At 44.0% G+C, this 922,746-nt stretch carries 947 protein-coding genes, 25 tRNA genes, 4 rRNA genes, 1 other RNA gene, 21 pseudogenes, 1 CRISPR repeat array, 5 riboswitches and 10 other annotated features (2 of these 1014 only partly in view); of the genes and pseudogenes, 184 read left to right on the top strand and 814 right to left on the bottom strand.

Annotated elements, in window-relative coordinates; genetic code table 11:
• Positions 1-947: the 5' portion of a FecCD family ABC transporter permease gene (locus tag MWM02_RS07590; protein WP_064551614.1), read on the bottom strand. It extends 106 nt beyond the left edge of the window; 947 of the gene's 1,053 nt are visible here — the first part of the coding sequence; its start codon is at positions 945-947; the stop codon falls past the left edge of the window.
• Positions 944-1,945: a FecCD family ABC transporter permease gene (locus MWM02_RS07585; protein WP_064551612.1), complete on the bottom strand. Its 1,002-nt coding sequence runs from the start codon at positions 1,943-1,945 to the stop codon at positions 944-946. The genes MWM02_RS07590 and MWM02_RS07585 overlap by 4 nt, the downstream gene beginning before the upstream one ends.
• A gap of 184 nt (positions 1,946-2,129) precedes the next feature.
• On the opposite strand from MWM02_RS07585, the gene MWM02_RS07580 reads away from it, so the two are divergent.
• Positions 2,130-3,098 carry an ABC transporter substrate-binding protein gene (locus MWM02_RS07580; RefSeq protein ID WP_244403358.1) on the top strand — a complete coding sequence of 323 codons (969 nt, stop codon included), beginning with the start codon at positions 2,130-2,132 and terminating at the stop codon, positions 3,096-3,098.
• Between the two features lie 150 nt (positions 3,099-3,248).
• The gene (locus MWM02_RS07575; RefSeq protein ID WP_064551607.1) at positions 3,249-3,743 is read left to right on the top strand and encodes a PCYCGC domain-containing protein; all 495 of its coding nucleotides are present in this window, start codon (positions 3,249-3,251) and stop codon (positions 3,741-3,743) included.
• A 35-nt stretch (positions 3,744-3,778) separates the two neighbouring features.
• Here the strand turns inward: MWM02_RS07575 and MWM02_RS07570 are convergent, their stop codons facing one another.
• The 5 genes from MWM02_RS07570 to MWM02_RS07550 all read right to left on the bottom strand — a co-directional run bounded on the left by MWM02_RS07570 (position 3,779) and on the right by MWM02_RS07550 (position 8,008).
• On the bottom strand, positions 3,779-4,516 hold the full coding sequence (locus tag MWM02_RS07570) for an exonuclease domain-containing protein (protein ID WP_064551605.1): 738 nt from the start codon (positions 4,514-4,516) through the stop codon (positions 3,779-3,781).
• A 1-nt stretch (position 4,517) separates the two neighbouring features.
• The gene (locus tag MWM02_RS07565) at positions 4,518-5,561 is read right to left on the bottom strand and encodes a DUF294 nucleotidyltransferase-like domain-containing protein (protein ID WP_244403357.1); all 1,044 of its coding nucleotides are present in this window, start codon (positions 5,559-5,561) and stop codon (positions 4,518-4,520) included.
• Between the two features lie 38 nt (positions 5,562-5,599).
• Positions 5,600-6,898 (bottom strand): ammonium transporter, encoded by a 1,299-nt coding sequence (locus MWM02_RS07560; RefSeq protein ID WP_064551601.1) that lies wholly within the window; start codon positions 6,896-6,898, stop codon positions 5,600-5,602.
• Positions 6,899-7,164: 266 nt separating this feature from the next.
• Positions 7,165-7,572 (bottom strand): vWA domain-containing protein, encoded by a 408-nt coding sequence (locus tag MWM02_RS07555; RefSeq protein WP_064551599.1) that lies wholly within the window; start codon positions 7,570-7,572, stop codon positions 7,165-7,167.
• A gap of 238 nt (positions 7,573-7,810) precedes the next feature.
• Positions 7,811-8,008: a YozQ family protein gene (locus tag MWM02_RS07550; protein WP_064551597.1), complete on the bottom strand. Its 198-nt coding sequence runs from the start codon at positions 8,006-8,008 to the stop codon at positions 7,811-7,813.
• A 151-nt stretch (positions 8,009-8,159) separates the two neighbouring features.
• Between MWM02_RS07550 and MWM02_RS19370 the strand changes: the two genes are divergently transcribed.
• Complete coding sequence (locus tag MWM02_RS19370) at positions 8,160-8,288, top strand: hypothetical protein (RefSeq protein ID WP_256462209.1); 129 nt, start codon at positions 8,160-8,162, stop codon at positions 8,286-8,288.
• A 27-nt stretch (positions 8,289-8,315) separates the two neighbouring features.
• Positions 8,316-8,774, top strand: coding sequence for a YndM family protein (locus MWM02_RS07545; protein ID WP_244403356.1), 459 nt, complete (start codon positions 8,316-8,318; stop codon positions 8,772-8,774).
• Between the two features lie 30 nt (positions 8,775-8,804).
• On the opposite strand, the gene MWM02_RS07540 is transcribed toward MWM02_RS07545, so the two are convergent.
• Positions 8,805-9,998 (bottom strand): toxic anion resistance protein, encoded by a 1,194-nt coding sequence (locus MWM02_RS07540; RefSeq protein ID WP_064551594.1) that lies wholly within the window; start codon positions 9,996-9,998, stop codon positions 8,805-8,807.
• Entirely contained in the window at positions 9,982-10,644 is a 663-nt protein-coding gene (locus MWM02_RS07535; protein WP_064551592.1) for a 5-bromo-4-chloroindolyl phosphate hydrolysis family protein, read from the bottom strand. The genes MWM02_RS07540 and MWM02_RS07535 overlap by 17 nt, the downstream gene beginning before the upstream one ends.
• 200 nt (positions 10,645-10,844) lie before the next feature.
• Between MWM02_RS07535 and MWM02_RS19365 the strand changes: the two genes are divergently transcribed.
• Complete coding sequence (locus MWM02_RS19365; protein ID WP_256462208.1) at positions 10,845-10,979, top strand: hypothetical protein; 135 nt, start codon at positions 10,845-10,847, stop codon at positions 10,977-10,979.
• Between the two features lie 97 nt (positions 10,980-11,076).
• Here the strand turns inward: MWM02_RS19365 and MWM02_RS07530 are convergent, their stop codons facing one another.
• The 15 genes and pseudogenes from MWM02_RS07530 to MWM02_RS07460 all read right to left on the bottom strand — a co-directional run bounded on the left by MWM02_RS07530 (position 11,077) and on the right by MWM02_RS07460 (position 26,900).
• Positions 11,077-11,838, bottom strand: coding sequence for a zinc ribbon domain-containing protein (locus MWM02_RS07530; protein ID WP_244403355.1), 762 nt, complete (start codon positions 11,836-11,838; stop codon positions 11,077-11,079).
• A gap of 85 nt (positions 11,839-11,923) precedes the next feature.
• A complete protein-coding gene (locus tag MWM02_RS07525) occupies positions 11,924-12,505 on the bottom strand; it encodes a histidine phosphatase family protein (RefSeq protein WP_244403354.1) in 582 nt (193 codons plus the stop codon).
• A 27-nt stretch (positions 12,506-12,532) separates the two neighbouring features.
• Positions 12,533-13,798, bottom strand: coding sequence for an MDR family MFS transporter (locus MWM02_RS07520; RefSeq protein WP_244403353.1), 1,266 nt, complete (start codon positions 13,796-13,798; stop codon positions 12,533-12,535).
• Positions 13,799-14,164: 366 nt separating this feature from the next.
• Positions 14,165-14,878: a CAP domain-containing protein gene (locus MWM02_RS07515; RefSeq protein ID WP_244403352.1), complete on the bottom strand. Its 714-nt coding sequence runs from the start codon at positions 14,876-14,878 to the stop codon at positions 14,165-14,167.
• Between the two features lie 981 nt (positions 14,879-15,859).
• Positions 15,860-16,036: a hypothetical protein gene (locus MWM02_RS07510; protein WP_244403351.1), complete on the bottom strand. Its 177-nt coding sequence runs from the start codon at positions 16,034-16,036 to the stop codon at positions 15,860-15,862.
• Between the two features lie 405 nt (positions 16,037-16,441).
• Positions 16,442-17,890, bottom strand: coding sequence for a dihydrolipoyl dehydrogenase (gene lpdA / locus MWM02_RS07505; RefSeq protein ID WP_244403350.1), 1,449 nt, complete (start codon positions 17,888-17,890; stop codon positions 16,442-16,444).
• Positions 17,891-19,144: a dihydrolipoamide acetyltransferase family protein gene (locus tag MWM02_RS07500; protein WP_244403349.1), complete on the bottom strand. Its 1,254-nt coding sequence runs from the start codon at positions 19,142-19,144 to the stop codon at positions 17,891-17,893.
• A 17-nt stretch (positions 19,145-19,161) separates the two neighbouring features.
• Entirely contained in the window at positions 19,162-20,157 is a 996-nt protein-coding gene (locus MWM02_RS07495; RefSeq protein ID WP_064551578.1) for an alpha-ketoacid dehydrogenase subunit beta, read from the bottom strand.
• Positions 20,154-21,220, bottom strand: a pseudogene (pdhA, locus tag MWM02_RS07490) (pyruvate dehydrogenase (acetyl-transferring) E1 component subunit alpha). The gene MWM02_RS07495 and the pseudogene pdhA overlap by 4 nt, the downstream one beginning before the upstream one ends.
• An 18-nt stretch (positions 21,221-21,238) precedes the next feature.
• Positions 21,239-22,375: a Leu/Phe/Val dehydrogenase gene (locus MWM02_RS07485; protein ID WP_064551574.1), complete on the bottom strand. Its 1,137-nt coding sequence runs from the start codon at positions 22,373-22,375 to the stop codon at positions 21,239-21,241.
• A 13-nt stretch (positions 22,376-22,388) separates the two neighbouring features.
• The gene (locus MWM02_RS07480; protein WP_244403348.1) at positions 22,389-22,787 is read right to left on the bottom strand and encodes a thioesterase family protein; all 399 of its coding nucleotides are present in this window, start codon (positions 22,785-22,787) and stop codon (positions 22,389-22,391) included.
• Positions 22,788-22,911: 124 nt separating this feature from the next.
• A complete protein-coding gene (locus MWM02_RS07475) occupies positions 22,912-23,706 on the bottom strand; it encodes an ABC transporter ATP-binding protein (RefSeq protein ID WP_064551569.1) in 795 nt (264 codons plus the stop codon).
• Complete coding sequence (locus MWM02_RS07470; protein WP_244403601.1) at positions 23,681-24,673, bottom strand: ABC transporter permease; 993 nt, start codon at positions 24,671-24,673, stop codon at positions 23,681-23,683. The genes MWM02_RS07475 and MWM02_RS07470 overlap by 26 nt, the downstream gene beginning before the upstream one ends.
• Positions 24,674-24,693: 20 nt before the next feature.
• Positions 24,694-25,707: an ABC transporter substrate-binding protein gene (locus tag MWM02_RS07465; protein WP_064551565.1), complete on the bottom strand. Its 1,014-nt coding sequence runs from the start codon at positions 25,705-25,707 to the stop codon at positions 24,694-24,696.
• A gap of 239 nt (positions 25,708-25,946) precedes the next feature.
• A complete protein-coding gene (locus tag MWM02_RS07460) occupies positions 25,947-26,900 on the bottom strand; it encodes an NAD(P)H-dependent flavin oxidoreductase (RefSeq protein WP_244403347.1) in 954 nt (317 codons plus the stop codon).
• A 69-nt stretch (positions 26,901-26,969) separates the two neighbouring features.
• Between MWM02_RS07460 and MWM02_RS07455 the strand changes: the two genes are divergently transcribed.
• Entirely contained in the window at positions 26,970-27,494 is a 525-nt protein-coding gene (locus MWM02_RS07455) for a gamma carbonic anhydrase family protein (protein WP_090949932.1), read from the top strand.
• A 57-nt stretch (positions 27,495-27,551) separates the two neighbouring features.
• On the opposite strand, the gene paaX is transcribed toward MWM02_RS07455, so the two are convergent.
• The 17 genes from paaX to ilvD form a co-directional block, all read right to left on the bottom strand.
• Entirely contained in the window at positions 27,552-28,427 is an 876-nt protein-coding gene (gene paaX, locus MWM02_RS07450) for a phenylacetic acid degradation operon negative regulatory protein PaaX (RefSeq protein ID WP_064551952.1), read from the bottom strand.
• A gap of 132 nt (positions 28,428-28,559) precedes the next feature.
• Positions 28,560-29,348, bottom strand: coding sequence for an enoyl-CoA hydratase-related protein (locus MWM02_RS07445; RefSeq protein WP_244403346.1), 789 nt, complete (start codon positions 29,346-29,348; stop codon positions 28,560-28,562).
• A 14-nt stretch (positions 29,349-29,362) separates the two neighbouring features.
• Positions 29,363-30,568 carry a thiolase family protein gene (locus MWM02_RS07440; RefSeq protein WP_244403345.1) on the bottom strand — a complete coding sequence of 402 codons (1,206 nt, stop codon included), beginning with the start codon at positions 30,566-30,568 and terminating at the stop codon, positions 29,363-29,365.
• 19 nt (positions 30,569-30,587) lie between these two features.
• Positions 30,588-31,445, bottom strand: a complete 858-nt coding sequence (locus MWM02_RS07435; RefSeq protein ID WP_064551556.1) for a 3-hydroxyacyl-CoA dehydrogenase — start codon at positions 31,443-31,445, stop codon at positions 30,588-30,590.
• A gap of 75 nt (positions 31,446-31,520) precedes the next feature.
• The gene (locus MWM02_RS07430) at positions 31,521-33,038 is read right to left on the bottom strand and encodes an aldehyde dehydrogenase family protein (protein ID WP_244403344.1); all 1,518 of its coding nucleotides are present in this window, start codon (positions 33,036-33,038) and stop codon (positions 31,521-31,523) included.
• A gap of 25 nt (positions 33,039-33,063) precedes the next feature.
• The gene (locus MWM02_RS07425) at positions 33,064-33,837 is read right to left on the bottom strand and encodes an enoyl-CoA hydratase-related protein (protein ID WP_064551552.1); all 774 of its coding nucleotides are present in this window, start codon (positions 33,835-33,837) and stop codon (positions 33,064-33,066) included.
• Between the two features lie 15 nt (positions 33,838-33,852).
• The gene (locus tag MWM02_RS07420; RefSeq protein WP_244403343.1) at positions 33,853-34,629 is read right to left on the bottom strand and encodes an enoyl-CoA hydratase/isomerase family protein; all 777 of its coding nucleotides are present in this window, start codon (positions 34,627-34,629) and stop codon (positions 33,853-33,855) included.
• Complete coding sequence (locus MWM02_RS07415; protein WP_064551550.1) at positions 34,622-34,933, bottom strand: EthD family reductase; 312 nt, start codon at positions 34,931-34,933, stop codon at positions 34,622-34,624. The genes MWM02_RS07420 and MWM02_RS07415 overlap by 8 nt, the downstream gene beginning before the upstream one ends.
• A 27-nt stretch (positions 34,934-34,960) precedes the next feature.
• Entirely contained in the window at positions 34,961-35,455 is a 495-nt protein-coding gene (gene paaD / locus MWM02_RS07410; RefSeq protein WP_244403342.1) for a 1,2-phenylacetyl-CoA epoxidase subunit PaaD, read from the bottom strand.
• 31 nt (positions 35,456-35,486) lie between these two features.
• On the bottom strand, positions 35,487-36,329 hold the full coding sequence (gene paaC / locus MWM02_RS07405; RefSeq protein WP_064551547.1) for a 1,2-phenylacetyl-CoA epoxidase subunit PaaC: 843 nt from the start codon (positions 36,327-36,329) through the stop codon (positions 35,487-35,489).
• On the bottom strand, positions 36,305-36,658 hold the full coding sequence (gene paaB, locus MWM02_RS07400) for a 1,2-phenylacetyl-CoA epoxidase subunit PaaB (RefSeq protein WP_244403341.1): 354 nt from the start codon (positions 36,656-36,658) through the stop codon (positions 36,305-36,307). The genes paaC and paaB overlap by 25 nt, the downstream gene beginning before the upstream one ends.
• A 17-nt stretch (positions 36,659-36,675) precedes the next feature.
• Positions 36,676-37,644: a 1,2-phenylacetyl-CoA epoxidase subunit PaaA gene (paaA, locus tag MWM02_RS07395; protein ID WP_064551543.1), complete on the bottom strand. Its 969-nt coding sequence runs from the start codon at positions 37,642-37,644 to the stop codon at positions 36,676-36,678.
• 93 nt (positions 37,645-37,737) lie between these two features.
• The gene (gene paaK / locus MWM02_RS07390) at positions 37,738-39,063 is read right to left on the bottom strand and encodes a phenylacetate--CoA ligase PaaK (protein WP_064551541.1); all 1,326 of its coding nucleotides are present in this window, start codon (positions 39,061-39,063) and stop codon (positions 37,738-37,740) included.
• Positions 39,064-39,717: 654 nt separating this feature from the next.
• A complete protein-coding gene (locus MWM02_RS07385; RefSeq protein WP_232509555.1) occupies positions 39,718-39,855 on the bottom strand; it encodes a hypothetical protein in 138 nt (45 codons plus the stop codon).
• Between the two features lie 99 nt (positions 39,856-39,954).
• Positions 39,955-40,107 carry a hypothetical protein gene (locus tag MWM02_RS07380; RefSeq protein ID WP_244403340.1) on the bottom strand — a complete coding sequence of 51 codons (153 nt, stop codon included), beginning with the start codon at positions 40,105-40,107 and terminating at the stop codon, positions 39,955-39,957.
• Positions 40,108-40,291: 184 nt separating this feature from the next.
• Positions 40,292-40,471, bottom strand: a complete 180-nt coding sequence (locus MWM02_RS07375) for a hypothetical protein (protein ID WP_232509573.1) — start codon at positions 40,469-40,471, stop codon at positions 40,292-40,294.
• A 236-nt stretch (positions 40,472-40,707) separates the two neighbouring features.
• Positions 40,708-42,384 (bottom strand): dihydroxy-acid dehydratase, encoded by a 1,677-nt coding sequence (gene ilvD, locus MWM02_RS07370; protein WP_244403339.1) that lies wholly within the window; start codon positions 42,382-42,384, stop codon positions 40,708-40,710.
• Between the two features lie 535 nt (positions 42,385-42,919).
• Here ilvD and proB point away from each other — a divergent pair.
• On the top strand, positions 42,920-44,044 hold the full coding sequence (gene proB, locus MWM02_RS07365) for a glutamate 5-kinase (RefSeq protein ID WP_244403338.1): 1,125 nt from the start codon (positions 42,920-42,922) through the stop codon (positions 44,042-44,044).
• Positions 44,041-45,282 (top strand): glutamate-5-semialdehyde dehydrogenase, encoded by a 1,242-nt coding sequence (locus MWM02_RS07360; protein ID WP_244403337.1) that lies wholly within the window; start codon positions 44,041-44,043, stop codon positions 45,280-45,282. The genes proB and MWM02_RS07360 overlap by 4 nt, the downstream gene beginning before the upstream one ends.
• A gap of 151 nt (positions 45,283-45,433) precedes the next feature.
• On the opposite strand, the gene MWM02_RS07355 is transcribed toward MWM02_RS07360, so the two are convergent.
• Genes MWM02_RS07355 through MWM02_RS07345 form a run of 3 tightly spaced genes read right to left on the bottom strand, consistent with a single transcriptional unit; the run spans position 45,434 to position 48,845 of the window.
• Positions 45,434-45,856, bottom strand: a complete 423-nt coding sequence (locus MWM02_RS07355) for a GtrA family protein (protein WP_244403336.1) — start codon at positions 45,854-45,856, stop codon at positions 45,434-45,436.
• Entirely contained in the window at positions 45,828-46,790 is a 963-nt protein-coding gene (locus tag MWM02_RS07350) for a glycosyltransferase family 2 protein (protein ID WP_244403335.1), read from the bottom strand. Before MWM02_RS07350 ends, MWM02_RS07355 begins: the two co-directional genes overlap by 29 nt.
• A 12-nt stretch (positions 46,791-46,802) precedes the next feature.
• Entirely contained in the window at positions 46,803-48,845 is a 2,043-nt protein-coding gene (locus MWM02_RS07345; protein WP_244403334.1) for a glycosyltransferase family 39 protein, read from the bottom strand.
• Positions 48,846-49,037: 192 nt separating this feature from the next.
• Between MWM02_RS07345 and MWM02_RS07340 the strand changes: the two genes are divergently transcribed.
• Complete coding sequence (locus MWM02_RS07340; RefSeq protein WP_244403333.1) at positions 49,038-49,418, top strand: hypothetical protein; 381 nt, start codon at positions 49,038-49,040, stop codon at positions 49,416-49,418.
• A 152-nt stretch (positions 49,419-49,570) separates the two neighbouring features.
• Here MWM02_RS07340 and MWM02_RS07335 read toward each other — a convergent pair whose 3' ends face one another.
• The 3 genes from MWM02_RS07335 to MWM02_RS07325 all read right to left on the bottom strand — a co-directional run bounded on the left by MWM02_RS07335 (position 49,571) and on the right by MWM02_RS07325 (position 52,476).
• Positions 49,571-50,134 (bottom strand): shikimate kinase, encoded by a 564-nt coding sequence (locus tag MWM02_RS07335; RefSeq protein ID WP_090949970.1) that lies wholly within the window; start codon positions 50,132-50,134, stop codon positions 49,571-49,573.
• 26 nt (positions 50,135-50,160) lie between these two features.
• Positions 50,161-51,189, bottom strand: coding sequence for a LacI family DNA-binding transcriptional regulator (locus tag MWM02_RS07330; protein WP_244403332.1), 1,029 nt, complete (start codon positions 51,187-51,189; stop codon positions 50,161-50,163).
• Between the two features lie 510 nt (positions 51,190-51,699).
• On the bottom strand, positions 51,700-52,476 hold the full coding sequence (locus tag MWM02_RS07325; RefSeq protein WP_244403331.1) for an IclR family transcriptional regulator: 777 nt from the start codon (positions 52,474-52,476) through the stop codon (positions 51,700-51,702).
• Positions 52,477-53,044: 568 nt separating this feature from the next.
• On the opposite strand from MWM02_RS07325, the gene MWM02_RS07320 reads away from it, so the two are divergent.
• Positions 53,045-54,370: an MFS transporter gene (locus tag MWM02_RS07320; protein ID WP_244403330.1), complete on the top strand. Its 1,326-nt coding sequence runs from the start codon at positions 53,045-53,047 to the stop codon at positions 54,368-54,370.
• A gap of 272 nt (positions 54,371-54,642) precedes the next feature.
• On the opposite strand, the gene MWM02_RS07315 is transcribed toward MWM02_RS07320, so the two are convergent.
• From MWM02_RS07315 to MWM02_RS07240, 17 genes and pseudogenes are all read right to left on the bottom strand, one after another.
• On the bottom strand, positions 54,643-55,632 hold the full coding sequence (locus MWM02_RS07315; protein WP_244403329.1) for a zinc-dependent alcohol dehydrogenase: 990 nt from the start codon (positions 55,630-55,632) through the stop codon (positions 54,643-54,645).
• Between the two features lie 106 nt (positions 55,633-55,738).
• Positions 55,739-55,992, bottom strand: a pseudogene (locus tag MWM02_RS07310) (aldehyde dehydrogenase family protein); the annotation flags it as partial.
• Positions 55,993-56,331: 339 nt separating this feature from the next.
• Entirely contained in the window at positions 56,332-56,469 is a 138-nt protein-coding gene (locus MWM02_RS19595) for a UPF0236 family transposase-like protein (protein ID WP_481861750.1), read from the bottom strand.
• A 308-nt stretch (positions 56,470-56,777) separates the two neighbouring features.
• On the bottom strand, positions 56,778-58,061 hold the full coding sequence (locus MWM02_RS07305; RefSeq protein ID WP_125010850.1) for a TRAP transporter large permease: 1,284 nt from the start codon (positions 58,059-58,061) through the stop codon (positions 56,778-56,780).
• Between the two features lies 1 nt (position 58,062).
• The gene (locus tag MWM02_RS07300) at positions 58,063-58,647 is read right to left on the bottom strand and encodes a TRAP transporter small permease (protein WP_244403328.1); all 585 of its coding nucleotides are present in this window, start codon (positions 58,645-58,647) and stop codon (positions 58,063-58,065) included.
• 81 nt (positions 58,648-58,728) lie between these two features.
• Positions 58,729-59,745 (bottom strand): TRAP transporter substrate-binding protein, encoded by a 1,017-nt coding sequence (locus MWM02_RS07295; RefSeq protein ID WP_244403327.1) that lies wholly within the window; start codon positions 59,743-59,745, stop codon positions 58,729-58,731.
• Between the two features lie 45 nt (positions 59,746-59,790).
• Positions 59,791-60,990, bottom strand: coding sequence for a CaiB/BaiF CoA transferase family protein (locus tag MWM02_RS07290; protein WP_244403326.1), 1,200 nt, complete (start codon positions 60,988-60,990; stop codon positions 59,791-59,793).
• A gap of 177 nt (positions 60,991-61,167) precedes the next feature.
• Positions 61,168-61,551 carry a cupin domain-containing protein gene (locus MWM02_RS07285; protein ID WP_125009629.1) on the bottom strand — a complete coding sequence of 128 codons (384 nt, stop codon included), beginning with the start codon at positions 61,549-61,551 and terminating at the stop codon, positions 61,168-61,170.
• Between the two features lie 44 nt (positions 61,552-61,595).
• Entirely contained in the window at positions 61,596-63,359 is a 1,764-nt protein-coding gene (locus tag MWM02_RS07280) for a thiamine pyrophosphate-binding protein (protein ID WP_244403325.1), read from the bottom strand.
• Positions 63,360-63,362: 3 nt separating this feature from the next.
• Positions 63,363-64,352 carry a zinc-dependent alcohol dehydrogenase gene (locus MWM02_RS07275; protein WP_244403324.1) on the bottom strand — a complete coding sequence of 330 codons (990 nt, stop codon included), beginning with the start codon at positions 64,350-64,352 and terminating at the stop codon, positions 63,363-63,365.
• Positions 64,353-64,391: 39 nt separating this feature from the next.
• Positions 64,392-65,819, bottom strand: a complete 1,428-nt coding sequence (locus MWM02_RS07270) for an aldehyde dehydrogenase family protein (RefSeq protein ID WP_244403323.1) — start codon at positions 65,817-65,819, stop codon at positions 64,392-64,394.
• An 8-nt stretch (positions 65,820-65,827) separates the two neighbouring features.
• A complete protein-coding gene (locus tag MWM02_RS07265) occupies positions 65,828-66,667 on the bottom strand; it encodes a citryl-CoA lyase (protein ID WP_244403322.1) in 840 nt (279 codons plus the stop codon).
• A gap of 343 nt (positions 66,668-67,010) precedes the next feature.
• Positions 67,011-68,363: a hypothetical protein gene (locus tag MWM02_RS07260; RefSeq protein WP_244403321.1), complete on the bottom strand. Its 1,353-nt coding sequence runs from the start codon at positions 68,361-68,363 to the stop codon at positions 67,011-67,013.
• 708 nt (positions 68,364-69,071) lie between these two features.
• Positions 69,072-69,926, bottom strand: a complete 855-nt coding sequence (locus tag MWM02_RS07255) for a Cof-type HAD-IIB family hydrolase (RefSeq protein WP_244403320.1) — start codon at positions 69,924-69,926, stop codon at positions 69,072-69,074.
• A 20-nt stretch (positions 69,927-69,946) separates the two neighbouring features.
• A complete protein-coding gene (locus MWM02_RS07250; protein ID WP_244403319.1) occupies positions 69,947-70,201 on the bottom strand; it encodes a nucleotidyltransferase domain-containing protein in 255 nt (84 codons plus the stop codon).
• A gap of 178 nt (positions 70,202-70,379) precedes the next feature.
• Complete coding sequence (locus MWM02_RS07245) at positions 70,380-70,592, bottom strand: DUF4275 family protein (protein ID WP_256462207.1); 213 nt, start codon at positions 70,590-70,592, stop codon at positions 70,380-70,382.
• 12 nt (positions 70,593-70,604) lie between these two features.
• Positions 70,605-70,793, bottom strand: a complete 189-nt coding sequence (locus tag MWM02_RS07240) for a DUF4275 family protein (RefSeq protein ID WP_232509549.1) — start codon at positions 70,791-70,793, stop codon at positions 70,605-70,607.
• A gap of 83 nt (positions 70,794-70,876) precedes the next feature.
• Here MWM02_RS07240 and MWM02_RS07235 point away from each other — a divergent pair, with 83 nt between their 5' ends.
• Complete coding sequence (locus MWM02_RS07235; protein WP_244403317.1) at positions 70,877-71,311, top strand: hypothetical protein; 435 nt, start codon at positions 70,877-70,879, stop codon at positions 71,309-71,311.
• A 77-nt stretch (positions 71,312-71,388) separates the two neighbouring features.
• Complete coding sequence (locus MWM02_RS07230; protein WP_244403316.1) at positions 71,389-71,766, top strand: zinc-binding metallopeptidase family protein; 378 nt, start codon at positions 71,389-71,391, stop codon at positions 71,764-71,766.
• A gap of 339 nt (positions 71,767-72,105) precedes the next feature.
• Here MWM02_RS07230 and MWM02_RS07225 read toward each other — a convergent pair whose 3' ends face one another.
• From MWM02_RS07225 to bioF, 3 genes are all read right to left on the bottom strand, one after another.
• Positions 72,106-72,504 (bottom strand): cytosolic protein, encoded by a 399-nt coding sequence (locus MWM02_RS07225; RefSeq protein WP_244403315.1) that lies wholly within the window; start codon positions 72,502-72,504, stop codon positions 72,106-72,108.
• A 20-nt stretch (positions 72,505-72,524) separates the two neighbouring features.
• On the bottom strand, positions 72,525-73,448 hold the full coding sequence (gene glsA / locus MWM02_RS07220; RefSeq protein WP_244403314.1) for a glutaminase A: 924 nt from the start codon (positions 73,446-73,448) through the stop codon (positions 72,525-72,527).
• Between the two features lie 230 nt (positions 73,449-73,678).
• Positions 73,679-74,851 carry an 8-amino-7-oxononanoate synthase gene (gene bioF, locus MWM02_RS07215; RefSeq protein WP_244403313.1) on the bottom strand — a complete coding sequence of 391 codons (1,173 nt, stop codon included), beginning with the start codon at positions 74,849-74,851 and terminating at the stop codon, positions 73,679-73,681.
• A 279-nt stretch (positions 74,852-75,130) separates the two neighbouring features.
• Here bioF and MWM02_RS07210 point away from each other — a divergent pair, with 279 nt between their 5' ends.
• From MWM02_RS07210 to MWM02_RS07190, 5 genes are all read left to right on the top strand, one after another.
• Positions 75,131-75,298 carry a hypothetical protein gene (locus MWM02_RS07210; protein WP_244403312.1) on the top strand — a complete coding sequence of 56 codons (168 nt, stop codon included), beginning with the start codon at positions 75,131-75,133 and terminating at the stop codon, positions 75,296-75,298.
• A 3-nt stretch (positions 75,299-75,301) separates the two neighbouring features.
• Complete coding sequence (locus MWM02_RS07205) at positions 75,302-75,859, top strand: hypothetical protein (RefSeq protein ID WP_244403311.1); 558 nt, start codon at positions 75,302-75,304, stop codon at positions 75,857-75,859.
• Between the two features lie 288 nt (positions 75,860-76,147).
• Positions 76,148-77,236: a CotH kinase family protein gene (locus MWM02_RS07200; protein ID WP_244403310.1), complete on the top strand. Its 1,089-nt coding sequence runs from the start codon at positions 76,148-76,150 to the stop codon at positions 77,234-77,236.
• Between the two features lie 118 nt (positions 77,237-77,354).
• On the top strand, positions 77,355-78,575 hold the full coding sequence (locus MWM02_RS07195) for a splicing factor U2AF large subunit (RefSeq protein WP_244403309.1): 1,221 nt from the start codon (positions 77,355-77,357) through the stop codon (positions 78,573-78,575).
• 271 nt (positions 78,576-78,846) lie between these two features.
• Entirely contained in the window at positions 78,847-79,524 is a 678-nt protein-coding gene (locus MWM02_RS07190) for a hypothetical protein (RefSeq protein WP_064551384.1), read from the top strand.
• A gap of 83 nt (positions 79,525-79,607) precedes the next feature.
• Here MWM02_RS07190 and MWM02_RS07185 read toward each other — a convergent pair whose 3' ends face one another.
• From MWM02_RS07185 to MWM02_RS07170, 4 genes are all read right to left on the bottom strand, one after another.
• On the bottom strand, positions 79,608-80,957 hold the full coding sequence (locus MWM02_RS07185) for an arsenic transporter (RefSeq protein WP_081260244.1): 1,350 nt from the start codon (positions 80,955-80,957) through the stop codon (positions 79,608-79,610).
• Between the two features lie 509 nt (positions 80,958-81,466).
• Positions 81,467-81,835 carry a VOC family protein gene (locus MWM02_RS07180; RefSeq protein WP_064551382.1) on the bottom strand — a complete coding sequence of 123 codons (369 nt, stop codon included), beginning with the start codon at positions 81,833-81,835 and terminating at the stop codon, positions 81,467-81,469.
• Positions 81,832-82,623, bottom strand: a complete 792-nt coding sequence (locus tag MWM02_RS07175; protein WP_064551380.1) for a YhfC family intramembrane metalloprotease — start codon at positions 82,621-82,623, stop codon at positions 81,832-81,834. The genes MWM02_RS07180 and MWM02_RS07175 overlap by 4 nt, the downstream gene beginning before the upstream one ends.
• A gap of 258 nt (positions 82,624-82,881) precedes the next feature.
• Positions 82,882-83,394, bottom strand: a complete 513-nt coding sequence (locus MWM02_RS07170; protein ID WP_064551378.1) for a DoxX family protein — start codon at positions 83,392-83,394, stop codon at positions 82,882-82,884.
• A 253-nt stretch (positions 83,395-83,647) separates the two neighbouring features.
• Here MWM02_RS07170 and MWM02_RS07165 point away from each other — a divergent pair, with 253 nt between their 5' ends.
• Positions 83,648-84,013: a winged helix-turn-helix transcriptional regulator gene (locus tag MWM02_RS07165; protein WP_064551376.1), complete on the top strand. Its 366-nt coding sequence runs from the start codon at positions 83,648-83,650 to the stop codon at positions 84,011-84,013.
• Between the two features lie 405 nt (positions 84,014-84,418).
• Positions 84,419-85,660, top strand: a complete 1,242-nt coding sequence (locus MWM02_RS07160) for an aminopeptidase (protein WP_064551374.1) — start codon at positions 84,419-84,421, stop codon at positions 85,658-85,660.
• Positions 85,661-85,878: 218 nt separating this feature from the next.
• Here the strand turns inward: MWM02_RS07160 and MWM02_RS07155 are convergent, their stop codons facing one another.
• On the bottom strand, positions 85,879-88,629 hold the full coding sequence (locus tag MWM02_RS07155) for a dynamin family protein (RefSeq protein ID WP_244403308.1): 2,751 nt from the start codon (positions 88,627-88,629) through the stop codon (positions 85,879-85,881).
• 590 nt (positions 88,630-89,219) lie between these two features.
• Between MWM02_RS07155 and MWM02_RS07150 the strand changes: the two genes are divergently transcribed.
• Complete coding sequence (locus MWM02_RS07150; protein WP_064551371.1) at positions 89,220-90,707, top strand: flavin monoamine oxidase family protein; 1,488 nt, start codon at positions 89,220-89,222, stop codon at positions 90,705-90,707.
• Between the two features lie 450 nt (positions 90,708-91,157).
• Here MWM02_RS07150 and MWM02_RS07145 read toward each other — a convergent pair.
• From MWM02_RS07145 to MWM02_RS07100, 10 genes are all read right to left on the bottom strand, one after another.
• Positions 91,158-91,231 (bottom strand) — tRNA-Arg (locus MWM02_RS07145).
• 229 nt (positions 91,232-91,460) lie between these two features.
• Positions 91,461-91,534 (bottom strand) — tRNA-Ile (locus tag MWM02_RS07140).
• 6 nt (positions 91,535-91,540) lie between these two features.
• A tRNA-Gly gene (locus MWM02_RS07135) sits at positions 91,541-91,611 on the bottom strand.
• A gap of 15 nt (positions 91,612-91,626) precedes the next feature.
• Positions 91,627-91,697: transfer RNA gene (locus tag MWM02_RS07130), tRNA-Cys, on the bottom strand.
• 6 nt (positions 91,698-91,703) lie between these two features.
• Positions 91,704-91,775, bottom strand: a tRNA-Gly gene (locus tag MWM02_RS07125).
• Positions 91,776-91,778: 3 nt separating this feature from the next.
• Positions 91,779-91,853, bottom strand: a tRNA-Gln gene (locus tag MWM02_RS07120).
• Between the two features lie 21 nt (positions 91,854-91,874).
• Positions 91,875-91,947: transfer RNA gene (locus MWM02_RS07115), tRNA-Trp, on the bottom strand.
• A 279-nt stretch (positions 91,948-92,226) separates the two neighbouring features.
• Positions 92,227-92,303 (bottom strand) — tRNA-Arg (locus MWM02_RS07110).
• 158 nt (positions 92,304-92,461) lie between these two features.
• Positions 92,462-95,396, bottom strand: a 23S ribosomal RNA gene (locus MWM02_RS07105).
• A 197-nt stretch (positions 95,397-95,593) separates the two neighbouring features.
• A 16S ribosomal RNA gene (locus MWM02_RS07100) occupies positions 95,594-97,150 on the bottom strand.
• Together the 16S and 23S rRNA genes with 8 tRNA genes alongside form the textbook arrangement of a ribosomal RNA operon.
• Positions 97,151-97,648: 498 nt before the next feature.
• Between MWM02_RS07100 and MWM02_RS07095 the strand changes: the two genes are divergently transcribed.
• From MWM02_RS07095 to MWM02_RS07085, 3 genes are all read left to right on the top strand, one after another.
• On the top strand, positions 97,649-97,930 hold the full coding sequence (locus MWM02_RS07095) for a hypothetical protein (RefSeq protein ID WP_064550294.1): 282 nt from the start codon (positions 97,649-97,651) through the stop codon (positions 97,928-97,930).
• 120 nt (positions 97,931-98,050) lie between these two features.
• Positions 98,051-98,563: a DUF1648 domain-containing protein gene (locus MWM02_RS07090; protein WP_244403307.1), complete on the top strand. Its 513-nt coding sequence runs from the start codon at positions 98,051-98,053 to the stop codon at positions 98,561-98,563.
• A 147-nt stretch (positions 98,564-98,710) separates the two neighbouring features.
• Entirely contained in the window at positions 98,711-99,154 is a 444-nt protein-coding gene (locus tag MWM02_RS07085) for an Hsp20/alpha crystallin family protein (protein WP_244403306.1), read from the top strand.
• Positions 99,155-99,178: 24 nt separating this feature from the next.
• Here the strand turns inward: MWM02_RS07085 and MWM02_RS07080 are convergent, their stop codons facing one another.
• From MWM02_RS07080 to MWM02_RS07065, 4 genes are read right to left on the bottom strand one after another with little or no spacing between them, the layout of a single operon-like run.
• Positions 99,179-100,195 carry a LacI family DNA-binding transcriptional regulator gene (locus MWM02_RS07080; protein ID WP_244403600.1) on the bottom strand — a complete coding sequence of 339 codons (1,017 nt, stop codon included), beginning with the start codon at positions 100,193-100,195 and terminating at the stop codon, positions 99,179-99,181.
• A gap of 57 nt (positions 100,196-100,252) precedes the next feature.
• Positions 100,253-101,776 carry a UDP-glucose--hexose-1-phosphate uridylyltransferase gene (galT, locus tag MWM02_RS07075; protein ID WP_244403305.1) on the bottom strand — a complete coding sequence of 508 codons (1,524 nt, stop codon included), beginning with the start codon at positions 101,774-101,776 and terminating at the stop codon, positions 100,253-100,255.
• Complete coding sequence (galE, locus tag MWM02_RS07070) at positions 101,773-102,759, bottom strand: UDP-glucose 4-epimerase GalE (RefSeq protein WP_244403304.1); 987 nt, start codon at positions 102,757-102,759, stop codon at positions 101,773-101,775. The genes galT and galE overlap by 4 nt, the downstream gene beginning before the upstream one ends.
• Positions 102,756-103,940, bottom strand: a complete 1,185-nt coding sequence (locus MWM02_RS07065) for a galactokinase (RefSeq protein WP_244403303.1) — start codon at positions 103,938-103,940, stop codon at positions 102,756-102,758. Before MWM02_RS07065 ends, galE begins: the two co-directional genes overlap by 4 nt.
• 145 nt (positions 103,941-104,085) lie before the next feature.
• Between MWM02_RS07065 and MWM02_RS07060 the strand changes: the two genes are divergently transcribed.
• A complete protein-coding gene (locus MWM02_RS07060; RefSeq protein WP_244403302.1) occupies positions 104,086-104,868 on the top strand; it encodes an EcsC family protein in 783 nt (260 codons plus the stop codon).
• A gap of 30 nt (positions 104,869-104,898) precedes the next feature.
• Here MWM02_RS07060 and MWM02_RS07055 read toward each other — a convergent pair whose 3' ends face one another.
• The 7 genes from MWM02_RS07055 to MWM02_RS19360 all read right to left on the bottom strand — a co-directional run bounded on the left by MWM02_RS07055 (position 104,899) and on the right by MWM02_RS19360 (position 112,165).
• The gene (locus MWM02_RS07055) at positions 104,899-107,088 is read right to left on the bottom strand and encodes an alpha-galactosidase (RefSeq protein ID WP_244403301.1); all 2,190 of its coding nucleotides are present in this window, start codon (positions 107,086-107,088) and stop codon (positions 104,899-104,901) included.
• A gap of 144 nt (positions 107,089-107,232) precedes the next feature.
• Positions 107,233-108,885 carry a glycerol-3-phosphate dehydrogenase/oxidase gene (locus MWM02_RS07050; RefSeq protein WP_244403300.1) on the bottom strand — a complete coding sequence of 551 codons (1,653 nt, stop codon included), beginning with the start codon at positions 108,883-108,885 and terminating at the stop codon, positions 107,233-107,235.
• Between the two features lie 224 nt (positions 108,886-109,109).
• Complete coding sequence (locus tag MWM02_RS07045) at positions 109,110-109,670, bottom strand: glycerol-3-phosphate responsive antiterminator (RefSeq protein ID WP_064550280.1); 561 nt, start codon at positions 109,668-109,670, stop codon at positions 109,110-109,112.
• An 18-nt stretch (positions 109,671-109,688) separates the two neighbouring features.
• The gene (locus MWM02_RS07040; protein WP_198401537.1) at positions 109,689-109,847 is read right to left on the bottom strand and encodes a hypothetical protein; all 159 of its coding nucleotides are present in this window, start codon (positions 109,845-109,847) and stop codon (positions 109,689-109,691) included.
• Positions 109,848-109,862: 15 nt separating this feature from the next.
• Entirely contained in the window at positions 109,863-111,260 is a 1,398-nt protein-coding gene (locus tag MWM02_RS07035) for a HAMP domain-containing sensor histidine kinase (RefSeq protein ID WP_064550278.1), read from the bottom strand.
• Complete coding sequence (locus MWM02_RS07030) at positions 111,257-111,931, bottom strand: response regulator transcription factor (RefSeq protein WP_064550276.1); 675 nt, start codon at positions 111,929-111,931, stop codon at positions 111,257-111,259. Before MWM02_RS07030 ends, MWM02_RS07035 begins: the two co-directional genes overlap by 4 nt.
• A 111-nt stretch (positions 111,932-112,042) precedes the next feature.
• Positions 112,043-112,165 (bottom strand): hypothetical protein, encoded by a 123-nt coding sequence (locus tag MWM02_RS19360; RefSeq protein ID WP_256462206.1) that lies wholly within the window; start codon positions 112,163-112,165, stop codon positions 112,043-112,045.
• Between the two features lie 204 nt (positions 112,166-112,369).
• Between MWM02_RS19360 and MWM02_RS07025 the strand changes: the two genes are divergently transcribed.
• Positions 112,370-112,837: an Hsp20/alpha crystallin family protein gene (locus MWM02_RS07025; protein WP_064550274.1), complete on the top strand. Its 468-nt coding sequence runs from the start codon at positions 112,370-112,372 to the stop codon at positions 112,835-112,837.
• Positions 112,838-112,880: 43 nt separating this feature from the next.
• Here MWM02_RS07025 and MWM02_RS07020 read toward each other — a convergent pair whose 3' ends face one another.
• Positions 112,881-113,024, bottom strand: coding sequence for a hypothetical protein (locus MWM02_RS07020; RefSeq protein ID WP_198401536.1), 144 nt, complete (start codon positions 113,022-113,024; stop codon positions 112,881-112,883).
• 118 nt (positions 113,025-113,142) lie between these two features.
• Between MWM02_RS07020 and MWM02_RS07015 the strand changes: the two genes are divergently transcribed.
• Both MWM02_RS07015 and MWM02_RS07010 read left to right on the top strand, forming a co-directional pair.
• Entirely contained in the window at positions 113,143-113,331 is a 189-nt protein-coding gene (locus tag MWM02_RS07015) for a hypothetical protein (protein ID WP_244403299.1), read from the top strand.
• A complete protein-coding gene (locus MWM02_RS07010; protein ID WP_064550271.1) occupies positions 113,331-113,585 on the top strand; it encodes a sigma-G-dependent sporulation-specific acid-soluble spore protein CsgA in 255 nt (84 codons plus the stop codon). The genes MWM02_RS07015 and MWM02_RS07010 overlap by 1 nt, the downstream gene beginning before the upstream one ends.
• A 37-nt stretch (positions 113,586-113,622) precedes the next feature.
• On the opposite strand, the gene MWM02_RS07005 is transcribed toward MWM02_RS07010, so the two are convergent.
• Complete coding sequence (locus MWM02_RS07005) at positions 113,623-113,964, bottom strand: YppG family protein (RefSeq protein ID WP_064550338.1); 342 nt, start codon at positions 113,962-113,964, stop codon at positions 113,623-113,625.
• 165 nt (positions 113,965-114,129) lie between these two features.
• Between MWM02_RS07005 and MWM02_RS07000 the strand changes: the two genes are divergently transcribed.
• Positions 114,130-114,327 (top strand): YppF family protein, encoded by a 198-nt coding sequence (locus tag MWM02_RS07000; protein WP_064550270.1) that lies wholly within the window; start codon positions 114,130-114,132, stop codon positions 114,325-114,327.
• A gap of 198 nt (positions 114,328-114,525) precedes the next feature.
• Here MWM02_RS07000 and MWM02_RS06995 read toward each other — a convergent pair whose 3' ends face one another.
• Entirely contained in the window at positions 114,526-114,894 is a 369-nt protein-coding gene (locus MWM02_RS06995; RefSeq protein ID WP_064550269.1) for a YppE family protein, read from the bottom strand.
• A 65-nt stretch (positions 114,895-114,959) separates the two neighbouring features.
• The gene (locus MWM02_RS06990; protein WP_064550267.1) at positions 114,960-115,208 is read right to left on the bottom strand and encodes a hypothetical protein; all 249 of its coding nucleotides are present in this window, start codon (positions 115,206-115,208) and stop codon (positions 114,960-114,962) included.
• 262 nt (positions 115,209-115,470) lie between these two features.
• Between MWM02_RS06990 and recU the strand changes: the two genes are divergently transcribed.
• Complete coding sequence (gene recU / locus MWM02_RS06985; RefSeq protein WP_064550265.1) at positions 115,471-116,076, top strand: Holliday junction resolvase RecU; 606 nt, start codon at positions 115,471-115,473, stop codon at positions 116,074-116,076.
• Positions 116,077-116,112: 36 nt separating this feature from the next.
• Positions 116,113-118,896, top strand: coding sequence for a PBP1A family penicillin-binding protein (locus tag MWM02_RS06980; RefSeq protein ID WP_244403298.1), 2,784 nt, complete (start codon positions 116,113-116,115; stop codon positions 118,894-118,896).
• Positions 118,897-118,916: 20 nt separating this feature from the next.
• Here the strand turns inward: MWM02_RS06980 and MWM02_RS06975 are convergent, their stop codons facing one another.
• From MWM02_RS06975 to MWM02_RS06890, 18 genes are all read right to left on the bottom strand, one after another.
• Positions 118,917-119,420 carry a YpoC family protein gene (locus MWM02_RS06975; protein ID WP_244403297.1) on the bottom strand — a complete coding sequence of 168 codons (504 nt, stop codon included), beginning with the start codon at positions 119,418-119,420 and terminating at the stop codon, positions 118,917-118,919.
• 129 nt (positions 119,421-119,549) lie between these two features.
• On the bottom strand, positions 119,550-120,200 hold the full coding sequence (gene nth, locus MWM02_RS06970; RefSeq protein ID WP_064550261.1) for an endonuclease III: 651 nt from the start codon (positions 120,198-120,200) through the stop codon (positions 119,550-119,552).
• A 51-nt stretch (positions 120,201-120,251) separates the two neighbouring features.
• Positions 120,252-120,959 carry a DnaD domain-containing protein gene (locus MWM02_RS06965; RefSeq protein ID WP_064550259.1) on the bottom strand — a complete coding sequence of 236 codons (708 nt, stop codon included), beginning with the start codon at positions 120,957-120,959 and terminating at the stop codon, positions 120,252-120,254.
• A gap of 67 nt (positions 120,960-121,026) precedes the next feature.
• On the bottom strand, positions 121,027-122,319 hold the full coding sequence (gene asnS / locus MWM02_RS06960) for an asparagine--tRNA ligase (RefSeq protein WP_064550258.1): 1,293 nt from the start codon (positions 122,317-122,319) through the stop codon (positions 121,027-121,029).
• A 118-nt stretch (positions 122,320-122,437) separates the two neighbouring features.
• Positions 122,438-123,628: a pyridoxal phosphate-dependent aminotransferase gene (locus MWM02_RS06955; RefSeq protein WP_064550256.1), complete on the bottom strand. Its 1,191-nt coding sequence runs from the start codon at positions 123,626-123,628 to the stop codon at positions 122,438-122,440.
• Between the two features lie 21 nt (positions 123,629-123,649).
• Positions 123,650-124,126 (bottom strand): cell wall elongation regulator TseB-like domain-containing protein, encoded by a 477-nt coding sequence (locus MWM02_RS06950; RefSeq protein WP_064550337.1) that lies wholly within the window; start codon positions 124,124-124,126, stop codon positions 123,650-123,652.
• A 13-nt stretch (positions 124,127-124,139) separates the two neighbouring features.
• Positions 124,140-124,310 (bottom strand): YpmA family protein, encoded by a 171-nt coding sequence (locus MWM02_RS06945; RefSeq protein WP_064550254.1) that lies wholly within the window; start codon positions 124,308-124,310, stop codon positions 124,140-124,142.
• Between the two features lie 279 nt (positions 124,311-124,589).
• A complete protein-coding gene (gene dinG, locus MWM02_RS06940) occupies positions 124,590-127,355 on the bottom strand; it encodes an ATP-dependent DNA helicase DinG (protein WP_244403296.1) in 2,766 nt (921 codons plus the stop codon).
• Between the two features lie 76 nt (positions 127,356-127,431).
• On the bottom strand, positions 127,432-127,815 hold the full coding sequence (gene panD, locus MWM02_RS06935; RefSeq protein ID WP_064550252.1) for an aspartate 1-decarboxylase: 384 nt from the start codon (positions 127,813-127,815) through the stop codon (positions 127,432-127,434).
• A 21-nt stretch (positions 127,816-127,836) separates the two neighbouring features.
• Positions 127,837-128,685 (bottom strand): pantoate--beta-alanine ligase, encoded by an 849-nt coding sequence (panC, locus tag MWM02_RS06930; RefSeq protein WP_064550251.1) that lies wholly within the window; start codon positions 128,683-128,685, stop codon positions 127,837-127,839.
• Complete coding sequence (panB, locus tag MWM02_RS06925; protein WP_064550250.1) at positions 128,682-129,521, bottom strand: 3-methyl-2-oxobutanoate hydroxymethyltransferase; 840 nt, start codon at positions 129,519-129,521, stop codon at positions 128,682-128,684. Before panB ends, panC begins: the two co-directional genes overlap by 4 nt.
• A gap of 267 nt (positions 129,522-129,788) precedes the next feature.
• Positions 129,789-130,778, bottom strand: coding sequence for a biotin--[acetyl-CoA-carboxylase] ligase (locus MWM02_RS06920; protein WP_064550248.1), 990 nt, complete (start codon positions 130,776-130,778; stop codon positions 129,789-129,791).
• Entirely contained in the window at positions 130,736-131,950 is a 1,215-nt protein-coding gene (locus tag MWM02_RS06915; RefSeq protein WP_244403295.1) for a CCA tRNA nucleotidyltransferase, read from the bottom strand. Before MWM02_RS06915 ends, MWM02_RS06920 begins: the two co-directional genes overlap by 43 nt.
• Positions 131,951-131,954: 4 nt before the next feature.
• Complete coding sequence (gene bshA, locus MWM02_RS06910) at positions 131,955-133,082, bottom strand: N-acetyl-alpha-D-glucosaminyl L-malate synthase BshA (RefSeq protein ID WP_064550244.1); 1,128 nt, start codon at positions 133,080-133,082, stop codon at positions 131,955-131,957.
• A gap of 2 nt (positions 133,083-133,084) precedes the next feature.
• A complete protein-coding gene (gene bshB1 / locus MWM02_RS06905; protein WP_244403294.1) occupies positions 133,085-133,795 on the bottom strand; it encodes a bacillithiol biosynthesis deacetylase BshB1 in 711 nt (236 codons plus the stop codon).
• Entirely contained in the window at positions 133,785-134,207 is a 423-nt protein-coding gene (gene mgsA, locus MWM02_RS06900) for a methylglyoxal synthase (protein ID WP_064550241.1), read from the bottom strand. The genes bshB1 and mgsA overlap by 11 nt, the downstream gene beginning before the upstream one ends.
• Positions 134,208-134,249: 42 nt before the next feature.
• Positions 134,250-135,050, bottom strand: a complete 801-nt coding sequence (dapB, locus tag MWM02_RS06895; RefSeq protein WP_064550240.1) for a 4-hydroxy-tetrahydrodipicolinate reductase — start codon at positions 135,048-135,050, stop codon at positions 134,250-134,252.
• Positions 135,050-135,388: a nucleotide pyrophosphohydrolase gene (locus MWM02_RS06890; RefSeq protein WP_064550239.1), complete on the bottom strand. Its 339-nt coding sequence runs from the start codon at positions 135,386-135,388 to the stop codon at positions 135,050-135,052. The genes dapB and MWM02_RS06890 overlap by 1 nt, the downstream gene beginning before the upstream one ends.
• 141 nt (positions 135,389-135,529) lie before the next feature.
• Here MWM02_RS06890 and MWM02_RS06885 point away from each other — a divergent pair, with 141 nt between their 5' ends.
• Positions 135,530-136,399 carry a YitT family protein gene (locus tag MWM02_RS06885; RefSeq protein ID WP_064550237.1) on the top strand — a complete coding sequence of 290 codons (870 nt, stop codon included), beginning with the start codon at positions 135,530-135,532 and terminating at the stop codon, positions 136,397-136,399.
• 33 nt (positions 136,400-136,432) lie between these two features.
• On the opposite strand, the gene ypjB is transcribed toward MWM02_RS06885, so the two are convergent.
• The 37 genes and pseudogenes from ypjB to MWM02_RS06700 form a co-directional block, all read right to left on the bottom strand.
• Entirely contained in the window at positions 136,433-137,221 is a 789-nt protein-coding gene (ypjB, locus tag MWM02_RS06880; RefSeq protein ID WP_244403293.1) for a sporulation protein YpjB, read from the bottom strand.
• Between the two features lie 58 nt (positions 137,222-137,279).
• Positions 137,280-137,873, bottom strand: a complete 594-nt coding sequence (gene lhaT / locus MWM02_RS06875; protein WP_244403291.1) for a lipoprotein heptaprenylglyceryl N-acetyltransferase LhaT — start codon at positions 137,871-137,873, stop codon at positions 137,280-137,282.
• 80 nt (positions 137,874-137,953) lie between these two features.
• Positions 137,954-138,721, bottom strand: a complete 768-nt coding sequence (locus tag MWM02_RS06870) for a menaquinol-cytochrome c reductase cytochrome b/c subunit (RefSeq protein WP_064550232.1) — start codon at positions 138,719-138,721, stop codon at positions 137,954-137,956.
• A gap of 48 nt (positions 138,722-138,769) precedes the next feature.
• Entirely contained in the window at positions 138,770-139,444 is a 675-nt protein-coding gene (gene qcrB / locus MWM02_RS06865) for a menaquinol-cytochrome c reductase cytochrome b subunit (protein WP_064550231.1), read from the bottom strand.
• Between the two features lie 6 nt (positions 139,445-139,450).
• Positions 139,451-139,957: a Rieske (2Fe-2S) protein gene (locus MWM02_RS06860; RefSeq protein ID WP_064550230.1), complete on the bottom strand. Its 507-nt coding sequence runs from the start codon at positions 139,955-139,957 to the stop codon at positions 139,451-139,453.
• A gap of 151 nt (positions 139,958-140,108) precedes the next feature.
• Entirely contained in the window at positions 140,109-140,564 is a 456-nt protein-coding gene (locus MWM02_RS06855; RefSeq protein ID WP_064550229.1) for a YpiF family protein, read from the bottom strand.
• 87 nt (positions 140,565-140,651) lie between these two features.
• Complete coding sequence (locus MWM02_RS06850) at positions 140,652-141,185, bottom strand: ReoY family proteolytic degradation factor (RefSeq protein ID WP_064550228.1); 534 nt, start codon at positions 141,183-141,185, stop codon at positions 140,652-140,654.
• 54 nt (positions 141,186-141,239) lie between these two features.
• A complete protein-coding gene (locus MWM02_RS06845; protein ID WP_064550336.1) occupies positions 141,240-142,496 on the bottom strand; it encodes a tetratricopeptide repeat protein in 1,257 nt (418 codons plus the stop codon).
• Positions 142,497-142,512: 16 nt separating this feature from the next.
• Positions 142,513-143,415: a hypothetical protein gene (locus MWM02_RS06840; protein WP_064550226.1), complete on the bottom strand. Its 903-nt coding sequence runs from the start codon at positions 143,413-143,415 to the stop codon at positions 142,513-142,515.
• Between the two features lie 94 nt (positions 143,416-143,509).
• The gene (aroA, locus tag MWM02_RS06835) at positions 143,510-144,823 is read right to left on the bottom strand and encodes a 3-phosphoshikimate 1-carboxyvinyltransferase (RefSeq protein WP_244403290.1); all 1,314 of its coding nucleotides are present in this window, start codon (positions 144,821-144,823) and stop codon (positions 143,510-143,512) included.
• On the bottom strand, positions 144,813-145,916 hold the full coding sequence (locus MWM02_RS06830) for a prephenate dehydrogenase (RefSeq protein WP_244403288.1): 1,104 nt from the start codon (positions 145,914-145,916) through the stop codon (positions 144,813-144,815). Before MWM02_RS06830 ends, aroA begins: the two co-directional genes overlap by 11 nt.
• Positions 145,917-145,981: 65 nt before the next feature.
• Entirely contained in the window at positions 145,982-147,079 is a 1,098-nt protein-coding gene (gene hisC, locus MWM02_RS06825; protein ID WP_064550220.1) for a histidinol-phosphate transaminase, read from the bottom strand.
• Between the two features lie 23 nt (positions 147,080-147,102).
• Positions 147,103-147,879 (bottom strand): tryptophan synthase subunit alpha, encoded by a 777-nt coding sequence (gene trpA / locus MWM02_RS06820; RefSeq protein WP_064550335.1) that lies wholly within the window; start codon positions 147,877-147,879, stop codon positions 147,103-147,105.
• A gap of 14 nt (positions 147,880-147,893) precedes the next feature.
• Complete coding sequence (gene trpB / locus MWM02_RS06815; RefSeq protein WP_244403286.1) at positions 147,894-149,105, bottom strand: tryptophan synthase subunit beta; 1,212 nt, start codon at positions 149,103-149,105, stop codon at positions 147,894-147,896.
• Positions 149,098-149,739, bottom strand: a complete 642-nt coding sequence (locus MWM02_RS06810) for a phosphoribosylanthranilate isomerase (protein WP_244403284.1) — start codon at positions 149,737-149,739, stop codon at positions 149,098-149,100. Before MWM02_RS06810 ends, trpB begins: the two co-directional genes overlap by 8 nt.
• Complete coding sequence (gene trpC / locus MWM02_RS06805; protein WP_244403282.1) at positions 149,723-150,502, bottom strand: indole-3-glycerol phosphate synthase TrpC; 780 nt, start codon at positions 150,500-150,502, stop codon at positions 149,723-149,725. The genes MWM02_RS06810 and trpC overlap by 17 nt, the downstream gene beginning before the upstream one ends.
• Complete coding sequence (trpD, locus tag MWM02_RS06800) at positions 150,495-151,514, bottom strand: anthranilate phosphoribosyltransferase (protein WP_064550213.1); 1,020 nt, start codon at positions 151,512-151,514, stop codon at positions 150,495-150,497. Before trpD ends, trpC begins: the two co-directional genes overlap by 8 nt.
• Positions 151,507-153,033, bottom strand: coding sequence for an anthranilate synthase component I (gene trpE, locus MWM02_RS06795; protein WP_244403280.1), 1,527 nt, complete (start codon positions 153,031-153,033; stop codon positions 151,507-151,509). The genes trpD and trpE overlap by 8 nt, the downstream gene beginning before the upstream one ends.
• A gap of 206 nt (positions 153,034-153,239) precedes the next feature.
• Positions 153,240-153,617, bottom strand: a complete 378-nt coding sequence (aroH, locus tag MWM02_RS06790) for a chorismate mutase (protein ID WP_064550334.1) — start codon at positions 153,615-153,617, stop codon at positions 153,240-153,242.
• Positions 153,583-154,725: a 3-dehydroquinate synthase gene (gene aroB / locus MWM02_RS06785; protein ID WP_064550209.1), complete on the bottom strand. Its 1,143-nt coding sequence runs from the start codon at positions 154,723-154,725 to the stop codon at positions 153,583-153,585. Before aroB ends, aroH begins: the two co-directional genes overlap by 35 nt.
• 2 nt (positions 154,726-154,727) lie before the next feature.
• Positions 154,728-155,894, bottom strand: coding sequence for a chorismate synthase (aroC, locus tag MWM02_RS06780; protein WP_064550207.1), 1,167 nt, complete (start codon positions 155,892-155,894; stop codon positions 154,728-154,730).
• Positions 155,895-156,014: 120 nt separating this feature from the next.
• Positions 156,015-156,788: a CheR family methyltransferase gene (locus MWM02_RS06775; protein WP_064550205.1), complete on the bottom strand. Its 774-nt coding sequence runs from the start codon at positions 156,786-156,788 to the stop codon at positions 156,015-156,017.
• 118 nt (positions 156,789-156,906) lie between these two features.
• Positions 156,907-157,353: a nucleoside-diphosphate kinase gene (gene ndk / locus MWM02_RS06770; protein WP_003249570.1), complete on the bottom strand. Its 447-nt coding sequence runs from the start codon at positions 157,351-157,353 to the stop codon at positions 156,907-156,909.
• Positions 157,354-157,452: 99 nt separating this feature from the next.
• Entirely contained in the window at positions 157,453-158,415 is a 963-nt protein-coding gene (hepT, locus tag MWM02_RS06765; RefSeq protein WP_064550203.1) for a heptaprenyl diphosphate synthase component II, read from the bottom strand.
• A gap of 14 nt (positions 158,416-158,429) precedes the next feature.
• Positions 158,430-159,134, bottom strand: a complete 705-nt coding sequence (gene menG, locus MWM02_RS06760; protein WP_064550201.1) for a demethylmenaquinone methyltransferase — start codon at positions 159,132-159,134, stop codon at positions 158,430-158,432.
• A 4-nt stretch (positions 159,135-159,138) separates the two neighbouring features.
• Positions 159,139-159,954 carry a heptaprenyl diphosphate synthase component 1 gene (locus MWM02_RS06755; protein ID WP_064550198.1) on the bottom strand — a complete coding sequence of 272 codons (816 nt, stop codon included), beginning with the start codon at positions 159,952-159,954 and terminating at the stop codon, positions 159,139-159,141.
• Positions 159,955-160,043: 89 nt separating this feature from the next.
• Positions 160,044-160,268 (bottom strand): trp RNA-binding attenuation protein MtrB, encoded by a 225-nt coding sequence (gene mtrB / locus MWM02_RS06750; RefSeq protein ID WP_064550196.1) that lies wholly within the window; start codon positions 160,266-160,268, stop codon positions 160,044-160,046.
• 35 nt (positions 160,269-160,303) lie between these two features.
• Entirely contained in the window at positions 160,304-160,870 is a 567-nt protein-coding gene (gene folE, locus MWM02_RS06745) for a GTP cyclohydrolase I FolE (RefSeq protein ID WP_064550194.1), read from the bottom strand.
• 137 nt (positions 160,871-161,007) lie between these two features.
• The gene (locus MWM02_RS06740; protein WP_064550192.1) at positions 161,008-161,280 is read right to left on the bottom strand and encodes an HU family DNA-binding protein; all 273 of its coding nucleotides are present in this window, start codon (positions 161,278-161,280) and stop codon (positions 161,008-161,010) included.
• Between the two features lie 308 nt (positions 161,281-161,588).
• On the bottom strand, positions 161,589-163,067 hold the full coding sequence (spoIVA, locus tag MWM02_RS06735; protein ID WP_064550190.1) for a stage IV sporulation protein A: 1,479 nt from the start codon (positions 163,065-163,067) through the stop codon (positions 161,589-161,591).
• A gap of 160 nt (positions 163,068-163,227) precedes the next feature.
• Positions 163,228-163,950 carry a hypothetical protein gene (locus MWM02_RS06730; protein WP_244403278.1) on the bottom strand — a complete coding sequence of 241 codons (723 nt, stop codon included), beginning with the start codon at positions 163,948-163,950 and terminating at the stop codon, positions 163,228-163,230.
• A gap of 26 nt (positions 163,951-163,976) precedes the next feature.
• Complete coding sequence (locus MWM02_RS06725) at positions 163,977-164,180, bottom strand: DUF2768 domain-containing protein (protein WP_064550187.1); 204 nt, start codon at positions 164,178-164,180, stop codon at positions 163,977-163,979.
• Between the two features lie 226 nt (positions 164,181-164,406).
• Complete coding sequence (locus tag MWM02_RS06720) at positions 164,407-165,444, bottom strand: NAD(P)H-dependent glycerol-3-phosphate dehydrogenase (protein ID WP_064550185.1); 1,038 nt, start codon at positions 165,442-165,444, stop codon at positions 164,407-164,409.
• 264 nt (positions 165,445-165,708) lie between these two features.
• Positions 165,709-167,019, bottom strand: coding sequence for a ribosome biogenesis GTPase Der (der, locus tag MWM02_RS06715; RefSeq protein WP_064550183.1), 1,311 nt, complete (start codon positions 167,017-167,019; stop codon positions 165,709-165,711).
• A 102-nt stretch (positions 167,020-167,121) separates the two neighbouring features.
• Complete coding sequence (locus MWM02_RS06710) at positions 167,122-167,307, bottom strand: capping complex subunit for YIEGIA (RefSeq protein ID WP_064550181.1); 186 nt, start codon at positions 167,305-167,307, stop codon at positions 167,122-167,124.
• Positions 167,308-167,310: 3 nt separating this feature from the next.
• Positions 167,311-168,197, bottom strand: a pseudogene (locus tag MWM02_RS06705) (YIEGIA family protein).
• Positions 168,194-168,790: a YphA family membrane protein gene (locus MWM02_RS06700; protein ID WP_244403276.1), complete on the bottom strand. Its 597-nt coding sequence runs from the start codon at positions 168,788-168,790 to the stop codon at positions 168,194-168,196. Before MWM02_RS06700 ends, MWM02_RS06705 begins: the two are co-directional and overlap by 4 nt.
• A 121-nt stretch (positions 168,791-168,911) precedes the next feature.
• Here MWM02_RS06700 and MWM02_RS06695 point away from each other — a divergent pair, with 121 nt between their 5' ends.
• Complete coding sequence (locus tag MWM02_RS06695) at positions 168,912-169,046, top strand: YpzI family protein (RefSeq protein ID WP_244403274.1); 135 nt, start codon at positions 168,912-168,914, stop codon at positions 169,044-169,046.
• Between the two features lie 328 nt (positions 169,047-169,374).
• On the opposite strand, the gene MWM02_RS06690 is transcribed toward MWM02_RS06695, so the two are convergent.
• The 13 genes from MWM02_RS06690 to prsW all read right to left on the bottom strand — a co-directional run bounded on the left by MWM02_RS06690 (position 169,375) and on the right by prsW (position 181,531).
• Complete coding sequence (locus MWM02_RS06690) at positions 169,375-169,602, bottom strand: hypothetical protein (RefSeq protein WP_064550172.1); 228 nt, start codon at positions 169,600-169,602, stop codon at positions 169,375-169,377.
• Positions 169,602-170,798 (bottom strand): Ger(x)C family spore germination protein, encoded by a 1,197-nt coding sequence (locus tag MWM02_RS06685; RefSeq protein WP_244403272.1) that lies wholly within the window; start codon positions 170,796-170,798, stop codon positions 169,602-169,604. The genes MWM02_RS06690 and MWM02_RS06685 overlap by 1 nt, the downstream gene beginning before the upstream one ends.
• Before the next feature lie 41 nt (positions 170,799-170,839).
• Positions 170,840-171,949 (bottom strand): GerAB/ArcD/ProY family transporter, encoded by a 1,110-nt coding sequence (locus MWM02_RS06680; protein WP_244403270.1) that lies wholly within the window; start codon positions 171,947-171,949, stop codon positions 170,840-170,842.
• A gap of 2 nt (positions 171,950-171,951) precedes the next feature.
• On the bottom strand, positions 171,952-173,547 hold the full coding sequence (locus MWM02_RS06675) for a spore germination protein (RefSeq protein WP_244403268.1): 1,596 nt from the start codon (positions 173,545-173,547) through the stop codon (positions 171,952-171,954).
• Between the two features lie 297 nt (positions 173,548-173,844).
• Positions 173,845-174,894, bottom strand: a complete 1,050-nt coding sequence (gene fni / locus MWM02_RS06670) for a type 2 isopentenyl-diphosphate Delta-isomerase (protein ID WP_244403266.1) — start codon at positions 174,892-174,894, stop codon at positions 173,845-173,847.
• Positions 174,895-174,906: 12 nt separating this feature from the next.
• A complete protein-coding gene (rpsA, locus tag MWM02_RS06665) occupies positions 174,907-176,070 on the bottom strand; it encodes a 30S ribosomal protein S1 (protein ID WP_064550164.1) in 1,164 nt (387 codons plus the stop codon).
• Positions 176,071-176,232: 162 nt separating this feature from the next.
• On the bottom strand, positions 176,233-176,817 hold the full coding sequence (locus tag MWM02_RS06660; protein WP_064550162.1) for a lysophospholipid acyltransferase family protein: 585 nt from the start codon (positions 176,815-176,817) through the stop codon (positions 176,233-176,235).
• On the bottom strand, positions 176,817-177,491 hold the full coding sequence (gene cmk / locus MWM02_RS06655) for a (d)CMP kinase (protein ID WP_064550160.1): 675 nt from the start codon (positions 177,489-177,491) through the stop codon (positions 176,817-176,819). The genes MWM02_RS06660 and cmk overlap by 1 nt, the downstream gene beginning before the upstream one ends.
• A gap of 91 nt (positions 177,492-177,582) precedes the next feature.
• Positions 177,583-177,762, bottom strand: coding sequence for a YpfB family protein (locus tag MWM02_RS06650; RefSeq protein ID WP_064550332.1), 180 nt, complete (start codon positions 177,760-177,762; stop codon positions 177,583-177,585).
• 37 nt (positions 177,763-177,799) lie between these two features.
• The gene (locus MWM02_RS06645; RefSeq protein ID WP_064550158.1) at positions 177,800-178,492 is read right to left on the bottom strand and encodes a flagellar brake protein; all 693 of its coding nucleotides are present in this window, start codon (positions 178,490-178,492) and stop codon (positions 177,800-177,802) included.
• Positions 178,493-178,586: 94 nt separating this feature from the next.
• Positions 178,587-179,930 carry a germination protein YpeB gene (gene ypeB, locus MWM02_RS06640; RefSeq protein ID WP_244403264.1) on the bottom strand — a complete coding sequence of 448 codons (1,344 nt, stop codon included), beginning with the start codon at positions 179,928-179,930 and terminating at the stop codon, positions 178,587-178,589.
• 18 nt (positions 179,931-179,948) lie between these two features.
• Positions 179,949-180,764, bottom strand: a complete 816-nt coding sequence (sleB, locus tag MWM02_RS06635) for a spore cortex-lytic enzyme (protein WP_244403262.1) — start codon at positions 180,762-180,764, stop codon at positions 179,949-179,951.
• 89 nt (positions 180,765-180,853) lie between these two features.
• Positions 180,854-181,531, bottom strand: a complete 678-nt coding sequence (gene prsW, locus MWM02_RS06630; RefSeq protein WP_244403260.1) for a glutamic-type intramembrane protease PrsW — start codon at positions 181,529-181,531, stop codon at positions 180,854-180,856.
• 150 nt (positions 181,532-181,681) lie between these two features.
• Between prsW and MWM02_RS19470 the strand changes: the two genes are divergently transcribed.
• Entirely contained in the window at positions 181,682-182,014 is a 333-nt protein-coding gene (locus MWM02_RS19470) for an asparaginase domain-containing protein (RefSeq protein WP_346015938.1), read from the top strand.
• A 40-nt stretch (positions 182,015-182,054) separates the two neighbouring features.
• On the opposite strand, the gene MWM02_RS06620 is transcribed toward MWM02_RS19470, so the two are convergent.
• The 6 genes from MWM02_RS06620 to MWM02_RS06595 form a co-directional block, all read right to left on the bottom strand.
• The gene (locus tag MWM02_RS06620) at positions 182,055-183,020 is read right to left on the bottom strand and encodes an asparaginase (protein WP_064550147.1); all 966 of its coding nucleotides are present in this window, start codon (positions 183,018-183,020) and stop codon (positions 182,055-182,057) included.
• 135 nt (positions 183,021-183,155) lie between these two features.
• A complete protein-coding gene (locus MWM02_RS06615) occupies positions 183,156-184,136 on the bottom strand; it encodes a YpdA family putative bacillithiol disulfide reductase (RefSeq protein ID WP_064550145.1) in 981 nt (326 codons plus the stop codon).
• A gap of 89 nt (positions 184,137-184,225) precedes the next feature.
• Positions 184,226-185,512, bottom strand: coding sequence for a Glu/Leu/Phe/Val family dehydrogenase (locus tag MWM02_RS06610; RefSeq protein ID WP_064550143.1), 1,287 nt, complete (start codon positions 185,510-185,512; stop codon positions 184,226-184,228).
• Positions 185,513-185,765: 253 nt separating this feature from the next.
• Positions 185,766-186,356 (bottom strand): genetic competence negative regulator, encoded by a 591-nt coding sequence (locus tag MWM02_RS06605; protein ID WP_064550141.1) that lies wholly within the window; start codon positions 186,354-186,356, stop codon positions 185,766-185,768.
• Positions 186,357-186,462: 106 nt separating this feature from the next.
• Positions 186,463-187,248 carry a metallophosphoesterase gene (locus tag MWM02_RS06600; RefSeq protein ID WP_244403258.1) on the bottom strand — a complete coding sequence of 262 codons (786 nt, stop codon included), beginning with the start codon at positions 187,246-187,248 and terminating at the stop codon, positions 186,463-186,465.
• A gap of 8 nt (positions 187,249-187,256) precedes the next feature.
• Positions 187,257-187,655 (bottom strand): hypothetical protein, encoded by a 399-nt coding sequence (locus MWM02_RS06595; protein ID WP_244403256.1) that lies wholly within the window; start codon positions 187,653-187,655, stop codon positions 187,257-187,259.
• A gap of 107 nt (positions 187,656-187,762) precedes the next feature.
• Here MWM02_RS06595 and MWM02_RS06590 point away from each other — a divergent pair, with 107 nt between their 5' ends.
• The 3 genes from MWM02_RS06590 to MWM02_RS06580 are packed head-to-tail and all read left to right on the top strand — an operon-like array spanning position 187,763 to position 188,856.
• The gene (locus MWM02_RS06590) at positions 187,763-187,993 is read left to right on the top strand and encodes a spore coat associated protein CotJA (RefSeq protein WP_244403254.1); all 231 of its coding nucleotides are present in this window, start codon (positions 187,763-187,765) and stop codon (positions 187,991-187,993) included.
• A complete protein-coding gene (locus tag MWM02_RS06585) occupies positions 187,990-188,250 on the top strand; it encodes a spore coat protein CotJB (RefSeq protein WP_244403252.1) in 261 nt (86 codons plus the stop codon). The genes MWM02_RS06590 and MWM02_RS06585 overlap by 4 nt, the downstream gene beginning before the upstream one ends.
• 36 nt (positions 188,251-188,286) lie before the next feature.
• Positions 188,287-188,856 carry a manganese catalase family protein gene (locus tag MWM02_RS06580; RefSeq protein WP_064550131.1) on the top strand — a complete coding sequence of 190 codons (570 nt, stop codon included), beginning with the start codon at positions 188,287-188,289 and terminating at the stop codon, positions 188,854-188,856.
• Positions 188,857-188,885: 29 nt separating this feature from the next.
• Here MWM02_RS06580 and MWM02_RS06575 read toward each other — a convergent pair whose 3' ends face one another.
• The 5 genes from MWM02_RS06575 to MWM02_RS06555 all read right to left on the bottom strand — a co-directional run bounded on the left by MWM02_RS06575 (position 188,886) and on the right by MWM02_RS06555 (position 193,152).
• Entirely contained in the window at positions 188,886-189,338 is a 453-nt protein-coding gene (locus MWM02_RS06575; RefSeq protein WP_064550129.1) for a YpbF family protein, read from the bottom strand.
• Between the two features lie 89 nt (positions 189,339-189,427).
• Positions 189,428-189,988 (bottom strand): LysM peptidoglycan-binding domain-containing protein, encoded by a 561-nt coding sequence (locus MWM02_RS06570; RefSeq protein ID WP_064550127.1) that lies wholly within the window; start codon positions 189,986-189,988, stop codon positions 189,428-189,430.
• Positions 189,985-190,590 (bottom strand): CPBP family intramembrane glutamic endopeptidase, encoded by a 606-nt coding sequence (locus MWM02_RS06565; RefSeq protein ID WP_064550125.1) that lies wholly within the window; start codon positions 190,588-190,590, stop codon positions 189,985-189,987. The genes MWM02_RS06570 and MWM02_RS06565 overlap by 4 nt, the downstream gene beginning before the upstream one ends.
• A 16-nt stretch (positions 190,591-190,606) precedes the next feature.
• Entirely contained in the window at positions 190,607-192,106 is a 1,500-nt protein-coding gene (locus tag MWM02_RS06560) for a RecQ family ATP-dependent DNA helicase (RefSeq protein ID WP_244403250.1), read from the bottom strand.
• The gene (locus MWM02_RS06555) at positions 192,100-193,152 is read right to left on the bottom strand and encodes a YpbB family protein (RefSeq protein WP_244403248.1); all 1,053 of its coding nucleotides are present in this window, start codon (positions 193,150-193,152) and stop codon (positions 192,100-192,102) included. Before MWM02_RS06555 ends, MWM02_RS06560 begins: the two co-directional genes overlap by 7 nt.
• 268 nt (positions 193,153-193,420) lie before the next feature.
• Here MWM02_RS06555 and MWM02_RS06550 point away from each other — a divergent pair, with 268 nt between their 5' ends.
• The 3 genes from MWM02_RS06550 (at position 193,421) to serA (ending at position 196,387) form a co-directional block, all read left to right on the top strand.
• Complete coding sequence (locus MWM02_RS06550) at positions 193,421-193,669, top strand: ferredoxin (protein WP_003249499.1); 249 nt, start codon at positions 193,421-193,423, stop codon at positions 193,667-193,669.
• A gap of 456 nt (positions 193,670-194,125) precedes the next feature.
• Positions 194,126-194,629, top strand: a complete 504-nt coding sequence (locus tag MWM02_RS06545) for an inorganic diphosphatase (protein WP_064550122.1) — start codon at positions 194,126-194,128, stop codon at positions 194,627-194,629.
• 183 nt (positions 194,630-194,812) lie between these two features.
• Entirely contained in the window at positions 194,813-196,387 is a 1,575-nt protein-coding gene (serA, locus tag MWM02_RS06540; protein WP_064550121.1) for a phosphoglycerate dehydrogenase, read from the top strand.
• A 109-nt stretch (positions 196,388-196,496) separates the two neighbouring features.
• Here serA and MWM02_RS06535 read toward each other — a convergent pair whose 3' ends face one another.
• From MWM02_RS06535 to MWM02_RS06375, 32 genes and pseudogenes are all read right to left on the bottom strand, one after another.
• Positions 196,497-196,889, bottom strand: coding sequence for a nuclear transport factor 2 family protein (locus MWM02_RS06535; RefSeq protein WP_256462216.1), 393 nt, complete (start codon positions 196,887-196,889; stop codon positions 196,497-196,499).
• Positions 196,890-197,060: 171 nt separating this feature from the next.
• Positions 197,061-197,873 carry a histidinol-phosphatase gene (locus tag MWM02_RS06530; protein WP_244403244.1) on the bottom strand — a complete coding sequence of 271 codons (813 nt, stop codon included), beginning with the start codon at positions 197,871-197,873 and terminating at the stop codon, positions 197,061-197,063.
• 252 nt (positions 197,874-198,125) lie between these two features.
• Complete coding sequence (locus MWM02_RS06525; RefSeq protein WP_244403242.1) at positions 198,126-199,277, bottom strand: UDP-glucose 6-dehydrogenase; 1,152 nt, start codon at positions 199,275-199,277, stop codon at positions 198,126-198,128.
• Complete coding sequence (gene sigX / locus MWM02_RS06520) at positions 199,255-199,803, bottom strand: RNA polymerase sigma factor SigX (protein WP_064550115.1); 549 nt, start codon at positions 199,801-199,803, stop codon at positions 199,255-199,257. Before sigX ends, MWM02_RS06525 begins: the two co-directional genes overlap by 23 nt.
• Before the next feature lie 132 nt (positions 199,804-199,935).
• Positions 199,936-200,652: an AIR synthase related protein gene (locus MWM02_RS06515; protein WP_244403240.1), complete on the bottom strand. Its 717-nt coding sequence runs from the start codon at positions 200,650-200,652 to the stop codon at positions 199,936-199,938.
• A 22-nt stretch (positions 200,653-200,674) separates the two neighbouring features.
• Positions 200,675-201,250, bottom strand: coding sequence for a cob(I)yrinic acid a,c-diamide adenosyltransferase (locus MWM02_RS06510; protein WP_064550111.1), 576 nt, complete (start codon positions 201,248-201,250; stop codon positions 200,675-200,677).
• 14 nt (positions 201,251-201,264) lie between these two features.
• Entirely contained in the window at positions 201,265-201,681 is a 417-nt protein-coding gene (locus tag MWM02_RS06505) for a bifunctional adenosylcobinamide kinase/adenosylcobinamide-phosphate guanylyltransferase (RefSeq protein WP_244403238.1), read from the bottom strand.
• Positions 201,615-202,268: a histidine phosphatase family protein gene (locus MWM02_RS06500; protein ID WP_064550331.1), complete on the bottom strand. Its 654-nt coding sequence runs from the start codon at positions 202,266-202,268 to the stop codon at positions 201,615-201,617. Before MWM02_RS06500 ends, MWM02_RS06505 begins: the two co-directional genes overlap by 67 nt.
• Positions 202,241-203,014: an adenosylcobinamide-GDP ribazoletransferase gene (gene cobS / locus MWM02_RS06495; RefSeq protein ID WP_244403236.1), complete on the bottom strand. Its 774-nt coding sequence runs from the start codon at positions 203,012-203,014 to the stop codon at positions 202,241-202,243. Before cobS ends, MWM02_RS06500 begins: the two co-directional genes overlap by 28 nt.
• Positions 203,011-203,571: a bifunctional adenosylcobinamide kinase/adenosylcobinamide-phosphate guanylyltransferase gene (locus tag MWM02_RS06490; protein WP_244403234.1), complete on the bottom strand. Its 561-nt coding sequence runs from the start codon at positions 203,569-203,571 to the stop codon at positions 203,011-203,013. Before MWM02_RS06490 ends, cobS begins: the two co-directional genes overlap by 4 nt.
• A complete protein-coding gene (cobD, locus tag MWM02_RS06485) occupies positions 203,568-204,638 on the bottom strand; it encodes a threonine-phosphate decarboxylase CobD (protein ID WP_244403232.1) in 1,071 nt (356 codons plus the stop codon). The genes MWM02_RS06490 and cobD overlap by 4 nt, the downstream gene beginning before the upstream one ends.
• The gene (gene cbiB / locus MWM02_RS06480) at positions 204,595-205,566 is read right to left on the bottom strand and encodes an adenosylcobinamide-phosphate synthase CbiB (protein WP_064550103.1); all 972 of its coding nucleotides are present in this window, start codon (positions 205,564-205,566) and stop codon (positions 204,595-204,597) included. The genes cobD and cbiB overlap by 44 nt, the downstream gene beginning before the upstream one ends.
• A complete protein-coding gene (locus MWM02_RS06475) occupies positions 205,563-207,047 on the bottom strand; it encodes an adenosylcobinamide amidohydrolase (RefSeq protein ID WP_244403230.1) in 1,485 nt (494 codons plus the stop codon). The genes cbiB and MWM02_RS06475 overlap by 4 nt, the downstream gene beginning before the upstream one ends.
• A complete protein-coding gene (locus tag MWM02_RS06470) occupies positions 207,047-208,099 on the bottom strand; it encodes a FecCD family ABC transporter permease (protein ID WP_244403228.1) in 1,053 nt (350 codons plus the stop codon). Before MWM02_RS06470 ends, MWM02_RS06475 begins: the two co-directional genes overlap by 1 nt.
• The gene (locus MWM02_RS06465; RefSeq protein ID WP_244403226.1) at positions 208,065-209,021 is read right to left on the bottom strand and encodes an ABC transporter substrate-binding protein; all 957 of its coding nucleotides are present in this window, start codon (positions 209,019-209,021) and stop codon (positions 208,065-208,067) included. Before MWM02_RS06465 ends, MWM02_RS06470 begins: the two co-directional genes overlap by 35 nt.
• Positions 209,022-209,157: 136 nt before the next feature.
• A riboswitch (cobalamin riboswitch) is annotated at positions 209,158-209,373 on the bottom strand.
• Between the two features lie 117 nt (positions 209,374-209,490).
• A pseudogene (locus MWM02_RS06460) lies at positions 209,491-210,096 on the bottom strand (PH domain-containing protein).
• A gap of 297 nt (positions 210,097-210,393) precedes the next feature.
• The gene (locus MWM02_RS06450; RefSeq protein WP_064550094.1) at positions 210,394-211,311 is read right to left on the bottom strand and encodes a DUF7916 family protein; all 918 of its coding nucleotides are present in this window, start codon (positions 211,309-211,311) and stop codon (positions 210,394-210,396) included.
• Positions 211,312-211,407: 96 nt separating this feature from the next.
• On the bottom strand, positions 211,408-212,778 hold the full coding sequence (gene nagE / locus MWM02_RS06445) for an N-acetylglucosamine-specific PTS transporter subunit IIBC (protein ID WP_064550092.1): 1,371 nt from the start codon (positions 212,776-212,778) through the stop codon (positions 211,408-211,410).
• A 20-nt stretch (positions 212,779-212,798) separates the two neighbouring features.
• Positions 212,799-213,527, bottom strand: a complete 729-nt coding sequence (locus tag MWM02_RS06440; RefSeq protein ID WP_064550090.1) for a GntR family transcriptional regulator — start codon at positions 213,525-213,527, stop codon at positions 212,799-212,801.
• Positions 213,524-214,279 (bottom strand): glucosamine-6-phosphate deaminase, encoded by a 756-nt coding sequence (gene nagB, locus MWM02_RS06435; RefSeq protein WP_244403222.1) that lies wholly within the window; start codon positions 214,277-214,279, stop codon positions 213,524-213,526. Before nagB ends, MWM02_RS06440 begins: the two co-directional genes overlap by 4 nt.
• A gap of 19 nt (positions 214,280-214,298) precedes the next feature.
• Positions 214,299-215,471: an N-acetylglucosamine-6-phosphate deacetylase gene (nagA, locus tag MWM02_RS06430; RefSeq protein ID WP_244403220.1), complete on the bottom strand. Its 1,173-nt coding sequence runs from the start codon at positions 215,469-215,471 to the stop codon at positions 214,299-214,301.
• A 112-nt stretch (positions 215,472-215,583) separates the two neighbouring features.
• The gene (locus tag MWM02_RS06425; protein WP_244403218.1) at positions 215,584-215,793 is read right to left on the bottom strand and encodes a phosphoheptose isomerase family protein; all 210 of its coding nucleotides are present in this window, start codon (positions 215,791-215,793) and stop codon (positions 215,584-215,586) included.
• A 114-nt stretch (positions 215,794-215,907) separates the two neighbouring features.
• Positions 215,908-217,695: an ATP-binding protein gene (locus MWM02_RS06420; RefSeq protein WP_244403216.1), complete on the bottom strand. Its 1,788-nt coding sequence runs from the start codon at positions 217,693-217,695 to the stop codon at positions 215,908-215,910.
• Positions 217,695-218,411: a response regulator transcription factor gene (locus MWM02_RS06415; RefSeq protein WP_064550080.1), complete on the bottom strand. Its 717-nt coding sequence runs from the start codon at positions 218,409-218,411 to the stop codon at positions 217,695-217,697. Before MWM02_RS06415 ends, MWM02_RS06420 begins: the two co-directional genes overlap by 1 nt.
• 119 nt (positions 218,412-218,530) lie before the next feature.
• A complete protein-coding gene (ccsB, locus tag MWM02_RS06410) occupies positions 218,531-219,721 on the bottom strand; it encodes a c-type cytochrome biogenesis protein CcsB (RefSeq protein ID WP_064550078.1) in 1,191 nt (396 codons plus the stop codon).
• On the bottom strand, positions 219,705-221,366 hold the full coding sequence (locus tag MWM02_RS06405) for a cytochrome c biogenesis ResB family protein (RefSeq protein WP_244403214.1): 1,662 nt from the start codon (positions 221,364-221,366) through the stop codon (positions 219,705-219,707). Before MWM02_RS06405 ends, ccsB begins: the two co-directional genes overlap by 17 nt.
• 13 nt (positions 221,367-221,379) lie before the next feature.
• Positions 221,380-221,904 carry a thiol-disulfide oxidoreductase ResA gene (gene resA, locus MWM02_RS06400; protein ID WP_244403212.1) on the bottom strand — a complete coding sequence of 175 codons (525 nt, stop codon included), beginning with the start codon at positions 221,902-221,904 and terminating at the stop codon, positions 221,380-221,382.
• Positions 221,905-222,007: 103 nt separating this feature from the next.
• Positions 222,008-222,739 (bottom strand): pseudouridine synthase, encoded by a 732-nt coding sequence (locus MWM02_RS06395; protein ID WP_064550072.1) that lies wholly within the window; start codon positions 222,737-222,739, stop codon positions 222,008-222,010.
• 159 nt (positions 222,740-222,898) lie between these two features.
• Positions 222,899-223,432 (bottom strand): spore maturation protein, encoded by a 534-nt coding sequence (locus MWM02_RS06390; RefSeq protein WP_064550070.1) that lies wholly within the window; start codon positions 223,430-223,432, stop codon positions 222,899-222,901.
• Positions 223,432-224,028: a nucleoside recognition domain-containing protein gene (locus MWM02_RS06385; protein ID WP_244403210.1), complete on the bottom strand. Its 597-nt coding sequence runs from the start codon at positions 224,026-224,028 to the stop codon at positions 223,432-223,434. The genes MWM02_RS06390 and MWM02_RS06385 overlap by 1 nt, the downstream gene beginning before the upstream one ends.
• Positions 224,021-225,169, bottom strand: a complete 1,149-nt coding sequence (locus MWM02_RS06380; RefSeq protein ID WP_244403209.1) for a D-alanyl-D-alanine carboxypeptidase family protein — start codon at positions 225,167-225,169, stop codon at positions 224,021-224,023. Before MWM02_RS06380 ends, MWM02_RS06385 begins: the two co-directional genes overlap by 8 nt.
• Before the next feature lie 196 nt (positions 225,170-225,365).
• The gene (locus MWM02_RS06375) at positions 225,366-226,277 is read right to left on the bottom strand and encodes a superoxide dismutase (protein WP_244403208.1); all 912 of its coding nucleotides are present in this window, start codon (positions 226,275-226,277) and stop codon (positions 225,366-225,368) included.
• A gap of 122 nt (positions 226,278-226,399) precedes the next feature.
• On the opposite strand from MWM02_RS06375, the gene MWM02_RS06370 reads away from it, so the two are divergent.
• A complete protein-coding gene (locus MWM02_RS06370; protein ID WP_064550062.1) occupies positions 226,400-227,206 on the top strand; it encodes a DUF2935 domain-containing protein in 807 nt (268 codons plus the stop codon).
• A gap of 43 nt (positions 227,207-227,249) precedes the next feature.
• Here the strand turns inward: MWM02_RS06370 and MWM02_RS06365 are convergent, their stop codons facing one another.
• From MWM02_RS06365 to MWM02_RS06350, 4 genes are all read right to left on the bottom strand, one after another.
• Complete coding sequence (locus MWM02_RS06365) at positions 227,250-227,741, bottom strand: YpuI family protein (protein ID WP_244403207.1); 492 nt, start codon at positions 227,739-227,741, stop codon at positions 227,250-227,252.
• A gap of 22 nt (positions 227,742-227,763) precedes the next feature.
• Positions 227,764-228,183, bottom strand: coding sequence for a hypothetical protein (locus MWM02_RS06360; protein ID WP_064550060.1), 420 nt, complete (start codon positions 228,181-228,183; stop codon positions 227,764-227,766).
• A gap of 61 nt (positions 228,184-228,244) precedes the next feature.
• Complete coding sequence (scpB, locus tag MWM02_RS06355; RefSeq protein WP_064550058.1) at positions 228,245-228,835, bottom strand: SMC-Scp complex subunit ScpB; 591 nt, start codon at positions 228,833-228,835, stop codon at positions 228,245-228,247.
• On the bottom strand, positions 228,822-229,592 hold the full coding sequence (locus tag MWM02_RS06350) for a segregation/condensation protein A (RefSeq protein ID WP_064550056.1): 771 nt from the start codon (positions 229,590-229,592) through the stop codon (positions 228,822-228,824). The genes scpB and MWM02_RS06350 overlap by 14 nt, the downstream gene beginning before the upstream one ends.
• Before the next feature lie 125 nt (positions 229,593-229,717).
• Between MWM02_RS06350 and MWM02_RS06345 the strand changes: the two genes are divergently transcribed.
• Complete coding sequence (locus tag MWM02_RS06345; RefSeq protein ID WP_244403205.1) at positions 229,718-230,233, top strand: DUF309 domain-containing protein; 516 nt, start codon at positions 229,718-229,720, stop codon at positions 230,231-230,233.
• 12 nt (positions 230,234-230,245) lie between these two features.
• On the opposite strand, the gene MWM02_RS06340 is transcribed toward MWM02_RS06345, so the two are convergent.
• From MWM02_RS06340 to MWM02_RS06310, 7 genes are all read right to left on the bottom strand, one after another.
• Positions 230,246-230,593, bottom strand: coding sequence for a GNAT family N-acetyltransferase (locus MWM02_RS06340; protein WP_064550053.1), 348 nt, complete (start codon positions 230,591-230,593; stop codon positions 230,246-230,248).
• Positions 230,594-230,716: 123 nt separating this feature from the next.
• Positions 230,717-231,181: a 6,7-dimethyl-8-ribityllumazine synthase gene (gene ribH, locus MWM02_RS06335; RefSeq protein WP_064550051.1), complete on the bottom strand. Its 465-nt coding sequence runs from the start codon at positions 231,179-231,181 to the stop codon at positions 230,717-230,719.
• Between the two features lie 73 nt (positions 231,182-231,254).
• Positions 231,255-232,448 (bottom strand): bifunctional 3,4-dihydroxy-2-butanone-4-phosphate synthase/GTP cyclohydrolase II, encoded by a 1,194-nt coding sequence (locus tag MWM02_RS06330; RefSeq protein ID WP_064550049.1) that lies wholly within the window; start codon positions 232,446-232,448, stop codon positions 231,255-231,257.
• A gap of 21 nt (positions 232,449-232,469) precedes the next feature.
• Positions 232,470-233,117 carry a riboflavin synthase gene (gene ribE, locus MWM02_RS06325; RefSeq protein ID WP_244403203.1) on the bottom strand — a complete coding sequence of 216 codons (648 nt, stop codon included), beginning with the start codon at positions 233,115-233,117 and terminating at the stop codon, positions 232,470-232,472.
• 16 nt (positions 233,118-233,133) lie between these two features.
• Entirely contained in the window at positions 233,134-234,243 is a 1,110-nt protein-coding gene (gene ribD / locus MWM02_RS06320; RefSeq protein WP_198401531.1) for a bifunctional diaminohydroxyphosphoribosylaminopyrimidine deaminase/5-amino-6-(5-phosphoribosylamino)uracil reductase RibD, read from the bottom strand.
• Between the two features lie 155 nt (positions 234,244-234,398).
• Positions 234,399-234,554 carry a hypothetical protein gene (locus MWM02_RS06315; protein WP_157778134.1) on the bottom strand — a complete coding sequence of 52 codons (156 nt, stop codon included), beginning with the start codon at positions 234,552-234,554 and terminating at the stop codon, positions 234,399-234,401.
• Positions 234,539-234,673: riboswitch (FMN riboswitch) on the bottom strand. It overlaps the preceding gene by 16 nt.
• 298 nt (positions 234,674-234,971) lie before the next feature.
• Positions 234,972-235,412, bottom strand: a complete 441-nt coding sequence (locus MWM02_RS06310) for a peptidylprolyl isomerase (RefSeq protein ID WP_064550041.1) — start codon at positions 235,410-235,412, stop codon at positions 234,972-234,974.
• Between the two features lie 138 nt (positions 235,413-235,550).
• Between MWM02_RS06310 and MWM02_RS06305 the strand changes: the two genes are divergently transcribed.
• A complete protein-coding gene (locus tag MWM02_RS06305; RefSeq protein ID WP_481861768.1) occupies positions 235,551-236,432 on the top strand; it encodes a DUF1002 domain-containing protein in 882 nt (293 codons plus the stop codon).
• Between the two features lie 35 nt (positions 236,433-236,467).
• On the opposite strand, the gene lysA is transcribed toward MWM02_RS06305, so the two are convergent.
• From lysA to MWM02_RS06200, 21 genes and pseudogenes are all read right to left on the bottom strand, one after another.
• On the bottom strand, positions 236,468-237,784 hold the full coding sequence (gene lysA, locus MWM02_RS06300; RefSeq protein ID WP_244403199.1) for a diaminopimelate decarboxylase: 1,317 nt from the start codon (positions 237,782-237,784) through the stop codon (positions 236,468-236,470).
• Positions 237,785-237,952: 168 nt separating this feature from the next.
• The gene (locus MWM02_RS06295) at positions 237,953-239,425 is read right to left on the bottom strand and encodes a spore germination protein (protein ID WP_244403197.1); all 1,473 of its coding nucleotides are present in this window, start codon (positions 239,423-239,425) and stop codon (positions 237,953-237,955) included.
• Positions 239,406-239,541: pseudogene (locus MWM02_RS06290) on the bottom strand (stage V sporulation protein AE); the annotation flags it as partial. The gene MWM02_RS06295 and the pseudogene MWM02_RS06290, both read right to left, overlap by 20 nt.
• Before the next feature lie 81 nt (positions 239,542-239,622).
• On the bottom strand, positions 239,623-239,973 hold the full coding sequence (locus MWM02_RS06285) for a SpoVA/SpoVAEb family sporulation membrane protein (RefSeq protein ID WP_244403195.1): 351 nt from the start codon (positions 239,971-239,973) through the stop codon (positions 239,623-239,625).
• Complete coding sequence (gene spoVAD, locus MWM02_RS06280) at positions 239,973-240,989, bottom strand: stage V sporulation protein AD (RefSeq protein ID WP_064550031.1); 1,017 nt, start codon at positions 240,987-240,989, stop codon at positions 239,973-239,975. The genes MWM02_RS06285 and spoVAD overlap by 1 nt, the downstream gene beginning before the upstream one ends.
• Positions 240,990-241,010: 21 nt before the next feature.
• Positions 241,011-241,448, bottom strand: a complete 438-nt coding sequence (locus MWM02_RS06275) for a SpoVA/SpoVAEb family sporulation membrane protein (RefSeq protein WP_064550029.1) — start codon at positions 241,446-241,448, stop codon at positions 241,011-241,013.
• A gap of 15 nt (positions 241,449-241,463) precedes the next feature.
• Positions 241,464-241,895, bottom strand: a complete 432-nt coding sequence (locus tag MWM02_RS06270; protein ID WP_064550027.1) for a stage V sporulation protein AB — start codon at positions 241,893-241,895, stop codon at positions 241,464-241,466.
• On the bottom strand, positions 241,882-242,505 hold the full coding sequence (locus MWM02_RS06265) for a stage V sporulation protein AA (RefSeq protein WP_244403193.1): 624 nt from the start codon (positions 242,503-242,505) through the stop codon (positions 241,882-241,884). Before MWM02_RS06265 ends, MWM02_RS06270 begins: the two co-directional genes overlap by 14 nt.
• Positions 242,506-242,647: 142 nt before the next feature.
• Positions 242,648-243,400, bottom strand: a complete 753-nt coding sequence (gene sigF / locus MWM02_RS06260; protein ID WP_064550023.1) for an RNA polymerase sporulation sigma factor SigF — start codon at positions 243,398-243,400, stop codon at positions 242,648-242,650.
• A gap of 13 nt (positions 243,401-243,413) precedes the next feature.
• The gene (spoIIAB, locus tag MWM02_RS06255) at positions 243,414-243,854 is read right to left on the bottom strand and encodes an anti-sigma F factor (RefSeq protein ID WP_064550017.1); all 441 of its coding nucleotides are present in this window, start codon (positions 243,852-243,854) and stop codon (positions 243,414-243,416) included.
• Positions 243,854-244,195, bottom strand: coding sequence for an anti-sigma F factor antagonist (spoIIAA, locus tag MWM02_RS06250; RefSeq protein ID WP_420038586.1), 342 nt, complete (start codon positions 244,193-244,195; stop codon positions 243,854-243,856). Before spoIIAA ends, spoIIAB begins: the two co-directional genes overlap by 1 nt.
• A gap of 138 nt (positions 244,196-244,333) precedes the next feature.
• The gene (locus tag MWM02_RS06245) at positions 244,334-245,515 is read right to left on the bottom strand and encodes a D-alanyl-D-alanine carboxypeptidase family protein (protein WP_064550013.1); all 1,182 of its coding nucleotides are present in this window, start codon (positions 245,513-245,515) and stop codon (positions 244,334-244,336) included.
• 190 nt (positions 245,516-245,705) lie between these two features.
• Positions 245,706-247,007: a pyrimidine-nucleoside phosphorylase gene (locus MWM02_RS06240; protein ID WP_064550011.1), complete on the bottom strand. Its 1,302-nt coding sequence runs from the start codon at positions 247,005-247,007 to the stop codon at positions 245,706-245,708.
• A gap of 15 nt (positions 247,008-247,022) precedes the next feature.
• A complete protein-coding gene (locus MWM02_RS06235) occupies positions 247,023-247,847 on the bottom strand; it encodes a purine-nucleoside phosphorylase (RefSeq protein WP_244403191.1) in 825 nt (274 codons plus the stop codon).
• Between the two features lie 12 nt (positions 247,848-247,859).
• Entirely contained in the window at positions 247,860-249,041 is a 1,182-nt protein-coding gene (gene deoB, locus MWM02_RS06230) for a phosphopentomutase (RefSeq protein ID WP_481861749.1), read from the bottom strand.
• 167 nt (positions 249,042-249,208) lie between these two features.
• Entirely contained in the window at positions 249,209-250,105 is an 897-nt protein-coding gene (gene xerD, locus MWM02_RS06225) for a site-specific tyrosine recombinase XerD (RefSeq protein ID WP_064550328.1), read from the bottom strand.
• Between the two features lie 7 nt (positions 250,106-250,112).
• Positions 250,113-250,325, bottom strand: a complete 213-nt coding sequence (locus tag MWM02_RS06220) for a YqzK family protein (protein WP_064550005.1) — start codon at positions 250,323-250,325, stop codon at positions 250,113-250,115.
• A gap of 103 nt (positions 250,326-250,428) precedes the next feature.
• On the bottom strand, positions 250,429-250,896 hold the full coding sequence (gene fur / locus MWM02_RS06215; RefSeq protein WP_064550003.1) for a ferric iron uptake transcriptional regulator: 468 nt from the start codon (positions 250,894-250,896) through the stop codon (positions 250,429-250,431).
• A gap of 109 nt (positions 250,897-251,005) precedes the next feature.
• A complete protein-coding gene (gene spoIIM / locus MWM02_RS06210; protein WP_064550327.1) occupies positions 251,006-251,653 on the bottom strand; it encodes a stage II sporulation protein M in 648 nt (215 codons plus the stop codon).
• A 100-nt stretch (positions 251,654-251,753) separates the two neighbouring features.
• On the bottom strand, positions 251,754-252,917 hold the full coding sequence (locus MWM02_RS06205) for an endonuclease Q family protein (protein ID WP_244403187.1): 1,164 nt from the start codon (positions 252,915-252,917) through the stop codon (positions 251,754-251,756).
• Positions 252,910-253,470, bottom strand: coding sequence for an NUDIX domain-containing protein (locus MWM02_RS06200; protein WP_244403186.1), 561 nt, complete (start codon positions 253,468-253,470; stop codon positions 252,910-252,912). The genes MWM02_RS06205 and MWM02_RS06200 overlap by 8 nt, the downstream gene beginning before the upstream one ends.
• A gap of 116 nt (positions 253,471-253,586) precedes the next feature.
• Between MWM02_RS06200 and MWM02_RS06195 the strand changes: the two genes are divergently transcribed.
• Entirely contained in the window at positions 253,587-254,507 is a 921-nt protein-coding gene (locus tag MWM02_RS06195) for an aldo/keto reductase (RefSeq protein WP_244403185.1), read from the top strand.
• Positions 254,508-254,526: 19 nt separating this feature from the next.
• Here MWM02_RS06195 and MWM02_RS06190 read toward each other — a convergent pair whose 3' ends face one another.
• The 4 genes from MWM02_RS06190 to MWM02_RS06175 all read right to left on the bottom strand — a co-directional run bounded on the left by MWM02_RS06190 (position 254,527) and on the right by MWM02_RS06175 (position 257,127).
• Complete coding sequence (locus MWM02_RS06190) at positions 254,527-255,714, bottom strand: CynX/NimT family MFS transporter (RefSeq protein WP_244403599.1); 1,188 nt, start codon at positions 255,712-255,714, stop codon at positions 254,527-254,529.
• A gap of 307 nt (positions 255,715-256,021) precedes the next feature.
• Positions 256,022-256,264, bottom strand: a complete 243-nt coding sequence (locus tag MWM02_RS06185; protein WP_064549993.1) for a YqkE family protein — start codon at positions 256,262-256,264, stop codon at positions 256,022-256,024.
• A gap of 295 nt (positions 256,265-256,559) precedes the next feature.
• Entirely contained in the window at positions 256,560-256,799 is a 240-nt protein-coding gene (locus tag MWM02_RS06180) for a YqkC family protein (RefSeq protein ID WP_064549991.1), read from the bottom strand.
• A complete protein-coding gene (locus MWM02_RS06175; protein ID WP_064549989.1) occupies positions 256,789-257,127 on the bottom strand; it encodes an iron-sulfur cluster biosynthesis family protein in 339 nt (112 codons plus the stop codon). The genes MWM02_RS06180 and MWM02_RS06175 overlap by 11 nt, the downstream gene beginning before the upstream one ends.
• Positions 257,128-257,216: 89 nt before the next feature.
• On the opposite strand from MWM02_RS06175, the gene MWM02_RS06170 reads away from it, so the two are divergent.
• Together MWM02_RS06170 and MWM02_RS06165 are read left to right on the top strand one after the other, a co-directional pair.
• Positions 257,217-257,426, top strand: a complete 210-nt coding sequence (locus MWM02_RS06170) for a CDGSH iron-sulfur domain-containing protein (RefSeq protein ID WP_064549988.1) — start codon at positions 257,217-257,219, stop codon at positions 257,424-257,426.
• 17 nt (positions 257,427-257,443) lie between these two features.
• A complete protein-coding gene (locus MWM02_RS06165) occupies positions 257,444-257,638 on the top strand; it encodes a YqzH family protein (protein WP_064549987.1) in 195 nt (64 codons plus the stop codon).
• A gap of 24 nt (positions 257,639-257,662) precedes the next feature.
• Here MWM02_RS06165 and MWM02_RS06160 read toward each other — a convergent pair whose 3' ends face one another.
• Both MWM02_RS06160 and MWM02_RS06155 read right to left on the bottom strand, forming a co-directional pair.
• Positions 257,663-258,451, bottom strand: a complete 789-nt coding sequence (locus MWM02_RS06160; protein WP_244403183.1) for an SDR family NAD(P)-dependent oxidoreductase — start codon at positions 258,449-258,451, stop codon at positions 257,663-257,665.
• Entirely contained in the window at positions 258,442-259,413 is a 972-nt protein-coding gene (locus tag MWM02_RS06155) for an MBL fold metallo-hydrolase (protein WP_064549985.1), read from the bottom strand. The genes MWM02_RS06160 and MWM02_RS06155 overlap by 10 nt, the downstream gene beginning before the upstream one ends.
• A 181-nt stretch (positions 259,414-259,594) precedes the next feature.
• Positions 259,595-259,811, top strand: a binding site (T-box leader).
• A gap of 49 nt (positions 259,812-259,860) precedes the next feature.
• Here MWM02_RS06155 and proI point away from each other — a divergent pair.
• Together proI and namA are read left to right on the top strand one after the other, a co-directional pair.
• Positions 259,861-260,718, top strand: a complete 858-nt coding sequence (proI, locus tag MWM02_RS06150) for a pyrroline-5-carboxylate reductase ProI (RefSeq protein ID WP_244403181.1) — start codon at positions 259,861-259,863, stop codon at positions 260,716-260,718.
• Positions 260,719-260,811: 93 nt separating this feature from the next.
• Positions 260,812-261,834, top strand: coding sequence for an NADPH dehydrogenase NamA (namA, locus tag MWM02_RS06145; RefSeq protein WP_244403179.1), 1,023 nt, complete (start codon positions 260,812-260,814; stop codon positions 261,832-261,834).
• Positions 261,835-261,856: 22 nt separating this feature from the next.
• On the opposite strand, the gene rnz is transcribed toward namA, so the two are convergent.
• Positions 261,857-262,783, bottom strand: coding sequence for a ribonuclease Z (gene rnz, locus MWM02_RS06140; protein ID WP_244403177.1), 927 nt, complete (start codon positions 262,781-262,783; stop codon positions 261,857-261,859).
• 185 nt (positions 262,784-262,968) lie between these two features.
• Here rnz and zwf point away from each other — a divergent pair, with 185 nt between their 5' ends.
• Both zwf and MWM02_RS06130 read left to right on the top strand, forming a co-directional pair.
• Positions 262,969-264,447 (top strand): glucose-6-phosphate dehydrogenase, encoded by a 1,479-nt coding sequence (zwf, locus tag MWM02_RS06135; protein ID WP_420038585.1) that lies wholly within the window; start codon positions 262,969-262,971, stop codon positions 264,445-264,447.
• A 17-nt stretch (positions 264,448-264,464) separates the two neighbouring features.
• Entirely contained in the window at positions 264,465-265,085 is a 621-nt protein-coding gene (locus tag MWM02_RS06130) for a cyclase family protein (protein ID WP_064549980.1), read from the top strand.
• Positions 265,086-265,124: 39 nt separating this feature from the next.
• On the opposite strand, the gene gndA is transcribed toward MWM02_RS06130, so the two are convergent.
• The 6 genes from gndA to mce all read right to left on the bottom strand — a co-directional run bounded on the left by gndA (position 265,125) and on the right by mce (position 271,515).
• Positions 265,125-266,537, bottom strand: coding sequence for an NADP-dependent phosphogluconate dehydrogenase (gndA, locus tag MWM02_RS06125; protein ID WP_064549979.1), 1,413 nt, complete (start codon positions 266,535-266,537; stop codon positions 265,125-265,127).
• A gap of 377 nt (positions 266,538-266,914) precedes the next feature.
• Positions 266,915-267,091 carry a hypothetical protein gene (locus MWM02_RS06120; RefSeq protein ID WP_244403175.1) on the bottom strand — a complete coding sequence of 59 codons (177 nt, stop codon included), beginning with the start codon at positions 267,089-267,091 and terminating at the stop codon, positions 266,915-266,917.
• A 543-nt stretch (positions 267,092-267,634) separates the two neighbouring features.
• Complete coding sequence (locus MWM02_RS06115) at positions 267,635-268,093, bottom strand: chemotaxis protein CheW (RefSeq protein ID WP_244403174.1); 459 nt, start codon at positions 268,091-268,093, stop codon at positions 267,635-267,637.
• 64 nt (positions 268,094-268,157) lie between these two features.
• Positions 268,158-269,276: a tripeptidase T gene (locus MWM02_RS06110; protein WP_244403172.1), complete on the bottom strand. Its 1,119-nt coding sequence runs from the start codon at positions 269,274-269,276 to the stop codon at positions 268,158-268,160.
• A gap of 268 nt (positions 269,277-269,544) precedes the next feature.
• Complete coding sequence (locus MWM02_RS06105; protein WP_064549976.1) at positions 269,545-271,095, bottom strand: acyl-CoA carboxylase subunit beta; 1,551 nt, start codon at positions 271,093-271,095, stop codon at positions 269,545-269,547.
• Positions 271,096-271,098: 3 nt separating this feature from the next.
• The gene (gene mce / locus MWM02_RS06100) at positions 271,099-271,515 is read right to left on the bottom strand and encodes a methylmalonyl-CoA epimerase (RefSeq protein ID WP_244403171.1); all 417 of its coding nucleotides are present in this window, start codon (positions 271,513-271,515) and stop codon (positions 271,099-271,101) included.
• Positions 271,516-271,682: 167 nt separating this feature from the next.
• Between mce and prli42 the strand changes: the two genes are divergently transcribed.
• On the top strand, positions 271,683-271,778 hold the full coding sequence (gene prli42 / locus MWM02_RS06095; protein ID WP_157778133.1) for a stressosome-associated protein Prli42: 96 nt from the start codon (positions 271,683-271,685) through the stop codon (positions 271,776-271,778).
• A gap of 126 nt (positions 271,779-271,904) precedes the next feature.
• Here the strand turns inward: prli42 and MWM02_RS06090 are convergent, their stop codons facing one another.
• From MWM02_RS06090 to MWM02_RS06010, 17 genes are all read right to left on the bottom strand, one after another.
• A complete protein-coding gene (locus tag MWM02_RS06090; protein ID WP_064549974.1) occupies positions 271,905-272,408 on the bottom strand; it encodes a L,D-transpeptidase in 504 nt (167 codons plus the stop codon).
• Between the two features lie 52 nt (positions 272,409-272,460).
• Positions 272,461-273,438 (bottom strand): aromatic acid exporter family protein, encoded by a 978-nt coding sequence (locus tag MWM02_RS06085; protein ID WP_064549973.1) that lies wholly within the window; start codon positions 273,436-273,438, stop codon positions 272,461-272,463.
• A gap of 66 nt (positions 273,439-273,504) precedes the next feature.
• Complete coding sequence (locus MWM02_RS06080) at positions 273,505-274,227, bottom strand: amino acid ABC transporter ATP-binding protein (protein ID WP_064549972.1); 723 nt, start codon at positions 274,225-274,227, stop codon at positions 273,505-273,507.
• Positions 274,220-274,879 carry an amino acid ABC transporter permease gene (locus MWM02_RS06075; RefSeq protein ID WP_064550326.1) on the bottom strand — a complete coding sequence of 220 codons (660 nt, stop codon included), beginning with the start codon at positions 274,877-274,879 and terminating at the stop codon, positions 274,220-274,222. The genes MWM02_RS06080 and MWM02_RS06075 overlap by 8 nt, the downstream gene beginning before the upstream one ends.
• Positions 274,880-274,954: 75 nt before the next feature.
• Positions 274,955-275,737, bottom strand: coding sequence for a transporter substrate-binding domain-containing protein (locus tag MWM02_RS06070; protein WP_244403169.1), 783 nt, complete (start codon positions 275,735-275,737; stop codon positions 274,955-274,957).
• Between the two features lie 231 nt (positions 275,738-275,968).
• A complete protein-coding gene (locus MWM02_RS06065) occupies positions 275,969-276,400 on the bottom strand; it encodes a BrxA/BrxB family bacilliredoxin (protein ID WP_013400436.1) in 432 nt (143 codons plus the stop codon).
• A 37-nt stretch (positions 276,401-276,437) separates the two neighbouring features.
• Positions 276,438-277,541 carry a methylmalonyl Co-A mutase-associated GTPase MeaB gene (meaB, locus tag MWM02_RS06060; protein WP_244403167.1) on the bottom strand — a complete coding sequence of 368 codons (1,104 nt, stop codon included), beginning with the start codon at positions 277,539-277,541 and terminating at the stop codon, positions 276,438-276,440.
• Entirely contained in the window at positions 277,538-279,733 is a 2,196-nt protein-coding gene (scpA, locus tag MWM02_RS06055) for a methylmalonyl-CoA mutase (RefSeq protein ID WP_244403164.1), read from the bottom strand. The genes meaB and scpA overlap by 4 nt, the downstream gene beginning before the upstream one ends.
• Positions 279,726-281,771 (bottom strand): methylmalonyl-CoA mutase family protein, encoded by a 2,046-nt coding sequence (locus MWM02_RS06050; protein WP_244403162.1) that lies wholly within the window; start codon positions 281,769-281,771, stop codon positions 279,726-279,728. Before MWM02_RS06050 ends, scpA begins: the two co-directional genes overlap by 8 nt.
• 256 nt (positions 281,772-282,027) lie before the next feature.
• The gene (locus MWM02_RS06045) at positions 282,028-283,314 is read right to left on the bottom strand and encodes a dihydrolipoamide acetyltransferase family protein (RefSeq protein WP_244403160.1); all 1,287 of its coding nucleotides are present in this window, start codon (positions 283,312-283,314) and stop codon (positions 282,028-282,030) included.
• Between the two features lie 90 nt (positions 283,315-283,404).
• A complete protein-coding gene (locus MWM02_RS06040; RefSeq protein ID WP_244403158.1) occupies positions 283,405-284,388 on the bottom strand; it encodes an alpha-ketoacid dehydrogenase subunit beta in 984 nt (327 codons plus the stop codon).
• 13 nt (positions 284,389-284,401) lie between these two features.
• Entirely contained in the window at positions 284,402-285,397 is a 996-nt protein-coding gene (locus tag MWM02_RS06035) for a thiamine pyrophosphate-dependent dehydrogenase E1 component subunit alpha (protein ID WP_064549965.1), read from the bottom strand.
• Positions 285,398-285,420: 23 nt separating this feature from the next.
• A complete protein-coding gene (gene lpdA, locus MWM02_RS06030; RefSeq protein WP_244403157.1) occupies positions 285,421-286,842 on the bottom strand; it encodes a dihydrolipoyl dehydrogenase in 1,422 nt (473 codons plus the stop codon).
• Positions 286,843-286,859: 17 nt separating this feature from the next.
• Positions 286,860-287,969, bottom strand: a complete 1,110-nt coding sequence (gene buk, locus MWM02_RS06025; RefSeq protein WP_064549963.1) for a butyrate kinase — start codon at positions 287,967-287,969, stop codon at positions 286,860-286,862.
• Positions 287,970-288,031: 62 nt separating this feature from the next.
• Positions 288,032-289,135 (bottom strand): branched-chain amino acid dehydrogenase, encoded by a 1,104-nt coding sequence (bcd, locus tag MWM02_RS06020; RefSeq protein ID WP_064549962.1) that lies wholly within the window; start codon positions 289,133-289,135, stop codon positions 288,032-288,034.
• A gap of 27 nt (positions 289,136-289,162) precedes the next feature.
• The gene (yqiS, locus tag MWM02_RS06015) at positions 289,163-290,062 is read right to left on the bottom strand and encodes a phosphate butyryltransferase (protein ID WP_064549961.1); all 900 of its coding nucleotides are present in this window, start codon (positions 290,060-290,062) and stop codon (positions 289,163-289,165) included.
• 130 nt (positions 290,063-290,192) lie between these two features.
• Entirely contained in the window at positions 290,193-292,259 is a 2,067-nt protein-coding gene (locus MWM02_RS06010; protein WP_244403156.1) for a sigma 54-interacting transcriptional regulator, read from the bottom strand.
• 139 nt (positions 292,260-292,398) lie between these two features.
• Here MWM02_RS06010 and MWM02_RS06005 point away from each other — a divergent pair, with 139 nt between their 5' ends.
• On the top strand, positions 292,399-292,647 hold the full coding sequence (locus tag MWM02_RS06005) for a DUF2627 domain-containing protein (RefSeq protein ID WP_244403598.1): 249 nt from the start codon (positions 292,399-292,401) through the stop codon (positions 292,645-292,647).
• An 8-nt stretch (positions 292,648-292,655) separates the two neighbouring features.
• Here MWM02_RS06005 and MWM02_RS06000 read toward each other — a convergent pair whose 3' ends face one another.
• The gene (locus MWM02_RS06000; RefSeq protein ID WP_064549960.1) at positions 292,656-293,390 is read right to left on the bottom strand and encodes a glycerophosphodiester phosphodiesterase; all 735 of its coding nucleotides are present in this window, start codon (positions 293,388-293,390) and stop codon (positions 292,656-292,658) included.
• A gap of 114 nt (positions 293,391-293,504) precedes the next feature.
• Between MWM02_RS06000 and MWM02_RS05995 the strand changes: the two genes are divergently transcribed.
• Positions 293,505-293,651 (top strand): YycC family protein, encoded by a 147-nt coding sequence (locus MWM02_RS05995; protein WP_064549959.1) that lies wholly within the window; start codon positions 293,505-293,507, stop codon positions 293,649-293,651.
• Positions 293,652-293,757: 106 nt separating this feature from the next.
• A pseudogene (locus tag MWM02_RS05990) lies at positions 293,758-294,387 on the top strand (IS3 family transposase); the annotation flags it as partial.
• 890 nt (positions 294,388-295,277) lie between these two features.
• Here MWM02_RS05990 and MWM02_RS05985 read toward each other — a convergent pair.
• The 23 genes from MWM02_RS05985 to spoIIIAA all read right to left on the bottom strand — a co-directional run bounded on the left by MWM02_RS05985 (position 295,278) and on the right by spoIIIAA (position 315,099).
• Positions 295,278-295,568 (bottom strand): site-specific integrase, encoded by a 291-nt coding sequence (locus tag MWM02_RS05985; RefSeq protein ID WP_244403597.1) that lies wholly within the window; start codon positions 295,566-295,568, stop codon positions 295,278-295,280.
• A 190-nt stretch (positions 295,569-295,758) separates the two neighbouring features.
• Entirely contained in the window at positions 295,759-296,538 is a 780-nt protein-coding gene (spo0A, locus tag MWM02_RS05980; protein ID WP_064549944.1) for a sporulation transcription factor Spo0A, read from the bottom strand.
• A gap of 314 nt (positions 296,539-296,852) precedes the next feature.
• A complete protein-coding gene (gene spoIVB / locus MWM02_RS05975; RefSeq protein WP_064549943.1) occupies positions 296,853-298,145 on the bottom strand; it encodes a SpoIVB peptidase in 1,293 nt (430 codons plus the stop codon).
• A gap of 126 nt (positions 298,146-298,271) precedes the next feature.
• Entirely contained in the window at positions 298,272-299,993 is a 1,722-nt protein-coding gene (gene recN, locus MWM02_RS05970) for a DNA repair protein RecN (protein WP_244403155.1), read from the bottom strand.
• Between the two features lie 19 nt (positions 299,994-300,012).
• On the bottom strand, positions 300,013-300,462 hold the full coding sequence (gene ahrC, locus MWM02_RS05965; RefSeq protein ID WP_064549941.1) for a transcriptional regulator AhrC/ArgR: 450 nt from the start codon (positions 300,460-300,462) through the stop codon (positions 300,013-300,015).
• A 54-nt stretch (positions 300,463-300,516) separates the two neighbouring features.
• Positions 300,517-301,347, bottom strand: coding sequence for a TlyA family RNA methyltransferase (locus MWM02_RS05960; RefSeq protein WP_064549940.1), 831 nt, complete (start codon positions 301,345-301,347; stop codon positions 300,517-300,519).
• A 3-nt stretch (positions 301,348-301,350) separates the two neighbouring features.
• Positions 301,351-303,243 (bottom strand): 1-deoxy-D-xylulose-5-phosphate synthase, encoded by a 1,893-nt coding sequence (gene dxs, locus MWM02_RS05955; RefSeq protein ID WP_244403154.1) that lies wholly within the window; start codon positions 303,241-303,243, stop codon positions 301,351-301,353.
• A 219-nt stretch (positions 303,244-303,462) separates the two neighbouring features.
• Complete coding sequence (locus MWM02_RS05950; protein WP_064549938.1) at positions 303,463-304,356, bottom strand: polyprenyl synthetase family protein; 894 nt, start codon at positions 304,354-304,356, stop codon at positions 303,463-303,465.
• A 3-nt stretch (positions 304,357-304,359) separates the two neighbouring features.
• Positions 304,360-304,593, bottom strand: coding sequence for an exodeoxyribonuclease VII small subunit (locus tag MWM02_RS05945; RefSeq protein ID WP_064549937.1), 234 nt, complete (start codon positions 304,591-304,593; stop codon positions 304,360-304,362).
• Positions 304,586-305,947, bottom strand: a complete 1,362-nt coding sequence (gene xseA / locus MWM02_RS05940; protein WP_198401527.1) for an exodeoxyribonuclease VII large subunit — start codon at positions 305,945-305,947, stop codon at positions 304,586-304,588. Before xseA ends, MWM02_RS05945 begins: the two co-directional genes overlap by 8 nt.
• Before the next feature lie 9 nt (positions 305,948-305,956).
• A complete protein-coding gene (gene folD / locus MWM02_RS05935) occupies positions 305,957-306,823 on the bottom strand; it encodes a bifunctional methylenetetrahydrofolate dehydrogenase/methenyltetrahydrofolate cyclohydrolase FolD (protein ID WP_064549936.1) in 867 nt (288 codons plus the stop codon).
• Between the two features lie 18 nt (positions 306,824-306,841).
• Positions 306,842-307,240, bottom strand: coding sequence for a transcription antitermination factor NusB (nusB, locus tag MWM02_RS05930; protein ID WP_064549935.1), 399 nt, complete (start codon positions 307,238-307,240; stop codon positions 306,842-306,844).
• A 254-nt stretch (positions 307,241-307,494) separates the two neighbouring features.
• Positions 307,495-307,893, bottom strand: a complete 399-nt coding sequence (locus MWM02_RS05925) for an Asp23/Gls24 family envelope stress response protein (protein WP_064549934.1) — start codon at positions 307,891-307,893, stop codon at positions 307,495-307,497.
• A gap of 18 nt (positions 307,894-307,911) precedes the next feature.
• On the bottom strand, positions 307,912-309,264 hold the full coding sequence (gene accC / locus MWM02_RS05920) for an acetyl-CoA carboxylase biotin carboxylase subunit (RefSeq protein WP_064549933.1): 1,353 nt from the start codon (positions 309,262-309,264) through the stop codon (positions 307,912-307,914).
• A gap of 15 nt (positions 309,265-309,279) precedes the next feature.
• Entirely contained in the window at positions 309,280-309,789 is a 510-nt protein-coding gene (gene accB, locus MWM02_RS05915; RefSeq protein ID WP_064549932.1) for an acetyl-CoA carboxylase biotin carboxyl carrier protein, read from the bottom strand.
• 166 nt (positions 309,790-309,955) lie between these two features.
• Positions 309,956-310,528 carry a SpoIIIAH-like family protein gene (locus tag MWM02_RS05910; RefSeq protein ID WP_064549931.1) on the bottom strand — a complete coding sequence of 191 codons (573 nt, stop codon included), beginning with the start codon at positions 310,526-310,528 and terminating at the stop codon, positions 309,956-309,958.
• A 25-nt stretch (positions 310,529-310,553) separates the two neighbouring features.
• Complete coding sequence (spoIIIAG, locus tag MWM02_RS05905; protein WP_244403153.1) at positions 310,554-311,186, bottom strand: stage III sporulation protein AG; 633 nt, start codon at positions 311,184-311,186, stop codon at positions 310,554-310,556.
• The gene (gene spoIIIAF / locus MWM02_RS05900; RefSeq protein WP_064549929.1) at positions 311,170-311,796 is read right to left on the bottom strand and encodes a stage III sporulation protein AF; all 627 of its coding nucleotides are present in this window, start codon (positions 311,794-311,796) and stop codon (positions 311,170-311,172) included. Before spoIIIAF ends, spoIIIAG begins: the two co-directional genes overlap by 17 nt.
• A gap of 12 nt (positions 311,797-311,808) precedes the next feature.
• Complete coding sequence (gene spoIIIAE, locus MWM02_RS05895) at positions 311,809-312,975, bottom strand: stage III sporulation protein AE (protein WP_256462205.1); 1,167 nt, start codon at positions 312,973-312,975, stop codon at positions 311,809-311,811.
• 20 nt (positions 312,976-312,995) lie between these two features.
• Positions 312,996-313,379, bottom strand: a complete 384-nt coding sequence (spoIIIAD, locus tag MWM02_RS05890) for a stage III sporulation protein AD (protein ID WP_244403152.1) — start codon at positions 313,377-313,379, stop codon at positions 312,996-312,998.
• Between the two features lie 21 nt (positions 313,380-313,400).
• Entirely contained in the window at positions 313,401-313,607 is a 207-nt protein-coding gene (spoIIIAC, locus tag MWM02_RS05885) for a stage III sporulation protein AC (protein WP_064549926.1), read from the bottom strand.
• Between the two features lie 56 nt (positions 313,608-313,663).
• The gene (gene spoIIIAB, locus MWM02_RS05880; RefSeq protein WP_064549925.1) at positions 313,664-314,176 is read right to left on the bottom strand and encodes a stage III sporulation protein SpoIIIAB; all 513 of its coding nucleotides are present in this window, start codon (positions 314,174-314,176) and stop codon (positions 313,664-313,666) included.
• Positions 314,173-315,099, bottom strand: a complete 927-nt coding sequence (gene spoIIIAA / locus MWM02_RS05875; protein ID WP_064549924.1) for a stage III sporulation protein AA — start codon at positions 315,097-315,099, stop codon at positions 314,173-314,175. Before spoIIIAA ends, spoIIIAB begins: the two co-directional genes overlap by 4 nt.
• Before the next feature lie 432 nt (positions 315,100-315,531).
• Here spoIIIAA and MWM02_RS05870 point away from each other — a divergent pair, with 432 nt between their 5' ends.
• Positions 315,532-315,735 carry a hypothetical protein gene (locus MWM02_RS05870; protein ID WP_244403151.1) on the top strand — a complete coding sequence of 68 codons (204 nt, stop codon included), beginning with the start codon at positions 315,532-315,534 and terminating at the stop codon, positions 315,733-315,735.
• A gap of 81 nt (positions 315,736-315,816) precedes the next feature.
• Here MWM02_RS05870 and efp read toward each other — a convergent pair whose 3' ends face one another.
• The 4 genes from efp to MWM02_RS05850 form a co-directional block, all read right to left on the bottom strand.
• Complete coding sequence (gene efp / locus MWM02_RS05865; protein WP_003249231.1) at positions 315,817-316,374, bottom strand: elongation factor P; 558 nt, start codon at positions 316,372-316,374, stop codon at positions 315,817-315,819.
• Positions 316,375-316,400: 26 nt separating this feature from the next.
• Positions 316,401-317,462 carry a M24 family metallopeptidase gene (locus MWM02_RS05860; RefSeq protein ID WP_064549922.1) on the bottom strand — a complete coding sequence of 354 codons (1,062 nt, stop codon included), beginning with the start codon at positions 317,460-317,462 and terminating at the stop codon, positions 316,401-316,403.
• On the bottom strand, positions 317,462-317,908 hold the full coding sequence (aroQ, locus tag MWM02_RS05855) for a type II 3-dehydroquinate dehydratase (RefSeq protein ID WP_064549921.1): 447 nt from the start codon (positions 317,906-317,908) through the stop codon (positions 317,462-317,464). Before aroQ ends, MWM02_RS05860 begins: the two co-directional genes overlap by 1 nt.
• Positions 317,909-317,982: 74 nt before the next feature.
• Positions 317,983-318,495 (bottom strand): YqhR family membrane protein, encoded by a 513-nt coding sequence (locus tag MWM02_RS05850; protein WP_244403150.1) that lies wholly within the window; start codon positions 318,493-318,495, stop codon positions 317,983-317,985.
• 188 nt (positions 318,496-318,683) lie between these two features.
• Here MWM02_RS05850 and MWM02_RS05845 point away from each other — a divergent pair, with 188 nt between their 5' ends.
• The gene (locus MWM02_RS05845) at positions 318,684-319,625 is read left to right on the top strand and encodes a DUF1385 domain-containing protein (protein ID WP_244403149.1); all 942 of its coding nucleotides are present in this window, start codon (positions 318,684-318,686) and stop codon (positions 319,623-319,625) included.
• Positions 319,626-319,647: 22 nt separating this feature from the next.
• Positions 319,648-320,013, top strand: a complete 366-nt coding sequence (locus tag MWM02_RS05840) for an SA1362 family protein (RefSeq protein WP_064549918.1) — start codon at positions 319,648-319,650, stop codon at positions 320,011-320,013.
• A gap of 178 nt (positions 320,014-320,191) precedes the next feature.
• On the opposite strand, the gene MWM02_RS05835 is transcribed toward MWM02_RS05840, so the two are convergent.
• The 5 genes from MWM02_RS05835 to MWM02_RS05815 all read right to left on the bottom strand — a co-directional run bounded on the left by MWM02_RS05835 (position 320,192) and on the right by MWM02_RS05815 (position 324,953).
• Positions 320,192-321,076: a patatin-like phospholipase family protein gene (locus tag MWM02_RS05835; protein ID WP_064549917.1), complete on the bottom strand. Its 885-nt coding sequence runs from the start codon at positions 321,074-321,076 to the stop codon at positions 320,192-320,194.
• Between the two features lie 431 nt (positions 321,077-321,507).
• Complete coding sequence (gene mntR, locus MWM02_RS05830; protein WP_064549916.1) at positions 321,508-321,936, bottom strand: transcriptional regulator MntR; 429 nt, start codon at positions 321,934-321,936, stop codon at positions 321,508-321,510.
• Between the two features lie 85 nt (positions 321,937-322,021).
• Positions 322,022-323,047 (bottom strand): spore photoproduct lyase, encoded by a 1,026-nt coding sequence (gene splB / locus MWM02_RS05825; protein WP_064549915.1) that lies wholly within the window; start codon positions 323,045-323,047, stop codon positions 322,022-322,024.
• A gap of 505 nt (positions 323,048-323,552) precedes the next feature.
• A complete protein-coding gene (locus tag MWM02_RS05820) occupies positions 323,553-324,584 on the bottom strand; it encodes a DUF2332 domain-containing protein (protein ID WP_064549914.1) in 1,032 nt (343 codons plus the stop codon).
• 51 nt (positions 324,585-324,635) lie between these two features.
• On the bottom strand, positions 324,636-324,953 hold the full coding sequence (locus tag MWM02_RS05815; RefSeq protein ID WP_064549913.1) for an ASCH domain-containing protein: 318 nt from the start codon (positions 324,951-324,953) through the stop codon (positions 324,636-324,638).
• Positions 324,954-325,060: 107 nt separating this feature from the next.
• On the opposite strand from MWM02_RS05815, the gene MWM02_RS05810 reads away from it, so the two are divergent.
• Positions 325,061-325,540, top strand: coding sequence for a hypothetical protein (locus tag MWM02_RS05810; protein ID WP_244403148.1), 480 nt, complete (start codon positions 325,061-325,063; stop codon positions 325,538-325,540).
• 80 nt (positions 325,541-325,620) lie between these two features.
• Here MWM02_RS05810 and MWM02_RS05805 read toward each other — a convergent pair whose 3' ends face one another.
• The 3 genes from MWM02_RS05805 to MWM02_RS05795 all read right to left on the bottom strand — a co-directional run bounded on the left by MWM02_RS05805 (position 325,621) and on the right by MWM02_RS05795 (position 330,785).
• Positions 325,621-327,030, bottom strand: coding sequence for a glycoside hydrolase family 18 protein (locus MWM02_RS05805; RefSeq protein ID WP_244403146.1), 1,410 nt, complete (start codon positions 327,028-327,030; stop codon positions 325,621-325,623).
• 130 nt (positions 327,031-327,160) lie between these two features.
• Complete coding sequence (locus tag MWM02_RS05800; protein WP_064549910.1) at positions 327,161-329,734, bottom strand: vitamin B12-dependent ribonucleotide reductase; 2,574 nt, start codon at positions 329,732-329,734, stop codon at positions 327,161-327,163.
• Between the two features lie 214 nt (positions 329,735-329,948).
• Positions 329,949-330,785, bottom strand: a complete 837-nt coding sequence (locus tag MWM02_RS05795) for a lipoate--protein ligase family protein (protein ID WP_064549909.1) — start codon at positions 330,783-330,785, stop codon at positions 329,949-329,951.
• A 193-nt stretch (positions 330,786-330,978) separates the two neighbouring features.
• Between MWM02_RS05795 and MWM02_RS05790 the strand changes: the two genes are divergently transcribed.
• On the top strand, positions 330,979-331,353 hold the full coding sequence (locus MWM02_RS05790; RefSeq protein WP_064549908.1) for a rhodanese-like domain-containing protein: 375 nt from the start codon (positions 330,979-330,981) through the stop codon (positions 331,351-331,353).
• A 172-nt stretch (positions 331,354-331,525) separates the two neighbouring features.
• Here MWM02_RS05790 and MWM02_RS05785 read toward each other — a convergent pair whose 3' ends face one another.
• From MWM02_RS05785 to gcvT, 5 genes are all read right to left on the bottom strand, one after another.
• A complete protein-coding gene (locus MWM02_RS05785; protein ID WP_064549907.1) occupies positions 331,526-332,719 on the bottom strand; it encodes an ROK family transcriptional regulator in 1,194 nt (397 codons plus the stop codon).
• 432 nt (positions 332,720-333,151) lie between these two features.
• Positions 333,152-333,877, bottom strand: coding sequence for an MOSC domain-containing protein (locus MWM02_RS05780; RefSeq protein WP_064549906.1), 726 nt, complete (start codon positions 333,875-333,877; stop codon positions 333,152-333,154).
• A gap of 102 nt (positions 333,878-333,979) precedes the next feature.
• Positions 333,980-335,437: an aminomethyl-transferring glycine dehydrogenase subunit GcvPB gene (gcvPB, locus tag MWM02_RS05775; protein ID WP_064549905.1), complete on the bottom strand. Its 1,458-nt coding sequence runs from the start codon at positions 335,435-335,437 to the stop codon at positions 333,980-333,982.
• Positions 335,430-336,776, bottom strand: coding sequence for an aminomethyl-transferring glycine dehydrogenase subunit GcvPA (gene gcvPA, locus MWM02_RS05770; RefSeq protein ID WP_244403144.1), 1,347 nt, complete (start codon positions 336,774-336,776; stop codon positions 335,430-335,432). The genes gcvPB and gcvPA overlap by 8 nt, the downstream gene beginning before the upstream one ends.
• A 22-nt stretch (positions 336,777-336,798) precedes the next feature.
• Positions 336,799-337,893, bottom strand: coding sequence for a glycine cleavage system aminomethyltransferase GcvT (gene gcvT / locus MWM02_RS05765; RefSeq protein WP_244403142.1), 1,095 nt, complete (start codon positions 337,891-337,893; stop codon positions 336,799-336,801).
• Positions 337,894-338,047: 154 nt separating this feature from the next.
• A riboswitch (glycine riboswitch) is annotated at positions 338,048-338,136 on the bottom strand.
• A gap of 226 nt (positions 338,137-338,362) precedes the next feature.
• On the opposite strand from gcvT, the gene MWM02_RS05760 reads away from it, so the two are divergent.
• Both MWM02_RS05760 and MWM02_RS05755 read left to right on the top strand, forming a co-directional pair.
• Positions 338,363-340,030, top strand: coding sequence for a DEAD/DEAH box helicase (locus MWM02_RS05760; protein ID WP_064549902.1), 1,668 nt, complete (start codon positions 338,363-338,365; stop codon positions 340,028-340,030).
• Complete coding sequence (locus MWM02_RS05755; RefSeq protein ID WP_064549901.1) at positions 340,017-340,808, top strand: YqhG family protein; 792 nt, start codon at positions 340,017-340,019, stop codon at positions 340,806-340,808. The genes MWM02_RS05760 and MWM02_RS05755 overlap by 14 nt, the downstream gene beginning before the upstream one ends.
• 68 nt (positions 340,809-340,876) lie before the next feature.
• On the opposite strand, the gene MWM02_RS05750 is transcribed toward MWM02_RS05755, so the two are convergent.
• The 8 genes from MWM02_RS05750 to comGA all read right to left on the bottom strand — a co-directional run bounded on the left by MWM02_RS05750 (position 340,877) and on the right by comGA (position 345,275).
• Positions 340,877-341,056 carry a YqzE family protein gene (locus tag MWM02_RS05750; protein ID WP_064549900.1) on the bottom strand — a complete coding sequence of 60 codons (180 nt, stop codon included), beginning with the start codon at positions 341,054-341,056 and terminating at the stop codon, positions 340,877-340,879.
• Between the two features lie 258 nt (positions 341,057-341,314).
• Positions 341,315-341,704, bottom strand: a complete 390-nt coding sequence (gene comGG / locus MWM02_RS05745) for a competence type IV pilus minor pilin ComGG (protein ID WP_064549899.1) — start codon at positions 341,702-341,704, stop codon at positions 341,315-341,317.
• Between the two features lie 17 nt (positions 341,705-341,721).
• A complete protein-coding gene (gene comGF / locus MWM02_RS05740) occupies positions 341,722-342,147 on the bottom strand; it encodes a competence type IV pilus minor pilin ComGF (protein ID WP_244403140.1) in 426 nt (141 codons plus the stop codon).
• The gene (gene comGE / locus MWM02_RS05735) at positions 342,144-342,467 is read right to left on the bottom strand and encodes a competence type IV pilus minor pilin ComGE (protein WP_064549897.1); all 324 of its coding nucleotides are present in this window, start codon (positions 342,465-342,467) and stop codon (positions 342,144-342,146) included. Before comGE ends, comGF begins: the two co-directional genes overlap by 4 nt.
• Positions 342,451-342,894 carry a competence type IV pilus minor pilin ComGD gene (comGD, locus tag MWM02_RS05730; RefSeq protein ID WP_244403139.1) on the bottom strand — a complete coding sequence of 148 codons (444 nt, stop codon included), beginning with the start codon at positions 342,892-342,894 and terminating at the stop codon, positions 342,451-342,453. The genes comGE and comGD overlap by 17 nt, the downstream gene beginning before the upstream one ends.
• On the bottom strand, positions 342,878-343,174 hold the full coding sequence (gene comGC, locus MWM02_RS05725; RefSeq protein ID WP_064549895.1) for a competence type IV pilus major pilin ComGC: 297 nt from the start codon (positions 343,172-343,174) through the stop codon (positions 342,878-342,880). The genes comGD and comGC overlap by 17 nt, the downstream gene beginning before the upstream one ends.
• A gap of 12 nt (positions 343,175-343,186) precedes the next feature.
• Positions 343,187-344,218 (bottom strand): competence type IV pilus assembly protein ComGB, encoded by a 1,032-nt coding sequence (comGB, locus tag MWM02_RS05720; RefSeq protein WP_064549894.1) that lies wholly within the window; start codon positions 344,216-344,218, stop codon positions 343,187-343,189.
• Positions 344,211-345,275 (bottom strand): competence type IV pilus ATPase ComGA, encoded by a 1,065-nt coding sequence (comGA, locus tag MWM02_RS05715; protein ID WP_244403137.1) that lies wholly within the window; start codon positions 345,273-345,275, stop codon positions 344,211-344,213. Before comGA ends, comGB begins: the two co-directional genes overlap by 8 nt.
• A 198-nt stretch (positions 345,276-345,473) precedes the next feature.
• On the opposite strand from comGA, the gene MWM02_RS05710 reads away from it, so the two are divergent.
• Both MWM02_RS05710 and MWM02_RS05705 read left to right on the top strand, forming a co-directional pair.
• Positions 345,474-346,172, top strand: coding sequence for a helix-turn-helix transcriptional regulator (locus tag MWM02_RS05710; RefSeq protein WP_064549839.1), 699 nt, complete (start codon positions 345,474-345,476; stop codon positions 346,170-346,172).
• Positions 346,173-346,373: 201 nt separating this feature from the next.
• Complete coding sequence (locus tag MWM02_RS05705; protein WP_008879854.1) at positions 346,374-346,616, top strand: DUF2626 family protein; 243 nt, start codon at positions 346,374-346,376, stop codon at positions 346,614-346,616.
• Between the two features lie 48 nt (positions 346,617-346,664).
• Here MWM02_RS05705 and MWM02_RS05700 read toward each other — a convergent pair whose 3' ends face one another.
• On the bottom strand, positions 346,665-347,798 hold the full coding sequence (locus tag MWM02_RS05700) for a class I SAM-dependent methyltransferase (protein WP_244403136.1): 1,134 nt from the start codon (positions 347,796-347,798) through the stop codon (positions 346,665-346,667).
• Between the two features lie 373 nt (positions 347,799-348,171).
• On the bottom strand, positions 348,172-348,804 hold the full coding sequence (locus MWM02_RS05695; protein WP_064549837.1) for an MBL fold metallo-hydrolase: 633 nt from the start codon (positions 348,802-348,804) through the stop codon (positions 348,172-348,174).
• A gap of 354 nt (positions 348,805-349,158) precedes the next feature.
• On the opposite strand from MWM02_RS05695, the gene MWM02_RS05690 reads away from it, so the two are divergent.
• On the top strand, positions 349,159-349,335 hold the full coding sequence (locus MWM02_RS05690; protein ID WP_064549836.1) for a DUF2759 domain-containing protein: 177 nt from the start codon (positions 349,159-349,161) through the stop codon (positions 349,333-349,335).
• A 32-nt stretch (positions 349,336-349,367) separates the two neighbouring features.
• Here MWM02_RS05690 and MWM02_RS05685 read toward each other — a convergent pair whose 3' ends face one another.
• From MWM02_RS05685 to MWM02_RS05665, 5 genes are all read right to left on the bottom strand, one after another.
• Positions 349,368-349,679: an MTH1187 family thiamine-binding protein gene (locus MWM02_RS05685; RefSeq protein WP_064549835.1), complete on the bottom strand. Its 312-nt coding sequence runs from the start codon at positions 349,677-349,679 to the stop codon at positions 349,368-349,370.
• Between the two features lie 59 nt (positions 349,680-349,738).
• Positions 349,739-350,902: a M14 family metallopeptidase gene (locus tag MWM02_RS05680; RefSeq protein WP_244403135.1), complete on the bottom strand. Its 1,164-nt coding sequence runs from the start codon at positions 350,900-350,902 to the stop codon at positions 349,739-349,741.
• Between the two features lie 131 nt (positions 350,903-351,033).
• Complete coding sequence (locus tag MWM02_RS05675) at positions 351,034-351,990, bottom strand: ROK family glucokinase (protein WP_064549833.1); 957 nt, start codon at positions 351,988-351,990, stop codon at positions 351,034-351,036.
• Positions 351,991-351,998: 8 nt separating this feature from the next.
• Complete coding sequence (locus tag MWM02_RS05670; RefSeq protein ID WP_064549832.1) at positions 351,999-352,211, bottom strand: YqgQ family protein; 213 nt, start codon at positions 352,209-352,211, stop codon at positions 351,999-352,001.
• A 116-nt stretch (positions 352,212-352,327) separates the two neighbouring features.
• Positions 352,328-353,791: a spore germination protein gene (locus MWM02_RS05665; RefSeq protein WP_244403134.1), complete on the bottom strand. Its 1,464-nt coding sequence runs from the start codon at positions 353,789-353,791 to the stop codon at positions 352,328-352,330.
• A 125-nt stretch (positions 353,792-353,916) separates the two neighbouring features.
• Between MWM02_RS05665 and MWM02_RS05660 the strand changes: the two genes are divergently transcribed.
• A complete protein-coding gene (locus tag MWM02_RS05660; protein ID WP_064549830.1) occupies positions 353,917-354,777 on the top strand; it encodes a hypothetical protein in 861 nt (286 codons plus the stop codon).
• Here the strand turns inward: MWM02_RS05660 and MWM02_RS05655 are convergent.
• From MWM02_RS05655 to rpmG, 5 genes are all read right to left on the bottom strand, one after another.
• Positions 354,774-355,943, bottom strand: coding sequence for a rhomboid family intramembrane serine protease (locus MWM02_RS05655; protein ID WP_064549829.1), 1,170 nt, complete (start codon positions 355,941-355,943; stop codon positions 354,774-354,776). The genes MWM02_RS05660 and MWM02_RS05655 overlap by 4 nt on opposite strands.
• Before the next feature lie 196 nt (positions 355,944-356,139).
• Positions 356,140-356,316: a hypothetical protein gene (locus tag MWM02_RS05650; protein WP_244403133.1), complete on the bottom strand. Its 177-nt coding sequence runs from the start codon at positions 356,314-356,316 to the stop codon at positions 356,140-356,142.
• Between the two features lie 119 nt (positions 356,317-356,435).
• Positions 356,436-357,227, bottom strand: coding sequence for a DUF92 domain-containing protein (locus MWM02_RS05645; protein ID WP_064549828.1), 792 nt, complete (start codon positions 357,225-357,227; stop codon positions 356,436-356,438).
• Positions 357,220-357,789 carry a 5-formyltetrahydrofolate cyclo-ligase gene (locus MWM02_RS05640; RefSeq protein ID WP_064550318.1) on the bottom strand — a complete coding sequence of 190 codons (570 nt, stop codon included), beginning with the start codon at positions 357,787-357,789 and terminating at the stop codon, positions 357,220-357,222. Before MWM02_RS05640 ends, MWM02_RS05645 begins: the two co-directional genes overlap by 8 nt.
• 141 nt (positions 357,790-357,930) lie before the next feature.
• Complete coding sequence (gene rpmG, locus MWM02_RS05635; RefSeq protein ID WP_003249157.1) at positions 357,931-358,080, bottom strand: 50S ribosomal protein L33; 150 nt, start codon at positions 358,078-358,080, stop codon at positions 357,931-357,933.
• Between the two features lie 151 nt (positions 358,081-358,231).
• On the opposite strand from rpmG, the gene MWM02_RS05630 reads away from it, so the two are divergent.
• Positions 358,232-358,588, top strand: a complete 357-nt coding sequence (locus MWM02_RS05630; protein ID WP_064549827.1) for a hypothetical protein — start codon at positions 358,232-358,234, stop codon at positions 358,586-358,588.
• On the top strand, positions 358,585-359,034 hold the full coding sequence (locus MWM02_RS05625) for an endolytic transglycosylase MltG (protein WP_064549826.1): 450 nt from the start codon (positions 358,585-358,587) through the stop codon (positions 359,032-359,034). The genes MWM02_RS05630 and MWM02_RS05625 overlap by 4 nt, the downstream gene beginning before the upstream one ends.
• A gap of 45 nt (positions 359,035-359,079) precedes the next feature.
• On the opposite strand, the gene pstB is transcribed toward MWM02_RS05625, so the two are convergent.
• From pstB to sodA, 4 genes are all read right to left on the bottom strand, one after another.
• Entirely contained in the window at positions 359,080-359,895 is an 816-nt protein-coding gene (pstB, locus tag MWM02_RS05620) for a phosphate ABC transporter ATP-binding protein PstB (RefSeq protein ID WP_064549825.1), read from the bottom strand.
• Positions 359,896-360,109: 214 nt separating this feature from the next.
• Entirely contained in the window at positions 360,110-362,245 is a 2,136-nt protein-coding gene (locus MWM02_RS05615; protein ID WP_064549824.1) for a peptidoglycan D,D-transpeptidase FtsI family protein, read from the bottom strand.
• A 94-nt stretch (positions 362,246-362,339) separates the two neighbouring features.
• Positions 362,340-363,626: an MFS transporter gene (locus tag MWM02_RS05610; protein WP_064549823.1), complete on the bottom strand. Its 1,287-nt coding sequence runs from the start codon at positions 363,624-363,626 to the stop codon at positions 362,340-362,342.
• A 136-nt stretch (positions 363,627-363,762) separates the two neighbouring features.
• Entirely contained in the window at positions 363,763-364,377 is a 615-nt protein-coding gene (sodA, locus tag MWM02_RS05605; protein WP_064549822.1) for a superoxide dismutase SodA, read from the bottom strand.
• Between the two features lie 228 nt (positions 364,378-364,605).
• On the opposite strand from sodA, the gene MWM02_RS05600 reads away from it, so the two are divergent.
• Positions 364,606-366,336: a methyl-accepting chemotaxis protein gene (locus tag MWM02_RS05600; RefSeq protein WP_244403132.1), complete on the top strand. Its 1,731-nt coding sequence runs from the start codon at positions 364,606-364,608 to the stop codon at positions 366,334-366,336.
• Positions 366,337-366,454: 118 nt separating this feature from the next.
• Positions 366,455-367,231 (top strand): DUF1189 domain-containing protein, encoded by a 777-nt coding sequence (locus tag MWM02_RS05595; RefSeq protein ID WP_064549820.1) that lies wholly within the window; start codon positions 366,455-366,457, stop codon positions 367,229-367,231.
• Positions 367,232-367,260: 29 nt separating this feature from the next.
• On the opposite strand, the gene pstA is transcribed toward MWM02_RS05595, so the two are convergent.
• Genes pstA through MWM02_RS05580 form a run of 3 tightly spaced genes read right to left on the bottom strand, consistent with a single transcriptional unit; the run spans position 367,261 to position 370,020 of the window.
• Positions 367,261-368,178, bottom strand: coding sequence for a phosphate ABC transporter permease PstA (gene pstA / locus MWM02_RS05590; RefSeq protein ID WP_064549819.1), 918 nt, complete (start codon positions 368,176-368,178; stop codon positions 367,261-367,263).
• 1 nt (position 368,179) lies between these two features.
• Entirely contained in the window at positions 368,180-369,070 is an 891-nt protein-coding gene (pstC, locus tag MWM02_RS05585; RefSeq protein WP_244403130.1) for a phosphate ABC transporter permease subunit PstC, read from the bottom strand.
• A gap of 59 nt (positions 369,071-369,129) precedes the next feature.
• Entirely contained in the window at positions 369,130-370,020 is an 891-nt protein-coding gene (locus MWM02_RS05580; protein WP_244403129.1) for a phosphate ABC transporter substrate-binding protein PstS family protein, read from the bottom strand.
• Between the two features lie 175 nt (positions 370,021-370,195).
• Here MWM02_RS05580 and MWM02_RS05575 point away from each other — a divergent pair, with 175 nt between their 5' ends.
• Positions 370,196-370,525, top strand: a complete 330-nt coding sequence (locus MWM02_RS05575; protein ID WP_064549816.1) for a LysM peptidoglycan-binding domain-containing protein — start codon at positions 370,196-370,198, stop codon at positions 370,523-370,525.
• A gap of 89 nt (positions 370,526-370,614) precedes the next feature.
• Positions 370,615-371,712 carry a flavodoxin-dependent (E)-4-hydroxy-3-methylbut-2-enyl-diphosphate synthase gene (gene ispG / locus MWM02_RS05570; RefSeq protein ID WP_064549815.1) on the top strand — a complete coding sequence of 366 codons (1,098 nt, stop codon included), beginning with the start codon at positions 370,615-370,617 and terminating at the stop codon, positions 371,710-371,712.
• 25 nt (positions 371,713-371,737) lie between these two features.
• Here the strand turns inward: ispG and MWM02_RS05565 are convergent, their stop codons facing one another.
• A complete protein-coding gene (locus MWM02_RS05565; protein ID WP_064549814.1) occupies positions 371,738-372,085 on the bottom strand; it encodes a hypothetical protein in 348 nt (115 codons plus the stop codon).
• Positions 372,086-372,328: 243 nt separating this feature from the next.
• On the opposite strand from MWM02_RS05565, the gene MWM02_RS05560 reads away from it, so the two are divergent.
• On the top strand, positions 372,329-372,889 hold the full coding sequence (locus MWM02_RS05560; RefSeq protein WP_064549813.1) for a hypothetical protein: 561 nt from the start codon (positions 372,329-372,331) through the stop codon (positions 372,887-372,889).
• A gap of 24 nt (positions 372,890-372,913) precedes the next feature.
• On the opposite strand, the gene zur is transcribed toward MWM02_RS05560, so the two are convergent.
• The 4 genes and pseudogenes from zur to MWM02_RS05540 form a co-directional block, all read right to left on the bottom strand.
• The gene (zur, locus tag MWM02_RS05555) at positions 372,914-373,339 is read right to left on the bottom strand and encodes a zinc uptake transcriptional repressor Zur (RefSeq protein ID WP_064549812.1); all 426 of its coding nucleotides are present in this window, start codon (positions 373,337-373,339) and stop codon (positions 372,914-372,916) included.
• A 4-nt stretch (positions 373,340-373,343) separates the two neighbouring features.
• The gene (locus MWM02_RS05550; protein ID WP_064549811.1) at positions 373,344-374,168 is read right to left on the bottom strand and encodes a metal ABC transporter permease; all 825 of its coding nucleotides are present in this window, start codon (positions 374,166-374,168) and stop codon (positions 373,344-373,346) included.
• Between the two features lie 15 nt (positions 374,169-374,183).
• Positions 374,184-374,942: a metal ABC transporter ATP-binding protein gene (locus tag MWM02_RS05545; protein ID WP_064549810.1), complete on the bottom strand. Its 759-nt coding sequence runs from the start codon at positions 374,940-374,942 to the stop codon at positions 374,184-374,186.
• A gap of 80 nt (positions 374,943-375,022) precedes the next feature.
• Positions 375,023-375,692: pseudogene (locus tag MWM02_RS05540) on the bottom strand (YitT family protein).
• 140 nt (positions 375,693-375,832) lie between these two features.
• Between MWM02_RS05540 and MWM02_RS05535 the strand changes: the two are divergent.
• On the top strand, positions 375,833-376,093 hold the full coding sequence (locus MWM02_RS05535) for a DUF2624 domain-containing protein (RefSeq protein WP_064549809.1): 261 nt from the start codon (positions 375,833-375,835) through the stop codon (positions 376,091-376,093).
• 25 nt (positions 376,094-376,118) lie between these two features.
• On the opposite strand, the gene MWM02_RS05530 is transcribed toward MWM02_RS05535, so the two are convergent.
• The 3 genes from MWM02_RS05530 to MWM02_RS05520 all read right to left on the bottom strand — a co-directional run bounded on the left by MWM02_RS05530 (position 376,119) and on the right by MWM02_RS05520 (position 378,760).
• Complete coding sequence (locus tag MWM02_RS05530) at positions 376,119-377,015, bottom strand: deoxyribonuclease IV (protein ID WP_064549808.1); 897 nt, start codon at positions 377,013-377,015, stop codon at positions 376,119-376,121.
• 38 nt (positions 377,016-377,053) lie between these two features.
• Positions 377,054-378,349 (bottom strand): DEAD/DEAH box helicase, encoded by a 1,296-nt coding sequence (locus MWM02_RS05525; RefSeq protein ID WP_064549807.1) that lies wholly within the window; start codon positions 378,347-378,349, stop codon positions 377,054-377,056.
• A gap of 165 nt (positions 378,350-378,514) precedes the next feature.
• Positions 378,515-378,760 carry a hypothetical protein gene (locus tag MWM02_RS05520; RefSeq protein WP_232509497.1) on the bottom strand — a complete coding sequence of 82 codons (246 nt, stop codon included), beginning with the start codon at positions 378,758-378,760 and terminating at the stop codon, positions 378,515-378,517.
• On the opposite strand from MWM02_RS05520, the gene MWM02_RS05515 reads away from it, so the two are divergent.
• A complete protein-coding gene (locus tag MWM02_RS05515; protein WP_232509492.1) occupies positions 378,690-379,058 on the top strand; it encodes a YqfQ family protein in 369 nt (122 codons plus the stop codon). The two genes, MWM02_RS05520 and MWM02_RS05515, sit on opposite strands and share 71 nt — an antisense overlap.
• A 99-nt stretch (positions 379,059-379,157) precedes the next feature.
• Entirely contained in the window at positions 379,158-380,105 is a 948-nt protein-coding gene (locus tag MWM02_RS05510) for a 4-hydroxy-3-methylbut-2-enyl diphosphate reductase (RefSeq protein WP_064549805.1), read from the top strand.
• A 48-nt stretch (positions 380,106-380,153) separates the two neighbouring features.
• Here the strand turns inward: MWM02_RS05510 and MWM02_RS05505 are convergent, their stop codons facing one another.
• The 21 genes from MWM02_RS05505 to rpsU form a co-directional block, all read right to left on the bottom strand.
• On the bottom strand, positions 380,154-381,275 hold the full coding sequence (locus tag MWM02_RS05505; RefSeq protein WP_064549804.1) for a Nif3-like dinuclear metal center hexameric protein: 1,122 nt from the start codon (positions 381,273-381,275) through the stop codon (positions 380,154-380,156).
• Entirely contained in the window at positions 381,272-381,976 is a 705-nt protein-coding gene (locus MWM02_RS05500) for a tRNA (adenine(22)-N(1))-methyltransferase (RefSeq protein ID WP_064549803.1), read from the bottom strand. The genes MWM02_RS05505 and MWM02_RS05500 overlap by 4 nt, the downstream gene beginning before the upstream one ends.
• Positions 381,977-382,061: 85 nt before the next feature.
• Positions 382,062-382,424 (bottom strand): cytochrome c550, encoded by a 363-nt coding sequence (cccA, locus tag MWM02_RS05495; protein WP_064549802.1) that lies wholly within the window; start codon positions 382,422-382,424, stop codon positions 382,062-382,064.
• Between the two features lie 135 nt (positions 382,425-382,559).
• A complete protein-coding gene (locus MWM02_RS05490) occupies positions 382,560-383,099 on the bottom strand; it encodes a hypothetical protein (protein ID WP_064549801.1) in 540 nt (179 codons plus the stop codon).
• Between the two features lie 87 nt (positions 383,100-383,186).
• On the bottom strand, positions 383,187-384,308 hold the full coding sequence (gene rpoD, locus MWM02_RS05485; protein ID WP_064549800.1) for an RNA polymerase sigma factor RpoD: 1,122 nt from the start codon (positions 384,306-384,308) through the stop codon (positions 383,187-383,189).
• 34 nt (positions 384,309-384,342) lie between these two features.
• On the bottom strand, positions 384,343-386,139 hold the full coding sequence (gene dnaG / locus MWM02_RS05480) for a DNA primase (protein WP_064549799.1): 1,797 nt from the start codon (positions 386,137-386,139) through the stop codon (positions 384,343-384,345).
• Between the two features lie 37 nt (positions 386,140-386,176).
• The gene (locus MWM02_RS05475) at positions 386,177-386,626 is read right to left on the bottom strand and encodes a YaiI/YqxD family protein (protein WP_064549798.1); all 450 of its coding nucleotides are present in this window, start codon (positions 386,624-386,626) and stop codon (positions 386,177-386,179) included.
• 313 nt (positions 386,627-386,939) lie between these two features.
• Positions 386,940-387,740 carry a pyruvate, water dikinase regulatory protein gene (locus MWM02_RS05470; protein WP_244403127.1) on the bottom strand — a complete coding sequence of 267 codons (801 nt, stop codon included), beginning with the start codon at positions 387,738-387,740 and terminating at the stop codon, positions 386,940-386,942.
• Positions 387,741-387,759: 19 nt separating this feature from the next.
• Positions 387,760-388,389: a transcriptional regulator CcpN gene (gene ccpN / locus MWM02_RS05465; RefSeq protein ID WP_256462215.1), complete on the bottom strand. Its 630-nt coding sequence runs from the start codon at positions 388,387-388,389 to the stop codon at positions 387,760-387,762.
• A 124-nt stretch (positions 388,390-388,513) separates the two neighbouring features.
• Positions 388,514-389,308, bottom strand: coding sequence for a DNA repair protein RecO (recO, locus tag MWM02_RS05460; protein WP_064549795.1), 795 nt, complete (start codon positions 389,306-389,308; stop codon positions 388,514-388,516).
• Positions 389,309-389,337: 29 nt separating this feature from the next.
• Positions 389,338-389,481 (bottom strand): YqzL family protein, encoded by a 144-nt coding sequence (locus MWM02_RS05455; protein WP_064549794.1) that lies wholly within the window; start codon positions 389,479-389,481, stop codon positions 389,338-389,340.
• Between the two features lie 97 nt (positions 389,482-389,578).
• Positions 389,579-390,487, bottom strand: coding sequence for a GTPase Era (gene era, locus MWM02_RS05450; protein ID WP_064549793.1), 909 nt, complete (start codon positions 390,485-390,487; stop codon positions 389,579-389,581).
• On the bottom strand, positions 390,480-390,878 hold the full coding sequence (locus MWM02_RS05445) for a cytidine deaminase (protein ID WP_064549792.1): 399 nt from the start codon (positions 390,876-390,878) through the stop codon (positions 390,480-390,482). Before MWM02_RS05445 ends, era begins: the two co-directional genes overlap by 8 nt.
• Before the next feature lie 127 nt (positions 390,879-391,005).
• Positions 391,006-391,359 (bottom strand): diacylglycerol kinase family protein, encoded by a 354-nt coding sequence (locus tag MWM02_RS05440; RefSeq protein ID WP_244403126.1) that lies wholly within the window; start codon positions 391,357-391,359, stop codon positions 391,006-391,008.
• Positions 391,360-391,362: 3 nt separating this feature from the next.
• Entirely contained in the window at positions 391,363-391,833 is a 471-nt protein-coding gene (gene ybeY / locus MWM02_RS05435; protein ID WP_064549790.1) for an rRNA maturation RNase YbeY, read from the bottom strand.
• Complete coding sequence (locus MWM02_RS05430) at positions 391,830-393,935, bottom strand: HD family phosphohydrolase (protein ID WP_244403125.1); 2,106 nt, start codon at positions 393,933-393,935, stop codon at positions 391,830-391,832. Before MWM02_RS05430 ends, ybeY begins: the two co-directional genes overlap by 4 nt.
• 53 nt (positions 393,936-393,988) lie before the next feature.
• Positions 393,989-394,951, bottom strand: coding sequence for a PhoH family protein (locus MWM02_RS05425; protein WP_064549788.1), 963 nt, complete (start codon positions 394,949-394,951; stop codon positions 393,989-393,991).
• Between the two features lie 2 nt (positions 394,952-394,953).
• Positions 394,954-396,141, bottom strand: coding sequence for a sporulation protein YqfD (yqfD, locus tag MWM02_RS05420; RefSeq protein ID WP_244403124.1), 1,188 nt, complete (start codon positions 396,139-396,141; stop codon positions 394,954-394,956).
• Between the two features lie 56 nt (positions 396,142-396,197).
• Positions 396,198-396,482: a sporulation protein YqfC gene (gene yqfC / locus MWM02_RS05415; RefSeq protein ID WP_064549786.1), complete on the bottom strand. Its 285-nt coding sequence runs from the start codon at positions 396,480-396,482 to the stop codon at positions 396,198-396,200.
• Between the two features lie 114 nt (positions 396,483-396,596).
• Positions 396,597-397,046 carry a GatB/YqeY domain-containing protein gene (locus MWM02_RS05410; RefSeq protein WP_244403122.1) on the bottom strand — a complete coding sequence of 150 codons (450 nt, stop codon included), beginning with the start codon at positions 397,044-397,046 and terminating at the stop codon, positions 396,597-396,599.
• Positions 397,047-397,060: 14 nt separating this feature from the next.
• Positions 397,061-397,234: a 30S ribosomal protein S21 gene (gene rpsU / locus MWM02_RS05405; RefSeq protein WP_003249064.1), complete on the bottom strand. Its 174-nt coding sequence runs from the start codon at positions 397,232-397,234 to the stop codon at positions 397,061-397,063.
• Between the two features lie 152 nt (positions 397,235-397,386).
• Between rpsU and MWM02_RS05400 the strand changes: the two genes are divergently transcribed.
• Positions 397,387-398,319 carry a Na/Pi symporter gene (locus MWM02_RS05400; protein WP_244403121.1) on the top strand — a complete coding sequence of 311 codons (933 nt, stop codon included), beginning with the start codon at positions 397,387-397,389 and terminating at the stop codon, positions 398,317-398,319.
• On the opposite strand, the gene deoC is transcribed toward MWM02_RS05400, so the two are convergent.
• The 13 genes from deoC to gpr all read right to left on the bottom strand — a co-directional run bounded on the left by deoC (position 398,316) and on the right by gpr (position 413,265).
• A complete protein-coding gene (gene deoC / locus MWM02_RS05395) occupies positions 398,316-398,987 on the bottom strand; it encodes a deoxyribose-phosphate aldolase (protein ID WP_064549783.1) in 672 nt (223 codons plus the stop codon). The two genes, MWM02_RS05400 and deoC, sit on opposite strands and share 4 nt — an antisense overlap.
• 129 nt (positions 398,988-399,116) lie before the next feature.
• Positions 399,117-400,472 carry a tRNA (N(6)-L-threonylcarbamoyladenosine(37)-C(2))-methylthiotransferase MtaB gene (gene mtaB, locus MWM02_RS05390; protein ID WP_064549782.1) on the bottom strand — a complete coding sequence of 452 codons (1,356 nt, stop codon included), beginning with the start codon at positions 400,470-400,472 and terminating at the stop codon, positions 399,117-399,119.
• A gap of 11 nt (positions 400,473-400,483) precedes the next feature.
• Positions 400,484-401,233 carry a 16S rRNA (uracil(1498)-N(3))-methyltransferase gene (locus tag MWM02_RS05385; protein WP_064549781.1) on the bottom strand — a complete coding sequence of 250 codons (750 nt, stop codon included), beginning with the start codon at positions 401,231-401,233 and terminating at the stop codon, positions 400,484-400,486.
• Between the two features lie 15 nt (positions 401,234-401,248).
• Entirely contained in the window at positions 401,249-402,187 is a 939-nt protein-coding gene (gene prmA / locus MWM02_RS05380) for a 50S ribosomal protein L11 methyltransferase (protein ID WP_244403119.1), read from the bottom strand.
• A gap of 5 nt (positions 402,188-402,192) precedes the next feature.
• Positions 402,193-403,335, bottom strand: coding sequence for a molecular chaperone DnaJ (gene dnaJ, locus MWM02_RS05375; RefSeq protein ID WP_244403117.1), 1,143 nt, complete (start codon positions 403,333-403,335; stop codon positions 402,193-402,195).
• Between the two features lie 145 nt (positions 403,336-403,480).
• Positions 403,481-405,313 (bottom strand): molecular chaperone DnaK, encoded by a 1,833-nt coding sequence (dnaK, locus tag MWM02_RS05370; RefSeq protein ID WP_244403116.1) that lies wholly within the window; start codon positions 405,311-405,313, stop codon positions 403,481-403,483.
• Between the two features lie 25 nt (positions 405,314-405,338).
• Positions 405,339-406,022 (bottom strand): nucleotide exchange factor GrpE, encoded by a 684-nt coding sequence (gene grpE, locus MWM02_RS05365; RefSeq protein ID WP_244403115.1) that lies wholly within the window; start codon positions 406,020-406,022, stop codon positions 405,339-405,341.
• A gap of 98 nt (positions 406,023-406,120) precedes the next feature.
• Positions 406,121-407,155 (bottom strand): heat-inducible transcriptional repressor HrcA, encoded by a 1,035-nt coding sequence (gene hrcA / locus MWM02_RS05360; RefSeq protein WP_099458873.1) that lies wholly within the window; start codon positions 407,153-407,155, stop codon positions 406,121-406,123.
• Between the two features lie 83 nt (positions 407,156-407,238).
• Positions 407,239-408,381 carry a radical SAM family heme chaperone HemW gene (hemW, locus tag MWM02_RS05355; protein ID WP_064549776.1) on the bottom strand — a complete coding sequence of 381 codons (1,143 nt, stop codon included), beginning with the start codon at positions 408,379-408,381 and terminating at the stop codon, positions 407,239-407,241.
• A gap of 62 nt (positions 408,382-408,443) precedes the next feature.
• Positions 408,444-410,276, bottom strand: a complete 1,833-nt coding sequence (gene lepA / locus MWM02_RS05350; RefSeq protein WP_099458872.1) for a translation elongation factor 4 — start codon at positions 410,274-410,276, stop codon at positions 408,444-408,446.
• A 243-nt stretch (positions 410,277-410,519) separates the two neighbouring features.
• The gene (locus MWM02_RS05345) at positions 410,520-410,861 is read right to left on the bottom strand and encodes a YqxA family protein (protein WP_064549775.1); all 342 of its coding nucleotides are present in this window, start codon (positions 410,859-410,861) and stop codon (positions 410,520-410,522) included.
• 15 nt (positions 410,862-410,876) lie between these two features.
• A complete protein-coding gene (gene spoIIP, locus MWM02_RS05340) occupies positions 410,877-412,076 on the bottom strand; it encodes a stage II sporulation protein P (protein ID WP_064549774.1) in 1,200 nt (399 codons plus the stop codon).
• 70 nt (positions 412,077-412,146) lie between these two features.
• A complete protein-coding gene (gene gpr / locus MWM02_RS05335) occupies positions 412,147-413,265 on the bottom strand; it encodes a GPR endopeptidase (RefSeq protein ID WP_244403114.1) in 1,119 nt (372 codons plus the stop codon).
• Between the two features lie 220 nt (positions 413,266-413,485).
• On the opposite strand from gpr, the gene rpsT reads away from it, so the two are divergent.
• Positions 413,486-413,755, top strand: coding sequence for a 30S ribosomal protein S20 (rpsT, locus tag MWM02_RS05330; RefSeq protein WP_064549772.1), 270 nt, complete (start codon positions 413,486-413,488; stop codon positions 413,753-413,755).
• A gap of 48 nt (positions 413,756-413,803) precedes the next feature.
• On the opposite strand, the gene holA is transcribed toward rpsT, so the two are convergent.
• Entirely contained in the window at positions 413,804-414,826 is a 1,023-nt protein-coding gene (gene holA, locus MWM02_RS05325; protein ID WP_244403112.1) for a DNA polymerase III subunit delta, read from the bottom strand.
• A gap of 286 nt (positions 414,827-415,112) precedes the next feature.
• Here holA and MWM02_RS05320 point away from each other — a divergent pair, with 286 nt between their 5' ends.
• Entirely contained in the window at positions 415,113-415,247 is a 135-nt protein-coding gene (locus tag MWM02_RS05320) for a YqzM family protein (protein ID WP_017435613.1), read from the top strand.
• 45 nt (positions 415,248-415,292) lie between these two features.
• Here MWM02_RS05320 and MWM02_RS05315 read toward each other — a convergent pair whose 3' ends face one another.
• The 3 genes from MWM02_RS05315 to MWM02_RS05305 form a co-directional block, all read right to left on the bottom strand.
• Positions 415,293-417,578, bottom strand: a complete 2,286-nt coding sequence (locus tag MWM02_RS05315; protein WP_244403111.1) for a DNA internalization-related competence protein ComEC/Rec2 — start codon at positions 417,576-417,578, stop codon at positions 415,293-415,295.
• A 30-nt stretch (positions 417,579-417,608) separates the two neighbouring features.
• The gene (locus tag MWM02_RS05310; protein WP_064549769.1) at positions 417,609-418,064 is read right to left on the bottom strand and encodes a ComE operon protein 2; all 456 of its coding nucleotides are present in this window, start codon (positions 418,062-418,064) and stop codon (positions 417,609-417,611) included.
• 84 nt (positions 418,065-418,148) lie between these two features.
• On the bottom strand, positions 418,149-418,763 hold the full coding sequence (locus tag MWM02_RS05305; RefSeq protein WP_064549768.1) for a helix-hairpin-helix domain-containing protein: 615 nt from the start codon (positions 418,761-418,763) through the stop codon (positions 418,149-418,151).
• A gap of 97 nt (positions 418,764-418,860) precedes the next feature.
• Between MWM02_RS05305 and comER the strand changes: the two genes are divergently transcribed.
• Positions 418,861-419,682, top strand: coding sequence for a late competence protein ComER (gene comER / locus MWM02_RS05300; RefSeq protein ID WP_064549767.1), 822 nt, complete (start codon positions 418,861-418,863; stop codon positions 419,680-419,682).
• Between the two features lie 203 nt (positions 419,683-419,885).
• On the opposite strand, the gene MWM02_RS05295 is transcribed toward comER, so the two are convergent.
• Genes MWM02_RS05295 through MWM02_RS05260 form a run of 8 tightly spaced genes read right to left on the bottom strand, consistent with a single transcriptional unit; the run spans position 419,886 to position 424,950 of the window.
• Positions 419,886-420,629, bottom strand: coding sequence for a class I SAM-dependent DNA methyltransferase (locus MWM02_RS05295; RefSeq protein ID WP_244403110.1), 744 nt, complete (start codon positions 420,627-420,629; stop codon positions 419,886-419,888).
• Positions 420,626-420,982 (bottom strand): ribosome silencing factor, encoded by a 357-nt coding sequence (gene rsfS / locus MWM02_RS05290; RefSeq protein WP_064549765.1) that lies wholly within the window; start codon positions 420,980-420,982, stop codon positions 420,626-420,628. Before rsfS ends, MWM02_RS05295 begins: the two co-directional genes overlap by 4 nt.
• Positions 420,979-421,557: a bis(5'-nucleosyl)-tetraphosphatase (symmetrical) YqeK gene (gene yqeK, locus MWM02_RS05285; RefSeq protein WP_064549764.1), complete on the bottom strand. Its 579-nt coding sequence runs from the start codon at positions 421,555-421,557 to the stop codon at positions 420,979-420,981. Before yqeK ends, rsfS begins: the two co-directional genes overlap by 4 nt.
• A complete protein-coding gene (locus tag MWM02_RS05280) occupies positions 421,526-422,116 on the bottom strand; it encodes a nicotinate-nucleotide adenylyltransferase (protein ID WP_064549763.1) in 591 nt (196 codons plus the stop codon). The genes yqeK and MWM02_RS05280 overlap by 32 nt, the downstream gene beginning before the upstream one ends.
• A gap of 38 nt (positions 422,117-422,154) precedes the next feature.
• Positions 422,155-422,448 (bottom strand): ribosome assembly RNA-binding protein YhbY, encoded by a 294-nt coding sequence (yhbY, locus tag MWM02_RS05275; RefSeq protein ID WP_064549762.1) that lies wholly within the window; start codon positions 422,446-422,448, stop codon positions 422,155-422,157.
• A gap of 3 nt (positions 422,449-422,451) precedes the next feature.
• Complete coding sequence (aroE, locus tag MWM02_RS05270; RefSeq protein WP_064549761.1) at positions 422,452-423,285, bottom strand: shikimate dehydrogenase; 834 nt, start codon at positions 423,283-423,285, stop codon at positions 422,452-422,454.
• 43 nt (positions 423,286-423,328) lie between these two features.
• A complete protein-coding gene (gene yqeH / locus MWM02_RS05265; protein ID WP_420038582.1) occupies positions 423,329-424,438 on the bottom strand; it encodes a ribosome biogenesis GTPase YqeH in 1,110 nt (369 codons plus the stop codon).
• A complete protein-coding gene (locus MWM02_RS05260; RefSeq protein WP_244403595.1) occupies positions 424,435-424,950 on the bottom strand; it encodes a YqeG family HAD IIIA-type phosphatase in 516 nt (171 codons plus the stop codon). Before MWM02_RS05260 ends, yqeH begins: the two co-directional genes overlap by 4 nt.
• Positions 424,951-425,290: 340 nt before the next feature.
• Here MWM02_RS05260 and MWM02_RS05255 point away from each other — a divergent pair, with 340 nt between their 5' ends.
• Positions 425,291-425,431: a sporulation histidine kinase inhibitor Sda gene (locus MWM02_RS05255; protein ID WP_013876598.1), complete on the top strand. Its 141-nt coding sequence runs from the start codon at positions 425,291-425,293 to the stop codon at positions 425,429-425,431.
• A 19-nt stretch (positions 425,432-425,450) separates the two neighbouring features.
• Here MWM02_RS05255 and MWM02_RS05250 read toward each other — a convergent pair whose 3' ends face one another.
• Entirely contained in the window at positions 425,451-426,230 is a 780-nt protein-coding gene (locus MWM02_RS05250) for a phosphatidylserine decarboxylase (RefSeq protein WP_244403109.1), read from the bottom strand.
• A gap of 128 nt (positions 426,231-426,358) precedes the next feature.
• Between MWM02_RS05250 and pssA the strand changes: the two genes are divergently transcribed.
• The 3 genes from pssA (at position 426,359) to motB (ending at position 428,632) form a co-directional block, all read left to right on the top strand.
• Positions 426,359-426,898 (top strand): CDP-diacylglycerol--serine O-phosphatidyltransferase, encoded by a 540-nt coding sequence (gene pssA, locus MWM02_RS05245; RefSeq protein ID WP_244403108.1) that lies wholly within the window; start codon positions 426,359-426,361, stop codon positions 426,896-426,898.
• Between the two features lie 176 nt (positions 426,899-427,074).
• Positions 427,075-427,866, top strand: coding sequence for a flagellar motor stator protein MotA (motA, locus tag MWM02_RS05240; protein ID WP_064549757.1), 792 nt, complete (start codon positions 427,075-427,077; stop codon positions 427,864-427,866).
• Complete coding sequence (gene motB / locus MWM02_RS05235; protein WP_064549756.1) at positions 427,859-428,632, top strand: flagellar motor protein MotB; 774 nt, start codon at positions 427,859-427,861, stop codon at positions 428,630-428,632. Before motA ends, motB begins: the two co-directional genes overlap by 8 nt.
• A 394-nt stretch (positions 428,633-429,026) precedes the next feature.
• Here the strand turns inward: motB and uptA are convergent, their stop codons facing one another.
• Together uptA and gltP are read right to left on the bottom strand one after the other, a co-directional pair.
• A complete protein-coding gene (gene uptA / locus MWM02_RS05230) occupies positions 429,027-429,620 on the bottom strand; it encodes an undecaprenyl phosphate transporter UptA (protein WP_064549754.1) in 594 nt (197 codons plus the stop codon).
• 139 nt (positions 429,621-429,759) lie between these two features.
• On the bottom strand, positions 429,760-431,025 hold the full coding sequence (gene gltP / locus MWM02_RS05225) for a glutamate/aspartate:proton symporter GltP (protein WP_064549753.1): 1,266 nt from the start codon (positions 431,023-431,025) through the stop codon (positions 429,760-429,762).
• Between the two features lie 198 nt (positions 431,026-431,223).
• On the opposite strand from gltP, the pseudogene sigK reads away from it, so the two are divergent.
• Positions 431,224-431,658, top strand: a pseudogene (gene sigK / locus MWM02_RS05220) (RNA polymerase sporulation sigma factor SigK); the annotation flags it as partial.
• Between the two features lie 193 nt (positions 431,659-431,851).
• Here sigK and MWM02_RS05215 read toward each other — a convergent pair.
• The 26 genes from MWM02_RS05215 to MWM02_RS05090 all read right to left on the bottom strand — a co-directional run bounded on the left by MWM02_RS05215 (position 431,852) and on the right by MWM02_RS05090 (position 444,227).
• The gene (locus tag MWM02_RS05215; RefSeq protein ID WP_244403107.1) at positions 431,852-432,094 is read right to left on the bottom strand and encodes a hypothetical protein; all 243 of its coding nucleotides are present in this window, start codon (positions 432,092-432,094) and stop codon (positions 431,852-431,854) included.
• A complete protein-coding gene (locus MWM02_RS05210) occupies positions 432,094-432,453 on the bottom strand; it encodes a hypothetical protein (protein ID WP_244403106.1) in 360 nt (119 codons plus the stop codon). The genes MWM02_RS05215 and MWM02_RS05210 overlap by 1 nt, the downstream gene beginning before the upstream one ends.
• Positions 432,454-432,464: 11 nt before the next feature.
• On the bottom strand, positions 432,465-432,806 hold the full coding sequence (locus MWM02_RS05205; RefSeq protein ID WP_244403105.1) for a hypothetical protein: 342 nt from the start codon (positions 432,804-432,806) through the stop codon (positions 432,465-432,467).
• Positions 432,775-433,431: an ATPase gene (locus MWM02_RS05200; protein ID WP_244403104.1), complete on the bottom strand. Its 657-nt coding sequence runs from the start codon at positions 433,429-433,431 to the stop codon at positions 432,775-432,777. The genes MWM02_RS05205 and MWM02_RS05200 overlap by 32 nt, the downstream gene beginning before the upstream one ends.
• A complete protein-coding gene (locus tag MWM02_RS05195; RefSeq protein ID WP_244403103.1) occupies positions 433,431-433,784 on the bottom strand; it encodes a hypothetical protein in 354 nt (117 codons plus the stop codon). Before MWM02_RS05195 ends, MWM02_RS05200 begins: the two co-directional genes overlap by 1 nt.
• A gap of 4 nt (positions 433,785-433,788) precedes the next feature.
• A complete protein-coding gene (locus tag MWM02_RS05190) occupies positions 433,789-433,950 on the bottom strand; it encodes a hypothetical protein (protein ID WP_244403102.1) in 162 nt (53 codons plus the stop codon).
• Positions 433,950-434,351 carry a hypothetical protein gene (locus MWM02_RS05185; protein WP_244403594.1) on the bottom strand — a complete coding sequence of 134 codons (402 nt, stop codon included), beginning with the start codon at positions 434,349-434,351 and terminating at the stop codon, positions 433,950-433,952. Before MWM02_RS05185 ends, MWM02_RS05190 begins: the two co-directional genes overlap by 1 nt.
• Positions 434,351-434,497: a hypothetical protein gene (locus MWM02_RS05180; RefSeq protein ID WP_244403657.1), complete on the bottom strand. Its 147-nt coding sequence runs from the start codon at positions 434,495-434,497 to the stop codon at positions 434,351-434,353. Before MWM02_RS05180 ends, MWM02_RS05185 begins: the two co-directional genes overlap by 1 nt.
• A complete protein-coding gene (locus tag MWM02_RS05175; protein ID WP_013876585.1) occupies positions 434,488-434,769 on the bottom strand; it encodes a hypothetical protein in 282 nt (93 codons plus the stop codon). Before MWM02_RS05175 ends, MWM02_RS05180 begins: the two co-directional genes overlap by 10 nt.
• A gap of 4 nt (positions 434,770-434,773) precedes the next feature.
• Positions 434,774-435,253 carry a hypothetical protein gene (locus tag MWM02_RS05170; protein ID WP_244403101.1) on the bottom strand — a complete coding sequence of 160 codons (480 nt, stop codon included), beginning with the start codon at positions 435,251-435,253 and terminating at the stop codon, positions 434,774-434,776.
• Complete coding sequence (locus tag MWM02_RS05165) at positions 435,250-435,390, bottom strand: hypothetical protein (RefSeq protein WP_244403100.1); 141 nt, start codon at positions 435,388-435,390, stop codon at positions 435,250-435,252. The genes MWM02_RS05170 and MWM02_RS05165 overlap by 4 nt, the downstream gene beginning before the upstream one ends.
• Positions 435,387-436,877 carry a fibronectin type III domain-containing protein gene (locus tag MWM02_RS05160; RefSeq protein ID WP_244403099.1) on the bottom strand — a complete coding sequence of 497 codons (1,491 nt, stop codon included), beginning with the start codon at positions 436,875-436,877 and terminating at the stop codon, positions 435,387-435,389. Before MWM02_RS05160 ends, MWM02_RS05165 begins: the two co-directional genes overlap by 4 nt.
• 14 nt (positions 436,878-436,891) lie before the next feature.
• The gene (locus MWM02_RS05155) at positions 436,892-437,950 is read right to left on the bottom strand and encodes a hypothetical protein (protein WP_244403098.1); all 1,059 of its coding nucleotides are present in this window, start codon (positions 437,948-437,950) and stop codon (positions 436,892-436,894) included.
• Positions 437,951-438,009: 59 nt separating this feature from the next.
• Complete coding sequence (locus MWM02_RS05150) at positions 438,010-438,201, bottom strand: hypothetical protein (protein WP_013876580.1); 192 nt, start codon at positions 438,199-438,201, stop codon at positions 438,010-438,012.
• Positions 438,202-438,258: 57 nt separating this feature from the next.
• Positions 438,259-438,474: a hypothetical protein gene (locus MWM02_RS05145; RefSeq protein ID WP_244403097.1), complete on the bottom strand. Its 216-nt coding sequence runs from the start codon at positions 438,472-438,474 to the stop codon at positions 438,259-438,261.
• 6 nt (positions 438,475-438,480) lie between these two features.
• Positions 438,481-438,639, bottom strand: coding sequence for a PTS ascorbate transporter subunit IIC (locus MWM02_RS05140; RefSeq protein WP_244403096.1), 159 nt, complete (start codon positions 438,637-438,639; stop codon positions 438,481-438,483).
• Between the two features lie 12 nt (positions 438,640-438,651).
• Entirely contained in the window at positions 438,652-438,792 is a 141-nt protein-coding gene (locus tag MWM02_RS05135) for a hypothetical protein (RefSeq protein ID WP_244403095.1), read from the bottom strand.
• 135 nt (positions 438,793-438,927) lie between these two features.
• Positions 438,928-439,206 carry a hypothetical protein gene (locus tag MWM02_RS05130; RefSeq protein WP_244403094.1) on the bottom strand — a complete coding sequence of 93 codons (279 nt, stop codon included), beginning with the start codon at positions 439,204-439,206 and terminating at the stop codon, positions 438,928-438,930.
• A 205-nt stretch (positions 439,207-439,411) separates the two neighbouring features.
• On the bottom strand, positions 439,412-439,711 hold the full coding sequence (locus MWM02_RS05125) for a hypothetical protein (protein WP_244403093.1): 300 nt from the start codon (positions 439,709-439,711) through the stop codon (positions 439,412-439,414).
• Positions 439,677-439,862: a hypothetical protein gene (locus tag MWM02_RS05120; RefSeq protein ID WP_244403092.1), complete on the bottom strand. Its 186-nt coding sequence runs from the start codon at positions 439,860-439,862 to the stop codon at positions 439,677-439,679. Before MWM02_RS05120 ends, MWM02_RS05125 begins: the two co-directional genes overlap by 35 nt.
• A gap of 332 nt (positions 439,863-440,194) precedes the next feature.
• Positions 440,195-440,386 (bottom strand): Fur-regulated basic protein FbpA, encoded by a 192-nt coding sequence (locus MWM02_RS05115; RefSeq protein ID WP_244403091.1) that lies wholly within the window; start codon positions 440,384-440,386, stop codon positions 440,195-440,197.
• Positions 440,370-440,804, bottom strand: coding sequence for a TubC N-terminal docking domain-related protein (locus tag MWM02_RS05110; protein ID WP_244403090.1), 435 nt, complete (start codon positions 440,802-440,804; stop codon positions 440,370-440,372). Before MWM02_RS05110 ends, MWM02_RS05115 begins: the two co-directional genes overlap by 17 nt.
• Before the next feature lie 118 nt (positions 440,805-440,922).
• Positions 440,923-443,220: a phage/plasmid primase, P4 family gene (locus MWM02_RS05105; protein ID WP_244403089.1), complete on the bottom strand. Its 2,298-nt coding sequence runs from the start codon at positions 443,218-443,220 to the stop codon at positions 440,923-440,925.
• A 215-nt stretch (positions 443,221-443,435) separates the two neighbouring features.
• On the bottom strand, positions 443,436-443,699 hold the full coding sequence (locus MWM02_RS05100) for a hypothetical protein (protein WP_244403088.1): 264 nt from the start codon (positions 443,697-443,699) through the stop codon (positions 443,436-443,438).
• 14 nt (positions 443,700-443,713) lie between these two features.
• Complete coding sequence (locus MWM02_RS05095) at positions 443,714-443,905, bottom strand: hypothetical protein (RefSeq protein WP_244403087.1); 192 nt, start codon at positions 443,903-443,905, stop codon at positions 443,714-443,716.
• A gap of 97 nt (positions 443,906-444,002) precedes the next feature.
• Positions 444,003-444,227 carry a helix-turn-helix transcriptional regulator gene (locus MWM02_RS05090; RefSeq protein ID WP_244403086.1) on the bottom strand — a complete coding sequence of 75 codons (225 nt, stop codon included), beginning with the start codon at positions 444,225-444,227 and terminating at the stop codon, positions 444,003-444,005.
• Positions 444,228-444,380: 153 nt separating this feature from the next.
• On the opposite strand from MWM02_RS05090, the gene MWM02_RS05085 reads away from it, so the two are divergent.
• Both MWM02_RS05085 and MWM02_RS05080 read left to right on the top strand, forming a co-directional pair.
• Positions 444,381-444,728 carry a helix-turn-helix domain-containing protein gene (locus MWM02_RS05085; protein WP_244403085.1) on the top strand — a complete coding sequence of 116 codons (348 nt, stop codon included), beginning with the start codon at positions 444,381-444,383 and terminating at the stop codon, positions 444,726-444,728.
• Positions 444,721-445,548: a restriction endonuclease gene (locus MWM02_RS05080; protein WP_244403084.1), complete on the top strand. Its 828-nt coding sequence runs from the start codon at positions 444,721-444,723 to the stop codon at positions 445,546-445,548. The genes MWM02_RS05085 and MWM02_RS05080 overlap by 8 nt, the downstream gene beginning before the upstream one ends.
• On the opposite strand, the gene MWM02_RS05075 is transcribed toward MWM02_RS05080, so the two are convergent.
• The 3 genes from MWM02_RS05075 to MWM02_RS05065 all read right to left on the bottom strand — a co-directional run bounded on the left by MWM02_RS05075 (position 445,538) and on the right by MWM02_RS05065 (position 448,186).
• A complete protein-coding gene (locus MWM02_RS05075) occupies positions 445,538-446,116 on the bottom strand; it encodes a hypothetical protein (RefSeq protein ID WP_244403083.1) in 579 nt (192 codons plus the stop codon). The two genes, MWM02_RS05080 and MWM02_RS05075, sit on opposite strands and share 11 nt — an antisense overlap.
• Positions 446,117-446,184: 68 nt before the next feature.
• On the bottom strand, positions 446,185-446,964 hold the full coding sequence (locus MWM02_RS05070; protein ID WP_244403082.1) for a hypothetical protein: 780 nt from the start codon (positions 446,962-446,964) through the stop codon (positions 446,185-446,187).
• A 406-nt stretch (positions 446,965-447,370) separates the two neighbouring features.
• Positions 447,371-448,186 carry a hypothetical protein gene (locus tag MWM02_RS05065; RefSeq protein WP_244403081.1) on the bottom strand — a complete coding sequence of 272 codons (816 nt, stop codon included), beginning with the start codon at positions 448,184-448,186 and terminating at the stop codon, positions 447,371-447,373.
• A gap of 401 nt (positions 448,187-448,587) precedes the next feature.
• On the opposite strand from MWM02_RS05065, the gene MWM02_RS05060 reads away from it, so the two are divergent.
• The 6 genes and pseudogenes from MWM02_RS05060 to MWM02_RS05035 form a co-directional block, all read left to right on the top strand.
• A complete protein-coding gene (locus MWM02_RS05060; RefSeq protein WP_244403080.1) occupies positions 448,588-448,863 on the top strand; it encodes an ImmA/IrrE family metallo-endopeptidase in 276 nt (91 codons plus the stop codon).
• Between the two features lie 336 nt (positions 448,864-449,199).
• Positions 449,200-449,685 carry a Panacea domain-containing protein gene (locus tag MWM02_RS05055; RefSeq protein WP_244403079.1) on the top strand — a complete coding sequence of 162 codons (486 nt, stop codon included), beginning with the start codon at positions 449,200-449,202 and terminating at the stop codon, positions 449,683-449,685.
• Positions 449,686-449,723: 38 nt separating this feature from the next.
• Entirely contained in the window at positions 449,724-451,892 is a 2,169-nt protein-coding gene (locus tag MWM02_RS05050) for a hypothetical protein (RefSeq protein ID WP_244403078.1), read from the top strand.
• A gap of 162 nt (positions 451,893-452,054) precedes the next feature.
• Positions 452,055-452,549, top strand: coding sequence for an ImmA/IrrE family metallo-endopeptidase (locus tag MWM02_RS05045; protein WP_244403077.1), 495 nt, complete (start codon positions 452,055-452,057; stop codon positions 452,547-452,549).
• Positions 452,550-452,562: 13 nt separating this feature from the next.
• Positions 452,563-454,116, top strand: a complete 1,554-nt coding sequence (locus tag MWM02_RS05040; protein WP_244403076.1) for a recombinase family protein — start codon at positions 452,563-452,565, stop codon at positions 454,114-454,116.
• A gap of 435 nt (positions 454,117-454,551) precedes the next feature.
• Positions 454,552-454,848: pseudogene (locus tag MWM02_RS05035) on the top strand (sigma-70 family RNA polymerase sigma factor); the annotation flags it as partial.
• 199 nt (positions 454,849-455,047) lie between these two features.
• Here the strand turns inward: MWM02_RS05035 and MWM02_RS05030 are convergent.
• The 3 genes from MWM02_RS05030 to MWM02_RS05020 all read right to left on the bottom strand — a co-directional run bounded on the left by MWM02_RS05030 (position 455,048) and on the right by MWM02_RS05020 (position 461,456).
• Complete coding sequence (locus MWM02_RS05030; RefSeq protein ID WP_244403075.1) at positions 455,048-456,796, bottom strand: methyl-accepting chemotaxis protein; 1,749 nt, start codon at positions 456,794-456,796, stop codon at positions 455,048-455,050.
• A 228-nt stretch (positions 456,797-457,024) separates the two neighbouring features.
• Positions 457,025-459,160 carry an alpha-amylase family glycosyl hydrolase gene (locus MWM02_RS05025; RefSeq protein WP_481861747.1) on the bottom strand — a complete coding sequence of 712 codons (2,136 nt, stop codon included), beginning with the start codon at positions 459,158-459,160 and terminating at the stop codon, positions 457,025-457,027.
• A gap of 1,024 nt (positions 459,161-460,184) precedes the next feature.
• Positions 460,185-461,456, bottom strand: coding sequence for a methyl-accepting chemotaxis protein (locus MWM02_RS05020; protein ID WP_244403074.1), 1,272 nt, complete (start codon positions 461,454-461,456; stop codon positions 460,185-460,187).
• 785 nt (positions 461,457-462,241) lie between these two features.
• Between MWM02_RS05020 and MWM02_RS05015 the strand changes: the two are divergent.
• Positions 462,242-462,532, top strand: a pseudogene (locus MWM02_RS05015) (sigma-70 family RNA polymerase sigma factor); the annotation flags it as partial.
• Positions 462,533-462,889: 357 nt separating this feature from the next.
• Here MWM02_RS05015 and MWM02_RS05010 read toward each other — a convergent pair.
• The 5 genes from MWM02_RS05010 to MWM02_RS04990 all read right to left on the bottom strand — a co-directional run bounded on the left by MWM02_RS05010 (position 462,890) and on the right by MWM02_RS04990 (position 466,656).
• Entirely contained in the window at positions 462,890-463,120 is a 231-nt protein-coding gene (locus MWM02_RS05010) for a YrhC family protein (protein ID WP_244403073.1), read from the bottom strand.
• Between the two features lie 62 nt (positions 463,121-463,182).
• Entirely contained in the window at positions 463,183-464,319 is a 1,137-nt protein-coding gene (locus MWM02_RS05005; RefSeq protein ID WP_064549751.1) for a bifunctional cystathionine gamma-lyase/homocysteine desulfhydrase, read from the bottom strand.
• Positions 464,320-465,243 (bottom strand): PLP-dependent cysteine synthase family protein, encoded by a 924-nt coding sequence (locus tag MWM02_RS05000; RefSeq protein WP_244403072.1) that lies wholly within the window; start codon positions 465,241-465,243, stop codon positions 464,320-464,322.
• A gap of 52 nt (positions 465,244-465,295) precedes the next feature.
• Positions 465,296-465,994, bottom strand: a complete 699-nt coding sequence (mtnN, locus tag MWM02_RS04995) for a 5'-methylthioadenosine/S-adenosylhomocysteine nucleosidase (protein WP_244403071.1) — start codon at positions 465,992-465,994, stop codon at positions 465,296-465,298.
• A 20-nt stretch (positions 465,995-466,014) separates the two neighbouring features.
• Positions 466,015-466,656: a class I SAM-dependent methyltransferase gene (locus tag MWM02_RS04990; protein WP_244403070.1), complete on the bottom strand. Its 642-nt coding sequence runs from the start codon at positions 466,654-466,656 to the stop codon at positions 466,015-466,017.
• A 164-nt stretch (positions 466,657-466,820) separates the two neighbouring features.
• On the opposite strand from MWM02_RS04990, the gene MWM02_RS04985 reads away from it, so the two are divergent.
• A complete protein-coding gene (locus MWM02_RS04985; protein WP_013400339.1) occupies positions 466,821-467,027 on the top strand; it encodes a YrzA family protein in 207 nt (68 codons plus the stop codon).
• A 28-nt stretch (positions 467,028-467,055) separates the two neighbouring features.
• On the opposite strand, the gene MWM02_RS04980 is transcribed toward MWM02_RS04985, so the two are convergent.
• The 24 genes from MWM02_RS04980 to MWM02_RS04865 form a co-directional block, all read right to left on the bottom strand.
• A complete protein-coding gene (locus MWM02_RS04980) occupies positions 467,056-467,664 on the bottom strand; it encodes a YrrS family protein (protein WP_064550314.1) in 609 nt (202 codons plus the stop codon).
• Positions 467,665-467,749: 85 nt separating this feature from the next.
• The gene (locus MWM02_RS04975) at positions 467,750-469,528 is read right to left on the bottom strand and encodes a peptidoglycan D,D-transpeptidase FtsI family protein (RefSeq protein WP_244403069.1); all 1,779 of its coding nucleotides are present in this window, start codon (positions 469,526-469,528) and stop codon (positions 467,750-467,752) included.
• 46 nt (positions 469,529-469,574) lie between these two features.
• On the bottom strand, positions 469,575-470,051 hold the full coding sequence (gene greA / locus MWM02_RS04970; protein WP_003248973.1) for a transcription elongation factor GreA: 477 nt from the start codon (positions 470,049-470,051) through the stop codon (positions 469,575-469,577).
• Positions 470,052-470,174: 123 nt separating this feature from the next.
• Positions 470,175-470,810 (bottom strand): uridine kinase, encoded by a 636-nt coding sequence (udk, locus tag MWM02_RS04965; protein ID WP_064549746.1) that lies wholly within the window; start codon positions 470,808-470,810, stop codon positions 470,175-470,177.
• 1 nt (position 470,811) lies between these two features.
• A complete protein-coding gene (locus MWM02_RS04960) occupies positions 470,812-472,080 on the bottom strand; it encodes a peptidase U32 family protein (protein WP_064549745.1) in 1,269 nt (422 codons plus the stop codon).
• A gap of 27 nt (positions 472,081-472,107) precedes the next feature.
• On the bottom strand, positions 472,108-473,037 hold the full coding sequence (locus MWM02_RS04955) for a peptidase U32 family protein (protein ID WP_244403068.1): 930 nt from the start codon (positions 473,035-473,037) through the stop codon (positions 472,108-472,110).
• Positions 473,034-473,687: an O-methyltransferase gene (locus MWM02_RS04950; RefSeq protein WP_064549743.1), complete on the bottom strand. Its 654-nt coding sequence runs from the start codon at positions 473,685-473,687 to the stop codon at positions 473,034-473,036. Before MWM02_RS04950 ends, MWM02_RS04955 begins: the two co-directional genes overlap by 4 nt.
• Positions 473,688-473,825: 138 nt before the next feature.
• Positions 473,826-474,920, bottom strand: coding sequence for an endolytic transglycosylase MltG (gene mltG, locus MWM02_RS04945; protein WP_244403067.1), 1,095 nt, complete (start codon positions 474,918-474,920; stop codon positions 473,826-473,828).
• A gap of 116 nt (positions 474,921-475,036) precedes the next feature.
• Positions 475,037-475,330 carry a DUF1292 domain-containing protein gene (locus tag MWM02_RS04940; protein WP_064549741.1) on the bottom strand — a complete coding sequence of 98 codons (294 nt, stop codon included), beginning with the start codon at positions 475,328-475,330 and terminating at the stop codon, positions 475,037-475,039.
• Between the two features lie 17 nt (positions 475,331-475,347).
• Entirely contained in the window at positions 475,348-475,764 is a 417-nt protein-coding gene (ruvX, locus tag MWM02_RS04935) for a Holliday junction resolvase RuvX (protein ID WP_064549740.1), read from the bottom strand.
• A 3-nt stretch (positions 475,765-475,767) separates the two neighbouring features.
• The gene (locus MWM02_RS04930) at positions 475,768-476,034 is read right to left on the bottom strand and encodes an IreB family regulatory phosphoprotein (RefSeq protein WP_244403066.1); all 267 of its coding nucleotides are present in this window, start codon (positions 476,032-476,034) and stop codon (positions 475,768-475,770) included.
• A 70-nt stretch (positions 476,035-476,104) separates the two neighbouring features.
• Complete coding sequence (gene alaS / locus MWM02_RS04925; protein ID WP_244403065.1) at positions 476,105-478,738, bottom strand: alanine--tRNA ligase; 2,634 nt, start codon at positions 478,736-478,738, stop codon at positions 476,105-476,107.
• Positions 478,739-479,067: 329 nt separating this feature from the next.
• Entirely contained in the window at positions 479,068-480,129 is a 1,062-nt protein-coding gene (locus MWM02_RS04920) for an AI-2E family transporter (protein WP_064549737.1), read from the bottom strand.
• 99 nt (positions 480,130-480,228) lie between these two features.
• Entirely contained in the window at positions 480,229-480,363 is a 135-nt protein-coding gene (locus MWM02_RS04915) for a YrzQ family protein (protein ID WP_081260169.1), read from the bottom strand.
• Positions 480,364-480,375: 12 nt separating this feature from the next.
• On the bottom strand, positions 480,376-480,567 hold the full coding sequence (locus MWM02_RS04910) for a hypothetical protein (RefSeq protein WP_064549736.1): 192 nt from the start codon (positions 480,565-480,567) through the stop codon (positions 480,376-480,378).
• Positions 480,568-480,582: 15 nt separating this feature from the next.
• Positions 480,583-481,056 carry a PRC-barrel domain-containing protein gene (locus MWM02_RS04905; RefSeq protein WP_064549735.1) on the bottom strand — a complete coding sequence of 158 codons (474 nt, stop codon included), beginning with the start codon at positions 481,054-481,056 and terminating at the stop codon, positions 480,583-480,585.
• 35 nt (positions 481,057-481,091) lie between these two features.
• On the bottom strand, positions 481,092-483,446 hold the full coding sequence (recD2, locus tag MWM02_RS04900) for an SF1B family DNA helicase RecD2 (protein WP_064549734.1): 2,355 nt from the start codon (positions 483,444-483,446) through the stop codon (positions 481,092-481,094).
• A 17-nt stretch (positions 483,447-483,463) separates the two neighbouring features.
• Positions 483,464-484,126 (bottom strand): tetratricopeptide repeat protein, encoded by a 663-nt coding sequence (locus tag MWM02_RS04895; protein ID WP_064549733.1) that lies wholly within the window; start codon positions 484,124-484,126, stop codon positions 483,464-483,466.
• A gap of 148 nt (positions 484,127-484,274) precedes the next feature.
• A complete protein-coding gene (gene mnmA / locus MWM02_RS04890; RefSeq protein ID WP_064549732.1) occupies positions 484,275-485,390 on the bottom strand; it encodes a tRNA 2-thiouridine(34) synthase MnmA in 1,116 nt (371 codons plus the stop codon).
• A gap of 16 nt (positions 485,391-485,406) precedes the next feature.
• On the bottom strand, positions 485,407-486,552 hold the full coding sequence (locus tag MWM02_RS04885; protein WP_064549731.1) for a cysteine desulfurase family protein: 1,146 nt from the start codon (positions 486,550-486,552) through the stop codon (positions 485,407-485,409).
• A 20-nt stretch (positions 486,553-486,572) separates the two neighbouring features.
• The gene (cymR, locus tag MWM02_RS04880) at positions 486,573-486,989 is read right to left on the bottom strand and encodes a cysteine metabolism transcriptional regulator CymR (RefSeq protein ID WP_064549730.1); all 417 of its coding nucleotides are present in this window, start codon (positions 486,987-486,989) and stop codon (positions 486,573-486,575) included.
• A 10-nt stretch (positions 486,990-486,999) separates the two neighbouring features.
• Positions 487,000-487,662 (bottom strand): YczE/YyaS/YitT family protein, encoded by a 663-nt coding sequence (locus MWM02_RS04875; protein WP_064549729.1) that lies wholly within the window; start codon positions 487,660-487,662, stop codon positions 487,000-487,002.
• A gap of 60 nt (positions 487,663-487,722) precedes the next feature.
• Positions 487,723-489,018, bottom strand: coding sequence for a replication-associated recombination protein A (locus MWM02_RS04870; RefSeq protein WP_244403064.1), 1,296 nt, complete (start codon positions 489,016-489,018; stop codon positions 487,723-487,725).
• 625 nt (positions 489,019-489,643) lie between these two features.
• Positions 489,644-490,513 (bottom strand): TetR/AcrR family transcriptional regulator, encoded by an 870-nt coding sequence (locus MWM02_RS04865; protein ID WP_244403063.1) that lies wholly within the window; start codon positions 490,511-490,513, stop codon positions 489,644-489,646.
• 302 nt (positions 490,514-490,815) lie between these two features.
• On the opposite strand from MWM02_RS04865, the gene MWM02_RS04860 reads away from it, so the two are divergent.
• Both MWM02_RS04860 and MWM02_RS04855 read left to right on the top strand, forming a co-directional pair.
• The gene (locus MWM02_RS04860; RefSeq protein WP_244403062.1) at positions 490,816-494,037 is read left to right on the top strand and encodes an efflux RND transporter permease subunit; all 3,222 of its coding nucleotides are present in this window, start codon (positions 490,816-490,818) and stop codon (positions 494,035-494,037) included.
• Between the two features lie 622 nt (positions 494,038-494,659).
• Positions 494,660-495,310, top strand: coding sequence for an RsfA family transcriptional regulator (locus MWM02_RS04855; protein WP_064549725.1), 651 nt, complete (start codon positions 494,660-494,662; stop codon positions 495,308-495,310).
• A 35-nt stretch (positions 495,311-495,345) separates the two neighbouring features.
• Here the strand turns inward: MWM02_RS04855 and MWM02_RS04850 are convergent, their stop codons facing one another.
• The 11 genes from MWM02_RS04850 to MWM02_RS04800 all read right to left on the bottom strand — a co-directional run bounded on the left by MWM02_RS04850 (position 495,346) and on the right by MWM02_RS04800 (position 508,818).
• Positions 495,346-496,110, bottom strand: a complete 765-nt coding sequence (locus MWM02_RS04850) for a tRNA threonylcarbamoyladenosine dehydratase (RefSeq protein ID WP_064549724.1) — start codon at positions 496,108-496,110, stop codon at positions 495,346-495,348.
• A gap of 170 nt (positions 496,111-496,280) precedes the next feature.
• Positions 496,281-496,466, bottom strand: a non-coding RNA gene (ssrS, locus tag MWM02_RS04845) — 6S RNA.
• Positions 496,467-496,523: 57 nt separating this feature from the next.
• Positions 496,524-498,299 carry an aspartate--tRNA ligase gene (gene aspS / locus MWM02_RS04840; RefSeq protein WP_244403061.1) on the bottom strand — a complete coding sequence of 592 codons (1,776 nt, stop codon included), beginning with the start codon at positions 498,297-498,299 and terminating at the stop codon, positions 496,524-496,526.
• Positions 498,300-498,313: 14 nt separating this feature from the next.
• Positions 498,314-499,585, bottom strand: a complete 1,272-nt coding sequence (gene hisS, locus MWM02_RS04835; protein ID WP_244403060.1) for a histidine--tRNA ligase — start codon at positions 499,583-499,585, stop codon at positions 498,314-498,316.
• A 49-nt stretch (positions 499,586-499,634) separates the two neighbouring features.
• Positions 499,635-499,867, bottom strand: a binding site (T-box leader).
• A gap of 54 nt (positions 499,868-499,921) precedes the next feature.
• Positions 499,922-500,107 carry a hypothetical protein gene (locus tag MWM02_RS04830; protein ID WP_064549721.1) on the bottom strand — a complete coding sequence of 62 codons (186 nt, stop codon included), beginning with the start codon at positions 500,105-500,107 and terminating at the stop codon, positions 499,922-499,924.
• A gap of 110 nt (positions 500,108-500,217) precedes the next feature.
• The gene (gene dtd / locus MWM02_RS04825) at positions 500,218-500,676 is read right to left on the bottom strand and encodes a D-aminoacyl-tRNA deacylase (protein WP_064549720.1); all 459 of its coding nucleotides are present in this window, start codon (positions 500,674-500,676) and stop codon (positions 500,218-500,220) included.
• Positions 500,677-500,690: 14 nt separating this feature from the next.
• Positions 500,691-502,889, bottom strand: coding sequence for a RelA/SpoT family protein (locus MWM02_RS04820; protein WP_064549719.1), 2,199 nt, complete (start codon positions 502,887-502,889; stop codon positions 500,691-500,693).
• Between the two features lie 196 nt (positions 502,890-503,085).
• Complete coding sequence (locus MWM02_RS04815; RefSeq protein ID WP_003248934.1) at positions 503,086-503,598, bottom strand: adenine phosphoribosyltransferase; 513 nt, start codon at positions 503,596-503,598, stop codon at positions 503,086-503,088.
• Positions 503,598-505,955 (bottom strand): single-stranded-DNA-specific exonuclease RecJ, encoded by a 2,358-nt coding sequence (recJ, locus tag MWM02_RS04810; RefSeq protein WP_064549718.1) that lies wholly within the window; start codon positions 505,953-505,955, stop codon positions 503,598-503,600. Before recJ ends, MWM02_RS04815 begins: the two co-directional genes overlap by 1 nt.
• 130 nt (positions 505,956-506,085) lie before the next feature.
• Positions 506,086-508,338, bottom strand: coding sequence for a protein translocase subunit SecDF (secDF, locus tag MWM02_RS04805; protein WP_064549717.1), 2,253 nt, complete (start codon positions 508,336-508,338; stop codon positions 506,086-506,088).
• 183 nt (positions 508,339-508,521) lie between these two features.
• Positions 508,522-508,818: a post-transcriptional regulator gene (locus MWM02_RS04800; protein ID WP_244403059.1), complete on the bottom strand. Its 297-nt coding sequence runs from the start codon at positions 508,816-508,818 to the stop codon at positions 508,522-508,524.
• A gap of 117 nt (positions 508,819-508,935) precedes the next feature.
• Between MWM02_RS04800 and spoVB the strand changes: the two genes are divergently transcribed.
• Positions 508,936-510,498, top strand: coding sequence for a stage V sporulation protein B (gene spoVB / locus MWM02_RS04795; RefSeq protein ID WP_244403058.1), 1,563 nt, complete (start codon positions 508,936-508,938; stop codon positions 510,496-510,498).
• Between the two features lie 68 nt (positions 510,499-510,566).
• Positions 510,567-510,941 carry a TIGR04086 family membrane protein gene (locus MWM02_RS04790; RefSeq protein WP_064549714.1) on the top strand — a complete coding sequence of 125 codons (375 nt, stop codon included), beginning with the start codon at positions 510,567-510,569 and terminating at the stop codon, positions 510,939-510,941.
• A 42-nt stretch (positions 510,942-510,983) separates the two neighbouring features.
• On the opposite strand, the gene yajC is transcribed toward MWM02_RS04790, so the two are convergent.
• The 19 genes and pseudogenes from yajC to nadB form a co-directional block, all read right to left on the bottom strand.
• Positions 510,984-511,253: a preprotein translocase subunit YajC gene (gene yajC / locus MWM02_RS04785; RefSeq protein ID WP_064549713.1), complete on the bottom strand. Its 270-nt coding sequence runs from the start codon at positions 511,251-511,253 to the stop codon at positions 510,984-510,986.
• 30 nt (positions 511,254-511,283) lie between these two features.
• On the bottom strand, positions 511,284-512,426 hold the full coding sequence (gene tgt / locus MWM02_RS04780; protein ID WP_064549712.1) for a tRNA guanosine(34) transglycosylase Tgt: 1,143 nt from the start codon (positions 512,424-512,426) through the stop codon (positions 511,284-511,286).
• A 17-nt stretch (positions 512,427-512,443) separates the two neighbouring features.
• The gene (gene queA / locus MWM02_RS04775) at positions 512,444-513,472 is read right to left on the bottom strand and encodes a tRNA preQ1(34) S-adenosylmethionine ribosyltransferase-isomerase QueA (RefSeq protein ID WP_064549711.1); all 1,029 of its coding nucleotides are present in this window, start codon (positions 513,470-513,472) and stop codon (positions 512,444-512,446) included.
• A 23-nt stretch (positions 513,473-513,495) separates the two neighbouring features.
• Positions 513,496-513,702 (bottom strand): DUF2905 domain-containing protein, encoded by a 207-nt coding sequence (locus MWM02_RS04770; RefSeq protein ID WP_064549710.1) that lies wholly within the window; start codon positions 513,700-513,702, stop codon positions 513,496-513,498.
• Complete coding sequence (gene ruvB / locus MWM02_RS04765) at positions 513,695-514,699, bottom strand: Holliday junction branch migration DNA helicase RuvB (protein ID WP_064549709.1); 1,005 nt, start codon at positions 514,697-514,699, stop codon at positions 513,695-513,697. The genes MWM02_RS04770 and ruvB overlap by 8 nt, the downstream gene beginning before the upstream one ends.
• 13 nt (positions 514,700-514,712) lie before the next feature.
• A complete protein-coding gene (ruvA, locus tag MWM02_RS04760) occupies positions 514,713-515,318 on the bottom strand; it encodes a Holliday junction branch migration protein RuvA (protein ID WP_064549708.1) in 606 nt (201 codons plus the stop codon).
• A gap of 563 nt (positions 515,319-515,881) precedes the next feature.
• The gene (locus MWM02_RS04755; protein WP_244403057.1) at positions 515,882-516,253 is read right to left on the bottom strand and encodes an iron chaperone; all 372 of its coding nucleotides are present in this window, start codon (positions 516,251-516,253) and stop codon (positions 515,882-515,884) included.
• A gap of 763 nt (positions 516,254-517,016) precedes the next feature.
• Positions 517,017-517,397: a DUF6262 family protein gene (locus MWM02_RS04750; RefSeq protein ID WP_244403056.1), complete on the bottom strand. Its 381-nt coding sequence runs from the start codon at positions 517,395-517,397 to the stop codon at positions 517,017-517,019.
• A 1-nt stretch (position 517,398) separates the two neighbouring features.
• Positions 517,399-518,433 (bottom strand): annotated as a pseudogene (locus MWM02_RS04745) (tyrosine-type recombinase/integrase); the annotation flags it as partial.
• A 172-nt stretch (positions 518,434-518,605) separates the two neighbouring features.
• A complete protein-coding gene (locus MWM02_RS04740; RefSeq protein ID WP_244403055.1) occupies positions 518,606-518,878 on the bottom strand; it encodes a site-specific integrase in 273 nt (90 codons plus the stop codon).
• Between the two features lie 258 nt (positions 518,879-519,136).
• Complete coding sequence (locus MWM02_RS04735) at positions 519,137-519,619, bottom strand: intercompartmental signaling factor BofC (protein ID WP_244403054.1); 483 nt, start codon at positions 519,617-519,619, stop codon at positions 519,137-519,139.
• Positions 519,620-519,809: 190 nt separating this feature from the next.
• Positions 519,810-520,550, bottom strand: a complete 741-nt coding sequence (locus tag MWM02_RS04730; protein ID WP_064549704.1) for a YebC/PmpR family DNA-binding transcriptional regulator — start codon at positions 520,548-520,550, stop codon at positions 519,810-519,812.
• A gap of 111 nt (positions 520,551-520,661) precedes the next feature.
• Positions 520,662-521,387, bottom strand: coding sequence for a YhcN/YlaJ family sporulation lipoprotein (locus tag MWM02_RS04725; protein ID WP_244403053.1), 726 nt, complete (start codon positions 521,385-521,387; stop codon positions 520,662-520,664).
• 107 nt (positions 521,388-521,494) lie between these two features.
• Positions 521,495-522,235 (bottom strand): NAD(+) synthase, encoded by a 741-nt coding sequence (nadE, locus tag MWM02_RS04720; protein ID WP_064549702.1) that lies wholly within the window; start codon positions 522,233-522,235, stop codon positions 521,495-521,497.
• Positions 522,236-522,271: 36 nt separating this feature from the next.
• The gene (locus tag MWM02_RS04715; protein ID WP_064549701.1) at positions 522,272-523,213 is read right to left on the bottom strand and encodes a phosphotransferase; all 942 of its coding nucleotides are present in this window, start codon (positions 523,211-523,213) and stop codon (positions 522,272-522,274) included.
• The gene (safA, locus tag MWM02_RS04710) at positions 523,203-524,600 is read right to left on the bottom strand and encodes a SafA/ExsA family spore coat assembly protein (protein ID WP_244403052.1); all 1,398 of its coding nucleotides are present in this window, start codon (positions 524,598-524,600) and stop codon (positions 523,203-523,205) included. Before safA ends, MWM02_RS04715 begins: the two co-directional genes overlap by 11 nt.
• 159 nt (positions 524,601-524,759) lie before the next feature.
• Positions 524,760-525,863, bottom strand: a complete 1,104-nt coding sequence (nadA, locus tag MWM02_RS04705; RefSeq protein ID WP_064549699.1) for a quinolinate synthase NadA — start codon at positions 525,861-525,863, stop codon at positions 524,760-524,762.
• A gap of 18 nt (positions 525,864-525,881) precedes the next feature.
• Entirely contained in the window at positions 525,882-526,715 is an 834-nt protein-coding gene (nadC, locus tag MWM02_RS04700; protein ID WP_064549698.1) for a carboxylating nicotinate-nucleotide diphosphorylase, read from the bottom strand.
• Between the two features lie 36 nt (positions 526,716-526,751).
• The gene (gene nadB, locus MWM02_RS04695; RefSeq protein WP_064549697.1) at positions 526,752-528,305 is read right to left on the bottom strand and encodes an L-aspartate oxidase; all 1,554 of its coding nucleotides are present in this window, start codon (positions 528,303-528,305) and stop codon (positions 526,752-526,754) included.
• Between the two features lie 104 nt (positions 528,306-528,409).
• On the opposite strand from nadB, the gene MWM02_RS04690 reads away from it, so the two are divergent.
• Together MWM02_RS04690 and MWM02_RS04685 are read left to right on the top strand one after the other, a co-directional pair.
• Positions 528,410-529,555, top strand: a complete 1,146-nt coding sequence (locus tag MWM02_RS04690; protein ID WP_244403051.1) for an IscS subfamily cysteine desulfurase — start codon at positions 528,410-528,412, stop codon at positions 529,553-529,555.
• On the top strand, positions 529,552-530,091 hold the full coding sequence (locus MWM02_RS04685) for a transcription repressor NadR (protein ID WP_064549695.1): 540 nt from the start codon (positions 529,552-529,554) through the stop codon (positions 530,089-530,091). The genes MWM02_RS04690 and MWM02_RS04685 overlap by 4 nt, the downstream gene beginning before the upstream one ends.
• 88 nt (positions 530,092-530,179) lie before the next feature.
• Here MWM02_RS04685 and pheA read toward each other — a convergent pair whose 3' ends face one another.
• From pheA to MWM02_RS04535, 30 genes are all read right to left on the bottom strand, one after another.
• Entirely contained in the window at positions 530,180-531,028 is an 849-nt protein-coding gene (gene pheA, locus MWM02_RS04680; RefSeq protein WP_064549694.1) for a prephenate dehydratase, read from the bottom strand.
• 21 nt (positions 531,029-531,049) lie between these two features.
• Positions 531,050-531,493, bottom strand: a complete 444-nt coding sequence (locus MWM02_RS04675) for an ACT domain-containing protein (protein WP_064549693.1) — start codon at positions 531,491-531,493, stop codon at positions 531,050-531,052.
• Positions 531,494-531,518: 25 nt separating this feature from the next.
• Positions 531,519-532,805: a GTPase ObgE gene (obgE, locus tag MWM02_RS04670; RefSeq protein ID WP_064549692.1), complete on the bottom strand. Its 1,287-nt coding sequence runs from the start codon at positions 532,803-532,805 to the stop codon at positions 531,519-531,521.
• A gap of 196 nt (positions 532,806-533,001) precedes the next feature.
• On the bottom strand, positions 533,002-533,541 hold the full coding sequence (locus MWM02_RS04665; protein ID WP_064549691.1) for a sporulation initiation phosphotransferase B: 540 nt from the start codon (positions 533,539-533,541) through the stop codon (positions 533,002-533,004).
• Positions 533,542-533,695: 154 nt separating this feature from the next.
• On the bottom strand, positions 533,696-533,986 hold the full coding sequence (rpmA, locus tag MWM02_RS04660; RefSeq protein WP_003248896.1) for a 50S ribosomal protein L27: 291 nt from the start codon (positions 533,984-533,986) through the stop codon (positions 533,696-533,698).
• 15 nt (positions 533,987-534,001) lie between these two features.
• Complete coding sequence (locus MWM02_RS04655; RefSeq protein WP_064549690.1) at positions 534,002-534,334, bottom strand: ribosomal-processing cysteine protease Prp; 333 nt, start codon at positions 534,332-534,334, stop codon at positions 534,002-534,004.
• Between the two features lie 11 nt (positions 534,335-534,345).
• The gene (rplU, locus tag MWM02_RS04650; protein ID WP_003248892.1) at positions 534,346-534,654 is read right to left on the bottom strand and encodes a 50S ribosomal protein L21; all 309 of its coding nucleotides are present in this window, start codon (positions 534,652-534,654) and stop codon (positions 534,346-534,348) included.
• Positions 534,617-534,772: a hypothetical protein gene (locus MWM02_RS04645; protein ID WP_157778124.1), complete on the bottom strand. Its 156-nt coding sequence runs from the start codon at positions 534,770-534,772 to the stop codon at positions 534,617-534,619. The genes rplU and MWM02_RS04645 overlap by 38 nt, the downstream gene beginning before the upstream one ends.
• Positions 534,670-534,751, bottom strand: a sequence feature (ribosomal protein L21 leader region). Its footprint overlaps the gene before it by 82 nt.
• A gap of 90 nt (positions 534,773-534,862) precedes the next feature.
• Positions 534,863-535,726, bottom strand: a complete 864-nt coding sequence (locus MWM02_RS04640) for a M50 family metallopeptidase (protein WP_244403050.1) — start codon at positions 535,724-535,726, stop codon at positions 534,863-534,865.
• The gene (locus tag MWM02_RS04635; RefSeq protein ID WP_244403049.1) at positions 535,719-536,486 is read right to left on the bottom strand and encodes a M23 family metallopeptidase; all 768 of its coding nucleotides are present in this window, start codon (positions 536,484-536,486) and stop codon (positions 535,719-535,721) included. Before MWM02_RS04635 ends, MWM02_RS04640 begins: the two co-directional genes overlap by 8 nt.
• Positions 536,487-536,587: 101 nt before the next feature.
• Positions 536,588-537,391 carry a septum site-determining protein MinD gene (gene minD / locus MWM02_RS04630; RefSeq protein WP_064549687.1) on the bottom strand — a complete coding sequence of 268 codons (804 nt, stop codon included), beginning with the start codon at positions 537,389-537,391 and terminating at the stop codon, positions 536,588-536,590.
• Positions 537,392-537,393: 2 nt separating this feature from the next.
• Entirely contained in the window at positions 537,394-538,077 is a 684-nt protein-coding gene (gene minC / locus MWM02_RS04625; RefSeq protein ID WP_244403048.1) for a septum site-determining protein MinC, read from the bottom strand.
• Positions 538,078-538,124: 47 nt separating this feature from the next.
• Entirely contained in the window at positions 538,125-538,643 is a 519-nt protein-coding gene (mreD, locus tag MWM02_RS04620; RefSeq protein ID WP_064549685.1) for a rod shape-determining protein MreD, read from the bottom strand.
• On the bottom strand, positions 538,640-539,503 hold the full coding sequence (mreC, locus tag MWM02_RS04615; protein ID WP_064549684.1) for a rod shape-determining protein MreC: 864 nt from the start codon (positions 539,501-539,503) through the stop codon (positions 538,640-538,642). The genes mreD and mreC overlap by 4 nt, the downstream gene beginning before the upstream one ends.
• 21 nt (positions 539,504-539,524) lie before the next feature.
• Positions 539,525-540,547, bottom strand: a complete 1,023-nt coding sequence (locus MWM02_RS04610; protein WP_064549683.1) for a rod shape-determining protein — start codon at positions 540,545-540,547, stop codon at positions 539,525-539,527.
• A 161-nt stretch (positions 540,548-540,708) separates the two neighbouring features.
• Positions 540,709-541,389: a RadC family protein gene (gene radC, locus MWM02_RS04605; protein ID WP_064549682.1), complete on the bottom strand. Its 681-nt coding sequence runs from the start codon at positions 541,387-541,389 to the stop codon at positions 540,709-540,711.
• A 42-nt stretch (positions 541,390-541,431) separates the two neighbouring features.
• On the bottom strand, positions 541,432-541,992 hold the full coding sequence (locus MWM02_RS04600; RefSeq protein WP_244403047.1) for a Maf family protein: 561 nt from the start codon (positions 541,990-541,992) through the stop codon (positions 541,432-541,434).
• Between the two features lie 114 nt (positions 541,993-542,106).
• Positions 542,107-543,051 carry a type 2 periplasmic-binding domain-containing protein gene (locus tag MWM02_RS04595; protein WP_244403046.1) on the bottom strand — a complete coding sequence of 315 codons (945 nt, stop codon included), beginning with the start codon at positions 543,049-543,051 and terminating at the stop codon, positions 542,107-542,109.
• 231 nt (positions 543,052-543,282) lie between these two features.
• The gene (locus tag MWM02_RS04590; protein WP_346015934.1) at positions 543,283-543,618 is read right to left on the bottom strand and encodes a type IV pilin protein; all 336 of its coding nucleotides are present in this window, start codon (positions 543,616-543,618) and stop codon (positions 543,283-543,285) included.
• A 19-nt stretch (positions 543,619-543,637) separates the two neighbouring features.
• Complete coding sequence (gene pilO / locus MWM02_RS04585; RefSeq protein ID WP_064549679.1) at positions 543,638-544,345, bottom strand: type 4a pilus biogenesis protein PilO; 708 nt, start codon at positions 544,343-544,345, stop codon at positions 543,638-543,640.
• Positions 544,342-544,944 (bottom strand): PilN domain-containing protein, encoded by a 603-nt coding sequence (locus MWM02_RS04580; protein ID WP_244403045.1) that lies wholly within the window; start codon positions 544,942-544,944, stop codon positions 544,342-544,344. The genes pilO and MWM02_RS04580 overlap by 4 nt, the downstream gene beginning before the upstream one ends.
• On the bottom strand, positions 544,925-545,887 hold the full coding sequence (gene pilM / locus MWM02_RS04575; protein WP_244403044.1) for a type IV pilus biogenesis protein PilM: 963 nt from the start codon (positions 545,885-545,887) through the stop codon (positions 544,925-544,927). The genes MWM02_RS04580 and pilM overlap by 20 nt, the downstream gene beginning before the upstream one ends.
• Before the next feature lie 14 nt (positions 545,888-545,901).
• Positions 545,902-546,651, bottom strand: a complete 750-nt coding sequence (locus MWM02_RS04570; protein WP_244403043.1) for a prepilin peptidase — start codon at positions 546,649-546,651, stop codon at positions 545,902-545,904.
• Positions 546,652-546,665: 14 nt separating this feature from the next.
• Positions 546,666-547,190, bottom strand: a complete 525-nt coding sequence (locus MWM02_RS04565) for a prepilin-type N-terminal cleavage/methylation domain-containing protein (protein ID WP_244403042.1) — start codon at positions 547,188-547,190, stop codon at positions 546,666-546,668.
• Between the two features lie 93 nt (positions 547,191-547,283).
• Positions 547,284-548,495 (bottom strand): type II secretion system F family protein, encoded by a 1,212-nt coding sequence (locus MWM02_RS04560; RefSeq protein WP_244403041.1) that lies wholly within the window; start codon positions 548,493-548,495, stop codon positions 547,284-547,286.
• Positions 548,482-549,540 carry a type IV pilus twitching motility protein PilT gene (locus MWM02_RS04555; protein WP_064549675.1) on the bottom strand — a complete coding sequence of 353 codons (1,059 nt, stop codon included), beginning with the start codon at positions 549,538-549,540 and terminating at the stop codon, positions 548,482-548,484. Before MWM02_RS04555 ends, MWM02_RS04560 begins: the two co-directional genes overlap by 14 nt.
• A gap of 12 nt (positions 549,541-549,552) precedes the next feature.
• On the bottom strand, positions 549,553-551,223 hold the full coding sequence (locus MWM02_RS04550) for a GspE/PulE family protein (RefSeq protein WP_244403040.1): 1,671 nt from the start codon (positions 551,221-551,223) through the stop codon (positions 549,553-549,555).
• A 3-nt stretch (positions 551,224-551,226) separates the two neighbouring features.
• A complete protein-coding gene (locus MWM02_RS04545; RefSeq protein WP_244403039.1) occupies positions 551,227-552,588 on the bottom strand; it encodes a VanW family protein in 1,362 nt (453 codons plus the stop codon).
• 20 nt (positions 552,589-552,608) lie between these two features.
• Positions 552,609-553,409 carry a PRC-barrel domain-containing protein gene (locus MWM02_RS04540; RefSeq protein ID WP_244403038.1) on the bottom strand — a complete coding sequence of 267 codons (801 nt, stop codon included), beginning with the start codon at positions 553,407-553,409 and terminating at the stop codon, positions 552,609-552,611.
• A gap of 20 nt (positions 553,410-553,429) precedes the next feature.
• Positions 553,430-554,854, bottom strand: a complete 1,425-nt coding sequence (locus tag MWM02_RS04535; protein WP_244403037.1) for a hypothetical protein — start codon at positions 554,852-554,854, stop codon at positions 553,430-553,432.
• 115 nt (positions 554,855-554,969) lie between these two features.
• On the opposite strand from MWM02_RS04535, the gene MWM02_RS04530 reads away from it, so the two are divergent.
• From MWM02_RS04530 to MWM02_RS04520, 3 genes are read left to right on the top strand one after another with little or no spacing between them, the layout of a single operon-like run.
• Positions 554,970-555,584: a type IV pilus modification PilV family protein gene (locus MWM02_RS04530; RefSeq protein WP_064549670.1), complete on the top strand. Its 615-nt coding sequence runs from the start codon at positions 554,970-554,972 to the stop codon at positions 555,582-555,584.
• Entirely contained in the window at positions 555,568-556,143 is a 576-nt protein-coding gene (locus tag MWM02_RS04525) for a prepilin-type N-terminal cleavage/methylation domain-containing protein (RefSeq protein WP_244403036.1), read from the top strand. The genes MWM02_RS04530 and MWM02_RS04525 overlap by 17 nt, the downstream gene beginning before the upstream one ends.
• A gap of 13 nt (positions 556,144-556,156) precedes the next feature.
• Positions 556,157-557,788 carry a hypothetical protein gene (locus MWM02_RS04520; protein WP_244403035.1) on the top strand — a complete coding sequence of 544 codons (1,632 nt, stop codon included), beginning with the start codon at positions 556,157-556,159 and terminating at the stop codon, positions 557,786-557,788.
• A 40-nt stretch (positions 557,789-557,828) separates the two neighbouring features.
• Here the strand turns inward: MWM02_RS04520 and MWM02_RS04515 are convergent, their stop codons facing one another.
• The 3 genes from MWM02_RS04515 to MWM02_RS04505 all read right to left on the bottom strand — a co-directional run bounded on the left by MWM02_RS04515 (position 557,829) and on the right by MWM02_RS04505 (position 565,108).
• Complete coding sequence (locus MWM02_RS04515) at positions 557,829-561,002, bottom strand: VWA domain-containing protein (protein ID WP_481861746.1); 3,174 nt, start codon at positions 561,000-561,002, stop codon at positions 557,829-557,831.
• A gap of 69 nt (positions 561,003-561,071) precedes the next feature.
• Positions 561,072-562,367 carry a bifunctional folylpolyglutamate synthase/dihydrofolate synthase gene (locus tag MWM02_RS04510; RefSeq protein ID WP_064549667.1) on the bottom strand — a complete coding sequence of 432 codons (1,296 nt, stop codon included), beginning with the start codon at positions 562,365-562,367 and terminating at the stop codon, positions 561,072-561,074.
• Between the two features lie 98 nt (positions 562,368-562,465).
• Positions 562,466-565,108, bottom strand: coding sequence for a valine--tRNA ligase (locus MWM02_RS04505; RefSeq protein ID WP_244403034.1), 2,643 nt, complete (start codon positions 565,106-565,108; stop codon positions 562,466-562,468).
• A 44-nt stretch (positions 565,109-565,152) separates the two neighbouring features.
• Positions 565,153-565,391, bottom strand: a binding site (T-box leader).
• Between the two features lie 157 nt (positions 565,392-565,548).
• Here MWM02_RS04505 and MWM02_RS04500 point away from each other — a divergent pair.
• On the top strand, positions 565,549-565,737 hold the full coding sequence (locus MWM02_RS04500) for a hypothetical protein (protein ID WP_064549665.1): 189 nt from the start codon (positions 565,549-565,551) through the stop codon (positions 565,735-565,737).
• Here MWM02_RS04500 and ysxE read toward each other — a convergent pair.
• The 8 genes from ysxE to hemA all read right to left on the bottom strand — a co-directional run bounded on the left by ysxE (position 565,703) and on the right by hemA (position 574,307).
• On the bottom strand, positions 565,703-566,713 hold the full coding sequence (gene ysxE, locus MWM02_RS04495) for a spore coat protein YsxE (RefSeq protein WP_064550310.1): 1,011 nt from the start codon (positions 566,711-566,713) through the stop codon (positions 565,703-565,705). The two genes, MWM02_RS04500 and ysxE, sit on opposite strands and share 35 nt — an antisense overlap.
• 72 nt (positions 566,714-566,785) lie before the next feature.
• Positions 566,786-567,976: a stage VI sporulation protein D gene (gene spoVID, locus MWM02_RS04490; protein WP_064549664.1), complete on the bottom strand. Its 1,191-nt coding sequence runs from the start codon at positions 567,974-567,976 to the stop codon at positions 566,786-566,788.
• A gap of 125 nt (positions 567,977-568,101) precedes the next feature.
• Positions 568,102-569,397 (bottom strand): glutamate-1-semialdehyde 2,1-aminomutase, encoded by a 1,296-nt coding sequence (hemL, locus tag MWM02_RS04485; protein WP_064549663.1) that lies wholly within the window; start codon positions 569,395-569,397, stop codon positions 568,102-568,104.
• A gap of 15 nt (positions 569,398-569,412) precedes the next feature.
• Positions 569,413-570,390 carry a porphobilinogen synthase gene (hemB, locus tag MWM02_RS04480; RefSeq protein WP_244403033.1) on the bottom strand — a complete coding sequence of 326 codons (978 nt, stop codon included), beginning with the start codon at positions 570,388-570,390 and terminating at the stop codon, positions 569,413-569,415.
• Entirely contained in the window at positions 570,371-571,171 is an 801-nt protein-coding gene (locus MWM02_RS04475) for a uroporphyrinogen-III synthase (protein WP_064549661.1), read from the bottom strand. Before MWM02_RS04475 ends, hemB begins: the two co-directional genes overlap by 20 nt.
• Positions 571,171-572,103: a hydroxymethylbilane synthase gene (gene hemC, locus MWM02_RS04470; RefSeq protein WP_244403032.1), complete on the bottom strand. Its 933-nt coding sequence runs from the start codon at positions 572,101-572,103 to the stop codon at positions 571,171-571,173. Before hemC ends, MWM02_RS04475 begins: the two co-directional genes overlap by 1 nt.
• A 19-nt stretch (positions 572,104-572,122) precedes the next feature.
• Positions 572,123-572,956, bottom strand: a complete 834-nt coding sequence (ccsA, locus tag MWM02_RS04465; protein WP_064549659.1) for a cytochrome c biogenesis protein — start codon at positions 572,954-572,956, stop codon at positions 572,123-572,125.
• Between the two features lie 16 nt (positions 572,957-572,972).
• Positions 572,973-574,307, bottom strand: a complete 1,335-nt coding sequence (hemA, locus tag MWM02_RS04460) for a glutamyl-tRNA reductase (RefSeq protein ID WP_244403031.1) — start codon at positions 574,305-574,307, stop codon at positions 572,973-572,975.
• Positions 574,308-574,476: 169 nt separating this feature from the next.
• On the opposite strand from hemA, the gene MWM02_RS04455 reads away from it, so the two are divergent.
• Complete coding sequence (locus MWM02_RS04455; protein ID WP_064549657.1) at positions 574,477-574,962, top strand: LiaI-LiaF-like domain-containing protein; 486 nt, start codon at positions 574,477-574,479, stop codon at positions 574,960-574,962.
• 47 nt (positions 574,963-575,009) lie between these two features.
• On the opposite strand, the gene yihA is transcribed toward MWM02_RS04455, so the two are convergent.
• From yihA to MWM02_RS04330, 25 genes are all read right to left on the bottom strand, one after another.
• The gene (yihA, locus tag MWM02_RS04450; protein ID WP_064549656.1) at positions 575,010-575,591 is read right to left on the bottom strand and encodes a ribosome biogenesis GTP-binding protein YihA/YsxC; all 582 of its coding nucleotides are present in this window, start codon (positions 575,589-575,591) and stop codon (positions 575,010-575,012) included.
• Positions 575,588-577,924 (bottom strand): endopeptidase La, encoded by a 2,337-nt coding sequence (gene lon / locus MWM02_RS04445; RefSeq protein ID WP_244403030.1) that lies wholly within the window; start codon positions 577,922-577,924, stop codon positions 575,588-575,590. Before lon ends, yihA begins: the two co-directional genes overlap by 4 nt.
• Positions 577,925-578,112: 188 nt before the next feature.
• A complete protein-coding gene (lonB, locus tag MWM02_RS04440) occupies positions 578,113-579,783 on the bottom strand; it encodes an ATP-dependent protease LonB (protein ID WP_064549654.1) in 1,671 nt (556 codons plus the stop codon).
• 112 nt (positions 579,784-579,895) lie between these two features.
• A complete protein-coding gene (gene clpX / locus MWM02_RS04435; RefSeq protein ID WP_244403029.1) occupies positions 579,896-581,158 on the bottom strand; it encodes an ATP-dependent protease ATP-binding subunit ClpX in 1,263 nt (420 codons plus the stop codon).
• A 218-nt stretch (positions 581,159-581,376) separates the two neighbouring features.
• On the bottom strand, positions 581,377-582,663 hold the full coding sequence (gene tig, locus MWM02_RS04430) for a trigger factor (RefSeq protein ID WP_244403028.1): 1,287 nt from the start codon (positions 582,661-582,663) through the stop codon (positions 581,377-581,379).
• A gap of 163 nt (positions 582,664-582,826) precedes the next feature.
• Positions 582,827-583,807, bottom strand: coding sequence for a tetratricopeptide repeat protein (locus MWM02_RS04425; RefSeq protein WP_232509482.1), 981 nt, complete (start codon positions 583,805-583,807; stop codon positions 582,827-582,829).
• Between the two features lie 118 nt (positions 583,808-583,925).
• A complete protein-coding gene (gene leuD, locus MWM02_RS04420) occupies positions 583,926-584,519 on the bottom strand; it encodes a 3-isopropylmalate dehydratase small subunit (protein WP_064549650.1) in 594 nt (197 codons plus the stop codon).
• A gap of 12 nt (positions 584,520-584,531) precedes the next feature.
• Positions 584,532-585,947, bottom strand: a complete 1,416-nt coding sequence (gene leuC, locus MWM02_RS04415) for a 3-isopropylmalate dehydratase large subunit (protein WP_064549649.1) — start codon at positions 585,945-585,947, stop codon at positions 584,532-584,534.
• A 21-nt stretch (positions 585,948-585,968) separates the two neighbouring features.
• Positions 585,969-587,084, bottom strand: coding sequence for a 3-isopropylmalate dehydrogenase (gene leuB / locus MWM02_RS04410; protein WP_064549648.1), 1,116 nt, complete (start codon positions 587,082-587,084; stop codon positions 585,969-585,971).
• A gap of 16 nt (positions 587,085-587,100) precedes the next feature.
• A complete protein-coding gene (locus tag MWM02_RS04405; RefSeq protein WP_244403027.1) occupies positions 587,101-588,648 on the bottom strand; it encodes a 2-isopropylmalate synthase in 1,548 nt (515 codons plus the stop codon).
• Positions 588,635-589,660 (bottom strand): ketol-acid reductoisomerase, encoded by a 1,026-nt coding sequence (gene ilvC, locus MWM02_RS04400; protein WP_244403026.1) that lies wholly within the window; start codon positions 589,658-589,660, stop codon positions 588,635-588,637. The genes MWM02_RS04405 and ilvC overlap by 14 nt, the downstream gene beginning before the upstream one ends.
• A 25-nt stretch (positions 589,661-589,685) precedes the next feature.
• Positions 589,686-590,204 (bottom strand): acetolactate synthase small subunit, encoded by a 519-nt coding sequence (ilvN, locus tag MWM02_RS04395; protein WP_064549645.1) that lies wholly within the window; start codon positions 590,202-590,204, stop codon positions 589,686-589,688.
• On the bottom strand, positions 590,183-591,916 hold the full coding sequence (gene ilvB / locus MWM02_RS04390) for an acetolactate synthase large subunit (protein WP_244403025.1): 1,734 nt from the start codon (positions 591,914-591,916) through the stop codon (positions 590,183-590,185). The genes ilvN and ilvB overlap by 22 nt, the downstream gene beginning before the upstream one ends.
• 74 nt (positions 591,917-591,990) lie before the next feature.
• Positions 591,991-592,261: a binding site (T-box leader), on the bottom strand.
• 16 nt (positions 592,262-592,277) lie between these two features.
• The gene (gene ilvE / locus MWM02_RS04385; RefSeq protein WP_064549643.1) at positions 592,278-593,177 is read right to left on the bottom strand and encodes a branched-chain-amino-acid transaminase; all 900 of its coding nucleotides are present in this window, start codon (positions 593,175-593,177) and stop codon (positions 592,278-592,280) included.
• A gap of 262 nt (positions 593,178-593,439) precedes the next feature.
• Positions 593,440-593,513, bottom strand: a tRNA-Arg gene (locus MWM02_RS04380).
• A gap of 238 nt (positions 593,514-593,751) precedes the next feature.
• Complete coding sequence (locus MWM02_RS04375) at positions 593,752-594,261, bottom strand: metallophosphoesterase family protein (protein WP_244403024.1); 510 nt, start codon at positions 594,259-594,261, stop codon at positions 593,752-593,754.
• 6 nt (positions 594,262-594,267) lie between these two features.
• Positions 594,268-594,873: an XTP/dITP diphosphatase gene (locus tag MWM02_RS04370; RefSeq protein WP_064549641.1), complete on the bottom strand. Its 606-nt coding sequence runs from the start codon at positions 594,871-594,873 to the stop codon at positions 594,268-594,270.
• A complete protein-coding gene (gene rph / locus MWM02_RS04365; RefSeq protein ID WP_064549640.1) occupies positions 594,870-595,640 on the bottom strand; it encodes a ribonuclease PH in 771 nt (256 codons plus the stop codon). Before rph ends, MWM02_RS04370 begins: the two co-directional genes overlap by 4 nt.
• Before the next feature lie 154 nt (positions 595,641-595,794).
• Complete coding sequence (locus MWM02_RS04360) at positions 595,795-596,871, bottom strand: GerMN domain-containing protein (RefSeq protein WP_064549639.1); 1,077 nt, start codon at positions 596,869-596,871, stop codon at positions 595,795-595,797.
• A 99-nt stretch (positions 596,872-596,970) separates the two neighbouring features.
• The gene (racE, locus tag MWM02_RS04355) at positions 596,971-597,765 is read right to left on the bottom strand and encodes a glutamate racemase (protein WP_064549638.1); all 795 of its coding nucleotides are present in this window, start codon (positions 597,763-597,765) and stop codon (positions 596,971-596,973) included.
• Positions 597,766-597,774: 9 nt separating this feature from the next.
• On the bottom strand, positions 597,775-598,218 hold the full coding sequence (locus MWM02_RS04350; protein ID WP_064549637.1) for a MarR family winged helix-turn-helix transcriptional regulator: 444 nt from the start codon (positions 598,216-598,218) through the stop codon (positions 597,775-597,777).
• 230 nt (positions 598,219-598,448) lie between these two features.
• The gene (locus MWM02_RS04345; protein WP_003248783.1) at positions 598,449-598,673 is read right to left on the bottom strand and encodes a helix-turn-helix domain-containing protein; all 225 of its coding nucleotides are present in this window, start codon (positions 598,671-598,673) and stop codon (positions 598,449-598,451) included.
• Between the two features lie 275 nt (positions 598,674-598,948).
• Positions 598,949-599,710, bottom strand: coding sequence for a succinate dehydrogenase iron-sulfur subunit (gene sdhB / locus MWM02_RS04340; RefSeq protein WP_064549636.1), 762 nt, complete (start codon positions 599,708-599,710; stop codon positions 598,949-598,951).
• A 3-nt stretch (positions 599,711-599,713) separates the two neighbouring features.
• Entirely contained in the window at positions 599,714-601,471 is a 1,758-nt protein-coding gene (gene sdhA, locus MWM02_RS04335) for a succinate dehydrogenase flavoprotein subunit (protein WP_064549635.1), read from the bottom strand.
• A gap of 30 nt (positions 601,472-601,501) precedes the next feature.
• Complete coding sequence (locus MWM02_RS04330; RefSeq protein ID WP_064549634.1) at positions 601,502-602,110, bottom strand: succinate dehydrogenase cytochrome b558 subunit; 609 nt, start codon at positions 602,108-602,110, stop codon at positions 601,502-601,504.
• 275 nt (positions 602,111-602,385) lie between these two features.
• Between MWM02_RS04330 and MWM02_RS04325 the strand changes: the two genes are divergently transcribed.
• Positions 602,386-602,841, top strand: a complete 456-nt coding sequence (locus MWM02_RS04325; RefSeq protein ID WP_244403023.1) for a YslB family protein — start codon at positions 602,386-602,388, stop codon at positions 602,839-602,841.
• A gap of 25 nt (positions 602,842-602,866) precedes the next feature.
• On the opposite strand, the gene MWM02_RS04320 is transcribed toward MWM02_RS04325, so the two are convergent.
• The 27 genes from MWM02_RS04320 to zapA form a co-directional block, all read right to left on the bottom strand.
• Positions 602,867-604,093, bottom strand: coding sequence for an aspartate kinase (locus MWM02_RS04320; protein WP_244403022.1), 1,227 nt, complete (start codon positions 604,091-604,093; stop codon positions 602,867-602,869).
• A 113-nt stretch (positions 604,094-604,206) separates the two neighbouring features.
• Positions 604,207-604,387, bottom strand: a riboswitch (Lysine riboswitch).
• A gap of 69 nt (positions 604,388-604,456) precedes the next feature.
• On the bottom strand, positions 604,457-606,229 hold the full coding sequence (gene uvrC / locus MWM02_RS04315) for an excinuclease ABC subunit UvrC (protein ID WP_244403021.1): 1,773 nt from the start codon (positions 606,227-606,229) through the stop codon (positions 604,457-604,459).
• 18 nt (positions 606,230-606,247) lie between these two features.
• The gene (locus MWM02_RS04310; protein WP_081260186.1) at positions 606,248-607,684 is read right to left on the bottom strand and encodes a nucleoporin-interacting protein; all 1,437 of its coding nucleotides are present in this window, start codon (positions 607,682-607,684) and stop codon (positions 606,248-606,250) included.
• A 76-nt stretch (positions 607,685-607,760) separates the two neighbouring features.
• A complete protein-coding gene (locus tag MWM02_RS04305; protein WP_064549629.1) occupies positions 607,761-608,690 on the bottom strand; it encodes an FTR1 family iron permease in 930 nt (309 codons plus the stop codon).
• Between the two features lie 28 nt (positions 608,691-608,718).
• Positions 608,719-609,477: a hypothetical protein gene (locus MWM02_RS04300; protein ID WP_244403020.1), complete on the bottom strand. Its 759-nt coding sequence runs from the start codon at positions 609,475-609,477 to the stop codon at positions 608,719-608,721.
• Positions 609,478-609,578: 101 nt separating this feature from the next.
• The gene (locus tag MWM02_RS04295; RefSeq protein WP_244403019.1) at positions 609,579-610,340 is read right to left on the bottom strand and encodes a glycosyltransferase family 2 protein; all 762 of its coding nucleotides are present in this window, start codon (positions 610,338-610,340) and stop codon (positions 609,579-609,581) included.
• Positions 610,300-611,799 (bottom strand): alkaline phosphatase family protein, encoded by a 1,500-nt coding sequence (locus MWM02_RS04290; RefSeq protein ID WP_244403018.1) that lies wholly within the window; start codon positions 611,797-611,799, stop codon positions 610,300-610,302. Before MWM02_RS04290 ends, MWM02_RS04295 begins: the two co-directional genes overlap by 41 nt.
• A complete protein-coding gene (locus MWM02_RS04285) occupies positions 611,796-612,740 on the bottom strand; it encodes a lysylphosphatidylglycerol synthase transmembrane domain-containing protein (protein WP_244403017.1) in 945 nt (314 codons plus the stop codon). The genes MWM02_RS04290 and MWM02_RS04285 overlap by 4 nt, the downstream gene beginning before the upstream one ends.
• Complete coding sequence (locus MWM02_RS04280; protein WP_064549624.1) at positions 612,730-613,671, bottom strand: NAD-dependent epimerase/dehydratase family protein; 942 nt, start codon at positions 613,669-613,671, stop codon at positions 612,730-612,732. The genes MWM02_RS04285 and MWM02_RS04280 overlap by 11 nt, the downstream gene beginning before the upstream one ends.
• Before the next feature lie 139 nt (positions 613,672-613,810).
• The gene (locus MWM02_RS04275; RefSeq protein WP_244403016.1) at positions 613,811-614,998 is read right to left on the bottom strand and encodes a hypothetical protein; all 1,188 of its coding nucleotides are present in this window, start codon (positions 614,996-614,998) and stop codon (positions 613,811-613,813) included.
• A 140-nt stretch (positions 614,999-615,138) separates the two neighbouring features.
• On the bottom strand, positions 615,139-616,266 hold the full coding sequence (gene ssuD, locus MWM02_RS04270) for an FMNH2-dependent alkanesulfonate monooxygenase (RefSeq protein ID WP_064549622.1): 1,128 nt from the start codon (positions 616,264-616,266) through the stop codon (positions 615,139-615,141).
• A gap of 18 nt (positions 616,267-616,284) precedes the next feature.
• Positions 616,285-616,824, bottom strand: a complete 540-nt coding sequence (ssuE, locus tag MWM02_RS04265; protein ID WP_064549621.1) for an NADPH-dependent FMN reductase — start codon at positions 616,822-616,824, stop codon at positions 616,285-616,287.
• A 21-nt stretch (positions 616,825-616,845) separates the two neighbouring features.
• Positions 616,846-617,685, bottom strand: coding sequence for an ABC transporter permease (locus tag MWM02_RS04260; protein ID WP_244403015.1), 840 nt, complete (start codon positions 617,683-617,685; stop codon positions 616,846-616,848).
• Positions 617,678-618,691 carry an aliphatic sulfonate ABC transporter substrate-binding protein gene (locus MWM02_RS04255; protein WP_244403014.1) on the bottom strand — a complete coding sequence of 338 codons (1,014 nt, stop codon included), beginning with the start codon at positions 618,689-618,691 and terminating at the stop codon, positions 617,678-617,680. The genes MWM02_RS04260 and MWM02_RS04255 overlap by 8 nt, the downstream gene beginning before the upstream one ends.
• Positions 618,692-618,708: 17 nt before the next feature.
• Complete coding sequence (locus tag MWM02_RS04250) at positions 618,709-619,476, bottom strand: ABC transporter ATP-binding protein (protein ID WP_064549618.1); 768 nt, start codon at positions 619,474-619,476, stop codon at positions 618,709-618,711.
• A 327-nt stretch (positions 619,477-619,803) separates the two neighbouring features.
• Positions 619,804-620,118 (bottom strand): thioredoxin, encoded by a 315-nt coding sequence (trxA, locus tag MWM02_RS04245; RefSeq protein ID WP_064549617.1) that lies wholly within the window; start codon positions 620,116-620,118, stop codon positions 619,804-619,806.
• Positions 620,119-620,290: 172 nt separating this feature from the next.
• Positions 620,291-621,268 (bottom strand): electron transfer flavoprotein subunit alpha/FixB family protein, encoded by a 978-nt coding sequence (locus MWM02_RS04240; RefSeq protein ID WP_244403013.1) that lies wholly within the window; start codon positions 621,266-621,268, stop codon positions 620,291-620,293.
• 28 nt (positions 621,269-621,296) lie between these two features.
• Positions 621,297-622,070: an electron transfer flavoprotein subunit beta/FixA family protein gene (locus MWM02_RS04235; protein WP_244403012.1), complete on the bottom strand. Its 774-nt coding sequence runs from the start codon at positions 622,068-622,070 to the stop codon at positions 621,297-621,299.
• A gap of 63 nt (positions 622,071-622,133) precedes the next feature.
• On the bottom strand, positions 622,134-622,907 hold the full coding sequence (locus tag MWM02_RS04230) for an enoyl-CoA hydratase (RefSeq protein WP_244403011.1): 774 nt from the start codon (positions 622,905-622,907) through the stop codon (positions 622,134-622,136).
• Between the two features lie 39 nt (positions 622,908-622,946).
• On the bottom strand, positions 622,947-623,531 hold the full coding sequence (locus MWM02_RS04225) for a fatty acid metabolism transcriptional regulator FadR (RefSeq protein WP_003248739.1): 585 nt from the start codon (positions 623,529-623,531) through the stop codon (positions 622,947-622,949).
• A 97-nt stretch (positions 623,532-623,628) separates the two neighbouring features.
• Entirely contained in the window at positions 623,629-625,317 is a 1,689-nt protein-coding gene (locus tag MWM02_RS04220; RefSeq protein ID WP_064549613.1) for a long-chain-fatty-acid--CoA ligase, read from the bottom strand.
• Positions 625,318-625,415: 98 nt separating this feature from the next.
• Entirely contained in the window at positions 625,416-625,580 is a 165-nt protein-coding gene (locus MWM02_RS04215; protein WP_198401519.1) for a hypothetical protein, read from the bottom strand.
• A 13-nt stretch (positions 625,581-625,593) separates the two neighbouring features.
• Entirely contained in the window at positions 625,594-626,001 is a 408-nt protein-coding gene (locus MWM02_RS04210; protein WP_003248736.1) for a DUF350 domain-containing protein, read from the bottom strand.
• Between the two features lie 15 nt (positions 626,002-626,016).
• Positions 626,017-628,371 carry an endonuclease MutS2 gene (locus MWM02_RS04205; protein ID WP_244403010.1) on the bottom strand — a complete coding sequence of 785 codons (2,355 nt, stop codon included), beginning with the start codon at positions 628,369-628,371 and terminating at the stop codon, positions 626,017-626,019.
• Between the two features lie 68 nt (positions 628,372-628,439).
• On the bottom strand, positions 628,440-630,158 hold the full coding sequence (gene polX, locus MWM02_RS04200; RefSeq protein WP_064549611.1) for a DNA polymerase/3'-5' exonuclease PolX: 1,719 nt from the start codon (positions 630,156-630,158) through the stop codon (positions 628,440-628,442).
• A 102-nt stretch (positions 630,159-630,260) separates the two neighbouring features.
• Positions 630,261-630,800, bottom strand: a complete 540-nt coding sequence (locus tag MWM02_RS04195) for a CvpA family protein (protein WP_064549610.1) — start codon at positions 630,798-630,800, stop codon at positions 630,261-630,263.
• A gap of 4 nt (positions 630,801-630,804) precedes the next feature.
• The gene (gene zapA / locus MWM02_RS04190; protein WP_064549609.1) at positions 630,805-631,068 is read right to left on the bottom strand and encodes a cell division protein ZapA; all 264 of its coding nucleotides are present in this window, start codon (positions 631,066-631,068) and stop codon (positions 630,805-630,807) included.
• 120 nt (positions 631,069-631,188) lie between these two features.
• Between zapA and rnhC the strand changes: the two genes are divergently transcribed.
• Entirely contained in the window at positions 631,189-632,097 is a 909-nt protein-coding gene (gene rnhC, locus MWM02_RS04185) for a ribonuclease HIII (RefSeq protein WP_244403009.1), read from the top strand.
• A gap of 127 nt (positions 632,098-632,224) precedes the next feature.
• Here rnhC and MWM02_RS04180 read toward each other — a convergent pair whose 3' ends face one another.
• The 14 genes from MWM02_RS04180 to MWM02_RS04115 all read right to left on the bottom strand — a co-directional run bounded on the left by MWM02_RS04180 (position 632,225) and on the right by MWM02_RS04115 (position 647,019).
• Positions 632,225-632,887 (bottom strand): type 1 glutamine amidotransferase domain-containing protein, encoded by a 663-nt coding sequence (locus MWM02_RS04180; RefSeq protein WP_064549607.1) that lies wholly within the window; start codon positions 632,885-632,887, stop codon positions 632,225-632,227.
• A 98-nt stretch (positions 632,888-632,985) separates the two neighbouring features.
• Complete coding sequence (locus MWM02_RS04175; RefSeq protein ID WP_244403008.1) at positions 632,986-636,108, bottom strand: MMPL family transporter; 3,123 nt, start codon at positions 636,106-636,108, stop codon at positions 632,986-632,988.
• Entirely contained in the window at positions 636,105-636,557 is a 453-nt protein-coding gene (locus tag MWM02_RS04170) for a MarR family winged helix-turn-helix transcriptional regulator (protein ID WP_064549605.1), read from the bottom strand. The genes MWM02_RS04175 and MWM02_RS04170 overlap by 4 nt, the downstream gene beginning before the upstream one ends.
• A gap of 308 nt (positions 636,558-636,865) precedes the next feature.
• On the bottom strand, positions 636,866-637,435 hold the full coding sequence (locus MWM02_RS04165) for a DUF6036 family nucleotidyltransferase (protein ID WP_064549604.1): 570 nt from the start codon (positions 637,433-637,435) through the stop codon (positions 636,866-636,868).
• On the bottom strand, positions 637,422-637,655 hold the full coding sequence (locus tag MWM02_RS04160) for a hypothetical protein (protein ID WP_244403007.1): 234 nt from the start codon (positions 637,653-637,655) through the stop codon (positions 637,422-637,424). Before MWM02_RS04160 ends, MWM02_RS04165 begins: the two co-directional genes overlap by 14 nt.
• A 178-nt stretch (positions 637,656-637,833) precedes the next feature.
• Positions 637,834-638,781 carry an ABC transporter permease gene (locus tag MWM02_RS04155; protein WP_081260166.1) on the bottom strand — a complete coding sequence of 316 codons (948 nt, stop codon included), beginning with the start codon at positions 638,779-638,781 and terminating at the stop codon, positions 637,834-637,836.
• Positions 638,774-639,688, bottom strand: coding sequence for an ABC transporter ATP-binding protein (locus tag MWM02_RS04150; RefSeq protein WP_064549602.1), 915 nt, complete (start codon positions 639,686-639,688; stop codon positions 638,774-638,776). Before MWM02_RS04150 ends, MWM02_RS04155 begins: the two co-directional genes overlap by 8 nt.
• Positions 639,685-640,389: an ABC transporter ATP-binding protein gene (locus MWM02_RS04145; protein ID WP_244403006.1), complete on the bottom strand. Its 705-nt coding sequence runs from the start codon at positions 640,387-640,389 to the stop codon at positions 639,685-639,687. The genes MWM02_RS04150 and MWM02_RS04145 overlap by 4 nt, the downstream gene beginning before the upstream one ends.
• On the bottom strand, positions 640,386-640,754 hold the full coding sequence (locus tag MWM02_RS04140) for a GntR family transcriptional regulator (protein WP_064549600.1): 369 nt from the start codon (positions 640,752-640,754) through the stop codon (positions 640,386-640,388). Before MWM02_RS04140 ends, MWM02_RS04145 begins: the two co-directional genes overlap by 4 nt.
• A 4-nt stretch (positions 640,755-640,758) precedes the next feature.
• Positions 640,759-641,541: a hypothetical protein gene (locus MWM02_RS04135; RefSeq protein WP_244403005.1), complete on the bottom strand. Its 783-nt coding sequence runs from the start codon at positions 641,539-641,541 to the stop codon at positions 640,759-640,761.
• A 160-nt stretch (positions 641,542-641,701) separates the two neighbouring features.
• Positions 641,702-644,116, bottom strand: a complete 2,415-nt coding sequence (gene pheT, locus MWM02_RS04130) for a phenylalanine--tRNA ligase subunit beta (protein ID WP_244403004.1) — start codon at positions 644,114-644,116, stop codon at positions 641,702-641,704.
• Between the two features lie 16 nt (positions 644,117-644,132).
• The gene (pheS, locus tag MWM02_RS04125) at positions 644,133-645,167 is read right to left on the bottom strand and encodes a phenylalanine--tRNA ligase subunit alpha (protein WP_244403003.1); all 1,035 of its coding nucleotides are present in this window, start codon (positions 645,165-645,167) and stop codon (positions 644,133-644,135) included.
• A 159-nt stretch (positions 645,168-645,326) separates the two neighbouring features.
• Positions 645,327-645,632: an NUDIX domain-containing protein gene (locus MWM02_RS04120; RefSeq protein WP_244403002.1), complete on the bottom strand. Its 306-nt coding sequence runs from the start codon at positions 645,630-645,632 to the stop codon at positions 645,327-645,329.
• A 52-nt stretch (positions 645,633-645,684) separates the two neighbouring features.
• Positions 645,685-645,921, bottom strand: a binding site (T-box leader).
• Between the two features lie 336 nt (positions 645,922-646,257).
• Positions 646,258-647,019, bottom strand: a complete 762-nt coding sequence (locus tag MWM02_RS04115) for a TrmH family RNA methyltransferase (protein WP_244403001.1) — start codon at positions 647,017-647,019, stop codon at positions 646,258-646,260.
• Positions 647,020-647,116: 97 nt separating this feature from the next.
• Between MWM02_RS04115 and sspI the strand changes: the two genes are divergently transcribed.
• Entirely contained in the window at positions 647,117-647,332 is a 216-nt protein-coding gene (sspI, locus tag MWM02_RS04110) for a small acid-soluble spore protein SspI (RefSeq protein WP_064549594.1), read from the top strand.
• Between the two features lie 13 nt (positions 647,333-647,345).
• Here the strand turns inward: sspI and MWM02_RS04105 are convergent, their stop codons facing one another.
• The 7 genes from MWM02_RS04105 to infC form a co-directional block, all read right to left on the bottom strand.
• Positions 647,346-648,116 (bottom strand): class I SAM-dependent methyltransferase, encoded by a 771-nt coding sequence (locus MWM02_RS04105; protein ID WP_244403591.1) that lies wholly within the window; start codon positions 648,114-648,116, stop codon positions 647,346-647,348.
• A 135-nt stretch (positions 648,117-648,251) separates the two neighbouring features.
• Positions 648,252-649,337: a M42 family metallopeptidase gene (locus MWM02_RS04100; RefSeq protein WP_064549593.1), complete on the bottom strand. Its 1,086-nt coding sequence runs from the start codon at positions 649,335-649,337 to the stop codon at positions 648,252-648,254.
• Between the two features lie 69 nt (positions 649,338-649,406).
• Entirely contained in the window at positions 649,407-649,898 is a 492-nt protein-coding gene (locus tag MWM02_RS04095; protein WP_064549592.1) for a dUTP diphosphatase, read from the bottom strand.
• Positions 649,899-649,947: 49 nt separating this feature from the next.
• On the bottom strand, positions 649,948-650,115 hold the full coding sequence (locus MWM02_RS04090) for a DUF1294 domain-containing protein (RefSeq protein ID WP_157778122.1): 168 nt from the start codon (positions 650,113-650,115) through the stop codon (positions 649,948-649,950).
• 71 nt (positions 650,116-650,186) lie between these two features.
• Complete coding sequence (rplT, locus tag MWM02_RS04085; protein ID WP_064549591.1) at positions 650,187-650,543, bottom strand: 50S ribosomal protein L20; 357 nt, start codon at positions 650,541-650,543, stop codon at positions 650,187-650,189.
• Between the two features lie 26 nt (positions 650,544-650,569).
• Complete coding sequence (gene rpmI / locus MWM02_RS04080) at positions 650,570-650,770, bottom strand: 50S ribosomal protein L35 (RefSeq protein WP_003248690.1); 201 nt, start codon at positions 650,768-650,770, stop codon at positions 650,570-650,572.
• A 21-nt stretch (positions 650,771-650,791) separates the two neighbouring features.
• The gene (infC, locus tag MWM02_RS04075) at positions 650,792-651,337 is read right to left on the bottom strand and encodes a translation initiation factor IF-3 (RefSeq protein ID WP_013876470.1); all 546 of its coding nucleotides are present in this window, start codon (positions 651,335-651,337) and stop codon (positions 650,792-650,794) included.
• 84 nt (positions 651,338-651,421) lie between these two features.
• Positions 651,422-651,554 (bottom strand) — a sequence feature (ribosomal protein L20 leader region).
• A gap of 329 nt (positions 651,555-651,883) precedes the next feature.
• Here infC and MWM02_RS04070 point away from each other — a divergent pair.
• Positions 651,884-652,738, top strand: a complete 855-nt coding sequence (locus MWM02_RS04070) for a MurR/RpiR family transcriptional regulator (RefSeq protein WP_244403000.1) — start codon at positions 651,884-651,886, stop codon at positions 652,736-652,738.
• Positions 652,739-653,120: 382 nt separating this feature from the next.
• Here MWM02_RS04070 and MWM02_RS04065 read toward each other — a convergent pair whose 3' ends face one another.
• The gene (locus tag MWM02_RS04065; protein WP_064549589.1) at positions 653,121-654,386 is read right to left on the bottom strand and encodes a dicarboxylate/amino acid:cation symporter; all 1,266 of its coding nucleotides are present in this window, start codon (positions 654,384-654,386) and stop codon (positions 653,121-653,123) included.
• 242 nt (positions 654,387-654,628) lie between these two features.
• Between MWM02_RS04065 and MWM02_RS04060 the strand changes: the two genes are divergently transcribed.
• Positions 654,629-656,008 (top strand): aspartate aminotransferase family protein, encoded by a 1,380-nt coding sequence (locus tag MWM02_RS04060; protein WP_244402999.1) that lies wholly within the window; start codon positions 654,629-654,631, stop codon positions 656,006-656,008.
• Positions 656,009-656,218: 210 nt separating this feature from the next.
• Here MWM02_RS04060 and thrS read toward each other — a convergent pair whose 3' ends face one another.
• The 18 genes and pseudogenes from thrS to MWM02_RS03970 all read right to left on the bottom strand — a co-directional run bounded on the left by thrS (position 656,219) and on the right by MWM02_RS03970 (position 676,250).
• On the bottom strand, positions 656,219-658,153 hold the full coding sequence (gene thrS / locus MWM02_RS04055) for a threonine--tRNA ligase (protein WP_244402998.1): 1,935 nt from the start codon (positions 658,151-658,153) through the stop codon (positions 656,219-656,221).
• A gap of 51 nt (positions 658,154-658,204) precedes the next feature.
• Positions 658,205-658,447 (bottom strand) — a binding site (T-box leader).
• A 49-nt stretch (positions 658,448-658,496) separates the two neighbouring features.
• Positions 658,497-659,369, bottom strand: a complete 873-nt coding sequence (gene ytxC, locus MWM02_RS04050) for a putative sporulation protein YtxC (protein ID WP_244402997.1) — start codon at positions 659,367-659,369, stop codon at positions 658,497-658,499.
• A gap of 104 nt (positions 659,370-659,473) precedes the next feature.
• Positions 659,474-660,409, bottom strand: a complete 936-nt coding sequence (gene dnaI, locus MWM02_RS04045; RefSeq protein ID WP_064549585.1) for a primosomal protein DnaI — start codon at positions 660,407-660,409, stop codon at positions 659,474-659,476.
• Positions 660,410-660,421: 12 nt separating this feature from the next.
• Positions 660,422-661,816, bottom strand: coding sequence for a replication initiation and membrane attachment family protein (locus MWM02_RS04040; RefSeq protein WP_244402996.1), 1,395 nt, complete (start codon positions 661,814-661,816; stop codon positions 660,422-660,424).
• A 73-nt stretch (positions 661,817-661,889) separates the two neighbouring features.
• Positions 661,890-662,351, bottom strand: a complete 462-nt coding sequence (gene nrdR / locus MWM02_RS04035; protein ID WP_064550307.1) for a transcriptional regulator NrdR — start codon at positions 662,349-662,351, stop codon at positions 661,890-661,892.
• Between the two features lie 68 nt (positions 662,352-662,419).
• The gene (locus MWM02_RS04030; RefSeq protein WP_064549583.1) at positions 662,420-662,818 is read right to left on the bottom strand and encodes a hypothetical protein; all 399 of its coding nucleotides are present in this window, start codon (positions 662,816-662,818) and stop codon (positions 662,420-662,422) included.
• A 144-nt stretch (positions 662,819-662,962) separates the two neighbouring features.
• Entirely contained in the window at positions 662,963-663,337 is a 375-nt protein-coding gene (gene speD, locus MWM02_RS04025; RefSeq protein WP_003248680.1) for an adenosylmethionine decarboxylase, read from the bottom strand.
• Between the two features lie 300 nt (positions 663,338-663,637).
• The gene (locus tag MWM02_RS04020; protein WP_244402995.1) at positions 663,638-664,666 is read right to left on the bottom strand and encodes a glyceraldehyde-3-phosphate dehydrogenase; all 1,029 of its coding nucleotides are present in this window, start codon (positions 664,664-664,666) and stop codon (positions 663,638-663,640) included.
• Positions 664,667-664,787: 121 nt separating this feature from the next.
• A complete protein-coding gene (gene coaE, locus MWM02_RS04015; protein ID WP_244402994.1) occupies positions 664,788-665,387 on the bottom strand; it encodes a dephospho-CoA kinase in 600 nt (199 codons plus the stop codon).
• A 21-nt stretch (positions 665,388-665,408) separates the two neighbouring features.
• Positions 665,409-666,233 carry a DNA-formamidopyrimidine glycosylase gene (gene mutM, locus MWM02_RS04010; protein WP_064549580.1) on the bottom strand — a complete coding sequence of 275 codons (825 nt, stop codon included), beginning with the start codon at positions 666,231-666,233 and terminating at the stop codon, positions 665,409-665,411.
• Positions 666,234-666,249: 16 nt separating this feature from the next.
• Positions 666,250-668,883 carry a DNA polymerase I gene (polA, locus tag MWM02_RS04005; RefSeq protein WP_244402993.1) on the bottom strand — a complete coding sequence of 878 codons (2,634 nt, stop codon included), beginning with the start codon at positions 668,881-668,883 and terminating at the stop codon, positions 666,250-666,252.
• A gap of 99 nt (positions 668,884-668,982) precedes the next feature.
• Complete coding sequence (gene pnpS / locus MWM02_RS04000; RefSeq protein ID WP_064549578.1) at positions 668,983-670,740, bottom strand: two-component system histidine kinase PnpS; 1,758 nt, start codon at positions 670,738-670,740, stop codon at positions 668,983-668,985.
• Positions 670,733-671,440 (bottom strand): response regulator transcription factor, encoded by a 708-nt coding sequence (locus MWM02_RS03995; protein ID WP_064549577.1) that lies wholly within the window; start codon positions 671,438-671,440, stop codon positions 670,733-670,735. The genes pnpS and MWM02_RS03995 overlap by 8 nt, the downstream gene beginning before the upstream one ends.
• A 93-nt stretch (positions 671,441-671,533) precedes the next feature.
• Positions 671,534-671,963 (bottom strand): annotated as a pseudogene (locus MWM02_RS03990) (MaoC/PaaZ C-terminal domain-containing protein).
• A gap of 112 nt (positions 671,964-672,075) precedes the next feature.
• Positions 672,076-673,008, bottom strand: coding sequence for a malate dehydrogenase (gene mdh / locus MWM02_RS03985; protein WP_064549576.1), 933 nt, complete (start codon positions 673,006-673,008; stop codon positions 672,076-672,078).
• A gap of 25 nt (positions 673,009-673,033) precedes the next feature.
• A complete protein-coding gene (icd, locus tag MWM02_RS03980) occupies positions 673,034-674,308 on the bottom strand; it encodes an NADP-dependent isocitrate dehydrogenase (RefSeq protein WP_198401518.1) in 1,275 nt (424 codons plus the stop codon).
• Between the two features lie 68 nt (positions 674,309-674,376).
• Positions 674,377-675,495 carry a citrate synthase gene (gene citZ / locus MWM02_RS03975; RefSeq protein WP_244402992.1) on the bottom strand — a complete coding sequence of 373 codons (1,119 nt, stop codon included), beginning with the start codon at positions 675,493-675,495 and terminating at the stop codon, positions 674,377-674,379.
• 299 nt (positions 675,496-675,794) lie between these two features.
• On the bottom strand, positions 675,795-676,250 hold the full coding sequence (locus MWM02_RS03970; RefSeq protein WP_064549574.1) for a DUF441 domain-containing protein: 456 nt from the start codon (positions 676,248-676,250) through the stop codon (positions 675,795-675,797).
• 114 nt (positions 676,251-676,364) lie between these two features.
• On the opposite strand from MWM02_RS03970, the gene ytvI reads away from it, so the two are divergent.
• The gene (gene ytvI, locus MWM02_RS03965; RefSeq protein ID WP_064549573.1) at positions 676,365-677,483 is read left to right on the top strand and encodes a sporulation integral membrane protein YtvI; all 1,119 of its coding nucleotides are present in this window, start codon (positions 676,365-676,367) and stop codon (positions 677,481-677,483) included.
• 40 nt (positions 677,484-677,523) lie between these two features.
• On the opposite strand, the gene MWM02_RS03960 is transcribed toward ytvI, so the two are convergent.
• The 7 genes from MWM02_RS03960 to dnaE form a co-directional block, all read right to left on the bottom strand.
• Positions 677,524-677,910 carry an FxsA family protein gene (locus MWM02_RS03960; protein WP_244402991.1) on the bottom strand — a complete coding sequence of 129 codons (387 nt, stop codon included), beginning with the start codon at positions 677,908-677,910 and terminating at the stop codon, positions 677,524-677,526.
• A 62-nt stretch (positions 677,911-677,972) separates the two neighbouring features.
• A complete protein-coding gene (pyk, locus tag MWM02_RS03955; RefSeq protein ID WP_244402990.1) occupies positions 677,973-679,736 on the bottom strand; it encodes a pyruvate kinase in 1,764 nt (587 codons plus the stop codon).
• Positions 679,737-679,765: 29 nt separating this feature from the next.
• The gene (pfkA, locus tag MWM02_RS03950; protein WP_064549570.1) at positions 679,766-680,725 is read right to left on the bottom strand and encodes a 6-phosphofructokinase; all 960 of its coding nucleotides are present in this window, start codon (positions 680,723-680,725) and stop codon (positions 679,766-679,768) included.
• A gap of 188 nt (positions 680,726-680,913) precedes the next feature.
• Positions 680,914-681,891: an acetyl-CoA carboxylase carboxyl transferase subunit alpha gene (gene accA, locus MWM02_RS03945; RefSeq protein ID WP_064549569.1), complete on the bottom strand. Its 978-nt coding sequence runs from the start codon at positions 681,889-681,891 to the stop codon at positions 680,914-680,916.
• Complete coding sequence (gene accD / locus MWM02_RS03940) at positions 681,876-682,748, bottom strand: acetyl-CoA carboxylase, carboxyltransferase subunit beta (RefSeq protein ID WP_064549568.1); 873 nt, start codon at positions 682,746-682,748, stop codon at positions 681,876-681,878. Before accD ends, accA begins: the two co-directional genes overlap by 16 nt.
• A gap of 78 nt (positions 682,749-682,826) precedes the next feature.
• Positions 682,827-683,426: a FadR/GntR family transcriptional regulator gene (locus tag MWM02_RS03935; protein ID WP_244402989.1), complete on the bottom strand. Its 600-nt coding sequence runs from the start codon at positions 683,424-683,426 to the stop codon at positions 682,827-682,829.
• A 154-nt stretch (positions 683,427-683,580) separates the two neighbouring features.
• A complete protein-coding gene (dnaE, locus tag MWM02_RS03930; protein ID WP_244402988.1) occupies positions 683,581-686,892 on the bottom strand; it encodes a DNA polymerase III subunit alpha in 3,312 nt (1,103 codons plus the stop codon).
• Positions 686,893-686,998: 106 nt separating this feature from the next.
• Here dnaE and ytrH point away from each other — a divergent pair, with 106 nt between their 5' ends.
• Positions 686,999-687,340, top strand: a complete 342-nt coding sequence (gene ytrH / locus MWM02_RS03925; RefSeq protein ID WP_003248647.1) for a sporulation membrane protein YtrH — start codon at positions 686,999-687,001, stop codon at positions 687,338-687,340.
• Positions 687,337-687,849 (top strand): sporulation membrane protein YtrI, encoded by a 513-nt coding sequence (gene ytrI, locus MWM02_RS03920; protein WP_064549565.1) that lies wholly within the window; start codon positions 687,337-687,339, stop codon positions 687,847-687,849. Before ytrH ends, ytrI begins: the two co-directional genes overlap by 4 nt.
• Positions 687,850-687,894: 45 nt before the next feature.
• Here the strand turns inward: ytrI and MWM02_RS03915 are convergent, their stop codons facing one another.
• Positions 687,895-688,842, bottom strand: coding sequence for a DHH family phosphoesterase (locus tag MWM02_RS03915; RefSeq protein WP_064549564.1), 948 nt, complete (start codon positions 688,840-688,842; stop codon positions 687,895-687,897).
• 125 nt (positions 688,843-688,967) lie between these two features.
• On the opposite strand from MWM02_RS03915, the gene MWM02_RS03910 reads away from it, so the two are divergent.
• On the top strand, positions 688,968-689,279 hold the full coding sequence (locus MWM02_RS03910; RefSeq protein ID WP_064549563.1) for a YtpI family protein: 312 nt from the start codon (positions 688,968-688,970) through the stop codon (positions 689,277-689,279).
• A 26-nt stretch (positions 689,280-689,305) separates the two neighbouring features.
• Here the strand turns inward: MWM02_RS03910 and MWM02_RS03905 are convergent, their stop codons facing one another.
• Both MWM02_RS03905 and MWM02_RS03900 read right to left on the bottom strand, forming a co-directional pair.
• On the bottom strand, positions 689,306-690,619 hold the full coding sequence (locus MWM02_RS03905; RefSeq protein ID WP_244402987.1) for a CBS domain-containing protein: 1,314 nt from the start codon (positions 690,617-690,619) through the stop codon (positions 689,306-689,308).
• A 119-nt stretch (positions 690,620-690,738) separates the two neighbouring features.
• Positions 690,739-691,419 (bottom strand): metal-dependent hydrolase, encoded by a 681-nt coding sequence (locus tag MWM02_RS03900; RefSeq protein ID WP_244402986.1) that lies wholly within the window; start codon positions 691,417-691,419, stop codon positions 690,739-690,741.
• A 132-nt stretch (positions 691,420-691,551) separates the two neighbouring features.
• Here MWM02_RS03900 and MWM02_RS03895 point away from each other — a divergent pair, with 132 nt between their 5' ends.
• The gene (locus tag MWM02_RS03895; RefSeq protein WP_244402985.1) at positions 691,552-692,649 is read left to right on the top strand and encodes a M24 family metallopeptidase; all 1,098 of its coding nucleotides are present in this window, start codon (positions 691,552-691,554) and stop codon (positions 692,647-692,649) included.
• Between the two features lie 238 nt (positions 692,650-692,887).
• Here MWM02_RS03895 and MWM02_RS03890 read toward each other — a convergent pair whose 3' ends face one another.
• A complete protein-coding gene (locus tag MWM02_RS03890; protein ID WP_064549559.1) occupies positions 692,888-693,646 on the bottom strand; it encodes an SDR family oxidoreductase in 759 nt (252 codons plus the stop codon).
• Positions 693,647-693,773: 127 nt separating this feature from the next.
• Positions 693,774-693,914, bottom strand: a complete 141-nt coding sequence (locus MWM02_RS03885; protein WP_244402984.1) for a hypothetical protein — start codon at positions 693,912-693,914, stop codon at positions 693,774-693,776.
• A 113-nt stretch (positions 693,915-694,027) separates the two neighbouring features.
• Between MWM02_RS03885 and MWM02_RS03880 the strand changes: the two genes are divergently transcribed.
• Positions 694,028-694,474: a universal stress protein gene (locus MWM02_RS03880; protein ID WP_064549558.1), complete on the top strand. Its 447-nt coding sequence runs from the start codon at positions 694,028-694,030 to the stop codon at positions 694,472-694,474.
• 33 nt (positions 694,475-694,507) lie between these two features.
• Here MWM02_RS03880 and argH read toward each other — a convergent pair whose 3' ends face one another.
• The gene (argH, locus tag MWM02_RS03875) at positions 694,508-695,887 is read right to left on the bottom strand and encodes an argininosuccinate lyase (protein ID WP_064549557.1); all 1,380 of its coding nucleotides are present in this window, start codon (positions 695,885-695,887) and stop codon (positions 694,508-694,510) included.
• Positions 695,884-697,092, bottom strand: coding sequence for an argininosuccinate synthase (locus tag MWM02_RS03870; RefSeq protein ID WP_064549556.1), 1,209 nt, complete (start codon positions 697,090-697,092; stop codon positions 695,884-695,886). The genes argH and MWM02_RS03870 overlap by 4 nt, the downstream gene beginning before the upstream one ends.
• Before the next feature lie 189 nt (positions 697,093-697,281).
• On the opposite strand from MWM02_RS03870, the gene MWM02_RS03865 reads away from it, so the two are divergent.
• The gene (locus MWM02_RS03865) at positions 697,282-697,599 is read left to right on the top strand and encodes a hypothetical protein (protein ID WP_064549555.1); all 318 of its coding nucleotides are present in this window, start codon (positions 697,282-697,284) and stop codon (positions 697,597-697,599) included.
• Positions 697,600-697,674: 75 nt separating this feature from the next.
• Here the strand turns inward: MWM02_RS03865 and MWM02_RS03860 are convergent, their stop codons facing one another.
• The 8 genes from MWM02_RS03860 to sppA form a co-directional block, all read right to left on the bottom strand.
• Positions 697,675-698,190, bottom strand: coding sequence for a MogA/MoaB family molybdenum cofactor biosynthesis protein (locus MWM02_RS03860; RefSeq protein ID WP_064549554.1), 516 nt, complete (start codon positions 698,188-698,190; stop codon positions 697,675-697,677).
• A 258-nt stretch (positions 698,191-698,448) separates the two neighbouring features.
• Positions 698,449-699,639, bottom strand: a complete 1,191-nt coding sequence (locus tag MWM02_RS03855; RefSeq protein WP_064549553.1) for an acetate kinase — start codon at positions 699,637-699,639, stop codon at positions 698,449-698,451.
• A 226-nt stretch (positions 699,640-699,865) separates the two neighbouring features.
• A complete protein-coding gene (locus MWM02_RS03850; protein ID WP_064549552.1) occupies positions 699,866-700,855 on the bottom strand; it encodes a class I SAM-dependent methyltransferase in 990 nt (329 codons plus the stop codon).
• Positions 700,856-700,975: 120 nt separating this feature from the next.
• Positions 700,976-701,476 carry a thiol peroxidase gene (gene tpx, locus MWM02_RS03845; RefSeq protein WP_064549551.1) on the bottom strand — a complete coding sequence of 167 codons (501 nt, stop codon included), beginning with the start codon at positions 701,474-701,476 and terminating at the stop codon, positions 700,976-700,978.
• Positions 701,477-701,552: 76 nt separating this feature from the next.
• The gene (ytfJ, locus tag MWM02_RS03840) at positions 701,553-702,011 is read right to left on the bottom strand and encodes a GerW family sporulation protein (RefSeq protein ID WP_064549550.1); all 459 of its coding nucleotides are present in this window, start codon (positions 702,009-702,011) and stop codon (positions 701,553-701,555) included.
• A gap of 12 nt (positions 702,012-702,023) precedes the next feature.
• Complete coding sequence (locus MWM02_RS03835; protein WP_232509481.1) at positions 702,024-702,716, bottom strand: DUF2953 domain-containing protein; 693 nt, start codon at positions 702,714-702,716, stop codon at positions 702,024-702,026.
• 62 nt (positions 702,717-702,778) lie between these two features.
• The gene (locus MWM02_RS03830; protein WP_244402983.1) at positions 702,779-703,258 is read right to left on the bottom strand and encodes an RDD family protein; all 480 of its coding nucleotides are present in this window, start codon (positions 703,256-703,258) and stop codon (positions 702,779-702,781) included.
• Positions 703,259-703,271: 13 nt separating this feature from the next.
• Complete coding sequence (gene sppA / locus MWM02_RS03825) at positions 703,272-704,282, bottom strand: signal peptide peptidase SppA (RefSeq protein WP_064549548.1); 1,011 nt, start codon at positions 704,280-704,282, stop codon at positions 703,272-703,274.
• A 127-nt stretch (positions 704,283-704,409) separates the two neighbouring features.
• Here sppA and MWM02_RS03820 point away from each other — a divergent pair, with 127 nt between their 5' ends.
• Positions 704,410-705,213: an NAD kinase gene (locus MWM02_RS03820; RefSeq protein ID WP_244402982.1), complete on the top strand. Its 804-nt coding sequence runs from the start codon at positions 704,410-704,412 to the stop codon at positions 705,211-705,213.
• Positions 705,214-705,326: 113 nt separating this feature from the next.
• Here the strand turns inward: MWM02_RS03820 and mbcS are convergent, their stop codons facing one another.
• The 5 genes from mbcS to ezrA form a co-directional block, all read right to left on the bottom strand.
• Positions 705,327-706,919 (bottom strand): acyl-CoA synthetase MbcS, encoded by a 1,593-nt coding sequence (gene mbcS, locus MWM02_RS03815; RefSeq protein ID WP_244402981.1) that lies wholly within the window; start codon positions 706,917-706,919, stop codon positions 705,327-705,329.
• A 137-nt stretch (positions 706,920-707,056) separates the two neighbouring features.
• The gene (locus MWM02_RS03810; protein ID WP_064549545.1) at positions 707,057-707,266 is read right to left on the bottom strand and encodes an alpha/beta-type small acid-soluble spore protein; all 210 of its coding nucleotides are present in this window, start codon (positions 707,264-707,266) and stop codon (positions 707,057-707,059) included.
• 80 nt (positions 707,267-707,346) lie between these two features.
• Positions 707,347-708,552, bottom strand: coding sequence for a tRNA uracil 4-sulfurtransferase ThiI (gene thiI / locus MWM02_RS03805; RefSeq protein ID WP_244402980.1), 1,206 nt, complete (start codon positions 708,550-708,552; stop codon positions 707,347-707,349).
• Positions 708,553-708,557: 5 nt separating this feature from the next.
• Positions 708,558-709,700 carry a cysteine desulfurase family protein gene (locus MWM02_RS03800; RefSeq protein WP_064549543.1) on the bottom strand — a complete coding sequence of 381 codons (1,143 nt, stop codon included), beginning with the start codon at positions 709,698-709,700 and terminating at the stop codon, positions 708,558-708,560.
• Positions 709,701-709,863: 163 nt separating this feature from the next.
• Positions 709,864-711,567, bottom strand: a complete 1,704-nt coding sequence (gene ezrA, locus MWM02_RS03795) for a septation ring formation regulator EzrA (protein ID WP_244402979.1) — start codon at positions 711,565-711,567, stop codon at positions 709,864-709,866.
• Positions 711,568-711,762: 195 nt separating this feature from the next.
• Between ezrA and hisJ the strand changes: the two genes are divergently transcribed.
• Positions 711,763-712,566, top strand: coding sequence for a histidinol-phosphatase HisJ (hisJ, locus tag MWM02_RS03790; protein ID WP_244402978.1), 804 nt, complete (start codon positions 711,763-711,765; stop codon positions 712,564-712,566).
• A 60-nt stretch (positions 712,567-712,626) separates the two neighbouring features.
• A complete protein-coding gene (locus tag MWM02_RS03785) occupies positions 712,627-713,106 on the top strand; it encodes a GAF domain-containing protein (protein ID WP_064549540.1) in 480 nt (159 codons plus the stop codon).
• Positions 713,107-713,151: 45 nt separating this feature from the next.
• On the opposite strand, the gene MWM02_RS03780 is transcribed toward MWM02_RS03785, so the two are convergent.
• Positions 713,152-715,029 carry a sensor domain-containing diguanylate cyclase gene (locus tag MWM02_RS03780; protein ID WP_064549539.1) on the bottom strand — a complete coding sequence of 626 codons (1,878 nt, stop codon included), beginning with the start codon at positions 715,027-715,029 and terminating at the stop codon, positions 713,152-713,154.
• 339 nt (positions 715,030-715,368) lie between these two features.
• Between MWM02_RS03780 and rpsD the strand changes: the two genes are divergently transcribed.
• Positions 715,369-715,971 carry a 30S ribosomal protein S4 gene (gene rpsD, locus MWM02_RS03775; protein WP_003248604.1) on the top strand — a complete coding sequence of 201 codons (603 nt, stop codon included), beginning with the start codon at positions 715,369-715,371 and terminating at the stop codon, positions 715,969-715,971.
• A 144-nt stretch (positions 715,972-716,115) separates the two neighbouring features.
• Here the strand turns inward: rpsD and tyrS are convergent, their stop codons facing one another.
• Positions 716,116-717,375, bottom strand: a complete 1,260-nt coding sequence (gene tyrS, locus MWM02_RS03770) for a tyrosine--tRNA ligase (RefSeq protein WP_064549538.1) — start codon at positions 717,373-717,375, stop codon at positions 716,116-716,118.
• Between the two features lie 49 nt (positions 717,376-717,424).
• Positions 717,425-717,645, bottom strand: a binding site (T-box leader).
• A 159-nt stretch (positions 717,646-717,804) separates the two neighbouring features.
• Between tyrS and MWM02_RS03765 the strand changes: the two genes are divergently transcribed.
• Positions 717,805-720,048 carry a transglycosylase domain-containing protein gene (locus MWM02_RS03765; protein ID WP_244402977.1) on the top strand — a complete coding sequence of 748 codons (2,244 nt, stop codon included), beginning with the start codon at positions 717,805-717,807 and terminating at the stop codon, positions 720,046-720,048.
• A gap of 90 nt (positions 720,049-720,138) precedes the next feature.
• Here MWM02_RS03765 and acsA read toward each other — a convergent pair whose 3' ends face one another.
• A complete protein-coding gene (acsA, locus tag MWM02_RS03760) occupies positions 720,139-721,854 on the bottom strand; it encodes an acetate--CoA ligase (protein ID WP_244402976.1) in 1,716 nt (571 codons plus the stop codon).
• 165 nt (positions 721,855-722,019) lie between these two features.
• Between acsA and MWM02_RS03755 the strand changes: the two genes are divergently transcribed.
• The 3 genes from MWM02_RS03755 to MWM02_RS03745 are packed head-to-tail and all read left to right on the top strand — an operon-like array spanning position 722,020 to position 724,545.
• The gene (locus MWM02_RS03755; RefSeq protein WP_064549535.1) at positions 722,020-722,652 is read left to right on the top strand and encodes a GNAT family N-acetyltransferase; all 633 of its coding nucleotides are present in this window, start codon (positions 722,020-722,022) and stop codon (positions 722,650-722,652) included.
• Between the two features lie 34 nt (positions 722,653-722,686).
• Complete coding sequence (locus MWM02_RS03750; RefSeq protein ID WP_244402975.1) at positions 722,687-723,331, top strand: acetoin utilization AcuB family protein; 645 nt, start codon at positions 722,687-722,689, stop codon at positions 723,329-723,331.
• Positions 723,328-724,545: an acetoin utilization protein AcuC gene (locus MWM02_RS03745; protein WP_064549533.1), complete on the top strand. Its 1,218-nt coding sequence runs from the start codon at positions 723,328-723,330 to the stop codon at positions 724,543-724,545. The genes MWM02_RS03750 and MWM02_RS03745 overlap by 4 nt, the downstream gene beginning before the upstream one ends.
• A gap of 71 nt (positions 724,546-724,616) precedes the next feature.
• Here MWM02_RS03745 and ccpA read toward each other — a convergent pair whose 3' ends face one another.
• The 12 genes from ccpA to MWM02_RS03685 form a co-directional block, all read right to left on the bottom strand.
• Positions 724,617-725,612, bottom strand: a complete 996-nt coding sequence (gene ccpA / locus MWM02_RS03740; RefSeq protein ID WP_064549532.1) for a catabolite control protein A — start codon at positions 725,610-725,612, stop codon at positions 724,617-724,619.
• Positions 725,613-725,964: 352 nt separating this feature from the next.
• Positions 725,965-727,047 (bottom strand): bifunctional 3-deoxy-7-phosphoheptulonate synthase/chorismate mutase, encoded by a 1,083-nt coding sequence (locus MWM02_RS03735; RefSeq protein WP_244402974.1) that lies wholly within the window; start codon positions 727,045-727,047, stop codon positions 725,965-725,967.
• 534 nt (positions 727,048-727,581) lie between these two features.
• Complete coding sequence (gene ytxJ / locus MWM02_RS03730; protein WP_064549530.1) at positions 727,582-727,917, bottom strand: bacillithiol system redox-active protein YtxJ; 336 nt, start codon at positions 727,915-727,917, stop codon at positions 727,582-727,584.
• A gap of 5 nt (positions 727,918-727,922) precedes the next feature.
• Entirely contained in the window at positions 727,923-728,306 is a 384-nt protein-coding gene (locus tag MWM02_RS03725) for a YtxH domain-containing protein (protein ID WP_244402973.1), read from the bottom strand.
• A gap of 15 nt (positions 728,307-728,321) precedes the next feature.
• Positions 728,322-728,741 carry a DUF948 domain-containing protein gene (locus tag MWM02_RS03720; protein ID WP_064549528.1) on the bottom strand — a complete coding sequence of 140 codons (420 nt, stop codon included), beginning with the start codon at positions 728,739-728,741 and terminating at the stop codon, positions 728,322-728,324.
• A gap of 243 nt (positions 728,742-728,984) precedes the next feature.
• The gene (gene murC / locus MWM02_RS03715) at positions 728,985-730,289 is read right to left on the bottom strand and encodes a UDP-N-acetylmuramate--L-alanine ligase (RefSeq protein ID WP_244402972.1); all 1,305 of its coding nucleotides are present in this window, start codon (positions 730,287-730,289) and stop codon (positions 728,985-728,987) included.
• A 346-nt stretch (positions 730,290-730,635) separates the two neighbouring features.
• Positions 730,636-732,816 (bottom strand): DNA translocase FtsK, encoded by a 2,181-nt coding sequence (locus tag MWM02_RS03710; protein WP_244402971.1) that lies wholly within the window; start codon positions 732,814-732,816, stop codon positions 730,636-730,638.
• Positions 732,817-732,890: 74 nt separating this feature from the next.
• Entirely contained in the window at positions 732,891-733,496 is a 606-nt protein-coding gene (gene ytpR, locus MWM02_RS03705; RefSeq protein WP_244402970.1) for a YtpR family tRNA-binding protein, read from the bottom strand.
• 20 nt (positions 733,497-733,516) lie between these two features.
• Positions 733,517-734,314, bottom strand: a complete 798-nt coding sequence (locus tag MWM02_RS03700; protein ID WP_064549524.1) for a DUF1444 domain-containing protein — start codon at positions 734,312-734,314, stop codon at positions 733,517-733,519.
• Between the two features lie 16 nt (positions 734,315-734,330).
• Positions 734,331-734,645, bottom strand: coding sequence for a thioredoxin family protein (locus MWM02_RS03695; protein ID WP_244402969.1), 315 nt, complete (start codon positions 734,643-734,645; stop codon positions 734,331-734,333).
• A gap of 41 nt (positions 734,646-734,686) precedes the next feature.
• Positions 734,687-735,205 carry a DUF84 family protein gene (locus MWM02_RS03690; protein ID WP_244402968.1) on the bottom strand — a complete coding sequence of 173 codons (519 nt, stop codon included), beginning with the start codon at positions 735,203-735,205 and terminating at the stop codon, positions 734,687-734,689.
• A gap of 61 nt (positions 735,206-735,266) precedes the next feature.
• Entirely contained in the window at positions 735,267-736,343 is a 1,077-nt protein-coding gene (locus MWM02_RS03685; protein ID WP_244402967.1) for a M42 family metallopeptidase, read from the bottom strand.
• Between the two features lie 129 nt (positions 736,344-736,472).
• Between MWM02_RS03685 and MWM02_RS03680 the strand changes: the two genes are divergently transcribed.
• Positions 736,473-736,769, top strand: a complete 297-nt coding sequence (locus MWM02_RS03680) for a PepSY domain-containing protein (protein ID WP_244402966.1) — start codon at positions 736,473-736,475, stop codon at positions 736,767-736,769.
• Between the two features lie 131 nt (positions 736,770-736,900).
• On the opposite strand, the gene MWM02_RS03675 is transcribed toward MWM02_RS03680, so the two are convergent.
• Both MWM02_RS03675 and trmB read right to left on the bottom strand, forming a co-directional pair.
• On the bottom strand, positions 736,901-737,746 hold the full coding sequence (locus MWM02_RS03675; RefSeq protein ID WP_244402965.1) for a YtnP family quorum-quenching lactonase: 846 nt from the start codon (positions 737,744-737,746) through the stop codon (positions 736,901-736,903).
• A 97-nt stretch (positions 737,747-737,843) separates the two neighbouring features.
• On the bottom strand, positions 737,844-738,500 hold the full coding sequence (gene trmB, locus MWM02_RS03670) for a tRNA (guanosine(46)-N7)-methyltransferase TrmB (RefSeq protein ID WP_064550302.1): 657 nt from the start codon (positions 738,498-738,500) through the stop codon (positions 737,844-737,846).
• 209 nt (positions 738,501-738,709) lie between these two features.
• Between trmB and MWM02_RS03665 the strand changes: the two genes are divergently transcribed.
• Positions 738,710-738,979, top strand: a complete 270-nt coding sequence (locus tag MWM02_RS03665) for a YtzH-like family protein (RefSeq protein WP_244402964.1) — start codon at positions 738,710-738,712, stop codon at positions 738,977-738,979.
• Here the strand turns inward: MWM02_RS03665 and MWM02_RS03660 are convergent.
• From MWM02_RS03660 to pepV, 6 genes are all read right to left on the bottom strand, one after another.
• Complete coding sequence (locus tag MWM02_RS03660; protein WP_064549517.1) at positions 738,950-739,735, bottom strand: phosphotransferase family protein; 786 nt, start codon at positions 739,733-739,735, stop codon at positions 738,950-738,952. The two genes, MWM02_RS03665 and MWM02_RS03660, sit on opposite strands and share 30 nt — an antisense overlap.
• Before the next feature lie 241 nt (positions 739,736-739,976).
• The gene (gene pulA / locus MWM02_RS03655) at positions 739,977-742,109 is read right to left on the bottom strand and encodes a type I pullulanase (protein WP_481861767.1); all 2,133 of its coding nucleotides are present in this window, start codon (positions 742,107-742,109) and stop codon (positions 739,977-739,979) included.
• Between the two features lie 256 nt (positions 742,110-742,365).
• Positions 742,366-743,325 carry a nuclease-related domain-containing protein gene (locus MWM02_RS03650; protein WP_244402962.1) on the bottom strand — a complete coding sequence of 320 codons (960 nt, stop codon included), beginning with the start codon at positions 743,323-743,325 and terminating at the stop codon, positions 742,366-742,368.
• A gap of 20 nt (positions 743,326-743,345) precedes the next feature.
• Positions 743,346-743,912, bottom strand: a complete 567-nt coding sequence (thpR, locus tag MWM02_RS03645) for an RNA 2',3'-cyclic phosphodiesterase (RefSeq protein ID WP_244402961.1) — start codon at positions 743,910-743,912, stop codon at positions 743,346-743,348.
• Positions 743,909-745,108 carry an MFS transporter gene (locus MWM02_RS03640; protein WP_244403590.1) on the bottom strand — a complete coding sequence of 400 codons (1,200 nt, stop codon included), beginning with the start codon at positions 745,106-745,108 and terminating at the stop codon, positions 743,909-743,911. Before MWM02_RS03640 ends, thpR begins: the two co-directional genes overlap by 4 nt.
• An 89-nt stretch (positions 745,109-745,197) precedes the next feature.
• Positions 745,198-746,610 (bottom strand): dipeptidase PepV, encoded by a 1,413-nt coding sequence (gene pepV / locus MWM02_RS03635; protein WP_064549514.1) that lies wholly within the window; start codon positions 746,608-746,610, stop codon positions 745,198-745,200.
• Between the two features lie 254 nt (positions 746,611-746,864).
• On the opposite strand from pepV, the gene MWM02_RS03630 reads away from it, so the two are divergent.
• A complete protein-coding gene (locus MWM02_RS03630; protein WP_071880423.1) occupies positions 746,865-747,086 on the top strand; it encodes a DeoR family transcriptional regulator in 222 nt (73 codons plus the stop codon).
• 132 nt (positions 747,087-747,218) lie between these two features.
• On the opposite strand, the gene MWM02_RS03625 is transcribed toward MWM02_RS03630, so the two are convergent.
• Positions 747,219-747,941, bottom strand: a complete 723-nt coding sequence (locus MWM02_RS03625; RefSeq protein ID WP_244402960.1) for a pseudouridine synthase — start codon at positions 747,939-747,941, stop codon at positions 747,219-747,221.
• 108 nt (positions 747,942-748,049) lie between these two features.
• Here MWM02_RS03625 and MWM02_RS03620 point away from each other — a divergent pair, with 108 nt between their 5' ends.
• A complete protein-coding gene (locus MWM02_RS03620; RefSeq protein ID WP_064549512.1) occupies positions 748,050-748,265 on the top strand; it encodes a hypothetical protein in 216 nt (71 codons plus the stop codon).
• A 20-nt stretch (positions 748,266-748,285) separates the two neighbouring features.
• Here MWM02_RS03620 and MWM02_RS03615 read toward each other — a convergent pair whose 3' ends face one another.
• Positions 748,286-749,911 (bottom strand): putative polysaccharide biosynthesis protein, encoded by a 1,626-nt coding sequence (locus MWM02_RS03615; protein ID WP_244402959.1) that lies wholly within the window; start codon positions 749,909-749,911, stop codon positions 748,286-748,288.
• A 123-nt stretch (positions 749,912-750,034) separates the two neighbouring features.
• On the opposite strand from MWM02_RS03615, the gene MWM02_RS03610 reads away from it, so the two are divergent.
• Entirely contained in the window at positions 750,035-751,309 is a 1,275-nt protein-coding gene (locus tag MWM02_RS03610; protein WP_244402958.1) for a BaiN/RdsA family NAD(P)/FAD-dependent oxidoreductase, read from the top strand.
• A 9-nt stretch (positions 751,310-751,318) separates the two neighbouring features.
• Here the strand turns inward: MWM02_RS03610 and MWM02_RS03605 are convergent, their stop codons facing one another.
• The 10 genes from MWM02_RS03605 to MWM02_RS03565 all read right to left on the bottom strand — a co-directional run bounded on the left by MWM02_RS03605 (position 751,319) and on the right by MWM02_RS03565 (position 759,973).
• Positions 751,319-751,498, bottom strand: a complete 180-nt coding sequence (locus MWM02_RS03605; RefSeq protein WP_064549509.1) for a sporulation protein Cse60 — start codon at positions 751,496-751,498, stop codon at positions 751,319-751,321.
• A 131-nt stretch (positions 751,499-751,629) separates the two neighbouring features.
• A complete protein-coding gene (locus MWM02_RS03600; RefSeq protein WP_064549508.1) occupies positions 751,630-753,285 on the bottom strand; it encodes a M4 family metallopeptidase in 1,656 nt (551 codons plus the stop codon).
• Between the two features lie 172 nt (positions 753,286-753,457).
• The gene (locus tag MWM02_RS19355; RefSeq protein ID WP_256462204.1) at positions 753,458-753,592 is read right to left on the bottom strand and encodes a hypothetical protein; all 135 of its coding nucleotides are present in this window, start codon (positions 753,590-753,592) and stop codon (positions 753,458-753,460) included.
• A gap of 11 nt (positions 753,593-753,603) precedes the next feature.
• Positions 753,604-754,884, bottom strand: a complete 1,281-nt coding sequence (locus tag MWM02_RS03595; RefSeq protein ID WP_064549507.1) for a helix-turn-helix domain-containing protein — start codon at positions 754,882-754,884, stop codon at positions 753,604-753,606.
• A 357-nt stretch (positions 754,885-755,241) separates the two neighbouring features.
• Complete coding sequence (locus MWM02_RS03590; RefSeq protein ID WP_244402957.1) at positions 755,242-755,556, bottom strand: rhodanese-like domain-containing protein; 315 nt, start codon at positions 755,554-755,556, stop codon at positions 755,242-755,244.
• Between the two features lie 55 nt (positions 755,557-755,611).
• A complete protein-coding gene (leuS, locus tag MWM02_RS03585) occupies positions 755,612-758,029 on the bottom strand; it encodes a leucine--tRNA ligase (RefSeq protein ID WP_064549505.1) in 2,418 nt (805 codons plus the stop codon).
• Positions 758,030-758,088: 59 nt separating this feature from the next.
• Positions 758,089-758,317: a binding site (T-box leader), on the bottom strand.
• Between the two features lie 105 nt (positions 758,318-758,422).
• The gene (locus MWM02_RS03580) at positions 758,423-759,007 is read right to left on the bottom strand and encodes a DUF2087 domain-containing protein (RefSeq protein WP_064549504.1); all 585 of its coding nucleotides are present in this window, start codon (positions 759,005-759,007) and stop codon (positions 758,423-758,425) included.
• A gap of 104 nt (positions 759,008-759,111) precedes the next feature.
• A complete protein-coding gene (locus MWM02_RS03575) occupies positions 759,112-759,432 on the bottom strand; it encodes an MFS transporter (protein WP_244402956.1) in 321 nt (106 codons plus the stop codon).
• A gap of 98 nt (positions 759,433-759,530) precedes the next feature.
• Complete coding sequence (locus MWM02_RS03570; protein ID WP_064549502.1) at positions 759,531-759,695, bottom strand: hypothetical protein; 165 nt, start codon at positions 759,693-759,695, stop codon at positions 759,531-759,533.
• Between the two features lie 14 nt (positions 759,696-759,709).
• Positions 759,710-759,973, bottom strand: coding sequence for a YtzC family protein (locus MWM02_RS03565; RefSeq protein ID WP_064549501.1), 264 nt, complete (start codon positions 759,971-759,973; stop codon positions 759,710-759,712).
• Positions 759,974-760,126: 153 nt separating this feature from the next.
• On the opposite strand from MWM02_RS03565, the gene mnmL reads away from it, so the two are divergent.
• Positions 760,127-761,089 carry a tRNA modification radical SAM protein MnmL/YtqA gene (gene mnmL / locus MWM02_RS03560; protein WP_244402955.1) on the top strand — a complete coding sequence of 321 codons (963 nt, stop codon included), beginning with the start codon at positions 760,127-760,129 and terminating at the stop codon, positions 761,087-761,089.
• Complete coding sequence (gene mnmM / locus MWM02_RS03555; protein WP_064549499.1) at positions 761,086-761,661, top strand: tRNA 5-(aminomethyl)-2-thiouridylate-methyltransferase MnmM; 576 nt, start codon at positions 761,086-761,088, stop codon at positions 761,659-761,661. The genes mnmL and mnmM overlap by 4 nt, the downstream gene beginning before the upstream one ends.
• A 28-nt stretch (positions 761,662-761,689) precedes the next feature.
• Here the strand turns inward: mnmM and MWM02_RS03550 are convergent, their stop codons facing one another.
• Together MWM02_RS03550 and MWM02_RS03545 are read right to left on the bottom strand one after the other, a co-directional pair.
• Positions 761,690-762,769 carry a tetraprenyl-beta-curcumene synthase family protein gene (locus MWM02_RS03550; RefSeq protein WP_064549498.1) on the bottom strand — a complete coding sequence of 360 codons (1,080 nt, stop codon included), beginning with the start codon at positions 762,767-762,769 and terminating at the stop codon, positions 761,690-761,692.
• Positions 762,770-762,798: 29 nt separating this feature from the next.
• Complete coding sequence (locus MWM02_RS03545; protein ID WP_244403589.1) at positions 762,799-763,590, bottom strand: alpha/beta hydrolase; 792 nt, start codon at positions 763,588-763,590, stop codon at positions 762,799-762,801.
• 87 nt (positions 763,591-763,677) lie between these two features.
• Here MWM02_RS03545 and MWM02_RS03540 point away from each other — a divergent pair, with 87 nt between their 5' ends.
• Positions 763,678-764,193 (top strand): gamma carbonic anhydrase, encoded by a 516-nt coding sequence (locus MWM02_RS03540; RefSeq protein ID WP_064549496.1) that lies wholly within the window; start codon positions 763,678-763,680, stop codon positions 764,191-764,193.
• A 255-nt stretch (positions 764,194-764,448) separates the two neighbouring features.
• Here the strand turns inward: MWM02_RS03540 and metK are convergent, their stop codons facing one another.
• Positions 764,449-765,663, bottom strand: a complete 1,215-nt coding sequence (gene metK / locus MWM02_RS03535) for a methionine adenosyltransferase (RefSeq protein WP_244402954.1) — start codon at positions 765,661-765,663, stop codon at positions 764,449-764,451.
• A gap of 158 nt (positions 765,664-765,821) precedes the next feature.
• Positions 765,822-765,936, bottom strand: a riboswitch (SAM riboswitch).
• Between the two features lie 206 nt (positions 765,937-766,142).
• Here metK and pckA point away from each other — a divergent pair.
• Positions 766,143-767,729 (top strand): phosphoenolpyruvate carboxykinase (ATP), encoded by a 1,587-nt coding sequence (gene pckA, locus MWM02_RS03530; RefSeq protein ID WP_244402953.1) that lies wholly within the window; start codon positions 766,143-766,145, stop codon positions 767,727-767,729.
• A gap of 30 nt (positions 767,730-767,759) precedes the next feature.
• On the opposite strand, the gene MWM02_RS03525 is transcribed toward pckA, so the two are convergent.
• Both MWM02_RS03525 and MWM02_RS03520 read right to left on the bottom strand, forming a co-directional pair.
• Entirely contained in the window at positions 767,760-768,002 is a 243-nt protein-coding gene (locus tag MWM02_RS03525; RefSeq protein WP_064549493.1) for a DUF2584 domain-containing protein, read from the bottom strand.
• A gap of 28 nt (positions 768,003-768,030) precedes the next feature.
• On the bottom strand, positions 768,031-768,819 hold the full coding sequence (locus MWM02_RS03520; protein ID WP_244402952.1) for an alpha/beta hydrolase family protein: 789 nt from the start codon (positions 768,817-768,819) through the stop codon (positions 768,031-768,033).
• Positions 768,820-768,918: 99 nt separating this feature from the next.
• Here MWM02_RS03520 and MWM02_RS03515 point away from each other — a divergent pair, with 99 nt between their 5' ends.
• The 3 genes from MWM02_RS03515 to MWM02_RS03505 are packed head-to-tail and all read left to right on the top strand — an operon-like array spanning position 768,919 to position 771,502.
• Positions 768,919-769,917, top strand: a complete 999-nt coding sequence (locus MWM02_RS03515; protein ID WP_244402951.1) for an ABC transporter substrate-binding protein — start codon at positions 768,919-768,921, stop codon at positions 769,915-769,917.
• Between the two features lie 18 nt (positions 769,918-769,935).
• The gene (locus tag MWM02_RS03510) at positions 769,936-770,709 is read left to right on the top strand and encodes an ABC transporter ATP-binding protein (protein ID WP_064549490.1); all 774 of its coding nucleotides are present in this window, start codon (positions 769,936-769,938) and stop codon (positions 770,707-770,709) included.
• Positions 770,693-771,502, top strand: coding sequence for an ABC transporter permease (locus MWM02_RS03505; RefSeq protein ID WP_064549489.1), 810 nt, complete (start codon positions 770,693-770,695; stop codon positions 771,500-771,502). The genes MWM02_RS03510 and MWM02_RS03505 overlap by 17 nt, the downstream gene beginning before the upstream one ends.
• On the opposite strand, the gene ytkD is transcribed toward MWM02_RS03505, so the two are convergent.
• The 5 genes from ytkD to MWM02_RS03480 form a co-directional block, all read right to left on the bottom strand.
• Positions 771,499-771,981 (bottom strand): RNA deprotection pyrophosphohydrolase, encoded by a 483-nt coding sequence (gene ytkD, locus MWM02_RS03500; protein WP_244402950.1) that lies wholly within the window; start codon positions 771,979-771,981, stop codon positions 771,499-771,501. The genes MWM02_RS03505 and ytkD overlap by 4 nt on opposite strands.
• 91 nt (positions 771,982-772,072) lie before the next feature.
• Positions 772,073-772,405, bottom strand: a complete 333-nt coding sequence (locus MWM02_RS03495) for a hydrolase (protein WP_244402949.1) — start codon at positions 772,403-772,405, stop codon at positions 772,073-772,075.
• Positions 772,406-772,478: 73 nt separating this feature from the next.
• Complete coding sequence (locus MWM02_RS03490) at positions 772,479-772,874, bottom strand: phage holin family protein (RefSeq protein ID WP_244402948.1); 396 nt, start codon at positions 772,872-772,874, stop codon at positions 772,479-772,481.
• Between the two features lie 130 nt (positions 772,875-773,004).
• Positions 773,005-773,445: a Dps family protein gene (locus MWM02_RS03485; protein WP_244402947.1), complete on the bottom strand. Its 441-nt coding sequence runs from the start codon at positions 773,443-773,445 to the stop codon at positions 773,005-773,007.
• A 275-nt stretch (positions 773,446-773,720) separates the two neighbouring features.
• The gene (locus MWM02_RS03480) at positions 773,721-774,194 is read right to left on the bottom strand and encodes an S-ribosylhomocysteine lyase (protein WP_064549484.1); all 474 of its coding nucleotides are present in this window, start codon (positions 774,192-774,194) and stop codon (positions 773,721-773,723) included.
• 170 nt (positions 774,195-774,364) lie between these two features.
• Between MWM02_RS03480 and yidD the strand changes: the two genes are divergently transcribed.
• The 3 genes from yidD to MWM02_RS03465 all read left to right on the top strand — a co-directional run bounded on the left by yidD (position 774,365) and on the right by MWM02_RS03465 (position 777,365).
• Positions 774,365-774,601, top strand: a complete 237-nt coding sequence (gene yidD, locus MWM02_RS03475) for a membrane protein insertion efficiency factor YidD (RefSeq protein WP_064549483.1) — start codon at positions 774,365-774,367, stop codon at positions 774,599-774,601.
• Positions 774,602-775,139: 538 nt separating this feature from the next.
• A complete protein-coding gene (locus MWM02_RS03470) occupies positions 775,140-776,324 on the top strand; it encodes a GTP-binding protein (protein ID WP_244402946.1) in 1,185 nt (394 codons plus the stop codon).
• A gap of 90 nt (positions 776,325-776,414) precedes the next feature.
• Positions 776,415-777,365 carry a metal ABC transporter substrate-binding protein gene (locus MWM02_RS03465; RefSeq protein WP_244402945.1) on the top strand — a complete coding sequence of 317 codons (951 nt, stop codon included), beginning with the start codon at positions 776,415-776,417 and terminating at the stop codon, positions 777,363-777,365.
• 140 nt (positions 777,366-777,505) lie between these two features.
• Here the strand turns inward: MWM02_RS03465 and MWM02_RS03460 are convergent, their stop codons facing one another.
• The 4 genes from MWM02_RS03460 to MWM02_RS03445 all read right to left on the bottom strand — a co-directional run bounded on the left by MWM02_RS03460 (position 777,506) and on the right by MWM02_RS03445 (position 782,559).
• Positions 777,506-779,470 carry a beta-propeller fold lactonase family protein gene (locus MWM02_RS03460; RefSeq protein ID WP_244402944.1) on the bottom strand — a complete coding sequence of 655 codons (1,965 nt, stop codon included), beginning with the start codon at positions 779,468-779,470 and terminating at the stop codon, positions 777,506-777,508.
• An 85-nt stretch (positions 779,471-779,555) separates the two neighbouring features.
• Complete coding sequence (locus MWM02_RS03455; RefSeq protein WP_244402943.1) at positions 779,556-781,628, bottom strand: YyaL domain-containing protein; 2,073 nt, start codon at positions 781,626-781,628, stop codon at positions 779,556-779,558.
• An 82-nt stretch (positions 781,629-781,710) separates the two neighbouring features.
• Positions 781,711-782,256, bottom strand: coding sequence for a hypothetical protein (locus tag MWM02_RS03450; RefSeq protein ID WP_244402942.1), 546 nt, complete (start codon positions 782,254-782,256; stop codon positions 781,711-781,713).
• Between the two features lie 12 nt (positions 782,257-782,268).
• Positions 782,269-782,559, bottom strand: coding sequence for a DUF2325 domain-containing protein (locus MWM02_RS03445; protein WP_244402941.1), 291 nt, complete (start codon positions 782,557-782,559; stop codon positions 782,269-782,271).
• 172 nt (positions 782,560-782,731) lie between these two features.
• Between MWM02_RS03445 and MWM02_RS03440 the strand changes: the two genes are divergently transcribed.
• Positions 782,732-782,893, top strand: coding sequence for a DUF1540 domain-containing protein (locus MWM02_RS03440; RefSeq protein WP_064549476.1), 162 nt, complete (start codon positions 782,732-782,734; stop codon positions 782,891-782,893).
• A gap of 91 nt (positions 782,894-782,984) precedes the next feature.
• A complete protein-coding gene (locus MWM02_RS03435) occupies positions 782,985-783,182 on the top strand; it encodes a hypothetical protein (protein WP_064549475.1) in 198 nt (65 codons plus the stop codon).
• A 38-nt stretch (positions 783,183-783,220) separates the two neighbouring features.
• Here MWM02_RS03435 and MWM02_RS03430 read toward each other — a convergent pair whose 3' ends face one another.
• The 5 genes from MWM02_RS03430 to MWM02_RS03410 form a co-directional block, all read right to left on the bottom strand.
• The gene (locus tag MWM02_RS03430) at positions 783,221-784,684 is read right to left on the bottom strand and encodes an o-succinylbenzoate--CoA ligase (protein ID WP_064549474.1); all 1,464 of its coding nucleotides are present in this window, start codon (positions 784,682-784,684) and stop codon (positions 783,221-783,223) included.
• A 240-nt stretch (positions 784,685-784,924) separates the two neighbouring features.
• Positions 784,925-785,743 (bottom strand): 1,4-dihydroxy-2-naphthoyl-CoA synthase, encoded by an 819-nt coding sequence (gene menB, locus MWM02_RS03425; protein ID WP_064549473.1) that lies wholly within the window; start codon positions 785,741-785,743, stop codon positions 784,925-784,927.
• Complete coding sequence (gene menH / locus MWM02_RS03420) at positions 785,743-786,555, bottom strand: 2-succinyl-6-hydroxy-2,4-cyclohexadiene-1-carboxylate synthase (protein WP_244402940.1); 813 nt, start codon at positions 786,553-786,555, stop codon at positions 785,743-785,745. The genes menB and menH overlap by 1 nt, the downstream gene beginning before the upstream one ends.
• Entirely contained in the window at positions 786,552-788,306 is a 1,755-nt protein-coding gene (gene menD / locus MWM02_RS03415; RefSeq protein WP_244402939.1) for a 2-succinyl-5-enolpyruvyl-6-hydroxy-3-cyclohexene-1-carboxylic-acid synthase, read from the bottom strand. Before menD ends, menH begins: the two co-directional genes overlap by 4 nt.
• On the bottom strand, positions 788,299-789,681 hold the full coding sequence (locus MWM02_RS03410; protein ID WP_244402938.1) for an isochorismate synthase: 1,383 nt from the start codon (positions 789,679-789,681) through the stop codon (positions 788,299-788,301). Before MWM02_RS03410 ends, menD begins: the two co-directional genes overlap by 8 nt.
• 171 nt (positions 789,682-789,852) lie before the next feature.
• On the opposite strand from MWM02_RS03410, the gene MWM02_RS03405 reads away from it, so the two are divergent.
• The 3 genes from MWM02_RS03405 to MWM02_RS03395 all read left to right on the top strand — a co-directional run bounded on the left by MWM02_RS03405 (position 789,853) and on the right by MWM02_RS03395 (position 792,516).
• Positions 789,853-790,788 carry a 1,4-dihydroxy-2-naphthoate polyprenyltransferase gene (locus tag MWM02_RS03405; protein WP_064549469.1) on the top strand — a complete coding sequence of 312 codons (936 nt, stop codon included), beginning with the start codon at positions 789,853-789,855 and terminating at the stop codon, positions 790,786-790,788.
• A gap of 86 nt (positions 790,789-790,874) precedes the next feature.
• On the top strand, positions 790,875-791,639 hold the full coding sequence (locus MWM02_RS03400; protein ID WP_064549468.1) for a yteA family sporulation protein: 765 nt from the start codon (positions 790,875-790,877) through the stop codon (positions 791,637-791,639).
• 82 nt (positions 791,640-791,721) lie between these two features.
• Positions 791,722-792,516: a TIGR00266 family protein gene (locus MWM02_RS03395; RefSeq protein ID WP_064549467.1), complete on the top strand. Its 795-nt coding sequence runs from the start codon at positions 791,722-791,724 to the stop codon at positions 792,514-792,516.
• Positions 792,517-792,542: 26 nt separating this feature from the next.
• Here MWM02_RS03395 and MWM02_RS03390 read toward each other — a convergent pair whose 3' ends face one another.
• The 5 genes from MWM02_RS03390 to glgB are packed head-to-tail and all read right to left on the bottom strand — an operon-like array spanning position 792,543 to position 800,440.
• On the bottom strand, positions 792,543-794,945 hold the full coding sequence (locus MWM02_RS03390; protein WP_064549466.1) for a glycogen/starch/alpha-glucan phosphorylase: 2,403 nt from the start codon (positions 794,943-794,945) through the stop codon (positions 792,543-792,545).
• Positions 794,932-796,386, bottom strand: a complete 1,455-nt coding sequence (gene glgA / locus MWM02_RS03385; protein ID WP_064549465.1) for a glycogen synthase GlgA — start codon at positions 796,384-796,386, stop codon at positions 794,932-794,934. Before glgA ends, MWM02_RS03390 begins: the two co-directional genes overlap by 14 nt.
• Entirely contained in the window at positions 796,383-797,414 is a 1,032-nt protein-coding gene (gene glgD, locus MWM02_RS03380; protein WP_081260162.1) for a glucose-1-phosphate adenylyltransferase subunit GlgD, read from the bottom strand. Before glgD ends, glgA begins: the two co-directional genes overlap by 4 nt.
• Positions 797,415-797,421: 7 nt before the next feature.
• Positions 797,422-798,558: a glucose-1-phosphate adenylyltransferase gene (locus MWM02_RS03375; RefSeq protein WP_275973749.1), complete on the bottom strand. Its 1,137-nt coding sequence runs from the start codon at positions 798,556-798,558 to the stop codon at positions 797,422-797,424.
• Positions 798,509-800,440: a 1,4-alpha-glucan branching enzyme gene (gene glgB, locus MWM02_RS03370; protein ID WP_244402936.1), complete on the bottom strand. Its 1,932-nt coding sequence runs from the start codon at positions 800,438-800,440 to the stop codon at positions 798,509-798,511. Before glgB ends, MWM02_RS03375 begins: the two co-directional genes overlap by 50 nt.
• 194 nt (positions 800,441-800,634) lie before the next feature.
• On the opposite strand from glgB, the gene MWM02_RS03365 reads away from it, so the two are divergent.
• Complete coding sequence (locus tag MWM02_RS03365; RefSeq protein WP_244402935.1) at positions 800,635-801,585, top strand: cation diffusion facilitator family transporter; 951 nt, start codon at positions 800,635-800,637, stop codon at positions 801,583-801,585.
• A gap of 340 nt (positions 801,586-801,925) precedes the next feature.
• Here the strand turns inward: MWM02_RS03365 and MWM02_RS03360 are convergent, their stop codons facing one another.
• Positions 801,926-803,614, bottom strand: coding sequence for a methyl-accepting chemotaxis protein (locus MWM02_RS03360; RefSeq protein ID WP_244402934.1), 1,689 nt, complete (start codon positions 803,612-803,614; stop codon positions 801,926-801,928).
• A gap of 684 nt (positions 803,615-804,298) precedes the next feature.
• Positions 804,299-805,996, bottom strand: coding sequence for a methyl-accepting chemotaxis protein (locus MWM02_RS03355; RefSeq protein ID WP_244402933.1), 1,698 nt, complete (start codon positions 805,994-805,996; stop codon positions 804,299-804,301).
• Between the two features lie 893 nt (positions 805,997-806,889).
• Here MWM02_RS03355 and MWM02_RS03350 point away from each other — a divergent pair.
• Positions 806,890-807,513, top strand: coding sequence for a LysE family translocator (locus MWM02_RS03350; protein WP_244402932.1), 624 nt, complete (start codon positions 806,890-806,892; stop codon positions 807,511-807,513).
• A gap of 307 nt (positions 807,514-807,820) precedes the next feature.
• On the opposite strand, the gene MWM02_RS03345 is transcribed toward MWM02_RS03350, so the two are convergent.
• The 14 genes from MWM02_RS03345 to MWM02_RS03280 all read right to left on the bottom strand — a co-directional run bounded on the left by MWM02_RS03345 (position 807,821) and on the right by MWM02_RS03280 (position 819,684).
• Positions 807,821-808,258 (bottom strand): FMN-binding negative transcriptional regulator, encoded by a 438-nt coding sequence (locus MWM02_RS03345; protein ID WP_346015931.1) that lies wholly within the window; start codon positions 808,256-808,258, stop codon positions 807,821-807,823.
• A gap of 297 nt (positions 808,259-808,555) precedes the next feature.
• Positions 808,556-808,966 (bottom strand): DUF3021 domain-containing protein, encoded by a 411-nt coding sequence (locus MWM02_RS03340; RefSeq protein WP_064551363.1) that lies wholly within the window; start codon positions 808,964-808,966, stop codon positions 808,556-808,558.
• On the bottom strand, positions 808,963-809,421 hold the full coding sequence (locus tag MWM02_RS03335; RefSeq protein ID WP_064551361.1) for a LytTR family DNA-binding domain-containing protein: 459 nt from the start codon (positions 809,419-809,421) through the stop codon (positions 808,963-808,965). The genes MWM02_RS03340 and MWM02_RS03335 overlap by 4 nt, the downstream gene beginning before the upstream one ends.
• A 748-nt stretch (positions 809,422-810,169) precedes the next feature.
• Positions 810,170-810,535: a PTS glucitol/sorbitol transporter subunit IIA gene (locus MWM02_RS03330; protein ID WP_064551359.1), complete on the bottom strand. Its 366-nt coding sequence runs from the start codon at positions 810,533-810,535 to the stop codon at positions 810,170-810,172.
• Positions 810,536-810,614: 79 nt separating this feature from the next.
• Entirely contained in the window at positions 810,615-811,661 is a 1,047-nt protein-coding gene (gene srlE / locus MWM02_RS03325) for a PTS glucitol/sorbitol transporter subunit IIB (protein ID WP_064551357.1), read from the bottom strand.
• A gap of 17 nt (positions 811,662-811,678) precedes the next feature.
• On the bottom strand, positions 811,679-812,227 hold the full coding sequence (srlA, locus tag MWM02_RS03320) for a PTS glucitol/sorbitol transporter subunit IIC (RefSeq protein ID WP_064551355.1): 549 nt from the start codon (positions 812,225-812,227) through the stop codon (positions 811,679-811,681).
• A 16-nt stretch (positions 812,228-812,243) separates the two neighbouring features.
• Positions 812,244-812,687, bottom strand: coding sequence for a transcriptional regulator GutM (locus MWM02_RS03315; RefSeq protein WP_244402931.1), 444 nt, complete (start codon positions 812,685-812,687; stop codon positions 812,244-812,246).
• A 4-nt stretch (positions 812,688-812,691) separates the two neighbouring features.
• The gene (locus tag MWM02_RS03310) at positions 812,692-814,617 is read right to left on the bottom strand and encodes a BglG family transcription antiterminator (protein WP_244402930.1); all 1,926 of its coding nucleotides are present in this window, start codon (positions 814,615-814,617) and stop codon (positions 812,692-812,694) included.
• Between the two features lie 52 nt (positions 814,618-814,669).
• Positions 814,670-815,470, bottom strand: a complete 801-nt coding sequence (locus MWM02_RS03305) for an SDR family oxidoreductase (protein WP_244402929.1) — start codon at positions 815,468-815,470, stop codon at positions 814,670-814,672.
• Between the two features lie 514 nt (positions 815,471-815,984).
• The gene (locus tag MWM02_RS03300; protein ID WP_064551346.1) at positions 815,985-816,281 is read right to left on the bottom strand and encodes a hypothetical protein; all 297 of its coding nucleotides are present in this window, start codon (positions 816,279-816,281) and stop codon (positions 815,985-815,987) included.
• A 367-nt stretch (positions 816,282-816,648) separates the two neighbouring features.
• Positions 816,649-817,008: a hypothetical protein gene (locus tag MWM02_RS03295; protein WP_064551344.1), complete on the bottom strand. Its 360-nt coding sequence runs from the start codon at positions 817,006-817,008 to the stop codon at positions 816,649-816,651.
• A 28-nt stretch (positions 817,009-817,036) separates the two neighbouring features.
• On the bottom strand, positions 817,037-817,543 hold the full coding sequence (locus MWM02_RS03290; protein WP_064551341.1) for a VanZ family protein: 507 nt from the start codon (positions 817,541-817,543) through the stop codon (positions 817,037-817,039).
• 257 nt (positions 817,544-817,800) lie between these two features.
• On the bottom strand, positions 817,801-819,030 hold the full coding sequence (locus MWM02_RS03285; protein ID WP_244402928.1) for an MFS transporter: 1,230 nt from the start codon (positions 819,028-819,030) through the stop codon (positions 817,801-817,803).
• A 156-nt stretch (positions 819,031-819,186) separates the two neighbouring features.
• A complete protein-coding gene (locus tag MWM02_RS03280) occupies positions 819,187-819,684 on the bottom strand; it encodes a GNAT family N-acetyltransferase (protein ID WP_244402927.1) in 498 nt (165 codons plus the stop codon).
• 211 nt (positions 819,685-819,895) lie between these two features.
• Here MWM02_RS03280 and fosB point away from each other — a divergent pair, with 211 nt between their 5' ends.
• The gene (gene fosB / locus MWM02_RS03275; RefSeq protein WP_244402926.1) at positions 819,896-820,318 is read left to right on the top strand and encodes a metallothiol transferase FosB; all 423 of its coding nucleotides are present in this window, start codon (positions 819,896-819,898) and stop codon (positions 820,316-820,318) included.
• Positions 820,319-820,654: 336 nt separating this feature from the next.
• Here the strand turns inward: fosB and MWM02_RS03270 are convergent, their stop codons facing one another.
• Entirely contained in the window at positions 820,655-821,986 is a 1,332-nt protein-coding gene (locus MWM02_RS03270) for an APC family permease (protein ID WP_064551337.1), read from the bottom strand.
• Between the two features lie 159 nt (positions 821,987-822,145).
• Here MWM02_RS03270 and MWM02_RS03265 point away from each other — a divergent pair.
• Positions 822,146-822,284, top strand: a pseudogene (locus MWM02_RS03265) (serine dehydratase); the annotation flags it as partial.
• A gap of 1,217 nt (positions 822,285-823,501) precedes the next feature.
• On the opposite strand, the gene MWM02_RS03260 reads toward MWM02_RS03265, so the two are convergent.
• The 9 genes and pseudogenes from MWM02_RS03260 to MWM02_RS03225 form a co-directional block, all read right to left on the bottom strand.
• Positions 823,502-824,350, bottom strand: coding sequence for a sugar phosphate isomerase/epimerase family protein (locus tag MWM02_RS03260; RefSeq protein WP_244402925.1), 849 nt, complete (start codon positions 824,348-824,350; stop codon positions 823,502-823,504).
• 33 nt (positions 824,351-824,383) lie between these two features.
• On the bottom strand, positions 824,384-825,028 hold the full coding sequence (locus MWM02_RS03255) for an SDR family oxidoreductase (protein ID WP_244402924.1): 645 nt from the start codon (positions 825,026-825,028) through the stop codon (positions 824,384-824,386).
• Positions 825,029-825,069: 41 nt separating this feature from the next.
• Complete coding sequence (locus MWM02_RS03250) at positions 825,070-826,014, bottom strand: LLM class oxidoreductase (RefSeq protein WP_064551331.1); 945 nt, start codon at positions 826,012-826,014, stop codon at positions 825,070-825,072.
• A 241-nt stretch (positions 826,015-826,255) separates the two neighbouring features.
• On the bottom strand, positions 826,256-827,368 hold the full coding sequence (gene mnmA / locus MWM02_RS03245) for a tRNA 2-thiouridine(34) synthase MnmA (RefSeq protein ID WP_256462203.1): 1,113 nt from the start codon (positions 827,366-827,368) through the stop codon (positions 826,256-826,258).
• A 111-nt stretch (positions 827,369-827,479) separates the two neighbouring features.
• Positions 827,480-827,890 carry an RrF2 family transcriptional regulator gene (locus MWM02_RS03240; protein WP_064551329.1) on the bottom strand — a complete coding sequence of 137 codons (411 nt, stop codon included), beginning with the start codon at positions 827,888-827,890 and terminating at the stop codon, positions 827,480-827,482.
• A 156-nt stretch (positions 827,891-828,046) separates the two neighbouring features.
• A pseudogene (locus MWM02_RS19465) lies at positions 828,047-828,276 on the bottom strand (ISNCY family transposase); the annotation flags it as partial.
• A gap of 235 nt (positions 828,277-828,511) precedes the next feature.
• Positions 828,512-829,147, bottom strand: coding sequence for an O-methyltransferase (locus MWM02_RS03235; protein ID WP_244402923.1), 636 nt, complete (start codon positions 829,145-829,147; stop codon positions 828,512-828,514).
• A gap of 579 nt (positions 829,148-829,726) precedes the next feature.
• Positions 829,727-830,286: pseudogene (locus MWM02_RS03230) on the bottom strand (GNAT family N-acetyltransferase).
• A gap of 836 nt (positions 830,287-831,122) precedes the next feature.
• The gene (locus tag MWM02_RS03225; RefSeq protein ID WP_064551324.1) at positions 831,123-831,914 is read right to left on the bottom strand and encodes a DUF5677 domain-containing protein; all 792 of its coding nucleotides are present in this window, start codon (positions 831,912-831,914) and stop codon (positions 831,123-831,125) included.
• Between the two features lie 304 nt (positions 831,915-832,218).
• Between MWM02_RS03225 and MWM02_RS03220 the strand changes: the two genes are divergently transcribed.
• Positions 832,219-833,387 (top strand): IS3 family transposase gene (locus MWM02_RS03220; protein ID WP_244402922.1). Its coding sequence is split into 2 segments (ribosomal slippage): positions 832,219-832,486 and positions 832,486-833,387, totalling 1,170 coding nucleotides; the frame shifts between segments, so codons are not numbered across the junction.
• 50 nt (positions 833,388-833,437) lie between these two features.
• On the opposite strand, the pseudogene MWM02_RS03215 reads toward MWM02_RS03220, so the two are convergent.
• From MWM02_RS03215 to MWM02_RS03195, 5 genes and pseudogenes are all read right to left on the bottom strand, one after another.
• Positions 833,438-833,859: pseudogene (locus MWM02_RS03215) on the bottom strand (LysE family translocator); the annotation flags it as partial.
• A gap of 175 nt (positions 833,860-834,034) precedes the next feature.
• Positions 834,035-834,662: pseudogene (locus MWM02_RS03210) on the bottom strand (FMN-binding negative transcriptional regulator).
• 298 nt (positions 834,663-834,960) lie between these two features.
• Complete coding sequence (locus MWM02_RS03205) at positions 834,961-835,242, bottom strand: DUF6572 domain-containing protein (RefSeq protein WP_064551447.1); 282 nt, start codon at positions 835,240-835,242, stop codon at positions 834,961-834,963.
• Positions 835,243-835,377: 135 nt separating this feature from the next.
• Positions 835,378-835,638 (bottom strand): hypothetical protein, encoded by a 261-nt coding sequence (locus tag MWM02_RS03200; protein ID WP_064551449.1) that lies wholly within the window; start codon positions 835,636-835,638, stop codon positions 835,378-835,380.
• Positions 835,639-835,720: 82 nt separating this feature from the next.
• The gene (locus MWM02_RS03195) at positions 835,721-836,062 is read right to left on the bottom strand and encodes a GNAT family N-acetyltransferase (RefSeq protein ID WP_232509543.1); all 342 of its coding nucleotides are present in this window, start codon (positions 836,060-836,062) and stop codon (positions 835,721-835,723) included.
• Positions 836,063-836,341: 279 nt separating this feature from the next.
• Here MWM02_RS03195 and MWM02_RS03190 point away from each other — a divergent pair, with 279 nt between their 5' ends.
• Positions 836,342-836,812 (top strand): DUF5680 domain-containing protein, encoded by a 471-nt coding sequence (locus tag MWM02_RS03190; protein ID WP_064551451.1) that lies wholly within the window; start codon positions 836,342-836,344, stop codon positions 836,810-836,812.
• 194 nt (positions 836,813-837,006) lie between these two features.
• Positions 837,007-837,477, top strand: coding sequence for a GNAT family N-acetyltransferase (locus MWM02_RS03185; RefSeq protein ID WP_064551453.1), 471 nt, complete (start codon positions 837,007-837,009; stop codon positions 837,475-837,477).
• Between the two features lie 172 nt (positions 837,478-837,649).
• On the opposite strand, the gene MWM02_RS03180 is transcribed toward MWM02_RS03185, so the two are convergent.
• Positions 837,650-838,084: a GNAT family N-acetyltransferase gene (locus MWM02_RS03180; protein ID WP_244402921.1), complete on the bottom strand. Its 435-nt coding sequence runs from the start codon at positions 838,082-838,084 to the stop codon at positions 837,650-837,652.
• A gap of 22 nt (positions 838,085-838,106) precedes the next feature.
• On the opposite strand from MWM02_RS03180, the pseudogene MWM02_RS03175 reads away from it, so the two are divergent.
• Positions 838,107-838,743, top strand: a pseudogene (locus tag MWM02_RS03175) (IS1595 family transposase); the annotation flags it as partial.
• Positions 838,744-838,813: 70 nt separating this feature from the next.
• A complete protein-coding gene (locus tag MWM02_RS03170; RefSeq protein ID WP_244402920.1) occupies positions 838,814-839,257 on the top strand; it encodes a PH domain-containing protein in 444 nt (147 codons plus the stop codon).
• 79 nt (positions 839,258-839,336) lie between these two features.
• On the opposite strand, the gene MWM02_RS03165 is transcribed toward MWM02_RS03170, so the two are convergent.
• From MWM02_RS03165 to MWM02_RS03155, 3 genes and pseudogenes are all read right to left on the bottom strand, one after another.
• Positions 839,337-839,723, bottom strand: a complete 387-nt coding sequence (locus tag MWM02_RS03165) for a VOC family protein (protein ID WP_244402919.1) — start codon at positions 839,721-839,723, stop codon at positions 839,337-839,339.
• Positions 839,724-840,008: 285 nt separating this feature from the next.
• Positions 840,009-840,782 (bottom strand): alpha/beta hydrolase family protein, encoded by a 774-nt coding sequence (locus MWM02_RS03160; RefSeq protein ID WP_244402918.1) that lies wholly within the window; start codon positions 840,780-840,782, stop codon positions 840,009-840,011.
• Positions 840,783-841,121: 339 nt separating this feature from the next.
• Positions 841,122-842,011, bottom strand: a pseudogene (locus MWM02_RS03155) (transposase).
• A gap of 226 nt (positions 842,012-842,237) precedes the next feature.
• Between MWM02_RS03155 and MWM02_RS03150 the strand changes: the two are divergent.
• The 3 genes from MWM02_RS03150 to MWM02_RS03140 all read left to right on the top strand — a co-directional run bounded on the left by MWM02_RS03150 (position 842,238) and on the right by MWM02_RS03140 (position 843,284).
• Positions 842,238-842,444 (top strand): KTSC domain-containing protein, encoded by a 207-nt coding sequence (locus MWM02_RS03150; RefSeq protein WP_081260249.1) that lies wholly within the window; start codon positions 842,238-842,240, stop codon positions 842,442-842,444.
• Between the two features lie 573 nt (positions 842,445-843,017).
• Entirely contained in the window at positions 843,018-843,143 is a 126-nt protein-coding gene (locus tag MWM02_RS03145; protein ID WP_244402917.1) for a YjcZ family sporulation protein, read from the top strand.
• Between the two features lie 57 nt (positions 843,144-843,200).
• Entirely contained in the window at positions 843,201-843,284 is an 84-nt protein-coding gene (locus MWM02_RS03140; RefSeq protein ID WP_081260253.1) for a YjcZ family sporulation protein, read from the top strand.
• A gap of 539 nt (positions 843,285-843,823) precedes the next feature.
• Here the strand turns inward: MWM02_RS03140 and MWM02_RS03135 are convergent.
• A complete protein-coding gene (locus MWM02_RS03135) occupies positions 843,824-844,225 on the bottom strand; it encodes a DUF1259 domain-containing protein (protein ID WP_064551463.1) in 402 nt (133 codons plus the stop codon).
• Between the two features lie 225 nt (positions 844,226-844,450).
• On the opposite strand from MWM02_RS03135, the gene MWM02_RS03130 reads away from it, so the two are divergent.
• The 5 genes from MWM02_RS03130 (at position 844,451) to MWM02_RS03115 (ending at position 847,286) form a co-directional block, all read left to right on the top strand.
• Positions 844,451-844,768, top strand: coding sequence for a helix-turn-helix domain-containing protein (locus tag MWM02_RS03130; protein ID WP_244402916.1), 318 nt, complete (start codon positions 844,451-844,453; stop codon positions 844,766-844,768).
• A gap of 156 nt (positions 844,769-844,924) precedes the next feature.
• The gene (locus MWM02_RS03125; RefSeq protein ID WP_244402915.1) at positions 844,925-845,359 is read left to right on the top strand and encodes an IS3 family transposase; all 435 of its coding nucleotides are present in this window, start codon (positions 844,925-844,927) and stop codon (positions 845,357-845,359) included.
• 54 nt (positions 845,360-845,413) lie between these two features.
• Positions 845,414-845,638: a transposase gene (locus MWM02_RS19590; protein WP_481861766.1), complete on the top strand. Its 225-nt coding sequence runs from the start codon at positions 845,414-845,416 to the stop codon at positions 845,636-845,638.
• Between the two features lie 933 nt (positions 845,639-846,571).
• The gene (locus MWM02_RS03120) at positions 846,572-847,057 is read left to right on the top strand and encodes a DUF2975 domain-containing protein (RefSeq protein ID WP_004434880.1); all 486 of its coding nucleotides are present in this window, start codon (positions 846,572-846,574) and stop codon (positions 847,055-847,057) included.
• Between the two features lie 10 nt (positions 847,058-847,067).
• On the top strand, positions 847,068-847,286 hold the full coding sequence (locus tag MWM02_RS03115) for a helix-turn-helix domain-containing protein (RefSeq protein WP_064551977.1): 219 nt from the start codon (positions 847,068-847,070) through the stop codon (positions 847,284-847,286).
• Between the two features lie 499 nt (positions 847,287-847,785).
• Here MWM02_RS03115 and MWM02_RS03110 read toward each other — a convergent pair whose 3' ends face one another.
• From MWM02_RS03110 to MWM02_RS03015, 19 genes and pseudogenes are all read right to left on the bottom strand, one after another.
• Positions 847,786-848,436, bottom strand: coding sequence for an SMI1/KNR4 family protein (locus MWM02_RS03110; RefSeq protein WP_064551976.1), 651 nt, complete (start codon positions 848,434-848,436; stop codon positions 847,786-847,788).
• Positions 848,437-848,929: 493 nt separating this feature from the next.
• A pseudogene (locus MWM02_RS03105) lies at positions 848,930-849,938 on the bottom strand (tyrosine-type recombinase/integrase).
• 133 nt (positions 849,939-850,071) lie between these two features.
• Positions 850,072-850,156 (bottom strand) — tRNA-Leu (locus MWM02_RS03095).
• A 162-nt stretch (positions 850,157-850,318) separates the two neighbouring features.
• A tRNA-Cys gene (locus MWM02_RS03090) sits at positions 850,319-850,392 on the bottom strand.
• A 7-nt stretch (positions 850,393-850,399) separates the two neighbouring features.
• Positions 850,400-850,471 (bottom strand) — tRNA-Gly (locus MWM02_RS03085).
• Between the two features lie 4 nt (positions 850,472-850,475).
• A tRNA-Gln gene (locus tag MWM02_RS03080) sits at positions 850,476-850,550 on the bottom strand.
• Positions 850,551-850,573: 23 nt separating this feature from the next.
• Positions 850,574-850,646 (bottom strand) — tRNA-His (locus MWM02_RS03075).
• 22 nt (positions 850,647-850,668) lie between these two features.
• A tRNA-Trp gene (locus MWM02_RS03070) sits at positions 850,669-850,742 on the bottom strand.
• Positions 850,743-850,752: 10 nt separating this feature from the next.
• Positions 850,753-850,834 (bottom strand) — tRNA-Tyr (locus MWM02_RS03065).
• Between the two features lie 7 nt (positions 850,835-850,841).
• A tRNA-Thr gene (locus MWM02_RS03060) sits at positions 850,842-850,917 on the bottom strand.
• Positions 850,918-850,950: 33 nt separating this feature from the next.
• A tRNA-Phe gene (locus MWM02_RS03055) sits at positions 850,951-851,026 on the bottom strand.
• Between the two features lie 23 nt (positions 851,027-851,049).
• A tRNA-Asp gene (locus MWM02_RS03050) sits at positions 851,050-851,125 on the bottom strand.
• A gap of 5 nt (positions 851,126-851,130) precedes the next feature.
• Positions 851,131-851,207, bottom strand: a tRNA-Met gene (locus tag MWM02_RS03045).
• Positions 851,208-851,403: 196 nt separating this feature from the next.
• Positions 851,404-851,479, bottom strand: a tRNA-Val gene (locus MWM02_RS03040).
• A gap of 12 nt (positions 851,480-851,491) precedes the next feature.
• Positions 851,492-851,563, bottom strand: a tRNA-Glu gene (locus MWM02_RS03035).
• A gap of 15 nt (positions 851,564-851,578) precedes the next feature.
• A tRNA-Ser gene (locus MWM02_RS03030) sits at positions 851,579-851,669 on the bottom strand.
• 4 nt (positions 851,670-851,673) lie between these two features.
• Positions 851,674-851,748, bottom strand: a tRNA-Asn gene (locus tag MWM02_RS03025).
• A gap of 184 nt (positions 851,749-851,932) precedes the next feature.
• Positions 851,933-854,867: ribosomal RNA gene (locus MWM02_RS03020) — 23S ribosomal RNA — on the bottom strand.
• Between the two features lie 197 nt (positions 854,868-855,064).
• A 16S ribosomal RNA gene (locus tag MWM02_RS03015) occupies positions 855,065-856,621 on the bottom strand.
• A 623-nt stretch (positions 856,622-857,244) separates the two neighbouring features.
• Between MWM02_RS03015 and MWM02_RS03010 the strand changes: the two genes are divergently transcribed.
• A complete protein-coding gene (locus tag MWM02_RS03010; protein ID WP_064551993.1) occupies positions 857,245-858,066 on the top strand; it encodes a protein-glutamine gamma-glutamyltransferase in 822 nt (273 codons plus the stop codon).
• On the opposite strand, the gene MWM02_RS03005 is transcribed toward MWM02_RS03010, so the two are convergent.
• The gene (locus tag MWM02_RS03005; RefSeq protein WP_064551994.1) at positions 858,043-858,951 is read right to left on the bottom strand and encodes a DMT family transporter; all 909 of its coding nucleotides are present in this window, start codon (positions 858,949-858,951) and stop codon (positions 858,043-858,045) included. The two genes, MWM02_RS03010 and MWM02_RS03005, sit on opposite strands and share 24 nt — an antisense overlap.
• A 65-nt stretch (positions 858,952-859,016) precedes the next feature.
• Between MWM02_RS03005 and MWM02_RS03000 the strand changes: the two genes are divergently transcribed.
• A complete protein-coding gene (locus MWM02_RS03000; RefSeq protein ID WP_064551995.1) occupies positions 859,017-859,694 on the top strand; it encodes an MgtC/SapB family protein in 678 nt (225 codons plus the stop codon).
• Between the two features lie 96 nt (positions 859,695-859,790).
• Positions 859,791-859,863 (top strand) — tRNA-Ala (locus MWM02_RS02995).
• A gap of 325 nt (positions 859,864-860,188) precedes the next feature.
• Here the strand turns inward: MWM02_RS02995 and MWM02_RS02985 are convergent.
• Complete coding sequence (locus tag MWM02_RS02985; protein ID WP_244402913.1) at positions 860,189-860,572, bottom strand: PH domain-containing protein; 384 nt, start codon at positions 860,570-860,572, stop codon at positions 860,189-860,191.
• A gap of 736 nt (positions 860,573-861,308) precedes the next feature.
• On the opposite strand from MWM02_RS02985, the gene MWM02_RS02980 reads away from it, so the two are divergent.
• Positions 861,309-861,767, top strand: coding sequence for a VOC family protein (locus MWM02_RS02980; RefSeq protein WP_064551997.1), 459 nt, complete (start codon positions 861,309-861,311; stop codon positions 861,765-861,767).
• Between the two features lie 197 nt (positions 861,768-861,964).
• On the opposite strand, the gene MWM02_RS02975 is transcribed toward MWM02_RS02980, so the two are convergent.
• Positions 861,965-862,729: an N-acetylmuramoyl-L-alanine amidase gene (locus tag MWM02_RS02975; RefSeq protein WP_244402912.1), complete on the bottom strand. Its 765-nt coding sequence runs from the start codon at positions 862,727-862,729 to the stop codon at positions 861,965-861,967.
• A gap of 948 nt (positions 862,730-863,677) precedes the next feature.
• On the opposite strand from MWM02_RS02975, the gene MWM02_RS02970 reads away from it, so the two are divergent.
• Positions 863,678-864,121 carry an SgcJ/EcaC family oxidoreductase gene (locus MWM02_RS02970; protein ID WP_064551999.1) on the top strand — a complete coding sequence of 148 codons (444 nt, stop codon included), beginning with the start codon at positions 863,678-863,680 and terminating at the stop codon, positions 864,119-864,121.
• A 266-nt stretch (positions 864,122-864,387) separates the two neighbouring features.
• Positions 864,388-865,377 carry a thermonuclease family protein gene (locus tag MWM02_RS02965; protein WP_244402911.1) on the top strand — a complete coding sequence of 330 codons (990 nt, stop codon included), beginning with the start codon at positions 864,388-864,390 and terminating at the stop codon, positions 865,375-865,377.
• A 132-nt stretch (positions 865,378-865,509) separates the two neighbouring features.
• Here the strand turns inward: MWM02_RS02965 and MWM02_RS02960 are convergent, their stop codons facing one another.
• Together MWM02_RS02960 and MWM02_RS02955 are read right to left on the bottom strand one after the other, a co-directional pair.
• Positions 865,510-865,770, bottom strand: a complete 261-nt coding sequence (locus tag MWM02_RS02960; RefSeq protein ID WP_244402910.1) for a hypothetical protein — start codon at positions 865,768-865,770, stop codon at positions 865,510-865,512.
• Positions 865,771-865,830: 60 nt separating this feature from the next.
• The gene (locus tag MWM02_RS02955; RefSeq protein WP_064552002.1) at positions 865,831-866,319 is read right to left on the bottom strand and encodes a GNAT family N-acetyltransferase; all 489 of its coding nucleotides are present in this window, start codon (positions 866,317-866,319) and stop codon (positions 865,831-865,833) included.
• 98 nt (positions 866,320-866,417) lie between these two features.
• Between MWM02_RS02955 and MWM02_RS02950 the strand changes: the two genes are divergently transcribed.
• Positions 866,418-867,596, top strand: a complete 1,179-nt coding sequence (locus tag MWM02_RS02950) for an MFS transporter (protein ID WP_244402909.1) — start codon at positions 866,418-866,420, stop codon at positions 867,594-867,596.
• A gap of 5 nt (positions 867,597-867,601) precedes the next feature.
• On the opposite strand, the gene MWM02_RS02945 is transcribed toward MWM02_RS02950, so the two are convergent.
• From MWM02_RS02945 to MWM02_RS02930, 4 genes are all read right to left on the bottom strand, one after another.
• Positions 867,602-867,784, bottom strand: coding sequence for a hypothetical protein (locus tag MWM02_RS02945; protein WP_064552004.1), 183 nt, complete (start codon positions 867,782-867,784; stop codon positions 867,602-867,604).
• Positions 867,772-868,224, bottom strand: a complete 453-nt coding sequence (locus tag MWM02_RS02940; protein ID WP_232509582.1) for a purine/pyrimidine permease — start codon at positions 868,222-868,224, stop codon at positions 867,772-867,774. Before MWM02_RS02940 ends, MWM02_RS02945 begins: the two co-directional genes overlap by 13 nt.
• Before the next feature lie 70 nt (positions 868,225-868,294).
• Positions 868,295-868,435 carry a hypothetical protein gene (locus MWM02_RS02935; RefSeq protein WP_244402908.1) on the bottom strand — a complete coding sequence of 47 codons (141 nt, stop codon included), beginning with the start codon at positions 868,433-868,435 and terminating at the stop codon, positions 868,295-868,297.
• A gap of 153 nt (positions 868,436-868,588) precedes the next feature.
• A complete protein-coding gene (locus MWM02_RS02930; RefSeq protein ID WP_064552006.1) occupies positions 868,589-868,774 on the bottom strand; it encodes an H-type small acid-soluble spore protein in 186 nt (61 codons plus the stop codon).
• A 127-nt stretch (positions 868,775-868,901) separates the two neighbouring features.
• On the opposite strand from MWM02_RS02930, the gene MWM02_RS02925 reads away from it, so the two are divergent.
• Positions 868,902-869,897, top strand: a complete 996-nt coding sequence (locus MWM02_RS02925) for a potassium channel family protein (protein WP_244402907.1) — start codon at positions 868,902-868,904, stop codon at positions 869,895-869,897.
• Here the strand turns inward: MWM02_RS02925 and MWM02_RS02920 are convergent.
• The 3 genes from MWM02_RS02920 to MWM02_RS02910 all read right to left on the bottom strand — a co-directional run bounded on the left by MWM02_RS02920 (position 869,894) and on the right by MWM02_RS02910 (position 873,860).
• Positions 869,894-870,298 (bottom strand): YugN-like family protein, encoded by a 405-nt coding sequence (locus MWM02_RS02920; RefSeq protein ID WP_064552008.1) that lies wholly within the window; start codon positions 870,296-870,298, stop codon positions 869,894-869,896. The two genes, MWM02_RS02925 and MWM02_RS02920, sit on opposite strands and share 4 nt — an antisense overlap.
• A 283-nt stretch (positions 870,299-870,581) precedes the next feature.
• A CRISPR array of direct repeats spans positions 870,582-870,876; the repeat unit is 30 nt; unit sequence GTTTGTATCTTACCTATAAGGAATTGAAAC.
• A gap of 309 nt (positions 870,877-871,185) precedes the next feature.
• A complete protein-coding gene (locus MWM02_RS02915) occupies positions 871,186-872,535 on the bottom strand; it encodes a glucose-6-phosphate isomerase (protein WP_244402906.1) in 1,350 nt (449 codons plus the stop codon).
• A 161-nt stretch (positions 872,536-872,696) separates the two neighbouring features.
• Positions 872,697-873,860: an iron-containing alcohol dehydrogenase gene (locus MWM02_RS02910; protein ID WP_244402905.1), complete on the bottom strand. Its 1,164-nt coding sequence runs from the start codon at positions 873,858-873,860 to the stop codon at positions 872,697-872,699.
• A 151-nt stretch (positions 873,861-874,011) separates the two neighbouring features.
• On the opposite strand from MWM02_RS02910, the gene MWM02_RS02905 reads away from it, so the two are divergent.
• Positions 874,012-874,245: a DUF378 domain-containing protein gene (locus MWM02_RS02905; protein ID WP_244402904.1), complete on the top strand. Its 234-nt coding sequence runs from the start codon at positions 874,012-874,014 to the stop codon at positions 874,243-874,245.
• 39 nt (positions 874,246-874,284) lie between these two features.
• Here MWM02_RS02905 and yugI read toward each other — a convergent pair whose 3' ends face one another.
• From yugI to MWM02_RS02885, 4 genes are all read right to left on the bottom strand, one after another.
• Positions 874,285-874,650, bottom strand: a complete 366-nt coding sequence (gene yugI / locus MWM02_RS02900; RefSeq protein WP_244402903.1) for a S1 domain-containing post-transcriptional regulator GSP13 — start codon at positions 874,648-874,650, stop codon at positions 874,285-874,287.
• A gap of 115 nt (positions 874,651-874,765) precedes the next feature.
• Entirely contained in the window at positions 874,766-875,938 is a 1,173-nt protein-coding gene (locus tag MWM02_RS02895) for an aminotransferase (RefSeq protein ID WP_064552013.1), read from the bottom strand.
• Positions 875,935-876,435: an Lrp/AsnC family transcriptional regulator gene (locus tag MWM02_RS02890; RefSeq protein WP_064552014.1), complete on the bottom strand. Its 501-nt coding sequence runs from the start codon at positions 876,433-876,435 to the stop codon at positions 875,935-875,937. The genes MWM02_RS02895 and MWM02_RS02890 overlap by 4 nt, the downstream gene beginning before the upstream one ends.
• Positions 876,436-876,548: 113 nt before the next feature.
• Entirely contained in the window at positions 876,549-876,812 is a 264-nt protein-coding gene (locus MWM02_RS02885) for a DUF1871 family protein (protein WP_420038605.1), read from the bottom strand.
• Positions 876,813-876,903: 91 nt separating this feature from the next.
• On the opposite strand from MWM02_RS02885, the gene MWM02_RS02880 reads away from it, so the two are divergent.
• Positions 876,904-878,064, top strand: coding sequence for a MalY/PatB family protein (locus MWM02_RS02880; protein WP_244402902.1), 1,161 nt, complete (start codon positions 876,904-876,906; stop codon positions 878,062-878,064).
• A gap of 145 nt (positions 878,065-878,209) precedes the next feature.
• Here MWM02_RS02880 and MWM02_RS02875 read toward each other — a convergent pair whose 3' ends face one another.
• From MWM02_RS02875 to kapD, 3 genes are all read right to left on the bottom strand, one after another.
• A complete protein-coding gene (locus MWM02_RS02875; RefSeq protein ID WP_064552016.1) occupies positions 878,210-878,731 on the bottom strand; it encodes a superoxide dismutase family protein in 522 nt (173 codons plus the stop codon).
• A 69-nt stretch (positions 878,732-878,800) separates the two neighbouring features.
• Positions 878,801-879,007, bottom strand: coding sequence for a hypothetical protein (locus MWM02_RS02870; RefSeq protein ID WP_064552017.1), 207 nt, complete (start codon positions 879,005-879,007; stop codon positions 878,801-878,803).
• An 87-nt stretch (positions 879,008-879,094) separates the two neighbouring features.
• Positions 879,095-879,718 carry a 3'-5' exonuclease KapD gene (kapD, locus tag MWM02_RS02865; protein WP_081260355.1) on the bottom strand — a complete coding sequence of 208 codons (624 nt, stop codon included), beginning with the start codon at positions 879,716-879,718 and terminating at the stop codon, positions 879,095-879,097.
• Positions 879,719-880,133: 415 nt separating this feature from the next.
• Between kapD and MWM02_RS02860 the strand changes: the two genes are divergently transcribed.
• The 4 genes from MWM02_RS02860 to MWM02_RS02845 all read left to right on the top strand — a co-directional run bounded on the left by MWM02_RS02860 (position 880,134) and on the right by MWM02_RS02845 (position 883,627).
• Positions 880,134-880,565 carry a hypothetical protein gene (locus tag MWM02_RS02860; protein ID WP_064552018.1) on the top strand — a complete coding sequence of 144 codons (432 nt, stop codon included), beginning with the start codon at positions 880,134-880,136 and terminating at the stop codon, positions 880,563-880,565.
• A gap of 23 nt (positions 880,566-880,588) precedes the next feature.
• Positions 880,589-881,917 carry an ArsB/NhaD family transporter gene (locus tag MWM02_RS02855; protein ID WP_244402901.1) on the top strand — a complete coding sequence of 443 codons (1,329 nt, stop codon included), beginning with the start codon at positions 880,589-880,591 and terminating at the stop codon, positions 881,915-881,917.
• A gap of 328 nt (positions 881,918-882,245) precedes the next feature.
• Positions 882,246-882,569, top strand: coding sequence for a YuzC family spore coat inner layer protein (locus MWM02_RS02850; RefSeq protein WP_346015943.1), 324 nt, complete (start codon positions 882,246-882,248; stop codon positions 882,567-882,569).
• A 449-nt stretch (positions 882,570-883,018) separates the two neighbouring features.
• Positions 883,019-883,627, top strand: a complete 609-nt coding sequence (locus MWM02_RS02845; protein ID WP_244402899.1) for a biotin transporter BioY — start codon at positions 883,019-883,021, stop codon at positions 883,625-883,627.
• An 88-nt stretch (positions 883,628-883,715) separates the two neighbouring features.
• On the opposite strand, the gene MWM02_RS02840 is transcribed toward MWM02_RS02845, so the two are convergent.
• The 3 genes from MWM02_RS02840 to MWM02_RS02830 form a co-directional block, all read right to left on the bottom strand.
• On the bottom strand, positions 883,716-884,714 hold the full coding sequence (locus MWM02_RS02840; protein WP_064552021.1) for an inorganic phosphate transporter: 999 nt from the start codon (positions 884,712-884,714) through the stop codon (positions 883,716-883,718).
• A 17-nt stretch (positions 884,715-884,731) separates the two neighbouring features.
• On the bottom strand, positions 884,732-885,352 hold the full coding sequence (locus tag MWM02_RS02835; RefSeq protein ID WP_064552022.1) for a DUF47 domain-containing protein: 621 nt from the start codon (positions 885,350-885,352) through the stop codon (positions 884,732-884,734).
• Positions 885,353-885,550: 198 nt separating this feature from the next.
• The gene (locus tag MWM02_RS02830; RefSeq protein WP_064552023.1) at positions 885,551-887,044 is read right to left on the bottom strand and encodes a leucyl aminopeptidase; all 1,494 of its coding nucleotides are present in this window, start codon (positions 887,042-887,044) and stop codon (positions 885,551-885,553) included.
• A gap of 200 nt (positions 887,045-887,244) precedes the next feature.
• On the opposite strand from MWM02_RS02830, the gene MWM02_RS02825 reads away from it, so the two are divergent.
• Entirely contained in the window at positions 887,245-888,081 is an 837-nt protein-coding gene (locus MWM02_RS02825; RefSeq protein ID WP_244403587.1) for a cobalamin-binding protein, read from the top strand.
• 6 nt (positions 888,082-888,087) lie between these two features.
• Here MWM02_RS02825 and MWM02_RS02820 read toward each other — a convergent pair whose 3' ends face one another.
• The 5 genes and pseudogenes from MWM02_RS02820 to MWM02_RS02800 all read right to left on the bottom strand — a co-directional run bounded on the left by MWM02_RS02820 (position 888,088) and on the right by MWM02_RS02800 (position 891,462).
• Positions 888,088-888,792: a 3D domain-containing protein gene (locus MWM02_RS02820; RefSeq protein WP_064552025.1), complete on the bottom strand. Its 705-nt coding sequence runs from the start codon at positions 888,790-888,792 to the stop codon at positions 888,088-888,090.
• A gap of 106 nt (positions 888,793-888,898) precedes the next feature.
• Positions 888,899-889,222, bottom strand: coding sequence for a YuiB family protein (locus tag MWM02_RS02815; protein ID WP_244402898.1), 324 nt, complete (start codon positions 889,220-889,222; stop codon positions 888,899-888,901).
• A 73-nt stretch (positions 889,223-889,295) separates the two neighbouring features.
• Positions 889,296-889,376, bottom strand: a pseudogene (locus MWM02_RS02810) (YuiA family protein); the annotation flags it as partial.
• 100 nt (positions 889,377-889,476) lie between these two features.
• Entirely contained in the window at positions 889,477-889,974 is a 498-nt protein-coding gene (locus MWM02_RS02805; RefSeq protein WP_244402897.1) for an NUDIX domain-containing protein, read from the bottom strand.
• Positions 889,975-890,238: 264 nt separating this feature from the next.
• Positions 890,239-891,462, bottom strand: coding sequence for an NAD(P)/FAD-dependent oxidoreductase (locus tag MWM02_RS02800; RefSeq protein ID WP_064552341.1), 1,224 nt, complete (start codon positions 891,460-891,462; stop codon positions 890,239-890,241).
• Between the two features lie 290 nt (positions 891,463-891,752).
• Here MWM02_RS02800 and MWM02_RS02795 point away from each other — a divergent pair, with 290 nt between their 5' ends.
• Positions 891,753-892,745 carry an NAD(P)/FAD-dependent oxidoreductase gene (locus MWM02_RS02795; protein ID WP_064552028.1) on the top strand — a complete coding sequence of 331 codons (993 nt, stop codon included), beginning with the start codon at positions 891,753-891,755 and terminating at the stop codon, positions 892,743-892,745.
• 90 nt (positions 892,746-892,835) lie between these two features.
• Here MWM02_RS02795 and MWM02_RS02790 read toward each other — a convergent pair whose 3' ends face one another.
• The 3 genes from MWM02_RS02790 to MWM02_RS02780 form a co-directional block, all read right to left on the bottom strand.
• Positions 892,836-893,198: a HesB/IscA family protein gene (locus tag MWM02_RS02790; RefSeq protein WP_064552029.1), complete on the bottom strand. Its 363-nt coding sequence runs from the start codon at positions 893,196-893,198 to the stop codon at positions 892,836-892,838.
• Positions 893,199-893,259: 61 nt separating this feature from the next.
• The gene (gene dapF / locus MWM02_RS02785; protein WP_064552030.1) at positions 893,260-894,114 is read right to left on the bottom strand and encodes a diaminopimelate epimerase; all 855 of its coding nucleotides are present in this window, start codon (positions 894,112-894,114) and stop codon (positions 893,260-893,262) included.
• A 211-nt stretch (positions 894,115-894,325) separates the two neighbouring features.
• Positions 894,326-894,565: a YuzB family protein gene (locus MWM02_RS02780; protein ID WP_064552031.1), complete on the bottom strand. Its 240-nt coding sequence runs from the start codon at positions 894,563-894,565 to the stop codon at positions 894,326-894,328.
• Between the two features lie 324 nt (positions 894,566-894,889).
• On the opposite strand from MWM02_RS02780, the gene MWM02_RS02775 reads away from it, so the two are divergent.
• Positions 894,890-895,960, top strand: a complete 1,071-nt coding sequence (locus MWM02_RS02775) for an NAD(P)/FAD-dependent oxidoreductase (RefSeq protein WP_064552032.1) — start codon at positions 894,890-894,892, stop codon at positions 895,958-895,960.
• A 627-nt stretch (positions 895,961-896,587) separates the two neighbouring features.
• On the opposite strand, the gene MWM02_RS02770 is transcribed toward MWM02_RS02775, so the two are convergent.
• Entirely contained in the window at positions 896,588-896,914 is a 327-nt protein-coding gene (locus tag MWM02_RS02770; protein WP_244402896.1) for a YuzD family protein, read from the bottom strand.
• A 97-nt stretch (positions 896,915-897,011) separates the two neighbouring features.
• Here MWM02_RS02770 and MWM02_RS02765 point away from each other — a divergent pair, with 97 nt between their 5' ends.
• The gene (locus MWM02_RS02765; RefSeq protein WP_003248312.1) at positions 897,012-897,248 is read left to right on the top strand and encodes a NifU family protein; all 237 of its coding nucleotides are present in this window, start codon (positions 897,012-897,014) and stop codon (positions 897,246-897,248) included.
• Positions 897,249-897,299: 51 nt separating this feature from the next.
• Here the strand turns inward: MWM02_RS02765 and thrB are convergent, their stop codons facing one another.
• The 5 genes from thrB to yutH all read right to left on the bottom strand — a co-directional run bounded on the left by thrB (position 897,300) and on the right by yutH (position 902,834).
• On the bottom strand, positions 897,300-898,214 hold the full coding sequence (thrB, locus tag MWM02_RS02760; RefSeq protein WP_244402895.1) for a homoserine kinase: 915 nt from the start codon (positions 898,212-898,214) through the stop codon (positions 897,300-897,302).
• Complete coding sequence (gene thrC, locus MWM02_RS02755; protein WP_064552036.1) at positions 898,211-899,272, bottom strand: threonine synthase; 1,062 nt, start codon at positions 899,270-899,272, stop codon at positions 898,211-898,213. Before thrC ends, thrB begins: the two co-directional genes overlap by 4 nt.
• Positions 899,269-900,570, bottom strand: coding sequence for a homoserine dehydrogenase (locus MWM02_RS02750; protein ID WP_064552037.1), 1,302 nt, complete (start codon positions 900,568-900,570; stop codon positions 899,269-899,271). The genes thrC and MWM02_RS02750 overlap by 4 nt, the downstream gene beginning before the upstream one ends.
• A 187-nt stretch (positions 900,571-900,757) precedes the next feature.
• On the bottom strand, positions 900,758-901,738 hold the full coding sequence (locus MWM02_RS02745; RefSeq protein ID WP_244402894.1) for a 2-hydroxyacid dehydrogenase: 981 nt from the start codon (positions 901,736-901,738) through the stop codon (positions 900,758-900,760).
• 91 nt (positions 901,739-901,829) lie between these two features.
• Positions 901,830-902,834, bottom strand: coding sequence for a spore coat putative kinase YutH (yutH, locus tag MWM02_RS02740; RefSeq protein ID WP_244402893.1), 1,005 nt, complete (start codon positions 902,832-902,834; stop codon positions 901,830-901,832).
• Positions 902,835-903,102: 268 nt separating this feature from the next.
• On the opposite strand from yutH, the gene MWM02_RS02735 reads away from it, so the two are divergent.
• On the top strand, positions 903,103-903,600 hold the full coding sequence (locus tag MWM02_RS02735; RefSeq protein ID WP_244402892.1) for a phosphatidylglycerophosphatase A family protein: 498 nt from the start codon (positions 903,103-903,105) through the stop codon (positions 903,598-903,600).
• Positions 903,601-903,883: 283 nt separating this feature from the next.
• Here MWM02_RS02735 and MWM02_RS02730 read toward each other — a convergent pair whose 3' ends face one another.
• Both MWM02_RS02730 and hepT (MWM02_RS02725) read right to left on the bottom strand, forming a co-directional pair.
• Entirely contained in the window at positions 903,884-904,654 is a 771-nt protein-coding gene (locus MWM02_RS02730) for a TIGR01457 family HAD-type hydrolase (RefSeq protein WP_064552041.1), read from the bottom strand.
• A 211-nt stretch (positions 904,655-904,865) separates the two neighbouring features.
• A complete protein-coding gene (gene hepT, locus MWM02_RS02725) occupies positions 904,866-905,303 on the bottom strand; it encodes a type VII toxin-antitoxin system HepT family RNase toxin (RefSeq protein ID WP_244402891.1) in 438 nt (145 codons plus the stop codon).
• Positions 905,304-905,403: 100 nt separating this feature from the next.
• On the opposite strand from hepT (MWM02_RS02725), the gene MWM02_RS02720 reads away from it, so the two are divergent.
• Positions 905,404-905,673 carry a DUF3055 domain-containing protein gene (locus tag MWM02_RS02720; RefSeq protein WP_064552043.1) on the top strand — a complete coding sequence of 90 codons (270 nt, stop codon included), beginning with the start codon at positions 905,404-905,406 and terminating at the stop codon, positions 905,671-905,673.
• Between the two features lie 56 nt (positions 905,674-905,729).
• Positions 905,730-905,996, top strand: a complete 267-nt coding sequence (locus MWM02_RS02715; RefSeq protein WP_064552044.1) for a hypothetical protein — start codon at positions 905,730-905,732, stop codon at positions 905,994-905,996.
• Between the two features lie 116 nt (positions 905,997-906,112).
• Here MWM02_RS02715 and MWM02_RS02710 read toward each other — a convergent pair whose 3' ends face one another.
• Positions 906,113-906,388, bottom strand: a complete 276-nt coding sequence (locus MWM02_RS02710; RefSeq protein WP_003248293.1) for a YutD family protein — start codon at positions 906,386-906,388, stop codon at positions 906,113-906,115.
• 113 nt (positions 906,389-906,501) lie between these two features.
• On the opposite strand from MWM02_RS02710, the gene MWM02_RS02705 reads away from it, so the two are divergent.
• Positions 906,502-907,188, top strand: coding sequence for a YhcN/YlaJ family sporulation lipoprotein (locus tag MWM02_RS02705; RefSeq protein ID WP_064552045.1), 687 nt, complete (start codon positions 906,502-906,504; stop codon positions 907,186-907,188).
• 58 nt (positions 907,189-907,246) lie between these two features.
• Here MWM02_RS02705 and lipA read toward each other — a convergent pair whose 3' ends face one another.
• Positions 907,247-908,143, bottom strand: coding sequence for a lipoyl synthase (gene lipA / locus MWM02_RS02700; RefSeq protein WP_064552046.1), 897 nt, complete (start codon positions 908,141-908,143; stop codon positions 907,247-907,249).
• A gap of 167 nt (positions 908,144-908,310) precedes the next feature.
• Between lipA and MWM02_RS02695 the strand changes: the two genes are divergently transcribed.
• On the top strand, positions 908,311-909,318 hold the full coding sequence (locus tag MWM02_RS02695; protein ID WP_064552047.1) for a M23 family metallopeptidase: 1,008 nt from the start codon (positions 908,311-908,313) through the stop codon (positions 909,316-909,318).
• 69 nt (positions 909,319-909,387) lie between these two features.
• Here MWM02_RS02695 and MWM02_RS02690 read toward each other — a convergent pair whose 3' ends face one another.
• From MWM02_RS02690 to sufD, 14 genes are all read right to left on the bottom strand, one after another.
• Positions 909,388-910,095, bottom strand: coding sequence for an ABC transporter ATP-binding protein (locus MWM02_RS02690; protein WP_244402890.1), 708 nt, complete (start codon positions 910,093-910,095; stop codon positions 909,388-909,390).
• A gap of 1 nt (position 910,096) precedes the next feature.
• Complete coding sequence (locus MWM02_RS02685) at positions 910,097-910,876, bottom strand: ABC transporter ATP-binding protein (protein WP_064552049.1); 780 nt, start codon at positions 910,874-910,876, stop codon at positions 910,097-910,099.
• Positions 910,851-911,825, bottom strand: a complete 975-nt coding sequence (locus MWM02_RS02680) for a branched-chain amino acid ABC transporter permease (protein WP_064552050.1) — start codon at positions 911,823-911,825, stop codon at positions 910,851-910,853. The genes MWM02_RS02685 and MWM02_RS02680 overlap by 26 nt, the downstream gene beginning before the upstream one ends.
• Before the next feature lie 15 nt (positions 911,826-911,840).
• Positions 911,841-912,719 (bottom strand): branched-chain amino acid ABC transporter permease, encoded by an 879-nt coding sequence (locus tag MWM02_RS02675; protein ID WP_064552051.1) that lies wholly within the window; start codon positions 912,717-912,719, stop codon positions 911,841-911,843.
• Between the two features lie 81 nt (positions 912,720-912,800).
• Positions 912,801-913,988 (bottom strand): ABC transporter substrate-binding protein, encoded by a 1,188-nt coding sequence (locus tag MWM02_RS02670; protein ID WP_064552052.1) that lies wholly within the window; start codon positions 913,986-913,988, stop codon positions 912,801-912,803.
• Between the two features lie 321 nt (positions 913,989-914,309).
• On the bottom strand, positions 914,310-915,053 hold the full coding sequence (gene yunB / locus MWM02_RS02665) for a sporulation protein YunB (RefSeq protein WP_244402889.1): 744 nt from the start codon (positions 915,051-915,053) through the stop codon (positions 914,310-914,312).
• A 70-nt stretch (positions 915,054-915,123) separates the two neighbouring features.
• The gene (locus MWM02_RS02660) at positions 915,124-915,426 is read right to left on the bottom strand and encodes a YunC family protein (RefSeq protein ID WP_064552342.1); all 303 of its coding nucleotides are present in this window, start codon (positions 915,424-915,426) and stop codon (positions 915,124-915,126) included.
• A gap of 56 nt (positions 915,427-915,482) precedes the next feature.
• On the bottom strand, positions 915,483-916,874 hold the full coding sequence (locus MWM02_RS02655) for a bifunctional metallophosphatase/5'-nucleotidase (protein ID WP_064552054.1): 1,392 nt from the start codon (positions 916,872-916,874) through the stop codon (positions 915,483-915,485).
• Between the two features lie 13 nt (positions 916,875-916,887).
• Complete coding sequence (locus tag MWM02_RS02650; protein WP_244402888.1) at positions 916,888-917,706, bottom strand: sulfite exporter TauE/SafE family protein; 819 nt, start codon at positions 917,704-917,706, stop codon at positions 916,888-916,890.
• Positions 917,707-917,721: 15 nt separating this feature from the next.
• Positions 917,722-918,570, bottom strand: coding sequence for a DUF72 domain-containing protein (locus tag MWM02_RS02645; protein WP_064552056.1), 849 nt, complete (start codon positions 918,568-918,570; stop codon positions 917,722-917,724).
• A gap of 202 nt (positions 918,571-918,772) precedes the next feature.
• A complete protein-coding gene (sufB, locus tag MWM02_RS02640; protein WP_064552057.1) occupies positions 918,773-920,170 on the bottom strand; it encodes a Fe-S cluster assembly protein SufB in 1,398 nt (465 codons plus the stop codon).
• 30 nt (positions 920,171-920,200) lie between these two features.
• Entirely contained in the window at positions 920,201-920,638 is a 438-nt protein-coding gene (gene sufU / locus MWM02_RS02635; protein ID WP_064552058.1) for a Fe-S cluster assembly sulfur transfer protein SufU, read from the bottom strand.
• Positions 920,628-921,848, bottom strand: a complete 1,221-nt coding sequence (locus tag MWM02_RS02630; protein WP_064552059.1) for a cysteine desulfurase — start codon at positions 921,846-921,848, stop codon at positions 920,628-920,630. Before MWM02_RS02630 ends, sufU begins: the two co-directional genes overlap by 11 nt.
• Positions 921,845-922,746, bottom strand: partial view of a Fe-S cluster assembly protein SufD gene (gene sufD, locus MWM02_RS02625; RefSeq protein WP_244402887.1) — the 3' portion only. Its footprint extends 412 nt past the window's final position; the window shows 902 of its 1,314 coding nt (coding positions 413-1,314); its start codon lies beyond the right edge, outside the window — the gene reads right to left on this strand; it ends in the stop codon at positions 921,845-921,847. Before sufD ends, MWM02_RS02630 begins: the two co-directional genes overlap by 4 nt.

Genomic DNA, 922,746 nt, shown 5'->3' with positions numbered 1-922,746 from the left:
GCGAGGTCAGCCGCCATCACGAAAATAGCTCCTAATAACGCGGATGCAGGAAGAAGGGCGCCAAACGAGGAGCCGACAAGCCTTCTTGCCATATGCGGCGCCATCAACCCGACAAAGCCAATGCCTCCAGCGAAAGCGACCGCCCCTCCGGTTAAGGCAGTGCTTAATAATAGAAGGAAAAAACGTTGCTTATGCAAGGAAACCCCCGCACCGATTGCCAATTCATCGCCTAATTCTTGAATATTCATCTTCCGTGCTGATAAAAAACTGATTGTCAATAAGACCAAAACCCATGGCGCAAGCAATGTGACATGTTTCCACGAAGCGCCATAGACGCTTCCGGTAATCCAGACATTCGCCTGACTCGCCCGATAAATCGGCCCGATAATCATCAATAACGTCGTGCACGCCTGCATGAGCGCCGATATTCCAACTCCAATTAATACAAGCCTTAGCTGCGCCATTCCATTTTTCCATGAAAGGACATAGACAAGAAGCGCCGTTATTGTTGCACCAAGAAAAGCAGCTAGCGGCAGCCAATGAATACTAATAGTCAAGGAATGGTTTTCATCGCTAAACAACGTCAAAAATGTGACGACCGCCGCCGCGGCCCCGCCCGTAATGCCGAGCACATCTGGCGAGGCGAGCGGATTGCGAATCATCCCTTGCAAGATCGCCCCTGCCACCGCAAGCGACATTCCTGCTAATAATGCAACAAGAATGCGCGGCAAGCGGAACGTATAAATCACGACTTCGTTCATATCCGAGCCATTGCCAAACAACGCTTTTGCTACTTCCAACGGGGAAATATACATTTCGCCGCTTCCTGCGCTGACAAGAAATACAACCACGCTAACGGCCAATAGTATCAAACTAACGGTTATCGCTTTTTTATCGACTAAAAACGAGATCGATTTCCCGATTCGCAACGATGTATACTTCTTCATTTTGCCAAAATCCCCCTACGGGCAATATAAACAAAAAACGGGACACCGAGAAACGCTGTCACAATTCCGACCGGAACTTCGCGCGGCATTAAAATATAGCGGGCACCAATATCAGCCGCAACTAATAAAATTGCTCCGATCAAGGCACAATACGGCAATACCCAGCGATGGTCCACACCAACTAGCGCACGGACAATATGAGGAACGATGATGCCGATAAACCCAATCGGTCCAGCAACGGAGACCGAACTGCCGGCAAGCAATACGACAAGAAGCGCTACTCCTATTTTCACCGCATTCGTGCGCTGTCCCAAACCTTTCGCCACATCATCTCCCATCATTAAAATGTTCACTTTTTGTGCAAGCAGCAGCGAACCAATCCAGCCAACGATAAAGTATGGAAGAACCGCTGTTAACATTTCCAGCTTCCGCCCGGCTACCGAACCGGCTAGCCAAAATAACACTTCGTCAAGCGCCTTTTCATTCGCAGCTAACATTCCTTGTGTTAATGAAGCAAACAAGGCGGCGACCGCTGCGCCAGCAAGCGTTAATTTCAAGGGTGTTGCCCCGTCTTTTCCAACCGCGCTAATGACAAACACGATTACCGCTGCCAGCGCAGCACCGCTAAAAGCTAGCCACGTAAGCATTTGCAGCGAATGTACTTGGAAAAAGGTCACAAATAAAACGACAAAAAAGCCAGCACCCGCATTAATGCCGAAAATGCCTGGAGAGGCAAGCGGGTTTTTCGTCAGCGCCTGCATAAGCGCCCCCGCCATCGCTAAACTCGATCCTACCGCCGCGGCAATCAGTGCTCGCGGCAGGCGGACCGTTTCAATAATGATATGGGCATTCGAACCGTTATTGTTCGTGAACGCCTCTATCGCATTTTTCCAACTTGTATCAGTATAGCCGTAAATGATGCTCATCCAAATGCTTATAAGTAACAACAAGCATAGTAAGAACAAGCCAATCGATCTCTTCCGGTTTGTAGCTAACATCGTAAATCTCCCTTAATTCAATATCTATCTCTATCGAGAAGTCTATTTGATAATGACTCTCAATGTCAATATTTTTTCATTAATTTCTCACGATTTTTTCATTTTTTATTGACAATGATTTTCGTATTCATTTATCATTTTTTTGTAAATGAAAATCATTATCAAAAAATAAGGGGGATACATAATGTTCAAATCTAAACTCTCTTTTCTCATCGTTGCCGTTCTCACTCTTGTTGTCATTCTCGCCGGTTGCGGCAAAAACGAGGAAGCAGAGCCAAAAACCAATGGAAATGAAAAACAAAAAGAAACAAGCTATACCGTTGAACACGCAATGGACACTACAGAAATAAAAGGGACTCCAAAACGTGTCGTCATTTTAACGAATGAAGGAACGGAAGCGCTGCTTGCGTTAGGAATAAAACCGGTTGGCGCGGTCAAATCATGGACAGGCGACCCTTGGTACGATCATATTAAAGATAAAATGGAAGGCGTCAAGGAGCTTGGAACGGAAGCAGAGCCAAACCTAGAAGCGATCGCTGCATTAAAACCGGATTTAATTATCGGCAATAAACTGCGCCATGAAAAAATTTACGAACAGCTAAAAGCAATCGCCCCGACCGTTTTTTCCGAAACGCTTCGCGGCAATTGGAAAGACAATTTTATGCTCTATGCCAAAGCGGTGAATAAAGAAGAAAAAGGAAAAGAAATCATCGACGAATATGACAAGCGCATTGAAGAGTTAAAAACAAAGCTAGGCGACAAATTGAAAATGAAAGTATCCATCGTTCGCTTTATGGCAGGAGATGTCCGCATTTATCATAAAGACTCCTTCTCCGGTGTTATTTTAGACCAGCTAGGATTTGCCCGTCCGGAATCACAAAATGTCAACGACTTTGCGGAAACGGGCGTAACGAAAGAACGCATCCCAGCGATGGACGGCGATATCCTCTTCTACTTCACCTATGAAACAGGAGACGGAGAAGCAAGTAAACTAGAAAAAGAATGGATTAACAATCCGCTCTTTAAAAGCTTAAACGTTGCAAAACAAGGAAAAGTGTACAAAGTGAGCGACACGATTTGGAACACGGCAGGCGGTGTGCTCGCTGCCCATTTAATGCTCGATGACATCGAAAAATATTTCTTACAACAATAATAAACGGAATAAAGCTGCCCTGCTTTGGCAGGGCAGTTTTTTTATGCAAGCAGCTTCCGTCGACAGTGCTGTCGGTGGAAAAGCGTTGCCGCTTCCATTGCACTATGTTAAATTGAAAGTACAAGCTTATAAGAAAGGATGAAGAATGACATGAAGCGAACCGCCATTATGGCAGCGTGTCTGCTTTCATTTGGCGTCATCATGGGCGCTTGTTCCGATGGCGAAGCGAACAAAGCGAAGCATGACCATTCCACGACATATACAACCAATTCCGGAGATATCCGCGAAACGACGAAATCGATCGACCACCTTCCTAAATTTTTAAACAATTTTGAAGAAGATATGGCCGTTTTGTACCAACAAGCCGCCAAGCATAAAGACTTGCTCGAGCATATTCCTTGCTACTGCGGCTGCGGCGAATCGGCCGGTCATCAAAATAACTACGATTGTTTCGTTCACGAGACGAAAAAAGACGGCTCTATCGTTTGGGACGACCATGCGACAAAATGCGGCGTCTGCCTTGAAATCGCGGCGGAATCCATCGCTTTGTATGAACAAGGAAAATCGGCAAAAGAAATTCGCCAAATAATTGATGAAAAATATAAAGAAGGTTATGCAAAGCCGACCCCAACAAAACCTCTGTAATGAAAAGGCGATCACCTATTTTGGGTGACCGCCTTTTATCGTTTGCTTAGCGCACTATACAAATCATACAGCGTTTCGATGTTTTTGCTTTTTAATTCTTGCAATAGCCGCGCCCATAGCTCTACCATCGCCCATACGTCACCATCTGCTGTATGCCGTCGTTCGCAAGAAATCCCATAATGCCGCAACGCATCATCCAATGTAGGAAACAATCGGTGCTGCACCATTTCTGCAATGGGCTGCATATCGAAAAAACGCGCTGTCCATTTTGTCCGGTAATATGTCCAAAGGAAATGATTCAAAAACGATAAATCATGGCCGATATGGTATCCGATCATTACTCCTCCGCTGATGAAAGATAAAAACGAACGCATCGCCTCCTGCAGCCGCGGAGCATACTGCACATCTTTTGCTTTAATTCCCGTCAACGCGGAAATGTGCGGCGGAATCGCTTTTTCCGGGCAAACAAGCGTGTAATACGTCTCTTCTACTGCTCCGCGCACCGTTTTTGCCGCGGCCATCGCCAAAATTTCATCGCCGTGCTGCGGCGAAAACCCGGTTGTTTCCATGTCAATGATCATAAACGTGACTTCATCAAGTGGCATGCTCATATCGATTTGCTTTTTTTGCTGCTCTTTTCGCAACGCGCGGAGCCACATTTCCTGCTGGAATGAATGTTCCCCGTCAGCAAACGCTGACGGGACATTCCCGTGCGGTATTCCGAGTGACAAAAAGCGAAGCGCCCGCTGCCAAAAACGATGCTGTCCTTCCATTTTACTTACCACCTGCCTGTCGCGCGACAAACCGCTGCAGCCTTTTTGCTGTTTTCATCGCTTTTTTCAGCCATTTCTGCTCATTTGCTTCAAGCGTGCGCCATAACACATAGTCGCGATCGGTTCCAGCTTCTGTCGCATACTTTAGCCGAACGTAGTAGTAAATCGACAGCGCTTCCTTTGCTTCCTTCGCCAGCGGCAAAGGCAACAGCTCATGATTCGTGATCTCGCGCCATCGTTCCAGCGTCGTCGCCGCAGAAATATTGGCAAAACAAGATAACCATTTTAATGAGTTGATGATTTGCACGTAACCGCCATGTTTCATATGAATTGCTCCGCTATACGCCCCCCACCGCTCGATTTGAACGTTATTGAACCAGCCTAGCGGTACGGTAGGAAACATCACATGTTCCCCCATTCGGCGAAGCAGCTGCGGCTCACGGTGGATCCAGTCAAACAGCGCCTGTCTTCTGTCAATAACAAGCTGACTGTTTCCATAGATAGGCCGCATATCGATCGCGATGAATAAAAAACGAATATCATTGGGGAGACTGTCGCGAATATACGCTTTGATTTGATTCTCCCAGTCATGAAGCGACTGCCCCCACCGCTTGTTCGTCGCCATCACGTAGCCTGGGCAATACGGATAGCCAATTTCATATAAAAAATTCGTTCCAACTGCCGCCACATGACGGACAAATTCGTAACATTCTTTTTCTTCATGCTCGCCGCATTCAAACAAAATGCCATTATCTTGGTCTGTCCATATGGTCGGCTCCCGCCTCCCCAAGCTTCCCATCACATACCAACACCATTTTCTCGGACGAAGGCCTACCGCTGCGCGCAGCGTTTCTTCTTCCGCGAACTGAAACGCCCGCTTCATGAGAACATCGTGCGCATCGCTGACGATATGGGAAAGCGATTCAAGCCGCTCCCATCGCAAAACAAGGCGCAACCGCCTGGCAAGTTCGGAATGACAAACGCGAAGCTCTCCGATTGTCTTTGTCTGTTCCATTTGCTTAATTAACTCATATAATGATTCCATCATTTTTCTTCCTTCGAAAACGCGCGGCGAAATAAACGTTATTGAGTAAGTGGCTTGGACTGATAAGCTGGATCAAGCTGCTCCGGATAACCGTACGAACCGTGCTCACTAATGTCCAATCCGGAAATTTCTTGTTCTGCTGTCACACGCAATCCGATCGTTTTCTTTAATCCAAACAACACGATAAACGATACCGCTGCCACATATACCATTGCTCCCAGCACTCCGACCGTCTGCACGATTAATTGATGGAATCCGCCGCCATACAACAGCCCTGCCTTGCCGATACCTGTTATTTCGACTAAACGAGGCGCAGCGAAAAACCCGGTCGAAATTGTACCGATGATGCCAGCGATGCCATGCACCGAAAACGCATAAATCGGATCATCAATGCCTTTTCGTTCAAAATAAATCGATGTCCAAAATGTCAATGAGCCGGCTACTGCTCCGATCACTACCGCTGCCCAAGCTTCCACGAACGCGCACGCCGCAGTAATCGCCACTAATGCTGCAAGCACACCGTTGACCATCGCTGGAATGTCCGCTTTTCCTATCATGATTTTCGCTGTTAAAATAGCCGCAATTGCTCCTGCCGCGGCTGCCAAATTAGTCGTCAGCGCGACATGGCCGAAAAATCCGTCGCCTACCGCCATCGTGCTTCCTGCATTAAATCCGAACCAGCCGATCCATAAAATCAAGCCGCCGATCACGGTATATACTTGGTTATGTCCCGGAATGACGTTCGGCGTTTTATCTTTATTAAATTTTCCGATCCGGGGTCCAAGCAAAATCGTGGCAATCAACGCGGCAATCGCTCCTTGCAAATGAACGACGGTAGAACCGGCAAAATCTTGCATTCCGATTTCACCAAGCCAGCCGCCACCCCATACCCAGTGGCCAATCACTGGATAAATCACAATCATAAAAATCGTCCCAAATAGAAAATAGACGGATAATTTCGCTCGTTCTGCAAAGCCTCCCCACGCGATTGCCAGCGATACCCCGGCAAAGCCCAACTGAAACAAAAACTTCAACGAGAGCGGAACGTTAGCCCATGAAAGCGAAGCAAACGTCTTTTCATCTCCTTGCAAAAACCATCCTTCCGTTCCAATAAACCGGTTTCCCGCACCGAACGTAATCGCAAAACCAAACGCCCAAAACGCGAGCGAGGCAATCGCAAAACTCAATATTTGTTTTCCTGCCACATGACCGGAATTTTTCATTCTTGTCGATCCCGCTTCCAACAAAGCGAATCCTGCCTGCATGCTGATCACTAGTATCGCACTCACCATCACCCAAAGCGCATCAAGTCCTGCCGACAACATTTTTTCGTCCATCTTTCCTCTCTCCCTTTCTGTTATATTTTATAACTTTATATGTAAAAATATATTACATTTAAAACGTGTTTGCAACATTAATTTTATTTTGTTAACGATTTCTGCATATATTTTGTTATATTTCATAACATGTATTAAGTCTTAAAAATGACGGAAAAACAGTTGTGCTTTCCCATGATCCAGCAATAATACGGGGGCCCGTTTAATATAAAATAAAAAAAACAGAACGCCTTGCACCTCTCTCTGGTTTAAGGCGTTCTGTCCGTCTAGGCAACGCGAATCGGCTTTCCAAACGGCACACGCGGCATATAATCATCCGGAACAAGCCAAAACACTTCATAATCGACTTCCAATTCTTCATAAAAATAGCCTGTGACATCGGTAATGTAAAAAAGCGTATCGATTTTTTGGTCTTTCGCCCATTCCAACACTTCCGTATACGATGATTTTCCGTGTTTAAAATATTTAATAGCCGCCATTCCAATGGGAGACACGTCGCGAATTTTAAAATCAGCTTGCACTAACAGCGTATCCGGTCTTACTTTTTCAAACAGCTTAACAATGTTTTGGATTAAAATCGGACGTGACGGACGATTGGACGTATCAATCGCCAAGGCGATGGAATGGTCTTTTCGTTCCTTCAGCAATGCAAGCAGCGCCCTCTGCCATTTCACGATGATCAGCCTCCTAATTATGATGTGACATGATCATTATTAGTATGGTCAGGAAGGAAGCCGAATACGAACTGCTTTTCTTTCCTCTTTCTCCTACAATTTCGTCAAAATCATCCGAATAACGCGGTCGCCATTCCAATAAGCTGGTACGATTTTCCCTAGTTGCAATGTACATCCTTTATTATAAATCGGAAAAACGAAATAACGTCAAGGCTTTTTTCTGCCTTGACGTCTTGGCTTACTCGTTGTTTTGCCCAGAAAGGGGAATGTCTTTTCCGCTTACGTCATCCATGATCCCATCGACCGTCCCTTCCACATACGCGTCCCTCACTTGTTCGTGTGTTGTCGCCAACGCAGAAGACAAAAAAGTGGCACGGTCATGATCAGATGGTTCATATTGCCTTCCCGCAATGTTTAAGTTTTCTTGTTTTTCCATCTTTATGCCTCCTTGTTCTTTCCCTCTTATCATTAATATGAAACAAGCATGGAAAATAAAAAGAGGAAATTTATGGGCATTATATGTATACATCTGTACAAAAGCGGCAAACTAATGGTGAAACATTACTGTAAGAGGAGATGAAAACAATATGACGCAAAACAAACAAAACAATAGCATCGAACAACAACAGAAAGAACGCCAGCAGGAAAAAGAAATGGAGAAACAACCGGGATACGGGGATAAAAAATTAGAAGGGCCGAACATTTCCGCCGAATAATCGCTTACTGAAGGATGGCGTTCAACAATGAGGCATGTCATCGCCCTTTCTATAAAATTTGTGCTGCTTGCCACTGTCTTTTTTGCGATGATTCCGTTATTTTTGCGCGTCTCTTCCGCAGAACTGCTATGGTTCAGCTTATGGATGACGTTTGTTGCTTATGCGCTCGGAGATTTGTACATTCTTCCGCGCTTTGGCAATATATCAGCAACGATTGCCGATTTCGGCCTCGCATTTGTCGGTGTTTGGTTTGGAATCGGCATTTTTTACAATACCGGCAGCACCGCCGTTTTCAACGCCGCATTTTTTTCCGCACTGCTTGTCGCACTAGGCGAAATATTGTTTCATGCCTATATGGAACGAAGCGTTCTTCGCCAGCAAAATGAGGCAAAAGAACGTGTTATGCGGCAAGAGCTGCAAACAGAAACGGCGGAAGAAATCGATGTCCGAAGCTCCGTCTATGAAGAAGACAAACGAAAAAGCTGACCTCTTATCGTGCGAGGTCAGCTTTTTCGTTCATCCATCGTTTCGTCTCAATGACAACAACGTTTGTTTCAGCTGTTCTTCCATCGTAACGAGTTCCCGTTCTACTTGTTGCCGTTTGAGACGGCCTTCTTGCTGGATTTTCAGCGTTTCTTCTAATGTAGTGACTAAATTTTCCTGCGTTTTTTTCAACGTTTCAATATCAATAAGCCCGCGTTCATTTTCTTTCGCGACTTCGATGCTGTTTGTTTTCAGCATTTCCGAATTGCGAAGCAACAAATTGTTTGTCGTTTCCGCTACTTGCTTTTGCGCCTCGACCGCTTTTTGCTGGCGGAATAAGGTCAGAGCGATCACCACTTGGTTTTTCCATAGCGGAATCGCCGTTAAAATCGATGATTGAATGCGCTCGACAAGCGTCTGGTTCATATGCTGGATCATGCGGATTTGCGGCGCCGTTTGGATCGTTACTTGCCGGCTTAATTTTAAATCGTGAATCCGCTTTTCAAGCCGGTCGGCAAACTGCAGCAAATCGTTGACTTCTTGCATTTCCATTTGGTTTCCTGACTGTTCTGCTTGGGCGCGCTTTTCCGGGATCACCTTCGTCCGCAATTCTTCCAGTTTATACTCAGCCGCAGCGATATAAATGTTCAGCGCATCAAAGTATTCCTTATTTTTTTCGTACAACGTTTCTAACATCATAATGTCGCGAAACAGCGATTGGCGGTGCTTCTCTAGCTGATCGGCGATTTTATCAATTTCTACGCCGATTTTTTGATACTTCGCGACCATGCCATGCAACGATTTGGACACAGAGCTAAACAGCCGCGCCAACAATCCTTTTTTCGCCGGAAGCAAATCATCGGGATTCACTTCTTTAATTTTTGCCATTAAGTCGCTGATCACTTCTCCTACGGGGCCCGCGTCCTTTGTTTGCACATGATGTAAAATCGCATGGGAAAACTTCGACAGCTCTGCCTGCGCAGCAACTCCGTATTGAATGATCGCTTGCTGATTGCGCGGGTCGATTTGTTTGGCGAGCTGAAGCGCTTTGTCGCGGTGTTCCGGTTTTAACGTGTCAATCAGCTTCGCTGGCTGCCGCTGTTCATTCGCGCCTGTTTCGATCTGTTCGTTCGGCAATGAAAACGGATTTGCAAGCAATGAATCAAGCGAGCTTGTCCATTGTTGATCGCGAAAATCGTTTGCCGTCATGTTATCGGACGGTTTCATAATCGTTCCCCTTTCTCCATTCCATCGTTTCCGGCAGCTTTTGCTGCTCCAGCGACTGTTCGAGCAATTTCGCTTCTACCTTTAAATCAAACACATCGTTCGAAAGTATCTCCAATAGACGCTGCTCCGCAGAAGCGGCCAGTTCATCAAGAAGCCGTTCCGTTTTCCACAGCGTCTCTTTCATCTCTTGATTGCGCACAGGCTGATTGGTTAAATACACGTATTTTTCGATCATCGCTACCGCCGTCGGCAATTCGTTTAAGAAAAACGATTGGGCAAGGCGAAACTGATGCGGATGTTGCTCCACTGCGCGAATCATTTTGTCGACAACCGCACATATGCGCGAAATTTTTTGCCACATGACAAGCGAGCGAACGCGGAAACGAGCGGCGCGCATTCGTTTCCACTTTTTCCGCGCCTCATCAAGCTGCGAGCGAATATACGCTTTTTCTTCTTTTAAAAGATTTCCTGCGAGCCGACCATCTCTTTTTTTCATGATCATCGATGTGACGACCATCGCGCCCATCCCGGAAAAGAAGGAAGGAAAAAAGCGAAAATCAGCAAGAAAAAACGTCGCTATCGCCACTATTACCCCCACATTCCAAGAAACAAACCAGCGCCATAACGCTCTAAGCAACCGTTTCATCGTCCATCCCTTTCTCCTGATCTATTTACTTTCATTATAGCATGTCCCCTTTCTTTCATACGTGCCAATTGCTGATTTTGTTTCACTTATTAAATAATAGTTATTCTTGGCGCTGTTATAGATCCCCTCCTTTCGCGCATAGGACAACATAACAGGCGAATACGATATAACAAAAAAGCTACGCAAAGGAGATGGAATGCATGAAACATATCGATTGGCAAATGGCATATTTTGTCGGAGTGACGCTACTGCAAGAATATTGGTGCTATATCGGGCTGCCGCGCGTATACTATTGGATTGCCAGCGATGGTGAAGATAAGAATAAAGCGGCATAAAACGAAAAGGAGATCATGAGTCGCCTATCCCTTTCCTGCGCAGCGTGGGCCGCTTTCCCCTATGAAATAAAAAAGATCCTTCCTTTTGCGAAGGATCTCATTCTTTCGTCAAATCGACTTCATACACTCTCGCACCGCCAAACAAAGTAACTTGTTTTGTTCGTTTCTTGCGTTTTTCTCCATCTTTCACGCTCGTGATCGTATACGTCCCTGGCAAATACGGACCGACCTTTTTCACAAACGGATCTTTCGTCGGTTCCCCCTGCACTTTCTTGCCATTGACCATCATTTGATCATCCGCCTCATCAAGGCGGACTTTAAGAAAGTATAAAGTCGGCTCAAAGACGTACCGATTTTCATATACTTTTATCGTAAAAATAGGCGGTTTCGACGTCAGCCCTTTTATATATACATGCTTCATTTTCCGCTGTTTGTCAAAATCTCGCTCAAGTGTTTCATACGCCTGCGGATGCTTCTCTAAATACGTAAATAACGGCCGAAGCGTCGTTTCATTGACGGGAAACGCTTCACCGGGTATGCGAATATACGTTTGCAAAGCGGCAACATCTTTCCTTTTTAACGCCTGTTCCAACCGCATAATCGCGACTTCTCTCCCCGCGGTGTTTTTGAGAACGCTATACCCATTTAGAATCAGCTCTCCGATGATCCATGCCGCAATGACGGCAAACCCGATTCGCCGAATGATGCGATAATATTTTTTCCGCCGCTTTTGCGCAACAATACGCGCTTGTTTTCTCTGTTCATAGCGCGCCAACATCGCTGTGCCGCTTCCCGCATTTCTTATTTCTGTACTGTTTGCCCCCTCTACATTTTCGTTCGCAGATACATGCTGTTTCACCTAACTTCCCCTCTCCTGTCTCTAGTCTAGTTCATCTTTATGCCAGAATCAGGGAATTTATGTGGAGGGAACAACGAATGCGCCGTTAGTGTTTTCTATTATAAAACGTGTATAAAACCGCATGCCAATGTTTTGCACTCGGCGATGCAGTTCGTTTCCAGCCTTTTTTCTTTAACGCAGAACCGACGAGACGATGAAACCATCCATGCCCAACTGCTACAATATGCCCGTATCGATTCGCATATTCACATAGCATATCTGCCGCATACTCCGCTCGCTTTTTCGCTTCTCGATATGATTCCACATCCAATGAATACCCACATAACCAGCATACGCGAGAAAGGACCAGCCAAACAGCAGTCGGCAAGCGCAGCCAACGAACACTTGCAAACGGGATCGGTATTTCGACTTCCCGCATCCATCCCACAATTTTCACATTACAAGAAGGACGCAAGCGCTCGACAGACTGTACCGCGCGTGGAAGCGGGCTGGAAATGACCAATGATGCTTTCTTGATCGTTTCAAGGGTGGCCGCGGGAATTTTATCTTCTTCCAAAATACCGTGCGCATCATATGCTCTCACCCATTCGGCAAACTCACAACTAGTCATCCATCCCCTCATTTGCCATTTCGATCTCCCATGACGAATGAGAGTAATGTAGTACATGCTCTCCCCCCCTTTGTCATCGGCCGCTTATAATGGGGCAGCGGCCCGCTTTGCAAACTGTCGAAACATCACCGCATATAAAGCGGCGCTGATGAACGAAAGCACGCTTAACAAGAAAAACGTCCATTCATACCCAAGCCATGTCGTTGCTGTAATGGAAAGCGGGGCGATCGCCCGCCCGATCGTCCAGCGCAAGCTCGCGGCCGCAAAATATTGCCCGCGCATCTCTTCCGGGGCCAGCTTCGCAATAAACGTTTGCTGCAGGCCCGCTGTCATCAGCTCCCCAAACGTAAACAACAACATTGTAAAAATAAGTCCCCAAATCGATGTCATTTGCCCAAACAAGAAAATTGCAATTCCATAAACAATGGACGAGCCAACGAACGCCGTCTGTTCATGATAACGTTCCATCCATCTCGTTGCCCACATGGTACAAAGCGCAACAAGCAAGCCGTTTTCGGAAATAAGCAGGCCAAACGCTTTCTCTCCACTAAGCGTCAGCGACCAATCGCCGAATGAAAATAGCGTTTGCCTCTCCACTGTATCTTTCGTATACACAGGAATCAGCAAATCCAGCTGCATAAACGTCTGTGCGGCAAGAATGCCCGCGATAATAAACAAGAGAAATATCCGGTCACGCACAATCACACTGTACTGGCGAATTTGCTGCCATAAAAACTCCTGCCATTTCCCGCGCGTCAACCCTCCGTTTTCACGCATGGGTGCAGTCTCGCGAAGCCTCCTTGCCAATAGCGTAGCGAGAAACAAGCATGAAAACGCCCCGACAAGCAATAGTCCAAAGCGATACCGTTCATAAAAAATCCCGCCAATGATTGGCCCGACGACCACGGCAATATTAACGGACGTATAAAACACGGCAAAAACGCTGCTGCGGTGTTCTTCCGGCACTACATCGGCAACCATTGCCTGGCTTGCGGGCCAATAAAACGCCCCGCAAATTCCCGCGATCGTAAAACAAAGAAATCCAACATGAGGTGAAGAAAACCACGGGGAGCTGGCAAGGGCAAAAAAGAAAAACGCCGCCCCTTGCCCATAAGCTGACAGCACCATCATCCGTTTGCGTCCAAACACATCCGCGCAATACCCGCCCATTAAACTAGCAAATACGGAAAAAATTTGCGAAACAATCAATAATACCCCCGCTTTATCCTTCCCGAACGCTTCCGTAAAATAGATCGCCATAAACGGAAAAAACATCCAAAAAGTGATATTGATTAATGACTCGCCAAATAAACGAACCTTTAAATTCTGGTCCCAGTCGCGTATCTTCATATGTATGTCACTCTCTTCCTCCGCATCCCGATATGCATATGTACCGCTTTCCAATTATACCATTATTTCTATGTTTATGCCTTTTAAGAAAATATTTTTTAACGCAATCCTGCAATGAAAAATTAAGTCTCGGAAATTATGTAAAAAGAAACTAGCAAAAAGCGGTTTTATTTTCTGGCAGCTCGGAGTTTACTGGACGGAGAGAGAATTTTTACACAATAACAAAGACGTTACCTAATTAAGAAAATGCCGCCATCTCCCCTCTAATCAGGCTATTTCGCTTATCGGCGTGAAGTAGGGGCGAGAAGCGTATAAAAAACCACACCACTAATGCTACTTAGTGGTGTGGTACAGAAACACTGACGCTTATTTTCTTATAAATTGTTGCGTCCAGATATACCCGTTTTCTTCAAAACCTACCCCAATATGAGTATAGTTTTTGTTCAAAATATTTGCTCGATGTCCTTCGCTGTTCATCCAAGCTGCCACTACTTCTTGCGGCGTCCGTTGGCCTTTTGCAATATTTTCTCCAGCGGCTGTATAAGAAATGCCAAATTTTTTCATCATTTCAAATGGCGATCCATACGTCGGGCTGTTATGGGAGAAATAATGGTTTACCGCCATGTCTCTTGATTTTTCACGGGCGACTTTGCTCAATGCTGCATCGACCTTCAAAGGCGGCAAGCCATATTTCGCCCGCTCTTTGTTTGTTAAGTCTACTACTTGTTGTTCATAAGCATTTAATCCTGCCTCATTTTCATTTGCTTTTTTGCTTTCGTTTGGCATAGGCGCCTGTGTCGCTGGCTTGTTTGCAGGAGCTTGCACATTTTCCGCTGGTTTTTGCGCAGTTGTCGTGTCCGGTTTTGCTACTTTGAAATTTCCTGTTTTATCTAAAATAAATGGAATTTTTAATTGGATCCATTTCTCGATATCTTGCACGCTAGATGGATAGACAGTATGATATTTAGCTTCGTAATTTTTTACAGCTGGACATGGAGCAGCCTCAGCCGCTTTCGCTGTAAAAGACGCACCGAAAATCGCTAAAGACGCAGCAAGTGAAAATACGATTTTTTTGTTCATGTTTCTCCTCCTCCAATCACATCTCTTGCCTGCACGTACATCATAACACGGATTTTTTGTAATATTTGTGGATAAATATGGATATTGGATTTGTTTGCCATTTTTTCTGCAAGAAAAGATTTTTTTCATAAAAAAATCCAAGTCGATCCCCCGTGAAAACTAGAATTGCAAAAAAAGCCCTTTCATGGCTATTTCATCATGTCTTGGCGCCTCTATCATCCTTTCCCATCTATTGCTTGCGAAACAAGGGTTGACAAAATGTAAGAAGAGGATAAAAATTAACATTTTTTACGATAATGTTACAATATCTCATCTTGTTTGCGAGTTTTTTACAAGAATGTTTTATCGCGTTCTTGCAATCTTTGCGACATTGCATTTACATTTTGTTACTTTTGTAAATATTGCAGTGATCGAGAATTAGTCTACTAAGGGGGGACGAGAATTGTTCATAAGCTGGTAGGCGCGGAACATTTTCTTGATCAAAGAGGTAGGTGTAAACGAATTTCAACAATTGATCGTGGGACAAAAGAAGCCTTAGATTCTGCCACGTTCAGATAAAACGTATGACTATGACTTGCGAATGCAATGCGCTCGCGCTTTATATTTAGATCTTTTATGGCATTGCAAATTTATATCCCACTACGTTCAGATAAAACTCCTATTTTCAAACAACGACAAAACATGGATGTATCAATGTTTTTCTTCAAACATTGATAACATCAGTATATTAGGTTTTGCAGCAAAGCGGCAGTTATGTTTTTGCTTTAAGTAAAAAGATTCATTGATTTTCGTTGATATTATCAAGCATTTTCAAATATTTAACCAAAGCAGAGGGTTACTGTAACATGCGAACTGCTCAACGCTGTTATATAAATAGCTCATCAAAACCCCAAATACATACAAGTTGTCCACTTGATGAACGGGAAGGGATCTCTTTGTCTCGTTTTTATCCAAAAAAATAAATCATATTATCTTTTCGCTTTAAGCGCTCATTGAAAAAATATAGTGATCAAACGGCTTTGTCCATTGCCCACCTTGATACAGACAATGATAATATGCTTCATCGGATGTCCGTAACGCTTCTTTGATAATGGACACCATTGCCATTCGATAATGAATCGGAATTTTGGCAATATGAAAGGAACAAGAAATTCTCATAAGGCACCTCCTTTTTTCTATCTTGATTTTAATTTTAGCCCATAAATTCAAAAAAAATTTGTCGAATTTTGTCAATCTTTATGATAGTTTTTCGAACTTTGTCCTAAAATTGTATGTAATATTAAGGAGTGCACAAGATCATTGTTCGCGAGTTAACGGATGCGGAAAACTTGTTTGCGGGGCAGTTAAAAGAAATAGATGAAGTCGTTTGCGAAAAATACAGCATAGTAGACTCCTAGTGGAGCGCGAATATGTCTCAACAATTTGACTGCAGAACGGAAAAAGGCGTTGTGGCTGTCTTTGATCCCGGCAATGAATATTCCCTTATTTGCCTTGGCGCATAAAGCCGCCTTCTTTCGTTCGCCGAATGGAAGCAAGGCGCCGCTTTCCAAAACAGAAGCAGTCTCAGCGTGAGACTGCTTTTTTCTTGCTCCCTTTCCGTTTTGCTGGCAGGAGATGAACTGCTTCCGCCTGCAATGCCTCTACTGCTTCTAACAAACCTTCATTGCTGCTCGGGTGCGGGTAAAAGGGAAATTTCATATCTTCCTCGCGTGCGGCCATTTCTAATCCAATAATTCCGCTCGAAATAAGCTCAACCGCTCCAACACCGATCATATGAACGCCTAGTATCACATCATTTTTCGCATCACTGATGATTTTTACCAATCCATCTTTTTGACCAATAATACTGGCATATCCGTTTCCAGCCACCGGAAAACTTCCGACACGAATGTCCTCATACTGCGCTTTTGCTTCGTCTTCCGTCAATCCGACGCTCGCTATCGGCGGAATGGAATGCGCAATCGTGGGAAGAAAGGTAAGATCGATTTCGGACCGTTTTCCAGCGATTGTTTCGGCGGCGACTTTTCCTTGTTTAATCGCTTTCACTGCAAGCATCGGCCCGCCTGTTACATCTCCCACAGCGAAAATATGGGGAAGCGATGTTTGCGTTTGATAGTTGATCTCAATAAATCCTTGCTCCGTACGCTGGATGCCAAGACGGTCGATGCCTAACCCATCAACGTTCGCTTTCGCTTCGCATGCTACAAATATATGCGACCCCTCCACCGTCACCGTTTCTCCTGTCGCAGTTTTTAATGTGGCGGCAACAGCATCTGGCGATGACGTGACGCTTTCTACTTTGCAATGCTGATAAAGTTTGATTTTCCTTTTTTTCCATATTCTCTGCAATTCCTTAGCGACCGCTTCGTCTAGCCCAAAAGTGCCGTCATTCGTAATGACGGACACTTGTGAGCCAAACATTTGAAAGCTCATTGCCACTTCAATCGCAATATAGTCGTCTCCATATACGAGCAAATGGCTCGGCAACGTTTCCAATCCATATATGGAATAAGCGTTTAAAATGCGTTCATGGTCAATGTTGATGGATGGCGGTGAAACGTACGATGCCCCGGTGGCAATGATGGCGTGCCGAAAGCGGTACACGTCAAACACTTCTCCCGATTCAACGCCGATTCGGTCTTCCGCTAAAAAGGACGCTTTGCCGCAGATGACCTCGATACGGTTTGCTTTACAAAGCGCTTCAACGCCTTGGCGAAGCTGAGTAACTACTTTTGTCTTATAGTTTTGTAGTTTGCCTAATTGAAACGAAGCATGACCCAATTCAATCCCGATTTCCTTTATGTGAGGAAGCTCTGCCATTTTCTGTGCAGCATGAGCGAACACTTTTGACGGAATACAGCCTTTGTTCAGGCAAACACCGCCGAGCTCCGCTTTTTCGATGAGTGTGACAGACAGCCCAAGCTGGGCGGCGCGAATCGCGGCATTATATCCGCCTGGTCCTCCGCCGATGATAACGACATCCCGTTCATGGGCAAGTTCTCCGACTACCATTTATATCAACTCCATTAACATTAGCTTTGGATTTTCGATCAGTCTTACGAAATAGTTTGTAAACGCCACAGCCGTCGCGCCATCGGCGACGCGATGGTCAAATGACATCGAGATGTTCATCATTGAACGCACCGCGATTTCATCGTTTTCCATGACAACAGGACGTTTTTTTGTTTTATGGAACGCCATAAGCGCCACTTCCGGATAATTAATAATTGGTGTTGCGCCAATGCTGCCGCCGAGCGGACCTACGTTGCTGACGGTGAACGTGCTTCCCGTCATTTCTTGGAGCGTCAGTTTGTTTTCTTGCGCTTTTTTCGTGAGACGTTTCGCTTCTTCATGAATCTCCCGCAGTGACTTGCTTTCGACATGTTTGATGACTGGCACGATTAATCCTTCTTCTGTGTCGACTGCAATGCCGATATGATGCTCTTGCTTAAGATGGATCTCTCCGCGTTCTTCATCAAGCCTAGCATTAAATATTGGAAACTGCTTTAACGCGAGCGACAGCGCTTTAATAAAAAACGCCGTTGCGGAAATATGGAAATTTTGCTGCTTCAGCTCTTCACGGAACCGGATGAGCTCGGTGACATCGGCTTCTTCAAAATGCGTGCAATGAGGAATCGTATATAATGATTGCGCCATTTTTTTCGCGATTTGCTTGCGGCGGCCGCGGAACGGGATGACAGAAAACGATGGTGCATTGTCATCCGCTTTTTCGAATGATTGAGCTTCCGTACCGCCGCCTGCAACCGACGAATGATTCGTTTGCTTCGCATTGTTAGTTTCGATAAAGCGGTACACGTCTTCGTCGGTAATTCGGCCGCCTCGTCCTGTGCCAACAACTTGTTCTAAATCCACCCCATGTTCGCGGGCAATTTTCCGTGTATATGGAGAGGCAAGCACGCGCCGTTCTATCATCCGCTTGGCGCAAACAGTCTCTTCTTTTTTAACAGCAAACAGGTGAGCGGATTCCGCTGTCACATTTGGCTGATTGGACATCGTTTTCACAAGGGGCGGTGATTTTGCTTCTAACCTAAGAATCGTCGTGCCAACTGAAATCGTCTCTCCCTCGGGAACGAGAATATCTTGGATGATGCCTGCGGCTGGCGCAGGTATTTCCGCTACCATTTTATCTGTCTGCACTTCGACTAGCGGCTGGTCTGCTTTTACATAGTCCCCTTTTTTAACGAAATAACTTAATACGACAGCTTCGGTCATTCCTTCACCGATATCATGAAGCTTCACTTCCATCGTTTCTCCCCCTTCTGCTAGAAGTTCACTGCTTTTTCGATCGCGTGCAAAACTCGCTGCGGCGTCGGTAAATAATCATCTTCATAGGCGAAAAACGGCACGGGAACGTCAAATCCGGTCACCCGTTCTACTGGCGCTTTTTGATATAAAAATGACGTATCATTAATAACAGCGAGAATATCATTCGCCAATCCACCAGTGGCGTGTGCTTCCTGCACAATGACCGTTCGCCCCGTCTTTTGAACCGAATCAGCGATGATATCTTTGTCAAGCGGATAGAGTGTGCGCAAGTCGATAACATCAGCTTGAATTCCTTTCTTTTCGGCAGATTCGGCTGCTTTCACCGCTACTGGCACCATCGCCCCCCACGCGATGACGGTCACATCGCCTCCTTCGCGCAATTTTTTTCCTTTGCCGATTTCAACAGTATATTTTCCTTCTGGCACATCCTCGCGAAATGCGCGATAGCTGCGCATTGGCTCTAAAAACAGCACCGGGTCAGGATCTTCAATGGCGGCAATAAGTAACCCTTTTGCATCATATGGCGTGGATGGGCAGACGACTTTGATGCCCGGCATATGGGTAAACAGTGCTTCGGTGCTGTCGGAATGAATCTCCGGAGCGCGCACCCCCGCACCATATGGGGCGCGGATGACCATCGGCACAGTAAAATGCCCCATCGTCCGTGCGCGCATCCGTGCGGCATGCGTCATAATCTGCTCGTATGCTGGATAAATAAAGCCTAAAAACTGAATTTCCACGACAGGACGAAGTCCGTTGATCGCCATCCCGATCGCCGCACCAGTAAATCCTGCTTCGCTTAACGGTGTATCGATAACCCTATCCTCGCCGAATTCCTCCTGTAATCCTTCCGTGGCGCGGAATACACCTCCGTTTTTTCCGATGTCTTCTCCAAGCAAAATGACATCTTCTCTCTCCTTCAACATCGTGCGAAGCGCATCATTAACTGCTTGCACAAGCGTTAGCGTCTTGGTGTTTACCGCTGTCCTCATCCTTCGATCCCCCGCTTCCATTGAAAATACGCGTTTTTCTGTTCGGCAATCGTCCACGTTGGTTGAGCAAAAACATAATCAAACATGTCAGCTGGGTTCGCTTTTGGATATCGTTCCATTTCGGCTACCGCTTGCTCGATTTCCACACTCGCTTCCTCCTGTACTTGATTCGTCCATTTTTCATCCCACCAGCCTTCCTGCTGCATGAATCGTTCCATCCGCTTGATTGGATCGGCCGTTTCGCGTCTTCGCTTGCTTTCTTCTTGATCGCGGTATTTCGATGGGTCATCGGAAGTAGTATGGGCGCCATAACGCCATGTGACCGCTTCGATTAACGTCGGTCCTCTCCCGTTTCTTGCCCGCTCTAGCGCTTGCTTCGTTTCAAAATACACGGCAAAAATGTCGTTTCCATCGATGCGAATGCCCGGAATGTCATACGCCAGCGCTTTTTGCGCGATTGTCTTTGATTTCATTTGGCGAGTAATCGGCACAGAAATCGCATATTGATTGTTTTGGTTGAAAAAGACTACGGGCACATTGAAAACGCTTGCAAAATTGAGCCCCTCGTGAAAATCCCCTTCAGATGTTGCTCCGTCCCCAAAATAGACGATAACCGCATTTTTTGTTCCTTTCCTCTTTTCGACATAAGCTGCTCCTGCGGCATGCGGAAGCTGGGTGGCAATCGGAACACTCGGCGGAACGATTTTTTTTCCTTCAGGCGGAACACACCCTTCCGTCCTTTCCAATATAGAAGCGTTTGCGTTAAGGAGCAGCCAAACGTTATCATTGCTCCGTGATCACGGTATGTCGGAAACATCCAGTCGCCGTCGCGCAATGCAAGAGCGCTTCCAACTTGACACGCTTCCTGCCCCTCGTACGGAACATACGTACCAATGCGACCTTGCCGCTGCAGGCTGACGCATTTTCTATCAAAGGTTCTAGTGCGGATAAGATGACGGTACATCTCCATCACCAGTTCTTTTGTAATTTGTTCGCGATATTCAGATCGTATGATGCACCCTTGTTCATTCATAATTTGCATAATCGGAAACTGAATTTCCATCGAATCCCTCCTTGACTGTTATCTGCGGATATCCCACTTTGGCGGTTTACGGTGCGTAAAAAAATCATTGCGGCGGCTACGTTGCTGCAACCGTTCTTCACAAAAGCGATTCGCTGCTTCAATCGTTGTGATATGATCCGCTTCCGCTCGGGAATAAATATGAAGGAGCGTTGAATAAATAGTTTTCGTTTTTTGTAGTACACGCTCTTTATCCGGTCCGTACAGTTCATCAGCTACTTGAATGAGTCCTCCAGCGTTAACGATGTAATCCGGCGCGTATAAAATTCCTTTCTCTCTCAACATCTGTGCATGGCGCACATCTAGCAATTGATTGTTGGCAGAACCGACAATCGCTTTTACTTTCAACACATGTATCGTATCATCATTCACAACATTGCCGAACGCACATGGAACAAATATATCCGCGTCTGTTCCGTAAATCTCTGTCCCTCGCACGATCTTTACACCCGCCCCAAGTTTTTTTCCATACGATGCAATTGCCTCGGCCGCTGTTTCGTTAATATCGCACACATATAAATCCGCTCCTTCTTCCAATAAGCGCTTTGCTATTTTTCCCCCTACTTTTCCTAATCCTTGAATAGCGTATGTTTTTCCGTGAAGCTCGCCGCTTCCCCAAATCACTTCATTGGTAGCTTGAATGCCGTAAATGACACCTAACGCTGTCGGCACCGAAGAATCGCCGCTGCCACCATACTCCTCAGGAACACCTACGATGCAGTTTGTTTCTTTCATCGCGTGAACGAAATCATCCGGCGTCGTTCCCATGTCAGTGCCCGTGTAAAACCGGCCATTCAACGATTCGACAAACTGGCCAAACGCACGGAACAGTTCCGGTGTCTTGTCTTTGCGCGGGTCTCCGATAATAACCGCTTTGCCGCCGCCAAAATCTACATCTGCCGCAAGACATTTATACGTCATCCCTTTCGAAAGATGGAGTACGTCAAATAGTGCGTCTTCGACTGTCACATATGGGTACATCCGACATCCGCCAAGCGCTGGGCCTAGAGTTGTGTTATGAATGGCAATAATTGCTTTTAACCCCGTTTTTTCATCATTACAGAATACGACTTGTTCATGCTCACGAATCTGCGTAAATATATCAACCGCTTTCCACTGACTTGTAACAGTATTCATATTCTTTCACCACCTATGAATGCAACTGTTTCTGTAACATTTGAGCGATTTTTCGCTTCAGTACAATCACTTGTTTCACTTCACCGATTCCGATTACGTGCATCTCGTTTTTCGCTTCCACTTTCGTTACGACAACATTGTCACGAAGTTCGGTTACTGTCGCTGTCACCGTCACGGTCGATCCTTCCGCTGTCGGGGCAATATGTTTCACGAATACGGCCGCTCCCATTCCTTCTTCGTGCTCTTCTAAATAAGGTAAAATAATTTTACGGGAAGCCCATTCCATGTGATACACCATAGATACGGTAGAATAAGCGCGATGGACGACATTCCCTTCAAATTGTGCAAACATATCAGGAGTAACGACCGCTTTCACCACAGCGGTATCCCCCACTTTCATTCCCGGTTTCATCTTGTTTCACCTCTCTGTTTATTACTTATAAATATATATACGTTTTTAAAACGTTATATTATTTTATGTTTTAATTCGAAAAAAGGGATAAGCTTGAAAATGCTTATCCGATTTTACTTATTGTTCAACTTAATACCGCGCGGTCGCTAGCTAGTTGTGTGCCGCGAATACGCTGGAATTCCGCCAATAATTTTTCGACTGTTAACCTTTTCTTTTCGTTCTCATTCACTTCCAAAATGATTTGTCCTTTATCCATCATGATAAGGCGATTTCCTAAATCGATGGCTTGTTGCATGTTATGGGTGACCATCAATGTTGTTAATCCGTATTGCTTAATAATGTCTTTCGTTAAATTGGTAATCAATTCTGCTCTTGCCGGATCTAAAGCAGCTGTATGTTCATCCAGCAACAAAATGGACGGTTCCGTAAACGTCGCCATCAACAAAGACAATGCTTGCCGCTCTCCGCCTGAAAGCAAGCCGACTTTCGCCTGCAAGCGGTTTTCTAAGCCAAGATGAAGCGTCGCGAGCACCTCACGAAAGTAATCGCGCCGTTTCTTTGTTACTCCGCGATGGAGCGTTCGTTTTTGATTTCGCGCGTACGCCATTGCGAGATTTTCCTCAATGGTCATATTTGGCGCCGTTCCCGCCATCGGGTCTTGAAACACTCTTCCGATGTAGCGAGAGCGAACGTATTCTGGCATCATTGTCACATCCTGGCCGTCAATATAAATCGTTCCTTCATCGGGAAATAGCACACCCGAAATCAAATTCATTAGAGTCGACTTCCCTGCGCCGTTGCTGCCGATAATCGTGACAAAGTCCCCTTTTTGAAGCGTCAAGTTGATGTCTTGAAGAGCAATTTTTTCATCAGACGTCCCTTCGTTAAACACTTTATAAATCTGATTTAATTGCAACATCGCTTTCACCCTTTCCGTTTGCGGAAACCGCGATGACCTGCGCACGCTCCCGCCTTTTCTGCTCTTTGCGCTTTTTCTCTTTTTGTTGGCGAACAATTTGCGGCATGACAAGCGCTAAAATGACAATACATGCCGTGATAAGCTTCACGTCTCCTGTTTCTAAAAACTGCGCACGCAAAGCAAGGCTGACAACAATGCGGTAAATAACCGATCCGCCGATGACCGCGAGTGTCGTTCTCGCAATCGTTTTTGTCCCAAATACCGCCTCCCCAATGATAACGGAAGCGAGACCGACAATAATCATGCCGATTCCCATGCCGACATCGGCAAATGAACCGTACTGCGCAATAAGCGCTCCTGAGAACGCAACCATTGCATTTGAAATCCCCAGACCTAAAACGATGAGCAAATTCGTATTTGCCGACAAGCTGCGAATCATACGCGGGTTATCGCCCGTAGCCCGAATCGCAAGCCCGATTTCCGTCTGTAAAAACCAGTCCGTAAAAAATTTAAACAGGAGAGTAAGAATCGCCATTGATACGAAGATTCCCCACGTTTTTACCGCTGCTGAATCAAGGCCGAGCTTCGTCCCCCATTCTTGAATCATCGTAAATATTGTTTTTTGATTTAAAAGCGGTACATTAGATCGTCCCATAATGCGAAGATTGATGGAGTACAGCGCTATCATCATTAAAATCCCTGATAAAAGAGCGTTAATTTTTCCAACTGTGTGAAGAAGTCCAGTCATGCACCCAGCAGCGAACCCGACAAAAAGCGCTAGACATGTAGCAACAAACGGATTTACTCCGCTGACAATAAGTATCGCTGCAACGGCAGCCCCAGCAACGAAGCTACCGTCCACCGTTAAATCAGGAAAATCTAAAATACGAAACGACAAATATACTCCTAACGCCATAATGGCATAAATAATTCCTGATTCGATCGCACCTACCATCGCCGTCAACAAAGGCATTCATCCTTTCGAATTTATTCGATGTATTCCGCCATTTGATCCCATTCAGGCTTCAGCTTTATTCCTTGCTTTTCTGCTGCTTGTTTATTGATAACAAGCTTTAATTTGCTCGGGTATTCTGGTTTAATTTCTGATGGCTTTTTCTCTCCTTTCAAAATTGCAACTGCCATTTCTCCAGCTTGATAACCGATGTCATAGTAATCAAACCCATACGCCGCAAAACAGCCACGTTTTAATGAATCTAGTTCTCCCGCAAAAACGGGGATTTTCCTCTCATTGGCAACACTCACAACTGACTCGATTGCTGATACAACCGTATTATCGGTTACAATGTAAAGCACATCTGCTTTGCCAACTAACGACTCTGCTGCCTGTTTCACTTCCGCTGTTGTAGAAACGGACGTTTCAACAAACTTCAAATTCGTGTTCTTCGCGGCATCTTTCACTTTTTCAATTTGTGCCACCGAGTTTTGTTCTCCTGCGTTATAAATGAGTCCAACCGTTTTGGCGTCAGTTTGTTCATCAATAAATTGAATGGTTTTTCGAATTGCATCAGGATGGCTATCCGTTGTTCCAGTAATGTTTTCACCAGCTTGATCCATCGACGGAACTAAACCAGCACCGACTGGATCAGTAACAGACGTAAATACGATTGGAATTTCTTTTGTTGCGTTTAGCGCGCTTTGTGCGCTCGGAGTAGAGTTAGCAAAAATAAGATCAACTCCATCAGACACAAAATTGTTAGCAATCGTTTGACTATTGTTCATGTCTCCTTGCGCGTTTTGCACATCATACTTAACGTTTTCCCCTTCTTTAAATCCGCCATCTTCCAGTGCTTTCTTAAACCCGTTAAAAGCAGCATCCAACGACGGGTGCTGGATAATTTGCGTGACGCCAATCGTGACCGTTTTCCCCTCCTTCTCATCTCCTTTAGCACCGTTTGTCGCTCTCTCCCCCTTTGCGCAACCTGAAAGCGCTAACATACCAACAAACATAAGCACTGATAGTCGCTTGATTGCTCCTTCCATCCTTACTTCCTCCTTATTTTTTATCCAAATTGGCATAGCGCCAATTTGCTCCTTGTTATGCACTTTTTGCAAACGCTTACAAAAAACATTATAAAAATATTTAATAACGTTAAAATAACGTTATACTAAATAAATATTATCAATCAAAAAGATAGAAAGTCAATAATTTTCTAAAAATAATAATTATAAAAAATAGAACATCTTGGCGGGAAGATGTTCTTTATTCATCAAATAAACAATTATGAATGGAAAAGTGTATGTAGTTTATGCAGCTGCCGTTTCGCTTCTTCCATCATTTTCCGAAACAGCTCCGCTACCGTCGGCATGTCTTCGATGAGTCCGGCAATTTGCCCCGCATTGACAAATCCTTCATGAAAATCCCCTTGAAGCGCTCCGCGGCGATGACGATCTTCAGAGGTATATTCATTGAACATTTCAAGCGGCGCTCCTTCCTTTTCATATTGCAGCAATTTCTCTGCATACGGAGTGCGCATAATTCTCCGCACTCTTCCAACTGATCGACCGACAATCACTGTTTCGTTTTCACTAGCATTGGTGATTAACTGTTTGTACGTCTCATGAAACGGCGCATCTTTTGTGGCAATGAGGCGCGTACCTAATTGAACTCCTTGCGCCCCAAGTGCAAACGCGGCAAGCAATCCCCGCCCGTCTCCAATTCCGCCGGCAGCTACGACGGGAACACGGACAGCGCTGGTGATTTGCGGAATCAGCGTCATCGTCGTCAACTCTAACGTCGAATTAATTCCCGCAGCTTCATACCCTTCAGCAACAATAATATTCGCTCCTGCTGCTTCCGCTTTTTTCGCTTGTTTCACTGAAGCGGTCACGACAATTATTTTCACTCCTTGTTCCGCAAGACGTGGAATAAGCGGTGCCGGATTCCCCGCTGATAACGAAACGACAGGAACGCGATGTTTTAAGACTAACGATATCATTTCGTCTACATACGGGGTTACCTGAATAGGAATATTAACGGCAAATGGCTGACTTGTTCTTCGTTTTGTTTCAATGATGATTTCCTCCACTTCATCGGGCGGCATTGTACCAACACCAATTGTTCCAAGTCCTCCCGCTTCGGATACGGCACTGGCCAGCTGCGCGTTACTAATATTGCCCATTCCCCCTTGAATGATCGGATAACGAATATGCAACAAGCGGCAGACATCATTCATAAAATTCCCACCTCGTTAAAATTGTGTTATACTTATCATAACCTTACCATACTTTGAGGGGGGATGGGAATGATTTATTGTTACAATGGTAAAATGCCGAAAGTGGACGATACAGTATTTATCGCTCCTGGTGCTCATATTATCGGCGATGTTACGATTGGAAAAGAATCAACAATCTGGTTTAACGCCGTGTTGCGAGGCGATGAAGCACCAATTGTCATCGGAGAACGCTGCAGCATTCAGGACAACTCGACATGCCATTTATATGAAGGATCACCGCTTGTTGTAGAAGACGAGGTGACGGTCGGTCATAATGTCATTCTTCACGGCTGTACAATTCGAAAACGCTCTATTATCGGCATGGGTTCCACGATTTTAGACGGTGCCGAAATCGGCGAAGAATGCATTATCGGGGCAAACACGTTAATTCCTTCTGGCAAAAAAATTCCGCCACGCTCTCTTGTCATGGGCTCTCCAGGAAAAGTTGTTCGTGAAATTACTGAAAAAGATTTAGCACTTATTCAATTGTCGATCGATACGTACGTTCAAAAAGGGAAAGAATATCGTCAACTGCTAGCAGACCGAAACAAATAAACAATAAAAGCACTGCTTTCCATCAGCAGTGCTTTTATGCTTTTCAGCAAAAAAGCGTTATTCCACAATAAAAGGATGATTATAGACATCATATTCCTCGTCTTTTTTCTCCAATTCATTTCCATCCATAAACACGGATTCAAAAAAACGGTTAGCCGGAACAGCTAATTCCTTGTAATATTCACTAAATAACGCGGCAGCATGGCTTCCCATCCATCGTTTCGGAAGCAATTCTTCCGGTAGTCCCGGATCGATAAACAGAAACTTGCGATATTCGTGCACGAGCTTCGTTCTCTCGACAAAACACTCTGCATCCGACATTTCGCCGCGCTGAATTTTATGTTTATCAATAATGTATTTTTGGCTATAAACAGAAATAAACTCCTCATACTTTTGGTTAATTTCATCCAAGTTCCAACATTTCTCTACTAATCGCTTGTTCGTGTGCGGTCCGTCATATTGCGCGATAAAGAAATCGACGTACGGTTCAATCTCATATTTATCGATTAAATCATACACCTGCTTTTCTAAATTATTCGGAGAAATCCAGCAACTGTTGGAAATCGTGCCAAAACCGCTCCAAACGAGCTCTTTGCGCAATTCGTCTCGCACATTCCGTATTTCTTCTGGAATCGTATACACCAAAATACGCCACTTGCCGTCCCATTTTTCAGGGCGAATTTTATAAATGCGTTTTGCTGCTTCTTCCATACGTTTGATGCCGCGTTCAGTCAACGAATAATAGCTTTTATTTCCCTTTTTTTCAGCCTTTACCCATCCTTGCTTACTCATTCGCGAAATCGCAGCGCGAACCGCTTGGTCATTATGTCCAAACTCTTTTAATAAGCGGATTAGACTGCCAATCCAAATTTTGTTTCCGTAATGACGGATATAATCACCGTAAATGGTAAAAATCATCGACCGCGTATTCATACTCATTATGGACACCCTTTATCTCGTTTTCAAGACATAATCGTAGCAAATTATTATAACGTTGGCAAGACGAGCCACCAAAAAAACGTTAAGTTATCATTTTGGATAAAAAGAGGGAGGCTCATGCGTGAGTCACTCCCCTGTAAATTGCGGTTTGCGCTTTTCACTAAACGCAACTAACGCTTCTAAACGATCTTTTGTCGGAATCGTTAATTCGTATGCTTTTGCTTCAATGGCAAGACCCGTCTGCAAATCAACGTTCATTCCTTGTTGAATCGCATATTTCGCTTGCTGCAAAGCAATTGGGCCATTTTGCAACATTTCGTGTGCCAACGCTTCACAGCTGGGCATTAAATTTGCTTTTTCGACTAATTTTGTTAACAGGCCGTATTCATACGCTTGTTCGGCGGTAATTTTACGGGCCGTTAAAATTAACTCCTTCGCTCTCGCTTCGCCAATTAACCTAGGAAGCCGCTGCGTTCCGCCAGCTCCTGGGATGATCGCCCAGCTCACTTCGGTTAAGCCCATGACTGCTCCTTTCACCGCGATTCTGAAATCACAGGCAAGCATTAGTTCAAATCCGCCGCCAAACGCATAGCCATTCACGGCGGCAATCGTCGGCTGCGGCAAGTTGGCCACAGCATCGAAAACATCGCGAATTTTTTTCACGTTGCGACGCACTTCCATTTCGTTTAACGTCTTTCGTTCTTTTAAATCCGCGCCTGCGCTGAACGCTTTGTCTCCCGCGCCAGTGAAAATCACAACGCGAATGTCGCGGTCAAGGTGAATGCGCTCGACTACTCCTCCAAGCTGGCACAGCGTGGCGTAATCGAAACAGTTCATTACTTCTGGACGGTTCAATGTCACGTAACCAATATGATTTTTCTTTTCCAGCAATACGTTTGCCATTATCATTTCCATTGTTCTTCCCCTCGTCATTCATCGGTATTTTCAACGATCGTCGCAATTCCTTGGCCAACGCCGACACACATCGTTGCAAGGCCATATTTTACGCCCCGTTTTTTCATTTCATAAATGAGCGTCGTTAAAATACGTGCGCCACTTGCCCCAAGCGGATGGCCAAGAGCGATCGCTCCACCGTTGACATTTACTTTTTCCTTGTCAATGCCAAGCTGTCTAATGCATTCGATCGCTTGGGACGCAAACGCTTCATTCAACTCTACTAAACCAATATCATCAATCGTCAAGCCAGCGCGAGCAAGCGCCTTTCTTGTCGCATAAATCGGACCAATCCCCATCACCGCTGGCTCTACTCCTGCCACAGCCGATGTTACATACTTCACAAGTGGCTTCATACCAAGTTCTTTCGCTTTTTCCGCGCTCATCAATAAAAGTGCTGACGCTCCGTCATTCACTCCTGAAGCATTTCCGGCTGTGACGGTGCCGTTTTCAAATAGCGGACGCAATTTTGCGAATTTTTCCAACGTCGTGTCTGGACGAGGATGTTCATCTTTGTCCACGACGACTTGATTGCCTTTGCGATCGTAGTATATTACCGGAACTAATTCGTCAGCAAATCGATTTGATCCGATCGCCTCTTTCGCTTTCATTTGGCTCTCATAGGCAAATTCATCTTGTTCTTCTCGGGAAATGCCGAACCGTTTTGCGACATTTTCCGCTGTTTGTGGCATGCTGTCGGTCCCATACATTTCCTCCATCTTCGGATTGATAAATCGCCAGCCAATCGTCGTATCAAACATTTCAATATTGCCGCGTGGAAAGTCGACACTTGGTTTTGCCATGACAAATGGCGCGCGCGTCATACTTTCCGTTCCGCCGGCAATGACAATTTCCGCTTCTCCTGTCATGATGGTGCGCGCCGCGTAGTTCACCGCATCAAGCCCTGAGCCACACAAGCGGTTAACCGTCGTCCCCGCTACTTCGACCGGCAATCCGGCCAATAAAGCAGACATACGAGCGACATTCCGGTTATCCTCACCCGCTTGATTGGCGTTGCCGAGAACAACTTCTTCAATGCGATGGGCAGGGAGATGTGGATTACGTTCCATAAGTGCACGAATCACAATGGCACCAAGATCATCAGGACGGACGTCTTTTAGCGCTCCTTTATATTTTCCTATCGGCGTCCGCACGGCATCGACAATAACTACTTCTTTCATGAGATTATCACCCCTTTTATTATTCTTTATCGGTATAATCATACACACCTTTTCCTGTTTTTCTGCCGAGCCGCCCCGCTTTGACGTATTGCTCAAGCAATGGTGCTGGGCGATATTTTTCCCCTAATTTTTCATACAAATATTTCAAGTTATTGAGTCTTGTATCCAATCCGACTAAATCCGCTAGTTCAAACGGCCCCATCGGATAATTGAGACCGAGTTTAATTGCTTTATCAATCTCTTCTGGTGTACCAACTCCTTCTTGAAGCATATAAAATGCTTCGTTTCCAACTAAGGCGCTAATCCGACTTGTCACAAACCCTGGAAATTCATTAACAACAACAGTTTCTTTCCCCATCTGTTGCGCAACCTTTTGAATAACATCGGCTGTTTCATCGCTCGTCTCTAAACCACGGACTATTTCAACAAGCTTCATTTTATGAACTGGGTTGAAAAAGTGCATTGCAATCACTTTTTCTGGCCGCTGCGTAAAAGATGCGATTTCCGTTGGGCTCATCGTTGACGTATTCGTTGCGAAATAACAAGATGCCGGCGCATGATGATCAATCGTCTCAAACACTTGTTTTTTAATTTCCAATTTTTCTGGCACGGCTTCAATGACCAAATCCGCCTCTTTGACTGCTTCAATTAAATTCGTCGAGTAACGCAATCGCGCTTCGGCTTCCTGCTTCTCTGAATTTGTAATTTTACCGCGAGCTATCCCTCGTTCAAAAATAGATAAAATTTCGTTTTTCGCGCTTTCTAACTGTTCTTTTTTCACATCGATGAGCGTCGTTGCAAATCCGCCGACAGCGCTGACATAGGCGATTCCTCTCCCCATTACGCCTGAACCAACTACCACAACATGACGAATCACAAAAATCCCTCCTTGCTATGTGAACAAATAAGCACTCCATCCGCAAGACAGAGTGCTTCACCAACCACTTTCACTTTACACACCGAAAGGATTGAGCGGACGGCTTCCGTAATAAGAAAGAATGCTTTTCGTTTCCGTATATAAATCAAGTGTTTCGATGCAAAGCTCGCGTCCGAATCCGGACTGTTTATATCCACCAAACGGCGTTCCTGGGAACGCGGAGAACGGGCTATTAATCATGACAATACCAGCTTGAATTTGTTTGGCCACGCGAATCGCACGTGCATGATCTTTTGTCCAGATAGCCGATCCCAAACCATATTTGCTGTCATTAGCCAATTTAATGACTTCTTTTTCATCGTTAAATTTCATCACAACAACGACCGGGCCGAAAATTTCTTCCTTGACAACTTTCATTTGATGATTGACATCCGCAATAATGGTCGGTTCATACCAAAAACCGTTTTCAAACCCTTCCACTTTCGCTTCTTTCCCGCCAGTGACAATTGTAGCTCCCTCTTCGATGGCAGATTTCACATAGCCGTCAACAACTTCTAGTTGTTCGCGGCTGATGATGGCACCGACATGGGTATCTTGCTCAAACGGGTTGCCAAGCTTTAATTTTTTTGTTTTTTCTACAAATTTTTCCATAAATTGGTCGTAAACGCTCTCATGTACGTATAAACGGGAGCGCGCTTCACAAGATTGTCCGGTATTATAGAAAATTCCGAATAATGATCCGTTAACAGCTGCATCAATGTCTGCATCCTCGAAAATGATGTTCGGCGATTTGCCGCCAAGTTCTAATGTCACTCGTTTTAACGTTTTCGACGCTTTTTCCATAATATTTTTTCCTACCGGAGTCGAACCGGTAAATGCAACTTTATCAACAAGCGGATGCTCAACTAAATAATTCCCCACTTCAGAGCCAGACCCGGTAACCACATTGACGACGCCTTCCGGAACACCAGCTTCATGACAAATTTCTGCAAGTACAATACATGTTAACGGCGTTAGTGAAGCCGGTTTGACAACAACGGAGCAACCTGCTGCAATTGCTGGGGCAATTTTCCACGCTGCCATCATTAACGGATAATTCCATGGGATAATTTGCGCACATACCCCGACAGGCTCTTTTTCTGTAAAATTATGAAACGCACCTGGCATATTGTTGACTGTACCGCGATGGCCGACAATGGCGCTGGCATAAAATTCGAAATCTTCAATCGCCTGCATCACTTGCCCTTGTGCGGCGGTAAGTGCTTTTCCTGTATCTAAAATCTCTAATTCTACTAACTCGTTAAAACGGGAACGCATAATCGAAGCAACTTTGTTTAAAATACGCGCCCGTTTGTTGACAGGAAAATGGCGCCATTTGCCGTAATCAAATGCCTGACGTGCCGCTTGAATTGCGCGTTCCGCATCTTCTTTCGTTCCTTTCGCTACTTCCGCAACCGGCTCTCCTGTTGCAGGGTTGTATGTCGTAAACGTTTCTCCGGAAACGCTTTCGACACGTTCTCCGTTAATAATCAAATGATACATTTCACGTTTTGTTTCGAGTTTCTCCATTTTTTGTTCTTTCACTGTTGACATTTGCTTTCCACTCCTTTTCCTTAACTTATTTTCCTTGAAATGATGGCGGGCGTTTTTCAAAGAAAGCGCGAATGCCTTCTCGGTGATCTCCCGTCAGTCCGGCAATACGCTGGCCGTATGCCTCTTTTTCCAAATAGTCTTCAAAGGTACAATGCCAGCTTTCACGCAAATAGCGTTTTATCAAACCAACCGCTTTCGTCGGCATATTGGCAAGCCTACCAGCAAAACGCTGTACTTCCTCTTCCAAAGATTGTTCAGGAACAACAGCGGTGGCAAGTCCGAGCTCGGCTGCTTTTTGCGCGGAAATTTTTTCGCCGAGAACCGCCAATTCAAGTGCTTTCGCATGCCCGACTAAACGCGGCAAATAATACAAATTTCCCGCATCCGGAATGAGACCAACGTGAACAAACGCTTCGACAAAGCTCGCTTTCTCTGAAACAAGCCGAAAATCACACGCAAGCGCTAAGCTCATTCCCGCGCCGGCCGCAACACCATTCACCGCAGCGACCACTGGTTTTTCAAAATGATAGACCGCTTTCATCATCGGCGCATAGCGCGTCCTTAGCACCTCCCCGTGATCCATTTCCTCCGTCACACCGCCGAGATCTTCACCAGAACAAAACGCCCGTCCTGCCCCAGTAATCACAAGGCAGCGAACGTTTTCATCATTAGCAGCTTGCTTCAGTGCTTTCGTAATTTCCTTGTTCATTTGTTCTGTAAACGCATTCAGTTTGTCAGGACGGTTTAGAGTAAGCCATGCTATACGGTCGCGCACTTCATAATGAATCGTTTCGTACAATCGACAGCACCACCTTTATCTTCCTTGAAAACGCGGCTTTCGTTTTGCGATAAATGCCGCCATTCCTTCTTTTTGATCCTCAGACGAAAAAAGCAGATAAAAATTTTTTCTCTCAAACTGCATACCTTCATATAGCGAATAGTCTACCGCCTTATTAACAGCTTCTTTAATTAAGCGAACGGATAAAGGAGGCTGTTTCGCCAGCTTTTTCGCAAACCGCATTGTTTCTTCATGCAATAACTCCGGCGCGATAACACGGTTGACAATTCCTAATTCATACGCTTCCCTTGCCGACATACGCTCGCCTGTCCAAAGCCACTCGAGCGCTTTTGTTTTACCGATTAATTTGGTAAGGCGCTGCGTTCCACCCGCACCTGGCATCACACCGATATTCACTTCTGGAAATCCAAATTCCGCCGTATCGGACGCAAATAACAGGTCACAGCTAAGCGCGAGTTCAAATCCGCCGCCTAATGCAAAACCGTGTACAGCGGCAATCGTAGGCTTTTTAATAAGCGCAAGGCGATCCCATTCGGCAAATTGATTAAGCAATTCCAGCGTAATGGAATCATCGTTTGCCATTTCGTCGATATCCGCTCCTGCTGCAAATGCACGACCGCTTCCTGTCAAGACGATGACGCGCACGTGTTCATCGCGGTCGTAAATTTCCATCGCTGTGACGATTTCCGTTACCATTTTCCTGTTCAATGCGTTCAATACGTCTGGGCGGTGCAGTTCAATCACAGCAATATTCTCATCAACACGTGTATGAATGTGCGCAAACTCAGTCATTTTTCACTTCCTCGCCTACCATCAAAGTTACGATATCGCCTGCAAACGACATTAAATCTTTTCCTGACGCTTTTGCTTCACTCGTTTTCATTGCTTCTTTGAACGCTTCATAACTGTCATAGTACATTTCGCATAATAAGTAATATTCACTCTCTCCCCCCATCGGCGTACCGGTAATTTTCGTTACTTCCATTTTGCGAAGTCCTGGAATTTTCGCGGTAATTGGGGCATGCGTACCAAAATAATGTTCATCAAATTTTTCTTTATCTTTTGGTTGTTTATAAAGGGCAATCATTTTAATCATTGTTCTCTTCTCCTTTTTATAAATTTTTTACATCCATGTTGAAATCGGTTTCATCACTTCAAACGGATTTTTGCATTGTTTACAGTAGAAAATGCTTCTGCAAGCGGTAGGTCCAAACAAGTTTTCTATTACTGTAAAGGAAGAGTGACAATAAGGACACTCGACGTGCCACTCGCCGTTTGGACCGACTTGCCGAGGTGGTGGCGCAATACCAAATTCTTTTAGCTTTTCCCGCCCTTTCTCTGTGATTCGGTCAGATGTCCATGGTGGATGGCGAATAAATTCTACAGTAACGCGCTCGATTCCTTCTAACTGCAAAAGAGTCTGTTCGACACGTTGTCGAATAATATCGAGCGCCGGGCAGCCGATAAATGTCGGAAGTAGTTTGACTATGACTTCGCTATGCTGAACCTGAACATCTTCGACCATTCCTAAATCGATGACACTGACGGAATCAATTTCAGGATCTTTGACGGAACCTAATGTTTCTATAATTTTTTCTACCGCAAGATTGGAGGCCATCGTTACCCCTTCTTTCTGAGAAACCTATAGACTACCAAGCTGCTAGAGGGTCGATGCGATATACTTCCGACAATGTCATAATCGCTTCGTCTAAATCTGCCGTATGTTCCCCGTTTCGTCCGTTGCCTCGTTTCATACCGAACTCGCTTGGCAAATCAAGGTTTACTTCTTCAAAAACCGGTTTCATCGCTTGAACCCAACGCTGTTTTAATATCTCTTCGCTTTCAATAAGTCCAAATTCTACCATTCTATGTCCTTTCACTCCAAGCGTCAGCACGCCGCCAAAATCTTCAAATACTTTCGCAACCGCCTTTTTCATACGTTCGCGAGCCTCTCCATGAGCATTCGTAAGCTGAATGAACCATGTTCTCCAATGCATGAGGTGGTAATAAAGTTCCATATTGATTTTGACAGCAACTTGAGCGAGCGGTTCGTACGAACTATGTTTCAACGAATCAATGCGCACTTTTTTCGCCTGTGTGTAAAAATAGTGGCGAACAACGGCAAACGCCCAATCATATCGAGGCTCGCGCAAATAATGACCAGGGCCGTTTACTTCCTCGAGCAAAACCGCGTTCCGGCGTTCGGATGATGGTCGCTGATGCGCCAAATCATCTGCCTTTCCGATGCCAATGTCTTCTAGCAATTGATAATACATTGCCGCATGCCCCATCGTATCTTGATTAATGGAAGAAAATGCGATATCCTCTTCAATGTGCGGCGCAAGCCCAAGCCATTCCGAACCGCGATAAGAGAGAATAAAATCGTCATCCGCTAGCTGAAACAATAGCTCAACGAGCGCATCTTCATATTCGGGATGCTGCTGTAGTTCCTCAGGTTTCGTGATTTTCATCGTTGGATCTCGCCCTTCCATGAAAGAATCTCTTTTTCATCAAGCATTTGCTGTTCGTATTGACGCCATTTCTTTTTCAAGTATCCATACCCTTTTGTAGTGCGATAATCTTTGTTATCGATCCTCTTTAACGATTTTTTTTCTTCTTCCGTCATCATGCGGATATCCGATCGTTTCACGATCCATATGTCGGAAACAGTTTCGCGCCGCATAAAGTTCTCTTGCGCCATCACTAAAGCGATTTCATGGTTTGGGGCAAGCAGGCTAAATTGATGCTGAAGCGGTGCTGTGTCATTTTTCCTGCTAAATACCTCAAACACTTGATAAAAGCTTTTTCCGCTGTCACTCATTGCCATTCCCCCACTTCTCACACTGCTGCTGATTGACCGCTTAACGCTTCACGGACCCAAGCGTTATTGTGGTACGATAACTCGCGAAGACGAAGCCGCTCTTTCGATTTTGGCCCGTTGTTGCGAATAATTTCCTTAAATCTGTTCCAATCTGGCTGCTTGTAAACCCATCTCCCTTTCGCTTCATCAAAATGCATCGTTTCATCTGGGAGTTTTAATCCTATCGACAAAATGCGCGGCACATATTTCGTAAAGAAATCTTGACGCAATTGTTCATTCGTTTTTGTCCGTATGCGGTATTTAATCGTAATATCTTGTTTCGATGTGCCAGTTGTTGCTGCACCATCAGGGCCGAAGAACATTAACAACGCTTCCCACCAGCGATTCAACGCGTCTTGCAACATCTCTTTTTGCTCCTTCGTTCCCTCTGCAAGCGCCAAAATAATCGATTCGCCGTGCTGGGCGTGGAACACTTCTTCCGCACAAATCCGTTTTAGCGCCCGCGCATACGGCCCGTAAGAAGCATCTAGCATGTTTGTCTGCGTAATAATCGCAGCTCCGTCAACGAGCCAGCCGATCAATCCCGCATCCGCCCAAGTCGGCGCAGGCATATGGAACACGTTATGAAACTTTAAATCTCCTTTGAACAAATCTTGCATAATTTCTTCGCGTGTTTTTCCAAGCGGTGCCATTAAATCTTCGGCAACGCGGAGAAGGAGCTGACCATGCCCCATTTCATCCTGTACTTTCGCCATAATCCCAAGCTTTCTTCTTAGCGAAGGAGCTTTTGGAACCCATTCCTTTTCCGGAAGCGCTCCCATAATTTCGCTGATGCCATGCATCGCAATAAGTTTAATCAACGTCATTCGGTAGTCTTCCGGCATCCAGTCATCTGCCTCGATTTTTTCTCCTGCCTCAATTCTTTTCATAAACCGTTCATACTTTTCTTCTTCAGACAGTCGCCTAAACGATGTTATTACAGGCATTTTCCTCCACCTCCTAGTCAAATATATAACGTTTATTTAACGTAATTATAAAATAACGTTATAAATATCGCAATAATAAAATTGTTAATTTTCTTATAATATCGCCTTTTCCTTGCGGTAATCTACGATACGAGTCGCTTTCCCTTCTGAACGTGGAATGGATTTTGGTGGATGGACGTTGACATCGATAGACACAAGGCAGTGAGTTTTCAATAAATGCTGTATTCGCTTCACTAAATCGCGGACACGTTCATCGTGAAGATCGCTTCTGATTTCTTGATAGAAGCGCTCGCTTACCTCGACTTGCAATTTAACGACATCAAGCATTCCTTTTCGTAAAATATGAACTTGATAATGTGGCGCAAGCTCTGGGACCATCAATAAATAATGTTCTATTTCTGATGGGAAAACGTTAACACCGCGTATAATGAGCATATCATCAACACGGCCTTTAATTCTTGACATTCTTGTTGTTGTTCGCCCACAGACACACGGTTCTTTCGTAATTGAAGCGATATCACCTGTGCGATAGCGAATGACCGGAAACGCCTCTTTTGTCAAACTAGTGAAGACAAGCTCTCCTTCCTCACCTTCTCCCACTGGCTCGAGCGTATCTGGATTAATGACTTCTATAAAGAAATGGTCCTCGGCTACATGCAATCCATTCTGCGCTTCATGACACTCCATGGCAACCCCAGGTCCAATGACTTCGCTCAATCCATAAATATCACACGCTTTGATTCCAAATTCCCGTTCTAGCGTTCTCCGCATTTTCTCCGACCACGGTTCCGCTCCGAAAATCCCATATTTTAGCGACGTTTGTCGCGGATCCTTGCCAAGCTCTTTCATTCGTTCAGCGATGTTCAATACGTAGGAAGGTGTGCCACAAATAATATCTGGTTTAAAATCTTCAATAATCATAATTTGTCGATCCGTATTCCCACCTGATACCGGAACAGTCACCGCGCCTAACCGCTCGCTTCCATAATGGAGACCTAATCCTCCAGTAAATAGTCCGTATCCATATGCATTATGCACGATATTTCCTGGAGCTCCACCCGCAATTGTAATAGCGCGCGCTACAATGTCTGCCCAATGGTTGATATCGTTTTTTGTATACGCTACCACCGTTGGTTTTCCGCTCGTTCCGCTGGAAGCGTGAACGCGGACACAATCTTGGATTCTGACGGCAAGCAGCCCAAACGGATAATGGTCCCGCAAATCTTTTTTCGTTGTAAACGGCAGCTTCTTCACATCATTCAAAGTACGAATATACTCCGGCTTTACGCCATGTTTATCCAGCTTTTGACGATAAAATGGCACATGCTCGTATACCCGTTTGACCGTTTGTTGTAGTCTCTCAAGCTGCAACGCTTCCATCTCTTCTCTGGAAGCCGTTTCAATGCGATGCAAAATCATATTCCCATCCTCCTTTTTAAGCGCTTTCATAAATATTTTAAAAAAATAAATATATATTACGTTTATATAACGTAATATATATTTATCATCATACTTAAGTTTAAAATATATCCAATATTAAAAATTGTCAACTATTATTTTATTGCTTTTAAGCAAAAAAGAGAGCATGTGCTGGGATGATCACCTGTTAAACAGTAAAAAAAGACATTTGGATAGAATGCTCTTAGGATTCTGCCTAGGAAGAGATTTTATACTACTGACAAAGAAGGACAAACTTTTAGCGAGGAAAGTTATTCATTTGAAATGGAATACTCCCAAACAACAAGACGTATAAGGCTATTCAAGAGTATATCCATTTTACAATTACAGCCGCTTTCAAGAAAAAACGAAACGGCCTTTCCCCGATTGAATATCGAGAAAAGACCGGAACTTCGTATTCCTAACGTTTGATCCTGCGCGCTCCCCAAATAAAATGACATTCCGTAGTACACAGGCTATCGGGGGCGTCTGCTTATTGTCCATTAGAAACGACGACCTCTGTCCGCTTTCCCAAGCATTTCCCACAGTCATTGGACACCTTTTCTGTTCTAGACAAAACCTTGACTGTTTTTAAACACTTCCTGGAACTGGACTCCATTTTCTCTTCCTTGGGGTTTAAGGAACAAGTTTGTCTTTCTTACGATATACCATTCCTTTGGCTAAAGCAATAATTAACTCTTCTTTGTCGTTTAACACCTCGATTCGATATACCCCTAGACGGTTTGGTTTCGTTTCTTCACGTGCGATTGCCACTAACCTATCGCCTATTCCGCTAGCTTGTATATAATACATGGTCATCGCGATACCAACCGCGCTTGATTATGGGAGTTGCTAGCACAAGCAAAAGCCACATCAGCCAAAGAAAAAATAGCTCCTCCGTTTGTACTGCCATGAAAGTTCAGCAAATGTTCCTTTGCTTCCATTGATACTTTTGCGTACCCTTCCCCGCCCGTCTGCTGTAATGATGCCTAAATAATTAGCAAAGGGGCTCTCTTCATTTTCCAAATAAAACCCCCCATTCTTCCCCACCCCTAATTGCTTTTTTATCCATAGTTCTTTAATCTTTTGATAAAATTAATTTTTATGGATGATGAAACTTAAGGGATAACTACTCCGACATCCAACTTTTTCTTTCTTCTGACAAGCACTAAAACGATGTCATTACAAAATATTTTATCTTTGTTTTAAGTTAAACGTTTACACAACGCAAATTAGTATTATTATATTCATTTGCTTTTTTCATCTTCTTCCTTAAAGCGAATAATGGATACGACAGGACCAACGTCATATTGTTGTCAATGTCCGCAAATACGGTTGGAGCATAATAGAATCCACTTCCACACTCTTCATTTCGCTTCCCTCCTGTTATCAGTTTGTCACCTTCTTGCTTGCCAATTTAAACATACCTTTCATGATATTTAACTGCCCTTCTGATCGTTTGTGTCGCTCTGACGCAGATTGACTCTGCTTTGCTGTCAAATTCCTCTACTATATTTCTATCATAATACACTTCCTACTTTTTTGTAATCGCTTTCTTTATTTTCTGAATACAAAAACCTGTTCCATCGGCTGTAAAGCCGTTGAACAGGTTTTTGTCAATATCACTTAAATTTTCATAATCCCCCCAGTGCTCGCGGAAGTAACGAGCTTCGAGTAGCGTGCGAGATAGCCGGTTTTTACTTTCGGTTCAAATCCTTTCCAGTTCGCTTTGCGTTTTTCCAATTCTTCGTCAGAAAGCTTCGCGTTAATCGTTCTGTTCTTAATATCGATCTCAATGATGTCTCCGTCTTCAATAAAGGCAATCGGGCCGCCTTCCGCCGCTTCCGGAGAAACGTGTCCAACCGATATGCCGCGCGATGCCCCTGAGAACCGTCCATCCGTCACGAGCGCGACTTTCGTGCCAAGCCCCATGCCGACGATTTGCGAAGTTGGCGCAAGCATTTCCGGCATTCCCGGTCCGCCTTTTGGCCCTTCATAGCGGATGACGACAACATGGCCTGGCTTGATCTTGCCGTTTGCGATTCCTTCAAGCGCCTCTTCTTGCGAATCAAACACGATCGCTGGCCCTTCATGGCGCGTAATGCCGTCTTGCACGCCGCCCGTTTTAATAATCGCGCCGTCCGGAGCGAGGTTCCCAAACAATACGGCAAGACCGCCTGTTTCGGAATACGGGTTATCGATTGGGCGGATGACGTTATAGTCTTTGACTTCACAGCCGGCGATGTTTTCTCCAAGCGTTTTTCCAGTCACGGTCAATGTATCGAGATGCAGCGTTCCTTCTTTTTTGGCTAACTCATGTAACACCGCCGACACGCCGCCCGCTTCATGCAAGTCTTCGATATGCACATCGGAAGCAGGCGCCAGTTTGGCAAGGTGCGGCACCTTTGCAGCGATTTCATTAATTCGTTCGAGCGAATAATCGATGCCCGCTTCGTTTGCAATCGCCAGCGTATGTAATACGGTGTTCGTCGAGCCGCCAAGCGCCATGTCAAGCGCAAACGCGTTGTCGATCGCTTTTTCCGTGACAATATCGCGCGGCTTAATATCATGCTCGATCAAATACATTAATTGTTTTGCCGATTGGCGAACTAATTCTTTCCGGGCCGGATCTACCGCTAAAATCGTTCCGTTGCCCGGCAATGCAAGCCCTAGCGCTTCCGCCAAACAGTTCATCGAATTCGCCGTAAACATTCCCGAACAGGAGCCGCATGTCGGACAGCCATACCGTTCTAATTCGATTAAGCCTTTTTCATCGATTTTTCCGGCTTGATAAGCGCCGACCCCTTCAAATACGGAAGAAAGCGAAATTTTTCTTCCATCGCTCGTCACGCCGGCTTTCATCGGCCCACCGCTGACAAAAATCGTCGGAATGTTTAGGCGCATCGCTGCCATCATCATGCCCGGCGTAATTTTGTCGCAGTTTGGAATACACACCATTCCGTCAAACCAATGCGCGGAAATCACCGTTTCGATCGAATCCGCGATAATTTCGCGGCTTGGCAGCGAATAGCGCATGCCGATATGCCCCATCGCAATTCCATCGTCAACGCCGATCGTATTCATTTCAAACGGGACTCCGCCTGCTTCGCGAATTGCTTCTTTGACAATTTTTCCGAACTCCTGCAAATGAACGTGTCCCGGAATAATATCAATATATGAGTTCACTACGGCGATAAACGGCTTGTCAAAATCTTCTTCCTTTACTCCTGCCGCGCGCAGCAAACTGCGGTGCGGCGCCCGGTCAAATCCTTTTTTGATCATATCGCTGCGAAGCTTTCTCAATCTCAATCCCTCCATAAGTAGTTTTGTAATCTCGATGTTTTTAGTATTGTACCATTTTTTTAAATAAAATGACAATTGTATTTATTTCGATAGCAACCATCATCCTCTCTCAAAAAAGTCAAGTCCGTATAAATTGTGCAAAATCCCTCACTGTCTTATGAACTTCGTCACCGAAAAGCCAAATCTCTTTGTGCACGATTTTTATGACTTCATTTTTGAAGAAAACTACTTGACAATTTTCGAATTTGTATGGATAATTTCTAACAAATCGTTGATACGGAAAACGGCACGGGACTAGTAAATCGATGGAACGTGCAAGAGAGTGGAACCCGCAGGCTGGAAGGTTCCTCACGGGAAGTCGATTGAACCTGCCCTATCAAGGCCGCTTATGCAAACATAAGCCGTCCGCCCTCGTTACGGGCAAGAGGTGGGCGCATGTTGCGCCAAAAAAGGTGGTACCGCGGAACGCTTTTTCCGTCCTTTTGCAAGGAAGGGAAAAAGCGTTTTTTGTTGTTAAGCAGAAAGGAGGAAGCGCATGAAAAAGCAGCGAATCGTCGTAAAAATCGGCAGCAGCTCATTAACGGACGCGAAAGGCGCTCTTTGCCACGAAAAACTGTTCGACCACGTCGAAGCGATCGCCTATATGAAACAATTAGGCCATGAAGTCATCTTAATTACATCGGGCGCGGTTGCCGCTGGATTTGGGCCGCTCGGCTATCCATCGCGACCTACCACCACCGCGGGAAAGCAAGCAGCAGCGGCGGTCGGGCAAGGGCTGCTAATGCAAGGATACATTTCCGCGTTCGAACGGTTCGGCATTACGATAGGGCAAATTTTATTAACAAGAGAAGACTTTTACAGCCGCGAACGGTTTCATAATTTATTTTCCACGATCACTACATTGCTCGAATGCGGGGTTTTGCCGATCATCAACGAAAATGACTCCGTGTCCGTCGAAGAATTGACGTTTGGCGACAACGATATGCTTTCTGCGCTCGTGAGCGGTTTTTTGCACGCGGATGCGCTCATTATCTTAACTGATATTAACGGGCTGTACGACGATAATCCGAAAATAAATCCAAACGCAAAAAAATATGCGTTTTTGCCGGAAATTACAAAGGAAATGATTGAAGCGGCGGGAAGCAGCGGCTCCGCAGTCGGAACGGGCGGCATGAAATCAAAACTTCTCGCCGCGCAAAAAGCGCTATCTTTCGGTGTGAGCGTCTTTGTCGGAACGGGTAAAGGAAAAGAAAAACTATATGATATTTTGGAAGGAAAAGGAGACGGGACGTATATTGGCGCGCCATTTCACGGGCATATGCAAATGCGTAAACAATGGATTGCGTACCATGCGCCCATAGCTGGGAAAATTGAAATTGACGATGGCGCGGAAGACGCCTTGTTGCAGCGTGGAAAAAGTTTGCTCCCCGCCGGCGTCACCGCAGTGTATGGGAACTTTTCCCCCATGGATGTCGTCGAAGTCATCAACCGAAAAGGAGCCGTTATCGGCCGCGGGCAAGTATATTACTCCTCTGACGATTTAGAAAAAGTCAAAGGACTTCCTAGCAATGAAGCGAAAAAATATTCGATTAACCATCGTCCGGAAGTGATCCACCGCAATAATTGGGTATCATTGCGAAAGGAGAGTGTTATAAAATGAACGAACTGCTTACAAAAGCCAAGCAGCTGCAACAAGCAGCAAAAGCGCTAGCCCTCCTGTCCACCGAAGAAAAAAACGAAGCATTAACGCGCATCGCCGAAGCACTGATAAAACATAAAGACTGGATTTTGCAAGAAAATGAAAAAGACGTTGCGCTTGGAAAAGAACAAGGTCTTTCTCCGGCATTAATCGACCGATTGCAACTCACCGACGAACGAATCGAGCAAATGGTCGACGGCGTCCGGCAAGTCGCTGGACTTCCTGACCCAATCGGTGAAATCGTCGAAGAATGGACGCGGCCGAACGGGCTGCGCATTCAAACGGTGCGCGTGCCGCTCGGCGTCATCGGCATGGTGTACGAAGCGCGCCCGAACGTCACCGTTGATGCCACAAGCCTTTGCTTAAAAACGGGAAACGCCGTCTTATTGCGGGGCAGTTCGTCCGCGCTTCATTCGAACAAAGCGCTCGTCCACATTATGCAAGAAGCGTTGCGCGATTCCGCCGTCCCTGCCGATGCCGTTCAGCTTCTTGAAGACACGAGCCGCGAAACGGCCCAGCAAATGTTTCGTTTAAACGGCTACTTAGACGTATTAATTCCGCGCGGCGGTGCCGGGCTGATCCGCTCCGTCATTGAAAATGCCACCGTTCCCGTTTTAGAAACAGGAGTCGGCAATTGCCATATTTTCATCGATGAATCGGCGCAAAAACAAATGGCAACCGATATCGTCTTAAATGCGAAATTACAGCGCCCATCCGTCTGCAACGCTGTGGAAACCGTTCTCATTCATCAAGACTGGCCGCATATCGGCGGACTCCTTGAGACGTTGCACGCTCGCGGCGTCGAACTGCGTGGTGATTCTCGGCTTGCCTCTACATATTCCTTTATCGAGCAAGCCTCCGAAGCAGACTGGAACACCGAATATTTGGCGCCGATTTTAGCCGTTAAACTCGTGCAAGATGTCAAAGAAGCAGTCGACCATATTAACCGTTACGGCACGAAGCATTCCGAAGCGATTATTTCCGAGCAAAGTGACAACGTCCGCTTCTTTTTCCAAGCGATTGACGCCGCCGTCCTTTACCATAACGCCTCGACCCGCTTCACCGACGGCGAACAGTTTGGCTACGGGGCGGAAATCGGCATTAGCACACAGAAGCTTCACGCCCGCGGCCCGATGGGGTTGCGAGCGATTACAACGACGAAATCGCTCGTCTACGGCACGGGGCAAATTCGCTCTTAACAAGGAAAAGAAAAGAGCCGAATCCACAGCGATGGATTCGGCTTTTACTCTATAATAGCGGCGAGCGCCATATGTCCAATATCGGCATACCTACCAAACGACGAACCAATCTAACATGGATGTACAGTCCAAAGTTTGTCGTACACCCATGTTAAGAATGGGACGGCTTCGAGGCAAACACCCAAAAGCGGCTGCCGGCAAAATTGACGGCAATCCCTCCTAACGTCGCGATCAGTTTTCCGACAAACAGCGGCCAATGCCAAACATCCCGGCAGAGAAAGAGCAGAAGAAGCGTCATTGCCAGCGACAGCACATTGACGATGAGAAAACGAAGAAACTCTCCGATGTTTGCTTTTCGTTTGACCTGAAACGTCCACATCCGGTTCCACACATAGCTGTTGACCACGCCGGCTGTATAAGAACATACTTGCGCCAATAGCGCGGAAACACCCAACGAGGTAAGAAGGAAAAAGACAATAAAGTCCACAAGCGTATTTCCGGCCCCGACGAGGCAAAAGCGCCATAACGTTCGCATGTTTTCTCGCTCATTCCATATAAAACGGTACTTTTTCATACTTGGTTCCGACTCCCCATGTATCTTTGACAATATACAGCGGGCGCTGTTTTACTTCATCATAGATGCGGCCAATATATTCCCCGATCACGCCAAGCATTATAAACATAACGCCGTTGCACAATAAGGTTGCCATTAAAAGCGACGCCCATCCCGCCACCGTCGAATGCGTAAACAGCTTTAAATATAAAGTGATGATGATGCCGAGCATGCTTGAGGCGGAAAGGAAAAAGCCTAACAAACTAGCAAGCTTCAATGGTTTGTACGAAAACGATGTGATTCCATCAAGCGAAAAACGGATCATTTTCTTGAGCGGATACTTCGTTTCCCCGGCAAACCGCTCCTCCCGCTCATATTCCACGGCTGTCTGCTTGAATCCGACCCAGCTTATGAGCCCGCGGACAAAGCGGCTCCGCTCTCTCATATAGACTAACTGATCGCGCACTTTCCGGTCAATGAGGCGAAAATCACCGGTATCGACAGGAATGTCGATTTCGGTCGCCGCCCGCAGCACCCGGTAAAACAGGTAGGCGGTAACCTTTTTAAACATCGTTTCCCCTTTTCGTTTCACTCGTTTGGCATACACGACGTCATAGCCTTCTTTCCACTTTTCGATCATTTCCAAAATTAACTCCGGAGGATCTTGCAGATCGGCGTCAATAATAACGATCGCTTTTCCCGATGCGTAATCCATTCCAGCGGTAATCGCGATTTGGTGGCCAAAGTTGCGAGAAAAATCCACATATTTGACCGTTTCATCTTTCACGGCAAGCTCTTTTAGGATGTCGATGGTTTCATCTTCGCTTCCGTCATTGACAAACAACAGTTCATACGGCCCATCGGTTTGTTCCATCACGCGCTTTAGCCGGCGGTATGTTTCGCGAATGACAAGCGCCTCATTATATACCGGAATCACCACAGAATATTTTACCACACCCCATACCTCCTATCCTTTATATTCGTAAAGCTTCACACCGCGTCCCATCGGTGACGGCATTTCATCCTGTTCGCTCCAGCGCTTCGTTGTAGCCGCATTCATTTGCCATTCCGCTTGCGGCACTTCTTGGCAATGCGTCTCGATCCACTGAATCAGTTCCTTGTTGCCTTCGCCGCCTCCGCCAAACCCAGAGATAAGAAAATATTTCACTTCGCCGTTTCTCGCCATTTTCGCTAATTGCTCCGCTGTCAACACCGGGTCTGTCCCTAAAAATCCGCCCATCGCCATGACCGCTTTATCTGTTTTTAACATCAGCTCGGCCGCCGTATTGGCGCGCATCGTTGCCGCTAAATATTTCTCGCCATTATAATGCTTTTCCAAATACGCAAGCAAATCAGAAGTAACTTCCCTTTCTTCCCCGCTTCCGAAAGCGCGCCGCCCGTATGCGTCCGGGCGTTTTAAATCCGGTCCGGCGTACGGAATCGCGCTATTGCCTCCATACAAAAGCGGGGTGAGCGACCAATAAAACGGCATGACAAGAAGGCCCAACAAGCTGGCTATTTTTAAATAGCGCACCGCTTTCCTTTGATGGCGAAATGCAATGAGAAAACAAAACATGGCCAATCCATAGAGCGCAAGCGCCTGCGGCCAAATGCTTGATAATGAAGAGCGGTGTTGAAATGCAACGTACGACTCAAACAAAAACGTCATCAGCAGCGCGCCAGGAAAGAGCCATTGCCAGAAACCGTTCTGTTCTTTGTAAAACTGCCACAGCAACTCGCTTCCGACTGCGACCAGCACCGCGATCGCCGGCGCCATCATGCTTAAATAATAGCGGTGATAAAACCCGGCGACGCTAAAAAACACAGCCATCGGAACGATCCAGGCGAACCAAAACAGCATAAATTGGTGAAACGGCGTGATCGCCCGCTGCCGGCGGATCGACGCGAACAACCCAATGGCGGCAAACAGCACAAACGGCAAAAGCCAGCTGATTTGTCCAGCTAATTGCTGTTGAAACAGGCGGAACACACCAGGTTCTCCCGTTTCTCCTCTTCCGATGCCTCCCATTCCGCCCGGAGGCTGCCCGCCGCCCGGGCGGAATGCCCCCATCGGCCGTTCCCCGTTTAAGTTTGGCGGACTATGTAATGAATCATTTTGCGGATTAGAAAGCGATGAATGAGAAGATGGATCTGTGGAATGATTCATTTGTCCATTCCCATCTTGGAATTCGTTGTCGCTGCGCATGTCCCGTTTTCCGCCCGGCCCCGCTGCTCCGGTTAAACGGTCGATCCCGTTGTAGCCAAGAGCCAGCTCGAGCACCGAATTCGTCTGGCTGCTGCCGATATACGGGCGTTTATCTTTCGGAATCGCGTCGACGATGACCGCATAGGAAAGCGAAACAGCCAAGACGACGACAGTAGCAGCCATTAAATGCCCGATTCGCTTTTTCCAAGACGCTTTTCCTGCCAACCAATAGAACAAATAAAACGCCGGCAACACCATATACGCCTGCAGCATTTTCATGTTAAACCCCACGCCCACGAGCGCAAAGCTTGCGAGCAGCCATGAAAGCCGCTGCTTCCGTACGGCTTTCATCAGCGCCCATGCCGCCGCCAACAAAGTGAAAATTAAAATCGCATCAATATTGTTTGTTCGCGCTACCGCCACAAAAATAGGGGTACAAGCAAAAATCAAACTCGACCATCTGGCGGCCACCTTGCCGGCAAATGGCTTGACAATAAAATAAATCAGCAGCGTCGAACCGACGCCAGCGAGCGCTTCCGGAAGCAAGACGCTCCAATCGCTCACACCAAATACAGCCACGCTTAACACTTGAAACCATAATGCGACAGGCGGCTTGTCAACGGTAATAAACCCTTCTGGATCAAGCGATGCAAAGAAAAATGCCTTCCAGCTCTCCGTCATGCTTTTCGCCGCCGCGGTATAATATACGTTTGACCCCGCATTGCCGATATTATAGAAATGGAGAAAAATAGAGATAAGAACAATAACAATCAGCCAGCCATCCACCCGCCTGTTCCATTTCATTTTCTCACTCACTCCCTTTTTCGATTCGTCATCGCGTTTTGGCATGTTTCCAACATACAACAGGACGGTGAAAATTGAGTGAAAAATTTCATCTGCTGCATACGTGATTCGAGTTGCAACTAACATCACATAAAAATAGATTTTCCTTTTCTACTTTCTTTTTTTATAATGGGAATTGAAGGAGGTGAGAGAATGGAACAAGAAACTATGTTAAAAGAAATTTTGAAGGCATTGGAATTACATTCTGACCATATTCATGTAGAAATGCAAAAAATAAGTAGCCAGCTTAGAGCGGAAATGAAAGAGATGGGAAATCAACTGAGAACAGAAATGAAAGAGATGGGAAACCAACTGAGAACAGAAATGAAAGAGATGGGAAACCAACTGAGAACAGAAATGCAAGAGATGGTCGGAAAACTAGAAGAAAAAATGGATGAGCGATTTAATCGTTTGGAAACAAAAGTGGACAACCTGCGCATCGAACTGTCAGAAACACAGGAAACGGTCGATTTCCTCTCAAGCAAAACGCTCCAGCATGAACGGAAAATCCGCGAGTTGTACCGGCAGCAATAATCTTCTTACTTCCTCTCCCGTTGTCTGCCATATAAAAAAGCAAGCCTGCCATCGCAGACTCGCTATCTCATTTTGCATCATAAATAAGCGATCAGCCGGTTGTCTGAACAATAGCTCCCCACATTCAGATCGTGGTTGAAACAAAGCTTGCTTTACTCATTCGGTTCGTACACTTCCCATGTCCACTTGATCGACTCGACAATTTCATTTGCGGCTGTTTCCGGATCAAGATTGTTGGTTAACACACGAGAATTATGGATGGAATAGACATTTCTCCGCTGGAAAAATAATTGTTCGACTTCTTCTAATGTTTTATTCTTTAGCACAGGACGATTATCAACAATTAATGGAAGGCGCTCTTTCCAACACTCCCACGATAAATCTAGGAAAAAGACGATGCAGTGGGACAAACAAACATTTCTAACTTCTTCTTGCAAGTACGCGCCTCCCCCAAGGGAAATAATCTTTAATCGAGTGTTAGTGCAAAGATCCACAATCAATTCTCTCTCTATTTTGCGAAAATAATTTTCGCCCATTTGTTCGAAAATGTCTGGAATCGACATATGATGCCGCTTTTCTATCTCTTGGTCTACATCAATAAAATCACGATACAACTTTTTCGCTACAAGCTGACCGATCGTTGTCTTCCCTACTCCCATAAAACCGATTAGCACGATATTTCTTTCGCGCAGAGGAATGTTCGAATATGCCCCCATATTAGTGTCCTTCCTTTTAAAGCAATCTAAAAATTCAATGAACTTGATTCTCGTACGACAAGTTCCGGTTTTAAAATAAGGCGTTTCGGTTCACTTGTGTCACCGGTTATGCGCCGATGCAAAATATCCGCCGCATGAATACCAATCTGTTCCGGAAACGCCGAGACCGTCGTTAAAGGCGGGTGAAACAGGGCGGACTCTTGAATATTATCAAAACCGACAACCGCTATATCGCGCCCCGGAATCATTCCCGCTTCCTTTAAACCGAGCAATGCACCAAACGCAACCACATCGTTATAGCAAAACACTGCCGTTGGCGGATCGGGATGTTGCAAAACCCGTTTGATTGCCTCCATTCCTCCTTGCCTTGTCGCAAACGTCTGTATGAACAGTGACTCATCTATTTCGATGCCTGCTTGTTCCAAGGCTTCGCAATATCCTTTTTTTCGATCTCTCCATACGGATGAATTCGAAAAACCGCCTAGAAAAGCGACGCGACGATGTCCTTGCTGAATTAAATGTTCCGTGGCTAACCTACCGCCTTCTACATTATCAACTCCAATATAATCAAATTGTTCCCCAGATGGCAATTCCCTCGCTATTAATACAACTGGAATTTCCCACTGTTTTAGTCGCTCGACCATGTCCACCGAACAGCCAGGCACTGGACTTATGATGACACCACCCACCCGATGTTCAAGCATTGTTGACAAAAGTGCATCTTGTTTCTCTGGAGAATCAAACGTCGTTCCCAAAATGACAGTATATCCTTCTTTATCTAGCGCCTCATGGACACCGACTAACAATTCAGAAAAAAATGGGTTGCCGATTTCCGTAATAATCAATCCCACCGTAGAAGAACGCTGCGACCGTAAATTTGCAGCCACCCGATCATACACATACCCTAATTCTTTCATTGCCTTTAATACTTTTTCCCGTGTTTCTTTGGAAATAGCTGTACTCCCACGAACAACAAGGGAAGCTGTCGCCCGCGACACACCGGCATGCTTGGCTACTTGTTGCAAAGTAACGCGAGAGCGCTTTTTTTTTGTCATCCATCAACACCTGCTTGCCAATTAGATGCGTCATTATCTTTCTTGCTTCACAATCTACTCCTTATGTATAAATTAGTCAAATAAGAGTATAAACTTTATTGACAAACGTTGTCAATTAGTAGTGAATGAAAACGAACTAAGTTCATTTCATTCATAAAACAAGCCCCTTCTATTTGGTCACTCCAATTTCTAAAGACGCATTTGATCGAGTGCCAACTTGCCAGGTGGGCTAATATACAATGTGCTATAAAACAACTATATTACGTTCTTTTCTCAAGTTTTTGTATTTCTTCCTGTGACAATCCCATCATTTCTTGATTGTGCTCTCCTAAATCTGGGCCAATATAACGAATAGTCCATGGTGTTTTTCCAAATTTCGGAACAATCTAGGAACTTTTATTTCCCTAAGTCTCGGGTGTTTTACCTTGATGTTATTCTCACGATCCTGATAAGGGGGGATATTCAAAAATACCTTTAATATTCGAATCGGACTGGCAGGATATTCTCTCCCTATTCTCGATATCCTAACTTTTCTGAAATCACTTTAGCTCCTTCTTTGACCAATAGCTTATATTTTTCTACTACTTCAGGAGTGAATCGATTAGTAGGGCCTGAAACAGATAAACATGCCCTAACTTCTCCATTGATATTGAAAATAGGCGCTGCAACCGCTGCAGAACCAACTTCTCGTTCATCTATACTTAAAGCACAACGTTGTAACTTAATCTTTTCAATTTCTTCTTTTAAACAATTTAATCGTTCTTTAGATGGAACTTGCTCAAAAATTTTCTGTTGAAAAGAAAGGGATTGATAAGCCAAAATCACCTTTCCTTCAGCACCTGTCCACAATGGCAATTGTTCTCCAATTTTAACGATATGTCGAATGGACTGAAGTCCTTCGCATTGTTCGACACAAACTCGTGAATTTTCCTCCAAAACATACAAATTTACCGTTTCGCGAGTCTTATCCCGTATTTCTTCCATGATTGGTCTGGCAATTTCTCTGATTTTAATCGACTTTCCAGCAACATATCCAAGGTAGTATATTCCTTCGCCAAGACGGTACTTTAAGGTAAGCGGATCTTTGACCACTAGATTATTTTGTTCCAAAGTAGATAACAATCTGGTAGTAGTAGATTTCGCAAGCGAAATTTTATTAGCGATTTCTGTTAAGGACAGTTCCTGTTCTTCTAAAGTAAAGCAGTACAAGATATCGATCGCCCTTTGTACGGTACGTAACCCTGTTTCTGTTTTTTTACTATCTTGCTCATTAGAATCTTTTATCATAAAAAACCTCCCTTTATAAAGGTTGATATATCAACGATTGTAGCCGTTTCATGGGTGTCAAAAAATGTTTTTCGACAAAGTTCCTCCTTTTTGTTCCATTAACCGAAAATAAATTCCTTTATATGGAACTATTCAAGTACATTTTACATTCGTTCTTTTTTGTTTATCAAGAGCTTTCAGATATTTCCCTTGGCCTAAACTTAATAAAGTTGGAGTGCCGAAACATTATCGTATTCTTCATTATTCCGTTAGAAAGACGCAAACAGGAACTTCCCGTTTTACCAATTGAAATAATGCTGTTATCGTTGTGGAAGATCTCGCAATGCCATGCAAATCCAACAAATATGCATAAGCACGGAATTGATTTAGAAAAGTTGAAAAATTCTTGTTTATATCTAGACAGATGGCAAAAAAATTGCTATAATTCAGTCAAAAGTTGTTCCGTATAACGGAATATAGTTACATATAACGGAATATACTGATGATCTTTCTTAGACATTTACGTATAGGAGGTGCCATAAAAGTATAGATTCATAAATACATACGCTTACAAATAACCATAAATATTATGGATGGTGAATACGCAGTGAAAAAACGACGCTGGGCCATAGCTTGTTTAATTGCGGTTGGGGTCATTGTCAATTATTTTGATCGCATCAATATGTCTGTTGCGTTAAAGCCATTGTCAGAAGAATTCCATTTAACTCCTGGACAACTTGGGATTCTTTTATCCGCCTTCGCATGGTCTTATGCCATTCTTCAAATTCCTGCGGGCACTTTGCTAGATAAAATTGGTGTCAAATGGGTGGCGCGAATTGGTACCATTATTTGGTCAGCCGCTTGTTTTCTCACCGCGATCGCCAGCGGTCAGGGACTTGTCATTTTATCGCGAATTTTACTAGGAATCGGGGAAGCCCCATATTTTCCAGCTGCTACAAAAGCGATTGGTTACTGGTTTCCCCGTAACGAACGAGGAACAGCCATTGCACTTTTTGATGCCCAATCCAAACTGTCCAACGCAATCGGTACCCCTATTATCGCTTGGGTTGTATCCGAATGGGGATGGAGGACAGGTTTTTATGCCACTGCGATTCTCAGTCTGATTTATGCCGTTGCGTTTTGGATTTCATATCGGGATCCGCATGAAGACAAGCGACTTTCGAAAGAAGAGTACACATATATTGTAGAGGGCGGCTCTCAAAAAATCGGTGAACCACCAGGAAATGTATGGGAAAATCTTCGATACTTATTGACAAAGCGGAAAGTTTGGGGGGCGCTCATTGGTTTTGCCGCGTACGGTTACTCATGGTTTCTTTTTCTCACGTGGCTTCCTGGTTATCTTGTCACGGAAATGCATATGTCCATATTAAAATCTGGATGGTATTCGTCAATTCCTTGGATTGTAGGAACTATTTCAGAACTTGTGATAGGAGGATGGCTAATTGACCGTTTAGTAAACAAAGGCTATAATCCGACACGTGTACGTAAAACATTCCTTGTAATCGGCATGCTTCTTGGTATGTCTGTCATCGGAGCAGCATTTACAAGTAATCCAAACATTGCGATACTCTGTATTTCCATTGCTCTTGGCGGTCTTGTCATTACTTCATCGATCGCTTACAGTATTCCAACCTTCATTGCTCCACAGGGAACGGTAGGAACACTGGTAGGAATTTTAACGTTTGGAAATAACTCTATGGCCATTCTTGCTCCTATTATCACTGGATTTATTGTGCAGGCAACTGGATCATTTATGTACGCTTTTCTAGTAGCAGCGGTAATTTTGATTATTGGTATTTTCAGCTACGTATTTTTGCTTACTGATCTTGAGCCAATCGAACCTATGTTGGAGAATTCTACGAGATATGACAAGAAAAACATAAGTACTCAATAAAAAATACAAATGACATTAATGAAGGTCGGCTTTTTCGTTGAAAGATATGTAAAGCCGGCCATATTTTATGATTGCCTCAATCCTATTACATTCTTGTTTCATAACGTTGTTCGGTTAATGCCTAATTTTTCCTTAACACTTTCACATTTCTCTCTAAAGCTGCTAATACAGCGATGTTCGTATGACCACAAATCCTAAAATTATCTTTTACACCTCAATTTTCTAAATTTTAAACATTTTACTAATTTATAGGAAACAAGTTCTTTCATCCGTCATACCTTCTTAAAACTTAGAATGACCTTGCCGACATTTCCCGAAGCCGCTAGTTCGTAAGCTTGTTGATAATCAGCGACTGGCAAAATTTTTGAAACAATAGGATCAATAGAAAAGGAAGGATCGCGCAAATATTCGATAGCTTGTAAATAATCATCTGGGAACTGATAAATAATCGTTCCATGAATTGTCAATTCGCTGCGCACAATATGAATTACCGGAAAAGTAGCTTCTGTCGCTAATCCTATTAAAACGACATCACCGCCAGGATTCGTTATTCGAATCGCTTGTTCCACCGCGCTTTTTGTTCCCGCTGCTTCAAATACGACGTCAAACGTTTCATGTTGTAGTTCATAAGGGTAAAGTGTGCGAATATTCCCGACCTTTTTTATAAGTTCAAATTTGTTTGGGTTAATATCAATCGCAGTAACTTTTGCGCCTAAATGATGTGCCAACGCCGCTGCTAGCATTCCCTCATTGCCACAGCCAACAACTGCGACTGTCGTATCCTTCGCAATATTTACCTTTTTGAAAGCGTGAACAACAACGGCAAACGGCTCAATTAACACTGCTTTTTCATCCGGTAGATCATCAGGAACCGATAAAACATATTTAGAGGAAATGATAAACTCTTGAGAAAAAACACCGTCCACATTAACGCCCAACGATTTTTTGTTCCGGCATATATTCGTATAGCCTTTTACGCATAAGTCACACGTTCCGCAATACGTGTTAGGAAGGACAACGACGCGCGTTCCTATGTCATACGCCGCGTTTTCTCCCTTTTCGACTACAACGCCTAACAATTCATGACCAGGTCGTACAGGATAGGTTGCGTGCGGAAGCTTCCCTTTGTAAACACTTAAATCAGAGCCGCAAATTCCGCCGTAAATAAGCTGAATTTTCACTTCATCATCCTTAGGAGCGCGTAGAGAATCTACATGACGCAATTCGAGTTCGTTTGGTTTCGTTACATATAGTTCAATCATTAAGTCCACCACCATGTTTTGACAAGACATATGAATCTGAAAGACAATCATCTTTAATTCCTGTTATCTCTCGATCGCATAGCGAAAACCTTCACGGCTAATTCCGCCCAGCAAGCTTATATATGTTTCGGCTTTCGACAACTCCGCTGGTAAACGAATTACGTTGACGCGGTCATCTTTTCGAATTTGCTGGCCAACTTCTGCCCTGCCAAGCACCATGTTCACGCCGCGTTCAGGAAATCCCGCTTCCAGCAATAATTTCAGCAATTCAACTGCGATCAACGGAGTCTGCGGAGCAGGTTTCCAAACGACGCTATTGCCCGCGGCAAACGCTGAACCAATTTCTAGATGCGCATTAAAGAGCAACCCTGTTTAAAACAATACATCGCCTTTTCTACCGCTCCTCCATGCACATCGCCAAGCAATAATAAATGATAGAAATCACGGATATGATTATTTTTCGTTCCAACATCTTGTTAGATCGATCTAGTAAATTTAGAAAGTTCAACCATTCACGAACATTATATGTTTTTTTGTAAACATTGTCAATATAATATATTTCCTCGAGTCAATTAAGACTTTGTGGGAATTTTTGAATTTGTTCATTTGATGAGTGAATAAGAGGCAAATAAACCATTTTCTGAATGACCAAAGTAAGCGTCGCGGTGATCGAAATAATAATTCCGTCAAATCTCCACTTTACCCAAACATCGTTTGAAGGATTGTGCTTCGTTTGTTTTTCAAAAGATACCGCTGTTTATCCAGCTGTTGGCCAACTTGTTGGTCGATGTCCTCCAGTAGGTGAGCCAGTAACTCCGCAAACGTTCCTGCAAGCACGAAAAAACTCCCACTCCAATCTCTCTTAAAGATAGTGAGTTTGTGTTATCGTGACTCATAGGACTCTCCCCTCCTATTTGGATTTTTAAGTCACAAACATCGTCATAAACAGGGAGAGAGCCCTTTTTATTCATTTGCTTATAGTTCCTACCGCGCTTTCGCTTGGTGGTCCCAGTGAAGAGTGCCAGACCCTTAAGGTTCCCTACCCCTCATCGGGGAATCTAGGGATTTCTCCAACAAACATTTTACTCACACTTAATTATTCGTTTAGGTGTCTAGTTGAAAACAATGTGCTACTTCTAGACATGTTACATGCCTGTAAACCATTGAAGAGGAACTATAACAATCGATGGGAACAAAATGAGCAATATGAGAACAAGTACTTCCGCTAGCAAGAAAGGCCATACTCCTTTCATAATATCTTCCATTCCTATTTTCCCCACCCCACAGGCTACATTCAACACACTACCAACTGGAGGAGTAAGCAATCCGATGCAATTATTGAGTATAAAAAGTACACCAAAGTACACCGGATCAATTCCAGCTTTTTCAATAACAGGCATTAAAACAGGAGTAAGAATTAGAACAGTAGGCGTCAAATCCATAGCTGTGCCAACTATCAAAACTATTGCATTAATCACGAGTAAAAGCAGGAGTTTATTCTCTATGAACGGTTCAATCATTTCCGTTACGATTGCAGGAATATTCGCGACCGTTATCAACCATGCCGATACCATTGCTGCTGCAACAAGAAACATTACCACACTTGTTGTTTTTGCTGAAGCTACTAGCACTTTAAACAAATCTTGTATTTTCAATTCACGATAAATGAACATACCGACAAATAGCGCATAAAACACGGCCACGACAGCTGCCTCTGTAGGAGTAAAGATTCCCCCACGAAGCCCTCCAACGATAATAGCAGGCAATAGAAGCGCCCAGATGGCTTGACGAGTAGCCGATAATATTTCTTTCACAGATTTACGTGGAAAAACTTCTACCTGATCTTTTCTTACCATAAACCACCAACATATCACCAAACATAAGCCGATGAGAAGTCCTGGGACAATTCCTGCCATAAATAATTTAGTAATCGATACACCACTGGCTACCCCAAAGAGAATCATCGGTATACTAGGTGGAATGATCGGTGCAATAATACCGCCAGCCGCAATAAGACCAGTAGACCGTTTTCTGTCATAACCTGCCTTCACCATCATCGGAATAAGAATCGCACCGAGAGCCGCTGTATCCGCTACTGCTGAACCAGATAAACCTGCAAAAAGAATGCTGGCAATAATAGCTACGTACCCCAATCCTCCACGGATATGACCAATGAGAGACATGGCAAAGTTAATAATTCTATTGGAAATTCCACCTGCATTCATCAATTCTCCCGCAAGAATGAAGAAAGGGATCGCCAGCATGGAAAAACTATCAGCCCCATTAATGAGATTTTGTGCGATAATCTGAGTATCAAAAATGTTAAGATAAAACATCAGGGCAACACCGCTTAATAAAAGTGCAAAAGCAATGGGCATTCCTAGTGCCATAGCACCAATCAACGAACCAACAAAAACAGCAAATGCCACCTTATCTTTCACCTCCAGCAACATCTTGCCTGTGAACATGATGCGATTCCATGATTTTCTCATGAACCTCTTCCATAATTTCATCTTCCGATTCTTTCATTCGAGTAAGTTCTTCTACGGCATCAATTTGAAACAAGACGCGATAAATATTAAACAATATAATGAGCCCCATCCCTATACTCATAACAACACCAATTCCATAAACACAAGCCAGTGGCAAACCCGTTGCAGGTGCTGTACTGTGCATATTAGTCATAGTTACTTTCCAGCTACCATCAAGAACTAACCATAATACATAAAGAACGATTGCATTGCTTAAAATAAAGGTGACTCGTTTAACACCCGACGGCAGTTTCTTAAGCAGCACGTCTACTCCTAAATGATCATTATCCTTCAAAGCACCAATAGCTCCTAAAAATACCATCCAAATAAATAGGAAACGCGACATTTCTTCCGACCACGTAATTCCAGAATGAAAAACATAACGTAATACCACATTACCAAATACAAGAATTGACATGAAGGCTAAACATAACGCCATTAATACATTCAACAGCTTATCAATCATAAGAATGATTTTTTGCATTTGCACTCCCTCCCTTACCGATAATGATTGGAAAATAACTCTTAAGAGGGAGACTCCCTCTTAAGAGTTATCAAGCACCAGTTACTTTCCTGCTTCTAATAAACGATTAACAAGGTCTTCTCCAAACTGTGGAGTATATTTTTTGTAAATTGGTTGCACTTTTTCAATAAATTTTTGTTTTTCTTCTGGCGTTAATTCAGTGATTACCATTCCTTGTTGTTTTAAATAGTCAAACGCTTCTTTATCTTCTTTTTGGTTTAGTTTTCGCTGATAATCTTTTACTTCCTCTGCAGCTTTTCTGATAATTTCTCGTTCTTTATCAGAAAGCGTATCCCAAAACTTTTTGCTAATCAAAAATACACTTGCATTGTATACATGACCTGTTTTTGTTAAATATTTCTGTACTTCATAAAACTTTCCTGTCGCGACGTTTCCAACTGGATTTTCCTGTCCATCTACAACATGTTGCTCTAATGCTGTAAATAATTCTGTATATGCCATCGGTACAGGATTGGCACCCAGTTCTTTCCATAAGTCAATATGAAGTTTAGTTTCTAGTGTTCTAATTTTTAATCCTTTGATATCATCCACACTTTTTACTTCTCGTACATTATTTGTCAAGTGGCGGAAGCCATTCTCCCAATAATTCAGGCCAATAACTCCAACTTTTGGTAAATCCTCAAGCAATTCTTTTCCAATTTCCCCGTCCAAAACTTTGTAAGCGGTTTCTGCATCCTTAAACAAAAATGGCAAATCCAGTACCGCAAAGCGTGGAGCAAACGATGAAATTGGTCCTGTCGACATAGTGCTTCCTTGAATAGTGCCCATCTTTAACCCTTCAAAAACCTGCAAATCTCCTCCAAGCTGTCCATCTGGATACACTTCTACTTTAATTGAGCCACCCGTTTCTTTCTCTACAATTTCTGCAAATTTATACAATCCCTTTGTAAGAGAACGATCCTTGGATGTAGCAACTGCCAATTTTATTATTTTCGAGTTTGTTGTTTTCCCCTCACTTTTTTCTTCTGAACTAGAATCATTCGAGCAACCAACCATTGGCAACATACAAATAAGTAATAACATAAGAAGCTTTTTCATTTTATCACCCTCCATTCTGTATTTTGTTAAAAATAGTAAATTTCACTATATGACGTTTTTCTCTTGAAGATCCTGTATTTCCTCTGGTGACAACCCTAACATCTCTTGGAGAATTTCCTGATTATGCTCTCCTAAATCAGGAGCAATATATCTAACAGTTCCTGGTGTCTTTTCAAACTTTGGAATAATTCCCGGAACTTTGATTTTTCCAAGACGAGGATGCTTCACTTCAATGATATTCTCACGTGCTTTGTAATGTGGATGCTCAAAAATATCTTTAATATTTAAGATTGGACTGACAGGGACACCATGTTTATCTAGCAGTTGTAAAAGTTCTTCTCGTGGCATTGTCCGAATCCAGTCAGCGACAATTTGGTTTATTTCGTCATTATGCTGCAATCTCCGTTCATTTGTACAAAACTTTTCGTTTGTTAAAAGATCCTCCCTGTTCATTGCTTTTGCAAGCCGCTCAAATGTAGAATCTGTGCTTGTAACTAATACTACCCAGTGACCATCTTTTGTCATAAATGTTCCAGCTGGACTAGAATGGCCTGTCAACCCCGGGGAACGTTCCCTGATCTTGCCCAGCTTATCATATTCAGCAATCAAAAACTCCAACATTCTAAATACTGATTCATATAATGCAATATCAACCATTTGCCCCTCGCCATTTGGATTTACATCCCGATAATAGAGGGCGGTCACTGCCGCAAACGCAACATAAATACCGGTAATATAATCGGTTAGCGAGAAAGGAGGGCTGACAGGCGGTCGATCTGGAAATCCTTGAAGATACGTAAATCCGCTGAAAGCAGTAGCAGGTGTCCCAAATCCAGCTTTTTCGCGGAATGGACCTGTCTGCCCATAACCTGATACACGAATCATTACTAGATTCGGATTGATTTTCTTTAATTCATCGTATCCTCCTCCCCATTTTTCTAACGTACCTGGTCGGAAATTTTCAATAACAACATCAACTTTGCTTACTAGCTTCTTAAAAATTTCCATTCCTTCTTCTTTGCGCAAATCGAGAGTAAGCGATTTTTTGTTTCGTGCTAATCCGGGCCAGCGTAACGGTTCGTTATTAAGAAAAGGACCTACATGACGCAATGTATCTCCTTTCCCCGGCATCTCGATTTTAATGACATCAGCGCCAAAATCCCCAAGTAATACAGCACCAAACGGCGCAGCGATCATTGTCGATACGTCCAATACTTTAACCCCTTCGAGCGGTAGTCTGCCCATATTCCTCCCTCTTTCTTTATGAATGAAAGTGGTGACATGCCTTCGTTTTTAAACGCATTCACAATATTGATTGTTAAATAATTTTTTGATCAATATCACGGTAACGTATATAATGGATTTAATTGATATCCTCCTTCTTGAGCGTGATGAACGGAGAAAGTGATTCTCCGTTCATCTTTAGTCCTTAGGCAAATTACCTTGTGGACTATAGCACCATAATAACCATAGCGGTTCATTTCCCGTGTTTATATGCTGATGATATTCCCCATCCGGGATAAACATATAATCCCCTTCTTTAAATGACCGTCGGTTTCCGTTTGCATCAACAACTTCCCCTGATCCTTTAATAACAACATCCAATTCTTCTGATCCCGGATGATTATGAAGAGAGCTTGCTTCCCCAGGTGCAAAAATGGTAAGCCCAGCCATAATATGTTTTGCTCCTACCGTTTCAGGAGTAATTAGCTGAAATACTTTGCGAATTTGGTTTAGTTCAGGCTTATCTAGACCTAACCATAGCTCTTTTCCATCTTTGAACGGATCAAGAACTTTAATCTTCACACCAAACCCTCCAATATTCTAAATATTATATTAAGAATTAATTTTCAGATATCAACCGATACATGATGCACTTTCTTGCCAGGAGAGTAAATATCCATAATGTTCCAATGACCGGACGTTGGTGTTGGGACATTCACCATTTCGACATCAATGACAAACGGTTTATTGGCCTCAATCGCGTGTTTTAAAGCTGGCTTAAATTCCTCCGCTGATTGAATTTTAATCCCTTCAATGCCATATGCTTTGGCAATGCCTGCATAATCCGGTGAATATGGCTTTCCATCCTTCTGAAATACGGTTCCGTGCGTTGTGCCAAAATGCGCTTTTTCCAGACCTGCAATTGTTCCAAATGCATAGTTGTTCATGATCACCCATACAACAGCAATATTTTCTTCGGCAGCGGTAGCAAGAACGGCTGGATTTTGACCAAAACCTCCATCACCAACTAACGAAACGACCACTTTATCCGGACGAGCAATTTTTACACCTAACGCGGCAGGGGCACCAAACCCCATCGTCGCATATCCGCCAGGTGTTAGAATCGTCCCCGCTTCATATACTGGAAACTGCTGCCCGACTCCATTTTTATTCCAGCCAACGTCTGTCGTGATATAGGCATCTCTCGGTACAACCTCGCGCACTTCTTGCAGGATGCGTTCTGGCCGCATCGGATAACTATCGTTGCGAATATGTTCTTCGTTGCTTTTTCTAAATTCTTGTTTATACTGAGCAATCTGTTGTTTCAGTTCATAATTTTGTCTACCTTGTGGAACCATTTCTTTGGCAACGCGATTTAAAACAGTGAGAGCTTGCTTCAGGTCAGCCACTACCCCGATTTCCGTCGGATAATTTCTGCCGATTTCGTTTGGATCAATATCAATATGAATTAACTTTGTCGCCGGAATATTAAATGTATACTCAGACTCCCAAGAACTACAATCTGCTTCCGAGAATCTTGTCCCCAACGCTAAAATCACATCGGCATTGCGGCAAGTATCGTTAACGAATTTCGTGCCCCAAAAGCCCGACATTCCAAGCGTTAACGGATGATCATCAGAAATGGCTCCTTTCCCCATTAGCGTGTAAGCTACCGGAATGCTCAGATGTTCAACAAACTCTTTCAATTCTTTCGAAGCATCAGCCAGCATGATACCGCCGCCGACGTAAAGCAGTGGACGTTCTGCATTCAACAATTTTTCTACAATTTGTTTTGCTGTTTCTTCATCGATCGAAGGTTTATGCAGCGCTTTTGTATGGCGATATTGTTTTTCAAATAGCGAAATATCAATTTCTTTTGAAAAAACATCCATTGGCACTGATACTAAAACCGGTCCCGGTCTGCCGCTTTCCGCCAATTGAAACGCTTTTTCGAGAATTTCTGGAAATAATTCCGCCTTATCTACTCTCCAAGCACGTTTCACAAACGGGCGATAAATCTCATATTGAGACGCATCTGCATGTAGATTGATTTCTTGGTGCGGATGCTTCCCATAATAGTGACTTGGTACATCTCCGGCAATCACAACCATTGGTATGGAATCAAGCGCCGCATTGGCAACTCCAGTCGCTGCATTTGTTAATCCCGGACCAACATGGCACAACACTACTGATGTTGTCTTTTTCGCCCTCGCATATCCATCCGCCATATGAGCGGCAATTTGTTCATGTCTTACGTTTACAAACTTAATCTTGCTTTTCTCTAAAGCAGCTAATACAGCGATGTTCGTATGGCCACAAAGACCAAAAATATGTTCTACACCTCGATTTTCTAAATATTTGACTAATTGATGGGAAACAAGTTCTTTCATCCGTTATACCTCCTTGAAACTTAAAATGACCTTGCCGACATTTCCAGAAGCCGCTAGTTTGTAAGCTTGTTGATAATCAGCGACTGGCAAAATTTTTGAAACAACGGGATCAATAGAAAAGGAAGGATCTCGCAAATATTCGATAGCTTGTAAATAATCATCTGGGAACTGATAAATAATCGTTCCATGGATCGTCAATTCACTGCGTACAATATGAACTACTGGGAAAATGGCTTCTGTCGCTAATCCTATTAAAACGACATCACCGCCAGGATTCGTTATTCGAATCGCTTGTTCCACCGCGCTTTTTGTTCCCGCCGCTTCAAATACGATATCAAACTTTTCGTGCTGCAGTTCTAAAGGGGATCTGGTTCTGATATCCCCGATTTTTTTTACTAAATCAAATTTTTTTGTGTTAATATCAATCGCTGTAACCTTTGCTCCCAAATGGTGCGCTAATGCTATCGCCAACATTCCTTCATTGCCACAACCGATAACTGCGACTGTTGTATCTTTCGTAATTTTTACTTTCTTAAATGCGTGTACAACGACCGCGAACGGTTCAATTAATACCGCTCTTTCATTTGGCAAGCCATCAGGGACAGGCAACACATACTTCGAAGAAATGAGAAACTGTTGTGAAAAACCTCCGTCGACATTAACACCTAACGATTTTTTGTTTCGGCATATATTCGTATAGCCTTTTACGCATAAGTCACACGTTCCGCAATACGTGTTAGGAAGGACAACGACGCGCGTTCCTATGTCATACGCCACGTTTTCTCCTTTTTCGACTATAACTCCTAGCAGTTCGTGCCCGGGCCGTACAGGATATGTTGCATGCGGAAGCTTTCCCTTGAAAACGCTTAAATCAGAACCGCAAATTCCTCCATAAATAAGCTGAATTTTCACCTCATCATCCCTAGGAGCGCGTAGAGGAGCTACATGGCGCAATTCAAGTTCATTTGGCTTCGTCACATATAGTTCAATCATATGTCCACCACCATGTTTGTTTTGCTGATAACGGCATATCTATTCCGGAATCTGAAAGACGATCATCTTTAATTCTGTCATCTCCTCGATCGCATAGCGAGGACCTTCGCGGCCAATTCCGCTGTTTTTTACTCCGCCATATGGCCAATGATCAAGCCGAAAATTCGATGTTCCGTTAATGACAACTCCGCCCACTTCTAACGCATGTGCGACTTGATAAGCGATATCCATGCGATTCGTAAACAGCCCGGCTTGCAGGCCAAAAGATGAATCGTTCGTCTCTGCAATGGCTTCTTCAATCGTACGATAAGGAAGGATGCTGACAACAGGACCGAATACTTCTTCGCAAACAACTTTGCTGCGTTTCGGAGGATTGAGAAGAATGGTAGGCTCTACAGTCGCGCCATACTGCTTTCCTCCGCATACAAGCGTTGCCCCTGAATCAACAGCTTCCTGAATCCAGTTCATAACGCGCTCCGCTGCTTTTTCGTCCACTAAACAACCAACATCTGTGTCCGGCAATAACGGATCACCGACTTTCAGCTTCTCTACTTCTTCTTTTAACAATTTAGTAAACGGTTCGACAACAGACTCGTGAACATAAATGCGTTGAACCGAAATACAACTTTGCCCGGAGTTGCTATATCCTGTTTTTGCGCAAAGCGATGCAGCACGCTTTAAGTCAGCATCTTCATGAACAATGGTCGCTGCATTTCCTCCCAACTCAAGAAGCACTTTTTTCATTCCAGCAAGCTTGCATATACTTCTACTTGCGACGACTCCACCGGTAAATGAAATTACGTTGACGCGGTCATCCTTGACAATCTGCTGACCAACTTCTGCTCCGCCGAGCACCATGTTCATGCCGCGCTCAGGAAATCCCGCTTCCAGCAATAAGTTCAGCAATTCTGCTGCAATCAGCGGAGTCTGCGGAGCAGGTTTCAAAATGATACTATTGCCCGCGGCAAACGCTGGACCAATTTTATGGCAGATGAGATTTAACGGCGCATTAAACGGGGTAATCGCAGCAACCACACCAACCGGAACGCGAAACGTCATCGCAAGCGCTTTCGTTCCCCTCTGCGAAGCATTTCCCGGTATCGTTTCGCCGATCAAGCGTTTTGCTTCTTCAGCCGATTGTTCTAATGTTTCAACTGCACGCGACACTTCATCCAATGTATTCTTCAATGGCTTTCCAAGTTCAAGGGATATGGCCTTTGCAAATGTTTCCTTTTTATGTTCTAACAACATCGCCGCTTTTTTTAAAATTTTGGAGCGCTCGTACGCTGGAATGCGAGCAATCTCTTTTTTTGCCTCATAGGCGGACGCTAAAGCGCTTTCCACATCTTCCGCCGTGGCAAGCAACTGCTCTCCAATTACTTCTCCAGAATATGGACTTTTCACAGGAACCGTTTGTCGATTGGAATCGATCCATTTCCCGTTAATATATGGTTGCGCTTTTTTCACTGTATCACCTACTTTTTAAAATGACGTTTTGCTGGTCCTGAATAGCGAACTAAATCATCGCGATTCGGGCATGGTCCTTTAATCAATGCACCATTTTGTAACTCTTCGAAGGCATGAGCAACAATTCCCATTCCTCGTGAAAGTGCAAAAATTCCTTTCGCTGCCTCCGCAGGAATCGATAACTCACATTGAATCGCAGCGGCAACACCATCAATATTCATGGTAATTTTTTTCTTTTTCGATTGTTCTAGATGCAGACGATATTCCTCAGCAATTTTTAAATATTTTCCTTCTATTTCTCCTTCATCGATTAAGGATTGGGCTAACTCATAAAGCCGACGAACCCGAGGATCATCATCATGCAATTGATGACCAAACCCCGGCAGTTTTTCTCCTCTGTTTTTAAAACGTTCAAACTGTTCGGCAACAATGGAAGAAAGACCTTTTTCTGGATGTGCATCAAGGAGCGAGCCAGTCGAGTAAAACAAATGCATCGCCTTTTCCACCGCACCCCCGTGCACATCGCCAAGCACGTTAATTCCTGTTGCGACGCACGAATTAAAAGATATCCCGCAAGTAGCTGCCATTCGCGCCGCCGCAATCGAAGGAGCGCGCGGACCATGATCGGCTCCGGCGACAAGAACGCTTTCCCATAGCTTCGCTTTTTTTTCGCTCAGAACCTCTCCACATAACAACAGATACAACATTTGAGTATATGATACATTCCCGATCAGTTCTTCAATTGGATACCCTCTAATAATGATTTCGTTTTTTTTAATATCACTGATGGCTGTCTCCCACCATGCTGCCCCATCAGAATACATATCCAATGCGCTTCTTTGTTTCATCGCTTTTCTCTCCTTGGGGGTAAACATCTGTGTAATTTGTTACATTATTTTTATTAGATCGATCTAATATACAATGTCATCAAAACATTGATGTGATTATTTTTCATTTCTATATTTTGTTAGATCGATCTAATAAATCCAGATTTATTAGATCGATCTAACTATTTTCTTCTTACGATCCGCTGCTTATCTTTTCTCCTCCTTTCATATCTATACCAATCATCACTTAAGCTAAAATATTATAAATGTGTTAGATCGATCTAATATGCAATTATCAAAATAATTAAATTTATCACAAGATTCAATCGTTCTACGCACATTATATTTTCTTTTGTAAACGTTGTCAATACAAAATTTTCTCTATCATAAATGCGATGAAAATACTGATCGCCATGTAACTGATTGCAAACCAAATGTTCCATATTCCAATACGGTATGGATTGGCTTTTAATTCTTCCGCTAAAATCGACACCGATAAATTATATGGGCTATACATCACCGTCGCTAAGCTGCAGCATATTAACACGATCGACAAGGGAATTGCTGGGATCATCGGCAACATCGGCCGCAATAATGAAGCAAGTAGCGTCAATGCCACTAAAGGATGAAAACCGAAAAAAGACGTCACAAGAAAATAGGCTCCTATCATGATATACAGCCATATTGTTTGTTCGGTTTCAATTTGAAACACTGCCTCCAACGCATCCCGCAATCGGGAGTGGGATAACATTTCCACACAGAGACCAGCGCTCAAAAACATAAAAAAGTAATTGGCAAGCCCTTTCGTCCGCTCTTTCCAATGCTGCACTGCAATAACGATATACCGTTTTGTTTTTCTCATGAGCATTGCCCATAATATCGAAACAGGAACGAGCGAAATCACGACGGAGAATAAAAAGCCTTTATGAAGTACATGCTGCAACAATGAAACGATGAAAATAAAAATCACTAACATTGCTAACAATTGAATCACTTTTTGATACACTTGTTTGGGATATTCAACATGTGGACCACTCGATGTTACAGGGAGATAACGGTATTTATAAGACGAAAAAATCCAATCGACACCAGCCATTACTATCGCCATGAAAAGTAAAATCGGCAAAATCATATAATAGCGTACATGTGTGATGTCAATCGTTGTGCTGATCATCACTTCCATTGGGCTCCATGTCAAACATAACGCATATGCCCGCAATAAATTTTGCGTATAAAACTTATCAGCTATCTGTTTCTGAAATTCCCGTAATGCAACGCGAAGCGATTTGACCAATAGCGGTACTGTCGCGATATTGAGAAACAGCCCCAATAAGTGGCAAACACTGAAGCTGCGCCGATATAACGCACTCGCATTCGTTGCTCCACGCTGCAACCATAAACTAAGATTTTGATCATAACGCCCGACGCGAATGAGAGAATTCATAAACGGGAGCACAAAAAAGAGAGAAAGCAGCCCGAGCACTTGTTCAAAATGCAAAATAAACGTATGCCAAGGATAATCATTATAAAAAAATAATATGGTTCCAATCCCGAAAAACACAGCTCCTGAAATAGAATACACTCCTCTTGCATAGAAAGCCGAAACAATGAGCGCAGCCATTGCCATTATCCCTATACTATAACGAATCACACTTCCAGACACAAACTGCGACACGACATACAACATAACAACAGACGTATAAATGAAAACTCGCAACGAAATCCCCCACTTTCTATTCTTTTTCATATTTTCATAAATAGATAGTACAACAAAATGAGGAAAACTGAAAATCCTTCCAGCTGATCTATAATGAAAAATATAGTCGACCTCGTTTGTAAAGAAACTGTTGGACCGTGCACACAATATATAACGTTTTCCCATGGAAGATAATCAAGTTGTTCCTCCATTATCCCTTTGTTGCAGTAAGCTTCCAGCATCAGTTCATACACTCGCAATGGTGTGGCCGTTTGCAAGCCAACAAAACCTTCTCCCCCACTCCCCTCTAGCGAAAGCGGGGGGCTTCTCGTTCGATTACGATAAAATCGACCCCAATAAAAAATCCTCAAATGCAAAAAGAGAGCATTTGAGGATCTTACTTACAGAGAAAAGATTTGATTATCCTTTTGGACCGACCAAAAAATGGATCGGTTCGAACTTTATTCATCACCTATAAAATTCTATGAACTATGCGAAGTTTCCTGTGCCAGCACCCTCTTAAACTACCCACCACTTAACTTCGTTTGAAGTGAAGGTTTTGAAGCAAATTGTCATTATGCAAACTAGACGGTTTGAACAAAAAAGTCAAACGTCCAAACTGTTGATATATTAACATCTTACTTTAGTGTATGAAAGCAAAAGCCTTATGTATACCTCCCCCAGACCAAGCATCGACAGTGGAGTGGAGGAAGGGCGTGATTTCCACCGTTACTGGTTCTGCTTGACGATCAGCTCTTCCAATGCGACTGCTACGCCGTCTTCCTCATGAGAGGCGGTGACCATGTCACTGACTTCTTTTAATTCGGGAGCGGCGTTCCCCATCGCCACGCGGTAGCCGGCAACGGCGAACATTGATAAATCATTATGGCTGTCGCCGAAAACAACCGTATCTTTCATGTCGATGCCGTAATGGGCGGCCAGTTTTATGAGCGCCTGTCCTTTCGTCGCCCGTTCATGGTTGATCTCAATGTTGTTCGGATGCGACGACGTCACGGTGATGCCGGAAATACCGGCAAATTGTTCCGCCGCTTCCCGTAAGCGCGCTTGATTAAGAGAGAAAACGAGCACTTTATAAAACGCAATGCCTCGTTTTTCCCAGACGAGGCGGATATCATCGACATACGTCACGCGCGCTTGCTGGAATTGCTTTTCGACGATGCGCTTTAACTCAGGAACGATATCGCTTGCCTTTTCCGCCATCTCTTCGAGGTGGGCGCGGTTATGAAGGCCGACGTAGACGGCATCGCTCGTATAAATTTCGCAATATAAATCGGGCTGCGCGCGCACCCATTCAAGCGCCGAAATTAACGTTTCCTTGTCAAGCGGCACATCGCCAAGCACCCTTCCATCTTCTAATGTCATCACCGCGCCGTTTAAACTCATAATCGGACAAACGATATCTGCTTCTTGAAGCGGCGCGCGCGCGTCTTTATATGCCCTTCCTGTTACGATCGCCACGATATGGCCATGCTTTCGCGCTTTTGCAATGGCCGCTTTATTTCTTTCGCTCACCCGTCCATTTGAATTGAGAAGCGTCCCGTCCATATCTAATGCGATTAACACTGTTGCATCCCTCTTTCTTATTATGCGCGTTTGTAAATCACTACTCTATCACGGTCAATTTGCTGTTTTATTTCTCCATTTAATGAATCGGCAAACAGCACATCATAAGAATAAATTCCAACAATGTCATCAATATCTTGAACAATTTTTCCTTTTTGTTCTCCTTCATAATCAATACACAAATCAATATCCGAATTATAGCGCGCCGTACGTTTGGGCTTTGAACCAAATAAAATCACTTTCCGAATGGCACGTTCGCGTTGAAAGTAGTCCAATAATCCTCGATATACATCTTCATGAATTCCAATGCATCGCGATCAATCACTTATTTTTTTATATTTTCAAGCAGCTTTTCGATTCCCTCAACATATATGCTACTATCTTGGGGTTCATCATCCCCATCATAGACATAAACAGTCGCATTTTTCATTCTACCATTTACTCATATAATTGTTAAATACATAAGCAAAAGAAACGATGAACACAACGGAGCTTCTTTCCACACAAATTCACTTTTTGCGATAAATACTCTTCATGAGTCTGTACATACGTCCACGTAAATTTCGGGTCGACGACACACACATCATGCTCGCGCCGCAAATCTTCCATCCGCAAATTTTCGGCGTTGATAAGCATATATGCTTCTTCCCTCTCTTGATAAAACAAATAACAAACGAATCAGTTCTCCTCATGAAACGCCCGCATCGCTGTTTTTCCTTCAAAACAAGGCAGTTTTTCGTAACTAATTTCCTCCGTTATAAATTCGTCGTTTTCCAGCGTAATGAATACGATAAAACTCGCGGTGAAAATCTTCAATGCGATGAAGAAAAATCGCTTGGCGATAGCGATCGACCGTTTTTTCATCATATGGTCTTGTTTCCATCTTTTCCATTTGCTTTACTTTAACGCGCTCAACGCAAGAAAGGCGCCAGCCAGCTAGTATTGATTTTTTGAACGACTTGTCCGCGACACAAGCTTCGATTATTCGCGCCTGCACACCGAAAAGTGTACATGCAAAGCTAGAAAAAAGAAAGGTGACATTTTCCTATAAGAAAGGACAAAGCGCCGATCTTCTCACCATCGCCGAACAGCTATATAACGCATGGAGAAATCCAGAAACGCTCAAAGTGTACACAGCTTATGCCTTTTCTTTACATCCAAGGCAAAAGCGGGAGGAAACGCGTCACTCGCCAATGGCTGCACCGCTATTGCGATCACGTGCTGCTTGGCTCAAAACGGATGAATATGGCAACTTGCTCGCGGCGATCCATTGCGGAGAAGGAGCAGTTATCGCATTTTCCGCCCATATGGATACCGTAAAATTCCTTTCATCCTTACCGAACGATGACCGAAAAAGGAACAAAAAAGTTCCAGCGGCATCTTAGGCGCCGACGACCGGGCGGGAATCGCTGTCATTTTGGAAATAATTGATTTCATTCATTATTCCCGCTTCTAAGGAACATTGAAAATCGCTTTGACCGTCGAGGAAGAAATCGGCTGCCTCGGCTCGTGCCATATCGACCCGGCGTTTTTGCAAGACGTCAACGCCGCGATTGTCGCGGACCGCCGCGGAACGGGCGACATCGTCACTTCTTACGCTGGCATCGTGCCGTTTTCCCCTGATGAATACGGCCGCATTTTCGAAACAGCCGGAGCGCTCGCCAATATTCCCGACTGGAAAATCACCGTGGGCGGTCTCAGCGACGCCAAAACCTTCGCCGAATTCGGGATTCCATCTGTCAACTTATCCGGCGGCTACGAACATGAATATACCGAACTCGAAACGCTCGATTGCAAAGCAATGCTGGAAACTGTACTTCTGCTTGAAAACGGTGTTTGAAAACTCGTCACAACATGTAAGGGTTAAGTGAAAATATAGAAAGTAGAGTGGAACAAAACAACCCACTCTACTTTTAATGTATTTTGGAATTTATCCATGTTTTTGCCGCTCTTTGCGGATCGTCTCCAAATTAATACCATGGAAAGAAAGCAGAATTTGATCCTGATATGAAACCGGCGGACAAAACTCTGCACGAACTCGAACCTCTGGGAAATTTTCTTCTTTACAAAATTCTTTTTTTAAATCCGTTTCTTCAGATGCTATAGTGACAGACAGAAACGGAAAATATTAGATAAAGCAATATCCATCCCGGATCACGCATGATCCGGGACCGTTTCGTCACACTTCGACTGCGTTTCCTTCTTCCACAATATGATAAAGAAGATGCGCTAAATGGTGAATCGGGCCGTATTCCTCTTCCTCCCCTATACTTTCTTCTTCGCCGAATTCCAAGTCATTTAAGTAGAGAGCGGCGAATTCGTAAAAATCTTTCAACTCAAACGAATAGCACGCGCTTGGGTCTTCGTTGTCTTCTTCATATTGCAAGACAAGATACGATGGTTTTCCGTTTGCGTCTTCGGCATCAAAAAAGACGAAAAAGCCGATGTTTGTATCTAAATCGAATAAATGCCTTGTCCCGCCTTCTGTCACTTTTTCGAAATCTTGTCCGTTTAATTTTTGGATCGTCATCGTGTCCATTTCGTCTTCGCGGTGAAATTGCACGGTAAATGATTTCATTCTATGTTTCCTCCTCAGTTTTAAAAAATGCTTAAAGAATAGGTTTGGGACAGCAACTCTAACAACTTCATGCCGGTGATGCTGTTGCCTTTATCATCCAACGCAGGACCGAATATGCCGATGCCAAACCGGCCCGGGACAGAGGCGAGGATGCCGCCGGAGACACCGCTTTTCGCCGGAATGCCAATTTTGATCGCAAATTCGCCCGACGCGTTGTACATGCCGCATGTGACCATGAACGTTTTGCAAATGCGGGCGACATCAGGTGGCATAATCTGTTCGCCAGCGAGCGGATCGCGTCCATCCATCGCGAACACAAGGCCGATTCTCGCCAAATCGACACACGTCATTTCGATCGCGCATTGTTTCGTGTAAAGGTCCATCAGCTCTTCGACATCTTCATTGATAATACCATGCTGCTTCAAAAAATAACATAAGGAACGATTTAAAAACGCTGTTTCAAATTCCGATTTTGCGACTTCCTTGGAATACGAAATTTCCGGGTTCCCCGCCAGTTTTCGGACAAACTGCAAAAGGCGCCAAAACCGCTCCTCGACCGAAGCGCCGTTAATCATGTGCGTGACCGCTAACGCTCCGGCATTAATCATTGGATTAAGCGGTTTGGCTGGTTGTACTTCTTCCAGTTTCGCAATCGAGTGAAACGGATCTCCCGTCGGCTCCATGCCAACCTTTTGGAACACTTTTTTTTCCCCATGGTCAGTTAGAACAAGCGCGAGCGCGATAATTTTCGAAATGCTTTGCAGCGTCACTTTGTCGGTTGTGTCTCCCGCATCGATGACGCTGCCGTCTGGTGTGTAAATGGCAATCGACAAATCGTTTGGATTCGCCTTGCCAAGAGCGGGAATGTAATCGGCGACTTTGCCGTAGCGCGCATATTGTTTTGCTTGTTTTACAAATTGTTCTAATTCTAATTTCGTGTACATCCGTCACCACCTTATTGTTAGTATGGCCAACTAGATGATGAATATGTAAAAAACCGCTGAATTTTGTACATTCAGCGGTTTTTCGCTTAGAATGGGAATACATCTCTATTTCCATTAATTACATCATTGATAGAAAGCATCTTCACACTCGCCGTTGTTTTATTCACGTAAAATAAGAAAAGCCAATGGAACTATAATCTAACTATATCGGGCAAAACCAGCATATCACGTTAAGCTATCAATCCCATTTCCCTCCCCGCTCTCGCGATCCGCTCCAGCGCCCACTCGATCTCTTCCTTCGTCAAAGCGGCAGTAAGCGAAAAGCGAATGCGTGAGGTGCCCTCGGGAACGGTTGGCGGCCGGATCGCTACCGCGGCGATTCCGTATTCTTGAAGCAGCTCGCTCATTTGCACCGTTTGCTCGTTCGAGCCGATGATGATCGGAACGATGTGTGTCACGCTTTTTCCGATGTTAAATCCTAACTTTTGCAGCTCATCGCGGAAATAATGGCTATGAGCTTGCAACGTTTGTCTTTTTGCTTGTTCTTTTTGGACAATCTCAATCGCTTTTTCTATTGTGCCAAGGACGGCCGGCGGTAACGCGGTAGTAAAGATAAAGCTGCGCATCGTGTTTATCAAGTAGTCTATCAGCCACTGTTCGCCGACCACATAAGCGCCGAAGCTGCCTAACGCTTTGCTGAAGGTGCCCATTTGAACGTCCACTTCATCTTGCAAGCGACAGTGATGGACTAGCCCTTCGCCTCTTTCCCCATAAAGGCCGCTGCTATGCGCTTCATCCACCATTAAGATGGCGTTATAACGTTTCTTTAACGTCACTAATCCTTCTAACGGCGCCATATCTCCATCCATGCTAAAAATCGAATCGGTGACGATCAACTTTCGTTTATGCGGGGAGGCTTGCCTTAACAATGATTCTAAATGATCGAGGTCGTTATGATAATAGCGATGCCGTTCGGCCCCGCTTAGCCTGATGCCATCAATAATGCTCGCGTGGTTGAGCCAGTCGCTAAATACAATATCGCCGCGACCGATAAGCGACGCAATGATTCCAAGATTAGCCGTATACCCGCTATTGAAAATGAGCGCTGCTTCTTTCTTTTTCCAATTTTTTAACGCCGCTTCGGCTTTCGCGTAAAGTTCGTAATTGCCGACGATGAGGCGGGAAGCGGTGGCGCCGGCTCCGTATGTACGCATTGCCTGGCAACCTGCTTCGATTAATCGTTCGTCGCCCGCTAATCCTAAATAATCGTTTGACGCTAAATTCAACAGCTTCCGTCCATTCATCACGATCCATGAACTGTTACAAAACGATACATCTTTTAAGCTGCGCTTTTGCATCTTTTGTTCTAATTGACAAAGCACGGATTGAATATGTCTTTTCATCCTCATCCCCCCAATTGTTAACTTATAAAAAAATTTTTGTTTACATTATAACAATAGAATGCCAATACGCACAATTTCTTCTTGATTAATTGGGAATGTATGATATTTTTTGTTTATTTAGAACAATGTTTCATTAAAATAGAAAAACGACATAAGGCGAGAGTTTTCACCATCGCCTCATGTCGTATGGATTTTAAAAGAGGAGAGTTAGGCCATCCATAACATTGTCATATTGCCGTTGTCCCAATATCTTTTTTTTTGATGGGAACGGCTTTTGCGGTGCGAACGGTGCGTACGGCACGAACGTTTTGTCCGACCCGTGCGGCTCTTGCGGTGCGAACGGTGCGTACGGCACGAACGTTTTGTCCGGCCGGTACGGCTCTTACGGTGCGAACGGTGCGTACGGCACGAACGGTGTGTCCGACCCGTGCGGCTCTTGCGGTGTGAACGGTGCGTACGGCACGAACGTTTTGTCCGGCCGGTACGGCTCTTGCGGTGCGAACGGTGCGTACGGCACGAACGTTTTGTCCGACCGGTACGGCTCTTACGGTGCGAACGGTGCGTACGGCACGAACGTTTTGTCCGGCCGGTACGGCTCTTGCGGTGCGAACGGTGCGTACGGCACGAACGTTTTGTCCGACCGGTACGGCTCTTGCGGTGCGAACGGTGCGTACGGCACGAACGTTTTGTCCGACCCGTGCGGCTCTTGCGGTGCGAACGGTGCGTACGGCACGAACGTTTTGTCCGGCCGGTACGGCTCTTACGGTGCGAACGGTGCGTACGGCACGAACGGTGTGTCCGACCCGTGCGGCTCTTGCGGTGCGAACGATGTGTCCGACCTGTGCGGCTCTTGCGGTGCGAACGGTGCGTACGGCACGAACGGTGTGTCCGACCCGTGCGGCTCTTACGGTGCGAACGATGTGTCCGACCTGTGCGGCTCTTGCGGTGCGAACGGCGCGAACGATGCTTCCGGCTCCGGCTTTTGCGTCCTGTCGGTTCTTGATATAAAAAGTCTTTTAGCCCCTCCCTTTCCATTTCAATTACAGCGTTTTGAATGTCATCATGAGTAAATGCTTTCATTTTTGAACCTCCCAATATATGTTCATTATTGGAAAGATAGAAAATGGGGAGTTAGTGTTCTTCTATCTTTGCCTGATAATAATGTACGTTGTATGACTTTATTTTGATTTAGACACTTGTCTGTGTTTTGTAAAAATACATAAATGCCTAGAGTAACAAGAGCTTTACCATCCACATAGGATTTATTGAACATGACCAGAAAGGAAGAGATGATAGATGTCAACGAGTCATTTGCCTTTGTTCGCGATTTATATTCACCCAAATGATTTACGGGAGCTGCGCCGCGACATTTGGAACGATGAACCTGTTCCTGCCACGCTTAATCTTCAACACAAAAGATTTCACATCGATATAAGCTATCGCGGTTCACACATCCGAAAATTTAAGAAAAAATCTTATTTTATCTCATTTTATAAACCTTATTTCTTTCGCAGAGCTCATGAACTTCACTTGAACGCGGAATATAAAGATCCTTCTCTCATAAGAAATAAACTTTCCCTCGACTTTTTCACAGATCTTGGTGTGCTTTCTCCTTCCTCTCAGCACGTTCTTTTATCGATCAATGGAAAGCATGAGGGAATTTACCTTCAATTAGAATCAGTCGATGAGTTTTTCTTGAAAAAACGGAATTTACCGTTAGGCCCTATTTTTTATGCAATCGATGATGACGCTAATTTTTCGCTAATTGGATCATTTGACCAAAAACCAAAAACCGCTTTAGATGCGGGATATGAAAGAAAACTGGGAACCCAAGAGGATCATCGATATCTTGAGGAATTCATCTACAAATTAAATACAACGCTGAAGCATGAGTACGAATCTGTCATGTCACAGATTTTGGACGTAAACAAATACTTGCGTTGGCTCGCGGGAGTAGTTTGCACGCAAAATTTCGACGGATTTGTTCATAATTACGCGCTATATCGCAATCCAGATTCAGGTTTATTTGAGATCATTCCATGGGATTTTGACGCCACTTGGGGAAGAGATATTAACGGAAAAGAAATGAGCTACGATTACGTACGAATCGAGGGATTTAATACGTTAACCGCTCGGTTGCTAGATATCGATCACTTTCGCAACATGTATTACCACATCATGAAACAGACGCTGGATCATCAATTCACGGTCGAATTTATGAAGCCAAAAGTAGAAAAGCTTTATGCCGAATTGCGGCCGCATGTCTTCAACGATCCGTACATCAAAGACCGCATACAGCAGTTTGATGAAGAACCTGAATGGATATGCGCGTTTATCGAAAAACGAAACGCCTACTTAAAGCAAAATTTGTCTTCTCTATTATAAGTAGGCTGAAGTTGAATTTTTGAAGGTTAGGCCATTGATGGATAACTTTTATTCATAGGATACGTATATATGCATTATAAATAACCCTAATAGATCAATAACAAGGAGGAACAAATGGATGATAAGAAAACAAATGGATAGTAACTCAGTAGAATCAAATGCCTATCTAGAAACATTAAAAGGCAAAAGAGTAACAGTATATAGAGGTGGACCAGAGTCTCGCGTAGGCAGGCTTTTAGATGTGCAATCCGATTATGTTGCGCTAATGCCAGAGAACTCCGATAACAGCGCAACAAACAACTCAACAAACAATCATTCAGCAACCAACAACTCGATTGTTTATTATAACTTAAGACATGTGCAAAGCATCAGCGAAAATTCAAAAGCCAATTCGGTGGAATCTAACTTAAGGCAGGTCCAAAGCATTAGCGAAAATTTAAACGCTAACACAATGGAATCGCCAACCGTTTTTGATGACTATCCAGAATTATTGTTAGCTAATGATTTCACAGAATTATTAAAAAAAATGGTTGGCAGCGTGATCAATGTGAACCAAGGCGGCCCGGAGTTTAAAACGGGAATAGTGCTTAATGTCGCTGATGATTATATGATTCTTTTAACAGAAGACGATGGCATTGTATTTTATAATACCATCCACGTTAAAAGCGTAAGTGAGCAAAACAACTCCGAGAGTGACGCCGAGAACGATTTCTTTATCGATTACAATTATTTCGACAACATCGACGCAAAAAATTTCTATGATTTATTCGATTATTTTGCTTATAAATGGATCTCGATTAACCGCGGCGGCCCCGAAGCGTTAGAAGGGGTTCTTGTGCAAGAAGAAGGGGAACATTATACGTTAGTGAACAATAATGAAGTCATTCGGGTTTACCCTTATCACATTAAAAGCATTAGCATTGGTTCAAAAGGCTCTCTCAAACAACAACAAAATAATAATGAAACTGCTGAGAACGAGGGCGACGAAGATGAAGACATGACATATGAAGATGATAGAGCCTCTGATAGAGACTATCGTTCACGTCACAGAACTTCCGGCAGAAGCCACCGCTCGCGCCATAGAACCTCCGGCAGAGACCATCGCTCGCGCCATAGAACTTCCGGTAGAAGCCACCGCTCGCGCCATAGAACCTCCGGCAGAGACCATCGCTCGCGCCATAGAACTTCCGGCAGAAGCCATCGTTCGCGCCATAGAACCTCCGGCAGAGACCATCGCTCGCGCCATAGAACTTCCGGCAGAAGCCATCGTTCGCATCGAAGAAGCTATTCACAGGAAAGAACCGTGAAAACAATTGATTACGTTTGGGATCCAAGGTAGTAAAGAACTCCATGTTTCCCTGCTTTTAAAACTGACAATTTTCATGATAAAAAATCACCATTGTGCACCATCAGCCCCTTTTGAAATAGCTTCTTAAGTATTAGCAAGAAATCTGAAAATAGCTAATGTCCCCCTTTCTTCATATCTAATCTAAATATTACCGTCATTATGTCAATTGCCAGCCATTCCCCGGTGTTGAAATGCAGTAGATGCACAAACGCAACATAATTGTGCATCTACTTGTTTCTATTCTGCTAGAAGGAGGGAGAAAATGAATAACTTGCATTCTTTAAATTCTTTGATCGGAAAGCAAGTAGAATTAGAGGTTTCCGGAAAAGTGTTGTTGGAAGGAATACTTGTTGACGTGGGATTGGATATTCTTGTGATTTATAACGGAAAAGAATATTTATATATTCCTCATTTGCACATTCACAACATCAAGTTATGCGCCAACCCGCGTACGGAATTATCGAATGTAACCACTGAATTGCCTTTATATGATGAAGATGACATGATTTCCTATCGGAAAACATTAATCAACGCGAAAGGTCGGTTTGTCGAAATTTATGTGACAGGAAATAAATCGATTCATGGCTATATTACGGCCATTTTAAACGACTACTTCGCTTTCTACTCACCAGTGTATAAGACGATGTTTATTTCTCTAAACCATTTGAAATGGCTGACCCCCTATCAAACAAACATTACTCCATACACGTTAGGCAATGAAGTGTTGCCGGTGAAACCGACGGACATTCCTCTACAAAGAACGTTAGAAGAACAGTTGAAAAGATTAGAGGGAAGGTTAACCGTCTTTGATTTAGGTGATCATCCAATGAAAGTCGGATTGCTTAAGCAGGTACAAAACAACATCATTGAACTTGTAACAGCCAGTGGAGAATCCGTATTTTGGAAACTAATGCACGTAAAAACGATTCATCTTCCTTAACCTTTCCAAATAAACTTCCCTCACTGTAACGCTAAAAGCTCATGAACAGGAGGGAAGTGATTTTTAAACATCATGGACATTCCCTAAATAAAAAACAACATCATCCAACAGTAGAGAACAAATAAGGTAACAAAGACAGTCGGCGGAATCACCACAAATGTTATTTTCATATAATCCGTCCATGAAATCTTCTCATGATGTCTCTTAAGGAGGTGCATCCATAACAACGTCGCTAATGTTCCGATCGGCAACAACAAAGAACCGATATCGCTTCCAATGATGCTAGCCAGATAAGCCGCTTTTAACATAATCGGCTCGACATTGAGATTTGTAAGCGCCATCGTTCCAATCATTAAGGCAGGATGGTTATTGAACACATTGGATAATATCGATACGGCTGATCCCATGACAAAAATCGATGGAAATAGATCTTCGCCAATATAAGGAGATAGCTGGCGAATGAGATAATCGGAGAAACCGATATTGTTTAGCCCATAGATAACCACATACATACCAGTAGCAAAAACGAGAATATGCCAAGGAGCTTTCAGCAGCACATCGTATGGTTTCGTTTTGGCGTAATACCATCTCCATCCGAGCAAAATGACCGAGCCTGCAATCGCTACTGTTACTTCCGGGATTCCTAAATAAGAAGCGATAAATATGCTCATTCTTACGAGGAACACAAAAACGAGAATCCATTTGATTTGCCGAGCGTTGATTTTGTTTGGCTTCCAATCAGAAGTAGTTTTTAAATGATGGGAAAAGCGGTTATAATGTACGGAAATGGCGGCTGGAGGCAACATTTTCGGAATATCTTTGTAGAAAACGGCAAGCAGCATCCCGAACAAAAAAAGCAACCCGATCATGGAAGGGATAAACATCATCGCTGTATGCATATACAAATCCATATTGATGATTTTTAAAGCGATTAAATTGACGATATTGCTTACACCGATCGGGGCGCTGGACGCTGTTGCAATTAACGCGCCGCTGATTAAATATGGCAGCTTCTGATGTCTTTTCAGCTGAAAACAATTTACGATTAATAACAAAATCGGAGTGGTGATAATAATGCTTCCGTCATTGTTAAAAAAGATGGTCATGAAAAAACAAAGCAAGTTGGTATAACAAAAAAGGCGTATTCCAGACCCTTTCGCTTTTTCGGAAATGTAAGTAGCTACCCAGTGAAACACGCCAACGCTTTCCAGTACTAACGCCATAATAAGGGTAGAAATAATCGTCAACGCTGCACCGCTCACTTTTGAACTAATATCAAGCAAATTTTCCATGCTCACCGTTCCGCAAAATATGACGATCATAGCTCCAATGGTAGCTGGAATCGCTTCGTTCAATCCTTTCGGTCGCCAATATATCAACAGTAATGTAAAGAAAAAAGCAAACGCGGTGAGCCATGTCATTATATGATCCATTGCTGAAAAACCCCTTTTGTTTAATAATCATAATGCAACCAAGCGCTTGGCCAAAACCCGATTAAAGCGAGAAACGGCAGAGCTTGGCTCATTCGAAGCGCGATATCACACGGATATGCACATATCCTGCTAATCGTTCGCCTTTTTTCTACTACTTTTTATCTCCTCCCCTCACGTGTCTCTATCATTCATTTGTACTTCATATATACGTGCCGACGCGAAAAACCGCACCGCTCCATTCACACAAATTCCGAAAAATCCACCGCTATTCATATATGTTAGATAACTATTATAATGAAAAAATTGATAGATCTAACTATTATAATGAAAAAATTGATAGATCGCTTTTAGATAAAAAAAGAAACGACGAGGTGTAAAAGCCTCATCGTTTCAATTCATGGAGACGAGTCATTTTTATTTGGACAGCATTGCTTTGGTTTGTGTGATAGACTTTAGCAAAACAAATGTTTATTGTCTTTTTTTTCCATTTCTGTGGAACTGCCTTTTGTCTATCTTTTTGACAAAAACTCAATTCGATTGCGAAACGGGTCGCGGAACGAAAAGCGGATGACGCCTGGAATCGGTTTTTCGTCTTGCGTCATGACGCCATGTTCCTCCAAATAACGCCGCACTTCAGCAATGTTTTCCACTTCGAACGCTGGATGGCTTTTGCTGTTGTAGCCATCACGGTCTTCAACACCGATATGCAGTTCGACATCTCCGACTTTGTACCAAAGTCCGCCGTTCGCTTTTAGAGAGTCCGGCTTTTCTATTTCCGTAAAGCCGAGCAGATCCGTATAAAACACGCGCGCCTCATCTTCTGCGCCGACAGGAATACAAATTTGCACATGATCTATTCGTTTGACGCGAATCTTCATCCTTCTCCCCCATCTTCCAATGTATCTTTCACGCGGCGCGTAAATAAAAACGCCGCAACAGCGAATAAAAAGGCTATCGCTTCGACCAGCCAAATATTTGTCATCACTCGCGCTTGATATAGCGCAGGCGCGGCATCCATCAACGCATGCAACAAAATCGCATAGATGATATAGCGAAATTTCTGTTCGCGCACGCCAAGCAATACAAGCAGGGACATCGCGATATGGAACGCAATCGCAAACACCCGTTCAAGACCCGCCAGCACATACATGGAAAACGGTGTATGTAGCACCATATCTTTTAACAATACCGCTTGTTCTTTTGGGAGAGTCGGCGCGATCATTTTATCGAACGTACCGGATTGAATCATGCTTGCAAGAACGATAGCATTAATAGCGCCAAATGCGCCGATCAACACCGCTTCGATGCCACCGTGCCCTAGCCCAAACGACAAGCCGTCTTTATAATCACGATGATTTTTTAACATCCATTTAAACCCAATGTAACGGCCGACTTCTTCAAAAATCCCCGCCGCCAGCACCGCATATAATACGAACAACGCCGCATTGTCCGTCCACTTTAAAGACGCACCGTCCGAATCAATCATTATCATATGTAGCGTTTTTTCAAACACTTGAGAAAACAGTATAAAAATAAGCATGCCGATACCAAACGGCTTCCACGAAAGCCATTTCCTTTTACGAAAGTAAATGAGCAAGCCGAGCGGCGCAATAAATGAAATGGCCAGCTGGGTCACCATGCCCGTGATTGCCATTGTGTTTGTCATTTTTACGCATCCTTCCGTCCGTAATAAACGAGCTACAATTCCATACAGCAACCGTACAAGCAAATGTCACATCGCAAATCCCTGCATTACTAATGGATTCTCCGCAATCCTCTCCCTTCAAACCACAAAATCGCCTTTTTCCGCCAATGAGTATCGCTTTATCATCCTTATCATACCATAAAAGGAAAAAAAGAGCGAGATTTTCTCGCTCTTAAACTAGCAAATGAAACAATAATAAGTTTATTGATCAAACAAAATCTATTGATGAAACGCAGATGGGAGATGTGGGCGAGACGTTTTGTTTACAAACTTGCGAATGTAAGGAATCGCCCAACGATCGAGGCCATATCTTCCTGCATTCGCACCAGCAACAAGGATGAACATAGTTAATAAAATCATTTGCGGATTGGTACTAGTTGTTCCAGAGAACATGAATGCGAAGTTCATGACCGCTCCCATCAGCGCGGCAAACGTTGTAAAAAGACCAAGAATAAGTGCTATGCCTACTAATAATTCACCCCAAGGAACTAACACATTGAACAATCCGACATTTGGCAATGCAACATGTTCAATAAATGCAGCCCACCAGCTTTGTACGGCTGGATGTTCTCCAGATGCGTTTGCAAGTGCACCTTTTAAAAATCCTGTTGCATCAAATCCATCCACTATTTTATGCCATCCTGCTGTGACCCAAGTATATCCGAGATATAAGCGAAACAATGCGAGTATTGCAGAAGAACTTGCATGTTCGCGCAGCCATTTGACAAACATGATTTATCCCCTTCCCGTTTTGTATTCCTTACACTTATATCGTACTATTTTTTATTGGAAAGGAAATTATTTTGTTCACCATTTCACAATATTTTAATAAAGTTGTGACAATATTGGAAACGAGAAGAGAGGGACGAGTTGATGGAAAACAGTTATTATAACGTTTTCAGCTTCAGTCTTTTCGTTTTTTTCAATATATCGTAAAATAGAATTACGAAATAGTGGTTGTATCCTGTTTTACAAGGTGGGAAATATGAGTAAAAAAATCCAAACATCCTGTCCCCCATCAAATTTATGTCCTAAATTTGAAGCGGCAATGAAATTATTAAGCAAACGGTGGGTCGGTTTTATTATTAGCCAGCTATTAGAAGGAAAAACGCGCTTCTCCGAGATTGAAGCTTCGATTCCAATCAGCGGACGCTTGCTTTCGGAACGATTAAAAGAACTAGAGGAAGAAGGAATTGTACGCCGCAACGTGTATCCTGAAGTGCCAGTGCGTATTGAATACACGCTGACCGAAAAGGGACGCGCTTTGCAAACGGTCATCGAATCGATTGAACAATGGGCACAAACATGGATCGATGTAAAAAATAGCGATCCGCAAAAAAGCCAGATGTAATTCTGGCTTCTTTTTACCCCAACATCAAGTTGCAAACAGACCTCCCTGCATTTTACGCTAGTTATTGCGATCTTATTAGTTAACATAATAATTTTATTGTCTAATTAAAATTCCATCGTCACCGCTTTTTTCAATTCTAAAATCACGCCGCAAATCCAAACATGCTCTTCTCTTTTGCCGTTATACGGAATATCGAATGCTTGGGCGCTGCATTCCATAGACGCCGCTCCTCCCCATCCAACTGCAAGCATTCCAATACCGGGCCATCATCGCTGATACGCGTTTATATATCAAGCAGCTGCCCATCATATGCCGGTTTTCTTAATAAATGTTTGAATGGGCTAATCTTTTCATATTATAATATAAAGAACGTACATAAAACAAAAAGCCGAAGGAGTGAAAATGATGAACAACCAGGAACAAAACCTGGAAAAATACGCGGCGCTTGCTGTTCAAGTCGGAGTCAACGTGCAAAAAGGGCAAACGCTTTTTGTCAACGCTCCGCTGGAAGCCGCTCCGCTTGTACGAAAAATCGCTAGAAAAGCGTACGAAGTCGGCGCGAAGCACGTATATGTCGAATGGCATGACGAAAATCTTACATACATTAAATTTAAGCATGCCCCAGACGAAGCATTTTTGGAATATCCGATGTGGCGGGCCAAAGGAATGGAACAGCTTGTGGAAGAAGGAGCAGCATTTTTATCTATTTATTCGCCAAATCCAGATTTACTGAAAGATATTGATCCGAAACGAGTCGCAACGGCCAATAAAACTGCATCTAAAGCATTAAGCAATTATCGTAGCGCTTTAATGGCTGATAAAAACTGTTGGTCACTAATCTCCGTCCCAACGCCAGCATGGGCGAAAAAAATATTTCCAGACGTAAGCGAAGAAGAGGCAATCTCCAAACTTTGGAATGCGATTTTCCGCGTCACCCGCGTCGACACGGGCGATCCGATTCAAGCATGGCAGCAGCATAACGACAAGCTCGCGAAAATCGTTGATTATTTAAACAATAAACAATATAAACAGCTCATCTATGAAGCACCGGGAACGAACTTAACCATCGAGCTCGTAGAAAACCATGTATGGCACGGCGGAGCATCTATCAGCCAAAGCGGAATTCGCTTTAACCCGAACATTCCGACGGAAGAAGTATTTACGATGCCGCACAAAGATGGAGTAAATGGAATAGTACGCAATACTAAACCGCTTAATTATAACGGCAACCTGATAGATGGGTTTGCTCTTACGTTTAAAGATGGAAAAGTTGTTGACTTCACTGCAGAAAAAGGATATGAAATATTAAAGCATTTATTAGACACGGACGAAGGTGCGCGCCGATTAGGGGAAGTCGCGCTCGTTCCACATCAATCACCGATCTCGACGTCGAACTTAATTTTCTATAACACATTATTCGATGAAAACGCCGCATGCCACTTGGCGCTCGGAAAAGCATATCCGACTAACATTCAAAATGGAACTACAATGTCCAAAGAAGAATTAGACAAACACGGTGTAAACGATAGCCTCATTCATGAGGATTTCATGATTGGTTCTGCTGAACTCAACATCGACGGTGTGACAAAAGACGGCAAACGCGAACCAATTTTCCGCAACGGAAACTGGGCGTTGGAATGGAAGTAAGACTGACTTTCACTTTTATCCACTGCTAGTAATCACGTATTGGTCACAAAACTAAAGTCTACCGCTCATTTAAACAGTTTGTCTAACGTATTATTCCTGTCTTTCGGCATTCTTAGGAGAACTTGGCTACATTTGGCTTCATGCTATGGGCAATCATTTTGAATGGTTGAAAAAACGAAAAAATCGGTCTTATGGACCGATTTTTTCGTTTAATCTCGTTATACTTGAAAAACTCGTTTTGCGGAAATGGCAATCCACTCGTATTGGCGGAGTTTTACTTCAAACAATGTCAGCGGATCGCGGTACGTTTCCGGATTCGATCTCATTTTCTCTAGCTCTTCTTCTTTTTCATTGATTTCTTTTTTCGTTTCTTCCACCGTTTGATTCAATACGGCAAACGGGGTTCGGAAGAAAAGCGAAATATCTCGTTCCAGTGATTTCTCAAACAATTCGAATTGTAGAAGCAGCTTGTTCACAATGGATTCAGTAACGTCTAGATAATCCTGATTTTCAACAAACTGCTTGTATTTGTTATATAGCAACGCATTGTTTTGCTGGAAAGTTCCAAACAGCTTACCGGCACTTTTCAATAAAATTTGATATGGTGTGCGGCGGAGAAAAATATTCACCTTATCCATTTGCACGCCGCTCGTCATCCGGTCTGCATCTCTGCGCCAGTCATCAAGTACTTTAAAGTCGCAATTCAGCTTAAGCCGCTCTTCTCCATACATCGCATTAAACCCATCGCTTATTTCATTCAGGAATGATTGACAGTGGTTAAGTTCATCATTTGCTGTTAAAATCCATTCCTGAAGAGAATGATAAAGCTTCGGCAAGACTTTATCATTTACATAAGCATATACTCTCCGGTTCATCTCATCATTTAGTTCAAGGTGAATTTTGCGGAAATCGCTGTCTTCTTGAATCATATCGGAAGTTTGCCGTAAAATTTTCGGAATATTTTCCGATAGATCCGCCCTGATTTCTTCTAAAATTTTATGGAACGTTCTCGTGATAATTCGCGCTTTTTCTTCTTTCAAATCCGTTAATTGATGGATGGCACCACTCAGTTTTGTGACCATCTCTTCATTCCATTTAATCGAATCAGCCAGGCTGTTTTCCATTTCCGCCCGTTTATCCAATAAATGGCTGATTAATTGACGGATACAGATTAATATTTTTTCCATTCGATCATCTTCAGCAACCGGCCGGCTCAAGCTTTTCAAGAACTCGGTCAGATCATTTTGTTGTTTTCTGCTTCTTAAACGTGATGAATAGGCAAACACCCGAGCCTCAGGAACATATGCCCGAACTCTCGAACGAGTGTCTTCAACAATGCTGGCAGCTTCATGTTCATCATAAATTTCATCGATTTTATTGAGCAGAAAATGGATTGGAAGATTAGGAGCATATTCGCGAATCTGCATTAAAATCTCTTGTTCTTTTTCGGTAAAAGGATCGTTCGCATCAAGAACAAATAATAAACTGTCGGCCAAATGCAGATATTTCAACGCTTCACCTTCAATGCCATTGCGGTCGCTAAATCCCGGCGTATCCATAAGCACTAGCCTGTTTTCCTGCAAAATTGGCGCTGGCAGGGAGAACTCCATAATCGCATTGTCAACACCCTTATTCAGCCGTCTATCTACTGCCTCTTGGAATTCATCAAAACTTGAAAATGTGGTTAATTCTTCATCGGATACCTTTCTAATCTCCGTCTCATCATCCCCCTTAAAGACAATAACAGAAGATGTCGGAGCAGTTTGGATATTTTCTCCAAGGATCGAATTGATAAAAGCAGATTTTCCGTTTCCGGAAGTTCCAGCTACCAATAAATGATGTGTTTGAAAATCAACTAGTTCTCGGATGATCCATCGGAAACGGTAACCTGGGTCAACATGCTGCGCTTCCGCCCATTTTACGATGGAATCGAATAATGTAAGGCTGTATTCCAAACCATCTGTCTCATCGCGGGAACGGAAAATAAGATTTTCAGCATCATTGACAACTTCTGGACTAATGCTGGATGGAAATTTCTCGCTCCATGCCAATACTGCTGCAGAAGCAAATAAAGCATGAGAATCATCGGCTATTTTGAGCCAGTTCGTTAAGAGGATCGAAATAATCTCCTCCAGTTCTTTTATTAAATATTTTCCATCGATCAATTCAAAATAAGTTTCCTGATAAAGCGCCGGAAGATCTGTCCAAGGCTGCTCCCGTTTTGCATCCATATTTAAAAAAAGTTGGTTAAATTCCCGCAGCCATGCAAAATAGGAAGGCTCGTTTTTGTAACCATTCCATAATGCCTGAACCATCTGTTCAAATCTTATCTGATCCACTCGATATAACACGACTAAGCATTTTGAAAAATAATGCGGTTCTAGGATTTTTGTTAATCCCTGTTCTACATAGGTTTTTAAAATATCAAACCAGTGATGAGACTCTGTCCGGATCGCTTCATTTACTGCCAGTTCAATGGCGCTCTTCCAATCCTTGTGTTTTTCGAAAAAGGCACGAGCAATGTCAGTCACATTCGGATAATCTGGATTAAAGGATACTGCTTTTTTAATGACTTGATCGGCTTCTCCAAGCCTGTCTTGATCTATATAAAGCGAAAATAATTGCAGTGCAACTTCTGATTGTAAGACACTGCTTTCCGTATCAATGGATTTATAAATCTCTTCAGCTGTTGATAATTGCCCGAGTTCATAATAACAATCCGCTATATTTTTTTTCGCCCACGGTTCTAAATGATTATGGACGTTTTCCCACTTGAAAATCGCTGCTTCATAATCTTTGTTATGAAAATATACTTCCCCTTGAGCAAAACGGATGGTGGAAATGTCAGCTGTCTCATCTTTATACCCAGAAAGAAAAGCTTCTCCGAGCACGCGGACAGGATTTTTTTCATCCGCTTCCATCAATGTTTCATAAAATGTTTTTTTGATCAGTTGATTCTCTAACGTCATGTTTATCACCCAACCCATATATTAATCAGTATATTTTACATACTGTATTATATAGTTATTAAAACTTTCCTGTTTCCATCTTCAATATTCTAGCAGACTTGCTTTTGCAATAAAGTTTCAAATTGTTTTCATTTATAATACAGATTTTTATCATCGTGTAAAATTTCAGCTAAATTATGTTATTAATTGGATGGAAATGTAAAAAAGCTGCATAATCCTTCGGGGAATAGCACAGCTTCGATTCATGCCCGATGCGTTAGCCGCGAATTCTATTGACGGTGTCATCAAAGACGGCAAACGCAAACCAATTTTTCGAAAGTTACAAAAGATCAGATTGTATGTAAAATACCGTCTTGCTGTTAACAAAATTTGATAATGCTTTCATTGAACGAATTTTTCGTTTCCATGCCATCACACACCTTTTTTAGAGTATCAGCATATCAAATAGATTTTTTGCGCAAGAACCTAAGGAGCGGCATGTATGTATGCTGCTCCTTTTTTGCATAACTGTACTCTCTAGCTGAATAAGATGACAATAAGATATCTTCTTGTCGGCTCATGGTCTGATGAGCATGTAGAGGAGGAAAAACATGTCAGATTACGTATTTCCTAAGTTATCATCTGATCAAATGATTTCGATCATCAGAAATGGACTTCCCAAAACCAAAATTCCCAAGAAGATCATCATTGTTGGCGCGGGTATGTCAGGACTAGTCGCAGCCTCTTTGCTTAAGCAAGCTGGACATGATATTACCATCCTTGAAGCTTCTGACAGAGTAGGAGGACGGGTCTATACGCTGCGAGCCGATTTTATGGATGGGCAGTATCTTGAAGCTGGTGCGATGCGTATCCCTGATACTCATTTATTGACTTTGGAATATATAAGAAAATTCCACCTTCCTGTTAATCGGTTTATCAATGAGACTCCTAACGACATTATTTATGTTAGAGGAATCAAAACTCGTTTAAAGATATATGAAAGGAATCCTGACATTTTGGGCTTTCCAGTAGCCCCGCATGAAAGGGGTAAAACTGCTACAGAGTTGCTTCAATGGGCAATAAAACCCGTGACCGATTTTATTAACCAAAACCCACGAAGAAATTGGCCTTTGGTCATAAAAGAATTGGATAAATACTCGATGGATGCTTATTTGAGATATAACCCGTTTGGAACCACGTTATCTACAGGTGCCATCGACATGATCAAAGTCATTCTTTCACTGGAAGGATTACTGGAACTTTCTTTCCTAGAAATGTTACGCGAACTAATGATCTTGTTTACCCCTAATATTCGCTTCTATGAAATTACGGGCGGCAACGATCAACTTCCTAAAGCATTTGTCCCTCAATTGAAAGATAATATCATGTTTGGACAAAAGGTAAGGAAAATTGTCCAGCACAACAACCAAGTAACCGTTCATTCTGTCCATACAAAAATCTTGGAGCCATTTCAAATCACCGGTGATCTTGCGATTGTAACCATTCCTTTTTCAGTCTTACAATTTGTCGAGGTTGAACCACGTGACTCTTTTTCGTATAACAAATGGAAAGCGATTCGGGAACTTCACTATGTGGGCTCTACGAAGACCGGCATTCAATTTAAAAGCCGATTTTGGGAAAAGGAAGGCATGTATGGCGGGAAAAACGTTTCTGATCTCCCTATTACATATACTCAGTATCCGAGCCATGACCTTGGTACATCAGGATCAGGTGTTATTTTGGCTAGTTATACATGGGAGGATGATGCTATACCTTGGGACAGCTTGGACAGTGAATTTCGCTTGGAATATGCATTAAAAAACTTGGCCACTATCCATGGTAAACAGGTATATCGTGAGTTTGAAACAGGAGTGAGCCACAGCTGGGTTCGATATCCATATTCTGCTGGAGCTTTCACAATGTTTAAACCAGAACAAGCAACAGAACTATCTCCTTATATTTCCACTCCCGAAGGAAGGGTTCATTTTGCTGGCGAACATGCCTCAACTACCCACGGTTGGATCCAAGGCGCAATCGAATCCGGAATACGTGTTGCATATGAAGTCAATGACTTGCCAAAAACTTTCTTTCAGACCTAATCACCAATCATGTAGAAAGATCACCCTTCAATCTTCTTTCTTTTTCGTTCCTTTGATAAAGTAACATCTATCACAATCATCAATCCGGTGTCCGGTACTGTAATGTTTCACAACTCGCGTCATTCCTTCAGAACTGATAAACACTTCAGGAATAAAGCCGTAAATAATAAAAGTTTTCTTTTTTCTCGTCATGAAAGAAACAAATGTCCTTTTTAGTCAAACAGCCACTTGCATATACGTAATCAACGGTGACAAAAAACACACAATGGGCCATTGGTTTGCATGCATATCAGCATCCATATCTGTCATATGGATTTCACGTCCTTCATGATCTTGAAATCTTGAAAGATCACGACCGGATGTCGTTTTTGCGAATGGCATTGCGGGTTCAAGTTCCATAGCAATTATTACAACACAAAAGCCAGCCTAAATTGGCTGGCTTTTATATAGCGTCCCAGGAGAGATTCGAACTCCCGACCGACGGCTTAGAAGGCCGCTGCTCTATCCAGCTGAGCTACTGGGACATGACATCTCACACTATATCCAAATCCACATTTTCGCCGATTCGCTGTCCCTTCCTCTGCTAGTGGATTCAAAGAAACAAGATGCGTCGGGACAACTCGGAGAGGATTCATAGATGTAATGCTTGTTGTTGCCTCTTCCCCTACCACCTGATTCAAAGAAGCGGATGTGTAGAGGCAAATCAAAAAGAATCCATAGATGCAGAGCTCATCGCCACTAATAGGCAAAAAGTGGGCCTAAGTGGACTTGAACCACCGACCTCACGCTTATCAGGCGTGCGCTCTAACCGGCTGAGCTATAGGCCCATAAAAAGCGGGTGATGGGAATCGAACCCACGACGTCAGCTTGGGAAGCTGAAGTTTTACCACTAAACTACACCCGCATAGATGAAACTAGAAGGCGGCACCCGGATTCGAACCGGGGATGAAGGTTTTGCAGACCTCTGCCTTACCACTTGGCTATGCCGCCACAACAAGCGGAAGACGGGACTCGAACCCGCGACCCCCACCTTGGCAAGGTGGTGTTCTACCACTGAACTACTTCCGCAATTGGCTGGGCTAGCTGGATTCGAACCAGCGCATCACGGAGTCAAAGTCCGTTGCCTTACCACTTGGCTATAGCCCAACGATATATTTGTGCAAGTAACAGGGACAGTAGGAATTGAACCTACGCCGGAAATGTTGGAGACTTCTGTTCTATCATTAAAATATGCCTTCCTATATCCATATACCGGAGAGGATGGGCTTCAGAGCGCCTAACCGAAAAGAAACAGGTTTTTCATCTGTGTTCAGTCACTTCACAACTTCTCTTAAAAAATAAATTTCACAGACACAAATGTTCTGAACCTTCACCATTTAAGTGTAAATGTATATGTACATGCATAAATGAAAAGCCACATATGTACAAAATCCAGCACATGGCTTAAGAATGCAAAATTAAAGCTATGCTCTCATGATCCACACCATGTCCATGTACAAATGCTGCCTACTTCTTAAAATGGCGCGCTCGAGAGGACTCGAACCCCTAACCTTCTGATCCGTAGTCAGATGCTCTATCCAGTTGAGCTACGAGCGCATATTGTTTTTTAAAACACCGGAAGATAAAAATTGCATCCGTACCTTAGCACACTAAACTTATTCGTTCGTGGATCCATTCATTCCTTCAAAACTAGATAACCGTCCGTTCGGAAGAAACCGTTTCGCTGGGCGGCTTCCTTTGCTTTTCCGTTCCGCTTGGTTAAGTCCTCGATCGATTAGTATCCGTCAGCTCCACGTGTCGCCACGCTTCCACCTCGGACCTATCGACCTCGTCATCTTCGAGGGATCTTACTCGCTTTTCGCGATGGGAAATCTCATCTTGAGGGGGGCTTCACGCTTAGATGCTTTCAGCGCTTATCCCTTCCGCACATAGCTACCCAGCGGTGCCCCTGGCGGGACAACTGGTACACCAGCGGTGCGTCCATCCCGGTCCTCTCGTACTAAGGACAGCTCCTCTCAAATTTCCTGCGCCCGCGACGGATAGGGACCGAACTGTCTCACGACGTTCTGAACCCAGCTCGCGTACCGCTTTAATGGGCGAACAGCCCAACCCTTGGGACCGACTACAGCCCCAGGATGCGATGAGCCGACATCGAGGTGCCAAACCTCCCCGTCGATGTGGACTCTTGGGGGAGATCAGCCTGTTATCCCCGGGGTAGCTTTTATCCGTTGAGCGATGGCCCTTCCATACGGAACCACCGGATCACTAAGCCCGACTTTCGTCCCTGCTCGACCTGTCCGTCTCGCAGTCAAGCTCCCTTCTGCCTTTGCACTCTCCGAATGATTTCCAACCATTCTGAGGGAACCTTTGGGCGCCTCCGTTACCTTTTGGGAGGCGACCGCCCCAGTCAAACTGCCCACCTGACACTGTCTCCCACCCCGATAAGGGGTGCGGGTTAGAATTTCAATACCGCCAGGGTGGTATCCCACCGTCGCCTCCACCGAAGCTGGCGCTCCGGCTTCCCAGGCTCCCACCTATCCTGTACAAGCGATACCAAAATTCCATATCAGGCTGCAGTAAAGCTCCACGGGGTCTTTCCGTCCTGTCGCGGGTAACCTGCATCTTCACAGGTAGTATGATTTCACCGGGTCTCTCGTTGAGACAGTGCCCAAGTCGTTACACCTTTCGTGCGGGTCGGAACTTACCCGACAAGGAATTTCGCTACCTTAGGACCGTTATAGTTACGGCCGCCGTTTACTGGGGCTTCGGTTCGCACCTTCAGCCTTGCGGCTTAAGCGCTCCCCTTAACCTTCCAGCACCGGGCAGGTGTCAGCCCCTATACTTCGCCTTTCGGCTTCGCAGAGACCTGTGTTTTTGATAAACAGTCGCTTGGGCCTTTTCACTGCGGCTCCCTCGGGCTTGAGACCCAAGAGAGCACCCCTTCTCCCGAAGTTACGGGGTCATTTTGCCGAGTTCCTTAACGAGAGTTCTCCCGCGCACCTTGGGATTCTCTCCTCGCCTACCTGTGTCGGTTTGCGGTACGGGCACCTCCCACCTCGCTAGAGGCTTTTCTTGGCAGTGTAGGATCGGGGACTTCGGGACCAAAGGTCCCTTCGCCATCACGGCTCCGCCTTGTTGCCAGACGGATTTGCCTATCTGGCGGCCTAACCGCTTGGACAGGCTATTCCAGCAGCCTGCTCGCCCTACCTTCCTGCGTCCCCCCATCGCTCAAACGGTGAGGAGGTGGTACAGGAATCTCGACCTGTTGCCCATCACCTACGCCTTTCGGCCTCGGCTTAGGTCCCGACTAACCCTGAGCGGACGAACCTTCCTCAGGAACCCTTAGGCTTTCGGTGCAGAGGATTCTCACCTCTGTTTTCGCTACTCACACCGGCATTCTCACTTCTAAGCGCTCCACGAGTCCTTCCGGTCTCGCTTCGGCGCACTTAGAACGCTCCCCTACCGATGACCATCGGTCATCCCACAGCTTCGGTGGTACGTTTAGCCCCGGTACATTTTCGGCGCAGAGTCACTCGACCAGTGAGCTATTACGCACTCTTTAAATGATGGCTGCTTCTAAGCCAACATCCTGGTTGTCTGGGCAACTCCACATCCTTTTCCACTTAACGTACACTTAGGGACCTTAGCTGGTGGTCTGGGCTGTTTCCCTCTCGACTACGGATCTTATCACTCGTAGTCTGACTCCCAAGGATAAGTCGTTGGCATTCGGAGTTTGACTGAGTTCGGTAACCCGATGAGGGCCCCTAGCTCAATCAGTGCTCTACCTCCAAGACTCTTCCCTTGAGGCTAGCCCTAAAGCTATTTCGGGGAGAACCAGCTATCTCCAGGTTCGATTGGCATTTCACCCCTACCCACACCTCATCCCCGCACTTTTCAACGTGCGTGGGTTCGGGCCTCCAGTAGGTGTTACCCTACCTTCACCCTGGGCATGGGTAGATCACCTGGTTTCGGGTCTACGACGACGTACTATGCGCCCTATTCAGACTCGCTTTCGCTGCGGCTCCGTCTTTTCGACTTAACCTCGCACGTCATCGTAACTCGCCGGTTCATTCTACAAAAGGCACGCCATCACCCATCAACGGGCTCTGACTACTTGTAGGCACACGGTTTCAGGTTCTCTTTCACTCCCCTTCCGGGGTGCTTTTCACCTTTCCCTCACGGTACTGGTTCACTATCGGTCACTAGGGAGTATTTAGCCTTGGGAGATGGTCCTCCCTGCTTCCGACGGGATTCCCCGTGTCCCGTCGTACTCAGGAGCCACTCGGGAGGGAACGAAGTTTCGACTACAGGGCTGTCACCTTCTCTGGCGGGCCTTTCCAGACCGCTTCGTCTACCCCGTTCCTTTGTCACTCCCATCTGAGTGGTCCTACAACCCCAAGAGGCAAGCCTCTTGGTTTGGGCTGTTCCCGTTTCGCTCGCCGCTACTCAGGGAATCGCGGTTGCTTTCTTCTCCTCCGGGTACTGAGATGTTTCAGTTCCCCGGGTGTGCCCTCCATACCCTATGGATTCAGGTATGGATACTGCCCCATTACGGGCAGTGGGTTCCCCCATTCGGACATCTCCGGATCAACGCTTGCTTACAGCTCCCCGAAGCGTTTCGGCGTTTGCCCCGTCCTTCATCGGCTCCTAGTGCCAAGGCATCCACCGTGCGCCCTTTCTAACTTAACCATGCGAAACCCGGCTTTATCTTCGCCGCCTTCGCTTCCCGGCTTCTTCCTTTCGGTTATCTAGTTTTCAAGGAACCAATTGATTTGTCCTGCATCCGTTCATAGACGCAGGCGCAAAGCATTTGAAGGAACAACCAATGTTCCTTCAAAACTGAACAAAACTCCGCGTCCACTTTATTTTCACGATGATGTCCTTAGAAAGGAGGTGATCCAGCCGCACCTTCCGGTACGGCTACCTTGTTACGACTTCACCCCAATCACTTGCCCCACCTTCGGCGGCTGGCTCCCTTGCGGGTTACCTCACCGACTTCGGGTGTTGCAAGCTCTCGTGGTGTGACGGGCGGTGTGTACAAGGCCCGGGAACGTATTCACCGCGGCATGCTGATCCGCGATTACTAGCGATTCCGGCTTCATGCAGGCGAGTTGCAGCCTGCAATCCGAACTGAGAGCGGCTTTTTGGGATTCGCTCCCCCTCGCGGGTTCGCAGCCCTTTGTACCGCCCATTGTAGCACGTGTGTAGCCCAGGTCATAAGGGGCATGATGATTTGACGTCATCCCCACCTTCCTCCGGTTTGTCACCGGCAGTCCCCCTAGAGTGCCCAACTGAATGCTGGCAACTAGGGGCGAGGGTTGCGCTCGTTGCGGGACTTAACCCAACATCTCACGACACGAGCTGACGACAACCATGCACCACCTGTCACCCTGTCCTCCCGAAGGGAGGAACGCCCTGTCTCCAGGGTTGTCAGGGGATGTCAAGACCTGGTAAGGTTCTTCGCGTTGCTTCGAATTAAACCACATGCTCCACCGCTTGTGCGGGCCCCCGTCAATTCCTTTGAGTTTCAGCCTTGCGGCCGTACTCCCCAGGCGGAGTGCTTAACGCGTTAGCTACAGCACTAAAGGGATAACCCCTCTAACACTTAGCACTCATCGTTTACGGCGTGGACTACCAGGGTATCTAATCCTGTTTGCTCCCCACGCTTTCGCGCCTCAGCGTCAGTTACAGACCAGAGAGCCGCCTTCGCCACTGGTGTTCCTCCACATCTCTACGCATTTCACCGCTACACGTGGAATTCCGCTCTCCTCTTCTGCACTCAAGTCCCCCAGTTTCCAATGACCCTCCACGGTTAAGCCGTGGGCTTTCACATCAGACTTAAGGGACCGCCTGCGCGCGCTTTACGCCCAATAATTCCGGACAACGCTCGCCCCCTACGTATTACCGCGGCTGCTGGCACGTAGTTAGCCGGGGCTTTCTCGTTAGGTACCGTCACCGTGCCGCCCTGTTCGAACGGCACTTCTTCTTCCCTAACAACAGAGCTTTACGATCCGAAGACCTTCTTCGCTCACGCGGCGTCGCTCCGTCAGACTTTCGTCCATTGCGGAAGATTCCCTACTGCTGCCTCCCGTAGGAGTCTGGGCCGTGTCTCAGTCCCAGTGTGGCCGGTCACCCTCTCAGGCCGGCTACGCATCGTCGCCTTGGTGAGCCGTTACCTCACCAACTAGCTAATGCGCCGCGGGCCCATCCGCAAGTGGCAGCCGAAGCCGCCTTTCAACCGAAGACCATGCGGTCTTCGGTGTTATCCGGTATTAGCTCCGGTTTCCCGGAGTTATCCCGGTCTTACGGGCAGGTTACCCACGTGTTACTCACCCGTCCGCCGCTAACCAAGCGGAAGCAAGCTTCCGCCCGGTCCGCTCGACTTGCATGTATTAGGCACGCCGCCAGCGTTCGTCCTGAGCCAGGATCAAACTCTCCATAGAAAGTGGATTGGCTTATCTTCAATTTCGGCTCCGACACCAAAAGATGCCAGTCGCCTTCGCTTTTCTTATTGTCTAGCTCCGGCTCCTAGCCCCTCGGGACGCTTCGGTCTCGCTGTGGCGGCAACCGCCTCCTCGCGAGCCCTCCAGCGCCTGCCGGGGCTAATCAGTCGCCTTCGCTTTTCTATGTGGACGCTTCGTTTTGTTCAGTTTTCAAGGAACATTAAACCATCCATTTATCTGACAACATATTATAACTAAACATCAAACATTGTCAATACTTTTAATAGTTTTGTTCCTTCGAGCAATTATTGATTTTATTCAAATTATCATACGTTGTCAATATTATTTTTTATTTGAGCAATCTATTTGAAAAGACGATTTATATGTTACAAACTTATTTCTATTTTGTCAATATATTTTTCCAACTGTTTCTGCTTTTTTATATAATAATAACAGGCTTCTTTGCAAACAACATAAAAAAAAGAAGGGAGTATTGCAATGGAACATTCATTTTCTACATTATTAGAAGCATACCGCCACTTATGGACGAATCGCTCTTTAACCACAAAGAAGCTGAATGAACAAGAAAGCCAAGCACTTCTTTATGAAACGATTGAAAAAGAACTGCGTGATGAAATGACGCATCCTCGTGCACGCCAATTACCCGAAATAAAGTTTTATTACGCCATTAACAGAATCATGAATTCCGACCTATCTGAACAAGAAAAATTATCATTAATTCACATTCACATAAACGTGATGGAACAAATAAAAGAATAACTTGTAACACCAACATAATGTTAATATCCACTTATTATAAAAAATGTTTATTTCATTCAAATAAGTGGAAAGATCGTTTATAATAGTTGATAACCCGTGCTTTATATGAAAATACAGGAGGTGAGAATAATCGAAGTTCAAAAACGGCCAGTATTAAAAATAAAGAAAACACCATTAGAAACTGCTCTTAATATCGCCACATTACTACTTTTCATTGGAAGTATCCTGTACTTGTTGATGGAATGGTCTTCCTTGCCGAACCGAGTACCAATGCACTATAACTTTTTCGGAGAAATAGATAAATGGGGAAGCAAAGGAATAATTGTTTTACATCCGATTATAGGAGCTGTTTTATGGATTAGTCTTACCGTTCTTGAAAAGTTCCCTCACGTTTATAATTATATCATCAATCTAACAGAAAAAAATATAGAACAGCAATACAAAAATGGCCGGATCATGATTAACGTTATAAAAAATGAAATACTCATTTATATATCCTACAGTATTTGGAAAGATATAAAAGCCGCATATGGACACGATATCACTTTCGGGACTTGGGATCTGCCTTTATTTCTTATCGTCCTTTTCAGCTCGATAAGCTTTTTTATAGTAAGATCAATTCGTTTAAGGTAATAAGGGCACCGTTTCACTAGTCCGATACATTAAAGTGCTTCCACAGGAGTCCCCATTTTTTACACAACAGTCTTTGTATAAAACGGCGCCATCCAATACAAACTACATGATGGTAAATAAATCACGTCAAAGGAGGCGCTATTTTATATGTCTTTAATTCCTTACGATCCATTTCGCCATTTCGAAACAATGCGTAGAGATCTTAACCGATTTTTCTCAACGGATTTTCCATCTTTCTTTTCCCATTTGGAAGATCATATCGGAATGCCGCGCATGGATATGCACGAAACAGAAACCGAATATGTTGTTTCCTGCGATCTTCCGGGTCTGGAGAAAAAAGAAGACGTGCATATCGACGTACACAACAATGTTTTAACTATTAGCGGAACTATTCAACGCCACCAAAGCGTGAAAGAAGAACAAATGCACCGCCGAGAACGCTTTTTCGGCCGTTTTCAACGTTCTATTACGCTGCCATCAGATGCAGCTACAGACAACATTAAAGCAACATATAAAAACGGTGTGCTCGATATTCATATCCCAAAAACAACATCCGGTCCGAAAAAGCGCGTCGATATCGAATTTCATTAACCCAGTAAAGGGGAGCTGCTGCATTCAGCTCCCTTTTAAACATACTTGACTGCTTTCGCGAACAACAAGTTTGGTTGGCACAACCACTTTTTTGCAAATAGTTCGTTTCGTCGTCAACCTCTCTACTAACAGTTCTACTGCCGTCTCTCCCATAAACTCTGTATACACTTTTACCGTTGTTAATGGCGGGTGGACAAATTTTGCGGTCGGAAGATCATTAAATCCGACGATCGATACATGATTAGGAACCGGAATTTGCGCTTCATGAAGTGCGCGCAGCGCCCCAATCGCCATCGAATCGCTGGCGATGAAAAACGCGGTCGGAAGATCTTTCGCAGAAATTGCTTGTTTCATTAATCGATAACCGTCTTCGGCGGTAAAGCTGCCTGTCCATACATATCGTGAATCATATATTCCTTTCAAATACAAATATTCGTAAAACGTTGCTTCGCGCTCATCATGAAGAGGTGTTTGTCCGTCCACATATTCGCGCCCGCCAATATAGCCGATTTTTTGATGACCGAGCTGAAGAAGATGGTCTAACACCATAATCGTTGATTTCCTTAAATCAATGACAACGGAGTCAAACTTTTGCTCATCCGGCGAACAATCAACAAATACAATATGCTCGGTTCTTGCTACAAACGCACTTACATCTTTCGGTCCAAATTTTCCTACCGCAATGATACCATCCAAATGTTCCATCCGTTCTTCTGGATAAGAACCGTTTTGTTTAAACAGCTTTACCAACTCGATCTGTCGTTCAAAACATTCTTTTTCTACCCCTAAACGAATCGCCATATAATACGGATCATCAAGTTCTTGCCGTTCCGAATACCAATGAATAAGACCGAAGCGAAACCGTTCTTTCGCTTGTTGGCTGCGTTCCCGCAGCGTTTTATAGTTTAGCTGCTGGGCCACTTCGAAAATGCGTTTTCTCGTTTCATCCGACACTGACAAAGTGGTGTCATAATTAAGCACGCGCGACACCGTTGCCACCGATACTCCGACTTTTTCCGCGATTTCTTTTAATGTCGCCATTGTTTCCAATAGATCCCTTCCTTATAATATTTTTATCCTTTGAACGTTCCCTCCAAATCATGACAACTTCTTCCGCACTTTCTGCAAGAAGGTGTGAAATGCCTGTTTCCCTTTCTCATTGCGTTTAAACACGCCCGCATGCTCTAGGACGGTAATAAAGCGCTGTCCTACTTCGTGACGCAAAATGCCCAATACATTTTCTTCCGTAATATTCGAGTAAGTGGCACGAATTTGCTCGTACCAATCCCGGTGTTTTAAAAGCGTTTCGTCCCACTCATCTTTTTGCGTATTCTGGACAAGATATGTTGCCAGTGTATCTAATTCGCTTGCTAGTCTTCCTGGAAGCACGGCAAGACCCATCACTTCAATTAAGCCGATATTTTCTTTTTTAATATGATGCAATTCTTCATGAGGGTGAAAAATGCCGTATGGATGTTCCTCAGATGTTCGATTGTTACGCAACACGATATCCATTTCAAACAAATCGCCACGGCGTCTCGCGATTGGCGTGACGGTGTTATGCGGAACATCTCCGCTGTTGGAATAGATGTCGACGCTCGGGTCGCTATACGTCCGCCATGTTTCGTAAATGCAATCCGCTGCTTCGAGTACTTCTTCTTTTTTGCCGCGCAGGCGGATTACTGACATCGGCCAGCGCACGATTCCTGCTGTCAATGATGGAAAAGACGGAAACAAAATGTACTCTTCGATTTCCGCTTTTTCCATCGCAAACGTATAGTTTCCGCCTTGAAAATGATCATGAGCCAAAATCGAACCGCCGACAATTGGCAAATCGGCATTCGAGCCGATGAAATAATGCGGAAACTTTTCAATGAAATCAAGCAAGCGCGCGAACGTTTTCCGTTCCATTTTCATCGGCACATGCTCCTCGTGGAACACGATGCAATGCTCATTGTAATACATATACGGAGAATATTGAAAATACCACGTCTCATCTAATAACGTTATCGGAATGACGCGGTGGTTGGAGCGTGCTGGATGGTGCCACGTCCCTTCATATCCTTCATTTTCTTTGCATAACAAGCAACGCGGATACGAAGATGGTGGAGCATCTTTTAATTTCGCGATTTCTTTCGGATCTTTCTCTGGTTTCGATAAATTGATGGTAATATCAATCTCTCCGTATGCTGTTTTCACTTTCCATTGTCTATTTTTCGCAATCCGCGCTGTTTGAATGTAGTTGGAGGCTTTGCTTAAGGAATAAAACCAGTCGGTTGCCAGTTTCGGTTCTTTATGATATTTGGCATAAAATTCACGGATCACTTCGGATGGGCGCGGCATTAAACAGTTTATTAGCTTGGCGCCCCATATATCCCGCTCCGTCGTTGTATTCGTTTCCAAAAGACCGCGTTCATACGCCCAATTTAAAATCGTCTCTAAGATCGGAGAAAGGGAGGCAAAGGGCGTGTCCTTTACCTCCGCTGGCTTCCACTCCTCTAACCGCAGCGCCGCTAGCAGGCGATTGCGCGCATAAACAATATCTTCGCGTGGAAGCAGGCCGCTTTTTACCCCGTATTGGATCAGCTGTTCTATCGCCGTCAAAATGTCCGCCACTGTCATGCACCTCGATATCCGTATGGGTTCGCCTGATGCCATTCCCATGCCGAAGCGACAATATCGATAATGGATGTGTATTTTGGTTCCCATCCTAGCTCGCGCTTTGCTTTTTCTGCGGATGCGACAAGCTTCGCTGGATCGCCCGGGCGCCGCGCCATGACACGCGCTGGGATCGGATGGCCGGTAACTTTCCGCGCCGCTTCGATCACTTCTTTAACGGTAAAGCCGTTGCCGTTTCCTAAATTGTATACGTTGCTTTCCGCACCGCTCCGTAGTTTTTCCACCGCCAGAATGTGCGCGTCAACTAGATCGAGCACGTGAATATAGTCGCGAATGCACGTGCCGTCATGGGTATTGTAATCATCACCAAAAATATGAATTGCTTCACGTTGACCAAGCGGCACTTTTAAAATTAATGGAATAAGATGTGTTTCCGGGTCATGATCTTCGCCAATCAACGTGCCGTAAGCGCCGGCGACGTTAAAATAACGCAGCGAAATATAGCGGATTCCGTAGGCACGGTTGACCCATTTCATCATTTTTTCCATTGCCAATTTCGTTTCTCCATATGTGTTGGTCGGCATCGTCGGATCCGTTTCTACAATTGGAATTCGCTTTGGTTCTCCATACACTGCCGCCGTCGAAGAAAACACGATTTGCTTGACACCGAACTCGTTCATGATTTCCAGCAATACTTGCGTGCCGTACACGTTGTTATCGTAATATTTGAGCGGCTCTTGCATGCTTTCGCCGACAAGGGAGTTGGCGGCGAAATGAATCACCGTATCGATCTCATGCTTGCGAAATACGTCGCGCAAAAACGCGCGGTCGCGAATATCCCCTTGGTAAAAGACCGCTTCCCGATGAACTGCTTCACGATGCCCTGTTTGCAAATTATCAACAACAATAACTTTTTCTCCCTTTTCGATCAAGCGATATACAGCATGACTGCCGATGTAGCCTGCGCCGCCGCAGACAAGAATCATACGCTCATCTCCTTTGTTTCTGTGATTTCTCTCGCTCCGTCGCCGATTTTCACGACATAAAAACTAGCTTCATAGCCGATTTTTTCGACGTACTCTTTACCGACTCGTTCGATAAAGTCAGGAATGTACGCATCTTTCACGATGTTCACCGTGCAGCCGCCAAAACCAGCGCCGGTCATGCGGGCGCCGATCGTCCCTTCGTGCTTCCACGCCGCTTCGACAAGCGTATCTAGTTCGGTCCCTGTCACTTCATAGTCATCGCGCAGCGAAATGTGTGATTGTTTCATTAACTCGCCAAAGCGCGCCAAATCTCCCTTTTCCAACGCGGCCGCTGCCTCTATCGTCCGCTCGTTTTCCGTCACGGCATGGCGGGCGCGCTGTTGTTCAAGCGGAGAAAGAAGATGCTTATACTCTTCCAACTGCTCGCTTGTCAAATCACCCAGTGAAGCAATGTTTATATGTTTCTGCAATTTCACCAAAACTGCCTCGCATGTCGCCCGCCGTTCGTTATATGCCGAATCGGCCAGGCCGCGCTTTTTGTTTGTGTTGGCGATGACAATCGAACAATTGCTCATCGAAACGGGTAAATAGCGGTACTCCAATGTTTGGCAGTTTAGCAGCATTGCATGGTTTCGCTTTCCCATTCCGACGGCAAACTGATCCATAATGCCGCAATTGACGCCAACATATTCATTTTCTACTTTTTGACTCATTTTCACAAGTTCAAGCATATCGATATGCTGCGCAAATAGCTCATTAAGCATGACCGCCGTCACCAGCTCGATAGAAGCGGACGATGATAATCCAGCTCCGTTCGGGATCGTCCCGTAATACAAAATATCGAGTCCCGTCTCGATCGGACAAAACAACTGAAACGCAGCAATAATTCCTTTCGGATAGTTCGCCCATCCATGTTGTTCTTGGTAAGACAAATCATCATAAGATACCGTAATGATCCCGGTTTCTGGAAAGTTTTTTGAGTAAAAGCGAATAAACGGATTAGCTGTTTTGCGTACGAGCGCATACGTGCCGATTTCCAAAGCACATGGCAGCACATGCCCGCCGTTATAGTCGGTATGCTCGCCGATTAAGTTGACGCGGCCTGGTGCGAAGAAGATGCGGATGTCCTCCTTCGTGCCGGCAAATAACTGTATAAATTCTTCTTTCCAGTTTGTCATCATCATTACTCCTTCCAATAAAAGCAAATCGCTTAGTAAATATTTTAGTAAAAAATTTAGTAAAAATCAATAATAATGAAACATTTCTTCTTGTCACACGTATAATCGATTGCCCGTTTATTCATTTTATATATAAGGAGGTTGCGGAATGGAAACGAAACAAGCGCTCGAACAAGAACTGCAAGCCATTACCCGCTGGGAACAAGAGCAAAAAGACTTATGGTTTTGGGAAAAGCTTGGACGGCTGCCGTTTAAAGTGCTCGATAAGCTTACGCCAAACTTCGTACATAAAAAAGTCGGGCAGCTGCTTGATGAGCTTGGCAGCTATATCCAAAGCGGCGGGCAATATTTAGTGAAAGAAGAAAAGATATTGGAGAGGCTTGGCGTCCCGTCGTTAGAACAAGTGGCACAGTTGCCGCTTGCGCACATGGACCGCGTTTGTGATGAATTAATCGACGCGCGCGTGACGTTTGCTCAAATTCAAGGGGCAACGACAGGCGTCGGCGGCGCGTTGACGCTGGCGATCGATATTCCCGCCCTTCTCGGCCTCGCTTTAAAAACGCTGCAGGAAATCGCCATCGTCTACGGTTACAATCCGAAGGAGAAAAAAGAGAGAATTTTTATTGTGAAATGTTTGCAATTCGTCTCCTCCGATATTGTTGGCAAAAAGGCGATTCTCGATCAGCTCACATCGTTTTCCGACCATCACCAGCAAGTCTTTTCCCAGCTTCAAGGCTGGCGCGAAGTGATGATGACGTTTCGCGATCAATACGGTTGGAAAAAACTGTTTCAATTCGTTCCGATCGTTGGTATTGTTTTTGGTGCAATGTTTAACAAAGCGTTTATCGAGGACATTGCCGAAACAGGAAAAATGCTCTATCGGAAGCGGCGCATTTTGGAAAAACTCACCCAACTAGAAGCCGGTGCCTAGCCACATGCTAGACACCGGTCTTTTTGTCCATTAACGAGCTGCTTTTAACCGCCAAATGATGCTAACGAAGTCGCCGCGCCGCTGCGGCACATTTAACCCTATATGCATCAGTTCATCGCCGCCATATATTTCCCCGCTGCCGACGAGTTTGTAATCTTTCTTAGGATCCAGCCCTTTTAACCGTATGAACGACAGCGGCGCATTCGCTTCCGCCAGCACGCGGAAGTAGGCGACCAATGCTTCCGATTGGTCCTCGGATACGAACATCCATGCCGCCTCATTGCCTTCAAACGGGCTGAGCATCCGGTAAAACGTCCCAAATTGGACAAGACGGCGGATTTCTTTGTAAAATGCCACTTGTTCTTTTACTTTTTGTTTTTCTTCCTCGCTTAGTTTCGTTAAATCGAGCTCATAGCCAAAATTTCCCGACATCGCCACATGACCGCGCATTTCCAACGATGTAATGCGATGAACTTGGTGGTTCGGCACCGCCGACACGTGCGCGCCTATCGCGCTGATTGGATAAACAAGGCTGGTGCCGTATTGGATTTTTAAGCGGGAAACCGCGTCCGTATTGTCGCTCGTCCACGTTTGCGGCATGTAATACAGCATTCCTGGGTCAAACCGGCCTCCGCCGCCCGAACAGCTCTCAAACAAAACATGCGGAAAACGGGACGTTATTTCTTCCATGACGCGGTACAACCCTAACATATAGCGGTGAGCCGTTTCGCGCTGTCGCTCTGGCGGCAGGGCGGCAGAGCCGATTTCCGTCATATGACGGTTCATATCCCATTTGACATACGAAATCGGCGCGCTCGCCAACACGTCGGAAATGACTTGAATGATATAGTCGCACACTTCTTTGCGGGAATAGTCTAATACAAGCTGATTTCGTCCTTCCGATCTCGGACGGTTCGGCACATGGAGGCACCAGTCCGGATGTTTCCGATACAGCTCGCTGTCAACCGAAACCATTTCTGGTTCCACCCATAGGCCAAACTTCATTCCCATTTGGTTAATGTTTTTTGCCAGCCCTCCTAGTCCATTTGGCAGCTTCTGTTTATTGACGAACCAATCTCCTAATGAACTGCGATCATCATCGCGTTTGCCAAACCAACCGTCATCGAGCACAAATAGTTCAATTCCTAATTCCGCCGCTGTTTTCGCAAGGCGCAAAATTTTTTCTTCATTAAAATGAAAATATGTCGCTTCCCAGTTATTGATGAGAATTGGGCGCTCCCGGTCGCGGAACGCCCCGCGCGCTAAGCGGGTGCGGTACAGCTGATGATAAGTTTGCGACATTCCATTTAATCCTTGATCGGAATACACCATCACCACTTCCGGCGTCTGGAACGACTCGCCCGGTTCTAACAGCCACGTAAAATCAAACGGGTTGATTCCCATGGATACGCGCGTCGTCTGGAATTGGTCGACTTCGACTTGGGCGAGAAAATTGCCGCTGTATACAAGGCTAAAGCCGTATACTTCCCCTACATCCTCATTAGTATTTTTTCTCAGCAGGGCGATAAATGGATTTTGCTGGTGGCTGCTGGCTCCGCGGCGGCTTTCAACCGACTGCATGCCGGTGACAAGCGGCCGCCTTTCCACCGCTCTCTCCCGCGCCCACGCTCCCGGAAGATGCAGCCATTCATAGTCAGCATGCGGGAAATCTACATTCATGCTTAACGCCCGCAACAGCCTGACCCGTTCCGCGCCGCGGTTGTCAAAGCGGGCAGAACGCGTCATCACATTCCATCGCTCATACACCGTATAAAGCAACGTGACGTGTAATCCGATCACGCGGTCTTCCAATACGATTTCTAACGTTTCCGCCTCGTTTTCGTTTTCCACATAAGTAGCCGGCAGCCCTTCTAACTTCGGCTTTCCTTTATAAATGCGATGCGTTGTGTAGCGCAAATCCGAGATCGTCGCTCCGTTTTCCAATTGCACTTGATATGCCGGTGCGCGAAAATCCGTGTTGCCGTACGCCGGGTATTCTTGCGGCAGTGTATCTAAAGAAAACGCGCGGGCGGATGGATTGGGATTAGGGGAGAACGGGCGGGCGAGAAACCGGAGTTTTCGAGAGCCATTCGCTTTTCGAATTCTTTTTCCCCAGTAAAAGTGGGTCAAATATCCGCGGCCAACAAGTTGCATCATGTAACTCATATCGTTTGCTTGCAGATGGAACATTTTTATGATTGGATCATAGGTAATCCCCATTCTCATCCCCCTATCGATACTGGTCAGCAGCAAGCACTTATTATATTTTTACCTATTTTAAGTAAAAATTAAGTATAAAACAACCTGTTTTCTCAAAAAAACGGCGCCCAAATGAGTGGGCGCCATGATGACGCATGATTGCATTTACGCCAGCACCGCCTCCCTTAGCGCTTTTTCCAGTTCCTTTGTATAAGCCGCCCTTTGTTCTTCTGTCCATTGCAAATAATCGGCCATAAAGGCGACAACGCGGTCTTTCTGACGGCGGACGGAAGCGATGTCAAACAAGAGCGCGCCGGTGCGGCGGATAAAGTAGTCGATCGGCTTTGCCGCCATTTCGTAATCCATAGCATATACAAGGCGGACAAACTGCTCGCGGGAAAGGGCGCAGGAAGCATCGTATTGTTTGCTTAGTTCGAATAATTGATCGACGTTGGTGCCGTATATTTTCGCTAAACGTTCCCCCTCTTCTTTCGTCAATCCGTATCGCACCGCTTCTTCGGCTTTTTTCGCGATAAAGGCCGGCAATTGCTGAGAGCCGCCGACATCCCCGCCGGAGATCGGCAATTGTTTCGTTTGGCATGGACGGAACGTTCTTCCTTCTTCTTTCGCCAATAGCTTTGCCACTAAGTCGACGACCGTTTCCGCCATTTTCCGGTAACCAGTTAGTTTGCCGCCGGCGATCGTAATTAATCCGGTCGGCGATTGCCAAATTTCGTCTTTGCGAGAAATTTCCGACGGATCTTTTCCTTCTTCGTAGATGAGCGGTCGGACACCTGCCCAGCTCGATTCCACATCAGCGGCAGTGATGCGGACGGACGGGAACATATAATGAATAGCGCGCAATAAATAGTCACGGTCTTCTTCCGTCATCGTCGGGTTGGCAATATCTTCATTGTAAAACGTATCAGTTGTGCCGACGTACGTTTTCCCGTCGCGCGGAATCGCAAATACCATGCGGCCGTCCGGTGTATCAAAATAAATCGCTTGCTTTAACGGAAACCGTTTTTGGTCGATGACGATATGAACCCCTTTTGTCAGCTGCAGTCGTTTTCCCGTTTTTGAATGGTCTTTTTCGCGCAACGTGTCGACCCACGGTCCGGCGGCGTTGATCACTTTTTTCGCGCGGATTTCATACGTGCGGCCGCTAAGCTGATCGCGGCAGCGGGCGCCAATGATTTTGCCGCTTTCATTGTACAGAAATTGTTCTACTTTCGTATAGTTGACGGCATCAGCCCCTAATTCCACCGCTTTTTTGATCACTTCGATCGTCAAACGGGCATCGTCGGTGCGGTATTCGACGTAATAGCCGCCGCCGCGCAATCCTTCCCGTTTCAATAGCGGCTCTTTTTGCATCGTCTCTTTGGCGCTTAGCATCTTGCGCCGCTCGCTTCGCTTCACGCCGGCTAAATGGTCGTACACCCACAGGCCGAGCGATGTGCTCCATTTGCCGAACGTTCCACCTTTATGAATCGGCAAAAGCATCCACTCCGGCGTCGTCACGTGCGGCCCGTTTTCATAGACGATCGCCCGCTCTCTGCCGACTTCGGCAACCATTTTCACTTCCAGTTGCTTCAGATAACGAAGCCCGCCGTGAACGAGCTTTGTCGAGCGGCTCGACGTCCCCGCCGCAAAATCTTGCATTTCCACCAGCGCCGTTTTCATACCGCGCGAGACGGCATCTAACGCAATGCCGCAACCGGTAATGCCACCTCCTACCACTAATATATCGTAATGTTCTTTGCTCATTTCTTCCAAACGCTGGCGGCGTTGTTTACTTGAAAACAATGCCGATGTCATGAAAAATTCCCCCTTTATTAAAAACAAAAAGAGACCCCTGCAAACACGATAAGCTTCCGCCTATCATGCATGCATGGTCTCTCCTTGTCTCCTGACTGATTATTAACTTATTTTTATTATAGCGAAAAACAGCTTGGTTGGCTAGTAAAATGCGGAAAGTTTCTTAGGCAAGAAACTTTCCCCGCCGGCGTGGCTTTTCTCTTGTCCTTCCCGTATAGAAAACATTAACGGCTCTCATAATGTTTCCACAGCTCTTTATTGGAAGTAGTCACCGCAACCGCTCCCGCTGTAAGGGCGCGCTCGACGTCATCCACGGTGCGGATCAATCCGCCGGCATAAATCGGCTTTCCCGTCCGTTCCTTCACTTCACGAATCATATGGGGCATTGCTCCTGGAATCACTTCAATGCAGTCGGGCTGCGTTTTTTCAATCAGCTGATAACTTTTTTCAAGCGCGTGGGAATCAAGCAAAAAAACGCGCTGAATCGCAAGCACCTTTTTTTGCTTTGCCTTTATGATGACATTTCCCCTTGTGGAAATCAGCCCATGCGGACGAAATTCCTGACATAAATATTCCGCTCCATGCTCATCGTGGCTTAACCCTTGAATTAAATCCGCATGAACGATCAGTTTTTTTCCGTGCTGGCGTGCGTAATGAAACACGCTTTTCAGTTGCGAAATATGTATTTCCAATAACACTCCATACGTATAGCAGCTATTTAAAAATTTCTCAAAATCCTTCATCGTCTTCATCGCAGGGATGATTTTCTGACAATGAATATCCATTGCTTCTCCCCTTTTTCATCATCTATTTCGTTCCGCCTCGATTTCTTCCAAGCAAGACAATGACATCATTGTCCGCGGCTTGCAAGTCGCAATTTTTACTCCGCGTTTGCGAAACTTTTCCACAACGTGCTGAATATTTTTCTTGCGCATTATTGTTCCTTCGTGAAGATGTTCCATTCATCTCACCTTTCTTTATTTTGCTTTCGGGACCGACAACTCGACAGTCGTTCCTTTGCCGACTTCGCTGTCAATCGTAATCTGCCCGTCGTATTTATCGATAATTTCTTTCGCGATCGCTAATCCAAGGCCGACGCCACCTTTTTCGCGGCTTCGCGCTTTGTCCACGCGATAAAACCGCAAAAACACTTTTTCCAATTCGTCTCGTGGTATTCCAATGCCGCAGTCCCTTACCGCAATCGTAACAAACCGCTTTTCTTCTTTTATAGAGATCGTCACTTGTTTCGCTTGTTGCGAATATTTTACCGCATTATCTAACAAAATCAACAGCAATTGTTCTAAATGATATTTTGCCATTCGAATCCGCACCGCTCGATTCAACGAATTGTGAACGACAAATTGAAAATCAGGATAAAGAACATGGAAATTTTTCACTACTTGTTCGATTGTTTGTGTCGGGTCAATCGGCGCGATATCATTCGGAATCGTGATCGCTTCCGCACGCGATAAATCCAATAGCTCAAGCACTAATTTTCTTAAACGCCCCACCTCTTGCGTTGCCGCTTTCAACGACTCTTCTAAAATGTCGGGATTATGTTTTCCCCACCGTTCCAATAGAGAAAGATGGCCTTCTAAAATAGCGATCGGCGTCCGCAGTTCATGGGAAGCATCTTCTACAAATTGTTTTTGCTGTTCAAACGAATGTTCGATCTCATCCATCATTTCATTGAACATCATCATTAGCTCTGACATTTCGTCATTGGAAGCCGGAACGTCGATCCGCTTTTGCATTCCTTTATTTTTGATATCCATCATTGTTTCCGTCAACGTTTTTAGACGCCCAACAAAACTTTGGGCAACAAGCCTGCCGGCAAAAGCACTCGTAATCATCGCCGCGATCCCGATTACGGTCATGATAATAAACAACGTATTGATCACTTGTTGAAATTTCACAAGGCGGCGCGCGATTTCGATCGTTCCATTTACCGTCGAAGTATGTAAAGGTTCCCGCAAAATAATGAAACGTTCATCGTTTACAAAATGATAATCCATCTGCATCTCTTTTGGAGCGCCGCTTGGCGACAAAGAGACGGAAGCGCCGTTGGAAACAGAAACAACAACGTTTCCTTTGCCGTCAAGCACCCGAATCATTTGATACTTTTCGTTTAATTTTTCCAGCAACTGTTCGCTTTGACGAATATCTTTCCATGATAAATTACGTTTTTCAGCATAATAAGTTTCAATTTCTTCAACCGTTTTTTTCATCGCTTTCTCTTCTTCGTTCAGCAGCCATTGCTTCACAACATGATATTGCAAAAACGTAAAAACAAAGTAAGTAATAAAAATGGCGATGGCAGAAAGAAACGTAAGTTTCCATTTTAATGAGACGTTTTCCATCCGAAAAAGTTTCATGACCGCATCACATATCCAGCGCCCCGCACCGTTTGGATATAACGCTCTTTATCTGTTTCATCAAGTTTATGGCGCAAATAGCGGACATATACATCAACGACGTTCGTTTCCACCTCGGTGTCAAATCCCCATACTTTATTTAATAACGTGTCACGAGTTAGAACAATATTCGTATTTTGTAAAAACGTCACTAACAAATCGTATTCCCGTTTGGTTAATTCGATGAATTGATCTCCTTTTTTTACAGTGCGAGCGTTCAAGTCCACCGTTAAATCTTTAAACGTCAGTAAACGTTCTTCCGTGGAAGCGTGAACGCGTCGAAACAGCGCGCGGATGCGAGCAAGCAGCTCCTCGATGGCAAATGGCTTCACTATATAGTCATCCGCGCCGTTATCCAACCCCATGACACGGTCAAAAACGCTGTCTCTTGCCGTAATCATAATGATCGGAGTTTGTTTTACCGCACGGATGCGGCGACATACTTCCATCCCGTTAAGACTTGGAAGCATGACATCCAATAAAATAAGCCCCCACTCTTCCGACAGCGCCAATTCAAGACCTTCCCTGCCATCATGGCTTACACGCACTTCATATCCTTCATGGGTTAAATCAAGCTCAATAAATCGCGCTAAATTCGCTTCATCTTCAATGATTAAAACGCGATGATTCATCTGTCTCCCTCGCTTTATTCCCGTTTCGTTTTACTTTTATCATACCAAAAAGAAAAGCCAACCGCCTCATGCGATTAGCAATGATACATTCCTTGTTTTATTTTGCGGCGCTTACGAATGACGGTCGACTAAAAAATCGATAAACGCTTGAACGATTTCGAACGCTTGATAAGAAAGGAGTGATACAGCTGTGCCAGAAAAAAACAACGTAACTAACCAATGAAAAATATGCATTGCGCCTCCTCCTTTTGTTTGCTAGCGGTTTCTTGCGATCGTGCCGCGAGCAAAATAGGCGCGATCTTTTTTCTTTGTAACGCCATCATATGCGATAAACGTTAAAAACACATTAAAATTCCTTAAAAAATAAGAGTGACTTTTTTTATTGCTGTACATACATTGGAACTAAAGAATAATGCGCAAAAGGAGGGCTATGGAGAAATGAGCGATCAGTTTCAGCCGCCGATGAAAAAAGAGGGGAATCATAACCCGTTCCAACATTTATGGGAGATGGTCGACCATTTTTTTGACGAACGGCCGTTAAAAAACATGATGGAAACGCTAGATGAATACTTCCAACAAACGTTTTCCCATGCCTATATCCCAGTTGATATTCGCGAAACGAAAGACGAATTTGCGATGATCGTTCATCTTCCTGATGTAAAGCGGAATCAAATCCAATTGCAATTTGCCGATGACCATCTGCAACTAGTCATTCAAAATAATGAAACGATCGAAGCAACGGATGAACAAAATCATTTATATCAACAACGCCGAATACGCCAGCATATTGTCCGAACGATCCCATTGCCTTACCACGTTAGTGAAAAAGAAGTGAAAGCGTCATGGCAAAACGGCAAACTTGTCATTCGTCTGCCGCAAAAACGAAAATATATCGATATTGAATAAGAAAAAAGGGCATGTCCAAAACAATGGACAGCCCTTTCGTATGTTACGAATTTTTATGCGATTTACTCCCATATTTATTATTGATTTCCGGAGTCGGGTCTTTTTGAATATCCCATTCTTTTCCCATTTCTTCACGGCTGTTCGGATATTTGTTTTTTCGTTCACGGTTATCATTGCGATTTGTCACGACCGTTCACCTCCCATTTAATTTTAGCTTATGCCGTTTCTCGTTCGATTAATCGTTTCATGCACAATACATACTTTTGTCAAAGGTGACTCACTCTACTTATAGGAGGTGGCAGATAATGAAAAAGACATTGCCTGGTTTTGATTCATTAACAGACCGAATCATTAATGAGCCGGCAGATGAACCAATGTTAGTTATAAAAACAAAATTGGATCCAAAGCAAGCTACCGTGGGAAACCCGTACGCGCAAGGAAAAAAGACCATAAGCAAAACATTCGAAGCGTTTTTTCAAGGAGAGGAACCCTAATGGAGAAGACACTAGCTTATTTACGGGAAATTTTATCAAACTATACGGAATACCATGATGACACACCGCGCCGCATTTACCAAAAACTGCTCAGCAAACCGTATAAAAACGAAGGAGAATTTGTTCGCGACCTGTCACAGAAAGAAGCGACTTTTTTAGACCGCATTTTACCGCGTGAAATTCGCTATGCGATGGATGAGCGCGATTTGGAGCGGGCGTATCAATTAAATGAAGTGTATGAACTGCTCATTTAAAAAATAACCTCCTCCACAAACAGCGTGGAGGAGGAGCCTATTTTTTGAATGTGTTCATCAATCCTTTGAGCATTCCGTTTACTTGATTAACAGTATTAATCATTTGCCCCATTGTGTTCATCATTTTATTAATGTCATACGTACCGTCCTGTGTTTTAAACTGTGCCATTAGCGACTGAATGCCAGGAGCCGGCTGCGTTGTCAACAAAGGTCCGGGCTTCGGATATGGCGTCGGATACGGAGATATTGCGGTAGGTTTTTGCTGCCCGGCGGACCAATGGCTAGGAAACGGCGGAGCATATTGGTATGGATGCCAGACGTGATGATATGGTACATAAGCAGAAAATGGCGTGGAAAAAGGACGTGGATATCGATACATCATGCATCTACTCCTCCAATTTTAAGCTGCCATTAGTATATGTGCAAAAGCGCAGGATGGTGATAAAGAATATGTCATGAATTGTCGGAAGTTTTAATTTTCCGAATTCACGTAATTCCCATATTTCATGGTACTATATATAAAAAGGGGAAGGGGGAATGAAGGATGAACATGGCGGAATTAAAAAACAAGTTCATCGCTGTAAAAAACTATGAACCGACTGATGTGAATGAACTCCTTGATTTTACGCGGCAAATGTATTTACGCGGCGAGATCACGATCGCACAGTACCGTGATCTCGCCCGTGAACTGGAGCTTGCCGGCGCTTATAAACCAGATCATAAAAATGAATATGTCAGTTAAGGAATAGATAAATAGAAAGCGCTTTCTTTCACATTTGGCCGAAGCAACCATGGAAAAGACACGACTTGGCCATGGGAAACGACAGCGCAGAAACCGTGTTCCGCCAAAACAGGCGAATGCTTCGTCGCAAATGATTTTGCTTAAGGTGTGAAAAAAGAACGAAAAGCTGTCTTCGACAACGAAGACAGCTTTCTTTCATTATTGCTTCATGCTCTCTTCTAAGCGTTCTTTCACAAGCAACAACGTGTATTCAATCGATCGGCAAAATTGCTTAATGCGCCGCAGCGGGACAGATGGATAAAACGCTTCGACCGCCACTTTTTCGATATTGTCCCCGGCAGTTTCAATTTGTATCTCGTAAATATGCTTCGGTTGCGCTTTTTTTATCCAGAGAAGCGCCATCTGTTTCCATTCGTCTACAACCCGTTTTACTTGATTGACAAACGGCTTTACCTCTTCAAAAAAATCCGGCTCCTTTTGCCGCTTTTGTGCTTGCTGCGAAATATATACCAATTGCTTATTATAGTCCAACAATTTTTCTGTTAACGCTTTTAGCTGCTTCTCCATGGCGATTTCCCTCCAAACGTCCTTCTTTACTATACCACACCATTTACGTTGAAGGGAAAAACTTGCTACACAAAGAAAAGCTTTGAAGCAAATGAAAGCGACGGTTCCGATTCTTCCGCAACATCCCGTAATTGCTGTTCGACATTATCAAATTGCCGCTCTACCCTTTCCAACTGCCTTTTGTTTTGTACATAATGCTCCTCAATGGCATCCTCAATGACTTTTTCCATTTTTTCATGTACTTGCTCGATTAGTTGGAAAATTTCGTATAGTTGTTTTTCCACTTCCTTTTTTTTCATCCATCGCTGACTCACTGTTATCTCCCCCATCTTTCGCAATGATGATAATCAATTCGCGGTAAAACCTTGACTCCCTTCCGATATGACAAAACTAGAACCATTTCGGCAAAGAAAGTGCCAGCAGTCATTGCTTCGAACGATTTCGACATCTGCAAAATACGGTCAAGAAAAAAAATCGTCTGCGTAATCATGTATGTGAAAGACCATTCGATTCTTATTGCACCCGTTTCTCGATTTCCTGTGGTATAATAAAAAGCATTCAAAGGAGATGAACAGGATGGCATTCAAATATCCCGGCGGCAAAACGTACGAAGCAAGGCCGATGAGCGAACCGGTGCGTCCATTTCAGCCAAATTACGGCAACCGCGGCATGACGCTAGAAGAGGATTTGAACGCAACGAACGAATATTACCGCGAACACGGAATTGCCGTCATTCATAAAAAGCCGACGCCGGTACAAATCGTCCGCGTCGACTATCCAAAACGAAGTGCTGCTGTCATTAAAGAAGCCTATTTTAAACAAGCGTCGACAACGGACTACAATGGAGTATATCGCGGCAAATATATTGACTTTGAAGCGAAAGAAACGAAAAATAAAACATCGTTTCCATTGAAAAATTTTCATGAACACCAAATTCATCATATGAAGCAAGTATTGCAGCACGGGGGAATTTGTTTTGTTATTTTGCGTTTTACCACACTGAACGAAGTTTATCTTCTTGACGCGCATCATTTAATTACGTTTTGGGAACGGCAACAATCGGGAGGGAGAAAATCCATTCCAAAACAGGAAATCGAACGGCACGGTCACTATATTGCACTTGGCTACCAACCGAGAATTGATTATATTAGTGTAGTAGAAAAAGTTTATTTCTCTCATTAACGGATTGCAAATTCATAAGAAAGGCAGGATTTGTTTATGTCTGGTGAATATCGTTCTCGTGTAGAACGAAAACAAGCAACTAAGCGGACAAAGCAAAAGAAAGCGAAAAAGCGAAAAAGCGCATCGCTTTTTAAAAAATTAGCTACTGCTGTTTTGCTGTTTATGATCATAGGAATGGTAGGCGGAATTGCGACGTTTGCTTATTTTATTAAAGATACACCGCCGCTTGATGAAGCAAAAATTAAAGATCCTTTATCGTCCACTGTTTATGACATGAACGGTCATAAAATCGCCGAGCTCGGCGGTCATAAACGAACGTACATTTCCTATAAAGATATTCCAAAAGTGTTGGAAGACGCTGTCTTGGCAACGGAAGACGCCCGCTTTTATGAGCATCACGGCGTGGATTTTGTCCGACTTGCCGGCGCCGTCGTCGCCAACGTAAAAGAAGGGTTCGGTTCCGAAGGCGGAAGCACGATTACGCAACAAGTGGTAAAACTCACTTTCCTTTCTTCGGAAAAAACGTTAAAACGAAAAGCACAAGAAGCATGGCTTGCGCTTCGTTTGGAACAAAAGTATTCGAAACATGAAATTTTGGAAATGTATTTCAACAAAATTTATTATTCAGACGGCATTTACGGTGTTGCGAAAGCGGCAGAATATTACTTTGGAAAAACAAATTTAAAAGACTTAACGCTTCCTGAAGCAGCGCTGCTCGCAGGAATGCCGCAAAGCCCAAACAACTATAACCCGTATGACCATCCGGAGGCCGCGAAAAAACGGCGGGATGTTGTGTTGTCGCTTATGGCAAAACATGGATTTATCACAAAAGAGGAAGCGGAAAAAGCAAAACAAGTGCCAATCAAATCGATGCTTGTTGAACGGAAAAAACACAATAACTCCATTCCGTACGATTCGTTTATCGACGAAGTCATTAAAGAAGTGACAGATCAAGCGAATGTAAACGTCTTTGAAGACGGATTAAAAATTTATACGACGCTAGACCAAGATGCGCAAAAATATGTGGAGGATTTATTAAATTCCGATACGTTGTTTACCAATAAAAAAGATTTGCAGTCGGCAATCGCGCTTATTGACACCAAAACAGGTGAAATTCGTGCGCTTGGCGGCGGACGCCACCGCGAAAACGTGACGTTTGGGTTCAACTATGCAATTCAGCCAGTCGGTCAGCCTGGCTCGTCCATTAAGCCGATTTTGGATTACGGTCCGGCGATTGAATATTTAAAATGGTCGACTGCTCACCAAATTGTCGATGAACCATATTCTTACTCTAACGGCAAACCGATTCGAAATGCTGATAGAAGATATTTAGGTCCGATTACGATGCGCTACGCGTTGGCAAAATCCCGCAACATTCCAGCGCTCAAAGCATTTCAAGCCGTTGGAAAAGAGCGGGCAAAAGAATTCGCAAACAGGCTCGGCATGGGGCTTGACGAAGTGCACGAGGCGTATGCGATCGGCGGTTTGGAAAATCGCGTTTCCCCATTACAAATGGCTGGAGCTTACAGCGCTTTTGGCAATAACGGGGTATATATTAAGCCACACGCCGTCACGAAAATCGTCTTTCCGGACGGCACAGAGATGAACTTAAAACCGAAACCGAAAAAAGTGATGAAAGATTATACAGCGTACATGATCACTGATATGTTAAAATCGGTTGTTCAATACGGAACGGGTACGCTTGCGAATGTTCCGGGACTCCATATCGCCGGCAAAACGGGAACGACAAACTATCCTAGCGAAATCGCGAGAAAATACGGTCTATCTGAACGGGCCGTACCGGATAGCTGGTTTGTCGGCTATACGCCAAACTATACAGCAGCGGTTTGGACCGGATTTAGCAAACGCAGCAGCACCGCTGATTTAACAGACCGCGAGCAAAAAATTTCACGACTTTTGTTTAAGCGTGTCATTTCTCATATCGATGATGGCGGCAGCGATTTTAAAATGCCAAAAAGCGTTGTAAAACTGCCGATTAAAAAAGGTTCTAATCCTCCAAAACTAGCAAGCAAATATACGCCAGAAAGCGAAGTCACATACGAATGTTTCGTCAGAGGAACAGAACCAACAGAAGTGGCAAAAGACGACGGCCCGGAAACGTTGCCGTCGGTAACGAACTTGCAAGCAGCATATAACCAAGCAACGAATTCCATCGTTGTTTCATGGAACTATAGCAACGCAAACGGCGATACCGTCTTTGAAATTCGGATAAAAAATGATAAAGGCGAGCAAGACGTTGTAATGACGAGAGAACAATCCATCATCGTTAATAATCCATCGCCAGGCGCTGTTTACACATTTGCCGTTTACGCGAAAGAAGGAGAAAGCCAAAGCAAGCCAGCGTTGACGAGCGTTCGAGTGCCAGGAGAAGGCGAAAATATACAAGGAAATGAAAATCAAGGCCAAACACCTCCATCTGATCAACCAAATCAAGGCACAAACAACGAACAACAACCAAATGAAAACGGCAATGGAACAAACGGCAACAACAATGAAAACAATGGGAATAACGGCAATGATGATAATCATGGCAACAATGGCAATAACGGAGAAAACAATGGCAACAATGATAACAATGGGAATAGCGGTGGTGACAACTCCGGTGGAACAACTTCTCCAACGCCACCATCTACCAACCCGACGACTCCTCCATCGCAAAATAACAATAATGGAGGAACCAACGGGAATACCCAACATAACAACATAGGAAACAACAACAATAATACGCAACGCAATAACTCCATTGGCACAAACGCAGGGCAGCGCTCCGATCTCATCCAAAAACAAAATGAAAATTAAACAACAAAAGGATGTCTCGCTTACCGAGACATCCTTTTGTTTATTGCCATTTGTTTGTATGCTAATTTTGCCATTTCCTCAAACAATTCACACAACTGAATAAACGAATGATACACATCGCAACGATCGAAAATAAACTGAAGCCGTTCCGAACAATTTACCGGTTTCAGCGGCAATGCACCAATTTCTTCTTGCCAATGACGCACATTCGTCACTCTCTTTCCGTTCAGCCAAAATAAACACGAAAGCAAATAAGAAAGCGCGCGAATCATTGGCGCACGGGCGGAACGGCGGTCGCGTCTAGCAAAGCAGCTTTCCAACCGTTCTTTTTCCTCGCTCCACAACTGCAGCACCGCGGGAATCGACCGCTCGATATCATACCAAGGAAACGGCTCACGTTCAATCATATCATAATAAAAATAAACGCGTTTCATCATATGCGGAAAAGGCTGCTCATCCTTTATTTCGATAACTTCCCCTTCGCGAAAGAACAATGGATGGGCAAACTTATTTGCTACGCGCATCACTGGCACCCCTTCTGCTTATCAAGCGCAAATGATCGTGTAAAATTCCGCCATCAGTCTAGTCAACTTGGACCATCGGAAAACACCATCGCTTTTTTTCGCTTTCTTTTTTTACACGATTCCCGGAACTTAACCCCTTTTGCTCATCCGCTTTTTTCCTTCCCGGCATAAATCAAGAAGCGGACAAACGTGACATTGCGGAGATTGCGCTTTGCAATGGTAACGGCCGAAAAAAATCATGCGGTGATGTGTAATCGACCATTCTTCTTTTGGAATTTTTTTCATCAATGTTTTCTCGACTTCCAATACAGAATCATTCCACCGACAAAAACCGAGGCGTTTACTGACGCGCTCAACATGCGTATCGACGGCGATTGCCGGTATGCCAAAGGCGACAGAAACGACGACGTTCGCCGTTTTCCGCCCGACTCCAGGCAGTTTCATTAGCTCGTCGCGATCTTGTGGAACTTGTCCATCATACTTTTCTATTAGCATCGCGCATAATTTTTGAATATTTTTTGCTTTATTGCGATAAAGGCCGATCGAACGAATATCTTGCTGCAACTCCTCCAGCGGGACGGCCACATAGTCTTCCGGCGTTTTATATTTTTCAAATAACCGTTTCGTTACTTTGTTCACCAACGCATCTGTACATTGGGCGGATAGAACGACAGCGATTAATAATTCAAACGGATTGCGATGCACTAATTCGCAATGCGCATTCGGAAACATTTCCCCCATTTTATCTAAACAATAGCGAATCTGTTGTTTTGTAAGCATTCACCTTCTCCTTTCTTTTTGCAAAGAAAAACGAGAGACAACGCCTCTCGCTTATGACTCCAGCCAGTTAAAAAATGGAATCGTTTGTTTATACTCACTTTGCGCAGGCTGTGTAGACTTGGAAGACTGCTGATATTTGCGAAATCTTCTCCCGTAATTTTGCGCCTGCTCGATCGTACGAATTCCGTTCTTTTTCCATTCAAATAAAATGCGATCAATGTAGCGGAAATTCAACTTGCCTGACAACACCGCTTCACGAAGCGCCGCTTTGATGAGAAGCGGACTATGTCCGTCTTGGTCAATCCACATCGATAATGTTTCACATTCAAACGGAGACAGCGGTCGGCCAAACTCTTGTTCAAACACCGTATACAAGCTTTGTTCTTCTTCTTGCTGCTCGCGTTTTTCCTCTTTTAGCAACTCGGCGTATAAATAATGGACAAGCTTTTCCCAGAGCGGCTGCAGCGAATATTTTTCGCTACGAATTTCTTGCTCATCAACGTTCTCTTCAATCGAAATAAACCCTTTTTGCACCAATTTCCGAAGCATTTCCATGCACTCGGAAGGAGTGATCGTCATTTTTGCAGCCAACTCAGCCGGAGTAGGGAATAAAATTCCCTCTTCAATAAAAGAGTGTATATGCAATAGCAGCACGAATTCTGCTTCCGACAAACCGAGATGTTTATAATGATACAATAATAGCTTCGGAATGGCAATGCTTCCTTGGGACAGCCATTCGGCCAATTTCTTTTTATCCATACGGATACACCTCAAACTATAGTATAACATAACCGGACAAAAAATCCCCCTTTTTTGGGGGGATTTTTTACGGATAAAGACGGTTAAGCAAACGCGGGAACGGAATCGTTTCGCGAACGTGGTCGACGCCGCAAATCCAAGCAACGGTGCGCTCCAGCCCAAGCCCGAACCCAGAGTGCGGCACAGAGCCGTATTGCCGCAATTCTAAGTACCATTTATACGCATCAAGCGGCAAATGATGCTCTTCTAACCGCTTCTTCAGCAGTTCATAATCATGAATCCGCTCCGAACCGCCAATAATTTCGCCATAGCCTTCCGGCGCGATCAAGTCGGCGCACAGCACAACATCTGGACGGTTCGGGTCCGGCTGCATATAAAACGGCTTCAGCGTTGCCGGATAATGCGTAATAAAGACAGGTTTGTCAAAACTTTCGGCAATCGCTGTTTCGTGTGGAGCGCCAAAATCGTCGCCCCATTGGATGTCGTTAAGCCCTTTATCATGCAGAAGCTGAATCGCCTCATCATATGTAATGCGCGGAAATGGAGGCTTCACAAGCTCGAGCTTTGTCGTGTCGCGCCCTAACGTTTTTAACTCTAACTGGCAATTTTTCAATACCGATTGGACAATATGTGAAACGTATTGTTCCTGAAGCTTTAAATTATCTTCGAATTCATAAAACGCCATTTCCGGCTCAATCATCCAAAATTCAATTAAATGGCGGCGCGTTTTTGATTTTTCGGCACGGAACGTTGGACCAAAGGAAAATACTTTACCGAGCGCCATCGCCGCTGCTTCCATATATAATTGCCCGCTTTGCGATAAATATGCATCCTCATCAAAATATTTTGTATGAAATAATTCCGTCGTTCCTTCAGGCGCGCTACCGGTCAAAATCGGCGGATCGACTTTCACAAAACCGTGATCGTTGAAAAATTCATACGTCGCGCGAATCACTTCATTGCGAATTTTCATAATCGCATGCTGACGGCGCGACCGCAACCAAAGGTGGCGATGATCCATTAAAAATTCGACTCCGTGTTCTTTCGGCGTAATCGGATAGTCAACCGCTTCATGAATAATTTCTAAATTTGTTACGGAAAGTTCATATCCGAACGGAGAACGTTCATCGATGCGCACCGTTCCCGTCACGTATAGCGACGTTTCTTGTGAGATCGATTTAGCGATTTGAAAAACATCTTCTGTCACTTTCGATTTTTCGACAACACCTTGAATAAAACCCGTTCCGTCACGCAATTGCAAAAAGGCGATCTTTCCGCTTGAACGCTTGTTTGCAAGCCAAGCGCCGATCGTTACTTCTTGTCCTACGTAATTTTTTACTTCTGCAATCGTCGTTTTCACGTACGTTTTCCCTCCAACATCTGTTCGAACACAATGTAGTATATCCTACAATATTATACATTTCGCCAAAAAGAGTGGCAACCAAAAAGCGGCTTTGCCAAAGCAAAGCCGCTTTTGTTTACGCATGCTGCAGTTTGTTTTCCATAAATTGTTTGATGCGTTCCACCGCTTTTTCCAACACATCAAGCGACGTGGCGTATGACAAGCGGACATTGTCCGGCGCGCCGAATCCGGATCCCGGCACAAGCGCAACGTTCGCCTCTTCCAACAGCGCTTTAACCAATTCGTCCACCGTATCATAACCGGCCATTTTCGCCGCTTCACGCGCGTTTGGGAACAAATAAAACGCTCCTTGCGGCTTCACGCAAGTAAATCCTGGAATTTGCACGAGTTTTTCATAAATAATATCCAACCGTTCTTCAAATGCTTTGCGCATTTCTTCCACCGGCTCTTGCGGACCGCTGTATGCAGCAATCGCTGCGTATTGCGCGATCGATGTCGGATTGGAGGTGCTGTGGCTGGCAAGATCGGTCATCGCCTTAATAATTTCTTTGTTTCCGGCCGCATAGCCAATCCGCCATCCCGTCATCGAATGCGATTTGGACAAGCCATTAATGACGATCGTTTGCGCTTTTAGCTCTGGCGACAATTGCGCGATCGATACGTGTTTGGCGTTTCCGTACACCAATTTTTCATAAATTTCATCGGAAACGATCAAAATGTCATGCTCCAAGCAAACTTCACCAAGCGCTTTTAACTCCTCTTCCGTATAAATCATTCCCGTCGGATTGCTTGGCGAATTGATAATCACCGCCTTTGTCCGCTCCGTAATCGCTGCTTTTAGCTGCTCCGGCGTGATTTTAAACTCGTTTTCCTCCAAACCTTTGACATAAACAGGAACGCCGCCGGCAAGCTTCACTTGCTCCGGATAGCTGACCCAATACGGAGTCGGGATGATCACTTCATCCCCTTCGTCTAAAATAACTTGAAATAACGTATATAACGCGTGTTTGGCCCCGACACAAACGATGATTTCCGACGGCTCGTAATGAAGTTGCTGGTCTTTTTCAAATTTCTTAACAATCTCGGCTTTTAGAGCCGGCAGGCCGCCCGACGGCGTGTATTTCGTATGCCCTTCATTCATCGCTTTGACAGCTGCGTCAATAATATGCTGCGGCGTGTTAAAATCCGGTTCGCCTGCTCCCAATCCAATCACGTCATAACCTGCTGCTTTTAACTCTTTTGCTTTTGCCGTGATCGCTAGCGTGGTGGATGGTGTGAGTGAAGCAACTCGTTTCGCAAGTTTCATCGTTTCTTCCCCCTAATTATGTCATTGTTGAAAACTGTACCTCTTTAGAAATGTTCCGTCAGTAAAGCTTAAGTAATAAAACGAATAGCGATCATGTTGATCAATGTATGTTAACTCCCAAAGAGGTACGCCCTTTTCCATGCCAAGCTTGGCGGAAATAAGTTTTTTCGGATGGCGCTCCGCTTTTAATTTCGCGATCGCTTCTGTTTCTGTAATGCCGCTTTCCGCTCGTTTGACAACAATTTTTCCCTTCTTTTCTGGAACCCAGACGATATATTTTTTTCCCTGTTTATTCTCGCCGATAAAAACGGTATAAGTGCGGTCTCCATAGTATGTATAAGTGCGCTCAATACGCGTGAAAGCAATTTTTTCTTTTGCTCGCTCTAACGCCTTTTCCACCAGCGACTGTTTTGGCTGCAAAGCATCCCGGTAAACGGAGATCGCCTGCCAAACTCCAAGACATAAAAAAACGAGCACTAAAACGATCCACTTTTTCATTTCCATCACATCTTTACGTACGATAAATAGTAAAAATCGCCTGCTTTTTATCCTTTTCATCTAAAGCGAGCCCGAACATAAGATTGTCTCGCTTCAACGTCCGGTTCAGGCAATCGACGATTTTGTATAAGTCATCGGAATGTTGGATTTTTACAGTAGCAAGCACCTCGATTTTACTTTCCATTTACGTCGCTTCCTCCTGTGTGACACAAATTTTGTTACTTATACGAACAAGATACAACGGCAACAATACAAATACAACAGCAATATGACATGTTGTGTTTTCTTATTATTATAACAGGTTCGCCTGTTTATTTCATAAAAAATTTCCCGCCTACACCATTTTTCACAGGCGCCTTGCTTCTACACACGCATAAGCAAGGCGCTTTTTTGCTGCAATTCGCCAAGCGGATTGACGGCTAATCCAATCTAGCTATAGCTTACGCCGTTTTCCATCCATTTATCATAGCCATTTTTCCAGTTTTTGTAAAAGTTGATCAAGCGATTGTTCATAGACGTTGAGCGGCGGCAATGAATTTAAGAAATATTTTCCGTATGAAGCAGACGTAAGACGGCGATCAAGTACAAACACCGCCCCTTTATCCTTTTTCGTGCGAATCAGCCTTCCGAACCCTTGCTTAAAGCGGAGTACCGCTTCCGGAAGAGACAGCTCGTAAAAAGGATTCCCTCCTTTGGCGCGAATATGCTCGCTCTTTGCCGCGATGACCGGGTCATCTGGTGGCGCAAACGGTAAGCGGACGATCACTACCACCGACAGCTCGTCACCAGGCAAATCGACTCCTTCCCAAAAATTGCTTGTTCCAAACAAAATCGCTTGTTCAAACTGTTGAAACGCTCTTGTCAGTTTTGCTGCACTGCCGCTTTGTACTCCCTGGGCGATCAATACATGTTCTCCGCTTCGTTCATCCATATTCATCGCGGCGGCAGTCAATCGCAGCAGCTCGTAAGAAGTAAAAAGTACGAGCATTTTCCCTTTGATTCGTTCAGCAATTTGTGCTATCCCTTCAGCCACAGCGGAAGCATATTCTTCTAATGATACAGAAGAAATGGATGGAAAATCGCTCGGAATCATTAGGATCGCTTGTTCTTTATACGAAAACGGGGACGGAATCGTTTGGCAAATTGGATAAAAGTCACTTAATCCGAGACGGGATATCATATATGCGAAACTGCCATTCATCGTTAATGTCGCCGATGTAAGCACAACGCTTTTTTTTCGCATAAACAGCCGTTCGGCAAAAAATTCATCGAGCTGAATCGGCTGCGAATAAATCGCAGTAGCGTTTGCCGCTCCCTTTTCCTCCGCTTCGATCCACCGCACCATCATTGGATCATCGCTTTCCATTAAATCGAACAATGCATCGACAATGTGGCTCAAGGAGGAAACGTCGGAAAAATACGAACATGACTTATTGGATATGGATGTTTCCATTTCGTTTTGTATGAAAATCGCCTGCAACCGCTTTGTTTCGTCAACAAGCTGGGCAATATGATCACGTACCCGCCATAGCAGTTCTTTCATTGCGCTCCATTGGCGGCCGCTTTCTTTTTTTGGCGCAATGCGATAGCGGCAGCGCCCCGATTCCGGCGGCTTTCGGTCTAATGCATAACGGCGCATCATGCGAAACAGCTCGTCACACTCAAACTGAAGCTCTTCCACAAGCCGCTCACAACGCAAAAAACGATCCTCCGCATTTAGATGATGCCGTTCAAATAATTTCATCAACTTCGCAAGCGAACCATTTTCACTTATTTTACCAATTCTTGTTAATAGCAAACGAATAGACACATAATCGACTTGTTGCCCGAAATAACGGGACGCCACATCTTCCAGATGGTGCGCCTCATCAATGACTATATGTTCATAATCAGGCAAAAGCGGTGTAGAAGCAGTAACGTCATGCAATAAAAAAGCGTGATTGGTGATCACAATATCGGCTTCTTCAGCACGCTGTTTCGCTCGTAAAAAGAAATTATATTTGCCGCCGTTATCTTCCTCATCCATAAACAGAAATGGCAAAAATAAACGTGCTCCAGATGAGACGTTTAATTCGTCTATATCTCCTGTTTCCGTTTTCGTCAACCAAACAAGAAGCTGGCATTTCAACAATACAACATCATAGTTTTGATGATGCTCCCGCAAAAAAGCGACAAACTTATCCAATGAAAGATAATTGCGCTTCCCTTTCAGCACTGCTACGCGAAGCGGAAACGGAACAATCGTTTTTACGAAAGGGATGTCGCGCTCAAGCAGCTGCTGTTGCAGCTGGAGCGTATGCGTGCTAATCACGACGCGCTTTTGCCGCTCATACGCAAAAAAGGCGCTTGGAATTAAATACGCCAGCGATTTGCCAATGCCTGTCCCCGCTTCGACTAAAGCGTGCTGCGACGTGTCGAGCGCCTCATAAACGAGCTTCATCATTTCCCATTGCCCATCTCGTCTTTCATAATGATCAAGCGGAAGCGTATGCGGACCGGCAAAAAATTCGGCAAACGAAGCTTGCTTGTTGCCGCCTTTGTCTTTTTTCTGCATGGGAGCAGGTTTTTTTAGCGCAACGCCATGGTAAAATATATATGACTTCTCATCGGCTAAAGATGTCATCTTTTCTATCATCATATTGTCCAGCAACGAATATAAATCGCTTTTCAAATAGGGCGACAAGCGCTTTAAATGTTGCAGCGTCGCAAGCGGCAGCTGGCGCAAGCGGTCCAGTAACGCGATGAATAATTTAGCGGTGACTTCCGCATCGCTGTCAGCGTGATGTGGCTGGTTATGGGTAATACATAGAAGTTTTGCCAAATCTGTTAATTTATAACTTTCAGCATCTGGAAAAACGATGCGGGCAAGTTCGACCGTATCGATCGTCGGCCCTGAAAATGGGGGAAATCCTGCCATCTGTAATTCTTCCTGTAAAAACTGCAAATCAAACGAGACGTTATGGGCGACGAAATAAGATTGCTGCAGCATGTCGGCGACTTTCGCCGCTTCCTCAGCAAAAATAGGCGCATCAGCGACCATTTGTTCATTAATGTTCGTTAACTGCTGAACAAATGGAGGAATATCCCTCTCTGGATTGAAAAAACTCGAGAAACGATCGACAATCTGCCCGTTTTCTACGACTACCATGCCAAGCTGAATAATGCGGTCGCCTTTTTTCGGAACATTCCCCGTTGTTTCTAAATCCATGATTACAAACCGGTCTTTCATATCGTCACCTCAAAATAAAAAAGCGTAACGAAAGGGGCCTTTTCGCTCGCGAAATAGCCCCCTATTCTTTCTTTTATTATAAAACCGTATGTGCTGGTTCTTCGACAATGAGCTGCTGAATGCGATTGTTCTCGTCCATAATCGCGATTTTCGGGCGATGTTGGGCGATTTTTTCCTCAGGAACGATCGCATAGGAAATTACAATAATGACATCCCCCTTTTGCACAAGCCGGGCAGCGGCGCCATTCAAACAAAATACCCCGCTGCCGCGCTCACCAGGAATAATATATGTTTCAAAACGCGCTCCATTATTATTGTTGACAATTTGCACTTTTTCATTAGCAACCATGCCGACCGCATCCAAAATGTCAGCATCGATCGTAATGCTGCCAACATAGTTCAAATTTGCCTCCGTTACACGAGCGCGGTGAATTTTCGCGTTCATTAATGTGCGAAACATAAAGAAATCCCCCCAATAGCGTCACTTTATATCCATTACGATATTATCGATGAGACGGGCATTAGCAAAACGAACGGCAACAGCGACAATCACTTTTCCGCATAGCTTTTCAAGCGATTTTAACTCCGGGTAAGAGTATATTTCCACATAATCGATCTCCGCGCTTGTGTGCGCTTGAATATAGTTTTTTACTAATGCGCGAACCGTCTCCGGATGGCGCTCTCCGTTCTCGATTGCCTGTTTTGCCTGTTGCAGCGCTTGGTAGAGCGCCGGTGCCTCTTTTCGTTCTTCCGGCGATAAGTAAACGTTGCGGGAACTTTTGGCAAGGCCGTCTTCTTCGCGAACGGTCGGTACAGCGACTAATTCGATTGGGAAATGAAAATCGCGAATAAGTCCGTCAACCACCGCGACTTGCTGCGCGTCTTTCATCCCGAAATAAGCACGCGTCGGCATGACAATGTGAAACAATTTCGTCAAGACGGTAGCAACGCCGTCGAAATGGCCAGGTCTTGATTTTCCGCAAAGCACGTCGACGCGCTCTTTCACGACCACTTGCACGCTTAATGGGCGCGGATACATTTCCTCTACACTTGGGCAAAAGAAAACGTCGACACCGTTTTCTTTCGCAATGCGCTCATCGCGCTCGATATCGCGCGGGTATCGCTCAAAATCTTCATTTGGACCGAACTGAAGCGGATTGACAAAAACGCTTAATGCGACGATATCGTTTTCCTCACGCGCTTTTCTAATGAGAGCAACGTGCCCTTCGTGCAAATATCCCATCGTCGGCACAAAACCGATCGTTTTTCCCTCAAGGCGATATTGTTGCATCATCGTTTGCATGTCTTGTACTTTCGTTGTCACTATCATAATTGTTTTCCTCCGTATAGGGCAACCCATTCTTCTTCCTTCATCGTAAACATATGAGCTGCTTCCGGAAACCGCCGCAGCTTCACATCAGCAACGTAATTGGCAAGCGCGTGGGTAATCGTTTCTTGAATATTGGCGTATTTTTTCACGAATTTCGGAACACGGTCCACTCCATATCCAAGCACATCATGATATACGAGTACTTGACCATCCACTTCGTTGCCAGCGCCGATGCCGATGGTCGGGATCGTCAACTGTTTTGTAATTTCCGCGGCAATTTGTTTCGGCACACATTCCAAAACGAGAGCGATCGCGCCAGCTTTTTCGCACAACTTAGCGTCTTCCATCAGCTTCCGGGCGCTTTCCGCGTCTTTGCCCTGCACTTTATAGCCGCCAAGCACCCCAACAGACTGCGGAGTAAGCCCAAGATGTGCCACGACAGGAACTCCCGCTTTTGTAAGCGCGCGAATAACGTTGACAACGTCATCGGCGCCTTCCACTTTCACCGCGTTTGCCCCTGATTGTTGCATGATGCGTTGCGCATTGCGGAGCGCTTCTTCCATGGACAAATGATAAGACATAAACGGCATGTCGGTTACGATAAACGTGTTTGGCGCTCCGCGGCGTACCGCTTTCGTATGATGAATCATCTCTTCAACGGTAACGGGTATCGTTGAATCATACCCTAAAACGACCATCCCAAGCGAATCGCCGACTAAAATCATATCCACTCCCGCTGCTTCCGCCAGTTTCGCCGACGGGAAATCGTAAGCAGTCAGCATGACAATCGGCTCATTTTCTTGCTTCATTCGCAAAAAGTCGGTTTTCGTTTTCATTACTTATCCCTCCTCTTTTGTCGCAGAGGAGATGAATCACCGAACAAAAAAACCTTCTTTCTCTACCTTGAGAAAGAAGGACACTTATAGCCACAATCGGTCGAGTTCATCCCTCTGTCCAAGTCCTTCTAAGGATCAAGGCAGATCGCGTTTTTTTATTGAATTGTCACTTACTTGTTTCGGTGCAGTTCTTTCGTAGAAGATACTGCCCTTCTCCTTGTACGTTTGTATTTTAACAAAATTGTCACAATTTTTCTAGACGGATGCCTATAATTGAATATCAGCGGAGTGAATATAATGGATCTGTTTGTCTTCGTCTTCCAACATAAGCACGCCTTCATCAGTAATGCCAAGCGCAATTCCTTTCATCGTCCCGGTTAACGTTCGGGCGACAATTTCTTTTCCGATGCTGACGGCATATCCTTCCCATAATAGTTTAATCGGGCGGAATCCATATTGCAAATATTGTTCATATAATTTTTCGAGCCGCAATAAAATTTCTTGGATAAGCTTTGCCCGTTGAATGCGCTCTCCTTTTTCGATCGAAAGCGACGTGGCAATGGCACGGATTTCTTCCGGAAATTGCTCGATCGTTTGGTTGACGTTAATGCCAATGCCGATAATGACCGAATGAATCCGGTCAGGCTCTGCTTGCAATTCCGTTAAAATGCCGACACATTTTTTTCCGTCAATTAAAATATCGTTCGGCCATTTAATATCTGGAACGATATTCGTCACTTCCTGGATCGCCTGCGCAATCGCAACGGCGGTCAGCAACGTAAGCTGCGGGGCTTTCTGTGGCGGAATCGGCGGACGTAAAATGAGACTCATCCATATTCCCGTTCCTTTCGGAGAAAACCATTTGCGGTCCATCCGCCCGCGTCCAGCCGTTTGCTGTTCAGCGATCACCAGCGTTCCTTCTTTCGCACCTTCATATGCGAGTTTTAAAGCAATCTGCTGCGTCGATGCTACCTCTTCTTCAAAATGAATATGGCGGCCAAATGTTTTTGTCTTTAAACCAAGCTGAATTTCATTCGCTGTCACTTTATCGGGAGTTTTTACGATGCGGTAGCCGAGACGGCGCACCGCTTCTAATTCAAACCCTTCCTTCCGCAGCTCTTCGATATGTTTCCAAACAGCCGTCCGCGAACAACCGAGCATTTCGCTAATTTTTTGTCCAGAAATAAAATCTCCATTTGCTTCGGAAAACAGCTCTAACAATTTTCTTCGCGTATCAGATTGCGATGAATGAGCCATTCGTGAATCCGCTCCTTATGGTTTTCTACTTCCCCATAAATCACCGCTCGCTCGATGAGCGCCAACATCTCTTTTACCCAAGGTCCTCCCGGTTTGCCAAACCATTTCATGATGTCATGTCCGCGCACCGCTAATTCGCTTTTTGTTTTAATTGGAAGAGACATAAACAATTCGCGCAACTTTTTGCGACGCTCGTCCACGTTTTCACCGTTTGCCACCGAACGAACCGTTTCTGCGGCAATCGCATGCTCCAGCCCAAACGCAAATAATCGCTCTTTCGTCCAGTCGCTATCGGAATGCGTCGTTTGCACAATCCGTAAAACCGTCTCCACTTCTTTAATAATACGATTGGGCAATTTCCACGCCCGTAAAAAGCTAACAGGCGAATCGACGCGAAGAATGTAGCATAAAAATCCCCACCGCTGCCCGCGCGAATCAAGCAGCCCCCAATCATAACGGGCAGCCGTTTGCAGTTCCCTTTCTTTCTCACGAAGCATCGGCAAATAGAAAAACAACCGCGTTTCTACCAACAAGGACAATGCCCGGCTTGCAAACGGGCCTTCCAACAGCTTTTCAAATTCCATCGTCATCCGCTCCACCGAAATGTGGGCAAGAAGCGCGGCGTTTTCTATAATTGCCTGCTTTGTTTCTTCATCAAGGGAAAATCCAAGCTGACTGACAAACCGGATCGCACGCATCATTCTTAACGCATCTTCGGAAAATCGCTCTTTTGGATCGCCGACCGTGCGAATCACGCGATTGGTGATCGCGTCTTGTCCGTCAAATGGATCGATCAGCTTTCCGGCTTCATCCATCGCGATCGCGTTCATCGTGAAATCGCGGCGTTTTAAATCTTCGTAAAGAGAACGGACGAACGTCACCGATTCCGGACGGCGGTGGTCTTCATAGTTGCCATCGGTGCGGAACGTCGTCACTTCATACGGAATTCCGTCATGAATGACGACAACGGTACCATGCTGTGAGCCGATATCAATCGTTTTCGGGAACAATTGCATTACTTCGTGCGGCAGTGCGCTTGTCGCGATATCGACATCGCCAATGTTCCGCTTTAATAAAAGATCGCGCACCGCCCCGCCGACAAAATACGCTTCATATCCGTGCTTCTTTAGCTGCTGGATAATGCCAAGCGCTTTTTGAAACGGTTCTTTCATGGCCTCACCCCTTTGCGAGCGAAAAATAAATATCTTCATATTGCTTGACGATGTGCTCGGAATGAAATTTTTCATATACGGTTTGCACTGCCTGCGTTGCCATCCATGTATGAAGGCGTTTATCCGTTAAAATGCGAAGCGCCTTATCAGCAGCTTCTTCCACATTTCCGAGCTCGCATAAAAATCCTGTTTTACCGTCCGCAATCACTTCCGGAATGCCACCGATCGCTGTGCCGATGCAAGGAACGCCGCAGGCCATCGCTTCTAAGAGCACGAGTCCAAAGCTTTCTTTTTCGGATAATAGCAATTTTATATCGCTAATCGAATATAATTCATCGAGTTTATCTTGTTTTCCTAAAAAACGGACGTCATCGCCAAGCCCAAGCTCTTTCACAAGGCGGCAGACGACCGTCATTTCCGGGCCGTCGCCGACAAGCAGCAGCTTTGCCGGCAACCTCTTGCGAATGAGAGAAAATACGCGTACGACATCAGGAACACGTTTGACGTTTCGAAAGTTGGATACGTGAATGACAACTTTTTCGTTTTCATTAATGCCGTATTCCCTCTTTAAATAATCGACGTTTTTTTTGCGGTATACACGCTCATCCACAAAGTTATAGACGGTTTGGATCGGCTTTTGCACGTCAAGAAGCTCATGCGTCTGGCGAACGAGCGCATTCGAAACAGCAGTGACGGCATCCGATTGTTCAATGCCAAATTTAATCATATCGCTTAACGACGGGTCATAGCCGAGCACAGTAATGTCCGTTCCGTGCAATGTCGTAACAATCTTTAACTTTCCGCCTACCATTTGCCGCGCTAACACAGCGCAAACAGCGTGCGGAACGGCGTAGTGGGCGTGCAGTACGTCAAGCCGCTCCCGCTTCGCCACTTCGGCAATTTTGCTCGCCAGCGCTAAATCGTACGGCGGATATTGAAACACGGAATATGGATTGACGCTTACTTCATGATAATAAATGTTGCCATACACTTTATTGAGGCGAAACGGCATGCTTGAAGAAATAAAATGAATTTCATGCCCTTTTTCCGCCAGCAATTTTCCTAATTCGGTAGCGACGACGCCAGAGCCTCCTACCGTCGGATAACAAACGATTCCTATTTTCAGCCTCATTGTCACACTCCCAGCAAATCATTGGAAATTTTGAGCGGTTTTTTCGCAAAAAATCCTTCGGCAAACGTAACGCCAACTTCTTTTCCGAATAACCGCTCGCGGCTTTCCACCATGTCGATATAGCCGTCTGTAAGCGGTGTGTCGACAGATCCCGCCGTTTTTGTAAACTGGCTTTCATAAGCGCGTAAACTAGCTATTTTTTTGTCAATCGTATCGCTAATGTCGATGACAAACTGCGGACGTTCCCACGCGTTAATCATGTAATAATAAACAGATGGCACGCGGTGCGCTGGCAAGTCCGGTTCCGTTTTGTAGCGGCGGATGCCGGCGGAAAACACCGCCTCTTCAACAAGACGAGCGCAATGTCCATGATCTGGATGCCGGTCCACCCAATAAGGGGCAAACACAACGCGCGGGCGGTATCGGCGAATGACAGAAGCGATGCTTCGAACCGCTTCCTCAGTCGGATGCAAACCGCGGTCCGGAAGCCCGAGGTTTATTCTTGTGGCAACTCCTAATATATTCGCGGCATCCGTTGCTTCTTTTTGCCGCAATTCCACCGTTCCGTTCGATGATAGCTCGGCCAGCGTTAAATCGCAAATGCCAATGCGATACCCTTTTTTCGCATATTTTGCAATCGTTCCCCCCATCCCGATCTCCACATCATCCGGGTGGGCACCGAACGCCAACATATGTAGCTGCTCATATTCCATTTGCCTCACCTTTTCTTCCGCGAACAATATTCCTCCACGCAAAATCGCCGCGCTCTAGCCCTTTAATTAAAATTTCTGCCGTCCCCATATTGGTCGCAAGCGGCACGGAATAGACATCGCATAAACGAATGAGCGCGCTGACATCCGGCTCATGCGGCTGCGCCGTCAACGGATCGCGGAAAAATATCACCATATCCATTTCGTTGCGGGCAATCATTGCACCAATTTCTTGATCGCCGCCATACGGTCCCGATTGAAAGCGATGCACCGGTAGCCCTGTCGCTTCTTGAATGCGCAATCCGGTCGTGCCCGTCGCATACAGTTCATGTCGTTCTAAAATCGGCTGATAGGCAGTCACAAATTCAATCATCTCCGCCTTCTTTTTGTCATGCGCGATCAACGCGATTTTCACAATAGCACCCCCGCTTATTTCTTCACACTTCTTGCCGCTGCTTTACTCGATAATATGTTCCAAGCCGTATACGAGCGTATGTAACTTCACGACCGTTTCCACTGACAATTTTACTCCAGACATGAAAGAGGCTCGGTTGAATGAATCATGGCGAATTGTTAACGCTTGTCCGTTCCCACCAAAAATCACTTCTTGATGGGCGATAAGCCCCGGAAGGCGAACGCTATGAATTGGTATGCCGTCATATGTCGCGCCGCGGGCTCCGGCGAGCGTCTCCTTTTCATCCGGATGTCCTTGTTTTTTCGATGGGCGCACCATCGAAATAAGCTGGGCTGTCTTCACAGCCGTTCCAGATGGAGCATCCAGTTTTTGATCGTGATGCAATTCGATAATTTCGACATCTGGAAAATATTTTGCCGCCATTTGCGCAAATTTCATCATTAAAATGGCGCCGAGCGCAAAGTTTGGCGCAATGATCGCCCCAATTTCTTTTTCTTCTGCTAACTTGGTTAGGCGTTGAATATCTTCATTCGTAAAGCCGGTCGTGCCGACAACAGGACGGACTCCGTATTGAAGCGCGATTTCCGTATGCCTTTTTCCAGCTTCCGGCGTTGTTAAATCAATGAGTACGTCCGGCTTCACTTCTTGAAAGCAGCGGGCTGCATCGGTATAAATCGGAGCGTGGACACCAGAAAATCCTTCCACATCCGCTAAATCTCCTCCGTCGTTTTTCCGGTCAATGACGCCGACAAGTTGAAAATGTTCGGTTTTTTGTACAAGCGAAACCGCTTCACGTCCCATTCGGCCGCGCGGACCAGCAATGACGATGCGAATCGTTTCCATTATGCTTCCTCCTTTTCTTTTCGCGTCCAACGGTCTTTATCGCGCGTGCGAAACTTTTCCATCACCATATCATGCGCTTGTTGCAAGTCGATATGGAGGGAATTGGCAAAGCAAATAAGGACAAATAACAAATCACCAAGCTCTTCTTCGATCGTTTTTTCTTTTTCCGTCTGTTTTTTCGGTTTTTCGCCATAATAATGGTTGATTTCCCGCGCCAGCTCGCCAAGCTCTTCCGTCAGTCTTGCCAGCATGGCAAGCGGGCTGAAATACCCTTCTTTAAATTGGCTAATATATTCATCGACTTCTTGTTGCAGTTGCTTTATCGTCTTTTCTTGCATAAATGTCACCTCTCATGTTTTCATGTTAGCGAAAAGCAACGTTTTTGACAAATATTTTTGCGTACTGCGCCTGCGCGTTGCTTGTGTGTACAACTTCGTCTATAATTAAGGGCGCCGACATTATAAAAACGGAGGTAGCCTATGGTCTTTGGATTAAAAATAAAAAATATCATTTTCATTTTGTTCGGTGCCGCCATTTTCGCATTTGGAATTGTCCATTTTAACATGCAAAACAACTTGGCAGAAGGCGGCTTTACCGGAATTACGCTGCTGCTTTACTTTTTGTTTGGCATTGACCCGTCCTATACAAACTTGGCATTGAACATTCCTCTCTTTTTTATCGGCTGGAAATTGCTTGGCCGCCACACGTTTTTATACACAATGATTGGAACCGTTGCCGTTTCTCTCTTTCTTTGGATTTTTCAACGTTACACCATTCATATGCCGCTGAAACACGATATGACGTTGGCCGCATTGTTCGCCGGCGTCTTTATCGGCGTCGGCCTCGGCATTATTTTCCGCTATGGCGGAACAACGGGCGGCGTCGATATTATCGCTAGACTCGTCTATAAATATAAAGGAATCAGCATGGGAAAAACGATGTTTACATTTGACGCGGTTGTCATTACACTTTCTTTGCTTTACCTCTCTTATCGCGAGGCGATGTATACGCTTGTTGCGGTGTTTATCGCCGCTCGCGTCATCGATTTTATGCAGGAAGGCGGCTATGCAGCAAAAGGGGCGATGATTATTTCCGAAAAAAGCGAAGAAATTGCCAACAAAATTTTAACGGAAATGGATCGCGGCGTAACGGTTTTAAAGGGGCGAGGCTCTTATACGAAACGCGATCGCGATGTATTGTATTGCGTTGTCGCGAAAAACGAACTGCCGCGTTTGAAAAGCGTCATTATTTCCGTCGATCCCCACGCATTTGTCGCGGTTACGGACGTTCATGACGTACTTGGAGAAGGCTTTACGCTTGATGAACGGAAACAGCCGCTTGAACGTTGAAACAATAAAAAGGGCGCCATTGGCCCCTTTTTCTTATTCGTTTTGATGTGTGCGATCTTTTTCTTTTTCCCCGCGGTATTTCCGCCATCCGACATAAGATAGCGTCAGCACGATGATTCCCCCAATGGAAATCATCACCCATATTAGCGAAGAGTCGGCTTCATCCTTTTTTGCTCCTTCAAACAATGATTGCAAGTCCGCACGCATATTTTTTAAATGTTTATGCTGTTCTTCTTCGTTTAATTGTTGAAACGCCGGTGTTTGCAGCATTTCCATCTCTTCATCGATTTTTTTCGCCACCTCTGGCGGCACATCAATTTTGACGCTCGGCTCCACCAGCTCATAACGATTCAAAAATTCACGAAGAGAAGCGGCAAATGCGTCTTCTTTTCCTTGACCTGCCGTTCTCTCGAGCTGATCAAACGCTCCCATTATCGTTGTTTCCATCTCCGTCCAAAGCGGCTGGTGCCGCGAATGAATCGCATCAACAACGAGGCGAAACTGCGTTACTTTATCAATCCTTTCCTCTTCGGGCAATGAAGATGCTGTTATCGTTTTCAGCGCATTTTCATGAGTGACGGTAATCGCTCGAAGTTCATCCGCTGATTGCAGCCGATCCCGCGCGTTTATTTGAAAAAATTGGTTCCAGAAATAGGTCAATACTTCTTTTGCTTCTTCAAACCGTCCGTTTTTCGCCAATTGTAACGCTTGATCTGAAATTTGATCTAATTTTTTCCAATCAACATTATTTTCAGCGGCGTAAGCAAGCAGTGGAAATGCACAAATGAGCGCGATACAAGCAAGCAGCCATATTCGCTTCATTCTTGTCCCTCCTCCATTCACTACTACAATGTATGAAGGAGTGGACAAGAGTAGACCATCAATTTAATGAAAGAACAAGCCGGTTTTTTCGCAAACATAACAAATAACTAATCGCAATCGAAGCGATGCTAAGCCAAAATGTAAAATAGCCGATCGGCGAAATATATTCATTTAAAACGCTGTAGCGCGGCATCATTCCAAAAACATAGTCGATGATGTCATTATGCAACGTCCAAACCGCGGCGAACAATAAATGCGGCCAGCGAAACCGATAAAACGGGGCGTATAATATCCCTTCGATCGCCATTGCCCCGTGCGAAATGATCAACATCCATCCTGCGATTTCAAGCGCTCCTGTCACTTTCCATACTAACAAATTCATTACAACTGCCCAAACGCCATACTTTACTAATGTCACGATCGCTAATGCTTCCAATAGCGGAAAATGACGGCGAAGCAAAAACGCGATCAGAACGAGCGCAAAAAATAGACTTGCAGTCGGGCTGTCCGGGACAAACGGTAAAAAAATCGCCGGAGTTTCCGCCAGCTGATAACGGTACCATATATATCCGTAAATCGTTCCGATCACATTGACGATAAGCAAAAACCATAAAATAGAACGGTGGGCCAGCAGCGGATAAAACCATTTCATGAAATACACACCCTTCTTCCTGCGATTGCTGTAATGAAAAAAGCTGACTAATTATAGTCAGCTTTTCCTTCGGTAAGCGTTTATTTCTCTTTTAATCCTGCAATAAATTCAGAGAGCTTTTTCAACTCTTCATCCGTGCCTTTGAAAACGCCCGGAGGCATGCTGCCTTTACCTTGTTTCGCGATTTTCGCGATTTCTTCCGGCTTCAAGCCAGTGCCAATAAGCGATGGCGCAGCGGCACCGCCGGATAAGTTTTCACCGTGACATGACGTGCATGTATTCGCTTGGGCGATTTTATATCCTTCCGCATTTTTATCAATTTCCACTTCCGCACGGATTTTTCCTTGTTCTGCCGCTTTTTTCCAGTCATGCGTGACAACGGCTTCCCAAGTTAAATACACCATTGCCGCAAGCGTTAAAAGCATCATTCCGGTAGCAACAGGGCGCTTCCATGGACGTCGTTCCGGACCGCGATCCAAAAACGGCGCCAACAATAACGCGCCAAATGCCAACCCCGGTATCACAATTGCTCCGATCACCGTATAAGGACCTGATGCATACGAATATTTGAGCAGCTGATATAAGAACAAGAAGTACCAGTCCGGGAGCGGAATATACGCCGTATCCGTCGGATCAGCAATGCGTTCCAATGGAGACGGATGGGCGACTGTTAAACATAAAAAGCCGACTAAAAAGACGGAGCCGACAAGCCATTCTTTTAATAAGAAGTTTGGCCAAAACGCTTCCGTTTTCCCGGGATATTCCGAATAATCTTTGGGAATATTCGGCTTTCTCACAGCGGGAACGCGGGAATCGCCGACAAATTTCATTCCTTTTCCGCGATGCATTACGTATCCCCTCCTTTATCTTAAATCACTAAATAGCACTCGTGCGAATCATAGCGGACCAGAAATACCTTGTCTACGAATCATTAAGAAGTGTGCCGCCATCAAACCAAGCAAAATGCCAGGCAAGAAGAAGACGTGAATGGCAAAGAATCTCGTTAATGTTTGCGCACCGACAATTTCTGGGTCTCCGGCGAGCAACGTTTTAATGGCTGGGCCGATAATCGGTGTTGCCTCCGCAATTTGCAAACCTACTTTCGTCGCAAATAGCGCTTTCATATCCCAAGGCAACAAGTAGCCGGTAAAGCCAAGCCCCATCATGACCATGAAAATAAGCACGCCGACGATCCAGTTTAACTCCCGCGGCTTTTTGTATGCTCCTTGGAAAAAGACGCGCAGCGTATGTAAAAACATCATGACGATAACAAGGCTCGCTCCCCAGTGATGCATACCGCGGACGATCTGTCCGAACGCCACTTCGTTTTGCAAATAGTAAACCGACTCCCACGCGTTTTTAATATCTGGAACGTAATACATCGTCAAAAACATCCCAGATAAAATTTGAATGACGGTAACAAAAAACGTTAATCCACCAAAACAATAAACGAACGCAGAAAAGTGATGAGCTGGGTTTACATGTTCTGGAACTTCATGGTCAGCGATATCCCGCCACAAAGGCGTAATATCCAAACGTTCGTCAATCCAGTCATAAAGCTTATTTAACACGACGTATTACGCCTCCCCTCGTGGTTTCGCTTTTCCTAAGTATAATTTTCCATCTTTCACTTTGTACTCGTAACGGTCTAACGGAGCTTGTGGCGGCGTTCCCGGTACATTCGTGCCGTCTTTCGTGTAGCGCCCGTAATGGCAAGGGCAGAAAAATTGGTTCGGATGCTCTTTATCCGTGTTCCAGTCCACCGTACAGCCAAGATGTTTACAAATTGGAGAAAGCGCTACAATTTCTCCTTTTTCGTTTTTATACACCCACGCGGATCTCGGCTCTTCCGACTCGTACCAAGCGTCTTTCACTTTGACTTTGAAGTCAAAACGCTTTGGCTCCGTCGTAATGTCCTTGACATCCGCTACCGCGACCATGTCCGTTCCCTTTTCTTCTTTTAAAATCGGATCAAACGCGAAACGGAGCATCGGCATTAAAGTTCCGGCAGCCATGAAACCGCCTACGCCAGTCAGCGCGTAGTTTAAAAATTGGCGTCTTGTTACGCGATGTTTGTCGCTCATCGTCTTCCCCCCTCTATATAAAATGAAGTCCATCCGGACGGTATCGTATAACACAATATAAAACTAGGACATTCTAATGATAGCTCAATCGGCGGACAAGGTCAATATCATCGTCGCTTTAACCTTCCAACTTCCTAATCATGTCGCCGCTTTATGACCATTGTGATATGAAAAAGTTCAGCAATCGAGATGTTTGTTCACGGACGATTTCATGCTTATACGATTCATCCATATTTTGTAACGGAACCGCCGGCACTATCCACAGCCTGCCAGAAAGCTGCGTTTCATACTCTTTCCATGCATGGTCACATGTCACATAAAAAACATGCTTCATCCCGTCTTCCATTAGTTGCCTTGTCCAATGTCCAAGCCGCTGAACGATTCCTTCACGTTGTTCGTTCGCAAAATATGCAAATGGCGGAAATAAAAACACCCTTCCCTTTAGCTGCCGTTCCGCCTCGTTGGCAATTAGCTGCACAAGCTCCCCTCCTGATGCGGCCGCCCTGGCGCCATCCGCAATCGTAATCGGAATAAGCGAAATTAAGGCGGTGTCGATATAATCTTTTTCTTTCGCGTATATCTCCACATCCGCTGCTATCCATTTCATGCACATTCCCCTTCTTTAAAAGCATTATTTTCTTTATCAACAATACCATATTTTCGCAAAAAGAAAAACCTTGCATTCTGCAAGGCTTCACAACTGTTTCAGCTGATCGGTAAGGCGGCGGAATGCTTCCGCATCTTGACGGTCTAGCGCGTCATCAATCAGCTTCATTAACCGTTCCCGTTGAAATTCGTAAAGCGATTTTTCTAGAAACTGCTCAGCCAGCCGCCGATCGTTTTCGTCTACTTGCACTTGTTTTGGAGCATACGGATTTTCTTCCAGTACGGCGACATATTGCGGCGAGTGGAAAGAAGCACGGAAATTCAGCTGAATATAAATATCTTCCTCTCGGTTTAACCGGATATCATGGAACGATTTTTCGGCATCTGTCGTCATGACGTTGCCTTTATAAAAGCGGAACGGTACGTCGTCGACGCAATGGGTGGACATGATGATGCCGCGCGGGCAATATTGGGCGTTTTCTACAAAATGGACCTTTTGCATCAATTGATCATGGCTCATTAAATAGTTTAAAATCCAAACACATTCCCGGCGCTTTAACTGGTAATGATTTAAAAACCAACGAATAAACTCTTTTTTCTCATTTACAGATACGTGCGTCATTATGCGCTCCCCCTCTATCGTTTTCCAAGAAAGAGGTAACGTTCACCGCAATCTTTATTCCTCCAATTGTAGCAACATGTCTGCTGCTTCTATATGTCCCGGATCGAGGCGTACGATTTGTTGGAATATTTCTTTCGCTCGCTCCCTATCTCCTTCTTCGATCAGAAAATAACCATATTCTTCGAGAAAATCAATATTATTCTTAAAGAAAGTATATGCCTCTTGATAATGTTTTAATGCATCGGAATACATCTCCAGCTTATGTTTCGCGCGCGCTAAATCCCATTCAAACTGAGGATCATACTCTCCTTGTGCCATCACTTCTTCCAAGCAGGAAACGACTTCTTCATACCGCTCTTGATGCAATAGGAGCGAGCTTAACGTCGTCAACGCCTCGATATATCCTTGGTCAATTTCGATCGCTTTTTTCAGCCACGACTCCGCTTCATCCGGTTTTCCAAGTTTTAAAGCGGCTTTCCCGGCATATAGCAATAATTCTTTATTCCACTCATCAACGTGAATTCCTTCTTTCGCAATTTCATAGCTTTTTTCCAGCTGCCCTTCATGCTCATACGCTTTTGCCAAATAGAGATAAAGCGGCACAAATTCAGGATCAAGCGCTTTTAGCTCGCTTAATTTTTCAATTGCCGTCTGATAGTACTCCGCTTGAAACGCCGTCACTCCATAGCCAAATAATGTTCGGCTATCGATTTTTTCCTGCAGCGCCTCATCGTAATATGGCAGCGCCTGCTCAAATTCGCCGCATAAGCTAAGCGCTTCGGCGAGCCGTTCTGGAATGTGTGTACCGGCAATCGTCTTTTCTTTTTTCAATACTTTCTCATAAAATGATATGCTTTTGGAATATTGTCCCATCGAAAAATATAGCTCCGCCAATGCAAATTGAATAATCGGCTCATCCGGCATTTTTTCGTACGCTTGCTGAAGCTTTCGCTCGCTCACTTCCTCCAGCCCTTGCATTTGATACAAATCAGCGGCAATGAGACATGCACGAGCAAAAAGAGGATCTTCTTCATCGATTTGTTCTAAAATTTCAAGCGCGTTTTCTTCTTCCTCCAGCTCTGTGTATACTTCAGCTAAAAACAAACGGATTTCCCCTTCATCAGGATAACGAAGCGCTAGCTCTTCCAGCAGCTCTTTCGCTTCTTCCAGCATTCCCCATGAATATAAATGATCGGCAAGTTCGTATTTTTCTTCATCGCTGCCATTTTTTTTGATGTCAGGCACAAGCGCTAACGCTTTTTGCACCTCTCCGCTTTCTACAAGGCGAACAATTTCTTCGATTCGTTTCATACGCATAAACCCTTTCCTACTGAAAATGTGCGGCAAACATTCCCGGTGCGCGAACAATCCGCTCTGTACCAAATCCGGGATAAAAGTATAATTGATTTTCTGCTTTAAGCAATCTTCCTTTATGAACGGTAACCACCGGAACATGATTATCATAATCGACAATAGGCGTTTCGGCAACTAAACGGCTCAAAGACTCTTTTTTATATAAATTATAATCTACTTCTCCACCGATGCGGAGATCTCCTTTTTGCGGATAAATTCCAATTTTCTTTAGCACATCCAGTGAAAGCGGCTTCCGTTCCTGCAATGGAAACGGAACAAATGGAATATGATGCATAGCAAGCAGCTTCCGCCATGCTGCCTTTTGTTTTTTCATCCGTCTTTCCTGCGGCCAATGCGGAACAAATGTAAGCGGATGTGTTTTTAACACCTCTGCGATCCAATGCCATGGGACAGAATGGAGCGCATCATTTTCTTTGATTTCGACAAAAATGACGGGAATTTTCCATCGCCTGCAAGCGATTATTAATGACGGAGTGAGCGTATGAAGCGGAACTTTCACACTGATGAAATAATCGATGGGGCTATTTAATAAATGCTGGCGCAAGGCTTGCAGCGCGGGAACAAGCTGTTTTTCCGAAGAAACATCACCAACAGCGAGCAATGTTGTGCAGCCTTGCGCAATCAGATGCTGCTTGACGTATTGCTTGAATTGGAAAAACGACCGCGGCTGCTGAAACGAAAAATCCACCATCACATGTCCAGGCACCACGACCATTTCCCCAATTTCCATTCGCATCCATGTATATTGCTTTGCTTGTTCGCTTATATAATCAATGCGATTACGATCAATCACAAGCGAACAACGCTGAAGCTGTCCGTGGCGAATCACGTACGCTCCTTCAATCACATATGGCATGTCTTCATTCCTCCTTTACGACAAAGCTATGAAGGAATGAAAAGACATATGAATAAAAAAGCAAGAAACGCGCATTGGTTTCTTGCTTTTTTATTTACATTAAGGAATGAAGATGATCAAAAAACGATGGATAAGAAACAGCGACCGCTTCCGGGTGCTTTAAATGGACAGTCCCTTGCGTAATGCAAGCAGCAATCGCTAGCATCATGCCAATTCGGTGATCACCATGGCTGTCAACGACCGCTTCCTTTGCCGTTAACGCTGCTTTTCCATGAATGATCATGCCATCGCCTGTCGCTTCAATATTTGCGCCAAGTTTCCGCAATTCGGTCACGACCGTATCAATTCGGTTCGTTTCCTTCACTTTCAATTCGCTTGCATCCTTAATAACGGTCGTGCCTTCCGCCTGCGTTGCAAGCAAGGCAATGATCGGAATTTCGTCAATTAGCCGCGGAATAAGCGCGCCGCCAATTTCCACCGCTGTTAAATTCGAGGTGCGGACGGTAATATCGCCAAACGGTTCCGTCTCTTCATTGCGGACGTTCTCGATCGTTATGTCCGCGCCCATTTGCTGCAATACATCGATAATCCCTGTTCTTGTCGGATTGAGGCCGACGTTTTTTAATGTAATTTCACTGTTTGGTACAATCGCTCCAGCCACTAAGAAAAAGGCTGCCGATGAAATATCTCCCGGAACGTATATCTTTGTGCCTGTTAGCTGCTGTGGCCCGGTCACGGAAACCGTGCGGCCGTCCACGGTGACGTTCCCGCCAAACAACCGAATCATCCGCTCAGTATGATCGCGGGAACGGTGCGGTTCCGTTACGGTCGTAGTGCCATCTGTCGCCAATCCCGCCAGCAAAATTGCCGATTTCACTTGCGCGCTTGCGACAGGAGATTCATAATGAATCGGCCGAAGTTCGCCGCCGCGAATCGATAGCGGAGTATAGTTTCCATGCTCGCGGCCGTCAATATGTGCGCCCATCATTTTCAGCGGCTTTGTCACCCTACCCATCGGCCGCTTGGCGATCGATTCATCGCCAATCAGGCAAGAATGAAACGGGCAGCCCGCTAAAATTCCCAGCAACAACCGTGCCGTTGTCCCGGAATTACCGACATGCAAAATATCAGTTGGCTCCTTAAGCTCTTTTAGTCCTTTTCCTTCCACAACAACATCGCTTCCGTTTTGCTCGATCAATACTCCCATTTTGCGAAAACAGTCAATCGTACTTAAACAATCTTCTCCTGGCAAAAAATTGGCAATCGTTGTCGTTCCATTGGCGATCGCCCCAAGCATTACAGCGCGATGGGAAATCGATTTGTCGCCTGGAACATCGATCGTTCCTTGCAATGACGAAACATTCGTTCGCAACTTCTGCACGTCGTTTCCCCTCCGTCTATCCTTCATATGTATTATAATTCGTATGTTTTTGAATGCACGCTTTCGCTTTTGCCCGGTCTTCCTCGCTTTGAAAGCTGAGGCGAAGCACACCATAAATTTCTTCTCTCGTTTCGATAATCCGGATGTTTGTAATGCTAATTTGTTCTTTCGCAAGATAGCCGGTAATTTCGGAAATCACCCCAGGGTAATCAGGAACATCGACATATAAGTCGTAAAAAGATGGAATAGCCCCTTTCGTTCGCGCTGGAAGTCCGTCGCGAAACTGTTTTGCTTGCAAAAAATAGCGATAAATCGCTTCGCTGTTTTCCGCTTCCACAATCGAACGGAGCTTCTGCATCTCCGAAATCCAGCTATCAAATAGCGCCAACAGCTCCTCCTTATTATGTATAAAAATATCGCGCCACATTTCCGGGTTGCTTGAGGCGATGCGCGTAATATCGCGAAATCCCCCTGCGGCAAGGCGGCTGACAAGCGGATTTTCTTTTTCGTACCGCTCTGCTTGGTGGACAAGGCTTGCCGCGATAATATGCGGGAAATGGCTAATCACTCCGGTGATGCGATCATGCTCTTTTGGCGACAGCACGACAAACTGCGCTTTCGTTCCTTTTAGCCACTCCTTTAATCGTTCAACCTCCTCCGCCGCCACGCCATTCGTCGGCGTCAATACGTAAAAGGCGTTTTCAAACAAATGCGCCCGCGCCGCAGCAACACCGCTTTTATGCGAACCTGCCATCGGATGGCCGCCGATAAACGTTATTCCTTGCTTTCCTAACTGCTCCGCATGCTTGACAATCCGCTGCTTTGTGCTTCCAACATCCGTTACAATCACGTTTCCCTTTAAAACATCGGCGCGCATTTCCGCCAAAATTTTCTCCGTCTGCATGACAGGGGTGGCTAAAATGACCAAATCCGCCTGCCTCATCCCTTGTTCAAGGGAAGAAGCCATTTCATCAATCACTTTCAATGTGCGCGCAAGTTTCATCTCATTTTCGTTTACATCATATCCAATAATGACGGCATTCGGATGCGCTCTTTTAATCGCCAGCGCCATCGAGCCGCCGATTAAGCCAAGCCCAACGATAAAAACGTTTCCTTCCAACTGCTTCACCTTCTCTAGAAAATGCACCCGCTGCTTTTGCAAGCAACGGGGCGAATGATAGATTGCTATACAAGTTGCTTTGCTTTCAACATCTGCGTCAATGCAGCAATAACCCGTTCGTTTTGCTCGCGCGTACCGACCGTAATGCGTACCGCCGTTGGAAAACCGAGCGCGTTCCCAGAGCGAACGATAATTCCGCGTTCTAGCAAATATTGAAAAACTTCATTCCCTTCAATGCCAAAATCGATCAACACGAAATTAGTTTGCGACGGATAATAGCGCAACCCGTTTTCCTCGCAAAAGCGATAAAACGTTTGTAATCCTTGCTTATTTTTTTCTACACAGTCGCGAATAAAAGCTTGATCGTCCAACGCAGCAACGGCGGCCGCTTGCGCAATGCTTGATGTATTAAACGGTTCGCGCGCCGGCTCGATATCGCGAACGATCGTTTCGCTGGCAATGCCGTATCCAACCCGGAGCGCTGCTAAACCGTACGCTTTCGAAAACGTGCGTAAAATCATCAAATTTTTATATTGGCGGAGAAGCGGAATGGTTTGCGGATAATCATCCGCCGTCGCATATTCGTAATACGCTTCATCCAAAACGACAAGGACATGGCTAGGAACACGCTCAAGGAAGGAAGTAAGCTCCCGTTTATTCACATACGTCCCCGTCGGGTTGTTCGGATTGCATATCCAAACGACGCGCGTTTGCTCATCGATCGCATTCAGCATCGCTTCCAAATCATGGCGCCCATCCACAAGCGGAATTTCACGAACTTCCGCCCCTTCAATCACCGCGTTATGGCGATATTGCGGAAACGTCGGCGCCGCCATCACCGTGTTCGTATTCGGCGACAAAAACGCGCGGCAAATAATTTGCACGACTTCATCGGAACCGTTGCCGAAAATAAGCTGTGTTTCCTTTACTCCAAGATGCGCAGCAACTTTTTCGCGCAGCAGGCGTGCATATCCGTCCGGATAAATGGCGAGACGGTCCAATTGTTTCATGATGGCTTCCTTCGCTGCAGGCGAACATCCGTATGGATTTTCGTTGGACGCTAGTTTGATAATATCCGTAAGCCCATACTGCCGTTTCACTTCTTCAACGGATTTTCCCGGTTGGTAAGGGGGAAGCCCCCGCAACTGTGTTTTAATTTCCATGATGACACTCCCTATCATTTCTGTTATTGCACCGTTTCATCAAGCGGCGCTGTCAGCGAGCGAGCGTAACGGCGAAACTCAGCGAGCGCCTCCTCTTTTTTTCCCGGTGTTTGCAAGCGGTCGCTAAGCTGTTCAATTTTTTGGACAAGCGCGCTGCCGATGACGACACCGTCACAATAGCTTTTTAGCATGCTCACTTGTTCGCTTTTCGAAATGCCAAATCCAACGACGACAGGAACATGGCTATGCCGTTTTACTTCTGCCAAAAATTCGTTTAATGTTTCCGGTAACGTATCACGCACGCCGGTCACACCGAGGGATGAAACGCAATATAAAAATCCTTGCGCATTGGAAGCGATCATTTCAATTCGCTTTTTCGATGTCGGCGCCACGAGCGAAATCAGCGGGATTCCCGCCGCCTCGCCAAGCTTGCGAACCGGCTCGCTTTCTTCAAAAGGCAAATCCGGAATTAAAACGCCGTTCGCTCCATTTTTTTGCGCTAAAGCAAAAAAGGATTCTTCTCCTAATTGTAACACAGGATTGTAATACGTAAAGATAATAATCGGAATTTTTACGCCTTTTTTTCTCATTTCAGGGATTAATTCGATCGCTTTTTGCAGTGTCATCTGCTGGCGCAGCGCTCTTGCCGCTGCCCGTTGAATAACCGGGCCATCCGCCAACGGATCGGAGTACGGAACGCCTAGTTCCAAAATATCGGCTCCCGCCTCTTGAAGCGCCAAGGCCAGTTCAATCGTTATATCCGGTCGGGGATCCCCGGCGACAATAAACGGGATAAACATTGGCTTAGTTACGGTTAGCAATTGCAACGTCGTTTCCCCCCTTTTAAGTGATTCATCATTGTCTGCACATCCTTATCGCCGCGGCCAGATAAACAAACGAGCACCGTTTGATCACTTCGCATCGTTTTCGCAAGCTGAACTGCCTTCGCCAAAGCATGCGCCGACTCAATCGCCGGAATAATCCCTTCTTCCCTAGACAGCAGTTGGAACGCCTTGATCGCTTCGTCATCCGTAACGCTTTCGTAACGAACGCGGCCGATGCTGGCCAAATAAGCGTGCTCCGGTCCAACCCCAGGATAATCAAGGCCTGCAGAAACGGAATACGGCTCCATAATTTGCCCGTGCTCATCTTGCAATAAATACGTCATCGCCCCATGAATGACGCCTTTTGTTCCTTTTGTGATCGTTGCGGCATGATACGGCGTGTCGATGCCTTTTCCGGCCGCTTCCACGCCAACGAGCACCACGTTATCTTCCAAAAACGGATAAAACATGCCAATCGCATTGCTTCCGCCGCCCACACACGCAACGATCGCATCCGGAAGCTTTCCTTCCCGCTCGAGGAATTGGCGTTTCGCCTCATCACCGATAATGCGCTGAAATTCGCGCACCATTTTCGGATACGGATGCGGGCCGACAACAGAACCGATCATATAAAAATGGTCGTCGCAATGTTGCACCCAATAGCGAATCGCTTCGTTCGTTGCGTCTTTTAACGTACGGTTGCCGCTGTAAACGGGAACAACTTCGGCACCTAACAATTTCATCCGGAATACGTTCAATTCCTGCCGTTTTATATCTTCTTCCCCCATAAATACGATGCATTCCATTCCAAAATGGGCCGCCACCGTCGCCGCGGCAACGCCGTGCTGACCTGCCCCCGTTTCGGCAATGATTTTTTTCTTTCCCATTCGCTTGGCGAGCAATGCCTGTCCAATCGCATTATTGATTTTATGGGCGCCGGTGTGGTTTAAATCTTCTCGTTTCAAGTAAATTTTTGCGCCGTTTAGTTTTTTCGTTAAATTAGGCGCAAACGTAAGCGGCGTCGGACGACCGGAATACTCTTGCAAAATTCGTATATATTCCGCTTTAAACTCTTCATCGGCGAGCGCTTTGGCAAGCTCTTCCTCTATTTCTTCGAGCGGAATCATTAGCGTTTCGGGAACGAATTTTCCGCCAAAATCGCCAAATCTACCATTTTCGTTTGGAACGTTATACTTATACATAGTTCGCCACCTTCTTCTCGATTTCTTTCATTTTTTTAACGCTTTTTTCCCCGTTTTCTTCAATGCCGCTGCTAATGTCGATGCCGTAAGGGCGGTACGAAAGCAGCTTTTCCACGTTTTCCGGCATGATTCCGCCGGCGATAAAACAAGGCGCCGCTTGACGCGCTGCTTCTTCCAAATAAAACGGGACATTCTTCCAGTCGAATGAAATTCCCGTTCCGCCCCACGCTCCGCTTACTCGGCTATCCACCACATATCCGTCGGCGATGCCAGCGTATTGCTTCATCTTCGCAAGCGCGTTCCCATCATGATGAATCGCTTTCCACACGGCAAGGCCCGTCGCTTCTTTTATTTTTGCGATATACTCGACCGTTTCATCGCCGTGGCATTGGATCACCGCGAGCGGAAGCTGCGACGCCGCGCCGATGATTTTATCAATCGGCGCGTTGACAAACACGCCGACAAGCTGTTTATCACCAAGGGAAATACATTTCAGCCATTGCTTTGCCGCTTCCACTTCCACTTTTCGCTTGCTTTCTGCAAAAATCAACCCAACGTAATCCGCTTTGCTTTGGACGCTTTTTTGCAAATCGGAAGCGGTGCGGTTGCCACAATATTTAAGACGGACGGCCAATCGTATCGACCTCCTGGAATAGTTCGTAAACCGCGGCTTCGACATCGTCTTTTCGCATCAGCGATTCCCCAACAAGCACCGCGTTTGCGCCGTACGTTTTCACCGTTCTCAAATCGGAAGAAGTAGCGATACCGCTTTCGCTGACTACCACGCTCCCAGCCGGCACGAAAGGGATGACCTTGCCTGTCGTTTCCAACGCGGTGACAAACGTATGCAAATCGCGGTTGTTAATGCCGATAATTTCCGGCGTAAAAATCTCTAAAATGCTTTCCAACGTTTTGCGCTGGTGCACTTCGACTAAACACTCCAAACCTTTGTCGTACGCCTCCTGATATAGCTCATACAACGTTTTTGCCGGCAGCGCTTCGCCGATTAATAAAATCGCATCCGCTCCGATTCGCACGCTCTCCTCAATTTGCATCCGATCGATAATAAAATCTTTGCGCAAAATCGGAAGCTGCACCGCTTGTTTCACATCGCTCAAATAACTGCGATGCCCTTGGAAATACCGTTCATCCGTCAATACGCTGATCGCATCCGCTCCCGCTTTTTCGTACGCTTTCGCGATCGCCACAGGATGAAAATCCGGACGAATCACCCCTTTAGATGGGGAAGCCTTTTTCACTTCAGCGATAAGACCGATGGAGCGGTTTGGCTTTTTCAGCGCCCCCGATAGCGAACGGCGCTTTACGTTCCGCAACGGCTCCGGCAATGTCAGTGCTTCCACTTCTTTTCGTTTCGTCGCGATAATTTGTTCAAGCATATTTCTCTACCTCTTTCATCCGCAACCGTTCGAATTGTTCATAAGCTTTCTTTGTCATCACCGCTTCTTTTGCCATTTCGACCCCTTCGCGAATCGTCGCCGCTTTTCCTGCCACATATAGCGCTACGCCGGCGTTAAAGATGACGATGTTAGTCGCGCTTTCATTCGCTTTTCCTTCCATGACCGCCTTTAGCAGTTCGGCGCTTTGTTGCACCGTGCGGACTTGAATATGTTCTAATTTCCCGCGCTTGAGCCCATATTGTTCCGGCGCGAGAACAAAACGGCGAATTTCCCCATTTTTCAACTCGACAACGTCCGTTTCTGCCGAAATGCTGCATTCATCCAGCCCATCTTTTCCAGTGACAAATAAAACGTGTTCCGAACCGAGCCGGTGAAGAGTTTCCGCGAGCTTTTCCGCGTAGCTTGTAGAATAAACGCCGATTACTTGCCGCTTGCACCGCGCCGGGTTCGCCAGCGGGCCAATTAAATTGAAAACGGTGCGAAAACCAATTTCTTTGCGCGGCAATGCGGCATATTTCATCGCTGAATGGTAAAGCGGCGCGAATAAAAAAGCCAATCCTTTTGTTTTTAACGCTTGTTTCGCTTCTTCCGGCGTCGCTTGAATATCGATGTGAAGCGCCTCTAACACGTCCGCGCTTCCGCTTTTCGAGGAAACCGCGCGATTGCCGTGTTTAGCTACTTTGACGCCAAGCGATGATACGACGATCGCCGCCGCAGTAGAAATGTTGAACGTCGCTGCTTCGTCTCCGCCCGTTCCGCACGTGTCGATCACTTCTTCTTCATAATCGAGCGTCATCATCTGATTGCGCATCGCTTTCACCAATCCTGTTAGTTCGTCAACCGTTTCCCCGCGCAACCGCAAAATCGACAAGAAGCTGGCAATTTGACTGGCCGTTGCTTCTCCCGACATAATCGCCGTCATCGCCTCATACGCCTCTTCTTCCGTCAATGTATATCCTTCGACACATTTGGCAAGAAGTTGTTTAAACATATATATTCTCCCCCTTCACAAACAGTTGCTCGGCACGTTCAATCGCTTTAATTAAGGCGCTCGCTTTATTGCGCGTTTCCTTCCATTCCAATTCAGGAACGGAATCGGCGACAATCCCCGCGCCCGCTTGCACATAAGCATAACCGTCTTTGACAATCGCCGTCCGAATCGCGATGCATGAATCAATATTGCCATCAAAACCGATATAGGCGATTGTGCCGGCGTATAAATTTCTCGCCGTCGGCTCCAGCTCTTGCAAAATTTGCATCGCTCTCACTTTTGGCGCCCCGCTTACCGTTCCTGCCGGGAACGCCGCCAGCAGCGCATCAATCGGATGAACCCCTGTTTTTAACACGCCGGTTACTTTCGAAATTAGATGCATAACATGAGAAAATTTCCCGATTTCCATTAACACCGGCGTTTCGACAGTGCCATATTCCGCGACTTTTCCGATGTCGTTGCGGGCTAAATCTACCAACATGTAATGTTCCGCTCTCTCTTTCGGATCATCGTAAAGCTCCTTTTGCAGACGATCATCTTCTTCCGCCGACCGCCCCCTTCTTCTCGTCCCGGCGATCGGATGAATTTCCACATGGCGGTCATAAACTTGAATGAGTTTTTCCGGAGAACTTCCGACAATTTCTACATTATCGACGCGAAAATAAAACATATATGGTGACGGATTAATATGGCGCAACATGCGATATATTTGAAAACCGTTCACTTGGACCGGGACGGCAAACCGCTGCGATAATACTGCCTGAAAAATATCGCCGCTAACGATATAGTCTTTGATTTTTTCGACATCCCTCATAAATGACGCTTTGTCATAATTGGATATAACGCCCTGAAAGGAAACATTCGTTTCCTCGTCGTCGCCGCGAAGCAATAACAACGGCTCTGCCCGTCCGCTCGCCGCCTTTTTCATTAACGCTTCCATCCGCTTGACCCCTTCTTCGTATTTTTTCTTTTTCGTTTCCTCTTGGTCCTTATCGGACAAGCGGACATAATGAATAAACACCATTTCCCGCTTATGATGGTCAAACGCGATCAGTGATTCGCAAATCGTAAAATAGCCTGTTTTCATCGGAATATCGCGATTGGGATGCATTGGGACTTTTTCGATTGCGGAAATAAAATCGTATCCTAAAAAACCGACCGCGCCGCCAACAAATGGAATTTCATCGGTAAGCCGCTTGACGCGAAGCTGTTTTTCGATAAACAAAAACGCATCCTTGAGCGAAGAAGCTTTCATGATTTCTTTGCCATGCTCATCCATCACCGAAAATGAACGGCCTGTTTCGCTTTCAATCGTCAAAAAAGGTGATAAGCCAATAAAGGAATAGCGCGCCCACGGCGATGAATCATCTTTGCTTTCGAGCAAAAATACTGCTTCGTCTTGCAAATTTTCAAAGATCTTCAGCGGCTCGAACACATCCGCAAAAAAGCGGCGCACAATCGGAATCGTCTGGAAATGAGTCGCGTCTTTTAAAAAAGTGGTGATCGTGCAGTTTTTCAATGATTCTCCCCTCCGTTCGTTCGGATGGAGAATGAGGGTTTATGAGGCGAAAAATGAGGAAATGAAAAAACCCAAAGACAAATGTCTTTGGGTAGACTTCTCCTCGCTTGCGCAAAAGCTCACCTCAGCTAAACTCACTCATTCTCATCTACCCTCATCTCGCTCTGCTCTTCCACTGTTCACTTATCGCTTTGTTTTTTATCATATTATATTTCTGTTTTTTTTGTCAACAAATCCGGGCGCAATGCAACAGCATCCCGCAAATAAATATGAGAAATTTCTTCTTGCTTTTTCGCTGTATGGACGGTCATCATCACGCGTATGCAACGCGGCAGTGAATGAGGAACAGGAATTTCCCGCATGCACATAACCGGAACGTACGTCCATCCTTCTAAGCGGCGCAGCGCTTGCGCCGGAAACGCCGCCGTAATATCCTCGGTAACGGAAATAAGAACGAACGATACATCGCTTGCCGCTACACCATTGGCACGGATCATTTCCTTCAGCAATGTTTCCGTTGCATTGACAATTTCCTCCGCTTCATTGCGCTCAACGGTAATGGCACCACGAATCCCGCGGATCATTCTCTCCGTCATTTTTCCCCTCCTCCCGCTGCGAAAATTCGCCAAGCAGCGCGAGCAGCGTTTCATCGTCAAGCGACGTTACTTCCACCGCGCCAATGTCTTTCAAAAGCACCATACGGACGGTTCCCGCTCTTGCTTTTTTGTCTCCTTTCATTTTTGAAAGGAGGCGATTTACTTGCAGTTGTTGCGGAATAGAAACAGGAAATCCGTATGTACGGAACCAAGAAGAAAAACGATAGTCGTCAAACGACACTCCATATACTCGTTCGCTGACAAAAATTGCAAACAGCATCCCAATTGCTACGGCATCGCCATGCGTTATCGCTCCATAGCCAAGCTCGTTTTCAATCGCGTGCCCAAGCGTATGCCCAAAATTTAAATGCGCGCGAACTCCTGCCTCTTTTTCGTCTTCCCGCACAATGCTCGCTTTCACTTCGATTCCTTTCTTAATGCAATATTGCAATCGTTCTCCTTTTAAGTCGGCAAGCTCGCGAACTTCTTGCCGAAGCCATTCATAAAAGCCGCGGTCGCGAATGAGCGCGTGCTTGATGACTTCGGCAAAACCGGAGCGCAGTTCTTTTTCCGGCAGAGAACGCAAAAAAGCGATGTCATAAACAACCGCCTCCGGTTGATAAAACGCTCCAATCATGTTTTTGCCGAGCGGATGATTAATCGCTACTTTGCCGCCGACGGCGCTGTCATGCGCGAGAAGCGTCGTCGGTATTTGAATATATCGAATGCCGCGCATATACGTGGCGGCTACAAATCCAGCTAAATCGCCAACGACGCCGCCGCCGAAGGCAAGAATAAGCGACTTGCGGTCAAGCCCGCGTTGAAGCGCAGTCGTTTGGCACGCGTAATATTGTTCAAACGATTTCGCTTCTTCCCCGCCCGGTATGACATGCGTATACACATCATAGTCATCGTCGAGCAACGCGCGAAGCCTCGACAAATACAAACGCTCTAACGTTTGATCGGTAATAATAAGCACTTTCGTCCCTTTGGAAAAGGACAGTTGGCGGAGAATATCCGGTAAAGATTCAATGACTCCTTCGCCGAGAAACAACGGATATTGTTTTGTTTTCGTCTCGATCCAAATTCGTTCCATTGTTAAAACCCCTTTGCGTAACGGCGCATTTTTTCGACATTTTCTTTAATGAGATCCATTCGGTCTTGGCCGAACTGATCGACGATTGCCGAAGCAACTTCCCAGGCAACGACCGCTTCCGCAACAACGCTTGCCGCCGGTACTGCGCAGCTGTCAGAACGCTCGATGCTTGCCGTAAACGGCTCTTTCGTTTCAATATCCACGCTTTGCAGCGGTTTGTACAACGTCGGAATCGGCTTCATCACCCCGCGCACGACAATCGGCATCCCAGTTGTCATTCCGCCTTCAAATCCACCGGCGCGGTTTGTCCGCCGCATAAATCCTGTTTCTTCGCTCCAAATAATTTCATCATGCACTTCGCTTCCCGGACGCCGCGCCGCTTCAAAGCCGATGCCAAATTCGACGCCCTTAAACGCATTAATGCTAACAATCGCCGCGGCAATTTTCGCATCAAGTTTCCGATCGTAATGAACATGGCTGCCAACCCCGGCAGGGACGCCTTCCACAATCACCTCGACAATGCCGCCGATCGAGTCACCGTTTTTCTTCGCTTCGTCAATCGCTTCCATCATTTTGACCGCTGCTTTTTCGTCAAAACAGCGCACCGGCGACTCTTCCGTCACTTGCTGCAATTCCTCAAGCGAATGATAATCAAGGCGCTCCGCGCGGACCCCGCCAATTTCTATCACATGTCCGGCAACGCGAATGCCAAGCTCTTCTAAAATTCGTTTTGCCACCGCTCCGGCCGCGACTCGTACCGTCGTTTCCCGCGCTGATGAACGTTCTAATACGTTGCGCATGTCACGGTGCCCGTATTTTAACGCGCCGTTTAAATCGGCATGGCCTGGGCGAGGCCGCGTCACTTTCCGTTTTACTTCTTCGGTCTGATCGATTGGCTCAATCGACATAATGTTCTTCCAATGTTTCCAATCGCGGTTTTCGACGACAAGCGTAATCGGGGAACCTAACGTTTTTCCATGGCGGACGCCGCTGAAAATCTTCACTTCATCTTTTTCAATTTGCATCCGCCGGCCGCGGCCGTATCCTTTTTGCCTTCTTGCCAGCTCTTTATTAATATGTTCGGCAAGCAGCGTCAGCCCTGCCGGCACCCCCTCCAAAATCGTCGTTAACTGCGGTCCGTGTGATTCACCTGCTGTTAAATATCTCATCTCTTTTTCTCTCCCTTCAACTCTTTAACGCGTTTAAGTAACAATATATCATAAATTTGAAAAATGAAAATAGTTTCCTACAAAAAAAGAATTCATCTTGCCGATGAACTCTTCGATAGGCTAATTGATTTTGCGGTAAAAAAACGTGTCTTCCATTTCAAAACCGTACAAGCCCGGGTTAAAAATTTGTTCCGTGCTGCCGACAAATAGGATTCCGCCTGGCCGCAGCGCTTGGTTAAATTTATAGTAAAGCCGTGCTTTCGCCTCTTCTGTAAAATAAATAAGCACGTTGCGACAGACAATCAAATCGAATTGGCGTTCAAACGGATCGGCGAGCAAGTTGTGCTTTTTAAACGTCACCGCTCTTTTTATCTTTTCGTCGATTTTATAATGCATCCCTTCTTTCGTAAAAAACTTCTTTTTCATTTCTTCCGGCATTTCTTGCAGCGACCGTTCCGTATACATCCCTATTTTCGCACGGGCGATCGCGTTTTCATCGATATCAGTCGCTAAAATCGAAACATGGGCGAGCGGCACCAATTTCGATACAATCATCGCCAACGTATAAGGCTCTTCCCCGGTAGAGCATGCGGCGCTCCATATTTTTAAACGGCGGTTCTGCTCGAGAAGTTTCGGCAAAATTTTTTTTTCAAGCACTTCCCACCGTTTTGCATTTCGATAAAATTCCGACACGTTAATCGTCATTCGGTCAAGAAATTCATGAAATAGTGCTTCATCTTTTTCCATTGCTTGAAAAAATTGCTGAAAGTTTTTTAGCCCTCTTTTTTCATAGAGCGACGTTAAGCGCCTTTTCATTTGCGCCTCTTTATATTGCGAAAGATCAATGCCTGTTTTTCGCTTGATATTCTCAATAAACTGTTGGTAATCGTTCATTCCCGTTTTTCCTCTCTTTTTCTCATTTCCAACCGAATACCTATGTTTTAGTATAGCGCAAAACAGATGGAAAAGAGAATAAAAAACCGGCCATTTCGCTGACCGGTCGTCGTCTTTTTTAATATATCCATTGGTTCATTAATTTCGAATAATCGACAAGCTCCTCTTCTTTGAAAAATAAACGAATTTCCCGTTCAGCGCTTTCCGGGGAGTCCGAACCGTGAATGACGTTTTTCCCGACAGTCAAGCCATAATCGCCGCGAATCGTACCAGGCGCCGCTTCCTGCGGGTTTGTTTTTCCCATCATTTGTCTGGCCGTCGCAATCACGTTTTCGCCTTCCCACACCATGGCAAACACCGGACCTGACGTAATAAAGTCCACAAGCTCCCCGAAAAACGGGCGTTCCTTATGTTCCGCGTAATGCTGTTCAGCCAATTCACGGGATACTTGCATTAGTTTTGCACCAACAAGCTGAAAACCTTTTTTCTCAAAACGAGCAACAATCTCGCCGATCAAGTTGCGCTGAACCCCGTCAGGCTTGACCATGATAAACGTTCTTTCCATCATCTATTCTCCACCCCTATAAGTATGTACTAGGAAACTGAATTCCCACCAAAATAGTATCACTGTTTTCGCTTATTAGCAATATTGCCCTTGAAAGCGTTAAGAATCCCTTTTTCCGATATATTTTGCGATGTCATACAATGTAGAACGCGCTTTATTTTTCGGCAACGTTTCTAATACACGAAACGCTTTTTGCAAATACCGATCGCTAAGCGCGTACGATTTTTCAATCGCATCAGTTTGTTTGATCAACGCAATAATTTCCTTCATTTCGTCCGGCGTCGTCTTCGGATGGACAGCGGTAATCCTCTCTCTTGCCCTTTCATCCTCCATTGCGAATAACACAGGGAGCGTGACATTTCCTTGCAATAGATCGCTCCCCGCCGGTTTGCCAAGCTGCGCTTCTGTACCGGTAAAATCGAGAATATCATCCGTAATTTGAAACGACATGCCAACATAATACCCGAACAAATAGAGGCGATCCGCCACCTCCTTTGCCGCGTTTGCGGCAATTGCTCCGAGCTGGCAGCTTGCCGCGATCAACAGCGCGGTTTTTCGTTTGATGCGCCGCAAGTAACAACGAAGACTTTGATCAAAACGATATTTATCTTTAATTTGTTCAATTTCACCGCGGCATACCTCGACAATTGTATTCGCCAAAATGCGGTGGGCAAGCGGATTTTCAAGGCGCGTCATCAATTCAAGAGAGCGGGCAAACATATAGTCGCCGGCATACATGGCAAACCGATTGCTCCATTTTGCCTTAATCGTTTTTCTTCCTCTCCGCAGCTCTGCATCATCGATCACGTCATCATGAACGAGAGAAGCCATATGGATTAACTCTAACGCCACCGCCACATGTTTAACCCGTTCAATATCATACGTGCCGAATTTCGCGGCAAGCAATACAAAAACGGGACGGATCCGCTTTCCGCCCGCTTGTAACAAATGTAACGCAGCTTCGCTCAACTGCGCATAATCGGATCGGACCGTTTCTTCTAATTCTTTTTCCACAGCACGTAAATCCGCATTCAAAAACGAATACATCGCTTTTAATTTCATGATGTTCACCTTTATTATCGTTTATAGCCTAAGTGCATCGCAGCAACTCCAAATGTGTACGGCTTCACTTCAATATCGACAAAGCCGGCAGCGCGGAACATCTCTGCAAGTTCATCCCTTCCAGGAAAATCACGCGCCGATTCTTGAAGCCACGAATATTCTTCATAACTTTTCGCAAACAATTTTCCAAACAAAGGCATAATAAAGCGAAAGTAAAAATAGTACAACTGGCGAAATCCAATTAATGTCGGCTGCGATGTTTCAAGACAAACGACTTTGCCGCCTGGTTTTACGACGCGGTGCATTTCTTTTAGCACTGCCATATAGTCAGGCACATTGCGCAAACCGAAGCCAATCGTCACATAATCAAACGTATTGTCGGGAAACGGCAAGTTCATTGCATTGCCATGAATCAGTTTTACATTTGTCAACTGGCGTTCTTTTATTTTTTGTTCTCCAACTCGCAGCATATTTTTGCTGAAATCAAGTCCGTATACTTCGCCGCTTGGACCGACGGCCTCCGCAAGCGCAATCGTCCAATCGGCCGTGCCACAGCAAACGTCAAGCGCCTTTCTTCCTTGCTGTACATTCATTCGCTTCATCGTATCTTTGCGCCATTTCAAGTGGCGCCGGAAACTAATGACCGAATTCATGCGGTCGTAATGTTTGTAAATTTTCTCAAACACATGATGGACCCGTTCTTCTTTTGATTGATACATGCTTCTACCCTTCTTCCACCGTCTTTTTTGCGACGGCTGAAAAACCGCCAGTTAACTCGGAAATGCGGACTTGCAACATCTCATTGACTTCCAATTTCATTTTTAGCAATTTTTCTTTGCAATGGTCAATATACCGATTGCAAATGTGGAGCAAATAATGTTTCTGCTCCTTCGTCACCGCTTTTGTTTTTGGAAATACGATATTTGCCATCTGCTCAAACAAAGCAGAAGAACCGGAATGGATGAACGCTTCTTTTTCCATGTTTAACCGTTTCAACAGCAAATAATCATGCGAAAAGCTTGCCCATAACGGGGCAGAAAAATATTCCCCCATTTTGCAAATCAATGCTGACTCAATCGTTCCAACGCTGTCAAACAACGTTTCAATTCGCTCCACATCTTTTTGATACAATCGAATTTTGTGCTCATTAATCTCTTTAATCGCTTCCGCAAACAGACGGATCATCGAAATTTCATTCCGCTTTGCTAAGTAATCGTAATATAAGCCACTATATAAATCCCCTGCAAGCACAACTAATTGCCGCGTTTTTAAATCATCATCTTCGCGGCTGGAAGCAGAATTCGTCACTTCGTCATGGGTATCAAGGGCGATTTGCACAAGCATCATCGGGATAATATAATTGTCCGCTTTCTCTGGGGAAATTTTCACATCTTCTAACATGGATAACGACAGCAAAATGCGATCTTCATCGATCGGCCTTGTTGATATATGCTGAAACAAATAGGAATGGTGAAGAAATCGTTCGATTTGTTCTTTTAGCGTCGTAATTTTTTTCATGATGTTTTTCAATATAATCACCCTTGTCCCCAAAAATTCGCACAAAATATAACGGAGTAATTATAACATAATTTTTTTTGAAGCGCTCTAGTTTCATAGAAAATCGTTCATTACTTTTTTCCTTCCGATTCGATTTCGCCATGTCTCGTCTGAATATGCGCTTTTCCTCTTACCTTAATCGCCGATGTATGTTCGGTGAATTGAGCGATTAACACTTCCCCTTTATCCAGCTTTTCCGAATGATGAAAACGTGTATCCGCTCCTCTCGTTAACCCAATGACGTTCACACCATCTTCCAGCGCTTTAATGACGACATAATCGCTGTTGATATGCATAACCTCTCTCCTCCTCATTTCGTTATTCGCATATTTTATCCTTTTATGAGGGAAAGCACTTCCGCGCGGGCAGTTTGGTCGGTTTCAAACGACCCTCTCACCGCTGTTGTCACCGTTTTGGCTCCCGGCTTTTTCACGCCGCGCATCGTCATGCACATATGTTCTGCTTCGACCACTACCATTACCCCATATGGATCTAACGTTTCCATAATCGAATCGGCAACGGTCGCCGTAATGCGCTCCTGCAATTGCGGACGGCGGGCCACCGCCTCCACCGCTCGTGCCAGCTTACTTAATCCTGTAACTTTTCCGCCACGAGGAATATAGGCAACATGCGCGACGCCGAAAAACGGGACCAAATGATGCTCGCACATAGAGTAAAACGGAATATCTTTGACAAGCACTAACTCCTCATGGTCTTCATTGAACACAGTTTGAAAATACTGCTTCGGATCTTCATGTAACCCGGAAAATACTTCCGCGTACATCTTTGCGACTCGTTTTGGTGTGTCGACTAATCCTTCACGGTTCGGATCTTCGCCAATTGCCTCTAAAATTAAGCGAACGGCATATTCAATTTGTTCATAATTCACGTGTGACATACAAGCAACATCCTCCTGCATCATAAAAGCTGAATGTAATCCGATTCTAGCATATGTAACGAAAAAAAAGCAAAAAAGAAGGGCAGCGTATCGCTTACCCTTCCTTTGCAAGCTCTTAATTGCTTTTATATGTAAACTTATTTCACAGCATCTTTAAGAGCTTTTCCTGGTTTGAATGCAGGAACTTTGCTCGCAGGGATTTCCATTTCTTCCCCTGTTTGCGGGTTGCGCCCTTTGCGCGCCGCGCGCTCGCGCACTTCAAAGTTCCCAAAGCCAATTAATTGGACTTTATCGCCTTTTTTCAGCGCTTCTGTAATAGATTCAAATACAGCGTCCACCGCTTTTGTTGCGTCTTTTTTGGAAAGGCCGCTAATTTCAGCCACTGCGTTAACTAATTCTGTCTTATTCATGCGATTCACCTCCTCCCAAGAGGGTTGTCAAAATTGCTTGTAATACCATTTCTTCACATTTTCTTATATTTCTATACGTATAAAATGCGGTGACATGCCTAATATTAAACAATTTATCACTATAATTCAACACATTTTCAACAAAACAATAAAATTTAGGCACATTTCACCAAAGAAAGTAACTTTTTCTGATAAAAGATTATCATATGTCCTATGCGTTATCAAGATAAAATCCTTGTTTTCTAAGGGTTTCTATTAATTTTCTCGCATAGTAAAAATAAAAAAGACTCCAATCTTGGAGCCTTCTCTTATAAAATAATGGCGATTAATCCGCCGGATCCTTCGTTAATAATGCGTTCAAGCGTTTCTTTTAGCTTGTAACGTGCGTTTTCCGGCATAAGGGCAAGCTTTGCTTGAATGCCCTCGCGGACAATCGAGCTAAGCGAACGGCCAAAAATATCGGAATTCCAGATTGAGAGAGGATCATCTTCAAAATCTTGCATTAAATAACGGACAAGCTCTTCGCTTTGTTTTTCCGTGCCGATAATTGGCGCAAATTCCGATTCAACGTCCACTTTAATCATATGAATGGATGGAGCTACCGCTTTTAACCGCACGCCGAAGCGCGATCCTTGACGAATGATTTCCGGCTCATCGAGGCTCATGTCGGAAAGCGCCGGCGCCGCGATGCCATAACCGGTTTGTTTCACCATTTTTAACGCATCGGCGATTTGGTCATATTCTGCTTTTGCGTGAGCAAAATCTTGCATAAGCTGCAGCAAATGATCTTTTCCGCGAATTTCCACGCCAACAACTTCTTTTAAAATTTGGTCATACAAATCGTCCGGCGCGTACAAGTCAATTTCGGCAATTCCCCGCCCCATTTCAATGCCGGCAAGACTCGCCTTTTCAATGAAATCATATTCGCTAAATTGCTGGACAACGCGATCCACATCGCGCAGCCGCTTAATATCTTTAACTGTATCGCGGACAGCATCTTGATAGCTTTCGCGAAGCCAATGATCTTCGCGGAGCACCATGACCCAGCTTGGTAAATTTACATTCACTTCTAATACCGGAAATTCATATAATGCTTCACGAAGCACGTTATACACATCGGCTTCTCTCATGCTTTCGACGCTGATGGCTAACACTGGAATATCATATTTTTCGGCGAGCTCGCGGCGGAGCGCTTCCGTATCCGGATGATGCGGACGAACGGTGTTGACGATCATAATAAACGGCTTGCCGACTTCTTTTAGCTCGTGAATGACGCGCTCCTCGGCTTCGACATAATCTTGACGCGGAATTTCGCCGATCGTGCCGTCCGTCGTAATGACCACGCCGATCGTCGAATGTTCTTGGATCACTTTTCTTGTTCCGATCTCCGCCGCTTCGTGAAACGGAATCGGTTCCTCGTACCACGGCGTATGAATCATGCGCGGGCCGTTCTCATCTTCATACCCTTTTGCACCGGGGACGGCATAACCTACACAATCAACAAGGCGAATATTTACTTCTAGCCCTTCGTCGACTTTTACGGTAACCGCTTGATTTGGCACGAATTTCGGCTCGGTGGTCATAATCGTTTTTCCGGCGGCGCTTTGCGGCAATTCGTCTTGCGTGCGCGCTTTATCTGCTTCATTTTTAATATTCGGGATGACGACAAGCTCCATAAACCTTTTTATGAAAGTCGATTTTCCTGTTCGGACCGCACCGACTACTCCTAAATAAATATCGCCACCAGTTCGTTCGGCGATATCCTTGAAAATATCGACTTTTTCCAAATGACTCCCCTCCAGTCTTTTGGGCCGTTATAGTTAACAACCGAATTCGCTAGTATCGTAGGACACTATATGAATATGATGTTGTCCTATTTGTTTATGACTAAAAATGTATAAAAAATCCCTTCTCTAGAATGTATTTTCCTAGAGAAGGGTTCATGACTCATTTTGTTAAAAAAACCGGTTCATTTGTTTTGGCGTCAATCGTATACGGAAGGGAGTAGGCGGGCACAAATAGCGAATGTTTCACCAATATGTCGCGAATGTCATCGCCAGGGCGGTAATGGTGTTTCTCTTTTTTTAACGCGTTATATAAGTCGATGCGGTAATCGATATAAATTTTCCCGTTCCCATCGATGACAAGCGGCAAATTGTTGCCGGAAAACGGGCTGACGACATGCGGCGGTTCTTTATATCCGAGCTTTTTATAATCTAAAGTAAACACTCCCGGCGCGATCATTTCCTTAAACGGCGGATAGCGGTGGTCATCCCGATACATTTGCAAGCGCAGCTTTAAATCACGAATCCGTTCGGCCAGACGCAAGTCGAGCAATTTCACAGTTGGGTTTTTTTCTGCGTCGACGATGACATATTGGAAAACTCCGCCGCTTTCATAAGCGTTTCCTGGTGGTTCCTGCATATAGCGCGGCACTAACTTATTAAAATCAATAGGATATTTTTGATAAATAGGAGTTTTCATGTCGCGCGTTTTAATCGGCAAAAGCCCTCCCGTTGCTTTGCGGTATTGATTCACCGCCGATTGCACCGCAGCGACTTGGTCTTCATACGGGATTTGATTTTGCTTCAGCCGTTCCTTTGGGTATAAACAGCCGGAAAGAGATAATACAATCACGCATGATATCATACAACGAACGATCCATCTCATCGAAATCCATCCTTTAACCTCGTCTACTATTCTGGCGTAGGCCCGCTAAACACGACAAAAATAATGATAATCCCTGCTAAAATCATAAGAACATAGGCGATCAATGCAAAAATAAAGCGAATAATCTTGTTTTTTGCTTTATAGCGGCTGATATAAATCGAAAATACCGAGATAAACATGAATACCATGGACGCAATGGCAATCCACATTTTCGCCAACGCCGGTGACATCGCTTTTCCTCCTTTTTTTCGACACTATTATAACAAATAAATATATTTTGTTTCATGTAGACGCGGACTTTATGCATGAACAAAAAAACTGAAGTAAAGCGGGGCTTTTCTTTACTTCAGTTTAACAACAATACCCTTGATCCGGAAGCTCAAGTCTATAATTGTTCGTAGTATTGTATGCGAAGCGCAGACGCCTTGTATCCTCGAACGCCTATTTTCCTCGTTTTTACCGCTGCGGTTCTGTAAGAATATTCACTAAATCGTCCATCTCTTGCGTTTTTACGCGCGACATTAACGAATCAGCCGCATCCTTTGGATCTTTTCCGTCAAATAACACTTCATAAAGCACTTTCGTAATCGGCATTTTTACTCCAAGCTTTTTGGAAAGCTGATAAGCGGCCTTCGTTGTTCTTACCCCTTCTACAACCATTCCCATGCTGTCAAGCACTTCCTCGAGCTTTTTCCCTTTTCCCAACATGTGGCCAGCACGCCAATTTCGCGAATGAACGCTTGTGCATGTGACAATTAAATCGCCAACCCCCGTCAATCCCGCGAACGTTAGCGGATTGGCGCCAAGCGCACAGCCTAACCGGGCAATTTCAGCGAGCCCTCTTGTCATTAGCGCCGCTTTCGCATTATCCCCATATCCTAATCCATCGGTAATGCCCGCAGCTAAAGCAATGATGTTTTTCAACGCCCCGCCGAGCTCCACCCCAATTAAATCCGGATTGGTATAAACGCGAAAGTATTGGTGGTTCATAAACAAATCTTGAATGTGCTCCGCCGCTTCCATGTTTTTTGACGAAACGGTCACGGTCGTCGGATGGCGCAAGCTCACTTCTTCTGCATGGCTCGGACCAGACAGGACGACGACATCGCGCAAAAGCTCTCCCATTTCTTCCTCAATGACTTCAGAAACACGCTTATGCGTGTCTGGCTCAATTCCCTTGCTTACCGCTACAATGGTGATCGGTTCGCGAATGCAAGCGCAGACTTTCCGCAGCACTTCGCGAATCGCTTTTGTCGGTACAGCCAGCACCACCGTCCGGACGCCGTCAAGCGCTTGGCAAAGGTCGGCATAGCCGACAATCTTTTCAGGCAAGCGAACATTAGGCAAATATTTTTCATTCGTTCGTTTTGTATTGATTTCCTCGATTTGCTCCGCACGGTGCCCCCAAAGCCGTACTTGATGCCTGTTATCAGCGAGGACTAGCGCAAGCGCTGTCCCCCAGCTTCCTGCACCTAACACTGTAATTTGTTCCACCGTTTCTCACTTCCTTATTTATGAATTGCCTGTCGCTCCTCGTTCTTTTTTGTCTAGCTTCGGGCGCCATCAGCTCGCGTCGCTTCGGCCCACCTGCAGCGGCAACAGGATTGAGTTAACTTTTCTGAGCAACTCACGCAAGACCAAACTTTGTTTTGCCTGAGCCTCCCCGCAGGCCTTTCAGCACGTAGGCCAGGATGGCGCCGTTATCCTCAGAACGTAAACGGACTTTAGGCAAATTGGAGACGTCCTACTACGCTTTTATCATTTTCTCGGTCTAGCGATGATTTTTATCGGTGTTCCTTCAAAGCCGAACGCGTCGCGGATGCGATTTTCCAAAAAGCGCTCGTAAGAAAAGTGCATTAGCTCCGGGTCGTTGACAAATGCGACAAAAGTCGGCGGTTTTACCGCTACTTGCGTCATATAATAAATTTTTAAGCGCCGGCCATTATGCGTTGGCGTCGGATTCATTGCTACCGCATCCATCATCACTTCATTCAGCACGTTTGTTTGCACGCGCATTGCATGATTTTCGCTTACCATGCGAACAAGCGGCAACAGCTTATGTAACCGTTGCTTTGTTTTTGCCGAAACAAAGATCATCGGCGCATAATCAAGAAACGGAAAATGATTGCGGATTTTCCGCTCAAATTCGATCAATGTTTTGTCATCTTTTTCAATCGCATCCCATTTGTTTACGACAATAATCACACCCCGCCCCGCTTCATGGGCATATCCGGCAATTTTTTTGTCTTGTTCGATAATTCCTTCTTCCGCGTTTAACACAACAAGGACGACATCAGAGCGCTCAATCGCTTTCAGCGCGCGCAACACGCTATATTTTTCAGTACTTTCGTAAATTTTCCCTCTTTTTCTCATTCCCGCTGTGTCAATAATAACATATTCCTGTCCTTCCCGCACAAACGTCGTATCGACGGCATCGCGCGTCGTTCCGGCAATATCGCTGACAATGACGCGTTCTTCCCCTAAAATGGCGTTAACAAGAGAGGATTTGCCAACGTTTGGACGACCGATTAAACAGAACTTAATCACATCTTCTTCATATTCTTCCTGACCGCGTTTTGGAAAATGGCGGACGACCGCATCCAACAAATCGCCGAGTCCTGTTCCGTGCGCGCCGGAAATCGGATACGGATCACCAAATCCGAGCGCATAAAAATCGTAAATGAGATCGCGCATTTCCGGATTGTCAATTTTATTCACTGCAAGCACGACAGGCTTGTTTGAACGGTGCAAAATCTTTGCCACTTCCTCATCGGCCGCTGTCACTCCATCGCGGCCGTTCGTCATAAAAATGATCACGTCCGCCTCATCAATAGCAATTTCCGCCTGTTGACGAATTTGCACTAAAAGCGGCTCATCGCCGATATCGATCCCGCCGGTATCAATTAAGTAAAACTTATGGTTCAACCATTCAGCGCTGCTGTAAATTCTGTCGCGAGTTACTCCCGGAACATCCTCAACAATGGAAATACGTTCGCCGACAATTCGGTTAAAAATCGTTGACTTTCCAACGTTCGGACGACCGACAATTGCCACGACTGGATTAGCCATGCTATCACCCTTTCTTTACGTATCGCGACTGTGAAAAAGCACCCTTTCAAGGAAGGGTACAGCTGTTTTATTTTATCAAAAACGTCATTCGTCAACAATAAGCTAATGCTTGACAATGATGAACAATTGTTCTGTCAGCTCATGGGCGATGCCATCTAGAATCGCCTCTAAATTAGCGGCGATCCGCTCCATTTCTTCTTTTGTTTCACATGTAAAAATCGGCGCCCCTCCCGCCACTTTTTGTTCATTCGTTGTAACGACGGCTAAAATCACTTTCTCATGCGTCATGGGCTATTCTCCCCTTTTCATGAACTTCCGCTTTTTTGGCATACGAATGGCATTCTCCAATATCGGCACGTTCTCAATAATTTTTTTGCCTTTTCTATGTCATTGATTTGCGGCAAAATAAAAATGCCGACACGCCCATCATCTAAATCGCGCTTTGCCATCGGCACAAGCGCCGGCGTTCCTGAGTCGCGATATACTCCAAGCGCAGTAGATACGTCGTACAAAATCGCCTGACGCTGTCCTAAGTTGGCAATTGTTAAGCGCGCATTAAAATTTTTAGGCTTTAAAATAAACCCCATTCCATATTGCAAAATCTCTTCGCGGCGCGCTTGCAGCCCGATATTCATTATGTAAATGTTATCAACGTATAACCCCGCTCCTTCAAAATGCGGCTTCACATATTCCACATCGACAATATCCTTTAAGCGATTGCCGTCCATAAACCGGCGCGCGACAAACAGGCAAATGATGCTAACAATGATGGCAATCCAAGCATTCCACACTAAATAGGCAAGCGTGGAAAAAAAAGAAGTGAAAATGACTAAATAGTTTCTTCCTTCAAAAACAATAGCAATTCCTTCAATATACGTCTTTCCGCGCGGCACAAGCTCATATTGGTCAAGTTCGTTCAGTGTATTTCGTTCCATATTGCGCACATCGCGAAACTGTGACGCGGCAAGCGCCAAAAAAGTGATAGCTGTAAATTCTTTTTCCATAATGGCTGGAACGGCGACCGTACCGAGGCCAGCGGCAATAACGCTAAGGGCGATGTGAATCGTTCTTCCATGCAAATATGTCGGATATTGACGATAATCTGTCCGCAATAAATATAACCGTGTCATCACTCCGACAACAACGCCATATAAAATCGGAAACGTATACTCATTCATGACTGTTTTGTCCCCTTTATTTGTTTTTTGCCGCTAACATGCACTGCGATCTGCTCGAATAGCGCCCAAATAAGCAAACAAGCCGCACTAACAGATACCGTGTCCAAAAAAGAAAAAGAACCGATGACATACGAAAACGATACTTTTTTCGAAATAATGGAGTACAGCGTTTCACCTTGACAAGCTCCGATGATCAGGCATAATAAACGCGATTGGATATTCTCATAAAATAAAAGACATATTACGACTAACACCATGGCAAGCATCCATGTACGATCCATCCATATCCAGACCGGGTCAAAAAGAGAGAGCAGTTGGAAAGATGTATAGGCAAAAGCGATGGTCAATGCGGCGATCACCATATATAGAAGCTTCCAACAAGTTTGTTTTGCTACGAAATAACAAGATAAGAAAAAAAGAAACAAAAAAGAAAGCGTTACGTGAAAACTACCTATATGCAGCGAAACAGATGAGAGAATGATCGCTATTAGTGCGGCCGCAGCCAGCATTGTCCGTTGGCGCGTTTTTTGCATAAAAAAGGTCGATATTACCCATAACATCCAAAAAAAGAAGTAAAAATAAATTCCTTCCATACCTTCTTTTCTACCTCCCTACTATGTTCATTATTTCATCTTTTATGAAGATTGATTCGTGCATAAGTAAAACAAAAAATAGTCATAGTAAGAATGACAAATGGAGAAAGGAGCTGGACTAATGGGCAGAGACCGTCAAGAAAAAAAGTTAAAACAATCACACCGCGTTGAATCTGACCGTGATCAATCACTCGAACACAAAGGCGCGGCAAGACTCGAAGACCAAAACGCAGCAAGAGAACGAAACATGCACTAAGAAAAGCGGAAGCGGCGCGTTTATCTGCAATACGAGCTGGAGAGGCTCGGAAGAATAGCATCAAAAAAGCTGACTCAATGGTGACAAATCGAGTCAGCTTTTAAAATATTAAACGCACCACATGAACTTTTTCTCCAATTGTTGAAATGGATCCATGTATTTAGTGTTCAGCTCTCTTATGAACCCCGATCAGCTTCACCCACCATCTTGTTCTGTATTTCTATGTTTCATCCATCTTCTCCATGGCAAAGAGAACGTTTCAGATAATACTGTTTTTGTACCTCAAGATAAAAATACATAAGGCAGAATCGAATCGGAAACTTCCCTTTTATTTTTCAAGCATTCGTCCGAGAGGTTCATAAATATAGTCAATCATCTGCGTCGGACCCGGAAGATCGGGGTTCCATATTAACACCATCGCAAGAATCGTTCCCAAACTCAGCAGCACAATAAAAACCACTTTTTCTTTTTTCTGTGTCTGATGGATTCGCGGCCACTCGTATAGAAAAATAAACGCAACCAGAACAAGAGTACCTAGCATAAAACCAACTTTCATTATTGTTTCACCTCTTGTTCTGGCAATCCTTGCGGAGCAGAGTTTACTCCCGGTCTGCGGACGTACGCCTTCGTCTTCACGATCACTTCAACGTCAGGGAAGATTTGCTCCCAACGATTTTTTACCCTGTTCCATTCTCTTGGATATTTTCGGTGGAAAATATCTGCAAATCCAAAAATATCGGCTTTCATCTCTTTTTGCACTTTTTTCAATGCGGCTTGAATGCGCTTATTCGCCTCCTTTTCCAATTCTTTTTCGATCATTTTCGTATACTTAGGGTTTAACAAGTCCAGTTTCGTTCCGTTTAATATAATATCGTCTTCCGTGGTCGCTTTCACGATCATCTTCCACTTGCCTTTATCATATTTGGGGATGAATTCCGTATGCGCTCTTAACATTGTGGACGTGATATTTCCCTTTTCTCCTGTAAGCGTAACCGTGATATTTGCCCGTTTGATCTCATTTCTGAGCCAAAGTACGCCCCGAGTCAACTTATCATCAATATCCCCGATCATTTTATCCTTCTTAAAAATGGCGGTACGTTGAATAAACGCAATGGTCTGCCGATCTTTTTTCCCTTTTTCCGGAGGCAAGATCTTCACCATGGGAAGAGCCGCCGCACCGGCATCGCTGCTTAGCATTTGCAGAATGTCTTTGATCGTTACCTGCATTAAAAGTTTTGATTCTGACAATTCCCGCAGCACCTCTGCTGAGCTTTGTTCGATCGGGGGGAGCAGTTCGAACACACTTTTCGCAGTTCCTTTACTGACTAATACATTGGAACGAAGGCGAATTTGCGGATTGCGGCTCAGAAAGTCCAGATGCTGGCGAATCCCTGCTTTTGCCGCTCTCTCCCCGAACACGATCACCTTGGTGTGCCCCCAGAAGACACGGCGGGGAAGCTTTTCTTGCAGGTTCGAGATCGCATCAGCGACGGTGGCACCCGTTCCCGATCTTGCTAAAGTTTGAACCCCTCCACCACCGCCACCGCCGCCGCCCATCATCTGACCTCCACCGACTGCTTGCGGGACGATTAGTTCCGTTGTAAGCATGATTCGCCCATCTTTTTTTTGATCAATTCCTAACCCTACGATTAACGCTAAATCGTTTACTTCCGTTCGGTCCCAACAGCCGCTCAGCAAAACAAGATGAACGGACACGAAAAGAATTTTTGCTGCTTTTTGTAAGATGCCCATCCTCGTTTATCTCCTTTTTACCTCTTGTTTCGTTGCTGTCCTTATCCTTGTTGTGTTAACTTTTGGCTGTTGGTTCTTTTGCGCCATTTTGCGACAAATAGCAGAATAAGAGGAATTCCTAATTGAATCGAAATTCGGTAAAACGGAGAAGAGCTTCCTAGAAAATGGGTCAATTCCATTAAATTCGGCGCCGACCAGACGGCAAATAACAGCAGTAAAAATCCGATAGGAAAAACGATCGGGCGATAATCTGACAAATTCAGCCATTGAGCCGTTCCCAACACTAAAGCATAATAAAAGACAGCAATCTTCACAAAAACCCCTGCTACCCAAAGGGACATTACGATGGCTTCAATATGTTCTAGAAAATCCGCGATGCTAATGTAACGGACAGCGCTAAACGCGGGATAGATAAAACGGGATGTGATCCCTCCTAGGACGAAAAGAACGGCAATATTGATGAAAGATAAAGTCAACATGACGGCGGTGACTGAGATCATGCCCCATCTCTTTTCTTTATGGTGATCGGCTACGTAAGGAAGCAGAAAAGCGATGAGGAGGAATTCAGTAAACCAGCCTTGCGGGATGATCGCCCCTATGAGCGAAGGCATTATTCCCTTTTCCATGATTGGAAACATATTCTCTACTTCCATATCCGGAATCAACAGGATAATATTGGCCAATATCAGGATAATCACAACAGGCACAATCATTTGCGCAAGCCGGGCGACCACTTCCACACCGCCGCGAACGGCAAAGGAGCACACTAGAATCATACTTCCCATTACAAAAACTAATGGAGTATGAATAAGAAAGTTGCCTACAACAAATTCGCCATACTCTCGGATAATAATTCCATTTGCATGCAAATAGAAAAATAAAAAGACCAACCCAACCGCTTTCCCTAGAAACTTGCCGAGAATCTCCTCGCTGTACTCAATGAGGGTTTTTTGGGGATAGAGCTGATGTAACTGAACGGCAATATAAACGGTCAGAAATCCGATGAGTGAAGCCCAGAAAGGAGAAAGCCACATATCCTGCTTCGCGTGTCGGGCGGTGATTGCAGGGACTAAGAGAATGGCTGTTGCGATGATCGTCGGATACATCATTATCCCCATTTGGGCGGCAGATATTTTTCCTTTCTCAATCATTATCATGATCCTCCTTTGCCTCTACTCGTCTTATCATTTCCGTAATCAGGGCCCGGTTTCTGATCCGGACCTTGCCGAAGGATGTTATCCGTTCCTGTTAAACTGGGGCGTGTATCGAGCTTCCACCAAGGCGCGCGCAGCAATACGTCTTTCATTTCTCCTCCTTGCATTGGAGCTAAGGGAGATAAATAGGGAACACCGAAAGAACGAAGCGTCGCCATATGAGTAAGAATCATGAGCAGCCCAAACATAATCCCGAGAAGCCCTAACGTCCCTGCCAATAAGATCATGGGAAAGCGCAGCATCCTTAGTGCGAATCCAACCGGATAGCGGGGAATGGTAAAGGAGGCAATCCCCGTTAATGCGACCACCATGATCAGAGGAGAAGAAGCAAGACCTGCTTGGACCGCAGCTTGCCCAATCACTAGCGCACCAACGATACTAACCGCAGAACCCGCTTGTTTAGGAAGCCTCAATCCCGCTTCACGCAAAGCCTCAAATACAATTTCTATAAGCAACGCTTCAACCAGCGCCGGAAAGGGAATCTGCTCCCGGGAAGTAGCGATGGTTATCAAAAGTGTAGTCGGAAGCATTTCCTGATGAAAAGTCAGGATCGCCACATATAACGAGGGCAGCAAAAGAGAGAGCAAGAGAAATAGATAACGCAGCCAGCGGGTTGCCGTGCTGATTAAAGATCGTTGGTAGTAATCTTCACCTGTTTGCAGCAAGGAATAAAAAGAAACCGGTACAACCAAAGCGAAAGGAGTGCCATCTTGAAGAATCGCTACTCGTCCTTCAAGCAGACTCGCCACCACCACGTCAGGCCGTTCGGTATTCAAGACTTGAGGAAACAGGGAATAAGGATTGTCCTCGATGAACTCTTCAATGTAGCTGGTTTCCAAAATGCCGTCTACCTTGATGCGGCTAAGCCGGGTCTCTACTTCTCGGATTAACGTTTGCTCAGCGATTCCCTCAATATAAGAGATGACTACTTCGGTTTGGGTGTACTCTCCAATTTTCATTGATTTTGTTTTTAGCTGCGGGCTTCTTATTTTTCTGCGCAATAAAGAAAGGTTCGTTCCTAATGATTCGGTGAATCCTTCCCGCGGTCCCCTTATCACGGATTCCCCGACCGGTTCTTCGATGGAGCGTTTTTCCCAATTTGCCAAACCTAAAGCGAATCCTTCGCTTTGCTGATCGAGAAGCAAAACTGGGTTCCCGCCAGAAATATGTTCAATGCATTCTGTCACCGTTTGTACTTTCTTTACCTTGGAAATGGTCAATTTTTGTTCTAGTATATGATTGACAGGAATCAGCTGATCGGTATTATTTTCTTTCATCAAAGGGGTAAGTACGCTTGCATCGATTTCTTCGATGTTGGCTAAACCGTCGATGTAGATAAGAGCAGCTTTTGTTTTCCCGCCAATTTTAAATTGGCGAAAAACAACATCCATACAATGTTGATAGATGTTTTGCAGTTCTTGCAGATTTTGATTTAAGTCGGTAGAAAGAAAGTTCGGTTGTTGCTGATTTTGGTTTTTCCCTTGCTGGTTCTTCGCTATTTGTTTTTCTTTCTTGCTTTCTTTAAAAAAAAACATATGATTCCCTTCTTTCTAACGATCGACGTTCTCCACCTCTATTTTTTCCATTTTTAACATGCGATAGTCCCTTTTCTGACAATAAAGTTTATAAACGTAAAGCGGATGGTTTCTCATTTCTAAGAAAAACCGGATTCAAAAGATGATCAGAATCATAGACGATAATGGGCTTTTCCCGTTATGGATGCCCATCAACCGTTCGATTTTTCCATTTTTATGATTAGAGGAGGGATTTTTCTGAAAAAATAAAAAAAACCTTCATCCCGTGATTTCAGCCATCGGGATGAAGAGGCGAATTTATCGACAACTATATATTTTCGTGTCAAAACCTCTTTCTGTTAACCAATGATGCGTATCGCCGCGAATTACAAGCGGCACGCGCTGCAGTTTATCGATCGTCCTTGCCCCCAACGCTCCCATAATCAACGTTAAATCGCGGTGAAGCTCCTCGATATAGGCGACTAACGCTTCCACTCCTTGTTCGACAAGCGTCCGTAAAAACGGTACTGCCATTCCCACTGCGGATGCCCCCAGCGCGATCGCTTTCACAGCATCCAACGCGGTACGGACACCGCCGCTGCCGACCACGACTAAGGAAGGAGAAGTTTGAACTACCTCTACGATCGAGGCTGCCGTTGGAATCCCCCAATCATTAAAATACGCTATTATGTTGGAACGCCGTTTATTTTCAATACAGGCAAAATTGGTGCCGCCAAAACCGCCAACATCGACGATTTTTACGCCGATTTCCTTTAAACGCAAAGCCGTTTCCCTGCTCATGCCAAACCCTACTTCTTTTACGATCACAGGGACTTGAACGGTTTGAACAATTTGTTCAATACGAAGCAGCGCACCGGTAAAATCGCGATCCCCTTCCGGCATAACAAGCTCTTGCACCGCATTTAAATGAATCTGCAGGCCGTCCGCTTCAATCATATCGACAACACGCTTCGCGTCGTCCACCGTTGCTTCGCTTCCTATGTTCGCAAAAATAATACCGTTTTCGTTTACTTTTCGCACAATCTCAAACGTTTCCCGCTGCTTGTCATCTTTTAGCGCTGCCATTTGCGAACCAACGGCCATCGCTATTTGACAATGTTTTGCCGCCTCCGCTAATCCTTTGTTAATTTCTAACGTTTTTTGTCCACCGCCGCCGGTCATTGCATTGATAAAGAAAGGCGAACTTAACGAAAGTTCGCCTAAAGTAGTATGCAAGTGAATATCGCTAATGCGTATATCAGGTAAACTTTGATGAACAAACGCAATGTCATCAAAGCCGCTTGTACCTTGATCGGCAGTAGAGAGCGCATGCTGAATATGTTCGGTTTTTCGCTTTGCCCTACTCATGATCCATCCTCATTATTTTAATTTTTTCAGCTGCTCACCAATTACTTCGCCAATTTGGAAGCCTCTTACTTCGTTTGACAGATTTGCATATTGACTATAGTCTTCCTCAGAAGCCGCTTCTTCCTCGATTAAATCGCGTATACTTAACGAGATACGATGTTCGTCCTCATTTACATCAAGCACTTTTGCTTTTACTTCTTCCCCTTCTTTTAGCACTTCATGCGGGGTGCCGATGCGCTTATTGGAGATTTGCGAAATATGAACAAGCCCTTCGACACCCGGGAAAATTTCAACAAACGCACCGAACGGCACAAGCCGCTTCACCTTACCAGTGACGATGTCGCCAGGAGCGATTTTTTCGGCAATCCCTTCCCAAGGGCTTGGCATTGCTTCTTTCATAGAAAGGGAGACACGACCGTTTTCCTCGTCAACGGAAAGCACTTTTACTTTCACCGTTTCCCCTTCTTGCACGACATCGGACGGATGTGCGACGCGCGTATGGGAAAGCTGGGAAATATGTACGAGACCATCAAAGCCGCCAACATCCACAAACACGCCAAAATCGGTGATGCGGCGCACAATTCCCTCAAGCACTTGCCCTGGCTCTAAACGGCTAAATACTTCCTTGCGCTGGCGCTCTTGCTCTTCTTCCACGACGGCACGATGCGACAAAATGATGCGATTTTTTTCACGATCAAGCTCTACCACTTTGACCGCAAGCATCTTGCCTTTGTAGTCGGAAAAATCCTCGACATAGTGCGGCTCTACGAGAGAGGCAGGGATAAATCCGCGCACTCCAACATCGGCAACGAGTCCGCCTTTAACGATGTCTTTCACGACGACTTCAAACGTTTCCCCGCTAGCAAATTTTCTCTCTAATTCTTCCCAAGCGCGCTCAGCGTCCACTGCTTTCTTTGATAAGATCAGCAACCCATCTTCTTCATTTTCGCCTTCTTCCACTTTTTTTACTTTCGCTGTCACTTCATCGCCGACAGAAACGGCGTCACTTGTTTTGTCAATATGCAAACTCGATAATTCGCTAATTGGGATAATCCCGCTTTGTTTGCTTCCTTCAATATCGACAAGCACTTGCTTATCTTCTAACTTTACCACTTTTCCGCGAACGATATCACCTACCTTGTATACGTTCACTTGTAAATTCATATCCTCTGTCATTTGCAAACCCTCCTTAAATCGACTGACGGTCCGTGCTCCATAGAAAAACGCGCCTTCTACGTCATCGCTTACCACTCCAGACTATGATCGGTTATGGCGTGCAATAGGACCGTTTTTCTATTTAGTATACCATATTTTTTCAATAGACATGTAACTGAATGCTTATCGATGCTGATCCAATAATGCTTGGATATGCTGCATAATATAAGCCGTCGCTTCTTCCGGCGATGCTTTTCGCTCACGCAGCGGCGCCATATCGAGCGGCGCTCCGTAAACGACCTTAAGCCGCACAAACGGACGATATGAACCAATAATGGCGCACGGAACAACAGCGGCGCTTGTCCGAAGCGCAAAAAAACCGACACCAGGCAGCCCCTTTTTCAATTTGCCGTCTTTGCTTCGCGTCCCCTCTGGAAAGATGCCTAACACGCGCCCTTGTTTTAGCAGGTCTAGTCCGGTTCGCAACGCTTGGCGATCGCTCATTCCCCGTTTTACTGGAAACGCATGCAAAATCGTAATTAAGTTTTTAAAGAGCGGAACACGAAACAATTCTTCTTTCGCCATAAAATGAATCGGCCTTGGAGCGGTAATCCCAAGGATTGGCGGATCGAGGTTACTAATATGGTTTGCGCAAAGAAGTACTCCACCTTCTTTTGGAAACTGCTCCACTCCTATTACCTCAATACGGTAAAGAGGGATTAAAATTCTTTTGACAACTCCCTTGGCAAACGAATAAAAGTCCACCATCACCCAATCCTTTCATTGACAATTTCCATAATGCGTTCTACCACTTCTTCCACCGACAATGACGTCGTATCAATTTCTATCGCATCTTCTGCCTTTTTAAGCGGCGCCACTTCACGCTCCGAATCGATTTGATCGCGGCGCGCGATTTCTTTTTTCAGCGTTTCCAAGTCAGATGGAAATCCTCTGGCAATGTTTTCTGCGTGGCGGCGCTTCGCTCTTTCTTCAACGGATGCTTTCAAAAAGATTTTGACTTCCGCATCCGGAAGAACGTGTGTGCCAATATCTCGCCCATCCATGACGACGCCGCCATTTTTGGCAAGAACGCGTTGACGCGCCACCATTTCTTCCCGCACTAGCGGATGCTTGGCAACCAGCGATACCGCATTTGTCACTTCTTCGCTGCGAATAATGTTTGTAACGTCTTCCCCGTTGACAAACACAAGCTGTCCTTGCTCTGACGACTTTAATTCAATATATGTATTTTTTAATAACGAAACTAACGCTTGTTCATCATCAAGCGCAACCCCTTGACGCAAGGCCCGGTACGTTAGCGCCCGGTACATCGCGCCGGTGTCGATGTAAACATACGAAAGCCGTTTCGCTATCATTTTCGCAACGGTGCTTTTCCCCGCCGCAGCTGGTCCATCAATGGCAATGCTGATGTTTTTTCTCATAGTTCCCCCTACCATCATCGACATGAATTTTTTATCAAAGAAAAAAGCAGGAAATTCCTGCGTGCACGATGTCATTTTACCATATCGACCGCTAGCGGTCGACGATTGTTTCGATTGTTTTTGTTTTTTCTTGTTTACTGATCCCTTCATACTCATAAATTTTTCCAAAATAAGGGCTGAGTGGAGTGTACAAAATCAGCGCTTGGGCTATGATTAAAAAAATAAATTGAATCACGACAAGCTTCAGTAAAATCGATTCCATTCGTTTCATTCGGAACATAAGCCTGCCTTCCGTTTTTATACAGCCATTATTCCACGCTTTTTTGCGGTTTATTCGCGATATTTTCCTCTTTTTTCCTTATTTCCAGCTGCCGTTCAAAGCTATAGCGGATCAACAGCACCCGGTCTTGTGGCGATACATCGAAAAATTGCAAAGACGCTTTATATATATCGCTGTTTTCCGCTTGAAAGATGCGAATGATTTTTGCTTTCAGCTTTAAATAATGATATTCCCCGGATCTCATCGCTAATACCAACCATGTTTCCACCACCATTCCGGGGAACAGCTGTTTTTGTTGCGGCTGCGGCAATACGATCGCAGCCCCGCCAGCGCTAATATCTGTCGTCATCGTCGTAAATGGGGCAAATTCTTGTTGGAGCGGATGAATGGCTACATCGGTATTCGCTTCCACTCTTACATACTGACGGCGCTGAACGCGCACTAACTTATCGGTTCCCGGATAAGAAAGAACAACCATTGGAATCGGCTGGCGCACTTTTCCAATCACTTCTGTTTCAAATAAATAAATGCCATTATCTTCCCCTGCAAAACTTGCCTTAAATTGCATTCCATTTAATAAAAATACCGTTTTGCCCGTTTTCATGTGAATGGGATAGTCAATATGTATGTAGCTGTCACCTATTTCTTCCACTTTGCTTTTATATTGTTCCCCTTCCCCATCTATCGGCTCTAACATTAACGTATCTCCTATCTTTAACATCGGCTCTCCCTCTCATTTTCTTCTCATTTTTATTAAAACAAAAAGGAAAAGCCTACATCAAGCTTTTCCTGAAGCGAATTTCACAGCGCATTCTTTAACTATAATTTTGTTCCACGCTTTGCAGCTTTTCCACGTTTTCCTCCATTCCCGTATTCGCGTTAATAAAAATTTGATATGTGTCTTCCCCAAGCGTCCCTAAAAATTCATAGCAGAGCACTTGCTTGTTCATATCGTTTGTGATCACTGCTTGGCGCTGTTCCATCACTTTTAAATTTGGGTTTACTTTTTTCTTTGCCTGCTCCGCCGTCAATGTTGGTTTCGGAAGCGGACGCTGAATGGAGGAAGATAAATAATCGCGTGCGGAAAAACCGACGATCGTTCCATCATCGAGAGCCACTTTCATTTTAATGGTTTCCGGATAAATGCGGATTCCATTTTCATTCGTCACAAACGTCAATAAAGCGATGTTATCATATTGGGCGCTGTCATATAGCTCCAAGTTTTTAAACTTGTGCTTCCGCAAAAATTTCATTCCTCTATTTGCCGCTTCATGCAAACTGATCGTTTGCTTTTTGATTGGACGGCTATTGATTAACCAAATCGGATAACCTCCTTTTTCTGTAATGTCCATATAAATATCGCTCTTCGCCTTTGGATCGCGGATCGTCAAACTGTAAAATCGCTCATCCGCCCCTTTTCCGCTTGCAGTGACTTTTATGCTTTCCGTTCCTTTTAGTTCAAGAAAAGAACGGGCGATTCTTTTCGCTTCTGTTTTGGAAATCGGCTTCCCTATAGCGCGGACAAAACCTTTTTCTTTCTTCTCCAAGCCAACAAATGCTGGGCCAAATTCCGCTGACTTGGAAAACGAATCAACGTTTTTCTCTACCGCTTTAAATCCGTCAATAATGATGTTATCGCCCGGGCTGTCGTTTGTGGCAAGCGCTAATTCGACATCCATCCAGCGCAAGTTGTTTTTTAAGACCAAATGTTGAACATTGCGAAGTTCTTGTTGGATGTTCGCCGCGTTTTTATAAAGTGCTTGCAACGTGCGATATTCTTCCTTCGTAAGCGGTTCTTTCTCTAAATCGCGGACTGCGGTTCGATAGCTGAACTCTCCTATTTTGGCGAGAAACTCTTGCGTTTTGTTAAACGGTAGTAATGAAAGCGGCAATTGCCCGACATCCGAATGGGCCTCTGAGGCGATTCGCCATACTTCCGCCAACGCCGGAGAAAGCGATGTTCGGGAATTCATCGCAAGCGTGGTGCCGATTTTATCATGCAATAAATCCATTTGGTACGTTAAGTCATGGAAAGCGCGCTGGTAGTTGTTTTCAGCATGAATTAATACCGCGTTTTTCTCTTGATGTTCTCGATACCCCCAATATGCTGTTCCAGCGATACCAAGCAACAGCACTCCGATTAATACATTTCGTATCATTTCTGTTCACCTCCTGCACTATTTACAAAAAATATGTTTTCCGATCTGTTTAATTTGCGGACGACTCCAAATCCATGCGTTTGTTGCTGTTTCCGGGTTGAAATAATAAATGGCACCGCCGGTAGGATCCCAGCCGTTAATTGCATCAAGCACGGCTTTTTTCGCCGTTTCATTCGGCGTCAGCCAAATTTGCCCATCGGCTACCGCAGTAAACGCCCCAGGCTGGAAAATAACGCCCGCTATCGTATCTGGAAACGATGGATGCTCCAAGCGGTTTAAAATGACCGCTGCGACAGCCACTTGGCCGATATAAGGCTCTCCCCGCGCTTCTCCATACACGGCGTTTGCCATCAATTGAATATCATTTTGCGAAAACCCTTTCGGTACATTGGACGCTGTCGTTCCCGCCGCCCTGTTTGCCGCACCTCCCCCTTTATTTCCTTTGACTTGCTGGCTTAACGGCACGCCACCGTAATGGGTAAACGAATTGCCTTTGCGAATTTGTTCCTTCACAAATTGCTCATAATATTTCGATGCCTTGACTAGCTTCGCTTTTGTGCTTTCGCCGACAAGCCCGTCTACTGGAAGCCCGTATTCATATTGAAAGTTGCGCACCGCCCAATATGTCCTCCAGCCAAACACGCCGTCAATTTTTCCGTTGTAAAACCCGATATACTGCAATCGTGCCTGTAATTCGATGACATCGTCTCCAACCGCCCCGCGTTGAATGACTTGATTTGAAAATGCTTTTACTTCTTCGGCTGGCTTTCCGCAGATTACTAAACAAACAGCCAATACGATAAACGATAAATTCCGTTGCATCTTCCTAACCATATGCGAAACCTCCCGCATTGCTTCTATCGTTTTACCCCTATTTTCCTTCCAAATTCCCTTTTTATACAAAAAAAAGCAAAAAGCCAAGCTTATTGCGCTTGGCTTTTTGCTGGAGAGATTCCTTCGTGTTCATGCAATCCTTTCGCCTGCTTTACTTTTCGAAGCGCGAACCACCATAACAACAGCATGAACGGAACCATGTAGTAGCCCCATTTTTCTTGTGTTAGCAAAATAAAATCATATGTCCCGTGCAACAGAAAGGGAAGGAAAAACGAAAGAAATAAGTAGCGCTGCTTCTTCATCGCAAATTTTGCTTTCCCTAAATAAAAGCCCATAATTACCGCGAACAAAGCATGGCTTGAAACAGGCAAAAACGCTCTTGTTATGGCAAATTCCACACCATTTGCCAGTAAATATAAAATATTTTCCAATGTTGCAAAACCGAGCGACACGCTCGCGCTATAGACGATGCCATCATACGGCTCATCAAACTCATGATGATCATAAATAGAAAAATAGAGGATAAACCATTTCACAAACTCTTCTAACAATCCGGACAAAAAAAAGGCGCGAGTTACCGCAGATGTTGCCATTCCTTCCGCATGAAATACATATTGAATAAACATGATGGGAAATACAAGAAGCGCGCCAACAAGAAACGTCCGCAACACAATGGAAAGCGGTTCTGTTTCATATTCATCTTTTAAATAAAAATAACTAAGCAGCGCGATGCCTGGGGCAATGCCAGCAGAGATTAACGTTAACATACGACTCCCCGTTTCCATTCGTTTTCTCTATGGTAACATGAGAATGTGGCATTTGAAAATGATCTTCCAATATCTCATCATAACAAAACTTTTTCGGAGGAGAAAGGATGATGAAAAAATTCCTATTATTCATACAGGCTACACCATTCGATGAAAGAAGACGAAAAACAGGTGCCGTTCCTTCTGACAAAGCGCATCCGTTTTCATGATGCGCCCCCGCCGTTAGCGAGCATTGCCGACGTTTACGTCGAAGAACTGCTCCACTTGCCGTCGCCGCATATGACATCGCGGGAAATGCTGCAATTGCGCAAGCGAATCGAAGAAACAACCGCAAATGAACAATGGAAGGACTCTGTTGTTACGCATGGAACGGATACATTGGAAGAAACAGCATATTTTTTTAAATTTAAACGTGTGAACGGACATACCCATTGTCATTACAGGAGCGATGGAAATCGGCGCCGATGGGGCATAGGACAATGATGGAATAACGGCATGATGACACGCGCCAAGAATATTGGCATCATATAGAAAATTTTTGTTCTAAACTATCTTCATTAGCAGAAAGTAATATGGCTAATTTTATTCTTGCTTTTTTGCTATCTAAATCTTTCCCTAAAATAACCCCATTTTTGACAAGATCATAAGCACTGCCTAAATAATCATAAGTAGTATATACCTCACCTTCTTCTGCACTCGTAGTAATTACAACTTTTATTCCTTTGGATACGGCTTCTTTTACTGCATCCATCATTTTTGGCGATACTTGTCCTCGGCCTACCCCCTCTAAAACAATCCCTTTTACATTAGCATGAATCGCTGCTTTTATAAATTTATCATCGGCGTCTAAATAGCATTTGATAATATCTACTTCAGGTATTTCATTTTTTATTTTGTATACTTCTCTTCTAATTGGTTTTTGATATACGTATACTTTATCATTATCGATAATACCTAAATATCCGTATCCAAAAACAGCAAATCCCTGCAAATTAGAAGCATGTACTTTTTTAACATGTCTAGCTACAAATATGCGTTCATTAAACACGACAACTGTGCCAACGCCTCTTAAATCGTCATGACAAGCCGTATAAACGGCATGGCGAATATTTGTATATGCATCACTTCCTTGTTGCTCTGGGGAACGCTGAGAACCCGTTAAAACAATTGGGCGCTCATCTGAAATGGTTAAGTCTAAAAAATAGGCTGTTTCCTCCATGGTATCGGTTCCATGGGTAATGACTATACCATCGATCGTTTTATCTTGATAAATCTCCTCAATTTTATTTTTCAGGATTAATAAGTGTTCAAATGTCATATGCATACTTGGCAATTGAAATAAAGAGTGTATTTCTATTTTAATATCATCAGGCAAATTGCAAATTTGCGCTAATTCTTCTCCTGTCATTTCACCTGAAACATATTTACCTTCTTCTGTCTTTTTGCTTGCTATTGTCCCACCGGTAGTAATTAGTGCTACTTTTTTCATTCATGTCACCTCTTTGGAAACATCATAGCATAAATGAATGACGATACAAACATCATCGTTGCGGATAAATAAACGATCCACGAACAAGAAATGTTCATGAAATAATAAAAAAGGAGGCGGAAAAACCCCCTTCTGTTATTGTGATTTCTCCTTTTCTCGTTTTGCGATGCAAGCGGCAATTTGCCCGCCATGAAAGCGCCCGTTTTCAATAAAAATTTCATTCGCGTCATTTCCTGCCGCAATGACGCCCGCGATAAAAATGCCGCGCACATTCGTTTCCATCGTCTCCGGATCATAAAGCGGCCGGCCTGTTTCCGGATCGACCCCAACTCCCATCTTTTTTAAAAATTCGTGGTCAGGATGGTATCCAGTCATAGCGAACACAAAATCGTTTTTGATTTTTTTGCGTTCGCCTCCCACTTCGTAAATGACGGCATCCTCCGTAATCTCTTTTACATGGGCGTTAAACTCCATTTTAATAATTCCTTTGCGAACGAGAGAATCAAATTCCGGTAAAATCCAAGGCTTGATGCTTGGCGAATATCCGCTTCCCCGATACAATACCGTGACGCGCGCGCCCGCCTTGACGAGTTCTAGCGCCGCGTCCACGCTGGAATTTTTTCCGCCGATGACGACGCAATCGGTATTGTAATACGGATGCGCTTCTTTAAAATAGTGCGTTACTTTCGGCAAATTTTCCCCCGGTATGTTCATATAATTCGGGTTGTCATAATAGCCGGTGGCCACAATAACGTATTCGGCGCGGTATCGTCCTTTTGTCGTCTGCACGAGAAATGTTCCGTCATCTTGCTTTTCCACTTGTTCCACTTTCTCAAACGTTTGCACACGCACTTGTTTTCTCGTGACGACTTCTCGGTAATAAGCGAGCGCCTGATTTCGCTTTGGTTTCCGATTCTCCGTAATAAACGGAACTCCGCCAATTTCAAGGCGATCGCTTGTGCTAAAAAACGTTTGATGAGTCGGAAAATGATAAATCGAATTAACGATATTTCCTTTCTCTATTACTAACGGACGATAACCGACGTCTTGCAAAGCAATGGCTGCAGCAAGCCCGCAAGGACCGCCGCCAACAATAATGATCTTTTCTTCTTTCATTGCACGGTTCACTCCTTAGCCAATTCAAAAAATCCCCTATCATATGATAGGGGATTTTTTGGCATGTTGTAAATATGTTTGCTTTCTCTTTATACCCAGCCGCGGAAACGGCACGCTTCTGCCATTTTGCGAACGCCGACCATATAAGCAGCCAGCCTCATGTCAACGCGACGTGTTTGCGCCATTTCATACACGTTATTAAACGCTTTGACCATTACTTTTTCCAGACGTTCTTCCACTTCTTCCTCCGTCCAATAATATCCTTGGTTGTTTTGCACCCATTCAAAATATGACACAGTCACACCGCCAGCGCTCGCTAATACGTCCGGAACAAGCAAAATGCCACGCTTCGTTAAAATTTCCGTCGCTTCTAGCGTTGTTGGGCCGTTTGCCGCTTCCACGACAATGCTCGCTTTAATATTTGGCGCATTTTCTTTCGTAATTTGATTTTCAATCGCCGCCGGCACTAAAATATCGCAATCGAGCTCTAGCAATTCTTTATTTGTAATCGTGTTTTTAAACAATTTCGTCACTGTGCCAAAGCTGTCCCGACGCTCTAACAAATAGTCGATATCTAAACCGTTTGGATCGTAAAGCGCCCCGTATACGTCGGAAATGCCGATGACTTTCGCGCCAGCATCGTGCATAAATTTGGCCAAAAAGCTTCCTGCGTTTCCAAATCCTTGGATGACCACACGGGCACCTTTCAAATCGATTCCGCGTTTTTTCGCTGCTTCGCGGATGCAAATGGTAACCCCTTTTGCCGTCGCGGTTTCACGGCCATGCGATCCACCTAGCACCAACGGCTTTCCTGTAATGAATCCAGGTGAATTAAACTCGTCAATGCGGCTATATTCGTCCATCATCCACGCCATAATTTGCGAGTTCGTAAAGACATCTGGCGCGGGAATGTCTTTCGTCGGACCGACAATCTGGCTGATCGCGCGGACATAGCCGCGGCTCAGCCGTTCTAATTCGCGGAATGACATCGTGCGCGGATCACAGACGATTCCGCCTTTTCCCCCGCCATATGGCAAATCGACAATTCCGCATTTCAGGCTCATCCAAATAGATAACGCTTTCACCTCGCGTTCTGTCACGTTTGGATGGAAGCGGACGCCTCCCTTCGTTGGACCAACGGCATCATTATGCTGGGCACGGTAGCCGGTAAAAATTTTTACAGTACCGTCGTCCATACGCACAGGAATTCTTACTGTCAACATGCGAATCGGCTCTTTGAGCAGCTCATATACTTCTTCTGGGTATCCAAGCTTTTCCAATGCTCTATGTATAACGATTTGCGTCGCCGTTAATACATCATATTTTTCTTCTTTTTCTTCCAGATTTTCTTCGTTGGTATGCTTGTCGGCTACCATACGTAAACCTCCTATAAGCTCGCTATGGTTAATGTTGATATCGTCACCTTTCTTCATGTCATAGTATACACCTTCTTTTCATTTATGCAAAGGAAAAAAATAAAATGCCAAGCGATTTATGGATATTTACATTGTTTTTATATGAAAAACAGTTTTTTCCTTATTGTATATTTGTTTTCCTTGTAGTCTAGGGACGAAAAGAGAAAAATAAAAAGTCAGACCCCTTGTCCACATGACGGAGTCTGACGAAACGTTAAGAAGCTGGAAAATAGCGAACAAGTTGTTCAATTGCGCGATGTTCGATTAGTTTTTTTCCATATTCTTGCACACGATGTATCGTTATCGTGGAAGGGCTGGCAAATTCCGCCAACAAAGCGACAAAATTATCGAGCGGAATCGGCGGTTCTTCAGCGACGTGCAAGTAAAAGCGGTTTTGATAGGAGTAGAGAGTTCCGTCCAAGCAACCGATCGCGTAAAGACGATGAGCAAGCTGAATGACATCTTCGAACGTCTGAAATTCATAAAATATGTCATCGCTCTCATCGAGCGTTACTTGCATTTCAATATAATCGTCTGCGAACTCTTCCTCCGTATCGTCATATTCGCCCTCACTTGTTACGATAACAACCATTCCCTGTGCCGGTAAAGAGTATACTTCCACCGCGATCGACCCGTTTACTTCAAAGCCGAGTTCCTCGCTTGCCTCCTCAATCATGTCACGAAACAATTGATGAACTTTAAATGTATCTTTCCATAAATCCTCTTTCGTTAAACCTCGATCCATTAAATCGTCAAACGTAAGGAAAATTTTAATTTTATTATGGGTTAAGCGCTCAAGACGCATCAACACCCCTCCTTACCTACACAGCCATCTCTTACGGTTATTGTATGAAATAATTCGCAAATGGTTCGTTTGTTATTATTAATGAGTTTACATCGTTTGCAGCCATTTAGACAAGCATTTTTTCTCCATCTTCTTCAGCTGAACGAATCGTAATCAAATTCGTTTCCGCAGGGGCCCCGAGCCGGAGCGGAATATTCGTCGTCCCGTACCCGTTACTGACGTAAACCACCGTTCCGTCCACGTTTTTTAACCCGCCTTTTTCATACAGCCCGAACGATAAAAAGCGAATTTGTCCTCCATGCGTATGTCCGCTGACGACAAGGGAAATGCGGTGCTCGGGGCGAAGGCGCTGAACGATTTTCGGATTATGCGAGGCGAGAATACGGAAGGCGTTCTCATCTACTCCTTGAAGCGCTTCTTCCAACCTCGCCTTTCGTTTGCTCATGTCTGCCACCCCGATGAGCGCAAGCTTTTCCCCATTTGCGGATTGTAGCACAGCAGCGCGGTTTTCCAATATATGCACTCCTTCCTCGAGCAAAAGTGAGTGCAAATCATATTCCGCTTCGTAATCATTATTCCCCCAAATAAAATAAACCGGCCCAATCGTTTTTAGACGGCGGATATTTTCCTTGACGCGTGCGGGGGGCACCCCTTTTTCCGTAAGGTCCCCGCCAACTAGCACAATATCTGCCTCCCCTTTTATTTCCTTGACAATTTTTTCCGCCAATGTCCTCCTGTGAAGATCAGAAACAAAAAAAATGGAAAACGCCCGAAAACTGCTTGGAAACTGCGGAAATGCCAATTCAATGCGAACAACGCGGTTTCGATGCGCTTCCCACCACATATAGGCCAATAAGCAAAGAAAAACAAAAACGACGATCCAAACCAACATAATGCCTCCTATAAATTCCGTTTGTAATCGCGGGAACGATGAAAATCCAATGATATCATACCATAAATAAAAGCGAAAATAAAAAACAAAGCGGTTAGCTTCGCTTCCCATTGAAACAGCCAATAAAAACTTCCCGACGCGCCGCAGCAGCTAATTAGCCACTCTCCCCATCGCACTTGCTTTCGCCGCCACCATAAAACAATCCCATCCATTATGGTGCGAATCACCGCCGCATTGGCCAAAAAACCGATCAAAAAGCAAACCATCGCCAAAAATGAGCGAAGAGGGTTGAAAATAAGCTCGGTAATAAAATAGTCAAAATGAAACGGGGTTACCGGCGGCATCCAATGAATCATCAGATATCCACACAAAAATCCGGCAACAATGCAAAGCAGATGAAACAACATTTTGTTTCCTCCCTTTTTTCTTACATGTATTCACTGAAAAAGGGAGGCATGAATAAAACGTAATGGTCATAAATATAGACTGAAATTCTGCAAAAGGGAGGTTTCTTATGTTTACGACACGGAAACAATATGAACCTTATGTAAGTCCGTTTGACCCTTGCCCGCCGATTCGCGTCAAAACATATGTCACCGCGCCGAATCTGTATGTCGGATTTCAGCCGCCAAACTTGCCGCAATTTCCATTGCATGAAGCGCTAAAAAAAGGTACTCTTTGGAAAATTTTTTATGATCCATATTATGGCCCGCATGAAATGAAATTCAAAGGTGATCAACAATGAAACAGGTGTCAAAAGAATATTATGAGCTTTTGGAACAGCTTCAAACGGTTGATTTTGCCCTCGTCGAACTCACGTTATACCTCGACACCCATCCTACCGACTATCAAGCCATCCAACAATTTAACCAGCTCGCGCAAAGACGGAAACAATTAAAGAAACAGTTTGAATCCGCCTACGGACCGCTTCAGCAATTTGGAAACAGCTATTCCAACTATCCATGGAACTGGGATGATGCCCCTTGGCCTTGGCAAGTATAACAAAAAACAACGCGCTGGAAAAGGAGGAAATGAAAGGTGTGGATTTATGAAAAAAAATTGCAATATCCCGTCCGCGTCAGCACATGCAATCCGAAATTAGCGAAATATTTAATTGAACAATATGGCGGGGCAGACGGAGAACTTGCTGCTGCGCTCCGCTATTTAAACCAGCGCTACACCATTCCTGATAAAGTGATCGGCCTGCTCACAGATATCGGAACAGAAGAATTAGCGCATTTGGAAATGATCGCGACAATGGTGTACAAATTAACGAAAGATGCGACTCCAGAGCAATTGAAAGAAGCGGGGCTGGACGCGCATTATGTCGATCATGATCGCGCTTTATTTTATCATAACGCCGCCGGTGTCCCATTTACAGCGACATACATTCAGGCAAAAGGAGACCCGATCACCGATTTGTACGAAGATATTGCAGCAGAGGAAAAAGCACGGGCAACATACCAATGGATTATTAACATGAGCGATGATCCTGATTTAAACGACGGGCTCCGTTTTTTACGTGAACGGGAAATCATTCACGCCCAGCGTTTTCGCGAGGCCGTCGAAATTTTAAAAGAAGAGCGCGACCAGAAGAAATTTTTCTGATGAAAAATAGCTGAATGGGAGAGCACCATTCAGCTATTTTCGTAATACAGGTTAATATCGTACTCCTTTTTCATCAGCTCGAACAATTTATGCCTTTCTTTCCATTGTTGCTCTTCTTTCCATAAATCAGCGCTTTTTTGAATGATTTCGCAGCGAAGTGAGTGGAATTCTTCTTCTGCTTTGTCCGCATTTCGTTTGTAATGCAAAACGGCCCAGTACGACGTAAACAACAATAATAATATATACAAATGCGCTGTTTTTCCGAAAAACACCTGAACAAACGCCGCCCATGTGCCGCTCGGAACAACCAAATTAAATAAAACGTAGATGAAAAACGCAGTAAATCCGCTAAAAGTAACAATTTGCAAAAAAATGACGTTTTTCCTTAAACGTTCCCATTTTTGCTTTTTTTCAATCACTCCAAACAGCATTTGCTTCGTTACTTCATCAATGTGAAAATCTTCGAAAAATCCTTTGCTCACGGCCGAATCCCCTCATTTTTTCAGCAGCCTCTGCTATAAACGTATGTACGAGCCTGCTTGATTAGAACAAAAAAACGAGGATCTGCCCCTTATTTTTCCACGTCCACCATTGGAATTTGCAGCACCTGCCCTTTATGAAGCTGCATGCTTTTTAAATGGTTCCATTTTTTGATAATTTCCATTCCTTTATCACTTTGATAATATTTCATCGCGATGCTGTATAGCGTTTCATTTTCTTGCACCGTATGTGTAATCGTTTTTGGCTGCCCTCCTGAAGCTCCATCTTCTTTTTGCACGTCTGATTGAGGGCGCTCTTTTTTCTGCGTGCTAGGTCTGCTTAATGGTGGCGCAGTTTTTTCCTCGTCAGGAGCAATATCGATTTTCTCATAACTGCCTGTCTCGCTGCGCGTGATAACAGTCACAGTCTTTGAATCATTATGCGCATAATAAATGACTAACATTAAAACAGGGAGAGAAATAAAAAACAGCGCCAACAAACGGATAAGCGGATATTTTAATTTCCATTTCGCCCGCTTTTTCTCTTTCTTTCGTTTATGCACCTCTCTGCGCGATGGAAGCGACAGAACATCCTCATGTTTTTGTTCCACTGCCCCTCGCCATACTCCTTCTGCTTGTTCGTGCTGATTCACACACAATCGCCCCCGTCTTTTTGTTTCATGTTGCGAACATAGTCAAGGCGAATATCGACCGCCAAAATAAAATCGATAAGGAAATGGGCAAAAATCGTCACCCAAAGGCTGTTTGTCAATTGGTAAATATATCCGAGAAAAAAGCTTAACAAGACGACCATCGCAAATAAAAACAGCTTTTCCAAATAGCGCACGTGCAACAAAGCAAACACGATGCTGGCAACAAACAAGCCAAAATGCGTCTGGATGACGCCGCGAAACAGCAGCTCTTCGCTAAATGCGATCAATAAACATAAAAAAAAGATATGCGGAATCGACCGATTTTCAAAAATTTTTTCGTTAATTCCCCCATCATCATACCAATGCTCCGGCAAATAGCGCATTGACAAAAAATCGATGAATAAGACAATAGCGGCGCTCCCTCCGCCATACGTCAGCACCGTTGCGGCATCAAAATGCCAAATTTTTCGGAATGTCGAAATATCAAAAAGAAAAAACCCGGCAATAGCAGACACGACAATTAACAATAACTGGGTAACATATAAATGAATGAGTACTTCGCGGTCGCTCATCATGCGGATTTGTTCACTTTGCCGCCTCATCTAGACACGCCTCGCTTTAAAAGAAAATTCGCTTTAATTCCGCTTGCCAGCCATGAAAACGGAAATCCTTTTTCTCTGTCTCCACGCGCAAGTAACCCTCAAGCGGAAATCCGCACTGGTCGCAGCATAAATCCGGCTTGTTCGTCAATGATTGTTGAAAAGCGCGAACGATGAACTCCCGTCGGCATGAACGGTGAAAAACCCATTTTATCATTTCTCGCAGCTTCTTTCGCTTCCATTGTCTGCGTGTTTCGATCTTCTTCATTAGTTTTTCATACAAATCCGCAACTTCTTGTTCCGTCAGCGGCCGGGGGGAGGAAGCGACTCCTTCTGTTTCCAAAAAATACGTCAAAATCCGTTTCTGTACGTCTGTCAATGAACTTTCGCTCATTTGCTGTTCGAGACTATTCGGCGCCGCGCCATATAATCGCAAACTTTCGCATAATCGCTTCACCTGCGCATCTGTCGGCAATTCCGTTTCCATAAGAGATTGTACCATGTCCTCATCGCCATTGGTATACAGTAAAATCGCAATGCTCCTTTTTCCATCGCGCCCTGCCCTTCCAATTTCTTGCAAATACGCCTCCATTTGACCAGGCATATGAAAATGAATGACAAAACGAATATTTTCCTTATTCACACCCATGCCAAATGCGCTCGTACAGCAAACAATTTCCAATTGGCCGCGCAAAAATTGTTGCTGGACGAGCATCCGCTGTTCGGAATCCATTCCTCCGTGATAATAGGCGACTCGTTCGATTCCTTCCCTTTGTAGCTGCCGCGCCGCTGTTTCCGCCCATTGCCGGCTTGAAAAATAAATTAGCCCCGGACCTTGCAACATTTTGACATAATCAAACAGCTTTTTTACTTTTTCTTGAACAAACTCCGTTTTTTCTACTTTGATCGCGATATTAGGCCTGTCAACAGAGTAAATGTGCCGGCGCAGCGGCTGAAGCTGCAGAATATGCACAATATCATCCGTCACCTCAGGCGGCGCAGTGGCTGTCAACGCCAAACAAGTTGGAGAGCCGAGGCGCTTGCGAATTTCCCCTAACTTTAAAAAATCAGGGCGAAAATCATATCCCCACTGAGAAATGCAATGCGCTTCGTCGACGACAAACAAGGAAATGCGGATGTTCATCAGCGCATGAAGCAGCCGTTCCGACTGCAGCATCTCCGGGGAAACGTAAATAAACCGAAATTCATGCAGCCGCTCGATCGCTTTTCTTTTTACTTCCGTTTCTAAAAAACTATTAAAGGCGATGACTCTCTTTTCTCCCCGTTGCCGAAGCTGCTGCACTTGGTCTTCCATCAGCGAAACGAGCGGCGAAATAATTAACACACTGCCTTTTAGTACATATGCGGGAAGCTGATAGCAAAGCGATTTGCCTCCACCTGTTGGCAGCATCGCTAATACATCATATCCGCGCAAAATGTCTTCAATAATTTCCCGCTGTCCTTTGCGAAAAGAGGAATAACCAAATTTTTCGCGAAGCAACTGCTCTAATGTCACCACATTTCTCCTTCCTTTGCCAACACGAGGCGAATTTCAAAGTAGCTAACATCGTCAGCGACAGCATCGCGAATCGCTTTTAATTTTCGTGTTCGCAACTTTCGTACCGTTTCAATAATTTTTTCCGCCTTTTTCTCATTGATAAACGGGCGAATGGAAAACTGCGGAATATTTGCCGCAATCTCCACCACATGGTCTTCAATGGTGCTTCTTTTTAAGCGGCGCAACTGGGCGATTTCTTCAATCGACTTTCCGCGCAAGAGCCATTCATACGTTTTTCGTGTTGAAAACGTCAACGGTATAGGTAATGACAAATCATGCATTAATTCATGCAAAACGGATGGCCGTTTTGCTTCCGCTGTGGCCATCATATAATGCAGCACGTTTTGAAATTGAAAGTGAACGTATACCGGGTCTTTTTGCAATAAAGAAGCGATTTGCTCATTGGTCCAGCCGATTCGCTCAAAACTCGTCAAGCGCAACACAAACACCGTTGCTTCTTCTTCCGACATGGAAGAAAGAATGTCATATATTTCTTCATAGAGCGTTTGCGCCAATTCCCGCGCCGTTTTTCTTTGCGATAATAAATAACGCTTTACCCAAATTAACGTTTCCTCATGGCGGTGAATCGGTTCGAAACGGGTGCGATGAAGCACGTTGGATAACGTTTGGACAAGCAAAGATAGACGGTACCAAAACCATTTTTCCGATGCATGATATCGCCATCCGTTGATATGAACAGGAAAAAACACGCGACACATCTGTTCATTGAGCAGCGTTTTTCCTGCTTCCGTCAACATATAGGAACGGTTTTGTACAGGGGAAATCAATCCGTTTTCCAGCAATTGCTCGGCTAATGCCTCGATATCGTTTAACGTGACTTCTTTCCATGTCCCAAAAAAACGTTCTAACTGAAACCATTTGCTATCTTGCAACGTTTGCGATGATTTTTTTCCAGAAAACAGATGGTATATCGCAGATAAAGACCGTTCCCCGTTGAAACGGTGTAAGCAAAATAACATCAGAAATAACGCATACCCGCCGTTCATCCATGCTGCTCCTTTATCAAACTTTTAGTTAATATCATTTGTAATTGTAACAAAAACATCTGCTAAGTTTCTCCCATAAAGTTTTCTCTGTTTAGAAAAATGGAAAATGGGAAAATGTAAAAATGGTCATGTGCGAAATAGCGATATCGCATTTTTATATTGAAAAGTTGCAAAAACCGTCTTATTATAAGAAGTGAAGTTCATTTCCGAGTACATTACACGGAGATGACCCATCCGTTTGAAATAGAATTTGAGGAGGTTTTTATTTATGCCAAAATATACGATTGTCGATAAAGAAACATGTATTGCATGCGGTGCATGTGGTGCTGCAGCGCCGGATATTTATGACTACGACGAAGATGGCATTGCATACGTAACACTTGACGACAACCAAGGAATCGTGGAAGTGCCGGAAATTCTTATTGACGACATGATGGATGCATACGAAGGATGCCCGACTGAATCCATCAAAGTCGCAGACGAGCCATTTGACGGTGATCCAAATAAATTTGATTGATAAAAACGCCCTCTTGTATGCAAATGCAAGAGGGATTTATTTATGTTTAAATGAGCCCTTTATGCCCTCAAAACTGCTTTTCTTTTATAAAAGATGAAGTCCAACACTTTGTGTAAAAATAAATGGCACAATGCAGTTTCATTCCCCAGATTCCAAGTTTGCTGGACAGGAAATGGATTTTACACAATCATTGGGACTCGACCTTCATAAGCAGCATTCATCCATCTAAGCGCTCCTATGAAAAAACATGTTCCCGTTTCTTCTCGATTGTTTTGCGCCAAAATCCGTTGCCTCATATTCGCGCGTCATCCGTTGGTAATCCGCTTTCGGAAGCCGGACCATCTTTCGCTAAAAGCGACCAGAACGGAACATCAAGTTGCATTTATATAGTTGCTACACTTTACCATCTATTCTATAATAGAAACGCATATATACATATAAAAGGAGGAAATGATTGTGGCGTTCGAAAATAAAGTTGTCGAAGCATTTATCGAAATTCCGACAGGAAGCCAAAACAAGTACGAATTTGACAAAGAACGGGGCATTTTCAAACTAGACCGCGTCTTATACTCTCCAATGTTTTATCCAGCAGAATACGGATATTTGCAAAACACGCTTGCATTAGATGGCGACCCGCTTGACATTTTGGTCATCACCACCAATCCAACATTCCCTGGCTGCGTAATTGATACACGCGTCATCGGTTATTTAAACATGATTGACAGCGGTGAAGAGGACGCGAAATTAATCGGTGTTCCTGTCGAAGATCCGCGTTTCGATGAAGTCCGCAGCATTGAAGATCTTCCGCAACATAAATTAAAAGAAATTGCTCATTTCTTTGAACGCTATAAAGATTTGCAAGGAAAACGGACGGAAATCGGCGCGTGGGAAGGTCCGGAAGCTGCCGCCAAACTCATTGACGAATGCATTGCCCGCTACAATGAAAATAAAAATAAATAACGGGAAAGACGCCCAAGTAAACGAACGACGGCTTGGGCGTTTTTTCATTCAGGAAAATCCGAACATTTCGTAGTAAAAACGTTTACATTGGTATGACTTCTTATCATTTCATTGACAGATTGTGCTTTATTATGATAAATTATCAGAAATTTAAAATTCTTGATAAGAAAGGAGCTCACCATCGTGTTTCGCATTTTAGTTTCCGACGCAATTAGCGAAGAAGGATTAGCCCCACTACGAAAATCCGAACAAATTGAAATCGTACAAAAAAAGGTAACAGAAGTGGAAGATCGACTTCATGAATTTGATGCCTTACTTGTTCGTAGCGCTACGAAAGTAACCGAAGAACTCCTTTCTAAAATGCCAAATTTAAAAATCATCGGGCGCGCTGGTGTGGGGGTTGACAATATTGATGTGGAAGCGGCAACAAAACGTGGAATCATCGTCATTAACGCGCCAAACGGAAATACGATTTCCGCTGCTGAACACACATTCGCCATGATGGCCGCACTTGTGCGCCATATTCCGCAAGCGCATATTTCTGTGAAATCTCGAGAGTGGAATCGCTCTGCTTTTGTTGGAACCGAATTGCAAGGAAAACATTTAGGAATTATCGGATTTGGCCGCATCGGGTCCGAAGTTGCCAAACGCGCACGCGCGTTCGGTATGTTTATTCACGTATACGACCCATTTTTGACAAAAGAACAAGCGGAAAAACTTGGCGTATCGATTCATACACTCGACGAAGTGCTTGCCTGCTCGGATATTATCACTGTGCATACTCCATTAACGAAAGAAACAAAGGGGCTTCTTGGCGAAAAGAATCTGGCGAAAACGAAAAAAGGAGTATACCTTATCAACTGTGCCCGCGGCGGCATTATTGATGAACAAGCATTAATCCCATTTCTGCAAAACGGCCATGTTGCCGGGGTAGCTCTTGACGTATTCGAACAAGAACCCCCGGGCGACCACCCGCTGTTTGCGTTTGACAATGTGATTTTCACGCCGCATCTCGGCGCTTCAACGGTCGAGGCGCAACTGAACGTCGCCACGCAAGTCGCTGAAGAAGTATTGCAATTTTTAGAAGGAAAGCCAGTGACATCGTCTATTAATCTACCAACATTGTCAAAAGACGTGTACGAAAAAATTCAAGCGTTCTACAATTTAGCGAAAAAAATGGGAACCATCGCATCACAATATATGAATATTCCTGTTCAAGAACTATCCGTCACATATGCGGGAACGGTTGCCGACTTAGAAACGACGTACATCACGCGCAGCCTGCTTGCTGGATTTTTACGGCCTCGCGTCGCTTCGACGGTCAACGAAGTGAACGCGGCGATGATCGCAAAAGAACGTGGCATTACGTACGGGGAAAAATTTTCCGACGAAACGCACGGTTATGCAAACTGCATCTCTCTTACCGTGCATGGGGAAAACAAAACGTTTACGATTAAAGGCACACATATTCCAAACTATGGCGACCGTATCGTTCATTTTGACGGATTTACGATCGATTTTGCGCCTGAAGGACATCTTCTTTACATCCAACACCAAGACCGTCCAGGAATGATCGGAAAAGTCGGAAATATTCTCGGCGAGCACCAAGTGAACATTGCCACAATGCAAGTCGGACGCCAACAAGCTGGTGGAAAAGCAATTATGATGCTCTCATTAGATAAACCGATTGATGATGCTTTACTTCAAAAATTAACGGAAATTGAAGATATTGAAACGGCGAAAAGAGTGGAAGTGTAGCGGATTTCATAAAAAAGAAACGGATTTCTGGTTATCAAGACCTAAATAAATTATAAAAAGGAGAACACATATTATACATGGCTAATATGTGTTCTCCTTTTATCTTTTATTAAACTAAAGAACCCGTTCGTTTAATAGGATTACTTATAGTTCCTTGATGGAAAAACATTTGCCATCTTCCACCTATAAATTTCCAAATTGAACTACGTAAAGTATGTTGCATTCTTGTTTCATCTTTTACACGATATGTCGTTAACACCACATCTTCTGATAAAAGGTGTATATCAAAATCATAAAGAGTCATTTTCCTTACACTAAGTCCACTTTCTCCAACACAATCCTTTTTATACCAAACATTCCCTGAACTTCTGAATTCAAAAAAATCGTCTGCAAGTAATTTTTCCAGTTCTGCTGGTGTCGTGCGAATTTCAGGTTCTAACAACCGTTTCTCTAACTGACATAAATACTTTTTTAATGCAGATTTATTCTCCCGCTGTAGGATATGTTCTCCTCCTTATTTAAAGGTTCCATTATATACATAATAGACCATATTTTCAATATCTACATAATGAATCTATTATGTATGAAAAAAGAGGATATATGTCCTTATGCTGAACATAATATCCTCTAAATAGATTTAAATATTCCCTGCATTGGGCGCGTTTCGTGTGTTTCATCCAAGCGGCACCGCTTTTCTTTCGCCTTTTTGAAATGTCATGATCTCCGTATAACCAACGCTTTTCGCCAGCGCAATCGCTTTGTCATAATCCGCTCCTACATGTTCAGGAACGTGCGCATCGGATGAAAGGACGATCGGAATCCCTTTATCATAGCACATTTGCAATAAACGTTTATCAGGATAAAGTTCGCCAACCGGTTTGCGCAATCCGGCGGTGCTAATTTCCACACACGTTTTTGAATTCGCAAGCGCTGTTGTAGCGCGGTCATATTGTTCTAATAAAAATTCTTCATCCTCCGGAACATATTTAAAAATTTTGACTAGATCGATATGACCGATAATATCAAATAAGTTCGATTCGGCTAAGGTGACAACTTGGTCAAAATATTTGCGATATGTATCGTATAAATCCCGGCGTTCCCATTCTTTCCGATATTCCGCCAAATCAATGCCGAAATCATCAACCCAGTGGATGGAGCCAATCACATAATCAAAATCGTATGACTGAATAAATTCCGCCATCTCTTCATGTTTTCCCGGCGTATAATCCATTTCGATGGACATTTTCACATCAATTCCGGCATCCCACGCTTCATGGAAAAGCCGGACATAATCTGCCATATCATAATAGCGGCGTTCGTCCACCCATGGATTCGACAAAATATTTTTCGTTTGGTAAAAATGATAGGCATGTTCGGATATGCCGAAATGTTGAATTCCTTTGCGCGCCGCTTCATCGGTGAATTTGCGCAAATAGCCGAGCGTCAATGTTCCACGCTCCAAATGATTATGATAGTCTGTTAACATCAATGATCGCCTCCCACTATTTTCTATCATTATATCGCACGAAAATGGGAGAGAACAACAATTTTCACGAATTTTCGCAATGTCACCCGGTCATCCCGATCATAAATAACAGCCGGATGCAAGCAGCCATCCCCGCCACTACCAGCAAACGTCTCATCACATCGCCCATCATCATTCATCCTCCTCGTTATTTTTCCACCATATATGTATTATGTCAAAAAAGAAGCAAATAGAACTTCATTTTTGCCGCGCTTATTTTGCAGGCGAAATAGCCACAATCGGATTCGGACCGACGGGCACAGCAATCTTCTTGCCAAATATATATGGACCGATCCGTTTTACATTCCCGCCCATAAACGTCACTGAACGAAAGCCAAACTCTTTAGCGGTAAGTAAAATCGCTTCAACCATCCAGTATGTCGACGGAAAGGCGTCAAGCTGCGAATCCAAAGCAAATCGAATAACGACATTATCTTGCCGCACGTCCACTCTCTCAATGTGAACCCCTTGCGGAATCGCCGAACGCATCGATGCATCCACATCTTTTTTCATTTGTTTCAACGCCTCGAAAAACGTCCGAAAACGTTGCGACGACGGAACAAGAAATATTGGATGCGCCGGGCCTCGCTGATATAAATAATACGCCCGTTTCTTATTGGAAATTTTCATCGACCTGACATAACCTCTGTGACTAAATTCCATTCCTTCCTTATTTTCGGTAAAAAAACGAATTTTCTTTCCGCCCATCCATCGTACCGTTTCTTCAATGCTTGATAGAAACATCGTTTCGCTCGTTAATCCTTCGAAAAAAACCGGATTTTGTTTGGAAACGCGAACAATCCAGACTTGCTTGCTTTCACGAGAAGGTTCCATCGTTACCCCATTGAGCAAACGCTTCGAGACTCCCCATGTTTGTTCATCAATTTGCGTTTTCGCCGTTTCAAGCTGCCGCTTTACTGATTCATATTTTTTTACCGGAACACTAAGCGGAATGATAACTTGGGACTGCTCGTCAGGCAACCCTACTACCGCGATATCTTGGCCATTCAATGCTTCTTTTTCCACAATGCGTGATGGAATGTCGTCGTGTTCATTTGCTGACAAAAGCGGTCGACTCTCGCTGGAACGATGTTCGGCCTGTAACGTGATAATACGTTGATCCGGTTTTTCTGCTTTTTCTTCTGACTCTCTTTTCATCGGGAGGCTTGGCACACTAAGAGCAACAACGATCATGGCAGCAACGACCGAGGCGAGCGATGGAAGAAACCACGCTTTCAACCATGCTATTTTTCTTGCTTTCACCAACTGTCGATACACTTCTTCTTTCGAACGATGATCTTTTATCATCGGCATTTGTTGCAACGTATGCTGGAGGCACTCGTCATTCCATGGAAATTTTTTCACGTTGTTTTCCTCCTTTCGCTGCTTCTTCCTCCATGTACCTTTTTAACACTTTTAACGCCCGGTGCTGTGTCGTTTTTACTTTGCTTTCCGTCCATCCTAACGTTTCTGCCGTTTCTGTAATCGATAAAGACTGGATAAAGCGCAGTATAATCACAAGCTGCTGATCAACGGTGCAACGTTCTAAACAGCGGTACATAAGTCGAATTTCTTCTTTTTGAATCGCAATTTCCTCGGGGAGCGGCTGTATGTCGCAAAGTTGGTCATCGTTCCAATCAAATTTTTCCGATATTTTCTGTCTCCAACTTTTTTGTTTGCGAAAAAAATCGATGGCCACGTGGCGCGCAATGGATAACAGCCATGTCTTTTCGCTGCTTTTCCCTTTAAAGCGCTTATATGAACGCAATACTTTTATGTATACTTCCTGAACGAGATCTTCCGCCTGTTCCCGATTTCTCACCATATAAAATAAAAAATTAAAAATGTCCTCATGATACTTTTCGTACAACTCCTCAAAGACGGAGTCCATCCTTTCTCCTCCCCATTCTACTTACATCTGTCGATTTGGCAAATCATTTCGTCACAACTATCATAAAGTTTCTTCGCGAAAAAAGGAAGAATATTTACGGAATATTCTTCCTTTTTGCTTCTCCGTATTCATTTATAAGTGCAATTCGAGCGGAAAAAATAAATCTTTTGCGATCTTTTTTATTTCTTCCTCCATATGAGAATGGTAACTGATTAATAGAGAAGTCGCTGGGCCTGATGAGTCGAAAAGCGGCAACGCGCAGGAGCAAGGTGAAGCGGAAAGGCCGTTAGCATGAAGCAATTGTTGCAGTTCGTAATAAATTCCTTTAGAACCAATCGGCACAAGTTCATAAATGCCATTTTGTTTTAACAGTTCCCGAAACAAAGAGAGAGAAAGCATCCGCTCTTTGCGCTTCAATACCTCATCGCCGACAAGCGGCTCCCCAATCACTGCAAATTTTGCATCCGGCGGGGTAATTCCGACCCGTTTCCGCTCCGCTTGTATCGTACCAACAACCGTTATGCCAACAGCGGACTGCAACGTCGGAAAGTTGGATTCACTGCTTCCGACAATCGGAACATCCATACGCAATTCATCACACGTCTGGCGAATGCCGTTGCAAAGCGTTTCCCATGCCTCGTCGTTCACGAAATTTTGCAGCACCACTGCGTGCGGCTTCGCTCCAACGCTCAATACTTCCATAAACGCAACGCGCGCGGCAAAATACGCAACGACATCATACGGAGCGCTTACGGCATCCATCTCTTTCTCCCCAACCGCCGCCGAACCATCCGCCGCTACTACTAATTCAGTATCATCATAAAGCGGCAAAAACAGCACATCACGCATATGTCATCTTCTCCAATTCGATTTATTTTTTCTCTTCCTTGTCGCGAAACACGATCGCGCTCCGTTCATATTCGATGTCTTTTACTCCTAAACGCGCGTTAATGACGCGGGCGGCCGCAAAAAAGTAATCAGACAAACGATTCACGTATTGCAGCACGATTTCGTTCATCGGCTCTGCTTTGCTTAATGAAACGATGCATCGTTCCGCTCTTCTTGTTACTGTGCGGGCAACATGGAGCGCCGCTGCAGCCGGGGAGCCGCCGGGCAAAATAAATTTTTCCAGCGGCGGCGCTTCTTTGACATATTCATCGATGCGCGTTTCCAAAAACGTCACCATCTCCGCCGTTACTTTATACGGAAGCTTTCCATTTACAATCGCCAAATCGCCGCCGCAATCAAATAATTCATGTTGAATTTTCTGCAATTCCGCACAAATATCTGGAAATTTTTCCTTATCTAACAGCGCCAGCGCCTGCCCGACAAACGAGTTCACTTCATCTAGTGTACCATATGCCTCCACGCGCAGATGGTCCTTATCGACACGCCCGCCAATTAAGCTCGTTTTCCCTTTATCGCCTGTTCTCGTATATAGCTTCATATCATTTCTCCCCCTTATTTCATTCGTTCTGCTAATCCGCACCAAACGCGATCGACGCGGTCGCAGAGCTGCGCCAGTTGCTGATAGCACCAGCCGGTTACATCGCGCCATAACCGCTTTTCTTTTTCTACTGGAACAACCCCTTGCGTAATGTCGGTGCCAATCCACACAACCGTTCGGCCGGCACCTTGCTGTTCCCACTCATGCCACTTTTGAAACATATGCTTCCAATACGTTACATCTGGAATGCGGCGAATCGCCGCTTCCAATCCTTCCAATACAACGACTCGTTCGATTATATTCGCATCTGGCTCGCCATATTCGCGCTCATATCCGTTATACCAAACGACATCGTTCCGTTCTCCTATCCGGTAGTAAGCGCGCGCCCATTTTCGTTTTCCTTGAAAAGCACCTCCGACAATGAAATGCATCGTTTTTTCTCCTTCCATCTCACGAGTGTCGATTGCAAGGTAAATCCGCCGCCAAACGGCACTATCCATTCCCAAAACGGCTGCTTTTGCGGAGCGTAGCGCTCCAATACGCAACGAATCGGGCCGCCATGCGTAACGACGGCGACATGATTTGCATTTGCTTGCTCGGCAAGCAGGATCGTTTGTTCAAGCGCTTCTTCCACCCGCTGGCAAAAAGCTTGGTAGCTTTCTCCGTTTGGCGGCGCCATCACTAGCGGCGAGCTCAGCCATTGTTGGTACTCTTTTATTTCTTTCAACTCTAAAAACGTTTTTCCTTCCCAATCGCCAAAATGCATTTCCCGCCATTGCGCCATTTCATATTTGTCACCGCCATAGTTTCTAAATAAAAGCTCGCGCGTCTGCCTACAGCGGAGCAAATCGCTTGACACAAGCAAATCGACAGGCTTAAAAAGCGGCAAGTCTGCTTGGAGAAGCCGCGTTTTTTCCGGTTCGGCAAGCGACACGTCCATGTGTCCGATATATCGCTTTTCTTTATTTTCCGGCGTCATCCCGTGACGGATTAGCGTAATAGCCAAATCATCAACCATAGCCACGTTTCCACCCCCTCAACAAATGCTCCAAGCGTATCGCCGGTAATGCCGCCAAACTGTTTTTCAAAAAACAAACGTGCAACCAAAACGGCAAACATCGTTCCACCAACAAGCAAAACCACCGTTTCGAAAACAGAAACGGCCGCGATGCATACACTCGCAAGCAAGCAACCGCCGATAGCAACCGCCACATATGCGTCACGGCGTTCGATATGTTCCCGAAAGGCTGCCGCCATGCCGGTTTGTTTCGCGGGTTTTCCATAGATAAGCAGCCATGTCATTGCGATTCTTGAAAGCAGCGGAATAGCAACAATGAGAAACACGTCAAGGTGGGAGCGTATTGTTTCAAATATGAATAAAAAGCGAAACGAAAGCAAACATAAAATGGATAATACAGCAAACGCCCCGACGCGCGAATCGCTCATAATTTCTTGGCGGCGCTTTATATCCCGATACGAAAAAAATGCGTCGCTTACGTCCATCCAACCATCGGCATGCAACCCTCCCGCAAGCCAAACAGATAGCCACAGGAGGGAAAGCGCAAGAAACAACGGTGAAAACGAAGAAAAGGAAGAAAAAACGAAATACGCCAACGCTTCAACGCCGCCAATCAGCGCTCCGACAAGCGGAAACGTGCGGACAGACCAGCGTGCTGTCGCATCGTTCCAATCAATTTGCTTCCGAATCGGGATTACCGTCAAAAATTGAACAGACAATAAAAACCCGCTCCAAATTGCTTTCATAAGCATGATTCTCCTTTTTTTACAACGGCGACGCCGTTTTGTACTAAAATGGCAACTTGTGCGTTAGCGACAATTTGTTGATGAAGCCAGCCGAGCATTTTCATAAAATGGTATGTCCCTAAATCATCCGGCACCCCTCCCGAAAACAATTCATTGGAAACGATAATCAGCGCTCTGCTCGCTTTCTCTAATTGCTGCAGCGTCGCCCACATTTGCCTTGCCTTTCGAAAACAAACCGTTTCCTTTTGCCAGCCTTCATCGGCAAACAATTCATTGGCAAGCCAGTTCGTTACACAATCAAGCAAGACGACATCGTTTTTTGTGAAAACAGGAATGAGTTTGGCCAGCCGCACCGGCTGTTCCCATGTCGTCCATTTCACCGCTTGTTTCTGCCGCCGCTTTTGGTGATGAGCAATCCGCTGTTTCATTTCATCATCAGCTGCCTGTGCCGTTGCGATATAGTGTAAAGCACTTTCCGGCGATGCCAGCTTTTGTACATAAGCTTCAGCAATTCGGCTTTTCCCGCTCCGGACGCCGCCGCTAATAAACACAATCATCGCGCCCACCGCCTTAGCACGTGCAGCAATTGATCGTTTTCTTCCTTCGTTTTCACCGCTAAACGCAAATACTTGCCGTCAAGGCCGCGGAAATTTATCGTATGGCGCGGTACAATTCCTTCCCATAATAAGTGATAAAACAGCGCTTCAGTGGAACGGTTCGGCAGCCGCAATAAATAAAAATTGACGACGGACGGCGAAACGTAATACCCATACTCCCGCAAAACCTCCGTTATCCGCGCTCGTTCAGCGGCAATCATCCGTTTTGTTTGCGCAACAAACTCGTCCATTGGCAAAAAATGCAACGCCAGCTGCTGGGCAACCTTGCTTACGCTCCATGGCGGCTGCAGCGCTTTTATTTGCGCGATGATCTCTTCATTGGCAACCATATAGCCGATGCGCGCCCCTGCCAAATGATGAATCTTCGTTAATGACCGCAGAACGATCAGATGGGAAAAATGATCGATCCACTGCAATGCGGTAAATCCATCCTCCCAAAAATGGTAAAACGCTTCATCGATGACGACAAACGTTTTCGCCTTTTCCGCCGCCATAAGCAATTCATACAATTCTTCTTCGGTCATTACCGTTCCCGTTGGATTGTTTGGATGGCATAAAAAGAAAGCATCAACATCCTTTAATAACATCGTTAACTCGCTTAATTCATATTTCCAGCTTCTCTCTTCATTTGAGACAAGCGAAACGATCTTGCAGCCGTGCGCTTTACAAGCACGGCGATATTCAGAAAACGCCGGTTCGGCGATGCCAATCCGCTTTTGAGAAAACAACTGTCCTAGCAAATAAATGCATTCCGAAGCGCCGTTGGCCATTAAGATTCGCTCGCGGGCAATTCCTTCGGCGCGCGCCAGCAAATCAACCAATTGCGAGGTGTCCGGATCCGGATATTCCATCGCCCAGCGGCAAAAATCGGTTTGTGTCGGCCAAAGGGACAACGGCAGTACATATGGATTGGTGTTGACGCTAAAGTCGACGTACGCCGCCGGAGCCGGAATCCCAAGATGCTTATACAATTGCTGAGGATTTGCGCCATGCGCTGGCAAATTCAATCATCATCCCCCCTATAAAAAGCAATATCGCAAACGATAAAACCGTCACGAGCATGATCCGCACCGCTTGGCGAATATGATCTTTTTTCAGCGGAATGAGCGGATCGCCGATCGTCGGACGGTGTGAAACGATTCCTTTATATGTATTCGTTCCGCCAAGCTGCACGCCAAGAAGCGCCGCCATCGCCGCCTCCGGCCACCCGCTGTTTGGGCTTGGATGCTTGCGGGCGTCGCGAAAAAGCACCCGAAAGCAATGGCGCATTCGCCTTCCGCCATGAACCAATACCATCACCATCGCCGTCAGGCGAGCCGGCACGTAGTTAACAACATCGTCCAAACGAGCGGACGCCCAGCCAAACTCGCGATACGTATTATTTTTGTAACCGAGCATCGAATCGCATGTGTTCACGGCCCGGTAAAAAAGCGCCAACGGCGCACCGCCGATGAAAGCGTAAAACAGCGGCGCGGTAATGCCATCGCTCGTATTTTCCGCCACCGTTTCCACACAAGCGCGCACGATTTCCGATTCTCCCAAATTTTCTGTATCCCTGCCGACAATCATGCTTAATTCGCGCCGCGCTTTTTCCATGTCTCCCTGTTCCAAAGGAATGAGCACATTCCAGGCAGCTTCCTGCAAGCTTTTCGCGGCGATCGCCGTAAAAATCAGGACCGCTTCGACGATCACGCCAAACAGCGACGAAAGCGAATAACTGATATATACAGCAAAAAACGACAGGCCGTAGACGATTCCCGTTACCGCCACGGCGGCGACGATTCCTTTTGCGCGCCGATACCGCCCTTGATTCAGTCGTTGATCCAAAAAAGCAATCAACGATCCGATCGCGCGCACAGGATGCGGGAGCCAACGAGGGTCTCCAATCAGCACATCAAGCAACAATGCCAGCGCAATCGCGAAAAGATGGCTCACGACGATCCCCTCCGCTGTTGATAGCGGCGCAACGCTTCTTTTGTCGCTTCATAAACGGTGCGCCCTATCGCTTTCCCAAGCGGCGTGATCGTTCCAGCATATGGAAATGTTTTCCCTGTTTGCGTCGCAGCAATCGCGATGCAATCCGTCGATGTTCCTGTTGCATAAGTGTTTGTCTCCGGATCGATAATTTTTTCATCGTATAGCGCTTTTGTTTTCGCTTCCGTCGCCGTCATTACTGCTTGCACATATGCTGCCTCCGTTAAATTCCCGTCAATGAATACGATAATGTTGATTGTGCCAATTTTTTGATCGAACCGCGCCCGTTTCCACGCCTGTGCGGCATCGACGGCGTTTCCCACTCCAGCGGTCACGACGGTCCATACAGAAAACGCGTCGTGTTTTTCATACATGCAAACGGCATCTTCGACCGAAACAGCGGTCATCATTCCAATCGTTTGTTGGACGGGAAAGCCGCGGCGCCGCAAATAATGTTTCATCTCTGCTTCCGCATCTTTGCAATCATAATCTTTGGAAACTTGGCGATTGACAAAATGTGTCGCCCATTGAAATCCTGATCCGACAAGCGCTGATGATAACACCTTCAGCGGCGAGGAGGCGCTGATGGCGACGCAGTCCTCCAACATTTTCCACATGAATCGTTCACGCAGTTCGCCGCGTTGTAAACGAGGAAACTCCCATTCGCGCAAAAACGCCATGAGCGGTTTGGAGACGGTCGGATGCGCTTGCCTGCTTACCGGCGCTTGGAATACAGAATTTAACAGTTCACGCTCCATCAATTCTTCCGGTGCCCCTAGTGCAACTACCTCGCCGCTTTTTAGCATTAAAAGCCTGTCACAATATAAACTAGCAATGTTGATATCATGAAAAATCGCAACAACGGTGAGCATTTTTTCTTTCGCCCATCGGACAAGCTGGTCCAATAGCTTTATTTGTTGGGTAATGTCCATATGATTCGTCGGTTCGTCCAGCAACAAAAGCCGGGGCTGCTGCGCAAGCGCCCTTGCTAAATAAACGCGCTGACGTTCTCCCCCGCTCAAACGGTCAATTCCTTCTTCTGCCTTTTCCGTTAGCCCCACTTCTTCGATTGCCGTTTTCACCGCTTGTTCATCTTCTGCCGTCCATGTTGGAAATAGGCCGCTTTGATGAGCGTATCGTCCAAGTTCCACCGTTTCTTTGACCGTATATCCGAACGCCGCATCCATTGTTTGCGGAAGCACTGCGGCAAAGCGCGCCCATTCTTTTTGCGAAAAAGAGCGAAGCGGCCGACCGTTCACCGCAATACTGCCGCTTTGTAACGGCAGCTCTTTGCTTAATAGCTTCAATAACGTCGTTTTCCCGCTTCCGTTCGGCCCTAAAACCCCAAATATTTCACCTTTCGCTACGGTAAACGTCACATTATGAAGAACCCGTTTGCGATGATAGCGGTAAGACACGTTGTTCACTTCAAGCACATTCATCACGTCTTTCTTCTCATTCTTCGAAAAAATAGCAATGCAAATAAAGGAGCGCCAATCAATGACGTAATCACGCCGATTGGCAGTTCTCTCGGCGAAATAATCGTGCGTGCCAACAAATCAGTAAGAACGAGAAACGCGCCGCCGTACAATAAGGAAAGCGGCAAAAGGAGACGATGGTTCGGGCCGCAGACAAGGCGAACCATGTGGGGAACGACCAATCCGACAAAACCGATCGTCCCAGAAACCGACACCGCCGCGCCGGTTAGCAGCGAAGCGCCGGTTAAAACCATCACTTTTCGCTTCGCCACATCGACCCCGATGTGCATAGCGGCCGACTCTCCAAAAGCGAAGGCGTTCAGTTCGCGCGCATTGAAAAGCAGCAACATTACCCCGACGAGAAAAAACGGAAGCATCATCATCGTATACTTCCAGCCGCGCATCGCCACGCTTCCCATCAGCCATGCAATAATTTGCCGCAATTCCTCCCCGGTCAGCGCGATCATTAAGGAAATAAGCGCGCTGAAAAACGCCCCAAACATAATGCCAACTAAAATGATCGTTTCTACGGACATTTTTCGTTCCACCGCCCGCGCAAACAAAAGAACAAGCACGAGCGTCGCAAGGCCAAAGACAATGCTGACAACGGGAAGCGTAAATGTGCCAAACAGCGGCAATTGAATGTTGAAAAAAATGACAAAAACCGCGCCGACAGAAGCGCCTGACGACACGCCGAGCGTATACGGGTCGGCAAGCGCGTTTTTTAATAATCCTTGAAACGCCGCTCCCGCGACGGCGAGCGAAGCGCCTACGAAAAACGCCAAAACCACGCGGGGAAGGCGGATCGCCATCACGATTTGCACAAAATCCCTAGGAACATCGTCCGGCAATGTTAATCCAAACCATTGTGATAAAAAGATCTTCATAATAGCAGAAAAGGGAATCGATAGAGAACCTATCGATATCCCTAGCAAGAGCGAAATGATAACGATCGTTATTGCTACTGCATACATCCATATATTACTGGAAAATATCTGGGTAAATTGCTTTTGCAAGTTCCTCTACTCCTTCGATCAAGCGTGGGCCCGGACGGCTTACTAAATCTGTATTTACATCATACACCCGTTTGTTTTTCACCGCCGGGACATCTTTCCAAGCAGGACGGTTCAATACTTGCTTCGCTCCGCCGTATGTGGTAATGATGACATCCGGCTTGTACGCGACCGCCTTTTCTTCTGTGACCATCGGCCACCCTTCTAAATTACCGGCAACGTTTTTCGCAGAAATCGCTTGAAGCATCTCATCCATAAATGTCCCTTTTCCGGCGGTATAAATTTGTGGCGGCGGCGATACTTCCACCCATACTTTGGCTTGATCTTCCTCTTTTATTTGTTTTGCTTTTTCCTTTATCCCTTCTAATTTTGTTTTCATATTTTTCACGATTTCCTGCGCTTTATCGGCAGTTCCAGTCGCTTTGCCAATCAGCTCGATGGAATCATATACGTCCGCAAATGATTTCGCATCGTTGACAACTAATACAGTAATGCCTGCATCTTTCAATTGCTGAAGCCCGTCTTTTGAATTATGCGCGCCTGACGCATGAGCAAGCACTAAATCTGGCTTCAGCGAAATGATTTTTTCCACATTAAACTCCATTCCGCCGATTTTTTCTTTCTTTTTCACATCTTCCGGATAGTTGTCAAAATCGCTGACGCCAACGATTTTATCGCCTAATCCTAACGCATAGGCGATTTCCGTGTTGCTTGGGATTAAAGAAACGATTTTTCGCGGTTCCGACTTAATCGTCACTTCTTCCCCTGATCCATCTTTCACCGTTACCGGAAACGCTGCTTGCTCCGCTTTCGGCTCCTCTTTTTTGGCAGGCTCTTTGCTTGCGTTTTCCCCGCTGCATCCGAATAAGAGGCCGAATGCCAGCGCAAATACAAATAGCAGCACATACCGTTTCCATTTTTTCATCTTTTGTTCCCCCTTCTTTATTTATATAAAATAAAAAAACCCATTCCTACCGCGGAATGAGCGAGAAACGGCAATAAATGTGCACACGAAAGCAGCCACCGTTGCCGTTTCCTCATCTCACCCCCCGAAGATTAGGAAACAGTAAGCGAACAAGGCAGGTCTACTGACTCATGCTTCATCCTACTCTGAGCCTTCCCATACGGCAAACGGCGCTTGCCATTCCACCGTACAGTGGTCATCTCATTTCGTCCGCATTTACAGTTGCGGGGACAGTTCTGGACTTTCACCAGATTCCCTATTAAGCCATGAAGAGCGAACCGCTCTATTTGGCACCTTGCCGCTGCTGTATAAAATTGTCGAGCAGTTGACAGTTATAATGTTAATGGAAGAAAAAAGGTTTTGCAATAAAAAAATAAGACGTCGCTTGCAAACAGGCAAAAAAGCCGCCTTATGCAAGGCGGCGATAAGCTTAATTGTCAATGTAGCGCTCCAACACAAAGCCGAAGTCTTTCACCGTATATTTTGTTTTCGCATCGACGGGCCATTGAAACGCGAGTTCATTTACCGCTTTGAAATCCGCCAAAACATGATTTGTCCCGCTTTTCATGCGCCCAAATACGTTAGCGGTCAACATCAAGCTTTTCTGCGCATATTCCAGCTTCGTTTCCGGTTTCATGGCAAAGCTCGGCAATTTTCAATAAAAATCTTTTAGTTTTTCTAAACGTTTTTTATGAACGTCAATCGAATAAGCGTGTGCGCGGATTTTAAATTTAGTTTCGACATCCAAATTAACCGTGCTTGCTGTCTCAAGCGATGCCTCGGAAATCGGGCGCTTATAATAATCGTTGCAGCGCAATACGCGCTTTTTTCTTGCTGTGCTCGTGCCATCCAAATGAATCATCGCTTTATTGGCAAAACAATACTCATCCGACTTCGGCTTAATCAAGAAATAAGCCTTTTCCCCTTTCTTCATGCATCACGCAATCATCGGCAGCGACTTTATCGTAGTTTTCCGGCTTAATGACCGGCCGATGTCGCTTAACCCGCGCACATCGGCAGCGATTTTTCCAAACATCGCGCAGCTTCTTTCATTTTTCATGATTATTCTGTTCTTGCAAAAAACAACCATCGCAAATAATGGTTCCTTCATGCTTGAGGAAAGCAGTAATTTCTACCATTCCTCTGTACGACGGGTATCTCATGCGCACATAGATAGGCTCATTTTTTTCAATCGGCTTCCCACAAACGGAACAAGTTGGAGATAAGGAAGATAAGGAAAACATGTGATGGTCTCCTTTCATTTTTCCTTTCTGTTAAATATGCGCAACAAAAAGGCGGCAAGTTTCCACTTGAAATAAAAATGCCGTTCATTTTATCGCAACGGCGACCTCGCCATGCGAATATATGTATGGCGCTTGCCGCGGATGGTGATGGAATATGTCATAATGTTTTCTGGAACAGCGATGCCGTGGTAGCCAGCGTCACCGATATGGTACAGGTCAGCGCCGGCCATTTTGCTTGCGAGCGCGATTTGCCGGATTGTATCCTCGTCAGCCCCTTCCTGGCTCGTGCCGATCGTAAGCATCGCCAATGCCCCATGTTCATGGGCAATCCGAACAAGTTGTTCTGTTCTTTCTAATGTCGCTCCCGGCACAGTTCCCGGCGCCGGCATAAGAATGATGTCAGCTCCGGCACGAACAAAACGCGCAACCACTTCTTCAGATACAATACTAGCTCCCGTTTCGTTGGCGACACCTGCTGCGTGCATCTTTCCCGCGATAATAAGGCCTTCTTCCCCAAAAACGGCACGGGCTGTTTCAATCGCGCGGATAATTTCATCATTTGTTACACCTGTTTTCGGATTTCCGGTTAGGCAGATAAAATCAAAACCTAGACGTTTTGCTTCTAGCAATGATTCTTCTGTTGCCATTCTTCCTTTTGGAAGAGAAGCAAGATTCTCTAGCTGCTTCGCATTCAGGTCAACCGGCTCCAAATTGACACCGACTGGCCGCCCCGTTAACTGCTTCAGACGTGCCACCATTTGATCCGGCTCCTTTGTATCCAATCCGTTTACCATCGGCTGGAACACATCAAACATGTTCAATAAAATTAAATCCGCGCCAAACGCCGCGGCCAATTCCGCATTCGTCACCTCCGGATAAAGCGGGGCAACAGAACCGATCACTTCCGCGACAATGGTTCTTCCTTCTGCTGCCTGCATCGATTGCTTCAGCTCTTTTCCGTCCATACGGCGAAAATCCGAGGCGCTACAGTCTAGCAACCGCTTCATTGCATGTTCCTCCTTGATTTACAATGATATTTCTATTGAAATAGGCATTCCAGCTCTCACCTTTCGCTGAAAAGAGCTGGAACGCTTTTCTTTTGGTTATAGCTTTTTCAGTTCACTGGCGACAAACTCGACATCGGTGCCGACAATGACTTGCACATCTGTTTGATTGAGGCGGATAACGCCTTTGGCACCTAACCGTTTCAGTTCCTCCTCATTGACTTTCGACATATCTTTCACTTTTAAGCGCAGGCGTGTAACGCAATTGTCAATTTGCGTAAGATTTTCTTTTCCGCCTAATGCTTCCATATATTTTACAGCAAGACTTTCATATTTGGCGCCCGCCTTGGCTGCATCGCTGCTGGCAAATTCGCCTTCTGCCTCATCTTCTTCTCGTCCCGGCGTTTTCAAATCTAGCTTTGTAATAAGGAAATAGAATACAACGAAATAGACCACCGCATAAATGATTCCTTGAACAATTAACAAATAAGGTCTTTGTGCAATTCCATAGTTTAAGAAGAAGTCAATCGCACCGGCTGAGAAAGTAAAACCGTGATGAACGCCAAGCATTGTCGCAATTGCCAGCGAAAGACCGGTTAACACGGCATGAACGACATAAAGCAGAGGTGACAAAAACATAAATAAAAACTCAATCGGCTCCGTAATTCCCGTTAAAAACGATGTGAACGCGACTCCAAGAAGAGCGCCGGATACCGCTTTGCGCCGCTCTTTTTTCGCTGCGGCAATCATGGCAATTGCTGCAGCTGGAAGACCGAACATCATAATTGGGAAAAATCCCGCCATAAAAATGCCGGCATCTGGATCCCCCGCGAAGAACCGCCATAAATCTCCAGTTTTTCCGTTATACTCGCCAAACACAAACCAGACAAAATTGTTCAATACATGATGCAATCCAATCGGAATAAGCAATCGGTTTAACAATCCAAAAATGCCAGTTCCGATCGCACCAGCGCCGACAATCCATTTGCCGATTGCGTTAATTCCATCTTGAATCGGCGGCCATATATATCCAAAAACTAATGCTAATACAAGCATCACAAAAGAAGTGACAATCGGAACAAATCGCTTCCCTCCGAAAAATCCAAGCCAATCCGGTAATTTTATATTATGGTAGCGGTTATACAGCAGTCCGGCAATCACACCAGAAATGATTCCGCCTAGTACGGACATATTAATATCTTTGTCAATGGCAGTGGCTCCTTTTGTTAATACAAAGTAGCCAATCGCCCCAGCTAATGCCGCAGCGCCATTTCCATCTTTTGCGAACCCAACCGCAACCCCGATCGCAAAAATAAGCGCTAAATTGGAAAAAATGGCATCACCTGTCGCTGCGATAAATGGAATATCCAATAAATCCGGCTGGCCTAAGCGAAGCAACAACCCTGCCGCTGGCAAAACAGCAATTGGAAGCATTAACGCTTTTCCAAGCCGCTGTAAAAATCCTAACATAAGAAAACTCCCCCTCTTCATTATTTCGCGCGTTCCATCTCAATCGTAAATTTGTAGCGGTCGCCACGGTAAACCGATTTGACGACTTCTAACGGCCGGCCGTCGTCCAAATAGCTTCTGCGCTGCAAGAGCAATACAGGAGCTCCTTCTTTTACCTGCAGCAGCTCCGCCTCCATTTTGCGGGCAACAGAGGCCTCTAACACCTGCACGGCGGAATGAATGGATAAACCGACATTTTTTTCAATAAACTCATAAACGGAACCGCTTACAATTTCACGCGTTAAATTAGGAATAATCGAGCATGGAATATAAGACGTTTCTAGCGCCATCGGCAACCCGTTAGCAAGACGAACGCGGCGAATTTCGTAAAGATCCGCACCTTCGCGCACGTCCAACAGCTGAGCTAATGCCACGCTGGCGGGAACAATGTTGAAATCGAGCACCTCCGCCCCAGGTTCCATGCCGCGCGCGCGCATATCTTCTGAAAAACTTGTCAGTCCTTTTAGCGGCTGTTCGATTTTTGTCGCGGCAACAAATGTCCCTTTGCCGCGTTTTCTTACTAAATATCCATCGTTTACTAGATTATTGATCGCTTGCCGGACCGTCATTCGGCTGATATCATACGTCTCTGCCAGTTCCCGCTCGGACGGAATCATTTCTCCCGGCTTGAGCTGCCTTTTTTCAATCATTTCTTTAATCTCTTGCTCTAATTGATAATAGATAGGAAGCGGTGAATGTTTGTTAATCATTTTCCATACACCTTTCGTTTTTCATCTGGCACAAGCGATAATGCCTCTTGGTCGGCAATCACCGTGACGTTTGGATGGGTATGAAGCACTGATGCCGGCATATCTGTAGTCACGGTTCCCTCGAACAATTTTGCCATCACTGCCGCTTTCGCTGTTCCCGACGCTAATAGCAATATATGACGGCTTTTCATGATCGTTGCGATTCCCATGGTAATCGCTTGGCGCGGCACATCCTCTAAAGATGGGAAAAAGCGGGCATTCGCTTGCCGCGTCGACGGAGCTAACTCAACGACGTGCGTCGGAATTGAAAACGGCGTCCCTGGCTCGTTAAAGCCAATATGCCCGTTTCTTCCAATACCTAAAATTTGCAAATCAATTCCTCCTAAACTCTCAATAAGCTGTTCATAGCGCTGGCATTCCGCTTCCACATCATCGCTCGCCCCGTTTGGAATGTATGTTTGCGAAAGCGGGATATCGATATGGAAAAATAAATGTTGATTCATATAGTAGCGATAGCTGTTCGGATGGTCGGACGACAAGCCAATATATTCATCCAAATTGACCGTGTGAACGTTGCGATACGATGTTCCGTTTTGCCGATGATCTTCGACTAATTGCTTATATACGCCTAGCATGGTTGATCCTGTGGCAAGACCAAGAACAGAATCAGGTTTTTCCTTTACCTGGGAAATAATGATGTGAGCCGCTTTTTGACTCATCTCTTCGTAGTTTGCTGCTTCGATTAATTTCATCGTCGTCCGTCCCCCTTTTTTATTTTGCATAGGCAAGTTTGCCGCGGCATATTGTCATCACAACATGATGCTGCTCGTCCAACACGACAAGATCGGCATCTTTGCCGGCGCGGATGCTTCCTTTTCTATCTAAAACGCCTAATTGCTTTGCCGGATTCCAGCTGGCCATGCGTATCACGTCTTCCAGAGCACAGCCGGTAAAAGACATGGCATTTTTCACCGCGTCGCCTAATTTTAAGATGCTTCCGGCTAACGTGCCGTCCCGCAATGTCGCTTTTTCTCCTTGAACAATGACTTCTTGGCCGCCAAGTTCATATCTACCGGCGCCGAGACATTTCGCGCGCATCGCGTCCGTAATTAATATGAGGCCCTCACAGCCTTTCATTTTATATGCAAAGCGAACCATTTCCGGCGCAACATGAATTCCATCGACAATTAGTTCACATACAACTTCATCATGCATGAGAACCGCTCCGGCAACTCCCGGCTCGCGATGATGGACGCCGCGCATGCCGTTAAACAGGTGGGTCGCATGCTTTACCCCTGCGTCAATCGCTGTTTTTACTTGTTCGTAGACCGCATCGGAATGGCCGATGGAAGCGATCACTCCAGCTTTTTTTAAGTATGCCGTGAGCGCTAATCCATTATTTTCTTCCGGCGCCAGCGTGACAAGGCGAATATATCCGTTCGCGATGTTCTGCCACTTTTGAAACAACTCGATATTCGGCTCGATAATATTGTTTGGATGCTGCGCCCCCGCTCGTTTTGGGGAAATAAACGGCCCTTCCAAATGGATGCCAAGCACCTCGGCTTCCCCAGGAAGATTGCTGCAACGTATATATTGCGCAACATTTTCGAGAGCGCGTTCAATACGATCAATAGGTGCGGTCATCGTCGTCGCTAAAAAACTTGTTGTGCCTTCCTTTGGCAGCGCTTCTGCCATCGTGCGCAACGCTTCGTTTGTTGCATCCATCACATCCGCCCCTGCTGCGCCATGAATATGGACATCAATAAATCCCGGTATTACCGTGAAACTTGGGTTAAGCTCCACCACCTCCGCTTCGATGGAAGCCGGGCATGATGACATTGGCCCTACTTCGCTCACTTTATCCCCTTCTGTCAGCACATATCCTTGTTCGATTTTCCCTGTTTCCGCATAAATCGTAGTGTTTTTCAACAGCCATCGTTTCAATATATTACACCCTCTTTCTATATATTATATTAACATCCTATCATCTAGTTGTCTAGACCACTAGATATTTTTTCACCAAGCAAAGAGAGCCGTTTTTTGGCTCAGCTTTTTGTTATGTTCTTTTCCTTCCTGAATATTTCCGCTTAGCCAAATTGGCAGCTTTTCCCCTTTGTTCTGCCATCATTGCAACCGCCTGTGCGAAAATGGCATGCAATATGGTCGCTCCAATAATGACCGACGTTGGCGCAAACGGCACGCAAACGTTCGGATACATCAATGGGGCATCGCCTTTCACCGTATTGGTTATAATAACAAGGTCCATACTTCCGATATTGGAAATCGCAAATATACAACATGCGCTCCAAACATGCCGCCGTTCTTTCTTTTCATTGCGCGTTTAAAAAACAAGCCCCCCGCTGTTCAGGCAAGGGGCATTTTACATTTTTTGCGGGCCGTTTGGCAAATAAAACGTAAATGTCGTTCCTTCATGAAGCTTGCTATGAACGAAAATCGTCCCTTTATGCGCCTCGACGATATTTTTCGCAATCGCAAGGCCTAATCCCGTTCCTGAACGGCCGCGCGTGCGCGCCTTATCCGCTTTGTAGAAGCGCTCAAACACAAACGGCAAATCTTCTTCAGAAATGCCGGATCCGGAATCTTGCACATGGATCGTAACACCGTCTCCGCTTCGTTCGGCAATAATCTTGACGGTTCCGTTTTGATCCGTATGACGAATCGCATTATCAATCAAATTCGTCAATACTTGTTCAATGCGGTCCGGGTCAATCGTAATTTGGATGTCCTCATTTTTAAACTCCGCCGACAAATCAATTTGTTTTTCTTTTGCTAGCCCTTGGAATTTGCGAATAATCCGTCCGATATATGGGGCGAGCTGGACGGTTTCGTAATTTAACGTAATGTGTCCTGCTTCCATGCGCGCCAAATCTAATAAGTCGTTGACAAGGCGGCCCATGCGCAGCGATTCGTCATAAATGACTTTCGCCATCTCTTTCTTTTCTTCATCTGTTGCGGCAATATCATCAATAATCGCTTCGCTGTACCCTTGAAGCATCGCAATCGGCGTGCGCAGTTCATGAGAAACGTTGGCGATAAAATCTTTGCGGAGTTTATCCAAGCGGCGCTCCTCCGTCATATCGCGCAGCACCGCCACCGCTCCGCGTACGTTCGTTTTGCCATAAAGCGGCGTCATTAAAATCACCCATGTCCGCCCTTGCAGGGACAATTCGATCGATTGCTCCTTTTCCTCACGGACAACGCGAATAAATAACTCTTTTGCCTGCGGAGGTAGCGGCGCGATTGTTTCCGCATCGTTTCCTTGTTCAAAATACCATGCTTGCAAAAACCGCTCTGCAGGCGGGTTCGTAATTAATATCTCACCGTCGCGATTAAAGGTGATGACGCCATCGGCCATGCTGCTTAAAATGCTTGCCAGCTGCTCTTTTTCCTGGTTCAGCGCATTAATGTTAAATTGCAGCCGTCTGCCCATCTGGTTGAACGCCATCGCCAATTCACCGATTTCATCATGCGTTAAAATCGGCACTTTGGTGTCAAATTTGCCGCGCGCCACTTCAAAGGCCGCTTGCCGCATTTTTCGCAAAGGCGCGGTAATACGGGTCGATAAGAAAAAGGCGAAAAACGTTGTCAACACGATGGCGATAAACGCGGCAAGAAAAATCAATTTTTTCGTTTGCCTTGTCGTATCTTCAATGGCCCGCAACGATTGGTAAATAAATACTCCGCCCTGTTTTCCATTCGCCGTTTCCAGCGGCACGCCGACAATAATCACATCACTATATTGTTTGCCGATTTGCACGTTTGGCAAATACGCTTTCTTTTTTACGCTTTTTCCTTCCGTGAACACTTTTCGCAAATCTTTATCCTGTTCAATCAGTGATAGCGGCAAATCGCGTAGTTCATCGTTTGTCGGCGAATACCAGTAATGCGAGGAATCAGTGATAATGACCGCTTTGGACGTATGGTCGACAAGCGTCCATGCGATCGAACGTGCCAGCTTTTCATCTTCGTAGTCGCGCATGACTTCCGATACTTTTGTCGCAAGCTGCGTCAATTCTTTTTCCGCTTCTTGTACATAATAATTTTCAAAAAATTTTAACAAAAGAACCGTAAGGACAAATAATACACAGGAAACGAGCAATAATATAGTGAACCATAATTTTCCGACCACGCTGCGAAAAAGCCACATTAGTCGTTCACTACCTCAAATTTATAGCCAACTCCCCAGACGGTTACAATCATTTTTGCCGCCGTCGGTGAGACTTTGTTTAACTTTTCTCGCAATCGCTTAATATGAGTGTCCACTGTGCGCAAATCGCCAAAAAATTCGTAATGCCATACTTCCTTTAACAGCTGTTCGCGATCAAACACTTTATCTGGAGATTTTGCCAAAAATAAAAGCAGCTCGTATTCTTTCGGAGTCAAATTCACTTCCTGGCCGTCAACCGTGACGCGGTGGGCGTCGTTATCAATCGTTAAATGTGGAAAAACGAGCACGTCTTTCGCGGTCGTGTCAGCAAGGACATACATTGTATTTGCCGCACGCCGCAACAGCGCCTTCACGCGCAATACAACTTCGCGCGGGCTAAACGGCTTGACGATATAGTCGTCCGTCCCCGCCTCAAAGCCTTGGACACGGTTTGATTCTTCCCCTTTTGCCGTCAGCATAATAATCGGAGTTGCTTTCTTTTCGCGAATTTCTTTGCATACCTCAATGCCGTCCCTCCCTGGCAGCATGAGGTCAAGCAAAATGACGTCATAATCGTTGCCAAGCGCTTTTTCGAGCGCGTCATTGCCGTTATCGGCCTCATCAATTATATAATTTTCACGCTCCAAATACATTTTCAACAAGCGCCGAATTCGTTCTTCATCATCCACGACCAAAATTTTTACTTGTTTATCCATAAGAACATCCTCCCTTGTTCACTATTGTACAAAAATTAATGTCATTTATCTACTTTATCGTAAAAAAGGATGCCCCAGCCAACGGGGCATCCTCTTGTTCAAAGCCATTCATCTATTCATCATGTTCCGGCGTAGGAATGCAGTCCGGCAATTACTAAGTTCACCGCCACTAAATTAAACATGATGATCGCAAAACCAATAACCGCAAGCCATGCCGATTTTTCGCCGTGCCATCCTTTGGACAAGCGAAGGTGCAAAAACGCCGCGTAAAACAGCCATGTAATAAGCGCCCATACTTCTTTCGGATCCCAACCCCAAAAGCGCGTCCACGCAATTTGCGCCCAAATCATCGCAAAAATGAGCGCTCCAAGCGTAAATACCGGGAAGCCGATCGCGACAGCGCGATAACTGATTTCATCCGTTAAATCCAAGTTTACGTTTTTGACAAGCGGCTGCAAGGCTGCGGCGATCCGCTTCCGCAGCACAAGACGGAGCAGCACATATAAAACCGTGCCCCCGATTATCGACCAGATAACCGTATTTAATTTTTTTGCGTTGATGATTGCCGGCATGTAAACGAACGGTGCAAAACGGTCGGCGCTTTCTTTCACAAGCTTTCCTTCATGCGGGCCGACTAATGCCGGCATGTCGTAAACGACTTCTGATGTTTGTCCATTTTTGTCAACCCATGTAAATTTTGCTTCATAATCCGCAAGGCTGAATGACGTCGATACAAGCACAAAGCCGAGCGTTGTAATTAAGCAGAACATTACGACTTCCAGCCAGAACGTGCGTTTGCTCGGCTTGGACTGATCCACGACACGAACTAAATAAATGAGACCAGCGGCAAAGCTGACGGCCAAAATCGCTTCTCCCGCCGCGGCGGTAGTTACATGGATGTGCAACCAATCACTTTGCAACGCCGGAATCAGCGGGGTGATCTCGCGCGGAAACATGCTGGCGTAAGCGATCACTAATAAAGCGACCGGTAATGTGAACAAACCAAGAACGCTTGTTTTATAAATAAAATAAATCACGATAAAAGCAGCAACAAGCATCATCCCAAAAAATGTTGTAAATTCAAACAAATTGCTGACCGGCGCATGCCCCGCTGCTATCCATCTTGTAATAAAGTAGCCAAGCTGCGAAACAAACCCGATGATCGTTGTCATAATGCCAAGCTGCGACCAACGATCCTTTTCTTTTTTCTCTTTTCCTTTTTTATCGCGAATCGCTCCACCGAAAAAAAATGTTCCGATCAAATAAAGAATAAACGCGATATACAACAACGTGCTACTTAGTTGCGCCATGCACTTGCCCCCCTTGCGCTGCTGTTTTCTCTTCTTCCGCTTGATCGATCGGCATCGCTAATCCCGTTCCTTCAATGACGCGGCGAATTTCATTTTTTAACCCGAACCAATTTTTGTTCGTATGCGCAGCAAGCCACACTTCGCCATTGACGCGCTGCAGCCAGATGCGGCGATGGTTCCAATACATCCCTTGGACGACCCCAATCATGAATATCGCTCCGCCAACGCCTAAAATCCAAAGCGTAAAGTCGCGGCGTACCGTAAGGCCTGACACGTTTCTCGTCTCCAAGCCAGCAAATGCCATTTTATATTTATTGTTGCCAAATGGCTCAATCGTCTGTTGAATGGCGACAAAGCTCACTTCCCCTTTTGGCTTGTCCGGGGCAAACATTTTAAACACAAACGCCGGATTGTTTGGAACTTTTGATTTCGTAGACGGATTTCCATCTTCATCAAAATAAAAATCCGGGAAGTAACTTAATAACTCCACACGATAACCGTTGCCAAGGTCATAGGAAGGTTTTGGGTTATGCAAATCGATGGCGACAGTGCCAAACGATTTTTTCGATGTTTTATCCATTAATTGAAACGCCATTTTATACGGCTCGTTTTGTTTAAAATCGACTTGGTACAGCGCATAATGGTCATATTTTAACGGTTCGTTGACACGAATCTTATACTCTTTTACTTTTTTTAGTTTCGGTTCTTCGCCGGCGACAATCGGCCCGACACGTTTATAAAGCACGACGTTCGTTTGGTAGTTTTTCGCGACCGTGCCGCTGCCGACGCGATCAATCGCCGCATTAAACACTTCATTTTCCTTCCCTTTTTCATATGTTTCATAAATAAATTTTTCGTTCTTTAAAAAATATTTTCCATGAGTTCCAGGGACTTCTTTCGTTTCTCCCTCGCGAATCCACAACACTTCATCGACATACATGCCAGGAACAAAGCGAAGCATTGCCCCAATTAAGAAAATAATTAATCCGATATGGTTGACATACGGACCCCAGCGGGAAAAACGGCCTTTTTCCGCCAAAATATTGCCGTTTTCTTCGCGAATATGGTAGCGGCGCTGCGCCAATTTCTCTTTCATCTGTTTGAATACATCATCGACATCAGCAACTTTCGAAACGCTAAATAACCGCTGCCGCCGCAAAAAATTTGGATGCCTTGTGACGCCTTGCTTTTTCAAAGCGCGATAGAGCGGTATCACGCGGTCTAAACTGCAAATGACAAGCGATACGCCGATCGACGCAATAAGAAGCATATACCACCATGACCCGTACAAATCATTAAATCCAAGCTGATAATACAACTTTCCTAGCCAGCCGTATTGATCCTCGTAATATTCAGCGGGGCTGACATTTGGCGGAAGATACATTTCCTGCGGAAAAATCGTTCCGATCGCTGAGGCGATGAGTGTAATAACAATAAGCGCCACTCCGACCTTCACCGAAGAGAAAAACGCCCAAATTTTATCCACGATCGTTTTATTGTACGTTTGCGAACGGCGCGCGCTTCCTTCATAACGCATGTCCAAGAGCCTTTTCTCTTCGTTTTCCTCAAGCGGTTTTCCGCATGATTCGCAAAAAGCAGTCCCGTGCGGATTCACATGCCCGCATTCGCACTTTACATGTTCCATTTTGCAAAACCCCTTACGGTTTAATACTTTCCATATACTGCTTGACCATTTCCTCTGTCATCGTTCCAGTGATGATTTTTTTCACTTTGCCGTTTTTATCAATCAAAAACGTCGCCGGCAGTTGATCGACATCATAGGCGTTCATTACTTGATCTTCCCGGTCGATCATGACTGGAAACGTCAATCCAAAGCGGTCGACAAATCTTTGCACACTTAACTTTGTCTCACCAACGTTCACCGCCAAGACTTCGACACCTTGGTTTTTATATGTGCTATACTGCCGGTTGATGTATGGCATTTCCTTTTCGCACGGCTTGCACCATGTTCCCCAGAAGTTCAAAAACACCCCTTTGCCGCGATAGTCGGAAAGACGATGTTGCTTTCCGCTTAAATCGGTCAAAACAAAATCCGGCGCTGTTGAGCCAACTTTTACCTCTGCTTTATCGGTAAAAAAATTGGAATAAATCGTATATCCTACCGCTGCTAATAACAGTAATAAAATTATCGTTCTCATGACAAGCCGCTGTTGTTTTTTCATCTTTCAAACCCCTTAAAATCGTAATATCCCATTTTCCATTATAACAGTGTTTTTTATCGTACAAATTGGTCTTATATGAACGTTATGTGACAATGTAACCGTTTTATTTTCCACCGCCCGATAACGCGAGCGCGCGCAGCTGTTTTACTTCGTGTGGCGTAAGTTCGCGGTATTCGCCAGGATTTAACCCTTTCAAATCGAGAAAAGCGTATCTCTCCCGCTTCAATTTCATAACGTTACAGCCAATTGCCTCAAACATGCGGCGCACTTGGCGGTTCCGTCCTTCATGAATGCGAATTTCGATAATGGCGGTTTGTTTTTGTTTATTGTGAGAAAGCAATTTTACTTTTGCCGGCGCAGTCATGCCGTCTTCGAGCATAATTCCTTTCTCCAGCTGTTTTAATTGCCCACGCGTCGGAATTTTTTTCACCTTTGCGATATATACTTTTTCGATTTCGTAACGAGGATGCATTAACAAATTGGCAAAATCCCCATCGTTGGTGAGCAAAAGAATCCCCGACGTATCGTAATCGAGACGGCCAATTGGGAAAATGCGCTTATCGATATCCTTAAAAAAATCGGTAACAACTTTCCTGCCTTTATCATCTTTTACGCTCGAGATCACCCCGCGCGGCTTATAAAAAAGATAATATACCGGTTCCTCTTTTTCTACCGGTATCCCATCAACTTCCACTTTATCTCGCGGACCGACTTTCACGCCAAGTTCGGTAACGATTTTCCCATTCACCTTTACTCTTCCTTGTAATATGAGTTGTTCTGCTTTCCGCCTTGATGCGATTCCTGCACGGGCAATTACTTTTTGCAAACGTTCCATCACTGTTTCACCTCTGTCATCATCTTACTCTTTCGATGCAAAAGATACAAGCATGCTCTCTCACTATTTTTATCATACTCGCCTTTTTTCGACAAATATAAAACCATTCTTTCGGAAAAAGCCAAAACCAAAAAAAGCCGCCTAACGATAATAGGCGAGCTATCTTCCAAAGATAAGCAACACAATAAAAAAGGAAACAATAAAGCTGAGAATATCCGCTAAAATCCCGACTTTAAGCGCATCTCCCATCTTTTTGATGCCAACCGCGCCGAAATAAACCGTTAACACATACAATGTCGTTTCCGTACTGCCTTGTATCGTAGATGCGAGCCTGCCAATGAACGAATCCGGTCCATATGTAGCGATCAAATCGGTTGCCATGCCAAGCGCAGCAGTACCGGAAATCGTGCGAACCACCGCCAGCGGCACTACCTCCGCCGGAAGGCCAATCGCCTCAACAATCGGCTTTATTCCGTTCATCATATAATCTAATGCACCTGACGCGCGAAAAATCGAAATCGAAACAAGCATGCCGACTAAATATGGAATAACGGAAAACGCGATTTGAATGCCTTCTTTCCCACCTTCGACAAACGCTTCATAAGTTGGCACTTTTTTTACGGTTCCGTATAAAAGAATAAACGCAACGGTGATGGGAATAAGCCAAGTAGAAAGGAGCTGAATGAACGCCATTACCGTTTCCCGCCTTTCCGTGTCCTCTTCCAATAATAATAACGATCAATGCAGACTGCGCCAATTGTTGAGATCGTTGAAGCGACAAGCGTCGTACCGATAATTTCCCCCGGCGACGCCGACCCGTATGTCATGCGAATCGAAATGACCGTCGTCGGAATAAGGGTGATGCTTGATGTATTGATCGCCAAAAACGTGATCATCGAACGACTTGCTTCCTCTTGATGGCTGTTAAGCTTTTTTAATTCTTCCATCGCCTTAATCCCCATTGGGGTCGCAGCGTTGCCAAGCCCAAACATATTAGCAATTATGTTGGAAACGATATAGCCGAGCGCGGGATGGTTTGGCGGCACTTCTGGAAACAGGCGGCGGACAAGCGGTTTGCAAAAAGCAGCAAGCCTCTCCAAAAGGCTGGCTTCTTCAGCAATTTTCATCAATCCAAGCCAAAACACCAAAATGCTAATCATGCCGATGCTGATCGTGACCGCTTCTTTCGCGCTTTTAAAAATCGCTTCGTTCACTTCATTCATCGTGCCGTTCATCATCGCAAAAACAATGCCAATAACGGCCATCGCTACCCAAATAAGATTAACCATCGTTTCCCACACCTAAAAAATGAAATGCGCTCCAAATCGAGCGGTCTCTCTTGCTTGTACTCTTTTTATACAAAAGCGGCACTTCATCGACCGCTTCCTTCCCCAAGTAAAGTATCGCTTTCCCAACGATCGCTGGGATGCGGCTTTCGTCTTTCTTCCATTCCTTGTTCGGACGCAGAAGACGAATTTTCACACGCAAATCTTTCATTTCTTCTTCGGTCACGGGATACCGCAAAGCGCGGCTTGCTTGAATGTTTTCGCGGTAAAAGGGGTCACGAATTTTCTTTACCATGCGCTTTCGATCCACTTTGGCAATGATATAATGTTTAAAGCCGTATTCGTACATGGCAATATGATCGTTCCAATCATCCGGTGCGTCCAATGTCACCGCGATTAAATCGAGACCGTCTTTGGAAGCGGTCGTCACAAGCGTCCGATTTGCCCGTTTTGTATAGCCAGTTTTTCCTCCCGTGCAATATTCATATAAATTCGTGAGCAGCTTATTTTTATTCCGCCACACCCGATCCCCTTTTTCTCCAGGGTTAGGAGCACGGTACACTTTCGTTCCGGAAATTTTTCGAAACTCTTTATTTTTCATCGCATATTGCATAAGAAGCGCCATGTCGTAAGCCGTAGAATAATGGTTTTCCGCATCATCCAATCCGTGCGGATTGGCAAACTCGGTGTTGCGCATGCCGATTTCTGCCGCTTTTTGATTCATTAACAACACAAACCCTTCCACGCTGCCGCCGACATGTTCGGCAATCGCCACTGCTGCATCGTTCCCCGAACGAAGCATCAGCCCATAGACGAGATCACGAAGCTTTATTTTTTCCCCTTCCTTTAAATAAATCGACGAACCTTCTGCACGGACAGCGCGAGCGCTTACGGTCACCGTATCATCCATTTTTCCTGATTCGATCGCCAAAATCGCTGTCATAATTTTTGTAATGCTGGCAATGCGCCGCTTCGTATGCGCGTCTTTTTCCAACAATATGCGTCCTGAATGCTGTTCCATTAAAACCGCGCTTTGCGCACTCACTCCATCCATTGCCTTCATTGCCTTCGCCCGATCCGGAATACATGAAAAAAGCATCGTCACCGCTACGATAAACAGTACAATTGGTTTCCATAGCTTCATGTAATCTCCATCCCTTTTGCTCTTTTGTACAAGTGTATGCGCCAAACAAACAGATATGATCGTAAAATGTACAAGTTACCGCTGTCATGTCCACATCATCCGATCTCCAAAGCATGTGTCTTTGACGGAGTGTTGCAAAAACACCAGAAAACAACCGTCAATAGTATAGACGAAGGAACATCTCCTTCGTCTTTCATCAAAACGGTTTCCAGCGCAGCTTTTGCGCTTGAGCAAACCTCTCTTCCACGTCGCGCCAATGGACGACATTCCACCAGTTGTTAATATACGCAGCGCGGTCACTTTTATATTGCAAATAATAAGCATGCTCCCAAACGTCTAACACAAGTAGCGGAATCGTATCCCACTGTGTCATGAATTGATGTTTTTCCGTCTGCAAAATTTCTAAGCGGTGCGACCGCGGCGACCAAACGAGCAACGCCCAGCCGACTCCTTCGGCGCTTTTTGCCGCCTCGGTAAAGTGGCGCTTAAACCGTTCAAAACTTCCGAAATCGCGCTTTATTTGTTCCAGCAGCTCACCGTGCGGTTCTCCGCCGCCTTTTGGATGCATATTGTTCCAAAAAATGGTGTGCAAATAATGTCCCGAACCGTGAAATGCCGCTTCCCGCTCCCAATGCTTCAGCAATTCATAGTTATTTGTTTCGCGCGCTTTTTTCATCATTTTTTCCGCTTTATTCAATCCATCTACATAACTTTGGTGATGTTTTGTATGGTGCAGTTGCATTATTTCTTTGGAAATATACGGCTCGAGCGCGTCATAACTGTATGGAAGTGGCGGAAGAACGTGCCTGCCCGCTGCTATATAGGTTTGGCTCCGCTCTCCTTCCTCACCGATTTCTTCACCTTCGTCAGCCAATGACTCGTTTGCTAGAATCGCTGTCGCTTTTTCATGCGCTTCATCGACCATGCGCTGAAGATCATAAATGTCAGCTTCCGTCCATTCCCCTTCGTGTTTGTCGATGTAGGAAAGCAATGCCGCAATGTCGCGATGGACCATGCCATCATCCCTTTGCAGCAAAATTTGTTCGACTTGCGTTCCCCATTCGCTGACTTCCTTCACATATTGCCGAAATAACTCTTGTTCGCTCATTTTGAAAAACCTCCTCTGTCTTTGTGCCCATATATCGTATGCCAGCTGCCCAAAAATCGTTCTTGTCCGCATTCACCCAAATTCCTTTGCGTTCATACATATAAAATCGGGGTGAGAAGCAAATGAAAAAAACATTGGAACAAGAAGCGCTATGGGAAATGCGCTTTTGGATGCAAATTCTTGGCGACCATTGCCGATTCATTCTCGAATCTTTAGCAGAAAAAGAAAAGGAGGAAATCGATCAGGCGCAACGGCTCATTCACGTATTTGATGAATTATTGGAACACGCACGTCGACCGGCGGCATGGTCATGGGCGCCTCTTGTTCAGCGGGGAAAAGAGGCGGGGGAACAGCTGCGGACATTTAAACTTCATTTGTTAAAGCGGCTTTTGACAGAAAAAATTAGCTTTTCGCTTCCCCCTACTTTCCTCAACCACATGGTAAACGAATTGGAAGAATGGCTGCGCCTTGCCGGCTATTACGTGCGAGGAAAGCGGCCTCCCAACGTTCACCCGCTTCATCATGATTTATTATGGCTGCTTGATGCAGCCGGGCACGCTGGCTCCATCCATGACCGACTCGACAACAGTGAAAAAAACTTAAAAGGACAAAGCCGCACGTTTGCAAAAGAATGGGAAGACTTTTATTTAAAAGCGGTGGAAATGGCGGGATATTTACGGACAAACGTATACGATTTCCCCGCTTTACATCGCTTTCACCGCGACATTCAATTAGAAATGGTGATTTTCCAAAGCTTTCTGCACGAGTTAGAAGAAATGGGACTAAACAAAGAGGTACTTGGCGCATTAACGCCGCTTATGGCCGATCATATGGCTCGGGAAGAATGCTATTACTTGCAAAAATTAGCGGAAACGACGAATGACATCCATCCGCCAGCCTGCGACCCGACAAAACCTCGGACAGAGTGATGGACAGCAAAAAAGCTGCCCCGGACATCGGGACAGCTTTCGTTTATTTGGACTGGATCATTTTTGTGCGATAGTCGGTTTCATAAAATTCCAGCTCTTCACGAATCGTCTGAAACTCGCTTTCAAGGGACAACAGCAAAGCTTGCAACGAAGGCGGGGGAGTCTGCCGAAATTTCAGCGAATTGCGCCCCGTATAAGCGGAGCGGCTATCTTCGTACCACGCGTCGCTTTTCGGGGTAAAATATTCGGCAATGCATAAATGATAAACGCGGTACAGCGCCTTTTCCGCTGCCGTTTTGCGAAACGGCTCCTCGCTCAAGACGATGCGGCACTCCTCAAGCCCTTCTTCACAAAACACAACAAGGCGGCGTAAATTCGCAAGCAGTAACTCGCAATACGCTTTGTCCACTCCTTCCCGTTCTTCCACTAGTTTTGACAACGTTGTTTCGTTTAAATAATCGGAAATTGTCCGAACAGCTTTTTGCAAAAACGCTTCTACTTGTTTTGTCTGATTCCAAACCATTGGATTTCCCATAATTCAAAGACCCCCATACCAGTTAAGATGGCTGGCGAACAAAAAGAAGCGGTGACGTTAAACGGTATTCCCCTTTCGCTTCCAGTTCCGCAAAGACGTCTGGAAGCCTCGTAAACTCCATATGCGCAAAATAACGGCGAAATTCTTTTTCCTCGCTAATATATACTCGCTTACGGTGCCGGAAAGCCGGATTTTGCAATAAACATACGAAAGCGACGATATCGCGGAAATAAACATCGCGCCCCGAAACGGTAAAAATCGGATTTTTTTCATACGGCGTAAACGATGAAATCGATTCCTCAAAATGGCGCAAATATAGGACGTAGAGCGTTTTGTCACCTCCGTCTTCGCGAAACGTTGCTTCCGATCGGTTGAAATAATCTTCAAACGTATTCGGCTTCGATTTTTCCAGCTCATGTCCTTGCAAGCGGCAAATCCGCATACAAATAGCCCCCTTATCTGTGCCAAAAACGCAATATAAAGTTACTCTTATCTTACCATAATCATGTTGATTCGTTAAAATTTTCTTCAAATTTTTCAAAAAATAAATCAGCTTCCTTCTCTATCTCGTCGTCCTCTTGCAATTCCGGAAGCGGCGGCAGCTCCTCTAGCGTTTTTAAACCGAAGTAATCCAAAAACTCCTTCGTCGTGCCATACAAAATTGGCCGCCCCGTTCCATCCGCACGTCCGACTTCCTTTATAAGCGCTTTGGCAATTAACGTCTGTATCGGTTTATCGCTTTTCACCCCGCGAATTTCTTCAATCTCCGCCCTTGTAATCGGCTGGCGATAAGCAATGATCGCCAGCGTTTCGAGCGCCGCTTGCGACAACGAAGTTGAACTAGGCGATTCAACAAGCTTTTTTAAATACGGGGCATGTTCTTTTCTTGTCGCCAGCTGAAAGACTCCTGCCAATTCAACGAGCTGAATGCCACGCTTTTGTTTATCATACTCGTCCTTTAGCATATGAATAATCGTCCGTGCTTGTTCTTCTTCCATTTCCAACACCGCGGCGATTTGCTGAAGCGACAGCCCCTCATCGCCTGCGGCAAACAACAGCCCTTCGACGATCGCTTTATATTCACTCATCTCCATGCTGCTCCATCCTTTCGTTGCGAGAGATGAAAATATCGGCAAAATTTCGCTCTTGCTCAATAATAACCGCATTTTTCTTCATTAGTTCTAAAATTGCTAAAAACGTCACCACAATATATCCGCGGTCATAATATGGAAATAAATCATAAAAATTTTTTCTCGTTTTCGTACGTCTTAGTTCCTCTAGAATTTCCTCCATCCTCTTTTCAATGGAAATATCTTGACGGGTAATTTTCGTATGGAGCGGTTTTTGCAGCTTTTTGCGGCGCAACAATTTCGAAAGCGCTCCAAGCATATCGTACACGTTGACATCAAGCGGCCGCTTCATCATTTCTTTGTCGTCTGTATACATACTTAAATCGCTCGGCGGCTTCGTAAATAAAAGCGCCCGCTCTTCTTCCTTTTTTTTCAATGCTTGCGCCGCTTCTTTATATTTTTTGTATTCTAACAACCGCTGCATTAATTCTTCGCGCGGATCGCTTTCAGGCAGCTCTACGCCTTCATCCAATATTTCTTCCTCATGTTTCGGCAGCAACATTTTGCTTTTGATCGCCAAAAGCGTCGCTGCCATCACTAAGTATTCGCTTGCGATATCGAGCTGCAATTCCTGCATCGCATGAATATACGCCATATATTGCTCGGTAATTTGCGCGACAGGAATATCGTAAATGTCGATTTCGTAACGATTGATTAAATGTAACAAAAGGTCGAGCGGACCTTCAAACGCATCAATTTTCACATTATATTGCACGTTCATCCCACCATTTTCCTTACACTATCGTTAAGTATAGACGATTAGCCAACGTTGTCCAAGCAATTTTTTACGTCTAATATGATACAATTGACACAGTACGGATACAACAATAGAAAGGTCGTGAAACGATGTATCCCGTCGCTTATATCCGCTATTTAATTCATTTCCACACAGACCGCGATTATTTTGAATGCCACGAAATATTGGAAGAACATTGGAAGAAAACCGGCTACAAAAAAGTATGGGTCCTACTCATTCAAATTGCCGTGGCCCTGTACCATCACCGGCGCGGCAACCAACAAGGAGCGCTGCGCATGATGCGAAAGGCGTTGTCACTTTTATCCAAAGAACAAAAAGCCATCCGCGAGTTGGGATTAGATGATCAACGGCTCTCCGAGCAGCTTGAACGCTATATCGAACGAATGGAGCAAAACGGGGCATATGAGAGCATAGAGCTGCCTATTTGCGATGAAACGTTGCGGAAAACGTGTCAAGCGATATGCGACGAACGCGGGCTGATTTGGGGAAAAGCAAGTGACATGAACAATGTCTTTTTGATTCATAAACATAAATTGCGCGACCGTTCTGATGTGATCGCGGCGCGGGAGCGGAAGAAAAAGAACAAAGAGCTGCCGAACCAATAAACGGCAGCTCTTTTACAACTCACATTTATCCAAAAATGCCGCGGTAAATTCATTTGCCTGCAGCTGATGGTTAGGATACATGTCCTTTAGCGCTTTTACCATTTGTTTTCCAACGCCTTGATGGCGGTGCGAAGGATTTACACTAATATGTTGAATTTCAACGACGTCCGCATCGCGCAACAGCACTCCGATAATGCCGATAATGTCATCGCCATCCTTCCATAAAAACAGCTGCCAATCATCGTTTGTTTCGTACTGCTTAATCGTTTGCTGCAGCTTTTTCAAGTCCTTCTCTGTCGGCATAAACGACAGAAGACCCATCGCAATTTTTTCGTAATTTTTTCGATAACGAATCAGCATAAAAAATCCCTCATTACTGACAAAGACTTTTCTAAAATAGAAAAGTGCTTCTGTCATTTTCTCATTACGTATTATAAACATTCTTTATTCTATTGTGAACCATTCCGCACATTTTTACACCAATTAAGCGAACGCGCGCAGAAGATTCGCCATCTCAATCGCGCTTACCGCTGCTTCCCAGCCTTTATTTCCCGCCTTTGTTCCGGCGCGTTCAATCGCCTGCTCGATTGTATCTGTCGTTAATACGCCAAAGATAACCGGCGTTCCCGTTGACAATGCGGCGTGGGAAACTCCTTTTGCTACTTCGTTGCATACGTAATCGTAATGGCTTGTCGCCCCGCGAATGACCGCGCCAAGCGCAATGACGGCGTCATACTGCTTTGATTCGGCGAATTTTTTCGCTAACAACGGAATTTCAAACGCTCCCGGCACCCACGCCACCGTCACATCGTTTTCATTGACTCCGTGCCGCTTGAGGCCGTCGAGAGCGCCTGATAATAACTTGCTCGTAATAAACTCATTAAAACGGGAAACGACGATGGCAATTTTTAATCCTGTGCCAACTAAATTTCCTTCCATTACGTTCATGACAAATCCTCCCATCTTTTCCGCCCATCATACTCATCATAATACAAAAAGGCAAAAATATCGATCCTCTTTTTTAAAAATGCAACATGTGCCCTAGCTTTTCATACTTTGTTCGCAAATATTTTTCATTTTCCTTTTTCACTGGCATCTCCAGTGGAACACGCTCCACTACTTCAAGTCCATGCCCTTTTAATCCGGCGATTTTCCGTGGATTATTCGTTAACAGTCGCATTTTCGTCACGCCAAGGTCCTTTAAAATTTGCGCGCCGATTCCATAGTCGCGCAAATCGGCAGGAAATCCAAGTTTTTCATTTGCTTCCACCGTATCATAGCCTTGCTCTTGCAGTTTATATGCGCGCAATTTGTTGATTAGCCCGATGCCGCGCCCTTCCTGACGCATATATAATAAAACACCGCGCCCTTCTTTGTCGATTTGACGGAGTGCCGCGTGAAGCTGCGGTCCGCAATCACAGCGATAAGAGCCAAACACGTCCCCTGTTAGGCATTCGGAATGAACGCGGACAAGAACCGGTTCGTCCGGGATAATTTCGCCTTTAACTAATGCCACATGTTCTTTTCCATCAACAACATTGGTGTAGCCAATCGCTCTAAACTTGCCAAACTCTGTTGGAAGCGTTACTTCCACTTCTCGTTTCACTAATTTTTCTTTTCGGCTTCGATATTGGATTAAGTCCTTAATCGTGATCATTTTCAAATCAAACTCATCAGCGATTCTCCGCAAATCCGGAACGCGCGCCATCGTGCCATCCTCTTTAATGATTTCGCAAATCACACCGGCTGGTTTTGCTCCGCAAAGCCGCGCTAAATCGACGGCCGCTTCCGTATGGCCGGCGCGCCGCAATACGCCGCCTTTTTTCGCGACAAGCGGAAACACGTGACCGGGCCGCTTAAAATCGCTCGCTTTCGCGTTCGGATCCAACAGCGCTTGAATCGTCATCGACCGTTCATAAGCGCTAATGCCGGTTGTCGTTGCTTTATAATCAATACTAACTGTAAAAGCAGTGCCGTGGGAATCGGTGTTATGATTCACCATCGGCGCTAAGTCAAGCTTATCGGCCAATTCTTCCGTAATCGGAACGCAAACAAGGCCGCGGCCGTATTTAATCATGAAATTAATCACTTCTGGAGTCGCTTTTTCCGCCAGCGCAACAAAATCTCCTTCATTTTCGCGATCTTCATCATCGCATACAATAATTACTTTCCCTTGCATCAATTCATAAATCGCCTCTTCGATCGTATCAAACATTGAACGTTCCCCCTTTTTCGCTTACTTATAACCGTGCCGTTCCAAAAATTCGAGCGTAATCGCCGATTTCGCTTCTTCTTTTTTCCCTTCCATGAATTGGGAGACGTATTTTCCGATGACATCACATTCGATATTGACAATATCCCCCGGCTGTTTATCGCCTAAAATCGTTGCCGCGCGCGTATGCGGAATGAGCGAAATCGTAAACGTGTCATCGGTAAGCCCAAAGATCGTCAGACTCGTTCCATCGACGGCGACAGACCCTTTTAAAATCATATATTTGCGCAATTCTTTCGGGATTTGAACTTCGTAATATACCGCATTCGCCACTGGCCATTTGCGAATAATTTCACCAACACCGTCGACATGTCCAGAGACGAAGTGGCCTCCAAACCGCCCGTTTGCCGACATCGCCCGCTCTAAATTCACTTTCGAGCCTCTCGTCAGCGTGCGCAGCGACGTCGCTCTTACCGTTTCTGGCATGACATCAACGGTAAACGAACGTTTCGTAAACGACGTTACGGTCAAACAAACCCCGTTGACCGCAATGCTGTCCCCAACATGAACATCTTCTAAAATTTTTTTCGCTCCGATCGTCATCACAATCGCTTCGCCCGACTGCCTTATTTGCTCGATCGTGCCGATTTCCTCAATAATGCCTGTAAACATTCGTGTACTCACCCTTTTATTTTGGTATCGCGACGATTTTGATATCCGGGCCGATCGTTTCGATTCGCCGAATTTGCAGCTGCATCACGTCGGCCATGCTGGCAAAACCCATTCCTCCGATCGGCGTCGGTGCTTGTTTTCCGCCGATGAGCTTTGGAGCAAAATACGCAACGATTTCATTGACCGCTTTGGCGCGCACAAAACTATCATGCACGTGTGACCCGCCTTCGACAAAAAGGGAAGTAATCCGTCTCTCGCCAAGCACGCGCAGCAATTCATCTATGTCAATATGCGGCGTGCTCATGGAAATTACTTGCACGTTTTTGTTCTCATATCGCTTCTTTTTTTCGTCGCTGACCTCGCTGCCGACGATCACCCACGTTTCCGCTTGTCCATCATGGAGAATGTTTGCATCAAGCGGTGTGCGCAAATGTGTATCTAAAACGATGCGTATCGGATTCTTTCCGCCTTCCGGAAGCCTTACCGTTAAGCTTGGGTTATCGGCAATAACGGTGTTTACCCCGACGAGAATCGCATCATGCACCGCCCGGTAACGATGCACATCTTCCCTGGCTGCTTCCGATGTGATCCATTTGCTCTCCCCCGTTGCCGTAGCGATTTTGCCATCGAGGCTGCTCGCGTATTTCAGCGTCACAAATGGCGTTTTCGTCGCAATGTAATGGAAAAAGACGCGATTTAACTCATCCGCTTCTTCTTTCAGCACCCCAAGCTTTACATCGATTCCCGCGTTCCTTAGCTTTTCGATGCCTTTGCCTGCTACGAGCGGGTTCGGGTCTGTCGTCGCAATGACAACGCGCCGAACGCCTGTTTCAATTAACAAATCGGCGCAAGGGGGCGTTTTCCCATAATGGCTGCATGGCTCTAGCGTTACATAAACGGTCGACCCTTTCGCTTTTTCTCCCGCCATCCGGATGGCATGTACTTCCGCGTGCGGCTCCCCCGCTTTCAAATGGGCGCCAAATCCGACAATTTCCCCATCTTTTACAACGACAGCGCCAACAATTGGATTAGGAGACGTCTGTCCGATCCCCGCTTTGGCCATTTCGATCGCTAGGCGCATATATTGTTCATCGTTTCGCACGGCGTTCGCCTCCTTTTGTCGCATAAAGAAAGCCCTAGGTTTAAAGTCCTAGGGCAGGATAGATAGAATCACAACAATTGCATTTATGTACCAAAAAAACGGCACTTATGCGTAAAGCGGGGAAAAGCAAAGCGAAGTTTTTGGACATTTGCTTTTTCCGCCAAACGCAAACAAACGCGTTAGCGAATAAACGGATTTATCGGCATGGCAAAAAAGGCGCGAAACTCAGCGCTTCGCCGCTTCACGCTGCTAATCCCCGGCAAACATTGCCGCTCTGTAACGAGACTACCCTCTAAGTACGGAACGGCAATGCGCGCTTGTGATCCTTCTCCCATCCAGACTATACTGTCGGCTCCGGAATTTCACCGGATCGTGCCTATACGGCTCGCGGGCTGAGAAGTGATGCCACTTCATCACCGCCGGTCGGGAATTTCACCCTGCCCCGAAGGATGCAAACAGTATGGAATTTTTTATTATTATATCACACAAAAGCGGTTTGTCCATTTTTCCTCGCTCGCCATCTACCCGCGCTAGCTTTCTCCGCCATTTTCGTCAGGCAAAAATGGTCGATCGAATAACCGCTGTTTCTGTTATTTCGCGATAAACATCCAATAAATGATCCCCCATACAAGGCTTGCCCCTAACAAAAGAAAAAATAATCCCCAATTTTTCCCCTTCATCCTTTCACCTCTTGCCATAGCGGGTGCATTCATCGCTTGATAAAAAGACTTAAGAGCGCTCCTGTTAAGCTTTTATTCCTCGTTAAACACTTTTACTTCTTTCATCACATCGCCGTTTTTCATCGCTTTGACAACGTCCATTCCCGCTGTTACTTGACCGAATACGGTATGTACCCCATCTAAGTGCGGCTGTGGTTCATGAACGATAAAAAATTGGCAGCTTCCTGTATCGCGGCCGCGGTGTGCCATCGAAATCGCCCCGGCCACATGTTTATGCGGGTTGTTATCTGTTTCGCACGGAATCGTATAGCCAGCATCCCCTGTTCCATTGCCGTACGGGCATCCTCCTTGGCTGACAAAACCAGGGATGACGCGATGAAACGTCAAACCATTATAAAAGCCTGAATTTGCCAATTTCTCAAAGTTGGCCACCGTAATCGGCGCTTCATTCGGGAACAGTTCAAACTCGATTTTTCCCCCGTTTTCCATTAAAATATATCCTTTTTTCGCCATGCATCTACAACTCCTTTTTTCATTGATAACGTATCACTATCATATCATTGTTGTTCACATAAAAAAAGTAATATAATGATAAAGGATATGCCGAAAAAGGGTATCACCTTTACAAAGGAGGCTGACATTGTGAAACGCATGTTGACAGGCTTCCTGCTCGCATCGCTGCTGTTTGCCTTTCCAGCTATGGCGGCAGCAGATGCGGCAGAAGGAGATGTAATTGTTACGTTAGGCGAAAATTTAACCGAACAGCAAAAACAGCAAATATTAAATGAAATGAACGCCCCGGACAACGCGCAAATCATTACCGTTTCCAACGCAGAAGAACATAAATATCTTGACGGCCTTATCCCAAAAGCGCAAATCGGGACGAGAGCGATCTCCTCATCGATGATTACGATCGGTGCAAAAGGATCCGGGTTGGATGTCGAAACTCATAATATCACATGGGTCACAGACGAAATGTACACAAACGCCCTGATTACGGCAGGAGTGAAAGATGCGAAAATTTACGTCACCGCTCCGTTTGCCGTGTCCGGTACGGCCGCATTAACCGGATTAATGAAAGCATACGAAGTTTCTTCCGATAAAGTGATTCCTGACGATGTCAAAAAAGTCGCCACAGAGGAAATGGTCCAAACGGCAAAGCTCGGGGAATCGATCGGGCCGGATAAAGCGGTTGCTCTTCTTGCGAAAGTAAAAGAAGAAATCGCAAACAATCCGCCGCAAACGGATGAAGATTTGCGTGCGCTTATCGAGAAAGTCGCAAAAGACCTCGGAATTACGTTGACGGAAGAGGAGATAAACAGCTTAATTTCGCTATTCAATAAAATGAAAAACGCGAATATCGATTGGAATCAAGTCAATGATCAATTAAGCAAAGCGAAGGATAAATTGTCGGCGTTCCTGCAATCGGAAGAAGGAAAAACATTTATTCAAAACATTGTTGACATTTTAAAAGAAATTTGGAACGCCATTAAGTCAGTGTTCACTTCTTCCGAGCCGCAAAACAACCAATAACGAAAAAGTGCCCAAGCCAAACAGCTGGGCACTTTTTATTTCACTTTTGTTTTAAGCGGCAAATCAAGCCGCACTAGATCTTCATATGTTTCCCGCTTCACCACTAGCTGCGCTTCCCCGTTTTCCACGAATACGACAGCCGGGCGCGGAATGCGGTTATAGTTGTTCGCCATCGAATAGCCGTATGCCCCAGTGCAAAAGACGGCTAAATAATCGCCAGGGTTCGCCTTCGGCAGCGGCAAATCCCAAATCAACATATCCCCTGATTCACAACATTTTCCAGCAATCGAAACAATTTCATTTTTTTCGTCCAACACGCGGTTCGCCAGCACTGCCTCATACTTCGCCTCATACAGCGCCGGACGGATGTTGTCGCTCATCCCGCCGTCCACGGCAACGTAACGGCGGACATTCGGCACCTCTTTCTGCGAACCAATTGAGTAAATCGTCGTTCCGGCATCGCCGACGATCGACCGCCCCGGCTCAATCCAAATTTCCGGCATTGGAATATTTTGTTCACTTACTTGTTTTTTTACTTCCTCTATGATTTTGTCGACATATTCCGAAACAGGAATCGGATCGTCTTCTCTCGTATAGCGAATGCCGAATCCGCCGCCAAGATTGACCACCGCTGGAACAAATCCGTACGTTGCCTTCCAATTGGCGATTTTTTGGAAAATTTTTTGCGCCGCTAGTACAAATCCTGTCGTTTCGAAAATTTGCGAACCGATATGGCAATGAATTCCGAGAACGGAAAAGAACGGAGAGGACAGGGCTTTGCGCAGCGCTTCGTCCGCTTGGCCGTTATTCAAATCAAATCCGAATTTAGAATCTTCCTGGCCGGTTAAAATATAATCGTGCGTATGCGCCTCGACACCAGGGGTGACCCTTATTAAAATCGCCGTCGTCTTTCCGTGTTTCTTGCTTAGTTGTTCCAACAATTCCAGCTCATAAAAGTTATCGACAACGACGCAGCCGATTCCACTTTCAAGCGCCATCATCAATTCTTCCCGGCTTTTATTATTGCCGTGAAAATGGATGCGTTCCGGCGGAAATCCCGCTTGCAGCGCCGTATACAGCTCTCCCCCCGACACTACATCCAACGACAAACCTTCTTCCTCCACCAACTGAACCATCGCAATCGAAGAAAACGCTTTGCTTGCATAAGCAACTTGAGCTTTAACTCTATGTTTTTGAAACGCTTCTTTAAACGCACGCGCGCGCGTACGGATCAGCGCCACGTCATAAATATACAACGGCGTTCCGTATTCTTTCGCCAAATCAACCGTATCGACACCGCCAATTTCTAAATGCCCTTTATCATTTACACGGCTTGTCCCATGAAAAAACATGCAAACCCCTCATTCCTGCAAACTGAAATTATTCAACATCGAAAATTTTTATGCATAACCGAAAGCAAAAAAGGCAGTTAACATAAAAGATAACTGCCTTTTTTGCAGAAAAAAGATTACGTATAACATATCATAATTATAAAAAAGTTGCAACTTCTTTTTGTAAATTTATGACGGCTGCCTGCGGCGGTTTTGCGGATGGACGATGCTCGGCCTTACTTTTGCCCCTGCTGCAGAGCGGCGGACGATAATTTGCATAAACGCCGCTGGGTCAAACGGAATAAACGGCCATAAATACGGCGTGTTTAATGATCGAATGCGAATGAGCCAAAGCAAATAAACAGTGGTGCCGATCATCAGCCCCGGCACTTTAAACAGCGCCACCGCAATGACGAGAAGCAATCGCGATATTTTATTGGCAATGCTCAACTCATAGCTCGGTGTTGCAAACGAACCGATCGCTGCAACCGATACGTATAAAATCACTTCAGGCACAAATAATCCGACATCGATTGCGATTTGTCCGATTAATACCGCGGCGATTAAGCCCATCGCTGTAGACAGAGGCGTCGGCGTATGAATCGCTGCCATGCGTAGAAACTCAATGCCAAAGTCGGCCAGCAAAATTTGGATGATAACCGGGATATTCGTCTGTTTGTTCGGGCCGATAAACGCCCACTTATCTGGCAGCAAAGATGGTTCAAGCACAAACAATACCCAAAGCGGCAGTAAAAATAGGGATGTCAAAATGCCTAAAAACCGCACCCAGCGCACGAATGTGCCAACTGCTGGAGATTGCCGGTACTCTTCAGCGTGCTGCACATGATGAAAAAACGTTGTCGGGGTAATAATTACGCTTGGCGACGTATCTACCATAACTAAAACATGCCCTTCGAGCAAGTGAGTGGCAGCAACGTCCGGACGTTCCGTATAGCGGACGAGAGGATATGGATTATATCCTTGCTTCACTAAAAATTCTTCGATCGTTTTATCCCCCATTGTTAACCCATCAATATTAATTTGCTGAAGCTCTTGTTTTACAAGCTCAACAAGTCCCGGATCGGCGACGTCTTTAATGTAAGCAATGCAAATATCTGTTTTTGAACGCTCCCCCACTTGTAAAATTTCAAAGCGAAGCCGCTCATCGCGAATGCGCCGCCTAGTTAGCGCCGTATTGACGATAATATTTTCCACATAGCCATCACGTGCGCCGCGCACCACCTTTTCCGTATCCGGTTCTTCCGGCTGCCGCCCCGGATAACTTCGGACATCGACGATAAATCCTGTCGACTCTCCTTCGATGAAAATAACGATTAGCCCTGATAGCAACCGATCCACCGCCTCATCCAAGTGATGGACAAGGCTGACTTGCTGATGAACGAGACGGTTTTCGATAATTTGCTTTGCTTGCGCCGTCTGCCGTTCATCATCGTTAATGCGGACGATTTGTTTCAACAATTCAATTAAATATTGCGTATCGCATAAACCGTTGCAATAGTAAATATGTACTTCCCTCTTTAATACATGAATTTTCCTGACCCCTAAATCAAAGCTAGTTCCAACTCCAATTTTTTCTTTCAGAAATTTTTCATTGTCAGTGAGCTTTTCCGAAATCGGAATGTTATTTGCTTTCACTGCCATGGCACATACTCCTTTCAAGGATCAAGTCGATCGCCTTCCTTGTAATCGGTGAGCCGCATTTTATATGATCGCGATATTCCATTTTCCCAATTATCCCCGATTCCAACGACAACAGGGAATGTTTAATGGCTAATCGTCCGGTACGCAAACTCATCGGACGTCCGCCACTGATATGACTCGTCTTTTTTCATAATCGATTACCCTTTCGGCTTGCATAGAAGAGCGGTAAAAAAGGAGAGCACAATGGCAAATGACAAAATGGCGCCGGTAAATTGAAACATTCCTGAACCAATGGCCAGCCATCCATTTGCCTCGTTTTGCGCCAGCACACCTTTCGCGAGAAAATAGCCGAAGCCACTAATGGGAAGAACGGCTCCCGCCCCGGCGACCGCAATCAGTTGGTCGTAAATTCCGCCGATTCCTAGAATGACTCCAGCTGCTACGAGCAAGCACATTACATGCATTTGCGAAAACTTGCCAATATCCATGACAAGTTGGGCGATGGCACAAAACGCTCCTCCTACCATAAATGCCATAACATAATCCATCATCGTTCCTCCTTTACCGCTTCAATCACGACACCGTGTGCAATGGCAGGGATTGACTGTTTTTGCTGCATCATCGTTGGGCTTAATAGCGCTCCTGTGGCGACAACGAAAATTTTTTGCAGCGCGCCGCGTTCCATTTCTTTTAATAAATGCCCGTACGTTACTACCGCGCAGCAGGCGCAGCCGCTTCCCCCAGCAAACACGTTTTGATCCGGCCGGTAAATCATTAAGCCGCAGTCATTATAATTGTCCGTCACATCATAACCTGATTCCGCCAGCAACTGTCTGACGATGACGCTTCCCACTCTCGATAAATCCCCCGTCACAATTAAGTCATAATCTGCGGGAGAAACTCTTAAATCAGCAAAATGTCGTTCCATCGTGCTTGCCGCAGCCGGCGCCATCGCCGATCCCATATCGAAAGGATTCGCCGTTCCCGCATCGATCACTTTGCCGATGGTGGCGGCAGTAATGCGCCATCGCCCTCGTTTCCGGCCAATGACTACTGCTCCCGCACCTGTGACAGTAAACGTCGCCGTTTTCGGTTTTTGCACCCCCAATTCGGTCGGATAGCGAAATTGCCGCTCCGCCGTGGCATTATGACTGCTTGTTGCCGCGAGCACCGTTCTTGCAAATCCGCCGTCAATTAACGCCGCGCCGACCGCTATCGTTTGCATCGAAGTAGAGCACGCTCCAAACATACATAAAAACGGGGCGGGGACCGTCCGGGCAACATAGTTGGCAGTGACGTTTTGATTCAGTAAATCTCCAGCGAGGAAAATGTCGATATCGTTGAAGGAAATGTTTCCTTTTTGCAGGCAGACACCAATCGCCTCTTGCATTAAGCGCCGCTCTGCCAACTCCCACGTCTTTTCCCCGCAATATAAGTCATCGTGCACGATATCAAAGCTTTCGCGAAGCGGACCTTCCGCTTCTAACGGCCCGACCGCCGTTCCTGTTTCCTGAATGTAAATATCATGTTCAAACACCCACGTTTGCTTTCCGGCGAGCTTCATCACCAATCCCTCTTTCTCCGCTTAAGACATGATGTAATATAAAATGCCCAGCAGATAAGCAGCGACAACGCCATAAACGATCGCCGCACCGCCTGCTTTAAACATTTGGCTGGCGATCCCTGCTGTCCATCCTTCACTTCGATGTTCGAGCGCGGCGCTTGCTAATGCATTTGCAAAGCCAGCCAGCGTCATCGTTGCGCCCGCACCAGCAAATTGGCTAAAATCGTCATACTTTCCTGCCCCAGTGAAGACAATCGCAAAAAACATCATTGTCATCACCGCCAGCTGCTGCGCAGAAAGCAACGGCACAGAAAAGAAATGGCTGTACGAATTGGCGAATAACTCCGCAACCGCGCAAAGCGCGCCGCCGACGACAAACGCTTTCAAGCTGTTAAAAACATATGGAGGCTTAGGCTGGAACGCTTTCACCGCCTGACGATAATTTGCTTTTAAACTCATCTTTTCTTTTCCCCCTTATCGTAAGTAATCGGCAAAATAGATCCAGTGAAACAGCGAGCCGACTATTTTTCCAAATGCGATCGCCATCAATAAAATGACAATTTTGTCGGCAACGCCGATGCGTTTTGCTAAGATCGGCCATACGTTAAGCACTTCCGTCAGCGCGGCGGCAAGCATTCCGATAAATACCCCATGCAGCAAGCCGAGCGGAATCAGCCAATATTTTGATATATATAAAACAGTGTGGCGCAGGCTCATCCATCCCCCCGCCACCGCGCCGGCTACCGCACTCCATTCATATGCATGGATCCGCTTTGTTGTTTTTGTCAATTGCGTTAAGCGGGGAATGACGCCAAGAACGACTAAAAACGCCACAAACCCTGTTCCGACAGCCAGCCCTCCCGCAAAGCCGACGAATATAACGGCCAAAATCTCAATCGTCGTCAATTTTTCTCATACTTTCTTTGTTTTCATATAAAATGACATATTGATCTAGCGATTGCTGATAATTAAACATTTCGACTTCCAAAGGGCTTGGCTCCTCGTTAATGCGCTTGCGGAACACATGGTTAAAAAATAAAATCATGCCGATCCCTAATCCGAGCGAATAAGGAATTTGCAGCAGCAACGGCTTATCGATTTTTTTCCCGGTAATTATCTCATAAAGATGTTGATGCACTTTTTGCATGCTGACATCTTCATGAAAATTCATAATGGCCATTGCCGATCCGACGAAAAGCAACAGCCATATAAGCAAAAAATAAGCAGTGGAAAAACTCCGCTTTTGATCAATGACTTCAACGATCGTTTGCGCTGGCCCAATCACTTGCACATCTAACGCGTCATTCGTTTCCATCATGGCGCGAACAACTTTCATTACATCAATAATGACGATATTTTTATCGCTTGGTTGAATTGCATATAGCGGAATTGTTTTTAATTGTTCGGCTATGTTGCAATCATTTGCGATGATTTGCGCCACATCGCCAATCGCAACAACTGCTTGCGGTTTTACTTGAACGCGATGCCGTAGTTTAACAAAGACGGTTTTTTCCATCTGCCTCACACCTTAGCTTGTAGTTTTTATGTATATTCACTTGATCTTCGTCTTTCTTTATTTAGTATGTTGGAGAAGAAAGGAATCATGCGATCATACGGCATTTACCAGTAGTTTCATAAAAATAAAAAAGAATGGATGCCTACCCATCCATTCTCTCCTTTATTTGCTGTAAAATTTTTTTTTCAAGCCGGGATACTTGGACTTGAGAGATGCCTAATCTAGATGCCACTTCCGATTGGGTTTGGTCTTTGTAATAACGCAAATAGACGATGAGCCGTTCCCGCTCATCCAGTTCCTCAATCGCTTTTTTTAATGCGATTTTATCAAACCATGACGCTTCATCCGCATCGGCGATTTGATCTAAGAGCGTGATCGGGTCGCCGTCATTTTCGTACACCGTCTCGTGAATAGAAGCCGGAGAACGAACGGCTTCCTGAGCAAGCACCACATCTTCCGGAGAAATCTCTAAATAATCAGCGATTTCCGTCACCGTTGGCGCTCGTCCATATTTTTTCGAAAGCTCGTCTCTCGCTTTCCGGATTTTATTGCCCATTTCCTTTAAGGAACGGCTCACTTTCACTGTTCCGTCATCGCGAATAAATCGCTGAATTTCGCCGATGATCATCGGCACCGCATACGTGGAAAATTTCACATCATATGATAAATCAAACTTATCAACAGATTTAAGCAAGCCGATGCAACCAATCTGAAATAAATCGTCCGGCTCGTAGCCGCGGTTTAAAAAGCGCTGGACGACCGACCAAACGAGGCGCATGTTTTTTTTGATAATCTCATCGCGCGCCTGTTGATCCCCTTCTTGGCTGCGGCGAATAAGCTCTTTCATCTCGTGATCTTTTATCAGCGTTTGATCTCGCTTGACATCGACATCCATAGGCATGTCTCCCTTAGTTACATAACGCTTTGCTCTTCGTTATATACTTCTTTAAATAAACGGTTGTCCCTTTGTTCACTTCCGACTGAACGACGACTTCATCCATAAAATTTTCCATGATGGTGAATCCCATTCCAGATCGCTCCAATTCCGGTTTGGTTGTAAACAATGGTTGGCGTGCCTCTTCAATATTAGCAATGCCGACACCTTCGTCTTTAATCGTCAAATGGACGACTCCGTCTTCGATCACAACGGAAATGTATACGATTCCGTTTGGATCGTTATTATAGCCGTGAATAATCGCGTTCGTGACCGCTTCAGAGACAACGGTTTTAATTTCCGTTAATTCATCCATCGTTGGATCAAGCTGTGCCACGAATGCAGCAACCGCTACACGAGCAAACGATTCATTTTGGCTAAGCGCGGAAAATTGGAGGTGCATTTCGTTTCGCATCACGCCACCCCCAATGTCTTCAGCGCGAATTGTTCATCGTTTTCTAAACGAATAATTTTAAACAGCCCCGACATGTCAAACAGCCGTTTCACCGTTGGCGAAATCGAACATACAATCATTTCCCCGCCGAGGTTTTTAATTTGTTTGTAGCGTCCTAAAATGACGCCAAGCCCGGAACTATCCATAAACGTCAAATGTTCTAAATTAAGCACAATGTGGCGAATCGATTCTCTTTCCAGCGCATCCGTCGCCTTTTCCCGAAGCTCTTCGGCCGTATGATGATCAAGTTCGCCGGAAAGCCGGATGATCAATACATCCTGTTTTACTTCAAAGTCCATCATCAGACTCACTGCGTTTTTCCCCCTTGTTCATTTCGGATTAGGGAGAAGTTTCGCTACAATGCGCCGGAAATCCTTCCTGATGACAAAACTAGTGGCGATTCGCTAAAAGTAGAAAGCGGGCTGCAAAAGCTGACATGTTTATGCGGATTTCGTAAAATTTTGCAACGTTCGTTTAAACAAATCCCACCAGCTTGCTTCTGCCACATTTTCTTTCGCGACGATTGGGCTACGAAGCAATTCTTTTCCATCTTGTTTTAAAATCAGGGTGCCAAGCTCATCTCCTTTTTTAATTGGCGCTTTGACGTTTTCTTTCACTTTAATCACTTTTTTCATTTGGTCAATCGATTGCCCTTTTTTCGTCAATATGGAGATTGGCTCAGAGGTAACAAGCGCAATCGCTTTTTTCTTTCCTTTGCTTACATTGACATGGGCAACCACTTCGTTCCGTTTATAGACTGGATGTGTTTTATATTGACTGAACGCATAATCGAGCATCCTTGTAATTTGCGCGTTTCGTTCCTTTGGCGTCGGCGCTCCGAATACGACGGCGATGACGCGCATCCCGTTCTTTTTCGCCGTCGCTGTTAAGCAGTATTTCGCTTCGCTTGTAAATCCGGTTTTTAAACCGTCCACTCCGGGATAAAATTTAACGAGCCGATTCGTATTCACAAGCCAAAATTTTTTATCGGTGTTTTCCCGCAAATAATCCTCGTATTTGCCCGTATACTTCGTAATATCCTCGTATTTTAGCAGTTCGCGCGCCATCATCGCCATATCATGCGCGCTGCTATAATGCCCTTTGGCAGGTAGCCCTGTCGCGTTTTGAAACGAAGTGTTTTTCAGTCCAAGCTCCTTCGCTTTTTTATTCATCATCTCGACAAAAGCTTCTTCCGATCCGGCGATTCGTTCCGCCATGGCAACTGACGCGTCATTGCCCGAACCGATCGCAATGCCGCGCAACAGTTCATCCACTGTCATTTCTTCGCCAGGCTCCAAAAAGATCTGCGATCCGCCCATTGATGCAGCATATTCGCTCGCCCGTACTTTTTCCTTATAAGAAAGCTCTCCTTTATCAATCGCCTCCATAATGAGAAGCATTGTCATGATTTTTGTCATGCTGGCCGGCGGCAGCTTTTCATTGGCGTTTTTTTCATACAAAACAGCCCCGGTATCACGCTCAATTAAAATGGCAGACCTTGCCCCATCGGCAAGTTCAATCCCGCGCGTTTTCGGCTTTTTTTCTTCCGCATGAACGTTGGCGGAGATTGTCAACAGGAAAACAGATGCAAAAAGGAGTAAACGAATCGATAACTTCTTCATCACCCAAACCTCCATTCTTTATACATGCCATTTTTTCCAAATGAGATATTTTTATACAATAGAAACAATGAATTTCCACAGATTTTGCCTATAAAAAAGAGGGTGTCCCAAAATGATGGGACACCCTCCTGTGCTGCTGTATATCTATGGCACTCCGCTTATGGTCAAACAGCCTGTGCGTCAATCTCTTTTATGAAATTGTTTCGTATATAAGCGGTGGTTTAGCAACAGGAATTGGGGAGATGCGGATGCTTTTGGCGAGCTTTTGTTTGACTCCTTCAATATTTTCCGTATTGCTGTAAATCGTAACAAGCGATTCGCCTTTTCTCACCGCATCGCCGACTTTTTTGTGCAAAACGAGGCCGACAGAAAGATCGATCTTCGCTTCTTTTGTCGCCCGTCCCGCTCCAAGCAGCATCGCAGCCGTTCCGACTTCGTCAGCGACAATTTCCGCGACATACCCATCTTCCGGAGCATTGAGCTCCCATTGGTACTTCGCTTGCGGCAGTTTCGCTGGGTCATCGACAACCGATGCGTCGCCGCCTTGCGCGCCGAGAAACACTTTGAACGTTTCTAGCGCTTTTCCTTCTTGAATCGACGTTTCTAATAACGCGCGCGCTTCCTCTAATGAAGACGCTTTTTCCGCCAAATATACCATGTAGCTTCCAAGCGTCAAACATAGTTCTTGTAAATCTTCTGGTCCTTTTCCCTTGAGCGTATCGATCGCTTCTTTCACTTCGAGCGCGTTTCCGACCGCGTATCCGAGCGGCTGGCTCATGTCGGAAATGACCGCCATCGTTTTCCGGCCGACGCGCTTACCGATTTCGACCATTGCTGTTGCGAGTCGTTTCGCTCCTTCGAAATCTTTCATAAACGCGCCGGCTCCCGTTTTGACATCCAAGACAATCGCGTCGGCGCCAGCGGCAATTTTTTTGCTCATAATCGACGAAGCGATGAGCGGAATGCTATCTACCGTCGCCGTGACGTCACGGAGCGCGTATAGCTTTTTATCAGCCGGCGTTAAATTGCCGGTCTGTCCGATAATCGCGATTTTGTTTTTATTGACAAGCTCAATGAATTGATCGTTATCGATTTCCACATGAAATCCTGGGACCGATTCTAGTTTATCGATCGTCCCGCCGGTATGGCCGAGCCCCCGCCCCGACATTTTCGCGACAGGCACGCCGACGGAAGCAACGAGCGGACCTAACACAAGCGTCGTCGTATCGCCGACGCCGCCCGTTGAATGCTTGTCCACTTTAATTCCTTCGATTTTCGATAAATCGATGACATCTCCTGAGCGGGCCATCGCCATCGTCAACGCCGCCGTTTCTTCTTCCGTCATGCCGCGGAAAAACACCGCCATCGCGAACGCGCTCATTTGATAATCTGGAATTTCCCCATTCGTGTAGCCGCGAACGATAAATTCAATTTCCTCATTCGTAAGAGCGCAGCCATCCCGCTTTTTTGCAATTAAATCGACCATTCTCATGCGCATCACCTTTTTTTAGTTTTTCACCATTTCGGCGACAATCGCTTTGACTAGCCGCAAAAAGTTTGCTTTTGCTTTTTCTGTCGTCTCGATCACTTCATCATGCGTAAGCGGCTGATCGGAAATCCCCGCCGCCATATTGGAAATGCAGGAAATACCTAATACTTCCATTTGGGCATGGCGCGCGACAATTACTTCAGGCACGGTCGACATGCCGACCGCGTCGCCGCCAATCGCGCGAATCATGCGGATTTCCGCCGGTGTTTCGTAAGAAGGCCCGCTGTTGGCCACATAAACTCCTTCTTGAACCGGAATATCAAGCTGTTTCGCCACATGTTTCGCTAACTCGCGCAAACGTCTGCTATAGGCTTCCGTCATATCCGGGAAGCGGACGCCAAGTTCAGGATCATTCGGACCGATTAACGGGTTGCCTCCCATATTATTGATGTGGTCCGCAATAATCATTAAATCTCCCGGCTGAAAACGTTCATTCACACCTCCCGCCGCGTTTGTTACGATCAGCTCTTTGACGCCAATCGCTTTCATGACGCGGACTGGGAATGTCACCTGATCCAAGCGGTACCCTTCATAATAATGAAAACGGCCTTGCATGGCGACAACCGTCGCACCTTCAAGCTGGCCGTAAACAAGCCGACCTGCATGTCCTTCGACCGTGGACACAGGAAACCCTGGAATCTGCTCGTACGGAATTTTCACCGCCTGTTCAATTTCATCGGCGAGAACGCCAAGGCCCGATCCAAGAATTAGACCAATGCGTGGAGGTGTCGGAAATTTTTCTTGCAAATAACGAGCTGCTTTTTCTATCGCCTGTTTATTCATGATTAGATCCCCCTATTTCAAATCAGCTAAAAAGCTTGTTCCGTGCGGCGGCATCTTCACGTGGAAATTATCAGCGATCGTCGCGCCGACATCGGCAAATGTTTCGCGAAGCGGCAGCGCTTTTCCGCCGCTCATGCTTGGACTATAGACAATCAGCGGCACATATTCGCGCGTATGGTCCGTACCGTGATGAACCGGGTCGTTTCCATGGTCAGCCGTGATGATAAGCAGATCATCATTTTTCAAAAGCGGAAGCACATCAGAAAGTCGGGCGTCAAACTCCTCAAGCGCATCCCCGTATCCTTTCGGGTCACGGCGATGCCCATACATCGCATCAAAGTCAACAAGATTGACAAAGCTTAGCCCTGTAAAGTCCATTTTCAATGTGTCTTCCAATTTGTCCATTCCGTCCATGTTGGATTTTGTCCGCAACGATTTTGTAACTCCTTCATTATCGTAAATATCGGAAATTTTTCCGATCGCGATCACTTCATAGCCGGCGTCTTTCAATTCGTTCATTACCGTGCGGCCGAACGGCTTCAGCGCATAGTCATGCCGGTTCGCCGTACGTTGGAAATTGCCCGGCGTGCCGATGAACGGGCGCGCAATGACGCGGCCGACCATATATTTTTCATCGAGCGTCAATTCGCGGGCGATTTTGCAAATATGGTACAGTTCCTCAAGCGGCACAATTTCTTCATGAGCGGCGATTTGCAACACGGAGTCAGCCGAAGTGTAAACAATGATTGCCCCTGTTTCCATATGTTCTTTGCCAAGCTCCTCAATAATCGCCGTACCGCTTGCTGGTTTGTTGCCGATGACTTTTCGGCCCGTTCGTTTTTCCAATTCGCCAATCAGTTCTTTTGGAAATCCGTTTGGAAATACTCGAAACGGTTTGTCAATACGAAGCCCCATAATTTCCCAGTGGCCTGTCATCGTATCTTTTCCGGCGGACGCTTCTTGCATTTTCGTATAATAGGCAAGCGGTTTTTCCGCTTTTGGAATGCCTTTGATTTCGCGAATGTTGCTTAAGCCGAGCTTTGCCATATTCGGCATGTGCAGCCCGCCGCGATGCTCGGCGATATGGCCAAGCGTATCCGCGCCTTGATCATTATATTTTTCGGCATCTGGCGCCGCGCCAATGCCGACGGAGTCCATGACAATCAAAAAAACCCGTTTGTATGTATGGCTCATTATCATAATGCCTCCTGTCTTCATAACGTGATCTTTCTTTTTATCATTCCCGAAACACCCGAACATTGCACTCGTCAGAAGTCTGACAACTATATTATAAAACGTTTTCATTCCAAGAATCAATAAAAAACCCGCTTATCAACAAGCGGGAAGTTTTGCAATCAAAGCTACGCGCGAGGATGAAATTGCTTATATACATCTTTCAAGCGCGTTTTCGTAACATGAGTATAAATTTGCGTCGTTGAAATATCGGCATGGCCTAACAGTTCTTGTACGGCGCGCAAATCGGCACCGTTTTCAAGCAGATGCGTGGCAAACGAATGCCGCAGCGTATGCGGCGTCAGTTCTTTTTCGATGTTTGCTTCTTTTGCGAGTTTTTTTAAAATCTTCCAAAACCCTTGCCTCGTTAAGCGATTCCCATAATGGTTTAAAAACAACGCATCAGTTGCCCGCTTTTTCGGATTTATTAATTTTGGCCGCGCTGTTTCAAGATATGCTTTTAACGCGTTCAGCGCCATGCTGCCGACCGGAACGATCCGCTCCTTATTTCCCTTTCCGTAGCAGCGGACAAAGCCCATCGTCAAATGCACGTCGGAAAGATTTAAATTCACGAGTTCACTGACGCGCATTCCCGTCGCATACAACAATTCTATCATCGCTTTGTCGCGAATGCCGATCGGCGTATTCGTTTTCGGCGCTTCTAAAAGCGCCTCCACTTCTTCCAGAGACAGCACTTTCGGCAACGTTCGCTCCATTTGCGGCGATTCGATATGCACCGACGGATCTTGTTCCGCTACTTTTTCGCGAAGAAGAAATTGATGAAACGAGCGAATCGACGCAATATGGCGCGCAATCGTCTTCGGAGAGTTTCCTTTTTCTTTCAAAAACTTTAAAAATTGCATAATATGAAGGCGCGACACGTCGTTCCATGACTGAATTTGCTCGACATGGCGCAAATAGTGCGCGTATTTCTTTAAATCTCTTTCATAAGAAACAATCGTATTTTTCGCCAAATTTCGTTCTACCGTCAAATAATGAAGAAAATCTTTCAATTCATGTTCCAACATCCCACTACTCCCCATTGCGATAAAAAAATAGTAACCGATCTATCCATTTGAATGACGGGTTTTCCGTTGTCGACACTTCCACCGCTGATCCATGCGGCTCATCATAGCGGTGGTAATTCTCGTATTCTCGATTGAACCATACAAGACTATAATAAAATAAAAGCGTGCACCCCGTAAATAAAAGAAACACTTTTATGATCTGCCATACTGCTTTCATGGCTATTCCTCCTCATTTCATCGTTACTATGAGGATATGCCATGTTTTTCTTCTTTTATACCATAAAAAAACCTTTCCCATTGGAAAAGGTTTTTTCGCCTTTTTATTCTTTTTGATTTTGTTCTTCCTCGTGTTTTTGCTGGCAACGATAACAAATTCCATGAAACGTTAGACGGTGGTCTTTAATTTTAAACTTCCAGTCCCGTTCGACAATTTCTTCTACTTCCTCCAATAAATCTTCTTGAATTTCCGCTACTGACCCACATTCAATACAAACTAAATGGTGGTGAAAGTGAGCCGCCCCTTCCTTGCGCAGATCGTAGCGAGACACACCATCCCCAAAGTTGATTTTATCGACAATTTTTAGTTCTGTTAACAGTTCGAGCGTCCGGTATACAGTAGCTAATCCAATTTCTGGAGATTTTTCTTTAACGAGGAGGTAGACGTCTTCTGCGCTTAAATGATCTTCCTCATGTTCTAACAAGACACGTACTGTCGCTTCCCGCTGCGGTGTCAATTTATAACCGGCAGTATGCAATTGCTTCTTGATTCGGTCGATTCGATCTTCCATCTTTCATTCCCTCCCACGTCATTCAACTACCATTATAACAAAAGAAAGAGGGAAGTATCAAAATAAAATCATTATTATAAAAGAACGAAAATGATTATTATATAATAAATTATTTACTCCCGACCATTTCAATGACCTGTTTCATCAATAACGGGGATACGTACGCCTCAAGAGACGAGGAAACGAGTAAGCTTATGCTAATCAATATCATCACCATCGTATAGCGCATAATCATCGGAAAAATTGGCTCATGTCCCCGCTTCATAAATTGATTGCGCACCATTTGCAGGGAAAATGAAATCGAAACCACTCCCATCACCAGAAACGCTGGAATAATAATTAAATTTTGCGGCATCACGGACACAAAAGATAACAAAAACCCTTGCCATCCCATTTGGTTCACTAAAAATCCGACAGTAAACCCGACAACGATTCCTTTTAAAAATAATAAAATGAAAATAATCGGCAGCCCTATCACCGAAATGCCCAGCACCCACATGAAAGCGATATATTTCAAATTATGGAAGTAACTTTGCTGGAACATATCGTGGACCCCGGCAATATTTCCTTTCGATACTTGTCCAAAAAATTGCGTTAAATAATAGTACAAATCTTGCTTTTGGCCGAAGTTCAAGCTGTTGACAACAATCGCGCCAAAAATCACTCCCATTAAAAATAGCACAATCACAAATAAATATACAGACGCATGCTCGCGCATATGTACGGCAATCACTGATTTTACTGGATGTCTTCTCATCATCTTCTTCCCCCTATCACCCTCTTAGTAGATTGTATGAGACATTTTTCGATGTATGACTTTATTTGCAAGGAAAGAAAGAATAACAAAAAAATCGCTTCTATTCCGAAGCGATTTTTCCGTATTTTCCGCCGCCCCCTGCCTGAATGGAAAGCTCTCCTTTGCGCGCGAGCACGATGAATTTGGCAAGTTTTTCGCCTACGCTCTCTTGTAATTCTTCTTCCGTCGCCTGATGAAGCACGTGCATCTCCGTACCGAAGCGGGCGAGTAATTTTTCATATGTTTTTGCGCCAAGCCCTGGAATAAACTCAAGTGGCACTTGGTAAATATACGGAGGTCGTTCTGGCGGGGTTCCCCCTGTTTTTAGCTCTTGAAGGCGGTCAAACACACCTTTAATTTGCCGGTGGTGGCCGCATGATGGGCATCGTTTTTCCTGGGGATCCATCGGTTTGAAACACCGTTCGCACGTCGTTTGATGGTACTTCCCTAGTTTCGGATTTAAGCCGTAGTTGGCAACAATCATTCTCCCCTCTTGCTTTCGCAACGCTTTTTTCAATTCGGTAAACGTCGGGGCGTTCATGCGGATGACTTGGTATTCGCGCGCCAGTTTTCGTAGTGAATGAGCGTCCGAATTGGAAAGGTACGGATAGCGATGCAGCTCGGCAATCTGGTCAGCCATTTTTGTATCCGCGCTTAATCCTAGTTCTATCGCGTCTATGAAATCGGGATTAAACACTTCCGTTAAGCTTTTTTTCACTCCTTTGCCATACAAACTCTTAAAAGGAGTGAATGCATGTGCTGGAACAAATAAACCGCCTAATTGTTTTACAACCACCTGTAATTCACGTCCGGTTCCGTACATGCGCTGCGAACTAAGGGAAATATTTTTCACACGCTCTTTTAACCATTCCGAAAACGCGCGCATCGCCTCGATCGTCGGCAAAAACGCCAGCACGTGGATAGGTCCTTGGCAATGTTCATCATATACTTCGATTTCGCTTCCTAACAATAATGTCACAGAACCGATCGCGACGCCACCGCCATCGTGCTCTTTCCATCCTTTTTCTTCCACTCCCCGTTCCAATTCATCAAGCACTTCCGGAACATGGCAGTCGATGATACCGACCATATGTAATCCTTTGACATGCGCTGCCTCGTGTAAAATGTTAGCGAGCGTTAATGTTTTTGCGCCTGTGATTTTTACTGGCCGAAAAGAAGCAGTTCGGCCGAGATGAATATGCAAATCGACATAATAGTTACGCATTTTCTTCTCCCATGGCGCGGCGCCATTGCAAATATTGCAGCGCATATGCTGTTTTGGCGTCATAAATCTCACGTTTTTCCAACATTTCGAGCGCCTCCTCCAATGTCACTTCCAATATGTCGACAAATTCGTCTTCATCGAGCGATGCAGCGTTTTCGACTTTCATTAACCCTTCCGCTACGTATAAATGAATTAATTCGTCAGCAAATCCTGGGGATGTGTAAAATGACGCGATGTGGTATAGCGAACGAGCACGGTAGCCTGTTTCTTCCTCCAATTCGCGGTGTGCAGTCGCGAGCGGCTCCTCCCCTTTTTCTAACTTACCTGCCGGAATTTCTACTAATACGCGCTCCAGCGCTTTTCGATATTGCCGTACGAGCACTAGTTTTCCTTCATTTGTAACCGGAATAATCGCCACTGCGCCTGGATGCTTGATGACTTCCCGCTTGCTCGTCTTTCCGTTTGGCAGCTGCACATCTTCTACGTATAATTGAACGACTTTGCCGCTGAATATTTTTTCTTTGCGAATCGTTTTTTCGATCAAATGTTCCATTTTCTTCTCTCCCATCTAATGTTATCGTTCTTCTTTATTGTACTATATCATTTGAGTAAGTTTCACTTTCCGTTGTACAATGTAAAAAACGATTCTCATTAAGGAGGAAAAAACACATGCAAAAACGGCGCATCGGTTTGTCAGATTTATATGTCAGCGAAATCGGGCTCGGCTGCATGTCGCTTGGCACGGACGAACAAAAAGCAATCCGTATTATTCATGAAGCGCTGGAGCGCGGCATTAACTATTTAGACACGGCCGATCTTTACGACCGCGGATTAAATGAAGAGTTTGTCGGAAAGGCGATCAAAGGAAAGCGCGATCAAGTCATACTTGCGACAAAAGTCGGCAACCGCTGGGAAGATGGAAAAGACGGGTGGTTTTGGGATCCGTCCAAAAAATATATTAAATCGGAAGTAAAAGAAAGTTTGCGCCGTCTGCAAACGGATTACATCGACTTATATCAGCTCCACGGCGGCACGATTGATGATCCGATCGACGAAACGATTGAAGCGTTCGAAGAGTTAAAACAAGAAGGGTTGATCCGCTATTACGGCATTTCTTCGATTCGTCCGAACGTCATCCGTGAATATGTAAAACGGTCGAATATTGTCAGCGTCATGATGCAATACAGCTTGCTCGACCGCCGTCCGGAAGAATTGTTTCCGCTGCTAAGCGAACATAACATCAGCGTCATCGCCCGCGGACCTGTTGCGAAAGGATTGCTTACAGAGCGGCCGTTAGAGGCGGCAAGCGCTTCTGTGAAAGAAAACGGTTATCTTGATTATACATACGAAGAATTGAAAACATTGATTCCAAAGTTAAAAGCGAAAACAGCCGAACACCGTTCGTTTACGGCAACGGCGCTGCAGTTTTGCTTATATGATCCGGTCGTCGCCGCTGCCATTCCAGGGGCAAGCAGCATCGAACAGCTCATTGAGAACATAAACGCCGCTTCCGCCCCACGCTTAACCAAGGAAGAATATGAATGGCTCCGTCAGCATACGAAAGCTTCGATGTACAACATGCATCGGTGACGGCCTTTCTTCGCCTCCATTACGATTCCGTCACATAACGGTCTTTCGCCGCACCAATGCCAGCCAATAATAGGAAAGCGGAAACGAGCAACACTAAAAAGAGCGGCAACGTCCATCCCTTTGTTATATCGTAAAGCGATCCAAACAGCGGCGGTCCGAAAGCGGCAAGCAAATATCCGAATGATTGCGCCATCGCCGACAAATCCGCCGCTTGCATGGCGCTTCGCGAACGAAGCGCAAACAGCATCATCGCCAAAGAAAAAGCAAAACCGGCTCCGATTCCTAACATCACCGCCCACAACCAAACGAGCGCTGGACTTCCGAACAAAAAGCCGCCAATTCCCGCCGCTTTTAACACAAACGTCACCCATACAAGCAGCGTTTGCGTTTTCATTTTTTCGGCAATGACCGGAACGATAAACATAAACGGCAGTTGCGCGAATTGGAATAAAAACAACGCCCATCCCGACGTTTCCGGATTCATGCCTTTATTTTGCAACATCGTTGGAAGCCATGTAATAAGCGTGTAAAACAATAAAGACTGCAATCCCATAAACAACGTCACTTGCCAAGCAAGGCGCGATTTCCATAGCGATCTTCGCTCGCTGCCGGTTGGCTGCGACAAATCTTTTTTCCGGCTGCGGAGTTGCAGCGCCCATAACGCCAATGCGACCACCGTTAGCACCGCCCAACAACCAAGCGATCCTCTCCAGCCAAAGCCAGTCGCCGACGCCAGCGGAACGCTTAACCCTGACGCGAGCGCTCCCGTCAAGTTCATAGCGACCGTATACACCCCGGTCATCCAGCCAACGTAATTAGAAAATTTTTCTTTAACGAGCGCTGGCATTAATACATTATCGACCGCAATCGCGGCGCCGATCAATATCGTACCGATAAAAACAAGCGAAACGCCGCCGAGAGGGCGAAAAATATGCCCCGCCAGCAAAAAAAGAAGCGAAACGAATAAAACGATTTCCATTCCAAACGCTCTAGCGAGGCGTGACGCAAACGGCGACAAGACGGCAAACGCAAGCAACGGAACCGTCGTCAATATGCCAGCGGCCGTGTTGGAAAGTCCGAGATCTTCGCAGATGAATGGCACAAGCGGTCCCACCGACGTAATCGGCGCGCGAAGGTTCGCGGCAAGAAAAATAACGCTGATGATTGACATTATCAACGCCGTTTTGCTAGCAGAATGTGCTTCCATGACAATCCCCTTTCTTTCCAATTCACCACTAGTCTTATAGACACCCGCACCATCTAAAGCAATGGAATGAATAGAACGCATTCTTTTGTTCCTCTCCGCTTTAATAGCGCCTGCCTAAAGAACAGAGATGAAGCCCAAGAACTTGTGCAAAACGAAGCGGGCACAAAGCGGTTCTATTTGCGGAGACATATGTTCGCTGGACTGGGAGTCGGATTTTACACAAACATTAGGACTTGGCCTAAAGACATAATTAGAACGCTTAAAAACTTCGCACACAGCTTTACGATCCAAAACATAAGGGAGAGAATTACTTAAAATTCCGCCAATCCAAATCGCTTTCATTCAACAGCTCTGCAAATGTTTTTTGTTCTTCGCGTTTGCGCCGCTCTTCGCGCTTCCGTGCTTCTTCTTCCTCTTTTCGACGCTGTTCTTGCCGCTCCCATTCCCGTTTCTTCTCCTTCAGCTTAGCGAACAACTCCTCATTTAAGCGGTCCTTCAACGTAAACGATTCGTCCGTTCGTTTTGCTTGATTTTTTTGCCGCAGATCCACACAAATCCCCTCCATGCATAAAATATTGTCATTCTGGCATGATAAAAACAAACCGTTCAAATAAAAGGGGGCAAACGCAACAATGGCCAAAAGCAACGCGCAAAAAGGAAAGCAAAGCGCCGATACAGTAAAACAAACAATTGCAAAAGAAGAATTAGAAAAAGCGATTCATCCGACAAAACGGCAAAACTCCCCGCAATAACGAAAAGCGGAAGGAGCTTCCATTTTGTCCAAAGGCCGCCCGCGTTCTGCAGAAAGCGATAATGATAAAACCGTAACCCGAGCGGTTACGGTTTTATAACACTTCTGTAATATTTGGCATGTGCTTACCCATCCACGCTACCGCTTCATCGAGTGTGGCAAATTCTTTTGTTTCAAACGTCATTTCATTCTGCAAAAGCCAGACGTCCTTTGGCTCTTGATAGACGCCGGCAATCGACCAATGCAGCAAACTGTACGGATCGTTTTCATGCAAAAACGACACCCATGTTTTTTGCTTCGCTACGTTCGTGATTTGTTTGAGTTTATCGTTCACATTGCTCACTCACTTTTACAAGCGGCATGCGAGGACTTAAAATTTGCCCGGGGCTTTTCAATTGAAAACAGCCGATCCCTTCCACAACGTCAATCGTCATCGTGTCGTCATAAAAAACAAGGCGAGACTTTTCAACAAAAACAGGAACAAAATTCGTTTCAACCGCAATATCGTCATCATCCGCCTCGTCGACTAACGATAATGCAATGACACCGTTGACAAGGCATCCACACCCATCTGTATCATATTTGAGCTTTAACATTCTCCCCGTTTGCGTTAAAATAGGGGTAAGCTGTTCGATCGCTTTATCCGTAAATGTAATATTCACGCTACATGATGCTCCTTTTCTTCATGTTTCCGCTCTTATTGTACCTACATATGCAAGTTGCTGTCAAAAATAAAAAGGAGGAATGAATGATGGCAAAAGTGCAAATCAAAGTGAACGACAACGGCTCCTATCGCGTCATTGGCGACGTGGAGCTTATTGATGCGGAAGGAAATAAATTTGTGACAAAACAAACGTTTTCGCTTTGCCGATGCGGCCTGTCCAACAATAAGCCATTTTGCGACGGCGCCCATAAAGGAAAATTCCATTCTGTTGTCCGCGCCACTCCATCCCAATCGTAATGATCGGAAGTGACGCTATGGATGAAAAATGGCTAACAAAACTTATTCGCAATTGCTTGCGGCAATATGGATATGATCCGGAATCGCTTCCGCTTAACGATTCAGAATGGAAACAACTGCGTGAAAAAATTTTATTCGCAATAACAAACGACGAAGAGATGGACGTGTATGAAATTGTCAATGATGTCATTTATGAATATATAACGAAATAACACTCCCTGCCAAGGCAAGGAATGTTATTTTTTGAAAAACGCGCGTTTTCCCACTCTCTCGACAACCGCCGGAAACAAGCGATGAAGTTGACTGCCGATATTCATCCAGCGCGGCATATTTACTTCCCTTGCCGGCGTCATCATAATCGAAACAACCCGTTTGGCCACTTTTTCCGGCGAAAGCATCCATCGTTCCACATTTTTTACGTATTCTCCTGACTGGTCGGCGACATGAAAAAAATTAGTACGAATCGGTCCCGGGTTCACAGCCGTAACAAAAATCCCATGTTGTTCCGCTTCCATCCGCAAGCTGTCCGTAAATCCAAGCACCGCGTGTTTCGTGGCGGCGTATACGCTCGATTTCGGCGTCGCTAACTTTCCCGCTTGTGAAGCGATGTTAATAATGTGACCGCTTCGCCTTTCTTTCATATGTAAATATACTATTTTTGTACAAGCGATTAAGCCAAACACATTCACAGCAAACATATCCTTCATTTCCTCAAAATCGATATCTTCCACATTGCGAAACACGCCAAAGCCGGCGTTATTCACCAATACGTCAACCGCCTGAACATCCTGGAATAATTGTTGAAACACCGCTTCCACCGCATCTGTATCGCTCACGTCCAACCGGTAATAACGCGGCGAAATATGATAGGTCCGTTCAATTTGTCTCGCCACCTGTTTCAGCTTTTCTTCATTTCTGGCAAGCAGCACTGGGAGCGCTTTTTGTCGCGCCGCCTCATAAGCGATTTGTTCACCGACGCCGCTGGACGCTCCGGTAATGACGATATGTTTGCCTTCTATCCGCAAATAGATCCCTCCACCGCTTCATATACGTAATAATCATTTACTTTTTTCTTGCAAACCGCACCGTTCTCTTCCAAATAATCGAGCTGTCCAATCGTTTCAGATATCGTTAACATCAACTCTTGCCGATATACAGCAGGAAACAGCTTTTGGCAAACTTGAAATACGGTATGCGGCTTTTGCTTAAGCATATCGAGCACTTGCTCGGCGCGCTCCCGTTGTTTACGAAGACGTTTTTCAATCAACGCAAATACGTCCGTCACATCTTCTCCGTGCCCAGTCATCACGAACGAAACGTCGTAATCACGCATTTTAAGCAATGAAGCGTTATACTGCACCAACGGTTTCGGGCGTTCCGTCTCCCCTGGAAAAGGCGGCTCCATCATCGGATTTGGAGAAATATGTAAAAGCAAATGATCCCCGCCAATCATCGCGCCGTCCGTTTCGCGGTAAAACACAACATGGCTTTGCGCATGTCCCGGTGTTTCAATCACTTTCCAATGCGGCAACCCCGGCAGCGAATCGCCTTCTTTGATCGTCGCAGTAAGCGGACGTCGGCATGCATAGCGGAGCGAACCGCGCAAATTGGAAAGCTCGGCGAGAAACGAACGATCGACGCCGCACTCCAATAAAAACTGTCCAAAAAATTGTTGATGTTGTTGAAAAAATGTTTCATCTTGGCGAACCCAGCGGTCTGCTTTCCAGTGGCCAACGACTGGCAAATCATCCGGCAAATAATCGAGCAAGCCGACATGATCAGGATGGTGATGGGTGATGACCACTTGATCGATGTCAGAAGGAGCGTACCCAATTTGACGAAGCTGCTGTTGAAACGAATGCCACGCCTCTTCTGTTTTTATTCCGGCATCGATCAGAGTCAAGCTGTCTCCTTTAATCAAGTACATGTTTACATTCCCAACCGGAAACGGCGTTGGAACAACGATGCGATAAACATGCTCCTTCATAACCGACAATCTCCTTCTATAATTAATTTGATAATAAAATAAATCGGCAATCGTGATATTTTACAGTTTACACTGATTTTATCAGTTTGTCATTTTTTTCGAATAATTCGCGAAAAAATTGTTTTTTCTATTGACAACACGTTTGTTTTCATTGCATAATTGCAAACAAAATGAACATCGCAAACAGGCGATGAGTGGGGCCAGTAAACCATGAACGGTATCCAGAGAGTGAAACCCGCGGGCTGCAAGGTTTCATTACCCTCTTCGTGGTTGAACCTACCTCATGAGCTGTTAGGCAAACCTAAACGTCTAACCGGCGTTATCGGTGAAGAGCTGGGCTCTTGGCGAAAGAGCCAAAAAAGGTGGTACCGCGGAAACAAAGACCTTCCGTCCTTTTTATAGGAGGCAAGGTCTTTTTATTTTTTATCCAAAAAGGAGGAATTCACCATGAAACAGGAAACGACCATTGCGTTTATCGGCGCCGGCTCGATGGCGGAAGCGCTTATTTGCGGAATGACAAAAACGTTGTACCGGCCTGAACAAATTATTGTAACAAACCGTTGCAATCAAAAACGGCTCGAATATATGAAAAAAACATACGGAGTCCGAACCGAGACAAATAAAGAAAAAGCGGTAAAAGAAGCAGATGTCGTCATTTTAGCGATGAAACCGAAAGATGCGGCAGAAAGCATCGCTTCCATCGCGCCGGCGATTGGCGAACACCAGCTAATCATTTCCGTGCTCGCTGGCGTGACGACGGAAACGATCGTCTCGCTCATTGGAAAAAATGTCGCAGTCGTTCGCGCCATGCCAAACACGTCGGCGGCGATCGGCCAGTCTGCCACCGCCATCTCCCAAGGCCGTTTTGCGACGGAAACACATGTCACCATCGCAAAAACGTTGTTTGAAACAGTCGGCATTGTCGCAGTCGTTCCAGAACATGATTTGCATGCCGTTACGGGGCTTTCCGGAAGCGGGCCGGCATATGTGTACTATTTAGTAGAAGCAATGGAAACAGCGGCGGAAGAAATCGGGCTTGACCGCACCGTCGCCAAAAAATTGATTTTGCAAACGATCATTGGCGCGGCGCAAATGCTGCAAACGACAAATAAACACCCTTCCATTTTGCGCAAAGAGGTGACCAGTCCCGGCGGAACGACGGAGGCAGGCATCCAAGTGCTGGAGCGTTACCGCTACCAAGAAGCGGTCGTTGCTTGCATCAAACGGGCGACGGAGCGATCGGAAGAGTTGGGCAAAGAACTTATTTCTGCGGCTTTTTCGCACGCCGACGCTCCATCGCGCTAACTCTTTTCTTGCCAATGCGTATCGTTTTTCTTTCTCAAGTAAACGTGCTATTATCAAATTGAAAACGACATTACTTGGAGGGAAAAACAGACAATGGAAGCGATGCTTTTTTCACCGTACACGATACGCGGAGTCACTCTCAAAAACCGGATTGTCATGTCTCCGATGTGCATGTATTCTTGCGACACGGAAGATGGGAAAGTGCGAAACTGGCATAAAATTCATTATCCGGCGCGTGCTGTCGGTCAAGTTGGTCTCATTATTTTGGAAGCGACTGCTGTTACCGCCCAAGGAAGAATTTCGTCGCGTGATTTGGGCATTTGGAGCGATGAACATATCGATGGATTGCGCGAACTAGTCTCGCTCGTCAAAGAACATGGGGCGAAAATCGGCATTCAGCTCGCCCACGCTGGGCGCAAATCGGAAGTGGACGGAGAAATTATCGCGCCTTCGGCGATTCCGTTCAGCGATCAAACACGCACTCCAAAAGAAATGACGAAAGCAGATATTGAAGAAACGATTCAAGCGTTCCAAAATGGTGCGCGCCGCGCTAAAGAAGCAGGTTTTGATATCATCGAAATTCACGCTGCCCACGGCTATTTAATTAATGAGTTTCTGTCGCCGTTATCGAACAAGCGGCAAGATGAGTATGGCGGTTCTCCGGAAAACCGCTATCGCTTTTTAGGAGAAGTGATCGAAGCAGTAAAAGAAGTATGGGACGGACCGCTTTTTGTGCGCATTTCCGCTTCTGATCACCATCCGGAAGGCTTGACAGTCCAAGATTACGTTCCATATGCGAAACGCATGAAAGAACAAGGGGTCGACCTTATCGACGTAAGTTCCGGTGCGGTTGTTCCAGCAAATATTAGCGTATATCCGGGCTACCAAGTTCCGTTTGCAGAAACGATTCGCCACGAGGCAGAAATCGCTACTGGAGCGGTCGGCTTGATTACTTCCGGATGGCAGGCAGAAGAAATTTTGCGCAACGGGCGCGCTGATTTAGTGTTTCTCGCCCGCGAACTATTGCGCAATCCATATTGGCCGTACGCCGCCGCAAAAGAGTTGGGAACGACAATTCCTGCTCCAGTGCAATATGAGAGAGGATGGCGTTTCTAAAGCTGCCGGGAAACCGGCAGCTTTATTTTTTTCTTGGGATGATAAACGAGGAAAAATCAAATGCCAATTCCGTATTCGGAAACAATGCCCTTGCTTCGTGCAGCAATTCTTCGCTCAACTCACCTTGATAACGAGAGCTAATATGAGTTAAAATCAACTTTTTCGCTCCGGCGCGCTTCGCCACTTCCGCCGCTTGTGCGGTGGTAGAATGAAAATAATCGTGCGCCAAAGCGCTGTCTTCTACCGCAAACGTCGCTTCATGAACGAGCACATCCGCCTCTGTCGCGAGCTCGACGCTTGCCTCGCAATAGCGTGTATCGCCAAGGATTGCGACAATTCTCCCTTTTTGTGGCGGGCCGACAAAATCACGTCCATCAATGACCGTTCCGTCTTCTAGCTGTACCGTTTTCCCTAATTTGATTTGCTGATAAATGGGACCGGGGCGAACCCCGAGCGCCTGCAATTTATCTACTAAAAGAGTGCCTGGCAAATCTTTTTCCACAACGCGAAAACCGTAAGAAAGAATGCCATGATCCAACTGTTTCGCAATCACGAAAAATCGTTCGTCCTCAAAAATAATCCCTTCCTCGATTTCAACGACTTGTAAATCGTATTTCAGCCGCGTGGAACTAACCGAAAGCGATGTTTCAATAAACGTTTGAATCCCTTTCGGCCCATATACGGTTAACGGTGTGTCCCCTCCCTGGAATGAGCGGCTCCCAAGCAGTCCCGGCAATCCAAAAATATGGTCACCATGAAGATGAGTGATAAAAATTTTTTCAATCCGCCGCGGACGGATGGATGTATGTAAAATTTGATGCTGTGTCGCCTCTCCGCAATCAAATAGCCACGTTGCCCCGCGTTCCTCTAACAGCTGGAGCGCGATAGACGACACGTTTCGTTCTTTTGCTGGCACTCCAGCTCCTGTGCCTAAAAACAATAATTCCAACGCACCCACTCCTTATCAAAAGCGATGACATTTTGTCTGTTGTTAGCGTATCAATGTTTCGCGCCGTATTTCAATACTCTTTTACAATAAAATGTTAAAATGTTTGCGTTCAACGCCATAAATCTCTACAATTAATTATTTGAAGAGACAATTTTGGCTAAAGCGAGGTACATATCGTGAACAACATGAATCCGAAATCATTAATCGTCATTTTTGGTGCTACAGGAGATTTGGCAAAACGCAAGCTGTTTCCTTCTATTTATCAATTGTATGAAAAAGGAAAACTGTCCGAAGAATTTGCTGTTGTCGGCGTTGCACGCCGCCCATTGTCCAATGACGAGTTTCGCAATTATGTCCGCCAATCAGTGGAAAACGCCCTTCGTCAAGAATTAAGCGATTTGTCATTCGTGTCCCATTTTTATTATCATCCATTCGATGTCACGGACACTGCGTCCTATCAGCAATTAAAAACGCTGCTTGCACAATTGGATGAAACATATCATACCGATGGGAACCGCATTTTTTATTTAGCAATGGCACCGGAATTTTTTGGCACGATTACATCCCGTTTAAAGTCAGAAGGGCTTACTGCAACAAACGGCTGGAAGCGCCTCGTCATTGAAAAACCGTTCGGCCATGACTTCCGAAGCGCGCAACAGCTAAATGAGGAAATTCGCCAATCGTTTTCAGAACATGAAATTTACCGGATCGACCATTATCTTGGCAAGGAAATGGTGCAAAACATCGAAGTGATCCGCTTTTCGAACGCGATTTTTGAACCGCTTTGGAACAACCGGTTTATTTCCAACATTCAAATTACATCAAGCGAAACGCTCGGAGTCGAAGACCGCGGACGTTACTACGACCATTCCGGAGCGCTTCGCGATATGGTGCAAAATCATATGCTGCAGATGGTCGCGCTCTTGGCGATGGAACCGCCGATTAAATTAACAACCGATGACATCCGCAGCGAAAAAGTAAAAGTGCTGCGCGCCCTGCGCCCAATCTCTCACGATGAAGTGGATCAATACTTTGTCCGCGGGCAATACGGCAGAGGGGTCATCAACGGAAAAGAAGTCATTGGCTATCGCGAAGAAAATAACGTCGACCCGAACTCGAATACGGAAACGTTTGTCGCCGGAAAGTTGATGATCGATAATTTTCGCTGGGCCGGCGTGCCATTTTACATTCGCACAGGCAAACGCATGACGGAAAAATCAACGAAAATCGTCGTCCAATTTAAAGATGTGCCAATGAACTTATATTATCGAACAAACGAAAAAATCCAGCCGAATTTATTGATTATCCACATTCAGCCGGATGAGGGCATCACCCTTCATTTAAACGGCAAAAAAAGCGGCGAAAATATGAAAACAACGCCGATTGAATTGGACTACTGCAACAATTGCATCGATGGCATCAACACGCCGGAAGCGTATGAAAAATTGCTATATGACTGCATGCGCGGCGACGCAACCAACTTTACGCATTGGGATGAAGTGGCCGCTTCATGGCAATTCGTCGATCCTATTTCCGAAGTATGGGAAAACACAAAAGCGGCTGATTTTCCAAACTATGAAGCCGGATCGATGGGACCGAAAGCTTCTGATGCGTTGCTTGAAAAAGATGGGTTCCGTTGGTGGCCGATTCATTATCATCAATAAAGAAGGGAGATAACTGTATGACGAAATTTTATGATGTTACTGCACCCATTTTTGAAGGAATGCCCGTGTATAAAAATAAACCGGAAAAACAGCCGAAACTAACAAGCATGACAAACAATTACGTCACAGAATCCCGCATCGACATGGACGTGCATACCGGAACCCATATCGATGCGCCGCTTCATATGGTCAAAGGCGGCGAAACGTTTGAAACGATTTCTCTCGACCGCCTCGTCGGGCCGTGCAAATTGTTTGATTTAACGCACGTCAATGACAAAATTGCGAAAGATGATATCGCTTCATTAGATATCCGCGAAAATGATTTTGTATTGTTTAAAACGAAAAACTCGCTGGAAGACGCGTTTAACTTTGAGTTTATTTACGTTGCCGAAGATGCGGCACGCTATCTTGCCGATAAAAAAGTTCGCGGCGTCGGCATCGACGCCTTGGGCATCGAACGGAGCCAGCCGGGACATCCAACACATAAAACATTGTTTTCCGCAGGCGTGATTGTCATCGAAGGGCTGCGGTTAAAAGACGTTCCAGAAGGCTCGTACTTTATGGTCGCCGCGCCATTAAAACTTATCGGCACAGACGCCGCGCCGGCGCGCGTTCTTTTATTCGAAAAGATGCAATAAAAAAATTCCCCTTATTGCATGGCAATAAGGGGAATTTTTTTACTTCTTCAACCACTCTGTATGGAAAACCCCTTCTTTATCTACACGTTCATATGTGTGCGCGCCAAAGTAATCGCGCTGCGCTTGGATCAAGTTAGCTGGCAATGTTTCCATCCGATAGCTGTCATAATACGCCAACGCGCTTGAGAATGCCGGAACCGGAATGCCGCGCATGACGGCGACCGCAATAATTTCCCGCAACGCTTCTTGATAATTTTCGACAATTTCTTTGAAATAAGGGTCCAATAATAAGTTTGGCAGCTGCGGATCGCGGTCGTACGCCTCTTTAATTTTTTGCAAAAACTGCGCGCGAATGATGCAGCCGCCGCGGAAAATCATCGCGATATTGCCGTATTGCAAATTCCAGTTATATTCATCGGACGCTGCTTTCATTTGCGCAAAGCCTTGCGCATACGAGCAAATTTTGCTCATGTAAAGCGCGCGGCGCACCGCTTCAATAAAGTGGGCGCGATCGCCTTCAAACGGCTTCGCCGCAGGGCCGGAAAGAAGCTTGCTCGCTTTGACGCGTTCGTCTTTCATCGCTGAAATAAAGCGGGCAAACACCGATTCCGTAATGATTGGAAGCGGCACTCCTAAGTCAAGCGCATTTTGGCTTGTCCATTTTCCCGTTCCTTTTTGCCCCGCTTTGTCCAAAATAACGTCGACAAGCGGTTTGCCTGTTTCTTCATCAATTTTCGTGAAAATATCTGCTGTAATTTCGATTAAATAGCTGTTTAATTCTCCTTTATTCCATTCAGCAAACACTTCGTGCAATTCTTGAGCGTTCAAGCCAAGCACATGTTTCAATAAGAAATATGCTTCGGCAATGAGCTGCATATCGCCGTATTCAATGCCATTATGCACCATTTTCACATAATGCCCTGCACCGTCCGGGCCGATGTACGTCGTGCACGGCTCTCCGTTTACTTTCGCGGCGATCGCTTCAAAAATCGGGCGCACAAGCTCATGTGCTTCTTTTTGGCCACCCGGCATGATCGACGGTCCCTTCAGCGCGCCTTCTTCGCCGCCGGAGACACCCGTGCCGATAAAGTGGATGCCAAGTTCTGCTAATTCTTTGTTGCGGCGCTGCGTATCTTTGAAGTACGTATTGCCGCCATCGATTAAAATATCACCTTTTTCTAAATACGGCTTTAATTGTTCAATCGTTGCGTCCGTCGGCGCGCCCGCTTTCACCATCAACAAAATTTTCCGCGGTTTTTCGAGCGCATTCACAAACTCTTCGATGCTATATGTACCGACGATATTTTTGCCTTTCGCTTCCTTTAAAAACTCGTCCGTCTTCTCACGGGAACGGTTATACACGGCAACTGAATAACCTTTGCTTTCAATGTTTAACGCAAGGTTTTTTCCCATTACTGCTAACCCAATGACGCCAATTTGTTGTTTTGCCATCGCTAAACGTTCCTTTCTATACTTTATTGTTTGTTCATGAAAGAACATACCACAGTTTATTTTACCATATCAAGTTTTGAATTACATTTACAGCAAATTAGAAAGGAGTTTCTAAGATATACAACGATGTTCCGGTAAATTTCCTTATCGATTTTTAAGATAAGAAAAACTTTTTCACCGGTTTATGCGAGACATCGCAGTTCCTTGAACAAGCCGCCTTGCCGCTTCCCCAATTCGCTCCGCCACTGTTCCATTTTATTCCCCTTTCCGTACAAAACATGGCAAACGCCTGTTGCAACCCATTCGTTGCTCATTATCCCGCCAAAATCGCCAATGGGCTTAATTTGAATAAAAAGGAGTCCTGAAACCAGGACTCTTTAAGAATATCCGCCATATCCGCCGTATTGATGGCCGTATGGATGGTGCGGAAAGTGATGGTGGTAATGATGATAATACGGGTAATAAGGATAATGTGGATAATGATGATAATATGGGTAATGATGATACGGGTAGTATCCGCCAGTCGGATACATTCCAAATTGTCTTTCGTCCATATCAAATTCCTCCTTTAATATTTCGCGTAATCATGGATTAGGAAACAAATGGAGTGGGTTTCCTCATTTTCTAGGGTATGCGCGGAAGGCGAAAATGTATGGGCAAAAACCTAAATGCATAAAAACAAAAAAGGCCGCGTACAGCAGCCTCTCGTCTTATTCCTTTCCTTCTTGTGGCAGCACTTGCTTCCTATAAATCGCGAAAATCATCCAGATGTTCTTCGACATCATAACATTGTTACTCATACACCGTTCTCTTTTAAGAATCTTTGCCAGTTCTTCATTTAACTGCGTATCTCATCGCAAATCGTGCTTTTTCATCATTATCACAATATTCCTAACCATTGTGCTTGAAAAACGGCCGTTGCTTCCTTCACAATCAATGGGGTCAACGTCACCATTCAAAATCGCTGCAAGCTCCCCGACAATCATAAACAGCTCTGCTCTGTCCGTTCTCTTAAAAAAGCAAGATCAATATCGCTTGTTGTAGCGCTTGAGAGCCCATATACAAGAAATTACCACGATTCATTAGACGCTCTCCATTCATTGGTGATTGTGAATATGCTCCTTTATCGTTTTTGCTCCTTCTAAATTCTCAAATAATTGATTCGGGTCAATTAATGTAATCAACCGTTCCGGCAAGCTGGCAATGCCAATAAAATAAGGTGTTTGTCGATACGCAAGCATATTCACTTGTTTGACTGACTCCTCTGGAATATCGAGAATTTCTTTTGCCTCATCGACAATGAACGCCACGGAAATATCTTCGGTCGCCGTGACAATAATCCTCGTTTTATCCGTTTCTTCAAAAGGGCGCCCATACAACAGTTTTCGCGTATCAAGCACAGGCACTAATTCGCCGCGAATGCGGACGACTCCGACCATATAATCCGGCATTTGCGGAACGACAGTCGGGTCCGCCATCTTTTCAATAGAGATAACATGTGTAACAGGTAATGCGTATTGCTCGCGCTCCAACTGAAAAACAACAAACTTGTTCATTCCACCGTCCCCTCTCATCGCCTATTCTATGCAAAGGGAGCATCCAAGCATGGATGCCCCGTTATCATTTTGCCACTTCTTCGACGATCGTTACAACCATTTCTGTCAATTTCACAAGTTCCGCAATCGGCATGCGTTCATTCGTCGTATGAATATCTTCGTAGCCGACTGCCAAATTTACTGTCGGAATGCCAAAGCCGGCAATGACGTTTGCATCGCTGCCGCCGCCGCTGCGAAGCAATTCGCACGGACGCCCAATTTTGGCTGCGGCTCGTTTCGCGACTTCGACAACATGATCGCCGTCACCGAACTTAAAGCCCGGATACATTACCTCTACATCCACTTCGGCGCGCCCGCCCATTTCTGCAGCAACTGTTTCAAACGCTTCTTTCATTTTCGCGACTTGCGCTTCCATTTTTTCCGGCACTAGCGAGCGCGCTTCCGCTAAAATATCGACGCGGTCGCAAACGATGTTTGTTTGCGTTCCGCCCTCAAAGCGGCCGATGTTTGCTGTCGTTTCTTCGTCAATGCGGCCGAGCGGCATTTTTGCGATCGCTTTGGCGGCGATCGTAATCGCGGAAACCCCTTTTTCCGGGGCCACGCCGGCATGCGCCGTTTTTCCGTGAACAACGACTTTCAATTTCGCCTGTGTCGGCGCGGCGACGACAATATTTCCAACTTTGCCGTCGCTGTCCAGCGCGTAGCCGAATTTCGCTTGAATAAGCGACGGATCGAGCGCCTTCGCTCCGACGAGTCCGGATTCTTCCCCGACCGTAATAATAAACTGAATGGTGCCGTGCGGAATGTTTCGTTCTTTTAAGACGCGAATTGCTTCAAACATCGCCGCTAATCCGGCTTTATCGTCCGCTCCTAAAATCGTCGTTCCATCAGTCACGATGTATCCGTCTTGAATCGACGGTTTCACTCCTTTTCCCGGAACGACGGTATCCATATGGGACGTAAAATAAATCGGGTCAACACCTTCTTTTGTCGCCTCTAACGTGCAAATCAAATTTCCCGCGCCGTGCCCGGTTTTCGCCGCGGCATCGTCTTCAATGACATGAAGCCCAAGCGCTTCGAACTTTTGTTTTAACACTTTGGCGATGTCGCCTTCATGTTTTGTCTCTGAATCGATTTGCACAAGCTCTAAAAATTCGTCGACTAAGCGTTGCTGATTAACCATTTTCATTCTTCCTCCTGCTTATGTACTCATTTAAAAGTATACCCGATCTTGCCAATGATTGCGAAAAATTGTTTTTGAAGATAAAAAATGAAACTAAATTATGTTGGGGAGAGGTTGCCTTATGAACAATACATTTACTGTCACGTCAGCTTTAGGTGATGTGCGAAACGCCAGCCATTCCAACGATGATTCGATTTTCCCCACTAAAATGGTCTCTTCGCAAATGAATCAACCCGCCGCCCACAAATAGGCAGCGGAGGTCACTGCTTTATAGCGGAATATTGCCATGCTTTTTCTTCGGACGCTCTTCGTGTTTATGGCGGAGCATATCGAGCGCCTGAATGATCTTGATTCTCGTATCGCGCGGATCGATGACATCATCGACCATACCGTATTTTGCAGCGACGTACGGATTCGCGAATTTTTGCCGGTACTCCTCAATTTTTTGCGCCCGCGTTTCTTCTGGGTTCGGGCTATTTTCGATTTCGCTCGCAAAAATGATGTTCGCCGCCCCTTGCGGCCCCATCACAGCGATTTCCGCATTCGGCCACGCGTAAACGACGTCGGCGCCAATCGACTTGCTGTTGAGCGCTACATACGCGCCTCCGTATGCTTTCCGCAATATAACGGTAATTTTCGGGACAGTCGCTTCGGAATATGCGTACAAAATTTTCGCGCCATGGCGGATGATGCCGCCATGCTCCTGCTTGACGCCCGGAAAAAAGCCGGTGACATCTTCAAACGTAATAAGCGGAATATTAAACGAGTCGCAAAAGCGGATAAACCGGGCCGCTTTATCCGATGAATCGATGTCAAGCCCGCCGGCCATAAATTTTGGTTGGTTGCACACAAGCCCGACGACTTCGCCTTTTATGCGGGCAAAACCGACGACAATATTTTTCGCAAAATCTTTTTGCACTTCCATGAATGAACCTTCATCGACGACTTGCAAAATGACGTTGCGCACGTCATACGGACGGACCGCATCAATTGGAACTGCGTCGGCCAAATCCGGCCGGTAATCATCTTCTTCCGGAACCGGTCCAAACGGCGGTTTTTCTTGATTGTTTTGCGGCAAATAGCTTAATAGCTTCCGCACTTGTTGAAGCACCTCTTCCTCGGTTGCTCCGGAAAAGTGGGCGTTGCCGCTGATCGTATTATGCACACGCGCCCCGCCCAAATCTTCGGCGCTAATTTTTTCTCCCGTCACCGTTTCAATCACTTTCGGCCCAGTAATAAACATTTGGCTCGTCTTTTCAACCATAAATACAAAATCGGTAATCGCCGGTGAATAAACAGCACCGCCCGCACATGGCCCCATAATGACGGAAATTTGCGGAATGACGCCGGAATAAATGGCATTGCGGTAAAAAATATGCCCATATCCGTCTAACGACAATACTCCTTCTTGAATGCGCGCGCCTCCCGAATCATTCAAGCCGATGACTGGCGCTCCAGTTTTTGCGGCTAAATCCATAATATTGGCAATTTTCTTCGCATGCATTTCCCCAAGCGCGCCACCGAATACGGTAAAATCTTGGGAAAAAACAAATACGGTGCGGCCGTTGATTTTCCCGTACCCGGTCACAACACCGTCTCCTGGTCCTTTTTTTCCGTCAAGGCCAAAATCGGTGCAGCGATGTTCGATGAACGGGTTCATCTCGACAAATGTTCCTTCATCGAGAAGCAAATCGATACGCTCGCGGGCCGTCAGTTTCCCTTTGGCGTGCTGTTTTTCAATTTTATCATCGCCGCCTCCCAGTTCGATTTCACGGCGCCGATCATACAGTTCATTAATTTTGTCATACATATCAGCCATCGTCTACACCTCCGCATCCTTTCTCTCGCAAAGTTCATACAAAACACCTCCCGTTGATTTCGGATGCATAAAGGCGACAAGCGCCCCGCCGGCGCCGCGTTTTGGCTCGTCTTGGATCATGCGAATTCCTTTTTCTTTTAGCTCGTTGATCCGTTCTTGTATATCGTCCACCCCAAGCGCGACGTGATGAATCCCTTCGCCGCGTTTTTCAATAAATTTTGCGATCGCGCTTTCCGGCGATGTGGGTTCAAGCAGTTCGATTTTCGTTTCTCCCGCTTTCAAAAAGGCGACCTTTACTTTTTCCGATTCCACTTCCTCGATGCCAAGAAGCTTTAGCTGCAATATATCGACGTAAAATGGCAGCGCTTTCTCGACGGACGTAACGGCAATTCCAACATGGTCCACTTTTTTTACATCCATTGCCTAATCCCCTTTGCTGTAAAATGTTGCGAACATTAAGTATGTTTCGCCATTTCGACAAAAAATCCTGCTTTTCTCTTGCAAACGCGGCCAAGTTTTCTCTTGTCTCCCCGCTTCCCTCACGATACAATGTTAAACAGGAACTTTGTCCATAAGGAGGAACGGCAATGTCCCGCAAAAAAACGCAAAAATTCGTCGTTTATTTGATGTTGCTCTCTATGTTAATCACAACAATTTTAACCGGCATTAGCATGTGGTTTTAATAAAAAAACGGAAGGCGCCGAAAGCCTTTTAATGCCTATCGGGGCCAAAAAATGCCAGAAGCGCCATACGTCTCTATATGTACAAAAAGAAAAGGACAAGCATCTAGTTGGAGCTTGTCCTTTCAACTATAGCGCGCCATACCGTTTGCCAATCGCAGCAAACGATTCGTTGCTGCGGACGATAACCACTTTCGCGCCACTCGGAACTTTTTCATACAATTGCTCGACATCGTGATTGTACATGCGTATACATCCTTGCGACACATATTTTCCAATGGATGATGGGTTATTCGTTCCATGAATCCCGTATACACGCCCGTCCGTGCCTTTCGCGTTAAATCCGATCCACCGCGTCCCAAGCGGATTATTCGGCGCACCGCCCGGGATATTTTTTTTGCGGTAATACGGATTTTTCGCCTTTACTGTTACTGTAAATAGGCCTTCCGGCGTTAATAATGTATTAACGCCAGTGGCAACAGGGTAGACGGCTTCGATTTTTCCGTTGCTGATAAAGGCAAGTTGATTGACCGCTTTATTGATGATGATGAACGGTTTTGTTTCCACCTCTGCAGAAGCGGGAATGGATAAAAAAGAAGAAAGCATTAGCATTGCTGCCAATATCCATCGCATCACTCTCACCCTTTGCTTTTCTTTGTTATAGTGTGAAGCAAAAGGGCGGAGATTATGTGTCATGAGAAAGCCGTTTTTTCTCTTTCGGGTCGCGAAATTGGCTTTTAATGATTAAATATTGTTCAAGTTCCTTCACTAAGTGCAACAAAGCGGCCCGCTCCTCAAATTCTTCGCGCGTTTTTGGCAGAGGCATTGTTTCAAACCGCTTTTTCATATTTTGAAGTTCGCGAAGAAAGCGATACGCCGTATTTCCCGGATGGACGGCATCGCTTAATTTGTCGATAAAATCGGCAACGATGTTGCGCTGCTCCACTGTATACGTGAGCGAGGTGACGAGCGGAAGCACCCGTTCGATAATTTCCAGTTGTTTCTCCCGCATTAGAAAATAATGATAATATCCGTCTTCATTTCGCAGCACATGATTTTCGACATTTCGCACCGCAAGCAGCTTTGCCTGTTGTAAAATGTCTCCTGCCAGCATCAATTCTTTCCCATCCCAATCGGTTTCATTTGTGCGCAAATAACGAACAATCTCTTTAAGAATGATGCGGAATAAATCTTCGACAATGCGCTGATATTCTTTTAGCTGCTTTTCCACGCTTGGCATGTACATATTCATTAAAAGCGCAACGCTGATGCCGATGACAAGCAATAGCAGCTCATTGAAAATAATGGACCATGTAAACTTCCTTGCTGCGTACAAATGGAGAATAATGACTGAGCTTGTCGCAATCCCTTCATTCACTTTTAACCATACCGTCGTCGGAATAAAAAAGAGCAGCATTAACCCGACGGTAAACGGGTAGTACCCTATTCCTTGAAAAAAAATATATGAAAACAGCATCGCGACAACACACGCGACAAAGCGCGCCCACGCGGCTTTCAACGATCTTTTTTTCGTCACTTGCACGCATAAAATCGTAATAATGCCGGCAGAGGCAAAATTATTTAATCCTGCTAGCTGAGCGATGAAAATCGAAAGCGCAGTGCCGATCGCTGTTTTTGCTGTTCGGTATCCTATTTTTACCATTCTTTTTCATTCTCCCGATCCAAATTAAAAAAGATGATCCAAAGACCATCTTTTTATTGTACTTCATTATAACATTTTTTCAAGAAATTCTTGAGCCCGCTTGCTTTTTGGAGATGCGAAAAATTGTTGTGGCGGCGCGTCCTCGATAAGCCGACCGCCGTCTAAAAACAGCACTCGGTCGGCAACTTCGCGGGCAAAGCCCATTTCATGCGTAACAATCGCCATCGTCATTCCCGTATGCGCGAGCGACTTCATCACTTCAAGCACTTCTTTGACCATTTCCGGATCAAGCGCTGACGTCGGTTCATCAAACAACATCACATCCGGCGACATGGCAAGCGCCCTTGCGATCGCCACGCGCTGCTTTTGTCCGCCCGACAGCCGGCTCGGATATTCGTTCGCCTTTTGTTCCAATCCAACCTTTTTCAGCAGTTCGATTCCTTTCGCTTCCGCTTCGGCTTTTGCCATTCCTTTGACTTTGATCGGCGCATATGTGACGTTTTCGAGCACAGTCATATGCGGAAACAAATGAAAATGTTGAAACACCATGCCGACATGCTGGCGCACTTTCATAATGTTCGTTTTTTTGTCGGTAATCTCCTCGTTTCCAATCCAAATTCTTCCCTTTGTTGGTTCTTCCAGCAAGTTTAAACAGCGTAAAAACGTCGATTTTCCAGACCCGGACGGGCCGATAATCGCCACTACTTCCCCTTGCTGAATTGTTGTCGTAATTCCTTTTAACACTTCTAGTTTGCCAAACGATTTATGCAAATCCTCGACCTTAATCACTTTTTCTCAATCTCCCTTCCAACGCTTTGCCAAGCAGCGTAAGAAGCATGACTAAAACGTAATAAATAAGCCCGGCGATCAACAGCGGCTCAATATACCGATACACTTGTCCGCCGACGATATACGCGCGCCGCATGACATCCATCGCTCCAATGACCGTAACGACGGCAGATTCTTTCGTCAATGTAATAAATTCGTTCATCAGCGCCGGCAAAATATTTTTCAACGCTTGCGGCAAAATAATATCCCGCATCATTAGCTTATATGGAATGCCGAGCGCCAGCGCCGCTTCCCGCTGCCCTTTATCGACAGCCAAAATGCCGGCGCGGATAATTTCCGAAACATAAGCGGCAGAGTTTAACCCGAATGCGATGACCGCTGAAGGAAACGGCCCGATATCCACTCCAGTAAGCTGCGGAATGCCAAAATAAATAAGGACAAGCTGCAGCACAAGCGGCGTGCCGCGAAATACGGAGGTATACGCGTCAGCAATCCACGCCAACACTTTGATTCTGCCAATTTTCATTAACGCCAGCACAACGCCAAGCGCAAATCCAAGCAATACCGCGAAAATGACAATTTTTAATGTGACAATAACTCCTTCTAATATGAATGGTATCGATGGAATGATCTGTGAAAAATCTAAATTCACGCGCGCACTCATCCTTCCTTGCAACATAGTGAAAACGTTCAAAAAGGGAAGATTTCCTTTTTGAACGCATGGTGATTATTGGTCAAACCATTTTTTAATCAGCTTATCCACTTCGCCGTTTTTGATTTTTTCTCGCAACACTTTGTTAAACTCATCGCGAAGCTTGCTGCCTTTCGGGAAGGCAATGGCAGAGCCTGCTTCTTGTTCATTTGTCGGAATCGTGTACCCTTCTAGTTTGCCGTTGCTCGTTTGCAAATACCCTTTTGCAACCGTATCTTCAATAATTGCCGCATCAAAGCGCCCTGCTTGAATCTCTTGAATTAATTCTGGAATGTGGTTGCGGCTTTCTATTTTCATATCAACCGTCTTTGCAATTTTTTTCGCTTCCCCTTCCTGAATCGAACCAGTTTGGACGCCGACCGTTTTTCCTTTTAAGTCTTCAACCTTTTTAATGCCGCTTCCTTTTTTGGAAACAATCATGTTCCGTGATACATAATACACATCCGAGAAATCAACGTTTTTCTTGCGATCTTTCGTCGGTGTCATTCCCGCCAACACAAAATCGACTTTTCCCGACTGCAATGCCGGAATCAACCCAGTAAAGTCCATATCGACAATTTCAAATTCGTATCCCAGTTCCTTCGTAATCATCTTCGCCAAATCAACGTCAAATCCGATAATTTCATTGCCTTTAGCGGTGTCGATATACTCAAATGGCGCATAATCGGCGGAAGTTCCCATTTTTAGCACTTTTTTTTGCGCCCCGCTCCCGTTCTTTTCTTCGCCCCCTGCTCCACAGGCGGAAAGCAGGCCAATGAGTAGAATGCTAGAAACAAATAACGATACTAGCTTTTTCATACAATGTCTCTCCTTCTCTATGTATTTAAAAAATTAAATAATTTTTATAATATTATGAAATAATTGTTAAAGATTAGCAAGATGCAATTCGCTTTTGAATATATATTCTATGTTTTGTATATTAACACATATCCCAATCATCACGCAATCCATTTTATTATAAATAAATCATTTTTATTTTTTAAAAATAACAACAAACAAATAAATAACGGAGCTGAAAATATAGCTCCGTTATACTTCATCGCAATATTGGTCAAACGCTGCCTGCAGCTTTTGCACGACTTCGATCGGTTCATGCCCTTCGATTTCGTGGCGATGAATCATCGTGCAAAGCTTGCCGTCTTTTAAAAGCGCGAATGATGGCGAAGAAGGCGGCTGCCCTTCAAAATATTCGCGCGCTCTTGCTGTCGCCTCTTTATCTTGCCCGGCAAATACGGTCACAAGATGGTCCGGGCGTTTGTCATAATGAATCGCATGCGCCGCCGCAGGACGGGCGATGCCGCCGGCGCAGCCGCATACCGAATTGATCATCACAAGCGTTGTGCCTGGACGCTTGAATGCGGCGTCGACTTCTTCGGGAGTGCGCAACTCTTCAAAACCGGCTTCCACGATTTCGCGGCGCGATTGCTCAACAATATCATTGTAAAGCGGAAATTGGAACATCGCATACACCTCCTCTTTTATATCGTATCACATTTTTTTACGTTTCCCTACTCTCATACACTTTAATAAGCTCTCGAACTGCTGAAGTGACCGACTGCGTTCCGGAAATGACGTTATTTTCAATGATCGGCAGCTTTTCTTTCACCACAGGGTGGGAAAAGAAGCTCGCTTCTAAATAATCTTTAATCATCGAGTAAATCCAATCTTTTTGCTGGTGGCGCCGGCGCATGGCAAACACGCCGGACCGTTTTGTCGCTTTCACAAACTTCTCAATCACGTGCCAAATTTCTTCGATTCCTTCTCCCAAAAGCGCCGAACACGTATACGCTTTTGTCCTCCATCCCGGTGTCGCCGGCCGCAAATAATGAAGAAATTGGTTGTATTCTTTTTGCGCGGCCAATGCTTTCTGCTTATTGTCGCCGTCCGCTTTGTTAATCACGATCGCATCGGCCAATTCCATAATTCCGCGTTTCATTCCTTGCAATTCGTCACCTGCTCCGGTCAGCACCAGCATTAAAAAGAAATCGACCATGCCGCGCACGACAAACTCGCTTTGCCCGACGCCGACCGTTTCCACCAAAATAATGTCATATCCCGCCGCTTCACAAAGCATTATCGTCTCGCGCGTTTTCCGATGCACACCGCCGAGCGTTCCCCCTGATGGCGATGGCCGGATGAAGGCGCGCGGATGGCGCGCCAGCGTTTCCATCCGCGTTTTATCCCCGAGAATGCTGCCGCCCGTTAACGAGCTGCTTGGGTCGACGGCTAAGACGGCGACGCGGTGCCCCCGTTCGCATAAAAACGTGCCAAACGCCTCAATAAACGTGCTCTTCCCTGCTCCCGGCACACCGGTGATGCCGATGCGGACCGACTTTCCGACATGCGGAAGCAGCTCGTTTAACACTTGCTGGGCGATGTCCATATGCTTTGCCGCATTGCTTTCAACAAGCGTAATTGCCTGCGCCAAAATCGTGCGGTCATTGTTTAACACACCTTCGACATATTCTTTTACCGACCGCTCTTTCCGCTTCACCCAGCGTTTTGGCGAAGCGGATGCGGCAGCTTTCACATAAGCGGTAGCGAACTCATGTTCCTTCTCTTTTTCCACCCATTCGGGGCGATGCGTTCGTTCGTCGTTCATTGGCTCACTTCCTCGTAACCGAGACGTTTATAAATTTCTTCAAGCACTTTTTCGGCAGCAGCTGGAATCACTGTTCCCGGCCCGAAAATGGCAGATGCGCCGTGTCGATATAGAAACTCATAATCTTGCGGCGGAATGACTCCTCCGACGACAACGATAATATCTTCGCGGCCAAGCTTGCGCAGTTCTTCCACCAACTGCGGCAGCAACGTCTTATGCCCGCCGGCGAGCGAGCTGATCCCGACGACATGGACGTCGTTTTCAACCGCCTGGCGTGCCGTTTCTTCCGGCGTTTGGAACAGCGGGCCGATGTCAACGTCAAAGCCTAAATCGGCAAACGCCGTCGCGATCACTTTCGCCCCGCGGTCATGGCCGTCCTGACCCATTTTTGCGATCATAATCCGAGGGCGGCGCCCTTCCAATTCATAAAATTCATCGGTCATTTTTTTGACGCGCTTAAATTGCTCTTCGTTTTGGAATTCGGAACTGTACACGCCGATAATCGAGCGGATTACCGCTTTATGGCGCTTCGCCACTTTTTCAATCGCGTAAGAAATTTCCCCTAATGTCGCGCGGGCGCGTGCCGCCTGCACGGCCAATTCAAGCAAGTTTCCTTCTCCCGTTTCCGTCGCTCTCGTAATCGCGTCAAGCGCTTCTTGAACCTTTTGCTCATCGCGCGAGGCGCGCAGCTGTTTTAATCTTTCAATCTGGCGCATCCGCACCGCTGTATTGTCGACTTCTAAAATTTCGATCGGTTCTTCTTTTTCCGGACGGTATTTATTGACGCCGATAATCGTTTCCGCGCCGGAATCGATTCTCGCTTGGCGTCTTGCCGCCGCTTCTTCAATGCGCATCTTCGGGATTCCCGTTTCAATCGCTTTCGCCATGCCGCCAAGGCTCTCGATTTCTTCAATATGCTTCCACGCGCGGTTCATTAATTCGTTCGTTAACGTCTCGACGTAGTAGGAGCCAGCCCACGGGTCGATGACATTGCAGATGCCGGTTTCATCTTGCAAATACAGCTGTGTATTGCGGGCGATGCGTGCTGAAAAATCGGTCGGCAGCGCAATCGCTTCATCGAGCGCGTTCGTATGGAGCGACTGCGTATGGCCGAGCGCAGCAGCGTGCGCTTCGATCAGCGTGCGCACGACATTGTTAAACGGGTCCTGCTCGGTCAAGCTCCACCCCGATGTTTGCGAATGTGTCCGCAATGCAAGCGATTTCGGATTTTTCGGGTTGAATGTTTTCATCATTTTCGCCCACATGATGCGTGCCGCGCGCAGTTTCGCGACTTCCATGAAATAGTTCATGCCAATCGCCCAGAAAAACGATAATCTCGGCGCGAATGAGTCAATGTCGATGCCCGCCTTCAATCCTGTGCGAACATATTCCAATCCGTCAGCGAGCGTATACGCCAATTCAATATCGGCCGGCGCCCCCGCTTCTTGCATATGGTAGCCGGAAATGCTGATGCTGTTAAATTTCGGCATATATTTAGACGTATACTCAAAAATATCCGCGATAATGCGCATCGACGTTTCCGGCGGGTAAATATAGGTGTTGCGCACCATATATTCTTTTAAAATATCGTTTTGAATCGTCCCGGAAAGTTTGTCTTGCGTAACACCTTGCTCTTCCGCCGTGACGATGTAAAACGCCATAATCGGCAGCACCGCGCCGTTCATCGTCATCGATACCGACATTTGGTCAAGCGGAATGCCATCAAACAAAATTTTCATATCTAACACCGAGTCGATCGCTACCCCCGCTTTGCCGACGTCGCCGACGACGCGCGGATGATCGGAGTCATAGCCGCGGTGGGTCGCAAGGTCAAAGGCGACGGACAGCCCTTTTTGCCCCATCGCCAAATTGCGGCGGTAAAACGCATTGCTTTCTTCTGCTGTCGAAAATCCCGCATATTGCCGGATCGTCCACGGCCGATTCACATACATCGACGGATACGGCCCGCGCAAATACGGCGGGATTCCTGGCATATAATCGAGAAAGTCAAAACCTTCGATATCTTTTTTCGTATAAAGCGGCTTAATGGCAATGTGCTCATTCGTTTGAAACAACAGGTCATCGATCGACGCGCGCACTTTTTCTTCGATCGCCCGCTTCCATTGCTGTTCATCCGCCATTTTCTCCGTCATGCGCAACGAGACGTTCGTAAAATCGACTTTTCTACTCATCAAGGGCCACCCCCATTTCTTTCATAAACGACACAATCGTTTCATAACAGTTTGAACCGATATGAAGAAAACCATCCACGCCAGCTTGCGCGAAAGATTGTTCTACATCTGGTGCTTGCTTTCCAGCCACGTATAGTTTTACGTTTGAATTCGTTTGCTTTAACGCTTTCGCGATGGCCGGAACCATGTCCGTGTAGCTTTCATCTGAGCCGCAAATAATATAATGCGTGCCGTTTGCTTCAAGGGCTCCTGACACCGCTTCCTCTGCGGTATGGTATCCTTCGCTTTTAGACACAGCCACGCCGCCAGCCTCAAAAAAGCCGGTGATAAAATCAGCGCGCGCTTTATAGTTTGGAATGTTTCCGATATTGATAAGATGAACGGTAGGCCGAGCACCGTATTTTTCTAAATGGGCTTCGGCAGCTTTGCGCAGCTGTTCGAACGGTTCGGCAAGTCTCCATTGTGGAATCGGCTCGACGTTTAGCGATGTTCCATCGCCTTTTAACGCCGCTTCAATTTCCCGAGCGGTTGCTCGGCGAGCCGCCATAAAAACCGCTGTTGCGATCCATCGTTTTTCACGGAATCCTTCTTGCAGTTGGACAACGTTTTCTTCATCGATTCTTAAAAGTGAGAGAGGTTTTTCGCCGCTTTCGTTCGCTTTTTGTATAGGTGTTTCCGCTAAGTTGGCATAAAAGTTCGTTCCGACAATTTTTTCTTTTCGCTTTTTCACATTATCTCTCCGCTGCTTGGCAACGTTTTCTACTTCCGCTTGCACAACCCCGTCTTGAAGCGCTTTCACGATGCCGCCTTTTCCTTCGATTTGCTGAAACAGCCTCCATGATTCTTCCGCTACTTTCGCTGTCAACATTTCCACATAGTATGAGCCGCCAGCCGGATCGATGACATTAGCGATATGTGCTTCTTCCAGCAAAATGAGCTGCGTGTTGCGGGCGATTCTTCTTGAAAATTCATCAGCTGGTCCGATCGCCTCGTCAAACGGGGAAACGTGAAGGCTGTCGGCGCCGCCAACCGTCGCGGCAAATGCTTCTGCCGTCGCGCGAAGCATGTTGACATACGGATCGTAAATTGTTTTCGTAAAATAAGATGTGCGTGCATGCATCGCGATTTTTTGCGCTCGCTCACTGCCTCCGAACGCCTGCACGATGTTTGACCAAACAAGCCTCGCCGCACGAAGCTTTGCGATCTCCATAAAAAAGTTCGAACCGATCGCGAATGAAAATTGGATTCGCGATGCGATATCATCGATCATCAAGCCTCTGTCTAAACATGCATTTATATACTCGACCGCTGTCGAAAACGCGAAGGCTAATTCTTGAATGGCGTTCGCTCCGCCGTTATGATACGGCTCACCGCGGACGATGATCGTTTTTACGTGCGGCATATTATTTTTTGCCCATTGCACCGCATCTGCCATCACATCGTACAATGACGCAAGCGAGAATGAGAGATGCCCTGTTTCCGCTAGCGTACCGATAGGATCCATCCCAATCGTTCCGTGCACTGCGGCAAACGGCATTTGCCGTTTTTGCAAATAAGCGGCAAACAGTGCAAAAAAGGAAAGCGATTGTGCCCCAGCGTCGACGCGAAGCGAATATTGATCCAAAGAAATATCCGAAAACATGATTTCCATATCATCAAGCGATATCACTGGAAACCCTAACCGATCCAAAACGATATGGATTTCTGTTTGTCCTTTTGCCAAGTCATGCTTAACGATCTCGTTCCATTCTTGCGGACTGGTTGCGGAAATTTCTTGGCTTACTTTCCAAGGTTCTTGAATATAGCCGTTTGGTCTGGTGCCGCGAACATAGCCCGGAAACCCCGGATACTGTTCGACATGCGCAAGCGACTCTATGTCACGGCGCGTATAAATGGGTTTAATGATGATATTTTCATACGTAGTCGAATACAATTTTTCGAATGGCTTTCCTTTTAACGACTTCTCGACTGCCTGTTCCCACTCCGTGAAACTTGGAATGGGAAACGTCACATTTTTCATCGTCGAAATATCACTCACTATGTTCTCCCCCTTTTCAGCGCTTTCCCCCATCCACAAGAAACCGCTTTCTTTTGCACTTTTAGAAATATTAATGACATTTTTATTTTTATTGTAGTATATATTGCATAGTTCTAGCAATGAAGAAAACAGAATCCGTTTCTAAATCCAGCAAGGAAAATGGGAAAAACAGTTTTTCCTGAATTAACGATCGATTTGCGGAAGATATTCACAGCAAAACACCCCCGCCGCATGCAAAATGGCGGCGGAGGTGCCATTAATAAATCGGCGTATTGTCTTTTGATACGTTTTCCAAAATTTCTTTCACACGCGCGAGGAAGCGGCCGCAAATAAGGCCGTCCAAAACGCGATGGTCAAGCGATAAACATAAGTTGACCATGTCGCGGATGGCGATCATCCCGTCTTTGACAACCGGGCGTTTGACGATCGATTCGACTTGCAAAATCGCCGCTTGCGGATAATTGATGATGCCCATCGATTGCACCGAGCCGAACGAACCGGTGTTGTTGACGGTGAATGTGCCGCCTTGCATATCTTCCGGACGGAGCCTGCCGGTGCGCGCTTTTGCCGCTAGCTCGGCGATTTCACGAGCGATGCCTTTAATGGATTTTTCGTCGGCATGTTTAATGACAGGCACAAATAGCGCATCGTCCGCTGCGACCGCGATCGAGATATTGATGTCTTTTTTTTGCACGATTTTATCGCCCGCCCACATCGAGTTAAGCTGCGGGAATTCTTTCAACGCTTGTGCGACCGCTTTGACAAAAAAAGCAAAATACGTCAAATTGAAACCTTCGCGTTTTTTAAACTCATCTTTTATCGCATCGCGGTATGCCACTAAATTCGTCACATCAGCTTCGACCATCATCCAAGCGTGCGGCACTTCATGCTTGCTGCGGAGCATGTTTGCGGCGATCGCTCTGCGCACCGGTGTGACCGGAATTTCGACATCTCCTGCATGAACAGGAACGCTTGACGCCTCCGGCTGTTTCAGAACAGCCGCTTGTTCCGCTTTTTTCGCTTCTTGCGCTAGTGTCGGCTGCGGCGCAGGCTGGGAAGCACTCGCTTTCGGGATATTTCCGGATTCGATCAGTTTTAACAAATCTTTGCGCGTAATCCGTCCGCCCAATCCTGTCCCTTGGACTTGAGCGAGATCAATACTATATTCTCGGGCCAGGCGCAACACCGCCGGAGAATAGCGCCCTTTCGCTTTTGTCGGCTTTTTCGGCTCCGACGCTGCAGCTTGCTCCTCTTTTCGCGCTTCTTCCTGTTTTTCCTCTATTTGCGCTTCTTGATCCAACGCTTCCACTTCGATCGTGCAAATGACCGCTCCTACTCGCAGCGTTTCGCCTTCGCTGGCGACAATTTCTTTGATCACACCTGTAAATGATGAAGGAATTTCCGCGTTCACTTTATCCGTCATCACTTCGGCAATTGGGTCGTATTTGTTTACTTTATCGCCGGCAGATACAAGCCATTTGCTAATCGTGCCTTCAGTGACGCTTTCACCTAGCTGAGGCATCGTAATTGGTTCGATTGCCACATTATAACCTCCTATTCTCTCGGGTAAAAGCTATGTTTGAAAAATAGCGTAGCTGGACAAAACGAAAATAACCACCTCGATGTTCATTCCTTAAAATGCCGCTAGCTCGCGCATCGCTTTTTCCACTTTATCCGGGTTGACCATAAAAAATTTTTCCATCGTCGGCGCATATGGCATCGCCGGAACATCCGGACCGGCAAGGCGCATAATTGGCGCGTCTAAATCAAACAAGCAATGTTCGGCAATAATCGCCGCCACTTCGCTTATAACGCTTCCTTCTTTGTTATCTTCCGTAATAAGCAGCACTTTTCCTGTTTTGCTTGCCGCTTCGATAATCGCTTCCTTATCCAGCGGATACACGGTGCGCAAATCAAGAATGTGCGCGGAGATGCCGTCTTGCGCGACGCGTTCTGCCGCCTCGAGAGCGAAATGGACGCACAGTCCGTACGTAATCACGGTAATATCATCACCTTCGCGTTTAACGTCCGCTTTGCCGATCGGCAATACGTAATCGTCTTCCGGCACTTCGCCTTTAATTAAGCGATACGCGCGTTTATGCTCAAAGAAAAGAACCGGGTCTTCGTCGCGAATGGCTGCTTTTAACAATCCTTTGACATCATATGGCGTCGACGGCATGACGATTTTTAAACCTGGCTGGTTCGCAAAAATCGCTTCCACCGATTGCGAATGGTATAATGCGCCGTGAATGCCGCCGCCGTAAGGAGCGCGGATGACGATCGGGCAGTTCCAGTCATTGTTTGAGCGGTAGCGAATGCGCGCCGCCTCCGAAATAATTTGGTTGACCGCAGGCATGATAAAATCAGCGAATTGAATTTCGACAATCGGACGCAATCCGTACATCGCCGCACCGATTCCGACGCCGACGATCGCTGATTCCGACAGCGGGGTGTCGATGACGCGCTCTTCGCCGAACTGTTCATACAATCCTTGCGTCGCTTTAAATACCCCGCCTTTTTTTCCAACGTCTTCTCCTAATATGAAGACGCGCGGGTCGCGTTCCATTTCCTCGCGAATCGCCATCGTCACAGCATCAATATAAGAAATTACTGGCATCGTTTCTTCCTCCTCACTTCTCCGCGTATACGTACTTTAAGGCTTGTTCCGGTTCCGCGTACGGCGCCTTTTCGGCGTAGTCGGTCGCTTCATCCACCTGTTTCATAACGCGATCGCGAATTTCTTTTTCTAGTTCGTCTGTCAACACGCCGACTTCTTTTAAATATTTCGCAAACGAAATAATCGGATCTTTGGCTCGCGCCTCAGCAAGCTCTTCTTCGGAACGGTATGCGCGTTGGTCGTCGTCGGAAGAATGCGAAGTTAAACGGTAGGAAACTGTTTCAATCAATGTCGGCCCTTCGCCGCGGCGGGCACGGTCAGCCGCCTCTTTAACGACTTTGTATACTTCAAGCGGATCGTTTCCGTCCACCGTATAGCCCGGCATGCCGTAACCGATGGCGCGGTCCGATACTTTTTCGCACGCCAATTGTTTAGAAATTGGCACGGAAATCGCGTATTTGTTATTTTCGCACATAAAAATAACAGGAAGCTTATGAACGCCGGCAAAGTTTGCTCCTTCGTGGAAGTCTCCTTGGTTCGATGACCCTTCGCCGAACGTGACAAACGCGATAAAATCTTTCTTTTCCATTTTCGCCGCCAGCGCGATGCCGACCGCATGCGGCACTTGCGTCGTTACTGGAGATGAGCCGGTGACGATGCGGTTTTTCTTTTTCCCGAAGTGACCTGGCATTTGCCGTCCGCCGGAGTTTGGATCTTCCGCTTTCGCAAACGCGGACAGCATTAGCTCCTTCGGCGTCATGCCAAATGTTAAAACAACGCCCATATCGCGGTAGTAAGGCAACACGTAATCTTTCGTGCGGTCGAGGGCAAACGCCGCGCCGACTTGCGCCGCTTCTTGACCTTGGCAAGAGATAACGAACGGAATTTTTCCGGCGCGGTTTAATAACCACATGCGTTCATCGATTTTCCGAGCCAACAACATCGTTTCATACATTTGCAATACCGCTTCATCGCTTAAGCCTAGCGCTTGGTGACGATTTTCCGCCATCGCAACAACCTCCCTTTATTCGCTTAAAAATGAATCGCGTTTCCATCAACAGCAAGCGCCGCTTCCGCCATCGCCTCTGACAACGTCGGATGCGGATGGATCGCATGCGCAACCTCCCACGGCGTCGCATCCAATACGCGGGCAAGTCCTGCCTCGGAAATCATATCGGTAACATGAGGGCCGACCATATGAACGCCGAGCAAGTCATTCGTTTTTTGATCGGCGACGATTTTTACGAACCCTTCCGCTTCGCCAAACACGAGCGCCTTGCCGATCGCTTTAAACGGAAATTTTCCGACTTTTACTTCATACCCTTTCGCTTTCGCTTCTTCTTCCGTCAAGCCGACACTGGCAACTTCCGGACGGCTGTAGACGCATTTTGCAATCATTGTGTAGTCGATCGGAAACGGATTTTGGCCGGCAATATGCTCGACAGCAACAATTCCTTCATGGGATGCTACGTGCGCCAGCTGCAAACCGCCGATCACATCGCCAATCGCATAAATATGCGGCTCTTTCGTTTGGTAAAATTCGTTTGTTTGAATAACCCCATTTTCTATAACAATATCTGTATTTTCCAGGCCGATTCCTTCAATGTTTGCTTGGCGCCCGACGGAAACGAGTATTTTTTCCGCTGTAAACGTTTTTTGCTCGCCTTTATGTTCTGCTCTAATCGTGACCCTGCTCCCTTTTTCCAATGTTTCTGGAAGCACTTTCGCTTCTGTCACAATCGCAATGCCGCGGCGTTTTAGCAGTTTTTCTAATTCCTTTGATACGTCAAGGTCTTCGGCTGGCAAAATGCGGTCCGCATATTCCAATACCGTCACATCGACACCAAAATCATTCAGCATGGATGCCCATTCAATGCCGATGGCACCGCCGCCGACGATGATCATGGAAGAAGGAAGTGTTTCCATTTGCAACGCTTCATCCGAGGTGATGACAAACTCTCCGTCAATTTCCAACCCTGGCAACGTCCGCGGGCGCGAACCTGTGGCGATGATGACGTTTTTCGGTACAAGCATTTCATTTTCTGTCCCGTCGTTCATTTCTACGGAAATCGTTCCCGGCATCGGCGAAAAAATCGACGGGCCTAAAATGCGCCCGAAACCTGCGTATACATCAATCTTTCCTTTTTTCATCAAATGCTGAACACCTTTATGCAGCTGTTCAACAATGGCAAACTTGCGCGCTTGCACCTTCGCAAAATCGAGGCGCACGTCGCCCGCAATGACACCGAACGCCTCGCTATTTTTTGTTTGTGCATATACCTCGGCACTGCGCAACAATGCCTTGCTTGGAATGCAGCCGGCATGAAGGCAAGTTCCGCCTAATTTGCCTTTTTCGACAACCGCCGTTTTCAACCCTAATTGCGAGGCGCGAATCGCAGCGACGTAGCCGCCCGTACCACCGCCCAATATGACGAGGTCATACTCTTTTGCCATAACGTTTCTCCTTTCCATTACAAAACGGTCGCTGTCGCGAATTTTCCGTTCGGATATACTTTCTCTTTTTCCTCTCCGCGCAAAACACGCAGCGCTCCTTCGGCAAGTGCTTGCAGCTCATTTTCGCCGGGGTGAACGATCACATCGGCAATCCAGTCAACTCGATCAATAATTTCCTTCACAAATTGCTTCCCGTATGCAAGCCCGCCTGTCAAAATGATCGCATCGACGTTTCCTGCCAATACGGCGCTTGCCGCGCCAATTTCTTTTGCCACTTGATATGCCATTGCGCTATAGACAAGCTTTGCCTTTTCATCTCCCGCTTCGATCATTTTTTCGACTTTTACCGCATCATTCGTGCCAAGATAACCAACGAGCCCGCCTTTTCCGACGAGCATGTTCATTACTTCATCGCGATAATACTCTCCTGAGAAGCATAATGAAACGAGATCTCCCGCGGGCACTGTGCCGGCTCGCTCCGGGCTAAACGGACCTTCCCCGTCCAACCCGTTATTCACATCCACCACTCTCCCTTTTTTATGGGCACCGACGGTAATTCCGCCTCCCATATGAGCAACGATCAAATTTAATTCTTCATATCGTCTCCCAAGCTGCTTGGCGACACGGCGCGCCACCGCTTTTTGGTTTAACGCGTGGAAAATGCTTTTTCGCTCAATGAGCGCAAATCCGGAAATGCGGGCAATTGGTTCGAGTTCATCGACAACGACAGGATCAACAATAAACGCGGGAATATTTAAATCAGAAGCAATTTCATAGGCTAAAATGCCGCCAAGATTGGAAGCGTGCTGTCCGGAATAGCCTTTTTGCAAATCCTCGAGCATCTGCTTATTGACGCGGTACGTTCCTCCTTCAATCGGGCGCAACAAGCCGCCGCGACCGCAGACAGCACTTAATTTGGAAAGGTTGATCTCTTCTTCGTCCAACGCGTCTAAAATCATCTGTTTGCGAAATGCATATTGATCGGTAACCGATGGATATTGCTGCAACGTTTCTAAGTCATGGCGGATCGTTTTTTCCAAAATGGGGCGCTCATTTTCAAACACACCGATTTTTGTCGAGGTCGATCCAGGATTGATTGTTAAAATGCGAAACTTCCGCGCTTGCAACGATTGTTACCTCCATTCTGGCTGCGGAAGCGGAAAAGAGTTCCGCTTCCAACAGATTTCCATTAACAACCGCGACGGCGGCTTAAAATGTGGTGGCCGTTTTGCAAAAATTGGCTGCGGGACTTGCGCATCGTTTCAATCCGCTCTTCCGCGAGACGGTCCGCCGCTTTGTATGTTGGGATACCGTCACGTTTGGCAATCGTAAATACTTTCTCAATATTATCATAAATTTGTTCAATTTTTTTCATCGCACGCTCGCGATTATAACCGTACAATTCATCCGCGACGTTAATGACGCCGCCCGCGTTAATCACGTAATCTGGCGCGTAAACAATCCCCATTTCATGAATGATGTCGCCATGTCTTGGTTCTTTGAGCTGGTTGTTCGCTGAACCAGCAATGACCTTCGCTTTTAATTGCGGAATCGTTTCATCGTTAATAATGCCGCCGAGCGCGCAAGGCGCAAAAATATCGCAATCGACGCCGTAAATATCGTTCGGGTCCACCGCTTTTGCGCCAAACTCGTCGACCGCCCGCTGCACCGCTTCTTTGTTGATGTCGGTAACGATCAGTTTTGCCCCTTCTTCATGAAGATGACGGCATAAGTGGTACGCGACGCTTCCGACTCCTTGCACGGCAACGACTTTTCCTTCGAGTGAATCGCTGCCAAATGCTTCTTTCACCGCCGCTTTCATACCGCGGTAAACGCCATAGGCGGTCGCCGGAGATGGATTTCCGGATGAACCGAATTCAGGAGAAATTCCCGTGACATAATCGGTTTCTTGATAAATAATATCCATGTCTTCCACCGTCGTGCCGACATCTTCTGCCGTAATATAGCGGCCGTTTAACCCTTGAATAAAGCGGCCAAACGCCCGGAACATCGCTTCATTTTTGTCTTTGCGCGGGTCGCCGATAATGACGGCTTTTCCCCCGCCAAGATTCAGTCCTGCTGCAGCGTTTTTGTAAGTCATGCCGCGCGCTAAACGAAGCGCGTCTTCAATTGCCGCTTCTTCCGATTCATACATCCACATGCGCGTGCCGCCTAACGCCGGTCCGAGTGTCGTATCGTGAATTGCGATAATCGCTTTTAGCCCTGACTCTTTATCCTGGCAAAATAGCAATTGTTCATAATCGTATTGTTCCATATATTTAAAAAGTTTCATGGTGACTTCCTCCTCAACAATAGTCTTTTATTTCGATGCGGAGCAAACAGCAAGGGCCAATGAGTAAAGCTTGCTTTCTGCGGAATCAGCGCGCGACGTAAGGACAATCGGCGCTTTTGCTCCAGCAATGATTGCGCCGACTTTCGCGTTCGCAAAATAAATGAGCGATTTATACAGCATGTTTCCCGCTTCAATGTCAGGAACGAGCAAAATATCTGCTTTCCCTGCGACTTCGCTGTCAATGCGCTTATGCTCGGCTGCCTTGAGCGAAACAGCGTTATCAAGCGCAAGCGGACCGTCAATAACACACCCTTTTATTTGCCCGCGCTTTTGCATCATCGTCAATGCCGCAGCATCCATTGTTGCTGGCATGGATGGGTTCACTACTTCCACCGCCGCAAGCGGTGCCACTTTTGGCGTTTCAATGCCAATCGCATGGGCCACCGCAACCGCATTCGAAATAATTTGCGCTTTTTGCTCTAAATCAGGTGAAATATTCATCGCGGCATCTGTTACAATGATGAACCGATCATAGCCGGGGATTTCAAATACCGCAACATGGGAAAGCACTTTCCCCATGCGCAAACCATATTCTTTGTTTAACACCGCTTTTAAAAACGTGGCGGTCGGGACGTTCCCTTTCATAAGCACGTTCGCCTTATTTAAATGAACGGCTCTGACGGCAAGTTCAGCCGCTTGTACGGCAGAATCGACATGAACGATTTGTATGCTGTCCGAATTTACATAATTTTTTCGCTTTAACAGTTGCAAAATTTGTTCTTGATTCCCATACAGCACAAATTTTCCGAAATGGCGATCAAGCGCCATCGCCACCGCATCGATGACTTCTTCATCCTCCGCTGCCGCGACAGCTACTGTCATATCGGGGAATTTTGTTGTATGATCGATCAACGATTGCAGCTTCATCTAATGCACCAACCTCTTCATGGAATTTATGGAGGTACTTCATTAAAATGCAAAAAACATGCCAACAAAAAAACAATGAAAACGCTTTATTTACCATTCTCATCATGCAATAATTTGCATAGCACGCAAATTATTGCGTGCTTTTTTTGGCAATTCCGTATTTCTCCAACTTGTAATATAAATTGCGAATCGAAATACCGAGCGCACGCGCTGCTGCAGTTTTATTGTCGTTATATTTCCGCAGCGCTTGTTCGATGATTTTCGCTTCGTATTGCTCCATCATCTCGCGAAGAGAGCGGATTTCCAAGCCCTTCTCATGTTTATGAAAAGATGGGGCTTCTCTCGAAATATCAAGCGGTGGAATATGATGAACATCGATCACCACTTCATTAAACTTCATAAAAATCATCGCTCTCCCTAATACATTTTCTAATTCACGAACATTTCCGGGCCAATCGTAAGACAATAAATAATCGAGCGCAGCCGCCGTCACCCCTTCGACATTGCGTCCGTAATCTTGGTTAAGCTTTTGAATTAAATGCTGGCATAGCGCGGGGATATCTTCTTTTCTCGTCCGCAACGGAGGAATATAAATTGGCATACGGTTTAACCGGTAGTATAAGTCTTCCCGAAACGTTCCTTCCGCAATGGCTTTCTCTAAATTGACATTTGTTGCCGCAATGACGCGAACATTAATCGGAATCGGTTTTGTACCGCCGACGCGAACGATTTCTCCTTCTTGCAGCACACGAAGCAACTTTGCCTGCGTATTAGCGGAAAGTTCGCCAATTTCATCGAGGAAAATACTTCCATTATTCGCTTCTTCAAATAACCCTCGCTTTCCTCCCCTTTTCGCTCCGGAAAACGCTCCTTCTTCGTAGCCAAACAATTCGCTCTCTAATAATGTTTCAGAAATGGCCGCGCAATTCACGCGAATAAATTTGTTATATTTTCGATCACTCGCATTATGAATCGCATGGGCGAATAATTCTTTCCCCGTGCCAGATTCGCCGCGAAGCAAAATAGTGGCCGGCGTTTTTGCCGCCAATTTCGCCTGCTCGATCGCTACCGTTATCTCCTCCGACGTCCCAATAATATCGGCAAATGAATATTTTGCTTCCAGCGTGCGGATAATTTGTCTTGCCCGATTCAATTCGTTTGTGAGCCGTTGAATTTCTGAAACATCGTGAATCACGCCAACGCTTCCTTTTAATACGCCGTCAACAATGATTGGCGCCGCATTCACCACCACATCACGGTTTTTCGGACCAACTTTCATGCGCACGCCACGAATGGGCCGGCGCGTCTTTAGCACTTGCATATGCACGCTTTCCCCTTCAGCGATGTCAGCAGTTGCTGGCTTGCCGATGACTTCTTCTTCCGACAGACCAGTAATGCGCGTATAAGCGGGATTGATGAAAATGCCGTTGCCATGCTCATCGACGACCGAAATCGCTTCTTCCGAAGAATGGATAATCGCCTCAAGCATGATGCGCATTTCTTTTAAATCCGTGATTTCTTCCGCTAGCTTTACTAGTTCTGTAACATCTTTAAAGACAGCTAGCGCGCCGATCAGTTTTCCCGTTTCATCCATCATCGGAATCCGTGTTGTAATAATTTTTTTGCCATTTTCTAATTTTAATTCTTGATGAAATTCGGTTTGTTTCGTTTTTAACACTCGCGGCAATCCGCTCTCCGGAATAACTTCCAAAATATGTTTTCCAATGACTTCCTCTTTATCCACTTCAATCATTTCCGCAGCGCTATTATTCATATCCGTAATGTACGCAAATTCGTCGACGACAATCATTCCGTCATGTGCAGAATTAAAAATTAAACCGCGCCGCGCTGTTTCGCTTTTCAATTTCGCAATCAGCGTTTCTTTGTCTTTGACAAGCTCGGCCATCATCTGCGCGACGGTTCCCGGAACGACGATCGTATTTGCAGCGCGTCGTTCACGAATCTCCTCTAACACTTCCTGCTTTCCCGTCGCTTCAATAATAAGGTCCAATTCTTCGCTTATGAAAGCACGCCAGTCCGTTCCGGTTGGAATGCTTCTTTCTTTCGCCACTTTTATTCCGGGAGCCTTTGCATCAATATCTGCCACGGCAATAATTTGAAACATGGCCGTTTGATCCAACAGCTTTAATAGCGCCGTGCCCCCATTTCCAGCGCCGACAATCAACACCTTTTTCATCTTATTCACCGCTCTTTTCATTGCGCAAGTTTTTGCAGACATTTTTATCATAATTGTTTTTTCTTTGCTTGACAAATGGTGCCAAACCGTTATGATGGTTCATGAAGCGACTTTTTTTTGCGAAAGGAATTCGATCATGATGCTGCGGATCATCGCTCTTCTCCTTTTAGTCATTCCAGGCTTGTTAGCCGCATTAGGCATCAAATGGATGCGTGACACATTATTCGGCATTTTGCATTCCCCATTTCCGTCCCCGTCACTGCAATTTTTAGGTGGCTTTCTTTTGTTTGCGGCTGGCTTGGCATTTATCGGGGGATTTATTTTGCATCGTGACCGGAAACGAAACAAAGTTCAGCCGCGGTTTCAGAAAAAGAAAAAAGCGCCCTAATATTACGTTCAGGGCGTTTTTTTGTTTTGGCGCACCTCTTTCGCCTTAAGCGGATAATCCGTAAAAATGGCATCCACTCCATATTGGAACATTTTTTTCATCAACGACTCTTTATTAATCGTAAATGGACGCACCGCAACCCGGTGATTGCGGGCTTGACGAACAAATGGTTCTGACACTGTCCGATGATAAGGATGGAGACCGTCTGCCCCGATCACTCGAACGTATTTCCATGGATCGTATAAAGGCTCCATATATAATATGGCCGTCTCTATATTTGGCGCAAGATGGCGGCAAAACGCCATGCTATTATGGTTAAAAGACGATAAAACAGTGCGTTCTTCCAATTGATAGTGCTTAATCATATCGATGACTTTTTGCTCTAATGTTTCGTACACAACAAAACCATTTTTTAGTTCAACATTCAACAGCAACGATGTCGGGCGAATCCATGCCAGCACTTCCTCGAGCAGAGGGATGCGGCAACCATCATATTGATCCGCAAATTTATACGCGGCGTTAAATTGTTGTAATTCGCGATACGTAAAATCTTTTACCCAGCCAGTTCCATCTGTCGTTCGGTCGATCGTTTCATCATGAATGACAACAATTTGCCCGTCTTTGCTTAGCTGCACATCCAACTCAATCCCGTCCGCCCCGACTCGCTCCGCTTCCAAAAAGGCGATCATCGTATTTTCCGGATGTGTGCCGGCGGAACCGCGGTGCGCGAAAATTTTCGTCATGCGTTTTGTTTAACTCCCTTCTGTCGACCTCATGCAAAAGCGATCATAAAAATATATGCGGGAAAACAAAAAAATTGCTATACTGTTTTTATCAGCAAGCGAGGTGATAATAAGATGAGACCGCTGCAAATTTCTTTCGAAACGGCGCAAAAATTAGCGAAAGCACTAGGAATGCCGATCGAACAAATTATGCATATGCCTCAGCATATTTTAGTGCAAAAATTGCTCGAATTAGAAAAAAAGCAAAATGAACAACAATAAAGAAAAAATTGTATAAAAAATCAGTCGATGGTATTATCCCCTACAAGTAGACAGCGAAAAAAGAGGACATTGGATATGATGTTCTTAAAAGTCTGCTTGGGAGGGGATTTTTGATGGCAAAAAAGAACAAACGTTTAACACCCATTCCGAAGAGCTGAAACGGGAAGTCGTTCGTTTGAAATTGGAAAGAGGGCTGGCCTGATCGGCAGCTCCGCAAACATTTTGGAATCAAGAGCGCTGCCCAGATTGCCCAAATGGATCAAGAAAGTTCAGCGCGGCGAGTCATTGAAAGATCAACGGAGAGTGCGGAATCGCAAACATTTTTCCAGTTTGGCAGAGGAAAACGCGTATTGGAAAGCACAGGTGGAATACCTAAAAGGCGCCACCAAATCTATACGGGAAGGAGTTGTCTTAAAATCGGAAAAGTTTCTCATTATCGATGAGCTGCGGAAAAAGCACCCACTTGCATGGTTGTTCCAAAGTTTCTAAAGCACGGCACGGTACTACAATGGCGCAAAAGCCGATCCAAAAAAGCATTCCGTCTGGAAGAAGAGCTTTTATTAAAAGAACATTTACTTGCCATTTACTTGCCATTTATAAGAATGCTCCATACTTCGGATATAAACGGATAACAAGGGCATTATCCAGAGAAGGAACCATGGTAAACGATCAACTTGTACAGCGTCTTATGGGAGAATGGGGAATTCAATCGGTGATTCACAAAAAACGGCCTTTCTCCGATTGAGTATCGAGACAAGACCGCAACTTAATATCCTCTTTTTTCAATGTCTACTTGACAGGGGCATATGCAGTTAGACCTCGCTTTGCTAATCGATGTCACCCATCGACTTGATATTTTCGATCACTTCGGTGTCATTTGAACTATTTTCGCCCTTTTCCTTGAGTTCCTCTATGTATTTATCTACGTCTTTCTGTCCATTATCCATAAAATCAAACCTCCTTTTATTAATAATTTTTTCGAGTTATCTTCGAAAAATGCACGTGCTCTTGAAAAATTTTCGAAAACACGAAAGCGACCCGTTAACGCAACGAGCCGCTTTTTATTTTTATTCTTCTAAGTATTGAAAGTTATGCTACGCCGTTTCCGCCTTCCCGTTGGTCTGTTTTTGGATCATCAGGCTTTCGTTATGACCATTTGTGCAGAACGATGTTTGATTGTTTCGTCCGCTTGACTGCCTTTGCTTCGCCTTTAATTGCTCCTTCGCCTTGTTACAGGTTCAGCACGATACAAAGCCGCTGACCTTTCGTTAAACCATCGCGGTTAAGTGTACTTTGATATCGTCGCGTATTTCTTTTCACAAACGCGCTGTTTGGCGCCATTATCACGTTTATACCCGCTAAACACTTCCGTACAATGTCGCGACATTGTTTCGACGCTGTTAATTCTGGAAACAATATCGTTGAAGCGGTTTGCTTGGCGGATTTATATTGTATTTTTCGGGCTTATTGCCGTCGCGATTGTTTCTTTATTTTCGAACTATATGTTTGGAAAAAGCCGATGTAACAACAAAATGTTTCGAAGGGACGCGCTTTATGCATGCCGTGCAAGGCTGCGGTTTAACGTTTTCGATATTTTCGCATGGATCTTCTTTTATTTCCCGTTCTCTAGACAAGAAATTGAAAAACACTTTTAGAAATGGTTGTATCGCTGATCGGTTTGTTGTCATCTGTACGATGGGTCGGATAATTTACGTTTGTCTTATTTAGGTTAGAAACCACCGTATATTTCCCGCGCTCACGTAAATATTTGATATACGCCCGAATGTGAAAAGGCTTTACTTTCTTGATCTGCTTAATTTTGTGTTGTTCCTCGAGATATAAAAAGAATAGGCGTAAAGTTTGTTCGTAACTCGCTTTCGTTTTCCGCGACAGATTTTTAGCGTCACAATACAGCATGAAATTATCTAACTGAATATCAAAGTCGGACAAAATAAAAACACCTCCTACTTACCGTTGTTTTCCCCGGTAAATAAGAGGCGTTTCTCGTTCGTATGCGTACGTATGAATATTTATCGGCTTCGTTTCGATATTTATCGGTAACTAACGTTTGTTGCCCGAAGCCTTCAAACCGTTGATATTAGCGGCTTTAAGACGCCTTATGCTCTAATCTTAGCTTATCGGCTACCATCGCAATGAATTCGCTGTTTGTCGGTTTGGCTTTGGACATGCTTACGGTGTAGCCGAATAAGGAAGAAATGGATTCGAGATTGCCGCGGCTCCAAGCGACTTCAATCGCATGGCGGATCGCCCGCTCGACGCGGCTGGCGGTCGTATTATATTTTTTCGCAATGTCTGGGTAAAGCACTTTCGTAATTGCCCCGAGCAATTCAATATCGTTATATACCATGGCGATCGCTTCACGTAAATATAAATATCCTTTAATATGGGCCGGAACGCCGATTTCATGAATGATGCTCGTGATGCTTGCATCCAAATTTTTCGGCCTGTTATCCCGCGTTTGGTAGGCAGACGCTGCTTTTTTCACCATTGGTGCTGTTTTTCCATGCACTTGACGGATATGATACACTAAATTTTCCATGTCAAACGGTTTTAAAATAAAATAAGAGGCGCCAAGTTCCACTGCTTTCTTTGTCACATCTTCTTGGCCAAACGCTGTCAACATGATCACATTCGGTTGTTTTTCCCGCTTCGCACGAATTTTTTCCAATACGGCCAATCCATCTAAATGAGGCATAATAATGTCTAACAATAACACATCCGGTTGTTTTTCCTCGAGCATATATAAGCAATCTTGACCATTATAAGCAGTCCCGATCACTTCCATATCGTTTTGGCTGGAAATATATTCTTCGAGCAAATTCACTAACTCACGATTATCGTCCGCAATACATACTTTAATTTTCAAGAAAATCTTCCTCCTTACTCCCAAAATTCTATTGCTATGTAGATGAAAATTCTATTGTGACAAATTCGACAACATGATGAAAAATCCTTTCACTTTTTTAAAAAATATTAAAAAAACAAATAATTTTTGGAATTATATCAAAAAACGACCTAATTTGACAATTTTTTATGGAATATAAATATAATTTTATCGAAAAATCTTTACATATTCATTTTATATGATGTTTCATCAAATATCTATGCAAAAAAAGCTGAATTTATGATGTTTTCCACGAAATTTTTTGTAAATAAAATTTCAAAAGACGAGCCGCATTATCAGCTCGCCTTTTTGTTCGATTTTCCGTATATATCAATTCCTGCTTCGTGTAACATCCATTCGATATGAACGCCATAGCCAGATGTCGGATCATTGACAAATACATGAGTAACTGCGCCGACTAATTTCCCGTTTTGAATAATCGGGCTTCCGCTCATTCCTTGAACGATTCCGCCCGTCTTTTTTAATAAACGGGGATCAGTGACACGAATAACAAGACCTTTTGTGGCTGGAAATTTTTGAGGAATGGTGCTTACAATTTCAATATCAAATGGCTCGACTTTGTCGTTTTCCACAACAGTCAACATTTTTGCCGGCCCTTCCTTAACTTGGCTCGATAACGCAATCGGAATCGGTTTTGTAAAAATTCCGTTGTCGATCGGTTTGGAGAGCGTACCAAAAATGCCAAACGGACTGTTATCGGTAATGTTTCCGATAACTTCCTTATCGCTTGAAAATCGCGCTAATTTCTCGCCAGGATTGCCACTGCTTCCTTTTTCAATGGATGTAACGGTTGATTTCATAATTTGACCGTTTTGCACAACAATTGGTTTTTTCGTATCCATATCGGAAATGACGTGCCCTAATGCTCCGTATTTTTTAGAAACAGGGTCGTAAAACGTCAGCGTGCCAATGCCGGCAGCAGAATCACGGATGTACAATCCGATGCGGTAAGCGTGATCGTGTTTATCCTTTAACGGAACTAATTTCGTCGTAAAGGAGTGCTGGTCACGAAGAACTTGAAGATGAAGCGGTTTTCCTCTTTTTCCTGCCTCTTCAATAAAAGGAGAAAGATCATCCATGTTTTCGATTTTTTTCCCGTTAATGCCGGTAATTATATCTCCCACTTTAATCCCGGCAATTTCACCCGGCGATTTTTTTCCGTTTTCTGTTTCGATCAGATGGTAGCCAACGACAAGAACTCCTACCGTATTTAACTTAACGCCAATCGATTGCCCTCCGGGGACGACCTTTAAACTTGGCAGCACTTTCACATCCACTTGTTTTACCGGCATTCCGGCAACTTCCAATACCATTTGCTTTTCTCCACGCTGCTTTGCTTTTACGGAAAACGAATGAGCATGTTTGTGAATTTCTAGCGATTTGGAAGCATCTTTCACCGTCGTTTGGACTGGGAGCGCCGTAGAAGAAAATCGCATCGCTTCTCCTTCAAACATCATGATTTGTTTTGGAATTTGCAAATACTCTTTAATCGGTTTTGACATACTAATAAACGTCAGCGAAACAAGGAGAAAAACTCCTATTATTTTCCGGATTGCCTCTGTATTCAATCGTTTTCACTCTCCTCGCTCCCACCTACACCCTTCGAAAAAGCGGCTACAGTTTTAATTTTGCCTTAAACCGTGGAAATATAATCGCTTTTCCCATAAAAAAAGCTACCCATAATGGATAGCGTTTCATCCTTTGATTTTCGCTGCTAGCTCAAGCAGCTCTTTTGCATGTTGCTTCGTTAGTTCTGTAATTTCCACCCCGGAAATCATCCGGCCGATTTCTTTTACTTTTTCTTCGTCCGATAATGCTTTTACTAATGTCCTTGTCCGATTTCCGTCCGTTTCCTTCGCAATAAATAAATGCGTATCCGCCATCGCCGCTACTTGCGGCAAATGGGAAATACAAAGCACTTGCGAACCAATCGAGACGCGGTAAATTTTTTCGGCGATCGCCTGCGCAACCCGGCCGCTGACGCCTGTATCGACTTCATCAAAAATGATGGATGTAACGCCTTGATGTTTCGAAAATATGCTTTTTAACGCGAGCATGATGCGTGACAATTCGCCGCCGGAAGCAATTTTCGCCAGCGGTTTTAGCGGTTCGCCCACGTTGGTGGAAATGTAAAATTCCACATCATCGACGCCATCTTCATGAAATCTCACTGGTACGCCGTCAAGCAGCGGCGCATCGAGCGCTCCTTCTCTTTTCGTGAATACGATATCAAATTGCGTTTTTTCCATGTATAGATCTTTTAATTCTTGATGAATACGGTCAATTAACATTTTCGCGTATTTTTGGCGAACGTTCGTCACATTTTTTGCTTCAATTAACAAATCTTCTGTCACCGACTTCAATTCTTTTTGCAGTTCATGGATATGGGTTTCGCGATGTTGAAGTTCATCGATTTCCTCGGCAATTTTTTCGGCATATTGCAAAATATCTTCTATGGTCGATCCGTATTTCCGTTTTAATTGGTTAATTTCGCTAAGGCGGCTTTCAATAAAATCGAGGCGGGCCGGGTCATACTCTAATTGTTCAAGTTCATCGCTCAATTTATACGTAATATCCTCCAATAAATAATAACTATTCGCAATCGTTTCGTACGCTTCTTTCAATGACGGGTTGATAGAGGTGACATCTTCTAAATGGCTCATTGCCAGGCCAATCCAATCAAGTCCACGTTGTTCGCCGGATAACGCCTCATAACTATGTTTCAGCGCCTCATAAATTTTTTGGAAGTTCATAATTTTTACTTTTTCTTCCATTAATTGTTCATCTTCGTTTGCCTGCAAATTCGCTTTTTGAATTTCATCGAGCTGAAATGTTAATAAATCAAGGCGATGAGCCATTTGCTGCTCATTTTCATTCAGCTTTTCCAACTTTTTCCGCAATTGTTCATATTTCTCATAAACGGCGCGGTATTCTTCAAGCGCGGCCGCAATTTCCGCTCCTCCGTATTCATCGAGCAACGGAAGATGCCGTGACGGATCCATTAATTCTTGGTGTTCATGTTGGCCGTGGATATCGACAAGCGTAGAACCGATATCGCGCAATATAGCCGTTGTCACTAATTTTCCATTGACGCGGCACACGCTTTTCCCGTTCGCAAAAATTTCGCGGCGCAAAACAACCATGCCTTCGCTAATATCGATACCTACTTCCGCACATTTGCCGTAACATGGATGGTTCTCATTATCCAATAAAAAAAGCCCTTCTATTTCCGCCTTCTCTTCCCCGTAGCGGACAAACTCCGCCGAACCGCGCCCTCCAATTAGCAGCTGGATGGCGTCAATAATAATCGACTTTCCCGCTCCCGTTTCCCCGGTTAGCACCGTCAGCCCTTTGTCAAACGAAACCGACAATGATTCGATAATCGCAAAATTTTTTATGGATAATTCCGCTAGCAAGTGGAATCACCCCCAATTTTTAAAGCATTCCTAACAATTGCCCGGAAACCTTTTCGGCATCTTCGGCTGTGCGGCAAATAATAAGGCAAGTGTCATCTCCGCAAATCGTTCCAACGATTTCGTTCCAGTCTAAATTATCAAGCAAAACGCCAATGGCGTGCGCGTTGCCTGGCAACGTTTTTAAAACGAGCAAATTGCCCGCTCCATCAAGTTTGACAAACGCATCCATTAAAGCGCGTTTTAATTTTTGCGTAGGGTTAAAGCGCTGATCGGAAGGAAGGCTATATTTATAGCGGCCATTGGCCATCGGCACTTTGACGAGCTGCAGTTCTTTAATGTCTCTTGAAACGGTTGCTTGCGTTACATTAAATCCCGCTTTTTTCAGCATATCGACAAGTTCGTCTTGCGTCTCAATTTCGTGGTTCATAATAATTTCGCGAATTTTAATATGCCTTTGTCCTTTATTCAAATTCGACACCTCGCACAAGTAATTTCACGGGAAAAACGGGAATAACCATCATCGTTATTCCCGGCTTTTCAACTGCAAATGGGCTTCTTTCACTACCTCGCTGACCGATTTTGGCAAGCGGTTTTCCCCTGTTTCTTTTCCGCCTTCAAAGCGGAGGTGAAGCAAAAATTCGATATTTCCATCGCCGCCGGTAATCGGGGAATGCGATAAGTTCATAGCATCAAACCCTTCGCTAAGCGCAAAGTTGATGATGGACGTCAACACCTCTTCATGCACGTTCGGGTCGCGAACGATGCCTTTTTTGCCGACTTTTTCTCTGCCCGCTTCGAATTGCGGCTTGACAAGGGCGACCACATCGCTTCCGGGAACAATCACCTTCTTCAATACAGGCAATATTAGTTTTAATGAAATAAAGGAGACATCGATCGTTGCAAATTGTGGAAGCCCTTTCGTAAAATAATCGGGCGTGACATAGCGGAAATTCGTCCGCTCCATCACAACGACGCGATCGTCCTGGCGCAGCTTCCACGCCAGCTGATTATAGCCGACGTCAAGCGCGTACGATAGCTTCGCGCCATGCTGCAGCGCGCAATCGGTAAATCCTCCCGTAGATGCCCCGATATCCAAAACGATTTTATCTTGGACGCTTACATCGAATGTCTGCAGCGCTTTTTCGAGCTTCAAGCCGCCGCGGCTTACATACGGAAGCACGTCCCCTTTTATCGTTAACGGGATATCTACGGGAACTTTTTCGCCAGGCTTGTCTAGTCGGACTTCGTTTGTATACACAAGCCCGGCCATAATCGCCCGTTTTGCTTTCTCACGCGTCTCCATTAAACCTCGTTGAACAAGTAATACATCCAGACGTTCTTTTTTCCCTTTCATCTTTCATGCCCTTTTTTGTTTTCTTGGTATCATCGTTTTCACGCGGTCGATAATATGCGCTGTCGTTAAGCCGATTTCATTCAGCAGCTCTTTGACGCTGCCGTGTTCAATGAAACGGTCGGGGATGCCCATTCGGTTAATTACCGTTTGATGGTAGCCATGGTCATGGGCAAACTCCAAAACGGCGCTGCCAAATCCGCCTTGCAATACCGCTTCTTCAATCGTTAAAATAGGGATATTGCTTTCTAACAAATCATGCAACATTGCCTCATCCATCGGTTTGATAAAACGCGCGTTCACCACTTTCACGGAAATATTCTCTTTGGCAAGCTTTTCTGCCGCCTCTAGCGCCACGGAAATCATAGTGCCAAACGTTAAAATCGCTAAATCGCGGCCTTCGCGCAATACTTCCCACGTTCCTATCGGAATTTTCTTCAATTCTTCATCGAGCTTTACGCCAAGTCCGTTGCCGCGCGGAAAACGAAGCGCGATCGGCCCGTCATCGTATTGAATCGCCGTATACACCATATGCTGCCCTTCGTTTTCATCCTTTGGCATCATGATGACAAGGTTTGGAATGTGGCGTAAAAAGGCGATATCAAACACACCTTGGTGCGTTTCGCCGTCCGCGCCGACTAACCCGGCCCGGTCAATCGCGAAAAAAACATTTAAATTTTGCCGGCAAACATCATGGACGACTTGGTCATACGCCCGCTGCAAAAATGTCGAATAAATCGCCAGAAACGGCTTCATCCCTTGCGAAGCAAGCCCCGCGGCAAGCGTTGTCGCGTGCTGCTCAGCAATCCCGACATCAAACATTCGCTCAGGAAATTCGCTCGCAAATCCTTCCAGTTTCGAGCCGACTGGCATCGCCGGCGTAATCGCGACAATCCGCTTATCTGTGCGCGCCAACTTCCGCACTGTTTCGCTGACAAGTTCGCTCCATGACGGCGCAGCATCCACCGGCTTTAGAAAATCGCCGGTTTCGATTTTATATGGACCGGTGCCATGCCATACTCCGACTTTATCATTTTCCGCCGGACTATACCCTTTTCCTTTTTTCGTAATAACGTGAAGAAGCACAGGGCCTTTTATTTTTTTGGCGTAATGCAAATTCTCAAACAAATCGTCAAAATTGTGACCATCGACAGGCCCGAGATACGTAAATCCCAATTCCTCAAAAAAAACGCCGGAAACGAGCAAATATTTTAGACTATCTTTAATGCGCTCTGCCATTGCCGCCAACTTGCCGCCGACAGCAGGAATTCTTTTTAATAACAGCTCCAACTCGTCCTTCACCCATTGATATTTGCCGGCTGTCCGCAGCCGCCCTAACACATTATGCAAAGCGCCGACGTTCGGAGCAATCGACATTTCATTATCGTTTAAAACAACGATAATATCCTTTTTCTCATGACCGATATGATTTAACGCCTCAAGCGCCATACCGCCTGTCAACGCTCCGTCACCAATAATCGGAACGATATATTCATCCGTTCCCTTTAAGTCGCGGGCGATCGCCATCCCCATTGCCGCAGACAACGACGTGGAACTATGGCCGGTTTCCCACACGTCATGTTCGCTTTCATTTTTCTTTGGAAAGCCCGACAAACCTTTATATTGCCGCAATGTATCAAATTCGGATGCACGCCCTGTCAAAATTTTATGGACGTACGATTGATGGCCGACATCCCAAATCAGCTTATCTTTCGGGCTGTCAAACACTTTATGAAGCGCGATCGTCAGCTCGACAACGCCTAAATTCGGACCGATATGCCCGCCGGTTTTCGACAGCTTCTCAATTAAAAACTTTCGGATATCAGCACTTAGCTCAATCAGTTGTTTCGTTGACATGCTTTTTAAAAAGCGCGGGTTTTTAATTTTGGTAACATCCAAACGAGATCACTCGCTTTCGTTTTAATCGTTCGCTTTTATCGCAGTTGATATAATAATACAGAAGTTAGTTATTATTATACATGATTAAACATAAAAAATCGATTTCCGTTCCAAAAGAGAAAAAGAGCCGCTAACACAGTTGTGATAACGGCATACATGGAAAAACTCTCTATTATTTTAATATAACATATTGACAACAAATCAGCAATGGATGATTCCTTAATGATCACGCGTCGCGACCAAATCACAAATATAACTTAGTACGCTGTCGTCGACTTCTGCTTTTTGCAAATAACGTTTTGCTTCTGCGATATGGAATGATAGCTTTTCTTTTGCCCCGGAAATCGTTAAAAGCGATGGATATGTCACTTTTTTGTTTTCAATGTCGCTGCCAACCCGTTTGCCAATTTTTTCTTCTGATCCCTCAATATCAAGAATATCATCGCGAATTTGAAAAGCGAGACCGAGATGGGAGGCAAACATATCGAGATGGCGCAGCTGTTCGTCTTTCGCGCCTGCAAGGAGCGCGCCAGCCAATACGCTGTATTGCAGCATTTTCCCTGTTTTATGGCGATGAATATATTCCAGCTGTTCAAGCGAAAGCTGCTTCCCTTCTCCTTCGATATCGGCAACTTGTCCCGCCACCATTCCTTCCGGTCCCGCCGCTTTCGCCAGTTCTTCGATTAGCCGAATTTTTGTCATTGGAGAAATGCGGGCATCATTGGCTTCAGCGATCACTTGAAACGCGTAAGTGAGCAATCCATCGCCCGCCAAAATGGCCATCGCTTCCCCAAACACTTTATGATTCGTCGGCTTGCCGCGCCGCAAATCATCGTTATCCATGCTCGGCAAATCATCGTGAATCAGCGAATATGTATGAATCATCTCAATGGCGCACGCCACCGGAAGTCCAATATCCGGCTTTTTTCCGAACGAATGCAACGTCGCAAACAACAGAAGCGGACGGATGCGCTTTCCCCCTGCCTCCAGCGAATAAGCCATCGCCCGTTTAATCGTTTCAGGAGCAGCCATTCTTGTAATATAACGCGGCAAAACATTTTCCAAACGCTGCTTTTGCTCTTGTAAAAACCGTTCTACTTCCGCCCGATTCAAAAGCTATTCCTCCTCCTGAAGCGTGAAAGGAGCGAGTTGCCCGTCCTCTCGTAAAATGTATTCCATTTGCTTTTCTACGTTTTGCAATTTATCATGACAAAACTTTGACAGCTTCATTCCTTCCTGAAAAAAGGAAATCGCCTGCTCAAGCGGCACGTTTCCTTCTTCTAATTTTTCCACAATTTCTTCTAACTTTGCCATCGCTTCTTCAAAAGTAAGTTCTTTTTCCTCACTCATGTAACTGCTTCTCCTCCATTCCCCATACGTGACAATCAATTTGCCCATCTTGCAAGCGTACTTGAATCGTATCACCTAGTTGAAGCTGGCGAATGCTTTTTACCAGTTCTTTTTTTTCATTATAAACTAAGCTATAGCCGCGCTCCATAATTTTGAGCGGGCTAAGCGCGTGTAAATGTGAAACGAGAGACGTAAAGCGAAGCTGTTGATGATGAACAAGGGAGCGCATTTCTTTTTCCAGCGATTTGAGAAGAGATTCGTGTTTTTCTTTCATTCTTGATAGCTGCTCAGCTGGATGATGCCGCAACAACTTCAGGCGCAACTGTTCGAGCCGTTCGCGTTTTTTATCGAAAAGCCGCTCTGTATGGCGTTGCAGCCGTTCTAATAAAGAATCCAATTGCTGTTCTTTTTGCTCGTATAGTTTTTCTGGATAGCGAAACGCATATGATTTTTGCAAACGCAAAAGCCGCTCTGATTCTGCCGCCACTTTTTCTTTCATCGCGCGCATCAGCCGCAATTTCCGTTGCGAAATTCGCTCCATCAACTCCGTCACATGCGGCACCGCCAGCTCCGCGGCACCAGTTGGCGTCGGGGCGCGCAAATCAGCGACAAAATCAGCGATCGTAAAATCCGTCTCGTGCCCAACCGCGGAAATAATCGGCACTTTGGAAGCAAAAATCGCACGGGCGACCACTTCTTCATTAAACGCCCATAGCTCTTCAATCGAGCCGCCCCCGCGTCCGACAATAAGCACATCAATATAGCCAAGCTCGTTCGCTTTTTCAATCGAACGAACGATCGATCCGGCAGCTTCCTCCCCTTGAACAAGCGTCGGGAACAAAATCACCGTCGCGATCGGATAACGGCGGCGAATTGTCGTCACAATATCGCGAATCGCCGCGCCAGTTGGCGAAGTAACGACGCCAATATAGCGAGGAAACGCAGGAATCGGCTTTTTATGTTCGGGAGAAAACAGCCCTTCCGCCTCGAGCCGTTTTTTTAGTTGCTCGTACGCTAAATATAAATTGCCGATTCCTTCTGGCTGCATTTCTTTCACGTAAATTTGATAGTTGCCGCTCGGCTCGTAAACGGAAATTTCGCCACGAACGAGCACTTTCATGCCATCTTCCGGACGAAACGACAAATGTTGGTTGTATCCAGCGAACATGACTGCCTGAATGCGGGCTTGCTCATCTTTTAACGTAAAGTACATATGGCCGCGCGAATGATATTTAAAGTTGGAAATTTCCCCCTTGATCCATAAGTCGCGCAAATGTGGATCCACTTCAAATTTGCGTTTAATATATTTTGTCAGCGCTCCAACAGTCACATATTTTACTTCTGCCACAAGCATAACCCTCGCTTATTCGTGAACTTTCCGATGCGCATGTTTCTTTGCCGCTTCGATCGTATTATGAAGCAACATCGTGATCGTCATCGGTCCGACCCCTTTTGGAACCGGCGTAATGTAGCTTGCCACTTCCTTTACTTCCTCAAAATTGACGTCGCCGCATAACTTGCCGTTTTCTAGACGGTTGACGCCGACATCAATGACGACGGCCCCTTGCTTCACATGTTCCGCCCCAATAAGGCGCGCTTTCCCGACAGCAACGATTAAAATATCGGCTTGGCGCGTAATGGAAGCTAAATCGTTTGTTCGTGAATGGCAATATGTAACGGTCGCATGCTCGCGCAAAAATAATTGTCCGACCGGCTTGCCGACGATGTTGCTGCGGCCGACGACAACTACGTGTTTTCCGGCGATATCTACCCCGATGGACTTTACCATCACTAAAATGCCGTATGGCGTACAAGGGAGAAACGCATCTTGCCCGACCATCATTCTTCCTACGTTAATAGGATGAAACCCGTCGACATCTTTCTCAGGCGAGATCGTTTCAATCACTTTCAATTCGTTAATATGTTTTGGAAGCGGAAGCTGCACTAAAATGCCATGCACAGCCGGATCTTCGTTCAACTCTTTTATTTTCCCCAATAAAAATTCTTCCGTAATCGTAGCCGGAAATGTCAACAATGTAGAGCGAATTCCGACTTCTGCGCACGCTTTTTGTTTTCCTCTCACATAAGAATGAGAAGCAGGATCATCGCCGACAAGAATGACGGCAAGCCCCGGTTCGATTCCTTCCCGTTTCAGCCGTTCCACCTCTTTTGCCAATTGCGAACGCTTTTCTTTTGCCAACTCTGCACCGCTAATGATTTGTGCTGTCATCGTTCCCATTTCCCCTCTCTATTCTTGAATATGTAACGCATCTTTCACTTTCGAAAGCACGCCGTTGACAAAACGGCCTGATTTCGTATCGCCAAATTTTTTTGCTAATTCGACCGCCTCATCTAAACTCACTTTGACAGGAATATCGTCAAGGTATTTCATTTCATATGTCGCCATTCGCAAAATCGCGCGGTCAACGTTGGCGACACGCTCCAACGTCCATTTTTCCAAATTGGCACGCAGCAATTCATCGATTTCTTCTTGATGATCCGTAACGCCAAAGACAAGCTGCCGCAAAAACGAATCGACCTCTTCACCGCCCGCTACGTTTTGCAGCGCCTCCTCAGGAGGAATGCGGCCGACATCAATTTGAAATAGCGCCTGCAGCGCCTTTTCCCGCGCTTCATGCCTCTTCATCATTTTCGCCTCCTTCCTTAAACACGAACATTTATATGATGATCATACCACATTTTTCGGATAAACGATACTGCCGTTGGCACAAATCATTGCGGTTTATTCTCCGCCTGCCCCTGCGCCAAAACCGAAGCTTTCCTTTGCCCCCTGCATCTCCCTTGCAATAAAAAAAGGCTCGTTCATTACAATAACAAACTTTCCGCAAAAATACAAAGGGGCACCACGCTAAGCGAATGCGCCCCTTCACCTTTATTTGTTCATTGTCCCGCTTCTTGCTCTTGCTTTCCTGCGTCAAACTGAATGCCGACAATATGGACGTTCACTTCGCTCGTTTCTAGCCCCGTCATGTTAAAGAGAGCTTGGCGAACGTTTTCTTGGACTTTTTTCGCCACGTTCGGAATCGAAACGCCGAATTGAACGAGACAATAAATATCGATCGCAACTCCTTCTTCTCTTAAATCGACTTTTACACCTTTTCCATGATTTTTCTTTCCAAAGCGTTCGACAACGCCGGCAGCAAAGTTCCCGCGCATTTGCGCAATTCCTTCCACTTCGCTTGCGGCGATGCCGGCGATAACTTCAATGACCTCTGGCGCGATTTCCACTTTTCCTAATCCGCCTTGTTCCTGCTCCATCTCAAAAATATGTTCTGACATCGTACACAACACCTCCCGTTATGACTTCATAATATCATATAACTCAAGAAATTTCGTATTAAACTCGCCTTTTACGAATTTTTCGTGCTCAAATAATTTTATGTGGAACGGAATCGTTGTATGAATGCCGTCAATGATAAACTCGCTTAACGCTCGCTTCATGCGGGCGATCGCCTCTTCACGGGTAGGAGCGTGTACGATCAATTTCGCAATCATTGAATCGTAATAAGGCGGAATCGTATAACCCGGATATGCCGCGGAGTCAACCCGGACGCCTAAACCGCCGGGAGGCAAATACATGTTGATTTTCCCCGGTGATGGCATAAAGTTTTTCTCCGGATTCTCCGCGTTGATCCGGCATTCAATCGCCCATCCGTTGAACGTTACTTCGTCTTGGGTAAGCGACAGCTTTTCCCCCGAAGCGATGCGAATTTGTTCTTTAATCAAATCGATCCCTGTAATTAATTCCGTAACAGGGTGCTCTACTTGAATGCGCGTGTTCATTTCCATAAAATAAAATTTTTTCGCATGATAATCAAAAATAAATTCCACTGTTCCAGCGCCGGTATAATTGACGGCGCGCGCCGCTTGCACCGCCGCTTGCCCCATTTTTTGGCGCGTTTCCTCATCGAGTGCCGGCGATGGCGCTTCCTCGACAAGCTTTTGCAGGCGGCGCTGGATCGAGCAATCGCGCTCGCCTAGGTGAATGACGTTTCCATAAGAATCCGCAAGCACTTGGATTTCCACATGGCGGAAATCTTCAATATATTTTTCAATGTATACCCCCGGGTTGCCAAACGCGGTGGCCGCTTCTTGCTGTGTAATGTTAATTCCTTTCACGAGCTCTTGTTCATTTCTCGCAACACGGATTCCTTTTCCGCCTCCGCCTGCCGTCGCTTTAATGATAACTGGATAACCGATTTCGTCCGCCAACGCAATCGCTTCGTCCACACTCTCGATAATTCCTTGCGAACCAGGGACGATTGGCACGCCAGCTTCCCGCATCGTCTCACGGGCAACATCTTTAATCCCCATCTTCGTAATCGCTTCCGGGCTCGGGCCGATAAACGTGATGTTGCATTCGCGGCATAGCTCGGCAAACGCGGCATTTTCCGCTAAAAACCCGTACCCTGGATGGATGGCGTCACACCCCGTCAATGTGGCCACACTCATAATATTGGTAAAGTTTAAATAACTTTCTTTTGATGCTGTTGGACCAATGCAATACGCTTCGTCTGCGAGCTGTACATGGAGCGCGTCGCGATCCGCTTCTGAAAAAACGGCAACCGTTTCGATTCCAAGCTCTTTGCAAGCACGAATAATTCGAACGGCGATTTCCCCGCGGTTGGCAATTAACACTTTTTTAATCATCGCTCGTTCTCTCCCTTATTCCGGTTTCACAAGAAATAGAGGTTGTCCGTACTCAACAAGCTGACCATTTTCGACAAGCACTTCAACGATTTCTCCGTTTACTTCGGCTTCAATTTCGTTAAACAACTTCATCGCTTCGATAATGCAAACGACCGTATCTGTTTTCACTTTATCGCCCACTTTTACATACGGAGGCGCGTCTGGAGATGGAGCTGCGTAAAATGTACCGACCATCGGCGAAGTGATTTTATGTAAATTTTCTGTATTTTTCACTTCTTGCTTCGGCAATTCTTGCGGTTTTGCTTCCGTCGGTGGAGCAACCGGTTGCGTTGGCGCTTGCGGTTTTACTTCCTCCGTTGCCGGTTTTACCGTGTGTTCGACCGCAGGCGTAACCGCCGCCTGAACTGGTGCTACGGCCGTCGGTTTTTTCATATGTACTTTTGTTCCATCATGCTCATAAATAAATTCTTCGATGCTTGACTGATCAATTAAACGAATAAGTTCGCGAATTTCCTGGATTTTCATATTCCCCACACCTTTCTTTCCAGTTCAGATTATAAAAGAGGTTATCCACTATTTTTAAAAGGTAGTTATAAAATCTACTCATAACGATTATACACATAATGATTATACAATAAAACGGTTTTTTATCATAAAAACAAGCTGCCCTTTATAGAGCAGCTATTTTTCGTCATCCAGCTGGCTGGAATTCGACATTCACAACATCGACTTCCGGAATTTCACTTTTTACTATATGAATCACATCATTGGCAGATTTTGCAGAATGATTTTTTGCTTTAATCGTCACGCGCACTTTGTCATCGTCAGCGCGGACGAGCACATCATCATAGCCTCCTTTTGATTTGATCAATGTTTCTAATGTCGCTTCTTTTTCCGCTAGCGCTTCTAGCTTTTCAATCTTATCAAGCGCGTCGCTTTTTTGCTGTGCAGTAGCATTTGCGGAAGCGACAATGTCATTTAATTGGTCGCGCAACCGGCTTCGTTCATCCTCAATTTGCATGCGAAGAGCAGTAAATACGTCATCGCTCGATTCGCTGGAAGCAACATTTCCGCCTTTCGTTTCCATTTCCTCCACGGCCACATCCGCTTTTTCTTTATCATCTGCTTGTTGTTTCGCCACATTTTCATTATTCATAAAAGCGATATGGTCATTCGTGTCTTTTGGCGCTGTTACATAATAAACGGATAAAACAACGACTAAACTTAGCATCGTTAACAGCCAAACAGTTTGTCTCTTTAACATATAACGATCCTCCCCCACAAACACATTATTTTTTCGGCAATACCGCAACACGATAGCTTGGAACATTTAAAACCCGCGTAACTGCCTCGACAATCCACTTTTTTATTTGTAAATTATCAGCACCTTTCGCCACTACCAACACTCCGCGAATTTCCGGTTTTTTCGTCGTTAACACAATCGGCGTTTCGCGGTCACCATCGCGGATGACAACCACTTCTTCGTTAATAGACTGGTTTTCAATTTTTCGCTTTCCGCCTTCGCGATCCGTTTCCTCCGTTGTTTGATGTTGCGTGACGCGGTTTTTCTCCAATATTTTCGTTTCCGTCGTATCAATATTGACAACAACTGTCACATCTTCAACCCCTTCGATCGCCTCGAGCGCGGTTTTCAGCTGTTCTTCATAACGTTGTTCATAAGCGGCGATAATTTTGGACTTTGCATCTTGTTTTTGCCCAAACACTGGTTCCGCCTGTTGCACATGCTCTTCTACCTTTCCTTTATTGGTGGATACGACCTTCTCTTCCTTGGCAAAATGGCTCATTACCATTAACGCTATCCCTGCTAATAATAAAAGAAACATGTACGAAAACGGCGTTCGTTTCTGTTCCCCCGTTTCTTTTTTCGCAGGCAAAAACAATCGTTTAATGAAGTCGAGCATCCCCCCATTCCCTCCCCTTTATTTGCACAGCGATTTTATTTTCGTTTATTTCCCATTTGGTTGCTAACAATGCGCGTATCTCTTTTTCAAGTCGTTGGGCGTGGTCTAGTTCATCCATCGGCGTTGACGCGTCAATAATAACGGGCTGAATTTCTCCCAGTTTCTCTTGTTTTGCCAGCAATACTTCAATCGTTTCAATATCTTCCGGGATTTGCAAATTTTCTTTTTCTTTTGTTTGCAGAGAAACGTCCTCCACGCTTAATCCATATTTTTTCATCAACTCCTCATCCACTTCGTTTTTCATCTGGACAGCCATTTGTTCTAAAATATATGCACGTTGTGAGGCTTGTATTTCTTTTTTCTTCATTTCGATTTCATTTTTCATCATCTCTTGTTGATTTCCTCTTTCCGATATGACAGAAGCGATGAGGCGATCCGGATCGATGGAAAATAACTTTAAAATCGGAGACAACATAAGCAAAAGCAAAATAAGTCCAACGACCATTTTCACGTATTTTTGCATATTGCTAGATGGAAGCAGCAAATCAATCATCGTAGCAAATAAAATGAAAACGAGAATGTTCGTAACCCACTCGATCACGACCTGCATGACTTTCCTCCTCTAACGAACCATCATCGTGATGTTCCCAGCCGTGATGATAACGGCTAAACTAAGAAAAAACATAAGCGATACGATAGCAAGAGAAGCGAAAACATACGCAATGCTTTTGCTCATGATGCTAAGGCAAGAAATGACCGGCCCCCCTCCGAGCGGCTGCATGACCGCTGCAGAAACCTTGTAAACAAGCGCGATAGCAAAAATTTTCAGTGCTGGAAACGCTGCGATGATTAATAAAATGGCAACACCGACGATGCCGACCGTATTTTTCAATAACATGGAGGCGGTCACAACGGTATCGGCCGCATCGGTAAACATTTTTCCAACAACCGGGATAAAGTTTCCCGTTACAAATTTTGCCGTCCGCAACGCAATGCCGTCGGCAATCGCTGACGTCGCTCCTTTCACGGACATGACGCCAAGGAAAACCGTCAAAATTGCCCCAAGTATCCCAACGCTAACTTTCGTCAGCAATTCGGCAAGCTGCGTTACTTTATAATGGTCGGTTAACGTGCTGACAATATTTAAAAGCGCCGCCAAAAACAAAAGAGGCAACGTTACGTATTCGACAATCGTTCCTGTTGTATTCATCAGAAAAAGAATAATGGGATGGAAAAACGCCGCGGATATTACTCCCCCTGAAGAAGCTAATAGCGCCAAGAGCAGCGGGATCATCGCGATCATAAAATGACTCATCGTCTGGACAGCGTCTAATGCGTAATCGATCGCGATCCGGAAACTATTTAACGCAATGATCATAAGCACCATGTAAACAACCGCATAAGCAACTTTGCTGACGGCCTGCTGCGCAAACGCATTTTGCAATGATTGCAGCACTATGCTAAACACCGTTAATAAAATTAATGTGCCTAATAGCTTTCCATTTGTCTGCAATTCATAAAAAAGAAATTTCGCAAACGCAATCAGCCATTCTTTTAGCGATAATTGCTTTTCTCCGCTTAAAAATTCGGTGAGCGACCCTCTTTGGCTTTCCGGCAAAAACCCCCCATATTTTGTGGCAATTTCTTCCCAATATTGACGAATTTCACTTACATCGAGCTGTTCCATTTGCTTTTGCACAAGTTGATCATTCGGCGAAGAAGCTTGTACCATAAATGGAGAAAAAAAGAAGAAAAATAGGCCGATTACCGCTGCTGCCTTCACCTTCAATCGATCACCTCCTATTCTGGTTACGTCAAAGGAATGAAACCGATTACCGTTTCAATAATTGCCGTTAAAATGGGAATAGCCAACGCCAAAATAATAATTTTTCCGCCAAGCTCAATTTTGGAAGCGATTGCCCCTTGACCGGCATCACGCGAAATTTGCGCAGCAAATTCGGCAATATAAGCAATGCCAATAATTTTTAAAATCGTTTCAAAATAAACCATATTGATTTTTGTATCAGTCGCTATTTTTTGCAGCATGCGCAAAATCTCGCCAATTTGATCAACAAGAAAAAGGAAAATAACGCATCCGACAAATACCGTTAGCAAAAATGCCACACCCGATTTTTGTTCTTTTAATAACACCACTAAAAACGTTGCAATTAAGCCAAGACCGACAATTTGCAAAATTTCAATCGTCGCTCCCCCCTAGCCTTGAAACAAAAACACATCTTTAATTTTTTGAAACAAATCGCTGACAATCGAAGCGACCATAAATAAAATGTAAATAAAGCCAAGAAGCGTCACCCATTGGGCGTATTCCTTCTTTCCCATTTGATCCAGCACTGTATGCAAAAATGCGACGACAATCCCGACGCCAGCGATTTTAAAAATAACGTCCACATCCATGCCCATTCGTTCTGCCTCCTGTTATATAATAGGCGAGAAACCCTTATTTCCTTGGAAGTCGTTCAAATCAATAAAATCACCAGCAGCAGCCCCGCAAGAACCCCTAAACTTTTCGCCATCTTTTCATAACGCGCCTGCCTTTCGAGCGCATCCGCCTCTTCCCGTTCCAAATGAACGAGCGCCAGCGCGATTTGTTTCTGCTGCGTATGACGGTCATATTGTCCAAGCGTTTCTCCGAATTGTCTCATAATTTCCAATTCCCCCTGCTTTAGCGCAGTCGTTTCCCATACATCTTGCAAACTTTCTTCCCATGCCTGCTGCACGCTCGTTTCGCCAACTTGCAACTTGACGGCGAACTGTTCAAATAGCTTGGACAGCGGCAACGATATTTGCCTGCTAATATGCAAGGCCGCCTCCGACAAAGGGGTATGTGCATACATAATTTCTGCTTCTAACGCTTGCAAGGCCGCCTTTAACTGGCGCAGCTGCCTTGGCCGCTCATGCAACATTCGCGCTGCCTCAAATCCAGTCCACGTTGTTGTCAGCAAAATAAGAATCGCGCCGACAAGCTTCATCCGCTTTTCACCGCCCGTTCATACAGCACCGTACCACTCGCATCCGTAATGCGCCTTACCGTCCCTGGTCCATATTCGTTTGTCAATTCGACAAACCTTTCAAACACGCCTTGCTCCATAATCGGACGCAATGTCGGACGCTGCAGCACATCTTTCCGATTTCTCCCATGAACCGTCGTCCATATACATACCCCGGCGTTCACCGCTTCTAAAATCGCCTCGCCGTCTTCGGAGCGGCCAATTTCATCTACGATTAGCACGTCCGGGCTCATCGAACGGATCATCATCATCATTCCTTCTGCTTTCGGGCACGCATCGAGCACGTCAACGCGGTTTCCGAGCTGAAATTGCGGAATTCCTTTCACGCATCCAGCAATTTCCGAACGTTCATCAATAATGCCGACTTTTTGCGACGGAATGCGTTGCGCGCGAACCCCAGTGCTGATCATTCGTGCCGCGTCGCGCAGCAGCGTCGTTTTCCCCGTCTGCGGCGAACCGATGATCATCGTATTATGCCAGCGCCCGTCGTACACATACGGCACAAGCGGTTCGGCAATGCCGATTTTCTGTTTCGCGATGCGGATATTGAAAGATGTCACATGGCGAATCGCCTTTACGCTTCCTCCCTCAGTAACTACTTTTCCTGCTAGTCCAACACGATGACCTCCCTGTACGGTAATAAATCCGCGTTTCAATTCCTCTTCTATTGCATAAATCGAATACTGGCTCAATTTATTCAGCAAATGCATGCCATCTTCACGAGTCACTTCATACGGAAGAAATTGTGCCTTTCCTTTCACGATAATTTCTAACGGCCGAAGCACCCTTATGCGAATTTCTTCCATCTGTTCACACCATGAAGGAGGCTGTTGCCGCAATATGGCGGCAATCGTTTTTGGAAGTATATCCCATATTGCTTGCATTTCATCCCCCTCCCTGTTGGACTAGTTCATATGTATGGAACGAAACACGAATTTATGACTTAAACGCCGTTGAGAATAAGAATGCGTCCTAAACTTCGCAAAAGAAAGCTCGTCCGCTAAAAGAAAAGCAAACCGATCGTCATCGTGGCGATTATCACCGTAAAAACGCGTTGATGGCCAATGCTTTTTTGGAATCATTGCGCAGCACGCTGACGGCAATCATCGCCGCCAAAACGAATGAAGCACATCCAACCTGTGACAAATAGATGGTTAGTACAAACATATGCTGGAATAGGGAATTTCAGAAGGATTTTTTTATGTGTGCAATATGCCCTTAAGAATTGATAATAGATAGACATGGCTGCGGAAATCGTTCCATAATGAAAGTAAAAGCGGAGGATAAAAGGTCAAAAAAATAAAGAGGTGGAAATTATGGGGAAACTTTCTCTATTCGGGAAAATAACATTTTCGTTTGGGTGTGTATTTGCAGTTCTCGGAATTTTTGATCTATTTCACGTTTTTTCGCTGGCGGGAGAGACGTTGACATCGATGAATTACATCTTTATTGGCATCATGCTTATTAGCGCATCGCTTTTATACGAAAAGAAAAAAGTTAAACGGCAAAAAAGCGAATAGTTTGCCGATTGATTCCTCCGCCACCGACGAAAAGAAAAAAGTCAAAAAAGCCCCTGCGTCAAGCGCAAGGGGCAAACAACGTTAGGCACGGGAAACGTACGTGCCGTCCGCCGTATTGATAATGAGCGTATCGCCTTCGTTGACAAAGAACGGAACTTGAACGACAAGGCCGGTTTCCAGCTTCGCTGGCTTTGATCCGCCAGAAGCAGTATCGCCTTTAATGCCCGGCTCTGTTTCTACCACTTTTAATTCAACGGTGTTTGGAAGTTCGACGCCAATTGTCTCTCCTTGATACATCATAATGTAAACTTCCATATTTTCCTTTAAAAATTTCAATTCATATTCAATTTGCTGCGAAGAAAGTTCGATTTGCTCGTATGTTTCCATATCCATAAATACGTGCTGGTCGCCGTTGGCGTATAAATATTGCATTTTGCGCGTATCGATTTGCGCGCGGTTTACTTTTTCGCCGGCGCGGAACGTTTTTTCTTGGATCGCGCCCGTGCGAAGATTGCGAAGTTTTGAACGGACAAACGCCGCCCCTTTACCAGGTTTGACGTGCTGGAATTCAATAACACGCCAAATATCGCCATCCACTTCAATCGTTAATCCTGTGCGAAAATCGTTTACTGAAATCATCCGTTAAAATCCTCCCACACATGAGTTTATAAAATGATAAGCTCTTTTGGCGAATGAGTCAGCGCTTCATTACCGTTTTCGGTGACAACCGTATCATCTTCAATGCGCACGCCGCCAAGCCCCGCTATGTAAATGCCCGGCTCCACAGTGACGACCATGCCCGGCGCCAGCACGACATCGGAACGAACAGATAGCATTGGCCCTTCGTGAATCTCCAATCCAATCCCATGGCCAGTCGAATGCCCAAAATAATCTCCGTAGCCTTTTTCCGCAATGTAATCGCGAGTAAGCGCATCCGCTTCCTTTCCGGTCATCCCCGGCTTAATCCCTTCCATGCCGCGCAATTGCGCCTCAAGCACAATGTTATAAATCGTTTTCAGCTCATCGCTAATTTCGCCTACTGCCACTGTTCTTGTAATGTCGGAACAATACCCTTTGTAATATGCGCCAAAATCAAGGGTGACGAGTTCCCCTTTTTCGATGACTTTGTCGGTTGCCACTCCGTGCGGTAATGCGGAGCGATAGCCAGATGCGACAATCGTATCAAACGAAGAAGAAGTCGCACCTTGTTTTCGCATAAAAAATTCTAACTCATTCGCGACTTCAATTTCTTTTACGCCTGGTCGGATAAAAGAAAGAATATGTTCGAACGCCGCATCCGCAATTGCCGCCGCTTCCTTTAATATCTTAATCTCTGATTCCGACTTAATCAAGCGTAACTTTTCAATGACATGCGAAGTTGGAACGAGTTCAGCGCCAACCGCTTTTTCATATGATTTGAACGTCGCGTAAGAAACGTCTTCTTGCTCAAAGCCGAGCTTTTGAATGTTGAGGCGGGCGACTTGCTTTGCGACTTCTTCGACGATCGATCCGGTATGTTTCACAATTTCAAAACCTTGCACTTGTTTGGACGCCTGTTCAACGTAGCGGAAATCCGTAATAAACACCGCTTTGTCCTGGCTGATGACAGCGACGCCCGCCGTCCCTGTAAAACCAGTGATGTAGCGGCGGTTATACGGATTTGTTACAAGCATTCCGTCAATGCCGTATTCAGCAAACGATGCACGTAATTTTTTTAATTTTTCCATTATTCATCTCCTCTTCCCTTTATTTCTAGTAACGCTAAAATAGCTAGTCGGTACCCCGTTAACCCAAACCCAACAATTTGCCCGGCAACAACCGGAGCGATGACAGACTGGTGGCGAAACGGCTCGCGCGCGTGAATATTGGAAATATGTACTTCCACCACTGGGATGCTAATGCTGGCGATCGCGTCGCGAATCGCATAGCTGTAATGGGTAAACGCGCCGGCGTTTAAAATGATTCCGTCATATTTTCCTTCCGCCTCGTGAATGCGGTCAATAATCGCTCCTTCATGATTGCTTTGAAAGCACGTTAACGCCGCGCCGCGTTCATTGGCAAACGATATTAACTCCTGTTCTAGGCTATCGAGCGTAGTGCTTCCGTAAATATGCGGTTCCCGCTTGCCAAGGAGGTTCAAGTTCGGACCGTTAATGAGAAGAAGATGCGCCATGTTCCTAACCCCTTCAATAAATCGAAAAAATATTTAAACATTGTTATTTTACCATAAAAAAGCACCGCCTCCCACTACTTATTTGCCTCCGGCGATTGCGTTTGCCTGTTCATTTCTTGCGTTTCGAACGAAATCGAATACCCGATGAAAACCCCGTATAAAATGTATAAGCAAAGCGTCGTAATAATCGTATTCCGCTCTAAACGCGCAACGGTTTCCAAGTTCGGAAAAAGCGGATTTAGCCCGTAAAATACAGCAAGCCATAAAACGAAGCCGTACAAAACTCCTGCCCACATCCCTTTAATCCGTTTTAATACAGCATAATAAATAAGGGCAACTAATATAGATAATAATCCGATGAGAAAAATGGCGATATAATTTCCAAGCTTTCCGTATTTCCAGTCACCAGCAACCCACGGAATTAAAATCATATTTGGGCTGATTTCCGTAAAATGAAAAAAGTAAGCTAAATATCCTAATAGACTCCAAAATACTCCGCCGACAAATCCGGTAATCACGACTTTCATCAGAAGAGACAGCGGACGTTCCCTCTTATTTTGCTCAAATTGCTCCTGATTTTCCGCCATGTTGCTTTGCACCTCCCTTGTTAGGTAGTAGTATGACCGATCATAAACTGAATATAACGATAAAAAGTGTAATATCATATGTGTAAACGTTGAAATTTTTGGAAACAATAATTACTGCACCAATCTAGAGGTTTCTAGACGATTCTTGTAGAATAAAATTAGAAAATAAAAATAGGTTGGTGTCAACAATGAAAAACATAACAAAACCAATATACGGCGGCCAGGCAGTGGTAGAAGGGGTCATGTTTGCCGGAAAAGCGCATTCTGTCACGGCAATTCGCCGCAAAGACCGTTCCATTGAATACTTTCGTTTGCCGCGCCAAACGAATCCGACGCTTGCCTTTCTCAAAAAAATTCCGTTTATTCGCGGAATTGTTGCGATCATCGAAGCGAGCGCAAACGGCGCAAAACATTTGCAGTTTGCCAGCGAGCGTTATGAACTGGACGAAAATGAAGAAGCTACGCGAGAAGCGAAAGCGCATCCGTCAAAGCTTCCCTTCGTTCTTGGCGTCGCTGTTGTCGGCGTGTTGTCGTTTTTGTTTGCCAAAACGATTTTTACGCTCGTTCCCGTATTTTTAGCAGCATTTTTAAAACCGTTGTTTCCTACGAAAATGGCGCAAATTTTCATAGAAGGAATGTTTAAACTCATTTTGCTTCTAGCTTATATTTACTTCATTTCTTTGACCCCGATCATCAAACGCGTCTTTCAATATCATGGCGCGGAACATAAAGTGATTAACGCATTTGAAGCGGGACTGCCACTCACGATAGAGAACGTCCAGCGCTCATCCCGGCTTCACTACCGCTGCGGTAGCAGTTTTATCTTGTTTACTGTCATCGTCGGCGTATTTGTGTATATGTTTGTTCCAACGGATCCTCTTTGGTTAAGAGTCGTCAACCGGCTCGCTCTCATCCCGGTTGTGCTCGGCATTTCGTTTGAGGTGTTGCAGTTTACGAATAAATTGCGTGATATCCCTGTTTTGCGCTGGCTTGGCTATCCTGGTTTATGGCTGCAGCTTCTTACCACCAAAGAACCGACCGATGACCAAGTCGAAGTGGCAATTGCTTCCTTTCAAGAGCTGCTCCGTTTAGAGGAAAGCATGGAAATCGAAACAAAAGCAGTTCAGTAACGGTATAAGGGGGGTGGATTTATTGCGACGCGGTTCCATTCATCCGCTTGTCGGGATTACACTTTTTTTCGGAGTGTTCGGTCTCGTATACACCATTTTTGAACAGCCGACCGCTCTGTTTCGCAGCGTAATGTTCATCGTTCTTGTGATCGCGGCGATATATGTTTTTTACCATTTCGTTTACAAGCGGCGTATCAATAAAGATCATATCGCTTATTTAAAAGCGGTTCGCCAATCGAAAAAACTCCATCCCCAAGCGGTTCGAAAACAAAAAGCAAAAAGCACGGCTCCAAAAATGAAGCGCCTGCCAAAAAAACGGACGGCAACGACTCATTTAACCGTCATCGAAGGAAAAAAGGGCAAAAAAAAGAATCGAGCGTCTTTCTAGCTTGATTCTTTTATTTTTGCTGTGCGATTTCCAACGCATTATAGCAAATTTAAGGTCTAAAAATTGTATAAAAAACGTCAATCATCAAATAGAGAAAAAATTTTTGCACAATAATTAGGGCGTGCCAATAGTGAGGCAAGCGATCCAGCAAGCAATCAAGTTTTCACACTCCGCCTTTTTAGTACGTCCATTTTTTTAAAAATTGTTCAGTTCTTTCTCTCCCATATTGAATCAAGCGGTCTCTAGTTTCTGGAGTGAGGGAAAATTCGGTGAAAAAAACATTTTCGACAGGAAGAAACACAATATCTTTTTCGTGGCGCCTAGAAATATAGCGGGCGTCGTGCGCCTCTTTCATAGCGCTAAAAAGCGCTTCAAACAATTGAATGGCATTGTTAATTTTTCGCTTTGGTCTTTCCGCGAGTTTCACGCTTAACTGTATGCCAAGCACGGGCCTTTTTTTCACCTGTTTTTCCTCATCAAATAAAAAAAGCGGAAAATTGCTGAGCACACCGCCATCTACGACGATGCATCCTCCTTCCCTTGTCTGCAATTTTACTGGTTCAAAAAAATACGGGATGCTAACGCTCATTCGCACTGCTTTTGCCACAGAAAACGTCGCCGGATTCATTCCGTATTGCGGCAAATCATCCGGCAAAATAAGTATTCTTCCATTCGTCACATCTGACGCAACGATAGATAAACTTTCCTTCGGCAAATCGCCAAACGTTTTGACGCCGCGCGCCGCCAGCACCTCCTTTATCCATTGTTCAAACGCCTCTCCTTTATAAAGCCCCATCCGCCAATAAATACGCAACCATTTCCATAGCGGAAAAGGAAAAAGGCATTTTCGCTCATCCAGAAAATGCTTGAGCTCCAATTCGTCAAGCAAATCGATCATTTCCTTGCTTGTATATCCCGCAGCAATCAACGCGGCAACGAGCGATCCCGCGCTCGTCCCGGCAAGCCGCCTCCAGCGGAGCCCTTTTGCTTCAATTGCTTCGTAAGCGCCAATGAGGGCAAAACCTTTGATCCCGCCGCCGGAAAATACGATGTCAATGTCCATGCCTCCTCCCCCTTACTTGCCGTTTGTATATATGTAAGAGGGAAACGCGCGATTTAGTACACCGTTAACAAATTCAGCAAAAAATATGGATGAAGCATGAAACTTTGTGTAAAAAAGCACAATGTGGATATATTTTTTCAGAAAGCTAAGTTGGCTGACTGGAAGTGGATTTTACACAACATTGAAGCTTGAACGATTGGTGAGAGGGTGTCCCACTTTGATTAACTCCGAAATTTTGTGTAAAAAGAAACGGCAAAAAGCAGTTTGATTCTCCGAAACATCAATTCGCTGGACCAAGAAATGAAAATTCACACAATAATTAGAACTTGATCTCCTACTTTTCCGTTCGTCACTCGTTCTCATCCCCATAGCGGAAAACTAGGAAAGGTCATGTTCGCATTTATTAAAAATAAAAAAGAGTAAGACTTACCTTACTCTTCTGCTTGTTCGTTCCGTTTTTGGATGTTGCGAAGCATCTCAATGCGCTTTGGATCCTCTTGGAAATATTGCACTAAATCGCCGATGCGGTCAATCGCATTCCAGCTTAAATGATGTTCAATTCCTTCGACGTCATGATAAATATTTTCCTCATCGACACCGATAATGCGCATAAATTGTTCCAGCAATTCATGACGGTATACAAGCCTTTTGCCGATTTTTTTCCCTTTCGCCGTCAACACTAAACCGCGATATTTTTCGTAGACTAAATATTCGTCCTTGTCCAATTTTTGCACCATTTTCGTCACAGAGGAGGGATGCACGGACAATGCCTCAGCAATATCGGATACTCGGGCATATCCTTTCTCTTCGATTAAAATATAAATTTGTTCGATATAATCTTCCATGCTTGGTGTTGGCAATTTTTGTCCCCCTCCCGTAAAGCCGTTGTAAAGAAAAAAATAACAATCAGTATCATTATATCATGAGAATTTGAAATGGCAACAATTACGTAAAATATTGCACTTCCGCTTCCGGAAAAAATTCGGCGATATAGCGGCGCATTGTCATTTCGAGCTGCTTTGCATCGTCATCCGGATACACATATTTGCCGATTCCGTATCGTCCCCATTTATACTTGCGTTTGCTTTCGTCAAGATCAAGCTTTGTTTTTGGATAACGTTTTTGTATCACTTTTTTTGCCGGCTTTGTGAATCGGTGCTGAATTAATTCAAATGTCAAATTCGACAGATCCATTCCTTCTAGCCGCTCGTACAGCTGTTCAAACAGTTCGAAATACCCTTCTTCCCAGCCTTCATGCATATAAATCGGCGCGACAACAAACCCAAGTGGATATCCTGCGTTTGCCACTTTTCTCGCCGCTTCCAATCGCGCATCAAACGAAGATGTTCCCGGTTCAAAATTTTTAATGACATAGCGGGAATTGACGCTGAAACGAAAACGCGTTTTTCCGTTATGTTTCGCATCAAGCAAATGATCGACATGCTCATATTTCGTGACAAAACGCAAACGTCCATATTCGGTCGCACCAATAAACTCGATCGCTTTCTTAAGAGAATGGGTCAAATGGTCAATTCCGACAATATCGGACGTACACGCCGCCTCAAAGCGGGTAATTTGTGGAGCACGCTCGTCAATATATTTTTCCGCCTGCGCAAAAATATCGTCTAAATTGACATAGACGCGAATATAAGGCTTGCTTCCCAAAGTTGTTTGCAAATAGCAATAATGGCAATGCCCCATGCAGCCGGTTGCCAGCGGAATCGCATACTCCGCTGATGGCTTCGATGTGTCAAATTTCAACGTCCGCCTTACCCCGACGACAAGCGTCGATTTCGCGTTGCGGTACCGCTGCAGCTCATTGTCTCCCGGAATGCCGCGCACTTGATTGTGCGATGTTGTTTCGCGAATGTCAATATTCATTTTTTCAAATTTCTCTTTCAACTCTTTTCCTAACGGATATGAAAGCGCCTCTGGCTCAAAATAGACAAGCTGCGGAATAAACGGTTTCACTATCCATCCACCCCATTTCCGTTTATATTCACAGTTAGTATGAACGGAAATGGAAAAAACATTGCTTTCACTATTGTCTCCACAAAAATTGGAGCGAGCAATTATTTCTCGCCCACCCGAAAAGTTGATCGATAATGTGCAAAAATTTCGCTCGTCTTTCATTTTTACCCAATTAAAGAAGAGACCTTTCCCCCGTTGTCGAATAAATGGAACCTAGAAAAGGCTCCCCCCTCCATAAAGTATCCCTAGATCTTCCATCGGTGGCGATCGGCGCGCAACACCACCCCAAAAATTTGCCAATCAGCAGTGAAAGATAAATGAAGGACATTTCGAAAATATATAAATAAACTGTACAGTTGTCGTTTCCGATGAGGGCGTTGAACATGCCAGAGACGTTTTGCGCGATTCGGTTTATCAAATCCGGCGCAATTAACCGCAAAACTTTTTCATCAATTGTTAAACGATTTGTCTGACAACGATTGATCTGTTCTGTCTTTTCGCTAAATTAACTGCAATCAAGCTCCCAGCGAAACCAACGGGCGTGTCCATCTGTTTCCCCTATGATTTTGTTGTATTCCTTGCCATCAACAAAGTAGTCAAGACGCAATTTCACATCCCACATATTGTTATATAAATGAAAAACGTCTCTCGTTTGACCGATCTCCTTAATCCGCTCTAGCAACATATGTTTCGCATCGTCTGGAATTTGATTGGCTACATGTGTATGAAAAACGCATAAAGCGGTATCTTCCGGAATCGTTGCCGCGATATTCGGCAAGAGCGCTATTCCATCTCCTTCTAATAGGCGGACAGGCGTTTGCTGCAGGCAGCAGGCGGCTTTTTGAAACAGTTCGCGCCGATCTTTATGTTCGGGCCAAATGAGCGCTTGCATCCATAGACAATCTTCTTCGCTTTGCAAATCATTTACATGCAAATCAATCCCTATACGCTCTGCAACCGGAGGGCTTTTCGGCAGCAAAAATGGCAAACGCTCTCCGCGAATTTCGGAGGTAATCAAAACATTGGAATGCGGATTTCCGTATGTCTCGTGCAGGCCGTAATCGTATCGGTACTTGTCCCACGCCAGCAGCAAACCGGCGCTTGTGCCAATTTCAATGAGCGATAAAGGCTTTTTGGCCATGTCATAAATAAAACAAAAACTAGGATATAAATACGCACAACGCCGAACCTCATTCGTCTGCACGAGTTTACTTGTCAACATCGCTGTAATGTCTTCTTGATAGCGGATGCAGAAATCACGGAAATAAGGGAAAGCATGCTGCGGGTTTCGCGGCCGGTCGGCTATACTTCCGTAAAATTCGCGCAGCTCATGCATATATCCTTTGAGCAATAAATAATGAACCGCTCCAAATAGCAAGTTCGGAATCGGTTGGTTGCTTCGAGCGGCTGAAGCAAGGCGCAATAGCTCCTCATCTTCGGCGATGTTTAACGCCAGCTGTTCATATAGTTCACTAGAGTCTCGGCATTCACGAATGGCAAAGCGGCGAAACCGCTCAGAAATAACTTCTAACGACATCTTTGTCTTCTCTCCTCGTTTTTTATTCCTCCAGCAATTGTATATGGATGGCTAACGCCTCCATTGCCGTTCCTTATCTTTCGTATAAATGTTATAGGTTGCCTCCGGCGCTTCCTCTATCGTCCATCCTTCACAGTCAAAAAAAGAAAACGGAATATCGCGATACATATCGGCAAACGTTTCATACGGCTGCAATGCCATCACTTTTATTTTCACCGTTTCCTTTTCATCAGGCACTTTCACAAATTCGATGATATCCCCGACTTGAATGCCGCGACGTTTCTCATCATATAACCGCACTTCCACCGTTTTCTTTCCGGATTGGATGGAACGGAAAGGTCTCTCATACAATCCCATTTGATGAATCATTCATTTCTCCTCCGCCTCTTTTAAAAAACTTCTTTTCTCCCATTATCCATCATGACATTCCATTCCGGCAATGGTACAATGGAGTCAATAGAAAGGAGGGACACAAAATGGCGCAAGAATTAATCGAATTGTTTCGTTCCGTTTTAAAAGAAGAGCTGCAGCCGGTTCATGAGCAACTCGCTCGTCTCGAAGAGGGACAACAGCGGCTCGAAGAAAATCAACTTCGCTTGGAAGAACGACAGCAGCGGTTGGAAGAGCGACAGCAACGATTGGAAGAACGACAACAACGATTGGAAGAGCGACAGCAACGATTGGAAGAACGACAACAACGATTAGAAGAGCAACAGCAGCGGTTAGAAGAGCGGCAACAACGCTGGGAAGAAAAACTAGACAATTTCATCATTGAAACAAGAAGCCATTTCAAAAAAATCGAAGAAGAATTGGCCGATCACCGCCGGATGTTTGAACTGCTTTCCAATGACTGGAGAAGCGCAAAAATCGATATTGAGTATTTAAGCGCAAAAACCGGAAAACATGATATGGAAATTCATCAAATAAAGAAACGGCTCGAATTGCAGCAGCTATAAACACATGTCCGCAAGCGAAAAAAGCGCGTGCCGCCGGAGTGGACACGATTACACGCACCTTCGTTGGAAAAAACCGCTTATTATCGTTTGCGAATGTGAAAGTTGTCCTCTAACAGCGCCCAATTTTCCGGATAAGAATAACCGAGCACCCAATAGCTAATTCCTCTTAATTGGTACTCTTTCACCAAGTCAAACTTTGCCTGGGCGCTGCGAGCATCCTCAAACCACACTTCATGCGTCCTCCCTTGGCTGTCGGCATAGCGGTAAAACGGGGATTGGGCGGTTGGATCATATTGAATCGCTGCTCCATAGCGGATCGCACGTTCTACTGCTTCCTGCGGGCTGAATGTTTCCGCCTCTTGACCTTGTACATGCGGAAGCACCCAGTCGCGCGCATAAATTTGAAACCCCATAAAAATTTTGTTTCTTGGAATGACACTGACTGCGTAATCAAGCACTCTTCTAATTTGATGAATCGGGGAAATCGCCTGCGGCGGCCCGAACCGGTATCCCCATTCATACGTCATCAGCACGACAAAATCGACAATTCTCCCATGGGCGGGATAGTCATGCGCCTCATATAACAGTCCTTTTTGCTCCCCGCTTGTTTTTGGGGCGAGAGAAGTCGAAACAAAGTATCCTTCACGATGAAGCCTCTCCACAGCACGCTGCAAAAATTGATTATACCGCTCGCGATCCGTCGGATAGACGTTTTCAAAATCAATATTCAACCCGCGATATCCTTTTTCCCGCATCGTACGAACAATGTTGTCAAGCAGCCGATTTTGTAGTTGTACATTGGAAAGGATCGTCTGCGCCAATCTTGATCCCGGATCTTGATATGTAAAATTAGTGATCGCCATCACCGGCACAACCCTTTCTGCGGTTGCCGCTTGAATGATGGCTGCGTCATCGAACGGTTGAAGTCCGCCATCTTCTCTGATCGCATACGCAAACAAAGAGACATACGTTAAATGGCGTCCTACTTCCCGTACTTGCTGTGCTCCTTGTTCCCCTGAATCAATCGTAAATGCATTCACTTCAATGACCGGCTTAGAATGCGGAATCGTTAATACCATGCCGGTGAAAATTACATTCGGATCGGCAATCCGATTGGCTCGCAGAATGTCTTGCACGGTCGTCCCATAACGCTCGGCGATTTGCGACAGCGTTTCTCCGCGCTGCACCGTGTGTGTTCTCGGCGGAATAAGAAGAACCGTTCCCGGGTAAATGACAGAAGGATTGCTGATTCGGTTGGCCTGAACAATCGCATCTAGGGAAACGCCGTATCGCCTGGCGATCGTCCATAACGTTTCTCCTGAACGAACGGTATGATAGCGGTATGGAACGGGAATGACGAGCGCCTGCCCGATCGTGAGGCGATTAGCATCTTTCAGTCCATTGGCCGTGACAATCTGCTCGAGCGGCGCTCCGTAGCGCTGAGCAATCGCCCATAGGTTTTCTCCTCTCTGTACAATATGGATCAGCATTGTTATCCTCCCCCTAGTCAATATGATGCCTCATACTACTATATTTTTGTCACTCCGCTCTTATGAATGAAAAAAGCTGGCTCAGTCCAGCCGACTAAGCCAGCTTTCCGTTTCATCCTTTTTGTCCTGCTTACAGTCCGCATTTCAGCTGCGCACCGCAGCTTGTGCATGTGTTGCAGCCGCCGATTTCTTCGACCGTGCCTTCGCGGCAAACCGGGCAAATGTTGCCAACTTCGGAGCCGATCGTTACGTCCGTTGCCCGCAAGTCTTGAATCGTATCGACGAGAACAACGGCGCGTTTCGTTTCTTTGTTCTCTTCCTCTTCCGAAAGAAGTTCAAGCTGCTCTTCGAATGTGTTCTCTTCCGCTTTCAACGTCAATACTTGCGCGTCGCGGCTTCCGTCCACATACACAGTGCCGCCTTTTGCGCCACCACGCCATAAGCGTTCATATACTTTTTGCACTTGCTCGACGGTATATCCTTTCGGAGCGTTGACCGTTTTGGAAAGGCTAGAGTCAACCCAGCGCTGAATGATGCATTGCACATCGGCATGCGCTTCCGGTGATAGATCCATCGCAGTCACAAACCAGTGCGGCAAGTTGTTCGGGTCTGCTTCCGGATGTTTGTCCAAATATTCCTGAACAATATCGGCTTTTACCTCAATAAATTTGCCGAGGCGGCCGCTCCGGTAATATGAGAATGAGAAATACGGCTCAAGACCAGTTGACACACCGACCATCGTTCCAGTCGATCCCGTCGGAGCGACAGTAAGTAAATGCGAATTGCGAATGCCATATTTTAAAATATCTTGGCGTATATCTTCTGGCATCCGTTTCATATAGCCAGTGTTAATAAACGCTTCCCGCAGCTTTTTCGTTTCTTCCTCGGTTTTTCCGACAAGGAATGGGAAGCTGCCTTTTTCTTTTGCCAATTCAATGGAAGCGCGGTATGCGGTCGTCGCAATCGTTTTGAACAATTCATCGACAAGTTTGTTTCCTTCCTCGGAACCGTACTCTTTTTCGCAATAAATAAGCAAATCCGCCAATCCCATAACGCCAAGACCGATGCGACGCTCTCCGAGCGCTTGTTTTTTGTTTTCTTCCAAGAAATATGGCGTTGCATCAATGACGTTATCTTGCATTCTTACACCAATTTCGACGGTGCGTTTTAATTTTTCATAGTCGACGACTTTCTTTTCTTTATCGACCATATTTGCCAAGTTAATGGCTGCCAGGTTGCAGACGGAATATGGCGCGAGAGGTTGTTCACCACACGGGTTGGTCGCAACCACCTTTTGTCCGTACGCTCGGGCGTTCGTCATTTCGTTGGCGTTATCGATGAAGAAAATACCCGGTTCCGCGGAATACGTCGCGCAAATGTTAATTAGTTTCCAAAGTTCGCGAGCACGAATTTTGCGGTAAACGCGCACGCGGTAGCCCATTTTTTCCCATTCACGCACATCGCCGACTTCATGCCATTTTTCATTGTAAATCCGCATTTCTTCTTCCGAATACGTTTCGACATCCGGGAAGCGCAATTCGTACTCTTCATCTTTTTCGACGGCTTCCATAAATTCTTTCGTCAGGCAGACGGAAATATTCGCTCCTGTTAAAAAGTCCGGGTTATGTACCGTGTATGTGCCGCCTGTCCGCAATTTTTCCTCGGCTTCTTTAATAATTTCTTCACTGAAGCCGCCGTGACCCGGAACGTTTTTGAAGTTGACGATAGCTTGGTACATCGCGCGTTCCCGTTCAGTAAGCGGCGTGAATTTCAATTTATCTTGCGCCGCTTTTTTAATTCCTTCATCTTCCATATTTTCAATTAAGTAGCGCAAAATGCGCGGGTTTTGCATTTTTGAGACGATGAATTCGATAATGTCCGGATGCCAGTCTGCCAGCATGATCATTTGCGCGCCACGGCGGGAGCCGCCTTGCTCGACCAGATGGGTTAATTTCGCGATGTCATCAAGCCAGGAGACCGATCCGGACGATTTTCCATTCACCCCGCGCGCTAACGTGTTGCGCGGACGCAATGTCGAACCGTTCGTACCGACTCCGCCGCCGCGGCTCATAATTTCCATGACTTGTTTGCGATGTTCGGAAATGCCTTCGCGCGAATCTTTGATATACGGCATGACATAGCAGTTAAAATAGGTCACATCTTTCCCGGATCCCGCTCCATACAATACGCGTCCCGCCGGAACAAAGTTCAAGCTAACAAGCTCTTGATAAAACTTTTCAAACCATTCTTTTCGTTTTTCCTCTGTTTTTTCAACAGCTGCCAAGCCTGTCGCATTGCGTTTGGCAATTTGTTCGTAAAAAATTTCGAGCGGTTTGTCGATAATATCAAGCGAGCGGACGACGATTCCCGTCTCTGCTTCTTCTCCTTCAAGCACGTGCCGATATTCTTCCTCAACGAGCACTTTCGCTTTTTTCGCTTCCCAATCGATATCGACGATAAAGCCAAGCCCACGCGCTGGAAACTTTGGATCTTCTTTAATCGTCAATACGACAAAATCACCGACTCCCAGCGTCAATTTTTCCGTATCTTTAAATGAGTAGCGATCTAACATCACTAAACGAGACACGCCTTTATGTGTAATTTTCATGTCCGCCGTAATCGGATGCACTTGCGGAAAAAGGCGGATATCCTCGTTCAGCTTTTCGATATTAATTTTCATTTTTTCCGAAGACGCGACCGTCATTCTCGAATCTCTCCTCTTCTTTTTATTCATCGTTTTTCTGTCTGCATGTCCTGTCTTTTTTACCTTACCATATTAGTCATAAAAAAACAATATATAGTATGTTTTTTGTTACAATCATACTATATATTGTGTTTAGATCAAAATATTTTAATTTTGTCAAATAAAAAACATAAAAAACGAAAATCCCGTCTTTTTTGTCATGGCTCCAATCCCATCAACGCCGGAAATTCCACTCGTCACTTTCATATTTCGTCCGCGCCAATTCGTTGACATACTCGATTTCTTCTTGCGATAACGTATACGGTTCTAAAACAATGCCAAGTCCTTTTTCAAATCCTTTATAAAACGCCTCTTTCGCTTCTTCGATCGTAATCTTACGGTCAGTCAATTCGTTAATCGCGACTGCTTTGTTTTTAAAATTGCGCTGCAGTCGTTCTTTCACCCGTTCGTTTGGATATTTAAACAGGCTGAAAAGCAAATCTTCATCTAAGTCCAGCAAAATCGAGCCGTGCTGCAAAATAACTCCTTTTTGCCGCGTTTGCGCGCTTCCCGCGATTTTGCGTCCTTCGACGACGAGCTCGTACCATGACGGCGCATCAAAACAGACAGCCGATCTTGGGCTTCTTAAATCCGCTTTTTCCTCTTCTGTTTTTGGCACAGCAAAATAAGCGTTTAGTCCTAGAAAGCGAAATCCTTCTAAAATTCCTTGCGAAATCACCCGGTACGCCTCGGTCACCGTTTTCGGCATGTTAGGATGCTCTTCGGAAACGATGACACTATACGTCAGCTCTTTATCATGAAGAACACCGCGCCCTCCTGTCGGGCGTCTCACAAATCCAAGGCCGTGCCGTTTTACCGCTTCTAAATCAATTTCTTTTTCTACTTTTTGAAAATACCCGATCGATAGTGTCGGCGGATTCCAGCCGTAAAAGCGAATCGTTGGCGGAATTTTTCCTTCGCTATGCCAGTCTAAAAGCGCCTCATCCATCGCCATATTAAACGAAGGAGAACCATATCCAGAATCGATAAAACGCCAAACTTCTTTCGCCATCCTTCAACCCTTCTTTATTTAAAGTTTGCGTCTACTAGTTTAACAAACAATCCGAATGATGGAAAGAAAAACGCTATGTCGCGAAAAAAGTTCTTTTTTTCTTTACATGACGTCGCTATGAAAATGCTTTGCTTCCAAATAGCAACCTTTATATAATAGATGTTAGCGAATGTACAAAAAGGAGGACTGGTTTGTGAAAGTACTATTGATCATTCTCGGCGCGATTATCATCTATTCGGTCGTCACCTACTTGATGCAGCGAAAAATGGTGAAAGCGTTGACGGAAGAAGAATTCCGCGCCGGTTACCGCAAAGCGCAATTAATTGACGTCCGCGAACCGGATGAGTTTGCGGCTGGACATATTTTAGGGGCGCGCAATATTCCTTTGACCCAACTGCGCATGCGCATGAAAGAGTTGCGAAAAGATCAGCCAATTTACTTATACTGCCAAAACGGGCTGCGCAGCGGCCGCGCCGCGCAAATGCTGTACCGCAAAGGCTATCGCGATTTGTACCATTTAAAAGGCGGTTTTAAAACGTGGACGGGGAAAATCAAGAAAAAAGCTTAATGGCAGTTAAAAAGGATAGATGAGAGCTGTGGACTGCTTTCATCTATCCTTTTTTCTTATTGCCGTCCATAAAAGAAAACAGTCGGCACCGCTTTGCTTTCTGCCAAAGTGAAGAATTTATTATGCAAAAATAAGGTGCCCTAAAAAACTTTTAGGGCACCCGGTTAGACTGCTATGAAATGACTTCTAACTCCGAAGGCATCACTACTTTTTCTAATACGGAAGCCACAGCGCCAATTGCACAGCTTTTTTCCAATAACTGCGATGGAATAATGAACGGGCCGTTCCCATTTTTCACTAATATCCTTTTTTTGACTTCGTCCCGTGCCGGCTCCAGCACCCATTTGCCCACCTTGCCAATCGTACTGCCGACAATAACGGCTTCCGGGTTATACGCATAAATGATATGTAAAATGCCAATCCCCAGGTAGCGGCCGACCTCCGCCAATATTTGCGCCATTTTCTTGTCGCCGCGTTCGGCCAATGCACGCACTTTTTCCACAGAAAAGTCTTCTAGCATGGAATAATAATTTTCTTGTTCGAGCCGGCGCTGGATATACTTTTCTGACGCGTACATCTCCCAGCATCCGTTATTGCCGCAGCTGCAGCGAATGCCGTGAATGTCAATGACATGATGACCGATTTCGCCGGCAATGCCATCAATACCGCGGTATAACTGGTTGTGAATGATGATCCCGGCGCCGATCCCGATTCCCGCGCTGATATACACAAAATTCGCAAACTCTTTGCCGGCGCCAAACCATTTCTCGCCAAGCGCCGCCAGTTTGGCTTCGTTTTCAATAATAATCGGATAATTTGGCCATTGTTTTTGAAGAATGGAAGCGAGAGCAACATGGTCCCAATGAAGGTTTGGCGCAAATATGACAATCCCTTCCTCTGTATTTACAATCCCCGGCACGCCAATACCGATGCCCATTATTCCATACGGAGTAGTCGGCGCCTGGCGAATGGCTTCGTGAATCATCGCGATCATTTTTTGAATGATTGCTTCCTGCTTTTCATTGGCACGGAAATGGCACATCTTTTCCCAAATGATTTCGCCATTTAAATCAGTTAACACAGCATAAATGTAGTTGACCCCTAACTCTATGCCGATTAATGAGCCAGCCGCTTCGTTAAAACGGAGCATGAGCGGCCGGCGTCCGCCGGTGGAAACGCCAATTCCGCTTTCGCTGACAAAATGTTCGGAAATTAATTCATCGACTAACGCTGATACCGTCGCCTTGTTTAATCCGGTGATTTTGGCGATCTCCGCCCGCGAAATATTATTTTTTTCGCGAATCAGCTTTAATACGATCTGTTTATTGATTTTTTTGACGAGTCCTATATTTCCTGTTCGCACCATATACGTTCATTCCTTCTGCAACCTTTTTTCGTATGCCGCGCGAATAGGCGGATGAGCCTCTGGCCAATATCCATCGACAGCGGCTATATGAAAACAGTTTATCTCGTGAGCCATGACATACGCAAACGCACGCAGCAATTCTTCGGCGTTTACTTTTTCCTGTCATCCGCCGATCGCCCACGGCCAAAACGGATTCCGCACTCTACTCAGTCGGTGTTGCCCAGTCTTTTATTTCCTCTATGATGTGCAAAAATAAAAACGAATCACTGTTTCTGTTTAATCACATTAGTTTATATACTAAACTAACATAATTTTTATGTCAATAAAAAGCAGATGAATTCATCTCTTTTACATTTTTGCAGAGAAAGGAACTTGTCCGTTTCAGATATGAACATTGCTTCTCGAAACAAGTCCGTATTTATCCTGCAGCCATTAGTCTAAAAGATACACTTCATCGCCGACATGAATTTCTCCCGTCTTGATGACAGAAGCATAAACGCCAAAATAATTATTTCGGTGTTGGACAACCGTTTTTAATAGCGAATGATCCTTTTCCCCTGTTTCCGGTTCAACAGTGATAATCATGCACCGTTCGCAATGCCTTTTTATCTGAATTTCTACCTCTTTGCCAATTTTCAGTCGCCGCCCAAACCACGTTTCCTCGATAAAAGGCACTTTATGAACTAATGACAGCAATAAATTCGGGCGAAACCGTCGATAATCGACCCGTTTCCCCCATATTTCCGCCAGCTTTTGTACAGAAGCGTCCGTTACGAATTGAATATGTTCTTCTTCAATTGCTCCAAGAGGAACATGATCGGGAGCATAACGAATGAAGGAGACTTTCCGTTTTGATTTCCTTTCGATTTCCTTTGTCAGTTCTTTATCGCCCCATTGATAGCAAGTTCCGTCTGGAGCAATGATTTCCACGGCTGGATATTCCTCTAAACTTTCTTCACCGCTAAATTTCGAGCGGTACTGAGTCATTTCTGGAAATTGCGTAATCGTTAAAAACTTCCCTGGCCTCGTTTCATCCAAAAATGCATGGCTTCGATCACCATACAGCCCGTAATCCATCACTCTCGTTTTTTGTACACTTTCTCCTTGAAACGATTTGACAGGATAACGCATGATTTCCTGTATGTAGCCGATGAGCATCTTCTCACTTCCTTTACTATTATTTTACTACTTTTTCTTATTCTTAATGTATAAAAACAAACGATCCATTCCCAGCGGAATGAATCGCTTGCAACATTCATTTTATTGCTTTTGGTAGCGCAAAACCGGTTTGCGTGCCGCTTTTGTTTCATCGAGCCGCTTCACGACGGTCGTATGCGGCGCTTCTTGGACAATTTCCGGATTTTCTTCCGCTTCTTTGGCGATTTGAATCATCGCGTCAATAAACGCATCGAGCGTTTCTTTCGATTCCGTTTCCGTCGGCTCGATCATCATACATTCATCGACAATAAGCGGAAAATATACCGTCGGCGGATGGAAGCCGAAATCAAGCAAACGTTTGGCGATATCGAGCGTGCGGACACCGAGTTTCTTTTGCCGTTTGCCGGACAAGACAAATTCGTGCTTGCAATGGCGATCATATGGCAAATCGTAATATTCGGCGAGACGGCGCATCATGTAATTGGCATTTAGCACGGCATATTCCGCCACCGCTTTTAAACCGTCCGGCCCCATCGAACGAATATACGTGTAAGCGCGGACGTTGATGGCGAAGTTGCCGTAAAACGGCTTCACACGGCCGATGGACTGCGGGCGGTCATCATCGAGATAATAGCCGTTTTCGCCTTTTTCCACGACCGGCTTTGGCAAAAACGGGATAAGGTCTGCTTTAACCCCGACTGGGCCGGAGCCTGGGCCACCGCCGCCGTGCGGACCGGTAAACGTTTTATGCAAATTGAGGTGTACGACATCAAAGCCCATGTCCCCCGGCCTTGCTTTGCTTAACACCGCGTTTAAATTGGCCCCGTCATAGTACAGTTTTCCGCCAGCGTCATGCACAATCTTTGCCATTTCTAAAATATTTTCCTCAAATAAGCCGAGCGTATTCGGGTTTGTCAGCATCAGCGCCGCTGTGTCCGGACCGACGACGCGTTTTAAATCTTCCAAATCGACAAGCCCATCCTCCGTCGACTTGACCGTGACGGTTTCAAAACCGGCTACCGTTGCCGAAGCCGGATTCGTTCCATGGGCCGAATCAGGAACAATCACTTTCGTCCGCTGGAAATCCCCGTTTGCCTCGTGGTACGCGCGAATCATCATCAGCCCCGTCCATTCGCCGTGCGCTCCTGCGGCCGGCTGTAGCGTAACCGCGTCCATCCCGGTGATTTCTTTTAAATGCTCCTGCAAATCGTACATTAATTCGAGCGCGCCCTGCACCGTTTCCTCGGGCTGAAGCGGATGGATATGGGCAAATCCCGCGAGGCGGGCGGCATTTTCATTGATTTTCGGATTGTATTTCATCGTGCACGAACCGAGCGGATAAAAACCGGAATCAACGCCGTGATTCCGTTTGGACAGCGCGGTGTAATGGCGCATAATATCAAGTTCGGACACTTCTGGAAGTTCTGGCTCCTCTGTGCGAATATAATCGGCCGGCACGACATCTTCGACACGGACAGCTGGAACATCCAATTCCGGCAAACTGTAGCCAATGCGGCCCGGTTTGCTTAATTCAAAAATAAGCGGCTGATCTTTATGCATGGCAATCCCCCAATTCTTTTACGAACGTGTCGATTTCTTCTTTTGTCCGTAATTCGGTCACCGCAATTAACATATGGTTTTGCAATTCCGGATAATCGCGGCCGACATCGTAGCCGCCGATGATTCCTTTTTGCAGAAGCTGCTTATTTACTTCCGCTACCGGCTTATGAAGACGGACAACGAATTCGTTGAAAAACGGACCGGTAAACGGCACAGCAAATCCATGTTTAATAAATTCGTTTTTCGCGTACTGCGCTTTTTGTATATTCATCGTCGCCATCTCTTTTATGCCTTTTTTGCCAAGCGCCGTCATCGCCACCGACGCGGCGAGTGCGTTCAGCGCTTGGTTCGAGCAAATATTGGACGTCGCTTTATCGCGGCGAATGTGCTGCTCGCGCGCTTGCAATGTCAGCACAAACCCCCGGCGCCCTTCCTCGTCTGTCGTCTGTCCGACAAGGCGGCCCGGAATTTTCCGCATTAATTCGGCTTTGACGGCAAAATAGCCGCAATGCGGTCCGCCAAATTGCATTGGAATGCCAAACGGCTGGACATCGCCGACGACAATATCTGCGCCAAATTTTCCAGGCGGAGCAAGAATGCCGAGAGCAAGCGGATTGCTTGTGACAACGAACATGCTTTTGCTGCTATGGGCTATCGGTTCGATGTCTTTTAGCGGTTCGATCTGTCCGAAAAAGTTTGGATATTGAACGATGACGCAAGCGACTTCATCATCCATTTCCGCCTTTAACACTTCTAAATCGGTTGCACCATGTTGAAACGGAATTTCCACTACATGAAGCCGCTGCCCTTTTGCGTATGTTTTCACGACATCACGGTATTCCGGATGAACGGTTTTCGCTAGTAGCACTTTCTTCTTTTTCGTATGCGCCGCGCTTAACAGCATCGCTTCCGCCAACGCCGTGCCGCCATCGTACATGGAAGAATTGGCCACATCCATCCCCGTCAGCTCGCAAATCATCGTTTGAAACTCGAAAATCGCTTGCAGTTCGCCTTGCGAGATTTCCGGCTGATACGGGGTATACGCCGTGTAAAATTCCGAACGCGAAATCACATGATCGACAATTGCCGGAATGTAATGATCGTACACTCCTGCGCCTAAAAAAGACGTATATTTTTTCGCATCCGCGTTTTTCGCGGCAAGCGCGGACAGTTCTTTAAACAGTTCCAGTTCCGATTTCGCTTTTTTTATATTTAGCTCGCCGCGAAAACGCACGCTTTCCGGAATATCGGCAAACAAATCATCAATCGAATCAACGCCAATTACTTTCAACATTTCCCGCTTATCTTCTTCTGTCATCGGCAAATAGCGATGAAGCATGTCCCTTCTCCCCTTTTTCCTCTTACTTCGCCCGCTTATAAAACGGCGTCGCGACTACTTTTGCTTTTAAACGTTTGCTGCGGATTTCGATTTCCAGTTCCGTATTGACCTCGGCAAATTCCGATTTTATCAGCGCTAAACCGATATTTTTCTTTAATGTCGGCGATTGCGTGCCTGTCGTAATAAAGCCGATTTCTTCCCCATTGGCAAATACCTTATAGCCGTGGCGCGGAATGCCTTTGTCAATCATTTCGATGCCGATCAGTTTTCGCGCCGTTCCTTCTTCTTTTTGTTTTTTTAACACGTCTTTTCCGATAAAATCGGCATTTTTGTTCGTTTTTACCGCAAATCCAAGCCCTGCCTCAATTGGCGTAATATCTTTTGACAGCTCTTGGCCGTAAAGCGGCAATGCCGCTTCAAAACGGAGGGTATCGCGCGCACCCAGTCCGCATGGAAGCACGCCTTCTTCTTTTCCTGCTGCTAAAATCGTGTCCCAGAGCGCTACGGCATCTTCTGCGCGGCAATAAATTTCAAATCCGTCTTCCCCGGTATAACCCGTGCGGGAAACGAGCGCTTTCACACCGTTAATATTTACATCATCTTGAAACGAGAAAAATTGGATTGCCGATAACTTCGTATTCGTTAGTTTTTGCAACACTTTTTCTGCAAGCGGCCCTTGCAAAGCAAGCTGAGCAATTTCCTGAGAAATGTTGACTAGCTCCACATCACCAACTAAGTGTTCATTCAGCCATGCAAAATCTTTCTCGGTATTGGCGGCGTTGACAACGAGAAGATAATGGCCATCCGCTTTTTTATAAATTAACAGGTCATCCACCGTTCCGCCATCTTCATAACACATCAGCGTATATTGCGCACGGCCGTTTCCTAATTTCGCTATATCGTTCGTCATCATTCTTTGCAAAAACGAAAGGCTGTCATTTCCTTTGACGACAAACTCCCCCATATGTGATACATCGAATAAACCGGCGCGCGTGCGCACTGCTTCATGTTCTTCTTTAATACTGGAAAATTGGACAGGGAGCTCCCATCCGCCAAAATCGATCATTTTAGCTCCATAACGCTTGTAAACAGCGAATAACGGCGTGCGTTTTAGCATTGCGTTCCCTCCTAAATTTTTACATAAACGCAAAAAGGACAGACTCCCCCCTCTCATGATGAGTGAAGGCTCTGTCCTGGCACCTGAAAGTTTCCCTATTGACAATAGGTTTCCTCTTTGGTGGTTCACGGATCGTGAACACTCTCCAGAGCTGCGTCAAACAAGAGTCTTTTTGCCTGAGAGATTCGCGTTTCCGCTTGCTCCTTCGGCGCTACGTGGCGTAGTCTCTCCCCTTGTTCTCATCCGCCGCGATATATAATTTTCAAGAAAATGGGCACACTATTAGTAAAAATCGCAAAATAAATTTTAACTTTCTAACTTTACTAATATACTACCATCAAAAAATCGATCACGGCAACAAAAAAATAACCGAACTTTTTACTGCAATAAAACGGAAAATAACATTTAATATGCGTATATTTAAAAAATATGTAAATGTAATGTTCGTAAAAATAAGGGAGTGGGTGCAATGGTCGACATCGAAATGGACGAAACGTGGAAGAAGGAATTTATCGAACGAATCGAAAAAGACGGGCCTTGGTCCAGCTGGGAAATGTATGAGTTAGCGCTGGAAGCCGCTACTCATTTGATCGTGCCCGAGTTTGACGGTCTGCAGGCGCCAAAACATTTACCGCATTTGACTCCGCTTCCGCACCAGCTGGAAGTGGCAAGGCAAGTCGTTGAACACATGAATGGAAAAGCGATTCTCGCTGATGAAGTCGGGCTTGGCAAAACGATTGAAGCAGGTCTTATTTTAAAAGAATATATGATCCGCGGATTAGTCAAAAAAGCATTGATTCTCGTCCCTGCCTCACTTGTGTCGCAATGGGTAATGGAGCTGAATGAAAAGTTTTTTATTCCTGCGGTGCAACAGAAAAAAAGCTACGTCTGGGAACAATGCGATGTCGTCGTCTCCTCGATCGACACGGCCAAAAAAAGCCCGCATCGAGAAATCATTTACAAGCAGCAATACGACATGGTCATTATTGATGAAGCGCACAAACTGAAAAACAATAAAACAAAAAACTATGAGTTCGTCCAAAATTTAAAAAAGAAATTTTGCTTGCTCTTAACGGCGACGCCGATTCAAAACCGGATTGAAGAAATTTTTAACCTTGTCTCCTTACTGAAGCCCGGGCATTTAGGAAACGCGGAATATTTTGCAAAAACGTACGGAAAAACGCGCACTCTCCAAACAAATGAACATTTAAAAGCACTTGTGAATAAAGTGATGATTCGCAACCGCCGCGTTGATACCCGCATCGAATGGTCGAAGCGCCACGTAAAAACTGTGCTCATTGAATTTACGAAAGAGGAGCGGGAATTGTATGAGGCTGTACAAGCGTTAAAATACGACGGAGCGCTGTCATTTGGCACACCATTTTCACTCATTACAATGTTGCGAGAAGCGTGCAGCAGCCGCGAAGCGTTATTTGTAACCGTAAAAAACATGATGGACAAACACGAAGGAAAGATTCCAGATTCCTTCCACAAGCTAATGGAAAAAATCAATGCCGTTTCCGTCAATTCAAAGGCAGAAAAAACGCTGCAGCTCATTCAATCGATTCAGGAAAAAGTCATTATTTTTACCGAATACCGGGCAACCCAGCTGTATTTACAATGGTTCTTGAAACAGCACGGCATCTCTTCCGTCCCGTTTCGCGGCGGATTTAAACGCGGAAAAAAAGACTGGATGAAAGAGTTGTTTAAAAATCACGCGCAAGTTTTTATCGCAACCGAAGCGGGCGGAGAAGGCATTAATTTGCAATTTTGCCGCCATGTCATCAACTATGACTTGCCTTGGAACCCGATGCGGCTCGAACAGCGAATCGGCCGCGTTCATCGGCTCGGGCAAACAAGCGATGTATACATTTACAATTTTGCTGTAAAAAATACCGTGGAAGAACATATTTTGACGCTTCTATATGAAAAAATCCGCCTATTTGAACGGGTAATCGGCCAGTTGGACGACATTTTAGCAAAAATGAATTTCGCCGATTTGGAACATTATTTGCAAGACGCGTTTTTGAACTCCCAAAGCGAAGGAGAAATGAAAATTAAAATGGAGAATATTATCGCGATGATTGAGCTAGCAGACCAGCTTGCCAAAGGAGGGGAACAATATGCAGCAACATGAGATTCAGCAATTTTTAGAACGGTATTTTCGCGCCAATGAATGCGACATTCTCGAAGCAGGTGATGGATATATTCAAGTGCAATTGTCGGTGGAAATGGATAAAGAATTAATGAACCGCCCGTTTTATTGGCATTATATCGAACAGACCGGAGGGGCTCCTGCGCCGATGCAGCTAACGCTTATTACAAAGCAAACGGAGAAAACAAACTCTCTGCAAGGGGAACGGCTGCATTTTGGTTCACCGAGATTGCATCAAATTTTCCGCTCCGCGCAAAAACGCGGTAGCTTCATCCGCTTATATGAGGAAGCGGCTTCTTCCGAACAATCGCACATTCCGCTTCATCCTTGGCTCGGATTAAATGTGAAAATTGCCTACCAGTGTGACAGAAAGAAAGACAACATGTTATCACTCGGCTTGCACCTAATTAGCGGAACGATCATCGAACAATTTCATGACCGGTTACAAAAGTTGAAGCTTGTCCCGAAAATACCTGATTATTGTTTTACGATTTCCCCGCTTATTAAACCAATGAGCGGTATCGGACGCTTAGAGCGATACATTTACAAGCGCATTTCACAAGACGATCATACATGGGCGGAACAGGCAAAAAAAAGATGGGCGGAAGATTTGGCGCTTCTTGACCATTTTTATGAAGGAATGGAAGAAAAACCGGAATGTTATTATATTGAAAAAGAAGCGCTTGAAGAGCAATATAAACCGAGAATCATCGTTTCCGTCATTAACGGTGGACTATTTTATTTGCATCCCCGCTCCTAATCGTTCTGTTTTATCCTTTATCCATTTTCATATTAAAAAAAGGAGCGTCGATGATAAGAAACGCTCCTTTACGAATGGCGCCGAAACAGGAGGCGAAGGGAGATAGGAATCAACCCAAACCATCGGTACGACATCGGCGGCTTCTCTCGTTTGCGCTGCATCCGTTTTTTGATGCGCTCTTCTTTCGGCAAGTCCATATAGGTTACGAGCTGTTGCGTAAAAAACTTTACGTAATCGTTTGTCGACATATATGCCGTCCCCCCTTTTCGCTTAGCTTTTCCATTCTTTTTCTGTTTTAAACGTTGTTGCGATTTCTTTTACTATTTTCTTCACCGTTTGATTTGCTAATCATCTCTGCTTCTCTATCAGTGAGCCTCCGAAAACCATCTCCATCGATCATCCGTCATCCATTGCAACCGCTTTGTTTTCCGCCTACAAATCCAGAATAAATGCACTACCCTATCGCTTTTTAACAGCATACGATATGTTTCGCAATCGCTAACTGTTTACGACGAATGATTTTCTATCCACTCGATAATATCAAGCGATGGAAATAAAACGATAAACGTGGCGCTACGGCGAATCCCTTCATCGGAATGAACGGAAATCACCGCTTTTATTTTCGTTTCGTCGATTTTTTCCCATGTATAATTTGCCTTTCCGACCGGATAAGCGAAAACACCTTTATCCCTTTGCAAATCAGGAAAAGTGGCAATCTGATTTTTGACGTCAAAAACGGCCATTTGCATCACTTCATCAACTTCACGAGATTGTTGTTCGTACGCCATTGCTTCCATTTCCACCTGATACAACGTGAGCACATGAGACAGCGCTAACAGAAAGAAAAAGGAAACCATGACTGTGATCGGAAAAATCACGCCGCTTTGATTTCTCATTACCCACCGCCACCTTACTAAAAAAGTCGGGAAATAAACGCTTCATATGTTTTTCCTTCCAACGACGTTACGCGAAGAAAAATTCCGCGATTTGCCAATATATATGTGACATTTTCGACAAATTGTAGCGCCGTTTCATTGCCTGTGCCGTTCACTTGTCTGCGAATGGATGATTGATACAGTTCGAAGCTGACTTGTTCTCCTGTAAATTTTTCTAAATATAATGTTGTGCCACTCGTTTTCCACTGCTTCGACTCATTTAACTCTTTTTTGAGCTGTTGTACAAAAATTTCCCATTCGATGCGATGAAATCCATTAATGTTTTCATACTTAAACAAACGAGCATCGAAAAGAAGCGGCAACAAGGACGTCATAAGCAAAACAATCGCTATAACAAGCAGCATTTCCAAAAAAGTAAATCCTTTTTCTCGTGAATCGATCATCGTTTGGCATACCCACACCTTTCTGCGCTACGGCCTGCGTAGTCGTTCCAGCGCACGCATACTTTCCATATATTGTTTTCTTCATAATCGGAATGAATGACAAACGTTGTCCGTCCCTCCGCTATAGTCGTTTCTTGCCGTATATTTTCTTCGTATAATGCCGCGTCCAATATTTGTTGCGCCTTTGCCTTTAACGCAACATTTTCGCGTTCCAGCATAATTTGTGTAAATAAAGGCAATAGTACCGCTGTAACGACAAGCAACAGCGCCAAGGCAAAAACGGCTTCCACTAAGGTAAAGCCATTACATTTTTTGCACATAAAACCTCCCTTTTCCTAATAAAAATACAATTTTATATGTCTTGTCTTTCCCTTTTAACAATAGCGATCCTGCTTTATTGACATTGCCGTTTTCTAAAAAAATGAGCGGCATTGTCAATGTAGTGAGTTGAAATTTCCATTTTCCAGAGATCGATCGTTTTAAAATCGTTTTCCCTTCTTGCATTTCGTCAATCCGATACTCTGGACGGTTTTCCGCAAACGTAACCGCTACCGGCGTCTGATGTGTCATCGCATATTGTTGTGCATACAACAAGTCATCGCGAAGCTGCGTGATGATATACCATTCTGTTTTTTGTTCCGCAACGCGATTGAAAAAAGGGAAAGATAGCGCCATCAATACGGTGACGGCGGCCAAAACGAGAAGCATTTCGATGAGGGTAAAGCCATGATTACGCACCGCTTTCACGTACTTCCCCATCGCTATTGATTTGAATTTTGCGTCCGTTTGGACACTGATCTGACTTAATATAATTTTCATCAATGAGCTGCTGTATCGTCGGAATTTTGTTATGTTCCATTTCATACGCCTTTACTTGAGCTTGGACGGTGTTTACGAATGCTTCGCAGCCCTTGTTATTAATCATGCCATTATGTTTCGTTATATTCGGAATGACGATGAGCAACAAAACAGAAATAACCATTAACACGATTAACATTTCAATCAATGTGAACGCTTTTTCATTCATGGAAATCCCCTCCTACAAATGACTCATCATTGAAAACATTGGAAGCAAAATTGCTAAATACATGCAAATAACGAGAATGCCCACGAAGGAAAGCAATATCGGTTGAATAAATTTCATCGACATTTCTATCCGTTCTTCCATTGTTTGAAAGATAAACTCACCATAGTGACTTAATTCTTTGGCCAATTCCCCATTTGACTGACCGTGGCGGATAACAAGCGCCAGTTCTTGTTCATAGTACATGCGTGAGGAGATAATCGCATCTAACGCGATTCCTTTTACAAGCTGTTCCTTCATCCCTTTTCCTTCCTCTTGCAAAAACGGCAAATTTTCCTGCCGCGCAAATACTTGCAGCGCTTCGTAAACCGATAAACCGCCTTGTAATAAATGGCCTAATTGCATCGCGAACATATGCGTAAAATACAGCCTTGCAAAAGAACGAATCAGCGGAATTTTCATTACGATGTGGATTTGTGCGGGCACCGCGAGTTTTTGAAACCAGCTGACGTATAAAAGAAAGCAGACGAGGAGCAAAATGCATAAAACAACAAACATGTCGGGAATGGTAGAAACAATTTGCAGGAAAAGGGAGGTAAAGGAAGATGGAGAAGAAGCGAAAGATGCAGAAAACTTGAAAAATTGAGGGAGCAGCATATGTTGCACGAGCGCTAGCATCATTACCATAAAGAGAAGCAAAAGAAGCGGATAGCTGCTCGTTTTCCGGAGCCTTTGCAAATAATCGGCCTTGTGTAACAGCATTTTTCCTGCTTCCGCGATTCCGTGCGGCAAATCCCCGTGCTGTTCCGCGAAAAACAAGTAGCCGATTGCTTCCCGATGAAAATGAAGCGAATCAATCGATTGATAAAATGGCAGCCCAGAACGAAGATGATCAAGACAACGCTGTAAGTCCCGGCGGTGGGAAAGCGGCTGCTGCATTTCTAAAAATTCAATCGCCTGCAATAATGAATACCCTTTTTCAAGCAAGTTACCAAGCCGTACTAAAAACATCCCTTGCTGGCGCAGCGACCATTTTCGTTTATTCATTTTCTCCCCCCTTGGCGCAAAGAAGGCGCGGCGGCAAAAATCCGAGAGCAATTCCTTTTCGAATAGCGTTTTGCAGCGTATAGTAGTGATACGTTTTTCTCCCGCTTTGTACGGATTGAATTGCGCCAGACAGCGCGTCCCCATGAAGCAGTTCGTGAACGGCGGCGCGGCGAATTTTGCGATATTTGCGGCAAAATAGCGAGCAATGTTCTCCGCAAAACGGACAGACTAAATCGACAAGCCGCTGCGCTGTCACGGCGAGCAGCGTTTGCTCAATATCGTGAAGCGGAATCCCGAATTCACGCAAACGGTAAATCGCCCCAACAGCGTCTTTCGTATGCATCGTTGACGCTATCAAATGTCCCGTCAGCGCGGAACGTACCGCGATTTTTGCCGTCTCAGCATCCCGGATTTCACCGATCATAACGACGTTCGGGTCGTGCCGCAAAGCCGCTTTTAAGCCGTTTGCATATGTGATTCCTGCTTTCTCATTGATTTGCACTTGCAATATATTGTCGATTCGCTTTTCAACGGGATCTTCCAATGTGATGACATTGCGGTTCCATTCGGATTGGCAGACGCGCAGCAACGTATACAATGTCGTCGTCTTTCCTGAACCGGCTGGTCCTGTGAAAATGATTAGCCCTTGAGGTTGCTGAAAAAGGGAAAGTAACGTTTTTGCGGCATTGGCGAATAAAGAAAGTTGTGATAGAGGAAGAAACAAGTTTTGCGGAAGAAGCCGAATAACGAGGCTTTCATCGTAAGATGTCGGCAATGTGGAAAGGCGCAAGTGAATGATTTCTCCTTGTTGCTTCGTTTCCATCGCTCCGCTTTGCGGCCGGCGACGTTCTCCAATGTCCATTCCAGCTAAAAACTTAAAATGGGTAATAAGGCGCTCGCATATTTCTTTTGTGAGCACTTCTTTTTCCATCAGCAATCCATCAAGCCGGAAACGCACTGCTGCATCGTCTTTGCGCGGAACGATGTGAATATCAGACACATGAAGCACACTCGCTTCTTTGATGAGGCGATCAGCAAGATATTCGATTTCGTTCATTTGCTCATGCCATTCCCCCTTTCTTTTTTAAGTATTTCGACTTATTTTTTTCTTTTCCTGCTTCAAACATAAAAATTTTTCATGAACATTTCATGAACTTTTCACGATATTGACGATAGCAGCGATAAATACCATTCCCTTCAAAAAAACCGTTGTATTATAATAAAAACGTAATGATTGATTTAGGAGTGAAAAGGAATGGACCAAACATTAAAAATTACGAACGTATTATCGGATCCAACGCGTTACCATATTTATGAGTACATTATAAAAAATCATAAGAAAGTATCGGTTCAAGAAATTGCAGAAGCGTTTAACATCCATCCAAATGTCGCGCGCCTTCATTTAACAAAACTGGAAGATGTGAATATGATCGTGTCGGAAACGCAAAAAACAGGAAAAGGAGGACGCCCAAGCCGCCTTTATCGCCTATCTGATGACGTGATCCAACTTCATTTTCCGTTTCGTGATTATCAGCTTCTTTCGAAAATTGCGATACAAACAATGATGAAGCTTGGAAACGCCGGGAAACAAGCGCTTTATGAAACAGGAAAAACTTTTGGAAAAGAACTCGTGGCCCAACGACTCCCTCATGACAAATCCCCGCAGCAGCTAACGTTCGCCGAAAAAGTGGAAATCATTAAAGAAGCGGCAGAAACGGCAGGATTTTATCCGGTATTGGAATATAATGAAAAAGAACAGAAAATGTATCTACAAATTTTTAACTGCCCATTTAAAGAAATCGCTCTGCAAGAACCGGAAATTACTTGCCAAATGCATCACGCCTTTTTGCAAGGAATGTTTGAAGTTCTTTTCCCGGATATTGAACTAGCGGAAATAGAAAATATAACGAATGGCTGCGACCGTTGTTCCTACCGTGCGGACGCGGCAAAGTAAACATGTTGCGCGTCACTTAACGATGTGCGAATTCACCGCTTTTCTGTCGCCATCGGCAGAAAAGCGGTCTATGTTTCGCCGCCATCGCCAATTTTAAATATCATCAACATCACTTTACAGAAAGCGTTATTTACATTCATATAAATGGTACATTATAATAGTGGAAGATAGGGACTTGCTTCTAAAAAGGAGGGATACATAATGGATCGCATGTTCCGCGTCCTCGCATTTTGGACTGGAATTTTTGCAGTTATGTTTTATCTCGGACATATGCATACGACCTCATTAATTTTCTTTGGTCAAACAGTGTTTTTCTTATTTCTCGGCTTTTTGAAATTGACGGAAAGAATGTACATTTATATTTTCGGGGCGTACTTAACGATTTTCTTTGCTGCGTTTACGTATTGGACAACATTTATGATGGTTCCGGGAATGGGCGAATAAGGAAAAAGAGCGGGAGGACGATTTCTCCCGCTCTTTTTTGCACGATGCTTATGAAAATTGTAAAAACTCTCGTTGCACCCATATATGATCCCAGTGAACGTTCACTCCTTTTTGCTGGATCATGACATGGAAAACGGCACTCATCCCTTCATCCATGATTAACGAACGAACCGCGCGGTTTTGCCGGGCCTTCTCGGAAAACGGATTCTCGTCATCATGTTCTTCTAAATATTGTAATATCCCCGCTGCGAGCAAAAAGCGGTCTTGCCTTAGCAGGGAAACGCATTGCCATCCCGCTTGTTCGCCATACATCCGCAACGCGTCCCATTGAAGATGGGCGGTTATATCCATTTCCCCGGGGTGACTAAGCGGGTTGGCTATCAACCGATGGCGATGATATCCTCGTAGACTTCCTTGCCGCCTTGCCGGCAATTGTAATTCTTCGTCCGTGTAGCCATAATCAATCGTAAACATTACGCAATGACGAAAGAACTGGGCTGTCTCCAAAAGAAACGTTTTCAGCGCGAGCGGCACTTCTAAACGTTGCCCGTCTGTCAAAGAAAGTTGCCTTTCGCGCAAATATTCGATAATGCGTTCATTTTCTAACGGATGTTTTTCCTCCACTAGTTCGTTGCCGTCCACCGCAACAAACAGCTCGTATAACGTACCGTTCTCCTTTGTGATGACATGAACGGGAAAAGCATCAAAAAACTCATTGCTAAACACAATCCCCGAAAACGAATCAGCGCGCTGCCGGAATTCCTGTATATCTTTATATTGCTTCACTTTTTCGAAAACATCGCCAAGCGTTTGCAGCTGTTTTGCTCGTTGTTTAGGGCTTATTTCAATCATCGTGTATGTTAGCTTTCTGTATGTATCGGGGCTTTTTTCCTTCCATTCGTTCAACACAGCGCGAGCAAATTTGCCGTCTCCTCCTCCAAACTCGCAAATATGCGGAGGAACATGATTCCTCTCTACAAGGCGGAGAAAAAAAGAAGCGAACAGTTTGCCGAAAACATAGGAAGCATGGCTGCTCGTAAAAAAGTCCCCTTCTTTTCCTATCTTCGCTCTTTCCCCCATATAATAGCCGTACCGCTCATCGTATAGAGCAAGCTGCATGTAATCTGCATACGATAATCGTCGCCGTTCCGAAGCTTGGATCGCTTTATAAACCGGATTCATCGCTCGCTTCCTTCTCCTTCTATCTCTTTTTACTATTGACATAATGAAAATATTGTTATATCGTTATCGTAGTAGCTTAACTATATCCCCTCCCATTAGATGGATAGAACATCCCCCAAAAACCCTTCTTTTTTACAAAGAAGGGTTTTTTGTTTTTAAGAAGATTAAGCGCAGAAATTGTATAAAAAGAAAAGCGACAAAAAGCGATTCTGTTTGCCAATGATCGAGAGAGTGGAATTTTACACAATCATCGAGACTTGACCTTTTCAGCAAACCGTGTCGCTTTTGCGTCAAGAAAACGATTATTATCATTCCGTTTTATGGTATGAAAGAGTTGACTTGAAAGAGAAGGAAGGATATATCCTTCCGTCCATTAAAATCCATGGAGAAACGGATTCGTATCCATCTCCGCTCCAATGGTTGTTTCACTTCCGTGTCCAGATAATACGATCGTTTCTTCCGGCAGCACAAGCAGTTTATCATGAATGCTGCGCAACAGCTGTTCATGATTTCCACCAGGCAAATCGGTGCGTCCAATACTTCCTAAAAACAGCACATCGCCCGAGAACACCGCTTCTATCTCTTTGCAATAATAAGAAATGCTTCCTGGCGAATGCCCCGGTGTTTCCAACAGTTCAAACGCAAACGCTCCGATTTGTAACGTTTGCTCCCCGCGCAAGCATGTCGGTTCATGGTGAATGGCAACTTGCCCGACTCCAAAATAAGCAGATCCGTTTAAAGCTGGATCAGCGAGCCACTCTTTTTCTTTTTCATGAATATAAATCGGCACCTCCCATTTTTGCTTTAATTCGTTAATGCCGCCGATATGGTCAAAATGAGCGTGTGTCAATAAAATCGCAAGCGGCGTTAATTGCTGTTCTTCAATGCGCCGCGCAATTTTGTCACCTTCACCGCCCGGATCGAAAATAACGCAAGTCCCATCCTCGTGTGATAAAATATAGGCATTTGCCTGAATCGGCCCAACCGGAATGCGCTCCCATTTCATGACGATTCCTCCTTATCATTCCAAATAAAATCGTTTTCAGCAAATCCATCAGTAATATCAAAAACGGATTATCTTTCTTGTATACACTTTCTCTGCTTCGGCTAAAAGCGATTGGCACATCATTATTTTATCGCAATTTTTATTTATTTGTCATTCGCTAGTGGACCGCTTACATATTTTCAAAAAGCGTGTTACAATGGAAAAGGATAAAAAGTTGCTGAGACGCATATATCATAAGATGATTCATATTTTCGCCCTCGACAAATAATTAAAAAATGATTACAATGAAAAGGAATTAGTCGGTTTGCTACATAATCTTGTATACGGACGATTTCGAAAAGGAGGGGAAACATAATGGGCACAGTCATTATCTTCGGATTAATAACACTGTTAGCGCTTTACGGAATTGTCCGCTCACTGCGCGAAAAAAATATACTCGGAATTCTTTTTGCCATTGGAGCTTTCGCCGTATTTGGCTGGTTTACCGTCATGACCGTATTACACCACGGTTTTCCGACAGGTACGCATTAAAACGCAAGAGGCGTGCATGCCTCTTGCGTTTTTTATTTCATTTTTTCCTGTACGCTTGCGATTTTGTCCGCCATTCGCCGTTTCTTATCGCGACGGTCGTCGATGCGAATATTTGTCGCCACGCGTTGGATTCCTTTCGAAAACGGCACTTCATGAATCGCTTGAATCACTTCAAACAATACAGACAGTTCTCCTTCAATAATCGTATTCATCGGGGTCAACATAAAATCGATTTTCCCATCACGTTTGTACATTTCCAGCACTTTTTGCATTTCTGCGACATATTCGCTGACACTCGGCGTCGGTGTGCCGAGCGGAATGACCGTTACATCAACAATCGCCATCTTCTTTCTCCTTTCCCTACTTTTTTATTTGCTATTATAGTGCGATATTTCTTTTTTCCTCAAGCCATATACAGCGCTGCTAGAAAAATGCCAAGGCTATCTTCGTAAATTTCCGTAAACTGTTCCATTGGCAGCGGATTGACTCCTTCCCCCAGTTCCACCGTATACCCTCTTCGCTTCCATGTTTGAATAAACCAATCGCGATATCCCGCATGGCTGTCGATATACTTTACCGCTTGATAACCGCTCGTTTTCGCAAATTCCATTGCCGTTTCTTCCGCACAAGGCGGCTCCAACCCTTCATATCCCCAATATATCTCTTTTCCTTGCGTATGAAACGCTACAATCATGTCAAAATCACTTTCTTCTGTCAATGCGGCCATCGCTTTTGCTTCCGGTTCCGTAAGCGGCGCGAATCCCGGAAAATCGCGCGGCGCCGGCGCTTTCGGAATTTTCCGGGCGCGTTCCACTTCCCATTTTGCCGGAAATTGATTATTTAAATCGATGCCGCGAATGTTCGCTTTCCATTGCGAAAAGTCAACGGATCCTCCGTTCATTCGCACCACTTTACTGCGATGCGGTTCTTGCTCTGGGGGGCCGTGCAACACGAGGTTGACTCCATCTGGATTCACCATTGGCACAACCGATAATGTCACTTTTTTATAATAGTCAAGCATATGATGCCCTCGAAGCGTCTTGCCGTTTGTCACCGCCAGCAAGTAATCGTTGAGAAACGTCATGATAATCGCTGATGTAATCCATTCGTTCGCATGGAATGAACCGTTCAGATGAACGCGAATCGGCCCTTGCCCAATTTGTATTTCGATTAATGGCAAGCCGAGCACACTATATCCGATCGCCCTTGTGCGTACAAACGGATAGCAGCGGCAAAGCGCTTCAATATCTTGCTTTAGCGCGGAAAAATCGTACTCCTTTTGCCCTTGAACAACATGGGAAATAACGCGTTTTGGTAGCTGTACCGATCCGTTGACGATTTGCGCCGCTCCTTTCATCCGTCGCAAAGCTTCTTTACACACAGGGAAAAAATGCGCTAACTCTTCCCACGTACAAACGGTTTCATATCCTGGAATACGCACAATTTCTCCTTGCTCTAGCCGATCTTTTTTGATATGCGGATTAGAGTCTAGCAGTAATTCGTAAGGAACGGAAAAACATTCGCTATACGCCGCTAGCGTGTCGCCAAGAGAAGCATATATATTCAAAGCATCCTCTCCTTCCTGATGTTCTACCTTCAACATATGAGCGAGGAATGTGGAAAATGAAACAAAAAACGATTCACCGAAAGCTATTCCCTCGGTGAATCGTTTCATTTCTTGCCGCATTCACTTTGTGATCAAATATGCAGCGACGCTTTCGCCAACCACGCGCCGCCGATCACTCCCGCGTCGTTGCCAAGCGTCGCCAGCACAATCGTCGCTCCTTCTGCAACGCGCGGAAACGCAAAACGGCGGAAATAAGCGCCGACGCGTTCCACCAATATATCGCCTGCTTTTGACACACCGCCGCCAATCACGATTTTTTCCGGATTGGACACGTTCGCCGCGTTCGCCAACGCTAATCCTAGGTAGAACATTACTTCATCCACCACTTCGAGCGCCAGTTCGTCGTTCGCTTTCGCTGCATCAAATACCGCTTTGGCGGTTACAGTTTCGCTGCGAAGCAAAGTCGGCTTGTTCCATCGTGATAATTTTTCTTTCGCGATTCTCACAATCCCCCTCGCAGAAGCAATTGTTTCCAAACAGCCGGTTTTGCCGCAATTGCACGGCGCGCCGCCTTTTGGAATCATTGTCATGTGGCCAATTTCTCCACCAGCGCCGTTGACGCCGTGCACAATTTGGCCATTGGCAATTACTCCGCCGCCGACACCAGTGCCAAGCGTGACGCAAATAAGATCGCGCGCGCCATTGCCAGCCCCTTTCCACATTTCTCCAAGCGCGGCAATATTCGCGTCATTATCTACCGCCACAGGGAGCGATGTTTCCCGCTCTAGCCGTTCTTTGAGAGGATAATTCTTCCATCCTAAATTTACCGCTTCATAAAGCATCCCTGTTTCCTTATGCACCGAACCTGGCGCGCCAATCCCGATCGCCAAAAGCCGCTCTTTGCTTTCTCCTAGGCGACGCAATGTGTCCTCTAGCGATTGCGCTATATGTTTGACGATGTTCTCCCCTTTGTTTGAAAGATCTGTATCGATTTCCCATTTATGTACAATATCACCATCTGCAGTCAAAAACGCCATTTTAATCGTCGTTCCGCCTAAATCAATGCCAACAAGCCATTTTTCCGCCATGTTTTGCTTCATTCCTTTTTCATTCGTTTTTCTCTTTCGATTTGCGCCTCATGCCTTAATATCAAAAGCGCCATTTGGTAATCTTTCACATCAATCAGCTGCGACCGGTATAGCTCTTTTAATTCTTCTTCCATCAACTCTAAATCTGCCAAGCGATCCCCTACGTAAATAATCGTTCCGAACCGCTTTAAAAGTTGCTGCACGTCGTATACCGTTTTCATTGTTTCACCTGCACGTTTTTCTATCCAATATAAATGTATAAGGAAACAGATAATCCGTCAAGAAAAGAACAAAAAGAAAAACAGGCTGCTAGAACAAAACGTCAATAGAGCCTGTTTTACCGATCGGGATCACGTGGATGCAACACCGTCGGGCGCCGGTTTTTTAAAGGCATCGGAGAGCGAATAAGCACATCGCGCATCGCCCGATAAGAAAATGGGATAAACGGCCACAAATATGGAATGCCAAACGAATTCATCCGCATAAGGGCAATAATCCACGCGGTAATCCCAATAATGTAACCGTATATGCTAAATAATCCCGTCAACGCTAACAATCCGATTCGAACAATCCGATTCGCCAGCCCCATTTCATAGCTTGGCGTCGCAAACGTTCCGATTGTCGCCACCGAAAAATATAAAATGACTTCATTCGAAAACAATCCGACTTCTACTGCTATCCCGCCGATCATCAGTGCCGCAACGAGCCCCAGTGCAGTAGCTAATGAAGAAGGAGTATGAATAGCCGCCATCCGCAACATATCAATGCCAATTTCAATCATGACAATTTGAACAAACAGCGGGATATCGCCAAGTTTTGCTTTTGCTAAAAAGGATAAAGAAGCGGGCAACCATTGCGGCTCCGTCATCATTAAGTACCAGAGCGGCAATAGAAAAAGGGACGCCCAAACCGCCAAAAAACGAACTAACCGCAAATATGCGCCGACGATCGGTTTATTGCGGTATTCTTCCGCATGCTGAAGATGGTGCCAAAACGTTGCCGGTGTAATTAATACACTTGGGGAACCATCGACAATGACTAACACATGGCCTTCATATAAATGGGTTGCGGCTGTATCTGGTCGTTCTGTATAACGGACTACTGGATAAGGATTCCAATGCCGCCCCGAAATAAATTCTTCCACTGTTTTCTCGCCCATCGCCAACCCATCCGTATCAATATTGGCAATCGCTCTTTTTACATGCTGGATAATTTCGGGGGCGGCAATATCTTCAATATAACAAACGCAAATATCCGTTTTGGAACGACGGCCAACTTGCAAATATTCCATACGCAATGATGGGTCGCGGACGCGCCGCCGAATTAATGCCGTATTGAATACAATCGTTTCTACAAAACCGTCACGCGCCCCGCGAACCACCCTCTCAATGTCAGGTTCTTGCGGCCCGCGAACAGGATATGTGCGCGCATCGATGAGAATAATATAATCGACACCATCTACGACCAATGCCGTCGGTCCAGCGAGTACCGCATCGACAGCTTCATCTAAATCATCCGTTTTACTTAATTCCACGTAAGGAAGATACGTTTTCAGTAGTTTTTCGAGCGGATGTACTTGCAGTTGTTTTTCCTCAAGAAAAGACAATCTCCTCATTAAGTAATGCAAAATATCATCTTTGACAAATCCATCAATCATAAATAATGACATTGCTCTTCCGGCATACTCTACATCCATCTGAATCACATCAAAACTTTTTCCAACGCCAAGTTTTTTACGCAAATACGTTATGTTTTCTTGGAGATGCGGAGAAACGAAGCGCTTTTTTGTTTCTTTTTCCATTCTCTCACCTGCATCTTGTTCCAACCGTGATACCATCCATGATTGACAACGAAAAACAAATTCATACATACTTTTCCCTTTACGCTCATATATTGGTAACAAACTTGTCCATGTAGGGGGCCATGATGAAAAAATTAGTTTTGATAGCGGCGCTCTTATTGATCATTTCATTATTTTCTTTTTTCATTCACCGACCGACAAAAGAAGCGATCATCTTTTTTCCGATTAATCCGCGCGTAACGTTTAGCGAGGCAAAAACAACGCTCCAATTGCAATCGCAAAAGCGGGATGGAAAGTATTCTTTGCTTTGGTCGACGTCATCTGCATTAGACCGGAACGCCTACTTGCGCCAAGATATTTCCTTGCTTTTTGCCGACGGGCGTCTTGTTGACCGTCTCAGCAAATGGAAGAGTAACAGCCAAACATTAACGCAAGAAAAAATAGTAACAGCGAGAGATAGCCACTTTTTTCAAGCGATTTCATTTCACTATGGGGAACTTCATGAAGAGGAAACTATTACAAGCAGCCAAACAATGACAAGCGATTACTTATACGTGATCGATTCTCCGTACAGTCCGCTTTCCTCCTTTCACCGCGCAGCGACACAGGATGAAAAAGAGTGGCAGAACGTATTAAACAAAACAACAACCGAATTCCTTCGACACACATCGGAATCGCTTTTATCGCATTTTTCCATCCAAAATCAACGGTACTATTCTTTATATTTGCCTGATTTAATCGTTTACAACGAACAACCATTGCCCGATCTTTCCATGGAAAAAACGCAAGAGATAATCGGGAAGCTGTGGGAAGGGCTGTATAAATCTTATTTTCTCGGCATAAAAAAAGAGGATGGATCCATCCTCTCGCCAATCGGCAGCACAACGCCGCTTATTTTAGTAAGCAAAGATTATTCCCATTTACTCGTGCTCACCGAGACAAAAGACGGAGAAAAAATTCGCCTCATCCAGCAAATTTCTCGTTAAAGCCCGATATATAAGGCGAAAGCGGCGATGCCCACTGTGATGAGCAATGATCGCATTTGTCTTTTCCAATCCAAATGGTTTGGCAAATGGACGATGCCAGCGGCAAGAAATCCGCCAATTAATCCGCCGATATGCCCAGCATTATCAATTCCGGGCACTATCATTCCAAATACCAGATTGATAATGATCAAACTGATAATATTTGTTCCGATCGTTTGAAAAAACAGATGGCGATACACCGTTCCAAAATAAAGGAGTGCTCCGAACAAACCAAAAATGGCGCCTGACGCTCCTGCGGAAAGAGAAGCAGTGAATAAAAAACTGCCAAGCGTCCCAAAAAACCCGGCGGTAAAATAGATAAAGAAAAATCGCCATGATCCGTAAAGACGTTCAACCGCCATTCCTAAATAGTAAAGGGCGAACGTATTCATTAATAAATGCAAAAAACCGATATGTAAAAACATCGGTGTAAAAAAGCGCCACCACTCCCCCGCTTGAATAAGGGGATTAAATTTTGCGCCATATTTGATCAAAACGTCCGGATTCGTGCTACCTCCGCTTCGCTCCATTAACAGAAAGACAATCACTTGCAGAGCGATAAAAATATACGTAAACACAGGCTTGCCGTATTCAAACAATCGTCTTTCTCTTTCCTGCTGCTCTCTCGCTTCCCGTAAAATAGACCGCTTGAGCCGATCTGCTTCGAAAAATGGGTCACGGTCGTCCGCTACCGATGGAAAAGCGATCGGCGTTTGGACGATATCCGCTAACTGCTGCAATGAAATATGGATATTGCCAGAATGCATAAGAAATGTCTGAAAAGCAGCATTGCGCTGGTGTAAAAGCGGCAGCGGTTTCTCGATTAAAAATTCCCAATCGTCAACTGGGGGATATGTCGAAATATAAATATTTACAATTTTGCTAAATTTCCCTATCCTCCGTTTGGAAATTTGTTCAGCAATGCGCCAAGCATATTCCATATCCCGTTTTAACCATTGGCTCCAATCGATGTCATAACGTACAAGCCGAACAATGGGGACATGTTTGTTTTCCAACGACTCCAGCCAAATTTCGCGCGAATCGTTGGCGAGCTGAACGATTCGATAACGCTGCTTAATAAAAAAATAAACAAGCTGCCAGAACAGCAATTCCATTTTCCCATTCAAAGTTTCCTCTCCCTTCTTTTCGCAAAATGAAACTCCCAGCAATTTTACATGATCACATATCGTCAGATGTCACTTGAATAAAAAGAACATAATTTTTGAAAAAACACGGTAAAACATGGAGGGATGACAGCACGAAGTGCGCCTTCATAGCCGGTCAGCCCAGAAAATAACCCCCCGCTGTTTCATTGTACCATACTTATCGGAATACTTGAGAAATGATTGTATTGCGGACAGACGGAACGTTCATCGCAGAGCGAACGAGCCATTTTTGCAAAGGTCGGACGCGCAATATCGCGTTTACAATCGGATAACGGTAACGATACACGATGCCACCGACTATCAGCGCCAATACGGAATAGACAAACTTATTCATCCTTCTTTCCCCCCCCTCATGATGCGAATCCCTTTTTATTCTTTTTCCCATCCGCCCACAAATTATGAAATCGAAGTGATATAAAAACAGCAAAAAACGGACCAAAAATGGACCGTTTTTCATAAATATCGCCCTAATAAATGGTGAAGAATATAAATTGTCGTACAGCAAGCAATCGATAAAGCATTGACTACATCATTATTTACAAAACGGCACCCCTTGATATGCACAGTTGGCTGTCGGCAATGTTCCTTCCGTTCCGTCTCAAGCCCGCACACAGGGCAGCGGTAAACAGCTTGCCAAACCGCGCCGAACAATGTATCAAAAAAGCTGCCGAGCCATCCGAAACATGCTATCGTAACAATGGAAATATCTTTCCATTGAATCGCGCTCATAATCCCAATAAAAGCAGCTCCTAAAAAAGAAGCGATCATGCCTAGCAGCGTCACCGCCCCCGACGTTCCGGCTTCGACCTGTTTGAAATTCGTCAATAACCTCGGCGTTTGCCGGCTTAAACTGCCGATCTCCGACGCCCATGTATCCGCGTTTGCGGCAGCAATAGAAATAATAAAAAGATCGAGCCAAAGCGAAGAAGGATTAGAAATCGCCAAAAAACTAATAAGTGCAGCGACTCCCCCGTTTGCGAGCACTTGGATATAGTCGCGCCGTTCCCCTTTTTCTACTTTTTCCGCTAGTTTCTGTTTTCTTTTTTTGCCAATTTTACTCCAAAAGCTGGAGCTAACGAAAAACACGCCTAATAACATCATCCCTTTCCATGAAAACGCTTTGCCGACTATCGTTCCGACGAGTACCGTTGCCATCGCGCCGGAAATGGAAAGGGAACGAACTAACAAGCCGCCAATCGCCACCACGGCGGAAGCAAACGCGTACATCCATTCATTTTCATTCATTACATTTGATAACTCCTTCGTTTGTAATAATCATTTGAACAGGGATGTCATGTTTTTCCACTGGAAGAGACTCGATCACTTGAAAGGAATAGGCTAATGAAACTGTTGGTATAGATGCGTGCTGCAAATAGCGGTCATAATACCCCCCTCCATATCCAATGCGGTAGCCATCTTTTGAAAAACATATTCCCGGAACAATCATGATATCGATATTACTTCCTTTGACTTCATCCGTCAGTTTTTCAATTGGCTCCCATAGGCCGTAATAAACGGATTCCAGCTGGGAAAAAGATTGAATTTTCCGAAAAACCATTGTCTTTGTTGCCGGATCGCATTTTGGCACGCTCACCGTTTTCCCTTCATACCACGCCCGTTCAATAATGGATTTTGTATCCACTTCTTTCCCTTTGGAAACAGTAATGCCGATCGTTTTCGATCTTTTCCATAATGGAAGCTCGTATAACCTTTCAGCGATTTGTTTATCATATGCTCGTTTTTCCTCTTCTGTTAATCGTTGCAACCGTGCTTTCATTTTCTCGCGAATCTGCTTTTTTTCTTCCATCGCGCTTTTCCTCCATTCGTCTTGCTTTTTCAGCGTTCCACAAAAAATTTTTCGATCGTTGCATTGATTCGCAGCCTCCAAAAAAATGGGGCCCTGCCGCATAAAAAGACAAAAAGCAGCAGGAAATTTGTTTCCTACTGCTTACTTCGTTTCGCGATGAAGCGTTACTTTTTTGTCTCTTGGGCAATATTTTCTTAATTCAAGGCGATCTGGATTGTTGCGTTTATTTTTGGACGTAGTATAGTTACGTTCACCGCATTCTGTGCAAGCTAATGTGATGTTCACGCGCATGTATCTTCCCTCCCAAACTACTATAGTTGAACTTATTATAATCAGACTTTTCTATGATAGCATTTTTTCGCGGCAATTTCCATATCTAAATTTGTGATTAAGTATTTATCGAAAAAACAAAGCTATGATATAGTGAAATGGGGTGATGATAATGCTCGAATATGCCATGATCGCTTTGCTCGGCTTATCGCTCTTCCTTTTTTTTATTTCCTTTTTTGCCAAAGACGATGTGAAACAAATAGAGGAACAGCTTGATCAACTTACACTATCGTTCGCGCAAGAAACGTATCAACTAAAAAAACGATTGCAAGTATTAGAAGAAGAATTGTTAATTCGCCATGAAAGCCCGCCGCATATCGCGCCGGCCCATGACAACGACCGCTCCGCTTTCACAAAAAACCGTGTATTCACACTCTATAAGCAAGGGCTTTCTTATGAGCAAATCGCCCGAGAAACCGCTCTGACAACAGAAGAAGTGCGCATGATTTTGAGGGGGCTGGCACGATGACAAAACAAAAAATACGCGCCATCGCTCTTGGCATGCTGTTTGCTACTTCCATTATCGGCGCCGCTTACTACGCGGAATCCGGCTTCATGACCACTGCAAAACTTCATGATGCCCTGAAAAAAGACGGAATGGTCGCGATCAAAAAAACGGAATATACAAAATTGAAAGAAGCAGCGAAACAAAACAAAATCACTGCAGTCTCAAACAATCAACAGCCGCCAAAAATTGTATATGTTTACTTTTTGACGATTAAAAAAGGAGAAAGATCGAACGACTTTGCGCAAAAGCTGGAGGACGCTCATATTATTTCTGACGCGGACGAGTTTGTCACTTATTTACAAACGCGCGGGCTAACCCGCTACGTCCATGCCGGTACCTATAAAGTACATAGCGAAATGAGCTATGAAGAAATAGCCAATCTGATCGCGAAAAAGCCAGCCCGATAAAAAAGGGGCATTCCCTAATGCAAGGGAATAGCCCCATTTTCATGTTTATCCGAATCGCCCTGAAATATAATCTTCTGTTCGCTGATCTCTCGGATTGGAAAACAATTGCTGTGTATCTCCGTATTCTATTACTTCCCCGTTTAAGAAAAACGCCGTTTTATCCGAAATACGAGCCGCTTGTTGCATATTATGTGTAACGATAATAATGCTATAATGCTCTTTTAGCTGCTGCATCAATTCTTCAATTTTCGCCGTTGAAATCGGGTCTAGCGCAGAAGTTGGCTCATCCATCAATATCACATCAGGCTCAACCGCTAAACAGCGGGCGATGCACAGCCGTTGCTGTTGCCCTCCCGAAAGCGCGTGCGCATGCTCATGAAGGCGGTCTTTTACTTCATCCCAAAGCGCCGCAGCACGTAAACTTTTTTCGACAATCTCGTCTAATACGCTTTTATTTCGTATCCCATGAATACGCGGGCCGTAAGCAACATTATCGTAAATGGATTTAGGAAATGGATTCGGCTTTTGGAAAACCATTCCGACATTCGTGCGCAATTGTTCTACATGATAAGAACGATCAAAAATATTACGCCCGCGATAAGTAACTTCTCCAGTAATTCGAACATTTGGCGATAATTCAATCATTCGGTTTAGCGTTTTAATATAAGTAGATTTTCCGCAACCAGACGGGCCGATAATCGCCGCAATTTCATTTTCATAAAAAGATAAATCGATATTTTTCAAAGCATGATGCTCTCCGTACCATACATTTAGTTGATGTGAGCGGTATACCGTCTCTTTGTTCACCGTTTCCCTTAATGTATTCACATTCGTCCGTTCCATTACCACGGTTACACCCATAAAATGTCTCCCCTTTTATTTTGCTATAAAAAGGTAAATCCCACCCAGATCTCCATCACTTTCACGAAAAACGTTTCATCAATTGATTGTACTGAGTTCTTCTTTATCCAGCTTATAACTAAACTATTAACGCCATTTTAATCGAATGTTAAAATTTTGTTAAAAAAAGAAGGCATCGCACGGAAAATGCCTTCTTTTTTGCGAGTAATGGTTGTTATTCATTTGTCTCGGTATCTGTTGCCGCGTTTCCGCTTGTCGCATTGTTCGCGATATTTCCTTTTGCTCTCTCGGCCTTTAGCTCAAAATACGTATCTAAAATTCGTCTGCCGATTTTATTGTTAATAGGGTAGCCTTGACCTTGGTGCGCCCATGGAACGACAACGGAAAACGCGACTTCCGGGTCGTTATAAGGAGCGTAACCAACTAATGTTAAATTGTAGGTTGGCGCATTTCGTTTGCTTTTTATTGGGCCGTCATAGAAAGCTTGCGCCGTACCAGTTTTTCCAGCTGGCTTATACGGTGCGTCGGCAAAATACGGTGCCGCCGTTCCAGGATTTTCTTGCATCACGCGGCGGAATCCTTCCTGTACACGTTTAATGTATTCCGTTTTCATATCAATGCGGTTCAACACGACCGGCTCAAAACTGCGGATGACCGGTCCTAATTCATTTGGATTATCGCTCGGTTCGCGAATTTCTTTAACGATTTGCGGTTGCATACGATAGCCACCGTTAGCAATTGTCGACACATATTGCGCTAATTGAAGCGGCGTGTACATATCGTATTGCCCTATCGCCAAGTCAAGCAATAACCCCGCTTGCGTTGATGTTCCTTGGAATCCGCTGATTTCGTTTGGCAAATCAATTCCTGTTTTCACGCCAAGACCAAACTGAGCGAAATATTTCCGAATTGTCGTAAATGCTTCCGGATTAATGCGTAGCGGCTGATGAGGGCGATATACGCCGCCTCCGATCGCGATTGCCGTTTTAAACATGTATACGTTGGAAGAACGCTGCAATGCTGTCAACTCATTAATTCTTCCCATCCCAACTTTCGTATGCGATCTTTTTACTTTTGTTCCCTTAATATACAACGGTTCATCGACGATGTACGTGTTCGGATGCAACACTCCCGTTTGAAATCCCGTCAGTACCGTGGCGCCTTTGACCGCCGATCCCATCGCATACGCGGAAGTCATTGTGCCGAGCGCATAATCGCGCAGTTTTATTCGACCGTTCTCATCTTTCGTATACATTTTCCCGGCCATCGCCAAAATTTCTCCCGTTTTTGGATTCATCATTACGACAAAGGCGCGATCTAATAACGGAGAATTTCCAGTTCGTTTTGCCGCTTGCAGCTCTTCTTCAATAATCTTTTCCACCCGCTGCTGCAGCTCGATATCAATCGTTAATACAAGGTCCTTTCCGCGCTCTCCATCATATACCTTCTCCGTAGAAATGACATTGCCGGATTTGTCGACAATGTTTCTAATTTTTGCTTTTTTGCCGTGCAACACATCTTCATACTGCGCTTCAATGTAACTTTTGCCGACGCGATCATTGCGGCTGTAATCATGCGCCAAAAAATAATCTAAACGTTCGCGCGGCAATCCTTCGTCATCTTCTGTAATGTTGCCGAGCACCGAACGGAACGTATTTCCATACACATAATGACGCTTCCAATCCGTCGTTGCGCTTACTCCCGGCAGCTCCTCCAAATGTTCGCTTACCACTGCGTATTCTCCATTCGTCACTCCATTATTTTTTACGATTTGCGGCGTCAGCGCATAGCCGCTATCCATTTCATGCTTGATCGCGATAATTTCCAATTCTTCTTTTGTAATCTCGCGCAAATCCTCTGGCGTAATGCGCTTTAATGTAAGTTCGTATATTTTTTTATCGATTTCTTTTTGCGACAATCCTTTCTTTTCTAGCTCTCTTCGCTCTTTTTTGCTTACTTTTTTCTCCGCTTTCTCTTTTCTCGTTAAAATCCAATAGTCTTTCATATCACGTTCCGTCACTTTATCGACCGGTTTATCAATATATTTCGCCAATTTGCGCGCAACTTTCAATGTATCTTCCGGAGTCGTCGTTTTCGAACGTGTATATGTAATGGCATTTTCCGGAGTATTATCCACAATGACGCGATGAAAGCGGTCATAAATTTTTCCGCGTGGCACCGGGGTGCTGACAATTTCATCTTCCGTACGTTCTACCTCTTTCCGATAATCTTCCCCATAGACAATTTGTACGACGCCGAGCCGTAAAATAAGTGCCGAAAACAGCAAAAACACAACGAAAAAAAGTATATTCAGCCGGAACGGCACTTGTGCTGTTTTTTTCTTTTTCAACTAGCCTCCTCCTTTTCTTTTGCCGCTTTTTTTCTATTGTAAAAGAAAGATGGCAACTTTTCTAGAAAAAAGACCATGGAAAAAGAGGGCTTGCCTATACTGGAGAGCCCCCTTCTTCATTCGCTAGCTTTGGCGGAATGAAGGAACGCTTCTCTTCATTCGTTCCTTTATCATCTAAATGAATGCGTCGCACAAACAAATAAATGATCAAATGCCCAGTGCCGAGTATCAACATTAAAACAGGAATGCCCAATTTTTCCTCGAAAAACGCGATCGTCGTCAAAAAAGCGAGAATGGATACAATGCGCCCGCCGTTTAAAAACAACTCGCGAACAACAATGTATTCGATTCGCATTTCCGCCGAATTCCAGCTTCTTCCTATCACATCAAACGTTAATGACGAATACGGGACGAGCAATAAAGGATAAGCGATGGCGATAATAACCGCGTACAAAATAAGGCGTGGGTAAGAAACGTGAAAAACGATCAGGAAAATGGCACCATATAACAATAGACCGCCGCATAAAATCGCTTTCTTGCGATATTTTCGCTTCATCAATCTCGACACAACATAGTAGGCGATAAACGATGTCAGCGAGTTCACGAAACCGAATTTTCCAAGCGCCAGCTCGCTGTTCGAAGTGATGTACACGAACACAGAAATGACGAACACGAACGTTCCTTCGCGCAATCCTTGGAAAAAATGGGCGTTCGTAATTAACCGCCAATTTTTATTATAACTTCTCTCTTTTAAAATGCGAAGAAATAAATAATTTCCTTTTGCGGAACGGCGTTTGAGAAAAAAGCTGAAAATGACAGCAATGACGAACAAGCCAAGCGAAATCGAAAAGATCAGCGTATATCCTTTCGCATTCGCCAACGAAGAAATAATATACCCGGCAACGATCGGTCCGACCATTCCGGCCATCGAAGTGAGAATGCCGAAAAACCCGTTAAAAAAATCGCGAGTTTCCGGTTCGGTAATTTCAAATGTTAATACGTTAAAAGCCAGCCAATAAAACCCATATCCGACACCTAAAAGAGCGCCTAATAAAATCAAGTAGTTATGCGCGCTACTGCCGACAAGCAAAACGGTAATAAAAAAAACCGCCAAAAAAGATACGCCTAACCGCAATACGATAATGCGGTCAACTTTTTTTGCCAATTTTCCAGCTACAATAAACGTCATCGGCTGCAATGTAACAATTGACAAATTGTACACCGCTAAATCGCGGAACTCCCCAGATTGTTTCCATAAATACACGTTGACAAACGTATTGGAAAGGGAAACGCTCAATGCATAAAACCCGCTGATGCATAACAGCAAGACTAAATCCCGGGTAATTTGTTCTTGACCAGTAATTTTTTTTATGATTGCCATGGTAAACTCCCCTTTTTTGTCTAAAGGGTAGTTTGGCGATTTTCCACTGTTCTATGCACAATGCTATGCAAACATCCGACAAAATAAAAAAAGACTAAGCTAAACGCACCGTTTAGCTTAGTCTTTTTCGTTTTGATTATTTCGCTTTTGCTTCGCTGTAACGTCTTGCTACTTCATCCCAGTTCACAATGTTCCAGAACGCTGCGATATATTCTGGACGACGGTTTTGATATTTTAAGTAGTAGGCATGTTCCCAAACGTCTAAACCAAGAATCGGAGTTTTTCCTTCCATTAATGGCGAGTCTTGGTTTGGCGTGCTTGTCACTTCAAGCTCGCCGTTGTTGACAACAAGCCAAGCCCATCCGGAACCGAAGCGAGTCGTAGCTGCTTTTGTAAATTCTTCTTTAAACGCGGCAAAGCTGCCGAATTTTTTGTTAATGGCTTCCGCTAATTCTCCAGTTGGTTCGCCGCCACCGTTTGGCGAAAGAATCGTCCAGAATAGAGAATGGTTCGCGTGTCCGCCGCCGTTGTTGCGAACCGCTGTGCGAATGCTTTCTGGAAGTGCTTCCAAATTGCCGAGCAATTCCTCAAGCGATTTGTTTTGTAAATCCGCATGTCCTTCTAAAGCAGCATTTAAGTTTGTTACATACGTGTTATGATGTTTCGTGTGGTGAATGTTCATCGTTTCTTTGTCAATGTGCGGTTCTAGCGCATCGTAAGCATAAGGTAATTGTGGTAATTCAAAAGCCATGTTAACTCCTCCTTTTTTTGTTTTATGTATTCGAACGCAAAATAGTATAACCACTATGCGTTCGTTTAAAATTAGCTTACCAAAACTGCCACAATGTTTCAATTTATTTGTTTGTAAACTCCCCCCTCTCACTTAACACACTCTATACACTTCCTTAACAAAATATTCAAAATCATTCGCTACATTGAGATATGACTAGATTTCAATGGATAAAGGAGCGTATAAAAAATGAAACGACAAAAGCGTGCTTGGCCAAAGCTGCTTTCATTCCCCTCTAAAATCAACGCCGCGCGTTTCGCATCGTTATCGTGGATCAGTAGCTGGAACTTACAAACCATCTTAATGTTAATCATCGTTCTGATCACGTGCATCTCCTCGTCCATAACCACTTTGATCGGTTATGAAAAAAATAAGCAAGTCGCGATCCGCTCCATTGAACAACAAATGCAGCTGTCCACCGAAGTAATGGTTGAAAAAATTTCTATGTTAAAATCTTCAACCACCAATGAGGAATTTAATAAAAAACTTCTTTACGTGCTCACGCTGAATCAGCGCAAGTTTCAGTCCCTCGGCTTGCGGCCGATGCAATTTGTCATTACAAACGAAAAAGGGGTTGGAAAACTAGGGGATTTTTCTAGCCGACTGCCGTCCTTGCCTCGTTCGGTCACCAAGCAAATCGAAAAACAAAAACAAGGAATTATCCATTTCCAAGGATTGACTTTATCATTCGCACGTTCGATTGATTTAAATGGTCAAATATATGTTTTAGCTCTCGAAAAAGAAGACTATTTGCAGTCCGTTGTGGAATATGGATGGATTAGCATCCTTGTCTCGCTGCTTACCATACTGTTCGCAAGCTTTATTGGTTTTTTGATGATCCGCCGATTTACTCAACCGATCGCTTCGTTAAAACAAGCGATGAACGCAGTGGGACAAGGAAATTTGCAAACAAAAATCAGACTCGCTTATTCTAGCAAAGATATCCGGACATTGGCGGATGGATTTAACCAAATGGTGGACAGCCTTACGACACTTATTGAACATGTCGACGTAAGCTCGAAACATATCACCGCATCTTCGCACACGTTACGGCGCATCTCCTCCGAAACGAAAAAAGCGTCAGAACAAATTGCCATCGCCATGTGCGAAGCGGCGAGCGGCACCGAAAAGCAAGCGAGTTCTTCCATTAAACTTTCGCAATTTTTCCATGAAATCGCCGATGGAATGGAGCAGGCAGCCGCTGCCATCGCCAGCGTGGAAGCCTCGACAAGCAAAGCGAGCGAGCAGGCACACGCGGGAAATGAACTCGCAAATCAAACGGTAAAACAAATGAGCGTCGTGCAAAAAACGGTAGGAGAAACGGCGGAATCCATCTATCTGTTAGGAGAACAATCGAAACAAATCGGCCAAATCGTCTCCTTAATCAGCAATATCGCGAACCAAACGAATCTTCTTTCGCTCAACGCGGCGATCGAAGCGGCCCGGGCCGGGGAACATGGCAAAGGTTTTTCCGTAGTGGCAAATGAAATTAGAAAATTGGCTTCTCAAACGGGCCAAGCTTCGAAACAAATTCAAACTATTATTAAAGAAATTCAGCATGAAGTAGAACGCGCAGTGCAATCGATGACCCGCGGTTCGCAGGTGCTCGAACACGGAATGGAAATGGTCTATCAAACGGAAGCGGCGTTTAAAGGGATTGTCCATGCGGTAAACAACGTTTCACGACAGTCGAAAGAAGTATCCTCCATCGTTCATGACGTCAATGCACAAACGAAACAAATGTCCACAAGCATGGAAGAGATTGCTTCGATCGCGCAACAAATCGCTGGAAACATGGAACATGTAGCGGCCGTTACTCGTCGGCAAAGCGCCTCCATGGACGAGGTTTTACATGCTTCCCAATCGTTAACCGAACTCGTCGATCAATTAAATGGACTTTTACAAACGTTTAAAGTGTAACTATGTTTGTCCTAGGAACAAAAACGTCCCTAGGAATTTTTTTGTTTGCGTCTTTAGTTGAATTATCAACGCGCACAATATACAATGAACAATGGAGAATAGGAAGGATGTGTCAAGGATGAACGTATTTGTGCAGCTATGGAAAAGTTTATATTCACCAAGAGATATCGCTCGTTTCCGCTTTCAAGGAATTGGAAAAACAATCGGGTATGTGTTTTTGCTCACCTTTCTTTCGATCTTGCCGATGGCCTATTACTTAACCACTTCTTTCGTGGAAGGAATCCGCAATACAAGCGCCCTTTTACAAAACGAACTTCCTTCCTTTACGATTGAAAACGGACAATTGCATTCTTCTGCAAAAGAGCCGATTCATATCGACCAGCACGGCTTTACGATCATTTTTGATAGCACCGGCCAAGTGACAAAAGAGGACGTGGAACGCTTTAACAACGCCATCGGGCTTTTAAAACACGAGGTCATATTAATCGCCAATCATCAAGCACAATATTACAGTTACTCAACGTTTCCAAATGTGAAAATAACAGACGAAGACGTCCATTCCTTTATCGAAACGATGCAGTCGCTATTGCCTGTTTTTATCCCGCTATTGTTCATTATTATTTATTTATTCGCAAGCGCAAGCAAATTTATCGGCATCTGTATTCTCGCTTTCTTCGGACTGATTTTGCGCAGCACCCTTGATAAAAAATTGCAATATCGCCATACTTGGATCATGTCGGCATATGCCGTCACTCTATCCACGGTATTTTTCGCGGTGATGGAGGCGCTGCAAACAGTTGTGCCATACGCCCCGTTTATTCATTGGTTCGTCTCGATCGTCGTGCTATTTTTGGCAATGAAAGAAGTACCTTCATCCAAACCGCACAACGAATAGGCCACTATCGTTGCCGATAGTGGCCTTTTTTATGCAGCGCCGCTCATCTTCTTCTTTGTTGTTCGGCGATTTCCTGCAAAATAGCGCTGCAGGGCAACGGACGCCAAACGGGCGGCAATATTAAATAAAAGAACCATAATCACCAATATCGCCGCGGATTTCGCTGCAATGATTTTTGCGTCCGGAACAATTCCTTCCGAATTTAACTTCCAAATGTGCACCGTTAACGTTTCCGCCGGACGAAACACATTCAACGGATGCGCCGGGCTTGATAAATCAGCGGCAAAGTTCAACAGCGGCGTCGTTAACCCTGCCGTATAAATTAATGCAGCCGCCTCGCCAAAAATTCGCCCTGCCGCTAAAATGACCCCTGTCATTATTTGCGGGAGAGCGGCCGGAAGAATTACCCTCACCAACGTTTGCCACCGCGTCGCCCCTAGCGCCAGACTGCCTTCCTTTATATTTGAAGGAACATCTAAAATCGCATTCTCACATATGCGCGTCAATCCCGGCAGATTTAATATCGTAATCGCCAGCGCGCCGCCAATTAACGTATATCCCCATCCCGTCAGCGTCACAAACGCCAACAAGCCAAATAATCCGACAACAATCGACGGAAGGGACGCCATCGTTTCGATGCACAAGCGAATAAAGTTAAGCATTCTTCCTTGCTTGGCGTATTCCGCCAAATAAATTCCCGCTCCTAATCCTAATGGAACAGAAATCAACAACGTAATGACAAGCATATAAAGCGAGTTAATCAGCTGTGGACCAACCCCTCCCCCCGCCTGCGTGTTGCTCGGTTTGCCAAATAGAAAATCCGGTTGCCAAAATCCCCAACCTTTCGATAAAATCGTCGCAAAAAATAAAACAAGCAAGCCAACGACGAATGCCGCAACGACATAAAATACGCCCGTCCAAACTTTATCCACCATTCTCGATGCCATATTATCGTTCCCCTTTTCGTCCGATCATTCTTATAAGAAAAATAAAGAAAAAGGAGATAAACAATAAAATCATCGCCAACGTCCACAATGCATTGTTCCAAGCAGTGCCGTTTATCGTATTAGCCATATCCATCGTTAAAATCCCCGTCAGTGTCGCCGTCGGACTATACAATCCTGCCGGAAGTTTCACCGCGTTTCCGATAACCATCTGAACAGCCAACGCTTCGCCGAACGCTCTTGCCAGCCCAAGGACGATGCCGGTGAAAATTCCTGTTCGTGCTGCTGGAACGATCACCCGGCTAATCGCCTGCCATCTCGTGGATCCAAGCCCGTATGACGCTTCTAAGTAAGAAAACGGAACACCGCTTAGCGCATCTGACGCGATGCTGGTGATCGTCGGCAAAATCATCACGCTTAATACGATAATTCCGGCCAGCAAACTAAATCCTACCCCGCCGAACGATTCGCGAAGAAGCGGGATAAGAATCGTAACACCTAGCCAACCGTAAACGACGGAAGGAATGCCGACAAGCAGTTCCAAAACAGGTTTTAGCACGGCCGAACCGAATTTTGGAGAAATAAAATTAATGAAAACAGCGAGAGCAAGCGCGATCGGCGTGCTTATTAACACCGCTCCAATCGACACGAGCGTCGATCCGACAATAAAAATAACGGCGCCGTATTTCGGTTCGGAGTCGCTTGGCTTCCACTCGGTTGAAAACAGCATTTCTTTAAGGGATATTCCATTATCTATAAATGACTGAATTCCTTTTCCGCAAATAAACGCAATAATCGAAAGCGTAGTAATAACGATCAATAGGCCGCAACAAGTTACGAGCGCTCTTCCGATATATTCGCTTTTCCAATAATTGAGCTGTCCTTTCCCCTTCATTCTTCCATCACCTCACGAAGAATAAGACTGGCTAACGGTGTAGCCAGCCTTTCATGGAATTACTCTAATTCGGACATAGGAATGTAACCCATTTCTTTTACTTTCGGAGCAAACTCCTCGCTTTTCACGTATTCGATAAATCCGCGCACCGCATCTTTCGGCTCGCCTTTGGTGATCATGTATTCATAAGACCAGAAAGGATATTTTTCCGTTTTGATATTTTCGACCGTCGGTTCCACACCATCGATTTTTAACGTTTTTAAATCTTTCTTTTCGCCGATTAAGTATGACATCGCAACATAACTAATCGACCCTGGCGTCGAGTTGATCGCTTGTTCAACAGCGCCATTGGAATCTTGCACCGTTCCAATCGCTTCGTTTATTTTTACGCCTTTCATCACCGTTTTCTCAAACGTCGCGCGCGTTCCAGAGGAAGCAGGACGGTTAATAACGTTAATTTTTTCATCTTTTCCGCCAACATCTTTCCAATTTGTAATTTTTCCAGAGAAAATATCTTGAATTTGTTTTAGCGTTAGCGAATCGACGTTAACATCTTTATTCACTACAATCGCAAAAGCAATTCCTGCTACTTTATGATCGATAAGCTCTCCTGCTTTTGATTTGTCTTCCAACTTTTCTGCAGATGGAACATCCGAGTTTCCGATTTGTACAGCACCAGCGGCAACTTGATTCACGCCTGTTCCGCTTCCGCCTCCTTGCACGGTGATCGAGACGTTAGGATATTTTCCCATAAACTCATTCGCTGCTTCCTCTGCCAACGGTTGAAGGGCGGTAGATCCAGCTAACGTAATCGTTCCGGAGTATGATTCTTGCTTCGCTTCTCCATTTCCAGAATTTTCTTTAGTGGTGTTGTTCGATTTTCCGCACCCCGCAAGCACCCCCGTTATTAGCAATGCCGCAATTCCAAATTTTATGGACTTCTTCCACATCGATTGACCCTCCTATTGTCTTTTGTCATCCACGTACAAGCACATTGTAACGAACAAGTTTTATGCGTTTATTAAGCGAATGTTAAGTTTCCGTAAAACAGGCAAACGTATTTTACATATTCTTTTCGGGACAAGCATACATAGTTACTAACAACGTTCATTGGGGGAATAGCACGTGAAAAAAGCAATCACTATCTTCGTCATATGTCTTTCCATCTATATCATTTACCATGACGTCACAACAGGAACATTGAGCATTTCCATGAAAACAGCGGCAGGTCCCGAACGCGCGGCAGACGGAAAGAAACACGTTTCTATCCCGTATCAAACGGTGACCGTCAACCCAGGGGATACACTACTATCCATTATGGAAAGGCAACAAAACGGGCCCCTTCCTGTTTCCATTGACAAAGTGATCGCCGATTTTGAAGCGTTGAATCCAGGGGAAAAAGCGCAAACATTACAAATCGGCAAAAAATATAAAATCCCCGTATACCAACGTTAAGCTGCGAATTTCTTGTCAAATGACGATAAACATTGTTACAATAATTCAGAAAGCGACATGAACTTGTTTCTTAAAGGAGCGAATTTCTCGTGGGTGAAATTATTCATCGTTCAAAAACGCGGCCCGTTCGCGTGGGCAATTTAACGATCGGCGGAAAGAACGAGGTTATCATTCAAAGCATGACAACGACGAAAACGCATGACGTAGAAGCGACGGTGGCACAAATAAAGCGGCTGGAAGAAGCAGGCTGCCAAATCGTCCGCGTCGCTTGTCCAGACGAGCGCGCAGCCAACGCGATTCCGGAAATAAAAAAACGCATTAACATTCCGCTCGTTGCCGATATTCATTTTGACTATAAACTCGCCCTGAAAGCGATTGAGGGCGGAGTCGATAAAATCCGAATCAATCCCGGAAATATTGGGCGCCGCGAAAAAGTGGAAGCAGTCGTCAAAGCGGCGAAAGAACGCGGCATACCGATCCGCATTGGCGTCAATGCCGGATCGTTGGAAAAACGGATTTTGGAAAAATACGGATATCCTACCGCTGACGGCATGGTCGAAAGCGCGCTATACCATATTCGCATTTTAGAAGAGCTTGATTTCCATGATATTATCGTATCGTTAAAAGCGTCTGATGTGCGGTTGGCGATCGAGGCATACGAAAAAGCGGCGCGCACGTTTGACTATCCACTTCATGTCGGCATTACCGAATCCGGCACGCTATTTGCCGGAACGATCAAAAGCGCCGTTGGCATCGGTGCCATCTTAAGCAAAGGCATCGGCAATACGATCCGCGTTTCGCTTAGCGCCGATCCGGTAGAAGAAGTAAAGGTGGCAAGGGAAATATTAAAATCGTTCGGCTTGGCGTCAAATGCAGCGACGCTGATTTCCTGCCCGACGTGCGGACGCATCGAAATCGATTTAATTAGCATCGCCAATGAGATCGAAGAATATATCTCGAAAATAAAAGCACCGATTAAAGTGGCAGTGCTCGGATGTGCCGTCAACGGACCGGGCGAAGCGCGTGAAGCAGATATCGGCATCGCCGGCGCGCGCGGCGAAGGTCTATTATTCCGGCACGGCAAAATCATCCGCAAAGTGCCTGAAGAAAAAATGGTCGAAGAATTGAAAAAAGAAGTGGACAAATTGGCGGAAGAATACTTTGCCAAACAAAAACAAAAAGCTTGACGCTCAAAGCGCCAAGCTTTTTTCGCTAATAATAAAATGGCATGATGAACAGGCGAACGATAATCGCCACAATGCCAATACCGATTGCCCACGCGCCTAACGTTTCTGCGCCACGGCGGCGTGCGAGAAATCCGACAATAATGCCTGCTGCTCCTAATAAGACAGGCCAAATAAATAAGGAAATAATCGAAAGAGCAAGTGCCAGCCAACCTATCCCTGCTCCATCGGTTTTTTCTTCACCTCGTTCATCATAACGACGGACTGGCTCGCCCACTTCTGCCGCCGTTTCCTCCATAAAATCTCGTTCTTGTTCATCTTTTCCGGTCGATTGCACGTAGCTTTCATTATACGTGCGATTGCGATCATCCACCATATGCTTCCCTCGCTTTCCTTAAGTAAGGAGCATTTATTAGTATGAAAAGTTTATGCGAAATTATAAATGTGAATATTTTCTATGGTGAAAAAACGAATGGGAAGCATTGCTATTCGTCTTTGTCCATTACTGACGGCCGTACGAATCTAGCCATATCGGCAACAGACCATAAAATAATGCACTATCTGTCCTAATGGTGCTACAATATACACGGACGTTCAATTAAAGGAGTGCAGAATAAATATGAAAAAACGGCTTGGCATTGATATTGACGGGACAGTTACTTGTCCGAGCACTTTTATTCCATATTTGAACAAATCTTTTCAAAAAAATTTAACATTAAATGACATCACCCAATATAATTTAGCCCCACTGTATGATACGACGGAAGAAGAAATGGATCAGTGGATGGAAAAATACGAGGCAATGATCTACGAGCGCGCTCCGCTGGCGGAACATGCACTTGAGGTAATTAACGGCTGGAAAGACAAATATGAATTATTTTACATAAGCGCCCGCGGAAAACATTTATATGAGCTTACGGAACGGTGGTTCCAAACAAACGGCGTTCACTATCATCATATTGAATTGGTCGGTTCGCACGACAAAATTGAAGCGGTAAAAACGTATCATATCGCTGCCTTTTTCGAAGACAAATATGACAACGCTTGTGATATTGCCGAACAATGCAATATTCCTGTCATTTTATTTGATACCCCATATAATCAAGGCCCTCTTCCGAAACAAGTCATCCGCGTCAAAAACTGGCTTGAAGCAAAGCGGCATATTGAACGGCTTCTATAAAATAAGCAAAGGGATATCCTCGCCTTACGTTGAGGTATCCCTTTGACACTCTGGGCATTTTCCATATATTTCAAATTTATGGTCCGATATTTCATACCCTTTCAATTGTTCGGTTAAATCGTCCATCGGGCAAGTCGTAATTTCTTTTGTTTTTCCGCATTGTACACAAATAAAATGATGGTGATGATGGTACGCGCTGCACGTAAAACGGAAGTGCTTTTCGCCCGATAACTCGGTCATTTCCAAAATGCCAAGCCCTACAAACAGCGATAAATTGCGGTAAATCGTATCAAAGCTTAATCCCGGATAATCGTTCCGCAATGCTTCCAATACATCTTTGGCAGTTAAATATTTATCAGTGCTGGCAAATAGCTGCAGCATATCTTCCCTCTTGCCCGTATGTTTAAAACCCTTTTCCTTCATTAGGCGAATCGCTTCCGCAACATTCATACTCTTATCCCCTTTTCCACATGATGACGATCAGCAAAATGAGAACGGCAAGCATGACGATCGTTCCGCCAGGCGCCAGATCAAACTGATAGGACAGCAGCAACCCAGCGATAACAGATAATTCGCCAAACAAAATCGAATAGCCAATCGCCTGCTTAAACCCTTTCGCAATTCGAATGCTCGCGGCAACAGGAAGCGTCATTAACGAAGAAATAAGCAAAACGCCGACAATCCGCATCGATGCGGCGATCACGAGCGCTACCAAAACGATAAATATAAAATGAATCAGTTTTGCGCGAATGCCGGAAATCATCGCATATTCTTCATCAAACGAAAGGAGAAACAATTCTTTATATAACAATATAACAATGCTGATAACGACACAGGCGATCGCCAGCACTGTCCATACGTCTTGGCGGCTTACTGCACTGACACTGCCAAACAAATAGGAAAATAAATCGGTATTAAATCCATCCGCAAGTGAAATAAAAATAACGCTGAGGCCGATTCCTCCAGAAAGAATGATCGGAATCGCCAATTCTTGATAATGTTTATATATCGACCGCAATTTTTCAACAAACAGCGCGCCGACGACAGAAAATCCCATCCCAGCATAAAGCGGGTTCCAGTTTGCAAAATAAGCAAAGTTTTTACCTAAAAGCAGACTCGCCGCAATGCCGGCAAGCGTCACATGGCTGAGCGCATCGGCAATTAACGACAGACGGCGAACGACAATAAACACACCGAGGAGCGGAGCAGCGAAACCGATTAATATTCCAGCTATAAACGCGTTACGTAAAAATTCGTATTGCCATATTGCTTCGATCATCGCGCCATTCCTCCATCAATGCTGGTGAGAAAGCACTTGCAGTGAATGTCCGTAAAACTGCGACAATGCCTGCTCCTCGAGTTTTTCAAACTCTTCGGCTTTCCCATGAAAATATAAATGTTTGTTTAGGCACGCAACGTGCGTCACTTTTTCCGTGATCGTTCCGATATCATGCGTGACGAGGATCAGCGTCATGCCAAGGCGCCGATTCAGTTCATCGAGCATGTCGTAAAAACTTTGCACGTGGTGAACATCGACGCCCACCGTCGGCTCATCTAAAATCAGCAATTCAGGCTTGCTGACGATCGCTCGGGCAATAAATACGCGCTGCTGCTGCCCGCCGGACAATTCCCCGATGTTTCGTTGCGAAAAAGCGCTCATCCCCACTGCTTCAATCGCTTCCGACACCGCCTGTCTGTCTTTTTTCGTAAAAAAACGGAACATTCCGCGCTTAGCCGTCAATCCGCTTGCGACAACCTCGTAGACGGTGGCGGGGAACCCTGTATTAAAACTGTTTGCTTTTTGCGACACATAACCGACACGGTGCCAATCTTTAAACGCTTCAATGGGGGTTCCAAACAAATAAATCTTGCCTTGCTGCGGCTTTAATAATCCTAATACGCATTTGAACAATGTCGATTTCCCTGATCCGTTCGGACCGACAATCCCTAAAAACGCACCTTTGGGCACAGTCAAATTAATATCTTCTAACACATTCTCTTTTTCATACCGGAATGATATATGTTCCATTTTCAACACATATTCTGTTTCCATGGCGTTCTCTCCCGATAATTCAGAATGATTACGATTTATCTATGAACGTAGTATAACGGATCGAACGCCATTTGTAAACGTTAATGAATCGCCGATTTAAATTTGGCGCCTTTTACCTCGTGCGTAACCATAATCGCAATGAACGCGTCACGGTCAATTTCATTCACAATCGACTTCCAAACGAGTTACTACCGCATCAATGACTTCTTTTTGTTCATCGGTATAGCCGCCCTTTCCGAGCAGCTTGGTCGTGCCATTTCCTAACCGATGCAAAATCGCATCCGATATTTCTTCGCAACGGTCGGAAACGATCAAAACAGCCCTCGTTTCGTCCAATCCTTCAATGACCGCATCGATCGTTTTAAATGCAATGTAATACGTCATCACCGAGTACAGATCCACCGTGCCAAATCACAAAGCCGACGCCAAGACCCAACGCGAGCCCTCCGAAAACAGCGGCTAAAATCGGCTGTGTCGTCAGCGGCTCAAAATGGTAAAAAAACGTTCTGCAATGGCAAGAAACAGGATGCCAACGATCGATGAAAGCATAAACGTCTTTCCAATTTGCTTATAGCCAAAATACATAAGAGGGGCGTTAAGGAGAATGACAAGAGTCGCAAAGTTTAAAAACAACCAATCATCGGGAATTAAATAATCTAAAATAAGCGGAATCCCGATGACCCCACGATCAATAATTTGGTTCGGTATTAAAAGCCGCTCGATGGAAAATGCCGCAAGCGAAGCGCCCAAAAAAACAAAGAAAAAACGATAACAATATGGCTAGGAGATTCCTTGCGCCAAAAAACCACCCTTCTTTTTTTATTTTATTATACCATACACTTTTAGGCGCTGCATTTCATATGATACGTATGGAAGAGGAGGAGTCGAAAATGAACATTTATCAACAGCTTATCCAACAAAAAATAAAAACGATTACCCCAGAGGAGCTTGTTTCCTATAGCCATGATTACGGCATTCCATTAACGGTGGAACAAGCGAAAAAAATTCTCCATATCGCTCGGACCAATAAAATTAATGTGTTTGATCCTCAGGAAAGAAAAAAATGGATCAAAGAACTGGCCAAAATTACATCGCCGCAAATCGCGAAAAAAGCAAACGAACTATTTTTAACATTCGTTCATAAAAAATAAAAAGGGCATTTCGCTTTTGCCCTTTTTATTCTTCATTCATGATTTTCGTCAACAACTCTTCATCGAATGTTTGCGCGCGCAACATGGCAATTTCGTGCTTGTACGGCGGCTTTTTATTGTTTTTGTCCTCTCCGACGTACGGTGTCTCTAAAATTTTCGGAATATCGGCAAGCTGCGGATGATGAACGATGTAGTTTAATGCAGCAAAACCGATATGACCAAAACCAATGTTTTCGTGGCGGTCTTTCCGGCTTCCACGCGGATTTTTGCTATCGTTAATATGAAGCACTTTAAGACGGTCTAAACCGATGATCCGATCAAATTCTTGCAAAACGCCATCAAAATCATCGACGATGTTATAACCGGCATCATGCGTATGGCACGTGTCAAAACAAACGGACAATTTCTCGTTATGGGTGACACCGTCAATAATTTGGGCGAGCTCCTCAAAGCTTCGGCCGCATTCCGAACCTTTTCCCGCCATCGTTTCTAACGCGATTTGCACCGTTTGTTCGCGCGTTAACACTTCGTTTAATCCTTCAATAATTTTGCGGATTCCCGCTTCCGGCCCCGCACCGACATGCGCCCCTGGATGAAGAACGATTTGTTCCGCGCCGATCGCCTCAGTCCGTTCAATTTCCGAACGCAAAAATTCGACGCCGAGGGCGAACGTATCCGGGTTTTTCGTGTTGCCGATATTAATGATATACGGAGCATGCACGACGATTTCTTCAATGCCGTGTTCTTTCATATGGGCAAGCCCCGCTTCAATGTTCAGCTCCTCGATTTTTTTGCGCTTTGTGTTTTGCGGGGCTCCCGTGTAAATCATAAACGTATTTGCTCCGTAGGAAACAGCTTCCTCGCTTGCCGCAAGCAGCATCTTTTTCCCGCTCATCGATACATGCGAGCCGATTTTTAACATTTCTCTTCTCCCTTTCTCATTTCACATGTTATTGTTTTTTAGCGCCGCTGCCGCTTTTTTTGTTTTGCCAATTCAGCAAGCAGTTTTTTCTTATAGCCCGGCTTGACTTGTTTCGCTTTTTTTACTTTCTCAAGAAGCTGCGCTATTTCCCCATCTTGCTTTGCCCGCTTGCTGCGCCGATTCCAAGGCGGCAAATCCACCCATTCTCCGCGGATGAGATCGCGATGAAGAAACGCAATCCCCATTTTTTCTAATTTGGTGATTGCATCTTGATCCGACGGCTCATAAATTGTCGCCGCAATTCCCGTGTAACCGGCGCGCGCGGTGCGTCCGACGCGATGAATGTAAAACTGCAAATCTTTTGGCAATTCATAGTTAATGACATGGCTTACCCCTTCAATATCAATGCCGCGGGCGGCCAAATCGGTAGCAACAATATATTGAAATTCTAGATCGCGAATTTGCTTCATCATCTTCTTTCGCTCGCGCGGCGATAAATCGCCGTGTAAAATCCCGACTTTCATCCCTTTTTCAATCAGCTTGTCCGCCACTTCATCGGCCATCTTTTTTGTATTGGTAAATACGATCGCTAAATACGGATTATACGCAACCAACATTTCATGCAACAACTTCACTTTGTCCCGGCTGCGAAGCGGCACAAGAACATGCTCAATTTTTTCCGCCGCCACTTGCTTCGGCGCAACGTGGACATATTTTGGGTTTTCCATATATTTTTTCAAAAACGGCTTTAACTTCTCCGGAATCGTCGCGGAAAACACGAGCATTTGCAGTTCTTTCGGCATGCGTGCAGCAATTTGGTCGACGTCGACAATAAATCCCATATCCAACATTAAGTCCGCTTCGTCGACGACGAGCGTACTTGCCGTACGAACGAGCAGCGCCTGTTCGCGAATGAGGTCGTTAATTCGTCCTGGGGTTCCGACTACGATATGCGGCTGCGTCTTCAATTTTTCGATCGCCTTTTGCTTATCGGTTCCGCCGATAAAGCAGCGAGCCGTAATTTGCCGATCGCTCGGACAAAACTTTGTAATTTTTAAAATTTCATGGTAAATTTGCGTCGCAAGTTCCCGTGTCGGCGCGGTAATAACCGCTTGCACTACTTTGCGATCCGGATCAATTTTTTCTATGATCGGCAGCAAATAGGCGTGCGTTTTTCCCGTTCCTGTTTGCGACTGGCCGATCACGCTTTCCCCGCGAAGAGCGATGGGAATAATTCTCTCTTGAATTTCCGTTGGTTTATAAAAACGAAGCGCCTTGATCGCTTCAATAATAAATGGCTGAAATGAAAATCGCTCAAACAACGTCTCCTTCATTATACCACTGCTCCTTTCTGCTTCGACTAAACAAAGCCGAATAACTCGATTCATCATTATATCCGATTTTGCCGCAATACCGCAACTTCAACCATCCATTGCGGGGAAAAACATTTCTTGCTTTTTCGCATACTTTATGAAAGGGATATTGTTTCTATTCTTAGCCTAGAAAGGAGGCAAAACAATGATATATAACAGACCGCCAACCTTTCCTTCTCCCCCGATGGCACGCGCTTTTCCATTTTCCCCAATGAGAGCGGCCGGTCCATATCCAAGATTGGGCGGCTTCTTATCGCGATTGTTTTCGCGAGGGCAGCCGCTGTCCCCGGCATCTCCTTGGATGGGTCCGGCAATCCAAAGCGCTGCTAGTGCAAGCGCTGGTGCAAACACGGGCGGGGGCTTTCTCAGCATGTTGACAAACGCCCAAAAAATGTTAGGCATCGCGCAAAACGTTATGCCAATGGTGCAGCAATACGGACCGCTAATCAAAAACCTTCCTGGCATGATAAGAATATGGAAAGAACTAAAAACAACCGATCCAGAAGAGAACGACACAGAAAAAAACATTCAAGAAAATAAGAAAAAAACGTCATCTTCATCCAAAAAACGATCCAAAAAGCGGACCGTACCGAAATCGAAAACAAATGAAAATAAACGTTCCCCATCGGCAAAAACACCGCGGCCATCTACGCCAAAGCTATATATTTAATAATACGTTATAATTCTTTGTATTCGATTCCTTTCTCCGATATAATGTAAAAGAAAGGGATAGTCTCCCTTCGCACGCCGGAGTTGAGGAGGAACAAATATGGAAGTGATCAAAATTACCCCGCGCGGTTACTGCTATGGGGTTGTTGATGCGATGGTGATCGCAAGAAATGCAGCATTAGACCCTACGTTGCCAAGACCGATTTATATCCTCGGGATGATTGTTCACAATAAACATGTTACCGACGCGTTTGCCGAAGAAGGGATTATTACGCTTGATGGCGAGAACCGGTTGGAGATTCTCGAAAAAATTGACAAAGGAACCGTGATCTTTACCGCGCACGGCGTATCTCCTGAAGTGAAAAGGCGCGCGCGCGAAAAAGGGCTCGTCACGATCGACGCGACGTGCCCAGATGTGACAAAAACGCATAACTTAATTCAAGAAAAACTAGCGGACGGTTATGAAATTATATATATCGGCAAAAAAGGGCACCCGGAACCAGAAGGAGCGGTTGGCATCGACCCAATACACATTCATCTTGTCGAAACGGTCGAAGATGTAGAACGCCTGACGATTGAAAGCGACCGCATCATGGTGACAAACCAAACAACGATGAGCCAATGGGACGTTGCCGACATTATGAAAAAAGTAAAAGAAAAATACCCGCATGTTGAAATGCATAAAGAAATTTGTCTAGCAACCCAGCTCCGTCAAGAAGCGGTGGCAGAGCAGGCAAAAGAAGCCGACGTCACGATCGTCGTCGGTGATCCAAGAAGCAACAACTCCAATCGCCTTGCGCAAGTGTCGGAAGAAATTGCTGGCACGAAAGCATATCGCGTTGCCGATGTGACGGAAATCGAGATCGACTGGATTAAAAACGCAAAAAAAGTAGCTGTCACAGCGGGGGCTTCTACCCCGACTCCGATTACAAAAGAAGTCATCGACTTTTTAGAACAATTTGACCCAAACGATCCAAAAACATGGAAGCGCGAACGGAAAGTACCGCTGCATAAAATTTTGCCGAAAGTAAAAGCGAAAAAAGACTAGCAAGAAGGCTGGCTCCAAAAGGACCACTTTTTGAGCCAGCCATATATTTTATACAAACGTAAATGGGTCCGTATGGACGGTGGAAATACAGACGGCCGTCGCAAACTCACGTTTGGCAAACTCGTTTTCTAAAAAGCGGGCAACCCCTTGTTTCATTACTTTCTCGACGTTATGTCCCGGATCAACGATATTTAACCCAAGCATCATGGCATCGTGCGCCACATGATAATAAACATCCCCTGTCACATACACATCAGCGCCAGCTGATTTTGCCTGCGCGACATATTTATTTCCGTCGCCACCAACCACCGCAACTTTTTGCACTGCATCTTGCAAATCACCAACAACGCGCACCGCTGGAACGTCGAGCGCTTTTTTCACATGTTCGGCAAACTCCGCGAGCGTCATTTTTTCAGGCAAACGTCCGATTCTTCCTAATCCAAACGTTTTTCCTTTGTTTTCAAGCGGATAGATGTCATATGCCACTTCTTCGTACGGATGTGCTTTTAACATCGCAGAAATCACCTTGTTTTGCAATGAAGCTGGAACAATCGTTTCGATACGCACCTCTTCCACTCGCTCGAGCGTCCCTGCTTCCCCGATGAACGGATTCGCCCCTTCCAGCGGCAAAAAAGTGCCGATGCCGCGGCTGTTAAACGTACAATGGCTATAGTTGCCGATATGGCCTGCCCCCGCATTGCCGATCGCCTCGCGAACGAGATCGGCATGTGTCTCTGGAACATATACGACAAGCTTTTTCAACGGCTCTTCATACGTCGGAACCAATACCTCTACATGCTCTAGCCCCAGCGCCTCCGCCAACCAATCGTTTACTCCGCCAGCGGCAATATCTAAATTCGTATGAGCAGCGTAAACGGCAATATGATGTTTCATGCACTTTTCAATGATGCGCCCTTGCGCTTGATCGGTGACGATCTGTTTTAGCGGACGGTAAAGCGGCGGATGGTGCGCGATAATAAGATCCACGCTTTCCGCAATTGCTTCATCAATTACTTCTTCTAAAACATCCAAGGCAACCATCACTTTTTTGACCGGTTTATTTAACGTGCCGATTTGCAGTCCGATTCTGTCGCCTTCCATCGCCAAATGTTTCGGCGCAAATTGTTCCAATAATTGAATGATTTCTTGACCGCTTGGAATCTTGTTCACCGCAATGCCTCCTCCACAAGCTTAATTTTTTCCTCTAGTTCTCGTCTTTTTGCGATGGCAGACTCCGTTTCCGCCTTTTCTTTTAATTGGCGGACGATCTGTTTCCAATGAGCAAGCTCATTGTTCCATTTTTTTAAAAATACATCATTTTTTTCTTTCGATAAAAATGGGCCTAGCAATAATTCCGCCTCCATATTTCCATATGGTCTTTTCCCATCGCCTTTTTCCGCAACAAGCACTTCGTAAATTTTCCCTTCTTCTTCCAATATGCGCTCCGCCGTCAATTCCCAATTATGGTCGAGCAGCCATTTGCGGACAATATGCGCGCCGACATTTGGCTGCAAAATCAGCCTTTTTACACCGGAAAGCTTATCTTTTCCAGACTCCAAAATGCTGGCAATTAATGTTCCTCCCATACCGGCAATCGTAATACAATCCACTTCTCCAGGTTGAATTACTTCCAGGCCGTCACCTTTTCGCACAGAGATGACGTCTTTTAGCCCGGTTCTTTCGACTTGCAGTTTGGCGGAACGAAGCGGGCCATCCGCTACTTCACCGGCCACCGCTTTTGTAATATATCCATGTAAATATGCATAGCACGGCAAATACGCGTGATCCGAACCAATGTCAGCCAGCTTCGCCCCTTTTGGAATAAAAGAAGCAACCGTTTCAAGACGCTTGGATAGACGAAATTCATTCATCTCTTTGTTTCACATCCTTTAGTCTTCTGTATATTGTATCACAAACAAAAAATCCCTTCACCTAAGGTAAAGGGATTTTTTGTTTTTATTTCAGCTTAGAAAGCCATTTTGCCATTTCATCCGCTTTATCTGGCGGAACAAGGCCTGAAGGCATGTTGCCGCGGCCGTTTTGGATTACGTTTTTAATTTCGTCTAACGAAAGCCGCTTACCTACTCCTTTTAACGACGGACCAACCCCGCCTTCATAATTTTGTCCATGGCAGCTGCTGCAAGTTTGTTGATAAAATTGTTCCGGATTTGCCGCGGCAGCCTGCTCGGTTTTCTCGCCGCCCTTTTTCTCTTTTGCCAGCTCTTTCGCATCGCCAAGCCCCTTAAATGAAAGACCAAGAGTAAGACCGATTCCAAACACCATAATGATGAAAAATGGGATTAGCGGGTTTCGATTCATTTTTTTACCTCCCTCGTGCATGACCATTGTTCGGAAAATGTAACCGCTACAAACAATTTTATTTTACTGTAAATTATCGTAAAGGGAAAGCCCTAACTTATATCTGTCACAAAATTACCGAAACAAAAAATAAAGTCAAAATAGAAGAAAAACAGCTAAAATCCCTATTCCGATCGCGCCTGATATCAATAAATAAAGAAACCGAAACCGCTTTCCTATCCATATCCATACTAAACAGTTTGCAAAAACAATCGCTGCGGTCACTGCCTTTTGTTTTGGAAAATAATATTCGCCAATGTCAATCGAGGCAATGAGAAAAATGAGCGCACCGCTAATCAGCGGGATATGAATGATATTTCCTTTTCTCTTCCACATCCATGCTGCTACCATGCATGCAAGGAAAAAAAGAGATAAAAGGAGCATTTGCAAAACGAATGACAATTCAGTAAAATAAATGACAAGAACACTCGCTGGCAACAATAGACAAATCAATGCCACTAAAAGGAAACGGATCATTCCTTGTCGGCGAATTCGCACGATGTCGCTTGGGCGCTTTTTATATTCGCCCTCTGTATATAATGCCAGCAAATAATCACAATATTGCTCTGGAAGGAGGCGGGAATGCTTCCAATATTCAATTTCCCGCACAATGATTTCACGTCTTCGTTCGTCCATGCCCATCCGCCTTTCGCAAAGAAAAAAGAAAAAATAGTTTACTTCTCAAGAAATATGAAGAAGTAAACTATTGTAAAAAGATTACTCTTACTCTAAAAAGTCCTTCAACCGTTTGCTGCGGCTTGGATGGCGCAACTTACGGAGCGCTTTCGCTTCAATTTGTCGGATACGTTCGCGGGTAACCCCGAACACTTTTCCGACTTCTTCGAGCGTCCGCGTACGACCATCGTCTAGTCCAAAACGTAAGCGAAGCACGTTCTCCTCACGGTCCGTAAGCGTATCTAGCACATCTTCAAGCTGCTCTTTTAGCAGTTCGTAAGCCGCGTGCTCCGATGGCGACGTCGCTTCTTGGTCTTCAATGAAATCGCCCAAATGCGAATCGTCTTCCTCGCCAATCGGCGTTTCGAGTGACACCGGTTCTTGGGCAATTTTTAAAATTTCTCGCACTTTCTCCGGAGTTAAATCCATTTCTTCAGCGATTTCTTCCGGAGTTGGTTCGCGGCCAAGATCTTGAAGCAATTGACGTTGCACACGAATAAGTTTGTTAATCGTTTCCACCATATGCACTGGTATGCGGATCGTACGGGCTTGGTCGGCAATCGCCCGCGTAATTGCTTGACGAATCCACCATGTTGCATATGTGCTAAATTTGTATCCTTTGCGATAGTCAAATTTTTCGACCGCTTTAATCAGACCCATATTTCCTTCTTGAATTAAGTCAAGAAACAGCATGCCGCGACCGACATAACGTTTGGCAATGCTAACAACAAGACGGAGGTTCGCTTCCGTTAAACGGCGTTTTGCTTCTTCGTCGCCTTGCTCAATTCGCTTTGCCAGCTCAATTTCTTCTTCGGCAGACAATAGTGGAACGCGACCAATTTCTTTTAAATACATGCGCACAGGATCGTTAATTTTCACACCGGGCGGAACCGATAGATCATTTAAATCAAATTCTTCTTTTGCTAAATCGTCGATATCCGGATCATGTTCTAAATCAGATTCACTAATGACTTCAATTCCTTGGTCCGCTAAGTATTCGTAAAATTCATCCATCTGGTCAGAATCAAGATCAAACGCGGCTAAACGTTCGGCAATTTCTTCATACGTCAAAATACCGCGCTTTTTACCGAGCTCTGTTAGTTGTTCTTTCGCTTGCTCAAGCGTTGCATCTGAATCAATTTGTTTTGAACGAGCTGGTTTTTCAGCCATTTCACTACCTCCTTTTTAAACTAATAACATCATATTACGAAGATAACATTTTTTTCATTTCAATAATTTCTTTTGCGATGCGCGCGGCAGTCAAAAAGTCTTTTTTTCGTTCCGCTTCCATTTTTTCTTGCTCTTTTTCTTTTAGCTTTAACCATTTTGGATAATTCAACACATGTCTCATGTAATCGTTCAGTTCCTGATTGGAAACTTCGTCATTGATCAACAATAACGACAGCTCTGTCACAAGAGGTTTTAAGTCGTCAGGAAGGCGTGAAAGCAACAAACTGACGTCCGGATCATTTCCTTCTTCGTAAAACGCGTAAATATAAGCAGCAATCGCCCGATGCTCTTCGAGATTGAAGTTGCCTGCGATCTTTTCCTGAACTACCATCGCTACATCACGGTTTTGCAGCATATGAGCAAGCAGCATTCGCTCCGCATTTTGAAATGCCGGAAGAAGTTTCTTCTGCAACAGCGGTTTTGATGCTTCTTCCCGATCTACATGATGAGAATGCTTAACGGTATCTCTGTAGCGGTTTAACTGCTCCTGCAAGGCGGATAGCGAAAGGGAAAACTCGTCAGCCAGCTGCCGTAAATAGTAATCCCACTCAATTGGGTTCGGCAGCTTGCTGATCTCGCGAAGCACTTCCTCAATATAACGGATTTTGTCATTTTCGTTTTGCAAGTTTTTTCCCTTGCGAAAATACATCATTTTAAACGCCATCAACGAGCTGCCCGTATCAATAATATCTCGCCGAAACCGATCCGGACCATATTTTCTTATATATTCATCAGGATCAAGGCCATCAGGAATTGTTGCAATTTTCACATGACATCCTGCTTCTGTCAACACCTCCGCTGCGCGAAATGTCGCTTCGATTCCTGAAGCATCGCCATCGTAGCAAACGATGACGGTGTCGACATTGCGCCGGAGAATGCGCGCATGCTCTTCCGTTAGAGCCGTTCCCATCGTTGCGACGGAATGGGCAACTCCTGCTTGTACAGCAGAAATAACATCAGCAAATCCTTCCAATAAAACAACTTCTTGATGTTTTCGTATATGTAAACGAGCTTGGTGAAAATTGTACAAAATTTTCCCTTTATGGAAAATAGAAGTTTCCGGGCTGTTTAAATATTTTGGCTGCCCTTCTCCTAGAAGTCTGCCGGAAAAGCCGACAGTATCCCCATGATGATTATGAATCGGGAACATGATTCGATGGCGAAAACGATCAAAATAGCCTCCGTTTTCTTTGCGAATGATTAGTCCAGCTTTTTCCATTAGTTCGAGCGAAAAGCCGCGTCCTGACAAAAGCTTGACCGCAAAATCCCACGAGTTAGGTGCATAACCGATTTCAAATTGATCAATGATTTCTCGCGTCCATCCTCGAGCTTGTAAATAATCAAAAGCTTCCTGACCTTCATTTGTATTTACAAGCAAATGATGGTAAAATTTTTTCAAGAGCTCATGCGCTTCCACCATCATTTTCGTTTCGCCTGCATCGGTACGGCTTCTATTCGCATCGTCTAGTTGTAAATTTGACAAATCGATGTTCGCCTTTACCGCTAGCCGTTTTACGGCCTCAAGAAAGGAAATGCCTTCAATATCCATTAGAAACGAAAATACGTTTCCGCCAGCACCGCAACCGAAACAATGGAAAATTTGCTTTTCTGGGGAAACGGAAAACGACGGTGTCTTTTCCCCATGAAACGGGCATAACCCAAAATAGTTGCGCCCTTGCTTCTTTAATTGGACATAATCGCTGATCACATCGACGATGTCAACAGTACGACGAATCGCTTCAATCGTTTCTTCGGGAATACGGTATCCCATATAAACAACTCCGTATCTTATTATTCTCGACCTATGTCTATTTTCCTTCGAGTTTCGACAAAATTTTTTCGAAATTTTGCAGAAAGGCACGACGATCCTGATCTGAAAACCGCTTCATTCCCTTCCGGTACACACCTTGCCTCCGCTGTTTCGCTTGAAGATAGCGGAAGTAGAGGACACCATCCATTTCTCCATCTTCGTACACCTTCCCGCGCGGGGAAATGACATGCACGCCGCGGCTAACGAGCATGCTTGCCAATCCGATATCTTGGGTAACAACAACATCTCCCTTCGCCGCACGGTTCAAAATATATAAATCGACCGCTTCCTTTTCTGTGTCCACATATACCCATTGCATTTTTTGTGAAGGAGAGAAATGGTTGTACGAAGAAACAAACACGCTTGGTATATTATATTTGCAAGCAAGCGAGAAAATTTCAATTTTTATTGGGCAAGCATCGGCGTCGACAAAAACGATCGGCCTCAATGTTTAGATCTGACTGCTATCATCATATTGCCAGCTGCGCTTTGGTTTAAAGTCAATTTAGCAATCAGATTCGCACCTCCTAATTATTCTACACCGTTCCTGAAAATCCTTCTTTTTTCACTTATTAACGAGCAGATTTTGTCGAAAAAGATTTTCCTTTTCCCCCTTGACAATTGGCTATAAATAGTTTACTCGTTCTCTATACGCTCTAAACCTGCTTTTGTTCATTTTTCTCGCAATTTTTTATTATAATATAAATGATAAAAATACGCTATAAAAAAGTAATAGCACAGTTCACATCATCGTGAATGTGCTATATTTTTCTTTTTTTCATAATAATGCTCGCCGTTTCTTCTACCGCCTTATTTGTCACATCGATAACGTCACAGCCAATTTTTTTCACGATTTCATCAAAATAGGCAAGTTCTTCTTTAATGCGATCCATGTTCGCGTAAATGGCTTGGTCGTTTAAGCCAAGTGATTTTAGACGCTCGCGGCGAATCGAAAGTAATTTTTCCGGGCTGATTTTTAATCCGAAACATTTTTCCCACGGCACTTTAAAAAGTTGTTCCGGTGGTTCGACTTCCGGCACAATCGGTACGTTTGCTACCTTTAGCCGTTTATGCGCCAAATATTGCGATAGCGGTGTTTTCGAGGTACGCGATACACCAATTAAAACGATGTCGGCACGCAAAATTCCCCGCGGATCACGTCCATCGTCATATTTCACCGCAAATTCAATCGCTTCAATCTTCTTAAAATAATCCTCATCAAGCACGCGCACTTTCCCCGGCTCATATCGCGGCGTCAGCTTGAATAAATCGCTCATTTTTTCAATAAGCGGTCCAATAATATCGTACGCCACTACTCCTTCGCGTGCAGCTTCCTCAATAAGAAACTGGCGCATTTCCGGAACAACGAGCGTAAACGCGATAATTCCTTGGTTCATTTTCGCTAACGCAACGACTTCGGCAAGGGTCGTCTTATCTTCCACATATGGTATGCGCTTTAATTGAATGTGAGAACTATAAAATTGGCTTGCCGCTGCTTTCACCACAAGTTCCGCCGTTTCCCCGCCTGAATCGGAAACAACATAAACAAGGCGTTGATTCATCTTTCTCCTCCTTTTTTTCTTATAACAAATCGTCTTTCGCTAGCGCGACAAACGCCTTTGTCATATTTGTTTTCGTTATTCGTCCAATGACTTCGTATCCTTTCTCTGTTTTCCGCACTACCGGCATCGCATCAATCTGCTTTTCAATTAACCGTTCCGCTACATCAATAAGCGGATCATCTTTATAACAAACCGCTATATTTGGCATTCTCGTCATAATAATATTGACGGGAATCGTCGTTAACTCCTGTTTGCCAATGCTTGCGCGCAGTAAATCTTTTCTTGATAACACACCGGCTAGAAGAGATTCGTCATCAACGACAAACAGCGTGCCGACATCTTCAAGAAACATGGTGACGATTGCATCGTATACACTAACATTTTCGTTGACAACAACCGGAATTGATTGATAATCTTCTACTTTTATCTTCTTTATTTTATCAGCAAACAGCTGAGAACCGGTTTTCCCTGTATAAAAATACCCTACCCGAGGCCGTGCTTCCAAATATCCGGCCATTGTTAATATCGCTAAGTCCGGACGCAATGTCGCTCTTGTTAAATTCAATTTTTCGGCAATACTCTCTCCCGTAATCGGACCATGATCTTTTACGATTTGCAAAATCTGTTCTTGGCGTTTATTCAGTTCGATCGTTGCTCACCACCTTACTGAAAGCTATATCGCGCTATCGTCTCCTAAGTTTATTATACTACACTCCTGTTTTTAAAAAGGAAATTTTGTCTTCATAAAGTGACGGCATCGCATTTTTTCATCATCAGCCGTTCCCACTTTCGCTTTCCGCCTGATGTTTGCGGGAGCTACTAACCATTTTTAGTTCATCGATTTGCATTAAAAAACGTTTTGTTTTTAACGATAGCCCTGAGTACTCATCGTAGTAAGAGGAAAGAACCGCGCGAAGCTCTTTTTTTGTTTCCTCTTTGACCGAAATCGCACCAAGCCTTGATAAATCCATATAGTAAAACAAACGCAATAATCTTACGGCGGCTGCAGAAAGCGGAATTCGGTGCGGATCGTATTGCTCGCAACGATGACAAAGAAACCCAGCCTCTTTTATCGAAAAGGAAAACTTTCCTTCTGTCCGGCCGCATACGGAACAATAATCTAACTTCGGCGGAACGCCCATTACAGACAACATTTTCGTTTCATAAATGCGAGTAAGGATCTCTAAATCGCGGCCTTCGTTCATATATTGTAACGTCTGCAAAAGCAGTTCAAACAAATACGGATTGCGCTGTTGTTCTTCTGTTATTTTATCCGTCAGCTCCACGATATAAGACGCGTACGCCGCTGTAAAAATGTCTTCGCGGGTCGCCCGCATCGAATCGATAATATCGCCTTGATGCAAAACCCCGACACCGCGGCTTCTCTGAATTAAGTAGTAACCGTATGTAAACAGTTGGGTAACGGCAGAAAGGCGGCTGCTTGGCTTTTTTGCTCCACGCGCCATCGCAGCCACCTTTCCCCATTCTCTCGTGAAGAATGTGACAATTTTATTTGTTTCGCCATAATCAGTCGCGCGAATAACAATCGCTTCACATTTTTCAAACAATCGCATCACCACCGACCATCAAACGCCGATCAAAAAACAGGTTGATCGACTTCTTTGCGTTCCGTCTCTTGTTTATCGCTACTAGGTTGTTGTTCTCTTTCCAGCTCTTTGAAAAGAAGATATGTGTCAATGTTGCCGGTTTGACTGAACAGCTTCCATGTAAAATCAAGCATGGAACCACACCTCTTTCCGCCTGCAGCGTTGCTTATTTTTCGTCTAGATATAGGTTGACCTCGCCGTGAAACGTTTATGTTATATAAAATTTTCTAATTAATACTCTTCTTCTCTAAACCCAAAATCACGCAACTGCGCCAGCCGATTGCGCCAATCTTTTTGCACTTTCACCCATAATTCCAAAAATACTTTCGATCCAAGAAGCGCTTCGATATCGACACGCGCCCGTTGCCCGATCTCTTTTAACATTCGACCTTGTTTTCCAATAATGATCCCTTTTTGTGAATCCCGCTCGACAATAATAACAGCACCGACATACACTGTGTCGCTATCTTCGCGCCGCTCAATCGTCTCTACCACGACGGCAATGGAATGCGGGACTTCTTCGCGCGTCAAATGAAGCGCTTTCTCGCGAATCAATTCCGCAATAATAAACCGTTCCGGATGGTCGGTTACTTGGTCAGGCGGATAATATTGCGGACCTTCCGGCAAATATTTTTTGATTTGTTCCACCAATGTTTCGACATTGTTCCCTTGCAGCGCAGAAATCGGAATGATCTCCGCAAACGGGTAAAGCTCTTTATACTGATCAATTAACGGCAATAAATCGTTTGGATGAACGAGATCGATTTTATTGATGACTAAAAACACCGGCGTATTTACTTCTTTCAGCCGTTCAATAATATACGCGTCACCGCGCCCAAATCCTTCTTCGGCGTTAATCATAAATAAAATAAGATCCACTTCTTTTAACGCGTTTAACGCTACTTTCATCATAAAATCGCCAAGCTTATGTTTCGGCTTATGCATTCCTGGCGTATCAATAAAAACAATTTGCGCGTCATCTGTTGTGTAAACACCTTGAATTTTATTGCGCGTCGTTTGCGGCTTATCGCTCATAATCGCGATTTTTTGACCAATGACGCGGTTTAAAAATGTCGATTTTCCAACGTTTGGTCTACCAACAATGGAAACGAATCCTGATTTGTATCCTTCCTTATTCATGCAAATCCTCCGCTGAAAAAGCTTTTGGTAATAGTTCTTTCACTGTTAATTCGGCAATATCACCGTTTAAATTTGCCAATATTACCTTCATATCACTTGGACATAGTTCAAAAATGACCTGGCGGCATGCACCGCAGGGCGGTACCGGACGGGGCGCGTCAGCGATAACAGCAAGTGCGACAAATTCTGTATCCCCTTCCGAATACGCCTTAAAAAGCGCCGTCCGTTCCGCGCAATTACACATGCTATAAGCGGCGTTTTCAATATTGCAGCCGCGGTACACTTTCCCGTCTTTTGTTAACAATGCAGCGCCAACTTTAAATTTCGAGTAAGGGACGTAAGCGTACTCTCTCGCCTTTTTCGCCTCTTCGATCAGTTCATTTGTTCTCAACGTTTTTCTTCCTTTCCCGCCAGAGGAGCAATAAGCTTCCTTCTTTTATTTTACAAAAAATCTCTGTAATTTTCATCTTTCTTAATTAAAAATGTGACAGAAAAATTAGAATTTTTCTGCATATTTGTTATACGAGATATGGCAGAAAGATGATGATTCCAACAATAACTGCAACAACTGCAGCGACCAAGACGGCACCCGCAGCGATATCTTTCGCCGCTTTCGCTAAAGGATGAGAGTCTGTCGTCACTAAATCAACGACACGTTCTATCGCCGTATTTACTAGTTCCAACGTAATGACACTTCCAATCGTTAACAAAAGAATAAGCCATTCCAGCTTGGAAATGTGAAAGGCCGCCGCGACAATTATCGCAACAATAGCCAACACAATATGAACGCGCATATGCGCTTCTTTTTTTACCGCAGCGACAATTCCCGCCCATGCGCAAGCAAACCGTTTTCTTTCTTTTCTCCAATTCATATTTTATCTCGTCAACCCATATCGTTCTAGGATATCTTTTTGTTTGGAAAACATAATTTTTTCTTCTTCTTCTGTTTTATGATCATATCCTAACAAATGCAAAAAACCGTGCACCGCTAAAAAGCCAAGCTCGCGCATGAACGAATGTCCATACTCTTTCGCCTGTTCTTTCGCCTTTGGAATCGAAATAATGATATCGCCAAGCAACGGAGGAACGTCCGCGCCGACAATTTCAACTTCTCCTTCTCCCTTTTCCTCGAGAGCGAAGGAGATGACATCTGTCGGTTGGTCTTTTCCCCGATAGTCGCGATTGATGATGCGAATTCGCTCATTATCCACAAACGAAATGCCCACTTCTGCTCCATTAGGAACATGCTCGATTTCTGCCGCATAGTTTAGCAGCCGTTTGATGATATCCATTTGTTCTTTTGTCACTTCATTTGTCTCGTCGATAAAGTCAATGTTGAGAATCATGCGTGTTTCACCTTTTCCTTTCGAATCTCCGGATATTCAATTCGCGAATGGAATACGCCATTTAGCGTTTCACAAAGCGATGTCGCTACCGTTTCTAACTCCTTTAACGTGATATCACACTCGTTCAATTGATTGTCTTGCAGCCGTTCGGCAATAATGCCGCGGACAATTTTTTCAATCTTTTCCTGAGATGGATTAGAAAGCGATCGCACCGCCGCTTCCACGCTATCAGCGATGCTAATGATCGCCGCCTCTTTCGTTTGCGGCTTCGGTCCAGGATAGCGAAATTCTTCCTCGGACACATAGCCCATCTGCTCAAGCGCTTTATGATAAAAATATTTTAACAATGTCGTTCCATGATGCTGTTCAGCAATGTCGATAATTTCTTTCGGCATGCGATGCTTTTTTAAAATAGCAACCCCATCAGATACGTGGGCAAGAATAATATTTTTGCTTAACTGTGGCGATAAGTGGTCATGCGGATTACCACCTATTTGATTTTCGATAAAATAGCGGGGGCGCTTCGTTTTCCCGATATCATGGTAATAGCAAGCAACGCGCGCTAATAAACCGTTTGCGCCAATTGCTTCACAAGCAGCCTCCGCTAAATTGGCAACCATGATGCTGTGATGGTATGTTCCAGGAGCTTCTGTTAAAATTTTGCGAAGCAATGGATGGTTCGGGTTCGATAATTCAATTAATTTCATCGATGACAAAATGCCAAAGCTCGCTTCTAAAACCGGCAAAAGCCCGATCGTTAAAATCGCTGAGAAAATGCCGGAAGCAAATGCCATCAGCAGAAATATGCCGGTTTCTGCTAACGAATAATGACCATTTTTCAGCAAGTTTAGCGCAAGCATAACAACAATATTAATGAAAGCGACAAATACCCCTGCCTGCCAGATTTTTGCTTTTCGCAGCTGTTTATGTAAAAAGAAACTTCCCGCTAGCCCGCTTGTTACTAAATAAACCGCCAATGAAACTTGAATCGTGCCGTTCGTACCGGTTTCCTCGTGAAACATTAAACTGCCACATACGGCACAAAGAATGCTTGTAATAATCGCCATCCGTTCCCCGATGAAAATGCGAACGAGCATGGTGCCGAAAGCAACCGGCACAAGATAACCGGCGGAAAACGTATCGCTCTCCGGGATGAGACGAATCAGTTCCATCACAAGTATCATGATCGTAAAAATGGTCGCATATACGAACAAGTTCGTGTTCGTCTTTTCTCGCCCAAAGTAGTAAATAACGGGCGATAACAATAATAACACGAAAAGAAAAAGACCGATAAGCGGCTGAAAAGAACGATCATTTTGCAATAAGCCGACAAGCTGAAGCTGACGATAAATTTCATTTGTAATAAATTGCCCTTCCTCGACGATGACTTGTCCTTGCAAAATTTTTACCGGTTTTACTTCATCCATCGCCTGTCTTCGTTTTTCTTCCGTAGCGGCACGATCGTAAATAACGTTCGGAATGATTGCCTGTTTCGTCAACTTTACAACAATTTTTTTTAACGCCGGCGGAAGAATGACATACTCCAATTCATCTTGCACTTTCGCCCTTGCCCTCTCCAATTCTGATTTCGTGATGCGCTCCGCCATAATGGAATGAACAGCCGTTACCGCTGCTTCCTTTGCCGTGTTTATATCTTCTGGAGCCGCTTGAAGCAGCTTTTCCCATTCGCCTTCGGACAAATAAGAAAACCATTCCTGCGGCAGCCGTTCTTTCAGCTTATCGACCATTTCCGCTTGTTCCTTATTTTTTCCCCTGGCTTCATCCTGAATTTCAACGATGGTGGTAAATAGCGATGAAATTAAATCGACGCGATTTTCCGCGTATTCTTTTTTTAATGTATAAACATCCGCCACTTTATTGGCGGCTTCTTTTTTTAGTTTTTCTGTCGTTTCCTTGTCTTCAATGGTAATCGGTGACCGAATCGTTTCTGTCGCAATATCAAATAAACGCATTTCATACTGGCGCGGTTTTACTTGAGCATATAATGCCGTGAATAAAAACAGCCCTAAAAACAAAAACAAAAGATAACGAACGAAGCGAACGTGATTAATATGTTCTAGAAAAAAGCGAATCCTCTCCAACGGTTTTCCCCTCGCTTTAAAGAAAAGACCCTTTAAAAAACGGGTCTTCTTCTCTACATGCCAGCCTCTTCGTATGCTTCAATAATTTTCGCCACGAGCGGATGGCGCACGACATCCGTTTCCTCTAAAAAGACAAAGGATACGCCGCTGACCGCTCCCAATATTTCTTTTGCCACGGCAAGCCCCGATTTTACTCCTTTTGGCAAATCGACTTGTGAAATATCACCGGTAATGACCATTTTGGAACCAAAGCCTAATCTTGTTAAAAACATTTTCATCTGCGCCGGTGTCGTATTTTGCGCTTCATCTAAAATGACGAAAGCATCTTCGAGCGTTCTCCCGCGCATATACGCCAGCGGTGCGATTTCGATCGTTCCTCTCTCAATTAACCGCTGCGTATGGTCCACCCCCAATACATCGTGCAGCGCATCGTAAAGAGGACGCAAGTAAGGGTCGACTTTTTCTTTTAAATCTCCCGGCAAAAATCCTAAACTTTCTCCTGCTTCCACCGCCGGGCGAGTTAAAATAATGCGCTTCACCTGTCCACTTTTCAAGGCGCAGACAGCCATCACCACCGCCAAATACGTTTTTCCTGTTCCGGCAGGTCCAATTCCAAAAACAAGGTCATGCTGTTTAATGGCGGAGACATAATGGCGCTGCCCCAACGTTTTTACACGTATTGATTTTCCTTTAGCATTTTTTATAATTTCTTCCTCATATAAACTAATCAAATAATCGAGCGTTCCTTGTTTCGCCAATTGAATCGCATACATCACATCCCGTTCACTAATGGAAATACCTTTCCGGATAAGAATCAACAAATGGCGCAACAAGTCGTCAACAAGCTGCACTTGTTCCGGGGTGCCAGAAACGCTCACCGATTCTCCTCTTGTTACGATGGAAACTCCCAGTTCCTGTTCCATCCGCTTTAAATGGGCGTCATGAATGCCGAAAAGCGCAATTGCTTCATTTGCGTTTTCCAATTGCTGACTGATGGTTACAAACTCTTCTGACATCCTCAATCTCCTTGAACTATTGGTTGTGGTATCGCGATGTTTTCAATCACTTGGTAATGCAACTCTACCCTTACTTTACCATTCTCTCTCGCTTGATGCAAAACTTTTTCTCCTTTAATCTTAGCATCTTCTGGCAATTTCGCCTTTAATTCTTCGCGGGCAAGTTCCTTTGCTTTTGCAAGCGCTTCTTCCCATGTATAGCTGCGCTTCGCTTCTTGCGTTTCCCGAAAAACGACACGTTCGTAATAAATAGGCAAGTCCCATTTCCAAAAGCGGAGCGGTCTTTTCTGTCGGTCTATTTTATAATGGCGAAACGTAGGTTTTTGAACCCCCCATATTGGAATCGAAATATTTTTCACCGCTATATAATGTTTTTCTATGTATTTTCCCGTTAATACTTGAAACGTCGCTTCCAGCGGCAGGACAACGGTAGACTTGTACCATGTTTCGCCAAAAATTTTCCCTCGCGCCGGCACAAACGTTGTTCGCCCTTCCTTTCCGATAATGCCCGACACTAATAACTGCCCTTTCGTCACATGATCGTTGACCGAAACAAGCGGCTGCCCTTTTTCAACGAACATGTCCGTAATAACCGCCTCTTTTCTTGCCACTAAATAGCGAGCACCGATTTTTTTTGGCTCTTTTGGTTCGTTTTTCTCCACCACTTGAAAATAAAACGTCGTCCCTTTAAGTTCCACGCCGATCCATGTAATGTTGTCAATGCGATCCATCAATTTCTTCTGAATCGTAACTGGATCATCAATGAAAAATTGCAACGCTCCTTTTTCGATTCCCATTTGTTTTAATTCTTTCAATATGCGGTATTCCGTCTCCGGTTTTGCCCCTTTAATATCGATCCCCCAAATCATATTGGAAAGCATAAAAACGATGGCAAAAAAGAAGCAGACGCCGACAAAAACGCCAAGATTCGTTAGCATGTTTTTGAAAAAAAACGGGAATCCCACTTTTCCCACAAAATAAAGTTTACAATCGCTTTTTCTGGCGACAATGCGCAGCCGCCTGACATCTTTTAGCAAAATAAAAAACGTCGCAATATGATCGCCATGCTTTTTTACATTCCAAACGGCAATATCGTTGCGTACGCACGCGTTAATCAATCGTTCCACACCTTTCCCTTGCGCTTTCACCCTTACGCTGCCTTCCAGTAAGTTTATCCATTGGTTCTTCATCCCATTTCCTCCTTCCGCTCCCTCTTTCGGATCATTGGCTACAAAATTGTAAAGCATTACTCATCTATATAAATAACTTGGCTTATTTTTCCTTCAAGCAAAATTTCCTCTGGCAAAATGGTTTTAATGACAAACTTTTCACCGCGGACAAGGAGCTGGCCTTGTTTTAAAAGCAAGCGGAGCTCTTTGTCGCTAAACGTGAGTAAACCACGATGATTTTCGACATAAATATGTATTTGTCCAACCATCGTAATGCGGGGAAGGTCCATGACAATATCGGCGGGAAGCTCCAATTTGTCTGTAAGCCATCTTCTCATATGTTGCCGCCATTTTTTCACCATAAAAAAGAACCCCCTTTCATCTCATACATATGAGATAAAAAAGGGGGTTAGCACCAATTGTTGTTTCGGGCGGTAAAAACAAAGGGTGCCCGCTTTCACGGAACACCCATTCCATTATTGTGAAAGTTGTTGTTGAACAAGCTTATTGACGAGAGAGCCATCCGCTTTTCCTTTTACCTTTGGCATGATTGCTCCCATCACTTTGCCCATATCCGCTTTCGAAGAAGCACCTACTTCCGCAATCGTCTGTTTGACAATTTCCAAAAGCTCTTCTTCTGTCAATTGTTTTGGCATATATAATTGAACAATTTCGATTTCTGCCTTTGCTTTTTCAACAAGGTCCATGCGACCAGCGTTTTCGAATTCCTGGAGGGAGTCTTTACGCTGCTTTAATTCGCGAGAAAGAACGGTTAGCTCTTCGTCTTCCGATAATTGGCTTTTGCCAAGTTTAATCGCTTCGTTTTGCAACGCCGCTTTTAACATCCGAAGGACGGAGAGTTTATCCTTTTCTTTGTTTTTCATCGTTTGCTTCATATCGTCATTTAAACGATCAAGAAGACCCATATATACACCCTCTTTTAATGCTTGCGCTTTCTAGCCGCTTCAGATTTTTTCTTCCGTCTGACGCTTGGCTTTTCATAAAATTCGCGCTTTCTGATTTCTTGCAATGTACCTGTTTTCGAAACGGCACGTTTGAAGCGACGAAGAGCGTCATCAATGGATTCGTTTTTGCGAACGATTGTCTTTGACATCCTGCTTCCCTCCCTCCGAGCAACAACCATTTTATTACTATACGTGTACTTGTCAATTATAATATATGCTTGCGCGACAGGTCAATAAAAAAACTTGTCATTGTTCTCCGTCCTTCCCCATACAAATTTAGGAGGAAAGGAGGAAAGGACAAGTGGTGCAATTGCTCATTTTGTTTTCCATATATACCATCGTTTTCCTTATCGGCATGTTCATGATGAAATCAGGACTTTATGCTTTATCGGGCCACCGCTTGAAACAGTGGCTGTTGCGCTTTACAAATACTCCTTTGCAAGGATTTTTTACTGGAACGGTCGTCACGGCGCTTTTGCAAAGTAGCTCCGCGGTGATGGTCATTACCGTCGGGCTCGTCTCCACCGGCTATCTTACATTTCAGCAATCGATCGGCGTCATTTTAGGGAGCAACATTGGCTCTACGATCACAACGGAAATGATTACTCTTGACGTCGGGGACAGCGTGATTCCGATGCTTTTCATTGGAGCGGCTCTCGTTTTCTTTGGTTATTACCGCCCCGCTTACGGCATTGGCATGATCGTTGTTGGGCTCGCCTCTTTATTTTTTGCGATGGGTGGGTTTAGTCAGCTTGCAAAGCCGCTGTCCTCATATCCGATTGTGGATGAATGGTTGCAAAAAACGAACCTTTCGCCTTTTAGCGGAATCATGATCGGCGTGATCCTTACGGCCATTATTCATTCCAGCGCGGCAACGATCGGCATTGCAATGGGATTTTTGAATGAACACATTCTCACGCTTCCGGCTGGCATCGCGATTTTGCTCGGCGCAAACATCGGCACGTGCATAACCGGCCTTCTAGCAAGCGTCGGTTCCACGTATGAAGCGAAATTAACCGCTTATACCCACTTATGGTTTAATGTCGTCGGAGTCATTATCTTCTACTTTTTTATCGATCCGCTTGCCCTTGTTGCTGTCAAGCTTAGTTCTGCTCCAGACGTACAATTAGCGCACGTCAGCGTGCTATTTAACGTCATTTGCTCCGTCGCTGCGCTTCCCTTTGTCCGATGGATCGAATCCGCGATATTATTTTTTCATGGCAAACGTTTTTAATAATCGGAATCGGCCGTTTTTCCCGCAACGATCGCTACGCCGGAACTTGTCCCGATGCGCGTCGCCCCCGCTTCGATCATTGCCATTGCACTTTTTATATCACGAACGCCACCGGAAGCTTTCACGCCGATGTTTGGTCCGACCGTTTTCCGCATCAGTGCGACATCTTCCGTTGTAGCGCCGCCTGTTGAAAAGCCTGTCGATGTTTTCACATAATCCGCCCCCGCTTTCACAGCAAGCTGGCAAGCGCGCACTTTTTCTTCTTCGGTAAGCAGACACGTTTCAATAATCACTTTCACAAGCGCTTTCCCTTTTGCCGCTTCGACGACGGCGCGAATATCGCGTTCGACAAGGTCATCATTGCCATCTTTTAGCGCTCCGATGTTAATTACCATATCGACTTCCGCCGCGCCATTTTCAATCGCGTTTTTCGCTTCAAACGCTTTCGTTTCCGGAGTGTTAGCCCCGAGCGGGAAGCCGATTACCGTGCATACTTTTACGTCCGTACCTTTTAATAGTTCGGCAGCTGTTGCTACCCAAGTCGGATTGACGCAAACGGAAGCGAATCCGTATTGTTTTGCCTCTTCGCACAGCTTCACGATTTGCGCTTTTGTTGTATCCGCTTTCAGCAGCGTATGATCAATCATTTTTGCCATATTATTTTCCATTACAGCAAATCTCCTTTCTCTTTCGCAATATAGAAGTCTGACATCTATCATCATACCACGATTTTAGCGGAAAAACTAGTTTACAAAAATTTTTATCGTAAACAAGAAAAACCCAGCTACCATGCTGGGTTACGAGCTTAATTTTACGGATTGCGGGATGTCGTCGGCAACAACGCGGACGAACTCCCCTTCATTATACGGATACCCGGCTTTTGTAATTTTCACTTTCACAATTTCCCCAACCATTTCCTCCGTAGCCGGGAATCTCACTTTCAAATAGTTGTCCGTATATCCGATGTACAACCCGCTTTCCAAGTTTTCTTTATCACGTTCTTCCGGTATGACTTCGAGCACTTGCCCTTCAAATTGCGAGGCATATTCTTTCGCAAGCTGATCGGACAGCGCAATTAAACGGCGGACGCGGTCGTGTTTGACGTCCTCGTCCACTTGATTTGGCATGCGTGCAGCTGGCGTACCCGTCCGTTTCGAGTACGGGAAGACGTGAAGTTCGGAAAAACGCTGTTCACGCACAAAGTTGTACGTTTCCATAAACTCTTCTTCCGTCTCGCCTGGAAAACCAACGATCACGTCTGATGTAATCGCAAGTTCAGGGAAGACTTCGCGCAAACGTGCCAGCCGCTCAGCGAAAAATTCCGTTGTGTATTTGCGGCGCATCCGTTTTAACACCGTATTCGAACCGGATTGAAGCGGGATGTGCAAATGGCGCACGATCTTATCGGAACGGCGGAGCACGTCGATCACTTCGTCGGTGATTTGGCTCGCTTCAATCGATGAAATGCGGAGCCGCTTTAAACCGACAACTTGCTCATCCAAATCGCGAAGAAGCGCTGCAAAATTGTAGTCTTTCATATCCGTTCCGTAGCCGCCTGTATGGATGCCCGTCAATACAATTTCTTTATAGCCGGCGTTTACTAGCTGCTGCGCTTGGCGGATGATTTCTTTCGGGTCGCGGGAACGCATTAATCCGCGCGCCCATGGAATGATGCAAAACGTGCAGAAATTATTGCATCCTTCTTGAATTTTCAGCGAGGCGCGCGTCCGGTCGCTAAACTCCGGAACGTCCATTTCTTCAAACACGCGCGTTTTCATAATGTTGTGCACGGCGTTAATCGGCCGGCGTTCGCGCTGAAACTGTTCCACATATTCTAAAATTTTGCCGCGGTCTTGCGTGCCGATCACAATGTCCACACCCGGAATCGCCATCACTTCCGCCGGAGACGTTTGCGCGTAACATCCTGTCACGCAAACAACGGCGTCCGGATTTCTTCGAATTGCGCGGCGTATGACTTGGCGGCTTTTTTTATCGCCTGTGTTCGTCACCGTGCATGTATTGATGACATAAACATCGGCGCGGCTGTCAAAATCTTTGCGTTCATAGCCAGCTTTTTTGAACAACTGCCAAATCGCTTCCGTCTCATAATGGTTTACTTTGCATCCAAGCGTATGAAATGCAACGGTTGGCATTTGCTTTCACCTCACTGTAGTTCAAATTGATACGAAGCAGCCGCCAAAAGATAAAGCGGCGCCGTTTCGGTCCGCAAAATCCGCGGCCCAAGGCTGCAGGAAAAAAAGCCATGCTGTTTAAGCAATTCCACTTCTTCGCTGGAAAATCCGCCCTCCGGGCCAAATACGGCTAGGAGCGATTGCCCGCGCTTCATTTTCCGAAAAACGGAAGTAAGCATTTGATGGTTTCCTTGTTTTGCTTCTTCTTCATATGCAAAAAGCCGGTAATCGGCGATTTTGGCAAATTCAACAAGTTCATATATCGTCATCGGTGCGTGTACATCGGGAATTTTCCCGCGATGTGATTGTTCCGCCGCCTCTTTTGCAATCTTTTTCCAACGTTCTAGCTTTTTATTTGCTTTTTTTGCATCCCATTTGACAATAGAGCGAGCCGCCACAAAAGGAATAAACGAAGACGCACCAAGCTCCGTGCCTTTTTGAATCACCAACTCCAGTTTATCTCCTTTCGGCAGCCCATGGGCGATATAAATTTGAACCGGCAGTTCCGTTTGTTCATCTATCCATTTTACAACACGGACAATCACATGCTCATTGGTAATTTGTTCAATTCGGCATAGCGCCGTTTTATTGCAAGAAAGAACACAAATCACTTCGCTTCCTTTGTCCATGCGCATGACGTGAACGATATGGTGGTAATCATCGCCTTGAATAATAAAATGGTCGTTTTTCACTTGGTCGTCTGAAACAAAATACCGCTGCAAAGCAACACCTTCTTTTCATGCTTTTCTGGCAATAAAAGCAATCCAGTCTTCCATCACCAGCGTTTCCTCAATAGTAAATCCCGCTTTCGTTAACCCTTCTTTTACCTCTTGTTTTTTCGCTTGGATAATTCCCGAAGTAATAAAATACCCGTTTTTTTCTAGAAGGCGATAAGCATCGTCGGCAAAGCGCAGTATAATTTCCGCTAAAATATTGGCAACAATCACGTTTGCTCGTTCCTCAATATGGTCAAGCAAATTATTTTGCGAAACGGTGACGATATGTTGCACTTTATTTAATTTGACATTTAGCTTCGCGCTATCAACGGCAACCGGATCTAAATCAAGTGCACGAACTGATTTTGCGCCAAGCATCGCTGCAGCGATACTTAAAATGCCGGAACCAGTGCCAACATCAATGACCGTATCTCCAGGCTTCACATATTTTTCGAGCGCTTGAATGCACATCACCGTCGTTGGATGTGTTCCTGTGCCAAACGCCATGCCCGGGTCCAATTCAATAATTAACTCATCGCTGGATACCGGTTCATACGTCTCCCATGTTGGAACGATCGTAAATTTTTCTGATATTTTGACAGGATTATAATATTTTTTCCACGCGGTTGCCCATTCTTCCTCGTTCACCTCGCTAATCGTGATTTTATTTTTGCCGATATCAATATCATACAATAATAAATTGTTAATCGCTTGTTTAATCTCTTCCACCGTTTCTCCAAGAAAGCTGTTAACCGGCAAATATGCCTTAATAATTACTCCTTCTTCTGGATAATCATCTGGATTTAATTCATAAACTTCCCCGAACGACGCATCTCGTTCCTTTGTTAAATCATACGGATCCTCGATCACCACTCCGCCAGCGCCTGCTTCATGCAAAATATTCGAAATTGCCTCAACCGCCTCATGCGTCGTATGAATGCTGATTTCTGACCATTTCATAAAATTCATGATTCCCCTTTAAACGCTTTTTTTACTTTTTCAAAAAAGCGGCCTTGTGGTCCTTGATGCATGCTTGAACCGCCTAATTGATCAAATTCGCGTAACAATTGCTTTTGCTTTTCCGTCAGTTTGGTCGGCGTGACAACGCGGACAATCACATGTTGGTCGCCATAGCCATAGCCGCGGACATTCGGCACTCCTTTTCCTTTTAAACGGAATTTGGTGCCCGTTTGCGTGCCTGCCGGTATTTTCAGTTTCACTTTTCCATGAAGCGTCGGGACTTCGATTTCATCGCCAAGCGCTGCTTGCGCAAACGTAAGCGGTATTTCGCAATAAATATCATCGCCGTCGCGCTCGAAAAATTCATGCGGCTCTACGTGAAAGACGATATATAAATCTCCCGGAGGGCCGCCGTTAATGCCCGGTTCTCCTTGGCCGGCGACACGTAATTGTTGTCCATCATCGATTCCGGCCGGAATTTTCACATGGATTTTTTTCCGCCGTTTTACGCGACCAGTGCCGCCACACGTCGTACATCTTTCCTTAATGTATTGCCCGGTCCCGCCGCAATATGGACATGTGCGGCGATTGACGATGCGACCAAACGGTGTCGATTGCTCCGTGCTGATTTGTCCTGTTCCGTGGCAGTATGAACATGTTTCTTTTTTCGTTCCTGGCTTTGCTCCCGTGCCATGGCACGTGTTGCATGTTTCTTCCCTTGGGATTTCAATATCCGTTTCTTTTCCGAATGCCGCCTCTTCAAACGTCAATGTCATCGTATATTGCAAATCGGCACCAGCTCTTGGCGCATTTGGATCACGCCGGCGTCCGCCGCCAAAAAAGGTGCTGAAAATATCATCGAAGCCGCCGAAACCGCCGAAACCGCCAAAGTCGAAATCATCGCTGCGAAACCCGCCGAAACCTTGATTCGGATCCGCATGCCCAAACTGATCGTAATGTGCCCGCTTTTGGTCATCGCTTAGTACTTCGTATGCTTCTTTAATTTCTTTGAACTTTTCTGCCGCATCCGGTTCTTTATTAATATCTGGATGATACTTCTTCGAAAGTTTCCGATACGCTTTTTTAATTTCTTCTTTTGTCGCATTTTTGCTTACTCCGAGAATTTCATAATAATCTCGTTTCGCCATAATAATCATCCACTCCCGATCACTCACATAAGGGTAATTTTATCATTTATTTCTTTTTGATTGCAATAAATTTAACCGCCATCTCCTTATTAGCAAAAAAGTCAAAGCCAAGACAGGCCTGACTTTGACTTTTTCCTCAATTTTATTATTTGTTGTCGTCTTTCACTTCTTCGAATTCCGCATCGACAACATTATCGTCTTTTTTCGCAGCGTCGCCGGCTCCCGTCTGTTGTTGAGCTTGCGCTTGTTTTGCCGCTTGTTCATACAGCTTAATGGAAAGCTGCTGCACGATTCCCTGAAGTGCTTCTTTCTTTTTGCGAATGTCATCGATGTCGTTTTTCTCAAGTGCCGCTTTTAACGCATCTTTTGCTTCTTGCGCTTTTTTCACTTCCGCTTCGTCTACTTTTCCTTCTACCTCTTTCAACGTTTTTTCGGTTGTGAACACTAAGTGATCGGCTTCATTGCGAAGCTCTGCTGCTTCTTTCCGCTTTCTGTCCGCTTCGGCGTTTTCTTCCGCTTCTTTAATCATGCGCTGAATTTCTTCTTCGGAAAGACCAGATGACGATTTAATCGTAATCGATTGCTCTTTGTTTGTCCCCAAATCTTTTGCGCGAACATGGACAATGCCATTGGCGTCGATATCAAATGTTACCTCGATTTGTGGTACGCCGCGCGGTGCCGGCGGAATATCGGTTAATTGGAAACGGCCAAGTGTTTTGTTATCGGCTGCCATCGGACGTTCGCCTTGCAGTACATGAATATCGACCGTTGTTTGGTTATCAGCTGCGGTAGTGAAAATTTGCGATTTGCTTGTTGGAATCGTCGTGTTGCGTTCAATTAATTTCGTGAACACGCCTCCCATTGTTTCAATTCCAAGCGACAGCGGAGTGACGTCAAGCAGAACGACGTCTTTCACTTCGCCGGCGATCACACCGCCTTGGATCGCCGCACCAATCGCTACGACTTCATCCGGGTTGACCCCTTTATGCGGCTCTTTTCCAAGTTCGCGTTTAATCGCTTCCTGTACAGCCGGAATGCGCGTCGAACCGCCGACAAGGATCACTTTGTCGATATCGGCAGGAGTCAATCCCGCATCTTGCAACGCTTGGCGAACCGGTCCCATCGTACGTTCAACAAGATGGGCAGACAGCTCTTCAAATTTTGCTCTTGTTAATGTTGTTTCGATATGCAGCGGCCCTGTTTCGTTCGCGCTAATGAACGGCAGCGAAATTTGCGTTTGCGTAACGCCAGAAAGTTCTTTTTTCGCTTTTTCCGCAGCGTCTTTCAACCGTTGCAGCGCCATTTTGTCTTTGGATAAATCGATGCCGTGTTCCTGTTTGAATTGTTCCACTAAGTAATCGATAATGACTTGGTCGAAGTCGTCCCCGCCAAGATGATTATCGCCAGCCGTCGCTTTTACTTCAAACACGCCGTCGCCAAGCTCAAGAATCGATACGTCAAACGTACCGCCTCCCAAGTCATAAACGAGGATCGTTTGATCTTCTTCTTTATCCAATCCGTACGCAAGCGCAGCGGCTGTCGGCTCGTTAATAATGCGCTCTACTTGTAGACCTGCGATACGTCCGGCGTCTTTTGTCGCTTGACGTTGCGCATCGTTAAAGTAAGCAGGAACGGTAATTACCGCTCTCGTCACTGGCTCCCCTAAATAGTCTTCCGCATACGATTTTAAGTATTGCAAAATAATCGCGGAAATTTCTTGCGGCGTATATTTTTTTCCTTCGATTTCTACTTTATAGTCCGTTCCCATATGGCGTTTAATAGAAATTACAGTGTTTGGGTTTGTGATTGCTTGACGTTTCGCGACTTCCCCGACTAAACGTTCACCGTTTTTAAACGCCACGACAGAAGGAGTTGTCCGGCTTCCTTCCGGGTTTGGAATTACTTTTGGCTCGCCGCCCTCTAGTACAGCGACGCATGAGTTGGTTGTTCCTAAGTCAATCCCGATAATTTTACTCATATAAATATCACCCTCCTATTACGCGTTATTGGCTCACTTTGACCATTGCTGGACGAATGACGCGATCTTTCAGCTTATAGCCTTTTTGTAGCTCTTCGACAACCGTGTTCGGCTCATAGTTGCTGTCTTCCACTTGCATCACCGCTTGATGCAAATGAGGGTCGAACGGCTTGCCGACCGCTTCGATCGCTTCGACTCCTTCTTTTTTCAGCGCGTCTAATACGGAACGGTACACCATTTCCATTCCTTGCAAAATCGATTTGGCTTGTTCGTCTTCCGCCTTTATTTTTAACGCGCGTTCAAAGTTGTCCAAAGCGGGCAAAAGATCGCTAACCAAGCTTTGGGCGCGGTACTTTTCGGCCGCTTCCATTTCTTGTCGCGTGCGGCGGCGGAAATTTTCAAAATCGGCGTACAAACGAAGATAGCGGTTTTCCATCTCTTTTATTTTCGCTTCCAATTCGGCAATTTTGGCGCTTGCCGCCGCTAATTCTTCGTTTTGCTCTTCTTGTGTTTTTTCCTGTTCCTCTATTCCATCTTCTTGCACATCATGCCGTTCGTTTTCTTCCCGAGTCTTTTCCTGCTCCTCTAACGCGTTTTTTTCCTGATGCTCGTTTCCTTCATATTCCTTTATTTCCTCTTGCCGCTCCACATTTGGCGGCTCTTGTTCATATGTAGCTTGTTCTTGCGCTACATCGCGTTCTTTCTCCATCGGTTTCACCTCCCTTTAAAGCGATGTATGTATGTATAAATAGTCACAAGGAAAGGATGGATTGTAGACATCCATCCATTTATCCAATATGACCAATGTTAGTTATTTTGATACCATTTGGTTAATACGGTCGATAAATCGGAAGCGACCCTGTTTAAAATGGTAATGACGCGGGAATATTCCATTCGCGTCGGCCCAAGGATAGCAATCGTCCCGAGCTGCTCTTTGCCGATTGAATACGTAGCGGTAATAAGGCTGCAGTTTTCCATTCCGCTTAGCTGGTTTTCTCGGCCGATCGTTACTTGAATTCCTTTTCGATTATGTTTGCGCAACAATCGGTAAAAATCTTTTTCTTGCTCAATCATTCTCATTAGTGAACGGACTTTTTGAATGTCGCTAAATTCAGGCTGGTTTAACATATTCGTTTTCCCGGCAAAAAACATTTTTTCCTCTTGCGGGATGTCCAGCGTATCGGCAATGGTTTTCAACATGCTATCATAGTTGTGAATATGCATGCGCAAAACGTCCGCCACTTCTTTATAAATTTTATCTTTTAAATCTATAAGCGGAACGCCGATCAACCGTTCGTTTAAAATATTGACCATTTTTTCAAGGTCAGAAGGGTCTACAGAAGCAGGAACAGTAATCACGTGGTTCTCCACATGACCCGTGTCTGTAACGATAATCGCCACAGCCGTTTGTTTATTCAGCGGAATAATTTGAATCCGTTTCAGCTTATTGTCTTTCACGGCAGGCCCAAGGGCGATCGACGTATAATTCGTTAAATCAGACAAAATTTGCGCCGATTTTTGCACCACTTTCTCCAGTTCATAAATTCGTTCGGCAAAAATCGATTTGATTTTTTGAATATCTTCCTGCGTCAAACGTTGCGGGGACAACAAATGGTCGACATAATAGCGATAGCCTTTTTCCGACGGTACTCTGCCCGATGAAACATGCGTTTTTTCAATATATCCAAGTTCTTCTAAATCAGCCATTTCATTGCGGATCGTCGCCGAACTCAAAGAAATTTCATGTTTTTTTGACAACGTCCGCGAACCGACAGGCTGTCCTGAACGAATAAAATCATCAATAATGACTTGCAAAATAAGCAGTTGGCGATCCGTTAACACGCTTATCACCTCTGTTAGCACTCAAACACCCCGAGTGCTAAATCTATTATTAAAGTATCAAATCCATATGCCAATGTCAATGTTTAGATTCCGCCGATAAACGCTTGAAACACCTCGTTGCCGAGCAGTTTCCCGCGGTGGGTCAAGCGAATATGCGTTTCCGTTTCTTCAAGCAACCCTTTTTGTTTTTCCATAGCAACTGCCCGCCCAAACACATCGTGAATGCTCATCCCAAACTTTTCGAGAAAGCGCCGCTTCGATACTCCTTCCGTTTTCCTTAGCCCTAAAAACATCTCTTCTTCCATTTGTTCCGATATTGTTACATGATGGGCTTCCAAATACGGAAAACCTGTTTCTTGAACTTTCGCAATATATTTTTTGATCGGTCTGACATTGGCGCGGCGGACGCCGCCTACATAGCTGTGGGCGCCGGCACCAATTCCATAATATTCTTCATTATTCCAATACGTTAAATTATGGCGGCTTTGAAAACCGGGGCGGGCATAATTGCTTATTTCATATTGGTGATACTCGTGCATTTCCATTTGCCGCATCGCTTCTTCATACATTTGCGCTTCTTCTTCCTCGCTTGGCAGCAGCAATTTTCCTTTTCTCATTAAGTTGTAAAAAACCGTTTTTGGTTCAATAATGAGCGAATAAGCAGAAATATGTTGAATGTCAAGAGAAAAGGCGATTTCTAAATCTGCTTGGAACTGCGCTAACGTTTGTTGCGGCAGCCCGTACATTAAATCAATGCTAATATTTTCAAAGCCGGCTTCTTTTGCTAACGCAATCGTTTTTATGACGTCTTCATAACGATGAGTCCTCCCGATCGCTTTTAATAATGAATCATTAAACGTTTGCACGCCGAAACTTAAGCGATTGACCCCCGCTTCTTTTAATAACTGCAGTTTTTCTTTGGAAAGTTCGTTCGGGTTTGCTTCGAATGTAAATTCGACTTCATCGACAGAAAAGCGAAAATGTTTATAAATGCTCTGCAGGAAAAAGTCAAGCTGCTCCATTTCTAAAACAGTCGGCGTTCCCCCGCCAACAAACAGCGTATCAAGCCGGTCGGTCGGAAATGCTTCCATCGTCCGTTTCATTTCGCTTTCCATCGCTTGCAAATATTCATCGACCGGCTGCCCGTGAAAAAACACTTTATTAAAATCGCAGTAATAACATATTTGCGCGCAAAACGGAATATGGAAATATGCTGATTTTGCCACGGTATACATCCTTTCTGAAAAATAAACAAGGCTGTGAAAAAGACAGCCTTGCATGATCCTAATTACTTTTTATTGTCATCGATTTTCAAGATCGCCATAAACGCTTCTTGCGGCACTTCCACCGAACCGATTTGCTTCATGCGTTTCTTTCCTTCTTTTTGTTTTTCTAAAAGTTTGCGTTTCCGCGATACGTCCCCGCCGTAACATTTCGCTAAGACATTTTTCCGCAACGCTTTAATCGTCGAACGGGCGATAACCTTGTTGCCGATCGCCGCTTGCACAGGCACTTCAAACTGTTGCCGCGGAATTAAATCTTTCAATTTTTCTACAATCACTTTGCCGCGTTCATAAGCGGAATCGCGATGAACGATGAAGGAAAGGGCATCAATTTTTTCGCCGTTCAGCAAAATATCCATTTTCACAAGATTCGACGGTTTATAGCCGATCAGTTCGTAGTCAAATGACGCGTACCCTTTTGTGCTTGATTTTAGCGTATCAAAGAAATCATATACAATTTCTGACAACGGAATTTCGTAAATCAATGTTACCCGCTTTTCGTCTAAATATTGCATATCAACGAAATTGCCGCGTTTCCCTTGGCACAGTTCCATCACCGGCCCGACATAATCGTTTGGCACCATGATCGTCGCTTTTACATACGGCTCCTCGACATGGTCGATTTTTTGCGGTTCCGGCATGTTGGACGGATTGTCGACTTGGACTTCTGTGCCATCCGTTAAATATACTTTGTATACAACGCTTGGCGCTGTTGTGATTAAATCAATGTTAAATTCGCGTTCAATGCGCTCTTGAATGATTTCCATATGCAGCAATCCTAAAAAGCCGCACCGGAAACCGAACCCAAGCGCTTGCGACGTTTCCGGTTCAAAGTGCAAGGCGGCGTCGTTCAATTGCAATTTTTCCAGCGCCTCGCGCAAATCGTTATAACGCGCTGTATCAATCGGATACATGCCGCAAAATACCATCGGGTTTAGCTTGCGGTATCCCGGCAGCGGCTCTGTTGCCGGATTTTCTGCATCGGTAATCGTATCACCGACACGCGTGTCGCTCACGTTTTTAATGGACGCCGTTAAATAGCCGACATCGCCGACTGTTAATTCATCGACTTGCTTTGGCTTCGGTGTAAACACGCCGACTTCTACTACTTCAAACTCTTTGCCTGTCGACATCATTTTAATTTTTTGCCCGGGCTTTACCGTTCCGTCGACTACACGAATATAAGCAACCACACCGCGATACGAATCGTACAGCGAGTCAAAAATAAGCGCTTTTAGCGGCGCATCCGGATCGCCGGACGGCGCCGGGATTTTCTCAACGATTTTTTCTAAAATTTCTTCAATGCCGATGCCGACCTTCGCAGAAGCGAGAACCGCTTCCGACGCGTCAAGCCCGATGACCTCTTCGATTTCTTGGCGAACGCGCTCCGGATCGGCGCTTGGCAAGTCAATTTTATTAATGACTGGCAAAATTTCCAAGTCATTATCAAGCGCTAAATAAACGTTTGCTAGCGTCTGCGCTTCGATTCCTTGCGCCGCGTCAACAACGAGAATCGCTCCTTCGCAAGCGGCAAGGCTTCGCGACACCTCGTACGTAAAATCGACGTGCCCAGGTGTATCGATTAAATGAAAAATATATTCTTCGCCGTTTTTCGCTTTATACTTTAACTGAACGGCGTTCAACTTAATTGTAATCCCGCGCTCCCGTTCCAGTTCCATCGAATCTAGCATTTGTTCTCTCATTTCCCGTTCGGAAAGCGCTCCCGTTTTTTCTAAAATGCGGTCTGCTAGCGTCGATTTTCCATGATCGATATGAGCGATAATGGAAAAGTTGCGAATCCGATCGCGTCGTTTTAATCTCTCTTCCCGATTCATCATTTTCTCACTCCTACTATTCCCGTAACTACACTAGCTTTGATTATAGCAACACAACAAGCAAGATTCAATGACATAGTTTTTCATAAAAAGTGAAGCGGTTCAACATTTTTGGTAAGTTTGCCTAATCCTTTGTTCATCCGCGTTGTGCATCGTAACCGCAAAAATAAAAACATCGGCGAATGTTATCTATAGCTCGCCAATGTTTGCGCAAAGTTTTTCTATTCATCCATAAGAAATGCCAGTTCATTTTCCTAACCATTTTTCTAAAAGGAAAAGCATTTTCTCCGTCAGCGATTTGACCGCTTCGGCAAACTGTTTGCCAAGTTCGGAAAACAGATTAAACGTTCTCATCGTTTCGATTTTTTCTTGCTTTTTTTGTACATCTTCCACTATTACTTTATTTCCGAAGACGGACGCTTCTACTTCGCCGTTTTGATCTTTTGAAATATGAAAGACGGATGGAAACGCTGGATCATCAAATCCTTTCATCTTCCGCAAGCCTTCATTTGCCTGCTGCATGCCGAGCAACACCCCGAAAAAAAGAATCATTACTGCTAAAAAAAATTGAATAGTAAATTTCAGCAAAAATCATCCGCTCCTTTACCGTTTTTCCGCCGGTGCGGGCGCTTGTACTTTTTGCGCCTGCCAATAATATTCGCTGAACACATCAGCGACAGCGGATGCAGAGCGAAACAGCTCTTCAAACGTATTGTCGACTCCCCCGAACTCAATTAACAGCGCATTTTCCGACAAATCTTGGTTAAACTTTCCGTTCGTTTCTGCCCCTTTTTTCTCAATCACTCCCCGACTAAGCCCTGGATATTTTTTTTGCAATAAATGGTGTAATTGCGTGGCAAGCTGCAAATTTTTTTCATACTTCGCGTTTTCCCCGCCGATGATAAACGCCACGCGGGCATAATCCACGCCATGAATCGTGATGGTCGTATATTTTCGTCTTCTTGAATCACGGTGAATATCGATGAAATATTGCAAATCGCGATTGCGGCTCATCGCTTCGACCACCGTTTTTCGTGACATATCGTACGCTTGGTAGTATTTCATGCCTTTTTTCTTCAGTTCCCCTTCAATGTCAATCGTACTTACTTCCGCGCCAATTCCCCGTTTTTCCATTTCCTCCGCTAGCTTTTCCCCAACTTTCGTGACATTCACCGTACGATGGAACGCCAAATCAGGATCAGTAACTCCTTTTAAAGCCGGCAAGTACGATTCACGTGTATGCGTATGGTAAATATATACGACGTTTCTTCCCCCCGTCGTTTGCGTCGGCGGGGGAACTTGTTTTTCCTCGTGCTTCTTATCCGCTTCTTCCAAACTCTCTAAAGATGCTTGACGTTCTGCAAGCATTACCTCAAGCGGCGGAGCAGATTCGTACGGCATGTTTGTATAATCCGTTCCTTCCCCAGCAACAATAATTTTACTATCATATAGCGCAAATCCCGGAAGTTCACCGCCAAGCAGGCTGCGCGGGTCGTCCGGGTTAATGCTTGTGGCCATGCGAAACAACAATGCCGAATAATTCGGCTTTTGCCGCTCTTTGGGCAACAGTTGCGAAAAATAATGATTTTCAAAACTAAATAAATGAACAAACGTTTCTTGCGAAAATTGGTTCGTCATATTGCTGACGGAAGAAGACGAAATGCGGTACTCCGGTTTTAACGAAGTAATGGCTCCCACTAGCATAAACATCATCATGCAACCTAATACCGCTAAAATAATCACTTTTTTGAGACTTGCGCCTTGCACAGCCACCATCATTCGCGAAGAACGCTGCTTTTTCATGTTCTCACCCTTTCCCGGCTTGTCTACTAATTAACGTATGGTCAAGCGGGAAAAGATAGAACTTTTTTCACTAATGAGTGTAAGAACCGATATTACGTTGATCCACCTGCTCGTGCAACGCGGCATTAAGACCGCTCGCTAATAAATTTGCCATATCTTCGATAAACATATCGACTTCTTTCGGAGTGACCATTAAATTATGGCCGAGCGGGGCAAGCACTTCGTAAATCAGCTTGCGTTTTTCCTCTTCTGCTAGCGTCCCGATTATACCGAGAAATGTCGAACGTTGTTTTGCTGATGGCATATCTTCTTCTGCGAATTTCTTTTTCTTTCCGAACGTCCATCCTGCTGGAGCAAGCGCACTCGACGGCCGCATGTTTTCACGCATTTCCCTTCCAAAATGTTTTAACATAAAATCAATCGTATCGCTTGTAATCGACACGGCATCGACAACAGTCGGAACACCGATAGAAATAACTGGGATTCCTAACGTTTCCTTGCTCAGTTCTTTTCGCTTATTCCCCACCCCTGAACCGGGATGGATTCCCGTATCGGAAATTTGAATCGTTGCATTGACTCGTTCAATCGATCGCGCTGCCAATGCATCAATAACGACCACAAAATCTGGCTTGATTTTTTCTACGATTCCGTGGATGATATCGCTTGTTTCAATTCCCGTCGTCCCCATCACACCTGGAGCAATCGCACTGACTGGACGAAATCCTTCTTCTACGTTTTCCGGTTGAAGATGAAATAAATGTCTCGTAACAAGCAAATTTTCCACTGTCAGCGGGCCTAACGCATCCGGCGTCACGTTCGCATTGCCTAACCCTACAACAAGACAGCTTGATTCTCTTCCGATGTTCGAATGTCGCAAAAAATCGCTGAACTCTTTGGCAAATATCTCTTGCACTTTTCTTTGCAACTCCGTATTATGTTCACGAATCCCTTGTGCTTCAATGGTTAAATAATTTCCTGGTTTTTTGCCGATCGATTTTGCTCCTTTTTCCGTTACTTTTACATATGACAATTGAATCCCGTCGATTTCGCGATCGTGAATAATGACCCCTTCAATGCGGGAAGAGCTTTCCTTTTTTTGCTGAAGGCGCTCCTCTACCGCCATTTCGTGCGCTTCGATCGCCAAGTCGGTTCGTATGGAATATGCGCTTAAATCGATGGAGCGGTTCATATCGTTCCTCCCTATAAGACGAATCATTTTTCTTCTATTGTCACCGTTTTTTCTTAATTTATTCGCTTGGTGATAACATTCCGCCATCAGTAAAGTATTTTTGCTTGAACACTCTTGCATAATTTAACCTCGTTTGATAGAATAACACTTGTTCTTGCATGTTCCTAACAGTGGAAATAATCAAGAAGGACAAAGATGGCAGAGTGACGGAGGTGAAACCATGGCAAACATTAAGTCTGCGATTAAACGCGCAAAAACAAGTGAAAAACGCCGCGCTCACAACGCTTCCATGAAATCGGCAATGCGCACGGCGATCAAAAAATTCGAAGCGTTTGTTGAATTAAAAGATGTTGAAAAAGCTCAAGAAGCGTTCATCATCGCTACTAAAAAATTAGACAAAGCGGTGACGAAAGGTCTTATTCATAAAAATACGGCGAGTCGCAAAAAATCCCGCTTAGCCAAAAAATTAAACAGCATTATGGCATCATAAAAACGACCTGGCAGCAGGTCGTTTTCTTTTTCTTGATAAAAAACTGTTTCATTTCGTTTTACCGCTCCATTTCATCAACAATAGCTCCATAATAAGCTGCCGATCCATCGCTCCGCTCTTCATTTCATAGTCCGCTTCGGCAATTTGCCGGATGGCCGCCATAAGCTCTTCTTCAGAAAACAGCGCCGCTTGCCCCATCGCAAGTTTAATCCGAAATGGGTGCACTTTTAAGATGGAAGCAATTTGCTGCTGCCCGTATCCTTTCGCTGCCAGCCATTTCACTTGGTATAAAAGGCGAAATTGATTGGCCAGCAGCGCTAAAATTTTCAGCGGCTCTTCATTATTTTCCAGCAAATCGTAAAATACTTGCAGCGCCTCATCGATTTGTCGTTTTGTCACTTTCTCCACTAACACAAACACATTTTGCTCTAACGTACGCGATACGAGCTTTTCGACAGTTTCTTGACGGATTATTCCGCCTCGTCCAACGAACAAAGCGAGCTTGTCCAGTTCGTTAGCGAGCGTCATTAAATTCGTTCCCGCCAGCTGCAGCAAAGCATCGACCGCATTTTCCTCCATCGTCGCGCCGCTTTGCTGAGCTCTTTCCATCATCCATTCGCGTAGCTCTTTTTCGGAGAGCGGAGTCGCAACCAAAACTTCCGCATGTTCCTTCATTAATTTCGTTATTTTTTTTCGTTCATCTAGTTTTTCATACGCCCCAACGAAAACGACAATCGAAAAAGGGGAAGGCGACATTATGTACGATTCCAACTTTTTTAAGTCATGCGTGATTTCTTTTTCTTTCTCCGCTGTAAAAAAGTAAGGATTTTTCACCACGATCACCCGTTTTTCTCCTAAAAACGGAAACGTTTCTGCGTCCTCTAGCGCTGTTTGCACCGGAGTTTCTTCGCAATCGTATACCGATACATTAAATTCCCGCTCTTCTTCGGTTAACACCGTGCGGATAAGAAGTTCATACGTTTCCGTTAATAAAAACGACTCCGTTCCATATAATAAATAAAGGGGAGAAAGGTGATGATTTTTTATTTTGCCCCACAAGTCAACCACCATATTTCTCTTCTCCATTCTTCTGCAATCTTTCTATGTTGAAAAGATACAACGTTTTTCTCATTTTTACAAGGGAACCGGTTAGCGGGAAAACCGATTCCCCTTTATATAAACGTTGACAAATAAGTTCCGGGGACTTATTTGTCAACGGGTCATTTTTTATCTTTTCCCGGTCGCAAGAAAGTATTTGTGTTAACTGTTGTCAATGAAGGAAATGAACAAGGGGGATATAGATTTTTTTTTCTTTTTCGTCTATACTAAAAAATGATTGCACGAGGAGGGGAAAACGATGAACGTATTTGAAAAAGATGTACAAAGCAAGCGAAATGACGCGGTTGACTCTGCCGTCGGCTTTATTGTCTCGTTCGGATTTTTTGCAACGATGTTTATTATCGCAACATTAATTAAATTTTTCGGTTCGTGAAAGAGATTGCTTACATAAGCAGTCTCTTTTCTTTTTTAATATATGCTATGGCAGCATGACAAAAAAGGTTCCTTGCTTTTTCGCGTAAATAAAACGAATCGCGCCATGCCGGTCTGTCCGCAAAATAATTACGTTCCTTTTCCTTAGCCGTTCGATCACATTCGGTGCAGGATGACCGTAGCGGTTATGTTCTCCAACGGAAATAAGCGCAATTTTCGGCTGCGCTTTGTCTAGAAATAACTCTGCTGTGGAAGTGTCGCTGCCATGATGGGCCACTTTTAGCACATCCACTTTTAATTGCGGAAAAGCGCTGATTAGCTCCGTTTCTCCCGCTTTCTCCAAATCCCCCGTAAACAGCCAGGATAATCCGCCTAGCTTTGCATACAATACAATCGAATTATTATTATCATCGCGATACGTCGAAAACGGATGAAGGACATAAAATGAAATTCCTCCCTCAGTCCATCTATCCCCTCTTGATATTTGCGCTACTTCAATATTTTTCTGTTTGGCAAGTTGAACCAGCTTTTCTTGGAGAGAATTTTCCGTCTTCCCTTTGCCGATGACTAATTGCTTTACAGAAAGGAGATGAATAATTTCTTCCGCCGCTCCAATATGATCGACATCGCCATGTGTAGCAATCAGTTTATCGATATATCGCACTCCTTTTGACTTTAAAAATGGAACAACCACATCTTTTCCTACATCCCATTCCCGCTTTCTTTCTTGCCAAGGCTTCCTCTGCCGCGGAAGCGTTCCTCCCGTATCGATCAGATATACTCCTTTTCGGTAAGGCAATTCAATATATATGCAATCCCCTTGCCCGACATCAAGCAAAACGACCTCGCCGTAACGATCTATATATGGGCTAAACGCATGAAGCACAATCACCAATAAGACCCATCCTAAACTAAAGTAGCGTTTTCGTTCCATTTGCACAAATGCAACCAAAATCACAACGGCATAACAGACAAGGAAAAAGAAAGAAGGCTTGCCAAGAATGAGGGACAGCGAATGGCTGGATGAGAAAAGTGCGACAATGTCACTGGAAATAACAATCATTTTTTGCAGCAGCCACATAAACGGGACGGAAAAAAGTGGATGCGCATAATACGCTACAAGAGATGCAACAGAAAGCGGCAAAATAATAAAAGAATAAAGCGGCACGAAAATAAGATTAAGGGGAAGACTCCATAAAGAAACTTCAAAAAAATAGTATAAAAGAAACGGAAGAGCGCTCAACTGGGCAATAGCGGTTGTGAAAAAGAGACGAAAAACGGCAGAATGATACGACATGATCATTGGCGAAGATAAAATGAGGGCAAATGACACGATAAACGATAGCTGGAACCCAACATCCCATAACATATACGGATCAAATAAAAGCATAACCATCAGCGTCACGCTTAATGCGTCAAGCGGTGATAACGTCATTTTCCGGTAATTCGCATACAAGAAAAGCATCGCCATAAAAGACGCGCGAATAACCGAAGGAGAAGCGCCCGTCAGCACAATATAAATTGGAAGAAAAATCAGTAAAATGAGCGTCGCCGTTTCCTTTGTAATAAAGCGATTCAAAATGGAAAACGCCGCTCCGACTAATAAAGTTACATGCAACCCAGAAATTGCTAACAAATGGATGAGTCCAAGTTTTTGGTATCCTTCCAACAGCGATTCGTCTAATTCCGTCCTCTCGCCATATAAAAGCGCTTGAACAATTCCAACCGTTTCCGATGGAAAATGCGTTTCAATCACATGAAGTCCTTTTTCGCGGAGCAAAAGCAGCCTTTCATACAACGTCGGGGACATGCGGCGGCAATGTTGCGGGGAAATCGATTGAGGCTTAAGAATCCAATGAATGTGGCGAAATCGCAAATAGCGGCGATAATCGAAAGCATTAGGATTTCGCGGCAACGCTGGGCGCTCAAGCGTTCCTTTCACCGTACATACCGTTCCAGAAGCCAAAAGCGAAGAAAGCTGTTGTTTTTCCTGCACCGATTTCATATAGTAAATAAGCTGCAGCTTTTCTTTTTTCCCCACTTCTACCATCGCTTTTAGCTGATCCCCATCCATTGTAACTGGAGCGATAAAACGGATGGAAAATAAAGTCATGCGGCTAGACAATTGCGTTTCGTTATGGCTGTCTATATAAACGATGTACATATAAAAAATGCAGATTGTCATCAGCGAAACAAGAAAGAGGCGCCTTTTTCGCACAAAAAGGAAAATCGCGTAAAGCACGATAAACAACAAAGAGACGCTTGACCCTGTGTAGCCAGCCGCTATCCCTGCGATGGCGGCAATCGCCGCATAAACGATATTTCCACGCATTGTTACGCCCCTTTCTCATGAGATGCCCGTTCAGCGCTGGAGAAGCGACAAAATTTCTTTATTAAACGGCACATGCTCTACGCGAACTTTCGCTTGTTGAAAAAGTTCCAGCGCATACGGATCGTTTTTATAATCTTTTGCATAATATACAGCGCGAATTCCGCTTTGAATAATCGCTTTGCAGCAATGCAAACATGGAAAATGGGTTACATACATCTCTGCTCCTTCCGTCGGTACGCCGAATTTCGCACATTGGATAATCGCATTCATCTCCGCGTGGATCGTGCGAACGCAATGACCATCAATGACATAACACCCTTCGTCAATGCAATGGGCCCCACCGGCGATTGAACCGTTATATCCTCCGGCAATAATTCGTTTGTCACGGACGATGGTGGCGCCAACCGCCAATCGCGTGCAGGTGCTGCGCAATGCCAACAAATGGCTTTGTGCCATAAAATATTGATCCCACGTAATTCGTTCCATATTTCCTCCCCCGCTTGTCCAGTAAACTTATTTCACGCGCGCATACCTCTAGTGTAAGGCGCAGCCAGCAAAGCGTCAACGATATTACGGCACAACAATTTGCTCTTTTATTTTTTCCAGCGTTTTTTCGCCAATGCCTGTAACATTTAGCAAATCTTCCACTTTTTTAAATGGGCCGTGTTCTTCACGATAGGCAATAATAGCCGCCGCTTTCGTTGGACCAATCCCCGAAAGCTGCAATATTTCTTCTTCCGATGCTGTATTAATGTGAACTTTCTTAGAATCACTTGAAGGAATAAGCGGAGCATCTGTGGAAGAAACGTTCGTTTCCCCACGAGCCGGTACATAAATCATCATCTCATCATGTACTTTTGCTGCCAAGTTGACCTTTGTTTGATCCGCTTCTTTTGTAAACCCTCCCGCCATCCCCACCACATCGTTGACGCGTGCCGTGTCTGTTATTTCGTATACTCCCGGCCGGACGACCGCTCCCTTTATATCGACAACAATTGTTTTCGATTGCACTTTTTCTTTTTGTTTTTCCGCTGCTTCCTGCACCATTCGTTCCGCCGTTAGCACAGAACCTTGCTCCTTTTCGTTCATTTCATTGTTACGAAACAAAATCGCAACCACCGCGATAAACACCGCCAAAAGGAGGATGTACCACCGTTTATCATACTTTTTGATCGCTTCCCACATATTCATCATCCTTTCAAATTAGTCATAAAACAAATAAAACATTCATACATATCGTTGAAGAAACTATCGGTTACTGTATCAAGGAAGGGGGAAAAGCATGAAAATCGGAATGATCGGGACAGGAAATATGGGAAGGATTTTAATTGAAGCGTTTCTTGAATCCGGTGCCGTTAAAGAAGACCAGCTTATTATTACCAATCGCACATTGGAAAAAGCGTTAGACATCCAGCGTCACCATCCAGACGTCTACGTTGCTTCTAGCGCAGAGGAAGTGGTGCAGAAAGCAATCATCGTGTTTTTATGTGTCAAACCGTTAGATATTCACCCCCTTTTGCAGCAATTGGCTTCTTTGTGGACAAAGGAACATTGTCTCATATCGATTACAAGTCCTATTAGCGTTCAGCAGCTGGAAGCAACCGTTCCTTGCCATGTAGCGCGTGTTATCCCAAGCGTTACAAACCGAGCGCTTTCTGGAAGCACACTAATCACATTTGGGCAGCGCTGTTCCCTCTACTATCAAACCTATATAGAAAAGCTGTTTCGCCACATTTCTGTTCCTTCCTATATTGATAATGAAATTACGCGAATCGCTTCAGACATCGCAAGCTGCGGCCCCGCTTTTTTCAGCTATTTGCTTCAGCGGTTTATAGAGGCTGCCGTGAAAAAAACAGCGATCACAAAAGAACAAGCAACGGCGTTAACCAATGACATGATTATCGGATTGGGGGAATTGTTGAAAAGCAATCTTTACACACTTCCAGCGCTGCAAGAAAAAGTTTGTGTGAAAGGCGGTATTACCGGGGAAGGGATTGCAGTGCTTGAAAAGGAAATGGAAGGGGTATTTGAACAAGTATTTGCCAAGACACAAGAGAAATTCAAAGATGACATCGAAAAAGTAAAAAAGCAATTCAATGGTTAAATTCGTGAAAAAAGAAAAAAATCCTGCTGAACAAAACAAAAAAAGCTATCTCAAATTTAAGATTTTAAGATTGATAAACAACAAGAACGGCTTTTCTGCCGAAGCCGGCTCGCCCCGCTTTAACAGGCTTTGGCAGAAAAGCATAACGTTTTCAGAGCGGAAGGAGCTGCTGCTTCATGCTCTTCGGCAAAAACGGACATCGCTCATTTTTTCGCGACAAAAAAGATGCGCTCAGACGTTTCGCTTGGCGCTTCATCGGTAAAATCTGCGGTTATTTCCAGTACGGCAAATCCCGCTTCCGTCAGCCATTGTTTATATTGAGCGATTTCATATGTGCGCTGCCGGTGCAGTTCGTCATACCGTTCATATGTTCCGCCGTCGCCGCGTACGAAAAACGTTAACTCATGCTCAACGCTATGCGGCAATGAAAACGGATAGCAAGACCAAATATAGCTAATTTTCTCGTCATTACTTGCAAATACCGCACCTTGAAAAACATGGTCTATTTTATACGTGGAATGAACGTCAAACAACAACAGCCCATCTTCTCTTAACAGTTCATAAATGCGCAAAAACGTTTGCCGAACTTCGTTTTCTTCCAATAAATAGTTGAGGGAATCGCAAAAAATCGTGGCACAATCAAATGATGAAAATCCTTCTAGTTCCGCCATATTTTGTTGAAAAAATTCAATCGCGACATGTTGCGTTTCCGCTTTCGCCTGTGCAATAGCAAGCATATTTTCCGACAAATCGATGCCTGTGACCAAAAATCCTTCTTTTGCCAGCCGAATCGCCAATTCTCCTGTGCCGCATCCAACATCAAGAATGCGTTTCGCCTCTTTGCGCCCATATTTTTTAAGCTTCTTTTGCACAAACGACTGCCATTTATCATACGGCGCTTCATTCATTAACGCATCGTACCAATATGCGAATGACTCGTACGTCACTGCTGCAACACGCTCGCTACATCTTCAAGCGGCGCATCTCCCCATAAACGCTCTAAATTGTAATAACTGCGTTCCTCTTTATCAAAAACATGAACAACAATATCGCCTAAATCGACTAAAACCCATTTTGCCTCACGAAATCCTTCTACCCGTTTCACAGAAATATGATGCTCCTCGGCTTTCTCTTTTATTTCCCGAGCAATCGCCTGCACTTGCTTTTCCGAATTGCCATGGCAAATAACAAAATAATCGGCGACAAGGGAGATGCCTTTCATGTTCAAAACAACGATATTTTCCGCCTTTTTATCATCGGCTGCCCGCACGATCAATCGCAATATCTCCTGTTCCGTCATTCTTGAGATTCCCCCTTTATTTCCATAATTAATGAATTATACGTGTGAATCGTATCTGGATAAATCGGTTGGTCTTTTTTCAGCAAAAATTGAATCGTATTTTGCAACGCTTTCGTTAGCGCCCGATTAAGATCGTGTTTTGCAAGATCGCGAACTTCATCTACTCCCGGGAATATGCGTCCAGGTTCAATATAATCGGCAAGATAAATCACTTTTTCCAATAATGTCATATTTGCGCGTCCTGACGTATGATAACGAATCGCGTTTAGTATGTCTTCATCTTCAATCCCGACTTCCGTCTTTACTAAATAAGCCCCCACTGGAGCATGCCATAATTCAGCATTGTAAGAAAGCAAATCGTTTGGCATATTTTGCTCCAAAATGATTTGTTTCATTTCCTCTTTCGGGCGATACTTCGCATAGTCGTGAAAAATAGCTGCCAATTCCGCTTTTTTTACATCTGCTCCATACTGCTTGGCAAGCTTGATTGCTGTCTCCATGACGCCAATTGTATGTTGATAGCGGTGTTCTGTCAATTGTTTTTTAACGATAGTTAACGCTTCTTGTCGTTCCATATAGTTTCTTCTCCTCTATATAAAGTCTTACGCATTCTGGCACTAAATACCGAATCGTTTGTCCTCTTCTGACCCGATCGCGAATCATTGAAGAAGATACCGCAAACTGCGGAACTTCCACTTCGATAATCGGATAAGACGTTTTAGTGGAAAATCCCGGACGCTTGACACCGACAAATGTCACTAACTGAACCAGTTCAGCAATTTTATACCAGTGCGGCAAATATTCCACCATGTCTGCACCGATAATAAAATAAAACTCATCATCTGGGTGCATCGAAAGCAGCTGACACATCGTATCATACGTATATGATGGTCCTTCTCTTTCTAATTCAATCGTTTCAATATGAAACCGCGGATGATCAGCGATCGCTAGTTCAAGCATACGCAAGCGATCTTCGCTTTTCGTCACTTGTTCATGTTGTTTATGTGGAGGGATGCGATTCGGCATAAACCAAATTTCCGACAACCGCAACGCATGAAGCACTTCGTTAGCCATTAATAAATGCCCGTAATGCGGCGGATCAAACGTCCCTCCAAAAATCCCAATTTTTTTCATATACTTCCCTCCGCCATGCGTATGCGCAACTTTGCCGTTTAGCGCGGCAATATAATTTGCTTGTTTTCCTTTGACTCCTTATACAATACAATCGTATTCCCAATTACTTGTACAAGTTCCGCGCCCGCGCCCCGTGCAAGCTGCTCGGCGACGACATGGCGGTCTTCCTCGCAGTTTTGCAGCACGCTCACTTTAATAAGCTCGCGCGCTTCAAGCGCGTCGGCAATTTGCTTAATCATATTTTCGCCTACTCCACCTTTTCCCACTTGGAAAATCGGCTTCAAATGATGAGCTTTCGCCCGCAAAAAGCGTTTTTGTTTTCCCGTTAACATATGTTACCTCCTAAGCTGTTCGATCACTATTTTTTTCATACGTTCGACGTCCGGAAACACCCCTGTCCATTTTTCGAACGCTAACGCTCCTTGATATACAAACATGCCGACTCCATTTTGAACAATCGCATTTCTTTTCCGGGCTTCTTTTAACCATTTCGTTTCTAATGGGTTGTAGATAATATCGGACACGACCGTTCCTTCTTTCATATTCGCAAGGGAAATCGGCATTTCCTCCATGTGAGGATACATCCCGACAGACGTCGTATTAATGAGAATATCATAATCTCCTAAACGTTCTTCCGCCTCATTTAGCGAGTAAGCGGTCGAGGAAACAGCGGCATCGCATTCATCAATAAGCTGTTTTGCTTTTGATACCGTTCGGTTACAAATATCGATTTGTTTGACGCCTCTATCGACAAGGGAAAAATAAATTCCTCTTGCCGCTCCCCCCGCTCCAATCATTAAAATGCGTTTTTCCTTTATATCGATGTTTACTTCTTCCTCCAGCGCCCGAACATATCCAGGGCCATCTGTATTATAGCCGATCAACCGCCCATTTTCATTTACGATCGTATTGACAGCTCCAATGCGCCGCGCTGCTGTGTCGACGTCATCAAGCAACGGGATTACCGCCGTTTTATGGGGAATCGTCACATTTAATCCCGAAATACCAAGCGCCTTCACCCCGCTGATTGCATCCTTTAAATGCTTCGGTTCCACATGAAATGCGTGGTAGCGAGCGGCAATGTTCATATTCTGAAACGCATCATTATGCATTAGCGGCGATAACGAATGATGAACTGGACAACCAAATAACGCGTATAACTTTTCCATTGTTCTCTTCTCCCCCGTATCATTTACACATACAAACCGAAAACTAGATCAACGATTTTCGGATTAAAATGTCAACTCCTTTTGGCGCATACGCAATGACTTGCGCTCCCGGCTCGTTGCATGTTACCCAACCAAGGCCGGAAAACACAATATCTGTTTTTCTCTCTTTTATGGTAAACGTATGCGCCACCAATGGTGGGAATTGATCTATATAATGTTTGCTTGGTGGCGACAGAAGTTCGCCAAGTTGCTTGGCGTATAACGCATCGGCCTTTTCCAGCTTTGTTCGATGAATCGGCAGTTCATTGGAGAAATAACATACAAAAGACCGCCGCCCTCCTTTTATATAATCAAGCCGGGCGAGTCCTCCGAAAAACAACGTCTGCCGTTCATTCAGCTGATATACTTTTGGATGGATTTCCCGCTTTGGCGTGATGACTTTTAAATCTTTTTTATCGACAAAATGCGCCATTTGATGACGATTAATAATTCCCGGCGTATCGTAAAGCGCCGCTCCGTCATCTAACGGGATTTCGATGATGTCTAGCGTCGTTCCCGGAAAATAGGATGTTGTAATCACATTTCCTTTCCCCGTCGTTTCTTGAATAATGCGATTAATAAATGTTGATTTTCCGACATTCGTACAACCAACGACATAGACGTTTTTTCCAAGCCGATGCTTTTCGATCGCCTCCATTACTTTCGCTATTCCGATTCCTTTGACAGCGCTCACTAAACATATGTCAACCGGCTTTAGGCCGAGATCGTTTGCCGATTGTACCATCCAATGGATGAGTTTTGGGTATTTTACTGATTTCGGGAGCAGATCCACTTTATTTCCAACAAGCAAAATCGGGTTGTTCGCAACAAACCGATGCAACCCCGGAAGCCAGCTTCCATTGAAGTCAAAAATATCGACGATTTTTACGACAAGCGCTTCCGACTGGCCAATGCTGTGTAAAATTTTTAAAAAGTCATCATCTGTCAGTTCTACATCCTGCACTTCATTATAGTGCTTTAAGCGGAAACAGCGTTGGCAAATGACTTCTTCTTTTTCTAAAACGCTTTTTGGCGCATAGCCGGGTTTTGTTTCATCTTCCGATTGAATGATCGCTCCGCAGCCAATGCAACGAATTTGTTGTTCCACTATCATTCCTCCCAATAAAGCATTCCTTTTTTCCGCATCATCTTTAAAATTTTCCGTTCCATCTTTCGATTCAAACGGGTCCAAAGCCCATCCGTCTGTGCAACCGGAACAACCAAAATGGTATTTAAGCCCATCCGATTTCCTCCAAACACATCTGTCAACAATTGATCACCAATGACAACCACTTCGTCTTTACTCAATTGCATCATCGACAACGCCTTTTGAAAAGCGCTTGTTAACGGCTTTCGTGCTTCAAAAATAAACGGAATGCCGAGCGGTTCCGCAAAAGATTGCACTCGTTTTTTATTATTATTAGACACGATCATTACCTTAATGCCCTCTTGTTTCATATTCTCAAGCCACTCGATTAGTTCCGGAGTGGCGTTTGAGCGATCCCACTCGACAAGCGTATTATCTAAATCAGTAATAACCCCTTTAATTCCCTTTTCTTTTAGCGAGCTAGGAGTAATGTCCAGTACACGTTTAGCAAATTGACTTGGCAAAAAATAATGGAGCACATTCATCACCTTACCTTTTTCGCGCACTGTCTCCGCGTCCTTTTCTTGCCTTTAACCATCATACATAATTTTCGCCAGTCTTTCAAAACAAACTTTGATATAAAATTTTTTCGACAAAAACCGTTATCTGCAAAATTGTGGATAAGTTTTACCCACATTATTCACAAGCATGCAATCATAATTCTACAATCTTATAAACATTTTTTCCACATGTTATCCACTAGTAGCTGTGGATAACAGAACGGTTGTTCTATATCACAAATCATGGTACAGTTAAAGTAACTTACCATTATATGTATTGATTGCAAATTCTATTCCATTGCTGAGGGAGGTTTTCAGCATGAAGTATCTATCTGATGAATTATTGATCGAATCGTATTACAAGGCAAAAGAATTGAAATTAAGCCCCGAATTCATTGAGTTAATCGAACGAGAGATTCACCGCCGTGCATTAGGGCATAAAATTAAGCTTTCCTCATAATTTGGCCTTAGGGCTTTTTTTATTTTAAATAGCCAATTCGCTCTCCCACCTTCACTCCCATCGGTGCAACGATTCGCTCATCAATTTCAATGCTGTTCTTTTCAAACAATAAAACGACGGTAGAGCCAAAGGAAAAGTAAGCAATTTCTTGTCCTTTAACAAGCTGCTTGCTCGCATGGGTAAGCTCAATGCTGTTGACAAACATCGCTCCGATTTTCACAATCGCGATATGCTTCCCGTTTGCAACCACTTCTGTAATCGTGCGGTAGTTTTTCGATAACGGACGTTTCCCGTATTTCAAGCCAAGGCGGTTGACAGGATACGATTTTTTTCCAAGCGTCCATTGCTTTTGCACGACTCCAGATATTGGGCTATGGATGCGGTGATAATGGCTTGGACTTAAATACAAAATAACGAATAATCCGTTCAAATATTTCTTTGCATCCTCGGCGCTTCCGAGCATCTCCGCAATCGAATACGTCTTGCCCTTCACGACGATTTCGCTGTTTTCGCGGATCACGCCAATGTCTTCAATAATCCCGTCAACAGGGCTAATAATGCTGTTCTGCGTTTGATCAATCGGCCTTGCTCCTTCTTTTAGCTTGCGAATAAACAACTGTTGCAGCGTTTTATAATTTTTTAAGTTTTTCTCCATCTCTTCTTGATTAATACCATAAATTTTTGCATACGATGGAATAAGCAACGCGCTTAAGCGGGATTTCGCAAAAACGGCAATTATTTTTGATGAAAGAGAATGATTCGTCAGTTCAATCATAAGACGGTACAGCCATTTTAACAAATATGTTCCCTCCAGTTTATGGCGATCATGTTTTTTACTACTTTTCATATTATAAATAAAATGAGTATAATTATTGTAGTAGATTTTGCCTTCTTTGTTTTTCACGGTAAAAAGGAGTGTGGAGAAGAATGTTTTTATCGGATTATTTAGATTACACGCTAAAAAAATTAAAGGCAAACACAGCAAACATTTTAACATTGACAAATTTATCGCTAGGCGGTTTTTCTGTCTTAACGACGTTAAAAGAGCAGCTTCATGTCAGCTTGCTTCTTATTTTTTTAGCAGCTTTAGTCGATCGCTTCGACGGGGCTGTTGCCCGAAAGCTAAATATTGAGTCGGAACTCGGAAAGCAATTGGACTCGATGAGCGATATTATCTCATTTGGGGTAGCTCCCGCTCTATTAATGTATCAAAGCATATTGTATGAATTTGGCGCGCCAGGCGCGTTTTTTACGATTTTGTACATTGGCTGCGGAGCGTTTCGCCTTGCCCGCTTTAATATTACAGAAAACAACGGCTATTTTTCTGGGCTGCCAATTACAGCTGCAGGAGTACTACTAACGTTAAGCTATTTAACGATCCATTATTTTCCCCCGCAATTTTTTATTTTCCTTATGATCACGTTGTCGTTTTTAATGGTCGGAACATTTAAATTGAAAAAAATATAAAACATAGGAAGGCTGTCCTTTCCAAAAAACAACGACGGCGGATTGGGCAGCCTTTTTTTATTTTCCAGTCATACCATTTTCTCTTTTCAATCTTTGCTATTAATTATATGATAAATGTGAATTAATTATAAAGCACCAATAACAATAATGTTCAAGATTTGACGGGGGGATTTCATTTGGACAAAACATCAATTATCGGAATTATTCTTGGCATTATCGCTGTAGGTGTCGGCATGTATCTTAAAGGCGTCAATCCTAGCGTATTGATAAACCCTGCGGCGATCTTAATCATTCTCGTTGGAACTATGGCTTCCGTCACCATCGCTTTTCCTATTCGTGAAATTAAAAAAGTGCCAAAGCTGTTCGGCGTGCTTTTTAAAGAACAAAATATCCCAACCATCGAAGAATTAATCCCATTGTTCGTTGATTGGGCAAATATAGCCCGGCGAGAAGGATTGCTCGCGCTGGAGGCAAAATTAGACGAAATTGACGATCCGTTTTTGCGAAATGGCTTAAGCATGGCAATTGACGGGCAAACGCAAGATTTTATTCGCGATGTTATGACAGAAGAAATCGAAGCGATGGAAGAGCGTCATGAAGCGAACGCAGCCATTTTTTCGCAAGCAGGTACATACGCGCCAACGCTTGGAGTGCTTGGCGCAGTTGTCGGGCTGATTGCCGCATTAAGCAATATGGACAACATCAGCGAACTTGGTATAGCAATTAGCGCTGCATTTGTCGCAACGCTGTTAGGGATTTTCACTGGGTATGTGTTATGGCATCCATTTGCTAATAAATTAAGACGCAAATCAAAAGAAGAAGCAAAAATACGGCAAGTCATGATTGAAGGAGTCCTTTCCATTTTAGAAGGACAAGCACCGCGGGCGATCGAACAAAAACTTGCTTCCTATCTTCCGGCAACTGAACGAAAAAAAATCATAGAACAGGGAGAAAAAGGAAATGAATAAGAAAAAAAAGCAAAAACAAGACGAGCATATTAACGAATCATGGCTGATTCCGTATTCCGATTTATTAACATTATTACTGGCACTTTTTATCGTGCTATTTGCCAGCAGCCAAATTGACCAAAAAAAATTCGAGCAAATTGCTCATTCATTTAATGCGGCATTAACCGGCGGAACAGGCGTGCTCGAGTTTCAAGCACCAATGGAGCAAGAACATCGCCCTTCGCAGCCCAAGCAGCAAAATAACAATAAAAAGGAACTAGACAAACAAGATAGAGAAGAACTGCATGAAGTGCAAGAAAAAATCGATACATATATTGCGAAAGAACATTTAAACGGGAAACTGAAAACATCTTTAACAGAGGAAGGATTAGCGATAACGATATTAAACGATATTTTGTTTGATTCAGGAAGCGCAGAAGTGCGACCACAAGATCAACAGCTGGCAAAAGAAATTTCCCAGCTTCTTGTCATGAATCCGCCGCGCAATATTATTATTAGCGGGCATACCGATAATGTGCCAATTCACAATGCACAATTCTCCTCCAATTGGGAACTAAGCGTCATGCGTGCTGTAAATTTTATGAAATTGTTGTTAGAAAATCCTAAGCTCGATCCGCGGTTGTTTAGTGCGAAAGGATATGGAGAATTTAAACCGGTAGCATCAAATAATACTCCTGAAGGAAGAATGAAAAACCGGCGCGTCGAAATTTTAATATTGCCAAATACCCAAGCTTCACAGAGAGAAGACAGTGGCAGCTCATCTTAAGCAACTCTTTTGCAAAGCAAAAAGGCTGGTAGTTATTTTCCAGCCTTTTATTTGTTATGTAATTCCTTTGCTTTTTAAAAGCAATGCGGAACGATAAGCAACAGGATAAAGGGAAAACGCCTAAATTCAGTCAATGATGCGACCACACTATTGATTATCGTCGCAACATTCATTAACGGTTGCTCGCCATTCCCGCCGCTAAATGAAAAACGTGCGACTTTGCTTTCCCACGACTTCTGCCATAAACGAGACTCCTGCGTAATCTTGGTGATAGGAAGAGGATAATTAAGAATTTTAGTATGCAAATTCGAATTCTTTAGTTTCTCACTCTCTATCTTGACTTTTCGCCAACAGAACGTAAGAACCATAAACGAAGCAACCATGGAATAAGCGATCATCGCCGTTTTCGCCGATAAATTTGCATCACAATGTAAATGACGGTAACCACAATTGCAGCAATGATCACTGGTCGCAAATAAGGACGGGCAATTTCATCAATTTCTTGCCAGTGGTTTCCTAACCGTTCCCCTAAAAAAATAAAGAAAATCGACCATGGAATAATCGCACACGTTGTATAAAAGGTAAATTTTTTCCATGACATTTTGGCGATACCAGCTGGAATGGAAATAGCATGGCGCACAACCGGAATAAAGCGCGCAGTAAAAATGACGCCCGGGCCGTATTTGTTAAACCATTGCTCCGATAAATCAAGATGTTTCTTTTTAATCAACAAATATTTTCCATACTTATCAAGAAACGGTCTGCCTCCATAATATCCCATCCAATATAAAAACAGCTGTGCTATCGTTCCGCCAATGGTCCCAGCTATAACGGCCCCGACAAACGATATTTCTTCGCGAGACACCAAATATCCCGCATAAGCCAACACAATTTCGCTCGGAATAATCTCGATCATTAATGCCAAAGCAATGCCGACATAACCTAAATCCACTAAAAACGTAAAAATATTTTGAATTAATTCGTGCATGTTTCTCCTCCTAAATATCGCTAATCATTCATCCGCCCAGCCTGCTCGGCAACAAAATTATACTATACTACGCTAAAGAAAAAAATAAGTTTCTAGAAGGAAAAAAGCTGCCCCTTCCCCTGGACAGCTTTTTCGCCATTTACGCGCTTTGTTGCAACTCTTCTATATACTTTCTTCCTTTTTCTTCATTGTATTGACCTTCCCATTTTGACATAACGACCGCTGCTAACGAGTTGCCAATAACGTTCACTGCTGTACGCGCCATATCTAAAATGCGGTCAATCCCCGCGATAAACGCCAATCCTTCTACCGGAATACCAACCGTGCCCAACGTAGCAAGCAATACGACAAACGATACACCCGGAACTCCGGCGATCCCTTTTGAAGTCACCATCAACACAAGCAACAAGGAAATTTGTTGCGAAATCGGCATATCAATACCATATAACTGCGCGATAAAAATGGCAGCCAGCGCCTGATATAACGTAGACCCGTCTAAGTTGAAGGAATAACCTGTCGGAATGACAAATGATGTAATCGACTTCGGACAGCCGAATTTCTCCATTTTTTCCATGATTTTTGGAAGAACCGTTTCTGAACTTGCTGTACTGTAGGCAAGGATTAATTCATCTTTTAAAATCTTTATAATATGGAATATATTTACACCAACAAGTTTAGCAACGCCGCCAAGTACTGCAAGAATAAAGAAGACCATCGTTCCGTAAACAACAATGACGAGCTTGCTGAGCGGAATAAGTGATTCCATTCCAAATTTCGAAACCGTTACACCGATAAGCGCAAACACACCGAACGGTGCAAATTTCATAATTTGGTTTGTCACGTAAAACATCGCTTCTGCCACGCCTTGGAAAAACTGAAGCACCGGTTTACCTTTGTCGCCAATCGCCGCTACTCCTAAACCGAACATTACAGAGAAGAAGATGATCGGCAACATGTTTCCGGTTGATAGCGATTCAAAAATGTTTTTTGGAACAATATTGACAACTGTTTCAATCATCGAGTGATGCTGCACTTCATTTGTTGTATCAATATAGCTTTGAATATCTGTTTTTTCTAATGATTTCATATTAACGCCGGCTCCTGGCTGAAACACGTTCGCCGCCAATAAACCGACGACAATCGCAAACGTTGTGATAATTTCGAAATAAATAAACGTTTTGCCGCCTAGTTTCCCGAGTTTTTTCAAATCTCCAACATTGGCGACTCCAACGATAAGGCTAGAAACAACAATCGGAATAACTATCATTTTTATTAAACGAAGAAAAATATCTCCAATCGGCTGTAAATAAGTAGCAACCTTCGGATTTCCATAAAAAATGGCTCCCACGATAATTCCGAGAACGAGACCGATAAAAATTTGCCAAGCTAATCCGATTTTTTTCATTTACTCGCCTCCTTTTTAAGACACTTTTAGACAAAAAACGACAAAGTTATTCTACTATTATAAACATCCATATGTCAAGAATATTCATATATTTACATACGACACTTTCTTTTTTTGTCCAAACACGTACAACCTTGCTTCATCATATACATAAATAATAGGCAACTGCCTAAAACAAGAAAGGGTGGGGGTGACAAGATGTCTGGCATTTTATCTGTATTCACATTTCTCATTAAAGAATTAATGTTTTTAGTATCATACATTAAAAACAACGCATTTCCCCAACCGTTAAGCGCAAAAGAAGAGGAGAAATACTTACAGCTTATGGCGGAAGGAGATGAACAAGCTCGCAATATTTTAATTGAACATAATTTACGGCTCGTTGCCCATATTGTCAAAAAGTTCGAAAATACGGGCGAAGATGTGGAAGATTTAATCTCGATCGGCACCATCGGTCTTATTAAAGCAATCGAAAGCTATTCCTCCAGCAAAGGAACAAAACTAGCGACATACGCAGCTCGCTGTATCGAAAATGAAATTTTAATGCATTTGCGTTCATTAAAAAAGACGCGAAAAGATGTCTCCTTGCACGAGCCGATCGGGCAGGATAAAGAAGGAAATGAAATCACACTAACATGTTATCTGTTTTCCTTTTCATCAATCTAAAATGATGCCATATTTGTTATAGCAATGTTTTTTTATTCGCTGCACCTCGCGGCTGTAATGCTCAATAAGGATCGTGCTTCCTTTTTTGCGTGCTTCATTGAGGATGAAATTTTTGTGGTTATACTCCTTAACAAGGTTGTATAGTTCGGTAGGATGAACATTATACTTCTTCAATGGCACGAATACGCTCCTTTTCCTCCTGAATTACTTCTTTTATTAAATGCTTTACCTCACAAAGAAATTCTCCGGCAAAAAAACCGAAAAGCAGGCACGTCGCAAACATACTTTGTAGCACATCAGGAAACACATAAGGAACAACAATAAAACTGATCCCAATAGTCGAAAGGGCAAAAATGAAACTTAACCAAAAATCCATCTTTTTAAAAATTTTTAAAATGAACATTATGCTACACTCCCTTTCTTTATTTTGCGTAATATAGTTTCAAGCAGCTGCAATGTTTCGTTAGCTTGATAATCAATATTTTCCCGTTCTGCCTGCCGTTTTAATTCAATCGTATAAAATATAAGGAAAGAATGAAGCATGTTTAGCTGTTCGTCGTCAAATGGAAGATGGTATAAATAGCACTCTCCATTTTTCTCTAATTGCTCGCCTAGCGTCTTAGTAATGGAATCATAGCAAGCAACTTTTTTCTTACCTTCAAAAAATCCATAATTTCGCTTTAATGCTTTTTTGATCTCTTTACGCATAATCCCCATATGCAGAAGCAGGATTCCTAACTCTTTATCAGTGAGTTGAATCATCGCTTTCCCTCCTATTTTGTTTTCCCGTGCTCGCGTATTTCTTCCAGATACTCTTGCAGCTTTCTGTTTTCTGTTTCCGTCAATTCTTCCAGCTTCATCATAAAAAACGAGTTTCTACCTATTTTAATACGGCGATCAGCAAATTGTTTTACGCGCTCCCAGTGCATGCATACCGATGGCAGCAAAATATACCCCATTCGGTTGGTAATATCCTGGGCTATTTCAAGCTGCTTGAAAAAATAGAATTTCTGCGTAATTTTCGCGAATTTCACGACTGGAATAGATGGAAAATGATAGAGCAAACTGCGCGGATCTTTCTCCTTATAATGCTCCGGCACCAGTGAGTAATTCATGGGCAGCCCTCCTTACCGTCCCGCGTGCTTTATCATGAATTTCTTCAAGCGTCCGGAAAAACTCATTTCCTTCTCGTTCTGTCGACGGCAGAGGAAAACCTAATACTATCGTGTCCGTATCATACAAACCCAGTTTGAATATTTTCTTTGCTTTCCACATCGGCAAAAATTGCTTATGCATAAATTCTCCCGTTTGATAGTCCGTAAAATGGATTGCAAATCCGCGATCGCCGATTTTCCGAACGTTGATTAACACTTCAACAATTTGGCGAATGCGACTATCGACGTTATTAATAGACGGTGAACAGTAAATTTGCACGCTTTTCATTTTACGTGTGAACATCATTACTTCTGTTGCAATTGTCGCACCGTATTTTGACCACCTTCTGTTCGAGAACGCCATTTGTGACTCATCCCAGCAACATATGCTCCCTTGCGCTTCGGCCACCTTATACCAATCGGTATAATGTTCAAGAGGCATCGAATCCTTTAATCCGTAGTTTGAAAATAGTTGAATATCACCGCCAAGTGCGCGGACTTTTTCGCGCCAATGATGCGCCAAAACCGACATCAACAACGTTTTTCCTGCTCCTAAAGGTCCCTGTATAAAGAAATGATGCGCCATCAGCGTTTTCCTCCTTTCTCGACTCCGTTCGGAGCTACAATGACAGGTTTCGGAGGTTTCGGAATCAGCGCTTCGATGGTATCAATATAGTATTGCGGATCGGCCACAAGCACTTTTCCTTCCATGATAAAGTTAATAATCTCCCTATATGGATCGCTATTCCCATGCAGATACTCATTTTTTGAAAGACTTTCCAGCAATAAAATCGCTTTGATCTGCCATTCTTGCAGCTCTTGTGCCTTTGTTGTCATTTCCTCCAGTACTTGTTTTACGTCTGAAATATGTTGCACTTGTGGAAATAAGTCGTCGGAAATGACGCTTTGCAGCTTCTCGGCATTGCTTGTACCTTGCATTTTCTCAACACTCCTTCGGTTGAATCAGCGCGACAAGTTCATTGATTTTTGATTGAAGCCTGTCAATGCAGGGATGTTCCCATTGGTCGTCTATGTCTGCTATTTCCTCCATCGTGTCGATAATGCCTTTTAATTCAAAAATCAGAAACGCCAATTGATTTTGCATTACGAACCACCTCCACAGCTAGAAATGCCGACAATAATGAAAGCAAAAAAGACAAGCCCAAATAGAAGAATTTTCGTCATATCCAGTTGACTTGGCGGATTTGGCGGACGGTAAGAAGTTATTTGCCGAAGCACGATGCTTTTTTCAAGTTCGGCCAAACGCTTTGTTTCCTGGACGGAACGTGATGGTGCGCGATAGAAAAAATGCCTGCCTTCCGGCCCTGTTGTTATTTCGCAATCATGAATTGGAATATTATATTTTCCGATTACATATATAGAGTTATCTCGAATTTCATCAATCCGTTGAATATCACTCGTTTTCTGTTCATCATCGAACACAATGAGAATATCGTTTGTTTCTGGAAAAAATTCGTCTTTTTCTTTTCTTCTTAATAGTGTCATCATACTACCGCCCTTCGCTGTTGTTTTTTCAACGTTTTTCTATTCGAATACTGCACAACCTTCCAGCCGATGAACGCAACGACTCCCACTCCACTTGCCGCCCCGGAACCAAGTACAAACATATAGAAAAACGCATCTACCACCACTTCACACCTTCTTTCAAGCTATAATAGATTCTCATCACCGAACGGAAAATCAGCAACGAACCAAGAATCACCACTGACATAAGCGCTGACGAAATAACAAGCTGCCATGATGTCGGTAAATCTCCGAATATCGACAAATACTTCCCCACATTCAGCCCTTGCGCTGTGAGGCGGCTCACCGAACGTAACTTCTCAATCCCCATATCAAGAAACGTAATAGGAGGGTTAAAAATTTTATCAATAAAACTGTGAATCTGATCTCTTATGCTCATGGAATTAGTCCCCTCCTACCCGAATCGACGATAGCAACTTAATTGCGGCAACAACCGTAAACATCCAGAGAATAAAAAGCAATATATATGCAATGGGATCTAATTGTAGAGGTTTCATGCTTGAGAAAATTTTTCCCAACATTTCAGAATACCCATGGCCGCTTCCCCCTCTTGGAATATACACCAAGCTGGCAAGAGTTTTGGCAAAGCCGACAAACAATGAAACAATCATTTTTGCCAGTTCAAAAAACAACAAAAACAGCTTTACGGCCAGGACACCGATTTTATAAAGAAAATACAGCAATCCATCTATCAACGCATAGATAACTTCAAAAAAGCCAACAAGAAGGTCAATCAGCCCTTGAAATAGCTTTTTCAACAGACGGCCAATCCATTTGATTACTGACCATATGACATCAAATAGTTTGCCGAATGCATCTGTCAAAATACCGCCAATGACAAGTGGAAAAAAGAAATGAATCATCGTATCACCCTATATAGAAAATCAATAAGACGCTCGCCAAACATCACTACCGCAAACAGGAACAAAACGGGCGCGAGATAAACCATGTACCGTTGAAAAATGATTTCTAAAACAGCCTGCAAAATATCAAAATTCATTGCTTCACACGCCCTCCTTTAGCAAGAATCGCTTTTCGCAAAAACTCGATAAATGGCCGCCAAAAAATGAGAACAAGAGATAGCAAGATAAACGGTGCTGCCCAGGCAAGGATGCTAATGACTGTCTGCATGAACTCATCAAAAGAAAAAGGCAGATCCACTTTTGTTTCTCCAACCACAGGAACCTGTACAGGTTTTCCCTCCGTTCCCCTTTCGCTGATCGGCACTAATTTTGCGTCATAGCCTCCGAAAAAATTAAGCTTCATATCTTCTTTAGGAATAACAATTTTTTGCGTTGCGGCATCAACGGTCGCATATTCTTTGCCGCTAATCAAAACTTTCACTCTCCCAGTGGTAGGGCTTGTCCATGTCACAACATAGTCACCGTTTTCATCTTGTGTTGCTGACACTCCATCCATCGTTGGAAGAGGTTCTGAGGGAGTTGTTACTTCAATGGTTACCCCATTTGACTCCTTTCCTTCGATGTTCTCCGACGTCACCTTGTACGAATACGTCGTTTCTGGATCAACCGTCAAATCGGTCCAATACGTTCCATTCGTTTCAAACATAGGAGTGTAGCCGTCAGATGTTGTTGCTGCAGAAACGGATGACGCGCCAAATAAACGGTCAAAAAATAATTTTTCTTCAACCTTTTTACGGTAAATATTGACGTGTGAGAAAAACTCACTTTCTGGAAGAGTCCAAGAAAGCTTTACACGGTCATATTTTGCATCTGCCTTTAAATTTGTTATTTCAACTATTGGTATTTCTTCTAATGTTTTAACTGTTTTCAATACTGCTACGGATCTAATTCTAGGTGTATAGACAGCATAAATTTCAAAAGTATATTCAGTATTTGATTCCAACCCCGTTATTTGATATTCTGTTTTTTCTTTAGACAATGAACTAATCATCTTACCATTTTTGTATAATTCAACTCCTATAAAGTTTTCAGAACTTGGATTATCCCAATGTAAAGCGACGCTTGAATCTGTTATTTTGGTTACAGTTAAATTATTTACTGGTTCTAAATAAGAAATCATTTGTTCTGTAATTACATCAAATTCCTTAATTGCAGGATTATTACTATTAACACTTGTTTTGTGAAATGTTATCTTTTTTACATTGTCAACTGAAATATCATTCCAAACACCATAAGTAAATTTATCGAATGTTATTGACCGGATTAGTTTAGTCCCTGCATCATCGGAATAAAAAGATACTGCTGCATCACTTGTTTTATCTGCGATGATATATATTTTTCTTATATTTACATTTTCAGTGAAGTATAAAACTGGATTAGGACCATACCTTAATCCATCACCAGTCCCTGCATTATTATCTGTTATTACCGTAGTTGTACCACCTGATGTGGTAGGTACTGCTTTTCCATCAAAATAACCTCCAGGAGCAGCAAATATTTGCTGATTATCTAAAGTGATGATTAGGAAAGTGGAGAATAATATTATAAATAAGGTTTTTCTCACTCAATCCCCTCCTACTAACCTGATCCATCCGGATCATCAGGGTGTTTTTTGTAGTATTTTGAGCCTGGCATGCCGTCGTCTTGCGGTATTGGTGGATTGCTACTGTTGTCTCCGGGGCTTGGCGGGATGTCGTTGTTTTGGCTCGGGATTGGCGCGTCTCCTGTATCCGGTGTCCCGTCTTGATTTTTCGGAATAGGCATTGGCGCGTCTTCAGGTTCTTGAGGATGTCCGGCGTCCCATCCCCCTGCATCCGTGTTTCCCGGTTCCGGCATTTTATCCGGTAATGGCGGCAAAGTATCTATTGGGTTTACAATATCGAAGCCTCCCGATTCGTCTTCACGAAATTCAATTTCCGGCGCTTCACTCTCGATACGATCTTTCGTAAATCCCGACGTATCCAATCCTGAATCAGGCATGCTTGGCACTTTGTCCTCAATGCCGTGCGTGTCCACTCCTGGAAGGTCCGGCGGCTCTGCTGGCGGCGATGGCGCTGTTCCCAGCATCACTTCTAAGTCGGATACGAGTTGCGGTACGATCGTATCGCGAAAAATCACTGCGACTTGATTCCAGTTCGGCGCAGGCGGAATCACATTTTTGATTTCGTCTAATTTGCTCATGTACTGGCTCCATCCGGGGCAATTGAATAAATCACAGCCAGTGCAACTGCCCGAACCGCCGTTTCCCAACGAAGTGTCGCTATTGCATGTAGGATTGACTAACTCTGTCGCATGAAATTTTACTGTCCCCACCAATGTGCCCGATCCGTCAAAGTATTCCGCCTTATAATAGGAATTGCATGTGAAGTAGTGTACACCGTAAAAATACTCATTTTCCCCTAATTCCCTTACTTTTACGGTCATTGGTGTGGAAAAAGTAGCATCTGTATACGAACCATAAACCACTTTTCTTACTATATTTGGATCAAATTCAACGATATACTTATCATCACTTGGCGAATAGTATGGCCCACTTTTAATGGCGATCCCACTCACTTCATAAACCGTAAACGCGAAAGCACTTAACGGATAAAATAGGAAAAAACATAACAATAGACTGCTTGTTTTTTTAATCATTTAATACATCCCACGCCTTCCTACTAAAAAAGGAGGATTTCTCCCCCTTTTTTAGTGGATTACTTCGCCGTTGCACGGCCAAGAATGGATTTGATGAATGCGATGATTTTTGGTGCGAAACCAATGGCAAGCGCTAATAGAACAAATGGGCCTACCCATGAAACCAAAGAGTTAACACTTCCTATCAAGTCTGAAACGGTAAACGGCAGTGTTAAACCAGAAAGATCAATTGCTGCACCTAAAACAGGCATTGATAATTCCTCCTTAAATCGTAATTATTTATTTCACTAGCAAAGCTAGTTGAAACCTTAATAACGCCGGATTTCATAATCATCTTGATTGTCCTTTTTATTAATTTCTTCTGCATTGGCAAAGGATTTTTTTATCATCACAATCAATATCGAAATGGCTCCAGCCGCAGCTATAATCATAATCATCGGAGCAACATAGAAAAGCAGCCACTTGACGTAGTACCAAAACTCATCCAGCCTTGCCGGGGTGAAAAACGTTTGAAATTGAGGCATTGTTCATCACGACCTCGATCTGATCGCAACGATCACACCATGTAGAAGCATCCCCACTGCCACAATCGCGATGACTAACATAACGAAGGGAGCAACAGTTTTCAATAAAAATCCAAACACGCCCCAGAAAAAGGCCCAGTCAAATACATTCCCAATACTCGACACGTTACTCCCTCCTTACCTCGCCGATTTATAAATCGCCATCGTAATGAAACATAACGTCAAGAAAATGGCCCATGCTCCGAGCGCTGTTAAAATGTCACCATTTCCGAATACAACTTTAAAGGCATATGCGACCAATGTTCCTGTACTTACCATCGCCGTCTTACCCCTTTCAATGTTTCGATCAGAAACATCGTGACGGGGAAAGCAGCGATGCACGAAGCCATTATTACGAGGTAGGTAGCCAGTATATCTTTTGGTGTTGCTGAAAATATAAGCGTGTACATTTCCCTACCTCCTCATAAATCGTTCAAGAACCATAAAAATCAGCATAGCAGCCAATATCACGGAAATAATAACATCGCCAAGAGTGATCTCATGAATGACTGCGATATTTCCTTCTTTCGTTTCAATCAATGTATGTTCTCGCATATCAACGAAATTGAGATTTGATATTGTTGACTGGTCTGCCGTTGATTGATTTATCGTTGATTGATCCGTTGGCGATTGTTCTGTTATTGATTGTTCAGTCGTTGTTTGTTCCGTCGTTGATTGATTTTGCTCATTCATGTGCATCACCCCACAATTCAAATGTACAGAGGATTTTTTCGTTTTCATATCACCAAAAAATTTTGGTCATATAGAAAAAAATCGGGGGAAAAGAAGCCTTTTCCCCCGATTAAAAAACTAATTAAATAAATTATTTATGGTTATAGCGCTGCAATTAACATGCAAAAATAGCGCGGCGTGGATTTTTATAGATATTATTATATCTTTAAAATAATGCACGTTTTTGAGTTATTACCGGAAATTTTCTTCCCTTTGGAGTAATGCCTGTTTCTAATGTTTGAATCCATTGCTCCAGGTCTTTCATGCCGTAGCCAAGGTCAAGCAGTTCTTGAGGAAACTCGGCGAATCTTCTTTTCCATCGTTTCATTCGATGAAGCGCTTTTCTTGCTTCACCGAATGAATACACACGCCGTTCTTTTCTCGTTGAATATTCTTGGCTCCCCACGTACATGCAAAGATAAATATACTGCCTACCGTTCGATTTCACTTGAGATAGGTACGCCATATTTTTCCCTCCATTCCTCGATTTCTTTTTGTTTCATCTCCGAAATGCTTTTTGTTCCTTCATTTACAACACGAATTTGCGGAGAAGGCTCACCACTTGAATGAGAAAGAAGAAAAAGAATAATCGTTATAAGCAACGCCAGCCATTTCATTTTTTCATCCTCCCTGCTTATCTTAATCTGTTAAATAATAGAGAAAGCAACCCATAACGATTGCAAATACCGCCGACAAAAAGACCGATTCTAGAAATTCCTTTATGTTCTCTTTCATTTGTCCCATCTCCTAAAAACAGAATGAGTGAGGTTGCTTTTCCTCTTCGACAATAAAACCTTCGCCGCAAATACCGCAGGTGTACACATCAAATCTCATGCTTTCCCCTCCTTTTCATCGTGTAAAGCGTACAAGCCACAATGGCACTTTAATTTCGGAATGACCGTTATGCTCCAGACTTCAAAATCGCAGATTTCGCAAAAGAAACGGTATATCATGCACGCACCTTCTTTTTTCTTAATTCCTTCATGCATCGATACTCATGGTTCAGCTCAGAGACGGTCAGCTTTGACAATTGCCGCCCATCTTCCATTTTCGTATGCCCCATCGCAATAAGCTGGCCCACCCGTTTGTTCCTGACTCTCTCGATCGCTTCCCATAGGAACGATTTAAACGGCTTTGACATTCGAATCACCCCATTTTCGTTGCCGTTGCAGCCAATCAATAAATCCGACTGCCTCTTGGAATGCTCTTTCGAATGGAACACGTTCGGCCAGTACTTTGATTTTGTACGGACGCGATTCGTCAGGCAGATAGTTCGCACGCCAAGCGATTGCCAACTCCCCTTCGCGCTCGATGAAAAGATATGCACCAGCACCGTAGCGAAACTCGTAAAATTCGCCGTAGCAATACACTAAAAAGCCCTTTTTACGCGCCTGTTCGTTTTCTTCCAAGCGTTTTATGATTTGTTGTTTATGCTGCTTGATTTGCTTTTTTAAATCCAATGACAATGTGCCTTCTTCATAGACCAAGCTTAATTTGTTGTTTTTTATTTTTATTTGAATATTAAGATTTTCTATTTGATAAAAAAGGTTATATAACATATAAAGCCTCCTTTATAAGTTACCAAGTTACTTCAAGTTACTTAAAATAGGGTATTTTCCTATATATAGCCCTATAGGGGAAATACCAAGAAATGAGTAACTCATGGTAACTAGGTAACTATATTTCTTCTTCAACCAAGTTACTAGTTACCTCGGGTGACTTATTTTTCGGTATTTCCGTTATATTTTCACCTATAGGCGATTTACCGGAATTTGAGTAACTGGAGGTAACTTTGTAACTTTCGGTGGAAAGACCGATGCCGAAAAAGAATGTTTTGTTTCCGGTGGATTTCCGTTTTTCGAACCCGCGCAGCACTAATCTTGCAGAAAACTTTTGCTTTTTCATCGGGATTTCGCTGTTCTCCTCGCACCAGTAGATATATTCTTTGTACAGCTCGTTCAATTGCACTTTCGCGCCTGGATGAATCACGCAGCAATCATTTAAGAAGTTGCTTAAAAGGTCCATTTCCTCTTTGTATTCATCCGTTGCGTTCTTGATTTCATCCGGCTCTCCTAATCCTTCTTTTTGCCACTTCAAGCATCCCTCGACCGCCCAGCGCAAAATCCCAGGAAGCTCATTCATCAGCTTTTCCGGAAGGTGCTTGTCCACCTGTTCTTTTGGAATTGTATAGGTGAAAGGCACAAGGCGAATGCGCCGCCAAATTCCTTCATCGTCGCCTTTGATGATTGGCTTGTGATTCGTTGTAAAGAAAATCTTGAACTCCGGCACAAACTCGAAAAATTCCTTCCGCAAAAAGCGGGCTGTGATCGGCTCACCGCCTGTAAGTTGCTTAATAAGCGATTCTGATAAACGCTGGCCGTCCTCGCTCTCCATGGCTGATACAAAACGCGATCCATGTAGACGCGCGATATCGTTATTGATCCCGGAATCGTTCATTTTTGCCGTAAACGTATTGGAATTCGTCTGCTTTGCATAATCGCCCAGCAATGCTTTAATCGTATTGATAAACGTCGATTTTCCGTTTCTCCCGGTTCCCCAGAGGAAAAACACAACTTGCTCGCTTATATCGCCTGTCAATGCGTAGCCAATCGCTTTTTGTAAGAAATTGATTATTTCGTATTTCACATTGTCACCATCACGAAAAATCGACTCAAGAAACGCAATCCATGTTGGGCATTTTGCGTTTGGATCATAAGGGACATGCGTATTTTTTGTCATCATATATTCGCGCGCATGAGGAAGAAGTTGTCCTGTCCGCAAATCAACGACTCCGTTAGCGCAATTCAGCAAAAACTTATCTTTGTTCAGCTCTTCCTGGCTGATTGGCAGCATCGCCTCGGCTCGTGCAATCGAGTTGAGAAATACCGAGCTTTTTTCGCTCGCCTTCGCCCACCTTAACAATTCGTTTCGTGCATCGTTGTTTTCTTCGTGCGCTGCTTCGGCGTACATTTCACGAAACGTTCGAATCGCGATGCGTTCAATTTGCTTCTTTTTATCCTCCACCCATGTCTTTCCGTCCCAAATCAGCCATTCCTCAAACTCAACGCAATAACGAAGATTTTCTCCATTTCTTGCAACGAGACGTTCAGCGTTCCCCATTTCAGTTAAATTGAATTTTCTTGGTTCCCCTTCTTTCCGTACTGGGAAAGCCATCGGTGGCGGAGAATGATAGTTCGTTCCACTCGGTTCATGTTTGAGCGCGCTATGCAAAATGGCGGAAAACTCTCGCTGATCGAGTGGCGGAAGGAAAAAATATCGGTTTAAGAAACTAGCAATCTCGGAAACTTGCTCCGGCGTATAGCCAAATTCAACAAGACGGCAACAATGGGCGTACAGCGCGTTATTCCGGCCACCTTCGTGCATAGGAATCGAAAACGGACGCTGCGTTTTATCAATCTTTTTCAACCGTTCGAAGAAAATTGGCATCGGCGACAGTTCTTTATCTGTTATATGGACCCATTCGCGTCCGCCTGTGTTCTCGCTTGGAAGCACGATCTGTCCTCTCCCAGAGAGGCGATAGTCGCCGACAAAACCGCCAGCCATCAACACCGTTGCGTCTTGGCCTTTAATCGCGCCGGTAGACCGGAAGAAAAATTGGAATCCTCGCACGGTTTGAATCGCATGAAATTGGTACCCTTCGCGAAGGAGCGCTTTGAAAATCAGCTCCCCTTCTTCCCGATCGTCAATGTCCACGCAGTCATATCCGTCCGGAATAACAAGGCCTGTCCACCCTTTTTGCCGCAGCCAGGAACGAATTTCTCTTTCCGTCAAACCTGGGCGGTTTAAATCCTGCCATCCTTTCATGCACGGTCGTTTCGCCATGCTGTAGGCTTTGTTAGGATCGCTTTCGGTATTCATTCGCGAATAGCCGATCAGCCGAATGATTTTCAACGGCTTCTGCGCCGAAGGAAACAAATGCTCCAGTCCTGCTTGCTGTTGGATCGCTGCCTGCATTACCGTTCCTCACTTTCACGTTGGAAATGTGTATTTGCCTCCGGCTCTCAAAGGGAGAGCCGGGAGTCTGGAAATGGTCCGCGAAAGATGTTATATTGTCGTTAGGAATGATTTTTCATGATTTGCAGTAAGTGTTGCCGCACTTGCTGCTTTTTTATTTGTTTTGACATATCGATCACCTTCTGCGAATATTGACTGAATCTTTCGCATTACCGTTAAAAAGAAGAAACCCGTGAAGCAAAGTCGATTTTTATTCCCCGTTCACGCAAAGACTGTATGACCTCTTCCAGCTGCGCGCGCCGCGCCTTTTTCTCCTCAATTTCCTGTAATCTCCCTAAAACATATAGAAACTCCTGTACTTCTATCTTGGCCGACTCATAATCTCCATTAATAAACGAGTCGAACATATACTCAATGCATTTCAAGCCTTTATTAAAAAAGTCCGATTCCTCTATAGAAAGAGAAATTTTTTCCTCCATTTCGACACCTTCTTTCATGTTTTTGATTTACAATGATTAAAATGGGATTTTTTTGCGCTTTGCCGCATGATTTCCCAGCCAATCTGGTGAATTTCGCGCAACTTTTTGTCCAGCTCTTCATTGCTCATCGGCGCTGGCGCAACAACATGCACGATCGTTTTTCCAAACCGGTAAGTCGCCGCGAATTGCTCCTGCTGTCCCGTCATCGCTGACTCCCCCTTTGGGATATGTCTATGACGAGGGACAGCAGGTACAACCATAGGAATTGCTGACAAAGTATTCACCTCCCTTCATGTTAAACAGTTACGCTGAATACGTTTTTATACACGAATCGTGACATTTGTCGTCAAAAAAAATTGTCCAGTCAAATTTAAGAACACCAGCAATACGTTTCGCTACTGAAACACTTGGATTTCTCTCACCGCTCTCGATCATGGCATAGGTACTGCGAGAAATCCCTACTAAATTAGCAATTTCCTTTTGCGTTAATTCTTTGTTTAAACGTCTTTTCTTCAACCATTCTCTCATAGTTACTCACCTCCTTGATGTCACGATTTGTGTATCGTTGATTTCAGTATATGTCACATATAGTGTAATGTCAACTATTAATTACACGTTTTGTGTAAAATATTTTTTGTCACTAATTGTGACTATATAATTATGGAAGAAGGAGGATTATCCATGATTAATCTAGGAGATCGATTGCATGAATTGCGGAATAAACTAAATTTGCGTCAAGAAGATGTAGCTAAAAAAATTGGAGTAGGTCGGACTACATATGCTATGTATGAGCAAGGGAAAAGAGAACCAGATTATGAAACACTCCTTAAACTCGCTGATTTATATGAAGTTTCTGTGGATTATCTGCTGACAGGTCAAGAAAGAACAGAAAAACACGGAAATAAAAGAAACCTTTTCTTTTTTGACGTCGAAGGGTTGACTGAAGAAGAAATCGAGGAAATCAAAAGGCACATTGAGTATGTGAAATGGAAGGCAAAACAAGAAAGGGGAAAAAATAAAAATGGCTAGAAAAATGCCGTCAAGGAAGCAACGACAAAAAATCGTCTATGAGGGGGTAGCTGTCCTTGTTATTTTATGTGGAATAGGCATCTGGTGGCAATTTCAATTAAGTATTTATTTCTTGGTTGTCACCGTTTTTGTTGCTATAACTTTAGGTGTAATAGCCTCTTCTTATGCACCAGACATGCGCAAAAAAGAAAACAAAAATAAAAACCCCTTTACAGGACTCCCTCAAAAAACTGCTATGAAGAAGCCCTCCAAACCAACCTCAGCGAAGAAACAAACAGCTCCAGCAAAATCAGCTTCTTCCAGTGAAAGAGCAGGAAAATATGTCGTGCGTCCGGATAATGAAATTATCCGCCTTCCATTGCAAGAACTTAACGGTTACGAATTCGAAAGACTCTGTTATTTATATTTTAAGGCTATGGGATACAAACCAGAACTAACCCCTCCGACACAAGATAAAGGTGTTGATCTAATCCTCACAGATAAACGAGAAAATTTTAAAATTGCTGTCCAATGTAAACATTACATAAATTCCGGTCGCCAAATCACAGTTAAAGAAATTCGCGAACTTGTTGGAGCAAAACGGAATCATCGCTGCATTAAAGGATGGTTTATCGCAACAACAACCTACACAAACGCTGCACTTGCTGAAGCTGATATACATCATATTGACTGTTTTGCTATTGAATTTGTTGAGAATAAAATTATTCCGTGGAAAGAGCGTGAAACAGCCAAAGCGCAAGTGGCTGTTTCACGAAAATCATACCTCTATCCTTTTGAAAATAACCAAATGATTCACTTATCTAGTATCCCTAAAAATTAGTAGAACAATTATTATCTTCGAGAATTTTATGTTTTTGTGTTTTGAGAAATTTTGCGCTATTAAGGAAATATATGTACTTTAATTTTTCCTTATATCTAATTGTATTATATAATAACCATGTCCCAAAAAATATAAGTGAAAGAATAAAAACTAAGCCCATACGCCACCATAACCCTTCATACATTGATATCCCTTCTTCAAGAGTTGAACGTATTTCTTGATTATCTTTTTTCTTTATTAATAAATCTATTATTTTGAGGATAAGCGAATTATAAAAATTAAAAAATGCACTTATAAAACTCCCTATAAAAGCGAACATGGAAACCAATAGTGGAATAAATGTTCCCGAATATCCATTAAAAAATACCAATCCTCCATCCTTTATAGAGTTTAATTCATTTATTAATAGTTCTATCTCTTCTTCGGAATGGTTAATTGAAAACTCTCGAATAAAATCATTTTTATCTTTAACAGTTTGTCCATACAAGTACTCTTTTTCCACCTTTTTCATGTATTGACAGGCGTCTTTAGAGTTAATTTTAATTTTTTCCAGTCTCTCTTTATCCATATTTTTCACCTTCATTTCTCATATTTAAATATTAGTTATCAGAAGAATTTCCTAACAAAATTAGAACTTTACTCCTTTTTCCTTAATTTGTTTTTTTCTATTGCGTACTTTACGATTTTCTCTAATGTACCTATATAGTAATAAATTTCATCGATTATATCTGACATTTTTAATGTTTTGTCACCAACTTTAAATTTTGATTTAGTATGTGCTACTGAATTTCTGAGCCAAGTAAAAATGGTCTCTTTGTGTTTTTTCCCATTCTTAGTCGTTTTCCTATCTTTAGTTTTATCGTACCACTTAGTAGTTCTTATAAATTTGTCAGTTTCTTTCTGTTTTCCTTGACCAATTACAATTTGTAGAAAACTATATAGCAAAATAAAGCGTGCTACCTCATCCTGTATATGCATTATATTACGATACATTGTAATGTAAGGGTTTTGTTTATTTTCCTCTAGCTCCTTTGCCAACTGCTTTAATTCTTCATATGACTTTGGAAAGTCAGATTCTTTTACCATCCTTCCTTCATGAGTTACTTGAGGCCTTTTCCCATTAATAAAAAACTCTCTTATGATTGGCCTACCTAACATAGCCCTATACTTAAAAGAAATAATATTTAAAGCATGCTCAACAATTTTTTTAGCTCTTTCTAATACTTTTTTGCTATCCATTCCTTTAATTTCTTTACTATCCAAAAACAAACAAAAAATAAGATGGTTCCCACAATCATCTTGCCCTGATTTCATATAAACCTTTTCAGCAATCTTATCCTTAGGTGTATATTCAACATCTCTAAATATCCAAAAATTACCGTATACTATAAATTCTACATAATTATTTTTATCCATAAGAAACACCCCTGGAACTATACTACTTCTATATACATTCCACATTTTACAAAAACACAAATGAATCTCCAAGGAAAAAATTTACTCAAGAATAAGTATTCTTAAAATAATATCTCAATGTGAGGAATACCTAAATAAGAAAAATCATAACATTGTTTGCCTTATAAACAAGAACTTATAATACACCTAAAACTAATTTTGATATAAAACTACTAAAAGGCCACCGATTTTTTTACGGTGACCTTTTAGTTTATGAACATAAAGTTTATTTTACTGTAGAAATAACACGATAAGATGTTTTCGTTTTTCGTACGCAATAATTAAAAACAAAATTATTCCTTGAAAAGAACGAGAAGCAGCCAAACAACAGGTGGCTGATTCTCGAAAATAAAGTTATATAAAAACATCAATCATTTTCCAATTTTTCACTAATTTTTTTAATAAGTTCGTTAACTTTCTTTTCCAAGCCACAAGCCTTTGAATAAGCACGTTCAAGCTCTGACCAATAATGTCTCTTATCGTTTTCTAACATTCGTAATTTCATTGAATCGTTCTGAAGGTTATTTATTAATAACTCATAATCAAGTTTTTCTATTTCGTTTGCTTTTCCTGCATTAATCTTTTTCTCTAACTTATCTTTTTCGATTAGATTTCTTTTTATTTTTAACTCCAATTCAATTAAATTATAACCTAATACCTCCATAGTACGTTCATAGGATTCCACAAATTTATATAATTCACTCAATAAGTATGGATTAATAATATTTTCTAAATTAGCCCATCTCTCTTTGATCAAAGGTTCAAGTTCCAATCGACTTTTATATATGTTTCTTCTGACTTCTTCCGGCATTTCTGGCGGTAAATTATTTGGAATATTTTTAGCCACTTCTAACTGAGATCTTATTTTGGAAAGCTCTAGTGATATTTTTGTAAGAGTAGGTAGTTGATTTACAAAACGTAATTCATTTTCTCTTTCCTTTTGAGCAACAATTTGTGTTCTGGCTGCAATATAAGCAACTATCCCTCCAATTATTCCACCTATGTAACCACCATAAAAACTTATCCAATCGCCTATACTTCCTTTCGCTAGACCACTATCCCAAAAAACAAAGAAGTTGAGGAATATCGGAACCAAAAAAAACATGAGTGGCAACAAAACAAAATATATTTTAGGATGTTTCTTTATTAGCTGCATGATGTTACCTCTCTTATAATTCTCCACAAAGAACCCCCCTCATTTCTCACACTTTTTATACCAAAGTATATCCGTTAAGCTTCTTCTGTATTTCTACCTAGTACTTTATCAATAAATAACATAAGCTTTAACAATTTTCTCTTTCTTTCCTCATCCCCTAGTAATATAGATATATTTATTTTTAGTATTTAATTATTATATCCCTTATGTGTTCATATCCTGTTTGAATAATATATAGTTTTCCTTCTTGTAAAAATCCTTGGTTACTCTTTCCATTACAAACTGAGCAATTCGAGCATTTCCTCTTTATTCAAAAATTCCACCTCTTACCTTGTTCGTCAATATTTTATCATAAACTTTATGGGAATATTTCTTTTTGTTGTAAAATAGAACATATGTTTGTATAATGGTTTTGAGGTGAAAAAAACATGACCTACGTCTATAAGCCATTAGAACTAGAAACCTTTGTATCGAAAACGTATCAACAAATGGGGATCTTTTATCCCGAACAAATCGATGAGGACTACATCGCTGCACAACTTGGCATTGAACTTGTGTACAGCCAGCATCGTTCATACTCTGATGAAGACGGAAATTTTAAGATGATTAACATACATAAATATCTTGATCCTTTTCAGAAACGCGAAGCCTTCTTTCATGAATTAGGTCATTTGTTGCGCACGGTGGCGATCAAACAGAAATGACACAAATGTTTCGTGATTGGCAAGAAAGAGACGCAAAACGCTTTACTCAATATGCGGCCATTCCATATCATATGCTCCGATTCACCAATTTTACCCTCCCACGACAACATATATTGCTTGAGATGAAGGAAACGTTTAAAGTGTCCGAAAAGCTTTGTCAAGCCCGCCTGAAGCAAATCGAACGGAATACATGAAAACATCAAGCATATATAGAAATATGGTAAATATTTAAGCATAATATTAAAAATATTTCTAAGATCTTTTTCACAAAACCCAACGTGACTTTTTTTATTACTATATTATATATATAATTTGAATTAAAGGAGGGGAATACATATGCATAATGTATTGGAGGTTGCTAAGTACTTTATAGCCAAAAGTATTCCTGGCACACCTAAAGCTGTAACTCACCTTAAATTACAAAAGCTTGTTTATTACGCTCAAGGATTTTATCTTGCCGTGCATAATAAACCTTTATTTGGTGAAAGAATTGAAGCATGGGTTCATGGACCAGTTTGTCCTTCATTGTATCGTCTGTTTAATCATTATAATTACAATGAGATAGATGATATGAAAATTGATATTAAAAATCTAAATTTGGATAAAGATGCTATTGAAATTTTAGATTTTGTTTGGGATAATCTCGGACATTTAAGCGGAAAAGAGTTGGAAGAGCTTACACATCAAGAAGCTCCTTGGTTAGATGCTCGAGAAGGATTAGATCCGTACGAGATATCTAATAACATTATCCCTCTAGAACATATTCATGCTTATTTTGTTAATGAATATTTATCAGGAAATTCAAAAAGTGACAATACCTAATTGTCACTTTTTATTAAATGAAGGATGGTGGAAAGATTTTGTGGAGTTCTCTTTTCATTGGGGTAATTTCAGGAATAATAATCACTATTATATTCGATGATGATATTAATTGGAAAAATTTCACTGAATATATATTAAAAGCAATAGACCAAAAATATCCAAATGTTCATAATCGCATTGTTAACACCTTAAAGTTTCTAACTATTTCCTATAATATAATTACGAAGAATATACGTTACTATTTAGGAGCTTTTATAATAATAACACCATTTTTATTTTCTTTTATTCTTTTTTATTTTGTCAAAAACAATGTTACCAATGTGAACTTTTTTGGTTTAAACAACTTAAAAAACTATAGATTATTTTTGGATCTTTTGGGATTTAAAGTCCAGAATGATTTTATTTTAACTTTTTTCTTTAGTTTTATTATCAAAACGTTAACATTAATCTTACCATTAAGCATTACTTTTTATATTTTTACTTATAGAGAGCAAAAAGTTTTATCGCATTCATCTATTAAACAAAGTTCACCCACTTCTTTATTAATAATATTTATTATCTTAAGTTCCTTTACATTAGTCTATACCGGCCACTGTAGTTCTTTATTAAAAATTCACCTGAAAACATTAAAGGATTTTAATAACATTGGCTTAGACTTTACCGAAAAACATTTGGGTGCCATAAACTTATTGTTCTATCTTTTTTCCCTTTCTCTAATAACTGGTGTTATTACAATTATCTCTCTATGGAGAAGATTAAACCTCAAAACAACATTGAAAAAGAATATAAAAGATATAAAAAAAGACATCTTTTACTTGAGTTTTGTTAAAGACAATTTTGCTAAAAATAATAATATATTTATATTAAATAATATATTAATTTCTCAGAGAAAGAAATTATATAGCAACTTACACTATAAAGTTGAAAGTGTTTACCAATTATTGATTCAATCTATAGATAATAATATGAATGAGTTATATGAAAATAACTACAAAGATTGGGAAGACGTATTAAGCTATATTCACTCACATAACAGAATATATTATTTATGCCCGGAAGAAAGATACTTGTATTTTTTGAGAACACACCCTCGAGATTATTTAGATCTATACAAGGCAATATTAAAAAATCATACATACCTGATTACTAAACTTTATGAGAAAAATCATATTGAGTACGGAAATAAAGCAATAAAAAAATTGTTTAGTATGGGACCGACAACATTCAAAGTTTATAAAAAGCTTCCTGATAAGAAGATAGATCAAATCAAATCATCTTATAATGAACTCTTATCCACATATTTCTCAATCTTATTAGAATTATCAATTTCATTATATCAAAATAAAATTGTTGGTATTAACCCGATATTAAACAATATAAATCAAATGCTAAAACAAGATAAAATGGTTAAGGCTATTGATATTATCACTATTTATCGATCTCTGATAGTTCGAGCTATTGAAGAAAATGATTTAAAATTTTTAACTATATTAATAAATTCTTTACTAATGATTGTGTTAAACACTAAACCTACTTATTATATAGAATCATATGACAATCATACCCCCTCTTCTACAAATGAACTATTTGGCAAAAATCTGAATTTAACTAACACAAATAGAAGAATAGAAGAAATCAATAATAGGAATTCTAAGCAGGACACAAAAACTGATCTAAATCTAAAAATAAGTGTTTTTACCTTTTTTGAAGCCATACTAAAAAGCATAGAGCTTGGGCATTATCAGTGTACAGGATTTATATTAAAGAGTCTGGTCAGTAATATAGAAGACGATATAATTAACGATGAATTTTTACATTTTGTTAGGCACAAAGGGCTAATAAACCCTTATATCGTTGAAAATCGTCTTTATAAAGAATTCCAAATTGAATTTAATATCAGTACATTATCCGTCGACTATTGTCTTGCAAAAATGACTATACTTCTTTATGGACAGCAAAAGTACTACAAAAACATTCTAAACAAAGATTTACCAATAAGTTTCTATTCGATCAAAGCAGTTGATATAAAATCAGGTATTAGTAAGTCCCAAAATATTGAATATTTATTTAAAAAATTAGAAAAAGCAAATGATAAATATGGGTTACTATATTTATCCGATGACGAATTTATGAAAAAAATAAAAAAAGCTATACAATTAGAATTACAACAAAATTCTTATAATAAACGTAATGCGTTTTCTAAATAAATTAAAAAGCACTGCCTTGCAGTGCTTTTTAATTTATTTAAAGAAAAACATCAAATAGGTTAGGGGCAAAGCAAAATAAATATATCCTCCATCACCTAATATCAGTGATTTTTCTTGTTAAATAGAACATATGTTTGTATAATAAACTTGAGGTGAGGAACTATGACTTACGTCTATAAGCCGTTCGAACTAGAAGCCTTTGTATCGAAAATGTATCAACAAATGGGAATTTTTTATCCAGAACAAATCAATGAGGACTATATTGCAGCAAAACTTGGAATTGAACTTGTGTACAGTCGGTATCGTTCATACGCCGATGAAGATGAAGGTTTTAAGATAATCAACATACACAAGTATCTTGATCCATTCCAGAAACGCGAAATATTTTTCCATGAGTTAGGCCATTTGTTGCGTCACGGTGGCGATCAAACAGAAATGACACAAATGTTTCGTGATTGGCAAGAAAGAGACGCCAAACGCTTTACCCAATATGCTGCCATCCCATATCATATGCTGCGATTCATCGATTTTACTTTGCCACGGCAACATATATTGCTTGAGATGAGGGAAACGTTTAGGGTGCCAGAGAGTCTTTGTCAATCCCGCCTGGAGCAAATCGAACGGAATACGCGGAAAAGTTATGCATACATAGAATAAATGAGGTGAGAGCATGGACCGCGTCGCTATATATTTGCGGAAATCACGGGCCGATCTCGAAGCTGAGGCAAGAGGTGAAGGAGAAACGCTCGCGAAGCATAAAAAAATGCTTTTAAAAGTGGCGAAAGAAAAGAATTTGAACATCGTAAAAATTTTCGAGGAAGTCGTTTCTGGTGACAGTATTTTGCATCGGCCGCAAATGCTGCAGCTGCTACAGGAAGTCGGCGCTGGAAAATATGATGCTGTGCTTTGCGTTGACATTGATCGTCTTGGCCGCGGCGACAAGCAAGAACAAGGACTCATTGAAAAAACGTTTAAAGAATCAAATACAAAGATTATCACCTTGCGCAAAACGTATGATTTAAACGACGAATTCGATGAAGAATACATGGAATTTGAAACGTTTATGGCCCGGAAAGAATATAAAATCATCAAACGGCGTTTGCAACGTTCTCGCATTCAAAGCGTGGAGGAAGGCAACTACATTGGCACATATCCACCGTTTGGATACACCATCAAAGATTTAGGTAAAAATGGCCGCACCCTTGAACCTCATCCAGAACAAGCTCCGATTGTCAAAATGATTTTTGAATGGTATACGCATGATAATCCGGCCATCCGCATGGGTACCGCCGCCATAGCCAATAAATTAAATGAACTTGGCTATCGGACCGCAACCGGAAAGCTATGGTATAGCAGCGCTGTTTTGAATATTATAAAAAATGCCGTTTACGCTGGACGAATTCAATGGAAAAAGCGACAACAAAAGCCATCAGCCGTTCCAGGCAAAAGAAGAGATACCCGGACCAGAAACAAGGACGAATGGATCGACGTTCCAGGAAAGCATGAACCAATTATAAGCGAAGAATTATATCAAAAGGCACAAGATATTTTAAAAAGCCGCTACCACGTTCCGTACCAACTCGTAAATGGGATAACAAACCCTCTTGCCGGGATCGTTAAATGCGGCAAATGCGGCGCATCAATGGTGTATAGGCCGTACACAAATCAAAAACCGCATTTAAAATGCTATAACAACCCTCGCTGCGATAATAAAGCCTCTAACTTCGAATTAGTGGAAAAAAGACTTATTGACTCGTTACGGCTGTGGTTAGAGGCATATAAAGCAAACTGGGAAAGCTATCGCCCGGAAGAGGATGAGACAAATACAATAGAATTGAAACAAGCCGCGATAAAACGATTGGAACGAGAGTTAATTGAAACACAAAAGCAAAAATGGAATTTGCATGACCTTCTTGAACGTGGGATCTATGACGAAAAAACCTTTATCGAACGCTCTAATTATTTGGCTGACAAAATAGACGAACTGGAAAGAGCTCTTGCCAAAGCACAAGAAGAATTAGCCCTTGAAAAAGAACGAGAACAGGCAAAAGTGGAAATCATCCCGCAAGTGGAACATGTCCTGGAACTGTATGATAAAACCGATGATCCGAAACTAAAGAATAGCCTTCTCAAATCTGTTCTTGAAAAAGCTGTATATCGTAAGGAAAAGTATCAGTGGAGAGACGAGTTTACTTTGATTATTTATCCTAAACTTCCTAAATAATCATTGACTTTTTAATTAAAAAGAAATTAATTTAAATAAATTATAATAATATGTACGCATTTCGCATACACTTTACTACAAAGTATACAGGAATACTTGTTGGAACAATAACGAGAATACTGAAAAATAACCGGGATACCCCCATATCCCGGCGTATAAGGCGGCAAGGTATCTTCCTATTTGTCTTTAAAATAGGTAAGCCAAACAGCAACAAGTGTTCCAAATTGAATAAATGTGTTAATTGTATAGAGGATTAAATAGTATACATTTCCCCAATCCAACCTTTTTATCACCTCTTTTCAAATAGAGGTTTACACCTTGCCGCCGTACTACATTTTATTTTGTAATAGTTTTATTTAGAACCTCATCTAAAAAATAAACAGAACCCTTTTTGGTTCTGTTTTTAATTTGTATGTAAAAAACAGATAACATGTGAAAGGAAACGAAATCAGCCTAATCGATGTCCTGAAATCGGAAGGGAACGATATCGTCGACGAAATTCAGCTCAATATGGAACTGGAGCAAGTGAAAAAATATATCGACGTCTTGGATGAGCGGGAAAAAGAAGTGATTATTAGCCGATTTGGCCTTGATATGCAGCAGGAAAAAACGCAGCGCGAGATCGCGAAAGAGCTCGGCATCTCCAGAAGCTATGTGTCACGCATCGAAAAGCGCGCATTGATGAAAATGTTCCATGAGTTTTATCGGAATGAAAAGGAAAAACGAAGATAGACTAATTACCTTCGCATGAAGTTCGTGTTCCTCAGACCGGAAATTTGCCGTCCGCTTCCTTCAGATTCTGATTCACCGCGGACACTCTTGCGTTAAGCTAGATGCTGCTTCTGTCTCGCAGTTTGGGACTTTCACCCTTGGACTGCACCTGTTCCGGGCGCACTAAAAAAAGTTGTCCGGAATTCTCCGGACAACTTTTTTATAAACTAAATTTTCTTACTGCTTGTTCAAGTTTTTCTGATATTTTCCCTAACAATTCCGTCGAAGCGGCGATTTCTTCCATTGCTTTCATTTGCTTTTCCACAGATTCCACGACTTTCATAGCGTTTGATGCAGCCTCTTTCGTCAAGAAGGACGATTGCTCAACGGAAGCGGAAATTTGTTCAGATCCAGCAGCCATTTCCTCCGTAATCGCAGAAACTTCTTGAATCTCATTATTGGATTGGTGAACTGCATGAAAAATAGATCGGAACACTTCCCCTACTTTATGGACAGCTTTTGTTCCTTTTTCAACTTCTTGGGTCCCCGACTCCATTTCATGAACCGCGTCTTTCGCCATGATTTGGAACTGTTGAATCAATTCGGCAATTTTTTGTGCCGAATGCTTTGCTTGCTCAGCAAGCTTTCTCACTTCGTTGGCAACGACGGCAAAGCCTTTTCCATGCTCGCCAGCTCGTGCCGCTTCAATGTTTGCATTTAGCGCAAGCAAGTTAGTCTGTTCAGAAATCTCCGTAATGGTCGTAAGAATTTGTTCAACTTCTTCAATCCGGTTGCCTAACTCCGTGATTTTAATGGATGCTTCCATAACAGCCTGCCTCATGTCATCAATTTGCTTTATTGCTTTCTCAATTTCTTCGTTTCCTCTTTCCACTTGTTTCATTACATCATTTGATGATTCCGCAATAAGAAACGATGACTCGGCAATTTTTTGAACGCCAATAGCCATTTCCTCAATCGCATTAGCTGTTTCATTCATGCTTGTCTCCTGCTGTTGTGCGCTGGAAGACACTGTTCTAATCGCCATTGTAATTTGCTCGCTGGAATGTTTGGCGCTCCCAATGTTTTGCCTTAATGCTTTAAAGGTTTCCAGCATTTCATATGTACTTTTCGTAATATCTGTCACCATCTCACGCATTCCCGCCATCATTTGCTTAAAGGATTGAGATAGACTAGCAATCTCATCTTTCCCATGTATTCGTATTTTCCCTAATAGATTTTGTGCTTCGTTCAACTCCCCTGAGGCGATTTTTTCAGCCACTTCGTTTAACGCCTCTAGAGATTTTAATCGTCTACGAACGTAGAAAAAGGAAATACCGCTAATAAGCCCAATTCCCAGCACAAATAAAAATATAAATATCATCAATTGTTCTTTTACTACTTTTTGCTGAATCAAACCAACCTTTTTTGCGTCAATATCCACCCCGAGAATCCCGATTACTTTTCCGTTATTCTTGATCGGAGCAAAGGCAGAGATATAATCTCCATATTCGGAATCATGCAGAATTTTCGTGCTGTTTGTACCTCCTTTTAACACGGGAAACACGTCATCATAAGTTGTGGTACTAGTCAGTTGTCCAAGTTCAGACGCGACATTCGATCCTTTCGGTTGTCCATCAATTAAAACTTTTGGGTGCTTTTCTTGTTCGTCAACTTCTAACGTATAAACGTAAAGCGCTCCCGTTTTCTCTCTTAAATCATTTAATTCATTTCGCAGATCCCAATATGTATCGTTTTCTGACTTTTCCTCTAAAAATTTTTGATACTCTCCAACATCCATTTGTTTCACAATATTTTTTGCAGTTTCAATGCTGTATGAGGAAATGGTATTTTCTACAGAACGTTTCATCATTTCCCAAAATAGAACAACACTAAAAGTTAATAAAATAATCATTAAACTAACAATTAACAAAGAGATTTTCATACTTAAACTTTGAAATTTTGTTTTCATAAAAATCCTCCCTTGTGATATAAAGTAGCGCATTTACATCCATATATCGTTATCAAAAAAAATTTTTATAATTTTTTACAAAAAATTTATATCATAGATGATGTCGCAAAACTAGAGTAAAATAAAATTAATAAAAATGTTTCATGAATTTTATCGGAATGAAAAAGAAAAAAGACGATAGCATAATTAGCCCCTTGAGATCATGCTTGGAATCTCAAGGGGCTTCCATTAGTTTTGCCAATTCACTATAATTTTTCCAGTTGTATTCGTTGGTGTCGTGTAAACATGATTGGAACCGCTTTCCCAAATGGCATTACCTTGGCTGTCTTTTTTAATAAACTTAAACTCAATTGTCTTTCCTTCTGGGACACTGACATCTATATACCATGTAGGATAGGAGTAAACCACTTGATTGAACATTGGACCGATTGCCTTACTAGTGTCCCAGTTGCCGAGCTCATATACATTGCCAACAATGTATATATTTTGCCCTAGATTGGTAGTAGCGTTATTAACAACAAACCGCACTGAGACTTGGTCATTTGTTAATACTTCAAAGTTATCATAAGCCGCACTCGTTTGACCGCTTGATGATTGGACGGTAATATTATATTTTCCTGCTGATACATTTGGCACAGCCACAACGATTTGATTGTTAGACCAAGACACGATATTGGCAGCTGTCGTTCCGAACTTCACAGTGCCCATATTTGTTCCAAATCCTTCACCATCAATGGTTACTTGATGACCGACTTGCCCCATCATCGGTCCAACATGACCAATAATTGGCGCGCTTTCTGCTGCACTGTATGCCCATACGCCAACTTCCCCTGGTCCTAAGTCAAATGCATTAACTGCTCCATTTGAACCGACTTGAATTGTGTTTCCGTCTAAAAGGCCGCCAAGCTGATCCGTATACGTTCCTGCCGGTAAAGCTGTAAATAAGCCAGTAATTGAGTAATTGCTGCTTGAACTACGATTAACGGCAACTAACACAACATCTTTGCCAAACTGTCGCTCATACACATACACATCGCCATTGATCCAACGCTGTTCCGTATCACCATAGGCTAGCGCCGGATTGTTTCGTCGGAGAGAAGATAGCTTTTGAATCACTTGATACGCGCGAGTATTTTTATTGAATGAGCCCATCATCTTACGATTGTTGGGATCGCCGTTACCGGTCATGTATTGCTCTGTACCATAGTAAATATTCGGTACACCACGGGATGTCAATAATACAGCAAGTGCCATATCCACCTTGCGCCGATCTCCTCCGTCAATCATAAACCGATCCATATCATGGTTGTCTATGAATGTCACTTGATCGAGAACCTCGTCATATGCTGATGCTGTATCTTGAATCATTTGATGAAAACCATACCAATTATCGCTGTTATTGCGCAGTACTTGACGAAGTTTTTGTCCGAAACGAAAATCGAGCAAACTCATTCCACTTTCATTGGCAAAGTCATGATTGTTCGCATCCACTTCATTTTCTGACAAAAACCACTCCCCAAACGTAAAGACAGGACGATAGTTATCAATCTCATCCATCAGAGATTTTTGCCATCCAAACGGCATGTGCTTCACCGCATCCATACGGATACCATCAATTCCCATATCTATCCACATTTTTACCGCATCTTTTAAATACCTATCAATAACAGGGTTCTGATGGTTAAGGTCCGCCAAGTCAAACAGATTTCGATAAATCCCATCCTCTAAATTTGAGAACGTTGTGCCGCCATTATGATGGAAATAGCCATTTGTATCATTGGTATAACCGCCAATGAATGTACCGTTATCATACAGACGGCCGTTTTCCATATAAGAAGGATCAGTTTCTGAGGCAGGAGAAGTATGGTTGGGAGCAAAGTCAATAATTACCTTTATTCCTTTTGCATGTGCGGCATCAACTAAACGTTGGAAATCACTGAGGGTACCAAAAAAAGGATTTGGCTTTTTAAAATCGCGCGCCCAATAACCGTGGTAGGATGTGGAACCGCTTGCATCATTCATCACAGAAAATACATTTTCTACAGGCTGAGAAATCCAGATCGCTGTCACCCCCATATCTGTTAAATATCCATCGTTAATTTTATTGATGATACCTTGCCAGTCTCCACCGCAATACTTGCGTAAATTCGTACATCCTGAACTAAATAATGCTCCACTTGGATTATTGGATGTATTTCCATCGACAAATCGATCCACTACAATTTGATAGACAACATCCGATGTAAAGTTTACCTTATTAAGATTTCCAGCTGCTGCAACGGTGACTTTCTGCGTATCAGACATCATAAACATTGCGCTGAATACAAGTGACATGCTGAAAATCAATGAAAGCCATCTTTTCATTTAGTTATCCCCCTTCAATAATAGGTCTTAAAATTGTGCAATACTACGAACAACCTCACCTCCCGCATAATAAAAAACCCGGCATATCAATAAAGATACGCCGGGGTTGTGTTTCCATCTGGTCAATGAAAACAAGCATTGCCCTCATATTGTCATGAATAACAATGATAATAATATACCTTTATCATATTTAGTCTATTTATTCTTGTCAAGACGGTAAGTAATAAGAAGATAAAAAAGGAGTAAGAATTATTATCTCGTCTGAATTATTATGATTTATAACGACGAATTCGATGAAGAGTACATGGAATTCAAAACGTTCATGGCTCGTAAAGAATGCAAAATCACCAAACACCGTTTGCAACGATTTAGTGTTCAAAGCATTGAAGAAAGCAATTGTTATCAGAACATACCCACCTTTGGGTAATATCATGAAAAATTTAAACTAAGTGTTCGTACACTTGGGCTTCAGGCAGAAACAAAAATAGAATCTTCATGGCTTTTTAAAACGTGGAGTATACGATGAAAAAAGCTTTATCGAATTCTCCAACTGCCCAGCTGACCAAATAGATCAACTGGAAAAAGCTCTCGCAAGAACGCAAGAAGAACTAGCCCTTGAAAAAGAACGAGACTAGGCAAAAGTGAAAATCATCCCGCAAGTGAAGCACGTCCCAAAAAAAGTGCATGATCAAACCGATAATCCAAAGTTAAAAAACAGCCTTCTCAAATCTGTACTTGAAAAGGTTGTGTATCAAAAAAATATCAGTGGAGCGATGAGTTTACTTTGATTATTTATCCTAAACTGCCGAAATAAATGCAAGTTTGCATTTAACGCAAGCAAGTTGTTCAGAAATCTCCGTAATGGTCGCAAGCATTTGTTCAATCTCTTCAATCCGGTTGCCTATGGAATACATTCGTAAATAAATTACTGGTAATGATTTCTTTAATAGTCTTAGTATTTGTTTTCATGTTCACCATCTGATTTGAATGTTGATTGTTCTATAAAATGGGGATATGCTCCCATTTATAGCTTAAATTTATGAACTACTTCTTGCAATTCTTCTGCCATCGTTGCGAGCATTTTTGCTGAAGAAGTAATTTCCTCCATCGAAGCTAGTTGTTCCTCTGTAGAAGCTGCTACTTCTTCAGATGTCGCCGCGTTTTCTTTTGCTATTGCTGTAAGCTTATTCGCTGTGGATGTTATTTCTTGTACTCCTGCCGACACTTGTTGAGTGATTGCAGAAATCTCCTCCATTTGTGGTGAAATATCTTTCATATTTTGGACGATTTGTGCAAATTTTTCAGATGTTTCTTTCGATATCTCAAGACCATTCTCTACGTTCTGTGTAACTTCCGTCATTAATTTAACAGAATTTTCTGTTTCATTTTGGATTTTCAGAATTAATTCGGCTATTTGCTTTGCTGATGTCTGAGATTGTTCAGCAAGTTTTCGTACTTCATCGGCTACGACCGCAAATCCTTTTCCATGCTCTCCCGCTCTTGCTGCTTCAATTGCCGCATTTAAAGCAAGAAGGTTCGTTTGATCTGCAATTCCACTAATCACATCAAGAATTTGGCTAATTTCTTTTGAACATTCATATAAAGACCTAACCATTTTATCAGTCTCTATAACCGATTTATAGATTGAATTCATTTGATCAACTGTACGTACAACAGAATCTCCGCCATCTTCAGCTTGGTGAGTAGTTTGTTTTGCAAGTTCTGTAACCTGATTAGAACTATCAGCAATACGGATAATCCCTTGTGCAATTTCTTCTAAAGAAGTAGAATTTCGCTCAATGCCATTCATTTGCGTTTCAGCTCCACTTGCTACTTGTTGAATCACAGAAGCGACTTGTTCCGTTGCAGCTGTTGTCTGATCTGCACTTGCTGTTAATTCCTCTGAAGATGCTGCTACTTGTTCTGCAGCGTTTCTTACTTGACCAACGACATTTCGTAAGTTTAAAATCATTTCATTCATTGATTGAGCTAATTGACCAATCTCATCTTTGGATTTTGTTTCAAGTAACTCTGCAGACAAATCTCCTTCTGCTACCGTTTTCATACGATCTACTACTTGGAAAATTGGTTTTACAATCATGTTAGAAATGACAATGGCAACCCCTAAGCCAATGATGATAGAGATAATAGAAAGAATTAGGATAAATAGCTGCGCTCCTTGTGCTTCTTTTGTGTTTAATTGGTTAAATTTTATTAAACTAAAAATTGATACGATGATTAATAAAAAATTGATCACTAAAAATCCACTAATGATCTTTAACCGAAGGCTTTTCATCATTGAACCTCCACTCTTGTTTTTTCTTTCAGCTCTTTTAGTTGTTCTAAATGAATAACATCATCACTACTTAACAATTTTGTTACATCTAATAGAATTAAAATTTGATTAATACAAAAGCGTTGGAGATTTTGGAAGTCAATCGCTTGACTTACTATTATCACCAAATAGAAAAGTCTAGAAGGAAACAGTAGGTGTGGGACACCCAGCACACTGCTATTCTCTGACCACAACTGGCGAAAAAAGTGCCAGACGAACAAATCAAAGAATGGCTATCGGAGCTTGGAATAAGCGAAGGATTTGCCTATGAATGCCGAAGTTGACGATCCAATTGAAAAGAAACTTGGACCGCAATTCATCTCGCATGCCTTTGAAGCTGCCTGTGAGAGATTTCCAATCGAATATGAACGGATCCCAGCGCGGCCGCCGAATAGGAATTCGCATATTGAAGCGTTCCATCGTTTATTGGAGGAGGAATGTCTAGGGAAAGTTTGACAGCTATGAAGAGGCCTATTAAGCTGTGATGGGGTATATGTCGTTTTATAACGAACCGAAGATTCATTCGAGTATTCTCGATCTTCCGCCGCATGAATTTTACAAAAGAGCGAAGACGGAAATGTTAATGATGAAAGAAGTTTGAGTATAAGTCAAGAGGGATTGGATCTTTCTTGCCAAGAAAAAACGAGCAATTTAAGAATAACCTAAAATTAAGCAGGATGTGTCCAAAAGCCGATCTTACCAATTACTATACCACATACAAAATACAGATAACATTTTATAGTGTGAATGAAATCAGCCTAATCGACGTCCTGAAATCGGAAGGGAACGATATCGTCGACGAAATTCAGCTCAATATGGAACTGGAGCAAGTGAAAAAATATACCGACGTCTTGAATGAGCGGGAAAAAGAAACGATTATTAGCCGATTTGGCCTCGATATGCAGCAGGAAAAAACGCAGCGCGAGATCGCGAAAGAGCTCGGCATCTCCAGAAGCTATGTATCACGCATCGAAAAGCGCGCTTTGATGAAAATGTTCCATGAGTTTTATCGGAATGAAAAGAAAAAACGGAGATAAACGCAACAAAAACGGGGCAATCGCGAATGACTGTCCCGTTTTTGTCATATTACGCTTTTTATTTCACCGCATTTTATTATTCAATTTAATTTTGCGCTTCCACGCTTACTTCCGCCGTTATGATCAACGCTATCGATGCAGTAATCACAATCCCCATCACGATGGCGAACATCCCTTAATTCCTCCCTTATCATCTTTCTATCTATTTTTATTTTACATGGGAGAACAGGCGGTTTCTTCGTGCGGTTTTGAACAATTTATGAAATTCAACCACTAATAAGCAAAACGCTCCACATACTCGTAAATCGCTTTTTCATCAAAGCAAAAAACCTGCCTTTTCAGCAAGAAAAGGCAGGCTTATTCATCCGCTTCCCGCAATAAGCGGATATATTGGATCGCGCGGCGAAAAAAAGAAAACGAGCCGATTAACAATATCACAATAAGGCAAAGCAAATACACCTTTTTCTCCGGCGCCATTGTAGGAAGAAGCGTGCCAATGTACAAAAAAACGCTTAACGCTAGCAACACACCGGCAAACATTTTGTAATCGTCAGCTTTTTCTTTCCACTGTCGCTTTTGCCGTTCCATCATATCCCCCACTTTCCATCCTTCACTGTACCATATGAAACAGAAAATGTGGGGATGTAATTTTAACCATGCAACGCTTGTACCAAATCTTCGATTAAATCTTCGACATCCTCCAGTCCGACAGAAATGCGGATCAATCCATCGGTAATGCCTAATTGCTCGCGGCGCTCTTTCGGAATGGACGCGTGCGTCATTTTCGCCGGAAGCGAGATTAAACTTTCTACCGCTCCCAGACTTTCCGCAAGCGTAAAATAGCAGACGCGGCTTAACACCTGCTCGGCTTTTTCCGCGCTTCCGACATCAAAAGAGACCATGCCGCCAAATCCGCGCATTTGTTTTTTGGCAATCTCATAGTTTGGATGTGTTTCCAACCCCGGATAATACACTTTTTGAACGGCTGGATGGCTCGCTAAAAACTCGACGATTTTTCTCGTGTTTTCTTCATGCTCCTCCATGCGCACCCCAAGCGTTTTGATGCCGCGCATAAGCAGCCATGAATCTTGCGGACCGAGAATTCCTCCGGTAGAGTTTTGCAGAAAGTGCAGCCTTTCTGCTAATTCTTCCGAATTGACAACCGCTAAACCAGCAACGACATCGCTATGGCCGCCTAAATATTTCGTCGCACTATGGACAACGATGTCAGCGCCGAGAGCAATCGGCGTTTGCCAATACGGAGTGCTGAACGTGTTGTCAACGATTGTAAGCAAGCCATGCTCTTTGGCGATGGCAGAAGCTGCTTGAATGTCAGTAATTTTTAAGAGCGGATTGGTCGGCGTCTCAATGTAAAGCGCTTTTGTATTCGACCGAATATGTTTTTCGATGTTAGAAAGATCGCTTGTGTCCACAAAAGTCGACTCAAGCCCTAGGCGGTTTAGCACTTTTGTCATGACGCGATACGTGCCGCCATACACATCGTCCGTTAAAATGACATGGTCGCCGCTGTTAAACAGCATCATAACCGCCGTAATCGCCGCCATTCCCGAGGCGAACGCAAAACCGGCATATCCTTCTTCTAAATCTTTTATCAGCTCTTCTAACGCGTGGCGGGTTGGGTTGCCAGTACGTGAATATTCAAAGCCTTTATGGCCGCCGATTCCTTCTTGTTTATACGTGCTGACTTGATAAATCGGAACAGAAACCGCTCCCGTATGCGGATCACCTGAAATGCCGCCGTGAATCAGTTTTGTTTTTCGTCTCATTTAAATCCCACCTTCATAAATTTTTTTGCTTAAATACCGCTCGCTGCTGTCCGGAAAAATGACGATGATATTCGTTCCCGGTTTTGCCTTTTCCGCCTCGAGCAATGCGGCATGAAACGCGGCGCCGGAAGAACTGCCGACGAGCAATCCTTCTTTGGCAGCAAGCTCTTTGACGCGGCGGAACGCATCTTCATCACGGATCGTATGAATCGCATCAAAGTAGCTTGGATCCATATAATCCGGCAAAAATTCCATGCCGATTCCTTCTGTTTTATGCGGTCCCGGCTCTCCGCCGTTTAAAATCGACCCTTCTGGCTCGACAATGACCGTTTTAATGTTCGGGTTTTTTTCTTTTAAAAACATGGCTGTTCCCATAAACGTTCCGCCTGAACCGGCTCCGGCGACAAAGATGTCGATTTGTCCGTCAAGGTCTTCCCATAGTTCTGGGCCGAGCGTCTTATAATACGTTCTTGGGTTGGCAGGATTTGCAAATTGCTGCGGGCAATACGAGTTGGGGATTTCCCGGGCGAGCTCTTGCGCCTTGCGAATCGCTCCTTGCATTCCTTCGCTCGTCGGTGTATGGACAATTGTTGCACCGAGCGCTCTCATAATTTGCTGCTTTTCAATGCTGAATTTTTCGGGAACGCAAAAAATGACTTTAATGTTTTTGCCGATCGCTGCCAACGCCAGTCCGATCCCAGTGTTTCCCGCTGTCGGTTCAATGATCGTTCCGCCTTCCTTTAATTTTCCTGTTTCTAATGCGTCGCGCAATAACTCTTGTCCAAGCCGGTCTTTAATGCTGCCTCCCGGGTTGAAATATTCCAATTTCGCAAATACGCGGACACCTTTTGGCAACGGAAATCGGGTGATCTCCATCACCGGCGTATGGCCAATCAAGTCATGGACACTTTTTGCTGCTTTCATACCGTCACTCCATTCTTTCCAACATAGAACGAGGAAGGAATTCCTTCCTCGATTATTTCTGCAACGAAGATACTATGGATAACACTAAATCGGCAGAATGTTTGGCGGCGGTATCTAAAAATTGCTCAAATGATACGTCAGATTCTTTGCCAGCAATATCCGATAACGCCCGAATGATGACAAACGGAACGGCAAACTGCGTGCATACTTGGGCAATCGCCGCCGCTTCCATTTCCGCTGCGCATAACTCTGGAAATTTGCTGCGCACAAATTCCACGCGCGCCGGATCGCTCATAAACGAATCGCCGGTCGCAATAAGCCCTTTTACTACTTGAATATCCTTGATTTGTTTTGCGTTTTGCTCGGCGATCTTTACTAATGTTGCGTCCGCTTTATAACGCGCCGGCATCCCCGGAACTTGGCCGTATTCATAGCCAAACGCTGTCACGTCGACATCATGATGTACGACTTCGGTGGAAATGACGACGTCTCCGACATTTAGCGTAGATAAAAAGCCGCCCGCTGAACCGGTGTTAATGACATAATTCGGACGAAATCGTTCCAACAAAATCGCTGTTGCCATTGCTGCGTTTACTTTGCCGATTCCCGATTTTAATAAAATGACGTCGGCACCGTTTAATCGCCCTAATGAAAACTCGCAATTGGCGATGATCGTTTCTTTCCGCTCTTCCATTTTGTCACGCAAAATCGCCACTTCTTCTTCCATTGCCCCGATAATTGCTATTTTCATTTGTCTCCCTCTTTCTATTTTTACTGTTTTACGGCTTCCATCACCCATACAAACGCATTCTTTTGCGTAAACGTGACAGTAAATCCATTTTCTTCAAATAGTTTTGTCAGCACATCCAGCGTCGTATAATACTCGCGTTCTAGGTCATCTGCCAAACTATGAAATCCGCGCTCCCTTGCCTCTTCTACCGCACGCTGAAATGTTTGGTGATCGCGAAACGCCGTATCGGCAAACACTATTTTATCACCTTTATTTAATAGCTTGCCATACTTGGCGATTGCTTTTCGTTTTTCCTCATCGGTGAGATGGTGAAATGCATAAGTGCTGGCAATGGTGTCAACCGGCTCAGAAGGTAGAGGAAATTGTAAAAAATCCCCATCGACAATCGATACTTTGTCTCCCAGCTTTTCAAGCGCTTTTTTCCGCATCGATTCAGATGGCTCAATGCCATATACCGTTTTTCCATGCTCCAACAGCTTCTTCGTTAAGTTCCCCGTTCCAACGCCGAACTCAAGCACAACACTTTTCGCCTTGCTGGCAACCGTATTCAAAATATCTTCATAATTCGCAAACACTTCGCGATATTCTTCATCATATCCTCTAACAGATTGATCATAAGAATCTGCCCATGCTTCAAACAAATCAAGAAATTCTCTTCCCATGGTGTCACGCTCCATAATTTTTATAATTCCTATGTACATACTATGTTTTTTGTTTTAAATCTGTTCTCAATGTATCATAAGTTTTTATTTTCTTCAACGAAAACAATTGTTTTACTCCGCGGAAATTTGCTACACTTGGCGGTGGAAAGGAGGCATGGCGGATTATGAATATTTCCCTTGATCTGATTGAAGATAAAATCGAATTTTTTGAAGCGGATGATTTGCAAACATTAGAGAAAAAAATTAATGAACAAATTGAGCATAATAAAGCGCTTTTACTTCACGTCCACCACGTTTCCCACCAAATGCATGTCGCGGAAAACGGGAAGCGGTTTTACAGCGCGGTCGTTCACTTTAAAGCGAAAAAATAAGCGGATTCCCTGGGAAAAGGAAATCCGCTTATTTTCTTAATTTCTGCACTTTCGTCGGCTTCCATCCTTGGTTTTCCACCCATTCAATATATACTTTGTAATATTGCGCTTTGTCTTTTGTAGAGATCGTCGCGACAGCTTTGTTCGGCCCATTGTTGCCGATAAACCACACGATCATATCAGATTGGGAAAGACCGGTTGCATAACTGACGGCATCTAACATTTCCTTCCAATCGACAGAATTTTTCTTAAACTGAGTGACATGAGGTTCAGATTGAGTGGTGCCAATCGGTTGCCATGCAGGATTGACAATTTCTTTTTCTATATTCGATCCAGGGGCCCCCGGGGTCTCGATCACTTCTTGCTCTTCTTCGCTCGTTTCTTCCTGATCTGTTTGCTCGTTCTCTTCGTCATTCTCATGTTGTTCATTAATCTCTACTTCTACTTTTTTTTCGTCACTATCTTTTTTGACTTCTGTCTTTGGCTGTGGTTTTGCTGCCTGCTCGTCCGGTCGGTCGCCATCGGAAAACAAATTCCACGCAACGACGATAATGAGCAACACTACTACAGCAATCGCTGCATTGAGAATGCGATTGATTTTGCGGCGCTTTGCCCGCTGCGCAAAGCGCGGTCCCATTTCTTTGGCCAACCGTTTCGTCCCTCCTTCGTATCCCTGTGTTTATTGTATCATGACGATCCTCCCCTAATAAACTGTTTCGTCGTTATCGTTCATTTCTGTCCCGATGATCAAATTCATATATTTTCTGAACAAGATCATAAAACACATCGTTTGCCACCGTCTGCGTGCCAAGGCTATCTAACTCTACGACAACGAGCGCGTATCTTGGCGCATCTGCAGGAAAATAGCCGGCAAACCATTTATTGATCAGCTCTTGGTGATGGGACATTTTCCCGGTTTCTGCCGTGCCCGATTTTCCGGCTACTTCATACGGAAGAGGCTGAAATTGGCGCCCTGTGCCACGTTCATCGGTAACGACCTTCCGCAATAATTGCTGCAGTTTTTCAACAGTGGCAGGAGAAATCGGCTGTTCGTCAGAAAACGGCTGTTCCGGAAACGTAAAAAAGGTGGCGCCGTTTTTATATAAAATTTTACTTACCGCCCTCACTTGCTTTGCCTCGCCGTTTCGCGCAATTGTTGCCATCATATTGGCAACCGCCAGCGGCGATACACGCACATCTTTTTGCCCGATCGACGTTTGCGCCACCGCAAGCGGTATACGCTTATCATTTTCATCGTGCCAGATCGTTCCCTTTCTCTCTTCTGGGAATTGCTTAAAATTTTCTTCATGATATACGTCGCCTTGCCATCCTGAAAGCGGGTATAATCCAAGCTTTTTTGCATATATTTCAAAAATGTCAGGATCCTGTTGAACAAGCTTTTTTCCAAGCGTCGCGAAAGCGTTGTTGCAGCTTGCGGCAAAGCTTTCATCAAATCCCAACATTCCGTAAGAATGAGCATCATCAGGCGTCACTCCGTCTATTTTTTTACTGCAATCAAACGTTGTTTGCCTAGAAGCGATTCCTGTTTCTATCGCGGCCGCCGCAATCACCGTTTTAAATATCGATCCGGGGATTTGCGGCAAAATCATTTGGTTTTCCGCTCCGCGATTTTTGTACGGGTTGTGCGGATCCATATCGGGGCGGCTAACCATGGCAAGCACGCTATTCGTCTTTATATCCAGCAAGACAATGCCGCCTTTTTTCAAGCGGTGCTTTTGCACAACCGTTTCCGCAATCTGCTGCAAATCACGATCGATCGTCGTTTTTACGGAAACGGGATAAAACGGATTGCCGGGGTCGCTATACTTCACGTTAATCCCAAATAAAGGCCCTCCTTCTGCATCAACATGATATAACAGCTTCGTCTCCCCTTCCGGAATTAAAAATTCGTCAAACGCCTTTTGCAACCCATGAATTCCTACTTCAACATGGGGCGAAAGAGGACGCTTCGGATAACGGGAGCGCAAAAGGCGGGCGTCTTCGCGTGTAAAACCAATTAAATGCGGCGCATATGTCCTCTTTAACGGACGCTGTTTTTTTACGGCAAACACGCCCGGAATATGCAGCTGATTAATTTTTTCCATTTGTTCTTCTGTTAAGGCAAATGGAGCGCCGTTTGCTGTAAAAATAAACGGTTCTTTCGCTTGTTTCAGCTGATCGATAATGCTCTGAGGAGAGATATCGAGAATGGCTGCCACTTTTTCGACGGGCCACTCCATCGCCTTTAAAAATGGGAACAAAATAAGCGAGGGGGTATATTCTTTCGTCAATGGCTTCCCGTGCCGATCAACAAATGTTCCCCGCCCGTCATCAATGACCATCTCTTGCGTCCGCTGCGCTACGCTTGCTTCGATCAAGTTAACGTTTTGTTTAGAAAACGACTCTGTGCTAATTAGCTGGACTTGAACAAGCCGGGCGATAAGAAGGAAAATTCCGATTTGAATCATCGAAAGTATCACGATTGCTCTTTTTTTCCACATAAAAAACACCTCATCTTCATTTTCGACGAGGTGTTTTATTTTAAACCTATTTTACCGCGACAATTTTTACAAGCATTTCGCCTCCCGGCGTTTGCACCGTAACTTCTTCCCCGACTCTTCTGCCAAGAAGCGATTTCGCAATTGGAGAGTCGTTAGAAATTTTCCCTTCAAACGGATCGGCTTCAGCGCTGCCGACAATCGTATACGTCTCTTCTTCTCCATCTGGAAGTTCAATAAACGTAACGGATTTTCCAAGCGAAACAACGTCTGGGTTTTCCGTGTCCTCCTCGATAATAATCGCGTTGCGAATCATGTTTTCAAGTGTTTGGATGCGCGCTTCGACAAATGCTTGTTCGTCTTTTGCGGCGTCGTACTCGGAGTTTTCCGATAAGTCGCCAAATCCGCGCGCGATTTTAATGCGTTCTACTACTTCTTTTCGCTTGACTGTTTTTAAATACTCGAGTTCTTGTTCCAGTTTCTCTTTCCCTTCTTTTGTCATCGGGTATTGCTTTTCGTTTGCCATTATGCTCACTCCTCTATATATTTTTCCTTCTTATTTTCATTGTGGTATGTAAAACGTACGAACAACGAGGAAAGTTGTCGTACGTTTACTTGTTATATTATTTATATTGTTTCGTTTATGTTATTATAAAATCGATTTTTGTTCAAGAATTGCGCGAATTTTTGTAACCATTAAATCAATGGCGACACGATTTTGGCCGCCTTCTGGAATAATGATGTCTGCGTAGCGCTTCGTCGGCTCCACAAATTGATTATGCATGGGGCGAACGACGGAAACGTACTGCTCGATCACCGACTCCAGCGTACGGCCGCGCTCATTAATGTCGCGGAGCAGGCGCCGAATAATGCGAATGTCGGCGTCGGTATCCACATATACTTTAATATCCATTAAATTGCGCAGCCGTTCATCCTCCAATACAAGTATCCCTTCTAAAATAATAACATCTTTTGGCTCAACGTGAATCACTTTATCCGATCTCGTATGGAGCTTGTAATCATAAACCGGCTTTTCGATCGGCTCATACCGTAATAATTTGTGAACATGTTCAATCAACAGATCGTTATCGAACGCAAGCGGATGGTCATAATTCGTCCGCAGCCGCTCTTCAAACGGCAGATGGCTTTGGTCTTTATAGTAAAAATCTTGTTCAAGCACTAAAATCGAGTGGCCGCCAAAATGCTCATAAATCGCCCTTGCCACGCTCGTTTTTCCCGAGCCGGACCCGCCGGCAACGCCGATGACAACAGGCTTCTTCCCCATGTCAGTTCTCCTTTCTCATCATGTTGTATGGGAAGACTTCGCGCTCCACTTTAAACTTGACAATTTGCAATGGATGGCGTGCTGCATCTAATTCGTTTCCATCTTCGTCCCAAATTTTCTCCACTACTTGTGTGAAATTTTCAATTTCCGGTCCGAAAAATTCCACTTCATCTCCCGGTTTAAAAAAGTTTCGTTGCTGCAATGTGACCATTTTTGTTTCTTTATCATAATCGAGCACAAGACCAGCAAATTCGTGCGTCGTTTTTCGACTATGAGAACCGTACATATGATCTTGATAGCCCGGTATTCCCGTAAAGAAAGATGGAGCGGTATCGCGGTTGGCGCATTTATCAAGCTCTTTAATCCATTCTTCGCGAATCGTGAAATTGTCTGGGTCGGCGCAATAAGCATCGATCACTTTACGATAAACTCCGACTACCGTCGCGACATAATGGATCGATTTCATCCGCCCTTCGATTTTTAGGCTGTCGATGCCCAATTCAATCATGGTTGGAATCGCGCGAATCAAATTCAAATCTTTCGCGCTCATCGCAAACGGGGCGTCGTTTTCATCAAACAACGGTATTTCTTTATCTCCTTTTAATTGATATAAATCGTAATCCCATCGGCATGATTGGCAGCATCCTCCGCGGTTGGAATCGCGTGCCGTCATATGGTTGCTTAATACACAGCGCCCGGAATAAGCGGAACACATCGCGCCATGGATAAACGCTTCAATTTCAATATCAACTTTCTCTTTAATTTCTCGAATTTCTTCCGCACTTGTTTCGCGCGCGAGCACCACGCGTTCCAACCCTTCTTCTTTCCAAAATTGAACCGCTTTCCAGTTTGCCATCGACTGCTGCGTGCTTAAATGCACTTCTAATTTCGGCGCCACCCGGCGCGCCGTTTCGATAATAAGCGGATCAGCGACAATAATGCCGTGAACGCCGGCTTGTTCTAGCGCGCGCAAATATTCTTCGAGCCCGGGAATGTTTTCGTTATGTGCATAAATGTTGGCTGTCACATACACTTTTGCGCCATATTGATTCGCAAAGCGCACTCCTTCTGCGATTTCTTCGAGCGTAAAATTGTCAGCGTTGGCGCGCAAGCTATATTCTTGTCCGCCGAGAAATACCGCATCCGCCCCGTAATGCACGGCGATTTTCAGCTTTTCCAAATTGCCGGCCGGAGCGAGAAGCTCGGGCTTTTTCACGATGACGCGCTTGCCGTTGATGATCTCGGAAATTTTGTCGTTTTTTAACAGCATCCGACTACTCCTCCTTTTCTCGGTATATTAGTAAACCGTTTCCTTAAAGAAAAATCCGGTATCCAACGGACGATGTTTTGGTTGGATCGCTTCGATTTTCGCTAGCAGCTCATCCTTTTCTTCCTCATATTGCTTGCGGTTTTCGGCACATAAGTCAATGGCGCGACGGTATAGTTTCGTCACTTCCGTAATATAGCCAGGCTCGTGCAATACACCGTCAATTTTGAAGCTGTCGATGCCGGCGTCCACCATTTCGCTAAGCTCATCGATGATGCAAATATCGTTCGGGCTCATAATATGCGTGCCGTTTTCGTCTTCGAAAATCGGATATTTACTGTCGCGCTCTTTATCATACAGAAACATGCCTTTTTCATATTTTTTCCGTTCGATTTCCATTACTTTTCCTTGATATTCAAAATAATTTCCAATTAAAGAGCGTTTTGATTGATACATGCAAGTCATCCCGTGCACTTGCACTTCGATTTCTACTTCGGCATGCTCTTTAATTTCTAAAATCGCCTCCATATTTAATTCGCGGGCGAGGACAGCGCGCTTCGCTCCTTTGCGTCCCCAATAATTGCACGTATACCAGTTTGTCGCTGTTGTTTCCGGATTCCAATGCAGTTTCATATGCGGCGCCACTTCGCGCACGGTCATTAAAACCGCCGGATCGCCAAAGACGATCGCATCCACGCCAGTATCAGCGAGAAACGCTATATAATCGCCAAGTTCGTCCACTTTGTCGTTATGGAAAATCGCGTTCATCGCAACATATAATTTGAGGCCATATTGCCGCGCTATCTCGGCCGCCTCTTTGACATCCGCGCGGGAAAATTCTCCTGCCAGGCGCAGACCGTAGCGTTGCTCGCCGATGATGACCGCGTCAGCGCCGGCATTGGCTAAATCATGTATATGGGAAACGCTCGTCGGCGTCACTAACAGTTCCGGTTTTTTCATCGTTTTTCACCTCGTTTTCGTGATATGGCGATCCCATCGCCGATCGGCAGAATGACCGTTTCATAATCCGTTCGCCCGATCAGCCATTCGTTGTAGCGGCGAATTTTCGACACTAACTGGCGAATCCGCTTATTTTCAATCGGTTCTTCCGTTGCGACAAGCCCTTTGAATAATACGTTATCTGTAATAATAATGCCGCTTTCCTTCAACAATGGCTCATACATTTGAAAAAAACGCTGATATTGTCCTTTCGCCGCGTCGATAAAAATGACATCAAACGGGGCGTATTTCGCGACATCGTTGTATACATTCAGCGCATCACCGAAAATCACGCGAATTTGTCCGCTTGTCCCCGTTTTGCTTATATAAAAAAGCGCGCGTTCATACCGCTCGCGATCACGCTCAATCGTAACGATATTCGCATCGGGAAGCGCTTTTGCCATGCGAATGGCGGAATAGCCAATAGCAGAGCCAATTTCCAAAATCCGCTTCGGTTTAGCGATTTTTAACAATTGTAGCATCGTTTCGATTCCGGTAATCTCCATAATCGGAATATGATGTTGCTCTGCGTAACGCTCCATCTCTTTTATTTGCTCATCCCGTTCGGGAAGAAACTGTTCAATATAATGCGCTACTTCCTTTGAGACCAAAAGAGCTCCTCCTCGCAAAAATAAGAGTCACATAATGACTCTTATGGCAGGATGGTGATTGATAACTTTATATATACTACCATAAAATATACGAAATGCGAAATATTTTGTTTGTACCCCAGCGATTCATGCATTGCCCTATCGTTTCTCCATATATTTTTCTTTCTGGCGGTTATGTTCCTCTAACGTTTTTGTAAAAATGACCTCTCCCGCTGGCGTAGCCAGAAAATACAAATAATCGGTTTTCGCTGGTCTCAACGCCGCTTGAATCGACGTTTCCCCAGCGTTCGCAATTGGTCCAGGAGGAAGTCCTTTATGAATATACGTATTATATGGAGATTGGACCTCCAAATCTTTATAATAAACACGCTCTTTATGTTTTCCAAGCGCATATAAAACAGTAGGATCTGTCTGCAGCGGCATGCCGGTGCGGAGGCGGTTGTAAAATACGCTCGCAATTTTTTCCCGCTCCGCTTTTTTTGTTGCTTCTTCTTCAATTAAGGATGACATCGTTAAAAGCTGATGTGTCGTCATATTCATTTCGTTCCGATCGCGTTCATATTTTGCTAGCACTTTTTCTGTTTTTCTTAACATTGCTTCGATAATTTCCGGAATAGGCGGTTTTTTTTCATGGAATGAATAAGTGGCAGGAAACAAATAACCTTCTAGCGGGTATCGGATATTTTTATTTAAAATGTCTTTGGATAAAATAGACGGATATTTTTGAATAAGTTTTTCGATATATTTGCGGTCATTTAATTGTTGGAGCACTTCCTCTTTCTTATATCCCGTTTTCTTAGCAATAATCTCAGCAATTTGCGTAAGTTGCGTCCCTTCCGGAATAGTCAGCTTTAGCCCGCTTTTTTCCGTTACTTTCCCCGTCTTTAAAACAGCAATGATTTTTTCCATCGGCATCGACCGTTTTAACTCATATTCTCCCGCTTGAAAATCAACATGGTTTTTCAGCTTCACATAATAACGGAACACGAATGAACTTTTAATTAACCGTTTCTCTTCTAACATGTCGGCAATATCGTTCACGGAAGAGCCGATCGGTATCGACACGTGGATAGGAGTACGATCATCTGGATCAACGGGTTGTAACGCTGATTTTATATAGAAATAGCTTCCTGCTGCAATAGCGATACATGCGGTAAAAACAACGATGGAAACAATCAATACAATTTTTCGCACAATTTGTACATCTTTTTGAAAAAACTGGTGATTATCCATGGAAAACCTCCTCTCACTCGTGATATTATACTACAAATTTTCGTATTTTTCGCCATCTGTCTCCCCTTTTCCATAAAAAAAGATGGCCGATGATCAACGGCCATCTTTTCATTTTCTTACTCCACTTCTTCCTCTTGTTCGGCGCAGAACGTATTCCATACTTCTTCGATCATTTCCCATTCTTCCTCGGATTCAATCGGCAAAAGCTCTCCTTCTTGTTCCCCATCTCCGGGAATAAATGCCGACACGTGGACTTCCGTTTCTTCCTCCTCTTCAAATTCCGCGCCTACCGGATAATAAAACACATAAGACTTTCCAAAATCCTCTGATTCAAACGTAAACAATATTTCACATAATTGTTCATTGCCGTCTTCGTCGACAACGGTAATATGGCGATCTCCGTGTTCCATCTTCTTTTCTCCTCCATTTACTGTTTGCTGTCAAGATACGACTGTAAAATAACGACAGCCGCCATTTTATCAATCACTTTCCTTCTTTTTTTCCGGCTGACGTCAGCGGCAATTAACATCCGCTCCGCCACCATAGTGGACAACCGCTCGTCCCACAGTATGACAGGAAGCGAAAACTCGTGCTCAAGTACTTTTGCAAAGCGCTGGCTCGCCTCCGCGCGCGGTCCGACCGTGCCATTCATATTTTTCGGAAATCCAACGACGATCGTATCGACTTTGTATTCATCGATAATTTCGCGAAGCCGTTTTAAACCGTATTCTCCTTGTTCCTCGTCAATCGAAATCGTTTCAATTCCTTGCGCAGTCCAACCTAATTCATCGCTGACGGCCACCCCAAGCGTCTTTGTACCCAAATCAAGCCCCAATACACGCATACGTTAATCCTTTCGTTGCCCTTGTAAATAGAATTTCACTAATTCTTCAATTAATTCATCGCGCTCCACTTTGCGAATTAACGCTCGGGCATCTTTATAGCGAGGGATGTAAGCAGGGTCGCCAGATAATAAATAACCGACAATTTGATTAATCGGATTGTACCCTTTTTCTTGAAGAGCATCATACACCGTCAGCAGCACTTCACGAATGTTCGTCTCGGCCGGCTCCTCAGAAAAATGAAACTGCATTGTTTGGTCAAATGAGCTCACCGTCTCCACCTCGCTCTCCGTTCTGGCATCTCCCTATCTTACATCCATTGTACACTATCTCCATCAATTATCAAACGGATTTTATCCATGTTTCGACATATTGCAATGCTTCCCCGACTTTGCTTGGGTCTTTTCCGCCAGCCTGCGCCATGTCAGCGCGACCGCCGCCACCGCCGCCGCAACGAACGGCAACTTCTTTAATTAATTTTCCAGCATGGTATCCTTTTTCAATTAAGTCATTCGTAATTCCGGCGATCAAACTTACTTTTTCCCCATGCACAGCCGCTAATACGATAATCGCTGAGCCTAATTTTTGTTTTAATTCATCGACCATTGTGCGCAAATGGTTCATGTCAGCGGCGTTTACTTTGCTTGCTAGTACAGGAATTCCGTTTACTTGTTTCACTTTGTTTACAAGGTTGGCTGCTTCCATATTTCCAAGGCGCGCCGCCAATGATTCATTTTCGCGTTGTAATTGGCGAATCTCGTTCATTAGCGCATCGATGCGGTGAGTGATTTCTTTCGGGCTCGTTTTTAATTTTTGCGCGACTTCTTGCAACAAGGCGATTTGTTCATTCATAAAGCGATACGCCGCTTCTCCTGTCACCGCTTCAATCCGGCGGGTGCCTGCACCAATGCCTGATTCAGAAACGATTTTAAACAAGCCGATTGCCGAAGTGTTTGGCACGTGGCAGCCTCCGCAAAGCTCCAAACTGTAATCGCCCACTTGCACAACGCGGACGATGTCCCCGTATTTTTCGCCGAATAAAGCCATTGCGCCCATCGCTTTTGCTTCTGCCAGCGGCTTATAGAAAATATCGACAGGAATGCTGCGCCAAATTTTTTCGTTCACAATCGCTTCGATGCGTTCCAGTTCCTCTGGCTTTACTTGTCCGAAATGCGAAAAGTCAAAGCGCAAGCGATCTGGGGCAACTAGCGATCCCGCTTGATTGACGTGCGGTCCAAGCACATCTTTTAACGCTTGATGCAATAAATGTGTGGCCGTGTGATTTTTCACAATGTTTGCCCGTTTCGCTTCATCGATTCGCGCCATATATGTTTCGCCTTTTTTCAACGTTCCTTTTTCGACGATGATATGATGCAAATGCTGCCCGTTTGGCGCTTTTTGGACATCTTTCACAAACACTCGCGCCGTTTCGTTTTCCAACCATCCTTGGTCAGCGATTTGTCCGCCGCTTTCTGCGTAGAACGGCGTTACATCTAATATAATTTGCGCTTCTTCTCCTTCGCTCACTTCCTCGGCCAGACTGCCATCTTTTACGACCACGGTTACTTTGGACTGCGCTTGTAACTCATCATAACCGACGAAACGGCTTTCGACTTTAATATCACCGAGCACGCCGCCTTGTACTTGCATCGAGTCAACGTCTTGGCGAGCGGCGCGGGCGCGTTCCCGTTGACGCTCCATTTCTCGTTCGAATCCTTCGTGATCCACTTTCATTCCTTTTTCTTGCGCGTACTCTTCCGTTAATTCCACAGGAAAACCATATGTGTCATAAAGTCGGAATGCGTCTTCCCCAGAAATGACATCACTACCGCGCTCTTTTTCTTTTTGGATGACGCTTGCTAAAATCGCCAAGCCTTCATGCAACGTTTCATGGAAACGTTCTTCTTCGTTTTTGATGACTTTTTGAATAAACGCTGCTTTTTCTTTTACTTCTGGATAGAAATCCCCCATGATTTCGCCAACCACTGGCACCAACTCATACATAAATGGACGTTCAATATGAAGCTGTTTTGCAAAACGAACCGCCCGGCGCAACAAGCGGCGCAATACATAGCCACGGCCTTCATTGGATGGAAGCGCCCCGTCTCCAACGGCAAATGTTACCGCCCGGATATGGTCAGCAATCACTTTAAACGCTACATCTTTTTCCGCATCAGCACCATACTGTTCTCCAGAAATCCGTTCTGTCGCACGGATAATCGGCATAAATAAATCTGTTTCAAAGTTTGTCGGCGCTCCCTGCAAAATGGAGCACATCCGCTCCAATCCCATGCCTGTATCAATATTTTTCTTTGGAAGCGGTGTATACGTGCCGTCTGGGTTATGGTTGAATTGTGAAAACACGAGATTCCATACTTCTAAATAGCGGTCGTTATCCCCGCCCGGATATAATTCTGGATCATTCGGGTCATTTCCAAACTCTTCGCCGCGATCATAAAAAATTTCCGTATTCGGGCCGCTCGGGCCTTCACCAATATCCCAGAAATTTCCTTCCAAACGGATAATCCGTTCCTCTGGAAGGCCAATTTCTTTATGCCAAATTTCAAACGCTTCATTGTCTTCTGGATGAATCGTTACCGACAATCGCTCTGGTTCAAAACCAATCCATTTTTCGCTTGTTAAAAATTCCCACGCCCAGTGAATAGCCTCTCGTTTAAAATAATCGCCAATCGAAAAATTTCCGAGCATTTCGAAAAATGTATGGTGACGCGCCGTTTTCCCGACATTTTCAATATCGTTTGTACGAATGGACTTTTGCACGTTGCAAATGCGCGGATTATCCGGGACGACGCGGCCATCAAAATATTTTTTTAATGTGGCGACGCCGCTGTTAATCCACAGCAAAGACGGGTCGTCAACAGGAATGAGCGACGCGCTCGGCTCGATTGCGTGACCTTTTTCTTTGAAAAAATCTAAAAACATTTTCCTTACTTGTGCTGAAGTAAGCTTTTTCATCATAATCCTCCCTTTCTACGCCATATTGAACTTGAATATAAAAAACTCTCATCCCCTTCAGGGACGAGAGTTATGCTCGCGGTACCACCCTGCTTATGAACGGCAAGCCGTTCATCCCCTCTAACGCCGTAACGTGGCGATACGTCAGGTTTTGCCTGCGCTCCGGATTAGCGTTCTGTTACCCTTCATCTGGAATTTCTTTCAGCCACGGAAATTCCTCTCTGTGCGCGAACTCGCGCTTTAAGATGGACTGTAACATACTCGATCCGTCATCGCGTTATGTATTCACTTTTTTCATTGAATGATTATAGACAAGCGGCATTTATTTGTCAATGCGGCCGATAATGTTCTTTCCAATGAAGAAGAGCGACTTTTAACACCGCAAGAAGCGGAACGGCAACAATCAGGCCAAGCACCCCCGCTATTTCCCCGCCAACAAATAATGCAAACATAATCACAAGCGGATGCATATGCAAACTTTTTCCGACGATAAACGGCGATAAAATATTGCCTTCTAAAAACTGAAGAAAAAAAATGATGGCAGAAACAATAAGCATCATTTTGAGCGAAACGGTAGCTGCCAAAATTACGGCAGGAACCGCTCCGATAATCGGTCCAAAATAAGGAATAATATTCGTTACACCAATAATAAACCCGAGTAAAAGCGGATATTCCATGCCCACGATCCATAACGCAAGTGCGGCAACCGTTCCGATGATGAACCCGACCAACAATTGGCCGCGGATATAGCTGCCAAGCGATTCGTCTACATCTTTTAAGAACGCAATCCCTGGTTGGCGCCACCGTTTCGGAGTCATGTACCACACCGCTTTTTTCAGCTGCTCGATATCCTTCAGCATGTAAAAAACGATAAACGGAATAAGCAAAAACAACAGCGCGGAATTAACAAGCCCTTTTACTCCGTTAATAACCGCCGTTAACACGTTCGCCGCCGTTTTTTCCAGCTGTACGATCATCGTTTCGATTCTTGTGTGAATTTCCAGTGGCCATGCCGATGTTTCATTGTGGATTTGTTTTGTCCAGCTCCGGTATGTTTCCGCCAATGCCGGCAAGCTTTCACTCAAGTCTTTCAGCTGTTGGATCAACAGCGGAATTCCTTTATAAAAACCATAGCCTATGCCTCCGAAAAAGAGAAAATAAATCAATAAAATCGCCATCCAGCGCGGAACGCCCTTTTCATGAATGTATTCCACTAATGGATGCAATAAGTACGTAATAAACGCAGCAATCACAAATGGAATAAGTGCGGCCATAAATAAATGCACAACCGGCAGCCATACTTCTTTCATGCGAACAATTAAGTAAATCATCATAACGACAAACAGCCATTTGCTCACACGAATAATGGACAACCATTGCTTCTCCCCCATGGCAACACCCCCTATCGTTAGTGTAGGAACAGAAAGCAGAATTATACAAAAAAGCACCAATTCCCGCAAGGAACAGCGGGAATTGGCGCTTGCTTATTTTTAACGAATCGCCTTCGCTAAACGGCGGCGCATTTTTTTCATGGAACGATTGTTCACCCAACCGTTGCGCTGTGCCAGCTGATAAGCAGCAACTCCTAATCCTAACGCTAACAAAGAGGTCATTGCGCGATTCATGCTCGTTCCCTCCTAAAATTGGATCGTGCGCTCATGTTCATCGAACAAATCATCTAACGAACTTAACGTTCCGTCTTCCTCGACTTGATGTGCGTGAATCATCCCTTTTGAAACAGAAAGCTCGATAAAGCAATCCCAGCAATAATATTGATTGACGCCGATTTTACCTAAATTTTTACTTTTGCAATTTGGGCAAATGAGCACAAACAGCCACTCTCCTTACATCGTTGTGTTTACAATAATCGCTTCTTCTCCGACCGTAAAGGGAACAGCGTCCATCCGCTTTTTCCCTTCCGTCAAATCAGCAAAAAAACCTTCTGTAATCTCATATCCTCCGATTATGCCCAATTGCCCGTGAAAATATACATCTTCCAACAATCCAAGCTTCTGGCCGTCCGCGGTAATCACTGGTTTTCCGGCGATTCCGCGTTCGCTGTAAAGAGAGTAGCCAGTTGGCAAAGAGGAGAACGACCGCAAAAGCGCAGCATCATAAACGACGACCCCATCCGCTCCGAACGCTTGAATGCCATGAAGCGGAAGATACCGATGGCGCGCAAACCATCCTTTGCTTTCGACGATAAACCCTTGGACTTTCCCCGTATTGGTAAAGCAAATGTCACTTATTTTTCCAACGTTTTTCCCTGTTTTTTGCTCATATACGGGAAGCCCTTTCATATGTGAAAATGTCCGCAAAGATCTCTCCACCTTTCCAGACACATTTAGCTTGGCTAGTCGTCCATAAAGTCATACGGTGAAACGTTTTCCATTCCGACGTTCGCGTCTTCCATCGGCAGTTCTCCCTCTACAGCAGGGGCAAGAGAGTTCCGCAATTTTTCCGTCAGCGTTGTTTGCCGAGAGCCATCATCGCTGCGGGCAACACCTAATTTAAACGCCTCTTCTTCGCCGCATAAAATTAAAAATTGTTTGCTTCTTGTCACAGCCGTATATAATAAATTTCTCTTTAACATGCGATAATAGCTCTTTACAACCGGCAAAATGACAATCGGAAATTCGCTCCCTTGCGATTTATGAATCGAACAGCAGTACGCGTGCGTAATTTGCGACAGATCTTGCCGCGAATACGCCACTTCGATGCCATCAAAAGAAACGACGACTAAATCCTGCTTTTCCGTATTTTCCTTCGCGTAAAAAATGGCGACAATTTCCCCGATGTCCCCATTAAACACATTGTCATCAGGCTGATTGACAAGCTGCAGCACCTTATCACCAACCCGATATACGACATCGCCAACAGAAAGTTCCCGCTTTTTCTCGGATTTCGGGTTAAACAAATCTTGCAGCACCTGATTGAGGCGGTCGATTCCAGCAGGACCGCGATACATCGGGGCAAGCACTTGAATGTCTTTTACTGCGAAGCCTTTTCTGCGCGCGTTATCGGCAATTTGCCGAACAACTTCAGCAACTTGTGAAGTCTGGCAGCGAATGAATGAGCGGTCTGCCTTTGGAGCAGTTAAGTCCGAGGGAATGGCCCCGTTTTTCATTTGGTGCGCCAATTCAATAATCGATGAGCCCTCCGCTTGCCGGTATACTTCAGTTAACCGAATGGTCGGGATGACGCCCGCTTGCAATAAATCTTTTAACACTTGTCCCGGTCCGACAGATGGCAGCTGATCTTCATCGCCAACGAGAATCACTTGCATACCGTCCGGAATCGACTTAAATAACTGATTGGCCAGCCACGTATCGACCATGGACATTTCATCAACGATTAAAAGCTTGCCGCTAATCGGCTCATCCTCGTCATGTGTAAAACCTTCCGCCCCATTCCATCCAAGTAAACGATGAATCGTAACCGCAGGCAATCCCGTTGCCTCGCTCATTCTCTTTGCCGCTCTTCCCGTCGGCGCGGCGAGCAAAATCGGAAATGGATGATCTTTCGTGTAATCCTTCGGATCGAGGGAAAGACCGTGCAAATCAGCGAAAATTTCCACGATCCCTTTAATTACTGTCGTTTTTCCTGTACCAGGGCCTCCGGTCAAAATAAACAGCGGGGAAGAAAGCGCTTGTCGAATCGCTTCTTTTTGCGAGGGAGCGTATTGAACGGATAAACGTTCCTCCAGCCTTCCGAGCGCCAACAAAAATTCCGATTCCGGAAACGCCACCACCGCTTCCGTTTGCTGTAAAAGGCGCTTCACGTTTGCCACGATTCCCTTTTCGGCGAAATAAAGCGACGGAATATAAAATTTCTCGTCTTCCTTGATTAGCTTTCCTTCCTCGGCAAGCATTAACAACATTTGTTCGATCGCTTCTTCACTGACTGTTTCTTTTCGTTTCGCCTCCAAAAGCTGTTTGACGTTTGTGAGGAGCTGTCTTTCTGTCACATACACATGCCCTTCTTGAAGGCAATCCCGTTCTATCACAAACAAACACGCAGCGCGAATGCGCGCAGGATGGTTGCCGGAAATACCAAGCCGATAGCCTAATTCGTCAGCGCGGCCAAATCCGATTCCTTCAACATCTTCGACAAGCTGGTAGGGGTTTTGCTGAATAACGGAAAGTGTTTCATCTTGATATACTTGATAAATTTTCATCGACAACTGCGGACCAAAACCAAATTGGGAAAGCGCGATCATCGTCTGCTCCAGCCCTTCATGAGCACGCAACGTATCATACAGCTCTTTTGCTCTTTGCTTTGACAATTTTGGAACATCATCCAATACGCTAGGGTCCGCTAAAATTTTGGAAATAGCATTTTCGCCAAGCGCTTCGACGATCGCTTTTGCCGTTTTTTTTCCGATTCCTTTAAATAAATCGCTTGATAAATAGTGAATGATGCCGTCTTTTGTGTTAGGAAATTGTTTGCGAAAATGTTCTACGACATATTGCCGACCGAACTTTGGATGGTCATGAAATTTCCCGTAAAAAATATACGTATCATGTTCGTTCATTTTAGGGAAATATCCAGTTACAACAACTTCTTGTTCATCGTACGCTTCGTTCGTTTCTTCGACTCGGACGCGAACGACGGAATACAAATTCGCTTCATTATGAAAAATGGTGGAAATATATGATCCTTTAATAAACGATGTTCCCTCGAAAACAAATGATTCCGGCTGCTGCAATGGAATCCCCTGCCCTTTTATCGTTGTAACGCCTTTTCCATCATCTTTTTCCCATATCCGGCAAGCAAATGATCCGGCCGGATCTGAAGCGCGGTCGTAAACATTTTTAATGCGGTCTTTACATCATCTTTATAAGCATAGATAACCCCTAAATTATAATACGCATCGGCATGGCGTTCATCTAACTGGATCGTTTTTTGAAAATAGCCCATCGCCTCATCGACAAATTCAAGCTGCGCAAGGCACAGCCCGAGCTGAAACACCGCCTCTACATCGCGCTCGTTCAACTCCACCGCTCTCTGTAAATACGGCAACGCAAGACGTGGAGCCTCCAAATGCATCAATGACATTCCGAGCATGAAAAAGACGTCTCCATCGTTTAGCCCCTTCTGAATCGCTTGTTCAAACATATCCTTCGCTTGCGCAAACTGCTGGCGTTTGTAATAGACAGATCCCATTCCATAGTATGCCGCCGCCGCGTTGCTATCGAGCTCAATCGCTTTTTTGAAAAAGTTAAGCGCTTTTTCCTCTTCTCCGGCCGCGGCCAACACCGTTCCAAAATTGATGTAGCCGACTGGATCGTGCGGATTTTCTTCAATCGCATCATGAAAACATTTTATCGCTTCTTCATAATTTCCTTTTTGCATATATGCGATTCCTGCTCGGTTTTTCTCCTCCATTTCCTCTTCACTCCTTACGCTCATTATAGCACGTATGTTCGCAATTTTCTATTAATTACACGAAAACCTCAACCCGCATAAGAGTTGAGGTTTTCGTGTCGCATTCTGCCCCAGCGCATGTCGTGATTCTGCAGCATTCTGCCGTTTTTTAGGCGACATACCAAAGTTTTTCGCCATTGCGGAACACTTTATCTATCGTTCCGCCGCCAAGACATTCCTCGCCATTGTAAAATACAACGGCTTGCCCCGGAGTAACAGCGCGAACCGGCTCATCAAAGACGACTTCTACTTTTTCCTCGTCGATAACATGCACAGTAACGCCAGTATCCGGCTGGCGATAACGGAATTTTGCCGTGCATCGGAACGATTTTGGCGGTTTGCGGTCCGATACCCAGTTGACATTTGTCGCAATAAGCGAAGTCGAATATAAATATTCATTGTTAAACCCTTGTGCGACGTACAAAATATTTTCTTTTACGTTTTTGCCGACCACAAACCACGGCTCGCCGTTTCCGCCAATGCCAAGACCGTGTCGCTGTCCGATCGTATAATACATCACTCCATCATGCTTTCCTTTCACTTCGCCGTCCAGCGTTTGCATAATGCCCGGCTGTGCTGGCAAATAGCTGCTTAAAAACTTTTTAAAGTCCCGTTCACCGATAAAGCAAATTCCCGTACTATCTTTTTTTGTTGCTGTGGCAAGCCCTGCGTCTTTCGCGATTTGCCGCACTTGCGCTTTTTCGAGGTGGCCGATCGGAAACATCACCTTCGACAGCTGTTCTTGCCCTAATTGGTTCAAAAAATACGTTTGATCTTTATTTTGGTCGACACCGCGCAGCATTTTATATTCGCCGTCGCGGTACTCGACGCGGGCGTAATGGCCGGTCGCCACGTAGTCTGCGCCGATCGATAACGCATGTTCTAAAAATGCTTTGAACTTAATTTCTTTGTTGCACATCACGTCGGGATTCGGAGTTCGTCCCGCTTTATATTCATCCAAAAAGTACGTAAACACTTTATCCCAATATTGTTTTTCAAAATTAACGGCATAGTACGGAATGCCAATTTGATTGCAGACGCGTACAACATCTTCATAATCTTCCGTTGCCGTGCAAACGCCGTTTTCATCTGTATCGTCCCAGTTTTTCATAAATATGCCGATGACATCGTACCCTTGCTGTTTTAAAAGCAACGCCGCCACCGATGAATCGACTCCCCCCGACATGCCGACAACAACGCGCGTATCTTTTGGGGCCTTGTTCACCTTATTCACCTCCCGTCTACTTAGTTGTTAATCTTTTCACAATTTTTACTGTTTCCGTTGCCGCCTTGGCAATTTGTTCCTTCGTGTTGCCTAATCCGAAACTAAAGCGAACAGAAGAACGAATGCGCTCCGATTCCTTGCCGAACATCGCCACAAGCACGTGTGATGGATCAATTGAACCGGCGGTGCACGCAGAACCGCTTGAAGCTGCTATTCCCGCTAAATCAAGATTGACAAGCATAGATTCAACGTTCGTCCCCGGAAACGCGACATTAACGATATGCGGCAAGCAACGGTCTTCGTTTCCGTTCACAGCGTAAGAAATTCCCGACTCCGCAAAAATAGAAAGCATCGTCTCTCTCAGCAAACGGTACTCCTGCTGCTTGTCGGACATCGTCTCTTGCGCAATTTCCACCGCTTTGGCAAATCCAACAATGCCCGCCACGTTTTCCGTTCCAGCGCGACGTTTCCGCTCTTGTTCTCCACCATAAAAAAGCGGAGAAAATTTTACTGTCTCACGGACATATAAAGCGCCGACCCCTTTTGGACCATTGATTTTATGTGCGGAAACCGACAACAAATCAATATGATAGTCGTTCACGAGAATCGGAACAAGCCCGTATGCTTGTACCGCGTCTGTGTGAAAATAAGCTTGGTGATCTTTTAACAGTTCGCCGATCTCGCGAATGGGCTGCAACACGCCTACCTCATTGTTGGCAAACATAATGGAAACGAGGATCGTATCATCGCGAAGCGCCGCCTTTACATCTGCTGGCGAAACGTTCCCTTGTTCATCAACAGGAAGATAGGTTACTTCAAATCCTTGTTTTTCTAAATACTGGCATGCACGCAATACAGCATGATGCTCAATCATCGATGTAATAATATGGCGTCCACGATGGCGATTAGCCATCGCCGTTCCGATCAGCGCGATATTATCCGCTTCCGTTCCACCGCTTGTGAAAATGATTTCCGATTCTTTCGCGCCAAGACTTGCTGCCACAACGGCTCTTGCTTCATCGACCGCCTGCCGACTTTGTCTTCCGAAAAAATGAATGCTCGACGGATTTCCAAACACTTCGGTCATCAGCGGAATCATGCGTTTTACTACATCGGGATGAACGGGCGAGGTAGCGGCATGATCTAAATAAATTCGGTTCAATGATCATTCTCCTTTCACGGTTAAATGTAAAACATGTATGCTTCATCATCACCTTCGCTATATTTCGCCAAATCTTCCAGCGTCGTGCTGTCCAACACTTCCTCCACGGCATCGCGAACGCGAATCCATAATTCACGTTTTGCCGGTTCTTCCTCGTCCAGCTCCTCCACGGGGCTAATCGGTCCTTCTAAAACACGAATGACATCCCCTGCCGTAATTTTTGCAGGATGATCTGCTAGCACGTATCCGCCATATGCCCCGCGGATGCTTTTGACAAGCCCAGCATTCCTCAGCGGTGTAACAAGCTGTTCCAGATAATGTTCGGACAAATTGTTCGCTTTTGCAATCGAACGCAACGAAATCGGGCGATCCCCGTACTTTTTTGCCAGTTCAATCATAATTGTTAATCCATATCTGCCTTTTGTTGAAATCTTCATCTTATTCCCCCTAACGACTTAAACCTTGTGTTCTTACATGAATTGGCCTTATTAACATCCGCTCTGTCGCGCGCCGGCATTGCGGCAAAGCAATGCCGGCTACAGATCCAATCATAACGCAAAATATTAACGTTCCTATCGATACTGGTCCTCCTAAAACCCAGCCGAAAAAGAGAACCAATCCTTCCATCGCGATCCGGACATTTTGCACTTTCCAACCTGTTAGCTCCGTTAATGCAAGCATTAAACTGTCGCGCGGGCCTGCTCCCATATTAGCTGAGATATATATTCCCATTCCATAGCCCGTAATCACAATTCCGACAAGCAGCATAACTAATTTTCCAATCAACGTTTCGGGAGTTTGCAAATAAGGAATCATCATATATAAATCAATAAAAATGCCGACAAAAATCATATTGAGAAAAGCGCCAATTCTCGGAAATTGCTTTAAAAGCAAAGCAGAAGCCGCTAAAATCGCAACACCGACAATAATCGACCACGTTCCAATCGTCAAGCCGAATTTCCGATATAATCCGATATGCAGCACATCCCACGGTGCGCATCCGAGATCCGCTTTAATCGTTAATACGATGCCAAACGACATAATCAATAATCCAGCAAAAAAAATTCCCCATTGAAGAACGTGCGCATGTTCGTGATGAGAATGGGCCATACTCTCACCTCAATTATATAAATAAACCGATTGTCATTATATCATAAAATTTCGTTTCCTTCATTTTCGAAAATGACTTTGTTGTTTTAACTGTTCTAATCGTTCATATACTTTCGCGTAATATCTTTCGTCTCCATTTTCCTTTGGTGAATAATATTTTACTCCTAACAACTCGTTTGGCAAATATTGTTGAAAAACCCAGCCATTCGGATAATCATGCGGATATTGATACCCTTTTCCATGGCCTAGCACGCTTGCGCCTTTATAATGGGCATCTTTTAAATGATCAGGAATGTCCCCGATTTTTCCGTTGCGCACATCATGAATCGCCGCATCAAGCGCCTTATAGGCAGAATTCGATTTTGCGCTCAAACACAGCTCAATCGTAACAACTGCCAGCGGAATTCTCGCTTCAGGAAGCCCCAATCGCTCCACCGCCGCAATCGCTGCCTGTACTTTCACGCCCATCATCGGATTTGCCAGCCCGATATCTTCGTACGCAATCACAAGCAGCCGTCGGCAAACAGCGGCCAAATCCCCGCCTTCTAACAAACGCGCTAAATAATGCAACGCCGCGTCCACATCGCTGCCGCGAACGCTTTTTTGAAACGCGGATAAAAGCGAATAATACGTATCCCCTTTCTTATCATGGGTAAAACCTCGATTTTCTACGCACTCTCTTACCGTCTGCTCATCAACATGGATGGAGCCGTCGCCCTTCCGCGAAGCATATATGATTGTTTCCAATAAATTCAACGCTAAACGGGCATCCCCGCCTGACGCTTCCGCGATCATGGAAAGCAGCCGCTCTTCCATGTCAATCGAAAGCGCTCCTAATCCCCTGTCGCGATCATGCAAAGCCCGGCGCAAAAGCACAAGAATATCGACCGGCTCAAGCCGCTTTAGCTGCTTAATTTGCCCGCAGCGGCTGCGGATAGCCGGATTTACTTCATGAAACGGATTTTCCGTCGTTGCGCCGATGAGCGTAATCAACCCTTGCTCGATGTGGGGAAGCAAATAATCTTGCTGCGCCTTGTTAAAACGATGAATTTCATCAATAAATAAAATAACATTGCCTGTCAGTTTCGCTGTTTCCACTACTTCTTCCATCTCTTTTTTCCCCGAAGACGTAGCATTAATCGCAAAAAAATCGCGTTGCACGGTTCCAGCAATCGCATGCGCCAACGACGTTTTCCCCACTCCCGGCTCTCCATATAAAAGAAGCGAAGGAACGTGGCCGTTTTTGATCATTTTGTATAACGCGGTATGCGGGCCGATAATATGTTGCTGCCCGACAATCTCATCGATGTTTCTCGGTCTCATCCGAACAGAAAGCGGTTCTGAAGCAAACAGCATAGGCATCCCTCATTTCGTCTGACAGCATAAAAACTTGTTTGATTCGTCTTCTGCCCACTTCATCTAGGCAAAACCGCTTCATGAAAAACAGAAACAGCGATTCTTCTTTCGATTTCATTTCCAGTTGAGCCTTTTCAACATTCCGCACTGCTTGGCCATTTTTGCATCGACGTGGCATGATTTTTGCGCGAACATTTATGCTATCCCTATTAATGTTCTTTCCCTTGTTAATTATAATGGATTTTTTTTTGAAAAAAAATGAAACAACTATACCAACTATAACGTAAAGAAAAGGAGAGCTCAACAAAACGAGCCATCCTTCATATCGGTATGAAACGGAAATGCAAGATGAATAATGGCAATAGCTTTTTACTTTAGCCCCTCGATTAAGCTGATGCGAATTCGGTTCAAACAGATGGATTCAAAGGAAGGTGCTGCTAATTTGATAGGATAGCAGAGAGAAAATGGAATCATTCGACATATAGATTTTAGGGACAAAAAAAGACTTCCCGATTTCAGGAAGCCTTTGGATACAAAGTTTATGTGATTCGGTTATGAAAGCCATCATTGCTGAAAAGGATGAGAACATAAACCAAGCAAAAAGAACGGTTGATTATATGTGATGCTATTTTTCTTTTAAGTGAAAATATTTTTTGATTTGCATTTGTAAAGGCAAGGTATCTTCTATATCTTTTAAATTGGAAAGCATTCCTTGGATGACCGGAATTCTTGGCTTTTCATTACTAATTTCCTCCTCCAGTACGTCAAGTGTAATATAGAGGTCTGATGAATGAGAATGGTGCTTTTTTATTTTTCTTATTTGGTGGAGCAGGTCCTTCTTATGGAGCTTTTTTGTTAATTGGCTAATATGTAAGGGCCCTTGCTCCAGCTCTTCAAATGGTATGATTGCTTCTTCGCCGCTTTTCAATAAACCTTTGACAAGATCATCCATCCGTTGGAGAATGAATGTTGCCAGTTTATAATAGTCGATCTTCTTTTTCTGAAATAACGTCCAATGCATATAAGAGTGAAAAATACCATGCAAAATAATGATTAAATCACCGATAAATGGTTCAATTCGCTTTCCGTAAATGTCCATTAAAGATAATTTATAAAATTGTTTGGTTTCCACATACATCTTATGGATCAATTTAGCGATCGATTCATTAATGGGAATGGCTTGCTCTCTAGTTTGCATAATCAAAAATTCTTTATATTTACTAATTTCTGTATAATTACAGACAAGATATTCCATAAATTTTTCTCTCGGAGAAAGATTTCGCTTGCATATTTCTTCTATTTTCTTTTTCCTTTTATGATAAAAATATTTAAAAATCTCGATAAGCAAGGCTTCTTTTGATTTGAAGTATAAATAAAACGCGCCTTTAGAAATTCCGGCTTCATCAACAATTTCTTGTATAGAAGTTGCGTCAAATCCTTTTTCAGCAAATAATTTCATGGCAACATCAATAATTAATTTTTCTTTTTCCTTCATTTTTTCCACTCACTTTCCAAATGCACTGAATATGACTATGATTTTCATAAATTTCAAGAAAATATTTTAATGAATTTATTGAACACGACCAATTATTCATTATTGTAGCGAATGAATCACGCTGAAATGGAAAACTACGGGGGGTAGAAACTGAATGACCGGACAGTCACTAATATGATTTACATAAATTTAAAGGAAATATTTAATTAATTTATTGACTTATGACTAATTGGTCATATATATTATTGATTATTGCAGCGAATGAATCAAGCGAAAATGGAAAACTACGGGAGGTTGAAAAAATGCTAGACCGAATTATTCATTTTTCCTTAAAAAACAAATTTGCTGTTTGGCTGCTTACCATCATTGTTATGGCAGCAGGTTTATATTCTGGAATGACGATGAAACTTGAAACCATACCGAATATCAACACGCCAGTGATTAGTGTCGTTACGGCCTATCCGGGAGCGACCCCAGAAGAAGTAGCAAATAAAGTGACGATACCGATTGAAAAAGCTGTAAAAAATTTAAATGGGGTAGACATTGTTACTTCCACTTCTTTTCAAAATGCCTCATCTGTACAAATTACATATGATTATGAAAAAGATATGGACGAAGCGAAAAAAGAATTAGAAGAAGCATTAACGTCGATACAGTTTCCTGAAGGTGTGGACAAACCAAAGATTTCGAAAATAAGCTTTAATTCCATTCCAGTAATGGCTTTAAGCATTTCGGATAAAAATGCGTCGCTAGCCGATCTTACAAAAATTGTGGAAGATGAGATTGTCCCATCATTGGAAAGAATTAACGGCGTTTCTTCAGTGCAAATTTCCGGCCAACAAATCGAAGAAGTTCAAATCGCTTTTGATGACAAAAAATTGGCACAGCTTGGTTTAAATAAAGAAACAGTGCAAAATGTAATCAAAGGTTCCGATGTATCCTTTCCTCTCGGTTTGTATACGTTTAACGATAAAGAGCAATCCGTTGTAGTAGATGGCAATATTAGAACATTGGAAGAATTAAAGAATTTGGAAATCCCGATCATCCCACAAGCCGGCAGTCAAAATAATGGAATGAATGCAAATGTTGGAGGCACGGACCTTCAAGGAGTCCAATCGGTGCCCAACACCAGCCATTCAGCGATCACACCAAACAATAACGCCGGCAACCAAACGATCGCGCGAAACACCCAAACAATTGGCTTAAGCAAGCAAGCACAAGGCCTTCCTACAGTAAAATTAGATGAGATTGCTGATATTCAAGTCGTTAAAGAAGCTGAATCGATCTCAAGGACGAATGGAAAGGAAGCGATCGGCCTTCAAATTGTTAAAGCGGCAGATGCGAACACAGTAACTGTCGTCCATGAAATAAAAAAAGAATTAAATAAATTTGCAGATAAAATAGATGGATTAGAAATCATAACAAGTTTTGATATGGCAACACCAATCGAAGAATCGATCAAAACAATGGTCGATAAAGCGTTATTTGGTGCTCTATTTGCAGCGATCATTATCCTTTTATTCTTAAGAAACATTCGTTCAACTCTCATTGCCGCTATTTCCATCCCACTATCTGTCTTAATTGCTTTACTCGTATTAAAGCAATTAGATATTACATTGAATATGATGACGCTAGGCGCAATGACGGTTGCGATTGGACGCGTCATAGACGATTCGATTGTTGTTATTGAAAATATTTATCGAAGACTGCATTTAAAAGAGGAAAAATTAAAAGGAAAACAGTTAATCCGAGAAGCAACAAAGGAAATGTTTATCCCGATCATGTCATCCACCATTGTAACGATCATTGTGTTCCTTCCTCTTGGATTGGTTAAAGGGATGGTCGGAGAATTATTTTTACCTTTTGCATTAACCATTGTTTTTGCTTTACTCGCTTCATTACTTGTTGCCATTACGATTGTTCCTTTAATGGGACACACTCTATTTCAAAAAGAATTAAAAGGACAAAATGAGCATAAAAAAGAAAAACATGGAAAACTTGCAGGGCAATATAAGAAAATCTTAAATTGGTCATTAAATCATAAAATTGTAACAAGCTTCATTGCTGTATTCCTTCTTGTTGCAAGTGTATTTCTCGTCCCTGTGATCGGCGTCAGCTTTTTACCTGCTGATGAAGAAAAAATGATGGTCATTACCTATAAACCAGCTCCAGGCGAAACGCTAGAGAAAGTAAAAGAATATACGTTGGAGGCAGAGAAATATTTCTTAAACAAAAAGAACGTGAAAACAGTGCAGCTTTCCGTTGGCAGCGAAAACCCAATGAATCCTGGGGATACCAACAGTGCAATGATGTTCGTTGCTTATGATGATGACACTCCAGATTTTGATAAAGAAAAAGAACAAGTGATTAAAGACCTTCAAAGAAAAGTAAAACAAGGGGAGTGGCAACAACAAGATTTCTCCGGTAATGCAGGCAACAATCAACTAGTATACTATGTGTATGGGGAAAGCAGGGAAGAACTGGAGCCAATCGTTAATAAAATCCAAGATCTCATGAAAAAGGAAAAAGATTTAACGAAAATCGACTCAAGTATTTCAGAAGCCTATGATGAATTTACGTTAGTGGTTGATCATGAAAAATTAAGCAAACTTGGCTTAACAGCAGCACAAATTGGCTCAGCACTTATGCCAACAAGGCAGAATCCAGTCGTAACAACAATTGAAAAAGACGGAAAAGAACTGAATGTATATTTTAAAATGAAAGAACAAAGCCATGAAAGTATCAATGATTTAACAAATCAAAAGATTCAATCTCCTCTCGGATTTGAAGTGCCAATTAAAGAGTTAGTGGAAGTGAAGAAAGGGAAAACGTCCGATACGATTACCCGTCGGGATGGAAAAATTTATGCAGAGGTTAGCGCTCAAGTAAAAACAAAAGACGTATCAAAAGTGGCGTCAAGCCTGCAAAAAGAAGTGGATAAGATTAAGCTGCCTAAAAATGTTGAAATATCAACAGGCGGCGTAACCGAAGACATTACCGAAACATTTACTCAATTAGGATTAGCGATGATAGCAGCGGTTGCGATTGTCTATTTTGTCCTTGTTGTAACATTTGGCGGCGCACTTACACCGTTCGTCATCCTATTCTCATTACCGTTTACCATTATTGGGGCATTATTGGCTCTCTTCATAACGGGTGAGACCATTAGTGTTTCAGCGATGATCGGTGCTCTTATGTTAATCGGCATTGTCGTAACCAATGCGATCGTATTGATCGACCGTGTGATTCATAAAGAAAAAGAAGGACTAAGCACAAGAGAAGCTTTACTTGAAGCCGGAGCAACTCGTCTACGTCCAATCTTAATGACAGCACTCGCAACAGTTGGAGCATTAATACCGCTAGCGATAGGAATGGAAGGCAGCGGATTAATTTCGAAAGGAATGGCTGTGACCGTTATGGGTGGATTAACAAGCTCCACATTGCTGACACTTTTAATTGTCCCAATCGTGTATGAATCATTAAGCAAATTTAGAAGAAAGAAATTCCAAGACATAGAAGAATAATTCATGTGGAAAGGCACCAGAGAAAATCTGGTGCCTTTTTCGATAATGGTTATTTCGATGATGGCGGGAATGGACATTCTAAGCAAACATCAAATTCCGGAGAAAACATGGATGTTTCCTTCTGACAAAATGCTCTTTATTTGCCATTAGGTTATGTACTGGACACATTCCAACTCCTTTGAAGGCCTGTCCGCACTGTTTGAAAACACTCGAAAAGATCAAGGAAAGAAAGGATTTTCTCATATTTAAGTGCAAAGACTGCCCGTATTACAAAAAGAAGCTGCAAGGAATGGGACTAAGAAAGAGAAGCTTCTTTGATATGCCTTCGTTTTGTTCCCTTCGCCCTTGTTAGTCCAAAATCAAACCATTGACATGTTTGTCAAGCGCGATTGCGATGGCATCTCCTTTATTTTCGCTAAAACGCATCCTTCCAGTGCTGAGTTTTCATAGAATTTTTGACACTGCCCTTTATTTTGCTGCCAATCTGCCCCAGTTGTCATAATGAAGATCCATTATAAAAAATGATTAGTAAACTTTCAACTTGGATAAAATAATATAAAGTTTAATTTGCAGTATGAGGAAAGAATATAATCTATCTAAATGGATTGCGAGGTGTAGTGAAATGAAAACACGACAAGACGCTTGGACTCATGAAGAAGATATCTTATTGGCGGAGACAGTGCTGCGGTATATTCGCGAAGGGGGCACGCAGCTTGCTGCGTTTGAAGAAGTCGGCGATCACCTAAACCGGACAGCGGCAGCATGCGGATTTCGCTGGAACGCTGAAGTTCGGAAACGATACGTGGAAGCAATTGAATTAGCAAAAAAGCAGCGGAAAGAACGGAAGCGGGCATTAGAACAAGCCAAAAAAATACGGCAATCGGAAAATAAGGCGCAGCCGCTTTCGGCCAATTTCGCCGTTTTCCAACAAGGAACATCCGCCTTCCTTCCGGTCCCTGCCATCACGCTCGAACAATGCATCGCTTTTTTGCAAACGTTAAAATCCGATGGTGAACGTTTTGAAATGATCAAAATGGAAAACGAACAGCTAAAACACGAAAATGAGCAATTGCGGACGCACAACGAAAAACTGCAAAAACAATTGGAGCGTTTGGAAAAACAGCAATCCACTGTTAAAGAAGACTACGAGGCATTAGTAAAAATTATGGAACGTGCTCGCAAATTAATCTTAGAAGAAGAGTATGGAGTACAGCCAGCCCATATTTTCCGAATGGACAAAAATGGAAATTTGGAACACATCGCCAAATCTTAATAAAAAACGTCGCAGAAAACGCTCTGCGACGTTTTTTATTCTTCACCGACCCGATAAATTTTAATATCTTTCAAAAGTTCACGCACAACGTATGAAGCCATAATAAGCCCCGCTACCGATGGAACAAACGCGTTCGAAGATGGCGGCATTTGCGCTTTGCGAATCGGTGATTGATCATTGCCGACCACCTTGCGGACATCTTCACGAATAATAATCGGCTTTTCATCGGAAAAGACGACAGGAATGCCTTTCCGGATCCCTTCTTTACGCAATTTAGCGCGAATCACCTTCGCGATCGGGTCCGTATGGGTTTTGGAAATATCGGCGATGCGGAAGCGCGTCGGATCCATTTTGTTGGCAGCGCCCATGCTCGAAATAATCGGGATGTTGCGCTTTAAACACTCCTTCATTAAATGGACTTTATATATGATCGTATCGGAAGCATCGATAACAAAATCAAGATCATAGCTGAAAAATTGTTCATACGTCTCTTCCGTATAAAACATTTGCAACGCGATAACTTTGCATTCCGGGTTAATATCGGCAATGCGTTCTTTCATTAATTCCACTTTGGGGCGACCGATCGTGGAAAGGAGCGCATGAATTTGCCGATTAATATTTGTAATATCAACATTATCCCGATCTACAAGAACAAGGCGTCCGATCCCGGAACGCGCCAGCGCCTCGACAGCAAATGAACCGACTCCTCCGACGCCAAGAACGGCAACCGTTGCATTTTTTAATTTTTCCAATCCTTCTTTTCCAATTGCCAATTCGTTACGTGAAAATTGATGTAACATCTATACCCTCCGTTGCATCGTTCTTATTTTCATACCGCTTTTTATCCTACAATAACAAACCGCCAAATTTCAATCCGATTTTTAGGCAAAACAAAAACAAAATCCCTATGTAAAGCATCGCCTTTACATAGGGAACTTGGGCAAATGATACGTAGCAGCATCCATCGCGCGTAAGTCCCAATCGTGCCGTCGATGCCTTCGTTTTGAACCCGCTCCCAAGCAGGTGGGTGCCCTATTCCAAGGTTTGCACGTCCTTGAACACTAAAGGCATGTACGCCGCTTGGAAACTCCGGGCTCCCGCATAACTTATTGTTCGGTCAAAACAATAGGTTATACGACGAACACATCAGGACTAACTTTTTGTTCATTGTATCATACACTTTGCATCTTTGCAACGAAATAGCAAATATCGCTCACTCTGTTTTTTCTGGCTGAACAACTAAATGCAATTCTTCTAACTGTCGCTCGCTAACCGGGCTTGGCGCCTCCGTTAGCAAACAGCTTGCACTGGCCGTTTTTGGAAACGCGATCGTATCGCGCAAGTTCGTTCGTCCCGCTAACAGCATAACAATGCGGTCCAATCCAAGCGCGATGCCGCCATGTGGCGGGGTGCCATATTCAAACGCTTCTAGCAAGAACCCAAATTGTTTGCGCGCTTCCTCTTCCGTAAATCCTAGGGCGCGGAACATTTTTTCTTGCACTTCCCGTTCGAAAATACGCATCGAACCGCCGCCAAGCTCATAGCCGTTCAGCACCAAGTCATACGCTTGCGCCCTTACTTTTTCCGGACTTGTCTCTAATTGCGGCAAATCTTCGCGAACTGGCATGGTAAACGGATGATGCGCCGCGTAATAACGCCCATCTTCTTCATCGTATTCTAATAGCGGCCAGTCGACAATCCAAAGGAAATTAAATTTTGTTTCGTCAATTAAGTTTAAATCCTTTCCAAGTTTTAAACGCAACGCGCCAAGCGCATCAGCGACAACTTCTTTACGATCGGCGACAAACAGCAATAAATCGCCGGCTTCTGCCATAAGCGTTTCGACAAGCCCACTTTGTTCTTCTTCCGTGAAAAATTTGGCGATTGGCCCTTTCAATCCGCCTTCTTCCACCTTCAGCCATGCTAGCCCTTTTGCACCGTAACGTGCAACAAATTCGGCTAGCGCATCGATATCTTTGCGAGAATATGTATTTGCTGCCCCTTTGACATTAATCGCCTTCACTTGCCCTCCGTTTGCAACGGCACCTGCAAATACTTTGAAGGAAGAATGTTTCACGATTTCTGATACATCTACAAGTTCTAAACCAAAGCGGGTATCCGGCTTGTCCGAACCATAGCGGCTCATCGCCTCATCATAAGACATGCGCGGAAATGGAAGGGGAACTTCGATTCCTTTTGCCACTTTCATCACATGCGCCATCATCCGTTCCGTTAACTGCATAATATCTTCTTGACTCATAAACGATGTTTCAATATCGATTTGTGTAAACTCCGGCTGGCGGTCTGCGCGCAAGTCTTCATCGCGAAAACAGCGAGCAATTTGATAATATCGTTCAAATCCGGCCACCATCAACAGCTGCTTAAATATTTGTGGAGACTGCGGAAGCGCGTAAAACTCGCCGGGATGAACGCGGCTTGGCACTAAATAGTCGCGCGCTCCTTCTGGCGTGCTTTTCGTCAAAATTGGCGTTTCCACTTCCAAAAAGCCTTCTCCGTCTAAAAAGTCGCGAATGGCTTTTGTCACACGGTGCCGCAATTGCAAAGTGCGAAACATCACCGGGCGGCGCAAGTCTAAATAACGATATTTAAGGCGCACTTCTTCGGCTACGTCTGTTTGATCGGCGATGGTAAACGGCGGTGTTTTGGCTTCGTTAATGATCGTTACGCGTTCTGCTTGAATTTCAATTTTTCCAGTTGGAATATTTGGATTGATCGTTCCCTCGTCGCGGGCAACGACGGTTCCTTCCACGCTCAGCACGTATTCATTCCGCACTTTTTCCGCTACATTTAACGCTTCTTTCGATACTTCCGGGCTGAACACAACTTGCACGATTCCCGTCCGGTCGCGAAGATCGATGAAAATTAATCCGCCAAGGTCGCGGCGCTTTTGCACCCAGCCTTTTAAAACGACTTTTTCGCCAACCGCTTTCTCGGTGATCTCCCCGCAATAATAAGTCCTTCCAAACACGCCTGCAATCCCTCCTACGACAATCGTTCTTTTAAATAGTCTACGACAGAATGTAGCGGCACTTCTGTTTGCTCTCCTGTGCTCATCTCTTTCATGTTGATTACTTCTTTCGCAAGTTCATCATCGCCGAGAATCGCCACAAATTTCGCGTGTAAGCGATCCGCCGCTTTCAATTGCGTCTTTACTTTCCTGTCTTGATAATCTTTATCAGCGACAATTCCCGCTTTCCGCAGCTTGTGAACAAGCCGCACGGATTCCTCTTTTGCTTTTTCGCCAACGGCAACAACGTAGCAGTCAATGCCGCGGCTAATCGGCAGCGCAACTCCTTCCGCGTCTAAAGCGGCCAACAGCCGTTCAATGCTTAGCGCAAACCCAATCCCTGGCGTTTCTGGCCCTCCTATTTCTTGCACTAAGCCGTTGTAGCGGCCGCCGCCGCATAACGTCGTAATCGCGCCAAATCCTTCCGCATCGCTCATAATTTCAAACGTCGTATGGTTGTAATAATCCAATCCGCGCACGAGACGAGAATCGACTTCAAATGGGATTCCCAATTTCGTCAAGTAAGCTTTTACTTTTTCAAAATAACGGCTTGATTCCTCGTTTAAATAATCGAGAATCGATGGCGCTGTCGCCATTAATTCATGGTCACGGTCTCTTTTGCAGTCTAAAATGCGAAGCGGATTTTTTTTCAGGCGGACTTGGCAATCTTCACAAAGCTCGTGAATCCGGTTTTGGAAATGATCGATCAACGCCTGACGATGCGCCTTTCTGCTTTCTATGTCTCCTAAGCTGTTAATGACTAGCCTTACTTTTTTCAATCCTAATGATTGGTACAACTCCATCGCCATCGCAATGACTTCTGCATCAATCGCCGGATCATCGCTTCCAAGCGCTTCAACGCCGAACTGAACAAATTGGCGAAACCGCCCTGCCTGCGGCCGTTCATAGCGGAACATCGGACCGATGTAATATAACTTAATTGGCTGATTCGGATCGCCGTACATTTTGTTTTCAACGAATGAGCGAACCACCGGAGCGGTCCCTTCCGGACGAAGCGTCATGCTTCTTCCCGCCCGGTCTTCAAACGTATACATCTCTTTTTGTACAATGTCGGTCGTATCGCCGACGCCGCGTAAAAACAATTCCGTATGTTCAAAAATCGGCGTGCGAATTTCGCGATAATTGTAACGCCTGCAAATATCCCGCGCTATTTTTTCGACATATTGCCATTTTTCCGCTTCACCAGGCAAAATGTCTTGCGTTCCTCGTGGAATTTGAAAAGCCATGACAAACCTCCTTACACCCAAAATAAAAACGCCCTTCTTCCCTATATAAAATAGGGACGAGAGCGCTATTCCCGTGGTGCCACCCTAATTGAAGCAAAATGCTTCCGCTTTTTACCGATAACGCATGTTTCGCGTTCCCTTTTACTGGCACAAACGGTACGTTCAAAGGGAAACCTACGGAGTGTCTTTCGTTAAGTCATCATGGAGAAATGCTTCCAGCCTAAGGCATTTCCTCTCTGGCCATGTGTATTCTTAACTACTTTTCTCCGTCATTGGTTGTTATTATGTATAATTTTTGTAATTTATCTTACGGATAAACATTGGTTTTGTCAAGTTTTAAGAACGGGAGATTTGCTTTTTTAGTTTTTGTACATCTCTTAACGTTAATCCAAACTCAGACGCCAATTCAAACGCCGTATGTTCCGCCTCTTTTTGCATAAATTCATGAAAATCAATAGAAAATAATTCGTTTGCTTTTCGCTGCGCAAATTCCCCTTTAGCGCTATGTCGCATTTTGCTCATCCTTCCTCTTCCATATCTTTTTTTATTTTTCCCAGTTAGCCAAAAAATAAAAAAAAATTTAGGCTACTTGGGAAGGATGGCGTGTTAAGATATAAAAAAACGGGCGAACATTATTTGTTCCCCGCTTTTTCCTTGCTTTCCACAATCAACGTAACCGGACCGTCATTAATTAGTTCCACTTCCATCATCGCGCCAAACTTTCCTGTTTCCACCCGAATGCCTTTTTGACGAAGCGCTTCGTTCAACGCTTCATAAATTGGCAAAGCATGATCCGGCTTCGCCGCCTCCATAAAGTTCGGGCGCCGGCCTTTTCGGCAATCTCCATACAAAGTAAATTGCGACACAGATAAAATTTCTCCGCCAACATCCAGCACGGAAAGGTTCATTTTTCCAGATTCGTCCTCGAAAATGCGCAAATGCGCGATTTTATCGGCGACAAACGCCACGTCTTCGATCGTATCGCTATGAGTGACACCGACAAGAAGAACGAGGCCGTGGCCAATAGAACCGACAGTTTCGCCATTCACTGTCACTTTCGCACGCTTTGCTCGTTGCACTACTACTTTCATCTCACTTTTCCTTTCTAATTGTTCATAATTCGTTGCACTGAGTAAATATCGGAAATTTGCTTGATTCGGTCGACAACCTTTTGCAAATGGCCAATATTGCGAATGGCAATCGTCATATGAATGGTCGCGATTTTATTGCGATGATCGGATCTTCCCGAAACAGCGGAAATATCCGTTTTTGTTTCATTCACTGCCTGCAGCACTTCGTTTAGCAATCCGCGGCGATCAAATCCGGTAATTTCAATCTCCACGTTATATTCGCGATTGGATTTCGCATCGCTTTCCCATTCCACCGAAATTAAGCGGTCCGCCATTTCCTCCGGCTGCACGTTGGGGCAATCAACGCGATGAACCGAGATTCCGCGGCCTCTCGTAATGAAGCCGATAATTTCGTCGCCGGGAACCGGATTACAGCAACGCGACAGACGAATAAGCAAGTTGTCCATCCCTTGAACGCGAATGCCGCAATCGCGTTTTTTCGCGATCGGCATCTTTGCTTCCGGCATCGTTTCTGTCAATTTCTTCTGTTGTTCTTCCAAATCGCGCTGCTTTCGCCATTTTTCTGTTAAACGGTGAGCAATTTGCGCAGCGGTAATGCCATGAAAACCGACAGCGGCGTACATGTCTTCTTCGTTCGAAAAATTAAATTTTTCCGCAACGCGCTTGACGTTTTCCGCTGTTAAAATTTCTTTGACATCAAATCCGAGGCTGCGAACTTCTTTTTCGACAAGCTCTTTTCCTTTTTCGATATTTTCTTCGCGACGTTGTTTTTTGAAAAACTGGCGAATTTTATTTTTCGCATGTGACGTTTGTGCCAGCTTCAGCCAGTCTTGGCTTGGCCCATAGGAATGCTTTGATGTTAAAATCTCGACAATGTCGCCTGTCTGCAGCTTGTAATCAAGTGGCACCATTTTGCCGTTGACTTTGGCGCCGATCGTTTTATTGCCAATTTCCGAATGGATGCGATAGGCGAAATCAATCGGCACCGAACCGGCCGGCAATTCAATGACATCCCCTTTTGGCGTAAACACAAACACCATATCGGAGAATAAATCCATCTTTAATGATTCCATAAATTCTTCCGCATTGCTCGCGTCATTTTGCCATTCCAAAATTTCCCGGAACCACGATAATTTTTCTTCAAACGAATTTGGCTTAATTGTCTTTCCTTCTTTATAGGCCCAGTGAGCGGCAATGCCAAATTCAGCGATTTGATGCATTTCAAACGTGCGGATTTGCACTTCCAGCGGCTCGCCTTTCGGGCCGATTACCGTCGTGTGCAGCGATTGATACATATTCGGTTTCGGCATCGCGATGTAATCTTTGAAACGCCCCGGCATCGGCTTCCAACATGTATGAATAATGCCTAACACGGCGTAACAGTCTTTAATGCTGTTCACGATAATGCGGACGGCAAGCAAATCGTAAATTTCGTTAAACTGCTTGTTTTGCATGACCATTTTGCGATAGATGCTGTAAATATGTTTCGGTCTTCCGTAAATTTCGCATGGAATAGAGACTTCGTTCAACCGTTCGCGCACTTCTTGAATGACTTCTTCCAAATATTGTTCCCGTTCGGCCCGCTTCTTCTTCATCAAGTTAACAATGCGATAATATTGCTGCGGATTTAAGTAGCGAAGGGCGGTGTCTTCCAGTTCCCATTTAATTTTTGAAATTCCAAGGCGGTGCGCCAATGGCGCAAAAATCTCCAACGTCTCATTGGCGATTCTCCGCTGCTTTTCAATCGGCAAATGTTTCAACGTCCGCATATTATGAAGGCGGTCCGCTAATTTAATTAAAATGACGCGAATATCTTGCGCCATTGCCAAAAACATTTTCCGGTGGTTTTCCGCTTGCTGCTCTTCTTGAGATTTATATTTAATTTTCCCTAGCTTCGTCACGCCATCAACGAGCATCGCCACTTCACTGCCGAATTCCCGTTCCAAATCTCCCTTCGTCGCTTCCGTGTCTTCAACAACATCGTGCAAAAATCCGGCCGCGATCGTGGCGGGATCCATTTTTAAATCGACTAAAATGCCGGCGACTTGAATCGGATGAATAATATACGGCTCCCCAGATTTGCGATATTGATCGCGATGAGCGCGGTCGGCAAATTCATACGCCTTCTTAATAAATTCGACATCCTTTTCCGACAAATAACGGCTTGCCTGCTCAAAGACTTGTTCCGCTGTTAACACCTGTTCGTTGGCCATAGGATCAAATCACCTTTGCGTATAATAAAAATCATATATTGATTACTATTATCATGAAAAATTTTTTTCATGTAAAGAGTTATGCAACGCGCCTCGTTGAACTGCAAAACAACCGATAAGTTAATAAGAAAGAGCACTCTCTGGAGTGCCCTTTTTATTTCTTAATTGTAACGAAATAATCTCATCATGTCGATGGTTAGAATTGCATAAGCGTTAAAATATCGTAACCTTCTAATTTTTTGCGCCCTCCCAGCTCAGTAAGCTCGATCAAAAAGGCAATGCCGGCGACGACGCCGCCAAGCTGTTCGACAAGCTGAATCGTCGCGCGAATTGTTCCGCCTGTCGCCAATAAATCGTCTGTAATTAATACCCGTTGTCCTGGCTTAATCGCATCTTTATGCATCGTCAATACGTCTTTCCCATATTCAAGCCCGTATTCGACACGAACGACTTCACGCGGAAGCTTTCCTTCCTTGCGCACCGGGGCAAACCCAACCCCAAGCGCATACGCAACAGGGCAGCCAATAATAAAGCCTCGCGCTTCCGGACCGACAACAATATCGATTTTCTTTTCGCGCGCGTATTGAACAATTTGGTCTGTTGCATATTTATACACTTCGCCTTTATCCATCAATGTGGTAATATCTTTAAACATAATCCCCGGTTTAGGGAAGTCAGGAACAATTGTCACATATTGTTTCAAATCCATTATGCATTTGCCTCCTCATATGTTTGCGAACCTTTCATTTCAAAAAGACAACGCTTTAATTGTTCATATGTTGAATACAAAAAAAGACTTTCCAGCTCATACTGAGCTTGTTTCAAGCGATAAGTCGGTGATTCGCTTAAATCTCGTTTAGCTGGCTGAGGAACAAGCGACACGATGCCATCCCGTTGCGTAATAAATTCCAGTTCAAGAAACACTTTCGCCATAAACCAGATGGTTTCTTCCGTCCATCCACGCGCACGCGCCAACTCTCCGCCGTACTTCGCCAAATTAAACATGCCCTGTTTCCGCAAAAACGCGTAAAACCATTTAAAATGTTCACGCGTCGGCAACGTGCGGAAAAAATGAGTCTCCCTTTGATAGAATAACGCATAAATGCGCGCAGGTAAACTAGAACGTAACAACATTTTTATGATTTCCAAAGACGGAGGCATATCCAGCAGGACAACGTAGCGGCCATCTAAACAAAGCTGCGATGCTTCTTCCACTGAAGCGGCGTAACAAATTTCTTCTTTATATGTTTCGATCCCTAACGCATCCGCCGTATCTTCGCGAAACATAATGAGCATCCGCTTATCTGGCGGAAGCGCCGCAATCAGCGGTCTTACATCGCGCATACCGCGAATATCAAACAGCTGGCATTCATGCACCGCCATATCATAAATCATCAACTGCGGCTTGCGAAGATGATTCCACTCATTAATAACTAACTCGCCAACAACCGATACTTTCGCATCTGGAGCGATTTCATCGCGCAAATACCCGAAGCCGAAACCAACGCTATCAATCGCAGCGCCATTTTGCGCAAAAACGGCCTTTAAATGCGATTGATCAGCGCCGACGCGGCGTATCGTTTCCACTGACACATTTTCCATTAAAAAAAGAGGCTTTGCATTACCGACGCCAAACGGAGCAAATTTTTCAAGCTGTTCGGCTACCTCCATCGTTAAATCAGATACGGAACAAACCGCGTCAATCGACGTAATTGGCGTAAAATCATCTTCTGTCAACATATCGTCGGCGAGCGCGTTAAGACGCTGGCGCAATTCGTCAACGTCCTCAAGAGACAGCGTCATTCCCGCCGCCATCGGATGGCCGCCAAAATGCGGCAAAATATCGCGGCATGCCGATAAGCTAGAAAATATGTCAAACCCGTGAATGCTTCGCGCCGAGCCTTTCGCGATGCCTTTTTCTGCATCAACGCTTAACACGATCGTCGGGCGGTAAAACTGTTCGACCAGCCGGGATGCGACAATGCCGATGACTCCAGGGTTCCATCCTTCTTTTGCCACCACAAGCACTTTATTCTCGGATGGCGGAAATTGTTCCCGTATCATTTGCGCCGCTTCTTCCGCTATTTCCGCGACAAGCTGCTGCCGCTCCCTATTTAAATCATCCATTTCTTTCGCAAGCCTTTTTGCTTCCTCTTCGTCCTCCGTCATTAGCAATCTTACGGCAGGATCGGCTTCCCCCAATCGCCCGACCGCGTTCATCCGCGGCGCAATGACAAACCCCACCGTCTGCTCGTCGATTTTTTCTGCGTCTATTCCACATTGTTTACACAACGTACGCAATCCAATACGTTTTACATTTCGCAACTGCTCAAGCCCTTGCGCCACCAATATTCGATTTTCGCCAGTAAGGGGAACGAGATCGGCGATTGTTCCAAGTGCGACGACATCCAATAAATGGCGCGGCACATCCCCGAGCAGTGCATGCGCAACTTTAAACGCCACTCCTACCCCGGCTAATTCCCGAAACGGATATGTACTTCCAGGCTTTTTCGGATGAATAATTTCATACGCTTCCGGCAACGCCGGCCCCGTTTCATGATGGTCTGTAATAATGACATCCATTCCAAGCTCATTGGCAAGCGCTATTTCCTTCACCGCGGCAATGCCGTTATCGACCGTAATAATCAAAGAAAACCCTTGCTCCTTTGCCCAACGAAACGCTTTTTCATTCGGACCGTATCCTTCGGTAAAGCGGTTGGGGATATAAAAATCAACAATAGCGCCAGCTTCCTTCAAAGCGCTGACCATTACCGTCGTGCTGCTTACACCGTCTGCATCATAATCACCATATACTAAAATACGCTCCCCATCCTGTATCGCCTGTTGAATCCGCTCGATCGCCCGCTCCATTCCATCTAGCAAAAACGGATCATGAAACGGCTGTTTCAGCGGATATAAAAACGCATTTGCTTCTTCTGCCGTACGAACTCCGCGATGGACAAGAAGCGTTGCAATAAGCGGATCGATCCGCAATTGTTCCACTAAATGCTTTACAATACTTTCATCGGGGCGCTTCACATCCCAACGTGTTTTCGCGATTAACATGTATCCCACCTCAACTCTTCCTATTATACCAAAATGAAAAAAAGGGTGGACAATGAAGTTTATTTGTGTTTAGAAACAAAAATGCTCCATGTTTCCATGGAGCATTCTCGGTTGGCAGCTCTTTCTTTCATTACACTTGCGGTTCTAGTTCTTTTTCCGGGCGTTTTTTTGCTTTTCCTTTTTTCAGTTGGTTTCCTTTCCAAACAACCCATAATTGCGCGGCGATGAATAAAGAAGAGTAAACACCGCAGACCAAGCCAACGAAAAGGGCGATATTAAAGTTGAAAATCGCTTCGCTGCCGAAAATCAACAGAGCAACAACGGTAAAGATCACCGTCAACACCGTATTAATGGAGCGGGTAAGCGTTTGTTGCAACGCTCTGTTGACGATATGTTTCAAATCATCGACCGTTTTCACTTTGCGTTTTTTCATTAAATCGCGGACGCGGTCGAACGTAACGATCGTATCGTTAATCGAATAACCAATAATCGTTAACACCGCAGCAATAAACGTTAAGTCGACTTCCAAACGAGTGAGGCTGAAAAACGTAATGATGAAAAACGCATCGTGAAGCAACGCTACGACCGCAGCAAGCGCCATATATATTTCAAAACGAATCGTCACATAAATAATAATCCCGATGGACGAAATGAGCACGGCAATAAATGCATTGCGCGCCAATTCTTTTCCAACAACCGGAGATACGGTGCTGACATTCGGCTCTGAACCGTAATGCTGTTTAAAATGCGTTTTTAGCTCGGCGATTTCTTTTTTGCTTAACACGCCGATAAACCGAGCGACACCGACATTATTATGATCACCTGATAACACGATATCTTCCGGCTTTAAGCCAAGCTTTTGAAACTCGTCTTTTAGCTGCTGAACATTGATAGGCTTGTCGCTCATCACTTCTACGCGCGTACCGCTCGCAAAGTCGATGCCGAGATTAAGCTTCATCGTCAATAAAGCGATAATGCCAACCACCGTCAGCAAACCGGAAAAAATGAAAAACTTTTTGCTATGTTTTACGAAGTCTAAACGGTCAAATTTGGTCGGCACTTCCGTGTCTTCCGTTGTTTCGGCAATATTTAAGATTTCCGATTTCTTCACGCCGAAATAGCCCGGTTTGTTATTTAAAATGCGGCTGTTGACAAGCAAGCCAAGCAGCAGGCGCGTTCCGTACACCGCGGTGATAAAGCTCACCAAAATACTGATGATCAGCGTTGTTGCGAACCCTTTTACCGAGCTTGTCCCGTAAATAAAGAGAACGACACCTGCAATAATCGTCGTAATGTTCGCATCAAAAATGGTCGCAAACGACCCTCTGTTTCCAGAACGGAACGCCGACATAATCGATTTGCCAAGCTTAATTTCCTCTTTAATCCGCTCATACGTAATAATGTTAGCATCAACCGCCATCCCGACGCCTAAAATAAGGGCAGCGATTCCCGGCAATGTCAACACGCCGTTCATCCAATCAAAAATAAGCAAAGTAAGGTAAATATAAACGGTTAATGTAATGACAGCGATAACCCCTGGCAAACGATAAAACAAAATCATAAAGAGGAAAATCGCCGCAACTCCGACAATGCCGGCAAAAACGGTTTTTTGCAGGGCGTTTTGGCCAAACTGCGCCCCGACTGATGTCGAGTAAATCTCTTTTAATTCCACTGGAAGCGCGCCGGCATTCAGCAGGTCGGCCAATTGTTGCGCTTCCTTCACGGTGAAGTTACCCACGATCGAGACATCCGTTTGGTTAAATACTTGGTTGACCGCTGCCGCGGAAATAAATTTTGGATCTGCTTTTCCCGCTTCTTTCTTGTAAGAATCTACTCCTTCTTTAAAATCAAGCCAAATGACCAATAAATTATTTGGCGGCCCCATTTTATATACTTTTTCCGTCACTTGTTTAAATTTATCCGCGTCTTTTAATTTAATCGCGACACTCGGCTTTCCGTTTTCGTCAAATGTCAGCTTTGCTCCGCCTTGCACAAGGTCGCTGCCATCCATTAACACGTGATCATTCACGTCACGAAACGTTAATTTCGCTTGTGTCGACAAAATTTCGCGAGCTTGGTTTTGGTCTTTTACACCAGCAAGCTGCACGCGAATCCGATTTTTTCCTTCTATTTGAATGTTCGGTTCGCTGACGCCAAGCACGTTGATCCGTCGGTTTAACGCGCTCACTGTGCTTTTTAACGTGTCGTCATCGATTTTGTCTCCTTTTTTCGCCGGTTTCACTTCATAAAGCACTTCAAAGCCGCCTTGTAAATCAAGGCCCAATTTAATATTATGTACGATTCCTTGAACCGTCGGCCCCATTACCCCTGCCAACAGCAAGAGCAACAGGAAAAACGCGACAATGCGACTGCGTTTTACCATAATAAAAAAATCCTCCTTCAACTCTTCTTGCCGCTCTTCCTTTCACATTCCGCCAGACAAACGTTGTTTTCGTAAAAAAAAGCAAGGCTGATAGCAATGAACGGTGATTGCCGGCATCAGACCTTTCTCCATACTCATTCCCATTATGAAGCAGCAAACGGAAACTGTCAATTTTCTACATCACTATAATAATTCCTTTAATAACGTTTCTAAATCATCATTTTCTGAAGAACGCTGTTCTTTATATGACTGCATCGTGACAAACGACATGTATTCGCCGATTTGCAGCGACAAAATATCGTTGACAAGCTCAAATAGCTTTTTTTCTTCTTTGAAGTTTTTCCACTTTTTTTGCACTAAACAATCCCATATTTGCTCCATTGTCACTTGGTTATAGCCAAGCAAGCGAAATTCATCATACTTGCATTGCAACGCCGGCATTAGTTGTTCACGCAATTCATTTTGTTTCTCCTTTTCCATTCTTTTCCCTTCTCCCCTTGATAAAATCCGTCATCATCCTTGTCATGCTTGTTTATATGGACTGCATATAGTTAATTGTATAAAAGATTATCGCATTTGAGAAGGTAGGGAGAGGCGATGTCCAAATTTTTACAAGGAACGGTGATTTTAATCGTTGCCGGCTTGATTACAAGGGTGCTTGGATTTGTCAATCGGATTGTCGTCGCCCGCGTCATCGGCGGGGAAGGGGTTGGGCTGTACATGATGGCAATGCCTACGCTTGTGTTGGCGATTACGATCACGCAAATGGGGCTGCCCGTTGCCATTTCGAAACTAGTTGCAGAAGCCGAAGCGATCGGCGACCGACAAAAAGTGAAAAAAATTCTTGTCGTTTCTTTAACGATGACTGGCATACTTAGCGTTATTTTCTTCCCTGCTATGATCTTGCTCGCTCCGTTTTTGTCACAAACGTTGTTCACGGACCCGCGAACCTATTATCCGCTGATCGCCATCGCCCCAGTCGTCCCAATCATTGCAATTTCCTCCGTGTTGCGCGGATATTTCCAAGGAAAACAACAAATGAAGCCATATGCGTATTCACAGTTATTAGAACAAATCGTCCGCATCAGCTTAATAGCAATTTGTACAAAAGCGCTGTTGCCATACGGCATTGAATATGCTGCCGCAGGCGCCGTGCTTTCGTCGGTAATCGGCGAATTCGCATCACTATTATACTTGCTTTACATGTTTAAGTTAAAAAAATCGATGAAAGTGCACGCAAAGTTTTTTCAATATGTCAAAGCTGGAAAGCACACGTTTATCAGCTTAATGCGCATTGCTTTGCCAACGACAGGCAGCCGGTTAATTGGTTCCCTTTCGTGGTTTTTGGAACCGATTGTCGTTGCGAACAGCTTGGCCATCGCCGGGGTCGCAACAACGCTGGCGACAAAACAATACGGCCAGCTGACCGGATATGCGCTTCCATTATTAATGCTGCCATCTTTTATTACGTATTCATTATCAACGTCTCTTGTTCCAGCAATTAGCGAAGCAGCGGCACAAAAACAAACATTATTGGTGGAACACCGCACTCAGCAGGCCATGCGTCTTTCTCTTGTCACCGGCGGGCTCTCTGTCGTCGTCTTATATGTGTTTGCGGAACCGCTCATGCAGTTGATGTACGGCACAAGCGAAGCGACCATTTTTGTCAAAGTGATGGCGCCATTTTTCTTATTCTATTACTTTCAAGGTCCGCTGCAAGCGATATTGCAAGGCCTTGATTTGGCGAAAGCGGCGATGACAAACAGCCTCATTGGCGCAGCCGTAAAAATTGCCTGCATTTTCGCTTTGGCAACCCAGCCAAACTTAGGAATTATGGGAGCGGCATTGGCAATTGCGATCAATACCGTGTTAGTCACATTGCTGCATTTTGCAACGATCGTAAAAGCATTATCTTATTCCGTTTATGTAAGCGAATATGTCAAAACGTGTTTATCTATCATTGCAGCAGGAGCCATTGGATACGTATCATTTCATCATACTTTCGTTATGTTCCCTCTGCCTATGCGGACGTTAGTGGCCATTACGGCGACAACCATCGTTTATTTGCTTTTATTGATCATTTTTCAATTGATTAAACGAGAAGAGCTTGCGCAAATCCCGGCAATTGGCGCCCTTTTTACGAAAAAAAACCGCAAATAAACTTCTAAACGCGTCCAAACAAGAATATACTTTGGTAAAACGATTATCGAGCGACAAGGGGGAGTGAGATGGCAAGAATTGGAACAGCCGTTATTTATGGAATCATCACAATTTTCTTATTGGCGGCTCTTATTAGCTTCTTTTTATCTCTCATTCTCAAATGGACGAACGTGCAAGAATCTTCACTAACATGGGTGATTTTTGCCGGATCGCTTCTTTCAGTATTCATCGGGGGGTTTGTGGCCGGAGGAAAAGGAAAAGAAAAAGGTTGGTTTATCGGCGGGATCACAAGTTTGCTATTTACATTCATTGTATTTCTATTTCAATTTTTAGGATTAGAAAAAGCGTTCACCCTCGAACAATGGTTGTACCATCTTAGCTTTTTTGTCGCAGCGGCGCTTGGCGGGATTGTCGGGGTAAATATGACAGCATCGCGAAATTAAATGGTGACGGCTACCTTCGTTTGAAAAGGTAGCCGTTTTCATTTACTTATTTTCGGATACAACCTCGCGCACTGCCGAGCGGTCATAGGTAAGACGCGTTCCGTCTCCTGCACGAATGACCACTTTATCTTCGTCGACCGAATCGATGATTCCATGCAGCCCGCCGATAGTGATGATTTTATCTCCTTTCTTTAAATTGGCTTGCATTTGCTGAATCGCACGCTGCCGTTTCTGCTGCGGCCGAAGCAGCAAGAAATAAAAAATGACAAAAAACAAAATAATTGGTAGCAAATTCACAATCGTCGCTGACATAAAATCCCCTCTTTCTGAGTCATATTTTATTTAAAAGTTTTTCGCATTTGGTTTATTAAAGCCATAGCGTTCAAAAAATTCATCGCGAAAATCCCGGAGACGATCCTCGCGAATCGCTTGTCTGATCTGCTCCATTAATTTTATCAAAAAGTAAACGTTATGATAAGAAGTTAAACGAATCCCAAACGTTTCATCACATTTGATAAGATGGCGAATGTATGCACGCGTATAATTGCGGCATGTATAACAGTCGCAGTTAGGATCAAGCGGCGAAAAATCGCGAGCGTATTGCGCGTTTTTAATGACGACGCGCCCTTGGCTTGTCATGACCGTTCCATTGCGCCCGATCCGTGTCGGAAGCACGCAGTCAAACATATCGATGCCGCGAATCGCCCCGTCGATGAGCGAGTCCGGTGAACCAACTCCCATCAAGTAGCGCGGCTTGTTCGCCGGCAAAAGCGGTGTCGTAAACTCAAGCACGCGATTCATCACTTCTTTCGGCTCGCCAACAGATAGGCCGCCGACCGCATATCCCGGAAAATCTAACGACACTAAGTCTTGCGCGCTCTGTCTGCGCAGATCTTCAAATTCCCCGCCCTGCACAATGCCGAACAAACCTTGCGCATCCGGGCGCTTGTGCGCTTTTAAACAACGCTCCGCCCAACGGCTTGTCCGTTCAACGGACTGTTTCATGTATTCATATGTCGCCGGATATGGCGGGCATTCATCAAACGCCATAATAATGTCGGAACCGAGTGCGTTTTGTATTTCGATCGCCTTTTCTGGAGATAAAAATAGTTTATCGCCGTTTAAATGGTTTCGAAAATATACCCCTTCTTCCTCGATTTTTCGAAAATCGCTTAAACTAAACACTTGAAAACCACCGGAATCGGTTAAAATGCCGCGGTCCCAGTTCATAAACGAATGAAGGCCGCCGGCTTCTTTGACGATTTCGTGTCCCGGCCGCAGCCATAAATGATACGTATTGCTTAAAATAATGCCTGCGCCCATCTCTTTTAATTCTTCCGGCGATAACGTTTTGACAGTCGCTAACGTCCCTACTGGCATGAACATCGGTGTTTCAAACGAACCGTGCGGCGTATGGATCACTCCAAGCCGCGCACCTGTTTGTTTGCATGTTTTAATGAGCTCAAAACGAATCGGTGATGTCAAGCCAACGCTCTCCTTTCTTAAATAATCAACATTGCATCGCCGAAGCTAAAGAATCGATACCGCTCTTTCACCGCCACGTTGTAAGCGCGCAAAATGTTTTCGCGGCCGGCAAGCGCGCTGACAAGCATAATAAGCGTTGATTTCGGCAAATGAAAGTTTGTCACCAAGCCATCGATTGCCTTAAACTCATAGCCTGGATAAATGAAAATATCCGTCCAACCGCTTTCCGCAACAAATGTGCCGTTATGTCTTGCGGCGATCGTCTCCAACGTGCGCGTAGACGTCGTGCCGACAGCAATAATGCGGCCTCCTTGCCGCCTTGTCTCGTTTAACAATTGCGCCGTCTCTTCCGTCATTTGATAAAATTCGGCGTGCATATCATGTTCTTCAATGTTTTCGACATTAACAGGGCGAAACGTGCCAAGCCCGACATGAAGAGTAATAAACGCGATATGCACCCCTTTGGCGCGGATATCATCAAGAAGCTGTTCCGTAAAATGAAGACCGGCTGTCGGCGCTGCCGCTGAGCCGATTTCACGGGCATATACAGTCTGGTAGCGTTCCGGGTCATCCAATTTTTCCTTAATATAGGGAGGTAGCGGCATCTCCCCAAGCTGTTCAAGCACTTCATAAAAAATACCCCGGTAGGAAAATTGCAAAACGCGGCCCCCGTGTTCAAGCGTATCAACGCACGTCGCTTTCAGCCGCCCATCGCCAAAAATAATTTTCGTGCCGTCTTTTACCCGTCTTGCCGGTTTTACTAGCGTTTCCCATCGGTCTCCTTCCAATTGTTTCAGCAACAGCACCTCAATGTTGGCGCCGGTATCTTCTTTTTCCCCGTAAAGACGCGCTGGCATCACACGTGTATCATTAAGAACGAGGCAATCTCCTTCACGTAAATACGATAAAATGTTGCGAAAAGTTTCATGGCGAATTTCGCCGGTTTTTTTATCAAGCACCATCAACCGCGATGCATCGCGGTTTGGCAGCGGTGTTTGCGCAATTAGCTCTTCCGGTAAATTAAAGTCAAACAAATCGATTTTCATTTTTTCTCACCTTGCCTTGTTGTTTAACGGAATCGACCAAGCAGATAAAAAATGAGGGACAGCACAACGCTTAGCAAAATCGACGTAACAATCGGAAAATAAAAAGTCGTATTCCCCTTGCGAATAATAATATCTCCTGGAAGCCGCCCCAGTTTAATAAACTGCATGAGAAACCCGATAATGATGAGAACGGCCCCAACTGTCATGATGAGCTTAGGCAGGCTATTCATGTTTTGGAACCTCCATTCCAAAATGTTTGTAAGCAACAGGGGTAACGATGCGGCCGCGCGGGGTGCGCTGTAAAAAGCCGATTTGCAGCAAGTACGGCTCATACACGTCTTCAATCGTCTGCGCCTCTTCGCCGATCGTTGCGGCAATCGTATCAATGCCAACCGGTCCGCCGTTAAACTTTTCCATAATCGCTTTGATCAATTTATGATCGATATGATCAAGGCCTAACCGATCGACTTGCAGTAGCTCCAACGCCTCTTTCGCCAATGAAAACGTGATCGTTCCGTCTCCACGCACTTGGGCAAAATCGCGGACGCGGCGCAAAAGGCGATTCGCGATGCGCGGTGTTCCTCGCGAGCGCCGGGCGATTTCCAATGCGGCTTCCGCCTTAATGTCCACGTGCAAAATCTCCGCCGTCCGCATCACAATTTGCGTAAGATGTTCAGGTTGGTAATACTCCAACCGGCTAATCACCCCAAAACGGTCGCGAAGCGGTGCGGATAAAGCGCCTGCCCTTGTCGTGGCGCCGACAAGCGTAAATGGGGGCAAATCAATGCGGATGGAACGGGCGGTTTGTCCTTTTCCAATCACGATATCCAAGCAATAATCTTCCATCGCCGGATACAGCACTTCCTCGACGGAACGGTGCAACCGGTGAATTTCATCAATGAATAACACATCTCCTGGCTCCAAGGAAGTTAAAATCGCCGCTAAATCGCCGGGGCGCTCAATCGCCGGACCGGAAGTCGTGCGAAGGTGGACACCCATTTCATTCGCAATAATTCCTGCTAACGTTGTCTTTCCCAGCCCGGGAGGACCGTACAGCAGCACATGATCAAGCGTTTCTTCGCGCATTTTCGCCGCTTCAATAAATACTTTTAAATTGTCTTTCACTTTATCTTGTCCAATATATTCATGCAAAAACTTCGGGCGGAGACTATATTCCAGCGAAACGTCTTCACGATGGACATCGCCGGAAACAAGGCGTTCTTCCATGTTCCTCCCCTCCCTATTTTAACAGTTGCTGAAGCGCGCGCTTCACATATTGGTCAGTGGACAAGTTTTCTTTCATTAACGACGGCACTACTTTTTGAATTTCCCGTTCCGCGTAGCCTAACGCTTTTAACGCCGCGATCGCCTCCTCGAGAGCGGATAAATGAGATGATTCCGATTCTTCTTGGGGATGAAACAAATCTGGATATGTTCTAGTAGCAACAGCAGTAAGCTTCCCTTTTAAATCGAGAATCATTTGCCGCGCCGTTTTTTTTCCGACGCCCGGAAACTTGCATAAAAACGTTTCGTTCTCTTGTTCAATCGCTTCGACAAGCTGCTCAGGCCGCCCTGCCGCTAAAATCGCCAAACCGCCTTTTGGGCCGATTCCCGAAACTTGCAATAGCTTTGCAAACAACGCTCGTTCTTCGCGGGTGCGAAATCCGTACAAAGCAAGCATATCTTCACGTACGTATTGGTATGTATAAACCGTCACGATCGTATCGCGGCTTTCTTGAAACGAAAACGGATTGGGCGTAAAGATTTGATACCCAATGCCGTTGTTGTCGATCACAATATATTCCGGGCAAACATAATCAACATATCCGCGGACAAATTCAATCAACGCTGTACCCCTCTCTTTTCTTTCCTGCCTTTCCATTGTATCATACCATTACATTATAACAAAAAGCGAATGTATATTCCTATTTAAAAAACAAAAAAGACTTACCCATAGGTTATCAATACCTAAATCATAAAAGTCTCTAAAAGATAAAGGAGAACACATATTGTACATGACTAAAATGTGTTCTCCTTTTTTCTTTTTATTAAACTAAAGCACAGTTAAACAAGCAGGGGGACACCCGTTCTTGTTGATTGACAACAAAGTCGTTTAAATACAAATAAAGTTGTTACATTTACAATAAAGTTATTTAAAAACGTCCATTAGGTTGTTCAACTAAAGGGCCATTTTCTGGAATAAGTAAGAGAATTATTTTCTTAGCTTCTGTAATAATTTACACTTATTAAAAAAGGACGCACCCCAAACTTTGACATTCGCCATGTCAGGGCGTCCCCAACAAGAGTGTTGGGGCATGTAAAAGCGTGCGGCATAGTTTTGCATAGCTATCAACTCCTTAAAGCCTCTCAGAAGCCCTCACAGGCTTTCTAAGGGCTATCCTATTTTTTCTATTTCCGCCAAAAAGTTGAACAGTCTGCCTTATCCTTGATATTAAATTCAATTATCTTCTCTAGCAATTCGTAATTAACTGGTTCAGTCCATTGAATTCGGAACAAGCGTGAAGAAGCGCTGTAGCCAGCTTGGGCGATTTCATCGGCAAAATGCACCATTGCCTCTTCTTCGGGTAAAATGCTCAAATGATTCTTTGCTGTGGCAAACATAATGATGTATGTGCCGTGATCGGTAAACGTGGGTTTGTTCCACTTGATTTGCGGCTCCAGGTTTGGAAATTTCTTAGTTACCCAAGTCAAAACTTCTTCCGTTCTGGCCCGATGTTGCGGGTTATCAATATGCGCTAAATATTCTGCAAAAACTTCCATGTTGTTCCCTCCTAAAATAAAAAATTATGTCGTTCAGAGAAGTTCCTCAAACCCATTCGTCGTTAAAACTCCTCACAGAACCGCTCAGACACGTTCTTAAACAACACCTATTTCCAACTATATATTTTAAACCTGTGGATAGTCAAAATGGCTTAAAACGCAAATTAGAGGCTTTAAAAAGTATCTGACTTGTATCGCCAGCGATAGCTGGTCTGTCTAAAAGTATATAACTACATGTCATCTATAGCTACATAGCATAAATCCTATTTTTAATTTTCAACTTTGCAACAGAACCCACTAATATTTATAAAGCATTAGAAACAACAGATAAAAAACAACAAAAAAACAAAACAATTAACCTCATTTAATTAAATATTTATTCCAATTTCCTTTTTGTGTAGAAACTTTACCCCTAAAAACCCTAGAGCATGTCATGGAGTGCTATTTGGTCCTGTTTTTTTTACCTATGTTATTTTTGATTCCTGGCATAAGCATTTGGTTACTTATAAAAATTGCATTAGGTGTTAATTAACAATAAATTTAAAAACACCTGTTAAGTTATTTCATTTAAGGGCGCTATTATGGAATAAAACTTAGATTTTTAAACGACTTTATTGTTTATTTTTTTAGTTCGGTAAAGCATTTATTATTAAAAATTAAACAACTTTATTTTCCCCCCCTCCTAAAATCAGGACGGGGGTATGGGTGTTTGAGGTTTTAAAATTAAATAACTTTATTGTCATTCTACAGTTCTCCCCACCACCTAAAACTTTTTATATATCTCTGCGTAAGCCACTTTCAATTGTTCTCGCAATTGCTTGTTTTCGTCTTCTAACTTTTTGATTTTTCGTTTCAATGATTCAATTAGAGCGTCTTTGTTATTCTCATTCATTTCACGCTTTATTCGTTTTGCAGTAGGAGCCTGTGCTTGTTGTTGACGCAGCGTTTCAATACGCTCACGCAGTTCAGGATGGTTGTATAGTGTCGCTTTCGCTACACCTGCTTCGTTTGCTACACTATTAAAATTAATGCTCTCATTGGCTCGTATGAGCCTTTTAATAGCTTCATCAACCTTTTGAAAGGTGAGAGTCTTTCTTTCAGCGTGAATGGCTTTCAAATGCTCTCTACGGTCATAGTTAGCCATTTTAAACACCTTGCTTTCGTTTGATTCGTTCTAGTCGCCCAAAGATGATATTGCCTTCTTTAATGGTGTTTAAAATTTTCTCGTAGCGCTCTAAATTCTTTTTATTTTTTTCAACCATGTCATATCTGCCATGTTGTTCCGCAACTTCTATTGTCTTTGTTGTCGTTTTGATTAATAATTCATACTTCTGTATATCCAAATCAGAAAAACCGATGGCTAAGTCCTTACACGGACTTCCACCGTTACATGTTAAACATGGTGGTTCTTCGGCATACGGACAATTCCCATTGATTCTTGCGCGACAAGTTCCATATGGATTGTCAATCGCATTCAACTTGTGGTCGCGCCACAACGTTTCTAAAATATCGCTTGGAATATCCTCATCAGGTTTTACTTCTCGAACCTCGCCATTCAAGTTAAAACTAAATACGCCTTGTTTTATCACTTTCTCAAAAGCTTTACGCTTGGTATCGTCTAATAATTTAGCGTATCGCAGTGTCATTTCAGGGGAAGCGTGTGCCAATAGTTCTTGAACGGTTAGAATATCTGCACCACTGTTTAACATTTTGACTGCATAGGTGTGACGAATTTGATGGGGTTTGAAGTAAAACAGATTCCCATTTTCGTCTGTAATATTTTTGGCTTTTGCTAATGTATTAAGTTGGGTTCGCACCCACTCTTGAAGAAATGGTTTTCCTTTGCGAGAACCGCGATAACGAACAAAGATATATTTTTCAGGATTATTGTCGTCATTGCTGTTTTTAATGGATTTATCAATTAATACCGCAAGAATACTGGCTAATTCATCATCAATCGGAATCCGATGCCCTTGTACATATGTTTTTTCAATATCGGCTTCAATATAATATTTTCCATTGAGTTTAACTAAACAATCTTGTTTTAATCCTAATACACCAGAAATCCGCAATCCTGTTTCAAAAAGCAATTGAATTAACAATCTATCTCGGATATTGGTGGTTGCTTTGATCAATTGTTGAACTTCTTCTTTCGTTAAAACTTTCGGCTCTTTTACTTTCAAAATATGACGGTTAGAAGGCTTATTTTTATTGACATGATACAGAAAATCCTTGTATCTCGTTCTCCCGCCTGTAAACACTTGTTTCGTCAACTTATCGACCATATCGTTTTGAAGTTCCTCATTCCGATACAAATAGTCGTAAAAATTAGTGACGGCTGTAATGATCAGATTAATTGTTTTTTCTGCTCTCTTTTCTCTTTGCTTTCGCAGGCTGCAATGGAGTCACCTTTGTGCTTTCATATGGATTTCTCAACCATGCGACAAATTCCACCAAGTCTTCCAAACGAATCTTCCTGTAATCCTTCTTTTTTTCCTGTAAAAACACAAAATACTGCTTTAACGCATAACAGTAGGTCTTCAGTGTATTCCTGCTTTTCCCCGTTGTATCTAAATACTTCAGATACTTCACCACAGGAATCACAGGAAATCCTTCTTCATCCACCAATATGTATCTCCTGTTGTTATTCTCTAAGAGAACCTCTCGCACCCTCATGGACCTTCACCACCTAATGACTTTCCTTTTTACGCTCGGTCGAAAGACCTCGCTACGCCTCCCGCTGTAGTCTATGTCCTCCTCCTCAAAAAAAAAGAAACAAAATCTAAATAATAGAACTATTATGTATGAAAAAAGAGGATATATGTTCTTATGCTGAACATAATATCCTCCTAATCATTATAGTATATTTAACAAAAGATAAGTCTATTGCATCAAAGCAAAATGGCGATATGTTTCGATAATGTCTTGATATTGCGATTTGGAGACAACGCGAATTCCCTGCTTCAACTGCTTATGCTGGCGGCTTTCCAGCTTTTTCACATCAATTTGAAAAAACGATTGAATGATCCGCTTGGAATGCGCGGGTTTTCCTTCAAAAATCGATAACGTTCCGTCTTCAGTAATTCCAAAATAACCGTTTGTTTTTAATAATGGAGAAATATCGTTTACTGTTTTGCGAAATACAAGCGTTTCATCATCCATATTCACAAGCTGCCAGCCTTTATATTTTTTCCATATATCTTTCATGGACACAACGGTTTCTTCTTTCGTCTCTTCGCTCACTTCTCCGTCCAAGTATTGCCGTTCTAAAACAATCGTCATTTTTACGGGTGCCGGCGCAGCCAAAGCAGCTTGGATGAACAATATATGGAAAAACATCGCGAAGAAAGTGGCAAGCATTCGCATTTCCTTTTCCTCTCTTTCAAGGTAAAAATAAAATGCTCACTTCTATTTTCACCAATGTGAGAAGTTTTATCCGCTTTCTTTCAATATCCTCAATTTTTCACATCCCTTGTCTGCCTTTTCGACAAAACATGTGCCTGATTAGCGAAAAAAATAATGCCCTATACACTAGGTATAGGACATTATTTGGCCGTTACTCATCCAACACGGATTCGTCCAAGTTGTGGTACACTTCTTGGACGTCGTCGTCGTCTTCCAGCGTATCGATCAGCTTCAACATTTTTTTCAAATCATCGCCAGCCAGTGTCGTATACGTTTGCGGAATCATTGTAATTTCGGCACTGGCAAACGAAAAGCCTTGTTTCTCCAACTGTTCTTTTACTTCTTCAAACGTTTCCGGCGTTGTATAAATTTCAAACGAATCTTCGGTTGTTTCCATTTCTTCCGCTCCTGCTTCAATCGCTTGAAGAAGCATGTCGTCTTCATCGATGTCAAGCCCTTCTCGGGCAATAACGAGCAGCCCTTTTCGCTCAAACAAATAAGAAACGCAGCCGGTTTCCCCTAAATTACCGCCATTTTTCGAAAATGCCACCCGCACGTTCGAAGCAGTGCGGTTTTTATTATCCGTTAAGCAAACAACCATAACCGCAACGCCGCCAGGCCCGTATCCTTCATAGCGAACTTCTTCGTAGTTCGTCTGTTCTTGGTTTCCCGTCGCTTTTTTGATGGCACGCTCAATATTTTCATTCGGCATGTTCGCCGCTCTTGCTTTTTCAATAACAAGGCGCAAGGCTGGATTAGCTGCTGGATCACCTCCGCCTGTTTTGGCTGCTACGTAAATTTCTTTCGCCAATTTCATAAACAGTTTGCCGCGCTTTGCGTCTTGCGCGTTTTTACGGCGTTGAATGTTCTTCCACTTCGAATGTCCAGCCATCGAAATTTCTCCTCTCATCGCAACGAAATTTCCGATATTACTATACCAAAAAAACGGGAAAATGTCATAATAAAACGGGAACGCCTTGAAAAAAGCATTCCCTTATGAAAATTACCGTGTATTGGCAGGACGTTCTATCATTTTTCCGTTGATAAAAATCGTTTTTAAATCCCGTTCGATTTCCTCCATCGGCCGGCCGCGGCGAATATCGTTGTCGATGGTGCGGACGCGGTTGTACATGCTCGGGTTCGATATGATGCGCACATGTTTTCCTTTCGTGTATGGCGCAACCGCTTGTGAGACAAGACGCTTCACGCGATCCGCGTGTTTGGCGTCAGTCGAAATCGCGACAAGCACATGGTCACGATAAACGAGCGCTCGCGCATCGTTTACTCCTTTCACCGCATCTGCGCGGCGCGAAACTGTTTCCGCTAATCGTCCATCATAACTTCTATAATAAGAAGGATTTGCTTCGTTTTCCATCGAATTTAAATGGCCATGGTAGTTGCGGTCGCCATCGCCGAAATCGGTGTCGATCGGAAGCACTGGTGCATCGGTATCAAACCGAGTCGTTCCCGGAAGCCGCATACGGTTATTGTCAGTGAAAAAATCGGTCACCGGCCCTCGACGGCTTAATATATAGTTGTTGTCGTAATTAACCGTATTTGTCCCGTAGCGGCCGTAGCGATACTGATCAGCGAAGCGCTCCGTCGAATAATACCCAATCGGGCGCGTCGTATTGCTGTAACGAGGATCATCATCGTCCGCGCCATTGGCACATGCGGCAAGCCCGCTTATGAAACAAACAGCCCCGATGATGTTCATTGCTCTTTTCAACGCAAAAACCCCCTTCTCCTCCTTCAAGCAAGGCCCAAAAAATTTTTGGCCTTATGATTAGCTTGGCAAAGGAAAGGGAGTTTTATCGCTGTCAGTTAACGGCAGAATTAGAATTTTGGCGGCGCGATCGCCAATTGCCGTTTATGATGTGAACGCTGGTGCAATCGCTCAATAATTTGCCGGTCCTTTTCTGGAATTTCCTCACCTTTTAAATATTTATCGATCATTTCGTACGTTGTTCCCATTTCGCTTTCATCTGTTTGTCCTTCCCATAATCCGGCGCTTGGCGCTTTTGTAATGATTTCGTTCGGAACGCCGAGAATGCGCGCCATCTCGCGCACTTCTCCTTTCGTAAAATGAACGAGCGGCACTAAATCAACTCCGCCGTCCCCATATTTAGTAAAATACCCCGTATACCATTCCGCTGCATTATCCGTGCCGACCACCATATATCCGTAATTGTTGGCAACGGCGTATAATGTCGTCATGCGAAGGCGCGCTCTTGTGTTCGCATCGCCTAAACGCGCTGCTGTTTCATTCCACTCTCCTTTTTCTTTCAATTGTTTTTCCACTTCTCCGAATAACGTATTATGCGTTTCCGTTAAATCAATGATTAAGTGCTTAATGCCGCAGCTTTCCACCACTTTTAATGCGTCTTCCATATCTTTCGGATTGCTTTTGCACGGCATGATCAATCCAAGAGAGCTGTCCGGAAACGCGCGTTTAATTAAGTGGGCGACGACTGCTGAGTCGATACCGCCGCTAATGCCGACAACCGCTCCATTCAATCCGGCGCCCGCCACTTGTTCACGCAGCCATTGAATCAGTTTTTCAATTTTTTCCCTCATCTTTTTTCAACTTCCTTTCACGAAAAATTCCATATATCATTTTATCATATCGATAATTTCGCGGACAAACTGATTACGTTCTTCGCGTGCAACAGAAAGGCGTCTGTTGCGCCGTAGCGCAAAGCGCCATTCCCGCATAATATCAGCGGGAAATAAAAGGGCATGTAAAAACCACGGCTTTGTAAGCCACCGTGAAAAACGAGAAAATTGAAATAACTTTGTAAAAGACCATTGCAAATGAGGCAAAATACGGCTGGCGTACTGCAAATAATCGATGCCCGGCGGGGCGACGGCAACCGTGTCATAATCGATTAAATAAATCATTCCCTCTTTTGTCCGCAAAAAATTATGGGATGCGACATCGCCGTGAATAATCGCAACAGGTTCCTCCGCCAAAAGAGGCATATAGCTTGCGAAAGTGGAAAGGCAATATTCGGCATGTTGAATTGTCCAAGCGATATCTTCTTTATCCATTATTCGCTCCAGCAACGATAAATGGGAATAAAACTCATCATAACGGCGCCGCCACTTGCTATATAGGTGATAGTGCGGAATAATTGTTTGAAACGTCGGAATTTTCACCAGCATCGCGGTGATAAAATGGTACGTTTGCAACAATTCGAGCCCATCGGCGATATCTTGCCGGCGAGCAAATGACAATCTTTCCGCATCAGAAATATATGTTTGCATGATCCAAAAAGCGTTTTCAACAAAAAATACCCCATTTTGCCCAATAGCAGTATATACAGCGGGAACATGGGCAAACCCCGCCTGTCTCAGCGACTGCATAAACACCGCTTGCCTCATCGCTTCGAAAAAAGTTCGATACCGTTTTGCAACCCAACACCCTTCGCATGCGGTGACGACCCATACATTTTGTTTGACCATTTTGATGCTTTTCACGCGCAAACCGTATTCGTTTTGCAGAAGAAAAAAGAGACGACCAATTCCATCGCCTCTTTTTCGTCTATTGTTCATTATGATCGTCGCCCGCCGTATCTTGCGGTTCTGTAAACGGTCGTTCTTCCCCGCGAAGGAACGCTGGTGCAGGCGAAGCTTGTGGGAATGGGTATGCCGGTCCTGCAACATATGGTTGGACTGGATATGAAGCGAATGCAGGCGGCATGTACGAATAAAACATTGGATTCCATCCATGCACTTGCATTACTGGCGTTATCGGTGTGCATGGCACCATTGGATAAGGAGCAAGTGCAGGCGAAGGAAGTGGTGAATATCCAATTGGCGCGATATTGGCTGCTGTTGATGGCGCGACATTTTCTGCATGATGATCTGGCATTGGTGGTGCTTCTCCTGATTCGCTGCTGCTTTCTTCAATGCCAGGAAACGCATGGGAACTGCTTGATTCCATCTGATCCGTTAATGGCTGCGGATATGTTGGGTAACTGCTTGGCATTGATGGCATGAACGGAAAATAAAATCCGGCATCTGGCAAAACCGGAGTGACTGGAACGCACGGATATTGCGGTAGCGGTGCAAGCAGTGGCATTCCTGTTAAATATGGTTGCGGCATGACCGGTACATGCGGAATGTTTGGCAGCGCCGGTGGTGTATCGTTATCCATTTCTGCCTTTTCTTTTTCTGCCGTTTCCGCAGGGCTTTCTATTTCTGCTTCTGGTTTCATTATCCCTGGTAAAATATTTTCTGGCTTCGGCGGAATCGGCAGAACGTTTGAAAGTGCATTGGAAAAGTTAATATTTACGTTTGGAGCAACTGGCGGAATCGTATGTGATAGCGGTGGTATATTTAGCTGTTTTTTTAATTCTTTTTCCGAAGTTGGTGCGATGTTCGGTATTTTATGCGGCTCGTTCATTAGCTGTTTTGGCGGCTCATTGACTGGCGGATGCGGCGATTCATTCACCGTCGGTTTTGGGGATTCATTCATTGGCAGCTTCGGCGCTTCATTCATTGATGGTTTCGGCATTTCTTTTTTGATTGGTTTTGGCTGCTCATTTACTAGCGGCTTTGGCGATTCGTTCACCGCCGGTTTTGGCGTTTCATTCATTGACGGTTTTGGGGATTCTTTGACTTTTTCTTTTTCCGGAGATGGAACATTTGGGGAAAGTTCTGTTTCAATATCCACAGATATAAACGGTTTTATGTTGGCATACGGATGTTCCACATTTTCCATCTCTTGTTTTGGAACCATATTTATTTTCGTTTCTTTTTTCGGCATCTCTTTTTTTACCGGAACTCCGGCAGTCGGCACTTTAATTTTCATTCCCGGCATAATCATATTTGGATTGCTTAAATGACCGTTCATTTTTTTTAATTGTTCAAAGTCGACACCGTACTTTTGCGCAATTTTCCAAAGCGTGTCGCCTTTTTGGACAATATGGATTTTCACTGCGTCCCCCTCCTAAACCGAAACTGTTCGCATTGTATTTCAGCTTTCGCTTGTTGTCACCATCATCCTTCAACATAATCTATGATAAAGACAGCTATTTTATGATAAAAAAATCATCCTGTCAGACAGTGATTATTCCGTCTGACAGGATGTGATTCTTTACGCCAACGCTAACATCCGGGTAAGCGCCTGCGAAGCATCTTGCGCAATCAGCGGCGGAACGGCAATTTGGTTAACGATTACGCCTCTTTCAAGCAATTCGAGCGCCCATAACAAATGCGGCAAATCGATGCGGTTCATCGTGAAACACGGGCACATGTACGGGTTTAACGAGACAATTTCTTTATCGGGATGTTCGCGAATAATCCGGTTGACTAAATTCATTTCCGTGCCGATTGCCCATTTGCTTCCAGCCGGAGCGTTTCGGATCGTTTCAATAATGTATTTCGTTGAACCGACATAATCGGCTTGCTGTACAACATCCCAGCTACATTCCGGATGAACGATAATATTCACGTCCGGCTTTGTCTGCCGGATGTGCTCAATATGACGGACGGTAAAATTTTCGTGAACGGAGCAATGCCCTTTCCAAAGAATCACTTTTACTTTCTTTATATTGCCTTTATATTCTAAGCGATCTGTATGCGGATCCCATACCGCCATTTCATCAAGAGCGACTCCAAGTTGGTATGCTGTGTTTCTCCCCAAATGTTGATCCGGCAAAAAGAAAATTCGCTCTTTTTGCTTCAGTGCCCACGCCACCATTTTTTTCGCGTTTGAAGAAGTAACGGTCGCGCCGCCACAGCGCCCAACAAACGCTTTAATCGCTGCCGTCGAATTTATATACGTTAACGGCAAAATCGTGTCGCCAAACAGATCGCGTAATATCGGCCACGCCCGTTCCACTTGTGCAATGTCCGCCATATCAGCCATCGAGCACCCGGCCCGCATATCCGGCAAAATGACTTTTTGACGGGGATTCGTTAAAATATCTGCCGTTTCTGCCATAAAATGTACGCCGCAAAACACGATGTACTCTGCTTCGCTGTTTTGCGCCGCCACTTGCGCAAGTTGCAGCGAATCGCCCGTTGCATCGGCAAACTGAATCACTTCGTCTTTTTGATAATGATGCCCTGGGATGAACAACTTGTTTCCAAATCGTTCTTTTATTGCGTGAACGCGTGCTTCCATCTCTTTTATGCTCATTGTCTTATAACTTTCCGGCATATGATCAAGCCGCTTCATTGCTTCTAACACGTCCATTATTTTCTCCCCCTACATTCATCTTTGCAAATGAAAACTAATATCTAATGATTTAGCAGAATGTGTCAACATCCCGAGAGAAATATAATCTACGCCAGTTGTCCCGTACGCAGCGAGGTTTTCGAGCGTGATCCCGCCCGACGCCTCGGTAATAATCGGCTTCGGCACTAGCGAAACGAACTCGCTCACTTCCTCTGGAGTACGGTTATCAAACATAATGCCATCGACTCCCGCTTCCACCGCTTCTAACACTTGCTCTTTTGTTTCCGTTTCCACTTCGATTTTGACCATAGGACCGAGCTTCGCGCGTACCGTCTGCACCGCTTTCGTAATCGAACCGCAAAAAGCGATATGGTTATCTTTAATCATGACGCCATCATATAAGCCAAAACGGTGATTATAGCCGCCGCCGCACGTAACGGCGTACTTTTCCAACATCCGCAAGCCCGGCGTTGTTTTTCTTGTGTCGCAAATGCGCGTATGGCTGCTGTTTAGCGCCATTACCGCTTGATGTGTTAATGTAGCAATGCCGCTCATTCGCTGCAGCAAATTTAAAATAACGCGCTCACCTGCCAATAACGGAACGACCGGTCCAGAGGCGACGGCAATCGTCTCCTCTCTTTTCACCTGTTCTCCATCCCGTTTATAAAGCGTTACATCGATAGCCGGATGCAATAGACGATATCCTGTCGCAATAATACCTATACCCGCTAACACCCCGTCTTCCTTTGCCGTAAACGTTCCTGCCGCCCATTCGTTTTCTGGAAAAATCGTTTCACTCGTAATATCCTGTTCGCCAATATCTTCAATGAAAAATTGCCGCAATAGCTGTTGTAATTTGAGTTGGTTCATTCTCCTTTCCCCCATTCTTCCAGTGTCGATGCTCCGCTACGCTATTACATTTAGCTCGCTCTTTATCCGCCAAATCCTCCGCTTTTTCCATTGCTCCCGCTCAAATGGATAGTCGGAACGGTAATGCCCTCCTCGGCTTTCTGTACGTTGCAGCGCTGATGTCGTTATTAGCCAGCCTGTTAGCAGCATATGAATAACCGTAATTTCCTCGATGGAAAAATCATCAAGTGAACTGTTCACAAAGTCAGATAACGGAAATTGTTCAAACCACTTTTTTGCATATTGCATTCCTTGTTCATCACGAACGATGCCGATATATGTTGACATGGTCGTTTGAATGGCTGTTATTTCCGGTAAATTGTGCACGACTCTTTTAATATCGCTTTGTATATCATTTGTTTTTTTACGCAATTGTATCGGCGGTGCTGTCTCCTTTCGGACAGCCTCTGCCGCGCGCGCCCCGAATACAATTCCCTCTAGCAGCGAATTGCTCGCCAACCGATTTGCTCCATGAACTCCCGTACATGCCACCTCTCCGACGGCATATAACCCTTGTATGGAAGTTTGGCCGCAATCATTAACCAACACACCCCCCATCAAAAAATGTGCACCTGGCACAATCGGAAGCCTGCCGGTTTCCATATCAATACCATGTTTCGCACATAGATTTGTCATCGTCGGAAATCGTTCGCGGTAGCGATGAATAGCTGAAATATCTAAATAGACATGATGTCCTTTGCTCATTTCGTCATAAATAGTGCGCGCTACAATATCGCGCGGAGCTAAATCCTGCAGCGGATGGATATGCGTCATTATTCTCCGCCCGTCTTCGCTCACTAACACCGCTCCCTCACCGCGCACTGCTTCTGAAATTAACCCAGCCGCTTTCCCATTGACAAACAACATTGTCGGATGGAATTGAATAAATTCGATATCGGCAATAACGGCGCCGGCGCGATAAGCTAATGCAATTCCATCCCCTGTAGCCGTTGAAGCGTTTGAAGAAAAAGCGTACATCCCCGCGCATCCTCCCGCCGCGAGCACGACGGCGCTAGCGTAGTAGCACGCAGTTTTACCTGATGGATCCTTCGTCTTAACTCCGATGCAGCGTCCATTTTGTACAATTAGTTCGATGACATACTCCTTCTCGATGATCGTCACACTTCCCATTAGCGTTTCTAACAAAAACGAAACTATCACCCGTCCTGTCTGATCTCCTTCCGCGTGCAAAATTCGCCGCTTTCTGTGCCCTCCTTCCTGCCCAAGATGAAGGCTGCCGTCCTGATCGACATCGAATGATAATCCTGCTTTCATCAATTCGCGAATTCGTTTTGGCCCTTCGCGAACAAGCAGTTCAACCGCCTTTTCATCATTATGTTGGCATCCAGCAGCCATCGTGTCCTCAAAATGGCAACGCCAGTCATCCTCCTTTGAAATGGACGCAGCGACACCGCCTTGCGCCAGCCATGAATTACTATCTTCTTTTTTTGCTTTTGTGAAAATTGTCACATTTTTATGTTCATGCAAATAATAGGCAGTGGTTAACGCTGCGACGCCACTTCCGACAATAATCACTTCAGTTTCTAGCATAAAAGCGCCTCCTAATTAATACTGTCTTGACACATATATTGACATATATTTAAACTAATGACAAGAGTTTTATACACATTTTATGAACAAAAGGAATGGTTTTGATGATTTATCTGGACTATGCCGCTACAACGCCGATGAGCAAAGAAGCGATCAATGCCTATGTAGAAGCAGCATCCGCCTACTTCGGAAATGCAAGCAGTTTACACGATATTGGAAGCAATGCAGACCGGCTTTTAACGCTTTGTCGAAAAGAGCTTGCCGCACTTATTGGCGGCGAGAAACGGGGGGTTTATTTTACAAGCGGGGGAACAGAGTCGAATATTCTTGCTATCCGTTCGCTCGTTGCCGCACATCGCCACCGCGGCAACCATCTCATCACAACCGAAATAGAACACGCTTCTCTTTATCATTTATTTCAACAGTTAGAAATGGAAGGATTTGATGTTACTTATTTGCCGGTTGACCGCTTTGGTCAAATTGACGTCGACGACTTGGAGCGGGCAATTACGCCGAAAACGATTCTTGTCTCCATTCAACACGCCAATTCAGAAATCGGCACAATACAGCCAATAGCGGAAATTGGGCGACGATTACGGCGACTTGGTGTAATCTTTCATAGCGATTGTGTGCAAACTTTTGGTAAAATACGAATAGATGTGAAGAAGATGTCCGTTGACAGCCTTTCGATTTCCGCTCATAAAATTTATGGACCAAAAGGAGTGGGCGCGGTATATATCGATCCGCGCATCAAATGGCAACCTTGCTTTCCAAACGCTACCCATGAATATGGGTTTCGCCCCGGAACCGTCAATGTGCCTGGAATTACTTCTTTCATTACAGCTGCACAGCACATTTGCGATAATATGGATTCCGAACACGCACGCCTCGAACAACTGCGCCGTTGTTTACTGGCGCTTATTCATGAAAAGAGCTTGCCCGTTACAGTAGAAGGACATCCTGACGCGCGTCTGCCGCATATTGTCGGCCTTTCCGTTCATGGAATCGAAGGCCAATACGTCATGCTGGAATGCAACCGTGATAACATTGCCATTTCCACTGGAAGTGCATGCCAAATAGGGAAACAGGCCCCTCCACGGACGATGTTGGCAGTTGGAAAATCCATAGAAGAAGCAAAGCAATTTATACGCGTTTCATTTGGAAAATGGACAACGGAAAAAGATATTTGCCAATTCGTGTCTTCCCTTGAACGAATCTGTCAACAAAGAAAGGAGCCTGAAATAAGTTGAAAGAAGAGAAAAAAATTCTCGGGGAACAACGACGCCAGCTCATTTTGCAGTGGCTGAAAGAAAGCGACCGGCCGATCACCGGCGCCGAACTCGCGGCAAAAACGAACGTCAGCCGCCAAGTGGTCGTGCAGGATATTTCGCTCTTAAAAGCGCGAAATGAACCGATTATTGCCACAAGCCAAGGCTATTTATACTTGCCGCCAAACGTTCCGGCGCAAACGTATGTGCGCACGATTGCATGCTTTCATACGCCCGAGCAAACGAAAGAAGAATTATATATTCTCGTCGACCACGGCGTCACCGTCAAAGATGTCAAAATCGAACATCCCGTATACGGAGACTTAACTGCTTCCGTGATGGTGAGCAATCGGCTTGAAGTCGATCAATTTATTCAAAAAATTGAAGAAACGAAGGCATCATATTTGCTGCAGCTAACGGACGGCACACATCTTCATACGATTGAAGCGGATTCTCTTGCAAAACTCGATGCCGCCTGTCATGCCCTGAAAAAAGCGGGATTTCTCATTGAATCATAGCCACAAAGCCATTGCCGTCCATAAAGAATAAAACCATCCCTGTCGCTATAGGCCAGGGATGGTTTATTTTTTCCAAAATCCCTCTGCTTCAAATAATATAATACGGATAACTCCCTAACACTTGGACGGTGCAATCAAGCGCTTCAAGCTCCGCGATCGCGCTTGGAATTAACACATCATCCATTTTTTGATCAATATCAATAATGAAAAAATAGTTGCCAAGCCCCGTTTTCGCAGGGCGGGATTCGATTTTCGTTAAGTTTAATTTGCGCCACGCAAACGCGGAAAGCACTTGGTGAAGAGCGCCAGGCTGATCTTTTGGGAGCATCACCATCAACGTCGTTTTATCGCCGGCATAAAGCGGAGAGTCGATTTTCAGCGGTTCGTTTTGCTTGCGGACGATAATAAAACGCGTATGGTTATAATCATAGTCATGAATGTTTTCTTGCACAATCGTAAGCCCGTATTCTTCGGCCGCCAGCCGGTTGGCAATCGCCGCGATTGGAAGGTGCGGGTGTTCGCTGACGAATTTCGCCGCCGCGCTCGTCGATGTCATATATACGTGCTTCGCTTTTTTCAAATGAACATGCAAAAATTTGTGGCATTGCGCAATCGCATGCGAGTGGGAATAAATTTCTTTCACTTCCGTCCAATGATGCGCATGGTACGGATGCACCATTAAATGTTGTTGAATCGGGGCGATAATTTCCCCGACAATCGGAAGCGACTGTTCATGAATTAAATAATCGAGCGTTAAATTCACCGATCCTTCCAGCGCGTTTTCCAGCGGCACCACCCCGGCGTCAATCTCTTCGTTGCTTACCGCATCAATACACTCCGGAATTGTATGATACGGGATTTTTTCTACGTGAGGAAACATGGTGGTCACCGCTAAATCGGTAAATGTCGCTTTCGGACCTAAATAGCCAATTTTCATTCTGCTGCCTCTCCCTTAACTTTAGTAAGCACCTGAACCAACGATTTCGACTTTTTCGACAAATTCGAGCCGCCGCAATTTTGTAAGCAGCTCCTCGATATCTTCTTTCATCTCGTTTGTGCTGATCGATAGCGTGACATTCGCGCGGCCCTGAAGCGGAATCGTTTGGTGAATCGTCAGCACGTTGCAGCCGGCTGCAGCGACGACGCTAAGCAGTTGGGAAAGCGTGCCGGAGCGGTCTTCTAAATGAAAAAATAACGTAACAATGCTTTCTTTCACTACCGCTTGAAACGGAAACACCGCATCGCGATACTTATAAAACACGCTCCGGCTGACATTGACCAGTTGTACCGCTTCCGCGACAGAGTCAACTTTTTTTCTTTCCAACAATTCTTTTGCTAAGAGCACTTTTCGCATCGCTTCCGGCAATACGTCTTCGCGAACTAAGTAAAATTTTTTATCCAACGAACCTCCCCTGCCCCCTCCAACGTTAATCGACAAACTCAAATTCGTAATCTAAAAGCCTTACAATATCGCCATCTTTCGCGCCGCGCTCGCGCAACGCGTCATCGACGCCCATCGCCCGCAATTGCCGTGCAAAGCGGCGAACAGATTCCTCTCTAGAAAAATCGGTCATTTTAAATAGCTTTTCGACTTTTTCGCCAGATAAAATAAACGCTCCATCGCTACCTCTCGTAATCGTAAACGGTGGTTCCTCTTTTTCGTATTTGTAGACGACGCGTTGCAGACCCGGCTCTTCTGTCTCATGGAGCGGGAATTCCGGCGTTGTTTCCAAAAGGTCGGCAATCGCAAATAACAGCTCGCGCACTCCTTGTCTTGTCACGGCAGAAATCGGAAAAATCGGGACTTTATCTCCGAGTTTTTCTCTAAACTTTTTCAAGTTTTCTTCCGCATTTGGCATGTCCATCTTGTTGGCCGCAATGATTTGCGGTCGCTCTGTTAAGCGCAAATTGTACTGTTTCAACTCCTCGTTAATCACTAAATAATCTTCGTATGGATCACGCCCTTCTATTGCCGCCATGTCAATCACATGGACGATGACGCGCGTCCGTTCGATATGGCGCAAAAACTGATGACCTAACCCGACGCCTTGATGCGCACCTTCAATAAGGCCCGGCAAGTCCGCCATCACAAAGCTTCTGCCATCATCCGTTTCCACCACTCCTAAATTGGGAACAAGCGTAGTAAAATGATACGCGGCAATTTTTGGCTTCGCGGCGGAAACAACGGAAAGAAGCGTGGATTTGCCGACGCTCGGAAAACCGACCAAACCGACATCGGCAAGAAGTTTTAATTCGAGGATGACATTCCGTTCCTCGCCCGGTTCCCCGTTTTCCGCAATTTCTGGAGCGGGATTTGCCGGGGTGGCAAAGCGTGTATTTCCGCGTCCCCCGCGTCCGCCTTTTGCAACGACAAACCGCTGTCCGTTTTCCGTTAAATCGGCTAATACTTGATTCGTATCGGCGTCAATGACGACCGTTCCCGGCGGCACTTTCACGATCAAGTCCTCCGCATTTTTCCCATGCTGGTTTTTTGACATGCCGTTTTCGCCTCTTGCTGCCTTAAAATGGCGCTGATAACGAAAATCCATCAGCGTCCTTAACCCTTCATCGACGACGAATACCACGTCGCCTCCTTTTCCGCCATCACCGCCGGCCGGCCCACCTTTTGGCACATATTTCTCCCGGCGGAACGCGACGATCCCGTTACCGCCATCGCCGCCTTTGACGTAAATTTTCACTTGATCGACAAACATCTTTTTTCCTCCGATCTATTCTTGATGCCATAGCTGCTTATTATTTTACACAAAATTTGCAAAGTGTTTCACATGAAAAACAAAACGGTGCTGCTAAACAAAGAACGTACCGGGCACCGTTTCCGTTCGATGTCAATGCGCGCAAACGATACAAATAAATCCGTCATTTCATATTCTAAACAGATCTGTCTTCATGCTAAAGCAAAATTTTTATAAGCACGGTCAATTCATGATTATGTATATGAAAAGATTCAAGATGGATCGCCGCTTGCTGTTGATGGTCGCGAAGCCATTGAACGATGCGGTTTTTATCTTTTATCGCCCCGCGATAATCAAAAAACAGCTTTACTTCCTTTTTTAACACTTCAATGGAAATGCTCATATGGTTTTCATCATGCGCATCCGCTTGGTTTTCCATTAAGGTTAAAAACTTGCTGCTCCATGCCGTTAAATCCGCATCATAAGATGATAAATCACATTCATCCCCAAGCACCTCATATTCTAACGAAATCAGCCGTGTTTTCCAATTATAAGTCATCATCCATTCTGCAAATTGCACCGCTTTTAAATTGGTAAGCCTCGTTTCCTGTTGCATATCGCGAATAATTTCGTCAATAATTTCGTAAACGCGTTCTATTTTATTTAACGCCAAATTCCCTTTAATCAGCTGAATTTTATTCAGCCAGTCATGGCGAGAATGGCGCAATACATCGACTATCCTCCATTGATTTTCCATCCACAGCGCTCCCATTTATAAATTTACACCGCTTATGATCTATCATCTTTTACTATAGCATTTTTTTACAAGAAACGGGAATGATTTTTCGCGCTTTTCCGAAAAGCAAAAAGAAAACTCTAACCAAGCAAGGTTAGAGTTTTCTCCAAGCTGTTTACGCTTCTTTGCTGACAGGATATACGCTCACTTTTTTACGGTTGCGGCCTAACCGTTCAAAACGAACGATGCCGTCGATTTTCGCATAAAGCGTGTCATCGCCGCCGCGACCAACGTTCAATCCCGGATGGATTTTCGTGCCGCGTTGACGATAAAGAATCGAGCCGCCAGTAACGAATTGACCGTCAGCGCGTTTCGCGCCAAGACGCTTCGCGATGGAGTCGCGTCCGTTCTTTGTCGAACCTACCCCTTTTTTCGACGCGAAAAATTGGAGATCAAGTCTTAGCATATACGTCACCTCCCGTTACCGTTGAATCACGCGGATATATTCTCCATAATCGCGTTCAATCGTTTGTAAAGAAACGAGCATCGCTTCAAGGAGGAGCTGAACTTTCTCTGCCGTCGCTTCGTCGTCAATGCGAGGAAGCTCGCAGCGGAGATAGCCGCCATTTTCTCCTTGCGTAATATGCGGTTGAACGTTCGTTAGCGCCATGATCGAATTGACCGTGCCAAACGAAACCGCCGATGCTCCAGCACAAACGATATCTTGCCCATGCTGCGCAAAATTCGCGTGTCCTTTCATCGTGAACGCGCGAATTTTCCCTTCCTTTGTGCGCTCAATTTCTACATTAATCATCGCTCATGCCTTTATGCATTAATTTTTTCAATGACGACTTTCGTGTAAGGTTGACGGTGACCTTGTTTGCGACGGTAGTTCTTTTTCGGCTTATATTTGAAAACGATAATTTTCTTTTGACGGCCGTGTTTTTGCACTTTCGCCGTTACCGTTGCCCCTTCTACCGTAGGGTTGCCGATTTTTACTGTTTCGCCGCCTACAAACAACACTTTGTCAAACGTTACCGTCTCCCCTTCAGCGGCATCAATTTTTTCGATATAAATTTCTTGTCCTTCTTCCACTTTAATTTGTTTGCCGCCAGTTTCGATAATCGCGTACATGAATCGCACCTCCCCATATAGACTCAGACTCGCCAGCGACAAGGCGGTTCGCATCGCGAACGCTTTGAAAACCCGCGCTGAGCGGTTGTAGTACGGGTGCTGTAAATATGCGCTGCACCGCTTTTTGCCCGCTTATGCAAACGGCACAAAAATTCTACAACGTAAGAAATATTATCATAACTAAAAGAAAAATGTCAATATGTTTCCCTTACACGTAAATAAGCTGGCTTAACGGAACGTCTGTCTGTTTTTCAGCAAAAAAAGCATGCAAAATTTCATTTTCGTCCAATGTTACACGTTCGCTATTATATCTCATTATAACGATCGAATGTTTTTGACCGCGGTAAAATTTTTGCAACACTTGGGAAATTCGCTCCTCTTCGAAAACAGAGATCGTTCGCAATTTTGTATAATCGCTCCGTTTTCCGTAATAACGTTCCAATAAAAAGCGCATGACAACATAATGGCGATGTTTCCACTCTTTCCACAGCGATGCGATAAGAAACATGACGATCATCCATAAATCAAGTTGTTTTGGTTGTATGAACAAAACGGCGATGGCAAAAAAAGCGAGCATGGCCATGGACGATACAATTGTTTTTTGATGCGCCTCGCTAAATGGAAAATAATAAGTGAAAAAAAGAAACATTAACTTTCCGCCGTCTAGCGGCCAAATCGGCAATAAATTGATCACGAGAATTGCAGTATTGTAATGAATAAATAAATTCCATCCTTCGCTCGTCATCATCCCCATCTTCCATAAAAAAAGCGCAATCGCCATCAACCAAAGGTGTTGCGCTGGTCCAGCTAGCGTTACAATAAGCTCTTCGCGAAACGGGCGGTTTCCGTGTTCCTCCACCTCTGCCACTCCCCCAAACGGCAAAAGCAAAATTCGCTTCACACGCCATGAAAAAAAGGCGGCAGCAACAGCGTGCCCAAGCTCATGAATCAACACAATAAAAAATAAAAGAAACAGTTGCTTAAAGTGAGCGGTCATCACCGCAATGCCGCTAAACAGCCATAACAGCGGATGGATGTGAATGTTGCCAAACAATCGAACATACTTATTCAAAAGAAATCACCTGAATCGGATCAATAAAATGATCCCCTTGTTTAATGGCAAAATAAAATACCGCCTTTGTTTGATCATGGCTGTTTGTCATCGCTGTTCCAACTTCTTTACCTGTCTCCACAAAATCATATAGTTTCACGGCAATCGACCCTAAGCTGCCATACCATGACTCACTTCCATCTGCATGTTGGATGATCACGGTTTTCCCAAGTTTCTCCTTTGTGCCGGCAAATATAACGATTCCTTCATTTACTGCTTCTACCTTCGCGTTACTAGCTGTTTCTACCATAACGCCTTGCCCGTTTTTCTGGAAACTTTCGAGAACGCGGCCTGATGCAGGAACAGCGTATTGCTTTGGCTCCGTTTTTATTTGTTTTTCCGTCTTTGTTGGAATGAATGCCAGCGGTTCGCCAAACTGCTTTTCATACCATTTGGAAACCGTCGCAAACTGAAACTCTTTCTCCATTGTATCTTTCACAAATTGACGTGCTGGTTCTAGCGAGCCAGATGGATTTTTAAATAAAATAGCTGTTGCTAAAACAAGACAGGCGGAGAAAAGCATTTTCAAAATGAACGCTTCTTTGCTAAATAATGGATGCTTCTCTTCAAATGTATAGCGGTCATACGTCACTACTGGCTGGCCGTATCGCTGTTCATCGGTGATCGCCCACAATTCCTGTTGCGGTGTTCCATAACGTTGCCGCCTTTCTTTTCTCCGCTTTTCCACGCGCTTGCGGATGTCGCTGGCACGTCGCTTCATTATTCCTCACCATCCCTCCCGGCATAGTTTGTACTAGTTTATTAGACAACCTTGGGAGATATGATAAATAAAAAATTCCCTGCCATCTTCATTAGCAGGGATTAACGGACACCAAACAATTTTTTTATTTTCGAGAAAATTCCTTTTTGCTCCTCTTCAAGCGACTGCAGCGGGACAGACTCTCCGAGAATTCTCCGCGCGATATTACGGTACGCGATCGACGCCTTGCTGTTTGGGTCAAGAACGATTGGTTCGCCTTTATTGGAAGATTTGATCACGTTTTCATCATCGGCAATGACCCCTAACAAATCAATGGATAAGTGCATGACGATTTCGTCGACATCAAGCATATCTCCATTTTTCACCATATGGCTGCGGATGCGGTTAATGATAAGCCGCGGCGGCTTTATATGTTCCTCGTTTTCTAGTAAGCCAATAATTCGATCAGCATCGCGAACTGCCGATACTTCCGGCGTTGTGACAACAATCGCCTCATCCGCCCCCGCTACGGCGTTTCGATAACCTTGCTCAATGCCTGCCGGGCAGTCGATTAGCACATAATCATAATCTTGTTTTAACTCATCGATCAGCTGTTTCATCTGTTCCGGACTGACCGCCGATTTATCGCTTGTTTGCGCGGCGGGCAGTAAATAAAGATGATCGTCAAATCGTTTATCTTTTACGAGCGCTTTTTGCACAGTACAGCGCCCCTCCACGACGTCAACCAGGTCATAAATAATGCGGTTTTCCAACCCCATCACCACATCGAGGTTGCGCAAACCGATATCTGTATCAACAAGGCAAACCCGCTTTCCAAGGATCGCGAGCGCTGTTCCGACATTTGCCGTTGTTGTCGTCTTTCCGACGCCGCCTTTCCCTGACGTAATGACGATAGCTTCTCCCACCGTTACACTCCCCTTTCTAACCGCGTCAAATTCGGTCGCAGCTGCGCCAGCAGCTGCAAACGATCGACAACAATTTGATTATGTTCATCGATATACGCACATTCCATTTCATTCCGCTCATCCGTTTTGTAATCGGGAGCCCGGTTCATCACATCGCCAATTCGCAGCTGTGTCGGTTTCATAATCGACGCGGCAATGACCGCTTCTTTGTTTCCGTAATACCCGGCGTGAGCAATTCCGCGCAACGCTCCGAGTATAAAAATATTTCCACCGGCAATAACGATCCCTCCCGGATTAACATCGCCGATTAATAAAAGATCTCCTTGTACATGCAGCACCTGACCTGAACGAACAATTTTGGAAACTGACACAATTTCCGTTTTTCTCTTCCACTCCAGCGCTTCTTCCTTTGTCATTACATTGCTTTCAATCGATTCGACGACCAAATTTTTTTTGCGGCGAATTAATGTGCGCAGTTCCTCTTCTTGTTTCGGGGTCAAATAGCGATTGCCAACTTTGAGATGAACGGAAACGAGCGGACCGTCCGATTCCGCTTTTTCGCTTGCCGCTAATTTTTCTTCGAGCTCTTTTAACAGCTCATCATAGGAACACGTGTCATCGAGATGCAACGTCAGCCCATCTTTCGTTCCTTTCATCGTTACATACGGTTGTTTTTGTTTCGCCACAACGTTCACCTCAACGAATAATTCTACAAAAACGTTCGTTTTCCTTTTTAATCTTCCCGCTCCAAACGCTTGATTTTTACCAATCGTTGCTTCAACGGATACGAAAACAACACAAGAAAGACAGCATTCAGCAACAGCGTCGGCCATAATCTTCTGAAACAAAACGCTTGAAATGGCATGTTGGTTCTTCCAATGAGCAGTTGAATTCCATATACATATAATTCGAGAATGGCGATCGAAAAGAGACCAAGAAAACAAGCAATCAGCCAATGTTGATGAAACACTTTCATCGCTTTCGCCACGATATAAGCGATTAAAGGAAACGCAAACGCATAAACACCAAGCAATTCCGTGTAGGCGCAATCATAAAGCACGCCAAAAATCAATCCGTAAATCATCGCGCGCGTTCGCCCTATATAAATAGCAGTAAAAACGATAAATATAAGAAAAAAACGCGGTACAAAAAAATAATCGATATATAAATGATTTTTTGGCCATAAATCAACAAAAATGCTTTCACTGACAAAGCATACAACAGCAAGGAAAGGAAGCGCCCACTTTTTCACTTTGCTTCCTCCCTTTCCTCAAGCGTTTCATCAATTTTTCTTTTCACGATAATCACGTCATCAATATCGTAAAAATTAGCCGCTGGTTTCACGTAAACCATTTTTGTCAGCCCGTATTGATCTGGCACTACCTCCATCACTTCACCGATAGGAAGACCTTTTGGGAAAACGCCGCCAAGACCAGATGTTAACACTTTTTGCTTTTTCTCGATTTTTGCGTCAAAAGGAATTCGTTTTAACAACAACGCTCTTCGTTTTTCATCATATCCTTCGATTAATCCAAAAACATTTTCGTTTCCTTGCACATAGGCGGAAATCCGATTTGTTTGATCGAGCGCACTCAACAATTGAACGGTGGAAGTAAATTGAGAGGCGTGCTGCACTTTTCCGACCAATCCTTCTGGTGTAATCACGGCCATATCTTTCTTGACACCATGCTGCTCGCCTTTATTGACGATGATCGTTTCCTGCCAGCGGTCCGGGTTTCTTCCAATAACAGTGGCCTGGATTGGAATAAAATCGCGCAAGCTTTCTTTTTTATTTAAAAGAGCGCGAAGCCGTTCATTTTCCTTTTTTAACGTCTGCACTTGCGCTTCCAACGTCACATATTCCTCGAGCCGCGCTTTTAATAGCTTGTTTTCTTTATATGTATTTCTTATATCATTTACATTCTCAAAGAAGCCCGCAACGAGCTGTGCGGGCTTATGAAAAATAAGTTGGACAAAACCGGTTGTATCTTTTAAAAACTGTTCCGGCCATGTGAGTTCGCGATCTTTTAAGGAAAAACCAATCAATGCCACGAGGATAATAATGCTAACAAGCAATAAAATGAGCCGTTTGTTTAAAAAGAACTGTGGCATGATGTTGACACCCTCTTACTGTCAGCGATGGTCTCTCGCTTTGTTTTTAAATAAATCGATATGGTCTAACGCCTTTCCTGTTCCGATTGCCACGCAATCGAGCGGATTTTCCGCAACAATGACAGGCATATCCGTTTCTTTGCTAATGACTTTATCAAGATTGCGCAGCAGCGCGCCGCCGCCTGTAAGCACGATGCCGCGATCCATAATATCTGCGGCTAATTCTGGCGGTGTCTTTTCTAACGTATTTTTTACGGAATCGACAATCGCGTAAACCGTATCGTGCAGCGCTTCTGCGATTTCCTCCGCGCTAATTTCGATCGTCTTCGGAAGCCCTGTCAGTAGATCGCGGCCGCGGATTTCCATTTTCCCGATTCCTTCCGGGTTCCCTGCCGATCCGATTTCCACTTTAATCGCCTCCGCTGTCCGTTCCCCGATCATTAAATTATACGTTTTGCGGATATACTGAATAATTGCCTCGTCCATTTCGTCACCAGCGATGCGAATGGACTGGCTTGTGACGATACCGCCGAGAGAAATAACCGCCACTTCCGTCGTCCCACCGCCGATGTCAACAACCATGCTTCCCGTCGGCTCCCATACAGGAAGATTCGCGCCGATCGCCGCCGCAAACGGTTCTTCAATCGTATAAGCGTCGCGCGCTCCCGCCTGCCGCGTCGCATCGATGACAGCGCGCTCTTCCACAGCGGTGATCCCATACGGCACACATACCATCACGTACGGTTTTCCCGCAAAAAATCCTTTATTTTTTGTCGCTTGTTTAATGTAATATTTCATCATCGTCGCTGTTGTCTCATAGTCGGCGATCACCCCGTCTTTCATCGGACGAAGGGCGACGACATTTCCAGGAGTCCGGCCAATCATATTTTTCGCTTCGTTGCCGACCGCGACAATTTGTTTTGTATCTTTTTGCAATGCAACAACAGATGGTTCTCTGACAACAATTCCTTTTCCTTTGACATACACGAGCGTATTTGCTGTCCCTAAATCGATGCCAAGGTCTCTTGTTCCAAATCCAAACATAGTCTATATCTTCCTTTCTGAAACGAAATGCTTTTATAAGAATCCGCTTAATTTGTCGATTTTACGTATATTTTTGTTTCAGTGCTTTGTACAACACCGCCCAAAACATGATAAAAACTCATAATTGTTATTATAACTGATTCGACAAAAAATGAGAACTACTACACGTACCCTTTTTCTTTTAAACTAACAAATTTTTGATCGCCAATGATGAGATGGTCGAGCAACTCGATTCCAATAATGCGGCCGCATTCAGCCAAACGTTTCGTCACATCAATATCTTCTCGACTTGGAGTGGGGTCGCCGGAGGGATGATTATGCGCGCAAATAATCGAGGCGGCTGAGCGCTTAATCGCTTCTTTAAACACTTCGCGCGGATGAACGATGGAGGCGTTTAAGCTGCCGATAAATATCGTTTTTCGGTAAATCACTTGATTTTTTGTATTTAAATAAATGGCGACAAAATGCTCTTGCGACAAAAAACGCATATCTTCCATGACATATTTCGCGCCATCTTCAGGAGAGCGGATCACATAGCGGTCATTGTAGCCGAGGCGGTGAATTCGCCGCCCAAGCTCGATCGCTGCTAAAATTTGAATTGCCTTCGTCGTCCCGATTCCTTTTATGCTTGTTATTTCTTCAATCGAAGCGTCTTTTAGAAGCCGAAGCCCTTCAAAATGCTGAAGCAGACGATGGGCAAGCTGCAATACCGATTCTTCTTTTGTTCCCGTCCGAAGCAAAATAGCGAGCAGTTCGTGGTCAGCCAAGCTTTCCGGACCGGCAGAAAGAAGCCGTTCACGAGGGCGATCATCCTTTGGCACATCACGAATCATCAACGTCATCGTATTTTATCTTCACTCCTTTTTTTCATCAATAGTGGAAAATTACCAGCCAAGGCGCTTTAGCTCGCGCACTGTCCGCGACAACGGCAACCCGACAACAGTAAAATAGTCTCCTTCAATGCGTTTGACAAACAAAGCAGCTCGCCCTTGGATACCGTATGCTCCCGCTTTATCCATCGGTTCTCCTGTTGCAATGTAATCGGAAATTTCTTCTTCCGTTAAATCCCAAAAAAACACTTTCGTTTTTTCCACAAACAACGATTGGCCGTTTGGGGAAAGAATCGCCACTCCCGTCAGCACATCATGTTCATCGCCTGACAGCATGCCTAGCATCGCCGCTGCTTCTTCTTTTGTCTTCGGCTTTCCTAAAATGTTGTTTTGATAAACGACGACAGTGTCCGCTCCGATGACATACGCATGAGGATGGTGATCAGCGACGGCTTTCGCTTTGCGATAAGCAAGCGACTGCACGACTTGCTCTGGGGATGCATCTTCGCGAATTTGTTCATCAACGTGGCTAGCGAGGATTTGAAAGCGGAGGTTAGCTAATTCAAGCAGCTGTTTTCGACGCGGGGAACTCGAAGCTAAAATTAGTTGTTTCATCCATATCACCCTTTTGCATTCGTTTCAAATTGGAAGATACACATGTATCGTACCAAATTTTGCGATTCAGCACAATTTTTCAAAGGCGAAAAAACGCGAAAAAAAAGAAGCTCGCTAGCTTCGCAATGGGAAAACAGCAATATACGACTTTAACGCTTCTAGCAATTCTTGCTGTGTTTTTTGCAACAATTCCTCTCTTTGATTTGTTTTGTAAGCAATGAGCATGTTATATGCGGTTTTCATATGAGAAACGTATCGCTTGATATCATCGTCGTTAGGAACCGTTTGAGACCTAAATTGTTGATAATGATTCTCTAGCTTTTTCCAGTCCTCTATGCTTACCTTCCCTTTTCCTAACAAAATGACAGAAATGGAAGTCATTTTCCTGTACAGCGTTTCACCTGCTTTTATTACTGGCTTGCGCTTGCTGTTAATGTTGGCAAACGATAGTGATTTTATGTATGTACTATGCGCCTTCTGCTTGTACCATTCATTTATCGCCTGCAACTGTTGTTTGTCATTTCCAACGGCGATAAACAAAGCGACTTGTTTTTCGCCGACCACCACAACAGGAATGGAGGAAGACTGGAGCTGTCGGGCGTAGGCAGACGCCGCTTCTCGATCTGTAAATACTCCCGCTTGAATCACGCTGACCGTAAAGGAAGCAGCGGCTGCTTCATTAGCAGATTTCGCCGCTGGTTTTGCCGAATTTTTCGACTCCATTGGAATCGGTAGCGCTGTTTCTAACGTTTGCGGGGAGTGTGCTTTTTGCTTCGGAATAACGTTTAATACGATAAATCCAAAACCTGTTCCAATCATGATCGCCATCGCAATCGAAAAAATCGCCGGTTTGATCCGTGCGTTGAACGCGCCGGTAATGGGCGAACGTTTTTCCCGTTTCTTTTTCTTTTGTTGGAAAGAAGCGTACGGTCTTGGCTCCGCTTCCTTTTCTTTTTCCAAGATGTTCACGTTCGTTTCTATATGTTTCGGCTTATCGGTAGTAAACGGCCGTTCTTTTCCGTTAATTTTCACCGTAATTTCCCGGCTATGCTTGTCCATTATGTCACCATCCTTATCCTTCGTTTCCCGCCTATCTTATCATAAATAAAGAAAAAAAGAACAAGACATTTGTCGTCTCGTTCTCGGATCATTTCGGCAAATTTTGCTATTATTGGTCACGTATTTGCTGAGCGGACAACGCTTCGACAGTAACTTCTGGAGATTGCTCCGAATAAGTGCACAGCTGTTTCGTCTCTCCCTTTAAACAAATAGAATAATAGCGGTCCATCTTTATCTTGTTTTACGAGCACATAAGGATGGATTCATTTCCAATGGCAGCATATTTCCGGTAAACGGGTCCTGAAACGGATGAAGCAATCCTGCTTCTACAAGCTGCTTGTACGCTGGCTTTTCGGAAGAGCGCGATGGCAAAAATTCCACTTTTTCTGCCCCAACATAAAGACGCGCCGCTTCGTAAAGCACATAGGCATCAGAATAAACGCTCCCTCTTTTGCTTTTTCGATGATATGAAGCACAGCAAACAGCAATAGAAGATACAATTCCTAAAATGACAATCACAGCTAACAGTTCCACTAATGTTATTCCTCGATTTGTACGCAGCAACATATGGCCACTCCGCCATTCATTACTGCTGCGATGACGGTTGCCCCTCGGGAACTACTTCTGTTAGTGGATTGCGCTTTTTGCTCGGCGGAGGAACGTCTATTTGCGGCAGCATATTTTGCAACTTCGCTAATTTCGGATAATAAAACGCGCTGACCGTTACCGAATACGTTAACGGATTCACTTCCGTATCGACCGACGTCAATTCCGGATTTCCAGTAAAAGAGAGTGATTCAATCGATACAATGCGGTTCAGATTTTCAAGCGTCTGCAAAAAGCGCTCAAGCTGATAGTATGACGGGGATTGCACCGTCAATTGCGCCGTCACTTTTTTCAATCCGTCCGGCGGCGCAGAAGGAGATTGCTCTGTCTTTTCTTGCGGATTTGCTGTCACATTTTCGTCTTCTTGAAAAGTCATGTTCGAAATCGTGCTGCCTGAAACTACTTCCGCTTTTTTGAAATCGAGCAATAGCTGTTCCGTCAGCGGCTTGACCGGTATCTGTTTTTGCAGCTCCACGATGCTTTCCGGCAAGCTGGACTTTTGCTTGGCAATCTCCGCTTTTACAGCAGCCAGCATTTTTTTCTCGCTTGCCACCGTGCTACTTAACTCTGCAATTTGTTGATAACGCGGATAAAGCATATAAAAGTAAAGCCCTGCACACGCAGCGCCAAGAACCGTAAACAAAAGAAAAAGAACGAAAAGTTGCCGTTTTGAGAAACGTACGGTCATGGTTGTTTCTCCTTTTCCTCTAACGCTTGTTTATGGACATGCATTTCATATTGAGCGAGATAGCGGGGCATTACTTGTTCCGCGGCCATCCTTTGTTGTTCATCGTTTTCTTCGTTTTCATTGACAGCCGAAAGGCTTTTCAACTGTACATCAGCGACAAATTTGGCTTCCGACAGCCGCTTTAAGTAATAGGCCGCTTCCTCGCTTGTATCAAATTGCACCGAAACCGTTACCGTTCCATCTTCTGCATAGGAAAAGTTCATGATAAATCCGCGCTCCGGCAACAATTCCGCCATGTTGCGCAAAAGAGGCACCATTTTGAGCGGATAATCTTTCGCCCATTGCGCCGCTTGGTTTAGTTCATTGATTTCCCTTTCAGATTCGAGATCGGCAAGCTTTTGCTGCTCAATCGCCTGCAGCGCCCGCGCCTGCTTCAGCTCTTTTTCCAGCGAGTCGATTTGCATCTCCGCTCTATCAACAAGAATGTAAAAAACAGCTGCGGCAATCACCACCATTGCAGTGACAATTACTATACTAAGAAGAAAAACAACATTTTTCGGTTCTTTTTTTGGCAGCAAATTAATATCGACGAACATCATCATTTCCCTCTTTTAACGCAAGTCCCCACGCGAGATGATAGCGTACATCCATCGTGCTCGCCATCGCAGCCGAAAGCAGCTCGACCGGAACGTCCAGCCGTTCTTGCAACGATTGATAAACATGGGACAAACGCGGATGATCTCCCATAAGAAACACGCGGGTAATTTGTTGTTTTCCTTGATGAATGGAAAAGGAATAGAAGCGCATCATCCGTTCCATTTCTTTATATATATCTTCAAACGGATCGACGAATCGTTGCCGGCCCTTTTCAATATTTATATCTTCGTACTGCTCCAGCAAAAGATGGCGCATAAAAACAGGTTTATGCTGATGAAACGCGCTAACATTGACAGAAGATTGGTCAAATTGGATAAGCAAAATATGATCATCTTTTTTGGCTTGATCGGCTATATAAAAAAGGCGATAGGCACATAATGGAGAAACGTCAGCGGCAATCGGGCGCAGCTTTGCCTCCTCCAAAAGCTGCGCGTAACTTAACACCAAATCTTCCGGAGCAGCGAACAATAAAACAGTAGTTGCTTCCTGCGTCTTTTCGAAAATAACGTAGTCAAACACCGGGTTGTCAAACGGCAACGGAATCGTTGTTCCCAATTCCATAAACAAATAGCCGCGAATTTCATCTTCTTCTAAATCGGCAGGAAGCGGAAGCCGGCGGATAATCACGAAAGAATCTGGCACAATGAAACGAACGCGTCGTTTTTTTATTTTCCACTCGTCCACGCATTCTTCTAAAATCATTTCCAACGTTTCGTGATCCATGATTTTTCCGTCATGAATAATCCCTTTCGCAAGCTGGCGCTCACCCCATTTATGGACAGACAACGGATCGTTCGCTTTTGTCTCCACATATCGAATGATATGATCTTTGATTACTAGATTGGCAACTTTATGCCTTGGCTGAAAAAACGTAAACATCTTCATGTTTTCCCCTCGTATTAAAAGAAAATCGTTTGCTTATACCATTCAACGATGTCTTGTCCAAAAAAATAGGCGGTAAATGACCCGAGGACAATCGCAGGTCCGAACGGCATCGGCTCCCGGCGCCGAACTTTGCCAAGCGCCATGCCAATCAGCCCGATCGCTGTTCCGTAAAGCGTGGAAAAAAAGAACGCAAGCAGCACCATTTTCCATCCAAGCACAAATCCGAGCAGCGCGAACAATTTAATATCACCGCCGCCCATGCCGCCTTTGCTGATGACGGCAATGAGGAAAAGCAGCAAAAAACCAACCGCCGCACCAACAAGCGCATCCCGCCATGGAATGAATGGAATAAACAGCCGCTCTAAAAGAAAGATCGCCGCAAAAGCAAGCAGCACTTTATCGGGAATTATCATGTAGCGAATATCGGAAACGAATACAATCATCAATAACGAAATGAGCGTCCAACATACGATCAATCCTTTTGACCATCCCACCAAAAACGGCGAAATCGTAAAAAGAATCGCCGTCGACAGCTCGACAAACGGATAAAGCCAAGAAATCCGCTCCCCGCATCCTCGGCACTTCCCTCCTTGCCATATGTATGACACAACAGGGATAAGCTCCCGCGCCGTAAGCTGCCGCTTGCAGCGCGGGCAATGCGAACGAGGAAACACAATCGACTCTCCCGCAGGCACGCGAAGACCGACGACATTAAAGAAAGAGCCGAGGAGAAGGGAGTATAGGAAAATGAATACTTGTATCATTTTAAATCAATCCATTAATTATCACGTACTTCAGAACGTTTTAAATCATCTTCTTTAACTGCCTTTTTGTCTGTAGTTTGCACTCCGCGTTTATCATTAACTAGCTTCACTTTATAAGATAATTTGTTGTTATCATTAATAATAACTACATAAGATGTATTGCTAGTTGGCTCACCGCTTACATTTTCACCAGTAACAGTCTTTTCCGTTACTGTATCTCCACCTTTTTTATATTCGTTATCTGGCTTATTATCTGGGTCTTTCACTGTTTCTAAATACCCTTTATCCTCCAAATATTTCAGTGGTACAATTTTGGCCTTTCCGCTTGCTGGAACTAAATCTTTATCGGACGTTACCGCAATTTTCGCGGCGTTAATCATTTGCTGCGCATTTGATACGTGTGCGTCTTTTTTCGAGTTGTCGATAAGTCCGCCGATCGCCGGAATTGCAATCGCCGCGATAATCCCTAAAATGACAATGACGGCAAGCAATTCAATCAACGTAAGCCCTCGTTCGTTTTTCACCAATCGCTTTATCATCGTAATACCCCTCTCCCTACTTTTTGTTTATCACACTTTTTTCCTAAATTATTGTACACGATTTATCTATGCATGAGAATATATTCCTTACAATTACTGTTGAATATGATTAAAAATATCGTACATCGGTATGATAATCGAAGCGACAATCGTTCCGACGACCCCCGACAAAAGCAAGATCATGATCGGTTCAATCAGCGACTTTAGCCGGTCGACGCCGGCGTCTACTTCCGCTTCGTAAAAATCAGCGACTTTCGCAAGCATTGCGTCTAATGACCCTGTTTCTTCGCCGATCGCAATCATTTGCGTCACAAGCGGCGGAAACGCCCAATGCTTTTTCAATGGTTCAGCAAGCGATTGGCCGCGCTCGAGCGAATCGCGCGCCTGCCTCATCACTTTGCCAATGACTTCGTTTTCAACGACATTTTCCGCGATTGACAGTGCCTGCAAAATCGGAACGGAGCTGGAAAAGAGCGAGCTTAATGTCCGCGTCATGCGCGCCAATGCCGCTTTTTGTATTAGCTTTCCGAAAAACGGGATGCGCATTGCCGCGTAATCAAGGTAGTATTTTGTCTTTTTTTGTTTTTTCATCAGTGAAAATACGGCATATATCCCTATGAATCCGGTAATGACGAGCCACCAATACGTTTGCATTATGTCGCTTGCGCGTAATACAAATTTCGTAATCGCCGGAAGCTCCGCGTGAAAGTCGGCAAACATAGCGACAAATGTCGGGACAACAGAAACTAGCAAAAAAATGACGACCACAACGGCAATAACAGCGACAGCGATTGGATAGGTAAGCGCGGAAACTATTTTTTGCCTTGTGCGGTGCATTTTTTCAAAGTGGTCTGCAAGCCGATCCAACGTTTCATCCATATTCCCGCCTGCTTCCCCGGCTTTGACCATGTTGACAAACATCGCCGGAAAGACGCGCGGATGCTTCGCCGCGGCGGCGGATAACGGATTTCCGGCGCGAAGCGACTCTTCGACTTCGACAAGCGCTTTTTTCAACGCCTTGCTTTCTGTTTGGTCCGCTAAAATGCGCGTGGAATCCACGACCGATACTCCCGCTTTTAATAATGTCGCAAATTGCCGCAAATAAATGACGAAATCTCGCAGCTTTACCGCTTTTCTAAACGTAATTTCTTTGGTGAGTATCGTTTGCGGCACCTCGGCGATTTCGATGACTTTAATTCCCTTTTGCCGCAATTTCATGATCGCGTCCCGCTTGGACTCGCTGACAATCGTGCCAGTTCGCCGCCCTCCCTGCATCGTTCGGCCTACATATTTAAACTGAGGCATACGAATCGCCACTCTCCTGCGCAAGATAAGGTTCAGCCGCGTCGCGAAGGATCAGCCCTGCTTGCATCAGCTCTTTAATGCTCATCGCCAGCGTACGCATGCCAAGGGCGCGGCTTGTTTGCATGACGTTGACGATTTGATGAACTTTTTCGTTGCGTATTAAATTGGCGACCGCAGCGTTATTGATTAAAATTTCCGTGGCGGCGATCCGCCCTGTTTTTTGCGGCGTTGGAAAGAGCCGTTGAGAAATAATCGCGACAAGAACAGACGCCAGCTGAATGCGGATTTGTGACTGCTGGGCAGGCGGAAACACGTCAATAATCCGGTCGATCGTTGCCGGCGCGCTCGATGTATGTAGCGTGCCAAGGACGAGATGCCCCGTTTCCGCGGCGGTAATCGCGGTATGGATCGTTTCCAAATCGCGCAGTTCCCCGACTAAAATGACATCGGGATCTTGCCTTAGTGCCGCACGCAACCCGTTGGCAAAATTGTTCGTATCAAAGCCGACTTCACGCTGGTCAATAATGCAGCTTCCGTGCTTGTGCAAATATTCAATTGGATCCTCCAGCGTAATAATATGTTTGCGCATCGTTTTGTTCATATAGTCGATCATTGCCGCAAGCGTCGTCGACTTTCCGCTTCCCGTCGGTCCTGTCACTAGCACAAGCCCGTGCGGCTTTTGCGCGATTTGCTTTATCACTTCAGGAAGGCGCAGTTCATCAATCGTTGGGATTTTTGTCGGAATGATGCGGATGGCCAGCGACACGCACGACCGCTGCCTATACGTATTGACGCGAAAGCGGGAGACGCCGGGAATCCCGTAGGAAAAATCCAATTCTCCTTTTTCCTGAAATCGCAGCCATAAATGAGACGGGATGATCGCCTTGGCCATTCCTTCTGTATCTTCCGGCCGCAAAACGTCTTGGCCGTATTTTTTTAATTCGCCATTGATGCGGAAAATCGGCGGCACGCCGACCGTTAAATGAACGTCGGAGGCTTTTACTTCAAACGCTGCACGTAAAAGAGCGTCCAATCTTTGTCTCATTTTTTCCCACCTTTAACTTAAAATCGCCACTTTCAATACTTCTTCTAGCGTCGTTAATCCTTGCTTTACTTTTAATAATCCGTCATCAATCAAAAAAATCATGCGGTTTTTAATGGCAAGCTCGCGCAATTTCGAAAATGGCTCTTTATTTAAAATGACGCGGCGCATTTCGTCGGTCATCACAAGCAGCTCATGAATGGCGATTCGTCCTTTATAACCCGTCATATTGCACGTTGGACAGCCGCGGCCGCGAACGAGCTTGTCGATTTTCATGCCGCGGCGGGCAAAAATCTCGATTTCCCTTTTCGTTGGTTCCTGCTCTTCTTGGCAATCGCGGCAGACGCGGCGAACGAGCCGCTGGGAAACAACGCCGGCTAAAGAGGTCGCCACAAGAAACGGCTCAATTCCCATGTCAATTAAGCGCGTGATCGTGCTTAACGCGTCGTTTGTATGCAAAGTGCTTAACACTAAATGGCCGGTTAATGACGCGCGGATCGCCACTTCCGCCGCTTCGCGGTCGCGAATTTCTCCAACCATAATAATGTTTGGGTCTTGCCGCAAAATTGAACGCAGCCCTTGCGCAAACGTCAAGCCGACATTTGGATTGACTTGAATTTGATTGACTCCTTCAATCTGATATTCGACAGGGTCTTCGATCGTAATAATATTCACTTCGTCGCTGTTTAAATGGTTCAGCGCCGCATATAACGTCGATGATTTTCCCGCTCCAGTCGGCCCAGTAATAAGAACGATTCCGTTCGGCCTTTCAATGAGTTCAATAAACCGTTGCAAATTTAACTGGTTAAAACCAAGCTTATGAATATCGTTCAGCGCCGCCCCTAAATCAAGAATGCGGATCACGATTTTTTCGCCGTAGATGGTCGGCAATGTGGAAACGCGCAAATCGACCGGATGGAAATCGACGTTCATTTTAATCCGCCCATCTTGCGGAATGCGATGCTCGGTAATATCCATATTCGCTAAAATTTTAATTCTGGCCGTCAGCATGCTTTGCATATGTTTTGGAAGCGCGCGGTCCGTCCGCAGCATTCCGTCGATGCGGTAACGGACAAGGATTTTCGTTTCCTGTGGGTCGATGTGGATATCGCTCGCCCGCTGTTCAACGGCGAGCTGCAAAATTTGGTTAACAAGCCGGACAATCGGGGAATCTTCTTCTATTGCCCGTTCCTCTTCCACCTTTGTTTCCGCTGCGGGGGCCATTTGTAAAAAATCTTCTACAGACTCATTAATGTCATAATATGTATGGATCGCCCGCAAAATATCATCTTTTGAGGCAATCGCCGTTTCAATATGAAATCCTGTCGAAAGGCGCAAATCATCGATGACAAAAAAGTCCATCGGATCAGCCATCGCTACAAACAGGCGTTCCCCCTCAATTTTTAAAGGCATCACCATATGCCGCTTGGCAAATTCTTTTGGAATGAGGTTGGTTAGCTTCGGATCGATCGGATAGCGGTACAAGCTGACATGCGGGATGCCTAACTGAAATTCAAGCACTTCAATTAACTGCTGCTCGGTAATATACCCGCGCTGCAAAAGCGCATCGCCCAGCTTTTGGCCGGGAGCTTTTTCTCTTAAAGCTTCCTGCAGCTGCTCCTCCGTAATTAGCCCCGCTTCCACTAATAAATCTCCTAAACGCTTTCGCTCTTGTTTTTTCTTCATCTTTCATCCCTGCTTTTCGTTATCGTCGTTTTTCTGCTTGCCGTTCGCATCGTTCGTTGTGGAAGGTGCTTTCTCTTTTTCCGGCTGCTTTTCTTCAGATTGTCCGTTGTTTTCCTCTCTGTTTTCGTTCATTTGTTCATCGTTTTTCCGATTATTGTCTGTTTGTTTTTCGTCAGCTGTCGACGGTTCGGATAAGGATGCACCCGACTGGGTGTCTCCAAGTTCCAATCCGCGAAGTTCAATGTTGTACGATGGCGGATAAAAGTCTTCGGCAATCGTTTCCACACGTACAAGATGGTTTTGCTCGTCATACGTTTCTCTCTTCACTTTTACGAGCATTCCCCGTTTTCCCGCTTGTCTGAATCGGCGTTCTCCGGGACGAAGGAAAGGGCTATATTCAACAATGGTCCGCGGCTTGAAATATTCGATATCCCCGACTCGCACCACATATTTATAGGCAAACGGCAGGCCGAAAAGCGCAACACGCAAGCCGTTTTCTGTTTTTTGAAAACGCAGTGTGTAAGCGGTGGTATTTGGATTATAAAACTGCAAATCGCGGTGTTGGCCGTCTACTTTCGCTTCGTAGCCAATCGCTATTCCATTGGGCAGTTCATTGCTTGTATGCCGTTCGACCACCGTAAAATTCGTCGGCAAAATCGCCTGGTAAATTGCTGAAGCAATCGTGCTCATCTCCTCAGAAGAAAGCGAACCGCCCGTTTCTTTGATATATGAGGCAAGCGAAAAAACGCTTTTGCCCTTAATTTCAATGGCCGGATTGGCAGCAACCCATGCTAGCCATGGCGTTTGCCTTTTTCCGATTTTCAATGTTGCCGCGCTAACTTGCTGTATCGTTTCGTCGGAACGGGAAACATATGCTGCAAGATCAATTGGCTCTGACGGCATTTGTAAACTGGCTGCAATATTCGTTACATCGTTTTGTAATTTTTCGAGATTGATAGAAGAAGCAAGCGGCGGGGGAAGTAATTTTTTTATTGTTTTGGAAAATGACTGCACGTCAAGCTGGACAAAAAGCCGCGACGGTCGTCCTTCGACAATTTGTTCTACGCTCCGCTCAATGTGGAACGCAAACTGCGACGTAGGAATTTCTTCCTTCTTTTCTTGATATGCCACAGTAATCGTGGCGTTTCCCTTCCATTCATCCACTTTTTTTGCAATTTCCGCTAGCGCCTCTTGTTTGGATTTATTTGCCACAGAAATAGGCCCAACCATCGTTCCTGCGGGCAGGCGGCCAGTCTCTTCCACAAACGTTTCGTACGCGAAAGCACCGATATGGGAAAAACTAACTAAATAAACTGTACCAATTGCGATGACGAGAAACAATTTTACCGCAGCAAATTGCCTCACCGCCTACCTCCCCCTTTTGCTTATGCCTCCACGTTCATCGATATATCAACGATCACGCTTGGTCCTTCTTCCTGCGCTTTTTGAATAAGTTCTTCCGTCAAAACGGTTCCAGCTTCAATAAACGTATTTCCGTTTTTGTCGACAATATCTTTCGTCACCCGTTTTCCCTTTAAAAGCTCCATTTGCTTTTCGCGCAACGCCTGAAGCGCTTCTTTGCTTTCCGCTTCTTCCATCACCATCTCGCCGCCGGAATGCCGCTCATCTACATATTCGTTTTGCGGAGCATTTTCCACCGTTTCTTCGTCATCCTGCTCTTTTGCTGAAACGAGCAAACGTGCTTCAGCAAGCAAAGAAGATGGCGCGTCTTCACTGACAACTAAAATGTCTTTTCCATATGTTAATACAAATTGCGATGATAGCACTGCTTGGCGGTCACCAACATCCAGCTCGACGCCGATAATTTCTCCCGTTTCTTCATCGACGAAAAATTCGGTCACCTCTCCTAGCAGCTGCCCTTTTCTCGTCATCGCTTTCGTGTTTTTGACGCGAATTTGTTTATTGACGAGCTGGTTGGCGATCGGGATTTCCGATAAATCAATAACATCGTGGCAGCTTTCTACCGTTACCGCAAACTCGCCGATACCGATCACTTTTTTAAACGGAATCGCTTTTAAGCTTAGTTGAACATCTTCTTGTTCAACGGTGAGAAAATCGATCGAGCCTTTCTCAGGATTAATGACTAGCGTTTTTACCGTCCCTATTTGCGCACCATCGGAGATACTAACAATTGGAAGGTTCATGATTTGTGCACTATTCTTCATCTTTTCACCACACCTGTCCTTTATAATTTCTGTAATATGTGTGCAAGAAATTGAATTTCTTCTTTTATGATTGGATATGAATGGAATTTGTCCTGCAGCTGCGCAAGCAATGACGCAAGTTTGTCATATTGTTTCTCCAATAAATAATGTTCCATTAACAAACGCGCGAACACGTAATAGCCATAATCGGGTAACGGGGTTTGTAAACATTGAATAACACGTTGTTCATATTCTAGCGGATCTATGTACTTGCGGTTTAACTGAAGCTCAGTAACAACGGTTTGCAAAATTTCCGACTGAACCCGCGAAATAGCCGTGAAACTTTCTGCTAGACTAGCAGCGTTTTCCTTCGTGGAAATAGCTTGTTCTTTAGCCCTCAAATCACTCTGATTCTCTTGTGACCATTCGTTGTCATTCCATTCTGCCATTTGCGCTTCTTGTGCTTTTCCATTCACTTTTTCCGGCGACATTTTTTCATTTTCCAAAAAGAATGATTGTTTTGCCGGTGAAGAAATAGCTTCTTTTGATTCCGCTTTTTCGAAAAGAATATCGTCCCATCCGAAACCATCCGCTTCTATTTTTGTCGGTTGTTCATTCCTTTCCATTGCTAAAGGCTTCGTCAACATGCTCCACTCTTCTTGTGAATTATGTAATCGGTTTTCTTCGCCATCACGCACTGCCGTCTCTTGTGCGCCATCAGGAACAACGGCCAAATTTTCTTCCATTTCCAGTGTTACGATCGGCGGCAGCTCAGCAAACGGCATATCTGTGCTTGATGTTTCAAACGGCCGTTCAGCGAATTTCTCCGCTTCGTTTATGCCGCCATTGTCTACTGTTTCCCACGGAAACTCGCTTTCCGCAACAGCCTCTGCCTGTTGTTCATCTATAACCGCAGCAGAAGGCAGTTCGCTTATTTCCGCCGTTTCGCTTTTCTGGGAGTTTTTTTCATTTTCCCATGGAAATTCATGTTCTGCCTTGATTTCGATCCGTTCTATATCGGCAGCGCTCTCCAATGGAAGCTCATCTACCGCGATGATTTCATTTGGCTCTACTGCCGCATTTGTTTGTGAAACGTTTTGCGGCGCTGCCTCTTCATTGACTGGCGCTCCTTCTTCCGCACGCAGCGCATCGTCGTTTTCGCCAATGGCAAAAGAGGAAGGTTCATTTTGTCCCTCTAATTCATCGTCATCGATTTTGTTTGCCGCATAAAAAACATGCGCGAACTGGCGATGAAGCAAATACGTCACCGCGACCATCAGCAGTCCTAATAATAGAACAAGCTGCCACATTGGAAAGAAGGACTTTGCTACTAAGGCAAGAAGGGAAAACAACAAGGCAATGATGAGCGCTACGATTTTCCCACTCCAACTTAATCCAACAGGAAGAACAAGCAAAATCGGAATAGCAAGGACAAAAGCAATAATGGCAAATATAATGTGCTTCAATGTTTCACCCCGTTTCCCGCACCATTATATAAGACAAATTTCCTAAAAATAACGCAAACTTGGCTCTAACATATTGTATAATAAAGTTACATATTTTGAAAGAAGGGCATGTCCAATGGAGGAAAAGAATTTTTCTGCAACCCGCGCCTCAAAAGGCTTCACCTTAATGGAAGTGCTAGCGTCCATCACGATTTTGTCCATCGTCGCAATAGGAATGTTTTCCTTTTTTACGAATGCCATGAAATATACGACTTACAACCAAGGAAAAACGGTCGCCATCAACATCGCCCGCGGCGTATTGGCCTATATGGAGCGCCTTGATTTCGCGGCGTTGAAACAATACGTTGACAACGAAATACAGCGTTCGGACAAACCGTTTGTCCATCTGGATGCTTCTTACTGCGACGACTTGCCGTTGTTTGGCGATAACGAACAAGCCTGCAAAAAGATTCTGGGCCCGACCATCAATAACGTTGCTTACGATGAAACGCGCATTCATGTGTTTCTCGTTCCATATAATGACAGCAAGACATGGGACAAATTACGGGAATCTCCTCCGGAAGAATTTCCAGCATCCTTAAAAAAAAGAATTAGCGAAGAGAGCATAAAAAATCCGGATCCAAAGCTGCAAAACTATTTGCTGAAAATTTACGTGATTGTCCGCTGGGGAGATCGCGTGGATGATTCAGAGTGGCTAGAAGGTGTGATTGCCAATGAAACGATACGTTAATAACGCAAAAGGACTATCGCTCGTGGAGCTGTTGGCGGCGATTTCGATCTCCTCCATTGTCATCGCTTCCATCTATGGAGTGTTTCTCAGCGGGCTTAACGCATACAAGCGCATTAACATCGAAAATCAACTGCGCAGCGAAGCTGATTATATTGTCGCCGCCATCATGAATAAACTTCACGAGTTTGCGCCGGACGGAATCGCGATGGACCAAGGCCAAACGGCAAATGCACAAATCGTATTTGTGAGCGATAAACAAAAAGTGATCGATCCTTCTCTCGGCATGGTCAAAGAAGAGCCAAAACCAACTCTCGAAACATTTACTGTTGCCTTGCAAGATGGCTCGATTGTCGTCGATGGAGAACAGCTGCATTCGAACCGTTTAAAAATCGTTGCGGACCAATCGGAGTTTTCTTACAGCTGTGCCAAACAAGAAGAAAATATTTGCCGCAGCGGCGTCGTTACCATTATGCTTGCCATCCAAGACCGCGACCATGACGATCCGGACGATTTGCTGTATATCCAACCGTTTACATTAAAGACGGAATTCGGCTTTTAAGGGAAGTGGGCGCATGAACGAAAAAGGATATAGCTTAGTAGTCGCGATGCTGGTTATCTCCATTTTTTTCCTTCTTGGCTTAACCATTTTGTCTGTTGCGATTTACCAAGCGCGATTTACGGAAATGCGCGTGGAAGACGTCGAATCGCTTCACGAAGCAACGCAAGCAATTGAAGAAGCGGTCGCGGAAATAAAGGTAGCTATTTCGAATCCTTCTTTTGAATTGTCTACTCCTAGAAATCTGGACACACAATTAGCTGCGCTGTTCCCTGATTTAGCGCGGCGCTATGGGGTAAAGATTCAGGACGTAACAGCAAAAGATATCGATCGTAATAAATTGTTCACCCGCGTTTTTTTGCTTTCTAAACCGTACGGCAGCAAAACGGTGGAAAGACGGGTGATTTTGACGAATACGCCAAGCTTTTTGAAATATGCACTTGGTTCGAAAGAAGACGTTGTTTTAGACGGCGGGGCGTATATTGACGGAAATATTTACGCTGGAAAAAACGCCTATGTGACAAATGTCGCCAATTACATCAACAATTCGAAAAAATACATGGAACGAACATCGTTTCCGACAACGAGCAAAAATAGCGTATTGTTTGTCAATGGAAGTTATTATTCTTGTGACCATAAAAAAAACGCGTGTTATAACATTAAGGACAATGTTTTTCAGCGCATTGAGGAAAATTATTCTAATGACGTTCGCTTTCAATCCCAAGCCCCTTCCATTCAGAAAGAACGCGAGGAATTTATTGATGTTGATTTTGACTGGACCGTAAAAGATAAATTGTTAAACGCAGCGGGAATAGAAACATTTAGTCAAGAATATACTGCTTATATTAATAAAAGCACCGACCAACTTTTCCATGAGCTGCAAGCCCAAGACAACTTTGCTGTCTTGAAGAGCGTTTCGGAATTACGCGAAAAGATCGATTCAATCGATCGATCAGTAATTCTTCAATCCGAAGATTCTTCGCTATTTTTCCTTGACCGTGGAGAGCTTAATTTACAAAATAAATGGCTGATTATAAACGGCGATTTATTTTTAGGAAACAGCGTTAACACGCCAACGAAAGTGCGGGGAAATATCATTGTGTTCGGCAATTTGACAATCAGCGGCGATATAGAGCTCGATTCGACGATTTACGTCTTTGGGCCGCTTGATTCGCCAAACGCCCCTGGGCACACGTTGATTTACAACGCTAACATTGCCGGCTGGAATGATAAAGAAGTCGTGCTTCTTTCCAAAGGAGCGTTGGAAATCGCGCGAATCAATGAGTTTGAAAACGAATTTAAAGACGAGCCGAATTTAAAAGGATACTTTTATACCGACAGCAATGCGACTGTCTATGCTGTCGGCTCGTACATCCACATTCGAGGCGGCTTGTTCGCCCGCGGCAACACGTCAGGCAAAGCCCCCGACGCCGACGTCTCCGGGCTTGTGATCAACGCCTATCGCGGCGCCGCAACAAAACCACAACAAGGCGGCTCCATCTCGTTTACACCGCCTCCGTCGCTCGATCAAAAAGAGGAGGCGCGCTTTATCATTCATCATGACCCATCGGTATTTATCAATCGCGGAGAAGGATTGCCGTTTGTCAAAAAATTAAATCTTGTCGTTGATAAACTAATCGTAAAATAAAACGACATAGGGAGCCTCACCCCTATGTCGTTTTTACATGTTACCATCTGTTCTTCCCACTTTCCTCGTCACCGCCGCCTGGGGATGTTTTTTCTTGAACGATGACCGTCATCGAATCTTGAATATCTTGACCGTCTTTCGTTTTTTCCTCCGCGATGGCGGTAATGGCCGAGTATCCGACATCTTTCGCGACGATATACCATCTTCCTTGCTCTTTTTCCACACTTACATATTCTGGTGCACCCGATGCGACAGACTGGATGTTTTTGTTTGTCGCGTTATTTGGAATAAACGTCAAGATGGAGGCAACGTCCACTTTTTCTCCGACTGTCATATATATAATCGGTTGTTGGAAACGGATCGCTTCTAATGGAACAAACGGATCGATCACCGTAATCGTCGCCGTCGCTGAAACATCGCTTCCATCCACCGCCCTCACCGTAATCTCTACCGTTCCCGGCTGAATGGCAGTGACTGTTCCATCCTCCACCGTCGCGACGTCCGGATTGCTTGAAATCCACTGCAATGTTTTGTTTGTCGCGTCGCTTGGCACAATCGTTACCGGAATTGTCTGCGTTTCGCCGATTTCCATCGTTTGTTTATAGTCTCCTAATGTTAATTGGCGAATCAGCTTAATATACGTAAGCGATACAGTCGTAATGCCGTCCCCTTTCGTTAGGCCGCCTTTTGCCTTCACGTATATCGTCGATGTTCCGTCCGAAGTGACCGGAATTTCATACGGCGAAGAAAGCGTCGCCCAATCGCTGCTTTGCTTGGAATTTTCGATTTTGTATTCGTACGTGACCCCTTCTCCTGCGACACGCCCTGTTACTTTAACGGTTACCGGTTCGGTAACAGTCGCGCCACTTGGGATTTGCTGGTCGTCTGCGGCTATAATTGCCACGCGTGGTTTTAAATATAGCTCCACCGTCTCACCGTTATTGTACGTAACGAGAAGAACAGAATCGCTGTCTTCCTTAAATTGCAGCGCCTTCACCGGAAGCGTCAGCAACCCATAATCGTTCGGATGTTTCGTCATTCCAAGCAAATTGGTCGCTGAATCAAACTCTTGCCATTTTGTAATAAGACCGCGGCTGTCTCCTTCGTAATACATATCAGGCGATTCACGCAAGCGGACTTTCATTTCAATCCGCTGGGAAGGAGCCTTTAATGACGATGTCCGCGCGCCGTATTTGCTATCTTGGAACGAAACGATAGCCGGCGGCAGCTGCACCCCTTCCATCGCCCAATTCGCTTGAAGCGTCATTTCGCCGGTAATCTCGTTGTTATTTAATTGCTTATAGTCGATGACCGTATTTGGAAACGCAATTTCGGCATACTGCACGCCGTTTTCCGTATATACGGTCACGTTTTGTGACGGAACAACCGTAATTCCGTCTGGAAGCGGCTGAATCAATTTGATGTTGCTTATGTTTCCGGACGCGCTTCCGACATAGCCAATGGCAGTTAGTGAATAATGTGCCTTGAAACGGTTCGAATCATCGTCTGTATTGCCGAATTTCACTAAGTCGTCTACGTCACGCGTGATTCCTTCTAGCGTCACCGTTCCGTCAAACGATGGCGGAACTTCGTCTTTGACAACGACCGTGACTGATCTCGTGATCGGCGGCTGTTCTGCGCCGTATATATCGCGATACGTCAATTCCGCGGTAAACGTATATGCCCCGTTTGCTTTAAACAATACAGGAATCGGAATATTGACCGGCGGCGGTGCCGGCTGCCCTGCTTTATACGGAATAGAAAACGCAATATACGCGTTTTCTTTTTTCTCATCGAGCCAAACTTGCTCCGTCTCGGCGATTTCCACGTTTCCGCCAAACGAGGTTAGCGGAATTTTTATCGTTCCGCTTAATACCGGATCGGTCGCCAGCTTCGAAAACTGCTGGAAAATTTCCGTTAAGCTTTGTGGCGTCCCTTGTTTCGCTTGTCCGCCTGCTGTCGATGACAACTTTTCCAAATAGCCCATATCGACTTCTTGATGATTGCCAAAGCCGATAGAATATAGTGTAATGTTGTTCATGCCAAGGGTTTTGGCAACATTAATTCCATGTAAACGGATTTTTTCTTCAAATTCTCTATATTTTGTTCTGTCCCAATATGTCTCTGTTTCTGGTTTATCAGGATAATAGATAGTTTGAGTTGCCGTTATGCCATTGGAATATAAAATATATTGTACGTCTAAATCTTCCGTGACTTGTCTACACGTTTTCCGACCCTTTCCTTCACAGACTGTATACGTAATCGGTTCCTTTGCCACCGACACTGTCGGCATCCCATCCGTTAAAAAAATGATATATTTCTTCCGGGTTGGGTCGTTAAAAAACGATTGAGCTTGCTGCAGTGCCTGCGTATAGTTCGTTCCGCCATCTGCACGAAGACTGTTAGCTACGGTCGCAATCCAATCTAAATGTTGCTTGACGTCATATGCTCCGGTAGGAAATGGCACGACCTTATTGTATTGAACGTCGTCGGAAAACGGAACGAGAGCAAATCGGTCATTCGGGTTGGCGTTCGCTTTGAAATAATCGACGGCAGACTGAAGTGCATATTTTGCGCTTTGAAGCTTCATCAGCGTCATCGATCCTGACACGTCAAACACAAACACGACATCGATTGGCGGGCGAACGATATTGTCCACTCTTCCTTTTGGAGTTAACGTTACATCCAATCTCCCTTGCGCGTCCCCGTTCGGCGGCTTTGCATATTCTTTTTGCGACGATGCAAAATTAAAGTCTAAATATGTGCTGCTTTGGGAACTTCTTTTCACGTATTCATAAGGGACAGATGGAAAAGAAAAATATTCTCCGTTCTCTCGATAGGCAACAACGACAATTTCGTATGTCACCGTTTCTGCTTGCACCGCCGGCCATTTGCCGGTCATATCGAGCGAAAACGTATATTTTTTCTCGCCGTTTCGGTCGGACGGTGCTTCAACCGCGTCTACGCGATAGCTTACCGCTGCATTTTCCTGTCCCTTTACGTTAATGCGGACATCAAAATGGCTGATCGTGTTTCCTTTTCCGTTCCCTTCGCCCGGAGCTGTCGCCCATCCTTCAATTTTTTCATCCGTTACTAAAGTAATAGTACCTTCTTTTTTGTCATCCGCCCGCGCCGACTGCGCGCTGATATGAAAAAAGCCCACTATCATCACGAAAATTCCAATCAATGATATGAATTTTCGCCATAATGCCACACTCCTCCCCTCCCCCTTCCAAAGTACTATTTTTCTTTTATTATACCAATGGTCTTCATGGCAATGTTATTACTTTTTTAAAAACTTTCTCACTTCCGCAATAAAGTAAAGCGATCCGGTAATTAAGAAAAGGGCGTCGCTTTGTTTTTGTTTTTTCTTTTCTTTAATCCAGCCTTTCCAATCATCCGTCGCCACTTTGTTCGGATGTTCGCACAACATAGCAAGCTGCTCGGCGGATGCGGCGCGCGGAAAATCAAACGACGTAAACGTTATCGTTTTCGCGATTCCAGCAAGCGGCGGAATCATTTGATCAAGCGGTTTATCCGCCAACGCGGCAAATAACACGTGAACATCTTTGTTTGGATAATGCGAATGCACCGTATCAATGAGACTATGAATGCCTTCCTCGTTGTGAGCGCCGTCGATGATGATCAGCGGCTTATCGCTTACCCGTTCAAACCGTCCGACCCATTTCGCCTTTTCCAGTCCTTCATAAATATGTTCTCTTTCAATCAAAAACGAATAGCACATCCGCAAATACTCCGCCGCCATCACGGCTACTGCCGCGTTTTGTACTTGATGTTTGCCGAACATCGTTATTTTTAAATCTGGATATTGCGAAAATATCGTCTCTACCGAAAAACGTTCGCCATCCTCTGCCGATTCATGACGGACAATAAAAAAGTCTTCTTCCAATCGATATGTTTTCGCTTTCAGCGATTTCGCTTTTTCGGAAATCACCGTCCATGCTTCCGGCTGGTTCACCGCGGTAATCACCGGAACGCCCGATTTAATGATTCCCGCTTTTTCAAAAGCAATTTTCTCCAGCGTTTCTCCTAAAATGTTCATATGATCGTAACCAATATTTGTGATAATGGAAAGAATCGGATAAATCACGTTCGTCGAGTCGAAGCGGCCGCCGAGTCCTGCCTCAATGATCACGACATCTTGAATGTTCTTTTTCCCAAAATAATAAAACATCATCGCCGTAATCACTTCAAACTCTGTCGGCGCGCCAAGCTCTGTTTTTTCCAGTTCTTCTGCAAGCGGTTGAATCACTTGCACAAGTTCGACAATTTCTTTGTCGCGAACTGGTTTGCCGTTCACGCTTATTCGTTCATTAAATTTCTCCACATACGGAGAAGTAAACGTTCCGACCGAATAGCCAGCCGCTTGCAAAATATGGCGCAAGTAACTAACGGTCGAACCTTTTCCATTCGTCCCGGCAACGTGAATCGCTCTTACGCGGCGCTCTGGATGCCCGAGCTTTTCCATCAACCATTCCATCCGTTCTAATCCCGGCTTGATTCCTAAGCGCAAACGTCCATGAATCCATTCCAGCGCTTCTTTATATGTACGAATCATCATATTTTCCCCCTAACTAAAATTAAGATGTGATGAGAAAAGACGAATCCAAAGTGCTTGGATTCGTCTTCATGATAAAAGAAGCGGCGACGCGTTGTCTATTTTTTTAATTCGGCAAGGCGCGCGCGAACGGCCTCGCGTTTTTCCAAGTAATCTTTTTCTTTTTTCCGCTCTTCTTCGACCACGTGCGCAGGCGCTTTCGTAAGGAATCCTTCGTTGCTTAGTTTCTTCTGCACGCGCTCGACTTCTTTATTGAGTTTTTCGAGTTCTTTTTCAAGCCGTTTGATTTCTTCGTCGATGTTAATAAGCCCTTCAAGCGGCAAAATCAATTCCGCGCCCGTAACGACGGCCGTCATCGCTTTTTCCGCTACCGGAATGTCGGTTGCAATGATCAGCTCGCTCGGATTGCAAAAACGTTCTAAATACGCGCGATTTTTCTCCAGCGTTGCCTGCACTTGTGCATCTTTTGCCTTAATGTGCAATTTAACTGGCTTGCTTAATGGCGTGTTCACTTCGGCGCGAATGTTGCGGACTGCGCGGATAATATCAACAAGAAGATGCATTTCTTCCGCCGCTTCTTTGTTTGAAAGTTCAGGGCGCACTTCCGGCCATTTCGCTACCGTAATCGACTCGCCTTCATGTGGAAGGTGCTGCCAAATTTCCTCGGTAATGAACGGCATGAACGGGTGAAGCAGGCGCATCGTATTGTCCAATACATAAGCCAATACGGAACGCGTCGTCTTTTTCGCTTCCTCATCGTCGCCGTAAAGCGGCAGTTTCGCCATTTCAATATACCAGTCGCACAAGTCGTCCCAAATAAAGTTGTACAATACGCGGCCGACTTCGCCAAACTCGTATTTTTCAGCAAGCTTTGTCACCGTTTCGATCGTTTCGTTCAAACGGGTTAAAATCCAATGATCAGCAACGGTTTTTTCACCGCTTAAGTCGAGCTGGTCGTATGTCATTCCGCCCATATTCATCAGTGCAAAGCGGGAAGCGTTCCAAATTTTATTGGCAAAATTCCAAGTTGCTTCCACTTTCTCGGTGCTAAAACGCAAATCTTGCCCCGGTGCGCTTCCTGTCGCCAAGAAGAAACGAAGCGAATCAGCGCCGTACTGGTCGATGACATCCATCGGGTCCACGCCGTTGCCGAGCGATTTGCTCATTTTTCTTCCTTGCGCGTCGCGGACAAGACCGTGGATTAATACATCTTTAAACGGTCTTTTCCCAGTAAATTCAAGACCTTGGAAAATCATGCGCGATACCCAGAAGAAAATGATGTCATATCCAGTGACAAGCACATCAGTTGGATAATAGCGTTTATAATCCGGCGCCTCTGTATCCGGCCAGCCCATCGTCGAAAACGGCCATAACGCCGAGCTAAACCATGTGTCTAATACATCTGGGTCTTGCTCCCAGTTTTCGATATCGGCCGGCGGTTCATGATCGACATAAATTTCACCTGTTTCTTTATGATACCAAGCCGGGATGCGATGCCCCCACCATAATTGGCGAGAAATGCACCAGTCGCGAATATTTTCGAGCCAATGCAAATATGTTTTTTCGAAGCGTTCCGGAACAAAATGCACTTTTCCTTCCGTTTTTTGCAGCTCCATCGCTGCTTCGGCAAGCGGCTTCATTTTTACAAACCATTGCGTCGACAAATACGGTTCCACCACTGCGCCGCTCCGTTCGCTATGGCCGACAGAATGCACATGTTCTTCGATTTTAAAGAGCACGCCTTGTTCTTGCAAATCTTTCACGATCTGCTTGCGGCATTCGAAACGGTCCAATCCTTGATATTGCATCGCGTTTTCATTCATCGTGCCGTCTTCGTTCATGACGAGGATGCGCGGCAAGTTGTGGCGGTTGCCGATTTCAAAATCGTTCGGGTCATGTGCCGGCGTAATTTTCACCGCGCCTGAACCGAATTCCATATCGACATATTCATCGGCGATAATCGGAATTTCGCGGCCGACAATCGGCAAAATCACCGTTTTGCCGATAAGATGTTTATATCGCTCATCATCTGGGTGAACGGCTACCGCCGTATCGCCTAGCATCGTTTCCGGGCGGGTCGTCGCCACTTCGATGTAGCCCGAGCCGTCGGCAAGCGGATAGCGCATATGATAAAGCGCGCCTTTCACTTCTTTATAAACTACTTCAATATCGGATAGCGCCGTTTTGGTGACCGGATCCCAGTTAATAATGTATTCACCGCGATAAATAAGCCCTTTTCGGTAAAGCGATACGAATACTTCGCGCACCGCTTTCGATAACCCTTCGTCTAACGTAAAGCGCTCGCGCGTATAATCAAGGCCAAGCCCTAATTTCGCCCATTGCTGACGGATGTGGCTCGCATATTCTTCCTTCCATTTCCACGTTTCTTCGAGGAACTTTTCCCGGCCTAAATCATAGCGAGAAAGTCCTTGCTTGCGCAGCTTTTCTTCTACTTTTGCCTGTGTGGCGATGCCGGCGTGGTCCATTCCCGGAAGCCACAGCACGTCATAGCCTTGCATCCGTTTCATGCGCGTAATAATATCTTGCAGCGTCGTATCCCACGCATGCCCTAAATGCAGCTTCCCTGTTACATTTGGCGGCGGGATGACGATTGTAAATGGCTTTTTATCGGGAGCGCCCGTCGCCTCAAAAAATTTTCCGTCAAGCCACCATTGATAGCGATTCGCTTCTACCGCTTTATGGTCGTACTTCGTTGACATCGTAATCTCGTTTTGCTCCATTTGTTTTCCCTCCTTCTTGCTAAATAAAAAACTCCCTTCATCCGAAAAAGGACGAAAGGAGACTCTTTCGCGGTACCACCTTTTTTCTTAAGCAAAGCAAGCTTGCTTAAGCGCTTCATTGCGATAACGGCATATCGCCGGCTTCCTCTACTAGGCACACGCCGTTCAAAGAAGCAGCTCGAGGGCGACCTTCCAACGATAACCGTCCTAGGAAATCTCGCAGCTAATGATTTCCCTCTCTGAAGGCGTTATTCGTTGTACTCTTCCCTGTCTTCGCTTTTTTACTATTTTTTCTGTTTATTATACTACCGAAAAACTCATTTCATCGTCAATCATCTTTGCCAAGTTTTTATTTCTTTATTCCATTCCTTTATTTTTGGTGACAAAAATGATATCCCATCATATTTTATAGTAACATCCAAAAAAGGGGAAATTGCTCCATGAAACGATTTAACTATTATTCATGGCCGCCATGGCTTCGGCAAATTCGCGCCATTTGCGCGCAAGTGATCATTCCGATTACGATTTTTCAAGCGGTCCGCACGATTTTTTTTCCGACGACATTTGACGTTATTTTGTTAGCGATTCTCATCCTTATCGCGGTGGCGTTTCATCTGGAGTGGCTTTAGCTTCTTCTTCCACTTTTCGCTGTATAAGGTGCATGATAGCATGTTCAATGTTTTTCATGGTAAAGTAACGACGCTGCAATTCGGAAACATATTCCCGTTCGCTTTTTTCATGTTGCCGTTTTGTCGCGTATTCATAAACGCAGTGGTACAAAAAATGTGGTTGCGCGAGATGGCTGAAAAAAAAGGACCGTTCTTCTTCCGACAAAGATAATGCTTTTTCGTATTCTTCAACTCCTTCCACCCATTCATCACCGATCGGCGGAAATGTGCGCATATGATGGCGAAGCGCCACGATGACATCGAAAAGCGGAAAGTTCCAACCGGCGCGTTCCCAACTAAAAAAATAACGGTGTCCGTTTTCCAGCACTATATAATGCGAAAGCCGCGCTTTCCCGTGAATCCAAGCGATTCTCCATTTTTTTGTCTCTTTGATTGTTTCATACCATTTCTCCATTTCCGTTTCCGCGAATGAGTACGCTTGCATTGTTTCATGAAAATATGTGCAGCATTGCAGTTGAAACGGGGACATATACCACGCATTTTCACACTTTTCCACATATGATTGCAAAAAGGAACGCTGCCTTCCCCACTCTCTTTTTTTATTCTCATAGTAATTTTTGATCTCTTCCTCATTAACGTCCAATTGTTTTAACGACTTTTGATGCAAATGTGCGAGATCGCGAAAAAAAGAACGGACATGTTTGCGTGCTTCTTGTTTCTCGGCGGACGAAACCCACGGCATTAAATAATAATACCGTCCATGCGTCGCAAATGGAAGACCTTGTCTTGTCAAATAAAGCGGAACCGATTGTTGCCCGCAAAAAATATACGATTGCTGAATGGCCGCTATTTCTTGGGCGTTCGTTATTTCTTTTAAAGCAAATGTGCCAACATTGGTATATACTTTTTTTACTTTTCCATAGTGATCCACGCGGAACGGTTTAAGCCCGTATTGCCGCAAAACGGGCACGTACATCTCCATGCGTTCTCTATTCAACAAAACTCCCCCCCCTTCATAAAAAGAAGTGAGGAATCATGCTTTCCCTCACTACGAAGAGCGGCTTCCCGCCAGTGCCGGTATATATAACAATTGCCCTTCATGGATTTCTTCCACGTTTTCCAATTGGTTGACGCGCAATAGCTGTTGGACGGTGACATCGTACCGTTCGGCGATCTTGTCCAACGAATCTCCTTGCTGAACGATACAAATTTTTACTTTTGTAAATTCCTCTTCTTGATTCTTCGCAAATAGTTTCGTTAAGTACAATGTATTTTCACTCTTTACTTTTGGTTTTTCGTTTTCATCTATTTCTTCTTCCATTTCATCATCATCGTTTTCTTTCATGGACCCAATCGATACCTTTGCATCTTGTTGCGGGACAACGTTTTCTTCTTCTACTCCTAACGCTTCATTTTCTTCTACATTCTCTTCTACATTCTCTTCTACGTTTTCTTTTACATTTTCTTCGAGCTGTGCGACTGTTTTTTCTTCCGGTTTTTCCGGCTGTGCGGCTGTTTCTTCTTTTTGTTTCTGTTTTTCTAGCCGCTCGACAGTTTCTTCCGGCTGTTCATCGTTATTTAGCGGCACGACTTTTTCTTCTTCCTGCTTTGTTTCTTCGCGATGGAAAACCGCTGCTTCTTGTGCTTGTTCTTCATTTTGTTCCTGCAGTGCGTGGTCAGAAACAAAAGATTCCTCTTCTTCCAATTGGTGTTTTCTTTGTTCTTCTTCATACACTTCTTTGCGCGCAACCACTTCAAACGGTTCAAACAACGGTTCTTCTTCCTCTACTAGCGAAGGTTCATAAGGTTCATCAAGCGGCGCTTCGCTAATCCCGCTGATGGAAATATCTGCTGTCACCAACAACCTTCCATTTTCGTCCAAGTCATAATCGAATGATTCTACCATCACATACACATCTTCTAAATGTGGAATGCGGTTTTTCGGGATCGTAATATCGATCGGAAAACGATGCGATAATTCGCTAATGCCGTCTTCGCGCGTGGAAACGTGCTGAACAAAGCGATGGCCCGTAAAGTCGAAAGGAGCCTCGCCGCTTTCTTCTTCCGCCATCCGGTACTCTCCGGTCAATTCTAATGCTCCGCGAATCGTAACATACTGTTCATATTCATCAACCGAAATGACCGGGTCGAGAGAAATCGAAAGAAATTCGGCGACTTCCTGTCCTTTTTTAAACCAAATCGATTCCTCAAGGGAAAAACGCAAATGCGATTGCTCCAACCGTAACTCCTCCTTCCGTCCCCTTCCGCCAAATTTTTCTATGACATTATCCATTGTATGAAAGACAAATGGGCAATATGAATAAAAAATCGGGCTGTCCATAAAGTTGGACAGCCCGTTCTCTTTTACTTTCCTTCGCGAATTTTCGCAAACGCGCGCTCTGCCGCGGCGATTGTTTTTTCAATATCTTCATCCGTATGTTCTGTAGATAAAAATAATCCTTCAAATTGCGACGGAGGAAGGAAAATTCCTTGTTCCGCCATTTCGCGGTAATATGTCGCAAACATGTCCAAATTGGACGTCTTTGCTTTTTCATAGTTGATCACGTTTTCGTTTGTAAAGAAGAAGCCGATCATCGAACCAGCGCGGTTAATCGTATGCGGGATTTCGTATTTTTCTGCCGCTTTGCGCAACCCTTCTTCCAATCGATCCGCTTTTTTGCGGAATTGTTCGTATGTTTCCGGAGTCAGCTGAATTAACGTTTCATACCCAGCCGTCATAGCAAGTGGGTTTCCCGATAGCGTTCCCGCTTGATAAATTGGACCGCTCGGCGCGACTTTTTCCATAATTTCCGCTTTTCCGCCGTACGCTCCGACCGGAAGCCCGCCGCCGATGACTTTTCCAAGGCACGTCAAATCCGGTTCAATGCCGAAATACCCTTGCGCGCAATGGTAGTCAACGCGGAAGCCCGTCATCACTTCATCGAAAATAAGGAGCGCGCCATACTGTTTCGTAATGTCTCTCAATCCTTGCAAAAAGCCCGGAACTGGCGGAACGACGCCCATATTGCCGGCAACCGGCTCGACGATGACCGCGGCGATATCTTCGCCAAACCGTTCAAATGCGTATTTGACGCTTTCTAAATCGTTGTAAGGAACCGTGATCGTATGCTGCGCCAACGCTTCCGGAACACCAGGGCTGTCCGGCAATCCAAGTGTCGCCACTCCAGAACCGGCTTTAATGAGCAGCGAGTCGCCATGGCCGTGATAGCATCCTTCAAACTTCAAAATTTTATTGCGCCCCGTGTAGCCGCGTGCTAACCGAAGCGCACTCATCGTCGCTTCTGTTCCGGAATTCACCATGCGGACGATTTCGATGGATGGCACCCGCTCAACTACCAATTTCGCCAACTCGTTTTCGATCAACGTCGGTGCGCCAAAGCTCGTGCCGTTTTCCGTCACTTTTTTCAACGCCTCGACAACGCGCGGATTCGCATGACCTAAAATAAGCGGCCCCCACGACAACACATAATCGATATATTCATTGCCGTCGATATCATAAATTTTTGACCCTTTGCCGCGCGCCATAAAGATCGGCGTCATATGGACGGATTTAAACGCGCGCACCGGGCTGTTGACACCGCCCGGCAACAGGCGAACTGCCTCTTCATACGCAGCTTTTGAACGTTCATAGCTTCGCATATGTCGCTCTCCTTTCTACTCGTTTAACCAACGCGCTGCATCTTTGGCAAAATAGGTCATGATCAAATCGGCGCCGGCCCGTTTCATGCTAATCAGCATTTCCATGACAATGTCTTTTTCGTTAATCCAGCCGTTTTGCGCTGCCGCTTTGACCATCGAATATTCCCCGCTCACGTTATAAGCAACGATAGGAAGATGGAAATGGTTTTTGATATCGCGGATAATATCTAAATAAGACAGCGCTGGTTTCACCATTAAAAAGTCAGCGCCTTCGCGCACATCCGATTCTGCTTCCCGGAACGCTTCGCGGCGGTTTGCCGGATCCATTTGATATGTTTTCCGATCGCCAAATTGCGGCGCGCTATCCGCAGCGTCACGAAACGGACCGTAAAACGCGGACGCATATTTAATCGCATACGACATAATCGGTACGTTTATAAATCCGGCTTCATCGAGTCCACGGCGGATCGCCGCGACAAAGCCGTCCATCATATTGGAAGGCGCGATAATATCCGCTCCCGCTTTCGCTTGGCTGACAGCCGTTTTCACCAGCAATTCCAGCGATGGATCGTTTAATACTTGTTCATTTTCGACAACGCCGCAATGCCCATGGCTCGTATATTCGCACAAACATGTATCGGCGATGACGACGATATCCGGATAATTTTCTTTCATTTGGCGGATCGCCCGCTGGACGATGCCATGCTCGCAATATGCCTGTGAGCCGACTTCATCTTTTTCCGCTGGCACGCCAAAGACGATCAACGATTTAATGCCGAGCTGGACGACTTCGTCCATTTCTTCATTTAAACGGTCAAGCGAAAATTGGTATATTCCGGGCATCGATGGCACTTCTCTTTTTACCCCGCTTCCTTCGACAACAAAGATCGGATAAATAAGATCGTCTACATGAAGATGCGTTTCCCGCACCATCGCCCGCAAATTTGCGGTCTGCCGCAAACGGCGATGGCGATCAAATCGTAACGTTTCCATTCATTTTCCCTCCAGCACATTTTGCAAAATATGTCTCCATCTCTTTAATCATAGCATCAATGGTATACTCGTTTGGACAAATATGCACGGAAAGCCCCGCTTTTTCCGCCATCTCCTTCGTAATCGGTCCGATGCAGGCGATTGCGCAGCCGTCAAGCAATGAAGCGGTATCTTCTCCTTCCACCATCCGCATAAAGCTTTGTACGGTCGAAGAGCTTGTAAACGTAATTACATCGAGTTTTTTTTCCCGGAGCAAACATAGCAATTGTTCTTTTCCCGCTTCGTTCATCGACGTTTTATATACAATAAGGTCCGTTACGTCTGCTCCCATGTCGATTAGTGCGTCCCGCAATACCGTCCTTGCCAAATTTCCTTTGACTAAAAGAACGCGATCATGCGGCTTTACAAGCGGTTTTAGCGCCTCGATGACGCCTTCGGCAACAAATTCATCAGGGACGACGGCAGGAGAAACGCCATGCGCTTTTAACGCTGCCGCTGTTTTTTTGCCGACGACCGCTACTTTTGGAAGCAGCGCTTTCTTTTTGACAAACGGGAAGAAAAAACGCACGCCGTTCGCGCTTGTGAAAATGAGCCAATCATAATCAGAAAGCTGACGTGCGCACCGCTCGATCTCTTCACGATGGGAAGAAGGGGAAATCGCAATAAGCGGAACTTCTATCGGGATCGCTCCGGCTTCACGCAGCTTTTCGGAAAACGCTTTTGCCTGTTCTTTTTCCCGTGTCACAAGCACCGTTTTTCCCGACAACGGACCGCTTGCCATTACCGATTCATCTCCTCTTTGGCGCGATCGATTAACGCTTTCGCCCCACGCTTTATTAACAATTTCGCAGCGGTCGTTCCGACGTTTTCCGGATCTGATCCGCTTACCGTTTCTTTATACAGCTCTTTTCCATCAGGTGAGGCGACAAGCGCGGTTAATACGATGTCATTTCGATTATCGACATGCGCATAGCCGGCAATCGGCACTTGACAGCCGCCTTCCAGTTGCCGCAAAAATGCACGTTCCGCATAAACAGACCGCTCAGTATCGATGTCGTTTAATTTTTGCAGCCACTCCCGCAATTCTTCGTCACTTTCGCGGCATTCCACCGCCAGCGCCCCTTGTCCAACGGCAGGAAGGCATACGTCTGTCGATAAATATTCCGTGATGACATCGCTTGCCCAGCCCATGCGCACCAATCCAGCCGCCGCAAGAACAATGGCGTCATAATTTTCGGTTTGCAGCTTCGCAATCCTCGTGTCGATGTTGCCGCGAATCCATTTGATCGTTAAATCTGGCCGCTTCGCCAATATTTGCGCGGAACGGCGCAAACTGCTTGTCCCAACGACCGCTCCGCTTGGAAGGTCCGCAAGCGTTTCTTTGTTTTTGCTAATCAATACATCACGATGATCCTCACGCGGCGGCACGCAGCCGATGATCAGGCCATCAGGCAACACAGCGGGCATGTCTTTCATGCTATGGACGGCCATATCAATCTCGTTGTTTAGCATCGCATGCTCAATCTCTTTGACGAACAATCCTTTGCCGCCGACTTTTGACAGCGTTACATCAATAATTTTATCGCCTTTCGTAACAATTTCTTTTACTTCAAACTCAAACGGCGCCCCCAATTGCCGAAGCCGTTCAATGACCCAGTTCGTCTGGGTGAGCGCAAGTTTGCTGCGCCGCGAGCCAACGATTACTTTTCTCATCTTCCATCCTCCACTAAGGCTACGAATACCAAAAATGAAACTTCGATAAACTACCGAATAAGAGAAAGTTTACCAATAAAAATAAAAACGAGCCAATATTCCATAGCGCAATCGTTTTTCCTTGCACTTGCTGGACGACGCGCTTATAAAAATAGATGCTATACACTACAAGCACAATAAACGAGCCTAACACTTTTACGTCATACCAGTGAAAATGCTCCAATTTGATGTATGCCCAGATCACTCCAAGAATTAATCCTAATAACAACATAGGCAATCCGATTAAATTTAAAACGTACGACATAAAATCTAACTTCGTTAAATCAGCCATCCGCCATAACCGCTCTCCCCATTTTTTCCGTTTCAACAAGCTGTATTGAAGCATATACAGCACCGAAAAAATAAACGAAAGCGAAAATGCCGCATAGGCTAACAATGCCATTGTAATATGAATCATCAACAATTCGGAAATGAGTTTTTCGGCGACAGCCGGCGATTGATGATGGTTCGGCGCGAACGTATGAATCGCTAAAATTAAAAACGCTAGCACGTTCGTAAAAAAGACGATAAAATCAACGCGAAGCAACCGGTTAATGACAAGGGACAACGTAATGAGCAACCATGCGTAAAAATAAAGACCTTCCGACATCGTTAAAATTGGGAAACGCCCCGTCTGCGCAATACGGAACAAGAAAAAAAACGTTTGCAACATCCAAACAATAGAAAGTAACCAGAAAGCGACTTGGTTCGCCTTCCGGTTACGCTGGAGAAAATCAATAAAGTATAGAAGTATAGACAACACGTACAAAAGAATAGACAGCTCATATAACCGGGTCATGGTTATCTCTAACATATGCCTAAATCCTCTCTTATGACTGTAGAGACGGCATAGCGACGCGTTGACCATCCGTTGTTTTCGCTTGCTTTTGCGCTTTTACGGCATCTTCGATATTGAAAATTTTCATAAACAATTGCAACGCTTCTTCGGCATTTGGCTCTGCCGCCAGCTCTTTCGCGCGTAAAATCGGATCGCGCAGCAATTGATTAATGATGCTTTTTGTATGTTTGTTCAACACTTTCCGGTCACGTTCCGATAAATGCGGCAATTTCCGCTCAATGCTTTGCATCGTCTCCGCTTGAATCGCCAGCGCTTTTTCACGAAGCGCAGCGATAACAGGCACAACGCCAAGCGTATGAAGCCATTGTTGGAAGGCGGCAAGTTCTGTTTCGATCATGCGCTCGATTTGCGCTGCTGCTTTTTTGCGTTCTTCTAAATTCGCTTGCACGATTCCTTCCAAATCGTCAATATCATATAAAAAGACGCTTTCTAGCTCGGCAAGCGCCGGATCTAAATCGCGCGGGACAGCGATATCAACCATAAATAGCGGACGCCCTTTCCGCATTTTCTCGACATGAACCATCATTTCCTTCGTGATAATATAATCTTTTGCCCCAGTAGAGCTAATGACAATGTCCGCTTCTAAAAGCGCACAAGACAGTTCGCAAAGCGATCTTGCCGTTCCAGAAAACTTTTTCGCCAGCTTCTCTGCTTTTCCGAGTGTTCGGTTGACGACCGTTACTGTTTTTACGCCACTGCCATATAAATTTTGCACGGCTAATTCTCCCATTTTCCCAGCGCCGATAATTAAAACGTGTTTCGAAGATAAATCGCCAAAAATCTTTTTGGCAAGCTCGACCGCCGCGTAGCTTACCGACACCGCGTTCGCACCGATTTCTGTTTCGGAATGGGCGCGCTTTGCGAATGTGACTGCCTGCTTAAATAGCTGATTAAATATCGTGCCAATTGTTCCCTCTTTTTGGGCAAGAAGATAGCTTGATTTGACTTGCCCTAAAATTTGCGTTTCCCCTAAAATCATGGAATCCAAACCGGAAGCAACACGGAATAAATGTTCCACCGCCGCTTCGTTTTCCAATATGTTTAAATACGGCGTAAGCGCATCGGCATCCATGTGAAACCAATTCGCTAAAAATGATTTTATATAATAACGACCGGTATGCAGCTGATCAACGACCGCGTAAACTTCGGTACGATTGCACGTAGAAACAATCACATTTTCCAAAACGCTTTTTTGCTGCTGCAATTGTTTCATCGCATCGACCAATTCCGACTCACTAAACGCAAGTTTTTCACGGATTTCAACAGGGGTCGTTTTGTAGTTTACGCCAACAACAACAATATGCACTTCCTTTATACCCCCTTATAAACAAGTACAATCAACGTCTTTTTCTATTATAGCACATGTATCTTTTTTCTTTGTTGAAAAAAGTGTGAACACGATAGAAAGCATATGATAAACTTTATACAGTATCATTGTATCACAAAAAAAGTTTGTCGAAAAACGGGAGGAACCGATGAAGAAACAAACGACGTTTTCTGGCATTATTCTTGTTGGACTTGGCGTTTATTTTTTAGCAAACCAACTTCATCTCCCACCGCTGCGTTTCTTTCAAGATTGGCCTGCGTTGCTTATCGTTTTTGGCACCGCGTTGATCGCACAGGCATACTCGGCACGCGAATACCAGCACATTTTCCCTGGGATCGTGTTGTTTGGATTTGGTCTCCATTTTTTACTTGCAAGCTGGTTCAAACGCTGGCCAAACCATGTTGGCGTGTTTTTTCTCATCATTGCCATCGCGTTTTTCTTTAGCTCTCGGAAAACAAAAAATGGGCTCGGCCAAAGCATATTTTTTCTAGCATTAGCCTTTATCCTGCTGTTTTCTGAACGGTTTTCACATTTGTTTCACATCGTAGAAACGAGCATTTCATCCGTTTGGAAATTTTGGCCGTTTGGACTAATCATTGTTGGTATATACATATTATTGATAAAACGAAAATAATCCATGCAAAAAAAACACCAGCCGCCTTTCTGCTGGTGTTTTTTCGCTTAAAGAAATCGTTCTAGCGCCGCCCACGCTTCTTCTTTTCCTTGCCCTGTCTCCGCCGAAAATACGATCAATTCGTCTCCATCAACGATATTCAGCGTTTCGCGCACAACTTTTTGATGTTTTTGCCATTTTCCTTTTGGAACTTTATCGGCTTTTGTTGCAACAATGATCGTGGGAATTTCGTAATGCTTCAAAAACTCATACATCATCACATCGTCTTTCGTTGGCGGATGGCGCAAGTCAACGAGCAGTACTACTGCCCGCAGCTGTTCTCTTGTCGTAAAATACGTTTCCATCATTTTCCCCCATGCTTCCCGCTCTTTCTTTGAAACCTTCGCAAATCCATATCCCGGCACATCGACAAAGTACAACGATTCATTAATTAAGTAAAAGTTTAACGTTTGCGTTTTCCCCGGCTTAGACGAAGTACGCGCTAAATTTTTTCGGTTAATCATTTTATTAATAAAGGAAGATTTGCCGACATTGGAACGACCGGCTAACGCGAATTCCGGCAGCAAGCCGTCCGGATATTGTTCCGGCTTCACCGCGCTGATGACGATTTCTGCTTTTGTCACGTTCATTGTTGATCCCCTACCAATGCATGTTGTAATACTTCATCTAAATGGGAAACGAGCACAAATTGTAAATCCTTTTTCACCACATCCGGAATATCGTCTAAGTCTTTTTCATTGTCCTTCGGCAAAATCACTTTTTTCAAGCCGGCGCGATGGGCGCTTAACGTTTTTTCTTTTAATCCTCCAATCGGAAGCACGCGACCGCGCAATGTAATTTCTCCCGTCATGCCAACGAAGCGGCTTACCGGGCGGTCTGTCAATGCGGAAATAAGCGCTGTCGCAATCGTAATCCCAGCCGATGGCCCGTCTTTCGGAACCGCTCCTTCCGGTACGTGAATATGAATATCGTATTTTTCATGAAATTCCGGGTCAATTCCAAGCTGTTCAGCGCGAGAACGGACGTAGCTAAACGCCGCTTGCGCCGATTCTTTCATGACATCGCCTAATTTTCCTGTTAATACAAGCTTTCCTTTTCCTGGAGCGAGCGATACTTCAATGGACAGGGTGTCGCCGCCAAAAGCCGTGTAGGCAAGCCCTGTCGCCACGCCGACTTGATCTTCTAATTCTACTTGACCGTAGCGGTATTTTCTCTTTCCTAAAAATTCCTCAACATTTTTCTCGGTAATGATGACGCGTTTTTTCTCCTCGGAAACGATGAGCCGCGCCGCTTTTCGGCAAATCGCGGCGAGCTGCCGCTCCAATTCGCGCACACCCGCTTCCCTTGTATAATAGCGAATAATGCTCATCATCGCGTCATCGCGTATTTGCAGCGCTGATTTTTTTAGTCCATGTTCCTTTAGCTGTTTTGGAAGCAAATGGCGTTTAGCGATTTGTAGCTTTTCGACTTCGGTATAGCCTGGGATTGTAATAATTTCCATACGATCCAAAAGCGGTTGCGGAATTGTCGCTAAATTATTTGCCGTCGCAATAAACATCACTTTCGATAAATCGTACGGTTCTTCAATATAATGGTCGCTAAACGCATGGTTTTGCTCCGGATCCAGCACTTCCAGAAGCGCCGCGGACGGATCGCCGCGAAAATCGCTCGACATTTTATCAATTTCATCCAATAAAAATACCGGATTAATCGTTCCTGCTTTTTTCATCCCTTGAATGATGCGCCCTGGCATCGCGCCGACATATGTGCGACGGTGGCCGCGAATTTCCGATTCATCGCGGACGCCTCCCAGCGAAATGCGGACGAAGCGGCGGTTAAGAGATTTGGCAATCGAACGGGCAAGCGACGTTTTCCCGACTCCCGGCGGGCCCGCCAAGCAAAGAATCGGGCCTTTTAGCGATTTTGTTAATTGCTGCACAGATAGAAATTCGAGCACGCGCTCTTTTACTTTTTCCAAGCCGTAATGTTCTTCGTTTAATATGGCTTCCGCCCGTTTAATATCGTGAATATCTTCCGTTTGCGTTGACCAAGGAAGCGCAATGAGCCAGTCTAAATAATTGCGAATCACCGCGCTTTCCGCCGATGTCGCCGGAATTTTTTCATAACGGTCAAGCTCTTTGAGCGCCGTTTCTTTCACATGGCTCGGCATCCCGGCCGCTTCAATTTTTTCTTTTAATGTCTCGACTTCTCCCGCTTTTCCTTCTTTTTCACCGAGTTCCTTTTGAATCGCCTTCATTTGTTCGCGCAAATAGTATTCTTTTTGTGTGCGCTCCATCGATTGCTTGACGCGCATGCTAATCTTTTTCTCAAGCTGCAGTACTTCTTTTTCATTGTGAAGAATTTGAATAATCTTATGGACGCGTTCTTTCACATCGATCATTTCGAGAATGCGTTGTTTTTCTTCAAGCTTCAGCGGCAAATGGGAAGCGATAATATCCGCCATCCGCCCCGGTTCGTCAATATCCGCAATCGAAGCATAAATATCAGCGGACAATCTTTTCGATAAGTTTATGTATTGTTCAAAATATTCAAGCATCGTCCGTTTCAGCGCTTCATCTTCTAAATCTTTCACCGCACGGTCCACAAACTTTTCTACTTTTACCATAAAATGCGGTTCTTCACTTACTATCTCAGTGATGATCGCCCGCGCAATTCCTTCCACCAACACGCGAAATGTTCCGTTTGGAAGTTTAAGCAATTGTTTTACGCGCGCAAGTGTCCCCATTTTATATAAATCATCCATATCGGGCTCATCAATGGAAACATCTTTTTGCGATGTCAACAAAATGATATGATCTTCTACCATCGCTTTTTCAAGCGCCCTCACCGATTTTTCTCGCCCTACATCTAGATGCAACACCATCGTTGGAAAAACAAGCAATCCTCTTAGCGGCAAGAGGGGAACGATCAGCTCTTTCTTTTTCACCGCGAACACCTCCATATCTCGCTTCTATTCGTCTATTGTATAGCACGGCAGCCCTGTTTGTAAAATTCCACGACGCAAAAGGAATGCATCTATGGGGTGAAACGGACAGCAATCTCGCTTATGAATACATAATACAAAATAATACAAAGAAAAATCGACTTCGACACGTTTTTTATTTCGTCGAAGTCGTATCGACCGCTACACTATATGGATTTTGTTTTGGAGCAATCGGTAGCGGCTGGGATGACACTGTCGTGCTGGATAAAATTTTTTCCGAATACAATAGCAAACACTTCATCTAAACGCCGGACCGGAATAATCTCGATCTCTTTCATTTCTCGTAAAATGGCTTGCATATTTTCTAACGGAACGATCACTTTTTTTGCTCCCGCCTGTTTCGCCGCTTTTACTTTTGGAAAAATTCCGCCCACCGGCTTGACATAACCGTGAATGCTGATTTCCCCTGTCATCGCTGTCATACAATCGACAGGTATTTGATAAATCGCCGAATAAATTCCGGTTGCTATCGCCACTCCCGCGGACGGGCCATCGATTGGAATGCCTCCAGGAAAATTCACATGAATATCATAACGGTCCGCAGGTACTCCCATCGTGCGCAATACAGTGATGACATTTTCAATGGAACCCTTTGCCATGCTTTTGCGGCGAATTGATTTTTCCTGAGTTCCAATCCTTTCCTCTTCGACGATGCCAGTAATGTGAACAGTTCCTTTTTCTTTTGCCGGCAATGCAGCCACTTCAATTTCCAAAATCGTTCCCGTATTCGGTCCGCATACCGCCAGACCGTTCACCATCCCGACCGACGGTTTTCCTGCGATTTTCTTTTCATGCCGCGGTGACAGTTGACTGGAGTGGATCACCCATTCAATATCTTTATCTAAAATCGTTTCACGGTTTTCGGAAATAGCGATTCCCGCGGCAATTTGCATGATGTTCACCGCTTCCCGCCCGTTTCGTGCATAAGACGCAAGAATGCGAATCCCATTTTCCGATACTTTTAAACGTATTTTGTCCGCTGCTTTTTTCGCGATGAGCGCAATTTCATCTTGGTCGAGCTCGCGGAAAAACACTTCCAAACATCGCGAGCGAATAGCCGGAGGAATTTCGTTCGGCGTTCTCGTCGTCGCGCCAACAAGCCGGAAATCTGCAGGAAGCCCATTTTGGAAAATATCATGAATGTGGCTTGGAATTTGCGGATTTTCCTTGCTATAATAGGCACTTTCAAAAAATACTTTTCGGTCTTCAAGCACTTTCAGCAATTTATTCATTTGAATCGGATGAAGCTCCCCAATTTCATCAATAAATAAAATCCCACCGTGCGCATTCGTTACCGCTCCTTGCTTTGGCTGCGGAATACCCGCTTGCCCCATCGCTCCAGCCCCTTGATAAATGGGATCATGCACAGATCCGATTAACGGATCGGCGATTCCGCGTTCGTCAAACCGCGCTGTCGTTGCATCTAATTCAACAAATGCGGCATTCTTTTTAAAAGGAGAAAGCGGGTTTTTTTTCGCCTCTTCCAACACAAGACGAGCCGCAGCTGTTTTTCCAACGCCAGGAGGTCCGTAAATAATGACATGCTGCGGGTTTGGGCCGCATAGCGCCGCCTTTAGCGCCTTGATTCCATCTTCTTGGCCGACAATATCGTCAAAACTTTTCGGCCTTACTTTTTCCGCCAGCGGTTCCGTTAACGAAATGGATCGAAGTTTCCGCAATTGCTCCATTTCTTTTCGCGATTCCTTATCGATCGACACTTTTTGGATTCGCTGGTTCTTAAGCAAATTCCAAAAATAAAGACCGATAATAATCCCGAAAAACAGTTGTATCAATAGCACAACGTTTGTCCAGTTCATTTCTGAAATCCTCCTGCCTTCCAATAGTATGTAGTATGATAGTATCTCCGTGAAAAGGCAGGAATAAACAAAAAAGAAACCGCCTTTTATAAGGCAGTTCCTGCTAAGAATATTACGCGGACGTTTTCCGTCCCTCCACTACGGTTCCGTCATGGCGAATGAGTTTTGGCGGTTCATTGCCGCGGACCGTCTCTACAGTAATAATACATTTTTGCACATCTTCGCGAGATGGAAGCTCGAACATGACATCGAGCATAATTCCTTCAATGATCGAGCGAAGACCGCGCGCTCCTGTTTTGCGTTCAATTGCTTTTTTCGCAATTTCGCGCAGCGCTTCTTTTTCAAATTCAAGCTCGACCCCGTCGAGTTCGAGCATTTTTTGATATTGTTTCACAATCGCGTTTTTTGGTTTCGTTAATATATCTACAAGCGCCTGCTCATCAAGCGGCTCTAACGTGGTGATAACCGGAAGGCGGCCAATAAACTCCGGAATGAGCCCAAACTTTAATAAATCTTCTGGAAGCACTTTGGACAATAAATTCTTCTCGTCTACTTCCGACTGCTGGATATCTGCGCCGAAACCGATTACTTTTTTCCCTAAACGGCGTTTAATAATCGGTTCAATTCCATCAAACGCACCGCCGCAAATAAACAAAATGTTCGTCGTGTCAATTTGGATAAACTCTTGATGCGGATGTTTGCGGCCGCCTTGAGGCGGGACACTCGCAATCGTTCCCTCTAAAATTTTTAATAACGCCTGCTGTACGCCTTCGCCAGATACATCGCGCGTAATCGACGGGTTTTCCGATTTACGGGCGATTTTATCGATTTCATCGATATAAATAATTCCTTTTTCCGCCCGTTCCACATCATAATCTGCTGCCTGAATAAGCTTGAGCAAAATGTTTTCCACATCTTCCCCGACGTACCCTGCTTCCGTAAGCGATGTCGCGTCGGCAATCGCAAACGGCACATTTAAAATGCGCGCCAATGTTTGCGCAAGCAGTGTTTTTCCGCTTCCTGTCGGCCCAATCATTAAAATGTTGCTTTTCGATAATTCGACATCATCGATTTTACTGCCGGAATTAATCCGTTTATAATGATTGTAAACGGCGACTGCTAACGATTTTTTCGCTTCATCTTGGCCGATGACATATTCATCTAAAATTTCGCGAATTTCTTTCGGCTTCGGAATATCTTTAAATTCAAATTCCTCTTCATTTCCTAACTCTTCTTCCACAATCTCCGTGCATAGCTCGATGCATTCATCGCATATGTATACACCGGGACCAGCAACGAGCTTGCGGACTTGATCTTGCGTTTTTCCGCAAAATGAACACTTTAACTGCCCTTTTTCATCATTAAATTTAAACATCATCTTCACCCCTTGCCATATAGCACAACTTATATGTATTTTATTCACTTCCACAAAACTTTGCCGACAAACTTATGTATTGGTCATTTTATCATAAATGATCTCCAAAAGACCAATAAAAAATATAACGCGTTAGAAAAATTAGAAAATTCTTCATCACACTCACTTTTTGTTATGAAAGAACAAGGCACGAACACTCGCGCCTTGTTCCTTATATATTATGCCGCAACTTTGCTGTGCTCTACAAGGAAATCGATCGTTTTTCGCCATTTCAAATCTTCTTTGACGCCTTCAAGATTTCCTAATAGCTCTTTTAATTTTTCTATTTCCAGATTGTACGTTTTTGCCATTTTTTCTAGTTCTTCATTCACTTCTTCTTCCGTTACTTCAATATTTTCTGCTTTTGCAATCGCTTCTAATGTTAGCGCAACACGAACGCGTTTTTCCGCGTCCTCTTTCATTTGTTCACGCAATGCCGCTTCATCTTGGCCAGAGAATTGATAATAAAGGTCAAGGTTTAAACCTTGCATTTGCAAACGTTGATCAAATTCGCGCAACATGCGGTCTGTTTCGTTTTTCACCATTACTTCTGGAATATCAATTTCCGCGTTTTCCGCTGCCTTTTCGACAACCGCGTCACGAAGCGCCGTTTCCGCTTCATTCTTTTTCGTTTCTTCAAGTCTTGCGCGGATTTTTTCTTTTAATTGCTCCAATGTTTCCACTTCATCATCGACGTCTTTGGCGAATTCATCATCCAATGCTGGAAGCTGTTTTGCTTTTACTTCATGTACTTTGACTTTAAATGTCGCAGGTTTACCTGCTAATTCTTTTGCATGGTATTCTTCAGGGAACGTCACTTCAATTTCTTTTTCTTCTCCTGCTTTCATGCCGACCAATTGATCTTCAAACCCTGGAATGAATACGCCGGAGCCGATTTCAAGCGAGTAATTTTCCGCTTTTCCTCCTTCAAACGGCTTGCCATCCACAAAACCTTCGAAATCGATCACCGCTGTATCGCCTTTTTCGATTTTACCGTCTTCCTTTACGACAAGCTCCGCGTAGTTTTCTTGAAGACGTTTCAATTCGTTTTCCACATCTTCCTCTGTAACGGTAGCATCCATTTTTTCTACTTCTAACCCTTTATATTGCCCAAGTTTCACTTCCGGTTTTACTGTCACTCTTGCTGTAAAAATAAGGCTTTTTCCTTTTTCCATTTGCTCAATGTCAATTTTTGGAACATCAACAGGTTCAATTCCCGCTTCTTCCACTGCCTTTGCATACGCTTCCGGCAATAAAATATCCAGTGCATCTTGATATAGCGCTTCTACCCCAAAGCGTTTTTCAAAAATAACGCGCGGTACTTTTCCTTTGCGGAATCCTGGAACAGTGATGTTTTTCACTACTTTTTTAAACGCCGCATCCAGTCCTTCATTTACTTTTTCCGCGTCCACTTCGACAGTAAGAACGCCTTCATGTCCTTCAAGCTTTTCCCATTTTACTGACATAATATTCCCTCCAACTAAAAATCGTTAAGATAATGAAAATCTCTCTATTTTTTCATTATCTTTTTATTATTTCCATATATGTAGTGAAAACGTAAAAATATATACGCAATACAACCATTATATTATAACATAGAACGATGATGTTTCAATACGAACGGAATAATCAAAAGTAGGAAATTTTCTCAGCTTCGTAAAGTTTTTTGCAAAGAAAGTCAATGTCTCGGGCCTGAACATGGTACATATGGGCAATTTTTTCCGAAGTTGTTCGCATTCCTTGAAATTGGCAGGCAGCGAGATGAAGCGCCGCGACCCACTCGTCAAGTGAAGCAGGATCTGGTAAAAATGGATAAAGAATATACGTATAACGTAGCCAAATATCTACAGCCACTTCATATAAGCTTGGATTTTTGCTTGCTAACTTATTTTCCAATTGTCGCAAAACGTTTAAGGCAAACGTTGTTTGTGAACGCTCGTTCAACTTTGCCGGTATGACTTCCATTGTTTTTCCAAACTTTTCGACCGTTACAACATCAGATACATTTTTTGACGTAAGCAAGCGTAAAACCATCGTTTTTGTTATCGGATTATTTGCTTTGTTCAGCAAATATTGTTTCAAGATAAAGAGAACAGGAGTAATATCTTCGTTTTCTAACCGCTTGATCACTTTCATATGCTCAGTAATATCGCTTGACGAAAGCAGCTGCTGAACACTATCTTGTTCGGCAGACGGCAGGCGGCGTTCGTTCATCTGTCGGCTGAAATGAAGCAAGCGCAACAAATGCTCTCTGACCGCAGACGGAAGAGAATGCCGGCGCAACGCCTGACGTATTACAGTTTCAGCTTGCTCGTATCGCCGCAGCTGCATCAAGATCGATAAATACATTTGCAAAAGTTCTACATCTTCTCCGTTTTCTCGAAGCAGCATTCGACAGCGATGCTCAGCCTCAGAAAATTCGCCTAATTCACAAAAGCAAACGACAATGCTAAGTTTTACATGAAAACTGTGCTCGCCAAGCTGTTCCGCCTCGTGAAAAAAACGAAGCGCTTCATGATATCGCTTTGCCTGTAACGCTTTTATCCCCTCTTCAACAAGGCGTTCCTTAGTGCGAGGAAACAAAATAATTTTTTCATTTTTCCGCTCCATATTCGCACGCCCCATGAAAATTTTGAAACAAGTGTAGCAAGTTTTCTTACAAAATACAAGCAAAATAATCAGAAAAGAAGCCGTTCCAGCAGTTGCGGCGGAACGGCTTCCTTGCTATTTATGACAATGGGCAATGCTTTTTTTCATACTCTGCAATATACGGTTCATAAACGAACGTTAAATCGATTTCATCCCAACCTTTTAAAAGCAGCTGCTTTCGGTATGGATCAATGTCAAACGTCCGTTCAAATCCGTTATCATCGTACACACGTTGATCTTCTAAAGAAATAGTTAGTTCATAATCCGCTTTAGCGCTCTCTCGCAACAAATATTCGACATCCTGCTTGGCCAAACGAATTGGCAATAATCCGTTTTTTAGGCAGTTGTTATAAAAAATATCGGCAAATGACGGAGCGATAATCGCTTGAAACCCATAATCCTGCAGCGCCCATGGCGCATGTTCGCGCGATGACCCGCAGCCAAAATTTTCATTGGCGACGAGAATGGTCGCTCCTTCGTTTTCTGGCCGGTTTAATTCAAAATCAGGATTCGGTTTTTCCCCATCGATGTAGCGCCAGTCGTAAAAGAGAAACTTGCCAAACCCTGTACGCTCAATTCGTTTTAAAAATTGTTTTGGAATAATTTGGTCTGTATCGATGTTGGCACGGTCGATTCCCGCCACTTTGCCTTTATGAACAGTAAATGGCTTCATTCGTTTCCCTCCTTAATGGACCGGCTCTTTCTGCAATTTTCGAACATCGACAAAATGTCCATAAATGGCGGCAGCAGCAGCCATCGCCGGGCTCACTAAATGCGTTCTTGCTCCCTTTCCTTGCCGGCCTTCAAAATTTCGGTTCGATGTGGAAGCACAATGTTCTCCTTCCGGGATAATGTCCGGATTCATTCCTAAACATGCGCTACAGCCAGAATCGCGCCATTCGAATCCCGCATCGATAAAAATTTGCGCCAATCCTTCTTCTTCCGCTTGTTTTTTCACTTGTTGCGACCCCGGAACAACAAGCGCACGCACGCCTTTCGCTACTTTCTTTCCTTTGACAATTTTCGCGGCTTCACGCAAATCGCTGATGCGGGAGTTCGTACAGGAACCAATGAAAACGTGCTGCACTGGAATTTCCGTAATCGGCGTGCCAGGTTTCAAGCCCATATATTCCAAGGCGCGCCGTACCGCCTTTTGCTCTGTTTCGCTCGAAAAAGCTTCTGGATGGGGCACCGTTCCATCGACCGAGGTGCTCATCGATGGGTTTGTTCCCCATGTCACCATTGGCGCGATCGTTGCCGCATCGATCTCAATCGTTTTATCGTATTCCGCCCCTTCGTCTGTGGCAAGTGCCCGCCAGCGCTCTACCGCTTTTTCAAACTCTTCTCCTTTTGGCGCATATTTGCGGCCTCGCAAATAGGCAAACGTCGTCTCATCCGGGCTCACTAAACCGGCACGGGCGCCCGCTTCAATCGACATGTTGCAAATCGTCATTCTTTCTTCCATCGACATATTGCGAATGACTTCGCCAGTAAATTCGATGATATATCCGGTGCCGACATCAACTCCGTAACGCCCAATAATCGCCAAAATCACGTCTTTTGCCGTAACTCCTTCTCCCAATTTGCCGTCAATGCGGATTTGCAGCGTTTTTGGTTTATGCTGCCATAGCGTCTGCGTCGCAAGCACGTGTTCCACTTCGCTCGTTCCAATTCCAAACGCGAGCGCTCCAAACGCGCCATGTGTCGACGTATGGCTGTCTCCGCAAACAATCGTTTTTCCCGGTTGCGTTAAACCAAGCTCTGGGCCGATCACGTGGACAATTCCTTGTTCTTCGCTATGTAAATCAGCTAGCGGAATCGAAAATTCCCGGCAGTTTCGCTCCAATGCCGCAATTTGGTTTCTCGCTACTTCGTCTTCAATCACAAAACGGTTCACTGTCGGAACGTTATGGTCCATCGTCGCGAATGTTAAATCAGGGCGGCGCACTTTCCGACCTTTTTGCCGCAATCCTTCAAACGCTTGCGGAGAGGTGACTTCGTGCACTAAATGTAAATCAATATAAAGCAAATCTGGTTTTCCTTCTTCGCGGTATACGACATGATTTTCCCAAATTTTTTCAATAATCGTTTTCGGTTTCACTACTTTCACCTCTCATTCCTTTTATGCGTAAACAGTCATTATGTGTGAAATTGCTTCATTGTCTAAAATCGCTGCTTTAATTTCATTTACCATTTCATCAGTGGAAACGACCCGTTGCCCTTTTTGGGCAATATCTGCCGTTCGCAATCCAGCCGCCAATACGTGCTGAACCGCTTTTTCAATCGTATCTGCCTCTTTTGAAAGTCCAAAGGATAGCCGAAGCATCATCGCCACCGATAAAATTGCCGCAATCGGATTTGCTTTATTTTGTCCCGCGATATCCGGAGCAGACCCGTGAATCGGTTCATATAAACTAGGCCCCGATGTTGATAAACTCGCCGATGGCAGCATGCCAAGGGATCCTGTCAACATCGACGCTTCATCGCTTAAAATGTCGCCAAACATGTTTTCCGTAACAATAACATCAAACTGTTGCGGAGAGCGAATCAGCTGCATTGCCGCATTATCGACAAGCATATGCTCAAGCGTTACATCCGGAAAATCTTGTGCTATCTCTTCAGCGACTTCCCGCCACATTCTGCTCGATTCGAGCACATTCGCTTTATCGACAGACGTCACTTTTCTCTTCCGTTTGCGCGCAAGTTCAAACGCCGCTTTTACAATTCGCTTAATTTCTTCCTTTTTATATAGAAGCGTATCTACCGCTTTTTCTTCCCCGTTTTCCACCATCCGTCCGCTCGGTTTTCCAAAATATAGTCCTCCTGTCAGCTCGCGAACGATTAGCAAATCGACCCCTTGTATGACTTCCTCCTTTAAAGGAGACGAATCAGTTAAACTGTCGTAAAACTTTACCGGCCGCAAATTGGCAAATAAATTCATCTCTTTGCGAATTTGCAATAAACCCTTTTCCGGGCGCAAATGCGCGGGATTGCGATCCCATTTTGGACCGCCGACCGCCCCAAGCAACACCGCGTCACTTTCGCGGCAGACGGCAAGCGTTTCATCAGGAAGCGGCGTTCCTTTTTGATCAATTGCCTCTCCGCCAATAAGCCCGTATTTGAACGCAAACTGATGCCCAAATCGCGTTTCGATCGCTTTTAAAATTTCTACAGCTCCGCTCGTCACTTCTTTTCCGATTCCATCACCCGGCAATACAGCAATCCGATAGCTTCCCATGCCGTTTCCCTCCGTTTTATTGCATCGCAACTTTTTGATTTTCCGCACGCATCGTTTCGATCATAAATACACGGTTAACAGCGTTAATATAGGCTTTTGCCGATGCTTCAAGCACGTCCTGCGCCGTGCCGCGCCCACTTGTTTCGATGTCGTTCACCCGCACTTTCACAAACACTTGCGCAAGCGCATCGCGTCCGCCGCTGACCGATTCAATCCGATAGTCAAGCAACGTAACCGGCGTTTTAAAGCAACGTTCTAGCGTGTTATACAACGCTTCAACACTTCCCGATCCCGTCGCCGCTTCTTGAATTTCATTTCCTTGTCCGTCCTTTAAGACGACAACAGCAGTTGGAATTTGGTTCGTTCCATACTGAACTTGAAGTGAAGACAGCTGATAAAAATCTTTAAAGTGATCAAATTTTTCTTCAAAAATAAGCGCGACTAAGTCGTCATCGGTAATATCTTTTTTCTTATCCGCCAGTTCTTTAAACCGAATAAACAATTTATTAATTTCTTCATCTGATAATTTGTACCCAAGTTCTTCGACACGATTGCGCAGCGCATGGCGTCCGGAATGTTTTCCAAGCACCATCGAGTTGGATTGAACCCCGACAAGCTCTGGCGAAATAATTTCATACGTTGTTTTCTCTTTTAATACACCGTCTTGGTGGATTCCTGACTCATGCGCGAAGGCATTTTTGCCGACGACCGCTTTGTTTGGCGGAATAACCACGCCTGTCAATTTACTTACTAAATTGCTCGTTCGCTTAATCTCTTGCAGGTTCAGGCGCGTTTCTGCCTGATAATAATCTTTGCGAATGTAAAGCGCGACAGCGATTTCTTCCAATGCCGCATTTCCTGCGCGTTCGCCGATTCCGTTAATCGTCCCTTCGATTTGTGTAGCGCCATGCTCGATTGCCGCCAGTGAATTGGCAACCGCCATTCCTAAATCGTCATGGCAATGGGCAGATAGAGAAACTTTTTCAATATTCGGAACATTATTGATCAAAAAGGTGAAAATGTTTCCATACTCTTTCGGAGTAATATATCCTACTGTATCTGGTATGTTGATAACTGTCGCTCCTGCTTTAATCACCTCCGTAATAATTTTTACCAAGAAAGGAAGCTCGCTGCGGCAGGCATCTTCCGCAGACCATTGGACAATCGGAAAATAGCGTTTCGCATATTTCACGGAAGATACAGCCGTTTCAATCACTTGTTCCGGCGTCATCCGCAATTTGTGCGTCATATGGATCGGCGATGTGGCGATGAACAAGTGGAGACGAGGCTCCGCCCCTCCTTTTAACGCTTCCCACGCGGCGTCAATATCGCTCTGCACCGAGCGGGACAGCCCGGTAACAGAGCATGTTTTGATCGTTTCGGCAATTTGTTTTACCGCTTGGAAATCCCCTTTCGATGCGGCAGGAAAGCCGGCCTCAATGATGTCGACGCCAAGCCGTTCAAGCTGGCGGGCAATCTCCAGCTTTTCTTGCAAATTCAAATTGATCCCAGCAGACTGTTCACCATCGCGCAGCGTCGTATCAAAAATGTTAATTTTTCTCACTCGAAACCACCACTTCTTTCTGTTTTTCTTTCACAAACGGCATCATGCTGCGTAATTCACGTCCGACAATTTCAATGAGATGCTCATTCTCGCGGCGATTAATCGCATTAAACTCCGGACGGTTCGCTTGGTTTTCCAAAATCCAGCTTTTTGCAAATTTTCCTGTCTGAATATCATGGAGTACTTTTTTCATCTCTGCTTTTACCGCGTCATTGATGATGCGTGGCCCGGAAATGAAATCCCCCCATTGCGCCGTATCGGAGATAGAATGGCGCATCCAAGAAAGCCCGCCTTCGTACAGAAGGTCGACAATCAGCTTCATTTCATGCAAACATTCGAAATAGGCCAATTCCGGCTGATACCCTGCTTCGACAAGCGTTTCAAACCCAGCTTTAATAAGCGATGTTAATCCTCCGCATAATACCGCCTGCTCGCCGAATAAGTCTGTTTCTGTTTCTTCTTTAAACGTCGTTTCAAGCACTCCCGCTCTTGTTGCGCCGATTGCTTTCGCATACGCAAGCGCCGTTTCTTTTGCTGCCCCCGTCACATCTTGATGCACCGCAATTAATGCAGGCACGCCGGCTCCTTCCATATACGTACGGCGCACTAAATGTCCAGGGCCTTTCGGTGCAACTAAAAATACATCGACATGTTCAGGAGGAACAATTTGACTAAAGTGAATATTAAATCCATGGGCAAATACTAAGGCGTTCCCCGGCTGAAGCTCCGGCTCGATTTCTTCTTTGTATACGTTCGGTTGTTTTTCATCCGGGAGAAGAATCATGACGATATCCGCCTGTTTTGCTGCTTCGCGAACACTATATACGGCAAAACCGTCTTTTTCCGCTTGTTCCCATGATTTTCCTTGACGAAGCCCCACAATCACACTCACTCCACTATCGCGAAGGTTTTGTGCGTGTGCATGTCCTTGTGAACCGTAACCGATAATTGCCACTGTTTTTCCTTGTAAATATTTTTCATTTGCATCTCCGTTATAGTAAATTTTTGCCATTTCACTCTCTCCTTTTCGTAGTGTTTTAGATAATGAAAGCAGTTTTATGCATAGCGGCTGTTTTTTGAGAGCCGCGTGTAAACGCTGTTGTTCCTGTTCTTGCCACTTCTTTAATTCCGTAAGGGCGCAACAATTCAATGAGCGCTTCGACTTTTTCAGATTCGCCCGTTACTTGAATAACGAGGCTGTCTTTGCTTACATCGACAATCGAGGCGCGGAACGGCTCAATGAGCGTATAAATCTCCTGACGGAGTGCCGGCGTCACCGACACTTTCACGAGCGCCAGCTCCCGCGCGACAATCGCTTGGTTGGTAATATCGTTGACTTTCAGCACGTCAATTTGCTTGTTTAACTGTTTAATAATTTGTTCTGCCGTCCGCTCGTCTTCGACATTGACAACAAACGTCATCCGGGAAATTCCTTCCACTTCCGTATGGCCTACCGTAATGCTTTCGATGTTGTAATGCCGCTTTGTAAATAACCCGGTAATGCGGTTGAGAACGCCAGGGCGGTTGTTGACGGTCATTGTGATAATTCGCCGCACGGTCTCACCCCCACCATTTCATGTATTCCTTTTCCAGGCGCCACCATTGGATATACATTTTCATCCGCTTTGACATGGAAATCAAGCAAAACCGGACCGTTGATCGCAAATGCTTTCTTCAGCACTTCCATTGCTTCCGCCTCCGTTTTCGCCCGGAAGCCCGGCATATTGTACGCTTCTGCCAGTTTTACAAAATCCGGCTGATTTGGAATGAGAGAATGGGAATATCGTTTTTCGTAAAAAAGTTCCTGCCATTGGCGAACCATGCCGAGCGCTTGATTATTGACGATCACCACTTTAATTGGCAATTGTAATTCTTGAATAACCGCTAACTCTTGGAATGTCATTTGAAAACCGCCGTCACCGACAATGGAAACGACCGTAGCGTTTCTATCGGCAAGCTGTGCTCCGATCGCCGCCGGAAGGCCGAATCCCATCGTTCCGAGCCCGCCGGAAGTCACCCAGCGATGCGGCTTATTAAACTTGTAATATTGCGCCGCCCACATTTGGTGCTGCCCGACATCCGTTGTAATAATCGCGTCTCCATTCGTTAGTTCATAAATCATTTCGATCAGTTTTTGCGGCTTAATCGTTTGTGCGTCATCTTCGTAATACAGTGGGAATCGCCGTTTCCATTCATTTAATTGGGCAAGCCATGCCGTCGTGTCCGCCGGCTTTCCTTGTTGATGAATCAATTCTTGCAGAGCCGCTTTCGCATCGCTGACGATCGGAATTTTCGTCGGCACATTTTTCCCGATTTCCGCTGGATCAATATCAATGTGTGCGACCGTCGCTTTTGGCGCAAAGTATTTTAAATTTCCCGTAACGCGGTCATCGAACCGTGCCCCAATGTTAATGAGCAAATCGCATTCATATAGCGCCATATTGGCTGTATACGTGCCGTGCATGCCAGCCATCCCTAAAAACAGTGGGTGATCGGCTGGAAATCCGCCTAAACCCAATAGCGTATGAACGACTGGAATATTTTGCTGTTCAGCATATTCTCTCAATTCATTCGAAGCGTTTGCGTGCAATACGCCTGCTCCCGCTAAAATGACAGGTTTCTTCGATTGGCTAACCGCCTCAACAAGACGGCGAATTTGCAAATGATTTGGCTGTGTCGTCGGTTGATACCCTGGCAAATGGACCCCTTGTTTGTAATCAAACTCCCCTTCGGCTGTGGTAATATTTTTTGGGATATCGATTAACACAGGACCCGGTCTTCCCGTCGTGGCGATATGAAACGCTTCTTTAATAATTTTCGGAAGCTCGCTTATATCCCGAACTTGGTAATTATATTTCGTGATTGGCATCGTAATTCCGAGAACATCCGCCTCTTGAAACGCATCGGAACCGATGACGCTCGTTGCAACTTGGCCGGTAAATACGACGAGCGGCAGCGAATCCATCATCGCATCCGTCAATCCTGTCACAATGTTTGTCGCTCCAGGTCCTGACGTCGCGATCACAACGCCCGGTTTCCCGGAAATGCGCGCATACCCTTCCGCCGCATGAATGGCCCCTTGTTCATGCCGCGTTAATACGTGAAATACTCCCGATTGATATAACTTATCGTAAAGCGGCAATACCGCTCCGCCCGGATATCCAAAAATGACTTCTACCTTTTCCGACTTTAACGCTTCAATGAGCATTAATGCTCCGCTCATTTTCGTTTTTTCAAGCGCTTTTTCCTCCACTTTCATCCTTGACATTTTCCATCCTCCCTCGCGTTTTTCATCACTATGAAAAAAACCTTTTCACCCTCGATGACCTACTTTGATTCGGTCAAAGGGGCGAAAAGGTTCACTTTCCGCGGTACCACCCTTCTTCGTGGCCATAGGGCCACCTCATGAGCGATCGGTAAATCGACCAATCGCTCTTTTTAGTAACGAGTGAAGCAAGCGCGTTCTCCACCCGTCCAACCTTACTAGTTGCATAACGTTCGGGTTGGCACTCAGAGGTGAGTTCGTCGAGCGGCAGCATCACCGGTTTCCAGCTACCCCGGCTCTCTGTAGATGCCGTCCCCGCTGACTACTTGTCCTCTTCATCGCTTTCTCATATAAATTTTTTTGATTATCCAACATTCGCGTTTGTTTGGTATACTTTTACCCCTTCAGAAACGACACGGCGTCTAAACTCTTCAAGCAACCGCTTTGTATGCGGCCCCGGCACGCCCTCGCCGATCACACGTCCATCCACCTTCACAACGGCGATCACTTCGGCAGCCGTTCCGGTTAAAAACACTTCATCGGCGACATAAACGTCGTGGCGCGTAAACGGCTCCTCCTTTACGACATAACCAAGTTCTTGAGCGATTTCGATAATCGCCTGACGAGTAATTCCTTCAAGCGCTCCAACGTATCCAGGCGGTGTATATATTACCTCGTCTTTAACGATAAAGACGTTATCTCCCGATCCTTCGGCTATATATCCTTGGTCGTTTAAAATTAACGCTTCGTTTACGTTAGCAAGATGTGCCTCAATTTTGACAAGAACGTTGTTTAAATAGTTAAGCGACTTCACTTTTGGGCTAAGCACATCCGAACGGTTTCTTCGAGTCGCAACCGTTACCACTTCGATTCCAGTTTCATATAAATGTTTAGGGAAAAGCGCCAGCGGTTCGGCAATAATAACAACTTGCGGCTTTTGGCATTTATATGGATCAAGGCCTAAATCACCGACTCCGCGTGAAACGACAAGGCGAATATATGCGTCTTGATATTGGTTTTTTCGTATCGTCTCAACAACATACTCTGTCAATTCTTCTTTTGTATAAGGAATCGTTAATAAAATGGATTTTGCCGAATTATAAAGGCGATCCATATGCTCTTTTAATCGAAATACATTACCGCTATAGACACGAATCCCTTCAAATACACCATCACCATATAAAAAACCGTGATCGTATACCGAAATTTTCGCGTTTTCTTTTGTCACAAACTCACCGTTTAAAAAAATCCATTGTTCACTCAATTTTGTTCCCCTCTTCCCTGGTAAGTACGAGCTGTTCATGGCGCTGCTCATCAATTGTGTATCGTTTGATTTATTTGAAAATTATAATAATCCTAAAACAAAAGAGAGTCAATATGGTTTTTTTGAATATTTCGATTCATTAGACTATTTGTATGCGCTTACATATTGGTAGAATCAATGAATTTCCGCAACAAAAAATTTTTTGTTGTTTGCGGCAAAAAAAAATAAACCCTCCTTTTCCATTACGGAAAAAGAGGGTTAGCGTCCCAGGAGAGATTCGAACTCCCGACCGACGGCTTAGAAGGCCGCTGCTCTATCCAGCTGAGCTACTGGGACAAGGTGTTACTGCGTTCTTCTTTTTTGGACGACTGCCTCTTCCTCTACCAGCTAATTCAAAGCAGTTAAATGCGCCGAGGCAGCTCGCAACTTATATCGAATATTGAAGAACCGCTTTGATTAGGACTCGATATTAAGAACTTCGCATCGTTAATCATTATAATTTTTTCAAAGACGTTTTACATTATAAAAAATTTTTTTGATAAAGTCAAGATGAAAAAGAGCGAGGGCCCCCCGCTCATAAAGTGAATGTTTTCGTAAGAGAGTGCACTTCTTTTCCATCGACTTCGTAAAACCTGGCCGTTGCTTTTCCGTCTTCTATTTGCAACAGCGCATACGTTTTTTCTTTTCTTGTTCTTGGCAACAAAATGCTTCCCGGGTTAATAAATAAAATGCCGTCGATCATCTCAACGCCGGCGATATGGGAATGGCCAAAACATACCACCTTTGCCTCTACTTCTTTCGCGCGATAATAAAGATTCATTAACGACATTTTCACATTATAAAGATGACCGTGAGTAATAAAAAAACGAATTCCATCAATTTCTTCGATTCGCTCGTTAGGAAATTGTTTGGCGAAATCACAATTTCCGCGCACGATCAAAAAATGCTCAATTTCTTTGTGATCAGTGGACAATTCCGAATCGCCGCAATGAATGAGCGCATCTACTTCATGGCGATGGCGCGCCGCGATTTCTTCTAACTCCTTCGTTAATCCATGGCTATCACTAATAATTAACACCTTCATCTTTCTTTACTCCTTACCGTTAATGATTTCATCCCACTGTTTTTCCAGTTTCGCTAACGCTTTGGCCCGATGGCTAATTTGATTTTTCTCTTCTTTGGATAATTCCGCCATCGTTTTTCCTTTTTGTGGAACGTAAAAAATCGGATCATACCCAAATCCGTTTTCCCCTTTTGGCGTTTCTGTAATGTACCCTTCGCACGTTGCTTCGACGACGGTCGTACGGCGTCCCGGAGCCGCGACAGCAAGCGCGCAATGAAAGCGTGCCGTCCGTTTTTCAAATGGCACTCCTTTCAATTCTTCTAATACTTTCGCTATATTTTTTTGATCGTCCTTCTCTTCTCCAGCGTAGCGGGCAGAGTACACCCCCGGTCTTCCACGCAAAGCGTCGATCGCTAAGCCGGAGTCGTCGGCGATCACGATCGTATGAAAATAACGGGCCATCGCTTCCGCTTTTAAGATCGCGTTCTCGGCAAACGTGCTGCCCGTTTCCTCGACATCCGGGCAATTCGGAAAATCTAGAAGCGACTTCACTTCTACTCCTTTTTTTGCGAGAAGCGCTTGAAATTCCCGTGTCTTTCCAGCATTTTTCGTCGCAATAATAACTTGTTTCATGACGCATCCCCGCTTTCTTGGCTTCGCTTCATGTCAATTTGCGTTGCAAGTTCCCCTAACGTTTTCCGCTGAATATCGATCAGCTGCCGAATTCCTATTTCTGCGGCATCTAACAATTCGTTTAATTGTTCCCGCGAAAATGTCGCCTCTTCTCCTGTCCCTTGAATTTCAACAAAGCGGCCAGCTCCTGTCATCACAATATTCATATCGACTTCCGCCCGCGCATCTTCCGCGTAGTTTAAGTCAAGAATGATTCCATGCTCCGGGTCGATCCCGACAGATGTAGCGGCTAGAAAATCGTTTACGGGAAGTTCATCAAGCTTCTTTTCTTCGACTAATTTCGCAAACGCCAATACCATCGCTACGTACGCCCCTGTAATCGACGCTGTCCGTGTTCCCCCATCCGCTTGAATGACATCACAGTCAATCCATACTGTTTTCTCGCCTAGTTTGTCCAAATCAACGACAGAACGAAGCGCCCTGCCGATAAGACGCTGGATTTCCATTGTCCGCCCCGATACTTTTCCTTTGCTGGATTCCCGCACGTTTCGCTGCTCTGTCGCTCGCGGCAACATCGCATATTCCGCAGTAATCCATCCTTTTCCACCGCCGCGCATAAACGGCGGCACTTTATCATCGATACTTGCTGTACAAATCACTTTTGTATCGCCAACTGTAATAAATACCGATCCTTCCGCGTGTTTAATAAAATGCTTTTCCATATGTACAGGACGCAGCTGCTTGTTTTCTCTACCATCTACTCTCATTCAAAAGCCTCCTTTACCATAAACAGAAAGAGGTAGCACACCGCCTACCTCTTTTTTATATCATAATATCGCATCCAACTGCTAGCCGCTCTATTCGTTTACATGATAATTTTTCTAAAATAGTGTAAGCTTCTGCTGTCAAATAAATTATTTTTTAAAAGCTTTCTGCGTTCACTTTTTCCGGCCTTGTCACCGGTTCGGATAACGGCTTTCCGTCTTCCCTTACAAGATTTGCTTTTCCGTTTACCGTAATCGCGACACTTTCAATTCCTTTTTGCTCCGTTAATGAAAGAACAAGCGAATTTAATACATGATCCAAAATGACATTTTTCTTATTGCTGCCGTAAATTGCTTCGTTGAAGTTTAACGTCACTTTCCCATCTTCATATTTTGGCTTTCCAACTAGCTGAGTATCTGGCTGAAACTCACTTGCAAGGCCGCTGCCATAGCTCGGTCCTTTAATTAATTCGTTCACCGCGGCAACAATATCATCTTTTTCTTTATTGGACACGCGCCGTGTTACAGGAACGTAGTACGTATTGCTCCCTTGCTGCGCGACAAAATAAACGGTAACGGGGTGAGTATTTGTAATATCAATAACACCGTTTGCTTCTAAATTAATCCCATCGGCGCGGCTGACGCCATCTTGGATAGGCGTTTTATTGACAGGCATGACATCTTGGTCGTAGCCGTTAATGCGAATTTTTACTTTCTTCACATTATCAAACTGTGTCAATGTCCATGTAATCGCCTGTAAAATTTTCTTTTCATCTTCTGGTCTATAATTTGCAAACTCCGGCGAGAAATCAGCGATAATGGTACCATCCTTCTCCAGCTTTACCCCTAACACGCGTGTATCTGCCGGCAGTACAGCGCGAAACCCGTTCGGCAGCATCTCCGAAACAGGGCCGTCTTCTACTAAATATTCAAGAACTTGCTTTGCTACGGCATCTGTCTTTGGCAGCTCCACCGTCTGCGGCACGACAAATCCATTTTTATCAATTAAGTAAAGTTCGCGTTTCACCGTTTCCGTTGCTTTTTTCACATCTTTTTCTTCTTTTTGTTTTTCAGTTGTTTCTTGCAATGATTGCCCATCTTTTAAATAGCTCACATCCTGCGGCGGGTCAATTTCCTTAACCGCTCCATCCTTTCCAAATAGCCCGCAGCCGCTAAGCAATAGCAACGATGCGACAACGGATGCGGCTAGCTTCCACGCTCCTCGGTTGAACATGAAATTTCCCTCCTACACATAGTTTGTACTACTATGTATACGAGCATTTTGGGAAAATAGAATAAAAAAAATCCTTTAGCGCAAAAGCTAAAGGATTTTTTATAATTCAATCGTTTGAACGCGTTCTATCGGCTTTCCAAACCATTTCGAAGCAATTTTTTGGAACAGCTCCTTCGACCCCGTGGTAAAAAACAAATGTTCTGCCGCTCGTTGCCCTGTATAAAGAAGATGGCTATGATGCAAAATCGCGCTAACTTCACGCGCCGTTTCATCGCCGGAGCAAATAAGTTTGACACGTTTTCCCATATACTCCCGAATAAGGGGACTTAACAAAGGGTAGTGAGTGCATCCTAAAATAAGGACATCCATATTGCTTGACTTAAACGGCTCAAGCGATTCGGCAACTATTTTCTTTGCTTCTTCCCCTTCGAAGTTTCCGCTTTCTACAAGCGGAACGAATTTTGGGCACGCCAAACTTTCTACATAAACTCGAGGGTTAATGGACTTTAGCGCCTTTTCATACGCGCCGCTCTTTACCGTGCCAATCGTACCAATCACGCCGATATGACCGTTCTTCGTTGCTTTTAGCGCCGCACGAGCTCCGGGATGTACCACGCCTAATACCGGGATGTCGAGCTGCCCCCGAATTTCGTCTAATACAACGGCTGTTGCCGTATTACAAGCAATAACAAGCATTTTAATATTATACTGCAATAAATAATTCGTCATTTCCCATGTAAATTGACGAATTTCTTCTTCTGGGCGTGGTCCGTACGGGCAACGCGCCGTATCTCCAAGATAAATAATCCGTTCTTTCGGCAATTGTCGCATGATTTCTTTTGCAACAGTTAATCCGCCAACTCCTGAGTCAATAACACCAATTGCTCTTTCCAAGTGATCGCCTCATTCTTTTTTCATTTCTTGATGTAATTTTCGTAAACATTTCTCTAAAAAGACAATTTCTTCATCGGAAAAACTTTGCAGCACTTGCGCCAAGTCGTGTTGGCGCTTTTTAATCACTTCCTCGATAATTCGCTCACCTTCTTTAAGAAGATGAATGCGCACGACTCGCCGATCATGCCGGTCCTTTACTCTAGCAACGAGTCCGTTTCTTTCCATCCGGTCTACTAAATCTGTTGTTGTGCTGCACGCCAAATACATTTTGTTCGATAATTCGCCAATCGTCAAGTCCCCTTCTTCCAACAGCCACTGCAACGCAACGAATTGCGGCGGTGTAATCGGATACTGCGTTAAAATTTCGCGGCCTCGTTGTTTTAAAATCACGGCAATATAGCGAAGCAGCTTTTCGAGTTCGGCAACCGCCTTTTCATCCAAGTGGAACGGCATACAATCTCCCCTACAACGGCGCATTTATTATTTTTAACGTTTTTCTACAAAAATGCAATTCAAAAGCATCGATTTCGACAATTTTGCTGCATCATGTTCATTTTACTATACTTTCTTGCATAATCAACAGTTTTTCACTACTGAGACTTTAAAATTAAGCGCTGGACAATGTTATTGACTCTAAAATATAACGAACCGGCTACCTTAAAAGTAAGGTTAGCCGGCATTCCTTATAGTTCAAGCTCCCCCATTCGAAGCAATTCAATGACCGCTTGGGATCGCCCCTTTACCCCAAGTTTTTGCATTGCATTCGAAATGTGGTTACGAACCGTTTTTTCACTAATAAACAGTTCTCTAGCAATTTCTTTTGTCGTCTTATCCTGAACTAATAATTCAAATACCTCTCTCTCTCTTTTCGTTAGCAACGGCTTCGGTTGAAATGATTTATCCTTCAAGTATTGTAACCCTCCTTGCTTTCACTAGACCTGAACTACCGGATGGGTATTATTCACCATATAGTATGTGAAAGAAAGGGTTACGGTGACGGAATTTCGCTTATCTAATAGAAAAATAGGTGTTTTTTCTAAACAAGCGCCGCTGTCTGAAACTGTTGAGCGTTTTCCGCACCGCCTCGCTCTAAGGAACAATTTTCCCTGTATGTTTTATTCATTTGTTCCCCATCCAACAAAAAATCCTCTTCATGAAAGGCATGAAGAGGATTTTCATCATATTATACTTCATCGCTGCCAAAGAAGTTGCGGAACATCTGAATAGTCGCTTCGCGGTTTAGCGCAGCGATCGAAGTCGTTAACGGAATTCCTTTTGGACAAGCCTGCACACAGTTTTGCGAGTTGCCGCAGTTCGCCAAACCGCCGTCTCCCATGATCGCTTTCATCCGTTCCGCTTTATGCATCGCGCCTGTCGGATGTGCGTTAAATAGGCGCACTTGGGAAAGCGGCGCAGGACCGATAAAGTTCGATTTGCTGTTGACGTTTGGGCATGCTTCTAAACATACGCCGCACGTCATACATTTGGAGAGCTCATATGCCCATTGGCGTTTCCGTTCTGGCATACGCGGACCAGGACCTAAGTCGTACGTTCCGTCAATCGGAATCCATGCTTTTACTTTTTTCAACGAATCAAACATACGGCTGCGGTCTACTTGCAAGTCGCGCACTACCGGGAACGTGCGCATCGGTTCCAAACGGATTGGCTGCTCTAATTTATCAATTAACGCCGTACATGCTTGCCGCGGTTTGCCGTTAATGACCATCGAACAAGCGCCGCATACTTCCTCAAGACAGTTCATTTCCCATACAACTGGGGTCGTTTTTTGCCCTTTTGCGTTCACCGGATTGCGGCGAATTTCCATCAGCGCGGAAATGACATTCATATTCGGGCGATACGGAATTTCAAACTCTTCTTCGTATGGCGCAGAATCAGGACGGTCTTGACGTGTTATAATGAGTCGGATCGTTTTTTTCTCGCTCATCGTTTACTTCACTTCCTCTTTCTTTTTCGTGTAGTCGCGTTTGCGTGGCTTAATTAACGATACATCAACATCTTCATAGTGGAACGCCGGTCCATCCGGAGTATAACGCGCCATCGTCGTTTTGAGCCACTCTTCGTCATTGCGCTCTGGGAACTCCGGTTTATAGTGCGCGCCGCGGCTTTCGTTACGATTGTAAGCGCCCAGCGTGATGACCCGCGCTAGTTGAAGCATATTGTACAATTGACGGATAAATGTCGCTCCTTGGTTGCTCCATTTCGATGTATCCGTTACGCTGATATTTTTATAGCGTTCAAGCAATTCTTGAATTTTTTCATCAGTCTTCAGCAACTTGTCGTTGTAGCGGACGATTGTCACGTTTGCTGTCATCCATTCACCAAGCTCTTTATGCAACACGTAAGCGTTCTCTGTTCCATCCATCGATAAAATGTTGTTCCAGCGTTCTTCTTCTTGTTTGACGTAGCGATCGTATAGCGATGACGGCATTGCGTCTGCCGATTTTTCCAAACCGCGAATGTATCTGACCGCGTTTGGCCCGGCAACCATACCACCGTAAATCGCTGATAATAAGGAGTTCGCTCCAAGACGGTTAGCGCCGTGAATGGAGTAATCGCATTCGCCAGCAGCAAACAGCCCTTTAATGTTTGTCATTTGGTCATAATCGACCCATAAGCCGCCCATCGAGTAGTGTACAGCTGGGAACACTTTCATCGGCACTTTGCGAGGATCTTCGCCCATAAATTTCTCGTAAATTTCAATAATACCGCCGAGTTTTACGTCTAGTTCCTTCGGATCTTTATGGGAAAGGTCAAGATATACCATGTTTTCCCCGTTGATACCGAGCTTCAAGTCAACGCAAACGTGGAAAATTTCTCTCGCTGCGATATCACGAGGCACAAGGTTTCCGTAAGCCGGGTATTTTTCTTCAAGGAAATACCAAGGTTTTCCATCTTTATATGTCCAGACTCTTCCGCCTTCCCCGCGGGCCGACTCACTCATCAACCGCAATTTATCGTCTCCCGGAATTGCCGTCGGATGAATTTGGATAAACTCTCCGTTTGCGTAATAAGCACCTTGTTGATAGACAATAGACGCCGCCGAACCTGTGTTGATGATCGAGTTCGTCGATTTTCCAAAAATGACTCCTGGCCCGCCTGTCGCCATAATGACCGCGTCTGCAGGAAACGCTTTAATTTCCATTGATCTCAAGTCTTGCGCGACAATTCCGCGGCAAATTTGTTCATCATCTAAAACAACGCCTAAAAACTCCCATCCTTCATATTTCGTTACAAGCCCCTCTACTTCATGGCGACGCACTTGTTCATCAAGCGCGTATAGTATTTGCTGCCCCGTCGTCGCTCCTGCGTATGCAGTGCGGTGATGCTGCGTTCCACCAAAGCGCCGGAAATCAAGCAACCCTTCAGGAGTACGGTTAAACATGACTCCCATGCGGTCAAGCATATAAATGATACCCGGAGCCGCCTCGCACATCGCTTTTACCGGAGGCTGGTTTGCTAAAAAGTCGCCGCCATATACGGTATCGTCAAAATGTTCCCAAGGAGAATCGCCTTCCCCTTTCGTGTTAACCGCGCCGTTAATCCCACCTTGCGCACAGACAGAGTGAGACCGCTTTACAGGCACAAGAGAAAATAACTCAACAGGCACGCCTGCTTCCGCGATTTTAATCGTTGCCATTAGTCCAGCTAGACCGCCACCAACTACGATGATTTTTCCTTTTTTCATTGCTACTCACTCCCTAAAAGATTGCTAGTATTAAGCAAATGCTAAGATGGCACGAATGCCGACGATGGAAAGCGCGACAAAAATGATCATTGTCACGTATGTAAAAACTTGTTGTGAACGAGGAGACACCGTTAACCCCCAGCTTACACAGAAGGACCATAAACCGTTTGCAAAATGGAACACCGTTGATAAAATTCCGACAATATAAAATGTAAGCATAGCCGGATTATCGACGATATTCGCCATCATTTCATAATTTACGTCCGCTCCAAATGCGGCTTGCACTCGAGTTTCATATACATGCCATGTCACAAAAATTAATGTGATGATTCCGGTGATTCGCTGCAACATAAACATCCAGTTACGGAAGTACCCGTAACGCCCCACGTTAAATTTCGCCGTAAAAGCGATATAAAGCCCATAAATGGCGTGGAACAACAACGGAAGAAAAATGACGAATATTTCTAAAAAATAACGAAACGGTAAATTCTCCATAAAGGAAGCAGCGCGGTTAAACGCTTCCGGTCCTCTTGTCGCAAAATGGTTTACGACTAAATGTTGCACTAAAAAGATCCCCACTGGAATGACTCCCAACAGTGAATGGAGCCGACGGTAATAAAACTCGCGATTTCCTGCCATTATGTAAACCCCCTTTAAATAGTAACAACGATGAAAATAGTGCTCCCCATCCACAAAGAACATTAATGATTAATAGAGTTTGTAACTGCTTCCATTCCCATTAATCATTGTGTCACATTCATTGTACTCCCACATTGCACAAAGCGTCAAGAAAACAAAGTCACAAAATGTTCAAACGTTTGAATATTAAAACAACATCTAAAAATCATCAGAAAGATAATGCATGCTCCCCTGCGTTTCGTTATAATGTTGATAGATAGAAAGAGGGGAAGCATGTGAAACTACCATCACTAGAAGAACAATATAAGGCATTAGAAGACATTCATATTTCCGCATTTGGCTCTGAACTAATTCGACAAATTCTTCTTCCTGAATTGCTCGGGAAAGAAACAGCAAACATTTTATACTGGGCTGGTAAAAGCTTGGCGCGCCGCTATCCGCTAGAAACAATGCCCGATATTATCGCATTTTTTGAAAAGGCCGGATGGGGAGCACTTTCCATTGTCGAAGAGCGCAGCGACGAGTTGCATGTCGAATTGACAGGCCCGATCATTACCGCGCGGTTCGCTCTTCACGAAAATTGTACGTTCCAGCTGGAAGCGGGCTTTCTCGCCCAGCAAATCGAGCACCAAAAGCGCCGCGTTGCCGAAGCGTTCGAACAGCAAAAGAAACGGGTTAATAAAGTACTAATCATTATTAAATGGGATCGCAAAGATGAAATAAATGGCTAAGAAGCCTGCGCAGCGCAGGCTTCTGTCATTTTGCGTGCGCCTCTTTCGCTTCATCGGCGAGTTCGAACGCTTCATGAAGCGCTTCAACTGCTCGTACCATGTTTTCTTCGTCAATCACTGTGGAAATTTTAATTTCCGATGTGCTGACCATTTTTATTTCAATTCCTCTATTCGCCAAAATTTTAAACATTTTCGCGGCTACTCCCGGATTGGAAATCATGCCGGAGCCGACGATCGACACTTTGGCCAAACCGCTTTCGTATTGCACGTTCGCTCCTTCCAAAGATTGCAATACTTGAAGCGCTTCTGGTAGGTCTTGAGTGTGAATCGAAAAAGAAACGGACGCTTCTTCTGAGTTAGTGGCGCTCTGAATAATGATATCTACATTGATGCCGCGATTGGCAAGCGCTGTAAAAATAGTCGGCAATGTATATAAACTATTTTGGATTCCATATACTGTCACTTTCGTTACTTGATCTTCAAACGCGATTCCTCGCACGATTAAATGCTGTTCCATTGAAACTTCCTCCCTTACGATCGTTCCGCTTTCGTTTTCCATGCTCGAACGCACTTCGAGCGGCACTTCATAATTTTTCGCGAATTCAACGGCGCGCGGATGCAGCACTCCCGCCCCTAAGTTGGCTAACTCAAGCATTTCATCATAAGAAATCTCTTTTATTTTTCTTGCCGTTTTTACATAACGCGGATCTGTCGTAAACACGCCGGTTACGTCCGTATAAATATCGCACTTGTCTGCTTTTAGCGCTGCCGCCAGCGCCACCGCCGTCGTATCGGAGCCGCCGCGTCCGAGCGTGGTAATTTCCCCTGTTTCCGTCACCCCTTGAAATCCCGCAACGATCACAATCGCTCCTTCATCGAGATGGCGGCGGATTCTCGCCGTGTCAATGTTCATAATGCGGGCATTGCCATGCATTTCTTCCGTCGTAATTCCCGCTTGCCATCCCGTTAACGAAACGGCCTTGTATCCTTTTTCATAAAGCGCCATTGCAAGCAGCGCAATGCTCACTTGTTCTCCCGTCGAAAGAAGCATATCCATTTCGCGCTTGTTCGGATGATGGGAAATTTGTTTCGCTAAGTTGACAAGTTCATCGGTTGTTTTTCCCATCGCTGAAACAACGACGACGACTTGATTTCCCTTTTTTGCTTCCTCAACGACCCGATTCGCCACATGTTGAATTCTTTCGATCGAACCAACAGACGTTCCGCCAAATTTTTGTACAATAATTCCCACTCTGTCTCACCCTTTTACCTATGAATGTCGCTTATTGCTTGCAAATAAAAACAGCAATGAGAGAAATCCCATTGCTGTGCATCACGAAACGAAAAAATCGAATTCGCCCCGCACAGTGAGATAGCTCTCCAAGATGAAACCCATCTTGACAGTCCTACATTTCTTAAACGCAGGACCAGCGGAAAAAGCAATGAGACTTTTTCCACTTCGGCGAAGCTCCCCTTTCCACATCCATCTTCGGAACTCATTTTCCTCCGAATGTGTACTCTTGAAGTTCGCGCCTCTATCTTCACTTCGGCGTTTGGAAGCGTATAAATATAAAATTTATTGCAATCATATCAAACTTTTATGTCGTTGACAATATTATTCTCGCAATTTCTCATAAATTTTTTCGGCGACGGAGCGCGGAATGTTCGCTTTTTGCAATTCTTCCACCGTCGCTTCCTTCATGTTTTTAATGGACCCGAAATGCTTTAACAACGCTTTTTTCCGCTTTTCCCCAACGCCAGGGATGTCATCCAGCAAAGAGCGCAACATCGTTTTTCCGCGCGTTTGCCGATGAAATGTCACCGCAAACCGATGCACCTCATCTTGAATGCGTTGCAATAAATAAAACTCTTGACTGTTTCGCTCTAATGGAACGATTTGCGGCGGATCGCCCATGATTAACTCGGATGTGCGGTGCTTATCATCTTTTGCAAGCCCGGCAAGCGGAATATCAAGCCCTAATTCGTTTTCAAGCACATCCCTTACCGCAGCTAAATGTCCTTTTCCGCCGTCAATAATAATTAAATCGGGAAGCGGAAGCTTTTCTTTCAGCACACGCGTATAGCGCCTCCGCACCACCTCGCGCATCGATCCATAGTCATCCGGTCCCTCCACCGTTTTGACTTTGTATTTGCGGTACTCTTTTTTCTCCGGTTTTCCATCGATAAACACGACCATTGCCGAAACAGGATCGGTGCCATGAATGTTGGAGTTATCAAACGCCTCAATGCGATGCGGCGTCGGAATCCCCAACATTTTTCCTAAGTTTTCGACCGCTTTGATCGTCCGTTCTTCGTCCCGCTCGATTAAGTAAAATTTTTCTTTTAAAGCAATTGCCGCGTTTTTGCTCGCCAAATCGACAAGTTCCTTTTTCTTTCCTCTTTTCGGCTGAACGACCGTTACTTCCAGTAACTGCTCGGCAAGCTCCCCGTCAATGTCGACAGGCAAAATGACTTCTTTCGGCTTAAAGTGGTTCGCTTTTGCATAAAATTGTCCTAAAAATGTGAGGAGCTCTTCATCCGGGTCTTGATACATCGGAAACATCGATACATCGCGCTCAATCAGTTTTCCTTGACGAATGAAAAATACTTGCACACACATCCAGCCTTTGTCATACGCATAGCCGAACACATCGCGATCAACGAAATCATTGATGACCATCTTTTGTTTTTCCATCGTCGCTTCAATATGGGCGATTTGATCGCGGTATTCTTTCGCCCTTTCAAATTCGAGCGCTTCGGCCGCTTTCCTCATCTTTTCCGCAAGCTCTTCTTTCACTTCTTTATACCCGCCGTTTAAAAAGCGGACAATTTGCTCAACGATTTCTTTATTTTGCTGTTCGGACACCGGATGCACGCACGGCGCAAGACATTGCCCCATGTGATAATATAAACAGACGCGGTTCGGCATAGTCGAACATTTGCGCAGCGGATAAATGCGATCTAACAGTTTCTTCGTTTCGTTTGCCGCCTGCACGTTCGGATACGGTCCGAAATATTTTCCACCGTCTTTTTTCACTTTTCGTGTAATGATTAGGCGAGGATGCTTTTCGGCGGTAATCTTGATAAACGGATAGCTTTTGTCATCCTTAAGCATCACGTTATATTTCGGATCATACTTTTTGATTAAGTTCATTTCTAAAATAAGCGCTTCGACATTCGAAGAAGTGACGATATATTCAAAATCGGCAATTTCGTTGACGAGCCGCTGCGTTTTTCCGTCATGCGTGCCGGTAAAATACGAACGCACGCGGTTTTTCAGCACTTTTGCTTTGCCGACGTATATGACGGTGCCATTTTTATCTTTCATCAAGTAACATCCCGGCTGCTCCGGGAGCACGGCTAATTTTTCTTTTAAGTGATCATGCATCATAACCACTCCATTACATTAATTCAGCCATTCATACAGCGTAATGTTTCCGTACACCGGATCTGACAGTGTGCTGGAACGATACGTTTTCACTTTCCGCACATGACGAGAAAGGGAAACCCCTTGCTTTTGAAATCCTTTGACCACATGATCAGTCATATAAATTTTAACATGCCGATAGTTCGCCTTGTCCTGTAAAAAAAATGAAAAGTGCAGCACATCTTTATGCGGAAAATCCACATCGAGGTATTGGAGCACACGCGTTTCTTCCCATGTATACAAAACGAATTTCTCTTTGCTTTTTTGTAAATCATACGCTAACTGGTACGTTGCTGGCAACTGTAGCGCTTGTTCGCGCAGATGCCATGTTCCCGTTACGAATTGCACAGCTAACACAGCCACTGCGATACTCCAACGATACATAGACATATGATTGCGGATATAGCATGTCCATCCGTAAAATAAAACGAGATGAATAAGGGGGAGAATGTGCCGCGGCTTCTCAATGTTTTGGGCAAATAGCGCCCAAAGAAAATACGCAAATCCGGAAACGAGAAGCCAGCGGGGAAACATGGATTTCCTCATCCGCCATATCGCCGCCCATGCCACGATATACAAAAAAAGCAGGATCACGTTTTGGCTTGCTATTCCTGTCCATAAAATATTATAAAACAAAAAATGAATCACTCGCTCCCATAACGGCTGTATGTCACTTGCTGCCGTCCCCCCCCATTCCTCGAAATGGCCGCCCGTAAACGAGAGAGCCAGCTTGAAAAAGGAATGGAAGCTTCCTTCCGCCACCGCGACCGCAGCTATCCAAATAAATTGGAAAAAGGCCGCTGCTGTCAAAAAGCACCCGAGTCGGCCGACACTGCGATGTTTTTTCCAATCTTCATACCATAAGCATAAGATCGCGACCGCAAATGGAGCATACGACAAGCGGATTCCCATCAATAAGCTAAAAAAGGCAAGCGGAAGAAGCTGCATCCACCATGCATCGCGTTTTCTCGCCAATTCGATGGACCAAAAATACCACCACAGCACCGCCAGCGCCGCCCCGTCCGACATCGGCTGGCCCGCAATGACCATCACATAGCTTGCCGATTGGATAAGCGCGCTAATGAACAATGACATGGGAGTCGGGAAATGATTTTTTAACAGGAGAACGATCGGGATCGTTGCCGAAAACAAAGCAATGACATTAAAGATGGATAGCGCTTTGGCCGGATTGTCAACAAACACATGAATAAATATGCCGCCCAACACGAAATATGGATACCCCGGAAAATGCGGCTGCATCGCCAATAAATCATAACGGTCTAATGCCAAGGCAAAATCGACTTGATCCCATGTCGCCGCGTAAGGGCTGGCGTAACGAATTTCCGCAAGCAGCAGGCTAAATAAAATACATAAACTGAAATACGACAAAAGCCGGTTATTTCCTAAATGTTTCAGCATTTTTCTCCCCTTTTTCTCCGCAGCGCGATTTCGCCAAAAAGATGAAAAAGCACAAGGCTAAGCCTTGCACTTTTTACATCACCCTTTTCTCTTTTGGTTCAAGCGCTTGAACGGCTGTTTTTGTTTGCACCGCATTTTTTTTATTCGTATTGCGGCTCGTCACTAATACATAAACGACGACAAAATATCCAATATAAGCGATGATTTCTTCAAGCGACGGCATGGACGAATAGCCGAAGAGCGCTTTCAAAAACACGCCGACCTCTCCTGAAAAGACAGGCGCAACGCCGTGATCGCGGAGATAATGTTCATAATCAATCGGATGTTCCGGAAGCAGCCATGTTAAATCATAAACGTGCGGCATCACGCTGCCGATGATGTTTAAATCTTGAAGCATCGAAATGCCTTGGACAAGTAAGCCCGCGGCAATCAAAACGATGAACGCTCCCGTTACTTTAAAGAACGTCTTTAGCGGAATGCGCATCGTTCCTTTGAAAAAAAGATAGCTGACGATCACCGCAATCGCAATTCCCGTCGCCGCTCCCCATCCTTGCATCGCCGCACCGATGTTGCCGTGCGTAATCGCGGCAAAGAAAAAGACCGTTTCGACTCCTTCGCGGAGCACGACCAAAAACGAATGAATGACCATGCCGATGACATTGCCCGTAGTAATAAATTGATCCATTTTTCCTTCGACGCTTTTTTTCATATCGCGGCTATGCTCGGCCATCCAAAAGACCATTTGCGTCAACAAAACTGCGGAAACAAACATAATGCCGATCTTTAAATACGCTTCGCTTCCCATCGCGGCAAAACCGGTGAACACAACTTGGAAAAGAATCGCGACCCCAACGCTCGCCAAAATCGCCAATCCTGCGCCGAGCCACACGTATTTCGTATATTCTTGATGGTCGACGCGTTTTAAATAGGATGTAATAATGCCGACAATCAGCAGCGCCTCGAGCGCTTCGCGGAACGTAATCAGCAGCGCTTGAACTTCCATTGCATATGTCCCCCTTTGTTTTCATCCGTCAAGTCCGCTTGCGACGCCATGAATACACGACAACCCCGGCAATCACAACAAGAAGAATCGCAATCGGAATCCAGTTTTTTAATTTCGATAAGTCCGTCCATTCTTTTTTCTGCACTTCTTGTGGCTTTTCCGTTGCACTCTCCGAAAAATGTCCCACCTTCAAACTTTTCAACCCAAATTGCTTTTGCAGCGACGTTAAAATTGTTTCTTTGCTTTTCTTAAATTGCTCAATGTTTGCTTTTTTTTCGCCGACACCAAACAATCCAGGATTTCCCAGCGACTGCAGCGCTTTATTGAATTCGTCTCTTAGCCGTTTATCAAGTGCTGCATCTTTGCCTTGTACAATCGGGGAAAGCGCTTCGTATGTAGCAAACGCCTTCGCTAATAACCGTTTGCTCGTATCATACTGCTCAAAATTTTTCTCGATATTTTCCAACCGGCGTGCGATATTTAAAACAAGAATTTTTTCCATATTTTTTAAAACAGCTTCTTTATCTTTTTTGTCGATCGCCGATAACACTGCTTGCGAAGGCTCCGTTCCCATATGCATATCTATTTCCTCTTTTACCGTTTCGAAAATTTTGCGCGCCTCCGCAAAGTTTGGCGGCTGCTCGTTTAACTTTTCCGCCATTTGTTTATAAACTTCTGCCACTTTTTCTTCATTCGGATCACCGTAAGAATACGCAAAAACAGAAATCGGGATACTATTGAGAATGAATATCAACGCCAAAGAAAAAAATAAACAAAATCGCCTCATTATTCGATCTCCTCCTACACCATCAATGATAATGATTATCATCTTCTATGTCAATATATTAATGAAAAAATTCCCTTTCCTGTTCGCAAAAAGGAAAGGGGCTACGAACATTGTTTTTCCGCTATGTTCGGGAGACGATGGGCGTCTTCATCAATCACTACTTTTTTCACCGGCCGCCGCATCTCCTTCCAAATTGCTGGAAGAACGGCCGTGACATACGCGCGAAATTTAATAAATGACTGTCCCGTTGTCCGCACTTGATAGCGAATCGGCACTTCTTTTACGCGAAACCCTTTGCGGACTAAATTTAACGTAAGCACCTGTGCGTAATTATAATCATGAATGATCTCCGCATGTTCCATCGCTTGCCGCGAAAAAGCCCGCATCCCCGATTGTCCGTCGTAAATCCACTGGCGAAGAAGAAGCGATTGCAGAAATGTAAAGAGGTAATTGCCAAGGCGGCGATGCCATTTCATCCCGCGGATCGTGCCAAGAAAGCGCGAGCCCATCGTATAGTCCGCTTCTCCCGCAAAAATCGGAGCGAGTAATTCCGGGATTTGTTCTGCTGGATATTCGTTGTCCGCATCAATCATCACGCCGATATCCGCACCGAGGCGGAGACATTCCCGCAGTCCTTGGCGTACAGCGGCACCAAGCCCGCGGTTTTCCGGCATTTGATAAATGTAATCAGCGCCTGCTTCTCTCGCGGCTGCTACTGTGTGATCGATCGAACCGTCATCAATAACTAATACTTTTACATCCACACAAGGATGGAAAGAACGCGGAATTCTGCGAATGACCTCGCCAATCGATTGTTCTTCGTTATACGCTGGTAAAAAGACGATCACTTTTTGTTTTTTCATCCTCTGCTTCCCTCTTTCGAATCGCTTCCGTTAGTACAGGACCGCGGCTATGGCTTGGATACGGCGCACCCAGCAAATAAGCGATCGTCGGCGCCACGGACACCAAACTTTTCTTTTCATCGACCCGCTTGCCTCGCTCAATCGCCGGTCCATACAAGAAAAACGGTACAAATCGCTCTCCTTCATCCAAATGCCCGTGTCCGCCAATGCCGTCCGCTTGTCCGTGATCGGCGCAAACAATTAACGTGGCATTTTTTAATTTTCCTTTCTGTTTAAGCCACTCGACGTACTCCTTGATAAGCGCGTCCGCCTCCTCGATTTTTTGAATATACTCATCATATAATACACCGCGGCTGTGTCCCGTTTGGTCCGTGGCAATTAATTGAACGATGAGCAAATCGGGATCTTGCTCTTCCATAATGCGTTTTGCGCGCTCGATAATGTTACGGTCAGCTACGTCATTATGCATGACCGCTGTTACCGTTTCGACATCATCTCCAAACGAATCGACAAGATGGGCAATGCCAAGCAGCCGCCCTGTTTTTCCAACTTTTCTTAGTGAGTCAAAAATGCTTTCTACTTTAATGCCAAGCTTCCATACCATATTGGAGCGGATGCCGTGTTCAAACGGATATGTTCCGGTGAACATCGAGGTAAAACAAACGACGGTACGCGCCGGATAGACCGTCTCCATTTGTGTAAACTCAGTCCCATGCTGTCGCAGCCGTTTTAAAAATGGCGCATTAGCTTGCTCAAACCGATCTTTCCGCATGCCGTCGATGACAATCACAATGACTTTTTCATTGATTGGCTCTTTTGGAACGTCAACATTATTTGTATATGTCGGAATGATTTTCGGCTTCCAATCAAATAACTGGCTATGCAAGATAAAAGAAAACAAAAAGACACCTGCGTAATAGAGCGCAAAGTTGGCAAACGAAAGATCGCCTGCTCCCCCTTCGAGCTGTACGTACACATATTGCCAAATCGACAAAAGCAGCAAAAATTTCGGCAGCTGTTCTTGCGCGTTTCCGCTTGTCGAATCGCTATTTTTCAGCACTAACTTCCAAAAACGGGTAAAATTCCACCATGACGTGCCGATGCGCAAATGATAGTAAAGCGTCCCCCAAAAAAAGACGGTAAAGAAAAAATATAGCCCCAGCGCCAAACTTAGCAGCTTAAGGTCGGCAAACTGCCAAATGATTAAAAACGCAACGTATGGGATCCATAAATAATTTCGTAAAAATAACGGATAATCGTACACATAATAAATGACGAATAGCGGAAGCGCCGCTAGAAAACCGAAGAACCAGTGCTTCATATGCTCGATGGTGCCGAAATTGGCAAGATGGTAGATCGCCATCGTCCCGATAACGAAAATCGGCGTAAACGGTTTTCCTTCGTTCAGCAAATTCCAGCAACGCGCCGCTACTTTTTCAAATGTTGAAGCTTCTTTCATCGTTTCTCCCTTCCTTTTTTCCAAGCCGCTCCGACGAACGAAATATCTCTTGGAGACATAAACAGTACGGCAATGCCAACTAAATAAGAAAAAACAAATTTGAACGCATGGGTCATCATCGCCGCCATATACGCGCTGTTCCAGTCCGGTGTAATTCTCGTAATCGCAAATGCCATTACCGCTTCATACGTTCCCAATCCGCCTGGAGCGATTTGAAACACTTGACCGGATACGGTGATGCTGTTGACCCATACGGATTCCCAAAAGGATAAGGGCAGCCCGAGCATATGCGCCATCTCATAGATAACAACCGCCTCACACAACCAGCTAAGCGCGGTTATGCCCGCCACATAGACGCCGCGTTTTCCTCTTAACGCGCTTTTTATCATGCGATGGTGTTTACGGATCCATTCCGCATCCGATTTGCGTGACAACAAAATAACAATTGCCGCTACACCGACTATTCCTACAACACCAATAACCGTTGCACTGATTGCTGGAAAGCGATGGACATATGCATACATTCCCCACGCCGACAAAAGACATAAAACAAGCATGTCCAAAAGCCGCATCACCGCCACCGAGTGAACTGCTTCATCAACGGACACATCTTTTTGTTTGGCCAAAACGGCAACACGGGCAATATCACCTACTTTGAACGGAGTGAGATGATTAATGAACAAACTGAAAAATATGCCTTTGCTGTATACAACTAAAGAAATTGGTTTTCCCACGTATAACTTCCACGCCAGCGCCCGCAGCCAGAAGGAAGCGCCATATATGAGCAACATCCACACGAGCGTGTCCGGTCTTTGAAGAAGCAGGTGGAGCTGCCTAAGAAGCTCTTCTCCATCGAAATAGCGGTATGTCAGCCATAGAAAAACAAGGACAAGTCCGGCTCCGGCCAGCCTCACCGCTATCGTTGCGTGCTTACGTTTCATACGTCCTTGCCCACGCGATCGTCCGCGCAAGCCCGTCCTCGAACGTTACGCTTGGTCTGTATCCGAACTCCCGCTGCGCTTTCGCGATGTCCGCCCATGTCGCTTTCACATCTCCCTTTCGCTCCGGAGCATATCTCACTTTCATCGTTGGAAAATGTTTTTTCAGTTCTTGCAGCAATCGCTCCATCGTGATTGGGCGTCCCGATCCTAAATTAAACACATCGTTTCCGCCGCGGCGGCCGAGCGCCGCTACCATTCCGCTGACGACATCATCCACAAACGTGTAGTCTCTTGCTGTGTTCGTTCCGTACACGACAATCTCTTCGCCACGTAACAGATGGCGGATAAACTTGCTAATCGCCATATCCGGGCGACCCCACGGACCGTATACAGTAAAATAGCGAAAGATCGTCACCTGATAGCCGAATAGATGGGCATACGCATAGCAAAACGACTCCGCTCCGTATTTTGCGGCAGCATATGGCGAAACAACTTCTCCCGTTGCCATCTCTTCTTTAAGCGGTACATTCCCCTGGTTGCCGTAGACGGACGAGGAAGATGCGAATAACACATGCCCGACTCCTGCTTCCCCCGCCGCTTTTAGCACATTAATCGTCGCTTTGATATCATAATCGACATAATCAAGCGGCTTAAGAAGCGAATTGGGAACACCGGGCAGCGCCGCTAAATGATACACACAGTCCGGCTGATAGCGGCGAAACAATTCTTCTGTTTTTTCTCCATCTAGCAAGTCAATGCGATAAACAGGAAGATTTCCTCCCGTCAACGCACGAAATTGCCGATTCTTTCGTTCCGCCGGGTAATAAGGATGAAAATTGTCAATGACCGTCACATCGTGCCCAAGCGAGAGCAATTTGGCAACAAGATGGCTTCCAATAAACCCGGCTCCCCCTGTAATGAGAATTTTCAATGGATTCACCTCAAAATTAATGATTTATTCCTATTAGCATATTATCATAAGAAAATCAAAAAGCGGCAGCGCCAAAATTTGATTTCCTTCATAATAAGGCAAAAAACCTTGCTAAAGAACAAGGTTTTTTGCCTTATCGTTATTTTGCCTTTTCAATAATAGTGTTTAATGTTGCTTCTAATTGGGTAAGAAGTTTTTCTCCATCTGCTTTATTTTTCGCTTTTGCCGCCTCAAGATAGCGCTGCGCCTGATCATTTAATGACGCATAAGCTTGATCACCTAACAGCGCTTTTAAGTCACTTTCCATCATATTAATAAATAAAGCTCCTTCCAATGCAGTAATCACCGATTTATCTTGTCCCCAGCTTTCTTTACTTTCTTCATATTCATGAAGCGCCACCTTTGCCCAACCGCGGACGAACGCTTTATTGATAGCTGCCGGATCAAGCGTTTTTGCATCTGTTTGCAAATCAAATTGTTTTAAAATGTAGTCCGCTTCTTCTTGTGCATGCTTTTTCATATATGGATATACGGATTGATAAAATGCCCATCCTTCTGCTTGTTCAACTTTCGCTTCTTTTTCATCTTGTTTTGCCGCATTTGCCGCTTTTAAAGCGTAGCCGTGCGGAAGCGCGCCTGTCGCTAAATAAAAGGTTTTCATCAGCGTTTTGTCTACGACTTGTTTTCCTAGGGAGAAGGCAAGCAAATCATCTTTCGCAGCCGCATCTTCGATTTGTGCGAACGCCCCGTTTATCACATCGGCTAGCTTCGTTCCGTAAGCGGCGTCACGCTTCTCGACCGTCGGCTGTAAAATTGCGTAAAACTGTTTTGCTTCTTCGATTTCTTTCTTCACTTCTTCCTTATTGGCCCAATTTTCCTCTACTTCAGTAAACTCATGCTTGATTGTGGTATAAAATACTTTTTGCATGAGCTTATCAAAGATCTGTTTTACGACCACTGGATCAAGCGAACCATCTTTCCCTGCTGCCAGCGCAGCAGTAATATGTTGGTCAAGCGTATCTTGAAATTCGGCGTCCCGCTTTTGCACAAGTGTCTGTAAATTTTCTTCATATAATTTTGTTACTTTATCGAAGTCAACTTTTTGCCCTTGCTTTGCTTTTTCCAACTCTGCAAGTGCCTGTTTAAATACATCAGCATAATTAATTTCTTCCTTCTCTGTTTCCACTGATTTTTCTTCTTTTTGTTCAGCAGCTGTTTGCTCTTTTTTCTCCGTTTTAGTTGTTGCTGTTTCCTCGCTGTTCGAGCAAGCTCCCATCATTACCGCAAACGCTGTAAAAACAGCAAGCAGCTTCCATTTGACTGACATTATGTACCTCCTAATATCGTTTTATTTGATAATGATTTTCATTGACATGAATTGATTATAATAGATAATGATTATCAGCGTCAATAAAATTTTTATAAAAGAAAAGAGCCTGCCAACGATTGGCAAACTCTTTTCTTGCATCACACTTTAATAAATGAAGGAAAAAATTCATTTCCGATAACTTCCCCTTGTATAAACTGTTTTGTTTGTTTTTTATGGTTTAACGGCAAAAGCGGGAATAGCAGTTCAGCTACCCGGTATGCTTCTTCTAAATGCGGGTAACCGGATAAAATAAAGTAGCGGATGCCTAATTGATGATACTCTAATAGCCGCTCAGCTACTGTTTCTGGATCTCCGACTAAAGCGGTTCCTGCACCACCTCTGACAAGACCAACTCCCGCCCATAAATTTGGACTAATTTCAAGAGATTCTCTGCTTCCATTATGCAACTGCCTCATCCGCTGCTGCCCAACAGAATCATACCGAGCAAAAACTCGTTGTGCTTCCTGAATGGTTTTTTCATCGACATAACGAATGAGCTGTTCCGCAGCATTCCACGCTTCCTTTTCTGTTTCGCGCACAATGATATGAAGTCGAATGCCGAATTCAATCGCACGTCCTTGCTGTTCAGCCAATTTTCTCACCCGGGAAATTTTTTCTTCCGCCTGCGCTGGCGGTTCCCCCCATGTTAAGTAAACATCCGCATGTTTTGCTGCCACAAGTTGGCCTGCCGGTGACGACCCGCCAAAATAAATCGGCGGATACGGTTTTTGAGTTGGCGGAAACAGAAGCTTTGCCTCATTCACATGGATATGTTTCCCTTTTAAAGTGACTTCTTCGCCGCTTAACAGCCGTTTCCAAACGGTTAAAAATTCATCCGTCGCTTCATAACGTTCGTCATGGCTTAAAAATAGCCCATCGCCCGCAAGCTCAACAGGATCGCCGCCAGCTACGACATTGATAAGCAACCGGCCTTCCGAAATGCGGTCCAATGTGGAAGCCATGCGTGCTGCTAGCGTAGGAGACATTAACCCCGGTCGCACGGCAACGAGAAAACGCAATTGTTCGGTTTCTGCCGCTAATGCTGACGCAAGCAGCCACGGATCTTCGCACGATTTTCCTGTCGGAATCAATACCCCTTTATAGCCAAGCCGGTCAGCCGCTTGGGCGATTTGCCGGAAATAGCTGTATTCCGGAGCGCGTCCTCCTTTGGTCGTTCCAAGATACCGCCCATCGCCATGGGAAGGGATAAACCATAATAATTCCATTTCATTTTCTCCTTTCTATTATTTATTCATGTGGACTTTGATGTTTGAAATAGATTGCAACACTTCCTTTATCCTTTCTTCAATGTCGGATTGAAAAAATATCTTTCCTGTTTCATCCCGTTGAATCGTTTTATCCAAAATAAACACTCCGTGTAAAATTTCTTTCGCTCCCATAATGGAAAAAATAGGTTTTAGCGCGTATTCAATCGATAACAAATGTGCGATTGTCCCGCCTGTGACGATTGGAGCAACAATCTTACCTAAAAATGCCTTTTCCGGTAACAAGTCGAGAAACGCTTTTAAAATACCTGTATAGCTTCCTTTATAGACAGGGCTTAACACCATGACCGCATCCGCTTCACGAATCCATTCGTGGGTTTGCGCGATCGCTTCACTATCGAATTTTGCATGCAGCAAATCTTCTGCTGGCAAATCGCACACATGGATTAAATGAACGTGATGCCCCCTATTAAGCAGCTCTTTTTGCAATCGGTTAGCGATCTCCACTGTTTTGGATTGTTTCGACGGACTTCCCGAGATTAAAGCGATTGTCGTCATCGATCTCTCCCCTTTTTTCTTTTACATCGTTCCTTTATACGTATCTTGCCAGCGAAGCAACCGCTTCTCTAATACACGGACCAATGAATCTGTAAGTTTTCCTACCACCGCAAAAAGAATAATGCCGACAAAAACAATATCCGTATTGCTAAACTGTCTTGCATCCATCATCATATATCCAATTCCTTCTGTAGAACCCATCAACTCTGCAACAACAAGGCCGAGCCAAGCCGCTCCGAGAGAAAGGCGAATTCCAGATAAAATGGCAGGAAGCGCAGACGGGATAATGAGCAACGTAATTTTCTTCCATCTGCTAAAATGGAGAATGCGTGCAACATCAAACAGCTTCGCATCGACTCCACGTATGCCAATAAATGTATTTACATATACAGGGAAAAATGCACCTTTAGCGATCAATAAAATTTTCGATGTTTCCCCAAACCCAAACCATAAGATAAAAAGCGGCGCCACTGCCAAATGTGGAATCGTTCGCAGCATTTGTACTGTAGGATCGATGACATCTTCCGTTTTGGAGGAAAAGCCTACGGCAATGCCTGCAAGAAGCCCAATGCCTGCTCCAAGCAAAAATCCTGCCGCTGCCCGAAAAATACTAGCTTTCAAGTGGGTAAATAATTCCCCGGAGATGGTTAATTGATAAGCTGCTTGCACAATATCTATTGGCGTTGGTAAAACCGTTTTGGAAACTGTCCCTGTCATCCCGACAAGTTGCCATATGAATAAAATGAAGATGGGCAATGCCGCTTGTATCATCCGCTTGCGAATTTGGCCGAAAGCCGGAATCTTTCTCCCCCACTCTTTTCGCAGAAGCGGCTGCCTTGCAGTAATAGTTGTTTTATTCATATTTGCTCTCACCTTCTTCTTCTAATTCTTGCAACGCTTTTTTAATATATTGATTATCGACTACTTTGCTTGTATCAATTTTTGTTTTAATGATATTTTGCTCATATTGGAAATCGGCAGTTTTTTGCTGTGCTCGAATAACATCATCGGCAATTGGCTCGTTTAATGATGGGTTGTTGCGCAACGCTCGCACTACGACGTCTTTATCTATTTTTTTCGCTTTCGCATAAATTTCTGCCGCTTCATCAAAATGATCGTTTTGCCAACGCCGCGCTTTCTCATAAATTTTTAAAAATTGAACCGTTAAATCAGGATGCTCTTTGATAAATCCCGTCCGTGCCACGATAAACGATGGCGAATATGCTTGAAGATCCTCTCCATCCGCTACGATACGCGCTTTCTTTTTGAGCACCTCATAAGAAATAAACGGCTCCCAAATCGCCCAAGCATCCACTTTGCTTGTATCAAACGCTGCTTGCGCTTCATCTGGCTGCAATTGAATCATTTCAACATCTGACGCTTTCAAGCCAGCATGTTCAAGGGCTTGATATAAGAAATTAAATCCACTGCTTCCTTTGGCAACAGCAATCTTTTTTCCTTTTAAATCCTTCAGGCTTTGGATTTTACTTCCTTGCGGTACAATGATAGCGTCTCCTTTTGCCCCGTCTGCTGCTTTACTGATCTCTTTAAATTCAATGTTGGCGGCTTGGGCAGAAATGACCGGAGAGTTTCCAACAGCGCCGAAATCAAGATTGTTGGATGCCATCGCTTCAAAATGGGGAGGCCCGCTTTGAAACTCAATCCATTTGACGTTGACCCCTTCTTTTTTAAATTCTTTTTCAAACCATCCTTTTTCTTTTGCCAGTAAAAGCGGCCCGAGACTTTGCTGAATGCCGATGCGAATCGTTACGTTTTTTTCTTTTCCTTCCGTCGTTGCTTTCTGACCGCAGCCAGACATCAATGCGATAAACAGACTTATCAACAGAACCAATATATGTTTCCTCATAAGAGGCCCCTCCTCTCTTAAATTCCTAGTCCCTCCAGCAACGGAGAATCTTCCACTGTTTCAAATTCGCGCAATATGCGTTGCCTCATTTCTTGGAAAGATGAATGAGCGCGCTGCCTTGGAAATGGCAACGGAACGGAAGCGATTGTGCGAATTTGTCCTGGCTTTGCTTTCATCACCACTACTTTCGTTCCTAGATAAACTGCTTCATCTAAGTCATGAGTAACAAGAATCATCGTAATTTGTTTATTTTGCCATATTTCCAATAAAACATCTTGCAAATGCTTTCTTGTAAAGGCATCAAGTGCACTAAACGGTTCATCAAGTAATAATATTTTTGGCTCCCGCAGCAATGCTCTCGCAATTGCCACGCGCTGTGCCATTCCTCCTGATAATTCTTTCGGGTAGGCTTTTTCGAAGCCTTTTAACCGGACAAGTTCTATTAACTCATCCACTTTTTTCCGGACATTTGCATCTTTCAACGATTGGTTTGCTGCAATGTTTTCTTCCACCGTTAACCACGGGAATAAACGATGTTCTTGGAAAATAAAGCCTTGTTCGAGTCCTGGACCTTGAATTGGGACACCATTTATTTTTACTGTACCGTTATAATCGGTATCCAACCCTGCTACAATTTTTAACAATGTGCTTTTTCCGCATCCGCTTGGGCCAATAATGGTGATAAATTCACCATTTTTGATTTCTAAGTGAACATCTTGGAGTGCATGAACTGCTTGTTTCCCTTGAAAAAAAGTTTTATTTTTCACATCAATTTGTATACTCACTTCGTTCCCTCCTCCGCAATGTTAGAAGAAAAATGCTGTAATGACTATCTTCATAGAACCGCCTTCTCTTTCATCCAATCTGACTGAAGAAAAATTGTCTTAGTTGTTCTTTAAAAATTATATTATTCATATAGATAAACTTGGATTATAGTCATAAAAAACAAAAAGTTGTGAACGCAGCGGTTTAATTCATAGTTAACATATAGGATTTATTGATTATAAATATAAACAATTTTCTAAATTTAGTCAATCATTTTTTATATGTTGTCATCATAAAAAAAGGAGATTCAGGCACACATTGCCTGAATCTCCTTGAAGAACAATGAATTATACATGTTTTTCCAGCAATTGAATAAGTGCTTCTTTCGGCTGGTAGCCTATCGTTTTGTCAACAAGCTCTCCGTTTTTGAAGACAAGCAGCGTTGGGATGCTCATTACGCCGAATTTTGAGGCTGTTTCTTGGTTTTCATCGACGTTCACTTTTACGATTTTCACTTTATCGCCCATTTCTTTGTCCACTTCTTCAAGAACCGGCGCGACCATGCGGCAAGGTCCGCACCAAGGCGCCCAGAAATCAACCAATGTTAAGCCTTCTTTCGTTTCTGCCGCAAATGTTTGATCTGTCGCATTTACAATCGCCATTCTGTATTCCTCCTATTTTACTTTTATGTTGTAAGCAAAGTATATCATGCAAATGGAGTTTAGTGCGAATGTTTTGCTTCGTTTCTAATATTCACTTTTTAACAATAATTATGCCTTCGCTAGACAGCAGAAAACGAGGAAAGCGGATTCGCTTTCCTCGTTTTTGCAATAACTACGAGTGCACTTTTAACTTTTTAAATTCTTCCGTTAATAACGGAACGACTTCAAATAAGTCGCCGACAATACCGTAATCAGCCACTTTGAAAATGTTTGCCTCTGGGTCTTTGTTAATCGCGACAATCACTTTTGAATTCGACATACCGGCTAAATGTTGAATCGCCCCGGAAATGCCGCAAGCGATATAAAGATCCGGAGTAACGACCTTGCCCGTTTGCCCGATCTGCAGCGAGTAATCACAATATCCTGCGTCGCACGCGCCGCGCGAGGCACCGACCGCCCCTCCCAACACTTTGGCAAGCTCTCGCAGCGGCTTAAAACCTTCCGCGCTTTTTACGCCGCGGCCACCGGCAACGATCACTTTTGCTTCAGATAAGTCAACTCCTTCCGTCGTTTTGCGAACGACTTCTTTTACGATAGTACGCAAATCTTTAATGTCGACAGAAATCGCTTTTACTTCTCCAGAACGCGCTTCATCGCGCTCTAGCGGCTGAATGTTGTTCGGACGCACCGTCACAAAGATCATGCCGTCTGTAACGATTTTCTTTTCAAATGCTTTCCCAGAGTAAATTGGGCGCGTAAAGATAAGGTTGCCGCCGGTTTCTTCCACAGACACCACATCAGAAACAAGGCCGGAGTTTAATTTAATCGCTAATTTCGGCGATAGGTCTTTTCCTAAAGCGGTGTGTCCAAATACGATTCCTTCTGGTCTTTCGGCGGCAATCACCGCCATGAGCGCTTGGGAATAACCGTCGGATGTGTAATGCTTTAAATTAGTATGTTCAACGGCAACAACGCGATCTGCGCCATGGAAAAATAACTCATTTGCATATGATTGAACGCTTTCCCCGACAAGGACGGATACGACCTCCCCTCCTTGAGCGATCGTTTTTGCTGCCGCGATCGTCTCAAACGAAACGTTTCTTAATGATCCGTCGCGAATTTCTGCCAACGCAAGTACTTTCCGTGCCATTTTCAATCCCCCTACTTTATTGATAAAATCACACCACTTTTGCTTCGGAGCGTAACAGCCGGACAAGTTCTTTCACTTGATCGGCAATGTCTCCCTCGAGAATTTTTCCAGCTTCCCGTTTCGGCGGCAAGAATACTTCGATCGTTTTTGTTTTCGCTTCGACATCTTCTTCTTCAAGATCTAAGTCATCCAATTCCAGTTCTTCAAGCGGTTTCTTTTTTGCTTTCATAATGCCTGGAAGCGACGGATAGCGCGGCTCGTTAAGCCCTTGTTGCGCCGTCACAAGCAGCGGAAGCGACGTTTCGATCACTTCTTCATCTCCTTCGACATCGCGGACGATCGTCACTTTATCGCCGTCAATATCGAGTTTCGTAATTGTCGTCACATACGGGATTCCCAGCAATTCCGCTACGCGCGGGCCGACTTGCCCTGAACCGCCATCAATCGCGACGTTGCCGGCTAAAATCAAATCAGGTTCTTTATCTTTCAAATATTCCGCAATAATTTTCGCTGTCGTATATTGGTCATGTACTTCTACTTCATCTTCTATGTTAATCAATACCGCTTTGTCACATCCCATCGCCAGTGCCGTGCGCAATTCTTTCTCCGCTTCCTCATTGCCCACCGTCACAACCGCTACTTCGCCGCCATGTTTGTCGCGCACTTGAATCGCTTCTTCAATCGCGTATTCATCGTACGGGTTAATAATAAATTCCGCTCCTTCTTCATTTACTTTGCCATCGGCAATCGTAATTTTTTCTTCTGTATCGAAAGTGCGTTTCATTAAAACGAAAATGTTCATGAAAGCTCCCCCTTTTTTGACAAAACATTGTTTTGGTTTTGAATATTCGGTTAATTAGAAATACTATTTGCCTCGAAAGGTTGGCGGGCGTTTTTCGATAAACGCCTGCACTCCTTCTTTCGCGTCTTCTGTCGTAAACACACTTCCAAACAGTTCAGCTTCCTCACGCACCGCTTCTTGGAACGGTTTTTCTTTAAAAGAGTTTAAAAGCCGCAATGTCGCGCGAATCGAAATCGGGCTTTTTTGCGCGATTTTTTTCGCCAGTTCTTTTGCTTCCTTCAACAGTTGTTCTTCCGGCACCGCCCTGTTTGCCAAGCCCCATTGCACCGCTTCCGTTCCGGCAATCGGTTCGCTCGTCCACATCATCTCGGCTGCTTTGCCGAAGCCGACGTAGCGAGGAAGCCGCTGGGTTCCGGCAAAGCCAGGTATAATGCCAAGCTGCAGTTCCGGCAGGCCGAGTTTGGCGTTGTCGGAAACAATGCGAATGTGGCAGCTCATCGCCAGCTCCAATCCGCCGCCTAACGCCGCGCCATGGACTGCTGCAATCACAGGTTTTGCAAACTGCTCGATGCGCTCCATCACTTGCTGACCAGCTCTTGACAGCTTTACGGCCTCTTCGCTAGATTTTATGGATGTAAATTCTTTAATATCGGCACCGGCCGAGAAAAATCTCCCCTCACCATGAAGAAGCACGACGCGGACATTTTCATCCTCCTCCAGCTCATCCAACAATGATGAAAGCTCTTTCAAAACAGCGGATGAAAGAGCATTTGCCGGAGGACGGGAAAACGTTACGTCCGCGACAAACTTTTCTTTATGAACGCGAAAAAATTCCATGTAATCTCCTCTCCCCCTTTAAACAAATACGCAATCTTGCTAAGAAGATGCGCAACCTTTTGTTAATAATTCGTAAACCGGCTTCGCTAATGCGACTAGATCATACTTTTGCTCGTTCATTACCCATGTCGTCACCGTCTCGTCAATCGCTCCAAAAATCATTTGCCTTGTCAGGCGAATATCTAAATCACGGCGAAACTCGCCTTTTTCGATCCCTTCCTTCACAATTTCATCAATAATGCGCAAATATCTTTTTAACACTTCATTAATCCGCTGTCGCAATTCTTTATTCGATTGACGCAGCTCTAATTGAGTAACGACGGCTAAGTGATGATCTTGCGCCAGTGATTCAAAATGCTTCTTGACTAATACGTACAATTTCTCTAAAGGGCTCGAAATTCCTGCTATCTCCTGTTCGATTTTCTCGATAAAGGAGCCCATTTTTTCTTGAAACAGCGATATCAGAATGTCTTCTTTATTTTTAAAATAAAGATAAATCGTTCCGTCTGCGACCCCCGCCTGTTTGGCGATTTTCGATACTTGTGCTTGATGATAGCCATGTTCAGCAATGACTACTACCGCTGCATCGATGATTTGCTTAAATTTCGGCTTATCTCTTCTCAACATCCATTCTCCTTTGCGAAAATATGAATGAGCAATCATTCATATTTTCATTTTAAAGACCCCTTGCTTGTTTTGTCAAGATAAAGTCATGCAAAACCTAAACCGATTCGTTATTCTTTTTCATTTCTTCCTCGAGCAATGCTCGTCGCAAAATTTTCCCAACCGCTGTTTTTGGCAGTTCTTTGCGGAACTCATACATGCGCGGCACTTTATATGACGCCAATCTGCTTCTCATAAATTGATCCAATTCCTCTTCCGTACATTGTTCTCCTTGTTTAAGAACGACAAACGCTTTGACCGTTTCTCCGCGGTATTTGTCTGGAACGCCAACGACTACCGCTTCCTGCACTTTCGGATGCTCATATAGCACTTCCTCCACTTCGCGTGGATAAATATTGTAACCGCTTGCAATAATAATGTCTTTTTTACGGTCGACGATATAAAAATAGCCGCGTTCATCCATATAACCGATATCTCCCGTATATAGCCACCCGCCGCGCAAAACATTCTCCGTTTCATGCGGCTGATTCCAATATCCTTTCATGACTTGCGGCCCGCGGACAACGAGTTCGCCGATTTCGTTCACCTTTGCTTCCTCGCCCGTTTCCAAGGACACGATTTTCGCTTCCGTATCCGGCCATGGCACGCCGATGCTTCCTTTTACCCGTTCTCCGTCCCACACAAAATTGCTGTGAGTAACAGGAGAGGCTTCTGTTAATCCGTACCCTTCAATCATTTTTCCGCCAGTCACTTTTTCAAATTTTTCTTGTACTTCAACCGGCAACGGCGCTGATCCGCTAATGCATACTTTGATGGAAGACAAGTCATACTGCGACAAATTCGGATGGTTTAATAGCGCAATATACATCGTCGGCGCTCCAGGAAACAACGTCGGTCTCAGCTTTTCAATCATTTTTAATGTTGTTTCCGCATCGAATCGCGGTAAAAGAATCATTTTATATGCTTGCACGATCGCTAAATTCATGATCGTTGTCATGCCATACACGTGAAAAAACGGTAATATTCCTAAAATCGACTCCGTTCCTTTTCCGCATCGATACATCCAATGGGCACACATCAACGTGTTGGCAATCAAATTTCGGTGCGTAAGCATGGCTGCCTTTGGCACGCCGGTCGTCCCGCCAGTATACTGCAATAGCGCGATATCTTCAACGGGGTCGATCGCTACGTTTGGCTCCGTTATGTTCGGACGCGACATTATTTTGGAAAATAAATGCTGGTCGCTCCGCTCTTCCACTTTGACAGCCGCTGGCTGCCCCTGCTTCCGTTGCATGAGCGGATACAGCCATTTTTTGACCGTCGGCAAATAGTCTTTCATGCTTGTAATGATTAGATGCTTTACATTTGCCTTCGCTTTTGCTTTCGCCGCTTTCGGATAAAGCATGTCAAGCGTAATGAGCACCGTCGCACCGCTGTCGTTCAGCTGATACTCCAATTCGTGCTCCGTATAAAGCGGATTCGTCTGCACGACAATGCCGCCCGCCAATAACACCCCGTAATAGCTGACAACCGCTTGCGGGCAGTTTGGCAGCATAATGGAGACGCGATCGCCTTTTTTCAATCCGATCTGCCGCAAATAATTCGCCAATGTGAGCGCCTGTTCATAAACTTCGCGAAACGTAAGCGTTTTCCCCAAAAAATAAATCGCATCATGCCCGCCGAATTCCGCTGCCGTCTTCCGCAAGTAATCAGGCAACGTTTTATTAGGATAATCAAGGCGATGCGGGATTTCCGGCGGATAATGAGCAAGCCATGTTTTCTCCATCGTATCCCCCCTATATTCGAAAATTTCAGATGATTTATTTTTATTTTATTATATTTTTTTGAATTTTACATCAAAAAAAGCGCCCTATAGGCAGGACGCTATAAAAATAAATAAATGATGCCAATGAGGACAAAAAACGCGCATAGAATAAACAATATTTTTGACAATGTTTCCATCGTTTTATTTTTCCATGCTAAATATACGATGCCAACAACAAGAAAGATCCCGCACAAAACAAGCAACATTCTTACTAATGCTTCCATCTTTTAACTCCCTTTACCGAATTCCTTCGCCAATGACAAACGACAAGCCGATAGAAATAACCATGGAAATCAGCCCGACAGCGCGATTGTCTTTGGCGATTTCCTCATCGATATTAAATTTCGGAGTAAGAAATTCATAAATGAAATATGCGACCAACAGCAAAATAAAGCCGTATATTCCCCAGCCGATCATCGCCAGCAGTGATTCATGATGGCGGAGAGCATAGCGGAAAATATTGGCGATGCCGAAAATTTTTCCGCCGGTCGCCATCGCCACCGCCACATTTCCTTTTTGGATTTCCTCCCAATTTTTGTATTTTGTCACTAGCTCAAATATCGCTAAAAACACGACCATGCATAAAACAGCCACACTAAAATTTGCGGCGATTTTTACGATTTCGTTTTCCCAAAACGAACTCATCATTTTCTCCCCTCATCATTTCAATTCGACAATCGTTACCCCTGTTCCTCCTTCATTCGCTCCGCCAAAATGAAAGCTTTTCACAGCACGGTGTGTTTTCAAAAATTCTTGCACCCCTTTGCGGAGCGCTCCTGTCCCTTTTCCATGAATGATCGAAACGCGTGGATATCCCGCCAAAAGCGCATCATCAATATATTTCTCCAAACGGGCAAGCGCATCTTCGTACCGTTCCCCGCGCAAGTCAAGCTCCAATCCGACGTGATAGTCTTTCCCTTTTACTGTGGCAAGCGGCTTTGTCTCCGTTTTCGGCGCGCTGCCGATATATTCTAAATCCCGCTCTTTTATTTTCATTTTTAAAATGCCAAGCTGCACTTGCCATTCATCATCTGAAACCTTTTCGACAAGGTATCCTTTTTGATTTAAACTTATCACTTTTACCTCATCGCCAGGCTGAAATGAATGCTGCGCCTGTTTTTTCCGTTCTTTTTTCTTTTTCTCCAATGTCGGCATCGCCTCTTGGAGGCGCTTTTTCGCTTCTATCAATTCATGTTCTTTAATTTCCGCCTGTTTTTCTTGCTGCATTCGGCGAAGTTCGTGGATAATTCGCTCTGCTTTTTGCTGGGAAGAGCGAACGATATCGGCCGCTTTCCGTTTTGCTTCTTCTATGATTTCTTCGCGTTTTTCATGAAGCTCTTCCCATTTTTGCTCCCAGTCGCGGCGTAGCTTTTCTGCTTCCATGCGCGCTTCTTCCGCTTTTTTCTGTTCTTCTTCTGCCCGCTTTTTGCTTTGTTCCAGTGAAGCGATCATATTTTCCACATTGTTGCTTTCTGCGCTAATATGCGATTTCGCCCGTTCGATAATGCGCTCATCAAGTCCAAGGCGCTTCGATATTTCAAAGGCGTTGCTCCGCCCGGGGATGCCGATCAATAACTTATACGTTGGACGCAGCGTTTCGGTGTCAAATTCGACGCTCGCGTTAATAACGCCATCGCGGTTGTACCCGTACGCTTTTAATTCTGGATAATGGGTGGTCGCTACCGTCCGTGCTCCGCGGCCGTGCACTTCATCCAAAATGGCGATCGCCAGCGCCGCGCCTTCCTGCGGATCAGTTCCCGCGCCCAACTCATCGAATAAAACGAGGCTTTCATGATCAACGTCGCGCAAAATATCGACAATATTGACCATATGGGAAGAAAACGTGCTTAAACTTTGTTCAATCGATTGTTCATCCCCGATATCCGCATAGACGGAACGGAACACTGCCAGTTCCGAACCGTCAAGCGCCGGAATAAATAAACCGGCTTGCGCCATCAACGTTAATAATCCGATCGTTTTTAATGTGACCGTTTTCCCGCCGGTGTTCGGACCGGTAATTACGATCGTTGTATAGTCTTTGCCAAGTTCGATGTCATTCGGAACGACGATCTCTTGGTCAATGAGCGGATGGCGCGCCTGCAATAACCGGATATAGCCGCGATCGTTCAAGGCAGGCTTTGTCGCTTTCAGCTTATTGGCGTATTTCGCCTTGGCGAAAATAAAATCAAGCTGCGCTAATATGTCAACATTCTCGAGAAGCGCTTCCGCATGTCCGGCGACAATGCCAGTCAATTCGGTCAAAATCCGCTCGATTTCCCGCTTTTCTTTGACACGCGCTTCTTGAAGCTGGTTGTTTAATTCCACCACTGCTTGTGGTTCAATAAACAATGTTGCTCCCGAAGCGGATTGGTCATGGACAATGCCGCCGTAAGCGCCGCGGTACTCTTGTTTTACTGGAATGACGTAGCGGTCGTTGCGAATTGTAATAATCGCATCAGATAACATTTTTTGCGCTGATGGCGAACGAATGATGCTCTCCAGTTTTTCGCGCACCCGCGCCTCCGTCGTTCGCAGCTGCTGGCGGATGGAACGCAGCCGTTCGCTCGCATGATCGAGCACTTCGCCATGGTCGTCAATGCAGCGCTCAATCGCTTGCTGCACTTCCGGAAGCGTGACAAGTTTTTCCGCATAGCCTGCCAAGTGCGGAAACTCCTCCTTTTCTTCGTGCAGCGATTCAACAAACTGCTTCAACTGCCGGCTTGCAGAGATGGTGCTGGCGATATCCAAAAGCTCATGCGGACTAAGCGTTCCGCCGATTTTCGCCCGCTTGAGGCTTGCGCGGATGTCCACAATGCCGCCAAGCGGAACGTGCCCGCGCAGACGCAGCGCAGCTGCCGCTTCATCTGTTTCTTCTTGCCAGTTTACAACCTCCGCCAACCGCGAAGAAGGAAGCAGTTTTTCTACTTTTTCTTTTCCTAACGACGAAGATACATGTTCTAACAATTGTTCTTTGACTTTATCAAATTCCAGTATGTGAAGCACTCTTGCATGCACGGATGAAAAACCTCCATTTGAAGATTGTCGCCAAATTGGATTTTTAACAAGTTTATCTAACAAAAAGCTTATCGCTTACGCTGCAAAAAGCTGCGCAGCTCTTCCAGAGACCATGTGTTGATTACCGTTTCTTTGCGAATCCATCCTTTTCTTGCTGTTATGACCCCTATTTTCATATGGTCAAGCATGTCCAGATGGTGGGCGTCGGTATTAATTGCGATTTTGACTCCAGCATCTTGCGCTTTCTTTAAATAAGAATAGGATAAATCAAGGCGGTTCGGATTCGCGTTTAACTCGAGCGCCGTATTCGTTTCCCGCGCCAGTTCAATAAGCATGTCTATATCTACGTCATATCCGTCCCGTTTTCCGATCAGCCTTCCAGTCGGATGGGCGATCAAATCAACATGGCGGTTGCGCAGCGCGGCGGTGAGGCGCTTCATAATCACATCGCGCGGCTGGGAAAAACTTGAATGAATCGCAGCGATGACAAAGTCAAGCTCTTCGAGAACATCATCATCATAATCAAGCGTCCCATCTGGCAAAATATCCATTTCTACGCCAGCCAAAATCGTAAAATCATCATACTTCGCATTTAGCCGTTCAATTTCTTCCCGCTGCCTGCGAAGCCGCTCCACCGTTAAACCGTTCGCCACTTTCAAATATTGAGAATGATCGGTGATCGCCATATAACGGTAGCCTTTTTTCCGGCACGCTTCCGCCATCTCTTCGATCGAGCACGCCCCGTCGCTCCAGGCTGAATGCATATGCAAATCCCCTTGGACGTCGGAAAGGCAAAGAAGCGGATAATCGTCACGATAGCGATCGACTTCCGTTCCATCCTCCCTTAGTTCTGGAGGGATAAATGGCAAGTGAAAATAGGCAAAAAACCCTCGTTCATCCGAAAAAGTTTTTACTTCACCCGTTTCCACATTTTCTACTCCGTACTCGCTAATTTTTTCGCCGCGCTCTTTTGCCAGCTGTCGCATGCGAACATTATGTTCTTTCGATCCCGTAAAATGATGAAGTGTCGTGGCAAACTGTTCTGGTGCCACTAAACGAAAATCAACGGCAATGTCATACTCATAGCGAAGCTGCAAAGACACTTTCGTATCGCCGTTGGCAATGACGTCAGAGACATTTGCCAGCTTCAATAACTGTTCCCGCACAAGCTGCGGCTCGTTTGTCGCGATAATAAAATCCAAATCTTTCACGGTTTCTTTCATGCGCCGCAAACTGCCGGCACGGGAAAAACGGACAATCCCTTCCATATTTTCGAGCTGGCGTTCTATTTCCTCGGCAATTGGCAGCACAAAAGCTAGCGGAAGCCGTTCCGGGCGAGAGCCGATTTCTTCAATCGCAGCCAAGAGCTTTTCTTCCGTTTTTTTGCCGAAGCCCGGAAGCTGCTGCACTTTCTGGGAGAGGCAAGCTTCTTTCAAGGTGACAATATCGACAACCCCTAGCTCTTGGTACAGCTTAGCGATTTTCTTGCCGCCAAGTCCGGGAAGTCGCAGCAACGCAAGCAAACTTTCCGGAATTGCTTGCTTCAATTGTTCCAAAACACTTGATACGCCCGTTTCCAAAAATTCTTGAATAACGCTTGACGTGCCTTTTCCAATACCTGGAATAGCGGTGAAATCTTCTATTTCCGAAATGCTACGCTCATCTGCTTCCAACGCGCTCGCCGCTTTGCGAAACGCCGCAATTTTAAACGGATTTTCCCCTTTTATCTCCATATATAACGCAATCGTCTCCAGCAGACGAATGACATCTTTTTTATTTCCTTTCATGATATTCACCACCTATAACGTACAACCCACTATGAAACCATAATACAAGTTTTTTATGAAAAAGTACAAAAAAACTTCCCTATAAATTATATAGAGAAGTCGCTACCCCATATAATGAATCCACATTTGTTTCAACATATCCGACAAGAACGGAGTGTGTTTCACAATGGCCATTGCCATAAAAGAATGCTGAATTTTCGTTTGTACGCTTTCAATTGGAACAAGCGCGCCAACGTATAGAATCAAAAACACGATTAAGTACACTTCGACAAACCCTAATGCTCCGCCAGCCCAGCGGTTAATGCTGCGAAGAATCGGCAATTGTGCCACAAAATCGAGCATCGAGCCGATAATTTGCAGCACGATTTTCGCCGCAAAAAATAAAATCACAAACGCGATCGCTCGATAGTACGCGTCGTCCAAATGAGTGCTTTCAAATAACAATTTCGCCGTTTCTGAATCGCCAAACGTCGGATACGGAATCCATAACCGGAGCGTCGGCACTAATTTTTCATAGTGATAATACGCAACGACAAACGCAACCACAAAACCTGCCATATGAATAAATTGCAAAATAAATCCACGTTTCAAGCCAATCATAAATCCCATGAAAAGGATAAAAAGCAAAAGAAGATCGACCATTCCGTTACTCATCCTTTTCTTTGCGTAGTTTTTGCAAAAGCCGATCATATTCTTCTTTTAATTTTATATAATCGTGAACGATGTTAATCGCTGTCAGCACCGCTAGTTTGCTGATGTCCAACGTTGGGTTTTTCTCGCTAATCTCCCGCATTTTATCGTCGACGATCGATGCCACCAAGCGAATATGGCTTGAGCTTTCAGTGCCAACGATCGTATATTGCTGTCCGTATATATCGACTGTCACCCGCGTTTTTTGTTGCTCCGCCAAATGATTTCCCCCATTCTTCAAAATCCTATTGTTTATCATAACATGAATGCTGATATAATGAAAAGATACGACTACTAGATATGCCAAAGAAAAAACGATGACAATGAGGAGTGAATGGACATGGCAAATCACGTTATCGCGGCGTCAGCAACGCTGCTTGAAAAGATGCGGAATCATTACGCTTCCGATATAACAGAACATCTTCCTGCTGGCGCTTTGTTCGTCGCCAAGCGGCCGGGCTGCACGATTACCGCTTACCGTTCAGGGAAAGTATTGTTTCAAGGAAAAGCGGCGGAACAAGAAGCCGCAAAATGGCTGGAACCAGCAAATCAAAAGAAAGCAGCAGCCTCGCAACCCCGTTTGTCTGCCGCATCAGCAATCGGTTCCGATGAAGTCGGAACAGGAGATTATTTCGGACCGGTTGTCGTTGCCGCCGCATATGTCGCCAAAGAGCAAATCGAGACGATTGGGGCAATGGGGGTAAAGGATTCAAAGCAATTAACCGATGAAGCGATCCGCCGGCTCGCCCCATCACTGATGAACCATATCGCGCACCAAACGGTTATTCTGGCAAACAAAAAGTACAACGACTGGCAGAGAAGCGGCATGCCACAAACGAAAATAAAAGCGTTATTGCATAATGAGGCCATTGCCGTGCTTACGGAACAGCTTTCTCCTATAAAGCCGGAAGCCATTATTATTGACCAATTTATTGAACGGGACTTATATTTTCGCTATCTCGAAGGAGAAACAAACGTCGTCCGCGATCGTGTGTATTGTTATCCGAAGGCAGAAACGATTCATATTGCGGTGGCTGCTGCTTCGATCATCGCCCGCTACGTATTTTTGCAGGAAATGGAGCGGCTAAGCCAAAAAGTCGGCATAACATTGCCTAAAGGAGCAGGGGCACAAGTCGATCAAGCCGCCGCTAAGCTTATGCAAATGCACGGGCCTGCAATTCTCGAAATGTGCGGAAAGCTTCATTTTGCCAATACGCAAAAGGCGATGCAAATTGCCAAACAACAATGAAAGTTGTCGGACTTGCAAGAAGGGAAATAGTCACTACTTTGTCCGACATCCCCTTTCCTTCCTATAACTGCATTTCCGCCCACATTCAATAAAAAACTACCGCACAAAGCGGTAGTTTGATAATATATTATTTTCCTTCCAATGCTTCCACTACTTTCTCCGCCGTGCTTCGGCTCGATTGCGGGTTTTGCCCCGTAATCAAATTGCCGTCACGCACGGAGAAGTCCGTCCATTTTTCCCCGCGGACAAAATTGGCGCCTCTTAAGCGCAATGTCGACTCAAGTAAAAACGGCATGTATTGGTCTAATTGCACTTCTTTCTCTTCTTCGTCCGTAAATGCGGTTACCGTTTTTCCTTTGACAAGCGGCGTTCCATCTTTATATGTTACATTGACAAGACCGGACGGACCATGGCAAACGGCGCCAATGATTCTTCCGTCTTCAGCGAATTGTTGCAGAACGTATTGCAATGTTTCGTTATCTGGAAAATCAAACATCGTCCCGTGGCCGCCAGGAAGGAAAATCGCATCAAAACCTGTCGCATCGTCTTTGCTTAGGCGGGCGGTGTTTTTCAATTCTTCTTCCGCTTTTGCCCAAGCCGGATCTTTTTCTTCAATGCTGCGCGGGTCAAGCGGCACTTCCCCGCCTTGAATGCTTGCCACTTTCACGTCATAGCCTTTTTCTTTAAATACAAGGTACGGAACGGCGAATTCTTCGAGCCAAAGCCCTGTTTTATGGTCATCGGTGATCGTTGTATGATTGGTGACAACCATTAGCACGCGTTTCGTCATTTATGATTCCTCCCCTTACTGGAAACATCACTTTTATCATAGATTACCTTTTGCAAAATAAACAACAAATATGCTCTCGTGCAATGAAACTGATCTTTTTATTTCATAAACGGCCACCAGTTTGCTTTGCCGAACGTTTTGACCATCACAGGGACAAACAGCGGCAGCACAACAAGCGCGTATAAAATTAACCCAGTAAGGACGATCGTCGCGATCTGCAAAAGCGATAGGACGCCGGACGGATACATTGCCGCAAACGTTCCGCCTAAAATGACAGCCGCTGAGATAATGACCGTTCCCATGTTGCGCATCGAGACAAGCATTGCCTCTTGTACCGGCTTGTTGCGGTATTCATTGAAACGGTCCATCAAGAAAATGCTATAGTCGATGCCAAGCGCGATTAAGATGACAAACGCGAAAAACGACACCGCCCAGTTCAAGCCGGCATAACCAAGCCCGTTGACGAAAATAAGCTCTGTGACGGCCATCGATGTGTAGTACGTTAACACGAGCGATAAAATTAAATACATCGGCATGATCAGCGAGCGGAGCAAAATCATCAAAATAAGGGCGATGCCGGCAAGCATCAACACGACAGTGCGGGAATAGTCAGCAGACGAAATCGCATGTAAATCGGCATAAATGCTTGTCACTCCGCCAACGGCAACTTTTGCGTTTTCCAGTTTCGTATCTTTGACCGCGCGCGCGACTGCCTGTTTAATATCATCTATTTTATTTAACGCTGACGCCGAATACGGATTTTCATCAAAAATCACATCAAACGTGACGATTTTTTTATCTTTCGACATATACGCGTCTTGCGCTTTGGCAAATTCCTTGCTTTCAAGCACTTGTTTTGGCAAATACCAGCCTGTCATTTCTTCGTTTGGCGAAGCCGAGAGCTCGGATAAATAGCTTTGTGCGGAACTGAGGCCTTTTGACACTTTGCGGAGACCGTCGGCGCTTTGATCAAGCCCTGTAATTAATTGATTCATTTGTCCGTCTAACTGCGAAAATCCTTGCAACAGCTGCTCTTGGCCGGCGTTCACTTCGCTTAATCCATTCGCTAATTGTGGCAGTCGCTCGATCACTTGGTGCTGCCCGTTTGCCGCTTTATCCATCCCTTTTTGCAGCTCGCCAAGCCCTGCGATCAGTTTGGACATCCCATCAATTAACGCCTTTTGGCCGTCGATCAGCTGCGCAAACGAGCCGTTCGCTTGATGCACCCCAGCGCTTACCTGTTTCAGCACGGCATTTAATTGCGCAAAACCGGCAGTCATTTGCTGTGATTGTTTCGCTACTCCCGCTGCGACCATTTTTGTTTGCTGATATTCGCGATCTTGTCGCAACTCTGGGTGTGTTTGCTCAATGCGATTCAACGATGCGTTTACCGAGGATAATTGTGCTGATATAGCGTTCATGCCGTTTTGCAACTGTTCATACTGGTTGACAAGCGTAGAGAGTCCGCTTCCCGCCTTTTCGTATCCTTCCAGCAATTGTTCAGCGCCTTGTTGCAACTCTTTCGCATTGTCCTGGATTGCTGCCAATCCTTTTTTGATTTCGCCAGCTCCCATCGAACCGCTGCGAATGCCTTGTTCAATTTGCGCAAGCCCTTTTTGCAAGTCGCTGACGCTCGCTTTCAGCCGCTCCGTTCCTGAGACAAGCTGTTCAATACCGTTTGTCGCTTGTTTTAATTTTGGCGCAGAAGCGGAAAGTTGCCCGCTTGCTTGATTTAGCCCTGAACTGATTTTCTCGATTCCCTCTTTTCCTTGGCCAAGGCCGTCTTTTAAACTTTTTGCTTGTTCTGTAACAAGCAATTGTTCAATTGGCTCTCCTGTCGGGCGCGTGACAGAGCGCACTTTGTCCACTCCATCGACTTTCTCGACTTCACGGCTGATTTTTTCGATTAATGCAAAATACTCTTGCGAATTCAGCGCTTCATCGTTTTTCATGACGATTTGTGTCGGCATCGCTTCGCCAGGATTAAAGCTTTTGGCGATAATGTTAAACGCCTTTACGGATGCGTAATCGTCCCCAATCTCTTCAAGCGAATCAAACGATAAATCGCCATCATACGTTGCTAATACCGGAACAGTGATGACCGCAACGATTCCTAAAGCGACTAGCGGCCTTGCAAACGCAAAACGGCCGGCGGCATCCCACAAACGGCTTTGTTTATGCTCTAAATTGCCTTTCGCCGGCCAAAATAGATTTGGGCCGAGCGTTGCCATAAAAAACGGCACCAACGTCATCAGCGCAACCAGCAGCACCGCCACGCCGACGGCAACCGCGGCAGCCGATTGATACAGCTTAAACGTCGACAATCCAATCGCCGCAAATCCGATCATCACGGCGATTCCGCTGAACAACACCGTTTTTCCCGCGGTGCGGTACGTGGCGATAATCGCATCTGCTCGGTTTTCATGCTGCGAAAGCTCTTCCTTAAATCGGCTTAACAACAAAATGCAATAGTCCGTCCCGATCCCAAACAGCACGGCGACTAAAAAGATTTGCGTAAACGTAGACAGCGGAAAATTTACTTGATCGACAAGAAAAGCGACAAGCGACTGCGATACTAAATACGTCATCCCGACCGTTACAAGCGGAATGAGTGGCGCGACAAACGAACGAAACACAATAAACAGCACCACTAAAATAAATACAACGGTAATGCCTTCCGTCTTTTTCAACCCTTCTTGTGAACTGACAACAACGTCTTCGTCAATCATCCAGCTTCCCGTATAATAATGCTCGACCGGAATGTCATCAATCGCTTTGTAAAGCGCCTTGCTTATTTCTTTCGCGCTTCTCCCGTTCCGCTCCAGCTTCACCGACGTTAAAATCGTCGTACCATCTTTCGAAACAAGTTGATCTTTCAATTCCTTCTCTTTAAACGGGGAAATCATCTCAGTAATTCCGAGTTTGTCTTTCTGCGCTTCCAGCTGTTTAACGGCGCGCTCCGCTTCCTTCCAATCATTGTCCGTCAATCCGCCTTTGCGGTAAAACACAAGCGCTGTTGACAGTTCGCTCCCCTTGTTTTCCCGCTGCTGCACTTCCTCTAAAATTTCCATCGCTAACGATGACGAGTATCCTTTTGGCACGCTAAGCTGCCCTTTCTCACGGACGAGGTCAGCCATGTTCGGCGCCGTCACCATAAGGACGACAGCAGCAACCATCCACGCCAACAGCACAAACCATTTCCCTTTAATGATTCCTCTCACGATACCCCCTCCATCTCCTGCAAAATGCAAGCAAGCTTTTCATATGTTTGAATAAACGTTTCAATTTCTTTCTCCGAAAATTTGGTTATGAACGACTCGACCAATTTATGAATTTTTTCTTCCGTTTTCACAATCCATTCGTCTCCTCGTTCCGTCAGCGTCAAATAAACAACCCTGCGGTCGTTTTGATCGCGCGTGCGCTGAAGCAAGCCTTTTTCGACAAGGCGGTTCGTCATCGCCGTAATCGCGCTTTTGTTTACGCCAAATATGGACGCAAGCTCTGTAGATGTGCATTTTCCTTTCTTCATTATGTAGCGAAGCAAGTAATATTGGTCGTTTGTCATATCTTCATCAAGCTCGCATTTGACAAGTGCCGCTGCTTTTCTCATCACGATAAAGGAAACGGACAAATATCGCTCTACCAAATCATCAATGTTTCCATACCGCAAAATACCACTCCTCTTTGCAAAATAGTTTAATTATTTAACTATTAAACAATGTAACAATCTCTTCAAAAAAAAGTCAACCGAAAAGAATTTCTTTTTTCAAAATCGCTGTTAAATAATGGTATTTATTTTCTTGTTCAACTAAAGGATATAGAAAAAGACCAAAATCTGGTCTTTTTCTTTTACAAAAATATCAAAACATTAACATTTCACAAAGCGTATTGGTCCACTCGTTATTTTCGTGTCTGCTGCTTCCATGCTACTGTATATCCTTCCTCATTTTCTTTTTTGCATTATTCACTTATCTCATTTTACTTGTTATATTGCTGGACCCATTCTTCTAAGTATACTGCCGTCCCGTCCATCTTTGCCATTTCTCTCATATATTCCAAGTCCAAACGTTCGGCGTGAAGAAAAAACATTCTTTTTCCCCATTCGCAATCCGAAGTAGATTTACAATGAACACAAGCCCGCAATCGATCTAAAATAATATCTTCAATGCCAATCACATATACCTTTAATCCGTCTTTCATTCGCAATTCTATGACTTTATCGTAATTAGCGTCTTCCAGCATATCATTCGGAATTTCAATGCTTACCATTAATTCTTCGTGATACCAATGTCGTCCCGCTGGTGTGAAGCCTAACTGAACAAGTAAATCACCAGCGCGTTTTCGATCGCTAACAATAAGATCGATATCAACGGTCGTGTAATCGCTTCTTGTATATATTTCTACTGCTAATCCCCCCACAATAATTGGACGGATGCGATAAGGCTCTAGTAGTTTGGTCAAAATCGCCGTCACTTGCACCATTTTTTCAAACGAGGTTTTGGAATAAAGCGTACGAAGTTTTTGCCTCGCTTCTTCAATCGAATTCATAATACCACACCCGCTTGCTCAAGTATTTTACTTTTCCTTCCGTTTCTGCCTTTTTCCATCGTTTTCTACACAGGTCATCCAATATTTCGGTTTCGTTTTCATCACGGGCCCGTGTACGGATATTGCGCTCTTTTCCTTTTGTCTGCAATATGTCCCGCTCCACATCGCTTTTTTTCTCCAAAATCCACTCACTCAATTCAGAAAAATCCATTTCTTTCATTATGCCATCACTCTGAATCGCTTATAATATAGTTTTATTATACCTTTTTATCCCATGTTCTGCCCACGGCAATCCCTATCCAAAAAATATAATGAAGGATGTCATCCCTTTCGCAAGAGTGACATCCCTTTTGATTTCGTCATTTCTTCCGCAATTATATTTTCATGAATAAGAAGCATTACGCCGCAATATCCCGTTTCCGAAAAATCAACCAGGTAATTCCATTGAATATAACAAAATAAACAAGCAGCATCATGATGGAAAATGGCATCGTCATTCCTTCGACAAGCGGCGTCCCATCAATATATTGCGTTAAATCCGTATTGGCAAATAATAAATATTTTGCCCAGTCAAATTTCATGGCAAGAAGCGCTGTAACTTGCGGCCCTACAAACAATGCAAACGTCGCCAGCCCAATCGCGAGCGAATGATTGCGAAACACCGCCGATATCATAAACGCAAAGGTCGCCATCATGACAAGATCAGCACAATTTAGCGCATATACTTGCATAACATGGAAAAGCATGCTTCTCTCAACGACTGCGCCGTTTTGGTACGCCAAATATGGTTCGCTGATGTTTTCGATTCCAAAAGCGGCTGCGCCGATGACAGCCGAGAAAATAAACAACAATAACAGCATGAAAAGCGCAAATAACAGAGCGGCGATGTATTTGGAAAGCAAAATTTTCGTGCGGCTGGCGGGACGAATGAGCAGCAGCTTGATCGTTCCCCACGAAAATTCGCTCGCTACACTTCCTGCTGCCACAATAATCGTAAACAGCGTAATCAACGCAATAATGTCTGCCGAGTCCACTAAATATCCCCAGAACGTATTGGACGCTACTGGTTTTATATTGTGTTCTAGGCGGTACTCATTGATTGCCAGCTGTTGTTGGAGGTAATTTTTATACATTTTCGGCAGCTTTTCCTCAGAAAGCTCCGCTTCCATTCTTTTTATTTCCGAAGCGACCTCCGCCTTCCAGTTCGCCGGCTCTTTATGCGTCGCTTTGATAATCAGCGCTCCCGCCAGCGTCGACAAAGCAAGGAGCCCGATCATAAACCATGTGCCAAACCTGCGGTAAATTTTCATATTTTCATTTTGAATTAGCGAAAGAATGCTAGACAATTTCGTTTCCTCCTGTCATTTCTAAAAATCTTTCCTCCAGCGATTTCGTCAGAACTTGAATTCCATATACTTTAATGTGTTCGGATACTAGCGCAGCATTTAAGTTTGGTATTTCCTCGTAATCAAGCGAAACTTCAATTCCTTGCTTCGCCGGCACAGCGTTCATATGAGGATAAGTATTTTTGATCACAGTTAACGCTTGCTCCACCGGTTCTACAGTAAGCAGCACTTTTTGCGCTTGTTTGGACAGTTCTTGAACCGATTCAATTCCTACTAATCTCCCATGTTGAATAATCGCAAACCGATCGCACATCATTTCCATTTCCGCGAGAAGATGGCTCGAAACGATGATCCCAAGTCCTTCTTCTTTCGCCAGCTTGCGCAAATAGTCGCGGATTTCTCGGATGCCGGCAGGATCAAGCCCATTTGTCGGTTCATCCAAAATAAGCAAGGAAGGCCGATGAAGCAATGCCTGTGCCAGTCCCAGTCGCTGCCGCATGCCAAGCGAGTACGTTTTCACTTTGTCATGGATTCGTTTTGCCAAGCCGACTAATTGGACAACTTCGTCGATGCGTTCTTTAGTGACTCCTTTTGTCATGCGCGCGTAATGAAGCAAATTTTGATATCCAGTCAAAAACTTATACATTTCCGGATTTTCAACAATGGCACCGACATGTTGAATCGCTTTTTCAAAATCTTTTTGAATGCTGATTCCATTAATCAGCACTTCGCCGCTAGTAATTCCCATCAGTCCTACGATCATGCGGATTGTCGTCGTTTTCCCGGCGCCGTTCGGCCCAAGAAAACCAAACACTTCCCCCGCAAATACTTCAAGCGACAAATCGTGGATAATCGTTTTCTTGCCGATATCTTTCCTGACATTTTTCAATTGCAAAAGCGGATTCATGGTCGTTCCTCTCCCTTATAAATTTTTTTCAGCCGGCTTACTACACTATCGCGGTTTGTTTCTCTTAATTCATCGACATGAACGCGTTCCACCACCGTTCCATCGCGGAGAAAAACGGCTTCATCGAGCAGCGGTTCAACTTCATCGATTTCATGCGTTGTCATCACAATCATCTGCCGTTCTAGATCAATAAATGAAACAAGTCCTTTGACGATCGATTCACGCACCATCGGATCGAGTCCGGACAGCGGTTCATCCATCAATAAAATCGGCGCTTCCCGCGCTAGCGTAAAGGCGATTTTCGCACGCCCCCGTCCGCCTTTGGACAGTTGCTTTAATTTTTTGGACGGGTCCATTTGCATAAACGCTAATATGTCACGCGCTTTTTCTGTTCGAAAATCGCTAAATTGCGAAGCGTAAAACTCGAGCATATCTTGAACCGTAAAACTATCGTAATAAACGTCCAGTTCCGATAAATACACGACTTTGCGGCTGATTTTCCTCGTTACTTTTTCACCGTCAACAAGCACGTTTCCTGCTGTTGGAGAAACTAATCCAGCGATCAACTTTAAGAACGTCGATTTGCCGCTGCCATTTGCGCCAAGGACACCGATGATTTTCCCTTTTTCCAAGTTTAGCGAAACATCCTTTAGCGCCGTAACGCCGCCAAACTTTTTTGTGACGTGCTCAAATTGAATCATTGCTCTCCCCCTTTATAGTTTTTCAATGTGGCGATCATATCGTCCAGCGTGAACCCAAGCTCCGTCATGTTTCGGATAAAGTCATCGACAATGTCCTGCTTCAACCTTTCACGCAATCGTTCGATAACTTCTACATTTTCCGTGACAAACGTTCCTTGACCGCGCCGTGTTTCCACAATCCCCATCCTCTCCAGTTCGCTATATGTGCGCTGTATCGTATTCGGGTTCACTCCTGTTTTCACTGCCATCTCGCGGACAGACGGCAACTTCTCCCCCGCCTTCCATTCGTTTCGGACAATTTTTTTATTGATCATTTCCATTATTTGTATATAAATCGGTTTCGTTGTATCAAACTCCTCAACCACGTCTTTACACCTCAACTTTTCTGCCAATTAGCCAAACAGAAGCGCAAAATACGAGGACATCCATAATACCGTAAAAAACGACTACGCCTATTGGCATCGTTTCCATCTTTTCGATCATTATCCATCCCTCAGTCGCATTGTACTTGAACGCAACCCCTGGCATCGCTATTTTTCCCCATTCTGTTAACCATTCGTATACGTTCGTTTGCATAAACGATGAAAACAGCCAGCCAATCAGAAAATAAGCCAGCGTAACGACCGGCCCCGCCAACTTCGAAATCATTTGTTTACAGATGCGGTAAATCACCCAATAAAGCAAAAACAAGACAGCTAAATGGATAGATAACAGTGCAATAGACAGAGCGGCAAGCGCGCCGCTTTCGATAAAAAGCTCATGATTCCACATTTTTTCGTGGAAATACCTCTCTTTTATCCCAAGAGATGCAATGTAAGTAAACAGCGTCGAAACAAACAAGGAAACAAGCATGCTACCAAACGCGATGATCAGTTTGGCGCTCACCAACCGAAATGCCGGCTGCGGGGTGTGAAGCCATAAATGGAGCCGCTTCGCTTCTGTTTGCAAGCTAAGAGCCATAAACATCAACATATAAAAAGCATGCAGGCATGTGACAATCAACGATGGAACAAACATCGTTATCGGCTCGTCGTATTTTAGAGACAATAAATATGCCACTATATTAACGGCAATCACGATGCCAACCGTAGTGAATATCCAAACTTTAGAGATGCGCCATTCTTTTTTTAATAAGCCAATCCACGGACTCATTCTTTCTCCTCCAGTAACAGCGAATTAGTGTTCTAGTTAAATAGTACACTAATCCAGAATGAAACGTCAACCTTTGCGGCAAAAAAATTCCGCTTATTCCCTATGCAACTTGCAAAAAATCCCCCGCCTTATGCTTCCGCATAAGACGAGGGATTTTGTTTTATCCACGCAATGTCGCGCCGAATTGCTGTTCTACCGCTTGGATCACTTTTTCGTGAACGGCCGTTACTTCTTCGTCTGTTAATGTACGTTCCGGATCATAATAACGGAGCGAGAAGGCGATCGATTTTTTGCCGTCTGGAAGGCGGTCGCCTTTGTATACGTCGAAAATCGCCACCTCTTTCAGCAAGCTGCCGCCCGCTTCGATAATCGCTTTTTGCAGTTCGCCGGCAACGACGTTTTCATCAACGACAAGCGCGATATCGCGCGTAATCGATGGAAAACGCGGAATCGGCGCGTAGCGAATATCCTCTATTTCCGTATTTAACAAGTCAGCCAAGGCAAGTTCAAATACGTACGTTTCTTTTAAATCGTACTCTTTTTGCACAACCGGATGGAGCTGGCCGACAAAGCCGATCGTCTTGCCATCCAGCAAAATATCAGCGGTGCGTCCCGGATGCATATGTTCGCGTTTCGCCTGCTTATATTCGATACGGTTCGTTAAACCAAGCAATTCGAATAATCCGTCTAAAATCCCTTTCACGACATAGAAATCGACCGCTTTTTTCTCGCCTTGCCATAAGTGGGCGTGCCATACGCCTGTTACGACTCCGGCGAGACGTTCTTTTTCGCTTGGCAGCGCGTTTTCGCCGCTTGTGAGATACACCGCGCCTGTTTCATAGACGGCAACATTTTCGACTTGACGCGCGCGATTGTAGCTCGCTACTTCTAATAAATGCGGCAGCAAGCTTTGGCGAAGGACGCTGCGTTCTTCGCTCATCGGAAGCGCCAGGCGGATCGGTTCCGCTGTTTCTAACGCGAACATCGTCGCCTTTTCCGCGCTTGTCAGAGAATACGTAATCGCTTGGAAAAGACCGACATCTTCTAAATAGCGGCGCACTTTCCGGCGTTTTGCTTGATATGGAGTCAGTTTGCCCGGCTTCGTTTCCGCGACTGGCAATGTCGCCGGCAAGCGGTCATAGCCATATAATCTCGCTACTTCTTCGATAATATCTTCTTCAATCGAAATATCGCGGCGGCGTGATGGAACCGTAATCGTAAACGTTCCGTTATCTTCAGTAAATGCAAATTGCAAGTTCGTTAAAATCGTGGCAACTTCGTCTTTCGTAATCGCCGTGCCGAGCACGCGGTTGATGCGGTCCAACGTAATGGTGACCGTCACTTCTTGTTCTTTTAACGTATTGACTTCGACAATGCCGCCAACGACTTCGCCGCCAGCGTACTCAGCCATTAGCGCGGCCGCGCGGTCTAACGCTTCTTTTGTCCGCGCCGGGTCAATGCCTTTTTCAAAGCGTGTGCTTGCTTCACTGCGCAATCCATGGTCTTTCGACGCTTTGCGGATGGCAGGGCTTGTGAAATAAGCGGATTCGATAAACACCGTTGTGGTGTCGTCACGCACTTCGGAATTTGCGCCGCCCATCACACCAGCTAAAGCGACCGGTTCCGTTCCATTCGTAATGACAAGATGGTCTTCCGTTAACGTGCGCTTCGTATCATCCAATGTGACAATTGTTTCGCCTGCTTTTGCGCGGCGCACGACGATTGCTTTTGAGCCAAGCCGGTCATAGTCAAACGCGTGAAGCGGCTGGCCGTACTCAAGCAAAATGTAGTTTGTAATGTCGACGACGTTGTTATGCGGACGGATCCCTGCCGCCATCAAGCGTGTTTGCATCCAAAGCGGCGACGGACCGATTTTCACGTTTTTCACAATGCGACCCGCATATAACGGATTGTCTTCCGATGCGTCGACGCGCACAGAAATATAATCATGAACGTTTTCGCCATTTTCTTGAAGCTCGATGACCGGCAGCTTTACGCTTCGTCCTAAAATCGCCGCCACTTCGTAGGCGACGCCGATCATGCTGAGGCAGTCGGCGCGGTTTGGCGTAAGTCCAAGCTCTAATACTTCATCGTCTAAATTTAATAATTCCAGCGCATCGGCGCCAACCGGAGCGTCGCTTGGAAATACGAAAATGCCATCGGCGTATTCTTTCGGCACTAATTTCGATTCAATGCCGAGCTCTTGCAAGGAACAAATCATGCCGTTTGATTCTTCGCCACGCAATTTCGCCCGTTTAATTTTCAAGCCGCCTGGCAGGACGGCGCCGACTTTCGCCACCGCTACTTTCTGCCCTTTGGCAACATTCGGGGCGCCGCAAATAATTTGCACTGGCTCGCCTTCGCCGATATCGACAAGGCATTTTCTTAATTTATCAGCGTTCGGATGCGGTTCGCATTCAAGCACATGCCCGACGACAACGCCTTTTGCCCCTTTATTTAATACTTCCACACTTTCAACTTCGATGCCGCTTTTGGTAATGCGGTCGGCTAGTTCTTTTGCGGTGATTCCCGTAAGGTCTACGTATTCTTTCAGCCATTTATAGGAAACAAACATCGTTCAAACCTCCCTTTTACACGCGATGGAATTGCTGTAAGAAGCGAATGTCATTTTGATAGAAATGACGGATGTCATCAATGCCGTATTTGAGCATCGCAATGCGCTCCGGACCCATGCCAAACGCGAAACCGGTATATTTTTTCGAATCAAATCCGGCCATTTCTAACACGTTTGGATGAACCATGCCGGCACCTAAAATTTCAATCCACCCTGTCCCTTTGCAGACGCTGCAGCCATGCCCCCCGCAATGGAAGCAGGATACATCGACTTCGACCGACGGCTCGGTGAACGGGAAAAAGCTTGGGCGGAAGCGGATTTCGCGGTCTTCGCCAAACATTTTGCGGGCAAACTCGCGAAGCGTTCCTTTTAAATCGCTCATGCGGATGTTTTCATCGACGACAAGCCCTTCAATTTGCGTAAATTGATGCGAGTGCGTCGCATCATCGTTGTCGCGGCGGTACACTTTTCCCGGGCAGATGATTTTCACCGGCCCGCGCCCTTGATGTTTTTCCATCGTGCGCGCTTGCACCGGTGACGTATGGGTGCGAAGCAAAATTTCTTCGGTAATGTAGAATGAATCTTGCATATCGCGCGCCGGGTGGCCTTTTGGCAAGTTCAACGCTTCAAAATTGTAATAGTCTTTTTCCACTTCCGGCCCTTCGGCAATCGTATAGCCCATGCCGATGAACAAGTCTTCGATTTCTTCAATGACGCGCGTAAGCGGATGATGATTGCCTCTTTTGACCGGGCGGCCTGGAAGCGTGACGTCAATCGCTTCCGCCGCTAATTTTTTCTCGACTTCTTCTTGTTCGAGCTTCGCTTGCTTCGCTTCCAGCGCGCTTTGGATCGCTTGCCGCACTTCGTTGGCGAGCGCGCCGATGACCGGGCGCTCTTCCGGCGACAATGATCCCATGCCGCGGAGCACTTCGGTAATTGGTCCTTTTTTGCCAAGATAAGCGACGCGCACCTCATTGAGTGCTTTCAAATCACGAGCTTGTTCGATTTTTTCGAGCGCTTCTTGTTGAAGCTGCTGCAACCGTTCTTTCATGAAAAACTCCTCCTTTTCTTCACTCAAATAAACGAAATGCCTCTTCTACTGCCCATGCTTGATGCTCATGTAACAATACTTTCGGAATATCTTTGCGTGGAATCCACACTAGTTCGTGGTCTTTTTCGAAAACGGAGTGTTGCTCTCCCGTAATTTCTGCTATGTAGAAAAATCCATCGCTAGCCATGCCATATAGTCATGAAAAGTCGTTGAGTAGAAATACTTTTGCGCCCGTCCGATAAATTGAAGAATACGGATGTTATACCCCGTTTCTTCAAAAACTTCACGTTTGAGACAGCTTTCCAATGTTTCTGTCCCTTCTAATCCACCGCCGGGCAAAAAATATCCGGTTGGCGTTTTCACGACAGCGACCATGCCATCGTTGATGATCACTGCATAGGCGCCTTGCCTGACGATGTAATGTACATGTTCGAGGCGATCGCCAAATATCCGCGCTTCTTCCATCCCTCCACTCCTCTCCCCATTATGATCTATAAAAAAACTCGCCCCTTGCCATATAAGGGACGAGTAAACTCGCGGTACCACCCTTGTTAACAGCGCAAAAGGGCGCTGTTCGCTTCATTGCGATAACGGCATAGGCCGGAACACCTTTACATTCCGCAGGCGCGGAATGGTCCAAGTGTCAACTCCAGAGGTGAATTCACTTGCTTCTACCATAAAAACGCTCCCAGTCTGCGGCGTTTTCTCCCTGGATGGCGAGTGGCAAGCTACTCTTCTCTTTCATCGTCGTTTTCCGTATATTCGATTATGTCAAATAAATGCTGTATTATATTATAAGCAAACGGCGAACATCGCGCAACATACTCTCATGTTCATGAAACTTGTGCAATTCGACACTCACCGCTTCTTGATCGTTGGAATTCCCCATATTTTGTCTTGGCAGGTTTGTCCTTCTTTTGGGCTGGCCGCATTACGCTTCCACACAGACATGGCTGCATTTAATTAGCTGCATCTTTGAGAAGCACAGCCATAGCTTCATGTCTCTTTTGCAAGCAGGCTGTTCCATGTTTCCAGACGTTCCATCACCGCGCTAAGCAATGGTTTTATCTCATCGATTGCCTCTTCCAGTCTACGACACGCCCCGTAAATGATAAAGCAAAATTCCGGCGGCGACGGCGACGTTGAGCGATTCAGCCTGTCCGTAAATCGGAATATATAAATTTTTCGCCGTCATCTCCAGCAATGGTTTGCTGACGCCGCTTCCTTCATTGCCGACAAGCAGGGCAAACGACCGAGACGGTTTGATGCAGCGATAATCTTCTCCGTTTTCTAACGATGTACCGTAAATCGTAACGTTCTGCGCTTGAAGCTTTTCCATCCATTCGCGGAGATTTCCGCGAATAATTGGCAGATGAAAAAGCGAACCTTGCGTGGCTCGAATGACTTTTGGGTTGTACAAGTCAGCGCAGCCTTTGCCAAGAATGACAGCATCGATTCCTGCCGCATCGGCAGTGCGGATCATCGTACCGATGTTGCCTGGATCTTGCACGGCGTCAATCAGAAGCACATTCGCCTGCGCCCAGTCCATATCGCCATAAGAAAACTGCTCGCATACGGCCGCGATTCCTTGCGGTGTCTCCATGTCGCTGATCGCTTTCATCACGTCCTCTGTAACGATGGCAATTGGGATGCCGCTGATATCCCACGTTGCCGGAATCGCTTTATTCTCGTCCACAATCAATTGGATAATGGATATGTTGCTTTTCAACGCTTCTTCCACTAAATGAAACCCTTCGATAAGAAACAGCCCTGTTTTATCCCGTTCCTTTTTCATAAGCAGCTTTTTCCACTGCTTCACTTGCGGATTTTTTACCGATTCAATTCGTTTCAACGCTCATTCTCCTTTACGTTTTGCATATCCATATACATAATAAACGAAATTCGCGCAAAAAATAAGGATGTACCTATATACTAGCGAGGTGAACGAGATGGATTTCAACTTGCGCCATGCAATTATGCAAAATGTCGCTAACAACACGAAAGAACAATTGGAAGATACGATCGTGGACGCGATTCAGCGCGGCGAAGAAAAATATTTGCCGGGACTCGGCGTCCTCTTTGAAGAGATTTGGAAACATTCGAGCGAGCAGCAAAAAGAGGAAATGCTCACAACACTGGAACAAGCGGTCAAGCAACATGCATAAAAGGGAAGCAGCATCACGCTTCCCTTTCCTCCTTCACCGCTATAATTCGAATCCGTTTATAATCCGCAATCCATACGCCATCTTTCCATAGGTATGCCTTTAATCGTGATTTGATCTTCTGATAAGCCAATGTTTTCTCGTCCAATTCGAAATCAGCAAAAAAGTCACCAGCAAAGCCCTCGAGCCAGTGATCTAATCCTTGATCGCTATCAGGTAAAGGGGTAGGGCGATCAAAATGGCTGGCATAGATCACACGAAATCCGTGCTTTTCAAGCAAACTGCTATATTCCCCAATACTCGGAAAATACCATGGGTTTCTTTCTTTTGCATCAATGCCATAGTTTGTGAACAAAACCTCTTCTATTGTTTTCACAATAGCGTCCACGTTTCCTTTTCCGCCAAATTCAGCGACCAACCGTCCCCCCTCTCGCAAGGCGAGAGCCATCGATTGCACAACACTTTCAGCCCGCTTCATCCAATGCAAAGCGGCATTGGAGAAAATAGCGTCATAGCGTTCTTCGGTTCGAAATGATTCACCATTATCTACAAGAAAAGAAAGATGTGGATATTTTTTTCGTGCTTTTTCGATCATATCAGGGGATACATCCATCCCGACAACTTTGGCCCCCAGTTTTGCAATTTCATTTGTAAGATCTCCTGTTCCGCATCCTAAATCAAGAATTTTTTCTCCTTGTTTCGGATCTAACATCTCTACCAAACTTTTCCCTAACTCAGACACAAACGATAACTTTTCATCATATGCATCCGCATTCCATACATTCACAGAAACCAATTTCTCTTCCCCCTAAGTTTGTTATGCTAATATATGTTTTTTCATTCCCGCATCTCTATCTTTCACTTCTGTAATCCCTTCGCTAAAAAGAAAAGCCGACATTGATTGCCGGCTTTTCTTCGCTGATCATTCGAATGTAATTTGTTTAACTTTTTCCGCGTCTAAACGCTTGATGACTTCGACAAGCAGCTTCACTGTGTTTTCATAGTCATCACGGTGCAAAATCGCCGCATGGGAGTGGATGTAGCGCGTTGGAATCGAGATCGTCAATGACGGCACACCGCTTGCCGTTAAATGAATCGCGCCAGCGTCGGTGCCGCCGCCTGGCATCGCGTCAAAATGGTAAGGAATGTTGAGCTCTTCGGCGACATCAATGACAAACTCACGCAAGCCGCGATGAGATACCATCGTTGCATCGTATAACACGATATGAGGTCCGGCGCCAAGCTTGCCCATCGCTTCTTTTTCAGAAACGCCTGGCGTATCTCCAGCAACGCCGACATCAACAGCAAAAGCGATATCCGGCTGAATGAAATGCGCGGCCGTTCTCGCCCCGCGCAAACCGACTTCTTCCTGCACCGTGCCGACGCCGTACACGACATTCGGATGGTCCGCATCTTTCAATCGTTTTAGCACATCAATCGCAACCGCGCAGCCGATCCGGTTGTCCCAAGCTTTCGCAAGCAGCATTTTTTCGTTATTCAACACGGTAAACTCAAAATACGGAACGATCGAATCGCCCGGACGCACGCCCCATTCCATTGCTTCCTCGCGGCTTGTCGCGCCGATATCGATGAACATATCTTTGATTTCAACTGGTTTTTTGCGCGCTTCCGGCGGCAAAATGTGCGGCGGTTTCGAACCGATGACGCCGGTGATTTCTCCTTTGCGCGTTAAAATGGTGACGCGCTGCGCCAGCATAACTTGGCTCCACCAGCCTCCTAATGTTTGAAAGCGGATAAATCCTTTCTCATCAATTTGCGTCACCATAAAGCCAACTTCATCTAAATGACCGGCAACCATAATCTTTGGGCCATCACTATTTCCTTTCTTTTTCGCGACTAAACTGCCGAGGCCGTCCGTTGTCACTTCATCGGCGTAAGGAGTTATGTACTTTTTCATCACTTCGCGCGCTTCCCGTTCGTTGCCCGGAACGCCTTTGGCGTCCGTCAATTCTTTTAGCATTGTTAATGTTTCATCTAGCTTTGCCATAATTAGACCCCTTTCTGTTTCATCCACAATTTCATTATACCCAAAATAATCAGCAATGTACCAAATTGGTTAATAATTCTGATTTTGCCGTTCATGATTGACTTTGTTTTTCCGGATGTAAGCTCGTTCGATTTGCGTGAAAGAGAAACCCAATTGTTCTCCTAATTGCAAATACTCCGTCAACAGATGGTCATAGCTTTGTTGCGACTTTGTTTTTCGAAACTCGTCAACTGCCCAAAATACGCGCAAAAACCGTTCAACAAGCTGTGCGCCATTACCATTTGTTTGCTGAGGTGAAGATGAGCGCATAAAACCGCATTCTAGTCCGAGCGATAAAATAAAATGCAAGCCATCGACGTATTCTTCAAGCACTTTTTCTTGCGGAGACGACGGCTTCACGCTCCAAAACTTAAAACAGCGCGTTTCATTCGCAAGTTCACCAATTTCGACGAGCAAAGCGAGCACTTTTTTGTCGAATAAATCTTCCCCTTGCAATCCATGTTGTTTTTCAATCCGCTCATCTAACTGACGCTGCAGCGAATAAAGTATTGATAAATCCATCGTTTCTCCCCCTATAACAAATAAAAAATGAAATATGCGATTTGCTCCGTCACGACGGCAGCGGCAAGCTACAAGAAAACAAATACAAATGATGTTTCGTTTTACGGCGGAATGCACGCGCACCAACCGCTGCACCAATCACGACGCCGATAAACGAAACGAACCATGCCGCGCTTTCGGCAATGCGCCATTCCGATGCCGACCGCCATGATACCATTGTACCATGTTGATTTCTTTCTACAAAAAATGACCATCCCCATAAGCGAGAATGGTCATTGCTTTCATTCGTTATTGAAGCTTGCTTTTTGCAAGTTCTGCAAGTTGGGCAAACGCAGCTTGGTCATTTACCGCCAAGTCCGCCAACATTTTGCGGTTTACTTCTACTCCCGCTAATTTCAAACCGTGCATAAAACGGCTGTAGGAAAGACCGTGCATGCGCGCTGCCGCGTTGATGCGCGTAATCCAAAGTTTGCGGAAATCGCGCTTCCGTTGACGGCGATCGCGATATGCATACATTAATGATTTCATTACTTGTTGGTTCGCGACTCTATATAAAGCATGCTTCGATCCAAAGTAACCTTTTGCCAACTTCAGGATTTTTTTGCGACGTCTGCGCGTCACTGTTCCACCTTTAACACGTGGCATATCTATTCCCTCCTATATGTCTCCATTTATTTCAGGTTGTCAAGCAATTGGCGAATGCGTTTGAAATCGCCAGGAGATACGAGCGTTGCTTTGCGAAGTTTGCGTTTTTGTTTTTGCGTTTTGCTTGCAAATAAGTGGCTTGTATAAGCATGACCGCGTTTTAATTTACCTGTACCAGTCTTTTTAAAACGCTTTGCAGCGCCGCGATGAGTTTTCATTTTTGGCATAGGACGTTCCTCCTCATTCGATTATTTGTCGTTTTTCGGTGCCAGTACTAAAAACATGCTCCGTCCGTCCATTTTCGGTGCCGTTTCGACGACGCCGATGTCGGAACATGCTTCGGAAAAACGTTCAAGGACGCGTTGACCAATTTCCTTATGCGTAATCGCCCGTCCTTTAAAGCGGATTGTCGCTTTTACTTTATCGCCTTTTTCAAGGAATTTGCGTGCATTGCGGAGCTTCGTATTGAAGTCGTGCTCCTCGATCGTCGGGCTTAAGCGCACTTCCTTGACGTTGATTACTTTTTGCTTTTTGCGCGCTTCTTTTTCTTTCTTTTGCTGCTCGAAGCGGAATTTGCCGTAGTCCATAATGCGGCATACCGGCGGTTTGGCGTTCGGCGCCACAAGGACTAAGTCAAGATTTAATCTTGCGGCAATTTCAAGCGCCTCTTGGCGAGATTTAATCCCCAATTGTTCGCCATTTGGGTCAATTAAGCGGACTTCGCGTGCACGAATGTTTTCGTTAATAATAAAATCTTTGCTAATAACCAGCCACCTCCAAGGTTTTTTCCGAATTACTTGTTTGTTTCATAGCGCACCCTAACGCATAACAAATCGAACGGTTCAGAAAGAAACGCTATAAGCAGGCGCATTCGCTTTTCTAATAAAAAAGTGTGGATGCATACGACACCCACACTGCTTACGTTCGAAATACGATGTACGAACCGTAACGACCTGTCAACAGCCACGCGGCGTCAACCAGGTGAGAAGCGGGGTGCTTCTGCTTTTGCCACAAACAAGTATTCTATTTACTTTATACAATATATCACCTTGGAAGGTGGCATGTCAAGGCGCTTTTCTTGATCGACAAATAACGTTTTTTATTATAGCGAATACACATTTATTTAGCAATATGAATTTCAAAAAAGACTAAGAAAGAAATTAAGGAAAATATTCCCATGTAAAACTGTCTTTTATCCGCGTATTATTCGTGTGTTCTCTCCTTTAATTTTACTCATACAATTCCAGCCTAAACACTCCTTTACAAATATGCTATAATTAATAGCGTAAAAAATGTTCTGAAATTTCACAAGGACTATGGACAAGAGAGGGACACATGTCATGTCCAATATATATCAACTTATTGCTAGTAAAATACCAAAAATGAGTAAATCTCAAGCAAAAGTGGCAAAGTATATTTTAGAAAACCCGAACTTAGTTCCGTTTTTTACCATAGGAAAGTTAGCCGAAAAAACAGGCGTTAGTGAAGCCACGATTGTCAGATTTGCGAATTTTCTCGGTTATTCTGGTTATCCTGAACTTCAGCAATATATGCAACATTCTGTTCAAAAACAGCTAACTACTGTAGAACGGCTTCAAATGTCTCATCATGTTTATGAACAAGAAAAAGGTGTATATGACATTTTTCAAGATGATATACATAACATAAAATCTACGATGGAGCAATTAGATTTGGACGCTTTTAAACAAGCGGTAGACTCTATACTAAAGGCCAATAGAATTTATATTGTTGCGAATCGAAGCGCGACATCGCTAGGCATATTTCTCCATTATTATTTGCAAATCATTTTAAATAATGTACACATTCTTAAATCGATGGAGACAGAAGTGGAAAAAACATATGATTTAAATGAAAAAGATGTAGTCATTGGAATAAGTTTTTCCAGATATACTAATAGTACTATAAAAATGTTATCATATGGAAAAAAGAAAGGGGCAACAACGATTGCGATCACGGATAATCTGCTTTCTCCTTTAGTTCCTAATGCTGATATAGTGCTAACCGCCTCTAGTCAAATGCCCACTTTTATCGATTCTTTTGTGGCCCCACTTAGTTTGATTAATGCACTTATTACTTTTATAGGGAAAGAAAAAATTAACGATATCCAAATGAAACTGGAAACATTGGAGGATATCTGGGATCACTTTGGGATTTTTTATAAAGAAGAATTATAATAAATCGTTATTCTGAACCTCTGCATGATGGAAAGCGGCAGATTTTAGCGCATCAAAGAGTTTTTCTGCACTTTCGTATCCCCAAGCTCGACACCCACTAGGTAAACAAATCGTTCATCAATCCTTGATGCAATAAGGATTGATGAACGATAATGCCATATCCCATGCGTATATTTATTAAGTAAGTTGAATGTCTAGGATTAGAAGGCTCCCCTTACAACCGCAAACTTGGCAGTGAATTCCTTGTGCTGATACAGTCGCCCTGTTAAAAGATGACTTAAGCATGCCGCTATAGTTCGTTCTACATGTGTTATGTTATTATCCTTATGCATACCTTTGAGTTTTTCCTTTATTTGCAACACCATAAAAAATACTTCACTAATTATTTGGCTTTACTCCATTGTTCCTCTCCATTCATGACCGAATTAACATTCTCTTTTGCATTTGGTAAAAACACACCTTCCCATTTTGCCACTGCTACAGAAGAGAATACATGACCAATAACATTAATCGCTGTTCTTGCCATATCAATAATCCTATCGACTCCTAAAATAAGGGCGACACCTTCAGCTGGTAGGCCAACAGCCGTTCCTGTTGCAAGGAGAATTACCATAGATGAAGAAGGTACTGCTGCAACTCCTTTACTCGTAACAACAAAAAATAATATCATAATTAGTTGCTGAGACCAGCTCATTTCAATTCCAAAAGCTTGCGCAATAAATAAAGCAGCAATACTTAAATACAGTGTTGTACCATCTGAATTTAGGGGCATGCCAGAAGGAATAACGAATGAAGAAATGTACTTTGGAACACCGAATTTCTCTACGCGTTCCATTAATTGAGGAACCACCGTCTCAGTACTGCCTGTTGATGCTCCGATTAACATCAAATCCCAAACCATTTTATAAACATCAGTAATTTTTATTTTTAATAAAAGCGCTGCCAACGGGAATAAAACAAATAAAACGACTGCCAACCCGAAATAAGCTGAACCAATTAATTTCATTAATGGTAACAACAAACTAATACCGTAAGTGCCAATAGTTGCTGACATAAGAGCAAACACACCTATAGGAGCGACCGACATAACCATATTTACAAGCCTAAAGGACGCTTTAGAAATCGTTTCCAAAATTCGAATGACTGGCTTTGCTTCGTCTCCAATGCTTACTAAAGCGATGCCAAACATGACACAAAAGAAAATAACTGCGAGGAGATCGCTTCTGGCAAGTGCATCGACAATATTAGTCGGAATAATATTTAAAATTAATGTTTTGCCATCCATAACAACGGAAGTATTCTCTGAAATAGAGGAAATATCCGCTTTGGGTAAATCTTTTAAGTTTGTCCCGACACCAGGTTTTAATATGTTACCTACAGCTAAACCAATAAATAAAATAATAGTAGTAATTAATTCAAACCAAATGATTGTTTTTAGGCCAACCCGTCCCATTCTCTTTATATCTCCAACCCCAGTAATACCAACTAAAAGAGTAGATACAATAACCGGTAGAACAACCATTTTAATCAAACGAATAAATCCATCACCTAACGGTTTAATAGCAACTCCTGCCTCTGGGAAAAAATAGCCAAAAACTGCCCCCAAGATAGCCGCAATCAGAATAAAGAAGGCAAACCTAGTTTTCAAATGAATCCCTCCAAAATTCTCTATTTTGAAATAAATCTAACATATCAGAATATTTTGTGCAATATTTTTTTCATTATTCAATATATTCTAAAATATAAACAATAATTCTAACCATAAATGACTGTACTACAGGTCATTTTATCTACTAACCCTAAAAAATACTGAAAATTCTTGATAAAGAAATTAATATTTCATATAATTACTTATAAAGAAATAATTTTTTTATCATGGAGGGCAATAAAATGGCTATTCCGGAGAGTGAATTTTTGTTATCTAATTTGACACCAAAATCAGCAGAGTATTATCAAAAAGCATGTGAAATTATCCCAGGAGGAGTAACCGCTAATATTAAATATTTCACGCCACATCCTATCGTGATGGCAAAAGGGAAAGGAAGTAAACTTTATGATCTAGACGGAAATGAATACATTGATTATTTATTATCTTACGGGGCACTTATTCTAGGTCATGGCCACCCTGATGTACTTCATGCAGTTGAGAGCCAAATTAAAGAAGCCGGCACAACTATATTTGGTACACCGCATGAACTAGAAACCATAATGGCACAAACTTTAATTGATTTATATCCTGGAATTGAAATGGTTCGCTATACAAATTCAGGATTAGAAGCAACGCTTTTGGCTATTCGAATTGCTATGGCATACACAGGTAAAAAGAAGTTAGCAAAATTTGAAGGCCATTACCATGGCGGCTATGATCAAGTATTACTTAGTGTTAACCCAAACTTAAATAAAGCCGGAGAACCGCACCAACCTCAGGCGGTCCCTGAATCACCCGGAATTCCAGATTATTATGTTCAAAATACGATCATATTGCCATTTAATGATATAGAAGCAACAGAAAGTATTTTGCGTACACACAAAAGCGATATAGCAGCAGTTATTCTTGAACCAGTTCAAGGAGGATTCATTCCAGCTGAACCGGCATTTATGAAAAAACTCCGCAAGTTGACTGAAGAACTTGATATTGTGCTTATTTTCGATGAAGTAAAGACAGGTTTCCGAGTATCTCTAGGTGGGGCACAAGAAGTATATGGGGTTAAACCAGATTTAACCGCATTAGGAAAAGTGCTTGGTGGAGGATTTCCAATAGGAGCCGTCGGTGGGAAAAGGGATATCATGATGATTAGTGCACCAAATCGGGGGCGCGATCTTCTGGCTTTTGGAGAAGATAGTGATGTAAAGAAAGATCCTTTGTTTCACAGTGGTACTTACAATGGTCATCCAACCGTCTTGGCTGCAGGTTTAGCCACAATTAAAGCATTAAAACAAGACGGAGTAATGGATTTACTATTTAATAATACGAACATATTGCGACAACAATTAGAAACACTTTATCATTCTTATGGTTTTAAGATGCAAACAATTGGAATGGGAAGTATTTTCAACATAATTTTAACAGATAAGCCAATAAGAAATTACAGAGATATGTTTCACGCAGATATGACATTACGCAAAAAAATAGATTATGAGCTATTAAAGGCTGGTGTTTATATAAAACCGTTAAATCGCTATTCGATGTCTATCGTTCACGATGAAAAAGATATCGAGCGGACAATAGAAGCACACGAAATTGCTTTAAAAAACGCAACTAAATTATAACAATTAATTGACTTTATCAATTGTCAAGCAGAGAACTCAAAATAGTTGATTTTAGCAAACAACTCCTAATTATAAGAAGATCCTTATGCAGTATTACATGTCCAGCGTAAAGAACTATACATAACATAAAAAAATCTAGGGGGATATGGGAAAGGAGCGCTGAATGCATTGAAAAACCCGTGAAGCAAAACTTCACGGGTGTGTTTTTGACTATTTTCGCCGCACTTCTTCCTGTAAGGAAGCAATAAAGCCATCAAGCGCCACTGTTTCGCTTTTTTGTTCGCCGTATTTGCGGACGTTGACGGCGCCTTCTGCCATTTCCCTGTCACCGACGACAAGCATGTAAGGAATTTTTTGGATTTGTGCTTCGCGAATTTTATAACTAATTTTTTCGTCGCGTTCATCGACTTCAACGCGGAATCCTTTCGCTTGCAGCGCTTCTTTTACTTCGTATGCATAGTCGAGATGCGCCTCCGGCGATACCGGAATGACTTTCACTTGCACAGGCGCGAGCCAAGTCGGAAATGCTCCTTTATATTCTTCAATTAAGAAGGCGACGAACCGTTCCATCGTCGAAACGACGCCGCGATGGATGACAACCGGGCGATGCGGTTTGCCGTCTTCGCCGATGTATGTTAAATCGAAGCGTTCCGGCATTAAAAAGTCAAGTTGCACCGTTGACAATGTTTCGTCTTTTCCAAGCGCTGTGCGCACTTGTACGTCCAATTTCGGACCGTAAAACGCCGCTTCTCCTTCCGCTTCGTAATATTCTAACCCCAATTCATCCATCGCTTCACGCAGCATGCTTTGTGCTTTTTCCCACATTTCATCATCATCGTAATATTTTTCTTTATCGTGCGGATCGCGGTAAGAAAGGCGGAACGAATAGTCATTTAAGCCAAAATCTTTGTATACTTCCAAAATTAAGTTCACAACGCGCTTAAATTCGTCTTTAATCTGGTCCGGACGAACAAAGATATGGGCATCATTCAGCGTCATGCCCCGGACGCGCTGCAAGCCGGAAAGCGCTCCGGACATTTCGTAGCGATGCATCGTGCCGAGCTCTGCGATGCGGATCGGCAGCTCGCGGTAGCTATGAATTTTATTTTTATAAATCATCATATGATGCGGACAGTTCATTGGGCGTAGCACAAGCTGCTCATTATCCATTTCCATCGGCGGGAACATGTTATCTTTGTAATGATCCCAGTGTCCAGAAGTTTTATACAACTCGACGCTGCCGAGCACCGGCGTATAGACGTGCTGATAGCCGAGCTCAATTTCCTTATCGACAATATAGCGCTCGATAATGCGGCGAATCGTCGCCCCTTTCGGCAGCCAGAGCGGCAGGCCTTGTCCGATTTTTTGCGAAGTCATAAACAATTCAAGCTCTTTTCCTAATTTGCGATGGTCGCGCTCTTTCGCTTCCTGCAATAAACGCAGGTATTCATCCAAATCTTCTTTTTTAAAGAACGCCGTTCCATAAATGCGCTGCAGCATTTTATTTTTGCTGTCGCCGCGCCAGTATGCTCCTGAGATGTTCAGCAGCTTAAATTCTTTAATTTTCCCTGTCGACGGAACATGGACACCGCGGCAAAGATCAAAAAATTCGCCTTGTTCGTAAATGGAGATCGTTTCTCCTTCCGGGATATCGTTAATTAATTCGAGTTTTAAATTGTCGCCGATTTCCTCATAAAGACGGATCGCTTCCTCGCGGCTTACTTCTTTCCGGACGATTTCCAAGTTTTCTTTCACAATTTTCCGCATTTCTTGTTCAATTTTCGGCAAGTCTTCCGGAGTTAGCGATTCTTCCATATCGATATCGTAATAGAAGCCGTTTTCAATGACCGGACCGACGCCGAGTTTGACGTTTTTATAAAGGCGCTTAATCGCCTGTGCCATTAAATGGGCCGTGCTATGGCGCAAAATGTCAAGCGCTTCCGGCATATCTTGCGTAATGATCGAAATCGCCCCATCTTCCTGAATTGGGGTGCGCAAATCGATCAAACGATCGTTCAGTTTTCCAGCAATCGCTTTTTTCTTTAAACCCGGGCTAATCGATGCAGCGATTTGTTCCGTCGTTGTCCCTTTTGGAAACTCCTTTACCGCTCCGTCAGGAAATGTAATGCGAATCATTTCCGCCATACTCTTTTCCTCCTTTTTTTATGTTGAAAAATAAAAAAACTCCTCCCTCAACAAAGGGACGAGTTTGCTTCGCGGTTCCACCCTTCTTCCCATCGCCGGTAAAAAGGCACACTTCTCCCCAGCGATGGCTCGAATCGAATAACGGCCGTACCGTCGGCAATTACTGGACATGCGTCGTTCACTGCCGCAGCTCCGAGGTGGTAAGTGTATTTCTCGTGTTAGGAAGGTTGCAGCCGATGCCTTCCCTCTCTGGAAACCGTAAAAATACACCCTTGTCCTCATCATCACTTTTATGTATTCTCTATGTACGCTATTATAGAATGAGTGCATGAAAAAATCAAGATCATCTCTCCTGCTTTGCATCAATGGCTCGATATTTTGCAAAAGCGCTTTGTCTATAGAGCCGGATTCGTTCTTGAAATACGTTTTGAATCGTTTGAACCATGCCGTCCTCCTCATGATCGGTATATAAATAAATCATGCTGGGAGCGATAGACACGAGCGGCGCTAATAAAGAAGAATCAATATACATAGGTTGGCTGACGATCAAATTGCGGTCAATGAATTGTTTTAATTCACTCGCTGTAATTTCCCGTAACTTTTCATCAAAAAAAAGAAAAGATGGCGACTTATGGACTAAATGGATGACAGGCAATTTCGGCCGCTTTGCTGCTACGAAATCGCGCAACATTTGTACAAAATTTTGATATTCCTGCTCTAGTTTATATTCGTCAATCGCCAGTTCGACGTAGTGTTGAAGCTGCTCCATATACGATTTAAGGCGAAAGGTGACAAAGGACGAAAAGGAAAAAGAGAGACCGTCTCTTAAAAACTGACTTAGCGCGTTTGCAATCAATGTTTTGCGTGAAACGGAAGGTTGTTTTCCCGTTCGGTAATCATACCTCTCTCCATCCAGAAACGAATGGGCAAGCTGTAAAATTTGCTGCTGCTCTTCTTTATCTTGAAAATAAAACGTATTAGAAATAATCGATAACAATAGCCGGTCTTCGATAAAATGAAGAATCAATGTTGTCATTGCCGGTATCAAATCGCATGAGATCGCTTCATCGGTGTCGCCATATATGTAAATCGTGACGAGGGAATCTCCATTGTATGTTGTTCGAAAGCGCGGATGAGTCGTTTTTTTCTGCCTTTTATTCAGTAAACAAAACAACTTCTCAGCGTCATGTGCCTGTTCAAAATAAATTTCAATCAAACGTCGTTTCCCCCCTTACGAGTGAATGCTTGTTTCTATATATATGGGGGCAAACGATTGTTTAGAATAAAAAATAAAAGGATATTTCCGCTTTTGGAAACATCCTATTCAAGCCGGCGGTTTTTTCCTTTCACTTCGACCGGCTGCGCCAAATAGCGGATCCGCTCCATAATGCGCGCCGCTTTCACTTGTTCTTCTTCCCCGCGCTGCGAATATGTCAAATGGTGCGCTAGTTGCTGCAAATCAAAGTTCGATGTAAAAAATGTCGGCAAGTTTTCGAACATCCGGTATTGCAAAATAGGACCTAATAAATCGTCGCGCACCCAGCTCGACATGGATTCTGCGCCGATATCATCAAGCATCAAAATCGGCACTTTTTTGACATAATCGAGTTTTTCGTTAATCGTTTGGTCTTGCAGCGAACTTTTTAGCTCACGGAAAAACTCCGGCACATACACAATAAGAGACGGCACGTTTTTTTTCGCAAGGGCGTTGGCGATCGCGCCAAGAATATACGTTTTTCCAACGCCAAACGACCCGTATAAATAAAGTCCTTTCATTTTCTTTCCCGGCTCATACTCCGACACAAAGCGATCGGCAAGTTCAATCGCCTTCATTCGCCCCTCATCAGCAAGATCAATATCCGAAAGCGACGCTTGCAAAATCTCGCGGGGAACAAACAAACTTTGAATCAATGACTCCTGCCGCTTTCGCTCATCATATTTTACTTTTGCCGGGCAGCGTTCATACTCCACATCAATGGCTGTTCCTTTGATCACAAGGCGAGGGTGGTATCCTTTTAAAAAATTTTTGCATTGGTCCAAACTTGGGCACTGGCCGCAGTTTTTGCTTTGCTCCATAAACTCATGCAGCTTCATTAAACTGCGGTCCACCATTTCCTTTGTGATTTCCTGTTCATGTTCGCGCAAAAACGCTTGTATTTCTGGGTGTGAAAGAATTCGCCGCTTCATTTGCTCATAGTGCTGCTGAAAGCCTTTCTTGCCAAGCAGTCGATTTAACAGTTGATCGATTCGTTCCATCATTTTCACATCCTATTGTTCGTCGCGATATTTTTTTAATCGTTCTTCTAGCTCCCGCCGTTTTGCCTCAATATTCACGTTTTCATCCTTATCTTGATCATCGTTTTGACTATAATCCATATTGAGCCATTCTGGCAATAATTCTTTTCGCACCGCTTTTCTGCCTGTTCTTTTGCCCTTTTCCTTTTCCTTTGCCCAGCTTTGATATGTTTTTGCTTCTTGTTTTGCCAGCTCCATCGCTTCCTTGACTGTTTTCACATTTTTCCGCGACCAATGGCTGGCGATCTTTTCGACATACGACTTGGTCAACTTCATATCGGTGCGCAACATGACATAATAAATTAACACGTTCACCACACCAGGAAGCAATTGTTGCTGGAACATAATATCTTCAATTAGACGCAAATCGCTCATCGACGGTTCGGCCCCCCCGGATATTTCGATTAACAATTGGCGCGGGGAGATCGTTTCCAGCTGTTTCATCAGTAGTTCCTCTTTCGTTTTCGGCTCGACATTCGTCATCGTACGATATGGAAGCGGCTGCACGCGCGAACTTAAGCTAGGAGGAGAGTCGCCGCGTTCAAACTCATACCACTCATGGACGGCTTTTCGCAATGCATCGATATCAATATGGTCAGACGGATCAATCACGCTCATGACAATTTTTTGCATATCAAGCGGTCCGATGCCGTATAAAAACGCTAATTTTTTTATCGCTTCTTTTACTTTTGGCGTAATCGCCCGCTTTGGTACCATATATTTCGATAAACCGGCAAAAAACAGTTCAAAGTCAAATACATCATCGCTAAGGTCATACGTATTCTCTTTTCTGCCGATATACTCATACCCATCAACAAGCCGTAAATCTTCTTGTGTTTCTTCATTCATCTTCGCAACCATTTGCTCGACATGCACAGACGCAAATACGTCGTGAAACGCGCGAGTAACGGGAACAAATTTTGCTCGGTCAATAGACGGGGTGGAAAAAAATTGTTTCAGTTCCTGAAACTTATGCTTGCCGATACGGTTATAGAGGAAAACGTTAAGCATTCCGTCCGTAAAAAATTGTTCCGGTGTGAGCGGCGGCTGCAATTCATAAATAAATAGTTTCGGTTCTTCTCTATTTACATACGTCTTTAATAGCCCGATGCCTTCCAGTTTCAAACGTTCTTCGTAAATTTCTTTTAAATTGCATTGCATCAGCACCATCAGACTATGATGGGTCGTTTCCTTTTCAGAAAGCAGTTCCAATTCGCTCCATAACGTCATATAAAGGCTTAAGGCCCGATACCCTATTAACGGTTGATAAAGCAGTGTGAGCACTTTTCGGTCAAAGTCATGAAGCACTCCATTGCTCCGTACCGTATAGCGGTCAACAGGGATTAACTCTTTCCAATGATGTTCCATAATTCTCGACCTTCCGCACTAAGTTTTGCCGATGAAAAAAAGGGCTTGTTATCCATTTTGCCAAAAGCCCTTTTTAGCGCTGTTCTTTTTTAATTAACTCTTTTAATTCTTCAATGAAGACGTTTAAATCTTTAAATTGGCGATATACAGAAGCAAAACGGACATAGGCAACCTCATCCACTTTCGACAAACGCTCCATCACCATTTCGCCGATCGTTTCGCTTTTCACTTCCGCCGCTCCTTGATTGCGCAGTTCCCTTTCAATATCTTGCGTAATTTTTTCAAGTTCTTCTAGAGCAACCGGACGTTTCTCGCACGCTTTAATTAAACCGCGTAAAATTTTATCGCGGCTAAATTCTTCGCGCGTTCCTTGTTTTTTCACAACAATCAGCGGCATTTCTTCAACTTTTTCAAACGTTGTAAAGCGATAGTGGCATTGTTCGCATTCCCGTCTGCGGCGAATGGAACGTCCTTCATCCACCGGGCGCGAATCAAGGACCCTTGTACCGTGATGCTGGCATGATGGGCATCTCATATAACCAACTCCGTTTTTATTCTTACCTTTATGATAACGAAACAAATGATAGCGGGCAAGTTGTTTCATTATGCGTTTATTCCAGATCCAATATACGGAAGGTGTTGATCTAATTTGCGATACAAATCGATGATGATATTTCGGCTCTTCCCAAAGTCAAATGGCAAAAACGTTGTTTCTGTCGTCACAGAAAAATCTACCGCGGTTTCCAATGGACGAACAGAGATAACGGTAGCGACAATAAACACTTTTCTCCCCCGGCGGGTCGTCGCGCTGAACTCTCCTCTTTCTTCTGAAATAGATAATAATTCATAGTCTGGCGAAGAAGTGAACAATTCTTTTACCGCCTTGATCACCATAGCGTTTGTCGCTTTATAGTAATGACTCCGCAGCGCTTCGTCCTCATGATTTTCTCTCGTTTCACAATGATTGGTCAGCGCATATTTCCACTTTTTCCAAACGCTCATTATTACTTCCCCTTGTCCACTATGTTTTTATTTATATCAATTATCATATCATCATTTTTTCCATAGATGTATACTAAACAAATATGGAACAAGTAAAAAAAGAGGTGCGCCATTTAGCACCTCTTTTGCTTTCATTCGTTATGATTATAATGCTTGCGCTTTTTTCACTTCAATCGGACGCATGCCACGAGGAAGTTCAATCGTTTCGCGTGTTTGTGCTCCAAGTTTATCGGCGATATAATCCGCCGCGATTGTCGGATCTAAATGTCCGCATGTGTAAACATCGATGCTTGCATAGCCGTGTTCTGGAAACGTATGAATCGTCAAGTGCGATTCCGAGATAATGACAACTCCGCTAACTCCTTGCGGCGCAAACTTGTGGAATGCTACTTCGCGAATTTCCGCTCCAGATTTCAATGCAGCATCAACAAACGTCTTCTCAATAAATTCGATATCGTTCAGCTTATCAAAATCGCATCCCCACAACTCCGAGATAACGTGACGACCCATTGTGTCCATTTAAAATCCCCCTTTTAACAAATTTTCTTAAACAATAAACATGAAACTCTTTTGCAATAATGGCATGTATAACTACCACGGGGGAAAGTTAGTCCTAAGAGGTCCTAACCCTTTAAGTAGTCACATTACCGTTGCCTTTAAGAAGTTCACGAGACATAGTATACTTTGTTTGCGTTTTTTTTGCAACATGCTTTTTAAATTTTTTTAACGCATATTGTTTTCCACGTACAATCTCCAAAAATGGCGATCGCCTTTTTCGCAAAAAAAAGTGCTGGCCGCCCCTGCCAGCACTTTTTTTGCTTAAGCGTTCACACTGATCTTTTCCGTCATCTTGTTTGCCACCATATTTGCCAAGTCTACGACTCGACAAGAATAGCCCCATTCATTATCGTACCATGCCAACACTTTGATTTTCCGCCCTTCCATCACCATCGTCGATAAGCCGTCGATAACCGCCGAGTGCGGATTTGTGTTAAAATCGATCGAAACAAGCGGTTCCATCGTAAAATCAAGAATTCCTTTCAACGGACCGTTTGCTGCGCGAATAAACGCTTCGTTTACTTCTTCTACCGTCACATCCTTTTTTACATCAACGACTAAATCGACTAATGACACGTTCGGAGTCGGAACACGGAGCGCCATTCCGTGCAATTTTCCTTTCAAATGCGGCAGAACAAGCCCCAGCGCTTTTGCCGCTCCAGTCGTCGTCGGAATGATCGATTGCGCGCAAGAACGCGCGCGGCGCAAATCTTTATGCGGATTATCGATATTTTTTTGGTCGTTCGTATATGCATGAACAGTTGTCATTAAACCGTTTTCGATTCCAAACGCTTCATCAATCACCTTCGCAACAGGAGCAAGGCAGTTTGTTGTACAAGAGGCGTTGGAAATAATAAAGTGCCTATCAATGTCAAGCATATGTTCGTTTACGCCAACAACGATCGTTACATCTTCATTTTTCCCCGGCGCTGTCAAAATCACCCGTTTGGCCCCCGCTTCTAGGTGAAGGCTTGCTTTTTCCCGGGAATTAAACTTTCCAGTCGCTTCGATCACAATGTCAATATCAAGCTCTTTCCACGGCAGCTCTTTCGGATCGCGCGAACTAAGCAGCCTGACTTTTTTGCCGTTGACAAGAAAACCATCTTCCACCGGGACGACTTCACCGTCAAATTTGCCATGATTCGAATCATATTTTATTAAATGAGCTAACGTTTCGGATGGATAACTCGCATTCACCGCTACAATATCTAGGTATGGGGAGTAAATTGCTTTGCGGAATATCATTCTTCCGATTCGTCCGAACCCATTAATCGCCACTTTTGCTCTCATTTATGTTCTCCTTTCACCATATATGTTATACTAATTAACCATATTTTACATAAATAGTATATCATATTTTTGCGGCATGTGGAGAAAAAATTCAGCAAAATCATAAAAAAAAGCGCCCTTTTTATAGGGCGTTCCATCTTTTGAAAATTTGCAAAAGCTGTTGTTTTGTTTCTTCGATTGTGCCGTTATTATCAATGACCGCATCTGCTTTTTTCACTTTTTCACGAAGCGGCATTTGCGCCCGAATTCTCGCAAGCGCCTCCTCTTTGGAAAAACCGTTTCGTTTCATCAGACGCTCCAGCTGAACATCATCATCGACGTATACAACGATGATTTTATCCACCAAGTGAGTGAGCTCGCTTTCAAATAAAAGCGGAATGTCTAAAACAACCGTTTGGGCGCCCTTTTGAACGTACGCCTCCTTTTCAGCAAGCATGCGCCGCCGGACAACAGGATGAATGATGGCGTTCAGCTTTTTTCGTTCCTGCTCGTTGTGAAAAACAATCGCTCCCAGTTTCGTTCGGTCAATTTCCCCGTTTTCCTGCAAAATGTCTTGTCCAAACGTCTGAATAATTTGTTTGTATGCTTCCTCTCCCATTTTCACGACATCGCGGGCAATTTGATCGGCGTCAATGACCGGGATGCCAAGCTCGCGAATCATCTTTGTCACCGTGCTTTTTCCGCTCGCGATGCCGCCCGTTAACCCAATCGTAAGTGCCATATCGTCCTCTCCCTATATTGTTTAATGCTGGCAAAATGCACAATAATGCGTTCCCCGGCCGGCAACAACCGTTTTTTGAATCAAATTGCCGCAGCGCTTGCACGGTTCTCCTTTGCGTCCGTACACGAATAATTGCAGTTGAAACATCCCGATTTCTCCTTGCGTGTTGACATATGACCTTACCGTGCTTCCTCCTTTTTCGACCGCTTCTTGCAATGTTGCTATCATTTCCCGATGTAAACATGTCGCTTCCTCATCCGTTAATGACGACGCGACGCGTTCCGGATGGATTCCAGCACGAAACAGCGCTTCATCGACATAAATGTTGCCGAACCCAACAACAACTGTTTGATCAAGAAGCGCCGCTTTGATCGTGCGGTTCGTTTTTCGTAGCCGCTCTGCAAGAAAATTTGCCGTAAATTCTTCAGAAAAAGGTTCTGGACCTAACTGTGACAAAGGAAGCCGGGAATCTTCTTCTCCTTTTGGATAAAGATGCATCGTTCCAAATTTTCTTACGTCACGATAACGAAGTTCCGTGCCGTCCGTAAATTGAAAAATCACGTGCGTATGCGGCTCTACGGCATCTTCCTTTTTTAAAACCGCATAACGTCCTTCCATGCGCAAATGGGAAATAAGTACATGGTCATCCAAAATAAATTTTAAAAATTTTCCCCGTCTATGAATATCATGAATCGTTTGCCCTTTTATCGTTTCCATAAATTCGCTAACATCTGCTGGATGTTTAATGATTTTCGGCCAAAACACTTGAACATCGGCAATGGTTTTGCCAGCGGCCAACGGAATGAGAGTGCGGCGAATGGTTTCGACTTCCGGCAGTTCTGGCATACAAAATCCCCTTTCTTTACTTTGCGTCATACCATGTTGGCCCAAAATGATAATCAACTTTAAGCGGCACCCGCAGTTGCACCGCGTTTTCCATGACTTCCGGTACAATTTGTTGCAATCGTTCTATTTCTTCTTTCGGCGCTTCCAAAATGAGCTCGTCATGCACCTGCAGTAACATGCGCGCTTTCATGTTTTCTTGTTTCAGCCGATTCGATAAATCGATCATCGCTTTTTTAATAATGTCGGCGGCGCTCCCTTGAATCGGCGTATTCATCGCCGTTCGTTCCGCAAAGCTGCGCAAATTGAAGTTTCGGCTTGTAATATCCGGCAAATAACGGCGGCGATGCAAAATCGTAGTCACATAGCCTTTTTGTTTCGCCTCTTGGACGATATCCTTCATATATTGCTTTACCCCTGGGAAAATCTCGAAATATCGCTTAATAAATTCAGCCGCCTCTTTTCTTGTAATGTTTAAGTTTTGCGATAATCCGTAATCGCTAATGCCGTAAACGATGCCGAAGTTTACCGCTTTTGCCTGCCGACGCATGTTCGGCGTCACTTCATCTTCGTTCACATGAAAAATATCCATCGCCGTTTTCGTATGAATATCCAAATCGTGGCGAAACGCGGCAATCAAATTTTCATCATTGGCGATATGGGCAAGTACACGCAGTTCGATTTGCGAATAGTCCGCGGAAAAAATGACCCAATCCGGCTCTGATGGAACGAACGCCTGGCGGATTTTTCTCCCTTCTTCTAAACGAATCGGGATGTTTTGCAGATTTGGTTCCGTAGAGCTTAACCGCCCTGTCTGGGTAAGCGCCTGGTTAAAAATCGTGTGCACTTTGTTCGTGTCGCGGTGCACGACTTTTAATAGCCCTTCGATATACGTTGATTGCAATTTCCCTAATTGGCGGTAATGCAAAATTTTCTCGACAATTTCGTGTTGTGGCGCAAGCTTTTCTAGCACTTCCGCCGATGTCGAATAGCCTGTTTTCGTTTTTTTCAACACAGGCAGTTGCAGCTTTTCAAATAAAATGACGCCTAACTGTTTCGGCGAATTAATATTGAACTCTTGGCCAGCTAAGCGGTAAATTTCTTGCTCTACTTCTTTTAGCTGTTCTGTCAATTCTTCCCCCATTTCTTTTAGCCGCTCGACATCGACTTTCACACCGGCAAACTCCATCTCCGCAAGAATGGCGGAAAGCGGCAGTTCCAAATCCGTGAATAAAGAATATTGCTCATTTTTCTGCAAATCGTGAATAAAATCTTGTTCCAACTCGCGTATCGCCGCCGCTTTACGCACGAGATGTTCTGCTAAAATTTGTTCATCCGGTATTTTTTGTTTCGCGCCTTTTCCGTACACTGCTTCATCCGACTGGACGCCCGTATATTGCTTCGTTTTCGCGATGGAAGCGACATCTTCTGTCGATTGGGATGGATTTAACAAATATGAAGCGATTAATAAATCAAAATGAATGCCGCGCAGATGCACTCCTTGCCATTTTAAAGAAACGATTGCCCGCTTGCCGTCAAAAACGCTTTTTTTCTTTGATTCATCTTCAAGCCATGTTGTAAACAAAGAAGACGACAGCGCCGTATCTGTCCGAATAAAAAAGTTTCCATGCTCATTTGCGATCGCAAAGCCTAAAATCGGCGCTTTATGATAGTTGGATTCCAACACTTCGACAACGAGGGCCGCCTCGTCGGACAAAATTGCTTCCGTCACCTCGTCGACAATCTTATAACCGATTTCCGGCAAGGCAACCGCTGTTGTTTCCTCTTCTTGCGGCGCCATTTTGTCAAGAAGCGAGTTAAAACTGAGCTCCTTAAATAAAGCAATCACTTTGTCCACATCATATCCGCGATATTCTATATCTTCTAACGAAAGATCAATCGGGGCGTCGCGCAAAATGGTCGCCAGCTGTTTGCTCATAAGGGCAAGGTCGCGGTGTTTCTCCAAATTTTCTTTCAGTTTATTCCCGCTTATTTGCTCGATCGAGTCTAATATATTTTCAATCGTGCCAAACTCTTTTAGCAACTTTAATGCCGTTTTTTCGCCAATTCCCGGCACGCCCGGAATATTATCGGATTTGTCTCCCATCAGTCCTTTTAAATCGATAATTTGTTGTGGCGTCAATCCGTATTTCTCCCGCACCGTCTCCGGAGTATACGACTCGACATCGGTAATGCCCTTTTTCGTAATGTCTACGGTTACATGATCAGAGGCAAGCTGCGTTAAATCGCGGTCTCCGGAGATAACTTTTACTTCAAATCCTTCATTCTCTGCTTTTGTGCACAGAGTGCCGATAATATCGTCCGCTTCGTAATTTTCCAACTCGTAAAAACGAATTTGGTACGCATTTAGCAATTCCCGCAATAACGGAAACTGCTCGGATAATTCCGGAGGCGTCTTTTGCCGTCCTCCTTTATATTCTTCAAACGTCTTATGGCGAAATGTTGTTTTCCCGGCATCAAAAGCGACGAGCATATGCGTCGGCTTTTCTTCTTCTAAAATTTTCATTAGCATCATCGTAAATCCATACACCGCATTCGTATGAATCCCTTTATCGTTATGTAAAAGCGGCAGCGCAAAAAAAGCGCGGTATGCGACGCTGTTTCCATCAATGAGTACAAGTTTCCTTTTCAACACATTCCCTCCTCTAACACTGTTGCTCTTATTGTAACATGATTTGCTGCACAAATAAAAAAGGACGAGAACGTTTTTTCGTCCTCGCTGTCTTTCCGCTTAATCACGCCGCGCTTGTTTCGGAAAATGCACCGTAAATGTCGTCCCTTTTCCGACTGCGCTTTTTACCGTAATATGGCCATGATGCGCTTCCACTAAATGTTTGACAATGGCCAATCCTAAACCAGTCCCGCCGGAATGGCGGCTTCTTGCTTTATCGACACGGTAAAACCGCTCAAAAATGCGGGGAATCTCCGCTTCCTCGATGCCGATCCCTGTATCTTTTACATGGACGAGAGTTTCTTCCTCTTGCTCTTCCGCAATGACTTCGACTCGTCCGCCTTTTGGTGTATACGTTAAAGCGTTTGTGATTAAATTGATAAAAATTTGTTTGATGCGGTTCGCATCTCCTTCCATATATATCGATTTTGCCGCATGCATGCGAAAATCGATGCCTTTTTCTTCCGCCTTCCGTTGAAACATGACGGCAATTTCCTGAAGAAGATGCGTCAGATCTACCGTTTCCACATGGAGTTGAAACTCTTGCTGTTCAATTTTCGATAAATCAAGCAAATCTTGCACTAACGTCTGCAATCGCTCGCTTTCTTTCCAAATAATCGACAGAAAGTGCTCCAGCGTCCGTTCATCTTTCATTGCACCATCAAGCAGCGTTTCAGCAAACCCTTTAATCGATGTAATCGGCGTTTTTAATTCATGCGATACGTTCGCGACAAAATCTTTGCGCATTTGTTCTAGTTTTTTTAGCTCGGTAATATCATGAAAAACAAGAACGATCCCTTTCCATTCGTCGTTCGTTCCAATAATCGGAGCCCCGTATACTTCAAAATGCCTTCGCTCGATTCCTATCGTCAGCAACATTTGTTTGCGAACTTTTGTTTCTTTCATAAAAATTTCATTGACGAGCTGAATGATTTCTTTATGCGCAAACGCTTCTGTATACGCTCTGTATAAATAATCGACTGGGCGAACATGGAAAATTTCTTTAAAAGCGCGATTAATCAAGTTAATATAACCGCGGCCGTCGATGAGAATGAGCCCACTCCCCACGTTTTCAATCAGCGTATGCAAACGGTCTGTCTGCATTTCCTGCGCCTTGCTGATCTCTTGCAAATTGCGGGCGAGCCGATTAATAGAATGAACGAGCATTCCCGTTTCATTATCTTTCGCATTCGGAACTCTCGCTTCATAGTTTCCTTTTGCCAATTCAAACGCCACTTTCGTCGCCGCTTCAATCGGTTTCATATATTGATCGGCAATTTTTAGTCCCAACAAAACAATAACAATGAGCGCCGTGCCTAAGCTGCTAATCAATACCCCCCAAATTTGCTGGGTCACTTTTTTTAACGAATTGGTTGGTGAGCTTAAAACGACATACCCTGCGTTTTGGCCGCCTTTAGAAAATGAAACGATATAATAATATACATCATTTGCTTTTTCAATGATGGAAAACTGATTTAATTGATTTTTATGCAAAATATCCCGAATAATCCGCTCATGATCTTCATCGCTAATATGAGCAACATGTCCGGTATCAAACAGCGTTTTTTCATTGCTGTCCAGTACGGTAATGCGCGACGACAACGCTTCGCTCATTTCCTGCAAATCTGGTCGAATGTGATCGAGAGATTCGTTTTTTAATAAAATGGCAACCGTTTTTGCTTCTTTTTCCATCCGCTTATTCATTGTTTCCACATAAAAGTCCTTAAATAATTGTCCAAGCAATATGCCGAGGCAAATTAAAACAGTGACAATTAACGTCACAAGTCCAAATAATAGCCGCGACCGGAAGCTAGTCATTCCGTTTCGGCTCCTCCAGCTTATATCCAAGCCCTCGTATCGTTTTAATATACAAAGGTTTCTTTGTGTTCTGCTCAATTTTTTCACGCAAATGGCTGATGTGAACGTCAACAATGCGGGTATCTCCAGCAAAATCATAATTCCATACTGCGCTTAGCAGCTGATCTCTCGTTAACACCCGGCCCTTATGTTTCGCTAGATAAAGAAGCAGTTCAAATTCTTTTGGCGTCAGCTCAAGCCGCTCCCCGCAAAAATACGCTTCATATTGATCAGGGAAAATTTTTAAATCGCCGATGACAATTTTATCTATTATTTCCGTCTCTCCGTTAGAAAACTGCGTGCGCCGTAAAATCGCTTTTACCCGCGCTACTACTTCGCGAGGGCTAAACGGCTTCGTCATATAATCATCCGCACCAAGCTCGAGTCCAAGCACTTTATCAAATTCATCATCTTTCGCCGTCAACATTAAAATCGGTGTCATTACTTTCTGCTGACGCAATTGTTTGCATACTTCTACTCCATCGAGCTTTGGTAGCATCAAATCAAGAATAATAAACTCCGGCCGTTCGGTCGCCACCTTTTCTATCGCTTCCTCTCCGTCGTTTGCTGTTACCACCGTAAATCCCGCTTGTTCCAAATTGTATGTTAAAAGCGTGACAATCGATTGTTCATCATCAACGACTAATACTTTTTTGCTCATATGCGCCTCCGCCATTCACAAAATATATTACCTATTTTTTATCATACCACAAACATACAAAAAAACGCCTCACAAATAAGGCGTTTTTTCATTTTAAAAATTTTCTAATACGCGGCTATCTAGCGCTGACGGCGCATATGGCGGACAAACAGATAAAGTTTCTTCCAACACTTTTTCCTTTTTCCCGCGCGACGCTTCGACAACGATCGTAATAATATGGCATTCTTCGTCTACTTCCATTACTTCAAACAAAAATTGCAATGGCTCGTAGTGGTAAACTGGCTTCAAAAATGAATTTTTTGCTCTGTAATATAGCTTCCCGGCTCTCGCAAATATTTGGAGATGGCAGGCGTGATCATGCCCGTCAGCATCACTGCAGGAATGATCGGCTTTTTAAGTGGCGTCTGGGAAGCGCAATCGTTCTGAATATATAACGGATTGACTCACCGGTTAACGCGAGATAAAGCAGCAAATCTTTGCCTTCCATTCTGGCATTTATCACCGGCTTTTCCCTGACCGTCATTTCCAATATATTTCTCCCTAAGTTTGCGTTTTGTTAACGCTCCTTTTAGAAAGCGCTCTCATGTTCTATGTAACAAAAATTCGGGATAGCTCCCGAATTTTTGCCTTTGTTATTATTCTAATACTTTCATCACGTTTTTGACAGATTCGACCGATTTGGCAAGCGCCGCTTTTTCTTCTTCAGTAAGCTCTAGTTCGATAACTTTTTCGATACCATTGCCGCCTAAAATCGTCGGCACACCTAAATAAATGCCTTCATAGCCGTATTCTCCCTCAAGATAAGCGATCGCTGGAAGAATGCGGCGCTGATCTTTCACAATCGCTTCTACCATTTCCGCAAGCGAAGCAGCAGGAGCATAATAAGCGCTTCCGTTGCCCAGCAAGTTCACAATTTCGCCGCCGCCTTTGCGAGTGCGCTCGACAATCGCGTCTAGACGGTCTTTCGGAATTAATTTTTCAAGCGGAATGCCGCCTGCGTAAGAGTAACGGACGAGCGGCACCATATCATCGCCATGACCGCCTAACACAAAACCAGTCACATCTTTCACGGAAATATTCAATTCTTGCGCAACAAACGTGCGGAAACGAGCCGTATCTAATACGCCGGATTGGCCGATCACACGGTTTTTCGGGAATCCGGATTCTTTAAATACCGTATATGTCATCGCATCAACTGGGTTTGTCAATACGATAATATAGCAGTTCGGCGAATATTTAACGACTTCTTTCGTCACTTGTTTCATAATTTTTTGGTTTGTTGTGACAAGATCGTCACGGCTCATGCCTGGTTTGCGCGCAATTCCCGCTGTAATAATGACAATATCGGAATCGGCAGTATCGGCATAATCGGAAGTGCCGATAATGTTCGCATCAAAACCGAGCACTGGGCTTGATTCCAGCATGTCCAACGCTTTTCCCTTTGTCGGGTTTTCCAATTGCGGAATATCGACAAGGACGATATCTCCCAATTCTTTTTGCGCTAAAATAAACGCGGTTGTTGCACCTGTAAACCCTGCACCAATCACGGAAATTTTTTTGCGTTTCAATTGATTCTCCCATCCTCTCTTCGTTTTATTCCATATTGCGAATGATTGCGTCAGCGAATTCCGAGCATTTCACTTCTGTAGCGCCTTCCATGAGGCGGGCAAAATCGTATGTGACGATTTTTGCAGCAATCGTTTTTTCCAATGCATCGACAATGAGCTTCGCCGCCTCGTTCCAGCCGAGATGTTCAAACATCATCACACCGGACAAAATGACAGACGACGGGTTCACTTTGTCTAATCCAGCATATTTCGGAGCCGTTCCGTGAGTAGCTTCAAAAATCGCATGCCCTGTTTCGTAGTTAATGTTCGCTCCCGGCGCGATGCCAATGCCGCCGACTTGCGCTGCTAACGCGTCAGAAATGTAATCGCCGTTTAAGTTCATCGTCGCTACAACATCAAACTCACGCGGACGTGTCAAAATTTGTTGTAAGAAAATATCGGCAATGACGTCTTTGATGATAATTTTTCCGGATTCTTCCGCTTCTGCTAGTGCCTTATTCGCCGCTTCTTTTCCTTCTGTTTCGACAATTCGGTCATATTGCGCCCATGTAAATACTTTATCGCCAAATTCTTCCTCTGCTAACTCATAACCCCAATTTTTAAATGCGCCCTCCGTAAATTTCATAATATTTCCTTTGTGAACAAGCGTAACCGATTTCCGGCCATGTTCAATCGCGTAGTTAATTGCGGCGCGCACCAGCCGCTTCGATCCTTGCTCGGAAATTGGTTTAATGCCGATACCGGACGTTTCCGGGAAGCGGATTTTGCGAACACCCATTTCATTCTGCAAGAAATCAATCACTTTTTTCACTTCCGGTGTTCCTTTTGCGTACTCGATTCCTGCATAAATATCTTCCGTATTTTCACGGAAAATGACCATGTCCGTATCTTCAGGGCGTTTTACCGGAGAAGGAACGCCTTTAAAATAGCGGACAGGGCGCAAGCAAACGAATAAATCCAATTCTTGGCGCAGCGCTACGTTCAACGAACGAATGCCGCCGCCGACCGGAGTCGTTAATGGACCTTTAATAGCAATTATGTATTCACGAATAACATCAAGCGTTTCTTGTGGAAGCCACTCACCGGTTTGCTTGTACGCTTTTTCACCTGCGAGAACTTCTTTCCAAACAATTTTCTTTTCGCCTTTATACGCCTTTTCTACCGCGGCTTCTAACACGCGGGATGCCGCCGCCCAAATGTCCGGTCCTGTCCCGTCCCCTTCAATAAATGGAATAATCGGATTGTTTGGTACGTTTAGCACACCATTTGTTACTGTAATTTTTTCCCCTTGCGTCACCATAACAACCTCCAATATATTTTTGTTTGAAAGGTGAGAATAGAACTATCTTCTCACCTTTTATAAACTAATTAACCACGTTGTTCAATCGGAACATATGTCCGCTTCGTCGGGCCTGTATATTCTGCGCGCGGACGGATGAGACGATTGTTATCGTATTGTTCCAAAATATGCGCAAGCCATCCAGACATGCGGCTTACGGCAAAAATCGGCGTAAATAAGTCATGGTCAATTCCTAAACAGTGATAAACAGACGCCGAGTAAAAATCAACATTTGGCGGCAACGATTTTTCAGAAGTGACAATCTCTTCAATTTTCGCCGACATTTCATACCAGTGTGGTTCGCCAACAAGTTTTGTTAATTTCTCTGACATTTTTCTCAAATGCTTCGCGCGTGGATCCCCTTTGCGGTAAACGCGATGGCCAAATCCCATAATTTTTTCTTTGTTTTCTAATTTTTCGCGGATATACGGTTCGACGTTATCAATCGTTCCAATTTCTTTCAACATTTTCATTACTGCTTCATTCGCGCCGCCGTGAAGCGGTCCTTTCAGCGCCCCAATCGCCGCTGTTATGCCAGAGTAAACGTCCGACAATGTCGCTACACAGACGCGCGCAGTAAATGTCGACGCGTTCAATTCATGGTCTGCATGTAAGACGAGCGCTTTGTTGAACGCTTCCACCGCCGTTTCATTCGGCTCTTCGCCCGTTAACATATAGAGGAAATTCGCCGCGAATCCTAGATCTTTTCTTGGCTCGACAGGATCCAATCCCTTTCGCACGCGGGCGAAAGCGGTAACGACCGTCGGAATTTTCGCTTGCAAGCGAATCGCTTTACGATAGTTTGCTTCTTTTGTCATGACATCCGCTTCTTCATCGTAAAGCCCTAACATAGAAATCGCTGTCCGCAACGCTGCCATCGGATGGACTTTATCGATTGGATACATTTTAAAATGTTCAATAATTTCTTTCGGAATTGTCGCATTTTCCGCCAATTGTTGCTTTAATTCTTCCAACTGCTGTTTTGTCGGAAGCTCACGGTGCCAAAGCAAATACACAACCTCTTCGAACGTAGCGTTCTCTGCTAAATCATCGATACTATAGCCTACGTACGTTAGCGTGTCATCAATAATCGAACTGATGCTTGATGTAGTTGCGACAACCCCTTCTAGACCGCGTGTTACTGTCATCATGATCTCTCCTTTTCTTTAAAATTCCCCTTCTCCCAATTGCCTTGGTAAAATATGAGAGCGAGCGCTTGCTCGAAATGAAGATAAAAGAATCACACGTAAAAGTAAGTAAAAAGGCAGAAAGTGCTTACATTTTATATTATTAATAATTTTATGTCGCCGCCTTTTACTAGAATAGAATGTGACAAAAGGATAGCGGTAAAGCGCCCATGTCTATATTATAAACAATTATCTGACTTTTGTGAATCAGAAACCACTTATTCTTTGTATTACACAAAAATAACTTAAAAATAGGATATCTAAAAATATTCTATCACTTTCATAACCATATAAGCAATTCCCGCGCCGATAAGCGGTCCAACGGCAACGCCGTGAAAAAACGACACGGCAATGATCGTTCCAAATACGAGAGCAGCCGTCATATGCGGATCTGTCGACAATAATGTGATCCCGCCTTTGGCAACCAACGCGACAAAAATTCCCGATAACAGCGCAATCCACGCTGAAAAAGACTGCAATGAAGCAACTAATTCCTTAAATCCAATCTCTCCCGTAGCAATCGGCGCCAATACGGCGATCGTAATGATCGTAACCCCCCAATGAATTCCTTTTTCGTGAATCACAGGTAGCCATTTTCCTTCCAATCCGATCATTTTGATGATCAATAAAACAGCAACCGCAATCATTAATGATTGATTTTTGGCAATCAATCCAATAATAAATAAAATCAGCAAAAACAATATTGGTCCATTCACGAGATTGCTCTTCCTTTCTTTAATTTTAATGTGCCATGCTTGAAACTTTTCTCTTTGCACATACGTAATGAAACCTGTAATATATAACTATGGAAAAATTATGGGGGTGAAACATTGTCCCGTCATCACTTATATAGCTTTTTGCGCTTTTTGTTGGTGATCGCTATCGTCGTTTTCGGCGCAATCGCTCTTTATTATGTATCAACGGTTACATACCCGTTTATTATTGCGTTTTTTATTGCATTCCTTATCAATCCGCTCGTCAATTTTCTCGAAATGAAAGTAAAAATGCCAAGATGGTTGGCGGTGGTCGTGACATTAATTGTATTATTCGCACTGGTAGCTGGTCTAGTTACTTTGCTGATTGCGGAAATTGTTTCTGGAACGCAATATTTGGCAAATGTCGTGCCAGAAAAATTCCAAAAATTAGTTACGTATATTGAAACGTTTTTCGCTCAGCAAATCATCCCGCTTTATCATGACTTGGCTGTCCTATTTAAAAATCTAGATGCCAGCCAGCAAGATACCATTATGAACAATATCCAAGCAGTAGGTACACAAATCGCAACGACGGTCGGACAATTTATCCAGCACGTGCTGCAAAATATTCCTCAGCTGCTCGCTTGGCTCCCGAATGTGGCTACCGTCTTTATTTTTTCGCTGTTGGCCACATTTTTCATTAGCAAAGACTGGTATCGTCTTACCGGAATGGTCCAAAAAATTTTGCCGGCAAAAGCGCACAAGAGCGGAAAAACGGTATTTCTCGATTTAAAAAAGGCGCTATTTGGCTTTATTAAAGCGCAAGCCACACTTATTTCCATCACCACGGTCATTGTATTGATCGGATTGCTAATTCTCGGCGTCGACTACGCCATTACTATTGCCCTTATTATTGGGCTTGTCGATATTTTACCATACTTAGGAACGGGAATCGTCTTTGTTCCTTGGATTATTTACGCGGCGGCAAGCGGCGATGTACCGTTTGCCATCGGGTTAGGCGTGCTTTATATTATCGTGCTCGTTCAGCGGCAAATCATGGAGCCGAAAGTATTATCGTCATCGATCGGACTCGATCCACTCGCTACGTTGGTGGCGTTATTTGTTGGATTTAAATTAATCGGTTTTCTCGGGTTAATCGTTGGGCCCGTTACGCTTGTCATCATCCGCACGCTGCACAGCGCCAACGTATTTCGCGATATTTGGAATTTTATTATTGGAAAGCCGGCATCATAAAAATATGCAAAGAGCCTTTCAGCGCAGGAAAGGCTCTTTTTTATCTATAAAAGAAAAACGTTTTTGTATCAAAAAGCGACTTTAACCAACGCGCGATATACGGCTTAACAATAGATCGGGTAGCAGGAAGAAGAAGAAAAACGCCAACCACATCTGTCAAAAAACCTGGCGTTAATAAAAGCACGCCGCCGATAAACACACAAATTCCGTCGAGTATCGCTCCGCTCGGAAGGCGTCCATAGAAAAGCTCTCGTTTTGTTTCTTCAATGACAGCCAGTCCCTGCCGCTTCGCGAGCCACACCCCCATTATCCCGGTAAGCACGATAAGCGCAACCGTCGACCATACACCAATCAGTTTGCCGGAGAGAATAAACAAAGCGATTTCCAAGGCGGGAATAACGATCAACATTCCGATAAACCATTTCATCTTTTTTCTCCCTTTCGGAAAAAGAATAAAAACAGAGAATTTCTCTCTGTTTTTATTATACCTTATAACACGCTTGCGTGCCCTTGATAAACAGCGCCAAATCCGGCATCAACCGTAATCTCCTGCCCGTCTTTTAAAATCGATGTCGCGTTTTCTACACCGACAATAACAGGAATGCCGAGGCTTAAACCAACGACTGCGGCGTGGCTCGTTAATCCGCCTTCCTCGGTAATAATCGCCGCCGCTTTTTCCAGCGCTTCCATCATGTCGGCATCCGTGCCGTACGTTACTAAAATTCCGCCTTCTACCATTTTGTTGATAGCCTCTTCCGCCGTTTTCGCAATAACCGCCTTTCCGAACGCAGACTTACGACCGATTCCTTGCCCTTTCGCGATAATATCCCCGATCACATGCACTTTCATCAAGTTCGTCGACCCCGTTTCTCCAACTGGAACTCCCGCAGTAATGACGACTAAATCACCATGTTTTACTACTCCTGATTTTATCGCCGCTTCCACGGCAATATCAAGCATTTCATCGGTCGTGTTCACTTGTGGAGCAACTTGTGAATACACTCCCCATATGAGCGCCAATTTGCGCGATACAGATTCGTCGGAAGTAACCGCTACAATCGGTGCCTTCGGACGATATTTTGACACCATTCCTGCCGTTTTTCCGCTCACCGTCGGCGTTACGATAGCAGCCACATCTAGATTTAACGCCGTATGCGCAACAGACTGGCCAATTGCATCGGTAATCGTCGTCGCGCTTTCTTTTGTCCGTTGTGCTAATATTTCTCGGTATTGTAGCGCTTGTTCTGTGCGCAAAGCAATTTGGTGCATGGTTTTTACCGCTTCTACTGGATAGTGCCCTGCCGCTGTTTCTCCAGATAACATCACCGCATCTGTTCCATCAAAAATCGCATTCGCGACATCGCTTGCCTCCGCCCGCGTCGGTCTCGGGTTGCGCTGCATCGAATCTAGCATTTGTGTAGCCGTGATAACCGGTTTGCCAAGCATATTGCATTTTTTAATCAGCGCTTTTTGGATAAGCGGCACTTCTTCTGCTGGAATTTCCACACCAAGATCGCCGCGCGCCACCATAAGCCCATCAGCGACTTCTAAAATTTCATCAATATTATCAACGCCTTCTTGATTTTCGATTTTTGCGATGATTTGAATATGAAGCGCGTTGTTTGCCTCAAGCAGCTCGCGGATTTCCAACACGTCAGAAGCGCGTCGCACAAACGAAGCAGCGATAAAATCAACACCTTGCTCGATACCAAACAAAATATCTTGGCGGTCTTTATCTGTAATGCCCGGCAAATTGACGCGAACCCCAGGCACGTTAACCCCTTTTTTGTTTTTCAGCACGCCCCCATTTAATACCCTTGTCACGATTTCGCGCGCTTGTTGATCGACCGAAATCACTTCTAATCCGATTAAACCGTCATCGAGAAGAATTTTTGCTCCGGGCGCAACATCATCAACTAGCTTTTCGTACGTAACGGAAATTTTCTCCGGTGTCCCAAGCACTTCTCTCATAGAAATGATAAGCTGTTCTCCTTCTTTTAGCTCAATCGCTCCGTTTTCCATATTATGCGTGCGAATTTCCGGGCCTTTTGTATCTAAAAGAATCGCTACCGTTTTTCCCGTCCGTTTTACCGCTTCGCGAATGTTTTGAATGCGCCGTCCATGTTCCGCATAATCTCCGTGGGAAAAGTTTAAACGCGCCACGTTCATTCCAGCATTGATCAATTCCACAAGCTTGTCCACGCTTTCACTAGCAGGGCCAATCGTACAGACGATTTTCGTTTTCCGCATCATCATGTTTCTTCCTTTCCACCGGGAATATACTAAATAGATAGCTCTTTCGACAGCAAATACATTTTTTGATCAACGGTATGTTTAGTTGCCAACGCTTCCGCAATATCATGGTCGACAAGCTGATTATTTTGGATACCAACGCAACGACCGCCTTTGCCTTCTAACAATAATTCTACTGCCCGAGCACCTAAGCGGCTGGCCAACACGCGGTCAAACGCAGTTGGAGAACCGCCGCGCTGCACATGCCCCAGCACTGTAACGCGCGTTTCAAAACCTGTCGCTTCTTGAATTTTCTTTCCAAACTCGACCCCGCTTCCGACACCTTCAGCAACGATAATAATGCTATGTTTTTTGCCGCGTTCATGCCCGCGTTTTAACCGGGCAATAATATCATCCATATCGTAATCAGCTTCTGGAATTAAAATCGTTTCCGCTCCTCCAGCAAGCCCTGACCATAACGCAATATCCCCAGCATGACGTCCCATTACTTCAATCACATACGTTCGTTCATGCGATGTAGCGGTATCACGAATTTTGTCGATCGCGTCAATCACCGTATTTAACGCCGTGTCAAAACCAATCGTAAAATCCGTTCCAGGAATGTCATTGTCGATCGTTCCTGGCACCCCGACACAAGGGAAACCGTGCTCTGTCAACTTTTTCGCCCCTTGGTAGGAACCGTCTCCGCCGATAACGACTAATCCTTCGATGCCGTGTTTTTTCAATTGCTCAATTCCTTTTAGCTGCCCTTCTTCTGTCTTAAATTCCGGACAGCGCGCCGTATACAGTATCGTTCCCCCGCGATGGATGATGTCGCCGACATCTCCCACTTCCAACTTTCTTATCTTTCCAGCGATCAAACCGGCATATCCGTGGTACACTCCAAATACTTCTATTCCATGGTAAATCGCCTTGCGGACGACAGCTCGGATCGCCGCATTCATACCTGGTGAATCTCCGCCACTTGTTAATACACCTATACGTTTCATGTTGCCACCTCATTCGTTCATTATTTCACAAAACATCAAAAACGTCCGACCTCATACGTCAAAATCCATTAACATTCTATAAAATAACACGAAGCATGAAAGAACACAATAGAGAAGCGGTCAAATTATTTATGAAAAAATGGTTAACAATATAGCAAAGCTGCCTCCAACATGAGACAGCCTCGCTTTTATTTTACCCGAAGCTCGTCGCGTAAAAACGCAAATTGCCCGATTTGTTTAAATTTTTCATATCGTTGTCGAACAAGCGCTTCGCCGTCTAGCTTTAGCAGTTGCGTTAGCGATCGTTTCAACACTTTATCGATTTCCGCTGCCTGTTGGTCTGCATCTCGGTGGGCGCCGCCGCGAACCTCCGGAATAATTTCGTCAATAATGCCAAGTTCTTTTAAATCGTTCGCTGTAATTTTCATCGTTTCCGCCGCACGGCGGGCAAGCGCCGCATCTTTCCACAAAATCGCCGCAGCTCCTTCAGGAGAAATAACGGAATAAGTCGAGTTTTCCAGCATATGAATATGGTTGCCGACACCAAGCGCAAGCGCTCCGCCACTTCCACCTTCCCCGATCACGACGCAAACAATCGGTACGGTAAGTCCGGCCATTTCAAACAAGTTTCTAGCAATCGCCTCGCTTTGCCCGCGCTCTTCCGCCGCTTTTCCCGGATACGCCCCTTTTGTGTCAATAAAGCAAATGATTGGCCGGCGAAATTTTTCAGCTTGTTTCATCAAACGCAGTGCCTTTCGATATCCTTCCGGATGCGGCATTCCAAAATTGCGCCGAATATTTTCTTTTGTATCTTTCCCGCGCTGATGGCCAATGACCGTCACAGGCAGCCCATCATATTTGGCGATTCCTCCGACAATCGCTTCATCATCCCCAAAACAGCGGTCTCCGTGACATTCCAAAAAATTGGTAAACAATCGCTCAATATAATCAAGCGTTGTCGGACGGTTCGGGTGACGCGCAATTTGCACGCGATCCCATGGAGTTAAATTTGCGTATATATCGTTTTCCAGCTTTGCAAGACGCGCTTCTAATTTTTCAATTTCCGAAGAAAGGTCTACGTCCGTGGTTTTCATAAATTCTTTTAATTCGCTAATTTTTTTACGCAGCTCTATAAGCGGCTTTTCAAATTCTAGTTCTGCCACCATCCGTGTTCCCCTCCCCGTTGATGAATGTCGAGTACGGTCGTTAATGTATCTTTCAAATCATGGCGATGAATGACGGCATCAAGCTGACCATGCTTCAATAAAAACTCCGCCGTTTGAAAATCTTCTGGAAGCTCCTCGCGCACCGTTTGTTCAATGACGCGACGGCCCGCAAAGCCAATGAGTGCTCCCGGTTCTGCAAAATTATAGTCCCCTAATGAGGCAAAGCTTGCCGACACTCCGCCTGTCGTCGGATGCGTCATTACCGAAATGATAAGCCCCCCCTCATCGCTAAACAGTTTAAGGGCGGCGCTCGTTTTTGCCATTTGCATTAAACTCAATACCCCTTCCTGCATGCGAGCTCCTCCAGAAGCGGTAAAAATAAGAAACGGCACGTGGCGCTCTCTTGCTTTTTCAATCGCTCGCGTAATTTTTTCCCCTACAACGGACCCCATGCTTCCCATCCGAAACGCCGGATCCATGACAGCGATGACGAGCGGGTATCCGTTTAACGTTCCTTCGCCGGTGATGACCGCTTCGTTTAAGTTCGATTTACGGCGATCTTCTTCCAGCTTTTCCATATATCCTGGAAAGTGCAACGGATTGACTGACACCATATCGGCATCATACTCATGAAAACTTTCTTCGTCTAACAAACTATTAATCCGTTCGCGGGACGGCATTGTATGATGATAACCGCAGCTCATGCAAACCCGTAAATTTTTGATCAGTTCCTTCGTGTACATAATTTTTTTGCACTTTGGACATTTTGTCATAATTCCTTCTGGAACTTCATGTCTCACTTGTTCGGAAGGAATCGATGCATATTTTTTCTTTTTGGTAAACAAGTCTTTCCACATGAGGTGTTTCCTCCTTCGCATTGTCGCTCTACCACTACTACTGTATCGGAAATAAACTGCACTTTTTGTAAAAAAACGTCATCCTTCTTTCGACAATGGACTTTGCCCATTTTCCCATAATTTTATAGCAGCGGCAACGTCCCGCTTCGCAAACGCTTTTAACATTTGTTCATAAAAGTTGCCTGGAAATGAAACGATGCCATTGATCGTTTGGAAAAAGTCATGAAGCACGCGCCAAATTCGTTCCAGTAAATAGTTTTGCGCAGCCGCCGTCACCCATTGGAAAAAAAGCTCGTAATTGATCGTTTTTTGGCGAACCATTTTTTCTAGTTGAGCGAATTCCTGTTCTGTCCACCGCTGGCAGGCAAGCTGCAGACAAAGACGTTCAATAAGCCATTTCGTTTCCGCCAAATCTTCTTTTGCACGTTCATCTTGCAAAATAAACATTCCGAGCAAATCAATAAGCCGATGATTCCCCACTTCTTTGATATACGTCCCTTCCCCACGTCGCGTTTCAATTAAACCGAGGAATTCCAGCGCCCGCAACGCTTCTCTTACAGAAGAACGCCCAACTTGTAGACGCTCTGATAATTCGCGTTCGGAAGGAAGCTTATCGCCAGCGACAAGCCCGTCTTCTTTTATCATCCTGCGAATTTGTTCGAGCGTTTCTATATACACTTTCGCGTCTTTTACTTGTTATCCCTCCCTGCGCACTTTCCTTGTGCATTTTTCGGCGCTACAAAAAGATGCATTTTTTCCTCTGTTTTCCTTCACTGGTCTGACCACCTAATGTTTATACGATATAACAAAATTGAAAAATAGTAAAGAAACGTCATTTTACTACAATATGATCATCGCCGAGCAGCGCTTTCAACGCGGCAATGCACTCATCCGTCAATTCAACATCATACTCTTCCGAAAGCTTCACCATCTTTTGTTCTTGTTCGTAATATAGAAACACAGGAGTGTTTCCGTGATGCTTTTGCAATAACTCTTTTAACGCAAATAATGTTCCAGTGGCGATCTGCTCCGGATCAATTTTTACGTAAAGCGACGCGAACGCGGGAGCCAGCACTTTGCGAATGACGAATTGTGGCTTTCCTGCACGAATCTCTACCTTCCCTTCCAATAATTGCACTTCTCCTTTTTTTAAAACGGAAGCATAACGGCGATATACATCTGGAAACGCGACCGCGTCCATTTCCCCGCTTTCATCGCTAATCGTGAAAAATGACATTTCCTCTCCTTTTTTCGTTCGGGTCTTTCTCTCTTGAACAATATACACTCCGGCTTTAACAGGGCGGTCCGTTTTTTCTCTTATTATGCTCATCACCGGCTGCGCTCCCGCCAAGCGAAACATTTTCCGATGGGCAGATATTGGATGCGGAGAAACATAAACGCCGAGCAGTTCTTTTTCGTACATTAACTTTTCTTCCAGCGGAAAAGCAGGCGCTTCAACATATTTCGGCTTCAGCGATATATCGGAAAATAACCCCTCTTCGACATACGGGCCGACAAGCTGCGCATGCTCTAAAGCGACATCCATGCTCGCCAACAGCGACGCTCGTTCGACGCCAAATTCATCAAAGCAGCCGGACAAAATCAAAGATTCTATCGTTTTTCGGTTGATGCCTTTTCCAAATAAACGGACACAAAAATCAAAAAAGTCGGAGAAAGGCCCTTTTTTTCGCTCTTGTACAATTGCTTTCACCGCCGCTGCCCCAACGTGTTTAACTGCAGCCAAGCTGTAGCGGATCTTTCCGTGCTCGACCGAAAAAGAATAGCGGCTTTGATTAACGGAAGGCGGCAGCAACTCGATCCGCTTTTGCCTTGCTTCATAAATATACAAAGCCACTTTTTCCTCGTCGCCGATCGCGCTCGTTAACAGCGCCGCGTAGAAATAAAGAGGGTAATGTGCTTTCAAATAAGCAAGCTGGTAAGAAAGCATGCTATAAGCGACGGCATGGCTTCGGTTAAATCCGTAGTTGACAAAGCGAACGATCATATCATACAAATCGTTGGCAAACGATTCGTCATAACCTTTTTCCATACATCCCCTTACAAACGCATTCCGCTGTTGATCCAAAATTTCTTTTTTCTTTTTCGCAATCGCCCGCCGCAACAAATCTGCTTTGCCTAGCGAAAATCCCGCGATATTGGCGGCGATTTGCATAATTTGCTCTTGATAAATAAGGACTCCATACGTCGGCGCTAAAATCGGCTCCAAATTTGGATGAAGGTAAGAAGCTTTTTCTTCTCCGTGCTTTCTTCTTATATACGAAGGGATGTAATCGATCGGGCCCGGCCGGTATAGCGCGTTCACCGCCACGATATCCTCGAATTGCGACGGCTTTAGCTGCTTTAGCACACGCTTCATTCCATCGGACTCTAACTGAAAAATCCCGTTTGTGTCTCCCTCGCTTACTAATTCATACGTTTTGCGGTCATGAAGCGGGATCTCCCGCACATCGATCGTTTTGCCCGTTTGCTGCTGAATAAGGCGGCATATATGTTCAAGCAATGTTAACGTGCGCAATCCAAGAAAATCCATCTTTAATAGACCGAGCCGCTCCAACACATCCATCGGATATTGCGTTAAATACAATTCGCCATGCCCTTGTTGCAATGGAACGATTTGCGAAAGCGGCTCGCTGCTAATGATTACACCGGCTGCGTGCGTCGAGGTGTGGCGCGGAAGTCCTTCCACTTTCATTGCCGTGACAACCCATCGTTTCATCAATGCGGAAGACTGAACCGCTTGGCGAAAAGCAGCCGATTGATCATATGCTTCTTGAATCGTGATTCCGGGCTTGTTAGGAACATGCTTTAGGATACTTTCCATCTCTTTCGCATCGATCTGCAGCACTTTTCCAATGTCGCGCAGGGCCGCCTTGGCGCCGAACGTGCCGAACGTAATGATTTGCGCCACATATTGTTGTCCGTACTTATTGGCGACATATTGAATGACTTCTTCGCGCCGTTCATCGGGAAAATCAATATCGATATCCGGCATCGACACACGCTCTGGATTTAAAAACCGCTCGAATAAAAGGCCGTATTGAATCGGATCGACGTTTGTAATGTAAAGCGTGTACGCGACAAGCGATCCTGCCGCCGATCCTCGCCCAGGCCCTGTGATAATCCCTTGTTTTCTGGCGAAATTCATAAAATCCCAAACGATCAAAAAATAGTCACTGAACCCCATTTGCCGAATGACATTCAGTTCATATTCTAGCCGTTCTATGTAGCGGTCAGAAGGGGAAAGCACCCGTTCTCGCAGCCCTTCCATGCAAAGGCGGCGCAAATAATCGTCAGCGCTTTCTTTCGTCGGCACGGGATATTTCGGCAGCTTTAACGAACCAAAATCAATGTCAAGGCGGCATTGTTCAGCGATTTTCCCGCTGTTTTCCACCGCCGCGGGCAAATCGGAAAACCGCTCCTTCATTTCTTCTGGCGATGTTAAATACCGCTCTCCCGCTGTCGCTGTTTCTTTTTCAATCACAGTCCCCTGTTTGATCGCCAATAAACAGCGGTGCACAAACGCGTCTTCTTTTTCGATATATTGAACGTCATTCGTCGCTACAAGCGGTGTATTCGTTTCTTCGCCTAAAACAATCAGTTGCTGTTCATACGGCTCTTTCTCCTTATTTTTCCCACGCTGCACGGAAAGGTAAAAGTTCGCCTCAAAAATTTGCTTATACCGTTCTAATACTTGCTTTGCTTTTGTTATTTCGCCATGAGCGAGCAATATTTCAATTTGCCCGCTTTTTCCCGGGGTTAGCGCAATTAATCCATCGCGATAATGCCATAACCATTTTTCCGGAATTCCTTCGCGTGTTTTCGTTTGAATCGTACTGCTGATTTTCATTAAATGTTGGTAGCCTGTTTCATTTTTTGCTAATAAAACGAGCGGATGTGCCTCTTCTCCTTCAAGCACAACATCCGTGATCATCCCAATAATCGGCTGAATGCCGTAACGTTTACATTCCATGTAAAAGGGAATCGCTCCGTACAATACGTTTTCATCCGTTAATGCTAACGCGGGAAATTGCAAATCTTTCGCCTTTTTAACTAAATCGCTAATTTTCGCTGGGCTTGTTAACAAGCTATAGCAGCTGCGAACGTGAAGGTGAACAAACGACAATGCTCTCCCTCCTTTTCCTTCATTATAGTGGACAAAACTTTTTCGTTGCAAAACATACTCTTTTCTGTTCGTCCATATACATAATAAAAGGAAGGGTGGGACGCGGATGAACGAAAAGATAGCATTTTTGCCCGCATTTATCCAAAGTTATTTTATCGCCGCCGGCGTGTTGCTAGGCGGTGCGATGGTCGGAGCGCTCGGCGCGTTTTTAAGCGGGGAACAGCCGCTTACGGCAATGTATCGATTTGCTGGTGATTTGCGAATTTGGGCTGTCGTCGCCGCCATCGGAGGGACGTTCGATACGTTTTATATGGTGGAGCGGGGCTTCTTTTTTGGGGAAACTCGCGACATTATTAAACAGTTTCTTCTTATTCTTTCCGCGATGGGAGGCGCACAGACAGGGGTTACCATCATTACTTGGCTGACGCAGGAGCATATTTCTTCATGAGAATCCCGCCTTATTACCGCTATCCAATATGGCAGCGTTTTTTTGCCGGAGCCGCGATCGGAGCGCTCATCAGCTGGTTTGTTTTTTTGCATTTATTCGGCGTTTTGCAAGAAAAACAAGTTCGCCAAATCATTGAACTTCAAGACAAAATTGCCGATTTGGAAAACGAAGTTCGCATTTGGCAGGAAGACTACGTAAAATTAAATAAAATGAACAAAAAAAGATTGACAGTTCAAGGGATTTCTATTCACCTTGTCAATGCCGAACAATACAAACTGGACTCTTATACGACGTTTCGCATTGAAGAAAGCGTAAAAGAAGATGTTTCCCATCTTATTGCGAAAGACATCGAAACGGTTTACAACGGCAGGGAATTGCTAAAACGGGCAATTGAAAATAAAACATATACCATTAATGAACAAACATATAAACTAGAAATACATCAGCTCTTTTTGTTTACAACATTATCGATCGAACTGAAGCTAAAGCCCGTTTCTTCGCCGTCATAAAATAAATGTCCCGGACTTTTCCGTACCGGGACATTTCTCGTTTTATCATTGAGAAAGACACGCTGCTTTCAAATCTTCGATGACGCGGTCCGCATCCTCCCATGAATAAATCGAAGCTCCCGCAGCGAGCGGATGCCCGCCGCCACGATATTTTTTCGCTACTTCATTCACAATCGGGCCTTTGGAACGAAGGCGGACGCGAATTTCTTTTTCTTCCTCGATAAAAAATACCCATGCGACAATTCCTTCGATATTGCTAAGCAGGCTCACGAGCTGCGACGCTTCCGAAGCAGTGACGCCATATTGTTCCAGCAGCGATTTCGGCATTTTCACCGCCGCCACACCTTCCGCGGATACCGTAAAGTTTTGCAGCACATACCCGCTTAAATGCGCCACGTTTAACTTTGTATTATACAACCCGTCATATATCTCCGTTAACGAAAATCCGTATTGAATCAGTTCGCTTGCATAACGAAACGTCTTTTCGCTCGTTCTCGGAAAAAGAAAACGGCCCGTATCTCCGACAATGCCCGCGTAAATAAGGCGCGCCGCTGCTTTTGTCATCACAAGCCCTTCCTCTTTTCCCGCCAAATAAAACTCATAAATCATTTCGCTTGTGGAACTTGCGTTTGTGTCGACCCACAAGATGTCTCCATACGGATCTTCGTTTGGATGATGGTCAATTTTAATCAATTTTTTGCCAAGCCGGTAGCGGTCGTCACAAATCCGTTCTTGGTTGGCGGTATCACAAACGATCACAAGCGCGTTGTCATAAGTTTGATCATCAATAACATCCATTCGTCGCAAAAATTGCAACGACTCTTCGTCGTTTCCAACCGTATACACCGTTTTTTCCGGAAAAGATGCCTTCAAAATCTCCGCTAATCCTCCTTGAGAACCGTACGCATCAGGATCTGGGCGGATATGGCGATGAATAATAATCGTATCAAATTGCTGGATCGCTTTTAAAATTTCCAAACATTTCTCTTTCATCTTTCTTCCCCTTTTTTGCGACTGTATTTTCTTTCATTATACGCAAACAAGAAAGGTCATTGCTAGAATTCTTCCTCATTTCTATGTACAATAAGGTAGAAAGAAATGATGGAGGGTTTTATTTTATGCCAACACTTGTAATTTTCATTATATTTTCCTTCTCTTTTTACGTCTATTATAAAATCAAATATTTTCGCTCCCATCGGCCGATGGAACGACGTTGGCTTTCCGCCAAATCAAGCATCGCGCTTGGCTTGTTCGTGTTCTTTTTCGGATTAAATCAGTTTTTCCTCCATTCTTCCGCCGTTACGTATATTGTCGGCACTGTTTTCTTGCTGATTGGTGCCGGAAGCGCATGGGCAGGCTATCGCGCCTATAAATATTATTTGCCTCTCGTTTTGGAAGAAGCGAAACAAACAGCAAAAAACGGGGCGTAAATTGCGTCCCGTTTTTTATACAGCCGCTAGCGGTCGATTAATTGACACATCATCAGGGCTTTTCCGACGACAATGCCTTCGTGATACGCTTCCACATCGACTTTTCCAAATTTCCGTCCCATTTCCAACAGCTTCGCTTTTACTTCGATCGTGCTGTCGATTTGCACTGGTTTAATAAAATAAATCGTAATGTTTTCGATCACTAAATCGCCTCGTTTATATGCACGAAGCGCGCGTGTAGCCGCTTCCGTAACAATCGTCGTAAACACTCCATACGATAGCGTTCCTAAATAATTCGTCATTTGCGGAGTAACCGTGCAGCGAAACATATCTTCTTTTCCATCGCCATCGGCTTCGCGGAACTGGCTTGCAATAATATCATCGATCGTCTCGCCTACTTGCGGCTGGCGTTGAATCATCTGGAGCGCTTTCAATACGTCTTGGCGGCTGATAATTCCTTGAAGGCGATTATGTTCATCAACAACCGGCAAAAGCTCGATGCCTTCCCATACCATAATATGTGAAGCGGAGGCAACCGACGTTTTTCCTTTTACTGTGATCGGGTGTTTTGTCATCGCCTTTTCGATCGGCAATTGCCGGTCAAAGTCGAGCACATCTTTCGCGGTAACGATCCCTTGTACTTTCCACTGCTGATCCACAACTGGAAAACGGCTATGCCTCGTTTCGCGATTGAGCTCATACCAACGTTCAATCGGATCTGTAGCATATAAATATACGGTTTTTTCGAGCGGGATTAAAATATCTTCAACGAGAACGATTTCCTTTTTAATGAGCTGATCGTAAATCGCCCGGTTAATCATCGTTGCCACTGTAAATGTATCATAGCTTGTCGAAATAATCGGGAGCTGCAACTCATCCGCCAATCTTTTCACATGTTCTTCCGTATCGAATCCTCCGGTAATTAACACAGCTGCCCCAGCTTTCAACGCACGTTCATGCGCTTTCGTTCGGTTTCCGACAATCAACAAATCGCCAGCTCCCGTATAGCGCATCATCGCCTCCAGCTTCATCGCACCAATAACGAAGCGGTTCAGCGTTTTATGCAAACCTTCACGACCGCCTAGCACTTGCCCGTCGACAATATTGACAACTTCCGCATACGTCAGCTTTTCGATATTTTCTTTTCGCTTCTTTTCAATGCGGATCGTACCGACACGTTCAATCGTGCTGACATACCCTTTATTTTCCGCATCTTTAATGGCGCGATAAGCTGTCCCCTCGCTTACTCCCATTTCCTTTGCGATTTGCCTTACCGAAATTTTTTCGCCAACCGGTAAACTATTAATGTATTGCAAAATTTGTTCATGCTTTGTCGCCAAATCTCTTCACCCTTTACATGATGTCCTATCTTCATTATACGGGCGAAACAAATCCAATTCAATGAAGCGGCAGACGCACTTGCTGCTAAAAAAGCGCCTCATTCCGAGACGCTTTTTTATTATAATTCTATGCTTTCTCCTGGGTTTAATACACGTCCCACGCCATCAGGGAGCATCGCTACAAATTGCTGCGGATCTTGGGCAATCGCCGGGAACGTATTGTAATGAATCGGAACGACGATTTTCGCACGAAGCCACTCCGCAGCAAGCGCTGCATCTTCCGGTCCCATCGTGAAATTATCCCCGATTGGCAAAAACGCCACATCAATATCGTTGCGCTCACCGATCAGCTTCATATCAGAAAACAATCCCGTATCCCCAGCGTGATAAATCGTTTTGCCTTCCGCAGTGAATAAAATTCCCGCCGGCATGCCTGTATAAATAATTTGCTTGTCTTCCGTTACATAACCTGAACCGTGGAACGCCTGCGTTAATTTGACTTTTCCAAAGTCAAACTGATGCGCTCCGCCGATATGCATCGGATGGACATTCACTCCTTGCCATCCTAAATATGTAGCTAATTCAAAAGGGGCGACAACAAGCGCATTATTTTTTTTAGCAAGCTGCACCGTATCGCCGACATGGTCGGTATGGCCATGCGTAAGCAAAATAGCGTCTGCCTTCACATCTTCGACTTTTAAATCTGTCGTACCATTGCCGGTAATAAACGGATCAATGAAAATCGTTTTTCCATTCGTTTCAATTTTCACAACAGAATGCCCATGATAAGTTACTTTCACGATCATCCTCTCCTTTCATCATTAATTATATTCGCGACGGCTGAAACATTTCCCTTCCCGCTCACTCATAAACATTTACATTTTGCCATATTCCTGCTACTCTCAAAATATAGAAGAAAGGAAGGGTGTCACATGAACAAACGACTTCACTTATTTTCCGAATGGCTTCAAGAACAACATATTTCATTTGCGCTTATTACGTCAAGTCCGAACGTTTTTTATTTAAGCGGATTTTATTGCGATCCGCATGAACGGCTTTTGGCGTTGCTTGTTTTTCCGCACGAAGAGCCGGCATTAATTTGCCCGCAAATGGAAACGGCGCGCGCAAGACAAGCTGGATGGACGTATGAAATCATCGATTATGGAGATGCAGACAACCCGTGGCAGCTGCTTGAACGGCACGTTCGTGCCAAAAACATAAAAATCGATCGAATTGCTGTCGAAAAAAGCCATCTTTCTCTCGAGCGATATGAACAGCTTCAAGCATATTTCCAAGCGCGCTCGTGGCTGAACGCGGAAGAGAAGCTGCGGCAATTGCGGATGATCAAGGAAGAAAAAGAAATCGCCATATTGCGCCAGGCGGCGGAACTTGCGGACTACGCCGTCGAAGTAGGAGTAAACGCAATCGCTGAGGGAAAAACAGAATTAGATATTATCGCAGCGATTGAATACGAAATGAAGAAAAAAGGCGTGCGCGAAATGTCATTTGCCACAATGGTATTAGCCGGGGAAAACACAGCAAACCCTCACGGCGTTCCAGGGCTCACAACCATTCGTAAAGGCGACTTTGTCTTATTTGATTTGGGCGTAATTGTAGACGGTTATTGTTCAGATATTACAAGAACCGTTATATTCAAAAGCGCGACAGAAGAGCAAAAATTGATTTATGATACCGTTTTGCGCGCACAGTTGGCGGCGATTGATGCATGCAAACCAGGCGTGGAAATCGGCAGTGTCGATCGCGCCGCGAGATCGATCATTGAACAAGCCGGATACGGTCCGTATTTCACGCATCGCGTCGGTCACGGTCTAGGCATTGAATTGCACGAATATCCGTCTATGAACGCAGCAAACGCGATGCCGCTAGAACGCGGCATGACGTTCACGATTGAGCCGGGTATTTATGTTCCTTCCGTCGGCGGAGTACGCATTGAAGACGACGTGTTTATCACCGATAACGGTGCAGGGATTTTAACAAAATATCCGAAAGAACTTATCATCGTTTCATGAAACAAAAAAGAGCGGTATTCCCAACTTTGCCAAAATCGCTGCTCTTTTTTGGCGAAAAAGATCACGATGGTTTTCGCCTAAAAGCAATCGTTGTGCCTCGCTTTATGAGCAGCGTATTCAACGCAGCATCCCACTCCGCGTTCTCCCGCCATTCATGCGTTTTGCATGTTTCATTAGCAAATACGCGCAAAAACACCTCACTACACAAAGTGAGGTGTTTTTTTGGAAAATGCGCTCATTATCGGTAACGATGAATAACATTTACCCCCCCTGTCACATCAATGATCGCGCCTGTAATCATATCGGAATCTTCTTCACATAAAAAAGCGATAACGCGAGCAATATCTTCCCCTGTCCCTGAGCGTCCAATCGGGGTGTCAGCGTCTTTTATCGAACGCGAATAGGCAATCGTCGCCTCTTTCATCTCTCCGACGATATTGCCTGGGCAAACCATATTTGCGGTAATGCCATACTCCGCTTCCTCGAGCGCAATTGTTTTCGTTAACGAGACTAAACCGACTTTGGCGGCGCTGAACGCGGACCGATGCAGCCATCCCGGCGCTTCCGCCGCACCTTGAAAACCATATGTAATAATGCGTCCAAACCGTTGTTTTCTCATCACTGGAATCGTTTTTTTCAACAAATGAAATACGGCGCTTAAATTTCCCTCAATCATTTCGTACCATTCGTCTTCTGTGTAATCAGCCAATTTTTTTCGTTCAAAAATGTACGGCCCCGCATTATTGATTAAACAATCGATGCGTCCAAACCGATCGAGCGCCGCATCCACAAGAGCAAATAAATCTTCTTTTTTCGTAACATCACCGCGAACAAATTGCAGCCGTTCATCGAGATGGGCGTATTTTTGTTGCAGTGACCGCACCGCCGCTTCATCGCTTCGGTAATTGACGGTTACGGAATATCCTCTCTCTAGCAACAGTTCTGTTACTTTTCTCCCCAGCCCTTTCGCTCCGGCTGTGATGAGGGCATGTCGCACAACCACTCCTCCTCACCTTAACAACTTTTTGTCTTATCTTTACTTTACTATAAATATATGTCTAAACGCATCCATCTCGCCTTAAAAAATCACCATGGCGAATAAACACCATGAGGCACCAAACAACTTACTCACCAACTTCGCGTTCCGGATGATAACGAGGTTCATCGCGAGCAACAATCCCGCTATAATGCGCATCTATCATTTGCTCGCTAATTATTTTCGCTTCCTCCTCATCATATAACCCTTTATTATCACTTTTTTCCATTGCCGCCACTCCTTGTTCATAAAAATATCATACATACAGTAGTTTTCCATGTTGTTTGTGAGGTATACTGATAATAGAGATAGCATTTTTATCCAAAGGGGGAGTGGAGAACGATGGCAATGACGTACAAAACGATTGTTGTTGCGGTAGATGGTTCGAAAGAAGCGGAATGGGCATTCAAAAAAGCGATCGAAATCGCCAAACGCAACAATGCGAAGCTTGTTCTTTCCCACGTCATTGATTTGCGGGGGTTTGCAGCCGTCGAGGTGTATGACCGCGCCGCTGTTGAACGGGCTGAAGAATACGCAAAAGAACTGCTAAACGGTTACCAACAACAAGCGGCCGCCGCTGGATTAAGCGATGTTGTCATTGACATTGAATTTGGTTCTCCAAAAGTGAAAATCGCCAAGGACATAGCGCCAAAATATAAAGCTGATTTAATCATTTGTGGAGCTACCGGCCTAAACGCCGTCGAACGCCTCTTAATTGGAAGCGTTTCCGAACATATTACTCGTTATGCAAAGTGCGATGTGCTTGTTGTCCGGACGGAAAAAGAATAAGTGAATAAATGAAAAAACACTCCGCAGCGCAAACTACGGAGTGTTTATTATTTCTTTCGCTTTTTCCAACGCTTTTCTTACTTCAGCAAATCCCGTGCCGCCAGCGCTATTGCGGCGGTTCACGGCCGTGTAAGGCTTTAGCGCTTCATATATATCGTCTTCAAACAGCGGTGATGCCTCCTTATATGCTTCCAGCGGCAAATCAGCTAAAAATACGCCTCTTTCAATGCAAGTCAGCACAAGTTTGCCAACAATCTCATGCGCTTCGCGGAATGGCACCCCTTTGTTCGCCAAGTAATCGGCAAGCTCGGTTGCGTTTGAAAAATCTTGTTTTGTCGCTTTCTCCATAACATCGACGTTAACTTTCATCGTTTTAATCATGCCAGTAAAGATTTTCAGCGATCCAGTGACCGTTTTCACCGTATCAAACATGCCTTCTTTATCCTCTTGCATATCTTTATTGTATGCAAGCGGCGTTCCTTTCATCACAGTCAAAAGTGCCAATAAATTGCCGTACACCCGTCCCGTTTTGCCGCGGATTAACTCCGCCATATCCGGGTTTTTCTTTTGCGGCATAATGCTGCTTCCGGTCGCAAACGCATCATCGATTTCGATAAACTGAAACTCTTGGCTTGACCAAAGAATCAACTCTTCGCAAAAACGGGATAAGTGCATCATGAGCAGAGCGCTGTTGCTTAAAAATTCAATGATAAAATCACGGTCGCTCACCGCGTCGATGCTATTTTCGTAAATGCTGTCAAAACCAAGCAGCTCTGCGGTTAAATGCCGGTCGATGGGAAACGTCGTACCGGCAAGCGCTCCCGCTCCGAGCGGCGACTTATTAATGCGCTTTAATGATTCGCGGAATCGCTCGCGGTCGCGCTCGAGCATCCAAAAATAAGCGAGCAAATGATGGGCAAACGAAATCGGCTGCGCCCGCTGCAAATGCGTATATCCCGGCACGATCGTTTCCACGTGCTCCTCCGCTTTTTCGACAAGCACCTTTTGCAGCTCTTTAATCAATTCGATAATCTCGTTTACGCGTTTGCGCAAATATAAATGCATATCGGTTGCCACTTGGTCGTTGCGGCTTCTTCCTGTATGCAGTTTTCCGCCGACCGGACCAATTTCATCGATGAGCATTTTTTCAATATTTAAATGAATATCCTCATAAGCGACGGAAAATTCAAGTTTTCCTTGTTTCGCTTTTTTCAACAGCGCAAGCAGCCCACCCTTGATTTTTTCCACATCCTCGCTCGGCAAAATTCCACATTTACCAAGCATCGTGACGTGGGCGATGCTGCCTTCAATATCTTCTTCGGCTAACTCTTGGTCGAATGGGATCGACGCACCAAACTCGTCGACCCACTCTTCCGCTGTTTTCGTGAAACGTCCTCCCCAAAGTTTTTTCACACGGTCACCTTCTTTTGCTTATTGACGACGCTGTATACTTTCGTCGGCAATCCGTACAGGGAAATAAAGCCGACGGCCGCTTGATGGTCAAATTGGTCATCTGCCGTATATGTCGCAAGCTTTTCATCATATAAGGAGAATTCCGATTTGCGTCCTTCCACGATGGCATGGCCTTTGAACAGCTTTACGCGCACCACGCCGGTTACGTTTTTTTGCGTTTCTTTTAAGAAAGCAACAAGGGCATCTTTGATCGGCGAGAACCATAAACCGTTGTAAATGACTTCCGTCAATTTTTGCTCGATGATCGGTTTAAAATGTGCGACTTCCCTTACAAGCGTCAAATCCTCTAATTCTTTATGCGCTTTAATTAGCGTTATCGCTCCAGGGCATTCATACACTTCGCGTGATTTAATGCCTACCAAACGGTTTTCGACATGATCGATGCGTCCTACCCCATGTTTTCCCGCAATCGCATTTAGCTCCAAAATCAAATTGGCGAGCGAATACGGTTTGCCGTTTAATGTTTTCGGAACGCCTTGTTCAAAACCGATTTCGATGATTTCTGGAACATCTGGTGCATTTTCCAACGATGCCGTTAACTCGTACGCTTCTTCTGGAGGAGCCGCCCAAGGGTCCTCTAAAATACCGCACTCGTTGCTTCTTCCCCATAAATTTTTGTCAATGGAAAACGGGCTATCAATGTCAACTGGAATCGGAATGCCATGCTTTTTCGCATATTCGATTTCTTCTTCGCGCGACCAGCTCCATTCGCGTACTGGCGCTACGACTTCCAAGTTCGGATTCAACGCTTTAATCGATACTTCAAAGCGGACTTGGTCGTTTCCTTTGCCCGTGCATCCGTGCGCAACGGCAACCGCCCCTTCCAATTCGGCAATTTCGACTAGTTTTTTCGAAATGAGCGGGCGAGATAGCGCAGAAACAAGCGGATATTTTCCTTCATAAAGCGCGTGTGCCTGCAATGCAATAAGCGCATATTCATTCGCAAACTCTTCCTTGACGTCAATGACGTAAGACTTAATCGCTCCAACTTTCAACGCTTTTTCTTTCACAAAATCAAGATCTTTTCCTTCACCAAGATCCAGGCAGCACGCGATGACATCATAGCCTCGCTCTTGCAGCCATTTAATCGCAACAGATGTATCTAAACCGCCGGAATACGCCAACACAATTTTCGGATTAGTCATGCCGTTTTCCCCTTCCCTTTCACATAAATATACTTATATATAAATAAATATTCAAAAAGCTATATTATCAATTTACCAGCTTTTATAATGTTTTTCAATAGTTATTCATGAAAAAGTATAAAAATACTGATATTGGTTATTTCTGATCTTTTTTATACAATAGGGATATGGGGAAGTGAGGGAAAAAGCATGGAACAATATTTTATCTATGACCGGCGGCTTGGCATTCTGCTGCCGAAACTTGAAAAAGACTGGGAAGACTATAGCGAGGCGGAACAACAAGCGATTTTGCTGCGATGGGAAAACATTCGCGGAACCATTCCCGACCGCATTGCCGAACTCGAAAAGATCATTAGCAAAAAACAAGACGAGTTGAGCGAGGAAAGTGATTTCGCCCGCTCTTGTCAATTAAATTCGGAAATAGCGGAGCTCGCCTCAGTGATTAACGATTTATGGATTTGGTATCGCCTGAATCAAACAATATCGACGCACGCGCATCATGCCTAAGAGCAACTTCGGCGCTTGTTCTTCACAATAAAGCGAAAAAAGTGTCCGCTTCCTTAAACGGACACTTTTTCCTTTTCATCGCAAGTCTTTTCTTATTTCCCGCACCACGTGACTAATCTCCGGCAAAATCAACTTCATCATCGCAAGGCGCACCGCCCCCGACGATCCGGGCGTAGAAAAAATTGCTGTATCGTTCGCCACCCCAGCGATGGCTCTCGACAATATCGCTGCTGAGCCGATATCTTCCGTATAGCTTAACATGCGAAACAACTCGCCAAAGCCAACGATTTCTTTTTCAATGATTTCTTTTACTGTTTCGATCGTCACATCTCTTTTGGCGATGCCGGTGCCGCCGTTGGTTAGCACCGCGTCGATGTCTGGCTGTTCACATCCGCGCAAAATCGCCGAACGGATCGCTTCTTTTTCATCTTTCACAATCTCATAACTGACAACTTCATGTCCAGCTTCTTTCAATAAATCGATCATTAATTTTCCGCTTTTGTCCGTATCGATTGTTCTTGTGTCGCTAATAGTAATGACTTTGCAGCGGACGACACGCGGCGCTTCTTTTTTATGTTCCGTTACGCTCATATAGATCACCTATTTCATTATACATTATGTCTTTTTTATTTCCTAGATGGTGTTGCAAAGCTTGAATAAAAATTCAAAGTTATGCATAAGGGTGCAGCATCACACATACCGTAAATATCGATGAATTTTTCGTTCATAACGGCACAATTTTTTATAAAAAAGCAACCTTTCATATCCATTTTGGAATATGAAAGGTTGCTTTAGCAAGTTTTTGTTAGTTACAACTTCAAATTTTGGGTTGCAAATCCTATAAAAACCTTATAAATTTGCCAATCGGACAACGTCCCGGGCGATCATGACTTCTTCATTCGTTGGGATAACAAGCACTTTTACCGGCGAATGCGGATAGCTGATGAACGCTTCTTTGCCGCGTACTTTATTTAATGCAGGGTCCCAGTATACCCCCATAAATTCGAGGCCGCGCAATACTTTGGCACGGATCAGTTCACTGTTTTCACCAATTCCAGCGGTGAAAATAATCGCATCAACACCGCACATGCGCGCCGCATAAGAACCGATATATTTATGAATGCGGCTCGCAAACACCTCAAGCGCCAGTTCCGCACGTTCATGTCCTTCTGCCGCCGCTTTTTCCAAATCACGTAAGTCGCTAGAAATGCCGGAAATACCAAGCATTCCGCTTTTCTTATTTAATACTTCGACTACCTCTTCAGCAGTCATTCCCGTCTTTTCCATAATATAAGGGATGAGCGCCGGATCAATGTTTCCAGAACGCGTCCCCATCGCCACACCGGCAAGCGGCGTAAAGCCCATGGACGTATCGATCGATTTTCCTCCTTCTACTGCAGCGATGCTGGCGCCATTTCCGAGGTGGCAAGAAATAAGGCGGAGATGTTCAATTGGACGGCCGAGCAATTCAGCGGCGCGTTGTGTGACATATTTATGTGATGTGCCATGGAAGCCGTATTTGCGAATGCCGAATTTTGTATAATATTCATATGGGAGGCTGTACAAAAACGACTGCTCCGGCATCGTTTGATGAAACGCCGTATCAAATACCGCCACGGCAGGCACATTCGGCAGCACTTCTTGAAACGCTTTAATCCCGGTAATGTTTGCTGGATTATGAAGGGGAGCAAGTTCGGACACTTCTTCGATCTGCTTTAATACTTCATCCGTAATGAGTACGGAATCACTGAATTTTTCGCCGCCATGCACAACGCGGTGGCCAATTCCGTCGATTTCATCAAACGAGCGAATAATTCTGTGCCCCATGAGCCTGTCGAGCAGCATTTTCACAGCTACTGCATGATTCGGAATCGCAGTGACTTCTTGAAATTTCTCGCCATTGACAGTGATGGTAAAAATGGCGTCATCGAAACCGATTCGTTCCACCATTCCTTTTGTTAAAACCTTTTCGCTTGGCATTTCAAATAATTGAAACTTTAATGATGAACTGCCGGCGTTAATCGCTAAAATTTTCGCCATATTTCCAAACAACTCCCTTAATCATTCATCTTTTGTCGTTATCATATTTTGTTCAATTTTTCACTATTTCACTATACCTTTTTAATTTTATGATTGTTCGTAATCTCTTTCAAGCAAATTCTGTTATGCAACCGATTACAATTTTATGTTTTTATCTTTCGAAAATAGAAATAGTTACTATCTTTTGAAAATAAAAAATAGTTCCCGCTCATCGTCGGGAACTGTTTTACTTTCCTTTTTCTTCCGTGATCCATTCATCAATTTTTCGCATCATTGCCCGCATCGCCTGTTTATTGGAGAAACGTGGAAGTTCCGCCAAGAGCGCTTTTTTCGGAGCCCTCACGTTTTCCCCTTTCTTTTGCAAAATAAAAATGCTTTTTGCCGCCCGTTCTGTTTTAAACATTGACAGCGGCAACTGCAACAGCCCTTGAATGACCGCGTGCTCTTTAATAAATTCATGGAGTTTTGCCGCCTGATCGCTTGAAAATAACGTATTTGGAATTAAGAAAAACAAGTAACCGCCTTCTTTCGTATAATACAAGCTTTGTTCAATGAACAAATGGTGGGCGTATGAATGCCCTTCTTCCGCCTTTAAGACAAAGCGAGAAGCGTTTTCTTTATGCGGGTAATAGCCGACGGGCAAGTCACATACAATTACATCGGCAAGCTCCACAAATAGCGGCTGCAAACCGTCTTGATTAAAAAACTGAATCGCGTGTTTTTGCAAATTCGCGTTCACATACGCCAGCTTGATTAATACGTCGTCTATGTCCACACCGTAACTTTTCGTTTGCTTTCCTTTAAGATGGTTAAGCACCGTCGTCAGCAAATTCGCCGTGCCGACGGCAGGATCAAGAATCGTCAGGGCAAGATGTTTGCGAGTGAATTGATTGACTAAATAGCTTATAAATAAACTAACCGCATCTGGAGTCATTTGATGATGCGGCTGCGTATATTCCTTCATCCCTTTTAACACCGCAAGCTGAAATGCTTTTCGTATTTCTTCGTTCGTAAACCTCTCAAGTTGAATGTCGTTATATTCTTTTTTAAGGCGCTGCGCGTTTGCTTCGCTCACTTCTTCTTGAAGAACGTCGCCGTGAAACACGTTTTCTCCCGTTTCCGCCACCGCTTCTAAATAGGTGCATTGCAATTCATCTTGCAAGATTTTGGCCGTTTCGTCGAACAGCGTAAACAAGCGTTCTACTGGAGTTGCCATTGTTTCTCCACCTTTCCGGTAAGTGTCCAATAGTTTATTGTACGATGGACATGATATGATGGCAAGAATATTAAACATATGAAAAGACCTCGAAACGATCGAGGTCTTTTCATTTATATTTTATTTCGCCGCTTTTGCCGCTTCGATTGCCGCTTCATAGTTCGGATGATTTGTCACTTCCGGCACATATTCCGCATATGTTACGATATCATTGCTGTCAATGACAAACACCGCACGCGCCAATAAGCGCAATTCTTTAATAAGCACGCCGTACGCTTGCCCAAACGAAACATCGCGATGGTCAGAAAGGACTTGCACGTTTTCCACGCCCGCGGCGCCGCACCAGCGTTTTTGCGCAAACGGCAAATCCACACTGATCGTCAATACTTTTACGTTATCCAGTTTCGCCGCTTCTTCATTAAACCGGCGTGTTTGCGCGTCGCAAACGCCTGTATCCAAAGACGGAACGACGCTGATCAAACGGACATGACCTTTCGTATCCGCAAGCGTGACTTCCGATAAATCATTAGCCAGCACTTTAAAATCAGGGGCTTTGTCCCCCACCTTTACTTCGTTGCCGACTAATGTTACCGGTTTTCCTTTAAAGGTTACTTGTGCCATTGGTTTTCCCCCTCAAAATTAATGTACTATTGTCATCATAAAGGGAACACCAAAAAATTTCAATGATTTCAACTATTTAAATGTTAAAATCTTGTTTTTGCGTGGACGGCGGCGAGTCATTTTTATTTTTCTTCAACATCGCTTGTATTTTTTCAATCGCCTCTGGGGCTACGTCGAGAATTTTTTCATATAAATGAGTGCTTTCATCAAGATGAAGCAGCTTTATTCCTGAAGAGCTGACCACCAAAAAGGCGATTGGCGTAATGGAAACACCGCCGCCGCTTCCGCCGCCAAACGGATGCTCGTTCGCCTGCGTCTGGCTAAGCCCCTGTTGCTGGCTGACGCCATTTTTGTTGCCATCCATCATAAATTCACTACCGCCCGCGGCAAATCCAAATCCTACTTTGGAAACCGTTAAAATCACGCTCCCATCCGGCGTTTCCACCGGATCGCCGATGATCGTATTGACATCAATCATTTGTTTTAAATTTTCCATCGCGGTTGTCATCAGCCCTTGAATTGGATGATTGTTCATGCGAGATTCCTCCTAGTAGCTTTCATTTGCATGATTGGTAACAAACGTTCTTATTTTCGACAAACGATTGCCACGCCAATATTTCACTATTCGTATTCCTGCTAACATAGCATGCCCGATTCGAAAATGAATCATACATACGAATTTTGTTTCGGAAACGGCTTCATGAAAAGATGGAGTAATCATAAAAAAAGGAGACGTTTTTAGTTTCATATATTTGCTGAAAAACGCGAGCAAATTGTATTTTAACGACCACCCTAACCCGACGATCATCCCTGTCGTCGCCGCATCCCCTGTTCCGATTTTCGTCTGCCATTCGAATTTCGTGATGGATATATGTCCAAGAAATTTTTTTATAATTTCATTCAGCCGTACGACATGCTTGGCAAACTCCTTCATTTTCTGAAAATTATTGATTATTTCCTTCGGCGTATACTTGCTTCGTTTCACCGTTCCTTTCGAAATATTTTTTATTGTCTCTTGATGGGCAATGGCAACGCCCGGCGGCTCTGTTTCTATTTTCACAAGCGGTATATGTATCGTATAACGAATCATTCCAAATAACGTTTGAAACGTAAATTTCCATTCATTATTACCTTGTGCATGTTGAAAAAAAATCGTAATCGACAACTTCATCATCGATAACAAAAAAAGTAAGAAAAAAAGCAGGACAACGATACAAACGATCAGTTTCAACCTCAGCACTCCCTTTCATCATGCTATTGTCGCCATATGCCCAAAAAAATAAACCTGCCATATTGGCAGGTTTATTCGTAAATGACGAGCGTATCAGCGAACTGGTCATGCATCCCTTTTTTCTTTTCTGAAAAAGCGACAAAAAGAAATCCGATGAATAAAATGGTTTTTGCGATAAATTTTCCGATCACTTCACGAAATAACACCGTCGTCCATGTCAACGGCCTTCCTGACTCATCGATCACTTTCATCCCAAATACCATCTTTCCTAACGTTTGTTGAAAAAATTTCGTCATCAACACAAAATACGCGTAAAATGTCACGGTTGTGGCGATCGTCGCCGGCGCAAACATGCTCGTCCGCTCGACCGAAATATCGAGCAGATGCAAAAACGGAAAAACAAGCAGACGGTTGATGCTGCCGACAACAAGCAAATCGAGCAAATATGCCCAAAAACGCATCCAAAACCCGGCGTAGCGCACATGCGAAGATGCATTGGCGCAAGTTGCATTTCTTGTCTCTGCTGGAATGGACAGATACTCTCCGGTCATTTTTTCACTTCCTTTATTCAGCATATAAATACATTAAGCGCGGTGACAAAGGGTTAGAGAGCAATTTGATTAATTCGGTCGCTTCATGCTTTGGAGCTATAGTCCGATTTAGCCCCATTTTAAATAAAGAACCGAACGAAAAGTCATTGGTATATTTCACCACTTGCGCGTCCGCCAAATCGTAGTCTTTTTTTATCGCGGCAATCGTGTCGTCTAAATAGCCGAACTCATCGATCAGCTTTAACTGCTTCGCTTGGCGGCCGTCATAAATTCGGCCATCTGCCATTTTTCGCACTTCGCTTTCTGGAAGGTGTCTACCTTCCGAAATTACTTTGACAAACCCTTCATAAGAATTATGGATTAATCGCTGCAATATTTCTTTTTCTTCTTCCGTCATCTTTCTTGTCGGGTTCATAATATCTTTATACGGCCCGCTTTTAATCGTAACAAGCTCCACACCGTATTTTTTGGCAAGTCCCTCATAATTCAAACTTTGCATAATTACTCCTAACGATCCCGTCAGCGTCTCCGGGCTTGCGAAAATTTTGTCGGCCGCCGTTGAAATGTAATATCCTCCAGAAGCCGCCATCGCCCCCATTGAAACATAAATCGGTTTTTTCGTTTCTTTCTTTAGCTTAAGCAGTTGATCGTGAATTTCCGCGCTTTCCACGACACCGCCACCCGGTGAGTTGACGCGTAAAACGATCGCCTTCACCGCATCATCGTTTTTTGCCTGTTCAATCATTCGTAAAAATGATTGATGATCATATCCTGACGCAGTAAACAGCTCCCCCGCATCTCCAACATCTTGAATGACCCCGTTTACTTCAAGAACGACGATTTTTTGAGATTGATCGCCATCTTCGAGCACCTCTTCACTAAACTCTTGTTCCGCTAAGGCAAACCAGTTTTCCGTCCACTTTTCAGCATCATTTGTTAACATTGTCGTGATGACATTGACTAACACTGAAATAATAAATAATACAGCTGCAATAGACAATGCTATCCAGCGCTTTCGATTCATTGTTTCTTCCCCCTATAGAAACGGTTATTTTTAGATTTGTGTAAAAATGTTACACTAAATATGTATACTTTATTTATTGTACCATAATTACAGGTTCACTAAAATATAACAATTAGGAGGATTCCCGATGGCAGGCTTTCGCAATCATCTATATTTTTTTTACAAGCATGACGATCAACTCGTCAAACGAGTTGAACCGCTGATCGCGCTCGCGAAACAGGGACCGTTTGTCGTCGTCGATGACCATCGCGAAGCCAATATCATCGTCAGTATCGGGAACGATGGCGCATTTTTGCAAGCGGTGCGACAAACAGGTTTTCGCAATGACTGCTTATATGTCGGCATTTCAACACTTCCGTCGCGCGGATTTTACTGTGACTTTCAAATCGATGACATCGATCATATGGTAGAAGCGACACAAAATTTGCAGCTAGAAGTGAGAAAATACCCAATTATTCAAGTTACCATCGATGACAACGCTTCCTTTTTCTGCTTAAATGAATGTTCCATCCGCTCACAAATTATTAAGACGTTGGCGATGGACGTGTTTATCGATGATTTGCATTTTGAAACATTCCGCGGCGACGGAATCATCGTTTCGACACCGACGGGAAGCACAGCGTATAATAAATCGGTCAACGGCGCAGTCGTTGATCCGCTTCTTCCTTGCTTTCAAGTGAGCGAGCTGGCCTCCCTCAACAATAACCGTTACCGAACGCTCGGGTCATCATTTATTTTAAGCGGGCAGCGGAAACTAACATTAAAAATGTCCGAAGAAACAAGCCATTTTCCAATTATCGGCCTAGATAATGAGGCATTAAGCATTCAACACATTGAAAAAATCGATATTGTCTTAAGCGACAGAGTGATCAAAACTGTCCGTTTAAAAGACAATTCTTTCTGGGATAAAGTAAAGCGAACGTTTTTATAAAGAAAGCGGATGCAGTGGAATTTACTCCAAAAGCGATGTTTTTATTGTCTGGCCGCAAATGTTTTCTCCAAACGGAAAAAGGGGCTGTTTCCGATTCGAAACAGCCCCTTTTCTTATTGATGCTTGGCAAGGCGCATTTCGCGTTCGCGCAGCTCCACGCGGCGGATTTTTCCCGATGCCGTCTTCGGCAAATCGTCGACAAATTCAATTTTGCGCGGATACTTATACGGTGCGGTAAGCTGCTTCACATGCTCCTGCAGCTTTGGAATCAACGTCGGGTCATTTTTATCTACCCCTTCGCGAAGAACGACGAACGCTTTTACGACATGGCCGCGTACTTCATCCGGACTGGCGACGACAGCGCATTCTTTTACAGCAGGGTGCTTGACAAGAGCGTCTTCTACTTCAAACGGTCCGATTGTATACCCGGAGCTAATGATAATGTCATCTCCTCTCCCTTCAAACCAGAAATATCCGTCTTCATCCTTTTTCGCTTTATCCCCCGTAATATAATAATCTCCCCGGAATTGCATCGCCGTTCTTTCTGGATCTTTGTAGTAATACTTAAATAACGTTGGAGTTTCAACGTGGACGGCGATATCGCCAACTTCACCGACGGCGCACGGTTCACCGTTTTCGTTAATAATCTCAACGCGGTTTCCCGGCGTTGGTTTGCCCATGGAACCTGGTTTGATCTTCATTCCTTTCATGACGCCGACAAGCAACGTATTCTCTGTTTGTCCATATCCATCGCGTACTTGAATATTGAAATATTTTTCAAACGTGTCAATCACTTCACGGTTAAGCGGCTCCCCGGCAGATACGGCGCTATGAAGATGCGGGAGCTTATAATCACCGATGTTCGGTACTTTCGCCATCAGCCGATACTCCGTCGGCGTGCAACAAAGAACGTTTACTTCGTACTTGCTTAAAAGCTGCAAATATTTTTCCGGATCAAACCGGCCATAATAGACAAACCCTGTTGCACCAGAACCGAGTGCCGATAAAAACGGGCTCCAAATCCATTTTTGCCATCCTGGGCCGGCGGTCGCCCAGACGAGATCGTTTTCCTCAATACATAACCAATTTTTCGCGGCGATGCGCAAATGCGCATACGCCCATCCGTGCGAATGAACGACCCCTTTCGGATTTCCGGTCGTTCCCGATGTATAGGATAAAAACGCCATATCATCACGGGATGTGTCCGCAGCAACCAGTTCATCGCTTTCCGCCCTCATCTTTTCCTCTAAATAGATCCAACCGTCCAGTTTCGTCTTTCCGACGATGAATTTCACGATATGATCAATGCCTTCCATCGGCGCAAATTGATCCACGTATGGCTCATACACGACAACTGCCTTTGCTTCGCCGTGGGAAATGCGGTACTGCAAATCCTTCGTCCGCAGCATTTCCGAACTTGGAATCACTACCAAGCCCGCTTTTAACGCTCCTAAATATACTTCATACGCTTCAATTAAGCGAGGAACCATAACAAGCACTTTATCGCCTTTTTCAAGCCCTTGCTTTAATAAAGCGTTTCCAATCCGATTCGCGCGTTTGATTAAATCACCGTATGTAATCTCCCGCGTTTCCCCTTGTTCGCTTTCCCATTTCAACGCGATTTTATTCGGATTAGCCAGCGCGTGTTTTTCGATTTCTGACGTCAAATTATAGCGTTCAGGAGCGATTAAATCTTCCCGTTTCATTTTCTCCAACTCCCCTTTTATCAATAATAAGTAAGAACGTGCCATTCATATTATACAAAACAATTTTTATATTTTGAATATTTTTTAAAAATAATAAAAGGCGGGAAAATCCCGCCTCCGCAGCCATATATATTCAATTAAAATGTTTGTTGTGTACCGCCTAATTGTTGTTGCGCCATAGCAACAAGGCGTTTTGTAATCTCTCCACCAACAGAACCGTTAGCGCGAGAAGTAGTGTCAGCGCCTAATTTTACACCAAATTCTTGAGCAATTTCGTATTTCATTTGTTCAAGGGCTTGTTGTGCTCCCGGAACAATCAATTGATTCGAATTGTTGTTACGTGCCATATGTTTTCACCTCCTTGTATCTATAGAATGCGTGAAAACATATGGCTTCATGCATTTATGATTTTGGTAAATTTTGAGATTTAGAATAACTGTTCAAACTCATCTTCCGCCGCAAAGTTTTCATCGATCACCATCGTTTCCGTATTCGCCACCGCCTTTTCTATTAATGGCTGCAAATCGACAAAACTTTCATAATGAACCACTTTTTCTTTCTTTGGTTTCGTTTTTGGTGATCTTGGCGTAAAAATGGTGCAGCAATCTTCATACGGCAAAATCGAAATATCGTGCGTATCGATTTTCTTAGCGATCTCGATAATTTCTGTTTTATCCATCGACACAAGCGGCCGCAAAATCGGTGTTGTTGTAACATCATTAATGACAAACATGCTTTCTAGCGTTTGACTGGCAACTTGACCAAGGCTTTCCCCTGTCACAATCGCAAGCGCGCGGTGACGCTGGCGCAACGCGTCGGTGATTTTCAACATCGCTCTTCTCGTCGAAATAAGCGAGTATTCATTTGGCACTTGTTTATAGATCGCTTGCTGCACTTCCGTAAAAGGCACAATGTGGAGCTTTATTGTTCCTCCGTATGTGGTTAATTTTTTCACTAAATCAATTACTTTCTGTTTCGCCCGTTCGCTTGTAAACGGAGGGCTGAAAAAGTGAACCGCTTCTATCTCCAATCCGCGTTTCATCGCCAAATACCCAGCAACAGGACTGTCGATTCCACCAGAAAGCATGAGCATCGCTTTGCCGCTCGTTCCCACCGGCAACCCGCCGGGGCCCGGAATATCGCGACATGTTACGTACGTACCATCTCTGCGAACTTCCACGCGGACGTTGATATCAGGTTCGTGTACATTTACTGTCAATCCATCTGTATTTCGCAAAATATGAGCGCCAATTTCATGATTCAACGCGTTGCTTCCATACGGGAATTGCTTATCCACTCTCCGTGCGCTTACTTTAAACGTTTTCCCTTTATAAGGAAGCTGTTTGACAGCCGCCAATGCGGTTTCTTTTATTTCATTTAATTCATTATTGCACTTCATCGCCAAACTAAATGAATGGATGCCAAATACCGTTTTTAATTTGTCAATGATCGGTTCATGCGGTTCCCCGTTTAGTAAAATGTACATGCGGTCACGCATATATTCAATTTTAATATTTGGAAACGCCTGAAGTTTTTCGGCGACATTATCTTTTAAACGGCGAACAAACAAGTTTCGATTTCTCCCTTTTGTCGTCATTTCTCCATAGCGAATTAAAATACGGTCATACTTCATAGTGTTTACCTCGTTACCTCTCTTAATTTTTCGATTGCCTCCTTCATTGCGGCGATGGCAGTTGGGATTTCTTCGAGCGTATTTTCAAAAGAAAGGCTGATGCGAATGCCGCTTTCCGCTCGTTGATCGTCCGCACCCATCGCCAACAATGTTTTGCTTGGCGCCTTCTTTTTCGATGAACACGCCGATGTAGTAGAAACAAAAATATCGCGTTTTTCCAACTCGTGAACAAATACTTCCGGTTTAATGCCATTTAGCGAAAAGTTAATAATATGCGGCGCCGAATGCGCCAACGGCGTATTGATTTGAATAGAAGGAATCGCTTTTAATTCATTTAACCACGCTTGCTTGACCTCAAGCAAATAATCGATTTGTCGATCATATTTTTCCAGTGACATCCGCAACGCTTTTGCCATCGCCACAATCGCCGGAACATTTTCGGTCCCGGAACGGAGCTGCATTTCCTGTCCCCCACCGGCGAGCAGCGGCGAAAGCTGGACTCCTTGGCGAACGTATAAAATCCCCGCACCGCGCAATCCATGAAACTTATGTGCCGACATCGTGCATAAATCAATATGCGCTTTTTTCATATCGAGCGGCACTTTGCTAATCCCTTGCACACGATCGACATGAAAAATTGTTTTCGGATAGCGCGCTAGCAACGCCCCGATCTCTTCTACAGGCTGAATGGCGCCAACTTCGTTGTTGACGTGCATGATCGAGACAAGGATCGTATCATCGCGCAGCGCCTTTTTTACTTCCTCGACGGTAACGATCCCGTTTTCGTTCACCGGTAAATATGTCACTTCAAACCCTAACTGTTCCAATTGTTGGCAAGGCTCTGATACGGACGGATGCTCAATCGCCGTTGTGATAATATGGTTGCCGCGATGGCGATACTGCAACGCGACTCCTTTTATCGCAAAATTATTTGCTTCCGTTCCTCCGGATGTAAAAATAATTTCATTCGGTTTTACCTCTAATGCTGCGGCAATTTGCTCACGAGCTTGCGTTAACAGCCGCTCCGCTTTCATTCCTAATTCATGAAGAGAGGACGGATTTCCAAAATATTTTGTCGCCACCGTGACAAACGAATCGACCACTTCAGGAAACGGTTTTGTTGTTGCGCTGTTATCTAAATAAATCATTGCGTCCATCCTCCGATTATATTAACAAGTCATACGCTAGTAAATATAATAATAAAGAAATGAACTGAACATCAACCGAAACATACTATATTTACATTATTCGCAAAAAAACCGATAAATATCTACTATCATTCCAATGATATTTATCGGTTTGGCGAATCGTTTATTCTTCCTTGGAACGTTCTTCATGAAAAATTTGTTGAACGCGTTGAAGCGCGCCAGGTTCCACTTTTTCCAAAGCTGCTACCGCTTGCTCCAGCGCCTGTTCGTAATCGTAATGGCGAAACAGAAACTCCGCTTCTTCCAATCCTTCTTTTACGCTTGGATAACGGCGACGGTACCGGTTTCCATATTGAATCACTTTTTCGACAAGCGACGCTTGTTCAATCATTGCTACCGTCCGCTCATATACGCGCTGAACAGCTGTTTCCGCTTCCTCCAACGCCTGACTCACAGCGGGCATATTGAGCGGCTTTTCCTCTAAACGCAGTGCGACTTTCATTAAACTATCTTTCGCTTCTGACAATTGCAGCTCGTACGATTTCGGAAGCCCCGGCAGGCGGCTTTTTTGCACAAGCCGCAGCGCCTCAGACAACTTCTTCTTCATCACATCCAGCTTTTCGCGAGCAACCAGCTCATCCTTTCGCAGTGTTTGCAGTGTCTCGCGAAACTGTTCATGTTCCTCTTTCATCATTTCGATTTGTGTCAACAACTGTTCCAATTCTTCTTTTAACAGCGAATGAGCGGTTTTCGCTTCTAAAACGCGCGCTTGAATAATTTCAAACCGCTTCACTAACTGATGAATTTGTTTTTCAATGCTGCGATATTTTTCCAGATCTTTTGTCGATAGCTGGTAGCTTTGCTGCACAAACAACGTTTCTTCACTTGTTTCTTTCGCTTCTTCATTTAGCTCGTTCAACATTTCGGCGATACGAGACATTTCCGTTTTTATATAGTGATGGGAAGTTACTTCTTTTTCCAATAAATCGTATAGCGTATCAATTTCCTCTTTTATCTCGATAACCCCTTGTTTTGCTTCTTCTATTCGCAAATCACGAATCATTTGCATACACTGTTCCATTTTTTCCTGCTTTTCCGCTATTTCTCGCTCGATTTGCAAATGATCGAGAATGTAGCCTTCCTGCTTCATTTCCCTATACCCATCCAAAAGCTCTTCTAGCTGGGCCGGAATCGTTGTCTGACACTCTGTCAACAATTCTGGAATATCGTTCATCATCATCGTAACTTCGTTTAGCTCTTTTTTTAACGAAAGAACGACTTCCCGCGCCGCTAAATAATTTCCTGACGCGGTTAATTTTTCAAAGTCTTGAAATTTCGATTCCATCTCTTCCAACTTTTCGTCCAGTTTTGCCGCTGCAACTCCAAACGTGTATCGATAAGCCAAGAGCGTTTTTTTCGCATCGCGATACGTCGTTCTTAACTCTTCTATTTCCATACGGTTTTGCTCTTCGCTGCCGATCAATTCATGCACTTCATCAATGATAAGCTGAACTTCTCCTTCCGCTTGGCGCAATAGCTGGTCAATTTCGCGCAACATCGCTCTTGCTTTCGCATAACGGTATTTATCAATCAATTCTTCTACATCGAACAATTTTTCTTCAACGTTAGGCAACTTAACAGCCACAAGGTCGTCCCACTTTTGCCGCCACTTTTCAAACAATTGCTCCGTTTCTCCCGTCATATTCAATTGCTTTACTTTCGAAAGCTCATCGGGCACCGGCCGATTCATAATCGAAATTTTCCATGCTTCCAATCGATCAATTTCGCCATACATTTTTTTTCGATATACGTGATTATATATTATTACTCCGCCGAGAAGGAGTAGCACGATAACTGCGATTTCCATCAAAAAATAGCCCCCTTGCACCCGAGTTAGTCACAATAAAAAATGAGGTTCATCGAGAAGGCAATCTTATTTTACATAATGTTTTTTCAATGTTTTTATGATACCATGTTAACGACGTTTTTTGACCAAATTTTTTATTTTTTTCACAGAAATCTTCAATTTTCTTATTATCACATGCAAAAGGAGTGATGCGGTTTGCGGGATGGCCACGTGCATACACCATTTTGTCCACACGGAAGCAACGACTCGCTCGAACAATATGTAGAACGGGCAATTATGCTTGGATACAAGGAAATTTCTTTTACAGAACACGCTCCTCTTCCGGAAGGGTTTGTCGATCCGACGCCATACAAAGACAGCGCAATGCGCTACGAACAACTCGACTCATATCTAGAAGCGCTAACCGATTTGAAAGCGCGCTATCAACATGACATTGTTATTCACATCGGCCTTGAAGTCGATTTTATTCTCGGTTTTGAAGAAAAAACAGCACGGCTTTTGGAAGACGTCGGACCGTTGTTAGATGACAGCATTTTATCCGTGCATTTTCTTCCATGTAAGGGGCAGTACGTTTGCATCGATTACAGCCCGGAAATGTTCGCCGATATCGTAACATTGTTTGGCTCGATCGACAACGTGTATAAAGCTTATTACGACGCAGTTTTACAATCGATTCGCGCAAACCTTGGCCAGTATAAACCGAAACGCATCGGCCATATTACGCTCATTCATAAATTTCAAAAGCGTTTTCCGTGCCCTGTTCCCATGACAGAATCGTTATTGCGCATTCTGGATGAGATGAAGCTATATAATTATGAGCTAGACTATAATGGAGCTGGCGTTTCTAAACCGCTCTGTTTGCAGCCGTATCCCCCAAAGTGGGTGATCCGCGAGGCAATGAAACGAAACATCCGTATTGTATATGGTTCAGACGCACACTGCGCAAACGATTTGCACCAAGGCACAGATGTTATGCTAAAAGAAGCGTTTTTCGTTTGACAAGTTCCTATAGCCCCCATAAAATTATCTTCATATGAACAAAAGGAGGCGAGAACAACATTGTTCCATGCTGTCGCTTATAATGGAACGCGCGAAGAAAATTATGAACTTGTTATCCGACAGCTGCGCGCGCTAATCGAAGGGGAATCAAGCTTCATCGCCAATTTAGCCAATGCTTCGGCTTTATTGAATCAGTTTCTCGAACAAATCAATTGGGTTGGATTCTATTTAACGGAAAACGATGAGCTTGTGTTGGGACCGTTTCAAGGGCTTCCCGCCTGTGTACGCATCCCATTTGGCAAAGGCGTATGTGGCACCGCAGCCAAAAACAAAAAAACAATCATCGTTCCCGACGTCCACCTTTTCCCAGGCCATATCGCGTGTGACGCCGCATCCCAGTCAGAAATCGTCGTGCCAATGATGAAAGACGGAAATGTCATCGGTGTGCTAGACATTGATAGTCCTGTCAAAAATCGCTTTGATGAAACGGATCAAAAATATTTAGAGAAATTCGTCGACACCATCGTAGCGACGTTATAGCAGACGTGTGCGAGAAGAAAGGAATCCGAATGAACGGATTCCTTTTTATGCTTTATATTGACGGGAATAGTCTTTCACAAAGATGCAATTCTTTCCTGCCCTTTTCGCCATATAAAGCGCCTCGTCAGCTCGTTTAAATAAATCTTTCGCTTCTTCAGAATGATTCTTTTTCCAATACGAAATGCCGCATGAAATCGTTACAGGGGGGTGCGTTTCTTCCATCACTTTTTCCGAAAGGCGGCGCGCAATCGAAATTCCCGCGGCTAACGAGACTTTCGGCAAGTAAATCGCGAGCTCCTCTCCGCCCCAGCGGGCGCCAATGTCATCAGCACGAATATTATCGCGAATGATATTAGCAACTTGGACAAGTACATCATCTCCTATTTGATGGCCATATGTATCATTTACTTGTTTAAAGTTGTCAATATCAACTAAAATAAACGTTCCAAATGCGTCATGAATCATTGATTTTTTTATTTGCTCATCTAAATAGTGACGGGAATACAGCTTTGTCAAATAATCCGTAATAACGAGTTTTTCAAGCTCTTCCCTCAGCATTGCGTTCGTAAACACAAGGGTGGAATGTTGAATGAGCGACTGAAGTAGTTTGAACATTTCAAACGTAAAATGATATGGCTCCCGATGCAAAACAATCGAAACTCCTCTCAGTTCTCCATTTTGCACCATAGGAGCAGCCATTAAAGAGCGATAGTCGAAAACGGCAAGAGAACCGTGAATTCTTGTATCTCCGACAAACGCGATGTCTTTTTCCGTTTTAATTTTCTTTTCCACAAATTCAATATACTTTTTCGATTGACGAGATTGAAAAAACGACGTGCTTCCGGGCAGCAGTTTCCGCTTTCCCCCTTCAAACCAGAAAAAACCGACTTCATCGGCGCAAAACGATTGCTTAATTTGCTTTACCATAAATTCGATCGCGTCTTGAAGACGCAAATTGGCATTCAATTGATGCATCGTTTCAGTAATCAGCTGCAAATCCGCAACGAACCGACGAGACTGCTCATACAACTTCGCGTTTTCTAACGCGCTTCCTGCCGTATTAGCCAGCAAAGAGATAAAGTTTACTTCTTTCTTAGGAAACTCCATAATGTGGGGAGCTATAATCTCAATCACGCCGTAAACTCCCTGCGCTCCTTTAATCGGCGCATATAAAATGGAACGGCGCTGCGAAATCGAGTCTTCCAATTGAATTCTTCCCGTCAAAAAAGCTTGCATCGCTGCCATATTTTCTTCGCTTTCATCAAAAACGAGCGTTTTAATTGGTAAATATTCGTGATATTGATTATCGTGCGATAAAAACAAATAGTACGTGAATGACGGGTATACTTGCTTTAGAGTGTTAATAATTTCTTCCAACACGTCATCAATTTTCATCGATGAGTGAATTTTCGCGGCAAACCGATGAAGCTGCTCATAGCGTTTTTCGTCACTAAGCCCTTGTGAAATCATTTTGATTTTCCGAAAAAGCTCTGAAAAATCATGTTTGATATTCTTTAACAGCTGCTCACTGAACAAATGACGATCGTCATACACAAGCTGTAATATTCCGAACGATTCTTCGGAAAAGTGAAGGAAAATTCGGGCGGTTGCGTGCCTGTCATCTTGATCAATTCGTATCGTTTGTTGCTCGTCGTCCATCATTGTAGCTATATCGCCAGGCGGAACAGGGTGACGGAGGGGTGATTCATTTTCTCCTTCATTCGTCGTTGCTTCTGGATAAAACACCTCATTCAAAGGATCAAAAACAAAAAAAGTGACTTGTTTCAACATCAGTTCTTCTTTAAGTAATCGAAGCAACTCCGCTATCACATTCGAAAAATTTTCATAATCATCATATTTTAAAAACCAATGAAAAAACTTTTGTTTAAAGGCCCTGTATAATTTTTCCTCTTCCAATTTCATAGCCCTTTTCACCTAAACTGATGTTCTCATTCAAGTTGAATGGAGTATATGCGAAACTTTTCAAAAAATTACATCTTGTATTATATCATATTATTTGGAAACAAGGAAAATAAAATATTGACTTTGCCCTATAAAAGTCATATAATACCCTTTGTGTAAAATATAGCAGCCTTAGTGCTCACCTTTATGGTTCATTTTGTTCCTCATATGAATATTGATGAGGTGTATCGTGTAACTCTTAGCTGCTAGAGCGAGGATACATGAAAACAAAATGGCCATAATTGTTGACGCACGTCTGCTTTTATTTTACCCGAATAAAAGCAAAAGGAGGAGCAGTAAATGGCTCGTTATACAGGTCCAATGTGGAAAATTTCTCGCCGCCTAGGGATTTCCTTAAGCGGTACAGGCAAAGAGCTGCAAAAGCGCCCTTATCCGCCGGGTCAGCACGGTCCAGGTCAGCGCAGAAAACTTTCGGAATATGGTCTGCAATTGCAAGAAAAACAAAAACTTCGTCATATGTACGGCGTAAACGAGCGCCAATTCCGCAAAACGTTTGAGGAAGCCGGCAAAATGCCTGGTAAACACGGGGAAAACTTCATGATTCTTTTAGAATCCCGTTTAGATAACCTTGTATATCGTTTAGGCTTTGCGCGCACTCGCCGTCAAGCTCGCCAGCTTGTAACACATGGCCATATTTTAGTGGACGGAAACCGCGTCAATATTCCGTCTTACCGTGTCAAACCTGGCCAAACGATTTCGGTTCGCGAAAAATCACGCAACCTTCAAGTTATTAAAGAAGCATTGGAATTAAACAACTTCGTGCCAGATTATTTAACATTGGATGCGGATAAACTAGAAGGAACGTATACTCGTTTACCTGAACGTTCCGAGTTGCCTGCCGAAATCAATGAGTCGTTAATCGTTGAGTTCTACTCTCGTTAACGCGCACATCCCTTCAGATATGGTTCTGGAGGGATTTTTTTATAGCACGGCCTAGGCGCTGAATTTTCGTCACTATTTTTATTCTGTTTCGCGATCAAATTTCCTCTTCTTCTCCAAACAAAAAACCCGGTCTTCCCGGGTTTTTTATTTATAGCGAATTAAATAATACTTTTTCTTTCCGCGGCGAATGATGGTAAAGCGCCCTTCGATGCGATTTGCTTTGGTGATGGTCGCATTGATGTCTTGCACGCGCTCTCCGTTGATGTAAATCGCTCCGTTTGCAATATCCTCCCGCGCCTGCCGCTTCGATGGCACGATCTTTGCCATGACAAGGAGTTCCACTAGCGGAACTTCCTCCCCTTCATATTCAAAAGAAGGAACGTCTTTAAAACCTTGTTCAATTTCTTCGCCGGTCAATTGTGACACGCTTCCGCTAAAAAGCGCCTCCGAAATGCGAACAGCCTGCTTCAATGCATCTTCTCCATGAACGAGTTTTGTCATTTCTTCCGCTAATGCTTTTTGCGCCGCCCGCTGTTCCGGAGCTTTCTGCAATTGTTTTTCCAACTCCTCAATTTCTTCTTTTGATAAGAACGTAAAGTATTTTAAATATTTAATGACATCGCGGTCGTCTGTGTTAATCCAAAATTGATAAAACTCATATGGAGACGTTTTTTCTTTATCAAGCCAAACGGCTCCGCTCTCTGTTTTCCCGAATTTTGTTCCATCCGCTTTTGTCACAAGCGGAACGGTTAATCCGAACGCTTTTGCATCTCCTTCCGTTTTTCGAATTAACTCTAATCCGGCTGTGATATTTCCCCATTGGTCGCTACCGCCAACTTGCAAACGACATTGTTCGGTTTGGTACAACTTTAAGAAGTCCAATGATTGTAAAATCATATAGCTAAATTCCGTAAACGAAATGCCTGTCTCGATGCGCGATTGCACCGATTCTTTCGCAAGCATGTAGTTTATTCCGAAATGTTTGCCAACGTCGCGCAAAAATGAAATAACATCTAAAGATCCAATCCAGTCATAGTTGTTGGCGATTTTCGCTGGGTTGTCTTTCGCATCAAAATCTAAAAATCTCGACAATTGTTCTTTAATGCGTTCGCTCCACTGCTGCACCGTTTCTTTTGGATTTAATGTGCGCTCGCTTTTTTTTCCGCTTGGGTCTCCGATTAACCCGGTCGCACCACCGACAAGCGCAATCGGGCGATGGCCAGCCAGTTGAAAGCGACGCAGCGTTAAAATCGGCAATAAATGCCCGATGTGCAAGCTGTCCGCCGTTGGGTCAAACCCGGAATATAGCGTTACTTTTTCCTCATTTAGTAATTTCTGAAGCCCCTCCCTATCTGTGACTTGGTTAATTAATCCGCGCCATTCTAACTCTTGCAGCAAGTCCATTTGATCCACTCCTCATTTTATTTTTTCCATAAAAAAACGCCCCTTAAACCGAAGGGACGATTGACATCGCGGTACCACCCTACTTAGAAAGCATAGCGCTTTCTCGCTTCATTTCGATAACGGCAAATGCCGTCTTTTGCTACTTGGACATCCGTTCGCAAAAGCTGCTCGAGGAGGTAATTCGTGTTTATCTATGTGCTAGTTCACACCGACCACTAGCTCTCTGAAAACAGGGAGATAAACACTACTCGTTCCTGTCATCGCATTTATATATGTCGTTTTTGATATACATGGTTTTATCATACTCACATCAATTTGTCAAACCGAATAAGACAGAATTTTTTCTCACATTTAAGACGCAATCTTCCTCAACAAATATGATATACTGTGTTTATATTCATTTGTTGTTACTGTATAGGGGGAATGCTCATGGAGCATATAAAACAAACATTTTCCCTAAAGAAAGCATGGCGTTATTTTCTCATTACATATGAAGTATGCTGGAATCTTTTCCTCCTGTTTCTCATTTTCTCCCTGTGCGCCGTTTGTTTTGCTATTGGCCTTGGCGCCGGATATTTTGCTTCTTTAGTGAAAGATATGCCACTTCCTTCGTATCAGGAAATGAAAAAAGATGTTTATCGCTATGAGGAAACGACCCATATTTACTTTGCCAACAACGTTTATCTTGGAAATTTTCGTACGGATCTAGAGCGGGAAGAAGTAAAATTAGAAGATATATCCCCTTATGTCATACAAGCGATTATTGCAACTGAAGACGAATACTTTTACGAACATCACGGTGTCGTTCCAAAAGCAATTATCCGGGCCTTGTTTCAAGAAATTACCAACTCCGCAACGCAGACAGGTGGCAGCACGCTGACACAGCAGCTTGTGAAAAACCAAATATTAACTAACGAAGTATCATTTGAGCGGAAAGCGAAAGAAATTTTACTCGCGCTTCGCCTCGAAAAATTTTTTAGTAAAAAGGAAATTTTAGAAGCATATTTAAACGTCGTTCCGTTCGGCAGAAACTCATCTGGACGCAACATTGCCGGCATCCAAGCTGCAGCCCAAGGCGTCTTCGGAGTGAACGCGAAAGATTTAAACCTAGCCCAAGCGGCATTTTTAGCCGGCCTTCCGCAAAGCCCTTTCGTTTACACGCCATTTACAAGCGATGGAAACGTGAAAAAAGACTTGTCCCCAGCGCTGCAACGCATGAACACGGTATTAAAGCGCATGAAACAGGCAGGCTATATTTCCGAAAAACAATATCATGAGGCGCTGCAATATGATGTCGCCAAACATTTTGCGCCGCCAAAGCCATCGCCGTTCAAAAAATATCCGTGGCTAACGATGGAAATCGAAAAACGCGCGACGAAAGCGTTAGCCGAAGTTTTAGCCGAAAAAGACGGATATCAACAACAGCAGTTGCTGCAAACCCCGTCTCTTTACAAACGTTATTTAGCAATAGCGGAAAAACAGCTACGGCAGAACGGCTATAACATTTATACAACGATCGATAAAAATATTTACGACCGCATGCAAAAAGTTGCCACCAATTATCAATACTACGGCAATGACGTCATTCGATACGTAAAAGATAAACAGACGGGCAAAACAGTCGCGAAGCGGGAACCTGTCGAGGTCGGCGCAATTCTCATTGAAAACAAAACAGGGAGAATCATCAGCTTTGTTGGAGGAAGAAACTACGAGCGGCAGCAGCTCAATCACGCGACACAAGCATATCGGTCTAACGGCTCTACAATGAAACCGCTATTAGTATATGCGCCAGCCATGGAAATGGGCGTTATTCAGCCCGGTTCCATCATCCCAGATGTAGAATTACGAATTAAGGGAGATAAAGGCTATTACACTCCAAAAAATGCGGACGGAAAAACACACGGTTTCGTTTCTGCCCGCCACGCCTTGCAATATTCATACAACATTCCGGCCGTGCGCACATACGTCCAAATCATGAATAAACATCCAGTCACATATTTGGAAAAGATGGGGATCACCAGCGTCGCAAAAGAGGAAGAAAAACACGCTGCCTTGGCAATTGGCGGAACAACGAAAGGGGTCACCGTCGAAGAAAATGTAAACGCCTATGCAACGTTCGCCAATTATGGAACATTTATCGATGCGTATTTAATTGAAAAAATCGTATCGAAAGATGGTCAAGTCATTTATGAACATAAAAATAAGCCTGTTTCCGTCTTTTCCCCACAAACATCGTATTTAATGATTGATATGATGAGAGATGTTATCCGGCATGGCACAGCGTCCTCTATTCCAGCTTATTTAAAATTTCAGGCAGATTGGGCCGGAAAAACGGGAACGGGGCAAGATAATAAAGACTCTTGGTTTGTTGCGACCAATCCGAACGTTACATTTGGCGTTTGGATGGGATATGATATCCCAGCACCGTTGCAGCAAAAATATAAAGGGTTATCCTATAGCAAACGAACCCAGCTATTATGGGCGCAACTAATGAACGCAGCTTATGACGTAAAGCCGCAGTTAATCGCTCCAAAAACGCGGTTCAACATGCCAGGAGGCATCGTCCGACGCGCATATTGTACTGCCTCAGAGAGCGCTCCATCTAATGTATGCCAAAAAGCTGGATCCATTTATGATCTGTATAATGCAAAATTTGCTCCAAAGCAGCAATAAAAACGAAAGCAGCAAAAGAAAAAACGGGACGGCTTTCCAAAAAACCGTTAAGAAAAAAGCTGATCGAGAACCGATCAGCTTTTTTCTTGACTAGTCTTCCATTGTCGACAAATCCCCTGCCGGCAAATTGAGTTCCCACGCTTTTAGAACGCGGCGCATGATTTTTCCGCTTCGCGTTTTCGGAAGTTTGTCACGGAATTCAATTTCCCGCGGCGCTGCGTGTGCCGCTAATCCTTTTTTGACAAACTGGCGGATGTCTTCTTTCAATTCCTCTGACGGTTCATATCCTTCCCGAAGCGAAATAAACGCTTTAATAATTTCCCCGCGCACCGGATCCGGTTTGCCGATGACACCTGCTTCAGCAACCGCCGGGTGTTCGACTAGCTTGCTTTCGACTTCAAACGGGCCGACGCGTTCTCCAGACGTATTAATAACGTCATCGACGCGGCCTTGGAACCAGAAATATCCGTCTTCGTCCATATAAGCGGAATCGCCGGAAACGTACCAATCGCCGATGAAATACGATTCATATTTTTGCGGATTGTTCCAAATCATTTTCATCATCGACGGCCAGCCTTTTTTGATCGCCAAGTTCCCCATCCGGTATGGCGGCAGCTCGTTTCCTTGATCATCAATGATGGCCGCTTTTACGCCAGGAATCGGTTTTCCCATCGAACCAGGTTTGATTTCCATACAAGGATAGTTACAAATGAGATGAGCTCCTGTTTCCGTCATCCACCATGTGTCGTGAATGCGGCGCTGGAACACTTTCATCCCCCAGCGAATAACTTCTGGATTCAATGGTTCTCCCACGCTAAGAATATGACGGAGCGAGCTTAAATCGTATTTTTTCACAATTTCGTCGCCGGCGCCCATCAGCATGCGAAACGCCGTTGGGGCGCTATACCAGACAGTCACGCCAAAATCTTGAATCGTTTGGTACCACGCATCTGGGCTAAAACGCCCTCCGACGATGACGTTGGAAGCCCCGCACAGCCACGGGCCGAAAATGCCATATGACGTTCCCGTCACCCAACCCGGATCAGCTGTGCACCAATAAATATCATCTTCTTTTAAATCAAGCACCCATTTTGCCGTTTGATAGTGTTGAATCATCGCGTTATGAACATGTAAAACCCCTTTTGGCTTTCCTGTGGAACCGGATGTATAGTGCAAAATAAGCCCGTCTTGGCGATCAACCCATTCAATGTCGAAATGCTTGCTTGCTTCGTTCATTCGTTTCTTTAAGTCAATATACGGACCTTCTTCGACGACGTTGTCCCCGACAAGAAAAACATACTTCAGCGCAGGCAGATCGTTTACTGGCACCCGCGGCAAAAGTTCCGGCGTCGTTACGATCGCCTTCGCTCCGCTATCCTCAAGACGGTCGCGCACCGCTCCTTCCATAAACGCTTCAAACAGCGGTCCGGCAATCGCTCCCGTTTTAATGATTCCTAATACCGCAAAATACAATTCCGGCGAGCGTGGCATAAAAACAAATACGCGGTCCCCTTTTTCGATCTCTGCCACCTGTTTTAATACGTTTGCAACTTTGTTGGACATTTCTTTCATTTCTTTAAACGTATACTTCTCATTTCTCGACGCATCGCGGTAATAAAGCGCCACTTTATTTTTTCGGAACGTTTCCGCATGGCGGTCGATCGCTTCATATGCCATATTGACCCGGCCTGTTTCAAACCAGGAAAATTCCCTTTCTACTTCCTTCCAATCAAAATTTTTATATGCTTCTTCATAATTTTTTAAGTTATAGTTCCCTTGTACGACCGGTAGCACTTCTGTCTTCATTCTCCGAATCCCCCTTATGTAAGTGTTTACAATTCTATTATAGTATATATCTTATAAATTCTCAATTTTTTAAAAATTTAACTATTAAATTTTTTTCAAATCTCTTTATTATATTTTTTCATGTATAATGAGAACAGAAGAAGAAATTCCCCAGGTGGTGACCTAATGGAACATAAAAAAACATATAACGCGAAAGAATTAAAGACCCCGAAGGGAACGCTGATTATTGAAGGCCCGGTATCCGCGGAAAAACTAGCAAGCTACGAATTCCACCACGATTTGACATCATTCCGCCAGCCACCGCAACAGCATCAAGCGTTAATTGAAATTGCCAAACTGCCGGAAGGAAGAATCATCATCGCCCGCCATCATCAGACGATCGTCGGTTATGTCACGTTTCTTTATCCTGATCCGCTTGAACGATGGTCGGAAGGAAACATGGAAAATTTAATTGAATTAGGCGCGATTGAAGTCATTCCGGAGTTTCGCGGCTATGGTGTGGGAAAAAATTTGCTGATCGTATCAATGATGGATGATGCTATGGAAGATTACATTATTATTACAACAGAATATTACTGGCATTGGGATTTAAAAGGAACAGGATTAAACGTATGGGAATACAGAAAAGTAATGGAAAAAATGATGAACGCTGGCGGGCTCGTTTGGTATGCAACAGATGACCCCGAAATTTGTTCTCATCCAGCTAACTGCTTAATGGTCCGCATCGGTAAACGGGTCGATCAAGAATCCATCCAAAAATTTGACCGCCTTCGCTTCATGAATCGGCACATGTATTAAAACATCCTTCTGGACAATAAAGAGGTGAAAAGAAATGCTCGTCGAGCAAATCATGAAAACACCCGTCATTACGCTGCAACCGACAAACACGATTGCAGAAGCGATCCAGTTAGTGCGACAACGCCGCATTCGCCATATTCCGATTGTTGATGGCGAAAATTGCGTCGTCGGCATTGTGACAGATCGCGACATCCGTGATGTAAGCCCTTCTATCTTTCAAATTTATGAACACCTCGCAGATTTTCAAAAACCGATCAGCACGATTATGAAGACAGATGTAATCGTTGGGCATCCGCTTGATTTCGTTGAGGAAGTGGCGACACTGTTTTATGAACATAAAATTAGCTGTTTGCCTATTGTAAAAGATCGCAAACTTGTCGGCATCGTGACGGAGACGGATTTATTATATACGCTCATCCAGCTGACTGGTGCGCATCAGCCAGGAACGCAAATCGAAATAAAAGTTCCAAATGAAAGCGGGATGCTTAGCAAAGCAGCCGCTATTATCGCCAAAAGAAATACGAATATTTCCAGCGTTCTTTTATATCCGGATAAAGACGAAAACTACCAAATTCTTGTGTTTCGCGTGCAAACAATGAATCCGATCGGAATCATCAACGATTTAAAAAATGCTGGCTATATCGTGTTATGGCCAAATTTGCCGGGGGTTTCGTCATGAAAAAAGATTGCGTATTTATTTACAGCGAAGATTTCCTTCAATATAAATTTCATGACGCGCACCCGTTTAACCAGCTTCGTGTCAAGCTGACGTACGATTTATTGCGCGCGATGAACGCATTGGAAGATGAGCAAATCATCAAACCTAGAATCGCAACAGATGAAGAACTCTCCTTGATTCATGATCTAACATATATTGAAGCAGTCAAAGCGGCCGGAAAAGGACAGCTGCCTGAGCATACAGCCTTAAACTACGGACTAGGGACGGAAGATACGCCAATTTTTCCAAATATGCATGAAGCAAGCGCATTGTTGGTAGGAAGCACATTAACCGCCGTTGATTACGTATTATCCGGAAAAGCAAAACATGCATTAAGTTTGGGCGGCGGGCTTCACCACGGTTTTCGCGGCAAAGCATCCGGTTTTTGCGTTTACAATGACAGCGCTGTCGCCATTAAATACATTCAAGAAAAATACGGGCTTCGCGTTCTTTATGTTGACACGGATGCCCATCACGGAGACGGCGTCCAATGGGCATTTTATGATGATCCAAACGTATGCACCTTTTCCATTCACGAAACAGGCCGCTACCTATTCCCAGGAACAGGAAACATTAACGAACGCGGACACGGAGCGGGATACGGCTATTCCTTTAACATTCCTGTCGATGCGTTTACGGAAGATGAATCTTGGCTTGATGCTTACACACAAGCATTTCGGGAAATTGCCGACTTTTTCCGCCCTGATGTGATTTTGACGCAAAACGGAGCGGACGCTCATTATTACGATCCGCTTACTCATTTGTCCCTAACAATGAAAGCATATCGGGAAATTCCAAAGCTTGCCCATCAAATCGCTCACGAATATTGCGACGGGCGCTGGATTGCGGTTGGTGGTGGGGGTTACGATATTTGGCGTGTCGTTCCGCGAGCATGGGCGTTTATTTGGTTAGAAATGACAGAACAATCGAACATTTCCGGCGATTTGCCAGAATCATGGCTAAAAAAATGGCAAACGCTTTCCCCAGTTCCGCTGCCGCGGGAATGGGACGATCCGGAATCGCTATATCCGCCGATTCCTCGCAAAGCGGAAATTACCGAAAAAAATGCGCAAACCACCGAAAAAGCATTATATTTGATTCGCAGCCAACGGCAACAAACAAATGGATACCAATCCAACCATCCTCTAAAAAATAATCAATGCTCAAAAAAATAGGAGGCGCTATCCTACGAATTGGATGAAAAACGAAAAGGGGCTTACCGAAACGGTTAGCCCTTTTCCGTTCGTTATTTCGTTGATTCGCGATATTCAATGCGATGCGGTAAAACAACAATATGGTTTTCGACGTTTTCTTTATTCATATACTTGGTCAATAAGCGCATCGCAACCGCACCGATATCATACATCGGCTGCATCACGGTTGTCAAACGAGGGCGGACCATCGTTGCAAGCCGTGTGTTGTCAAAGCCGATTACTTCTAATTGATCAGGAATGCGAACGCCATGGTCTTGCGCGCTGTGGATAACGCCAAGCGCCATCTCGTCCGTTCCGGCAAAAACAGCGGTTGGCTTTTCAGCTAACTCTGCTATTTTTTCATATGCCTCAATACCGGAATCGTATGAATTGTCTCCTTCGATAACAAGCTCTTCCTCATACGTTAATCCGTGCGTTTCCAAAGCGCGGCGATATCCTGCCAGTTTCTTTTGGTTGATTGGGTCATTCGTCGGTCCGGTCACGTACGCGACCCGTTTATTTCCTTTTTCCAAAAGATAAGCAACCGCCTCAAACGCTGCTTGTTCGTAATCGATGTTCACCGATGGAATGGCGTTATTCGGTTCAATCGTTGCAGCCAATACGATTGGCACAGGTGATTTTTGAAACTCGCTTACATGCTCTTCGGTAATGTTCCCACCCATAAACAAAATGCCGTCCACTTGTTTAGCAAGCATCGTATTGAGCAAATGCAATTCTTTTTCTTTATTTTGGTCAGAGTTGCTTAAAATGATATTGTATTTGTACATCGTAGCAATATCTTCAATTCCACGCGCCAGTTCCGCAAAAAAGATGTTAGAAATATCAGGAATAATGACCCCGACGGTCGTTGTTTTTTTGCTGGCAAGTCCCCGTGCAACCGCATTTGGCCGGTAACCTAGACGCTCAATCGCTTCCAGCACTTTTTTTCTTGTTGATGGCTTCACATTTGGATTTCCGTTCACAACACGAGAGACAGTGGCCATCGACACGTTCGCCTCTCGCGCCACGTCGTAAATGGTTACGTTCATTGATTTCACTCCTCTTTTTTTATAAATAAACATCGATTGTTATTTTCATAACAGCAAATAATCGTTTATGTAGAAATATCATACGATACATTATGGCTGAATCGCAACGAGTTAGCAACTATTTTGCAAATGTTTTCACAAACAATTCACTAATACCGGCGGCTTTCTATGTATATTATACCCATCCTTGACACAATGATAACCATTCCCATCATATGTCACATAGCGATGCAGAAAAATAAAGATTTCAGCCGTTGCTTGTGCGAAGCGATCGAAAAAAACATCACGCGAACGACAGCAAACAGAAAATCCCCCCTTCAGCGAATCGCCAAAAGGGGGAGCGTTTATTCCGTTACGCTTTTACCATTTGCCGCTGGAACGATCTTATCTCTTCCATAAATTCATTGAATTGAGCAATATCCATTTGCTGCGCCGAATCTGACAACGCAACCGCTGGATCCGGATGCACTTCCGCCATTACTCCATCCGCTCCGATCGCCAACGCTGCTTTCGCGCAAGGAATCAATAAATCGCGTCGTCCTGTTGAGTGAGTGACGTCAACAAGCACAGGCAAGTGCGTTTCTTTCTTTAAAATTGGCACCGCAGAAATATCGAGCGTATTTCTTGTCGCGCGCTCATACGTGCGAATGCCGCGTTCACAAAGAATAATTTGACCGTTTCCTTGCGACATAATGTATTCTGCCGCGTTAATAAATTCTTCGATCGTTGCTGCTAGCCCGCGCTTTAACAAAATCGGCTTGTTCACTTGGCCCGCCGCTTTCAAAAGCTCAAAGTTTTGCATGTTGCGCGCGCCAATTTGAATCACATCAATATAGTCTAGCGCTATTTCAATATCCGCAGGGGTGACAATTTCGCTAATCACCGCCAAATCAAACTCATCGGCAATTCGTTTTAAAATTTTTAACCCTTCAACTCCTAATCCTTGGAAATCGTATGGCGATGTTCTCGGCTTGTACGCACCGCCGCGAAGAAGCTTTAACCCCTGTTTTTTGACAGCTGCCGCAACCGCCGCGACTTGTTCATAGCTTTCAACCGCGCACGGACCCATTACAAAATATTGGTTGCCGTCACCAATTTTTTCTCCTTTTACATCGACAATCGTATTTTCCGGATGTTTTTTGCGTGATACAAGCAATGCTTTACGGTGATCATCTTCTTGCAGTTCAAGGCCAGCTTTAAAAATTTCTTTAAAGATATGTTGCAATGTCGACGTTTCAAACGGCCCGTCGTTATACTCGGAAATTAAATCGAGCATTTTTCGCTCACGTACAGGATCGTAACGGTGCGTTCCTTGCGCTTCCTTGATCTTTCCAATTTCTTGAACAAGTCGTCCTCGTTCATTGATTAATTTCAAAATTTGTAAGTTAATTTCATCCACCTTTGCTCGTAGCTCATCTAATCTCTCGTTGCTCATGCTCCTCATCCTTTCTTTCATACAGTTTGATTCAAAGGCATTTCCCAGCTCATCCAAATGACTCGAGTCACGGACTTGTGGCTACTTATTTTTTAATTAGTCATTATTATAATAGAAATAAAGAAGATTGTCACCAAAAATTGCTTTATTTATTAAACGCTTTTAAGTGATAAAGTATTTTGCGGGAAAAAGCGCCGAAATAAACGAATAACAAAAAGGAGCAATAAAAAAGCATGAACCTTCTGACGGTTCATGCTTTTTTTGGCCATCGGCTTATCCATGCACGCGCATGCAAAGCAATAATGGCTAAAAGCGCAAGGCATGCAAACGCCGTATAATCCCTGTTGCCGGACCAGTAAGAATATTTGCCGCTTCAAGCAACAGTTTATGCTGCTTCCATTCTTTCCAATGCTCAAATAGTTCGGGAAATAAAAGCAGCAACGCGCTGACGCCAGCCGCTATTCACCATATTCCTAGCATCATCGCTCTCTCCGTTTCATTGGTCGGAGCATCCGCCACACGAAAAGCTCGTTCTTACGGTGCTTGAACGATATGCTTTTTCAAGGCATCATACGTAATATTCCAATGCGACGCGTGCCATGTGACAGCCCCATTTTCAAACAAAAGGGCCTGCGGCGATTCATGTTTCACGCCAAACGTTTCGGCAATATAATTCGAAAGTGGACGCGCTTCTTGCACAAACAAATAATATGTATCCACTTCCGGATAGTCGGCTACAAACTTTTCATATTCTTGAAACGCCGCTTGGCTAATTGGGCATGTAAGACTGTGTTTGATGAATAAAAACCGCTCCCCCTCTTTTAACGCTTTTTGAAACTGTTCAACTGTCTCCAGTTTCTGCTTTCCCACTTTGATCACTCCGTTTCATTTTGTCTTTGCAGTTTTTGCTCCGCATCATCGAACGCTTCTTCTGCTTCTTTCAGCAGTTTTTCGATATTTTCTTTATTCGCCTCACCCGGCGACATTGAAGTTGAAATGGACGGCGTTTCCGACTCAGAAGAAAAGCGCTGTTGATCCGCTTTTCCAATTGGAATAAATTTCGTTACTTCTTTCGTTTTTTCTTTAGCTATTTCTAACCATTCCGTCGCCGTTGTTTTCACCGGCTCCAATTTTCCTGTCTCATTCATTTCCGCAATCCATCGTTTGCCTTTCTCGCTCGTCAACAGCAGTGCTGCCACTGCGCCAGCAACCCCACCGACAATCGCCCCTAGCAAAAAGCCACCATTATTTTTTGCCATCCAACATAACCTCCTTCATCTTTTTTGTCTTCTTTCCTTCCATTTTTCCCATATTTCCATCAAAGCATTTCCCCATTGCATTACTTTTACAACTTTTTCTTGATGTGTCTCTACTTGCTTTGTCACAGACGCAGAAATTTGCTGCAGCGAACGGTTAAACGATTGGACGGTAGAACTGACATCGCTTACAGCGTGGACGAGCGAATTCAATCCTTCCACTTTTTTTTGCACACCGTCGGCAAGCGCGTTCGTTTTTTTCAACAGCTGCGTCGTTTCAGCGGCAATGCTTTGCACTTCTTTATCCATATGGTCGATGGCCGCCGTCACACGGCGAATCGTTTCCTGCAATGCCGCTAGCGTTCTTGCAATATAGACGACCAATATGAAAAAAGAAACGGCAATTAATGCGATGCTGGCGTATAAGATAATTTTCACTTGGTTTCCTCCTTGCTAGTATTCCTCTTTTTCAAACGTTCGACGTCTATTCGACAAATTCCTGCAAGGATACCCGCAGAGAAATCCATACAATTGTTAGGAACGCGATGGAGCCGTTCTCACCATTTTAATCATACGCGCGTATGCCATTTCGCTAACTATTAGTGCAAACCGCTAAATCCGGCAATGTTGAGAAAAAACGAGCAGGCGAATCGATGCCTAGCTCGTTTTTTCTTTTCTTTGCTATACCGAACGAACCGTCCGCTCATACGCTTCTTGAAACTTTTGGATATCTCCTGCGCCCATAAAAATTAATACCGCGTTTTCATGCCGCTTTAACACGGATGTATCATCTTCTTGAATAAGCCGGGAATTCGGAATTTGCGCTTGTAAATCTTGAATCGATAATTTGCCGTGATGCTCGCGAGCAGAGCCAAATATATCACATAAATACACTTGGTCAGCTTGCTGCAAGCTTTCGGCAAATTCTCGCAAAAACGCTTGCGTTCGCGTATACGTATGCGGCTGAAAAATCGCAACAATTTCGCGTCCCGGATATTTCTGTCTCGCCGCATCAATCGTTGCAATAATTTCCCGCGGATGATGGGCATAGTCATCAATCAAAATTTGATTGCCAAGCATTTTTTCACTAAAACGGCGTTTCACACCTTGGAACGTTTTTAACCGTTCTTGAATAATGTGGACATCGACTTCTTCATAATGACAAAGCGCGATAACGGCAAGCGCATTTAATACGTTATGGTCGCCAAAGCGCGGAATTTCAAATGAAGCGAAAAACGTATTGCGAACAAACACGTCAAACGATGTTCCTTCTGTTGTTTTCACCACGTTACGCGCTTGGAAATCATTATCATCGCCAAATCCGTAAAACAGCACTGGCACTTTCGCTTTGATTTTTTGTAAATATTCATCGTCTCCGCAAGCGATAATCCCTTTTTTCACTTGCAACGCCATTTCTTGAAACGCAGAAAACACATCGTCGATATTAGCAAAATAATCAGGATGGTCAAAATCAATGTTTGTCATGATTGCATAATCTGGGAAATAGGATAAGAAATGGCGGCGATATTCACATGCCTCAAATACGAAATATTTGCTTCCTTCTATTCCTTTTCCTGTTCCGTCACCAATTAAATACGATGTGGAATGCGCCCCTTGCATCACATGGGCAAGCAAGCCAGTCGTCGACGTTTTTCCGTGCGATCCTGCCACCGCAATGCTTGTAAATTTTTGTAAAAATTCCCCTAAAAAGCGATGGTACCGGATCACAGGAACCCCTAATTCATAAGCAGCTTGTATTTCCTCGTGTGTATCAGGAAAAGCGTTGCCAGCGATCACCGTATAACCCGGTTTAATATTTTCTTTGTTAAAGGGCAAAATGGGAATCCCTCGCTCCTCTAATGCTTTTTGTGTAAAAAAACGCTTCTCAACATCTGAACCTTGGACCGTATAGTTCATATCATGAAGAACTTGCGCCAATGCGCTCATTCCTGTTCCTTTAATGCCAACAAAATGGTAAACAGTCATAACGAAGCCCTCCAACGATCGTCTATCTGTAAGACAGTATATGACGTTTATCTAGTTTTGCCATCTACTTCATTTTACGATATGTATTCTCACATTTTATCATTATAACACTGTTTTCTCCGAAAAACTATGAATGCATCAAAAAAGAAAACTGACGGGGCAATCCCCCTATCAGCTTCCCCTACCAGCGACCCTTAATTTCCGCTCAACCCCTCTTTTTAAGCTTGGATTGGGGCGCTTTTCCTCCCGCCTGCTTCCGCCTGATGCTTTCCGTTTACCAATAATCGCCGGTAAAGCCGATATGAATTTTGAAAAAGCCGTATGATGTCATTACACACATGTTCTATCATATCATACTATTTTCTTGCAAATTCGCCAATTCCTCTTCCGTAATTAACACGTCCCGCGGTTTGCTGCCGCGCGCTTCCGAAACAATGCCTTGTTCTTCCATCATCTCGATTAAGCGCGCTGCGCGATTATAGCCGATGCGAAAATGACGCTGCAAACTTGACGTAGAAGCTCCTCCTTGCTGCACGACAAACTCGCAAGCTTCATAAAAAAGTTCGTCTTCTTCATGATTGGCAATCGTCTTTTTGGCAAAATCATCTTGCTGAAACAAATAAGAAGGCGCCATCTGCGCTTTCACATGGGCGACGACCCGCTCAATTTCTTCGTCCGATACGAAATTACCTTGCACACGCACCGTTTTCGATGCGCCGTTTTCTAAAAACAGCATGTCGCCGCGCCCAAGCAATTTTTCCGCGCCGTTTACATCGATAATCGTCCGCGAATCGACTTGTGAAGAAACAGAAAAGGCGATCCTTGTCGGGATATTCGCTTTGATTAGCCCAGTAATTACGTCAACGGATGGGCGCTGTGTCGCAACAACTAAATGAATTCCGCACGCCCTTGCCTTTTGCGCGATACGGCAAATCGCTTCTTCAACATCCGCCGGCGCTACCATCATTAAATCGGCCAGCTCATCAATGATAATAACGATATACGGAAGGTGATGTTCAAGGCTCCCTTTCTGTTTCACAAGCTCATTGTATTTTTGAATGTCACGAACACCTGTATGGGCGAAAAGTTCATACCGCCGCTCCATTTCTTCCACCGCCCATTTCAGCGCCCCCGTCGCCGCCTTCACATCGGTAATGACCGGGCTGACAAGATGCGGAATATCATTATACGGAGCGAGCTCTACCATTTTCGGGTCAATCAGAAGCATTTTCACTTCATGCGGAGCAGCTTTATACAACAAACTGACAATCATCGCATTGATGCATACGCTTTTTCCTGAACCTGTCGCTCCAGCAATCAATCCGTGCGGCATCTTTTTTAAATCGGTAACCACTGGCGTCCCCGATATATCAAGCCCAAGCGCAACCGTCAATGGAGATGGGTTATTGCGAAACGCATCGCTTTCTAAAATTTCCCGGATGAATACAGGACGGCTTTTTAAGTTCGGGACTTCGATGCCAATCGTACTTTTTCCCGGGATCGGCGCTTCAATCCGGATATCTTTTGCCGCCAAATTCAGTTTAATATCATCCGCTAAATTCGTGATTTTGCTTACTTTGACTCCAAGGTCTGGCTGCACTTCAAACCGCGTTACCGTCGGCCCTTGTGTCGTGTGGACCACTTTGGCGCCAATGTGGAAACTGGCAAATGTCCGATTCAGCCGTGCGCATTGTTCGCGAATCCATTGTTCATCGCTTTCTTGTCTTTGCCGCGGCCGTTCTAACAGCGATAGCGGCGGGAAGGTGTATCCATTGGCAGGAGGCTGCTTTTTTTCTTCCCATTTTTTTCGATCTTGTTTTAACATTATCACGTTATATGGAATGCGAGAACGTGCCGTATGTGACGCTTGTTTGTTCGTACGATGATCATTGTCTTCAGTCATATCGTTCTTTGTTTCTTGTAAATTTTGCAAATTTGTCTCTTTTTCCTCTGTCTTCGCTTCGTCTTGCTCACTTTCTTCGCCTTTTGCCGAAGGGAGTCCGCCTTCTTTTTCTTGCGCATCATCGTTTACGAACTCTTTTTCGTTCTCCTCCAACCGTTCCGGCGATGCTGGCTCACGAACGCTGATTTCGTCTGTTGTTTCTTTCGGAACAGATGGCAATATCTCCGTTTCCCCTTCTCGCGAACGAGACGGCAGCTCCCATTCTACTGCAGGCTCGTTCTTTTTCGTTACTCTTTTATATCCATAAATCGGCGACGGCACATCAGAAGGACGAAACGGCTTTTTTTCCAAATCATCCAAACTATTTTGTTGATGATTTTCGTCCACATATCTTAACAAATAATCAGAATGCTCTTGGCGAAATGATGGATGGCGGCGGCGTTCCGATACCGGTTCATCCGGAATAAGCGGAAAACGAAAGTTCCCTTTTGGATATTGATACATTACCTTGACGTCCAGTTGGGAAGAAGAAAGTTTCTTCCGCTGTTTTTTCCGCGACGAAACGTATTGTTCTTCCTCCTCGGTTTCCAACAAATAACGAACGAAACGTTTTAACCATTTCATCGCTCAACCACTCTTTCTTTTAAATTCGTTTCGGAAAAAAAGTCACTAGAATCGATCTAGTGACTATCATCGCATTACCAAGTGAACGGCTGCCCCACTTCATATTCATCGGATAATACTAAAATTCCTTTTTCTTGAGGAGCGTTTGGCAATTCCAATTCGCGCGCGGAACAAATCATTCCATACGACGGAACACCGCGCAATTCCGCCTCTTGAATGACAAGTCCGCTCGGCATCACCGCGCCGATTTTGGCAACAACGACCTTCTGCCCCGCTTCCACATTCGGCGCGCCGCATACGATTTGCAATACTTCCGTTCCAACGTCCACTTGGCATACGCTCAATTTATCCGCATTTGGATGTTTCTTCTTCTCTTTTACATAACCAACTACAAATTTCGGCGAAAGATCGGCCTCAATCGTTTCGTTCCATCCATTTTTTTGCAATATATCGTTAATCGCGGAAACGAGGCTTTCGTTCAGCTCCAGCAAGCCGTTACCGTCAAAATGATGATAAGTAGAAGCTTGAAAAATATTATATCCTACCGTTTCTCCTGTTTTTTCATCAAAGATGCGGACGACGTCTCCTTTTTTTTCAAACGCCCGCTGATCTTGCGGAATCGGCTTTAATGAAACAAGCAACACATCGCCGACTCCTTCACGGTTATAAAATACGTTCATCCTCGCTCATCCTTTCTTCCTTATTTTTTGCGATAATTTTTCCCTAAAATAAAAATCGGTTCAAGTTCCCCGTCTTCATATAAAAATGATAAAGCGGTAATCGGCACTCGTCCACTCGCAAAAAAGCTCATCGTCATTTGCGCAAGCACATCGTATCCAACCTCATTTTGCAAATCGGCAATAATCAGCACGTCTTGATGGGGCACAGCAAGCGCCATCGTTCCCGTTATTTTCTTTTTCATTTTCGCTAAAAACGGTTCGTTTAAAATGCGGCTTGCGTCATAGCCGTCATTGGTATTCACGAAATAAAACGTATTTCCCGCCACTTTGTCCTCTTTGACAGTCACATCCAGCGAACGAACGTTGAAACGGGCAATTTCTTTTATTCGTTCTTCGTTCCATTGTTCTTGTTCTAACATCTTTTTGTCGATCAGCCGATACGTGTTACCCAAGTCAAGCGCATAATAAATGCGGGTTTCCGCTGTATGGTCGTCATAAAGAAGCGGGATTCCTTCTTTCGTCTCCTTCGGAAACGACGTCGAACGGATGACCGGGTAAATATCTTTTTCTTTTCCGGAAAGCGTATGTTTTTCATGCATCGTATTTAACGCTTGTTCAACGTAATATACAATTTCGTCAATCGCTTCGTCTTTTTGTTCGTGCCATTTTGCAATGACACCTGGAAGCGAAATCGTTACTCCCTTTTTCGTTTCTTTATCTTCAATACGGAGCGTGTCTTTTTTTCGGTCAAACTGAAACGTCCAATCATTGCGGGCAAGCTTTTTCTTTATTCGCTCATACATTTGTTTGCTATCCATCGATGCGCCCCCTATGTCATGACAAGCCGCCGATGAACCGTTCGACTTCCTCTTTCGTTTTGCGGTCTCTGCTGACAAACCGGCCTAACTCTTTGCCGTTGTCATAAGCAATAAAGCTTGGAATGCCAAAAACATTTTCTTGCTGACATACTTCGAGCAACTGGTCGCGATCGACGTAATAGAACTCATATTTGGAAAAAGTTTGCTCGATTTCCGGCAAAAATGGCTGAATAAATCGGCAGTCTGGACACCAATCAGCGGAAAAAACGAATATTGCTTTTTTTGTGTTTTTTATTTCTTCGTATTGTGCCGCTGTTTCAATTGTTTTCATCGATAAAACTCCTTTCCGTGTCTTTTTTATGATATCGCGAATCAGCGATTTTGACAAAAAAATTCATATTGCCCTGCTAATAACTGAACAATATGGTGGAACATGCCGGCACGGTCGACATGGCCGTTTGTAAAAACGCCGATCGCCCCTTCTTTATGGCGGATGTTTCTTTCCCCCGTATATTGTGCCATCACATCTCCAAGTTCTCTGCCAGCGCGGATTTCGTTTGCCACTTCCAAAGGAAGCGGAATGCGCGCTCCGCCGGCGGTAATAACGGTGCCATCACGGTCGACAAGCGCCCCCCAATTACAAAGCCATAGTTCCCCGTCTATCTCCATCACACCGCCTTCCAAACCGATGCCGATGTCCGCGTTTTCTTTTTCTAACGCATGTTTCGCTCGATTCATCGCTCCTTGACGCGTCTCACGGTCGGAAAGCGGCTGGGCGGAAACATCAGATGGCACGTTCGTGGGCACAAGCGCGTACTGCTCAGAAGAAAAAATCGCTTTTACTGCTGCAATTTTCGCTTGATTGGTTGTACCGATTGCAACTATTTTCATCGCTCCTCACTCCTTTTTACGGAAAAAGAGAAGCCTTGTCAAACAAGACTTCCCACATTGCTTAACTATTTTTCTTAATGGCATCGACTGTTGCTTTGTCGCACCGCTTTACAAGTTCAATAAGCAGCTGCTTCGCTGCCACATAATCATCGACATGAATGATCGACGCATGTGTATGAATATACCGGGAACAAATACCGATCACCGCAGACGGCACCCCGCTGTTGGCAATATGTACGCGTCCTGCATCCGTTCCACCGCCCGGCGACACGAAAAATTGATACGGGATTCCATGCGTTTCCGCTGTATCCAATACAAATTCACGCATACCGCGATGGGTCACCATCGAACGGTCATAAATGCGGACAAGTGCCCCTTTTCCAAGATGCCCAAATTCTCTCTCGTCTCCGGTCATATCATTCGCCGGACTGGCATCGAGCGCGAAAAAGATATCTGGCTGAATCATTGCTGCTGCGGTTTGCGCCCCGCGCAATCCAACTTCTTCTTGGACGGTGGCACCGGAATACAACACATTTGGCAGTTTTTCCTCTTTCAGTTCTTTCAGCAATTCAATTGCCAATCCACAGCCATAGCGGTTATCCCACGCTTTTGCCAAAATTTTTTTCGGATTGGCCATCGGGGTGAACGGGCAAATCGGCACAATTTGTTGCCCCGGTTTAATCCCCATCTTTTTCGCGTCTTCACGGTCATCCGCACCGACGTCAATAATCATGTTTTTGATCTCCATCGGTTTGTTCCGCTGCTCCTCGCTCAATAAATGCGGCGGAATGGAGCTGACAACGCCAACGACTGGACCGCTATCGGTAATAATTTGCACGCGCTGTGCCAACAATACTTGATTCCACCAGCCGCCGAGCGGCTGAAAACGAATCATGCCATTATCGGTAATAGCAGTGACCATAAAGCCGACTTCGTCCATATGCCCCGCAACCATCACGGTTGGGCCGCTTTCATCGCCGCGCTTGATGCCAAAAATGCTGCCAAGCCGGTCTTGCACCACTTCATCTGCGTATTTTTCCAGCTCTTTGCGCATAAATTTCCGCACTGCGTGTTCATTGCCCGGCGCCCCCGGCAATTCGGTCAATGTTTGAAACAGTTGAAGCGTTTCTGCATTCATCGTCCTTAACTCCTTTTTTCTAATCACTTTTATTGTAACGGACAAGAGAACGTTTTTCCACTTTCCTTACATATATTGACGAAATGAGATATACTAAACGATAGACAAGAAACGGTGGAGGTCTCTTCAATGAATTGGAAAAAATTTATAATTGGCGCAATCATTGGCTTTACTGCAGCTTATGTCGTCCCAACGCGGCTCAAGCAGCGAATGATTTCTGCAGAAAAAGCGCTTTCGCTAGCAAAATCATCCTTACAGCACCAAGGATCAGTCAGCGGCTCATGGATTCAAACAAATCCGGAAACATACAAAAAAAACAATGTCATCTACACGGTATACAAAGGTGGAGTTTGCCGCGATAATCAACAATACGAGTTTATTATCGACGCTTACACGGGAGCCATCATTGAAACGAACCCGCTTTAACAATCACACAGGCTCCCGACTGAATAAGAGGTATCCTGCAAAATTTTCCGGTGATTCAAAGTCACCGGACTGCGAGTGGACTTTACCAAATTGTCCTTGATAATCCTTTTTATATATTTAATCAATGAACGTCACGAAAGGTTTCGTTTAACATGGGCAATGATATTTCCGTTCTCGTCCCACTTTAGCGCCCGATAATACGCGTCGTGATAAAACGTAAACCATGCCTGTTTTTCAATCGCATATGGAATCCATTTTTGTTTTTCGAAAATCGATGTCAGCGGGTAATCATCGTATGCCATCACCCACAACACATTTTGATGGGCGTGCGTCGCTAACAAATCGGCCATATGAATCGCCATTTCCTCATCTGATTCCATAATGATGATCGAATGCCCGTCGCTATGTCCCCCTGTATGTACCATTTTGATGCCGCTTACGACTTCTTTTTCTTTTTTAAACAGAACGACCTGCTCGGCAACCGGCTCCCAATTTTCTTTCCAATACGTATTGCGCGAGCGGATGTTCGGCTGCCTCATCTCATCCCATTCGATCTCTGATGTAATAATTTCCGCGCGTGGAAAAGCAGAAACGAGCCGATCCCCTTCCCGTTTTGTCAAACCGCAAGCATGGTCAAAATGCATATGTGTCATTAAAATGATGTCAATATCGTTCGGCGTCAGTCCTAGCTGCCCGAGCGACTGTTCTAGTTTCGCTTCCTCCGTTACACCGAAATTCCGCTTTTGTTTATCCGATAATTTGCCGTTGCCAATCCCTGATTCAATCAAAATATTTTTTCCGTCCACTTGTACGAGAATTGGATCGGTGCGCAATTCGATTTGGTTGTTGTCGTTAGAAGGATATTTTTTCGACCATAGCGGCTTTGGAACTACCCCAAACATCGCCCCACCGTCTAAATGTGTTACCCCTCCGTTTAACCATGTCATTTTTATTTTTCCAATTTGCAATTGTTCCATTTTTTCATCACCTCATCACTAGTGTATCATTTTTAGGAATATTTAGAAAACATAAAACAAAAGACCGCCTCTTTTGGCAAAGAAGCGGCCTTTTGTTTTATGGATGGCGTTGTTTGGGCGGATATTTTACTTCACAGCGGTAAATGCGATTTCCTTTTGCCGAAAACTTTTCTTCGTATTCCGTCATAATATTTCCTTCAAAATCGCTATTGTGCAAATCCAAACTTACGTATGTCAGCACTAACCCGTATTGCGAAAAACTGACAAGCGAATATTCAAAAAAACCTTGATTATCGGTTTTAAAATGGATTTCTCCTTCATCCACCAACACTTTCTCATATAACTCAAGAAACGAACGATATGTCAATCGCCGTTTTTCATGGCGCTTTTTCGGCCACGGGTCAGAGAAGTTTAAATAAATGCGCTCGATTTCCCCCTCTGCAAAAAAATTCGTTAAATCTTTCGCGTTCACATTTAATAAGCGCAAATTCGGCAATTCGTTTGCAATGAGTTTATCTAGCGCGGAGACAAGCACACTCGGGTACAGTTCAATGCCAATATAGTTAATGTCCGGATTTGCTTTTGCCATTTCTGTAATAAATTTTCCTTTTCCAGTGCCGATTTCGATATGAATCGGGTGATCATTGCCGAACAACTCATTCCATCTTCCTTTATACTCCTCTGGATTGGGAATAACGTATTGCGGATATGCAGCAATTTTTTCCTTTGCCCATGGTTTATTACGCAGACGCATACAGACACCTCTGTTTTTTTGTTCATCGTTGTCAACGATATCATGAATAAGCATAATGGCGCAAGATGATAGCAGCCAACTGATCATAAATTTTTATTCCAATAAAAAAACACAGCCGTACGCACGACTGCGAAAAACGATGATAAAAACACACATACAAGCGCATATTAAAAATGCACAGCATACTTTTGCAAAGGATGGTGGTCATATTGCCACTAAACCACGAACATCAAATCATCATATTAAAAGATATTTTATCGGAACACGAAGCGGACTGCTGCGGCACCGTTTCTGAATGCGAACAAATTGAGCGGCTCGTTAAATCATTGATGGGAAACGAACAAGTGCATCCGCAAATAAAAAGCGTGCTTCCGGACATTTACGCATACGGGCAAAACGGAAAGTACAGCGCTGATTTAAACTCCCATATTTTGTCCCATCAGCAGCAATTATCGGAGTGGATCAATCAGCTTACGTAGGAAATGCAACGACCGTTGTATTTCCTTTTTCGCTTTTTTTTCGTTTTGCCATATAAGCAAATAAAGTGTTTGCGCAATCGCATACCATTTCATGCGGAAACGCAAATCGTCGGTCAACTCAAGACCGTAAAGCTCTAGCCAATCTTCCCATTTTTCTTCAGGAATATATGTGTAAAGCAACATGCCAATATCGATCGCCGGGTCAGCGATCATCGCACCGTCCCAATCAATCAAGTACAATTTTCCGTCTTCGGCAAGCAGCCAATTGTTATGGTTAATGTCACAGTGGCAGACGACGTACTCATCGCATTGCAGCAAAGACATATGCCGCTCGAGCCAATGGAGCGCCTGCTTTACCAACGGTTCTTCCAACGGATGGAGAGAGAACTGCGCTTTTAGCTTTTCCACCATCATCTCTGGCAATAATGGCGTTTTCCCTAACCGTTTTAGCATTATTACTAAATCTTTGGAACGATGAATTTTTCGCAATAAACTTGCCACTTGTTCACTTCCCATGTCTTGTGGCTTCAATTCTCTTCCGTTCAGCCATTGTTGTGCGGTAAACACATCGCCGTTTTCCAACCGTTTCGTCCAAATCAGCTTCGGGACGATGCCTTCCGCGGACAAAACCGCCAGAAATGGCGAAGAATTCCGTTTTAAAAATAACTTCCGTCCCTCATATTCCGCAAAATAGGCATCTCCAGTCGCGCCGCCAGCAGGAGTAATGTCCCATTCCTTTCCTAGTAACTGTTCCAAAGCATGTTCACCTTCGACTTATAAAAAATAAGAGACAGCGATCACCTGATTCCGTATTTTCAGACAATAGCTGTCTTACTAGATTTTATATGGAATATCTTTTTTTCGTCAATTCGCACTTTTGTTTGTGCCAACTTTGCACCTTCATCCGTTCATTGTTACTTGTATTATAATGGAATACCGTGCCCTCTTGCAAATGTTTTATGCGCTTTGCAAAAAATAGGAAAATGGTCGCTTACATTTATTTCACAAGCACCCATGTCCCAATTCCATCCATGTTTATGTTTTTATGAACGGAAAACAACGGAACCGTTCCGCTGCGATCCCCGTCGCAAATGACATGCCATTCTTCGCCGTCAGGCAGAAAAACAGATTGTGCTTCCTCTTGGTTATGGTGAATGACAATAATGTCACGCCAAGGCCCATACTGCTGTACGCCGCGAATATGGTACGCGATGACCGATGATGGCGTCGGCTCAAGGAAAAAAAGATGGTGGTTGATCTCCGCTTCGGTAGTAAACCGGAAAGCACGGTGGGACTTCCGGAGCCGAATAAGCCCTTGAACATAGCGGACATCGCTTTCGTGCTCGCTCTTTCTCTTCCAGTCGATTTGATTGATCTCATCGGAAGCATTATAGCTATTGTCTATTCCTTGCTTTGTCCGGTAAAATTCCTGCCCGCTATGCAAAAACGGAATTCCTTGTGAAAGCAGCACGATCGCTGTCGCTAATTTTTGCCGCTTTTTTCTCGTTTGTTCGCTTTCATGGCCGTTGGCGATGTTCAGCTTATCCCAAAACGTATGGTTATCGTGCGATTCGACATAATTAATCGTTTGGGTCGGAGAAAGAAATAGTCCCTGTTTGTCGCGAACGCTTCCGCTAATCGCTACTTTCGCCTTTTCGCGATCATCGGAATCGCCAAGAGCGAACCCTCGGTCAAGCGGCTGAAACGTGCTCCCCTTGATACTGTCGCGAAAATAATCGTTAAAATAGGCGATGCGCGGCAGTTTTTCCGCGTTTTGCATCGTCGCTTTTCGTTCAGGAGGAAGCGGTGTCGGCAAATCCCATCCCTCTCCGAACACAAGAATGGACGGGTCGATCGCATCAAGCATTTCGCGAACCGCTTTCATCGTGTCAATATCCAAAATCCCCATTAAGTCAAAGCGAAAGCCATCGACATGATACTCTTCCGCCCAAAAGCGAACCGAATCCAAAATCCATTTCCGCACCATTTTCCGTTCGGAAGCAATGTCGTTTCCAACCCCAGTGCCATTAGCCGGGTTGCCGTATGCATCATAGCGGAAATAATATCCGGGAACGATTTTCTCAAATGAAGATTGTTCGCGGATATAAACATGATTGTAGACGACATCCATAATGACGCGAATGCCCTGCGCTTGCAGCGTATGAATCGCACGCTTTAATTCGCGGATGCGGGTATACGGATCATGTGGGTTTGTCGCATAACTCCCTTCCGGAGCATTGTAATGGAGCGGATTGTATCCCCAATTATACTGTTGCGATGGATCACGCTCATCCACCCCGGCGAAATCATGAAATGGGAGCAGCTCGACATGTGTCACGCCAAGCTCCTTTAAATAAGAAAGCCCTGTTGCCGTATGATTCGGTCCCTTTGTTTCCAGCTCCGTTAACCCTAAATATTTTCCTTTATGAGTAATCCCGCTTTCCGGGTGAATCGTAAAATCACGGATATGCATCTCATAAATAATCGCGTCAGCCGGTGATGAAAGCGAGGGAAGGAACGGCTTCTCCGTCCGCGTCTTCGCCAAATCGATGACAACCCCATGCTCCCCGTTGACAGAAACGGCAGCCGCGTACGGATCGACCGCTTCGCGCCACACGTCGTTCACACATACGGCATACATGTAATACATTCCTTCGATATCGCCGAATACTGTTGTCGTCCATACGCCCTTTGCTAATCTCTCTAACGGTATATACATTTCTTTCTCCGTTTTCGGGTTGATCAGCCTTACTTTCACTTCTGTCGCCGTCGGCGCCCACACTTTGAAAGTCGTTTTCTCCTGCGTATACGCGACTCCTAAATCACCGTCGTAAAAAAATAGGTCATCAAATTGCGTCGTCCGCACAACCGCTCCGATTTGCAAAACCGCGGCTGCGCCTTGATGATCATAAATCACATAACGTTTTCCTAGTTCTATCGGTATATTAATGATACACTCGTATTTCATGGTTGATCCTAAATCCCATTCACGTTCCATTTGCAAAGAATGGTGCTCTCCATGCGGCGTTTCCAACGTAAATGCTGGCGTTTTTCCAGCGCGATACGGCTTTGGCACTAACACTGTCACAACATTCATCGCGTCTAAATATGCCGCAAACTCCTGATGCATGCCAGGCAATTCAGGCCACCCCCTTTTTGTAGATTGATTTTCGGAATTTGTATAAAAGAAAAAAGCAATTCCGATGATCCAATCCAAGTTGACTGAACGGAGAGAATTTTTACACAATAACTAGGACGCGATCCTTTTTTGTATATCATATGCAAAACATAGAGAATCCGGTGCAAATAAAGCGGATGAAGACGCCGGCTTTCGTCATATTGCAGTCCATGATGCAACACGCCAACAAAAAAAGGTGTAATTAGCTTTACACCTTTTCCTCATCCGCATTCCAATCTGCCCGTATATCATAGTGGCTATAGCAATGGCGCAACAGACAAGAAGCTGCTTTTAATTGCGCATGCTTTAACGGGATCTTCAATTTTCGCAAAGAAGAAAACCATTGTTCATAATTCCGCTTGTCGATAAAATGCACATCACCAAAAGTGGCACGGCGATAGTCAATATAGCCATAACGATTGATAACTGCTTTTTTGATAGGAAAATCAACATTGTACTGCTTATATATATTTGCCACGATTTTTCCCATCCGTTGTAACGCAATGATCGGATTGATCATTTTCTTCTCTTCATCATTGATTATTTCCGTCCAAAAACGGTCCGAGGACGCAATGATAATGTTATCTTTCGCACCTTCCGCAAACGTAATGCACCATGTTGTCGTTGGGCTTAACAAAATGACATCTAATTCGACTGGGGCGCTTTTTACTAAAAATACCGGCTTATATAAACATAAATACGTATCAGGAAAACGCTGTAAAAAATATTTCAACTTTTCTTCATAGTAAAACTTCTTATCCACAGCAGATTCGTACCATATCGTCGAGCTCGCCCATTGTAACTGCAGTTGAAACATATTTTCCAAAAATAAAATTTTTAATTCATCGATGTTTTTGGCCTCCGTTATGATCATCGGCAAGCCTTCTTCCCCATCGATCAAACGGTTTGTTTGTACTTCGGTTGTTTCTTCTTGTGGCGAAGAACGTTTGAACCATTTTTTCATTCTATCAAACAATGACGGCTTTTCCACCAGCCACTCCCATGTTTCATCCAGTTGAGGAATGTCATCGTTACTTTTATTGTTTTCCCATTGCTCCTTCGTTTGCTCCCATTGCCTTTTCTTTAAGCGAATAAATTCGCTTGCGTAGCGATACACGTCCGTTTCGTATCTTGAAATATAATCTTGAAGCTTTATTAATTGGCCCACACCTGCAACACTTCCTCCAATCAAAAGTTATTTTTTGAAAGCGGAAATAGAGCAAGCGCTTCATACTTCGGCGTTCGATCTAAATGTGTTTGATACAACACGATCTGGCCGACGGGAAACGTCGCGTTTACTCTTGGTTTCATTTGAAGATCATTCAAACAAAATACTTCATTTCCTTGCCATTTGCGCGCAATCGTAATGTGCGGAGTAAACGGCCGCTTTCCTAGCGAAAATCCGATATCGATACAAGCGGCATGCACATCACGTTGCAATGCAAATAGTTTTTCTTCCTTTTCCACCCCTTGCCATAAAATGCGCGGCGCTGTTCGATTGCCAAACGTCTGTATTTCTGATAACGATAAGGCAAATGGAGCGTGACATTTTGCCACTTCCCCTATAATTTGGCATATTTTATCTATTTTTGCCGGCGGAACATACCCTAAAAACGCCAATGTAATATGATAGTCTTGTTGATGCACCCATGTGCGAAATGGAAACGCAGAAGCGATTCCTTCTTTCCATTCTGCTATTTGTTTTTTTACTTCATCAGCGATAGGAACGGCGATAAAATAATGCGTTTTTTTCATGTTTTCCCACCTTTTCTTATCAAGGGAACCTTTTTTGCATTGATCAAACTAATTCCGATGAGTGAAAGCATTCCAACAAAGGTGCAAATGCTGAAAAATAAATATACATCCCCAATATGGCCTCGGTCAAGCATATATCCGCCAATAAACGTACAAAACCAAACCCCTAATCCGTTTCCGACCGCGGAATAAAGCGACACTGCCGTCGCTCTTACCTGCTTTGGCGCAATATCACGCACGTATTGAAGCGCCGCAGGAATAACCAAGCCAACGGAAAGACCTTGAACCACCGCCGTCATGTACACGAAAAAAAGCGGCGGTTCAAAAAAGTAAAACAACCAGCGCGCGCATGATGCAGCGGAAGCAAACATTAAAATCGGGACCATCCCAAACCGATAAATAAGCTGATCGGCCATTTTCATGAACGGAGCTTCGCTTCCCGCCGCCAATAAAAACGCTACCCCTATTCCCGTCAGCGTGCCGCCAAGCTGCTTAATAAATATGCCAAAATAAAAGTTATTCGCTAAAATAGGGCCAAAAATAAGAAAAGTAGCAAGCAACAATAATACAAATTGCGGAATTTGAAACAGCTGCGCCATGCCCTGAAGCGTTTCCGACTTCATCGGCTTGCTTTCCTTTGGAAGCCGCCAGGCGAGCAATCCAGATAACATTAGCATAAACGAAAATAAGTAAAAAATGGCAACAAGCGCAAAACGGTCTGATAACCAACCGCCGATCAGCACGGCAACAGCGAAACCGATCGATCCCCATAAACGAATCGATCCATACTTTTTGCCACTCTTTTGCACGTAATGAAGCGCGATGCTATCGGAAATCGGAATGATGGCGCTTTGTGCGGACGCAAGTAAAATAGCCATGGCAACAAGCCAACGGTACTCGTCAACAAATGAATACAGCAATCCTATCAACGAAGTGGCAAACAGTGCGATTGTCAACACGAGAACCGGTTTACGCGTATAATCTGTAACCATTCCCCAAATCGGCTGCACAAAAATCGTCGTAACCGGGCTGATGGACATAATCATTCCGATCTCCGCCCCCGAAAGGCCGGCAACTTCTTGTAAATATACGGATAAAAGCGGAAGCAATGTGCCGAATGCAAAAAACACAAAGAAATAAAATAGCGGAAACGCTGCTTTTCCTGGCGATTCCCCTCGTTTTAACGTCGCCTCCATGTTTGTACCGCACCCTTTCATAAAAAGCACCGCTCTAAACAGAGCGGCATAAATCGTCTTTTTTATCGTAACATATGTTTGAAATTTTTTCATTTGGCTAATTCATAAATAGCTTGAGCATAAATCGCTGTTGCTTTCAACAGATCATCAATAATAATATATTCATCCTTTTGGTGCGCTACGTCCGGCCGTCCCGGAAACATCGGCCCAAACGCTACTCCCGCTTTCAGCGACCGAGCATACGTGCCGCCGCCGATGGAAAGCAAGGAAGCGGGCTCTCCCGTCTGTTCTTCATACACGCGCTGAAGCGTCCGCACAAGCACATGATTTTTATCGACATGATGCGGCTTCAAACCGCCGAAGCGCTCCATTACAAAACCGTGCTGCGCAGCGATGCGCTCCAGCTTGTCTTTCATTTGTTCCATATCTGTTGTTACCGGATAGCGTATGTTAATGCCGATCTTGCCGCCAGATTGTTCATGATATGACAATATTCCAACGTTCACCGTTAAATCGCCGGTAATCTCATCACTGTAAGCGATTCCCAATGCTTTTCCACGAGAATCGGAAAAGAAATAGTTCGTCACAAACCTGATAAACGATTGTGCTTGCGTATCTAACGAAAGATCCGCCAGCCATCTCGCCAGCCATAAACCTGCATTTTTCCCAGTTTCCGGCTCCATTGCGTGAGCAGAAATTCCTTCCAATTGAAGAATAACGGTATTTCCTTCTACAACAGCATTTCCATTCATGTTCGCTTCATAAAGAAACTGACGATACCGCTGCTCGATTTCTTGTTGCCGATCTGAATGAACGAGCAATGCCGCTTCAGCAAAATCAGGAACCATATTATAACGGCGTCCCGCCTGAAACGATTGCAAGCGAATTTCGCTTTCTTCGCTCGTTCCTGTCCGTTCCATGCGCAAATCGATATCGGCAATTCCTTTTTCTGCATAAATAATTGGAAAATCAGCATCTGGGGCAAATCCCATCGTCGGCATTTCTTCATGTTGGAAATAATGTTCGACACAGCGCCATTCACTCTCTTCATCGGTTCCAATAATCATGCGCACCCGCTTGGACAACGGCAATCCAAGCTCCTTCACAATTTTCATCGCGTAAAACGCCGCCATCGTTGGTCCTTTATCGTCAATTGCGCCGCGGGCGTATATTTTTCCGTCGCGGATTTCCGCAGCAAACGGGTCGCTTGACCAGCCATCTCCCGGCGGAACAACATCAACATGGCATAATACGCCGATTAACTCATTCCCTTGCCCGATTTCAAGATGTCCTGCAAAACCATCGACGTTTTTTATCGCAAACCCTTCTTCTTGCCCACGCCGCAGCAAAAACTGCAGCGCCTTGTACACCCCGCTGCCAAACGGTGCTTCTTCCGTAGCGTCTTCTTCATTGAGGACGCTCGGAATGCGCAATAACGCCTGCGTATCTCGAATAAGTTCCTCTTTCCGTTTCAATACTTCTTCCATCCAATTGATGTTCACCGCAATTCTCCCTTTCTTTTTTCTCTTGTTGTCACCGTAACATAAACGAATAAATAAAGTCAAAGTTTTCTTTTTTTACGATCATATTACTATTGTATTAAAAAATATTGAAATATTTTGTTAATCTCGGCAAATCGGTAGCATTCCCCCCCTTTTTCGTGTAAAATATAATAAAAGACAACAAGATATAATCTCTCATCTTAGAAGTAGCGATGTTGTGCCATGCGAATTATGTAACGATAGGGAGTGGTCTTTTGAAACCTTCGACACATCGTATGCTAACACGAATTAAATCCGTCTACTTGTACATTAGCGAAAAAGGAACGGTGACGACACAAGAGCTTGTAGATGAGTTCGGCACTACCCCAAGAACAATTCAGCGCGATTTAAACGTGTTAGCGTATAACGACCTAGTTCGCAGCCCTAGCAAGGGCAAATGGACGACAACCAATAAGAAGGTGCGAATATCTTCTTGATTGGTTCTAAGAAGAGAGACAAAGGTGAGAGGTTATATGCAAAATGAATGAGCCTCAACATACCCGAAAACGAATGCACATTCCGTTTGGATAGAAAAAGGAACCTGAAAAAGGTTCCATTTTTTTGCCGCTTTAAGGGCGAAATCGTTTTAACATCTCCACTTCTTCATCCGTCAATTCCCGATATTCACCGACCTCTAACGATGGATCAAGAACGAGCGGCCCCATTCGAATCCGTTTTAAATAAACAACTCTTTTCCCTAGCGCCCGAAACATTCGCTTTACTTGGTGAAATTTTCCTTCCATAATCGTCACTTCCACATCCGAACGAAGTCCCGATTTTAAAATAACAAGTTCCGCCGGTTTTGTTTCATATCCATCGTCCAAAACAACGCCACGGCGAAATGATTCGATATCCTCTTCCGTCACCTCTCCATCGATGACAGCAAAATACGTTTTCGGCACATGCTTTTTCGGGGAAAGCAGTTGATGAGCTAATTGGCCATCATTCGTCAACAATAAAAGCCCTTCTGTATCTTTATCCAATCGGCCAACAGGAAAAGGAGCAAACATGCGGTCTTCCTCTTCTAGTAGATCAACCACCGTTTCTTCCACCATATCTTCCGTCGCCGAAATCACCCCCGGCGGCTTGTTCATCATTAAATAAATAAACTCTTTATATTCGACTTCCTCTCCTCGCACCGTCACAACTTGCTCACTCGGGTTTACTTGCGTTTTCGGGTCTTTTACGATCATGCCGTCAATTTTTACGACACCGGACTTTAACATTTTTTTTACTTCTTTCCTTGTTCCATAGCCCATGTTGGCAAGCATTTTATCGATGCGCAGCCCCATATGTTCACCACCTTTAAAAAATTTGCGCCTACTAGGCGTTTGTCTAGTCCGCATTCTCCCTATTTCCATATACTATGAAAGAAAATGAAGAAAGGAGATTGGCCCATAATGAATTACTATTATCCTTCAATGACAGATGATTATCGTCAACAGCCTACTCAGCCTTTTGGTCCTGGCTTCCCAGGAGGTTTCGGAAACATTCAGCAACGCCTGAATCGGATCGAACGGACGTTAGAGCGCCATACCGATCGCCTCAACCGCCTTAATCGCCGCTTGCAGCGCGTCGAGCGCCGGCTTGGTCTTCCTACAACGGAAGAATTTTAACCTTTTAGAAAAGAAGGCGACTAGACCGCCTTCTTTTCTTTTCTGCGCCGCAAAAATGCAAACCGATTTCCAAACAGCGAAACAAGCAACCCTGACCGGTCGCTGAAAAAGAAATACACCGCTGCGCCGATAAGCGCGGCAATTGCGACAATTGCGATTGATTCCGCTGTTCCACCATGATAATGAAGCACTGATTTCAAAAACAGCTGTACAATCACAACAAAAACAGACATCAGCGCCGTTAATATGGCTATAAAAATAGTGCGGCGTATGACAAACTGATACCGGTAGCTGGTGTATTTTTTAATAATCCATAAATTAAAGGCAACCGAAACAAAATAACCTAACATCGTTGCAAGTATCGCGCCGATCGTCGCCAATTTTGTAATCAGAAACGTATTGAGAGAAAGCTTCACGAGAAGCCCTAATGTTAAGCTGACGACCGAAAAACGTTGCTGATTAATGCCTTGCAGCACTGCCGCCGTCACGGAAAACAATGCGAACAAAATAGCAGTCGGCGCATACCAGCGCAGCACTTGCTCCCCAAGCGGATCGTAGCTATAAAACGCAGCATAAACCGGTCCTGCAAGAACCGCCATGCCGGCAACAGCAGGCAATGTTAAAAACATTAATACTTGAAACGTTTGATTTAGATATTTCCGCAATGATTTTCGGTCTCTTTCGACATACGCCTTTGTAATCGTTGGAATCAGCGTCAAACTAAATGATGTCGCCAGCGTCACTGGAATAATGACAATTTTCTGCGCCCACATATTAAAAACGGAATAAGCATGCTCGGAAATTTTTCCAAGCCCTATGTTCGCCATCGCATGGTTAAAGGTAAACTGGTCAATTAACTGGTAAAGCGGCATCGCCAAACCGACAAAAACGAACGGCGCCGCATAAAGAAATAATTCTTTATACATCTCTTTCAAGGAAAGCGTCACTTGTCCGCGGTCCCTCTTTAATAAATTGTCAAGATACGGCTTGCGCTTCCACCAATACCAAATGAGAACAACAAGTCCGCCGAGGGCGCCGACAAAAGCAGCAAATGTCGCCACACTGACAGCGGTGACGAGGGAACCTTCCAGCACGCGCAAAACGACGTAACAACCGATCAGCAAAAAGGCAATGCGGACAATTTGTTCAACCACTTGCGATAGCGCTGTCGGCCCCATCGATTCATGACCTTGGAAAAACCCGCGGATTAAGCTCATGACGGGAACGATAATAAGCGCAAAACTTACCGCGCGAATAACAGTCACAACATCATCAATGGAATTGACATTTGTGCGTTCATCAATGACAAACGGAGCAAGCCACGGGGCAATCGTATATAAAACAACGCAAGAAACGACGCCAGTGACAATCATTAACCGCAATCCTGAACGAAATAGCACATAACCGATACGATACTCTTCCAAAGCATTATATTTCGACACAAACTTGGAAACCGCCAGCGGCAGCCCTCCCGTAGCGAGGCTAATGAAAATTTGGTACGGCACATATCCATACCCGTAAAGCGCGCCGCCCCGTTCCCCCACGAGCTGATAAAATGGAATAACGTAAATTAAACCGAGAATGCGTGACAGCATGACGCCGGCCGTTAAAATAAACGTCCCGCGCAATAATTTCGACGTAGACATATGATCCCTTCCCTAACTTGATCGCATTGAAAATAATAACTATGATATTTTATCATATTTTTGATAAGGTCGAGAAATTTTCCCCCGCTCCATTATAATAATACGGAAAGGATAGTGAAGAAAATGGCATATGAAGTTGTCGTTATCGGGGGAGGCCCGTCGGGATTAATGGCGGCAATTGGCGCTGCAGAACAAGGAGCGAAAGTGCTTCTTATCGAAAAAGGGAATAAGCTTGGGCGGAAGCTTGCCATTTCTGGCGGCGGGCGATGCAACGTAACAAACCGGCTCCCTGTCGAAGAAATCATTAAACATATTCCTGGAAACGGACGGTTTTTATACAGCGCTTTTTCTGAATTCAATAATGAAGATATTATCCGCTTTTTTGAACGGTTAGGCGTACAGCTAAAAGAGGAAGATCATGGCCGCATGTTTCCGGTGAGCGATAACGCACAATCTGTCGTGCAAGCGCTAGTAAACGAGCTAAGACGGTTGCATGTAGATGTCCGGCTTAACACGCCGGTGGCCGACGTGGAGTACGAGCATGGAAAAGCGGTAGGCGTGACGCTAAAAAGCGGCGAATTCATCAGCGCGAAAGCCGTTGTCGTCGCCGTTGGCGGCAAATCGGTTCCGCAAACAGGCTCGACTGGAGACGGCTATGCTTGGGCAGAAAAAGCGGGGCATACGATCACCGAGCTGTTTCCGACCGAAGTGCCGATTACATCGAACGAACCGTTCATTCAAGAGCGGACGCTGCAAGGATTATCGTTACGCGATGTCGCTTTAAGCGTTCTAAAACCAAACGGAAAACCGATCATCACTCATCGGATGGATATGCTGTTTACTCATTTTGGCATTTCTGGCCCCGCCGCCCTGCGCTGCAGCCAATTTGTCGTCAAAGCGCTAAAAAAATACGGGGCAAACTCCGTCACGATGAGCATTGACGCGCTTCCTGAACAAAATCAAGAAGAGTTGTTTCAGCAGCTCACCAACGCGTGCAAAACGGAGCCAAAAAAGGCAATAAAAAATGTCATCAAGGGCTTGCTCCCAGAACGATACATATTATTTTTGCTAGAGCGAAGCAACATCGACCCGCAAACACCGGCTGGAATGCTCGCGCATGAAAAAATTCGAACATTTGTCCGCCAATGTAAACAATTTACGTTTCACGTTCACGGCACGCTGCCGTTAGAAAAAGCGTTCGTCACCGGCGGAGGCGTTTCTGTCAAAGAAATTCACCCGAAAAAAATGGCTTCGAAATGGATGGAGGGGCTTTATTTTTGCGGAGAAATCTTGGACATTCACGGCTATACGGGAGGATATAACATCACAGCAGCCCTTGTCACCGGAAGGCTTGCTGGAGTGAACGCGGCATTGTTCGCGACGTCTTTAAGGACCTAACGAGCTGTGTTAGGTCCGATAAATGACCATTGCCGAAAAGCAATAAATTTGCTCTCCTTCGGATTCCATCATCGCGACATCATATTTCACGTCGATCAGCTGTCCTTCTTTCAGTCCGGACAAAAACGCATTCACCGCCCGCTCCAAATCTTTTTCATGCTCTTCGTCAAATAGCTTCACTTTATACATTGTTACGTCCCCTCCTTATTATTGCCGCCCCTCATTTATTCACTTCTTTTACAAAGAAAAAATTCCTTCACTCTTCACTTAAAAATAAAAATATCAGCGAAGAGAGATCTCTCCGCTGATAAAAATGATCTTTAATACACTCCTACGGCATTAAACGCCTGCTTTACAGAAGCAGCCTCTTGGCTTGTTGATCCGTACAAGTCGGCAGCAGATTGAACGCAAGCGGCGCGAAGCTGGCTAAAGTTCGATGTTGGCGTTAAATATTGTGTGAGCGCGCGATAGAAAATTTTTCCCATTTTATCGCGCCCGATTCCTGTGACGCTGACACCGTAATGCGTGCCGCCTTGGCTAAGCAAATATGCCGCTTTGTTAATGATTCCGCTGTTAATATGAACTCCCCCATTGTCTTGCGTGCCGGTATATCGTTTTGAATAGTGGTCCGGATCGCCGTATTTCGCTGGATCAGACATCGAACGAAGCGAATCTCCGGAAATTCCAGGTGTATAAATATCTTCGCCAATTTCCCAATCTGGATTTTTATTTGCATAAAATTCGATTAACGTGCCAAAAATGTCAGACAATGATTCATTGATCGCTCCAGGTTCATTTTGATAAATAAGACCAGCTGTATACTCAGTTACTGCGTGGGTTAATTCATGCCCAACTACGTCAATTCCCCCTGAAAAAGGAAGAAATGTTTGTCCGTCGCCGTCACCGTATACCATTTGCGAACCGTTCCAAAACGCGTTATTATAGCCGCGGCTATAATGAACGGTTGACCGGACCGCCGCGTTATTGCCATCATAGCTTAAGCGATTATGAACATTTTTATAATAGTCATACGTGATGCCAGCATAGTAGTGAGCGTCTACTGCAGCTGCATCATAGCTTGCAAAAAATTGATTATCGGCATCCGCCCACAAACTCCCCGGCAATGTCGTACGATACTTGCCGTCATAGGTAAAAATGCCGTTGCCGCGCGTATTATCTTGCAAATAATAGTAACCGTAATCGGAAGAATACGTCGTATTAATATATTTTTGATCGCCAAGCACTCCTCTTCCTACACCAACGCTGGAAGTGCCGGCAACAGTTTTTGTATTTTCCAGTTTTGCCGCATCGATCTGATTAAATTTATTTAAAATAGAACCGTTTTCCGCATCAACAATATATATCCAGTTTCCAGGCTCCGGGGTTAAAAAATTTAAATTGACCACATAAGCTAAATGAGCGTCGTCGCCATAGACGTATACAACCAATTCCGTGTCTTTTCCTTGTTCATACTTTGGCACTTGCTTTGTCACATGTTCTACTAAATCTTTCTCAGCAATGTCACGCGCCTGTTTGGCGTTTAGTTTCTTTTCTTTCTTTAAAGACCCTTTTTTATCTAACTCTGGCATTAATGTCCCTGACAATGCGGTTAACGTTCCATCTTTTACATGTGCTGTAACTACGGCACCATACACTGGGATACCTTCATATTCCTGTTGAAAGCGCATAAACGTATAACCTAGCTCATCCTTCCTTTTTTCCCTTAAATTCAATGTTTGTTTAGCATTTCCATAAATCTTGAACTTCTCCTTATTTAGGTTTATATATTGATAGACAAGTTCATTGGGAGAGGCAACATCTGCTTTGAGCAACTGACCGGAAATAAACTCAGGAGTTTGGAACTGCTTATTCCACGTCACTGTTTCTGTAGAAGCAAACGCACTGTAAGGCAAAAGCGCTTGAACAACTAGTCCGGCAGCTAAAACGAACGCTGCCAATTTTGCACTTTTCTTCATTTTCCCACTCCCTTTTTTGATTTTATATTCAGAATATTAACACAACAACTTCGATTATTGTATTGGGAAAATAATCGTTTCACTCGATTCCTAGAAACAGAATAATATTTCCAATTTTACTTTTTATTAATAAAAAAACAGACAGCTAGCCAAACGCCAGCTGTCTGTTTTACTATGCTTCAAAAATGATTGTAGGCGGTGGAAGTTGGTCCTTGGTGGCTGCTTCTTTTTGTTGTTGATCGTTGCCGATAAGCACCAACGAGCTTAATACAACGAATGACAATACACCAAATAAAAATTTTTTCAAGAAAATCCCTCCTACATATTTATAATATTTTTTAGAAATTCATAGCTCATTTTATAATATTTGCTTGCCAGCTTATACTTGTGGCACCGTTCGTAGTAGCTCGCCAAATATTCAGCATATCGCGCCACTTCTTCATATTTTTTATGTTTTTGAAAATAAGGGAGTACTTCGTTTTTCATAAACGTTTCAAATGTTTGGCAGGAAACATCGTCTGACAACAAGTATTGATAGACAGTGAAATGAAGGTAATACTCATAATACGTTGGAATCGTATGCGAATGCTCTTTAAGAAGCTGTAAACTTTCTTCCACATTTGCTAACGCCTTTCGATAATTTTGTGAAGCATAATATTCTTTAATGAGAGAAAATAGCGTAATAAAACGGTCTGCCAACGGAGCATTCCTTTTGTATATCAAACTATTCTCATAATGCTGAATGGCATCCCGATGCTCCCGTTTCATTGACTTTAAATATCCTAAGTTATGCTCAATGATTCCTAATATTTCAATATCATTAACCATTCGGGCAGCTTTTTGCGCAAGAGAGTAACATTCAATCGCTTTATCCAGCTCACCATATCTTCGATGACAAATGCCCAGTAAAATATGACATTCCGCGCTTCGTCGCAAATTATAATCCGATTGGTAAATGGTTAATGCATGCTGCACATAGTTCATGCAGCTTAATATTTTCCATAACTGACTATATGCAAGTGCTAACAAATAATATAAATCTGCTTCTTCCCATTTTGGGAATGATTGAAATTGATAAAGCTGTTCCGCTTTTTTATAATGTTCTAATGCTTCCTCGTATTTTTCCTTGCAATAATATAAAAGCCCTATAAATTTGTAATAATAATATTTCATCTTATGATCAAACGTGTTGTATAATTCTCTGATTTTGATTAACGACGATTCCGCCGCATCGATATTTTTCGTAAATAAATAATACCGCATCTCCACCAATAGAAAATAGGCGTTCACTTCGGCATCTTCAAAACGCTCGACCATCGTTTTCATTTTTTCATACATTTCGATTGCTTCGCGTGCATTTTTATCAGTTATTGTTTTATACCATGACATAATTTGCTCCGCCTGTTCATGCATACTATCGCTAAAAATATTTTCAATCCCTAGTCGTTGGCAAAGCAAGCGCAGCACCTCTTCGCTCGGCGTCACCTGATTGTTTTCGATTTTTGATAAATATGATACTGAAATAATCCCCTCTGCCACTTCCTCCTGTGTCCACTCCCGCTTAATGCGGGCAAATTTTAAGCGATCGCCAATCTTCAACGAATACCTACCCCTTTTTATATTCATAATGATATAAATTTACTGAAAATTATATAACCTTTTTCTCTCATCCGAAATCACCCATTTGGACTAAAGGGATAGAAAACAAAGAAGATGGCCTCGCTTTTATTTATTACTTATTATACAAGATAATGAACTTTCTCTTATTGGGAAAATAAATAGTTTGAAAATGCGATTATGCTGTGACATCGATCTAGATTTGGGAAAATAGCGGCAAATTATAATGTTTGTATGAGTGGCTGTTTGAAAAAAGCGTTTGTCTGTTTCAACATGGAAACAGACAAACGCTTTTCACTTGCACATTGATCGTCTTTCATCCTATCGCGGCATATGGCGTTACTTTTTCGGAACGGTATCTCCTTCCCATTCAAGCATGCCGCCGGCCATATTGCAGACGCGATAGCCTAATTCCTGCAAATAGCGGCAAACATTTTCGCTGCGTCGCCCGGAGCGACAGACGAAAATGTACTCTTCCTCTTTATTGAACTCATCGAGCCGGCTTGGAATGTCTCCCATTTTAATATGTTTGGCGCCTGGAATCATGCCGAGCGCCACTTCCTCATCTTCACGCACGTCTATGATGTTTAGCTTTTCGCCGCGTTCCAGTTTTTCTTTTAATTCCGCCGCAGTAATTTCCTTAATTTCTCCCATCGTTATTATCTCCTTTCAATCATACGCCCCTCGCAAAAAGGAGGGGCGTTTTTGATCAGTTTGCCACAATGTTGACTAATTTTCCCGGTACCGTAATCACTTTACGCACTGTTTTTCCCGCGATATGTTCTTGAACTCTCTCGTCTTGCATCGCCGCTTGTTCCAGCTCTTCTTTCGATAGATCTGCGCGGACATGCAGTTTTGCTCTTACTTTTCCATTCACTTGAACAACAATTTCGACTTCCTCTTCGACTAGCTTCGACTCATCGTACGTCGGCCATGGTTCGTATGCGATCGTATTGTTATGGCCAAGTTTTTCCCATAATTCTTCCCCGATGTGCGGGCAAACCGGCGACAATAGTTTCACAAACCCTTCCATGTACTCTTTCGGCAATACCGGCGCCTTATATGCTTCGTTAATGAACACCATCAATTGCGAAATCGCTGTATTAAAACGAAGCGCTTCATAATCTTCCGTCACTTTTTTCACCGTTTGATGATAGACGCGCTCAAGCGTATCCGTTTCTGGATTGTCAACGATTTTCGGATTCAACTCGCCATTTTCATTGACAAACAAGCGCCAAACGCGGTCCAAGAAGCGGCGCGCTCCATCCAATCCCTTTGTCGACCAGGCAATCGACGCTTCAAGCGGCCCCATGAACATTTCGTATAACCGCAGCGTATCAGCGCCATGGCTTTCGATAATATCGTCTGGGTTGACGACATTTCCTCTTGATTTACTCATTTTTTCATTGTTTTCCCCAAGAATCATTCCTTGGTTAAATAGTTTTTGGAACGGCTCTTTTGTCGGCACAACGCCGATATCGTATAAAAACTTATGCCAGAAACGCGCATACAATAAGTGAAGCACCGCATGCTCTGCACCGCCGATATATACGTCCACCGGCAGCCATTTTTTCAGTTTTTCCGGATCGGCAAGCTGTTTGTCGTTATGCGGGTCAATATAACGCAAATAATACCAGCAGCTTCCTGCCCATTGCGGCATCGTATTCGTTTCACGGCGTCCTTTTTTGCCTGTTTTCGGATCGACGACATTGACCCATTCCTCAATGTTCGCAAGCGGCGATTCTCCCGTGCCTGACGGCTTAATTTGATCCGTTTTTGGTAGCTTTAACGGAAGTTCTTCTTCCGGCACCGGTGTCATCGTGCCATCTTCCCAATGGATGATCGGAATCGGTTCGCCCCAGTAGCGCTGACGGCTGAACAGCCAGTCGCGGAGACGGTATGTGACTTTCTTTTGTCCTTTTCCATTGGCTTCTAGCCACTCAATCATTTTCTTGATCGCTTCTTCTTTGTTCAGGCCGTTTAAGAAATCGGAATTAATATGCTCGCCGTCTCCCGTGTACGCTTCTTTCGCAATATCGCCGCCGGCGACGACTTCCTTGATTGGCAAGTTAAATTTTTTCGCGAATTCGTAGTCGCGCTCATCATGCGCCGGCACGGCCATAATCGCGCCCGTACCATAGCTCATTAACACATAATCAGCAATCCAAATTGGCAGCTTCTCGCCAGTGACTGGATGAATCGCATATGCGCCGGTAAATACCCCTGTTTTTTCTTTCGCTAAATCGGTACGCTCAAGGTCGCTTTTGCTTTTAATGGAATCCAAATACGCTTCTACTGCCGCTCTTTGCTCTGGAGTTGTAATTTTTTCGACAAGCGGATGTTCCGGTGCCAACACGGTATATGTTGCGCCAAATAGGGTATCTGGGCGGGTCGTAAAGACCGTGAACGTTTCCTCGTGGCCATCCACTTCAAAGCGAATTTCCGCGCCTTCTGAACGGCCGATCCAGTTTCGCTGCATTTCCTTGATGCTTTCCGGCCAATCCAATTCTTCTAAGTCTTCCAAAAGGCGGTCTGCATACGCCGTAATGCGAAGCATCCACTGTCTCATCGGTTTGCGGATGACTGGATGGCCGCCGCGCTCGCTTCTGCCGTTAATGACTTCTTCGTTGGCAAGCACCGTTCCTAACGCAGGGCACCAGTTGACCGGCACTTCATCCATATAAGCTAAGCCTTTTTCATATAACTTCAAGAAAATCCATTGCGTCCATTTATAGTAATTTGGATCAGTCGTATTGATTTCCCGGTCCCAATCGTATGAAAATCCTAACGATTTAATTTGGCGGCGGAACGTATTAATGTTTTTCTCAGTAAATTCCGCGGGGTCGTTTCCGGTATCAAGGGCATACTGCTCCGCCGGCAAACCGAACGCGTCCCATCCCATTGGATGAAGCACGTTATAGCCTTGCATTCGTTTCATCCGTGCTAAAATATCTGTCGCCGTGTAGCCTTCCGGATGACCGACGTGCAGCCCCGCGCCGGACGGATACGGAAACATATCCAACACGTAAAATTTTGGCTTGTCATCGTCATCAACCGTTTTAAACGTTTTGTTTTTTTCCCAATAATCCTGCCATTTTTTCTCGATTTCGCGATGATTGAAGCTCATTGTCTTTCCTCCTGTCTTTTTGTCATATGAGATACACGTACGAAAAAACCCCCCATCCCAAAAGGGACGAGAGGTGAAAATTCCCGCGGTACCACCCTTATTAGCACGCGCCGACGCGCATGCTCACTCTCATCATTAACGCAGATTCACGGCGGGCATTACGAGGCGAAAGCCGCTCATGCCCGCAACTCCGAGGCGAGTTCGTGAACAAACTTCGGTTGACTCGCACCGACCGTCAACTCTCTGCCGCCCGTTTTGTTCACTACTACTCCTCTTCACCGTTATTTCCAATATTGTTCGTGATAATATTTTAAAAAATTTGTCGGTTGATTGCAAGTAGCGGAAAATGGAGCTTATATTCTATATATGCCGCTTTTATCCGCATGTAGCTAGTTATCCGTCTATTTTATGCCACATTTCCGGCGGATTTAGCTCATAGATGCCGTTTTCGCGATACATATAGTTATTCATGATAAATTCGCGGCGAATCGTTGCATAATCTTCATGGAATTTTTTAATGTACTCATTGATTTCTTTTTCTGTATACCGTTTTCCCGGCTTCAACCCTTTCAGCATATGCTCAAGCACAATCAACTTCTTCTTTCTTTGCGCTGGAATATTTTTTAAACGGCCATCGCTCGTAAAAAAGTTGTCGATAATTTTTTGGCGCTCTGCGGCTTTTTCTTTCATTTCTTTTTTCACCTCGTTTTGTTCAGTCAAATCAAGCAGCGCACGCGTGTAATGCTTTACTACGGACGGCTGCAAGTAAAAATAAATGATGTTTCCATCGCGTCGTTCATAAACGATGTTTACGTCGCGGAGCTTTTTGAGATGATGGGTGATCGTCGCTGGGGTCAATCCAAGTTTCCCAGCAATTGCTTGACCGTGCAGCGGCCCTTGCGAAAGCAGTTTTATAATGCGAAGACGCGTTGGATCACCAATCGCCTTGAAAAATGTCACTAAACGATGAAGCTGCATGGCTACCCTCCTTTTTATATTTGATAATTATCTAATTAGATATATATCTAATTAGATGACCGTTGTCAACCTCTAATAAACAAAAAGCGGAGTAGAGGACATGTCTACTCCACGGTAACCGTTTGTTTCTTCCTTTTTTGCTTCTTTGGCAAGTTCCGAGCATAGAAAAACGTCGTGATAAGCGACAGCGCAGAAAAGAAAACAAGCGCGGCAAACATCATCGACCGAAATCCACTGATTTTATCAAATAATATTTCCCCAACCAAATTTCCAACCACGCTTGCCCCAGAATTCAACATAAGCACCATTCCAGCGACAGAAAGCGATTTTTCAAGCTGCCCATGAACGCCAATCGCATTCATCGTCCATAAAAAAGAAGCCAATGTCATGTTCATCGCCATGCCAATCATTAATATCCAAAGCATACAGGGCATCATACGTCCTTCTTCAATATTCGAACGCCAAAGTAACTGTATGTCGTTTGCAATAAAAAAAAGCTTGCCGACTTCGACAAGCTATTCTCCTACTCCGCGCGCTGCTTCGCTTTTTGCGGCTGCCCTCCTGTTTGTTCATACGCTTTCTTCGCTTGTTTTACTGGGTCCACCTCTTTTCCTAATTCAATATCATGATTGTTGATGCCGTTTCTCGTTTTTTGTTCTGGATTGTTCTGCTTCGAACGTTTTTGCACGACGCACCCCCTCCTTAATGATTGAGCAAAATCATTTCGTTTTGCAATTGCTGCAGCTGCAGGCGCATCCGGTGCAATTGTTCGCGCTGTTGCGCATTGCAGCTAAGCGCCAAATGCGCCAAATCATTCACTGCATTCTCCAGCATTTGCTGCGCTTGTGTATATTCCATGTCATTGTAATGTTCTTGCTTTTGCGCCTCTGTATATTGCTCTTTCGCATAACGAATAACATCTTCGCAATGTTGCAAAAATTCATCGACCGATTGCCGCGTTGCCATAACATTCCCTCCAACCGTATAATCGTTTCTCATCTTTTAATGTGCGCATTTTATTTTGCGGATATCACGTTAATGATTGGCAATAGTCGATTTTTCCCGCCAACCATGTTACAATGCTAAAATGATATGATTTTCGATAAGGAGGGAGCTGTGTTGAAGCAGCCCAACCCATTTCCATATACAAATGATCATAAACGTTACCATACATGGAACTACCATTTGCAGCAAACGTTTGGCCATAAAGTATTTAAAGTCGCTCTTGACGGCGGCTTTGACTGTCCAAACCGTGACGGGACGGTGGCCTATGGCGGTTGCACATTTTGCAGCGCGGCGGGATCGGGCGATTTTGCCGGCAATCGCGCAGATGACCTTGTTACCCAATTTAATCAAATGAAAGAAAAAATGCATAAAAAATGGAAAAGCGGAAAATATTTAGCTTATTTTCAGGCGTTCACGAATACACACGCTCCCGTCGGTGTATTGCGGGAAAAATACGAAACCGTCTTAAACTTGGACGGAGTTGTCGGGCTGTCCATCGCCACGCGCCCGGACTGCCTTCCAGACGACGTTGTCGAATATTTGGCAGAGCTGAACGAGCGCACGTATTTATGGGTCGAGCTCGGTTTGCAGACGGTGCACGAGCGGACGGCATTGCTAATCAACCGCGCCCACGATTTCCAATGCTTTGTCGACGGAGTCGAAAAACTTCGCAAACATGGAATCCGCGTTTGTGCGCATATTATTAACGGGCTGCCGCTCGAAGATTACGATATGATGATGGAAACAGCGAAAACAGTGGCAAGCATGGACATTCAAGGGATCAAGATCCATTTGCTTCATTTATTGAAAGGGACGCCAATGGTAAAGCAATACGAAAAAGGATTAGTCCAATTTTTGTCATTTAAAGAATACGTAAACCTTGTTTGCGATCAGCTGGAAATTTTGCCTCCGGAAATGATTGTGCACCGAATTACAGGGGATGGACCGATCGATCTAATGATCGGGCCAATGTGGAGCGTCAACAAATGGGAAGTGTTAAACGCGATTGATGCCGAACTCGAACGACGCGACAGCTATCAAGGGAAGTATTACAAAAAAGAAGTGGTGAAGCAATGAAATTAGCGAAAATTCTCCCTTTTACGCGAACATTGATGAACCTTGCCGTGAACGAAGGGGATATCGCCGTCGACGCCACGGTTGGAAACGGGCATGATACGCTTTATTTGGCACAGCGCGTGGGAGAATCCGGCCACGTGTTCGGCTTTGACATTCAAAAAGAGGCGATTGCGGCAACTTCCGCCCGCCTTCAAGAACATAACATGTTAAAGCGGGTGACGCTATTTCAAGCAAGCCACGATCAACTGATCGAAAAAATTCCCGCTATTTATCATGGCCGCATCACCGGAGCGATATTTAACCTCGGCTACTTGCCAGGTGGCGATAAACGTATTGTAACAAAACCGGATTCCACGATCCGCGCTATTGAGCAACTGCTACAAATTATGGCAAAAGAAGGAATCATCGTCGTTGTCGTTTATCATGGCCATCCAGAAGGCGTCATCGAACGTGACGCGCTTCTTCACTATACAAAAGCGATAGACCAAAAGCGAGCTCACGTATTAAAATATGAATTTATCAACCAAATGAACAACCCGCCCTTTATTATCGCGCTGGAAAAGCGAGCGTGAGGCTGCCCTCCCAATTGGGGCAGCCTCTTTATTTTGCGGTGAAGGAGCGCTTTTTTTGCCATAACCGATATGCTTTTCCATTCCAATAAAAAAACCAAGAGACGATTCCGCCAGCCCGAACAAGCCTTTTCGCAAGACGGCGCAACTCTTTTTGTTTCTTTACTTTTTCATCAGATAAATATAAGCCGAGCAACCCGCGGTGAATAAGGCGGTGAAATGCCCCATGCGGCAATTCATTCACATGGCGGTCCGCCTCTTCAATAAAATAGCAAAGCCGTTCTAGCAAAACGGACTGATTTGGATAATAAAAACAAAAATTCAAATCTCCTCCTAGACGATCTTCCTCTTGGTCAATAAAATAATCAAGCAAAATATGCAGACCTTGAATATACGGAAAATAACCGTCACGTATTTGCTTTGCCATTTTCTCATGAAACGTTTCGGCAAACGCGTAGGCAACTAAACAAAAAATGCCTAACGTAGAACCGGAACAAGCAGAAAACTCGTACCATTCCATCGGCGGAAGCTGATCTTTATATTGCTTGAACCACTTTTCGAGGCGAGGGACCCGCTCCTCCACATTCACGTGTTTATGTACTTGCAAATCACAATAATATCCAGCCAATTCATGCAAAAACGGTACAATTTTATCGTAATGCGTTACTTTCTTTAAAACGCTTTGACATGTTCGTACAAGGTCATGTAAATAGCCACCGTCATCTTGTTCTTGGCGATGCCGGTAATAATTCGACACGCTTGCATCAATCGATAACGCGTCAGGCATCGATTCATGCAGAGCACGAAAATCGAGCGGGTCTAATGAAGTGCTTCGATCACATAAATTATCTAGGTAATCGCTGATCGTTTGATAGGCGACAATAAAACGAATGCACTCTTCCATTTTTTCTCCTGCTAACAATGATAAAATGGAGCCGCCCTCACAGTGAAACGTTTTGGTTTCAATGCTCGCCAACGCTTGTTTGCGAAGCTCCGCGTCTGGAATATTTTGTGCCCTTTGTTTCCAATATGCCAATTCGCGATGCACAACTGGAAAAACGTCGCGATATACTTTTTTCATAAGAGTGATCGGATGCGTCGGGATTTTCAACTGGCTCACCTCAGATGCGTTTGCGTTATCTAACGATACATTCGGCATTGTGTATCTAAAAACGATTTTGCGTATAAGAAAACATCTTCTCGCTCCGGTTCGTTAAAAATTTCATGGTATAATTGACTCCATTCTTTATACAATTTTTCCGATATCGCCAAACGATTGAACCATTCTTTTACGGCTGTCTTATCGACAATTTTATCGTCCCCGCCTTGCATAAGCAGCAATGGAATATCAGGAAACTGCTGAATGCGGCGAGAAGCCAATTCCATCGCCTTCATTAGTTCGCGATACCAACGGACAGATACTTTTGTCACATAAAGTTCATCCTGTTTATCCGACTCATGCACTTCTTTATTTCTTGTCGCCAACTCGACAGACAGTCCCGAATCGATTAAAAGGGATGGGGCAATATGATTCAATACTCTTGATAACATATCCAACCCTTTTGACGGATACGACACAAGCCCTAAACATGGAGAAGATAGAATAACCCCTTGCACAGGAAGCCTTTTTTCCTGCAACGTGCGGATGACAACAAGCCCTCCCATGCTATGTCCAAGAAGAAACACCGGTACATGAAATTGTCTCGCTTCTATGATCCAATCGGCCACCTCATTAATATACTCATCGAACGACTGAATGTGTCCGCGCTTTCTTCTCGTTGTCCGCCCTTGTCCAGGCAAATCGCCTGCGACAACATGATAACCGCTTTGTACCCATTGTTCGATCAACCATTTATAACGCCCGTGATGCTCTGCCGCTCCGTGGACAATCACAACTGTTCCTTTCCCTTCATTTGCCTCCCATGTCCACATCATGCAATCTCCTCCGTTTACGAATCGTGCCACTATCTGTACAATAATAATACCGAACCATTTTATAAAAGGAAAGGGAAGAAGCGTATGATTTACCCGTACAAAGGAAAGTTTCCGAAAATTGCAGAATCTGCCTTCATTGCCGATTATGTCACCATTACCGGTGATGTGGTCATCGGGGAAGAAACAAGCATCTGGTTTAATACTGTTATTCGCGGAGATGTCGCTCCAACGATCATCGGCAATCGTGTCAATATCCAAGATAACTCAATTTTGCATCAAAGTCCAAACAATCCACTTATCATTGAAGATGGTGTAACCGTCGGCCATCAAGTCATTTTACATAGCGCCATCATCCGAAAAAACGCTTTAATCGGCATGGGCTCGATTATTCTCGATGGCGCAGAGATTGGCGAAGGAGCGTTTATCGGTGCCGGAAGCCTTGTCCCACAAGGAAAAAAAATTCCGCCGCACACGCTCGCATTTGGCCGTCCCGCTAAAGTCATTCGTGAATTAACCGACGAAGATGTCCGCGAGATGGAGCGAATTCGCCGCGAATATGTAGAAAAAGGGCAGTACTATAAATCACTGCAACCAAAATAAAAACAAATGACGTTCATATTATCGGACGATATGATTTACTTTCGTTATTTATTGCATCATATCGTCCCATTGTTCCTTTTCCTATTTTAACCCTTTTTTATCGCTCTCGCTATTTCTTATTGCCGCCGTAATAGCCCCACTTATGTTTAGGTCAATGCCTGACTGAAGCAGAAATACCTTGCATTACGCAAAAAAAGAGAGTTACATAAACACGTAACTCTCTCTTTACTGGCTATTCTACCTCTCTTTATCGTTCTATTCTTTCTTTGCCAACGCAAGAGCTTGTTCTTTCAACGTTTCCGCTTTGTCTGTACGTTCCCACGGAAGATCGATATCCGTGCGTCCGAAATGGCCATAGGCGGCTGTTTGTTTATAAATTGGGCGGCGCAAATCCAACATTTTAATAATGCCGGCTGGACGAAGATCAAAATTGCTGCGCACTACTTTAATTAAAATGTCTTCCGATACTTTTCCGGTACCGAATGTATCAATGGAAATGGAAACCGGTCTTGCAACACCGATCGCATATGCCAGCTGCACTTCGCATTTATCTGCGAGTCCCGCAGCAACGATATTTTTCGCCACATAGCGCGCGGCATAGGCTGCGGAGCGGTCCACTTTTGTCGGGTCTTTTCCAGAAAACGCACCGCCGCCGTGACGGGCATAGCCGCCATACGTGTCAACGATAATTTTTCGTCCTGTTAAACCAGCGTCACCTTGAGGTCCGCCGATGACAAAACGACCTGTCGGATTAATGAAATATTTTGTGTTTTCATCGATCAGCTCTGCTGGCACGACTGGCTTAATAACGTGTTCTTTAATATCGCGCTCAATTTGTTCTTGTGTAATTTCCGGATGATGTTGCGCTGATACAACGATTGTATCGACACGTACCGGTTTTTCATTTTCATCATATTCTATCGTTACTTGCGTTTTGCCGTCCGGGCGCAAATATGGCAAAATATCTTTTTTGCGCACTTCTGCCAAACGGCGAGCTAAACGATGTGCCAAGGAAATCGGAAGCGGCATTAATTCTTCTGTTTCATTGCAGGCAAATCCAAACATTAATCCTTGGTCTCCGGCACCGATCGCTTCAATTTCCTCATCAGTCATCTGGCCTTCGCGGGCTTCTAACGCCTTATCGACTCCCATCGCGATGTCCGGAGACTGTTCGTCAATCGACGTCAATACGGCGCAAGTATCTGCGTCAAAACCGAATTTCGCGCGAGTATAGCCAATTTCGCGAACCGTGTCGCGAACGATTTTCGGAATATCCACATATGTCGATGTCGTAATTTCCCCGCTTACGAGCACAAGCCCTGTTGTAACGCTCGTTTCGCATGCAACGCGGGCATTCGGGTCTTTCGCCAAAATGGCATCTAAAATCGCATCGGAAATTTGGTCACAAATTTTGTCAGGATGACCTTCCGTTACAGATTCCGAAGTAAATAAACGTCTTTTTTTTGACATTCGGCAGTTTCCTCCTCTTTTTATAATCGAACGTCTAAATTAGCGGCATTCCCGCAAACTGCAGATGATACGGTACTCATTCCCTATTTATACATATAAATAAAAAACCTTTCCTGTAACGGTGAGGAAAGGTCATTGCAATCGTATTGCTCCTTTCACTCTTATCGTTCAAGGACGCTGCCTTGCCACAGGTTAGCACCATTTCACACATTTCTAGTTGTGACGGTTGCTGGGTTTCATCGGGCCTGTCCCTCCACCGACTCGGGATAAGAGTATCCGTTCAATGAGTTATCTTAACGTAATTAAATAAAGAAAGTCAACAAAATTAGATAAATTTTTTATGAACAAAAAGACAAATTTTTTATGGACAAAATAAGAAAAATAAATAAAAGAAATTGTGCTAAATAGTATGGACTAATAACAAAAATGTGTTATACTATTTGCAGGTATCATTAAAAATAAAAAGGCAGGTTTTGAATATGGGGATTGCAAAAATGACAAATAAACTTTCTTTATTATTACAAAAACCAAACGTATGTCACAATTTATCGGTAGCTCAACTCGTGGAAAAAATATTGCAACGAAACGAAGGGAAATTAACCGCAACTGGCGCGGTGGCAGTAACAACAGGAAAATATACGGGCCGCTCCCCGAAAGATAAATACATTGTAGAAGAAGCGGCGACGAAAGCAAAAATCGATTGGGGAACAACAAATCAGCCGATTTCTGAAGAAGTTTTCGAAAACTTATACAATAAGGTACTGGATTATTTAATGAAAAAAGATGAAATATTTGTTTTTAAAGGATTCGCCGGCGCTGACCCAAAATACCGCCTACCTATCCAAGTCGTTAACGAATTTGCATGGCACAATTTATTTGCACACCAATTATTTATTCGTCCGACAGAAGAGGAGCTAAAAACTCACAAAGCGGAATTTACCGTTATTTGCGCGCCAAACTTTAAAGCAGACCCTGCTGTTGATGGAACGAGATCGGAAACGTTTATCATTATTTCTTTTGAGCGGCGGACTGTGCTAATTGGCGGAACAGAATATGCCGGAGAAATGAAAAAGTCGATTTTCACTGTGATGAACTATCTACTTCCAGAACAAGGAATTTTATCGATGCATTGTTCAGCAAACGTCGGTAAAGAAGGGGATGTCGCACTATTCTTTGGCTTATCTGGCACAGGAAAAACGACGCTTTCCGCCGACCCAAACCGCCGTCTCATTGGCGATGACGAACACGGCTGGTCGAACCGAGGCATTTTTAATATCGAAGGCGGATGCTACGCAAAATGCATCAACTTGTCGCGGGAAAAGGAGCCGCAAATTTTTGACGCAATCGGATTCGGTGCAGTTCTCGAAAACGTCATTATCGATGAACATACGAGACTGCCAAATTATGATGATGCTACGCTAACGGAAAACACGCGCGCCGCTTACCCAATTCAGGCGATTCATAATATCGTTGATCCAAGCATCGCTGGTCATCCATCGACGATTATTTTCTTAACAGCAGATGCGTTTGGAATATTGCCGCCGATTAGCAAGCTGACTCGTGAACAAGCAATGTACCATTTCCTAAGCGGTTATACAAGCAAATTGGCGGGCACAGAGCGAGGCATCACTTCCCCGCAAGCGACATTCTCGACTTGCTTTGGCGCACCGTTTTTGCCGCTTCCGGCTGTAAAATATGCGGAAATGCTCGGCAAAAAAATCGCTGAACATAACGTGCGGGTGTTTCTCGTTAACACAGGATGGACAGGCGGAGAGTACGGTGTCGGTAGCCGCATGAAGCTTGCTTACACCCGCGCAATGGTGCAAGCTGCTGTCGAAGGCGAACTGGACAATGTCGAAATGGTGAAAGATCCTGTTTTCGGTTTAGAAATTCCAATTCATATTCCTGGCGTGCCAGACGAAGTGCTGCAACCGCAAAATACGTGGACCGATAAACAAGCGTATGCACAAAAGGCAAAAGAGCTCGCCGCAAAATTCCGGGAAAACTTCCAGAAATTTAAACATATCGCCTCGGAAATCGAAGCGCTTGGAGGCCCAATCGCATAACATTGAAGGAGGGAATCGTTCCCTCCTTTTCTAATTCGTCGAATGCAATGAAATAAGCTCATACGTGACAATCGTTCGGTTGTCGGCAAGCTCCAACTTTTTCACCACCGCTTGGCCGCTCGCTTCGCTTTGTAACGTTCTTCTTACTTCAAGTGGAACATCAATCGGATAAATGCGATATCCTTCCTTTTCTAAAATAAATAGATTGTCTTTTACTCGCTTTTCTTTGCCTTTTGTTACAATGAGTGTTTGCAATTCCAGCGGCATGCCCATGAAACACACCCCTTTTCTTTTTATCGTATCATACATCCGGTTGCCGTTTCATCCATGCCGTTAACCGGCGAACCGTTTCACGATTATCTTTAGGGGGAAAATAATGAGTAAAATTTGGGAAATACCATGCTGTCACTCGTTTATTTGTCTCTTTTAGCCTTTTTTCAAGGCGATACGCATGTTCAATCGAAACGTTTTGATCTTTTTCCCCATGGATAATCAGCACAGGCGCCTGAATTTTTTCAATTTCATACAATGGTGTTCTCCATCGGTAGCGTTCCGGATATTTCGCCGGCGTTCCCCCAATCACCCGTTTCAACATTCGCCGCAAATCCTCCCGCTCCCAATATGTCAGGGCAATGTCAGAAACCCCGCCCCAGACGACGACAGAACAAACTGTTGGCTCCAAAATCGCCGTATGAAGCGCCATCGCTCCGCCGCGGGAAAAGCCAAATACGTGAATGCGTTTTGTGTTCACTTGAGGGTGCCGCTGTAAAAGCCGAAAACCTGCGATCGCGTCATAACGGTCTTCCCCAGCAAAATCTTCATTTCCTTCCCCTCCTTGATTCCCGCGATAAAACGGCGCCATCACGACAAATCCATACGAAGCAAACTGCGTAATTCGGGATAGTCGCACTTGCCCGACGTTTTTCATGCCGCCGCGCAAGTATAAAAAACCATCGTATATTCCCGGCGTTTTCGGTTGGGCCAAAAAACCTTTAATTTTCAGCCCTTGGCATAAATACGTAACGAGAAATACATCAACATGCGGATTTGGGGAAGGGAATTTATATTGATCGACGACATATCCGTCCATATGTTTCTTCCTTTCCATTAGGCGTTCACACATTTTTTCTGCCTGCATACGATAAGGTGAAGTAAGCTTCATTTTATCCATTGCTAAGGAGGTGCTTGCATGAAAAAAATCGCGATAGTGTCGCTTTGTCTCTTCCTTCTTATCATTCCGCTTGCTGCCTGCAATCAACAGACAAATGAAGAAATAAAGAAGGTGCGGGTCGCAGAAGTAACTCGTTCGATTTTCTATGCCCCACAATATGTTGCCCTAGCGAAAGGCTTTTTTAAAGATGAAGGATTAAATGTCGAGCTTGCCACAACATGGGGCGGCGATAAAACAATGACAACCCTTCTTTCCGGCGGAGCTGATATCGCTCTTGTCGGATCAGAAACATCGATTTATGTCTACAGCCAAGGAACAAACGATCCGATCATTAATTTCGCACAGTTGACGCAAACGGACGGAACTTTTCTTGTCTCCCGCAAGAAAATGGAAAACTTTACTTGGGGCCAGCTCAAAGGTAGCACGTTTCTTGGCCAGCGTAAAGGCGGCATGCCGCAAATGGTCGGAGAATTTGTCCTAAAAAAACATGGCATCGATCCGCATAAAGATGTAAAGCTGATTCAAAACGTCGATTTCGCTAACATCGCTAACGCTTTCGCCAGCGGCACTGGAGATTTTGTCCAGCTATTTGAACCGACAGCAAGCATTTTTGAACAGGAAGGAAAAGGATATATTATCGCATCATTCGGCGCGGAATCCGGTCACGTCCCGTATACGACATTTATGGCAAAACAAAGTTTTATCCGAAACAACAAAGATATGATCGAAAAATTTACACGAGCGATCTACAAAGCGCAACAATGGGTGGAGTCGCACAGCGCATCAGAAATCGCAAAAGCCATTCAGCCTTACTTTAAGGATACCGATATTCCAATCATTGAAAAAGTCGTCGATCGCTATAAAAGCCAAGGAACGTATGCGACGAATCCAATCCTTGACAAAGAAGAGTGGAACAATTTGCAAAACATTATGAACGAAGCGGGTGAATTGCCAAAACGAATCGATCATAAAACGCTCGTCGATAATTCATTCGCGGAAAAAGCCATGTCCAAATAACGAAAGCGGGTGAAAATAATGGGCTTTTTAGTCGTTGACCGCGTTTCCCACACATATTTTACAGAAAAAACAGCCGTTACCGCCTTGGAAAATATATCGTTTACGGTGGAGAAAGGGGAATTCGTCTCCTTTCTCGGCCCGAGCGGCTGCGGCAAAACAACGCTTCTTTCGATTATCGCCGCATTAATCAAACCGACGGCAGGAACCGTTTTCGTCGAAGGCAAAGAATTGGACAGCGCGCATTCAAGCGCCGGATATATGCTGCAGCAAGACTATTTATTTCCTTGGAAAACGATTGAAGAAAACATTTTGCTTGGTTTAAAAATCATGGGAACATTGACAGAAACAACAAAAAAGCGGGCGCTTGATTTACTTGCCGATATCGGTTTAAAAGGAGTCGAAACGCATTATCCAAGTCAGCTCTCGGGCGGCATGCGCCAGCGCGCCGCACTCGTAAGGACTTTAGCGACAAACCCAAAAATGTTATTGCTCGATGAACCGTTTTCCGCGCTCGACCACCAAACGAAATTAAAGCTGGAAGAGTTGGTATGGCAAACACTAAAAGATTATGGAAAAACCGCGCTTCTTGTCACGCATGATATCGGTGAAGCGATTGCGATGAGCGACCGCATTTTTCTATTTTCCACAAAACCGGGAAAAATCGCGCACACTTTTATTGTTCCCGATGAATTGCGCCGTTTATCGCCGTTTGCGGCGCGTCAGCATCCGCAATTTTCCACGCTATTCCAATCGATTTGGAAGGAGCTTGATCAACTTGAAACAAACAAATGAACAAATTCGTTTTTTTCACCAGCAGTACATTGCGTCACGAAAAAAAGAAAAGCGGCTTATTCGCTTTTTTCAGCTTATCATATTTGTTTCCTTTTTTCTGCTATGGGAGGCGGCAAGCCGGCATCACTGGATCGACCCGCTTTTGTTCAGCTCGCCTTCCGCGATTTGGGGCTTATTTGTTCAAAATCTGGCCGACAACTCTCTCGTTACCCATGCGTTCGTCACTTTATTGGAAACGATGTTAGGGTTTATGATCGGCACGGTCGCAGGGGCATGTTTCGGCGCCCTTCTTTGGTGGTTTCCGCGCTTGGCAAAAACGCTTGATCCGTATTTAGTCGTGTTTAACGCCATGCCGAAAGTGGCGCTCGGTCCCATTCTCATCGTCGCTCTCGGTCCGGGATTCACTTCGATTATCGCGATGGGAGTCATTATTTCTGTCATCATTACGACGATCGTCGTCTACTCTGCCTTTCAGGAAGTCGATGCCAACTATCTCAAAGTATTGAAAACATTTGGCGCCACCCGCTATCAATGTTTTAAGGAAGCGGTGCTGCCATCGTCGTTCCCGACGATTATTTCTACGTTAAAAGTCAATGTCGGTTTATCGTGGGTCGGAGTTATTACCGGCGAATTTCTCGTCTCCAAATTAGGGCTTGGCTATATGATCATTTACGGATTCCAAGTTTTTAACTTTACGCTTGTGCTAATGAGCCTGCTCGTCATCGCTCTTTTATCAACCGTCATGTATCAAGCTGTCAGCATGATCGAAAAAAAATTAATGAAACATCGTTAGAGACGTTCGCCGCGCCACAAAGAACGTCTCTTCATTTCTTTTAACGTATATTGCAATACATTGTCCTTCATGATAAAACTAAACCGTTCATCGAAGCGAATATTTTCCGGCAATGAACGCAACAACACTGGACCGTCTGTTTCCAAATAAGAGGACTGCTCGACGATCGCCGCGATTTCCGCAAAGTATATATTTTTTGTAATGGCCGGCTCTACTACTTTATATTGGCCAATATACGTTAACGACCCAACAATTCCCCCTGTTTCTTCTTTCACTTCGCGAACTGCGGCTTGTTCCGGTGTTTCTCCCTTTTCTACTTTTCCACCGGGAAATTCCAACCCGCGTTCCGGATGATTCGTTAGCAGCCATTGCCCCTCATAGCGGCAGATGACCCAAACGTGTCCGGGCTTCAGTGAAAACGGATGATCCATAAACGACAATAACACGCGATTTCCGTAGTAGTCAAAAAAAGCATCCATCCTCATAAACCTCATTCCTACTTTCTCTTCTCCTTCATTATACTTGCAAACGACGCCATAAAAAAAGCCACCAACATCGGCGGCTTTCGTTTTATTCTTCTGTTTCCTTCCAGATGAAGCCAAGCGAACGAATATGTTCTTTTGCTTCTTCGTTCCCCAGCTTATAAATAAGTTGGTATATTTTCTTTAATGTTTCGTCATAGGCATCGTTTTCACGATCGTAATGATATTGAACATACGGAACATGAGTGCGCCAAAACGCCTGCCAGTCCGTTGAATAGTTTTGATCGAAGTACTCGCGCAATTGGATAATTTCATCATCTGTCGCTTCAATTTGAAAATCCCACGGGGAAGCCGTCTTGACTTGCGAAATTTCCCCTGTTGCGATCGACACATAATATGTTTTCTTTTGCTGTTCCGCCACGCTTGTCATCTCCTTATGATCTAGCTTCTTCATCGTTTAGTGTGGTGAATGCAAAAAAAATTATGCTTTAAAATTAGTCTGTCTCATCTTTAAGAAGCTCGATCGCCTTCCTTAAAAAAGATGGAAGCGGTACACCCGCTCTCCCCACATTTTCAACAATAGAGATAAACTCATTTATTATATAGAAGAAAATAATAGCATCACGAATAAAATGATTGCCCCAGCCAATCGCGATATCTAATAAATGAGAAGCAGCCACTAAAACAAAAACGAGTATCTTGCGGACAATACCGCGAAATCCGACTTGGCTCGACAATTTTCCTTCGATGGCGCTAGCGATCAATCCTGTTACGTAGTCTGCTATCACAAAGCAAAGTAAAATAATAACTAATAAGTCCACGCCTCCAATGAGAAATGAAACAAATGAACCAACAAACGAAACGCCCAACATCGACATATATTTTTGCATACTCTCCCTCCTGTAACGAGCATTATTATCGTATGCTGCCAAGAGGGAAGATGTATAGATAGCCTCCTATAAAAAAATCACTCCTTCGCCATCGAAGGAGTGATTGATAAATGATAATTTTTATATCCGCTTATCGGCCAAGGAACGATTTTAGCATCCATACATGTTTTTCCAAACTTTGATGAATGCCAAGCAACATGTCGCCTGTCGTTTCGTCTCCAACTTCATCAGCTACTTGCATTCCTTCTTTTAATTCTGCAATCATCGTTTCAAAATCGCTTACAATCGTTGCCACCATTTGTTCCGCTGTTTCTTGCCCAGTCGCTTCTTTTACAGACGATTGTTCTAAGCATTCTTTCATCGTCGCAACTGGCGCCCCGCCAAGCGCAAGAAGACGTTCCGCCAATTCATCGATATGTAGCGCAGCCTCGTTATACAATTGCTCAAATTTCTCGTGAAGCGTAAAAAATTGAGAACCTTTTACATACCAATGATAATTATGGAGTTTAATGTAAAGGACACTCCAATTAGCAATCTGCTTGTTCACAATGTCTGTTAATTGTTTTGGCATACCTTCATTCCTCCTTAACATGTTATACCTCGTTTTGGCAATAGTAAAACATGCTTATATCGATCTATATTGTTTCCCATTGCAAAAATGATATACTTTTCCAATTGTTTCTTTCAGCCATATTTTACAATGAAATAAACAATGTAGCAAAATCTAATTCCTATCGATATTAGACAACTTTGTGTCATTTTTTATTAGTTGCCATCGTTGACTAAAAGAAAGCAATTTAAACAAAAAAGAAAGCTATCACCAATCCGATGATAGCCCCTTTGTCATTATCCAAACACTTTCTTTAATTCCTCTTTATCATGCTCCAGCCAGAAGCGCATTAACCGCTTTGCCCCTTCAAGATCATGCAATTTTGCTTGCCCGCATTGCCGCTCCGTTGCCGCTGGAACTTCCGTAGCATTCAGCGCATCTTTCATCGTTTCTTCCAGCAAGTCAATAATTTCATCAACGGTCGGGGAACCGCCCACAACAAGATAAAATCCAGTTTGGCAGCCCATTGGCGAAATATCAATAATATCGAAATGATCGTGCTTTTCCGCATGTTTGCGGATGGTATAAGCTAACAAATGCTCAAGCGTGTGAAGCGCGTCCGGTTTCATCGCTTGCTTATTAGGCTGGCAAAAACGAATATCAAATTTATTCACAACGCCATCGCTTCCGACTTTATGGACGCCACAATGTCTGACATATGGAGCTTTCACAGCGCAATGGTCCAACTCAAAGCTTTCTACTGAAGGCATGCGATCATCACTCCTACTTTGTTTTTCTTTTTTCATCATACACCGAAATCCGATTTTTTTCATCCTTTTTGTATCAATTGTTTCGAGACATTATATGCGTCTTTGTTTCTCCTTTATGATATGATATACATTGCGATCAAATTTGTTTCTTTAGTTAGGTGTGGGAGAAAATGGCGAAAAAATTGTTAATTTCCTTCATCCGTTTTTACCAAATTTTCATTTCTCCGTTAAAGCCGCCGACATGCCGTTTTTATCCGACTTGCTCGCACTATGGTTTAGAAGCGGTGAAACGGTTTGGCGCCATCAAAGGCGGCTGGCTGACGATGAAGCGAATTTTAAAATGCCACCCGTTTCATCCCGGCGGATTCGATCCTGTTCCCGAAAAGCAGGAAAAACGCCAATCATAAACGGTGACTTTTCTATAACTAACTATTAAACATGACAAGCGGATATAGTGCAGCTTTTCGGCAAGCATACTTGAACGAGAAAGTCATCGGGAAACATTAGTATGCTCGAACCTTTCTCTGTTCGTCTCCGATAAAAAACGATGTTGATCACTTATCACCGATGTTAGATCAGTTCACAAACAAACGCCTTGATATCTCCTTTCAGCTTCCGCCTCGTTTCATTGCAAGACTTGCGTCTCATGAATCTCTCCCACCTACATTTCATGTCATGGCGAGGTGGGAGTTTCTTACCACCTTTATCAAGAAAGTTTCTGCGTAGAAGAAGTCAGTTAGCACATATGTTCGCTTTTATGAATAAAAAACTTTCCGATTCATCTCTCCCTTCCCTTCATTTAGAGGCGGGGGACTTTCTCGGGAAAAATGTTAAAAATCTTGAACGATGTCAAAATAACCGTTGCTTTTTTGGACATTTTCTTGTATGATTAGCATTGTTAAATCGTAATGATTACGATTATCTAACAAGAAGGAGAACATGATAATGAAAAAAATACCTGTTACTGTATTAAGCGGTTATCTTGGTGCAGGGAAAACGACGCTGCTCAATCATATCTTGCATAACCGAGAAGAAAAGAAAATCGCAGTTATTGTGAATGATATGAGCGAAATAAATATTGATGCTGAACTGATTCGACAAGGTGGTTTTTCTCGCACCGAAGAAAAGCTGGTGCAAATTCAAAACGGCTGCATTTGTTGTACGTTGCGTGAAGATTTAATCAAAGAGGTGGAAAAGCTAGTAGAAACCGGAAACATTGATTATATTGTCATCGAGTCCTCAGGAATTAGTGAACCAATTCCAGTAGCGCAAACATTTACATATATTGATAAAGAGCTAGGAATTGACCTAACAAAAAAATGTCGTTTGGATACGATGGTTACAGTTGTCGACGCGAATCGCTTTTGGGCGGATTTTGCATCAGGTGAAAGCTTGCTTGACCGAAAGCAAGCTGTGGACGAAACGGATACACGTGAAGTGGTGGACTTGCTGATTGATCAAATCGAATTTGCCGATGTTATTCTACTAAATAAAGTTGACCTTATTCGTCCGGAAGATGCGAAAAAACTTGAAGGCGTGTTAAAAAAGTTAAACCCGGAAGCGAAAATTATCCAAACAACATTCGGCCAAGTGCCACTGGACGAAATTTTAAATACCCATTTATTCGACTTTGAAAAAGCTAGTCAAGCTGCAGGATGGATGAAAGAATTGAATGAGGAACATACTCCAGAAACAGAAGAGTATGGCATCTCTTCGTTTGTTTATCGCAGAAGACGTCCGTTTCATCCAGAACGTTTCATGAATTGGCTTGAGAATTGGCCGGTTGAAGTTGTTCGCGCAAAAGGCTTTTTCTGGCTTGCTTCAAGAAATGACATGTGCAGTCTTTTATCACAGGCAGGAACATCCATTATGATTCAAGGAGCTGGTGAATGGGTTGCTGTTTATCCAGAAGCGGAACGCCAACAAATTCTTAAAGAAGATCCTGAGTTGCTCGCTAAGTGGGATGAGACATATGGAGATCGCATGACGGAACTCGTCTTTATCGGCATTGACATGAATCGCCAGGAAATTGAAACGTCTTTAGATGAGTGTTTGCTGACAGATGAGGAAATGAAACAAGATTGGGCGACATTTTTAGATCCTCTTCCTAAATTTACTGTTTCCCAATGAATCCATTATTCTAGTTCTCAAATCGTAATTGTTACGATATAATAACAAAGGAGTTTGCTTGTCAAACACATTTACAGGAAGGTGCTTAACATGAAAGCAAAACCATTTATTTTATCCCTTTTACTTGTGGTCTCTGCTTTTTTGTACGGTTGCAATGCTGAAAAAAATCACGAACAGACTGAAAAAGCAAAAGACGTTTTAACCATTTATACGACCGTTTATCCGCTTGAAGATTTTACGAAAAAAATCGGGGGCGACTATGTGGACGTGAAAAGCATTTATCCTCCTGGCGTCGAAGCGCATACATTTGAGCCGACAACAAAGACGATGAAACAGTTGGCCGATGCGGATGCGTTTATTTATATTGGGCAAGGGATGGAAAGCTTTGCCGATAAACTCAAAGAAACATTAAAGAATGAACAGGTTCATTTCCTCGCAGCTACTGAAGGGATCGAACTGTTAGACTCTGCACATGAAGAGCATGCGCACGAGCATGGACATGAACACGAGCATCACGTCGATAAAGATCCGCACGTATGGCTTGACCCAGTCCGCTCTATTACAATGGCTGAACATATTCGAGATTTGCTCATTGAACTAAAGCCAGAGAAAAAAGAAACATTTACAAAAAACTTTGAAGCATTGAAATCAAAATTAGAACATCTTGACCAACAATTTCAAACCGTCGTAAAGAAAGCTCCGAAAAAAGAAATTCTTGTTGCGCACGCTGCCTACGGATACTGGGAAGACCGCTATGGCATTAAACAGCTGAGCGTTTCCGGGCTTTCGCCAACGAATGAGCCTTCGCAGAAAGAATTAGCTGAAATTGTTAAAACAGCCAAACAACATCACATCAAATATGTCATTTTTGAGCAAAATACAACATCCAAAATTACTGAAATTGTAAAAAACGAGATTGGTGCTGATTCTTTGCGGCTGCACAACTTAGAATCGCTAACTTCCGAAGATAAAAAAGCAAATAAAGACTATTTCGCTCTCATGGAAGAAAATATTCGCGTGCTGCAAAAAGCGCTCCAATAAAATCTACAGTCTGCCTCGTACGCTTGAGGCAGACTGTTTTTTTGTAGATGACGTCCTTGCTTTAGGCCGTTTTGACGCCATATATATTCATTTGGCGCTTATTTAACATAGCATCATTCTTCGCGTGCGCTATTCTTGAATTATTGCAGTGAACGCACATATTCCGCAATTGCCGCAATTTCCCCTGGTGTCAACGTTTTCACTTCCTTTGTCTGATGACGCTCGATCGCTTCTTCAATCGTTTTTGCGCTGCCATCATGCAAGTACGGGGCGGTCGCCCATACGCCGCGCAACGTTGGAGTATCCCATTGCTTCGGCGTGCGCGGATTTGTAAAATGCGCCCTTGCGTCACCTTCAGATGGCTTATCGTTCGGATTTGCCGTACCGATGTCATGCAAATAATTCGTATTCGCCGTTGTCAAACGTCCGCTAGCATCGACCGCTTTAGGGCTATCGGTGAAATATTCGCCGCTGTGGCAGCTGAGGCAATTTCCTTTGCCGTTAAAAAGCTTTTCCCCTTCCTTCGCTTTCGCTGTCAAGCTTCCGTCCGGATTGCGGTACGGACTTTTTGGAACCGGAAAAGACCTTGGATCATCCAAATAAGCGAACAGCGCGTCATACATATGCTGCACGTCCGGAGGCAGTGGCTTTCCGGCGTCAATGCTTGTCATTCCGCCCATTTCGCTCTGCACAGTATGAATATAATCGGTAAAATCATCGCGCGAACCGTCCCACATAAATAGTCCCGTTTTCGTCGCTAAAATGTTGCTTGGAACATTGCGCGGGCCTTTCGGTGTCAGCAAAGTAAGTTTATTGATGTCGCCGTCGCTATGGCAAGATGCGCAGCTCATCCAGTTATTCCCCGTAATATTTATCGCAAATTCATCGCTATTGGCGCTATAAAAGATCGTTTTTCCTTCACGCACAAGCGGCGATAACGAATCTTTAGCAATTAAACGGATCGTTCCCTTTATCGCTTTTGCTTTTGCGTACGGGCTGTTTCCTCCCGTTTTAATAATGGCAAGATCATGGCTCATCGCATTATGCACGTACAATGTTTTGCCGTCTGGGGAAATGACAATCCCGCGCGGATTATTCCCTTCAATGCGCCGCAAAATTTGCGTAGCATTCCCTCCTCGCTGCAAATCAAATACAACCAAATCTTCGCTTCCCGACATGACTGCATACGCTTTGCTTCCATCAGGTTGAAAGGCAAGATCATAAGGGTTGGAAACGATCATCGTTTGATTGTGGACATCCGTTACGTTGATTTCTTCAAACAGCTCTTTCCGTTCGTCCGTTAGCTCTACATCGTTTTGCAAATCAATCACAGAAATCGCTGGAAACACCGTCTCCTCAAAGTTAATTGGCGTGTCAATATTCGTCAGTAAATGAGGAATATACGCTTTTTTTCCGTCAGGCGCAATCACGATTTGCTCCAACGTATTTGGAATGCCTTGGCTTTTTTTGCGGTCTTCTTTATCTGGCGACGGAGCGAGCGCAATTTCTTTCAGAACACGGTTTTGTTTCGTATCAACTACACTAATCTTGGCATCTAAATATTGCGTCACATATAATTTTTTCCCATCGGCGGTTAAGGCGAGCGCGCGCGGCCGATCGCCAATTTTGATTTCTGTTTTCTTCTTTCTTTTCGCTAAATCGAATACCGATAAAGTGCCAGAACGATAATTCGCCACATAGAGCGTTTGGCCGTCTTGGCTTGTCACTACGCCAAACGGCTCGATTCCCGTTTTCAAATGGTCGACGACTTTTTTCTCTTTCAACGAAATGATATCGACGCGATCATCATACATGCAGGAAACGTATAGCCACTGCTCATCAGGGCTTAAAGCGAGCTGTCTTGGCTCTTTGCCAACTCGAATTTCCGCTTCCTTTTTTTTCGTTTTCGTGTTAAAAATAGTGACCGAATTGATGTCGATGTTGGCGATGTATAATGTATCTCCCTTTTTGTTGATCGCAATATTATCGCTATGAACCGGTTCATGGCGAATCACTTTCGTTTCCGCATCAAAGACCTTGTTCGTTTGGCAGCCCACCATCATCAACAAAATAAACAACATACATAGCCATAGCCACTTTTTCATAACGTTCCCCCGCTCATCACCTTGGAATGATAACCATTATCATTGTATAAAGAAAAGCGGCAAATCGCAATGATTGCCGCTTTTCTTATTTTCCTTTCACTTCCACATTCAACAGAATCGGGGCAATGCCATACTTTCCATGCCCTGCTTGCACTTGCGGCACATGGTCATGATCAGCATTTCCGGATTTGTCTCCCTTTTTATATACGTCACCCGTATCCCAAAACTCGCTCGCCTGCATGCCCTCTCTGACGCTCGGGCCGTCGATGATGCGGTCATAAAAATCAACATAGCGTGAAATAATCGTTTCCCGCTCCAACGCTTTCACCGTTTCATCTGCTTCCGTGTTATTTAAGTTATTTAGCGCGACGCGGAATACGCCTGAAAGCGCCCCGGCGACAAATGGCGTATATTCGATTTTCCCTTTTCCGGTGCGATATACGCGCAGTTTCTTATCCCAGAAATGCTTATCCATCGCCGCATAAATGTTGCGCGCCGCATTGCGGTATTGTTCATCTTTCGTCGCTAAAAACGCAGCCGTTAGCCCGCGGATGGCGCCAAGCTGGGCAAGCAATGTCGGCTCCGACGTTTCAGCTCCTTCGCCAATCACGTATCCGTTTGCGACAAGTCCGTCTTTTCTCATTAAATGTTTTATGATAAAGTCTGCCTGGCTCTTTATTAATTCCAACGCCCGTTTCCCTTCTGGAGTTTGTAACCCTTTCGCGTCTTCGCCGCTTGCATAGCCAACCGGAAGCCCGTCGATTGCGCGCTCGAAAATGCGCAGCGCTTCCATCGTATATCCGGCTTGGAACGTATCGACGCGTTTTTCTTGCTGCTTGCCGTCATGTTCTTCGACAAAAGCGCCGATTTTCGGGTTAAAGTGCATCGCATCGATGTTTTTGAATATTTGCAATAGCACATCCCGATTCACCGAGTATGGGTCGGTGGAAGAAATATCGTTCGCCGCATCTGCATCTAAGTTTTCTTTTGGTGCGCTCGGGTACGGTGCTCCATCAAACACCGCCAAAAAGGCAGGATTTTGGTTTTTGTTTTCCGGACGCTGATCGGTCATGCCGTAAAATTCCGAAGCCGGCCAAAGCATCAACCATTGGTCTTGAAGCAAGCTCCGCTGGTCTTCCACTTGCAATTGTTTTGCGTTTGGCGCAAGTTGATTGCCGTCTTCGACCACTTGAATTTTATGCGGTAAATAGACAAACCCATGTGCCGGATTATAACGGCTTCCTGCAGCTTTGGTTAGCGATTGGCTATTAGCATCATAAAATAGATGGTCGCGAATGTAGTTTAGTTTGTTCCAAATTTGCTCTGTTAGAATCATTCCTTGCATTCCGTCCGCCGAACTAACGCCAAGGGCGATGTTTTTATCTTTGTCATCGTTTGGCGTTTTTGCTTCTATTTCTTCATCTTTATCTACTGTATGAAAGCCGCCTAAAAAGTCGCCCGCCCAAAGCGCTTGTTTTAAAAAGACGCCGCCATAAGCGGACGGGGTTAATACTTTTTCCATCTTATTGCGATCCCAACGCAGCGATTGGAAATCGACTTGGTATACAGGCACATACGTGCCATCGTCATTTTCCGCATATACGCTCGTATCCACTTTTTGCGCATAATGAGGATCTCCGCTTGCGTACTCAATGAACGTTGGAAACATATTGCGGAAAATCTCTTCACGCGGATAGCCGACGCTGTCAGCTAACTCATAAAACCGGTCCGCCAGCGCTGCATCGCTTGTCTTATGTACGTTTTTCGCCAATTGCTCCGCAATCGGGCCGTGAATTAAATGAAGTCCAAGCCCTGACTTTTCCGTCACTTCATACATCGCTTCTTCTGAATATTCATATGACTCGATGCCGGCTGTATAGTCGAACTTCGTCGGTTTGTCAATTTTCCGCGCGTCTAATACATCCAAATCTAAGCCGAGCGCTTCTGCCAATGGTTCGCCGGATAGTTCAAATTCGGAATAAGCAAACATGTTGCCCGCCGTGTCAAATGTATAATCGGTTACAGGCACTTGTAAATCTGCCTTTGCTTGTTTTTGCTTTGTTTCCGTTTCTTTTCCGTTGGAAGTGCAAGCGGAAGCGAGCAACAGCGAGGACGTAAGCGCTGCTGCTGTCATCGCTTTCCACGGTTTTCGTTTCATGTCGGACCCCCCTATGAATTATAAATAACGATTTTCATTCTCAATTTATTTTAATATAAAATGGTGGAAAACGTAAACTATTTTATGTAACCAATATAAGCTGCAAAGTACCAGGCGTTTCCACCATCCGGTTCCCCGTAAGAAGAGAGCAAAACTCGATCTTGTTCGGATAAAAACCAAATGTTTGTTGGCAAGCAGCAGGGGCAATTTGCGTATAATGGCGAACAAAACTTTGGTCGTCTTCTAACAGTAGCTTTCGAATCGTGTACGTTCCATCATCTTCATAAACAAAGTCGATGTCTACATGCGTTTTTCCCCGCCCTTTCCCATGCCGATAGGCCGCTTGCGCAAACAAAAGAAATGGAGACCGCCGCGCTTCTGCGCAAGAGGTAAAAAATTGAAGCAAATGGTCGGTGATTTTCGCTAAAACGGTATAATAATGAATTAGCGACTCAAACAAATGTGGATGAAGCAACTGTCGATATGTTTCAATCAGCTTTAACATGTAAAAAGGAGATCGCAATGACGGAACGGCACGGTAGTATTCGACCATCACGTTGCGTATCACCTTTCTCACAGCTTGTTGCCATGTCGTACCTCCTTCATGGCTAATCATCGCTTTCATCATTATGTACCCCCGTCATTTTCTTTTTTCGATTTTTTCAATAACAGAATGAATAGAGCTCCAGGAACGTTTGACAAAATAAATTGGCTTGTCTTTGCTTTTCGCTTTTTGTTTGATTGCCTTTGCCAAATTATGATTAACGTAATCCGTCATGACGAAAACAATATCGACATGTTCTGGGATGTCGCGTTTCACCATATTGACTTTGCGGCCATCGAGATGGATGATTTCTTGAAACCCTGAATCGATTAGTTTATCCGTAATATTTCCTAAATGATCTGCGCCCACCACTAATAAAGATGTCATCGTCCCCCTCCTTTACTGCCTTTTCTTATTTTTATTCTAATTGAGAATGATTTTCTATGTCAATTGCAATGATAAATATTTTCAATAAAATTGCTTGTAGTTTCCTTCATAACTTTTTATCAAACAACCAAACTAAACGTGTAGGTTATTTTCATACGATGGGGGGATTCATATGGCAAAAGATGTGCTTTGTGAAGTGAAAAACTGCTATTATTGGGCGGAAGGAAACCGCTGCAGTGCAGAATCGATTTATGTCGTAAGCCATCACGGGAAAATGGCATCGGATTCCACTGAAACGGATTGTAAAACGTTCATGCCTTCGGATGAAGCGTAATGAAAAGGTGAAGCAAAAGAAACACGAAGCCTTTGGCGTTTGCGCCAAAGGCGTGATGATTACATAGTTTAGCAAAGAGAGGCGATGTTCTATGGGGAAAAAGGACAGTTTAATTAAAGCGTTTAAAGAGGAAGTAAAACGGGCGAATCCAATGACATTTCCGATCTGCGTCGACTCATTTACAAATTTATGGCAATATGAATTTGGCGCATTGGACGATCTGCCTCCAGAAGTCGAGAAACTAATTGCTTATCGCGCCACAGAATTAGATTTAATGGACGAATATTAAAAAACGGGGGCTTGCGCGTTGATGAAGCCCCTTCCTAATTAATTGTTTGGAATTAGCTGTTTTAATTGGCGGCGCAATAGTTTTTGCGAAGCGTTGCGCGGCAATTGTTCGACAAAATAGATTTGTTTTGGGATTTTATATTTTGCTAAACGCTCTTGGCAAAATTGTTTTAACTGTTCTGCCGTCGCCGAATAACCGCTTTTTAGTTTCACAAATGCGCACGGCACTTGTCCCCATGTTTCATCATCGATTCCTATTACTCCCGCTTCCTCTACCGCCTCATGGGAAAGAAGCACCGCTTCAATTTCAGCCGGATAAACGTTTTCTCCACCGGAAATGATAAGATCGGAACGGCGGTCTAATACATATAGAAATCCGTCTTCATCGATATACCCGATATCTCCAGTATAAAGCCAGCCATCGCGAATCGCTTTTCCCGTTGCCTCCGGCCGGTGCAAATATCCTTTTGTAACATTTGGGCCTTTTACAACAATTTCTCCCGGTTCATACGGACGGGCCGTTTGTCCATCCTTTTCGATGCGAAGCTGTGCTGGAAACAACGGCTTTCCTGCGGAACCAAGCTTTGTTAAACTATATTCCGGCGCAAGCGTGACAATTTGCGATGACGTTTCCGTCATGCCGTACGTCTGATACACGGGAATTCCTTTTGCTTTACATACTTCCAGCAACGGTTTCGGAGCAGGCCCGCCGCCAAGCAGCATGCAGCGAAACGTCGCCGGATACCGCCTCTCGCCAAGATCGGCTATCATTTTTTGCAACATCGCACTGACCACAGACATGATCGTGACTTTCCCGGCAATAATGAGGTCATTCGCTTTTTTTGCATCGAAAGCATGCATGACATACATGCTCATTCCATATATAACGCTTCGCATCATAATCGACAAGCCGCTAATATGAAAAAACGGAACAGCTGCAAGCCAGCAGTCATTCTCATGCAATCCTAAATTTAACGCTGAACCGATAGCGCTCCACCAATGATTTCCGTAAGTTTGTAATACGCCTTTTGGCTTTCCCGTCGTTCCTGACGTATACATGATGGTAGCGACATCGTCAAAATGATAATATTGCTGAAATTCGGCATTCGCCTCAGGCAAAGCGGACAATTCACTTACGGTAATCACCCGAACGTTTTCTTCGATTCGGTCCGCCAACTCATCATCGGTAATCACGCACACCGCTCCACTATCTTTTAATTGCCAGGCAAGCTCATAGGAAGTCAAACGCGTGTTTTGCAGCAAAACAATCGCGCCAAGATAATGAAGAGCGTGAATGAATTCGATCATCGCCACGCTGTTTTTCATGAAAACAGCAACGATATCTCCTTTGCGCACCCCCGCGTTTGCAAGCTGGCGCGCCTTTTTCACAGCAGACTCATGAAGCTCCATAAACGTTTTTTGTACTTGTTCATCATAAACAGCAATGCGTTCAGGTGTCAAAAACGCTCGCTGCATAAGCCAATTTGGAAGCGATGTTTGCATGTTCCTTGCTCTCCTTCCTCCATAAAGAAACAGCTTGATGGAATTCATCAAGCTGCTTTAGTTTTACTTTTTTATTATCCTACCAAGCGCCATCGGCCCGCGATGCTTCGACTCCAATGCAACGGCAACGCATGAGTTCATTTTCCTGAGCACCCACGCAAGCCCGAACTTTGTTTGGGCTGGATCTCCCTGCAGGCCCTCCAGCGCATATCGCTGATAAGCGGCCGTCTTCCGCTCTTCTTATGGAAAACGCGGGAATTGTTTGAAGTTTGGTTGGCGTTTTTCTTTAAATGCATCTCTTCCTTCTTTTGCCTCATCGGTTGTATAGAATAGCAATGTTGCGTCACCGGCGAGCTGCTGAATGCCGGCCAAGCCGTCGGAATCGGCGTTAAACGCCGCTTTCAAGAAGCGAATCGCCGTTGGGCTTTTTTCTAAAATTTCTTGCGCCCATTTCACCGTTTCTTCTTCCAATTGCTCTAATGGCACAACTTTATTGACAAGCCCCATTTCCAACGCTTCCTGCGCGGTATATTGGCGGCATAAATACCAAATTTCACGCGCTTTTTTATGCCCAACAATACGCGCCAAATAGCCCGCGCCATATCCGCCGTCAAAACTGCCCACTTTTGGACCTGTTTGTCCAAAAATCGCGTTGTCTGCCGCAATCGTCAAATCGCAAACAACGTGCAGCACATGACCGCCGCCGATCGCATAGCCAGCGACCATGGCAATCACAGGTTTTGGAATGACGCGAATTAATCGCTGCAAATCTAATACATTTAGCCGCGGAATTTGGTCTTCACCGACATATCCCCCATGGCCGCGCACTTTTTGGTCCCCGCCGGAACAAAACGCTTTTCCGCCTGCTCCCGTCAAAATAATGACGCCGATTTTCGAGTCATCACGCGCATGTGAAAAGGCGTCGATCATTTCAGCGACGGTTTTTGGACGGAACGCGTTATGTACTTCCGGGCGATTGATCGTAATTTTCGCAATGCCGTTATACGTTTCGTATATAATATCTTCATACTCGCGTTCCTTTACCCACTCAATGGCCATTATAATTCTCCTCCTTTAATAAACTTACTTACTATTTTAGCAAAAATCTCTCGTTGTTCCACATGAATTGCATGCCCCGCTTGTGCGACTTTTACCATTTCGCAATTTGGCAGATATTTTTTCATTTCTTCAGCAATCCGGCAAAACTTTTGATCCCATTCTCCACATAAAAGCAACGTCGGTACGTTTACTTCCGATAAATGGTTCCACCATGAAGGCTGCCTTCCGGTCCCCATTCCCCGCAAACTGTTCGCCAAGCCTTTTTCATTATTGTTTAACCGCTCATTGCGAATTTGCTGCCGCACGCTAAGAGGCAAGCGCTTTTGTGATGCAAAAAGCGGCATGTTTTCCCATTTTTCGACAAATTTCTTCACGCCATATCGTTCTATTTCTTCCGCTAACGCTTCATCCCTTTCTATTCGTTCGCGTCTTTCTTGCATCGTTTTTAATCCCGGAGAGCTGCTTTCTAATACTAATGTTCGGACGCGGTGAGGATAAAGAATCGCAAACGTTAACGCAAGCCGCCCGCCCATTGAGTATCCCAGCACATGGGCGTCTTGCAAATGCAAATGCCGCAATATTTCTTCCAGATCGGCGGCCGCTTTTTCGATTTCGTAACGCGCTGGATCATTTGGCGAATCGGTCAGACCGTGCCCGATGATATCTACGAGAATGAGTTGATAGTCACGCCAATATGGGAGAAAAGGTTTCCACGTTTCCACGCTTCCAGTAAATCCATGCAATAGCAAAATCGGCTCCCCGTCGCCGAATCGTTCGACATGATAAGAAACTCCGTTGGCGGAAATCTTCATACAGCACCCCGTTTTTCGAGAAATTCTGCTATTTCCTGGGAAACCTTTTCCCACAAAAGGCGATGCATTTTTACATTATTTTCCCTTGATGTGCACACTTCTACCACGTGAAGACCATCGGTTGTTAACGATTGCGCTACACAATCGCGAAATTCATCCCATGTCGCGATTTTTGCAAAATTCCCTCCATACATGCGAACAACATGCGCAAATTGCAAATCAGTCGGCGTGCCAAACAACATTTCAAAATGTTTTTTATGCTCCGCTTGCGGCAAAAACGAGAAAATGCCTCCGCCGTTGTTATTAAGAACGATGATCGTCGCGTTCAATCCGTGCATTTTTGCCGCCAATAGCCCGTTTAAATCATGATAAAAAGAAAGATCGCCAATGACAAGCACAAGCGGCTCGGCAACCGCGCTGGCTCCTAAAGCGCTTGACACAACACCGTCAATCCCATTTGCACCACGGTTCGCTAAAATGCGGATTTGCTTGTCGTTTGTAAAGAAAAATGTATCCGTGTCTCGGATTGGCATACTGTTGCCGACAAATAACGTTGCACCGTCCGGAAGCAATCGAGAAAGTTCCATAAACACTTTTCCTTCAAATAATTCTTTTTCTGCCGTTGCTTCCAGAAGCACCGATTTCGCGATATCGTTGATCATTTTCCACGTCGTCGACCATTCGCTTTTGCTCCGCTTCGGTTTCCCAATATGAATAAGCTGGCGGCAAAATTCAATTTCATCGCAGTACACCATGTACGACGCTGTTAATGTCGGTTCCCGCCAGCCGCCCTCCCCATCAACGACAATTTGCTTAATGTTAACATATCGTTTCAGCAGGAGGAATAATGGTTTAGAGACCGGCATGGCGCCGAAACGGATCACAACATCTGGAACTAACGAAGCGGCGATCTTTTCATCTTTTAGGATCGCGTCATAACTGTCAATGATATACTCTTTCTCGTGCGTTCCGCTGCGCAGTTGGGAAAGCGGATCCGCTAAAATAGGATAATCGAGCAGGTCCGCCAGCTTTGTGACCGCCTCGGCAAACTCGGGACGATCGATTGGCCCGCAAACAATCAGCCCTCTTTCGACAGAAGAAAGTTCATCGTATAACTGCTGAATTTGCTCAATGCCAACCGCCATTTTTCCCGGGATGACCGTCGTATAAGACGGCTCTTTTGCTTCGATTTGCTTCCATGTTTCTTCGCAGACTATCGGCACAAGCGGCTCGCGCAACGGAAAGTTTAAATGAACGGGGCCTGACGGAGCGCTGATTGCCAACCCTGCCGCTCTTGCCGCCATCGTTCGCGCATAACGGAGCATGTCCGGCGTCTTTTCCGGCAGCGCCATCTCGACGAACCATTTCGCGTATTTTCCATATATGTTCAGCTGGTCAATCGCTTGCGGCGCCCCGACATCTCGCAATTCATGCGGACGGTCTGCCGTGATGACGATAAGCGGTACACGTGAATAATACGCTTCTACGACCGCTGGAAAATAGTTCGCAACCGCCGTTCCTGACGTACAAAGAAGGGCGATAGGACGCCGTTTTGCTTTCGCCATGCCAAGTGCAAAAAACGCGGCAGAACGCTCATCAATGTTCATATGTACGCGCATTGCCGGATGTTCTGCCATCACAATGGCAAGCGGGGTCGAGCGCGATCCCGGGCTGACGACAACATCCTTTATCCCATTTTTTGCTAACTCATCAATAAAAGCTGCTATATATAACGTTAGTGCGTCATTCATCTCTCTCCACTCCCAGCGCCGATAACATCGGAGCAAATTTCACTTTTGTTTCTTCATATTCGCTCATCGGGTCAGAATCACCGACTACTCCGCAACCTGCGAAAATGAACGTTTCTTTTCCACATAAAAGCCCTGAACGAATGGCCACGGCAAATTCCCCATTTCCTTCTGCATCCATCCAGCCGATTGGCGCCGCATACCATCCCCTGTCTAACGGCTCGGTTTCGCGAATTTCCTTGACCGCCCTTTCTCGTGGTGTTCCGCCGAGCGCCGGCGTCGGATGCATTTGTTCTACAATCGATAAAACCGAAGCGGCGCGACACTTTTCTCCGACCACAGGAGTATATAAATGTTGAATGTGCTGTAATTTTAACAATTGCGGAGAAGCCGGCATTTGCACACGTTCGCAAACCGCTTCTATCGCTTCTTTAATCATCCGGACAACAAATTGATGTTCACGAAGGTTTTTCTCATCATGCATTAGCCATTGTCCGAGCTTTTCATCTTCCTGAAATGTTTTACCGCGGCGTATCGATCCAGCCAAACAAGTAGAATAACACGCAGCCCCTTCCTTTTTCACAAGCTGTTCTGGAGAAGCGCCAATAAAACATTGTCCTTCCTGCTCGAATGCAAATAAATAACTAAACGGCTGTTGTTCACGCAATTGCTGCAAAACGGCACTCGGATCGATCGCATCCGCAAACGATAAACGCGCCTCTCTTGCCAGCACTACTTTTTCAAATTTTCCTTCGCGAATATTCCTGATCGTTTTTTCAACCGCATGAATCCATTCTTCTTTTTGAGCTTCCTCATATTTTACTAATGTCGGCAATGAAGATGTCGGCTGTCTCTGTTCTTGTGATAAGAGGAGCATCAACCTTCTTATTTTTTTCATCATTTCTTCATGCCGTTTGGAAGGAACCGTCACCGTTAATGTCGTCTTTTTGTTTTTGAGCGATAGAAGAACCGTTGGCACCACCATTTTTGCGTGAGGAAATGCGCGCCATTTTTCCGTTCTTGTTTTGAACGGATCAAATGAAAAGCCCCCAAATAAAATAGGCGTTGCAGCGGTTCCGTTATGATCGAAAGCTATCTGCTCCATCCATCTCTTCCATTCCGTCTCTACTATACGGAAACGCTGCTCTTTTTCTTCTGTTTCGATGCTATACGCGCAGCCAAGCCCTACATAAACGGTTTCGTTCGCGCGATCAGACCAATAAAACCGCTGGCGAAAAGAACACGCTTGTCCTAACGCAAAAAAATAAACTGGATCTACATAATCCATTTCCCCGCTCCAGCTAATGAACGGGCGATTCGCTTTTTCCGAGATGAAACGCAATTGTTCTTCTATTTTATGCTGACATAAAACTGCCACTGTAATCCCGCTTTCTTCATTATTGCTTATTTTCTATTTTTCATTATATATAATAGGAAATGATTTATCTATTCGAAAGGGGTTGACACCTTATAGACGTTTTCCTACACTTATTGTGAACGTTTTTTGAACGTTATTATTTTATCTTATTCCGATATGAGGGGTATGATTATGCAACCATCATTGCAAACAGAACGGCGTTCACCCGTCAACCGCCACCGCGATTGGCGCGTTTGGTGGAGATTAACGCGTCCGCACACATTGACAGCCGCATTTGTTCCCGTTTGTATTGGCACAGCGCTGGCGTTCCATGAAACAAATATTCGCGCTTCGCTGTTTATCGCGATGCTTGTCGCTTCTTTGCTTATTCAAGCGGCAACGAACATGTTCAATGAATATTATGACTTTAAGCGCGGGCTGGACTCGCCAGAATCCGTGGGGATTGGCGGAGCGATTGTTCGCGAAGGAATCCATCCGAAAACGGTTTTGAATTTGGCGATTTCCTTTTTTGCCATCGCAACGCTAATCGGCGTCTATATTTGCATGAATAGCAGCTGGTGGCTCGCGTTAATCGGCTCCATTTGTATGGCGGCTGGATATTTCTATACGGGCGGACCTATCCCAATCGCGTATACCCCGTTTGGCGAACTTGCAGCCGGATTTTTTATGGGATTGCTTATTATTTTAATTTCCTTTTTTATCCAAACAGGAGAAATAACAAGAACAGCTGTTTTGATTTCCGTGCCGATTGCCATTTTAGTCGGAGCGATTTTGCTAGCAAACAACATTCGCGACTTCGATGGGGACAAAAAGAACGGGCGCAAAACGCTGGCGATTTTAGTCGGGCGCGACAATGCAATCCGCATTCTTGCCGGCATGTTTGCCGTATCGTTTATCTGGATGGTTGGGCTATCCCTTTTCCACCTCGTTTCCTTCTGGACATTGCTTGTCTTTTTCAGCGTGCCAAAAGCGATTGCAGCGGCAAAAGGATTTATCGGCAAAACAAAGCCGATCGAGATGATGCCGGCGATGAAAGCGACGGCACAGACGAATACGCAATTTGGTTTTCTATTGGCAATTGGTTTGCTTATTAGCCATTGGTTGTAACACGGTCGTCATAGACCGTGTTTTTTTTTTATTTTTCGCTCATACTACAAAGTAAACGGTTGATTTTTAGGAAGGAGTTATGAAGTATGTTAACGAATGAACAATTGGCCGCCTTCCGTGCTGAACTTCTCCGCGCAAAAAAGGAAACGCAAGAGCGGCTGCAACATAACGACCATTTCGGCACACTGCGGGGCCACGCGCATGACGCGGTCGGTGAGCTTGCCAGCTACGACAATCACCCGGCGGACGATGCAACCGAGCTGTATGAGCGGGAAAAAGATATCGCGCTGAATGAACATGCCGAAAGGGAACTGAAGGAGATTGAATATGCTCTCCAAGCGATCGAAAACGGCACGTATGGCATATGCGAAGTTTGCGGGAAGCCAATTCCGTACGAACGGCTAAAAGCACTGCCGACAACAACATGCTGCAAAGAACATAGCCGTGACAAAACGGTTTCGCAAAAACGGCCGCTCGAAGAAGGAGTGTTGATGCCTCCATTCGGAAAATTCGATCTCGATGGCCGCGACGAATCAGTAGCATATGATGCGGAAGATGCTTGGCAAGAAGTGGCCCGTTACGGCTCGTCCGATACTCCTTCAGATTTAGGGAAAAATGTCGACTATTACGGGGAAACATATGCCGAATCAGAAGAACACGTCGGTTACGTCGAAGAGATAGAAAATTTTGCGTCGGTAGATTTATATGGAAAAAACGCAAAAGTATATCCGACACGGGAACACGAACAGCTGGAAAATATGTTGGACGACGAAGGAATCATGTCCAATATCGGCGATCTGCCGGCATATGAAAAAGAACCTTATACGAAAAAAGAAGATCATCGGCGTTGATGGTCTTTTTTTTGAAACAAAAAGGAATCCGCGTTCGTATAGAGAATTATAGTGATGAAACAATGACATTGAGGTGAAGACGATGAATGCACATGAAATTGACTACAAGCTATATGGGGACGATATGCAATTCGTCGAAATTGAATTAGATCCGCGGGAGAGCGTCATCGCCGAGGCCGGCGGCATGATGATGATGGAAGATGGAATTACGATGGAGACGATCTTCGGAGACGGCTCTGATTCCGGAAAAGGTTTCTTCAACAAATTAGTGGGAGCGGGAAAACGGCTATTGACAGGCGAAAGCTTATTTATGACCGTGTTTACAAACAACAGCGCAGAAAAACGCCGCGTCTCGTTCGCCGCTCCATACCCGGGAAAAATTATTCCGATGGATTTGGGCGAACTTGGCGGCAAAGTGATTTGCCAAAAAGATTCCTTCCTTTGCGCAGCGAAGGGGGTTTCTGTCGGCATTGATTTTCAACGTAAACTTGGCACTGGCTTTTTCGGCGGCGAAGGATTTATTATGCAAAAACTCGAAGGAGATGGCCTTGCCTTTTTGCACGCGGGCGGAACAATTTATCAGCGTGAGCTGCAGCCCGGTGAGAAGTTGCGCATTGATACCGGCTGCTTAGTGGCAATGACAAAAGAAGTCGATTATGACATCGAATATGTCGGCAAAATTAAAACCGCCTTTTTCAGCGGCGAAGGGTTGTTTTTTGCTACATTAACCGGTCCGGGAACCGTTTGGGTGCAGTCTCTTCCGTTCAGCCGGCTTGCCGACCGGATTATCGCCGCTGCGCCAAGCTCGGGAGGCCGCTCCGTTGGAGAAGGCAGCATCCTCGGCGGCATTGGCGATTGGCTGGACGGGGACGATTGAGAGAGGTCAAAAAACCCTCTCTCTTTTTATTGCTCAACCGGATGAATATCCCATATTTCGTTTGCGTACTCCTGCACCGTCCTGTCACTGGAAAAGTAGCCGGAATGGGCAATGTTGATCGCACTCATTTTCAGCCAGCGTTCCCGCTGTGTATACGCCGCTTCCACTTTTTCCTGTGTTTCCGCATATGGCGCGAAATCACGCAGCACGAAATATTCGTCGTTTTGCGTTAAAAGCGAATCGTAAATCGGCTCAAAATGGTCATGAACGTCCGGAAAAAATCCATTGACTAACTGATCGACGACCTGTTTAATCCGCTTATCATGATGGTAATATTCGTGGGCACGGTATCCGCCATTTTGGTAGTAGTTTAACACTTCTTCCGCCGTAAGCCCGAAAATAAACATATTTTCTTCCCCGACCGCTTCCAATATTTCAATATTCGCCCCATCCAGCGTTCCAAGCGTAATCGCCCCATTCATCATAAACTTCATATTGCCGGTGCCAGACGCTTCTTTGCTTGCCGTGGAAATTTGCTCGCTTACATCCGCCGCTGGAAAAATTTCTTCTGCAAGGGAAACACGATAGTTTTCTAAAAAAATGACTTTTAACTGTTCGTTTGTCCTTTTATCATTGTTCACTTTTTCAGCGACTGAATGAATGAGCTTAATAATCCGTTTTGCGTAATAATATCCCGGGGAAGCTTTGGCGCCAAAAATAAATGTGCGCGGATAAATCGAAAAGCTTGCATCTTCTTTTAGACGGTTGTACAGATGCATAATATGGAGAACATTTAGCAACTGCCGCTTGTAAGCATGAAGCCGTTTTACTTGCACGTCAAAAATCGATGATTCATTCACAACGATCCCTGTCTTTTCATAAATGCGTTTCGCCAATTTCGCTTTGCGCTTTTGCTTGACATTTTCAAGCTCCTGCTGAAACGCCGGATCAAAAGCGTATCGCTTTAAATGAATTAATTTCTGCGGCTCTTTGATCCAACATGGTCCTATTGCGTTCGTAATTAACGAGGAAAGCTCGGGGTTCGCTTTTAGCAGCCAACGCCGGTGCGTCACTCCGTTTGTCTTATTGTTAAATTTTTGCGGTTGAAACTCATAAAACAGCTTCATTTCCCTCTTTTTTAAAATTTCCGAATGCAATTTTGCGACTCCGTTCACACTATGGCTTCCAACAATTGCTAAATGCGCCATTTTAACAAGGCCGTGCGCGATAACCGCCATTTCTTCAATCCGCTTCCAATCGCCAGGATAATGATGCCAAAGCTCGCGGCAAAACCGCTCATTCATCTCCTCGACAATCATGTAAATGCGCGGCAGCAGCGGCTGGAAAATACGAATCGGCCATTTCTCTAGCGCCTCCGATAATGTCGTATGGTTCGTATACGAAACCGTATTTGTTGTAACATGCCAAGCATCTTCCCAGCTCATTCCTTCTTCATCTAATAAAATTCTCATCAATTCGGGAATCGCTAAAACTGGATGAGTATCGTTCACATGAATCGCCACATGCTTATGCAGCTCATACAGGTGCCCATGCTGGCGGCGATGCGCGCGGACGATGCTGCCAACGCTCGCAGCAACGAGAAAATATTGCTGCTTTAAGCGCAAAATTTTCCCTTCGTCATGCGTATCATCAGGATATAAAAATTCGGAAATCGCCTCCGTTTCCCTTTTATATTGCATTACGCTCTTATGGGGCGGAAGCGTTTTTGCCGGCTCTGCGCTCCAAATCCGCAACGTATTCACTGTTTTCGTATCATAGCCGATGATCGGAATATCATATGGAACCGCCATTACCTTTTCGCTGTCCATATGGCGGAATGTCAGGCGGCCGTTTTGCTTGGATATTTCGACATTTCCCCAAAAATTCACTTCCATCGCCAATTCTTCTTTTCTAATTTCCCATACATTTCCGTGGCGCAGCCATTGTTCCGGCAGCTCGACTTGATATCCATCGACAATTTTTTGGTCAAAAAGCCCGTGTTTATAACGAATTCCGCAACCGTGACCGGGTAAATTGAGAGAAGCAAGCGAATCTAAAAAACAAGCAGCAAGGCGGCCAAGGCCGCCGTTGCCCAGCCCCGCATCCGCTTCACATTCTTCTATGTCATCAAGGTGAATTCCTAAATCGTTCAGCCCTTCTTCGACGACATCGCGAATGCCAAGATTAAGCAAATTGCTGTCAAGGAGGCGCCCTAGCAAAAATTCGATCGACAAATAATATACTTGCTTCTGTTTTCGTGCGCGATTTCGCTCGTTCGTCTGAATCCAGTGTTGGCTAATATATTCACGGACCATGTTCCCTAACGTATGATATTGATCCCGTGGCGTCGATTCTTCAAACCGTTTGCCGCACAGCATTTCAAGCCGTTTTAAAAACGTTTTTTTAAATTCTTCCTTATTCGAGAACATGGTGCTCACTCCCGGCAATTAAATCCGCATATACTTTGTTATACTCAAGCGCTGACTGTCGCCAGTTATAATCGCCGCTCATCGCTTCTTGCATCAGCTTTTCCCATACTTGCTTCTCCTTATAAAATGCAAGCGCGCGGCGAATGGTATATAACATATCGTGGGCATTGAAGTTCGTGAAACTAAACCCGTTTCCTTCTCCCGTAAATTCATTATACGATTGCACCGTGTCGTTGAGTCCTCCCGTTTCCCGCACAATCGGAATCGTTCCGTAACGAAGCGCAATCATTTGGCTAAGGCCGCACGGCTCAAATTTCGACGGCATTAAAAACAAATCGGCTCCCGCATAAATTTGATGTGCCAACTCTTCATTAAAGCCGATGTACGCCTTGACTTTATCCGGGTACGTTGCCTCCATAGCACGAAAAAATTGTTCAAACTCCGGATCTCCCGTCCCAAGCAAAATAAATAGAACATCTTCGGCAATGATTTCATGGAAGACGCACTTTACGAGATCGATCCCCTTTTGCTTTGTCAGCCTCGTAACCATCGCAATAATCGGGACGTTTTCCCTTACCGATAAACCGAAATATTGTTGCAGCGCGCGTTTATTCATTTGTTTTCTGACAAGCGTCTGCGTATCATATGGCGCGGCAATGAAAGGATCGGTTTTCGGATTATACCGTTCATCGTCGATGCCGTTTAAAATTCCGATTAAATCATGTCGGCGCGCCCGCAACAGCCCATCGAGCCGCTCCCCGTAATATTCCGTCTGAATCTCTTCTTTATATGTCGGACTGACTGTTGTAATGATATCGGCGGCGACAAGCGCCCCCTTCATAAAACTCACATTCCCATAAAATTCTAGATGATCGGTCGTAAAATAACGATCGCTTAAATTCAATAAATCTCCTAAAATTTCACGGGGAAAAATTCCTTGAAACTGCAGATTATGAATCGTAAACATGGTGCGGATTTGTTCATAAAATGGATTTTTTCGATATTGTTCGCGCAATAAAAACGGAATCATGCCGGTATGCCAATCGTGGCAATGAATAATATCCGGGCGAAACGGAAGCGCGGGAAGTGCGTCTAAAATGGCGCGGCAAAAGTACGCAAACCGTTCTCCATCGTCATAATGCCCGTATAATGAGTGGCGTTTAAAATAGTATTCATTGTCTACAAAATAATAAATTACTCCTTCACGTTCGAGCATTTCGATTCCGCAATATTGCCGTCTCCATCCTACTCTTACGACAAGTTCAGCAATTTTTTTCATTTCTTTTTTATCGTTTTCGCGAATGGTTGCATATTTTGGCATGATGACCCGAACATCTGTCCCTAATTTTCGCAATTGCCGCGGCAGCGCTCCGGCAACGTCCGCCAATCCTCCTGATTTCACAAATGGTACGCATTCAGACACGACAAACAATACATTCACCGGTTGATCAACTCTCCTTGCACCGTTCCTTTCCGAACCACAAACGGTTGCTGTTCCGTCCCTCGCAAAGAAACGTCATTTTCTACTTTCGCATCTTTATCCACAATGACGCAATGGAGATGACAATGTTCGCCAATTTGGCTTTTTTGCATAATAATGCTATTTTTTATGACTGCCCCTTTTCCGATTTTCACGGAGCGGAAAATGATGCTGTTTTCCACATGCCCTTCGATAATGCAGCCATTGGCAATCATGGAATTTTTCACGACCGCTTTTTCTGTATATTTTGTTGGCGGTTCATCTTTCACTTTTGTATAAATCGGACGCGACTTAGCAAACAGCTGACGCCAAACATCTCGATTGAGCAATTCCATGCTATGGCGAAAATAACTTCCAATCGAGTCAACAACAGCTGCATACCCGCCGTATTCATAGTCACAAATTTTTAAAGAATGACGATGATCACGGACAACATCAACAATGCTGTAATACCCGGTACATCGGTGATTAGCGATTAAATCGAGCAACAATGACGTTTCTAACACAAACATTTCCAGCGAACGCCCTTGATGGCGGACTTCGGTAATATCGCATTGATTCGCAATGTGCCGTTCTAACACCGCTTCATAATCAATATTGCAAACGGTATAACTGTTGCAAATAACGGCATATTTTTGCCTGCTGCGCAAAAAATAGTCAATATGTTGTTCAAAATGGGCAAACGCTCCAACGTGAGGATTAGGAATCGATAAATCTGGCGATGGAAAGAAAAATAATCCGTCCCGTTTCCGGTTTAAATCCCAATTCTTTCCCGATCCTAAATGGTCCATTAAAGAACGGTATTGGTATTTCGGAAAAATCGCCACGCTCTCAATTCCGGAATTAACCATGCTCGACAATACAAAGTCGATTAATCGATACCTCCCAGCAAACGGCACCGCCGCAACAGAACGGTGCATCGTTAGCGGCTGAAGCGGCTCGATATACGTCGTTGCGTCAATAACTCCCAGCATCGATTGATGATTCACGGTTGCTTCATCCTTTCCCGTTTTTCGTTTGTAACCATTCTTTCGTAACAAGAAGATCATCCGGACAAACGACCAGATGCGGCGGAATTTCTATATTTGGCGGTACGATCGCCCTTTCGATATACACCCCTTCGCCAATCACCGCATCCGGCATAATCACACAATCTTTCACCATCGCTCCTTTTTGAATATGGACTCCTTGAAATAATATGGAATGTTCTACGTTTCCTTCGACCACGCATCCTTCGTTTACAAGCGAATGGACGACAACCGCATCATCGGAAATATATTGTGGCGGCTGATTTGGGTTTACAGAATAAATGCGCCACGAATGGTCAAACAAATCTAACTCGTTTTCTTCATCCAATAAATCCATATTGGCTTCCCATAAGCTTTTTACCGTCCCAACATCTTTCCAATAGCCTTTAAACAGATAAGCAACAAGCCGTTTCTTATTCCGAAGCAACAATGGAATCACATCTTTTCCAAAGTCGTGGCTTGAATGCAAATTGGCGTTATCTATTTGCAAATACTCTTTTAAAAGCGGCCAATTAAAAATATAAATGCCCATCGAAGCGAGGTTGTTTTTCGGATTCTTCGGTTTCTCTTCAAATTCAATAATTTCCATTTGCTCATTTGTATTCATAATGCCGAAGCGGCTCGCCTCCGACCACGGCACTTCAATGACCGAAATGGTTACATCGGCGTTTTTCGTCATATGATAGTCAAGCATTTTTCGATAATCCATTTTATAAATATGATCCCCTGATAAAACTAACACGTAATCCGGGGCATATTGCTCAATATAATTCATATTTTGATAAATGGCGTTCGCCGTTCCTTCATACCATTTCACTCCAGACGATACGGAATAGGGGGGAAGAACGGTGATGCCGCCATTTCTGCGATCCAAATCCCATGCGCTCCCAATGCCGATATAAGAATGCAGCAGAAGCGGCTGATATTGCGTTAACACCCCGACCGTATCGATTCCCGAATTAGTGCAGTTGCTCAATGTAAAATCGATAATTCGATATTTTCCGCCAAATGGAACAGCTGGTTTTGCAATGTTTGCCGTCAATGAATATAAGCGGCTACCTTGCCCTCCCGCCAATAACATGGCGATGCATTTTTTCTTTGCCATCAATGCTTCTCTCCCCCCGTTTTTTCACTGGTCTTAAAATGGAAATGCCAAACGGTGGAACCGTCATGCGAATATGATATGGCTTTCCATGAAACGGCTCTTTGATCGCTGCAACCAGCTTCGCATTAACATTCCCCCACCCTCCGAACTCGGCCGCGTCGCTATTGATTATTTCTCGATATTTGGCAAATAGCGGAACGCCAACTTTATAGCCGTGATACACTTTATTGGTGAAATTGCACACAACAACAAGCAAATCGTTCTCTTTTTTTCCTCTGCGGACAAATGAGAAAATACTTTGTTCGGCGTTATGAACATCAATCCACTCAAATCCATCCGGAGAATGGTCTAGCTCATGTAAAGATTTGCATCGCTTATAACATTTCAATAATTCTTTCACGTACATATTCATTTTCCGGTGCATCTCAAAATCAAAAAGCATCCAATCCAACTGCTCTAAATCTTTCCACTCATCAAACTGAGCAAATTCGCCGCCCATAAACAATAGTTTCTTGCCGGGATGCGCAAGCAAATATCCATACAGCAGCCTTAATTGCGCAAACTTTTCCTCATACGTCCCCGGCATTTTATTTAATAGCGATTTTTTTCCATGTACGACCTCATCATGAGAAAAAGGTAAAATAAAATTTTCCGAATACGCGTACAAGAGGGAAAAGGTTACTTTATTGTGCGCATATTTTCGCCGCTCCGGCGCCGTTTCCATATACGTTAAAATATCGTTCATCCACCCCATGTTCCATTTATAGTTAAATCCCAATCCTCCGTCATACGTTGGAGCGGTGACGAGCGGCCATTCCGTCGAATCTTCGGCAATCATCAATATGCTCGGGTCATGCGCAAATACGGTCTCATTTAATTTTTGTAAAAACTGTACAGCATACGGGTTTTTGTGCGCTACATCTTTATTCGGCCAATACAGCATATTGGCCACCGCATCCACCCGAAATCCATCGACATGGAAATATTCCATCCAAAATAAGGCGTTGGAAATCAAAAAGCTGCGAACTTCCGGCCTGCCAAGATCAAAATTCGCGGTGCCCCACTCGTCATTTTCCCTATCTTGCATGTTGGCATATTCATATGTCGGCGCTCCGTCAAACATGTATAATCCATGTGCATCTTTGCAAAAATGGCCAGGAACCCAGTCGAGAACCACACCGATTCCCGCCTGGTGGCAGCAGTCAATAAAATGCATTAAATCATGAGGTGTCCCGTAGCGGCTTGTCGCGGAATAATAACCTGTTCCTTGATATCCCCAAGAGCGGTCAAACGGATGCTCAACGAGCGGAAGCAATTCAATGTGGGTAAAACCATGTTCAATAACATATGGAATTAACTCATCCACCATCTCTCGATATGTATAAAAACTGCCGTTTTCTTTCTTTTTCCACGAACCGAAGTGAAGCTCATAAATGAACAAAGGCTGGTCATAAATTCGCTTTCGCTGTTTCTTTCGTCGCCATGTTTGGTCATTCCATTGATAACCTTTTATGTTGTAGACGATGGAGGCAGTACGGGGACGCAACTCGGAGTAAAACGCGTATGGATCAGCTTTCAACACGACATTTCCATTGTTCGTGGTAATCTCGTATTTATATAAATGCCCTTCCAAGTTTTCCGGAATAAAAATTGTCCATACACCTTGATTACTTACTTTTACAAGATTAAAATTAGTTCCGTTCCATTCGTTAAAACTGCCGACTAATCGCACTTGCCGCGCATGCGGAGCCCATACACAAAACCGGGTTCCGACCACGCCATTTTCCTTTATCACATGTGCGCCAAACAATTCATAACTTTTATATAAGCTGCCTTCATGAAATAAATAAATTTCCAGATCGGTCGGACTGACGATGATCAATCTGCATCGCATCCTTTCTTAAAGTTTCTTACAATTGTTACTTATATTCCACAATCATCCATAAATTCCTTGATAAAAAAATTTATACTTTTTTGACAATCTTCAACAAACAAATGAAAAATTTTTTTGCACAGCAACAAAAAATTATATTATAATATATATAAAATAATAATAATTCTAAATAGAGGTGTGCCATGTCACTAATTCAATACGATTATCATCATCTCCCACACGTAAAAACGCAAAATCAATCAAAAAGAACGTTATGGATCACTCTTGGATTAACGTTGTTTTTTACGATTGTAGAAATTGCCGGCGGACTATTATCCAATTCTTTGGCGCTGCTTTCCGACTCCGCCCATATGGCATCTGACGTCTTGGCGCTTGGGCTTAGCATGGTTGCTCTTTACCTTGCCACTCGCCCGCCAAATCATCGATTTACATTTGGTTATTTGCGCTTTGAAATTATTACGTCCTTTTTAAATGGCCTTACGCTAGCCATTATTTCTATCGGGATTTTTTGGGAAGGAATTCAGCGGTTTATTTCTCCCGAACCGATTGACTTTCGCTTAATGCTGACCATTTCTTCCATCGGCTTCATCGTGAATCTCGTATTGACGATCGTCCTTAGCCGAAGTACAAAGGAAGAGGAAAATTTAAATATTAAGAGCGCATTATGGCATTTTATCGGGGATCTTCTTAGCTCCATCGGCGTCATTCTTTCAGCGATACTCATTTACTTTACCGGTTTTTATTTTTTCGATCCGCTCATTAGCATCATCATTGCTGGCATCATCTTTACAGGCGGGGCGAAAATTATTCGCGAATCGTATTTCATTTTAATGGAAGCGGTGCCTGATCGGTTTCATCTCGATCAGATTAGAGAGGATATCCGCCAAGTCGAAGGAGTCGAAGATGTACACGACATGCACTTATGGGCCGTCTCTACGGACCACTATTCGTTAACCGCGCACGTATTTATTAACGAGCATATCCAGCCATTTTGCGTGATCTTGGCCATTAACGAGATGCTCAACAAAAAATATGGTATTAAACATACGACGATTCAAGTCGAACACGCCATATTCCATGATCACGGCGAATATGGAAAAGAATTTTTGCTCCAAAAAAAGAAAAAAGCATAATTATAATGGCGCATTTTGCCGCTCCATACCAAAAGAAAATTTTCGATTCACGTTAACAAACATATATTCCAAATATAAAGGATGGAAGACCCCTTAGAGAAAAGGAGGAAAAGGAAAGCGTTTTGATCGTTCTTCTGTTCGCCGGAAATTCCGTTTCAAACGAAATGAAGGCAGTGCGTGGTTGATTGATTAGGCAAGATTCTAATGATGATGGGCTCCCAGGGAATTGTCCCTATCGGAGCCCATCTTCTTTTTGTACTGCATATTCACTATATCGCAATTTCCTTTTTTAAACATCCTTGTAGATTAACTCCAGATTCTATATTATACTGATGTAAACTTAGATCTTAAATGTACGAACAAGTTCTTGCAGTTCCTCCGCCATATTTTCCAACGATTTTGCCGCTGAGGTGATTTCCTCCATTGAAGCGAGCTGTTCTTCGGTAGAAGCGGCAATTTCTTCAGATGTTGCTGCATTTTCTTTCGCGACGACCGCCAATTCGTTAGTTGTGGAAGACAATTCTTGGATCCCGGCAGAAATTTGTTGCGCCGTTGCAGAAATATCCTCCAATTGTGAAGAAATATCCTTCATGCCTTGCAAGATTAGGCTAAATTTTTGCGTTGTTTCTTGCGAGATTTCAATTCCCGTTTTTACATTTTGTGTCGCTTGTTTCATCATTTGCACGGTATTTTCCGTATCTTTTTGGATGCTAAAAATCAGTTCAGCGATTTGCTTCGCTGACTCCCGGGACTGTTCCGCCAGTTTTCTCACTTCGTCAGCGACGACGGCAAAGCCTTTTCCGTGTTCTCCCGCCCTTGCCGCTTCAATCGCAGCATTTAACGCAAGAAGGTTCGTTTGATCGGCAATTTCTCTAATCACATCCAGTATTGTGCCAATCTCTTTGGAACGTTCATACAGCACATTAATCATTTCTTCTGATTTAGACACAGATTGCTGAATCGAATTCATTTGTTCGACCGTTTTTTGAACAGAGTTTCCCCCATCTTCCGCTTGTATAGTCATTTGTCTCGACAAATCTGTAATTACTGTGGAACGATCGGCGATATTTGTAACCCCCTGCGCCATTTGTTCCAAGGCAGTGGCGTTCGATTCCACTTTGCTTGTCTGAATCTCCGCTCCATTCGCCACTTGCTGAATACCTGATGCGACTTGCTCCGTCGCTAAGGTAGTTTGATCGGCGCTTGCCGTCAGTTCCTCGGAAGATGCGGCTACCTGCTCCGCCGCTGTTGTCACATGTTTTAGTAGATTCGCTAAATTTTCTTTCATTTTGTTGTAGCTGTCTATAATTTGGCCGATCTCATCACGCGCATGATCCTCAATATCAACAGTAAAATTTCCTTCCCCAGCTTGTTTAAGAGCGTTAGAAATAGATGACAGTCTAATGCGGATTTTTCGTGTAAACCATAAAATGATCAGAGCCGAAATAATGAGCACAATAAGCGTTGAAAGGATAAATGTTTTCAAAAAAGAAGCAATAGTGGAATCAATAAATTTTTGCGGTGCACCTATGTAAAAAATGCCTATATTTTCCCCGTTTGCATTCTTAATAGGCATGTATCCAGTTTGATATTTCTCTCCTACCACTTCCGCTTCGCCAAAATAAGCTTTTCCTTCTTTTAACACGACATTTGCAACCTTATCGGAAACCTTTGTACCAACGACACGTTTGCCATTTCTTATTACGTTCGTTGCTACTCTAGTGTTTTCTTGGAAAATAGTAACCGTTCCACCAGTTAGTCTCCCTATTTCATCGACTAATTCATAATTATTATTGATTTTTGCATCTCCCTTATAAAGGCTGCCATCCTTCAACACCCAATCTCCCTCATATTTCTTATCAATATATTGATAAGCTAAAGCGAGATCAGATTTCACTTTTTCAATCGCCGCTTTTTTCATCCCTTTCGTAATTTGAACATCCGCGATAACCGTGATAATTGCTGACAAAAGAATAATCACGCTTAACACAAGTAAATTAATTTTCGTTCCAAGTTTTAATTTGTTCATTATACTCACCTTCTATCATTGCTATCTTCGCAGCTCCGAACCTAACCGCTGATTTTTCTACGTCCAATAGCATTTGCAACGGGAAACATATCATTTTTTAAGATGGATTAAACATTCTATTTAGTGCAATAAATGTTTTTATAAACCAAAATAGTATAAATATAATAATAAGAACCATTGTTACCATTTTCTGAATTTCCATAAAACGAAAATATACGATGACATCCTAATCTATCATCCTTCTTCCTCATCCCCCCTTCATTTGTCTGATAAATTGATTAACATGATGGATATAATTGTAATGGAAAAACTAATATCAGTAAATCATCTTATCTTCCTAATCTTTTATAATTTATAAAATATGGTTAATAATCATAAAAACAGACAAGTTAAACAAAGGCGCAACCGCAACTGCTTTTAATAAGCAGGTTTCATTCGCATGGCGGCACATCGCGAAAAGAAAACAGCCTATTTTTTGGATGTAAAAGTCTTCACTACACAAATTTTCTCTTCCTGAATCGCGTTTGCTAAAAATAAAAAAACGGGCTCCACATTTATGAGAGCCCACGAACAACATCATTGTCATTCAAGTCAAAGAAAACGTCGCATCTTCCCGCAATGTTTCTTTAGCTACAATCAATAGTATATGAAGATTTATTGTTTCTGAATTCATAAAAAACAAGCTTATTCTCTATCAAACTTAAATTTGCGAACCAGTTCCTGTAACTCTTCAGCCATGTTCGCCAATGATTTTGCTGCCGATGTAATTTCTTCCATCGATGCGAATTGCTCTTCCGCAGAAGCAGCGATTTCTTCGGATATCGTAGTACTTCTTTTCGCAACAGACGCCAATTCGTTGACAGTCGCACTCAATTGTTGAATTCCTGCAGAAATTTGCTGCACTGTTGCGGTGATATCTTCCAGTTGTGTTGAAGCATCTCTTGTACTTTCCATAATTGCATTGAATTTCTGAGTCGTTTCTTGTGAGATTTCCATTCCGCCCTTTACGTTTTGTATTGCTTGTTCCATCATTTGCACGGTATTTTCCGTATCTTTTTGGATGCTAAAAATCAGTTCAGCGATTTGCTTCGCTGACTCCCGGGACTGTTCCGCCAGTTTTCTCACTTCGTCAGCGACGACGGCAAAGCCTTTTCCGTGTTCTCCCGCTCTTGCCGCTTCAATCGCAGCATTTAACGCAAGAAGGTTCGTTTGATCGGCAATTTCTCTAATCACATCCAGTATTGTGCCAATCTCTTTGGAACGTTCATACAGCACATTAATCATTTCTTCTGATTTAGACACAGATTGCTGAATCGAATTCATTTGTTCGACCGTTTTTTGAACAAAGTTTCCTCCATCTTCGGCTTGGATAATCATTTGTTTTGATAAATCGGTAATCGCCACAGAATGATTCGCAATATTTGTAATCCCTTGTGCCATTTGTTCAAGAGCGGTAGCGCTTGACTCCATTTTACTTGCTTCCTCTTCTGCTTCACTCGCGATTTTCCTAGTACCTGATGAAACTCGTTCTGTTGCCTGCGCAGTGTGATCCGCGCTCGCCGTTAACTCCTCCGAAGAAGCGGCTACCTGCTCTGCCGCGGTCGTTACATGTTTAAATAAATTTTTCAAATCTTCCCTCATCTTATTGTAACTATGTATAATTTGCCCAATTTCATCTTGAGCATCATCTTGAATATCTACGGCAAAATTCCCTTCTCCTGCCTGTTGGAGGGCATTAGAGACAGATGTTAATCTGCGATGAATTTTTCGCGTAAACCATAAAATAATCAGAACAGAAATAATAAGTACGACAAGCGTTGAAATAATCAGCGTCTTGAAAAGTGAAGAGATCGTGGCATCAATATTTCTTTGATGCATACTTACGCAAAAAATGCCGATGTTTTCTCCATCCGAATTCTGAATCGGCATATATGCCGCTTGAAATGTTTCTCCTAAAGTTTCTACCTCTCCAAAATAAGTTTTTCCTTGTTTCAACACGATGTTTGCGATTTTTTCGGGAACAGCAGTACCAACAACCCGCTTGCCATTTTTTTTGATATTTGTGGCTACCCTAATGTCATTTTGGAAAATAACAACATTGCCATTGACCAGTTTTCCAATTTGATCAACGATTTCATTATTATGATTCATTTTTACATTTCCTTTATAAAGCGCACCGTCTTTTATCATCCAGTCTCCTTTGTACTTCTCATCGATATATTGATAAGCAAGCAGAAGGACAGCTTTTACTTTTTCCACTGTCGATTTTTTCATGCCTTGGGTAATTTGAACATTTGCAACGATCGTAATAATTCCTGATAAACAAATAATTACGCACAACACAATGAGGTTAATTTTTGTTCCCAGCTTTAGCGCTTTCAATTCCATTCACCTTCTATATTGCACTGTTTTCGTTTTAGGTCTTCCAGCTAGCGTAAACACGAAACTGAACCATGTTTCTTTTCATTTCAACGCATTATGGCATAGGAATGCATAACCAAAAATTCTTTGCCGCACCACACCTCCTTTTTCTGCGTCAAACTACCCAATTAATATTGTTAAAATTATATAACTCATTATAATTTTATGATAAATGGCTCATATAATAAATCAGATCATATTCCTAAAATTCCTAAATTTCCTAAAGTATATATAGATCAAAAAGAAATTTGTCATCCATGCGTTTCCAAACGATATCGCTAAGTTCATTTCGCAAAATATCCTGAGCGGACAGCAGCGCAAATTAGCCCATGATTTCGGACCTGCTTTTTCGAATTACGAAAATAATGCGCAAATCTTTATAAATCATTCCATATTCTTCAAGCATTCGGTGACATACATAAAAAAACGGAGAAGCCTTTTTGTTAACTCCTCCTCAGCAAAGAGGTGCTCCGCTGCCAGTAATAAAGTGACAACAGCAATAGCTTAACATTTACTAAGCGCAATTTTTGGTCTTCACCTCTTATCGTTACAATTTACCTCTTATCGTTACAATTTACCTCTTATCGTTACAATTTATGAAACGAACTTTACTATCAAATGAACAAGATATCAGCGCCATTCCTTAACAAAGCCTTTAGAGAAGGAGAAATTGCCCTAACACATTATGTTCGCTTTCCATGCGAATGCGCCTCGACATGAATAGCGCAAATGCTTGCTTGGCAACGATAAACGCCGTTTTTTATTACCCGCTGAGAAGGAATATCGCCGGTTTTCCGCGAAATCAATCAGGAAGATAATGAAAGTGCTCATTCCATCCAAAAGAGGTGTTGTAAATGGATTTCACACTAGTCATGTCCTTTTTAGGAGTGGCGATCTTGCTGACGTTAATGCCCGGGCCAGATATTCTGTTCGTAATTGTCCAAAGCATTTCACAGGACAAAAAAGCAGGAATCATAACGGCGCTGGGACTTTGTTCAGGCCTCATTGTACATATCACGGCTGCAGCGCTTGGGGTTTCGGCAATCATTTATCAATCTGCTTTAGCTTTCGCCGTCGTAAAATATGCGGGTGCAGCTTATTTGCTCTACTTAGCATGGCAATCGTTTAAGGAAAAGGAGACAAGCTTTGCCATTAACCATACCAAGCCGTTAAAGTATCGATCATTGTATAAAAAAGGAATTCTCATGAATCTGCTTAACCCAAAAGTATCATTGTTCTTTTTAGCATTATTGCCTCAATTTGTGAATAAACAAATGGGACACATTACGTTACAGATGGTCATTTTGGGGATTATTTTTCTGGTTCAAGCCTTGGTGGTTTTTGTCGCCGTCAGCGTGTGTTCAGAGAAACTGCGCCATATCCTGCTTGCTAATTCGTTCATAGCAAAACGAATGAACATCGTAAAAGGTTCGCTATTAGCGCTTATCGGCATACAGATTGCGTTTAGTGAAAAATGAAATCGTTAAAAAGAGCGCTCTTTCCTGCAGATGCAAGCACCGCCAAACAAACTCAGGAAAGAGGCGCTCTTTTATAAAAAAAGGCCGCATTCCCGGATCTATGCAAAATGCTCTCAAGAATCGATATGTCGTTTGCTTAATTGAATATTCCGTTCCATCATTTTGGCAATGGTCGCGGAATCATATTTATTGCTTGCTTTTAAGCCATTAATAACGTTTTGTTGTCTTTCGATGGAGTGATTCTGGCTTAACTTCCATTTCCCTTCCATCTTATTTATTGAGATTTCAAATACAACGATACCGTTCATTAAACGATCGATGAACTCATCATTAAATTGAGCATTCCAAGGAGTGGGCATAGAAAACTAACCATCTTTTCCATCCGTTCAACTATTTCTTCGTTTTTCTCTATGATTCTAACTGTTCCATATACATGGACTGCTACATAATTCCAAGTAGGTACAGTGTTTGGTTCGTTATACCAAGAAGCGGATATGTAAGCGTGTGGGCCCGGAAAGACTACAAGAACTTCTTTACCATTTAATTTATTCCAATGAGGATTCTGTTTTGCCATATGCCCGATCAGCACACCGTTCTCTCCCGTTTTTGCATCCATTAAAAAAGGCAAATGTGTGGCTAACGGCCCGCTTTCTTCCTGAGAAAATAAAATTCCAAAACTGTTGTCTCTAATAAAATTTACTAATTTTGTTTTATCATTAACCTCAAAAGCTTTTGGTATGTACATTTCTCATTTCCCTCCAAAAATTTTACATAATTATAATAATAAAAGAATAAAAATTCAACAACACCATCATCCCTCATCAGATGAAATCCCGGAAATGGCGTAAAAAGAAACGGCAAAAAGCGGTCTTGCTTTCCAGAGGCTTAAGCCCGCTGAACCGAGAGCGAAATTTTATTAGAACTTGACCCGATTCATCTTCCGCTTACTTCGTGAAATTGGTTTATTTATGATAAATTTTCGTGAAGAAATTTTAAGCAAAAAAATCCCTTCAAACCTACGCTTTTTGAAGGGGAATTTTATTTACATTTTCTTTAAACCTTCATTCATTTTATTTGCCAATTTTTTGAAATATAAATAATGGCAAACCCATATAACTATATAGATGGCAATAAATATAGCTACTGAAATAATGATACTTTTCCACTCAAACGGGATCCATCCAATTCCCAAGGACAAGATAAAATATAGAACAATTACTGTAACAAAGTGCAAAGCCGTTTGTTGCGATAGACGGAGTGATTCTAATTCAAAATAAAGAGAAGACACGATGAGAAACCACCCACAAAATATGAAACTAAATGAGTTTTTTAAAAAACTTTCCCCATTAATGACATGCAAATGGCCGAAATAGATGATACAGCTAGTTACAATGATTGAAAGAAAAGAACCGATCAATATACCGATGATGCTTCTGTATAAAAAAATTTTCATTCTTTTTTCCCCCTATTCATTTTTAACGCTTTTTTGATGGCATGAACATAATGTCGGGAAACGTACTCTTTCACTCCTGATTTAAAATAAACGCATAAAGTGCCATTGAATGACGCTTCAAACCGGCTCAACTCATGGAGATTTGCAATGACTGACTTAGAAATACGAACAAACTTGTTAGAGGGGAGCAATTTTTCGAGCTCATACATCTTTTCTTTCAATTTAAATGCTCCTTCGGCTGTGACAGCCTGGACGGCATCCCCATGCGTACGAAAAAAATGGATCTCATTTGGCTTTAAAATATAATGCATATCACCATTTTTGCCAACAATAAAATTCGTTTCTATCCCTTTTAAGAAATCAAGAATTTCTTTAATCGTGTCATCTACTTCTTTACAGTGAATGGTCACGAGCGTCTCATCGTAATCATTGTCAATATCTAAGGACACTTTCATTCTGTCAGCCTCCTTTACATTCATCTTTATTAAAATTGTATTCGTTATGTTAGCTGTTGCCTTCATCATAAAGGTAAAAGGTCATTTTTCAACCCCATCTGGCAAAAATCGTCCTTTCAAATGCATGCTTACGAAAAAAATTATTTATTCAAAAAGAAAATTTCTTTACTTAATAAAGAACGTGTTGCAAAACGCATAATCCATGCATAAACGCACATAAAAAATCCACCACCTTGGAAATCATATACAGCGGCCTAAAAACCGCTCGCCAAGGGGTGGACACAATCATGATATTCAATCGGAACAACGGATATGCATGGCCTTATGGAATCGATCCACACTTTTAGAAACATTATCATAAATAAATTAAGCTTGTCGCAATCTCCACCATATACAGCTTTCCACTCTTTTTTTGGATCGAGCTACATCATTAAGAGTGGAAGGAAAATAAATAAACATTTCTTTTAACAGATCTAAATAAAGTTGATTTTCCTTGTCTATAAATGACGGATGAGTAGTGACACCTGAAATTGAAAAATATTCGCATAAATGTTGCATTTACAGAATCGATAATATAATCTCATTCTAACCACATCCTCTGTAAATAAACTGTATTAGGCGGATTAATCTTTATCGATTAAATCCGCCCTTCTATATTAGGGTCGTGTATATAAATTAGCTAAACTATAATAATGATCCTAACAGTCAAACAAAAATTATGAATATAATCACTTTCTGCCAACTCTTATCATTCTTTCATTATTTTCAGTTTAGTGCCTACTCCGATTTTTGGTAATTCCTTTTGTTCTAAATGTAATGTTCCTGGCAATTGAGGAGTTGTGGAACCATCAAACTTCAAAGTAATGTGACCTAACCTCCCAAGGTTTTGACAGACTACATCGCCTACAGAGGTAATTACAAATTTTTCATTATCCATATAAAGTACATCCCCCGTTTGAATTTCCTCTGTTACTTCAACAACATCAATGACAAAACAATAATTTTTAAGTTCATCCGGCGCTCTGTCACCAAACAAGATCAACATTTTTTCTGATAAAAATTCTTCTGCCATTGGACCAACACTTTTAATTGTGTTTTCATAAATGGTTCTCATAATGATCCAGCACTAGAATGAATCGGTGCCGCTAACCTCCTCTTATAAATTTTCTTTTTCAATTATTCCAATATACTTACTAAGAGTATAGACCGAAACTTGCTGCCCAAGCCAATAGCACACGCGGTACACCCGTTAAAAACCGGGAGTACAGCACCGAGGGTACCCCTACCTCTACTGTCTCTGGTTCTGCTTCAGCTAAACCTAAGCCGACAGGAATAAAATCACAGGCGTTTTGTGTATTAATAGCAAATAATGCTGGCAGCGCCAAATTTGGCGGGATATTGCCTTTAGCAATTTCTACGCCAATTAATGTCCCAATGACTTGTGCAATAACAGCACCAGGACCGAGTAAAGGCGACAAGAATGGCAATGAACAAATAAAACCGATAATGATAAGCCCCCAGATATTTCCTGCTAGAGGTGACATCATTTTGGCAAACCAATTGCCAACCCCTGATCCTTGGATAATGCCAATTAATAGTGATACAAAAGCCATAAATGGGATGATGGTAGTAATAAGCGTTTGAACAGCATCACGTCCCGCCTGATAGAAGGTATTAATAACTTTACCTACTCCTAATCCAATTTTAGTTAACAAACTTTTATTTTCCTCTAATGCTTTTGTCTCCGAAATCTTCTTATCAGTGCTATACTTGAATTTTTTCTCTATCGGCTGTGCTGTTTGCTCCTGCCGGCGCTCTTCCATCCCCTCCTCAACAGGCTGGATTTCATTGAGCCCGACAGCTGACACATAAATGTCTTCCGTAATATATTTTGCTAAAGGACCGCTTTTGCCTGTTGGCATGATATTAATTGTTGGGATCCGTTTTTGCGGATAAATTCCACAGCGGAGCGTGCCGCCGCAATCAATTACGGCTACAGCAATTTCTTCATCTGGAACAGTGGTATTAAAGCCGTTAACCGGTTCTGCGCCTGTTAATTCAGCAATTTTATCTACAATCTCCGGTTTGGTCCCTCCGCCAGTAATATAGACAATTTTATTTCGAGTTTCATTTGGTGTGATAATAAGTGGTCCGCCAAAGCCGCCATTTCCTTTTACAACTTTAACGGATCTATACTTTTTTTGGGATGGATGTTTTTCTGTCGACTGGTAATTTGCCACGGAATAGCCCTCCTTTTTCATTGCAGTTTGACTTCATCGCTTAATGTAATATTTTGTTGTTTGGATACCCATGCAGTTGTAAAATCTGTGACCCAGCCAGACATTAAATTGGCAACTAAACCTACCAACAAATAGCGTACCGCTAATTCTGTAGTACTTAAGCCTAATTTCTCAATACCAGCGGCAATGCCTAAATAAACAAACAACTCACCTGGATTTATATGGGGAAACAAACCGTTGTTAGTGTGATTAAAATAAGCAGCAGATGCATAATAACTTGGTTTATATTTCTCAGGCAGGAAACGCCCCAATGACAGAGACATCGGATTTCCTAACATAAAAGTTCCAAAAAACGGAAGTACCATATAACGCATTATCGGATTCTTTGCAGATTTTTTAGCCAGCCAATTCACTCTTTCTTCCCCAATTAATCGAATTAACGTATTCATAGCTACTAACAAAAGCAAGACTACAGGAATGATATTGGTCATCCATGAAATAAAAGTTTCCGCACCTGTTTTAAAAAGATTCATAAATCCTTCGGCAAACTTCACTAAAAAATCCATTTTATTCACCCCAGAATTATTTTTTTGCCATCAAGAAATTTTCTGCTTTTGTAATGATTCGTCTGTAAACACTTAGCTTTTCCGGTATTTCTCCCCCATTCATGATTACTTTGTAATTATTAATTGCATCTTTAACAGCAATGCGCACTAATTTATTGAAATTATTTAAATCATTATCATTTATCGATAAAATATTTTTATTCTCAAATCCTTTCAATTTTTTGAATTTGGCAAACACAGTAACACCTTGCATTTTTTTCGCATCAAGGATATCTCCCTTATTGTTGACCGCAAATAAAACAATAGTGCCTGCCCGAAACTTTCCCGGCCTTCTGCCAATCGCCACCTTTCCTTTGCGCCGCAATTCGATATATGTCTTTGTAAAATTTCGAATTTGAAAATATCCAAGTGCCAGCTGAATCATAAATGCCGCTGCCATGAACAGCATGACGATAAACATTTCTTCACCATCCCCTTACGTTATGCTCAAGTAAATGGGATATTTCATCATAGCTTTTCGAAAGCGCCAATCTATTTATCAATTGGCGGTCATTGGCAACTGTAATAATTTCATCATAGATTTTGACTAATAAACTGGAATCCTGTTTCATATGTTGCGGCACTCCAAGTAAAAAAATCAATTTAATCTCTTTTCTGGAAAACGTTTGCAAAGGGCGGGCAAAAACACCTAATGATAAAACGACATTCTCGCTGGCGCAATTAAACGTGTGAGGAAGTGCAATATAACTGTCAAATATCGTCGTTCCCTTTTCTTCCCGTTCTTTAAGGCGCTTTTTAAAATCTGCATCCACGTAACCTTTTTCATATAAGCTATCCACCATAACGCAAATATTTTCCCAGTAATCCTTATTGTGATCTAGGATAAAAAAGCGATCTTCACCAAGGAGTGCGCTAAGTATTGAATGTTTTAACTTAACGTTAGGCAGATTATATTTTCTATAGAAAGCGACTCTCTCCACTTCTTTTGCCACATAAGCTTCATCAAAAATCTCACTTATTTGAATTAAAGGCTGCTCTAACGGAAACGGTATATAAACCGTAGAAAACACCAGATCATAATCAGATAAGATTTCTTTCGTAATTTCATGATCGGAAAACAAATCTATCGATACATGATTCCCAATCACTCTCTGCAATTGAATCATGACTATACGCGCTGTTCCTCTTCCAGTACCGCAAACCACCGCTACTTTCCGCAAGTGTCTTTCTCTATTTTCGTTTTCCCCGATGAATACCCCAAAATATAAAGCTAAATAACCAAGTTCATCCTCTGAAACAGGAATATCATACTTTTCTTCAATCACTTTTCCCGCAACTTCAGCCATTTTATACGCAACCGGATATTTCCTTTTGATATCGCCTAACAAAGGATTTTTTAAGCGAATGTCAAATATCAAACGGTTGATCATAAATGTCAAGTGATATTCAAGATCTTTCAACAAAGGTTGGTTATTGATCTTAAGATTCATCTCTGCATCAAGTTTCTCAATAATTAAATTCATTAATCCTTTAATTTCCTCAGTAATTGTAATATCTGCCATGGATTTGGTATTCGCCGGTGTCCTTCTGCCGACAATCGGCAATGTGATAAAAATAATTTCTGGAATAGGGATTGCAATATTCAGCGTTCTCTCTATTAAATAAGCAATTTCTTTCGCAATCTTAAACTCTTTTGTTTCTAATAATTTGTAATATTTCTCATTAAGGCGATCCAGCGGATGTTCGTTTAATAACCGATCTAACATCAACGTAACAAATTTTGAGAGCATTTCCTGTGAAGCAGACTCTATCGCATAACGCTGAGCTGTTTGTAAAACAATTTCTTTAATCTCTTTATCAAGCGGATAATCACTGTACAAATAGTCGTAAATATTTTCTATAATAAAAAGGCGCAAATTCAGTTCTTCACCACTTAAATACATGCCTTTATTTTGCTTTCCAATAATTTTTAATCCATATGGATTCAATACTGCAGCAGCTTTTTTTAAATCATTAATCAATGTTGTTCTGCCAATATTCATGTTGAACGCTAATTCATCAATCGTGTTGCTATCGTCTTCTGCCATTAAATGTTGAATAATAAAAGCAAGGCGTTTTTGCGGTGTGTCCATGATGTGTGCTTGCCGGGAAATTTTTTTGAATATCTCTTCAAATTTTGCATAATCTTCTATATATAAATGGAACCCTTTCCCTCTTATGTTTTTGAAATAAGCAATTCCTTTTAAGTCTTTATTTATTTGCTTAATATAGTTTCGAATCGTCCTTGTACTTACTCCAAGCTTTTCTGCTAAAGAATCAAGTGTGTAATATTGCTTTTTCACCCCTAAACAGAGGATTTGATATACCTTGTCTTCTGCATAACAATCCACTATTCCATCCCACCTTTAATAAGTGGAATCAAGAGCCGTCACAAATAATAATCTATCCCCGGGATTTTCCTCCAGTAATGTTTATGGTCGTACCTGTAATGTAGCTTGCTCGGTCTGAAGCGAGAAAACACACTAAGTCAGCTATTTCATCCAGCTTGCCGACCCGGCCAAGCGGGATAGATTTGGCATAATCTGTTTCAAGATCATCCACGTTCACACCGCGAGTATAAGCGAGTGCCCGATTATATTCAAAATTTGTTAAACCTGTTTTTTCGTTAATGCCAGGTGCAACACCAACGACTCGAATATTAAATTTTCCTAATTCTTTCGCCCAAGAACGAGTAAAACCATTTAAAGCGCCTTTTGTGGCAGAATAACAGCTTTGTCCAGCCGAGCCTTCCATTCCCGCTTCGGATGAGATGTTAATGATCACTCCTTTGTTTTGCTTTAACATTTCCCTTACAACAGCCTGTGAGCAGAGAAAAGGGCCTTTTTGGTTAACAGCTACCATAAAATCAAAATCTTTTTCGCTTAATTCATACTTGCTGTTTTCTCCGCGATAATCAACTAAGAGGCGTGGCAAATTTACCCCTGCGTTATTCACCAAAATGTCTATCTTTCCAAAAATCTCAATTGTCTTGGAAACCATTGTTTGCACACTTTCTTTGTTTGTGACATCGCATTGAATGTGATAAATCCCGTCTTCTTTTTTGCCCGTCTCAACATTTAAATCACCAACAACCACTTGAGCACCGTTATTAACTAGCTGCTTTGCAATATGAAGCCCAATGCCTGATGCTCCTCCTGTAACTATTGCTACCTTTCCTTCTAATTCTAGCCACGATTTCATCATTGCATTTCCCCCGTTTTCATCATAATTTTGAAAACGCAATCATTTTTCTTTTCTGATTTATAATATATTTTTTTATGTAATAGAAATTAATACATAGTTTTTCACTTTCAGTGCAAAAAGGTGTATGAATTGAGGGAGTGACCCTCTATAAAAGTTCTTGTTCCGGTTTTTTTCTCTACGTTTGTCAACGGAAACGAAAACATGTCTCTTTCGACCGCTCACGCTCACTTCGCCAAAATCTAAACGTATCAAAGGACTTCGGCATTTCCAAAAAACATTTGACACAATTCATCCATTCGTCCAACAAATTAGAATAAAATGGTAATTTAAAGTTAGAGAAGAGATGGTATATTAAACATTTGTATAAAGAGTTTCTCTGAAATACATTTTTGAGATTAGACCAGCAAAAAAAGGCCGAAATCCATCGGCCTTTTTTGTATGGCGAACCCGCTAGCATAACGGCGAATGGTTAATGGCATATCATATCTTCTCTCCCCCATTGTTTTTTTGCTAATCAAGGTCTTTTCTTTTCAGAATAAGGCATCTTCGTAATGACAATTGGGTTATTTAGTTTTGCATTGGGAATTTGTTGTGGCTCTTTTTGAGCTGGCATCGTTTGAATCTTCTTTGCTTCTGGCGGAAGCGGATCATTTACAGAATCCCTGATTATAAATTTCTGTTCAAACTGTTCCCTCTTTACCGTCAATTTCTTTTCCATTTGTTCATGATCCTGCACTGCTGCTGAATGACGGCAACCAAATAAAACGATGCTTGCCATCAAAATTAACGGAACGAAAATGAACGTTTTCATTTTGAGCCTCCCTGCTCATTGATATTCAAATAGGTAAAGTCAAACCTTTTTCGGTTCAAAAAACTAAAAAGCGAAAATCACTAATTCCTACCGCAAATCCTTTTTCCCTAACTTGTCACTTCAATAAAGACGAGTGAGGAAAACGTTCCAACAAACTAAATCGCGTTATTCATTTTCTTTTAGATCAGTCTAATAACAAAACCAGCATGCTTTATTTTTTCCTGAAACACATACTAAATGAGTTGATGTCCGTAGAAATACAGCAACAACTTTTGTAACACATATCCCCTATCTTACCAAACTCAACAATCCATGCCCAAAAGTAGTTTCGATTATCGTTAATTGTTAATTTTGGCGGTTACACTTATCATTCACTTATGCGTTTTCGAATTTCTGATGCAACAGCGGCAGGGTCGTCTATCTCAAAAATCACATACTTATATTTTTCATGGCCTTCCAATTCCATTATTAACAGAGGAACTCTGTTCTCATAAGAAAGAAAGTACCACTCATCCGCGTATTTAAAACTTCCCTCAAAAATATTAAATGCAGAAATAGAAGTTCCAGGCATCCGAAGCATCCATTGTGGAGCATCAAAATAATCCACATACACCTTTTTAATTGTTGGATAAGGAATTTTTAACTTGAACTTTAATGCAAGTAATCCTGTTACCCCATTCAATTTTAGAATTACCCCTTCATCACTGAATTGTACTTCCCTTCCCATCCCCCATCCTCCTCGAACAACAAAAATTTTATCTATGAACAACTGACCGTTTATTGTTTTGATATTTCTTCTTGGAATGAATGATTAGATAAATAAATTTGATTGTTAGATATCCTAAAACTCCTCCAAAAGTATTTAAAATTAAATCATCGATGTCGAAACTCCCAAATCCAAATAAAAGTTGAAGAATTTCATATGCAAAGCTTAGACTAAATGTTGTAATCATAACAGCTTTAAGGTTTAGAAACTTTTTCGATAATAATGGAAGCATAAACCCTAAAGGTACAAAACTTATTATGTTTCCGACTATGTTCTCAATTCGGATATTCAAATTTATATCTGCTAAGAACAAATAATAAATAATTGTTTTTAAAGGAATAAAATTACTTGAACGCCAGAGATATTCATTATAACTAAAAGAGAAATGATTGATTGCCTCTGATAAAGAAAGATATTTAAATAAAATTAGTTTCGTAAGGACGGATAGATATATACATAATAATATTGTTAAGGAGCCTTTCACCAAAATTCTCATATTCGCCACTCCATTAGAAAGTTTCAAAACATCCATTAATGACATTACTTTTTTCTTATAAGTCAGAATTTTTATTAAATTTATCTTCCACGTTAGCCAACCTATGAAACTAGCTGTATCACAGATGATAGAAGGTAATTCGTTCTTCCCTGGGAACAATCATGCCGCATTTATGGGTCACTGTCAGAAGAACGAAAATACTCATTCTCAGGATAGTTGAACAAGGATTGATAAAATTTAATGAAACATCACCCTCTTTATAATGCTTTTGTTTTATCAGTTTCCAGAGATATACCTTTTCTTTGAAGTTGTAAATGAACAAAGCCAAATATTGAAGAAAATATTAGCAATCCCCCTGATAAAATGTATACAAGACGAACACCTATAAGGTCTGTTAATGCTCCAATACCAACTATAGAAAAAATAAAGATGCATTGTACTAATGCTGATTTAGCAGCAAGTATTTTCGTCAATGTCTTTTCGTCTGTGCTATTTTGAAACATTGTCTCTTGTGCCAAATCTCTTATTTGATATGCAGGACCCATGAATAGGACCAACAATAACGCGAGATAAGGATTAGTTACAAAACCATAAGCAAATGTTAGTAATCCAAATATTGCAGAACCAGTTAACATAAATACCGTTAAATGTCCTTGCATAAGTTTTGAAAGCCTATAAACCATCAAGCCACCTAAAATTGTCCCCAAATAGTATCCACCGTTAATATAACCCCACCATACTTCACCTTTACCAAGAGCTTCTTTTACAAACGTTAATGTTACGGCTCCTATCCAAATGGTCCCTACCCAAGCCTCCATTAAATCCATTGCAATAATAATACGCAGGCCCTTATGTTGAAAAAGATACTTCCACCCAGCCGTTAAACGACGAAGTAATCCTTCTTGCGATTTTATGTTAGAAGTTTCGTTTACTTTCACGAATAATAAACAGACGATGGATAATAAAATGAAACAAAACGTAATGAAGAGTATTGTTTGTTTGCCAAGCAAAGCCAACAATAACCCACCGAATGTCCATCCAGCAAATAAAAATGTTTGGTCAACACTTGCTATTAGACTATTAGCCTTCACCCTTAAATTTTCCTTTACGATTGTTTTTACTATCGAACTTTTGATAGGAGAGAAAAAACCATTAAAAAAAGATATAAATGCCAACAAAATAAATATCAACATTAAAATAGCCGTATTTAATGCTTGTAAAAAAAGGAGCCATAATCCTAAAAGCAAAGCCAGTTGAATCAATTGGGAGGATATCAACAAATTCGATAATTTAAATCGGTCGGATATTGCCGGTAATAATATGCCGCTTATCATCCGGGAAACCACACTGATCAAAGTAACAGTCGCAGATAATGTTGTAGAGCCAGTTTCATTATATAAATGCATTACTACTGCCATGGTATAAAGAGCAAAACCAAGATTAGTTGAAGTCTGGCTAACTAAAAGAGCGTAAAAGGAACGAGGCAAAATAGCTCCTCCTTTACATAATGAATATGAAAAATACTTACACCAATACAGTTCAGAGTAATAGGATCTCTTCTTCAGCCAAACAGATCCGTTAGCCGAACAAGAAAAAAAGGATACTTGGTCGGGATATAGAACCCTTAAACTGGGAGTCATTTCTTATAGGTCCATATGCAAAATAAACAATTCTCCTTTTTTGCCCATCACTCGTAATCCTTTATCCTTAAAGCCGCTCTTTTTATATACATACTGGGCTGCCTTATTCATATGATTTACAGCTAATATGATTTCATTTTTGTTTGGAAAATACTTTTTCACAAAAGATGGTAACAACATTAGCGACTGTTTAGCTATTCCTTTGCCTTGGAAAGAAAAATGAACCGAAAATGCCCGCAAAAGAATAGCGTCTCTATTATCGCTATATTCCTTCACACCCTCCCATTCGTGTAACACAAAAAATCCAGCCGGACTATTATTAAAGAGAATAACGATAGGGTGACGGCCAACCTCTTTTTCGCATTTAGCAATTGCGTCTAATGGCAATGAAGTATATTTAAGCTGTTCTTGTGGTAAATAATAATTCTCTAGCTGCAATTTATACTCTGGCTTATAAAAATCCAAGGTAACAACATCTTTATGAACTATATGATTTGTCATTAGCGTCCACCCCATCAATACTTTTTAATGTATTGTATCTTTTTTCCTCAACTTCTTCAAATATCCTGACCGGTTATTTTGAACAAGAAAAGGGTTAGTTTTTCCTGTTTCACTAAACGAAAGAAGCCCCTTGATAATGTTGGGGGATTTAGTGTAATAATAAGGATAAAATTAAATAATTGAAAATTCTGATCGTGGAGGTATTATAACATTGCAAATCGGAGGTATTAACCATTTAACTTTCTCTGTATCTGATTTAGAGAAATCCATTTGTTTTTACCAAAATGTGTTCGGCGCGAAACTATTAGTCAAAGGTAGAAATTTAGCTTACTTTGACTTAAATGGGATTTGGTTAGCTTTAAATGTTCAACGGGATATTCCGCGAAACGAAATCCATCATTCGTACACCCATATAGCCTTCTCTATAAAGGAAGAAGACTTTGATTCTGTGGTACAAAAGTTGAAAGAATTGGGCGTCAATATTCTCCCAGGTAGACAGAGAGATGAAAGAGACAAACGTTCCGTTTATTTTACAGACCCTGATGGACATAAATTCGAATTTCATACAGGCAGCTTGAACGACCGATTATCTTATTACAGAAGCGAAAAACAACATATGCAATTTTTTGATTAAAATAACAATTGTGAATTCTTGACATTTTATCGTGCTTCTACTAAAAAATTTGAATATCTTATTTTTCCGAGTAAATGCAACGAATTTGATAAATGGATAAGACGAGGGCTACGGATGTGTTTATAAAACAAAAACAAGCGTCCGGAAACTTAGAGGATTAAGTGTTTCCAACCATAAGGCATTCGAGTGGGACAATTCATGCAAGAATATCGGCTAATGCCTGCAGCCCATTTCTAAGTAAAACCCTCGACAATTCCTACTGGAGTCATCGAGGGTTAAGAAGTTCTTCGAAAGATAGCAATTTCTGCGTCTTTTACACGTATCTCAATTGAACCCCTAATTATTTTTTAGTTTTTTACGCATATAAATAGGAAGACCTAAAACGGTTAAACCTATTCCACATAACGCTAGGAATGTTTGTGTGAATAAGGTATTAATAACGATAAATAGCCCGCCAATAATAGCTATTATAGGTATAACAGGATATAGAGGTACCTTGTAAGGTCGCACAAGATCCGGTTCTTTTTTACGTAAAATGATTACTGCAAGAAAAGTCATCGTATAGAATATCCATATAACAAACACTAACATATCTGTTAATGTATTAAATCCACCTAAAAGCATCATAATTATCGCAATCAACAAGATGAATATTCCAGAATTATAAGGGATTCGAGTTTTATTAGATAGCGTAGCAAACCATTTGCTAAAAGGTAATTTATCTTCTAATGCCATTGCATAAGGGATTCTCATTCCCGTCATAGTATACCCATTAATGGTGCCAAATACCGAAATTAAAATACCTATGCTAACTAATTTTCCACCCATCGTACCAAAAAGAATGGTTGCTACATCAGATGCAGGTGTATCAGTCCCTGCAAGGGCTGTTGCCGGCATCACCAATAGGAATGCCATATTAATTAATAAATAAACGATCATAACAATCGATAGCCCTAGTATAATTGCTTTAGGTAAATCTTTCTTAGGATTTTTCATTTCTCCAGCGACATTTCCTACATGAATCCATCCATCATAGGCAAACATTGTTGCCAGCAACCCAGAACCAAGGGCCGACATAAAAGCTTTATCTGGCCCTGCTTCAATCGGGAACAGTTGGAAAGTTACATCACCTTTGTGTAGCAATCCGAAAATAGAAATAAGAGCTAAAGGAAGTAATTTACATATGGTAAAAACAGTCTGAATGCCCCCAGCGGCTTTAGCACCTAAAAAGTTCATCAGTGTGATAAAGGTCGCAGTAATAATCGCAATTCCCACAATCATCATTCTATGTTCATTAGCATTTAACCCAAACAGGCTCACAGTTTGGGTTCCAAAAATAATCGCAAGTGCAGCAATGTTTGCTGGAAAGTAAATAATAGTTTGTGCCCACCCTAATAAAAATGCTGTTAAATTTCCATAAGTGCGTTTTAAATAGGCCATCATGCCGCCTGTTTCCGGAATAGCTGCCGATAATTCAGCTGCTGTTAATCCAGCACAAATCGTTAACACGCCCCCGATAAGCCATGCAAGCAACCCTAAACTTGCTGTCCCAGTGACACCATATACTGCAGTTGGCTTAAAGAAAACACCCGCTCCAATTACAGTACCAATAACCGTAGTTAAAGCAGCCAAGAGACCAATTTCTTTTTTTAGCTCCTGTTGTGACAAAGTAATCACTCCTGTCTTATTGTGTTTTGGATATATGACCTCTAAGCCTTGTATAAACAATCATGATACACCGAAGATCCTCCAAAAGAAAGGGACATTTGGTGGATTATCACTTTTACACAGTATGTGTCGGTTTCCTGAACATTATTTATGGTGTAAAAATCATTTGCAGAAACACATAAAGGGCATGGGGCCGACTATGCAATCATTTCCGGCGTATTAAGGTTTGCTACAGATGATCTAAGAGTACCCTGATGCAATTGAAATTGCCAAATCTAAAGGCGTTGATATTACTTTTCATTGAAAGGGGAAAATGCAGATTCCATCACACTGTAGTTATAAATGAAAACCTAAGGATGAGTTTAGCGGTAGAACCTGTTATAGTTTTTGAAAGTGTAAACCTATAAAAATAGTATTTTCATCAACTTGTCGACAAAGTTCGGTAAGCCTTTTTTATCATGGTAGAAGGATCGTAAAGTGCATTGTGGTGAGAAACATACTTCGAAATCAAGATTTTGTATATGATGAAGCGCATAACTGTTACCTTTGTCCCTCCCCCCAAAGTGTGAACGTGCTTCACCACGAATCGAAAGGGTAAGGCTGCTACATGAATGCAAATCGTGCCGAGATTGTCCGTTTTTTTCTCTCGATGCACTGATGCACTCAAAATAAAAATGACACAAAGGCCGTGACCCGCCATATTTGGCAAGCCTATAAGAAGGCGGATATTTTAAGGCACACCCAAGAAAACAAAAAAAATTTACGCTCGAAGAAAAGAAACGATTGAACGAGTGTTTGCAAGCATGGTCTGCGTTAGACGGTCGATCATGGACTGGAAAAAGTTTCATTCAATGCAGGCGTTGCTTGTTTGTGCTGCTATGAATTAAAAAAACTGGCGGAATTACCTAACGCCCTTCCTTTTCAGCACATGCCTTTCTATTCTCCCCACTTTTCTTGAAAACAAAATTGGTTTCAGACGAATATCTGAAACCAATTTTGTCAACAGCCTGAAGGGAATACACGTTTGTATTCCCTTCATTTTAGATGTTTGGACTAGATTCACATGCCTTGCTGCACTTCATTACTGAAAAGATTTACATACACATTTGCCACTTCCAATGGCGTTATGCTCCATAATTGCTTGCATTGAATGCATTTGCCCCATTTAACACACATAATTTAGCAAATGTATGACGGATGTGTGTGGGGAACAGCCCACGTCTTTTATTCCTGCTTTCTTTCCAATACTCTCTCATCCTATCCTGTACTTGCTTTTTACTCAAATGGAGTGTTGTTTTGGGAAATAAATAAGTAATCGGTATTACAGTTGGTTAATATTTTATATAGGAACAAATCATTCAAAGCCGCCTCTCATGTCTCTATTCGCATAGCCTTTTCTTCCTGAATGATGTCAGCAGTTTTCATACCTACCAGCTCATTTGCTCGAACTCCTGTTTCCAGCAGCAACATCATAAATTCGTATAATCCCTTAAGCTTTTGCACGTACAAAAGCTATTATGGAGTTAATTTTAAATCCGCCCAATGCGGGTGTTCCTCAAGTCTGCGCTCCATATCACGGAACGCTTTGAGTGAACGGCTTAGCTTACTGTAAGCGTCGCCTCCTTCGCCCCAACCTTGGTAACCAATCATTCCGTTATACCCCATCTTTTTAAGCTGTCCAAGTAACGCAAAATTATCTAGCTCTCCAACGTCCAATGGCTCAATTGTTGCCACTCCGCCAAAACCGTGCGGATTGCGGCTACTGCCAGAAATGTTCACTTGTTTCAAGTAAGGGGCTACCGCTTGAAGCGTAGCTGATAGATTTGTTCCGTCGACAGCATACCAATGGTAGCCACAAAATACAATGCCGAGATTAGGATGGTTAAGCCGCTTGCAAAGTCTTACTGCATCTTCATGGCGTTCAATCCAGAATGATAAATGTGTGTAAAGCAAGATATTAATGTTTCTTCGTTCGGCAATCTTCAGTGCTTTTTCCAGCCACTTTACTGCGATGTCGTCCCCTTTAGGGTCTGAAGGGCGGATATGATGCCCGACTGATTGAATCGCCAGCTCGACCGTAGAGCACCCCTCCATGATCTCCAGCATTTTTAAAATGCCCGTATTTCTTGGATGGTTTTCCCCTAATGAAAGGTCTAACACAACGTACACGCCAGCGACATCCAGCCCATATTTCTCCTTAACATTTTTGAGCTTCTCGACATCTCTCCACCGTTCTCCGTGCCAGACGGATAAATGGGTCGCATCATACCCGATCTCTTTTAACATTTCACATCGCGCTTCAAAGCTATAAATGCCCATTGAGTTATAAAAAGCAAAGTCCATTGCATAAAATTTGTAAGCCATCTTTCCCAATTCCCCCTTCCGGTGAATGCTCCATTACAGCGATTTCAATGCTTCAGCAATCTCTGTATCCCCTGACATTAAATCGAATGCTTTTTTATACACATTTGGTTCATCAAGAGATTGAACGATGGTTCTTGCGACATCTTCCCGTGGGATGCTTCCGACATTTAAGTTTTCTGCTGCAGTAACCAATCCTGTGCCTTTTTCATTGCGAAGATAACCAGGACGAATAATGGTATAATTCAAACCGCTATTCATTAACATACGGTCAGCATAATGTTTGGCGACATAATAAGGCTTAAGGTTTTCCGGCCAGTTCTCACGGTTGTGTGCTTGGAATGAGCTCACCATGACAAATCGGTTAATTCCGATTTTTTCTGCCGCTTCCATCGCTTTTACAGCACCATCTAAATCGACAAGCAATGTTTTATCTGGGCCCGTGTGTCCGCCTGAACCAGCGGAGAATACAATCGCGTCACAACCTTTGGCTGCTTCGGCAATTTCATCGACAGTACCTTCAAGATCAGCGAGTACCGCTTCAATTCCTTTTTGCTGAAAAGCCTCTAATTGCTCTTGTTTTCGCACCATCGCACGAACGGTGTGCCGCTCGTGTTCATGGAGCATGTTCACCACTTGTTGACCTACTTGTCCGTTGGCGCCAATGATTAAAACTTTCATTTATATCCTCCCTTTCTATATTGATTGAAGATGGTATTTCATCATGATAAAGCTGGAAAGTGCGGAAGCACAAATTCACCTAATTCTTCGATCACTTCTTCTACAGGGCGTTGCCCATATTTTAAGTTAATAATGACATGGTTCACACCTGCATCTTGTAAAGCGGCAAGAAATTCGATCACGAAATTTCGCCCTGTGCGGAATCCAAGATGAATCGGGATTGGTACATGATTTGGATCTTCCGTTAAATCAATATAAAGCGATTGGGTAAATGGCTTAAATTCCTCTGTTAACGAACGCCAATTGTCGATTAATGCTTTTTGGAATTTGAGTGGACGTGGATAGTAAATCCATCCATCGCTATGTTCAGCAATCCATTCAGGAGACTGTCCGCTGTGGCCTGTCACCATTAATGGGATGTCTGACAATTTTGGTTTTGGCAACATATCTCCACTTGTCATATGCACTCGTACAGAATCAATCGTCGGAAAATGCTCGCGCCATACCTTTCTCATGACAGACACTGATTCCCGGAACAGCTCGCTCCGATTTTCTGGATTCACAGAGAATGCCGGAAACTCGATTGGTCGGTCACCTGTTGCGACACCGAGAATAAGCCTTTCACCAGATAATCTGTCTACAGAAGCTGCCGCTTTAGCGACATGAAGAGGGTGGCGCAACGTTAAAATAATGCTTCCTGTTCCTAAGGCAATTTTTTCTGTATTGGCGGCAACATACCCTAAATACGTAAACGGATCATACATTTGCCCGACATCACCGAAATTAGGATCGCGTAACGGTACATCTCTCACAAATAATGCAGCGAAATTGAGTTCTTCTGCCCGTTTTGCTAACTTCATTTGCTTTTCTATATTCATCTCAGGGACGTCACCCATATACGATTCAATCGGAAAGAACAATCCTAAAGTCAGCTTGTTTTCTTGATACATGCGTGAATACCCTTTGTGATTTTTGAACTTTTCCATTTAAACATCTACCTTCCAATTATTTTTTTCATTTCATTGTATATAGAAAATATTTCTATTAAATAACTCTTTGTATTGATAGCCAATAAAAATCCCCTAGATTTTATTGATTCATATATGGTTAGGAGTTGTTGAAAACTAAATTTACATTACTCACACAATACTTATTATCTATCTAAGAAAAGCGTGTATACATAAAGCGGCCATCCATTTGTCAAATAGTGCAGTTATCTATGCCGCTTTAAGATGCGATAGTGGCATTTGCAGCATCCATTTTTATCACTTCGTCAATAATCGCACTGCCAAGACAAACATCATTATCATAAAACACCGCTACTTGTCCTGGAGTAACAGCTTTAACTGGTTTTTCGAATTCCACAAAAGCCGTTCCATTCGGACGAATATGAACGGTCACCTTCTGATCTTCTTGACGGTATCTGAATTTAGCTGTACATGCAAACGTACGTGGACGGACATCTCCATTAACAAAGCTAATGTTAGACGCAATAAGACCGGTAGAAAACAGAGCAGGATTGTTCTTGCCTTGAGCGACGAGTAAAACATTGTTTTCTAAATCTTTATCGACGACATACCAAGGCTCGCCTGTCCCTTTTCCACCGATTCCAAGCCCTTTTCGTTGGCCAATCGTGTAGTACATCAACCCATCATGAGTACCTAGCACTTCTCCATCTAGAGAGCGAATTTCTCCGGGCTGTGCCGGTAAAAAATTCTTTAAAAATCTTTTAAAATTTCTTTCCCCAATAAAGCAGATTCCCGTACTATCTTTTTTATTAGCGGTGACAAGGTTCAATTCTTTAGCGATTTTTCGCACTTCATCTTTCGTCAATTCTCCAAGAGGAAACAGGACTTTTGCCAAATGTTTTTCTGTTAATTGGCTAAGAAAATACGTTTGATCTTTATTAGGATCTTTTCCGCGCAATAAGGTGATTTGGTCATTTTCCCTTCTGATTCTTGCATAATGGCCTGTCGCGATATAATCAGCGTCCAGCGAAAGGGCGTAATCAACAAACGCTTTAAACTTAATTTCTGTATTGCATAAAACGTCTGGATTAGGTGTTCTCCCTCGCTTCAGCTCATCCATAAAGTACGTAAATACACGATCCCAATATTCTTTTTCAAAGTTCACGCTATAGTAAGGAATCCCGAGTTGATTGGCAACTCTTTTAACATCTTCGTAATCTTCCGTTGCTGTGCATACGCCATCATCATTGGCATCATCCCAATTTTTCATAAATACACCGATGACGTCATACCCTTCTTGTTTTAGGAGGTAAGCAGCCACAGAGGAATCCACTCCGCCAGACATTCCGACGACAACTCGCTTTTTCTTCACCCTTATTCCCCCCCTTATTAAACTGAAATATTTTTTGTTACAGTTATGTTTAAAAAAAATTATGCACATGTCTAACAGAAAATATGGTTGTCTTTTATTCAAGTATGAAAACTAACTATTATTAATTTCATCAATAATATCTTTGACTGTCACACCTTTTAAATAGTTTAAAAAGTGTTGTTCCGCATTGTGACAAACGCGAATGAGTATATTTGACAGGTTTCTGCCTATCGGACAATTCTCATTGGAATCAGGGCATTTCGGCACAAGCGTTTCTTCACTGGTGATTTTAAAAATTTTATCTAACGTAATATGTTCAGGTGGATCGTTTAAAGTGAAGCCGCCTTTTGCCCCTTCTTTAGAAGTAATAATATTTTCTTTCCGTAATATGCTTAAAATTTTTCTTAATCTTGCCGGATGGACTGAAACGCTTTGGGCAATGTCTTCGCTGGTCACTCGTTGGTTTTGCTTTTTAGCCAGATAAGCAACGCAGTGAACAGCAATCGAAAAATCGCTATTCATAATGAACCTTCCTCCTAACTGTAATAATAATGTTTACAGTTCATATTGTCAATTACTATTTTTCATTCATCCATATATTGTTAAGGAAACAAAAAAAATAAACATAAAAAGATGGCGTTGCAAAACTAGAGTAAAAACTCGAAATGATGCATAACATAAAGAAGCAAGCCATTCTGGTGCCACTGCCGCATCATTTCGATTCGCTGTAGTCCACACATGAGAGAAAATGACTCCCTCGGCAGTGGTGCAGAGATAGAGCTTATTTCCGTTAAACCAGTGCCTCCCCACTTTGCTTACGAATCGTAAAGACTGCTTCCAAGGGACGTGCTGTCGATCCGCACGATTTGCAGATACCGTACCTCTAGATCTTTGAAGAGCTGTGCATGAAGACAAAATGGACCAATAAAAAAGAATTACCTTCTCCATCTGCATTTTCACTCTTTTCTATAAACTAAAGGCATCTTAATGTATAAGATAACTTTTTTGTCCTTATTTTCAACTAAACTGTCCCTTAGCCCACCATGAAGCGAGCTTCACTACAGATGATAGAAGATGATTCGTTCTTCCATAGGAGGCGAATGGGAGCAAATCTGTTAACCATCTTCCAACTCTCCATTTAATTTATAATACCCTTGCAATCGTTAAACCATCACCAATCGGGACAATGACCGATTCCAATTTTGGGTGTTTGGCTACAAACTCATTAAACTCTCTCAGAAAAATAGTATGATTTTCTTGATTGTTCTTGTCCGCCACTTTCCCTTTCCATAATACATTATCCGCAGTAATTAAAGCTCCCTTTTCAGCTAATTGGATGGAATACTCTAAATAAAGCTTGTAATTTTCCTTGTCCGCATCAATAAAAAAGAAATCGAACCTTCTTTTTTGCTTAACAAATTGTTTCAGCGTTTCAAGAGCAGGACCAATATGGTAAGTTATTTTTTTTCCATAACCAGCTTTTTCAATATTATTTTTGGCTACATTGGCATAATCTTTATTTAACTCCAACGATGTCAATGTCCCGTCGTCCGGCAATGCTTTGCAAATCCAGATACCGCTGTAGCCGCCGAGAGCACCAATCTCCAAAGCATTCGTTGCGTTCGCTATTTTAACTAACAAATACAATAGTTTTCCCGTTTCTGGAGATACTGAGATATTCGGCATATGATTGATTGTTAAACTTTTGGAAACCATTTGATAAAAATTGTCGTGATCCTTAACATATAACTCATTAATATATTGAGAAACATCCATCATAAAAACTCCTTTCCAAATAATAAAAGAAAAGAAACGGAACACAAGGAACGACACTTACGATAGATATCCCTTCTCCCCTCTCCTCATCAAACCAAAAATCCCTCTCTGTTAAATTGATAATCCTAACCAACCTGAATTATCCATGTCGTTAGTTGTAAATGGGTTTAGGTCTTTTGTAGAAATCAACGATGTACTGAAACATCAAGGGGATGGTTTCAAGTTTTTGTGATAAATCCTTATTTATAAACAATAATGTTTCGTTAATGTAATGATGTCATTTATAGAAAATTTTCGGTCACCAATTCTTTGTGCAGGTATTAGTTGTTCATCATCAAAACGACATTCAAATAATAGATATATCAATGACAAAATTTCTCCCTCTCGTCGCAATGATTTCTATATTCTTTACTAGATAAACATCATCCTTCTAAAAATCAGTGCCATTTTTAATCAAAATTCAGATAAATCCTGTGCTAAAAGTAAAAAATGACGTGCCAAAATGAATATCCATTCGCACGTCATTTTACATGTCGTTTTTCATTTTGCACCCGAAAACAGAACACATTATTAAAAGGTTAATCAGTTAATTTTGTCATTCAACAATACCCATCTCTTGTGGTCTTCCCACTTTCCATTCACTTTTAGAAGTTTTTTTGCTATTCCTTCATTTTCGAATCCTAACTTTTTTTATGACCCGAATAGAAGCTTTATTTCTGGGCATAATTGGAGCTTCAATTCGATGAAGTTGATATGCATTGAATATAATCTCGATCCCTTTTTGTAGGGCCTCTGTTATGTATCCCTTATTTATCTCGTCTTTATCCAACTTATACCCTAAAATACATGATTGTAAATTGCTTCTAAACAATATTACTAAAGTTGATGCAACCAATGGTTTTAGAAAAATCTTTGTCATCCTTATGAAACAACCATAACTTAAGAATGCTTCCTGATTTGGCTAGTTCTAGATCTTTCTTTAATCTTTCAGATTGGTATTCTAATGTAAAGAAATCCTCTGATCTTTCTGCTTCCCATTCCTTCAAGAAATCTTTATTCCTTTGGTAATAATTTAATACTGTCAAAGCAAAGGTTTCATCTAATTCCCTTAATATTAAACGGTTCGTTTCATACAACCTCATCAAAATTTCTCTCCCCTTGAATTGCTTTAGTAACTATACCCTAATTTATTTACATTTTTTATATATTTTTTCTTAAACTAAACTGCCTCGTAGCCGACCATGAACCTTACCACAGATGATGAAAGTTTATTCGTTTCTCTATGAGAGTTGAACAAGAAAATCAACAATGAACTTTAACAGAGCCTTATATTATAGATTTCTGACAAGGACTTATTCACAAAAGCCTAAGGCTTAATAAATTAAATAATTTGATATCTTAGTAAATTCGGAAGTTGAGAAAACACGAATTTCATAATTTATTAATTCCACAAAAAGAAAAAATCTCCTCCGTTACGAGAAGGTATGAACTATTCTTACTTCTTATGTAATTGATTAGAAAGAACTGCCTAACTGTTATGTAAATCCAATTAGAAGACATTAGTCAGCAACATGAATACCTACCGAAATAGTGTGAACAATTATGAACATCTTCTTATTTTTTTACTACTTGTTTCAAGCGTGTTACGTATATAACATTATAGGTGTTAAATTCACTTTCATACTTTTTATATTTAACTACTTGAGGTGTATTTGGATTTTTGTTAACCATTTTGAAGTCCTTTCACATAAAAGTGTTTTGGGGCTTCGAAGGTTTCACCTTTACTGATTAATCTAAACAAAAACAAAAAAGACTATAAAATGGTCTTTTAAACGATTCTTACTGCACTTAATTTGTTAAAACATAGCGTTCCATTTCTCTGCGATATTAACCTACATACACTGCTTGTTTTGCACAAAAAAACCTTGTCTTAAATTGACAAGGCGTGATTCTCCCCAATTATTTTTATTGTTTATAGTTACATTGCATGTGATGACATTGTGTTTTTGTATTCTTCTCTTAATGATATCCATTTGCTGATACCCTCATGTAATTCCTGAGGAGCTTCCTTTATATCTATATAAGTCAAGATTTGAACAATTAAGCGAATAATAATATCTATAGAGTAGTATAGAATTTCACATTCTCTTTCAGGTTGTGGTTCATACCTACCAAAATTAAAACCTCTTTTTCCTGTTTCAGAACCATATGATATATATGTTGTTGGATTAAAATGAACAAAACTATTGAACTTCCTATAAATATTATTATAAACCAATTCGTTATCAGTCTTTTTTGCCAGTTCATATATATCCTTAAATGGGCCTAAATCTGAAAACTTAATTCCATTCACCTCTTTTCTTATCCTTTCCAAGAGTTTTTTGTCTGCCATACCAGTTAATTTTACTTTATATCCGATGCGATTGTTTATCATTTGCTTTATTTGGTATTTTTTTAACCTATCATAGTTCATAATTGCTTCATCTTTAAAGTCAGGGTGTATTATATAGCAAAAGTGTAAGTAACTCTCTACCATGACTCTTAGTAACGGAATAGCTTCAATATAACCATTTTGAAGTTCCCTACAACTAATAAGTATGTTTATAGCTTTAAAATTTCTTTTGCACTTAATATAAGAATGGTAAAAGTATTGTTTTAAGTCAGGGTCAATGTTGTTTTTAAACTCATCTGTACTTTCTATATCGTGTAGTATGTCATAAATCGTCTGTGTATAGGTTCTTAAATTATTTAAGAGTTCATTGATATCCACTTTCAACACTCTCCTTTTATATTAAATTAATTGTTTTTTGATAAAGAATACATATATACCGAAGTCAGTTTATTTTGTTACACAATGTATAAGCTATATTTCTCTTCCCCCACCCCTTTTCCCTACTTCCTTCCCACCTTAGATTTTTGAAATTCAATTTTCCCTTTTCCTCTATATGTAATCGCAAAATAAAAACCTTCCCCCCTCCCCAACCCCTTGTCATTTGATGTTAGTCTAAAAAGTGGACACGGAGAACAGAGAGATTATAATAAACTTAATTACAATCAGTTCGAGGTGTCCAATCATGAAAAAGAGAACATTTGATCAAGAATACAAGATTCAAGCCGTTGAGTTATGCTTGGAGGGGGACAAGTCCATCGCCCAAGTGGCAAAAGAGTTAGGTTTGGCTTACAACACTCTTCACCGTTGGGTCAAAGAATACAAAGAAAGCAATGGCACAAGCTTTGTAGGTTCAGGAAACATCAAGCCACAAAATCAAGAAATCATCGAGCTACGCCGTCGCAATCAAGAGTTAGAGGAGGAATTAGCCATCCTAAAAAAGGCGTTAGGCATCTTCACCAGAAACCAGAAGTAATTTACGCGTTCATTTTTCAACATCGAAATGAATTTCTTGTTGTGAAGATGTGCCAAGTTCTCGGTGTTTCTAAAAGTGGATATTATGCATGGCTGAAACGCCCAAAAAGCAACCAAAAAGAGAAAAAAGAACAACTGACCCAACAGATTCGGAACGAGTATCTCAAGTCACGCAAGATTTACGGAAGTCCGAAAATTACGCAAGAACTACGCAAACAAGGAATTCGTGTGTCTCAAAAGACAGTCGCTCGTATCATGAGCGAAGAAGGATTGAGATCAATTACGGTGCGTAAATACAAGGCAACGGCCAATAGTAATCACCCTTACAACGTGTATGCGAATCTGTTGGAACAAAACTTCCAAGCAACAGCTCCGAATGAAGTATGGATGGCAGATATCACGTACATTTCTACCGATGAAGGCTGGTTGTATCTAGCGAGCATCATGGATTTATATACACGCAAGATTGTAGGATGGTATATTGATACACGAATGACGAAAGAATTAGTCATCAAAGCCTTACAACGAGCTCTAAACAGCGAAAAACCGACAGGGAGAGTCATTCACCACTCGGATCGTGGAAGCCAGTATGCATCTAATGATTATCAGCAGTTGTTACAAGAGCATCATTTCCAAGCCAGTATGTCGAGACGTGGGAACTGTTACGACAACGCTTGTATGGAGTCGTTTCATAGCTTAATCAAGAAAGAATGTATCTATCCCAATCGATTCCGTACACGAAAAGAAGCGAAACAAGCCATTTTTGAGTACATCGAATGCTTCTACAACCGCAAGAGAAGTCATTCCGCTCTTGAATATGTATCGCCATGTGAATTTGAGGCTGCTTACTACGCTAACCAGAGAAAAGTAGCTGCCTAAGTTCAGCTATTTCTCACTGTTTAACGTGTCCGTTTTCTTGACATAGCACCAAATTGCGGAAGAAAAGAAATAAAGAATAAAGCTACTTTTGGATTTGTAACATTGGTTATGACTCCCTGCATATATATCTTCCTTAATTCCAAATGCTTTAATGCAGAAGGTTCAAATGTTAGTGGTGATTTTTGAAACAACATTTTTATACCAAGATAAATCAAGTAAGCAGCACCCATTATTTTAATTGCGGTAAATAACAAAATAGATTGTTTCAAAATAATAGATAGACCAAAGGCAGCTAATAAAGTATGGATGAAAGAACCCGTTGAAATTCCAAGTACAGAGTAAACGCCTGCTTTTCTACCTTGTGATATGCTTCTGCTAATAATATACATTGTGTCAGTTCCAGGGGTTAAATTCATTAATATTTTAATATTGACATAAGTAAATAAACTCCGTAACCAGTTATTCCAAGCATTCGCACACCTTCTTTTCATTATTTTATTATCATCAATGAAGTCGTTTAGGAACTAAATCTTACCTTCTTCAGCTAACCTGACCATTAGTTTAACAACAAAAACAAGTTCAATGGAGAACAATTTGTATAAATGCTCTAAATCTTTGTTAAGGATATAGCATGGAAGCATTATGTATTATCTTTTTTGTTTAATATTCTGTTCCATCATTTTTGCAATTTCTGCTGAATTATATTTGTTGCTTGTTTTTAAACCATTAATAAGGTTTTGTTGTCTTTCTATGGAGTGATTCTGGCTTAACTTCCATTTCCCTTCCATTCTATTTATTAAGATTTCAAATACAACTATGCCATTCACTAAGCCATCTATGAATTTATCATCAAATTTAGCATTCCAAGGATTGGGCATAGATGATTCGTAAAAATTCACCGTCTTTTCCATCCGTTCAACCATTTCCTCTTTTTTCTCTATGATTCGAACTGCTCCATATACATGGACTGCTACATAATTCCAAGTAGGTACAGTGTTTGGTTCGTTATACCAGGAAGCGGAGATATAAGCGTGAGGACCTGAAAAAACTACAAAGAACTTCTTTACCATTTAATTTATTCCAGTGAGGATTTCGTTTTGCCATATGACCAATCAACACACCGTTATCCCCCGTTTTTTCATCCAAAAAGAAAGGCAAATGTGTTGCCAATGGCCCACTTTCTTCCTGTGAAAATAAAATTCCAAAACTGTTGCCTCTAATAAAATTTACTAATTTTGTTTTATCATTAACTTCAAAAGCTTTTGGTATGTACATTTCTGATTCTCCCTCAATACTTTTACATAATTATACATACAGAGGAATAAAAACGAAGAGAAGACTGCCCGTAGCCACCCATGAATCGAGCTTCACCACAGATGATGAAAGGTGATTGGGTCTTCCATAGGAGAAAACTATGCTACATCTATGCTGAACCATCAGAAGGATGAAAATATTCATTTTCAGAATAGACCTTCATGCCACGTGGCGGCACCAGAAAATGAATGAAAACATATATGATTGAATTATTCATTTTCAAGCCCAACTGAGTAAGTTAAGAAAAAGCCTGCATCGGCTATATTTTAGATGCTTGTTGTAGAAATAGTATACAACTATCAGGAATAGACTCTTTAAAGCAAATTTTAATTTCAAACTTTTTCCCCTTAGATGGTTTATATGTAGTATAAACCTCACCACTTTCAATGAAACTTAAGTAAACATTTATCTTCTCTTGTAGAAGCAATAAGTGTTCTTCTTCGTTCCGCCAATCAAGACTATCAATTATTGTTAAAGTACAAATACCTGTCTCTTTATTAAGACTTATCATATCTACTTCATTTGTATTTTGCACACCCATTATCCTCACACCAATACGTATTATTCCTGTAACCATCTAAACTTTTTGTACCAAATGAGAAAAAACAAAACGACTTTTTTGTTTTTAAACAACACTTTTGTAAACTAAACAACTTTTTGTCACTCAACACCTTTATTAAACTAAAGCCCCCGTTAGGTATAAAAAAATTAATCCAGCACCTCCAATAATAAGTAGGAGCGAGATAAAAATTAACCACGTTGATAGGGAAGGGGATAATGAGAATACGTCTAATATTTCAAGAAAAATAGCTACTTTCTTTTTGTTTGATGGTAAATTTTTATATTCATTCCAACTTTTCTTGAAATATATTACTCCAAAGGGGAAAAGTCCTATACCTACTACTAACATAATCACACCAATTCCGAAAGCGTTCATAGTTACCTTCCTTTACAGTCTTAACTATCCTGTCACGTTAGCGAAGTAAACAAAAATGGAGCTGCTTAGTTCCGCACCGTGGCTACTCCCGATTCTGATAAATATTTTTACGAACAACCTGCATAAAAATGGATGGATTATCCAATGGCTCAAAGCCATATTGTGCATACAAAGAATGTGCGTCGTTTGTTGCCAACATAAATCTACGGACAGTTTGAAGTTGGGGATGTTCTTTAATTATACTCATTAACCATTTTGATAAACCTAACCCACGAAAAGGCTTTAGAACGAAAACATCAGCTAAATATGCAAACGTGGATAAATCTGAAATAACTCTTCCAAAGCCGATTAGCTGCGCTGGACCAATGATTGGGTCTCTTTTATAAATTCCAAAACATAGAGGAGTATTTTTCATTGATTCCATAACAATTTCTCTGGGGATTCCATTTGCTCAATATGATTCCTTATTCAAGAAATAAATATTATATCCATATCCAAGTAACTCTTTTCAGCAGAAATGGAAAATTCATCTCTTTTCCATAAAGTTGGGATATGGTCCACTTTTACCACCACTTTCCTTTTTAAAACAATTTTATCATATGAAGATATTTTCAGAAAAATCATTTTTTATGTAAAATCGATATTGACCGAGAACAGAGCCTATTAATTAAGAAGGCCTATTAAATTACCAAGGGGGAGGAATATGTACACAGAAGAGAAATTTTTGGACTTTTTAATTAAAGCAAAAAAAGCAACTTATGCATCACAAGGAGACAACGCGTCTGTAACGCCTTTGTTAGAAGGTTCACGTCAATTGGAGTTCCAAGAAGGTCATTTTTTATATCGTGATGTATATTTTGGGATGAGTTATTTTGCAGGCCAAGAAATTGTCTACTATCAGGGGAATCCGATTTGGTCTATGTGCTATTCAGGCGGTGTGGATAAAGAATTTGAGATTGAATTTGTAAAAGAAGTTTACGCTTTTTTAAGAAAAGCGATGAGAAATGTTAGTGCGGATAATCCGTTTCGTGGACCTAAAGAATTTGTTGAAGGAGATTATATTTATAGAAATAGCGATAAGGGAGAATTAGGTAAGTTCGTAGGAAAAGAGACGATATCCTTTGCCAACAAAGTTGTATATAGTCTTCACTACTCTGGTGGATTTATTAAATAAAAACAAGGTCAGTTTTTCCTGTTTCACTAAACGAAAAAATCCCCTGTTTTTAATTAAAATCTCTGTTAAAGAATGTGGTTGATTTTCTTGTTCAACAGGCAGTTTTCTTAAAGAAGGATATCAAGTTTGGAGGGAGAATTGTCCTTAGGGAAGTGGTTTTTATGTGTACATAATGAATGGAAGGAGTGTTTATAATGAATTTGCAATTCGAGATTCGTAAAGCAACAGTTCAAGACATAGAAGAAATTGTAAGATTGCGTTTGGAGCTTTTTAAGGAATTAGGGGAAGTACAGTCGGAACAAGAGGAAGCTCTTGTCACAACAGTTACAAAAAAATATTTAGAGGAAGCACTTTCTAACAATGAATTTATTTCCTTTTTAGCTTTATCAAATAATAATGTTATAAGTGTTAGTGGGATGGTTTTATTTAAACGACCACCTTACTTAGATAATCTAAAAGGGCTTGAAGCTTATATACTGAATATGTATACAATTCCTCAATATCGAGGGAAAGGTTTAGCAAGAAAATTATTAGAAAATTGCATTGAGGAATGCAAAAAAATCGGGGTAAAACGAATTTGGTTACATGCATCTGATGATGGAATACCATTATATAAAAAAATGGGATTTACTTTTAAAAACAGTGAAATGGAATTATTTATTTAAAAGTCAGTGATTTTTATGTAGCTTATTGGAACTTAGCTATCTCGTTCAACTAACGTATGTCGATAGAAAAGACCGATTTATACCGGTCTTTTTTGTATGTTTTGTTTGACTATATCGAATCTATTAACATAACAACAAAAGCCCTCTATGAGGATTTCATCAATCGATATTTTTAAAAGCGCTTCACGAAACGGTATCCCGTTATTTCATAACCTAATTCTTTATAAAATGGATGAGCTTGTTCCTCCCTACCAAAGCCACTCACCAACCAAGTTCCAATACATCCTTTTTCAAAAGCTAATTTTTCGGCATAGTTCATCAAGAACCGCCCAACACCTTTACGACGTGCGCCCGAATCAACAACAATGACAGAGATTTCGCCATATTTGCTTACTTCTTCTAAATTCTCACGAACACGAAACCCAAGTAACCCTAAAATAGCGCCATTTTCTTCGCAAACATACAGGGAATCAAAAGGACTATCCTCTATAAACTCTAATCTGTTATTCATTTCCTCTTGAGAGATTTCGTGACCACTTAATTCCTTCATCAGATGACACAAATGTGGAATATCTTCTCTTAAAGCTTGACGAATGGTTAATGGCATATGTATCTCCTCTCCCTCGATTGTTTACTCTTGGAGACATAAAGTATTGTCTGCCCTCAAACAACTGGACTTCGACACTTTCTCAGGGATTGTAGAGATAGATGAAACATATTTTCTGTACTCCGAAAAAGATAAAATATTAAAGGGCGTAAACCTCGTAAACGTGGTGGTTCTTCAAAATTGCGTGTCATTAATCACGAACAAGTTTGTGTTTTAATCGCAAGAGACCGCCAAAAAGCGACTTATTCAGGAGTTCTTAGTAGAGGTCGAATTACGAAAACTCAATTAGATAAGGCTATTGGCTCTAAATTGTCATCGGACAATACACTTTGTACTCATGCTTGGAGAGCCTTTTCTACCTATGCAAAAAGCAAAGGTTTAGAGCATTACCGATTCAAATCAGATAGAGCTGAACGGGTAAAAGGTATATCCAAAATGTGAATAACTATCACAGTCGTTTGAAAAGCTGAATACAACGGTTTAATGGCGTGGCAACAAAATATCTCGACCATTATTTGAGTTGGTTTCATTTCTTAGATATGGTTAACTATCGTAGTGACAATACAACAGTGAATAAACTGATTGCGGAAAGTTCTTTAATTCCAACAGATGTAACAAATAAAAGGTTAAGACTGATGGACATAAATTTCTTATCATAAGAAATTAACCGACAAACAATTCAAAATTAAAAAAATATTGTATAATTTATAACAAGGGGAGGTGCTATTTATGGTTTTTCGTGCAAAAATTGATTCTTTTTTCATATTTATAATGTCTATCACAATATTAGTGTTGAGCGGTGTATTATTAATACCTTTATTCACCGATAAGACGAGAACAATGCTCGACACGGTTATTGTGTTTTCATTATTAATTATCTCCGTGGGATTCATTACTTGGTCTGTATTTTCCATTAAGTATGTGTTCTACGATGACTATTTATTGGTGAAAGGCGGTCCATTTAGAAGTCGTATATTATATCAAGAAATAACAAAAGTTTCCCCAACAAAAGATATCTACACAGGTTATAGATTGTTATCATCAAAAAGTGGTATAGAAATTTTTTATAAATCAGGAACTTTAGGAAGTGTTAAGATTTCACCGAAAGAAAATGAACTATTTTTATCTGAACTAAAAAAACGTTGTCCTAATGTAATAATTCAAGAAAGTTAATAGTAAGTTCATTTAGGGATTGCATTGCTTATAAAATCAGCAGTGCTTTTTTTTAATTTAATTTTATCAACATTATTTATTAACATAACCTATATTCTTTAATCCACTCTAAAAATTCTATACGGTTTCCGAATGGGTCAAAAGTATAAAATCTTTTAGCTCCGGGAAGGTTATCGTCTTCAATAACATCCATCCCATGTTTTATTAGATGTTGCTTTAATTCTTCGATTTTTTCTACTTCAAACGCAGGATGTGCCTTTTTGGCTGGAGAAAACGGTTCTTCAATTCCTATATGTACTTCATAATTTCCAAAACCAAACCATACCCCACCCCTTTTCTTTAATTCTTCGGGTTTTTCAATTTCATTAAAACCTAAAATGTCCTTAAAAAATTTCCTTGCTATGTCTTCACTTCCTTTTGGAGCAGCAAGTTGAATATGGTCAATTGCTTTAAAAATAAAAGACATTATAACCTCTCCCTCCTACTTCTGTTTCTAAATTAATTGAATTTTTACTAAATTATAACTTTTTTATCAACAATAACGCAATCAATTATATTTTATCAAATATCATAAGTTTTTCTTATGATTTATTGTTAAATTCTGTATTTTATAATTCAACTAATGCTCCTCGTTGACCAACCATGAAGCGAGTTTCATCACAGATGATGGAAGTTGATTCGTTCTTCCATGGGAGTTGAATAAAAAAAGCGATGCCCTATTTAAGAATGGCACTCGTTAGTTGAAGGAAAATTATCGGTATTTTTCGTTTTGATGGAAAAACTGAATAATACCTTTATGGTCTGAATAACAAGCACCGTTTTTATCGTGTCCTACTCCAGGAGCAATTTCTAAAGCAATTTGTAATTTGTGTTTAATTCTTAACTCCACGAACGGCAATGCATTGATTTCAACAGGAACATTTTCATCTCCCGTACCGTGCCAAATTTTACACGGAATAGGAGCTAATGCAAGTTTTTCAAGAGCAAACGTTTTATCAATATATGCATCTACGGTACTATAATCAATTTCGTGCGATAAAGCAATTGCATGCCCCGTTGGGTCATCCATGTCTAAATTATTCCTCTTAATATAATCATTTTCGTATTCTCTTTGTTCTTTTACGTTTAAAAGTGGCTGTGAAAATGCAACTGATCGAACAAAATCAACGTTTCTCATTAGCCTTAAAGCGAGTAGACCTCCCATGCTAATCGCAAACAAATGAACGGAATAATTAATTCCTGTTTCTTTAACCATATACTCATGTAAATTTTTGATGTCTTGTAGGGATTTATCATTTCCAAAGTTCGCCCCATGAGCATTGGAGTAACCAATTGTATACCCCTCTTCTAATAAAGAGTTAAATAATGCCTTTTTATTTAAATCTTCATGCCAATCACTACTATTATTTGACACAAAGGCAATAGAACCACCTAAAAAAATAACGCCATAACCATTCGACTTTTTAGGTTGCCCAATGTAAGCCCATTGTCCGTCAATATTTACAAATTGCTCCCTAATAGACAAAATAATCACCCTTTTCTATTGTTTTACATTCCCTATACCTACTTCAATTATATCCGTAAAATTGTTGGTCAATGTCTCCCCATCCAAAATGGGCATATTGATAATAACTATCTGTTGTTTTAAACAATTTTTCTCCTTTTTTAGGCCATGTATATGACATGAATCATCTCTCCCCTTTATCTATTTATTATCTTTATCATACCATCACCTACTTTTTAGAAACGCCCTTGTTTGTATTTTTGGTCAAAGAAGATAAAAATATCCATTTCCAACACTCTTCTTTTATATTAAATAATTGTTTTTGATAAATAATATACATATATAGATGGTGTTGCAAAACTAGAGTAAACACTCGAAGTTATGCATAAGGATACAGCATAACACATGCAGTAAATATCGATGAAATCCATACCATCGCGGCTGTTCCACCCCGTCACTTTTTAACTCATTAAATACCCGTTCTATCTCGCGGCGAAGTCCAAACAGCCATTGGCTAAATCTCGTTTTCAAAAAAACAGGAAGAACCCGGCCATAAGCATCTTTCCGTTCCTCGCTATTGCGGCGGTTGATGGGAGAAAGGAATAGGATTCCTGCTTGTTCGGCTGTTTGTCGAACTTTTTCGCTGTCATATGCGGCATCCCCTAATACAAATTCGATATCCCATTGCTCCAAAGAAGCAAGCAATTCTGGTGCCACTGCCGCATCATTTCGATTCGCGGTGGTCAACACATGAGATAAAATGATTCCCTCAAAAGTGGTGCAGAGATGGAGTTTATATCCTTTAAACCAGTGGTATCGGGTGGACACTCCCCACTTTGCCTGTGAATCATAAAGACTGCTTCGAAGGGCCGTGCTGTCGATCAGCACGATTGGGGATACCGTACTTCTAGATCTTTGAGCAGCTGTGCATGAAAGACGGGAAATCCTTGTTCCCTAAACCACTTCGCCGCACGGGAAAAAGTAGACAGATGAGGAACCTTACTAAGCCCGCAGGCCCGCTGAAAACAGCGAAAACGCTGCAGAATGCGCACTAATTTTCGCAAGGAATCAATGGAAAAATAGGTTTTCAAAAAGAAACATTTCAACAACGATTTTTTCGATACTGGCGGCCTTCCTGTCACATACGGTGTTTCCGGCAACGACAGCGAGTCGATATATTGAAATAATGCTTCTAAAATTGGATCGATTTCATAAGACCATGCATGTTCGTTGTTTAAATTGGAAATCATGATAGTGTCCACCCCTTGGTAGTTGGTTTTGATCACTGTATATGATTTCCAAGGTGGTGGATTTTTTATGTGCATTTATGCATCCGTTATGCGTTTTGCAACACGTTCAATACAACAAAAAGAGAGACTTTCCTACTAAATTCGTTCGTCAAATTCCGACAAATAATAGGTATTTATTCCTGATTTGTTTAATAAATATGTAAATAGAGAAGGGAGGTGAAATGTCATGATTATGCATCCTGTAGTTTCATCAAATCTACGGGCTGTTGGATACGATCCGAAATCGCAAACACTAAGAATTGAATTCCATAACGGCACTTATGAGTATTACAACGTGCCAAAACATGTTTACCGAAATCTTATGTCAGCTCCTTCAAAAGGGAGATTTCATGATTATTTCATCAAGGATGTTTACCCATACAAACGATTATAACTTGCTAACTACAGGAACTGGTCTAGGAGACCAGTTCTTTCATAATCATAAAACGCCTGTCATTTAGACAGACGTGCCCGTGTATTTTGTATGTTTTGTTCAACTAAACACCCGTTAGCCATCCATGAAGCAGAGCCTCACCACAGAAAATGTAAGAAAATAACGTTCTTACATGGTAGTGAATTAATTCATTACTCCTACATATCTGATGCTTTTTTCTCTAATTTACATATCCATTTATAATAGCCTAACAAGAATAGTAAGAGTATGGGTTCAAGAATGATTTATATTTTTACATTTCCTGCTTAATTTACTTTTAATCAACACTTGTCCCCTTCATTATTATCCTGAGTGCATATATTATTATTACCACCGAAAGCATCCTAGATAAGTCACCTCCACGAGGCGTTTGCATGTATTGCAGACGCTTTTTTATTTTTAGAAATTGTTTAAGCAAATCGCTGATTTTGTCATAACACGATGATACTTGTCTAATCACCCCTTTTCTTAAGGAATATATATACATAGCAGGAGTGCTTTTCCTCCGAATATTCCAATAGGTGGTGAAAAGATATGTGTTGGGGATGTGGATATGGATATGGTGGCTACGGCGGTTACGGCGGTGGCTTCAATTTTGCGTTGATTGTTGTATTGTTCATTTTATTAATTATTGTCGGAACTTCTATTTGGAGCGCCTAATATTCCTAACGTTCTTATCAAAAACAGACTGCTTACCATAAATGGGAGGTGTTATATATGACCGGTTTTGCCTTAGTTGTTGTCCTATTCATCTTGCTTATCATTGTAGGATGTTCTTGTATGGGTCTTGGCGGTTATTAATTCCCCACAAGGTGACATTTAATATCTCTTAATTTCCTCATTTAATCGGAATAGGTGGTTTCGTTTATTGAAAAGGAAAAGGGCAGGTTGGGTTAATCTGTCTCTGATAATGAAAGGAAGATGAATTAAATGCCATTTTTTGGATTCGACCAAAGAGAATTCTTTTTTCGTGACGACTTTAGAAGAAGACGGTTTTTCCCCTTTAGAAGAAGACCGTTTTTCCCATTTTTTCCGTTTTTCCCTTTTGGATTTGAAGACGACTTTAGAAGAAGACGCAGATTCTAATTAAACAAATGATTTAAACAGCGTTTCCATGGGCCTACGGGCCTTTTTTTTATAGATAAAGATCATCTGCTGTGAAATAAAAAAAAAGCACTTTGCTGGGAAGTTTCGCCCTGATTCATATCCCACGCTATCATCATAACACATTCGAAACAAAATAATCTGTCATCTTTCCGTCATTTTTCCTTCATTTTTCTTTCAGTTTTCTGTCATTGCGTTCTAAATTTTTTCCCTAAAAATATTAGTTTTTTCAATCCTTACCTTTTTAGTACTCTAAATGCTTCTCGAACTTTTCTCGCAAATTCCAGTGGTGGTTCGATTGATTCAAAATGCATATACATTGCTCTCGGTTGTTCAAACAACCAGTGATTGTGGACTGCTGTTACAATAATATCTCTCTTTCTTAATTCTGTTAACAACGGATTAACCTCTTCTTGAAGTAGTACCGTTTCACCTAGATTTAGAGCATTCCCTTGACTGTCTAAATTTTCGAAGGAAAAAAATTGAGGATTTACTAGTGGTGAATTCGTTCTTCTTCCAAGTATGGTAAATGGGATGTCTCTGAATTTCTGCACAAGACATACTCCATTCGTAACACTCCCAGTTCCGCCAAGGATTCTTGCAAATTCTCTACATAAGTCTTTTCTTGACTCCCTCATAAATTATCCCTCTTTCAACAAAAATTTTTTAGTATTCTTGTTTTTATTGTATGATTTTGGATTATTTATGAATGGGACAAGGGGCTACGACAAGAATGGAATTTATAAAACACAATATATCGAGGTTTGTTGTTTTAAAAAAGAAAGACACCTAAACAGGTGATATTATCCCTCTTGTGTAGACAGTGTAGAAAAAGGACACACTGCTATACAGGAGGGATTTTTTTGGATAAATCAGATGCAAAATACACAAGCTATAGTTTTGAATTTAAATTACGTACAGTCATGATGTATTTGAATGAACAATTAGGGTATCGAAAAGTAGCCAAGAGAATGGGGATCAAAGATCCTAAAAGGGTACGCATTTGGGTAAAGAACTATCAACAGTATGGAGAAGAAGGACTAAAAGAATGTAGAGGAAAAACCATTTCCTCTAAACGGGGCCGCCCAAGAAAGAAGCCATTAACAGTAGAAGAAGAAAATCGAAAACTCAAAGCAGAAAATGAATTCTTAAAAAAGCTTATTGCCTTGAAAAGGAGGTGAAAACCAGAGACAAAACCGTTTTCTATTCCATCATTCATGATCTTAGTAGTTCCTATCCTATTTCTTTATTATGTAAGATAGCTTGTGTTTCCAGAAGCGGTTATTATAAGTGGCGGAAACGAAAAAATGTAATAACAGTGAGGGATTTAAGAAATCATGAATTTGATCGTGGAAGCCTATGAAGTATCCAATGGAACCTATGGTTATCCAAGAGTAAAGGCATACATTTTGCGGGAGTACGGGTGGAGAATCAATCACAAATGTATTTATCGCTTAATGAAGCTAATGAATCTTCAGGCGAAAATTCGCAGAAAAAAGCAGGTCTACCGAAAAGGTTCGGAAAGAATGACGGTACCGAACGTATTAAATAGACAATTTACAGCGAGGAAACCAAATGAGAAATGGGTGACAGATATTACTTATCTCCTTTGGGACAACCAGCGTCTATACTTATCCGTTATCTATGATCTCTTTAACAGGGAAGTGATTTCATATCGAATCAGTAAAAGAAATGATGTTCCACTGGTTCTTGATACCTTAGACGAAGCAATAAAAAAAACGAGATGTGAATGGAACCATTTTACACAGTGACCAAGAGTTCCAGTACCATCCCATGAGTACCACGCAGCTCTTCAACAACATGGTATCATTCCAAGTATGTCCAGAAAAGCAGACTGTTTAGACAATGCTTGTATAGAAAACTTTTTTAGCCATCTAAAAACAGAATGTATATATCTTAAGGAATTTCACTCCATGGATGACCTGGAAGCAGCTGTTCATAAATATATGGAGTTTTATAATAATAGGCGCATTCAAAGGAAACTTACATACCTTAGCCCTGTACAATACAGAAAGAAGGTATGTGCATAACACAAGGAATCACGGATGACTAGAATAGCTCCTCCATCAGCTTGTCTGCCAATTAGTTGATGGGCTGTCAGTGTCAAGTGATTTCCTTGACACTGACAAAGCCCAATCAACTATGATGGATGAAGCTGATGAGAGGGTCTTTTTAAACACTGTCTACTTGACAGGGATATGTCCACACCCTGGCAGGGCTTTTTTTATTTTTGTGGAATGAATTAGTGGAGGTGATTCCATGTTCGAGATTGTCGGCAGACTTCGTTGTCCCGTTTGTTCTGAACCAGTCCAGATCGACGACAAAGTCTTCCTCGACATCATCAACACCGTCATTCATCAGAAATGTTACTACAAATCTCCGCAACGTAAACTCCCAATCAAAGACAAAAGTCCATTCCAGAAAATGCTCCTGAAATATTCGTTTTTTCATGAATTGTTTAGAAGAAAAAGAGCCTCTTATACTAACGCGGGTTCTCTTTTGAGGTGCAAAAATCAATTTCACAATACATTTTTAACGTGAATTCACACACGAATTCACGTTTTTTCTTTCCTTGAAATTACTACACTCTTTGATGTTTTTATTAAAATTCAAGTAGGATTTCGCACACCAATTCTCGAATATGGAAATAATTATTGTACAGTGTGATTTTTACTGTGAATTATGAAGGAGGAACAGATATGGAGTTTTTTAAACCCAAGAAAACCCAAAGTAGTGAAAATTCGCAGGAGAAACTATTTGGAAGTTTTGTAGAACAAGTTGTAAATTTAACATTTTAAAGTAAGAGCATTTCTTTGTAATGAGAAATGCTTTTTATTTTTGTCATAATTAAAAGGATATTTTAATTAACGATAATAATATAATAAAAAACAATACTAATTTATTGTGAAACGATAAATAATATACTAAAATCATGTTGTCATTAAATAAGTGAGGTGTATTAAATGAATGTTAAACGAGGCTCAACCACTTTCTTAAAGGTAACTATTTTTCTGGCTGGAATTGCAGTGCTTTATTTGTGTATATTTTTGGTTCCTAAGATTGGAAATTTTGCTGGAGAATTGTACCCAGATATGTCTTATTTGAAATATCTCGTTTTCATCGTGATGTATGGAGCAGCTGTTCCTTTTTACTTTGCTCTCTATCAGGCTTTCAATCTTTTACGGTATATTGACAAAAACACAGCATTCTCAGAATTATCCGTAAAGGCATTAAAGAACATAAAGTGCTGTGCTTTTACAATCAGTGGTTTGTATGTATTAGGTTTTCCGCTCTTTCGTTTTATAACGAAGAATATGGACCCTCCTTTTGGAATATTGCAACTCATAATCATTTTTGCTTCGTTGGTTATCGCCGTTTTTGCTGCTATCCTCCAACGGCTTCTACAAGAAGCGATTAACATAAAATCAGAAAATGATTTGACGGTCTGAGGTGGAGGATATGGCAATTATTATTAATATTGATGTGATGTTAGCAAAACGAAAAATGAGCGTAACAGAGCTTTCGGAGAGGGTTGGAATAACTATGGCGAATCTTTCCATTCTGAAAAATGGGAAAGCAAAAGCGGTTCGTTTTTCAACATTAGAAGCGATATGTAAGGCTTTGGATTGTCAGCCAGGTGATATTTTGGAGTACAAAAGCGACGAAGACACTCAATAAAAACAGACAACAAATTTATTTAACGGAAGTCGTTAGAGAATTTAAGGGATAGCCATTAAGCTATCCCTTCTTTGCGTTATTGATGTTATTTACTCAGAGAATTCCATTGAGAATTGCATTGATATTAGTGACAAAATATATGATGTGATTTGCAATGTTTGCACCTCAAAAGGTAACCCGTTAATAAAATACCATCTTAATTTTTTAGTAATACCAGCAAATTCCATTCTCATCCTCCCGTTTTTACACAATAAGGTAATATTCTAAGGATATTTAGTAAAACCCCTTTCGTTTGGAATTATTTTCAACAAAATTCCTGTTGTTTGTTAGAGTCCTCCGTAATTTTTATTCCAATCTACTCTTCAAAATTATACGAATTAGCATACGATTCATATTACGGAAAGCATATAAAAAAGTAGTTCGTTTTGGAGTGTTATTTTACATTTTGTACTCCAAAACTGAACTACTTATGTGATATTATCAATGCTCTTTTTTCTATTTAAATATCTAGTTCAAGCCAGTTTCTAAATCGTTTTGCAGCCTCTCCATCTGCAATTATCCCACTTTTAGGACTTGTTGTGAAAGGTAGCCATTGCCAATCCTCGCACCCTACAAAAGCTAATCTTGACCAATTATCTATGAATTCAACAAAATTATTTGCAATTTTGTATCCGTGCCCTTCTCCATCATCGTGACTAAGATAGACTATCGGGGCATCATCAGTATTATTCATATCTAAAGCTAAGTAATCACCATTGCCTACTTCACAAAAAGCTAATTTGTTATGCCAAACCACATCATATTCATCTTCAGGGTTAGGAAAAACATTTTCAATCCAACCCATACGGTCTTCTTCAAATTGAGGTAGAAGTTCTAAACTCCAGTGTGGTGTTCCAGAGAAAATTCCTCTAAATTCATTCGGCTTCTCCATATTGTCAGGCAAAAACCAACGTAAACTGAAACTCCCAGAAAACTCCCTAAGAACTTTCTTGAAACTTTCGGGTAGCTTGACCCCAAGTTGTTCCTCTGTTTTGATTATTTGTTCAAGCGAAGCTGGTTCATCAATAATGACTTCTTGAACTTCTCCACCAATCTCTTTAATCCTAGAAGTAATAGCCTTAATTCTATTTCTAATTAATTCGTAATCCAAATCATCACCCCATAATTTTTTCAATTATAATATATCATTTATATTGAATTTTTTGGTAACAATTCCTAATCGTTGTTCTTGGGTAAGTCTCGGACCTTATTTAGTAGCAATTTTAACCTATAAAATCGTAGTCAAAACATCAAAGACAATAGTTATTGTCCTTTGTCATTTCGTATGCTAATTTTGTGCGTTTTTCATTCAATTTGTAGTAAAAACCTTAATTTGTTAATAAATAAAAAAGACAGACCAAAGCTTTGTTATTTGGTCTGTCAATAAGTGATTTATTTTTTACTTTTCTCTCCCAAAGGAGAACCCGTTATCCTTATCCCTTTCCCCTCTTTTTGCTCACTCCAAATAAAAAGGAATCGAGAAATGTACTAAAGGCACTTTTCCCGATTCCCTTGAATTCTCTTCTTCCCTCTTTTTATTTCCTCAACAATCACCAGACTTTTTTGTGTATCATCAAAATTTTTAAGAGAAACAATATGAGAAATTACTTAAACAAGTTATTTATTGGACTGAATTTCGCATGTCCTTGCTGCACTTCGCTGCTGAAAAGATTTACATACACTTTTGTTACTTCCAATGACGTATGTCCTAGTATTGCTTGCAATTGAAATGCATTCGCCCCATTTAACACACATAATTTGGCAAATGTATGACGGAATGTGTGTGGGGAACAACGAACATTCTTTATCCCCGCTTTTTTCCCATATTCTCTAATTCTATCTTGTACTTGCTTTTTACTCAATGGAGTGTTGTCCCGAGTAATAAATAAGTAATCTGTATCCACATTTCCTCTTACAACTAAATATTTTTTTAATTGGCTAATCATTTTATCTTGAATAGGAACAAAGCGTTCAAAGCCACCTTTTGTGTTTCGAATGCGTATGACTTTTTGTTCCCAAATGATATCTGTTGTTTTTATACCCACCAGTTCATTTACTCGAACTCCCGTTTCCAACAGCAACATCATAATCGTATAATCCCTTAAACCTACAAATGTACGAAGGTCGCATGCTTTAAATAAAGCCTTTATCTGCTGATTATCAAATGTTTCTACAATCCTTTTTCTATCCTTCAGCAATTTGATGTCTTTCATCGGATTGCTTTTTATGAGATTTCGTCCTTCCAAAAAGTTAAAAAACGCCCGCCTGGCTCGCAAACGGAAGTTGATACTGACTGTCTTAAGACCTTTTTCTTTCATGTACATAATGACATTTCGCTTAATGGTTTCTCCTGTCCATTCACTTACACGTAATTCGATTTCTTGCTCTTTCAGCAGTTTTACAAATGCATTTAACTCACTGCGGTAATATTTAATCGTATGTTCTCTTAAATTCCTCAATTCGCAATCCTCTATTCTCTAACAATTCATCGAATGTGTATTCAATTTCTCCGATGTCGTCAGATATTAACAACAACTCCTCACGACTCAACTCTCCTCTTCTTCCACTCTTGCTCTTTCTCTGCAATTTTCTCTCATTTTCTATTCTTTTCATTTTCCATTTCACCTCACCGAACACGATTGTACGCACACGATTTTCTTTTCTCGAATCGTATTCGGTAAATAAAAAACAAGGGATTCCACTTACGTGAAACCCCTTGTCCCTAAAGCCTTTCTCCTATTTTCGATGCCGATGGTGGGAGTCGAACCCACACGGGGGGCTACCCCACACGATTTTGAGTCGTGCGCGTCTGCCAATTCCGCCACATCGGCATAAGCACATGTATAATTTTAAATTGTAAATAGTATAAAGTCAAGCATTTATTTATCTTATATTTTATTTTTATTCAGAGAGTCAAGCTCAGGACGGACATAAATATCTACGCGAAATTTCATAATCTATGTGTCCCCAATTTCGCCATTCCAGCACTACCATGGAGGCGGCACCCGGATTCGAACCGGGGATAAAGGTTTTGCAGACCTCTGCCTTACCACTTGGCTATGCCGCCATACGAAAGCGGAAGACGGGACTCGAACCCGCGACCCCCACCTTGGCAAGGTGGTGTTCTACCACTGAACTACTTCCGCATCGTGGCTGGGGTAGTTGGATTCGAACCAACGCATCACGGAGTCAAAGTCCGTTGCCTTACCACTTGGCTATACCCCAAAAAAATAAGACGCAGAAGGAAAGGCGACTAGTGGGAATCGAACCCACGCATGCCAGAGCCACAATCTGGTGCGTTAACCACTTCGCCATAGTCGCCATACAACGTCTTTTCATTTTATGGCAGGGGCAGTAGGAATCGAACCCACACCGGAGGTTTTGGAGACCTCTGTTCTACCATTAAACTATGCCCCTAAATATAAAATGGAGGGGGACGGATTCGAACCGCCGAACCCAAAGGGAGCGGATTTACAGTCCGCCGCGTTTGGCCACTTCGCTACCCCTCCATATTCATGGTGCCGACTGCAGGACTTGAACCCGCAACCTACTGATTACGATTCAGTTGCTCTACCAATTGAGCTAAGTCGGCACATGAAGCACGTTTCTAAAAGAATAAGTGTGATGGTGGCTCGGGACGGAATCGAACCGCCGACACAAGGATTTTCAGTCCTTTGCTCTACCGACTGAGCTACCGAGCCATTTTCTACTACTCATATCACTATGGCGGTCCCGACGGGACTCGAACCCGCGATCTCCTGCGTGACAGGCAGGCATGTTAACCACTACACTACGGGACCATTATTGGTTGCGGGGGCAGGATTTGAACCTGCGACCTTCGGGTTATGAGCCCGACGAGCTACCGGACTGCTCCACCCCGCGACGATAAAAAGTAGTGCTTACTGCTCCCCGAATTTGTCAAAACTGTCAATGCATCGAAGAAACTTATTAACTTTTTGTTTACTCATTGTCCCTTTTATTTCTCATCGCAACGAATCTACGGAAGATTTAAACCGTTACTCCATCCGCGGCGACGCAAAAACATGATGATTAATTGCAAAATGAAACGAAGATTTCATGGTGGAGGATGACGGGATCGAACCGCCGACCCCTTGCTTGTAAGGCAAGTGCTCTCCCAGCTGAGCTAATCCTCCACAAAAAGAAAGTGACCCGTACGGGATTCGAACCCGTGTTACCGCCGTGAAAGGGCGGTGTCTTAACCACTTGACCAACGGGCCATAGTGACTAATTAATGGCGGAGAGCAAGGGATTCGAACCCTTGAGGCGCTATTCACGCCTACACGATTTCCAATCGTGCTCCTTCGACCACTCGGACAGCTCTCCAAGATGGCTCCGCAGGCAGGATTCGAACCTGCGACCAATCGGTTAACAGCCGATTGCTCTACCACTGAGCTACTGCGGAATAACTGATGAAGGAACTGATTGTCTCTTCTTTTATAAACCTTCTTATTGATTGGACAAGTATTATTATAATGACTAATATTATCATGTCAAGAGTTTTTTTATTTCATTCCCTCAAAACTAGATAACCGTCCATTTGGAAGAAACCGTTTCGCTGGGCGGCTTCCTTTGCTTTTCCGTTCCGCTTGGTTAAGCCCTCGATCGATTAGTATCCGTCAGCTCCACGTGTCGCCACGCTTCCACCTCGGACCTATCGACCTCGTCATCTTCGAGGGATCTTACTCGCTTTTCGCGATGGGAAATCTCATCTTGAGGGGGGCTTCACGCTTAGATGCTTTCAGCGCTTATCCCTTCCGCACATAGCTACCCAGCGGTGCCCCTGGCGGGACAACTGGTACACCAGCGGTGCGTCCATCCCGGTCCTCTCGTACTAAGGACAGCTCCTCTCAAATTTCCTGCGCCCGCGACGGATAGGGACCGAACTGTCTCACGACGTTCTGAACCCAGCTCGCGTACCGCTTTAATGGGCGAACAGCCCAACCCTTGGGACCGACTACAGCCCCAGGATGCGATGAGCCGACATCGAGGTGCCAAACCTCCCCGTCGATGTGGACTCTTGGGGGAGATCAGCCTGTTATCCCCGGGGTAGCTTTTATCCGTTGAGCGATGGCCCTTCCATACGGAACCACCGGATCACTAAGCCCGACTTTCGTCCCTGCTCGACCTGTCCGTCTCGCAGTCAAGCTCCCTTCTGCCTTTGCACTCTCCGAATGATTTCCAACCATTCTGAGGGAACCTTTGGGCGCCTCCGTTACCTTTTGGGAGGCGACCGCCCCAGTCAAACTGCCCACCTGACACTGTCTCCCACCCCGGTAAGGGGTGCGGGTTAGAATTTCAATACCGCCAGGGTGGTATCCCACCGCCGCCTCCACCGAAGCTGGCGCTCCGGCTTCCCAGGCTCCCACCTATCCTGTACAAGCGATACCAAAATTCCATATCAGGCTGCAGTAAAGCTCCACGGGGTCTTTCCGTCCTGTCGCGGGTAACCTGCATCTTCACAGGTAGTATGATTTCACCGGGTCTCTCGTTGAGACAGTGCCCAAGTCGTTACACCTTTCGTGCGGGTCGGAACTTACCCGACAAGGAATTTCGCTACCTTAGGACCGTTATAGTTACGGCCGCCGTTTACTGGGGCTTCGGTTCGCACCTTCAGCCTTGCGGCTTAAGCGCTCCCCTTAACCTTCCAGCACCGGGCAGGTGTCAGCCCCTATACTTCGCCTTTCGGCTTCGCAGAGACCTGTGTTTTTGATAAACAGTCGCTTGGGCCTTTTCACTGCGGCTCCCTCGGGCTTGAGACCCAAGAGAGCACCCCTTCTCCCGAAGTTACGGGGTCATTTTGCCGAGTTCCTTAACGAGAGTTCTCCCGCGCACCTTAGGATTCTCTCCTCGCCTACCTGTGTCGGTTTGCGGTACGGGCACCTCCCACCTCGCTAGAGGCTTTTCTTGGCAGTGTAGGATCGGGGACTTCGGGACCAAAGGTCCCTTCGCCATCACGGCTCCGCCTTGTTGCCAGACGGATTTGCCTATCTGGCGGCCTAACCGCTTGGACAGGCTATTCCAGCAGCCTGCTCGCCCTACCTTCCTGCGTCCCCCCATCGCTCAAACGGTGAGGAGGTGGTACAGGAATCTCGACCTGTTGCCCATCACCTACGCCTTTCGGCCTCGGCTTAGGTCCCGACTAACCCTGAGCGGACGAACCTTCCTCAGGAACCCTTAGGCTTTCGGTGCAGAGGATTCTCACCTCTGTTTTCGCTACTCACACCGGCATTCTCACTTCTAAGCGCTCCACGAGTCCTTCCGGTCTCGCTTCGGCGCACTTAGAACGCTCCCCTACCGATGACCATCGGTCATCCCACAGCTTCGGTGGTACGTTTAGCCCCGGTACATTTTCGGCGCAGAGTCACTCGACCAGTGAGCTATTACGCACTCTTTAAATGATGGCTGCTTCTAAGCCAACATCCTGGTTGTCTGGGCAACTCCACATCCTTTTCCACTTAACGTACACTTAGGGACCTTAGCTGGTGGTCTGGGCTGTTTCCCTCTCGACTACGGATCTTATCACTCGTAGTCTGACTCCCAAGGATAAGTCGTTGGCATTCGGAGTTTGACTGAGTTCGGTAACCCGATGAGGGCCCCTAGCTCAATCAGTGCTCTACCTCCAAGACTCTTCCCTTGAGGCTAGCCCTAAAGCTATTTCGGGGAGAACCAGCTATCTCCAGGTTCGATTGGCATTTCACCCCTACCCACACCTCATCCCCGCACTTTTCAACGTGCGTGGGTTCGGGCCTCCAGTAGGTGTTACCCTACCTTCACCCTGGGCATGGGTAGATCACCTGGTTTCGGGTCTACGACGACGTACTACGCGCCCTATTCAGACTCGCTTTCGCTGCGGCTCCGTCTTTTCGACTTAACCTCGCACGTCATCGTAACTCGCCGGTTCATTCTACAAAAGGCACGCCATCACCCATCAACGGGCTCTGACTACTTGTAGGCACACGGTTTCAGGTTCTCTTTCACTCCCCTTCCGGGGTGCTTTTCACCTTTCCCTCACGGTACTGGTTCACTATCGGTCACTAGGGAGTATTTAGCCTTGGGAGATGGTCCTCCCTGCTTCCGACGGGATTCCCCGTGTCCCGTCGTACTCAGGAGCCACTCGGGAGGGAACGAAGTTTCGACTACAGGGCTGTCACCTTCTCTGGCGGGCCTTTCCAGACCGCTTCGTCTACCCCGTTCCTTTGTCACTCCCATCTGAGTGGTCCTACAACCCCAAGAGGCAAGCCTCTTGGTTTGGGCTGTTCCCGTTTCGCTCGCCGCTACTCAGGGAATCGCGGTTGCTTTCTTCTCCTCCGGGTACTGAGATGTTTCAGTTCCCCGGGTGTGCCCTCCATACCCTATGGATTCAGGTATGGATACTGCCCCATTACGGGCAGTGGGTTCCCCCATTCGGACATCTCCGGATCAACGCTTGCTTACAGCTCCCCGAAGCGTTTCGGCGTTTGCCCCGTCCTTCATCGGCTCCTAGTGCCAAGGCATCCACCGTGCGCCCTTTCTAACTTAACCATGCGAAACTCGGCTTTATCTTCGCCGCCTTCGCTTCCCGGCTTCTTCCTTTCGGTTATCTAGTTTTCAAGGAACCAATTGATTTCTCCTGCATCCGTTCATAGACGCAGGCGCAAAGCATTTGAAGGAACAACCAATGTTCCTTCAAAACTGAACAAAACTCCGCGTCCACTTTATTTTCAAGATGATGTCCTTAGAAAGGAGGTGATCCAGCCGCACCTTCCGGTACGGCTACCTTGTTACGACTTCACCCCAATCACTTGCCCCACCTTCGGCGGCTGGCTCCCTTGCGGGTTACCTCACCGACTTCGGGTGTTGCAAGCTCTCGTGGTGTGACGGGCGGTGTGTACAAGGCCCGGGAACGTATTCACCGCGGCATGCTGATCCGCGATTACTAGCGATTCCGGCTTCATGCAGGCGAGTTGCAGCCTGCAATCCGAACTGAGAGCGGCTTTTTGGGATTCGCTCCCCCTCGCGGGTTCGCAGCCCTTTGTACCGCCCATTGTAGCACGTGTGTAGCCCAGGTCATAAGGGGCATGATGATTTGACGTCATCCCCACCTTCCTCCGGTTTGTCACCGGCAGTCCCCCTAGAGTGCCCAACTGAATGCTGGCAACTAGGGGCGAGGGTTGCGCTCGTTGCGGGACTTAACCCAACATCTCACGACACGAGCTGACGACAACCATGCACCACCTGTCACCCTGTCCTCCCGAAGGGAGGAACGCCCTGTCTCCAGGGTTGTCAGGGGATGTCAAGACCTGGTAAGGTTCTTCGCGTTGCTTCGAATTAAACCACATGCTCCACCGCTTGTGCGGGCCCCCGTCAATTCCTTTGAGTTTCAGCCTTGCGGCCGTACTCCCCAGGCGGAGTGCTTAACGCGTTAGCTACAGCACTAAAGGGGTAACCCCTCTAACACTTAGCACTCATCGTTTACGGCGTGGACTACCAGGGTATCTAATCCTGTTTGCTCCCCACGCTTTCGCGCCTCAGCGTCAGTTACAGACCAGAGAGCCGCCTTCGCCACTGGTGTTCCTCCACATCTCTACGCATTTCACCGCTACACGTGGAATTCCGCTCTCCTCTTCTGCACTCAAGTCCCCCAGTTTCCAATGACCCTCCACGGTTAAGCCGTGGGCTTTCACATCAGACTTAAGGGACCGCCTGCGCGCGCTTTACGCCCAATAATTCCGGACAACGCTCGCCCCCTACGTATTACCGCGGCTGCTGGCACGTAGTTAGCCGGGGCTTTCTCGTTAGGTACCGTCACCGTGCCGCCCTGTTCGAACGGCACTTCTTCTTCCCTAACAACAGAGCTTTACGATCCGAAGACCTTCTTCGCTCACGCGGCGTCGCTCCGTCAGACTTTCGTCCATTGCGGAAGATTCCCTACTGCTGCCTCCCGTAGGAGTCTGGGCCGTGTCTCAGTCCCAGTGTGGCCGGTCACCCTCTCAGGCCGGCTACGCATCGTCGCCTTGGTGAGCCGTTACCTCACCAACTAGCTAATGCGCCGCGGGCCCATCCGCAAGTGGCAGCCGAAGCCGCCTTTCAACCAAAGACCATGCGGTCTTCGGTGTTATCCGGTATTAGCTCCGGTTTCCCGGAGTTATCCCGGTCTTACGGGCAGGTTACCCACGTGTTACTCACCCGTCCGCCGCTAACCAAGCGGAAGCAAGCTTCCGCCCGGCCCGCTCGACTTGCATGTATTAGGCACGCCGCCAGCGTTCGTCCTGAGCCAGGATCAAACTCTCCATAGAAAATGGATTGGCTTATCTTCAGCTTCGGCTCCGACACCAAAAGGTGCCAGTCGCCTTCGCTTTTCTTATTGTCTAGCTCCGGCTCCTAGCCCCTCGGGACGCTTCGGTCTCGCTGTGGCGGCAACCGCCTCCTCGCGAGCCCTCCAGCGCCTGTCGGGGCTAATCAGTCGCCTTCGCCTTTCTATGTGGACGCTTCGTTTTGTTCAGTTTTCAAGGAACATTCAACACGCTAATCAAAACAGCTCTTTGATGATATCATAACATTTTTTAATTGTCAACTAAGCTTTTTTGTTATTAAGATTTTCATTAGCGACGCTATTTAATATAACACCTAACTCTAAAAAATGCAACTATTTTTTTGTTTTTTTTATTCAAATTATGATGCTATTTTTTGTCATTAAGAAAAATCAATGCACCACCCAAGACTGGAACTCCCTTGAGTTATTTACGCCACTATAAAAACTCACAGAATAACGAATACACATATCACATACACATAAATTAAACATCATTTTTTATCGATGTCATTTCATAAAAGCAAAACATCATGCCTTGATCTACAAATAAACTCCATCTCTCCCTTCAATCATTAAACTACAAATAACTTTTTTGAGGAGGAAAAGATGATTCAAATTCAACAAACGATTGTGAATAACGACTTCCTTGCGCATTCTTCTCTTTCGAAAAAACAAGAAAAAATATTTGAAGCATTATTAAAATCATCAAAAACCTACGTATATAAAAACAAACATCAGCTTTTATTTGAAATTATCTTGCGCGACCGCATTATCGATGCAGCAATCTTACTTGCCAAAAGCAAAGCAAGGTTTACCATTTTTCGTTTTTCGAAATGCAACGAGCAATTTTGGACAAAAAATGAATTAGGAGGTTTTCAATTAAAAAAAGGCATACTTCCTTCGGACGCGGTAAATGATATTTTCATAAACAGCCAATTGTATGCCTTTGAGTGTGCTACCGCCATTGTTATCGTGTTTTACAAAGCGGTATTAGATGTCATTGATAAACAAAAATTTAACGCATTGTTTTCCAACCTCTTATTATACGACTGGCATGTCGATGAAGACTTAGGGATCAAAACAAAAAAGGGAGAAGATTATCTCCCAGGCGACTGTCTTTATTTTAAAAATCCTGAATTCGATCCACAAACGCCGCAATGGCAGGGCGAAAATACGATCTATTTAGGAAACGGCCTTCATTACGGACATGGAATTGGGATTAAAACGCAAGAAGAAATCATTGACGCTTTAAATAGAAAAAGAAAGAGATACGCTACAAAGTCAGCCTACTTGCTTCCGCAAACAACAAGAGTCAATTTTGTTTATTTATCTCAGTTTGCCAGCAGCTTAGAAAATTATCGTCTTCCCATTAATAAGCAACATTTTATTACTGGGGCGCTCGGGTCAGCTACTTTCTTGTATTGGTAGCGACCCTTTTCGATTTTCTCCCCACAAATATGTTCCGATTCCTGTTAAAATGAAAATACCTCCCACCAATTGGGATGGTTGAATGACCTCTCCAAGCAACAAGTAAGCTAATACCGCTGCACCAACTGGTTCAAATAAAATGCTCATCGAAACAGTCGCAGCACTCACCCATTTTACTGACCAGTTCATAAGCGAATGCCCAAGCAACGTCGGCACAATTGCGAGCAGAATAAAACAAATCCAATCTATTTTTCTATACGAAAACAACGGAAAGCGGAGGACAAGCACATAAAGAAGAAGCATGAAAGTACTGATTCCATATACAATATATGTATATGTCATTAGTGACAGACGTTTTCGCAACTCTTGACCAAACAGCCAATACCCTGTTACCATTACGCATGCGAAAAGTGCTAGTGCATCACCAAATAACGCTTTGCCGCTAACCTGGAAGTCTCCCCAACTAATAATGACACTTCCACCAATGGCTAGCAACGCACTAAAAAACGCTCCTACTGTCAATTTTTCTTTAAAAAAAACATATCCGCCAATAAACGAAAATAACGGCTGTAACGTTACAAGCACAACTGAGCTAGTGATAGAAGTAAAATTTAATGATTCAAACCAAAAAATAAAGTGAAACGCTAATAAAGCGCCAGAGAGGATGGAAAATATCCAATCTCGCTGCGAGATCGTTTGCAACTCCCGAATATATTTAACTTTAACAAAAAATGGCGTCATGAATAATACGGTAAAAAACAATCGATAAAACGCAATGATTGAAGCAGGGGCATGCGCCGATTTGACGAGAATGGCGGAAGTAGAGACAGAAAGCGCTCCAATAAACAGCGCTAAATACGGCTTCAATAAATTCGTTGATTTCATTGTCCATCCCCTTATAAACGTTTTATTATGTGATTATACCACTTATTATAAAGAGGTGATTACATATGAATTTCGATCCTTTTATTAAGCTAGGCATATCGGCTATATTAGGCTTAATTATCGGGCTGGAAAGAGAATTAAAACGTAAACCCGTTGGTTTAAAGACATGTCTAGTCATTTCCATTTCCAGCTGCTTGTTAACGATTGTATCGATCGAATCCGCTTATGTATTTCCCTTAAAAGATCATATTACAATGGATCCACTCCGCCTTGCCGCTCAAATCGTATCAGGAGTCGGTTTCTTAGGCGCAGGAGTCATTTTACGGCGCGGGAACGATAGTATTTCTGGGCTGACAACAGCTGCGATCATTTGGGGGGCAGCTGGCATTGGTATTGCAGTAGGCGCCGGATTTTATTGGGAATCCGCATTTGGCGTTGCTTTATTAATCGTAAGCGTTGAACTAATTCCTGTTTTAATGAGTATTTTTGGGCCAAAACAGTTGCGAGAGAAAGAAATTCTTTTACAAATCACCGTTGCGGATACAAAAAATATTGCCGAGGTGATCGACAAAATTAAGTCGCAAAATATTGATATTAAGACGATGCGTATTAAAGATTTAGAAAACCACCATCATTTAATCAAACTAAAAGCAGCTGTTGACCAAAAACGCGCCGCTGCCGACGTCTACTATGCTATTCGCACTATCGATTCGATCATTAATATTGATATTGAAAGCGCCTGATGTCTCTCCCCATAAGCATAAATCAAATAAAAATGTATTGCATTTCAAAAAAGTCGTATATATAATAAAAAGCGGGTATGAATAACACGCTAAAATGGGGCATTAGCTCAGTTGGGAGAGCGTCGTGCTGGCAGCGCGAAGGTCACCGGTTCGAACCCGGTATGCTCCATTGAAAAAACCCTTGTGTACAAGGGTTTTTTCTTATTTTGCTTTAATTGAATTGTCGGTTTTAGTCCCGTTGTTGACGGATTGTTGACGAATTTTTCTTTAATCACCTAAAGTGTGGCGTAATTCAATAGGAATAACAATGCTACCTAACTCATCAAGTTTACAAACATCCCCTGTTGATTTCGTTGGCATAGCCCCCATTTTTCAGATAGATTCAAAAAGCAATAGATACCATTTTCCCACCGGAATCCTTAAATATCCGTTAGGATCGTCATGAACAGTCGTAAACGAAGAGCCTACTCGTTGTGAGTAGGCTTATATCTATTCTATGGTTTGGCTACATATGAAGCGAGAGCTTTTTGAATATCATAAATACTTTTATCTTTTCTAAATTGTTTTGAAATAGTTGGTTCTATTGCACTTGAAATCCAAATTTTTAGTTCTGCATCAAGATCAAAATGTCCTGCTGTTTCTATGCTAAAACGGGAGATACTTTTATAAGGAATAGAAAGATATTCGACCTTTTTACCAGTCATTCCTTGTTTATCGATTAATATAAGCCGTGTGTTTGTAAAAACAATAAGGTCTCTAACTAATTTGAAAGCTAACTCAACCTTTTCATTTTCTGTAATGATGGCTTCCAATTCCTTCTCCACTTCATTAATATCTGCTTTGGTGGCATTACCCATTAATCCGTCTAATAGTCCCATTTTCTCCCCCCCTATTCACGACGTCTATACCAATTATTCAATAGGGTGATAAATTATTCCTTTAAATTAGATAAAAAAATTCCTGCTAAACTGCAGAAATACACGATAGCGATTGATACTTTTTTAGCTCACCCATTTTCTGGCCAAACGCGCATATAGAATGTTGCTCATTGAAAGATCCGCCACTGTTTTCTTAATTTACAAAAATTTCTAATATATTTATCTCCTACAAACTCCAGAATAATAACATAACTCTTTGACTCAATTCGCTTCGATCGCTTAGATAGATTATTTCTAACGGTTCATGATTCCCCAAAGCGTTCAGAAGCAATCCCCTCACAGCCGCTCCCTCCTCTTCTAGTTACATTATAAAAGAACTTATGTTCGTTTTTTCAATAAAAACAAGAACAAATGTTCATATTTTTTAAAAACAAAAAAACTGCCAAAAGTTAACTATACTATGATATTATGTTTCAGTATAAGGACATATATCCCCTTTTTTCATTTCGTACATAATAAAATCAAAAGTTAGAAGACGAACAAGCAATTACGGGAACAGTTAAAAATAGCTTACGCAGAGGTTTATAAAAAGTCTTAGTTTATGTCGAGAACGATGCTCTCCATCACTGCTTGTTCAACTAAAGGGTCATATTCTTGAATAAAAGAGGAATTATAGAAAGTGAATCGAAGCTTTAACATATTTGGAATGAATTAAAAATAGGAGGTAGTCTAAGGAATGATAAAGGGATTGTATGAAGCACATTTGCCAGTAAGTAATCTTTCAAATTCGATAGATTTCTATAAGAATTTAGGGTTAGAGGTTGCTTACCAAAGTGAAAAATTAGCTTTTCTCTGGATTGAAAAAGGAAGCAGTTGGTTAGGACTTTGGGAAACTGACAAAGTAAAAACACCTTATCATCCCTCATTAAGACATATTGCGTTTAAAGTTGATTTGGAAGACATTAAACAAGCGAAAGAATGGTTAGAGCAGAAAGGAATTTCGGTGCGAACATCTTTTGGCTTTCCTCCTGAAAAACAACCTCTTGTATTACCTAATAATCCACAAGCACATGCAGCAATTTATTTTGATGACCCAGATGGAAACTCAATTGAGCTAATTACACCTTTACGATTGGATGTCGAAGAAGATTTTGAAATGATGACGTTAGAAGAATGGTTCAATAAAAAGAAATAATGTTCTCTGGTTTATTTCGAACAGGTGCTTAAACTGAAGGTTACTTATTCCAATTTGATCATTTTTTATCGGTCTTAAATATAGGACGCTTTAATTTAGCAAAAAGGAGAATATATACTGATATATATTCCAGCTTGTCGACAAAGTCGACAAGCTGGAATCCCTTCTATGATGAGAAGAGATTTTTAAATAACATATTATTCTTGAACAATTATCGCCTCAAATCCTGCAGCTTTTGCTTTTTCTGCCAGTTGTTCTGCGTTTTCAAGATTGGCGAATGCACCAATTTGCACTTTATATAATCCATCTTTATAGCTTACATATGCATCGAATCCTTTTGCTTTTGCTTCTGCAGCTAAATTATCTGCATTTGCTTTCACGCTAAAAGCACCAATCTGCACTTTATAAAGCGTTCCTGCGCTTTTTCTCGACAATCCGAAAGATCGAACGATACCATTGACATGACCGCGAGCAATGTTTTCAATAAATGAACTGCTTTTCAGTTTCGCTGCATCGTCTGCATGATCAATAAAACCATTTTCAGTGAGAACTGCGGGCATGCTGGTTTCTCTTAAAACATGAAAGTTCGCTTGCTTCATTCCACGATCAGAAAAATCCACTAACTTTATAATCTCTTCGTGAATGTTTTTTTGGTAGATTGTTGTTGGGGCCCCGACACCTGGATAAACATAATCTTCATATCCAGTTCCTCCGCCAGAGTTAATATGGACGGAAAGGTAAAAATCGGCTCCCCATGCATTAGCTGCAGTTGTTCGTTCTGTTAAACTGACCGTTTGATCACCAGTGCGGCTCATTCGAATCGAAACATTATCATATTCAGCTAACAAAATATCTCGAATCCGTGTAGCAATTTGCAGTGTTACATTCTTTTCCTGTAATCTATTCCCAACAGCTCCAGGATCTGTCCCTCCATGTCCTGGATCAATAAAGATTTTTACCATTTTCCCTCACCTTAATAATATAATTTATGTTTTTTTGCTGGACATGCCTGTATAAAAAACCCTTTTGCATTTAAATTGCCTCTCCAAAAAGAAAAAGCCACCTTCTAGTAGGCAGTTTATTTCGGTTCGCAGTATGTCCCCCCTCTCGAATGAATAGGAAAGGTGATTTTTGCACATTCCTCCATTAAACATTTGCATTCCCAAATATAATGCATGTCGTCACCCTCCAATCACGCAAAAACCCCGAGGGATCGACGACAGTTTTTTTCCTCTTTTTCCTCATGAACCATCGGCATTCCCACATATTGACACAATTTTCTAAACGGCTTATACTGGACATAACCATTCAGAAAAATGCTGATACATCAATATTTTTTGGGGGGTGTATCTTACCTATAAGGAATTGAAACTCAAAAAGACAGCAACAAAGCGTTTTTGGCTCGAAGGGTGTATCTTACCTATAAGGAATTGAAACCCATATTTTTTAGTACCGATTAAAAGTTGTTTCCATTGTTTTATCTTACCTAGAAGAAATTGAAACGATAATGCTTCAAGTTGAAGTTGGGTCTCAAGTGTGGCAATGCGTTTATATTTTATCTATAAGGAATTGAAACACGGTGATTTTTCCGTCATGTTCTTTTAGCTCATTAGTTTGTATCTTACTAATAAGAAATTGAATAATTCATCTTTTCCTTTGGATAAGGGATCCGTAATATTTGTATCTTAATAATAATGAAATGTAATAAAGCCTTACAGAGTTCCTATGCCAATTTCTATCCTCAATTGTATGATGCAACCCTCTTAATCCCCAAAAATCCTCTTAATATGTTATAATGTAATTGCTCCATTGTTTCCAAGCCAGGGGAGGTCCTGGCTTTTTGTTTTGCTATAAAGTACAATCATGAATCGATGCAACATAACCTTTTAAGGTCTTTAAGGAGGAAAAATATGGATATATCAAATGAAATCCAGGCGCTCTATCACCAGTTTTTAGAGGCATGGAACAGCAAAAACGCTCGTGCCATGGCGGATTTGTTTGCAGACACGGGAGAGCTGATTGGATACGATGGCAGTTTGGAGATTGGACGTGAGAAAATCTTTTTGCACCTCGACGCCATCTTTAAGGATCACCCAACAGCTCGATTTGTGGGCAAAGTCAAAAGTGTGCGATTGTTGAGTGCGAATATCGCCGTATTACGTGCCATAGCTGGTATGGTGCCCCCGGGACAATCAGACATTAATCCGAACGTCAACACGCATCACACACTTGTTGCAGAAAAAAACGGAGAAAAATGGCAGATTCAACTTTTTCAGAACACCCCAGCTCAGTTTCATGGAAGACCTGAATTAGTTGAACAAATGACCGAAGAGCTAAGACAGTTACTTAAATGAATCCGTGGTTCAATACCAAAACAGGGATTGATAGTCCATTCACCATTCTTATCGTGGGCATTTTTTTCTTGCGCCAAATTTTGCAGTAGCAACATTTGCTATTTTGCATCCTGACACGCACATTGAACGGCCGTGCGAAGGCCAACGGTTCGATCCGGTTATGTTCCTCCAGAAAATCCTTGCGCAGCAAGGGTTTTTCTTTTTTGAATCATCATAGATATTAATGGCGCAACATCTCACGCTATTCGCTTAAGGAGGACGGCAGCATGCAGAAATTCATTAGCGCGCTAGTCATAATGGCGTTCACAGCGATTTTTCCTGGCTATAGTTTCGCACATCCCGGTACGCTCGACGAGCTTGGCGGGCATTTCCGCCAATCCGATTGTACATATTTATTGCATGAGCCAACATCGATTGCGATGCAAGCGAAAAACAAGGCGGAGCTAGCCCAGCTAATAAAAAAACACAACAGCAATTCCGAATGCGTGCAACAGTTGACACTGGATAAAATTGATTTGCAAGGATATACGCTGGGCGGGACATCTTCTCCCGCTGCCCCTTCGCCGAAACTGTCAGCGAATCAATCATCTTCATTGCAATTAGGCAAAAAATATCCTGCAAAACTGGTGACGTGCATTGACGGGGATACAGCGCGGTTTATGGTCAATGGCCGGGAATATACAACCCGCTTTCTTTTCATCGATACTCCTGAAAGTACGATACAAATCGAGCCATATGGGAAAGAAGCAAGCCGATTTACTTGTTCCCGATTAAGCCGTGGAAACATTACACTAGAAACAGACGGCAACACGCTTTTTGACAAATATCACCGATTGTTAGCATGGGTTTGGATAGGAGACAAACTACTGCAGGAAGAAATTGCGAAAGTGGGGTTAGTGGAAGATTTTTATGATTACGGGGATTATAAATACGAAGACCGGATTCGCGCGGCAATGGATGAAGCGAAACAATCCGGCGCAGGAATGTACAAGGCATCATCACCAAAAACAAATTCGTCCAATCGCCCAACGACAAAACAAACACATAAAACAGAAAGCGAAAACCAAGAATCAGCCGCTAAGTCACCTGATAATCAACAGAAAGACCAGCAAGCGCAGGCAAACAAGCAATCTGAGCAGGAAACAAACGAAAAGGAAACTTCAGATTCCAACACGAAACATCCTGTCTTTTTCTTGCTTATACTTGTGTTTATCGTTGCCTTTTTCTACTTTTTCAAATCGAAAATAAACTTATAATCGCTCCCCTTCTCTTGCATCCGCGGATAAAAATGATAAAGTGTGTTATTCGAGGATTACTTTGTCCATATGTTCACCCATCGCAATCTTAAACAGGAGCTGATCTAAAAAACGATCAGCTCCCTTCTTTTTTTATTGCTCTGGCAATAGCTCCTCCAGCGTGGAAGAGTTGGGTGATGACGCAGCAGACGTAGTCGAGGCGCCGTTTATCCGCTGAAATCCATATTTTTCTAAATATTGTATTTGTTCTTCCGTTAATGCATTGTAAGCAATCACAGAAGGTGTCCCTGATGATTTGTAAATCAAATTGCCTGTTACCGGACATTGAAACGCGTCAGCGACAAATCCTTCTCCGTCTTGAATCGTAAATAAACGAACCGGCGTCACGTTCATTACATCTCCCTCTTTCTGTCGATGTTGTCCTTTTATTACGATTATCCAATCCTCTGCGTTCTATACAATTCTTTTGCCAACAATAAGCAAATCCCGCTCGATCCCATCTAGCTCCGCAACTTTTGGAAGATGTCCCCATGTTTCAAAGCCAAAGTGCGTAAAAAGCCGCAAACTAGGTTCATTATGCGCAAAAATAAACCCTAAAAGGGTTTTTATATCCAAGCTAGGCGCTTCCTCTATCGCTTTTTGCAAAAGCCGTTTGCCGATTCCTTTTCCCCGATACGCTTCGGAAATGTAAATGCTGATTTCCGCCGTATGGCGATAGGCCGGGCGCCCATAAAATGATTGGAAACTAAGCCACGCGCGCACACGGCCGTCCAGCTCTACAACCCACAGCGGACGCGTATGCGGATCATGCTCGAAAAACCACGCTTTCCTGCTCTCAACGGTCACTGGTTCAAGGTCCGCCGTTACCATTCTCGTCGGAATCGTTTCGTTATATATTTGAACAATTGCTGGCAAGTCTTCTATGTTTGCATTTCGAATCATCGTATCTCCACCTTTTCGCAATGTGCATTTTATTTACTAAAACAACATAAGAGGGAGTATAATCATACATATATTGCGGGAAAGGAGAGTCGGTCGTTATGAATCGCACTGCCATCGTTTATCTCGTCTCGCTTGCCGCGTTTCTCGGCCCATTTACGCAGACGATTTACACCCCCATTTTACCAGAAGTAACAAAAGATTTTGGAACTTCTTCTTTTTTAGTGAATTTAACGATTTCGATTTTTACTTTTTTCTTGGCACTTATGCAAATGGTATACGGACCTTTAACGGATACAAAAGGGCGGCGCAACGTGTTGCTCGTCGGAGTTTTCCTTTACATAACGGCATCGCTTGGCTGCTTTTTTTCCAATTCCATTTACTTCCTTCTTGTCTTTCGGGCTTTGCAAGCGGTCGGAATCGCTGCTGGATCGGTAGTTGCCGCTACCGTCATCGGGGATTTATTCGAGGGGAACGCACGCGGAAAAGCGATGGGCACTTTTCAAATGATGGTTTCTCTCGGTCCGGTTGTCGGTCCGATCGTTGGCGGGTTTCTTGGCGGCAGGTTTAACTTCCATTCCGTATTTCTCGCTCTTGTTTTGGTAGGATTGCTCATATGGATTGGAAACTTTATTTTTCTTCAAGAAACAAAGCCGGAAAAACAATCGGCAAAATCATTCCGGCTTCGCGATTTTATCACTATCCTTCGTCACCGAACGGGTTTATCGATTATTTTATTAGGATTTATTCAATATTATGCCATGTATAACTTTCTCGTTTTTCTTCCCGGCATTTTAACCGAACGCTACGGTTTATCCGCTGAAGAAAAAGGAATCGCTTATTTGGCGATGTCATGCATGATCGTCGTCGGCAGTTTTATTGGGGGACGCATTCAAGGACATTGGGAAGATCGCCATATCATTTTAGCAACATCATATTTAAATGTCGCGTCCATTTTGTTGTTCCTGATCGTTTCGCGTATTTCGATTCCATTGTTGCTTATATCGATTATGCTATTTGGCCTATTTTTAGGGACATCCTTGCCGGTGCAGACAACTTTGTTAACGTACGTGTTTCAAGCGAACCGTTCTACCGCCATAGGAGTATATAACTTCTTCCGCTATATGGGGATGGCATTTGGGCCAATGATCGGAAGTTTGCTATTCTCGTTAGGAGGATATGCTCTCGTATACGGATTCGCCGATATCGTCTTCCTTGTCTTCTCTCTTTTGTTAACCGCGCGCGTCATGCGCATGAATCGACACACCCCTTCCGTATAACAAAGCTACTTCGACGCAGAAGTAGCTTTTTTTCTGTCAATGCTTCCAGTAAAAATTGATGGCAGCGTGCCAATGACCAATCCATTGCTCATTATCGTAGCGATCATCAGCGGAAGGAAGATAAACTCTCCAGAAGGCACAAACATCATTCCGATTCCTGTGAATAACGGCAGGTTTACTTGTTCCACCCGCTTTGTCTAATTCCTTCAATCCAAGCGTAATCATTCCGGCAAACATCGGGAAAATAGCGGCATATCCTGCCGCGGCGGGCATAGGGTAAACAAGGGGATACCCCCAGCATGAACAAACTCATCAGCATAACGAGAATGCGAGCGATTACAAAAGAAATCCGCTTCGCCATTTTGCTTGTTGCAATAAACGCCGCCGCTCCGGATATCGGAACGGAACCGATCGCCTCCAGCAGTCCGCTGGCAATATGGCTGATCCCCATCATGAAACCAGCTCGTTTCGGAGAAGGATTCCCGACATTTTCTTTTTCTGCCTTCACGACGCTTTCTACCACTTTCATGCTTGCTAACATATTCGTCAAAAGCGTGACAAAAAGGCAGTAGAAATATGCCCCATTCCCAACGCGGCGGTCCGAACGCAAACCATTTAGGACACTCAAACCATTTTTCCGTCCAATGCATTGTAGAGAGGAAACAACCCGCTTCATGGGCTATGCCTTTCCCATAGTATTAAGGAAAAGGATTTGGCGCATCAATTAGAAAACATTTTGCCGCCAAACAGCTACGGCACTCTGTTTGCTGATAAACGTCACATACCGGAAAATAAACGGCAAACTCCATCAACGCTGCCAGCACCCTAATCCAATTCATCTTGTCAGCGCCCGTATTCATCATCCTATACACTACTTCTTTTATTTATTATCATCTCTGTCCCTACTCTTATTTCATCATGCGCCATGCCATTGTCGTTTTTGCAGAAACGGAAAAACAAAAAAAACGCCTGAAAAACGGCGTTTTTTCCCATTATTGTTTCTCTGTGAGCTCCTCTACGGGCACCTCCCGCTGTTCGCGAAGATGCCCATCGCGCAAATGGACAGTAGCTGTTTCTTTTTGCTCATCATAACCATCAATCCAAACAGATACTCCATTGTAATAAACTGGAATATCTGCAGGAGATGAAACAATTTGTTTTACCCGATTCATATCCATGTAAACATCCCTCTCCTTTGTTGTATTTATCATGATGTAGTATGAAACGGGAAAGAATTTTTATGCAAAAAATAGGAAAAAATGCAAATAATAACTTCGCAAAACAGCCTATACTTGGAGGAAACTGATGAAAAATTGGGATGTGTTCACATCGTATTTGCGTCTTCCTGTTTTTGTGCGGTTGCTTATCATTGGAACGATCATGATTGTCTTTTTCGGAGCATTGATTCATCTCGTTGAACCAACGACATTCCGGCACGTATTCGACGGCATATGGTGGGCAATCGTTACAACCGCTACCATCGGCTATGGCGATATTGTACCAAAAACGTTTGCTGGGAAAATCGTTGCCATTTTTCTCATTTTGCTAGGAACAGGAGTAATCACAACTTATTTCGCTTCATTATCAGCGGCGGCCGTCGCCAAAGAGGCAGCGCTATCAAACGGGCAGATGCGCTACATGCAGAAAGGGCATATCATCATCGTAGGATGGAACGAACGGGCTCGCGAAGTAATTGCAAAACTAGCGGAATATGATCCGCCTGTTCGATGTGTTATTATTGATGCTACTTTAACCGAACTTCCGGTTCCTTACAAGAATGTTCATTTTATAAAAGGAAATTCTAGCTACGATGATGTGCTTCATAAAGCGAACATCACCGAAGCGCAAATGATTTTGATTACGGCCAATCAGCATAAAAACGAAGCAGACGCAGACAAAGACTCCATTTTAACGTTGTTGGCTGTCAAAGGTATTCATCCATCCATATACGCGATTGTAGAAATATTAACAGAACAGAACGTCAATAACGCGAAACGAGCCGGTGCTGATGAAGTGATTCAAACGAATTTACTGGCAAGCTTCACGATGGCAAACAGCCTTCAATCGCCGGGCGCATCAAAAGCAATCATAGAACTACTGCATCAGCTTCACGACAAAAAACTGCAACTGATCGCTGCGGAAGGCCCGCTCGTCGGAAAAACGTTTTTGGAAAGCAGCGAAATGTTATTAGACAAACGAATGATTTTAATCGGCATAATGAGAGGCGAAGAAGGATATATGAATCCTTCTCCTCATTTTTTAATCGAAAAGGGAGACCGTCTGTTCGTGATCATGCCTTAATCGAGCAGACGGCTTTCTAAATCTTTGACAAGCGCTTTTCCGACGTTAATATATTTTTCCGAAAACGCCGCATCGGGATCCTGCGGCTCCGAAAACTGGTTAAACGCCGCGCCAAAATTTCCTACATCTGCATGATCATCCACTCCGCTTTGATACTTGTGCGACAGTAAAAACGGCCTGCCGAGCTTGACAGTGGTTCCGTGGGAATCAAGCTGCCCGTCGATTGCTTCGAACGGAACGCGCAAAAATTGATATCCTGTTTCATCGGCAATTTTATAATCAAATGAACCATGATCATAATCCCAATTTCCTCCAATTGTATAACCAAGCGGTTTTAACAACTGCTCCAATTGAAATAGAGGAAACGTTTTCCCTTCTAATCGTGACGGAAGGTCAATCATCGCAAACAGCCTCCTTTTTCACCTATGTTTCCCTATTCGTGATAATTTTATATTATTGTTATGGATACTATCTGCTTTTATTGATTCTGTCAGAGACATAACGCGCCTTCGCCGCAAATGTCGTCGACCCGAGATAGCGCAAAAACTCCGGGGGTCGACGACATTTCCAATTTCTTCTTTCCTCTGCATCCATCAGCACCGCCGCATATTGACGAAATTTTCAAAACCAACTATACTAAACATAGCTACTTTTGAAAATGCTGATATATCAAGGCTTTTTGGGGTTTGTATCTTACCTATAAGGAATTGAAACTATAAATCAAGTACAGAACGAGTTAGGCGATCAAGCCGGTTTGTATCTTACCTATAAGGAATTGAAACTCAAGTCGCAGCAAGAAGCGGAGCAAGCGCTCGAAGTTTGTATCTTACCTATAAGGAATTGAAACACTGAAGTGCGTCTTCCTCCACATCTATGCCTTGGTCGTTTGTACCTTACCTATGAGGAATTGAAACAAATCTACTCCAGCTATTGTCCGATACGCCATTTAGTTTGTATCTTAACTATTAGGAATCAAAACAGGTGTGCAACTGCACGTTGCTATCCTTGTTGCCGTGTTTATATTTTAAAAGCTAGAATCTCGATGAATCTTGGTTTTAATCGAGCAAGCCATTTATTATTGCGCATTGTCGTGGTGTTGGCGAGAAATTGCCATGACAAGCGGCGAAAATGCCTAAGACAAAAACAGATCAAAATCACTTTTTTAAAAGTAAGACATCAAAAAAATCCCTTCCCGCAACGGAAGGGATTTTTTTGATAAACAACAGGTGGCAAGTAATGTCTTCGCTAAAAAAATGGAGTGCACTATGCACTCCGAAAATCCGTTCTGTTATTTCAAGCGTTTTTCAAGTTCCGCTTTTTTCTCTTCGTATCCCGGTTTGCCAAGGAGGGCAAACATATTGACTTTATATGCTTCTACCCCTGGCTGGTCAAACGGATTTACCCCTAATAAGTAGCCGCTCATCGCGCAAGCTTTTTCAAAGAAATAGACGAGGTAACCAAACGTATATTCATTTAATTCTGGAAGGGTGATCACTAAATTCGGCACACCGCCATCCGTATGGGCGAGAAGCGTTCCTTCAAACGCCTTCGTATTGACAAAATCAACCGTTTTTCCTGCCAAATAATTCAATCCGTCCAAATCGTTTTCCTCTGCTTCAATGACCAAGTCATGGCGCGGCTTTTCGACTTTCAATACCGTTTCAAACAAATCGCGGCGCCCTTCTTGGATGTATTGTCCCAATGAATGAAGATCCGTTGAAAAGTTCGCCGATGCTGGGAAAATCCCTTTTTGGTCCTTTCCTTCACTTTCGCCAAACAACTGCTTCCACCATTCCGCGAAATATTGCAGCGCAGGTTCATAGTTGATCAGCAGCTCAATGGTTTTCCCTTTGTTATACAAAATGTTCCGAATCGCCGCATATTGATAGGCAGCGTTTTCTTCCAGTTCGGAGCTGCTGAAGTCTTCGCGTGCTTGTGCCGCCCCTTTCATCATTTCCTCGATGTTTGCGCCGCTTACTGCAATTGGAAGAAGCCCTACCGCTGTTAATACAGAATAACGGCCGCCGACATCGTCCGGAATGATGAACGTTTCGTATCCTTCCGCCGTCGCGAGTGTTTTTAACGCGCCGCGCGCCCGGTCCGTCGTCGCGTAAATCCGTTTACGCGCTTCTTCTTTCCCGTATTTTTCTTCCAACAGCTTGCGGAAAATACGGAACGCAATAGCCGGTTCTGTCGTCGTTCCCGATTTCGAAATAACGTTAATCGAGAAATCTTTTCCTTCAAGCAAATCCATTACATCTTTCATGTACGTCGAGCTAATGTTGTTGCCGACAAAAATGATTTGCGGCGTATTTCGCTTTTCTTTCGGAAGCGCGTTATAAAACGAATGATGGAGCATCTCGATCGCCGCGCGCGCTCCTAAATATGAACCGCCGATTCCAATCACCAACAGTACATCGGAATCTGCTTGAATTTTGGCGGCCGCTTTTTGAATGCGGGCAAATTCTTCTTTGTCATAATTTACTGGCAAATCGATCCAGCCTAAAAAATCATTGCCTACGCCTGTTTTCTCATGAAGGGAATGATGGGCAACTTTCACCGCATCGCGCAAATATGTAAGCTCGTGTTCGCCAAAAAACGCCAACGCTTTTGAATAATCAAAACGAATATGTGTCATACGATCGATCCTCCAAACAAAAATGTTCTACCCTTCTTACACTTTAACGAAACAATGAGACAGAATCAAGTCGTGCCTTGTTATGTAAGCGCATTCATTTTGAACATTTCATGACCGCAAATGGTAAAAAAAAGAGGCAGCCGTCGCCGCCTCTTTTTACATTATAACGACGCGCGCAAAATCGCAAGCACATCGTCGCGGTTCAACTTTTTGAACTTGCCAAATTCGCCATTCGCCATCGCTTTGTCGGCGATCAATTCTAAATTTTCTTCGCCGATTCCGTAATCGGCAAGCCGTGATGGCGCTCCAATGCTCGACCAAAATTCGCGCAGTTTTTCAATTCCTTCTAACGCCACGTCCCGTTCCGCTTTTCCTTCCGGATTTACGTCAAAAACGCGAACGGCTAATTGGGCAAACCGGCCGACATTTTCATCAAGCACGTGTTTCATCCAGTTTGGGAATAAAATCGCAAGCCCCCCGGCGTGCGGAATATCATAAACAGCCGAAACCGCATGTTCGATGTTATGCGTTGCCCAGTCGCCGCGAACTCCCATTTGCAAAAAGCCGTTGAGAGCGATGGTGCCGCAATATAAAATGGTTTCCCGCAGCTCATAGTTTTGCAAATCATTGACTAATTTTGGCGCCGTTTCCATGACCGTACGCAACACTGCCTCACACATCCGGTCTTGCAGCGGGGTATTCGCCGCATGATGGAAATATTGTTCAAACACATGGGACATCATATCAACGATCCCGTAAACCGTATGATCTCTCGGAACAGTTAGTGTATATGTAGGATCGAGAATTGAAAATTGCGGGAACGTCACAGGACTGCTCCATCCATATTTTTCTTTCGTCTCCCAGTTCGTAATCACCGAACCGGCGTTCATTTCCGAACCGGTTGCCGCTAGCGTTAACACCGTTCCAAATGGAAGCGCTTCGGAAACTTTCGCTTTCTTTGTGATGAAATCCCATGGATCGCCATTGTATTTCGCACCCGCCGCGATCGCCTTCGTACAGTCAATGACACTGCCGCCGCCAACAGCGAGCAAAAACTCAATTCCTTCCTTTTTGCAAATTTCCACGCCTTTCCGGACGGTGGTCAAGCGCGGATTTGGCTCCACGCCAGGAAGTTCCATTACTTCCGCGTTCAACTCATTCAATAAGTTCATTACTTCATCGTACAATCCGTTCCGTTTAATGCTGCCGCCGCCATAAACAAGAAGGATTTTTTTTCCGTAACGCGGTATTTCCTCCTTCAACTGCTCAATTTGTCCCTTCCCAAAAATTAACTTCGTTGGGTTTTGAAAAGAAAAATTTTCCATATGTATCAATTCCTCCTTTTCTTCTATTATGGCTGCCACTTGCTTCGCGTGTAAAGCAATTTACTCTTTTTTCACAAACTATGCATAATTTTAGCAAGCATTATGCATTCTATAAGCGAATGATTGAAAAATGGTAAGGAGGAATTTATGGATGAGTGCACTTCAGCGCATTGCGCTATTACTTACGATCATTGGCGCTATCAACTGGGGACTAATCGGTTTCTTTCAATTTGATTTAGTAGCCGCCATATTTGGCGGGCAAGATTCCGCATTATCCCGCATCATTTATGGAATCATTGGCATTGCCGGACTTATTAACCTCGCACTTCTATTTAAGCCTTCGGAAGAATTGGGACGCACAGAACCAAAAGCTTCCCGAACATAAATAAAGTAAAACACTCACCTTCATAAAATGGTGGGTGTTTTACTTTGATAAGTCTTCTTTTTTCGATTGCTCGATCCATTCCTGAAGCTTTTCCTTCAATGTATTAAACCCAGGATTTAATGACATTTTCACCTTTACATGTCGTTTTTTCATTTTTCTTTGTCTTTCTTCCACCGCCCTCATGGACAGGCTCGCCCGTTTTGTTTGCGGGTCGATGGCCAACACTTTCACGGTTATTTCGTCACCGACATTTACGTAATCTTTAATGTTTTTCACAAACCCATGAGAAATTTCTGAAATGTGGACAAGCCCTTGCGCTTCCCCTGCTAATTCAACAAAAACGCCGTACGGCTGAATGCCGGTGACTTTTCCTTTCACGATACTTCCTACTTCGATGTTGGACAAACAAAACACTCCTATATTCCAATTTGAATATGTGTTTTTATATTATAACATAATTTTTGTCAATCAAAAAATAGCTGTTCTGCTACCACATGGCGGTGATAGCAGAACAGAACGGTTACAATCGCGCTAAAAAGCGTTTCATTCGCTTGATCGCTTCCTGCAGCTGTTCCATTGAGGAAGCGTAGGAGCAGCGAATATATCCTTCTCCTCCTGCGCCAAACACATTTCCAGGAACAACCGCCACTTTCTCTTCCAATAACAGCTTTTCCGCAAATTGTTCCGACGTCAGCCCCGTCTCCCGAATAGACGGAAAAGCGTAAAACGCTCCGCCGGGCATATGACAGCTGAGCCCGATTTCATTTAATGATTGGACAAAATAGTTGCGGCGGCGCCGATAGCTTTTTTTCATATATTCCACGTCTTGTTCGCCGTTTCTTAACGCTTCAATCGCGGCGTATTGCGCCATTGTCGGCGCGCACATGATCGCATACTGATGAATTTTTAGCATCGCCCGCAAAATTTCCGCAGGCGCCGCGGTGAATCCGAGCCGCCAGCCGGTCATTGCAAACCCTTTCGAAAAACCAGAAATCAAAATGGTCCGCTCCCGCATTTCGTCTACCGCCGCAAAGCTTATGTACGGACCGTCATACGTCAGCTCAGCGTAAATTTCATCAGAAATGACAAGCAAATCATGCTTTTTCACAATCCGCGCAATGGCTTCCAACTCTTCTTTATGAAGCACAGTGCCTGTCGGATTGTTCGGGGAGCAAATGATCAGCGCTTTTGTGCGATCGGTAATTGCCCGTTCGATTTGATCTGGGCGAATTTTAAAATGATCGTCTCCGTTTGTTTCAACCGGAACTGGCACTCCACCCGCCAGCGTAACAAGAGGGCCGTAAGCAACAAAACTAGGTTCGACAACAATGACTTCATCCCCCGGATTTACCGTCGCCCGCAGCGCTAAATCAATGGCTTGGCTTGCTCCGACTGTGACAAGAATTTCTGCTTCAGGATCGTATTCCACATGAAACTTGCGCGCCAAATACGCGGCGATTTCTTGACGAAGCTCCAAAAGACCGGCGTTTGCCGTATATGATGTATATCCTTGCTCAAGCGACAAAATACACGCTTCCCGTATGCTCCATGATGTCACAAAATCCGGTTCGCCCACGCCGAGGGAAACTACTCCTTCCATGCTGGAAGCAAGGTCAAAAAAACGGCGAATTCCTGATGGCTTCAGACGAGCGACCGTTTCCGACAAATACGATTTTTTCGTTTGTTGCATCATGGCACCATCACGATACGATGATCTTGATCTCCTTGATCAAATACCGTACCATCGTGTTTATATTTTTTCAAAATGAAGTGGGTTGTCGTTGAAATGACGGAATCTAACGTAGATAATTTTTCGGAAACGAACTTCGCTACTTCTGACATCGAGCGCCCTTCAATCACAACAGATAAATCATACGCTCCCGACATTAAATAAACGGATTTTACTTCTGGAAAGCGATAAATGCGCTCCGCTACCTCATCAAATCCTACTCCCCGCTTCGGCGTTACTTTCACATCAATCATCGCGGTAACGCCTTCATGTCCATCCACTTTTCGCCAATCGACAAGTGTCGTATATTGCACAATCACTTTTGTTTCCTCAAGTTTTTTTAAAATCGCTTCCGTCTCGCCAACAGATAGTGACACCATTTTTGCCAACGTTTCAATCGGAATGCGCGCATCTTTTTCTAATATTTCGATAATTTCCACTTCTTTCTCGGTCAGTTTCATCTTTTTTCATCCCCCTCATCATCCATATCAGTTTGCACGAAAAAACAACAAAGAAACGAAGCTGCGATAAAAGATCCGGTAAAACGAATTCTGCTTATGTGATGCGATACGCGCTACGGAAGAGAGCATGCGGCAGCTTGTTTCATCGCTAAAAGCTGTTTCGCCATTTTTATGCATTCATTCAAAGGAATCTTCTTTTCAAACGAGAATTCATAAATGGCTTGTATTTTTTCGGCAAGCCTTATCGGCTCATCGTAGTCATGCACTGCCTGCAAAACATCAACCGCTTCCGTTTCATAAGCGTCAGCACCGCAGCCGAACGGATCCCACGCCCGAATCGCATGAAGCATCTGCCGGTTCATTTGCTGTGCGTCCATCGTTTGGCTATCACCTTCCCAAGCAAAAATGTGGAGCATACAAAAATTATAAGCGATAATTCATAAAAAAAGAAGGGAGAGGATGCATTTCATGTATTCATTTGACGATGTCATCGAACGCCGCAATACCCATTCCTTGAAATGGGATGACACAGAGCGTATTTTTGGCGCGAAAGACGTGCTGCCAATGTGGGTAGCGGACATGGATTTTCCCGCACCTCCTGCCGTCACCGAAGCGCTGAGCAAACGAATCGCGCACGGCATTTTCGGATATACGGTCATTCCTGATTCTTTAAAAAACGCCGTCAAACATTGGCTCCAATCGCGGCATCAATGGGAAATCGAGCCATCATGGCTTTCGTTTGCCACCGGCGTGGTACCGGCGATTGCCGCAGCCATCGAGGCATTTACAAATGAAGAGGACCGCGTCGTCGTCTTTACGCCGGTATATCCGCCGCTATTTCAGCTTGTTAAAAAACATCGCCGCACGCTTGTAACAAGCCCGCTTCGCCTCGCGGAAACTCGGTATGAAATCGATTGGGACGATTTCGAAGAAAAAATTCGCGGAGCGAAATTATTGTTGCTGTGCAGCCCGCACAATCCTGGCGGCCGTGTCTGGACAAAAGAAGAATTGATAAAAATAGGGGAATTATGTGTAAAACATGACGTCATCGTCATTTCTGACGAAATCCACGCAGATCTTACGTTTCCGCCATCCCAACACGTTCCGTTCGCGTCTATTGATCCGGCATTCGCCGAAAAAAGCGTCACGTGCATCGCGCCGACGAAAACGTTCAACCTCGCCGGGCTGCAGGCAGCCGCCGCGATTATTCCAAATGAAACGTTGAAACGGCAATTTAACAAAGTACAGCAGCGGCAAGGCTTTTTTACGCTTAACACCTTCGCGGTTGCCGGCACGGAAGCAGCCTATCGGCACGGCGGGGAATGGCTCGATGCGCTCTTACAATATTTACAGAAAAATATCAATCGCCTATGTTCTTACATAGAAACGAACTTGCCAAAACTTCGCGTCATCCGTCCCGAAGCAACATATCTCGTTTGGATCGATTGCCAGCCGCTCGGCAAAACAGAACGGCAGCTCAAGCAGCTTCTTTTGGAAAAAGGGAAAATCGCCGTAGAATTTGGAAGCAAATTTGGAGAAGAAGGAAGGGGATTCATTCGCGTCAATATCGCTTGCCCGCGAAAAACGCTAGAAGACGCGCTTCATCGTCTAACGGTGGCGCTTCAATAGTTTTTTAAATCTGACCGCCGCTTTTTTCGCTGGAAGCCGCCGCGCATCAGCCATCTAGAAAGCAGCCGCGTCTCTCACTATGGAATGCTTCAGATAAAAATTCGAAAGGCTCTTTCCTTTTAGGTTAGAGCCTTTTCTTGTTCATTTATTTTTTTATTTCTCCGCATGCAATTCGTCCCCCAGCATCTCCAGCCGGCTGCGTCATCCCATCGTCTTTTCCGGCGTGGATGACAATCGCCGTCCCATCTTTTGTTAACAACGTCCCTTTTTTTCCTTCTTTCAGCGTCACATTCGGCGCGGTCAATTCTACGTTTACTGTTCCATCCTCTTTTGCGATAATATTAGGCAAGTCGCCGGCATGCGCTCCTTTTGGATGAAGCAATCCATGTTTTTTACCGTCTGGATTGTAGTGGCTTCCAGCCGATTGAAAATCCGGCTTCTTACAAACTCCTTTTTCATGAATATGAATCGCGTGTTCACCAGGAGGAAGCCCTTCCAAATCAAGCTTCAATTTAACCCCTTTTGCTTGTTCTGCCAGTTTTACCGTGCCAATGGAATCACCGGCACTATTCATCATGTTTACTTCTAAATTCGTCACATTTTCCTTTTGGCAGCCGACGGCGAATAAAACGACGACTGCTAATAACAAACCTGCTTTTTGAAACACAAAACCCCTCCAGCAACACTTTTTTACATTTACATCTAGTATTGCCAAAGGGAAACACGATTAAACGATTTATTTTTCATTATCCCTGTTATCTCTTATTATCTGTTCTTCCAACCGCTTCGCCTTTTCTTCCTGATATCGCGAAATTTTCATAATGAGCCGTGTCGTTAAAATAGCCGCTATAAGAAAAATCATGCATGTGATTGCCGCAGGAATATATTCGCGTTTATCTTCAGGAAAATATAACATAAAATCCAATATATACGAAACCGCCATCACCCAACAACCTTTCGCACATAAAATGTTACATCAGCTATTATACCATAACAAGCCGAACAGCCGCTCTCAAGCGATACCGAGGCTTCATAACGCAAACTTTTTTCTTAGCTGCGTAAAATCGATTCGTTCTCCAATCGTCGGCGGTTTTGTTTTCACTAGATATTTTTTATCATTTTCTACTAGACGGAAAATATTATAAGTGGTAAAAGCGTCGTCCAAAGCGCAATGCGCTTTTCCTACTCCTTCATCTCCATATTCTTGTATCGCCTTTCGCAATCCTGTATGATTTTTGTTTCCAAAAAACAATTTATATTCCATCGCTAGATCGCGGTGCTCTCCCGTAAAAGGAAACGGCAGATTAGCGGCCTTACAATTTTCCTTTAACACTTTCATATCCATGCTTCCCCACGTAACCACCGTGCTTGGGAGCGAACGATCGTACTTGCGCAACAACGCGACCAGTTCGTGAAAACTCATTCCTTGATTTATTTGTTCTTGTGTAATATTTAAAAACGATTTGCACCGGTTTGTAAGCATTGGAAATCGCGTTGGTTTCACATAAGAGGAAAATTGGTCGCATACTTCGTCGTTGGCAACCACAACAAGCCCGACTTCAATAATTTCCGGAAAAAACCCCTTTGGCTCCGTTTTTGTTTCCGGCATCGTAAATTCAAAATCAAGGAATAAGTATTGTGATGTTGCTGACACCTCCTTTTCCCTCCTTTCTTATTTCCATCGTCACGTATCATTTTATTACTATTATATCACGGGGAAACGACATTTTATTTTCCTTTTCAGAAAATATAAAAAAAGGGCGAGAGTCTGAGTGTTACACAATATGCTATAATTTATAATTAACGCATAATGTTAATAAGCTAGCGATTTACATATCCATTATCTTTTTTCTGGCTGGATGTTCCCATTCAGCGGACAAAAACGCAGACATTACTATAAGAACGGCCGCTAGCATGAAAGATGTTCCTAAAGGATTGGTGATCAATATGAAAAAGAACATTAAAACATAAAGCTCTCCTTTACCTTTTCATCAACCGGTACGCTGCAAAAGCAAATTGAACAAGGAGCGCCGATCGATGTATTATGATTGAAAAAAGGGGCGTAGAAAATGAAAAATGTTGTTATTCATAAAATTGTTACATTCATTTTTACAGAAGAACAACTGAAAGCATACTGGAATAAACAAAATCCACATATTCCCTTCGCTTCATTAACAAATGAACAATATATGAAACTGGCCGAAGACATGTTAAACCATTCTTCTCATAGCCAGCTGCGGCAACATCTCATCGGCGAAGGATGGCGGACGGAAGAAGAAACACACGGGCTCGTTCTCGCAGAAGACGAGTCCCGCGCTGATATTCACGTCGAAATCATTGATACGTCAGTTCCAGCTGAACCGTCTCAAAAATTATTTATCGATCGCGTTACAGAAATTAATTGCCCATATTGTTCCTTTTCTTTTTATTTGCGTAATCATCAAGAACGACCATCTTGGACATGCCCATCATGTGGCAATACTATCGATACGCCACGCTAATTTTTTAGAAAGGAGCGTTTATCATGCATGATACAGCAGCAGCCGAGATCTCCAACTGGCAATATTATGCAGCGATAGCCATTTTTCTTATTACGTACGCCATCATCATTTCTGAAAAAATCAACCGGGCTGTCATTGCCATGCTCGGTGCCGCACTGATGATTATTTTTGGCATCGTTGATTTACATAAAGCGTTTACTCATCATATTGAATGGGGAACGATTACCCTTTTGATTGGAATGATGATTCTCGTCGGTATTACAAGTAAATCCGGTTTTTTTCAATACGTGGCAATCAAAACAGCAAAATTAGCAAAAGGACGGCCGTTGCGCATTTTAGTGATGCTGTCGCTATTGACGGGCGCTTTATCCGCCTTTCTCGACAACGTTACGACGGTATTGTTGATCGTCCCTGTCACATTTTCCATCACACGCATGTTGCAAGTAAACCCGGTTCCTTATTTAATCTCGGAAGTGTTGTTTTCCAACATTGGCGGAACTGCAACATTAATCGGCGACCCGCCAAATATTATGATCGGATCGGCAAACAAGCACCTCGATTTCAACGCGTTTTTGTTTAATTTAGCGCCGATTGTGCTCATTATTATGATCGTTACGGTATCCATTCTTGCTTTTATATACCGCCGCCAATTAAAAACGGACGAAAATCTCGTCAGCAAATTGATGAATGTGAACGAAGCGGAATATATTAAAGATGCGGCATTGCTCAAAAAATCCGTATCCGTATTATTTTTGACGATTTTAGGGTTTATCTTTCATTCCGTCATTCACGTCGATGCCGCTGTCATCGCGATGACAGGAGCAGTCATATTAATGCTAATTGGCGTACAAGAGCATGAAATCGAAGACGTATTTACGTCTATCGAATGGGTAACGATCTTTTTCTTTGCCGGCCTCTTTACATTAGTAGGGGGACTTGTCGATATCGGGCTTATCAAAAGCCTGGCGGAAAAAGCGTTGGAAGTCACCGGGGGTGATATTTCCGTCGCTGCGTATTTCATCCTTTGGTCATCGGGGATTGCTTCCGCAACAATTGACAATATCCCGTTTGTCGCCACCATGATTCCGTTGATTAAAGACATGGCCGTCGGAATGGGATTATCGCCGGATTCCGCACAAATTGAAGTATTATGGTGGGCATTATCATTAGGCGCGTGTTTAGGGGGAAACGGCACGTTAATCGGCGCTTCAGCGAATGTTATTGTCGCCGGTATCGCTTCGCGTGAAGGGCATGGATTCAGCTATATGGACTTTTTAAAAATCGGCGCCCCGTTAACGTTCATCGCGCTTTTGCTCTCTCATATCTATTTGTTCGTCCGTTATTTAATGTAAAAAGAGCAGGATTTTTTCCTGTTCTTTTTTATTATAAGCACAAGCATGCGCGAACGACGAATCGCAGCATAAGAAAACGCAATAAAGCTACTAATGATCGTGAACCAATAATGCAGGAACACCAGCTTAACGCTTCGTTCACTTTCGCTTGCATCGTTTTTGGAACGATCATTCCTCAAGAATTCGTGGTTTTTATGAAAGGGATTAGGACGCGCACAATTCCCAAAAAATTTTCTCCTTTTTCCGCTTTTGTACATATAGTAAGTATAGACATTACCAGCAAGGAGGAATTGCCGTGATCTTTTATTCTGTCTTTCCTCCCCCATATATGATGAGACAATACCCGCCGATTAACCCAACATTGTTCTCGCAATCAGCTGCTACCGCGCAAACGTTAATGAACGATGCAAGCACCATTCTGAAACGATTAGCAAGCTCTAAATCATTTGCCACAAGCGTCATGTCCGCAGCGCAAGAAGGAAACAAGAAAGAAGTCCAGCGGATGATCGAGTCGCTCGGAATAAAATCAAAAGTGGAACTTTATTTCAATCCTGACGGCATCCGCTTCACATTGTCCCCTCCGCCGGGCGCGTTTTTATGCTGCCAACTCGTCATCGGGCTCCTATGGAACATATTTCCACCTCCTCCATAAAATTCACATAGGGCTGCACCATCTTAAGATGGAAGCCCTTTTGTCATTGATGCGATAAAACGTTTCTAAACATTTCCGTTCTCTGCAAACGGCTATGGCAGCTTTTCGTCAGGCGCAAATCATCCCCATCATCGTTGCTGCCAGCATGAATGATGCCCTTGTTGGCCTCCCGAGTCGTTCTTCGGCCAAGCCCTAATCATGATTTAAAAATTCGCTCTCGATCAGCGAACTTAGGCCACTAGAAAAATAAACCGCTTTCTCCATCTATTTCAATTCCCGGACTAATCTTGTTTTCCCTCTTTTGCCTTACGCTTTCGCCGCTGCATTCATCCGCTTTCGCCGATCTTTGCAATAAAGCCATATGGGCATGCCAAAAATTATAGTTGACATATAAAAAATTGTTCGCTACGATTGATTTTGTTAACTATATATTATAAGGGGGTTTACATATGGGAGAGACACATCGGAAATGGCGGGCTCTCGACTTGACATTAGTCGGCATGTTTGCGGCATTAATGGCAATTGGAGCAAATATTACGTCATGGGCGCCATTTCTAGTCATCGGCGGTGTTCCAATTACGTTGCAAACGTTTTTTTGCGTGCTTGCCGGCGCGATTTTAGGGCGCAAATTAGGAGCAGTAGCAATGACCGTTTATATGTTAATCGGTTTATTCGGCGCTCCTGTATTTGCCCAGTTCAGCGGCGGATTTGGCAGTGTTGTTCGCCCGACATTCGGATTCATCATATCGTTTATTTTGGCTGCTTACGTGACAGGATGGATCATTGAGCGAGGAAACGGAACCCCGTCAGTTGCCCGGTTTATTGCTGCGACGATCGCTGGTATGGCAATTAACTACTTGATTGGAACCAATTGGATGTATATCGCCTATAAACTTTGGGCGGAAGCTCCTAAAGGATTTTCGTACGCTTTGGCATGGAGCTGGATGATCGTTCCGCTTCCAAAAGATATTGTTTTATCCGTGATTGCTGGGATCATCTCACCACGAATTTATGCGTCCATCCGTAAATCCGCTTCATACCATCAACATGTGGCATAATGGAACTTTATTGCAAGTAAATAGAAGACTTCCACAAAAGTTTTTCATCATAAAAAACGTGCATGCGAAATCCATGCACGTTTTTTACTTAAAAAAACAATTTAAAAATTTGATATACAAATCCAGCAATAAGTGCAGAAACAGGCAACGTAACAATCCATGTCAACACAATGCGCTGCGCCACGCCCCATTTGACGCCTTTGACGCGTTGCGCCGCACCGACCCCCATAATCGACGAAGAAATGACATGGGTCGTGCTAACCGGCAAATGAAGGAGAGTGGCGGAGAAAATGACTAGCGCAGACGACAAATCAGCAGCCGCCCCGTTAACAGGACGTATTTTCATAATTTTGCCGCCAACGGTTTTAATAATTTTCCATCCGCCAATCGATGTGCCAATCCCCATCGCAATTGCTGCAGAAATTCGCACCCATTCCGGAACTTCGCTTGACGCATGATAATTTGCAGCAATAAGCGCCATCGTGATAATCCCCATCGTCTTTTGGGCATCGTTTGTTCCGTGCGTATACGCTTGAAAGGCAGCGGTGACCACTTGAAACATACGGAAACCTTTCGTCGTACGCGTCAAGTTGGCGTTTTTAAAAATGGCGCGAAACAAACTCATGATGATAAACCCGACTGCTAAAGCAAGAAATGGCGAGACAATAAGGGATTCTAAAATTTTCAAAAATCCTTGATAATGCACAACGTCGAATCCCGCCGCAGAAACAGCGGCACCCGCAATCGAACCGATCAACGCGTGCGAAGAACTGCTCGGGATTCCGTAATACCACGTAATCAAATTCCATGCAATGGCCGCAGTCAATGCCGCTAAAATGACGATCGAACCGTTCTCGAGCGCGAATGGGTCAACAATGTCTTTCGTGATCGTTTTCGCAACGCCAGTAAACGTCAATGCGCCAATAAAGTTCATTGTTGCCGCCAAAATAATCGCTTGCCGCGGCGATAGCGCCCGCGTTGATACAGATGTTGCAATCGCATTGGCGGTATCGTGAAACCCGTTAATAAAATCAAACGCCAATGCAAAAACGACAATAAGAACCGTAAGTAAAAATACCGTATCCATAAAAGCGCCGTCTCCTTTTACGCATTTCGCATGATGATCGTTTCAATCGTATTTGCCACATCCTCGCAGCTATCGGCGATTTCTTCAAGCATTTCATACAGCTCTTTATATTGAATGATTTTAATCGGGTCTTTTTGGTCTACGAATAAATTTTTGATCGAAGCCCGTAAAATTTCATCGCATTTTGTTTCATAATCCTTAATTTTAATGGCATGCGTCCGCATATCGAGAAGCTTTTTCTGAGACAACAGCTTCAGAGCGTTCGCGATTTCAATCGTGCTTTGATAAATATTATCAAAAAATTTCACCATATGATCATCAATTTCCGTAAAAGAAAACATTTCGAAACGAGCGGAACATTGTTCTAGCCCGTCTAATACATCATCCATTTTCATCGCCAATTGGTGAATGTCTTCGCGCTCAATCGGCGTAATAAACGTTTTGTTTAATTCGACAACAAGTTCATGAATATACGAGTCTCCTTTGCGCTCGTATTCTTTCATCACACGCGCCAATTCTTTTAAATCGCTAACATTGTTAATCTTATACTCGACGAAATATTGCGCCGCTTCTTTCACATTTTCGGAAATTGTAAATAATAAATCAAAAAAGACATCTTTTTTCGGTGAAAAAATCATACGAAAACCCCCATTTAACATATGGAAATTAAGCCACTGTGTTTTATTTTAGCAATAAATGTCGAATTTACAATGAACGACAAAAAAATTTACACAAATTTTACATTATCTTAACATTTTATATACATTTCTATAAAAAATAATATGATGTCGTTCTAAAAAGAAAACGAAGCAAGAAAGTTTGCTTCGTTTTCCGCGTTATTCAAACCGCTCCACCAGCGTCGCAAGCGTGCGAACCATTACCCCCGTCGCTCCGGACGGCCCGAGGTCATGTTCCTTTGAAGTGACGGACGTTCCGGCAATATCAAGATGTACCCATGGCGTATCTTCCGCGAATTCGCCGAGAAACGCACCGCCCATAATCGCGTGTCCTTCGCGTCCCGGGGAATTGTTAAGATCCGCAATTTTGCTGCTGCGCACGCGTTCCTTATCCTTTTCCGTAATTGGCAAGCGCCAAATAAACTCCCCTGTTTCTGCAGAAGCTTCCAATAATTGTTCGAACAACGCTTCGTTATTGGTCATCGCACCTGTCGTATGAACGCCAAGCGCAACAATGACACCGCCCGTCAGCGTCGCGACATCAATTAAATAATTCGCCCCGTGATGCTTCGCGTACGTAATCGCGTCCGCCAAAATTAAACGGCCTTCCGCATCTGTATTTTTTATTTCAATCGTTTTTCCGCTCATCGATGTAATCACATCATCTGGTTTAAACGCTTCGCCGCTAATCATGTTGTCAGTAGCCGGAATGACCGCGACAACATTTTGTTCCGGGCGAAGCTCCCCGATGATTTCCATCGCTCCAAGCACTGCCGCGGCACCAGCCATATCGGTTTTCATATCGATCATGCTTTCACGCGGTTTCAGAGAGTAGCCGCCAGTGTCAAACGTCACCCCTTTTCCGACAAGGCCGATCACGTTTTCCCACGTTTCTTTTCCTTGGTATTTGAGAACGATCATTTTTGGCGGATTTTTCGAGCCTTGGTTCACCGCGAGAAGCGCTCCCATACCTAGCTTTTCCATTTCTTCTTTTTCGAGAATTTCGCACTCGAATTCATATTTGTTTGCTAATTGTACCGCATAATCCGCTAAATCGGCCGCCGTTAATAAATTGCTTGGCGTATTGACTAACGTGCGTGCGGAATTCGTCGCCTTACCGTATACAGAGCCGACAAACACGCTCGCTTCGATTTCCGCTTGATCCGCTTCGGTGTAAATCGTAACCGATTCGACCCGTTTTTCCCGTCCATTCTTTTTTTGCTTATAGCCAGGAAATTCGTATGTTGCAAGATAATACGCTTCCGCTAATGCATGCGCCGCATCAAGCGCGTCTATATTTTCCGTGATGAACGTATCCAAGGCGATTGCTGCTTCGGTCAATTTCGCTTGTTTTATCGTTTTAAACAGCTTGCCAAACGCTTCACGCAATAAATCAAACGTCAATTTTTCTTCTTTTCCTAACCCGACAAAATAAAGGCGTTTTACTCCTGCTGGCTTTAAAGTATGTACTTTGGAAATTTGCTTTTGCTTGGCGGAAATATCCCCTTCTTTCAACAAGACCGATACTTGCCCATGAAGGAGGTTGTCACACTCGGCGGCAATTCCGTCCAGCGGCTTATTTTTTTCAAAAATCCCTATCACCAGCGCCTCATGCGCCGTATCAAGAGATAATTGCTGCCTAATGGTAAACATGCATCATCTCTCCTTATGAATACATTTTCTTTTCCATTATATCGAATTACAATGGCGATTTCGACATACTCATAAATCAACTCAACCGCTTAAATTTTCTCCCGCCGTTCGCGGCCATGAAATGCAACGCAAGGAAACGGGTGCAGCCATGTAGAATAAAAACTTTATCGGCATGACAAACAGAAAGGAAGAGCGCTGTGATGAAGATTATTTCCCTTTGCCCGAGCAATACGGAATTGCTTGCTTATTTAGGCATGCTTGAACACCTTATCGCAGTAGACAACCATTCCGATTGGCCACCCTCTATATGCAAACTCCCGAGAGTCGGCCCCGACTTAAATATTGATATGGAAAAGGTAGAAGCGCTGAAGCCAGACTTAGTGCTCGCTTCGTTAAGTGTTCCGGGCATGGAACGAAACGTGCAAGAACTGGAAAAACGAAGCATTCCTCATATCATTTTTGCGCCAAATTCATTGCACGATATTGCCGAGGACTTGCTCCGCCTCGGTGAAACACTCGGCAAAAAGAAAGCGGCGCAAGCCATTGTTCGCCGTTACCGCTCGTTTATCGAAAAATATCGCCAGCTGGCTGCAAATATGAAACATCCTGCTCGTCTGTATTGGGAATGGTGGCCGAAACCGATTTTTACGCCCGGCAAAACAAATTGGTTAAGCGAAATCAGCGAGCTAGCTGGGGGAACGAATATTTTCGACGATGTGGCAAAAGCCAACGTGCAAACAGACTGGGATGAAGTGGCAAGGAGAAATCCTTCCCATATTTGCCTCGTCTGGGTTGGAGTGCAAACAAAAAAGATGAATAAAGATGCCGTCAAAAAGAGACCCGATGCGGAGAAAGTGGATGCTGTCTGTAAAGACCGCGTTTACGTGCTCGAGGAGTCATTATATTGCCGACCTTCCCCGCGTCTTTTGCTCGGCCTAAAAAAACTTGCCGCCTTGTTGCATCCGTCCATTTTTCCGCCTGACGACGGCATTGACCCATTGTGGGACATTGCCCGCAAAATTAAGGGCGGCCGCTAGCCGCCCTTAGCTTTTCGATTGTAAATACTGTTGCCTAAACACTTGCATCGTTTCATCTTCATTCAGCCGCTTTAATTCTTCTTCTGAAAGCTTCCCATCGCCCTTTTTCACAATATACACTTGCACAGTCTTTTTCCCCCAATATTTATATACATCCTCGACTGTATCATAATATAAATCGACGCGATTTCCTTTAATCGCTCCTCCTTTATCAGCCACGACCCCATATCCATATCCAGGGATAAAAAGAATGGTACCGATTGGGAATACATTTAAATCCGCGGCAATCGTTGAATATAAGTCGCGTTTCACGCGCACCCCAGAATACGTAATCCCATACTCCGGATGATCCGGCGTTTTTCCTGTTGACTCCACACCCGCCGTATATCCTGTAGCAACTACAACTTTAGATGGATATTTTGACCAATCAATCGCTTCTTCAAGGCGAAGCGGCTGACTAATCTTTTCCGAGGAAATTTGCGGTTTTTTCCGTTTCTCGTAATACTTCCATTGTTTATCTATCGCAACATATTGCTTTTCCTTCCATATGTCAAAAAAGTGATAGCCTGTATGAGACGATGGCGCACCATACAATTTGTTAACAATCGCTCTCGCTTCGACCCCTGAGATCGATTGAAAGGTTGTCAATAGCGCCATTGCAAACAATAATGACATCGTTATTCGTCTTACTATATTTTTTAGAAGAACCATTTCCTCACTCCTCTCACATTTCTATTTATCTCCATAAAAAAATCGAAATATTCATTGCGAGAAAAGTGAGGCAAAAAAAAAAGACTTTCATATCCCCATGAAAGCCTTAAAACATTTGATATCCTTTGGCACGCAGCGTGCGGATGGCGAATCCAGCGCAAACCGCGCCGATAAATCCGCTAGCTAAAATTAAAATATCCGCTGGCGCCAGCGATAAAACTTTATGCTTCAGTGCTGCAAAGGAAGACGCCGGATCGGTAAAATATTTCGTCCACGGAATATCATCGATAATAAAAATAAACACAATCGGGCATAAAATCGCCATAATCCAAGTCATGCGCAACAACATATTTAATAAAAAGCCGATGCCGAAAAATAAAACAAAAAATAGAAGCATGGAAATGAGCACAACAGGCAAGCTCATTTGCATCCCCATATCACCTCCGGTACGCTCTTTTTAAGTGTACTGAATCGGATAAAGGGAGTCAATTTTCAAAAACGGCTTATTTTTTCCGTTCCTTTCCTAAACATCGATAGCAAGTTTCCGACCTGCCTAACAAACGCTGTACGTTTCCGTTTCCTTGGCAATACGGGCATGCTGTTTGCTCCGCGCATTTTAATAAAGGATTTTCCGGCCTACCGCGATAAACGAATCCATCATATGCTTCGTTTTCCTGATATTACTTAATTTTTCGAATCATTAAAATACAATCGGTACTTTGTATATCCAAATGGTTCTCCCGGGTTCATCCCATCGCAAAACGGAAAATAATGAAATGGCTCTAATTGCAGTAAATATCGCAATAATCCCGATGTATGCACATCTTTTTTCAACGTTTGCTTGCTTAAAAACGCAGCTGTAAACAATTCATCCGTTTGTACCGTAATAGCATCTGAAATAGCACGAAGCAAAAATATTGCCATATTGTCGCTAATCTCACCGCGAATCACACCTGTACGCATTCCAAGAAAACCAACAATTTCCGCATCAATTCCTGTTTCTTCTTTAATTTCACGAATTGCTGCTTCATCGAGCGTTTCCCCTGGCTGCACAAATCCCGCTGGAAGCGACCATTTTCCTTTTAAACCGCCATATTTTTTCTTTACCACAAGCCATTCATCCGCCCCGTTCACTACTAATCCAGCCGCTGCGATCCATACGTTGCCGCGCTTCTTATCCATGTTAACCATCCTTTTTTATTTTGTAAAAATATAGCAACTAACTGTGCCACAAACATAATATGTGAAAAAATTGATCGCAAACACCCTTTGGCGCCGATTGAGCCTTGGAAATTGTGTAAAAAGAAAACGGCAAAAAGCGATTTTGTTTGTCCAGTGATCCAAGCTTACTGACTAAGAGGAAAATTTTACAAAATAATAGTATATGATCTTGACGCCGCCAGTAAAAAGTTGAAAAAAGGGCAAACAACAATGTTTGCCCGTCTATTAGAAGAATTTAAATTTTCCTTTTTTCATTACAAGCGAAGGACCGCCAATTAAATAAAGAGCGCGGTTGTCGATCATTTTTTTCATAAAGCTTGCCTTCGTTCCCCATAGTTTCTTGCCGAATACAACCCCAATCGCGTCATCATGGCCAAGCGAACAGACCGTTCCTTTAATATCTGGGCGGAATGGCTGCAGTTCTCCTTGCCCGCGGATTAAGACAGCAAGGTTTTTCGCGCACAGCTCGCCCTCTTGCATAGCGATTTGCGCCGTTGGCGGATATGGGCGATTCGTTTCTTCATTGATCACTAACGAGCAATCCCCGACGACAAAAATATCTTCACGGCCTGGAACGCGCAAGAATGGGTCTACTTTAATGCGTCCGCGCATCGCTTCAAAGCCAGACTCATCGACAACACGGCTGCCGCGCACGCCGGCCGCCCATACGACCGTTCCTGCTTTAATCTCCTCGACGTCATCTCCTTTTGCTACGATAATTCCGTCAGGCGTGCATTCTTTAATAGCAGTGCCGATTTTAAACTCGACGCCTTTGCGCTCTAACTGGCCGACCGCATACTCGACAAGTTCCGGATCAAAGCCAGGAAGCGCTGTCGGCGCCGCCTCCACACAAATAACGCGGACTTTATGCGGGTCGATATCGTACTCGCGACATAATTGTGGAAGGCGGTTTACTAATTCCCCTAAAAACTCGATGCCTGTGAATCCAGCGCCGCCAACGACGATCGTTAGGCGTTCTTCCCGCTTTTCTTCTTCCGTATTATACGTAGCAAATTGGTATTCAATATGTTCGCGAATTTGCCGCGCCGCATTCACATTGGAAATGGAAAAAGCGTACTCTTTTAGCCCTTTAATTCCAAATGTTTCTGATTCAAATCCGAGGGCAATGACTAAATAATCGTAGGCAATCTCGCCATTTTTCATTAACACTTTCTTTTCATCCGGCAGTATTTTGACTACCGTGTCTTTCACAAAATTCACCTTATTGCGATCGATCACATCGCTAATTGGGTAACGAACCCGGTCATGATGCAGCGTGCCGGCAGACGCCTCGTGAAGCCACGTTGTTTCATAATGGTAGTCGTTTTTGTTCACAAGCGTAATATTCGCTTCATTCATGCCGACAAGCTTTTGCAAACGCACGGTTGTCATTAAACCGCCATAACCAGCACCTAAAATGACGACATTTGGCTTTTTCAACTGAATCACTTCCACCCTTTTTAATTTTTCATTTTTTATAGGTTTTGCTGCCATGTGCATTTTTATTGAATAAAGTTTGTGAAAATATTCACGTTAGTCGACAAAAAAATGTCGAACAATTTTCACAAAAAATTAACAATGTTTCCACTAAAACATATTAGACTTTTTTCAAATCTTTTTCAAGCGTTTTTTTATGTTTTTCTATTTTTTTTACTGCGAAAATTGTCATAATAACAACCGCATTTTATGGTATGATAAAAACAATAAAGGGAATTTTATTGCGGGGAGGAATCGTCCGAATGAAAGAAGATCAAAAAATATACGATGTTACCATTATAGGCGGTGGGCCGACCGGGCTGTTTGCTGCTTTTTACGGAGGATTAAGGCAGATGAGCGTAAAAATTATCGAAAGCCTTCCGCAGCTAGGTGGACAGTTATCTGCCCTTTATCCTGAAAAGTACATATACGACGTTGCTGGATTTCCGAAAATTCGCGCCCAAGAATTGATTAATAATTTAAAAGAACAGATGGAACAATTTGCGCCGACAGTTTGCTTGGAACAATCAGTAGAAAAGTTAGAAAAATTAGAAGATGGAACGTTGAAATTAACGACTAACAAAGAAATACACTATTCCAAAACCGTCGTTATTACCGCCGGAAACGGCGCTTTCCAGCCTCGGCGCCTTGAGCTAGAAAACGCGGCGCAATATGAAGGGAAAAATTTATATTACTTCATTAATGACTTAAACCAATTTAAAGGGCAAAAAGTGCTCGTCTGCGGCGGCGGGGACTCAGCCGTAGACTGGTCGCTTATGCTCGAACCGATCGCGGAAAAAGTAACGATTGTGCATCGGCGTGATAAATTCCGCGCTCACGAACATAGCGTGGAAACATTGATGAATTCAACAGTTGATGTGAAAACCCCATTCGTTCCTGTGGAGTTAATCGGCGATGAAAACGGCATCCACCAAGTCGTCATCGAGCACGTGAAAGACGGCTCTCGCGAAACGATCGAAATCGACGCGCTCATTGTGAACTACGGCTTTATTTCTTCGCTTGGACCAATTAAAAACTGGGGGCTGGAAATTGAGAAAAACTCCATCAAAGTCAACTCGAAAATGGAAACAAATATTCCTGGCGTTTACGCTGCCGGTGATATATGCACATATGAAGGAAAAATAAAACTCATTGCTTGCGGATTCGGCGAAGCGCCAATCGCTATCAGCAGCGCAAAAACGTATATCGATCCGACAGCGAGAATGCAACCGGCGCACTCCACTTCCTTGTTCTAATTGCTTTCCTTTTCATCAAGCGAAGGGATGCTTTGTGCAAAAAGCATCCCTTTTTTATAAAACGTTGATATATCGCTGTTTAACTGCTGCTTAACATTGTTCCGGCGTTCCCGCGTTCGTCGCCGTTCTGAACGACGCACCGCAGCCGCATGTGGCAATCGCGTTCGGGTTATTGATCGTAAAACCGCCGCCCATTAACGACTGTTTATAGTCAATGACCGTTCCTTGCAAAATCGGCGCGCTGTCTTTATCGACTAGAATTTTAATTCCGTGTTGTTCAAACTCATGATCGTCTTCATGGCGTTCATGGTCAAATCCCATTCCGTACGACAAACCGCTGCAGCCGCCGCCTTTTACACCAATGCGAAGATACGCCCCTTCTTCTTCATGTTCTTTCATCATATCTTTAATTTGAAACGCCGCGGCCTCCGTAAGTGTAATAATATCCGTCATTGTGATCCCTCCTTATTGATAGTATATCGCTTTTCATCCGTTGCGCTCAAATCTCAAACATTTAATAATAATACACTCCTGTGCAAATCGTTTCCGCCGGTCCTGTCATCCGTACACTTCCTTCATCAGTCCATGTGATCGTCAAATCTCCGCCTGCTAAATGGACAATCGTTTCCTTATTTCGCACCGTTTTTCCATTTAACACCGAAGCGACAACAGCCGCGCAAGCCCCTGTACCGCACGCTTGCGTCACTCCAGAACCACGCTCCCATACGCGAAAATGGAGCTCACGGTCGTTTATTACTTCGACAAATTCGACGTTTACCCCTTCAGGAAACCGCTTGTCCTTTTCGACAATTGGTCCGAGAGCCGTTACTGGCGCTTTATTGATATCATCTACGTAAAAAATGACATGTGGGTTTCCCATCGAAACCGCCGTAATTTCGTACAGCTGCCCATCGACTTCAAACGGTTCGGCAACCACTCGTTCCGCCTCCGGACCAACCATCGGAATCTCGCTCCGCTTTAAACGCGGCTTTCCCATATCAATGGTGACATTTGTAACCGTTCCATTTTCTACTGCAACTTCTGCCTTCACAAGCCCGGACAATGTTTCAATAAAAAACGAGCGGTCTTTGACCATTCCATGCTCATATGCATATTTTGCAACACAACGCAAGCCATTGCCGCAATTTTTTCCTTCAGAACCATCGCTATTAAAAATCCGCATTTTAACCGGGGCTGTTTTTGACGGGCAAATGAGAATCATGCCGTCCGCCCCGATTCCGGTATTGACGTTAGACACTTGCACGGCCAGCGGCGATAATAATGACTCCGGGATTGTTTCTTCAAACATATTAACATATATATAACTATTGCCAAGACCATGCATTTTCGTAAACGAAAATTGATTCATTATTTCCTCCTTGAAAGAAAAAAATTTTTATATATAAGTATAAATCGAAAATCAACTGGGCACAATGAAAATATCCCCCGTTTTTTCATATACACCTTGAAAGAGGATGTCCGTGGGACATCCTCGTTTTTTATGCCATAATAGACACATCCATTCAAAATGAGCTTTATGCTTTATGAAAGCCAATTGGAAATTCGCACAAGATTATCGTTCAAAACATCGGGTTTTCTTCTAAATAGCGGTAAATATTTTCCACAAGCTGTTCAGGAGTATCACCGGTTACGATTTCACCGTTTACTAAAGCAAAAAGGGTTTCCGCACAACGAGTGCAGTGGCTTAAACAACTGTATTCTATAATATCCAAGTTCGGATCTTTTTCTAATATTTCCAACGCCTTTTGCGAGCCGCTCGCTAAGTTGCTGATGCAAAATTCAATAATTGGTTGGATCATCGTTTTTTCACCTTCCTACTGCTTTTCATCGTATCGGTTTTTTGGAAAAACGTCAACGAATGACGCTTCGTTTTTCACTGGACGGAGTCTGGGAAATTGTATAAAAAAATCGGCAAAATGTAATTTTGTTTTCCGGCAATTCAAGTTTACTGGACGGAGAGGAAAATTTTGCGCAACAAGTAAGGCGCCAGCTTTTTGCTGTATATACCGACATTTACTTTTCCCCCTTTTGTCAATGTTTACCGAAAAATTGTTGTTATTTTGTCACAATTTCGCTATACTTTTTAATGGTTATAAAGATCATCACAAAAGGGGAATTTCATTATGAGACACCTTGTGTTGCTCGGCGGAGGATACGGGAATATGCGGATTTTGCTTCGCCTCCTCCCAAACCATTTACCGGAAGATGTTCATATTACACTCGTCGACCGTATTCCATATCATTGCTTAAAAACAGAGTATTATGCACTCGCAGCAGGCACGATTAGCGATCACCACATTCGTGTCCCATTTCCTGAACATCCGCGTCTTACCTACCGTTTCGGTGAAGTCGTTAACATCGACCTCGATAATCAAAACGTACAGTTGCAGGATGAAAGCAGCATCCCATATGATGATTTAGTGATCGGTTTAGGATGTGAAGATAAATACCATGGTGTCCCAGGCGCCGAAACTTTCACGCATAGCATTCAATCCATTGAGAAAGCGCGCGCGGCATATGAAGCGTTAAACAATTTGCCTCCCGGCTCTATTGTTGGTATTGTCGGCGCAGGACTAAGCGGCGTCGAATTGGCAAGCGAATTAGCAGAAAGCCGTCCTGATTTACACATAAAATTGTTTGATCGCGGAGAACGCATTTTGCCGATGTTTCCAAAACGGCTCAGTGACTATGTCGAAAGCTGGTTCCAACAACATAATATCGAAATTGTTCGTTGTTCCAACATTACAAAAGTAGAAGAACGCACGCTTTACAATCATGACACCCCGGTTCATTGCGATGTCATTGTCTGGACAGCGGGCATTCAACCGAACCGCGTCGTCCGCAAACTGCCTGTGGAGAAAGACAAACAAGGCCGTGTCGTTTTAACAAAACGGCACCACATTCCTGGATATGAAAACGTATATGTTGTCGGCGATTGCGCAAGTTTGCCGCACTCTCCAAGCGCTCAGCTCGCAGAGGGCCAAGCGGAACAAATCGTTCAAGTATTACAAAAACGCTGGAACGGGGAAGAACCGCCAAGCGAATTTCCACCTATTAAATTAAAAGGCATTCTTGGATCGCTCGGCAGAAAACATGGATTCGGCCTCCTCGCTGATCGCCCAATAACTGGTAGAGTTCCTAGATTGCTAAAATCCGGGGTATTGTGGATGTATAAATACCATAACGGCTACTAAACCAAAAAAAGCAAAATGTGCCATAAATATGGATATAACAACGTTTATCGAATATTTCAAACTCAAAAATGCGTATTAAAAATCCAAAGTTGGACAGGCGCTGGGCGTGTTTTGGGAGATAACCCCCTATTCACCAAAGAACAGATCTGCCTTTCTTTTTTTATGAACAAAAAGCCTACTCCTTGAGTAGGCTGCATTCGTTTTATTTTCCTTCCATCGAAATTCAATGAATTAAGTTTAGACCTTGGAACATTAAGAAAAGTTACGGTTCTGTTACGTTCATGAATAACTGTATGGCCAGCTCGCAGGATTTCCTGTTTTAAAAATTTCAAAAAATTCATTCCCTTAGCCACCAACGACTGGTGTCATTTGTTCATACATAACGCCATTTTAGATGTTGTCCTTCCATTTTTGTGAATTTGTTATTAATGCTTCTCGTTAATATCGAACGATGCTTTCTTTATTTATTGGTTAAAATATGTCAGAAAATCATTCATTTCAATCTTGTTCGCACTAGCTTCTGAAGGTCGATGGCTGTTGTAATGGTTTCTCTTTCTCCGTTCGCACAACTACTTTCTGCCTTTTAATCAATGTTTATCAAGTGCACATTGTGGTGATGAATCTTTTTTACCATCGATAACCATACTTTTCCATTTCTGCATAAATCGCCTTTAACTTTGGATTTCCTTCTCCGACGATAACCCCTTCGATCACGACAACAGGGTAAAACAAATCTTCTTCCAACACCTTTTTGGCAAACGCCTTTTTCTCCTCATCTTCTTCCGGAGGGTTGAAAATATCGATATACGTCATCGAAAACGGTTGATTCGGATATTTCCGTTTAATCGCCGCTTCTAGCCATTCGTACGTTTCTTTGGAAGAAGGCAAATGGACACAAGACGGGCAAATCACATCAGCGCCATAGACGCATATTTCCACTTGCTTCAGCGTCATATATTTCCACCTTTCATATCGTAAAAAACAAAAATTTATCATTAGATTTTTTTCTTTATCATGATTATAATAAAGTTAAAGAAAGGAGTCGATAAAGATGAGCGATCAAGAAATCAAGGAACAAGTGCAAGAAGTTTTAGATAAACTGCGCCCGTTTTTGCTTCGTGATGGTGGGGACTGCGAACTGATCGATGTCGAAGACGGAGTTGTCAAATTGCGTTTGCTCGGCGCATGCGGAAGCTGCCCTAGCTCGACGATCACATTAAAAGCTGGAATTGAACGCGCGCTGTTAGAAGAAGTGCCGGGCATTGTCGAAGTAGAACAAGTATTCTAAACCACGGCCGTTTATGCCGAAAATAACAGCGGTTTCCTAAGGGAACCGCTGTTATTTTTCTAGCGACATCTTATACACTTGACTCCCTTTTTGTTCGACCGTCAGCCACTCTACCGCGCAATCTGGAAAGTGTGGAGCCAATTTTTCTTTTAATTTCATTCCTTTTCCTGGTTCGGCGAAAGCAAGAACGGTAGGGCCAGCCCCGCTCAATGCCACCCCAAACGCTCCGTATTGCGTAGCCAGCTTTTCTACAAGCGATAATTGCGGAACAAATTCTTTGCGATATGGCTGATGAAACAAATCGCACGCCATCATTTTCCCGGCAAGTTCCCATCTTTTTGTCAATAATGCCGCGACTAACACGTTGCTGACCGCGCTAGCCTCGACGGCATCTTCTCGCGCCAGCATCTGCGGCAAAACGCTGCGCGCTTTTTTTGTCTCCAATTCATACGAAGGAATGACGGCAACTAAATCTAATTCCACGTTTGGAACATGAACAACGTCTGTCCCTTGTCGGCGATGGCTGCCAATGACAAGCCCTCCATATAAAGAAGCGCCGACATTATCCGGGTGCCCTTCATAACAGCTGGCAAACCGCATTTTTTGCTCCAGCGAGAGCGATAGATCAGCCAGCTCATTGGCCAGTTCAATTCCCGCTACCACCGCTGCCGCGCTGCTTCCTAATCCACGCGTAAATGGAATATCGCTATATACATCCACTAAGCAACTTGGCAACGTGCACCCGTATGTTTGCGCCACTTGCGCTGCTACTTGATAAATTAAATTGTCCGTTCCCCTCGGGATCGCTTCTACCTCGGAAGAATGGGGAACAAACTTCCATTCATCCGCCATCCTGACTTCTAGTATCAAATAACGGGATACGGCAAGACCAATCGAATCAAAACCTGGTCCTAAATTGGCCGTGCTTGCCGGAACGACGATTTTTAACATCCCATCTTCTTTCATTGATGGACAACTCCTTGAATGCGTTCAAACACGACTGTTTCGTCGTTTGGAAGTACGGTTGGTTCGATTTCCGCCGCTTCCATCGCAATGGCCGGATCTTTTAGGCCATTTCCTGTTAACACGGCCACAACGGTGCTGCCTTTTCCGATTTCATTCCGCTTCCGTTGCTTGATCACTCCTGCGATGGATGCACAAGAAGCTGGTTCGGCAAAAATGCCTTCCTCCCGTGCGAGCAACTTATACGCTTCTAAAATTTCGGCATCGGATACTTCATCAATTTTTCCATTCGATTCCGTCGCCGCTTGAACCGCTTTTTCCCAGCTCGCCGGATTGCCGATGCGAATCGCCGTCGCAATCGTTTCCGGATGCTCGATGACTTGGTTGCGGACGATCGCCGCCGCTCCCTCCGCTTCAAATCCGCGCATTTGCGGAAGGCCAGTTTGTTTTGCCGCATGGTACTCTTTAAATCCTTTCCAATAAGCGGTAATATTCCCGGCATTGCCGACCGGAATCGCGAGCACGTCCGGCGCTTTGCCAAGCTGGTCGCAAATCTCAAACGCCGCGGTTTTCTGTCCCTCGATGCGATATGGATTTACCGAGTTGACAAGCGTGATCGGGGCCGTATCGCTAAGGCGGCGCACCATTTTTAACGCTTCATCAAAGTTTCCTTCAATCGCGAAAATTTCCGCTCCGTACATAACCGCCTGCGCTAGTTTCCCCATTGCGATTTTTCCGTTCGGAATCACGACAATGCAGCGCAGCCCCGCTCTTGCCGCGTAGGCCGCCGCGGAGGCGGACGTGTTGCCCGTCGAAGCGCAAATAATCGTACGGCTCCCTGATTCTTTCGCCTTTGCAACCGCCATCACCATGCCGCGGTCTTTGAATGATCCCGTCGGGTTTACCCCTTCGACTTTGACGTACAATTCAATGCCAAGCTTTTCCGACAACCGCGGCAGCGGAATAAGCGGGGTATTCCCTTCATTCAAAGAAAGCATCGGGGTGTTTTCATTGATTGGCAAAAATTCGCGGTACGCGTGCAACAAACCTTTCCACGTCATGCTTTTCCCTCTCCTTCAACGCGATACGAGCTCTTTACTTCATGGACAATTTCCAAATCGCGCAATTGCTGCAAAATTTCTTCGTAATCTTTTTGCGACGCGCGATGTGTGACAATGACGATTTCCGCAAGCCCATCTTCTTTCAACGGCAATTGTAAAATTTTCTCGAAGCTGACGCCATGTTCAGAAAATAGTGTTGTAATTTTCGCAAACGCACCAACTTGATCTTTCACATGAATACGCACAAAATATTTCGAAAAAATTTCTAATGGGGATTTTAGTTGTTTTTCGTACTGCGGTGCGACTGCATTGCATCCGTTTACCCCTAACCTCATATTCTTCATGACGGCTACTAAGTCAGAAACAACGGCTGTCGCGGTTGGCAAACTCCCCGCTCCCGGTCCGTAAAACATTGTTTCGCCGACCGCCTCGCCGTACACATATACCGCATTGTATTCATCATTCACGGACGCAAGCGGATGCGAATCAGGGAGCAGCGTCGGCTGAACGCTGACTTCCACTTTATTGCCATCACGTTGGGCAATGCCGATTAATTTCATCGTATAGCCGAGGCGTTTGCTATAGTTGAGATCTTCTTCCGTAATCGACGTTATTCCTTTTACTTGTACATCTTCTAAATCAATGTTCATCGAAAATCCGAGACGGGCTAAAATCGCCATTTTTCGAGCCGCGTCTAATCCTTCCACGTCCGCAGTCGGATCTGCCTCCGCATATCCAAGCGCTTGTGCTTCCGCCAACACTTCCTCATAAGACGATCCATATTTGCACATTTTTGTTAAAATATAGTTTGTTGTTCCATTGACGATCCCCATCATTTTCGTAATGCGGTCAGAAGCAAGGCCATCAACGAGGCTGCGCAAAATTGGAATTCCCCCGGCGACGCTTGCTTCAAAAAACAAATCACAATGATTTTCCGCCGCCACTGCCAACAATTCCGATCCATACAATGCCATCAGGTCTTTATTTGCCGTCACCACATGCTTTCCTTGCTGCAATGCGCGCAGCAAATATTGGCGCGTTTCTTCGATTCCCCCCATCACTTCGATAATGACATCGATTTCCGGATCGTCAATGACGTCTGTGACATCGGTTGTCAACAAAGACGGGTCGACGCGTACGTCTCGTTGTTTATATATATTTCTTACAAGGATTTTTTTCACTTGCACCGGGCATCCTACTTGATGCATCAGCCGTTCTTGATGATTTTCGATAATTTTGACAACACCGCTTCCAACGGTACCTAATCCTAACAGCCCGACAAAAATCGGCTTGGCCATACTCCCCACCCTTTCTGTATCTCCTATATAAACATTTGTTTTTTTATAGTAGACATTATAAAAGATGTCGTTTTTTTTTACAATGATTAATTTTTATATTAAATATGGAAAGCGATTAATATCAAGCAAATTCAGATAATTTTTTTGCAAAAAGCAAGCAGCCCTGCTAAAGGGACTGCTTTAGTTACTATCGGTCCAACTCTTTGTTCACAAGCGTTTCAGGCCGTTTTCCTTTTAACACTGCAATAATATTTCGGCAGCATAGTTCCATCATCTTCGTGCGCGTTTCTTTCGTCGCGCTTCCGATGTGCGGTAAAGCAACGACGTTTGTTAATGTTAATAAAGGATGGGAAGCGTCAATCGGTTCATGTTCAAACACATCTAATCCTGCCGCAGCGATTTCCCCGCTTACAAGCGCATCGTATAAATCTTGTTCATCCACAACCGCTCCCCTTGCCGCATTAATAAATATCGCCGAGCGTTTCATTTTGCGAAACGCCTCGCTGTTAAACATGTGACGCGTTTCCTTTGTTAGCGGCGTCAAACAAACAACAAAATCGGCGGCTTTCAACAGCTCTTCCAATGAGCAATATGTCGCACCAAGTTTTTGTTCCGCTTCTATATTGCGAGAACGATTATGGTATAAAATGTTCATATCAAAACCAATCGCGCGTTTGGCGACAGCCTGCCCGATTTTTCCCATACCGACAATGCCGATCGTCTTGTGGTGGACATCAGCGCCAGCCAATAAAAATGGACTCCAGCCTTTCCATTTTCCTTCTTTGATCCATTGCGCCGCCTCCACTACACGGCGGGCGGTCGCCAGCAGCAAGGCGAACGTTAAATCGGCAGTGGTATCTGTTAACACATCCGGGGTGTTGCAAACAGCAATGCCGTGTTTTGTCGCAGCAGAAACATCGATATTATCAAACCCAACCCCCATGTTCGCGACGACTTTTAGCGATGTTCCCGCTTCTAATATTTCTTCATCGACGACGTCAGACACCATCGTTAATAACGCGTCTGCTTTTTTCGCTTCGTTCATTAATACATCGCGAGGAACTTGTATGTCGTCATGCGGCCACATCGCCACTTCAGCGATATCTTTTATCGGGGCGACAATATCATCTGGAAGCTTCCGCGTAATAAACACGTACGGTCGAGGCACGCAGTCCACCTTCTTTATATGTATTTTTCCTTATTTTATCATAATTCTTAATCATAAAAAAAACGATGAAGAAATGATCATCGCTATATGATCAATAAAAAAGCCAGTAAATTTTAGGAATATAAAGCCGGCGACCGGCAAGCCCCGCAATATCCGCAAACGATGCGAGAAATTGTTCGTTCTCGCGGGAACGGCTAACAATGCCACGTAACGTTTGTTCATATGCTTGTTTTTTTCTTTCTTCATCTGTCATATAATATCCTTCCACGCATTCAAAATAATGAAGAGGAAAAAGAAGACGTGCGTAAATTAAACGCCAGGCAAACGGCGATAATGGAGTAATCCGTTGATAGTCACGGAAAAAACGCCGTATATTTTCCGCGGAAATATTGCCCTTTTTCGTGTATATGTGCCGAACCCACTCTGCCAAATCTCTCGCGCAATGATCATATACCCAATCCGTTGCTAACTTTTGTTCCTTTCCTTCCATCCATTTCACATTCGGCAGTCGTTCATGACAAAAGGTCGCGCAGTCAACGCCGACAGGTTCCTCATCCAACTCCACATCCGCTACATATTGAATCGCGTTCTCCGCCAAGCCGAGATAGTACGGAAACGATTCAATAAAAAGCCGATCAAACATAGCAGTTATCCCCGTCTCGATTTTTCTTCTCCAAAATTGCTCCATCTGATCGAGTCGTGCTCCCCAAAACTCTTTCCATTGGCCGATTCGCCGGCAATGGATGATCGGGATAGGACATGTGCGGCCGCGCTGGTGAAATTTCGCTAATTCTCGGCCGATAGAAATATTTCTTGCATATGGTGAAACAGACGAGCGGACAATCACCATAGGTTGGCCGTCGTAGTAAGCAACAAACTTTCCTGACCTAGTCGGAACGAAGGCTGCGACAGTATCATCTCCCATCAATAATAAATAATCGCTCATCTTCCGCAATTCCTCTATTTCCGCTTCCGTGCGCCCATATACAGGAATAACAGTATAACGCTGATTTTTATATAGAAATGTATCGTATCTCCCGGTTTTTTCAAACCATTCTGCCGTGATTTCGTATTCATTGTGAATAAACTCCTTCATCGCTTCCTCCCCCCTTATAAAAGTAATATATGAGGGGATTTGCAAAAAAATCTGCGCCTTCCGGATATTCTCACATTCCTTTGTCGAAAAGTTAAAATAACCAACCTGCCAATTTATACACTGATTTTCTCCATCCATTCCTCTCTATTGTCAAAATTATAGAAAATAATTCCAATTTTATAAGCATCAATGTTTACAGAAACGGCACATTTATGACATGATAAACATATATAATAAAAATAATTCCTTAAAGAAACAGGTGAAGTGAATGAAGGAACCGATCATGAACAATCTGGAACAAACCGCACGCCAATGGCTCGAAGAACGCGGCGTTACAATCAAAGACATCGCTGAACTCGTGTATTATTTGCAATCGAAGTACCATCCGAATTTGCAACTAGAAGAATGTATTGAAAATGTCAATCGCGTAATTTCCAAACGGGAAGTGCAAAATGCAATTCTCACCGGCATTCAGCTTGACAAATTAGCGGAAGAAGGCAAGTTAGATGAGCCACTGCAGTCGATTATTCAACGCGATGAAGGCTTATACGGAGTCGACGAGATTTTGGCGCTTTCCATTATAAACGTGTACGGCTCCATCGGTTTCACCAATTACGGATATATCGATAAACAAAAGCCCGGCATCTTAAAAAAGTTAAACGATAAATCAACGGGAAAATGCAATACGTTTTTGGACGACATTGTCGGCGCTATTGCTGCCGCTGCTTCAAGCCGTTTAGCGCATCGGGCAGCCAACGTGGAGTAAGCGGCCTTTTACCAAAAAAGAGGGGAACAAAAAGTGTTCGGCAGCTGTTCGCTTTTTTTGGCTTCTCCCTTTTTCGTAAAAAATAAGAAAACCATTCCTCTTTTGGTATAATCGAGTCACCACAGCTCACGCCGATTAAAGCCATGAAACATACAATCGGAAAAACCGTTCATTATTGGTACAGTGCGCATCAAGGATGTTTCATCCCCCATCTACAGCTAGAAAAAGAAAGAAGAGGCTGACTTCAAAAGGTCGATCGACGACCTTTTGAGTCGGCCTCTTTTTAAATGCGGTCGATCCACTCTTTGAGCGAATCCGCCGTATATGTCGGCTGCTTTTCATATCGTTGCAGCAGTTCTTTCGTCGTTACCCCCGTATGGACAAGAAGTGTGTCCATTCCTGCATTCATTCCTGCCATAATATCGGTATCGTAGTAATCGCCGATCATTAATGTTTCCTCTCTTGGCACTCCCAACACTTTTAACGCTTGTTCCATAATGATTTTCTCCGGTTTTCCAATAAAAATAGGCTGCACTTGCGTCGACACGGCAACCACAGCCGTGAGTGAACCGTTTCCTGGCAGCAATCCCCTTTCTGTCGGAAGTGCAATATCGGCATTTGTCGAAATAAACGTCGCACCGTTGCGAACGGCTAAACAAGCGATGGCAAGTTTTTCATATGTAATATTTCTGTCAATTCCCATCACAACGAATTCCGCATCTTCTTTCGCAAAAGCAAATCCTTTTTCTTCCAGAGCGGTACGGATTCCTTCTTCACCGATCACATAAATAGAAGCATCCGGTTTTTTTTCAAAAATATAGTTTGCCGTCGCTTGGCTTGTCGTAAATACATGCTCCTCTGTCGCCGGAACGCCGAATGACTGCAATTTCTCCGCCACTTGCGCCGGCGTGCGCGAAGAGTTATTCGTAACAAACAAATACGGAATGCCTTTTCGATGCAATGCTTTGACAAAATCGCGAGCTTCCGCAATACACTCCGTTCCACGATATATCGTACCGTCTAAATCGATTAAATATCCCTTGTACTTTTTCAACGTCTTTCACCTCTTTTTTAGGATGCACGTAACCAACTTATAAAAAGAAACGAAAAATGTCAAAAAGCAAACACGCTCCAATGCCCTTCCGTTAAGAAGTGGGGGCTGCCGCAAAGAAGCCTTCTTCATCACATGCATGGAGCGGAAGGCTTCTTGGGAAAATGAACATTGGAGACGCGTTTGCCAACATATAAAAGAATGAAATGATCCTTCAATTGCGGAATGCCGACACAGGACCGAGTTCGTTTTCCAAATATGTGCGAATAGCGTTCGGATATGCTTGCAGCGCCGAAAAATGTTTTTGCATTTCCTCCAACAATTTTGCGTAGTCGACATTCGTATAATGATGAACAAGCATTTTTCGATAACCAATGATCGCTTTCAATCCTTTTGCGTCATCCGCCGTGACAACCCGTTCATCCGTCAAAATATCGATAATGTCTTCATAGCTGCCCGGGTCTCTCATAATAAAACCGTCGATCATCGCGTTTCCCACATCCAAAATCGCTTCAATCACCAAATGAACAAGGCGCTCAAGAGCAAGCTGGGACAATTCGTCGTCCCACGACGACTTTTGCTTATAAATATGTAACAGTTTTTCCATATAGCGCAACGTTTCTTCGATTTTATTGCGGTCTACAAAGTACATCGTTACTTCCTCCTATATTTGTCTTTTTTTATTGTATCATAATCATGCGAATATTGTTATGATGGAAGTATTCATCATTTCTTGCTGGGGGGCGAAGTTTATGAGCGAACGTTTTTACTTATATGACGACACGGTGGATACGAAAACGCGTTTTGTCAGCTTTTTAGGAGAACGGCAACGGTTTGATTTGGCAATTATCGAGACAGACCGCTTTTATGGAAAATATTTAGTCCTCGATTTGCAGAGCAACCGTTTTGCAATTATCGGGCAGGACGATTTAGAAGAGCCGGGGTATTTGGAGAATGCCTACCGCTTAAGTGAAGAAGATGCCAACGATTTACGATCATTTTTATACGAATGCATTTCATAGCCGCTTTCTCGTTAGGGGACATTATAAATAATCCTTTAAATGAGGAAGGTGAAACAGTGCCGAGCGACTTTTCCACCGTAGAAAAACGGAAAAATTTTTTAACCGCCGAAGAATTCCCGGAAGGGCCGTACGGTTCTCCGCGGCGCGCAGACGAACCAGTAGAGAACAAAAGCACTCCGTGGAAAAAAGGGCAGCGTTACTATAGTGCTTTTAACTACGAATACAAATCGTTCCATCAAAACATCCCGCGACGTGATCCCGGCGCACATCCGCCGCACGATGACCCACGGGAAAACGAACAATTTCCATACAGCGAAGCATAATGATAAGGGTGTCCCAAAAGTGGCGGGACACCCTTCTGTGCTACCGTATATACGCATCGAACAATATATGGTATCTGTTTGTGGCCAAACAACCTTTTGAGTCAGTCTCGCTTGTTTTACCGTTTTACTTTGCGGAGCACAAAATACGCGCAGCCAAAATTGCAATATTCATACAAATATTCTGATAATGTGCTGATTTTCGTATCATATGTCGCTCTTTGGTTATGGTCGTCAAAAAACCCGCGTAAGCGAAGTTGGTTATATCCCCAGTCCCCCACAATATAGTCATACTTGCTTAAAATATCAGCGTATCGCGCGCGAAACGCTTCTTCATTAAACGCGTTTTTCACGTTTTCCACTAATTCATAACATATATTGTTAATGCATATCATCCCTTTTCACCTTGCCTTTCCACTTTCATCATAAACGATGAAACGCTCCCAATCAATTACTGTTATTAAAGTTGAGCAGGAGGAACATCCTGAAAGTGAAGGGGGTGTTTGCAATGAGAAAAGCATTGCTTGCGTTCACGTTAGGTACAGCCGCAACATTGGCAGGCTGTGCGCAAACGGCGCAAGATAACAATACGGACGTATACAAGCGAAGCGGCAATACGATGAACGTCACTGATCGCAACGATTTATATAACGAAAATGGGGTGCCGAACGGCGACGATACGCGAATGAACAATTTTGGCTATGTCCGCCATCAAAAAAGCCCTGTCTCTGGCGATGCAAACTTGTATAACAATATGCCAACGTTCAACCGCGAGCGCGCGGCTGATTTAATTAGCAAGCTTTGTACGCAGTTGCCAAACGTTAACGACGTCGCCACATTGGTGACCGACGAAGAAGTATTAGTCGTTTATGACACAGATGCAAAAAACCGCCATCAAACAGCGGACCAAGTGAAAAAGACCGCTCTTTCTGTCGTCCCGCGCTATTATCATGTATACGTTGCCGACGACCCGCGCCTCATGAAAGATATCGAGCGCTTCGGGCGCTTAGATTCCAACAGCCGAAATATTGATCAAATTATCGATACAACGATCCAAAGAATGTTAAAATATCCGCAAGGCCGGAAATTAAGTGATGGGGAAAACGAAAATGGCGAAATGATCAACGAAACGAATGACCGTCTCGACCGTGATTTCCATGATGAAAGACCAACCCCCGCAAAAATAAACCGATAGCACGACAATAGAAAAACGGTCTGTCTTCACTGGAAGGCAAGACCGTTTTTTCATGCGTTTATGCTTTCATTTGCCGCGCTGCCGAAGCCGCATTGACTTGTTCATCCGCATGGTAAGAAGAGCGAACGAGCGGGCCGGCTTCGCAGTGGGTGAATCCTTTGCTTAAGGCGATTTCTTTTAATTCCCTAAATTCGTCTGGATGATAATATTTCACTACTTTCAAATGTTTTTTCGTCGGTTGCAAATATTGACCGATCGTTAAAATATCGACGTGATTGGCACGCAAATCATCCATCGCTTCAATAATTTCTTCTTTTGTTTCGCCAAGACCGACCATAATGCTCGATTTCGTCGGAATGTCCGGCTGCAATTCTTTCGCGCGGCGCAAAAATTCAAGCGAGCGTTCATATGTCGCGCGCGCGCGCACTCTCGGCGTCAAGCGGCGCACCGTTTCAATGTTATGGTTTAAAATATCCGGACGCGCGTCCATCAACGTTTTTAAGTTTTCGTATACTCCCCCCATATCGGAAGGCAGCACTTCAATCGTCGTAAATGGATTTTTGCGACGGATGGCACGAATCGTTTCCGCGAACACCGCCGCTCCTCCATCTTTCAAGTCATCGCGAGCGACAGCAGTAACAACGACATGCTTTAAGTTCATCAGACGGACAGATTCGGCGACACGTTCCGGCTCTTGCCAGTCAAGTTCCGTCGGCAATCCCGTTTTTACCGCGCAAAAACGGCATGCACGCGTACATACGTTCCCTAAAATCATAAACGTTGCCGTTCTCCGCACCGCCCAACATTCATGAATGTTTGGACATTTCGCTTCTTCGCATACGGTATGTAACCGGTTTTCACGCATCAATTTCTTTAAGCCGGTATAATTTTCATTTGTATTCAGCTTTATTTTTAACCAATCCGGTTTGCGAAGATGTTCTTCTTTTGTCGCCATTGTTCTCACTCCAATAGATTTTATTTACATTTTTCATTATAAAAAAAACAGCAAACAAACACAAAAAATTAGCCACTGCATGTCACTTACCATTTTTTAATATTTATGAAACAAGCCAATCTCTCCAAACTAAATATAGGAGATGTGCGGAAAGGGGGGAAAAGCGCGTGCATCCATTTATATTTGCCATCGTGATGGTCACCGTTATATTTTTGTCACCAAAAACGATATTTGGCCAAGAAAAGTTAGATGAAGACATAATTTATCAAAAACGGATGGAATTGTACAAAAAAGCAGAGGCGGTCTCATTGATCCCTTGGTATTACTTTGCGGCGATCGACCAATATGAGCGGAACGTCCGGCAAGTGCGCCGCAATTTGCCAAAGCCCACCGGCGCGCTTGGCATCTATATCAAGCCGGAAATTTGGGCGGGGCCGTTAAATAAAAACCCTTATGACACCAATCCGTTTTCGATTTCGCAATTTGGCGGCTTCGGTATGGATGGAAACGGAGACGGTGTCGCCGACCCGACAGACGATGAAGATGTGATTTTTTCTATGGCACGATTTCTACAATCGTATGGAATCGACCATAAACATGTCAAAATGGCACTGTGGGACTATTATCAACGCAGCAAAACGGTCGATTTGATTTTAGGAAAAGTGAAAATCTACAAAAAATATCAGACGTTAAAGTTAGACGATCATGTATTTCCGCTCCCGCTTCACACGGATTATAGCTACCGGGATACATGGGGAGACGCGAGGGGCTGGGGCGGACGCCGTATTCATGAAGGAACGGATATTTTCGCAAGCTACGGTGTTCCAGTGCGGTCGACTTGCTACGGAATTGTCGAATTAAAAGGCTGGAATAAATATGGGGGATGGCGCATCGGCATCCGGGATATTAACAACAACTATCACTATTTTGCTCATTTAAACGGATTCCCCCCACATTTGCGCGAAGGACAAATCGTCGAGCCGGGAACCATTATCGGCTATGTCGGCAGCTCTGGGTATGGCCCTCCGGGAACAGCGGGAAAATTCCCACCGCACCTTCATTACGGAATGTACAAAGATAACGGATACATGGAATGGTCTTTTGACCCATATCCTCACCTAAAGGCATGGGAGCTGGCAGAGAGACTGAAGAAAAAGCAAGGAGGTTCGTACTAGGCGACCTCCTTTTTCCATCTATTGCGCTACGCGCTTTGTTTTGCTTCTTTTGTCAAGCTAAAATGAACTTTAATGTCCTCCCAAATACGCTTTCTTCACTTGTTCGCTAGCATTCAGCTCTTCCGCTAAACCTGATAAGACAACACGGCCAGATTCAATGACATACGCCCGATCGGCCACCGAAAGTGCCATATTCGCGTTTTGTTCTACCAACAAAATGGTCGTTCCAAATGAATTAATTTCTTCAATAATGCGGAAAATGGTTTTGACTAATAACGGGGCTAGCCCCATGGATGGCTCGTCTAGCAGGAGAAGGCGCGGACGCGCCATCAGCGCTCTGCCCATCGCCAACATTTGCTGTTCTCCTCCCGATAAAGTTCCAGCAAGCTGCTTTCTTCGTTCATAAAGGCGAGGAAACAGATGGTATACTTTCTCGAAATCTTTCTGAATTTCATGTTTATCTTTCCTTAAAAAAGCACCTAATTCTAGGTTTTCTTCCACGGTCATATTGGCGAAAACACGCCGACCTTCTGGAACATGGGAAATTCCCCGTTTGACAATCGTTTGCGCCGCCTTTCCCGCGATCGATTGTCCTTCATACAAAATATCCCCCTGCTTCGGCTTTAGCAATCCGGAAATCGTCTTTAACAGCGTGCTTTTGCCGGCGCCGTTTGCCCCGATTAGTGTGACGATTTCTCCTTCCTTGACTTCCAATGAAACTCCTTTAAGCGCTTGAATATTTCCATAAAATACATTGATGTTTTCAACTTTCAGCATTTCAGGACACCTCCTCGCCGAGATATGCTTCAATCACTTTCGGATTATTCCTAATCTCCTCCGGCGTCCCATGCGCAATCAGTTGTCCATGATCAAGCACGTAAATTCGTTCGCATATTCCCATGACAAGAGACATATCATGCTCAATCAGCAAAATCGTCAAATGAAATTTTTCTCTTATAAAAGCGATCAAATTCATTAGTTCTTGGGTTTCCTGAGGATTCATGCCCGCCGCAGGCTCATCAAGCAGCAACAGCTTTGGATGTGCCGCAAGAGCTCTTGCGATTTCTAAACGGCGCTGCTGTCCGTATGGTAAATTCTTCGCTTTTTCATGCATTGCATGCTCCAGCTTGAAAATTTTTAAAAACTCTATTGCCTTTTCCTCTATTTCCTTCTCGCCGGAAAAATGAGAAGGCAAGCGAAATATCGAGCTCAAAATAGAATGGCGGGCGAGAGAATGGTACGCAACCTTTACATTATCAAGCACGGACAGCTCTCCGAACAAACGGATATTTTGAAACGTACGGCTGATTCCTTTTCGCGTAATTTTGTAGGGCGGTAGGCCGTTTAACTTTTCATTGCCAAGCATGATCGTTCCTTCCGTCGGTTCGTAGACACCGGTCAACAAGTTAAAAAAAGTCGTTTTTCCTGCCCCGTTCGGTCCAATGAGACCGACCAATTCCCCCATATGTAATTCGATATTGACACCGGATAATGCTTTCAAACCGCCAAATTCAATGCCAACGCCATCCGCTTTAAGCAACAGTGTGCTTGTTGCCATCTTCGATTCCCCCTTCAGCTGCTCTGCGCTGCTTAAAGAACGAAGTCAGTTCCCGCGTACCTAGCAATCCTTTTGGACGGTACAACATTACTAATATAAGCACAAGGCTATAGATAATCATTCGCGTCTCTGGATATTCTTGCAAAAACGTCGAAACAATCGTCAGTAAGATTGCAGCGATGACAGCGCCGGACATGCTTCCTAATCCTCCGAGTACAACAAAAATCAAAATATCAAATGATTTCAAAAAACCAAAATTTGTCGGCTGAATAATATAAAAGTGGTGGGCATAAAGGCCGCCGGCAATGCCAGCAAAAAAAGAACCGATGACAAAGGCGACTACCTTATAATACGTCGTATTGATCCCCATGGAATCGGCTGCGATTTCATCTTCACGAATCGAAATGCAGGCACGGCCATGAGTAGAATTGGTGAAATTTGCAATAACGATGATGGTAATAAGCAAGCAGGCGAATACCCATGGCCAAGTTGTAAGGTGGGTTACCGTCATACCGCTGGCGCCGCCAACATAATCAACATTTAGCAAAATAATTCGCACGATTTCTCCAAAACCAAGCGTAGCGATCGCCAAATAGTCCCCTTTTAGGCGAAGGGTCGGAATGCCAATGAGAAGACCCGCCACCGCAGCAGCAATCCCGCCGACAAGCAAAGCGAGGGAAAACGGCAGTTGCAGTTTCATTGTCATGATCGCCGAGGCATAGGCCCCGACCGCAAGAAATCCGGCATGTCCGATGGAAAATTGCCCTGTAATCCCTATAATTAAATGAAGGCTGACCGCTAGCATAACATTAATCGCCATAAAAAATAATGTATTAATATAAAAAGAATTGAGCATTTCCCTAGATATTAACAGCTGAACTACTGCAAAAAATGCAAGCGCTAGCGCAATAGAGAGCCAAAACCCGTTTATCCGTTTCCGAATTGTCATTACTCTCCCCACCTTTTATACTTTTTCTCTTACATTTTTACCAAATAATCCGGACGGTCGGAAAATAAGAATAAGGATAAGAACGATAAAAGCCACTCCGTCACGCCAGAGAGAGTAACCGAGACCGCTTACGAGCGATTCAATAACACCAAGTACAAGTCCGCCGACCATCGCGCCTGGAATAATGCCGATACCACCCAACACAGCTGCTACGAAAGCTTTTAAACCTGGAATAATCCCCATCAGCGGTTCAATTTTCACATAGTAAATGCCAAAAATGACGCCAGCAGCTCCCGCTAGAGCAGATCCAATCGCAAATGTTGCCGATATTGTATTGTCCACATTAATTCCCATTAAGCGGGCAGCTTCTGCGTCGTAAGAAACGGCACGCATCGCTTTTCCTATTTTCGTTTTATGAACGATAAGTTGAAGGAGAATCATTAATACAATCGAAGTAGCCAAAATCCACAATGACTGGCTGCTGATCGTTACACCAAATACCTCTATTTTTTTATCTGGAAGCAACGTGCTAGGATATGCTTCTGGCTGGGCGCCACGTATATAGATAGTTCCGTATTCAATAAAAAGCGACACCCCGATCGCAGTGATGAGCGCGGCGATTTTCGTCGCATTTCGCAAAGGCTTATAAGCAATTCTTTCAATGCACACACCTAAGACAGCACATACCACCATCGCCATGAGAAGCGCTGGAAAAAATCCTACATGTAAGCCCGTAATAGCATAAAATCCAACAAAAGCACCGATCATAAACACATCGCCATGAGCAAAATTGATGAGTCTCACAATTCCATACACCATCGTATATCCGAGAGCGATTAGCGCATATATGCTGCCAAGGGATATCCCGTTTACTAGCTGCTGAACGAGCTCCATATTTGCACTCTCCTTGGGAAATATTGTTTTTCTGAACGATCACGAATAGGGGGACATGCCCCCTATCCATCTCATTAATTGTTATGGATTCACTTTTGTTTTGAATTGTTGCTGGCCGTCCTTATATTCAAGAATCGTGACAGATTTTACCGGATCATGATTTTTATCCAAAGTCAATGTTCCGGATACAAGAGAAAGGTCTTTCGTTTTAGCGAGAGCATCTTTAATCTTTTCTGGATCTACATCCCCTGCTCGTTTGATCGCGTCAGCAAGGAAATACGCCGTATCATACCCAAGCGCGTTAAACGCGTCTGGAGATTTGTTATATTTTGCCTTGAATGATTTTACAAAATTTTGAATTTTCGGATCAGGGTCATTCGAGGAATAATGGTTTGTAATAAACGTATTGTTCAGCGCTTCTTTTCCAGCAATTTCAACTAGTTTCGGAGAATCCCATCCGTCGCCGCCCATAATAGGGACATTAATGCCAAGTTCACGCGCTTGTTTCACAATAAGGCCTACTTCCTCGTAATAACCAGGCAAGAAAATAAATTCTGGATTCGCTGATTTGATGCGTGTAAGCGTAGCGCGGAAATCAGTATCTTTCGCCACGTAAGCTTCTTCCGCTATAATTTTGCCGCCGTCTTTTTCAAACGATTTCTTAAAAGCAGAAGCAAGCCCTTTGGAATAATCACTTGAAGTATCAATAAGTACAGCGGCTTTTTTTACTTTCAAATCATTAATAGCGAATTTAGCGGCTACCGTTCCTTGGAAAGGATCGATGAAACACGTCCGGAAGACAAATTCGTTTACTTTTCCGCCCTTGTTGGTAATCGTAGGGTTTGTTCCCGTTGGTGTAATTAACGGAATTTTGTTATCTTGCGCAACTTGGATTTGCGCAAGCGTATTTGTGCTTGTTGCCGACCCGATAATCGCCGTCACTTTATCTTGGCTAATCAGTTTGATCGCACCATTTGTCGCCTCTGCCGCATCCGATTTATTATCTACTTTCACAAGCCTGAGTTCCTTTCCGTTAATGCCTTCTTTATTTATTTCCTCAAACGCAAGTTCTACCCCTTCAGCAATGGATCGGCCGTATGAAGCAACTCCACCAGACAATTCCAAATTGGCTCCGATTTTAATCGTATTGCCGCCTCCGCCCTCACTGCCAGATGAACTATTCGCATCCTTTTGATTTCCGCATCCTGCCATGATGCCGGCAGTTACGACCAGCGATAAAAAAGCACTAGCTAACCTTTTTTTCTTCATTATCTGTCCCCCCGAAATAATTTTTGTAAAATTCAATTAATTGTATTTATTTTCTTATCGCGTCCCACATCCTTTCTATATGTTTTTGTAAATAACATAATAATAAAACTATTTTTAATTTAATACAATATTACAAAATTTTAACCTTTTCGTCTAGGCGTTTTTTTCTTTGAGTTAAAGGCATTCATCACATATGAGTTTTTTATCAGCAATCTCGCATTATGAAAGCGCCAACACACAATATTTTTTATATATAATTTTTCATTATTGTTACATAAAAACAAAGGTGGAAAGAAGGATACAGATAGGAAACTCGATGATTTAACGTGCGGGAACGCTTAAAGGCGGATTGGTCCCGCCATTATTATAAAAATCCGGAACTTCCCCTTGAATCACCTGCATTGCGATCGGAATATCCGTCGAAACTGTTGCGGCTTTTGTCGCGAATGGAATCACTACTTGAATATCTACGGAAACGTGAATGTCGACCTCAATTAATGCGTTATTAATTCCAAACGGCTTAATTTCTTTTGTTACATCTGATGCAACATTGCCGATGATCTGAAACTGAACGGGAACACGTGGCCCAAGATTGCCAAGAAGCGAATTATCTGTAATTTGGCCAATCGGAATGTAATAAATAATGCCGTTATTTTCCACTTTTTCTAGTTCAGCGTCAGGAAGTTCAAGCTCTGCGATTTTTCCTTCTGTTGCCGCTTTTAAACTTTGCATGACATAATTGTCTGTCTTTGCCAAAATCCGATTGACAACAGCCGTATTAAAATCTACCGAAGCAATTTTGCCGCTTTCGTCCTTCTGTACCATAATTAAGTCGCTCATTTCCGTGTTTTCTTTTAAAAACTGCTGTTCAACCGCATTATTAATGACTAAATTGGCAATTCGTTTCGTTTCTTTTTCAGCAATTTCCATTAAGACTGGCTCAATCCCCTTATTAACGATCCAAAGGCTTACCACAGTCGCAAGCGTAAAGAAAACAAACGTCAGCAAAAATACGTATCGCAAGGGAAGCGGACCTCTTTTCAAACGCGCAGGAAATCTAGGCAAAATAAAATCCCTCCTTTACAAGCTATATGTATGCTTGAAAGAAGGGAGATAACGCAAATTATAAATTTTTTTACCGCATCTTCAAGAGTGCCTCTTTCCCTTTCATACCAACCGTAATTCCTTGTTCTTCTGCGGCGAGCGTCACCGATTCCAAAGGCGCCTCTAATAATTGCTCGATGGTGCGGACGCCAACGGCCCTTCCGGCAACGATTCCGCGGTCACGCAATTTTTCGTTCAACAGCGCAACATCTAGCGCACCGCACATAATATACCCTTTTTCGCTTGCTACGGCAAGCAAATTCGTTTTCGGCAATTGAACGGAAACGGCGATAAACGGATAATGATCGATCGTGATTGGAGTTACGCTAATCATCATAAAGTCACGCTCCTTCCTCTATTCAATGTATGAAATACAGGGAGGAAGTGCGCCTATTTTCTGGTCGCTAATTTCCATGCTAAAACATCCCGCAAAAATTCCGGCATGTAATATTCTTTTTTCGGAGCGCGTTGGATTTGCGGATAAAAATGCCCGATCGTAAACATATCAATCGTCGCTACATCGTATAGCCGGTCCGGATTTAACGGCTCGCCGTTAATCATAATACGGCGAATATGCTCGGAACCATCTTTTCCAGCTTCCGTTTCCAGTTCGACCCCGTCATACACCATTTGGCCCATCACTTTGCCGCGAAACCCAAACCCTTTAAATTCTAAGTATTTCATTCTTTCTGTATTTGCTTGTAAAATAATCTCCTTTAATTCCGCGCCGCGCAGCTGCACTTTGCAAGGATTGATCGGGTGCGGGCAAATGCGGTGCAAATCTTTTCTTGTCACCATCCCCTTGTAAAGCGGCTCTAACAGGACGCCCGCATTGACCATGCCAATTTCTGCTTTACACCATTCTTTAAGCGCCGAAGCAAGCAGTTCGGCAAACGGAGATGGCGAAAACCATTGCAGCGGCAGATCTTCTTTCAGTTCTGCCACCTGTTCCGATTCCAATTTTTTCAAACTTTGCTTTTCTAATAACGATAAAGTGCGCTGCATTTGCTCTGAATCTGGAAAGCTTTCCACATCCGCAACAGTAGCCAACGCTTCATACGTATGGTCGTTTTCTTCAATTTCTAACTTTACTATTCCAACAAATTTCCCATATTTTCCGGCCGCGCATAATAATGTGTCATTAATCCTTTTTCCCTCTGGGAATAAATGATGGGTATGCCCTCCAAGAATGATGTCAATTTCCGGTATCGTCTGTGCAATTTTTTCATCATCGTTGATTCCTAAATGAGATAACAAAATAACCAGATCGGCTTGTTTCTTTACTTCTGCGGCTAGGTCTCCCAGCATCTCAAAAGGTGTCGTCACGTTCCAGCCCAATAGCTCGTAAGATTTAGTGAAATAAGCGGTGACTCCGATCACACCAACGCGTAATGTATCGGAAATGGGAATAATGTAGTACGGATGCGCCCAAGAAGGACGCGTGCCATCTTTCCTAAATAAATTGGCGACAATCACCGGAAAGCTCGCGTTTTCGTATAGTGTATCCAATTCATTGTAATCAAGGGTAATTCCTTCATTGTTACCAATCGTTACAGCATCGTAATGAAGCTCATTCAGCAAATCCACATTGGCCTTTCCCCTTGTCGCCTCCGTAATCGGATGAAAGCGATCAATAAAATCGCCAATGTCAAATAACAGCATCGTCTCATTGCGTTTTTCATGCTTTTGTCTTTGTTCCCATAAAAAATGAGAAATTTTCGGCCAATATTCAAAATGGCTGTGCACATCGTTCGTATGGTATACGTATACTGTCCGTTTCAACGAGCGCCCTCCTTTATGAAATGCTTTGATAAATGAGACGGACTCCTAAAAGAACAAGCACGAGGCGCAAGGCGATCACAATCGTTTTGCTGCGAAGCCGTTTATTAATGAACGCACCCGTTTTCGCTCCAAACCAAACACCTGGAATTAAAGAAAGCGCAAACAGCCATTGGACATTTCCCATAAAAACGTGCGTCAGCGAGCTAACAAGGGAGGATAAAAAGATCATAAACATGGAAGTCGCAACAGCGACGTGCGGAGGAAAGAAAAATAAAATCATCATTGCTGGCACCATTAACGAACCGCCGCCGATGCCAAACATTCCGCCAAAAAAGCCAACGACAAAAGAAATGGCAATAGCGACGAGCGGATGATATCCATACGTCACTGTCTCCCCTTCATTCGTTATATAAGTGCGCGTAATTTTAAACGGCTTTCTCTGCGAGCGCGCTGAAGCATTGCTGCTGAAAGATAAAAAAAACGATACAGCGATTAAAAAGAGGCCGAAATATAGTGAAAAATGCTCTAAGCTTAACTTATTATTAATCCAAGCACCAATGATCGCCCCAGGACCGCTCCCGATAAAAAATAAAAGCCCGCTTTGGTAATCAACCATTTTCTCCTTCATATATGACAATGTCGATGATAATCCATTAAAAATAATGACAACGAGCGAAGTACCGACCGCCACTTGCGGAGTGACGTGCGGCAGCCAGTGTATAGCGCCTAAAAACAACAAAGATGGCACAATGATCACACCGCCGCCCAACCCGACTAAACTTCCGATCGTCCCCGCTAAAAAGCCGACAATAACTAACAATACGTACTCCATATTCTCACTCCAATGCTAAAATAAATCCAGCTGTCGTGGCGCTAAATCCGTATACTCAATGCCAAGCAAGCGGATGAATTGCTTCGCGTTATCCGCAGCATCCCCGCCGGAATTGTTGTTAAACAATACATAAATATCATTTGTCTTCGTTTTTAACGTTTCAATATGCGCCACCCATTCGCGCAATTCATCTTCACGGTATCGATATAAATATCTTACAGCTCGCCAATTTTCCCCGCTTGTCGCCTTATTCCATCCATATACGTTGCGTCCATGCAAACGAATCAACGTTTTTTCCGCATTAGTCGGATGAAGCACGGTTGGAACGGAGCCTTCCCCCGCCTGCGGTTCATCACAAATGCTATGAATCCATCCCTCTTCCGTCATAAACTGCAATGTTTTTGCATAAAAACGTGGGGAAAACCATGAACGATGGCGAAACTCAAGCGCCACTGGAACTTCTTTCATTTGCGCCTTGCACCAACGCAAATACGTTACATGTTCGCGGCGACAATCAAACCACGGCGGAAACTGAAACAACACCATCGCCAGTTTTCCCGAGCGGATAAACGGCTCGATCGAGTCCAAAAAAGCGGCAAACATCTCTTCTTTGCTTGAATATGGAATCGGGCCGCGTTCATGCCCCGTCATTCCTTGGTACGCTTTAACGACAAAGCGAAACGAATTTGGCGTTTCACGAATCCACTTTTCGACATTCTGCCGCGGCTGAATCGCATAAAAATACGAATCCACTTCTACAGTGGGAAAATGCGCGGCGTATTCTTGCAGCTTATCTTTCGCCGCAAGACCTGGGGGATATAAGCTGTCGTGATCTCCCCAACCGGTTAACCCTATATAAATCATACGTATCACCTAGCTTCATCATATCACAATTGCAAAAAATTTGAGAACAACGGAATACGCGCGGCAAAAAAACGTGAAAACCATCCATTCGCCACAGGCAAATGGATGGTTTTTGGAAAAATGGATTAATCGATAGAGGCTCAACTAGGGTGAATGTGGGTGTGGCGTTCAAGAAAGAGCACACACCCTTAATGTTACAGGATTAACCAATACTACCTTCCATTTCAAATTTAATGAGTCGGTTCATTTCCACCGCATATTCCATTGGAAGCTCTCTTGTAAACGGCTCGATAAAGCCCATGACGATCATTTCTGTCGCTTCCTGTTCAGAAATGCCGCGACTCATGAGATAGAACAATTGCTCTTCGGATACTTTTGACACTTTCGCTTCATGCTCGAGCGAAATGTTGTCGTTTAAAATTTCGTTATATGGGATCGTATCGGATGTCGATTGGTTATCCATAATGAGCGTATCGCATTCAATGTTCGAACGCGATCCTGACGCTTTGCGGCCAAAGTGAACCATTCCGCGATAAGTCACTTTACCGCCTTGTTTCGAAATCGACTTCGATACGATCGTGGATGATGTGTTTGGCGCAAGGTGAATCATTTTCGCACCCGCATCTTGATGCTGACCTTTTCCGGCGATTGCGATCGATAATGTCAAGCCGCGCGCGCCTTCTCCTTTCAAAATAACAGCAGGATATTTCATCGTTAATTTAGAACCGATGTTTCCGTCAATCCACTCCATCGTCGCATTTTCTTCGCAAACCGCGCGCTTCGTTACAAGGTTAAACACGTTGTTCGCCCAGTTTTGAATCGTTGTATAACGGCAATATGCACCTTTTTTGACGATAATTTCAACAACAGCGCTATGAAGCGAGTTCGTTGTGTAAATCGGCGCGGTGCATCCTTCGACGTAATGAACGTGCGCTCCTTCATCAACGATAATTAACGTGCGCTCAAACTGCCCCATGTTTTCCGAGTTAATGCGGAAGTATGCTTGCAGAGGCGTATCCACTTTGACGCCTTTCGGCACGTAAATGAACGAACCACCCGACCATACCGCCGAGTTTAGCGCCGCAAATTTATTGTCCGTAGGCGGCACGACTTTGGCAAAATACTCGCGGAAAAGATCTTCGTTTTCTTTTAACGCGGAGTCTGTATCTTTAAAAATAACGCCAAGTTTTTCCAAATCTTCTTTCATATTATGGTAAACGACTTCTGATTCGTACTGCGCGGATACACCCGCTAAATATTTTTGTTCCGCTTCAGGAATTCCTAACTTATCGAACGTTGCTTTAATTTCTGGCGGCACCTCGTCCCAAGAACGTCCTGATTTTTCCGCCGGTTTTACATAATACGTAATTTCATCAAAATCCAAGCTTGATAAGTCGCCGCCCCATTGCGGCATTGGTTTGCTGTAGAAAATATCTAACGCTTTTAAGCGGAATTCCAACATCCATTGCGGCTCATTTTTCATCCGGGAAATTTCTTCAACAACTTCCCGCGTCAATCCGCGTTTCGCGCGGAATACTGATACGTCTTTATCGACGAATCCGTACTTATATTCGCCGATTTCCGGCGCTTTTTTCGCCATGCGGTTTCACCCTCCTTTTTCTTTTTACCATTAATGATGCTGATGCAAGCCTTTTTCCATTGCTTTCCATGCCAATGTCGCGCATTTAATGCGGGCTGGAAATTTCGAAACGCCTTGCAACGCTTCAATATCGCCTAAGTCAATATCGTCATCATATTCTTTTCCTTGCATCATATCAGAAAAAATCGTTGCCAGCTTTAATGCTTCTTCCACTGTTTTTCCTTTAATCGCCTGCGTCATCATCGACGCCGATGACATCGAAATCGAACAACCTTCTCCTTCAAATTTCACATCGGCAATTTTTCCGTCTTCGACTTTCATCGTTAAATGAATCCGATCGCCGCAAGTCGGATTGTTCATGTTAATATCTACACTGTTTCCTTCTAACACGCCGCGATTTCTCGGATTTTTATAATGATCCATAATCACTTGACGATAAAGCATATCTAAAGGGTTGTTAGAAGACATGGCCAAAATACTCCTTCGTTTTCTGTAATGCGCCAACAAATTGATCGATTTCCTCTTTTGTATTATAGAGATAAAAGCTCGCGCGTGCTGTGGCCGTTACGTTTAACCATTTCATTAACGGCTGGGCACAATGGTGGCCGGCGCGGACGGCGATTCCTTCCGCATCAAGGACGGTTGCCACATCATGCGGATGAACCCCTTCTATGTTGAACGTCACTAACCCGCCGCGATGTTTCGGGCCGTAAATCGTGAGCCCATCGATCGCGGATAACCGTTCTAAGGCATACTGAGCAAGCTCCTGCTCGTGTGCAGCAATATTGTCCAACCCGATTTCTTCAAGGAAGTCGATCGCTGCCCCTAAACCGATTGCTCCCGCAATAATCGGGGTCCCGCCCTCGAATTTCCACGGAAGCTCTTTCCACGTCGACTCGTACAAGTCTACGAAATCGATCATTTCGCCGCCAAACTCTACCGGTTCCATCTTTTCTAATAACTCTCTTTTACCATATAATACTCCAATTCCTGTCGGACCGCACATTTTATGCCCAGAAAACGCCAAAAAATCGCAATCGAGATCTTGAACATCAATTTTCATATGAGGAGCGCTTTGCGCGGCATCTACCACCAGGACAGCGCCACGTTGATGAGCAACGCGCGCAATTTCCTTAATTGGGTTAATCGTCCCTAATACGTTGGATACGTGGGCAACAGCTACGATTTTCGTATTTTCCGTCACCGTTGCTTCCACATCTTTCATATCGATCGTTCCATCCGCTTGCAGCGGAATATATTTTAATGTCGCCCCTGTCCGTTTGGCTGCTTGCTGCCACGGGATCAAATTGCTATGGTGTTCCATGTACGTAATGACGATTTCATCGCCTTCCTGCAAATTGGCGCGGCCATAGCTCGCTGCGACCATGTTTAACGCTGTTGTCGTTCCTCTTGTAAAAATAATTTCTTGTGTGGACTTCGCATTAATAAACCGCCGTACTTTTTCACGCGCTCCTTCATATGCGTCCGTCGCTTTTGTCCCAAGTGTATGCACGCCGCGATGGACGTTTGAGTTATACTCGCGATAATAGCGGTCAAGCGTTTCAATGACGGAAAGGGGCTTTTGCGACGTCGCGGCATTGTCAAGATATATAAGCGGCTTCCCATTTACTTTTTGATCTAAAATTGGAAATAACCGACGAATCTCTTTCGTATTCATGATTGCACTTTCCTTTCAATCACTTCGATAAGTTGCTTTTTCACGCTTTCAATCGGAATAGCCTCGACAACAGGTGCTAAGAAACCATGAATGATAAGACGTTCCGCTTCACGCTTTGGAATACCGCGGCTCATTAAATAATACAGCTGCGTAGGATCAACACGGCCGACAGAAGCAGCGTGTCCCGCCATTACATCATCTTCATCGATTAATAGAATAGGGTTTGCATCCCCACGCGCTTTTTCACTTAGCATCAATACGCGTGATTCTTGTTGTGCGTTCGATTTAGAAGCACCATGCTCAATTTTTCCGATGCCGTTAAAAATCGAAGTTGCGCTATCTCTGACAACACCGTGTTTTAAAATATAGCCCTCCGTATGTTTGCCATAATGGACAACGCTTGTTGTAAAGTTTTGCACTTGCTCCCCGCGGCCGACGACGACCGTTTTCGTATCGCCGAAGGAACCGTCGCCAATTAAGCGAGTGATGTTTTCCGAAACAGTATCCCCGTCGTTCATTAAACCGAGCGCCCACTCAATGCGGCCATCACGTCCGGCGATGCCGCGGCGGTTCACGTACGTAGTGACACCTTTCGCCAAGTTGTCGACCGCGGCAAAAAACACGCGGGCATTCGTGTTGGCAAACACTTCGGCGACAATATTGACAACAGCTTTGCTAGTTCCTTTGGCGGAAATATAGTTTTCCACATAAACAACTCGGCTATTATCTTCTGCTACAACAATGACATGATTAAATAATGCCATATCATCGTTTTCTTGAATATAAACAGCTTGAAGCGGAACGTCCACTTCAACGCCTTTCGGCACGTATACAAACACGCCGCCGTTCAAAAGCGCGGCATGCAGCGCCGTTAAACGGTGCTCATCAATTTTTACGC

The organism is Parageobacillus sp. KH3-4, from assembly GCF_022846435.1.
Taxonomy (GTDB): domain Bacteria; phylum Bacillota; class Bacilli; order Bacillales; family Anoxybacillaceae; genus Parageobacillus; species Parageobacillus thermoglucosidasius_A.
The sequence above is the reverse complement of the archived record's forward strand: the minus strand, read 5'-3'. Positions and strand labels throughout refer to the sequence as shown.

Excerpts from the sequence above, each read along its gene's own strand:
- MWM02_RS07585 (WP_064551612.1), bottom strand. The coding sequence starts at position 1,945 with ATGTTAGCTACAAACCGGAAGAGATCGATTGGCTTGTTCTTACTATGC.
- MWM02_RS07580 (WP_244403358.1), top strand. The coding sequence starts at position 2,130 with ATGTTCAAATCTAAACTCTCTTTTCTCATCGTTGCCGTTCTCACTCTT.
- MWM02_RS07575 (WP_064551607.1), top strand. The coding sequence starts at position 3,249 with ATGAAGCGAACCGCCATTATGGCAGCGTGTCTGCTTTCATTTGGCGTC.
- MWM02_RS07570 (WP_064551605.1), bottom strand. The coding sequence starts at position 4,516 with ATGGAAGGACAGCATCGTTTTTGGCAGCGGGCGCTTCGCTTTTTGTCA.
- MWM02_RS07565 (WP_244403357.1), bottom strand. The coding sequence starts at position 5,561 with ATGGAATCATTATATGAGTTAATTAAGCAAATGGAACAGACAAAGACA.
- MWM02_RS07560 (WP_064551601.1), bottom strand. The coding sequence starts at position 6,898 with ATGGACGAAAAAATGTTGTCGGCAGGACTTGATGCGCTTTGGGTGATG.
- MWM02_RS07550 (WP_064551597.1), bottom strand. The coding sequence starts at position 8,008 with ATGGAAAAACAAGAAAACTTAAACATTGCGGGAAGGCAATATGAACCA.
- MWM02_RS19370 (WP_256462209.1), top strand. The coding sequence starts at position 8,160 with ATGACGCAAAACAAACAAAACAATAGCATCGAACAACAACAGAAAGAA.
- MWM02_RS07545 (WP_244403356.1), top strand. The coding sequence starts at position 8,316 with ATGAGGCATGTCATCGCCCTTTCTATAAAATTTGTGCTGCTTGCCACT.
- MWM02_RS07540 (WP_064551594.1), bottom strand. The coding sequence starts at position 9,998 with ATGAAACCGTCCGATAACATGACGGCAAACGATTTTCGCGATCAACAA.
- MWM02_RS07535 (WP_064551592.1), bottom strand. The coding sequence starts at position 10,644 with ATGAAACGGTTGCTTAGAGCGTTATGGCGCTGGTTTGTTTCTTGGAAT.
- MWM02_RS19365 (WP_256462208.1), top strand. The coding sequence starts at position 10,845 with ATGAAACATATCGATTGGCAAATGGCATATTTTGTCGGAGTGACGCTA.
- MWM02_RS07525 (WP_244403354.1), bottom strand. The coding sequence starts at position 12,505 with ATGTACTACATTACTCTCATTCGTCATGGGAGATCGAAATGGCAAATG.
- MWM02_RS07520 (WP_244403353.1), bottom strand. The coding sequence starts at position 13,798 with ATGAAGATACGCGACTGGGACCAGAATTTAAAGGTTCGTTTATTTGGC.
- MWM02_RS07515 (WP_244403352.1), bottom strand. The coding sequence starts at position 14,878 with ATGAACAAAAAAATCGTATTTTCACTTGCTGCGTCTTTAGCGATTTTC.
- MWM02_RS07510 (WP_244403351.1), bottom strand. The coding sequence starts at position 16,036 with ATGAGAATTTCTTGTTCCTTTCATATTGCCAAAATTCCGATTCATTAT.
- lpdA (WP_244403350.1), bottom strand. The coding sequence starts at position 17,890 with ATGGTAGTCGGAGAACTTGCCCATGAACGGGATGTCGTTATCATCGGC.
- MWM02_RS07500 (WP_244403349.1), bottom strand. The coding sequence starts at position 19,144 with ATGGAAGTGAAGCTTCATGATATCGGTGAAGGAATGACCGAAGCTGTC.
- MWM02_RS07495 (WP_064551578.1), bottom strand. The coding sequence starts at position 20,157 with ATGAGGACAGCGGTAAACACCAAGACGCTAACGCTTGTGCAAGCAGTT.
- MWM02_RS07485 (WP_064551574.1), bottom strand. The coding sequence starts at position 22,375 with ATGAATACTGTTACAAGTCAGTGGAAAGCGGTTGATATATTTACGCAG.
- MWM02_RS07480 (WP_244403348.1), bottom strand. The coding sequence starts at position 22,787 with ATGAAACCGGGAATGAAAGTGGGGGATACCGCTGTGGTGAAAGCGGTC.
- MWM02_RS07475 (WP_064551569.1), bottom strand. The coding sequence starts at position 23,706 with ATGTTGCAATTAAATCAGATTTATAAAGTGTTTAACGAAGGGACGTCT.
- MWM02_RS07465 (WP_064551565.1), bottom strand. The coding sequence starts at position 25,707 with ATGGAAGGAGCAATCAAGCGACTATCAGTGCTTATGTTTGTTGGTATG.
- MWM02_RS07460 (WP_244403347.1), bottom strand. The coding sequence starts at position 26,900 with ATGAATGATGTCTGCCGCTTGTTGCATATTCGTTATCCGATCATTCAA.
- MWM02_RS07455 (WP_090949932.1), top strand. The coding sequence starts at position 26,970 with ATGATTTATTGTTACAATGGTAAAATGCCGAAAGTGGACGATACAGTA.
- paaX (WP_064551952.1), bottom strand. The coding sequence starts at position 28,427 with ATGAATACGCGGTCGATGATTTTTACCATTTACGGTGATTATATCCGT.
- MWM02_RS07445 (WP_244403346.1), bottom strand. The coding sequence starts at position 29,348 with ATGGAAATGATAATGGCAAACGTATTGCTGGAAAAGAAAAATCATATT.
- MWM02_RS07440 (WP_244403345.1), bottom strand. The coding sequence starts at position 30,568 with ATGAAAGAAGTAGTTATTGTCGATGCCGTGCGGACGCCGATAGGAAAA.
- MWM02_RS07430 (WP_244403344.1), bottom strand. The coding sequence starts at position 33,038 with ATGTCAACAGTGAAAGAACAAAAAATGGAGAAACTCGAAACAAAACGT.
- MWM02_RS07420 (WP_244403343.1), bottom strand. The coding sequence starts at position 34,629 with ATGACTGAGTTTGCGCACATTCATACACGTGTTGATGAGAATATTGCT.
- MWM02_RS07415 (WP_064551550.1), bottom strand. The coding sequence starts at position 34,933 with ATGATTAAAATGATTGCCCTTTATAAACAACCAAAAGATAAAGAAAAA.
- paaD (WP_244403342.1), bottom strand. The coding sequence starts at position 35,455 with ATGGCCTCCAATCTTGCGGTAGAAAAAATTATAGAAACATTAGGTTCC.
- paaC (WP_064551547.1), bottom strand. The coding sequence starts at position 36,329 with ATGGAAGGGCGAGATCCAACGATGAAAATCACGAAACCTGAGGAACTA.
- paaB (WP_244403341.1), bottom strand. The coding sequence starts at position 36,658 with ATGAGTGACAGCGGAAAAAGCTTTTATCAAGTGTTTGAGGTATTTAGC.
- paaA (WP_064551543.1), bottom strand. The coding sequence starts at position 37,644 with ATGCCTGTAATAACATCGTTTAGGCGACTGTCTGAAGAAGAAAAGTAT.
- paaK (WP_064551541.1), bottom strand. The coding sequence starts at position 39,063 with ATGATTTTGCATCGCATTGAAACGGCTTCCAGAGAAGAGATGGAAGCG.
- proB (WP_244403338.1), top strand. The coding sequence starts at position 42,920 with ATGAAAAAGCAGCGAATCGTCGTAAAAATCGGCAGCAGCTCATTAACG.
- MWM02_RS07360 (WP_244403337.1), top strand. The coding sequence starts at position 44,041 with ATGAACGAACTGCTTACAAAAGCCAAGCAGCTGCAACAAGCAGCAAAA.
- MWM02_RS07355 (WP_244403336.1), bottom strand. The coding sequence starts at position 45,856 with ATGAAAAAGTACCGTTTTATATGGAATGAGCGAGAAAACATGCGAACG.
- MWM02_RS07345 (WP_244403334.1), bottom strand. The coding sequence starts at position 48,845 with ATGAAATGGAACAGGCGGGTGGATGGCTGGCTGATTGTTATTGTTCTT.
- MWM02_RS07340 (WP_244403333.1), top strand. The coding sequence starts at position 49,038 with ATGGAACAAGAAACTATGTTAAAAGAAATTTTGAAGGCATTGGAATTA.
- MWM02_RS07335 (WP_090949970.1), bottom strand. The coding sequence starts at position 50,134 with ATGGGGGCATATTCGAACATTCCTCTGCGCGAAAGAAATATCGTGCTA.
- MWM02_RS07330 (WP_244403332.1), bottom strand. The coding sequence starts at position 51,189 with ATGACAAAAAAAAAGCGCTCTCGCGTTACTTTGCAACAAGTAGCCAAG.
- MWM02_RS07325 (WP_244403331.1), bottom strand. The coding sequence starts at position 52,476 with ATGATAAAAGATTCTAATGAGCAAGATAGTAAAAAAACAGAAACAGGG.
- MWM02_RS07320 (WP_244403330.1), top strand. The coding sequence starts at position 53,045 with ATGGATGGTGAATACGCAGTGAAAAAACGACGCTGGGCCATAGCTTGT.
- MWM02_RS07315 (WP_244403329.1), bottom strand. The coding sequence starts at position 55,632 with ATGATTGAACTATATGTAACGAAACCAAACGAACTCGAATTGCGTCAT.
- MWM02_RS07300 (WP_244403328.1), bottom strand. The coding sequence starts at position 58,647 with ATGCAAAAAATCATTCTTATGATTGATAAGCTGTTGAATGTATTAATG.
- MWM02_RS07295 (WP_244403327.1), bottom strand. The coding sequence starts at position 59,745 with ATGAAAAAGCTTCTTATGTTATTACTTATTTGTATGTTGCCAATGGTT.
- MWM02_RS07290 (WP_244403326.1), bottom strand. The coding sequence starts at position 60,990 with ATGGGCAGACTACCGCTCGAAGGGGTTAAAGTATTGGACGTATCGACA.
- MWM02_RS07280 (WP_244403325.1), bottom strand. The coding sequence starts at position 63,359 with ATGAAAGAACTTGTTTCCCATCAATTAGTCAAATATTTAGAAAATCGA.
- MWM02_RS07275 (WP_244403324.1), bottom strand. The coding sequence starts at position 64,352 with ATGATTGAACTATATGTGACGAAGCCAAATGAACTTGAATTGCGCCAT.
- MWM02_RS07265 (WP_244403322.1), bottom strand. The coding sequence starts at position 66,667 with ATGAAACAAAGAAGCGCATTGGATATGTATTCTGATGGGGCAGCATGG.
- MWM02_RS07240 (WP_232509549.1), bottom strand. The coding sequence starts at position 70,793 with ATGATGAAAAAACGGTCGATCGCTATCGCCAAGCGATTTTTCTTCATC.
- MWM02_RS07225 (WP_244403315.1), bottom strand. The coding sequence starts at position 72,504 with ATGAAATCATTTACCGTGCAATTTCACCGCGAAGACGAAATGGACACG.
- glsA (WP_244403314.1), bottom strand. The coding sequence starts at position 73,448 with ATGTACACGAAATTAGAATTAGAACAATTTGTAAAACAAGCAAAACAA.
- bioF (WP_244403313.1), bottom strand. The coding sequence starts at position 74,851 with ATGAAAAGACATATTCAATCCGTGCTTTGTCAATTAGAACAAAAGATG.
- MWM02_RS07200 (WP_244403310.1), top strand. The coding sequence starts at position 76,148 with ATGTCAACGAGTCATTTGCCTTTGTTCGCGATTTATATTCACCCAAAT.
- MWM02_RS07195 (WP_244403309.1), top strand. The coding sequence starts at position 77,355 with ATGATAAGAAAACAAATGGATAGTAACTCAGTAGAATCAAATGCCTAT.
- MWM02_RS07190 (WP_064551384.1), top strand. The coding sequence starts at position 78,847 with ATGAATAACTTGCATTCTTTAAATTCTTTGATCGGAAAGCAAGTAGAA.
- MWM02_RS07185 (WP_081260244.1), bottom strand. The coding sequence starts at position 80,957 with ATGGATCATATAATGACATGGCTCACCGCGTTTGCTTTTTTCTTTACA.
- MWM02_RS07180 (WP_064551382.1), bottom strand. The coding sequence starts at position 81,835 with ATGAAGATTCGCGTCAAACGAATAGATCATGTGCAAATTTGTATTCCT.
- MWM02_RS07175 (WP_064551380.1), bottom strand. The coding sequence starts at position 82,623 with ATGACAAACACAATGGCAATCACGGGCATGGTGACCCAGCTGGCCATT.
- MWM02_RS07170 (WP_064551378.1), bottom strand. The coding sequence starts at position 83,394 with ATGTTTGTCAAATGGCTGCGCGAACATGCAAGTTCTTCTGCAATACTC.
- MWM02_RS07165 (WP_064551376.1), top strand. The coding sequence starts at position 83,648 with ATGAGTAAAAAAATCCAAACATCCTGTCCCCCATCAAATTTATGTCCT.
- MWM02_RS07160 (WP_064551374.1), top strand. The coding sequence starts at position 84,419 with ATGAACAACCAGGAACAAAACCTGGAAAAATACGCGGCGCTTGCTGTT.
- MWM02_RS07155 (WP_244403308.1), bottom strand. The coding sequence starts at position 88,629 with ATGACGTTAGAGAATCAACTGATCAAAAAAACATTTTATGAAACATTG.
- MWM02_RS07150 (WP_064551371.1), top strand. The coding sequence starts at position 89,220 with ATGTCAGATTACGTATTTCCTAAGTTATCATCTGATCAAATGATTTCG.
- MWM02_RS07095 (WP_064550294.1), top strand. The coding sequence starts at position 97,649 with ATGGAACATTCATTTTCTACATTATTAGAAGCATACCGCCACTTATGG.
- MWM02_RS07085 (WP_244403306.1), top strand. The coding sequence starts at position 98,711 with ATGTCTTTAATTCCTTACGATCCATTTCGCCATTTCGAAACAATGCGT.
- MWM02_RS07080 (WP_244403600.1), bottom strand. The coding sequence starts at position 100,195 with ATGGCGACATTAAAAGAAATCGCGGAAAAAGTCGGAGTATCGGTGGCA.
- galT (WP_244403305.1), bottom strand. The coding sequence starts at position 101,776 with ATGACAGTGGCGGACATTTTGACGGCGATAGAACAGCTGATCCAATAC.
- galE (WP_244403304.1), bottom strand. The coding sequence starts at position 102,759 with ATGATTCTTGTCTGCGGCGGCGCAGGCTACATCGGCAGTCATGCTGTA.
- MWM02_RS07065 (WP_244403303.1), bottom strand. The coding sequence starts at position 103,940 with ATGATGACAAACTGGAAAGAAGAATTTATACAGTTATTTGCCGGCACG.
- MWM02_RS07060 (WP_244403302.1), top strand. The coding sequence starts at position 104,086 with ATGGAAACGAAACAAGCGCTCGAACAAGAACTGCAAGCCATTACCCGC.
- MWM02_RS07055 (WP_244403301.1), bottom strand. The coding sequence starts at position 107,088 with ATGGGGATTACCTATGATCCAATCATAAAAATGTTCCATCTGCAAGCA.
- MWM02_RS07050 (WP_244403300.1), bottom strand. The coding sequence starts at position 108,885 with ATGACATCGGCATTGTTTTCAAGTAAACAACGCCGCCAGCGTTTGGAA.
- MWM02_RS07045 (WP_064550280.1), bottom strand. The coding sequence starts at position 109,670 with ATGGATATTCATTGTCAGAAAATCATCCCTGCGATGAAGACGATGAAG.
- MWM02_RS07040 (WP_198401537.1), bottom strand. The coding sequence starts at position 109,847 with ATGGAACATCTTCACGAAGGAACAATAATGCGCAAGAAAAATATTCAG.
- MWM02_RS07035 (WP_064550278.1), bottom strand. The coding sequence starts at position 111,260 with ATGAAACTTTTTCGGATGGAAAACGTCTCATTAAAATGGAAACTTACG.
- MWM02_RS07030 (WP_064550276.1), bottom strand. The coding sequence starts at position 111,931 with ATGAATCATCGCGTTTTAATCATTGAAGATGAAGCGAATTTAGCGCGA.
- MWM02_RS19360 (WP_256462206.1), bottom strand. The coding sequence starts at position 112,165 with ATGCATATTTTTCATTGGTTAGTTACGTTGTTTTTTTCTGGCACAGCT.
- MWM02_RS07025 (WP_064550274.1), top strand. The coding sequence starts at position 112,370 with ATGAGCGATCAGTTTCAGCCGCCGATGAAAAAAGAGGGGAATCATAAC.
- MWM02_RS07015 (WP_244403299.1), top strand. The coding sequence starts at position 113,143 with ATGAAAAAGACATTGCCTGGTTTTGATTCATTAACAGACCGAATCATT.
- MWM02_RS07010 (WP_064550271.1), top strand. The coding sequence starts at position 113,331 with ATGGAGAAGACACTAGCTTATTTACGGGAAATTTTATCAAACTATACG.
- MWM02_RS07005 (WP_064550338.1), bottom strand. The coding sequence starts at position 113,964 with ATGTATCGATATCCACGTCCTTTTTCCACGCCATTTTCTGCTTATGTA.
- MWM02_RS07000 (WP_064550270.1), top strand. The coding sequence starts at position 114,130 with ATGAACATGGCGGAATTAAAAAACAAGTTCATCGCTGTAAAAAACTAT.
- MWM02_RS06995 (WP_064550269.1), bottom strand. The coding sequence starts at position 114,894 with ATGGAGAAGCAGCTAAAAGCGTTAACAGAAAAATTGTTGGACTATAAT.
- recU (WP_064550265.1), top strand. The coding sequence starts at position 115,471 with ATGGCATTCAAATATCCCGGCGGCAAAACGTACGAAGCAAGGCCGATG.
- MWM02_RS06980 (WP_244403298.1), top strand. The coding sequence starts at position 116,113 with ATGTCTGGTGAATATCGTTCTCGTGTAGAACGAAAACAAGCAACTAAG.
- MWM02_RS06975 (WP_244403297.1), bottom strand. The coding sequence starts at position 119,420 with ATGCGCGTAGCAAATAAGTTTGCCCATCCATTGTTCTTTCGCGAAGGG.
- nth (WP_064550261.1), bottom strand. The coding sequence starts at position 120,200 with ATGCTTACAAAACAACAGATTCGCTATTGTTTAGATAAAATGGGGGAA.
- MWM02_RS06965 (WP_064550259.1), bottom strand. The coding sequence starts at position 120,959 with ATGGATAAAAAGAAATTGGCCGAATGGCTGTCCCAAGGAAGCATTGCC.
- MWM02_RS06955 (WP_064550256.1), bottom strand. The coding sequence starts at position 123,628 with ATGAAACTTGCGAAACGAGTTGCTTCACTCACACCATCCACCACGCTA.
- MWM02_RS06950 (WP_064550337.1), bottom strand. The coding sequence starts at position 124,126 with ATGAAAAAGTGGATCGTTTTAGTGCTCGTTTTTTTATGTCTTGGAGTT.
- MWM02_RS06945 (WP_064550254.1), bottom strand. The coding sequence starts at position 124,310 with ATGGAAAGTAAAATCGAGGTGCTTGCTACTGTAAAAATCCAACATTCC.
- dinG (WP_244403296.1), bottom strand. The coding sequence starts at position 127,355 with ATGAAAGACCGGTTTGTAATCATGGATTTAGAAACAACGGGGAATGTT.
- panD (WP_064550252.1), bottom strand. The coding sequence starts at position 127,815 with ATGTTTCGCACATTAATGAACGCGAAAATTCACCGCGCTCGTGTAACG.
- panC (WP_064550251.1), bottom strand. The coding sequence starts at position 128,685 with ATGATAGTGACAACGAAAGTACAAGACATGCAAACGATGATGCAACAA.
- panB (WP_064550250.1), bottom strand. The coding sequence starts at position 129,521 with ATGAAAACGAAAACCGACTTTTTGCGAATGAAGCAAGAAAATGAGCCG.
- MWM02_RS06920 (WP_064550248.1), bottom strand. The coding sequence starts at position 130,778 with ATGGCTCATTCATCGCAATCTGATACGCGAAGAAAATTGTTAGAGCTG.
- MWM02_RS06915 (WP_244403295.1), bottom strand. The coding sequence starts at position 131,950 with ATGAAAGAACCGTTTCAAAAAGCGCTTGGCATTATCCAGCAGCTAAAG.
- bshA (WP_064550244.1), bottom strand. The coding sequence starts at position 133,082 with ATGAGGCTGAAAATAGGAATCGTTTGTTATCCGACGGTAGGAGGCTCT.
- bshB1 (WP_244403294.1), bottom strand. The coding sequence starts at position 133,795 with ATGGAATATGAGCAGCTACATATGTTGGCGTTCGGTGCCCACCCGGAT.
- dapB (WP_064550240.1), bottom strand. The coding sequence starts at position 135,050 with ATGGAAACGATTCGCATCGTCATTGCTGGTCCGCGCGGCCGAATGGGA.
- MWM02_RS06890 (WP_064550239.1), bottom strand. The coding sequence starts at position 135,388 with ATGCAAGAAAAGACGATAAAGCAACTGCAACAAGAAGTCGATGAATAT.
- MWM02_RS06885 (WP_064550237.1), top strand. The coding sequence starts at position 135,530 with ATGGTCTTTGGATTAAAAATAAAAAATATCATTTTCATTTTGTTCGGT.
- ypjB (WP_244403293.1), bottom strand. The coding sequence starts at position 137,221 with ATGAAGCGAATATGGCTGCTTGCTTGTATCGCGCTCATTTGTGCATTT.
- lhaT (WP_244403291.1), bottom strand. The coding sequence starts at position 137,873 with ATGAAATGGTTTTATCCGCTGCTGGCCCACCGTTCTATTTTATGGTTT.
- MWM02_RS06870 (WP_064550232.1), bottom strand. The coding sequence starts at position 138,721 with ATGCATCGCGGAAAAGGAATGAAATTTGTCGGCGATTCCCGCGTTCCC.
- MWM02_RS06860 (WP_064550230.1), bottom strand. The coding sequence starts at position 139,957 with ATGAGCGACAAACATCGCGTAACAAGACGCCAATTTTTAAACTACGCG.
- MWM02_RS06855 (WP_064550229.1), bottom strand. The coding sequence starts at position 140,564 with ATGAAATGGATAGCAGCGGATGTGGAGATATACGCGAAAGAAAAAGAT.
- MWM02_RS06850 (WP_064550228.1), bottom strand. The coding sequence starts at position 141,185 with ATGACGCACGTATCTGTAAATGAGAAAAAAGAGTTTATTCGTTGGTTT.
- MWM02_RS06845 (WP_064550336.1), bottom strand. The coding sequence starts at position 142,496 with ATGAAACGAATCGAAGAAATTGTTCGCCTTGTAGAAAGCGGAGAGGTG.
- MWM02_RS06840 (WP_064550226.1), bottom strand. The coding sequence starts at position 143,415 with ATGCCATATGTGATTGAAGGAGCGTACGTGATTCGCCACGGACAGCTT.
- aroA (WP_244403290.1), bottom strand. The coding sequence starts at position 144,823 with ATGAAGGATAGACGGAGGGGAAACGACGTGCAGAAGTTGCGAACGAAT.
- hisC (WP_064550220.1), bottom strand. The coding sequence starts at position 147,079 with ATGGAAATTAAAACACAGTTGCGGGGGCTTCCCCCTTACCAACCGGGA.
- trpA (WP_064550335.1), bottom strand. The coding sequence starts at position 147,879 with ATGTTTATCCCGTTTATTGTCGCCGGGGATCCCCGACCGGATATAACG.
- trpB (WP_244403286.1), bottom strand. The coding sequence starts at position 149,105 with ATGTATAAGTATAACGTTCCAAACGAAAATGGTAGATTTGGCGATTTT.
- trpC (WP_244403282.1), bottom strand. The coding sequence starts at position 150,502 with ATGCTTGAACAAATTATCGCGACGAAACGAAAAGAAGTGGAAGCACTG.
- trpD (WP_064550213.1), bottom strand. The coding sequence starts at position 151,514 with ATGTTTAAACAACTTCTTGCCAAATGTGTCGAAGGATATACATTGACG.
- aroH (WP_064550334.1), bottom strand. The coding sequence starts at position 153,617 with ATGATCCGCGGGATTCGTGGTGCCATTACCGTTGAGCGCAATGAAGCG.
- aroB (WP_064550209.1), bottom strand. The coding sequence starts at position 154,725 with ATGGAACGAATTTGGATCGAGACGAAAACAAAACAATATCCGTTGTTT.
- aroC (WP_064550207.1), bottom strand. The coding sequence starts at position 155,894 with ATGAGATATTTAACAGCAGGTGAATCACACGGACCGCAGTTAACGACG.
- MWM02_RS06775 (WP_064550205.1), bottom strand. The coding sequence starts at position 156,788 with ATGAACGATTACCAACAGTTTATTGAGAATATCAAGCGAAAAACAGGC.
- ndk (WP_003249570.1), bottom strand. The coding sequence starts at position 157,353 with ATGGAAAGAACGTTTATCATGGTCAAGCCTGACGGGGTTCAGCGCAAC.
- hepT (WP_064550203.1), bottom strand. The coding sequence starts at position 158,415 with ATGAAATTAAAAGCGATGTATTCGTTTTTGAATGCGGATTTACGTGCT.
- menG (WP_064550201.1), bottom strand. The coding sequence starts at position 159,134 with ATGTATCAATCAAAAGAAGAACGGGTCCATCATGTGTTTGAGAAAATT.
- mtrB (WP_064550196.1), bottom strand. The coding sequence starts at position 160,268 with ATGCATATCAACAGCGATTATGTCGTCATTAAAGCGCTGGAAGATGGT.
- folE (WP_064550194.1), bottom strand. The coding sequence starts at position 160,870 with ATGTCACACGTGAATTATGAACAAATTGAATATGCCGTTCGCTTAATT.
- MWM02_RS06740 (WP_064550192.1), bottom strand. The coding sequence starts at position 161,280 with ATGAATAAGACAGAATTAGTTAACGCAGTGGCTGAAATTAGCGGCCTT.
- MWM02_RS06730 (WP_244403278.1), bottom strand. The coding sequence starts at position 163,950 with ATGAGATGGATCGTTCGTTGTATGATATCATGCGTGATTGTATTATCT.
- MWM02_RS06725 (WP_064550187.1), bottom strand. The coding sequence starts at position 164,180 with ATGTCACCGGCGTTGGCGAAAATGTGGATTGCCATTGCGTCCATGGTA.
- der (WP_064550183.1), bottom strand. The coding sequence starts at position 167,019 with ATGGCTAATCCAGTCGTGGCAATTGTCGGTCGTCCGAACGTTGGAAAG.
- MWM02_RS06710 (WP_064550181.1), bottom strand. The coding sequence starts at position 167,307 with ATGACGCATGAGAAAGTGATTTTAGCCGTCGTTACAACGAATGAACAA.
- MWM02_RS06700 (WP_244403276.1), bottom strand. The coding sequence starts at position 168,790 with ATGGAAGGAATTTATTTTTACTTCTTTTTTTGGATGTTATGGGTAATA.
- MWM02_RS06695 (WP_244403274.1), top strand. The coding sequence starts at position 168,912 with ATGGGCAGAGACCGTCAAGAAAAAAAGTTAAAACAATCACACCGCGTT.
- MWM02_RS06690 (WP_064550172.1), bottom strand. The coding sequence starts at position 169,602 with ATGAAAGTTGGTTTTATGCTAGGTACTCTTGTTCTGGTTGCGTTTATT.
- MWM02_RS06685 (WP_244403272.1), bottom strand. The coding sequence starts at position 170,798 with ATGGGCATCTTACAAAAAGCAGCAAAAATTCTTTTCGTGTCCGTTCAT.
- MWM02_RS06680 (WP_244403270.1), bottom strand. The coding sequence starts at position 171,949 with ATGATTGAGAAAGGAAAAATATCTGCCGCCCAAATGGGGATAATGATG.
- MWM02_RS06675 (WP_244403268.1), bottom strand. The coding sequence starts at position 173,547 with ATGTTTTTTTTTAAAGAAAGCAAGAAAGAAAAACAAATAGCGAAGAAC.
- fni (WP_244403266.1), bottom strand. The coding sequence starts at position 174,894 with ATGAGTAGGGCAAAGCGAAAAACCGAACATATTCAGCATGCGCTCTCT.
- rpsA (WP_064550164.1), bottom strand. The coding sequence starts at position 176,070 with ATGACAGAGGATATGAATTTACAAGTGAACGTATACAAGGTAGGTGAT.
- MWM02_RS06660 (WP_064550162.1), bottom strand. The coding sequence starts at position 176,817 with ATGGTGGACTTTTATTCGTTTGCCAAGGGAGTTGTCAAAAGAATTTTA.
- cmk (WP_064550160.1), bottom strand. The coding sequence starts at position 177,491 with ATGAGAAAAAACATCAGCATTGCCATTGATGGACCAGCTGCGGCGGGG.
- MWM02_RS06650 (WP_064550332.1), bottom strand. The coding sequence starts at position 177,762 with ATGAAACGAATGGAATCGATTTTACTGAAGCTTGTCGTGATTCAATTT.
- MWM02_RS06645 (WP_064550158.1), bottom strand. The coding sequence starts at position 178,492 with ATGTTAAAGATAGGAGATACGTTAATGTTAGAGCCGATAGATGGGGAA.
- ypeB (WP_244403264.1), bottom strand. The coding sequence starts at position 179,930 with ATGATACGAAATGTATTAATCGGAGTGCTGTTGCTTGGTATCGCTGGA.
- sleB (WP_244403262.1), bottom strand. The coding sequence starts at position 180,764 with ATGGTTAGGAAGATGCAACGGAATTTATCGTTTATCGTATTGGCTGTT.
- prsW (WP_244403260.1), bottom strand. The coding sequence starts at position 181,531 with ATGTTAACGTTAATCTCTGCTGGCATTGCCCCAGGCATCGCGCTGCTT.
- MWM02_RS19470 (WP_346015938.1), top strand. The coding sequence starts at position 181,682 with ATGAAAGAAGACGAAAAACAGGTGCCGTTCCTTCTGACAAAGCGCATC.
- MWM02_RS06620 (WP_064550147.1), bottom strand. The coding sequence starts at position 183,020 with ATGAAAAAAGTAGCACTAATTACTACCGGTGGGACAATAGCAAGCAAA.
- MWM02_RS06615 (WP_064550145.1), bottom strand. The coding sequence starts at position 184,136 with ATGAAAGAAGAAAAGATCATTATTGTTGGCGGCGGTCCTTGCGGGCTT.
- MWM02_RS06610 (WP_064550143.1), bottom strand. The coding sequence starts at position 185,512 with ATGGTAGCCGACAAGCATACCAACGAAGAAAATCTGGAAGAAAAAGAA.
- MWM02_RS06605 (WP_064550141.1), bottom strand. The coding sequence starts at position 186,356 with ATGCGTCTTGAGCGCTTAACCCATAATAAAATTAAAATTTTCCTTACG.
- MWM02_RS06600 (WP_244403258.1), bottom strand. The coding sequence starts at position 187,248 with ATGTTGGTTTGGATCGTCGTTTTTGTTTTTCTTTGCTTATTGGCCTAT.
- MWM02_RS06595 (WP_244403256.1), bottom strand. The coding sequence starts at position 187,655 with ATGTTGTTTCATCTGCTTTGCATTGTTGCCGGATTTTTGTGTGGATAT.
- MWM02_RS06590 (WP_244403254.1), top strand. The coding sequence starts at position 187,763 with ATGTTTACGACACGGAAACAATATGAACCTTATGTAAGTCCGTTTGAC.
- MWM02_RS06585 (WP_244403252.1), top strand. The coding sequence starts at position 187,990 with ATGAAACAGGTGTCAAAAGAATATTATGAGCTTTTGGAACAGCTTCAA.
- MWM02_RS06565 (WP_064550125.1), bottom strand. The coding sequence starts at position 190,590 with ATGAGGCGGCAAAGTGAACAAATCCGCATGATGAGCGACCGCGAAGTA.
- MWM02_RS06555 (WP_244403248.1), bottom strand. The coding sequence starts at position 193,152 with ATGAACGGCGGGTATGCGTTATTTCTGATGTTATTTTGCTTACACCGT.
- MWM02_RS06550 (WP_003249499.1), top strand. The coding sequence starts at position 193,421 with ATGCCAAAATATACGATTGTCGATAAAGAAACATGTATTGCATGCGGT.
- MWM02_RS06530 (WP_244403244.1), bottom strand. The coding sequence starts at position 197,873 with ATGTTAACAGACTATCATAATCATTTGGAGCGTGGAACATTGACGCTC.
- sigX (WP_064550115.1), bottom strand. The coding sequence starts at position 199,803 with ATGGACTCCGTCTTTGAGGAGTTGTACGAAAAGTATCATGAGGACATT.
- MWM02_RS06515 (WP_244403240.1), bottom strand. The coding sequence starts at position 200,652 with ATGCGTGATGTGCTGTTTTTGCCGCTTTATGATGATACTGAATTAGTA.
- MWM02_RS06510 (WP_064550111.1), bottom strand. The coding sequence starts at position 201,250 with ATGAAGCTATATACGAGAACAGGCGATAAAGGGAAAACGAGCTTAATT.
- MWM02_RS06505 (WP_244403238.1), bottom strand. The coding sequence starts at position 201,681 with ATGCATTTCATTGTCGGAGGTGCTTTTCAAGGAAAACGAAAATGGGCG.
- MWM02_RS06500 (WP_064550331.1), bottom strand. The coding sequence starts at position 202,268 with ATGGTTGATGATTTGGCTATTACGCTAATCCGTCACGGGATGACGCCG.
- cobS (WP_244403236.1), bottom strand. The coding sequence starts at position 203,014 with ATGAAAGCAATTTGGAGCGGGTTTTTATTGTCTGTTCAATTTTTGACG.
- MWM02_RS06490 (WP_244403234.1), bottom strand. The coding sequence starts at position 203,571 with ATGATTGTGTTTATTAGCGGCGGCGTCCGGAGCGGGAAAAGCCGAATT.
- MWM02_RS06475 (WP_244403230.1), bottom strand. The coding sequence starts at position 207,047 with ATGAATGTGCTTGAAGTGAACAACGTGTCTTACCGCTATCATCGCAAA.
- MWM02_RS06465 (WP_244403226.1), bottom strand. The coding sequence starts at position 209,021 with ATGAAAAAATGGAAACGGTATGTGCTGCTATTTGTATTTGCGCTGGCA.
- MWM02_RS06450 (WP_064550094.1), bottom strand. The coding sequence starts at position 211,311 with ATGAAGCGGTTGCTAGACTGTAGCGCCTCGGATTTTCGCCGTATGGAC.
- nagE (WP_064550092.1), bottom strand. The coding sequence starts at position 212,778 with ATGTTAGGATTTTTACAGCGGCTTGGAAAAGCGTTAATGCTTCCAATT.
- MWM02_RS06440 (WP_064550090.1), bottom strand. The coding sequence starts at position 213,527 with ATGATTAACAAACATTCACCGCTTCCTATCTATTATCAATTAGAGCAA.
- nagB (WP_244403222.1), bottom strand. The coding sequence starts at position 214,279 with ATGAAATTAATCGAAGCAGCAAACTACGAAGAGATGAGTCAAAAAGCG.
- MWM02_RS06425 (WP_244403218.1), bottom strand. The coding sequence starts at position 215,793 with ATGGACCTTGTTATTATAACCAATACGGTGAAAGGCGATGCCCCATTG.
- MWM02_RS06420 (WP_244403216.1), bottom strand. The coding sequence starts at position 217,695 with ATGTGGCTTTTTCGCAGCGTGGTCGGAAAATTATGGTTCACTATATTA.
- MWM02_RS06415 (WP_064550080.1), bottom strand. The coding sequence starts at position 218,411 with ATGGATAAACAAGTAAAAATTTTGGTCGTGGATGATGAAGAACGAATT.
- ccsB (WP_064550078.1), bottom strand. The coding sequence starts at position 219,721 with ATGGCGCAACTAAGTAGCACGTTGTTGTATATCGCGTTTATTCTTTAT.
- MWM02_RS06405 (WP_244403214.1), bottom strand. The coding sequence starts at position 221,366 with ATGGAACATGTAAAGTGCGAATGCGGGCATGTGAATCCGCACGGGACT.
- resA (WP_244403212.1), bottom strand. The coding sequence starts at position 221,904 with ATGAAAAAACAACAGCGGCTTGTCATGAGAACGATAATTTTATTACTG.
- MWM02_RS06395 (WP_064550072.1), bottom strand. The coding sequence starts at position 222,739 with ATGGAACGTTTGCAAAAAGTAATTGCCCGTGCAGGAATCGCATCAAGG.
- MWM02_RS06390 (WP_064550070.1), bottom strand. The coding sequence starts at position 223,432 with ATGGCGTTCATTCAGCTCCTTTCTACTTGGCTTATTCCCATCACCGTT.
- MWM02_RS06385 (WP_244403210.1), bottom strand. The coding sequence starts at position 224,028 with ATGGTTAATCTTATTTGGGTAGCGATGGCCGTTATTGGCATTGTTTTT.
- MWM02_RS06380 (WP_244403209.1), bottom strand. The coding sequence starts at position 225,169 with ATGAAGCTATGGAAACCAATTGTACTGTTTATCGTAGCGGTGACGATG.
- MWM02_RS06375 (WP_244403208.1), bottom strand. The coding sequence starts at position 226,277 with ATGAGCGAACAAGAGTTATTTCGGCAATATGTGAAGGAAGTCAGCGAA.
- MWM02_RS06370 (WP_064550062.1), top strand. The coding sequence starts at position 226,400 with ATGAAAAAAACATTGGAACAAGAAGCGCTATGGGAAATGCGCTTTTGG.
- MWM02_RS06365 (WP_244403207.1), bottom strand. The coding sequence starts at position 227,741 with ATGGGAAATCCAATGGTTTGGAATCAGACAAAACAAGTAGAAGCGTTT.
- MWM02_RS06360 (WP_064550060.1), bottom strand. The coding sequence starts at position 228,183 with ATGCGGATTTGCCGCTTGCAAGGACATGAGCTGGAAAAATCGAAGCCG.
- scpB (WP_064550058.1), bottom strand. The coding sequence starts at position 228,835 with ATGGAGATGAGTGAATATAAAGCGATCGTCGAAGGGCTGTTGTTTGCC.
- MWM02_RS06350 (WP_064550056.1), bottom strand. The coding sequence starts at position 229,592 with ATGAACGTGCAATATAATGTGAAAATTGATGCGTTTGAAGGTCCGCTC.
- MWM02_RS06345 (WP_244403205.1), top strand. The coding sequence starts at position 229,718 with ATGTATCCCGTCGCTTATATCCGCTATTTAATTCATTTCCACACAGAC.
- MWM02_RS06340 (WP_064550053.1), bottom strand. The coding sequence starts at position 230,593 with ATGCTGATTCGTTATCGAAAAAATTACGAAAAAATTGCGATGGGTCTT.
- ribH (WP_064550051.1), bottom strand. The coding sequence starts at position 231,181 with ATGAACGTAATGGAAGGAAATTTAGTTGGCACAGGATTAAAAATTGCC.
- MWM02_RS06330 (WP_064550049.1), bottom strand. The coding sequence starts at position 232,448 with ATGTTTGATACGATCGAAGAGGCGATTTATGAATTGATGCAAGGGAAA.
- ribE (WP_244403203.1), bottom strand. The coding sequence starts at position 233,117 with ATGTTTACAGGCATTATTGAGGAAATCGGCACGATCGAGCAAATAAGG.
- ribD (WP_198401531.1), bottom strand. The coding sequence starts at position 234,243 with ATGCGACAAAAGGAGGCGAACGCCGTGCGAAACGATGAACAATATATG.
- MWM02_RS06315 (WP_157778134.1), bottom strand. The coding sequence starts at position 234,554 with ATGGGAGAAGGATCACAAGCGCGCATTGCCGTTCCGTACTTAGAGGGT.
- MWM02_RS06310 (WP_064550041.1), bottom strand. The coding sequence starts at position 235,412 with ATGGCGAAAAAAGGATATATTTTAATGGAAAACGGGGGAAAAATCGAG.
- MWM02_RS06305 (WP_481861768.1), top strand. The coding sequence starts at position 235,551 with ATGTTGACAGGCTTCCTGCTCGCATCGCTGCTGTTTGCCTTTCCAGCT.
- lysA (WP_244403199.1), bottom strand. The coding sequence starts at position 237,784 with ATGTTTTTTCATGGGACAAGCCGTGTAAATGATAAAGGGCATTTAGAA.
- MWM02_RS06295 (WP_244403197.1), bottom strand. The coding sequence starts at position 239,425 with ATGGCAGTGAAAGCAAATAACATTCCGATTTCGGAAAAGCTCACTGAC.
- MWM02_RS06285 (WP_244403195.1), bottom strand. The coding sequence starts at position 239,973 with ATGGATTATGTTATGGCATTTATGGTAGGAGGAGCGTTTTGTGCCATC.
- spoVAD (WP_064550031.1), bottom strand. The coding sequence starts at position 240,989 with ATGAAGCTCGCCGGAAAGCAAACGTGGGTGTTTGAACATGATATTTAC.
- MWM02_RS06275 (WP_064550029.1), bottom strand. The coding sequence starts at position 241,448 with ATGAGTTTAAAAGCAAATTATCGTCAGGCGGTGAAAGCGTTCCAGCCT.
- MWM02_RS06265 (WP_244403193.1), bottom strand. The coding sequence starts at position 242,505 with ATGGAAAAAACCGTCTTTGTTAAACTACGGCATCGCGTTCAAGTAAAA.
- sigF (WP_064550023.1), bottom strand. The coding sequence starts at position 243,400 with ATGGATGTCGATGTCAAGCGAGATCAAACGCTGATAAAAGATCACGAG.
- spoIIAB (WP_064550017.1), bottom strand. The coding sequence starts at position 243,854 with ATGCGAAACGAAATGCACCTCCAATTTTCCGCGCTTAGCCAAAATGAA.
- spoIIAA (WP_420038586.1), bottom strand. The coding sequence starts at position 244,195 with ATGATGGACTTTGAAGTAAAACAGGATGTATTGATCATCCGGCTTTCC.
- MWM02_RS06245 (WP_064550013.1), bottom strand. The coding sequence starts at position 245,515 with ATGAAGAAGTTATCGATTCGTTTACTCCTTTTTGCATCTGTTTTCCTG.
- MWM02_RS06240 (WP_064550011.1), bottom strand. The coding sequence starts at position 247,007 with ATGAGAATGGTCGATTTAATTGCAAAAAAGCGGGATGGCTGCGCTCTT.
- MWM02_RS06235 (WP_244403191.1), bottom strand. The coding sequence starts at position 247,847 with ATGAATAAACAGGCGATAGAAAAAGCAGCTCGTTATTTGCAAGAAAAA.
- deoB (WP_481861749.1), bottom strand. The coding sequence starts at position 249,041 with ATGAGCCATACATACAAACGGGTTTTTTTGATTGTCATGGACTCCGTC.
- MWM02_RS06220 (WP_064550005.1), bottom strand. The coding sequence starts at position 250,325 with ATGAAAGCAGTATGGCAGATCATAAAAGTGTTTCTTTTATTTACGGGG.
- fur (WP_064550003.1), bottom strand. The coding sequence starts at position 250,896 with ATGGAAGATCGAATCGACCGAATCAAGAAGCAATTGCATACTGCCGGT.
- spoIIM (WP_064550327.1), bottom strand. The coding sequence starts at position 251,653 with ATGAGAAGACATCCAGTAAAATCAGTGATTGCCGTACATATGCGCGAG.
- MWM02_RS06205 (WP_244403187.1), bottom strand. The coding sequence starts at position 252,917 with ATGCGTAACTATTATGTCGATTTGCATATTCATCTCGGCCGAACTGCT.
- MWM02_RS06200 (WP_244403186.1), bottom strand. The coding sequence starts at position 253,470 with ATGGAACATTTGATCGAAAAAACGATTCGCAAAGAAAAAATATTCAGC.
- MWM02_RS06195 (WP_244403185.1), top strand. The coding sequence starts at position 253,587 with ATGCAAAAACGGCGCATCGGTTTGTCAGATTTATATGTCAGCGAAATC.
- MWM02_RS06190 (WP_244403599.1), bottom strand. The coding sequence starts at position 255,714 with ATGGAAGCACATTCTGCTAGCAAAACGGCGTTGATAATGTCAATCATC.
- MWM02_RS06170 (WP_064549988.1), top strand. The coding sequence starts at position 257,217 with ATGGCAAAAGTGCAAATCAAAGTGAACGACAACGGCTCCTATCGCGTC.
- MWM02_RS06165 (WP_064549987.1), top strand. The coding sequence starts at position 257,444 with ATGGATGAAAAATGGCTAACAAAACTTATTCGCAATTGCTTGCGGCAA.
- MWM02_RS06155 (WP_064549985.1), bottom strand. The coding sequence starts at position 259,413 with ATGAAGGAGCATGTTTATCGCATCGTTGTTCCAACGCCGTTTCCGGTT.
- proI (WP_244403181.1), top strand. The coding sequence starts at position 259,861 with ATGAAACAGGAAACGACCATTGCGTTTATCGGCGCCGGCTCGATGGCG.
- namA (WP_244403179.1), top strand. The coding sequence starts at position 260,812 with ATGGAAGCGATGCTTTTTTCACCGTACACGATACGCGGAGTCACTCTC.
- zwf (WP_420038585.1), top strand. The coding sequence starts at position 262,969 with ATGAATCCGAAATCATTAATCGTCATTTTTGGTGCTACAGGAGATTTG.
- MWM02_RS06130 (WP_064549980.1), top strand. The coding sequence starts at position 264,465 with ATGACGAAATTTTATGATGTTACTGCACCCATTTTTGAAGGAATGCCC.
- gndA (WP_064549979.1), bottom strand. The coding sequence starts at position 266,537 with ATGGCAAAACAACAAATTGGCGTCATTGGGTTAGCAGTAATGGGAAAA.
- MWM02_RS06120 (WP_244403175.1), bottom strand. The coding sequence starts at position 267,091 with ATGGACGAAAGACAATTTGGAATGTATCCGACTGGCGGATACTACCCG.
- MWM02_RS06115 (WP_244403174.1), bottom strand. The coding sequence starts at position 268,093 with ATGAACAAGTTTGTTGTTTTTCAGTTGGAGCGCGAGCAATACGCATTA.
- MWM02_RS06110 (WP_244403172.1), bottom strand. The coding sequence starts at position 269,276 with ATGGTTAATCAGCAACGCTTAGTCGACGAATTTTTAGAGCTTGTGCAA.
- MWM02_RS06105 (WP_064549976.1), bottom strand. The coding sequence starts at position 271,095 with ATGGCTGATATGTATGACAAAATTAATGAACTGTATGATCGGCGCCGT.
- mce (WP_244403171.1), bottom strand. The coding sequence starts at position 271,515 with ATGGATGTAAAAAAAGTGGACCATGTTGGAATTGCCGTTACGTCCGTC.
- prli42 (WP_157778133.1), top strand. The coding sequence starts at position 271,683 with ATGTCCCGCAAAAAAACGCAAAAATTCGTCGTTTATTTGATGTTGCTC.
- MWM02_RS06090 (WP_064549974.1), bottom strand. The coding sequence starts at position 272,408 with ATGCGATGGATATTGGCAGCAATGCTAATGCTTTCTTCTTTTTTATCC.
- MWM02_RS06085 (WP_064549973.1), bottom strand. The coding sequence starts at position 273,438 with ATGGTAAAAATAGGATACCGAACAGCAAAAACAGCGATCGGCACTGCG.
- MWM02_RS06070 (WP_244403169.1), bottom strand. The coding sequence starts at position 275,737 with ATGAAAAAGCTAGTATCGTTATTTGTTTCTAGCATTCTACTCATTGGC.
- MWM02_RS06065 (WP_013400436.1), bottom strand. The coding sequence starts at position 276,400 with ATGTTCCAATTTCCGCTTTACAATGATATTGTTGAGCAATCGCGCCGC.
- meaB (WP_244403167.1), bottom strand. The coding sequence starts at position 277,541 with ATGAACGACGAACGAACGCATCGCCCCGAATGGGTGGAAAAAGAGAAG.
- scpA (WP_244403164.1), bottom strand. The coding sequence starts at position 279,733 with ATGAGTAGAAAAGTCGATTTTACGAACGTCTCGTTGCGCATGACGGAG.
- MWM02_RS06040 (WP_244403158.1), bottom strand. The coding sequence starts at position 284,388 with ATGCCAGTAATTTCTTATATTGATGCTGTGACGATGGCGATTCGCGAG.
- MWM02_RS06035 (WP_064549965.1), bottom strand. The coding sequence starts at position 285,397 with ATGGCGGAAAATCGTCACCAAGCGCTAGGCTTAAGCGATGAAGCGGTA.
- lpdA (WP_244403157.1), bottom strand. The coding sequence starts at position 286,842 with ATGGCAAAAGAGTATGACCTCGTCATATTGGGCGGTGGTACGGGCGGC.
- bcd (WP_064549962.1), bottom strand. The coding sequence starts at position 289,135 with ATGAAACTTTTTAAATATATGGAACAATACGATTATGAACAATTGCTA.
- yqiS (WP_064549961.1), bottom strand. The coding sequence starts at position 290,062 with ATGAAGCTGCAATCGTTGATCGATCATACAACAAAATTCCCCGATATG.
- MWM02_RS06010 (WP_244403156.1), bottom strand. The coding sequence starts at position 292,259 with ATGAAAAAGGTGTTGATTGTCGGCGCTGGAAATGGGGGCACGGCGCTA.
- MWM02_RS06005 (WP_244403598.1), top strand. The coding sequence starts at position 292,399 with ATGCTGCGGATCATCGCTCTTCTCCTTTTAGTCATTCCAGGCTTGTTA.
- MWM02_RS06000 (WP_064549960.1), bottom strand. The coding sequence starts at position 293,390 with ATGACGAAAATTTTCGCGCACCGCGGTTCCGCCGGCACACATCCGGAA.
- MWM02_RS05995 (WP_064549959.1), top strand. The coding sequence starts at position 293,505 with ATGAGACCGCTGCAAATTTCTTTCGAAACGGCGCAAAAATTAGCGAAA.
- MWM02_RS05985 (WP_244403597.1), bottom strand. The coding sequence starts at position 295,568 with ATGCTGTATTGTGACGCTAAAAATCTGTCGCGGAAAACGAAAGCGAGT.
- MWM02_RS05960 (WP_064549940.1), bottom strand. The coding sequence starts at position 301,347 with ATGAAAGGGAAAAAAGAACGTCTGGATGTATTACTTGTTCAACGAGGT.
- MWM02_RS05945 (WP_064549937.1), bottom strand. The coding sequence starts at position 304,593 with ATGAGTGAGGAAAAAGAACTTACTTTTGAAGAAGCGATGGCAAAGTTA.
- xseA (WP_198401527.1), bottom strand. The coding sequence starts at position 305,947 with ATGCTTGTGGCAGAAGTAAAATATGTGACTGTTGGAGCGCTGACAAAA.
- folD (WP_064549936.1), bottom strand. The coding sequence starts at position 306,823 with ATGACAGCACAAATCATTAGCGGTGCAGAGTTGGCAAAAGAAAAGCGT.
- nusB (WP_064549935.1), bottom strand. The coding sequence starts at position 307,240 with ATGAAGAGGCATGAAGCGCGGGAAAAGGCGCTGCAGGCGCTATTTCAA.
- MWM02_RS05925 (WP_064549934.1), bottom strand. The coding sequence starts at position 307,893 with ATGTCAGAACATATTTTTGAGATGGAGCAGGAACAAGGCGGATTAGGA.
- accC (WP_064549933.1), bottom strand. The coding sequence starts at position 309,264 with ATGATTAAAAAAGTGTTAATTGCCAACCGCGGGGAAATCGCCGTTCGA.
- accB (WP_064549932.1), bottom strand. The coding sequence starts at position 309,789 with ATGAAAATCCAGGAAATTCGCGAACTTATTCGTTTAATTGATCAGTCA.
- MWM02_RS05910 (WP_064549931.1), bottom strand. The coding sequence starts at position 310,528 with ATGTTAAAGAGACAAACTGTTTGGCTGTTAACGATGCTAAGTTTAGTC.
- spoIIIAG (WP_244403153.1), bottom strand. The coding sequence starts at position 311,186 with ATGCTCGACTTCATTAAACGATTGTTTTTGCCTGCGAAAAAAGAAACG.
- spoIIIAF (WP_064549929.1), bottom strand. The coding sequence starts at position 311,796 with ATGCAGGTCGTGATCGAGTGGGTTACGAACATTCTCGTTTTCATTTTA.
- spoIIIAC (WP_064549926.1), bottom strand. The coding sequence starts at position 313,607 with ATGGGCATGGATGTGGACGTTATTTTTAAAATCGCTGGCGTCGGGATT.
- spoIIIAB (WP_064549925.1), bottom strand. The coding sequence starts at position 314,176 with ATGAAGCTTGTCGGCGCGATTCTTATTTTGCTGACAACAACGTGGACT.
- spoIIIAA (WP_064549924.1), bottom strand. The coding sequence starts at position 315,099 with ATGCAAGCAATATGGGATATACTTCCAAAAACGATTGCCGCCATATTG.
- MWM02_RS05870 (WP_244403151.1), top strand. The coding sequence starts at position 315,532 with ATGGGGAAACTTTCTCTATTCGGGAAAATAACATTTTCGTTTGGGTGT.
- efp (WP_003249231.1), bottom strand. The coding sequence starts at position 316,374 with ATGATTTCAGTAAACGATTTTCGCACAGGATTAACGATTGAAGTGGAT.
- MWM02_RS05860 (WP_064549922.1), bottom strand. The coding sequence starts at position 317,462 with ATGGAAAAATTAAAAAAATTACGTGCATCGTTTGCTGAATACGGCATT.
- aroQ (WP_064549921.1), bottom strand. The coding sequence starts at position 317,908 with ATGGCGCATCTTCTTCTCATTAACGGTCCGAACTTGAACCTCCTTGGC.
- MWM02_RS05850 (WP_244403150.1), bottom strand. The coding sequence starts at position 318,495 with ATGGCGGAAAATCAGGAGCAATTTGAGCAAAATAAGAGGGAACGTCCG.
- MWM02_RS05845 (WP_244403149.1), top strand. The coding sequence starts at position 318,684 with ATGAAAAACATAACAAAACCAATATACGGCGGCCAGGCAGTGGTAGAA.
- MWM02_RS05835 (WP_064549917.1), bottom strand. The coding sequence starts at position 321,076 with ATGGACATTGACATCGTATTTTCCGGCGGCGGGATCAAAGGTTTTGCC.
- MWM02_RS05820 (WP_064549914.1), bottom strand. The coding sequence starts at position 324,584 with ATGTCGTTAGAAGTTATTTCTGAGCGGTTTCGCCGCTTTGCCATTCGT.
- MWM02_RS05815 (WP_064549913.1), bottom strand. The coding sequence starts at position 324,953 with ATGATTCATCAAATGGGATTGTATGAGAGACCTTTCCGTTCCATCCAA.
- MWM02_RS05810 (WP_244403148.1), top strand. The coding sequence starts at position 325,061 with ATGGCGCAAGAATTAATCGAATTGTTTCGTTCCGTTTTAAAAGAAGAG.
- MWM02_RS05805 (WP_244403146.1), bottom strand. The coding sequence starts at position 327,030 with ATGCTGATCCATATTGTACAGAGAGGAGAAAACCTATGGGCGATTGCT.
- MWM02_RS05800 (WP_064549910.1), bottom strand. The coding sequence starts at position 329,734 with ATGACGGTCGCGTCTTCGGAAAAAATGAAAATTAATATCGAAAAGCTG.
- MWM02_RS05795 (WP_064549909.1), bottom strand. The coding sequence starts at position 330,785 with ATGGCGAAAGAAGTTTGGCGTTTTATCGATTCTGGATATGGTTCTCCT.
- MWM02_RS05785 (WP_064549907.1), bottom strand. The coding sequence starts at position 332,719 with ATGGTGCGAACAGGAAATATAGGACTCGTCAAAAAAATCAATAAACAG.
- MWM02_RS05780 (WP_064549906.1), bottom strand. The coding sequence starts at position 333,877 with ATGCTCATCGGCTACATACAGGAAATCATGCGTTATCCTGTCAAATCG.
- gcvPB (WP_064549905.1), bottom strand. The coding sequence starts at position 335,437 with ATGCATAAAGATCAGCCGCTTATTTTTGAATTAAGCAAACCGGGCCGC.
- gcvPA (WP_244403144.1), bottom strand. The coding sequence starts at position 336,776 with ATGCTTCATCGCTATTTGCCGATGACAGAAGAAGATAAGCGGGAAATG.
- gcvT (WP_244403142.1), bottom strand. The coding sequence starts at position 337,893 with ATGCTAAAACGCACGCCGTTATTCGCTGTTTACAAGCGTTATGGAGCT.
- MWM02_RS05760 (WP_064549902.1), top strand. The coding sequence starts at position 338,363 with ATGGTCGACATCGAAATGGACGAAACGTGGAAGAAGGAATTTATCGAA.
- MWM02_RS05755 (WP_064549901.1), top strand. The coding sequence starts at position 340,017 with ATGCAGCAACATGAGATTCAGCAATTTTTAGAACGGTATTTTCGCGCC.
- MWM02_RS05750 (WP_064549900.1), bottom strand. The coding sequence starts at position 341,056 with ATGTCGACAAACGATTACGTAAAGTTTTTTACGCAACAGCTCGTAACC.
- comGG (WP_064549899.1), bottom strand. The coding sequence starts at position 341,704 with ATGAGAAATCAAAGCGGCGTGATTTTTCCGATCACAGTCATGGTTTCC.
- comGF (WP_244403140.1), bottom strand. The coding sequence starts at position 342,147 with ATGATCGATTCACGAGAAAAAGGATTTACTTTTTTGGAAATGCTGCTT.
- comGE (WP_064549897.1), bottom strand. The coding sequence starts at position 342,467 with ATGTGCAAAAAATGTAATGGCTTTACCTTAGTGGAAGCCGTTTTTGCC.
- comGC (WP_064549895.1), bottom strand. The coding sequence starts at position 343,174 with ATGAATGAAAAAGCGTTCACATTGATTGAAATGTTAATCGTGTTAATG.
- comGB (WP_064549894.1), bottom strand. The coding sequence starts at position 344,218 with ATGAATAAACGAAAATGGTCGCTGCGCCAGCAAGGGATGTTTTTAGTA.
- comGA (WP_244403137.1), bottom strand. The coding sequence starts at position 345,275 with ATGAACGAAATCGAATATCTTGCTGATCGCCTCATCAAAGAAGCGAGT.
- MWM02_RS05710 (WP_064549839.1), top strand. The coding sequence starts at position 345,474 with ATGGACCAAACATTAAAAATTACGAACGTATTATCGGATCCAACGCGT.
- MWM02_RS05705 (WP_008879854.1), top strand. The coding sequence starts at position 346,374 with ATGGATCGCATGTTCCGCGTCCTCGCATTTTGGACTGGAATTTTTGCA.
- MWM02_RS05700 (WP_244403136.1), bottom strand. The coding sequence starts at position 347,798 with ATGAATCCGGTTTATAAAGCGATCCAAGCTTCGGAACGGCGACGATTA.
- MWM02_RS05695 (WP_064549837.1), bottom strand. The coding sequence starts at position 348,804 with ATGAAATGGGAGCGCATTCCGGTTGGGCCGATTCAGGCAAATGCCTAT.
- MWM02_RS05690 (WP_064549836.1), top strand. The coding sequence starts at position 349,159 with ATGGGCACAGTCATTATCTTCGGATTAATAACACTGTTAGCGCTTTAC.
- MWM02_RS05685 (WP_064549835.1), bottom strand. The coding sequence starts at position 349,679 with ATGGCGATTGTTGATGTAACGGTCATTCCGCTCGGCACACCGACGCCG.
- MWM02_RS05675 (WP_064549833.1), bottom strand. The coding sequence starts at position 351,990 with ATGGCGGAAAAATGGCTTGTTGGCATTGATTTAGGCGGAACGACGATT.
- MWM02_RS05670 (WP_064549832.1), bottom strand. The coding sequence starts at position 352,211 with ATGAAAACGGTATACGACGTGCAGCAACTTTTAAAGCGGTTCGGAACG.
- MWM02_RS05665 (WP_244403134.1), bottom strand. The coding sequence starts at position 353,791 with ATGGAAAAAGAAACAAAAAAGCGCTTCGTTTCTCCGCATCTCCAAGAA.
- MWM02_RS05660 (WP_064549830.1), top strand. The coding sequence starts at position 353,917 with ATGAAAAAATTAGTTTTGATAGCGGCGCTCTTATTGATCATTTCATTA.
- MWM02_RS05650 (WP_244403133.1), bottom strand. The coding sequence starts at position 356,316 with ATGAATAAGTTTGTCTATTCCGTATTGGCGCTGATAGTCGGTGGCATC.
- MWM02_RS05645 (WP_064549828.1), bottom strand. The coding sequence starts at position 357,227 with ATGAATGAAAATGAATGGATGTACGCGTTTGCTTCCGCCGTGGTGGCG.
- MWM02_RS05640 (WP_064550318.1), bottom strand. The coding sequence starts at position 357,789 with ATGGAAGAAAAAAAGCAGATTCGCGAGAAAATGAAAGCACGGTTGCAA.
- rpmG (WP_003249157.1), bottom strand. The coding sequence starts at position 358,080 with ATGCGCGTGAACATCACATTAGCTTGCACAGAATGCGGTGAACGTAAC.
- MWM02_RS05630 (WP_064549827.1), top strand. The coding sequence starts at position 358,232 with ATGCTCGAATATGCCATGATCGCTTTGCTCGGCTTATCGCTCTTCCTT.
- MWM02_RS05625 (WP_064549826.1), top strand. The coding sequence starts at position 358,585 with ATGACAAAACAAAAAATACGCGCCATCGCTCTTGGCATGCTGTTTGCT.
- pstB (WP_064549825.1), bottom strand. The coding sequence starts at position 359,895 with ATGGGTGTAACCGTGGTAATGGAACGGACGAATGTGAATACATTAAGG.
- MWM02_RS05610 (WP_064549823.1), bottom strand. The coding sequence starts at position 363,626 with ATGGCAATCATAAAAAAAATTACTGGTCAAGAACAAATTACCCGGGAT.
- sodA (WP_064549822.1), bottom strand. The coding sequence starts at position 364,377 with ATGGCTTTTGAATTACCACAATTACCTTATGCTTACGATGCGCTAGAA.
- MWM02_RS05600 (WP_244403132.1), top strand. The coding sequence starts at position 364,606 with ATGAAACGACAAAAGCGTGCTTGGCCAAAGCTGCTTTCATTCCCCTCT.
- MWM02_RS05595 (WP_064549820.1), top strand. The coding sequence starts at position 366,455 with ATGAACGTATTTGTGCAGCTATGGAAAAGTTTATATTCACCAAGAGAT.
- pstA (WP_064549819.1), bottom strand. The coding sequence starts at position 368,178 with ATGGCATCGAGAATGGTGGATAAAGTTTGGACGGGCGTATTTTATGTC.
- pstC (WP_244403130.1), bottom strand. The coding sequence starts at position 369,070 with ATGAAGGGGAAAGGACAGCTCAATTATTGGAAAAGCGAATATATCGGA.
- MWM02_RS05580 (WP_244403129.1), bottom strand. The coding sequence starts at position 370,020 with ATGTGGAAGAAGTCCATAAAATTTGGAATTGCGGCATTGCTAATAACG.
- MWM02_RS05565 (WP_064549814.1), bottom strand. The coding sequence starts at position 372,085 with ATGGTGGATGATCGCAATCGCACGTATAATGAAAGCTACGTGCAATCG.
- MWM02_RS05560 (WP_064549813.1), top strand. The coding sequence starts at position 372,329 with ATGAAAAAACGGCTTGGCATTGATATTGACGGGACAGTTACTTGTCCG.
- zur (WP_064549812.1), bottom strand. The coding sequence starts at position 373,339 with ATGAATGTTGCGGAAGCGATTCGCCTAATGAAGGAAAAGGGTTTTAAA.
- MWM02_RS05550 (WP_064549811.1), bottom strand. The coding sequence starts at position 374,168 with ATGATCGAAGCAATATGGCAATACGAATTTTTACGTAACGCGTTTATA.
- MWM02_RS05545 (WP_064549810.1), bottom strand. The coding sequence starts at position 374,942 with ATGGAAACAGAATATGTGTTGAAAATGGAACATATATCATTCCGGTAT.
- MWM02_RS05535 (WP_064549809.1), top strand. The coding sequence starts at position 375,833 with ATGAACATTTATCAACAGCTTATCCAACAAAAAATAAAAACGATTACC.
- MWM02_RS05530 (WP_064549808.1), bottom strand. The coding sequence starts at position 377,015 with ATGTTAAAAATCGGCTCGCATGTATCGATGAGCGGGAAAAAGATGCTG.
- MWM02_RS05525 (WP_064549807.1), bottom strand. The coding sequence starts at position 378,349 with ATGAAGGAGACGTTGTTTGAGCGATTTTCATTTCAGCCATTTATTATT.
- MWM02_RS05515 (WP_232509492.1), top strand. The coding sequence starts at position 378,690 with ATGGGTCCGGCAATCCAAAGCGCTGCTAGTGCAAGCGCTGGTGCAAAC.
- MWM02_RS05520 (WP_232509497.1), bottom strand. The coding sequence starts at position 378,760 with ATGCTGAGAAAGCCCCCGCCCGTGTTTGCACCAGCGCTTGCACTAGCA.
- MWM02_RS05510 (WP_064549805.1), top strand. The coding sequence starts at position 379,158 with ATGGAAGTGATCAAAATTACCCCGCGCGGTTACTGCTATGGGGTTGTT.
- MWM02_RS05500 (WP_064549803.1), bottom strand. The coding sequence starts at position 381,976 with ATGAATGAATTTCGTCTATCCAAGCGTCTTGAAACGGTTGCTTCTTTT.
- cccA (WP_064549802.1), bottom strand. The coding sequence starts at position 382,424 with ATGAATCGAAACCCGCTAATCCCATTTTTCATCATTATGGTGTTTGGA.
- MWM02_RS05490 (WP_064549801.1), bottom strand. The coding sequence starts at position 383,099 with ATGGACGAACGAAGACGTGAAATCATTGTGCGGGAAATTGAATATTGG.
- rpoD (WP_064549800.1), bottom strand. The coding sequence starts at position 384,308 with ATGGCTGAAAAACCAGCTCGTTCAAAACAAATTGATTCAGATGCAACG.
- dnaG (WP_064549799.1), bottom strand. The coding sequence starts at position 386,139 with ATGGGATACCGTATTCCCGAAGAAACGATTGAAGCGATTCGTCGTACT.
- MWM02_RS05470 (WP_244403127.1), bottom strand. The coding sequence starts at position 387,740 with ATGAATCAACGCCTTGTTTATGTTGTTTCCGATTCAGGCGGGGAAACG.
- MWM02_RS05455 (WP_064549794.1), bottom strand. The coding sequence starts at position 389,481 with ATGCTTGATTTTACATGGAAGCTGTTCAGTCAAACCGGCAACATTGAC.
- era (WP_064549793.1), bottom strand. The coding sequence starts at position 390,487 with ATGAATAAGGAAGGATACAAATCAGGATTCGTTTCCATTGTTGGTAGA.
- MWM02_RS05440 (WP_244403126.1), bottom strand. The coding sequence starts at position 391,359 with ATGAATTGGAGAAAAGAAAGAAAACGGTTTGCTTGCGCATGGGCGGGA.
- ybeY (WP_064549790.1), bottom strand. The coding sequence starts at position 391,833 with ATGATTCTCAACATTGACTTTATCGACGAGACAAATGAAGTGACAAAA.
- MWM02_RS05425 (WP_064549788.1), bottom strand. The coding sequence starts at position 394,951 with ATGTCAGAAGAGTTTGTAACCATCAGTCAGCAATTGGAAAACGCAAAT.
- yqfD (WP_244403124.1), bottom strand. The coding sequence starts at position 396,141 with ATGAAGAACCAATGGATAAACTTACTGGAAGGCAGCGTAAGGGTGAAA.
- yqfC (WP_064549786.1), bottom strand. The coding sequence starts at position 396,482 with ATGGTGAAAAAATGGCGGCAACATATGAGAAGATGGCTTACAGACAAA.
- MWM02_RS05410 (WP_244403122.1), bottom strand. The coding sequence starts at position 397,046 with ATGGGTCTTCTTGATCGTTTAAATGACGATATGAAGCAAACGATGAAA.
- rpsU (WP_003249064.1), bottom strand. The coding sequence starts at position 397,234 with ATGTCAAAGACAATCGTTCGCAAAAACGAATCCATTGATGACGCTCTT.
- deoC (WP_064549783.1), bottom strand. The coding sequence starts at position 398,987 with ATGGAAAATAATATGGCAAAAATGATTGATCATACGCTGCTGAAAGCG.
- mtaB (WP_064549782.1), bottom strand. The coding sequence starts at position 400,472 with ATGCCAACCGTTGCATTTCATACGCTTGGATGCAAAGTAAACCATTAT.
- prmA (WP_244403119.1), bottom strand. The coding sequence starts at position 402,187 with ATGAAATGGTCAGAAATCAGCATTCATACGACGCATGAGGCGGTTGAG.
- dnaJ (WP_244403117.1), bottom strand. The coding sequence starts at position 403,335 with ATGGCGAAACGAGATTATTATGAAATTCTCGGAGTAAGCAAAAATGCG.
- dnaK (WP_244403116.1), bottom strand. The coding sequence starts at position 405,313 with ATGAGTAAAATTATCGGGATTGACTTAGGAACAACCAACTCATGCGTC.
- grpE (WP_244403115.1), bottom strand. The coding sequence starts at position 406,022 with ATGGAGAAAGAACGCGATGTAGCGCAAGAACAAGCTACATATGAACAA.
- lepA (WP_099458872.1), bottom strand. The coding sequence starts at position 410,276 with ATGATGAATCGGGAAGAGAGATTAAAACGACGCGATCGGATTCGCAAC.
- spoIIP (WP_064549774.1), bottom strand. The coding sequence starts at position 412,076 with ATGAAAAAGCAGCGTTCTTCGCGAATGATGGTGGCTGTGCAAGGCGCA.
- gpr (WP_244403114.1), bottom strand. The coding sequence starts at position 413,265 with ATGAACCGCTCCATCGATTTAAGCGCATATTCCATACGAACCGACTTG.
- rpsT (WP_064549772.1), top strand. The coding sequence starts at position 413,486 with ATGGCAAACATTAAGTCTGCGATTAAACGCGCAAAAACAAGTGAAAAA.
- holA (WP_244403112.1), bottom strand. The coding sequence starts at position 414,826 with ATGGTGGTTGACTTGTGGGGCAAAATAAAAAATCATCACCTTTCTCCC.
- MWM02_RS05320 (WP_017435613.1), top strand. The coding sequence starts at position 415,113 with ATGAACGTATTTGAAAAAGATGTACAAAGCAAGCGAAATGACGCGGTT.
- MWM02_RS05315 (WP_244403111.1), bottom strand. The coding sequence starts at position 417,578 with ATGCGTGGAAATATCGTTTATGCGGCGATTGCCGCCATCGCAGGGATA.
- MWM02_RS05310 (WP_064549769.1), bottom strand. The coding sequence starts at position 418,064 with ATGGAACGAATTACGTGGGATCAATATTTTATGGCACAAAGCCATTTG.
- MWM02_RS05305 (WP_064549768.1), bottom strand. The coding sequence starts at position 418,763 with ATGTGGGAAGCGATCAAAAAGTATGATAAACGGTGGTACATCCTCCTT.
- comER (WP_064549767.1), top strand. The coding sequence starts at position 418,861 with ATGAAAATCGGAATGATCGGGACAGGAAATATGGGAAGGATTTTAATT.
- rsfS (WP_064549765.1), bottom strand. The coding sequence starts at position 420,982 with ATGACGGAACAGGAGATATTGCGATTGATCGTGCGGGCAGCCGATGAT.
- yqeK (WP_064549764.1), bottom strand. The coding sequence starts at position 421,557 with ATGGAACGACAAGAAGCGTTAACTATCGTTAAAAAACAATTGACAGAA.
- MWM02_RS05280 (WP_064549763.1), bottom strand. The coding sequence starts at position 422,116 with ATGAAAAAAATTGGGATTTTTGGAGGGACGTTTGATCCGCCGCATTAC.
- yhbY (WP_064549762.1), bottom strand. The coding sequence starts at position 422,448 with ATGTTAACGGGAAAACAAAAACGCTTTTTGCGGGCGAAAGCTCATCAT.
- aroE (WP_064549761.1), bottom strand. The coding sequence starts at position 423,285 with ATGGAAAAGTTATACGCGTTATTTGGTTGTCCAGTTCATCATTCGTTA.
- yqeH (WP_420038582.1), bottom strand. The coding sequence starts at position 424,438 with ATGATAGTGGAACAACAAATTCGTTGCATTGGCTGCGGAGCGATCATT.
- MWM02_RS05255 (WP_013876598.1), top strand. The coding sequence starts at position 425,291 with ATGAAGTATCTATCTGATGAATTATTGATCGAATCGTATTACAAGGCA.
- pssA (WP_244403108.1), top strand. The coding sequence starts at position 426,359 with ATGTTTTTATCGGATTATTTAGATTACACGCTAAAAAAATTAAAGGCA.
- motB (WP_064549756.1), top strand. The coding sequence starts at position 427,859 with ATGAATAAGAAAAAAAAGCAAAAACAAGACGAGCATATTAACGAATCA.
- uptA (WP_064549754.1), bottom strand. The coding sequence starts at position 429,620 with ATGCACGAATTAATTCAAAATATTTTTACGTTTTTAGTGGATTTAGGT.
- gltP (WP_064549753.1), bottom strand. The coding sequence starts at position 431,025 with ATGAAAAAAATCGGATTAGCTTGGCAAATTTTTATCGGTCTCGTTCTC.
- MWM02_RS05215 (WP_244403107.1), bottom strand. The coding sequence starts at position 432,094 with ATGTTCATTTTAAAAATTTTTAAAAAGATGGATTTTTGGTTAAGTTTC.
- MWM02_RS05210 (WP_244403106.1), bottom strand. The coding sequence starts at position 432,453 with ATGATTCAACTCACTGATAAAGAGTTAGGAATCCTGCTTCTGCATATG.
- MWM02_RS05205 (WP_244403105.1), bottom strand. The coding sequence starts at position 432,806 with ATGAATTACTCACTGGTGCCGGAGCATTATAAGGAGAAAGATCCGCGC.
- MWM02_RS05200 (WP_244403104.1), bottom strand. The coding sequence starts at position 433,431 with ATGGCGCATCATTTCTTTATACAGGGACCTTTAGGAGCAGGAAAAACG.
- MWM02_RS05195 (WP_244403103.1), bottom strand. The coding sequence starts at position 433,784 with ATGCAAGGTACAAGCAATGCCGAGAAGCTGCAAAGCGTCATTTCCGAC.
- MWM02_RS05190 (WP_244403102.1), bottom strand. The coding sequence starts at position 433,950 with ATGCAAAATCAATTGGCGTTTCTGATTTTTGAATTAAAAGGCATTATC.
- MWM02_RS05185 (WP_244403594.1), bottom strand. The coding sequence starts at position 434,351 with ATGACACTATTAAGAAGAAAAGAAAAAGACGAATTTTTTCCAGAAACA.
- MWM02_RS05175 (WP_013876585.1), bottom strand. The coding sequence starts at position 434,769 with ATGAGCATAAGAGATCAGATTCACAGTTTTATTGATAAAATTTTTAAC.
- MWM02_RS05170 (WP_244403101.1), bottom strand. The coding sequence starts at position 435,253 with ATGATTCATTTCTTTTTTCCACTTGTCATTGGCGGTATTTTGACAGAT.
- MWM02_RS05165 (WP_244403100.1), bottom strand. The coding sequence starts at position 435,390 with ATGAATTTTGATATTTTGCAGGCTGTTTTAGAAATCATTTTTCAACGG.
- MWM02_RS05155 (WP_244403098.1), bottom strand. The coding sequence starts at position 437,950 with ATGATTAAAAAAACAAGCAGTCTATTGTTATGTTTTTTCCTATTTTAT.
- MWM02_RS05150 (WP_013876580.1), bottom strand. The coding sequence starts at position 438,201 with ATGCCTGTTTTAGGTGCAGCAATTGATCTTTCTGGTTTAACACTGCCG.
- MWM02_RS05145 (WP_244403097.1), bottom strand. The coding sequence starts at position 438,474 with ATGCCTCAATTTCAAACGTTTTTCACCCCGGCAAGGCTGGATGAGTTT.
- MWM02_RS05135 (WP_244403095.1), bottom strand. The coding sequence starts at position 438,792 with ATGGTAAGTACAGGAACATTGGTCGCATATGCCTTTAAAGTTGTATTC.
- MWM02_RS05130 (WP_244403094.1), bottom strand. The coding sequence starts at position 439,206 with ATGAATGAGCAAAATCAATCAACGACGGAACAAACAACGACTGAACAA.
- MWM02_RS05125 (WP_244403093.1), bottom strand. The coding sequence starts at position 439,711 with ATGGCGTACCTATCTCAAGTGAAATCGAACGGTAGGCAGTATATTTAT.
- MWM02_RS05120 (WP_244403092.1), bottom strand. The coding sequence starts at position 439,862 with ATGAAATGGCTGGCGTTGCTTATAACGATTATTCTTTTTCTTCTTTCT.
- MWM02_RS05115 (WP_244403091.1), bottom strand. The coding sequence starts at position 440,386 with ATGTCAAAGCCGTTTAAATCGTTCCTATGGGAAGCGATCGAGAGAGTC.
- MWM02_RS05110 (WP_244403090.1), bottom strand. The coding sequence starts at position 440,804 with ATGTTATATAACCTTTTTTATCAAATAGAAAATCTTAATATTCAAATA.
- MWM02_RS05105 (WP_244403089.1), bottom strand. The coding sequence starts at position 443,220 with ATGCAGGCAGCGATCCAACAGCAAGCAGGACTGGAGCATTTGTTTCCT.
- MWM02_RS05100 (WP_244403088.1), bottom strand. The coding sequence starts at position 443,699 with ATGGAGGAAAAAATTTCTCTTTCTATAGAGGAATCGGACTTTTTTAAT.
- MWM02_RS05095 (WP_244403087.1), bottom strand. The coding sequence starts at position 443,905 with ATGACGGGACAGCAGGAGCAATTCGCGGCGACTTACCGGTTTGGAAAA.
- MWM02_RS05090 (WP_244403086.1), bottom strand. The coding sequence starts at position 444,227 with ATGAGAGAATGGTTGAAGAAAAGACGTTTAAACAAAGAATTAACGCAA.
- MWM02_RS05085 (WP_244403085.1), top strand. The coding sequence starts at position 444,381 with ATGATTAATCTAGGAGATCGATTGCATGAATTGCGGAATAAACTAAAT.
- MWM02_RS05080 (WP_244403084.1), top strand. The coding sequence starts at position 444,721 with ATGGCTAGAAAAATGCCGTCAAGGAAGCAACGACAAAAAATCGTCTAT.
- MWM02_RS05075 (WP_244403083.1), bottom strand. The coding sequence starts at position 446,116 with ATGGATAAAGAGAGACTGGAAAAAATTAAAATTAACTCTAAAGACGCC.
- MWM02_RS05070 (WP_244403082.1), bottom strand. The coding sequence starts at position 446,964 with ATGGATAAAAATAATTATGTAGAATTTATAGTATACGGTAATTTTTGG.
- MWM02_RS05060 (WP_244403080.1), top strand. The coding sequence starts at position 448,588 with ATGACCTACGTCTATAAGCCATTAGAACTAGAAACCTTTGTATCGAAA.
- MWM02_RS05055 (WP_244403079.1), top strand. The coding sequence starts at position 449,200 with ATGCATAATGTATTGGAGGTTGCTAAGTACTTTATAGCCAAAAGTATT.
- MWM02_RS05045 (WP_244403077.1), top strand. The coding sequence starts at position 452,055 with ATGACTTACGTCTATAAGCCGTTCGAACTAGAAGCCTTTGTATCGAAA.
- MWM02_RS05040 (WP_244403076.1), top strand. The coding sequence starts at position 452,563 with ATGGACCGCGTCGCTATATATTTGCGGAAATCACGGGCCGATCTCGAA.
- MWM02_RS05030 (WP_244403075.1), bottom strand. The coding sequence starts at position 456,796 with ATGAAAACAAAATTTCAAAGTTTAAGTATGAAAATCTCTTTGTTAATT.
- MWM02_RS05025 (WP_481861747.1), bottom strand. The coding sequence starts at position 459,160 with ATGAAAAGATGGCTTTCATTGATTTTCAGCATGTCACTTGTATTCAGC.
- MWM02_RS05020 (WP_244403074.1), bottom strand. The coding sequence starts at position 461,456 with ATGAAAAGCCTTCGGTTAAAGATCATTAGTGGATTTTTAGTGATCAAT.
- MWM02_RS05010 (WP_244403073.1), bottom strand. The coding sequence starts at position 463,120 with ATGGAACGGCAAAAGCGACAGTGGAAAGAAAAAGCTGACGATTACAAA.
- MWM02_RS05005 (WP_064549751.1), bottom strand. The coding sequence starts at position 464,319 with ATGAGACGAAAAACAAAACTGATTCACGGCGGCATTTCAGGTGATCCG.
- MWM02_RS05000 (WP_244403072.1), bottom strand. The coding sequence starts at position 465,243 with ATGAAAGCAGCAAAAAGTGTCCATGACTTGATTGGCCATACGCCGGTG.
- mtnN (WP_244403071.1), bottom strand. The coding sequence starts at position 465,994 with ATGAAAATAGCAATTATCGGGGCAATGGAAGAAGAAGTGGCGATTTTG.
- MWM02_RS04990 (WP_244403070.1), bottom strand. The coding sequence starts at position 466,656 with ATGGGAAGAGAATTTCTTGATTTGTTTGAAGCATGGGCAGATTCTTAT.
- MWM02_RS04985 (WP_013400339.1), top strand. The coding sequence starts at position 466,821 with ATGAATATTTCCCTTGATCTGATTGAAGATAAAATCGAATTTTTTGAA.
- MWM02_RS04980 (WP_064550314.1), bottom strand. The coding sequence starts at position 467,664 with ATGGGACCGCGCTTTGCGCAGCGGGCAAAGCGCCGCAAAATCAATCGC.
- MWM02_RS04975 (WP_244403069.1), bottom strand. The coding sequence starts at position 469,528 with ATGTGGAAAAAAAGAGCAATCGTGATACTTTCGATGATTCAAATCGGA.
- greA (WP_003248973.1), bottom strand. The coding sequence starts at position 470,051 with ATGGCAAACGAAAAGCAATACCCGATGACAAAAGAAGGGAAAGAGAAA.
- udk (WP_064549746.1), bottom strand. The coding sequence starts at position 470,810 with ATGGGGAAGAAGCCTGTTGTCATCGGCGTTGCCGGCGGGTCCGGCTCG.
- MWM02_RS04960 (WP_064549745.1), bottom strand. The coding sequence starts at position 472,080 with ATGCTGTTAAAAAACGACAAAATTTCCGAGATCATCAACGGCAAGCGC.
- MWM02_RS04955 (WP_244403068.1), bottom strand. The coding sequence starts at position 473,037 with ATGAAAAAACCGGAACTGTTAGTGACGCCGACGAGCGTTTCCCATATA.
- mltG (WP_244403067.1), bottom strand. The coding sequence starts at position 474,920 with ATGGATAATCACCAGTTTTTTCAAAAAGATGTACAAATTGTGCGAAAA.
- MWM02_RS04940 (WP_064549741.1), bottom strand. The coding sequence starts at position 475,330 with ATGGAACACGGAGATCGCCATATTACCGTTGTCGACGAAGACGGCAAT.
- ruvX (WP_064549740.1), bottom strand. The coding sequence starts at position 475,764 with ATGCGTGTATTGGGGCTTGATTTGGGTACAAAGACGCTTGGGGTGGCC.
- alaS (WP_244403065.1), bottom strand. The coding sequence starts at position 478,738 with ATGAAAAAGCTTACTTCAGCACAAGTAAGGAAAATGTTTTTAGATTTT.
- MWM02_RS04920 (WP_064549737.1), bottom strand. The coding sequence starts at position 480,129 with ATGGGGGAGAAGCAATGGTTGTCCATTATTCGTGTGAGCAAATGGCTG.
- MWM02_RS04915 (WP_081260169.1), bottom strand. The coding sequence starts at position 480,363 with ATGAATCGCGCAATGACCTCTTTGTTAGCGTTAGGATTAGGAGTTGCT.
- MWM02_RS04895 (WP_064549733.1), bottom strand. The coding sequence starts at position 484,126 with ATGGAGGAGAAAAACCGAGCAGGAATCGCATATATGCAAAAAGGAAAT.
- cymR (WP_064549730.1), bottom strand. The coding sequence starts at position 486,989 with ATGAAGATTTCAACAAAAGGCAGATATGGATTAACAATTATGATTGAA.
- MWM02_RS04875 (WP_064549729.1), bottom strand. The coding sequence starts at position 487,662 with ATGGCCCATTCTCATCACGAACATGCGCACGTTCTTCAATGGGGAATT.
- MWM02_RS04870 (WP_244403064.1), bottom strand. The coding sequence starts at position 489,018 with ATGCTGTTTGCTTCAGAACCGCTTTCTGTTCGGATGAGACCGAGAAAC.
- MWM02_RS04865 (WP_244403063.1), bottom strand. The coding sequence starts at position 490,513 with ATGAAGGAAAAAGAAAAATTAATTATTGATGTTGCCATGAAATTATTT.
- MWM02_RS04860 (WP_244403062.1), top strand. The coding sequence starts at position 490,816 with ATGCTAGACCGAATTATTCATTTTTCCTTAAAAAACAAATTTGCTGTT.
- MWM02_RS04855 (WP_064549725.1), top strand. The coding sequence starts at position 494,660 with ATGAAAACACGACAAGACGCTTGGACTCATGAAGAAGATATCTTATTG.
- MWM02_RS04850 (WP_064549724.1), bottom strand. The coding sequence starts at position 496,110 with ATGTTACATCAATTTTCACGTAACGAATTGGCAATTGGAAAAGAAGGA.
- hisS (WP_244403060.1), bottom strand. The coding sequence starts at position 499,585 with ATGGCTTTTCAAATTCCACGAGGAACGCAAGACATTTTGCCTGGTGAA.
- MWM02_RS04830 (WP_064549721.1), bottom strand. The coding sequence starts at position 500,107 with ATGAGCAAAATGCGACATAGCGCTAAAGGGGAATTTGCGCAGCGAAAA.
- dtd (WP_064549720.1), bottom strand. The coding sequence starts at position 500,676 with ATGAAAGTAGTAGTGCAACGAGCAAAGCGTGCGAAAGTGACAGTGAAT.
- MWM02_RS04820 (WP_064549719.1), bottom strand. The coding sequence starts at position 502,889 with ATGGCCAACGAACAGGTGTTAACAGCGGAACAAGTCTTTGAGCAGGCA.
- MWM02_RS04815 (WP_003248934.1), bottom strand. The coding sequence starts at position 503,598 with ATGGATTTGAAACAATATGTGACAATTGTTCCTGACTTCCCTAAACCG.
- recJ (WP_064549718.1), bottom strand. The coding sequence starts at position 505,955 with ATGTTAATCGCGAAAACACGTTGGGATGTGAAGCGCCCCGATGAAAGT.
- secDF (WP_064549717.1), bottom strand. The coding sequence starts at position 508,338 with ATGGTAAAACGCAGTCGCATTGTCGCGTTTTTCCTGTTGCTCTTGCTG.
- MWM02_RS04800 (WP_244403059.1), bottom strand. The coding sequence starts at position 508,818 with ATGGAAAAGGAGAAACAAAATGAATTGCGTGAACAACTAATGCCGGCG.
- spoVB (WP_244403058.1), top strand. The coding sequence starts at position 508,936 with ATGTCCAAATTTTTACAAGGAACGGTGATTTTAATCGTTGCCGGCTTG.
- MWM02_RS04790 (WP_064549714.1), top strand. The coding sequence starts at position 510,567 with ATGGCAAGAATTGGAACAGCCGTTATTTATGGAATCATCACAATTTTC.
- yajC (WP_064549713.1), bottom strand. The coding sequence starts at position 511,253 with ATGTCAGCGACGATTGTGAATTTGCTACCAATTATTTTGTTTTTTGTC.
- queA (WP_064549711.1), bottom strand. The coding sequence starts at position 513,472 with ATGAAAATCGATTTGTTTGACTTTAATTTACCGGAAGAGCTAATTGCG.
- MWM02_RS04770 (WP_064549710.1), bottom strand. The coding sequence starts at position 513,702 with ATGAATAGCCTGCCTAAGCTCATCATGACAGTTGGGGCCGTTCTCATC.
- ruvB (WP_064549709.1), bottom strand. The coding sequence starts at position 514,699 with ATGGAAGAACGCCTTGTTTCCGGCGATGTCCATCGTGAAGACGTTTCG.
- MWM02_RS04755 (WP_244403057.1), bottom strand. The coding sequence starts at position 516,253 with ATGGAAGTTTTTGCAGAATATTTAGCGCATATTGATAACCCGCAACAT.
- MWM02_RS04750 (WP_244403056.1), bottom strand. The coding sequence starts at position 517,397 with ATGGCTAACTATGACCGTAGAGAGCATTTGAAAGCCATTCACGCTGAA.
- MWM02_RS04735 (WP_244403054.1), bottom strand. The coding sequence starts at position 519,619 with ATGCGAATGCTTGCCACTTTCTTCGCGATGTTTTTCCATATATTGTTC.
- MWM02_RS04730 (WP_064549704.1), bottom strand. The coding sequence starts at position 520,550 with ATGGCTGGACATTCGAAGTGGAAGAACATTCAACGCCGTAAAAACGCG.
- nadE (WP_064549702.1), bottom strand. The coding sequence starts at position 522,235 with ATGAGGGAAAAAATTGAAAAACTGATTCAATGGCTGCGTGAACAAGTG.
- MWM02_RS04715 (WP_064549701.1), bottom strand. The coding sequence starts at position 523,213 with ATGAACAATAGACGAAAAAGAGGCGATGGAATTGGTCGTCTCTTTTTT.
- nadA (WP_064549699.1), bottom strand. The coding sequence starts at position 525,863 with ATGGACGTGTTAGAAGCAATGAAGCGGCTTGATCATATGCCGGAAAGT.
- nadC (WP_064549698.1), bottom strand. The coding sequence starts at position 526,715 with ATGAACCAACTCAAATTACAACAGCTATTGCGGCAATTTTTCATTGAA.
- nadB (WP_064549697.1), bottom strand. The coding sequence starts at position 528,305 with ATGCTAGAAACTGAAGTGATTATTGTCGGAAGTGGCGTCGCAGCGTTA.
- MWM02_RS04690 (WP_244403051.1), top strand. The coding sequence starts at position 528,410 with ATGATTTATCTGGACTATGCCGCTACAACGCCGATGAGCAAAGAAGCG.
- pheA (WP_064549694.1), bottom strand. The coding sequence starts at position 531,028 with ATGAAAATTGGCTATTTAGGTCCGAAAGCGACATTTACCGATTTAGCG.
- obgE (WP_064549692.1), bottom strand. The coding sequence starts at position 532,805 with ATGTTTGTCGATCAAGTGAAAATTTACGTCAAAGGCGGCGATGGCGGT.
- MWM02_RS04665 (WP_064549691.1), bottom strand. The coding sequence starts at position 533,541 with ATGGAAAATCAATGGAGGATAGTCGATGTATTGCGCCATTCTCGCCAT.
- rpmA (WP_003248896.1), bottom strand. The coding sequence starts at position 533,986 with ATGCTAAGACTTGATCTCCAATTTTTCGCGTCGAAAAAAGGGGTAGGT.
- MWM02_RS04655 (WP_064549690.1), bottom strand. The coding sequence starts at position 534,334 with ATGATTAATGTAGAAATTGAGCGCACAAAGGAAGGGAAAATTCGCGCG.
- rplU (WP_003248892.1), bottom strand. The coding sequence starts at position 534,654 with ATGTACGCGATTATCGAAACTGGCGGCAAACAAATTAAAGTGGAAGAA.
- MWM02_RS04635 (WP_244403049.1), bottom strand. The coding sequence starts at position 536,486 with ATGAAGCGACGTGCCAGCGACATCCGCAAGCGCGTGGAAAAGCGGAGA.
- mreC (WP_064549684.1), bottom strand. The coding sequence starts at position 539,503 with ATGCCACAGTTCTTTTTAAACAAACGGCTCATTTTATTGCTTGTTAGC.
- MWM02_RS04610 (WP_064549683.1), bottom strand. The coding sequence starts at position 540,547 with ATGTTTGGATTTGGAACAAGAGACCTTGGCATCGATTTAGGGACAGCA.
- radC (WP_064549682.1), bottom strand. The coding sequence starts at position 541,389 with ATGACGTTGATGATTCGTGATGTGCCAAAGGATGATCGCCCTCGTGAA.
- MWM02_RS04600 (WP_244403047.1), bottom strand. The coding sequence starts at position 541,992 with ATGAAACAACTAATTTTAGCTTCGAGTTCCCCGCGTCGAAAACAGCTG.
- MWM02_RS04595 (WP_244403046.1), bottom strand. The coding sequence starts at position 543,051 with ATGGACAAGCATAGCCGGGAAATTACGGTGAAAATTAACGGAAAAGAA.
- MWM02_RS04590 (WP_346015934.1), bottom strand. The coding sequence starts at position 543,618 with ATGTTGCTGCGTACAAATCGAGGAATAACATTAGTGGAACTGTTAGCT.
- pilO (WP_064549679.1), bottom strand. The coding sequence starts at position 544,345 with ATGACCGTACGTTTCTCAAAACGGCAACTTTTCGTTCTTTTTCTTTTG.
- MWM02_RS04580 (WP_244403045.1), bottom strand. The coding sequence starts at position 544,944 with ATGATGTTCGTCGATATTAATTTGCTGCCAAAAAAAGAACCGAAAAAT.
- pilM (WP_244403044.1), bottom strand. The coding sequence starts at position 545,887 with ATGAAGATGTTTACGTTTTTTCAGCCAAGGCATAAAGTTGCCAATCTA.
- MWM02_RS04570 (WP_244403043.1), bottom strand. The coding sequence starts at position 546,651 with ATGATACAAGTATTCATTTTCCTATACTCCCTTCTCCTCGGCTCTTTC.
- MWM02_RS04565 (WP_244403042.1), bottom strand. The coding sequence starts at position 547,190 with ATGATAAAGCGATTGGTGAAAAACGAACGAGGGCTTACGTTGATTGAA.
- MWM02_RS04560 (WP_244403041.1), bottom strand. The coding sequence starts at position 548,495 with ATGCCTCAGTTTAAATATGTAGGCCGAACGATGCAGGGAGGGCGGCGA.
- MWM02_RS04555 (WP_064549675.1), bottom strand. The coding sequence starts at position 549,540 with ATGAGACAAAGATTGGACGCTCTTTTACGTGCAGCGTTTGAAGTAAAA.
- MWM02_RS04550 (WP_244403040.1), bottom strand. The coding sequence starts at position 551,223 with ATGAAGAAAAAACAAGAGCGAAAGCGTTTAGGAGATTTATTAGTGGAA.
- MWM02_RS04540 (WP_244403038.1), bottom strand. The coding sequence starts at position 553,409 with ATGAAGAATAGTGCACAAATCATGAACCTTCCAATTGTTAGTATCTCC.
- MWM02_RS04530 (WP_064549670.1), top strand. The coding sequence starts at position 554,970 with ATGGAGGAAAAGAATTTTTCTGCAACCCGCGCCTCAAAAGGCTTCACC.
- MWM02_RS04525 (WP_244403036.1), top strand. The coding sequence starts at position 555,568 with ATGAAACGATACGTTAATAACGCAAAAGGACTATCGCTCGTGGAGCTG.
- MWM02_RS04520 (WP_244403035.1), top strand. The coding sequence starts at position 556,157 with ATGAACGAAAAAGGATATAGCTTAGTAGTCGCGATGCTGGTTATCTCC.
- MWM02_RS04510 (WP_064549667.1), bottom strand. The coding sequence starts at position 562,367 with ATGATTCGTACATATAAAGAAGCGCTGGAATGGATTCATGGACGTTTG.
- MWM02_RS04505 (WP_244403034.1), bottom strand. The coding sequence starts at position 565,108 with ATGGAGCAAAACGAGATTACGATGTCAACGAAGTACGACCATAAAGCG.
- MWM02_RS04500 (WP_064549665.1), top strand. The coding sequence starts at position 565,549 with ATGAAACGATTTAACTATTATTCATGGCCGCCATGGCTTCGGCAAATT.
- ysxE (WP_064550310.1), bottom strand. The coding sequence starts at position 566,713 with ATGTACGTGCCCGTTTTGCGGCAATACGGGCTTAAACCGTTCCGCGTG.
- hemL (WP_064549663.1), bottom strand. The coding sequence starts at position 569,397 with ATGCGAAGCTATGAACGTTCAAAAGCTGCGTATGAAGAGGCAGTTCGC.
- hemB (WP_244403033.1), bottom strand. The coding sequence starts at position 570,390 with ATGGAAACGTTACGATTTGATCGCCATCGCCGTTTGCGGCAGACCGCA.
- MWM02_RS04475 (WP_064549661.1), bottom strand. The coding sequence starts at position 571,171 with ATGGCAAGCGGTCCGTTGTCGGGAAAAACGGTGCTTGTGACACGGGAA.
- hemC (WP_244403032.1), bottom strand. The coding sequence starts at position 572,103 with ATGAGAAAAGTAATCGTTGGCTCGCGGCGCAGCAAACTTGCGCTCACC.
- ccsA (WP_064549659.1), bottom strand. The coding sequence starts at position 572,956 with ATGTTAGAGATAACCATGACCCGGTTATATGAGCTGTCTATTCTTTTG.
- MWM02_RS04455 (WP_064549657.1), top strand. The coding sequence starts at position 574,477 with ATGAAGAAACAAACGACGTTTTCTGGCATTATTCTTGTTGGACTTGGC.
- yihA (WP_064549656.1), bottom strand. The coding sequence starts at position 575,591 with ATGAACGTGACAAAAGCAGAAATCGTCATCAGCGCGGTGAAGCCGGAA.
- lon (WP_244403030.1), bottom strand. The coding sequence starts at position 577,924 with ATGGAGGTGTTCGCGGTGAAAAAGAAAGAGCTGATCGTTCCCCTCTTG.
- lonB (WP_064549654.1), bottom strand. The coding sequence starts at position 579,783 with ATGAACTGGACAAACGTTGTGCTATTGATACAACTGTTTTTCGGGATT.
- clpX (WP_244403029.1), bottom strand. The coding sequence starts at position 581,158 with ATGTTTAAATTTAATGATGAAAAAGGGCAGTTAAAGTGTTCATTTTGC.
- tig (WP_244403028.1), bottom strand. The coding sequence starts at position 582,663 with ATGTCAGTAAAATGGGAAAAGCTTGAAGGACATGAAGGCGTTCTTACT.
- MWM02_RS04425 (WP_232509482.1), bottom strand. The coding sequence starts at position 583,807 with ATGGAGCGGAAAAATGAAAAAATTATTTTGTTTCCTCGCACTAAGGAA.
- leuD (WP_064549650.1), bottom strand. The coding sequence starts at position 584,519 with ATGAAGCCATTTACTGTTCATAAAGGCAAAGTGGCGGGAATCGACCGT.
- leuB (WP_064549648.1), bottom strand. The coding sequence starts at position 587,084 with ATGGGAAGCTATCGGATTGCTGTATTGCCGGGTGATGGAATCGGAAAA.
- ilvC (WP_244403026.1), bottom strand. The coding sequence starts at position 589,660 with ATGGCAAAAATTTACTATAACGGAGATGCAAATGAAAAATATTTACAA.
- ilvB (WP_244403025.1), bottom strand. The coding sequence starts at position 591,916 with ATGTCAAGGATGAAAGTGGAGGAAAAAGCGCTTGAAAAAACGAAAATG.
- MWM02_RS04375 (WP_244403024.1), bottom strand. The coding sequence starts at position 594,261 with ATGAAGGTGTTAATTATTAGTGATAGCCATGGATTAACGAAGGAGTTA.
- MWM02_RS04370 (WP_064549641.1), bottom strand. The coding sequence starts at position 594,873 with ATGAAACAAGTTATTATTGCGACGAAAAATGCTGGAAAGACACGGGAA.
- rph (WP_064549640.1), bottom strand. The coding sequence starts at position 595,640 with ATGAGAGTAGATGGTAGAGAAAACAAGCAGCTGCGTCCTGTACATATG.
- MWM02_RS04360 (WP_064549639.1), bottom strand. The coding sequence starts at position 596,871 with ATGTTCAACCGAGGAGCGTGGAAGCTAGCCGCATCCGTTGTCGCATCG.
- MWM02_RS04350 (WP_064549637.1), bottom strand. The coding sequence starts at position 598,218 with ATGCCGTTCCACTTGGATGAAAAGGCGGTTGCCGAACTCGAAAAGCTG.
- sdhB (WP_064549636.1), bottom strand. The coding sequence starts at position 599,710 with ATGAGCGAGAAAAAAACGATCCGACTCATTATAACACGTCAAGACCGT.
- sdhA (WP_064549635.1), bottom strand. The coding sequence starts at position 601,471 with ATGAAAAAAGGAAAAATCATCGTAGTTGGTGGCGGTCTAGCTGGACTA.
- MWM02_RS04330 (WP_064549634.1), bottom strand. The coding sequence starts at position 602,110 with ATGGCAGGAAATCGCGAGTTTTATTACCGTCGGCTCCATTCACTGTTG.
- uvrC (WP_244403021.1), bottom strand. The coding sequence starts at position 606,229 with ATGCATGATCACTTAAAAGAAAAATTAGCCGTGCTCCCGGAGCAGCCG.
- MWM02_RS04305 (WP_064549629.1), bottom strand. The coding sequence starts at position 608,690 with ATGGAAGTTCAAGCGCTGCTGATTACGTTCCGCGAAGCGCTCGAGGCG.
- MWM02_RS04300 (WP_244403020.1), bottom strand. The coding sequence starts at position 609,477 with ATGAGGCGATTTTGTTTATTTTTTTCTTTGGCGTTGATATTCATTCTC.
- MWM02_RS04295 (WP_244403019.1), bottom strand. The coding sequence starts at position 610,340 with ATGAAAAAACAAAAAGTGATCGTCTTTTTACCAGCGTATAACGAAGAA.
- MWM02_RS04290 (WP_244403018.1), bottom strand. The coding sequence starts at position 611,799 with ATGAAAGAAGCTTCAACATTTGAAAAAGTAGCGGCGCGTTGCTGGAAT.
- MWM02_RS04285 (WP_244403017.1), bottom strand. The coding sequence starts at position 612,740 with ATGAAACGTAAGCACGCAACGATAGCGGTGAGGCTGGCCGGAGCCGGA.
- MWM02_RS04275 (WP_244403016.1), bottom strand. The coding sequence starts at position 614,998 with ATGTCAGTCAAATGGAAGCTGCTTGCTGTTTTTACAGCGTTTGCGGTA.
- ssuD (WP_064549622.1), bottom strand. The coding sequence starts at position 616,266 with ATGGAATTATTATGGTTTATCCCTTCCCATGGCGATGGGCGGTATCTT.
- ssuE (WP_064549621.1), bottom strand. The coding sequence starts at position 616,824 with ATGACGACAATCGCTTTAATCTCGGGAAGTCCGTCGAAACAATCCAAA.
- MWM02_RS04260 (WP_244403015.1), bottom strand. The coding sequence starts at position 617,685 with ATGAATAAAACAACTATTACTGCAAGGCAGCCGCTTCTGCGAAAAGAG.
- MWM02_RS04255 (WP_244403014.1), bottom strand. The coding sequence starts at position 618,691 with ATGAGGAAACATATATTGGTTCTGTTGATAAGTCTGTTTATCGCATTG.
- trxA (WP_064549617.1), bottom strand. The coding sequence starts at position 620,118 with ATGGCGATTGTAAATGCGACAGATCAAACATTTGCGGCAGAAACGAAA.
- MWM02_RS04240 (WP_244403013.1), bottom strand. The coding sequence starts at position 621,268 with ATGGCACGGAAAGTACTTGCGTTGGCAGAAATTCGCGACGGATCATTA.
- MWM02_RS04235 (WP_244403012.1), bottom strand. The coding sequence starts at position 622,070 with ATGAACATTTTCGTTTTAATGAAACGCACTTTCGATACAGAAGAAAAA.
- MWM02_RS04230 (WP_244403011.1), bottom strand. The coding sequence starts at position 622,907 with ATGGAATTTTTTCGCGTTCATAAAGAAAAGTTTGTCGCGGACGTAACG.
- MWM02_RS04220 (WP_064549613.1), bottom strand. The coding sequence starts at position 625,317 with ATGGAGAAAACATGGCTTGCTCATTATCCGCCGGAAATCCCGCATCGC.
- MWM02_RS04215 (WP_198401519.1), bottom strand. The coding sequence starts at position 625,580 with ATGGAAGCATTAGTAAGAATGTTGCTTGTTTTGTGCGGGATCTTTCTT.
- MWM02_RS04210 (WP_003248736.1), bottom strand. The coding sequence starts at position 626,001 with ATGAGTTCGTTTTGGGAAAACGAAATCGTAAAAATCGCCGCAAATTTT.
- polX (WP_064549611.1), bottom strand. The coding sequence starts at position 630,158 with ATGAAAGGAAATAAAAAAGATGTCATTCGTCTGCTGGAGACGATTGCG.
- MWM02_RS04195 (WP_064549610.1), bottom strand. The coding sequence starts at position 630,800 with ATGGTCGATCTTCTTTTGCTTTTTATCCTTTTCATGGGATTTATGATT.
- rnhC (WP_244403009.1), top strand. The coding sequence starts at position 631,189 with ATGGCAAATCACGTTATCGCGGCGTCAGCAACGCTGCTTGAAAAGATG.
- MWM02_RS04180 (WP_064549607.1), bottom strand. The coding sequence starts at position 632,887 with ATGACGAAACGCGTGCTAATGGTTGTCACCAATCATACAACGATCACC.
- MWM02_RS04165 (WP_064549604.1), bottom strand. The coding sequence starts at position 637,435 with ATGAATTCGATTGAAGAAGCGAGGCAAAAACTTCGTACGCTTTATTCC.
- MWM02_RS04160 (WP_244403007.1), bottom strand. The coding sequence starts at position 637,655 with ATGAAAGAAATGGATTTTTCTGAATTGAGTGAGTGGATTTTGGAGAAA.
- MWM02_RS04150 (WP_064549602.1), bottom strand. The coding sequence starts at position 639,688 with ATGAATCCGCTTTTGCAATTGAAAAATGTCAGGAAAGATATCGGCAAG.
- MWM02_RS04145 (WP_244403006.1), bottom strand. The coding sequence starts at position 640,389 with ATGATTCAATTTGAGCACGTCACAAAAAAGTTTGGCGGCGTTACGGCG.
- MWM02_RS04135 (WP_244403005.1), bottom strand. The coding sequence starts at position 641,541 with ATGAGTCCGTGGATTGGCTTATTAAAAAAAGAATGGCGCATCTCTAAA.
- pheT (WP_244403004.1), bottom strand. The coding sequence starts at position 644,116 with ATGTTTGTTTCCTATAAATGGCTGAAAGAATACGTAGACCTTACGGGA.
- pheS (WP_244403003.1), bottom strand. The coding sequence starts at position 645,167 with ATGAAAGAACGGTTGCAGCAGCTTCAACAAGAAGCGCTCGAAAAAATC.
- MWM02_RS04120 (WP_244403002.1), bottom strand. The coding sequence starts at position 645,632 with ATGGAAGAAGCGCGGATATTTGGCGATCGCCTCGAACATGTACATTAC.
- sspI (WP_064549594.1), top strand. The coding sequence starts at position 647,117 with ATGGATTTCAACTTGCGCCATGCAATTATGCAAAATGTCGCTAACAAC.
- MWM02_RS04100 (WP_064549593.1), bottom strand. The coding sequence starts at position 649,337 with ATGGCAAAGCTAGATGAAACATTAACAATGCTAAAAGAATTGACGGAC.
- MWM02_RS04095 (WP_064549592.1), bottom strand. The coding sequence starts at position 649,898 with ATGGATTTATCAATACTTTATTCGCTGCAGCGTCAGTTAGATGAGCGG.
- MWM02_RS04090 (WP_157778122.1), bottom strand. The coding sequence starts at position 650,115 with ATGGTATCATGGCGGTCGGCATCGGAATGGCGCATTGCCGAAAGCGCG.
- rplT (WP_064549591.1), bottom strand. The coding sequence starts at position 650,543 with ATGCCACGTGTTAAAGGTGGAACAGTGACGCGCAGACGTCGCAAAAAA.
- rpmI (WP_003248690.1), bottom strand. The coding sequence starts at position 650,770 with ATGCCAAAAATGAAAACTCATCGCGGCGCTGCAAAGCGTTTTAAAAAG.
- MWM02_RS04070 (WP_244403000.1), top strand. The coding sequence starts at position 651,884 with ATGTCCAATATATATCAACTTATTGCTAGTAAAATACCAAAAATGAGT.
- MWM02_RS04060 (WP_244402999.1), top strand. The coding sequence starts at position 654,629 with ATGGCTATTCCGGAGAGTGAATTTTTGTTATCTAATTTGACACCAAAA.
- thrS (WP_244402998.1), bottom strand. The coding sequence starts at position 658,153 with ATGGCGGAAATGATTCGCATTACATTTCCTGACGGAGCGGTAAAGGAG.
- dnaI (WP_064549585.1), bottom strand. The coding sequence starts at position 660,409 with ATGGAACGAATCGATCAACTGTTAAATCGACTGCTTGGCAAGAAAGGC.
- MWM02_RS04040 (WP_244402996.1), bottom strand. The coding sequence starts at position 661,816 with ATGGAACATCATTGGAAAGAGTTAATCCCTGTTGACCGCTATACGGTA.
- nrdR (WP_064550307.1), bottom strand. The coding sequence starts at position 662,351 with ATGAGATGCCCATCATGCCAGCATCACGGTACAAGGGTCCTTGATTCG.
- MWM02_RS04030 (WP_064549583.1), bottom strand. The coding sequence starts at position 662,818 with ATGAGCGTTTGGAAAAAGTGGAAATATGCGCTGACCAATCATTGTGAA.
- speD (WP_003248680.1), bottom strand. The coding sequence starts at position 663,337 with ATGGACACAATGGGTCGTCACGTTATCTCGGAGTTGTGGGGATGCGAT.
- MWM02_RS04020 (WP_244402995.1), bottom strand. The coding sequence starts at position 664,666 with ATGAGAGCAAAAGTGGCGATTAATGGGTTCGGACGAATCGGAAGAATG.
- coaE (WP_244402994.1), bottom strand. The coding sequence starts at position 665,387 with ATGGCACTTACGATTGGGTTAACGGGCGGCATCGCGAGCGGAAAAAGC.
- mutM (WP_064549580.1), bottom strand. The coding sequence starts at position 666,233 with ATGCCAGAACTGCCGGAAGTCGAAACCATTCGCCGCACTCTCATTCCG.
- pnpS (WP_064549578.1), bottom strand. The coding sequence starts at position 670,740 with ATGACTAGCTTCCGGTCGCGGCTATTATTTGGACTTGTGACGTTAATT.
- MWM02_RS03995 (WP_064549577.1), bottom strand. The coding sequence starts at position 671,440 with ATGAGCAAAAAAGTATTAGTCGTTGATGATGAACAATCGATTGTCACG.
- icd (WP_198401518.1), bottom strand. The coding sequence starts at position 674,308 with ATGGTGACGCAAGGGGAAAAAATTACAGTAACAAATGGTGTGCTAAAC.
- citZ (WP_244402992.1), bottom strand. The coding sequence starts at position 675,495 with ATGACAGTAACACGCGGTCTAGAAGGGGTTGTCGCAACTACATCAAGC.
- MWM02_RS03960 (WP_244402991.1), bottom strand. The coding sequence starts at position 677,910 with ATGAAATGGTTTATCGGAATGTTGATCGTTATTCCCGCCTTGGAAATC.
- pyk (WP_244402990.1), bottom strand. The coding sequence starts at position 679,736 with ATGATGCGGAAAACGAAAATCGTCTGTACGATTGGCCCTGCTAGTGAA.
- pfkA (WP_064549570.1), bottom strand. The coding sequence starts at position 680,725 with ATGAAACGTATAGGTGTATTAACAAGTGGCGGAGATTCACCAGGTATG.
- accA (WP_064549569.1), bottom strand. The coding sequence starts at position 681,891 with ATGGTGGCAGAACTAGAATTTGAAAAGCCGCTTATAGAGCTGCGTAAA.
- accD (WP_064549568.1), bottom strand. The coding sequence starts at position 682,748 with ATGTGGAAAGACTTGTTTACCAAAAAGAAAAAATATGCATCGATTCCT.
- ytrH (WP_003248647.1), top strand. The coding sequence starts at position 686,999 with ATGAACGAAAAGATAGCATTTTTGCCCGCATTTATCCAAAGTTATTTT.
- ytrI (WP_064549565.1), top strand. The coding sequence starts at position 687,337 with ATGAGAATCCCGCCTTATTACCGCTATCCAATATGGCAGCGTTTTTTT.
- MWM02_RS03915 (WP_064549564.1), bottom strand. The coding sequence starts at position 688,842 with ATGAAAGAGAAATGTTTGGAAATTTTAAAAGCGATCCAGCAATTTGAT.
- MWM02_RS03910 (WP_064549563.1), top strand. The coding sequence starts at position 688,968 with ATGCCAACACTTGTAATTTTCATTATATTTTCCTTCTCTTTTTACGTC.
- MWM02_RS03895 (WP_244402985.1), top strand. The coding sequence starts at position 691,552 with ATGAACAAACGACTTCACTTATTTTCCGAATGGCTTCAAGAACAACAT.
- MWM02_RS03885 (WP_244402984.1), bottom strand. The coding sequence starts at position 693,914 with ATGGAAAAAAGTGATAATAAAGGGTTATATGATGAGGAGGAAGCGAAA.
- MWM02_RS03880 (WP_064549558.1), top strand. The coding sequence starts at position 694,028 with ATGGCAATGACGTACAAAACGATTGTTGTTGCGGTAGATGGTTCGAAA.
- MWM02_RS03870 (WP_064549556.1), bottom strand. The coding sequence starts at position 697,092 with ATGACTAATCCGAAAATTGTGTTGGCGTATTCCGGCGGTTTAGATACA.
- MWM02_RS03865 (WP_064549555.1), top strand. The coding sequence starts at position 697,282 with ATGGAACAATATTTTATCTATGACCGGCGGCTTGGCATTCTGCTGCCG.
- MWM02_RS03860 (WP_064549554.1), bottom strand. The coding sequence starts at position 698,190 with ATGAGCGTAACGGAACATAAAAAAGAAGCGCCGCGTGTCGTCCGCTGC.
- MWM02_RS03855 (WP_064549553.1), bottom strand. The coding sequence starts at position 699,639 with ATGGCGAAAATTTTAGCGATTAACGCCGGCAGTTCATCATTAAAGTTT.
- MWM02_RS03850 (WP_064549552.1), bottom strand. The coding sequence starts at position 700,855 with ATGGCAACTCCAGTAGAACGCTTGTTTACGCTGTTCGACGAAACGGCC.
- tpx (WP_064549551.1), bottom strand. The coding sequence starts at position 701,476 with ATGGCACAAGTAACCTTTAAAGGAAAACCGGTAACATTAGTCGGCAAC.
- ytfJ (WP_064549550.1), bottom strand. The coding sequence starts at position 702,011 with ATGAACAATCATCCAATTCAAGGGCTGATGACAACCGCGATGGAAAAT.
- MWM02_RS03830 (WP_244402983.1), bottom strand. The coding sequence starts at position 703,258 with ATGACCGGAGAGTATCTGTCCATTCCAGCAGAGACAAGAAATGCAACT.
- sppA (WP_064549548.1), bottom strand. The coding sequence starts at position 704,282 with ATGAATCGAAAGCGCTGGATAGCATTGTCTATTGCAGCTGTATTATTT.
- MWM02_RS03820 (WP_244402982.1), top strand. The coding sequence starts at position 704,410 with ATGGCAGGCTTTCGCAATCATCTATATTTTTTTTACAAGCATGACGAT.
- mbcS (WP_244402981.1), bottom strand. The coding sequence starts at position 706,919 with ATGAAACGGGAAGATTTAATCGCTCCTGAACGCTATAATTTGACGTCA.
- MWM02_RS03810 (WP_064549545.1), bottom strand. The coding sequence starts at position 707,266 with ATGGCACGTAACAACAATTCGAATCAATTGATTGTTCCGGGAGCACAA.
- thiI (WP_244402980.1), bottom strand. The coding sequence starts at position 708,552 with ATGAAGTATGACCGTATTTTAATTCGCTATGGAGAAATGACGACAAAA.
- MWM02_RS03800 (WP_064549543.1), bottom strand. The coding sequence starts at position 709,700 with ATGATTTATTTAGATAACAGCGCAACAACAAAACCGTTTCCTGAAGTG.
- ezrA (WP_244402979.1), bottom strand. The coding sequence starts at position 711,567 with ATGGAAATCGCAGTTATCGTGCTACTCCTTCTCGGCGGAGTAATAATA.
- MWM02_RS03780 (WP_064549539.1), bottom strand. The coding sequence starts at position 715,029 with ATGAAATTGGAAGAGGAAAAATTATACAGGGCCTTTAAACAAAAGTTT.
- rpsD (WP_003248604.1), top strand. The coding sequence starts at position 715,369 with ATGGCTCGTTATACAGGTCCAATGTGGAAAATTTCTCGCCGCCTAGGG.
- tyrS (WP_064549538.1), bottom strand. The coding sequence starts at position 717,375 with ATGGACTTGCTGCAAGAGTTAGAATGGCGCGGATTAATTAACCAAGTC.
- MWM02_RS03765 (WP_244402977.1), top strand. The coding sequence starts at position 717,805 with ATGGAGCATATAAAACAAACATTTTCCCTAAAGAAAGCATGGCGTTAT.
- acsA (WP_244402976.1), bottom strand. The coding sequence starts at position 721,854 with ATGAAGACAGAAGTGCTACCGGTCGTACAAGGGAACTATAACTTAAAA.
- MWM02_RS03755 (WP_064549535.1), top strand. The coding sequence starts at position 722,020 with ATGGAACATAAAAAAACATATAACGCGAAAGAATTAAAGACCCCGAAG.
- MWM02_RS03750 (WP_244402975.1), top strand. The coding sequence starts at position 722,687 with ATGCTCGTCGAGCAAATCATGAAAACACCCGTCATTACGCTGCAACCG.
- MWM02_RS03745 (WP_064549533.1), top strand. The coding sequence starts at position 723,328 with ATGAAAAAAGATTGCGTATTTATTTACAGCGAAGATTTCCTTCAATAT.
- ccpA (WP_064549532.1), bottom strand. The coding sequence starts at position 725,612 with ATGAACGTAACCATTTACGACGTGGCGCGAGAGGCGAACGTGTCGATG.
- MWM02_RS03735 (WP_244402974.1), bottom strand. The coding sequence starts at position 727,047 with ATGAGCAACGAGAGATTAGATGAGCTACGAGCAAAGGTGGATGAAATT.
- MWM02_RS03725 (WP_244402973.1), bottom strand. The coding sequence starts at position 728,306 with ATGGCAAAAAATAATGGTGGCTTTTTGCTAGGGGCGATTGTCGGTGGG.
- murC (WP_244402972.1), bottom strand. The coding sequence starts at position 730,289 with ATGACTGTTTACCATTTTGTTGGCATTAAAGGAACAGGAATGAGCGCA.
- MWM02_RS03710 (WP_244402971.1), bottom strand. The coding sequence starts at position 732,816 with ATGAAATGGTTAAAACGTTTCGTTCGTTATTTGTTGGAAACCGAGGAG.
- ytpR (WP_244402970.1), bottom strand. The coding sequence starts at position 733,496 with ATGAACGTATTTTATAACCGTGAAGGAGTCGGCGATGTGTTGCTTGTT.
- MWM02_RS03700 (WP_064549524.1), bottom strand. The coding sequence starts at position 734,314 with ATGGATAGCAAACAAATGTATGAGCGAATAAAGAAAAAGCTTGCCCGC.
- MWM02_RS03695 (WP_244402969.1), bottom strand. The coding sequence starts at position 734,645 with ATGAAAACAATTGAAACAGCGGCACAATACGAAGAAATAAAAAACACA.
- MWM02_RS03690 (WP_244402968.1), bottom strand. The coding sequence starts at position 735,205 with ATGAAAATAGTTGCAATCGGTACAACCAATCAAGCGAAAATTGCAGCA.
- MWM02_RS03685 (WP_244402967.1), bottom strand. The coding sequence starts at position 736,343 with ATGAATGCAGAAACGCTTCAACTGTTTCAAACATTGACCGAATTGCCG.
- MWM02_RS03680 (WP_244402966.1), top strand. The coding sequence starts at position 736,473 with ATGAATTGGAAAAAATTTATAATTGGCGCAATCATTGGCTTTACTGCA.
- MWM02_RS03675 (WP_244402965.1), bottom strand. The coding sequence starts at position 737,746 with ATGGAACAATTGCAAATTGGAAAAATAAAAATGACATGGTTAAACGGA.
- trmB (WP_064550302.1), bottom strand. The coding sequence starts at position 738,500 with ATGCGTCTGCGTAATAAACCATGGGCAAAGGAAAAAATTGCTGCATAT.
- pulA (WP_481861767.1), bottom strand. The coding sequence starts at position 742,109 with ATGCATCAGGAGTTTGCGGCATATTTAGACGCGATGAATGTTGTGACA.
- thpR (WP_244402961.1), bottom strand. The coding sequence starts at position 743,912 with ATGAAAAAAACGCATTATTTTATCGCCGTTCCTATCGCTGATGAAGTA.
- MWM02_RS03640 (WP_244403590.1), bottom strand. The coding sequence starts at position 745,108 with ATGGAGGCGACGTTAAAACGAGGGGAATCGCCAGGAAAAGCAGCGTTT.
- MWM02_RS03625 (WP_244402960.1), bottom strand. The coding sequence starts at position 747,941 with ATGGGGCTGCGCATCGATAAAATGCTTGCCAACATGGGCTATGGAACA.
- MWM02_RS03620 (WP_064549512.1), top strand. The coding sequence starts at position 748,050 with ATGAATTACTATTATCCTTCAATGACAGATGATTATCGTCAACAGCCT.
- MWM02_RS03615 (WP_244402959.1), bottom strand. The coding sequence starts at position 749,911 with ATGTCTACGTCGAAATTATTGCGCGGGACGTTTATTTTAACGGCCGGC.
- MWM02_RS03610 (WP_244402958.1), top strand. The coding sequence starts at position 750,035 with ATGGCATATGAAGTTGTCGTTATCGGGGGAGGCCCGTCGGGATTAATG.
- MWM02_RS03605 (WP_064549509.1), bottom strand. The coding sequence starts at position 751,498 with ATGTATAAAGTGAAGCTATTTGACGAAGAGCATGAAAAAGATTTGGAG.
- MWM02_RS03600 (WP_064549508.1), bottom strand. The coding sequence starts at position 753,285 with ATGAAGAAAAGTGCAAAATTGGCAGCGTTCGTTTTAGCTGCCGGACTA.
- MWM02_RS03590 (WP_244402957.1), bottom strand. The coding sequence starts at position 755,556 with ATGGGAGAAATTAAGGAAATTACTGCGGCGGAATTAAAAGAAAAACTG.
- leuS (WP_064549505.1), bottom strand. The coding sequence starts at position 758,029 with ATGAGCTTCAATCATCGCGAAATCGAGAAAAAATGGCAGGATTATTGG.
- MWM02_RS03580 (WP_064549504.1), bottom strand. The coding sequence starts at position 759,007 with ATGCAGCTTCATCGTTTAGTGACATTTTTCAAGGCGATTGGTGATCCA.
- MWM02_RS03575 (WP_244402956.1), bottom strand. The coding sequence starts at position 759,432 with ATGCTTTGGATATTAATGATTGGCATGGCGATGAACATGACATTGGCT.
- MWM02_RS03565 (WP_064549501.1), bottom strand. The coding sequence starts at position 759,973 with ATGGCAACGCGGCAATCGGTCGATGAATTTTTGCAACATTGCGAAGAT.
- mnmM (WP_064549499.1), top strand. The coding sequence starts at position 761,086 with ATGAAATTAGCGAAAATTCTCCCTTTTACGCGAACATTGATGAACCTT.
- MWM02_RS03545 (WP_244403589.1), bottom strand. The coding sequence starts at position 763,590 with ATGTGGACATGGGAGGCAAATGAAGGGAAAGGAACAGTTGTGATTGTC.
- MWM02_RS03540 (WP_064549496.1), top strand. The coding sequence starts at position 763,678 with ATGATTTACCCGTACAAAGGAAAGTTTCCGAAAATTGCAGAATCTGCC.
- metK (WP_244402954.1), bottom strand. The coding sequence starts at position 765,663 with ATGTCAAAAAAAAGACGTTTATTTACTTCGGAATCTGTAACGGAAGGT.
- pckA (WP_244402953.1), top strand. The coding sequence starts at position 766,143 with ATGGGGATTGCAAAAATGACAAATAAACTTTCTTTATTATTACAAAAA.
- MWM02_RS03525 (WP_064549493.1), bottom strand. The coding sequence starts at position 768,002 with ATGGGCATGCCGCTGGAATTGCAAACACTCATTGTAACAAAAGGCAAA.
- MWM02_RS03520 (WP_244402952.1), bottom strand. The coding sequence starts at position 768,819 with ATGGACGGATATGTCGTCGATCAATATAAATTCCCTTCCCCAAATCCG.
- MWM02_RS03515 (WP_244402951.1), top strand. The coding sequence starts at position 768,919 with ATGAAAAAAATCGCGATAGTGTCGCTTTGTCTCTTCCTTCTTATCATT.
- MWM02_RS03510 (WP_064549490.1), top strand. The coding sequence starts at position 769,936 with ATGGGCTTTTTAGTCGTTGACCGCGTTTCCCACACATATTTTACAGAA.
- ytkD (WP_244402950.1), bottom strand. The coding sequence starts at position 771,981 with ATGGATGCTTTTTTTGACTACTACGGAAATCGCGTGTTATTGTCGTTT.
- MWM02_RS03490 (WP_244402948.1), bottom strand. The coding sequence starts at position 772,874 with ATGCAAAAATATATGTCGATGTTGGGCGTTTCGTTTGTTGGTTCATTT.
- MWM02_RS03485 (WP_244402947.1), bottom strand. The coding sequence starts at position 773,445 with ATGCCAAAACAATTAACAGACATTGTGAACAAGCAGATTGCTAATTGG.
- MWM02_RS03480 (WP_064549484.1), bottom strand. The coding sequence starts at position 774,194 with ATGCCTTCAGTAGAAAGCTTTGAGTTGGACCATTGCGCTGTGAAAGCT.
- yidD (WP_064549483.1), top strand. The coding sequence starts at position 774,365 with ATGGCGAAAAAATTGTTAATTTCCTTCATCCGTTTTTACCAAATTTTC.
- MWM02_RS03470 (WP_244402946.1), top strand. The coding sequence starts at position 775,140 with ATGAAAAAAATACCTGTTACTGTATTAAGCGGTTATCTTGGTGCAGGG.
- MWM02_RS03465 (WP_244402945.1), top strand. The coding sequence starts at position 776,415 with ATGAAAGCAAAACCATTTATTTTATCCCTTTTACTTGTGGTCTCTGCT.
- MWM02_RS03460 (WP_244402944.1), bottom strand. The coding sequence starts at position 779,470 with ATGAAAAAGTGGCTATGGCTATGTATGTTGTTTATTTTGTTGATGATG.
- MWM02_RS03455 (WP_244402943.1), bottom strand. The coding sequence starts at position 781,628 with ATGAAACGAAAACCGTGGAAAGCGATGACAGCAGCAGCGCTTACGTCC.
- MWM02_RS03450 (WP_244402942.1), bottom strand. The coding sequence starts at position 782,256 with ATGATGAAAGCGATGATTAGCCATGAAGGAGGTACGACATGGCAACAA.
- MWM02_RS03445 (WP_244402941.1), bottom strand. The coding sequence starts at position 782,559 with ATGACATCTTTATTAGTGGTGGGCGCAGATCATTTAGGAAATATTACG.
- MWM02_RS03440 (WP_064549476.1), top strand. The coding sequence starts at position 782,732 with ATGGCAAAAGATGTGCTTTGTGAAGTGAAAAACTGCTATTATTGGGCG.
- MWM02_RS03435 (WP_064549475.1), top strand. The coding sequence starts at position 782,985 with ATGGGGAAAAAGGACAGTTTAATTAAAGCGTTTAAAGAGGAAGTAAAA.
- MWM02_RS03430 (WP_064549474.1), bottom strand. The coding sequence starts at position 784,684 with ATGCAAACATCGCTTCCAAATTGGCTTATGCAGCGAGCGTTTTTGACA.
- menB (WP_064549473.1), bottom strand. The coding sequence starts at position 785,743 with ATGGCCATTGAGTGGGTAAAGGAACGCGAGTATGAAGATATTATATAC.
- menH (WP_244402940.1), bottom strand. The coding sequence starts at position 786,555 with ATGAAGATTTCCGCCAACGGAGTTTCTTATCATGTCGAACGATTCGGC.
- menD (WP_244402939.1), bottom strand. The coding sequence starts at position 788,306 with ATGAATGACGCACTAACGTTATATATAGCAGCTTTTATTGATGAGTTA.
- MWM02_RS03405 (WP_064549469.1), top strand. The coding sequence starts at position 789,853 with ATGCAACCATCATTGCAAACAGAACGGCGTTCACCCGTCAACCGCCAC.
- MWM02_RS03400 (WP_064549468.1), top strand. The coding sequence starts at position 790,875 with ATGTTAACGAATGAACAATTGGCCGCCTTCCGTGCTGAACTTCTCCGC.
- MWM02_RS03395 (WP_064549467.1), top strand. The coding sequence starts at position 791,722 with ATGAATGCACATGAAATTGACTACAAGCTATATGGGGACGATATGCAA.
- MWM02_RS03390 (WP_064549466.1), bottom strand. The coding sequence starts at position 794,945 with ATGTTCTCGAATAAGGAAGAATTTAAAAAAACGTTTTTAAAACGGCTT.
- MWM02_RS03375 (WP_275973749.1), bottom strand. The coding sequence starts at position 798,558 with ATGGCAAAGAAAAAATGCATCGCCATGTTATTGGCGGGAGGGCAAGGT.
- MWM02_RS03365 (WP_244402935.1), top strand. The coding sequence starts at position 800,635 with ATGTCACTAATTCAATACGATTATCATCATCTCCCACACGTAAAAACG.
- MWM02_RS03360 (WP_244402934.1), bottom strand. The coding sequence starts at position 803,614 with ATGAACAAATTAAAACTTGGAACGAAAATTAATTTACTTGTGTTAAGC.
- MWM02_RS03350 (WP_244402932.1), top strand. The coding sequence starts at position 806,890 with ATGGATTTCACACTAGTCATGTCCTTTTTAGGAGTGGCGATCTTGCTG.
- MWM02_RS03345 (WP_346015931.1), bottom strand. The coding sequence starts at position 808,258 with ATGTACATACCAAAAGCTTTTGAGGTTAATGATAAAACAAAATTAGTA.
- MWM02_RS03340 (WP_064551363.1), bottom strand. The coding sequence starts at position 808,966 with ATGAAAATTTTTTTATACAGAAGCATCATCGGTATATTGATCGGTTCT.
- MWM02_RS03335 (WP_064551361.1), bottom strand. The coding sequence starts at position 809,421 with ATGAAAGTGTCCTTAGATATTGACAATGATTACGATGAGACGCTCGTG.
- MWM02_RS03330 (WP_064551359.1), bottom strand. The coding sequence starts at position 810,535 with ATGAGAACCATTTATGAAAACACAATTAAAAGTGTTGGTCCAATGGCA.
- srlA (WP_064551355.1), bottom strand. The coding sequence starts at position 812,227 with ATGGATTTTTTAGTGAAGTTTGCCGAAGGATTTATGAATCTTTTTAAA.
- MWM02_RS03315 (WP_244402931.1), bottom strand. The coding sequence starts at position 812,687 with ATGTTTATCGTCATGCTGTTCATGGCAGCGGCATTTATGATTCAGCTG.
- MWM02_RS03305 (WP_244402929.1), bottom strand. The coding sequence starts at position 815,470 with ATGATGAAATCGTGGCTAGAATTAGAAGGAAAGGTAGCAATAGTTACA.
- MWM02_RS03300 (WP_064551346.1), bottom strand. The coding sequence starts at position 816,281 with ATGAAAACGTTCATTTTCGTTCCGTTAATTTTGATGGCAAGCATCGTT.
- MWM02_RS03295 (WP_064551344.1), bottom strand. The coding sequence starts at position 817,008 with ATGGGAAGGGAAGTACAATTCAGTGATGAAGGGGTAATTCTAAAATTG.
- MWM02_RS03290 (WP_064551341.1), bottom strand. The coding sequence starts at position 817,543 with ATGAGAATTTTGGTGAAAGGCTCCTTAACAATATTATTATGTATATAT.
- MWM02_RS03280 (WP_244402927.1), bottom strand. The coding sequence starts at position 819,684 with ATGACAAATCATATAGTTCATAAAGATGTTGTTACCTTGGATTTTTAT.
- MWM02_RS03260 (WP_244402925.1), bottom strand. The coding sequence starts at position 824,350 with ATGGCTTACAAATTTTATGCAATGGACTTTGCTTTTTATAACTCAATG.
- MWM02_RS03255 (WP_244402924.1), bottom strand. The coding sequence starts at position 825,028 with ATGAAAGTTTTAATCATTGGCGCCAACGGACAAGTAGGTCAACAAGTG.
- MWM02_RS03250 (WP_064551331.1), bottom strand. The coding sequence starts at position 826,014 with ATGGAAAAGTTCAAAAATCACAAAGGGTATTCACGCATGTATCAAGAA.
- MWM02_RS03240 (WP_064551329.1), bottom strand. The coding sequence starts at position 827,890 with ATGAATAGCGATTTTTCGATTGCTGTTCACTGCGTTGCTTATCTGGCT.
- MWM02_RS03235 (WP_244402923.1), bottom strand. The coding sequence starts at position 829,147 with ATGATGGATGTTTCTCAATATATTAATGAGTTATATGTTAAGGATCAC.
- MWM02_RS03205 (WP_064551447.1), bottom strand. The coding sequence starts at position 835,242 with ATGGGTGTGCAAAATACAAATGAAGTAGATATGATAAGTCTTAATAAA.
- MWM02_RS03200 (WP_064551449.1), bottom strand. The coding sequence starts at position 835,638 with ATGAACGCTTTCGGAATTGGTGTGATTATGTTAGTAGTAGGTATAGGA.
- MWM02_RS03195 (WP_232509543.1), bottom strand. The coding sequence starts at position 836,062 with ATGGAATCAATGAAAAATACTCCTCTATGTTTTGGAATTTATAAAAGA.
- MWM02_RS03190 (WP_064551451.1), top strand. The coding sequence starts at position 836,342 with ATGTACACAGAAGAGAAATTTTTGGACTTTTTAATTAAAGCAAAAAAA.
- MWM02_RS03185 (WP_064551453.1), top strand. The coding sequence starts at position 837,007 with ATGAATTTGCAATTCGAGATTCGTAAAGCAACAGTTCAAGACATAGAA.
- MWM02_RS03180 (WP_244402921.1), bottom strand. The coding sequence starts at position 838,084 with ATGCCATTAACCATTCGTCAAGCTTTAAGAGAAGATATTCCACATTTG.
- MWM02_RS03170 (WP_244402920.1), top strand. The coding sequence starts at position 838,814 with ATGGTTTTTCGTGCAAAAATTGATTCTTTTTTCATATTTATAATGTCT.
- MWM02_RS03165 (WP_244402919.1), bottom strand. The coding sequence starts at position 839,723 with ATGTCTTTTATTTTTAAAGCAATTGACCATATTCAACTTGCTGCTCCA.
- MWM02_RS03150 (WP_081260249.1), top strand. The coding sequence starts at position 842,238 with ATGATTATGCATCCTGTAGTTTCATCAAATCTACGGGCTGTTGGATAC.
- MWM02_RS03145 (WP_244402917.1), top strand. The coding sequence starts at position 843,018 with ATGTGTTGGGGATGTGGATATGGATATGGTGGCTACGGCGGTTACGGC.
- MWM02_RS03140 (WP_081260253.1), top strand. The coding sequence starts at position 843,201 with ATGACCGGTTTTGCCTTAGTTGTTGTCCTATTCATCTTGCTTATCATT.
- MWM02_RS03135 (WP_064551463.1), bottom strand. The coding sequence starts at position 844,225 with ATGAGGGAGTCAAGAAAAGACTTATGTAGAGAATTTGCAAGAATCCTT.
- MWM02_RS03125 (WP_244402915.1), top strand. The coding sequence starts at position 844,925 with ATGAATTTGATCGTGGAAGCCTATGAAGTATCCAATGGAACCTATGGT.
- MWM02_RS03120 (WP_004434880.1), top strand. The coding sequence starts at position 846,572 with ATGAATGTTAAACGAGGCTCAACCACTTTCTTAAAGGTAACTATTTTT.
- MWM02_RS03115 (WP_064551977.1), top strand. The coding sequence starts at position 847,068 with ATGGCAATTATTATTAATATTGATGTGATGTTAGCAAAACGAAAAATG.
- MWM02_RS03010 (WP_064551993.1), top strand. The coding sequence starts at position 857,245 with ATGATTCAAATTCAACAAACGATTGTGAATAACGACTTCCTTGCGCAT.
- MWM02_RS03005 (WP_064551994.1), bottom strand. The coding sequence starts at position 858,951 with ATGAAATCAACGAATTTATTGAAGCCGTATTTAGCGCTGTTTATTGGA.
- MWM02_RS03000 (WP_064551995.1), top strand. The coding sequence starts at position 859,017 with ATGAATTTCGATCCTTTTATTAAGCTAGGCATATCGGCTATATTAGGC.
- MWM02_RS02985 (WP_244402913.1), bottom strand. The coding sequence starts at position 860,572 with ATGGGACTATTAGACGGATTAATGGGTAATGCCACCAAAGCAGATATT.
- MWM02_RS02980 (WP_064551997.1), top strand. The coding sequence starts at position 861,309 with ATGATAAAGGGATTGTATGAAGCACATTTGCCAGTAAGTAATCTTTCA.
- MWM02_RS02975 (WP_244402912.1), bottom strand. The coding sequence starts at position 862,729 with ATGGTAAAAATCTTTATTGATCCAGGACATGGAGGGACAGATCCTGGA.
- MWM02_RS02970 (WP_064551999.1), top strand. The coding sequence starts at position 863,678 with ATGGATATATCAAATGAAATCCAGGCGCTCTATCACCAGTTTTTAGAG.
- MWM02_RS02965 (WP_244402911.1), top strand. The coding sequence starts at position 864,388 with ATGCAGAAATTCATTAGCGCGCTAGTCATAATGGCGTTCACAGCGATT.
- MWM02_RS02960 (WP_244402910.1), bottom strand. The coding sequence starts at position 865,770 with ATGAACGTGACGCCGGTTCGTTTATTTACGATTCAAGACGGAGAAGGA.
- MWM02_RS02955 (WP_064552002.1), bottom strand. The coding sequence starts at position 866,319 with ATGATTCGAAATGCAAACATAGAAGACTTGCCAGCAATTGTTCAAATA.
- MWM02_RS02950 (WP_244402909.1), top strand. The coding sequence starts at position 866,418 with ATGAATCGCACTGCCATCGTTTATCTCGTCTCGCTTGCCGCGTTTCTC.
- MWM02_RS02935 (WP_244402908.1), bottom strand. The coding sequence starts at position 868,435 with ATGAATTGGATTAGGGTGCTGGCAGCGTTGATGGAGTTTGCCGTTTAT.
- MWM02_RS02930 (WP_064552006.1), bottom strand. The coding sequence starts at position 868,774 with ATGGATATGAATCGGGTAAAACAAATTGTTTCATCTCCTGCAGATATT.
- MWM02_RS02925 (WP_244402907.1), top strand. The coding sequence starts at position 868,902 with ATGAAAAATTGGGATGTGTTCACATCGTATTTGCGTCTTCCTGTTTTT.
- MWM02_RS02920 (WP_064552008.1), bottom strand. The coding sequence starts at position 870,298 with ATGATTGACCTTCCGTCACGATTAGAAGGGAAAACGTTTCCTCTATTT.
- MWM02_RS02915 (WP_244402906.1), bottom strand. The coding sequence starts at position 872,535 with ATGACACATATTCGTTTTGATTATTCAAAAGCGTTGGCGTTTTTTGGC.
- MWM02_RS02910 (WP_244402905.1), bottom strand. The coding sequence starts at position 873,860 with ATGGAAAATTTTTCTTTTCAAAACCCAACGAAGTTAATTTTTGGGAAG.
- MWM02_RS02905 (WP_244402904.1), top strand. The coding sequence starts at position 874,012 with ATGAGTGCACTTCAGCGCATTGCGCTATTACTTACGATCATTGGCGCT.
- MWM02_RS02895 (WP_064552013.1), bottom strand. The coding sequence starts at position 875,938 with ATGATGCAACAAACGAAAAAATCGTATTTGTCGGAAACGGTCGCTCGT.
- MWM02_RS02890 (WP_064552014.1), bottom strand. The coding sequence starts at position 876,435 with ATGAAACTGACCGAGAAAGAAGTGGAAATTATCGAAATATTAGAAAAA.
- MWM02_RS02885 (WP_420038605.1), bottom strand. The coding sequence starts at position 876,812 with ATGGACGCACAGCAAATGAACCGGCAGATGCTTCATGCGATTCGGGCG.
- MWM02_RS02880 (WP_244402902.1), top strand. The coding sequence starts at position 876,904 with ATGTATTCATTTGACGATGTCATCGAACGCCGCAATACCCATTCCTTG.
- MWM02_RS02870 (WP_064552017.1), bottom strand. The coding sequence starts at position 879,007 with ATGGCGGTTTCGTATATATTGGATTTTATGTTATATTTTCCTGAAGAT.
- MWM02_RS02860 (WP_064552018.1), top strand. The coding sequence starts at position 880,134 with ATGAAAAATGTTGTTATTCATAAAATTGTTACATTCATTTTTACAGAA.
- MWM02_RS02855 (WP_244402901.1), top strand. The coding sequence starts at position 880,589 with ATGCATGATACAGCAGCAGCCGAGATCTCCAACTGGCAATATTATGCA.
- MWM02_RS02850 (WP_346015943.1), top strand. The coding sequence starts at position 882,246 with ATGATGAGACAATACCCGCCGATTAACCCAACATTGTTCTCGCAATCA.
- MWM02_RS02845 (WP_244402899.1), top strand. The coding sequence starts at position 883,019 with ATGGGAGAGACACATCGGAAATGGCGGGCTCTCGACTTGACATTAGTC.
- MWM02_RS02840 (WP_064552021.1), bottom strand. The coding sequence starts at position 884,714 with ATGGATACGGTATTTTTACTTACGGTTCTTATTGTCGTTTTTGCATTG.
- MWM02_RS02835 (WP_064552022.1), bottom strand. The coding sequence starts at position 885,352 with ATGATTTTTTCACCGAAAAAAGATGTCTTTTTTGATTTATTATTTACA.
- MWM02_RS02830 (WP_064552023.1), bottom strand. The coding sequence starts at position 887,044 with ATGTTTACCATTAGGCAGCAATTATCTCTTGATACGGCGCATGAGGCG.
- MWM02_RS02825 (WP_244403587.1), top strand. The coding sequence starts at position 887,245 with ATGAAGATTATTTCCCTTTGCCCGAGCAATACGGAATTGCTTGCTTAT.
- MWM02_RS02820 (WP_064552025.1), bottom strand. The coding sequence starts at position 888,792 with ATGGTTCTTCTAAAAAATATAGTAAGACGAATAACGATGTCATTATTG.
- MWM02_RS02815 (WP_244402898.1), bottom strand. The coding sequence starts at position 889,222 with ATGCAAATGAGCTTGCCTGTTGTGCTCATTTCCATGCTTCTATTTTTT.
- MWM02_RS02805 (WP_244402897.1), bottom strand. The coding sequence starts at position 889,974 with ATGGATAAGAAGCGCGGCAACGTATGGATCGCAGCGGCTGGATTAGTA.
- MWM02_RS02795 (WP_064552028.1), top strand. The coding sequence starts at position 891,753 with ATGAAAGAAGATCAAAAAATATACGATGTTACCATTATAGGCGGTGGG.
- MWM02_RS02790 (WP_064552029.1), bottom strand. The coding sequence starts at position 893,198 with ATGACGGATATTATTACACTTACGGAGGCCGCGGCGTTTCAAATTAAA.
- dapF (WP_064552030.1), bottom strand. The coding sequence starts at position 894,114 with ATGAATCAATTTTCGTTTACGAAAATGCATGGTCTTGGCAATAGTTAT.
- MWM02_RS02780 (WP_064552031.1), bottom strand. The coding sequence starts at position 894,565 with ATGATCCAACCAATTATTGAATTTTGCATCAGCAACTTAGCGAGCGGC.
- MWM02_RS02775 (WP_064552032.1), top strand. The coding sequence starts at position 894,890 with ATGAGACACCTTGTGTTGCTCGGCGGAGGATACGGGAATATGCGGATT.
- MWM02_RS02770 (WP_244402896.1), bottom strand. The coding sequence starts at position 896,914 with ATGACGCTGAAGCAAGTGGAAATATGCGTCTATGGCGCTGATGTGATT.
- MWM02_RS02765 (WP_003248312.1), top strand. The coding sequence starts at position 897,012 with ATGAGCGATCAAGAAATCAAGGAACAAGTGCAAGAAGTTTTAGATAAA.
- thrB (WP_244402895.1), bottom strand. The coding sequence starts at position 898,214 with ATGAAAGAAGATGGGATGTTAAAAATCGTCGTTCCGGCAAGCACGGCC.
- thrC (WP_064552036.1), bottom strand. The coding sequence starts at position 899,272 with ATGACGTGGAAAGGTTTGTTGCACGCGTACCGCGAATTTTTGCCAATC.
- MWM02_RS02750 (WP_064552037.1), bottom strand. The coding sequence starts at position 900,570 with ATGGCCAAGCCGATTTTTGTCGGGCTGTTAGGATTAGGTACCGTTGGA.
- yutH (WP_244402893.1), bottom strand. The coding sequence starts at position 902,834 with ATGAAGGAGTTTATTCACAATGAATACGAAATCACGGCAGAATGGTTT.
- MWM02_RS02735 (WP_244402892.1), top strand. The coding sequence starts at position 903,103 with ATGAAGGAACCGATCATGAACAATCTGGAACAAACCGCACGCCAATGG.
- hepT (WP_244402891.1), bottom strand. The coding sequence starts at position 905,303 with ATGTACTTTGTAGACCGCAATAAAATCGAAGAAACGTTGCGCTATATG.
- MWM02_RS02720 (WP_064552043.1), top strand. The coding sequence starts at position 905,404 with ATGAGCGAACGTTTTTACTTATATGACGACACGGTGGATACGAAAACG.
- MWM02_RS02710 (WP_003248293.1), bottom strand. The coding sequence starts at position 906,388 with ATGATATGCATTAACAATATATGTTATGAATTAGTGGAAAACGTGAAA.
- MWM02_RS02705 (WP_064552045.1), top strand. The coding sequence starts at position 906,502 with ATGAGAAAAGCATTGCTTGCGTTCACGTTAGGTACAGCCGCAACATTG.
- lipA (WP_064552046.1), bottom strand. The coding sequence starts at position 908,143 with ATGGCGACAAAAGAAGAACATCTTCGCAAACCGGATTGGTTAAAAATA.
- MWM02_RS02690 (WP_244402890.1), bottom strand. The coding sequence starts at position 910,095 with ATGCTGAAAGTTGAAAACATCAATGTATTTTATGGAAATATTCAAGCG.
- MWM02_RS02685 (WP_064552049.1), bottom strand. The coding sequence starts at position 910,876 with ATGGCAACAAGCACACTGTTGCTTAAAGCGGATGGCGTTGGCATTGAA.
- MWM02_RS02680 (WP_064552050.1), bottom strand. The coding sequence starts at position 911,825 with ATGACAATTCGGAAACGGATAAACGGGTTTTGGCTCTCTATTGCGCTA.
- MWM02_RS02675 (WP_064552051.1), bottom strand. The coding sequence starts at position 912,719 with ATGGAGCTCGTTCAGCAGCTAGTAAACGGGATATCCCTTGGCAGCATA.
- MWM02_RS02670 (WP_064552052.1), bottom strand. The coding sequence starts at position 913,988 with ATGAAGAAAAAAAGGTTAGCTAGTGCTTTTTTATCGCTGGTCGTAACT.
- MWM02_RS02660 (WP_064552342.1), bottom strand. The coding sequence starts at position 915,426 with ATGATTAGCGTAACTCCAATCACGATCGATCATTATCCGTTTATCGCC.
- MWM02_RS02650 (WP_244402888.1), bottom strand. The coding sequence starts at position 917,706 with ATGGAGTACGTATTGTTAGTTATTGTCGGCTTTTTAGCGGGGACGATC.
- MWM02_RS02645 (WP_064552056.1), bottom strand. The coding sequence starts at position 918,570 with ATGATTTATATAGGGTTAACCGGTTGGGGAGATCACGACAGCTTATAT.
- sufB (WP_064552057.1), bottom strand. The coding sequence starts at position 920,170 with ATGGCGAAAAAAGCGCCGGAAATCGGCGAATATAAGTACGGATTCGTC.
- sufU (WP_064552058.1), bottom strand. The coding sequence starts at position 920,638 with ATGTCTTCTAACAACCCTTTAGATATGCTTTATCGTCAAGTGATTATG.
- MWM02_RS02630 (WP_064552059.1), bottom strand. The coding sequence starts at position 921,848 with ATGAATACGAAAGAGATTCGTCGGTTATTTCCAATTTTAGATCAAAAA.